General features: G+C 38.9%; 639 protein-coding genes, 1 other RNA gene, 4 pseudogenes and 4 riboswitches. Of the genes and pseudogenes, 481 read left to right on the top strand and 163 right to left on the bottom strand.

Going from position 1 to position 672,152, the window contains the following annotated elements; translation table 11 throughout:
* Positions 1 to 179: 179 nt before the first annotated feature.
* Together IHV09_RS08435 and IHV09_RS08440 are read left to right on the top strand one after the other, a co-directional pair.
* Positions 180 to 1,064 (top strand): ATP-binding protein, encoded by an 885-nt coding sequence (locus IHV09_RS08435; protein ID WP_197264166.1) that lies wholly within the window; start codon positions 180 to 182, stop codon positions 1,062 to 1,064.
* 65 nt (positions 1,065 to 1,129) lie between these two features.
* On the top strand, positions 1,130 to 3,061 hold the full coding sequence (locus IHV09_RS08440) for a vWA domain-containing protein (protein WP_197264167.1): 1,932 nt from the start codon (positions 1,130 to 1,132) through the stop codon (positions 3,059 to 3,061).
* A 51-nt stretch (positions 3,062 to 3,112) separates the two neighbouring features.
* Here IHV09_RS08440 and IHV09_RS08445 read toward each other — a convergent pair whose 3' ends face one another.
* The gene (locus IHV09_RS08445) at positions 3,113 to 3,304 is read right to left on the bottom strand and encodes a hypothetical protein (RefSeq protein WP_197128417.1); all 192 of its coding nucleotides are present in this window, start codon (positions 3,302 to 3,304) and stop codon (positions 3,113 to 3,115) included.
* 177 nt (positions 3,305 to 3,481) lie between these two features.
* On the opposite strand from IHV09_RS08445, the gene IHV09_RS08450 reads away from it, so the two are divergent.
* On the top strand, positions 3,482 to 3,772 hold the full coding sequence (locus IHV09_RS08450) for a hypothetical protein (RefSeq protein WP_197190091.1): 291 nt from the start codon (positions 3,482 to 3,484) through the stop codon (positions 3,770 to 3,772).
* 30 nt (positions 3,773 to 3,802) lie between these two features.
* On the opposite strand, the gene IHV09_RS08455 is transcribed toward IHV09_RS08450, so the two are convergent.
* The 3 genes from IHV09_RS08455 to IHV09_RS08465 form a co-directional block, all read right to left on the bottom strand.
* Positions 3,803 to 4,471, bottom strand: coding sequence for a sulfite oxidase-like oxidoreductase (locus tag IHV09_RS08455; RefSeq protein WP_197190367.1), 669 nt, complete (start codon positions 4,469 to 4,471; stop codon positions 3,803 to 3,805).
* A gap of 103 nt (positions 4,472 to 4,574) precedes the next feature.
* A riboswitch (SAM riboswitch) is annotated at positions 4,575 to 4,682 on the bottom strand.
* Positions 4,683 to 4,746: 64 nt separating this feature from the next.
* Positions 4,747 to 4,962 (bottom strand): hypothetical protein, encoded by a 216-nt coding sequence (locus IHV09_RS08460; protein WP_197190090.1) that lies wholly within the window; start codon positions 4,960 to 4,962, stop codon positions 4,747 to 4,749.
* A 418-nt stretch (positions 4,963 to 5,380) separates the two neighbouring features.
* Positions 5,381 to 6,559, bottom strand: a complete 1,179-nt coding sequence (locus IHV09_RS08465; protein ID WP_197128423.1) for a S8 family peptidase — start codon at positions 6,557 to 6,559, stop codon at positions 5,381 to 5,383.
* A 335-nt stretch (positions 6,560 to 6,894) separates the two neighbouring features.
* Here IHV09_RS08465 and IHV09_RS08470 point away from each other — a divergent pair, with 335 nt between their 5' ends.
* Both IHV09_RS08470 and IHV09_RS08475 read left to right on the top strand, forming a co-directional pair.
* Positions 6,895 to 7,074, top strand: a complete 180-nt coding sequence (locus IHV09_RS08470) for a hypothetical protein (protein WP_197264168.1) — start codon at positions 6,895 to 6,897, stop codon at positions 7,072 to 7,074.
* A gap of 48 nt (positions 7,075 to 7,122) precedes the next feature.
* Entirely contained in the window at positions 7,123 to 7,338 is a 216-nt protein-coding gene (locus tag IHV09_RS08475) for a carboxymuconolactone decarboxylase family protein (protein ID WP_197128427.1), read from the top strand.
* A 49-nt stretch (positions 7,339 to 7,387) separates the two neighbouring features.
* On the opposite strand, the gene IHV09_RS08480 is transcribed toward IHV09_RS08475, so the two are convergent.
* On the bottom strand, positions 7,388 to 7,759 hold the full coding sequence (locus IHV09_RS08480) for a VOC family protein (RefSeq protein ID WP_197264169.1): 372 nt from the start codon (positions 7,757 to 7,759) through the stop codon (positions 7,388 to 7,390).
* Between the two features lie 127 nt (positions 7,760 to 7,886).
* On the opposite strand from IHV09_RS08480, the gene IHV09_RS08485 reads away from it, so the two are divergent.
* On the top strand, positions 7,887 to 8,384 hold the full coding sequence (locus IHV09_RS08485; RefSeq protein ID WP_197190088.1) for a DUF1648 domain-containing protein: 498 nt from the start codon (positions 7,887 to 7,889) through the stop codon (positions 8,382 to 8,384).
* A 274-nt stretch (positions 8,385 to 8,658) separates the two neighbouring features.
* On the opposite strand, the gene IHV09_RS08490 is transcribed toward IHV09_RS08485, so the two are convergent.
* On the bottom strand, positions 8,659 to 8,799 hold the full coding sequence (locus IHV09_RS08490; RefSeq protein ID WP_082861516.1) for a YpzI family protein: 141 nt from the start codon (positions 8,797 to 8,799) through the stop codon (positions 8,659 to 8,661).
* A 163-nt stretch (positions 8,800 to 8,962) separates the two neighbouring features.
* Here IHV09_RS08490 and IHV09_RS08495 point away from each other — a divergent pair, with 163 nt between their 5' ends.
* Complete coding sequence (locus IHV09_RS08495; RefSeq protein WP_197190087.1) at positions 8,963 to 9,577, top strand: hypothetical protein; 615 nt, start codon at positions 8,963 to 8,965, stop codon at positions 9,575 to 9,577.
* 139 nt (positions 9,578 to 9,716) lie between these two features.
* On the opposite strand, the gene IHV09_RS08500 is transcribed toward IHV09_RS08495, so the two are convergent.
* Positions 9,717 to 9,896 carry a DUF2187 domain-containing protein gene (locus IHV09_RS08500; RefSeq protein ID WP_066398675.1) on the bottom strand — a complete coding sequence of 60 codons (180 nt, stop codon included), beginning with the start codon at positions 9,894 to 9,896 and terminating at the stop codon, positions 9,717 to 9,719.
* Positions 9,897 to 10,084: 188 nt separating this feature from the next.
* Between IHV09_RS08500 and IHV09_RS08505 the strand changes: the two genes are divergently transcribed.
* The 5 genes from IHV09_RS08505 to IHV09_RS08525 are packed head-to-tail and all read left to right on the top strand — an operon-like array spanning position 10,085 to position 14,059.
* On the top strand, positions 10,085 to 10,657 hold the full coding sequence (locus IHV09_RS08505; protein ID WP_197264170.1) for a biotin transporter BioY: 573 nt from the start codon (positions 10,085 to 10,087) through the stop codon (positions 10,655 to 10,657).
* 42 nt (positions 10,658 to 10,699) lie between these two features.
* Entirely contained in the window at positions 10,700 to 12,178 is a 1,479-nt protein-coding gene (locus IHV09_RS08510) for an AMP-binding protein (protein ID WP_197264171.1), read from the top strand.
* Entirely contained in the window at positions 12,175 to 13,281 is a 1,107-nt protein-coding gene (locus IHV09_RS08515; protein ID WP_197264172.1) for an acetyl-CoA C-acyltransferase, read from the top strand. Before IHV09_RS08510 ends, IHV09_RS08515 begins: the two co-directional genes overlap by 4 nt.
* Positions 13,278 to 13,655, top strand: a complete 378-nt coding sequence (locus tag IHV09_RS08520; RefSeq protein WP_197195208.1) for a MaoC family dehydratase — start codon at positions 13,278 to 13,280, stop codon at positions 13,653 to 13,655. The genes IHV09_RS08515 and IHV09_RS08520 overlap by 4 nt, the downstream gene beginning before the upstream one ends.
* 2 nt (positions 13,656 to 13,657) lie before the next feature.
* Positions 13,658 to 14,059, top strand: a complete 402-nt coding sequence (locus IHV09_RS08525) for a MaoC/PaaZ C-terminal domain-containing protein (RefSeq protein ID WP_231618263.1) — start codon at positions 13,658 to 13,660, stop codon at positions 14,057 to 14,059.
* Positions 14,060 to 14,169: 110 nt separating this feature from the next.
* On the opposite strand, the gene IHV09_RS08530 is transcribed toward IHV09_RS08525, so the two are convergent.
* Entirely contained in the window at positions 14,170 to 14,385 is a 216-nt protein-coding gene (locus IHV09_RS08530; protein WP_066398672.1) for a DUF2922 domain-containing protein, read from the bottom strand.
* A gap of 39 nt (positions 14,386 to 14,424) precedes the next feature.
* A complete protein-coding gene (locus IHV09_RS08535) occupies positions 14,425 to 14,643 on the bottom strand; it encodes a DUF1659 domain-containing protein (RefSeq protein WP_137791022.1) in 219 nt (72 codons plus the stop codon).
* Positions 14,644 to 15,215: 572 nt separating this feature from the next.
* On the opposite strand from IHV09_RS08535, the gene IHV09_RS08540 reads away from it, so the two are divergent.
* From IHV09_RS08540 to IHV09_RS08570, 7 genes are all read left to right on the top strand, one after another.
* Positions 15,216 to 15,716, top strand: coding sequence for a sigma-70 family RNA polymerase sigma factor (locus IHV09_RS08540; protein ID WP_197128445.1), 501 nt, complete (start codon positions 15,216 to 15,218; stop codon positions 15,714 to 15,716).
* Positions 15,717 to 15,911: 195 nt separating this feature from the next.
* On the top strand, positions 15,912 to 17,537 hold the full coding sequence (locus IHV09_RS08545; RefSeq protein ID WP_197264174.1) for a DUF6583 family protein: 1,626 nt from the start codon (positions 15,912 to 15,914) through the stop codon (positions 17,535 to 17,537).
* Positions 17,538 to 17,835: 298 nt separating this feature from the next.
* Positions 17,836 to 19,065 (top strand): ABC transporter permease, encoded by a 1,230-nt coding sequence (locus tag IHV09_RS08550; protein WP_197264175.1) that lies wholly within the window; start codon positions 17,836 to 17,838, stop codon positions 19,063 to 19,065.
* Positions 19,035 to 20,198 carry an ABC transporter permease gene (locus tag IHV09_RS08555; RefSeq protein WP_197264176.1) on the top strand — a complete coding sequence of 388 codons (1,164 nt, stop codon included), beginning with the start codon at positions 19,035 to 19,037 and terminating at the stop codon, positions 20,196 to 20,198. The genes IHV09_RS08550 and IHV09_RS08555 overlap by 31 nt, the downstream gene beginning before the upstream one ends.
* Positions 20,195 to 20,908 (top strand): ABC transporter ATP-binding protein, encoded by a 714-nt coding sequence (locus IHV09_RS08560; protein WP_197264177.1) that lies wholly within the window; start codon positions 20,195 to 20,197, stop codon positions 20,906 to 20,908. Before IHV09_RS08555 ends, IHV09_RS08560 begins: the two co-directional genes overlap by 4 nt.
* Before the next feature lie 104 nt (positions 20,909 to 21,012).
* Positions 21,013 to 21,879, top strand: a complete 867-nt coding sequence (locus tag IHV09_RS08565) for a DUF6843 domain-containing protein (RefSeq protein ID WP_197190075.1) — start codon at positions 21,013 to 21,015, stop codon at positions 21,877 to 21,879.
* A gap of 173 nt (positions 21,880 to 22,052) precedes the next feature.
* On the top strand, positions 22,053 to 22,706 hold the full coding sequence (locus IHV09_RS08570) for an NlpC/P60 family protein (RefSeq protein WP_197264178.1): 654 nt from the start codon (positions 22,053 to 22,055) through the stop codon (positions 22,704 to 22,706).
* Positions 22,707 to 22,775: 69 nt separating this feature from the next.
* Here the strand turns inward: IHV09_RS08570 and IHV09_RS08575 are convergent, their stop codons facing one another.
* The 4 genes from IHV09_RS08575 to IHV09_RS08590 form a co-directional block, all read right to left on the bottom strand.
* Positions 22,776 to 23,078, bottom strand: a complete 303-nt coding sequence (locus tag IHV09_RS08575; RefSeq protein WP_197264179.1) for a hypothetical protein — start codon at positions 23,076 to 23,078, stop codon at positions 22,776 to 22,778.
* A 761-nt stretch (positions 23,079 to 23,839) separates the two neighbouring features.
* Positions 23,840 to 24,883 carry an STAS domain-containing protein gene (locus IHV09_RS08580; protein ID WP_197264180.1) on the bottom strand — a complete coding sequence of 348 codons (1,044 nt, stop codon included), beginning with the start codon at positions 24,881 to 24,883 and terminating at the stop codon, positions 23,840 to 23,842.
* Between the two features lie 179 nt (positions 24,884 to 25,062).
* Entirely contained in the window at positions 25,063 to 25,383 is a 321-nt protein-coding gene (locus tag IHV09_RS08585) for a helix-turn-helix domain-containing protein (RefSeq protein WP_197264516.1), read from the bottom strand.
* Positions 25,384 to 25,462: 79 nt separating this feature from the next.
* Positions 25,463 to 25,621, bottom strand: coding sequence for an anti-repressor SinI family protein (locus tag IHV09_RS08590; protein ID WP_197264181.1), 159 nt, complete (start codon positions 25,619 to 25,621; stop codon positions 25,463 to 25,465).
* Positions 25,622 to 25,649: 28 nt separating this feature from the next.
* A riboswitch (cyclic di-GMP riboswitch) is annotated at positions 25,650 to 25,733 on the bottom strand.
* Between the two features lie 206 nt (positions 25,734 to 25,939).
* Between IHV09_RS08590 and IHV09_RS08595 the strand changes: the two genes are divergently transcribed.
* Positions 25,940 to 26,914, top strand: a complete 975-nt coding sequence (locus tag IHV09_RS08595; RefSeq protein WP_370568956.1) for an NAD(P)H-dependent flavin oxidoreductase — start codon at positions 25,940 to 25,942, stop codon at positions 26,912 to 26,914.
* 72 nt (positions 26,915 to 26,986) lie between these two features.
* Here the strand turns inward: IHV09_RS08595 and IHV09_RS08600 are convergent, their stop codons facing one another.
* Complete coding sequence (locus tag IHV09_RS08600; RefSeq protein ID WP_197264182.1) at positions 26,987 to 28,252, bottom strand: hypothetical protein; 1,266 nt, start codon at positions 28,250 to 28,252, stop codon at positions 26,987 to 26,989.
* Positions 28,252 to 28,809: a sigma-70 family RNA polymerase sigma factor gene (locus IHV09_RS08605; RefSeq protein WP_197264183.1), complete on the bottom strand. Its 558-nt coding sequence runs from the start codon at positions 28,807 to 28,809 to the stop codon at positions 28,252 to 28,254. Before IHV09_RS08605 ends, IHV09_RS08600 begins: the two co-directional genes overlap by 1 nt.
* Before the next feature lie 351 nt (positions 28,810 to 29,160).
* Here IHV09_RS08605 and IHV09_RS08610 point away from each other — a divergent pair, with 351 nt between their 5' ends.
* Together IHV09_RS08610 and IHV09_RS08615 are read left to right on the top strand one after the other, a co-directional pair.
* The gene (locus IHV09_RS08610) at positions 29,161 to 29,532 is read left to right on the top strand and encodes a hypothetical protein (RefSeq protein ID WP_197264184.1); all 372 of its coding nucleotides are present in this window, start codon (positions 29,161 to 29,163) and stop codon (positions 29,530 to 29,532) included.
* 104 nt (positions 29,533 to 29,636) lie between these two features.
* A complete protein-coding gene (locus IHV09_RS08615; RefSeq protein ID WP_197264185.1) occupies positions 29,637 to 29,954 on the top strand; it encodes a hypothetical protein in 318 nt (105 codons plus the stop codon).
* Between the two features lie 50 nt (positions 29,955 to 30,004).
* Here the strand turns inward: IHV09_RS08615 and IHV09_RS08620 are convergent, their stop codons facing one another.
* The gene (locus IHV09_RS08620; RefSeq protein WP_197264186.1) at positions 30,005 to 30,517 is read right to left on the bottom strand and encodes a DUF2628 domain-containing protein; all 513 of its coding nucleotides are present in this window, start codon (positions 30,515 to 30,517) and stop codon (positions 30,005 to 30,007) included.
* 324 nt (positions 30,518 to 30,841) lie between these two features.
* Between IHV09_RS08620 and IHV09_RS08625 the strand changes: the two genes are divergently transcribed.
* The 14 genes from IHV09_RS08625 (at position 30,842) to IHV09_RS08690 (ending at position 38,768) form a co-directional block, all read left to right on the top strand.
* Complete coding sequence (locus IHV09_RS08625; RefSeq protein ID WP_066398601.1) at positions 30,842 to 31,273, top strand: hypothetical protein; 432 nt, start codon at positions 30,842 to 30,844, stop codon at positions 31,271 to 31,273.
* 127 nt (positions 31,274 to 31,400) lie between these two features.
* A complete protein-coding gene (locus tag IHV09_RS08630; protein WP_197264187.1) occupies positions 31,401 to 31,862 on the top strand; it encodes a hypothetical protein in 462 nt (153 codons plus the stop codon).
* 20 nt (positions 31,863 to 31,882) lie between these two features.
* Positions 31,883 to 32,338, top strand: a complete 456-nt coding sequence (locus IHV09_RS08635; RefSeq protein WP_197264188.1) for a hypothetical protein — start codon at positions 31,883 to 31,885, stop codon at positions 32,336 to 32,338.
* Between the two features lie 20 nt (positions 32,339 to 32,358).
* Positions 32,359 to 32,877, top strand: coding sequence for a hypothetical protein (locus tag IHV09_RS08640; RefSeq protein ID WP_197264189.1), 519 nt, complete (start codon positions 32,359 to 32,361; stop codon positions 32,875 to 32,877).
* Positions 32,878 to 32,895: 18 nt separating this feature from the next.
* Positions 32,896 to 33,270 carry a DUF2750 domain-containing protein gene (locus tag IHV09_RS08645; RefSeq protein ID WP_197264190.1) on the top strand — a complete coding sequence of 125 codons (375 nt, stop codon included), beginning with the start codon at positions 32,896 to 32,898 and terminating at the stop codon, positions 33,268 to 33,270.
* 30 nt (positions 33,271 to 33,300) lie between these two features.
* Positions 33,301 to 33,852: a hypothetical protein gene (locus IHV09_RS08650; protein ID WP_197264191.1), complete on the top strand. Its 552-nt coding sequence runs from the start codon at positions 33,301 to 33,303 to the stop codon at positions 33,850 to 33,852.
* A gap of 46 nt (positions 33,853 to 33,898) precedes the next feature.
* Positions 33,899 to 34,141 carry a hypothetical protein gene (locus IHV09_RS08655; RefSeq protein WP_197264192.1) on the top strand — a complete coding sequence of 81 codons (243 nt, stop codon included), beginning with the start codon at positions 33,899 to 33,901 and terminating at the stop codon, positions 34,139 to 34,141.
* Positions 34,142 to 34,483: 342 nt separating this feature from the next.
* Positions 34,484 to 35,305, top strand: a complete 822-nt coding sequence (locus tag IHV09_RS08660; RefSeq protein ID WP_197264193.1) for a hypothetical protein — start codon at positions 34,484 to 34,486, stop codon at positions 35,303 to 35,305.
* Positions 35,305 to 35,865 carry a signal peptidase I SipW gene (sipW, locus tag IHV09_RS08665; RefSeq protein ID WP_197264194.1) on the top strand — a complete coding sequence of 187 codons (561 nt, stop codon included), beginning with the start codon at positions 35,305 to 35,307 and terminating at the stop codon, positions 35,863 to 35,865. Before IHV09_RS08660 ends, sipW begins: the two co-directional genes overlap by 1 nt.
* Before the next feature lie 93 nt (positions 35,866 to 35,958).
* Complete coding sequence (locus IHV09_RS08670; RefSeq protein ID WP_197264195.1) at positions 35,959 to 36,555, top strand: CalY family protein; 597 nt, start codon at positions 35,959 to 35,961, stop codon at positions 36,553 to 36,555.
* A 134-nt stretch (positions 36,556 to 36,689) separates the two neighbouring features.
* Entirely contained in the window at positions 36,690 to 37,556 is an 867-nt protein-coding gene (locus IHV09_RS08675; RefSeq protein WP_197264196.1) for an LPXTG cell wall anchor domain-containing protein, read from the top strand.
* Between the two features lie 3 nt (positions 37,557 to 37,559).
* Entirely contained in the window at positions 37,560 to 38,186 is a 627-nt protein-coding gene (locus IHV09_RS08680; RefSeq protein WP_197264197.1) for a class D sortase, read from the top strand.
* Between the two features lie 18 nt (positions 38,187 to 38,204).
* A complete protein-coding gene (locus tag IHV09_RS08685; RefSeq protein ID WP_197264518.1) occupies positions 38,205 to 38,531 on the top strand; it encodes a helix-turn-helix domain-containing protein in 327 nt (108 codons plus the stop codon).
* Positions 38,532 to 38,534: 3 nt separating this feature from the next.
* Positions 38,535 to 38,768: a hypothetical protein gene (locus tag IHV09_RS08690; RefSeq protein WP_197264198.1), complete on the top strand. Its 234-nt coding sequence runs from the start codon at positions 38,535 to 38,537 to the stop codon at positions 38,766 to 38,768.
* 125 nt (positions 38,769 to 38,893) lie between these two features.
* Here the strand turns inward: IHV09_RS08690 and IHV09_RS08695 are convergent, their stop codons facing one another.
* On the bottom strand, positions 38,894 to 39,760 hold the full coding sequence (locus IHV09_RS08695) for an SDR family oxidoreductase (protein WP_197264199.1): 867 nt from the start codon (positions 39,758 to 39,760) through the stop codon (positions 38,894 to 38,896).
* A gap of 163 nt (positions 39,761 to 39,923) precedes the next feature.
* On the opposite strand from IHV09_RS08695, the gene IHV09_RS08700 reads away from it, so the two are divergent.
* Complete coding sequence (locus tag IHV09_RS08700; protein WP_197264200.1) at positions 39,924 to 40,802, top strand: hypothetical protein; 879 nt, start codon at positions 39,924 to 39,926, stop codon at positions 40,800 to 40,802.
* Positions 40,803 to 40,831: 29 nt separating this feature from the next.
* Here IHV09_RS08700 and IHV09_RS08705 read toward each other — a convergent pair whose 3' ends face one another.
* The 3 genes from IHV09_RS08705 to IHV09_RS08715 form a co-directional block, all read right to left on the bottom strand.
* Entirely contained in the window at positions 40,832 to 41,545 is a 714-nt protein-coding gene (locus IHV09_RS08705; RefSeq protein ID WP_197264201.1) for a hypothetical protein, read from the bottom strand.
* 269 nt (positions 41,546 to 41,814) lie between these two features.
* The gene (locus tag IHV09_RS08710; RefSeq protein ID WP_197264202.1) at positions 41,815 to 42,009 is read right to left on the bottom strand and encodes a hypothetical protein; all 195 of its coding nucleotides are present in this window, start codon (positions 42,007 to 42,009) and stop codon (positions 41,815 to 41,817) included.
* Positions 42,010 to 42,120: 111 nt separating this feature from the next.
* Positions 42,121 to 43,023, bottom strand: coding sequence for an LCP family protein (locus tag IHV09_RS08715; RefSeq protein ID WP_231618230.1), 903 nt, complete (start codon positions 43,021 to 43,023; stop codon positions 42,121 to 42,123).
* A 721-nt stretch (positions 43,024 to 43,744) separates the two neighbouring features.
* On the opposite strand from IHV09_RS08715, the gene IHV09_RS08720 reads away from it, so the two are divergent.
* From IHV09_RS08720 to IHV09_RS08740, 5 genes are all read left to right on the top strand, one after another.
* The gene (locus tag IHV09_RS08720) at positions 43,745 to 44,038 is read left to right on the top strand and encodes a hypothetical protein (protein ID WP_197264203.1); all 294 of its coding nucleotides are present in this window, start codon (positions 43,745 to 43,747) and stop codon (positions 44,036 to 44,038) included.
* 56 nt (positions 44,039 to 44,094) lie between these two features.
* Positions 44,095 to 44,244: a hypothetical protein gene (locus IHV09_RS08725; RefSeq protein ID WP_197264204.1), complete on the top strand. Its 150-nt coding sequence runs from the start codon at positions 44,095 to 44,097 to the stop codon at positions 44,242 to 44,244.
* A gap of 565 nt (positions 44,245 to 44,809) precedes the next feature.
* Positions 44,810 to 45,985 carry a hypothetical protein gene (locus IHV09_RS08730; RefSeq protein WP_197264205.1) on the top strand — a complete coding sequence of 392 codons (1,176 nt, stop codon included), beginning with the start codon at positions 44,810 to 44,812 and terminating at the stop codon, positions 45,983 to 45,985.
* Positions 45,986 to 46,005: 20 nt separating this feature from the next.
* A complete protein-coding gene (locus IHV09_RS08735) occupies positions 46,006 to 49,503 on the top strand; it encodes a hypothetical protein (protein WP_197264206.1) in 3,498 nt (1,165 codons plus the stop codon).
* Complete coding sequence (locus IHV09_RS08740) at positions 49,500 to 52,088, top strand: RNaseH domain-containing protein (protein ID WP_197264207.1); 2,589 nt, start codon at positions 49,500 to 49,502, stop codon at positions 52,086 to 52,088. Before IHV09_RS08735 ends, IHV09_RS08740 begins: the two co-directional genes overlap by 4 nt.
* A gap of 312 nt (positions 52,089 to 52,400) precedes the next feature.
* Here IHV09_RS08740 and IHV09_RS08745 read toward each other — a convergent pair whose 3' ends face one another.
* Positions 52,401 to 52,574 (bottom strand): hypothetical protein, encoded by a 174-nt coding sequence (locus IHV09_RS08745; RefSeq protein WP_197264208.1) that lies wholly within the window; start codon positions 52,572 to 52,574, stop codon positions 52,401 to 52,403.
* Between the two features lie 252 nt (positions 52,575 to 52,826).
* Here IHV09_RS08745 and IHV09_RS08750 point away from each other — a divergent pair, with 252 nt between their 5' ends.
* Positions 52,827 to 53,492 carry a hypothetical protein gene (locus tag IHV09_RS08750; protein ID WP_197264209.1) on the top strand — a complete coding sequence of 222 codons (666 nt, stop codon included), beginning with the start codon at positions 52,827 to 52,829 and terminating at the stop codon, positions 53,490 to 53,492.
* Positions 53,493 to 53,705: 213 nt separating this feature from the next.
* The gene (locus IHV09_RS08755) at positions 53,706 to 54,170 is read left to right on the top strand and encodes a hypothetical protein (protein ID WP_197264210.1); all 465 of its coding nucleotides are present in this window, start codon (positions 53,706 to 53,708) and stop codon (positions 54,168 to 54,170) included.
* 1,485 nt (positions 54,171 to 55,655) lie between these two features.
* On the opposite strand, the gene IHV09_RS08760 is transcribed toward IHV09_RS08755, so the two are convergent.
* The 6 genes from IHV09_RS08760 to IHV09_RS08785 form a co-directional block, all read right to left on the bottom strand.
* The gene (locus IHV09_RS08760; RefSeq protein ID WP_197264211.1) at positions 55,656 to 56,690 is read right to left on the bottom strand and encodes an ABC transporter ATP-binding protein; all 1,035 of its coding nucleotides are present in this window, start codon (positions 56,688 to 56,690) and stop codon (positions 55,656 to 55,658) included.
* A complete protein-coding gene (locus IHV09_RS08765) occupies positions 56,674 to 57,708 on the bottom strand; it encodes an ABC transporter ATP-binding protein (protein ID WP_197264212.1) in 1,035 nt (344 codons plus the stop codon). The genes IHV09_RS08760 and IHV09_RS08765 overlap by 17 nt, the downstream gene beginning before the upstream one ends.
* A gap of 22 nt (positions 57,709 to 57,730) precedes the next feature.
* A complete protein-coding gene (locus IHV09_RS08770; RefSeq protein WP_197264213.1) occupies positions 57,731 to 59,260 on the bottom strand; it encodes an ABC transporter substrate-binding protein in 1,530 nt (509 codons plus the stop codon).
* 18 nt (positions 59,261 to 59,278) lie between these two features.
* Positions 59,279 to 60,166, bottom strand: a complete 888-nt coding sequence (locus IHV09_RS08775; RefSeq protein ID WP_197264214.1) for an ABC transporter permease — start codon at positions 60,164 to 60,166, stop codon at positions 59,279 to 59,281.
* A complete protein-coding gene (locus tag IHV09_RS08780) occupies positions 60,163 to 61,092 on the bottom strand; it encodes an ABC transporter permease (RefSeq protein ID WP_197264215.1) in 930 nt (309 codons plus the stop codon). Before IHV09_RS08780 ends, IHV09_RS08775 begins: the two co-directional genes overlap by 4 nt.
* Before the next feature lie 239 nt (positions 61,093 to 61,331).
* A complete protein-coding gene (locus tag IHV09_RS08785; RefSeq protein ID WP_197264216.1) occupies positions 61,332 to 62,144 on the bottom strand; it encodes an AraC family transcriptional regulator in 813 nt (270 codons plus the stop codon).
* 181 nt (positions 62,145 to 62,325) lie between these two features.
* Here IHV09_RS08785 and IHV09_RS08790 point away from each other — a divergent pair, with 181 nt between their 5' ends.
* Entirely contained in the window at positions 62,326 to 64,578 is a 2,253-nt protein-coding gene (locus IHV09_RS08790) for an FAD-dependent oxidoreductase (protein WP_197264217.1), read from the top strand.
* A gap of 842 nt (positions 64,579 to 65,420) precedes the next feature.
* A complete protein-coding gene (locus IHV09_RS08795; protein WP_197264218.1) occupies positions 65,421 to 66,695 on the top strand; it encodes an alpha/beta hydrolase in 1,275 nt (424 codons plus the stop codon).
* 44 nt (positions 66,696 to 66,739) lie between these two features.
* Here the strand turns inward: IHV09_RS08795 and IHV09_RS08800 are convergent, their stop codons facing one another.
* Positions 66,740 to 68,041 carry a S1C family serine protease gene (locus IHV09_RS08800; RefSeq protein WP_197264219.1) on the bottom strand — a complete coding sequence of 434 codons (1,302 nt, stop codon included), beginning with the start codon at positions 68,039 to 68,041 and terminating at the stop codon, positions 66,740 to 66,742.
* An 83-nt stretch (positions 68,042 to 68,124) separates the two neighbouring features.
* Positions 68,125 to 68,210, bottom strand: a riboswitch (cyclic di-GMP riboswitch).
* Positions 68,211 to 68,427: 217 nt separating this feature from the next.
* Here IHV09_RS08800 and IHV09_RS08805 point away from each other — a divergent pair.
* The 11 genes from IHV09_RS08805 (at position 68,428) to IHV09_RS08855 (ending at position 80,036) form a co-directional block, all read left to right on the top strand.
* Positions 68,428 to 70,065, top strand: coding sequence for a ribulokinase (locus IHV09_RS08805; RefSeq protein WP_197264220.1), 1,638 nt, complete (start codon positions 68,428 to 68,430; stop codon positions 70,063 to 70,065).
* 306 nt (positions 70,066 to 70,371) lie between these two features.
* The gene (locus tag IHV09_RS08810; RefSeq protein ID WP_370568957.1) at positions 70,372 to 71,475 is read left to right on the top strand and encodes an alcohol dehydrogenase catalytic domain-containing protein; all 1,104 of its coding nucleotides are present in this window, start codon (positions 70,372 to 70,374) and stop codon (positions 71,473 to 71,475) included.
* Between the two features lie 120 nt (positions 71,476 to 71,595).
* The gene (locus tag IHV09_RS08815; protein ID WP_197190029.1) at positions 71,596 to 72,357 is read left to right on the top strand and encodes a DeoR/GlpR family DNA-binding transcription regulator; all 762 of its coding nucleotides are present in this window, start codon (positions 71,596 to 71,598) and stop codon (positions 72,355 to 72,357) included.
* Positions 72,358 to 72,587: 230 nt separating this feature from the next.
* Positions 72,588 to 73,631 carry an ABC transporter ATP-binding protein gene (locus tag IHV09_RS08820; RefSeq protein ID WP_197264221.1) on the top strand — a complete coding sequence of 348 codons (1,044 nt, stop codon included), beginning with the start codon at positions 72,588 to 72,590 and terminating at the stop codon, positions 73,629 to 73,631.
* Between the two features lies 1 nt (position 73,632).
* Positions 73,633 to 74,511, top strand: a complete 879-nt coding sequence (locus IHV09_RS08825) for a carbohydrate ABC transporter permease (protein WP_197264222.1) — start codon at positions 73,633 to 73,635, stop codon at positions 74,509 to 74,511.
* 122 nt (positions 74,512 to 74,633) lie between these two features.
* Positions 74,634 to 75,374 carry a carbohydrate ABC transporter permease gene (locus tag IHV09_RS08830; RefSeq protein ID WP_231618265.1) on the top strand — a complete coding sequence of 247 codons (741 nt, stop codon included), beginning with the start codon at positions 74,634 to 74,636 and terminating at the stop codon, positions 75,372 to 75,374.
* A 29-nt stretch (positions 75,375 to 75,403) separates the two neighbouring features.
* On the top strand, positions 75,404 to 76,693 hold the full coding sequence (locus IHV09_RS08835; RefSeq protein ID WP_197264224.1) for an ABC transporter substrate-binding protein: 1,290 nt from the start codon (positions 75,404 to 75,406) through the stop codon (positions 76,691 to 76,693).
* A 312-nt stretch (positions 76,694 to 77,005) separates the two neighbouring features.
* Positions 77,006 to 77,773, top strand: a complete 768-nt coding sequence (locus IHV09_RS08840; RefSeq protein WP_197264225.1) for a glycerophosphodiester phosphodiesterase family protein — start codon at positions 77,006 to 77,008, stop codon at positions 77,771 to 77,773.
* 48 nt (positions 77,774 to 77,821) lie between these two features.
* Complete coding sequence (locus tag IHV09_RS08845; RefSeq protein WP_197264521.1) at positions 77,822 to 78,280, top strand: MgtC/SapB family protein; 459 nt, start codon at positions 77,822 to 77,824, stop codon at positions 78,278 to 78,280.
* Between the two features lie 20 nt (positions 78,281 to 78,300).
* Positions 78,301 to 79,341 carry a hypothetical protein gene (locus IHV09_RS08850; RefSeq protein ID WP_197264226.1) on the top strand — a complete coding sequence of 347 codons (1,041 nt, stop codon included), beginning with the start codon at positions 78,301 to 78,303 and terminating at the stop codon, positions 79,339 to 79,341.
* 356 nt (positions 79,342 to 79,697) lie between these two features.
* Positions 79,698 to 80,036, top strand: a complete 339-nt coding sequence (locus IHV09_RS08855) for a hypothetical protein (RefSeq protein ID WP_197264227.1) — start codon at positions 79,698 to 79,700, stop codon at positions 80,034 to 80,036.
* A 58-nt stretch (positions 80,037 to 80,094) separates the two neighbouring features.
* Here the strand turns inward: IHV09_RS08855 and IHV09_RS08860 are convergent, their stop codons facing one another.
* Complete coding sequence (locus IHV09_RS08860; protein ID WP_231618231.1) at positions 80,095 to 81,783, bottom strand: bifunctional metallophosphatase/5'-nucleotidase; 1,689 nt, start codon at positions 81,781 to 81,783, stop codon at positions 80,095 to 80,097.
* Positions 81,784 to 81,884: 101 nt separating this feature from the next.
* On the bottom strand, positions 81,885 to 82,316 hold the full coding sequence (locus IHV09_RS08865) for a hypothetical protein (RefSeq protein WP_197264228.1): 432 nt from the start codon (positions 82,314 to 82,316) through the stop codon (positions 81,885 to 81,887).
* Between the two features lie 116 nt (positions 82,317 to 82,432).
* On the opposite strand from IHV09_RS08865, the gene IHV09_RS08870 reads away from it, so the two are divergent.
* Both IHV09_RS08870 and IHV09_RS08875 read left to right on the top strand, forming a co-directional pair.
* Positions 82,433 to 82,996: a hypothetical protein gene (locus IHV09_RS08870; protein ID WP_197264229.1), complete on the top strand. Its 564-nt coding sequence runs from the start codon at positions 82,433 to 82,435 to the stop codon at positions 82,994 to 82,996.
* Positions 82,997 to 83,744: 748 nt separating this feature from the next.
* Positions 83,745 to 84,830 carry an O-antigen ligase family protein gene (locus tag IHV09_RS08875; protein ID WP_197264230.1) on the top strand — a complete coding sequence of 362 codons (1,086 nt, stop codon included), beginning with the start codon at positions 83,745 to 83,747 and terminating at the stop codon, positions 84,828 to 84,830.
* A gap of 17 nt (positions 84,831 to 84,847) precedes the next feature.
* Here IHV09_RS08875 and IHV09_RS08880 read toward each other — a convergent pair whose 3' ends face one another.
* Positions 84,848 to 85,330: a hypothetical protein gene (locus tag IHV09_RS08880; RefSeq protein WP_197264231.1), complete on the bottom strand. Its 483-nt coding sequence runs from the start codon at positions 85,328 to 85,330 to the stop codon at positions 84,848 to 84,850.
* Between the two features lie 310 nt (positions 85,331 to 85,640).
* On the opposite strand from IHV09_RS08880, the gene IHV09_RS08885 reads away from it, so the two are divergent.
* On the top strand, positions 85,641 to 86,921 hold the full coding sequence (locus tag IHV09_RS08885; RefSeq protein ID WP_197264232.1) for a DUF5068 domain-containing protein: 1,281 nt from the start codon (positions 85,641 to 85,643) through the stop codon (positions 86,919 to 86,921).
* A 217-nt stretch (positions 86,922 to 87,138) separates the two neighbouring features.
* Entirely contained in the window at positions 87,139 to 87,897 is a 759-nt protein-coding gene (locus IHV09_RS08890; protein ID WP_197264233.1) for a TrmB family transcriptional regulator, read from the top strand.
* Positions 87,898 to 88,222: 325 nt separating this feature from the next.
* Here IHV09_RS08890 and IHV09_RS08895 read toward each other — a convergent pair whose 3' ends face one another.
* The 5 genes from IHV09_RS08895 to IHV09_RS08915 all read right to left on the bottom strand — a co-directional run bounded on the left by IHV09_RS08895 (position 88,223) and on the right by IHV09_RS08915 (position 94,364).
* Positions 88,223 to 88,903 carry a DUF1266 domain-containing protein gene (locus IHV09_RS08895; protein ID WP_197264234.1) on the bottom strand — a complete coding sequence of 227 codons (681 nt, stop codon included), beginning with the start codon at positions 88,901 to 88,903 and terminating at the stop codon, positions 88,223 to 88,225.
* A 15-nt stretch (positions 88,904 to 88,918) separates the two neighbouring features.
* Positions 88,919 to 90,472 carry a J domain-containing protein gene (locus IHV09_RS08900; protein WP_197264235.1) on the bottom strand — a complete coding sequence of 518 codons (1,554 nt, stop codon included), beginning with the start codon at positions 90,470 to 90,472 and terminating at the stop codon, positions 88,919 to 88,921.
* Positions 90,469 to 92,172, bottom strand: a complete 1,704-nt coding sequence (locus IHV09_RS08905; protein WP_197264236.1) for a molecular chaperone HscC — start codon at positions 92,170 to 92,172, stop codon at positions 90,469 to 90,471. Before IHV09_RS08905 ends, IHV09_RS08900 begins: the two co-directional genes overlap by 4 nt.
* A gap of 204 nt (positions 92,173 to 92,376) precedes the next feature.
* Positions 92,377 to 93,087, bottom strand: coding sequence for a purine-nucleoside phosphorylase (gene deoD, locus IHV09_RS08910; RefSeq protein WP_197264237.1), 711 nt, complete (start codon positions 93,085 to 93,087; stop codon positions 92,377 to 92,379).
* Positions 93,088 to 93,191: 104 nt separating this feature from the next.
* A complete protein-coding gene (locus IHV09_RS08915; RefSeq protein WP_197264238.1) occupies positions 93,192 to 94,364 on the bottom strand; it encodes an MFS transporter in 1,173 nt (390 codons plus the stop codon).
* A 612-nt stretch (positions 94,365 to 94,976) separates the two neighbouring features.
* On the opposite strand from IHV09_RS08915, the gene IHV09_RS08920 reads away from it, so the two are divergent.
* The 11 genes from IHV09_RS08920 to IHV09_RS08970 all read left to right on the top strand — a co-directional run bounded on the left by IHV09_RS08920 (position 94,977) and on the right by IHV09_RS08970 (position 107,772).
* Positions 94,977 to 96,755: a sensor histidine kinase gene (locus IHV09_RS08920; protein WP_197264239.1), complete on the top strand. Its 1,779-nt coding sequence runs from the start codon at positions 94,977 to 94,979 to the stop codon at positions 96,753 to 96,755.
* Positions 96,756 to 96,777: 22 nt separating this feature from the next.
* Positions 96,778 to 97,920, top strand: coding sequence for a response regulator transcription factor (locus IHV09_RS08925; RefSeq protein WP_197264240.1), 1,143 nt, complete (start codon positions 96,778 to 96,780; stop codon positions 97,918 to 97,920).
* A gap of 38 nt (positions 97,921 to 97,958) precedes the next feature.
* The gene (locus tag IHV09_RS08930; protein ID WP_197264241.1) at positions 97,959 to 99,233 is read left to right on the top strand and encodes an ABC transporter substrate-binding protein; all 1,275 of its coding nucleotides are present in this window, start codon (positions 97,959 to 97,961) and stop codon (positions 99,231 to 99,233) included.
* A gap of 220 nt (positions 99,234 to 99,453) precedes the next feature.
* Entirely contained in the window at positions 99,454 to 100,911 is a 1,458-nt protein-coding gene (locus IHV09_RS08935; protein ID WP_197264242.1) for a glycoside hydrolase family 68 protein, read from the top strand.
* A 111-nt stretch (positions 100,912 to 101,022) separates the two neighbouring features.
* Positions 101,023 to 102,567: a glycoside hydrolase family 32 protein gene (locus IHV09_RS08940; protein ID WP_197264243.1), complete on the top strand. Its 1,545-nt coding sequence runs from the start codon at positions 101,023 to 101,025 to the stop codon at positions 102,565 to 102,567.
* A gap of 339 nt (positions 102,568 to 102,906) precedes the next feature.
* Entirely contained in the window at positions 102,907 to 103,254 is a 348-nt protein-coding gene (locus IHV09_RS08945; RefSeq protein WP_197264244.1) for a hypothetical protein, read from the top strand.
* A gap of 10 nt (positions 103,255 to 103,264) precedes the next feature.
* Positions 103,265 to 104,191 carry a tetratricopeptide repeat protein gene (locus IHV09_RS08950; protein ID WP_197264245.1) on the top strand — a complete coding sequence of 309 codons (927 nt, stop codon included), beginning with the start codon at positions 103,265 to 103,267 and terminating at the stop codon, positions 104,189 to 104,191.
* 144 nt (positions 104,192 to 104,335) lie between these two features.
* Positions 104,336 to 105,175 (top strand): electron transfer flavoprotein subunit beta/FixA family protein, encoded by an 840-nt coding sequence (locus IHV09_RS08955; protein WP_197264246.1) that lies wholly within the window; start codon positions 104,336 to 104,338, stop codon positions 105,173 to 105,175.
* Entirely contained in the window at positions 105,165 to 106,190 is a 1,026-nt protein-coding gene (locus tag IHV09_RS08960; RefSeq protein ID WP_197264247.1) for an electron transfer flavoprotein subunit alpha/FixB family protein, read from the top strand. The genes IHV09_RS08955 and IHV09_RS08960 overlap by 11 nt, the downstream gene beginning before the upstream one ends.
* On the top strand, positions 106,183 to 107,478 hold the full coding sequence (locus tag IHV09_RS08965) for an FAD-dependent oxidoreductase (RefSeq protein WP_197264248.1): 1,296 nt from the start codon (positions 106,183 to 106,185) through the stop codon (positions 107,476 to 107,478). Before IHV09_RS08960 ends, IHV09_RS08965 begins: the two co-directional genes overlap by 8 nt.
* Positions 107,479 to 107,772: a ferredoxin family protein gene (locus IHV09_RS08970; protein WP_137790879.1), complete on the top strand. Its 294-nt coding sequence runs from the start codon at positions 107,479 to 107,481 to the stop codon at positions 107,770 to 107,772.
* A 42-nt stretch (positions 107,773 to 107,814) separates the two neighbouring features.
* Here IHV09_RS08970 and IHV09_RS08975 read toward each other — a convergent pair whose 3' ends face one another.
* Both IHV09_RS08975 and IHV09_RS08980 read right to left on the bottom strand, forming a co-directional pair.
* A complete protein-coding gene (locus tag IHV09_RS08975; protein WP_370568964.1) occupies positions 107,815 to 108,117 on the bottom strand; it encodes a YesK family protein in 303 nt (100 codons plus the stop codon).
* Positions 108,118 to 108,123: 6 nt separating this feature from the next.
* A complete protein-coding gene (locus tag IHV09_RS08980; RefSeq protein WP_197264249.1) occupies positions 108,124 to 108,387 on the bottom strand; it encodes a hypothetical protein in 264 nt (87 codons plus the stop codon).
* Between the two features lie 372 nt (positions 108,388 to 108,759).
* Between IHV09_RS08980 and IHV09_RS08985 the strand changes: the two genes are divergently transcribed.
* Complete coding sequence (locus IHV09_RS08985; protein WP_197264250.1) at positions 108,760 to 111,201, top strand: bifunctional diguanylate cyclase/phosphodiesterase; 2,442 nt, start codon at positions 108,760 to 108,762, stop codon at positions 111,199 to 111,201.
* 401 nt (positions 111,202 to 111,602) lie between these two features.
* On the opposite strand, the gene IHV09_RS08990 is transcribed toward IHV09_RS08985, so the two are convergent.
* Positions 111,603 to 112,880: a helix-turn-helix domain-containing protein gene (locus tag IHV09_RS08990; protein WP_197264251.1), complete on the bottom strand. Its 1,278-nt coding sequence runs from the start codon at positions 112,878 to 112,880 to the stop codon at positions 111,603 to 111,605.
* Between the two features lie 224 nt (positions 112,881 to 113,104).
* Between IHV09_RS08990 and IHV09_RS08995 the strand changes: the two genes are divergently transcribed.
* Both IHV09_RS08995 and IHV09_RS09000 read left to right on the top strand, forming a co-directional pair.
* Positions 113,105 to 113,263 (top strand): hypothetical protein, encoded by a 159-nt coding sequence (locus IHV09_RS08995; RefSeq protein ID WP_197189997.1) that lies wholly within the window; start codon positions 113,105 to 113,107, stop codon positions 113,261 to 113,263.
* Positions 113,264 to 113,520: 257 nt separating this feature from the next.
* The gene (locus IHV09_RS09000; RefSeq protein ID WP_197264252.1) at positions 113,521 to 115,263 is read left to right on the top strand and encodes an ABC transporter ATP-binding protein; all 1,743 of its coding nucleotides are present in this window, start codon (positions 113,521 to 113,523) and stop codon (positions 115,261 to 115,263) included.
* 97 nt (positions 115,264 to 115,360) lie between these two features.
* Here the strand turns inward: IHV09_RS09000 and IHV09_RS22385 are convergent, their stop codons facing one another.
* The 3 genes from IHV09_RS22385 to pssA form a co-directional block, all read right to left on the bottom strand.
* Positions 115,361 to 115,846, bottom strand: a complete 486-nt coding sequence (locus tag IHV09_RS22385) for a hypothetical protein (RefSeq protein WP_231618232.1) — start codon at positions 115,844 to 115,846, stop codon at positions 115,361 to 115,363.
* 288 nt (positions 115,847 to 116,134) lie between these two features.
* Positions 116,135 to 116,491, bottom strand: a complete 357-nt coding sequence (locus IHV09_RS09010; protein ID WP_197189995.1) for a hypothetical protein — start codon at positions 116,489 to 116,491, stop codon at positions 116,135 to 116,137.
* A gap of 143 nt (positions 116,492 to 116,634) precedes the next feature.
* Positions 116,635 to 117,360, bottom strand: coding sequence for a CDP-diacylglycerol--serine O-phosphatidyltransferase (gene pssA, locus IHV09_RS09015; RefSeq protein WP_137790872.1), 726 nt, complete (start codon positions 117,358 to 117,360; stop codon positions 116,635 to 116,637).
* A 328-nt stretch (positions 117,361 to 117,688) separates the two neighbouring features.
* Between pssA and pgsB the strand changes: the two genes are divergently transcribed.
* The 6 genes from pgsB to IHV09_RS09045 all read left to right on the top strand — a co-directional run bounded on the left by pgsB (position 117,689) and on the right by IHV09_RS09045 (position 123,763).
* Entirely contained in the window at positions 117,689 to 118,870 is a 1,182-nt protein-coding gene (gene pgsB, locus IHV09_RS09020; protein WP_197264253.1) for a poly-gamma-glutamate synthase PgsB, read from the top strand.
* 9 nt (positions 118,871 to 118,879) lie between these two features.
* Positions 118,880 to 119,329 carry a poly-gamma-glutamate biosynthesis protein PgsC gene (pgsC, locus tag IHV09_RS09025; protein ID WP_137790870.1) on the top strand — a complete coding sequence of 150 codons (450 nt, stop codon included), beginning with the start codon at positions 118,880 to 118,882 and terminating at the stop codon, positions 119,327 to 119,329.
* Between the two features lie 11 nt (positions 119,330 to 119,340).
* On the top strand, positions 119,341 to 120,483 hold the full coding sequence (locus IHV09_RS09030) for a CapA family protein (RefSeq protein WP_197264254.1): 1,143 nt from the start codon (positions 119,341 to 119,343) through the stop codon (positions 120,481 to 120,483).
* Between the two features lie 11 nt (positions 120,484 to 120,494).
* Positions 120,495 to 122,117, top strand: coding sequence for a gamma-glutamyltransferase family protein (locus tag IHV09_RS09035; protein ID WP_197189992.1), 1,623 nt, complete (start codon positions 120,495 to 120,497; stop codon positions 122,115 to 122,117).
* Complete coding sequence (locus IHV09_RS09040) at positions 122,114 to 122,419, top strand: CapE family protein (protein WP_197189991.1); 306 nt, start codon at positions 122,114 to 122,116, stop codon at positions 122,417 to 122,419. The genes IHV09_RS09035 and IHV09_RS09040 overlap by 4 nt, the downstream gene beginning before the upstream one ends.
* 105 nt (positions 122,420 to 122,524) lie before the next feature.
* Entirely contained in the window at positions 122,525 to 123,763 is a 1,239-nt protein-coding gene (locus tag IHV09_RS09045; RefSeq protein WP_197189990.1) for a C40 family peptidase, read from the top strand.
* 83 nt (positions 123,764 to 123,846) lie between these two features.
* Here IHV09_RS09045 and IHV09_RS09050 read toward each other — a convergent pair whose 3' ends face one another.
* On the bottom strand, positions 123,847 to 124,593 hold the full coding sequence (locus IHV09_RS09050; protein WP_197190359.1) for a MurR/RpiR family transcriptional regulator: 747 nt from the start codon (positions 124,591 to 124,593) through the stop codon (positions 123,847 to 123,849).
* 165 nt (positions 124,594 to 124,758) lie between these two features.
* Between IHV09_RS09050 and IHV09_RS09055 the strand changes: the two genes are divergently transcribed.
* The 4 genes from IHV09_RS09055 to IHV09_RS09070 all read left to right on the top strand — a co-directional run bounded on the left by IHV09_RS09055 (position 124,759) and on the right by IHV09_RS09070 (position 132,550).
* A complete protein-coding gene (locus tag IHV09_RS09055; protein WP_197264255.1) occupies positions 124,759 to 126,720 on the top strand; it encodes a fructose-specific PTS transporter subunit EIIC in 1,962 nt (653 codons plus the stop codon).
* Positions 126,721 to 127,055: 335 nt separating this feature from the next.
* Positions 127,056 to 129,722, top strand: coding sequence for a glycoside hydrolase family 38 C-terminal domain-containing protein (locus tag IHV09_RS09060; protein WP_197264256.1), 2,667 nt, complete (start codon positions 127,056 to 127,058; stop codon positions 129,720 to 129,722).
* A complete protein-coding gene (locus tag IHV09_RS09065) occupies positions 129,722 to 131,395 on the top strand; it encodes an alpha-amylase family glycosyl hydrolase (RefSeq protein WP_197264257.1) in 1,674 nt (557 codons plus the stop codon). Before IHV09_RS09060 ends, IHV09_RS09065 begins: the two co-directional genes overlap by 1 nt.
* A gap of 15 nt (positions 131,396 to 131,410) precedes the next feature.
* Positions 131,411 to 132,550: a glycerate kinase gene (locus tag IHV09_RS09070; RefSeq protein ID WP_197264258.1), complete on the top strand. Its 1,140-nt coding sequence runs from the start codon at positions 131,411 to 131,413 to the stop codon at positions 132,548 to 132,550.
* Positions 132,551 to 132,591: 41 nt separating this feature from the next.
* Here the strand turns inward: IHV09_RS09070 and IHV09_RS09075 are convergent, their stop codons facing one another.
* A complete protein-coding gene (locus tag IHV09_RS09075; protein WP_231618233.1) occupies positions 132,592 to 133,497 on the bottom strand; it encodes a C39 family peptidase in 906 nt (301 codons plus the stop codon).
* A gap of 257 nt (positions 133,498 to 133,754) precedes the next feature.
* Here IHV09_RS09075 and IHV09_RS09080 point away from each other — a divergent pair, with 257 nt between their 5' ends.
* The 4 genes from IHV09_RS09080 (at position 133,755) to IHV09_RS09095 (ending at position 139,166) form a co-directional block, all read left to right on the top strand.
* Complete coding sequence (locus IHV09_RS09080; RefSeq protein WP_197264259.1) at positions 133,755 to 134,522, top strand: LamB/YcsF family protein; 768 nt, start codon at positions 133,755 to 133,757, stop codon at positions 134,520 to 134,522.
* Positions 134,523 to 134,791: 269 nt separating this feature from the next.
* Positions 134,792 to 135,394 (top strand): hypothetical protein, encoded by a 603-nt coding sequence (locus IHV09_RS09085; protein WP_197264260.1) that lies wholly within the window; start codon positions 134,792 to 134,794, stop codon positions 135,392 to 135,394.
* 147 nt (positions 135,395 to 135,541) lie between these two features.
* Positions 135,542 to 138,298 carry a CHASE3 domain-containing protein gene (locus tag IHV09_RS09090; RefSeq protein WP_197264261.1) on the top strand — a complete coding sequence of 919 codons (2,757 nt, stop codon included), beginning with the start codon at positions 135,542 to 135,544 and terminating at the stop codon, positions 138,296 to 138,298.
* A gap of 13 nt (positions 138,299 to 138,311) precedes the next feature.
* Positions 138,312 to 139,166, top strand: a complete 855-nt coding sequence (locus tag IHV09_RS09095; protein ID WP_197264262.1) for a CheR family methyltransferase — start codon at positions 138,312 to 138,314, stop codon at positions 139,164 to 139,166.
* A gap of 44 nt (positions 139,167 to 139,210) precedes the next feature.
* On the opposite strand, the gene IHV09_RS09100 is transcribed toward IHV09_RS09095, so the two are convergent.
* On the bottom strand, positions 139,211 to 140,341 hold the full coding sequence (locus tag IHV09_RS09100) for a fused response regulator/phosphatase (protein WP_197264263.1): 1,131 nt from the start codon (positions 140,339 to 140,341) through the stop codon (positions 139,211 to 139,213).
* A gap of 495 nt (positions 140,342 to 140,836) precedes the next feature.
* Between IHV09_RS09100 and IHV09_RS09105 the strand changes: the two genes are divergently transcribed.
* The 4 genes from IHV09_RS09105 to IHV09_RS09120 all read left to right on the top strand — a co-directional run bounded on the left by IHV09_RS09105 (position 140,837) and on the right by IHV09_RS09120 (position 145,437).
* On the top strand, positions 140,837 to 141,607 hold the full coding sequence (locus tag IHV09_RS09105) for a DeoR/GlpR family DNA-binding transcription regulator (RefSeq protein WP_231618234.1): 771 nt from the start codon (positions 140,837 to 140,839) through the stop codon (positions 141,605 to 141,607).
* Positions 141,604 to 142,911 (top strand): four-carbon acid sugar kinase family protein, encoded by a 1,308-nt coding sequence (locus IHV09_RS09110; protein ID WP_197264264.1) that lies wholly within the window; start codon positions 141,604 to 141,606, stop codon positions 142,909 to 142,911. Before IHV09_RS09105 ends, IHV09_RS09110 begins: the two co-directional genes overlap by 4 nt.
* Before the next feature lie 31 nt (positions 142,912 to 142,942).
* On the top strand, positions 142,943 to 143,977 hold the full coding sequence (pdxA, locus tag IHV09_RS09115) for a 4-hydroxythreonine-4-phosphate dehydrogenase PdxA (protein ID WP_197264265.1): 1,035 nt from the start codon (positions 142,943 to 142,945) through the stop codon (positions 143,975 to 143,977).
* 86 nt (positions 143,978 to 144,063) lie between these two features.
* Entirely contained in the window at positions 144,064 to 145,437 is a 1,374-nt protein-coding gene (locus IHV09_RS09120; RefSeq protein WP_197189978.1) for a GntP family permease, read from the top strand.
* Here IHV09_RS09120 and IHV09_RS09125 read toward each other — a convergent pair.
* From IHV09_RS09125 to IHV09_RS09140, 4 genes are all read right to left on the bottom strand, one after another.
* Positions 145,414 to 145,665 carry a hypothetical protein gene (locus IHV09_RS09125; protein ID WP_197264266.1) on the bottom strand — a complete coding sequence of 84 codons (252 nt, stop codon included), beginning with the start codon at positions 145,663 to 145,665 and terminating at the stop codon, positions 145,414 to 145,416. The two genes, IHV09_RS09120 and IHV09_RS09125, sit on opposite strands and share 24 nt — an antisense overlap.
* Before the next feature lie 58 nt (positions 145,666 to 145,723).
* Positions 145,724 to 147,265 carry a PAS domain-containing sensor histidine kinase gene (locus IHV09_RS09130; RefSeq protein WP_197264267.1) on the bottom strand — a complete coding sequence of 514 codons (1,542 nt, stop codon included), beginning with the start codon at positions 147,263 to 147,265 and terminating at the stop codon, positions 145,724 to 145,726.
* 464 nt (positions 147,266 to 147,729) lie between these two features.
* Entirely contained in the window at positions 147,730 to 148,182 is a 453-nt protein-coding gene (locus IHV09_RS09135) for a hypothetical protein (RefSeq protein ID WP_197264268.1), read from the bottom strand.
* A 144-nt stretch (positions 148,183 to 148,326) separates the two neighbouring features.
* Positions 148,327 to 149,730 (bottom strand): DHA2 family efflux MFS transporter permease subunit, encoded by a 1,404-nt coding sequence (locus IHV09_RS09140; RefSeq protein ID WP_197264269.1) that lies wholly within the window; start codon positions 149,728 to 149,730, stop codon positions 148,327 to 148,329.
* A gap of 134 nt (positions 149,731 to 149,864) precedes the next feature.
* On the opposite strand from IHV09_RS09140, the gene IHV09_RS09145 reads away from it, so the two are divergent.
* The 3 genes from IHV09_RS09145 to IHV09_RS09155 all read left to right on the top strand — a co-directional run bounded on the left by IHV09_RS09145 (position 149,865) and on the right by IHV09_RS09155 (position 152,633).
* On the top strand, positions 149,865 to 150,056 hold the full coding sequence (locus IHV09_RS09145; protein WP_197128734.1) for a hypothetical protein: 192 nt from the start codon (positions 149,865 to 149,867) through the stop codon (positions 150,054 to 150,056).
* A gap of 125 nt (positions 150,057 to 150,181) precedes the next feature.
* Entirely contained in the window at positions 150,182 to 151,474 is a 1,293-nt protein-coding gene (locus tag IHV09_RS09150; RefSeq protein ID WP_197264270.1) for a hypothetical protein, read from the top strand.
* A 349-nt stretch (positions 151,475 to 151,823) separates the two neighbouring features.
* The gene (locus IHV09_RS09155; RefSeq protein ID WP_197264271.1) at positions 151,824 to 152,633 is read left to right on the top strand and encodes a YihY/virulence factor BrkB family protein; all 810 of its coding nucleotides are present in this window, start codon (positions 151,824 to 151,826) and stop codon (positions 152,631 to 152,633) included.
* Positions 152,634 to 152,994: 361 nt separating this feature from the next.
* Here the strand turns inward: IHV09_RS09155 and IHV09_RS09160 are convergent, their stop codons facing one another.
* From IHV09_RS09160 to pxpB, 5 genes are read right to left on the bottom strand one after another with little or no spacing between them, the layout of a single operon-like run.
* A complete protein-coding gene (locus tag IHV09_RS09160) occupies positions 152,995 to 153,318 on the bottom strand; it encodes a hypothetical protein (RefSeq protein WP_197264272.1) in 324 nt (107 codons plus the stop codon).
* 40 nt (positions 153,319 to 153,358) lie between these two features.
* Positions 153,359 to 154,150, bottom strand: coding sequence for a putative hydro-lyase (locus tag IHV09_RS09165; protein WP_197264273.1), 792 nt, complete (start codon positions 154,148 to 154,150; stop codon positions 153,359 to 153,361).
* A gap of 27 nt (positions 154,151 to 154,177) precedes the next feature.
* On the bottom strand, positions 154,178 to 155,368 hold the full coding sequence (locus IHV09_RS09170; RefSeq protein WP_197264274.1) for an NRAMP family divalent metal transporter: 1,191 nt from the start codon (positions 155,366 to 155,368) through the stop codon (positions 154,178 to 154,180).
* A 15-nt stretch (positions 155,369 to 155,383) separates the two neighbouring features.
* Positions 155,384 to 156,397, bottom strand: coding sequence for a biotin-dependent carboxyltransferase family protein (locus IHV09_RS09175; protein ID WP_197264275.1), 1,014 nt, complete (start codon positions 156,395 to 156,397; stop codon positions 155,384 to 155,386).
* Positions 156,394 to 157,095, bottom strand: coding sequence for a 5-oxoprolinase subunit PxpB (gene pxpB / locus IHV09_RS09180; protein ID WP_305069429.1), 702 nt, complete (start codon positions 157,093 to 157,095; stop codon positions 156,394 to 156,396). The genes IHV09_RS09175 and pxpB overlap by 4 nt, the downstream gene beginning before the upstream one ends.
* 217 nt (positions 157,096 to 157,312) lie before the next feature.
* On the opposite strand from pxpB, the gene manA reads away from it, so the two are divergent.
* Positions 157,313 to 158,272, top strand: coding sequence for a mannose-6-phosphate isomerase, class I (gene manA / locus IHV09_RS09185; RefSeq protein ID WP_197264526.1), 960 nt, complete (start codon positions 157,313 to 157,315; stop codon positions 158,270 to 158,272).
* Between the two features lie 236 nt (positions 158,273 to 158,508).
* Here the strand turns inward: manA and IHV09_RS09190 are convergent, their stop codons facing one another.
* Positions 158,509 to 159,483 carry a nuclease-related domain-containing protein gene (locus IHV09_RS09190; protein WP_197264276.1) on the bottom strand — a complete coding sequence of 325 codons (975 nt, stop codon included), beginning with the start codon at positions 159,481 to 159,483 and terminating at the stop codon, positions 158,509 to 158,511.
* A 409-nt stretch (positions 159,484 to 159,892) separates the two neighbouring features.
* Between IHV09_RS09190 and IHV09_RS09195 the strand changes: the two genes are divergently transcribed.
* The 14 genes from IHV09_RS09195 to IHV09_RS09260 all read left to right on the top strand — a co-directional run bounded on the left by IHV09_RS09195 (position 159,893) and on the right by IHV09_RS09260 (position 179,023).
* Entirely contained in the window at positions 159,893 to 160,573 is a 681-nt protein-coding gene (locus tag IHV09_RS09195; protein WP_197264277.1) for an N-acetylmannosamine-6-phosphate 2-epimerase, read from the top strand.
* 15 nt (positions 160,574 to 160,588) lie between these two features.
* Positions 160,589 to 161,386 carry a MurR/RpiR family transcriptional regulator gene (locus tag IHV09_RS09200; protein ID WP_197264278.1) on the top strand — a complete coding sequence of 266 codons (798 nt, stop codon included), beginning with the start codon at positions 160,589 to 160,591 and terminating at the stop codon, positions 161,384 to 161,386.
* 32 nt (positions 161,387 to 161,418) lie between these two features.
* The gene (gene nagA / locus IHV09_RS09205) at positions 161,419 to 162,603 is read left to right on the top strand and encodes an N-acetylglucosamine-6-phosphate deacetylase (protein WP_197264279.1); all 1,185 of its coding nucleotides are present in this window, start codon (positions 161,419 to 161,421) and stop codon (positions 162,601 to 162,603) included.
* Positions 162,600 to 163,352, top strand: coding sequence for a glucosamine-6-phosphate deaminase (gene nagB / locus IHV09_RS09210; RefSeq protein ID WP_197264280.1), 753 nt, complete (start codon positions 162,600 to 162,602; stop codon positions 163,350 to 163,352). Before nagA ends, nagB begins: the two co-directional genes overlap by 4 nt.
* A gap of 175 nt (positions 163,353 to 163,527) precedes the next feature.
* Positions 163,528 to 165,891 (top strand): glycoside hydrolase family 10 protein, encoded by a 2,364-nt coding sequence (locus IHV09_RS09215; RefSeq protein ID WP_197264281.1) that lies wholly within the window; start codon positions 163,528 to 163,530, stop codon positions 165,889 to 165,891.
* Between the two features lie 429 nt (positions 165,892 to 166,320).
* Complete coding sequence (locus IHV09_RS09220) at positions 166,321 to 167,649, top strand: ABC transporter substrate-binding protein (protein WP_197264282.1); 1,329 nt, start codon at positions 166,321 to 166,323, stop codon at positions 167,647 to 167,649.
* Positions 167,650 to 167,720: 71 nt separating this feature from the next.
* Positions 167,721 to 168,665, top strand: coding sequence for a carbohydrate ABC transporter permease (locus IHV09_RS09225; protein WP_197264283.1), 945 nt, complete (start codon positions 167,721 to 167,723; stop codon positions 168,663 to 168,665).
* A gap of 18 nt (positions 168,666 to 168,683) precedes the next feature.
* Complete coding sequence (locus tag IHV09_RS09230; RefSeq protein ID WP_197189964.1) at positions 168,684 to 169,505, top strand: carbohydrate ABC transporter permease; 822 nt, start codon at positions 168,684 to 168,686, stop codon at positions 169,503 to 169,505.
* A 27-nt stretch (positions 169,506 to 169,532) separates the two neighbouring features.
* On the top strand, positions 169,533 to 170,888 hold the full coding sequence (locus IHV09_RS09235) for an FAD-dependent oxidoreductase (protein ID WP_197264284.1): 1,356 nt from the start codon (positions 169,533 to 169,535) through the stop codon (positions 170,886 to 170,888).
* Positions 170,889 to 173,438 (top strand): glycoside hydrolase family 38 C-terminal domain-containing protein, encoded by a 2,550-nt coding sequence (locus IHV09_RS09240; protein ID WP_197264285.1) that lies wholly within the window; start codon positions 170,889 to 170,891, stop codon positions 173,436 to 173,438.
* Between the two features lie 45 nt (positions 173,439 to 173,483).
* Complete coding sequence (locus tag IHV09_RS09245) at positions 173,484 to 175,163, top strand: ROK family protein (protein ID WP_197264286.1); 1,680 nt, start codon at positions 173,484 to 173,486, stop codon at positions 175,161 to 175,163.
* Between the two features lie 453 nt (positions 175,164 to 175,616).
* Positions 175,617 to 176,576 carry an acetylxylan esterase gene (locus IHV09_RS09250; RefSeq protein WP_197264287.1) on the top strand — a complete coding sequence of 320 codons (960 nt, stop codon included), beginning with the start codon at positions 175,617 to 175,619 and terminating at the stop codon, positions 176,574 to 176,576.
* Positions 176,577 to 176,598: 22 nt separating this feature from the next.
* The gene (locus IHV09_RS09255; RefSeq protein WP_197264288.1) at positions 176,599 to 178,131 is read left to right on the top strand and encodes a DUF4127 family protein; all 1,533 of its coding nucleotides are present in this window, start codon (positions 176,599 to 176,601) and stop codon (positions 178,129 to 178,131) included.
* Between the two features lie 4 nt (positions 178,132 to 178,135).
* On the top strand, positions 178,136 to 179,023 hold the full coding sequence (locus IHV09_RS09260; protein ID WP_231618236.1) for an ROK family protein: 888 nt from the start codon (positions 178,136 to 178,138) through the stop codon (positions 179,021 to 179,023).
* Positions 179,024 to 179,053: 30 nt separating this feature from the next.
* On the opposite strand, the gene IHV09_RS09265 is transcribed toward IHV09_RS09260, so the two are convergent.
* Complete coding sequence (locus IHV09_RS09265) at positions 179,054 to 180,118, bottom strand: hypothetical protein (protein WP_197264289.1); 1,065 nt, start codon at positions 180,116 to 180,118, stop codon at positions 179,054 to 179,056.
* 81 nt (positions 180,119 to 180,199) lie between these two features.
* Positions 180,200 to 180,577, bottom strand: coding sequence for a hypothetical protein (locus IHV09_RS09270; protein ID WP_197264290.1), 378 nt, complete (start codon positions 180,575 to 180,577; stop codon positions 180,200 to 180,202).
* A gap of 492 nt (positions 180,578 to 181,069) precedes the next feature.
* Here IHV09_RS09270 and IHV09_RS09275 point away from each other — a divergent pair, with 492 nt between their 5' ends.
* The 11 genes from IHV09_RS09275 (at position 181,070) to IHV09_RS09325 (ending at position 199,927) form a co-directional block, all read left to right on the top strand.
* Positions 181,070 to 183,460, top strand: a complete 2,391-nt coding sequence (locus IHV09_RS09275; protein ID WP_197264291.1) for a beta-galactosidase — start codon at positions 181,070 to 181,072, stop codon at positions 183,458 to 183,460.
* Positions 183,461 to 183,711: 251 nt separating this feature from the next.
* Positions 183,712 to 185,076 carry an ABC transporter substrate-binding protein gene (locus IHV09_RS09280; protein WP_197264292.1) on the top strand — a complete coding sequence of 455 codons (1,365 nt, stop codon included), beginning with the start codon at positions 183,712 to 183,714 and terminating at the stop codon, positions 185,074 to 185,076.
* Between the two features lie 31 nt (positions 185,077 to 185,107).
* Positions 185,108 to 188,068, top strand: a complete 2,961-nt coding sequence (locus IHV09_RS09285; RefSeq protein ID WP_197264293.1) for an extracellular solute-binding protein — start codon at positions 185,108 to 185,110, stop codon at positions 188,066 to 188,068.
* Positions 188,049 to 188,945, top strand: a complete 897-nt coding sequence (locus tag IHV09_RS09290; RefSeq protein ID WP_231618237.1) for a carbohydrate ABC transporter permease — start codon at positions 188,049 to 188,051, stop codon at positions 188,943 to 188,945. The genes IHV09_RS09285 and IHV09_RS09290 overlap by 20 nt, the downstream gene beginning before the upstream one ends.
* A 19-nt stretch (positions 188,946 to 188,964) precedes the next feature.
* Positions 188,965 to 189,843, top strand: a complete 879-nt coding sequence (locus IHV09_RS09295) for a carbohydrate ABC transporter permease (RefSeq protein WP_197264294.1) — start codon at positions 188,965 to 188,967, stop codon at positions 189,841 to 189,843.
* 20 nt (positions 189,844 to 189,863) lie between these two features.
* On the top strand, positions 189,864 to 191,879 hold the full coding sequence (locus IHV09_RS09300; protein ID WP_197264295.1) for a YIP1 family protein: 2,016 nt from the start codon (positions 189,864 to 189,866) through the stop codon (positions 191,877 to 191,879).
* Positions 191,872 to 194,157: a DUF5696 domain-containing protein gene (locus tag IHV09_RS09305; RefSeq protein WP_197264296.1), complete on the top strand. Its 2,286-nt coding sequence runs from the start codon at positions 191,872 to 191,874 to the stop codon at positions 194,155 to 194,157. Before IHV09_RS09300 ends, IHV09_RS09305 begins: the two co-directional genes overlap by 8 nt.
* Positions 194,138 to 194,998, top strand: a complete 861-nt coding sequence (locus tag IHV09_RS09310; RefSeq protein WP_197264297.1) for a carbohydrate ABC transporter permease — start codon at positions 194,138 to 194,140, stop codon at positions 194,996 to 194,998. Before IHV09_RS09305 ends, IHV09_RS09310 begins: the two co-directional genes overlap by 20 nt.
* Before the next feature lie 15 nt (positions 194,999 to 195,013).
* Positions 195,014 to 195,964 carry a carbohydrate ABC transporter permease gene (locus IHV09_RS09315; RefSeq protein WP_312035304.1) on the top strand — a complete coding sequence of 317 codons (951 nt, stop codon included), beginning with the start codon at positions 195,014 to 195,016 and terminating at the stop codon, positions 195,962 to 195,964.
* A 334-nt stretch (positions 195,965 to 196,298) separates the two neighbouring features.
* Positions 196,299 to 197,519: a glucoamylase family protein gene (locus IHV09_RS09320; RefSeq protein ID WP_197264298.1), complete on the top strand. Its 1,221-nt coding sequence runs from the start codon at positions 196,299 to 196,301 to the stop codon at positions 197,517 to 197,519.
* Complete coding sequence (locus tag IHV09_RS09325) at positions 197,516 to 199,927, top strand: beta-galactosidase (protein WP_197264299.1); 2,412 nt, start codon at positions 197,516 to 197,518, stop codon at positions 199,925 to 199,927. Before IHV09_RS09320 ends, IHV09_RS09325 begins: the two co-directional genes overlap by 4 nt.
* Before the next feature lie 259 nt (positions 199,928 to 200,186).
* Here the strand turns inward: IHV09_RS09325 and bglX are convergent, their stop codons facing one another.
* A complete protein-coding gene (gene bglX / locus IHV09_RS09330) occupies positions 200,187 to 202,358 on the bottom strand; it encodes a beta-glucosidase BglX (RefSeq protein ID WP_197264300.1) in 2,172 nt (723 codons plus the stop codon).
* A 326-nt stretch (positions 202,359 to 202,684) separates the two neighbouring features.
* Here bglX and IHV09_RS09335 point away from each other — a divergent pair, with 326 nt between their 5' ends.
* Positions 202,685 to 203,224, top strand: a complete 540-nt coding sequence (locus tag IHV09_RS09335; RefSeq protein ID WP_197264301.1) for a sigma-70 family RNA polymerase sigma factor — start codon at positions 202,685 to 202,687, stop codon at positions 203,222 to 203,224.
* 11 nt (positions 203,225 to 203,235) lie between these two features.
* Positions 203,236 to 204,222, top strand: a complete 987-nt coding sequence (locus IHV09_RS09340) for a DUF4179 domain-containing protein (RefSeq protein WP_197264302.1) — start codon at positions 203,236 to 203,238, stop codon at positions 204,220 to 204,222.
* A 58-nt stretch (positions 204,223 to 204,280) separates the two neighbouring features.
* Here the strand turns inward: IHV09_RS09340 and IHV09_RS09345 are convergent, their stop codons facing one another.
* Positions 204,281 to 204,508: a group-specific protein gene (locus tag IHV09_RS09345; protein ID WP_197195067.1), complete on the bottom strand. Its 228-nt coding sequence runs from the start codon at positions 204,506 to 204,508 to the stop codon at positions 204,281 to 204,283.
* A gap of 131 nt (positions 204,509 to 204,639) precedes the next feature.
* Here IHV09_RS09345 and IHV09_RS09350 point away from each other — a divergent pair, with 131 nt between their 5' ends.
* The gene (locus IHV09_RS09350) at positions 204,640 to 205,164 is read left to right on the top strand and encodes a type 1 glutamine amidotransferase domain-containing protein (protein WP_197264303.1); all 525 of its coding nucleotides are present in this window, start codon (positions 204,640 to 204,642) and stop codon (positions 205,162 to 205,164) included.
* A gap of 47 nt (positions 205,165 to 205,211) precedes the next feature.
* Here IHV09_RS09350 and IHV09_RS09355 read toward each other — a convergent pair whose 3' ends face one another.
* Positions 205,212 to 206,597, bottom strand: a complete 1,386-nt coding sequence (locus IHV09_RS09355; protein WP_197264304.1) for a DUF2225 domain-containing protein — start codon at positions 206,595 to 206,597, stop codon at positions 205,212 to 205,214.
* Between the two features lie 153 nt (positions 206,598 to 206,750).
* Here IHV09_RS09355 and IHV09_RS09360 point away from each other — a divergent pair, with 153 nt between their 5' ends.
* From IHV09_RS09360 to IHV09_RS09400, 9 genes are all read left to right on the top strand, one after another.
* Positions 206,751 to 207,263 (top strand): hypothetical protein, encoded by a 513-nt coding sequence (locus IHV09_RS09360; RefSeq protein WP_197264305.1) that lies wholly within the window; start codon positions 206,751 to 206,753, stop codon positions 207,261 to 207,263.
* 257 nt (positions 207,264 to 207,520) lie between these two features.
* On the top strand, positions 207,521 to 209,296 hold the full coding sequence (locus IHV09_RS09365) for an ABC transporter ATP-binding protein (RefSeq protein ID WP_197264306.1): 1,776 nt from the start codon (positions 207,521 to 207,523) through the stop codon (positions 209,294 to 209,296).
* Positions 209,297 to 209,309: 13 nt separating this feature from the next.
* Complete coding sequence (locus tag IHV09_RS09370) at positions 209,310 to 209,849, top strand: MauE/DoxX family redox-associated membrane protein (RefSeq protein ID WP_197264307.1); 540 nt, start codon at positions 209,310 to 209,312, stop codon at positions 209,847 to 209,849.
* Complete coding sequence (locus IHV09_RS09375; protein WP_197264308.1) at positions 209,846 to 210,382, top strand: peroxiredoxin family protein; 537 nt, start codon at positions 209,846 to 209,848, stop codon at positions 210,380 to 210,382. Before IHV09_RS09370 ends, IHV09_RS09375 begins: the two co-directional genes overlap by 4 nt.
* Positions 210,383 to 210,397: 15 nt before the next feature.
* Positions 210,398 to 211,336: an ABC transporter permease subunit gene (locus tag IHV09_RS09380; RefSeq protein WP_197128787.1), complete on the top strand. Its 939-nt coding sequence runs from the start codon at positions 210,398 to 210,400 to the stop codon at positions 211,334 to 211,336.
* 62 nt (positions 211,337 to 211,398) lie between these two features.
* On the top strand, positions 211,399 to 212,370 hold the full coding sequence (locus tag IHV09_RS09385) for an ABC transporter permease subunit (RefSeq protein WP_197264309.1): 972 nt from the start codon (positions 211,399 to 211,401) through the stop codon (positions 212,368 to 212,370).
* Between the two features lie 128 nt (positions 212,371 to 212,498).
* A complete protein-coding gene (gene argH, locus IHV09_RS09390) occupies positions 212,499 to 214,010 on the top strand; it encodes an argininosuccinate lyase (protein ID WP_197264310.1) in 1,512 nt (503 codons plus the stop codon).
* 104 nt (positions 214,011 to 214,114) lie between these two features.
* Entirely contained in the window at positions 214,115 to 215,410 is a 1,296-nt protein-coding gene (locus IHV09_RS09395) for a peptidoglycan-binding protein (RefSeq protein ID WP_197264311.1), read from the top strand.
* A 137-nt stretch (positions 215,411 to 215,547) separates the two neighbouring features.
* On the top strand, positions 215,548 to 217,563 hold the full coding sequence (locus IHV09_RS09400; RefSeq protein ID WP_231618238.1) for a penicillin-binding transpeptidase domain-containing protein: 2,016 nt from the start codon (positions 215,548 to 215,550) through the stop codon (positions 217,561 to 217,563).
* Between the two features lie 257 nt (positions 217,564 to 217,820).
* Here the strand turns inward: IHV09_RS09400 and IHV09_RS09405 are convergent, their stop codons facing one another.
* Positions 217,821 to 218,798: an NERD domain-containing protein gene (locus IHV09_RS09405; protein WP_197264313.1), complete on the bottom strand. Its 978-nt coding sequence runs from the start codon at positions 218,796 to 218,798 to the stop codon at positions 217,821 to 217,823.
* A 149-nt stretch (positions 218,799 to 218,947) separates the two neighbouring features.
* On the opposite strand from IHV09_RS09405, the gene IHV09_RS09410 reads away from it, so the two are divergent.
* The 3 genes from IHV09_RS09410 to IHV09_RS09420 all read left to right on the top strand — a co-directional run bounded on the left by IHV09_RS09410 (position 218,948) and on the right by IHV09_RS09420 (position 220,641).
* Positions 218,948 to 219,745 (top strand): SGNH/GDSL hydrolase family protein, encoded by a 798-nt coding sequence (locus IHV09_RS09410; protein WP_197264314.1) that lies wholly within the window; start codon positions 218,948 to 218,950, stop codon positions 219,743 to 219,745.
* 110 nt (positions 219,746 to 219,855) lie between these two features.
* Positions 219,856 to 220,347 (top strand): VanZ family protein, encoded by a 492-nt coding sequence (locus IHV09_RS09415; protein ID WP_197264315.1) that lies wholly within the window; start codon positions 219,856 to 219,858, stop codon positions 220,345 to 220,347.
* Positions 220,348 to 220,398: 51 nt separating this feature from the next.
* The gene (locus IHV09_RS09420; RefSeq protein WP_197221762.1) at positions 220,399 to 220,641 is read left to right on the top strand and encodes a DUF2584 family protein; all 243 of its coding nucleotides are present in this window, start codon (positions 220,399 to 220,401) and stop codon (positions 220,639 to 220,641) included.
* 6 nt (positions 220,642 to 220,647) lie between these two features.
* On the opposite strand, the gene IHV09_RS09425 is transcribed toward IHV09_RS09420, so the two are convergent.
* Complete coding sequence (locus tag IHV09_RS09425; protein WP_197264316.1) at positions 220,648 to 221,367, bottom strand: C39 family peptidase; 720 nt, start codon at positions 221,365 to 221,367, stop codon at positions 220,648 to 220,650.
* A 112-nt stretch (positions 221,368 to 221,479) separates the two neighbouring features.
* On the opposite strand from IHV09_RS09425, the gene IHV09_RS09430 reads away from it, so the two are divergent.
* The 3 genes and pseudogenes from IHV09_RS09430 to IHV09_RS09440 form a co-directional block, all read left to right on the top strand.
* On the top strand, positions 221,480 to 222,814 hold the full coding sequence (locus IHV09_RS09430) for a S8 family peptidase (protein WP_197264317.1): 1,335 nt from the start codon (positions 221,480 to 221,482) through the stop codon (positions 222,812 to 222,814).
* Positions 222,815 to 223,240: 426 nt separating this feature from the next.
* Positions 223,241 to 226,093, top strand: coding sequence for a hypothetical protein (locus IHV09_RS09435; RefSeq protein ID WP_197264318.1), 2,853 nt, complete (start codon positions 223,241 to 223,243; stop codon positions 226,091 to 226,093).
* A gap of 692 nt (positions 226,094 to 226,785) precedes the next feature.
* A pseudogene (locus tag IHV09_RS09440) lies at positions 226,786 to 227,022 on the top strand (Mu transposase domain-containing protein); the annotation flags it as partial.
* 916 nt (positions 227,023 to 227,938) lie between these two features.
* Here the strand turns inward: IHV09_RS09440 and IHV09_RS09445 are convergent.
* Positions 227,939 to 228,574, bottom strand: a complete 636-nt coding sequence (locus tag IHV09_RS09445; RefSeq protein ID WP_231618239.1) for a response regulator transcription factor — start codon at positions 228,572 to 228,574, stop codon at positions 227,939 to 227,941.
* Positions 228,575 to 229,618: 1,044 nt separating this feature from the next.
* On the opposite strand from IHV09_RS09445, the gene IHV09_RS09450 reads away from it, so the two are divergent.
* Both IHV09_RS09450 and IHV09_RS09455 read left to right on the top strand, forming a co-directional pair.
* Positions 229,619 to 231,016 (top strand): LTA synthase family protein, encoded by a 1,398-nt coding sequence (locus IHV09_RS09450; protein ID WP_197264319.1) that lies wholly within the window; start codon positions 229,619 to 229,621, stop codon positions 231,014 to 231,016.
* Positions 231,017 to 231,139: 123 nt separating this feature from the next.
* Positions 231,140 to 234,604, top strand: coding sequence for a S8 family serine peptidase (locus tag IHV09_RS09455; RefSeq protein WP_197264320.1), 3,465 nt, complete (start codon positions 231,140 to 231,142; stop codon positions 234,602 to 234,604).
* 116 nt (positions 234,605 to 234,720) lie between these two features.
* Here the strand turns inward: IHV09_RS09455 and IHV09_RS09460 are convergent, their stop codons facing one another.
* Complete coding sequence (locus IHV09_RS09460; protein WP_197264321.1) at positions 234,721 to 235,452, bottom strand: hypothetical protein; 732 nt, start codon at positions 235,450 to 235,452, stop codon at positions 234,721 to 234,723.
* Between the two features lie 303 nt (positions 235,453 to 235,755).
* On the opposite strand from IHV09_RS09460, the gene IHV09_RS09465 reads away from it, so the two are divergent.
* Positions 235,756 to 236,544: a hypothetical protein gene (locus tag IHV09_RS09465; RefSeq protein ID WP_370568965.1), complete on the top strand. Its 789-nt coding sequence runs from the start codon at positions 235,756 to 235,758 to the stop codon at positions 236,542 to 236,544.
* A 199-nt stretch (positions 236,545 to 236,743) separates the two neighbouring features.
* Here the strand turns inward: IHV09_RS09465 and IHV09_RS09470 are convergent, their stop codons facing one another.
* On the bottom strand, positions 236,744 to 237,481 hold the full coding sequence (locus IHV09_RS09470) for an SH3 domain-containing protein (protein ID WP_197264323.1): 738 nt from the start codon (positions 237,479 to 237,481) through the stop codon (positions 236,744 to 236,746).
* 260 nt (positions 237,482 to 237,741) lie between these two features.
* On the opposite strand from IHV09_RS09470, the gene IHV09_RS09475 reads away from it, so the two are divergent.
* From IHV09_RS09475 to IHV09_RS09490, 4 genes are all read left to right on the top strand, one after another.
* Positions 237,742 to 239,220: an N-acetylmuramoyl-L-alanine amidase gene (locus IHV09_RS09475; protein WP_197264324.1), complete on the top strand. Its 1,479-nt coding sequence runs from the start codon at positions 237,742 to 237,744 to the stop codon at positions 239,218 to 239,220.
* A 256-nt stretch (positions 239,221 to 239,476) separates the two neighbouring features.
* Positions 239,477 to 240,463, top strand: coding sequence for a hypothetical protein (locus tag IHV09_RS09480; protein ID WP_231618271.1), 987 nt, complete (start codon positions 239,477 to 239,479; stop codon positions 240,461 to 240,463).
* Positions 240,464 to 240,750: 287 nt separating this feature from the next.
* Positions 240,751 to 241,500 (top strand): C40 family peptidase, encoded by a 750-nt coding sequence (locus tag IHV09_RS09485; RefSeq protein ID WP_197264326.1) that lies wholly within the window; start codon positions 240,751 to 240,753, stop codon positions 241,498 to 241,500.
* 105 nt (positions 241,501 to 241,605) lie between these two features.
* Positions 241,606 to 243,123 (top strand): transglycosylase SLT domain-containing protein, encoded by a 1,518-nt coding sequence (locus IHV09_RS09490; protein WP_197264327.1) that lies wholly within the window; start codon positions 241,606 to 241,608, stop codon positions 243,121 to 243,123.
* Positions 243,124 to 243,371: 248 nt separating this feature from the next.
* Here the strand turns inward: IHV09_RS09490 and IHV09_RS09495 are convergent, their stop codons facing one another.
* Entirely contained in the window at positions 243,372 to 244,190 is an 819-nt protein-coding gene (locus IHV09_RS09495) for an accessory Sec system S-layer assembly protein (protein WP_197264328.1), read from the bottom strand.
* Between the two features lie 4 nt (positions 244,191 to 244,194).
* Positions 244,195 to 246,564, bottom strand: a complete 2,370-nt coding sequence (secA, locus tag IHV09_RS09500) for a preprotein translocase subunit SecA (protein ID WP_197264329.1) — start codon at positions 246,562 to 246,564, stop codon at positions 244,195 to 244,197.
* Between the two features lie 314 nt (positions 246,565 to 246,878).
* On the opposite strand from secA (IHV09_RS09500), the gene IHV09_RS09505 reads away from it, so the two are divergent.
* The 14 genes from IHV09_RS09505 (at position 246,879) to IHV09_RS09570 (ending at position 262,837) form a co-directional block, all read left to right on the top strand.
* On the top strand, positions 246,879 to 247,937 hold the full coding sequence (locus tag IHV09_RS09505; RefSeq protein WP_197264330.1) for a glycosyltransferase family 4 protein: 1,059 nt from the start codon (positions 246,879 to 246,881) through the stop codon (positions 247,935 to 247,937).
* A 146-nt stretch (positions 247,938 to 248,083) separates the two neighbouring features.
* Positions 248,084 to 249,199 carry a DegT/DnrJ/EryC1/StrS family aminotransferase gene (locus IHV09_RS09510; protein WP_197264331.1) on the top strand — a complete coding sequence of 372 codons (1,116 nt, stop codon included), beginning with the start codon at positions 248,084 to 248,086 and terminating at the stop codon, positions 249,197 to 249,199.
* A 67-nt stretch (positions 249,200 to 249,266) separates the two neighbouring features.
* The gene (locus IHV09_RS09515; RefSeq protein WP_197264332.1) at positions 249,267 to 249,995 is read left to right on the top strand and encodes a Wzz/FepE/Etk N-terminal domain-containing protein; all 729 of its coding nucleotides are present in this window, start codon (positions 249,267 to 249,269) and stop codon (positions 249,993 to 249,995) included.
* On the top strand, positions 249,988 to 250,998 hold the full coding sequence (locus tag IHV09_RS09520) for a Gfo/Idh/MocA family protein (RefSeq protein ID WP_197221799.1): 1,011 nt from the start codon (positions 249,988 to 249,990) through the stop codon (positions 250,996 to 250,998). The genes IHV09_RS09515 and IHV09_RS09520 overlap by 8 nt, the downstream gene beginning before the upstream one ends.
* A 15-nt stretch (positions 250,999 to 251,013) precedes the next feature.
* Positions 251,014 to 252,330, top strand: coding sequence for a nucleotide sugar dehydrogenase (locus tag IHV09_RS09525; RefSeq protein WP_197264333.1), 1,317 nt, complete (start codon positions 251,014 to 251,016; stop codon positions 252,328 to 252,330).
* Positions 252,331 to 252,354: 24 nt separating this feature from the next.
* The gene (locus IHV09_RS09530; RefSeq protein ID WP_197264334.1) at positions 252,355 to 253,104 is read left to right on the top strand and encodes an acyltransferase; all 750 of its coding nucleotides are present in this window, start codon (positions 252,355 to 252,357) and stop codon (positions 253,102 to 253,104) included.
* Positions 253,088 to 254,524: a lipopolysaccharide biosynthesis protein gene (locus IHV09_RS09535; protein ID WP_197264335.1), complete on the top strand. Its 1,437-nt coding sequence runs from the start codon at positions 253,088 to 253,090 to the stop codon at positions 254,522 to 254,524. Before IHV09_RS09530 ends, IHV09_RS09535 begins: the two co-directional genes overlap by 17 nt.
* The gene (locus IHV09_RS09540) at positions 254,517 to 256,103 is read left to right on the top strand and encodes an asparagine synthase family protein (RefSeq protein WP_197264336.1); all 1,587 of its coding nucleotides are present in this window, start codon (positions 254,517 to 254,519) and stop codon (positions 256,101 to 256,103) included. The genes IHV09_RS09535 and IHV09_RS09540 overlap by 8 nt, the downstream gene beginning before the upstream one ends.
* A 5-nt stretch (positions 256,104 to 256,108) precedes the next feature.
* Positions 256,109 to 257,164 (top strand): non-hydrolyzing UDP-N-acetylglucosamine 2-epimerase, encoded by a 1,056-nt coding sequence (gene wecB / locus IHV09_RS09545; protein WP_197264337.1) that lies wholly within the window; start codon positions 256,109 to 256,111, stop codon positions 257,162 to 257,164.
* 19 nt (positions 257,165 to 257,183) lie between these two features.
* On the top strand, positions 257,184 to 258,560 hold the full coding sequence (locus tag IHV09_RS09550) for an oligosaccharide repeat unit polymerase (protein WP_197264338.1): 1,377 nt from the start codon (positions 257,184 to 257,186) through the stop codon (positions 258,558 to 258,560).
* The gene (locus tag IHV09_RS09555) at positions 258,557 to 259,663 is read left to right on the top strand and encodes a glycosyltransferase (protein WP_197264339.1); all 1,107 of its coding nucleotides are present in this window, start codon (positions 258,557 to 258,559) and stop codon (positions 259,661 to 259,663) included. The genes IHV09_RS09550 and IHV09_RS09555 overlap by 4 nt, the downstream gene beginning before the upstream one ends.
* Positions 259,660 to 260,745 carry a glycosyltransferase gene (locus IHV09_RS09560; RefSeq protein WP_197264340.1) on the top strand — a complete coding sequence of 362 codons (1,086 nt, stop codon included), beginning with the start codon at positions 259,660 to 259,662 and terminating at the stop codon, positions 260,743 to 260,745. The genes IHV09_RS09555 and IHV09_RS09560 overlap by 4 nt, the downstream gene beginning before the upstream one ends.
* Positions 260,746 to 261,609, top strand: coding sequence for a UTP--glucose-1-phosphate uridylyltransferase GalU (gene galU, locus IHV09_RS09565; RefSeq protein WP_197264341.1), 864 nt, complete (start codon positions 260,746 to 260,748; stop codon positions 261,607 to 261,609).
* Between the two features lie 10 nt (positions 261,610 to 261,619).
* A complete protein-coding gene (locus tag IHV09_RS09570; RefSeq protein ID WP_197264342.1) occupies positions 261,620 to 262,837 on the top strand; it encodes a glycosyltransferase family 4 protein in 1,218 nt (405 codons plus the stop codon).
* A gap of 196 nt (positions 262,838 to 263,033) precedes the next feature.
* Here the strand turns inward: IHV09_RS09570 and IHV09_RS09575 are convergent, their stop codons facing one another.
* From IHV09_RS09575 to IHV09_RS09600, 6 genes are all read right to left on the bottom strand, one after another.
* Positions 263,034 to 263,177 (bottom strand): hypothetical protein, encoded by a 144-nt coding sequence (locus IHV09_RS09575; RefSeq protein WP_197264343.1) that lies wholly within the window; start codon positions 263,175 to 263,177, stop codon positions 263,034 to 263,036.
* A gap of 340 nt (positions 263,178 to 263,517) precedes the next feature.
* Complete coding sequence (locus tag IHV09_RS09580) at positions 263,518 to 265,023, bottom strand: SpoIID/LytB domain-containing protein (RefSeq protein WP_197264344.1); 1,506 nt, start codon at positions 265,021 to 265,023, stop codon at positions 263,518 to 263,520.
* Positions 265,024 to 265,028: 5 nt separating this feature from the next.
* Positions 265,029 to 265,691 carry an SH3 domain-containing protein gene (locus IHV09_RS09585; RefSeq protein WP_197264345.1) on the bottom strand — a complete coding sequence of 221 codons (663 nt, stop codon included), beginning with the start codon at positions 265,689 to 265,691 and terminating at the stop codon, positions 265,029 to 265,031.
* Between the two features lie 30 nt (positions 265,692 to 265,721).
* Positions 265,722 to 268,139: an SH3 domain-containing protein gene (locus IHV09_RS09590; protein WP_197264346.1), complete on the bottom strand. Its 2,418-nt coding sequence runs from the start codon at positions 268,137 to 268,139 to the stop codon at positions 265,722 to 265,724.
* Between the two features lie 179 nt (positions 268,140 to 268,318).
* On the bottom strand, positions 268,319 to 269,365 hold the full coding sequence (locus IHV09_RS09595; protein WP_231618240.1) for an LCP family protein: 1,047 nt from the start codon (positions 269,363 to 269,365) through the stop codon (positions 268,319 to 268,321).
* Between the two features lie 147 nt (positions 269,366 to 269,512).
* The gene (locus IHV09_RS09600; protein WP_197264347.1) at positions 269,513 to 270,151 is read right to left on the bottom strand and encodes a YigZ family protein; all 639 of its coding nucleotides are present in this window, start codon (positions 270,149 to 270,151) and stop codon (positions 269,513 to 269,515) included.
* Positions 270,152 to 270,464: 313 nt separating this feature from the next.
* Between IHV09_RS09600 and IHV09_RS09605 the strand changes: the two genes are divergently transcribed.
* Together IHV09_RS09605 and IHV09_RS09610 are read left to right on the top strand one after the other, a co-directional pair.
* Positions 270,465 to 271,613: a sensor histidine kinase gene (locus IHV09_RS09605; RefSeq protein WP_197264348.1), complete on the top strand. Its 1,149-nt coding sequence runs from the start codon at positions 270,465 to 270,467 to the stop codon at positions 271,611 to 271,613.
* 12 nt (positions 271,614 to 271,625) lie between these two features.
* A complete protein-coding gene (locus tag IHV09_RS09610) occupies positions 271,626 to 272,357 on the top strand; it encodes a response regulator (protein WP_197264349.1) in 732 nt (243 codons plus the stop codon).
* A 332-nt stretch (positions 272,358 to 272,689) separates the two neighbouring features.
* Here the strand turns inward: IHV09_RS09610 and IHV09_RS09615 are convergent, their stop codons facing one another.
* Positions 272,690 to 274,483, bottom strand: a complete 1,794-nt coding sequence (locus IHV09_RS09615) for an ATP-binding protein (RefSeq protein ID WP_197264350.1) — start codon at positions 274,481 to 274,483, stop codon at positions 272,690 to 272,692.
* Between the two features lie 157 nt (positions 274,484 to 274,640).
* On the opposite strand from IHV09_RS09615, the gene IHV09_RS09620 reads away from it, so the two are divergent.
* The 22 genes from IHV09_RS09620 to IHV09_RS22810 all read left to right on the top strand — a co-directional run bounded on the left by IHV09_RS09620 (position 274,641) and on the right by IHV09_RS22810 (position 293,976).
* Positions 274,641 to 275,561, top strand: coding sequence for an ROK family protein (locus IHV09_RS09620; protein ID WP_197264351.1), 921 nt, complete (start codon positions 274,641 to 274,643; stop codon positions 275,559 to 275,561).
* Positions 275,562 to 275,690: 129 nt separating this feature from the next.
* Entirely contained in the window at positions 275,691 to 276,539 is an 849-nt protein-coding gene (locus IHV09_RS09625; RefSeq protein ID WP_197264352.1) for a DegV family protein, read from the top strand.
* Between the two features lie 49 nt (positions 276,540 to 276,588).
* Positions 276,589 to 278,085, top strand: a complete 1,497-nt coding sequence (locus tag IHV09_RS09630; RefSeq protein ID WP_197264353.1) for a DEAD/DEAH box helicase — start codon at positions 276,589 to 276,591, stop codon at positions 278,083 to 278,085.
* On the top strand, positions 278,082 to 278,792 hold the full coding sequence (locus tag IHV09_RS09635) for a ComF family protein (protein ID WP_197264354.1): 711 nt from the start codon (positions 278,082 to 278,084) through the stop codon (positions 278,790 to 278,792). The genes IHV09_RS09630 and IHV09_RS09635 overlap by 4 nt, the downstream gene beginning before the upstream one ends.
* An 82-nt stretch (positions 278,793 to 278,874) precedes the next feature.
* Complete coding sequence (locus IHV09_RS09640) at positions 278,875 to 279,270, top strand: TIGR03826 family flagellar region protein (protein WP_197264355.1); 396 nt, start codon at positions 278,875 to 278,877, stop codon at positions 279,268 to 279,270.
* An 86-nt stretch (positions 279,271 to 279,356) separates the two neighbouring features.
* Positions 279,357 to 279,623: a flagellar biosynthesis anti-sigma factor FlgM gene (gene flgM / locus IHV09_RS09645; RefSeq protein WP_197264356.1), complete on the top strand. Its 267-nt coding sequence runs from the start codon at positions 279,357 to 279,359 to the stop codon at positions 279,621 to 279,623.
* Between the two features lie 10 nt (positions 279,624 to 279,633).
* On the top strand, positions 279,634 to 280,092 hold the full coding sequence (locus IHV09_RS09650) for a flagellar protein FlgN (protein ID WP_197264357.1): 459 nt from the start codon (positions 279,634 to 279,636) through the stop codon (positions 280,090 to 280,092).
* 18 nt (positions 280,093 to 280,110) lie between these two features.
* Entirely contained in the window at positions 280,111 to 281,691 is a 1,581-nt protein-coding gene (gene flgK / locus IHV09_RS09655; protein WP_197264358.1) for a flagellar hook-associated protein FlgK, read from the top strand.
* A 9-nt stretch (positions 281,692 to 281,700) separates the two neighbouring features.
* The gene (gene flgL / locus IHV09_RS09660; RefSeq protein ID WP_197264359.1) at positions 281,701 to 282,570 is read left to right on the top strand and encodes a flagellar hook-associated protein FlgL; all 870 of its coding nucleotides are present in this window, start codon (positions 281,701 to 281,703) and stop codon (positions 282,568 to 282,570) included.
* A 66-nt stretch (positions 282,571 to 282,636) separates the two neighbouring features.
* Positions 282,637 to 283,212: a DUF6470 family protein gene (locus IHV09_RS09665; protein WP_197264360.1), complete on the top strand. Its 576-nt coding sequence runs from the start codon at positions 282,637 to 282,639 to the stop codon at positions 283,210 to 283,212.
* A gap of 12 nt (positions 283,213 to 283,224) precedes the next feature.
* The gene (fliW, locus tag IHV09_RS09670; RefSeq protein ID WP_197264361.1) at positions 283,225 to 283,665 is read left to right on the top strand and encodes a flagellar assembly protein FliW; all 441 of its coding nucleotides are present in this window, start codon (positions 283,225 to 283,227) and stop codon (positions 283,663 to 283,665) included.
* A gap of 2 nt (positions 283,666 to 283,667) precedes the next feature.
* Positions 283,668 to 283,913 carry a carbon storage regulator CsrA gene (gene csrA / locus IHV09_RS09675; protein ID WP_197264362.1) on the top strand — a complete coding sequence of 82 codons (246 nt, stop codon included), beginning with the start codon at positions 283,668 to 283,670 and terminating at the stop codon, positions 283,911 to 283,913.
* Positions 283,914 to 284,038: 125 nt separating this feature from the next.
* Positions 284,039 to 285,028, top strand: a complete 990-nt coding sequence (locus IHV09_RS09680; protein ID WP_197264363.1) for a flagellin — start codon at positions 284,039 to 284,041, stop codon at positions 285,026 to 285,028.
* Positions 285,029 to 285,096: 68 nt separating this feature from the next.
* The gene (locus IHV09_RS09685) at positions 285,097 to 285,429 is read left to right on the top strand and encodes a hypothetical protein (RefSeq protein WP_197264364.1); all 333 of its coding nucleotides are present in this window, start codon (positions 285,097 to 285,099) and stop codon (positions 285,427 to 285,429) included.
* Positions 285,422 to 288,634, top strand: coding sequence for a TDP-N-acetylfucosamine:lipid II N-acetylfucosaminyltransferase (locus tag IHV09_RS09690; RefSeq protein WP_197264365.1), 3,213 nt, complete (start codon positions 285,422 to 285,424; stop codon positions 288,632 to 288,634). The genes IHV09_RS09685 and IHV09_RS09690 overlap by 8 nt, the downstream gene beginning before the upstream one ends.
* A gap of 35 nt (positions 288,635 to 288,669) precedes the next feature.
* Positions 288,670 to 289,803: a DegT/DnrJ/EryC1/StrS family aminotransferase gene (locus IHV09_RS09695; protein ID WP_197264366.1), complete on the top strand. Its 1,134-nt coding sequence runs from the start codon at positions 288,670 to 288,672 to the stop codon at positions 289,801 to 289,803.
* 35 nt (positions 289,804 to 289,838) lie between these two features.
* Positions 289,839 to 290,414: an acyltransferase gene (locus tag IHV09_RS09700; RefSeq protein WP_197264530.1), complete on the top strand. Its 576-nt coding sequence runs from the start codon at positions 289,839 to 289,841 to the stop codon at positions 290,412 to 290,414.
* Positions 290,415 to 290,431: 17 nt separating this feature from the next.
* A complete protein-coding gene (gene rfbA, locus IHV09_RS09705; RefSeq protein ID WP_197264367.1) occupies positions 290,432 to 291,322 on the top strand; it encodes a glucose-1-phosphate thymidylyltransferase RfbA in 891 nt (296 codons plus the stop codon).
* A gap of 29 nt (positions 291,323 to 291,351) precedes the next feature.
* Positions 291,352 to 292,299, top strand: a complete 948-nt coding sequence (rfbB, locus tag IHV09_RS09710; protein ID WP_197264368.1) for a dTDP-glucose 4,6-dehydratase — start codon at positions 291,352 to 291,354, stop codon at positions 292,297 to 292,299.
* Positions 292,300 to 292,439: 140 nt separating this feature from the next.
* Entirely contained in the window at positions 292,440 to 292,586 is a 147-nt protein-coding gene (locus IHV09_RS22805; protein ID WP_370568959.1) for a DUF5658 family protein, read from the top strand.
* Between the two features lie 773 nt (positions 292,587 to 293,359).
* Positions 293,360 to 293,536, top strand: coding sequence for a YjfB family protein (locus IHV09_RS09720; protein WP_197264370.1), 177 nt, complete (start codon positions 293,360 to 293,362; stop codon positions 293,534 to 293,536).
* Between the two features lie 122 nt (positions 293,537 to 293,658).
* Complete coding sequence (locus tag IHV09_RS22810) at positions 293,659 to 293,976, top strand: DUF5658 family protein (protein WP_370568960.1); 318 nt, start codon at positions 293,659 to 293,661, stop codon at positions 293,974 to 293,976.
* A gap of 44 nt (positions 293,977 to 294,020) precedes the next feature.
* Here the strand turns inward: IHV09_RS22810 and IHV09_RS09725 are convergent, their stop codons facing one another.
* From IHV09_RS09725 to IHV09_RS09735, 3 genes are read right to left on the bottom strand one after another with little or no spacing between them, the layout of a single operon-like run.
* Positions 294,021 to 295,802, bottom strand: a complete 1,782-nt coding sequence (locus tag IHV09_RS09725; RefSeq protein ID WP_197264371.1) for a hypothetical protein — start codon at positions 295,800 to 295,802, stop codon at positions 294,021 to 294,023.
* Between the two features lie 2 nt (positions 295,803 to 295,804).
* Positions 295,805 to 296,278 (bottom strand): PulJ/GspJ family protein, encoded by a 474-nt coding sequence (locus IHV09_RS09730; protein WP_197264372.1) that lies wholly within the window; start codon positions 296,276 to 296,278, stop codon positions 295,805 to 295,807.
* Entirely contained in the window at positions 296,268 to 296,696 is a 429-nt protein-coding gene (locus IHV09_RS09735; RefSeq protein ID WP_197221838.1) for a type IV pilus modification PilV family protein, read from the bottom strand. Before IHV09_RS09735 ends, IHV09_RS09730 begins: the two co-directional genes overlap by 11 nt.
* Before the next feature lie 166 nt (positions 296,697 to 296,862).
* On the opposite strand from IHV09_RS09735, the gene IHV09_RS09740 reads away from it, so the two are divergent.
* The 10 genes from IHV09_RS09740 (at position 296,863) to IHV09_RS09785 (ending at position 307,418) form a co-directional block, all read left to right on the top strand.
* Positions 296,863 to 298,275, top strand: a complete 1,413-nt coding sequence (locus IHV09_RS09740; protein WP_197264373.1) for a hypothetical protein — start codon at positions 296,863 to 296,865, stop codon at positions 298,273 to 298,275.
* Between the two features lie 37 nt (positions 298,276 to 298,312).
* Entirely contained in the window at positions 298,313 to 299,050 is a 738-nt protein-coding gene (locus IHV09_RS09745) for a PRC-barrel domain-containing protein (protein ID WP_137791986.1), read from the top strand.
* 10 nt (positions 299,051 to 299,060) lie between these two features.
* Positions 299,061 to 300,452: a VanW family protein gene (locus IHV09_RS09750; protein WP_197264374.1), complete on the top strand. Its 1,392-nt coding sequence runs from the start codon at positions 299,061 to 299,063 to the stop codon at positions 300,450 to 300,452.
* The gene (locus IHV09_RS09755; RefSeq protein WP_197264375.1) at positions 300,449 to 302,113 is read left to right on the top strand and encodes a GspE/PulE family protein; all 1,665 of its coding nucleotides are present in this window, start codon (positions 300,449 to 300,451) and stop codon (positions 302,111 to 302,113) included. The genes IHV09_RS09750 and IHV09_RS09755 overlap by 4 nt, the downstream gene beginning before the upstream one ends.
* Before the next feature lie 8 nt (positions 302,114 to 302,121).
* A complete protein-coding gene (locus tag IHV09_RS09760; RefSeq protein ID WP_153237385.1) occupies positions 302,122 to 303,162 on the top strand; it encodes a type IV pilus twitching motility protein PilT in 1,041 nt (346 codons plus the stop codon).
* Between the two features lies 1 nt (position 303,163).
* Positions 303,164 to 304,372: a type II secretion system F family protein gene (locus tag IHV09_RS09765; protein ID WP_197264376.1), complete on the top strand. Its 1,209-nt coding sequence runs from the start codon at positions 303,164 to 303,166 to the stop codon at positions 304,370 to 304,372.
* A 35-nt stretch (positions 304,373 to 304,407) separates the two neighbouring features.
* Positions 304,408 to 304,875, top strand: a complete 468-nt coding sequence (locus tag IHV09_RS09770; protein WP_197264377.1) for a type II secretion system protein — start codon at positions 304,408 to 304,410, stop codon at positions 304,873 to 304,875.
* Positions 304,876 to 305,027: 152 nt separating this feature from the next.
* Positions 305,028 to 306,011 (top strand): type IV pilus biogenesis protein PilM, encoded by a 984-nt coding sequence (gene pilM, locus IHV09_RS09775; RefSeq protein ID WP_197264378.1) that lies wholly within the window; start codon positions 305,028 to 305,030, stop codon positions 306,009 to 306,011.
* The gene (locus tag IHV09_RS09780; RefSeq protein ID WP_197264379.1) at positions 306,005 to 306,616 is read left to right on the top strand and encodes a PilN domain-containing protein; all 612 of its coding nucleotides are present in this window, start codon (positions 306,005 to 306,007) and stop codon (positions 306,614 to 306,616) included. Before pilM ends, IHV09_RS09780 begins: the two co-directional genes overlap by 7 nt.
* On the top strand, positions 306,603 to 307,418 hold the full coding sequence (locus tag IHV09_RS09785; protein ID WP_197264380.1) for a hypothetical protein: 816 nt from the start codon (positions 306,603 to 306,605) through the stop codon (positions 307,416 to 307,418). The genes IHV09_RS09780 and IHV09_RS09785 overlap by 14 nt, the downstream gene beginning before the upstream one ends.
* 46 nt (positions 307,419 to 307,464) lie before the next feature.
* Here the strand turns inward: IHV09_RS09785 and IHV09_RS09790 are convergent, their stop codons facing one another.
* Complete coding sequence (locus IHV09_RS09790) at positions 307,465 to 309,417, bottom strand: acyltransferase family protein (protein ID WP_231618244.1); 1,953 nt, start codon at positions 309,415 to 309,417, stop codon at positions 307,465 to 307,467.
* A 259-nt stretch (positions 309,418 to 309,676) separates the two neighbouring features.
* Between IHV09_RS09790 and flaG the strand changes: the two genes are divergently transcribed.
* The 4 genes from flaG to IHV09_RS09810 are packed head-to-tail and all read left to right on the top strand — an operon-like array spanning position 309,677 to position 312,273.
* Positions 309,677 to 310,015 carry a flagellar protein FlaG gene (flaG, locus tag IHV09_RS09795; protein ID WP_370568610.1) on the top strand — a complete coding sequence of 113 codons (339 nt, stop codon included), beginning with the start codon at positions 309,677 to 309,679 and terminating at the stop codon, positions 310,013 to 310,015.
* A 21-nt stretch (positions 310,016 to 310,036) separates the two neighbouring features.
* The gene (locus tag IHV09_RS09800) at positions 310,037 to 311,491 is read left to right on the top strand and encodes a flagellar hook-associated protein 2 (protein ID WP_197264532.1); all 1,455 of its coding nucleotides are present in this window, start codon (positions 310,037 to 310,039) and stop codon (positions 311,489 to 311,491) included.
* A 30-nt stretch (positions 311,492 to 311,521) separates the two neighbouring features.
* Entirely contained in the window at positions 311,522 to 311,923 is a 402-nt protein-coding gene (gene fliS / locus IHV09_RS09805) for a flagellar export chaperone FliS (RefSeq protein WP_066397945.1), read from the top strand.
* The gene (locus IHV09_RS09810; RefSeq protein WP_197264381.1) at positions 311,923 to 312,273 is read left to right on the top strand and encodes a hypothetical protein; all 351 of its coding nucleotides are present in this window, start codon (positions 311,923 to 311,925) and stop codon (positions 312,271 to 312,273) included. The genes fliS and IHV09_RS09810 overlap by 1 nt, the downstream gene beginning before the upstream one ends.
* Before the next feature lie 229 nt (positions 312,274 to 312,502).
* Here IHV09_RS09810 and IHV09_RS09815 read toward each other — a convergent pair whose 3' ends face one another.
* Both IHV09_RS09815 and IHV09_RS09820 read right to left on the bottom strand, forming a co-directional pair.
* On the bottom strand, positions 312,503 to 313,288 hold the full coding sequence (locus IHV09_RS09815; RefSeq protein ID WP_197264382.1) for an AAA family ATPase: 786 nt from the start codon (positions 313,286 to 313,288) through the stop codon (positions 312,503 to 312,505).
* Between the two features lie 77 nt (positions 313,289 to 313,365).
* Positions 313,366 to 314,472, bottom strand: a complete 1,107-nt coding sequence (locus IHV09_RS09820) for a citrate synthase/methylcitrate synthase (RefSeq protein WP_197264383.1) — start codon at positions 314,470 to 314,472, stop codon at positions 313,366 to 313,368.
* Between the two features lie 114 nt (positions 314,473 to 314,586).
* Between IHV09_RS09820 and IHV09_RS09825 the strand changes: the two genes are divergently transcribed.
* Positions 314,587 to 315,465 carry a LysR family transcriptional regulator gene (locus IHV09_RS09825; RefSeq protein WP_197128986.1) on the top strand — a complete coding sequence of 293 codons (879 nt, stop codon included), beginning with the start codon at positions 314,587 to 314,589 and terminating at the stop codon, positions 315,463 to 315,465.
* 16 nt (positions 315,466 to 315,481) lie between these two features.
* On the opposite strand, the gene IHV09_RS09830 is transcribed toward IHV09_RS09825, so the two are convergent.
* A complete protein-coding gene (locus IHV09_RS09830) occupies positions 315,482 to 315,745 on the bottom strand; it encodes a YqhV family protein (RefSeq protein WP_171005664.1) in 264 nt (87 codons plus the stop codon).
* A 202-nt stretch (positions 315,746 to 315,947) separates the two neighbouring features.
* On the opposite strand from IHV09_RS09830, the gene IHV09_RS09835 reads away from it, so the two are divergent.
* From IHV09_RS09835 to IHV09_RS09855, 5 genes are all read left to right on the top strand, one after another.
* Positions 315,948 to 317,147: a DUF819 domain-containing protein gene (locus IHV09_RS09835; RefSeq protein WP_197189854.1), complete on the top strand. Its 1,200-nt coding sequence runs from the start codon at positions 315,948 to 315,950 to the stop codon at positions 317,145 to 317,147.
* Between the two features lie 224 nt (positions 317,148 to 317,371).
* Positions 317,372 to 317,569 (top strand): cold shock domain-containing protein, encoded by a 198-nt coding sequence (locus IHV09_RS09840; RefSeq protein ID WP_066245425.1) that lies wholly within the window; start codon positions 317,372 to 317,374, stop codon positions 317,567 to 317,569.
* A gap of 240 nt (positions 317,570 to 317,809) precedes the next feature.
* Positions 317,810 to 318,010 (top strand): cold shock protein CspC, encoded by a 201-nt coding sequence (cspC, locus tag IHV09_RS09845; protein WP_077359956.1) that lies wholly within the window; start codon positions 317,810 to 317,812, stop codon positions 318,008 to 318,010.
* Between the two features lie 424 nt (positions 318,011 to 318,434).
* Entirely contained in the window at positions 318,435 to 318,989 is a 555-nt protein-coding gene (gene hpf, locus IHV09_RS09850) for a ribosome hibernation-promoting factor, HPF/YfiA family (protein ID WP_144697887.1), read from the top strand.
* A 202-nt stretch (positions 318,990 to 319,191) separates the two neighbouring features.
* Positions 319,192 to 319,674: a DinB family protein gene (locus IHV09_RS09855; RefSeq protein ID WP_197264384.1), complete on the top strand. Its 483-nt coding sequence runs from the start codon at positions 319,192 to 319,194 to the stop codon at positions 319,672 to 319,674.
* Positions 319,675 to 319,694: 20 nt separating this feature from the next.
* Here the strand turns inward: IHV09_RS09855 and IHV09_RS09860 are convergent, their stop codons facing one another.
* A complete protein-coding gene (locus IHV09_RS09860; protein ID WP_197264385.1) occupies positions 319,695 to 321,554 on the bottom strand; it encodes a dihydroorotate dehydrogenase in 1,860 nt (619 codons plus the stop codon).
* Between the two features lie 227 nt (positions 321,555 to 321,781).
* Here IHV09_RS09860 and IHV09_RS09865 point away from each other — a divergent pair, with 227 nt between their 5' ends.
* Positions 321,782 to 323,407 carry a long-chain fatty acid--CoA ligase gene (locus tag IHV09_RS09865; protein ID WP_197264533.1) on the top strand — a complete coding sequence of 542 codons (1,626 nt, stop codon included), beginning with the start codon at positions 321,782 to 321,784 and terminating at the stop codon, positions 323,405 to 323,407.
* A gap of 348 nt (positions 323,408 to 323,755) precedes the next feature.
* Here IHV09_RS09865 and IHV09_RS09870 read toward each other — a convergent pair whose 3' ends face one another.
* Positions 323,756 to 324,379, bottom strand: a complete 624-nt coding sequence (locus tag IHV09_RS09870) for a hypothetical protein (RefSeq protein WP_197264386.1) — start codon at positions 324,377 to 324,379, stop codon at positions 323,756 to 323,758.
* 212 nt (positions 324,380 to 324,591) lie between these two features.
* On the opposite strand from IHV09_RS09870, the gene secA (IHV09_RS09875) reads away from it, so the two are divergent.
* The gene (gene secA, locus IHV09_RS09875) at positions 324,592 to 327,111 is read left to right on the top strand and encodes a preprotein translocase subunit SecA (protein WP_137791969.1); all 2,520 of its coding nucleotides are present in this window, start codon (positions 324,592 to 324,594) and stop codon (positions 327,109 to 327,111) included.
* Between the two features lie 132 nt (positions 327,112 to 327,243).
* A protein-coding gene (prfB, locus tag IHV09_RS09880) for a peptide chain release factor 2 (RefSeq protein ID WP_231618246.1) occupies positions 327,244 to 328,342 on the top strand; the annotation gives its coding sequence in 2 pieces (ribosomal slippage) (positions 327,244 to 327,306 and positions 327,308 to 328,342; 1,098 coding nt in all).
* Positions 328,343 to 328,800: 458 nt separating this feature from the next.
* Here prfB and IHV09_RS09885 read toward each other — a convergent pair.
* Complete coding sequence (locus IHV09_RS09885) at positions 328,801 to 328,953, bottom strand: hypothetical protein (protein ID WP_197129008.1); 153 nt, start codon at positions 328,951 to 328,953, stop codon at positions 328,801 to 328,803.
* 359 nt (positions 328,954 to 329,312) lie between these two features.
* On the opposite strand from IHV09_RS09885, the gene IHV09_RS09890 reads away from it, so the two are divergent.
* From IHV09_RS09890 to tatC, 3 genes are all read left to right on the top strand, one after another.
* On the top strand, positions 329,313 to 330,944 hold the full coding sequence (locus tag IHV09_RS09890) for a PhoX family protein (protein WP_197264388.1): 1,632 nt from the start codon (positions 329,313 to 329,315) through the stop codon (positions 330,942 to 330,944).
* Positions 330,945 to 331,001: 57 nt separating this feature from the next.
* Positions 331,002 to 331,187 carry a twin-arginine translocase TatA/TatE family subunit gene (gene tatA / locus IHV09_RS09895; RefSeq protein WP_197129014.1) on the top strand — a complete coding sequence of 62 codons (186 nt, stop codon included), beginning with the start codon at positions 331,002 to 331,004 and terminating at the stop codon, positions 331,185 to 331,187.
* 248 nt (positions 331,188 to 331,435) lie between these two features.
* Complete coding sequence (gene tatC, locus IHV09_RS09900) at positions 331,436 to 332,200, top strand: twin-arginine translocase subunit TatC (protein WP_197264389.1); 765 nt, start codon at positions 331,436 to 331,438, stop codon at positions 332,198 to 332,200.
* 40 nt (positions 332,201 to 332,240) lie between these two features.
* Here tatC and IHV09_RS09905 read toward each other — a convergent pair whose 3' ends face one another.
* Positions 332,241 to 333,485, bottom strand: a complete 1,245-nt coding sequence (locus IHV09_RS09905; protein WP_197264390.1) for a helix-turn-helix domain-containing protein — start codon at positions 333,483 to 333,485, stop codon at positions 332,241 to 332,243.
* Positions 333,486 to 333,831: 346 nt separating this feature from the next.
* Between IHV09_RS09905 and IHV09_RS09910 the strand changes: the two genes are divergently transcribed.
* Positions 333,832 to 337,899 carry a S8 family serine peptidase gene (locus IHV09_RS09910; protein ID WP_197264391.1) on the top strand — a complete coding sequence of 1,356 codons (4,068 nt, stop codon included), beginning with the start codon at positions 333,832 to 333,834 and terminating at the stop codon, positions 337,897 to 337,899.
* A gap of 23 nt (positions 337,900 to 337,922) precedes the next feature.
* Here the strand turns inward: IHV09_RS09910 and IHV09_RS09915 are convergent, their stop codons facing one another.
* Entirely contained in the window at positions 337,923 to 338,924 is a 1,002-nt protein-coding gene (locus tag IHV09_RS09915) for a nuclease-related domain-containing protein (protein WP_197264392.1), read from the bottom strand.
* Between the two features lie 437 nt (positions 338,925 to 339,361).
* Here IHV09_RS09915 and IHV09_RS09920 point away from each other — a divergent pair, with 437 nt between their 5' ends.
* From IHV09_RS09920 to IHV09_RS10005, 18 genes and pseudogenes are all read left to right on the top strand, one after another.
* A complete protein-coding gene (locus IHV09_RS09920) occupies positions 339,362 to 340,222 on the top strand; it encodes a YitT family protein (protein ID WP_144697907.1) in 861 nt (286 codons plus the stop codon).
* Positions 340,223 to 340,675: 453 nt separating this feature from the next.
* Positions 340,676 to 341,362, top strand: a complete 687-nt coding sequence (gene ftsE / locus IHV09_RS09925) for a cell division ATP-binding protein FtsE (RefSeq protein WP_137791963.1) — start codon at positions 340,676 to 340,678, stop codon at positions 341,360 to 341,362.
* Entirely contained in the window at positions 341,352 to 342,245 is an 894-nt protein-coding gene (gene ftsX / locus IHV09_RS09930) for a permease-like cell division protein FtsX (protein ID WP_197189843.1), read from the top strand. Before ftsE ends, ftsX begins: the two co-directional genes overlap by 11 nt.
* A gap of 68 nt (positions 342,246 to 342,313) precedes the next feature.
* Positions 342,314 to 343,531 (top strand): murein hydrolase activator EnvC family protein, encoded by a 1,218-nt coding sequence (locus IHV09_RS09935; RefSeq protein WP_197264393.1) that lies wholly within the window; start codon positions 342,314 to 342,316, stop codon positions 343,529 to 343,531.
* Positions 343,532 to 343,665: 134 nt separating this feature from the next.
* Positions 343,666 to 345,126 carry a S41 family peptidase gene (locus tag IHV09_RS09940; protein ID WP_197264394.1) on the top strand — a complete coding sequence of 487 codons (1,461 nt, stop codon included), beginning with the start codon at positions 343,666 to 343,668 and terminating at the stop codon, positions 345,124 to 345,126.
* A gap of 490 nt (positions 345,127 to 345,616) precedes the next feature.
* Positions 345,617 to 345,796, top strand: coding sequence for a DUF4083 family protein (locus IHV09_RS09945; protein ID WP_153237408.1), 180 nt, complete (start codon positions 345,617 to 345,619; stop codon positions 345,794 to 345,796).
* The gene (locus tag IHV09_RS09950) at positions 345,793 to 346,992 is read left to right on the top strand and encodes a PDZ domain-containing protein (RefSeq protein WP_197264395.1); all 1,200 of its coding nucleotides are present in this window, start codon (positions 345,793 to 345,795) and stop codon (positions 346,990 to 346,992) included. Before IHV09_RS09945 ends, IHV09_RS09950 begins: the two co-directional genes overlap by 4 nt.
* 290 nt (positions 346,993 to 347,282) lie before the next feature.
* Positions 347,283 to 347,711, top strand: coding sequence for a MerR family transcriptional regulator (locus IHV09_RS09955; RefSeq protein WP_197264396.1), 429 nt, complete (start codon positions 347,283 to 347,285; stop codon positions 347,709 to 347,711).
* Complete coding sequence (locus IHV09_RS09960; protein ID WP_197264397.1) at positions 347,698 to 348,189, top strand: hypothetical protein; 492 nt, start codon at positions 347,698 to 347,700, stop codon at positions 348,187 to 348,189. Before IHV09_RS09955 ends, IHV09_RS09960 begins: the two co-directional genes overlap by 14 nt.
* Positions 348,190 to 348,210: 21 nt before the next feature.
* Positions 348,211 to 348,795, top strand: coding sequence for an ATP-dependent Clp endopeptidase proteolytic subunit ClpP (clpP, locus tag IHV09_RS09965; protein ID WP_197264398.1), 585 nt, complete (start codon positions 348,211 to 348,213; stop codon positions 348,793 to 348,795).
* A gap of 12 nt (positions 348,796 to 348,807) precedes the next feature.
* A complete protein-coding gene (locus IHV09_RS09970) occupies positions 348,808 to 348,969 on the top strand; it encodes a hypothetical protein (protein WP_197264399.1) in 162 nt (53 codons plus the stop codon).
* Between the two features lie 223 nt (positions 348,970 to 349,192).
* Positions 349,193 to 349,504, top strand: coding sequence for a hypothetical protein (locus IHV09_RS09975; protein WP_197264400.1), 312 nt, complete (start codon positions 349,193 to 349,195; stop codon positions 349,502 to 349,504).
* Between the two features lie 654 nt (positions 349,505 to 350,158).
* Positions 350,159 to 350,548 (top strand): hypothetical protein, encoded by a 390-nt coding sequence (locus IHV09_RS09980; RefSeq protein ID WP_197264401.1) that lies wholly within the window; start codon positions 350,159 to 350,161, stop codon positions 350,546 to 350,548.
* Between the two features lie 191 nt (positions 350,549 to 350,739).
* Positions 350,740 to 351,546, top strand: coding sequence for a hypothetical protein (locus IHV09_RS09985; protein WP_197264402.1), 807 nt, complete (start codon positions 350,740 to 350,742; stop codon positions 351,544 to 351,546).
* Between the two features lie 160 nt (positions 351,547 to 351,706).
* A complete protein-coding gene (locus IHV09_RS09990; RefSeq protein WP_197264403.1) occupies positions 351,707 to 352,171 on the top strand; it encodes a hypothetical protein in 465 nt (154 codons plus the stop codon).
* A gap of 81 nt (positions 352,172 to 352,252) precedes the next feature.
* Positions 352,253 to 352,489, top strand: a complete 237-nt coding sequence (locus IHV09_RS09995) for a hypothetical protein (RefSeq protein WP_231618247.1) — start codon at positions 352,253 to 352,255, stop codon at positions 352,487 to 352,489.
* A gap of 373 nt (positions 352,490 to 352,862) precedes the next feature.
* Positions 352,863 to 353,369 carry a DUF2716 domain-containing protein gene (locus tag IHV09_RS10000; RefSeq protein WP_197264535.1) on the top strand — a complete coding sequence of 169 codons (507 nt, stop codon included), beginning with the start codon at positions 352,863 to 352,865 and terminating at the stop codon, positions 353,367 to 353,369.
* Positions 353,370 to 353,509: 140 nt separating this feature from the next.
* A pseudogene (locus IHV09_RS10005) lies at positions 353,510 to 353,596 on the top strand (tyrosine-type recombinase/integrase); the annotation flags it as partial.
* Between the two features lie 45 nt (positions 353,597 to 353,641).
* Here IHV09_RS10005 and IHV09_RS10010 read toward each other — a convergent pair.
* Positions 353,642 to 354,073 carry an ASCH domain-containing protein gene (locus IHV09_RS10010; RefSeq protein WP_197264404.1) on the bottom strand — a complete coding sequence of 144 codons (432 nt, stop codon included), beginning with the start codon at positions 354,071 to 354,073 and terminating at the stop codon, positions 353,642 to 353,644.
* 384 nt (positions 354,074 to 354,457) lie between these two features.
* Between IHV09_RS10010 and IHV09_RS10015 the strand changes: the two genes are divergently transcribed.
* Entirely contained in the window at positions 354,458 to 354,763 is a 306-nt protein-coding gene (locus tag IHV09_RS10015) for a GNAT family N-acetyltransferase (RefSeq protein ID WP_231618248.1), read from the top strand.
* A 60-nt stretch (positions 354,764 to 354,823) separates the two neighbouring features.
* Here the strand turns inward: IHV09_RS10015 and IHV09_RS10020 are convergent, their stop codons facing one another.
* From IHV09_RS10020 to hxlA, 3 genes are all read right to left on the bottom strand, one after another.
* Positions 354,824 to 355,543, bottom strand: a complete 720-nt coding sequence (locus IHV09_RS10020; protein ID WP_197264405.1) for a 3-ketoacyl-ACP reductase — start codon at positions 355,541 to 355,543, stop codon at positions 354,824 to 354,826.
* Positions 355,544 to 355,656: 113 nt separating this feature from the next.
* The gene (gene hxlB / locus IHV09_RS10025; protein ID WP_197264406.1) at positions 355,657 to 356,214 is read right to left on the bottom strand and encodes a 6-phospho-3-hexuloisomerase; all 558 of its coding nucleotides are present in this window, start codon (positions 356,212 to 356,214) and stop codon (positions 355,657 to 355,659) included.
* A gap of 8 nt (positions 356,215 to 356,222) precedes the next feature.
* A complete protein-coding gene (hxlA, locus tag IHV09_RS10030; RefSeq protein WP_197264407.1) occupies positions 356,223 to 356,855 on the bottom strand; it encodes a 3-hexulose-6-phosphate synthase in 633 nt (210 codons plus the stop codon).
* Between the two features lie 191 nt (positions 356,856 to 357,046).
* Here hxlA and IHV09_RS10035 point away from each other — a divergent pair, with 191 nt between their 5' ends.
* The 11 genes from IHV09_RS10035 (at position 357,047) to IHV09_RS10080 (ending at position 367,052) form a co-directional block, all read left to right on the top strand.
* A complete protein-coding gene (locus IHV09_RS10035) occupies positions 357,047 to 357,412 on the top strand; it encodes a winged helix-turn-helix transcriptional regulator (RefSeq protein ID WP_197129065.1) in 366 nt (121 codons plus the stop codon).
* A 242-nt stretch (positions 357,413 to 357,654) separates the two neighbouring features.
* Entirely contained in the window at positions 357,655 to 359,145 is a 1,491-nt protein-coding gene (locus IHV09_RS10040) for a spore germination protein (RefSeq protein ID WP_197129068.1), read from the top strand.
* Between the two features lie 4 nt (positions 359,146 to 359,149).
* On the top strand, positions 359,150 to 360,265 hold the full coding sequence (locus IHV09_RS10045) for a GerAB/ArcD/ProY family transporter (protein ID WP_197264408.1): 1,116 nt from the start codon (positions 359,150 to 359,152) through the stop codon (positions 360,263 to 360,265).
* A gap of 1 nt (position 360,266) precedes the next feature.
* Positions 360,267 to 361,346 carry a Ger(x)C family spore germination protein gene (locus tag IHV09_RS10050; RefSeq protein ID WP_197264409.1) on the top strand — a complete coding sequence of 360 codons (1,080 nt, stop codon included), beginning with the start codon at positions 360,267 to 360,269 and terminating at the stop codon, positions 361,344 to 361,346.
* Positions 361,347 to 361,613: 267 nt separating this feature from the next.
* Positions 361,614 to 361,742: a hypothetical protein gene (locus tag IHV09_RS22655; RefSeq protein ID WP_255520091.1), complete on the top strand. Its 129-nt coding sequence runs from the start codon at positions 361,614 to 361,616 to the stop codon at positions 361,740 to 361,742.
* Between the two features lie 320 nt (positions 361,743 to 362,062).
* The gene (gene cidR, locus IHV09_RS10055; protein ID WP_197264410.1) at positions 362,063 to 362,941 is read left to right on the top strand and encodes a cidABC operon transcriptional activator CidR; all 879 of its coding nucleotides are present in this window, start codon (positions 362,063 to 362,065) and stop codon (positions 362,939 to 362,941) included.
* A gap of 182 nt (positions 362,942 to 363,123) precedes the next feature.
* Complete coding sequence (locus tag IHV09_RS10060) at positions 363,124 to 363,660, top strand: acyl-CoA thioesterase (RefSeq protein WP_197264411.1); 537 nt, start codon at positions 363,124 to 363,126, stop codon at positions 363,658 to 363,660.
* Positions 363,657 to 364,031: a hypothetical protein gene (locus IHV09_RS10065; RefSeq protein WP_197264412.1), complete on the top strand. Its 375-nt coding sequence runs from the start codon at positions 363,657 to 363,659 to the stop codon at positions 364,029 to 364,031. The genes IHV09_RS10060 and IHV09_RS10065 overlap by 4 nt, the downstream gene beginning before the upstream one ends.
* Positions 364,032 to 364,338: 307 nt before the next feature.
* Positions 364,339 to 364,830, top strand: a complete 492-nt coding sequence (locus IHV09_RS10070; protein WP_197264413.1) for an NUDIX hydrolase — start codon at positions 364,339 to 364,341, stop codon at positions 364,828 to 364,830.
* Positions 364,831 to 365,001: 171 nt separating this feature from the next.
* Positions 365,002 to 366,276, top strand: coding sequence for an aminopeptidase (locus IHV09_RS10075; RefSeq protein WP_231618249.1), 1,275 nt, complete (start codon positions 365,002 to 365,004; stop codon positions 366,274 to 366,276).
* Positions 366,277 to 366,482: 206 nt separating this feature from the next.
* Positions 366,483 to 367,052 carry a dienelactone hydrolase family protein gene (locus IHV09_RS10080; RefSeq protein ID WP_197264414.1) on the top strand — a complete coding sequence of 190 codons (570 nt, stop codon included), beginning with the start codon at positions 366,483 to 366,485 and terminating at the stop codon, positions 367,050 to 367,052.
* 342 nt (positions 367,053 to 367,394) lie between these two features.
* On the opposite strand, the gene IHV09_RS10085 is transcribed toward IHV09_RS10080, so the two are convergent.
* A complete protein-coding gene (locus IHV09_RS10085; RefSeq protein WP_197264415.1) occupies positions 367,395 to 368,024 on the bottom strand; it encodes a LysE family translocator in 630 nt (209 codons plus the stop codon).
* A 508-nt stretch (positions 368,025 to 368,532) separates the two neighbouring features.
* Between IHV09_RS10085 and IHV09_RS10090 the strand changes: the two genes are divergently transcribed.
* The 12 genes from IHV09_RS10090 to IHV09_RS10145 all read left to right on the top strand — a co-directional run bounded on the left by IHV09_RS10090 (position 368,533) and on the right by IHV09_RS10145 (position 377,148).
* Entirely contained in the window at positions 368,533 to 369,201 is a 669-nt protein-coding gene (locus IHV09_RS10090; protein WP_197264416.1) for a DNA alkylation repair protein, read from the top strand.
* A 514-nt stretch (positions 369,202 to 369,715) separates the two neighbouring features.
* Complete coding sequence (locus IHV09_RS10095) at positions 369,716 to 370,486, top strand: isocitrate lyase/PEP mutase family protein (protein ID WP_197264417.1); 771 nt, start codon at positions 369,716 to 369,718, stop codon at positions 370,484 to 370,486.
* A gap of 393 nt (positions 370,487 to 370,879) precedes the next feature.
* Complete coding sequence (locus tag IHV09_RS10100) at positions 370,880 to 372,373, top strand: serine hydrolase (protein WP_197264418.1); 1,494 nt, start codon at positions 370,880 to 370,882, stop codon at positions 372,371 to 372,373.
* A 21-nt stretch (positions 372,374 to 372,394) separates the two neighbouring features.
* Positions 372,395 to 372,643 (top strand): hypothetical protein, encoded by a 249-nt coding sequence (locus tag IHV09_RS10105; protein ID WP_197264419.1) that lies wholly within the window; start codon positions 372,395 to 372,397, stop codon positions 372,641 to 372,643.
* Between the two features lie 120 nt (positions 372,644 to 372,763).
* Entirely contained in the window at positions 372,764 to 372,976 is a 213-nt protein-coding gene (locus tag IHV09_RS10110) for a hypothetical protein (protein WP_197264420.1), read from the top strand.
* 192 nt (positions 372,977 to 373,168) lie between these two features.
* A complete protein-coding gene (locus IHV09_RS10115; RefSeq protein ID WP_197264421.1) occupies positions 373,169 to 373,744 on the top strand; it encodes a histidine phosphatase family protein in 576 nt (191 codons plus the stop codon).
* Between the two features lie 28 nt (positions 373,745 to 373,772).
* Positions 373,773 to 374,276 (top strand): NUDIX domain-containing protein, encoded by a 504-nt coding sequence (locus tag IHV09_RS10120; RefSeq protein WP_197264422.1) that lies wholly within the window; start codon positions 373,773 to 373,775, stop codon positions 374,274 to 374,276.
* 181 nt (positions 374,277 to 374,457) lie between these two features.
* Positions 374,458 to 374,823, top strand: coding sequence for a DUF2089 domain-containing protein (locus tag IHV09_RS10125; RefSeq protein WP_197189819.1), 366 nt, complete (start codon positions 374,458 to 374,460; stop codon positions 374,821 to 374,823).
* Between the two features lie 12 nt (positions 374,824 to 374,835).
* Positions 374,836 to 375,237 (top strand): SHOCT-like domain-containing protein, encoded by a 402-nt coding sequence (locus IHV09_RS10130; protein WP_197129146.1) that lies wholly within the window; start codon positions 374,836 to 374,838, stop codon positions 375,235 to 375,237.
* A gap of 11 nt (positions 375,238 to 375,248) precedes the next feature.
* A complete protein-coding gene (locus IHV09_RS10135) occupies positions 375,249 to 375,530 on the top strand; it encodes a hypothetical protein (RefSeq protein WP_197264423.1) in 282 nt (93 codons plus the stop codon).
* A 239-nt stretch (positions 375,531 to 375,769) separates the two neighbouring features.
* A complete protein-coding gene (locus tag IHV09_RS10140) occupies positions 375,770 to 376,477 on the top strand; it encodes a DNA alkylation repair protein (protein ID WP_197264424.1) in 708 nt (235 codons plus the stop codon).
* 128 nt (positions 376,478 to 376,605) lie between these two features.
* The gene (locus IHV09_RS10145; protein ID WP_197264538.1) at positions 376,606 to 377,148 is read left to right on the top strand and encodes a class I SAM-dependent methyltransferase; all 543 of its coding nucleotides are present in this window, start codon (positions 376,606 to 376,608) and stop codon (positions 377,146 to 377,148) included.
* A gap of 49 nt (positions 377,149 to 377,197) precedes the next feature.
* Here the strand turns inward: IHV09_RS10145 and IHV09_RS10150 are convergent, their stop codons facing one another.
* From IHV09_RS10150 to IHV09_RS10165, 4 genes are all read right to left on the bottom strand, one after another.
* Positions 377,198 to 377,872 (bottom strand): ABC transporter ATP-binding protein, encoded by a 675-nt coding sequence (locus IHV09_RS10150; RefSeq protein ID WP_197264425.1) that lies wholly within the window; start codon positions 377,870 to 377,872, stop codon positions 377,198 to 377,200.
* Between the two features lie 3 nt (positions 377,873 to 377,875).
* The gene (locus tag IHV09_RS10155) at positions 377,876 to 378,910 is read right to left on the bottom strand and encodes an ABC transporter permease (protein ID WP_197264426.1); all 1,035 of its coding nucleotides are present in this window, start codon (positions 378,908 to 378,910) and stop codon (positions 377,876 to 377,878) included.
* A gap of 161 nt (positions 378,911 to 379,071) precedes the next feature.
* Positions 379,072 to 380,451, bottom strand: coding sequence for a sensor histidine kinase (locus IHV09_RS10160; RefSeq protein ID WP_197264427.1), 1,380 nt, complete (start codon positions 380,449 to 380,451; stop codon positions 379,072 to 379,074).
* The gene (locus IHV09_RS10165; protein WP_197264428.1) at positions 380,448 to 381,125 is read right to left on the bottom strand and encodes a response regulator transcription factor; all 678 of its coding nucleotides are present in this window, start codon (positions 381,123 to 381,125) and stop codon (positions 380,448 to 380,450) included. The genes IHV09_RS10160 and IHV09_RS10165 overlap by 4 nt, the downstream gene beginning before the upstream one ends.
* A 477-nt stretch (positions 381,126 to 381,602) precedes the next feature.
* Between IHV09_RS10165 and IHV09_RS10170 the strand changes: the two genes are divergently transcribed.
* The 12 genes from IHV09_RS10170 to IHV09_RS10225 all read left to right on the top strand — a co-directional run bounded on the left by IHV09_RS10170 (position 381,603) and on the right by IHV09_RS10225 (position 394,648).
* Positions 381,603 to 381,794: an alpha/beta-type small acid-soluble spore protein gene (locus tag IHV09_RS10170; RefSeq protein ID WP_066397779.1), complete on the top strand. Its 192-nt coding sequence runs from the start codon at positions 381,603 to 381,605 to the stop codon at positions 381,792 to 381,794.
* 108 nt (positions 381,795 to 381,902) lie between these two features.
* Complete coding sequence (locus IHV09_RS10175) at positions 381,903 to 382,043, top strand: hypothetical protein (RefSeq protein WP_197129168.1); 141 nt, start codon at positions 381,903 to 381,905, stop codon at positions 382,041 to 382,043.
* Positions 382,044 to 382,265: 222 nt separating this feature from the next.
* Entirely contained in the window at positions 382,266 to 382,901 is a 636-nt protein-coding gene (locus tag IHV09_RS10180) for an FMN-dependent NADH-azoreductase (RefSeq protein WP_197264429.1), read from the top strand.
* A gap of 253 nt (positions 382,902 to 383,154) precedes the next feature.
* On the top strand, positions 383,155 to 383,829 hold the full coding sequence (locus tag IHV09_RS10185) for a DUF4867 family protein (RefSeq protein ID WP_231618250.1): 675 nt from the start codon (positions 383,155 to 383,157) through the stop codon (positions 383,827 to 383,829).
* A gap of 33 nt (positions 383,830 to 383,862) precedes the next feature.
* Entirely contained in the window at positions 383,863 to 385,641 is a 1,779-nt protein-coding gene (locus tag IHV09_RS10190) for a solute:sodium symporter family transporter (protein ID WP_197189808.1), read from the top strand.
* Positions 385,642 to 385,654: 13 nt separating this feature from the next.
* Positions 385,655 to 387,688 (top strand): alpha-glucosidase, encoded by a 2,034-nt coding sequence (locus IHV09_RS10195; protein ID WP_197264430.1) that lies wholly within the window; start codon positions 385,655 to 385,657, stop codon positions 387,686 to 387,688.
* 383 nt (positions 387,689 to 388,071) lie between these two features.
* Entirely contained in the window at positions 388,072 to 389,412 is a 1,341-nt protein-coding gene (gene sftI / locus IHV09_RS10200; protein WP_197264431.1) for a sulfoquinovose isomerase, read from the top strand.
* A 17-nt stretch (positions 389,413 to 389,429) separates the two neighbouring features.
* The gene (locus IHV09_RS10205) at positions 389,430 to 390,602 is read left to right on the top strand and encodes a diphosphate--fructose-6-phosphate 1-phosphotransferase (RefSeq protein ID WP_197264432.1); all 1,173 of its coding nucleotides are present in this window, start codon (positions 389,430 to 389,432) and stop codon (positions 390,600 to 390,602) included.
* Positions 390,589 to 391,305 carry a GntR family transcriptional regulator gene (locus tag IHV09_RS22710; protein ID WP_197129186.1) on the top strand — a complete coding sequence of 239 codons (717 nt, stop codon included), beginning with the start codon at positions 390,589 to 390,591 and terminating at the stop codon, positions 391,303 to 391,305. The genes IHV09_RS10205 and IHV09_RS22710 overlap by 14 nt, the downstream gene beginning before the upstream one ends.
* A 24-nt stretch (positions 391,306 to 391,329) precedes the next feature.
* Positions 391,330 to 392,220, top strand: a complete 891-nt coding sequence (locus tag IHV09_RS10215) for a class II fructose-bisphosphate aldolase (protein WP_197264433.1) — start codon at positions 391,330 to 391,332, stop codon at positions 392,218 to 392,220.
* Between the two features lie 18 nt (positions 392,221 to 392,238).
* Positions 392,239 to 393,672 (top strand): aldehyde dehydrogenase family protein, encoded by a 1,434-nt coding sequence (locus tag IHV09_RS10220; RefSeq protein WP_197264434.1) that lies wholly within the window; start codon positions 392,239 to 392,241, stop codon positions 393,670 to 393,672.
* A gap of 73 nt (positions 393,673 to 393,745) precedes the next feature.
* A complete protein-coding gene (locus tag IHV09_RS10225) occupies positions 393,746 to 394,648 on the top strand; it encodes an AEC family transporter (RefSeq protein WP_197194883.1) in 903 nt (300 codons plus the stop codon).
* A 251-nt stretch (positions 394,649 to 394,899) separates the two neighbouring features.
* On the opposite strand, the gene IHV09_RS10230 is transcribed toward IHV09_RS10225, so the two are convergent.
* The 5 genes from IHV09_RS10230 to IHV09_RS10250 form a co-directional block, all read right to left on the bottom strand.
* Positions 394,900 to 395,625, bottom strand: coding sequence for an alpha/beta hydrolase (locus IHV09_RS10230; protein WP_197264435.1), 726 nt, complete (start codon positions 395,623 to 395,625; stop codon positions 394,900 to 394,902).
* Between the two features lie 6 nt (positions 395,626 to 395,631).
* Positions 395,632 to 396,288, bottom strand: coding sequence for a hypothetical protein (locus IHV09_RS10235; RefSeq protein WP_197129198.1), 657 nt, complete (start codon positions 396,286 to 396,288; stop codon positions 395,632 to 395,634).
* Positions 396,289 to 396,575: 287 nt separating this feature from the next.
* On the bottom strand, positions 396,576 to 397,718 hold the full coding sequence (locus tag IHV09_RS10240; protein WP_197264436.1) for a Ger(x)C family spore germination protein: 1,143 nt from the start codon (positions 397,716 to 397,718) through the stop codon (positions 396,576 to 396,578).
* Entirely contained in the window at positions 397,715 to 398,815 is a 1,101-nt protein-coding gene (locus tag IHV09_RS10245) for a GerAB/ArcD/ProY family transporter (protein ID WP_197129203.1), read from the bottom strand. The genes IHV09_RS10240 and IHV09_RS10245 overlap by 4 nt, the downstream gene beginning before the upstream one ends.
* A 3-nt stretch (positions 398,816 to 398,818) precedes the next feature.
* The gene (locus tag IHV09_RS10250) at positions 398,819 to 400,315 is read right to left on the bottom strand and encodes a spore germination protein (protein ID WP_231618252.1); all 1,497 of its coding nucleotides are present in this window, start codon (positions 400,313 to 400,315) and stop codon (positions 398,819 to 398,821) included.
* 535 nt (positions 400,316 to 400,850) lie between these two features.
* Between IHV09_RS10250 and IHV09_RS10255 the strand changes: the two genes are divergently transcribed.
* Entirely contained in the window at positions 400,851 to 401,030 is a 180-nt protein-coding gene (locus IHV09_RS10255; RefSeq protein WP_197129209.1) for an aspartyl-phosphate phosphatase Spo0E family protein, read from the top strand.
* Between the two features lie 10 nt (positions 401,031 to 401,040).
* Here the strand turns inward: IHV09_RS10255 and IHV09_RS10260 are convergent, their stop codons facing one another.
* Complete coding sequence (locus IHV09_RS10260; RefSeq protein WP_197264437.1) at positions 401,041 to 401,940, bottom strand: LysR family transcriptional regulator; 900 nt, start codon at positions 401,938 to 401,940, stop codon at positions 401,041 to 401,043.
* Between the two features lie 303 nt (positions 401,941 to 402,243).
* On the opposite strand from IHV09_RS10260, the gene IHV09_RS10265 reads away from it, so the two are divergent.
* Both IHV09_RS10265 and IHV09_RS10270 read left to right on the top strand, forming a co-directional pair.
* The gene (locus IHV09_RS10265) at positions 402,244 to 402,741 is read left to right on the top strand and encodes a GNAT family N-acetyltransferase (RefSeq protein ID WP_197264438.1); all 498 of its coding nucleotides are present in this window, start codon (positions 402,244 to 402,246) and stop codon (positions 402,739 to 402,741) included.
* A gap of 121 nt (positions 402,742 to 402,862) precedes the next feature.
* Entirely contained in the window at positions 402,863 to 403,486 is a 624-nt protein-coding gene (locus tag IHV09_RS10270; RefSeq protein WP_197129217.1) for a methanogen output domain 1-containing protein, read from the top strand.
* Positions 403,487 to 403,505: 19 nt separating this feature from the next.
* Here IHV09_RS10270 and IHV09_RS10275 read toward each other — a convergent pair whose 3' ends face one another.
* Both IHV09_RS10275 and IHV09_RS10280 read right to left on the bottom strand, forming a co-directional pair.
* Positions 403,506 to 404,405 (bottom strand): STAS domain-containing protein, encoded by a 900-nt coding sequence (locus IHV09_RS10275; protein WP_197129220.1) that lies wholly within the window; start codon positions 404,403 to 404,405, stop codon positions 403,506 to 403,508.
* Positions 404,406 to 404,565: 160 nt separating this feature from the next.
* A complete protein-coding gene (locus IHV09_RS10280; RefSeq protein ID WP_066397748.1) occupies positions 404,566 to 404,766 on the bottom strand; it encodes a cold-shock protein in 201 nt (66 codons plus the stop codon).
* A 377-nt stretch (positions 404,767 to 405,143) separates the two neighbouring features.
* On the opposite strand from IHV09_RS10280, the gene moaA reads away from it, so the two are divergent.
* The 13 genes from moaA (at position 405,144) to IHV09_RS10345 (ending at position 417,722) form a co-directional block, all read left to right on the top strand.
* A complete protein-coding gene (moaA, locus tag IHV09_RS10285; RefSeq protein WP_197264439.1) occupies positions 405,144 to 406,163 on the top strand; it encodes a GTP 3',8-cyclase MoaA in 1,020 nt (339 codons plus the stop codon).
* A gap of 138 nt (positions 406,164 to 406,301) precedes the next feature.
* Complete coding sequence (locus IHV09_RS10290; RefSeq protein ID WP_197264440.1) at positions 406,302 to 407,162, top strand: VOC family protein; 861 nt, start codon at positions 406,302 to 406,304, stop codon at positions 407,160 to 407,162.
* A 65-nt stretch (positions 407,163 to 407,227) separates the two neighbouring features.
* Entirely contained in the window at positions 407,228 to 407,902 is a 675-nt protein-coding gene (locus tag IHV09_RS10295) for a TVP38/TMEM64 family protein (RefSeq protein WP_197129228.1), read from the top strand.
* A 190-nt stretch (positions 407,903 to 408,092) separates the two neighbouring features.
* Complete coding sequence (locus tag IHV09_RS10300) at positions 408,093 to 408,635, top strand: peroxiredoxin (RefSeq protein WP_197264441.1); 543 nt, start codon at positions 408,093 to 408,095, stop codon at positions 408,633 to 408,635.
* Between the two features lie 230 nt (positions 408,636 to 408,865).
* Complete coding sequence (locus IHV09_RS10305; RefSeq protein ID WP_066397740.1) at positions 408,866 to 409,315, top strand: TlpA family protein disulfide reductase; 450 nt, start codon at positions 408,866 to 408,868, stop codon at positions 409,313 to 409,315.
* 12 nt (positions 409,316 to 409,327) lie between these two features.
* Positions 409,328 to 409,762, top strand: coding sequence for a Dps family protein (locus tag IHV09_RS10310; RefSeq protein ID WP_197129231.1), 435 nt, complete (start codon positions 409,328 to 409,330; stop codon positions 409,760 to 409,762).
* A 137-nt stretch (positions 409,763 to 409,899) separates the two neighbouring features.
* Positions 409,900 to 410,889, top strand: coding sequence for a TAXI family TRAP transporter solute-binding subunit (locus tag IHV09_RS10315; protein ID WP_197264442.1), 990 nt, complete (start codon positions 409,900 to 409,902; stop codon positions 410,887 to 410,889).
* Between the two features lie 49 nt (positions 410,890 to 410,938).
* Positions 410,939 to 411,442, top strand: coding sequence for a DUF1850 domain-containing protein (locus tag IHV09_RS10320; protein WP_197264443.1), 504 nt, complete (start codon positions 410,939 to 410,941; stop codon positions 411,440 to 411,442).
* Between the two features lie 52 nt (positions 411,443 to 411,494).
* On the top strand, positions 411,495 to 413,420 hold the full coding sequence (locus IHV09_RS10325; protein ID WP_197264539.1) for a TRAP transporter permease: 1,926 nt from the start codon (positions 411,495 to 411,497) through the stop codon (positions 413,418 to 413,420).
* A gap of 214 nt (positions 413,421 to 413,634) precedes the next feature.
* Positions 413,635 to 415,254 carry an ABC-F family ATP-binding cassette domain-containing protein gene (locus tag IHV09_RS10330; RefSeq protein ID WP_066397735.1) on the top strand — a complete coding sequence of 540 codons (1,620 nt, stop codon included), beginning with the start codon at positions 413,635 to 413,637 and terminating at the stop codon, positions 415,252 to 415,254.
* Positions 415,255 to 415,340: 86 nt separating this feature from the next.
* The gene (locus tag IHV09_RS10335) at positions 415,341 to 415,664 is read left to right on the top strand and encodes an MGMT family protein (RefSeq protein ID WP_197129239.1); all 324 of its coding nucleotides are present in this window, start codon (positions 415,341 to 415,343) and stop codon (positions 415,662 to 415,664) included.
* A gap of 25 nt (positions 415,665 to 415,689) precedes the next feature.
* Positions 415,690 to 416,193: a GNAT family N-acetyltransferase gene (locus IHV09_RS10340; protein WP_197264444.1), complete on the top strand. Its 504-nt coding sequence runs from the start codon at positions 415,690 to 415,692 to the stop codon at positions 416,191 to 416,193.
* A gap of 152 nt (positions 416,194 to 416,345) precedes the next feature.
* The gene (locus IHV09_RS10345; RefSeq protein ID WP_231618253.1) at positions 416,346 to 417,722 is read left to right on the top strand and encodes a DUF2254 domain-containing protein; all 1,377 of its coding nucleotides are present in this window, start codon (positions 416,346 to 416,348) and stop codon (positions 417,720 to 417,722) included.
* Positions 417,723 to 417,769: 47 nt separating this feature from the next.
* Here IHV09_RS10345 and IHV09_RS10350 read toward each other — a convergent pair whose 3' ends face one another.
* Together IHV09_RS10350 and IHV09_RS10355 are read right to left on the bottom strand one after the other, a co-directional pair.
* Positions 417,770 to 418,570, bottom strand: a complete 801-nt coding sequence (locus IHV09_RS10350) for a serine/threonine protein kinase (RefSeq protein WP_231618254.1) — start codon at positions 418,568 to 418,570, stop codon at positions 417,770 to 417,772.
* Positions 418,571 to 418,591: 21 nt separating this feature from the next.
* Positions 418,592 to 418,777, bottom strand: a complete 186-nt coding sequence (locus tag IHV09_RS10355) for a hypothetical protein (RefSeq protein ID WP_197129244.1) — start codon at positions 418,775 to 418,777, stop codon at positions 418,592 to 418,594.
* Between the two features lie 239 nt (positions 418,778 to 419,016).
* Here IHV09_RS10355 and IHV09_RS10360 point away from each other — a divergent pair, with 239 nt between their 5' ends.
* Positions 419,017 to 419,247 carry a DUF2198 family protein gene (locus IHV09_RS10360; protein WP_197129247.1) on the top strand — a complete coding sequence of 77 codons (231 nt, stop codon included), beginning with the start codon at positions 419,017 to 419,019 and terminating at the stop codon, positions 419,245 to 419,247.
* Positions 419,248 to 419,262: 15 nt separating this feature from the next.
* Here the strand turns inward: IHV09_RS10360 and IHV09_RS10365 are convergent, their stop codons facing one another.
* Complete coding sequence (locus tag IHV09_RS10365) at positions 419,263 to 420,135, bottom strand: sulfite exporter TauE/SafE family protein (RefSeq protein ID WP_197193443.1); 873 nt, start codon at positions 420,133 to 420,135, stop codon at positions 419,263 to 419,265.
* Positions 420,136 to 420,376: 241 nt separating this feature from the next.
* Here IHV09_RS10365 and uvrB point away from each other — a divergent pair, with 241 nt between their 5' ends.
* Entirely contained in the window at positions 420,377 to 422,368 is a 1,992-nt protein-coding gene (gene uvrB, locus IHV09_RS10370) for an excinuclease ABC subunit UvrB (protein WP_197129254.1), read from the top strand.
* Between the two features lie 6 nt (positions 422,369 to 422,374).
* Positions 422,375 to 425,245: an excinuclease ABC subunit UvrA gene (uvrA, locus tag IHV09_RS10375; protein WP_197129257.1), complete on the top strand. Its 2,871-nt coding sequence runs from the start codon at positions 422,375 to 422,377 to the stop codon at positions 425,243 to 425,245.
* A 45-nt stretch (positions 425,246 to 425,290) separates the two neighbouring features.
* Here uvrA and IHV09_RS10380 read toward each other — a convergent pair whose 3' ends face one another.
* The 5 genes from IHV09_RS10380 to IHV09_RS10400 all read right to left on the bottom strand — a co-directional run bounded on the left by IHV09_RS10380 (position 425,291) and on the right by IHV09_RS10400 (position 429,010).
* Positions 425,291 to 425,968 (bottom strand): response regulator transcription factor, encoded by a 678-nt coding sequence (locus IHV09_RS10380; protein ID WP_197264445.1) that lies wholly within the window; start codon positions 425,966 to 425,968, stop codon positions 425,291 to 425,293.
* A gap of 111 nt (positions 425,969 to 426,079) precedes the next feature.
* Positions 426,080 to 427,780, bottom strand: coding sequence for a methyl-accepting chemotaxis protein (locus IHV09_RS10385; RefSeq protein WP_197264446.1), 1,701 nt, complete (start codon positions 427,778 to 427,780; stop codon positions 426,080 to 426,082).
* Positions 427,758 to 428,273, bottom strand: coding sequence for a chemotaxis protein CheW (locus IHV09_RS10390; RefSeq protein ID WP_197264447.1), 516 nt, complete (start codon positions 428,271 to 428,273; stop codon positions 427,758 to 427,760). Before IHV09_RS10390 ends, IHV09_RS10385 begins: the two co-directional genes overlap by 23 nt.
* Positions 428,274 to 428,501: 228 nt before the next feature.
* Positions 428,502 to 428,705: a hypothetical protein gene (locus tag IHV09_RS10395; RefSeq protein ID WP_197129261.1), complete on the bottom strand. Its 204-nt coding sequence runs from the start codon at positions 428,703 to 428,705 to the stop codon at positions 428,502 to 428,504.
* 104 nt (positions 428,706 to 428,809) lie between these two features.
* Positions 428,810 to 429,010: a hypothetical protein gene (locus IHV09_RS10400; protein WP_197264448.1), complete on the bottom strand. Its 201-nt coding sequence runs from the start codon at positions 429,008 to 429,010 to the stop codon at positions 428,810 to 428,812.
* A 177-nt stretch (positions 429,011 to 429,187) separates the two neighbouring features.
* Here IHV09_RS10400 and IHV09_RS10405 point away from each other — a divergent pair, with 177 nt between their 5' ends.
* From IHV09_RS10405 to IHV09_RS10420, 4 genes are all read left to right on the top strand, one after another.
* On the top strand, positions 429,188 to 429,490 hold the full coding sequence (locus IHV09_RS10405; RefSeq protein WP_197129265.1) for a DUF4870 domain-containing protein: 303 nt from the start codon (positions 429,188 to 429,190) through the stop codon (positions 429,488 to 429,490).
* 91 nt (positions 429,491 to 429,581) lie between these two features.
* A complete protein-coding gene (locus IHV09_RS10410) occupies positions 429,582 to 430,661 on the top strand; it encodes a DUF4097 family beta strand repeat-containing protein (RefSeq protein WP_197193447.1) in 1,080 nt (359 codons plus the stop codon).
* A 14-nt stretch (positions 430,662 to 430,675) separates the two neighbouring features.
* Positions 430,676 to 430,864, top strand: a complete 189-nt coding sequence (locus IHV09_RS10415) for a PspC domain-containing protein (RefSeq protein WP_137791660.1) — start codon at positions 430,676 to 430,678, stop codon at positions 430,862 to 430,864.
* Position 430,865: 1 nt separating this feature from the next.
* Positions 430,866 to 431,237, top strand: coding sequence for a phage holin family protein (locus IHV09_RS10420; protein ID WP_197264449.1), 372 nt, complete (start codon positions 430,866 to 430,868; stop codon positions 431,235 to 431,237).
* A gap of 373 nt (positions 431,238 to 431,610) precedes the next feature.
* On the opposite strand, the gene IHV09_RS10425 is transcribed toward IHV09_RS10420, so the two are convergent.
* Positions 431,611 to 432,462, bottom strand: coding sequence for a vanadium-dependent haloperoxidase (locus IHV09_RS10425; RefSeq protein WP_197264450.1), 852 nt, complete (start codon positions 432,460 to 432,462; stop codon positions 431,611 to 431,613).
* Between the two features lie 599 nt (positions 432,463 to 433,061).
* On the opposite strand from IHV09_RS10425, the gene IHV09_RS10430 reads away from it, so the two are divergent.
* From IHV09_RS10430 to IHV09_RS10465, 8 genes are all read left to right on the top strand, one after another.
* Positions 433,062 to 433,562: a S4 domain-containing protein gene (locus IHV09_RS10430; protein ID WP_197264451.1), complete on the top strand. Its 501-nt coding sequence runs from the start codon at positions 433,062 to 433,064 to the stop codon at positions 433,560 to 433,562.
* A gap of 71 nt (positions 433,563 to 433,633) precedes the next feature.
* The gene (locus tag IHV09_RS10435; protein ID WP_197264452.1) at positions 433,634 to 434,140 is read left to right on the top strand and encodes a GNAT family N-acetyltransferase; all 507 of its coding nucleotides are present in this window, start codon (positions 433,634 to 433,636) and stop codon (positions 434,138 to 434,140) included.
* A 75-nt stretch (positions 434,141 to 434,215) separates the two neighbouring features.
* Entirely contained in the window at positions 434,216 to 435,151 is a 936-nt protein-coding gene (gene hprK / locus IHV09_RS10440) for an HPr(Ser) kinase/phosphatase (RefSeq protein ID WP_137791665.1), read from the top strand.
* A gap of 22 nt (positions 435,152 to 435,173) precedes the next feature.
* Complete coding sequence (gene lgt, locus IHV09_RS10445) at positions 435,174 to 435,989, top strand: prolipoprotein diacylglyceryl transferase (RefSeq protein WP_197129275.1); 816 nt, start codon at positions 435,174 to 435,176, stop codon at positions 435,987 to 435,989.
* Between the two features lie 16 nt (positions 435,990 to 436,005).
* Positions 436,006 to 436,974 carry a nucleoside recognition domain-containing protein gene (locus tag IHV09_RS10450; protein WP_197264453.1) on the top strand — a complete coding sequence of 323 codons (969 nt, stop codon included), beginning with the start codon at positions 436,006 to 436,008 and terminating at the stop codon, positions 436,972 to 436,974.
* A complete protein-coding gene (ppaX, locus tag IHV09_RS10455) occupies positions 436,949 to 437,590 on the top strand; it encodes a pyrophosphatase PpaX (protein ID WP_197264454.1) in 642 nt (213 codons plus the stop codon). Before IHV09_RS10450 ends, ppaX begins: the two co-directional genes overlap by 26 nt.
* On the top strand, positions 437,591 to 438,103 hold the full coding sequence (locus IHV09_RS10460) for an acyltransferase (protein WP_197129288.1): 513 nt from the start codon (positions 437,591 to 437,593) through the stop codon (positions 438,101 to 438,103).
* 89 nt (positions 438,104 to 438,192) lie between these two features.
* A complete protein-coding gene (locus tag IHV09_RS10465) occupies positions 438,193 to 438,783 on the top strand; it encodes a hypothetical protein (protein WP_066397668.1) in 591 nt (196 codons plus the stop codon).
* 93 nt (positions 438,784 to 438,876) lie between these two features.
* Here the strand turns inward: IHV09_RS10465 and IHV09_RS10470 are convergent, their stop codons facing one another.
* The gene (locus IHV09_RS10470; RefSeq protein WP_197264455.1) at positions 438,877 to 439,107 is read right to left on the bottom strand and encodes a hypothetical protein; all 231 of its coding nucleotides are present in this window, start codon (positions 439,105 to 439,107) and stop codon (positions 438,877 to 438,879) included.
* A gap of 187 nt (positions 439,108 to 439,294) precedes the next feature.
* Between IHV09_RS10470 and putP the strand changes: the two genes are divergently transcribed.
* The 5 genes from putP (at position 439,295) to IHV09_RS10495 (ending at position 442,783) form a co-directional block, all read left to right on the top strand.
* Positions 439,295 to 440,764: a sodium/proline symporter PutP gene (gene putP / locus IHV09_RS10475; RefSeq protein WP_197264456.1), complete on the top strand. Its 1,470-nt coding sequence runs from the start codon at positions 439,295 to 439,297 to the stop codon at positions 440,762 to 440,764.
* 93 nt (positions 440,765 to 440,857) lie between these two features.
* Positions 440,858 to 441,301 (top strand): GNAT family N-acetyltransferase, encoded by a 444-nt coding sequence (locus tag IHV09_RS10480; protein WP_197264457.1) that lies wholly within the window; start codon positions 440,858 to 440,860, stop codon positions 441,299 to 441,301.
* A 69-nt stretch (positions 441,302 to 441,370) separates the two neighbouring features.
* Positions 441,371 to 441,679 carry a hypothetical protein gene (locus tag IHV09_RS10485; RefSeq protein WP_197264458.1) on the top strand — a complete coding sequence of 103 codons (309 nt, stop codon included), beginning with the start codon at positions 441,371 to 441,373 and terminating at the stop codon, positions 441,677 to 441,679.
* Positions 441,680 to 441,756: 77 nt separating this feature from the next.
* Positions 441,757 to 442,218, top strand: a complete 462-nt coding sequence (locus tag IHV09_RS10490; protein WP_197264459.1) for an SRPBCC family protein — start codon at positions 441,757 to 441,759, stop codon at positions 442,216 to 442,218.
* A 22-nt stretch (positions 442,219 to 442,240) separates the two neighbouring features.
* Entirely contained in the window at positions 442,241 to 442,783 is a 543-nt protein-coding gene (locus IHV09_RS10495) for a histidine phosphatase family protein (RefSeq protein WP_197189767.1), read from the top strand.
* Positions 442,784 to 442,991: 208 nt separating this feature from the next.
* Here the strand turns inward: IHV09_RS10495 and IHV09_RS10500 are convergent, their stop codons facing one another.
* Together IHV09_RS10500 and cax are read right to left on the bottom strand one after the other, a co-directional pair.
* Complete coding sequence (locus IHV09_RS10500; protein ID WP_197264460.1) at positions 442,992 to 444,014, bottom strand: redoxin domain-containing protein; 1,023 nt, start codon at positions 444,012 to 444,014, stop codon at positions 442,992 to 442,994.
* Between the two features lie 417 nt (positions 444,015 to 444,431).
* Positions 444,432 to 445,487, bottom strand: coding sequence for a calcium/proton exchanger (gene cax, locus IHV09_RS10505; RefSeq protein ID WP_197264461.1), 1,056 nt, complete (start codon positions 445,485 to 445,487; stop codon positions 444,432 to 444,434).
* A gap of 284 nt (positions 445,488 to 445,771) precedes the next feature.
* Here cax and IHV09_RS10510 point away from each other — a divergent pair, with 284 nt between their 5' ends.
* From IHV09_RS10510 to IHV09_RS10595, 18 genes are all read left to right on the top strand, one after another.
* Entirely contained in the window at positions 445,772 to 446,956 is a 1,185-nt protein-coding gene (locus tag IHV09_RS10510) for an ATP phosphoribosyltransferase regulatory subunit (RefSeq protein WP_197264462.1), read from the top strand.
* Positions 446,953 to 447,597: an ATP phosphoribosyltransferase gene (hisG, locus tag IHV09_RS10515; protein ID WP_197189764.1), complete on the top strand. Its 645-nt coding sequence runs from the start codon at positions 446,953 to 446,955 to the stop codon at positions 447,595 to 447,597. The genes IHV09_RS10510 and hisG overlap by 4 nt, the downstream gene beginning before the upstream one ends.
* Positions 447,594 to 448,865: a histidinol dehydrogenase gene (gene hisD, locus IHV09_RS10520; protein ID WP_197264463.1), complete on the top strand. Its 1,272-nt coding sequence runs from the start codon at positions 447,594 to 447,596 to the stop codon at positions 448,863 to 448,865. The genes hisG and hisD overlap by 4 nt, the downstream gene beginning before the upstream one ends.
* Positions 448,866 to 449,462 carry an imidazoleglycerol-phosphate dehydratase HisB gene (hisB, locus tag IHV09_RS10525; protein WP_197129317.1) on the top strand — a complete coding sequence of 199 codons (597 nt, stop codon included), beginning with the start codon at positions 448,866 to 448,868 and terminating at the stop codon, positions 449,460 to 449,462. It abuts the gene before it with no gap.
* Entirely contained in the window at positions 449,463 to 450,104 is a 642-nt protein-coding gene (gene hisH / locus IHV09_RS10530; RefSeq protein WP_197264464.1) for an imidazole glycerol phosphate synthase subunit HisH, read from the top strand.
* Positions 450,101 to 450,832, top strand: coding sequence for a 1-(5-phosphoribosyl)-5-[(5-phosphoribosylamino)methylideneamino]imidazole-4-carboxamide isomerase (gene hisA / locus IHV09_RS10535; RefSeq protein ID WP_197129321.1), 732 nt, complete (start codon positions 450,101 to 450,103; stop codon positions 450,830 to 450,832). The genes hisH and hisA overlap by 4 nt, the downstream gene beginning before the upstream one ends.
* Entirely contained in the window at positions 450,832 to 451,590 is a 759-nt protein-coding gene (gene hisF, locus IHV09_RS10540) for an imidazole glycerol phosphate synthase subunit HisF (RefSeq protein WP_197189760.1), read from the top strand. The genes hisA and hisF overlap by 1 nt, the downstream gene beginning before the upstream one ends.
* A complete protein-coding gene (gene hisIE, locus IHV09_RS10545; protein WP_197264465.1) occupies positions 451,587 to 452,231 on the top strand; it encodes a bifunctional phosphoribosyl-AMP cyclohydrolase/phosphoribosyl-ATP diphosphatase HisIE in 645 nt (214 codons plus the stop codon). The genes hisF and hisIE overlap by 4 nt, the downstream gene beginning before the upstream one ends.
* A gap of 273 nt (positions 452,232 to 452,504) precedes the next feature.
* Positions 452,505 to 454,130, top strand: a complete 1,626-nt coding sequence (locus IHV09_RS10550; protein WP_197264466.1) for a tetratricopeptide repeat protein — start codon at positions 452,505 to 452,507, stop codon at positions 454,128 to 454,130.
* An 84-nt stretch (positions 454,131 to 454,214) separates the two neighbouring features.
* A complete protein-coding gene (gene trxB / locus IHV09_RS10555; protein ID WP_197264467.1) occupies positions 454,215 to 455,171 on the top strand; it encodes a thioredoxin-disulfide reductase in 957 nt (318 codons plus the stop codon).
* Positions 455,172 to 455,648: 477 nt separating this feature from the next.
* Positions 455,649 to 456,107: an NUDIX hydrolase gene (locus tag IHV09_RS10560; protein ID WP_066397616.1), complete on the top strand. Its 459-nt coding sequence runs from the start codon at positions 455,649 to 455,651 to the stop codon at positions 456,105 to 456,107.
* 51 nt (positions 456,108 to 456,158) lie between these two features.
* Positions 456,159 to 457,034: an RNase adapter RapZ gene (gene rapZ / locus IHV09_RS10565; protein ID WP_197129333.1), complete on the top strand. Its 876-nt coding sequence runs from the start codon at positions 456,159 to 456,161 to the stop codon at positions 457,032 to 457,034.
* Positions 457,035 to 457,985, top strand: a complete 951-nt coding sequence (locus IHV09_RS10570; protein ID WP_197129336.1) for a gluconeogenesis factor YvcK family protein — start codon at positions 457,035 to 457,037, stop codon at positions 457,983 to 457,985.
* A 40-nt stretch (positions 457,986 to 458,025) separates the two neighbouring features.
* Positions 458,026 to 458,967, top strand: a complete 942-nt coding sequence (whiA, locus tag IHV09_RS10575; RefSeq protein WP_191752265.1) for a DNA-binding protein WhiA — start codon at positions 458,026 to 458,028, stop codon at positions 458,965 to 458,967.
* Positions 458,968 to 459,008: 41 nt separating this feature from the next.
* Positions 459,009 to 459,266: an HPr family phosphocarrier protein gene (locus tag IHV09_RS10580; protein ID WP_066397607.1), complete on the top strand. Its 258-nt coding sequence runs from the start codon at positions 459,009 to 459,011 to the stop codon at positions 459,264 to 459,266.
* A gap of 142 nt (positions 459,267 to 459,408) precedes the next feature.
* Positions 459,409 to 459,708, top strand: coding sequence for a hypothetical protein (locus IHV09_RS10585; protein WP_197189756.1), 300 nt, complete (start codon positions 459,409 to 459,411; stop codon positions 459,706 to 459,708).
* A gap of 299 nt (positions 459,709 to 460,007) precedes the next feature.
* The gene (trpE, locus tag IHV09_RS10590) at positions 460,008 to 461,540 is read left to right on the top strand and encodes an anthranilate synthase component I (RefSeq protein WP_197189755.1); all 1,533 of its coding nucleotides are present in this window, start codon (positions 460,008 to 460,010) and stop codon (positions 461,538 to 461,540) included.
* A 158-nt stretch (positions 461,541 to 461,698) separates the two neighbouring features.
* Entirely contained in the window at positions 461,699 to 462,676 is a 978-nt protein-coding gene (locus tag IHV09_RS10595) for a zinc-binding dehydrogenase (RefSeq protein ID WP_197264468.1), read from the top strand.
* Between the two features lie 53 nt (positions 462,677 to 462,729).
* Here the strand turns inward: IHV09_RS10595 and clpP (IHV09_RS10600) are convergent, their stop codons facing one another.
* Entirely contained in the window at positions 462,730 to 463,332 is a 603-nt protein-coding gene (gene clpP, locus IHV09_RS10600) for an ATP-dependent Clp endopeptidase proteolytic subunit ClpP (RefSeq protein WP_137791692.1), read from the bottom strand.
* A 218-nt stretch (positions 463,333 to 463,550) separates the two neighbouring features.
* On the bottom strand, positions 463,551 to 463,766 hold the full coding sequence (gene yvfG, locus IHV09_RS10605; protein ID WP_066245683.1) for a protein YvfG: 216 nt from the start codon (positions 463,764 to 463,766) through the stop codon (positions 463,551 to 463,553).
* 335 nt (positions 463,767 to 464,101) lie between these two features.
* On the opposite strand from yvfG, the gene cspD reads away from it, so the two are divergent.
* The 9 genes from cspD to eno all read left to right on the top strand — a co-directional run bounded on the left by cspD (position 464,102) and on the right by eno (position 473,897).
* Positions 464,102 to 464,302 carry a cold-shock protein CspD gene (gene cspD, locus IHV09_RS10610; RefSeq protein WP_066245685.1) on the top strand — a complete coding sequence of 67 codons (201 nt, stop codon included), beginning with the start codon at positions 464,102 to 464,104 and terminating at the stop codon, positions 464,300 to 464,302.
* A gap of 224 nt (positions 464,303 to 464,526) precedes the next feature.
* Positions 464,527 to 465,852 (top strand): RNA polymerase factor sigma-54, encoded by a 1,326-nt coding sequence (gene rpoN, locus IHV09_RS10615; protein ID WP_197264469.1) that lies wholly within the window; start codon positions 464,527 to 464,529, stop codon positions 465,850 to 465,852.
* A gap of 195 nt (positions 465,853 to 466,047) precedes the next feature.
* Positions 466,048 to 466,293, top strand: a complete 246-nt coding sequence (locus tag IHV09_RS10620) for a glutaredoxin family protein (protein ID WP_197129352.1) — start codon at positions 466,048 to 466,050, stop codon at positions 466,291 to 466,293.
* 285 nt (positions 466,294 to 466,578) lie between these two features.
* Complete coding sequence (locus tag IHV09_RS10625; protein WP_197264470.1) at positions 466,579 to 467,601, top strand: sugar-binding transcriptional regulator; 1,023 nt, start codon at positions 466,579 to 466,581, stop codon at positions 467,599 to 467,601.
* Between the two features lie 81 nt (positions 467,602 to 467,682).
* Positions 467,683 to 468,690: a type I glyceraldehyde-3-phosphate dehydrogenase gene (gene gap, locus IHV09_RS10630; protein ID WP_066397583.1), complete on the top strand. Its 1,008-nt coding sequence runs from the start codon at positions 467,683 to 467,685 to the stop codon at positions 468,688 to 468,690.
* A 128-nt stretch (positions 468,691 to 468,818) separates the two neighbouring features.
* The gene (locus IHV09_RS10635; RefSeq protein WP_197264471.1) at positions 468,819 to 470,003 is read left to right on the top strand and encodes a phosphoglycerate kinase; all 1,185 of its coding nucleotides are present in this window, start codon (positions 468,819 to 468,821) and stop codon (positions 470,001 to 470,003) included.
* A 218-nt stretch (positions 470,004 to 470,221) separates the two neighbouring features.
* Entirely contained in the window at positions 470,222 to 470,980 is a 759-nt protein-coding gene (gene tpiA, locus IHV09_RS10640; RefSeq protein WP_197264472.1) for a triose-phosphate isomerase, read from the top strand.
* On the top strand, positions 470,977 to 472,509 hold the full coding sequence (gpmI, locus tag IHV09_RS10645) for a 2,3-bisphosphoglycerate-independent phosphoglycerate mutase (RefSeq protein WP_197264473.1): 1,533 nt from the start codon (positions 470,977 to 470,979) through the stop codon (positions 472,507 to 472,509). The genes tpiA and gpmI overlap by 4 nt, the downstream gene beginning before the upstream one ends.
* A 95-nt stretch (positions 472,510 to 472,604) precedes the next feature.
* Entirely contained in the window at positions 472,605 to 473,897 is a 1,293-nt protein-coding gene (eno, locus tag IHV09_RS10650; RefSeq protein WP_197129365.1) for a phosphopyruvate hydratase, read from the top strand.
* A 134-nt stretch (positions 473,898 to 474,031) separates the two neighbouring features.
* Here the strand turns inward: eno and IHV09_RS22815 are convergent, their stop codons facing one another.
* Complete coding sequence (locus IHV09_RS22815; RefSeq protein ID WP_225218726.1) at positions 474,032 to 474,118, bottom strand: putative holin-like toxin; 87 nt, start codon at positions 474,116 to 474,118, stop codon at positions 474,032 to 474,034.
* Between the two features lie 468 nt (positions 474,119 to 474,586).
* Between IHV09_RS22815 and IHV09_RS10655 the strand changes: the two genes are divergently transcribed.
* The 9 genes from IHV09_RS10655 (at position 474,587) to ssrA (ending at position 481,699) form a co-directional block, all read left to right on the top strand.
* Positions 474,587 to 475,288, top strand: a complete 702-nt coding sequence (locus tag IHV09_RS10655) for an FHA domain-containing protein (protein ID WP_197264474.1) — start codon at positions 474,587 to 474,589, stop codon at positions 475,286 to 475,288.
* Positions 475,289 to 475,731: 443 nt separating this feature from the next.
* Positions 475,732 to 475,986 carry a hypothetical protein gene (locus IHV09_RS10660; RefSeq protein WP_197129372.1) on the top strand — a complete coding sequence of 85 codons (255 nt, stop codon included), beginning with the start codon at positions 475,732 to 475,734 and terminating at the stop codon, positions 475,984 to 475,986.
* Between the two features lie 51 nt (positions 475,987 to 476,037).
* Positions 476,038 to 476,370, top strand: a complete 333-nt coding sequence (locus tag IHV09_RS10665) for a hypothetical protein (RefSeq protein ID WP_144698119.1) — start codon at positions 476,038 to 476,040, stop codon at positions 476,368 to 476,370.
* An 89-nt stretch (positions 476,371 to 476,459) separates the two neighbouring features.
* Positions 476,460 to 476,699, top strand: a complete 240-nt coding sequence (gene secG / locus IHV09_RS10670; protein WP_066397553.1) for a preprotein translocase subunit SecG — start codon at positions 476,460 to 476,462, stop codon at positions 476,697 to 476,699.
* Positions 476,700 to 476,842: 143 nt separating this feature from the next.
* Positions 476,843 to 477,532, top strand: a complete 690-nt coding sequence (locus IHV09_RS10675; RefSeq protein WP_197129378.1) for an alpha/beta hydrolase — start codon at positions 476,843 to 476,845, stop codon at positions 477,530 to 477,532.
* Between the two features lie 12 nt (positions 477,533 to 477,544).
* Positions 477,545 to 478,291, top strand: coding sequence for an alpha/beta hydrolase (locus IHV09_RS10680; protein ID WP_197264475.1), 747 nt, complete (start codon positions 477,545 to 477,547; stop codon positions 478,289 to 478,291).
* 58 nt (positions 478,292 to 478,349) lie between these two features.
* Positions 478,350 to 480,641: a ribonuclease R gene (rnr, locus tag IHV09_RS10685; RefSeq protein WP_197264542.1), complete on the top strand. Its 2,292-nt coding sequence runs from the start codon at positions 478,350 to 478,352 to the stop codon at positions 480,639 to 480,641.
* Between the two features lie 104 nt (positions 480,642 to 480,745).
* Complete coding sequence (gene smpB / locus IHV09_RS10690) at positions 480,746 to 481,213, top strand: SsrA-binding protein SmpB (protein ID WP_197129384.1); 468 nt, start codon at positions 480,746 to 480,748, stop codon at positions 481,211 to 481,213.
* 148 nt (positions 481,214 to 481,361) lie between these two features.
* Positions 481,362 to 481,699, top strand: a transfer-messenger RNA (tmRNA) gene (ssrA, locus tag IHV09_RS10695).
* 330 nt (positions 481,700 to 482,029) lie between these two features.
* Here ssrA and IHV09_RS10700 read toward each other — a convergent pair.
* Positions 482,030 to 482,440, bottom strand: a complete 411-nt coding sequence (locus IHV09_RS10700) for an LAGLIDADG family homing endonuclease (protein ID WP_197189744.1) — start codon at positions 482,438 to 482,440, stop codon at positions 482,030 to 482,032.
* Between the two features lie 125 nt (positions 482,441 to 482,565).
* Here IHV09_RS10700 and IHV09_RS10705 point away from each other — a divergent pair, with 125 nt between their 5' ends.
* Both IHV09_RS10705 and IHV09_RS10710 read left to right on the top strand, forming a co-directional pair.
* Positions 482,566 to 483,627, top strand: coding sequence for a M42 family metallopeptidase (locus IHV09_RS10705; RefSeq protein WP_197264543.1), 1,062 nt, complete (start codon positions 482,566 to 482,568; stop codon positions 483,625 to 483,627).
* A gap of 168 nt (positions 483,628 to 483,795) precedes the next feature.
* Positions 483,796 to 484,632: an undecaprenyl-diphosphate phosphatase gene (locus IHV09_RS10710; protein WP_144698131.1), complete on the top strand. Its 837-nt coding sequence runs from the start codon at positions 483,796 to 483,798 to the stop codon at positions 484,630 to 484,632.
* Positions 484,633 to 484,680: 48 nt separating this feature from the next.
* On the opposite strand, the gene IHV09_RS10715 is transcribed toward IHV09_RS10710, so the two are convergent.
* Both IHV09_RS10715 and IHV09_RS10720 read right to left on the bottom strand, forming a co-directional pair.
* Complete coding sequence (locus tag IHV09_RS10715) at positions 484,681 to 484,887, bottom strand: CsbD family protein (protein ID WP_066397538.1); 207 nt, start codon at positions 484,885 to 484,887, stop codon at positions 484,681 to 484,683.
* A gap of 17 nt (positions 484,888 to 484,904) precedes the next feature.
* Positions 484,905 to 485,435, bottom strand: coding sequence for a general stress protein (locus IHV09_RS10720; protein ID WP_197264476.1), 531 nt, complete (start codon positions 485,433 to 485,435; stop codon positions 484,905 to 484,907).
* Positions 485,436 to 485,654: 219 nt separating this feature from the next.
* On the opposite strand from IHV09_RS10720, the gene IHV09_RS10725 reads away from it, so the two are divergent.
* The 7 genes from IHV09_RS10725 to IHV09_RS10755 all read left to right on the top strand — a co-directional run bounded on the left by IHV09_RS10725 (position 485,655) and on the right by IHV09_RS10755 (position 493,775).
* Positions 485,655 to 486,878 carry an EAL and HDOD domain-containing protein gene (locus tag IHV09_RS10725; RefSeq protein WP_197264477.1) on the top strand — a complete coding sequence of 408 codons (1,224 nt, stop codon included), beginning with the start codon at positions 485,655 to 485,657 and terminating at the stop codon, positions 486,876 to 486,878.
* 107 nt (positions 486,879 to 486,985) lie between these two features.
* The gene (locus IHV09_RS10730; protein ID WP_197264478.1) at positions 486,986 to 487,984 is read left to right on the top strand and encodes an LLM class flavin-dependent oxidoreductase; all 999 of its coding nucleotides are present in this window, start codon (positions 486,986 to 486,988) and stop codon (positions 487,982 to 487,984) included.
* A gap of 108 nt (positions 487,985 to 488,092) precedes the next feature.
* Complete coding sequence (locus IHV09_RS10735; protein ID WP_197264479.1) at positions 488,093 to 489,106, top strand: LLM class flavin-dependent oxidoreductase; 1,014 nt, start codon at positions 488,093 to 488,095, stop codon at positions 489,104 to 489,106.
* A gap of 117 nt (positions 489,107 to 489,223) precedes the next feature.
* Entirely contained in the window at positions 489,224 to 489,295 is a 72-nt protein-coding gene (locus IHV09_RS22820; protein WP_197264544.1) for a hypothetical protein, read from the top strand.
* Between the two features lie 188 nt (positions 489,296 to 489,483).
* Complete coding sequence (locus tag IHV09_RS10745) at positions 489,484 to 490,005, top strand: DinB family protein (protein WP_197264480.1); 522 nt, start codon at positions 489,484 to 489,486, stop codon at positions 490,003 to 490,005.
* Positions 490,006 to 490,181: 176 nt separating this feature from the next.
* Positions 490,182 to 490,634, top strand: coding sequence for a MarR family winged helix-turn-helix transcriptional regulator (locus tag IHV09_RS10750; RefSeq protein WP_153237487.1), 453 nt, complete (start codon positions 490,182 to 490,184; stop codon positions 490,632 to 490,634).
* A gap of 15 nt (positions 490,635 to 490,649) precedes the next feature.
* The gene (locus IHV09_RS10755) at positions 490,650 to 493,775 is read left to right on the top strand and encodes an MMPL family transporter (RefSeq protein WP_197264481.1); all 3,126 of its coding nucleotides are present in this window, start codon (positions 490,650 to 490,652) and stop codon (positions 493,773 to 493,775) included.
* A gap of 335 nt (positions 493,776 to 494,110) precedes the next feature.
* Here the strand turns inward: IHV09_RS10755 and IHV09_RS10760 are convergent, their stop codons facing one another.
* The 4 genes from IHV09_RS10760 to IHV09_RS10775 form a co-directional block, all read right to left on the bottom strand.
* Positions 494,111 to 494,500, bottom strand: a complete 390-nt coding sequence (locus tag IHV09_RS10760) for a hypothetical protein (protein ID WP_197189736.1) — start codon at positions 494,498 to 494,500, stop codon at positions 494,111 to 494,113.
* An 81-nt stretch (positions 494,501 to 494,581) separates the two neighbouring features.
* Positions 494,582 to 496,969 (bottom strand): immune inhibitor A domain-containing protein, encoded by a 2,388-nt coding sequence (locus IHV09_RS10765; protein ID WP_197264482.1) that lies wholly within the window; start codon positions 496,967 to 496,969, stop codon positions 494,582 to 494,584.
* 286 nt (positions 496,970 to 497,255) lie between these two features.
* Positions 497,256 to 497,660, bottom strand: coding sequence for a DUF3021 domain-containing protein (locus tag IHV09_RS10770; protein WP_197264483.1), 405 nt, complete (start codon positions 497,658 to 497,660; stop codon positions 497,256 to 497,258).
* Positions 497,657 to 498,118: a LytTR family DNA-binding domain-containing protein gene (locus IHV09_RS10775; RefSeq protein ID WP_197264484.1), complete on the bottom strand. Its 462-nt coding sequence runs from the start codon at positions 498,116 to 498,118 to the stop codon at positions 497,657 to 497,659. Before IHV09_RS10775 ends, IHV09_RS10770 begins: the two co-directional genes overlap by 4 nt.
* Before the next feature lie 179 nt (positions 498,119 to 498,297).
* On the opposite strand from IHV09_RS10775, the gene IHV09_RS10780 reads away from it, so the two are divergent.
* From IHV09_RS10780 to IHV09_RS10790, 3 genes are all read left to right on the top strand, one after another.
* Positions 498,298 to 499,209, top strand: coding sequence for a GAF domain-containing protein (locus tag IHV09_RS10780; protein ID WP_197264485.1), 912 nt, complete (start codon positions 498,298 to 498,300; stop codon positions 499,207 to 499,209).
* Between the two features lie 233 nt (positions 499,210 to 499,442).
* Complete coding sequence (locus tag IHV09_RS10785; RefSeq protein ID WP_197264486.1) at positions 499,443 to 500,678, top strand: aminopeptidase; 1,236 nt, start codon at positions 499,443 to 499,445, stop codon at positions 500,676 to 500,678.
* Positions 500,679 to 501,071: 393 nt separating this feature from the next.
* Positions 501,072 to 502,247, top strand: a complete 1,176-nt coding sequence (locus tag IHV09_RS10790) for a glycosyl hydrolase family 18 protein (protein ID WP_197189731.1) — start codon at positions 501,072 to 501,074, stop codon at positions 502,245 to 502,247.
* Between the two features lie 57 nt (positions 502,248 to 502,304).
* On the opposite strand, the gene thrB is transcribed toward IHV09_RS10790, so the two are convergent.
* From thrB to IHV09_RS10805, 3 genes are read right to left on the bottom strand one after another with little or no spacing between them, the layout of a single operon-like run.
* Entirely contained in the window at positions 502,305 to 503,219 is a 915-nt protein-coding gene (thrB, locus tag IHV09_RS10795; RefSeq protein ID WP_197129447.1) for a homoserine kinase, read from the bottom strand.
* Positions 503,220 to 504,278, bottom strand: coding sequence for a threonine synthase (gene thrC, locus IHV09_RS10800; protein ID WP_197264487.1), 1,059 nt, complete (start codon positions 504,276 to 504,278; stop codon positions 503,220 to 503,222).
* Between the two features lies 1 nt (position 504,279).
* Positions 504,280 to 505,572: a homoserine dehydrogenase gene (locus IHV09_RS10805; RefSeq protein ID WP_197264488.1), complete on the bottom strand. Its 1,293-nt coding sequence runs from the start codon at positions 505,570 to 505,572 to the stop codon at positions 504,280 to 504,282.
* A gap of 208 nt (positions 505,573 to 505,780) precedes the next feature.
* On the opposite strand from IHV09_RS10805, the gene IHV09_RS10810 reads away from it, so the two are divergent.
* The gene (locus tag IHV09_RS10810; protein WP_197264489.1) at positions 505,781 to 506,551 is read left to right on the top strand and encodes an STAS domain-containing protein; all 771 of its coding nucleotides are present in this window, start codon (positions 505,781 to 505,783) and stop codon (positions 506,549 to 506,551) included.
* On the opposite strand, the gene IHV09_RS10815 is transcribed toward IHV09_RS10810, so the two are convergent.
* A complete protein-coding gene (locus tag IHV09_RS10815) occupies positions 506,548 to 507,228 on the bottom strand; it encodes a DNA alkylation repair protein (RefSeq protein ID WP_197264490.1) in 681 nt (226 codons plus the stop codon). The genes IHV09_RS10810 and IHV09_RS10815 overlap by 4 nt on opposite strands.
* A 231-nt stretch (positions 507,229 to 507,459) precedes the next feature.
* Here IHV09_RS10815 and IHV09_RS10820 point away from each other — a divergent pair, with 231 nt between their 5' ends.
* A complete protein-coding gene (locus IHV09_RS10820; protein ID WP_197264491.1) occupies positions 507,460 to 507,993 on the top strand; it encodes an NfeD family protein in 534 nt (177 codons plus the stop codon).
* Between the two features lie 15 nt (positions 507,994 to 508,008).
* Positions 508,009 to 509,574, top strand: coding sequence for a flotillin family protein (locus IHV09_RS10825; protein ID WP_197129465.1), 1,566 nt, complete (start codon positions 508,009 to 508,011; stop codon positions 509,572 to 509,574).
* Positions 509,575 to 509,732: 158 nt separating this feature from the next.
* Here IHV09_RS10825 and IHV09_RS10830 read toward each other — a convergent pair whose 3' ends face one another.
* Positions 509,733 to 510,044, bottom strand: coding sequence for an MTH1187 family thiamine-binding protein (locus IHV09_RS10830; protein WP_197129468.1), 312 nt, complete (start codon positions 510,042 to 510,044; stop codon positions 509,733 to 509,735).
* A 72-nt stretch (positions 510,045 to 510,116) separates the two neighbouring features.
* Here IHV09_RS10830 and IHV09_RS10835 point away from each other — a divergent pair, with 72 nt between their 5' ends.
* From IHV09_RS10835 to brnQ, 6 genes are all read left to right on the top strand, one after another.
* Entirely contained in the window at positions 510,117 to 510,536 is a 420-nt protein-coding gene (locus IHV09_RS10835; RefSeq protein ID WP_197264492.1) for a GNAT family N-acetyltransferase, read from the top strand.
* A 52-nt stretch (positions 510,537 to 510,588) separates the two neighbouring features.
* A complete protein-coding gene (locus IHV09_RS10840; RefSeq protein ID WP_197264493.1) occupies positions 510,589 to 511,461 on the top strand; it encodes a Nif3-like dinuclear metal center hexameric protein in 873 nt (290 codons plus the stop codon).
* Between the two features lie 72 nt (positions 511,462 to 511,533).
* The gene (locus IHV09_RS10845) at positions 511,534 to 512,067 is read left to right on the top strand and encodes a GNAT family N-acetyltransferase (protein ID WP_197264494.1); all 534 of its coding nucleotides are present in this window, start codon (positions 511,534 to 511,536) and stop codon (positions 512,065 to 512,067) included.
* Between the two features lie 111 nt (positions 512,068 to 512,178).
* Complete coding sequence (locus tag IHV09_RS10850; RefSeq protein WP_197264495.1) at positions 512,179 to 512,793, top strand: DedA family protein; 615 nt, start codon at positions 512,179 to 512,181, stop codon at positions 512,791 to 512,793.
* Positions 512,794 to 512,921: 128 nt separating this feature from the next.
* Positions 512,922 to 513,464, top strand: a complete 543-nt coding sequence (locus IHV09_RS10855) for a YhcN/YlaJ family sporulation lipoprotein (RefSeq protein WP_197129483.1) — start codon at positions 512,922 to 512,924, stop codon at positions 513,462 to 513,464.
* Positions 513,465 to 513,657: 193 nt separating this feature from the next.
* Complete coding sequence (gene brnQ, locus IHV09_RS10860; RefSeq protein WP_197129486.1) at positions 513,658 to 514,971, top strand: branched-chain amino acid transport system II carrier protein; 1,314 nt, start codon at positions 513,658 to 513,660, stop codon at positions 514,969 to 514,971.
* A 50-nt stretch (positions 514,972 to 515,021) separates the two neighbouring features.
* On the opposite strand, the gene IHV09_RS10865 is transcribed toward brnQ, so the two are convergent.
* Together IHV09_RS10865 and IHV09_RS10870 are read right to left on the bottom strand one after the other, a co-directional pair.
* Positions 515,022 to 516,479, bottom strand: a complete 1,458-nt coding sequence (locus IHV09_RS10865) for an NAD(P)/FAD-dependent oxidoreductase (protein ID WP_197264496.1) — start codon at positions 516,477 to 516,479, stop codon at positions 515,022 to 515,024.
* Between the two features lie 498 nt (positions 516,480 to 516,977).
* The gene (locus IHV09_RS10870) at positions 516,978 to 517,805 is read right to left on the bottom strand and encodes a hypothetical protein (RefSeq protein WP_197264497.1); all 828 of its coding nucleotides are present in this window, start codon (positions 517,803 to 517,805) and stop codon (positions 516,978 to 516,980) included.
* Between the two features lie 133 nt (positions 517,806 to 517,938).
* Between IHV09_RS10870 and IHV09_RS10875 the strand changes: the two genes are divergently transcribed.
* From IHV09_RS10875 to IHV09_RS10890, 4 genes are all read left to right on the top strand, one after another.
* Complete coding sequence (locus IHV09_RS10875) at positions 517,939 to 518,796, top strand: ABC transporter permease subunit (RefSeq protein WP_197129496.1); 858 nt, start codon at positions 517,939 to 517,941, stop codon at positions 518,794 to 518,796.
* Positions 518,793 to 519,815 (top strand): ABC transporter permease, encoded by a 1,023-nt coding sequence (locus IHV09_RS10880; RefSeq protein ID WP_197264498.1) that lies wholly within the window; start codon positions 518,793 to 518,795, stop codon positions 519,813 to 519,815. Before IHV09_RS10875 ends, IHV09_RS10880 begins: the two co-directional genes overlap by 4 nt.
* Before the next feature lie 188 nt (positions 519,816 to 520,003).
* Complete coding sequence (locus IHV09_RS10885) at positions 520,004 to 520,864, top strand: ABC transporter permease subunit (RefSeq protein ID WP_197264499.1); 861 nt, start codon at positions 520,004 to 520,006, stop codon at positions 520,862 to 520,864.
* Positions 520,865 to 520,928: 64 nt separating this feature from the next.
* Positions 520,929 to 521,705: a protein-glutamine gamma-glutamyltransferase gene (locus IHV09_RS10890; RefSeq protein WP_197129502.1), complete on the top strand. Its 777-nt coding sequence runs from the start codon at positions 520,929 to 520,931 to the stop codon at positions 521,703 to 521,705.
* Positions 521,706 to 521,764: 59 nt separating this feature from the next.
* On the opposite strand, the gene IHV09_RS10895 is transcribed toward IHV09_RS10890, so the two are convergent.
* Positions 521,765 to 523,078 carry a murein hydrolase activator EnvC family protein gene (locus IHV09_RS10895; RefSeq protein ID WP_231618257.1) on the bottom strand — a complete coding sequence of 438 codons (1,314 nt, stop codon included), beginning with the start codon at positions 523,076 to 523,078 and terminating at the stop codon, positions 521,765 to 521,767.
* A 373-nt stretch (positions 523,079 to 523,451) separates the two neighbouring features.
* On the opposite strand from IHV09_RS10895, the gene IHV09_RS10900 reads away from it, so the two are divergent.
* The 3 genes from IHV09_RS10900 (at position 523,452) to IHV09_RS10910 (ending at position 525,506) form a co-directional block, all read left to right on the top strand.
* On the top strand, positions 523,452 to 524,006 hold the full coding sequence (locus IHV09_RS10900; protein ID WP_197129503.1) for a sigma-70 family RNA polymerase sigma factor: 555 nt from the start codon (positions 523,452 to 523,454) through the stop codon (positions 524,004 to 524,006).
* Between the two features lie 4 nt (positions 524,007 to 524,010).
* The gene (locus IHV09_RS10905) at positions 524,011 to 524,670 is read left to right on the top strand and encodes a hypothetical protein (RefSeq protein WP_197264500.1); all 660 of its coding nucleotides are present in this window, start codon (positions 524,011 to 524,013) and stop codon (positions 524,668 to 524,670) included.
* Positions 524,671 to 524,741: 71 nt separating this feature from the next.
* Complete coding sequence (locus tag IHV09_RS10910; RefSeq protein WP_197264501.1) at positions 524,742 to 525,506, top strand: DUF4931 domain-containing protein; 765 nt, start codon at positions 524,742 to 524,744, stop codon at positions 525,504 to 525,506.
* A 16-nt stretch (positions 525,507 to 525,522) separates the two neighbouring features.
* Here IHV09_RS10910 and IHV09_RS10915 read toward each other — a convergent pair whose 3' ends face one another.
* Positions 525,523 to 527,160 (bottom strand): M20/M25/M40 family metallo-hydrolase, encoded by a 1,638-nt coding sequence (locus IHV09_RS10915; protein ID WP_197129509.1) that lies wholly within the window; start codon positions 527,158 to 527,160, stop codon positions 525,523 to 525,525.
* Positions 527,161 to 527,318: 158 nt separating this feature from the next.
* Between IHV09_RS10915 and IHV09_RS10920 the strand changes: the two genes are divergently transcribed.
* The 4 genes from IHV09_RS10920 to IHV09_RS10935 all read left to right on the top strand — a co-directional run bounded on the left by IHV09_RS10920 (position 527,319) and on the right by IHV09_RS10935 (position 530,795).
* Positions 527,319 to 528,023 carry an ABC transporter ATP-binding protein gene (locus IHV09_RS10920; protein ID WP_197264502.1) on the top strand — a complete coding sequence of 235 codons (705 nt, stop codon included), beginning with the start codon at positions 527,319 to 527,321 and terminating at the stop codon, positions 528,021 to 528,023.
* Positions 528,007 to 529,320, top strand: coding sequence for an ABC transporter permease (locus IHV09_RS10925; protein WP_197264503.1), 1,314 nt, complete (start codon positions 528,007 to 528,009; stop codon positions 529,318 to 529,320). The genes IHV09_RS10920 and IHV09_RS10925 overlap by 17 nt, the downstream gene beginning before the upstream one ends.
* A gap of 122 nt (positions 529,321 to 529,442) precedes the next feature.
* Complete coding sequence (locus tag IHV09_RS10930) at positions 529,443 to 530,129, top strand: peptidase E (protein ID WP_197264546.1); 687 nt, start codon at positions 529,443 to 529,445, stop codon at positions 530,127 to 530,129.
* Between the two features lie 66 nt (positions 530,130 to 530,195).
* On the top strand, positions 530,196 to 530,795 hold the full coding sequence (locus IHV09_RS10935) for a superoxide dismutase family protein (RefSeq protein ID WP_231618258.1): 600 nt from the start codon (positions 530,196 to 530,198) through the stop codon (positions 530,793 to 530,795).
* 70 nt (positions 530,796 to 530,865) lie between these two features.
* On the opposite strand, the gene IHV09_RS10940 is transcribed toward IHV09_RS10935, so the two are convergent.
* From IHV09_RS10940 to IHV09_RS10950, 3 genes are read right to left on the bottom strand one after another with little or no spacing between them, the layout of a single operon-like run.
* Positions 530,866 to 531,669, bottom strand: a complete 804-nt coding sequence (locus tag IHV09_RS10940; RefSeq protein ID WP_197264504.1) for an ABC transporter permease — start codon at positions 531,667 to 531,669, stop codon at positions 530,866 to 530,868.
* 3 nt (positions 531,670 to 531,672) lie between these two features.
* A complete protein-coding gene (locus IHV09_RS10945) occupies positions 531,673 to 532,461 on the bottom strand; it encodes an ABC transporter permease (protein WP_197189710.1) in 789 nt (262 codons plus the stop codon).
* Complete coding sequence (locus tag IHV09_RS10950) at positions 532,445 to 533,473, bottom strand: ABC transporter ATP-binding protein (protein WP_197264505.1); 1,029 nt, start codon at positions 533,471 to 533,473, stop codon at positions 532,445 to 532,447. Before IHV09_RS10950 ends, IHV09_RS10945 begins: the two co-directional genes overlap by 17 nt.
* Before the next feature lie 541 nt (positions 533,474 to 534,014).
* On the opposite strand from IHV09_RS10950, the gene IHV09_RS10955 reads away from it, so the two are divergent.
* Together IHV09_RS10955 and IHV09_RS10960 are read left to right on the top strand one after the other, a co-directional pair.
* On the top strand, positions 534,015 to 535,754 hold the full coding sequence (locus IHV09_RS10955; RefSeq protein ID WP_197264506.1) for a mechanosensitive ion channel: 1,740 nt from the start codon (positions 534,015 to 534,017) through the stop codon (positions 535,752 to 535,754).
* Positions 535,755 to 535,859: 105 nt separating this feature from the next.
* Complete coding sequence (locus tag IHV09_RS10960; RefSeq protein WP_197129529.1) at positions 535,860 to 536,588, top strand: ZIP family metal transporter; 729 nt, start codon at positions 535,860 to 535,862, stop codon at positions 536,586 to 536,588.
* Between the two features lie 72 nt (positions 536,589 to 536,660).
* Here the strand turns inward: IHV09_RS10960 and IHV09_RS10965 are convergent, their stop codons facing one another.
* Complete coding sequence (locus IHV09_RS10965) at positions 536,661 to 537,422, bottom strand: hypothetical protein (protein WP_197129532.1); 762 nt, start codon at positions 537,420 to 537,422, stop codon at positions 536,661 to 536,663.
* A gap of 361 nt (positions 537,423 to 537,783) precedes the next feature.
* On the opposite strand from IHV09_RS10965, the gene pyrH reads away from it, so the two are divergent.
* From pyrH to IHV09_RS11030, 13 genes are all read left to right on the top strand, one after another.
* A complete protein-coding gene (pyrH, locus tag IHV09_RS10970; protein ID WP_137791752.1) occupies positions 537,784 to 538,518 on the top strand; it encodes a UMP kinase in 735 nt (244 codons plus the stop codon).
* A 325-nt stretch (positions 538,519 to 538,843) separates the two neighbouring features.
* Complete coding sequence (locus IHV09_RS10975) at positions 538,844 to 540,367, top strand: spore germination protein (RefSeq protein ID WP_197129535.1); 1,524 nt, start codon at positions 538,844 to 538,846, stop codon at positions 540,365 to 540,367.
* Entirely contained in the window at positions 540,364 to 541,452 is a 1,089-nt protein-coding gene (locus IHV09_RS10980; RefSeq protein ID WP_197264507.1) for a Ger(x)C family spore germination protein, read from the top strand. The genes IHV09_RS10975 and IHV09_RS10980 overlap by 4 nt, the downstream gene beginning before the upstream one ends.
* Positions 541,453 to 541,590: 138 nt before the next feature.
* Positions 541,591 to 542,475, top strand: a complete 885-nt coding sequence (locus IHV09_RS10985) for a hypothetical protein (protein ID WP_197264508.1) — start codon at positions 541,591 to 541,593, stop codon at positions 542,473 to 542,475.
* Between the two features lie 152 nt (positions 542,476 to 542,627).
* On the top strand, positions 542,628 to 543,713 hold the full coding sequence (locus IHV09_RS10990; protein ID WP_197264509.1) for a copper resistance D family protein: 1,086 nt from the start codon (positions 542,628 to 542,630) through the stop codon (positions 543,711 to 543,713).
* 35 nt (positions 543,714 to 543,748) lie between these two features.
* The gene (locus tag IHV09_RS10995) at positions 543,749 to 543,997 is read left to right on the top strand and encodes a DUF2573 family protein (protein WP_197264510.1); all 249 of its coding nucleotides are present in this window, start codon (positions 543,749 to 543,751) and stop codon (positions 543,995 to 543,997) included.
* A gap of 386 nt (positions 543,998 to 544,383) precedes the next feature.
* Positions 544,384 to 545,301, top strand: a complete 918-nt coding sequence (locus IHV09_RS11000; RefSeq protein WP_197189703.1) for a proline dehydrogenase family protein — start codon at positions 544,384 to 544,386, stop codon at positions 545,299 to 545,301.
* Positions 545,302 to 545,708: 407 nt separating this feature from the next.
* Positions 545,709 to 548,105 carry a 3-hydroxyacyl-CoA dehydrogenase/enoyl-CoA hydratase family protein gene (locus IHV09_RS11005; protein ID WP_197264511.1) on the top strand — a complete coding sequence of 799 codons (2,397 nt, stop codon included), beginning with the start codon at positions 545,709 to 545,711 and terminating at the stop codon, positions 548,103 to 548,105.
* A gap of 15 nt (positions 548,106 to 548,120) precedes the next feature.
* Positions 548,121 to 549,302, top strand: a complete 1,182-nt coding sequence (locus IHV09_RS11010) for an acetyl-CoA C-acetyltransferase (protein ID WP_197264512.1) — start codon at positions 548,121 to 548,123, stop codon at positions 549,300 to 549,302.
* Positions 549,303 to 549,317: 15 nt separating this feature from the next.
* Positions 549,318 to 551,102: an acyl-CoA dehydrogenase family protein gene (locus tag IHV09_RS11015; protein WP_197129555.1), complete on the top strand. Its 1,785-nt coding sequence runs from the start codon at positions 549,318 to 549,320 to the stop codon at positions 551,100 to 551,102.
* Between the two features lie 504 nt (positions 551,103 to 551,606).
* Complete coding sequence (locus IHV09_RS11020; protein WP_197189701.1) at positions 551,607 to 551,966, top strand: arsenate reductase family protein; 360 nt, start codon at positions 551,607 to 551,609, stop codon at positions 551,964 to 551,966.
* A 71-nt stretch (positions 551,967 to 552,037) separates the two neighbouring features.
* A complete protein-coding gene (gcvH, locus tag IHV09_RS11025) occupies positions 552,038 to 552,424 on the top strand; it encodes a glycine cleavage system protein GcvH (RefSeq protein ID WP_066397386.1) in 387 nt (128 codons plus the stop codon).
* Between the two features lie 62 nt (positions 552,425 to 552,486).
* Positions 552,487 to 552,726, top strand: a complete 240-nt coding sequence (locus tag IHV09_RS11030) for a YusG family protein (protein WP_066397384.1) — start codon at positions 552,487 to 552,489, stop codon at positions 552,724 to 552,726.
* A 63-nt stretch (positions 552,727 to 552,789) separates the two neighbouring features.
* On the opposite strand, the gene IHV09_RS11035 is transcribed toward IHV09_RS11030, so the two are convergent.
* Complete coding sequence (locus IHV09_RS11035; RefSeq protein ID WP_197129562.1) at positions 552,790 to 553,110, bottom strand: general stress protein; 321 nt, start codon at positions 553,108 to 553,110, stop codon at positions 552,790 to 552,792.
* Positions 553,111 to 553,350: 240 nt separating this feature from the next.
* Between IHV09_RS11035 and IHV09_RS11040 the strand changes: the two genes are divergently transcribed.
* From IHV09_RS11040 to sufB, 16 genes are all read left to right on the top strand, one after another.
* Complete coding sequence (locus IHV09_RS11040) at positions 553,351 to 553,698, top strand: toprim domain-containing protein (RefSeq protein WP_066397377.1); 348 nt, start codon at positions 553,351 to 553,353, stop codon at positions 553,696 to 553,698.
* 3 nt (positions 553,699 to 553,701) lie between these two features.
* Positions 553,702 to 554,754, top strand: a complete 1,053-nt coding sequence (locus IHV09_RS11045; protein ID WP_197264513.1) for a PQQ-dependent sugar dehydrogenase — start codon at positions 553,702 to 553,704, stop codon at positions 554,752 to 554,754.
* A gap of 4 nt (positions 554,755 to 554,758) precedes the next feature.
* Complete coding sequence (locus IHV09_RS11050; protein WP_197129567.1) at positions 554,759 to 555,106, top strand: thioredoxin family protein; 348 nt, start codon at positions 554,759 to 554,761, stop codon at positions 555,104 to 555,106.
* A gap of 460 nt (positions 555,107 to 555,566) precedes the next feature.
* Positions 555,567 to 556,337 (top strand): RNA polymerase sigma-I factor, encoded by a 771-nt coding sequence (gene sigI, locus IHV09_RS11055; protein ID WP_197129570.1) that lies wholly within the window; start codon positions 555,567 to 555,569, stop codon positions 556,335 to 556,337.
* A 90-nt stretch (positions 556,338 to 556,427) separates the two neighbouring features.
* Positions 556,428 to 557,657, top strand: coding sequence for an anti-sigma-I factor RsgI family protein (locus tag IHV09_RS11060; RefSeq protein WP_197264514.1), 1,230 nt, complete (start codon positions 556,428 to 556,430; stop codon positions 557,655 to 557,657).
* A gap of 120 nt (positions 557,658 to 557,777) precedes the next feature.
* Positions 557,778 to 558,122, top strand: a complete 345-nt coding sequence (locus tag IHV09_RS11065; RefSeq protein WP_197129577.1) for a hypothetical protein — start codon at positions 557,778 to 557,780, stop codon at positions 558,120 to 558,122.
* 79 nt (positions 558,123 to 558,201) lie between these two features.
* Positions 558,202 to 558,332, top strand: a riboswitch (SAM riboswitch).
* A 312-nt stretch (positions 558,333 to 558,644) separates the two neighbouring features.
* Positions 558,645 to 559,670: a methionine ABC transporter ATP-binding protein gene (locus IHV09_RS11070; RefSeq protein ID WP_197129580.1), complete on the top strand. Its 1,026-nt coding sequence runs from the start codon at positions 558,645 to 558,647 to the stop codon at positions 559,668 to 559,670.
* The gene (locus IHV09_RS11075) at positions 559,663 to 560,331 is read left to right on the top strand and encodes a methionine ABC transporter permease (RefSeq protein WP_197129583.1); all 669 of its coding nucleotides are present in this window, start codon (positions 559,663 to 559,665) and stop codon (positions 560,329 to 560,331) included. Before IHV09_RS11070 ends, IHV09_RS11075 begins: the two co-directional genes overlap by 8 nt.
* Positions 560,332 to 560,360: 29 nt before the next feature.
* Positions 560,361 to 561,179 (top strand): MetQ/NlpA family ABC transporter substrate-binding protein, encoded by an 819-nt coding sequence (locus tag IHV09_RS11080; protein WP_197129586.1) that lies wholly within the window; start codon positions 560,361 to 560,363, stop codon positions 561,177 to 561,179.
* Between the two features lie 252 nt (positions 561,180 to 561,431).
* On the top strand, positions 561,432 to 561,812 hold the full coding sequence (locus IHV09_RS11085; RefSeq protein ID WP_197129588.1) for a carboxymuconolactone decarboxylase family protein: 381 nt from the start codon (positions 561,432 to 561,434) through the stop codon (positions 561,810 to 561,812).
* A 276-nt stretch (positions 561,813 to 562,088) separates the two neighbouring features.
* Positions 562,089 to 562,229: a hypothetical protein gene (locus tag IHV09_RS11090; protein ID WP_197130059.1), complete on the top strand. Its 141-nt coding sequence runs from the start codon at positions 562,089 to 562,091 to the stop codon at positions 562,227 to 562,229.
* Positions 562,230 to 562,470: 241 nt separating this feature from the next.
* Positions 562,471 to 563,256 carry a Fe-S cluster assembly ATPase SufC gene (gene sufC / locus IHV09_RS11095; RefSeq protein ID WP_197129591.1) on the top strand — a complete coding sequence of 262 codons (786 nt, stop codon included), beginning with the start codon at positions 562,471 to 562,473 and terminating at the stop codon, positions 563,254 to 563,256.
* 19 nt (positions 563,257 to 563,275) lie between these two features.
* Positions 563,276 to 564,574: a Fe-S cluster assembly protein SufD gene (gene sufD / locus IHV09_RS11100; RefSeq protein WP_197264515.1), complete on the top strand. Its 1,299-nt coding sequence runs from the start codon at positions 563,276 to 563,278 to the stop codon at positions 564,572 to 564,574.
* Positions 564,574 to 565,794 (top strand): cysteine desulfurase, encoded by a 1,221-nt coding sequence (locus IHV09_RS11105; RefSeq protein ID WP_197189696.1) that lies wholly within the window; start codon positions 564,574 to 564,576, stop codon positions 565,792 to 565,794. The genes sufD and IHV09_RS11105 overlap by 1 nt, the downstream gene beginning before the upstream one ends.
* On the top strand, positions 565,784 to 566,230 hold the full coding sequence (gene sufU, locus IHV09_RS11110; RefSeq protein WP_197129601.1) for a Fe-S cluster assembly sulfur transfer protein SufU: 447 nt from the start codon (positions 565,784 to 565,786) through the stop codon (positions 566,228 to 566,230). Before IHV09_RS11105 ends, sufU begins: the two co-directional genes overlap by 11 nt.
* Positions 566,231 to 566,284: 54 nt before the next feature.
* Complete coding sequence (sufB, locus tag IHV09_RS11115; RefSeq protein WP_137791777.1) at positions 566,285 to 567,682, top strand: Fe-S cluster assembly protein SufB; 1,398 nt, start codon at positions 566,285 to 566,287, stop codon at positions 567,680 to 567,682.
* A 147-nt stretch (positions 567,683 to 567,829) separates the two neighbouring features.
* On the opposite strand, the gene IHV09_RS11120 is transcribed toward sufB, so the two are convergent.
* From IHV09_RS11120 to IHV09_RS11130, 3 genes are all read right to left on the bottom strand, one after another.
* Entirely contained in the window at positions 567,830 to 569,029 is a 1,200-nt protein-coding gene (locus IHV09_RS11120) for a tyrosine-type recombinase/integrase (protein ID WP_197129604.1), read from the bottom strand.
* A gap of 87 nt (positions 569,030 to 569,116) precedes the next feature.
* Positions 569,117 to 570,148 (bottom strand): ImmA/IrrE family metallo-endopeptidase, encoded by a 1,032-nt coding sequence (locus tag IHV09_RS11125; protein ID WP_197129619.1) that lies wholly within the window; start codon positions 570,146 to 570,148, stop codon positions 569,117 to 569,119.
* Positions 570,126 to 570,521, bottom strand: coding sequence for a helix-turn-helix domain-containing protein (locus IHV09_RS11130; protein ID WP_197129622.1), 396 nt, complete (start codon positions 570,519 to 570,521; stop codon positions 570,126 to 570,128). The genes IHV09_RS11125 and IHV09_RS11130 overlap by 23 nt, the downstream gene beginning before the upstream one ends.
* Before the next feature lie 135 nt (positions 570,522 to 570,656).
* On the opposite strand from IHV09_RS11130, the gene IHV09_RS11135 reads away from it, so the two are divergent.
* From IHV09_RS11135 to IHV09_RS11215, 17 genes are all read left to right on the top strand, one after another.
* Positions 570,657 to 570,914 (top strand): helix-turn-helix domain-containing protein, encoded by a 258-nt coding sequence (locus IHV09_RS11135; protein ID WP_312035278.1) that lies wholly within the window; start codon positions 570,657 to 570,659, stop codon positions 570,912 to 570,914.
* An 82-nt stretch (positions 570,915 to 570,996) separates the two neighbouring features.
* Entirely contained in the window at positions 570,997 to 571,260 is a 264-nt protein-coding gene (locus tag IHV09_RS11140; RefSeq protein WP_197130003.1) for a group-specific protein, read from the top strand.
* A gap of 26 nt (positions 571,261 to 571,286) precedes the next feature.
* A complete protein-coding gene (locus tag IHV09_RS11145; RefSeq protein WP_197129628.1) occupies positions 571,287 to 572,174 on the top strand; it encodes a phage replisome organizer N-terminal domain-containing protein in 888 nt (295 codons plus the stop codon).
* On the top strand, positions 572,080 to 572,994 hold the full coding sequence (locus tag IHV09_RS11150) for an ATP-binding protein (protein WP_197129631.1): 915 nt from the start codon (positions 572,080 to 572,082) through the stop codon (positions 572,992 to 572,994). Before IHV09_RS11145 ends, IHV09_RS11150 begins: the two co-directional genes overlap by 95 nt.
* 520 nt (positions 572,995 to 573,514) lie before the next feature.
* On the top strand, positions 573,515 to 574,225 hold the full coding sequence (locus IHV09_RS11155; RefSeq protein WP_231618260.1) for a hypothetical protein: 711 nt from the start codon (positions 573,515 to 573,517) through the stop codon (positions 574,223 to 574,225).
* Positions 574,209 to 576,095 carry a type IV secretory system conjugative DNA transfer family protein gene (locus IHV09_RS11160; RefSeq protein ID WP_197129634.1) on the top strand — a complete coding sequence of 629 codons (1,887 nt, stop codon included), beginning with the start codon at positions 574,209 to 574,211 and terminating at the stop codon, positions 576,093 to 576,095. Before IHV09_RS11155 ends, IHV09_RS11160 begins: the two co-directional genes overlap by 17 nt.
* Positions 576,096 to 576,112: 17 nt before the next feature.
* The gene (locus tag IHV09_RS11165; RefSeq protein WP_197129637.1) at positions 576,113 to 577,063 is read left to right on the top strand and encodes a conjugal transfer protein; all 951 of its coding nucleotides are present in this window, start codon (positions 576,113 to 576,115) and stop codon (positions 577,061 to 577,063) included.
* A gap of 13 nt (positions 577,064 to 577,076) precedes the next feature.
* Positions 577,077 to 577,301 (top strand): hypothetical protein, encoded by a 225-nt coding sequence (locus IHV09_RS11170; protein ID WP_231607359.1) that lies wholly within the window; start codon positions 577,077 to 577,079, stop codon positions 577,299 to 577,301.
* A gap of 36 nt (positions 577,302 to 577,337) precedes the next feature.
* Positions 577,338 to 577,754 (top strand): TcpE family conjugal transfer membrane protein, encoded by a 417-nt coding sequence (locus IHV09_RS11175; RefSeq protein ID WP_197129641.1) that lies wholly within the window; start codon positions 577,338 to 577,340, stop codon positions 577,752 to 577,754.
* Positions 577,751 to 580,192, top strand: coding sequence for an ATP-binding protein (locus tag IHV09_RS11180; RefSeq protein ID WP_231607360.1), 2,442 nt, complete (start codon positions 577,751 to 577,753; stop codon positions 580,190 to 580,192). The genes IHV09_RS11175 and IHV09_RS11180 overlap by 4 nt, the downstream gene beginning before the upstream one ends.
* 20 nt (positions 580,193 to 580,212) lie before the next feature.
* Complete coding sequence (locus IHV09_RS11185; protein WP_197129644.1) at positions 580,213 to 580,551, top strand: hypothetical protein; 339 nt, start codon at positions 580,213 to 580,215, stop codon at positions 580,549 to 580,551.
* A gap of 14 nt (positions 580,552 to 580,565) precedes the next feature.
* Positions 580,566 to 582,395, top strand: a complete 1,830-nt coding sequence (locus IHV09_RS11190) for a CD3337/EF1877 family mobilome membrane protein (RefSeq protein WP_197129647.1) — start codon at positions 580,566 to 580,568, stop codon at positions 582,393 to 582,395.
* A 12-nt stretch (positions 582,396 to 582,407) separates the two neighbouring features.
* On the top strand, positions 582,408 to 583,496 hold the full coding sequence (locus tag IHV09_RS11195; protein WP_197129650.1) for a lysozyme family protein: 1,089 nt from the start codon (positions 582,408 to 582,410) through the stop codon (positions 583,494 to 583,496).
* 13 nt (positions 583,497 to 583,509) lie between these two features.
* Positions 583,510 to 584,076: a hypothetical protein gene (locus tag IHV09_RS11200; RefSeq protein ID WP_197129653.1), complete on the top strand. Its 567-nt coding sequence runs from the start codon at positions 583,510 to 583,512 to the stop codon at positions 584,074 to 584,076.
* Positions 584,077 to 584,374: 298 nt separating this feature from the next.
* A complete protein-coding gene (locus tag IHV09_RS11205) occupies positions 584,375 to 584,824 on the top strand; it encodes a CBO0543 family protein (RefSeq protein WP_197129657.1) in 450 nt (149 codons plus the stop codon).
* A gap of 112 nt (positions 584,825 to 584,936) precedes the next feature.
* Entirely contained in the window at positions 584,937 to 585,137 is a 201-nt protein-coding gene (locus IHV09_RS11210; protein ID WP_197129660.1) for a hypothetical protein, read from the top strand.
* Positions 585,138 to 585,466: 329 nt separating this feature from the next.
* Positions 585,467 to 585,910 (top strand): JAB domain-containing protein, encoded by a 444-nt coding sequence (locus IHV09_RS11215; protein ID WP_197129663.1) that lies wholly within the window; start codon positions 585,467 to 585,469, stop codon positions 585,908 to 585,910.
* A gap of 315 nt (positions 585,911 to 586,225) precedes the next feature.
* Here IHV09_RS11215 and IHV09_RS11220 read toward each other — a convergent pair whose 3' ends face one another.
* Positions 586,226 to 587,110, bottom strand: a complete 885-nt coding sequence (locus IHV09_RS11220; RefSeq protein ID WP_197129666.1) for a peptidylprolyl isomerase — start codon at positions 587,108 to 587,110, stop codon at positions 586,226 to 586,228.
* Positions 587,111 to 587,522: 412 nt separating this feature from the next.
* Between IHV09_RS11220 and IHV09_RS11225 the strand changes: the two genes are divergently transcribed.
* Together IHV09_RS11225 and IHV09_RS11230 are read left to right on the top strand one after the other, a co-directional pair.
* On the top strand, positions 587,523 to 588,083 hold the full coding sequence (locus IHV09_RS11225; RefSeq protein ID WP_197130015.1) for a zinc dependent phospholipase C family protein: 561 nt from the start codon (positions 587,523 to 587,525) through the stop codon (positions 588,081 to 588,083).
* Positions 588,084 to 588,357: 274 nt separating this feature from the next.
* Positions 588,358 to 588,753 (top strand): sporulation protein, encoded by a 396-nt coding sequence (locus IHV09_RS11230; RefSeq protein WP_197129670.1) that lies wholly within the window; start codon positions 588,358 to 588,360, stop codon positions 588,751 to 588,753.
* 181 nt (positions 588,754 to 588,934) lie between these two features.
* On the opposite strand, the gene IHV09_RS11235 is transcribed toward IHV09_RS11230, so the two are convergent.
* Positions 588,935 to 589,678, bottom strand: coding sequence for a YwmB family TATA-box binding protein (locus IHV09_RS11235; RefSeq protein ID WP_197129673.1), 744 nt, complete (start codon positions 589,676 to 589,678; stop codon positions 588,935 to 588,937).
* 422 nt (positions 589,679 to 590,100) lie between these two features.
* On the opposite strand from IHV09_RS11235, the gene IHV09_RS11240 reads away from it, so the two are divergent.
* From IHV09_RS11240 to IHV09_RS11270, 7 genes are all read left to right on the top strand, one after another.
* A complete protein-coding gene (locus tag IHV09_RS11240) occupies positions 590,101 to 590,619 on the top strand; it encodes a PCYCGC motif-containing (lipo)protein (protein ID WP_312035280.1) in 519 nt (172 codons plus the stop codon).
* An 18-nt stretch (positions 590,620 to 590,637) separates the two neighbouring features.
* Positions 590,638 to 591,183: a copper resistance CopC family protein gene (locus IHV09_RS11245; protein ID WP_197129676.1), complete on the top strand. Its 546-nt coding sequence runs from the start codon at positions 590,638 to 590,640 to the stop codon at positions 591,181 to 591,183.
* Positions 591,180 to 592,241, top strand: coding sequence for a copper resistance D family protein (locus tag IHV09_RS11250; protein ID WP_197129680.1), 1,062 nt, complete (start codon positions 591,180 to 591,182; stop codon positions 592,239 to 592,241). Before IHV09_RS11245 ends, IHV09_RS11250 begins: the two co-directional genes overlap by 4 nt.
* A 211-nt stretch (positions 592,242 to 592,452) precedes the next feature.
* Entirely contained in the window at positions 592,453 to 592,989 is a 537-nt protein-coding gene (gene resA / locus IHV09_RS11255) for a thiol-disulfide oxidoreductase ResA (protein WP_197129684.1), read from the top strand.
* A gap of 374 nt (positions 592,990 to 593,363) precedes the next feature.
* Positions 593,364 to 594,635, top strand: a complete 1,272-nt coding sequence (locus IHV09_RS11260) for a cytochrome P450 (RefSeq protein ID WP_197129687.1) — start codon at positions 593,364 to 593,366, stop codon at positions 594,633 to 594,635.
* Between the two features lie 353 nt (positions 594,636 to 594,988).
* Positions 594,989 to 595,378 carry an ArsR/SmtB family transcription factor gene (locus IHV09_RS11265; protein WP_197129690.1) on the top strand — a complete coding sequence of 130 codons (390 nt, stop codon included), beginning with the start codon at positions 594,989 to 594,991 and terminating at the stop codon, positions 595,376 to 595,378.
* A complete protein-coding gene (locus tag IHV09_RS11270; protein ID WP_312035281.1) occupies positions 595,350 to 597,476 on the top strand; it encodes a heavy metal translocating P-type ATPase in 2,127 nt (708 codons plus the stop codon). The genes IHV09_RS11265 and IHV09_RS11270 overlap by 29 nt, the downstream gene beginning before the upstream one ends.
* 58 nt (positions 597,477 to 597,534) lie before the next feature.
* Here IHV09_RS11270 and IHV09_RS11275 read toward each other — a convergent pair whose 3' ends face one another.
* The 4 genes from IHV09_RS11275 to IHV09_RS11290 form a co-directional block, all read right to left on the bottom strand.
* A complete protein-coding gene (locus IHV09_RS11275; RefSeq protein ID WP_197129693.1) occupies positions 597,535 to 597,873 on the bottom strand; it encodes a helix-turn-helix domain-containing protein in 339 nt (112 codons plus the stop codon).
* A 146-nt stretch (positions 597,874 to 598,019) separates the two neighbouring features.
* The gene (locus IHV09_RS11280; RefSeq protein WP_197129696.1) at positions 598,020 to 598,193 is read right to left on the bottom strand and encodes a twin-arginine translocase TatA/TatE family subunit; all 174 of its coding nucleotides are present in this window, start codon (positions 598,191 to 598,193) and stop codon (positions 598,020 to 598,022) included.
* Positions 598,194 to 598,205: 12 nt separating this feature from the next.
* Positions 598,206 to 599,375: a ZIP family metal transporter gene (locus IHV09_RS11285; RefSeq protein WP_197129699.1), complete on the bottom strand. Its 1,170-nt coding sequence runs from the start codon at positions 599,373 to 599,375 to the stop codon at positions 598,206 to 598,208.
* 14 nt (positions 599,376 to 599,389) lie between these two features.
* Positions 599,390 to 600,421 (bottom strand): multicopper oxidase domain-containing protein, encoded by a 1,032-nt coding sequence (locus tag IHV09_RS11290; protein WP_370568612.1) that lies wholly within the window; start codon positions 600,419 to 600,421, stop codon positions 599,390 to 599,392.
* Between the two features lie 327 nt (positions 600,422 to 600,748).
* On the opposite strand from IHV09_RS11290, the gene IHV09_RS11295 reads away from it, so the two are divergent.
* The 5 genes from IHV09_RS11295 to IHV09_RS11315 all read left to right on the top strand — a co-directional run bounded on the left by IHV09_RS11295 (position 600,749) and on the right by IHV09_RS11315 (position 604,932).
* Entirely contained in the window at positions 600,749 to 601,339 is a 591-nt protein-coding gene (locus IHV09_RS11295) for a hypothetical protein (RefSeq protein WP_197221981.1), read from the top strand.
* A gap of 164 nt (positions 601,340 to 601,503) precedes the next feature.
* Positions 601,504 to 601,746, top strand: a complete 243-nt coding sequence (locus IHV09_RS11300) for a FeoA family protein (RefSeq protein ID WP_197129705.1) — start codon at positions 601,504 to 601,506, stop codon at positions 601,744 to 601,746.
* A gap of 1 nt (position 601,747) precedes the next feature.
* On the top strand, positions 601,748 to 602,437 hold the full coding sequence (locus tag IHV09_RS11305) for a FeoB small GTPase domain-containing protein (RefSeq protein WP_197129709.1): 690 nt from the start codon (positions 601,748 to 601,750) through the stop codon (positions 602,435 to 602,437).
* A gap of 2 nt (positions 602,438 to 602,439) precedes the next feature.
* Positions 602,440 to 603,837 carry a ferrous iron transporter B gene (locus tag IHV09_RS11310; RefSeq protein ID WP_197129711.1) on the top strand — a complete coding sequence of 466 codons (1,398 nt, stop codon included), beginning with the start codon at positions 602,440 to 602,442 and terminating at the stop codon, positions 603,835 to 603,837.
* A 186-nt stretch (positions 603,838 to 604,023) separates the two neighbouring features.
* A complete protein-coding gene (locus IHV09_RS11315) occupies positions 604,024 to 604,932 on the top strand; it encodes a cation diffusion facilitator family transporter (RefSeq protein WP_197129714.1) in 909 nt (302 codons plus the stop codon).
* 27 nt (positions 604,933 to 604,959) lie between these two features.
* Here IHV09_RS11315 and IHV09_RS11320 read toward each other — a convergent pair whose 3' ends face one another.
* Entirely contained in the window at positions 604,960 to 605,286 is a 327-nt protein-coding gene (locus IHV09_RS11320; protein ID WP_197129725.1) for an ArsR/SmtB family transcription factor, read from the bottom strand.
* A gap of 84 nt (positions 605,287 to 605,370) precedes the next feature.
* Here IHV09_RS11320 and IHV09_RS11325 point away from each other — a divergent pair, with 84 nt between their 5' ends.
* Positions 605,371 to 606,216, top strand: a complete 846-nt coding sequence (locus tag IHV09_RS11325) for a cytochrome c oxidase assembly protein (protein ID WP_197129728.1) — start codon at positions 605,371 to 605,373, stop codon at positions 606,214 to 606,216.
* Positions 606,217 to 606,246: 30 nt separating this feature from the next.
* On the top strand, positions 606,247 to 607,290 hold the full coding sequence (locus tag IHV09_RS11330) for a flavin-containing monooxygenase (protein WP_197129731.1): 1,044 nt from the start codon (positions 606,247 to 606,249) through the stop codon (positions 607,288 to 607,290).
* Positions 607,291 to 607,324: 34 nt separating this feature from the next.
* On the opposite strand, the gene IHV09_RS11335 is transcribed toward IHV09_RS11330, so the two are convergent.
* Positions 607,325 to 607,519: a hypothetical protein gene (locus IHV09_RS11335; protein WP_197129734.1), complete on the bottom strand. Its 195-nt coding sequence runs from the start codon at positions 607,517 to 607,519 to the stop codon at positions 607,325 to 607,327.
* A 432-nt stretch (positions 607,520 to 607,951) separates the two neighbouring features.
* Here IHV09_RS11335 and IHV09_RS11340 point away from each other — a divergent pair, with 432 nt between their 5' ends.
* The 11 genes from IHV09_RS11340 to qoxD all read left to right on the top strand — a co-directional run bounded on the left by IHV09_RS11340 (position 607,952) and on the right by qoxD (position 618,792).
* On the top strand, positions 607,952 to 608,656 hold the full coding sequence (locus IHV09_RS11340) for a response regulator transcription factor (RefSeq protein WP_197129736.1): 705 nt from the start codon (positions 607,952 to 607,954) through the stop codon (positions 608,654 to 608,656).
* Positions 608,656 to 610,056: a sensor histidine kinase gene (locus IHV09_RS11345; RefSeq protein WP_197129739.1), complete on the top strand. Its 1,401-nt coding sequence runs from the start codon at positions 608,656 to 608,658 to the stop codon at positions 610,054 to 610,056. The genes IHV09_RS11340 and IHV09_RS11345 overlap by 1 nt, the downstream gene beginning before the upstream one ends.
* Before the next feature lie 182 nt (positions 610,057 to 610,238).
* Positions 610,239 to 611,438 carry a murein hydrolase activator EnvC family protein gene (locus IHV09_RS11350; RefSeq protein WP_197129742.1) on the top strand — a complete coding sequence of 400 codons (1,200 nt, stop codon included), beginning with the start codon at positions 610,239 to 610,241 and terminating at the stop codon, positions 611,436 to 611,438.
* A gap of 141 nt (positions 611,439 to 611,579) precedes the next feature.
* The gene (locus tag IHV09_RS11355) at positions 611,580 to 612,287 is read left to right on the top strand and encodes a cytochrome c biogenesis CcdA family protein (RefSeq protein ID WP_197129745.1); all 708 of its coding nucleotides are present in this window, start codon (positions 611,580 to 611,582) and stop codon (positions 612,285 to 612,287) included.
* Between the two features lie 48 nt (positions 612,288 to 612,335).
* Positions 612,336 to 613,517 (top strand): c-type cytochrome biogenesis protein CcsB, encoded by a 1,182-nt coding sequence (gene ccsB, locus IHV09_RS11360; RefSeq protein ID WP_197129748.1) that lies wholly within the window; start codon positions 612,336 to 612,338, stop codon positions 613,515 to 613,517.
* A 47-nt stretch (positions 613,518 to 613,564) separates the two neighbouring features.
* Entirely contained in the window at positions 613,565 to 614,251 is a 687-nt protein-coding gene (locus IHV09_RS11365) for a DsbA family protein (protein ID WP_197129751.1), read from the top strand.
* Between the two features lies 1 nt (position 614,252).
* Positions 614,253 to 614,660: a disulfide oxidoreductase gene (locus tag IHV09_RS11370; protein WP_197129755.1), complete on the top strand. Its 408-nt coding sequence runs from the start codon at positions 614,253 to 614,255 to the stop codon at positions 614,658 to 614,660.
* Between the two features lie 251 nt (positions 614,661 to 614,911).
* Positions 614,912 to 615,778 (top strand): cytochrome aa3 quinol oxidase subunit II, encoded by an 867-nt coding sequence (gene qoxA / locus IHV09_RS11375; protein WP_197129759.1) that lies wholly within the window; start codon positions 614,912 to 614,914, stop codon positions 615,776 to 615,778.
* 59 nt (positions 615,779 to 615,837) lie between these two features.
* On the top strand, positions 615,838 to 617,778 hold the full coding sequence (qoxB, locus tag IHV09_RS11380) for a cytochrome aa3 quinol oxidase subunit I (RefSeq protein WP_197129761.1): 1,941 nt from the start codon (positions 615,838 to 615,840) through the stop codon (positions 617,776 to 617,778).
* A 14-nt stretch (positions 617,779 to 617,792) separates the two neighbouring features.
* Complete coding sequence (gene qoxC / locus IHV09_RS11385; RefSeq protein ID WP_197129764.1) at positions 617,793 to 618,413, top strand: cytochrome aa3 quinol oxidase subunit III; 621 nt, start codon at positions 617,793 to 617,795, stop codon at positions 618,411 to 618,413.
* Positions 618,406 to 618,792 carry a cytochrome aa3 quinol oxidase subunit IV gene (qoxD, locus tag IHV09_RS11390; protein WP_197129766.1) on the top strand — a complete coding sequence of 129 codons (387 nt, stop codon included), beginning with the start codon at positions 618,406 to 618,408 and terminating at the stop codon, positions 618,790 to 618,792. Before qoxC ends, qoxD begins: the two co-directional genes overlap by 8 nt.
* 141 nt (positions 618,793 to 618,933) lie before the next feature.
* Here qoxD and IHV09_RS11395 read toward each other — a convergent pair whose 3' ends face one another.
* Complete coding sequence (locus IHV09_RS11395) at positions 618,934 to 619,242, bottom strand: hypothetical protein (protein WP_197129768.1); 309 nt, start codon at positions 619,240 to 619,242, stop codon at positions 618,934 to 618,936.
* A 279-nt stretch (positions 619,243 to 619,521) separates the two neighbouring features.
* On the opposite strand from IHV09_RS11395, the pseudogene IHV09_RS22400 reads away from it, so the two are divergent.
* A pseudogene (locus tag IHV09_RS22400) lies at positions 619,522 to 619,940 on the top strand (recombinase family protein); the annotation flags it as partial.
* A gap of 203 nt (positions 619,941 to 620,143) precedes the next feature.
* Here IHV09_RS22400 and IHV09_RS11400 read toward each other — a convergent pair.
* Both IHV09_RS11400 and IHV09_RS11405 read right to left on the bottom strand, forming a co-directional pair.
* On the bottom strand, positions 620,144 to 621,604 hold the full coding sequence (locus tag IHV09_RS11400) for a multicopper oxidase domain-containing protein (RefSeq protein ID WP_197129770.1): 1,461 nt from the start codon (positions 621,602 to 621,604) through the stop codon (positions 620,144 to 620,146).
* 311 nt (positions 621,605 to 621,915) lie between these two features.
* Entirely contained in the window at positions 621,916 to 622,287 is a 372-nt protein-coding gene (locus tag IHV09_RS11405) for a hypothetical protein (protein WP_197129772.1), read from the bottom strand.
* A 511-nt stretch (positions 622,288 to 622,798) separates the two neighbouring features.
* Between IHV09_RS11405 and IHV09_RS11410 the strand changes: the two genes are divergently transcribed.
* Positions 622,799 to 623,023, top strand: coding sequence for a spore germination protein (locus tag IHV09_RS11410; RefSeq protein WP_197129774.1), 225 nt, complete (start codon positions 622,799 to 622,801; stop codon positions 623,021 to 623,023).
* Between the two features lie 542 nt (positions 623,024 to 623,565).
* Here IHV09_RS11410 and spoIIP read toward each other — a convergent pair.
* Positions 623,566 to 624,528 carry a stage II sporulation protein P gene (gene spoIIP / locus IHV09_RS11415; RefSeq protein WP_197130029.1) on the bottom strand — a complete coding sequence of 321 codons (963 nt, stop codon included), beginning with the start codon at positions 624,526 to 624,528 and terminating at the stop codon, positions 623,566 to 623,568.
* A gap of 650 nt (positions 624,529 to 625,178) precedes the next feature.
* Complete coding sequence (locus IHV09_RS11420) at positions 625,179 to 625,847, bottom strand: NlpC/P60 family protein (RefSeq protein ID WP_197129776.1); 669 nt, start codon at positions 625,845 to 625,847, stop codon at positions 625,179 to 625,181.
* Between the two features lie 668 nt (positions 625,848 to 626,515).
* On the opposite strand from IHV09_RS11420, the gene IHV09_RS11425 reads away from it, so the two are divergent.
* Entirely contained in the window at positions 626,516 to 627,103 is a 588-nt protein-coding gene (locus IHV09_RS11425; RefSeq protein WP_197129779.1) for a DUF1405 domain-containing protein, read from the top strand.
* A 95-nt stretch (positions 627,104 to 627,198) separates the two neighbouring features.
* Here IHV09_RS11425 and IHV09_RS11430 read toward each other — a convergent pair whose 3' ends face one another.
* Complete coding sequence (locus IHV09_RS11430; protein WP_312035282.1) at positions 627,199 to 627,525, bottom strand: TlpA disulfide reductase family protein; 327 nt, start codon at positions 627,523 to 627,525, stop codon at positions 627,199 to 627,201.
* A complete protein-coding gene (locus IHV09_RS11435; protein WP_197129785.1) occupies positions 627,518 to 627,790 on the bottom strand; it encodes a peroxiredoxin family protein in 273 nt (90 codons plus the stop codon). The genes IHV09_RS11430 and IHV09_RS11435 overlap by 8 nt, the downstream gene beginning before the upstream one ends.
* Positions 627,791 to 628,025: 235 nt before the next feature.
* Between IHV09_RS11435 and IHV09_RS11440 the strand changes: the two genes are divergently transcribed.
* From IHV09_RS11440 to IHV09_RS11460, 5 genes are all read left to right on the top strand, one after another.
* Positions 628,026 to 628,178, top strand: coding sequence for a Vmc-like lipoprotein signal peptide domain-containing protein (locus tag IHV09_RS11440; RefSeq protein ID WP_197129787.1), 153 nt, complete (start codon positions 628,026 to 628,028; stop codon positions 628,176 to 628,178).
* A 367-nt stretch (positions 628,179 to 628,545) separates the two neighbouring features.
* On the top strand, positions 628,546 to 629,808 hold the full coding sequence (locus IHV09_RS11445) for a murein hydrolase activator EnvC family protein (protein WP_197129790.1): 1,263 nt from the start codon (positions 628,546 to 628,548) through the stop codon (positions 629,806 to 629,808).
* Between the two features lie 27 nt (positions 629,809 to 629,835).
* Positions 629,836 to 630,390, top strand: coding sequence for a TVP38/TMEM64 family protein (locus IHV09_RS11450; protein WP_197129793.1), 555 nt, complete (start codon positions 629,836 to 629,838; stop codon positions 630,388 to 630,390).
* A gap of 84 nt (positions 630,391 to 630,474) precedes the next feature.
* On the top strand, positions 630,475 to 631,194 hold the full coding sequence (locus tag IHV09_RS11455; RefSeq protein WP_231607361.1) for a flagellar motor protein MotB: 720 nt from the start codon (positions 630,475 to 630,477) through the stop codon (positions 631,192 to 631,194).
* A gap of 149 nt (positions 631,195 to 631,343) precedes the next feature.
* A complete protein-coding gene (locus tag IHV09_RS11460) occupies positions 631,344 to 632,093 on the top strand; it encodes a YwmB family TATA-box binding protein (protein WP_197129799.1) in 750 nt (249 codons plus the stop codon).
* Positions 632,094 to 632,133: 40 nt separating this feature from the next.
* Here the strand turns inward: IHV09_RS11460 and lgt (IHV09_RS11465) are convergent, their stop codons facing one another.
* Positions 632,134 to 632,934, bottom strand: coding sequence for a prolipoprotein diacylglyceryl transferase (gene lgt, locus IHV09_RS11465; protein WP_312035283.1), 801 nt, complete (start codon positions 632,932 to 632,934; stop codon positions 632,134 to 632,136).
* A gap of 529 nt (positions 632,935 to 633,463) precedes the next feature.
* Between lgt (IHV09_RS11465) and IHV09_RS11470 the strand changes: the two genes are divergently transcribed.
* The 14 genes from IHV09_RS11470 (at position 633,464) to IHV09_RS11535 (ending at position 649,048) form a co-directional block, all read left to right on the top strand.
* Entirely contained in the window at positions 633,464 to 634,030 is a 567-nt protein-coding gene (locus IHV09_RS11470) for a YdhK family protein (RefSeq protein WP_197129805.1), read from the top strand.
* Between the two features lie 256 nt (positions 634,031 to 634,286).
* Positions 634,287 to 635,015: a sulfite exporter TauE/SafE family protein gene (locus IHV09_RS11475; RefSeq protein WP_197129808.1), complete on the top strand. Its 729-nt coding sequence runs from the start codon at positions 634,287 to 634,289 to the stop codon at positions 635,013 to 635,015.
* Positions 635,016 to 635,026: 11 nt separating this feature from the next.
* A complete protein-coding gene (locus tag IHV09_RS11480; RefSeq protein ID WP_197129811.1) occupies positions 635,027 to 636,391 on the top strand; it encodes a HAMP domain-containing sensor histidine kinase in 1,365 nt (454 codons plus the stop codon).
* Between the two features lie 2 nt (positions 636,392 to 636,393).
* Positions 636,394 to 637,071, top strand: a complete 678-nt coding sequence (locus tag IHV09_RS11485) for a response regulator transcription factor (RefSeq protein ID WP_197129812.1) — start codon at positions 636,394 to 636,396, stop codon at positions 637,069 to 637,071.
* 189 nt (positions 637,072 to 637,260) lie between these two features.
* A complete protein-coding gene (locus IHV09_RS11490) occupies positions 637,261 to 639,300 on the top strand; it encodes a copper-translocating P-type ATPase (RefSeq protein ID WP_231607362.1) in 2,040 nt (679 codons plus the stop codon).
* A 234-nt stretch (positions 639,301 to 639,534) separates the two neighbouring features.
* Positions 639,535 to 641,442, top strand: coding sequence for an asparagine synthase (glutamine-hydrolyzing) (asnB, locus tag IHV09_RS11495; RefSeq protein WP_197129813.1), 1,908 nt, complete (start codon positions 639,535 to 639,537; stop codon positions 641,440 to 641,442).
* Positions 641,443 to 641,628: 186 nt separating this feature from the next.
* Positions 641,629 to 643,005: an MATE family efflux transporter gene (locus tag IHV09_RS11500; protein WP_231618261.1), complete on the top strand. Its 1,377-nt coding sequence runs from the start codon at positions 641,629 to 641,631 to the stop codon at positions 643,003 to 643,005.
* A 191-nt stretch (positions 643,006 to 643,196) separates the two neighbouring features.
* Complete coding sequence (locus IHV09_RS11505) at positions 643,197 to 643,820, top strand: nitrite reductase (RefSeq protein ID WP_197129814.1); 624 nt, start codon at positions 643,197 to 643,199, stop codon at positions 643,818 to 643,820.
* Positions 643,821 to 643,862: 42 nt separating this feature from the next.
* Positions 643,863 to 644,072 carry a heavy-metal-associated domain-containing protein gene (locus tag IHV09_RS11510; RefSeq protein ID WP_197129815.1) on the top strand — a complete coding sequence of 70 codons (210 nt, stop codon included), beginning with the start codon at positions 643,863 to 643,865 and terminating at the stop codon, positions 644,070 to 644,072.
* Positions 644,073 to 644,102: 30 nt separating this feature from the next.
* Positions 644,103 to 645,737, top strand: coding sequence for a peptide ABC transporter substrate-binding protein (locus IHV09_RS11515; protein ID WP_231607364.1), 1,635 nt, complete (start codon positions 644,103 to 644,105; stop codon positions 645,735 to 645,737).
* A 63-nt stretch (positions 645,738 to 645,800) separates the two neighbouring features.
* Positions 645,801 to 646,727, top strand: coding sequence for an ABC transporter permease (locus IHV09_RS11520; protein WP_197129816.1), 927 nt, complete (start codon positions 645,801 to 645,803; stop codon positions 646,725 to 646,727).
* A 1-nt stretch (position 646,728) separates the two neighbouring features.
* Complete coding sequence (locus IHV09_RS11525) at positions 646,729 to 647,652, top strand: ABC transporter permease (RefSeq protein WP_197129817.1); 924 nt, start codon at positions 646,729 to 646,731, stop codon at positions 647,650 to 647,652.
* A gap of 8 nt (positions 647,653 to 647,660) precedes the next feature.
* Positions 647,661 to 648,683: an ABC transporter ATP-binding protein gene (locus IHV09_RS11530; RefSeq protein ID WP_197129818.1), complete on the top strand. Its 1,023-nt coding sequence runs from the start codon at positions 647,661 to 647,663 to the stop codon at positions 648,681 to 648,683.
* A 38-nt stretch (positions 648,684 to 648,721) separates the two neighbouring features.
* Complete coding sequence (locus IHV09_RS11535) at positions 648,722 to 649,048, top strand: metal-sensing transcriptional repressor (protein ID WP_197130047.1); 327 nt, start codon at positions 648,722 to 648,724, stop codon at positions 649,046 to 649,048.
* A gap of 33 nt (positions 649,049 to 649,081) precedes the next feature.
* On the opposite strand, the gene IHV09_RS11540 is transcribed toward IHV09_RS11535, so the two are convergent.
* A complete protein-coding gene (locus IHV09_RS11540; RefSeq protein WP_197129820.1) occupies positions 649,082 to 650,026 on the bottom strand; it encodes a cupredoxin domain-containing protein in 945 nt (314 codons plus the stop codon).
* A gap of 181 nt (positions 650,027 to 650,207) precedes the next feature.
* On the opposite strand from IHV09_RS11540, the gene IHV09_RS11545 reads away from it, so the two are divergent.
* The 9 genes from IHV09_RS11545 (at position 650,208) to IHV09_RS11585 (ending at position 659,011) form a co-directional block, all read left to right on the top strand.
* Positions 650,208 to 650,540, top strand: a complete 333-nt coding sequence (locus IHV09_RS11545; protein WP_197129822.1) for a metal-sensitive transcriptional regulator — start codon at positions 650,208 to 650,210, stop codon at positions 650,538 to 650,540.
* Between the two features lie 15 nt (positions 650,541 to 650,555).
* Positions 650,556 to 650,762 (top strand): copper chaperone CopZ, encoded by a 207-nt coding sequence (copZ, locus tag IHV09_RS11550; RefSeq protein WP_197129825.1) that lies wholly within the window; start codon positions 650,556 to 650,558, stop codon positions 650,760 to 650,762.
* Positions 650,763 to 650,841: 79 nt separating this feature from the next.
* Positions 650,842 to 653,250 carry a heavy metal translocating P-type ATPase gene (locus IHV09_RS11555; protein WP_197129827.1) on the top strand — a complete coding sequence of 803 codons (2,409 nt, stop codon included), beginning with the start codon at positions 650,842 to 650,844 and terminating at the stop codon, positions 653,248 to 653,250.
* Between the two features lie 12 nt (positions 653,251 to 653,262).
* Positions 653,263 to 654,126, top strand: a complete 864-nt coding sequence (locus IHV09_RS11560; RefSeq protein ID WP_197129831.1) for a hypothetical protein — start codon at positions 653,263 to 653,265, stop codon at positions 654,124 to 654,126.
* Positions 654,127 to 654,166: 40 nt separating this feature from the next.
* Positions 654,167 to 654,499 carry a (2Fe-2S) ferredoxin domain-containing protein gene (locus IHV09_RS11565; RefSeq protein WP_197129834.1) on the top strand — a complete coding sequence of 111 codons (333 nt, stop codon included), beginning with the start codon at positions 654,167 to 654,169 and terminating at the stop codon, positions 654,497 to 654,499.
* Positions 654,500 to 654,527: 28 nt separating this feature from the next.
* Complete coding sequence (locus IHV09_RS11570) at positions 654,528 to 654,731, top strand: hypothetical protein (protein WP_197129837.1); 204 nt, start codon at positions 654,528 to 654,530, stop codon at positions 654,729 to 654,731.
* 162 nt (positions 654,732 to 654,893) lie between these two features.
* Positions 654,894 to 656,486: a multicopper oxidase family protein gene (locus tag IHV09_RS11575; RefSeq protein ID WP_197129840.1), complete on the top strand. Its 1,593-nt coding sequence runs from the start codon at positions 654,894 to 654,896 to the stop codon at positions 656,484 to 656,486.
* Positions 656,487 to 656,537: 51 nt separating this feature from the next.
* On the top strand, positions 656,538 to 657,473 hold the full coding sequence (locus IHV09_RS11580) for a F510_1955 family glycosylhydrolase (protein WP_197129843.1): 936 nt from the start codon (positions 656,538 to 656,540) through the stop codon (positions 657,471 to 657,473).
* Positions 657,474 to 657,532: 59 nt separating this feature from the next.
* On the top strand, positions 657,533 to 659,011 hold the full coding sequence (locus IHV09_RS11585; RefSeq protein ID WP_197129846.1) for a UDP-N-acetylmuramoyl-L-alanyl-D-glutamate--2,6-diaminopimelate ligase: 1,479 nt from the start codon (positions 657,533 to 657,535) through the stop codon (positions 659,009 to 659,011).
* Positions 659,012 to 659,129: 118 nt separating this feature from the next.
* Here IHV09_RS11585 and IHV09_RS11590 read toward each other — a convergent pair whose 3' ends face one another.
* Positions 659,130 to 659,456, bottom strand: a complete 327-nt coding sequence (locus IHV09_RS11590) for a four-helix bundle copper-binding protein (RefSeq protein WP_197129849.1) — start codon at positions 659,454 to 659,456, stop codon at positions 659,130 to 659,132.
* A 201-nt stretch (positions 659,457 to 659,657) separates the two neighbouring features.
* On the opposite strand from IHV09_RS11590, the gene IHV09_RS11595 reads away from it, so the two are divergent.
* Both IHV09_RS11595 and IHV09_RS11600 read left to right on the top strand, forming a co-directional pair.
* Positions 659,658 to 660,860 (top strand): D-alanyl-D-alanine carboxypeptidase family protein, encoded by a 1,203-nt coding sequence (locus tag IHV09_RS11595; RefSeq protein ID WP_197129852.1) that lies wholly within the window; start codon positions 659,658 to 659,660, stop codon positions 660,858 to 660,860.
* 294 nt (positions 660,861 to 661,154) lie between these two features.
* The gene (locus tag IHV09_RS11600) at positions 661,155 to 661,520 is read left to right on the top strand and encodes a response regulator transcription factor (protein ID WP_197129854.1); all 366 of its coding nucleotides are present in this window, start codon (positions 661,155 to 661,157) and stop codon (positions 661,518 to 661,520) included.
* A gap of 62 nt (positions 661,521 to 661,582) precedes the next feature.
* Here the strand turns inward: IHV09_RS11600 and sbnA are convergent, their stop codons facing one another.
* The 3 genes from sbnA to IHV09_RS11615 are packed head-to-tail and all read right to left on the bottom strand — an operon-like array spanning position 661,583 to position 664,569.
* Positions 661,583 to 662,548 (bottom strand): 2,3-diaminopropionate biosynthesis protein SbnA, encoded by a 966-nt coding sequence (gene sbnA / locus IHV09_RS11605; RefSeq protein ID WP_197129856.1) that lies wholly within the window; start codon positions 662,546 to 662,548, stop codon positions 661,583 to 661,585.
* Between the two features lie 42 nt (positions 662,549 to 662,590).
* Positions 662,591 to 663,361 carry a ParB N-terminal domain-containing protein gene (locus tag IHV09_RS11610; protein ID WP_197129858.1) on the bottom strand — a complete coding sequence of 257 codons (771 nt, stop codon included), beginning with the start codon at positions 663,359 to 663,361 and terminating at the stop codon, positions 662,591 to 662,593.
* Positions 663,361 to 664,569 (bottom strand): MFS transporter, encoded by a 1,209-nt coding sequence (locus tag IHV09_RS11615; RefSeq protein ID WP_197129860.1) that lies wholly within the window; start codon positions 664,567 to 664,569, stop codon positions 663,361 to 663,363. Before IHV09_RS11615 ends, IHV09_RS11610 begins: the two co-directional genes overlap by 1 nt.
* Before the next feature lie 682 nt (positions 664,570 to 665,251).
* Here IHV09_RS11615 and IHV09_RS22405 point away from each other — a divergent pair.
* The 3 genes and pseudogenes from IHV09_RS22405 to IHV09_RS11630 all read left to right on the top strand — a co-directional run.
* A complete protein-coding gene (locus IHV09_RS22405) occupies positions 665,252 to 667,630 on the top strand; it encodes a P-loop ATPase, Sll1717 family (protein ID WP_231607365.1) in 2,379 nt (792 codons plus the stop codon).
* A 730-nt stretch (positions 667,631 to 668,360) separates the two neighbouring features.
* The gene (locus IHV09_RS11625) at positions 668,361 to 671,444 is read left to right on the top strand and encodes a metallophosphoesterase (protein ID WP_197129862.1); all 3,084 of its coding nucleotides are present in this window, start codon (positions 668,361 to 668,363) and stop codon (positions 671,442 to 671,444) included.
* Between the two features lie 36 nt (positions 671,445 to 671,480).
* Positions 671,481 to 672,125: pseudogene (locus IHV09_RS11630) on the top strand (SpoVR family protein); the annotation flags it as partial.
* Between the last annotated feature and the right edge of the window lie 27 nt (positions 672,126 to 672,152).

Raw genomic sequence — 672,152 nt, forward strand, 5'->3', positions numbered from 1 at the left:
CTAAATGGTCGGTTCTTTTTTCTGAGTAGAAAGTGTTTAACAAACAACGTACTTGCACTGAAAAAGCTTACAATGTTACATTGTGTAAGGCTTTACACAGCAAATAAGTGGAAATACTGTTGATAGATGAAGTGATCTAGAATAATGGTAAGATCACTGATACAGAAAGGAAATTTGATATGAATCTCCAACTTCCGATTGAAATAAAAGAAAAACTGCAGCAAGATGCAGCAAAACGACTAGAAAATCTACCAAATGAATATAAAGAATTAATTGGGGAGCAGGGATATACAGCGCCTGATGCAGCATTGATTGAGGATGCCGTGATCGCGCTTGCTCTCGGAAAGAATGTATTGTTGAAAGGACCGACGGGGTCAGGTAAAACAAAGCTTGCAGAGCTTCTTTCAAACGTGTTCGGTCAACCTCTGCACCAAGTCAACGCCTCTGTCGATCTTGATGCTGAAGCGCTTCTTGGTCATAAGACGTTAAGCTATAGCGAGGGTAAACAAGAGATCGAGTTCATTCCTGGGCCAGTAACAAGAGCGGCAGCGAACGGGCATTTTCTCTATATAGATGAAATCAATATCGCAAAACCAGAAACGCTACCGATCCTAAACGGAATGCTCGATTATCGCCGTACGATTGCCAATCCTTTCACAGGTGAAGTGGTAAAAGCGCAATCTGGTTTCAATGTCATTGCCGCGATCAACGAAGGGTACATCGGAACAGTACCGTTGAACGAAGCGTTGAAAAACCGTTTTGTCGTGATCGAAGTGCCTTACATTCAAGGTGATACGTTAAAAGAAATGCTTAAGAACCAATCTCAGCAAAAAGACGAAGAGGTACTATCCAAGTTTGTTCAGTTGTCGTCTGATTTGATCGGGCAAGCAAAAGCAGGTCATCTGTCTGAAGATGCAGCATCTATCCGTGCGTTGCTAGATGCAGCCGATCTCTCTGTTTATTTGCCGGCGAAGCGTGCCATTCAACGAGCGATCGCAGACAAGCTCGAAGACGCGCGCGAACGCGCCCTCGTTGCAAACGTAGCCGCAACCCTGTTCGCGTAAGCTGGGAAATGGGGTCAGACCCCATACAATTTATTTCCCACGACGATTTTGGAGGTTTTCCCTAGATGAAATTCCTAGTATTTGCGGATACGAAGATCGATTCTTTTGTTCACATGCAACTGATCGATCTTTCCCGCTCACTCTCAAAAGTGGATAAAATGGACGTTTCGTTCTCGTATCACTCGTACCTAGAACGAAACAGCGGCGTCACACACGTCAGCCAGTTCTGGAACCCGTACCCGCGCGAAATTCAGCTTGAAGGCTGGAAATCGGATGTTTATTTGCGCAGCTATGGTACTCAGTTTCACACGGACGACCATGTGATCTGGGATACCTTGAAGCAATTGAAATCTCATCCGCACCGTGAATTTCTCAAGCAAGTCCTTCTTTTTGCAGAAGATTATCGATTAGAACAGATCTGCGTGAAGAACCGACCGGGGATGACGCATGCATTCAAGCTCCGAAAAGAAACGTTCCAGGTTCATTACAACCGTGAGTACCGAAAGCATATTCAGCAAAAGCGTACGCTTGATGCGCTTTTTTGCCATATTATCCTTTTGGCGAACAAACGGTTTGTGGCCGTACCAGAAGAGACGCAGAAACTCTATCAAGAACTGCGCTCTCATTTAACCAAACTTACAACGGCTAAATCGACTGAAGATATCGCTGCGATCATCACAGAGATGGCAGCAATCATACAAAAACACACAAACTTAAACGATATGAAAACTGCATACCGTAGTTTCAGTGACCCGTCGCAAAAAAGCCAAACAAATAGTGAGACCGATCAAAACTTTGACGACCTTACACGAAACAACGAAACGAAAACGAAGAAAACGATCACTAAGGATGAAGATTCAGACAAGGATAAAGACGACAAAGAAAAAGAGTCTCATTCCTCTTGGCATGATGAAACATCTGACCCGCAGGATTCGTTTTTACAAATGGACCTTGATCAGGGAACAAACACAGATTTGTTAGGAGAAGGTGCGAGGGAAGCAGAAAGTGGTGACGCGGTGTTCGGATCGGTTCAAACGAGCGCTAAAAGTACAGACAACAACGACTTCGACACTCAAAACGAGCATGAAGCCGAAACCGACAACAACCAAAATGGTTCTGACTCTGCAAACCACTTCCCGTACGGAGAAGTGAACAAAAATGTCACCGAGCATTTTGTGCCAGCAAAACCGGCAACCCTCGACGAGATTGCTCAATACGACGAATATAACCAAGAGATCGCGCCGTTCGTTTCGCAGCTGAAACAAAACTTTTTAAAAACGATGGAGCACAAACGAACAGCACCAAGAGAAGATCTGCACTTTGGAAGACTTGGAAAGAAGCTTACGAGACTCGTAACCGATAAGAATCCAAGGCTTTTCCGGAAAAAGCAGGAATCTCCACAAGAACTCGATACGACATTCACGCTCCTCGTCGACTGTTCAGCGTCTATGTTCAACAAGATGGAAGAAACGCAAAAGGGGATCGTGCTTTTTCATGAAACGTTAAAAGCTCTTCGGATTCCACATTCTGTAGTTGGCTTTTGGGAAGATGCAGCAGATGCTTCAAATAACGATCAACCGAATTATTTTCATGAAGTGATCTCCTATCGTAACTCTCTGCATCAATCGGGAGCGCCGATCATACAGCTCGAACCACAAGAAGATAACCGTGACGGATATTCCATCCGACGTATGGGAGAAGAGCTGGCAAAACGACCAGAGCAGCAAAAGATTCTGCTCGTTTTCTCAGACGGTGAACCAGCGGCTTTCGATTATGAATCGCATGGCGTACTCGATACACACGAAGCGGTTACTCGTACAAGAAAGCTTGGGATCGAAACGATTGGTATGTTCATCGCAAACGGAGAGATCACAGAGGAAGAAGAGAAGTTGATGCAGAATATCTATGGTCCGCAAAATGTAGTTGTGCCAAGTGCTTCAGAGCTTGTCGACTATCTGATGCCCGTACTTCGTAAGCTACTTTTCAAATCTTTATAAAACGCCAAAACGCCTGGGTCAGCTCACCCCAAGGCGTTTTTTATGTATGTATCAATACTCCAATAGCTTCAGCCAAGCAAAGATTACTCCAACAAACCCCGTGTAGCTAAAGATCCTGACAGACCATTCTGGTAAGGCTGTTCGAAGTACGCTTGAAAATATGCCGACCACAATAATCGCGGCAAGTAAGATGTAAATGGAAATGATATCGAACGGAATACGAAAAGACAGCCATTGTTCCATCGCCAAACCTCCCTAGTAAGGATAATATCGGACAAAATGCCTATACATTAAGAACAATTCACGAAAAAAGCCGAATTTTTATGTGTTCGAAAATCGGGATATGAAGGATAACATCGGGCACCGCAAATAGGGCAAACGCATATAGTATTACTAATTCAGGTGTTAGGAGTGAATGATGTGAATCAACGTGTAGTAGACGTCATTTTAGCAGAAGCAGAAGAAGAATATTTAGCAAATAATAAAGATGGTACCACGTTTGCTGCAGAACTCGCCTTACTCGCTTCAACGCTTGTGACCGCGGGGGATTTTCTAGCTACGTTCAGTGCAGCGATCGCTCTCAGACAAGTGTACCTCGATCAAGCGCAGGATCTAAAAGACCAGCAAGAACAAGAAGCTCAGATGAAAGACATCCAAGATCAGATTACAGCGTTAAAAAATGAGATTAAAATGCTGAGGGGAAGAAAATAAACGGACTTCCCCCTAATTTTTCATTTGGGATCAATCATACTCTTTCTTTTTCCACTCATCTTCAGGCATCTCAAATTCATCGCTCGAAAATCGTTCTTCTTTAAACGGATCGCCATACATATGAAAGCCGTTTTGCTCCCAAAAGCCTGGCTGATCCTCTTCTAAGAACTCGAACTTACGAATCCACTTTGCACTTTTCCAAAAATAAAGATGCGGAACGATGAGACGCAGCGGAAATCCATGCTTTTCCGTTAACGGCTTGCCGTCAAAAGAGTGCGCAAGAATGACATCGTCTCGCAACAAATCTTGGAGAGGAACATTCGTCGTATAATCGTAATCAGCGTGGACCATCACATACTTTGCTTTTGGATCCACATCAAAGTGCTTTAAAAAGTCCGTAAATTTAACACCTTCAAACGCATTGTCGAACCGTGACCATCTCGTCACACAGTGAATATCTCGTACTACTGTCGTTTGAGGCATCTTCATGATGTCTTCAAAACTAAATTCGACACGTTTTCCTACGAGTCCTTCTACAGATAACGACCATTTTTTCATATCGTAAACAGGAACCTCCCCCTCATGAAGAATAGGGAACTTTTTTGTTTCAACCTGCCCAGGAGGCAAGCGGTTTCCTAGTTTTTCATCGACTTGTGGGACACGCATCTTTTTAATGCGATCCGCTTTGTTAAGGTCCATAAATGAACACCCTTTCTTTAATACGATTGATTCCATTTGAGGTAGCAAAAACAAAAAACGCCATCTTTTATAAAAAAAGAGGACGAGTGGTTGTGTTCACATCCTCTTATCTTTCAGTCTGTAAAACTGTTAGATGTAGCACCGTGCCTAACAAAATAGGTGGTTGCCGGGCTTCATAGGGCTAATTCCCTCCGCCTGCTCGAAATAAGAGACCGATTAATCGGCTTAAAAACGATATGTAAGTTACAACTATTATACATTCAGGACATGAAAAATCAACTTGAAATGAGATCAGCCACAAAAGACATCTCGCGAGAAATGCCTAGATACAGAACGACAACGCCAAAAACCGCTGTACTGATCAAGAAAAAGTAGACGATTTTTTCTTCGGCTTCCTTTTCACTCTGCCTTTTTTCTGATTCAGTCGACTCACTCTTGCCAGAACCTTGAGACGTTTTTTTCTTTTGCTTACCTTTACCAAGACCAAACATAGCTGAAATCCTCCGCATCTTACAGATGTTTCTGTTAACAGTTTTTCATGAAAGCTGTTTTCGTATTCATCGATGTTTAAGATAGAGGTTGATTTCCGCTCCAGGTTGCTCGCTTTCCGCGGGGCAGGCGGTGAGCCACATTTGTTCGTTTCACTCTTAAGTGTCTCACCTGCCCACCTGTCCCGCAGGAGTCTCGCACCTTACACTCCAATCAACTTCTCGAAGAAGCAAATGAACAAAAATGCATTAACTCTACAGAAATTGTCTTCATGAAGAAGGGAGTTTTAACAAATGCAATTTAGTTGTTAAGTGTGGATAACAGTCGTTAACAGCATCTATGAAAAAAGGAAAATAAAAAACCTCCAGAAGTTATAAACACTAACTTCCAGAGGTTTGGGAACATTTTTATTTATATCAATTACTGCTGAACAGCCGCCGCTGCATTTACGCGTCCGTTTTGGAACTGGCTGCCTGTTCCGGATACAGGATCAGCTGTGTTTTCAAGCGCTGCACGGATTTGAGAAGCACTCTTACCTTGAGCCGCAAGAAGTCCTGCTACACCCGCAACAACTGGTGATGCCATAGACGTTCCTGAGAAACTCGCATACTGGTTATTTGGTGTTGTTGAATAGATGTTAACACCTGGCGCTGCGATATCAACCCACGTACCGAAGTTTGAGAATGAAGCTTTACGGTCGTTTTGATCGGTAGCCGCAACTGCAATCGCGTTCGTATAATAAGCAGGGTAGCTAGGAGAAGATACACCCTCATTTCCTGCAGCAGCAATGACTACAGAACCTTTGCCCCATGCATAATCAACTGCGGATTGAAGAGTCTGTGTGCCGCCTGCTCCACCAAGACTTAAATTGATAACTTGCGCACCTTGATCAGCTGCGTAACGAATGCCTTGAGCGACGTCATCGAGTGATCCACTGCCGTTCGCATCAAGAACACGAACTGCTAGAATAGAAGCTTTTGGAGCAAGACCCGCGATTCCCACACCGTTATTTGTGTTCGCAGCCGCGATACCCGCAACGTGTGTACCGTGCTCGTTTTCATCCAATGGATCGTTATCGTCATCTACATAGTCGGCACCTTTAATGACTTTTCCAGCAAGGTCTGGGTGGTTATAGTCAACGCCTGTGTCAATTACTGCAATTTTTACAGAGGAAGAGCTCTGCGTAGTATCCCAAGCTTGCTCAGCTCCTACTTTTTGTGGCGCATATTGCTGACTTTGATAAGCAGGATCGTTTGGTACATAGCTTGCATGGAACGTTAAGTTAGGTTCCGCATACTCAACAGAGTCAAGATTTTCATAGTTCTTGATCGCATCTGCCACACTGCCGTCTACTTTCACGACTGTAAAGTCTTTTGTAACCTCAACTACTTTACCGCCAAGTTGTGAAACTTTGTTTTTAGTATTAGCTGCTGCTGAAACAGAATCTTTAAAATGAACAATAATTTCTTGTGAAGCAGCTTTCGTTGCAGCAGGTGTAAACGAAGCTTTCGACACCTCCGAATTTGCAGCAGATGCTGGCAATGCTAATGAAACAAGTAGTGGTAATGTTGCGGCAGTCGCCACGAAACGCTTTAACATAAAAATCACTCCTCTGTTGTATTTACCAAGCAAGCTTGGCTCCGATGGTAAGGAATTCAACAATTTTCAACAAAACCCTTTAATACTATTCGAAAATAATGATTATTTACCAAAAGACTACAATCACAGAGAAGATATTACTACAAGAGCGTTTAGGTTCGCATGACCTATTCATTATCTTAAAATATAAAGTGGGTAGGTGATAAGACTCAAATTCGACAGAAAGCGCATTCAGTCTCAACCCCTTAAACAGAAACATAGGACTACTTTGAAGAATGGTGTAAGGTAAGAGGGAAAGAAAAAAGAAATTTTTTATTTGAGGAGGAGGAATACAAATGGCACGTTTACCAGAAGTAGATGTGGAAGGAACACCCTTTAAGAAATCCCTTGCTAACGCACCAGATATTCTAGATGCTTTTCAGCAGATGGAAAAAGCGCTGAACGACATACTAGAGCCTGAACTTATGGAGATGCTCCGCTTACGAGCGGCCTCAAACAATGGGTGCGACTACTGACAAAGCATGGACTACGGGACTCTGGATGAGTCCTCACGAAAAACAGCGATGAAGCAAGGAAACGCAGAACTATCAGAACGTGAAAGTCTAGCTCTCGAACTCGCTGATCACATCATGGCTTATCACGGACAACTGCCAGATGAATTATACAACCGACTCACGAAACATTTTTCAAAAGAAGAGATCATTGCGCTATTCTTCCAAATCGGAAGCAAAAACGGAGCCAACTGGTTTATTATCGCGATGGGAATACTAAACGATTAACAAATAAAACGTCCAGATCACGCATGCGATCTGGACGTTGTTTTATGTATTATCTATGCTGGTCGATCAGGATCAGGTTTCCATCTGGATCTTCAATCGTCAAACTCGCAGGACCCTCACTCGTTTCATCCGCTTCAGTCGATAACGAAATTCCTCTTTCTTTCAGCTGTTTCTGAAGCTCTCGAATATCAGTGAAATTTTCAAGATTTTCCGCATTTTGGTTCCATCCAGGGTTGAAAGTCAAAATGTTTTGTTCAAACATACCTTGAAACAAGCCGATAACCGTATCCTCATTCTTCAAGATCAACCAGTTATGCTCGATGTTGCCACCTAACGATTCAAATCCTAAATTTTCATAAAAAGCTTTTGAACGATGGATATCTTTTACACTTAAACTTACAGAAAACGCACCAAGTTTCATAAGATCCTCCTTAAAATATCTGATAATTTAACTATAGATTTCTTTTACCCCGATTACAATTCAATTCATGACGAAACTTTCCATCGAAAAAAAACGTATAGCATAGAGGGAGGAGGTTGAAAAGTATATGTATGAAGGCCGACCAAAACTTAACATACAAAGAACATGGTTTGAAAACTTTTTAGATATCGCATCAATCACCTTATTGGTAATAGGAACAGTGAGCTTGATCTCACAGTGGGCTGCTATTCCGAACACCGTGCCAACCCACTTTAATGCAGCCGGAGAACCAGATGGCTGGGGAAGTAAGAACAACCTATGGATTTTAATCGTGATGGGAGCGGTGACGTGGTTACTGCTTACCGTGTTAGAAAAATTTCCGCACATCTACAATTATTTTAATCTTACGGAAGAAAACGTAGAAAGACAGTATAAAAATGCGCGCATGATGATCAATGTAATGAAAAATGAAATCTTGATCTTTTTCGTCTATATGACTTGGGCCTGTGCAGAAGTCGCCAATGGAACAAGTGAAGGATTAAGTGTGTGGGTACTCCCCATTTTTATCATAGGAATCACAGGATCCATCGCTTTTTTCATCGTAAGATCAATTAAATGGAAGTAAAAAAGGGGACGAACTTCATTTGGAGAAGTAGAGTCCTCTTTTTTATGAAGTGTGTCTTTTCCTAGAGTACATAATAGCTATGTGTGCGCCGTATAAGGATAGTTATTTACCATAGTTCGGTAATGTGAATTAATTTCATGGATAAGCTCCATAATTTCACGGTAAATCATTTTAATTTCACGGATAAATTTTTTTATCGAATTTTCGACTCATACCGACACTGAAACAATAATAAAGCAGCTCATACTTTTTGATGAGCTGCTCCCATTTTTGATTACTGATCTTGATGGTTGCGTGCACGCGCTTCATCTGGACCTTCCATCTTAGTAGCACCAGAATATTTTAAGTCTTGATCACGGTCAGATTCAACGCGGCCAGATTCACGCAACTTCTTTTCCTGTCTGTCTTTTCCCATAGTGAAATCCCTCCAATCACATCAGATTTTCATTAGTATGAGGACTAACTGAAACTTTTATGTAAAAGCTGAAAATATCCTGAAACAGCCTACCCAAACGTTTAGCTTTTAGAGAAAAGGGAATCCCCTAACTACGAAAAAAATTAATCGAGGAGGACTTAAAATGGTACAGAGTGTAAACACTACAAACGGATATGAAAACGGCATGTATCCTGAAGATGCTTACGGTACAGCGCAAAGAGAGAGAGTGGCAGACCCGCAAAAAAGCAAGCTACTAACAGGAATCGTAATTGGCGGTATCGTTGGTGGGGCACTTGCCTTGATTGATTATAATACACGGTCAAAAGTAAAGAACACTGCGGTAGGGTTGAAGGATAGCTCCAGCAAAATGATTACGGAAGTTAAACAAAATCCAGGTGAAGTGAAAGATCAGATGATCAGCCAGTTCAAAACAGCGAGCACCACTTTAAAAGATGCGATCAACGACGCGCAAGCGCTATACGAGCGTCTCAATAAAGACGTTTTTGGAAACATTAATACGCTAAAAGAAATCTCAAGTGATGTGTTATCGACAGCTAAAGAAACAAAAGGGGAGCTTGGCAGCATCGGTTCAAAATTAAAAGAAGCAGGATCCGAACTAGCTGATAACCCAATCGGAAATGACAAGCTTCACGATTATTCCACTGGATCAGCGCAAGAAACGACTTACACAAGAGAAAATGATACAAACGTCGTTTCAGTAGGCGTGACTTCACAGAACAATCGTAAAAACTTGTAAAAAAACAAAAAACAGCTCTCTGCGCAGTTTCGCTGCACAGAGAGCTGTTTTTGTATTGTTGAAAATCTCATTGAAAATGGATTGGAGCGAAAACAAACTGCTACACTCCATTTAAAAGTCGTTTATTTCTATATAAGATCTAGCTATTTATGATTTGTCTAATATCGTTCAAACGTACAACTTGCTTCGCATCTTCAAAATGCTCCGAATAGTTTTCTGTTACGGAAAAGTCCACAACAGCGGTGTTGGTCAACAATGAAGTAATTTCTCCTTTTAAGCCGTCGAATGTTTCAATAATATCACCGATTTTAAATTCCATGCCTTTTCCTCCAACGTAATTAATGTTTGTACTATTTTACCATAATTGTGACTAATTTTCCTTTTATTTTTAAAAACTTCTATTTGTTAAGTATTATAGCTGAATCAATTACGTATTGCTATTGAAGCGCTTTTAATGTTAACTTAAAATTAATATAAGTTGACATAAATACGATGAGGTGTTTTTTCATGAAAACAAAAGAGATGACGTATGTAGCTTTATTCGCAGCAATCATGATTGTATTAGGATTCCTGCCCCCAATCGTTTTGCCTTTTACACCAGTTCCCATTACAGCACAAACTCTTGGTGTAATGCTTGCAGGTGTGGTGCTTGGTGCCAAACTAGGCGGATTAAGTATGATTGTTTTCTTACTAGTAATTGCAGCTGGTGTTCCAGGATTAGCTGGTGGACGCGGTGGTGCAGGTGTTTTTGTAGGACCAAGTGCTGGTTATATACTTAGCTGGCCATTATCAGCTTTCTTAATCGGGTTATTGATCGAAAAAGCAAGACAGCCACTTCAAGTGTGGAAGGTCTTCATATACAATTTCGTCGCAGGAATCGTCTTTGTTTACCTTTGCGGTATTCCAGTTGTTGCATTTGTAATGGACATCAGTTTGGAGACAGCTGCAGTTTCAGGTTTAGCTTACTTACCAGGCGATTTGATAAAAGCTACTATCGCAGCCGCACTTGGTGTTAAAATAAGACAAAGATTATTTAAAAATCAGACTGCTCTTACTCAAAATCATACGATCAGCCATTAATAGATTGTCTTCGGACAGTCTTTTTCTATAGGGAGGACTTCTGTGCTAATTACCGATACGATTCAACAAAGTGCCCTTTTACATCCTGAGAATACAGCGATTCAAATGGGTGAAGATAAAATAACCTATCAAGAACTGGACAGCAATGTTAAGAAAATCGCTTCATATTTTCGTAAGCAGGCCTTCAAAGGAACCCAAGGAAAAGCAGCGCTATATGTGCCTAACGGAATAGATTTTCTACAATATTTCTTAGGAGGCATTTCTGCTGGCTGGATTTGTATTCCACTTGATTTGAAATGGAAAGAAAAGGAGCTGGAAGAAAGGCTAAAACAATGTGAGCCGGATTTGGTTATTACTACAGAAAAATGGCAGAGCAAAATGAAATACGGAAAGGTCACCCTAATTTCTGCTATTGATGATGTAAGTCTTAGCTCAAGTGAAGAAGTAAAAAGTACTGTTGCAGACAATTCATTGTTTTATATGGGGTTCACTTCAGGTTCGACGGGTGTTCCGAAATGTTTTGTACGCAACCATCGTTCATGGGTTAAAAGCTTTGCATGCAGTAAAACAGACTTTGGCCTTACTGAGAGTGACGCAGTACTCGTACCTGGACCACTTGTTCATTCGTTATTTTTGTATGCAGCGATCAGTACGATTTATTTAGGTGGAAAGGTGAAACTGTTGCCCAAGTTTTCAGCTACCCAAACTTTAAAAGAGATCAAGTCAGACGAAGTTTCAGCTCTTTATGCTGTTCCTACTATGCTTGCTGCACTAACTAAAGAAATGGATTCTCAGAACGGCGATTTAAGACTAAAAAGAATAATATCTTCAGGGGCCAAATGGGAACCTGGACTTAAAAGGAAAATAAATAATCTGTTTCCTAAAACAGAGCTTTTCGAGTTTTATGGTGCATCTGAATTAAGCTTTGTAAGCTTTATTAATCACCGAACTGCCTTACAAAAGCCGTTATCGGTAGGACGCGCTTTTCATAATGTAGAACTATCTGTTCGAAAAGATGGATACGAAGTGGAAAAAGGAGAAGTAGGTACTCTTTTTGTAAAAAGTGAGATGCTGTTTTCACACTATATTAATAGGCCTGATGCGAATAAAGAAGTTTGGGACGACAATGGATGGCTGACAGTAGGTGACTTGGCTAAGCTAGATGATGACGGAGATTTATTCATTATAGGACGCAGTAATAACATGATAATTTCTGGAGGACAAAACGTTTATCCTGAAGAAATCGAAAGAGTTTTGCATTCACTAGATGGAGTTGAGGAAGCTGTTGTTTTTGGGATGCCAGATTCGTATTGGGGAGAGAAGGTTTCAGCAGCAATCATCCAAAAAGAAGATGCTATCCTTACAGTTCGTGATATCCAACGTTTTTGTAGAGAGCATCTTTCAACATTCAAAGTACCTAAACACATTATTTTTACAAAAGAGTTTCCTTATACGTCGAGCGGAAAAATTGCAAGATCAAAGATAAAAGAGATTTATAGCAAAGGTGTACTCTGTTCATGAAAAAAGCTGTTATTATCGATGCCAAACGTACAGTGATTGGAAAGAAAGCGGGCTACTTTAAAGGTGTTGGAGCAGAAAAACTAGCGGCTGCTGTCATTCAAAAGATTTTAAAAGAAAACAACGTTTCTCCTGATATGGTGTCAGATGTGATTTTAGGGAATACAGTTGGTCCTGGTGGGAATATTACACGCTTATCTGCTTTAACAGCAGGTCTTCCAGTGACTGTTCCAGGTTTTACAGTTGATCGTCAATGCGGTTCTGGACTTGAAGCGATAAATCTCGCATGTCGGCTAGTTCAAACAGGTGCAGGAGACATATATTTAGCAGGTGGCACCGAATCCGTTAGTACATCAACGTTTCCACAACGAGCTCGCTTTTCTCCAGACTCTATAGGGGATCCTGACATGGGTGTTGGAGCTGAGAACGTGGCTGAAAAATACGGCATAACACGTGCAATTCAGGATGAATATTCGCTTCTAAGCTATAAGAGAACGATAGATTCTATTGAAAAAAATCGCTTTAATAATGAGCTTGTTGCGTATAATGATGAGCCCTTAATGGATGAAGGAATCAAGCGACTTTCTGTGATCGAAAGACTGATGAAACGTGCAAAACCTGCATTTAAAGAAAATGGGACAGTTACTGCCGCAAATTCATGTGGTTTAAACGATGGTGCATCTATCGTACTCGTCATGAGTGAAGAAAAAGCGAAAGAGCTTAAACTTGCTCCAAAACTACTATTTATCGATGCTGTCACGGCAGGTGTTGATCCAAATTTGCCAGGAATCGGACCGGTTCCAGCTGTAAATAAACTTTTACAGAGAATGGACCTTTCTATAAGTGATATTGATGTATTTGAACTCAATGAAGCATTTGCATCCCAAGTCGTTGCTTCCGCTCAAGAACTTAACATATCGTGGGACAAGCTGAACAAAGGCGGTGGTGCAATTGCATTTGGACATCCTTATGGTGCCTCAGGAGCGGTTCTCGTGACTTCACTGCTAAGGGAGATGACCTCAGGTGACCGGTTTGGTATAGCCACGTTAGGTATTGGCGGTGGACTTGGGATTGCAACACTATTTGAAAGGTGTGAGCACCCATGAATTTTAAACAGTATGAAGGGACAGTGACGCAGTCGGTTGCCATAACGATAACAGAAGCGCTTGTTAAAGCTTACGTTGAGGCATCAGGTAATCGAAAAAGTGCTATAGATTACGTTCCTCCAGCTCTACCGATGATTTTTTATCAATATATCAACGTGCCATGGTTTCACGAACAATCGTTTATTCACAAAGACCAAGTGTTTCATTACGAACATCCTATCTCGATTGGAGATACAATTCAATGTACTGTTTCCTTAATTTCCGTAGAGAAAAGACGTCAATTTCTTGTTTTGCATCAAGAGCTTATTGGTAAAAACGTGCACGGAAAAATGGTATTTTCGGCAAAATCTACTCTTTTAAAGGAGGCAGAGTGAAAATGGTTTCTCATGCCATAAAATTAGGCGATGCACTCGAGCCTTTACTAATAGAAGTAAATGAAGATTTGGTGAGGAAATATGGGGAAGTGTCTGGAGATTTTAATCCGATTCATTTTGATGATCGTGCTGCGAATGAAAAAGGATTTTCGGCTAAAATCATACACGGTATGCTTTCGATGGCAATCGCATCCAATATCGTGGAACCCTACCTTAATAAAGGCTATTGGGTAAAAACATATGAGATGAAATTTAAAGCACCTGTTTTAGTAGGGGAAACGATCAGTATAAAAGGAATAATCGAATCTGTTGAAAAAGAGTCATTTACCGTAGATGTTATTGTTTCAAGCTCGACTTATCCACAGGTAGCGAAAAGTAGAATTGTGCTACATGTGTATAAATAGTATTACTTATCCACATTATCAACAATATCCACAGTTCAAAAAAACCGTTTCCTAACCAATTGGTTAGAAGACGGTTTTTTTACGGTCGCTGTAGTCACTTATTTTATGATTTATAGTTCAATCTCGCTCACTTCACGATCAACAATACGCGCACCTTTTTTGCTCGTATAGTTTCCGCCCGAAGAAGTAAAGATGTTTTGTGCGATTACCGTGTCCATCGCTGCATTTACAGCTGCAGGATCAACCGGTTCGATCGGAGCATCCAGACGGATGGTTACCGTTTTGTTCTCTTGGTTAAGAAACTGCAATTCAAGCACTTTGGCCATTGAAATCCCTCCTTTCCTCTATATTTTCCTCGCCTCTCATTAAGAGTGTATCGCGAAGGAATCGTTTCGCTTAATCATTACAAGGGGATACACTTGAAGTCCTGATAATGCGTTTGCTACCGCATAAAGCTGGTCAGGTGTTGAAGAAGTCTTAACATGAGCGAAGTTCTTATACTTCACTACCGGTTTGTTGTCTGCATCCAATCCACCATCAAGCTCCAAACGCATTGCTGAATCAATTAAAGCTGCTGTTGCCATGTGCCTCACCTCCTTTCACATCATAAGTTCCAGAAAGAAGTGAAAAGGAGCCATGAGGCTAAAAATTTTTGAAGTAAGTGTCGCTCAGACCTACTTTATGTAACTAAAGAGGGTGCTTTCAAATATCTGCATCATTGATGAGTTGGTTGGAGTGGAAGGTGTGAGACTCCTGCGGGACAAGCGGTCAGGTGAGACCCTTAACGGCGCAAAGCGGCAAGGTGCTCACCGCCTGCCCCGCGGAAAGCGAGCAACCTGGAACGGAAATCAACTACTTACAAAAGCTGCGAAGAATCTCCACAGCACTTATCCACAATTTTTAGAATTTTACTCAAAATCAACCTACAAATCTTTCTAAATCCAGCATTTCACACAAAAAATCTATCAATTTTCGTAATTCTGCACACACATTGTGGATAACTTTTCAAAAGTTAACAGGCAACTTTTGTCGTTTTGCATCGTTAACTATACAACTTTTCAAGAGTTGCACTTTGTTTTACAAAACTCCTCCAATCTATAGTGAAGATACCGCGGAATTCCCCGAATGTGCGCACATTCCAAAAGGAACGATTCCCATGAAACACAATCCGTTTGAAGAAGTTGCAGCCATGTTCGAACCACTCATCAAATCCCAGATCAAACGCTATCACCTCACGAACCAATTCGATCAATACTATCAAGCTGGTTTACTCGGACTCTGGAAAGCTTACGAAACGTACAACCCGGAAAAAGGGCAGTTCTCGTCATTTGCTTTTATCCATGTTCGCGGCCGAATTTTACAAGAGTTGCGAAACGAGCTGAAGAGGCAGGAGGCGGAGGTCACGCATGATCCTCATGAATCGTTAACGTTTCAACACCTTTCCCATCAAGACCACATTCCTTTTTTGGAAGATGAAACTTTAAATCTCTATCTGATGCATCTAACAGAAAATCAGCAACGGTGGGTTGTGCATCGAGTCTTTCATATGAACACAGAGGCAGAGATTGCAAAAACGTTTGGGGTCACGCTTTATGCGGTGAAGTCATGGAGAAAGGCTGCAATTAAAAAACTACGTACAGTTTTAAATACCCAATAAAATCAAACTTTCTTACTATGTGATTTGATGGATATAATTCTAGAATTAGGGTATAGTAGAAAACTGTGGGCGAAAAAATTCCTTTTTTACCCATAATAGCCAATAGAGATATAAGCTGCTATTTTTTTAGAATAACAGTGTAATAAGTTGGTAGGACAAAGCTTATATATTTATTAAGAGGGGGACAATTAAACGATGGAAACACAAGTTAATCAGAGTACTGGAAACAAGAAAAGACCTTTAATCATTGGGCTAGCTATTATTGCAGTGCTTGCAATCGGGGCAACTGCTTATGCGATGTTCGTTGATCTATCTCCGCGTGAATTGTATTTAAAATCCGAGATGAACACATTTAAAGCACTGAACGAATCATTTGAAGACAGCTTTGGAGATGCGCTAGCACTTTCTGAAAAGCAGATGGAAGAAGCGTATAAGTCTGAAGCGAGCGTAGGGGTAGATGTTGACCCGGCGATGTTTGGAGCAGGTGGAATGGAAGCGGCTTTGATCGGCTCTGTTCTTCAAAACAGCGAATTCAAAGTAACAACACAGCATGATCCAAAGAAAGAAGAAGGATCTGTTGGAATGGCTTTAAGAATGAATGATGCAGACTTAATGAATGCTGAGTTTTATCAAAACAACAAACAAACAGCTGTAAATGTACCTGCAGCTTACGATAAGAACGTTTACTTTGAAAACAGTCAGTTCGGTGACGTGATGCGTAAGTTTGATCCAGCGTACCAAGGTATGGAAAAGCTTGAAAACTTCTTTAAAGCAGTGGATGGCGATCTAAGTGAAGACGCTCGCGATGAAGCGTTTGAAGAGTTCGCAAAAGTGTATGCTGACAGCGTGAAAGATGAAAACGTAAAAATGAAAGACGATGTTGATTTTAAGGGTGAGAAGCTTCGCGAGTTAACGGTTTCTCTTTCTGAAAAAGAAACAAAGACAATGCTTGTAAACTTTGTTGAAAAGATTGAAAAAGACGATGAGATCCTAGATGCGATCGCTGAACAATCAGCATTGCAAGGCGGACTTCAAACAGGCATGATGGCACCAACGGGCAACATGAGTAAAGCAGATGCGAAGAAAGAAATTAAGACACTTCTTGCTGATGCGAAAAAAGCGATCAAAGATGACTTGCAAGTTCCAGGTGGAATGAAGCAAGTGGTTATCATCGATGGTGATGATAAAGTAGTAAGCCGTAACGTGACGATGAAGATTGGTGCGAACGGTGAAGAAGCGGTTCCGATGAACTACAAGTCTGAAAGCTGGACGAAGGGCGACGTAACGAACTCTTCTTGGGTTCTTAACGCAGGTCCTGAAAACGAAACATTGTTAGTGGATGTGAAGATGGAAAGCGAACCAAAAGGGAAAGACGGTAAGAAGCGCGACATTAAAGCGAAATTCGAAATGACTGAAAACGGTACAACAGAAGGTATCGGTTTCCAAATTAAAGGTGAAGGCACAGATAAGAAGTCAAAATGGACGGCTAATCTTGTTCCTGCAGGCGATGCGCCAATGGAGCTTCCAGACATGACGCTTGAGATCGAGCACACGGGTGACCAAAACCTTGATAAGGACTTTGCAAACCACGATTACAAAGTAACACTAAAAGGTAACGACGCTACAATGGGCGATATTAACGTTGGATTGAACATCAAAACAAAAACAACGTTCGGCGATAAACTGAAATTCCCTGAGCTTTCAGAAGGAAAAGCAGTAAACGTTGCTGAGATGAGTGACGCTGAAATGATGACGATGATGTCAGAAATTCAACGCAACATCGAGCAATTTATCGGAGAAAACGCTCAAATGTTCCAATAGAATCATAATAAGAAGGACAGAGATAACTTAAAACAAAGTTGATCTTTGTCCTTTTTTCTAACCATTAGGGTATATATAGCATGTGAGGTACGTTCGTTTTGTCGAGGATTGTAGACTCGTGGATAAACGGCCGAAACTTTTGGATAAAGTGCTAAAACTTCTGGATAAACAGGCAAAACTCGTGGATAAATAGCCAAAACTTCTGGATTCACCCAGTCTAATGCCCCTACGGGTATAGGTTCTGTGTTGATTTCAGCTCCATACCTTCACCAAATTTTTAAACGAAAGGAACGACACTATGAGGCAAACGCTACTCATTGCCCATCTAACGGTAAAATGCTGGCTGAAGCAGCCTTTTCCTCTGATTGCTATGATGCTGTTTCCAATTTTGTTACTTGGAATCACGTATCTCGGGCTAAAACCACTACTTGAAGAAAAGCAGTGGGTAGAGCCTTTTGCCGTAGCGATCGTAGATGAAGATAACACCTTTGAAACCAAATTGCTCATGAAGCAGTATGAAAACTCAGAAGAACTAAAAAATGTATTAACCTTTGAAAAAACAGATGCTGAGAGCGCGAGTGAAAAGCTGGCTAGCAACGAGATCGCGGGCATGGTGATCGTGCCGGATGGGTTTACTAAAGGGATACGCAAGGGCAAAAATATCCCTGTAACCGTAATCGGTAACCCTGAACGGCCTTTTCAGGCAAAACTCCTTCAGCAAGTGATGGTATCAAACGCTAACTTGATCTCTTCTGCACAAAGTGGAGCGAACGCAGCTTTTCATTATTTGCGAAAGATGGAATTAAGTTCAGAAGAATTCAGGGCTTATCGCGACACGGTCATCACAGACTTTACACTTCAAGCATTAAATCGAAACAAAATCTATGAAACAGAAACGCTAAGTGCATTCGGCGGAATCACGACACTCGAGTATTACAGTTTATCAGGTGTGTTGATTTTGGTACTCGTAGGTGGATTGTTCGGCATGAGTTTGACCGCAAGAAGTGAACAACAAGCACTGCGCGAACGACTAACCTTACAAGGCGTAAGGTCTGGCGTATTCTTTTTTAGCAATGTTATTTCCGTTTTCCTCCTGCTCGTCATCCAAAGCGCCATTCTGGTTTCATTGTTTTATGTTCTAACCAAAACGTGGAGCATCACAGCGACAGTCATACTTTTCACATACTGCTTAGGCATCGCCTCTCTTTTCTCGCTTTGTCAGGAACTTTTTGTTCGTAACGGAGCAAAATGGGGAGCGGGAATCATCCTTGCGATTGGACTCGTTGCTACAAGCGGAAGTGTTCTGCCACTATCGTATCTACCGGAAATGTGGCGCAGCATAAGTCTGCTAAATATCGTGCATCATGCACACAGCGGAATGATAGATACGCTGTTTGCCGGGAATGAAACGTGGATGTCTGTTCTCCTGCTGCTTAGTATTTCAATCACCATTTGGGTAGTGAGCTTGCTACTTATCATGATAAAGAAGAGGTTGCCATGGTCTGGACAATTGCCATTACACGTATAAAATTACTCCTTCAAAGTCCGTGGAGCTGGCTGGGACTTATTGTTCCGGTTCTGGTGCTCGTTTTTTTAGACATGTCGGTAGGTAAAACAAGTGAAGCGACCAAGATTCCAGTTGTAATCGTAGACGAGGATGAAACGGAATATTCAAAAACGGTCATAGAACGAGTGAGTAAGAATCCAGCGGTTACGGTAAGTGTTCGTAATGAAGAGGATGCGCGTAATCAGATTGAAACGCAAAAAGCTGCGATCGGTTTCTTTATGCCTGAAGGGTTTATGGAAAACATACAGAAAAATGATGAAGAAGGGCTAGTGACGATGTGGCTCTCGTCAGGCTCAATTTCTCATGGATTAGTGCGTGAGATTTTTGCAAGTGAAGTGAAGCGGTTATCAAGTAATTCGTACGGCGCTAATACGGTGTTAAAAACATATGGAAAAAGTGAGAAGCTAGATGCCAAGGAGCAAGCTGAGGTCTGGAAGGATGCATGGGCCTTTAGCGATAAGCATTGGGAACCGAAGCCTCTCATGACCATTGATTATAAAGTTGGTGTTACGAGGGAATCTTCCGTAGAGGCGGATGGCAACAATGTCTCGTTCTATGTTCCAGGCATGCTCGTACTGATCATGTTGTTTAGTTTTTTATATAACAGCTGGCCGATTAAAGATCGTGACTCCGGTATGCGGTCGAGAGTACCTTATGCAGCTGGTCGATTTTCAGTGTACTGGTTCGGAAATGCACTAGGCGTTCTGCTTTTACAGTTACTCATGCTCATCTTATTGATCGGTTTTGGCTGGTGGAGAGAAGCGTTAACGTTGAACGTGACTACGATTTTGAGTTTGATTGGCTACGTCTTATTTCTAAACGCATTATCTCTTCTGTTTGCTTATTTTGTGCACAGCAACCGCACATGGCAAGCGATCACACTCTTTGTCGTACTGTGCACATCGCTTCTAAGCGGAACGTTCTTTCCGAGCGATGAGCTATCAAGCTTTTTACAACGTGCTGCAGAGTGGACGCCGCAATATTGGATCGTGTCTTCGTTAAACCAAGAAACGTTAATGATTCCCTTTATATTTGTAGGTTTAAGTTTTATATTATTCGTACTTTCAACCTTAAAGGCAGGTGACAACGCTTGATTGCAGCAGAAAATTTGAAGAAGAAGTTTGGTAGAAAAGAAGTACTAAAAGAGATGAACTTCTTTATTGAAAAAGGAGAAACCGTCGGCGTTGTTGGCCCGAACGGTGCGGGTAAATCAACGCTATTAAAGATCCTTGCAACCCTCATGAAAAGTACTGGTGGGTCGGTTCATATCAATGGACTTGATGTGAGGAAAGAACAAAAGAAGATTCGACAGAAAATCGGTTACGTACCGCAAGAAATCGCTGTGTATCATGAGCTAACAACACGGGAAAATTTACGTTTTTTTGCGAAGTTGGCGAAGGGATCGTCAGAAGAAAGATGGATGCAGCGCTGCGAGGAGTGGCGACTGGCTGAGCACCTTGATAAGAAAGTGAAGCATCTGTCTGGTGGTAACCAGAGAAAGCTGAACATCTTGATCGCGATGCTACATGACCCGGACCTATTGATTTTGGATGAACCGACTGTCGGAATTGATATATCGGCAAAACAAGAGATCGTAAACGATTTGCGCCAGCTGGGGAGAGAAGGAAAGACCATACTGTATTCCAGTCATGACGCGCAAGAGCTCGAAACATTATGTACTTCTTTTTTAATTTTAAAAGAGGGGGAACTGCTTTTTTATGGATCGAAGCAAAAAGTGCGCCAGTTCGGTTCCGTTGCGCAGTCGGAAAATTTTGCGGAAACGCTTGGAGAGATTGTTGGATGAAGTCTGCTAGTAATAGCAGGCTTCTTTTTTATCCTGAATATTCCATTACCAGTACTAACGTGATAAAATATATGTGAAAGTATTCACAAATTAGGAGCAGGAAAATGGAAGATAAACTATCGAGAAAAATAAAATCAGCTATGGTAGCATCTCTTTTACTACCCGTGTTATTAGGTATTTACTCTATCAATGAATTAAGTTCAGTAGATGATTTATCCTTTTTAATCATTGTCTTTATCTTTGCTATAGTTGGTAACTTTATGTACGGCATACCAGTATCTCTCTTAATAGATTACTTAACTAGTAAAATGATTAAATTCCAATTTTTGCTGTCAGGCTTTTTACATATTATTTTTGCTTCTATTTCTTTTGTCTTCATAGGAGAATTTAATACATTTGCAGTTATATGTGCCGTTCTCTTTTTCTTGTCTGAAGAGTGGCAGATGAGAAAATCAAACTTTACATGGAGAAGAATGATACTGAATTGCATATTTGTGGTTGGGTTTGCTGTACTTGTTGTTTACTCATCGTTTTATCTCCAAGAGCAGTTAGAAAAGGAAACACTTGAATATTTTCTTATTCCATCAAACTACGAGGGAAAAGTAACGGTAATATATAACATAAAGGAAGAGCCAAAAGCAAAAAAAATGGGAGACTATAACGTGATTCAAGTAAACGATCAAGGTTATGCCCTTACTTCGTTACCTCAAGCAGAGGGGACGATTAAAAATAAATATTATTTTGTAGATAAAAATGGTGAAAGAGTAAAAATTGATGAGAAGTGTGTTCACATAGGTAGTTCAGGTTCTATTTCAAATGATGAACAGGAGTTCCAATTTTCAAATCTTACTGTTAAAAAGAACGGATGTACAGATGATTTTTATATAAATGGAAATATGTATGGAGAGGATTATAGTCTTGAAATAGAAGAAATCCTTCAGCGAGAAGGCCTTGGAGATTTTGGCTATTAAGGGTCAAAAGTGTCCAGTAAAATAATTATTTTAGCTCAATACTAAATTCGACATGATTTTACAAGCAGACCAAATTCCTATTTTCCGTAACGGAAGCGTAAAACACAAGTCCTATTATTTATTGTAGGATAATAATAGATTACTTGGAAAATCAAAGGAGTTTGGGATAAATAATGAAAAAATGGATAGTTACATCAGTTTTAGGTGCTAGTTTATTATTGTCGCCACTACAGGCGTTTGCAAATATAGGAGATCAAACACTTCGTCCAACAATGACACACTCAGATGTGAAAACACTTCAAACAATATTGCGAGATAAAGGTTATTTTACATATAGCGGTTCAACAACGACATACTTTGGGTCATATACAAAGAGTGCAGTAATGAGCTTTCAGCGTGCCAAAGGATTGACGGCAGACGGGATTGCAGGTCGAAATACGTTTAACAAACTAGGAGTCTATAATGTTAACAATGCCTATCTAGTTGATTATGCAAAACGTTTCCAAGGAACTCCTTATGTATGGGGTGGAACGACAACTGCCGGGTTTGACTGTTCAGGTTACATCAACTATGTTTTTAAAAACTCTCACAATATCGTTCTGCCACGTACGGTGAAAGACATGTGGAACCAAACAGGGTATCGCGTTTCCACTCAAGGGATAGGGGATCTCGTATTCTTCTCAACGACAGATTCTGGAGCTTCACATATGGGGATCTATGTAGGTAATGGAAAGTTCATTCACGCTGGTTCTTCCACTGGCGTAACGATTTCAGACATGAACAACACTTATTGGAAGCCGCGTTACTTAGGGACAAAGCGTCTGTAATTCTTTTAGAAGAGGAAGAGGAATGACTCCGCTCATGTAGTGGTCATTCCTCTTTTTTGTACTGATAAATTAGTAAACTAGTTCTTTCTTTTCGCTTTTCGTGCTGATCACATTCGTTCTATTCTTTTCAGTAATGGTTTGATCAGAATGGTAACTTAACTCTGAAAAGAAACAAAATTGTGTTGCAGGATAGGGTTGGGATAATTTGGTTAGATCAAGTTCTGTTGCTCTATACACTTCATCTATACAATCTTGCGCTACATGTTCTAGACCTTTATCAGATAAATCTTCCATGTTTTCAAAGTCAGTCATAATAGAGATGGTCGTTCCCATGCGATAATATGTAAATTTAATTCCAACTTGTTTATTCATACAAAAAGCCTCCGTGTTAAAAGTAAATTAGAATAATAAATTTATTTTTGGGTATTAAGTCTGTTTAATTAAGGCATTTAATTACAATGATTAAGAATGTAGTGTTACAAGGTTTTTCACTACGAAGGAAAATTTACAGTCTCTTATTCTTTATCGGCTATAGGTTAATAAATATTTAGGGATATTTTATTAAAAAATGATTTTATTAGGTAAAGTCTAATTTTTTGATAGATAAATATAGAAGAATAGAAGTACAAACCAGAGTTTGTACTTCTAATTCTTATCCTAGAACAAGATTCTTGCCCAAGGATCGCAGCAGCAATGATGTTGCTTTTTCTTAGCTTTTTTGAACTTTTTGCACTTCAACACTTCGTAGCTAGAAGATGAAGAAGAGGACGAAGATGAAGAGGATGATGAAGAAGAAGATTCTTCACAAACCCATTCTACTTTCTTGTAACACTTCTCAACTTTTTCATGCTTCTCGTGCTTCTCATGTTTGCAGTGGTCGTAGTCTCCACACTTATAACACATTAATCGTTTCACCTCACAAATTGATACCGACTTCCAACTGGTTTCGGTTTCTGTATATCATATGTAGAGGAAGACAAGTTGCTTAGACGAATGATGGGGTTTAATAGAAATGGGGGTCTGACCCCCTACAATTACAAATACCTTCAATTTGTTCTTACCAGGAGCACACGAGAACAGCAGGTACTAGTGCCTAACAAAAAATCCACGCTGCAACCGCAGCGTGGATTTTATTACTTCGTAGGTTCTTGTATGAGCATCCCTTCCTTTGCAAAGGCAAAGTGGATGGCGTGCTTCAGATTTCTAAAATATGTACTTTCTCCAAGAGAATACTGGTGTTTCGTTATTTCTATACTTAATTCAGGTGAGATCCCGACCAATAACGTTTCCATTCCAAACAATCGAGCAGAAGAAACAAGCTTATTCAACATATCCACCATTTCAGAATCAATAGACTTAATACCGGTTAGGTCTAAGATAACAAATTTTGCTTTGTGTTGAGGCAGTGAAGTCAGAGTATGCTCTAACATATCTTTAGAACGGAGCTCATTGTATTTACCGATTAAGGGAATAACCACAATATGATCGGTTACCGGAATAATAGGAGAGGAAATCTCCCTAATCAAATCGGTTAATTCTCTTGTGCGGTCTTCAACCATAGCTTCTAGCTTCATAATTTCATGCTGTTCATCCCGTTGAACGAGATCGCGGATGTTATCATTTGGTGTTATATGTGATTCTGAGATTGCTAATTTTAGCGTGTTAGGGTCGGCTTCGTTTTCTAGGACCTCATACCACATGTTGGTTTGAAAGAGTCCTGTGAAAACTCCAGCCCAATGGCCAGGTAAGAATCGCCCCATGCGTTTACTGTTCTGCGCTTTTTTAACTTTCGTTTCCCAGCTGTTCGTAATCGTAATGATCGCTTCTTTCTTTTTAACATCAAGCTCTATGTATGTTTTACCCCAACCCGCTGATGCATAAATGGTAGGTAATGATTCAGCGGAAATCTCAATATTTCCGATCGTTCTTATGTAAAAATCACTAACGATTAACCCTGTCCGATATCCAGCTGTTTCAAAAACAAGATCGGCAGTTCCTTCTCCTGTGATCTCTTCGATGGAATCTAGGAACACCTTGAATGCTGAATCAATCCAGAACAACATCACATCTTCGCCTTCAAATTGAAAAATACCTTTTGCTAGGTCCCAATGAAAAGAAGAACCATTAACATCTACACTTTTTTGAGAATCCATTAGTTCATTTGGCGACTGCTTCATTTATAATCCTCCATAGACAAAAATAGTAGACACCCTTTTCCCGTACCCTAATTCTATAAACATTAAACATTTGTGTGGGGTCTGACCCCACACAAATACAAAACCTTCATTATGTATATTCCACGAAGACACCCGCAAAGGGAAAAACCACGTAAAAACCACCTGATGCAATCAGGTGGTTAGTTTTGTTTGTTTTTCCATTTGTTAAATTCGAGAAACTCTTTAAATTGCTCTTTGCTTACACCAGAACCCATGGCTTCTTTCACAAGGTTGGCCCATTCTTGGTCAAGTTCTTCGTCATTCACTTCCTCTTTAATTAGGTGATCAACAGAAATATCAAGGACCTCTGCAATCTTTTCAAGAAGTTGAATGGACGGGTTTTGCTGAATATTTCGCTCTAATGCACTGATGTAAGATTTAGCTACTCCAGCCTTTTCAGCTAAGGATGTCATGGAGAAGCCTTTTTCTGTGCGGTACTTTTTTAAATTTTCCCCTATCACCATTTGCATTCCCCATTTTAGAAGTCATAATAATCTAATTATATCTTCAATATTTAGGGAAGTAAATAAGTACTAGTTCTTACTTGAATGCTAGCTTTTCTGGTGAAAAAGAGCAATTATTTGTTACGAATTGGGGATTTTTTAAAAAGTCCAGAATCTCTTCCTTGGTAATGCCGTTATCCTTAGCTTCCTTCATTAAAAGAATCCACTCGTGATCTAACGTCGTCTTCTTCTCCATTAGATTTCCCTCCAGATAAGCGTGATGTTCAGGTAGCCCGGCGATCCTAGCAGTTGCCTTAGACCCGTGGCTTTGCGCCCATATCTTTCGAAAATGTTTGCCCTTGTCTGAAGGATGAGACAAATGACCTAACTCAAATTGATTATATCCAAGCTATCTGAAAAATGTTGTCAGAAAATGACAGTAACATAAATGTAATATTTATTTTTCTTGAATACTCTTCAAAACGAGAAAAAAGGATTGTTTCAAGGATTATCGAACATGTTAAGGTGGAGATTTTTAAGCATTATATCTAATTAGTTGAGAGGATGATCGTACTTGAACAGCAATTTGCCATTAAGTTTGTCGAATCAACTCAGTCTACCTGTCATAAATGCTCCAATGTTTTTAGTATCAAGCCCCGATATGGTGTTGGAAAGTTGTATGAACGGTATAATAGGTACGTTTCCTTTATTAAATGCACGAACCTCCGATCTACTGGAGAATTGGATGAAACATATTTCAGAAGAGCTAAGTAAAGCAAGGGAAGAAGATCCTTCTGCAAAAATAGCTCCATGGGGTGTTAATTTAATTGTTCACCGTACGAATAAACGTTTTGAGGAAGATTTAGAGCTAATAAAGAAATATGAGCCGCCGGTAGTAATTACATCTCTAGGTAATCCAAGCGATGTGGCAAAAATCGTTCACGGATACGGTGGTCTCGTATTCTCTGACGTTATCTCGCTTGATCACGCGCGTAAGGCTGCTAAGACTGGCATTGATGGATTAATACTCGTGTGTAGTGGGGCAGGTGGCCATGGTGGGACGTTAAATCCATTCGCCTTCTTAAGAGCAGTAAAAGAATTCTGGGATGGAATGACGATCCTAGCTGGAGCGATTTCTACAGGTGAAGAAATACTGGCTGCCAAGATTCTTGGGGCAGATCTCGTATACATGGGAACACGCTTTATAGCTACTCAAGAATCTTCAGCGAGTGAAGACTACAGGCAGATGTTGATAGATTCTACTTTAGAGGATCTTGTTTATACAGACGCGATTAGTGGAATAAAAGGGAACTACCTGCTTCCATCCCTTCAAAAAGCGGGATTTGATGTAGAAAACTTGATGAAAAAAGATTCGATTGATCTCTCGTTCTCTGAATCCAAAGCAAAAGCTTGGAAAGACATCTGGTCAGCAGGACAAGGTGTAGGAAGTGTGAAGAAGATTGCTACCATTCAAGAAGTAGTAGATGACCTTAAAGCTGAATATAAAAGAGCAATGAATACAAAGGAAGCGATGAGCATTATTCCTTAAATGCATTAGTCCTTTAGAACTAAATCCCCCAAAATCGCTGGTTATAAACGCGATTCTGGGGGATTTTTTATTTTAGTTATCTGTATACAAGTTAAGATTTGTTTCGAAATGAAGGGTGATTTCGTAATAACTTCCTTCATCTTTAATACTTAACATTTGCTTGGATTTTTCTGCATAAAAGAATTTTACGCCCGGATTTTCGTCAATAGGTTCACCTAGTTGAACGATTAAGTTTTCTACGTAAACTTTATCATCCGTATTGTAACTGAGATAACCGATTTTTTGATCCTTCTTTAATTCTGGCAATTCTACAAAAAATCCGGTATTTTCACTTTCTTTCAAAGAGTTTTTAAGATTCCAAGTTGCATAAATAGGCGAATGAATGGCTTTTTCACTATGTTTATCATACGGACCTAATATTTGAAGAGCTTGATCTAATGTAGTTCCAATTGTTATCCCTTTAATAAAGAAATACCCATCTTTTTTTGTGACTTCCACACCGTTAAAAGGAGTTTTCTTTTTACCATATTGTTCTTCCAGATTATCAAGCGAATCTGTAGGTTTAGGACTTTCTTCTATAACACTGTCCGTTGTATCTTGTTCGGGTTTCTCTTTTTCGGTAATTGAGGATGAGTCCTTCTCTTCACTTTCTTTTTCATTTTCTTCAACTACGGGCTGCTCCTCATCTACAACGGGTTCTTCAGCTTTTTTGCCGGTAAATTTAATGTCACTAATGATAAAAGAAGTCAGCGTTTTCGTTTCTGTATAAACCTCAATTTGTAGGGCATCTTTTAAAGCTGATTCTGAAATCGGTTTTTCTAGTGTGATTTCTTTAGTAAATGTAAATGGTTCATCTGGCTTTAAATAACCTTGTTGTGGCGTTTCATCGATCTTGAGCGTTTTTGACCCAATAGCAGCTTGAAGTTCTTTGTTCAAAATCGTAATTCTTGTCTCGAATTTTTCACTATTAAATTCAGTGGTGTTTTTAACCGAACCGTTTATTTTTAAAATATTTGTGTTTTCATCATAACTAATCATACTCGAAGCTTGTGATAATTCTTGAGCGTAGCGAATTTCAGGTTTTTTTATTTCAATTTCAGTCGCTGTTTCAGGTGTCAGGTAGCTATCGATAAGAGTATATGAAGTAAAAATAACTCCTGCAAAAAGCGCTGCTGTTAGCATCCTTGGCACAAATGCGTTCTTTGGTTTAGTCTTTTTTTTGCTTGACGAGTTACGTATAGCGAGCAATATGTTTTGTTCATCATTTTTTGTAAAAACTGGAGTACTCGAGATTTGTTTGTCTAAAGTATGGTTTAGGTTTTTTAGTTGATTTTCCACTATCGCTCACCTCCTAGTTCAATATAAGAATCTTGCAGCACTCTTCTTGCTCGACTTAGACGAGTCTTAACTGTAGATTCATTCATCGATAGCAGTTCGCCTATCTCACCCACAGAGAATTCTTTGTAATAGTGTAGCAGTATAACTTCTCTATACTTGAGTGGCAACGAGAGCACAGCTTGATACAAAAGTTGGTCTTCACTACTCGCGATCACCCCATCTTCAGCAGAGTGAGCACTTTCTTTTTGGTTTGTAGTGAATTTATCTGTAAAAGCGAGCTTTCTATAGCTCCAGCTTTTTAAAAAGTCCTTTGATTTATTGATGGCAATCGTGTAAATCCAGCTCCTAACAGCGGATTCTCCACGAAATGTATCAAGTTTTGTGTATAAAGAGATATAGACGTCTTGTGTAATGTCTTCTGCTTGCTGCCAATTCTTCACGAATGTATAAACGAGCCGTTTGATCTCTTCTCCGTAGCATCGCATCAAGTAAACGATGGCATCATCCTTAGACATGCCGTCAATACTTATTGAATCGCTTAATTCCTCACTTTTCACGTAGCGTTAATCCTCCTTAAGGTGCATTTCCGATAGTAAGACGAAGTAATGGTAACACGGTTTTCATAAATTTAGAATACAAGTATAATATTACCATTATGGGTCTGCCCCCTTACAATTACAAAAGTACTAAATTTGTTCACCAGGAAAGGACACAGCGAACTCGCTGTGTCCTTTATTGATATCGCGCTCTATGAAACTAAATCACCCATATTTTCCTCCAAAAGAGGAGAAGCGAGGAAGAGAGCGAAAATATAAGTAATATCTTTATGTAAAGAAACCGTGTAAACTGTAAGGAATTCATTACGAGCGACCAATATATCAACAGCTATTAAACATGGAGGTGTTACCATGAATTTGTTCTCATCGATTACCGAAGAAAGTTTTGACTATTTAATACGAGATTATGGATTTTCTGATCCGGTCGATACAGATGGGAGTTGGAAGACAACCTTCTTATACGCTAACGATCAACTAGAGATTGAAATAGAATTAAATTATCGAGATATGGATACGTTTATTTACTTGAGAAGTTTAGAGCATGATCCAGAAGAACAATCGCCGCGTATGCAACTAGAAGAAATTCTAAATATTGATCCCGTTAAAAGTAATGGAGATCAAACAACAATTGAACAATTTGAAAAAGGGATTGTAAATAAAGCAGCATTATTAGAGACGAACCTTAATCAGATCATAAACAAAAAAGAAAAGATCTTTTCGTGAAATTAAAATCTCTAATCTATGAAAAGGGTCGCAACGAGTATTCGTTGTGATTTTTTGTTTATAAATTTTATAAATATCTTTAATGAGAAGAGTGAGGTTTTAAGGTGTCAGGTATTACGTTTAACATCAAAGGAGAAAAGAAAACTATCTTATTTGACCAGACAATCCATAAGTATTTACGAAAAAAAGAGGGAGATGATGGTGAGTTTGAGATACTTAATGATTTAGATCCTTATGGATATTGCGAGTTTACAAGTTCTCAAATACAATCATTGGTTTTACTTTGTGACAAATTAATAGAGAAATATAATGATGAATTTAATTGGGAACATGGTAGGGTACGGAAATTTTGTAAAAAGTTCAAAGAATTATGTGTGGATGCACTTGATAAAAATATGAACATAGAAGGTTCAGGTGATTAGCTCCACTAAACAAAAAGGATAACTCCAAATTCGAGTTATCCTTTTTGTATTTATGTTAATGTAAGAGTCAATCCGAATGTAATAATGAGATATCCAACAAACATTAAGACAGCCAAAAAAGCTCCTTTTCCGCTTGTACCCCCGCGCTTGCGCAGTTCATGCATCTTCTCCTCGTCGCTGATGGAAAGCTGATTCACTTCTTGTACTTGTTTTTCAGCGTGCTTTCTATAGAACATATTTCCTGTAATCCCTAAAGCTCCAGCAAGCCCATAACCTAATCCTCTACTGATTGCTGCACCATCAATGCCCGTGAATAAAACAATAATGTCAATTGCTATAAAACCAAGAAGGATATAAACAACAGGCTTGAGCATTTTTCGGTATCCCAACCAAAACAGTGGTAAAAAGAAAGCAGCCCAGTTCCAGCTGTTGTCTTTTTGCCATTTTCTAAAATAAAATTCTCTCTTTTTTTCTCCCACGAATTCAGCGAGTTTAGCTTGATCAGCACCATCGATCATTCTGTCGGCAGAAAAACTTGTACTAGGTTGAGTAAATTGATCCATTTAACCTTCTCCTTCCGGTTAATAAAAGTACTTTGCGCTTGCCTATTTAAAACAGGCAACACAAAACCTAACCATTATATTCCATTTTTTGTGAAAGAATAAACCTGAAATATACACGTAATAGGCAATTTTGTTGAATGTCTTTCTGAAATAAACAAAACAGCAAAAAGTGTAATTGTGAGGGGTCAGACCCCGGGTCTGACCCCTCACAATTATGTAAATTTTTATGAAAGTGCACAAAAGGGTTTTAATTTTCTAAAAAATATTGTAAAATAATTTGAAAATTAGGTTTCGTTTTAGCGGAATTGGGGAAGGAGAGTATATTTGGAGATGAAACATAACACATCAGGGTTTGGATTTGCGTTTATCTTCTTAGCAGGACTTTTTGCATTGGGACTTTATCAAACAGTGATGGTATGGGGGAACATTAATTTGTTCTTTGAACGAATTATGGGACTAACTTCTACTTCATTTATTTCTTCCATACTTCTATTCTGGTCCATCACGAGTGCATTTTGGATTCTTAGCTTAAAAGTGCTGGATCTTGCACATAAGACAGAGTTATATAACGCGAAGAATGCCGTGTTCGGCATGACATTTTTGTTTTTCGCCATTCCATTTGGTATCTGCGCCCAAGTGTACCACGCGCTTAATATCAATTCTGGCGTGACAACAATCACTACTGCACTTTTCATCATGACAATAGTTTCGTTTATTATTGGATTTGTTTTCAAATTTAGAAAGACTGCCCGTTAATCAACGAGTTTTAAGTAGCCATCGAATTCTCTTACGAATGAGATGGCTATTTTAGTGCGCAGAACCGTACTATTTGCTTCTGAAACCCAACCATAAAAAAACCTCACATATTAATAAATTCGATCGGATGTTTTCGTATGAAAAAGAAAGTATACCAATCGTGCTCTTAGGTATTTTAAGTATCTTAGTCATTGATGTTCCATTTTTTCATTACCCCATTAGTACACCTAAGTACCTTGTAAATGTAGATACAAAAGTGAACTATATACCATTTAAAGACACCAAAAAGTACGCCACAATCAAAAGATGTGGAAACAATTGTAGTGAGGTCAAATATCACTACAAAAAGGATAATCTCCATCTGTCCATTCTCGTTACCGATAAGGTGAGTGCATCCAGTGACTCTATATGGGGTGAAAGCAGAAAGATAGCGAACACGAAATTCTTTTATGAAAAAAGAAAAGAGGAACAATTATTAGCCTGGATTGATAAGAAGAATGAAAAAGAAATTTTTATTACGTATAAGGACAATAAAAAAATCAACCGAAACGAGTTAGTGAAAGTTGCTAACTCGTTATCTATTAAATAGTTTTAGAATCGAGGTGTATTATGAAGAAATACGAAAAAATGTTAATAGGAATGAACAACGAAGACTTCAATTGTTATTCTAATAAAGGAGACTGGCTTTACATTGCAAATAGAAAAGATACAAAGAAAGGACTATTTCGATTACCGAACTACCTGCATTACTTTGTATCATTAAATGATCAACGTCTGCCATCAGAAATTGGCGTGGTAAAAACCATCAACGGTCAGATTACAGCAAAAGAATTAGCAGAACTCGATTTTAAAAGTAGAGATAAAGACTTGAAACTCATTACAGATGAAACGATAAGTGAATATGAATGGTTCCTAGAAAAAGTGAATGCCCAACCTGAACATACCCCCATGGCAGCAACGTGGTTAGAAAGAGTATTTCCTAAAAAAGAGAAAGAACTAAGGATACATAAGAAATTCTTCACAGGGCTAACGAAAGACGAAAAAAAAGAAATATTCGAAGTCTAATTTTATTGATAGGTGACGAAATGCACAAATACCGAATTACCAAATACAACCCATTATTCCGGGATGCTGAAGGACGTTTTACCCGCGATGAGTGGACGAGCATAAGTGATATTGGAAAAGTGTTTGAAAATCAAGAACTAACGATAGAAATGTACAAAAAAACAGAGGACTCTTACATAAAAGCTGTACATCTAACAATGGATTTTTTAAATCTTCCCCATCTACATGCGAGAAATATTATTAAAAGTTTCCATGATAATCAGTTTTTAGCACTAATAAATGACAATATCGAGTTGTACCCAAAAGATATGCTTCAATATTATTTCTCAACTAACAACAACGAGAAAATAACTCATGAGGATATAGACAAACATTGTAGATTACAACTAAGAGAGGCCTGGGGCTCGGCGCTTTTTTATCCACAAAAATGTAAGCTGTTTATCGGTTATGATTATTTGATGAGTATTCATTCACATATTCCATTAGATCCAATCTTTCAATCCATACAGAATTTAGGGCTATTTGTTGAAGAGTTCTAAATAAGGAGGAACGACTAAATGAAATTTATAAAAAAAATAATGTTAAATCGTCCTGCCGAAAAGCGTCTTGTCTATTTTTATAGCATGGTGGCGACCGATGAACAGGTTTGGCTATTGGAGAACAAGCATGGCGACCTATTCGTTACGGAAGGTGATGGAGATTATGAGTTTTTGTTACCTGTTTGGCCGAGTCGAAGTTTTGCTGAAATGGAAGCCGCAAATCTCAAGAAATCATATAAAGCGTTCAACATGCCACTATATCAGTTTATAGACCACTTACTCGTTGATCTTGAAGAAGACGGTGGTGCAGCTGCTATTTTCCCGAGTGAAAAAGACACGATGGTTCAAACGCGTAAAGATATAAAAGACATGATTGATCAAATGAACGATTGATACGACTAACAAGATTAAGGGAGACATTTTATGAAAATTGATTATCAATTAACAGGTGCAGGATGGGCTGAGTGTGTTTTCGTATTAAATGATAAAAAGTACACGTTCTGGCCAGGTTACTTAACAGATGCCCTAGGCGAAATTCTAGAGGCCCTATTGAACATCAATCCCATATATACAGAAGAATGCTATTTAGAGGACGGGGCTAGTGCGAAATGGGATGCTGAGCCTCAAGAAACAGAATGGAACTTTAAGTATCTAGGTGAAGATCAAATGGAAATCGCATTGTATCATTATGAAGATGAAAGATGGAATCCCGAGATAGATTTAAAATTTCAGTATTCGTATGATGAGTTTCTTAAAGCATGGGTTGATATAAGTGAACAGCTTCTTTTAGAATATGGAATTGTAGGATATAAAGAGATGTGGGTTCAATATGAATTTCCGTTAAGCAATTTCTTGAAATTGAAATATTATCTAGATCATCATACTGAGTTTCCGGTAGATACAAAAACGGTTGATGAAATCACAACGAAAAAAAGTAAAATTGAGATGGAACTCGATTATATAAGAGGAAAATAGGTTTAATGTGAATCAGTATGGTAATGATGGGTGGAGGTGTGTACCAATGGGACAAAAACTCTCTATATTCCAGAGAATATTAAAGACTTGGATTTCCATACCGCGAACCATCCGAACGGGACTTCTTACTCTGCTGGTCATAGGGATCATGATTTTCTTTTTAGGTACAGGGATTTCTAATTCATTTAATATAGTTAAAGGTTCCTCTGAGTTACCAACGACTATGCTCTTCATTATTGGAGTTGCTGCAGCCATCATTTTATTGGTGATTCGAAAAGAGAAAAAATAAAACGTCTACTAAAAAGCACCAATCTCTATTAAAGAGATTGGTGCTTTTTAATTCCCCATATACTGGCTACCCTATTAAATCGTTAAATCATAAAACAAACAAATTATTAAATTAAAGGTGTTCAATAAAACGAACAAATAAATGTAAAATAATGCAAAAAAGTAAGAAAGAGGTAGAAAATAAAAGGTATATAGTTCTTTTGTACTTTAAAACGAACAAATACGGACGAATTTGAGGGTTTTTAAAGTAGTAAATATGTTCTATTATAAACACATAAACGTTCTTTAAAAAGAACAAACCCTTACTTTCTTAAAGCACTAAACAGAAATGGATGGTGAAAGAATGTTACCAACAAGGGCAAGTAAAATAAAACTTCAAAGAACCAGAAGGAGAAAACAAATTCGGACTTTTGTTATAACACTTTGTCTAGGTGCACTTTCGATCTATCACATTTCTTATATAACGTCAGAAACATATGCGTTTTTTTCAGATCGAGAAGAGACTACGGCTACCCTTTCTGCAGCGAGAATGTTTCCGAAATATGCAGCTGAATTAGTAGAAAGAACAAAAAGTATAGCCGTTGATTCTAACAAAATGGTAGAGAACATTGATAGTTTGCTAACGGGAAAAGAAACCTCTGAAGAACTATCGATAGCCATTCAGGAAGCTCGAAATATTCGAAGTCAAATGCCTGACTTAATCACTGAAACGAAATCCTTTATAAAAATACTAGAAGATGCTCTTAGTCTCGAAGAAGAAGATGTTCGTAATGGAGTTGAGGGTGCTCAGGAAGTGAGAGATTACATAAAAGCAGCTCTCCAAGACGCAACAAATGAACTTGGTAAAGTGGAGAACGCAATAACAGCAGCAGATGGATCCATCAGTAATGCTGAAACTACGTTAATCGCTCTAATAGAGGCAGAAGAAAAAGCGAGATTAGAGGCTGAGGAAAAAGCAAGGTTAGAAGCTGAAGAGAAAGCGAGATTAGAAGCTGAAGAAAAAGCAAGATTAGAAGCAGAAGAAAAAGCCAAGAACGAAACAAAAGAAGAACCTAATACAGAAACAAAAGATACAAAAGAAACAAATGAAGGTGCGGGCGAACTAAACCAACAAACAGAAGCAAGTGAGGCAGTAAGTGAACCTGCTAAGGAGGAAGAAAAATAATGAAAGCTCTCAAATGGGTTAATCATCTCATCACATTTTTACTTTCGTTACTACTCATCGCTTTAGTTTTCAGCGTAATTATATCGAAGGCCTCTGGAGGCGAACCACAAATAATGGGGTATCAGCTCAAATCGGTTTTATCTGGATCAATGGAACCTGGTATAAAAACAGGGTCCATTATTGCAATTAAGCCAGGCGGTGACAACACCCGTTTTCAAAAAGGTGATGTTATTACCTTCAAAGAATCTGAGAAAAAATTGATCACTCACCGCGTTCAAGAAGTAACAGGTAGTGGAAAAAACACGCAATACATCACAAAGGGTGACAACAATAATGCTGCAGATACAAATCCCGTATTAGCTGCAAATGTAGTAGGTGAATATAAGGGGTTCACAGTTCCTTATGTGGGCTATCTATTGAACGGAGCACAATCTAAAGCAGGTTCAGCTCTACTTCTCATATTGCCAGGTATTCTCTTACTATTTTATTCCGCTGTTACGATATGGAAAGCCATTAAGGAAGTTGAAGTGAAGAAAGACGCTCCGTCAACTTCAAATTAAGTGGGTTGAAACATCATTTAGGTGAAGAGCCTAAACGAGTTCAATATATAAATTATACATACCCGAAAAAAGGGTGAAAGGGAGGAAATGAAAATGAGTTTGAAAGCGAAATTAGGTCTTGGGGTAGCATCAGCAGCACTTGGATTGGCATTAGTAGGTGGGGGAACTTATGCATACTTTAGTGACAGTGTTGAGACAAATGCCACATTTGCAGCAGGAACGTTAGATCTTAATGCAGCTCCTACTACAATTATCAATGTGGATAAGATTAAACCTGGTGACTGGATGACGCGCTCTTTCCAACTTAAAAACGATGGCAATTTAGACATTGCTAAAGTACTTTTGAAAACAGATTATACTGTAACTGACGCAAATGGAAATAATGCAGGTGAAGACTTTGGAAAACACATCAGAGTAAACTTCTTAGTAAACGCTGATAAAACAGATGGTGTTATTTTCTATACAACATTGGATCAACTTAAAAATATGACACCCGATGCAATTGAGAATAGAATCTTTATTCCTTGGTTAGACGAAAAAGGAGGAAAGCTTGCTGCTGGTACAACAGATACACTTTACGTAAATTATGAGTTTGTTGAAAGTGGAGCTGACCAAAACAAGTTCCAAGGCGACAAACTACAACTGAAGTGGACATTCGAAGGTAAGCAAGGTGCTGGGGTAGAAAGATAAATATCTAAAGTTGATACAAAAAAGGTGGGATTTTCCCACCTTTTCTCTTAATCTTTGCTAGTCCGAGGAAAGCCAATAAATACAAAATATTATCTCCTGCTAATTACTCAAAAAGTTGAGAGGTAAATGCTAAGATGCTAAAATCCATTAAATTTAAGTTAATTCTTATTTATAGTTTGATTGGACTTATTATTGTTGTTTTTCTTCCAATTGGCAGAACCGGAGCAGATTCCAGTACTCCAGAAATAAAAATTGATACTCTTCCAGAAGCAGTGCTTTTTGATATTGAGAATTTCAAACCAGGTGATTGGGCGCCGCGTGATCTCACTATTCAGAACAATGGTAATCAAGATTTTTCATATAATATGAGAGCTCAAATGAAGTCTGGATCTGAGAAGCTTTACAATCAACTTCTTTTAAAAGTGGAAGACCAAACGAATCTGCTATTTGAAGGAAAATTGAAAGATTTTAAAGGGTTAAATCCTCGTCCACTAGCACGTTTTACAGAGGAACATTTAAAAGTGACGGTAGAGTTTCCGTATGAATCTGGAAATGAATTTCAAGGGTTACAAACGGTCGCCGAATTTATTATTTATGCAGAAGGCCAAACTACTCCACCGGACCCACCAGATGACGGAGATCCACCAGATCCGCCGGATGATGGAGACCCACCGGATCCACCAGGTGACGGAGACCCACCAGATCCACCAGATGACGGAGACCCGCCAGATCCTCCGGATGACGGAGACCCGCCAAATCCGCCAACCGATACGAATAACCCGCCGGGGTCAAATGAACCACCAAGCACAAACAAACCACCAAATGGTTCGACACCTACGAAACCAGTGGAACAACCAAGTAAAGCTACTGGTTCACTGCCGCAAACTGGCGAAGAGAACCCGATGTTTATCATCCTATCAGGGTTTTTCATCTTCCTCGCTGGACTAGGGCTGTTGTTGATAAAGATGTCGGTTCTTCCAAATCCTTTTAGAAGAGGGTAAGTGATGAAGTGGTTCGCGTATCTCATGATTGCTGCTGGGTTATGTACCATGATGTATCCAAAAGCTAAAAGTTTGTATTACACGTATCAAGAACAACAATTGTTGGAGAGCTGGGAAGAGGATGATGGTTTTTCTGTCATTCAACAGAGCTATCAACAGCTGGATGATACGTTCTTGGATAAAAGTAAACAGAAGAACACTGTGGAATCTCCAGAAATGAAGAATGGGATCATAGGGAAACTAGAAATCAACAGTATTCAATTAATGCTTCCTATTATGGAAGGTGCCTCTCAAGAGAATTTAAAAGTAGCTGCCGGGCAATTAACAGGCACCTCTCCAATTGGGGAAGCGGGAAATACGGCGATAGCCGCACATCGAAGTTACACATATGGTAAGCAATTTAACCGACTTACAGAAGTTGAAGTCGGTGACCCAATCATAATAGAAACGAACAGCAAAAAGCTCACCTATAAAATGATAGACAAAACGATAGTGAAGCCAGATGATCTGTCCGTGTTAAAGCAGAATGAAACAGCAAGCATACTCACACTGATTACATGCCATCCTATGAAAAATCCGACACACCGCTATATCGTTAGAGCTGTATTGGAAAAAGAGGAGGTCTTCTAGCAAAGGAAGTTGGAAGTCATGAGTGGAAAGATCGGCAAACAAATTAAGAGGTTACGCTTAACCCAAGGTCTTAGCCTGACAAAGCTTGCGAACCGTGCTGGAATATCTAAAGGCTATTTAAGTAGCATTGAAAGTCATAAAGCTAACCCATCTGCGCATATGATACAGAAAATAGCTAAAGCGTTGGAGGTACCAGTGGAACAACTTCTAAATACACAGATGGAGTTTCTTGATCCAGAATGGGTAGAACTTTTTAAACAGGCGAAGAAATTAGGAATAGATACAGAAGACATTCGTGCCTTTCTAACTTATGAAACGTGGAAGTCCTTAAAAGAAGAGGTGTAAAACGTGATTCGCTTAGAGAATGGCTTGTACATCTGCCATCTAAATGGTTACACGCTAAAAGTTGTTTATTTAGGAAGTAATGTTTGTGCAATTTACTTGGATGACCAATTTCAAGGTAAAGCACAGTTTGATTATGTGAAAAAGAAGTTGAATCAAATGGAAAAGCGATGGGATACGTCTAAGGTTATTCATTACCAGTATCAAGAGTTAACTCCCATGCATAACTATAGAGTTTAAGGATTTCAATCGTCCAAATCATACAGAAGAGTCGAGCCCTTCCATAATGGCGTGACTCTTATTTTTATGTAGGAACATAAAATGCCCAGATGATTGAACAAATCATCTGGGCATGATTAATCTTATTACCCGTTTACCACTTTACCACCATTAATATGAATCATCTGACCTGAAACATAAGAAGAATCCTCACTTGCCAGATACACATAAGCAGGTGCGAGTTCTTCTGGCTGGCCTGGACGACCCATCGGTGTGTCTTTACCGAATTGTTCTACTTTATCTGCTGTGAAAGTAGAAGGGATGAGTGGCGTCCAGATCGGACCTGGTGCAATACCGTTCACACGGATGCCCTTCTTCACAAGGTTATTTGACAACGAACGAGTGAAAGACACGATTGCGCCTTTTGTTGACGCGTAATCGATCAACTCCGGATGACCTTGATACGCCGTAATCGAAGCTGTATTAATGATTGAACTTCCTTGCTTCAAATGTGGAAGCGCAGCTTTCGTCAGGTGGAACATGCTAAATATATTAGTACGGAATGTTTTCTCAAGCTGTTCTGCTGTAATATCCTCAAAGTTTTGTTGTGGATGCTGCTCAGCGGCGTTATTCACGAGAACGTCCAATCCGCCGAACGAACCAACAACATCGCGAACCGTTTGTTCACAGAACGATTCGTCTCCGATATCTCCGCGAATTAATAAGCATTTCACGCCTTCTTGCTCAATCTGTGTCTTTGTTTCCTCTGCATCTGCTGATTCCTCTAGATAGACCACTGCAACGTTCGCACCTTCTTTCGCAAAAGCAATAGCGGCCGCTTTACCAATTCCACTGTCTCCACCTGTAATCAGAGTGGATTTACCTTCTAGTTTTCCGCTACCTTTATACGTCGGGCTTTCCGATTGCGGCTTAGGTGTCATTTCAGATTCTACACCGGGCTGGTGATTTTGATGCTGTGCGGGTTGACCTGTTGGATGCTCTTGATTAGACATGTAATGAATCACTCCCTAATATTCTTCATAACTCCTTTCTTCCCATCTCACAATGGAATAAACATCGTGGCATGCTTTCTAATATTTTTTTCTTATGTATGCCTCTTTTTCGGTTTTCTAATCCATCTATAGGATGAGTCAATTAAAGAGAGGAAGAGAAAAAATGAGAGCAGGTAACATTTATCAATTTAAAAGCATGAGCAAATTTCAAAGTGTAGGGGAGTTCAACCAACATAAGGACCTTTTTCTTCAGCAAAACCCTGAACTATTCACGAAATCCGAATACATAGCTTTTGAAGTTTTGAGTCAGTACAGTGTTGTCGTGCCGGGAGTGGCAAATGCTAAGATTGCTACACTCGTCGCAGCATGCTCCAAAAAACAAGGTGGCATCTCACGAGCAACCTTCACAAGAATGCTCAGAAAGGCGAGATCTACAGGCTTCCTAAAAGTTCACAACACGTATAGAACAAGCGGTGGACTAGCTCACAATATTTTTGTTTTTCACCCAATTGATGCACCTACTGAAACGAAATTGATACACCGTGACACATCACAGAACCGTTCTCAGCGTAAGGTCGAAACCACCAAAACAAAACCGGAATCTATTAATCTCTTACCAAATCTAAAAAACAAAGATCAAAACATACGTCAGGAAAACAACGTTACTATTACAACTCCACCTCCATCAAATAAGCCTCAACTTCAAGACCTCGACCACACCTTCGTTCCTAGTAACGTTCCATTAGACTTTATTCAATCTGTGAAACCCTACTATGACCGAGCCAACGAGATCTACACCTTTTGGCATAAAGCCATCATCGCCTACAAGAAATTCAACTTCAGAACACCTATCGAACAACTGATATCAATCATCATTGAAGCTTTCAAAACAACCGTATTCCTTTATAAAAAACGAAAGATCAAAACGAGCTTTACACAATACTTTTATGGAACACTCAGCGGGATGTTCAGCGCGGAAAAGAGAAGGGAACATGCTGCCTATAACCCGAGACCACATTACAATTGGCTAAATCAAGGATAGACTCATTGCCTCAAGTAGTTTGAATTTCATTACAAACTCACCTTTCTTCCTTTCTTCATCTGCTTTTTTATCTTTTTAGGCAAAGGCACATACGTAATATTGGTTTTCATAAAGAGATACTTGTGAAAAAACTTTACTGACAAATAGGTATTGAATAGTGTGAGGTACGAATACATCGTTAAAGGGATAAAAATTGATAGAACGGGATTTCTTCTAGCAAAGTATCCGAAAATCATATAGCCAATACTAAAAAGGATGATGATAATAAAATCTCGTTTAGGATGCAGTTTTTCTTTACCAAAATCACTGTGAACAGATGAGAACTTTTTAACTTGATAGCGAATTTGTTGCGCAATAAATAAGATAAGCACGATTAAAGATACAACGAAGGAAAGAGGAGATGTAAACATACAAACAAGATAAAATAATTTTTGAACGATGACAAAATGACAAAAGGAACTTACGGCACCTAAACAGGCTATGAAGAGTATGGGTTCGAAAAGTAGGTTTTCCGTTTTTTTAAATAGAATCGTAATTGCCCAAACATTGATCACAGCCATAAGTGGAACGGTAATCCAAAGAGTAGGTGGGTGATAAGGCACAATTAGAAATAATACGGTTAGGAAATCTAACAGAATAAATGTGAAACCGACAACAATAAATTTACTATCATCCATGAAGTTTAGATGCTTTTTAAATCTACTAGGTAAGTTTCTATATTTAATAGAACTGTCTATTTTCAATGTTATTCCTTCTTTCTGCGCCAGTGTTATCTTTCTACAATGAACTACAATTATGTCATTTCCCCTATTACAATTCTATATTTTACCAGTTTAATTAAACTGTAACACAAGAATAAACATTTTTTTATAATTGAGCATTAGCTAGGGAACAAACTGTCTCTTCCTCACAAAGCATTTGTATCCCAACAAAGGTTGCTGCGAAGGAATAGTCTATTAGATAGTCTTTTATATAGAAAAAGAACCAGTTAAATATCCACTGGTTCTCCAAGTTACTTCCACTTTTTCATTTTATCTTTCAACACATCACGTACTTCTTCAGCTTCTGTGCGATCAATACTTTCAAATTCGCCTTCATTTTTAACAATGAAAAAGCTGTTAGCTGGCATTTTTCTGCCATAGGTTAGTTCATAACCATCATCAATGTTACACACGATTTTAAATGGTGAACGATAGAAAGGCTGCAAATCAAGTGGACCGTTAACAATGTATTCAAAGGTTCTTAAGTTATTTTCAAATTAGCATTTTTCATCAAATTTCATAACAAAAAACCAGACCCTGTAAAGGTCTGGTTCAAATTACCTGTTATTCAAATATTCTCTTAAAAGGGTTTGTACTCTTTCTTTTTCCATATCCTCCACAATTCCATAATACGTTCCGCCAATCATCTTTCCAGAACTTTTGATTTCAGTAGACTCTATGTTATGTCTTGCTTCTTTATAGTTCTTCTGAATATCTTTCATCTCTTGGAACGTCATGTTCGTCTTTACATTATCACCTAGGATATCAAGGATATTATCAAACTTAGTAATAGATGAAACACGTGCACCTTTATCGATTATAGAAGTAATGACTTGGCGTTGGCGATCATTACGGCCAAGGTCTCCTTTAGGATCGTCGTATCTCATACGTGTGTATGCAAGAGCTTCATTCCCGTTCAATTCTTGAGTTCCTAAAGGAAAAGAATATTGTTCTACCTTAAATGCACGGTTGTTTGTAACTTCAACGCCACCAACTGCATCTACAATCTGCTTAAACGATTCCATGTTTACTTTTACATAATAATCGATAGATGTATCTAAGAAGTTCTCTACTGTATCCATGGCCATCTGAGTTCCACCAAACGCATAGGCGTGGTTGATCTTGTCGTCTTTCCCTTTACCGATAATCTCTGTTCGTGTATCACGAGGGATGCTAAACATGAGCATCTTATTTTCTTTCGGATTGACCGTTATAGAGATAATTGTATCTGATCGACCGCTGTCTCCTCTTCGTTCATCTACGCCTAGAAGTAAAATAGAGATCGACTTTAATTCTTCTTTATTACCTGTTACAACAGGTTTAAGGTTATCCGTTTCTACTTTCTCATGCATTTGATTTACTGCATCTTTTGCTGAACCATAGAGGTAGTAGGCATATCCACCTATACTAACTCCAGCGACAAAAAATAATATGGCTAGTATTTTAAAAAACTTCTTCATGTATTTAATCTCTCTTCCCATTTGAAATTGATAAAAACAGTATACCATGTCAAGGATCTAAATTAATTAATTAGCCGTACGATTGGGAAGTTTGAAACTGTTATTCTACTCTTTAAAAAACCAAATTATAGCAGGTGGACCTATTACAAAGATTAAAGGAACTTAAAAATTGACGCTATTAATACTGCTATAAAAAACATCTAAACCATCCCAATTAATCATAATTATTTTACCTATTTTATAAACATAGCCATAAAGCGATCACTCCAATATAAAGGAATCATCAAGTATTACGGATGTCCGGGTGAAGAAGGTGGATCAGGAAAAACGGACATGGTTCGAGAAGGGTTGTCCATGACGTAGTCTGCGCACTAACTTGGCATCCAGGTTCCTTTTCCGGAATCTTCTCTCTATCGACTCTTGCAAACTATCAAGTATATTTTAAGTTCAAAGGCAAAGCCTCTCATGAGGCGAACTCTCCACACTTAGGAAGAAGCGCATTGGATGCTGTCGAGCTCATGAATGTAGGCGTGAAAACTACTTACGAGAACACATCATCCCCGAAGCTAGAGTGCATTACTCCATCACGAATACAGGTGGCTTTTCACCGAATGTCGTTCATGCATAGGCGGAAGTTCTCTATTTAATTCGTGCACCTAAAATGCCAGAGGTCAAAAGCATCTATGAGCGAGTTGTAAACATTGCCAAGGGTGCGGCACTCATGACAGATACACAAATGGAAATTAGCTTTGACAAAGCGTGCTCCAACTATATACCTAATCATGAACTCGGAACGGTCATGCATAAAAACTTAGAGAAGTTTGGTCTGCCGGTGTATGAGGAAGTGGAGCATGTGTTTGCGGCTGAGATCTATGAGCAGATCACAAAAGAAGATAAGGAAAACACAATAAATGAGATCGAAAAGAGTTCAGGTGTGACGGTTGCTGAAGAAGTTCCTTTTTTAACAAAAGTCATTCCCTATCAGGAAACAAAAGAGTACTATTTGGTTCGTTAGATGTTGGAGATGTAAGCTGGGTGGTTCCAACTGCTCAATTCTGGGGAGGAAGTTTTGTGTTCGGAACCCCTTTACACTCTTGGCAGCTGGTAGCGCAAGGAGCAACTGGCATCGCACATAAAGGAATGCTTCAAGCCGCGAAAATGCTGGCAGGAACAGCGCTTGAGATTTTATTGGATGCAGACTTTAGAACGTGCGAAGGATGAATTTGCTGAGAAGAGAAGAGGGATGGAATGTGAGTGTCCTATTCCTAAAGGGGTTAGTCCTTCTCCGTTAAAGTAAGGAATATTAGGTGTAGCTCTGCCTAAGGATTTTTGAGTGGGGCTTTTGTTTTTTGAAAGAGATATCTAGGAAAATACGGGGGCAGGCTTCTTTATTTAACGATCATGGAGCAGTTATAGGTTGAAACAGAAGAAGCGCCTCAATGCCCCCATGTGATTATCCGTATTTCGGAAGTGAACCAAGAGATGTTTTTGAAAGAGAAGATAGAAGAAATTCATGAGACAGTAGAAGTTCCAGGAACAAAAATGGAGCTGAAAGTTGACATCAGCTAGCCGCCTATGGAGAAGAACGAGCGAACACTTGTTTTGGTAAAGACGATACAGTTGTTGTCGGTTTGGTATTTATAAGGTTAAAACAGTCTGCAAGGCAGCAGGATGTTTTTTTTATTAATAGAATCATAGAAGGGTACTAAACAAGTTTCTAGCTCTTATTTAGGGTTATATTATTGTTACTTTAGATAACACAAGAAGAGTTTTAAGGAGGATTAATATGGTCACCTACGATACAGTTGAGGTTGAAGACACATTAGAGGATTTGCTTTATAAGCTGATAGGTTGTTATCTAACATTTTCTGATAAAAAGGTTTTTCCGGAAGAAGTGTATAAAATTCACCGAAAGTTAGCTTTAAAATTTCCTCAGTCAGTGCCTTATAACATAGTTGATTTTTTTCGCATACTTAATGAAAAGCCTCTTTTTGAAGTTTTTGGACCACCGGTTAGTACCAATTTCAACCATAATGATTTTTTTAATTCTCCTCTATTTTTATTTAATAGTATCAGTGAGGCTGCATATGAATTCTACATTGACTATAATCGGACAAAAGTAAATACACTGCAAAGACAACAATTACATATGAGATCTTTTCTTGAACATTGCCGCGCTCAAAATGATAAGAAGAGATATCAGCAAATCTATACAGCAGTCCGAGTAAATATTTATAATAAAGGTTTTTTTCAAAATGGGAATCTAGTATATGAACCAGAGACGAATATGTATTTAGAAAAGGAATTTGAACATTTTATTTTAAAGATGGAAGAACTCTATCATATCACCAGCACGGATGAAGAACTGATTCGGAACTTCTATAGACAAGTAAATGGACCAAAACGGTTTCTAATTTGCAACCATTGCCACTTACCTATGTTCAATGAAAACCAGTGCCATAACAATGAAGTCTGCTTTAGTAATAGTAAAGAAAATAGAGCCCCTAGAAAAGTAGTTGAATTGGAAAAGGGAGAGGTAAGGCTTGTTCCAGAGTCAGGAATAATTTTTTACAATGTTATCCCTGGTCTTGAAGAGTACAGGGTGTACTATAAGTTAAAAGGCTATTTTTCTAGTTACGGTGTAAACGTTAATTTGTTTCCGAACCTTGAGAAAGATGGCGATATTGAAATTACTTATCAAGGCAAAAGGATATTAATAGATGTGAAAGATTATCGAAGGCCTGAGGAATTGGCAAACAATATTAATAAGCGTTTAGGGAATTTTCTTGATTTAGATTATGTGTATATTCCTCAATACAGGACGAAATACAACGACTATATGAAAGTGTTAAAAGACCAAGTGAATATAGATGAAATTTATAGAATGACTGGCAGGAAGCTTCAATTTGTAAACGAAAAACAATTAATTGAGTTAGTAAAGAAGAAATTTGAGATTGCTTAAGTGTAGAAGGAGTGGTTTTGTTGAGAAGACGGTCATATATAAATTTACGTAGCCCTGAAACGAAGGTTGATGATAGTGTTATTTTATCGTACGAATCAATGCTAGATGAATCACCGCAAAAAAGTGAAATTTCGAAAGTGTACCAACATCTAGAAAAAAAAATCTCAATTAAGCCCCAGCTATTTATATACATTGAAATGTTTCTTTATTACGGTTCGTTAGTATATAAAAATTTTAGATATCCTAAGGGTACTTTGTATCCATTTTTAGATCTTCACTTAATCCCACAAAACCATCCAGAATACTTTAGTAAAACGAAAGTCGATTGGTTTTATCAAAAACGAGCAGCATTTCTTATGAAACCTGTCTATGGAAGAGGTAGTCTCAATAATCTTTGGAAAACGTATCTTGACGATGTAAATCTACAGTACCGGCTGTTCACTAAGGAAGTTGATGATGCTGGAGTAGAATGGGTGAAAGAAAACCCTAGCTGCATAAGAGATACAAAGTCAATCAAACAACTCTACCAAAATATTATTGATGATGAACGTAATTTTCAGTTAATGGTAAGATTCCGTCCGTTTGCTACTGAAACTCATAAGGGGAAGCAAGTGAATTTTAAGCCAAATCACTATCTTGATAATCAAGCAAACAACAAAAAAGAAATTATTAGAAAGCTGAGTGACATCTATCCAGATAATATGTTTAAAGAGCGCCATTCCTTCTTAATTACAGACCACATCGATGAAATTTTAGGTATGAAGCAAGGAAAGGATGATATTAATCAAATTCTTAACTTAAAAGCAACAGCTGAACAATTAAGCATAGAAACAGGAAACCACAAATGGATAGACATTTATAAAGATATAGAACTCCAGAAGATAGATTATCAATTTGGTGAAGTTATGCCGGCTGAATTTTTTCTTGACTCAGTAAATCATGTCATTGGCCGTTTAGGTGCGGGGAAATCTATTTTAACAAAGCTTTTGACTAGAAACCTGATTGTTCATGGGAAAAAGATATTAATTTTAGAAAACGATGTTCTGAAATGTTTTCAGTTGCTTCAGGAGTTAAAAGAAATTGGAGTGACGGCTGCAGTCTTTTTAGGTGATGGAAATATTAATAAACATCAAACAGATTACGCAAATACCCATATGGGAAAAGCAGAGAATCTATCGATGTTTATTGCAGATCATGAGGAACCGTTTAAAATTCTATCGGATTTTAACCTCACTCATGAGTTTATAAAAGAACATTTTGAACACGCTAGAAAACCGCGTAATCAAGTTATTTCTTTAGAACTTGACGATAAAACAATGGACTTTGTTGCTCCTGACTATTCCTTTAACGGTGATTATGAAAAATATCGACTACTTGCAGGAGCGGATGTGTGGATTGGTAATTACGAAGCATTTCTAAAAACAAAGGTACCTTATTATGTAGATATATTTGAAAGGAACTTCCTTACTTTAGGATGGTTGCGTTCTGATCTTATAATTGCTGATGAATACGACCTGGCGCAGCAACGATTTGATAACGCAATGATTCAAAACCTTAAGTTAGTTACTGACCGAACTGATAAGATAAATAACTTTTTGGATTATATGTATAACGTAGTCACAGAAATCAACAAATCAGCAACAAAAGGGTTTGTAGGTAACTATGCTGATGCTGTAGGTACATCTCAGAGAATTGGCCGTTATCTATATTCAAAAATTTTTCCGAAGCGAGTTATACGTGATGTGCTTAAAAATAAAACTTTTACGTTAGACAATCTTGTTAACGTGTTTGTAAATAACTTCATCCAAGAAAGTAAAAATAGATCAGAAGTAATTAAAACGATGACTCAGTACATTAATAATCCGGCTGCCCAGCTACAAGACACAGCAAAGACTTTTAGACTACTTTATATGGAATTAATGGACTATTATTTGCCAAGAGGAAACATTGAATTATCAGAAGGTGAAAAAGAAGAGGCTAGGCAAGAATTGATGATATCTATTCTTGGCAAACTTAAAAATAAATTTGGCATAGCTTTTAAGGAAAGAGCGTTTGAAAATAATAAATATTCTCTAGAAATTATTGATCGGCTTGATTTAATATTGTCTTTCTCCATTTTTGATCATAAAAATCGATTTCTTATAAATGAATATGCAACATTTATGATGTACCTAGAAGAAGAAAACAGAGATTTGGTTGGTTCTTTTAACAAGATGATTCAGCCTAATAAGGAACCTTACATTGCCGCTCCATTGCTTAATAACCTAATTGCATATAAATTTTCTACTCAAGATGATGATAATGACAAACTGGAAATGCTCTATTATTTTGGAGTAGGTCGTAGTTTATTGTCGAGTCTGTCAGATGTCTACGAGCATATAGAAAATATACCTAAGCCGACCGTCTTGCTCTTATCCGCTACAAGTTACATTCCTGGTTCTAGCACGTACCATACAAAAGTTACACCACACTGGCTGTTGTCAAATCGTAATCAAACAAGCCAGAAAATTGAACTTTTGTATATGCCGGTAACAGATATTGTGGAACATCAGCCTATCAAAGTATCAGGATTAAGTACTATTTTTAATAAGGAAGCTGCATTAAGGAACTTAGTTCGTTATTTTGTAAAAGCCGGCCAGTTTAACCGAGATATCTCAAGAATGGAAAAAGAGTTTGAATCTTTATTAGCACCTGAAAAGAATACAGGTAAACGGAGAATTATTGCATTCCCAGTCTTTTCTTTTGAACTAGCAGAAGTACTGGGGAGAATTTTAAAAGAAGAGACAAATTTAAATGTTAGAGTCCATTTTAAGGATGGGAAGTACTGTAAAGGAGTTAAAATAGAGTACAAACCAGATTTTCATTTAAGAAAAAATGATTTGGAAAAGCTTTATGAGGAAGAGGTAGATCTGTTTGTATTTGTCGCTAATTCTGTAGGTAGGGGATTAAATATTCTTCAAGGAAAGAGTAATAAGAATTCTTTAATCGGAACAATGTATTTTCTAATCCGACCTTATCCCAATCCTGATGATTTTAATGAGGTTATCCATCAGCTGCACTCTTCATTTGAAACTTTCTTGAAAACTTCTAGAAATGAATTTGCTTACGATGAGCCATTGTTTAAATTGTGGCACTCTATTGAAGGAAAAGTGCGACGATTATACAATGAACTTATGAATAAGCGAATATTCTGGAAGAGTTTATCCGATGAAAATAAAAGAATTATAACATTGAACATGTTAACCATGATTTATCAAACGATCGGTAGAGGTTTACGCGGAGATTCTAATCTCCATGTATATCTTGTGGATGCAGCATTTGCACCAGCTACAGCTGACAAGTCTGTTAATGGACTTCCTGTGCAACCAGGTGAGGAGAAATACAACAGCAGTATGTTGGCTATGATGGAGCATATTTTAACAAATGAAAGCGATTTCTTATTGGATGTATTATTTGCTCCACTAAAGGAAGCAATTCAAGGTAAGGCACTAGCTAAAAAAGAGGAGATAGTAAAATGAATTCAAGCAGTCACCTTGTAGAAAACATTGTAATAAGAGATTTTGAGAGTCAGTTGTCTGATGAAAAAGTAACCAATTATCTTCAGCCCCTACGGTATGAAATTGATTCGGAATATCTTAAAGAAGCAAAAGTTATAGCGTTGTATATGCCTATACAATGGATTGATATGACGAGAAAAATCGTTTTTCAAGACCATAAAAAATGGCAAATTAGAGTTCTTTTAGAGAATCTTGTGATGGAGTATCCAAATATCTATGGCTTCTATTTAGATGAACAATCCTATTTTGGAAATGAGCCCTTTCTATTTTTAGATAAGGAAGAGTTTAATTCAAATCCAGATTTTTTACACGAGATTTCGCTTTCCATTGTAAAACTTTTTAAAGAATATAATTTGATACACAATTGGGGTTGGGACAGTTCGGTCATTAGTTCATTTTATTTTAATCCTAGGATTGAAACAATAAGCTTATCGGAAGTTATTCCCAAGAAATATAAAATGGCCGTACTCAACGGTTATTTCACTTCAAAATTATGTATTAATCCGTTAACTGTCTCCTTAGAACTATTCAAACAGGAGGAAAATAGCGAAGGAAATGGTAAAGAAAGAGTGTGGAAAGTGATTAATGAGGAATTGTACTTTTCACATGCCTGCGGTGGTGGATCAGACCATGAAGCTATATCGCTGCCATTTGAGATAGAAGGTGGTTATTGCTCTTTTGTGTTGGCATTTAATTACTATGAACCAGTTGATGAACAAGGAAAGTATTATATTAATCTAAATACATCTGTACGCCAATGGGTTACAGCACCTGTATCTCTAGATTATAAAAAGTATAAGTCATCCCTGTCGCTATACATTGGAAAATTTATTAAGGACGGCGCATCTAATCTAATTTGTACAAGCATCAGCTATATACGAAAAAACCAAAAAAATGAATACGAATATAAAGTACCAGGAGTTCATCAAGAATTTTTGCATAGGCATGCAATAGGGATTCGAGAGGTCTTAGATGATGTCCAAAATGGAAAAAGTATCGATGAGTTATTTGTAGGTATTCCAGTCGCTAACTCTACTAAAACCTGGTGGGTTAATCATTACAAAATGAATCTTACAGGAAATGGCGTAACTATAGAAGAGGACCGACAGTTTTATGAAAAAATTGGTGGTTTGATAGAGGGATTGAGATATGTAAAGGGATTTAAACCAGTTACTAGTAAGCAATTTTCAATTCTTGCAAAAGATACATCTAAGAAAATTCTTTTTTCTAACATGATTGTTCCTGAGAAAGTAAAAGTGATTACTCTGAATGTATTTACTGCAGAAGAATGCCATATGAGTGACTTTAGGAAAATCCTGCTTAATGAAATACAGGATAAGGGTGGAGAAGTGTTATTTCCATTCAAAGATATGGAGGATTGTCATGTAAAGTTTCATAATGGGGTAGTAAAGATAAAGTTGAATAAAGTATTGCTGAAAACAGCTCATCAATTATATGAAACGAGTGACAATGAAAAATTAACTGACATTATAAACGAAGTGAGTTCTTTTATTAATCAGGCAACGTACGAGTTAAACCTCTTTTTTATACCTGCCTATCAAAAGCTTAGGGAGACTTTAATGGGAACTGATCCGAAGAATATTATCCGTAAAGCATTTTTGCGCTTAAATTCACATGTTCAGTTTATCAACTATCAACCAAGCAAAGAGAATGAATACTTAAAAAAGCTCGATGAAGACAAAAGCAAACTTCATCGGTTTCGTAATGCTCTTTTAGATTCAATGAGTAAACTAGGTATAGAACAAGGTCTGAAAAACTTTAATGTACAAAGTAAAGAAGATGCTTTGTTAATTAAAGACACTGTGGAGTTAGGAATTTTACCAAAGAAAGTTGGTAAAAAGGAATTTTTATTTTTTACAAAATGTGAGCATGGTAATATTTTTATTAAAGCTGCTGGAGTTACAGATTGGTTTGCTTACACGGAAATTTCCAAGTTATTTAATAAGTTGACGGATGTTTCCGTTAGGTCACCTTGGGCAGATGAGACATTTATCATGAACCATCTGGTTACAGAAATTTCGGAAATTCAAAAATCAGCAATTCTTTATTTTACTGCAAACTTAAGAGGTAGATTACCGTGGTTGAGAAACAGTAACTTCGGAAAGCTTGGTAATCCATTGCTCTTAAAGTTTGATAATATTTCAATCATCCGTGTTAATGATTGGGATGATGTTCCTGGTTATTTTACTAGAAAAATAAAAGAAAATAAGTGGATTAACTCTCAACAGTCTGGATTATTTCAAGGATCAGAAACAGTTTATTTCAGCCTAGCGAATAGAGGCGATCAAATTTTTGGGCAGCTAGGAAAATCTAGATTTGATATTGAAAATGCTCAAAACTTTAAAAAGAAGAGACTTGTTGAGCTGGCGATAATAAGTAATAACTCGAAATTTAGCCTAACTGAGCTCGCAAATTTGGTCCACAATCGTCGCAGAGTGAACATTTCTTATGATTCATTTACTAATTATCCGCAACCGCTGTTCTGGGTAGAGCAGATTGTAAAGGATTATGATAACATCAATTGAATTTAAAAGGCTACACTCTTCCTTATGATGACTTAGCATTCTAATTACACACTTCAGGTCCACCTTTTTAAACCCACTGATCTGTTCAGTGGGTCATTTTTTAATATTTCCTCTTACAAGTCCACGAATAGTATGAAACAACAGTTCATCCCTATTCTTTATAGAAAGAATACGGGGAAGTTTTCTCACGCTTGAATTAAAACGATCTGTTTAATGCATTCATGTAGCTATCTCTGAAAGAAGTTTTTGTATTATCTCGTTCGATACATCGACAGGGACTTCTGCCCGATAAGATCAGATTTCATAATTGATTTAACCATTCTTTTTCCCCTTAATTAATTTCATCAATTGTTGATTAAATTCTTCTTCCGTTATTTCCTTCAATAGTTTTGCTCTCACAAGGGCTTCTTGTTCTGGAGAAATTATAACTCCATCAACTTCAATACTCGTTCTTGCTTGTTCCATGGCTTTTTTTATCTTATCCATTTATTTTCCACCTCGTCTTTATAGAGTATTACGCATATGGGTATTAAAGGTTTCTTAATACCAGGTACACAATATGGACTTTTTTACTAAAAAACTAGAGTGAAGGTAGTGGAAATCTAGTATAATATTACTATGTATATAGAATTTTCTGGTTTATATATAGAGAAGATAGAATTTAAAGATAGGGATTTAATTGAGATTGATATATTAATAGATTAGATTGCACGCTCTATTTAAGAAAGGAAAGGTGTAATGAGGAAATCATTTAAATTTACAATAGGTGTAGTTATCGTACTCACACTATGGATTATTGGGTATGGAGCCTACAAAGTATCACGAATTGAATCAGTTTCAGGAGTTGTAGATCTGACTACTGCTGTTCTAGGATTATTTGTAGCTCTTTGTGCCTTTGTTATCGCCATGTTAACCTACTCTTCCATTGACAGTGTTAATGTAATAACAAAGATGGAAGGAAACGTACTTGAAAATGAAAATTATATTACGTCTTTTACGAGTCTCATAAAAGAGTATAACCAAAGCAGTTCAATTAAAATTAGTGAAGCCATTTTTTTGGACTTAGAAAATCGATTTAAAAAAAAATCTAAAACAGCAGTTCAATTCGCAGATAATCTACAGCATTTTATTGATCTCATTATCTTTTTTCCTTATCTATTCCAATCGGATAAAGAAGAAAATACATTGAAATTGGAAAAGTTATTAAATCTTATTGAAAAGAAAAGAGATATGCTCCTTTCCATCAGTACAGGAAACTTAATCTTAATTAAAGAAACGGTTAAACTCATAAAAGCCATTACACTCTATAAAAAAACAACAGAAACGGAAACTACAGAACAGATTACGTCCTTAATGGAAGTAAGAGGAACCATGTTGAAAAATCCTGTTACTCAAACGGTTTAATATAATTATTTAGGTCTTAATTACAATAAAAAGGCGATTACCTTTCTTCACAACAAATTTGGAGACGGCATAAATTTCTTTTCGCTGGAAGTATTATTAAATATAAAGAACAAGTTAGAAGCATTAACTAGCGAAGAAAAGGAATTATTTATTTTTTATTTACAAGAAGCTAAGAAGTCATTTGAGAGAGCTCTAGAAAACGGGAATAAAGATTTGATGTGGGAAGCCTTTTTAAAATATAACAATGCGCGTTCTACCTACCTATTGCAACTTGTTAATAAAGAGAAAATTGAAAATGAAGAGTGGCAGGTATTAATGAAAGAAGCGCTTGTTGCACGGAATAGACTTAATATGTTAATAAAAGATATTCTTGGTGAGCAGGGTGGCAGCTATCTACAGGACGCCTTTTCTTATGAATATAAATTAGCTAACTTAGTCTATAAGAATATTTTGATCGCAGAAAACAAGGATATTACGGATATGTTCGGTAATCTAAAGTACGATTCTAAAGATAGTTATGCTGGAATACAAGGGGATCCATTAATTAAAGACACGTATATTGGCAGTTATGGAAGGGTCACTAATTACCAACATGATATCGTAGACTATGTTGATGAGCTCAATAATAGGGATATAGGGATGACGCACTCACTGCAGGAGTTTGAAGTTGTGAAATAGATAATAATCAGGAGAATGGATAATGTTCGCCAGATTTTTTCTGTTTACTTGTGTTGATAGGTGTTGAAGACTCATAGAAGTAGTGTAATGACCCATAGGAAAGATGGTACGACCCATAGAAAAGGTGGGGACTCATAGGATCCACAGGAAGACTCATTGAATGCATTCAATGACCCATAGGGGCAGTAAGTAGATGCTTTGGGATGCATCTCAATGTCTCGGTAAACGAATAGTCGATAAATTAATTTGAATAGGTAGTAAGCATGAACGGTTCTCGCGTTTCCAGTGTCTTAGATGTGATTTTGGTTATAGGTATCGTTTGATTGGGTCTTTAGAAAAAACCTCAATTCATGAATTCTGAATTGAGGAGTTTAAAGGAATAAGAACAAACCACTAATGCTCCGATATATAGGTGATTACACCTACGATAATTAAGAAGTATAAAATAGTAGAAATAATAACTAAAAGCCAACCGAAAACTTTACGCTGAGTCATAATAAGGAAAATTCCCAAAGTCATTAAGCTAAAGAAGAATCCTAGTAACGCCCATAGCCATGGGTTCTTGTTGTATTTTCGTGCATTTCTCGCTAAATAAATCGAAATAAAAATCGAGATGAAAAATCCTAATATAAATCCCATGTTTAATGTTTCTCCTTTTAATTGTCTAAGTTATTTGAAAGAATCCCATCTTGCCCTTCATAACCAAAAAAACACTTAAAAAAGCCTAGGTTCAAAACCCGTGGCTTTATGTCCTCACTTTTCAACAATTTTCCCTTTATATGGATATTAAATATACTTTCATCCTACCATATTTAGTAAAATATACAATATATAACATAGAGGCGGGACTAGTAATGATCTGATAGCATTTTAACCGGAAAAGATTACTCTTGAGATCTAAGAATCTTATTTACTGAGGGCATCTCAACAAGGATTGGAAAAATAGAAAAATAGACTAAAAACAGAAGGGCAAAGAGGTTCTTCTGTTTTTTTTTTTTTGAAAAAAGTGGTGAAAAATCCATTAATCATTTAGGCATAATTTAGGTGATTTTACGAAACCTTAGCTATAATTGAACGTATTAAACTAATAAATAGTAAAGATTAATGTTCGAAAAAGATAGAGGGTTTTTTATGACATTTACACGAAAGAAAAAAATAGCAAAGCTTGTCTTATGGGGAATCTTATTATCACTGCCATTATGGCTGCTTACCATATTAATAGTGGTCACCATCTGGATTATTTTCTAATGCAGAAAAAACGAAGACCAATTATATTACGATAAGAGCAACAGAATATTCGGTTGCTCTTTTTTGTTGGTGTTCTTTGAAATGGGTACAGGCTATAGGGAAGAAAAGTGTGTAGCTTTACAAACAGTGGACAAAGTTTTGCATTCTCTAACCGTTATTAATAAGTAGCTATAAAGCTCAGTAAAAAGATGCTAGTCATACAAGACGAACATCTTTTTAATATATTTGATTTTAAGATCAATTGATTAGGACACTCTTTTTTACTGGAGAATCCTCATCAATTGGAAAAAAGCAGGCGCTGTAATGGTTGTTATGGCTACGAGAAGTGAGTGCTGGTTCTTCAACCTTGCATCTATCTTGGACTTTCCAGCAACGCGTTTGAAAGCGACAACCATTAGGAGGATTTGCTGGTGAAGGAATATCGCCTTCTAGAATGATCTCTTCCTTGTCATGCTTCAACCATGGCTCTGGGTCTGGTACTGCAGATAATAGTGCTTTCGTATAAGGATGAGTAGGTGATTCAAAAATATCTTCACGGTTGCCGGTTTCAATAATTTTACCTAGATACATCACTGAAATTTTATTACACAAATGGCGAACAACTGAAAGGTCATGAGATATAAATAAATAGGCGAGTCCGAGTTTATTCTGTAAATCTTGAAGTAAATTTAATATTTGTGCCTGTACAGATACATCGAGTGCAGAAACAGCTTCATCACACACTAGAAGTTTTGGGCGAAGAGCGAGTGCTCGAGCAATACAAATGCGTTGCCGTTGACCACCAGAAAACTGATGAGGATAATTGTGTGCACTGTTAGGGTTCAATCCAACGAGTCTCATCATTTTCGCCACTTCTTGGTCCCAGTCTTTTTTATCGACGATACCAGGATGAATCAACCATGGCTCTGTAATAAGATCTTTAACACGCATTCTTGGATTTAAAGAAGCATCAGGATCCTGAAAGATCAATTGAACATCTTTTCTTAATTCTTGCATTTCTTTATTAGATATTTTGGTGAGGTCTTTACCTTCAAAAAGGATGCTACCACTTTTGGATTTTTCAAGACCAAGAATCGTGCGGGCAACCGTGGATTTTCCACAACCAGATTCTCCGACAAGCCCCATCGTATCGCCAGGATAGATAGTAAAGCTCACACTAGAAACAGCTTGCACTTCGGAAGTGGTACGCCGAAAGATACCAGTCTTGACCGGGAAAGAGGTTACGAGATCATGAACTTCTAAAATCGGTAGTGTATTAGAATGATTTGTCATTTAACACATCCTCTGCAAAATGACATGCACTTTTACGACCTGGTAATATTTCCAATAAAACAGGTTCCTTTTGTCTGCATAGTTCTGTTGCCATAAAACATCGTGGATGAAAGGCACAACCAGTTGGTGGATCCGCTAAATTGGGTGGCAATCCTTCAATAGACTTTAAACGCTCACCATTTTGTGTAGAAGAAGGAATGGAAGCCATGAGCCCGACGGTATACGGATGTGCAGGATTTCTGAAGATCGTTTCAACATCTCCAGTCTCTACGATATGTCCAGCATACATGACAGCGACCCGATCAGCATTTTCAGCAACAACACCTAAATCATGTGAGATCAGAATTAATCCCATATGATTACGATTTTGTAGATCCTTCAAGAGTCGCATAATTTGGGCTTGAACAGTCACATCTAGTGCCGTAGTCGGTTCGTCAGCGATCAATAATTTTGGATCCATCGCTAGGGCAAGAGCGATCATAACACGTTGCTGCATTCCTCCTGAAAATTGATAAGGGTATTGCTTGTAACGATTTTCTGCATCAGGAATACGAACCAACTTCATTAGCTCGATCACACGTTTTTCTGTTTCTTTTTTTGAAAGATTTTTTCTTTTTCTAAGTGCTTCACCAATCTGGTATCCCACTGTTAAGACAGGATTCAATGCACTCAGAGGGTCTTGGAAGATAATTGAAAGGCTCTCCCCATACAATTTACGGCGTTCAGCTTCCGACAACTTCACGAGATCTTTACCCTCAAATAAAATCTCTCCACCTGATATGACACCCCCAGGTTTAGGAAGCAATCCCATAATCGCTAAAGCTGTCGCACTTTTTCCACTACCCGATTCACCTAATATAGCTACTGTTTCTGCGCGATAGACTTCTAGAGAAATATTATTCACAGCTTTTGCAACTTTTTTCCGCGAATGGAATTCTAAAGAGAGGTTCCGCAGCTCAATAAGTGGTTCATCGCTAGGTAGCTTATTTTTATCCTTAGATGCTTCAGTTGCTTTCATAAGAAACCTCCTTACTTACGTGTTATTCGATCGATACTTTATGAAAATTTGGAGCACCTGTCGGACTAGCTTCTAACCCCTTAACGTTCTTACGTACAGCATAGATTTGCTTTAGCTGTAACGGGAAAATACCAACTGCATCGTCCCAAATGATCTTGTTTGCTTTATCGTAATAATCTTTACGTTCAGACGCATCTGTAGACTGTTTAGCTTTGAGAAGCAATTCATCTAATTTTTTATTTTTGTAGCCGTTACGATTCGCTTCTGAAATATATAATCGACCTAATGTGTAGTCTGCGTCTCCACTAATTACTACGTTAGTTTGTAAATCCATATCCCAATCGAGTGCGGTAAGCTTCTCAATCCACTCCGCTCTTTCTAATTGATCCGGTTTGACCTTTACGCCAATCTTATCCCAATATGAAGTCATTGCTTTTTGAAGTTCTAGTATTTGTGGGCCAGATCCTTTACTCCACATCATGCTGGTTTCAAATCCATCTGGATAACCTGCTTCTTTTAATAACTCTTTTGCTTTTTCTGGATTGTACTCGTATGGCGTTTGTTCTGAATAACCAAAAACAGATGAAGGGATAGGGGCTTGCATGACTTCGGCTGTGTCACCGTATAAGTCTTTCACGATTGCTTTAGTATCAAGAGCATGCCACATAGCTTTACGTACACGAACATCATCAAATGGTTTTTCACCACTGTTGAACCAGTTGAAGTAGTAATAATAACTAGCAGTATCGACGATGTTGATCTTATCGTTCTGTTTTAATTGACCTATTAAATCTGATGGAATCGTCCAAGTGGCATCGATCTCACCCGTCTCAACAGCCGTCATTCTAGCTGCGTTTTCAGGAATATTCATGATCTTTAACTTCGTTAGTTTAGGCGCACCGTTCCAATAATCTTTGTAACCAGTCAAGTTCAAGTCTTGTTCAGGTTGGAAAGAATCCACCTTAAAGGGGCCACTGCCAATCGGTTTTCGAAAGAAATCTTCTCCAGTTGCTTGGTCTGCAGGAGTGATGAACAATAACGTTAGGTTATAAAGCATATTTCCAAGGGGAGTTTTGGTTTTTATCGTTATCGTTTCATCATCAGTAGCTTGGATAGAATCCAGTTGAGCCCATAACACAGTTAATGGTGATTCTTTACGTTCTACTAGCTGATCAAGGGAAGCTTTAACATCTTTTGAAGTAAGTTTTGTTCCGTCATGGAACGTTACATCCGTACGCAACTTAAATACCCAAGTATTTTCATCGGGTTGTTCCCACTCAGTAGCTAAGCTAGGGGTAAAATCATCCCCATCTTTCTTCACAAGCGTGTCGTAAATTTGTGTAGCCGCTAAGATGGTTGGCGGTTCTCCATGAGCTGAACCGTAGGGGTCTAGAGAGATAATTCCGAGATCATTTGCGACGGTTAACTCCTGTTTTTTCTCACTCTTTCCATCTGATGAACCTTCATCCGAATCACCACTGATTCCCGCGCATCCTGAAGCAACCAAGATCAACATACATAAAGAGATGAGCGATAGGTACCACTTTTTCATAAAAACCCCTCCAATATATTAATTATTTAAATATGGGTCAGATTCATCTCTCAATGTATCTCCCAAAAATCCAACACAAACAACTAATATGGCTAAGGCGATACCAGGCATGACTGAAATCCACCAAGCCGTACTAATATAATCACGACCAAGAGAAATCAGTAATCCCCATGAGGCATTGTCTGGAGGTGTACCTAAACCTAAAAAGCTTAGTGAAGCTTCAGAGATAATGACTAATCCTATCTGGACGGTTACGACGACTAACAAAGGGGATAAACAAACAGGCAGGATGTACTTAGTCAAAATTCGTAGATGTGACGCACCCACGACTCTGGCAGAGTCTACAAAATCTTTATTTTTAGCGGTAAGAGTTGCACTGCGGACTACTCTGGCAAAAGTTACCCAACGTGTGATGGAGAGTGTGATAATGACATTGGTAACACTTGGTCCTAAAACACCTGCGATTAATATAGCTAATAAAATGGTTGGAAACGATAACTGAATATCTGCTATACGCATAATGACTGCATCTACCCAGCCACCAAAATAGCCTGATAGTAATCCGAGGACTACACCAATACCTCCTCCTATTAAAACAGTTGCCACTGCTACAGAAAGAGAGATTCTTGCGCCATGTATAATCTGGGCTAAAACATCTTGACCAAGTTGATCTGTTCCTAGCCAAGAAATTTCATCACCAATCTTTGAACCAGGAGGTAGAACCCGATTGGCTGTATCGGTATTGACCGGGTTGAAATCTATGATCATAGGCCCAAAAATGGCAGTGAGTACAAAGAAAAAAACAGGAAGGCTAAGTATGACGATCTTCCAGTTGATTTGTTTTTTAAAAGAGGGTATAAATTCGCTCTCATTATTTATGACAGTTTTTACATTCACATCATTCATGACGATTCCTCCACAGTAACCCTTGGATCGATGTAGCCATACAGAATGTCTACTACAAGATTGAGGATGATATAGATAACGGCAATCAAAGCAACGGCAGCTTGAACGACTGCATAATCACGGTACAAAATGGAATTGATTAAAAGACGACCGATTCCTGGCCAAGAAAATACAACCTCGATAATGATAGCGCTTCCAATAAATTCTCCTAATAATAAGCCCAATACGGTAACCACGGGAATGAGCGCATTGCGAAGTACGTGAATGTACAGAATAAAATTTTGCTTGAGCCCCTTTGAGCGAGCCGTTTGTACATATCCTTGACGCAATTCTTCTAAAATTCCGCTTCGAACAAGTCTCACGATCATACCGATGAAAGGTAGACATAACGTAAATGCTGGCATTATGAGATGCCAGATTGAACCTGCTCCAGCACTAGGTAAGACTCCAAGTATTCTTGAAAAAATTAAAATTAACACGATACCCACCCAAAAGGTAGGAAGAGATTGCCCAAATAGTGAGATAAAAGAGATCATCTTATCAGCTATCCCATTCGGTTTGCGAGCGGCCTGAATCCCAAGGGGGAAACTAATAAGAATGGCGAATAAAATAGCTGTGAACGCTAGTGTTACGGTGAATGGCAACCTTTCCATAACGTGTGAAATGGCAGATCCACCAAGTCTAAAAGATTCACCAAAGTCAAAACGGACAGCATTCAGTATGAATTCCCCATACTGGACAATGAGCGGTTTGCTCAAACCAAGAGATTCTTTTAACGATTGTATTTGTTCAGGAGTAGCGTTACTCCCTAGCATTACGGCGGCAGGGTCACCTGGTATAATTCGGACCACTGCAAAGATAATTGTAATGGCTCCCCATATTACAAAGAGCGAATAAATGAATCTTCGGATCAAATATGTGGCCAAAGAGTACAGCTCCTTTCTATTACTCTACTTATTAATTCAAAGAAATGAATGAGTTTACCAATTTAGAGAAGACTAAAAATTATTAATGTTCTGAATTCTTATGTTAGATTTACACAACCTCCTAACGTGATATTGAATTTATGATATTCGTGTTCGTTTATGTTTATATGTGTTCATAATAAAGAGTTATTTTATTATTTGTCAACATAAACAAACAAAATAATGCGAAATTAATCATTCTAAACGATGTTTTGAACTCTATATTCAGAAGGACTCATTCCCATAACTCCTCTGAATACACGACTAAGATAGAATCCATTCTCATAGCCGCACCGTTCAGCGATTTGTTCTAATGTTAAATTAGTGTCGATGAGAAGGCGAGCTACTTTTAGAATGCGTAACCTTTTTACAAACTCGGACGGTTTCATGTGAAATTCACGTTGGAATCGGCGGGAAAATTGTACAGGACTCAAACCCACTAAATCAGAGAGCTCACGTAAATTAAATTTTGAATAGGCATTATTCAACAACCATTCATAGGCTTCATTCATTAAAGGATCTCCAGAATAAGTGTGATACAGATATTCATTAGGATGCATTTCTTTATCCCATTCATTACAGAGCATCTGCCAAATATCATTGAGCATATGTTGCTGCTGTATAAACTCTTTCGGATCATTCGTTAAATGATAGTTGTGTAGGTAATTAATATCTGAGTCTAATCGTAATCGGTCTGAAAGTGTAGTTTTAAAGCGAGGTAACACAAACTGATTCAACTTTAAATCTTCGTCTACTTCAAAGCTAATAAAATGTAGTGCGATGGGTGTTCCAATTTTTCGACGAAACGTAATTCCTGGTGGACAAACTAGTATATCACCGGGTTCAACTGTTCCAACCTCTTCCTCGATTTGATAATCGAAGCTCCCACTATCGATCATGAATAAAATCCAAGAATCATAGATATCTTCATTCATTACGAAATTTTCCTTGCGTTCAAAATAGGTATACGATAACAGTTTTAACGAACATACCCATAAATATCTTTTATCCAAATTCAACCCTCCTCTTTTTAGTAAGTGAAATAAAATATATGTGCAATGTTACATTAGTGCATGTTATAAGTCTAGTAGCAAATTTATAATGAAATAAATTAAACTAACTGTTGAATTAAGGAAATTAAGAACGATTTGTTTTGGAATAAGGTAACCAATAAGCGGACAAAGGAGCTCTTATATGAAACTAGAAACAGTTCAATCAGATATCACTATTGTAGGGGGAGGATTAGCTGGAGTTTCTGCAGCAATATCAGCAGCGAGACTCGGGAAAAAGGTAGCGCTCGTACAGAACAGACCAGTTCTAGGGGGGAACTCTAGTAGTGAAATACGTGTTTGGGTGTTAGGCGCTACTGGTCTAGGAGTTAATCGTTATGCTCGTGAAACAGGAATTATTGGTGAGATGTTAACGGAGAATCAATTCTTAAATCCGGATGGAAACCCATACTATTGGGATCTGGTAGTACTTGAAGCGGTAAGGAGAGAACCGAATATTCAGCTTTTCCTGAACACAAATGTGTATGAAGTTGAGGCAGACGGAGATGAAAACGATAGGCAAATCCGTTCTGTTACTGGTTTTATGATGGGATCAGAACGCAAGCTTCGTTTTGAAAGTCCTATGTTTTTAGATTGCTCAGGTGACGGGTTCGTTGGGTTTCTTGCGGGTGCAAAATATCGTATCGGACGCGAAGCGTATGAGGAGTTTCAAGAAGAATGGGCGCCAGAGAAATCGGATAATATCACGCTTGGCAGTACGATGTTTTTCTATACAAAGGATGCAGGCCATCCGGTGAAATTCGTTGCCCCAAGTTTTGCTCAAGATATAACGAAGACGGCAATTCCGATGAAGCGAGTATTCAAGGCGGGTGACAATGGTTGTTACTATTGGTGGATCGAGTGGGGCGGAGAAGCCCACCTAGACACACTTTATGATAATGAACATATTCGTGATGAATTGTGGTCTGTTATTTATGGGATCTGGGATTATATCAAAAACTCAGGGGAGTTCGATGCAGAAAACATGACCCTAGAATGGGTGGGGAGTGTTCCAGGGAAGCGGGAATATCGCCGTTTTATTGGAGACCATATCTTAACGCAGAATGACCTTTTAAATCAGAAAGAATTTGATGATAATATTGGATTTGGAGGCTGGTCTATCGATCTACATCCACCAGAAGGTATGTATGCAAGCGAATATATTTCAAAGTTGTTCTGTACAGACGGGAATTTTCAAATACCGTTTAGAAGTCTATATTCTAAAAATGTCAGTAACCTGATGTTTGCTGGTCGAAATATTAGTGCGACCCATGTTGCTTTTGGTGCTACTCGTGTTATGGCGACGTGTTCTGTAATGGGTGAGGCAGCAGGTGCAGGTGCAGCCTTAGCGGTTGATAAAGGGGTTACTCCTAGGGATATTTATGAAAACCACATGACTGAACTGCAACAAAAATTACTGTGGAACGATGCGGCCATGATCGGGGTAACCTACGAGGCTGACTTGACTGAAGGTGCTACGGTTGAAGCGTCTAGTCAACTAACGAGCCTGGCATTGCCAGTATCAAAACAAACTATGCAACTAACAAACGATATTGCGTTTGTTGTGCCAGCTAAACCTAAGATTACAAAGGTTGATCTTTTAGTTGATGCTAAAGAGGATACAGAGATTCAAGTCGAGCTGTGGGACACAGGACGCTTAGAGAATTATATACCAGGTGAGCAACATGCAAGTGATACAGTTCGAATTCCAAAAGGGGAAAAGAATTGGGTGACTGCTGAACTTTCTTGGACACCAGATTCGCCTCAAAATGCCTTTATCATCATACGTGAAAATGATGCTGTTTCTATCCATCAGTCATCAGAACCTCAAACAGGTACACTAGGTTTCGTGCGAGAAAAATCAGCAAATATCTCAAGGTTGCTGCAAGCCATTGATAATAATCAGTTGATTGTACAATGGAGCCAAAAACCTATTGGTCGTGACCATTTCTGTATCCGTTTACACGATGAAACGAATGCGTTTATGCCAGAGCAAGTAGTTAATGGATATCTACGTCCTTATGGTGGTCCAAATATGTGGTCCTCATCTGAAATGCAAGATGGGAAGGAAGAATGGTTAGAAGTAAAGTTACCTGAAACAAGAACAATTTCTGAAATACAGCTAATCTTCAATAATGATGTAAATGAGGATTTAAATAATCTGCATGATAAACGAACACCTTTTGAAGCGTTTCCTGAACTAGTGAAAGACTACAGAATTGAAGCGCTAGAGAAAGAGAATAACGAGTGGAAGGAACTCATTGTAGAGAAAGACAATCATACACGAAGAAAGCAATATCAGTTGAGTGAGCCAATTAATACCGATGCTGTACGATTAGTGATTGAATCAACGAATGGCTCCCGTTTTGCAGAAGTTGTGGCAATACGTTTAAAATAATTACTTCTTGAATGGCTTAGATAAAATTTTATCTAAGCTTTTTTCCGAGTTTCTACCATTATATAGTTACGCGTAGTTAGCTTGTTGTTCTGTGCGGTTATTTTTATTTCTTCTCCGCAATACTACTTCTAAAATTTATCTTTTCATTTGTTTTAACAAATAGGAGCATTTTTTTTTGAACATCATTAAACAAATGTTTAATATTACAAATAAAGGATATTTATAAGTACAACTAGAAAGGAGAATGTCAATGTTCTTCAAGCACAATGAAAAAATCAAGCGGAGGAATGTTAATATTGCTTGCTGGTGTACCTTTACCGTATGGTCAGTGTTACTGTTAATTAATTCGTTTTTTGAATTTTTACTAGATAGAGAGCTTATTACGCATTCATTTACTATTTTAGTTGTTGGTTTAGTCGTGTTTTTTGTAGTTGAAGCGTTCTTAAATATCTATGATAGAAAGTCGGAAAAATCCCGAAACTTATGAGAAAGGGGTTAGATTCATGCTAAACATATTCATTCTCTTAGCATTTATACTCGCTATGGGTTATAACACCTATGTCAAAACGACTTTTTCCCTTGTGGTTGTGTTGGTTATTGCAGCTATTGGGATTATATATAGAATTTATAGCGCGAAAAATAAAAATATAAATAGCTAAAGAAATCTCTGATAACAGGGATTTTTTTAATGAAGCAATAATTTCGGCTAAAAACTCGTAAGGATATTATACCCAGAATCACTTCTTTCACGTAAAGCCCTTAGCCTCATTGTAAATGCAACTCATGGCCTGTAATCTTATTCTTATATAAGGAAAATTAAGGTAAGAAAAGGAGGGCATGCCATGTTTCGGAATTTACTAAAGAGCTTACTTGTATTTCTGTTGATAATTCCCCTTTATCCAAGTGGACAAGCTCATGCACAAGTGGAGCTGATTTCAGACACTCCCCTAAGTGAGAGGCTTCACGATATTACACTTCATAGTCCGGCATTAGGAAAACAGACATCACTGCGAGTCATTTTGCCTAAAGGGTATGAAGAATCAGAGCAAACATACCCCGTGCTTTACTTGCTACATGGTTGCTGTGGTGACTACAAAGCATGGACGGCTCGAACGGATATTGAAAAGATAACAGAGGATCTACCGTTGATTGTTGTTATGCCTGATGCGGGGCGAGGTGCGAGTTATTCGGATTGGTATAACGGGGGTGCCTATGGAACGCCACAGTGGAAGAAGTATCATATGGAAGAACTCATTCCGTGGGTGGAACAACATTATCGTGCAAAAGGAACGAGAGAAGGACGAGCGATAGCTGGCTTATCCATGGGTGGCTTTGGTGCGATGTCTTATGCGGCAAGACACCCTGATCTTTTTGTAGCTGCAGCATCATTTTCAGGTGTACTTGATACGAACCTAGATCCTGAGTTTTTAGAGAAGACGATCTTTCAGAACCAGGAAAAAGTACCACCTGGAACCGTTTGGGGTGACAGAGAAACGAATGAGATCATTTGGAGAAGCCATAACCCTTGGGACCTAGCAGAAAACTTGGAAGGTGTAGATCTTGCCATACACACGGGAACAGGTGAAGCGGGCGGACCGTTGGATGGTGGTTTGGAATCTCCGGTTGAAGAGACTTGCTTTGTGATGTCAACGAGTCTTCATAATCGGTTAGATGAACTGAATATTTCACATGTGTGGGATAGTTATGGACCAGGTTCTCATACGTGGGGCTATTGGCAGCGCGATCTGCACCAAACGTTGCCTCGGTTCATGGATATCTTTAATAATCCCCCAGAAGCGCCGATTCCTTTTCAATATAAGTCGGCTGAATCATCCTTTTCTATCTACGGCTGGGATGTTACATTCGATCGAGATAAAATGGAGTTTGCTAGATTATCCGACGTGACGAAGAAAGGATTCAAACTTCAGGGGTCAGGGAAAGCAGATGTTCAGACAGCACCTTGGTTTAAGCCGAACGGAAAGTATCACGTGAAGATTAAAGGTGATCGAGGTGCTAAAGTTGTGAAGACACGGGCTGATGATGAGGGAAGATTGCGTGTTGAGTTGGATTTTAGTTCGAAACATGTAGGGGATACAGTGTCGGTTCGTATAAAATAAAAACAAACAGCGCTGCAGTTGCAGTGCTGTTTGTTTGTAATGTTTTAATTAACCATTTCTCCACCTAATAATTTAAGTCTATCATCTTCCATTCCGACCACATAGCTCATGGTATAAATGGAAGTTTGTTCAGTGTCATTTACATATTCTTGTGCCTCTAACGTAATATCAACTTGATATGTGCCATCACCGTTATCGCTCACGTAAGAATTCGTAATAGTAGTATATATTGTCTGTGCATATCCTTCAGTAAATACTTCTAATGAAGGAGAAGAAGCTTTCCAGTTACCGCCAATCAGATCGTAAGCTAGCTCATATTCTCCAGCATTCACATAATTATAGTATTCTTCAACAGTGTATACCGCATCATCAGGTGTTACTTCGTAGGAAGACTCATACTCTTCATCGTAATCTTCATAATATTCATCTTCCTCGTATTCTTCATAAGGCTCTTCGCTGTATTCTTCATCCATACCGGTGTTCGTGTCAGAATCTGATCCATCCTCATAATATGCACCTTCATCGTTTTCATCCTCAGAAAGGTCTCCATCATACTCTGGTATTTCGTAATCAAAATCATGATCTTCTTCATATGGCTGAAGATTCATCGGGTTCTTTGACCATTCTGCTAACGTCGGCAATACGGCATACAAAGGAATGCTAAATCCAATATTGTTTTCTTTAATGTATTTGACAGAGTTAATACCAAGCACCGATCCGTCTATGCCACTTACAATCGGTCCTCCACTATTACCCGGTGAAATAGGTGCAGTAATTTGATACATATTCTCATAGTAGTAGCGATCTAGCTGGAAGGAGCGATCTAATCCACTGATGATTCCTACAGTTACTGTGTTTTGCAAACCGAGTGGACTGCCTAATGCTACTACATCGTCACCAGTTTCTGCTTTCTCTTTTTTTATCTTTAATGGAGTAGTATTTGCTAACTCTTGAACACGAATCAGAGCGATATCTGTATGATCACTGCGTCCAATCACCTTACCCGTATACGTTTGCTGATCGCTCATGCGGATGGTTACGCTAACTTCATATCCTACTACATGGGCATTCGTAACAATATCTCCTTTGTTGTTATAGAGAAACCCTGAGCCTTGGCCGTTGGACGTCTCAATTTGCACAACCTTGTCTTGAGTTGCTTTTATTATAGACTTTAAACTTGGCTTTTCTTTTGCAGCGACTTCTTTTGTTATCGTTGTGGTTTTCACTTCAGTTACAGCAGGCTTTGCTTGATTTTGTGGAATCGTTGTAAATAGAAAGTAGGCTAGAGATAACCCGCAAATGAGGACAATAGTGACCAATGTAGAATGGAAGAGAATTTTTTTCATCGAGTCTATTTCACCTTTCAAAATGTATGCCTATAAAAAATAAAAAACCTACAATCTAGCCGTAGGTTAAATGCGAATATACCTTTAGCTGCCCGGCTGTCGTAGTGTGAAGCACCTTAGACCCGTGGCTTTGCGTCCTTACTTTTCAATAAGTTTGCCTTTATATGGTTATCATACTTTTATCCTATCATATATGGAAAAAAATACAATATAGCATTAACTTTTCGTGACTATAGAACCATTACATGAATATCTTAAATCTTGTTAGTAAATTTTAATTGTTTATATTTGCACACTACCGAACTCATTTATGTTCATTTATGTTGAGAATTCCATACATATTCTATATGATTATGGAAAAGCGCTTACATAAGAGGTGAGTAAAGATGTCCGGTTATTCTATTGGTATTGATTTTGGCACGGAGTCTGGACGAGTACTTGTGGTTGAGGTTAACACTGGATCCATAAAAGCCATAAGTACCGTTCCCTACAAACACGGGGTAATGGTCGATGTTCTTCCAACAGACCAAAGTGTTCAGATTCCTCACGATTTTGCTCTGCAACATCCTCAAGATTATCTCGATGTGTTATACCATGGTATTCCTACTGCTATGAAAGAAGCTAACATCCGTCCTCATGAATTGATTGGGGTTGGAATTGATTTTACTTCCTCAACATTTCTCTGTGTGAAAGAAAACCTAGATCCTTTATGTTCGCTAAAAGAATATGAAAATAATCCTCATGCTTGGGTAAAACTTTGGAAGCATCATGGGCCAAAAGAAGAAGCGAAAGCGTTGTTGGATAAAGCCTTATCTGAAAAAAGTGAATGGCTGAAAAGGTATGGTTTCACAGTATCAACAGAATGGTTTATTCCAAAATGTCTTGAGACGATTAATCATGCACCTGAAGTATATGAAGCTACCGACTACATGTTAGAAGCGGGAGATTGGGTCGTTGCAAAACTGACTGGAGAAGTGGTAAGAAGCAATTGTTCTCTTGGATTTAAAGCCTTTTGGAGTGAGGAAGAAGGCTTTCCCAAAAAGTTCTTTGAAGAATTGAATCCTACTCTAGGGCAGATGGTACATACAAAGTTACAAGGAAAAGTAGGCAAAGTTGGCCAACGAGCGGGTGTCCTTACAGAAGAGGTGGCGAACTCATTAGGATTACCTAAAGGGTTACCTGTTGGAGTCTCAATCATTGATGCTCATTCTGCTCTCCTTGGTGTTGGTGCATCACGTTCTAATCAACTTACGATGGTAATGGGAACATCTACGTGTCATATGACGCTAAATGAAGAATTTATTCAAGTGCCTGGCATCTCAGGGGTGGTGAAAGATGGCATCCTACCTGGTTTTTACGCCTATGAAGCGGGTCAATCGGCTGTTGGTGATCTCTTTGGATGGTATGTGAAACAAGCTCCATCTTCTTATGTGGAGGAAGCCAAGAAACAAAATCTATCTTTATTTACTTATCTGGAATCCTTAGCGATTCAAAAGGAACCAGGGGAAACTGGCTTGATAGCATTAGACTGGCATAATGGAAATCGATCCGTATTGTCCGATTCCAACTTAACTGGAACTTTAATAGGTCTCACGTTGCAAACAAAGCCAGAGGATATTTATCGGGCATACCTTGAAGCTACAGCGTTCGGGTCAAAGATAATTATTGATAACTTCGAGTCATGGGGAATTGCGATTGACCGTGTATATGCTTGCGGCGGGCTGCCACAAAAGAACGAACTGCTCATGCAGATTTATGCCGATGTCCTTAACCGAGAGATTCATGTGTCTTCCACAGATCATGCTTCCGGAATCGGCGCGGCCATGTTAGGTGCTGCTGCAGGAGGATTGGAGTTAGAGGAAGTCGTACAATCTATGAATCAACCTTTTCTAAAGACTTACTATCCAAAGCCGAACCATGTTGAAAAATATGAGACTTTATTTAAACTGTACAAAGAGATTCATGACGAATTTGGCTACAAACGTCCTCATGTAATGAAACGGTTAAAGCAAATGACTGTATAGGGGTAATTGAGGTTTTTTTACAATAAACGTAAAGGGTGCTCCATTCCATTTAAACTGAAAGAAAGCTTCATAGATTCGTACTTTGAAATGATAAAAAATAGTAACCGATAATTCTTTTAGAGACCTTGAAGGGTGAAACTCCTTTCAAGGTATTTTTTATATCTACTTTTAGCTCAATTTTGCTTAAAATTCTTGACAGACAAACAACGTATGACTATTATTTACATTAACGAGCATAAATGAACTTTAACTGAGCGAAAACGAACAATGAATAACTACCGGTCTTCATACGAGGAGGAATGATTTGTGCAGGAACAGTCAATCCATTCAAGGACGTATCGTTTATTAGGTCCTTATCAGATGGAAGAGGTTACCGTTAATCGAACGATTAATGAAGGTGAAGTGGTTGTTGAACCGCTGATTGCAAGCATCTGTCATGCAGACTTACGTTATTTTATGGGGCACCGAAAGCCTGAAGTGCTTACTAAGAAACTTCCAATGGCCCTATTGCATGAGGGAATCGGAAGAGTAGTTGAAAGTAAATCGAACTCTGTAAGTGTGGGAGATCGTGTTGTGATCGTTCCTAATATTCCAGGGCATCTGCTTAAAAAAGGAGATCCTGAAGAGTGTAGTTCGTACTCGCAACAAGAGTTTATCGCCAATTATGGAGAGAAGAATGTATTCTTAGGAAGCGGCTATGACGGAATTGCTCAAAATCGGTTAGTTCTACCTGCAGAATGCGCCATCCCTATTCCAGACTCACTTCCTAATGAAATAGCCGTTCTTTCAGAGTTATGTACCGTGTCTTATCATGCACTTAGTCGCGTTAAGCAGAAGTTAGAATCCTCTCCAAACACGACGGTAGCCGTTTTTGGAGATGGTCCAGTCGGCTATTTGACCGCGGCTCTGATTCACCATGTGTATGATCTTGGCCCTGAGCGTTTGACGGTGTTTGGTGCAATCGATGAGAAGCTGAAACAGTTCACGTTTGCTTCAAGAGAGCTAGTCCATAACTATGATTTTAAATCTTCTAAAAAGGTAGATATCATTGTAGAGTGCACTGGTGGAGCTTTTAGTGAGCATGCCATCAACCAAGGAATCGATCTTGCTGCACGCGGGGGAACAATCATTTTAATGGGTGTTTCAGAGGATCGAGTTCCGATCAATACAAGAGATGTTCTGGAGAAAGGGCTGTCGCTTTATGGCAGCAGCCGTAGCTCGAGTGCGGATTATCATGCAGTGATGAGAGCGATGGAGAACATAGAGTACCAAAAGACACTCCAAGCTATCCTGCCGAAAAGAAATACACCGATCCACAATCTGTCGGATTTTCAAACGGCGATGAAATCGGCATCCGAACATAGACATTGGGAAAAAGTCATTTTAGATTTTGACTGGTCGGCATCTTAAATAACATTCAAGCTTTTCTTCAATCGAAGGAAAGCTTTTTTATTAAATACACACAAAAAAACACAAATTTCATGTAAACTAACAGAAACAAACAATTAGTGTATGTAAGGGGAGAACATTATGTTAGCAGCAGAACGAAAAGCGAAGATTATTGAATTTGTAAAAAGGACAAACATCGCAACAGTCACGCAGCTTTCTGAGGAGTTTAATGTGCATGAAGCAACGATCAGAAGAGATCTTTCTGAAATTGAGAGAGAAGGTCATCTACGAAGAACGCACGGCGGTGTTATTTTAGGAGAAGGTATTCACTCAGAGCCTTCATTCACTGTACGAGCAACCGAGCGTGTGGAGGAAAAACAGCGTATTGGAGAAAAAGCAGCAGAAATGATTCAAGAAGGCGATAGTATTATCCTGGATTCGGGGACGACGACGTTTCAGATTGCAAAATATATCGCGAACAAAACGAATATTACCGTTGTTACGAATGATATCAACATAGCTGCAGAGCTTCGTGATTCAAAAGGAATAAAAGTCATCGTGACAGGTGGTGTGCTTTATCCAGAGAGCTTTATGCTAAACGGTATGTTTACAAACGATGTACTAAAGAAATTGCATGTCCATAAAGCATTCATTGGTACACCTGCCATTCATCCTAAAAAAGGACTAACTCATTTTGAAGAGCTTTTTGTGCCAGCGAAGATGGAAATGATTAACGCTGCTAGTGAAGTGATCGTCGTTACCGATCACACGAAACTAGGCGGTGTTTCTCTTCACATGGTTTCACCAATCAATAAGGTAGATAAACTCATTACAGGTGAAGAAGCTTCAGATACACAGATTCAACAGTTCAAAGAAAGTGGAATAGAGATTATTATTTCTTAAATGTGACTAAACGAACATTAACGAACACTTAAATGTAAATATAATGTAAAAACAAACAAATTCGAGCGAAAAGTGATTGACAATTTTGGTAATATTCTTTAAATTTAATATAAATCAACAAAAACAATCATTATAGTGCATTTGTAAAGACTTTTTATATTTGTAAGCGCTTTATTAAGATATTGTAAATGTTTAAGCAGAGAAAGTTGTTTGCAAAAGGGGGAGCGTCAATGGCATCTATTGAGTTTGTGAATGTAACGAAAGAGTTCGAGAAAAAAGATATTATTAAAGATCTTAACCTCACAATCAAAGATGGAACGTTTACCGTTTTGGTAGGTCCATCAGGATGCGGGAAGACGACATTGTTAAGGATGATCGCTGGAATTGGGCCGCAGAGCTCAGGAGCTGTCTTGATCAATGGAGATGATGTCACAGCGGTTGCACCTGGAAAACGAGGAGTGGCCATGGTTTTTCAAAACTATGCGATCTATCCGACGATGTCTGTAAGAGAGAATATTGAATTTGGACTTAAGAATAACAAAGTAAAAAAAGAAGAACGAACAAAGTTGGTAGAAAGCATCAGTGCTGCTGTTGGTCTGACGGACTATCTGGACCGAAAGCCTTCCACCCTTTCTGGCGGACAGCGTCAGCGTGTGGCGTTGGCTCGTGCGATGGTTAAGGAGCCTTCCGTGTTCTTAATGGATGAACCACTGTCTAACCTAGATGCCAAACTACGAGCTCAGATGCGACTCGACCTGATCGAGCTTCATAAAAAGTTAGGTACTACCTTTGTTTATGTAACACATGATCAGGTGGAAGCTATGTCGATGGCAGATACGATCGTGCTGATGAATAACGGATTGATTCAGCAAGAGGCAGCACCTGAAGAAATTTATCATGAACCGAACAACCTCTTCGTGGCTCAGTTTATCGGAACGCCACCGATGAATATCGGAGAACTTGGTTTAGATGGTGTCAAGTTTGGATTCCGTCCAGAAAGCGCGCAAACGTCAGACACGCCGGTCGATGAATATTTGAGTATGGAAGGCGAGATTGCGACGCGTGAGATGCTTGGCTCAGAAACACTTTACCAAATGAAGTACAAAGATAGCGCGTTCATGCTGAAAAGCAATTATGCCTTCTACAAAGTAAACCAAAATATACACATAGGGGTCCCTGAAGATAAGCTTTATCTATTCGATTCAGAAGGGACACGAATCAGAAAAGATCATGAACGTTATTCCTCGTATCTTGAAGCTTTAAGAGGTTATTGATATGAAGAAAAAGACGTTCTGGGAAACCTGTAGACCTTATGTCATGATCGGCCCGGCCATGATTGGTATCTTTTTGTTTGTGATCTATCCGATGCTCTATTTAGTCTACCTTAGCTTCTTCAAATACAATTTATTGAACAGTGCGATGAGTCGGTATGTTGGTTTTGATAACTATATTCAAATTTTCAACAGACCTGATTTTTATAAGTCGCTTACGAACACCGTGATCTACACGGGTGGCGTTGTTGTTCTGACGATGCTCATCTCCTTGTTTTTTGCGGTATGGCTCAAAAAACAAACACGCTTGAATTATATTATCCAAGCGGGAATATTCACCCCACATATCATTTCAATCGTTTCCGTTTCACTCGTATGGCTATGGCTGATGGAACCGAATCTAGGGTTTCTGAATTTTGCTCTAGAAAAACTAGGTCTTCCAACATCACAATGGCTACAAAGCTCGAAAACAGCACTTTTTTCTATTATTATCGTATCGGTTTGGCACGGCATTGGGTATTACGTTCTCATTTTGGTCGCAGCACTGCAAGGCATATCGCCAAATATCTATGAGGCGGCGGAACTCGATAACACGAGTAGATTCAGAGTGTTCCGCAGAATTACACTGCCGCTCATCTCACCACAAATGTTCTTTATCTTGATCATCATGACGATCGGCTCGTTCAAAGTCTTTGATACGGTTCGAATCATGACAGGTGGTGGACCGAACAATGCAACGAATACGCTCGTCTACTATATTTATGGATTCAGAACGACAAACATTGGTTATGCGGCCGCTACTGGCGTCGTGTTGATGGTCATTATCGGAATACTAACGTTTATCTACTTCCGTTTGATGTCGAAGAAAGTTCATTATCAATAAGTTTATAGAAAGCTAGATAGAAAGGGGGATCATAGGTTTTGAAAAAATATAACGTTTGGTTGTCGGTAGATTTCTTGCTAAAAGCAGCCATCTTATTCGCCTTTATTTTTCCGTTCCTATGGATGATCTCGACCTCGCTTCAGACGTTTCAAGAGACACTCAGCGTTCCGCCTACATTGATCCCGTCTTCACCGCAATGGATCAACTTTGTAGAAGCGATGACATCAGGTCCGTTTGCAACTTATGCCAAGAACTCTATCATCATCACTGTGTCGATTATCGTCATTCAATTTCTTGTAATGATTCCGGCAGCCTATGCGTTCGCTAAATATGAGTTCTTCGGAAAAAATGTGCTTTTTGCTCTCGTGTTAATCGCGTTTATGATGCCAGGGCAGGTAACTTTTATCCCGATCTACTTAATGATGGCAGATTGGGGTTTGATCAAGACATTGATTCCGCAGATTCTGCCGTTTATGTCTAACGCGTTTGGAATCTTCTTGCTCCGGCAATATTTCATGCAGATTCCTGAGGAGATTATTGAAGCTGCGAGACTCGACAATGCGAGTGAATTTAAGATCATGTGGAAAATCATGACGCCGATGGCAAAACCGGCACTCGCTACAATCGCACTCTTTAGTTTTGTCAGTCACTGGAATGATTATTTCTGGCCGCTCGTTATGACAGATTCAAATGAAGTTCGGCCGTTAACGCTTGGTATTGCAATGTTAAAGCAATCTGAAGGAATCAGTAACTGGCACATTATTATGGCTGGTAACGTGGTATTAGTTATTCCGATTCTAATCGTTTACTTATTATGTTCCAAACAGATCGTCAAAGCTTTTGTGTATTCAGGTATCAAATAAGTTATATAAAAGATGGGGAGGGTTATGTTATGAAATTGAAGTACGTATTAAGTGCAATGGCTGTATTGGTGTTTATGATGCTTGCAGGTTGCCAAGGGGAAACTGAGAAAACCAGCGGTACGAAGTCCAAAGAAGGCGGTACGGCAACGATTCAATTCTGGCATTCATTAGGCGGTAAGAACGGCGAGTTCATGGATCAGTTGATTCAAAGATTCAATGATAGCCAGGATGAAGTGAAGGTAGTCGGTACTTTCCAAGGAACGTATGATGAAACGTCGACTAAGCTTCAACAATCGATCTCAGCAAGTACAGGTCCTGATGTTACGATGCTTGAACGTTCATATGTCCAACAGTTTGCAGAGTCTGAAGTGCTTGAAGACATGACACCTTATCTAAAAGAAAGCGGCTTGAAGAAGGGTGATTTTACAAAAGGTCTAATGGGTCATTCAACATTCAATGATAAGCTAGTATCCTTGCCATTAAACCGTTCAACACCTATTCTTCACGTGAACAAAACGATTTTAGATGAAAAAGGCTTAAAAGTTCCTACAACTTGGGATGAATTAAACGAAGTAGCAAATGCACTTGTTGTTAAAGAAGGCGACAAAGTAACACGATATGGCCTTACGATGCCTTACGATACGTGGTACCCAATCGCCATGATCTCTCAATCAAAAGGTACTTATTTTAACAAAGATAAAACGTCTATCGGATTTGCTAAAAATGATGTTGGCGTTAAAGTGTTTCAATACTTAAAAGACATGCAGAAGACAGGAGCTCTTTATTACCCGCCAGCACAGGATTCAGGAAACATCGTCAACCAAATGTTTGCTGCTGGAAAAGTGCCTCTTATGTTCCAATCTACAGGGGTAATCGGTGACATCAACCAGAATACAGACTTTGAGTATGTAACGGCTTTTCTACCTAAAAATAAAATCCACGCTACGCCAACAGGTGGCGGGAACGTTGCGATGCTTGCAGGATCTGAAAACAAAGAAGCTGCTTGGAAGTTCATTGATTTCATGATGGAAGATCCGAAGGGATTACAACAGTTTATCGTTGAAACAGGATACCTTCCGTTTACAGAAAAAATGGTAGACTCCAAAGAAATTCAAGATCTATGGGCAAAAGAGCCGAACAAGAAAACAGCGTATGATCAGTTAAAATATGCAGTAGACAACAATAAGAGTGTCGTTTGGCCAGAGACGATGCATGAGTTCTTCTCAGCTATTGAAGCGATCATGTACGATGATGAAGAAATCGAACCAACCCTTGATCAATTCAAAGGTGAAGTAGAGAGAATCCTCTCTGAAAGTTAATGGAATGACCAAAAAGCCTAGAGGAATGCAGTCAGTTCAATACGTCTAACTGATGACTCTAGGTTTTTTGTTTTATTTTTTTATGTATCTTTTTTTGAAAGTGAACTTAAATGTTTTTCCTTCTTAGATAGTTGATTGAAGTGAAGGTGCGAGACTCCTGCGGGAGCAGTGGGACAGGTGAGACTCTTAATAGCGCATAGCGCTAAGAGGCTCACCGCACACCCCGCGGAAAGCGAGCAACCTGGAACGGAAATCAACTGCTGTCAAGAGCTGCAAAGACTTTGCTATTTTCTAACTGAAAGGATGAAACAAATGATCGAGCAACTAAAAAACACCGATACCTTTTTTATCGCGGGCCATCGCGGATTTATGGCAAAGTACCCTGAGAATACACTTATCGCGTTTCAAAAAGCGCTTGATGCTGGAGTGGATATGCTCGAATTCGACCTTCGCTTTTCAAAAGATTCCGTACTCATGGTCATTCACGATGATACGGTGGATCGAACGACGAACGGTACAGGAAAAGTTAGTGATTTTACCCTTACTGAGCTAAAAAGTTTATCTGCAGGAGTAGATGTTGATGGACAATTCCATACGATTCCGACTTTAGAGGAATTTTGTGAGTTGTTAAAAACGTATCCTGACGTTCTTTTTAATGTAGAAATTAAACCAAGTCCTGATGCAAAACGTGTGGCGGCTGCAGCCATTCAAACGTTAAAGGATTACGATTATCTACCGCGATGTGTGTTTACGAGTTTTGATGCAGAAATCGTTGCGTATATTCATGATGTTTATGATCTTCGGACACAAGGCTTTCCGGGGGAATTGATGTTCAACTTTGTACCAGGACCAAACGGAACCTATTCGAAAATGTGGGCAGCGGGCATTAGTATGAAGCTGCTTACTCCTGATTTAATAGAGAAATTTATGGAATTAGGTATTTTAAGCTGGTGTTATTGTCCGGATACAGAGGAGCAAGTGACTCAAGCTTTAGGATTAGGCATCAACGTTTTAACGTGTAACAATCCGATACCCGCACTGGAGGAACGAAAGAAACTAAAAGATGAAATCAAAAGTTAAAGGAGGACGACCTTGCATATATCCTTTCCTTTTATAGTGAATTATGAGATGTATCTTCGTGTTCTGATCAGTGCTATCTTAGGCTTTTTGATCGGCTGGGACAGAGAATCAAAGAGCAAGCCAGCTGGGATCAAAACATACATGTACGTGTGCGTAGCGAGTACATTGATTACGTTGATCTCAATTTACAGTGTTGATGAGTTCAGTACGATGAGCGATACGATCCGAATGGATCCGATGCGATTGACGGCGCAGATTGTAGCTGGTCTTGGTTTTCTAGGCGGTGGCGTCATCATAAAAGACGGTGTTCAAGTGAAAGGTCTCACATCAGCTGCTATGATTTTATTAGCGGGTGGCGTTGGTATTGGTATTGGGGCAGGCTTCTATGGAATTGTTAGTTTTGCTGTTATTATCTCCCTCGTGTTAGCAAAGCTCGGCAACCATATGGAGAGTAGAAAAATGGCACGTCTTGAAAGGGAAATGAACAAGAATGAAGTGCATTTATAACGAATAGGAGGCTACTACTAATGAATATATGGAAAACGAACGTTGTTAAAAAAAGCGTAGGTATGATAACAGTGTTGGCCCTTTCATTAAGTCTATCCATTCCCGCAAGTGCAAAACAAAGCGTCCCGCATTCAAAAGTGTTTGACCTTAAGGCTCCCGCACATGAACTATTTCGGAATAAAGCCCTACATAATGGAACGGTTCAACAATCTTTTGGGTTCGATGATATCAATGGGCATGTTTACGTTTTGCAGCTGATGGCAGGCGGCATCCAACTGCCAGGTGAAGATGCGCCTGTGAGTGGTGCCACTCGTAGTCTGAATGGAGATCTGACGTTAACGAAACTTGATCTAGAAGGAAACAAACTCGGTTATATGTATTTAAAAGGCTTTGGTCACGGTGTGCAGATGGGAATTGAAACAGAGAATGGAGTTCCTTATATTTGGTCCGAAACTGATTCTGTTGCTGAAGGCAAAGATGGATGGGGAACACAGCTGGCGCGTTTTCCGTTTCAAGATAGTACTATATTAACGCCTGATTCGGATTCTTTAGAAAAACACCGTTTAATAGAAGGAGCCGATCGAACGACGGTAAACATTGATTCTGCCAACAACCTGCTTACCATGCGTTATCGAGTGAATGGTGTCTTTCATTTTGGCGTATTTTCGTTAGATGATGTAAAAGAAGGAAGGTATGAACCTGTAGCAGATGTGGTGCAACCCTCTCTAGGCACGTTTCAAGGATTTGCAAGCTGCGGCAGTTTCCTCTATCTTCTAGAAGGCAACGCATATGGATCGAACGGATCTGTTGCGCCAACTGGAAACACGTATATTACGGTTGTGAATCTAGAAAATGGTGAAGTGGTGGATCGGGAGTTATTTACAGGAGGGCAAGGTCTTTCATTTAGGGAGCCAGAAGGTCTAGGGATTCGTGTTCCGGATATTCGCCACCCGCATAAAGCGCAGTTATATGTAGGATTCGCATCCAACTTTACTCCGAATCGCTTGTCTAATTTGCTGTATATAGATGAATTGAAGCCATTGAGTCGCGTGGTGAAGTAGACATTTTGTTTGATGAAGCTTGGGGGATTTCTCAAGCTTTTTTTGTTTTTCGTAAGATGATTTTGCGACGACCCATAGGAAGGTGATTTTGACCCATAGAGTGAGTGGAACGACTCATAGAATTTACGAAGACCCATAGAAGTGTGAGAATGACTCATAGGATTCACGGGACGACCCATAGACACCGGATTTTGACTCATAGAAACGTGATAACGACTCATAGAAGGTTCAAATCAGTGCAACTCCAGATGATAGAAGCAGTAGCGACCGAAGAAAATACTTCTCTACTACTTAACGCATGACTCCTTACAGCTTATAATAGTAGTAAACCCCACTAAGTTAGGAAAATTACAAAAATGAAAAGAATATTGATTTGGTTTATTGAACCCTACATCATCATAAGACAAGAATGGAAACTGCTCTCTACACGCAATACCGAACTTATTACAGCTTTTGAAAAGAGACGAATAAAGGAGCTGCAATTCTTTAACATTATGCTAGCGGCTGTGTATACGTTGTTTTTTTACATGTTTGTAGGTGATTTGTTCATGCTTATACGCGGAAATTGGGTTTCATTGCTGGGCGTGGTGTTTGGTTTCTTGATGATGGTGCTGATAAAGAAAATTCAAGTCTCGCGCTATCTTAAGCGGCGTGATGCATATCTCAAAAACGACGAAACACTTATTGAAAAATAGGGCTCGCCACCGCAAAAAAACAAGCTGACTCTTCTAAAGAGCCAGCTTGTTTTCTGTCTTATTTCTTCGCTACATCTACAATACGACCTTCCACTTTTGGAGCGACCGTCTTTAATTTCGCTACATAATCACGTAAGTTTTCCCAGTCGGATAGTCCAAGATCTGTTACGCGGCCTTGCTCATAAGCCGTTTTGAATACTGTGTATCCATCTCCACCTTTTGCAGTGAAGGCATTTGTTGCGATTACGTATTCTTTCGCTGTATCAATTGCTGTGTAAGAATCATCAGCATTCTTTACTTCCATCGTAAGTACACGGCTACCAGCAGCTTTTGTGCTGTCATACGTAAATTTCATACCAGAAACGTGTAAGAATCCGCCGCTTTCCTTTGGAGATTGGCTTACACTGTGCTCAAGTGCAGTTTTGATCTCAGCACCTGTTAACTTCATCGTTGCTAACGTGTTACCGAATGGTAGTGTTGTTAAAACATCTCCGTATGTGATCGGACCAGCATCGATTGGAGCACGAATTCCGCCACCGTTTTGAAGAGCAAACGATACATTCGGATTCACTTCTTTTGCTTTGTTTAACATACCATCTGTGATGAGGTTACCCAGTTCAGTTTCGTTGCTTCGTACACTTGTTCCGCCGTTGTCAGAACGAGGATTCTCAAGTGCTTTTGCTGTTTCCCCACCTGTTGGAGTGTTCTTTAACTCTGCAATTTTGCTAGAGTACTTTTGTAAAAGTTTAGCAGCTTCTGGATCTTCCGTTTTTGTTTTCACTTCAATTAATTTACCAGCTTGGTTGATGACTTGACCTTTTCTGTTGAACTCTACATCCAATGTACCAAGGAAATCACCATATTGATAGGCTTGTACGATAACCGTTGAATCTTTCACTTTGCCTTCTTCATCTTCTTTAATGACGACAGGTGCGTTTAATGTTGTATGACTGTGACCACCAACGATTACATCGATGCCATCAACGTGTTTTGCTAGCGTTAAATCGTTATCGTATTCAGGGTTATCATCGTATCCAAGGTGAGTGATCGCTACGATCTTGTTAACACCACGGCGTTCTAAATCTCTAACCGCTTTTTGTGCAGACTCGATATAGTTTTTGAATTCAACGTTCTCAGGACTTGCGATGTCTGCAGTTTCTTCAGTCGTTAATCCAATGAATCCAACTTTTTCATGGTTAACACGTTTGATTACAGCTGGATAAATGTTGCTATCTTTCGCTTTAAGAGGAATTCTTTTATTCGTAAGGGCTTTCATATTTAAGTCTTTAGAGAAATCAACGTTTGAACTAACAAATGGAAAATCTGCATTTTTCACAAAATCTGCAAGCGCTTCGTGACCTTCAGGGCTAGCACCAAGATCAAATTCATGATTACCAAAAGTCATAAGGTCATAGCCTGCTAGATTCATAAACTCAAGATCAGCTTGTCCCTTAAACTCGTTAAAATAGAGAGTTCCTGAGAACACATCACCAGCGTCTAAAAGTAAGGCATCTGGCTTTTCGGCACGAACCTCTTTAATAGCAGTTATGCGTTTTGCTACATTATCTAGGTGAGCATGTGTATCGTTGGTATGCATGAGTGATAGATTAAACGTACGATCCTTAAACTTATGTTTCTTACCTTGAGCTTGGTCATCAGCTAAAGCTGGTACTGCGATTTGGGAAGAAATTAGCCCAACCGCAAGAGAAGAAGCAAGTAATTTTTTAAACTTTTGATTTAAAACCATACCATCACAATCCCTTCAAATTTGTCACACTATTATTAATTTAGCATGTAATAATGCAAAGTAAAGTCGAAATTTGTCGATTAAAGTTTGAATTTAAAAGTTTAATACGAACTTAACATTTTTAATAGTTCAGCGTGTGACACTTCATTAATAGAGTATGTATTTTTTGTCTGTTGATTAATGATTTGATAGGCATGTAGTGAAGGTCTGATAAGAAACTTCCAATGCGTTCCCGTTTTTGGAGAGTTTACATATTTGTCTGAGGGTGTCATCTGCTTAGTGAAAGATTCAAGTTCAGTAAGAAGGAATTTATCAAAATAACGGATGAGCAAGTAACCTGTATAGGATTTCTGATGGAAACGGTCGAGGTTTACTTTGCGAATATCAAACCAGCTGTGCGCATTTTGGACAGAAGGCGATAACACAAAGAGATTCCCTTTCGTATAAATCGTAGTGTTTGAGTATTGCCTCAACTTCAGATCCAGTGTTAATACATTTTTATTTACTTTTGAAGAGGTGGTTACGTTCCCCATACGAGATCACTCCATTTTACAAGATAAGGTAATTATAACGTAAAGCAAACAAAGGATAATACAATTTTTTACAGAAATATACAAGATACGATGGAAATTGAGGGGAATGAATATTTATGACAGTCACCACACAAAGGGATGAACGTTCTGTGCATCTAGCTTTGGAAAAGTTAGAACCGGGCTTAAAGAAATACGTAAACATACGCAACATGATTTACAATGTTGATTTATCTACGAATCTAGCATTTAAACAAGCGTTTAACGGGTTCTATCGGATGAGGCAGCGTAATCAAATCTATTACGACACTTTCTATACGTTTATGGAAGCGAACAAGTATAAGACTCCAACATTTGCGGAGACTTTGATGCACATGTACGAGAAATTAAACAGGGTGGAGGCATCCTTTTCTAGCAAACTGGTAGCAACGATTAATCCTGATCTGCCTGTTTGGGATAGAGTAGTGTTGAATAATTTAGGGTTAAAAGAGCCAGCCCAATATGATAAACATAGGATTAGTAAAATTATCTCATTGTATAACGAAATTGTGGCATGGTATGGGATGTACTTAGAAACAGAAGAAGCTAAGGAGATCATCCGGATGTTCGACACGGAGTATCCAGAAACAGGATTAACAGATACAAAGAAAATAGATCTCGTTTTATGGCAGATTCGTGAGTAAAATAAGTGAGGAGAGGCTGACTAGTTTTGTGTCATGTCTCTTTTTTTTTGCTTTCTTAAAGAGACTGATAGAGGTTAATAGTTGCCTTATTCCTGATAGATATAATGTTTAGAAGATATCGAAATGTGAGATGCTGTAAATAGTTATATTCTAGATGGGTAGGGGACTAATATGAATGAAGAACGATCTTTCGGTAAAGGCTGCTTTTGGGGACTGCTTTTATCCATACCATTTTGGATTTTAGTAGTTTTTATCGTACGAGCTATGGTGAACTAGTTCTTGGAATCTATAACCTGGTTTTTCTTGATATTCTCTTTATTCTTGATATCAGTTCTAAGATTCTTGATATCAAACTTTGTTTTCTCGATAAGTCACTCATAATTCTTGATATCCGCTCTCAACCACCTGTCAAAATCCTACTTATACCCACAACCAAACCTCCATTTGTAAAACTATGTTAAGAATACACATTGTTACTGTAAATATCAGTATAATATCTTCTTTTTTTAGTAAGATGAGTAAATATTTGATTTTGTAATTGAACTTATAACTAGAAGAGGTAAGATCTATGAAGTTTATTTACAAGTATCTAAAGAAATACCATTTCGAGGTAAGTATCGGGTTGTGTTTTTTCTTGCCTCCTGTTGGCTTATTGTTACTAATGTTTATTGGTTGGCACTCTTTACATCGCGTATGGAAGGAGGGTCGTCTCTTTTCATTTACACTAGGTCAATTTTTATTTGGGAGTATGTTTATTTCTACAATTGGATCTTCTATTATAATGAAAAATTATTCGTTTTTTTTAGTATCAGCACTAATTCTAGCATATATGGGAATTTACGTTAAAATGTCAGCCGATGGCGTACAAAGAACATTTACTTCTTTTAAATGGTTAACCATTGCAGGTGGACTTTATTGTTATGGTCTATATCCTTTTCAACAAGAACTTATGACACATCCAATTTCCAGTTTTTTAACAGGAACAACGTTGGTTGGTGCAACTCATATAGAGGAATATGAGAGATTGATTGGAGCTGCGTATAACCCGAATTTTTCTGTTGCATTACTGCTTTTCGGACTATCGTTTCTTCTAGCAGAATGCTTAAAATCAATAAGAAAATCTTGCTGGATTCAATTGGGAATTATCATGGTGACTGTTCTGTTCTTTCTACATGCCATCATTCTAACTGGGTCAAGAGCAGGCTTTTGCATCTCAATCGTCATCTTGACTCTTTTTACGTTTAGATGGAACAAGCTATTTGCACTCGTGCTAATTACATTTCTTGTTCTAAATTATAGATTAATTCTGACCTGGATGCCTCGTTATAACGAACTGATTCGGTCTGCTGATGTTAGAAAAGAAATTTGGATCCGTTCATTTGAAATCTGGCAGAACCACTCTTTATTTGGCACTTCACCAATTGGTTTTTATCAAGAATATTTTTTCCATTATCATGAAAAAATTCCGCATGCACATAACATTATCCTTAGTATGTTCGCAGAGTACGGATCACTTGGAGGGATTGCCTTTCTTATTGTTATACTTATTAATGGATATAAGGTGACATGGCTATTTCTCTCGAAAGAAACGGATAAGAAGTTTCTAGATGTGTATCTTCTATCTTTGCCTGTAATACTCTTAACGGGAATTGTGGATCATGTTTTGTATTCACCGCAGGTAGCGATCATGGCAATAATCATACTTGCTTCATGGGACAAATACACGGCAAGACTTTATTTAATCAATCCGTCTATATGGATTTTCACAGGAAAATGGATTTGGTGGAATACTTTGAAAGCATCGAAGAACCCCAAAAATCAAACCCCTTCATAACACGAAGGGGTCTTTTCTCACTTTTTTTCAAGCTTCACATCATGTTTCTTTGCCAACTTTTCCACATCATTCTTGTAATCTCTCATCATTTTACGAGCTGTGTTTAATTTCTCGTTTGCTTCATTAATCATTGTGCTGTCTTGGTTTTCGATGGCGGATACGATTAGCAAGAACGCACTTGCTTGTATATTCGCGGCCTCGATAAAATTTTCATGTAGTTTTCGTAATTCCTCCGTTTCCACCTCGACTGCCTCAAGTTCTTTAATAAACGTGTTGTATGAAGGTATGATCTCCACCTTCAACGCATCATATAGGGTTTGGTCATCAGTATAATTTGAACCTGTCACATTTTCGTATTTTCCTATAATTGTTGACTCTTCTTTTCCGATAGTGGGCATTTCCTCATTTACATAGTTCAGTAAATCATCCTGAATAGGATTGCCACATCCTGATAAGATGCAAATCAAAAAGAGAACACTTGCTAACACGTATTTTCTCATTAGCCACCTCCCTCAATCACTGTATTCAACGCGAAAATTGTCCTATTACCTAATTATGGATTTTGATGGAATGCACGATATTCCATTTCTTCATGCATTGAAAAGTTCTTTAGAAATAGTAAAATGGATATATTTTCAACCATTTGGTTCTTTAGACTTAAGAGTAAATATGGAATTAAGTGTATGATCAGAGAGTTGTGTTTTGAGACGAATACATATTTTTACATATTTACAGGTTTCGTATCTGTAGAAAAATGGTAAATAAGACAATGTGAAGAAATTGGAAGATAGATAAAAAGGAGTGGTCAGTTTGTTAAAAGCAAAGTCTAAATCTAAGTTCGTGGTCGTGGCAGGTCTATCTGCTGTCCTAATGTTAAGTGGATGTGGAGATAGTGAGAAGGCATCAGGTGATAAGGAAGAGAAAGATGTAAAAGTAGAAGAGAAAGCAAAAGCTGCTGACGAACCTAAAAAAGAAGAGCCAAAAGAAGAAAAAAAGGAAGAGCGAGCAAGCAGTGATTCTGGCGAAGTATTGAACCCATACATAGAAGAAGATACAGGTGGAAAAACTGAAATCCTGTATACGAACAGCAACCCTGGCTACGTAAATGAAGGTAGCGGCTTTAAAGTTACGATCGATGAGTACCAGCTTGTAAAAGTGACTGGTATGAACGAGTCAACGGCTGCACGTTTTGATGATTCACCGAACGGATATATCCTAACAGCCCGCATGTCTGTGGATAACCAATCTGGAAAAGATGTTTACTTCAACGGAACAACAAATATTCGTCTAACTGATAACCTTACGTATATTCCGTCAAACACAAGGAACTTTATTGAAGAAGGAAAAGGTCTGCGTCCGAAAACTTATTCTGAAGGCATCGACGGAAATAACAACATGTATAAAGCGGGTGAGAAGACGTCTGGTCTGATCACGTTCATGATTACAGAAGCGGATTACCAAACGATGACGAGTGTAAAACCAAAGTTCGTTATTGAAGCAAGTGCTGCACCGAACAAAGATTTCAGTGGTATGCAAGATTTCATGCAAGAAAAGATCTTTGATTTTGCGTATAGTGGGGAACAAGCAAAGGCATCCGCAAGTGAGCAAAAGTTCTACCCAGACTTGATGTCAGCGAACAACCTAGCGGATAAGAAGATGATTTTCGAGAAAGCAGGCATCGGACAAAAGCAAACCGTCGGTGACATGGAAGTGACGTTAGAAGGCGTTCAGTACACAGAAGTCATTCCAACAGCAGGTAACGAGTCGCGCTTTGAAGATGCAGAGTTGGTTGCGTTAACGGTAAAAACGATGATCAAAAACAACGGTAAAAAAGAGATTGACATCTACAACGTACCTGGAAAAGTAACCATCGATAAAGATCGCGGATCAGCATTAAGCAATGCATTTGCAGAGCCACGCGATCCAAAGAGTGTGAAGCCGGGCGAAGAGAAAGAAAAATACACGGTATTCCTATTCCGTAAAGACGAATTCCAGTTGTTCAAGTCGTTCGATTTAGAGGTTGGCCCGTTCTTCGGAGACGGTAAGTACCTATTTGGCGAGAAAAAAGCTAAGTTTACGTTACCGAGGTAACGGATTTGAGAGCACTCCTGAAGTTTTGGGAGTGCTTTTTTGTGTTCATTTTAAGGCTCCAGCCTGTACTTAGCAATTAAAATGCTAAAGACGGTGTTTAACCATTCATGATCAAGTATTTAACTGGGAAACGATTTAAGGTTAAGAGGACTAGCGATAGGGCCATAATTGTTTTAAGATAGCTGTAGAAGATTAGAGGCTATTTTTAGGAGGAACCATGCTACAAAAATTCGGTTTTTCACAATACGAAAGTCAGGTGTTCGAGGTTCTTGCATCAAGCGAGGAACCGATGGACGCGACAAATATCGTTAAATACTCGGGTGTTCCGAAATCCAAGATATATGAAGTGCTATCGCGCATGATTGAAAAAGGCATGGTGCTGGATTCGGTGTCAGAAAAGAAGAAGCTGTATACCGCATTGCCACTGTCAATCGTGATCGAGAAGCTGACGACTGAATTTCAGGAAAACGTGGAACAACTTAAAAACAATACGTCGAAGCGAACGTTTTACGATGAACACGTTTGGAGTCTGAAGGTTGATTCGTCGATTCGTGCACAAACGAAGCAGCTTCTGCAAACGGCAGAGAAATCCATTCGCGTATCTGGCTGGCAAGACGATATTCAAGAGCTCCTACAGATTCTCCAAGAAAAGGAAAAGCAGGGCGTGGATGTAGAAGTTCTTGTTGTAGGCGAGTTGGAGTCGACGCTGTCTCATGTACACACGTTGATTCCTGCACAGGAACATCACTCGTTGGAGCGTTTTCGTCTTGTTGTTGTCGATGAAACAGAAGTTATTTTTGCGGGTATGGAAGGGCAGAGCTGGCAAGCATTGAAGACTAAATCTCGTCCATTTATTAAAGTTTTCATTGAGTTCTTTTATCATGATGTGGCGCTGGCTAAAATTACGGAGAAACATTCCGAATTAATGATGAATGATGAAGAGATTAAGAGTGTATTGATGAAGTTAAGGTATTGAGTTAGGGCTGACTCCAAAAGAGCACTTCAAGTGATCTTTGGAGGTCAGCCCTATTACATTTTATAGTCTGATTGAGTGGTGCCGGATCCCTATGAGTCAAAGTGTGTACTCTATGGGTCGTAACTAGTCACCTATGAGTCAAACGAAGACTGCTATGGGTCAAAAAGAGAAGTCTATGAGTCAAACCATAATCTATGGGTCAAAATCATAGGTCTATGAGTCAAAATGAACATCCTATGGGTCAAACGAGCAACCCCAACCCCCTCAATCAAGCTTGTTGCACCACACAATCAATCAATCAACCAATCAATCAATCAATCAACCACTACACATTCAAATTAGTATCCCAATCCGCATTTCGCAGTGGGCTGTGTTTAGATGTCAGAAGCTTGGTGAAGGTGGGCTGTATTTTTTTCGTGAATTCTTCTGCATCAACAGAAGACTTTTGTTGAAATTGTACCCCTGCAATAAAAGATGTCACATACTCATTCCAGTTTGAAAAGAGTGATTGTGCCTGCTCAGCAGCACGCTGGGATCGTTCGTTCCTGTCCTTTCTAATTAATGACAAGTGTTTGAAATTACTCCACAATAAAGTAGCTGATCTTGCGTACATTTGGTTGTTATAGATGCAATTGGATATGTCGTACGCCGCAATTCCATGTTCGTTTAAGCGGTTCATATAACGTTGAACGACGCGGTACTTATGAGCGGTCTCTGGATCTAATGATTCAATAAGTGAGTTCTGTTCAATTTCTGATAATTGTAATAGCTCTTTCTTAATCGAAGAAAACCTCTTTTGAAAGCCATCCGTGAGAAGCCAATCCAATTTGTCATACGTGATTTTTTTATCTATATGTCCGGTTGAAAACAGAGCACCAACCCTGCTAACACCGTATTTAGGATAATTCACAGCCCAATAGTACGATCCCATGCCTTTTAAGCAAAGTACAGCGAGCGAATCGATGAAAAGAGACTTTTTTTGTCGACGTTTTCGTTTGTTAAACACATGTATTCTCCTCTCTTATCGAAGTCCTCGAAAGATTTTTTTCCACTCTCGCCAAATGAAAAAAACGGAGACGAGGAACACGATCGACCAGATGGCTGGCCAAAAGATAAAGTCGTAAAAGTCCTGATCTGATGAGATGAACAAGTTAAGAATAAACATGAACATGAGCCAAAATGGGTTTGTTTTTTCATCGATCTCACTAACCGTGTTATAGCTGAAATAGGCTAGTACGAGTGGGATGAAGAGCCTCCATCTTAACTGGCTAATCAAGAAAATAAGCATTTTTTTCTTGAGGGAATAAATGTTCAGCTCTTTCTTTAATTGGCTCTTTGGTATCTGATGCTTTAGCTTTTTGCGTACGGCGCGAGTATGTAATAAGCGATTGATTTCGGCCAACATGGTGATTGCTTCTGCATCACAGGGTTCGAGCTCTCTAATCCTTGTGAACTGTTTCCGTGCTTCTATTAGCCTTTCTTGCTTGAAAAAGACGTGTCCAAGCAGACTGATTACGTCCGTGTCATCTGGCCATGATGAGACCAAAGCGGAGAGTAGGGTCTCTGCTTTTTCATATTGTTCACTCTTAACGTACACAGTCGCGAGAAGAAATCTGGCGTCTTTTGTGTCTTGATTTTGTAGCAGTAGATGGGCTGCCCTGTCAAAGTCTTTTCTCAAAAGAAAGATCTGCGCCAATGAAGTAATCGTTTGATGATGATTGGATCGCAGGGAATGTGCTTGTGAAAGTAAGAGTTCCGCCTCGTCGTAAGATTGCTGATGAGTAGCAATTAGTCCTTGGATGAGCAACAGATCAGGATCACCTGTGAAAATTTCTGCCGCTGCTGCCGCTTCACTTTCTGCTGCATTCATGTGTCCTTCAAAGAACGCATCAAACGCGGCTTCTCTTGCTCGGAAGAATGCGTCATGATGGATGTCTTGAGCGTTTGCCGCAAATTCATATGATAAATCGAAAGAGGGTCCTATCCGTTTTTTATAATAACGAAAAAACTGTTCTTTTGATTCTGAATCAAGAATATCGAGATCCTCTTTCATCAGTTCGTACCATTGAAACTGGTTCTCGAGAAGAAGCCAAATTTTCTTTGGCAAGAGATGATGTTCAGATATAAAGTAGAGAAGTTCGTCGCTCACTTCCTGCTTGTGCTCGATACTCCATAGCAGTTCATCGTCTAAAAGTGTTAGCCATGCTTCTTCCGAAATCCTTGATGTGATATCCCGATAATGCCGTTCAACATCTTCCAAAAATGTTTCTATGGATTTAAGCGATTCAACATCCGGCAAGATAACAGGAGTTAATCTTTTTTGTTCTTGATTGAAATGAGAAAGTGAAGAATCTGGCCAAGACGTATCTACAACAGCAGTAGGTTCAGCATGTACCAAAACACGCTCTCTTCTTTTTAAATCTTGTTTAGCACGGTCAAACGCTTCCCGAAGTCTTTGATAGCCCTCGGGATCATCTTCGGGGTGGTGAATCTTCAGTTGTTTGGAATAGGCTTTTTTGATGACTGAAAGGTCGTCTGTTGGTTCGATGCCTAGAATGGCCCAGTATCCGTTCATACGGTCAGCCAGCTTTCTGCTTGGTCGAGATCTTCTTTACATTTTGCAGCTGCTCGCTTAATGATATGTTCTTGCTGGGTCGAGAGCGCGAGTTCAAACTCCTCTAGAATCTTGGCTGCTACTAGTCGTTTTTCGCCGATTGATTCTTCGTATAACCGCTCACCGCGTGCGAGGATCAGTCGGTTTTCGGTACGTTCACGTGGATGGATCTTAATGTCTTTCAGCTTTTCCATCCTAGCTTGTATCTCTTCTTGTGTCATACTTCCATCCTTTTGCTCGATCACCATCTTTTTCACATGTCCCGTGCTCAGTGTAGTAACCTCCACTTCGAGCAGTCCGTTCACATCGTACGTAAACCGGACATCTATGGGCTCTTGGCCTGCAGGTGCAGAAGGAATCTTAACGGATAGTTCTCCAAGTTTCAGGTTGTTTTCAACAAGTCGGCTTTCTCCTTGGTAAATATCAATCTTGAGCTTTTTTTGATAATCGTCTATCGTTGCATAACGTTCAACCCTACTAACTGGAATGGGAGTGTTTCGCTCGATGATCGGACTGTAGTGACCGATAGAATATTGGTTCTCGCCTAATTTTTTTGTCGTGTTAATACCAAGCGAATAGGGACACACATCGGTTAAAATCATTTCTTTTACCGCTTCGTTTCGTTCTTTGAGAGCCACTTGAACGGCCGTGCCAAGACCCACGGCTTCATCAGGGTGGATGGAGGTGAAGGGAAGGCGACCGAAAAGTTTACCGATCGTTTGTTTGATCATCGGCATTCTTGTCGCTCCACCAATCAAGATCACCGTATCAACGTCATCAGGACGCATGTTAGCATCACGAAGTGCACGCTCCACCGGATTTCGCAAGCGGAGGATGAGTGGCTGTATGAGCCGTTCGAATTGCGTGCGGTTCACTTCAAGGCTATAGGTAGTATCATTTACATGAAGGGTCATCGTCGAGCTCTGTATGTTACCGCCGAGTTCGCGTTTACACTGCTCAGCTTGTTTGAAAAGAGCAGAATGAGCATGCGCATCGAGGTCATCGGATGAGAGATTCTTTTCGTTCATAAAGAAGTTCATTAAGGTGTCAGTAAAATCTTCGCCGCCTAGAAAGTTGTCGCCGGCAATGGATTTAACCTCCATCACTCCTTCAAAAAGCTCGAGGATGGAGACATCAAACGTTCCACCACCAAGGTCAAAGACAAGAAATTTCGTGTCATCCTCTTTTTGGTGTAAGCCGTACGCGATCGCAGCTGCTGTCGGTTCGCTGATTAGTCGGTCAACTGTCAGTCCCGCAAGTTCGGCCGCATATTTGGTTGCTTTTCGCTGTTGATCGTTAAAATACGCAGGTACACTGATCACCGCATTTGTGATAGATGTGTTTAAATGAGCTTCTGCATCGCGCTTTAATGATTGAAGCACAAAGGAAGACAATTCTTCTGGTGTGAACTCCAAACGTCCGAGTCGGTATATTTTTTTCGTTCCCATGTGGCGTTTGAAAGCTGAAGCTGTAGTATGTGGGTGGGTGATCAGCCGTTCCTTGGCGATATCACCGACTAAGAGCTCTCCGTTGTCATCAACGCTGACAATGGATGGAGTTAGGTTATGGCCGAGTACATTTGGGATGATAACGGGTCCGTCTTCTCCCCAATACGCAACAAGGCTGTTGGATGTTCCAAGATCAATTCCAATCGTGGTCATTCGATCTTCCCCTTCAATCATGGCTATTTTTTGCTAACAGTATTATATAGCTCATTTTCTGGAAATTCAAACCAAATGGTGGGTGGGGAGTGGAAGGAATAAGTGTTTATTGCATCTAAAAAGTAGAGGTGAAAGAGTTAGGAAGAGTATTAAATGGAGGATGAAAACGTAAAAAAAAGACCCAATCGGGCCTCTTTTTTTCTACTATTCTTGAGTATTCACAACTTCCAAAGCCATCTCAATCATGTCGTTGAACGTTGTTTGGCGCTCTTCAGATGTTGTTTCTTCACCTGTGAAGATGTGGTCACTTACAGTTAAGATAGACAACGCGTTCACACCGTATTTCGCTGCGATCGTGTAAAGGGCTGTTGTTTCCATTTCAACCGCTAACACACCGTTATCCGCAAGCTTTTTCACAATATCCATGCTGTCGCGGTAGAACAAGTCAGCTGTTAACACGTTACCTGCTTTGATCTTTAAGCCTTTTGCTGTTCCAGCTTCATATGCTTTTCTTAAAAGATCGAAGTTTGCGCAAGGTGCGAAGTCGATGTTAGGGAACGCCAAGTGGTTCATGCGAGAATCTGTAGATGCTGTCATCGCAAGGATTACGTCACGCACTTTTACGTCTTGTTGGATCGCGCCACATGTACCAACGCGGATCAAGTTTTTTACGCCATACTCACGGATCAATTCGTTCGTGTAGATCCCGATCGATGGAATCCCCATGCCTGTCCCTTGAACAGAAACGCGTTTTCCTTTATATGTTCCCGTGAACCCAAGCATGCCGCGAACTTCGTTATAGCATGTTACATCTTCTAAAAATGTTTCTGCAATATATTTTGCACGAAGCGGATCCCCTGGTAATAGGATGCTTTCTGCGATTTCACCTTGTTTAGCGCCGATATGAATACTCATTTGTTCACCATTACATCTTTTACGATTGTAATGGTTTCACCTCCTCAAAAGATTGTAACTTACCAAAAATTTCTCTACCTTCATCATGCCATAGTTTTCGCAACCTAGCTAATAGTATGTGCAGATTCTCGGGAACGGCGTGCTTTTTTTGTCATAGATAGCACAGCCGTTCCGAGTGCTAAGATGATCAGCAAACCGCCGACCGTTGCGTTGTTCTCGACAGATGCGTTCTCAATCACGATTCCGCCGATCATGGACCCGAACGCGATTCCGAAATGAAGCGCCGAGTTGTTCAGACTCTGCTGAATGTCGGACGTTTCAGGTGATGACTCGATAAGATAGCTTTGCATGGCCGGTGTGATCGCCCAGCTGAGCATGCTCCAAATCACCATGACGATTAAAAATAACGGAAAAGCAAAAGTTGTATAAGGAATCATAAAGATTGAGATCGCAAAAACAATAATAACGCCAATTATCGTAGGTTTTGTGCCGAATTTGTCAGCGAGCATACCCCCGATTCCACCACCAAAGACCGCAGCAACACCGAATATTAAGTATACGATGCTGACCCATGTTCCGTTAAGTCCGAGCGCAATTTTTAAAAATGGAGTCAGGTATCCGTATAACGTTAGATGACCAGCTAAGAACAGGAACGACGTAATCTGTGCAAACAAGATACGACGATTTTTTAATGTGCGCAGCTGTTCTTTGATCGGAATCGCTGGTTTTGGAGCCAACGTATTCATGAAGAAATGCACACCGAGAATGGATAAAACGGTAAGTGCAGTAATTAAGATGAACGGTGCGCGCCAACCGAACGCATTTCCGAGCATTAAGCCGACCGGAATGCCGAGTACGAGCGAAGCGCTGATTCCCATGAACACAACACCGATCGCGCGGGCTCGGTATTTCTCTTCCACGATGTTAGATGCCATCGTTACACAGAGTACGACGAGCAACGAACCACTAGCCGCTGATAAAATTCGTGCGATGAGCAGCATCGAATACGTCTGACTTATGATCACGAGTGCGTTACCTATTAGAAACACAAATAAAGAGATGATCGTTAGTCGTTTTCTCTCGATATGAGCTGTCATCGTAAGCAGGATAGGTGCCGTGATAGCGAACACGAGTGAGAAGATCGTGATCAGAAAGCCCGCCTTACCGAGGCTTACACCAAGATCGTCAGCGATCAGGTCAAGGATGCCGCCAATTATTAACTCGACAATCCCAACCACAAACGAGACGATTGTTAACAAATAAACACGTTTGTTCATATTTTATCTACCTTCTTTTATATAAAAGTTACCCCTGTAATGGTAACTTATTTTGAGTTTGGTGGCAATAACGAAATTGATGTTAAATATAGGGTTTGAGGGAGAGGAGAATTGAGAGTGGACAGTATTCTGATGAAAGTGGACAGTAAATGTGTAAAAGTGGACAGTATTTCATCGAGAGTGGACAGTAAAACTCAAAAAGTGGACAGTATTTCATCGAGAGTGGACAGTAAAACTCAAAAAGTGGACAGTATTTTCATGAAAGTCGACAGTAAGTGGTTGTAGAGGTGTGGGTGCATCCCGAAATTGCGTCTTCAGACGAGCTGATCGTATAGTTGGCGACTGCAATCTGTCGGATTAGATGTTTAATCTGTCCGTTTGACCATTTAATCTGTCCAATTAGCCCCACAATCTGTCCAATCTCCAACATAATCTGTCCATTTCGGCCGATAATTTGTCCGATTCATAATATCTTGCTTAAAACCTCTCACAGCTTATCCCACACCACTCTAAATCCTCACAAAACCACCCACCAAGACGAACAACTAAAACATCCAAACCTTGTTTTGATTGAACAATAATAGGAAAAGCTTCAAGTAAAGGAGGTCGCGCGTGAAAAGTATACATAGTCGTTTGTTGCTCATGCTGTTAGGTTTTATTATCGTGCCGTATTTTTTAACGATTTTTCTTATATATGCATACACGAAGAACAGTGTTGAGGAGTACGAACTCAACAACAGCAAGATGCAGCTGGAGAAGAATGCGGAAGACCTCCAACAATATTTTGATGACATGGTGAATCTGCCTTTTATTTTGTATCGTAATCCAGATCTGTTCCGCATTTTTACAGAAGGATTTGAAGACTCGATTTACTTCGATCAGGATTCGGTTGAAAAGAGTATTGAGACTTTTTACTTAGCAAGAAATGAGATTCGTCAGCTCCGATTTTATTTAAATGAAGGAAAAGAGTCGTTTACCGTTTACAACGCGACAGTTAGTACGCGAAAACCGCAGCCGAATCTACTGAACCAAGAACACATTAAACAATTGTTTAAATCTAATAAAAATTATCTTATTGAGCCGCCTCATGTGATCAAAAACTACAACAACGCGGCGATCATTCCAGAATCTGACCGGACGAAGGTGCTAAGCATTCATCATAAAATAAAGGAAGTGCCGTCTGACAAGTTTCTTGGAATCATGACGATGGACATCAGTTTAGGTGAGTATTCAAAGATCGTGAGTAACTTAGCCGGAGAAAACGGGTCATCTGCTTATCTGATTAACGATCAAAACGAGATTATGTATGCGACGGATTCTTCATTAATAGGTAAGCGGGTTCCATCCGATCTACAAAATCGAATTGAAAAAGGTACAACAGATAAAGAAATATCGCTAACGAAGACATTAGATGGTCCGGTTGAAGGCTGGAAGTTAGTGAAAAAGACGCCGAGTGACGTACTGTTTCGTGATGTTCGGAAGACGGCAACCATCAATATCCTCGTTGGCCTTGGGGTGGGTCTCTTAGGTCTACTCATGATCAGTTTCATCTCATACAAAATCTCTCGGCCGATTCGTGAACTGAGCGAGAAGGTGCGCGGGATTGAAGGGGGACATATTACGATACCATTTGACCAAGACAGGCAAGATGAGATCGGGCACTTGGAACGACATATTAAAGATATGACGGATCGGATCAATCTTCATATTAATCGTGAATATAAGTTAGAAATTGAGAACCGAAGAAATCAGTTTCGCGCGTTGAAGTCACAAGTGAACCCGCACTTTTTGTTCAATGCTCTGCAATCGATTGGAGCGGTGGCGCTGCGTTCCAAGTCACCGCAAGTGTACGGCCTTATAACTTCGTTGTCTAAGATGATGCGTTATTCCATGCAAGCAAACCAGTGGGTGAGCGTGCAGAATGAAGTGGATTATATGAAGGCTTACCTCACTCTGCAACAGGCTCGATTTGGAAAAAATCTGCACTATTCATTTGAGTTTAGTGACGAGGTACTAGAGAGTAGGATTCCGAGCATGATTTTACAACCGCTCGTTGAGAATTTTTTCAAGCATGTGTATGAAGAGGGCTTTTACGAAGCGCAACTGACGGTTTCGGGTGAGCTAAAAGGAGATTCTCTCTATCTTGTTGTTGAAAATAGTGATGGTCCTGAAATCACACAAAGCGATATAGAACGTTTACGAGAAAACATTTACGAATCAGCATCGGAAGGTACCCCTGTAAATGAGCATATCGGGCTGAAGAATATATATCAGCGACTGATTCTAAACTATGGCACAAAAGCGGAATTCATAGTGGATAGACCGAATGGACAAGGTTTTTCGGTGACGATCGTTATTCCAAAAGATTCTAATGACGAGCCAAGGGTTTAGTAACAGAAAGAAGGTAACGGATATGAAGGTGTTGATAGCTGACGATGAGTTCAATGTCCGCGATGTAATCCGGTATATCGGAAAGTGGGATGAACACGGGATAACAGAGCTCTTGGAAGCGGCGAACGGAAACGAAGCGAAGAAGGTTATTGAAAAAGAGCAGCCGGAAATTATTTTTACAGATATTAAGATGCCAGGAATGAGTGGCTTGGATTTGATCGAGTGGCTGGATTCTATCGCTTATGAAGGCAAGGTTATTTTGATCACGGGTTATGACGATTATCAGTTTATGAGAAAAGCCATTCAGCATAATAGTTTCGATTATCTTTTAAAACCGGTTGAGGATGAGGCATTTAATAATGTGCTGAAAAAAGCAGTGGCCGCTTATGAAGAGGAAAGTAAAGCCAGGCTTTATCAAGAAGATGCTGTAAAAGTACGATGGAGTCAGACGATGTTAGCCGCTTGTCTCGGTGAGCCGGCTGACCTTGATTTCATCGCCTCAAACCTGCCACCATCGGAAAAATATGATTTTACATTATTAACGTTCTATCAAATGCATCAGCCCGCACCTTTTATCGAAAAACTAGCTGATGAGCTGGTGGAACAAGAAATCGGAAACGCTGTGATGCTGCCGGGTGACTCTAACCAAAGTGTGCTCATCACCTTGCCGGAAGAGTGGTTTTTCATTGAAGAGCGTTTAAGCCGTGAACTTGATATTCCGGTGCGCCTCGTAAAGGGTGAGCTACAGTCTCTTCAAGCGATTCACGAAAAATATAACGATCTCCAAAGTGAGCTCGAAAACCAGAACTACCGGTCGATTCAACGATTGGACGAACTCGAAGCAAAGCAGCGCATGAACGATATTATTTCGCATGTTGAAACATACTACATGGAAGATATGAGTTTAGAGAGACTAGCGAACCGGTTCTTTTTTAGCCGCGAACATATCTCTCGTAAATTCAAGCAAGAAACGGGCATGACGTTATCAAAATATATAACAAAATTGAGGATTGATCAGGCAAAACGGTGGTTGAAGGAAAGTGATGAAAGCATCTTTTCGATTTCGACGATGCTCGGGTATCAGGATGAAAAATACTTTTCTAAGCTTTTTAAAAAAGAAGTGGGGATAACCCCGTTTGAATATCGAAATGGTGAAAAATCGTAAGCAGAGATTCTATAGAGAAAGGGGGGATTCCAGAAAACATGAAAAAGCTTTATGTAACCATTGGTATGATAGCGATTCTTCTCGCGGGCTGTCAGACAGAAAGTGATTCGAAGCCCAAGAAAGAAGCAAAGATAGAGAAAAAGGTCGTTCTTGATATTCGAAATCCGAAAGTAGAGATTGCCTCTGAATTTGAAGAGCTCGCGAAAGTCTATGAAAAAGAAAATCCTGAGATTGATATACGGATTCGTACGGTCGGAGGAGCGGCTGATGATTATTCCGACTTAAAAGCGGAGCTAGCTTCAGGTAAGGGACCGGACATTTTTACAAACACAGGTTATGAGAATGCTGAGACTTGGCGGCCGTACCTAGAAGATTTGTCAAAAGAGCAATGGGTCAAGGAAGTCTATCCAGGTACGCTAAACGCGATCAAGATGGACGGAAACGTGTACGGAATGCCCATGAATTTAGAAGGCTACGGCTTCATCTATAATGAGGAGCTGTTTCAACGTGCGGGTGTCGAGCAAGTACCAGAGACATTATCAGATTTGAAAAATGCAGCGGCAACATTACAGAAAAAAGGAATCACCCCGTTCGCAACCGGCTATTACGAGGACTGGAAGCTCGGTGTCCATCTATTAAACGTGGCTTTTGCGAGACAAAAAGATCCGGATGCTTTTATAAAAAGGTTGAATGCAGGTGAAGAACAGATTCCGGACAATCCATTGTTTCATGATGTTATCGATCTGTTGGATGTTACGCTGAAATACGGAAACGCCGATCCGTTAACGACGGATTACAACATGGAAGTGGACCTCTTCGCAAAAGAAAAAGCCGCGATGATTCTCCAAGGAAACTGGATTCAGCCGATGATCGATGAACGAGCACGAGACCTAGACGTTAGCTTTATGCCGATACCGATCAATGATGAACCAACCGATCAGTTGGTTGTGAGCGTGCCGAACTATTGGGTCGTGAACAAACAGGCAGATTCTTCAGATAAAAAAGAAGCGAAGTGTTTTTTAAACTGGATGGTGAATTCAAAAAAAGGGCAAACGTTCATTACGGAGCGTTTTAAGTTCATCCCGGTTTTTAAAAACATTAAAACAGACAAACTAGGTTCTCTTGCTAAAGAGACGATTGCCGCATACAAAGAAGGCAACACGTTGGATGCTAACTGGAGCGGTTTTCCCGCAGGTGTGAAAGAAGAGTTCGGATCTGCCATGCAAATGTATGTAGGTAAACAACTGACACGTGAGCAGTTGTTGCGCGAATTTCAGCTTTCCTGGGACAGAGCACGGAAAGCACAAGAATGATGAGACTCCTTGATAGGGGTCTTTTTTTGTTGTGAAAGTTGTTGATTTCATTTTCACCTCGACTCGGAGCCAATTTTTACGAGATATCAATTTAAGACGAAATCCTTATCAATCTATGCCATATCTACATGCAGCATCCTTCCCTATACTTAATCATGCAAAGACAAACGATTGGAACTGCTGAATCAGTCCCAACGAAAATCACATAGGAGGAATACGTATGAACTATCGTAATATGGCGAAAAAAGTAGCTGTCGTATCACTCAGTACTGCGATTTTATTAGGAGGGGGCGCAACAACATTCGCGTCAGGTCAAACCCCTTCAGATTTTAAAGAAACGTACGGAACTTCACAGATCACGCGCTACGATATGAAGCAGATGATCAATCAACATAACGACCCAAAATATACAGTGCCAAAATTTGATGCATCTACGATCAAGAACGTTGAATCAGCTAAAAAGGTTGACGAAAACGGCAAGAAGATCGACATGGACGTATGGGATACATGGCCACTTCAAAACGCGGACGGAACGGTTGCTGAATACAAGGGCTACCACATCGTTTTCGGTTTAGCAGGTGACCCGAAGAACCCGAACGACACGTTCATCTACATGTTCTATAAAAAAGCAGATGACCAATCCATCGATGCTTGGAAAAATGCAGGACGTGTTTTCGAGGACGATGACAAGTTCAAAGCGAACGATAAATACTTAAAGCATCAATCTGAAGAATGGTCAGGTTCTGCAACATTCACTTCTGACGGTGAAGTTCGTTTGTTCTATACGAACCGTGAAGCTTTCAAGCCAGATCAAGACCGTTTCGGTAAACAAACATTAACAACTGCACAAGTGAACCTTTCTCAACCTGATAGCAAAACGCTTGAGATCGACGGTGTAGAAGATTACAAGTCTATCTTTGAAGGCGGAGACAGCAAGATGTACCAAACGGTTGAAAAAGCGTTCGGTGGCGGAGATTACAACGATAACCATACGTTCAGAGATCCTCATTATATTGAAGAAGATGGACGCAAATATTTAGTGTTTGAAGCGAACACAGGTACTGAAACAGGTTATCAAGGAGAAGAATCTCTTTATAACCAAGCGTACTATGGAAAGAGCAACGCTTTCTTCCAAGATGAAAAGAAGAAGCTGTTAGCAAGCGATAAGAAAGAAACGGCTAAAAAAGCAAACGGTGCGATCGGAATCATCGAGATCAACGACGATTATTCTGTGAAAAAAGTGATGAAGCCACTAATCGTATCCAACACGGTTACAGATGAGATTGAGCGACCGAACATCTTCAAAAAAGATGGCAAATGGTACCTCTTCACAAGCAGCCGTGGCGCTAAGATGACGATCGATGGCATCGATGACAGAGACATCTACATGCTTGGGTATTCAGCTGATTCTCTAGACGGTCCATTCAAGCCGTTGAACAAAACAGGTATCGTGCTGCACCAAGACCAAGATCCGAACGACATCACTTGGACGTATGCACACTACGCGATTCCTCAAGAAAATAGCGACAATGTCGTTGTAACAAGCTACATGACAAACAGAGGCTTTTTCGAAGATCGCAAATCAACGTTTGCACCAAGCTTCGAGATGAACATCAAAGGTAAGAAAACATCTGTTGTTAAAAATAGCATTCTTGAACAAGGACAACTAACGAAGTAATACAGATTTTCTATCAATCATTTTTCGACCTACCCTACACATCAACCAAAAAGAAATGCCAGAGATGGCATTTCTTTTTATTTAGGGATCACTAGGATAGGAGGTTAAGTTATGTATAAGTACGATAAATGGCCCTTATTATTCATTTTTAGTCTACTGTTTGCAGGCATGATACTCGTGAATCATTTGATCGATGAATCAAGTAAGCCTGTTCCAAAAAAGGAAAACGACCCATCGTATCGGGCAGATTATCATTTTACAACGCCTGATAAGTGGAAGAACGATCCGCAGAAACCGGTCTATTATAAAGGAAAATATCACTATTACTATCTGTATAACAAAGATTATCCGGACGGTAACGGAACAGAATGGCGCCATGCAACGTCAGAAGATCTCCTGAACTGGAGAGATGAAGGTGTGGCGATTCCAAAGTTTACGAATGACAACGGAGATATTTGGTCAGGTTCTGTGGTAATTGATAAAGAAAATACCGCTGGCTTCGGGAAGAATGCGTTTATCGCAATCCTCACACAGCCTTCAAAAGACGGAGGGAAACAAAAGCAATTTCTCTGGTACAGCACGGATGAAGGAAAGACGTTTAAGCCTCATGGCGAGGATCCGGTTTTAGATAACCCGGGAACGAAAGATTTCAGAGATCCTAAAGTCGTCTGGGATGATGAGCGGAAAAAATGGATCATGCTGATGGCAGAAGGTACGAAGATTGGTTTTTATGAGTCTGATGATCTGAAAAACTGGAGATTCACGAGCGATTTTCAAACGAAAGACATTGGACTGATCGAGTGTCCCGATCTCTTTTTGATGCGTGCAGAAGATGGAACGTTGAAATGGGTGCTTGGTGGGAGCGCGAACGGTCTTGCGTCTGGAAAGCCAAACACGTACGCGTATTGGACAGGAGATTTTAACGGAGAATTCTTTGCTGTTGATCATGAAGATCCAGAATGGCTGGATTACGGCTTTGATTGGTATGGCGGGGTGACGTTTGATGAAGGAGAGAAAAGTAATCCTGTTGCAAAAAGATATGCGCTCGCTTGGATGAACAACTGGAGCTATCCGCATGAAACGCCTACTCTGAAAGAGGATTTTAATGGTATGGATTCCGTGGTACGTGAACTGCAGTTGAAACGAGATGCTGATGCTGATCGCTATTATTTAGCTTCACAGCCGGTTGCGGCACTAGATAACTTGACGAGTTATAAGGATTCGTTTCAGCAGATTAAAGTGGATGGGGAAAAAACGCTTGATGTATCTGGAGATTCATACGTGTTGGAAACAGATATTAGTTGGGAAGACAGCCAAAATATCGGTTTGAGACTTCGTGAGTCAGAAGGCAAGACTCGTCATATGGATGTGGGCATTCATACAGAAGGACAGTTTTCATATGTGAACCGATCCGCTTCTAACCAACCAGATAAAACCGGTCAATATGTAGAGAGCAAAGCGCCATTCTCTTCAGAAAACAGAAACGTTCACTTAAAAATACTTGTGGATAAGACAAGTGTGGAAGTGTTTGTAGATGATGGAAGAGTCGCGCACTCAAGTTTAGTGTATCCGGAGCATAACGATCAGGGAATCACACTGTTTTCTGAAGGTGGAGAGGCTATCTTTGAGAATTTACAGGTTAAGCATGTAGATTGAGAATGATTTAAGTGTTCTAGTGTGTTTGGCGAGCAGTGTTTGTTCATGTTGTCGGTGGTTGTTCGTGGTTTTCAGGTGGTCATGCTTTGTTTACCGGTGGTCCGAGCAACGCTTCAGGTAGCCAGCAGCTATTTACCGGTGATCCCACACCATTTACCGGCGAACGTGTAACAAATATAAAAACACGTACCGTAAAACCGACTATCATACTAAATTAAAGCAGCTTCCTAAGTGGAGCTGCTTTTTTCATATAACAAAAAGACTAACTGCAAACCTTCACGGAAGTTATTGTAAGATTTATAATAAAATCACAGACAGAAAAAAGGGGACATGAGGATTATGACAGACATTCTATGGACGATCTATCTAGGGATTATCGGAGCTTTTGCCATCGGCTATTTCATCAAAGGCGGATACAAGACTCACTCAGCAAAACTAGACTTCGTTATCTCAATCATCACCTGGATCGGATTATTCGGTTACGTAACGAGCAATGAAATCTTCACGCCACTTCTATGGAAAGTCGTTTTTATCGGCGGATTAGTTTGGGATCTAGCGTATGGACTTAAAAAGTTTAATGAAGACGCAAATGAGATTCCAAGAGCCGCTCGCCCAGCGGTATTTGGTATAACGGCACTCATTATGATTGGTCCGCTTTATTACGGGCTGTTTCAATACGCGTTTTAAGGAAAGGTAGATGTTTAGTATCAATACGAATAAAGAAGCGATTCAGCAGTTAGAGGAAAATAATTTAGATCAAGCGATGAAGCTATTTCATAAAGCTGTACTTGAAAAGAGAGATATTCAATCGCTAACGAACTTAGCTTGGGTGATTTGGCGTGAAGAAGATGACTTAGAGCGTGCATTTTCACTTGCATCAGAAGCCGCTGATCTCCGCCCTACTTCTCATTTTCCATACAGTTTGTGTGGGGAACTTTTATTAGAAAATAAACGTTATGAAGATGCGTTAAAAATGTTACAGCAAGCCATTTCAATTGAACCAACTAATATCACTTATCATAACTTAGGTGTAGCGTATTATTATCTTGGAGAAACCGCTAAAGCAGCCACTCACTTCGGACTAGCAGCTGGTAAATCTGACTATACGCTGTACAATCAGATAAAATGTTTGATAGAACTAGGAGAAAAGGGTGAAGCTCTGCGTTTAATCCAAACTTTTGATGAAAATGCCGAAGATTTTATAGGTACGATAGACCTTGCTGAATTGTATGTAGAGATTGGATTGCACGAAGAAGCTATTTATTGGTTTGAAAAAGGATGGAACGAATATTATTTACAGCCAAATTGGGTTGGGATGTATGTCTATTGTCTCTTACAGAGAAAACAAGAAACCGAAGCAAACAATACGATACAAGAATTTCTTCGCTACAAAAAACAAGAAATACTAGATACAGAAAAAGAAGAATTAGAAGAAGACTGGACTGAAGAGGATAAGCAGGAAATTATCATTAGGCTTACAAACGAAATTCAAGAGTTTGAAAGCATGCTCCAGGGAGTTAAGGACGGAATTCTGCCAACGGTTATTTTAGAGCCATCTCCAGAAAGAGACTGTTACCTTTTCGGCTGTGAACGCCATCAACATCCTGAATATAAAGACTCGTGAGACGAGAGGCTCTTTCCAAAAGAGTCTCTTTTTTATGTTCAAAAGAAATCCGTCATGTATTGAACAAGCCCTCCATATAGTAGTAATAATCATCATACAAGTGCTTCTTATGTGAGAAATGCCTGTGATTAGAGGAGGGGTCGAATGCTTCATATTGTGGCTTGCATCAAGCAGGTGCCTGATACGAAGATCATCAAGATGAATCCGAAGACGAATACGATGGACCGCGCGAGTGCGCCTGCGATACTCAATCCATACGACGCGCATGCGGTAGAAGAAGCGGTGCGCCTGAAAAAGAGATATGGTGGGACGGTCTCGGTATTGACGATGGGTCCTCCGCCAGCGGTAAAAGCGATCAAAAAATGCATCGAGATCGGGGCAGATGAAGGGTATATGATCTCAGACCGAGCGTTTGCGGGAGCGGATACACTTGCGACGAGCTATGCGCTTACGAAAGCGATCGAGAAAATCTCGCAAATCAAGCCCGTCGACCTGATCATCTGCGGAAAGATGACGATCGACGGTGATACCGGACAAGTAGGTCCTGGAATCGCACGCCGGTTAGACATGCCACCACTCACTTCGGTTAATAAGGTAAAAGAGATCAACATAGAAGAAGGGTATGCGATCGTTCACCGAAAGCTGGAGGACGGATATGAAGTCATTCAATCGACGATGCCGTGCTTGATGTCGGTGGAAAAAGAGATCAATGACGTTCCATATTCATCGATGACAAACATGCTGAAAGCGGCTCGCTATCAGCCGGTGATCTGGGCGGTCGCTGATCTAGAGGATGTGGAGAGAACACAGCTCGGACTGAAAGGCTCACCGACGATCGTTTCAAAAGTGTGGGCACCGACTAAACCGAGTGGCGGAGAGATGCTAGAAGGGGATGCAGCTGAGCAAACAGAAAAGCTACTGAATCTTCTTTTAGAGAAAAAAGAACTTTTTGCAGTGAAGGGAGGGTCCGGCGTTGAGCTTTGAGGAGTATTCAGGCATTTGGGTGTTTATTGAGGTAAAAGACGGTGAAGTCGTTCCGGTTTCACTCGAGTTGTTAGGAGCAGGGAAGGAACTCGCCGACAAACGTGGCACCGAGCTTGCTGGCGTATTAATTGGAGAGAACGTCACACATCTTGCCGACACGCTTTATGAATACGGAGCGGACACGGTCTTTGTGTATGATGACACTATTTTTAAAAACTACCGAACCGAGTCCTATATGAAAGCACTGTTAGAATGCTGTCAGAAGCATAAACCTGAAGTTATTTTATATGGTGCAACATCGACCGGAAAAGACTTGGCGAGCGCGGTTGCGACGGACTTACCAACAGGACTCACTGCGGACTCTACCATTTTAGATATAGAAGAAGACACAGGATTGCTGCTTGCGAGCCGACCAGCGTTTGGCGGTAACATTATGGCAACGATTTTATGTAAAAAGTATAGACCACAGATGGCGACGGTACGGCCAAAAGTGATGAAAGCACTCACGCCTGAACCGGGTCGAAGAGGACAATTAATAGAAGAAACAGCTTCTATAAAAGAAGAAGACATTCGAACAAAAGTGCTCGAGATCGTACAGTTCACGACGCAGAAGGTTCGAATCGATGAAGCGGATATTGTTGTTGCTGGCGGTAAAGGACTGGGCAGTGAGAAAGGATTCCAGGTAATTCATGATCTCGCTGAAACGTTAGGCGCGGCGGTTGGTGCGAGCCGTGATGTTGTGGAGGCCGGATGGGTCGAGCACCATCACCAAGTGGGGCAGACAGGATTAACCGTTACGCCAAAAATCTATTTTGCTATTGGTATTTCTGGAGCCATCCAACACATTGTTGGAATGCAGAACTCAGGGCTGATCATCGCGATCAATAACGATCCGGAAGCTCCGATCTTTCAATCAAGTCATTACGGCATTGTAGGGGATGCCTTTGAAATCGTACCGCTTCTGATTCAACAGTTTAAACAAGCGTTTAACCAGGAGGTGGTGGACCATGTCTGAAAAGTTTGATGTGATCGTCGTTGGTGCAGGTCCTGCCGGCATTTCCTGTTCATATGAACTTGCAAAAGCAGGCGTAAACGTATTGCTTATCGAACGCGGTGAGTATCCTGGCTCGAAGAACGTCATGGGCGGTGTTCTTTATCGCAAAATGATGGAGGACGTGATCCCAGAGTTTTGGAAAGAAGCGCCGCTCGAGCGACCGGTCGTAGAGCAACGGTTTATGATGATGGACAAAGAATCGGCTGTAACCGTCGGGTACAAAGGAATGGAATGGGGACAGGAACCGTACAACAACTTTACGGTACTGCGGGCAAAATTTGATCAATGGTTTGCGGGGAAGGCTGTTGAGCAGGGTGCCCTTTTGGTGAACGAAACCGTTGTTCTAGAGTGTATCGTGGAAAACGGAAAAGTAGTGGGAGTACGAACGGATCGACCAGACGGTGACCTGTACGCGGACGTTGTCGTATTGGCTGATGGCGTGAATTCGTTGTTAGCAAAGTCACTCGGCTTCCACAAAGAGTTCAGGCCTGATGAAGTGGCCCTCGCCACAATGGAAATTATTAAGCTCGACAAAAAGACGATCGAGGACCGATTTAATTTAGAAGAGAATCAAGGAACGACAATCGAGCTTTTTGGTGACGCGACAAAAGGGGTTCTCGGGACCGGATTTCTCTATACGAACAAAGACACGCTGAGCTTAGGTGTCGGCTCACTTCTATCTGGACTTATCAAGCATAAGATAAAACCATATGAGCTCTTGGAGTATGTGAAGAACCACCCGATGATCAGACCGTACATCGCGGGAGGAGAGCCGGTCGAATATTTGGCGCACATGATTCCAGAAGGTGGCTACAAATCCATGCCAAAAGTAGCGGGCAACGGGGTGCTCGTTGTTGGAGACGCCGCCCAGCTCGTGAACGCGATTCACCGTGAAGGCTCGAACCTTGCGATGAAGTCCGGTCAGTTCGCAGCTGAAGCGGTGCTTCTCGCTAAGGAACGTGATGACTATTCGGAAGCGACACTCAATCATTATAAAACACGCTTGATGAGCAGCTTTGTCGGTCAGGATATGAAAAAGTATAAAGATTCGACGCATCATTTTGATAAGTTTCCTCAGTATTTTGATAAGTACATTCCGATGGTGAACAAAGCGGCGAGCCAAATGTTTACGGTAGATGGTTCATCGAAATGGGAGAAACAGAAGAAAATTTGGCGTGATGTAGGAACGGCTGGAGAGAAATTCAAACTAGCTCGTGACGCTTACCGGGCGTGGAAGGTGATGAAGTAAATGAGCGAAAAAAAGTGTCAGAGCATCGAAGAAAAACAGTATCTCGTTCGTTTTAACGCAGACACGAAGTCACATCTTACCGTTATGGATGCCGATGTTTGTCTGAACCACTGTCCTGATAAAATCTGCACGATTTTCTGTCCGGCAGAAGTGTATAAATGGGAAGAGATCCGGATGCACGTCGGGTACGAAGGCTGTCACGAGTGCGGAAGCTGCCGAATCGGTTGTCCCCATCAAAACATTAAGTGGGAATATCCAAAAGGCGGACATGGGATTGTGTTTCGTTTGGGGTAAAACGGCTGGAAAAGATGAGGATGACCTGGGGTTTAAGCCAGGTTATCCTTTTTTTGTGTTTGAAATGACGGTGATTCTTTTTGTAGCAAGGAAATAAGCAGCAGCTCCAAGTAAGAAAAACGCGAGGATCCCGTAAGCTGCTCCTTCAAAACCTCGAATGAACTCTATACTCACATAAAAAATGACCAAGGAGCTAATCACGGTTAACAAACAGGGCAGAAGTTTTATGAACAAAGAGACGTTCTTTTTTCTTAGCCACCACGTAAGAAAGAGGACGATTACGCCTGGAACTAAGCTAATAAGAAAGGCATTCCAAAAAACATGATAATTTCCTCCTGCTATTATAGTGGATTAAGGCTTAGACCAGAAGAGATGCATGCCTAAAAACAAGAGCGCGGCCAAGCCTATGAATCCAAAAACTAAAGTTGTTGCAATACGTTTGGATGATCCTTTTTTTGCGTAAAAAGCAAAGAACAAAGATAAGGCGATAAATGTGAAAAAAATAGGAAACATATTGTCCGCAATGAATGGGCTATATGCAGCGAGAATGATTGGAGATCCTGCGATTAATAAAGAAAGAATTGAAAGTATGCCAGCATTTCTTTTTAACACCATGAGACCACTCCTAATAATCGATTCAGATTTATTTCCATTTAATTACATTATACATAATTTCCCTTTATTTTGTATGAGTCTTCTTTAATTAACGATAGTCACATGATTTTAGCTTGTTTTTACGGTACGTGTTCTTATTTTTATTACACGTTCGCTCAATTCTACAGCCGTTTCACTCAGAATGAATGCTGTTTCACCCAGAACCGTCAACGTTTCACTCCAACTAGCACCTGTTTCGCTCAAAAGGGTCTACTTTCGAATTAAACAACTGTTTAAAAATATTATTATTACCCTCTCTTAATACAGTAAATATTTTACCGATATAGAATATGTAAAGTAATTTCGATTCATTAACAAGGAGAGTTTCTATAAATGGACGCCGTTTCTAGTACATATCACATTCCGCTTGTTTCTCTATCAATCATTATTGCAGTCATAGCTTCTTATGCTGCGCTGGATTTAGGGATACAGGTACAAAAAACAAAATCATACGCACGGTACATTTGGATGATCTCGGGAGCTTTTGCGATGGGGATGGGCATCTGGGCCATGCATTTCGTGGCGATGCTTGCTTTTCACTTATCGATCTCGGTCACTTATGATGTAACACTCGTCATTGTTTCAATCATTCCAGCGATTCTTTCTTCCGGAATCGCACTTTATATCATCAGCCGTCCTGTTATGGGGAAAAAGCAGGTATTGTTAGGAGCTCTTTTCATGGCGACGGGTATCGTTTCTATGCATTACACGGGTATGGAAGCGATGAAAATGAACGCTGAAATAAACTACAATCCAGTATTATGGACACTTTCGGCGGTCATTGCTTTTGTCGCATCAGTCGTAGCTCTTTATCTACTTTCGTTTGTTAGCCAAAACTATAAAACAAGTAAAATATGGCTCGTGAAGCTAGGGAGTGCGGTACTCATGGGTATCGCCATTTCCGGCATGCATTATACGGGTATGTCCGCTGCATCCTACAAAGGGCATCAGCATCACACGGATCTAGCAGCAACACCGTTTAACAGCACCCTATTAGCTTATGCGATCGGAATCGTAATCCTCATTCTATTAGGGATGGTGTTCATCAGCACGTTCATCGATCGAAGGTTTGAGTATCAGTCGATTCTATCAGAAAGAAAGTTCCGCTCTGTTATTGAGTCTGCCAACGATTCTATTATTCTGTCAGATCGAACAGGAACCATCATCTCGTGGAATAAAGGAGCAGAGCTGATCTTTGGTTTTAACGAAAAAGAAGCACTAGGAAAAAAATTGCAGATCATAATACCGGACAAGTTTAAAGTTGCTCATCAGCAAGGCATGGAACGTTATCTGTTGTCTGGAGAACCAAAAGTGATCGGCAACACGGTTGAGTTAGAAGGACTTCGGAAGGATGGAAGTGAATTTCCGATTGAACTGTCACTCGCAGCATGGCAGGAAGATGATCAAGTTTATTTTAGCAGCATCATTCGTGACATTACGGAGCGAAAAAGAAACGAGAAGAAAATTAATCAGATGGTCTACCGCGATCCTTTAACAGGGCTTCCGAATCGACTTCTGTTGAACGACCGTCTTTCTCAAGCGCTTGAATTGGCAGATGAGAACAAGCAGACAATTGGCATCATGTTCATTGATCTCGATCGTTTCAAGTACATCAATGATACGTTAGGACATGCGGTCGGAGATCAATTGTTAATTGAAATTGCAAAGCGCATCCAAGCATGTGTAGGAAAGAATGATACGGTCTGCCGTCAGGGTGGAGATGAGTTTATCGTACTCATACCGAACACAACAGCAGATGAAGTCTCAAAAATCGCACAGCAAATCGTAGATCTGTTTAGCAGCTCTGTAATGGTCAATGAGCAAGAGCTCTTTGTGACTCCGTCGATCGGAATTGCGATGTATCCAGGAGATGGCCGTGATATTGAAACATTGATCAAGAACGCAGACACGGCGATGTATCGTGTGAAGGAACAAGGGAAGAACAACTTTCAATTTTATACACCAGAGATGAATGAGGCCGTTACTAAGAAAATGAAGCTGGAGATCGGTCTTCGAAAGGCATTGGAACGCGATGAGTTTAAGATTGTGTACCAGCCTCAAATCGATGTTGAAACCGGCGGCATCATTGGAGTTGAAGCTCTTTTACGCTGGCATCATCCGGAATGGGGGACGATCTCACCAGCTGAATTTATTCCGATTGCCGAAGAAACGGGTCTGATTCTTCAGATCGGAGAATGGGTGCTTCATGGAGCTTGTCGTCAAAATAAAGCGTGGCAAAACGCTGGATATGCGCCGTTACGAATGGCCGTCAACATTTCATCGCGTCAATTTCAGCAGAGTGATCTTGTTGAGCGGGTGAGTAGAATTTTGAGAGAAACTGAGCTTGAGCCACAATATTTAGAGCTTGAGCTAACTGAAAGTATCATTCAAGATTCGAAATATGCTGTTGCGAAAATGCAGCTGCTGAAAGAGATGGGAATTCATCTATCGATCGATGACTTTGGAACAGGCTATTCGTCCCTAAGCTACCTGAAGACGTTCCCGATTCATACGCTAAAGATTGATCAAAGCTTTACGCGTAACATCTATGCAGATCCGAAAGACGCTTCACTCGTTGAAACAATTATCGCGATGGCTCATAATTTAGATTTGAAGGTAATAGCAGAAGGGGTAGAGACGGAAGAACAGCTTCAGTTTCTGCAGCAAAAGCAATGTAACGAGGCGCAAGGGTATTACTTCAGCAGGCCGATTTCAGCTGAAGAATTGGGTGTGATTTTACAAGAGCGATCAGTGAGTGAAGTTAGTTTAATCTGAATTGATACAAAAAAATAACACTTAAAACCCCCACCTTACACATTGAGATGGGGGTTTTAAGTGAATAAAATCAGACTTGTGGTAAAATAAGAACCTAAAACTAGGGAAGGAAAAACAAAGATGAAGATTAAACAGTTTCTTTCTTACTTTTGTATTTTCTACTTAAGTGTTTTAGCCACTACTAATGAAGAACTGAAGAGTTCTTTTAGTGCATTTAGTGCTGGCCGTTTCTTATTTGATATGTTGGTTTTATTTTCAACCCTATACTTATTATACGTTGTGAGAAGTTACTTTGAATCACAAGGAATAACTAAAAAAGAGTCTCTTCTTTATGCTTTTTCATCTTTATTTCTATGTTTCTGCTTCGTTTATCTTGTTCATCGATAGTGTCGGTTGCATCCCTAAATATATGTTACACCTAAGTCATACATCTTTCTCATGGCTTCCATAGCGGAACTATAGTACATGCTTGCTTGCTTATATTTTTGATGATCTTCAAAGTATTTTCCGAGTATCGGGTAATACTCTGCTAAAAAGATCCACTCGTTTCTTTTTCTAAAGTAAGGAATCATTTCTTTTATCATGAATTGAACGGTTGATTCATTAAGCTCCCCATGAGTAAACAGTTCTTTGTGATAAAGAAAATGCAGTTCATATCCTCTGAAAATGGGGTTACCTTCCACGTGATCCATCCAAGTATTCAATAACTGTAAGCCTTTTTGAGGTTGGTTTGTTTTTTCATAACTTTTGATTAATGCATAAATCGTCATAACTTTAGCGATAAAAGGTTCACTCTCTTTTGCTTGTAAACTTCTAGAAAATAGTTCGATCGCCTTTTCCGTTTCACCTTTATGATTCGCAATACTACCTAAATTATGGTAGACAATCCCTTTAATTACTTCATCACCAAACGAATTCGCGATGGTTTCAGCTAGGAGTAATTGCTTAATAGATTCATCGAAATTTTTAATCCTCGTTTGGACGATAGCAAGTATAATCCTACAATCTGCACATCTTTTAAAGAAATAGGTTTTTTCAAATATGGTTAGAGCCGATTGTGTGTATTCTAGAGCGGTAATGCTTTTAAATAGCTGATTAGCTGTAAGACCAATCATGTAGAGCAAGTAGCCTCTTTCCCATTCCTGAAAACGATGTTCTTCTAACAATTTTTCAGCTTTTAAAGCATAGCTATGTGAGTCTTCAAATTCTTCCATAAAAAAACTGAGTTGTGATCTAGCCAGCAGATAGTAAAAAGCTTTTTCCCCTTTGATCACATCGTCAATATAACCAACTTCATCTAACATTTCAGGTACACCATCTATTTCTTGTGTAGTCATCATGATGTACATACTTTTAAAAATTTTGTTCAAGATATCCTCTTCTACGGATTGTGAAGGTAAATCTATCAAATTATCATATTTTTGCTTTGCAGTTGAATAATCTCTCATATATAGAGAATAGAAGAGATCTACGTAATTTTGCATGATACTTTTTTCGTTTTTAGTATGAAGTCTGATAGCTAATCGTTCTGCTAGATGCTGCTGTATTTCTTCTGAAGGTTCAGTGACTCCGTTCTCAATCTTACTTAAATAAGGAACCGAACATATCCCGACAGCGAGTTCTTGCTGGGATAAGTTTTTGACTTTTCGGAAATAACGAATCTTTTCCCCTAAGTTCATTTTTTGTTACCCCGCCTTTGTTCATAAATTGGATTTACAATTATTAGGTATAAGCTCACGGTAAATTTTTTCCCTTCTCTAAATATACATGAACTTTAACTGTAAGAGGAAACTAGTCTTTAATAATTGCAATATAACCCCTAAATCACTTCATGTTTCCCAATTTTCATGGGCTATTTATTAGGTATAATTATCTATAGAAACTAACAACTAGGGTGAAGGCTATGACTATTGAAAGAGGCGATCTTGTAACATACCATGATGAATTACACAAAGTGCTTCACGTGTATTCATCTGATTTTCTTGAGATCAGAAAAGTAAACGAACCATATATACCGCGTGTTATTTTGGTTCATAAATCGGAAGTTAATGCCCAGCCATGATAAATGACTATATAAACATGAACTGACTCAAGAGTGAATATGACCACTACTTGAGTTTTTTTGTTTGACTTAAAAAATTATGTATCAGAATATTCTGTAATCATTTACAATAATAGTACTAATGAACAAGGAGGAATTTAACATGAGAAACATGACTACTCAAACCGTACAAACATATAAGGGTGGAACACGTTCTTAACTTATAGACGGTGTGTCCCCTTATGTGTGCCTCGTAAAAAACACAAAAGGGGTAAATCATGAATTTTCCAATCAAACGTTTTTTCTCCTATTACAAACCGTATTTAGGGTTATTTCTATCTGTATTAATTATTGCGTTTATTGTTTCTGGAATCACACTCATCCTTCCGTTGCTCGTTCGGTATATAACCAAAGATGTTTTAGAAGGGGACTTGTCTGTTGCTCTTCATAAAGTTTACTGGATCGGCGGAATCATGTTCGTATTAGTTGTTATTCAGAATCTCGGAACGTACTTCGTCGACTATAAAGGACATGTGGTCGGTGCCCTAATGGAAAGTGATATTCGCAGCGAATTGTTTCAGCACTTACAGAAACTTTCTTTTAGCTTTTACGATAAAGAAAAGACGGGCCAACTTATGTCTCGTGTAACGAACGACTTATTTTTACTTGCTGAACTGTATCATCATGGTCCAGAAGATTACGTCAAATATTTCGTGAGGTTCGTAGGAGCATTTGTGATTCTGTTTTTTATCAATGTGCCTTTAACACTTGCGGTATTTTTGTTCCTACCGATCATCGGTTTTCTCTCGCTCTATTTTAACAAGAAAGAGAACGTTGCTTTGCGGCGAAATAAAGAGCGGATTGCAGATATCAATGCTCAGCTTGAAGATACACTTTCAGGCATTCGGGTCGTAAAATCTTTTGCGAACGAACAAGTGGAGATCCGTAAGTTTAATAAAGAAAATCTTCGTTTCTTAGAAAGTCGAAGAAACACGTATAAAGTAGAAGCAACTTTTTATAACAGCATACAGATCTTGATTCAGCTCATTACGATTACCGTTGTTGTGTTCGGCAGCGCAAGTATCGTCAATCAAAATTTGGATTTAGCTGATCTGATCACGTTTTTGTTATATGTGGGCTATATGGTGGAGCCTATTCAGCGTCTGACTCATATGAGCACACAGTTTCAAGAAGGCATTACAGGCTTTCAGCGTTTTATGGAGATCATGAACCTGAAGCCAGACATTGAAAGTCATACAGATGCGAGAAAGCTTTCCTTGGTAAAAGGGGAAATTGTATTTAAGGAAGTGAAATTTCAGTACGAACCGCATTTGGATTCTGTGTTTTCGAATCTTTACCTTCATATAAAGCCTGGAGAGTACGTTGCGTTAGTCGGTCCATCTGGTGCGGGGAAGACAACACTCTGCTCGCTCATTCCTCGCTTTTATGAAGTGACAGAAGGGGAAGTGCAGCTTGATGGTGTGAACATAAAAGAGCTTGATTTAAATGATTTGAGAAATCAGATTGGTGTTGTGCAACAGGACGTTTATTTGTTCGCGGGAACGGTGATGGAGAATATTCGTTATGGTAATAATGAAGCGACTGATGAAGAAGTGGTGGCGGCAGCAAAGCAAGCCAACGCTCACGAGTTTATTATGAGCTTGCCAAATGGGTATCACGCTGACATCGGTCAACGAGGAGTGAAGCTTTCTGGTGGTCAGAAGCAACGGCTCAGTATCGCTCGTGTATTTTTGAAAAATCCGTCTATCCTGATTCTCGATGAAGCGACGAGTGCGCTGGATAATGAATCAGAAGCTGTAATCAAGGAATCTCTCGAGTCACTAGCAAAAGGGCGTACGACGATTGTTATTGCTCATCGCCTTTCCACGATCCGCAATGCTGAACGAATTATTGTGCTAACAAACGAAGGCATTGTGGAGGAAGGGACGCACGAAGTATTGCTTAGCCGCAATGGAACATATGCACAGCTTTACAATAAGCAGTTTGAAGTACAATACTAGATGTTTATATAAATGGTCACTCCTTATTTTATAGGAGTGGCTGTTTTTCATTTCGATTATAGTTATACGAAACTTGTTGAACATTAAAAAAAGACTCTCAAATGAAAGTCTTTTTATTCTTTATCTTTTCCCATGCTTGCATAAGGTTATCATGATAGTCTTTCGGTCTTTCAATAATAATCCATTCCACAGAATGTGATGTGACAGGCATCATTTTCTTGTGCCTTTCTCTTATGGTTTCGTGATGGGTGTAATGAGTATAGATGACTGAAGAGCGCGTAGACGTAACCGAACTTTTGAAAAACGTAATATCCTCAATTTCACTCCAGAGAATTTTGTTTCCTCTTAAATCGATCACAACGCCTTCAGCATCCCAATAAAAACCTAGGTTACTCTTTCTTTTTTGAAGTAGATAAATAGAATAACCAATAAGTACAACCGAAAAAATGAAAAGAAAGAGTGCTGCAGGAAGATGTTTATAGAACTCCTTTATATTACTTAACGGGAGCAATAAGGTGATTACTCCTGCTGTCATAAAACTTATTATAGGAAAGCAAGAAACTTTATACGTTGAAGATTTCATCTTTTAGTACCATGAATTTTCTTCTGTTGGTCTTGAAATGAGGTAACGTCCTCTTGGTGTGCTTCGTTCATCGTTATTCTCCTCTTTAAAACGTTCATAATTGTCTTATTTCCTTATTTTCCTACTATACCTTTATTATGTAAGTACGTCTGCACCAATTTATGAAAAAAACATAATAAAAATGAACTGGTTTATCATCCACTTCATTGGTGTATTTCTTATATGGTTTTTCTTCTATGTACACTGTTTCACAATCTGTAGCAAAAAGAAAAGCGAGGATGAATCACGTTATGCTTCTCTTTGTAGGACAGGCTTTTCAATTGTGCTTAGCAGATCTTCGCGGGCTTTTTGACTTAATTCATTGGAGTACTCGATCGCTTCATAGATGGATGCGAAGTGCTGCGACGCGTAGTACGGCGATTTATAGCAATGTATCACTTTCGTTTGTGAAGGATAGATGAGCACCTTCCAGTGGTAAACATTTCGTTGCTTTTCACTGCCTTCCATCGCGATGAGCCAATGTGTGGAGCTCTCAAGTGCTGCGTCGTCTTCCTGAGCTGTGTTCTTTAGAGCAGCCCGATCATTTTCACCGATTAAAATAGGCACCTTTTCATAGAACTCCCTAAGGTTTGGGTAGTTGTTCATACCATCTCTCCTCTCAAACATGATTTGTCCATTTCACAAAGTACATGTTTCGCTTATTGTGACATTATATGAAGGGAGAGAGGAAAAGATGATTCAAAAATAAAACCAGATGCCGAAAATCTTTAGCATCTGGTAGGTGAACGTTAGAAGCGTCTTCTTTTGTTACGACGAGGTCGTCTCGGCCGTCTGATCTTGATCTCTTTTACCTTAATAAAACGAACTCCGATAAATAGGAAGTAAGTAGCTAGTGCGACATAAAAGAAGATCGGTACGCTTTCGAATCGGTTCTTCGCAAGCAAGTAAAACATGTAAAACAAGAATAGCGAGATGATCGTTCCGTATCGCGGCATCGGGATATCCTTGAAGCTTGGAATCTTGATCGTGCTTACCATTAAGAGACCGAGTCCGTAAAAGAGAAGAACAAAAATCCATAGTGGAATCCATTTTACAAAAAAGACTAAGAATACAACGATTCCACCTGCAAGCGGGATCGGGATTCCTTTAAAATATTTCATCGATTCTTCCGCTGCCGTAATGTTAAAACGCGCTAGACGGTATGCACCGAATAGTGGAAAAAGACCTGCAAACAGAAAGCCCCACATTCCCAGATGAGCGAAGTAGGTATTCGCTACAAAATAGGCGGGTGCTACGCCAAATGAGACAACATCCGCAAGTGAATCGAGTTCCTTTCCGAGGTTTCCTGAGACTCCTAAAATCCGAGCTGCTCTTCCGTCGACCGCATCCAGCATCATCGCGATGAAAATGAGGATAGCTGCGTTTCGAATATCACCGTTTGAAACGTAACCGATGGAAAGAAACCCACAGAATAGATTTCCTAAAGTTAATAAGTTTGGAATATGCTTTTTCATTGTTCACGTCCTTAAAAAATACTCTTCTCTATATAATAGATGATTTTATTGGAAAAAGTTATGTTTTTTTACAAGTCATGCAGTAATGTATAAAAATATTTCCACTCTATTTCAATTTATAGGAAAGTTTATTTGTAACATTTTAAAGAATGGAAAGCAAGATTGTCTCATTAAAATATTCGAGACGAAAAAGACAAAAGAGTTACTATGTTAAATTTTCATTAATTAAATCTTTCAATCCCGTAATCTTATTGCGGAATAATTTCCTGTGTGTTTTACTAAAACAAGTTTTTTAGATAACAAATGGAAAAGAGGGGAGAAAATTCATATGATCCTGATACCTATTATTCTTACTATAATTATTTTTTATGGGGTATATGAACAGCGATTTCATAAGAAAAGCATTGAATCAATTCCCATTCGAGTAAATATCAATGGAATTCGAGGTAAGTCAACCGTTACTCGTCTAATAACAGGAATCGTAAGGGAGGCAGGTTATAAGACGATAGGAAAGACAACTGGTACCTCTGCAAGGATGATTTTTTGGTTTAAAGATGAAGAAGAACCAATAATTAGAAGGCCAGAGGGTCCTAATATTGGTGAACAGAGAAGGGTCGTGCAAAAAGCAGCTAGCCATGGCTGTGAAGCATTAATTAGTGAGTGCATGGCTGTAAATCCGGATTATCAAATAACATTTCAAGAAAAATTAGTACAAGCGAACATTGGAGTGATTGTAAACGTCCTGGAAGATCACATGGACGTTATGGGACCAACATTAGATGAGGTCGCAGAAGCATTTACTGCTACTATTCCTTACAATGGTCACTTAATTGTTACAGATGATTCCTATTTAGACTATTACAAAGAAGTAGCCAAGGATCGAAATACCAAAGTGATAGTTGCTGATAACTCACAAATCACAGAGTCTTTTTTAAGGAAATTTGAATATATGGTCTTTCCTGATAACGCAGCATTGGCACTTGGTGTTGCTGAGGCCATTGGAATAGATAAAGATACTGCATTTACTGGAATGTTAAATGCGAATCCCGATCCTGGTGCTATGCGAATAACGATTATGGGAGATCAAGATTCTCCATCCTATTTTGTAAATGGATTTGCTGCAAATGATGCATCATCGACTTTGAAAATATGGGATCGAATTGTTGAACTAGGATATCCAACAGAAAAACCTGTAGTCATCATGAACTGTCGAGCTGATCGAGTGGATCGCACAGAACAGTTTTCCAAAGATGTTTTACCATACATAGATGCTGAAATACTTATTTTGATTGGAGAAACAACAAGTCCAATTCTTAATGAATTTGATAAAGGAAATATAAAAGCAAAAGAAGTGTGGAATTTAGAAGGTTATGGTACGGAAGAGATCTTTAATAAGATCATACCTGTGTTAAACAATACTGTTATTTATGGGGTAGGTAATATTCATGGGGCAGCTGAACCTTTAATTCAAAAATTCTCGACAAATAAATACGGAAAAAAAGTGGGGTAACGAACAGATATGTTTGGATCTGATTTATACATAGCATTAGTCCTAGGAGTTATTTTAAGCTTAATTTTCACTGAGAAAACAGGAATTATCCCTGCAGGATTGGTTGTACCTGGTTATTTAGCACTTATTTTTGATCAACCCATTTTTCTTTTAATTGTTCTATTTATTAGCTTACTTACATTTTTGATCGTAAATTATGGACTCTCCAGATTTATGATTTTGTATGGCCGCAGAAAGTTTGCAGCTATGCTGACAACAGGTATAGCTCTCAAATTAGTTTTCGACTATTTATATCCTGTTATGCCTTTTGAAATCTATGAGTTTAGAGGCATCGGAGTAATTGTTCCAGGTTTAATAGCAAATACAATTCAAAAACAAGGTATTCCAATGACATTAGGAAGTACGGTGCTACTTAGTGGATTAACATTCAGCATTATGTCATTGTATTATCTGTTTTAGGAGAATAGTAGATGAATAGAGTATTAACACCTCAAGAAAAAGTTTTGCGTTTCTTAAAACGTACAAAAAAGAAAAATAAAAAATATTCCATTCTTTCCACAATCGTAATTGTGGTTTTAATCATCTCTTACAATCTCTTTTTTGAGAATGATCCTGTTGCTGTAAAGAGTGAGGGGGAACCACCGCTTCTAACTGGTACATTTGTGGGAGACATTATGCTAGGCAGACATGTGGAGGAAGTTACGGATAAAAAAGGACAAGAATACTTATTCAGAAATGTTCGTCCCTATTTTGAGACTTCTGATTATGTTACGGGAAATTTTGAGCATCCAGTTACTAAAACGGATAATTATGAAGAAGCGGATAAATTCATACACTTACAAACTTCTGCAGATAGTGTAAAGACAATGAAGAATTTAGGTTTTTCCGTTTTGAATCTAGCAAATAATCACACTATGGATTATTTAGAACCAGGCTTAAAGGACTCCATTGAAACCTTTAATGAGACAGACATGGATTTTGTAGGGGCAGGAAAAAACATTGAAGATGCAGGTGAAGCATCTTACCAGTCGATCAACGGTATTACGATTGCGACTTTAGGGTTTACGGATGCTTATGTAAAAGGCGCAAGAGCTACAAAAAATGACGGTGGCGTAGCAAACGCCGATCCAACAATCTTCATGCCTCTTATTTCAGAGGCTAAGAGAAATGCAGATCTTGTAGTCGTCCATATGCATTGGGGACAAGAATATGATGCTGAGGCAAGTCCTCGACAAGTTGGATTAGGTCATGCACTTTCAGATGCAGGAGCCGACATTGTGATCGGTCATCACCCTCATGTGCTTTCCACTGTTGAGAAGTATAATGACACTGTTATTTTTTATTCGTTAGGCAATTTTGTTTTTGACCAAGGCTGGTCCCGAACGCGTGATAGTGCCGTCGTTCAATATAAGCTTTCTAAGGATGGAATGGCAACCTTTGAAATCACGCCATTACGCATAAGAGAAGCAACACCTTCTCCTGTTAACAGCTGGTTATCTAGAGAAAAGATATTTAGACAATTAACAAAAGATACTGGTGAAAGTATAGTCTGGAAACGACAGGATGGAAAGCTATCATTTCAGGTTAATCATAAAAATGTAATTAAGGAATAGGAAAACTAAAAATGAAAATTAGGACAAAAATTTTTATTGCCGCAATTGTTTTTGGCGTGTTGCTTTTATGGTTCAATTTAAGCGATTTGAATAATAAACGAGAGCATACAAAAAAATACGAATCAAATAAAGGTTTTGAGTCCTCATTAAACTATGAAAAAACAGGGTCAATAGGAGTATCTGCTTCTCACCCCATTGCTGTTAGAGCGGGAATCGACATTCTAGAGCAGGGTGGTAATGCAGTTGATGCTGCTATTGCTGTTTCATTTGTATTGAATGTAGTAGAACCGTATGGCTCAGGAATGGGTGGCGGTGGTGGCATGTTAATCCAAAATGACGAGAAAAGTGATTTTATTAACTATCGGGAACGTGCTCCATCCCAATTTCTTACTACAAATAACAAAACAGCTATTCCTGGTTTTGTGAAAGGTATGGAAGCAGCTCACAAAAAATATGGTTCTCTTTCTTGGGAAGAACTTCTAGAACCTGCTGTAGATTTAGCTGAACTGGGTTTTAAATCAGATCAAGTGCTTTCAGAGCGATTATCGAATGCGAAATATCGTTTAGATTCATCTGATCTGTCTTCGTTTTTTCCAGATGGCCAGACGATCGAAGCGAATGAATTGGTTCAACAAAAAGAACTTGCTGATACCCTGAAAGTTATACAGAGTGAGGGTGCAGAGGGCTTTTATTCAGGTGAAGTTGGAAAAGAGCTTAGTAATTATTTAGGGATTAGCAACAAAGAACTTAACAGTTATTCTGTAAAGTTCCAAAAGCCAGTTCGAAGCAAAGTGGATGGGTATGAGATTGTTTCAGCACCTCCACCGTTTTCAGGTATCACCTTCATCCAAATGTTAAAGCTAGCTAACAAGTTTGAAATCACAGATTCAGAAGGCATGAGTGAATATATCCATTTATCTGGAGAAATACAAAAAGCAACTTACCATTCACGTTCGAATCATTTGAGTGATCCGTATTTTAATGAGGTCAACGAAAAGTACCTTTTATCAGCGTCATACATGAACAAACTCTCAGAAAATATAAACCGTGATAAGATCTCGGAGAAAATGGAGTTTGATGATGAAGAACATACAAGCACAACCCATTTTGTAATAATGGACAAGAAGGGAACTATCGTTTCAGCTACAAATACCCTTAGTAACTTTTTTGGAACAGGAAAAGTAATAAAAGGATTCTTCTTAAATAATCAAATGGATAATTTTAGTGCTCAAGAGCTATCAGCAAATTACTATTCACAAGGAAAGCAATCTAGAAGCTATACAACCCCGTCCATTATAAAAAACAAGGAACTTACGATAGGGATAGGTTCTCCTGGCGGCAGTAGAATTCCTATGGCTCTGTTTCTAGCATTGAATGAGTTTAAATCTAAAGACGTTACACTTCAAGATGCTGTAGATCATTCAAGATTTTATTTTGACGAAGACAAGATATTTGCAGAGTCCTCTTTTCCGAACAGTACTGAAAAAAGATTAAAGAAGCTAGGCTATTCCATTGATTATGATCAAAATAATACCTTCTATGGAGGTATTCAAGCGCTAGTCATTGATAAACAGCACGATAAAATCTACGGTGTTGCAGATAAGCGTCGTAATGGGAGTTGGATGGTTAAATGAAAACAGTAAAAAAGTTAATGGGCTTTATACTGCCAGTGGTTATTATTCTTGGATTGCTACAGATCATGACAACGTTTAAAAGAAGTGAAGTTCTAAGTGCAGAAGAAAAAAAAGTGATTGATGGATTTGAAAATCTATCAGAGGACCTTGAATTAAATTATACAAAGGTAATAGGTAACAAAGTAAGAGTTTTTAATTCGAATGGGGAAATTCTTTTTCAAACATCACTAAACGATTGGAACAAAAAGCTTGTATCCTATCAAAAGAAATTCAATCTAGAAACAGTAGAAAAAGACGGCTAAAATAGTCGTCTTTTTTAATTTTAGCATATTTAGTTAGAACACTTAATGTAATAGACGTAACGGTCGATAAAAGCTATAACACTCATAAAGGAAAGAGGAAAAAAGATGAGGTTTAAGGCAAATCGTTTATTGGCGATAATCGGATGTTGCTTACTGGCTATCGTTCCGTTATATCCTATCGATCACAATTTAAGTGTTGATGCTATGGAGAAAGAAGATGTATTAAATCGTTCGCTCAAATTGCTTGGTACACCTTATAAAATGGGGGGAGAAGATCCAAGTGGTTTTGATAGTTCCGGGTTCATACAATATGTTTTTAAAGACACTCATGATCTTTTGCTGCCTAGGACAATTTCTGAACAAAATAGGGTGGGAACTCTCGTTTCAAAAAAGGATTTAAAACGAGGTGATGTAGTATTCTTTAGCAGAGAGAATACTAAAGATTTGGCTACTCATGCTGGCATCTATATGGGTTCTAATTTATTTATCAATGCCCAATCAAAAAAAGGAGTAATAATTAGTAATTTGAATGATCCTTATTGGCAGAAGAGTTTTAAAGAAGGAAGACGTATTGCGTTAGCTTCAAAAAACATCAATACCCTATCTGTAGCACAAGAGTCTCTGGACTATTTAGGATTTCCTTATAAAAGTGGAGGAGACACTGTAAAAGGGTTTGATAGCTCTGGTTTTGTACAGTATGTTTTCGAAAACTCGATGTATTTTAACATTCCAAGAACCATTGAGAAGCAGTGGAGGTTAGGTAAGACAGTCATCGAAGAACAGGTAAAGGTAGGAGACTTATTATACTTTTATAATGATAATAAAGATAAGATCTCACATGTAGGCTTATACCTCGGCAACGATCAATTTATCTCTTCTACGGTTTCAAATGGCGTTGTGATATCTTATTGGAAAAAAAGCGACTATTGGAGAAGTAAATATGCAGGCGCACGCCGATTCCAAATTACAAATTCCAATGTTCCTACAATTGAAGAAGCGAAAAAATATTTGGGCACTCCCTATATCTTTGGAGGAGAAACGGAAGCTGGATTTGATTGTTCAGGATTAGTAAAGTTTGTCCACGATCATTTGACTAGTATGAATTTACCGCGTACGGCAGAAAAACAGTGGTCTGTCGGATCAGAAATTACAATAGATCAAATAAAGCCTGGAGACATTGTTTTTTTCAGCAACACATATAAAAAAGGAATTTCTCATAACGGCATATATATTGGAGAAAATCAGTTTTTACATGCAAATCGATCAAAAAATGTAGTTGTCTCTTATTTAGAGGATACTTATTGGAAAGGTAAATTAACAGGTGTTAAGAGGTTTAGTAAGTAAAGGCATTTATAAAGACTAGTCGGAAATGCGACTAGTCTCTTTTTTTGATTGAATGTAGAAGTACTCTTCACTAGTAGACAGTCCTACTTCACACTTCTCTTCAAATAACTCTCAAACAAAAGGTCGATCAACAGCATCAATGTTGATCTTGCTGTAATATCATAGCCTGCGAACTTCACCCGGCCGACGGTCATGCTCAAATTCGTCTTCACCATCTTTCCTAAAGTAGAGTCGGATGCGTTCGTGATCGCTGCTGTATCAACGACTTTATACGAAAGCTTCTCGGCTGCTTGCACAAGTGTTTTCGTTTCGCCGCTTGACGAGATAAAGAACACGAGGTCGTTCGGTTCCACCATATTCGGTAAAAGGTCGATCATGTGTGACTCGTATGTATAATGAGTCTGTTTGTTCGTCTGCATGAGCAATTTGCTAAAATACTCCGCCATCATTTTGGATAGACCTACACCAACCACCATCACACGTTTTGCGTTCACGATTTTCTCACTCAATTTTTCGAGCTCCGTTTTTTGAATCGTTTCAAACGCGGAGACAAATTCCTCTTTATAGCGCTCAACCGGATTATCCCTCAACATGACATGCTGATTTTCAATCGTTTTTAAAATGTATTTCAGTTCCGAAAAGCCTTCAAGTCCGAGCTTATGCGACATGCGTACAATCGTTGTTGTACTCACGTTGTTCACTTTTGCGATCTCGGTTAACGAATGCGTTTTTGCTTCATCTATATGGTTGTCTATGTAATACAGTACTTGTTTTTCAGTCGGTGTAAGTTCAGCTAACTTGCTGCTGAACTGATCTAGAAACTTCCCCATCGTTAACTTCCTCATTTCCGTACGATTCTTTCTTTTAGTATAGCCCATTTTTCATTCTGTACAAATGTACGGACTCTGTACAAAGATAACGCTTACTTTCATGTTACAAATAGAGTATAGAAAGTTGGAAGTGCTTTCATACTAGGGGAGATTGGAGTGAACGTCATGGAACTAAGAAACATGACCCATCCGAATTTAGTGTTGTTTGATGTGGATGCTCAAAATAAAGAGCAAGTTATTCGGCAGCTAATTTCAAAGATTAAAAAACAAAATTATATAGAATCTGAAGAAGCTTTATTGGAAGCGGTGTTAAAACGTGAGGAGCAGTCTCCGACAGGCATGGAGAAAGGGCTAGCGATTCCGCACGGAAAATCGGCAACGGTAAAACAAGCCGTCTTTGCGGTAGCTCGTCTCAAAACACCACTCGCAGATTGGGAAAGTATCGATCCGAACAATAAAGTTCAGCTTGTATTCTTGATCGCCATTCCTGAAAGTGAAGCCGGAACGACGCATTTAAAAGTATTGTCTACACTAAGCACAAATTTGATGCGTGACGGCTACTTGGAAGGTTTGATGTCAGCGGGAACAACAGAGGAATTTTTAAACAGGCTGGATGTTGAAAAGAAGACGGAAGTTACGACTGAAAAAGAGTTCACGAAGACCGTTGTTGCTGTTACAGCTTGTGCAACAGGTATCGCGCATACGTACATGGCAGCTGAAGCTCTGGAAAAAGCAGGACGTGAGCTAGGTGTTTCTGTACTCGTTGAAAAGCAAGGTGCAAGCGGAATTGAAGATGAGTTATCAGCAGAGGTTATAAAAAACGCGGATGCTGTCATCTTTGCAACAGATATTGCACCAAAGCAAAAAGACCGTTTTGCAGGTAAATCGTATGTGCAGACGCGTGTAGCTGAACCATTACGAAAAGGGAAAGAAATGATTCAAAAAGCGCTGAGTAACCCTGATGGTGTTGTTGAAGCAGAGGAAGAAGAATCTTCTACTACACAATCAAGTGGCGGAGGCGGATTCTTTAAAGATATGGTCCAAGCGGTAATGACAGGGATCTCTTACATGATTCCGGTTATCGTAGCAGGTGGATTGATGATGGGGATCGCAAAGCTTGGTGCGATGCCGTTCGGACTTGTAAACGAACTTGCAGATCCGAAATATGCTACACATTCAAATGAGCTATTCGTTATTCTGCACCACCTCGATAAGTTTGGAGCACTCATATTCAAATTCATGTATCCGATATTTGCCGCGTTCGTCGCGTATTCACTGGCGGACCGCGTTGGTCTTGTAGCCGGATTTATCGGAGGAGCTTTTGCAGGGGGACTTCATTACACGTTCTGGAACAACCCGGAAGGCATTCCGTCTGGATTTTTAGGAGCATTGATCCTCGGTCTTGCAGCAGGTTATATCGCTCGCTTCTTGAACCGAAAAATACAGTTGAACAAAAACTTAGCTGCGATGAAGCCGATGTTTCTCATCCCAGCGATCTCTGTACTTTCGATCTTTTTCTTAAACTTTTATATTGTAGATCCTGTGTTTGGCGGTCTGAACGTTGTGTTACGCAACTGGATCGAGTCTGCACAAGGAACGGGTGACGTTGTGCTTGCATCGATCATCGCTTCTGCAACTGCTTTTGACTTAGGTGGACCGATCAATAAAGCAGCTGGTGCAATCGCGATCGGACTTGCCGCAGATGAAGTGTATCCGTTAACAGCTCGCGTTCTAGCGATCGTTATTCCACCGATCGGCCTTGGAATCGCTGTTGTCATTGATAAATATATCGTCGGTCGCCGTGTATTCCCAGCAGACCTTCGTGTAGCAGGAAATACTTCGTTGTTATTAGGATTCCTTGCAATTTCTGAAGGTGCGATACCGTTCATGCTTCGTAACCCGTTGATCACGATACCGATCAACATTATTGGTGCGATCCTTGGCGCAAGTACGGCTGTCTTGCTTGGAGCTGTTCAATGGCTTCCGCTTCCGGCAGTTTGGGGCTGGCCGCTCGTTGAGAACCTTTGGGCTTACTTGCTCGGGCTCGTTGTCGGCGCAGCATTCATCGCATTCTCCAACATCTTTATACGCTTTGCGATTTTAAAGAAAAAAGAGAGACAAGTATAACGATATTCTTCAGGTTTTGGATCTCTAGGAGCAATAATCTTGATAGATATTTAATCTCCTGAGCGAAACTAAGGGTGTTTTGAGCGAACAGGGATACATTTTGAGCGAAAGATAGGTTCCAATGAGCGAAACAGAGGATGTTATGAGTAAAACAAAGACCAGTTTGAGCGAACGTGTAACAAATAAAAATACACGTACCGTAAAATCCGAACTGTTTAGACTATACGTCGATTTGAGCTGAAAAAATAAGCATTCAAAATAAAAAAGGGGCGCATCTTGTTAAAAAGGTGACCCCTCTTTCTATTAAACGTGAGCAACTCGGGAGGGGAAACAGCATGAAACAGAAACAAAAAAAGGTATACGTCGTACCGCATTCGCATTGGGATCGCGAGTGGTACTTTACTATAGAAGATTCAAACCTACTACTCGTAGAAAACATGGACCGATTGATGGATGTTATGGAGAAAGACCCTGAGTATACAGGTTATGTATTTGACGCGCAGAGCTCGATCATTGATGAGTATCTAAAGATTCGTCCAGAAGAAAAAGAACGGTTAAGCCGTTTGATCGCCGATAAGCGTATTTTCGTAGGACCTTGGTACACACAAGCAGATTCACTACTTGTTAACCGAGAGTCATTGATCCGCAACTTAATGTACGGAACGCGAATCGCTGAAAAGATGGGTCACTCCCTGAACGTTGGTTATCTGCCTGATATTTTTGGTCAAAACACGTACCTTCCATCATTGTTCAAAGAATTTGATATCGATTACAGCGTGTTACAGCGTGGAATCTATACCGATCAGTTGAACGGTGATCTGAACTTCACGTGGCAATCCCCAGACGGCGAGAGCGTGAAGGCAAACAATATCTACTTCGGCTACGGTCCAGGAAAATTTTTATCAGATGATCCTCAGTACATGGAAGAACGATTGCTGCCTATTTTAGAAAAAATAGCTGATCTGAACGCGAGCACGGATAACTTGTTGTTGCCAGCCGGTGGTGACCAAGTGCTCGTGCGTGAGCATTTTCCTGAAACGGTAAAAAAGCTGAACGAAAAAGATGACAAACACGAATATGTGCTATCTGACTATGAAACGTTCATGAAGGATACGTGGCAAGAAGGAGATTTTAAGAACGTGATCGAAGGTGAGCTGATCGCGACTCAAAAATCTCGTATCCATAATACGATTCGGTCTCAGCGTTATGACATCAAAAAGCTGAATGATCTGGCTGAAGAAAAAGTCATTTATGAACTTGAACCATTAGCGAGTTTTGCAAGTACGCTAGGTTTTAAATATCCGCAACGATGGCTGGATGAGATGTGGAAGATGCTTTTCGATGTTCATGCGCATGACAGCATTGGTGGTTGTAATTCTGATGACACGAACCAAGAAATCGTGAATCGTCTTACGAAAGTTATACGAATTGCTGACGGCTGTTTGAATCTATTAAAAAAACAGATATCAGAAGCTGTGAGCCGTAAGCTAGGCAAAGATTCGATCTTTGTGATGTTCCATTTGCTTCCTAAAGCGTTTGAAGGCTCTAAAAAAGTCGTTCTTTTTACAAAAGAAAAAGGGTTTGGTGTTCGTGACCTAGACGGAAATCCTGTTTTGTTTGACGTATTGAATCAGGAATATATCTCAGGTGGAAAGACGATCGTCGTAACGGCGGATGGCGAGAAAGAAGTAGAAGCGCCAGGTTATTACAGAAACGAAGTGCTTTTACAGAATGTGAAACTTCCGTCCATGGGCTATGAAACATTTGAAGTAGTGGAAGATGAAGTGATTGAACATGTAGCTCCGAAAGTTGAAGATAACCGAGCGATACAGAATGAGAGCTTCCGCATTTACGAGGAAGATGGCAGACTGCATTTAACGGTGAAAGCATTGAACAAGACGATCTCAGATTTTGTGAAGTTCGAAAATGTTGCGGATGCGGGCGATTCTTATGACTTCTCTCCGCTTGCTGGAGATTCTCCGATTTATTCCCGAGAGATCGAATCTGTTTATGTTGAGGGAAGTGAAGCTGTAGAATTTATGGAGGTCGTACATCTGTTGCAGGTGTCAAAAGACTTGGAAGAACGTAAAGTTGGAGACGCAACTGGGAATCTAGCCATTGTAACCCGATTTGAACTACGCAGTGGTGAGGACTTTATTCGGGTTACACATGACATTGAAAACGAAGTAAAAGATCACCGCGTGCGCGTGTTGCTGCAAACTTCTGTTGAAGGACCAGATTACTCGTTCGGTGATCAAGGTTTCAGCTTGATTCAGCGCCCGACCGTTAATCCGTACATGGAGAACTGGAAAAAAGAAAAGTTCGCTGAAGCACCAGTGCCGATCTATCCGCTTGAAAATCTAGCAGGTGTAACGAACGGAGAGTTAACTTCTGCTGTTATCACAAAAGGCATCAAAGAGTATGAGTTGATCAAAGAAACAGGGCAACTCGCTTTAACGCTGTTCCGAAGTGTTGGGCTACTTGGTCGTGACAACTTAGCTTGGAGACCTGGCCGCGCGTCAGGTATCAACAACAAAGTCGTTTACACGCCAGATGCCCAAATGCAGACGAAAATGTCGTTCGAGTACGCAATTACGGTCACAGAAGGTCATGATGTTAAACGGTTGTTTAACACGGTAGATAATTATCGCGGACACAGTGTGAGTTATCAAAAGCAAGCGTTGAACACGTTTGAAGAGAGACTCGACCGTTTTGAAATTCCTTATCCAGTGGATATCTTGCCTGCGAGATTCAGCTTGTTTGAGACAGAAGGTGACCTGTTCCTAAGCACGATGAAAAAAGCGCATGACGATGATTCGGTCGTCTTACGTTTTTTTAATCCGAGTGAGGTAGAACAGACAGTCTTATTAAGAAGCGAACACATCCAGTCTGTTGCACAAACAAAACTGAACGAAAAAAGTGTGATCGACGTGAAAGACGAAGTGACGGTTCGAGCAAAAGGATATGTCACACTAAAGCTTCGTATGAAGGAGAATGTGTAATGAGTTTTCCAAAAAAAGTTGAGAATTTGTTAAAAACGATCTATGGCGAAGAATTTTCATCTACCTATAAAGATGAAATCATAAAGCTTGTTGATGGGTGGAAAGAGAAGAAGTGGAGCGAGACAGCTCCACTTTCTGAAAAAAATGTGTATCTGATCACGTACGGCGACATCATCAAAGAAGAAGGGGAGCCGACGTTAAAAACGTTGAACAAGTTCATTAACGAATACGCGGCAGATGAGATTACGGATGTACATTTGTTACCGATGTTTCCGTATACGTCTGACGATGGTTTTTCGGTCGTTGATTATCGTGAGATCCACCCTGAACTGGGGGATTGGTCGGAAATTGAACGATTTTCAGGCGATTATCGTTTAATGTTTGATTTTGTGGCGAACCATATGTCGAAGTCGAGCAAGTGGTTTCAAGGCTATCTGAAGGGTGAGGCAGAATATGCGAACTATTTTACCCCGAAAGAAGAAGGTTTCGATGCTTCAAACGTCGTGCGTCCTCGCACCTCTCCGCTATTTCACGAGTACGAAGGTGGAAAGACTGCGTGGACCACATTCTCTGAAGACCAGGTGGATGTGAACTTTAAGCATTTTCCTGCGTTGCTGGAGATGACGGATATTTTACTGAATTACGCGAACCGCGGTGGGACAAGCATTCGCCTAGACGCGATCGGTTTCATGTGGAAAGAATCGGGTACGACTTGTATTCATCTTCCTCAAACACATGCCATCATTCAGTTGTGGCGTGAGATTTTAGAAGAGCTGAAGTTAAACACGCTCTTGATCACAGAGACAAATGTTCCGCATAAAGAGAATATCAGCTATTTTGGTGACGGAAACAATGAAGCACATATGGTGTACCAATTTTCACTGCCGCCGCTCGTATTGCACACGTTAACGACTCATGATGCGAGTAAGCTGACCGGTTGGGCGAAGTCGATTGAAAAGGTGTCTGATTCGGCTACGTATTTTAACTTTTTAGCGAGTCATGACGGTATCGGCATGCGTCCAACAGAAGGAATTTTAACAGAAGAAGAGCGTTCCTCATTGGCTAAGAAAGTACTGAGTAACGGCGGTCGTGTTTCGTATAAAAGTAACCCAGACGGAACGGAATCTCCTTACGAGCTGAACATCAATTACATGGATGCGCTCATCAACAAAGACGAAGATACGAGTGAAGATATGCAAGTGCAAAAAATGCTTGCGGCACATTCCGTTTTGTTCTCCGTGATGGGTGTTCCAGCCGTCTATTATCATTCGCTGTTAGGGTCTGAAAACGATTATGAAGGATTGGAGTCGTCAGGAATCAACCGCCGAATCAATCGCCAAAAGTTTCAATACGATGAGGTGGTAGCTGATTTGGAAACATCTACTCGACGTCAAAAAGTGTTTACGGGGTTGAAGCGGTTGATTCGAACGCGTCAGCAGGAAACGGCGTTCTCGCCATTCGCTTCACAGTCGATTGTAGATCTTGGGAAGCAGGTATTCTCACTGATTCGCAGAAATGAAGAAACAGATGACACGGTGTTGTTCGTGATGAACGCATCGAACAAACTGATCGATGTGGAACTTCCTTTCGGTGGGCAAGACTTGTGGAGTGGCAATTCTGTTGAGAGAACCGTTGAACTTGTTCCGTATCAGTTTATGTGGATTAAAAAATAAAGTAGGTGGACACGGATGAAGATTGTCATTGCTCCTGATTCATTTAAAGAAAGTATGACAGCGGCTGAGGTCTGTAGAGCAGTGGAAACTGGTTTCAAAAGTACGTTTCCTCACGCACAATATGTGCACGTTCCTGTTGGCGACGGTGGAGAAGGAACCGTTACATCGGTTGTTGATGCGACAGGCGGCGAGATGGTCGAAGTCCAGGTAACCGGTCCGCTCGGTGAAAAAGTAAATGCATTTTACGGCGTAACAGGTGATGGGAAGACGGCAGTGATCGAGATGGCTGCCGCATCCGGTCTTCATCTTGTTCCGAGAGAGAAGCGAAATCCTTGTGTGACAACAACACGGGGAACAGGTGAACTGATTCTGGATGCTTTGGATCGAGGAGTGGAGCGGATCGTACTCGGTCTTGGTGGGTCTGCAACAAACGACGGTGGTGCTGGCATGGCGTCTGCACTTGGTGTGAAGTTTTTGAATGTGAACGGTGAGGAATTGTCTGCTGGTGGTGAAGCGCTTCGTGAACTTTTGACCATTGATGTTTCTGGACTGGATGCTAGGTTGCAATCGGTGAAAGTGGATGTGGCGTGTGATGTAACAAATCCGTTAACGGGACCGCACGGGGCATCGGCAGTTTTTGGACCGCAAAAAGGTGCGACGCCAGATATTGTTGGCGTTTTAGATGAAAGTTTAAAACGATACGCTGAAGTAGTGGAGCGAAATCTTGGTGTTGCAGTAGATGAGTTACCAGGCGCGGGCGCTGCTGGCGGCCTTGGTGCAGGAGTTGTGGCGTTTTTAGACGGAAAGCTGCAGAGCGGAATTGATCTTGTGCTTGATGTAATTCATTTTGAAGATAGGGTTCGTGATGCGGATCTCGTCATTGTTGGAGAAGGCCGGATCGATTCTCAAACCATTCATGGCAAAGCGCCAGTTGGTGTAGCGAAACGAGCGAAGACTGTTATGGACGGTGTACCCGTTGTTGCGATTGCTGGCAGCATAGGTCCTGATTATGAAGCGGTGTATGATCACGGAATTGATGCTGTTTTTAGCGTGGTGAACTGTGTGGTGACGTTAGAGGAAGCATTGCTGCACGGAGCGACTAATGTGGAAAAAACAGCGGAAAACATTGCGCGTGTTATAAAGTATGTCAAATAAAGAGGCATGGAATCTCCATGCCTCTCTCTTATTTATGATTTCTAGTTGTAACTAATCGCTTGTTTACCCATCTGTTCCCAAGCGGCAACGAAGTTTGTTCGATTGATCTTACGGTTTTTCTCGTTCGTCAAAGGATCGTTGAAGTAGATATATTGACTGTCATAACCTGTAACGAGTACAGAGTGTTCTCTATACGTGATTTTGACGGGTCCCTGTTCCGTATAAAAAGTTTGAAACTGAGAAGAAGGAAGTTTAGTGAACCACGTATTAGCGATTACCCAAACAGGTTTCTTTTTATCAAGCTGGTTTGTAACACTTGTAAAAGGTTTTCCAGTTAAGTTTACAACCCGATTACCAAGATACTGCCTTGTCAACGTGTCGATCGGTTTTTGATATACGCCATAACCAGGTTTGCTTTTGTCATACATATCGCCGACAAAGCCTACGTTTGGATTACCAAAATACACTTTTCCGTCTACCTTGCGATAAGGCGTTGGATCTTTTACAACTTGTTTTGCAAGTGTCATCTTGTCTACTTTTACACCAGCATAATTTAACAGCATGGCTAAACTCGTAACTTCACAACCTCTTGGAAGCTCTGGCAATTGAGAAACGAGAGGTGCATTCAATAACACTTTAGTAGGAACGGTTGTTTTAACAAGCCAACTCGCGATCCAACCTGTTCGATTATCAGGTAACGTAATGCGATACCAGAGCTCGTTTCTAGAATTCGTAAACTGTTCAAAAGCGACTACTTTTGTTCCATTCTTAAGCTGAGTGACTATCTTATAGTCTGTACTCGCACCTGAACGGATATTGGCAACGTCCACATTCACATAAAGAGTTTTACTAACTTTAGTAGCAGCAGAAACGTTTATTCCTGAAAAATATGTAGAAATACTAAGCAATAAACAAACAACAAGTAAACTTTTTAAAATCCCCTTCATTTTTCCCCTCCATCATTTAATTTTTGGCACTCTTAAACTCTATTAAATGACAGAATTTTCAGCAATGGGCAATCTTCTTTATTTTATTAACATAATAACCATTACTTAGAAAAACGACGGGAGATATGGCATAGACCATATTGTGCATATAAAACTTTTGGTAAACTACTGATTAATAAATCGTTTTACAAAGTGTTTAAACTTATCGTACAGTTGGTGTAAATTAAACAACTGTTTAAAAAGTAGGAGGTCATTTCATGAGTATTATTGATATTAACTGTGATATGGGCGAGAGTTTTGGCGCTTACAAACTCGGAACAGACGAAGAGATTTTAAAATACATAACATCAGCCAACATCGCATGTGGTTTTCATGCGGGAGATCCTGCGACGATGAGAAAAACCGTTAAATTAGCATTAGAGCATGGCGTTGGAATCGGTGTTCATCCGGGGTTGCCTGATCTGGCTGGATTCGGCCGCCGAAACATCGATATCTCTCCACAGGAAGCATATGAGATGGTGGTTTATCAGATTGGTTCGTTGTGGGGATTTGTACAGGCTGAAGGCGGAACGATTCAACACGTGAAACCGCATGGTGCGCTTTATAACATGGCAGCGGTGAATCGTGAACTGTCTGAAGCGATTGCCGAAGCCGTTTACAAAGTGAATCCTGAGCTTATTCTGTTCGGACTTGCAGGGAGTGAGCTCGTTCAGGCAGGTGAAAAGGTTGGGCTGCGCACAGCATCTGAAGTTTTCGCCGATCGTACGTATCAGCAAGATCGCACGCTTACTTCACGCAAATTGCCACATGCTGTGATTACGGATGATGATGCGGCTGTCGCACAAGTGATTGGTATGGCTAAAGAAGGAAAAGTGATGACGCAGCAAGATGTTGACGTTGATATTAAGGCAGATACGGTTTGCATCCACGGTGATGGTGCGCATGCACTGAGTTTTGCGAAGAAAATCAGACAAACGTTAGAGGATTCTGGGATCTCTGTACGTAAAATCGGAGAAAGTATTTAAATTAGACTGTAGAAAGCTCAAAGGGAAGCGTCTTTGAGCTTTTTTTATGTGAGGTAGGTTGGTTCGTGTGGTTAGGAGTGGTTTTCAGGTGGTAGAGGGACGGTGAGCGGTAAAAAATGAAGGCTCCCCGGTGGAAACTCTCACTTACAGGTGGAAAGACCGACTTTACCGGCGAACGTGTAGCAAATATAGAAACACGTACCGTAAAACCCCTCTCTATGTCATAATAAATCTGGAAACTTCGACTAAAGAAAGGAAGCATCACACCTATGATTTGGATTCTTTACCTTATCTTTTTTATTCTATCATTGACACTCTCAATACTTGGTGCATCAACATGGATGTTCATCACGCTGCTACTATTTTTTGTAGCAGGCTCTTTTCTAACTCTTCTCTATCCGTTAATGTGGCAAAAAGATGCTGAACAAGTAAAGAAGTACTTACTAAAATCAAAGCAGCCGTACCACCGCTTTTTATATGCATTTTTATATGAAGAAGAAAGTGAGGCTGAAACGAAGCTCACGAAAATCAAACAAGCTCAGGCGAGAAAATATGCTGAGATCATGCTTTTCACACAGCAAGAAAGATGGGTAGATGTAAAGGAGCTTCTACAGACCATGAAAAAAAGTGATCTCACTCTCTATTATTCTGCAATCGTCGCGATGGAAGAAGGCAGACAAGACGAATACGAGAATTACAAGAAACAATTGAAAGACCGCGATTATGTGACATGGTTAACAGTTGAAGAGCATCGACGTAACGGCAACAGAGACGAGGCGTTCGCTATTCTCGATAAACAATTAAGTACCTTAGGTGGACTAAAATTACTATCCGCCCTTCACTATAAAAAGAAGCTACTACATACAGCGTAAACGTCAAAAACTAGAACTCCATTACAAGGAAATCTAGTTTTTTCTTTTTCCAGCACATTCCACGCGTCTTCAAGCTACCTTTATCCGACAAATAACAGTATAATTAGGCATAAAAACATTTTTTGTAAAAAGGCAGGAATATAGGGGATGAATAATTTTAGATTCGGTATTCGCCAGAAAATTATTACTGGCTACATTGTCATCATTGTCTGTTTAATTGCTGCTATTCTTGCGGTGACCAACCAGCTGGATAACATGAAGAGTGAGAGGAACTTTATCATCCAGCATGATATTGCGGTCAGGGACCTTACGAGTCAGATTGAAAAAGATTTGCTAACAATGGAGACGAACAAAAGGGGTTATCTGATTACAGGAGATGAGAGCTATCTTCAGTCTTATGATGAAGCTCGTTCAAAATGGACGAAGGACTTCAACACGCTGAGCGAACTTCTCTCTGATAATCCGAATCAGCAAAAAAACGCTGTAACGATTAACGAAAACATTAAAGAATGGATCGCAGTTGCGGGAGATCCGCCTATTAAAATGAAGCAGCAGAACGATACGGCGGGTATCACAGAATTCTTCAGACTAGATCCAGGGAAAGAAAAGACAGCACAAGTGCTTCAGCAATTCGATTCTTTTCGAACAAAAGAAAAAGTACTTACTGAACAACGCGCAGATGATCTGAACGACCAGAATCGATACTTAGAGATCGGTCTTTTTAGTTTGCTAGGATTCGTTGTTATCGCATCCATTACGCTTGCTTATATTATTTCTGGTTCGATCATTAAGACGATCAAAGCAGTAGTCGAGACGATACGTGCCATGACGTCAGGCGGAAACTTGAGCAGCCGTATTCATGTGAAATCGAACGATGAGATCCGAGATTTAGGAGAAGCAACGAATGAACTGTTGAACTCTTTTGAAGAACGCGACTGGCTACAACGAAGTGTCACGGATGTTGTGAGTAGGAACCAAGGCGTTTCATCGCTTGAAACGCTAGCGGAGATCTTCCTTTCGGCAACAGCACAGATCACGGAATCGTCGTACGGTGCCTTTTATATTAAAGAAGGTAAAGAGGAAAACGTTCGCTTTGTTAAAAAAGGAGCATTCGCGGACACGGATGCAGATGTAGGACGAGCTAGCTTTAAGTTAGGACAAGGTCTTATCGGGCAATGTGCACTCGAAAAACGAGTTCAAGTGATCGAAAAAATCGATGGAAATTATACGCTCATTTCTTCTGGACTTGGTGAAACAAAACCGAAAAGCATCTTGATTGCGCCGATCGTGCACGAAGATGAAATTGTAGCCGTAATCGAGCTAGCGAGCCTAACGACTTACAGCAACCAGCACATTGCATTTATTGAAAAAGTGCTTGAAACATTCGGACTCACGATCAACCGAGTGATCGACCGAATGGAGATTGCAAGACTTCTATCTGAATCACAAGCGATGACAGAAGAACTGCAGGCGCAATCTGAAGAGCTTCAAACGCAATCTGAAGAATTGCAGATGCAATCAGAAGAACTGCAGATGATCAACGAGCAGCTGGAATCACGATCACAAGATGCTGAGGAAAAATCGAAGGCACTTGAGATCGCTAAAAAGGACCTTGAAGATAAGGCGAAGCAGTTAGAAACAGGGTCTAAATACAAATCAGAGTTTTTGGCGAACATGTCTCATGAACTGAGAACCCCGCTTAACAGTATCTTGATTCTTTCCGAGATGCTTGCTGAAAATGGCAACCAGTCACTTTCGGACGAAGAGTTAGAGTTCGCTCGAGTGATCCATTCATCCGGACAAGATCTTCTGAATCTGATCAATGATATTCTAGATCTTTCGAAGGTAGAAGCAGGTAAACTGGAAATCATGCTTAGTGAGGTGAACCTCAGTGAGTTCCCGGCTAACCTGGAAAGAAACTTTACGCATATCGCGGATCAAAAGAATCTTAACTTTACGATTAACATGGCTCCTGACGTCCCACCACTTCTGCAGACAGACGAAAAACGTTTTCAGCAGATCGTCAAGAACCTGCTGTCCAACGCGTTTAAGTTTACGGAAAAAGGATCAGTATCTGTTAGCGTGAAAAGGGTTCAGACAGATGTGATCTACAACGGTGTTGATTATTGGTTAGAAGTTGCGATTAAGGATACGGGAATCGGCATACCGAAAGAGAAACACGCACTCATTTTCCAAGCTTTCCAGCAAGGGGATGGAGCAACGATTCGCAAATTTGGCGGCACAGGTCTTGGTTTATCGATCAGCAGTGAGTTTGCGAAGCTTTTAGGCGGAAGACTGCAGCTGCAAAGTGAAGAAGGAAAAGGAAGTACCTTTAAACTTCTTATTCCAAGTATCTCTGATGAAAAAGTTTCTGTTCAAACGTTCCTTGGAGCATCAGCTGAAGTGGCGACTGCACTTGAACAATCCAGCAATCCGGTAGCTGTGGCAGAAGCACCAATAACAGCTAAAATTGTACCTGCAGAACCTGAGTCAGAACAACCATCGATCTCTGTTGATGAAGAGAACGTATTCTACGGTAAAACGGTGTTGATCACAGATGACGATAACCGAAATATCTTTGCGCTAAAAACAGCTCTAGAACAAAAAGGAATGAACATTCTGATCGCCAATAACGGCATGGAGTGTCTGGACGTTCTTGATGCGAACAAGAAAATTGATCTGATTTTGATGGATATCATGATGCCAGAGATGGATGGCTATGAAACGATGCAGCGCATTCGCGGAACAGGTGACCACAAGGACTTGCCAATCATTGCGTTAACGGCAAAAGCGATGAAGAACGACCGTGAAAAGTGTCTTGAAGCAGGGGCGTCTGATTATATCAGCAAACCGCTGAAGCTCGAACAGCTCTTTTCTGTAATGCACGTTTGGATGACAAAGTGAGGATCGACCACTGATGAATGATTTCTTATGGAACAACGATGACAACCAGGAAAATAGCATAACGGAAACACTCGAGATGGATCTGTTGTTAGAAGGATTGTACCGCGTATCTGGATTTGATTTTCGCCAGTATATGCGGTCCTCCATCCATAGACGTGTCCACAACCGCATGCAGCTCGAACAGATTCCAACGATTACGGGCGTGCTGGAAAAAGTTCTGCATGAACCAGCTTTCATGACGACGCTGCTCAATGACTTTTCGATCAACGTTACGGAGATGTTTCGTAACCCGGAGTTCTTTCGTGCATTTCGCCAAAAGGTGATTCCCGAGTTGAGAGATCTACCGGAGATCCGTATTTGGCATGCAGGATGTGCCACGGGTGAAGAAGTATATTCGATGGCGATTTTGATGGAAGAAGAAGGCTTAAGTCATAAGACGAAATTTTATGCGACAGACATGAACGAACCAGTGCTGAACAAAGCGCGTACAGGTATTCTGCCGCTGAGCAAGATGAGGACGTACACGAAGAACTATATGGCGGCTGGAGGGACTCAAGCATTTTCTGAGTACTATACGACAGACGGCCACTTTGCTTATTTAAAACCTTCGTTATTAAAGCAGATCAGTTTTCTGCAGCATAACCTTGTGACAGATCATTCGTTCAATGAATTTCACGTGATTCTTTGCCGAAATGTCTTGATCTACTTTACGGCTGCTCTGCAAAATCAAGTGCATGAGCTGTTTTACGATAGCCTCAGCCCGAATGGTTTCCTTGGACTTGGTGATAAAGAATCCATTCAATTTGCGGACTGTGCGGATAAGTACGCTGATTTTGCCGAACAAGTAAAAATTTATAAAAAAAAATAAAAGCAGGATGAAGGGGTGTGAAAGCCTCTTCTATCCTGCTTTTTTTATTTGGCTTGAATCATCATGATACACATATCATCGCTCTGACCTTTTTGCTGTTCTTCTGGCATGACCAGATGGATTGGCGAGCGAATGTTACTCCATTTTTCAGAAGCCACGTACTTCAGCTTCTCTAGCATCAATTCTTCGTCGTCACCAGCTTCTAGCACACCATCCGTAAATAGCAGCATCTGAATATTATCTTCATAATGAATTACAGACTTCTTCACCTCGATCTGCTCAAAGAAGCCTACAGCAAAACAGCTGCGTTCAATGGATTGAAGCGAATTATCAACGAGCACATAGCCTTCTGGATGCCCGGCATTCACGTATTCGACCGTCTTTTTCTCCGTATCTATCAAAAGATAGATGCCTGTGAAATAGTAGTTATAATCGTTCTTCGGATTATGAAGAAGCGCCATGTAACGGTTCAATTCTTTGATCACGAGCTCCGGATCTTTAAGCTCTTTAATGCTATCCCGCATAACAGAAGAGATGAACATGCAGACAAGAGAAGAGGAAATTCCGTGCCCCATCATATCAAGCAAGATGATGCCATATCGATGGTCATCGAACTTATGCCAATAATACATATCGCCCGCTAGCTTAAAGGAAGGCAGGTGAGACACGTTTATCGTGATGTTGTCTTCTTTGATCGGAGGATTCAACAACCCTTTTTGAACTTGCATCGCAAGATCGAGCTCGTTTTGAATCTTTTGTTCTTGTTCAGCATGCCAATCTTTTTCGTATTTTAATCGAAGTGCAACTCGAATTCTAGCAAGCAGTTCTACTTTATTAATAGGCTTCGTCACATAATCCATACCGCCGCAGTCCAGTGCTTCTGCTAACTTCGTAGAGTCTTCAAGCGCCGTGATGAAGATGATCGGAATGTCTTTGAAGCGCTCGTCTTTCTGTACGCGCTGACAAGCCTCGATCCCATCAATCTCCGGCATCATGATATCAAGGAGAATTAAGTCGATCGACTTTTTGTTCAGCTCTTTTTCATTTTCTTCGAGGTGATCGAAAAGCTGTTGAGCCGATGAGAGTGAGGTACAGTCTTCGTATCCTGCATTCTTCAATATTTTCTCTATTACAAATAAATTTACCGTATTGTCATCAACGATCAGCATGGACATTCAAACTTCTTCCCCTTATATGTACCATTTATTGTGTGTTCTTCAAATATCATTCATATCTATAACTCTAGTATACAAGTAAATGCAGAAAGGGACTATTTTTTAGATTATTTAGAGTGGGATAGTGGTGGTGGAACAGTTATTAGGAGTGATTATGCTAGTAATAGTAGAAGAGGGTGTGTGTTGCGTAATAGACTGTGTTCAGGATAAGGACATCGTTGCGGTTTGTGCACACCAGATAGACTGCTTGAAATATATCCACGGTAATCCAAATTATTTTCACGGATAAGCGTATTAATTTCACGGATAACCACAATAATTTCACGTATAAAATAATTTAAACGATTTTCGACACTTATCGCCACAGTAATTATTCATGAAAAGACACATTGCTCAACCTTGTGTTCATTTTAAACATTTTAGTTGACATTAGTGTTCGTTTGTAACATTATAATACATATAAAGTGTTCGAAAATAACAAAGGTGATGAAAATAATGCCTAAAGAGCGTAGAGAGCATATTCTTCAACAATTAAATACGAACGGAAAAATTGAGATTGAGGACTTAGTAAACGAATTAAATGTTTCGGCGATGACAATCCGGCGTGATCTTGCTTTTCTCGAAGAAACGGACCAGATTATTAGAACGCATGGCGGAGCGATACTTAACAAGCCGTTAGTCGTGGAATCATCTTTCCGAACAAAAGAAGGAAAGTTCAACGATCGGAAGAGAGCAATCGCCGAGAGAGCTGTACAATTCATACAGGATCACTCTACTATTCTTTTAGATTCAGGAACGACAACGTTAGAGATCGCAAAATTGTTAAAAGAGAAAACGACGATCACAGTTGTTACAAATGATATAAAAATTGCAGCTGAGCTTCTAGATACGGATGTGAAAGTAATCGTTACTGGCGGCGAACTTCAAAATACGATTGGAACATTGTTCGGCCCATTAACAGAGCAAATGTTAAAAGGGATTCACGTAGATCTCTTTTTCTTAGGAGCTCATGCGATCCACAGCCGAGCGGGTGTTACAGCACCGACTTATGAGAAGGCTGCGATCAAAAAGCTGATGATTGAAGCATCAGAAAAAACATGGCTCGTGGCTGACTCTAGCAAGTTTGATCAAAAATCACTAACAAAGGTTTGTGACTTAAATCAGATACACGGATTGATTACAGATCAGCACATTTTAGATGAAACGGAAAAAATGCTGAATGAATATTTAGAAGTCGTAACCGTTGAAGGTGGTGAAAAGGGATGAAAGTCGGCGTTATCGCAGATGATCTAACAGGTGCCAATGCGACAGGGGTAAAACTGATCAAGCAAGGTTTTGAAGCGGCAACAATGGTGTATTACGATCAAGAACCAGCTTCAGGAAGTTATAACGCCGTTTGTATCGATACGGATAGCAGGTATGCACGAAAAGATGTGTCCGAGATGCGGATTAAAAAGTCCATGAACAACCTTCAGCGTTGGGGTGCAGATGTTATCTGTAAACGAATCGACAGTACCGTAAGAGGAAACATCGGAACAGAGATCGACATGGTCTTAAATGAACTTGGCGAACGGTCGATTGCGGTTGTCGTTGCATCGTTTCCAGATTCATCCCGAATTACATCTGGGGGTTACTTACTCGTCGATGGTGTACCTGTTCAAGCGACGGATGTGGCCAAAGATCCGGTCATGCCTCTTACTGAATCGTACGTTCCTTCTATTATAAGTAAACAGAGTGAGTATCTTGTAACACACATCGGGCTCGAGACTGTTTTACAAGGAAAGAAAACGATTCTGCAGGCGTTAAAGCGTAAAATAGACGAGGGCAATCGCATTCTTGTGATGGATGCGGTAACAGATGAAGAGATTGAAGATATTGCACATGCGATGGCATTGATTGAGGATTATCAACTCATACCTGTAGATCCTGGACCATTAACGGCTTATTATGCAAAGGCTTACACATCTCTCCATACACAAAGTAAAAAGATTCTCGTCACAGTCGGAAGTGTAACCTCTTTGAGCGGAGATCAGCTAACATACTTGATCGACAAAACGGATGCGAAGCCGGTCTATGTTGATGCTGAACAATTAGCAAGTCTATCGGACAGCTGGGAAACAGAAGTTCAAAGAGCTGTGACGGCTGCCTTGGAAGCTATCCTTCACCAAGACATCCTGATCATCACGACTAATTCACCAGAGGCAAAACGGTTAGAACTAAAACGATTGGCCGAAGAGCAAGGTGTGAGTCAGGATCAACTCGCAAAAAGAATTGCAGATGGGTTAGGGAAGATCACGCGAATTGTCATTCAGTCAACGCATTATGAGATCGGCGGCTGTTTTTCCAGTGGAGGAGATGTTACGGCTTCCCTCTGTTCTGTTGGAAGAGCTGAAGGCATCAAGCTAAAAAACGAAGTGCTACCTCTCGTCGCATACGGTGAATTCATCGGAGGTTACTTTGATGGTATACCGCTCGCAACAAAAGGCGGCATGGTTGGTGACAAAAAAGCGATTCACACGATTGTAAAGCACCTTTTAGCAAACCAAACGTCTACAAAGCAATTTCAATAAATCTTTTAAACAACTGAAGGAGGAACAAAACATGACAACAACTACAAAAACGGCAACTACAGAAAAAGCGATCATCGCAATTCCAATGGGTGACCCGGCAGGTATAGGACCAGAAATAACAATGAAGTCTCTTGCAAAAAAAGAGATCTATGATGTTTGTAAACCGCTCGTGATCGGAGATGCTGCAGTACTTGAAAAAGCGATTGAGATCGTAGGTGCAGACCTTACAATTAATGAAGTAACATCACCAGCAGAAGGAAAGTACGAACTAGGAACAGTTGATGTAATCAACTTAAACAATATTGATATGAATAAGCTCCAGTATGGCGAAGTTTCTGCTCAAGGCGGACATGGAGCGTTTGAATATATCAAAAAAGCAGTAGAGCTTGCTACAGCAGGTGAGGTTAAAGCGCTGGCAACAACACCGATCAACAAAGAATCGTTAAAAGCGGCGAATGTTCCTTATATCGGTCATACGGAGATGCTTGAAGCACTTGCAGGTTCAGATGATCCTCTAACGATGTTTGAAGTAAAAGGGATGAGAATTTTCTTCTTAACACGCCATCTTTCATTAAAAGATGCAATTGCAGCTATGACGAAAGAACGTGTGCATGATTATTTAGTACGATGTGATCGAGCGCTCGCTCGTCTAGGTGTTGAAAACAGACGGTGGGCTGTTGCTGGACTGAACCCGCATAGCGGCGAAGGCGGATTGTTTGGCTGGGAAGAAGTCGAGCAGATCAAACCGGGTATTGAGCTAGCTGTCGCAGATGGAATTAACGCAGTAGGTCCGGTTCCAGCAGACTCTGTATTCTTCCAAGCACTTAACGGAAAATATGATGCAGTGTTGTCGCTTTATCATGATCAAGGACATATCGCAGCAAAAATGACAGATTTTCATAGAACCATTTCTATCACGAACGGACTTCCGTTCTTAAGAACTTCGGTAGACCACGGAACAGCGTTTGATATTGCAGGTAAGAACATTGCAGAGAGCACGAGTATGGAAGAGTGTATCAAACTTGCAGCTCAATATGCGCCAAAGTTTACTGCGAACAGTCTTTAAGATAGTTACATGAAAGTGAAGGGTACTATTGCCCTTCACTATTCTTTCAATAAAATAAAAGCGCTTACATAAAGGGGGTTAATGAAATGGAAGTATCAGGAGCACAAATGGTAGCTGGTTTAGTTCTTGGGGTTATTGCATTAATTTTTCTCGTTTTAAAAACAAAGATTCACGCTTTTCTAGCTCTGATCATTGCGGCATCAATTGCCGGTCTTGTCGGAGGTATGGAACCTGGTAAAGTCGCTGATACCATCTCGGCTGGGTTCGGTAGTACGCTTGCCTCTATCGGGATCGTTATCGGACTCGGTGTGATGATCGGACGGATTCTCGAAGTGTCCGGAGCGGCTGAAACACTGGCATATTCACTGATAAAAGCTGTCGGCAGGAAAAAAGAAGAATGGGCGATGGCGATTGCGGGTTATGTGGTTTCCATTCCGATTTTTGTTGACTCAGCGTTTGTTATTTTAAATCCACTCGTAAAAGCTCTATCTAAGAAAACGGGGAAGTCGGTCGTGTCATTAGGTGTTGCTTTAGCAGTGGGTCTTGTGATCACCCACTCTTTAGTACCGCCAACGCCTGGTCCTTTAGGTGTAGCTGGAATCTTTGGAGTAGATATCGGACTTATGATCGGGCTTGGCCTTCTTTTTGCCATTCCGACTATGATCGCGGGTGTTCTTTACGCCAAATGGATAGGTAAACGAATCTATCAAGTGCCAGATGATTCCGAACTTGGTTTCACACGACCTACTAAACAAGCAGCTTATCAAGAGTTTATCGAGCTAGCTAGTGCGCGAGAGGATGCTCTACCTTCTTTAGGACGCTCACTTTTACCGATCGTTCTGCCGATTCTACTAATCTTTTTAAACACGACATTAACTGCACTCGAACTTACATCTGGTTTTTACGGAATCCTGATTTTCTTAGGAAAGCCAATTATTGCCGTAAGTATCGGACTCATTGTAGCGATCTACGCTTTAGCCGGTAACTTGAGTCGCTCTGAATCACTTGACCGCATGGAAGAGGGAATTCAGACAGCCGGTATCATCCTGTTAGTAACAGGTGCAGGTGGAGCGCTTGGTAATGTCCTTCGTGAGAGTGGAGCGGGGAACTTTATTGCTGAAAAAATTGCAGACCTTCCACTTCCTGCAATCTTGATTCCGTTCTTCGTCGCGACGATCGTTCGCCTCGTACAAGGAAGTGGTACGGTAGCGATGATAACTGCAGCATCTATTTCAGCACCGATCCTTTCTCAGCTAGATGTGAACATGGCACTCGCGGCTCAAGCTGCAGCGATGGGTTCGATGATCTTCTCGTATTTTAACGACAGCTTGTTCTGGGTGGTTAACCGGATGTTAGGCATTAAAGAGGTAAAAGAACAGATCATGGTCTGGTCTGTACCGACGACGATCTGTTGGTTCGTAGGATTAGTGTCACTGTTAGTCGCAAATATGGTTTTTTAAACAGATGTTTAAAAAGAGTCTCATCATGTTGAAATCGTGGTGAGGCTCTTTTGTATGTGAAGGGGGTCTTTTACGGTACGTGTTTTGATCATTCATTACGCGTTCACCGGTAAAGTTCTCGTTTTCACCGGTAAACGTGGTCGCTCCACCGTTAAACTCTCGCTTAGCACTTGTAATCAAGCTGTGACGACCGCTAAGCAGCTCATGACCACAGCTAACTCCTCCCATGCCATCTTAATCCAACAAAAAAAGAACCTACATCATGTAGATTCTTCTCTATCGAGCATTATTTATGAACAGGATCAACGGCTGATGCCGCATGAACGGGCAATGTGATCCGAAATGAGGTGCCTTCGTTCCGTTTGCTGTCTACCAGAATCGTTCCTCCATGGTTGTGAATGATTTTAAAACAGACCATGAGCCCGAGGCCCGTACCGTTGCATTTTGTCGAGTAGAACGGCTCACCGATTCTTTTTTGTTGCTCATCTGTCATGCCGACTCCGTTATCTTTGACCGTAAGAACAACATGGCCGTCAACAGGAGCAGCAGAGAGCGAGATCTTACCTCCGTCAGGCAGGGCTTCCATCGCGTTTTTGATCATGTTGATGATCACTTGAGTCAGCTGGTTCTTTTCACCATAGACGAGCGGCATGTCTTTTTCTTTCTCAAATGAAATAATGACGTTGCGTAAATTTGCTTCAGGCTGCATGAGATCGATGACGTTCTGGATGCTCTCAACGATATTGAACCAGCTGAAATAAACAGCATGGGGTTTTGCTAGGACCATTAGTTCACTCACGATAAAATTGATGCGATTGATCTCAGTCAGAATGATGTCTTTAAAAAATGTGTTCTTCTCATGATCAGATTCGTTGATCAGTTGAACGAGCCCTGCGATGGATGTGAGCGGATTGCGAATTTCATGAGCGATTCCCGCGGCCAAATCACCGATTAATGAAACCTTTTCAGACTTCAATAGAATTTCCTCTGTTTTCTTTTTCTCGGTCACATCGTATTGGATTGAGATGTGCTGATAAGCCACACCTTCCGGATCTAGAAATGGAACGATCGTCGTATCCACCCAATAGAGCGAGCCATCTTTCGCTTTGTTGCAGATCTCACCGTTCCAAACACGGCCAGATTTGATCTCTTGTTTAATATGATGAATAAAGTTATCTGAATGAACGCCTGAATAGAAGATCTTGCCATGATCTTGTCCGATCAATTCTTCGCGGGTATATTGCGTTAACTCACAAAAGTGATCGTTCACTTGAATGATGCGATCGTCTTTGTCTGTAACGGAGAAGATCGTTCCTTCAAAGAGAGCCGTTCGAATGTTGTTTAACTCTAGGATTGAGATATCTAAATCTCGATTTGTATGTTGGAGAGCTTTTTTCGTGTTATGCATGAATTTTGTATAGTGTGTAACGATTGAACGAGCAGCAGTATCGATCAAAAGGTTCAGGCGATTGGATGCAGTAATAGCACCATTAACGTTAGTGCTTCGTGTTCCAAATTCCTCCTTTAACAGCTGTGAGATGATAACACGGGACTCGAAGATAAAATGAAGGGCGTGATCGAGCGGAATTTCCAACTCGGATGAGCGCTGGCCGAATGAGTCAGCCCATTTTTTGATCTTTTCTTCAGCGGTTTGAACATTTTCCGATAAGCCTTCACCTAAGTATTGAAAAAGAATTTCCATCCAGTGAGATACTTTGGTTTTGTAGATCGAAAAATCAGTTCCTAAGTTCTCGATCGGCGTTAGTGTGTCTACAAGTTGTTTGCTGTTTTCTTTTATTTTCGTTCCAAGCGTCTTACAACCTTCCATGGGGTTTGCCTCCTCGAACAGTTTCCGAATGTATCTGTTGAAACCTTCGACATTTCGACAAACATCCCTTCTATTGGAAGAAAAGGAATGATAAAACTTTTCTTAGTAATGCTTTTGTTGTCCTTGTGGGGAGTTGATTTCCGTTTCAGGTGCTCGCTTTCCGGGGGAGTGCGGTGAGCCACCTGGGCACTCTGTGCCTTGTGCCCTTAGGTGTCTCACCTGATTGGTTTAAGAAAGTTCCTTGCTCCTGCGTCTACAAGCAAATGCTACTGGGGTGTTTTTCCTCGTCGCATGCCTTACTTAGAAGGTTCTCAAGTGGTAGGCACGCACCTTACACTGCAATCAACTTTTCAAATGGTGTCAAAAAAAGCAACAATCTTTAATATAAGAAACTAAGAATTTATGATAAATAATGAGGGTAAACAAAAAAAGACACTCGATCTACTGTGATCAAGTGTCGCTGATTACATCGCTTCTAAGATACTCTCCATGTAGGTTTCGGTAAACACTTGAAAGCATAGATCGAGCATCTGATTTATCTCTTGAATGATAAATATCACTTCTTTTACGCTAGTTTCTCCTTGTTCTGCTAGGCGTTCAATCACATGAAGAATCTCACTGCGAATAAAAATGGTGGATTGCATGGCAACGTCTAACGATTGTCCGTATTCAAGCGCATAGCGAGCAGTTTGGATCGCCCAAACTTTTAATCCATCTTCTCTTGCAGACGGCGATAGCACGAGTGAGCTGCCGATGAGCTGGACTAATTTCATAATGTAATCGGTTGATGATTGACGATCAAAGAGCTGTTTATCTTTTATCGGATATTTCTTAAACCGTAGTGTGAGTATTTGCTCAGCCAGTGTCGGTGAATCATCGATGAGTGTTTTAGCTAGCGTATGTTGGAGCTGATTCAAGATGGTAACCCCCTAATTTAAAAGATATATGTATTGAAATGTTAAGAAAATAAAGCTTTACCTTTAGTATTACTTAATCAGATAGGCTTGTCACGAACAATCGAGCTATTATAGACCAAATTTACAAAGAGGGCAGCTGAATAATCAGCTGCCCTCAGTTTCTAGTTGTTTTTCTTTTATAAAGAAAGAGATCACTAAACCGATCAAAGATAAAACGGATACGACGATAAAGGCCATGTTCGCGCCATACATATCTGGATGTGTAATTTCAGGGCGCTCTGCCGCGGTTTCGGCAGTTGTGGTCATGACGGTCACTAAAATCGCAGTACCGACTGATGCAGCGATCATCTTCATCGTATTATCCATTGCCGCTCCGTGCGGGATCAATCGCTTCGGAAGCCGGTTGAGTCCAGCAGTTGCAACAGGCATCATAACCATCGCAAGGCCAAACATCCGTATGCCGTACATCACGGTTAAGAATGTAAAAGATGTAGCGGGACTTAAAGTGGCGAACGCGAATGATGATCCTGTTATGATCGTTAATCCGATGATCGCCAGCCACCGCGCACCAAACTTATCGAACAGCCTTCCTGTGATCGGTGACAAAAGCCCCGTGATGAGTGCACCTGGTAAGAGTGCAAGACCTGCTTCAAACGCTGTAAAGTCTCTCATGTTCTGCATGAATAGCGGTATGATCGTCTCCGCTCCAATCAATCCTAAGAATGTGATCATTCCGATGATGATCGTAAGCGGGAAGATGGAGTTTGCGAACACTCTGAACTCGAGCATCGGGTGTGCTAAACGCAGTTGTCGTGTGATGAATAAAACAAGAGCCACGACACCGATTGCGAGCCAAAGCAGGGTGCTTGGCGCGGTCCATCCTAAATTACCTGCGCATGTAAATCCGTACAGCAACCCTCCAAAACCGAACGATGACAGAATGATCGATGTTACATCTACCTTTGTTTTTGAAGTTTCCGTAACATTTTTTAAAGCAAAAAAGGCTACGATAATATCAATGATGGCGATCGGTAAGATGATGAAAAAGAGTACCCGCCAAGAGTAATGTGATGTTACCCAGCCTGAAAGAGCAGGACCGATAGCAGGTGCGAATGAAATCACGAGCCCGACCAATCCCATCGCTGATCCGCGTTTGTTCACGGGGAAGATCATCAAAAATACGGTCTGCATAAGAGGCAACATTACCCCAGCTCCACTTGATTGGATGACCCTTCCGAGTAAGAGTGTCTCAAAATTTGGCGCCAGTCCTGCAACGAGTGTTCCAACAGCGAAAACGCTCATCGCAGAAATAAATAGCTGCCGTGTCGTGAACCGTTCGAGCAAAAACGCACTGACGGGAATCATGATCCCGTTGACGAGCATGAATACGGTTGTCAGCCATTGAGCGCTGTTCGCCGTAATGTTCATTTCTTTCATGATCGGCGGAATCGCAGTGATCATGAGTGTTTGGTTTAATATCGCAATAAACGTACCAGCCAGCAGCAAGGCAACGATCGTCGATTGTTTATAATTTTGTGAGGTTTCCATAGTCGTTCATTCCCATCTAACATGTCATGATGTGTACAGCTTACAGGATTTTAAACGGAATTGATATAAAGTTGCTTTCATGAAAAGCATCTTCTTCCCCATGACATACACTAATCAAAAAGCGGGTGAGTGATATGGAAGAAGAGCAGTTAGCCGCGCTGGATGAAGTCCTGTTGATCGTCGATATGATTACCATTCTATTATTAGAAGATCGACCTCTTTTAGGTATCGTTTCTGTGGGTCTGCTTAAAATTGTAGCGAAAGATCGTTTGATCAGAATCGCTTTTATTTTGCTGATCATCGTGATAAATGTAAGCCGGAGATAAAAACACTCATTTATTCCTGGGTAGTAGGATGGCTGTTTTCGACGAAATGATACAGGATTAAACAATTCATACTATTCAAATGATTTTGTCGTTATTCTACAATAAGGAACAAAAGGAGGGTTTTCGTGAAGATATCATTTGGAAGAAGTATAGGAATGACATGCGCTTTGTTGCTCGGAGTCGTTATTTTTGAAAATGGTGAGACAGCAGAAGCAAAGAATCAGACAAGCTGCTTTGACACAAATGTAGCGTTAACAGCAGAAGAAGAGAGAATTGAGGATGGCCGACCGATTCCGCAACAGTTATTGAAGGAAAGTGAATTTACCTCATACGTGGATCGTTTTAAAAAAGATCTCTGTTCAGCAAGAAGTCCAGAAAAAGCTGAAAAAGTGATACAGAAGCATGGAACGGCATTATGGAAAACAGCCGTTGACCGCGCTCAAGGAAAAAGACCAGATTTAGGCGAGCTCGATTCGTATGATGATCGACCACTATACTGGGCAAGATTACATATGACAAGTGCTCTCAGACAATGGGATCCTGCGTTTAACGTGACGAAAGAACAACGCGATAAGCTGATGAAATCGTTAGAATACACATCAAGAGGCATTACGACGATCGATTATCCGAAAAGCAAAAAAGTGAAGCGGATCCTTGTGAGTGGATTCGATCCGTACCGCCTTGAACAAGAATTTAGACGGACCAACCCTTCAGGTGCAAGCGGTCTGCAGCTCGACGGACGATGGGTGTGGACAGGTGATGGGCTAGCTTTGATACAAGCTGCGAATTTCCCTGTTCGATGGGATGACTTTGAAGATGGAATTGTGGAGAACACGTTCGGTCCATTTTTGAAGCAAGGCTCGAAACAAGTGGACTTAATCATGACCATCAGTCAAGGCGGACCGCGTAAGATGGCGATCGAAGGATATGCCGGACGCTATCATACGGGTGCTGACAACAAGCTCGAAGAACGAGCGGAAATCACACCCCCTGCAGCTCATTGGCCGATGCCAAAGCCGCTTCCGGAGTTTATTGAAACCACTCTTCCATATGAAGAGATGATTGCGGCTGAAACGGGACCGTGGCCGGTTTTCCGAAATGATGAAGTATGTGAATGGCTGCCGCCAAACTTTGAAGACCCAGCAGTTTGTAATGAAGATGGACCAACACCGGGCTCTAAAGCGAAAGAGGGTGGAGGCGGAAGCTATCTGTCTAACGAAAGCATGTACCGCTCGAATCGCGTTCGCTTAGGTCTTGGTGCGACCGATATTCCAGGTGGACATCTGCATATAGCAGCACAAGAATTTTACTCAGAGGACAAATCCGTATATATGACGGAGGAGTTTAAGGAGTTTCGCCGAAATACAGTGGATCAAACAGTTGATCTCGTGGAAGCTGCTGCTCGAGCGGTGAAATAGAATAGGTCGAGGAAGAATGTCTCTCATACTGATGAGGGGCATTTTTTTTTGGGTTTGATGGGACTTGATGGTAAAAATGATGACTCATAGAAACATGTGGAAGACCCATAGAGTGTGAATGACGACCCATAGAAAGGCTATGATGACCCATAGAAGTCTCGTGACGACTCATAGATGATTTTTCGGTTCGTTTTAGAAATGTAATGAAACACGCTTAAACAAGCCAACACTCGAAAAATTCAACAATTGAAACTTTTTTTACAAAAAAGTGATCTGATTTGACTACTTTTAGCGTATATATTATATTACTGTACTTATGGACTGGCTTTAACTAAAGAGGTGTTGCAACATGAATATCGTTAAAGTGTTAAACCAACTAGGTGACCGATTTCTCAAATTGAGGGTGTACGATTTATCGGCACAGATGGCCTATTATTTTTTAATGTCGGTCTTTCCATTTTTGCTCGTTATCTATTCATTGCTGACATATTTACCACTGAGAGAAGAAAATATACTTGAGCTAGTCCAACCGTATGCACCAGAGAGCACATACAATTTAATTGATAAGACATTATCCTATACCGTTATGAGACAAGAAGGAAATCTTTTGTCGTTCAGTTTGATCGTCACTTTGTGGCTTTCATCGATGGGTTTTCAAAGCATGAAGCGTATCATGAACGATGCGTACCAAGTGCGAAATAACGAGAACATGCTAAAACAGATCTTAGAAAGTCTGTTGTTAACGGTCGGGTTCATGATCGCTGTCCTGTTCTCTGTATTTGTTCCGTTGTTTGAGAAAATCCTGCGGGTGTATTTGGAAGGCATCTTTTCGAATCTTGCTTTTCAAAAGCTATGGATCATTATCCAGTGGGGAATAGGAACCGTGTTTCTACTATTGTTTTTCATCATGCTTTATTCCTTTGCCCCGAGCATCAAGCTTGGATTTAAAAAAGTCCTTCCGGGTGCATTTCTTGCGACGATCGGCTGGCAGCTCGTTTCGATGGGCTTCGCTACGTACGTGAGTGGAAGTAACTATTCTGCGCTTTACGGGCAAGTAGCAGGTCTCGTCGTTCTGATGCTGTGGTTCTACCTTTCAGCGATGATCATCATCCTAGGTGGGTTGCTGAATACGGTGGTGTACCCTAAAAAGATTAATTGAAAATTTCACAATCGAAAATCAAATTAAACAGGAAGATGCAGAAGTAACATAACAATTCTGCATCTTTTTTTATTCTTTAATTTAGAAATAATGTCTATTCTACTATTTAACACGAAAAAAATGAAATTTGATAAGGTTTAACTATTTTCTATAAGTTTACGTGCGATAAAATCATTATGGTTCAAGAATAATTAGTTTGATATTGATTTTTGCACATAGTGAATGCCTTCATTGTGTGAATGTTTGTGAAAAATAATTTACCTATAAAAAGTTTGATTACAAACCTTCATTTGAAAAATTATTTTTGGCCATTTATAAAAATTTAAAAAAGCACGGCTTTTTATAAAAGTCGTGCTTTTACTTATTCCATGTATGTTTTTCCATTTAATACATACGATTCTAAAACAACTCTGTCCTTATCTCTTTCTTTATAATAATAGTAAGTTTTCTTATCATTTTCGAGTTTAACTGCGACCATATAATTTTTATCACCTTCAAGATTTGCTATAAAAGGCTGAAGGCTTTTAATTTCACTTTTTTTAGTTCCGTTATCAATTAAGTAATGTTCAACAGCTTTTTCAGTGTCCTGTTTTTTGTAAGCAAAATAGCTCCATACACCGCCAACTGCAAATCCTATAAAAATAATAACAGAAGCAATTAATTTTATGAAAAATCTCTTTTTCATATAAAAATCCTCCTATTGATTATTTGAGTAGAGAACATTGTTACAGCACACCATACTTTTCATCACGCACGTCAGTAATGAACATGTGACCGGGGGCGTGAGTGATCATGATTTCAGGTTTCACATGCATTGCGACGGCTTGAGGCGTAACCCCACAAGCCCAAAACACAGGAACTTCACCGTCATGAATCTGAACAGGGTCACCGAAGTCTGGCTGATATAGATCAGACACACCGATCGCTTCTGGATTTCCGATATGAACCGGAGCTCCGTGAACAGAAGGGAAGCGGCTTGTTACTTGAACCGCTCGAACCACATCCTTTTCTGGCACAGGACGCATGCTCACGACCATTGGGCCTTCAAAACGTCCAGCTTTCACGCATTCTATGTTTGTTTTAAACATGGGTACGTTACATCCTCGCTCGATATGACGAACAGGAATGCCATTATTCATCAGCGCATGCTCGAACGTAAAGCTGCAACCGAGCAGAAAGCCGACCATGTCTTCATTCCAGTGTTCTGTGATATTTGTACACTCTTCAACAAGTTCGCCATGACGATAGACGTTATACTTCGGTATGTCGACGCGTAGATCGGCATCAGGTGCAACAAGTGCAGGAACAGCAGAACCTGGCTCAGTTACATCAAGCACTGGACAAGGCTTTGGATTTCGCTGACAGAAAAGGAGGAACTCAAAAGCTAAATCTTTCGGCAAAACCACAAGATTTCCTTGTGTAAAGCCGTTTGCGAGTCCGCTTGTTGGCTTCCTCCACTCACCGCGGCGTATCAGTTCACGAGCTTCAACTGGAGTTAAACGGTCTGGTGCGTTCATAACAAGCTCCCCTTTTTATAGTAGTAATTATGCGAAAAGTTTCGGAACTTCTGTGTACATCGTGTAAACACTCATTGCGGCCATCATCAGAACGATCACGACGCCAAAGACCGTCATCCACATCGGATGTTTGTAGTCTCCGACAATCTTAGGTTTGTATGCTGCAATCAGCATCACACCAAGTGAAATCGGTAAAATGAGTCCGTTTAACGCACCAACTAAGATCAAAATCGCAACGGGTTTTCCAACGAGCGCGAAGACAATGGTTGAAACAGCGATAAAACCGATGATGATCCATTTATGATATTTTTCGAGTGTTGCATTCAACGTACGGATAAAGGAAACGGATGTATACGCTGCACCAACAACAGATGTGATCGCAGCGGCCCACATAACGACACCGAACATTTTGTAACCAATGTTTCCAGCAGCTAACTGGAATACAGAAGCAGGAGGGTTTTTAGGATCAAGTGCAAGTCCTTGAGACACGACTCCAAGTGCCGCTAAGAATAGGAAAATACGCATGATAGACGCGATTCCGATTGCCGAGATCGAACCTTTCGTTACTTCACCTAGGCTTTCTTTCCCTTTAATACCTGCATCAAGCAATCTGTGTGCTCCGGCAAACGTGATATATCCACCGACTGTTCCACCGACTAGCGTAACGATCGCTAAAATATCAATCGTGTCAGGTGCGAACGTTTTTACAACCGCTTCTCCAATAGGAGGCTGGGCTGTGAACATCACATATACAGTCAATGCGATCATGACGAAACCAGCAACTTGTGTGAAACGGTCCATCGCTTTTCCAGCTTCACGAACAACGAATACTAAGATAGCAACGATACCACTGAGTACAGCTCCCATTGTAGGGGAGACGCCAAACAATACGTTTAAACCAAGACCAGCACCGGCTATATTTCCGATGTTAAATGCAAGTCCTCCAATTACTATCAATACAGCTAGGAATACACCTAAGCCCGGAAGTACAGCGTTCGCGATATCTTGTGCTCTTTTTTCAGATACGGCGATAATCCGCCAAACGTTCATCTGTGCGCCGATATCAATAATGATGGATGTTAAAATAACAAAACCAAAACTTGCAGCAAGAATGGACGTGAAATGTGTGGTCTGTGTTAAAAACCCTGGCCCGATGGCAGATGTCGCCATCAAGAACGCGGCTCCTAGCAGAATACTAGCTTTTGACTCTTTCTTCATAACGTACCTCCTAAATTACTTCGTTTCTTGTCGTATTTTAAGTGCGATTCCTTGTTTTAACTGATGCAGTTTACTTTCGCGATCTAAGCAGAGTTGTTGGGCCACTTCGTGTGAAACTTCGACGAACTGAACTTTGTCGCCAGGCTTCAGCTGCGCCATGATTGAGAGATCAACCGTTGCGATCTGTCCGATCTTTGGATATCCACCGGTAGTTTGACGGTCAGCGAGCAGTACGATCGGATTGCCTTCAGAGGGAACTTGAATTGTCCCGAAGCTTACAGCTTCAGAAAGCATCTCTTGTTTCTCTTCGAGAGCGAGCTCAGGTCCTTTTAAACGATAACCCATCCGGTCAGACTGTGATGTGACTTCAAAGTGTTCGGTAAAAAGCTTCATCTGGCTTTCTGTTGTGAACCAATCGTATTGTCTTCCTTTCATTACCCGGACTTGCGGTTTAGAAGCAGAAGAGGCGATAAAATCAGAAGAGATCGTCCATTGCATCTCCACGAATTTATTCTCTCCAAGCTGTTGTATTAAAATTTTAGCTATCTTTCCGGAAAGCTCACTGAGCTCGCCGATAGAAAGCTCATCATCATTCTGCAGTGCTTTTCCGTTATGTCCGCCGATTCCAGCTCGTAAATATGTAGATTTACTGTTCATTACTTCTGGCACATCGAAACCGCCTGCAACAGCAAGATATGCACGACATCCTGTTTTACAGCCGCCGAACTTCAACTTGCTGCCCGCCGTCACAAGGACCGAGCGCCATAACTTCACAGGTTTTCCGTCAATGGAAGGGGACAAGTTGCCACCACAGATTGAGATCAGCGTATCTTCTTTAAACTCCATATCAGGTCCGAGCAGCGTGAGTTCTAATGTTGCTTTATTCTCAGCATTTCCAACTAAAGAATTTGCTATCCGATGAGCAGTCGTGTCCATGACACCACTCGTGATCACACCATATTTTTGAAATCCGTAACGGCCAAGATCTTGAACACTCGTTAGGAGGCCAGGCTTTGTAATCTTAATCATCTCGCGTCCTCCTCTATTCTTTGAAACTCTTCTTCTGAGATCGGTACAAACTTGATCTGATCACCCGCTTGAAGCAGGGAAGGCGTATCACCGTCAGGAGTGAAAAGCTTTTCCGGCGTTTTACCGATGAGCTGCCAACCGCCTGGCGTTTCGATCGGATACACGCCTGTCTGTTTGCCAGCGATTCCAACAGAACCGGCTGGAATCTTCAGTCTCGGATTACTTCGTCTCGGTGCTGCGATTTTTTCACTCATGCCACCGATATACGGAAAGCCAGGGGCAAAACCGATCATATAGACCGTGTATTCACCATTCGAATGGATATCAATCACTTCGTCAACACTGAGTCCGTTGTGATTCGCGACTTCCTCTAAGTCTGGACCAAACTCACCGCCGTAACAGACGGGAATCTCCACCACACGAGGGTCAGCGTCACCATCAATCTCTAACTTTTCTAAAAGCGGTTCCAAAAATGCGCATACTTCATCATAAGGAAGTGTCGTTGTCTTGATTTTCAAAGGATCATAAAAAACAGCGACGGTCGTAAAACCAGGAACGGTTTCAATCACCCAATCAAACATATGCTCTTCAAAGAAAGAGGAGACTTTTTTGACTTTTTGCTGGATCTCATGGCTCATATCTTGTCCGAGTTCAATGATCATGCTGTTATCGCCAAGTGGCTCAATGGTAAATTTCATCGTCAGATCTCCTGTCTTTTTATGTAAAATTAATCAGAATATTTGTATATTTATAAAGGTCTAGTATATCGGAATATGTGACAAAATCAAACCTACATTCTTAGATTCCCGATAGTAATAATTTCTAGTCCGATTTTTTTATGGTATCAGGTGGTTTATCTTTAAACAAACGTTTAGAATGGGAGGGACTATACCCATGTGGGGAGATGTGAAAAGCGTGTATAATGAACTTATTTTTCTAAAACCTGTATTCAAGGACCGAATCTGGGGCGGTAAGAAGCTTCGCGATGAGTTCGGTTATAAGATTCCGACTGAAACAACAGGCGAGTGCTGGGGAATTTCCGCCCATTCGCACGGGCCGAGTGAAGTCGTGAACGGACCATTAAAAGGAGAGACACTGAATTCAGTATGGGATGAGCATCGAGAACTTTTTGCTGACCAAGAAGGTGAAGACTTTCCGTTGCTTGTAAAAATCTTGGACGCAAAGACCGACCTGTCCGTTCAAGTACATCCGGACGATTCGTATGCGCGAGAAGTAGAAGGCGAGGCATTCGGTAAAACAGAATGTTGGTATGTGATCGACTGTGAGCCAGGAGCAGAGCTTGTTTATGGACATCACGCAGGTTCTAAACTTCAGTTTGAAGAGATGGTAAACGAGAACCGTTGGGACGAGCTGCTTCGTAAAGTGGCGATCAAGCCAGGTGATTTCGTCTATGTACCGAATGGAACGATCCACGCGATCGGTGCAGGCACGATGATTCTTGAAACGCAGCAAAGCTCAGATGTTACGTATCGTGTGTACGATTACGATCGTCGTGATGATGAAGGCAATCTACGCGAACTGCACATCGAAAAATCGATCGAAGTTGCGATGATTCCACATGAAGACGCTGACTTCGAACCAGTGTTGTCAGGTAACGAGGATTTAAGAATCAAAAAACTGGTGAAAGAGAGCTACTTTACCGTTTATCATTGGAATTTAGCTGGTGCTGTTTCGGAAGTCGAAAATCCATCTTATTTGCTCGTAAGCGTCCTAGATGGTGAAGGGGAACTGAAGGTAGATGGTGGAACGACGTCTACGTTCAGTAAAGGTGACCATTTTATCGTCCCTTCCACAATAAAAAGCTTCGGAATGAACGGTGATGCACGATTCATCGTGTCACATCCGACTCTATAGGGAAGATGAAGCAACCGGAATCTTGGGATTCCGGTTGTTTTTTGTTTGGTATCAGGATTGAGTGGGGGATTGTGAGCGAAACGGAGGCTATTTAGAGTGAAACACTATGCCGTTGGAGCGAAAACAGCAGTTGACTGAGCGAAAAGCATAATATTTGGAGTGAAACTTTACAATGTTTGAGCGAACGTGTAATAAATAAAATAACACGTACCGTAAAACACTAAGAATACAGAACATCACATTTGTAATAAATCCTCAAGAAGATAAATTTTGTGTTTTCCAGATTGAGAGGTTGGAAGTTCGATCGAATTTAGCAGGTGTTTGACGACATGACGTGAGGGGATCTGAAAAAATTCACAGCATTCATAATTCGTAATAGAAGGTTTCAACAAAAATGCATATTCTCTTAAAGCTTCAATGTGGGCAAGTTTGTCATAATGCCCGCATTTTAGACAAAACCACTTTCTCCTCGATCTAACCATTGATAGTTTAAGGCATTCTGTACAAGCTACCCCTTTTAACAAGTCGCTTTCAGTGATTGAGAATTGTTGAAAATAGTTATGATTCGGTTCGCTATGATGCTTAAGTAAAAGACGAGTTATTTTCTTAATATCTTTTTTAGAGATCGCTTCTTTCTTTCGAGTGTTCTGATAGCTATGAAACTTTGCAAGTATATTCGCACTATGAGTAACCACTTTTGAAATATCTTTATGTTGGGGAATGCTTTTAATTCGAGTGTTGGAGTTACTTACGACTACGAGTGATTCGATGGGAATATAGGGGAATTTTTGCTGATTGAGCCATTCTCTCAATAAATGAGTTTGTCGATAAACTTGTGAGATTGGATCTGGAAAAACTTCCTCCTTGTCTTTGTATATTCGTATGAGTTGATAAAATTCTTGGTCAAAAATTAATGTGCCGGACATGTTTTTCACTTCGAGTATGAGAAAAAAAGTTGGCGTTAAAATGAGGATGTCGATTTGAAAATAATTTGCCCCAAAAGGCAGGCGAAGATCATGGAAAATGTAAGTATCGTCTTTTGGAAGTAACTCCATATGATAGTCGAGGGATTTTTCACCATTATAACCGGTCACACTTTTAATTAGTTCAACTTCGATTTCATTACGAACAGGATGGTGAATTGGGAATCTCTTCATAATCAACTTTAGTTTTCTAATTTTAATAGACTCTGAAGCTTGTTTTATTATCATTGCATCTCTCCTTTATAGTTTTGAGCACTATTTCTACTTTTTTAGACAAAATCCTCCAACATCAAAAATTATTCTGTGGTTTTTACATTAGAAAAGTACGAGTCTGGGTGAAACAGTGAGCTTTCTGAGCGGAACTAGTTACCGTTGGAGCGAAAACGGTGCTTTATTGAGCGAAAAGAAAAGCAGTTGGAGTGAAACGAAATCGGATTTGAGCGAACGTGTAACAAATAAAATAACACGTACCGTAACCTATTCAACTTTTGAGCTATCAAATTGCATGCATAATAAAAATTTCTTTGTTTTCAACTCATGAAATATGCTATTTTATTAGTGTTAAGAAAATTATTACCAAAATAATATTTATTTTGACTATTATTTTCACAAAAAAACGAAATGGCAGGTAAATCATATGTTAAAACAAATCAAAAAAGGTTTAGTTGTATCATGCCAAGCACTAGAAAATGAACCGCTACATAGCTCTTTTATCATGTCCAAACTCGCTCTTGCTGCAAAAGAAGGTGGAGCATCTGGTATTCGTGCGAACTCCAAAGAAGACATACTCGCGATTAAACAAGAGGTGGATCTGCCGGTTATCGGAATCGTGAAAAGAGATTATGATGACAGCGAAATCTATATCACCGCAACAAAAAAAGAGGTAGATGAATTAATTGAGAGCGGATGTGAAATGATTGCATTAGATGCGACACTCAGAGAAAGACCGAAAGCGCTCACTCTAGAGGAACTCGTTTCATACGTCCGTGAAAAGAATCCAGGCGTGCAGCTCATGGCTGATATCTCATCCATCGAAGAAGCTAAGAATGCGGAGAGACTAGATTTTAATTGTGTGTCTACCACACTATATGGATATACCGAAGATTCTAAGAAACACAAACTGTATGAAAATGACTTTCAATTTTTAAAAGAGGTATTAAAAGAAGTATCTCTTCCAGTGATTGCAGAAGGCAACATCATGTCGCCTGAGATGGTAAGAGATGTACTTCATATTGGTGCTTATTCTGTTGTTGTAGGCGGTGCGATCACGCGTCCTCAACAGATCACAGCTCGTTTTGTTGCTCAAATTCCTAAATAAAAAGGATGTTTATCAATGGCTTCATTACTCAAAGAAATACAAAGCGTTTTCTCCACGCTATCTGATAAGGAAAAGAAAATAGCGAACTACATTTTGGCCAATCCTGAAAAAGCTTCCCGAAGCCATATTCAGGAGCTTGCCGATACAACGGGCGTTTCGATCAGCTCGATCACACGATTTGCGAAAAAGGTGTCATGCCGGAATTTTGTAGAAATGAAAGTACGGCTTGCTGGAGCTTCTGAATCCAAGGAAGAAGAGGGGATCGAACAGCAGCTTTCTTCTTCATATCGAGATATGCTGACAGATGTCCAGGACCTAGAAGACAGAGATCAACTTCAGAAAGTCTTAGCTCACATGACAAAAGCAAAGCGGTTATTTATATATGGACTTGGAAGTTCTGGGTTAGCGGCACAAGAATTAAACTACCGTTTAAGCAGAATGGGCTTTGTATGTGAAGCCATCACGGATACGCACTTAATGGTTATTCGTAGCACACTCATGCAAAAAGGCGATGTGATCCTTGCCTTCTCTCGTTCTGGACAAACAGTAGATCTACTTCAGTCCATTTCCAAAGGGAAAGAAAAAGGAGCTTTAGTGGTAGCATTTACAGCATTCGGTGAAACGCCGCTAACTAAACTTTCTGATTATATTTTGTGGACGGTTCACCCGCTTCGAAATCATCACCTTTTAACAGGATTGGATTTAAGTACATTGTATTTAATCGACAGAATCAGTCTGTATTTTTTATCGGATAGCAAACGAGAAGAAAAATATTTGGAAACGGTAGAAGCAATCAAATCACGGGAAAGATAGATTACTCCCCGCACTTTAATGGAGGCAGTGTAATGGTCAGAAAAAAAATCACCTTAAAGAATGCAACGATCTACGGCGAGAACCAAACCATGCATAAAGGGTCAATCAACATACAAAACGGAAAAATAATAAATTTAGGTAAGGACTTTTTTCCAGATGATGAAACAGAGGTTATTGAACTTCCTGAAACATATCACATCGTTCCTGGAATGATTGATGTTCATATTCATGGAGCTGCAGGTGCAGACACGATGGATGCTACCTTTAATGCGCTGCAAACTATTGCGAGCGTTCTGCCTGAAGAAGGTACGACTAGCTTTCTTGCAACAACGATGACACAAGAGCAGAACAAAATTGAAAAAGCGCTTGAAAACGCAGGATTATTTATTGAAGCTGGGCAAGTGGAAGGAACAGCTGAAACGCTTGGCATTCATCTTGAAGGACCATTTATCTCTGAAAAAAGAGCGGGTGCACAGCCAGTCGGCGCGATCATCAAACCAGATTTAGAACTTTTTAAACAGTGGCAAGAGTTAGCTTCAGGGCACATTAAGCTAGTTACCATTGCGCCTGAAATAGAAGGTAGTCTTGAAGTCATCTCCTATCTGAAAGAGCAAAATATCATTGCGTCGATCGGGCATTCTGACGCGACATATGAAGAAGTGGTTACCGGAATGAAGGCAGGTGCGTCTCATGTGACCCACCTTTATAACGGAATGCGCGGACTTCACCATCGGGAGCCTGGAGTTGTGGGAGCGGCACTTTTACACGACGAACTGACGACTGAATTGATCGCGGACGGAATACATGTTCGGCCGGAACTCATCGCTTTAACTTACAAACAAAAAGGAAATGAGAGAGTCGTGTTAGTGACGGATGCGATGCGGGCAAAATGTCTTGGTGATGGGCAATACGATCTTGGTGGTCAGGAGGTAACCGTTCAAAATGAGACGGCGAATTTAAAAGATGGAACACTTGCTGGCAGCATCATCAAGATGAGCGCAGCCGTAAAGAATATGATGCAATTTACCAGCTGTTCGATTTCTGACATCATTCAGATGACGTCTGTTAACCCTGCAAAGAAACTGAACGTTTTTGACCGTAAAGGAAGTCTCACGCCAGGAAAAGATGCCGACATTGTTGTTTTAGATGAAGACTTGGAAGTGGTGATGACTTTTTGTAAAGGAGATCTTGCTTACAGAAGGGGTGTTGAAGCATGAAAATCTTAGAAGCAAAGAACTACCATGAAATGAACTCTATTGCAGCGAAAATCATTATTGAAAAAGTTCAATCTAAGCCAGATGCTAAACTAGGACTTGCAACAGGTGGCACACCAATCGGACTTTATGAGGAATTGATCCAGGATTACAGGAGTAACCGTACCTCTTATGAGAGAGTATGCACCTACAATTTGGATGAGTATGTTGGAATCAATCCAGAAGACTCCAATAGTTATCGTTATTTCATGGAGGAACATTTATTTGCTCATATTGATGTACCTGAATCTCAAATACATATCCCTGATGGAACAGCAGAGGATTTGGAAGCTGAATGCGAACGGTATGATGTCGAGCTGAATAGAGGAGAAGGCGTGGACATTCAGATCTTAGGCATCGGAAGCAACGGTCATATCGGATTTAATGAGCCTGGCACTTCTTTTTCTTCACATACCCATATCGTGGATCTTACCGAAATAACACGCAAAGCGAATGCCCGATTTTTTCAACGTTTAGAAGAAGTACCAACGCAAGCTATTACAATGGGCATCGCATCCATCTTAAAGGCGAAAGAGATATTACTACTCGTCTCAGGCATTAATAAAGCAGAAGTGATGAAGAAATTATTAACTACAGATGAAGTGGATGAGCAGCTGCCAGCTTCTGCGTTAAAAAATCATCATAATGTCACGATAATTGCAGACGAGGAGGCACTTTCGCTACTTCGCGAAAAAAAATTTCAGTATAAGTAAAAAGACCCTTTTTAAATAGGGTCTTTTTTCGTGTTTTTAAACGGAAATCCCTCATTTACCCTCATAAATACTATTAATGAAAATAAATTTCATAAAAATAATATTAGTGAAAATAATTTAGAAAAACATTATAATAATTTGAAAGCGTTACCAAAAAAATAAAAGGAGACTGATTATGAAGAAAAAATTTAAAATCTTAACGGGTTCCCTCCTTGCAACGAGTCTTGTTTTTTCAGCTGTTGACCTGTCAGGTTCGGTTAAAGCACAAGAAAATGCACCTTACAATGTCCTGTCCGTAAAAGATGAGTCTGGTGACCAGATGGCGATCAACGGCAAAAATCAGTTAGCCAATGATAACAAGCTGATTTTATTCAACGATGAATTTAGTTACTACACTGAAACACAAAAAGGAAGTATGGAAGTAGTCTTAGAAAAAACGGGTGTAAATACATACCGTGTGGTAAAAGACACAGACGGTGACAGCGCTATTCCTGAGAACGGAATCGTATTATCAACTGGAGATATTTCAACAACAGAAATCAGAAACTTTTTAACACAGTTGGAAGCGGGTGAGTCCGTGACATTGTATGAGCCAACTGAAAAACGTGAGCAACAACAGTCTAATGCAGTAGATCCTACAAAAGAAACAAACCCAGATGGAGCTGTATTTGATGGGTTCCGCGGACCTGATCAGTTGATCGTCTATACTCCGGCGTTCGGTGAATCCACAAAAACGAATCAGTATGGCTATGAAATTACAGTAGAGAACGGATTTGTTACAAAACTTGGAGGCGGAAACTCTAAGATCCCTAAAAACGGTTTTGTTGTAAGCGGACATGGAGTGAATTCCAGCTGGATTTCTTCCAACTCTATCATTGGCGCGAAAGTCAAGGTGAGTGAAAATGGAGTTGTTGAAATCGTACAAGACGTTGAAAGTTTTCAATACCAAAGTAAACAAGCGATTGATCAAGCGAAGTCATCTATCGAAAATGCAAAAGCAGAGTATTTAGATGTCGCGTTTAAAGAAGCGAATGCTGCGATTCAAAAAGCTGAGTCACTTTTAGCTGAAGCGGAAGCAATCAAAACAAGCGATCCTGTAAAATCATTGGATAAAACAAGACAAGCAACCCAATCGGCTTACGACGCGTACTATTATTCACTTGCTTCTCATAAAGCAGAGCAGCGTGCAATCTGGTATCGTCCAGAGGAAACTACATTAGCAGGAGTTAATCAAGTCCTTGATCGTATGGAGAAAGCGGGTTTTAACTCTGTTTACCTTGAAACAACATTTTGGGGTTACACGATCTATCCGAGTGATGTCATGAAGAAATATGGTCTCCCATCACAGCATCCACGCTTTGCAAATGGTAATTATGGAAAGTATGGAAAAGATCTTCTTGCTGCTTATGTAAAAGAAGGGAAAAAGCGCGGCATGACGATCCAGGCGTGGACAGATGGATTTATGATTGGAGAAAGCAGCATTGGTGTTCCGTCTCAATTCGCAAAATATCCAGAGTGGGCAGCGATCCAGCGCAGCAATACAACAGGAACGTTCCAGCCAGATACAGCGAGCCGTTATTACTGGCTTGATATCGCACAGCCTGATGTTCAGGATTTCATGTTAGACATTTATAAAGAGATGCAGAAAGACTATGACATCAAAGGTCTGAACATTGATTATATGCGTTACCCTCATCATAAGTTTGAGCAAAGCTACGGTTTCAGCGAGCGGACGAAACAGCTTTATCAAGAGAAAACAGGAATTAATCCATACACACTGTCCCCAACGACTACACCTGCTAAGTGGGAAAAATGGCTTGATTGGCTACGTGAGCGTGAGAACGATTTTGTTGACAAGCTTCACGTTCAAACAAAAAAGCTGGATAAAAAGTTTATGCTGACAGCTACACCTGAACCAGGACCTGAAGCGGTACAGATCAGCGATTGGAAAGAGGATATTGATGGCGTCATACCACAAGCATATGGACACGACTTCAATAGCATTCAAAAAACAGTAACAGAGAGCAAAAAACTTATGCCAGAAGGAACGATGTATTACACAGGAATTTACTCTTTCTATCACCACTTAAGTGAAATGGCTAGCGTAAATGATGTCATATCAGCGAAATACGGAACATCGGGTGTAAACATGTTTGCATTTGGTCAAGCAAGTGCACCATCTGTGGATGCACTTGGAAAAGGACCTTGGCGTGAGAAAGCAGTAAATCCCGGTGAAGAACCAATATTGGCATCCCGTACAGTGCTAAAAGATATCGAACAACAAATAATGAAAATCTATATTCCTCAAGGTGCAGTAAAGAAGAAAGAAGGCATTTCTCTTAAACTAGCGATTAAGAAACTCAATAAAGCAGTAGAAAAAGATATCAAGAACAGTTCTGTCGTGTTTGATTCTACTGTTGCTAAAGTAGAAAAGGCAGTCGAGAACGAAAAACTGGATCCAGAGGTAGGAGAGAGAATGAAAGCCGATCTTCTTGATGCGAAAATGTGGGTGAATTACGCATTAAAGCATCAAAAGTAATTTCACTTTACGTAAGAATTGGATTTTTATGAGAAAAACTTGAAACGCTGGCTCAAAAGGTACATGTAGTGACCTATTGTTGTCAGCTTTTTCATTTTAGTTTGGTACGGAGTGAAATGATGATCCTACGGGGTGAAACTTAACCATGTTGGAGTGAAACATAAGTATTTCTGAGCGAAAACCAAACTAGTTGGAGTGAAACCACTTATGTATTGAGCGAACGTGTAACAAACTATAAAATCACGTACCGTAAAATCGCTGCGTACATCGTCTGTCACAGATCTATTCAGCAAGTGAAGAAATTAATTTTCAATAATTAAATAAAAATGAAAATTATTTTTAAAATGGATTGAAATCTCTTAATCTTACTTTTATAATTGAGGTATCAAGAAAACGCTTACCAAAATGTTTCTGAGGGGGAAATGAAAAGTGAAGAAACGTACAAAAACATGGGTTTCTGGTTCACTAGCAGCAGCATTGTCATTAAGTTTGATCGCGTGTAGCAACGGAGAGGATGATAAGGCAAAAGGGTCTGCTAAAGATGGAGAGCTTTCCGGAGAAGTTACACTTTGGACAGCGTCATTAGCAGGTGAGCCATTTGACACCTACTTCAAAAATATCGAAAAAGACTTCGAAAAGCTTCATCCGAAACTTGATGTTGTGATTGAAGACGTGCCTCAAAATGAGATGGAACAAAAAGTATTGACATCGCTTACAGGGGACGATGTTCCTGATGTTGTTAACTTAAATCCTCATTATATGTCTAACATTGCTGCTCAAGGTGGACTATTAGATCTTACAGATGCGGTGAGCGACGAGACGAAGGACTCTTTTGTAGAAGGACCATACGAGTCTGGTATGTATGACGATAAGCTATATGCACTGCCATGGTACTTAACAACAACTGTTTCTTGGTATAACAACGATGCTTTCTCTAAAGCAGGCGTTTCCGAACTTCCTACAGATACGAAGGGACTTTATGAAGCTGCGAAAAAAGTAAAAGACGCAACGGGTAAACCGTCATACTTCCCGGTTATCAATGACGGAAACACGATCATGGAAAAAATGGTTTCGATCGCGAACGGTACTCCTATCGTTGAAGATGGTAAAGCAAAGTTTGCAGATAACAAAGATCTATTAGAATTCTTTGAGGCAACACAGAAGATGTATAAAGAAGGAATTATTCCTCAAGAAGCAGCAGAAGGTTCAATTAAAACAGGTCAAGAACTTTACATGGCAGGAAACGTTTCAATGCTTGAAGGCGGCGTAACATTCCTAGGACCAATTGAGTCAGGAGCTCCTGAAGTGTATAAAGCGTCAAAAGCAGGACAGCCGTTGAACGCAGATGATGCACCAGTGAACGTAGCGGTTATGAACTTTGCGGTTCCAGCAAAAACAAAGAACGAAGATGCTGCCGTAGCTCTTGCTGAGTTTGTATCGAACGCTGAAAACCAATTAGAATTTGCTAAAACAGCAGGCACAGTTCTTCCAGCTACAAAGAAATCTTTAGAAGATGACTACTTCAAGAATCCAGGAGATTCTCCAAAAGCATTCGGTATGTTAGAAGCTTCTGAGTCTTTAAGCCGTGCTGAAGTACTTATTCCTCCAACGGAAAACAGTGCTGATTTGCGTACAGCAACAAAGAACATCTTCATCCAAAACTTACAAGGTAAATTATCTCCGAAGGAAGCGTTAAAAGAACTAGCTTCTGAATGGAACAAAGCATTTGAAAAATCAGGTGAAAAAGTAACATTCTAATGTAGTAGATGAAGAGACTAGCTTTTTAAAAAAAAAGCCTAGTCTCTACTTTTTAAAAGGGAGGTTCTAACATGAACAGAGAACCTGTTGTGCTGCCAAATGTAAAAACAAAGATCACAACAACAAAAAAGAAGAAAAAGTTTAGTATGAAGTTCCTCACACCATGGCTGTTTTTACTTCCAGCTATCGTGATTCTAGCGACGTTTTTAGTGTATCCCATCCTAGAAGCGTTCAAGTGGAGTTTTCTGGATTATAAAATCATTGCGGGTACTGGAGAATATGTTGGTCTAGCTAACTTTAAAGAGATGTTTGCAGATAAGTATTTCTGGGTTGCGTTAATGAACACGCTGACGTTCCTCGTGATCGTCCTGCCATTAAACGTCTTTTTACCAATGATTTTAGCAGTCCTTGTAAACCAAAGAATAAGAGGAGCCGGCACGTTCCGCGTTCTCTACTATCTCCCAGTTATCACACCAATGGTAGTAGCGGCGCTCATGTGGAAGATGCTTTATTCACAAAGCGGAATCATCTCTGAGTTTTTAGTAAAACTAGGCGTGTTTGATGGTCCTACCAATCTACTGGTTCAATCATCAACAGCATTAACAGCCGTAGCAGCCATCACTGTATGGAAAGGGCTCGGCTACTATATGATCATTTATTTGGCCGGTCTGCAATCGATTCCAAAGGATGTTTATGAGTCTGCAAGTATTGACGGAGCATCCGTTTGGAAGCAGTTTACGAAGATTACAATTCCGATGCTAACGCCATCTATTACACTCGTATCGGTTATGACAATTATTGCCGGCATGAAAGTCTTTGAAGAGATCGCATTAACAACGGGCGGTGGTCCATCAGGTGCGACCACTACGCTCGTAATGTACATCTACAGCAAATTTATGAGTCTTGACGTAAGTATCGCGTCTGCTGCAGGAATCGTGCTGCTCGTACTTGCCATCGCTGCATCACTTTTACAAATGAAGTTAACAAGTAAACGCGAAGACGATCTGCGTGTTTAATAGATTGGGGGGGAAACCATGAAATCAAAACAAAACAGTAAAATATGGCTTTACGCCGTTATGTTACTCATCACTGTGCTAACGGTCGGACCGTTTCTAATCACGTTATTTATGGCAATGAAATCCGGAAGTGAAGGCATCTACACAAGTCTTCTTCCGAAAGACCCTACACTTGCTAACTTCGTATCGGCATTTGAAAAAGCGAATTTTGGACTTTACTTTATGAATACAGCGATTATTACAGCGATCGCAATCCCTCTAAACTTATTGTTCTGCAGTTTAGCGGCATATCCACTCGCACGAATGGACTTTAGAGGTCGAAGTGTTGTTCTGGCACTCATCATCTCAACGATGATGGTACCGTTTCAGCTATACATGGCTCCACTTTTTCAGCTAGCAGGAGAACTAGGACTAAGAAACACACATATCGGTCTTGTTGTAATGCAGGTTTCAACAGCGTTCGGAATCTTTTTAATGCGTCAAGCTTACCTGCGTATACCAAAAGAACTTGAGGAGTCGGCTTACTTAGACGGCGCAAACCGATTTAAAGTTTGGTACCTTGTTGTATTGCCACTTGTAAAGCCAACACTTGTAACTCTGGCGATCTTCACATTCATGGGCACGTGGGGAGATTACTTATGGCCGCTTCTTAACTCAACAGAAAGCAGCATGTACACGTTATCCATTGGTCTTGCGCAGCTCTCACAGAACTTTGACGGATCGAACTTAAAATTAATTTCTGCGGCTTCTATCTTAACGACAATTCCAACACTTTTAATCTTTATTTGGCTGCAAAAGTACTTTATTTCAGGAGCAACAGACGGAGCAGTAAAAGGATAAACATATCTTTATAAGAGGTGAATTCATTTGAGTACCTTATCTTTTTGGGGCAGAGAAATACCTGTCATTTATGATGTGGATTGTGTTGTGGTCGGCGGCGGTACGGGAGGAGCTGCTACAGCGATCTCTGCATTAGAAGAAAATCTCTCCACGTTAGTCGTCGAAAAAACCATTTTACTCGGAGGAACTCAAACGAATTCCCTTGTTTCTCCTATGATGCCGACTCATGTGAAAACTCAGCGTATCAACAGTTTGATTACTGAGCGTTTAAATAAAGAAAATGTGGAAACCAACGATGGAACGACAGCTTGCAGCTGGTTTAACGTGGAGTCTTTAAGTTATGTACTCGAACAGCTCATTACAGAACGCGGAGGCAGTATTCTGTATGATGCGAATTTTATTGATTGCGTCAGGGAAAACGGGAAGATCACGCATATCATCGTAAACACATGTGATGGGCTTATAGCGATTTCAGGAAAAACGTTCGTTGATGCTACAGCAGATGCCGTTCTTTCTCGTTCAGCGGGTGTTGAAGTTGTGAGCGGAAATAAAGATGGTGAAAATCAGCAGATCTCTTTTCGATTTGAAATGGGAGGAATTGATATACCAGAGTTACGGACGTTTATTCTCTCTCAAAACGAGACGTTTTGTAAGATCGAGAATCCTGATTTCTTTGAGATCGCCATGGTACCTGGTAAAGGGCATGTATTAGAACCTTATTTCCGAGAAGCACTCGCTAACGGTGACTTGATTGAGGAAGATCTGCGGTATTTCCAAGCGTTTACTCAACCTGGAAAACCCACGGTCATGTCATTCAACTGTCCGCACATTCCAGGCATCACAAAAACAACAGATCCTAAGCTTCGTTCAAAGGCTGTTGTAAAAGGAAGACAAATGATTCGCCGACTCGCACGCTTTTTACCAAAATACATTTCGGGATTCCAGAACGCGTTTCTATTGAAAGAAGCGAATCAGCTTGGTATTCGTGAATCATACCGCATCGTTGGGCAATATGTGCTCACGGAACAGGACTATGTAGATCGTGCACGATTCCAAGACGGAATTGCTCGAGGCGACTGGTACATTGATGTTCACAGCGTTACAAAGAAACCGGTAAATGAAGCGAAATTCTCTCGTGGAGAATATTACGAAATTCCTTACCGTTCACTTATTACGTACGAAGTGGAGAACTTGGTTGTTGTAGGCCGACACATCTCTAGCACATTTTTGATGCAAGCTTCTCTTCGCATTCAGCCGACAGTTCGTGATATGGGGGAAGCGGCAGGGAAAGCCTGTGCGTATTCAATTAAAAACAACATGGCATTAAATACATTGAACGGTGCTCTCCTGAAACAGCAGCTTCAAATGGTGGAGGAGTTTTAAATGAAGAACATAAAGACAGTAAACATATTGAATCATACGCATTGGGACCGTGAATGGTACGAAACGTTCGAAGAGTTTCGTTTCAGGCTTCGAAACGGACTTCGCTATACACAGGACCTGTTGAGTGAGGGGAAGATCGATAACTTCTTTTTAGACGGACAGACGATCGTTCTGGATGATTACCAAGAAATCGTAAGTGATGAAGAATATGCGCGTCTTCTTACTTTTATAAAAGAAGGAAAAATTGAAGTTGGCCCCTGGTATCTCTTAGCAGATGAGTTTCTCGTTTCAGGTGAGTCCATGATTAAGAACTTGGAGATCGGAACAAGCACGGCAAAAAAACTAGGTTCACCGTACAACATCGGATATTTGCCAGATACGTTCGGACACATCAGCCAGATGCCGCAAATTTTACGAAATTACGGAATTGATTCTGCACTTATTTTCCGTGGTGCTATATCGGACCGTTTTGAAAACACATGGGAAGGTGCAGACGGAACGAAGGTATTTACGATCGTCCTGCCACTATTTGAAGGGTATTATCAAACGTTCCTTAAATCTAAGGATTTTGTGGAAAAGACGATAACCTATTTAGAAGGAAATGCTCCATATTTAACTTCAGGCAATGTTTTGATCATGAACGGAGCGGACCACACGTTTACGAGTTCAGATGTGAATGAAAGAGTGGAGAAGTTGAGTGAGGAAATGCCCCATATCGCGTTTAAGCAAACATTGATGTCTGAATATGTGGATTCCTTTGCTGGAGTCGAACCAGAGGGAACAATCTCGGGGGAACAACGGGACCCATCAAAGATCTTCATACTTCCAGGTGTGTATTCCACGAGATCTTATTTGAAAAATCAGAACCAAATGTGCGAAGACCAAGCAATTGGAATTATGGAGGCATTAAACGTTTGGACAAATGGTCGTTCAGATTCTGCAACGTTCATGGAATATGTGTGGAAGCTCATTTTACAGAACCAGCCACACGACAGTATATGCGGATGCAGTGTGGACGCGGTTCATGATGAGATGGAGACTCGAACGCAAAAAGTGTTAAGCGCGATCAGCCGATTTTCAAAAGATATTCTTCACGATGAATTTCCGTTTGAGTATCTAGACGATTCAGTAGATAACGGCTACTTATATGTGTTCAACAACACACCGATCGCGTCACGTTACCCTGTAACAGCAACGATCCGCATACCAGCTCCATTGGACAAAGGTTCGATCAAACTGTTTCATAACGAAGAGGAGATTTCGTTTGACGTGTTGAAAAGAGAACGTCGAGAAGAATTTATTCATCATATTTTAGCTGAGCCCCACTATGGAGATTATGTGATCTATGTTGTAAGCTTTTCGCTACTCTTTGACGGTGCCGAAATGAAAGCCCTTCGAATTGAACGTGTGGAAAATGAATCGGAAGTTGTTGAAAGTTGTGCGTTGCCATTCATTCAAAACGACTTTTATAAAATTGAATGGAACGAGGACAGTTTATCCATCACTGACCTAGAAACGGGCTTGAGACATAATGATCAACATCATTTCACGTCGTCCCTAGATGCTGGGGACACTTACAACTATTCACCTCCTCTGAATGATAAAATAAGTAAAGCCGTAATCACAGAGGTATCGGATATCTTTAAGGGCAAGACGTTCCAGTCAGCTACAGTGCACTATGAGATGAAGTTGCCTGCTTCACTGAACGAAGACCGATCAGGTTCGAGTGAGGCTGAGACCATAAATACGATGAAAACAACGATTACTCTTCATAAAGGGAAAAGGTTCATCTATTTTAAAACGAAGGTAAACAATACGGCGAAAGACCAAAAGCTGAAGGTTGGATTTTCAGCTTCAACAGCCGATATTAGCTATGCAGATACAGCGTTTGACCTCATCCAAAGGGAAACGCTTCGAGATAAGAAGTACGATATGCCCAAAAATAAAGAAGCGATTATGAATCAATATCCGACTCAATCCACAGTGATTGCAAATGAACATCAGCTTCTTCACCGCGGTTTACAAGAATATGAGGTTGACGCGTTTGAAGGAAACGACCACATTTTCTTAAGCGTGATCCGCAGTGTTGGCTGGTTGTCGAGACGCGATCTGCGTACGCGTGGTAACGGGGCTGGACCAGGTTTTGAAACACCTGGTGCACAATGTCTCGGTGAGTATGAATTTAAATACGGATTGGTTCTTGGCAAGAACAATAGGAGTTTAAACAACGGAAAATTTTTGCGTCAGCAAGTGTTGACTCAGCAATCATATGTGAAAAAAGAGGATCAAAAGCTGTTTAAACTTTCATCAGCTGAGGTTGCTTTTTCCTCATTCATGTTGAAGGAAGAAAATACGTTTGATATTCGTCTGTTCAATCCTTCTCATGAGGATGTGAACACAGATTTGATTTTTGGTTTTGATCCTGAAGAGCTGTATGAAGTTGATTTTACTGGAAAAATCATTTCCAGCGTTTCCGCAGCAAAACAAATAGCCATTACGTTTGGCCCTAAACAAATCAAAACCATTCGTGTAAAAAGGAAAGGCCGGTAATGAAGGGATCAAATACTCCGTCCTTAGAAAATGAAGGTGATCATGATGAGAAAGTTTGTAGCATTTGACATAGGCGGGACATTAATTAAATACGGTGTTATTTCAGAAGATGGTTCGTTTATTGAAAAATTCGAGGTGCCAACAGAGGCGCAGCTTGGCGGACCTGTTATCGTCGAAAAAGTGAAGCAATGTGGGAAGCAGCTGATCGACAAGCATGATATAAGCGGAATCTGTGTCAGCACGGCTGGCCAAGTAGATTCCAAAGAAGGCGTCATTTTGTTTGCTTCTTCTTTAATTCCAAACTACACCGGAACCAAGTTGAAGCAGGAGCTAGAGAACCATTTTAACTTGCCTGTAGAAGTAGAAAATGATGTGAACTGTGCCGGGCTTGCGGAGTCTTGGATTGGAACAGGAAAAGATTCGAAGAGCTTGTTCTGTCTGACGATTGGTACAGGGATCGGCGGAAGCTATATTTTAGATAACAAACTTCACACCGGCCACAGCTTTAGCGGTGGCGAGATTGGTTATATCCCGATTGAAGGCGGTCAGTTTGAAGAACTGGCTTCGACACGCGTATTAATTAAAAATGTATCGAAACGAAAAGAAGTAGCTGAAATTGAGCTTGATGGTAAGAAGATTTTTGAGTTGGCACAAGCAGGCGATGAAATATGCATCGAGGAAATCGAACGCCTTGTGTACTATCTATCAAAAGGAATCGCCACGGTCGCGTACATGATGAATCCAGAAACGATTATTATCGGCGGTGGTATTACCGCTCAAAAGGAATACCTTCTGCCTTTAATCATGAAACAGCTCAAGATCGATATGATTCCAGCTATTTTAGCAAAAACGAAGATCGAGATCGCCCGTAACTTAAATAATGCTGGTATGGTTGGAGCTCTACGTCATTTCTTGCTTCAAGAATCCCTGCAGCCGCTTAAGAGCATCACAACAATGATTGAATCGAACAGACACAAGCTGACGAAACGTGAGCAGATGATCGCAAAATACATTATCACAAATCTAGAGTCATTTCCGAACAGAACGATCTCCGATTTGTCGCGACAGATTGATGTATCAGAAGCTACGATTACACGTTTCTGTCAGAAACTAGAGTTTGGTTCATACAATAAGCTTCGATTGATGGCAAAAGAAGCATCTGTTAGCACAAGACTTTTCGAACCATCTGAAAGTAATCATTTAACAGGCCTTAAAGAAACATATGTAAAAATGCTGAAGAAGTTTGATACGCTCTACGAGTTAAAAGATGTTGAAAAAGTAAAGCAACAAGTAGCTAACGCAGAACAAATTTACTTATATGGTGGAAACAAACTGTCTTTTATCGCCGATCAGATGAAGTATAAATTGATGAGACTTGGTAAGAAAGCAGACACCTTTTTGTCTGCATATGAGATGGAATTGTCGGCATACACATTAGATAAAAATACACTTGTGATCGGACTTAGTGCTTCTGGTTATGATTCAGAAGTGGTTGGTATGCTGAGGCAAGCGAAAAAGTTAGGCTGCGAAACGATCGGAGTGACCAGCCAGCAGGACTCTCCGTTAGCAGATGTTTCGAATACGCGATTACTCATTCCAGCGACAGATGATATCGCGGGTGATGATAACTCCATTTGTGAGGTTTCCGCATTCTACCTAATGGATGTTATCTTAAAAGAACTGCAAAGTGACTATAATACGGAAGAACAAAAAGAGATTATCTAATAGATCAGAAAAAAAGCATATAATTACGCTGAATTCTAATATAAATGAGCCGATTCTTCGTATTTACTGATGATGGGACAGGGTTTTTTAGCGGTAAAAAGAGATGAAGTTTGTATTTAGGAGTGTTGGAGCGAAACAAGGGGTCCACTGAGCGAAACTCTGATCAGTTGGGGCGAAACATGGTGTCCACGGGGTGAAACGAGTGGTGTTTGGGGCGAAAAGAGCCTTAGTTTGAGCGAACGTGTAACAAATAAAAAAACACGTACCGTAAAAACAGACTGCTTGTAGAGTTTTTGCAAAAACAGACGGTGAACCTGTGAACTGCTGAACTGAGGACTCGCAAAACGCACCTTTGAGATCGCCAACTTTCTATAGAAATGAATTGAAAAGAAAGGGAGAAAATATGACACTACAAATATTTTCTCCTTTTTACGTATAAAAGGGTGAAAAGTCTTGAATGCATACGATGAAGCAATGGAACAACTTCAAAATTACAAACCTAAACGGACTAAAAAAGCTGATTTCGAGGAATTTTGGAATGGGTTAAAAGTTGAAAATCAAGAGTATCCACTGAATGTAGAAGTGAAGGAGCGGGCATATAGCGTTCCTGGTGTAAAAGTCTATGATGTGGCTTTTGACGGATTTCGTAATTCTCGCATCCACGGTGTTTACGTTACACCAGAATTAGTCGAAGACGATGCACCAGCTGCAGTCATCTTTCATGGCTACAACTGGAACACGCTGCAGCCGCATTATACGTTTAAGCATGTGATTCAGGGGATACCCGTTTTATTAGTAGATGTAAGAGGACAGAGTGTGAAATCGGCAGATAAGAATTCCTATGAAAATGGAGGAGCAGCCGGTTGGCTTACGCAGGGAATTTTTGACCGTAATCAATATTATTACACACATGTTTACATGGATTGTTACCGAAGCGTTGACGTTGTTCGGAAGCTTTCTGGAAAAAGGAACGTTTATCTAGAAGGTGGTAGTCAGGGTGGGGGATTGGCTATTGCCACTGCTGCTTTACAGGAGAACATCACCTTAACGTTATGCGACATCCCATTTCTTACGGACTTTGAACAATCAGTTGGACTTGCTGCAGAAGGACCTTATACAGAGATTTCGCATTATTTTAAAGTGCACGATCCTCAACATCAAACATCACCTAAAATCTTTGAAACGCTTAGTTATGTTGACGCGATGAATCTAGCAAGCTCTGTAACGTGTCCGGTTCTTTTATCGGTTGGAATGATGGATCCCGTATGTCCGCCGTTAAGCGCTTTTGCTTTGTATCATCATTTAGGCGGGCCAAAGGTAATTAGAATATACCGTGAATACGGCCACGAAGTTCCTATGCTTCATGAGGAAGAAAAGCTAAAATTTATTCACTCTTATATAAAAAGAATGTAGTGAAAGAAAGAAGGCAAAACGCATGAAAATTGCTTATTTACCAATAGATGAACGCCCTTGCAACATCACATATGTTCAGATGATCGCGGAGTCTTCACATGATGTAGAGTTGTTTGTTCCTGGACCCGAACTCTTAGGTTATAAAAAGAATGCGGCGAATACAGAAGGATTGTGGAACTGGTTAAAAAATATGGCAGGGAGAGTGGACGCTCTTATTTTAAGCATTGATATGCTGGTTTATGGCGGTTTGCTTCCATCTAGACTTCATTATTTGACCGAAAAAGAGAGTACGGTATGGGTGGAGCGCTTACGCTCGTTGCGTCGCGATTATCCGAATCTAGGAATCTATGCATCGAACTTGATTATGCGCACGCCAAAATACAGTTCGAGTGACGAGGAACCGGATTATTATGAACATTGGGGCCGGGAATTGTTTTTACGCTCTTATTTGTTGGATAAAGAGAAGCGCGAGAAGTTAACAGAAGATGAGGCGAAACAACTTAGTGAGATCAAGGCTAAGCTTCCAAAAGAACATATTGAAGACTATGAGACGAGACGTGTCTTCAATTCAAACATGAATGTGCACATGCTAGATTTGGTTAAGGAAGGCGTGCTGACGTTTTTGTCGATTCCGCAGGATGATAGTTCTGAATACGGATATACCGCGATTGATCAAAGCGCTGTGGTGACAAAACGTGAACAGCTTCGTTTATATAAAAAGGTTCACATCTACCCTGGTGCAGATGAAGTTGGAGCGACTTTATTAGCGCGGGTTTATAATGATTTGAAGGGGCAGAAACCTAAGATCTTTCCTATATGGAGCAGTACGCTCGGCCCGCAACTTGTGCCCATGTATGAAGATCGTCCTTTTGCAGAAAGTTTAAAAGCACATGTGTTAGCAGCGGGGTGTCAGTTAGTGGATAGTGCTACGGATGCCGATCTCGTGCTCGCATATAATACGCCTGGCCGTGTGATGCAAGAATCATGGGAACAGAATGTAAAGGACATTACGTACACTAGTTTCAGAAATATGCTCAAGTTTGTAGACCAGATTAAGGATTACATCAACTCAGGGAAAAACGTCATTGTGGCGGATTCCGCCTATGCCAATGGCGGAGACCGCGAGTTAATTACCCTTTTGGATGAAGAGGGTATTCTTGATAAACTCGTCTCATACAAAGGATGGAACACGAATTGTAATACGCTAGGTACAACCATCTGCCAAGGAGTGTTAGGTGCTGATGGGAAACAGCCGCAGATTCAAGAGAACCTTATCTACCACCTTTTTGATGATTATTTTTATCAAGCAGAAATTCGTATGGAAATGAACGCAGATTTTCTGCCGAAGTATGATTTGAATTATTTTGATTTGAAAGATGAAACGGTGCGTGTGAATGAAGAACGTAATAATCGTTTGATAACCAGATTTAATGAGCAGATTCTTCATAATTTTAAAAAGTTTAAAATCAATAATTTGAAAACATTTGCTCCGTGGAACCGAATGTTTGAATGCGGTCTCTCATTTGATTTTAAGGATGCTACATGTAAGGAGTGATTTTATGATATTAGGCGCAATTGAAGCGGGCGGCACTAAGTTTGTGTGTGGAATCGGAAATGAGGACGGAGAAGTTATTGAAAGAATCTCTATCCCTACAACAACCCCTGAAGAAACGATGAGACACGTTGTTGATTACTTTAAGGAAAAAAAGGTGAATGCTCTAGGAGTTGGTTCATTCGGGCCGGTTGATCTTGATGTTTCAAGTGTAACTTATGGATACATCACAAGTACGCCAAAAAAACATTGGAATCAGTATGATTTAGTCGGTGAACTGAAGAAGCACTTCCAGGTTCCGATCGGATTTGATACGGATGTGAATGCTGCCGCTCTAGGTGAATCTCTCTGGGGTGCCGCCAAAGGTCTAGATAGCTGTCTGTATATGACGGTTGGAACTGGAATTGGTGTAGGAGCTGTTTCGGAAGGGAAGCTGGTGCATGGGATGCTTCACCCGGAGATGGGTCACATTCTCGTTAGACGACATGTTGAAGACCATTTTGCAGGAAGCTGTCCGTTTCATGGTGATTGTCTAGAAGGGATGGCGTCAGGTCCCGCAATCGAAGCGCGCTGGGGCAAGAAGGGTGTAGAGCTTGCGTCAGATCTTCGTGTTTGGGAGCTAGAAGCTTATTATCTCGCACAAGCTCTTGTAAACTACATTTTGGTGCTCTCTCCAAAACGTATTGTGATCGGCGGTGGCGTAATGAAACAAGAACACCTATTTCCGCTCGTACGAAACGGGGTGGTCCAACTATTAAACGGCTACATTCAACACGAAAATATACTGAATCGAATTGATAAGTATATTGTACCGCCTGGTTTAGGTGACAACGCAGGTTTGTGTGGGGCTTTAGCTTTGGCTAGGCAAGCATATGCTATTAAAAAGACAAGCTGACTCTGGGAAAAGAGTCAGCTTTGTCTTTTTCTATCCTTGTTTACTCTTTTGAGGTAAGCAGCTGGCTAACGTCAATAAGATAATCATCGCTTCCGATATCGTAAAGAACAGGATGAGATATTTTTGAGCATCGTCAGCCCAGGATTCTTGGTTTAGTAAAAGAAACCCTACCATGCCCAGCAATACTAAGTTTGCTTTCCAAAGAAATGAAAAGCCGCGCTTAAAAGAAAAGGTTTCTACCTTTTTTGAAGGTTTACCATTTTGTTTTTTTCGTTTGTTATTGGAAACAGGTCGTGTCACAACTTCTGAAAGGAAAAATTCTTCGATTGTATCTTCAATCTTCTTAAAGTACTCCGGGATAGAAACAGGAACAAAGTATACTTTTTTATCATGTATCTGCTCGTAATCTACATGCCATATCATTTGATTTCCAGGGAGAAAAAAAGCGACTTGATCTTTTTGGTTCTCTCCCGTTTTGTGATTGCAGGTATTAAAGCTAATTTGGTTAAAAACCTTATTATTTTTGTTGAACGAACTGATAAATTCTCTTAACGAGTCATTTTCGGTTTCGTTATTTAGTATGTTTTCTACTTCTTCATTCTTCAGTTTATGTAACGCATCGTACACTTTGTCTGAAACTTGAATAGTTTGAAGCTGCTCATCGTTAAAATATGCGGATGAGTCCAGGTCATAGAAACTCATCATTTCTTTTGAAAGACTTTTTGTATGATCAAGGTATGTAAAAGTGTGCTTTTTATTTACAATATGTTGCTTCAGATAGTGATTACGGTTTATTTGATGGATATATAGCTCTTGTTCATTTTGGGTGAAATGAACATTTTTTGTAGATGTTCCTAGAGCTTGGATGAGATCCTCAAGATCTTGAGCAAGCTTTGTTTTTCTCCGAGCATTCCATAACCCTTTTTCTCGTAATGATTGCTCCGCTTCTTCTGTAAAAAGAGTAATATCCTCTTTGTTCTTACTTACTAAATCATCTTTAAGAATGATATGACGGGCAAAGTTTTCATATTGACATGATACTAAAGCAACTGCTAGTTCTTTAGAGGTTAGTATCACTTTTTCTGAATCGTTCATGGGCAATTCTCCTTGTAATAACCTGATAATTTAAACTCTGTTTGACCAAAGTAAACAAGATTGCCGTTTCGTTTTTCTTAGCTATCCATTAAAAATAATCAATATAATCAACCAGTTGAAAAGAAGAAGAAAAAAGAAAAGAAGAGCTAATAATTTGTTTATCCATAGAGGCAATCGAGTTAAGGTTGATTGAACACCATGGTTCAGACCGAAAAAAGCAAATGTTGTGTATTTGTTGAGTAATGAGAGAACCCCATGCTTATTCTTGGATGTATGATGTTCATAAAGTTCGATGATGGCACGTTGAACTAGGATAGAAAAAAAGGCAAAGATGGCGTTAGTCAATAATAATAACATGATGATTGTTGTTGGAAAGGGGACGTCAATACCTACAAAAATAAGTGAAAATAACGAAATAAATAGAATGCTTAGAATGATACTGATTAAATTGGCAGGCATAATGATTCCTTTCCTTAATTATGGAATAAGATATTACTAGAATAGCACAACAGATTCAAACTATATTATAATTACGAGACTCCTAGACATGATTGTTTAACGCAACTTCTCTGATCCTGTAATCAAGACTTTACCCATGTCCACAATTTCTAGATTGATAGATACCTTATAACCTCAGCAACTCCTCCTTCTACTAAACGCAATAATGCCAATTAACCAACGAACTTCACTTATACCACGTCACAATTTTTAGAAAATTATATTGTAACCGTTTACAACTTGTTTTATAATATTTAAAAGTGAAACGTTTCTATTGGTAAAATGAGGATTTCTGGTATTGAACAACAATTCAAACGTTTAGATTTACCGTAAACCTTATTTTTTTGCACGATATCGAAACGTTTCGAATAGCTATACCCACACGCATCAATGATATGATTTTATCCATTTTTACTCCAGTACCCCGGTTTTCTCCGGATGAAGAGGTGATTTATGAAGAACATAGCAATACAAGATGAAAAGGTGATCGTAGACGGTCAGGAGGTCTTCTTGTTCGGAGGAGAACTTCACTACTTCCGAATTCCGAAGCAAGACTGGCGCGAGCGCATACAGCAGGTAAAAGAAGCAGGCGCGAACATGATCAGCACGTACGTACCGTGGATTTTCCACGAGTATGAGGAAGGTGTTACGGATCTTACCGGAACCTCTCGCCCAGAACGTGATCTACATACATTTCTGCAGCTCGTGAAAGAAGAGGGGATGTACTGCTTAGTTCGTCCGGGTCCATACGTCATGGCAGAAATCGTGGATCATGGTGTGCCAACATGGTTCATCGATAACTACCCGGAAGCCGTAGCGAAAACGAACGTTGGCGAGATTCATCCGACTCGAGTCGTGAGTTACAGTCACCCAACGTTTTTAGAAAAAACAGAGCTTTGGTATGAAAAGGTATGTGCTGTTATTAAGCCGTTTTTAGTAACAAACGGTGGTCCAGTTATCCTTTTTCAGCTTGATAACGAAGTAGGGATGTTTCACTGGGTGACGAACCAACCCGATTTCAACACTTCAACACTGCAAGAGTTTCAACAACATCTGAGAACAAACTATACAGAACAATCGTTTCAAGAAACATTCCGCATTCCGTTTAGCGAGATTCAGTCGTTCGCGGAAAACATGACGAAAAAGCCTGAAGCGATCTACGCTCATGCATTACGAAATGAATTCGGCTTATTTTTACGACAGCACTATAAGCGTTTCATCGAGCATCTGAAACAGTCAGCAGAGGAAAAAGGTATCGATGTTCCGTTCGTCGTGAACATTCATGGTTTTCATGGAATCGATATCTTAAAGCGCGGAACGATGTACCCGATCGGCATTTCGCAGCTGCTTGAGACCGCGAAAATTGAGAACACACTCATGGCTGGTGATTATTACATCGGTAACATCGAGTATGACAGCTATGTGGACATCGTTTTAGCAAACGCCTTTACAAAAGCGATCCAATGGAAAGAGCAGCCGCTTTTCTCAGCAGAGTTTCAAGGTGGAAGCATCCACGATAAGCCAAAGCTTCAACCAACAACGTTTGATCTGACAACGCGCTTATGTATCGCGGACGGAATGAACGGTGTGAACTATTACATGTTTGGTGCGGGCGAGAACTATGAAAACATTGGCTTGTTCGGCAGACGTCACGATTGGCAGGCACCGCTCACTAAGTCGGGCAAGAAGAATCCGCACTATCCTGTGATTCAGCATATCGGAAAGATGCTTCAAACATTTGAAAGCTCACTTTTACAAACGAAACCAGTCGTTGATACGCATCTCGGTTTTTATCCGGATTATTACATGACGGAGTTTCATGATGAACATACGAAACACATGGTCGACCAGATTCAGCGTGATCGTGAAACTTTTATGGCGAACGGCATCGCAAAGGCACTTCGCGTGAACAACATCATCTATGATGCGATCAACGTGCAGGATGATGATGAGATTGATCCAAATAAAGTTCCTTCTCTATGGATGTTTACCACAGAGTGGATGGATGAAAACATTCAGCAAAAACTCGTTACGTATCTAGAGAATGGCGGAAAGCTGATTCTGTTCCCAACGATTCCGACAAAAACACTGAAAAATATACCGTGTACGAACTTAAAAGATTACATCAACGTATCGGTAAAAGAAACAAAGCACCGCGTGTTTGGTCAGATCGATCAGGCGGATAACGTGTTGATTGACCGAGCTGAGATCTATGAAACGACTGATGGCGCGTTCGCGCATATCGAGGACAAGCCGGACGAAGTGATCGCGTTTGAAAAGCAGCTTGGCAAAGGTCAGCTCTATATGTTTGGAATCGGTATGGATCACGGTTTTCATTATCAAAACGACATCATCGTCGAGCTTGCCAAACGAGCGGGAATACAGAGTCGTTTCACACTTGAAGAAGAGCTTGATATTACCGTTCGATCTTCACCAGAAAAAGGAGACTTCTTCTTTCTTCAAAACTTTGATGAATTTAAGAAATCAACGACGATCACGTACGCCGGAACAACTCTTTTCGGTGGAAAAGAAATTTCGATTCCGATGCGAAGCGGCCTCATGCTACCAGTCAATGTACCGTTACATGAAGACCTGTTCATCGAATACGGAACGGGTGAAATCTATGAAACGGTACAGCACCAAGACGAGATCTCACTCACAATAAAAATGATTCAAAAAGAAGAAGAATTCGTCTTCCGTTCCTCCTCCTGGAAACCTGTAGACACTAAAGAGGTTTCAATCGAGGAAGTCCAAGAGCACACATACAAAGTGCTAATTTCAACAACAGAAGACACAACATCCATCCGGTTTCAACCAGCGTTCGCAAACGCTATTCAACCATAAGTACCAACAAGGCTATTTCTAACTGTTGCACCTGAAGTATTTGGACTTTTATCATCTCCGAATAAGTTGATTGAAGTGCAGGGTGCGAGACTCCTGGGGGATCAGCGGGACAGGTGAGACACCTAAGGGCACAAGGTGCCGAGGTGGCTCACCGCACGCCCCCCGGAAAGCGAGCACCTGAAACGGAAATCAACAGCTTTCAAAAGCAACATAGCAATAGCCACAAAAATCAAATTAGGAGTTGATAGGTAATGAAGAAAGTATTATCACTATTCATGATCATCGCACTGCTATTTTCAGTAGCAGCTTGTAGCTCAGATGACAAAGCGAGCTCTGACGACAAGAAAGAAAACGTAACGATCTCGTATGCAAGCTGGTCACTTGGTACGGAAAAAGAACAAAACCTTGAGCGCCTTATGATCAAAGCGTTTGAGAAAAAGCATCCTAACATCAAGGTTAAGATCGACGAGTCGATCAACCCGACAGACTGGAACGGAACACTCGCTGCAGCAGCAAGTGCAGGCAAGATGCCAGACGTTTTTGCTCTACCACAGATTCCATCATCACTATCTAACGATTGGTTGATGGACATCACGAAAATGACGGAAAAAGATAAAGATTTTGCAAACATTCCTGAAGCGGTTCGTGAATCAGCAACATACAACGATAAAGTGTATGCGGTTCCATTCGCACAGCATTTCTTAGGTTACTTAGTAAACAAAGATCTTTTTAACGAAGCGAACCTCGATTACCCTGAGTTTGGTTTTTCACTAGAAGAGTACACGAAATCCATTAAAGAAGTAACGAACATCAACAAAGGTGTAGCTGGAACGAACCACGCGTTCTCCGTAACAGACTGGTATCCGGCAGCAGCTAACCCAGACATGGGTTGGTATACGGTTCAAGACGGTCAATACTCTCTTGACTCAAAAGAATTCATCGCAGGAGCGAATCTTGCAAAAGAAATCACAACGAACAACTACGCGTACGAGTCACTTCCAGATGACTTGAAAGCTAACTTTAAAGGGGAAAACCCAGAAGAAGTATGGATGAACGGACAAGTTGCTGTGAAATGGGACGGCACTTGGGGAGTTCCTGCACTAGTTGAAAAAGGAACGTTTGACTTTGATTTCATCGGTCTTCCTGGTGGAAGAACGGGTGTAACGAACGACTTTGTAGGAATCTCTAAAACGAGTAAGCACGCTGAAGAAGCATTCCTTTTCTCTAAGTGGATGTCATTCGGTAAAGAAGGTTTCATGAAGCGTATGGAAATCGCTGAAAAAGAAGGAAAAGCACTGAACACACTACCAGTTAACGCAGATCCTGAAATTTTAGACGAGTACTTTGCGATCAATGAAGTGCCTGGAATCAAAACAGCTTATGACAACTTAGACAACGCAGTTGTTGAGCCGGTTAAAACTGTACCTGGCTATGTAGATGCACGTTGGGAAGCACCAACAGGCGTGAAGGTTGGAGAAGAAGCGAACGCGAAAGTGGCTGTTATTTTAGATAACGTGATCAAAGGAAATCTGAAGATCGAAGACTACGCAAAACAGCTTGATCAATTAGCAGACCAAAAGAGCAAAGAAGCAAGTGAGGCTTTAAAAGATAAATAGAGAGCCTGAAGTTTAAGGGGAGGTTGATAGTATGAAGTTTAAAAGATTTCTTTGGTTAGGTTTAGCGCTGTGTCTCATTATTCCACAACCCTATGCATCTGCTGAAGGCAACAGTCAGGATAATAAGCCTGCCGAACAAGTCGTGGAGGAAAACTATCATACCGTCCTTAACAGTTGGGAGAAGAAAGGGACAGGGGACGCTTCAGAATTTGAAGCGTCTGTCTCTCCTTCTGATTTTAAGATCAAAGACAAGAAGAACCTTTTGTCAGAATCAGAGAGTAAGGGCTACAACGATCGTGTTTTCTATTGGCATAACCGAGACTCCGTTTCTTATGAAGTGAATGTGAAGGAAGCGGGACTATATGAGCTAGCGTTTGATTATTATCCACTGAGCAACGAGGTTGTTCCAATAGAGGGCGCCATTCAGGTAAACGGTAACTATCCTTTTTATGAAAGCCGCAGAATCGTGTTTCCGGCCGACTGGAAAAACGAGAAAAACACCTTTGAGAAAGATCGGTTCGACAACGACATGATTCCGAAGCAAAAGCGGATCGAGCGTTGGAACACGTTAACAGCAGAAGATGCAAGTCAGCTTCAGTCTGAGCCACTTCGATACGAACTGAAAAAAGGAAAAAATACGATCCAGCTTACAAACCTATCAGGCGAGATGCTGCTAGGTAAAGCGTACGTCAAATCACCTAGCAAACTACCAAGCTATAAAGAATACACAAAGAAACATGAAGATGCAAAAGTGGCGGACACGTTGATCACACGTGAAGCCGAGAAGGACTATGAAAAGAACAGCTCGTACATACGTCCTTTTGCAGCAGATGATTCATCAGCGGTACCGAGCTCTCCAAAGAACCTTCTATTAAACACACTAGGTTCTGAATCGTGGAAAGACTCCGGACAGACGGTGAATTGGAACGTCAACGTGAAGAAAGAGGGCTTTTACAAGCTAACATTTAAAGTGTTGCAGAACAAAGAGACGGGCGGTCCGGTTTTCCGAAAACTGTTGATCGACGGAAAAGTTCCGTTTCAAGAGACTTCACCCGTTACGTTTCCCTTCAATAAAAACTGGGATAATGTCACGTTAGAAAATAAAGAAGGAAAAGATTATCTGTTTTATTTATCAAAAGGTAAGCATCAGATCGGTCTAGAAGCGGACGCAGCACCTGTTGAGCCCGTTCTTCATACGACAAACAAAGTGATGCGCGAGATGGAAGAGCTGACGCTTGAAATTCGAAAGCTTACAGGAAATCAGACAGATACATCGCGTGGCTGGAAGATCAGCGAGTACATTCCAGGCATCGATAAAAAACTGGCTGGCTGGGCAGATGAGCTAGAGCAAGAACTGAAGTACCTCAGAACTCTTGATAATACAAAAGAAGATTCAAAAGATATGGTCTCGCTTGAGATGGCCGTTCAGAAGCTAAGGGCACTTAGCAAAAAGCCAAATGAGATTCCAAGCCGACTTACTGAGCTGTCAGAAGGATCGTCTTCAGCGGCACAGTTGCTCGGAAACATGCTCGTGACTTTGCCAGAACAGCCGTTAACGGTCGACCGTTTCTACGTGCATGGTGACGAAAAAGAAGTGCCGGATGCAGAAGCCGGTTTTTGGGAAAAGCTGATCGACTCGATTCAACGCTTCTTCTTATCGTTCTTCTCAGAGAACTACTCGGCGAGTGAAGCAGAAGAAGATACGTTAGAGGTTTGGGTGAACCGACCGCGTCAATACGTGGAACTCCTACAAAACCTATCTGATCAAAACTTTACGCCAGAAACAGGAATTAAAGTAAAATTCTCGATCATGCCAGAAGAGCAGAAGCTGATTCTCGCGAGTGCGTCGAACAAACAGCCAGACATTGCGCTTGGTATCTCTTCGTGGCTGCCATACGAGTTATCCATTCGTGGTGCAGCCGTTGATCTGCATCAGTTCGATGACTTCGAAAAGTTCAGCAAGCAGTTCTCGCCAGGAGCTTTTCTTCCGCTTATGATCGGTGATTCGGTCTATGCGATGCCAGAGACGCAAGATTTCTTTGTGCAGTTTTACCGAAAAGATATTCTGCAAGCACTCGGTCTTCCGGTTCCAGATACGTGGGATGACGTGAAGAGTATCTTACCAGAGCTTCAGCGTTTTGGAATGAACTATTATACGCACATCGCTGGTGCAACAGGGTTTAAGCCGTTCCAAGCAACCGCTCCGTTCGTGTATCAGTTTGACGGAGATCTGTACGGAAAAGATGGCATGAAGACCGCGATTGGAACAGAAGAATCGTTAAAAGGCATTCAGTTCATGGCAGAGCTGAACACGATCTACAGCATGCCGTTACAAGTGCCAAACTTTTATAACCATTTCCGATATTCAACACTACCGATCGGGACGGCTAACTTTACGACATATACGCAACTTACGGCAGCCGCTCCAGAGATCGCTGGATGGTGGGATATTGCACCGCATCCGGGTGTGAAAAAAGAAGACGGAACAGTGGAACGCTGGGCTACTGGTTCAGGCCAGTCTGCGATGATCTTCAAAGGAACGAAGAGCAAGGAAGATTCGTGGGAACTTTTAAAATGGTGGCTGTCAGAAGATACGCAGACCGAGTTCGCGACCAATCTTCAGATGTTGTACGGACCAGAATACATGTGGAACACGTCGAATCTAGAGGCGTTTAAGAACCTTCCGTGGCCAGAACAGCATAAGAAAACGATTTTAAAGCAATGGGAGTACCTATACGAAGTACCGAAGAATCCAGGTTCGTACATGATTGAGCGTGAGCTTTCGAACATCTGGAACCGCATCGTGTTTGACGGTGTGAACCCGAGATCGGCAGTTGACGATTCCGTTGTTGCGATCGACCGGGAGATCAAGCGAAAGATGGAAGAGTTCGGATATGTGAAAGACGGCAAGATGGTCAAGCCGTATCCGATTCCTACGATAGAACAAGTGAAAAGTTGGGCAGGCGATGAGAATGAAAAAGAAACCAAATAAACGAGATTATTCACCGTGGATGTTCCTTGCTCCGTATATCATCTTTTTTACAACGTTTATCATCATACCTGTTGCAGCGGCAATTCTTTTGTCATTCACGTATTTTAACGCGATCGAGACGCCATCGTTCATCGGGTTGAGCAACTATGTCGGTCTGATCACACAGGATGAAGTGTTCATGCAGAAGATCCTGCCGAACACGTTAACGTTCGCACTGATCGTGGGCCCTGGCGGGTATATCTTATCGTTCATACTCGCTTGGGCGCTCGCTCAAGTGCCAAAGCGCATGCGAACTGTACTTGCGCTGGTCATCTACTCTCCATCCATGACAGCAGGTGTTGCGATGGCCGTTGTTTGGACGATCATCTTCTCTGGAGATGAAACGGGTTATCTTAACAGCTTGCTTCTAACGATGGGTGTGCTGTTAGAGCCGATCCAATGGCTGCAGTCACCTGAGTATTTGATGAAAATCATGATTTTTGTAACGCTTTGGGGCTCTATGGGTGTAGGATTCCTTGCGATGTTATCAGGTGTTCTGAACATTAACACTGAGATCTATGAAGCCGGATACATCGATGGCATCAACAACCGTTTTCAAGAGATCATCTATATTACGATTCCGTCCATGAAGCCGCAGATGCTGTTCGGCGCGGTCATGGCAGTCGTTGGAACATTTCAAGCTGGTGCGATTGGGGTAGCGCTATCGGGTGCCAATCCGACACCGCAATATGCGGGTCAGCTAATGGTCAACCACTTAGAAGATTATGGATTTATCCGTTATGAGATGGGTTACGCAGCAGCGATCTCGGTCGTGCTGCTCATCGTTGTATATCTGTTCTCGAAAGTAGCCTGGAGGCTGTTTGGAGAGAAAGACTAGCGAAAAAGGAGTGATCAACATGTCAGCCTTTCAAGGGACAAGAATGAACCCGTCAAAGTTTCATAAAAGTCAGCTGAAATTTCTTGCATTTTTAATACCACTGGCTGTCTTTATGGCTTTGCCGATCGTCTATATATTCTTTCATGCGTTCAAACCGATCGACGAACTGTTCGCGTATCCACCGCGCTTTTTTGTAGATAACCCGACATTTCAGAACTTTGTAGACCTTTTTACAAAGACGAACGATACTGGCGTTCCGATGTCGCGCTTTCTGTTCAATTCTGTTGTCGTTACGCTGATCGTGGTTGTTCTGACGGTAATCATCAGCACGATGGCAGGCTACGCGCTATCAAAGAAAAATTTTAGAATGAAAAAAGCGATCTTTGAGATCAACACGCTTGCGCTCATGTTCGTACCAGCGGCGGTTATGATTCCCCGGTACCTATTGATCGATGAACTTGGTTTGATCAATACGTTCATGGTTCATATCCTTCCGTTACTTGCGATGCCGATCGGTCTGTTTCTCGTCAAACAGTTCATCGATCAGATACCGGATGAACTGCTTGAAGCAGCAAGACTTGACGGAGCATCTGATTTTCAAATCTTCGTTCGGATCATCATACCGCTCGTCAAACCTGCCATCGCGACCATCGCGATTCTATCGTTCCAGCTCGTTTGGAACAGCATTGAGAGTTCGTCTCTTTATGTGAACGATGAAGGACTGAAGACGTTCTCGTTCTATATGTCGACGTTAACTTCAACCGTTGAAGGAAACAACGTAGCAGGACAAGGACTTGCAGCAGCCGCATCCTTGATCATGTTCGTACCAAATCTAATCATTTTTATAATTCTGCAGAGCCAGGTGATGAACACGATGGCCCACTCAGGAATCAAGTAAGAAAGTAGGAGGGGGGAGAAATGAAGCGCATTGCCCAATTTGTAGCATTATTGGTATTCCTGCTCGTTCCGATCTCATCTATCGCTTCTGCTTCTGTCCCTTATCAGACAGAAACGTTATCAGCAGACGGTCAGACGATCGAAACACAGACTGCCTACACACCGGTCGGCACCTTACTGCCGGACGTTGAAATTACAAACCCGGAAGATATTTTCTCTGATTCAAAAGGAAACCTTTATATCGCGGATTCTGGTGCCAAAAGAATTCTCGTCGCTGACAGAAACGGGAAATTTGTACGCGAGATCGGAAAAGGTGTTCTAAAATCACCAACTGGCGTCTATGTGGACGAAACGGAAAGAATCTTTGTAGCCGATTATGAAGAAGAGAAGATATTCCGCTTTTCAAAAGACGGCAAGGTAGAAGAGGAATACGGAAAACCGGATTCGCCGCTTTTCGGTAAAAGCTCTTCTTTTAAGCCACAAAAAGTAGCGGTCGACCGTCGCGGCAGCATCTACGTGATCAGTGAAGGGTCAACGAACGGAATCATCCAGCTTAGTAAAGATGGCGGATTTCTTGGCTATTATGGTGTAAACAGCACAGAAGGATCGTTTGGAACGTTTTTGCAGAAGCTTCTCACATCAGAGAGTAAAAAAGCAAATATGTTCATGAAAACACCTCCAGCACCAGATAACATCGCGCTTGATGATCAAGGTCTCGTCTATTCTGTGACAGAAGGAACGTCGAACGAAGTCATCAAAAAGCTGAACGTTGCTGGAAAGAACATGTTGTTTCCGGATATCTCTGATGAGAAATCATTACAGGATATCGCGGTCGATCATGACGGTAACATGTTCGTCGTATCAAGCACCGGCGAGATCTATGAATATGACAGCTTTGGAAATTTACTGTTCATCTTTGGTGGAAAAGACGACGGAACGAACCGTCTTGGGTTGTTCAAACAGCCGACAGGCATCACGATCGATCCTGATGGCAGACTGTACGTGACCGATAAAGAACGTGGCATGATCCAAGTCTTTGAATCTACTGCTTTTTCCAAACAAGTGCATGAAGGAATCGCGCTTTTTAAAGAAGGTCGTTATGTAGAGAGTCAGAAGTATTGGGAAGAAGTGCTGAAGATGAACTCTTCGTTCGGTCTCGCACATTCTGCCATGGGTTCTGCTTATTACAAACAACAAGACTATGATAAGGCGTTAGAAGAATACGAGTTTGCAAACGACGTGTACGGTTATTCCGACTCGTTCTGGGAAGTTCGTCACGCGTGGATGCAAGAGAACCTGGAAACGGTGTTGTTCGCGTTAATCTTCTTCGCCACTTTGTACTATATCGTTAAAGTGATCGACAAAAAGAAAGGCATTCTGGATCAGCCTCGTAATGGGTTGCGGGCAATTAAGAAACAAAGATTGATAGGAGAATTGCTCTTCCTATTCAAGTTCTTCCGTCATCCGATCGATAGTTTTTATTATCTGAAAAAGAAACAGTACGCGTCGATTCTATCAGCGACGATTCTGTATGTAATCTTAATCGTCGAGTATATTTACAGCCGCTTCTATACCGGGTTTATCTATAAAACGGTGAGCAGCGATGCGAACTTAGTCGGCGAGCTTCTCTTACTACTCGTACCACTATCGTTGTTTATTGTCGTGAACTATCTCGTTAGTACGATCAACGACGGTGAAGGAAGATTTAAGGATATCTATATCGGAACGATCTACTCGCTCGCTCCGTTTCTCGTGTTCAGCCCAATTCTGACCCTTCTGTCGAACGTGCTGACTTATAATGAAGCGTTTGTTTATGTTTTCTCAATCCGCATCATCTACGCATGGTGTCTGATCATTCTTTTCATCATGCTAAAAGAGATCCACAACTACACGTTCTCAGACACGATCCGAAACATCTTCGTCACGCTGTTCGGTATGGTGATCATGCTTCTTGTTGTGTTCATCGTGTTCGTGTTGATCGATCAAGTGTACGATTTTGTTTATTCCATCATAAAGGAGGCTGTTCTTCGTGTATAAAAAGATAAGTATCGCGCTTCTTACCTTGCTCGTACCGATTTCTGTATTCGCCGCGCAAGATGATAAAAAAAGTACGGAGCAGCCTCCTGTACCGACTGAGAAAAGCCAAAATGTGATGAAGTATACATCTTCATCGTTTACGAAGCCTGAGAAAACAGATGGTGCTCCGATCAAACAGAAAAATTCGTTTCAAGGCTTTGAAAAAGCAGCCGAGAACGAAAATCTTGCTCTTTATGTGAACGAAGAAACGCTCGCGATCAAGATCGAGAACAAGAAAACAAAATACGTTTGGAACTCCGGGCTTGATAACCCGGATCAGTATCGACTGAACAAAACGTGGGAACAGATGGCTCAATCTGCGATCACCGTTGACTATATGGATCGTCGCGGAAAGGTGAAAACCGAGAGCATCACGACGAACGATTCTAAGCCTCGTGTGAAGACGAACGATAAAGGATTCACCGCCTCTCTTTACATGAATCAGTCAAAATTAGAGTTTGAAGTGAACGTGGAGCTTCAAGAAAACGATCTTGTTGTTTCTATTCCTGAGAATGAGATTAGGGAAAATAAGTATACGAAGCTCATCTCTATGCGCGTTTATCCGTTTTTAGGTGCGGTGAACAAGAGTGATATCAACGGATACATGTTCATCCCAGATGGATCTGGTGCATTGATTCGTTATGAAAAGAACGGAACAAAAGCCGATGCACCGTTTACGGGATCCATTTACGGTGATGATGAAGCCTTTTTGAAAACAAAAGTGAAGAAGGAAGAAGAAGAAAAAGTAACACCGGTCGAGCAGATCAAGATGCCGGTATTCGGAACGGTTCATGGTGTGAAGCAGAACGGATTTCTTGCCGTGATTGAAGAAGGCTATAGTCATGGTGACATTTTAGCGTATCCGTCAGGCGTTTCGACCGACTTTAACTGGATCTCTTCTGAATTTCATTTTAGAAAAGAATATTATCAGCCGACGAGTAAAAACATGAAAGGTCTGAACGTATATCAAAAAACGAGGAACCCGTTCGGCGTGAAGCTGAGATACATGTTCTTACAAGAAGATGACGCTGATTATGTAGGGATGGCCAAAGCGTATCAAAACCATCTTTCTGATACAAAACAGTTAGAAAAACAAGACGACAAAACCGGCGTCAGACTTGAATTTTTAGGTGGTGAAGTGAAGGAAGGTCTTTTGTGGGATTCGGTGCTTCCGATGACGAAGGTAACAGACATTCCGGGCATGACGTCTGAGCTCAAAAAAGACATCGATGATCTGTTCGTCGTCTATAAAGGCTGGTCAGATGGCGGCTTAACCGGAACACTGCCACAGAAATTTCCGTTTGAAAGTGAGCTCGGAAACAGTGATGACGTAAAGGACACGATCGACAGTCTTAAAAAGGATAACATTCCGCTCTATTTTTACAGCGATTATACAAAAGCGTATGACGGCGCATCTGGCTATTCCGGCAGCAAAGACGTAGCGAAGAAAATCAGTGCAGAGACGATTTCACACAGTGAAGATAAGAAGACATTGTATTATCTATCGCCAGAAAAATCTTATGAAATCGCAAAAGAGGATGCAAAGGAATTTAAGGAACAAGGCATTTCAAACGTAGCGATCGATACGAGCGGGTACACGTTGTTCTCTGACTTTAGCGGAAGAAAATCGAGCGAGCGAAACCAGACGATTAAAACGTATCAAAAGCTGTTTGGCACGTTGAACAAAGAAGTAGGGAACGTTGCTCTTTATGAGCCGAACACGTATCTATGGAATCAAACGGATCGCTATCTCGACATTCCGATGAACGCGTCGAACTACGTGTTTGAAACAGACACGGTGCCGTTTTTGCAGATCGTGCTAAAAGGCTATATGCCATATTACGCACCGTTCTCGAACTTTCAGTCAGATTCAGAAGATCAGATGCTACGCATGATCGAGTACGGAGCGTATCCATCGTATCTTTTAACGAAGGAAGCGTCACATCTTCTTGCTAAAACAGCATCGAGTGACGTTTATACATCAGAATACTCGATCTGGAAAGACAAGATTTTGTATCAGTACGAAAACATCAAGAAAAGTCTTGGTGAGGTAGAAGGCGAAGAGATCGTCAGCCGCAATGTGCCTCAGACTGGTGTTGTTGAGGTAGAATACTCCAACGGAAAAGTGATCGTCGTCAACTACACGAATGCGACTTATAAAAGTAAGAGCATTGAAGTGAAACCAAAGGATTTTGCGGTAACAGAAGGGGGAGAAAGCGATGAAACGACTAGGCAATAACAGAAATCTTACAGGATTGCTGTTTGTTTCTCCATGGATCATCGGCTTTCTCGTCTTTACGGCGTTTCCGCTTTTATACTCACTCTTTTTAAGCTTTCAGGAAGTAAAGATTACGACAGATGGCATCAAAACGAATTTTGTAAGCTTTGGAAACTATGAATACGCGTTTTCGGTCGATGGAACTTTCGTTGACCGTGTCCTAAAATATCTAGAAGAGATGGTTATCTCCGTTCCGATCATCATCGTCTTTTCATTGATCATCGCTCTATTGTTAAACCAGAAGATCAAGTTCCGTGGATTGTTTCGTACGATCTTCTTCCTGCCCGTAATCATTGCAAGCGGACCAGTAATCAAAGAGCTGATCGATCAAGGAATCACGACGATTCCTTCTATTGAACAGTACGCGATCTACCAAGCGTTAAATGATAACCCGGATGGTTTCTTTAACGGGATCTTACTTTATTTAATAAAAAACCTGATCGTAATCCTGTGGTATTCAGGCGTACAGATCTTAATTTTCCTAGCTGCACTTCAAAAGATGGACAAGCAGATCTTTGAAGCGGCCAAGATCGACGGTGCGAGCAACTGGGAGTTCTTTTGGAAAATCACTCTGCCAAGTCTAAAGCCGATGATCATCGTTAACTTGATCTACACGATCGTAACGTATTCAATATTCTCACTGAATCCAATCATCGAACATATTCAAAAAAACATGTTTAAAGTAGACACAGGTTATGGCTATGCTTCCGCACTATCGTGGATCTACTTCCTGATCATCGCCGCAGCGCTTGCAATCGCGGTCGGTGTGATGACAGTAAAAAGAAAGAAAAAATACACCTAAGAGGATGTGATCAATGTGCAAACCAAAACACAGCAAGTAAACAAGTATTACTTAAAAACGAAACGCATGTTTTTGGGCATGCAGGGGACAGATGGTCTTCTTTACAAGCTCTTGATCTACGGACTCTTGGTAGGAATCGGATTCGTGTACCTGTATCCGCTTCTCTACATGGGTGTGTACAGCTTTAAAAGTTTGGACGATCTGTTGAACCCGCTCGTGAACTGGATTCCAACACAGTTTTATACCGGAAACTATGAGCAGGCGAACAAAGTTCTGAACTTCTTCTCAACATTGATGGAAACGTTGTATGTGACCGTTCTTCCTGCACTGGCACAAACTGCTGTTGCAGCAGTTGTCGGATACGGACTCGCTCGTTTTGATTTTCGCGGTAAAAAGATCATGTTCGTTCTAGTGCTCGCAACGTTCATTATCCCGCCACAAGTGACGCTCATCCCAAGATACATCTTCTTTAATGAGCTGAACATCCTCGGCAGTTTGAGTGCGTTCTTGCTTCCGGCAACCTTTGGACAAGGGTTGAACAGCGCGATCTTTATCCTGATCTTTTATCAGTTTTTTAGAGCCGTGCCAAAAGCTTTGGAAGAAGCAGCTCAGCTGGATGGGGCAGGACATTTTCGAATCTTTTTCACGATCGCCTTACCGATGGCATTGCCTGCGATTATCATCTCATTTCTGTTCTCGTTCGTTTGGTATTGGAACGAAACGTATCTGGCTGCGATCTATTTTGGTGATGCGTTAACGACATTACCCCTGCAGCTGCAGAAGTTCGTTGCGACGTATCAGCAGATGTTCCCAGCTGAGATGGGAGTGAGCGGAGGCAACCAGTTGAACGAAGGAATCAAGATGGCAGGAACCGTCCTGTCGATTCTACCGCTATTAATCGTGTACTTTATCACGCAGCGCTGGTTTGTTGAAGGTGTGGATCGTTCGGGGATTACTGGGGAGTAAAAGTTATTGATGTGGGGAGTTGATTTCCGTTCCAGTGGATGAAAAATTGAGAGTTGAAAGTGCATTTTTCATGTTTTGAGCGAAACGAAGGTAGTATGGGGTGAAATTAAGGTCTGACTGAGTGAAACGAGTAGTTTTCAGAGCGAAAGAAGCAACATTTGGAGCGTAACTAAGCTGAGTTTGAGCGAACGTGTAACAGAAATAAAAACACGTACCGTAAATAAAAATGGCCATTACATCCCTTGAAACCCTAGCCAAGCTAGCACTTTACGCCTCAATTAGAGTTCTAATTATAAACATAATTAAGATAAAACAGATAGAGAGGGGAATAACGATGGATACACAGAAACTATTGGACCTTGAAGCAAAGGGATGCTTTGATTTCTTTTGGAACGAAGCAAACACAGATAAAAACAGCCTGGGATACGGCTTGATCCTGGATCAGTCAGCGAACAAAAAAGTAGCAAGTATCGCATCAAACGGGTTCGGATTAACCTCGATCATTATCGGAATCGAGCGCGGATGGATCACGAAAGAAGAAGGCTACGAGCGTACGAAAGGGACGCTCGAAACGTTCCTGAACAACGTGGAACACGCGAGCGGTTTCTTTTACCACTTCTTAAATATGCAGACGGCGAAGAAAAACGAAGAGTGGTACGACTGTGCGTCGATCATCGATACAGGAATCTTCCTATGTGGTGCCGTAACTTCTGCAGAATACTTTGGCGGAGAGATCGCAGAGCTATTCGAGAAAATCTACGCTCGCATCGACTGGAACGTGTATTATGATGAGCCGGTTAACCAGTTCTACATGGGCTACAACCCGGAAACGGGCGGCTTCCACCATTGGGATATGTACGCGGAGCAGATGATGACGTATGTGCTTGGTGTCGCATCTCCAACACATCCAGTTCCTGCAAAAATTTATGATGGATTCGAACGCAGAATAGGGACGTACAAAGATTACGAGTACATCCATGCGCCAGGAAACGCGATGTTCGTTCACCAATATTCGCATGCGTTCATTGATTTTAGAAATATTGTCGACGGAGACGGAATCAACTGGTACGAAAACTCGGTAAAAGCATCTCTTGCGAACCGTGCGTTTTGTAAAGAAAAATCGAGTGAGTTCAAGACGTATCACGAGAATGCTTGGGGCTTAACGGCTTGTGCGAGTCCGACCGGCTACCGTGTTCCAGGTGCTCCTCCTTATTATGAAGGGTGTGAGCCTGAACTTGAGGGTACAATCGCACCAACGGGAGCAGCGGGATCGATCGTGTTCACACCAGAAGAGTCGATCGCGGCAATGAAGTACTTTTACGAAGAGCACCCACAGCTTTGGGGTGAGTATGGTTTCCAAGATTCTTATAATTTGGATGTCACGCCAGCTTGGTACTCAGACCATGTAATCGGAATCGACAAAGGAATCACGCTTCTCATGATCGAAAACTATCAATCAGGTCTCGTGTGGGATCTGTTTATGAAAAATAAGTATGTGAAACAAGGTGCAGACCTGTTAGGTTGGAAAAAGACAGAAGGAAGTCCGGTAAAATGATTGAGATCAAGAACAAACAGATTATCATCGACGGCAAGCCCGTTTTGATCACGTGCGGTGAGATTCATTACTACCGTCTTGATAAAAGCGATTGGCAAGACCGGTTAGACAAACTAAAAGAAACAGGATGTAACGCCGTGGCCACTTATGTGCCATGGCTTTGGCATGAGCCGGTAGAAGGGCAGTTTGATTTTACGGGTAAAACGCGTCCAGAAACAGATCTTGCCGGTTTCATAGACCTTTGTACAGAAAATGGCTTTTATTTCTTTGTTCGTCCCGGACCGTTCATCATGGCCGAGATGAAAAACGAAGGACTGCCATATTGGGTCTACGAAAAGCATCCTGAGATCATTCCGGTTGGTTGGGACGAAAGCGAACCGACTACACCGACCGTGGATTATCTAGCACCAGGATTTTTACAAGAAGTTCGTAAGTATTATGAAAAAGTAATGGAAGTGGTTACACCGCGCATCTATCCGAACGGTGGAAAAATCATCGCGTTTCAGCTTGATAATGAGATTGGAATGCTTTCTTGGGTGAGCAACACGCCGGACTTAACAGACAACGTTCTGAATGATTTATCAAATTGGTTGAGTGAACGATACGGAGATAACGTTTCTGTCCGCTATCCGTTTTCGTTGGAAGAAAGTGCTGAGCGAAATGCTGCATTCCGTTCTCCGAAAGAAGCGTATGCGGCACAGCTGTTAAAAGATCTTGGCTATTACATGCGCTACCGCTTCGCTAAATATATCGCGATCTTAAGAGAGTACGCGGAAGAGTTCGGCGTGAGGGACATTCCGTTCGTCGTCAACATCCACGGAACAGGTGGAGGACGTGGGTTCACGTACCCGATCGGGATCAGTCAGCTGTATGAAACGTATAACCAAGGACCTGGATATATCTCAGGTTCTGATATTTATTTTGGCGATCTTGATATGAAAACGTTCCAAGACCTCTACATCATCAACGGTTTGATGGAAGCTGTTCATAACGAGGATCAGCCGTTAACATCTGTTGAATTCAACTGTGGAGACGGAAACTTTGGTGAGACACTAGGCGAGCGCTATGATCCTTCAGCTGCGGATTTTAAATTTAGAATGTGTCTTGCTCAAGGAAACCGACTCATCAACTATTATCTGTTTGCTGGCGGTAAAAATGCGAGACTAAATACGCTTGTTGATGATGGGAACGATCGCATCGCCTCAACAGGTGAGCGCCACGGTTTCGCGGCGCCAATCGGTCCAGAAGGCGACTACAATTACACGTTTCCGCGCATGTCACGCGTGAACCAAAGTGTGATGGCGGTGAGTGGTAAGCTCGCGCGTATGAACGAAGAACGAGATGAAGTATCGTTCGCGTTCATCCCAGATTATTACATGACCGAATATCGTTATCCGAAGAGCGAAGTGATGCGTGAGATCCTCTCAAACATTGAGGCGAACCGCGGTGCTGGCGCTTGGGAGATCATGGGTCGTGCGATGCTGCTGAACGGTTATCGTTTTACAGCAGTCGATGTTCAGAACAAACCACTCCATGTGACAAAAACGCCTGTCCTTGCGTTACCATCCGCTCGGTACATGGACAGTGCCATACAGGAGAAACTCGTAAACTATTTAAACACAGGTGGAAAGATTCTTCTATACGGTGAGGTTCCTCTTTTTGATATGGAAGGAAAGGATTGTACGCTGTTAGCGGAAGCGCTTGGCGTGACGTATAAAGGGATCAGCCGTGATGGTCACGGAAACTACCTTTCAATCTATGGAGACAACTGGGCTTCTGCTCAGCCAGAGATTCGTTCAGGCTTCGTTCAGCGTTTTGAAGTCGGAACAGATGTGACACCGATTTTCAGAGTGTACGGATCGGATGATGTGTGTGGGTTTGAGTCAGAGGTAGGAAACGGACGCGCGATCGTGATCGCAAGCTTCTATCGCTGTGATCTGCCTTTCTTTAAAACAGCGCTCGAACGATTAGGAAGTTATGCGAAACTCACGCATGATTGCCCACACCACGGCATCTTTATGACATCGACTGCTGATGCAGAAGGTGAGCGTTTCCTTCATCTGTTGAACCTAGACGGATTTGATAAAGAATTCAATGTTTATGAAGATGGGGTAGCATTGTTAGGCGGAAGAAAGCTGTTGTTGCAGAGCAAAGACGGTGTGATGCTGCCTGTGAATCTATCAGTTGGTCGTGTGAAAATTGCTTATGCGACAGCTGAAATTACCGGTGTGAGTGCAGATTATATCGATTTCCGTTTAACACAGGTGGAAGATGTGATCGCGTTTGACTCTGGAACGAAGATACTACAGAGTGCTGATTATGTGATTGAAGAAAATGATGAATTAACGCTCGTTCGCAGCAAGAAACATGCGAAAGTGGATGATCAGCTGCGGGTTTTGGTTGGTTAATAAGGGAGACTGCTCTTTGTGAGCGGTCTTTTCTTTATGTTAGAAGTCAGCCTTTGGTTGCTTGAGCGAAAAAGAAGGCAGTTGGAGCGAAACGCATTGTTGTTTGAGCGTAAACAGAGGTTTACTGAGCGAAACGAAGGGGCAATTGAGCGAAAAGAGCCTAAGTCTGCGCGAACGCGTAATAATTATAAAAACACGTACCGTAAAACACACAAAAAAAGGACTGCTCAATCCCAGAGCAGTCCTTCCTATACCTATATTACTTTACCAACCTAAACGGAACACTCACCACATCATGGCTATTTTTCCCGATAAACATCGTAAACTTACCTGCATCACTCTTGAACTCAAGGTTCTCGTGGTGATAGCGAAGCATTTCTTCTGTGATCTCAAACGTTACCTCTTCGGACGCCCCAGGCTCAAGAACAATCTTTTTATAACCTTTTAGCTCTTTCACCGGACGAACAACATCACCCGCAATATCACGGATATACAATTGAACTAGTTCCTCACCAGCCACATCGCCTGTATTCGTTACCGTTACAGAAGCCGAGATGACACCACCCTCCGTTAACACATCACTCGACAACTTCACATCGTCATACTTGAACTCTGTATAGCTCAACCCGAAACCGAACGGGAATAGAGGCTCGTTCGGAATGTCCAGATAATGAGACAGATAGCGCTCTTTATTTTCTGGAGTCGGCTGTGGACGACCTGTGTTGAAGTGGTTGTAATAAACCGGAACCTGACCTACTGAATACGGGAACGACATCGATAAACGACCGGACGGATTCACGTCTCCGAATAAAAGATCTGCAATCGCAGAACCAGCTTCAGTACCTGGATACCAAGCTTCTAATACTGCATCAGCTTGATCTGCTACACCATGTAAATCAAGCGGGCGACCGTTAAAGAGTACCGTTACGATCGGCTTACCTAACTTTTTCATTTCCTGAATCAGTTGAAGCTGAGGCTCTGGCAAACGAATGTCAGCACGACATCCCGCTTCACCACTCATGAATGAAGCTTCTCCGAGTGCGAGCACGATCACGTCCGCATCACTACCAACACGAGCCGCTTTTTCCAATTGATCTGCTGTTACAGACTCAACCTCACAACCGTCCGCAACTGTCAAAAGTGAAGGATCAGCCAACTTGTTTAATAGACCAGTATCCACTTTTACCACGTCATCATAAGCACCTTGCCAAGACCATGGCCCCATCAAATCGCCATTTGTAGCGAACGGGCCGATGAGTGCAATTTTTTGCGTAGGTTGAAGGGGAAGAACGCCGCCTTCATTTTTTAAAAGTACACATGATTTCGCAGCAAGGTCACGAGCTACATCACGGTGCTCCTCACATAAAATCACTTCCTCCGCACGCTTCTCATCAGCTCCACGATAAGGATCTTCAAAAAGTCCAAGCTTCTGCTTCAACGTTAGAATACGTTCTACCGACTCATCAACGAGAGATTCCGATAACTTGCCGCTTTCCACAAGCTCTTTTACATGGTCCACGTAGCACGTTGTCATCATCTCGATGTCAACACCAGCTGTCAGTGCTTTGTATGCTGCTTCAGCTTCATCTTCAGCGACACCGTGCGGAAGCTGCTCTTTTACAGCACCCCAGTCCGAGATGATTACGCCGTCAAAGCCCCACTCGTCACGAAGAAGGTCACGCATCAGCTTTTTGTTTGCCGTTGCCGGAATACCGTCGACTGTGTTGAACGCCGTCATCACCATCTCACAGCCTTCATCAAGCGCCGCTTTATAAGCCGGCAGGTAAGACTCGCGAAGCTGACGTTCAGACATGTTCACCGTATTGTAATCGCGTCCGCCTTCAGGAGCACCGTATGCCGCAAAGTGCTTCACGCAAGCTGCAACTCGGTCTTTGTCGTTCGTGAGATCTGTTCCTTGGAAACCACGAACGAACGCACGAGCGAACTCACTGTTCAGGAAACCATCTTCACCTGTTGATTCCATCACACGGCCCCAGCGCGGGTCACGAACAAGGTCGACCATTGGTGCGAACGTTACGTGAACACCAGAAACAGAAGCTTCTTTTGCTGCGATCTCTGCACTTTTTTCAGCTAGGTCCATATCCCATGAACAACCGATCGCAAGAGGTACTGGAAAGATGGTCTTAAAGCCATGTACGATATCAGCCATCATCAATAAAGGAATGCCATGACGGTTTTCTTTTAAATGTGCGTCTTGAATGTTGCGCGTTTCACGAGCTCCTGATCCACCAAGAACAGATCCTGTATTGCGAATCACGTCATCCGTGATCCCCATCTCCTGCATAGGACCTGTGATGAAGCCTTGATCAGATGAACCTTTAAAGAAAGGAGTAGCCAACTGAACCAACTGCGCGATCTTTTCTTCGAGTGTCATGTCTTGAATGATATGTTGCACGTTTTGCTTAAGCATAAAGAAAACCTCCTGGATATTGTTTATTGTGTATCGTCTGATGCAATCGAAACGTTTCGATAAACCTAATAATAAAAATTATAAGCGCTTTCATTTTGAGAGTCAATGAAAAATCGAAACGATTCACTAGATTAGAGTCGTTATTTAATCATTGAACTTTTATAGTCAACTTCCTAAGAAATAAAGGTATGATTTATAGCGTAGTGTTACTTCCAAAAGATTTCTTCCTTAACAAATAATAGATAATTTTTTCACAAGTGATAGATTTCCAGCATTCACTTCGTATTACATAGTAGGTACCAATAACCAGCAGGAGGGGTGTACGATTGAAAGTCACAGAAAACAATGTTGTACAACAACTAAAAAATAAGAATGAAAATGCAATTTCTTTTATGATCCAAAAGTACGGTGGATTACTTACAGCGATCATCAAGCGTCATGTGAACAATCAGCAACAAGATTATGAAGAATGCTTAGACGATGTGTTGCTATCGGTATGGGACAATATTCATTCCTTTGATCCTACGAAAAATACGTTCAAACAATGGATTGCCGCTGTTGCGAAATATAAAGCCATTGATTATCAGAGGAAGCAGATCTCTCTTCAAAAACAGCAATTCTCAGTAGCGGAATTTCATGATTCCATCCTACCGACGCAAAAGCCACAAGAAGAGAGCCTTGTTCAAGAGTTGCTTCAACAATTGCCTCCAAATGAACGGAAAATTTTTCAAAAGTACTATTTAGAAGGAAACACATCAAGTGAGATCGCACATGAATATAACGAGAGAGAGTCTTGGGTGTATAACAAGCTATCCAGAGGGCGTAAAAAACTAAAAGGCTTTTTGTTTCAAAATAACGAAGCATGAGGAGTGGGGATATGACGATCTATCAAAAATTAAATGAACTCGATATGGACTTGGAACAATACGAAGAGCAAGACCTTTCTCATTTTGAAAAAAAGCAATGGGAAAAGCGTGTACGAAAGAAAGTCAAAAAACAAAGAGCGTCAAAGGGTAGAAAATATGTGAGTGTAGCAGTGGCCATGCTCCTAGCAACAGGAATATCACTGAGTACAGGAATCGTGTCTATAGCAAATATGCCGTTTGTAGGCGAGACGATCGAAAAGTATTTGAATCAAAACGAGAGTCTTGACTTTTCTTCCTATAAAACAGCGATCGGACAAACCGCTGAAAACGAGAAGGGGAAGTTGACGTTGAACGAAGTGATGATTGATGGCGGACGATTACTTATAAGTTCGACTTATGAACCAGCAGATGGGATCGACTTTCATCATAAGATGCACCCTATGCCTAAAGTGAAGATGAACGGTAAAGATTTAACATCGAGTACAGGCGGACAGTCAATTGAACTAAACAATTCCATGTTTACGGTTTACAACGAAGTTCAATTAAAAGAGATACCGATGGGGGAGAAGATTCAGTTTCATATTGAATACGATCGCTTAGATCTAGAATTGAAGATGAATCAGCCGTGGGTATTTGATATTGAAGTCCCAACTGAAAAGTTAGCAGCGGATAGCAAAACGATCACGCTTGACCAAGATATACAACTCGAGAACGGACGCTTCATCAAACTCGAAAAAATGATCGTGACTCCAATCTCCACCGTGCTGTATTATGACTGGCCAGGCGAAGAGAACCACATCGCTTTTAAAATTATAAGTGAATCTGGAAAGGAAATCATGCCTGACATGGTTTCTGTGACACCAGAAGAATCGTATAACAGATTTAGCGCGATCGATCTGGAATCGGAGAAATATGTTGTAGTGCCTTTTGAACACTCAGAAAATCCTGGTGCAGATCAGCCTGGTCGTATACCAGAGCTATCTGTTCCTATAAACTAAGCTTAAAAGCAAAAAACACTTGGTGATGATCCCAAGTGTTTTTTACTATCATTCACTCTTATTTCACTAAATCACTCAATTTACCGTTTCGTTTCTCTCTTTCACTTTCATCCGCAAGGTCATACTTTTTCAAAAGATGAAACACTTCATTTAAGTAGGTTTGATCACTATCATCAGATAAAGAGTCGCCAACCTCCATCACGAGTTCACGCGGCATAAAAGCGGATTGTTCGGCTAGCTTCTGCTTTACATCTTCTAACGTGTGGTCGATCGTACATTTGCCCATCTATAATCAGTCTCCCTCTGTATCCTATTGAAAAAATCGTATCATAACTCTCCGCAGAAGTGGAAGAATAGTGTCTTTCCTGTGATTCATGTTACGCTATGAAGGATATAAAAATAGTGGAGGTGTTAAACATGAGTTTAAAAGGTAAAAAAGTGTTAAGTCTCGTACACCATGATTTTGAGGATTTAGAACTGTGGTATCCGATCTTGCGATTGCGTGAAGAAGGGGCGATCGTGGAACTGGTTGGAGAAAAAGCAGGAGAGACGTACATCGGAAAATACGGTGTTCCAGCTGACGCAGATTATGCGTTTGGTGATGTGAACGCAGAAGATTACGATGCGATCTTAGTTCCTGGTGGCTGGGCACCGGATAAGCTGCGCCGTTTTCCTGAAGTAATCGAAATGGTTCAGCATATGGAGAAGAATAACAAGCCGATCGGCCAAATCTGTCATGCCGGCTGGGTTCTTGTTTCAGCCAAAGTGTTAGAAGGAAAGAAAGTAACAAGTACACCAGGAATCAAGGATGACATGGAGAACGCAGGCGCAACGTGGATTGATGAACCTGTCGTTGTTGACGGTCACCTCGTATCTAGCCGCCGTCCACCAGATCTGCCAAATTATATGCGTGAGTTTGTTGCGGTTTTATCACAAAACTAAAGACACGGACCAAAAGAATGAATGATTCTCTTCTTTTGGTCCGTTTTTTATAGTTGGGACAGTATCTCTTTTGCTTCCTCAAACAATCCCTCTTTTAGAAAATATGTATGAACATGCTTTTGAAGATCAAGTTTGTGATTGAGATCATCTGTGACTTGAAGGGCTTGTTTAAAAAAGACAACACTTTGAAGTAACTCATTTTGATCTTTGTTCCTTTTATAACAATCCAAATGAAAGATCCCTTTTAACAATAATTGGTCATATCCATTGTTGAGTTCAGTTTCAATAGGCAGCCATAAATCGTATGCTTTCAAATGGCTACCTTCTAACAGATAATTCTTTATGATTTGAACATCACATTTGATGGCTTGTTCATTATTTGCTAAAGAACAAAAAATTTGCTTTGCCTCCGTAAAATAGGCAGTTGATTTTTTGATATTGTTCTTTTCTCTATAAAGAAGACCGAGATTAAAATAAACTCCAGCCAATTGTTCGTTATTATGATTTATTTTAAAAATTTCTTCTGCATGTAAATAAGATTGAATGGCAAGGTTAAAACTTCTTAGATTTTTGTATGTAATCCCTAAGGTCATTTGAATTTCGCCTAATTTATAAAGGGAGGAATGACTTTCAGCATCTTCTAATGCTTTTTTTAAATAAAAGGCAGCCGACTGATACTCTTTTAAGTGGGTATGATAAACACCCATATTTAAATAGGTTTCTACCTTCAAGTTGTAATCTGAAGGAAATTGATGAGTAAAGTATAGGGCGGTAGAAAAAGATGTAAAGGATTCTTCTATTTTTTTTAGCCGAAACGAGATCATTCCCAAAAAATTATATAGTTTACCCAAGTGGTTAGAGTACTGATCCTCTAAAAGGTCAATCGCTTTCTGCGTAGTTACTTCTGCCTCTTGATAGTCACCCTCAAACCATTTTAATCGGGCCTTTACCCAAAAATATTTTCCTTTCTCATAGGTGTTCATTCTCTCGATCCATTCTCCAGAAAGACTTTCAAATGCCTTTTTCCCTTTATCTATTAAAGTGTCATTCAAATAGGATTCAATATTATCTAATAAGCTACTGATATTGAGTTGCTCATGTGCGCTGTTCCGTTCACTCTGACCAATGAGATAAGAGATTGAACAGTTTAATCGAAGAGCTAATTTATCTAATGTTTCAATTGAAGGACTTACCATACCTTTTTCAAGCTGACTGATAAAACTTCGATTAACGATTCCTTTAGAAAGCTCTTCTTGTGTCATTTTTTGAAGAGTTCTCATCTCTTTAATCTTAAGTCCAATTTGTGTACTGATATTCATGTTTTGCCTCCGCGTTTCTCGATATACTTTCCCTAGTATAATAGAAAAATTTAAATTTTCCAAAAAGTATTGACTAATTGTCAAATAATGCAATAAAATGTAAAAGTAAACCATATTAACACTCGTTGTTAGTTTAAATAACAATATTACGGAGGCAATAGAATTGAAAAAAATAATTTATCTTTGTTTAATAACTTCTATGTTAATGTTAACTGCTGTAAATCTTACACAACAAAGCTCAGTAGCAGTGGATGACGAGATTAAACCATGGTCACATTTTTACAAATAATAGCTCAGGTTATCATTTGTTTAATGATACTTGGACTATTACTTTTTATTAACTTTCGTCAGTTACAACGTCTAAAGAAAGAGATTCATTTATTACCCGCACCTTTTACAATTAATGCAACAAGTGAAAGTTTCACAAAAAAAAATATTTTTGACTCATTACCACATTTACATCTATCAGGAAATGAAGAACATTATTTGGTTGCGATAAATTCTTGTACTTGTCCATTCTGTTATTCAGGAATGGAAGAACTGATTATAGCTAATGACAATAAGCTACGAATAATCAATTTAGTAGAGTGCGATATTGAAAGTAAAATGCAGAATTACTTATTTGATGAAGAGATTGTTTATACACAGTCCATCAATAAGGAAATAGCTAGAAAATTAAAAGTTACTCAATTTCCAACATACATGCTAATTAACAAAAAAGGCGATGTTTTAAATGAGGACAATTGGAGTAAATCTGTACTTCATACATTCAATATTTGAAAGGGGGTGTAAATATGTTAAAGAAGTTACTAGGAATTAAGCCTATGGGTTTACCATGTGATTCAGGCATTAGAAGAGCAACTTGTTCCGGACAAATGTGTTCAGATACTGACCGACTCCGTACTATTAACTATTATGATAGTGTGTCTGGACAAAAGTGTAAGACGATATACTCTTGTGGTTGTTAATATTATTTAGCAGTGGTATAGGGGACCAGGTCTTACTTGGTCCTAATTTTTTATATTGAGGCAGGGATTATGTCTAGAATAGCTATTTTAAAAGCATTTAAACTTATTTTCACTCATGGTAAATCATGGATAATATTATCTCTTATCAGCAGAATTATTATAGGATTAATGCCTTTTGTGGTTTTAAAACTTACTGAGACATTAATCAATCATGTTACAACATTCATTTCAAATCAAACAACGAGTTTAAGATTTATTTTTTTACTACTGTTTGCACAATTTATACTTACGATTATGAAATCTATTCTTCAACATTTAAATGAAGTTTGGGATATGGAGATCGAATATAAACTTGATTTTGTCATGGGAAAGATGCTATCTGAGAAAACAACTAGCATCTCGTATAAGTATTTTGAGAGTACGGAATTCTTCAATACTCTTGAGCGAATTGGGAATAATCAGGGGAGTCGAGTAATAAGTCCTCTTCGACATATATTAGATCTTTTTCAAGCATTAATTAGCTTTTGTTCTTATGTTGTATTTTTGTCTATGGTTCATTGGAGTTTAGTACTATTAAGTGTCTTTGTGGCAATTCCCACTCTTCTTATTCAGACCAAGTTTGGCAATGAAAAATTCTTTCTGATGAAATATTTAACTAAGGAAGCAAGAGAAGCAAACTTTATCTCTGGCTTGTTTCAGGATAAAGGAGGAAACAAAGAAATAAGATTGTTTAATCTTTCATCATACTTGCTTAAAAAATGGGAAAGGCTAACTCACTATACAAATAATAAAGCCATACATTTGATGAAAAGAGAGAAGAGAACCCATATTTTATTAGATGGATTGACAGCATTGCTCTATGGTGGAGGTAGCTGGATTATTATTCATCTTTTACGATCAAATAAATTAGGTATTGGAGAATTTGTATCTATTGGTCAGGCGATACAAGGTGCCCAAGGAGTTATTAACTCTGCCGCTGTTAGTATTGCACGAATATATGAAGAACAACTATACCTTAATGATTATTTTACTTTTATTGAAGCTGAAGAAGAAACTAGTACGGAAAGTCATCCTATTTGGATCGATGCTAGTTCTGCTATTACATTGAATCATGTTAGCTTCTCTTATTCTGATACAAGCCCTAATGTACTTAACGAAATAAACTTAACAATTAAAAAAGGTGAAAAAATTGCTATTGTCGGTGAAAACGGTTCTGGAAAGACAACCCTTATCAAATGTATTTTAGGATTATACCCCATTATCAATGGAGATGTTTATATCAACCAAAAACATATACAATCCATGAAGCGAAATGAGATAAGCAAAAGTATATCCGTCATTTTTCAAGATTTTATGAGCTATCCTTTTTCGGTACGAGAAAATATTGCTTTTGGTGACTTAAAGGAAATAAAAAATGATGACTTGTTACTGGAATTGTGTAAATACAGTGGTTTATTAAATAAAATCAACAGTCTTCCTGAAGGTTTAGACACAAACCTTGGTAAAATTTTGTCTAATGAAAGTGAAGAATTATCTGGGGGACAATGGCAGAGAATAGCGATTGCTAGGGCACTCTTGAAGAATGCGGAAATCCTAATCTTAGATGAGCCTACCTCTTCGCTAGACCCTCTTACAGAGATGGAAATCTTTGAACGAATGAACGAAATGGCCAATGATCGCACGGCTATATTTGTATCACATCGCATGGCTGCTGCTCGCTTTGCAGATAGAATTATTGTCATGAAGAATGGATCAATTGTTGAAGTAGGTTCACATTCAGAACTAATGAGTAGTGAAACGCTTTATAGCGAGTTATTTAAAGTTCAAGCCAAATGGTATGCATAGTGAGGGATTAATCATGATTCTACAAATGCAATATATGGTATTACTAGGTATTGTTTTTATTCTAAGTGGTACAGAAAAGCTAGCCAAGCAAGAGGAGCATAGAAGGTTACTGTTTAACTACCAAATTCTTTCAATGAAACAAATTAAACGGTTTTTGCCTGTACTTGCTAGTCTTGAAATTTTAATAGGTTTATTATTATTCTCTTTACAGCTATCTAAAGTAGCAATAGTAGGAGCAGTGGGTCTGATGCTGATTTTTACTGGTGCGATCGCTATCAATCTTTTTCGTGGAAGAAAAGACATATCTTGCGGATGCGGCGGCGTTATGGGGAATCACAAGATATCTTGGTGGTTAGTTGTTCGAAATGGTTGTATTTCCCTAGGATTTGTTCTTTGTTTACCTTTTGAGGAATCAATAAAATCTATTGGATTATATTATGGTGTTGCCTGCTTTAGTGCAATATTTATTATTCTATGTTCTCTAATAATAAAGAATCTATCAACAGTGCAAGGTGAAATAAATAGAATCATGGGAAAGGACTTGATTAGATGAGTTGGAATATATTATCACAAACCTTTTTATGGGTGATTGTCATCTGTCAATTTTTTGTTATTTTTTATTTAACTCGCATATTATCGCAGTTTTTAACAAGATTTAGGACTACTGGTCAAAAAGTAGAGGAAATGAGTCTTCAAGTGGGTACGAGTGCCCCTCTTTTCCGAGCTAAAGACAGTAGAGGAAATACGGTGAAAATTCATGACTATATAGGTAGAGATGTATTGTTGTTATTTAGCAACCCATCATGCTCCACTTGTGAAAGCCTCTTAGAAAAGGCATCTTCTCTTGAAGTACCAACATTCATTATTAGTCCCGAAAGATATAGCGATGAACGCATAAAACGATATCCTCAATTTATATTCTTATATGATCCAAATTTATTGGAAAATTACTACATACAAAAGGTTCCTACTTTAGTGGTCGTTGATCAGTATGGAAATGTTGCCACAATAGGTGGCGCTAATCAATTTGAGGAAATTCAAGATAGTATTAGAACTAGAGTAGATAAACAAGTCCAGATTGGTTAGTAATGGGGGAGAAACATGAAAGTCGTCAAACTTAGTGTGAATTTTTTGTTGCTGTGTATCAGTATTCTTATGGTAGGATCCATTCCATTTCTTATCTATGACATAGATAGGCAGCTCAAAGTACTTAAGATGATTGAGAATAACGAAATAGAAAACACCCTTTTTCTCTATGATTCTGTTCAATTTAATATTGGCAATTACTTTAATCATGTCAAAGAAATGCTAGGGAACATCTTTTCTATTCAAGACTTTCAATATTATAAATTCAAAGAATATTATCCTGTTTTTCCAGAACTGAACCAACTATATTTGATGTCGGTCAAATACTTAATAGCTGCCTTATGTATAGGGTTGATTTTGGCTATAACTTTAAGTTTCTTCATTATGCTTTTACCGACTACGCAAAGGGATAAAGTTAAGAAGGTATTATTTGTCGTTGAATCACTTCCAGATATTTTTATTATTTTCCTCTTACAGTTTTTAATCATTTGGTTTTATAAAAAAACAGATATTTTGTTGTTTCAGATCGTAAACGTATTAGGTAAGCCTGCATTTTTTCTTCCAGTACTTTGTTTGAGTATTCTTCCTTCTATTTATATTACAAAGTATTTATTGATTTCTTTAGAAGAAGAGGAAAAGCAATCCTATGTGGAAATGGCTAGAGGAAAAGGTTTATCCATGTATTACATCGTATTTGTGCATATATTTCGAAATGCAATATTCACTCTTCTATTTCATTTTAAGACAATCTTTTGGTTTTCACTCTCGAACCTTTTTGTTCTAGAAATAATATTTAATATTCACGGTATTATGACACACATCAAAACTTACGGAAGTATGAATCCCGACCTTGTAACGTTAAGTATATTATTAATATTTATTCCTTATTATTGTTTATTTCATTTGGCTTCTGCCGTTATTTCCAAAAAGATAAAAGGAGATATCAGTCTATGAGAAGACTATTAAAAGAGAAGTCTTTTATTTTTGGTTTTTTCTTTTTATCAACGATATTCGTCATGAGTTTTGTTTACACCTATGGAATAAAAGACCCAAATGATAAACCTCAGGCTGTTCTTTATAATGAGAATCAAGAGTTAGTGGCTCGAGCCCCGTTTCCTCCTTCTGAAGATTTCCTATTAGGCTCTGATAAAGAAGGGAAAGGTGTTCTTACAAACTTAATTGAAGGAGCAAAATATACGATTGGTCTAGCTATTCTATTGAGTTTATTTCGAATACTCCTTTCGTTTATTCTTGGCTACCTATTTTTTATCTTACCAAAAGTAGTAAAAGACAAAATTGAAATTCTGTGTGATGCTTACCATTATGCTCCTACTGCTATTTTTGCTTATTTAATACTCTCTCCAGCATTGATTGCGTTTTCTTGGTCTTATGATGATAAATCAAAATTTTATATCACTATCGGAGTTATTATCGCATTGGCAATACCCATTCTTTCTGTTTATCTCATGAGAGAAATTGAGAATATATTTAGAAAAGAATTTATTTCTAGTTCCAGACTGATTGGTGGTAGTTCGATTCATATTTTTTTGAAGCATGTTACACCTTTTCTCATCCCGAAAATCATTATTATGTTTGTTCAGCAAGTAGGACAAGTATTAACTCTGTTTGCCCATTTAGCACTCCTGGATATTTTTATTGGTGGTGGAAAACAAGTTATTATGGGAGTGGATTTAGAGGGTAACTTACTTATGGAGTCTTTCTCTCTATCATCTGAATGGGGTGGCTTGATTGGAAAGAGCTGGAACAGCTTTACGTCATATCCTTGGATGCTGTTTGGCCCTATACTAGCCTTTACTTTAACCATATTAGCTGTGAATTTTATGGCTTCAGGATTAATAAGGTGGAACCAAAGAGAGTATAATATGCCTTCTAACAAAAAAATCAATAGCTCACCTTCTGTATTGAATGTAACAAGTGAAAACGTATTTAGTTTTGATAAAGTGAAGTTAACAGAAAAAAGTGGATAACAGATTGAAGCGCCTAGAGGTAGTTCAAAATACTAAAGGCGCTTTTTTGTATATCTTTACATCTTCACCAATATTGTTCTCTAAAAATACACTATAAGAAATGCCATAAATCTGGAGGGGTGGGATAAATGCCATCCAAAGACGATTTTATCAAACAAGAAGGCACGGTGTTTCCCGGCAAAACATACGTGGAACACTTGCTGCGCCCCGTATTCAACGACCAAAGAGACTATTTATTTAAACATATGTTTAACATTCACCGCGCACATGTTGTGATGCTTGCGGAACAAAGGATATTAGAAAAAAGGGAAGCAACAGAAATTCTACGGGGAGTCGAAACCATAGGAAAAATCGACCCGCAAACATTAACCTACGACCCACAATTCGAAGATTTATTTTTCATGATCGAACACAAAATGAGTGAAGAAATCGGACCCGATCTTGCGGGCAGTATGCATATGGCACGAAGCCGAAACGACATGGGAATCGCCATGTACCGTCTTGTGCTCCGAGAACACATTCTCACACTCACAGAAAGCACGCTTTTACTCGCAACAGCCCTTTTAGAAAAAATCGAAGAACACGCCGAAACCATTATGACTGCCTATACGCACACCCAACCCGCACAACCAACAACTCTCGGACACTACTTAACCGCTGTGCTAGACATCCTTTTAAGAGATATCGAACGTCTGCAATCTGCTTACAAAACAGTAAACTGTTCCCCAATGGGAGCGGCAGCACTCTCCACAACGAGTTTTCCAATCGACCGTGATAGAGTTTGTGAACTGCTCGGTTTCTCGAAACTAATCGAGAATTCATACGATGCTGTAGCTGGTGCCGATTATCTGATAGAAACCGCGACTGCCGTGTTAACGTTGATGACGAATAGCGGACGTTGGATTCAGGACTTCCTTCAGCTCGTTACCCGTGAACATGGCATCATAAAAGTGGCAGATCCATACGTGCAGATTAGCTCAATCATGCCACAAAAACGAAATCCGGTTTCCATTGAGCATTCGCGGGCACTGGCGAGTTCGTCAGCAGGAGAAGCACTCGCGGCAATACACATGATCCACAACACACCATTTGGCGATATTGTGGATACAGAAGACGATCTTCAGCCACATTTATATAGAAGTTACGAAAATGCGAACCGAGTGATGCACCTCATGCATGCGGTCATTCGAACGATGGAAGTGAACAAAGAGCTAGCACTTGCTCGTGCGAAAACATCTTGTATCACGATTACAGAGCTTGCGGACTACTTAGCGAAAGAAAAAGGAGTGCCATTTCGCGCAGCTCACAAAATAGCGAGTACGATAGCGAAAAAGTGCTCATCGGAAAAGTTAGAGCTAAACGAGCTGCCACTTCAAACGGTTCAACAAATTTTGTCGACTCATCACCAACACCTGACTCTCACCCAAAATGAATGGGAAGACATCATTTGCCCTATTCAATTTGTGAAAAGGCGTAGTATTCAGGGTGGACCGAATCCGGATGAGGTGAGAAGGATGGCTAAAGAACGGCGTACTATGATAAATGATCTAGTAAAGGGTGTTGAGCAAAGGAAATCGACCCAAACTGTAGCAGAAAATAAATTACAATGTGCAATTCGTAGTCTAATAGAAAAAAATTAAAAAAAGCCAGCAGGCTTTTTTTTGTTTCCTGTCGAAAAGACAGTTAAATAAATATCCATAATTGCCGATATATGTCATAAACGGTATTTTTGAAGGAGGAGAACATGGAGAACACGGTTGTAAAACGGTTAGTGATGACTTCTGCGTTTGCTGGTGCATTTTTTGCTGTTCCTCTCGTTGGTGAAGCTACCTTAGGTGATAACACACTGAAACCGGGGACAACGCATGCTGATGTTCAGCAACTGCAATCCATTTTAAAGCAAAAAGGGTACTTTAAAGATTCACAAACAACAACGTACTTTGGACCGGTTACAAAAAAGGCAGTTATGGATTTTCAACGAGCAAACGGACTCGTGGTGGATGGGATCGTAGGGAAGAATACGTATAGTAAGCTGTTGCAGAAGTCTTTTCAAGATACGGCACCGAAACCTGCACCAAAGCCGATAATAGCAAAGCCATCGGCCACAACACCAGTGGCTAACACTTCTACAAAAGAAATGAAGCTGTATTCCACAGGACAAGCTGTTATGAAGCTTCAACAAGATCTTAAGTTCCTTGGTTTTTTTACATATTATAAAACGACCGATTATTATGGAACGATCACAACAGAAGCGGTGCGTAAATTTCAGATCAGTCAAAAATTAAAAGCTACAGGTGTGGCTGATGCGAAAACGCAAGAGCTGATCAGAAAGGCAGTTGCGGCTAAAAAAGCAACAGCAGCTCCACCTAAGCCAAAACCAACGCCGGCTCCATCCAAACCGGCGACACCACCAGCTTCTAAGCCCCAGCCAACTTCTAAGGACTTGAAGTTTGGCACAACAGGACCGGAAGTAAAACACCTGCAAACGCGCCTGAAAAATCTAGGTTTCTTTACATACCCGATAATCACGGACTATTTTGGGACAGTAACAGAAGATAGTGTTGAAGCGTTTCAAAAGGCACAAGGCCTACCTGTGACAGGAGTCGTAACTCAATCGGTTTTGGATAAGATGACTGAAGTAGAGAACAAGAAGCCAGAAACGGTCAAAACACCGAACGAAGTTACGATCAACGTAATCGCGAACGCGGCAGAACTTATGGGAACGCCATACGTTTGGGCAGGAACGACTCCGAGCGGGTTTGACTGCAGTGGATTTATTCAATATGTGTTTGCAAAAGAAGATGTTGCGCTTCCAAGGACAGTTGCTCAGATGTGGAACGCAACAACAGCTGTTTCTAAGCCAGCTGTTGGTGATCTCGTGTTTTTTGAAACATATGCCACTGGTCCATCTCACCTTGGCATCTATTTAGGAAATGATCAGTTCGTTCACAGCGGATCGAGCACGGGCGTGACGATCAGCAATCTTACTTATAAGTATTGGCAAGACCGATATCTCGGTTCTAAGCGTATTAATTACTAATAATCTATCACCTTGTGCGTATCGTTATCTATGCGCGCAAGGTGATTTTTTTATCATAGAGTTATCACACATTTATTACCATACATTCTGCTATAATGATTAAACAACTGTTTAATGGTAGGGAAAGGAGTTCTGTTTTGAAGAATTTTTATAGAATCCTCGTATTGGTAGCACTTTGTTTTGTCTTTTTGACGGCGTGTTCTGAACCGCCAAAGCCAGAATCAACGGTGGATAAGTATATGGCCGCTTGGCAAAAACAAGATTTTAAGAGTATGTATGACATGCTAGATTCAAAGTCTAAGAAAGCCATCTCAAAAAAAGAATTCGTAGATCGTTATACTACGATTTATGGTGGAATTGAAGCTGCAGATCTTAAGGTGAAAGCTTCAGGGAAAGTGAAACAAAACGAGAAACAAGAAGAAAAAGCTGAAACATCGTATTCCGTAAAAATGAACACACTTGCGGGTCCAGTGGACTACACGCATAACATAAAACTGAACCTAGAAGAAAAAGAAGATACAGAGAGTTGGAGAATTGAGTGGAATCCGTCACACATCTTTCCTCAGATGAAGGAAGGAGATAAGATCTCGGCTTCATCCATCGCACCAAAACGTGGAGCGATTTTAGACCGTGAAGGAAATCCGCTAGCGGTTAACGGCACAGCTTATGAGGTGTCGATTGTTCCTCAAGAACTGCCGGAAGACCAAAGCAAAACGATTGTCCCACTCGCAAAAATCTTAGGCATGACGCCAGAAGAGGTCCAAAAAAAACTGGATCAGCCTTGGGTTAAGCCTGAATATAGCGTTCCAATTAAGAAGATGCAGACCGATAACCCAGATATTCAAAAGGCCGTCGCGCTAGAAGGTGTGCAGTCGCCAAAAGCCGAAACAAGATTGTACCCGCTAGGAGAAGCGGCAGCTCATCTAACAGGTTACATCGCACAAGTAAACGCTGATGACCTGAAGAAGTTAGAAGGTAAAGGATATACCGCGCAAGATTTTGTCGGTAAAGCCGGACTCGAGAAGTTGTACGAAGAACAGCTTCGCGGTCAAGCGGGCGGAGTCATAAAAGTACTTACGAGTGAAAAAGAAGAAAAAGCGGTTGTCGCTGAGAATGAGGTCGTTAACGGAAAAGACGTGAAAACGACGATTGATAGCGGCGTGCAGAAGTCTATCTATGCTCAACTTCAAGGGGATGTAGGAACATCATCTGCCATCCACCCAACAACGGGAGAAGTGCTCGCACTCGTGAACAGTCCAGCTTATAACCCGAATGAGTATACGCTCGGAATGACCGAAGCAGTAAGTAAAAAATGGCGGGATAACCCGAAAAATCCTTCGCTAAACCGTTTCGTATATACGTATGCACCAGGTTCAGTATTGAAACCGATAACGGCTGCAATCGGGATGGAGAACGGAACACTTAATCCGAGCGATGTGATGAACGTGAGCGGTAAGTCGTGGCAAAAAGATAAATCGTGGGGTAAATATACGGTTACCCGTGTTAGTGCTGTTCCAAATGTGAACCTGGAAAAGGCACTGATCTACTCAGATAATATTTATTTTGCACAAGCTGCGCTTAAGATCGGGCAAGAGCCGTTCGTAAACGGTTTGAAAAAGTTTGGGTTTGGCGAAGATCTGCCACTCGCGAATCCTTCTACAATAGGCGAAGAGGGAATGACCGAAGTACAGCTGGCTGATAGCGGGTATGGACAAGGTAAGGTTGAAATGAGTCCGCTTCACCTCGGAATTTCGTATACACCATTTTTGAATAACGGTAATCTTTTAAAACCGCAGATTCTTCAAGATGAAGCAGGAGGTCAACCGACTGTATTGAAGGAGAATGTGATATCCGAAGAAACAGCAGCGATTCTTCGTGATGATATGTCGAAAGTGGTCTCGAACCCAGCTGGAACGGCGCATGACGCCTACATGGCGAAGCTGCCGCTTGCCGGCAAAACAGGAACGGCAGAACTGAAAGCCAGTAAAGAAGATAAAAACGGTATGGAGTTAGGCTGGTTTGTAGCATATAACACCCAGAATCCGTCCCTTCTCGTTACGATGATGATTGAAGATGTGAAGGGAAGAGGCGGGAGTCACTATTTGGTGCCAAAGGTGAAGAAAGTTTTCCAAGATTATCAACCGAAATCATAGATTGAAAGAAGCCCCTTGCTAAGCAAGGAGCTTTTTTTATACTGATCCAATTCTTATAGAAGTCTATGAGTCGTTAAGCGAGTTCTATGAGTCAAAATCACCATCCTATGAGTCGTAATCAGGGGTCTATGGGTCAAAATGGACGTCCTATGAGTCTAACCAAATTCTATGAGTCAAAACTGACCTTCTATGGGTCAAACTCCAACCTATATGGGTCAAACTAGATTCCATCATCGCATCTCATCACCCCACTCCCCTTAATCTCTCCAATCATCAAAATCCAAATGATACTTTCTATGACGCAATTCTCCAGACGTCGGTAAGTCCATGCTTAAAAGTAATTTCTTAGCTATCGTCCGTGATTCCAACTGAATAAAGTCACGAAACTGACTATTCGTAATCGTGGAACCAAACAGAAGAGAATAATCCTTCAATGCCTGAATGTGTGCTGATCTTGAGTAACACTTACACGAAGGACAGAACCACTTTCTTTTATTCCTGACCATTGGAATTAAACCGCAACTAGGACAGGCTACGCCCTTCACGATGTCATCTTGGGAAATTTGATATTTTTGCAGCAGGTTTGGGGTGGGGGAGGTGTGAGCTTTTAAAAGCGCCTTAGAAAGCTTACGTAAATCCTTCATCGAGAGCCGTTCCACTGTATGCTTCTGGTCAAAATAACGAATCTTTTCTGGAAGATTAATTTTGTGAGAAATCCATTTGTAAACTTCCGAGCGGCCAGGGGATACTTTGATTTGTGTTTGAGGGTTGCTAATGACAACAACAGCTTCAACAGGGATCTCCGAAAAATGATGACTCTTAAGCCAGTCCATTAAACAATAACGCTGCCTTTTCAACTGCGAAATAGGATCTGCGAATGTTTCTTCTAATCCGTTGTAAGTTCTAATCAGCTGAAATAAGTCTTGATCAAAATAGAGTTTCCCTGAGAAATTCTTAACTTCAATAATGAAAAAGTAATACGGAGTTAGGATTAGGATATCGAGTTGGAAATAAGAGTCGTTATGAGGAATACGGAGGTTATGGAAGAACAGATACTCTTTTTGAGGTAAGTCCTTCAGGTGAAAATCGATGGATTGTTCGCCTTTATGTCCTGATAAATACTTAGCGAGTTCATCTTCCAAGTAAGTACTTAGAGGATAGTGAAGCGGCAGTCGGGTTAAAAGCAATTGTAAACCGGAAACAACAACTGGTGTACGACGCTCTTTTATAATCATTTCATTGAATCACTCTCCTTTATATACATTCGAATTCTAGGAATAAACGAATATCCCTGCACCAAGAGTCTACATTTTTCAACAATTTTCTTGTAATAGAAAAATTTTCCCTTTATTATAATAATAGATTATATAAGGGGTTGGGGCGGTTGAAGAAACGTCGGTTTCTATCAGTGTTTGTTATGATTGCATGTCTTTCGAGTGTAATTGGCGGACACTTCTACTACAATAACAAATTAGAACAAACAGCATATGCAGCAAAAAAAGAGCTTGGCATAACACAAGCAAAGGATGTAACAAAGGAAGTTGCAACGAAAGAACCTAATAAAGCTACAACTGAACACTTTGCGAAAGCACCAAAAGATGTAGCGAATTTATACAAACAAAAAAAGGAAGCTGGCGAGCCTTTAGTTTTTCATCTCATCGGTTCAGCCAGCACATCTACTGAAGAAGGAACGTGGGCAAAACTTTTCACAGATGAAATGACTAAAGTGTATGGTAAAGATGTGATCGTTCAGACCACTTCCATAGGTGAGATGACGAGTCTTGATCTGCAGGAAAATGTACTATACGAAGAACTTACTAAAAAACAAGCTGACATCGTATTGATTGAGCCACCACTATTAAGCGATAACGATGGAGTAAGCATGGGTGATTCACTTTTTGTATTAAATAAATTAATCGCTGATATTAAAGAGACTAATCCAGAAGTCATTACATTGATACAGCCATCGAATCCGATCAGTAAACCTGTGAAGTACGCTGAACAAGTTGAAGCTCTTGAAGCGTTTGCGACAGATAAGGCAATCACGTATTTAAATAACTGGACAGCTTGGCCAAGTGTTGATTCGGAAGACATTAAGAAGTTTTATGATTCAGAAACACTTCTCCCGAACGAAGAAGGGCACAAACTATGGGCTGAATATATGATTGCTCTCTTTAAATAAAACATGCAAACCTGCTGACAATGATGTCGGCAGGTTTTTCTTTGAACGGATTGGTTTCAAAAGACCCACATGCTATAATTTTTGCATGTATGAGGGAGATAGGTGATTTTTTGAAAAAGTTTATTATATATTGGTTACCTGTACTGGTATGGGCGGGTATGATCTTTTTTGCGAGTTCGCAACCTTATGAAAAACAGGATCTGCGTCCGACGATTTCAGACTTTCTAAACTTGGATTTTGTAGAATCTTTATTTTCTACTACCGTTTTTAACTATGCTGGAGAAGAAATAAGTATAGAAAGCATGGGGCCGGCCCATTTTATAGAGTTCTTTATCCGAAAAGGAGCACATTTTAGTGTGTATCTTGGACTAGGTTTTCTATTATATCGTGCTGTCGCCATACATTTAAACAATCGTTTAACAATGTTTTTGCTCTCCTGGATCTTAACTATTGCTTATGCTATTTCTGACGAGATTCACCAGGGGTTTACACCTAACCGTACACCATTGATGGAAGATGTCATGATTGATACAGTCGGTGGACTTGTTGGAATTTCACTAGCTTTGTTTTTTTATAGAAATATTCGTCGAAAAAGAATCTAGTCATCAGTACGAGTGATACAATAGAAAAAAAGAGAGAAAGAAGGTGAGCGTATGCAGATGCCAATCACGATGCATACGAATTTGGTCACACTAGGCCAAGAAAAACGTCTAGACGGTAATGTGTTTCAACTGATCCTTCAAGGCTATCAACTTTTTATCTTAGATCATCCATTTACGCTAAGTAAAAATGAAAACAGCTCTCCTGTTGGGAAAGCTGTTGTGAAAGAGCTGACGTGGAAAGAAGGCTCTACTTATCTTGTTTATGAATTAATAGATTTACATGGTGTTAACTAGCTAAGATTACTTATACGTAATTGCCTGTGACCCCATTTGTTCCCATGCCGCTTTAAAGTCTTGAAGCGGCATTTTTCGACTCTTCTTTTCGTAAAGTGGATCGTTAAAATAAACAAAATCTTCATCAAATCCCGTGATTACAACTGAATGCTCTTTCCAAGTGATCTGTACTTCGCCTGTAGGGGTATTCCACGTTCGGAACTCACTTTTAGGTAGCTTTTTAAAATCCGAGTTAATGATGATCCAAACAGGTTTTCCTGTTTTCACTTTATTCAGTACATCTGAGAATGCATCACCACTCATATTTACAATGCGTCCTGGCAGATAAGATTCAGCTAATTCAGCTACAGGACCGTTGTAAACGCCATATCCCATATTACTAAATGAATAAATATCACCTACAAAACCATCATTCGGATTTCCATAATAGTAGGTGCCGTTTTTGTTCTTATAGGGAGTGGTTACTTTTTTAATCTCTTTGGCCAGTTGCATCTTATCCACTTCTACACCTGCGTGTTGAAGCATCATGGCGAGAGAGGTTACCTCACAGCCTCGATCAAGCTCAGGTTTTTGAAGAATGAGAGGAACATCCAAAGGCAATTTTACGATGTTATCCTTCCGTGTCTCTTTCTGAGTACGCTCAGGTGACGTTTCTTCAGTAAAAGCAGATAAAGCAACACCACAGAGAAACGCGAGAATGAGTAAGAAGATACTTTTCCTTTTCATGAAATCCTCCAATTGTGATTTCTTTCTACCCTTTACTATACCTTGTATTTAAGCATTAATCCTATCATGAATTTAACAATTAGCCGATAATCAATAAAAGGGGGCAAATCATATGCGCACATTCTTATCATTCATCTTAGTTTTCCTGTTCTCTCTAACTATTCAACAAAGCGAAATTCAAGCTGAAACGAACGACAACTATATTCTACACACAACATCTGTTGAACAGCAGCAACTATTACAGAAGGAACTAAATAATCTTTCTATAAACATAAAGGAATCTTTCTCAATTAAAGAGCATACGTTTACAATTGTGCGCACGAATCAATTAGAAGTGATACATCAGTTCATACAAGAGAAAGTTATTGAAGATGCAGAAATAAACCAGAAAGTGCAAAACCAAGTACTAACAAAAGCGCCTTCTTACCAACCATTACCTTGGGGCATTACTTACACGCAGGCGGATCAACTGTTTGGAGTAGGAACGCAACGAAAGATTGCTATCTTAGACACGGGAATTGCCTATAACGATGACATCAATTCCAGTGTTGCCAAAAAAGCGACTTTCATAAATGGTTCAAAGGTAGAAGGGCAGGCCATTGACGACGATGCCAAGTTTCATGGAACGCATGTTGCAGGGATAATCGCAGCGAAACATGACACAAAAGGTACCGTAGGGGTTGATCCATCGGCAAGGCTATATATCGCAAAGGTATTGAACAAGAATGGCATTGGTTATGTATCTGATATTTTTAAAGGATTAAAATGGGCCATGAACGAAAAAGTTGACGTCGTTAACATGAGTCTAGGTATGACAGAGAAATCGGATCTATTTGAAACGGTATTAAAAGAAGCTTATGACAGCGGTGTGATTGTTGTGGCATCTGCTGGTAATAACAGTGGAGCTGTTCAATATCCGGCAAGTTCGGCATATACGATTGCAGTTGGTGCACATGATGAGAGTGGGCGAATGCCATCGTGGAGTTCTTTCGGTCCAGAGGTGGACGTACTCGCTCCTGGGGTATCCATCTACTCTACACTAGGAAACAACCAATATGGCAATCTAAGTGGAACATCCATGGCGACACCTTATGTAACAGGTACTATATCTAAAATGTTGAACAAATACGAAGGAAATCGCACATCCGCTCGAGTAAATTGGGTAAAAAAGAGACTACAAAAATCATCTTCCTTCTATATAAAAGCAGATGGAACGACGACTTCGCATGCAGGTAGATTAAATACGAAGAGAAGTTATGATGGTTCGTCTTACATGGCACATACCATTTCCGTAAAAAACAGTAATGGATCCATACGCATTTTAAGCATCTATGATGTAAATGAGATTAAAAAGATTTCACCCAGAAATATTTTATTAACTTCACTCGACCGTGTCGAAAAATATCAGTTAAAGAAAATATGGAACGACAAATGGTTGAAGAAATAAATTTTTATAGGAATTTAGTAGGGAAAGTTTTATCTTTCTCTTTTTTTTTGAGAAAAATAAAAAAAGTTGTTAAAAACAGTAAAAGTTTTCCTGAGGAGTCCGATATTATGTATGTTGATAGAATACTAGAATAATGATTAGGAAAAAAGAACTATATTACAATATTAACCATTGTTACAAAAAGTTACTTATTTTTTACAAAAAAAGCTAGTATTTTATCAGAAATTGTTATATTATATGAAATGTAGCCCAAAAACTACAAAAACTTCCATGGTAAAAAGTATAATAGTTTACAAGAGATGGAATAAAAGGTATTATTTTGGGGTACGAGTGAATTTGGGAAAATTAGGGCTGGTTGAAAGTGTAGGTGTTTTGAACCAGGCTAATTTTAATAAAAACCTACATATCGAGAGGGGAAATTTATCAATGAGTAAGAAAGCATTTAAAGTCGCTTCTGCTGCTGCAGTAGCTGCAAGTGCATTCGTAGCAGTTAACCCTGCTCAAGCTGCTACAGCTGCTGAAGCGGAAGTACTAGTAAAGAAAGCAGAAAGCCTTGGAGGAACTCTTAAGTGGGCTATTTCTGTAGAAGGATCTTGGGATGGGCACAGCAATCCTGACATGAAGCTTTTCAACGATACAAAAGCTGCTCATGCTAAAGCAGTAGTTGCAGTATCAACACTAAAAGGTGCGCAAAAAACAGCTTTAGAAGCACGTTTAAATGACAAAGTTAAATTGTACGTAGATCGTGCAGTAACTTTAATTGATGCTGTATCTGCTGGAATGAAAATTGAAGAGAAAAAAGAAGTTCTTGAATCTAAACTAGAAACTGAAAAAGTTGATCAATCAACTGTAGATGCTTACCATAATCTTTCTAAAGAACTACGTAAGCAAGAAGTTCTTTTAAACCGTGTTTATGGTCAATCTTCACGAGAATATATTCGTGAGTATTATCAAGATTCAGCAGAAAAAGTTCTTAAAGATGCTCTATATCCGGTAAGTGTATATGTAGAACTAGAACGATTAGATGCTGCAATCACAGCTAAAAACGAAACAGAAGCTAACAAACGATACGATAATATTGCTACTTGGTTACCACTAGTTGCTAATGCAACAATGAAGTCTGACCTAACTGCAAAATTCGAATCAAAGAAATCGGCTTATGAAGCGTTAAAAACTCCAAAGGTTGATTCCGTTAAAGCTATTAACGCTACACAAGTAGAAGTTAAATTCAACAAAGTTCTTGACGGTTCTGACTTCGACACTCAAGTTGAAGCTGCTGGTATCTTCAAACTTACTAATGAAACTGTTGTATCTGCAGACTTAGCTGCTGATGGAAAAACTGTTACTGTAACTTTCAATGGATCAGTTGAAGATACTGACGATGAGTTCATCGTTGAGCCTGTAATGACTACAGCTAAAGATGCTAACAACCAACCAGTTCGTACTCTTAAGCACGTTCAAGTATTCACTTATACTGATACTACAAAAGCTGAACTAGTTTCTGTAACTTCAAAATCAAAATCTAATACTGCTACATCTGTTACAGTTGTTGCTTCAGAGCCTATTAATTTCGCAGTTGCAAAACTTAATGGTTCTTATGTAAACATCAACTTTGGTGGAACAGACACAGCTACAATTACTGGATTAAACTTAGATGCAACTAAAGAACACACTCTTGAGTTGATCAATCTAACTGATAAAGCTTCTAATCCAAACGTAACTGTGTCAACTTCTAAGAAGTTTAACGTAACTGTAGATGCTTCAGCTCCAGTTGTTTCTTCTGTAACCACTGCAAGTGAAAAAGAAATTCTTTTAACTTTCAGCAAGCGCATGGATGAAGCTACTCTTGAAGCTGCATTCGCTACTGGATTAGGATCAGGTCTTGTTAAAGATGAAACTCTTTCTAACCTGCAATTAGGTACTTATGCTGGTGGAACAGGTTATGTGAAGGAAGTTGCTGGTTCTAATGGAACTCAGTTTAAAGTGAGTGTATCGGCATCACTATTCTCAAACAAAACTTCTCGTAACTTAACAGTTTTATTACCTGATACAATCACTGATTCTTTAGGTAACAAACTTTCAGTTACAACTCAATCAATTACACTTACTAAAGATACTACTAAGCCTGTAGCAACTGGATACAGACTAGTTAAAGATGCACAAGGAAACGTAACTCATGTTGAAGTTGACTTTAGTGAAGGTTTAACAGCGGCTACTCCTGCGCTTCCAACAATTGTTAATGAAAATGGAGTTGCAGTACCTGCTGCATCATTCCTTGGCGGATTAACAGCTCAAGCAACTACAGCTGGTGATACAAAAGTAGTTTATGCTGCTACTTCACCTGCAAAAGTCGCTGGTAAATTTGCATTCTCATTCGGTTCTAGTTTAGTTTCTGACTTAGCTGAAACTGCAAATAGATCTGATGCATTTAACTACACAATTGACTTTGGAACAAGCACTGCTACATTCAACTTAACTTCTGCAGCTGCTACTTCTCCAACAAGTAACCAAATCGCTGTTAACTTTGGAACAGCTGTTCGTGGTGGAGCTGTATCTAACTCTGCTACAGATCTCAACAGTTATACATTAGCTGGAAGACCACTTCCTGCAGGTACTACAATTACACTGAATGCTGCACAAACAGTAGCAACAATTGTATTACCAGCTGGTTCAATTACTACAACTGATGCAACTGCTGTATTCACAGTAGCAAACGTTGACTCTTTAACGGGTGCTAAGCTAAACGCGTACAATGGCACTGTAGCTATCAGTGACAACGTTAAGCCAGTATTAAATTCTGGATCATTAACAGCTGACAACAAACTAGCTGTTGGATTTAGCGAAACTGTTTCATCTCTTACAATTGGTGACCTAGTTATTAAAATCAATGGATCAACTGTTGCACAAACTGGTACATCTGCACTTACTGTAACTGCTGGTGCAGGTTCCGATACTGGTAAATATCTTGTGAATCTTGATGACCTTGTAATCCAAGGTAATGCTGCAGTTATGGGTGCTGGTCCAGATACTATTCTAGGAACAGCTGATGATGTAGTTACTACAGCAGCAACAGAAACGTTTGTAGATATTAATAACAATGGTACTTTTGAATCTGGAACAGACGTTAAGATTGGTGATGGTCCAGTATCAAGCTTTAAGTTCTCTTCTTCAGCTTTAATTTCTGGAGTAACTGTTTCTACTTTAGCTACAGGTCCTTCTGCAGCTCAAGATGCTGCAACTAACAAGCTTGTAAACGGTACAGTAATAACTGTTAAGTAATAACGATTGTACTTGAATTATTAAAAAGAAAGGATATGCTGAATTAAGGATTCTAATCGATCTTAATTTAGCACTCCTTTTCATAGAAAAGGAACCACTTGATGACTACAATGTCATTCTGTGGCTCTTTTTTTATAAGACTAGTATTATAGGCAAATATTTTTTTTATTCCATGAATAATTTTAATTATCCTTGCTCAAAACTAACATACGAGCCAACCCTCATTGGGTAGGTTTCGTATGTTTTTTGTTTTTCTTTAAATAAATCTCTTAGAAAGGTGGGATGTGTACAAGCTATTACGATACTTACATTATGCTCAGGGAGTGGTCTTCCTAGATGCAGCAAAAAAGAAAAGCTAACAATGGTGTTGCAATTTAATTAATATCGCATAGGGATAGTTCAATTAAAAAAGTACATAGTATCACAGAAATATATAAATCTGTCTCTATATCCTTCTTAATGTAAACCTATCATGCGCAAAAACTAGGATGTTTATACAACACTGCACAACTAGTTTTTAATTTGCTTTAAATCACTGAAAACAACGGTGGTAAAATCCCTAATAACAGCGGTGTGAAATTCTACATAATATCGGATAATTATCTCAAAAACAACTTGGAGTGTAGAGAGATGTGATCAAGGATGGGGAATTTTTTATGATTAAAGAGTATTATATAAAAGGTTGGACTCATAAACATTTATTACATTGGAATACGAGACCCTTATTCCCAATAAGTAAATGGAAGGTTACTTACGTACCAGAAAGCAGCATGATTTCTTATAATGATCCAAACTATTCGGTTCCTTATCGTTATAAAGGCATGGAAGTAAGGTTAAAGGAAGCACTTAATCATCATTTAGAGATCTATTTTAATCTAGAGTGCATCGCTACTCATCCAATTATTTCTGGGATTAATAAATCATTTACGACATTTAAATCACCTTATTATTAATTTCATAACGAAAACGCTACATTTCATACATCCTCAAGAGGGCGGTTTCACAAAATGAAAAGGTATGCAGGATAGGCAAAACTTCGGGTTTGGTTGATTATTCAGCGAGTATCCCAAAATAGGATGTATTATGCTACAACAGATAGAAAACTTAAACCGTACAATGCATATTGTTGATAGGAAAAATTCTAAACTGGAGGATGGGAATTCTTATTGTCCTCCCCTTTTTGCTATAAGTTTAAAAATGAATATTTGGTGGATGAAAAAAGGCGAAATTGGTTTCATATATTTTTAAGGAGATTTTGAATGGTCAAAAATTTCTGGATGAACATTGACTTTTAATTGCACTTATCGGTTTATGGAATAATGGTTTTTTTATTCTTGCTTCGCTGTTCTTATTAATTGCTAGTATTATGGCTTTACGTTATAAGTAACAAACTTTAACATATTTAAGTGTATGAAATAGAGGGGGAGTTTGCCTCTATTTTAACTATCTATTTTTTATAAGGTACTCTTAAAAAACTTAGAATTTGCATACTGTACAAACCTGTTTATGATGCATTTTATAGGCTCATTATTGAATTGTTTTGCAATATCAGAGTAGGTGGAAGTTGTTACCCCTCCAATTACGGAGAACTAACAAAAAAATTGTTCTGTTTTAAAGGGATCTTTACATTTCAATATTTTATTGGCCATAACTAAAATTGTTATTTTTGAATTAATTAAATTGCATTTTAATTTAGTAATAGAATTAGTTCTCAAGAAAATGCATAACCAACCGATATAATGAGATGTAGAGAGAATACTAAACGATCTACAATTAATCTAAACACATCCACTTAAGAGCAAGTGCATTACTAATGTGCTTGCTCTTAAGCATTATTAGTTTAATTTATGTTTGTACCCAACGATTTTTTATCGCGATCAGGACCGCGGAAGTGCGATCTGGGACATCTAGTTTACGAAGAATAGCACTTACATGATTCTTAACCGTACTCTCTGTTAGAAACAGTTGATCTGATATTTTTTTGTTATTTAAGCCTTTTGCTAAATATTGTAGAACTTCCCATTCTCGGGCTGATAATGAGGAATCTTTAGCTTGTTTGAGTTCTCGGTTCTCTAAAAGGTACAAAGTAAATAAATAAGTTGAAAGTTGAGGATGCAAATAAGGCTTATTAGCAGCTATATGATTTAAGCCTACAACTATTTCTGAATGACCAATCTCCTTATTAAAATAACCTATAAATTTCTTTAATAGAAAAGATTGTATTTCTTTTTCGTTATTTGAACCTATCCATATTACTATTTTAACTCCTTTTTTTTGCAAAGATTTTAATATCTTTAATACACTTTCAATTGGACTTTCCATATACACGATAAGAATATCTTGCTTATTAAATGAATGTGTAGAACATTCATTTAAAGTTGTATAACTAGAAAATTTTAATGAAGGAAAATTTGTTTTTACAAGCATATGCATTTCGTTCCTTATTACAGGTAAAGCATTAACCAAAAATATACTTTTCAACAATTAAACCCCATTTATGTTATATATTTAAACTCATGTTTATTAGATTATAATAAAAAACTGATTACTACAACCTGAAATTTTATTATGATAATTCGGAAAATAACTTAGTAAATATAGAGTGGTATGCAGTAATAACTAAACTTTAACTATAAATGACAGATTTCACCTTGTTAGTACTCTGCTTTTAGGTATCCAAAATCCTTATTATAATAATAGAACGGTTTTGTCAGATAATATGTTTCTTAAAGGGCGTTACCTATCGCTTATTATTTGATTATTTGATTATTTGATTATTTGATTCCTTTGTAGCAGAAAACAATTGTCATTATCGCTGATCAAAGGTTCTAAGCTGCAAAACTAGGAAAAAAGTCTTCTTGTAGTACAAGAAGACTTTTTTATCTTATTAATGAATTTTGACACTCGTAATAGTATGGGTTTGCATTTGGTAAAATCATAAATTCCTGTATTTAAATCTTGAGCCAAAAACGATAGGAAATTAGTAGCTTCATGTCGAAATGAGTTAAATGGTTAGATAGAAAGTGAGTTGATATGCGTGAATATTTGTAAAAATAGAAATCTCATTTTTTTAGCAACAATCTCTACTATTATTATGATCGGTTCTTCTTGGAAAAGCATATATTTTTCTCAAGTGTTAGTGAACGTTCACCATACAAAAGGATTGTTGATCTCGAGTTTTGGGTTATTATTGATTGTAATAAGTCCATTGCTCTATAGAATAACGAAAATTACGTATCTCATTTCTTTCATAATTTATTTCTTCGTATCGTTCTTACTTTATGCCGACGTGGTTTATCAACGCTATTATCATTCTTTATTATCCATTGAATTGTTTAAACAAGCCACGCAACTTGGTGAAGTGAATGACTCAGTTACAAGTTTGATGAGAATAACGGACATTCTTTACTTTATTGACGTTCTTTTACTTGTTGTGATTTTTTCTACCCATTACATCAAACATCAAAAAAGTTCCGTGCACGCTTCGGTATTTCACTCGGTGTTGCTTTAGTAGGAATTCTGATCATGAAATCCATTTACACCTACTTAATTCATCCTGATTTCACACCAGCTTACAAAGCATCGCGAGTCGGAATTGTTGGTATGCATTTAGGCGAAACCTTTCATTATTACAGACAGCAAGCTCAAGCGGCTGAAGTATTTAATCAGGAAGAGAACATCGATCAACTTCAACAAATCAAAAAAGAGCTCCAGAAGCGACAGGATTTACAGAAGAAATCGCCATACTTTGGAGATGCAAAGGGCAGTAACCTTATTATGATTCAAGCGGAGTCTCTAAATGATTATGTAATTAATCTCGTTGTTAATAATCAAGAAGTAACACCGCACTTGAACGCCTTTGTTAAGGAAAGCAGTTATTATCCGAACATTTATCTACAAATCGGTAAAGGTAATACATCTGACGCGGAATTTGTTTCTAACAACTCATTGTATCCTAGCGAAAACGAAGCCGCGTATTTTGCTTATGAGAAGACAACCTTACAATCATTAGCCCAAATTTTAAAGAAGGAAGGCTATCAGACGAGTGCTGTTCATGGCAATGATCCAAAGTTTTGGAATCGACTGAATGCTTATCCCGCTCAAGGATATGATGAATTTTATAGCATCGAACATCCTGACATTGATTCAAGTAAGCAATTGGGTCTTGGGATTTCAGATAAAAGTATGTTTGATCAAATGATTCCAATTTGGAAAAAGCAATCCGAGAAAGGTCCTTTTTACGGATTCTTCATTACGCTAAGCAACCATAGACCGTTCAAACTACCTAAGGAAGAGCAACTTCTAGACCTCCCACAAGACCTGGTGAACACTCAAGTAGGCGATTATTTACAAAATGTTCGTTACGCTGACGAAGCGTTTGGTAAGTTCATAGCTGACCTAAAGGAAGAAGGTTTATATGATCAAACAGTTATAGCCTTTTACGGTGATCATTACGGACTTCTTCAAAGTGAGTCAGCTCTAATGAAGAAAACCATTAATATTCGAAATACGCAAAAAGAGATGTTTAATATTCCACTCGTTATTCATAGACCAACGCAATCCGAAGGCGAAGTGAACAAAATCATTGGAAGCCAGATGGATATTGCTCCAACCCTTACTTCACTGTTCGGCATTGAGCAACCTCTCTATCAGATTGGTTATGATCTGAACGTGAAGAAAGAAGGCTATGTTGGTTTTAGACATGAAACCACTCCCTATACGTTCTTTTCTGCAGATTATGATTTTAGAATGTCGCCAGATGGGGTTTTTGAGAACGGAATTTGTGCCTCTACCTCAACCGGCACAAAAGTAGATGTGAGTAACTGCAAAGCCTATTATGATCGAGTGAGACATGAGGCTGAAATATCAGACTTTCTGCTTCAAAATAACGCAATTGAACGACTTTTAAATGAAGCAAAATAACTCTTGTAAACCCTCCAAAAAATATTTTTTAGTGGAGGGTTTTTTATATATTTTTTTCCAAATTATCATGCTATGATAGATTTGTAGTTTCCATATTTTACTATACTGATGGGGTGTGAAGGCTTGAAGCAGTGGCAGAAGAGTGTGACATCGCTTGGCTTGTCTCTTAGCTTGTTAGGTACAGGTTTTACAACTGTATGGGCTGAGGGACCAGTAACGAAAAGTAAACTTTCGTTTAAGCAATACTTAGAAGAGGGAAAGAAAACGCAAAACAAGTATGACCTGATTAGAAAGCAGAACGGAGAGCTTAGTAGCACAGAATTTACTGTAAAATATACGAAGCCTCTCTCGAAGGAAGATCATAAGCGAGCAGGTACAACTTTTGTAAGAAAGATGAAAGGCTTAAACTATGACATCGTAAAGATTCAAAAAGGGAAAAAGCCTGAAGATGTTATCAAGAACTATCAAAAAATGAACCAGGTTATTACCGTAACGCCAAGTGCAACATATGTGCCATATAGCCTTCCCGATCCAAAGGTAAGTAAGCAGTATCATCTATCTTTATTAAAAATTGCCGAAGCTCAAAAGTTAGCTGGAAAGAATAAGGTGAAGATAGCTGTTATTGACGGAGGTGCAGATACAAAGCACCCTGAGCTTAAGAACAAGATGCTGCCTACATACAATACAACAGATCCGTTGCAGCAAGCGATGCCTGATTTTCACGGAACGCATGTAGCGGGAATCATTGCTTCTGAAAAGAACAATGGAGTAGGTGGATACGGAATTAATCCAAATACGAGTATTCTCTCCATTGATGTATTTGGTCGTGGATGGGGAGCATCTGATTATACGGTAGCAGAGGGAATCTTATATGCCGTACAGCAAAAAGCAGATGTAATCAACATGAGCTTGGGTTCATCATATCCATCTCCACTTATTAAAGAAGCAGTTCAAAAAGCATTAGATGCAGGTATTCCAATTATAGCTTCAGCTGGAAACAGTGGGGTAAATGAGTTGAACTACCCAGCGGCGTTTGAAGGGGTAATCAGTGTAGGATCTACGAATAAAGAGAATAAATTATCTTCTTATTCAACTTTCGGTCCTTCTGTGGATCTAGTAGCGCCAGGAGAAGCAGTGTATGCTCCTCTTTATGATATGGAAAAAGGATCTACTTTTTATTCGATGAGCGGAACGTCCATGTCAGCTCCAGTCGTAACAGGAGTAGCATCTCTTCTTCTTTCCAAATATCCGAACCTGACACCAAGACAGGTTGAATATATTTTAGAGCAAAGTGCAAAAGATCTTGGTGGACAAGGCTATGATATACATTATGGAGCAGGACTTGTAGATCCTGTTGCAGCGTTAAAGTTTGATGTGAAAAAAATTCCAGCGTCCGTAACGGTTGTGAAGAACAAAGAAGGTTTATTAAAAGCAGCTGAAAGTTTAACGCTTGGACCACGTTTCAAGAAAATAGACGATTCCATTCGTAAACCGTATGAAGAAAAGTTTTACAAAGTGGCACTGAAAAAAGGAGAGTCTATCCAAACAACCTTAAAAGGTGCAGCTAACTATGACTATCAGTTATCATTCTACATGATTGATTCTAAAGGTGTTGCTGAGCCTGTTGTCGTAAATCAAGTGGCAGAAGGTAAAAAGGAAGGACATCTTTATACAGCTGATAAAGATGGAACACTAGTCATGAGTGTTGGAGATGCCAACGGAAATTATCATGCTGGTGGAAAATCTAATTTCACGCTTGAGGCGATGAAATTAATCCAATTACCAGCAGATACAAATACAGAGGAAAATCCAACCGTTATTAAGGAAATTCCTTATAAAGACAAAAGTCTCTCAAATATATTCATCGGTGAAGACGGCGATTCTGATTACTACAGCATTAAGGTAGACGAGCCAAAAACATTGAAGATTGATCTATCTGGGGTAGCAGGAATTGATGGAACGATTGCATATTATGTAAAAGAAGAAATGCCTGAGTTTCCAGAGGATCTTACAGAAGAAGAAAGAAAGCAATGGGAAGAAGAATGGGCAAACATGGCTCTAGAGCCGGTTGAAATCATCAATAATAAAGGCATTGGAGAATCTGAATCCCTTTATGTAGAAGCTGATCCAGCAGCGGAAATTATTGTTGAGGTAAATAACCACACGAACAGTTTCTTTGGGTTCTTTGATCCATCTGCAGAACAAAATGAAGAAAGTACGTTCCCTTCATCTGCATTACCTTATGAATTAAATGTAAATGCGATTGAAATACCTGAAGATGAGGACGGCTTCCCAATTTGGGATGAGGAAGGCGAAGAGAAATCTGAAGATAATGTTACAGTAGAAGATAAAGTGAAAGCCCAGTTCCATGAAAGTGGTGAAGGGGAAGAGGAAGAAGAGTTAGACATGGTTGCTATGGTTCGTGAGATGGCGCCTGAGTATGACCAAGAAGAAGGAGCAACTGCTTACCTTCAAACGATGGATGACGAAGATTGGTTTAAATTATCACCTTCCAAAGATGGCGTATATGAATTCGATTTCTCTGATTCTGGTGCAATACCAATCGTTGAAATTGTAAAAGTCGTTGAGATGGAAGACGAAGCTTATTTTGAACCAGTCACATACAATGTTACTTTTGATTGGTGGTCTATAAAAGGAAAAGCGAAGATGCTCGCAGGTCTATCTTCCAAGGAAGAATACTACATCCGCGTAGCTTCTCCAGAATTCCAATTCACGACTGAACCTTATTCAATCAAGAGTAAGCTTGTCGTTGATGGTCTTGGAGATGCTAATGAGCCAAACGATAGTCTGACTGACGTGAAAGATATGAAGAGTTCAACCGTAAAGGGTAACTACTCTTTATCCAACGATCAGGATGTATTTTATGTGAAAGCTCAACAAACCGGTCTGTACGGTGTGGATTGGAAACCACTTCAGCTTACAGCAGATCAAAAGAAAAAATATCCTGCAGAACTTCAACAACCACTTGATGGTGTAGTAGTTGTTCTAAAAGATTTAAATGGTAACAGAACGTTAGATGAAGATGAGTTCGGAACACAAAGTATTATTGATATCAATTACGAAAATGAAGGCGAACAAGGGGCTTTCAAAACAGAAAAAGGTAAAGGGTACTTTGTTGTTACATTAAACTTTACCATGGAGCCTGTTCCAAGTATGGTTCCTTACCAACTTTCTGTTACACCTTACAATATGAAGGATGAAGATGCTGCTTCTAAGGTTAAGAACAACATCCCTTCTAAACCACTTTCCTTTAAAAAGTCAGGGAAAACGTGGGAAGCCAAAGGATACCTGAACGCTGGAGTGCCTTATGGTGATTCAGATTGGTATAAGTTATCACTTGATGCAACGACAAAAGGATCGATTTCGTTTGATTTCCAACTTGTTGATGGAGTGATTGAACTATATGGTTCAAACGGCAAGCTTGTTGCTAAGAGTAATAACTATGCAAATGGCGATGCAGAAATCCTTTACTATAATCTGAAGAAAGGCAATTATTACATCAAAGTTCGTGATGTACATGGAAATGCAGCCATTTCTCCGTACCAACTAAAAGTAACAAAAAATTAAATGTAAAAAGAGTAGCAGCTTTCTGGTTTAAAGAGAAAGCTGCTATTTCTTTTATCCAAATAAAAAAGCTTAATCAAAAGTAACGCGTACTTTTGATTAAGCTTCAAATCTTGAAGTTATCGGATAGTAAATTCGCTTGATTTAATCCAGCCTGACCAGCCATCTTCATTTAACCGCGTTCTAACCAAGTACCAAACTTCACCACGGCTGTTTAAGAATTTCGTAAATGTATCAGCCACTCTTCCTTGAGCTAATGTTGTTTTGATTGCATAGTCGGTTGATGCACCTTTTCGTAATGTGCCGGTTTTACCAGTAACGGTTCCTTCATGATAGAAGTCCATGTAATTCTGAAAGTAATCACTTTCTAACCAACCTTGTTTTTTTCCTGAATCTACTTTATACCACATTTGACCCGAGAACGTCATAAATGCATCTACTTGAGTAGCGATCATGCCTGCAGGTAATGTTGCCACTGCATCATAACCATAGTGAGCACCTTTTCTGATTTCCATTTGAGCTGTAATTAGGGCTTTTCTTCCTGCTTCAGGAGCTGGAATTTTAAACAGATCGAGCTTTGCCCATCCTGATTTATAACCGTGAGTAACGATGGATACCCACTTTTGTCCATCACTTGCGACAAAAGTATCTCTAACATAAACACGAGTTCCTTTTTTCATGGTCAAGACAGTTTGGTAACTGTTTGATGCTCCCCGTTTCACTTCTACATTATCTACCACTGTAACTAAGTTCTTTCTGATAAGATTCTCTTCTGCGTTAACTTGTTGTGACGAGTTGTGAAAGAATAACGTAAATAGTAGGCATGCACAGACGAATAATAATTTTTTCATGATATCCTCCTAAAATTTTATTACAGAATAAACTATTCAATATCACTAGTGCGATATGACAAGTAATTATAATTCGCACAGCAACACCTTGCCACCGGACAAGTTTGTAAGGGTAAGAGAAAAGTGAAATGAATAACTTATCTTGAACACTATAATATTACAATATTTTGTAAAAATAGCAATCTGTATATATAGTAAAATAGTATTGTTTTTTGGGAAAATATGAAAATCGAAACTCTTTTAGTGATGGCCTCGTCTTATTATTAGAAATATTGAGGAGGAAAATAAATGAAAAAATTGAGTTTGAGTCTGATTACAGCAGCATTATTAGTTACGACAGCACCTGGAGATGAAGCAAAAGCCTTTCATACTCCACCTGTCATGTGGGAAGGAATGGAACTTAAGAAGGGGCAGGTCGGTAAAGTAACCATAATGAAACCCATTAATCTGTGGAAACGAGAAAACGGTAAGTTAGTTGAGGTTCGGGTACTAAAACCAGGGGAAGGTTATCGTGTATATGGATATGATAAAAAGTATGGTGGACAATATGCTGTAGGTGCCAACCACTACATAACAAATATCCCGGGTTATGTGAGTTACAAGACTCCATCAAAAGCAAAATGGGAAGAAGTAAACGGTGAAGGGGCAATTATTCCGACTACCCAAATTAAGATTCAGAACGGAAAATTCTACGCAAATGGTGTGTCTTTAGGTATGCCACCGCAACTAACAATAGATATTCTGGGTAAACCTGATTATCATTCACATAGAGATCCAGAGTCAGAACTTCCACCTGTATCAAGATGGAAAGTGGCAACGCCAAAAAATGATAATGGTTTTCAAATGACTTTCGGTATTTCTTATTATGGCCCTGTCGGAAAAGAGACTTCTCGTAGAATCATGACATATGCACTTGTAAACGAGGAAAGTAAAAAATGGATTGCTGCACTTGGAAAGCCTCATTATAAGAAATCTGAAAGTGATGTTTACTACTATATACCGCAATCACGTGAAGTTCTGCGTTTAATTACAATGGACGGCGTTCATGAAATTTATATTCAACCAATTGAAAACGACACGTTTCCAAAATAACAAATACTCACTCTTCAATGAAGGGTGAGTTTCTTCTATATAAAAGTGAAACATCCGAATCTTGCTTACCGCCTGCCCTACGCGGAGCGAGCAACATGAAACGGGAATCAAATACTATCAAAATCAACGATAAATACGAAAACAACGAAAATAAAAAAGCTTAATCAAAAGTAAAGATACTTTTGATTAAGCCCATTATTTAAAACGTTTTAACGGACACTTCGTTAGCTTTAATCCAGCCTTGCCATCCACCTTCGTTTTTCGGAGTTTGTACGAGATACCAAGCCTCACCTCTGCTATTTATAAACTTAACAAAAGTATCTACACGTTTACCTTTAACTAATGTTGTTCTTACTGTGTAGTCCGTTGATGCGCCTCGGCGTATCGTTCCATTTTCAGCTGTAACTGTACCTACTCCATAATAATCCATATAATTTTGAAAAAATTCATTCTCTAACCAACCTTGTTTCTTACCATTATCTACTTTATACCACATGTCACCGAAGTAGGTCATGTGTGCATCAACCTGCGTAGCTACCGAGCCTTTAAGTAATGTAGCAACTGGTGCGTATCCAAAATCAGCACCTCTTCTAATTTCCACATCATTTGTAATGAGTGCCTTTCTTCCAGCTTCTGGTCCTGGAACTTTAAACTGATCTACCTTAGCCCATCCTGATTTGTTGCGATGGGTTGCAAGAGAGATCCATTTCTGTCCATCAGTTCCTACAAACGTATCTCGAACATGAACGCGTGTTCCTTTATTCATTGTAAATACCGTATGATAATTGGATGATGCTCCCCACTTCACTTCAACATTATCAACCGTTGTAACTAAGTTCTTGTACTTTAGGCTATCTTCCGCACTCACTTGCTGTGAAGAGTTGTAAAAGAATAGCGTGAATAACAGACATGCACAAGCAAAAACAAGTTTTTTCATAAGACCCTCCCGATTTTATTATTTCTAACATTTATTAGACGAAACTATATGGAAAAGGGTTTCATTTTTGTTACTTATTTCAAAATATATTACTATTTTACTATTAAACTCATATTGGACCTTTTAGGAGGGGAGTGGTGTTTATATCATCCATCATTTTTTCTTAATAATATCCTAACCTTCATTTTCTTCATTTATATAAAGATAACGAATCCCTGGTCGATATATAACGTGTAATTGAAACCGGGGAGGAGAATAAAATGTTTGCAGTAAGAAGTAACAACATGAGATGGATCTTTGCACTAATCGTAGCCGTATTATTCACACTATCATTCCAAGTAAAAACCTTTGCGATGTCGTCTCAAGAGGCAAAAAAGCACGTTCAGTTGGCTGAAAATCATGCTACCGCTTTAAAATGGCAGATCTCAGTCGAGTATACGAAAACGGTAAAATATCCGGATATGAAAGTCTATAACGCTACAAAAGCCGCGAAAGATAAGGCTCAACAAGCTGTAAACTCATTGCCAGCTTCTTCTGTAAAAAAAGAATTACAATCAAGAATACAGAATAATGTACAACTTCATCTCTCAAGAGCACAAGGGTATATAGATGCCATAACATCAGGAAAGAAAATCTCGCAAAAGAAATCATCTTTCGAAAGTTATTATTCTCAAAACCCAGCAAGTAATTCTACAGAACTAGCTTATCATTCAATGAGTTCTGAAATAAGAAAGCAAGCTTTTCTATTATATCGCGTATACGGACAAACGACTCGAATGGCCATCTTAAATACGTACAAAGCACCTGCTGAATCTGTAAAACGAAAAACAGCAAATGCTGTTACTGTTAAGATGAAGCTGGACGATTTAGCTGTAGCAAAGTCAAAAGGACAAACAAACATCGTGCAATCTCTTACAGCGGATATTAGTAAACTGTTAGTCTTGTTGCCGGCAAAGGAAAAGACAATCTTTTCTAATCTATTAAATCCTGCCCACTCGAGCGGACGACAAGCCACTGTAAATACGGATAATTTAAACGTTAGAACGGGTCCATCAACAGCCTATTCCGTTATTGGTAAGTTGCATACGGGGGATCGAGTAACCGTAACCTCGCAATCCGGTGATTGGGTGTATGTCACAGGAGCTTTTGCTGGATATGTACATAGCGCATATCTCACATATGACGGTGGAAGCGGGACGCTTAAAGGTCAAACAATAGTTATTGATGCAGGACACGGAGCAAAGGATCCGGGTGCTGTTGCAAATGGACTGAAAGAAAAAGATGTTGTACTTGATGTAGCTCTACGAGTTCAGAAAAAGCTAACTGATGCTGGGGCAAAAGTTATTATGACCCGCTCATCCGATGTATTTTTAGAACTTGAAGACCGAGCTGCAATTGCTAACAATTCTGGGGGAAGTTCCTTTGTGAGCATTCATGCGAATGCGGCAGCAAGCACGGCTTATGGAACAGAAACATTCTACGATAGCCAGTATCAAAAAGAAAAAAGTTTAGAGTTGGCAACGAACATTCAATCCAACATGATCAAAACGTTAGGAACGCGTGATCGTGGCGTTAAGGAAGCTGGCTTCTATGTAATCAAATACACTCGCATTCCATCTGTTCTTGTAGAGCTAGGATTTATAACGAATGCAGATGAAGCGAAAAGAATGGCTACAACTTCCTTTAGAGATCAAGCTGCATCAGCGATTGTCGAAGGATTAAAGCAATATTATCAATAAGAGATTAGGGCCAGCAAAAGCTGGTCCTAACTTATTTTTTGCTATTTCTCAATAAAAAATTATTAATTATTTTATAAAGGTTTTACAAAGATAAGAAAAATACTAAGAAAGCCTTACAAATAAGGTTTTATCGTGTAAAAATTTGTCGAATGAAATCGTATAGACAAAAAGGATAACTAGGATTATATTTAGTTAGGGAATATTAAAGTTATTTCCAAAAAATTAAATTATTTTACAGGGGGAGTAAAAATTGGCAATGAAAAAAGCTTTATTGTCATTACTTAGCTTTGCAATCGTTCTTGCATTATTTGCAGGAGGAAACAGTGCTAGTGCAGCTACATATACAGAAGCTGAGAAGTTAGTAAAAACTGCAGAGGGATATGCAGGAACGTTGAAATGGGAAATCTCCTACGAAAACACAAAAACGATCAAATACCCAAACATGAAAGTATATAACCAAACAAAAGATTCACTTCAAAAAGCTCAAAGTGCGGTAAACACACTTAGCAGCGGAACGAAAAAAACAGCACTTCAAACGCGTTTAAACAATAATGTTAAACTTCACCTTACTAGAGCAGCAGCATACATCGATGCTATTACTGCTGGTGAAAAAATCAAATCTGTACAAATCGAACTTAAGAACAACTTGAATGATGGATACTTTGGAGATGACACGACTGAAGAGTTGTACCACAGCTTATCTTTCGAGATCCGCAAGCAAGCGATTCTTCTATATCGTGTATATGGTAAATCTACACGTGATGCAATTCTAGCAAAATACAAAGCTCCGGCTGAAAAAGTAAAAAAAGAAGCTTCTATTCCAGTAACGGTTCTTATGCATTTAGACGATGCGACTGCAGCAGATACTAGCGCAGAAAGCACGGAAGCATTGTCAAATGCGATGGACTGGCTATATCAAGTCGAAAATGACTTTTATTATGAATCTCTTTACTATGAAGTATTAAGTACATCTTTTACAATTGAAGAAATGTTATATGATAATCCGAATTATAACGTGTACACAATTGAAATGATTGATAATAACACAATTTCTGTAATGTTCGATAATACGACAGCAGAAGGCGAAGTAGTAGAGTATGAGTTAGAAGATCCATTAGTAGACTTTGAACCACAACTTATCACGTTTGAGAACGCAGGTAGAACATTTACAGCTTTAGTTAGCCTTGAGTCTTATGAAGATGGCGATTCATCTATGGTATGGGCTGTAACAGATATTCAATAATTAAATAGTATGAATAAAAACCGTCTGTAAATCACAGGCGGTTTTTTGTCATTTATTGTCTATCATTCCATTACAAATACCTAGGAAAAATGAATGTTCGAATTTCATTTTATGTCATTTTTACAAATTGAAAGAAAAGTAATTAGGTATTTAGAACCAAAAAAGTCATATAAATAGTCATTATGTAATCTTAATGTAACATTAGTTGTCGAATTGTAACCGCACTATTGTGATAAAAGATGTAAAATTTTGTAGTAAGGGAAAGAAATTACCATAGGGGGTTTGAAATGAAGGTTTTAAAGCTTACACTATCGGGAATATTATTTATTTTACTCACATTAGCCATTGGAACTAAAAGTACATATGCTTTTTCAATAGATAAACTTGTTACAGATGCTAAAAAGCAAATAGGTGCACCATATAAATGGGGAGGTACAAGCCCTTCAGGATTTGATTGCTCTGGATTCATTACATATATTTATAAACAACAAAATGTGAGCTTGCCACGATCTTCAGCCGACATGTTTGCAGGTGGAGATTCAGTATCAAAAAGCAATCTGCAACCAGGAGATTTAGTGTTTTTTACTACATATAAATCTGGTGCTTCACACGCAGGCGTATATGTTGGAAATCAACAATTTATACATAGTGCTTCAAACGGCGTTACAAAGTCAGGCTTAAGCGACTATTATTGGAAGAATCGTTATGTAGGTGCAAAGCGTTATATAGCTACTGCATCAGCCTCTTCTATCGATCCCACAAAAGTTTATTGGGACGGACTATTAATGGTTAAAGGTCAGATTGGTAAGGTTAAAGTCTTAAAGTCTACTGATATCTATAAGCGAACAGCTGCAGGTACATTAGTAAAAGAACGAACACTTCAACCGGGGCAACAATATAGAGTGTATCAATATCGTTCTGAACAAGGCGGTATTTATGGATTAGGTGGATCACTTTTCGTAAAGAAGAATACGAACTTAGTTGACTACCGTACACCATCTAAATCAAAATTAGCTATTTTAAACGGATTACAATAATAAATAATGGAAAAACAGGGAATCTAACACTGGAAAAGAATGTAACCTTTTGAGATACTAGAATGGTATTTTAAAAGGTTATTTTTTATGAAAAGGGGACTGGGAATGAAAAATGTTTTAAAAACGACCCTGTTAGCTACAGTGTTTTCTGCAGTGTTATGGGGAGGACAGTCGGCAGAAGCGGCTACTTATTCGGAGGCTGAGAAGTTGGTTAGGCAGGCTGAGGGGTATGCGGGGACTGTGAAATGGCAAGTATCTTATGAATACACTAAGACAATTGCAAGACCGGACATGAAAAACTTTAATGCAGCTAAAGAGTATAGGTTAAAGGCTCAAACTGCTATAAACACCTTACCCGCTGCTTCACAGAGAAATGTGTTAAACGATCGTTTAAAGAAAAATGTAGATACATATGTCAATAGAGCGATAGCGTATATTGATGCTATTACTGCAGGTGAAAAAATTATAAGGCAACAAAGTAATTTAAACACACATATTAGTAGTGGTAATCTTGAAAAATTAGAAAATACTTATCATGTTTTGTCTGAGGAAATCAGAAAACAAGCTAAACTTCTATATCGCGTACATGGTCAATCTACAAGAGATGCTTTCTTAGTGAAGTATAAAGCGCCAGCGGAGAGTTTGATAAAGGGTGTTAAACACGAAGTGACATCAAGCATGTTACTAGACGATATTCAAGCACTGAAATTACCAGAAGGAATTTCAAGTTCTGTTGTACCAGTTAAGGTAAATGAGTATCAATCGTATGATACTTACATTAACTATCCTACTCTACAGACTGCATTAAACAATAAATACAATGCAACAATGAGTAAAATAGTTCTTCCGCAAAATAAAATGAAAGACTTGATTACGGAAGTTGCAATTGAAAATGGAATTCCACCAGAAATTTTAAAGGCGATCGCCTATCAAGAATCTGGAGATACATTAAAATTTCAACAGTTTAAGAATAACGGAGAACCTATAGTAAGTAGCGATAACGGAATTGGAATCATGCAAATTACAAACCACCCTACTGAAAATGTTGAAGATCTGAAATATAATACAAGGAACAACATTGAAGTAGGAGCAGAGCTTTTAAAAGAAAAATGGAGCTGGACAGGTGACGAGTTACCAAAAATTAATGATGGAGACCCAGATGTTTTAGAGAACTGGTATTTTGCTGTTTTAGCTTATAATGGAAGAAGTTCAATCAATCATCCTACTAATAGTGGAAACTATCAAAATAAAATCTTTGAATTTATTAGAAGTTCAAGCCAAGTAAAGGTTTTTAATTTTAACAATTTGGTCTATGATATCTCCGTAAATAATGGAATTTTGGATTTCACTCCAAAATTGCAATACGAAACGAATATTCAAAATAAGACAACCCAAATTTATAAAGCTGGGCAGACATTAAAGATTACTACGAGTACAAAATTTAGACCTGAGCCTAACACAATTGTAAAAGAAAAATATACTCTTGCAGCTGGTAACGAAGTTCAGATTTTAGAAAAAGGTATTAGCGATGCAACGGGTATAAATCATTTTGTATTCTATAAAGTTAAAGTTAATTCAACCGGTGACATCGGTTATGTATTTTCAGGCGCATTTGCAAAATAAAGAGTAAAACTTTAACTAAAGCTCACCTCCTTTTTTGGGAGGTGAGCGTTTTTTATTCGTAAAAAACCGTTTTCTTGATAAAACAGAACTTTTCTTGATAAACTCGGGGAATATAGCACCCAGTTATTCTCGATATCACAACCTGAATCCTTGATATATCACATTTCACCTTCAACCAACCCAAATCACATCAAAAAACCCAACCTTAGAGCATCACTCTCAGGTTGGGTTTTTTCACTTCATTCAACTTAAGCTTGAGGAATAACCACTTTCCACGTTGTTAGTGGCAATTTTTCTTGGTTTACCATCTCTTTTGGGAAGGTAAAGGACCATGGCTTGCTTGTATTCGACATCACTGTTAATCCTTCGAGGTTAAAACTTCCGGCTGCAATCTGCTCACCTTCAGAATTCAACACATGAAGGGGCAACTGGCTGATTTCTAGGTTGTTCTCAGAACCGTTACGAATAAGCAGGGAAATGGTTAACGATTGATCTGCGTTCTCTGTACCTTGAATCCCCATAATGTTCACTTCACCTGGATTGAGGACAGGTAATTGGCTAAGCAGTGCTTCAAGCTGAGTTTTTTGGTCCGTAGACAGCGACTCATTCCAGCTTTCTGAAAGTTCTAGACGATGGTCTGACGGTTTTATACGCTTTTGAATCTCAAAAGCGAGTGACCAGGCACCGTTTTTATCGAATGTTTCATTCAATTCGTGTTTCTCAAAAATGAATCTCCACGGTCGGCAAGAACAAGCAGGGAGCTCACCTAGACCGTCCAACTCAAACTTTTTGCGAGCGATTGAATTTTTTTCTTCATCTAATAGAATCAAATTTACATCTTCAAGACGAATAGGCTTATCAAGTGAACTACGAATAAAAGCAGTGATAATAACAAACTCTTCGCCATCGATGCAATCGATGCTCTGAATGGATAGTTGGTTAGGTTCTAGAGGTTTCAATTGCATGTGATGATATTGAAAGACGTAACGATCTTCAGCAGGAACATCCCAATCTGGGTGGAAAGAGAGAGCTGTCTCTATTTTTTGATTCGTATCTAATTGAGTCATGTCATTACCCTCCGATCTCTTGTTTTTCTTCTTGCAACTTAAGCTGCTGTATTTGTTTTTGCGTTAGAATGAGTACTTGTTGAGCAAAAGTCATTTGGAACTCCTGGAACAAATAGAAGCCTTCCTTTTCAAATGTACGATAAGGATCTTCTTGTCCATATGACTGTAGGTGAATTCCTTCTTTTAATCGTTCCATCTTTTCTAAATGCTCGATCCATAACGAATCTAAAAGTCTTAACATGATAGAACGGTAGGCCATGACGTTGTCCGTTTCTTCTAAAATGAAGGTTTTGATTGGTTGGAAAGCATCTTCAACCATTTCATGAAGCTCGATTTTATCAAGATGTTCGATTTCTTCACGATCGATATTCGCAATAGGTAAGATCTGCAAGACCGATTCGTTAAACGCTTGTTTAGCTTCCTCGATATGATTGTCTTTAACAGAAGTTAAAAACTCATCTGTTTCTGCTTTTAAGTAATTCTCCATAAGCTGTACTAAGAGAATTTCAGGCTCAGAACTTTCTAGTAAGATATTTCTTTGCTCATAAACACGTTTTCGCTGCGCGTTTAAAACATCATCTAATTTTAACAAGTGAGAACGAGAAGATGCATAGATGCCTTCTGTACTTTCTTGAACCTTATCCATGAACTTATTAATCGAAGGAGTAGTAATGCGTCCTTTATCATCGGCTTTCACTTTTTTCATATATTTTTGTAACTCATCTTTATCGTAACCTTTTAACAGATCATCTTCTAACGACACGATGAATTGAGTAGTACCAGGGTCACCTTGGCGTCCAGCACGTCCACGAAGCTGGTTATCAATTCTTCGGCTTTCGTGACGTTGTGTACCGATAATGTGTAGACCACCTAATTCAGCCACACCTTCACCTAAAAGAATATCCGTTCCGCGTCCAGCCATGTTGGTCGCGATCATGATATGTCCTTTTTGTCCAGCTAATGCGATCATTCCAGCTTCAAGCTCTTCGCTCTTTGCGTTTAAGAGTTGGTGTTTCAAACCGTTCTTCGTTAAAAGTTCGGAGATTTCCTCAGATTGTTCGATAGAAGTTGTTCCAATTAAAACAGGTTTACCGATACGATTGTACTTTGTAACTTCTTCTAATAAACATTGATTTTTAAACTTATTGTCGATATAGATCATGTCTTCCAGATCAATTCGAGCTCGTGTTTTGTTCGTTGGAATGATTACTACATTTATTCCATATGTGTTCCAGAACTCGCCTCGCTCAGTATAAGCAGTACCAGTCATTCCACAAAGATGCGTATATAAACGGAAGTAATTCTGAATGGTAACAGAGGCTTGCGTATTATTTTCTTCTTTTACTTCAATTCCTTCTTTTGCTTCAATTGCCTGGTGTAATCCTTCACTGTATGTGCGACCTTCCATAATACGTCCAGTAAACGAATCAACAAGCTGTACTTTTTCTTCTTTTACAATGTAATCCACATCATTTCTCATAATAAAATGAGCACGCAGGGATTGGGTAACCATATGGAAAAGCAATTGATGTTCAGCTTCATATAAGTTAGATAAGCCGAATGCTTTTTCAATTTTCTCAGCACCACTATCTAACAGTACGATTTGTTTTGTATCCTTATACAGTTCATAATCGACTTTTTCTTGAAAGGAACTAACAATCATTGCCACGATTTTAAATAACCCTGCAGAAAGATTGGATTTGTTCGCGATGATTAATGGTGTTCTCGCTTCATCGATCAAAATACTGTCAATTTCATCGATGATGGCATAAGAAAGGGCTCTTTGTACTTTCTCTGATGAATCTTGTACCATGTGATCACGCAAATAATCAAAGCCGAACTCATTACCTGTTCCATATGTGATATCAGCTTGGTAAGCCTGCTGCTTTTCAGTTGCTTCCAATTGTGAGATGTTTAAGCCGACAGACAGCCCAAGGTATTCATGTATTCTTCCGATGGTTTCGAAATCGCGTTTTGCTAAATACTCATTCACAGTGATGACGTGAACGCCTTTTCCGTAAAGCGCTAAATAGAAACTAGGAAGGGAAGCTACTAGCGTTTTACCTTCTCCAGTTTGCATTTCTGAAATATTTCCTTCTATTAATACTAGACCTCCTAGCAATTGCACATCATAATGACGTTGGCCGAGTACACGTTTTGAAGCTTCTCTTACAAGAGCAAAAGCTTCTGCACGAATGTCATCTTTTTGATTATGTATTCGATCCTTTAATTCTTTAGTTTTATTTTGAATTTCAATATCAGAAAGTTTTTCGTACGCTTGTTCAAGTGCGTTTATTTCAATAACTAACTTGTTTAAGCGTTTGATGTCATGACTGCTTCCTGATCCGATAAATTTTTTTACAACCGATAACATACTTGTTTCTCTCCCAAAAAAATATAATTTAACCAAATTATATCATATTTTGACGAATATTGGTGTTATTTACATATTAAATAATTTCAAATCGGTATACCAGAAAACTATTCCGGTATACGAAGGATATCGGGTAGAGAATTGGTGAACATTGCATCGTTAAATTGTTAGCATTTAGGGGAATGTATGAATAAGATTAGACTTTGTGAAGATTTATTAACAAATGTCAAAGATCTTAAAAAAAGATTGATTTTCCACTTTCATGTGATACGATTATTCTCGAAGCTTTTTAAATATATTTGAGGGGATATAAAATGAATTGGATATTAATTTTAGCCTCCATCGCTTCTTTCATAACTGTACTAATTGTGACACCATTCGTCATTAAATTAGCTATCAAAATTGGAGCTACCGACAAACCGAATAGCAGAAAAGTTCATGAAAAAGTTATGCCGAGACTTGGTGGTCTTGCAATCTTTATCGGAGTTATGGTTGGTTTTTACGTAAGTGGCTTATATAAAGAACAAGTGACCGCCATTTCAATTGGTGCCATTGTCATTATTGCCATTGGTATCATGGATGACATGATGGAGTTATCCGCGAAAACAAAGCTGCTTGGTCAAATTTTAGCTGCAGCGGCTGTTGTGGCAAGTGGATTGAAAATTGATTTCCTAACCATCCCGTTCATCGGTATGTTTGATTTAGGCTGGTGGACTTATCCGATTACGATTCTTTGGATCGTAGGGATCACAAACGCCATTAACTTAATTGATGGACTTGACGGATTGGCTGCAGGTACATCTTTTATTGTAATCACAACGATTGCATTTATGGCGGGAATAGCTGGAAAGGCATTAATCTTCGGACTTGCTCTAATCTTATTAGGAAGCATACTTGGTTTCCTGTTTTATAACTTTCATCCAGCAAAGATTTTCATGGGGGATACGGGTGCCTTATTCTTAGGTTACGGAATAGCCATCCTCTCATTACTAGGACTCTTTAAGAGTGTAACGCTCTTTAGTTTTATCGTTCCGATTATTATCCTGGGTGTTCCGGTATTTGATACAACATTTGCGATCATCAGAAGAATTGTAAACAAGCGTCCAATCTCAAGCCCGGATAAATCTCATTTGCATCATAGACTTTTAGCATTAGGATTGTCGCATCGAAATACGGTATTAGCGATCTATGGCTTAGGTGTTATCTTTAGTGTAAGTGCAGTTGTTTTCTCAAGAACAACACTTTGGGGATCCGTACTCATCATTTTTGCCCTTTTAGTTGTTACTGAGATCATTGCAGAAGTCATTGGTTTGGTACATGTGAAGTACAGACCATTTATGGCGATTTATCGAAAAGTTACAGGAAGACAGTAGATACCGCCGTTTGTGAGCTTTTGCTCACGAACGGTTTTTTAGAGAGAAAATTATAAAGTTAAGGACATACTAAAAAAGTGTGGTACAATGTCTTTGGTTGTACCAAATCTCGCTTTTTTTAGACAATATGGAGGTTTATTTTTACTATGCAAATACCAATGTTAGATCTTTCAGAGCAGTATCAGTCTTTAAAAGAGGAAATGCTTACAGTACTTGATGAAGTAATGTCATCTTCTCGTTTTATCCTTGGTGATAACGTAAAAAAATTAGAAGCTGATGTTGCAGCATATAGCAACGTTAAAAACGCTATCGGAGTTGCTAACGGAAGTGATGCAATACATATTGCACTTCAAGCATGTGGAGTTAAACAAGGTGATGAAGTAATCACTACACCTTTCACGTTCTTTGCAACAGCTGGAGCTATTGCAAGAGCTGGCGCTACTCCTGTATTTGTTGATATTGATCCAGTAACGTTTAACATTGATCCTGCTAAGATTGAAGCAGCTGTTACGGACAAAACAAAAGCAATTATTCCTGTTCACCTTTATGGACAAATGGCTGACATGGATCCAATTGTAGAGATCGCTAAAAAGCACAACATATATATCGTTGAAGATGCAGCACAAGCTATTGGTGCTTCATATAAAGGCAAAAAAGTTGGAGAGCAAGGAGATGCAGCTACATTCAGTTTCTTCCCAACTAAAAACCTTGGTGCATATGGTGACGGCGGTATGATTGTTGCAAACAACGATGAGATCGCTGATACAATGCGCGTAATCCGTGTACACGGAAGTAAGCCGAAATATTACCATCACATTCTAGGTTACAACAGCCGCCTTGATGAATTACAAGCAGCTGTATTGAATGTGAAGTTTCCTCATTTAGATAAGTGGAGCTCTTTACGCAGAGAAAAAGCTAAAAATTATACAGAATTGCTAACAGAAGCTTTGGGTGACAAAGTTGTTACGCCAGTTGAAGCTGAAGATCGTTATCACGTGTTCCACCAATATACAATTCGTGTTGAAAAACGTGATGAGCTTCAAAAGTTCTTGCAAGAGAACGGTGTGCAAACGATGGTTTACTACCCGCTTCCATTGCATGTTCAACCTGTATTCAAAGAGCTTGGATATAAAGAAGGAGATTTCCCGATCTCTGAAAAAGCTGCAAAAGAAGCTGTTTCACTTCCAATGTTCCCTGAATTGAAGATTGAGCAACAAAAGTATGTTGTAGAGCAAATTGCAGCATTCTATAAACAAGCCTAGTGACGATGCCCCCTGGTTCTGAGGGGGCTTTTATTTCATTTTTATGAATCGAGCGGAGGTATAGGTAGTGACAGAGAATAAAGAAAGATTTGTTCTGTACGAATACTTGTCATTTTTTTGGAAGAAAAAGTGGCTTTTTGTAATATTACCAATAGTTGCTCTTTTGATTGGTGCCCTATTAAGTATGTTGCAGAGTGCGAACTATACAGGGAAAGCGATCGTGTATGTAGGTGACGTTCGTGATATAAGCACTGATCCTGAAATTATTCAAAGCAGGTACAAGGATAAGGTCACGAAAAACAGCCTTGAAGTTAAAGTAGATCAAAAAGATTTAATTACGATTTTAGTTAAAGGCGATGATCGAGAAGAGATAAAAAAAGAATTAAATGATGTTGTCAAAGGTCTAAATTCAGATCTTAAAGCTGAAGCGAAATTAATGATTGATGTTACACAAGTAGGGATAGACCAAAAGACTAAAAAACAAGAATTACTTTCTGAATTAATCGAAGCTTTTATAAAACAGTCCGAAGCCGGAGATGTTGATCTAGAAGAACAAACCAGACTCTTAGAGTATCAGTATAACTTACAAGAATACTCAGACAGTATTCAAAGAATGGAAGAGGACATTAAGCTCTTCGAAAACCCTAAAACAATTGATAACGAAGTAACCACCGACCCTAAGCATCTTAAAACAAACATGCTCTTAGGTTTTGTAGCAGGTATCTTCTTAACCATCATTACACTTATCGTATGGAAATATATCGTCAATGCCAGGAGGTTCTACAAACATGATTAATTTCGCAATAGTGGGCATGGGGCACATTGCTAAAAAACATATTGATGCTATTGAAAAAGCTGAAGGCGCTAAGCTTGTTGCCGTTTGTGACAACAACGCTGATCGACTTGAGGAATATCAAGGGACGTACGAAACTTATACAGATCTTGATGAGATGTTAAAAGTAAACCCTGAGATTCATGTCGTAAATATTTGTGTACCTTCAGGGCTTCATGCACGATTAACGAAAATCGTAGCTAGTCACAACAAGCATATTATCGTTGAAAAGCCGATGTCTCTAAAACTTGAAGATGCAGAAGAAATGATTCAAACAGCAAAAGAAAAAGGTGTTAAATTGGCTGTTGTTCATCCAAACCGCTTCAGACCAGCTGTTATGAAGCTAAAAGAGAAGATGGAAGCAGGCAGTTTCGGGAAATTGAGTCACGCAAACGCAACAGTTCGCTGGAACCGTGGTCAAGAGTATTATGATCAAGCTCCTTGGCGTGGAACAAAAGAATTTGATGGCGGCGTTCTAATGAACCAAGCGATTCACAACCTTGACCTTCTATTATGGTTCATGGGTCCAGTAGAATCCGTACAAGCTATGGCGGCGACACGCTTCCGCAAGATCGAAGCAGAAGACGTATCAGCTGCTGTTGTAACATTTAAGAGCGGAGCAATTGGTGTCATTGAAGCAGCAACTACGATCTATCCAAAGAACTTAGAAGAGTCTCTTGCGATTTTTGGAGAAACGGCTTCTGTAAAAATCAGTGGTTCCAATGCTTTATTCCTAGATACATGGGATATTGAAGGTGAGCCTGAAGATGCGAAAGATCGTTTTAATGAGAGCATTAAAGATAATCCACTAGGTAAACCAGGCCATCAATGGATCGTTGAAGATATGGTAAAAGCGGTTCAAGAAGACCGTGAGCCAATCGTAAATGGTGAAGATGGACTTGCACCTGTTAAATTAATATTAGCGATGTTAGAATCAGCCGAAAAAGGCACAAAAGTTAACTTATAAAGGGGATTAATTAAAATGAGTATGGCAGAAAACTTATTAAATAAAATTGAAAATAAAGAAGCAGTAATCGGAGTAGTAGGACTAGGATATGTAGGGCTTCCTCTAGCAGTTGAAAAAGCAAAAGCTGGATATAAAGTTATTGGCTTTGACGTACAACAAGCTCGTGTTGATCAAGTAAACTCTGGAATTAACTACATTGGAGACGTCGTAGATGCAGATCTTAACGAGATGATTTCTGCAGGACGTCTTGAAGCTACAACAGACTACGCTCGTATTCAAGATGTTGATGCAGTTGCGATCTGTGTACCAACTCCACTTGATACGTACATGCAGCCCGATACTTCATATGTAGAAAGCTCTGCAAATGAAATTGCTAAATACGCACATGAAGGTATGCTAGTTGTTCTTGAATCTACAACTTACCCTGGAACTACAGAAGAAATCGTAAAGCCTGCACTTGAAAAAGCGGGTCTTGTAACAGGTGAGAACGTATTTATTGCGTATTCTCCAGAGCGTGTAGATCCAGGTAACAAAGACTTCAACACGAAGAACACACCTAAAGTTGTAGGTGGGATCACACCAAACTGTACGAAAGTAGCGGCTTCTTTATACCGTGCTGTTCTTGAAGGGGATGTACATGAAGTATCTACTCCTGCAGTAGCTGAAATGGAAAAGATCTTCGAAAACACGTTCCGTCACATCAATATCGCTCTTGCAAACGAAATGGCGATTCTTTGCCAACGTATGGGGATTGATGTTTGGGAAGTAATCGATGCTGCGAAAACAAAACCATACGGATTCATGGCGTTCTACCCAGGACCAGGTCTTGGCGGTCACTGTATTCCGATCGATCCGTTCTATTTAACATATAAAGCACGTGAATATAACTATCACACGCGTTTGATCGAACTTGCTGGTGAGATCAACAACGCGATGCCTGAATACGTAGTAGACCGTGCGATGCGTCTTCTTAACGAAGATGGAAAAGCACTTCGTGGAAGTAAAGTGGTTGTACTTGGTGTGGCATATAAAAAAGACATCGACGATATGCGTGAATCTCCAGTATTGCCAATCTTGACTCAAATGAAAGAAAACGGTGCAGATGTGACTGTAGTAGATCCATTTGTTCCATCATTCCGTTTGAACGGTGAAACGGTTGAAACGTATAACTTAACACCAGAACTTTTACAAGATGCGGATCTTGTACTATTAACAACTGATCACAGCAACTTTGATTATGAAATGATCGCACAAAACAGCTCTGTATTGTTTGATACGCGTAATGCGATGAAGAACGTTGAAAACAAACCAGCTCGTTACGTTAAGCTTTAATCCAAACTTTAGGGGGATAACTTCATGAACTTTGTTGATTCTTCAGTACACATTGATTCTTCTGTACAAATTGGACATTTTTCAGTAATCGAAAAAGGTGCGAAAATCGGGAAGAACGTAATTGTTGGAAACCGAGTTACGATTCATGCAGACACTGAAATTGGTGATAACTCAACCATTTCTGATGGAGCTGTATTAGGTAAGCCGCCTAAACCTGCTAAAACAAGTACGGTAAAGCTTAGTGATAACATTCCTGCTTTAACGATCGGAGAAGATGTAACAGTTGGAGCGAACGCGGTTATCTATCGGGGAGCTGAGATCGGCGCTAATACGTTGATTGCTGATCTTGCAAGTGTTCGTGAAAATGTTCAAATCGCTGATTATGTGATTGTTGGCCGTGGTGTTACAGTTGAAAACCATGTGAAGATTGGTACACGCACGAAGATACAATCTAATTCATACATCACAGCTTATACGACGCTAGAAGACCATGTATTTATCGCACCATGTGTAACAACAACGAATGATAACTTTATGGGTCGTACAGAAGAACGTTTCGATAAGATCAAAGGTGCAATCGTGAAGCGTGGAGCACGTGTTGGTGGAGCTTCAATCATCTTACCTGGTATTACAGTTGCAGAAGAAACGTTTGTAGCTGCAGGTGCTTTAGTTACGAAAGACACTGAGCCGAAAATGGTCATCAAAGGTGTACCAGCTAAAATAACAAAGGAAGTTCCAGATCGGGAGTTGTTGGAATTTGCTCGCACAAATTAAGCGTTTAGGAGGGGATTCCCTCCTTTACGCATTTATGAATCTAGGTACAAAATTTATTGCCTTTTTAATGTTTCCAATCTATACGTACTATCTGACTCCTTCTGAATATGGAGTAATAGACTTAATAGATTCAACCACAGCGATGTTAACGTTTATCGTGATTTTTGGAACAGATTCTGCTCTTGCTTTTTATTATTTTGATGTAAAAGACAAGGCGAAAAGGTGGGCCTATGTACAAAACGTTCTTACGTTTCGTCTCATGGTCGCTTTTTTCTTTGTTCTCATCGTTTTAATCGCGGGTTACAGCATCTCTGATGTTTTATTAAAAGACGCAGGTTACTTTAATGCACTCTTATTTGCAGTTGGCGTTCTCTTTATAGACACCATCTTTGCACTCGTATTAACCGTTTTTCGGTATGAGTACAAAACATTAAGAGTTGTTCTTTATACCGTTGGAAAGATGCTATTGATAGCAGTCATCTCTTATGTGTTCTTAAAGTATATCTGGACTTCTGTAGAAGGAATTATTGCTGGAAGATTAATCGCTGTATTATTCGTATTGCTTTTGATCGGTAAACCATTACTTCCGTTTTTACGATTGAAGTTTGATAAACCGTTGCTAAAAGAAGTGTTAAAATATGCGGCTCCACTTGTTCCAGCCTCTATCGCATTTTGGGTGATCGTAAACTCAAACCGTTTCTTTTTAAGTGAGTTCGGTTCAATGGAGGATGTCGGAATCTACGGTTCAGCTATGAAATTTGCTACTCTTATTACGCTCGTAACGAGTGGGGTACAGATGGCTTGGCGTCCTTATTCAATGGAACTGAAGAACAAAGAAGGTAATGAGCAATTATTCGCTAAATTATACTTAGGTATCCTACTGATAGGACTGTTTGGCGTTATGGCAATCACTACTGTGATGCCATGGGTCATCCAAGTATTGGACGATGCATATGTGGCATCCTATCAATATGTTGGGCTAATTTCAGCAGTTACATTCTTGAACTTTTATTATTTAATCATTTCAGTAGGTTTATTTGTAAAAAAAGAAACAAAGTATATTTCTTATTATTTTGGCGTGGCTGCTATTGTAAATGTCATCTTAAACTTAGTATTAATACCGAAGCTTTCCATTTGGGGAACGGTTGTTGCGTACTTAATCTCGTACGTGATTGCAGTGGTATTAATCTTTCATAAGAGCCAGAAAGTATACTATATTCCAATTTCTTTCTTTAAAATGTCTGCGCTTTTCATCAGTACGATTATTCTGGTTAGTTCAATGGTCTGGATTCAGGAGAATGACGCTGTTTCCGATTGGCATGTACTTACTGCATGGGTTGTTTTCTTCCTACTGATCGGTATCAGCCGTGTGGACAAAGACTTTAGAAAAAAAGGACATTTGGGAGGTTCAATTGAGTAATTTGATTCAAGTGAAACTTCAACAAAATAGATGGAGAAGTGTTTCTCATGATGAGCAGCGGCTTTTCCTAAATGGGTATGCCTACAAAGATGGTAGCTTATTGCAGGATGAAGATTTTCTTAGTTTATTGCAATCTGGTGTGATCACGAAAGATTTTGCAGAGCGTTTATCAGGAGAATTTGCGTTTATCTATTCTAATCCTGAATTCTCAATCGCTTCAGTCGATCGAAAACGTTCTATACCCTTGTTTTTCTATCAAGACCACTCGGGATGGAATGTAACGGATCATCTTTATGCTGACCCTGTTCAACAAGGTATAGATGATCTTGCTCTATACGAATATGCGATAACAGGCTACACCGCAAAAGATCGAACACTTTTTAAAGGTGTAAAACAAGTACAAGCTGGTGAATATGTCGTTTTCACTGGACAAGATCTACATCGTCATACGTATTACAAGTTCTTTCACCATCCTGAAGAGATGTCAGAAGAAGAGGCAGTTGCCCAACTATCAACAGTTCTTCACAACACGTTCAGCAAGCTTTACGAACGTGTGAAAAACCAAAATGTGATGATACCTTTGAGTGGGGGATATGACTCTAGGATTATTTCTCTTCTATTAAAAGAGCAGGGTGCGACAAACATCGAAGCCTTTACTTATGGTAGAGCAGGAAATCCAGAGTCTGCAAAAAGTAAAGAGATAGCCGACCGTCTTGGCTTTAAATGGACGTTCTATCCTTACCAGAGAAGTGACTGGAACAAGTGGTATCACTCTGAAGAATGGAAAAAATACGAGATGTTTGCTACAAATTTCTCATCACAAGCCCACCTTCAAGATTGGCCAGCTGTTACAGAGATCGCTAAGGGAGCGGAAGAACCGTTTACTTTTATACCAGGACATTCTGCAGACTTTACTTTCGGTGGGCACATTCCGCCTGATCTTGCAGTAGATCGCGAGTTTCCAATCGAAGTGGTATTGCGCGAGATTAAAAGGAAACACCATAAGTTATGGGTAACGTCAGATAGGGAAGTCAATGACAGAATTGATCATGAGATCTTAGAGACGATTAAAGAGTTTCCGTATCAAACGAATAACGGTGCGAGCTCCATGTATGAATATTGGAACTCTAAAGAGAGACAGTCCAAGTTCATTATTCATGCTGTCAGAGCGTACGATTATTACGATCAAAACTGGGAAATCCCACTATGGGACGATGAGATCATGCATTTCATCCTTCGCGTGCCGTTGCATTTAAGATATAAAAAGTATTTATATGATCTAACTCTTCATACGTTGTATCCAGACTTTTTCCCAAAACCGGTTAAGACGGATATGGCATCTGTTCAAGGAACGAACAAACAGAGCGCTGTTTATAACCTTCTTCGTAAAGGATACCGAAAGAAAAAGCTTTTGGAGCAATACCACAAAGATCCGATGGAGTGGTATGGAATTACGGGTTCATATAAAGATTACTTAAGCAAACTATCGTTTAAACTTAATGGGCATACTTTTAAAAACCCATACAATATTAATTCTTTTTTAGTACAAGAGTTTATTAAATCCAACGTAAAGGGTTGATTTTCATGAAGATTATTACGGTCTTAGGTGCGCGTCCTCAGTTTATAAAAGCAGCACCTGTATCACGTGAATTAAGAAAAAAACATACAGAACTTATTATTCATACAGGTCAGCACTATGATGCGAACATGTCTGACATTTTCTTTGAAGAGCTACACATTCCAAAACCTGATTTTCATTTAGGTATTGGTTCAGGATCTCATGGTAAACAAACGGGTGAGATGCTTGCTGAGATCGAGAAGATTATCTTAGACGAAAAGCCTGATTATCTACTCGTATATGGTGATACGAATTCTACATTAGCAGGTGCACTTGCAGCAGCGAAACTACATGTTCCCGTTATCCATATCGAAGCAGGACTGCGCAGCTTCAACAAGAGAATGCCAGAAGAGATCAACCGTATAATGACAGATCATGTTTCAGAATACTTATTCTGTCCAACTGATACTGCTATCGAAAATCTTACGAACGAAAACATCACTCATAATGTTATCAATGTAGGTGATGTTATGTTTGATGCGGTAGAATATAACCGTCAGCTTGCTGAAGAGAAGTCTACAGTATTAGCAGACCATGAACTTACTTCAAAGGATTTTTATTTAATCACGGTTCACCGTGCCGAGAATACAGACGATCCGGAAAAGATAAAGAACATTCTGGATGCTTTCTCGAAAACAGAAGGTACGAAAGTATGGCCGATCCATCCAAGAACAAAACACAAGCTAGAATCAATTGGATTCGACCTTGCTTCTGTTCCAGGTTTAAAAGTGATTGAGCCAGTTGGCTACTTGGACATGTTGACTCTTGAATACCATGCAAAGAAAATTCTTACTGATTCAGGTGGCGTTCAAAAAGAAGCTTACTTCATGGAGGTGCCATGTGTTACATTGCGTGAACAAACAGAGTGGGTGGAAACACTTGAAGGTGACGCTAACATCTTAGTCGGTACAGATGTGGGCAAAATATTAGATGCGGTACAAAAAGATGTAAACCCTTCTTATCAGCCTGTGTTTGGTGATGGAAAAGCTTCTGAGAAAATCGTAGATATTTTACAGTCCTAGATAAAACGGGAGGAAAATCATGCTGTTTGTACTAATTTGGATCGCTGTTTTGGCAGCTTCCATTATGTTTTTTAAATATGCTGCAGGAACATTATCTATATTAAAACCTAATATGCTATCCATTTCATTCTACTACTCACTTTTAGTATCAAGTTTTATTGGTTCGATCTTTATCGTTACAGATACCGATCACTATTACATGATACGTAAGATAAAAGATGAAGAAGTTCGCATCATAGGTTTTTTTATCATATGTGCAGTTATGTTTTTCCTCCCTTTAATCATGTCTATCGTATCAAGGCTTGCAGGCTTTAAGGCGGAGAAAGAGTTCGAGAACTATTTGAATGCTCCAGTCGTTCTTCCGTTTGAAGGGAGAAAGAATGAATTTACTTTATTATTTTCAGCCCTTTCGTTTATCTGTTTGTTAGCTGTAGCGTATACGATGTTAAAGTTAGACAAAATACCGTTGCTCGAACTTTTAAAAGGTTCTTCCAATCTAGGGGAACTTCGAATAGAAGCATCTAGAGGATTTAAAGGAAATGTGTTTATACGAAACATCTTTGCGATCGCCTTAACACCTGTTCTTTCATTAGTAGCGTATATTTATTACGTTAGAACAAGAGCACCACACTGGCATTTATTATTTCTTGCCTTGTTTGGCGCATCTATTCTAATTATGACCTATGATCTTGCGAAATCACCTGTATTCTTTTATTTCATCAGTTTCATTTTATTGAAGATCTATGTAGGGACGTTACGATTCAATTGGAAACGGGTATTTCTGTATGGGTTCTTAGGAAGCTCGTTATTAATACTAATGTATGTATTCATTCAAGGAGCAAACAGTTTAGATGCCTTCTTAGGATATAATAAAGGCCCAATCGGAAGACTTATCTTTGCTCAAATTTCACCAACGTATATGCACCTTGATTATTTTGGCGATGTTGTTCCATATCTTTACGGCCAGAGCTTTCCTGGTATTATTTCCGACCTATATAATATGGATCAAGTAAGATCCGGAAGAATTGCGATGATGCACTTCTTTCCAGCCAAGATAGAAGATGGAACGGGTGGTGTGCTTAACACATTATTCGTAGCAGAAGCGTTTGCGAACTATTCCTATTTAGGCGTATTTCTATCCATTCTATATGTAGGTGTACTTATTCAAGTATTGTATATTTGTTTCTTACGATTACCGAAGAATCCTGTATTCTTAAGTTTATTTATCTACTTCACCATTAATATTCCTCGAACATTAGTGGGAGGATTTGTAGATTTTATCGTTAATCCAATTTGGCTGATCGTTACGGCCGCACTATTAGGCAGTCTGTTTGTCGTTCGCTTAAGGCTAGAGGCAACAGCATTCATGAAACGAAAAGGAGAAATAGGAAGATGAAACGTGTTTTAGTCTATTATCCATTTGCTGTGTCAAAAAAGGCGGACAGTGGGTCAAAACTTCGTCCAGTTGAAATGTTAAAAGCTTTTCATCAGTGGGGAAAGCAAGAGCAAGTTGAAATCATTGAAATTCATGGTCATTCAACGGAAAGAGAAAAACAGTTCGAACTGCTAAAACAAAATGGCAAATTAGAAAATCTTATGTTTTGCTATATGGAGAATCAAACGATTCCCATCTGGTTAACTGATCCTGGCCATATTCCTAAAAAGCCTTTCATTGATCGAAAGGTATTGAACTTTTTAAACGAAAAAAATGTACCAGTAGGTATTTTCTATAGAGACGTGTATTGGAAATTTGATGACCTGTATCCGCTTAAAGGAATCAAGAAAAAAGTGATGCAGTTCATCTATCGAAGAGAAGAAGCCTTTTATCAAGAATATATGGACGCGATCTTTTTGCCGAGTGCTGAAATGGGCAAACATGTACATATTAACGTACCAATGGTGCCGTTACCTCCAGGCGGAAAAGAGGCAGAGCTACATCAAAGAAAAATTTCAGGTATTAATGGGCTTTATGTTGGTGGAATCAACAATCCAGATTATGGACTTCCACTACTACTTGATGCTCTAGAGAGAATCAATAAAGATGCTATAAACTGTAAGTTAACAGTTGTTTGCCGTCAGAATGAGTATGATGCCCTTTCTGCAACAGAAAAGAAAAGACTTACAGATTTAGATGTTGAACTTCAACATATTAGTGGTCAAGAACTTACAGATTTATATCAAAAGATGGATTTTGCATTCATCCCTCGTTACCGAAGTGAATATAACGATTTTTCTGTACCAGTTAAGCTTGTAGAATATTTATCGCATCACTTACCAGTAATTGCTACAGACTGTTCTGCACAGAAAAGCTTTATTGAGAGCGGAAACTATGGTGTGGTTTGTCAGGATAATCCGGACAGCATGGCAGATGCCATTCAGCAGATGCTTACTCAATCTTTAAGTCTTCGTAAGAACATTGAAGATACATTCATGGAAAAACACTCATGGCTAAGCCGTGTTAATACCGTTCATAGAACACTTATGAAGGAGGAACTATGAAGATATTATTATTTGCTCCAGGAAAATCGATTCACACTCATAAGTGGGCACTTTTTTTCAAAAATAGAGGACATGAAGTACGTGTCGTAACTTTCTTAGATCATTATTCAGAAGAGAACGCGAAAGAAATCAAAACGTATTCTCTTAAGAAACGTTTGCCTGGTAAGTTGTCGTATTTTAGTTCAGTAGGGCAATTGAAGAAAATCCTAAGTGATTTTCAACCTGACATCTTTCATGCTCATTATGTTTCTAGTTACGGGTTTGTAGGTGCACTTGTTAACTTCCATCCTTACTATATCTCTGTATGGGGACGAGATGTGTATCAGTTCCCACAACAAGGAAAAATTAACAAGCAGATGGTCGAATATGGCCTCCGTAAAGCAGACGTTATTTGTTCTACGAGTCATGTAATGGCAAAAGAAACAGGAAAATACACGAATAAACCGATTCCGGTAACTCCATTTGGAGTAGACCTATCGAAATTCAAACCAGCTTTTGAACAACGAGAAAATCAAGAAGAGATTACGATTGGAACAGTAAAAGCGTTATCCGATAAATACGGAATAGGCGATCTGATTAAAGCCTTCCATCGCATCCAATCTAAACATCCAAACACGAAACTCATGATCGTTGGTGATGGTCCACAGCGTGAAGAGTATGAAGAATTATGCCGCACGTTAGGCATAGATCAGAAAGTTACGTTTACTGGAAAGGTGCCAAATCCTGAGGTGCCTAACTATATAAACAAGATGAGTATCTTTGCGGTTCCTTCTACAGAAGATAGTGAGAGCTTTGGTGTTGCAGCTGTCGAAGCGCAAGCATGTGGGGTACCAGTTGTTGTATCTAACGTAGGTGGTCTACCCGAAGTTGTTAAAAACGGTGTAACCGGTTATGTCGTGCCAAAAGAAAATCCTGTAGAATTAGCCAACGCTTTTTGCAAGTTATTAGAAAATGAACAACTTCGAAAAGACATGGGACAAAAAGGAATTGCTCATGTAGAAGCTCAATATAATTGGCTAGATAATGCTCAAGGTATGCTTGAGCTATACGAACAAACCTTGTCTAAAGGGAGTGTAAGATAAATGATTAAAAAAGCAGTTATCCCAGCAGCTGGATTAGGAACACGTTTTCTTCCAGCTACAAAAGCACAACCGAAAGAGATGTTACCAATCGTAGACAAACCTACGATTCAATATATTATTGAAGAAGCAGTGAAGTCAGGTGTTGAAGATATCATCATCGTTACAGGAAGAAACAAAAGAGCGATTGAAGATCACTTTGATAAGTCTGTTGAACTTGAATTATTGCTAGAGCAAACAGGCAAGAAAGAACTGCTTAATATTGTAGAAGAGATTTCAAACATGGTTGATATCCATTACGTCCGTCAAAAAGAACCACTTGGCCTTGGACATGCTGTTCTATGTGCTAAAAAGTTTATAGGCAACGAGCCGTTCGCTGTTCTATTGGGTGACGACATTATTGATAGTGAAGTTCCTGGATTAAAGCAGATGGTTGACCAATATAACAACGTACAATCAAGTGTATTAGGTGTTAAAGAAGTCCCAACATCTGAGGTTAACAAGTATGGTATCGTTGATTTTAGCGAGACAGAAGGCAACCTATCTAAAGTAAAAAGCTTGGTAGAAAAGCCTGCTATCGAAGAAGCACCATCTAACCAAGCTATCATTGGGCGATACATCTTAACTCCTGAGATCTTCAATATCTTAGAAAATGTGAAACCAGACGCTAAAGGTGAGATTCAACTAACTGATGCGATCGACCAACTGTTAGAAAAAGAGTCTGTCTATTCCTATATTCTTGAAGGGCAACGATACGATGTTGGAGACAAGTTTGGATTCCTGCAAGCATCTATTGATTTTGCTCTAAAGAGAGATGATTTAAAAGAAAAGCTTTCTATGTATTTAAAACAAAAGATGTCTTTTTAAGAGGTAAGTTATGAGAATTATTTTTTTGAGTCAACAATTTCCACCCGAAGTTGGTGCGCCTCAGATTCGTTTATACGAAGTGAGCAGAGAGCTGATCGCGAGAGGTCATGATGTTGAAGTATTGACCGCTTTCCCTCACCATCCAATGGGTGTTATACCTGAAGAATATCAAGGAAAGTTTTATCAATATGAAATTTATGACGGGATTCCCGTGCATCGGTCATGGATTTATCCGAGTCCTAAAGGCAGCTTTTGGCGCCGTTTAACTTCATATTTTTCATTTACATTCAGTGCTTTTTATTCTGTGTTAAAAGCAAAACCTGCAGATGTTATCGTTTGTACGTCTCCGCCATTATTTGTCGGAATCACAGGTTATATTGCGAGTAAATTAAAGCGAGCAAAATTTGTTTTTAACGTTGCGGATATATGGCCAGAATCTGCTGTAAAGCTAGGCATTTTAACGAACAAATCGTTCATCAAGCTTGCAACTGTTCTGGAACAATTTTTGTATAAAAAAGCTTGGAAGATTGCTACTGCAACGGAAGGTATCGCAGATTACATGGTGGAGCATGGGAAGAAAAGAGACCGCGTTTTCTTGCTTCCTAATGGTGTTAATACCGATACATTTGCTCCGATGCCAAAAGATCAAGAACTGTTGAAAGAGTGGAACCTTGAAGGCAAAAAGGTTTTTGCTTATACAGGAACGATGGGGTATGCACAAGGATTGGATTCTATTCTTAAAGTAGCAAACAATCTTAAAGATTCCCATCCTCATATTCATTTCTTGTTTGTAGGAGATGGGCAAGAAAAAGAGATGCTTCTACAAATGAAGAGTGATTTAAAGCTTGATAATGTTAGCTTTCAAAAGTCAGTGCCTGTTAGCATGATGCCAAAAATCTTTTCAGTTTCTGACTTCAGCTTAGTTCCATTAAAGAATCTAGATCTATTTAAAGGTGCACGACCTTCTAAAATTTTCCCTGCACTTTCTACGGGTACACCTGTATTGTATTGTGGGGAAGGGGAAGCTGCTCAATTGATCGAATCTAATCGATGTGGGGCAGTTGCGCGACCTGAAGATGTGGAGCATATCACGCATCAGGTGATTGAGCTTGCTAACAAATCGGAAGCGGAGTACGATGATCTTTCTGCAAGTGGTCGTGATTTTGTGATTCGTGAGTTTTCTTGGAAGAAGATTGTGGATGATTTGTTGATTGAAATACAGGAATAGACAAGAAAAAGCGCCATTTGGGCGCTTTTTTGTTTGGGCTATTTTTGGTTAAGCTTTGTTGCTTTTGAAGGGGGTGATTTCCGCTCCAGGTTGCTCGCTTTCCGCGGGGCAGGCGGTGAGCCACATTCGTACGTTTCACTCTTAAGTGTCTCACCTGCCTACCTGTCCCGCAGGAGTCTCGCACCTTGCGCTTCAATCAACGGTCAATGATGGTGAAAAGATCAAAAGTCACAAGCTTTTTCAAGGGTGTTGAAAGTAGTTGATTTCCGCTCCAGGATGCTCGCTTTCCGCGGGGCAGGCGGTGAGCCACATTCGTACGTTTCACTCTTAAGTGTCTCACCTGCCCACCTGTCCCGCAGGAGTCTCGCACCTTGCGCTCCAATCAACTAGTCAATGATGATGAAAAGATCTAATTCATAATCCTTTTTCAAAGTGGTTAGAAGTAGTTGATCTCCGCTCCGGGTTGCTCGCTAAGAGAGTATTCTTGTTCCTGCGTTTAAAAAGTCATGCTACCGCAGTATACTTCCTCGTCACATGCCTTCAAGAAGCTTCTCATGTGGTAAGCACCACTTTTCGCTTCAATCAACGGTCAATGATGGTGAAAAGAGTTAAAGCACAATCTTTATTGAAGGCTGTTGGAAGCAGGTGATTTCCGTTCTAGAATGCATTTCAATCATCCTTTATTTTGTAGAAATCGTAGTTCCTTTAAAGTAATGGGTAACGATTTTTTCTGCTGTCCAGCCTTTTTCTGCATATGCTTTTGCTCCGTATTGACTCATGCCGATACGGTGACCCCAGCCTTTACCGTTTGCTACGATGCTAGCAGGATCAGTGGACTGTGATACAACTCCTGATGCTGTTTGAACGGATACTGATGAACCAGACACGTTTGATGTGCTATTAGCAAGCTGTACACCTTGACCTAAAACACTAAATTGAGACTGTTTCCCAGTGGCTGTTTGGACATTGTATGATTTGCTTGCAGTAAGGTCGAACCAGTTCGAGCGCAACAGGCTTGTACCAGACTTGAAGTACGTACGCATATTGAGTTCGTTTCCTGTAAATGATTTAGTACCAGCTGAAGTTACAAGTGTTGCTCCTCGCACTTCACCATTTTGTCCTGGCTTTGCAAGTTGGATATCATACAGAACAACATTTGAGCCGTATCCAAAGTTAGTGAGTAGCGTTCTTGATGAGAAAGATTGAGACCATGAATTGTGGGATGATTTCTCGTCAGGACTTTCCACACTTACGAGGTATGGGAAGCTGGCTTGAGATGAATTCCATACATCTGATACATTCGCTGTTCTTCCGCCACTCGTTGAGAAGAAGAACGTTTGTATAGGTTTGCCGTTATACATCACGTATTCGCCAGCCGTTTCATTTACAGCCGTTGTCGCACGGCTATCTTCTGAATTATAGCCTCGATACACTTGGCTAGATGTAGTGGCTTGCATGACGCCTGTGTTAGCTGCATAGCTACGAGCTGTGATCGCTTGTGCTTTTAAAGCTTCTTTATGCCAGCTTGCAGGCATCTCATTCGGAACGACACCTTTTAAATAATTTTCAATGTCTAAGTAATTAATGGCTTTCACATTGGAAGAGTTAGGTAAGATATCAAAACTTCCACGGTAATTCTTACTGTTTACCGTTATTAAAGAAAGTGATGGAGCAGCTTGCGGTAAAAAAGTTGTAGAACGAGAAGCCCAACCTGTAGTACCGGTTGCAGTTTTAACATTTAACCATACTTCACCAGCTGCGTTCGTAATCTGACCTATGTATTCTACTGCTTCACCTGATTTACCTGTAGCCTTCACACTGTAATTACTTGAAGCTCCTGAACGTATCGGTGTATCGTTAGAAAAAGTAGAGATCTTTACTCCGCCTTGCAGCTCCGTTAAGCTGAATCCTGCTGCAGAACTTTCTTTGATGCCGTTTGCTGAGATGGAAACTCCAGCAGCACTTTTAGATACAGCTACGTTCATATTTGGTTGAAGAAATTTTTCAGCACCTGTTGAAAGATTTTTAAGTTTGTAAAAACCTTTGATATATACGCTGTAGCTTGCAGTGTTTTGAATCTGTACCTTTACGGGTGTTTTGTAAGCAACAGGTGTAGCGGCCTGAGCACCAAGAGGTGTAACGAGCAGCATACCTGCTGTAAAAAGGGTGGCTATTCTTTTTTTCATGGTGATTATTTCACCTCACCATAAGTAGAAATCATCCAGCCTTTTACACCACTAGAAGTTTGAACGTTGTACCAAGTTTCACCAGAGCTGTTTGTAAAACTAGAAAGATACTTTAACGTTGTTCCTGATGCTACAGTTGCTACAACATCATAGCTGTTTGTTGCACCTTTACGGATGTTTACTTTAGCAGTTGTAACAACTTTAGTAGGAGCAGAAACTTGAGTAGTAGATACATCTCCAGAATAGATCCAGCCTTTAGTAGTGGCTGTTACTGTTACGCGGTACCACAATCCGCTAGTAGATTCAAATTTATCAATAACCGATAGTGTTGAACCATATGGCTTTTCTGCAAGCACTTTATATTCTGATGTTGCACCTGAACGTATTTTTGCAGCCGAACTTGATACATATACTTTGTCAGGTAATGTTGCAGGTGGCGGAGTACTGCCGTTCGCAATCGCTTCACGAAGTTGGTTGATCTCTGTTTGTTGCTGTGCGACTTTGGTTTCAAGCGAAGTGACCTTAGTTTTCATGGGATTCAACTGAGCATTTACCCATTCCACACTCGCCAATAATACATTTCCTTCAGCACTCGTTGTTCCGGCAACAGCTCCAAACGTCAAAGCCGTCCCAAGTACGCCAGCTACCCATCTTTTCTTGATATTCATAAAAAATAAATCCCCCTATACAATAATTGTTTATTGGAAAAAGTTTTCTAAACCTTTTCTAATACCTAAAGCAGCGCTTCTCCTAAATGTATCGGACGCTAACAGCTTTTCTTCATTCGGATTTGAAATATAAGCTAATTCTACTAGTGCACTTGGAAGCTCGTTCATGCGATTTACATAAAAACTCTGTTCTGTATACCCACGGTTATACGTCCCAACTTGTTGTGTCAGAGAAGCTTGTACGTCTTTTGCCATAAGCTTACTTTGTGGACCGTTAAAGGAAACAGAAGAGTTATAGAATGTTTGAGTGCCTCTAGATGTTTCATTAAATGAGTTTGAGTGAATACTAATAAAAGCATCATAATCAGAAGCGTTGGAAATATTAGTGCGTTCACTTAGCTCTAAAAAGATGTCAGTTGATCGCGTCAGTAATACAGTCGCGCCATTTGCTTCTAATTCTTGTTTTACATATTTGGCAACAGCCAAATTCACATCTTTTTCTCTCGTTTTATTGGGCCCTATTGCACCAGGATCATAATCACCATGACCAGCGTCAACAATGATTTTTTTACCAGCTAATCCTTTTTTCATAACTTTTAAATGTAAGCTATTTTCATAGTTTCGTAGAGTAAAGGTATAACTAGCGTCCAATGTAATAAGCAAAGCTTTAGTTCCATCACTGTTAGTTACCGAGGTGGTACTCGTGATACCCGGAACAGAAGAAGGGAGTTCGATGTTGGTCAAACCACCAACAATCTTAATCTGATTCGAACTAGGTAATGAATAGTCCAAGGTGATAGGTGCAGCCTTCTCCCAGCTCACGTTATGAGTAGTGCTATTTACCATGCTTACTGCAGGGTTAAGAAGTGCCTTTGGTGAAACATTTGAAACCTCGTTCTTTAGAATCCAGCCACGGGTTCCGTTTGGCATCTCAACGTTATACCAATCATTGAATGACCATAGTTTAAGCAACGGAGTTCCTGCATTAAGTTGAATGGAGATCGGATAACTTGAAGATGCTCCTTTTCTTAGACCGGTTTTAGATGTGTTATATACAGTAGGAGCTCCTGTAGCGGTCGAATACACTTCCCACGAAGGTGTCCAACCCGTTATTCCCGAACTTGTCTTTATGCTCACCCATTTTTGGTCATAAGCATTAATAAACTCTTGTTGTATGGTTACTTTTTCTCCATACGCTAATTTTGTACGTACATCGTATTGAAAGGATGCTCCTCTGTGTAAATTGGCTCCTCGAGTGCCTACATATTTCACTTCATTCATCGGTATGGGTTGAGTCGATGTCATATCAGAACGAACCCAGCCAAATTGATTTGCCGCAAATTCTACACGATACCATACTTCACCTGTACTATTTGTAAAGATATCTAAACTCTGCAATAGTGTGCCTTTTGATAGGGAAGCTAGACTTTTATAGGAGGTACTAGCACCACTACGTATTGTTGCTCCATCAATTGAGATATAAATGTTGTTAAGTTCTTTAGGTGTATCATCCAAATATTGAGATCTTACCCATCCATATGTAGAACTATTGATTTGCACGCGATTCCACTGTTCATTCAGGCTGTTCGTAAATTCATCCACAACTTTTATTTGCTCATTCAATGTGAGTGTTGCGATTGATTCATAGCTGGTTGAAGCACCTTTGTGAACATTCGTATTTGCTGTATTGATGTACATTGATCTCTCAATATTTTGCTGTGTTGTGACGGAAACATCCTCAGAAAAAATCCAGCCATGAGTGCCATTCACGTCCACTCTGTACCACTTTTCATTGGAGGCATTTACAAACTGATCAAGTATTACAGTAGGAGTATTTAGTGAGAGAAACTTTACAACATAATATTGAGAAGTTGCTCCTTTTCTAAGAGGTATGTCTGCTTTGTTTGCATATAATGTTTTTCCTATGTATGTATCTGTTTTGGATTCACTCACTAAACGTTCTTGAACCCAGCCTGTTGCGTTTGATGAGGTAGTGACTCTAAGCCATGCTTCACCGGTACTATTTACAAATCTGTCGAACGCGTGGAGTTTTTCGTTGATGGATACCGAGCTGATAGAGGGGTATGCAATCGTTGCTCCTTTTCTAATCGCAATTTTATTTGTATTCGCATATACGTCTTTAGCTGCATATTCTTGGGGATTAGCAATAGGTTGCGTTTCTAGAAATGAAGCGAGTACCCAGCCTTCAATAGCACCGAACTTAATTCGATACCAAAGCTCACCTTGACTGTTAATGAATTCATCTGTCTTCGTTACTACATCCCCTTTTAACAACTGTCCAACTGTTTCGTAGGAAGTAGTAGCTCCTTTTCTTATATTGACATAGTCACCTTTACTGACCATCTCGTTTGCTTCTGCTGATACAGATGTAACAGAAGAAACAAGCATTGTACTAAAAATTAGTCCGGAAGATATAATTTTTTTCAATTGTCAATCGCTCCTTCGGTAACTATTTTACAACAATTATTGCAAATATTGTTAAAAAAATTATAAAAAATGACATAATAGTATATTTTTTTACAATAATGGTAATAAAAAAAGCCTTTGGTCGTTAATGACCAAAGGCTTTAGAGCATATTTAAAGATTTATATTTTTTTATAGAAGTTTAGTATTCTTCGTTGTTTGAATCATTTGAACTAGAATCATTTTGATAATTGGAGTCTGAGCTCTCGATTTCTAGAATTTTTTTAAGTTCGGTACTAATTTCATCAATGGATTCGTCTCTAGGGATTTCATAAGAAACTCCACCGATCGTTTCTGGATAGGTCTCTAATTGTAAGGAATCGAACTCTTTATTCTTGATGGTTTTGTAGAAGTTGCGCATAGCAAACATTTCTTTCATCGTAACGTTTGTCTTTACATTGTTACCAAGTTGATCGATGACATTATCCGCTTTTGTGAACGAGCTGACAGAGAGTGCTTTGTCCATGATTGCTCGAATTGCTTCACTTTCACGCTCATTACGCCCGATGTCACCACGTGGATCTTGTTTACGCATACGAACAAAAGCAAGAGCTTCTTCACCATTTAAGTCCATTTCGCCTTCTTTAAAGTAAATCATTCGTTTAAAGGAAGGTTGTTTGAAATCAAATGGAACATTGACGGTAATGCCACCAAGTTCATCTACAATATCTTCAAAACCGTTAAAATTTGTTGATACAAAATAATCAATTGGAACATCTAATAATTCTTCTGTGGCTTCCATAACAGCTTTTTCTCTAGCTTCTTTATCGCCGTAAGCATAAGAATGATTGATTTTGTCTTTTCTGTCCACTGCAGGGATATAAGTACGTGTATCCCGTGGAATATTAACCATCGCAGCTTCTTTTGTAGTTGGATTAATCGTAATAAGTTTTACTACGTCCGCACGACCCACATCATTTTCTTGATAATTTTCAATACCCACGAGTAGAATCGTCACTGGATCTTTTCCGAGCTTTACATCATCTATGCGCAAATCAGATTTGCTATCACCAAGTTCAACAAAGCTTTTATCTGCATTTGCTTTAATTTTATATGCTAAATATCCACCATAACCAGCGGCACTTAAAACGAATAAAAGGGTAACTACTAATACGAAACGCATAAATCGACGAAACGGGCTTTTCTTACGTTTTCTTCTTCTTACCCTTGTGTTTTTTATTTGATTCATAAAAATGTAAACTCCCTCTAGTCCAATAGTATTGGAAGTATTAATCGTTTATAACTCTTTCATAATAGCGTATGAGACAAAAATAGACAATTGTCTAAAAAACGACAATATAGCTTTCGGGGAAAAATATTATTTGGTGGGTATACTTTAGGATTTCACATCTTTCTCCAAATACTCCTCTTTACCAAAAACAATCTCACTTTGTGCGTTTGAAAGGTCAATGATCCATTCTTTAAATGTTTTCTTTTCTTTTATCGGTACAAACATCTGAATCTCTACTTTTTCCATGTAGTTCATCTCTTTGATAGGGTAGACAGAGTTGCGCAGTTCGTTCTCCATTTTACCGAGAAGCGTGTAATCCACGGTGATGTGAACGATCTGTTGGAGTTGGCGTTCTACAACGCCAATATGGTTGAGGCCTTCAGAAACTGATTTACCGTATGCACGGATGAGACCTCCAGCACCTAATTTGATTCCACCGAAGTACCGTGTGACAACAGCAACTGTGTCTTTCAATTGTCGTTTCTTAAGTACTTCTAACATCGGAACACCTGCGGTACCACTTGGTTCTCCGTCATCGTTTGCTTTTTGGATGTTGTCGGTTTCTCCAATTAAGTATGCCGAACAGTTGTGTGTGGCGCTGTTATGTTCCTTTTTAATTTTTTGGATGAAAGCCTGGGCTTCATCTTCAGTAGTAGCTCGTGCAATATGAGCGATAAAACGAGATTTTTCAATAACAATCTCGTGCTGTCCTTCGTTTTTCACAGTGAGATAATTGGCAAGCATATAGGGTAAAACTCCTTTGAGTAGTGAATATTATGAATTCCATGTCAAATTTGTCGAATAATCTTCATGTTTCAAGTGTATCGTGTTATCCTTCATTATAAGGTGATTATTAAAAGCATTCAAATTCTTAAAAATTTTTTAGCATTAAAAGTCATAAAATTCCACATCTTGGCGAATGTAGTATATTAGAAGGATTAATGTCTTCGCGGTATGATTCGTCCAGGTGGGTAGTAAGACCTATGTATAAATTAGGCAAGATGGTTCTAGAACTTCCGGTTACACTTCTTTATCGTTTTAATTGGGGGAAATTTACATGACTGCAGCTAAGTTAACGATAGATCCACATTTGTTGGACGGAATACTAAATCAGACCATCGATACAGTTACGGCAAGTCAATCACAAATCTTTGAGATCAGTGAGCATTCTAGACAAGAGTTTCAGCAGCTACGCCGTGAACTTGAGTTAGTGAAACAACAGGTCATTGAGGTCATACATAAGTCTGACCGGACCGAGGAATATGCAAAGCTAGCACGAACACGACTGGCAGAGGTGAGCAAGCATTTTCAAAGGTACAGCGAATCTGATATTCGTGATGCGTATGAGAATGCCAATAAGTATCAGATTGAACTTTCGATCATCCGGCAAACAGAGAAACAGCTTCGGGAAAAAAGAGACGAGCTCGAACGGAGAATCGGCGCATTGAACGATACGGTTCAAAAAGCGGAGTCTCTGGCAGGTCAGATTTCTGTTGTTTTAAATTATCTTAACGGTGATTTAAGAAAAATTAACGAACTTGTGCAAAACGCTCAGCAGAAGCAAGAATTTGGACTTCAGATTATAGAAGCCCAAGAAGAAGAGCGTAAACGAGTATCGCGTGAAATTCATGACGGGCCAGCTCAATTGATGGCAAATGTGCTCATTCGCTCTGAACTGTTAGAGAAAATCTTTGTAGAAAAAGGAACTGATGCCGCCCGTGTTGAAATAAAAGATTTACGGGTTATGGTCCGGAATTCATTAAAAGAGGTACGTAGAATTATTTACGATCTACGCCCGATGGCCCTAGATGATCTTGGTATCGTTCCGACATTAGACAAATATTTACGTAATGTGAAAGAAAGTACAGGTATAGAGGTTGAGCTTCATGCGCTTGGTCAGACCCGACGGTTTCCGAATAAGATGGAGATCGCGATTTTCCGTTTGATCCAAGAGTCGGTAAGCAATGCCGTTAAGCACTCTGAAGCAAATCTGATTGAGGTTAAACTAGAGTTTACTCAAAAGTTTATTTCATTATATATCCGAGATGATGGCAAAGGGTTCGATATGGCACAGCCTACAAAATCAAATTCCTTTGGCATGATGGGGATGAGAGAGCGGGTCGAACTGCTCGAAGGAACTTTAAAAGTGAAATCCCGCATAAACTTCGGTACAAGTGTTTACATTCAAATTCCCATTCAAGACTAGGAGGGTTCACACATGAATAATGTTAATGTGTACGAAAATAACGCCTCAGCACCTGAGAAAACAAGAATAGCTATTATCGATGACCATCGTTTGTTCCGTGAAGGAGTAAAACGTATTCTAGATATGGAAGATCAATTCTCTGTTGTTGCTGAAGGTGATGATGGCTCAGAAGCTGAGAACATTGTCCGCGACCATAATCCAGATGTGGTGTTGATGGACATCAATATGCCAAACATTAACGGTGTAGAAGCAACGCGCCGTTTGGTTGAGAAGTCTCCTGGTACAAAGGTGATTATCCTTTCAATACATGATGATGAGACGTATGTATCACATGCGGTTCAAACGGGTGCATCTGGTTACCTACTTAAAGAGATGGATGCTGATTCATTGATCGAGGCTGTTCGTGTTGTTGCGGATGGTGGAGCTTATCTTCATCCGAAAATTACCTATAATCTTCTAAACGAATTCCGTCGATTATCTACTTCAAATAGTAAACAGCAAAGCAAAGCTGGTTTTGTTGAGGTGGAGTACCGTAAGCCACTTCATATCTTAACGCGTCGTGAGTGTGAGGTTCTTCAGTTGTTAGCGGATGGACGCAGCAACCGTACGATTGGGGAAGAGCTTTATATTAGTGAGAAGACGGTTAAGAACCATGTGAGTAATATTCTTCAGAAGATGAACGTGAATGATCGTACGCAGGCTGTTGTTGAGGCGATCAAGAATGGTTGGGTTAAGGTGCGTTGATTTGAATTTAGGAGAAAAGACCTTCGATTTTGAAGGTCTTTTTTTGTTTTGTTTACTTGAATCGGGTGGGGTGGTACGGGGATGTATGTTTGAAAATCTTTGTGGGTGTTTTTAAGGTTGTTCAGGGTGGAGTAAGTTGTTAATTTCCGTTGCAGATACTCGCTTTCCGCGGGGCAGGCGGTGAGCCACTTGCCGCTTTGCGCCATTAAGTGTCTCACCTGACCGCTTGTCCCGCAGGAGTCTCGTATCTTCCACTTCAATTAACTTTCAGAGAGGAATTAAAGAAACAAATCCTTCTCTTGTTGACCTATAACAAGTTAAAGAAAAACAAATCAACTTAAGCTCATTTCGAGGACCTTTTCTTCTGACGGAACGGTTATTGGGAATTCTAGTGAGACTTTTGTTCCGTAGCCTTCTTTTGATTCAATCCTCATCTTTCCTCCGTGGTTCTGGACGATTTGGTAGCAGATTAGAAGGCCGAGTCCAGGATTGCCTTCTTTAGTTGTATAGAACGGCTGTCCGAGCTTTGATAGCAAGTGCTCGGGGATGCCGGGTCCATCATCTTGAATGGAGATGGTGATGTTTTCTTTTGTTTGTTTAAGCTGAAGCGAGATGTTTCCCCATGAAGGTGTCGCTTCTAATGCGTTTTTTACGATATTTAAAATGAGTTGAGCGATTAGATTTTCTTCGCACTTTAATGTAACAGGTTGATCTGGCAAGTCTAGGTGTAGCGAGATGGTTTCAAAGTCTGTTTCTTCTTCTATAAATTTGAGTGAGCGTTTGATGACTTCGTTTAAATCGTGGTCACTTTTTAAAATCATATGTGGTCGAGCGAGTATCATAAGCTGGCTGATGATAAAGTTGATCCGGTCTGTTTCTCTTAGCATGATGCCTAAGAAATGATGGGTTTCTTCTGTTGTGTTTTGTGATTGAAACAATTGCGCGAATCCTTTTATTGATGTGAGAGGGTTACGTATCTCATGAGCAAGACCTGCTGCAAGTTCACCGACATAAGCGAGTGTATTTGCTCTTTGTTTAAAGTTTTGGGCTTCATTGATGGCTGTCATGTCTTTTGCGATTCCGATCACAGCCGTCATATCACTTCTTATCGAATAAGGGATGCTTGTAATATCAAGCTCTATTTCGTGCCCTTCTTTATGAATGATGGTAAGTGGATGTTTGATTGTTTCGCCTTCAATCACGCGAGTTAAGTAATTCAGTGAATTCGAGATTTCATTTTGTTTTAAAAGGTTGGTATATGGCATAGCGTGAAGCTCTTCTAATGAATAGCCAGTGATTTGTACAAGTGAAGAATTTACTTTTATAAAATTCAAATCTGGTCCGATCACAAAAACACCTTCAGGATTCAATTCAAAAAGTGAGTTGTATCGGTGTTCAGATTCAAGCAGTTGAAATTGATGCTCGACGAGTCTCTTTTGGTTTCGCTGTTCTAGAATGTATAGAATCAATACAACTGTTGTCGCACCGAATACAAGTAAAGTAGCGGTCATGTTTATATTGTTGATCGGAAAACTACTATGCCAATCGAAAGTAGGCGTTCCAGCCATTAAGCCCATCTCACCCAAATAGTGCATTAGGCTAACACCTAATGTGAACGAAAGGCTAGCAGAAACTTTTCTTACTGAAAAATTTCTTTTAGTAAGGAGAAAGAAGCCGAGCCATGAGAATAGATAGGCAAAAGAAATGGAAAGTATAATAAACATGAAATTGGGTTCCATCGGCATATGCAAGTGCATAGACAACAATCCGATCACATGAACAGACACTAAGCCGATGCTAAACAAACTAACGGGTACAAAAAGTTTATTCTGCGGTCTTTGAGAGGTAAAATGTAAGAACGATACATATGAGAAGAAAATACCTGCAGCAAGTGCTGCGGTAACGATTAGAAAATTATAGTTTACACGAACAGGACTTTGGATGGATAACATCCCCATATAGTGAGTTGCCCAAACTGCAATGCCCATTGTAACAGAACCTATTAGTAAGAATTGTTGCTGCGATTTTTGCTCTTCTGTACGTCGATTGACCCAATCGAGTGAGATCAAGGCAAACAGAAAGCAAATGAATAGAGAAAGTATTACGATATATAGATTATGATCCAATGGTCCTAGCCCTCCTTTAAACATGTCTCACATTCTAATTTCTTCCATATCCGACAAATTCCTTCTTCATTCGAAAAAAACTTTTTAAAAGATTAATAATTCGTGTGCTTAATAATGAACTTAGCTGTAGAAAACGGTTCGGAGGTGAATGAACTTGGTGAAAAAGTACATATTAGCAGTTGATGTAGGAGGTACATGTATAGAGTGTGGACTGTTTGACTCCAGCGGATATCTACTTTCGACAAGTATGTTACACACAATGGAAGTGATGCAAGGTGATGTAGCAGAATATGTGGCAGATGAATTAATGAGGAAAATGGATGAGAACGCAATTTTGTGTGAAGAGGTCTACGGATTAGGAATAGGTGTGCCAGGAATAGTGGATGCTGAAAATGGACTTGTGCTAAAAGCTCCAAGCTTAAAGTGGAATCACTATCCTCTAAAAGAAAAGCTTCAGAGGTTGTTAGAAGTTCCTGTTTATATAGGAAATGACGTGAACACCGGCTTGTTGGGTGAAGTTGAGGCAGGTGGGTTGCAACACGTTCAGCATGCAATTTATATGATGATTGGGACGAGTATTGGTGTAGGTCTCCTCTTGAATGGTGAAGTCTATGAAGGTCATCGCTTCTCAGCGGGAGAAGCGGGTTATATGATAACCGATCAATCAGTTTTACGTGACGGGTTTCAACCAGCTCGTCCTGGGTATGGCTTTCTTAGTTCCAAAGCTGGCGGATTTGGAATGGCTCATGAATATGAGAAGACAACAGGTAAGCCCGTTTCAGCTCAGGAATTATTTTCTTTAGTGAAAAAAGGGAATGAAGCAGCGATTAACGTTGTTGATCAAGCTGTTGAACACCTTACTTCTTCTTTAATTAACATGACTGCTATTCTAAATCCAGAAGTGATTCTTCTAGGAGGTGGAGTGGGAAGAGAGCTTTCTCCATACCTTGAAAAAATAGAAGGAAATCTCGAAAAATATGTCCATCACAAACCTAAATTAAGAATTTCATCTATGCAGAATCACTCCGTTTTGAACGGTGCTTTCTCGTTATGCAGAAAACAGGTAAAAAGCACATAAAGGATAGTAGTAGAAAAAAGAGAATACTTAGTATAAGTAAATTTGAATTTAGTGAATTACTTTTTCTGATGGTGTACACTGTTAGAGGAGAAAAAAACAAGATTTTTGGCATAAGAGAGGACTAAAATTATGAGCAAGGTAGCCGTCATTACAGACAGTACTTCCTACATACCCGAACATATCCGCAACGAAAAAAATATTGTAATGATTTCGCTCAACGTGGTTTTTGATAAAGAAACATACAAAGAAGAAGCTGAAATAAAAGCAGATGATTTTTATGACATGGTTGGTAAAGAAGGTGCCCTTCCAAAAACGTCACAGCCGGCGATCGGTGAGCTTGTGGAACTTCTAGAAGAGCTATCTAAAAACTATGATGAAGCTGTGATGATCACACTATCGAGTGGGATAAGCGGAACGTATCAAAGTGCAGTTGCTGCCGGTGAGATGGTGGATGGCATTAAGCTTCATGTGTTTGATTCAGAGATCAGTTGTTCACCTCAAGCGTTTTACGTGTTGAAAGCTGCTGAGCTCGCGAGTAAAGGTTCTAACGGTTATGACATTATGAATCATTTGCTGCAGATGAAGAACAATGGAGTACCAGCTTACTTCATGGTTGATGATTTAAATCATCTTCACCGTGGTGGTCGTTTGAACACAGCTCAACTTTTCGTAGGAAATCTACTTCAGATCAAACCGATTCTTCACTTTGAAGACAAAAAGATCGTTCCGTTTGAAAAAGTACGTACGAAGAAAAAAGCATTAAAACGTATTTTTGATATCATGGATGAAAACGTAAAGCCGAATGACAAAGTAAAAATTAGTGTAATCCATGCGAAGCGTGAAGATGAAGCGGTTGAGATTGCTGACGAGTTACGTGAAAAGTTTGTAAACGCAGACGTCTGGGTAAGCTATTTCGGACCTGTAATCGGCACTCATTTAGGTGAAGGCTCACTCGGCATTACGTGGATAAAAGAATAATCATTGGAGAGATGAAAATGAAATCTCTAACACAAGGGGAGACAACACAATGAGGTTTGTCTCCCTTCTTTTAAACAATCGTTTAACCATTACCCCTGAAACTCTAGTGAACGATTCCTCTTTGAAAGCTGTCCCTTTTAGTGATCTTCTTTTGATAGAACAACCTCCTTTAAATCCAATATTTCAGTATGATGAGAAACTTCAACAAATCCTCTATGCTAAGTCACTTTTATTTGATGAACTATCTTTTACAGTAGAAAAAATTCAAAAGCATTATGAGAATGGTTATGTGAAATATTCCACTGGTATTAGTAAAACTTCTAACTGTTATTTATGTAGTCGCTGCGGAAATGAGAAGAGTCGTTTGTTTGCGGTGTTTTCTTGTTTTCGCTGTAAGAGTGATAACTGTGTGTACTGTCGGAACTGCATCATGATGGGAAGAGTCAGCCAGTGTACGCCTTTGGTTTCGTGGAGTGGACCTGAAGTGAATTTGTCTCGTGGAAATAATCTGCACTGGAATGGTGAGTTGTCGAGTGGACAGCAAGTAGCATCTGAAAAATTTGTGGAGAGAATTGGAAGTGAAGGTGAACTTTTGGTTTGGGCGGTTTGCGGGGCCGGAAAGACTGAAGTTCTGTTCAAAGGCATTGAAAAAGCATTGAATCTCGGACTTCGCGTTTGTATAGCAACTCCCCGAACGGATGTAGTATTAGAACTAGCTCCTAGGTTAAAGGCAGTGTTTCCAAAGACAATGGTCGCGAGTTATTATGGTGGATCAGAAGAACGTGAAACACCAGCACAACTCGTCATCTCAACCACTCATCAGCTTTACCGATTTAAACAGGCGTTTAACATCATGATCGTCGATGAAGTCGATGCTTTTCCCTATTCCTACGATAAAACCCTTCAGCATGCGGTGTCTCAAGCCGTTACACCAATACATTTTCTCCTTTATTTATCTGCGACTCCTTCTAGAACGATGAAAAAAGCTGTGATGAATGGTAATTTACCATGTGTGAAAATCCCAAAGCGGTTTCATGGATTTCCATTGCCTGTTCCAAAAATGGTTTGGGGTGGTGAGTGGAAGAAGAGTTTGGAAAGAGGGAAACTACCTTCTCCTTTTCTTAAGTGGTTGATTGCCCAAGCTAAAAGTGGACGACGAGCGATGATATTTGTATCTTCAGTAGCGGTTTTAGAAAAGCTGACAGAACTAATAAAAAAGATTGTAGATGTACCAGTTGACAGTGTTCATGCAGAAGATCCACTTCGAAAGGAAAAAGTGATTCAGTTTAGAAACGAAGAAATTCAATTATTAGTGACTACAACCATACTAGAACGCGGAGTTACCGTTCCTTTTTTAGATGTTGCAGTGTTTGGTGCTGATCATGATGTATTCACAGAAAGTGCCCTCGTTCAAATAGCAGGAAGAGCAGGGAGAAGTAAGGATGATCATAACGGTAAGGTACTTCTGTTTCATTACGGTAAATCACTCAGTATGATACAAGCGATTAATCATATAAAGAACATGAACAAGGAGGTTGGACTTTGAGTTATTGCCTTTATTGTCATGAACCATATTCTGAGTCTTGGTCATGGGAAGCGCTGATTGGCTTAAAGCAATCACTACTATTGTGCCAAGACTGTGAAGGAAGATTAGTGCGGATAAAAGGTGAGATTTGTAGATTATGCAGTCGTGACTTTTCAGTATTTCCCGAGCAATATCGACAGGGTGATTGTTGCTTTGACTGCATTCGATGGGAAGGAAATCAGGATTGGACCGGCGTTCTACAGCAAAATCGGTCACTTTATATCTATAACGACTTTATGAAGGAAATGATAGCCAAGCTGAAATATCGAGGGGATGCTGAAGTTATTAAAGCCTTTTATCCTTTACTGAGTTCTGAGTTTAAAAAGATTTCCCGTGATGCACTTCTTGTTCCCATTCCTTTAAGTGAGGAGCGATATTATGAAAGAGGATTTAACCAAGCTGAGCTATTAGCAAAAGGATTTAAAAAGCCAGTAGAACATCTATTAAAGAGAAGAATACATGAAGAGAAGCAGAGTAAGAAAACACGAGAAGAACGTATATCTCAAAAAGTGAATCCGTTTGAAGTAGTAGACTCTTTAAAAGTCGTAGGTCAGAAAGTTGTTCTAGTGGATGATGTATACACAACAGGAAGTACATTACGTTATGCGTCAAAAGTCCTAAATGAAGCTGGTGCCCGAAAAATTTCTTCTATTACCCTCGCACGATAAATAAAACGAATGACCTGTTAAAACTCGCTCACTCAAATCCGATATATACAGAAGATAGAAGTGTTAAGGAGCGGGAAGCGATATGGACAATTTGATGAACTGTCCGCAGTGCGGCAAACTTTTTGTGAAGTACATACGAGAACAGTGTGATGTGTGCTTTCAAGAGGAAGAACAGGATTATGATAAAGTCTATCGATATCTTAGAAAAAGTGAAAATCGAAAGGCGACGATCGTAGAAGTAAGTGAATCAACGGCAGTGGCTGAAAGTAAGATCATCTATTTCATACACCAAGGAAGAATTCGTGTGAAAGGATACCCGAACTTCACGTATCCATGTGATGGTTGCCAAGCGCCGATTAACGATGGCCGATTATGCGAAGAATGTAAAGCGCGTATCAAATCAGAGCTCTCGATTGAAGACTTGATCAGAAGAAAACAAGAAGAAGCATTACCTTCTTACCATACGGATGACAATTAACCTAATTTCTTTTCCTAACTTAAAGATTTTTATGATTTAGCCGATACATTAAATAAGATTAAAGTCTCTAGATGAGGTGACTAAAAATGCGAATCAATCATTTTAACTCTATTCAAAATAACCCATACACAAAACAGGTGCCCCATATGAAAGATAATCATGTTAAGGCTGCATACAAAAAAGATGAGATTCAAATTTCAGACGAAGCAAAGAAACTCTTATCTTCTTCAAAATTTGAACAAGACCGGATAAATAAAGTGAATGAAATCAAACAACAAGTGGATAGCGGAACATATAAAGTCAACGTTTCAAAAACAGCAGCTTCCATTATGCACTATTACAAGCAGGGTTAAGGAGGATTTCATGGAAACGGCACAGATGACATCACTTCTTGAACGTTTGCTTCATTCCCACACAGATCTTCTAACTCTCGGAGAAAGAAAAACAGAAATACTTAAATCAGGAGATCTGAAGTCACTAGATGTTTTGTTAAAAGAAGAAGATCTTCAAGTGAAGAAATTACAACAGATCGAAAAAGAAAGACTTGTTAAGTTTGCGAATGTCACGTTAGGTGATGTTTTAGAACAAGTAGAAGAACCGGAAAAAGAACGATTGCTGAATCTGCAAAACCGATTAATCGATATCTATGATGCTTTAAAAGACAGAAATCAGCTTAATCAAGTGTTACTTGAGCAATCACTTCAGTATGTGAATATGTCACTTAGTATGATGCAGCCTCAAAGTGAACCTGTGACTTATAACCAAACGAAAAAAAATCCTTATCATAATAACGCAGCATCACTTTTTGATTCAAAAGCTTAAACCTACGGAGGAATTACAATGCGCTCAACCTTTCATGGATTAGAAACAGCCCGTCGAGGAATGTTTACACAGCAAACCGCTCTTCAAACGACAGGTCACAATATAGCAAATGCGAATACTCCTGGGTATAGCCGTCAAAGAGTGAACTTTGTTCAAACTGAAGCATATCCGGCTGCGAGCATGAACCGCCCACAAATTCCTGGACAGATGGGAACGGGTGTAGCGGCTGGGTCGGTACAGCGTGTTCGCGAAGGATTTCTTGATACTCAATTTCGAGGAGAGAACAACAAACTGGGCTATTGGGATGCGAGAAGTGAAGCGCTAGAGAAGATGGAAGATATCATGAATGAACCATCTGATAATGGTTTAGCAAAAACCCTTGACCGTTTTTGGCAATCACTACAAGATCTATCGGTTAACCCTGAGGATTCTGGAGCTCGTTCTGTAGTTCGTCAGCGCGGTTTAGCTGTAGCAGAGACTTTTAATTATCTATCAAACTCTTTATCTGCTATTCAAGGGGATTTGAAAACACAAGCCAATCTAACTACAAAAGAAATTAATGCAATACTAAAAGATATCGACAGCATTAATAAACAGATAAGCGAAGTAGAGCCGCATGGGTATCTTCCTAATAAATTGTACGATGAGAGAGACTCATTAGTTGATCGTCTTTCCACTCTCGCAAATGTTAAAGTAACCCCTATTAAAAGTGGTGGTCAATCTTCACCTATAGCGGAAGGGCAATACCAAATTGAGTTACTGTCTTCTAACGGAAATTCTTATTCTCCTGCTGTTATGCTAGTGGATCCTAATTCTACAAATTCATTAGGGAAAGTAGATATCACTTATGACTCAACGAATACAATTGTGCAAAACGTAGTGGTTACTTCAGCTTCAGATGCTGCTACTGCATATGATATTGATGCTAAAAACCTATCAAATGGTGAGTTAAAAGGGATAATAGAGTCAAATGGTTTTGTAGACAGCCTTGGTAATGTAAAAGGTACTTATCCTGAAATGCTCGCGAGTCTGGATGAAATGGCTTTTGAGTTTGCTAGTGAATTCAATAAAGTACAACAAGACGGATGGAATCTCGAGAATATAAATGCTGGTACAAAAACTCCTGCCACAACTTACTCTTTCTTTGATGGTATAGGAGCGACTCCCGCAGGAGCTGCAAAAGGAATAACACTCCATTCTAATATGGAAGGAACCTCAGGACTTGATAGAATCGCTGCCGCGTGGGCTCCGGCTGGAGAAGTTGCGTATAGTGGTGATGGCAGTAACGCATTAAAACTTGCAGATATAAAAAATGCAAAAATCTTTTCAGGAGCCACTACTCTACAAAGTTATTATGAAGGCAAGATTGGTCAAATGGCTGTCGATGCCCAACAAGCGGTTCGTTTGACTGAAAACTCAAGTGTCCTCGCAGATGCGGTTGACCAGCGACGTATTTCTGTAAGTGGAGTTTCTTTAGATGAAGAGATGACAAATATGATTCAATTTCAGCATGCATACAATGCATCAGCTCGAAATATTACAGTTATTGACGAAATGTTAGATAAAATCATTAACGGAATGGGCGTTGGCGGAAGGTAGGTTTTGTAGATGCGAGTAACTCAATCCATGTTGTCCAACAACACGTTGAGACACATTAGCCAAAGCTACGAAAGAATGGCAAAAACACAAGAACAGCTTTCAACGGGTAAGAAAATCAGCCGGCCATCGGACGATCCTGTTGTTGCTATGAAAGGCATGACTTATCGAACCAATTTAACAGAAGTGGAACAATATAAGCGGAATCTTTCAGAAGCATACAACTGGACGGAGAATACTGACACAGCTTTGGACAAAGCGAACAGTGTTCTTCAGCGAATACGTGAGTTAACTGTTCAAGCTTCGAATGATACACTTGAAGATTCACAAAAACAGATGATCGGTAAAGAAATCACTCAGCTGAAAGAACATTTAGCGTCTGTGGCTAACACGCAAGTTGCAGGTAAATATCTCTTTAACGGTAATGATACTACAACCAAGCCAGTAGATTTGGCCACTAATTCATTCTCTACTAACCAAAATGTGGTCGAACTAGAATTGTCAAAGGGTATAAAAATATCGGTAAATATTAATCCGACAAATGTTTTTTCACATGACCTTTTTGATGATCTCAGTGCTTTAGAAACTGCTTTGAACTCCGGTTCAAATGGCATAGACAGTAATCTGGATATTTTGGATAAGCATATTAACAATCTTGTGGCTGAACGGGCAGAGCTCGGAGCACGTTATAATCGTATTGAACTTATTGATGAGAGGGTCAGTGAACAGGAAGTAATCGCTAACCGCATTTTGTCTGATAATGAAGATGCGGATATTGAACGTGTAATCACAGATCTTAAAATGCAAGAATCAGTACATCGTGCGGCACTTGGTGTAGGCGCTCGAATCATGCAACCAACGTTAATGGACTTTTTGCGTTAAAAATGCAGAGCTATCTCAGTGATAGCTCTTTTTTTACAGTTAATTTTATTTGGAGGGGATTAAAACGTGAATATTGTTCGACTTAAAATTGAATCCACCCCTGCACTATTGGTGCTAAAATCACAAAAAGCTATACAAATAATTGAACAACAACCGGCTGAACTAAATATTTCACAACCCAAACCAGAACTTACTATTATACAAACTCCTGGTAAATTAACCATTGATCAATCACAAGCATGGGAAGACATGGATTTGAAAAACATATTCAAAAGAATTGAAGAAGCTGCTCAAAGAGGGTACCAAGATTGGCTTGCTGGAATTGCAAGAAGATCCCAGGAAGGTGATGACCTTATGGAAATTGAAAATGGGGGTAATCCAATAGCAGAACATGCGAAAGTAAATAGTGAAAGTCCAATATATGAATTTAATATAGGGTTTATTCCCTCTCCATCTAGTGTGAAAATAAATTACCAACCAGGTGACCTAAAGATAAATTGGAAGACTCACAAACCTGAAATTGATGTTAAAATTAATAGACCCCGTCATGATTATAAGCCTGGTGTAATTCGTGGTGAGATAAGACAATGGCCGTCACTAAAAATTGAAGTCATTGGATTACAATTTGATGAAAAAAAGTAAAGGGCTGAAAATATGAAAATCGAGACGAAATTTAAAGATATAGTAGAAGTGAAGAAGTCTGATATATTAGGTTTTGAACAAGGTCTACCTGGGTTTCAAGCGGAGAATAAATTTGTCCTAATACCTATTGAAGGAACAGATCTATCATTGCTTCAATCTGTTCAAACCAGTGAGCTGGCATTCATAATAACAGATCCATTTATCTTTTTCAAAGAGTACGATTTTGAATTAAGTTCGATAGAACAAGAGCTGCTGGATATTAATAATGAAAAAGAAGTATTTGTACAAGTCATTCTTACTGTTGCAGATCCATTTGAAAAAACGACAGCAAACTTAAAAGCTCCGATTATAATTAATACTAAAAATAACCAATGTAAACAAGTTGTTTTGACGGATGATAGATATCGGACAAAGCATCTATTAATAGAAGCTTTAATCGGACAGGAGGGTTAAAAATGCTGGTCTTGAGCCGCAGACTGCAAGAGGCAATTAAAATTGGCAACGATATTGAAATTACGGTCCTTACCATTGAGGGAGATCAAGTTAAGCTAGGTATTAGTGCTCCTAAAAATATAGAGATACTTAGAAAAGAAATATACCTTACGATTCAAGAAGAAAATAATCAAGCTGTACTTACTTCACTTAATACAATTAATCAGATAAAACTTCAAAAAAATATTTCGAAATCTATTAAAAAATAATATTTTTCCTCCGATATAAGTTATGTAGGAACAGAGGTACTTTTAACGGCCGGTAAAAGGCTTCAGTTCTAAAAACATCCAACCACAAGGAAGTGGACGGAACACATTTCAAGGAGGAATTTAAAATGAGAATTAACCACAATATCGCTTCTCTTAACACATATCGTCAATTGAACAGTGCAGCTACTGCTCAATCAAAATCAATGGAAAAACTATCTTCAGGTCTTCGAATCAACCGTGCTGGTGATGATGCAGCTGGTCTAGCTATTTCTGAAAAAATGCGTGGGCAAATCCGTGGGTTAGATCAAGCTTCTCGAAATGCTCAAGATGGAATTTCTTTAATCCAAACTACTGAAGGTGCTCTAAACGAAACTCATTCTATCCTTCAGCGTATGCGTGAACTTGCGGTACAATCTGCTAACGATACAAACACTGATACTGACCGTAAAGAACTTCAAAAGGAAGTAAACGAACTTGCTTCTGAAATTACACGTATCGGTGACAACACTGAATTCAACACGAAAAACCTTTTAGATGGCAGCTTTACAGGAACTTTCCATATTGGAGCTAACAGCGACCAAAACCTTACTATTTCTGTAAATGACATGCGTTCTGATGCACTTTCAGTTGGTCAAGCTTATGCTACAACAGGAACAGGAACAGGTTCTGAGTTAACAAGTGCTTCTAGCCCTTCAGTTTCTCTTGGTACTTGGCAAGCAGCTGCAACTGGTGCAGTTGCAGGTTACTACAATGGTGCTACTCTTGTAATGGAATCCAGTGCAGCGTTAGCAGCTGACACAAAAGGAGCACTAGGTATTGATATTTCATCTCAAACTACTGCTGATTCAGCGATCGAAACAATCAATACTGCTATTGAAACTGTTTCTGCAGAGCGTTCAAAACTTGGTGCTACTCAAAACCGTTTAGAACACACAATTAATAACTTAGGTACTTCATCTGAAAACCTAACAGCTGCTGAATCACGTATCCGTGATGTGGATATGGCATCTGAAATGATGAACCAAACGAAAAACTCAATCCTTGCTCAAGCAGCACAAGCAATGTTGGCTCAAGCTAACCAACAGCCACAAGGTGTTCTTCAATTATTACGTTAATTTTCTTTTGATAACTATTAATGGGCCGACTAATCCTTTAGTCGGCCTTCTTTTAAAAAGGAGCTATTATGACTGAAGCGATCTATGAACTCAAACACTCCCTTAAAGAATTGAACCGAAACTTAATAAAACGAATTGATCCAATCTGTGAAATCCTTGAAAATAAAGAGGACAAAGAGCGTTTATCTTATTGGTTAGACGATCTTACAATCTTAACAGAAACAACGATTGTGCTTAATAAAAAAAAAGTAACTGATTTTGACCTCGATTTATTTAATGAAAAGATTAATGACTTGCTTGACGGTATTGAAAATAAGGACTTTCTTTTAGTTTCAGATCAATTACAGTATGAATTGAAACCTTTATTAACGTATTGGGATGAGTGTATTACAAATGATTAAAAAGAAATTAAGTATATGTATGATCGTTAAAAATGAAGAACAGAATCTTCAGCGTTGCTTGAATAGCATTAAAAAAACTCTTGATGAAGGCCTAGCAGAATTAATAATCGTTGATACTGGCTCAACAGATAAAACGATGGAAATTGCGAAAGGGTATACAAAACACGTGTTTTTTCATCCGTGGAATGGGAACTTCTCGGATATGAGAAATAAATCTATTTCTTATGCAAAAGGGGAATGGATTTTTATTTTAGATGCGGATGAGGTTTTGGAGACACCAGAGGAATTTATTTCACTATTAAATGACCCTCAATTGAATTCTTATAATACCATTAGGATTATTACTAAAAGTTTATTATCTTTTAAAGCTAAAAAATACGTAACTCATGTTCAGGAACGTTTGTTTCGAAATGATGGAATTTTTAAATATAGTGGATCGATTCATAATCAACCGGGTTATAACCATCCAACTTTTACTGTAAACAACATTAAGCTGTTGCATTATGGATATGACAATGAAGACAAAGAATTGATGGAAAAAAAGTTTCAACGAACAGCCACTATGCTGAAAAATGAACTTGAAAAAGAACCTGAAAATGTTTATTATCGGTTTCAACTATCTCGCTCATATGCCATGCACGGTGAACACGTTATAGCTTTAGAAGAAATGCAAAAAGCTTATGAGATTGTCACAGCACAAACTGAGGAGTTTATAAAATTAAGTTATTATATTTTTGGCGAGTATGCTCGTATGTTAATGAATGCTAAGAAATATGAGAAAGTTATTGAGGTTGCTAGTCAATGTTTGAAACATACTAAAGACTATCCGGATTTGTATTTTTATATGGGACATTCTTATCTCTCGTTGAATAAATATAAAAATGGTATAGATTCGTTAGAACATTATCTCAATCTTTATTTTAAATACAATAAAAACGAACTAGATTTGTCAAAACTTAATGCAGTTGAAATGTATACGTTAGATGAAGAAAACTATAATTTCGCATTAACTCTATTGGTCAATACATTCTTTAAGGATCAATCTATAAATTTTAAAAAAGAAAATTATAAGTCTTGGGTTAATATGATTGAAAACCAGGCTTTAAAATATAAACTTCTTGCTCAGTTAAACTTGATAGAAAAGGATTATAAGCAATTATTGAACATCTTTCAAGGTATAGGCATTGTAAATAAATCACGTTATTCTTTTATTAATTCTATTGAAACCTTAAAAAAAGATTTAAATATAGAAGAGAATAAATCAATTGAAATGCTCTTCGCTAAAGTTGAAGATGATTATGGCTTATTGAACAGAATTCGATTAACGGAGGATAAAAACAGGTTATTATTAGAGCTTATTAATCAATATAACCTTATCCAATTTTCTGATGAAATCATTATGGAATTCGTTAACCTCTTTATGGCAAGTACATATTTGAACAGGTTTTTTAAAAAGATTGATAGCTTTACCATAAAGAAAATTGTGAAAAAATTAATAGATCAAGATGATAATATAAAAGAATACTTTCTAAAGAGTTTAAGTAAAGACTTTAAGTTTAATGATTTTCAGAATAACAGAATTTTTATAGCAATAGCCAATGTTATTCTTTTGTCTGCAATAGAGGAACAAAAAAAGAACGATGTTGTTTCTGATGAGTTATGTGAGATATTCCTTAGCTATATAAAAAAGGGTAAGAATTATATTAAATATTTATATAACGAAAAACACCTGCGTCTTATATATAACAGTTTGGAAAATAGGGAAGAAAAATTTCTTATTTCGATAACACTTGCATATGATTGTGCGGATAAAAAAGATTATCAAAATTTCATGAAATATTTTAAAGGGGCTACAAATGAATACCCTTATTTTGCTCGGCTTTTGCAGGTGATTTTGTATGAAGTTTTTCTTAAAAAAGCTAATATGCATGAGGAATCCAGAGAATATTTACAGGCGATTGAAGCCTATGAAAGTATTTTGAGGTTAAATATGCCCAGAAAAGACAACGTTCTAAGTTGCCTTGAACGCATGGAATTGGAATATAAAAAAGAAACGATAGAACAAATAGCCACTGGTTTGAAAAATAAAAAGCCAGCTAACAATAGTCACTTTGGGAACCTGCACTTACTGACAGACAGCCCATATAGTGAAGATTTTATGCAATTTATTAATCAAAATTATGAAGAACACCTTCATACATTTATACTAATCGCGGACAATATGCAATTGAAATATGTAAACCAAAATGGGAAAGATAATTTGTATGTTCTTTCTTTTAATGACAAAGATAAGATCAGTAATATGTTGGCCGATAGTAACAAGATCTTTATACACTATCTGCTTGATTTTTTTTGTGATTTAATTGCGGAGACTGCTATAGAAGGAACCATCCATTGGGCTGTATGGGGAGGAGATGTATACAATTATATCCCCTATGAATTATATGACTCTAAAACCGTTGAACTAGGTTTTTATAATAATAGGAACCCCGGATATCTTGTGAATAGAAAACAGACGATTAGAAAAGTAGATTATATTTTAACTTGGCTGGAACAAGATTATGAATTAATCAGAAAGCACTATTTAACAGCAGCTTTAATGAAAGAGTTTATGTATCCCTTACCAATCAATAAAACGGATATATCATCTCAAATTACAATGAAACAGTCGACTGCGAACAATGACCATTATACATTTATGATTGGAAATTCAGGAGATCCAACCAATAATCATGTAGAAATCATGGAACTCCTTTCTACGTATCATCAAGAAAATTTTAAAGTTCTAGTACCGTTATCATACGGAAATCCTTTTTACATAAAAAAAATAATTGAAAAAGGAAAAGAACTGCTTGGAGATAAATTTATACCGCTTACACAATTTATGGAAGAGGAGAAATATATCAACTTGCTTAAAGAAATAGATGTGGCTTTTATGAATCATAATAGGCAGCAAGCAGCGGGAAACATCTTTTTATTATTAGCTTTAAATAAAAAAGTATATTTAAAAGATAGCTCTCCAGTAAATCGTTATTTATACGAAAAGAATTATTGTGTTCACCGCATTTCAGAAATTATGAATCAGAATATGAATTTCAAACAGATTATTAGCCGAACAGTTGGTGATGATGAAAATCAGCAAAAACTGCTATCTAATTTGACAAATAGTGAGTTGAAAAAAAATTTGGACAAAGTATTTATTTAATAACCTCAATAATACATTTTTTGGAGTCGGTGGATATGAAAGAATCAACTAAACCGATATTGGTAACAAAGCCTTTTTTACCTCCCATGGAGGAGTATGTTTCCCAAATAAAAGAGATATGGAATAACGCTTGGCTTACCAATAATGGTCCCTTGCATAATTCCTTGGAGAATAAACTCAAAGATTTATTGGGAGGAGAAGAGGCTACACTTTACACTAATGGAACACTCGCACTTGAATCTGCTCTACAGTCTATAGGGGTAAAGGGAGAGATTATTACAACCCCTTTTACTTTTGCTGCAACTGTTCATGCTATTGTCAGGACGGGTAATAACCCGGTTTTCTGTGACATTGAACCTTCTACCTTTAATATTGATGTAAACAAAATTGAAGAGTTAGTAACTGATCAAACAATAGCCATTTTGCCTGTTCATGTATTTGGTTTTCCATGTAATGTATATGAAATTAATGAAATTGCCCAAAAGCACCAGTTGAAAGTTATATATGATGCAGCCCATGCTTTTGGTGTGCAGCTCAATAATATTCCGATTGGTGCCTTTGGTGATATTTCTATGTTCAGTTTTCATGCAACAAAAGTTTTTCATTCAATTGAAGGTGGACTTCTTAGCTATAACGGAAAAGAGCTGCAAAGGAAGCTCAACTTATTAAAAAACTTTGGTTATATGGATCCGGAGAATATAGAGATTGTTGGAACAAATGCGAAAATGAACGAATTTCAAGCGGCAATGGGTCTGGTAAATCTTAATCATATTAATGAAGAGATAAAAAAAAGGGAACGCTTAGTTAATTTCTATAAATCACAGCTAAATCAGATAAATGGAATTAAATATATTGAGGATAGAATTGAAGTAAAACAAAACCATTCATATTTTCCTATTTTAGTTGAAGAGAGTTTTGGAATAGACAGAAATAGGTTGCAAGAGGAATTAGCTTTACACAATATTCAGACACGTAAATATTTTTACCCTTTATGCAGTGATTTTTCTTGCTACCAGGACGTAGTTTCTGCAAAGGGATTATCGGTTGCAAGAGAGATTGCTAACAAAGTTTTAGTTCTGCCTCTTTATGGAACATTAACCGAAGAAGAAGTTACTTTTATATGCCATAAAATTAAAGAAATTAAAAAAGTAAACCAATATGTGCTATAAGACGATTATTTTCGCAATTAGATAGAGGAGTTTTGATATTGTCTTTTTATTCCACAGAGGAATTACTAAATATCGGGTTTAAAGCTATAGGTGAAAACGTAAATATAAGCAGAAAAAGCAGTATTTACAATCCTTCCACGATCTCCATTGGAGACCATGTTAGAATTGACGATTTTTGCATTTTATCTGGTGGAGAAAAGGGTATAGAAATTGGTTCTTATATACATATAGCAGCTTATTCTGCAATCTATGGAAGCGGGGGAGTTGTGTTAAAGGATTTTACTAATCTTTCTTCGCGGGTTGTCATCTATAGTGTAACTGATGATTTTTCAGGATTAAGTTTGACTAATCCTACAGTGCCGGCTGAATTTTCCAATGTACAAAAAGGTGAAGTCATCCTAAATAAACATGTAGTAGTTGGAACGAATTCTACTATTCTTCCAAATGTTGTTGTTGGTGAAGGAGTGGCAATAGGAGCCCACAGTTTAGTTAAACAGGATGTCCAACCATGGGGAATTTATGCTGGTATACCTGTAAAAAAAATTAAAAATAGAAAAAAAGATCTCCTTGTAAAAGAAGAAAAACTATTCAAATTAAATAATTCTAAATAACTTAGGGGCAAATTATTATGAAGGGTATTATATTAGCAGGTGGTACGGGTTCAAGGTTATATCCCTTAACAAAAACAATATCCAAACAATTACTGCCTATTTATGATAAACCAATGATTTACTACCCGCTTTCTGTATTAATGCTTGCGGGAATAAAAGAGATTTTATTAATCTCAACGCCGCAAGATACACCGCTTTTCAAAGAACTACTTGGAGATGGTTCAACGATCGGATTGTCTATTGCATATGCAGAACAACTTTCGCCAGACGGGATTGCTCAAGCGTTTATTATTGGTGAAAAATTTATTGGCAATGATAATGTTGCTCTTATATTAGGGGATAATTTATTTTATGGTCCTGGTTTGACGCAACGGTTAGAAAAAGCAATTAGCCGAAAAGAAGGAGCTACTCTCTTTGGTTACTATGTAAAAGATCCAGAGCGATTTGGGGTTATAGAGTTTAATGAAGAAGGACAAGCGGTTTCGATTGAAGAAAAACCTGGATCACCAAAATCTAATTATGCCGTTACAGGTTTATATTTTTATGATAATCATGTTATCCAAATAGCAAAAAGTCTAAAGCCTTCATCAAGAGGAGAATTAGAGATTACTGATATTAATCAGAAATACCTTGAAATGAATACTTTATATGTTGAAGTTTTGGGCCGAGGATTTTCTTGGTTGGATTCTGGTACACACGAATCATTGCTGGAGGCTTCTCATTTTATAGAAACGATTGAAAAAAGACAAAGCTTAAAAGTGGCTTGTTTAGAAGAAATTGCATATGTGAGAGGAAATATTACTAAAGAGCAATTGTTAAAACTAGCTGAACCTATTAAAAATAACCAATATGGGCAATATTTAATAGAACTGGCTAACCGTACGGATGTTTTTTATAAGTTAGGATAGAATGGAAACTAATCAGCAGGAGAATGAAAATGAATTTATTAGTAACCGGTGGAGCAGGCTTTATAGGGAGCAACTTCATAAAATATATTTTATCGAAATATGAAGAAAAATATAATGTTGTTAATTACGATTTATTGACCTATGCAGGGAATCTTAACAATTTATTAACGGTTAAAAATTTACTGAATTATAAGTTTGTTAGAGGAGATATAAATAATCAGCAATTAGTAGATTATGTTATCAAAGCATATGATATAGATGTAATCGTAAATTTTGCAGCAGAGTCTCACGTAGATAGGAGTATTGAAAATCCCGGAATATTTATAAAAAGCAATGTGCAGGGAGTTCAAACCCTTTTAGAAGCAGCAAAAGAAAACAAAATAAGAAAATTTATTCAAATTTCAACTGACGAAGTTTACGGTTCGCTTGATAACGAAGGTTATTTTACAGAAGAAACGCCACTAGCACCGAACAGTCCTTATTCATCAAGCAAAGCTAGTGCAGATTTAATTGTTAGAGCATATCATGAGACATTTGGTTTAGATATTAATATTACAAGATGTTCTAATAACTATGGTCCTTTTCAATATACAGAAAAATTAATACCTAAACTAATTAGCAAAGCCTTGAAAAATGAAAACATTCCTATATATGGGAATGGGGAAAACATAAGAGATTGGCTCCACGTTATTGACCATTGCTCAGCAATTGATATGGTCATTCATAATGGCACTTCAGGTTCAATATATAATATTGGTGGAAATAATGAAAAGTCAAATAATGAAATTGCTCAAATAATACTGAAAAAACTAAAAGTATCTCAAAATTTAATAAAACATGTTGATGACCGACTTGGACATGATTTTCGATATGCCGTCGACTCAAGTAAAATACAAAAGGAATTAGGATGGGCGGCAAGTATTGATCTTGAAAGGGGATTAGATGACGTTATCTCTTGGTATCGATGTCATTTGTAAAAAATCATAGCATTTAAGGTTTTAATTTTTACAATGATACCCCCCTTTGATGTTTGTTGACAAACAAAATTTTTGTTTAGAGAGAGGGGTGAACAGAAATGTATCGATTATTTCGAATACAAAAGCATCTATGAGTTTGTTTGTGTTTAGGGATTTTAAATGCAGCAGATGCTTTGTTCACTCAACAGCTGCTGCAAAAAGTCGGAAGTGAACTCAACCCTTTAATGAGCAGTCTGTATGAATACGACCCAGTCATCTTTCTCCTCGTTAAATTCTTTTTGGTATAGGGTCGTTATACTTTTAAAAAGAAGAGTACTGGTTCTGCTAAACACTGCTTTGCTTATTTATTTTATCGTAATCTCGTGGCATGTGATTATTAATGTGTGGCTTGTGAAATACCGTTAAGGTCATCGGAAAATTAAGCATCTACTAAAATGTCGATATCAAATGAGTTTGAATTGCAATTCTGTCCAATGTATTCTGCAAAAGCATCATTTACAGTGCCGTGTAATGCCAAAGAGAAAATGGAAATCTCAAGTACCAAGCTATCATTGTCGCACCTATTTTTTTACAGAGAGATTTTTCAGCCGTTTTGCCCAATGAAAAATGTATCTTTCAACCATTAATCTGTTCAATAATCAAATTGTGGTTTACAAGCTCTATACGCATCAACAAACTCTTCTGATGACAGATACTTTAAAAGCTGAATTAGAATCACGAGGAAACTCAGTGATCAAGGAAGTGTGTATACATCTTATGTGTATCAGCAGTTGATACAAGAAGGTAAATTAGTTAACAGTATGTCCACAAGGGGAAATTGTTGGGGTAACGCCGTTATTGAATCTCTCCATTCAAATCTAAAACCTGAAGTATTCCAATACGTGAAGTTTAATTCTAGTTAAATGAGGGTAGTATGGCAGTCTAACAGGTGTTTTATTAGTGTTCCAATTGATTATGTCAGTCTAGTCTAATCATCAGATAAAATAAACAATATCACTCATGCATAAACAAACATTAAACCGATATATAAATTAACTGAGAAAAGAAAGCAGGTTAACAAATGGACATTGCCGCTCTATCTATTATGATGAATCAATCACAAGTCAAACAACAAGCCAACATCTCTGTAATGAAAATGACAATGAATACAGCAGAACAAAACAATATTAATCTTATGAAGATGTTAGAGCAATCCGTTCAGCCTTACTTGGGAAGCAAAGTAGATGTTAAACTGTGAAAAGATCTCTAAAAAGAGGTCTTTTCCTTTTTATCAAACATGTCGCTTTTTGCAACACATTTCTAGTAAACTTTCTCTTCAAATATGGGTATACTTCAATAGTAGAGAAGGAGAGTGCGGAGATGGATCGTGTGTTTCGGATACAAAAGCATTTGTGGATATGTTTGTGTTTGGGTATTTTAAATGCTGCGGATGCTTTATTTACTCATCAGCTTCTTCAAAAGGGTGGTAAAGAGCTAAATCCATTAATGCGAGGGCTATATGAACAAGACCCCGTTATTTTTCTTCTAGTAAAATTCTTCTTTTCGTACCTAATTATAGCTATTGGTTTTATACCTCTAAAGAGGAGAGTACAGGTGTTGTTACTACTAGCGTTGGTTGTATATGTTGTAGTAATCTCGTGGCATTTGATCATTAATATCTATTTAATGAGGAGTTAAAACATCATTCTCTTAAAAAGAAAAAACCTCCCGTAGGAGGCTGGTCATTGAAGTAGTCTATCTATCTGAGTAACAGACAAATCCTTAACGACTGGTAAACCTTCTGGAGGATTTTTAATCAACTCCGGGTTATATATAATTTTTAAACGTGACTTAGATGGAGACATTTGACTTTGACCTGATTCAAAATCATAGGTGTTTAACCTGCCGTATATAGGTTTTACTTTTCCTCGTGTTGCGTTTAAAACCACCTTTCGACCAAAGACTCCACCTTGAATTTCTACATTCGATCCAACTCCATAAATCTCCATTAGATTTTCTGAATAGAAGAATCCACGAATGATATTCGCATTGTCACCGTAAACGTTGTTATTTGATATTTGAATGGAATCTTTGCCAAAGAGAACAAGTGACTTTTCAATGTTATTGTTCATAATTCCCTGCAAGCGGGAGTAACGGATGGTCGTTTTCCCAGTAACATAAATGGTTGAATTAAACTTTACGTTGGCTCCCCATATGGTTAGATCGCCATCTATAAAGATAGGTCCGTCAATTTCAAATTGATTATACTCTCCGTAGCTGTAATGGTTGATATCTGTGTCTCCAATTGTAACGTCCCCTCCAAAGTATGCCCCTTGTTTAAACGTTAATTGGCTTGGACCAAATCTTCCTGCTGTTGCACTAGTAATGTTTACTTTTCGATCTGGAGAATATAGGCGGGTACTAAAGCTTTTAAATGTATGACTACCATGAATTTTTATATCTTGATGTGTAGCAACAGCAATGTTAGAAGATTCGTAGTTTCTTCTAATATTCTCCTGGTTTGCATTGTTATTAAAATTTCCATCGTTAAGCTTTGTAACCCCAATTTTTACTTCGGGGAAGTAGTATTGGGCTTTTTGTCCATCAATATCAATTGGAGCAAAGCTTGGAGCCCGCGAATCAACGATAGGCACGTAATCCTTATTTATTTCGTTAAATGAGGTAAAGGCGCTCCCGACACTTTCTTTATTAATTTTTTGATAAGCCACATTGTTGTTAAAGTTTTTTTGCAGTATATGATCACTGTATCTTGAATCTGAAGTCATTTTATACAAACTTCCGGGAAGAATTAGATGAGCTTTTTTACCATTTTCACCTTCAACACTTGGTAAGTCAGATGTAATCCAATCATAGTCTGTACCTACGATTCCCTTGTTCTTCGTAATTAGATTCCTTTCTACATAAAGGTCTCCTTTAATGGCAACTCCTCCATGTAAAAACATATTTCCATCATCATCCCGAGCTGTACAGCCAATTCTGCCTTTACAAGGGTTATAGGCACCAAGTGCATAATTTAACGCTTCAGGTGTTTGTTTAGCACCAAGGTGAATGTTGGAGATTATTGTTTTAGTTTTACCGTTAACAGTCGCTTGGCTATGTAGGGTCATGGTCTGACTCAAGTCATCAGGATCAGCCGTAACCTTTTTCAAATTATAAATTTTAACCTTTAATATTCCGTTATCGGATGGAAGAGTCGCAGTGGTTGGAAACTCATCATTTGCATTTGTTACTTCATAGTTTTTAATTATGTTTTTTAATGATAGATTAAAATCTTTTGAAGGCAAGCCTGCCAGAAGTTGTGATTTGGACTCAAGAAGAGTGGTTAAGTAGTCAATACCTTTCTCAGCTAATTCTACAGACTGTATTTGTGTTTCACGAGCATCTGTTTTTTTAACACCGTTAAACGTAGTAGAAATTAGTGACAGTCCAGCTACCGTAAAAATGACAATCATTAATAATACAATGATGAGCGTATTCCCTTTTTCAGTTAAGAGATTCTTCATTCCTACTCCTCCAAGAGCCCAAATTGACTTTGTAATGTTAAAGGTTTTGCATTCTCATTTTTATTGCTTTTTACGTTTAATATAATTTTGACGCTTTTGCCAACTTTAGCAATTGATGATCCATTAAAGTCAAATTCTTTAGAACTGATGTTTTGCCCATTTATAACAGGTATATTGTCAATAAAACCGACCGTTTTTATTGTGTTCTTGTTTACTTCATAGACCATTACATTTTGTCTGCCTGTTGATGCATCCTTTACTTTTGAAGCTGGTGCTGTGTAGATTATATCAATGATCTGTGCCATAACGAGATCTGCTTCATCGCGAAGTAATGTTTCGTTATAAATTTTTTTCTCCGTATTTATGCCACTTAGTAAAACAAAGTAGATAACTGTACCGATAATAGAAAAAAGCACAACAGAAAGGAGCGACTCAATCAAAGTAAGTCCATTTTGGTTCGACACTTTATTTAACATCTTTTACATACCCTTCTACTGAAGTAGTTGCTAACTTTTTATTATTGGTATATTGAATGGTTACCTTAACCGGAAGTAGTTGAATCGAGTTTTCTTCTCCGACTTGTGGCTTTACGGTAATTTTAGTTTCGTATTTGGTGTTATTGATTAAAGTCTCATAAATATCTCTACATTCTGATGAAGTGCATTTCGATTTCTCATAGATTGATGGCGATACTTTGATCTCATAGGCTTCGTAGTCATTTTGTAGTCGCTCCAACGTCATTCTAGCTAGGTTGGTCGCTACTAATTTATTATTGTTACCTGTTGATATTTGGTTCGCTTGGTGAAAAAACTGTGATATGCCGATGACGGAAACAGAGAGGATCATAAGTGAAATGAGAACTTCTATAAGAGAAAAACCTTTTTCTGAAAGCATTGCACACATCCTCTGAATATTTTTTAGGTAAAAAGAACTATTTATGATTACGTATTAAAATGATTATACAATATTTTTTACAAAAGTTTGATATTATTGGATGTTTTTTAGTAATTTTGTAGTATTATAGGTTTAATTAGCTAATCTTGGAATTGGGGAGAGGACTTTGATACAATTTATTGTTCTATTAATATCGACAATATTGGTTGGTTCTTTATTGTATTTTTACCCGCCAAATGTTCCTATTAAATTGAAGATGAGCTTACTTGGAATAGCGTTCTTATTAGCGTTAGGTGGCTTATTTATTCTAGATACTCTATCACTTGGTTTAGCACTTGCGGCCATCACAGCCATTTCATTTATAGCTGCTTATCTTGCTGATAAGCGAGTGAACTTTATGGCTACAACAGGACAAACAGAGATTGTGCTTTCGTTTACAGAAGAAAAATCAACCTCTGAAAAAGCAGATGAAAATTTTAATGAGATTGAATTAACGGGTAGAGAGATTCTACCTAAGAGTGAATTAACTATCGACGATTTACAGAATAATGAAGAATTATATAATGAAGTCACAATAGTTAATCAATCTATAGAAAGTAAAGAAGTACAACAGGTTAATGATATTGATTCAATTGAACTGTTAGATCTGGAGAATATTGAGCATATTTCAGAGGACGAAAGTATTTTAGAAAACATTAATTCGGTCCAGAAGTTAACCGAAGATCATCAATTGGCAGAGTTAACAGAGGACGAATTAGTTTTTTTATCAGAAATAAGAGAAATTTCTGAAGAAGAGGTAACGAATCCACCAGATCCTACCGATATAGAGGATAAGGAGATTCTTTCACAACGATCCGCATTATTAGAAGAGCTGGATGTGGTAGATGTGGTAGAAGAATTTCCTCAAGCAACGCCTTTACATGAAGTAGCTGTAGGCACGGAAGAAGAATTATCTCATGATAAAGATTATGAGTCTGAGGAAAACGAGTCGGCTGAGGAATTAGTTGCTGAGGAGATATTAGAAGAGATACCTACTACAAGTGAAGAAGAAAATAACACCGAAGAAACCTACATTATGGGAAATTCTATCATCGAAATTGAAATCACATCGGAAGAGCCTATCCAAGTTAATACACAGATTGAAACACCTATGGAAGAAGTAACTGAAATGATCGAAAGTGTTGAAGTAGTTGATTTTATTGAAGAACAAGATGAGTATCAATTGTTAGATACGATTCAAGAGATAGAAGTAGAGGATACAGTGCAACCTTTACACAATATAGTTGAGAAAAGTACTCCTGAAATGAGTGATGACTTACAGGATATGCTTCTAAGCACTTTGTTTTCGTACGAAGAAACAGATGATCATAGCTCTTATCAAGAAATGCTCGTCACGTTAGTGAATCAAAAACTATCAGATAAAGACTTCTATCTGTTTTCGAAACTGTTGCTAGATTCTTATATGAAGTCTAGTGATTTAAGTAACGTCAATCCATTGATTGAGTCGATGGAAGAAAAGCTAAGCCATTACCCTGTGATTGTAGAAGAGCTTCAAAGATACAAAGAAATGAACAAATAACATAATTATTTAAAACATAAAGGACTGGGTGAGTAATATGAAAAAGAGTAATCAATTTGTTGGACTGCCTATTATCAGTATTGCAGACGGAGCAGAAGTAGGACATGTAAAGTCATTGGTCGTTAATCCAAAAGAAGGTATGGTTGATTTCCTAACCGTTGAACATGCAGACTGGCAGATCAGCGTACGTGCGGTTCCTTTTAAGAAAATCGTAGGTGTTGGAGAGTTTGCAGTCATGATTGAAGACAGTACATCAATCTTTGACTTGACAGAGATTCCAATCGCCAATGAACTTGTACAAAAGAAAATTAATGTCGTTGGAGCTAAGTTGATTGATCGTAAAGGTCAACTGATTGGAGAAGCGACAGAGTTCTTTATCAACGAAGACACGGGAGCCATTCTAGGTCTGGAATTGTCACTACGTTCAAAGAAAGTAATCCTTTCATCCGAACAGCTTATCACTTATGGACGTGATTTGATTGTTATTAAAGAAGAAGCACAGTTGAACTTTTTAGATAAAGCTGAGTCTTTATTAGGTGGCGTTGTTGAAGTAGAAGATGAGGTAGCTGTATCTGTTGAAACAAACGAGCTATCTGAGTTCCAAGAAAAACAACTGAAATTATTGACTGGACGAACGACAACAAAAGATATTTTTGAGAGAAACGGTGAGCTTTTATTTCCGAACGGAACCACTCTAAATAAAGAGGATGTACGGAAAGCTCAAGAGAAAGGACCAGCCGTTCTAGCGGAACTTTCCATGAACGTTGTGGGCTAAAGAGAAAGCGATGGCTAAAAGAGAATTCAATCCTAAAAATTTTCTTGTGATCTTTGCATCCCTTAGCCTTGCAGCTCTTTTTCTTTTCTTGTTTAGTCACTTAGGGACAAAGGTATACTCTAATATTTTCGAAGAAGAAAAGCATGGTACGGGGGTTGCGTTAGCTTCTGTGCCTTTAGAAAATGTTGCAAAATCTGAAGCATTACCACTTGTAAATGAAAAAGTATCACAGTGGCAGAACGACTATCCCGTAATTTTGGTTTACAACGAAAAAAGAGTTCAATTGCGTAGTGATGTATGGCAGTTTCAGGTTGAAGATAGTCTGAAGAACCTTTCTGGCACTTCATCACCACTATTAGTAAATGTAAACAAAGAAACGGTTGAACAATCGATACAACAACTTCAAGTTAGTGGACTTACAGAGTTATTGGATGAAGAGATGTTACATGCACACCTGAAAAAGATTGGCTCTACCTTACAAACAGCTGAACTTGAAGTTCCGATCAACGAATTTCTCACTACGTTCGGACAAGCAGAAGAAGTGGTGAGTGAAAGCACGATTAAACTTCCAGGAGAGCATGTTCTTTTGGAAGATTGGGTAGAGGGTTTAGAAAATTATGAGTTGAAACCAGGAGAAGTTTTCTCATTAATAGGCGCTCTAGAAGAAGTAGACATGACCGCACAAGATTCGATTGATCTTAACGTGTTGGCTAGTGGCATTTATGGAGCGATACAAAAGACAAACTTCAGCATTATCGAACGTCATACATCAAGAGAGCTGCCTGATTATTCGTCACTAGGATATGAAGCACTCGTTAAACCTCAAGACATGGATCTAGCTTTTAAGAATACAAACGCTTCGTCATATAAGTTCAACTTTATAATGGATGGAAACAATTTAAGCGTTTCAATTGTAGGGGTACCACTTCCTTATACCTATACCGTCAAAGTGGACAAGCAAGTATTTGAACCAAAGACCATTATTCATTTTAATGACCAGCTGGCATCGATTTTGAGTGCAGTTACCGTAAGTGGTGGAAGGGAAGGTTATCTGGCAACGGTCTATCGGAAATCGTTTGGTTCTGGTGGTGAGGAAGTAGTTTCGGAAAAGCTAGCAGAAGACTTTTATCCACCTCGACATCGTATAGAGGAGAGAGGTTATCCGGTCGAGGAAGAGGAAACACCTGAAACCACACCAGAAGAGGGTGCACCTGGAACGCCATATCCATATCCATATTATCCAGACCCGAATAATCCATTGAATCCTTATGTACCTGTAATGCCAGGTATTCCAGGAACAGACCCTTCGGATAAACCGACTATACCGACGCCTGTTCCAGAAAAGGAAAAAAAACCAACAATGAGTAATTCTGGTGAAGAGAGCGATGGTGATAAAAATTGATCGTTCAAAAAAAACGCCTTGGTGATCTATTAGTAGAGTCTGGCTTGATTTCAGAAGATGTTCTTCAGCATACATTAAAAGAAAAACGTAACAACCAAAAGCTGGGTGATGCTCTCATCGAAAAAGGTTTGCTGACTGAACAGCAGCTTATCGAGGTCCTTGAATTTCAACTTGGCATCCCGCACTTAAGCTTGTATCGCTATCCGATTGATGAACAAGCAGTAGCTATTGTTCCTAGAGAGTTTGCAAGAAGACATTTTCTTATGCCGGTGAAAAAGGAAGCAGACAAACTCTTTGTTGCGATGGCAGATCCGATGGATTTTACCGTTATTGATGATTTGCGATTAACAACAGGTTTTCAAATAGAACGTGCGATATCAGCAAAAGACGATATCATCCGTGCTCATAACAAGTATTACGATATCGATGATTCTATGGACGAGTTTCTGGATCTTTTGCCACAAGGTGCATCGTTAAGTGATGACAGCCGAATGACTGAGGAAGATTCACCGATTGTTAAACTCGTAAACCAGATTATCCAGCAAGGTGTGCAGCAAAAAGCGAGTGATATTCATTTTGATCCACATGAGACAAAGCTGGTCGTGCGTTATCGTATTGACGGCATGCTAAAAACGGAACGAAGTCTACCAAAACATATGCAGAATATGCTGACGGCTCGTATTAAGATTATGGCAAACCTGAACATAACCGAAAGCCGACTGCCCCAAGATGGCAGAATTAAGATGACGCTTGATATGCATCCTGTAGATCTTCGTGTGTCTACATTGCCGGCCATCTATGGTGAAAAGATTGTTCTGCGTATTCTAGATCTCGGAAGTTCATTAAATCATCTAGAAAACTTAGGTTTTAATAAGCTGAATATGCAACGGTTTACAAATTTAATCAAGCAGCCAAACGGCATTATCTTAATTACGGGTCCAACGGGATCAGGTAAATCATCAACCCTTTATGCAGCATTAAACAAATTGAACACAGAAGAAGTTAACCTAGTGACGGTTGAGGATCCGGTTGAATACCAATTGGCTGGAATCAACCAGATTCAAGTAAATACTTCGGTCGGTCTTACGTTTGCCAGTGGCTTGCGCTCAATTCTCCGGCAAGATCCTGACATCGTTATGATCGGAGAGATTCGAGATACAGAAACGGCGGAAATTGCAGTACGTGCATCTCTAACAGGTCATTTAGTATTAAGCACACTTCATACGAACGACTCAATTGGTACGATCGCTCGTCTTACCGATATGGGCGTTGAACCATTCTTAGTAGCCGCGTCTCTCTCTGGTGTTATCGCTCAGCGATTAGTTCGAAGAGTGTGCCGTGATTGTAAACAAACGTTTAAAGCGACAGAGCGAGAAAAAGAAATCTTTGCTAAACGTGGTATCAAGATTGAATCTGTTTCTCGTGGAAAAGGCTGTGGGATGTGCAACAGTACGGGTTATAAAGGCAGGATAGCTCTTCATGAAGTATTAGTTGTGGATGAGCACATTCGCCAGCTTATTATGAACAACAGACCGATTGTAGAATTACGTGACTATGCGATGAAAAACGGAACGATCTTTTTGATCGATGACGGATTCCTAAAAGTGAAACAAGGCTTAACGACGACTGAAGAAGTCTTACGTGTAGCCATCAACGAGTAGGTGCTGACATGAAAGAAAAGCTGGAACAATGGCTGAGAGCAGCCTTTCAATTAAAAGCATCAGATGTTCACCTGTCTGTTGGAATGCCACCTGTTTTCCGAATCAATGGGGGACTGAAACGATACGGTAGTGAAGCATTGAGACCTGAGGATACGGAACAGATTTCACAACTAGTCATCGATGAAAAGTATTATGGGGATTTTGAAGAAGCGGGAGAAATCGATATCTCTTATGGTATCCAAGGATTGTCGCGCTTCAGGGTTAACGCTTATCGTCAGCGGTCTTGTGTGAGTCTTGCTTTTCGAATCATTCCAACATCCATTCCAAGTATGGAAGATTTGATGCTTCCAGAAAGTGTGCGAAAGATGGCGGGAAAACATCAAGGACTTGTGTTAGTCACAGGTCCCACTGGTAGCGGGAAGTCTACGACTCTTGCCTCGATGATCGATTTTATGAACCGGACGATGAGCCGGCACATTATTACGTTAGAGGACCCGATTGAGTACTTGCACAAACATCGAACGTGCGTGATCGACCAGCGTGAAATTGGTTTTGATACAAACAATTTTGCAAACGGTCTTCGCGCGGCACTCCGTCAAGACCCTGATGTGATTCTGCTCGGGGAAATGCGAGATCTGGAAACCATTGCAACCGCTATTACGGCAGCGGAAACGGGTCACCTTGTTCTAGGCACGCTCCATACGACAAACGCATCATCAACGATTGATCGAATCGTTGATGTGTTTCCACCGGAACAACAAGGACAGATTCGAATTCAGTTAGCTTCCGTATTAGTTGGTGTCATGTCGCAGCGACTTCTTCCTACCAATGATGGTAAAGGAAGAAGAGCGATTACAGAGGTGTTAGTAAACACACCTGCTGTAGCGAACTTGATCCGTAATGAAAAGATTCACCAGATTCATAGTGTGATGCAAACGAGCAAGAACGCTGGTATGCATACGTTTGAGATGTCTGCGAAGGAAGCTCTTGAGCGCAACGAAGTTTCAAGAGAGTTCGTGGAGCCATATCTCCTGGAGAAGGGAGGCTAAGATGGCACAGTTTAGTTATGTAGGTCGTGACAAGAGCGGGAAAAAACGTACAGGCTCCGTTCTTGGACTATCCAAACGTGAAGCGGTTCTAAAGTTAAAAGAAAAAGGAATCGCAGTCACAGAAGTACAAGAGATGAAGCAAACGCTGTTTAACAAAGAACTTTCGTTAGGCAGTCCAGTAAAGTCACAGCAGTTTGTCATTTTCTTAAGGCAGTTTGCGACACTTTTGCGAGCGGGTGTATCCGTTGTAGATTCAACAAGTATTATGGCTGCTCAGACAGAAAGTAAAGCACTGCAAAAGGTGTTAGCCGATGTGGAAGAAGAGCTCCGGCAAGGAAACCCTTTGTCTAATGCAATGAGTCGGCACCGAAATGTGTTCCCGCCGATGGTTATCAACATGGTGTCCGCAGGAGAAGCAAGTGGTAGTTTGGACGATACACTGGACCAACTGGCAACTTATTTTGAGAAACAGCATTATACGAAGCAAAAGATTATTTCAGCAATGATGTACCCGATGATTGTCGGGGTGGTAGCGGTATTTGTTGTCATTTTCTTGCTAGCCAAGGTTGTGCCAACGTTTGCAACCATGCTGCAAGAAGCTGGTGGAGAGTTACCTGCCATCACAAAGTTCGTCCTAGGCGCTAGTAACTTTATGCAAGAGTATTGGTGGTTTTTAATTACAGTTTTAGTACTACTCTATGTATCACTCTTAGTTATACGAAAAAATAAATCCAGTCGCTACTATTTCGATTACGTGATCTTAAAAATACCTGTATTCGGCAAACTCCTTCAAAAATCTGCACTGGCGAGGATGACTAGAACACTTAGCTCGCTCTTCTCAAGCTCTGTACCTATTCTGCAATCTCTATCGATTGTGGAAAAAGTAGTAGAAAATGAAGTAGTGGCAAAAGTAATTAGGGAATCAAGAAGTTCACTGGAGACCGGTCAGCGGTTAACAGAACCGATGAAAAGACACTGGATATTTCCACCTTTAGTGACTCAGATGATTTCCATCGGCGAAGAAACGGGTTCTCTCGATGAAATGCTTGCAAAAGTAGCCGAATTTTATGAAAAAGAAGTAGAAACAGGGACGGATCGATTGAAAGCAATGATTGAACCATTAATGATTGTTTTCTTGGCATCAGTCGTAGGAACAATTGTTATTTCAGTAATGGTGCCTATGTTTGAGATTTATAAAAATGTTGGATAAAAGCACAAATTAAACATGTAAAGGGGATTAATAAGATGTTGAACAAACTATTAAAGAAGCATTTAAAGAATGAGAAAGGTTTAACTTTAATCGAGTTACTAGTAGTTGTGGTTATCTTAGGTATCATTGCAGCAATCGCTGTAGTGAGTATTGGTGGCATTTTAGATAACTCTAAAAGAGATGCGCACGCTGCAAATGCTCAACAGATGGTTAACGCAGCAAAAATGTGGGCAACTGGAAATGCGAATGGTACTGCGTTAGATGATGGAGCAGAGTCTTTAACTTTAAAAAAATTATATGATGAAAAATTAATAGATACTATGGTTGATCCTGATACCAAAACAAATTCTTATGACCTTGCTAAAAGTAAAGTAGATGTAACAAAAACTGCTTCAACCTTTACTTACAAAGTTGTCTTAGTTGGAAAAGAAAAAGAAATAAAAGAAACAACTCCTGACAAATTAGATAGATCAGCAGTTACAGAAGTAACTAAAACACCTTAATTTAAATTTTGAGTCCCCTCCTCAATAGGAGGGGGTTCATAATATTGACTGCTATTGTATTTTTTTCACGATTCTTTCAGAGATGGAGGCATGGTGAAAAGAATTACTGTATTTTAACAAATAAATGTAGTAATAATGCTGAGGTGATAATAATGAGGTTTGGTCTAGGTTATTTCAATAAAAAAAGAATTAATTTAATACTTCAAGACCACGTCATCCGTTATTTGGATTACCGTCATCCAGAAGACCTTGATGTAAGAAGCTCTGGTGAACGTTATCTTCCTGAAGGACTAATTCACGATGGAATCATTGCAGATCGAGAAACCCTCTTAACCATTCTTGAAGAGTGTGTAACAGAATGGGGTTTGAAAGGCCGTGAGGTACAATTCTTGATTCCTGACAGCAAACTCGTCATTCGGAAGCATCAAGTGCCTGTTAATCAAAAAGACGAAGAAATCAAAGGATATCTGTACATGGAACTAGGTAATACCATACATTTACCTTTTGAAGACCCTTTTTTTGATTATGTTTTACTTGAAGGTGATGAGGAGAAGCGAGAAATCTTATTATTTGCTGCTTCGGAAAAAATGGTGAATGATTATTCAACATTGCTTACTGATGCGAAGTTAAAGCCTGTGGTAGCGGATGCTTCATGTGTCTCTTTATATCGCCTTATTTTTATGAAAGATCTGGTTTCTGAAAAAGATCATACTCTTTGTCTGCAGTTCGATATCCCTGCTGTCCAACTAAGTATTTTTCATCATCATAAACCTTATTTTTTTAACCATTTAAAAATGGAGACGGATTATAAGAGTTGGGACTTTAAACAGCATTCTACAGGGGTACAGAAAATTGAATGGCAAGGTGATTCTGGCTATATCCATGGATTAATAGAGGATAAGCTTGTAGAAATTGAACGCATCGTAAACTATTACAAGTTTACGATTAATCACGGTAAACAAGGTGTAACAAAAGTAGTATTGTCAGGTGAGTTGCCAGAGTTAAAGTATATTCAAGAACGATTAACTTCAAAGTTAGATGTGCCGGTATTGACCATTCAGCCATCTGACCCGTTGCTTCCACCACAATTTGATGTTGTTTTAGGACTTGGGCTAAAAGAGGTGGAGCTATGTTAGTAGATATTAACCTTTTACCCGTTAAAGAAAGCAAATCATTAAAAACTACTATTCTATTCATTGTTGCATTGACCTTGTTATTAGGTTCCGCAACATGGATAGGGCTTGATTATTATGTGAACTCTGGGAAACTGCAAGAGAAAGAACGAATTTTAGCTCAAGAAAAGTTATTGGTACAAGAACAATTAAAGAAGCAGCAAGAAGCTGTTCCCCAAGTAGGTTCAGAGCCTCTAGCCGAAAAAATAGATTATATCCGAGACAAAAAGATTGCTGCTACAGACCTACTTCAGCATTTAGTAGCTTTACTTCCTGAACGTGGTTACTTCATCAATTATGAATATAAAGATAAGAAAACAATCCTTGTGGAAGCGCAGTTTGATACATTAGCTGAAACTTCTAACTACTTATATGAATTAACAAATTCTCCATATTTAGCTGCTGCATCTATTGAAAAAATGGAAACAACTAATTTTGAAGAGATTAATGAGGGAGAAGATATGACTGCTATGGCAGATTATCTCCCTAGATATAGAAGTGTATATAAAATTGAATTTGAGAAAGACCAAATACTTGAGTTAAAAGGTGAAGAGAATGACCGAGAATAAAAAGCTTCTTACATATGTGGGATTAGGTGTCATTCTTATTTTAATCATTGGTGGAGTATACGGATATTTTGGTTTATTAACACCGCTTCATCAGAAAATAGAATCTGTAGACGCAGAAATGAAACAGCAAGAGGTTATTTTAGATAAAGCAAGTGCTTCTGTGGCTGTAACTACTCAAACGAGTGAAAATACATTCGCTCTTCAAGAGGAAGTTCCAGTGAAACCTCTCGTTGATCAACTGATGTTGCAGTTCGAGAAAGCTGAAGTCTTATCAGATAGTCTTATACTAACAGTAGACTTTACGGATGATGATGTAACAGAGGAAGACGAAGATGTAGCAGAAGAGGCTACTGATGATGCTACAACTGAAGAAACACCCGATACGGAAAATGCAGAAACTAGTACAGAGGCAAATGCCGACGTGGAAGATGACATCTCAAACGAAGATGATACGGTAGAAACTAGTGAAACAACAATACCTGCTGAACCAGAAGTGTTACCACAAGGTGTGAAGAAAATCACAGCAGAAATGTCAGTAGTATCTAAAGACTTCAAAAGTATTGAAACGTTTATCAAAACGATTGAAGAACTCAAACGGGTAATCGTAGTGGAAGGGATAACATTCTCAGGGTTGGATGAACTCGAAGTGGCCGCTCCTGATGCTATAACGGATCAGTTGAAATACGAAATCACCATTTCAGCTTATTATCTACCTGAACTTACCGATTACTTAAAAGACCTTCCAAAAGGAGAATTTCCAGCTCCTAACGGAAAAGAAGATCCACTTATTAAAAAAGATTAGAAAATGAAAAAGCCAATCATCCGAAGCGGAAGATTGGCTTTGCTTATTAGTCAATATGTTTAATCAGATACTTTGCATATTCTTTTGCACCTGTATGTGTTAGGTGGACACCATCATGACCAATGTATTCTGGATGTGACTCACTCTTCGTAAACCAATCCACCACTTTAACATTATCATAGTTTGGAGCGACTTTTTCAATCGTCTCATTCACTTCCCGCTGCCAAGGCTTAGGAACACGTGCTGTAATCATATAAATATCTCGATCGCCAATTAGCTCGATTAAGTTATGCATTCTCTTTTCAGATAGTGGCCCGTTCGCTCCAAGCTCAATTACAACAATTTCTCCTAAACTGCCCGAGCTTTTTTTCTGCTGAACAAGATCTTCTGCTTCTCTAAACTGACGTCCGATCTTGGCGTCCACTTTCGCATTCGGGAATACTTCCTCAATATGAGGCGTCACATCAATCATAACGGAGTCGCCAATGACTGAGAGTGAGCGTGTATCTTTAGCAGGTTGTTTCTCTTCATCTGTTTTTTCATCATGAGATGGTGATTCTTCAGAAGGCTTTTCTTCAGGTTCTTCTGTCGGCTTTTCGACTTCAGCACCATCAGGCTTCGGCTCTGGTCTCACCGTATTCTCTGGCGGTGGATCTTCATTGCCAACTTTGTCTTGTATAGCAGAGATTACTTTACCTTTACTTAACGCTACTGAAGTTGTCGTGAAGCCGATCGCAGATACGCACATGAAAAGACCTAGAATGCAAGCTGTTAAAACAAACCGTCCGATAAATGATCGCTCGCGTTTCCATTCGCCACGTTTCACGACTCGACAGAATCTTGATAACGCACCTTTACGGATCGGGTTTTCAATATATTTCCAAGATAGATTAGCTAGAACGAAGATCAGTACAATTTGAAATGTCGTTCTAAATAAACTTGGCGCATCCGCTCCCCATTGAGGGCTCGTCAGAACAATAACCGGGAAGTGCCATAAATAGATTCCGTACGAACGAATGCCGACCCAGCGTAACGGTTTAAAGCTCAACCACGTGTTGAGTCTGCTTGATGGGTGAACCATAACGGCAACGACTAGCAGAGCTGCAACGGATATCGCGACCATTCCACCTTGGTAGAGGAAGTCTTGATATTGGTCCGTGCTTGCGAACATGTAAAAGATAAATGCGAGTGCAGATAGTCCGACAAAGTCTAGTTTCCAACGAATCTCTGGTGGTAGTGTGCTAGACAGTTTGCGGCTCGGCCAGATGACGGCAAGGCTTGCTCCTAGTAAAAGGGAGAACACGCGTGTATCTGTTCCGTAATAGACACGGCTCGGATCTGCACCTGGTTCGTATAGAATTGCCATGAGTGCTGCTGAAAGGAGTGCACCTGCTAGCATCATAGAAAATAGGGAGCCTTCACGCACTTTCATTTTTAATAGGACGATAATGATCAATGGCCATAAGATATAAAATTGTTCTTCCACCGCTAAACTCCAAAAGTGAGTGAGTAGGGAAGGGGGTCCAAAGCTTTCGAAATACGAAAGATCTTGGAATATATACCACCAGTTGCTCACATAAAAAATCGCTGCAACAGTATCTTCTTCAAGTTTTTCAAGCATGGCTGGCTCGAATAAAGTTACGTATGTGACAACGACGAGAAGCATCGTAAACATGGCTGGCAATAACCTTCGCGCTCGGCGGATCCAGAAGTTTTTAAAGTTAATCGAATTTGTTGTTACATATTCCGAGATTAATAGATCGGTTATTAAATATCCTGATAAAACGAAAAAGACAGTAACCCCTAGAAGACCGCCTGCCGCCCATTCGAAATTCAGATGATAGGCGATAACTGCAAGTACGGCGATGGCTCTGAGTCCATCGAGGCCAGTTATGTATCTGTTTCTGTGTAGAGGTTGTTCCATGGCTTTCGTTTGCTTAACGTTTAAGTTCGGCTGTTGGCTGCGTTTTCGCTGTTGCTTTGAGTGTCGGTGTTTCATTACTGCCAGAATCCTCTCGTTTTCAATTTTTCATTTTTTAGAGTATGTATTGCTATATGTAAATGCCGCAAACATTATTGGTCATTTTTCTATATTTTTTATGTTCCTAAGCAACTATTTTACAATAAATAATTAGAAGATTGAGTAGTTTCATAGAATTGTAATAAATTTTTTTTCTGAACTTCTTTCTTTACTCTTCCTCAACAATTTTTTGATTAATCCGATATAAATTTTAGAGAAAACAAAAGGGGCGATGAAGGTGGAACTGCAATCGATTAGTTCTCCTGTATTTCAAAAATCTGAGCCTGTGCTTAAAAGCCAAAACCAACCAGAACAAACAACTCAAGCCGAAGCTTCAGTACAGAGTAAACCGACGAAAGAATCACTAGAAAAAGTGATTCATGCGATGAACGATATGTTAAAACCAACACACACTTCTTCAAAATTTGTACTTCACGAAAAGTTGAACGACTATTACGTCCAGGTCGTGGACGAAGTAACACAAGAGGTGCTCAAGGAGATTCCAAACAAAAAGTTCCTTGATATGTATGCGGATATGATTGATTTTATGGGTATTTTTGTAGATAAAAAAATTTAGGGACGGTGATGAACCGTGAGTATGAGAATTGGCGGATTAGCGAGCGGAATGGACATCGACACGATCGTTGGCGACTTAATGAAAGCAGAGCGAATCCCACTCGATAAACTGGCTCAAAAGAAAACAACGCTAGAGTGGCAGCGTGATGATTATCGCTCGATGAATAAGCTGCTGGACGAGTTAGATAAAACAATCTTTAGCGGAATCACTCTTCAAGGGAATTTTACTAAGAAGTCCATTGTCAGTTCAAATACAAGTGCTGTTACAGCAACCGCTAACGGAAGTGCTGTTAATACAAATACTAAAATTGAAGTAAGTGAACTTGCTACTCCAGCTCTATTTATTGGTGGAGTGAAAGATCTTAATGGTTTTAAAGCAATTGCTGATGCTACTTTAAAGTTTTCAGTAACGAGTGGCGATGGGAAGACTAAGGAAGTCGAAATTGCTATAAAAAAAGATGATAATTTAGATTCTGTCATCTCTAAATTTAATTCATCTGGTTTAGATGTTACTGCTTTTTACGATACACAAAAGCAGCAGTTTGTATTAACCAAAAAAGATACAGGCTCTAAATCTGAAATTAAAGTTTTAGATACTAACGCATTAAATTTTATGAATGACCTTGGATATTCTATTGCGGCCGTTAACGATGCAGTTACAAAAACGGGCGGCTCAGATGCTAAGTTTAAGATTAATGGGTATTCAACGGAACGTTCAACTAACACTTTTGATATAAGTGGTGTAACGTATACTCTTCAAGATGTGGGCAAAGCGAATATTTCCGTTTCAAGCGATAATAACTCCACTGTAGATATGATTAAGAAGTTTGTTGATAAGTACAACGAAACCATTGAAGCAATTAATAAAAAGACAGCTGAAACAAAGTATCGTGATTTTCCTCCGTTAACCGATGCCCAACGTAAAGATCTTTCTGAGAAAGAAGCTGAACTTTGGGATGAAAAAGCGAAAAGTGGAATGTTAAGAGGAGACTCTATCCTTTCCAATGGATTAAACACATTGAGAACAGAGCTTTATAAAAAAGTTAACACAGGTGATACAAAATATGATCAGTTATCTGAAATTGGAATTACAACATCAAGTAATTACTTAGCAAAAGGCAAACTAGAGTTTGACGAGGAAAAACTTCGTAAAGCTTTAGCAGAAAACCCGACGGCTGTAATGAAATTGTTTACAGGAGAAGGTGAAGCTGAAGGCATTGCAAAAAAGCTTCGTAAAACAATTGAACAGACCGTCGACAAAATCGAACTAAAAGCAGGGAACTCACTTCGTACAAATGCTCAGTTTACGCTAGGTAAAGAGTTAACTGATGTAGACAAGCGTATCTCAGCTTTTGAAGACCGTTTGAAGCAGGTTGAAGACCGCTATTGGCGTCAGTTCTCAGCCATGGAGTCAGCGATTCAACGTTCCAACCAACAATCCATGTACTTAATGCAGCAGTTTGGCGGCGGACAGTAATTTTAAACCAAAAAGGAGTGTTACCTTTACATGTCCATACTTAACGCAAACAAGGCGTATCAAAATAACTCAGTCCAAACGGCGTCTCCCGGTGAGTTGACGCTCATGCTCTATAACGGATGTTTAAAGTTCATCGGTCTCGCACGAACGGGGATCGAGCTTAAGAATACAGAACAAAAGAATACGAATTTATTAAAAGCGCAAAAGATTATTCAAGAGTTGATGGTTACGCTGAACATGGACCTTGAAGTATCGAAGTCATTGATGACGATGTACGATTACATCAATCGTCGTCTGATTGAAGCGAACATCCAAAATGACGTGAAGATTTTAGATGAAGTGGAAGACTATGTGCTAGATTTCCGTAACACGTGGAAAGAAGTGATCCAGATTAACCGCCGTATGCAGCATGGCGAAACAGGGCGCGTTTAATGCCTGCGGTAAAAATTCTGCTCGAGATTACGAAGAACCTGTATGATCATGTGAGCGCAGGTTTGCCGAAAGAGGAGCGCGAATCGTATATCGAGCGCTTAAATGAATTACTCGATCAGCGACAAGCGACCATTGGAAACTTACCTGCCACTTATTCCGAAGAGGAACAGCGGATGGGGCGTTTGATCGTAAAGATGAATGAAACGATTGATCCCCTTTTAACGCGGCAGTTTGAAGAGATTAAGCACAATCTTTCAACAATGAAGAAAAAGAAGGAAAAAAACACCCGCTACGCAAATCCGTATCAGTCGGTGTCAGTGGATGGGATGTATTTTGATAAAAAGAATTAAGGTTGTTAGACCACGAGGAGTCTTCTTCTTGTGGTTATTTTTTGTTGCTTTGTAAGTAGTTGACCTCCGCTCCAGGTGTTTCGCTTTCCGCGGGGCGTGCGGTGAGCGCACTTGCTGCTTTGCACCCTAAGAGGTCTCACCTGACCGCTCGTCCCGCAGGAGTCTCACACCTTACGCTCCAATCAACTTATTAAGCAGTAAATGAACAAAATCTACTAAAACTAATCTTTTACAAATGCCTCAAAAACCTCTCCGGGCTCTCTAAAAAGTTTTTCGTAATCTGCACGTGTTCAAGATCTTCATAAGAAGTTGGAGCGGGTGGAAGGGAATCGAGACTGATAATCTCTGCACCGGGATAGGCCATTAAGATGGGAGAATGAGTCGCGATAATGAACTGTGCGTCCTGTTGCTCCATCTCTTTTAACATGGAAATAAAACTTAATTGTTTCATAGGAGATAGCGGAACTTCAGGCTCGTCGAGAATATATAAGCCGTTCGGGCGAAAGCGTGATTGAAAGAAATCTAGAAAACGTTCTCCGTGTGAACGAAACTCGAGGCCGTCATTATAAAGTTCCTTGAGTTCAGCGAGTGTTCGATTGTGTGGGAGGGATGCAAGGCTCTTGGCATAGGCAGACTTGTCTTTGTACTCCACTTCGATGTTAGCTAATTCTTGTATTGCGGTTTCCTTCATTTCCGCTGCACGCCTCACAAAGCTAACAAAGTCCTCTGCGTTTAGGAAGAATCCCTTTTTCGTTTTCACACTCCACGTCAATTTTAACTGTTTGGCCAATTTTTTGATGGAGGTGTTCTCTTTTTCTGACCGATTGATCTGAACAGAACCGGCTTGATCTGCGATTGCCTCGAGCAACGTTGATTTTCCAGTACCATTTTCCCCTACTAAGATGGTGACTGGTTTTTGAAAGTGAAGGGAGTCTAAGGATTGAAGAAGCGGAAGTTGAAAAGGATATCCTTCTTGTTTCTTATCTTTTCTATACAAAATTGATTTTAGGATCACGAAAAAGCACCTCTTTCTCAAACGGTTCTTACTTTCAATTCTACCACTGAGTTTAGAGATGCTTCTATATGGAATGGCTATTCGTTAACTGTAACTTTATCGTGAAACTTCCCAGTATACAAGGACTGCGGACGGTAAATCGTGTTCTCTTCTGATTGTTCTAAAATATGAGCGGTCCATCCAACCATTCTGCTTGCTGTAAAAGTAGGGGTGAATAAAGCAGGATCTAGTTCGATCGCCTTCATAATAGCTGCAGCGTAAAATTCAACGTTCGTATACAACGCTCTACCGGGTTTGTATTCCTCGAGTAACTTTATCGCCGTTGTTTCTACTTCCAGTGCAAGATCCAACCACTCATCTTCGCCGACTAACTCTAGAAGTTTTGCTTTTAGGGCTACCGCTCGTGGATCGTGTGTTTTATAAACCCGGTGACCGAATCCCATGAGCTTCTCACCACTCTCCAACTTCCCACGTATCACCTGTTCAGCACTTCCAACTTTACGAACTTCATCAAGCAAGTCTATGACCGCTGAAGGTGCTCCACCGTGAAGAGGTCCTTTCATCGTTCCAATTGCAGATGTTGCGGCTGAAACCATATCCGATTCGGTGGATGCTGTGACCCGAGCAGAAAAAGTGGAGGCGTTCATGCCATGCTCAAGCGTTAGAATCATGTAGGTTTCGAGCGCTAGTGTATGGGCTTTGGTGGGAATCTCGCCAGTTAACATATATAGATAGTTTTCAACATGACTTAATTCGGTAGATGCTTCAACAAAAGGTTTACCATTCAAACGATGTGTCCAGTAGCAAATGATGGTCGGAACAAGACTCGTTAACCGAATGGCTTGTGAAAATGTTGGCTTCCATCCATAGCTCGCAACACCTTCAGAAGAAATGGCCGTTCGGATGACACTCATCAAATCCATGTCTTTAGGCAGGTGATCTAGGATTGTTTTTATATGAAGAGGAAGCTCACGATTTCTTGTAAGTTCGCTTTTGAGATTTTGTAATTGTTCATCGTCAGGAAGTTTACCGAACCAAAGAAGGTATGCCACTTCTTCAAACGAAAAACGTGAAGTAAGATCACCAATCTCATAACCTCTATAGATTAACTTACCTTCAGTACCATCGATGTGGCTGATCGCGGTTTCCGCAGCAACGATTCCTTTAAGTCCTTTTTGCATCATGGTTTTCACTCCTTCCATTATTTAGTATCATTGTATAGAATGAAAATGATTTACGATATTAATTGTTTTTAATTGATTTAATAAAAAAAGTTAATCAGGAGGGATGGCAGGGATATGGAATTCTCTTGGCTACAAACGTTTATCACTGCGGCAGAATGCGAGAATTTTAGAAGAACGTCTGAAATTCTTCATGTTTCTCAGCCCTCTGTTTCAGTACATATTAAAATGTTGGAATCTGAATTAGGGATGTCACTATTTTTACGAGATGGTAGAAGAGTAAAGCTGACGGCTGAAGGGAGAAGGTACCTGCAGCATGCGAGAAAACTGATGGAAGTGTATGAAAGTGGACTTGAAGATCTAAATGCGTTTCAGCAAGGCTATGATACGAAGCTTTGTATCGGAATCTCACCGCTCATTGCAGATACGATTCTGCCTTCTGTTTTGAAACGATATGTAAAAGCCAATCCCGATGTGGAGATTTCGATAAAAATCATTGATTCAGAAGATATCGAGAGAGCGGTTTTAAACGAGGATGTGGACCTTGGGCTTTCTTGTCTAGGAAGTTCGCATGCTGAGATTACGAGTCAGATGCTTTATCAAGATAAGATCGTATTAGTGGCACCGCATGATGGGTTGGATTTTGAAGCAGCTCCTCCGCTAGATGAAAAAGAAGTGCTGCTTTCAAACTACCTATTGACCCATAACCATCCAGGATATTGGGATGATCTTTGCAGACGTGTGAAATCCCGTTATCCCGGCGTTCGGATGATGAAGGTGTCTCAGATTCACATAACAAAACGCTTTATTGCGGAAGGGTTAGGAATCTCGTTCTTACCGTTATCAACCGTAAGAAGAGAGCTGTTAGAAGGACGATTGCTAGAGGTGGACTGTGACTCAGTGGACATTCCGGATGCTCATACGTATGCGTTAACGAAGTACAATCATGGTAAACAAAAAGAGTTTCTGACGTATTTATCTGGATATCGGTTTTAATTATCTTATTTTTTATTTATCTTTTGATCCCATAAACAATACAAACGACGCCTAACATGATCCAGATCAAGCTGCCGAACGACAGTTTCGTTGATAATCCATAGATCCCAAGCGTCATCGTCGAGAAAAAGATGATCGGCCCGATGATGGAAAGCAGGGAATTGATGACGAGTGCTCGTTCTACCGTATTATAGTGCAGCATGAAAAGGGCTGCCGTAATTTCAAGGGTACCGGATAAAATACGAATGGCCGCCATAGCTAGTACGACTTTTTCAATCATTTGCAGCAACGTCCATTGCCTCCTTTTAAACAACTGTTTAATGTTCCTACGCTGTATAGTGAATTATATGTGGGCAAGCTTCGATTAGAAGTGTAAAAAAGTTGCTACTATTCCCACTCTTTGCAATTGAAGGACTATACAGGTAATGATTGTTTTTTAGTGTATACTTGTCACTTAAGTCTTTTTAAGGGGGAATAGGGATATGTTTGCAACATCAAACGGACCGCTCATTCAGGAGCCGATGGCGATTTTTGCTTATCTAGTAGCGCTAGTTGGCTTCGTATTCATCTTGGGCGAATCCAAAAACCACGTTCTACGGAAGTTTTTCCATTATGCGCCGCCACTGATCTGGACGTATTTTTTGCCGATGATCTCAACGACTCTTGGCATCATACCTTCAAGTTCTGATTTATACAGTTTTGTTTCCGCTTACATACTGCCGGTTGGATTGCTGTTATTGCTTTTATCTATCAATGTAAAAGCGACACTCAAACTTGGACCGAAAGCGATCCTCATGTTCTTAGCGGGAACGGTAGGTGTAATCGTTGGTGGACCAATAGCGCTCGCGATCTTCCAGCCGTACTTACCAGAGGACGCTTGGACAGGTGTAGCTGCATTAGCTGGAAGCTGGATCGGGGGCTCTGCGAATATGGCAGCGCTCGTTGAAGCGGTGGACACACCAGAACACATTCTATCACCGATCATCGTTGTTGATACGGTTGTAGGATACAGCTGGATGGGAATCATGATTGCACTTGCGGGTTATCAAGCTCGTTTTGACAAGTGGAATAAAGCTGACAACCGCATCATTGGAGAAGTGAACAAGCAGGTTGGTGAGCTTGAGAAAAAGAATGCTCGTCCGATTGCCGTACCTCAATTGCTTGCAATTCTTGGTCTTGGTTTTGGTCTAGCGTTTATCGTAGGGAAGTTTTCCGAGAAGCTGCCACAAGGAGATATTCTAAACACTGCAACTTGGACAATCATGATTATTTCTGCGATTGGAATCGTGCTATCCTTTACAAAAGTTCGTGAACTTGAAAATTACGGAGCGAGTAAAGTAGGGTACGCAGGAATCTATCTATTGCTTGCTACAATCGGGGCAAAAGCGAACCTGATCTATGTTGTAGAAGCACCTCAATATATCTTAATGGGAATCGTATGGCTTGCCATTCATATTCTTTTCTTGTTTGGAGCAGCTAAGTTATTGCGTTCTCCTATGTTTTTCGTTGCGGTTGGCTCACAAGGAAACATCGGTGGGACAAGCTCTGCACCTGTTGTAGCCTCTGTTTTCCAACCAGCGCTTGCACCAGTCGGCCTTTTAATGGGGTTACTCGGTAACATCGTTGGAACGTATGGCGCAATTGTTTGTGCAAAGCTCGCTCAGATGGTTTCGCAGATGTAGACTCTTTAAGAACCGGTCGATTTGATCGGTTCTTTTTTGTGAAATTATTGCATAAATTAAGTCTAATATGTATTTTTATGCGATTTTGACGATTGATATTTTTCGACAAAACTTCTTATTTTTCGCCAATCTTAAGCCTTTGACAACTTTTTTGGGTATATGTCATACTATAAAGTGTATAGAAGATCTATACAAAGATTCGCATGATGAAGGGATTGTGAAACATGTTAGGAAAAGTAAAATGGTTTAACGCAGAAAAAGGTTTTGGATTTATCGAGCGCGAAGACGGAGACGATGTGTTCGTACACTTCTCTGCAATCAACACGGACGGATTCAAGAGCCTAGATGAAGGTCAGCAAGTCGAGTTTGATATTGTAGATGGAGCTCGTGGGCCTCAAGCGGCTAACGTAACTAAACTATAATTCCAGGCAATATGACCATACTTTTAATCCCGTCTGTTCAGGCAGGCGGGTTTTTATTTCTAGAAAATATTTCATAATATGAATGATTAGTTTGCATCATAACGCAATCACTGTTATGATGGTGATAGATTATTTTTGTTCGGCGTAAAAGATTGTATGAGTTTCGACTTTTCTTCTTTAGCAATACTTTGGGCAAGAGTAGCAATATATCGTGTGGTAACGCACTAGGAGGCAACAAACATGGAACAAGGTACAGTAAAATGGTTTAACGCAGAAAAAGGTTTCGGATTCATCGAGCGCGAAAACGGAGACGATGTATTCGTACATTTCTCAGCTATCCAAACTGATGGTTTCAAATCTTTAGACGAAGGTCAAAAAGTAACTTTCGAAGTTGAGCAAGGTGCTCGTGGCGCTCAAGCTGCTAACGTTCAAAAAGCATAAGCTTCGTTATATGAAAACAGGTTCTCTTTAGAGCCTGTTTTTTTGTTGTTTAAAAAAGTTTACATAAAAAACCCCCACTCAAGGATCGAGTGGGGTGATGGAACAGGTTTTGTAAAATGTTTTAAGCTTTAAAGGTTAATTCCTAGTATACCACATAGTTTGAAACTTACAGAATGTAAGTCAAATTTATTTTTTTTGCATCAAAACTGAATTGGTAAATATAAGAAACGGAAATTTTGTTTCATAAAAATATTTTTTTGAATCGTGGCTGATTGGATCTTTTCCCGGTCTCATAAGGTTTGTAGCCATTGTAAAGAATTTGTCGATAGTGTAAAAATATTGTCAAAATATTTTAAATGTTACGGAGGAATTCTTTTGGGGTATATCGAAATATATATACATCACCGAAAGGAGGAGTTAAGTTATGCATTTTAACATTCGTGGAGAAAACATCGAGGTGACAGAAGCCATTAGGGCTTACGTTGAGAAAAAGGTGACGAAACTCACAAAATACTTTAACGAAACTCCAAATTCTGAAGTACACGTCAATCTAAAGGTGTACAATAATGAACAATCCATTGAGGTTACGATACCGATGAAGGGCCTACTGCTTCGTGCAGAGGAACGTCATTTGGATTTATACGCTGCGATTGATTTGGTGGTAGAAAAATTAGAGCGTCAAATTCGAAAACACAAAACAAAAGTAAACCGTAAATTTAGAAATGCTGAAGGCACTAAGCACATGTTTGCTAACGGTACAGAAGGCGTATCAACGGCACTGTTAGAGGAAGAGGACGATTTCGAGATCGTACGTGAAAAACGATTCGATCTGAAACCGATGGACACGGAGGAAGCCATTCTCCAAATGGGATTACTCGGCCATAACTTCTTCGTTTACAACAACGCTGAATCTGGTGAGATGAACGTCGTGTATAGACGTAAAGACGGCAAATATGGCCTGATTGCAGGAACGAACTAACATATACCAAACTAGACTACACACCCCATGATTCTTCTGGGGTGTGTTTTATGTTTTAGGAAGCAAGGTTGCCGATATAATCTAGAACTCGTCGATATAATTGAAAACTCGCCGATAAAAGTGGATTCTTGCCGATATATTCTAAATCTCGCCGATAAAAGGTAAACCTTGCTGATATTTTCTAAATGGAGGAGCCACTACTATGAAAAACGACATCCTGTTAAAACAGCTCACAGCTTTTCGCCACGATACCTTGAGTGCTGTGGAAGGACTGACTGAGGAGGAAGCGGATTTTATTCCTGAGGGTTTCAACAACAACATTCGCTGGAACTTGGGGCATATTTTTTTGGATCAGTACGATTGGCTGTATCATAAAACACGTGAAGATAATCCAGCGCCAAATCATTATCGAGAGTTATTCGGATTTGGAACGAAGCCAGAGAATTGGCAGCAGACGCCTCCAACGCTTCAAGAGCTACGTCACCGTTTGATGGAGCAGGTTCAAGTGGTTCAGGAGCAGTTTGGTCATCGACTCCACCAGGAGCTAGATGAACCAACTGAACTTGGAATGAATACTTTTGCGGAAGTGTTGCCCCGCACGTTTTATCATGAAGGTATTCATTTAGGAACGATCCTTGCTATAAAAAAAGCGATTCACCTTCAAAAACAAACACAAGCAAAATAAAAAAAGTGCAGACTCCACGTCTACACTTTTTCTGCTTCCAGCACAGATACAGCATTTATTTGATTCTTACTACGTTTTAAATAACCATAAGAGTAAACCAATCCTACAAAGTAAAAGACAAACAATAGATAAGCAGGTGAAAGGTGAAAGTGGTTGTCGTACCCGATCATAAAATGTGTACCGACACCTGTTAAGAATCCAGGCAAACCGCCAAGTAACAGTGTCCACCACACCCATTTTGCTCCTTCACGATATCCCCATAATGCGATGGTTAACAATAGAAATCCTTCTGAGATTAGTGCACCGCCGAAACCAGCACGATCATGGGCGATCAATGGAATTAATTTATCGTTGAATGCAGTGATTTGTTCTGGTGTAAGTGCAAAGAACATTAAGTCTTCTTTTACAAAAACACCGTTCATTCCGATGATGGAAATCACGATTCCTGCAGAGAGCAAGCACATACCTGAGATAACAAATAAACTCTGGCCAAGCTGACTTTTTTTCCAAGATAACGTGTTATACAGATTCGACCCTTTTGATCCTACAGTCATGTTCCGAGATCGATAAAGCCCGTAAAGAAAAAACGGAAGAATGATTAAATAATAAACAAAGTGAAGCTTGTCAAAATAGCCGAAGCCCATAAAGTAAAAGATGTTTAAGAAACCGAGAGATGCAGCAATCACATGCGCTTTTTTCGCCCAATGTTCACCTTTTCGAATCCCGTGATACGAAAGCTGCATGAACATGAAACCTGCTGAGATCATAACACCAGCTAAACATATCCGATCATGAGACATGAAATGAAACAGGTGATGACTAAACGTTTGAATCTCTTCTTTTTGTATGCCTAAATATTGTTCGTCATACGGTAAGAGAACTTCAGTCAGTCCGATAAATAGTGCGATAAAGCCTGCTACGAAAACGCCAAGTCCCATCAGGAAAAAGGAGATCCAGCCTGTTTGTTCAACAGATTTAGAGATAGGGTGTTTTTCATGCAAAATGCGTTCGTTGATGCGCTTCGGAAGACCGGGTCCGGAATAAACAAATCCGCTATGCAGTTGAATGAGAGATGCGCCTTCTTGAAAAAGTTCCATCGCATCACTCGGTTCATGAACGCCACCAGAAGTTATGATCGGTTTGTTATAAGGTAAGAGCTGGTGAATACTTTTTTTTAGTTGATGCATTTCCATCTGTCCGAGTTCGACCCCATCATCACTTTCCATTCCTTCGCGAATGATATAACCGTCTACAGAAATAGCTTCTGAAAGGCACTTAAGAGTCTGATGATTTAGTTCTAACATTAGAGGTTTTGATGTTCTCTCCCGAATTTGCTTCAGATAAGAAGCACCTTGCACATCGATAATGAAGAAAGCAGCATGTGTATCCAGTTTTTGAACAAGCTTCTCATAATCCTGCAGTGTTTCTCCCTTAATCAATATCCCCATTGGAATCGTCTTTATCTTCATAGATTGAAGTTTTACTAGAGCGGCATCGAGACCTAGATTTTCTTGAAGGTGTTCATATACAAGCGTTTCTTTTACCAAGTCCCGTCTAATTGTTTTTTCTGATTTTAGTGGCAGAACAGTTATCGGTCCTACTTCAATAAAACCAAAACCAAGGTTGGTGAACGCTTTTGTTCCATTCAGAAAGGGATCTAATGCACCACTAATGCCAACAGGTGAGGGGAAGGTGATTCCGGCAACCTTCCGCTCCAATTGTTTGCTAGGCTGCATATGACCGAAAAATTGTATGATTTTATCACCAAATGGCAGTTTGGCGAGGGTATTCATTGTATGTAATGTGAGATCACGGCTTGTTTCGGATGTCATGCGAAACAAGAGTGGTTTAAAAAAGGTATGATACGACCAATCAGGCATCCAAAACCCTCCTTTTTCTGCTTTTCCTTATAAGTTTAACGCAAAAACTGGATAGAATTTCAAACTTTTTTCAGCTGAAAAATATTTTTCGTGTTTTTCTGCGTTTTGTTCAACTCTAATCTGTTTTAACAGCAGGATTTTGAAGTAGGTAAGGGGAACTAGTGAATAACAAGAAAACGCTTACACTAATGACTATGTTTACTATTTAAGGAGGAGAAGTAGTTATGATGATGAATGTGCCTTTTCGAGTTACAAGTATGCTAGAGCATGCGGAACGGTATTTTGCTAAAAAAGAAGTAACGAGCCGCACGATGTCCGGGATCAGGAAGTTCAGTTACCGGGAGATTGGTGAGCGAACACGCAGGCTTTCGAGCGCGCTAAAACGCCTTGGTGTTCAAAAAGGTGAGCGGGTTGGAACACTTGCATGGAACCACCATCGTCATCTAGAAGCTTATTTCGCCATTCCAGGTGTTGAAGCTGTACTTCACACGATCAATATCCGACTTTCCCCTCAGCATATTGCATACATTATCAATCACGCCGATGACCAGATTTTATTCGTAGATCAGGACATTCTACCTCTTGTTGAAGCTCTTAAAGACCATATTCCGAATGTAAAAGCGTATATATTGATGACGGATGAAGACGAGCTACCGCAATCGCCACTTCAACCTCTCTATCATTATGAAAAACTATTAGAAACGGGTGACCCGGCATACGAATTTCCACAGGATATCGATGAAAACGACCCAGTCGGGATGTGCTATACGTCTGCCACGACAGGAAATCCAAAAGGCGTAACTTACACACACCGCTCGACCGTGCTTCACTCAATGTCACTAGGACTTGCTGATGGCGGTTCTGTATCTGAAAGTGATGTTCTTATGCCAGTTGTGCCGATGTTCCACGTAAATGCTTGGGGACTTCCGTATGCGGCAACCTGGTTCGGTTCGAAGCAAGTGATGCCTGGACCGCGATTCACGCCACAGCTTTTAGCGCAACTGATTGAGATGGAAAAAGTAACCTTTGCTGCAGGTGTACCAACGATTTGGATGGGGCTTCTTCAAGAACTTGAACAGAATAGTTATGATACTTCTAGTCTGCGAGCGGTTATTTGCGGAGGATCTGCTGCACCTAAAGGGATGATAAAAACGTTCGAAGAAAAACATAACATTCCGTTTATGCATGCTTATGGTATGACGGAAACGAGTCCACTTGTAATCGCAACGCGACTGAAAACGTATCAAGAGGGTCTGGACGAAGAAACGAAATTTGATTACAAAGCAAAACAAGGTTATGTCGTGCAAGGTGTTGAGATGAAAGTGATCGGTGCGAACGGAGAAGTGAAGTGGGACAGTCACGAGATGGGCGAACTGTTGCTGCGTTCGAACTGGATCGCGGACGAATATTATAACGATGACCGGACGGAAGGGACGTTCAACGATGGCTGGCTTCATACCGGGGATGTCGTTACGGTGGATGAAGAAGGGTTCGTAAAGATCGTCGACCGGACGAAGGACCTTATCAAGAGCGGGGGTGAGTGGATATCGTCTGTCGATCTAGAGAATGCGATCATGGCGTTTCCAGATGTTTTCGAAGCGTCTGTTATCGCCGTCCCTCATCCAGAATGGCAGGAGCGACCACTCGCATGTGTCGTGTTGAAGCCTGAGGCAAAAGGAAAAGTGCCAAAAGAAGATATTGTGGAGTTTTTGAGACCGCAGTTTGCGAAGTGGTGGATTCCAGACGATATCGTGTTCATGGATGAGATCCCCAAGACGTCTGTTGGTAAGTTTTTAAAGCGGACACTGCGTGATCAGTTGAAAGATCATTATATGTCAACGGCGAAATCGTAAAATTTGAGAGGCTTACTTGAACTTTGTTCAAGTAAGCCTCTCTTTTTCTTCTTTTTACTCAAGAATTTGAGAACGTGACAAAATGTAGCACCTGAAGTGTGCAGCTAGAATGAACATAATAAGGTTTTGTACGCATCAAGAAAACATCAAAATATATATCCGTAGATAAAGACACTTTATACGAGGTAAAAGGAAATATATCCGTAAAAAAGCAAAATAATTCCGTAGATAAAATAATTTATCCGATTTTCGACAAATACCGTGAATTTCAGATGCAGGTTGTCCATTCAATACAAGAAACAAAAAAACACCACCCTCAGTCAACCTCGAGAACAGTGCCCAATCTACCTATTCTTTTATTTCTTTCTTAAGCCATTTACCTGTTTCCGTCACGTCCCAATAATCACTAGCTTTGTAGCCGTTCAACGATATATCGAGATCGTGAAAAATTCGGTGAACGCCTTTTAATGGCTCTACACTCTCAGAACGTTTACTTTTCTCAATTTTATCAAGAGCGGTCTCGATGTCAGCCTTTAATGGACCCGCTACATAGGGCAGAATCTTTTTCCGTATATCAATCTCTATTTCTTTTAGTACCGGAGTATGTGTATCTATGTTATATTTCGACCATTTATCATAGCCGAGCTCACCGTTCCAAAATTCATGAATCACATTGATTCGTCTTTGGATCTCGGTCTTTGGAACTTCAATGGTTGGCTTGAAAAGAGCAGTGCCGCTTGATTTTTCTGCCTCCGTTAATTCCTCATCAGACGGTGTATCTACACTCGCTGCAGAATTGGGTCCGAACAGTGAATAATATCCCCATGTGCCAAGGCCTCCGATGATGAAGAAGCTGAGAACGAGGGTGAGAATGATCGTTTTGCTTTTTTCACTTCGCTGCTTATTTTGGTGCAGCTGCGCTTTTTGTCCTTGCCCAGCGTTATTTGTCCTGTCTAGATCTGTGTTTTCCATTCAGAACCTCCCCCATCCATCTTTATATTATTTTACCAAAATTTAGGCCTACAGTCTCTATGAAAGTATCAAATTTTTCACATATATAGGAAGTTTCTTTACGATGAATGCTACAATTCGGATGAAAAGATTTGGGATTTCTTGTGGCTCGTTTCACAAACTGGTAGAATAGAAGTGGTATATAATTTTCGAGAACAGGGAGCGTTATTCGGATGATTAGCATTTTGAAAAAGATTTTTCCAAGTTCCAATGACCGAACGTTGAATAGATACGAAAGAGTTGCGGAAAAAGTGGAAACGTTAGCTGAAGAGTTTAAGGCTTTAAATGATGAAGCTTTGGCGAACAAAACGGCTGAGTTCAAGAGCCGTATCGAAAAAGGGGAATCTCTGGATGACCTTCTCCCTGAAGCGTTTGCGACTGTGCGTGAAGCATCAGCTCGTGTATTGAACATGCGTCACTATCCTGTACAGATTATGGGTGCGGTTGCGCTTCATGAAGGTAACATTGCAGAAATGAAAACCGGTGAAGGTAAAACACTAGTTGCGACAATGCCTATTTATTTGAACGCACTAGATGGCAAAGGTACTCACGTTGTTACAGTCAATGAATATTTGGCTCGTCGTGACTCTGAGATCATGGCGCCGCTATACAATTTCTTAGGTTTAAGTGTTGGGTTGAACGTATCTGACCTTTCGAAAGAAGAGAAGCGTGATGCGTACGCAGCAGATATCACTTATGGTACGAACAATGAGTTCGGCTTCGATTATCTGCGTGACAACATGGTGGTTTATAAAGAACAGATGGTTCAGCGCCGTAACTATGCGATTGTCGATGAGGTTGACTCGATTTTAATTGACGAAGCGCGTACACCGTTGATCATTTCAGGTTCTGCTCAAAAATCAACTCAGCTTTATCAGATGGCGAACATGTTCGTGCGTCAGCTGAAAAAAGAAACAGATTATACAGTAGATGAAAAGACGAAGAACGTTCAGCTTTCTGAAGAAGGTATCAATCGAGCGGAGCAGATGTTCTCGATCGATAACTTATATGATTATCAGCACGTAACATTGAATCACCATATTAACCAAGCGTTAAAAGCGAACATCATCATGCAGCGTGATGTGGATTATGTCGTTCAAGACGGCGAGATCGTTATTGTTGACCCATTCACAGGACGTCTGATGGCTGGTCGTCGTTACAGCGATGGTCTTCACCAAGCGATCGAAGCGAAGGAAGGTTTGGAGATTCAGCGTGAGAGCATGACACTCGCGACAATTACGTTCCAAAACTACTTCCGTATGTACAATAAGCTTGCTGGTATGACTGGTACAGCGAAAACGGAAGAAGAGGAATTCCGCAACATCTACAACATGGATGTTATCTGTATTCCGACGAACCGTCCGATCGCTCGTGATGACAGAGCAGATCTTATTTATAAAACGATGCAAGGCAAGTTCAAAGCGATTGCGGCTGAAATCGAAGAGCGTCATAAAACAGGACAGCCGATCCTTGTTGGTACGGTTGCCGTTGAAACATCTGAATTACTTTCTCAGCTTTTAACGAAGCGTAAGATCAAGCATAACGTGTTGAACGCGAAAAACCATGAGCGTGAAGCGGAGATCATCGAAAATGCCGGTCAGCTTGGCATGGTAACCATCGCAACGAACATGGCCGGTCGTGGTACAGATATCAAGCTTGGTGAAGGAGTTCTTGATGTTGGCGGACTGCACATCCTTGGTACAGAGCGTCACGAATCACGCCGTATCGATAATCAGTTGCGTGGTCGTGCGGGTCGTCAAGGAGATCCAGGTTCGTCCCGTTTCTACATCTCGATGGAAGATGAATTGATGCGTCGATTCGGTTCTGACAACTTGATGACGATGATGGAGCGTCTTGGCATGGATGAAGAGACGCCGATCGAGTCTAAAATGGTTACAAAAGCTGTTGAATCTGCACAAAAACGTGTAGAGGGATCGAACTTTGATGCTCGTAAACAGCTTCTGCAATATGACGATGTTATGCGTCAACAGCGTGAGATCATCTATGCACAGCGTCAAGAAGTGTTAGATGCTGAGAACTTAAGTGATATCGTTCTTCGCATGATCGATTCTACACTTGAGCGAATCGTTACGGTTCATACACCAGAAGCGGAAGTTCAAGAAGAGTGGAACACGAAAGAAATCGCGGATTATGTGAATGCGGTTATGTTCACAGAGCCGACGTTCACGGAAAAAGATCTATTCGGTCTAGATCGTGAAGAGATCATTGAGAAGATTCAAGCGAAAGTACACGCGGCGTTTGCTGAAAAAGAAACACAGCTTCCTGCTGAACAGATCGCTGAGTTTGAAAAAGCCGTCATCCTTCGTTCGGTTGACAGCAAGTGGATGGATCACATCGACCAGATGGAACAGCTTCGTCAAGGAATCCACCTGCGTGCTTATGGTCAGAACGATCCGTTGCGTGAATACCAGTTTGAAGGCTTCGAAATGTTTGAAGCGATGGTTGCTGCGATCGAAGAAGAAGTTACAACTTATATCTTAAAATCGCAGATCGAGCAAAACATGCAGCGTGAACAAGTAGCTGAAGGTAAAGCTGTTGTTCCGAGCGATAAACAAGATGCAGCCAAAAAGAAGAAACCGGTTCGCAAAGCACAAGACATTAAACGTAATGATCCTTGTCCATGCGGAAGCGGAAAGAAATACAAGCAATGTCACGGAGCTGAACAAGAATAGAAAGTTGCGTGAGTGAAGAGAGTCTTTTTATAGGCTCTCTTTGCGCTTGTAATCAGATGTGAAAAAGGATTAATTTTAGCAGCGTTCGCATATTTTAAAGATGGACCAACTATAAGATGAGGTGCAAAACATATGGATTTAGTAGAAGTAAAACAGGAATTAAACGTGATTGAAAAACGTATCAACGACTTTAGGGGGTCTCTTTGACCTCGACACAAAGAAATCGCGTATCTCAGAACTAGATGAAGAGATGAGTGCGCCAACGTTTTGGGATGATCAAAACGCAGCACAAGTCGTGATTAATGAAGCGAACGGATTAAAAGAACAAGTGAATGAGTTTGAAGAACTTGCGTCAGCTTATGAAGATCTAGAGATCGCACACGAGCTTGTAAAAGAAGAAGCGGATGAAGATCTTCAGAAAGAACTTGTAAAAGATTTAAAAACCTTGATCACGAAGCTGAATGATTTTGAGCTTCAGCTTTTATTGAACGAACCGTATGATAAAAACAACGCGATTTTAGAACTTCACCCAGGTGCGGGTGGTACTGAGTCACAAGACTGGGCGTCCATGCTCCTTCGTATGTACACGCGTTATGCAGAGCGTCAAGGCTATAAAGTAGAAACGCTTGATTACTTACCAGGTGATGAAGCAGGGGTGAAATCCGTAACACTTAGCATTAAAGGACATAATGCTTATGGCTATTTGAAGGCTGAAAAAGGGGTTCACCGCCTCGTACGTATTTCACCGTTTGATTCTTCAGGCCGCCGTCACACGTCATTCGTTTCGTGTGAAGTGATGCCAGAGATCACAGATGATACTGAGATCGAGATTCGTACAGAAGACCTTAAGATCGATACGTACCGTGCGTCTGGAGCAGGTGGTCAGCACGTTAACACGACGGACTCTGCTGTTCGTATGACACATATTCCAACGAACACGGTCGTTTCGTGTCAAACGGAACGTTCGCAGATCAAGAACCGTGAGCGTGCGATGAAGATGATGATGGCGAAATTGGTGCAGCGTCGTTTGGAAGAGCAACAGGCGCAGTTGAATGAGATTCGTGGTGAGCAGAAGGAGATCGGATGGGGAAGTCAGATTCGCTCTTATGTTTTCCATCCGTATAGTCTTGTGAAGGATCACAGGACGAATACAGAGGTTGGTAATGTGCAATCTGTTATGGATGGCGAGATCACGCCGTTTATTGATTCTTATTTAAGGTCTAAGTTGTAAAAAACTATATTGTTTTTGCTTCGAGGTATTTGAGAGAGGTTGATCTGCGCTCTGGGTGCTTCGCTTTCCGCGGGGCAGGCGGTGAGCCACTTGCCGCTTTGCGCCTTTAAGTGTCTCACCTGTTTAGTTACAGTGGCTAGCCCCTCGAGGTCAAAAGTTAAACGGTCAAGAAGGCAAAGTGCGCCTTCCTAGCCCATTCAACTTTTGCTTGTCGGGGCTGAACGAGCCACTTTCACTTTTCGGACTGACCGCTTGTCCCGCAGGAGTCTGCGCACCTTCCGCTCCAATCAACTTGTCGAAGAAGTTAAGAAAAAACAAATTTAGTTACAAGTAAGATTCAAATAACAACCTTTTGTCTTGTATGATGGTAGCAAACACTCAAACAACAAAACTAAAACAATAACAAATATTATGAAACAAAAACAAAACTTCCGGGCTAATTGCTTCCGGAAGTTTTTTTATCGTATGTGTGTGAGATCTCCCTCTTGTACGAGTTCGATCTTTCTATGTTGTCCGTCTGTTACAATCTCAACGTTTCCATTGTCATAAATCCAAACGACTTGATACTCTTGGCCGTTATAAATGACAAAACTCCCCACTTCTATCTGCATGGCTTCACTCCTAATAAAGCTCTCTAGTTAATTATACCTATCTAAGATGGAATGTATATTGGGAAAAAACATGGACGTGTGTCTTCTTTAGTATAAAGGAATTTCCCCTATTTTCCCAACTTATATTTTCTACAGCAGAAATCTTCATGTCATAAAAGGTTTGATGAGCTAATAATCAAATCCTTTTTGTATCGTACTCCTACCGTTAAGGTTGTTCATTTTATGTCGGCAAGCATCGTAACTTTATAAAAAACAAAAAAATCTTAAACGTTTGTTTAAATCCTCTACATAGTGGCTTAATATTTCGACAGTATTCTTATAGGTGCAACATCAATTTTATGGGTCTAGGGGGAAATGACATGGAAAAGAAGCCATTGGATAGAAGAACCTTTTTAACATATTTGGGTACAGGCGCAACGGCACTTGCTGCAGCTACGACAGGATTAGGCGCTTTATCAGACACAGCTAACGCTCAATCAGACAGCTTGATGCGCATGAAACCGCGTAAAAAAGGATTTAAGTTTCACCCGATCACACCAACGGACAAAGATGATCTTGTTTTGCCAAAAGGATATAAATATGAAGTGATTGCATCTTATGGTGATGTAATTAATAAAAATGGGGACACGTTTGGATTCAATAATGATTTTACGATGTACTTTCCGATCGACAAATCAAGTGAACATGGCTTGCTTTGGGTAAACCATGAATACACGAACCCATTATATGTGGAAGGTGAAAAAGTAAACGATAAATATACTTCTGCTCAGATCGAAAAGATGCTCTACAATCAAGGCGGTTCTATTATTGAAGTGAAAGTGAAGAACGGCAAGTGGGTAATGGATAAAAATTCGATTTACGCTCGACGTGTAACAGGACTAACGCCGTTCGCACTAACTGGACCAGCGAAAGGTACTGCAGCTGTAAATGGTGCAACAAAGGCACAAGGAACGTTTGCGAACTGTTCTGGCGGACGTACACCATGGAACACGGTTTTATCTTGTGAAGAAAACTTTGAGGATACGTCAAAAGCGGCTAATCTAGATCAAACGCATTATGGATGGGTAATTGAAGTCGATCCTTTTAATCCAAATTTCAAAGTCAGAAAGCACACAGCTCTTGGACGCTTCAACCATGAAAATGCTAGCGTTGGAATCTCGAACGACGGACGAGTCGTTGTTTATATGGGAGATGACAAAAAGGATGCATGTGTGTACAAGTTTGTGAGTAAAGGCAAATATGCCGCTGCAAAAGGCAAAGACAACAGCAAGCTTCTAGAAGAAGGAACACTTTATGCAGCAGATCTTGCAAACGGACAATGGCTTCCATTAACGATCGAAGCTGTTCGTGAAAAAGCAGCAGGGAAAGCTGACCTTTTAGAAAAGTTCAAAACACAAGGTGATGTAGTGGTTAACGCACATGATGCGGCCATCCTTCTAGGCGCGACACCGACAGACCGCCCGGAAGATGTGGAGATTTCACCATTGGATGGGACAGTATTCATCGCACACACGAACAACGACAAGCACGGTAACATTCATGGCCATATCACACGCTTTTTTGAAAAAGACGAAGATCATGGTGCAGAGAGCTTTGAGTTTGAGATCTTTGCAGCAGGCGGTCGTCAAAGTGGATTCAGTGCACCTGACAACCTAACGTTCGATTCAAATGCAAACCTTTGGACAGTGACGGATATTTCATCAAGTAAGCTGAATTCTGGTGCGTGGACAAGCTTTGGTAACAACGGCATGTTCATGATTCCTACGATCGGTCGTGAAAAAGGAGAGGCGTTCCAGTTTGCATCTGCTCCAAAAGAAGCAGAGTTAACAGGACCATCTTTTACACCGAACGAAAAAACGTTGTTCTTAAGTATTCAGCACCCTGGTGAGGAAACGGAAGATAAAGCTAATCCTACCAGCACATGGCCGCAAGTTCGTGGAGGCAACACACCGCGTCCATCTGTTGTAGCCATTACTGGTTTCAGATTCTAATTTCTCGTTTGCACGGAACAAAACGATTGATCACCAAAAATTGAGGAGGCGATCTACATGGGTTTCACAAACATCGGAGTACCAGGATTGATCTTGATCTTAATCATTGCGCTTATCATTTTCGGACCTTCTAAGCTGCCAGAGATCGGACGAGCATTCGGAAGCACGCTTCGCGAATTCAAGCACTCAGCAAAAGACCTCATGTCTTCGGATGAAAAAGAAGAAAAGCCGCAGTCAAAATAAAGAAAAGTGGAAGATGCGGGCGCGGTTAAAGGCCGCATCTTTTTCTTTATACCTGTTGCGATTTTAAACTCGTGGATTGGAAGCTGAAATTTGTGGATTGAGGGTCCAAACTCGTGGATTGGGAGTCAAAACTCGTGGATTGAAGGCCCAAACTTCTGGATTGAACTTCAATACACATGAATCATGAGCCCAAACACGGCACAACAATTTAAAATGAACCGCTATTTAAAGAAAGGAGGCTGTGTGGGATGAAAGCTGAAGAGATGTTTTTCGTTGAACACCTTGGTGAGCTTAGAAAACGCATTATTATCACGCTCGCGGTATTCATAACCGTTCTTTCTGTTTCATTTTTCTACGTTCAGCCGATTTACGACTGGCTGATTCGAGATCTTGATCAGCAGCTTGCCGTTCTTGGACCAAGCGAGATCTTATGGGTGTATTTTATGATATCCGGTGTCATCGCGATCGCGTTCACCATTCCGGTTGCCGCGCATCAGACGTGGCTGTTCATCAAACCGGCATTGAGTAACAGAGAGCAGAAGGTAACGCTGTCCTATATTCCGGCACTATTCTTCTTATTCGTACTCGGTTTAGCGTTCGGTTATTTTATCGTGTACCCAATGGTTCTTAATTTCCTGCTAGGTCTATCGGAAGGGCATTTCCAAACATTCTTCACCTCAGAAAAATACTTTAAGTTCATGATGAATCTAACGCTTCCTTTTGGCTTTTTGTTTGAGATTCCATTAGTGGTGATGTTCCTAACGTCGCTTGGCATCTTAAATCCAAACGTCTTAACAAAAGCTAGAAAAATCTCGTATTTCGGACTTGTTGTCGTTGCCGTCTTGATCACACCGCCAGATTTAGTATCAGATTTTCTAGTCGTCATCCCACTGCTTGTCCTTTATGAGATCAGCATCATGCTGTCACGCGTGGTCTATAAGAAGAAGCTCGCGAAAGAACAGCTCGCCATGGAAGAAGAAAATAAGGTCGTGCAGATGAAACGTCCTTCATAAGTAATTTGAAAAGGAAGCCAATGTCGGCTTCCTTTCTTTATCAAACAAACTGATTCGAACGGCGGTTTTTGTCCGCTATGTATTTTGCGTACATATTTGCTTTTTCTAAATTTTCGTTTCGGTTATAAAAGTCAAACAGCTTGATCTCATAGTGCTCAGCGGGTAATACATAGCCTAGCTTTTTTAAATGTGGATACAATTCTGTTTCAAGATAATCAAAATAAAGATCGTCTTGTTTTTTTAATCGATAGATATGCATCTGAAAGAAGTGAACAAATGTCGTGCTGCCAGTTTCTTGCGCTGTATTCAATCCTTTTTGTGCGAGTTGAAGAATGGTTGTAACAGGTTCTTTTCCAAGAAGAGTAGCTGCGTTTACGTATCCTTCAAGAGACCCTAAGTAGTTTGAGGTGCTAGGATCTTTTAGCTGCATCGATGCTTTGTAGTACCGGCACGCTTCTTCAAAATTCCCATGAAGGATCGAATGATAGCCAAAGTTGTGCAGAAGAAGCGCTTTTTGTTTCTCCAAGCCAAAATTCTCACACATTTCGATGAGTTCTTGATATTTCTCGTTTTGTGGCCCACTTGTTGGCTCTTGTTCGATTTGAATAAGCATCAGCATCTCAGTTTCAATCACCCTTACATAGCAGTGCGATTTTTCAAAAAAGCTAAGTGCTTTACTAGCGTAATAGTATGACAGAACGCGGGAATTGGTAGAGTGATACGCGACAGCCATATGATAATAATATTCCGGGTTGTTGTAGTAGGTAGGGTCTACCTGTTTCAAGAGATCAATCGCTTCGTAATAATCATGTTTCATTTGAAGTCCGTAGATTCCTTTAATATGCAGAAGCATGCTCAGTTCACGATATGAGAGTTCCGTCCACTTTTCCATCTCTTGAAGAAGGGTTTCTGTCTTTTTTCTTTGTTCGGTAAGTATGTAATAACGTGTTAACAAAAGGGTGTGAGTGCGATAAAAATCTGGAATCTGCAACAAAGGAATCTGTTCGAGTTGCTTCTTGATGTTTTCCGTTTTGACATCCAGCTTCATGATGATTGCTTCTTCCCATTTTCTTAAGAGAAGTTCCACGTTTCTGTATAAATTCATCTCATTTTGAATATCAATCTGTAATCGATTCGCTAAAAAATGAATCGTTTCATCGGAAACCTCAGTCAGTCCTCGTTCGATCTTACTCACATGTGTACCTGAACAAATTCCGTCTCCTAGCTCTTTTTGTGTCATATTTCTAAGCTCTCTGTAGAATTTTATGATTTTTCCTTCAAGCATGAGATGCCCCCCTATCTCTATTAAGAAATTCTCTACTTTTTCTATTCTACTAAAGAAAACCCCAAATCAGTTGAACGATTTTTAAGTCTATTTCCCTATTTCTCACCTCGTTTTCAAACGAAAATCTATTAAGTTCTAAGTTGAAATAGGTATGGAGTCATGTGGAAAACCCCGATAGCGGCAAGGGGTTATTGCGATTACAATTACATTTGAATCTACAAAAAATTCAAAAAATAGAAAGGAGGATACAACTCTTATTGTTTTTCTAGGAAAATTTTAACATCTGAGAGTTTCATATATAAATAATGGCTTGCAAATCATTAATACCAAAGAAAGCAGGGAAACGATGAAAAAGATATCTTTTATTAAAAAGTCTACTGCCCTTACCTTAGCCGCTGGATTACTGCTATCTCCAAACACATCAGTGTTTACGCCAAAAACAAGTGCGGCTCCTTTTAAAGCCGAGGATATTCTAGCATCACTTACCGCTAAACAAAGAGAAGCTTTAAAGCAGCTCGAACTAACAGATGTTGAAGGTCTTCAAGGCTTTAAGAAAGAAGAACTGCAGAGCGAAAAAGAGATCTCCGTTATCGTTCAATTTCAATCAAAGCCTGGACAAGCTGCCGTTTTGGACGCTCAGTTAAAAGGGAAAAAGATCTCACGTCAACAAGCTGACAGCAAAGTAGATCAAGAGCATGCTCAATTTAAAAAGGATGTTGAGAAACTGATTCCTTCGATCGCTCCTATGACCAAAAAATCAACGCATAAGATTACATCCACATACAAAACGGTATATAACGGTGTGGCGATGAAACTGCCTGCCAATCAGGTAGAAGCACTCCTACAATCTGAAGCCGTAAAAGCGGTTTATAAAGATGTATCGTTTAAAGTAGATCCAATCGCGATGGGAGAAGAAAAAGCCCTGAACAGCAACAGTGCTGGAACATCTGTAGAAAGTATTCCTTACTTGAAAATCGATCAGCTACATAACGAGGGCATCACTGGTGAGGGTGTGAAGGTAGGGATCTTAGACACAGGGATCGACTACAACCACCCGGACTTAAAAGAAGTGTTTAAAGGCGGATATGATTTTGTTGATAACGACAGCGATCCGATGGAAACGACGTATAAAAACTGGCAAGATTCTAAAAAACCAGAGTTTAACGGCAACGCATATTACACTTCGCATGGGACACATGTTGCTGGTACGATCGCTGGTCAAGGCAAGAACCCGAATGTATCCGTTCAAGGTGTAGCGCCAGATGCTGATATCTATGCGTATCGTGTGTTAGGACCTTACGGGACAGGCTCTTCTGAAGGCATTATCGCGGGGATTGAGAAAGCTGTTAAAGACGGGATGGATGTGATCAACCTTTCGTTAGGTGCCGGTATCAACGATCCGTATTATCCGACGAGTACTGCGATCAACTATGCGGTTCTAAATGATGTAACGGCTGTCGTATCTGCAGGAAATGCGGGTCCGAACGCATACACACTAGGTTCTCCTGGTGCTGCTGCATTAGCACTTACGATCGGAGCGAGTGACGTACCAATGACGGTCGCTTCTTTTACAGGATCAGTGGGGAGTGAGAGTGGACTTCAACTCACTGGACTCGCTCGTCATTATGCTGATGTATTGAACGAACTGTCAGGTAAGTCGTACGATCTTGTTGATGTGGGTCTAGGTAAGGCTACTGATTACACAGGTAAAGATGTAAATGGGAAGATTGCTCTCATCGCTCGTGGTGAAACGACACTGAACGAAAAAGTGACACTCGCCAAACAAAACGGTGCCGTTGCAGTTCTTCTATATAACAACGTAGATGGAGTTATCGAGGCGAACCTTGGTGAGTCGACAACATTTATTCCATCATTCTCCTTAACAAAAGTAGCGGGTGAAAAGATTAAAACTCAAATCGCTGCAGGTAAATCCAGTTTTACGTTTGGAAAGTATGATGAAGTTCAAACAGAAGGCGATCGCTTAGCCGCTTTCAGTTCGAGAGGTCCAGCGAGACAGACGTACGACATGAAACCAGAAGTTACAGCACCTGGTGTTGCCGTTCTTTCAACGGTTCCGTCATACATGGTAAATCCAGCGAACCAAACAAACTATGATTACGCATATTCCCGGTATTCCGGAACATCCATGGCTGCTCCGCATACAGCAGGTATCGCGGCTCTCATGCTCGATGCTAATCCTAACTTAGAGCCTGAGGATGTAAAAACGATTTTAATGAACACAGCTGATCCACTTAACGGAGACTATTCCGTATTTGAAGTTGGGGCAGGACGTGTTGATCCATATCAAGCTGTGTACAGCGGAACAAGTTTTCAAGTAAACGATGAAACGTTGATTCCTAGTTCTACAAATCTAGTGAAAATTAAAGAACGTACTGGTGGAATCGCATATGGAAGTCATTATGCCGGCAAAAAGCTGGCACTAAAGAAGTCCATTACGGTTGAGAACAACGAAAAAGTGAAGAAGACGTTCAAAGTGGAAGTAGAAGAAACAAAGGGATCGCCAAGCTTGAAGAAGAACGGAATCGAGATCTCTATTCCAGACGAAATTAAGATTGCCGGTGACGATTTTAAAAAGGTGTCAGCAGGTATCAATATTCCTAAGAAAGCAAAAGAGGGCATTTACGAAGGGTACATCACGCTGACGAATCAATCGAAAGCAGTTGAACACTACAGAATTCCATTCAGTGTTCGCATAACGGAGGAGGGCTACAACAAACTAGAGCTTTCATCTCCAGCAATCGCGCCGAACTATTTGAATACAGGTGGATTCTTTGGTTACCGCGCGATTTATACGCCGATGGAATTTAACTTTAAGTCTCCGATGAAAAAGATGGAAGTCGTTCTTCAGGACGGAAAATCAGGGAAAGATCTGGGCTTGATCGGAACCATGAATTTAGAGGGTCGAAACGAAAACCAAAGCTATTTCGTGTTAAACGCTTTTAGTGGTATGTACAACAAATTTACCGGTGATAAAACAAATCCAGTTGATTCGGAGATCTCTTATGCACCAGCCGGTTACTATAAACTGAAGTTTATTTCAACAACAGCCACTGGTAAACAGCTAACCGATTACCGCCATATGTTCATCGATATTGATGAACCAACTTTTGAAAGCTCACTTGACGGCGATTCACCGTTCTTAGAATACAAACCGGGTCAAGCGACGTATCCATTTGACATCAAAATTAACGATCCTTTAGTAGATGAGATGAAGAAGGTTGGCTTGAACGTAGATCAATCATCAAACTCGATGATCTATTATTGGAACACACCGTTCCCATCATCAGCGATAAAAATGGACAAAGAAGGTAAGTTTGTTGAAGAGATCGCGATGAACGAAAATGTACCTGCATTAAACTTCCGAATGGATGGTTTTGATCTGGCAGGTAACCAGGCTCTGCAGAAGAATTACTATTTTGTAAAAGAGGGCACACCTGTTTCCTATACGAAGAGTAAAAATGCGCCATTGAAAACTGGAGAAATGGTAAAAGCCACACTAGTATTAGATAACTTAAATGATCTGACCAAAGCGGAATGGAATTTTAACAATAGTAGCTTTGGTGCGGTCTCTCTTGTGGATGCTAAATTAACAGACGCATACAAAGACAAAGCATCTATTGACGTGAAAGATGGTCTCGTAACTGTTGGCTTCAATGATGGTAGTGAAACGCTAGATCACGCCGCACTGGTAGAAGTGACGTTAAAAGTAAGTGATGCCTACTATGCGACACGAGCTGCAGTAGCGCCAATTGCAAAAGTAACGGATAACAACGCTAAAACATCAACAGTCCTGCAAGCTCAGTTAAGTTGGAAAGTGAAACCGCAGTTCTCTACTGCAAACGGCTATGTAACGCCTGAAGGCTTTGAAAACGAGGATGGAACAGTAACAGAAAGACGCGATTGGACGAAGGTAGGAGGCTCTGTACAAATTATCGATAGAGAAGGTAACGCACATGCACCATCAACACGCATCGCTGACAACGGTCAGTACAAATACGACAAGCTTCCCCTTCAAAAAGAAGCATTCACAGTGGAAATGAGAGTGCCAGGACATTTCTTTACAAAAGACAATCTGTATATTGGTTTTGAACACAAAGGTGAATTATATGGACAAAGCCGCTTTATTACCGCGCTCGATGTGACCGCTGGAGATGTAAATCAAGATAACGTGATCGACATTCATGATGCTATCGAGATTCAAAATGCGTGGGGAAGCGGAAAACGTGCAGCGGATATTAACTTTGATGGAAAGGTAGATGCAAAAGATATGAAATTCGTACAGAAAAACTATCTCCTGCAAAATCAGCATGTGGACGATACACCTTCACCTAGAAAGAAATATAAAGGAAAAACACTAGAAACTATCTTAGTTGAACTAGGCATTCAGCAATAACGGTGATTACATCTGAACAACCTTTAAGGAGAAGCATCTTCCTTAGAGGTTGTTTTTTTAACGAGATCCTCGAGATGGTAGACGCGGGATTTTCGATTGCCGGTGAAGGGGAGGTTTAGCGACTGGAGCAGGTGATATGATTGGCTTGTTGATGTAAGGTTCAAAAATTGTTTACAGGACTTATTGGAAATGGTGTTGGAGATTAGCAGAGCGAAATCTACTAATGCAGCTTCATGTGCCTTGTTATAGTTGTTTTTACAAGACGCACAATACCATGTTCTCCGATGACGCTGTAAAAATTCTGCCTCGCAACTAGGACAAAACACACCAGTTAGTAAATGATTTGGATTGATTTGATACTTGCGGCAAACGTCTGGATTATCTGGAGTGTGTATTTTTATAAGGCTTTTACTAATTTTTTTACTATCTTTAGGTAAGATTATTTCTTTGCGATGCTTATTGCTCAACTCTTCAAATTTGGCTACTAAACCAGAACTCTTGATTACTTTCATGCGAGCTTCTTTGTAAGCAGGAGAAAATTCTGTTATTGCCTTTGGATTAGTCATCACTACAAGAGATTCGATTGGTAGGTGGGGGGTTTTGAAGTTATTTATAATGGCCATCAAGTGATAGGATTGTCTTTTTATTTGTTCAACCGGATTGTCAAAAGCTTCTTGTTGATCATTTAATGTACGGATCATTGGATCGTACGCACTTTCAAAATAGAGATGTCCTGCAATGTTCTTACTTTCAATAATAAGTAAGAAGTGCGGTGTGATCATAAGTGTGTCAATTTGAAAGTAGTAGTCTTCATGTGAAATTCTAAGACCATGAAGAAAAATAAGGTTAGTTTGAGGGAGATAACGATAAAAATAGTCCAGTGACCGTTCACCACGGTAACCAGATACATGTTTTCTTAAAGCGCGGTGTATTTCATCATGCTTAGTATCATTTAGTAGGGCTCTTTTTAAAAGTGACTGTAACTTATCAATGATAATTGGCCGTGTTCGATGTTTTTTTATCAAAAGTGACCACCTCTTGCACATTTTCTATATAATGATGGCTTTTGTGGAGTAATGCAAAGTACAAAATGAAGAAAAATGAAAATATGCATCATTAATTTCACGGTAATCCTCCATATATTCACGGTAAATGCAATTATATTCACGTATAAAAACAATAATTTCACGGATAAAATTTTTTATCCGAAGTTCGACAAACCACAACACATTCCGACAAATGCACAAACCAAAATACTATCTCTTTCATATGCCCATACTATCCACATCTAGCTCCCACACACAGAATCTCACCAAGGCAACTGCTATCAACCACACTTCACCTCATCACCGCGGCACTAAGGTCTCATTTACAAGGGCATACTGTGATTGGTATACTTTTTCTCGGTTTAAAGAAATTCCTTATGAAAGTTTGAGGGTTAAAGACAGCAATGATGATGGCTATGCGAAAACGACGCGGGATCTTGCACCCGACAGTCGAACTCATTTTAGAATATGTATATGTTGTGATTGGATCAGGACTTGTGGCACTCGCATTCTCGGTATTCCTGCTGCCAAACCAGATCGCCTCTGGCGGAGTGAGCGGGATATCGACGATTTTATATGGACTCTTTCAATGGAAACCTTCTATTGTACAGTGGAGTTTAAATATTCCGCTCTTCTTTGCGGGATTGTTCTTCCTCGGCCGACGATTCGGCGCGAAAACACTTGTTGGAACCGTTGTGCTTCCGTTCTTCGTCTTTATTTTTGAAAGCTGGGGAGCAGCGACTGAAGATCCATTGCTTGGAGCGATTTTCGGTGGACTAGGAATCGGAGCTGGTCTTGGGATCGTGTTCCGTGGGAAAGCCTCTACGGGTGGAGTTGATCTGCTCGCACAGATCGTCCATAAGTATACGGGTGCTTCACTCGGATCAATCATCCTTCTCATAGACGGAACGATCGTTACGTCGTCCGCCTTATTTTTCGGGATCGAACAAGCTCTATATGCACTTATCGCGATGTTCATTACCGCAAAAACGATCGATGTCGTACAGATCGGGCTAGGGACGACGAAGATGGCGCTGATCATTTCAGATAAAGAAGATGAGCTTCGCCAAGGCATACTGACTCACATTTATCGTGGCGTTACGAAAATCAATGCCTTCGGTGGTTATACGCAAGATGAACGGCCAATGTTGATGGTCGTTGTTGCTCAATATGAAGTAACAAAATTAAAACAATACGTAAAAGGTGTCGATCCGGATGCTTTCGTAATCGTAGTTAATGCAAACGAAGTATTAGGAGAAGGTTTTAAACGAGGATAAACAATCAGAAATGCAGCCAGTTGGGACTTATCCCGACTGGTTTTCTTTTGTTCACTAGTACTTTTCGCATAGAAGAGCCCTTTTTACTAGAATTTGCTATTATACATTGAAAAAATTCTATCAATACCAGGCCAAAAGACCCGAAATCCCACAGCGATGGTCGGTTTTATCGCACCTGTGTCGAAAAGTCTCCCTGCAGGTTTTTATGATATATGAAGGATTTCAGCGAATTGTGTCGTATTTTAAGTACTACGTAATCTCGAAAACATGACCATGGTCCCTTGTCTGAGGGAAGATGAAACACAACTGTAATAAAATTGTCAGTCCAAGATGTTATAATAGTTATTGCGGAAAAAAACTGACATATATCGCGTATTTGTCGAAAGACCTTTATATAGAACTTGTTGATTGATCAGGGAAATATTTTTTGGGGTAGTAAGGAAGTGATTTTGCTTGATAGAAATGGTTGATGTATGGAAAACATACCCGAACGGTGTTATGGCACTTAACGGGATTGACGTCTACATAGAAAAAGGTGAATTTGTTTATGTAGTCGGACCAAGTGGAGCAGGTAAATCCACGTTTATAAAATGTATGTATCGTGAAGAGAAACCCACACAAGGTTCAATTATCATTAATGGAACAAACCTTGCAAAAGTAAAAGAAAGACAGATTCCTAAAGTACGAAGAAAGATCGGAGTTATCTTTCAAGACTTTAAACTGTTGCCACGTTTAACGGTATACGAAAACGTAGCGTTTGCACTTGAAGTTATTGAAGAATCTCCAAAAGTGATCAGAGAACGTGTTATGGAAGTTCTTGATCTTGTAAAACTAAAAAACAAAGCGCGCATGTTCCCGGACGAGCTATCAGGTGGAGAGCAACAGCGTGTATCAATCGCACGTTCGATCGTAAACCATCCTCCAGTTGTTATCGCGGATGAGCCGACAGGTAACCTTGATCCAGAAACAGCTTGGGAGATCATGGAGATCTTCAAAGAGATCAACGCTCGTGGAACGACAGTTGTTATGGCAACTCACAATAAAGAAATTGTAAATACGATCACAAAGCGCGTAATCGCCATCGAAGGCGGCCGAATTGTACGTGATGAGGCGAAGGGGGATTACGGCTATGAAGATTAGAACATTAAAGCGTCATTTCGTAGAAGCATTCAAGAGCATGGGAAGAAACGGCTGGATGTCCTTTGCTTCCATCTCTGCGGTAACGGTAACATTGCTATTAGTAAGTGTGTTCTTGGCAATTCTCTTGAACATTAACTATATTGCAAGTCAGATCGAAGACGATGTACAGATTAGAGCTTACATCGAACGAACGGAAAAGCCGGAACGATACGATGCTTACAAACAAGAGCTTGAAAAGCTTGGTAAGGTAAAAACGGTAGAGTATCAATCTAAAGAAGAAGGTCTTGATGAACTGATTGAAAGTCTTGGAGATGAAGGAGAAGCTTTCTCATCTCTTAAGAATGAAAATCCATTGCGAGATGCGTTCATCATCTACACAGAAAAGCCGCAAGATACGGCTGCTGTAGCAAAAGAAGTTGAGAAATTTAAATTTGTAAACAAAGTTGAGTACGGACAAGGGACCGTCGAGAAACTCTTTAAAGTGACAGATGTTGCCCGCAACGTTGGAATCGTCCTTGTATTGGGACTTGTATTCACAGCGATGTTCCTCATCTCAAATACTATAAAATTAACAATCGTGACACGAAGACGAGAGATTGAAATTATGAAACTCGTTGGTGCGACGAATGGATTTATCCGTTGGCCGTTCTTCATTGAAGGATTTGCATTAGGTGTAGCGGGTGCTGTTCTTCCGATCATCGTAATCACGGTAGGTTATCAAGCGATTTTCGATATTGTTAACCAAAAATTAGGGACAGTATTCATTGAGCTATTGCCTGTAACACCACTTATCCCGCAGCTAGCGTTGCTGATGCTGTTGATTGGTGGAGTAATCGGCGTGTGGGGAAGCTTAACATCTGTCCGTAAGTTCTTGAAGATTTAGTAAAGATAGCAGAAATAAAGAGATCCAAGAAAAACGAAACAATTAATTGGGGTTAGGGAGGAAAACGAATGAAAAGGAAAGTGGTTGGTACAGTGCTTTCACTAAGTTTAGCACTGGGCGCCTTTACTATGTATCACTCTGAATCCGTCGTTCACGCGGAATCTTTATCAAGCATCAAGAAAAAACAACAAGAAAATGCAAAGAAAGCGGAGGCTGCAAAATCAAAGCTGGATAAGAACAAAAGCAGCCAAGCAGCGATTGAAGCAGAAGTAGCAAGAATTGATAAGCTTTCTTCTGAAACAGATCTGAAAGTACAAGCCAAACAAACAGATATCAAAGAAACAAAAGAAGAGATCGACGTTTTAAAAGGCGAGATCGCTGTTGTTCAAAAGCGAATCGATAAGCGGGATGCTCTATTAAAAGAACGTGTTAACTCTATGTATGAATCTGGTGGAGCTGTTTCTTACTTAGAAGTTGTTCTTGGTTCCAAAGATTTTGGTGATTTTCTTGACCGCGTTCTAGCATTGAACATGATCGCAGAACAAGATCGTCAGCTTTTAGAAGAACAAAAGAAAGATAAAGAGCTTCTAGAGAAAAAGATGGCGGACGTTGAGAAAAAACTAGTTAACCTACAAAACGCAATGAAAGAACTACAAGTATTGCAACAGCAATTGAAAGCTCAAATGGATGAGAAGACTCGTTTGATGGCTTCTCTTAAGAAAGAAGAAGACTCGTTGCATGCAGAAGCACACAAGATTGAAAACGAAGGTGCACTTCTAAAATCTCAAGAAGAGGCGTTCCGTGCTGAACAAGCTCGTGCAGCTGCACGTGAAAAAGCAGCTCGAGAATCTTCATCTTCAGGTGGATCAGCTCCTTCCATGGGACCTGTTTCAGGTAACGGTATGATCATCAAACCTGCTGCTGGAAGAATTTCTTCTGGATTTGGTAACAGAAGCAGCGGTATGCATGAAGGAATCGACATCGCTCAAGGTGGAACTGTTCCGATCTATGCAGCTGCAGATGGAACAGTAATTAAATCAGAGTACTCATCTTCATACGGAAACGTTGTATACATCTCTCACTCGATCGGTGGGCAACAATGGACTACGGTTTACGCTCACATGAGCAGCCGTGCTGTATCAGGCGGATCCGTTTCAAAAGGGCAGTTCCTAGGCAACATGGGGAACACTGGACATTCATTTGGTCAGCATTTACACTTTGAACTTCACAAAGGACCTTGGAATGCAGGAAAAACAAATGCTGTAAATCCTGCGGCTTACTGGTAAAATAAACACATAAAGTAAACAAGCTATTCATATAGTGAAGTAGGAGACAGGCTGTTGCCTAAAGACTCTTACAATGGAAGGCATCGCACTTTGCAGGGTGTGATGCCTTTTCCTGCAAAAACGAGGTGAGCAGAATGAACGTAAATAAAAAAATGTTGGCCCTGCTGATTGTTCTTTCCTTGCTTGTTGGTGCCGGTGGCATGTATGGTTCGATGGCACTGTTTGGAAACGATTCGAAGTATGTTCAGAACGGTGAAGTAAACGATCTTCCGAAGACCGCAACGAAAGTCGACAACGACGAAGAGTTTGCGAAGCTTCAGAAGACGTATGAGATCATCTCTTCTCGTTATGTAGAAGATGTTGATCGTGACAAACTCCTTGAAGGTGCCATTCAAGGAATGGTCAAAACGTTAAAAGATCCATATTCGGTTTATATGGATGAAGAAACAGCAAGTCAATTCTCACAATCACTCGATTCTTCTTTTGAAGGAATTGGGGCAGAAGTGAGCATGGTAGACGGTAAAGTTACGATCGTCGCACCGTTCAAAGATTCACCTGCTGAAAAAGCAGGACTCAAGCCAAACGATCAAATCATCACGATTGACGGTAAAAGTGTTGAAGGACTCGATCTCTATAAAGCCGTATTAAAAATCCGCGGTGAAAAAGGCTCTGTCGTAACACTTGGTGTAAAACGTACAGGCGTTAACGATGTAATGCCAGTCAAAGTTACACGTGATGAGATTCCGATCGAGACGGTTTACTCTGATATTGAAGAAGTAAAAGGTAAGAAAATCGGTGTACTTGAAATCACATCTTTCTCAGAAAAAACGGGAGCTGATTTCAAGAAACAGCTAACAGAGTTAGAAAAAGAAAAGATTGATGGTCTAGTTATTGACGTTCGTGGTAATCCAGGAGGCTATCTAGAAGCAGTTGACAGCATTCTTCGTCAGATCATTCCTGAGAAAAAGCCATTCGTTCAGATCGAAGACCGTAAAGGAAATAAAGAACGTTATGTTTCTACGTTAAAAGAAAAGAAAGATTATCCGATCATCGGTTTGATCGACAAAGGTAGTGCATCAGCGTCTGAAATTTTAGCTGCTGCTCTAAAAGAAGCAGGAAACTATGATCTTGTTGGTGAGAAGTCGTTCGGTAAAGGGACTGTTCAGCAATCGATCGATCTTGGTGATGGGTCGAACATCAAGCTTACACTGTTTAAGTGGCTTACACCGGATGGAAACTGGATTCACAAAAAAGGGGTAAAGCCTACTTTTGAAGTGAAGCAGCCAGACTACTTCTACACAAACCCGATCACAGTTGAGAAGAAAGCGTTAGAGTTTGATATGAACAACGAGCAAGTGAAGAACGCTCAAGTGATGTTGAACGGTTTAGGGTTCCAGACGGGTAGAGAAGATGGATACTTTGATGAAAAGACGCAAGCTGCTGTAACTGCGTTCCAGCGTGCGAACGACTTACCAGCAACAGGGAAAGTAGATACGAAGACAGCTGGTAAGATGGAGTCAAAAGTGATCGATTCAATCCGTGATGATAAGAACGATGTTCAGCGTAAAACGGCGATTGAATTGCTTGCAAAATAAGGGATTATGGCAGGAAAAAACAACTGAAACACGAATACTATCCGTAGAGGAAATTATTCTCTACGGAATTTTTTTGTGTAGTGCTACGATGACTTCAAAGAGGTTGATTTGCGCTCCAGGTTGCTCGCTTTCCGCGGGGCAGGCGGTGAGCCACATTCGTACGTTTCACGTATAAGTGTCTCACCTGTCAAGTTGCAGTGGCTAGCTCCTCGAGGTCAAAAGTTAAATGGCTCAGAAGGCAAAGTGCGCCTTCAAATCCATTCAACTTTTGCTAGTCGGAGCTGAACGAGCCACTTCCACTCTTCGGACTGCCGGCCTGTCCCGCAGGAGTCTCGCACCTTGCGCTCCAATCAACTATTCAGAGAAGTCTTAACAAAAAACAAAAAACAAATAAAACCCTGAATAGTTTCTATGGTGAGTATCAAATTAAACAGAAAATCAAATGATTTAAAAGATAAAATCCTTTGTCATGCTTAAAGGGGTAGACAATATGCAGTCATTGAATGTTGGAGATGTGCTTTATCAGCTGGTAATGTTTTTAATTCTGATTGCCATCATCGTTGGAGTTGGTTTATTAGTGAAGCGAGCTGTGAGTACGGATAGAAGATTGAAACGTATTGAAGAAAAAGTGGATGAATTGAAAGATGAGAAAGGAAGAGACCGCACATGACAGACACCTTTGTGAAAGAATTACTTCAGGGCATGCTGCTGCTTTTTTTACACCCGCTTTTTTACGGTTTTATTCTTGTTGCTTTCTTAATTGGATTAAAACGTGTGAAACGAGAGAGAAAAGAATTTAAAGTGCGCGTGCATCCCGTCATTGATAATTTAATATTTTCATTGTTGCCAGGCATTCTGATCGGACTCATCGGTTCTGTAATCTTTGTGGCTGCTGGTGTCACATTGCCGCTTGGGATGATTGCTTTAATCGGTGTCGTGTATGTGGCTTTAGGCTTAACGTTTAAAACAAGGTTTATGAATCCTGCATACGCTGTGAGTTTAGCGGCAGTTGTTGGTTTGTTGCTTCCAAAATTTCAACTCGGAATTTCTTTTCTAGATCGTTGGATTGTAGATGTTCAAAAAACGCCACTTGATTCATTAGCAGTCGTTATTGGTGTTCTTTTGATTCAAGAAGGGATACTGGTCATATGGAAAGGTGCAGATCGCACTTCTCCTCGGCTGTTCAAAGGAAAACGAGGACATTATATTGGTGCACATGAAGCTACGAGATTTTGGATTGTTCCTCAGTTTTTAGTTTTACCTGTAGGCTCAATTCCTGTTTTAGATTGGTGGCCTTTGTTTCCGATGGGTGCGGTAGGATTCTCATTCTTCCTCGTACCGTTTGCCATCGGATATCGCCAGCTAGTTACACATACACTGCCGGAAGAAGCGATTAAACATCTAGGCAGACAAGTTTTGATTTTAGGATTTATTGTAACAGGCATTGCAGCAGTAGGTCATTTTTATAATTTGCCGCTCCTAATTGCTATAGCTATCGCAGCCGGTCTTGCAGGACGAGAACTCATTACACTCGTAACGAGCCAACGTGATGATACGCGACCATCACACTTTGTACCAAGAGATCAAGGAGTTATGATCCTTTCAGTAGTACCAGGGACACCCGCTGCAAAGATGGGATTAAAGATTGGCGAAGTCATTGTAAAAGTAAATGGAGTCACACTTTCTCACGAATCAAGTTTGTACCGAGCCCTTCAAATCAACGCTGCATACTGCAAGCTAGAAGTTCTTAATTTAGATGGCGAGATTCGATTCGTTCAAGGGTCACTCTATCAAAACGAACACCACCAACTAGGTGTACTCCTTGTTCATGATGTAGTAGATCGGAACGCTGCTGTTGGGGATTGATGTATTTTTCATAATTAAACGGAGTCTGTTCAAAATTCGCCGGAATGATTATTCATAATTTATCGGAATCAAATAAATTTTATTTAAAAGGCTCATTTAATATGAGTCTTTTTTTATTCCTGTTATTCAACAAACGGGCCAGATTGTTGAATAAGAATAGTTAGTTAGAAAGCAGAATTTGAATCTTTTTTTATATCCAGTTGTTGACATTTTTATATAGTTACAGTAAGATGTAATTAATACACTAACTGTTAATAATACACTGAAATGTATAAGGAAAGGATGATATTATGGCAAACTATACTGCAAAGGAACTTGCCGAATTACTTCAAGAAGAAGACAAAAGTATAAATCTCCGCACAATTCGCTATTACACACAAATAGGGATGTTGCCACCATTAGAACTCGTTGGAAACAAAAGGGTATATATAGATACACATCTACATTACTTACGAGCTATAAGAACACTTTCAAAGACAGGAATTAGTTTAAAAGAAATACAAGAAAGATTAACTAATTTGTCAATAGGAGAGATACAAGAGATCGGAAAGAAAATAGGTTTTTTAGAATCTTCCAATGTACTGAACCATGAGACCCATAAAATCACTGAAGATGCTTATATAACAATAAGCAAGAATATTTCAGTAGAAACCAAACAAAAAGTTATTCATTCCATTACAAATATCTTGAGTGGAGAAAAACAAAATGATAAACATTGAATTGGAAAAGCCAGTTATGGAACATGAAGAAGGCATAAATCACCTATTAATTCAGGTGCATATTCCTGAAAGAAAAGAAATTATGATAGATATTGAGCTGCCAGAAGGTATGTATCGGGAGACCAATTTAAATGGTTATTACGAAGATTATAACAATCTCATTTACTTATATGGTGAACGAGATGTGATCAGTTTAGCGATTGAGCTTTATACAGAGAACCCGATAGATGTTGGTGAGAAAATAATAAAAATCAGTTGTAAGCCTTCAGACAATCAATTTGTAGAATACAAAATTCCAATTAAAATTACAGATTCCTACCTTGATGATTATGAGATAAACGAACAAGTAACAAATAAAATTAAAGAACTTTGCTCGATAAAAACAAACAATAATGAATTTACAAGTTATAAGCCAATTACCTATAGTCATAGATCTACAGTTTCTTCACTAGAAAGAAAATATCGAATCGATTATTAATCTTCAAGGAGGAGGAAATTAATGAATTTAATCCCTTATGTTGTAGAACAAACAAATAAAGGTGAGCGAACATATGACATTTATTCAAGACTTCTTCAAGATCGTATTATTTTTTTAACAGGAGAAATTACTGACTCTTTAGCAAATACAATTATTGCGCAACTTCTTTTCTTAGAAGCTGATGATCCTAATAAAGACATCAGCATCTATATTAATTCCCCAGGAGGCTCCATTTCCGCTGGAATGGGTATATACGACGCAATGCAATATGTTAAACCAGATGTTAGTACATTATGTATTGGGTTGGCTGCTTCAATGGGAGCTTTTTTACTTTCTAGTGGAACTAAAGGAAAACGTATCGTACTACCTCATAGTGAAGTTATGATTCATCAACCTTTAGGTGCTGCACAAGGGCAAGCTAGCGATATTGAAATCAGTGCAAAGCGGATCATTCGACATAGAATAAAGCTTAATGAAATACTTTCTTCTCAAACAGGGCAACCTCTAGAACGGATAGAATTGGATACAGAGAGAGATTATTTCTTGAAGGCTAAAGAAGCTGTTGAATACGGATTGGTTGATAAAATAGTAGCAAAACAACCATAAGGGGGGATTGTTTTGGATAAAGAGCTTTCTTTTCAGGTCGAATATAAATGTCCTCAAGGTGTTACTTATTATCGTAACGTTAAAGCAAAGACAATAGCAGAAGCTAAAAATATAATCCAATCTACGAATTCGAATGTGAAAATATTCGCTGTAACTTGTATAGAAGAAGATTAAATCCATTAAGCTGCCTATGAGCAGCTTTTATTAATCTAATATAACTTCCACGATCGGGTGCGTTAATTCAAGAAGGATTAACGCACTTTTAAATGAACTTATTTAACAAACGTTGCAGGATTGTTGAATAAGAGTATTCTTAAGAATAATGAGGAACATAATACACTTTACTAAATTATGGTAAAATGTATTAAGATGAATTTTCCTGAGGAGGCTGAGTTTTTTGGTTAATTTGAAGATGTATATTTCCACTATAATTGAGATACTTGTCTTTTTATTAATTGGATTCTTTCTTACTGAGAATGTTTTAAGAAATGTTTATGAAAATGTAGGCATTGCTTATTTAGGAAATGTAGGCATTGTGTGGTTCGGATTATCTTTTTTCTTGTTCTGTATATTCACTTTGATTTGCTATTCTTTTTTAGGTAAAAAGAGTCCTATGTTAAAAGACCGCATTACTTCACTTACTTTTTGGATTGTATTTGTTGCATCTGCATATGCAGTTTTTATCCCTTTTGCAAAAGGAGAAATTTAATAAACAATAAGTAGATGATTATAAAAGTAACAAAATGACGTTTTACTAAACAATCGGGTGCATTTCTGTAAAAAGAAATGCCTTTTATTATGTTAAAAATGATAAATTCAAATGATACGGAAAAACACTTACTTGTGACCATGTATTTATTTATTTTGACGGGAAAGGGAATTGGAGGCGGAGATTAGGGAAACAGATGAGGTATTTATAATATTGCTTCCGATTATTATAATTCTAATATTTATTACAGGAATATGCCTATTAGGTAATGGGATTTTCCTTATTTTTAAAAAGGTTAATAAAGAAGAAGGACTAATTAAAAAGTTAGAAGCTTTAGTTGCAATTATTCTCGGATTACATTTAGATCCATTTAGTAGAATTTCAGTAGCAATTCTATTAGGTGGCTTACTAAGCCTATCTTCGTTCTTTTTTATTTTGAATATGTTTGGATATATTCACATGGAATAGGGCTATGAATTAATAGCTTTTAATTAGGAATTTTATGAATGAAGTGGTTTTACCATATTCAACAAACGGGTGATATAATCTAATTTCGGCTGCCAAAATGGGTGTCTTTTCATTTTTTGATTAAGTACATACAAAAACAGGTAATAAACGTTAAAATAGGAATAGAACAATTTAAGGAGATTTAAAATGAAGAATGTACCTGGAGGAAATAAGATAGTGGCAACATTTTGTGCCACTCTATTTGTCAGTATCATTTTATTGATAGTTATTTTTTTCGAAGGGGAGACACTAGGTCCAGAAATTATAGGTTCTTTTATTATATTTTTCTTATATGCCGGTTTTATTATCTTGGTCTTTGGCAGTTATGTATCCTATTGTTTAGAGTTTTTGTTGAAAAAGTGGGGGGATTACACGAATCTCAGTTTATTGATGTATATACTACTCCATGGTTTATTTGGTTCTTTAATAGGGATAATTTATAAAGCAGTTGATCTTGCCATAATAGGATTCTTCGCTGCTATTGTTTATGGAATTGTTGATGTTAGGATTGGCTTTAAGTATATTAAAGAACAATAACTTCACTGAATTATAATTGTCTTTTCTTCAACAAAATCGGTTGTGCTAATCCAAGAAGGATTAACTCTTTTTTTATGGAACATATTAAACAAATGTGAAGAATTGCGGTGTAAAGATTGAAATACTTGAGAATTTGAAGTGAATAATAAGAATTTTATCAGCATGAAAAAAATTAAGAATTAGGAGGAAAAATGCTTTCAATTAACACTTTACCTAAACATATAAAAACCTCATTAGATAAATTTAATGTTAAGAATGAAAAACCGGATGTATTTCCTTCTATCTTCTATATTAGGGGTAACAAATATTATTATTTTACTTTTGCCCCATCCGAAGATGAATTAATTATGTTAGATGACGGCACGATACCTTCTCTTAAAGATATACACTATGTCGCTTTATTAGTAAACAGTTACAATAGTGCAGTAAATAGCATTGCTTTTATAGGATATAAATGGGTTAAATCTAAAACTAAAAAAAATTATTTGAAATTATATAGGCTGTTGCAAGAAGTAAAAGATGAGTTTAGTAAAATTAACACTTCAGCAGAAATAAATCAGTCTCTTATTAAATTCATTGAAACAACAGAATCAATTGTTAAAGATCAAGAAAACATTGAAAAAGCAGTTGAAGCTGGAACAAAAAAAGTACAAGAAACAAGTAAAGCTGTAAAAGTTACTGAAATTGATTATGTAGAGTTACGTAATATAAATCTTCAAATGGTCAGAGCAGCCCATCAACAAAATACCATCCAGTTAGAATCTGAACAAGCTAGAAAAGAGGTTTTTAATTACTTAGATAATCAGTCTCTTCTCTCTAATTTAAAGTTGAGTTATTTAAAAATGAAATTGCAACCATATCGAAAACTAATGCTGAGTAGTGAATCTGAACAGGCTAAAGAAGTCCGTGAAATGCATTATGTAATGGAGGATGATGTTCCATTGGAAGAAAACCCTCTTGTACCTGAAGCTTTAGCACGATTTAAAAATCCGATATAATTGATATATTTAGATTAAGTATAGATATATTTCCACTTTTGCTTTTCTATTTATTAGCGATATGGCTTCCAACAAATCAGAATGGTTATATTCCGCAATGGGGGGCATTTCTCGAGAAGGAAATGCAATTTTTATAATTTAGATATTTAAAGGAGATAAAATGCCTCTGTATTTATTAGAACCAGAAGTAGCGGGCGGGCTGGGTGAAAGAACAACCTATTATAATGAAACATATAAAAATGGGATAAAGTTAATATCTTATTTAAATTATGAATTCGAAGGTTGGTTAGGAGATGAATTGCTAGAATCAACTCCTAGTTTTATAGTTACTCAAGAGCTTGCAAATTCAATTCAATATAGTCAGTTAAATGGTTATATATTTGAAGAAGTTGAAATAACTAAATCAGATTTATTTCAAGAACTTTATCCTAACAAGATTCTTCCAAATTTCAAGCGTTTTATTCCAAAAGGTAAAGTCTCTATAAATAATGATACATATAATAATTGGTCACAAGAAGACTTCTGTTTATCTCAGAATTTAGAATTAGTTGTTTCTCCTCAAGCTTTAAAAGTTTTAAACTTACATGTCTTAAAGCATTGTAATGTAATTAAACTAAAAAAATAATTCATTCAACAATCGGGTGCATTTCTTCAAGAAGTAGAAATAACTTTGTATGAATAGTGACTGGAAAGAGGGATGTTTATTATGAAATTCTGGATTTCAATAATAGCAGGGTTAGTGATTGGAGTCATCCTTTCTTACTTCTTCCTTGATTATAATGGGTTGACTATAAATGAATCTGGTAAAAACGGAGAAATTATTAAAACAACGAACGAATTAGATTTTAATTTAATTTCCAATAGCTTTTTGATTGTATTATCTGTGTCGATTTTGATCTATGTAATTTGGACATTGGTTGAAAGAAAGGAAAAAGAGCTTTAAAACACTTATTCAACAATCGGGTGCGATTGTTGGATAGATTTAAAAAGAAAGTGAGAGGTTTTTTGTATGAAAATGAAAAGAAAAACTTATTTAGCTCCAGTAATCATCCTATCGTTACTTATAATAGGTATCGTTTTAAATGTTAACTCATTTGATCACGCAAAGAGTGCTTGTATAAACAACGGTATGATACCTGATATTCAGAAAGACTTTCTAGCCTTCAATTGGTCCGTTTCTTGTCAGTAGCAAATCACTGTCTTGTTCCATTAAAAGTGCTTTTCTTCAAGAAGGAGAAGTGCTCTTTGTATTGAATTTAAGGGCATAAATGGTATTGCTAACCTTATTGATGAGCAGTGTTTTGGGGGGATCAAACATTAATAATTGGATTGAACTTAGTAAATCAGAAGAAAAAGCAGTATGGCGAAAGGTTTATAAAGATTTTAAATTCAAACCTAGTATTACTAAATTTCCATCTTTTAAACTACCAAGCCCATTCATTACATACGATATTTCAGTTTATAGTAATTGGTCAGGAGATTTTAAAGAATTTAATGAGATTTATAAAGACCTTGAAGAGAAATCATTGTTTGCATTTAAAGAATTAACGAATAATGATAAATATTTTTATGCATTAGATTGGCAACACCATTCATACTGGGTCAATCCCTTTTTAGAGTTTCCAAAAGACGAAGAATTTGATGAGTGGATAATACCTATTTTTCCTGATGGGGATTATTACTTCTTTATACAAAAGGAATTCAACTGGGGATTGTTAGGTCATCCCTGGGAACAGACCATAACTATATTTGGTGAGGAACTTATCCAATCGTTTAAAAAACATAATCCTAGAATGTTTAATACTATTTTACGGATAGGTTAATCTTACCATCTGAGCTAGCTAGTCAAGGGTAGCATTCCTAATGAGTTATTCCACAATCGGGTGCATTCCTGAAATAATTAATAAATCTATCTGATGAAAATGTAAAAAAACAGTATATATTAACTTTTCATCTATAAGACCACCAATTACGTTATAGCTACGCTACTAATATGATCAATAATGAAGCACCTCTTTTATTGATACAGAGTTTATTAGGGCATGAGAAATAAAAAGGGGCTGATTTCTGCGCATCGATACCAATGTATCAGCTCCTATAAAATTAAATCATGCTCCCATAATCCTAGCTTTCCCTTAGCTGGAATGAACTCATCCAACATCTGCATGTCTTTAACTACCCAAGCATAACCTCCCACTATAAAGTCACCCATAAAATAGTCATTCCCTGATACGATTCGACCATCCTCCAGAATGGCCCATGTCTCATTGTTTTCATTTACCTTCAAACAATCTACAAGTTTGCATACAGCAATGATCTGGCCAGTTGGAAGATTCTCTGGTGTGTATCCATGCTTACCAAGCAAAGACTTTATGGCTATATGATTTACGACGTCTTTATCAATTTTTTTACTTGTGTGAATGGCAAGTGGCCCCCGATAATTCGTTCTCCATGACCTTGTTTCATATGTTGCCTCTCTAAGGATAAAAAGGCTTGCCCATGGCTGGATCATTGATAAAACCTTCATTTCTGACACTCTCCAACCTGAAGAAGTTTATTTTGATAATAGAGTGTCCCTGCAAAGGAATATTATGAGCAAAAGGCAGAATATCAGTTCACGGAGATCCATTTTATGAGGTATGAGTCATGACCAGTAATCATTATTATCATGTATTAATAAGGGAACTATTTTTGTAGGGTTTTACAAACACACTGGATGTGATTAGGCATGAACTTACACATGGAGTGACTTAGTTCACAAGCAGGCTAGAATATGAAAAGCAGCCTGGGGCTATGTGATCAGCACTCTTATGTCTGTACGAAAAATGGAAGAGCAACCTAATAAGTAGCTGTTCCTTTTTGCAGTTAGCTCCTTCATTATTCAATAATCACCGAAACTCTGAGTACGTATTTGCATACTCAGGGAGTGTTTAATGAAGAAGGGGTCCTTGTTGCTATTGGTGGATTAAATAAAGATCCATTTTCAAACGAACAATCTATTGGTAGGGTGAGAAGGTTTTATGTTAGTAAAAAGTATAGGAGAAACGGTATAGGAAAGCTTTTGATAAAAAAAATAATTGACGAAGCAAAAAGAGATTATAAAATTTTGGTGCTTCATACAGATACGGAACAGGCTGGTAAATTTTATACTTCTTTAGGATTTTCAAATGAAAGCCTTTATCCAAATTCAAGTCACTTTATAGAACTTAAAAGTTAACGTGTATTAAGCGTATTTTGTACGAACTAAAGAAGCAGACCCAACTGGATCTGCTTTGTTTTATGATGGATTTGTTGACCATAATCCAGCTGTTTTGACAAATACTCTTGGATTAAATTTCAAACTAGCCACGACTAATTCTGCAAGGTCTTCTGGGTGCATCACGTTTTCTTCATTGCCTTTAACAAGATTTGTATCAATGGCTAAATCTGTAACGACCGTACTTGGTGTTAAAGCAGTAACACGGACATTATGTTTTCTTACTTCTAGCATAAGTGATTCTGTTAGCCCTAAAACAGCGAATTTAGAAGCACTGTAAGCACTTGTAACAGGAGCACCTTTTTGGCCAGCAGAAGAAGAGATATTAATGATATCTCCTGATTTTCTTTCGATCATATCTGGTAATACTGCTCTTGTTACATTATACACACCCATTAAATTGACTTGGATGATTTTTTCCCATTCTTCTGGTGTTAGATCAAGGAACCCACCAAATTTAGCAACACCAGCATTGTTGATTAGGATATCAATTTGGCCTAAGTCTGATTTGATATGTTCAATAGCATGGGTAACGGATTCAAGGTCCGTCACATCTGCTGTTGCAGCAGAAACCTTTATATCAAATTGTGCTAGTTCAGCAGTTACCTTTTCTAGATTAGACATATTTAAGCCGATTAGGCCTAAATGAACGCCTTCTTTTGCCAAGGCGATAGCAGTAGCACGCCCAATGCCTCTTCCTGCGCCAGTAACTATTGCATTTTTTCCATTTAAAGAAATCATTCTATCACTCCTAGAATTATTACTAATTGAAGTAGAACATACTAACAGAAAGACCACAATCTTGCATGGAAACAGCTTGTGGTCTTCCTATTTAGAACTCATGGAATAATTGTTTATTCTAAGTTGGCGTGTTTACCGTACATTTTATTGGTATCCAGACCTTTTTTCTCCATAAACCGAAGAATCACAGCGTCGTAAAATAGTAAAAGTGTTTGCTCAAATAATGAGCCCATTGGTTGAATCGTCTTAAAATCACTCTCCGACTGATTTTTAGGTGAGCCAGGCAACTTAATTGTGATATCCGCTAATTGTCCGATAGTGGACTCAGGGAAAATGGTTACAGCTGCAATCGTCCCACCGATGCTTTTTGCCTTCTCAGCCATGGAAACTAAACCTTTCGTTTCTCCTGAGCCTGATCCAATGATTAAGATATCGTCTTTTTCAAAGTTAGGGGTTACTGTTTCGCCAATCACATAGGCATCTATACCCATGTGCATCATTCTCATGGTGAATGATTTGGCCATAAATCCAGATCTACCTGCGCCTGCAACAAAGATTTTTTTTGATTCAAGAATCCCATTAACTAATTTTTCAGTTTCATCATTCGAAATTAAATCTACGGAGCGATTTAACTCTTTTATGATTTCAGCTAGGTATTGAGTTGTATTCATGAACTGAATTACCCTTGATTAATCATTTGTTGCATTTTAGCAGCAACAGCTTTTTTATCAGCTTGTCCAGTAATCCCGCCACCTACAATGACAAGGTCTGGTTGTACTTTGATGACTTCTGGAAGTGTGTCTAACTTAATACCACCTGCGATTGCAGTTTTAGCATTTTTTACAACACTTTTGATTGTTTGTAAATCTTCAAAAGAGTTCTTTCCAACTGCTTGAAGATCGTAGCCAGTATGAACACAAATATAATCAACGCCAAGTTCATCTAGTTCTTTTGCACGGGCTGCAATATCCTTAACAGCGATCATATCAGCAAGGATTTGTTTCCCTTGTTTTTTAGCTTCTTCTACTGCACCTTTAATTGACTCGTCTTCTGCAGTTCCAAGAATCGTAATGATGTCAGCACCTGCAGCAGATGCTTGACTGACTTCATATCCAGCTGCATCCATAATTTTCAAATCAGCTAATACGGTTAAGTTAGGAAATGCAGCTTTTACTTCTTTTACTGCTTTAAGACCTTCATTAATCACCACAGGTGTACCAATTTCTACAACATCAATATGATCTTCTACCTCTTTCACTAATTCAATTGCTCCCGGAATATCGACAAGATCTAATGCTAATTGTAATTTCATTTATATTTTCTCTCCTTATAGATAATTTTATTTTGTTGCGCTGAGTGGCTGGGTGTAAATGTTAATATTCATTTACTTACTAGCATGCTGTTTAGTATACTCAGTATGTAAATAAATTTAAAGTACGCACTTTTTCCGCATATAGTTACAAAAAGTATACTATTGGATGAAATAAAGGAGAATGAATGTAGATGCCTAATTTAGGAGATAAGGACTTTAACTGTGAAAAAGAATTAACTCTTGCAGTAATAGGTGGTAAATGGAAAATGTTGATTTTGTGGCACCTAGGCAAGGAAGGAACGAAAAGATTTGGAGAATTAAAGGCCATTATGCCAGGAATTACTCAGAGGATGCTTGTAAACCAATTGCGAGAACTGGAAGATCATTTAATCGTACATCGAGAAGTTTATCCTGTAGTTCCACCAAAAGTGGAATACTCCCTTACTGAGAATGGAAAAAGACTTTTACCAATCTTAGACGCTATGTATGAATGGGGTAAAGATTATATTGAGAATGTATTGGAAAAGGAAACTGATGATCCATCAGCAGTTAAATAGAAATAAACTTTTCAGAATAGTAACTTACCACGGGTTAGTCATTTTAACCGTGGTTTTTTTATTACTGTTTTATATACAGAGTAGAGATAACAACTTTCTAATAAAAATAGTATCAAAAAGCTTGAACAATGATTTTTATATGATTGAAGATCAAGGCTGTTTTACTAATGGAGTAAATTATTTGAAACTGAACATAATACCAAAGGTGTAGAACTATTATCCTTATTGGGAGATTGATGTTGATGTTTTGGAAAAGGAAGAATATTTGGATAGGAAGCCAAAATGAAAATAGAACAAAAAAGATGACAACTAATATTCCTATTGCAATAGATGTTCTCCGCGAACGTATCGACAACATGGAAGACGCTGAAGTAATCGAATATCAAACCCAAAACAATAAGATATTTGTATTGATATTTATAGGAACATTGATTGATAAAGCAAGGTTAAATGAAGCTGTTATTGAACCTTTACGTCTCTGCAAGTATGAAAATATTTCAACTTGCATTTCTGTCTCTAAAATTACTGAAATTACAACGTTGGAAGAGGCGGAAAAGAAATTGATGCTGGGAGCCATCCTTCTTTTTGACACCATTGAAAATCAATGGTGTTCCGTTGATCTTAAAGATCCAACGGGACGTGCGATAGAAACCTCTGAAACAGAAACAATCCTTTATGGCGCTAAAGACAGTTTCAGTGAAAACTTAGAACAAAATATTACATTGATTCGTAGAAGGCTACCTCTAACAGCATTAAAATCAGAGAAATTCACGGTAGGATCACTAACTGAAACAAAGGTTGTTTTAATGTATATTGAGGGTTTAACGAATCCTGATTTCATATCAATTGCTAGGGAAAAAATCAAGAGTATTGACTATGATCAGATTCTTGACTCCTCCCAATTAGCAGCCTTTATGGAAGATCACAAACATAGTGTATTTCCACAATTTCAACATACTGACCGTCCCGATGTGTGTGCATACTCACTAGGCGTGGGTAAAGTTACCATTCTAGTGGATAATACACCTTTTGCCCTGAATGCTCCAATCAACTTTTTCCATTTATTCCAATCACCCGAGGATTATATTAATCGCTGGATCGTTGCAAGCTTCTTGCGGATCATAAGATATTTAAGTTTCATGCTCTCCTTGCTGATGATTCCACTATATGTTGCTTTAACGACACATCATTATCAGATGATTCCCTTGCAAATTCTATTCGTCCTTGTAGAAACGAGAAGTCAATTGCCACTAACGCCATTTTGGGAATCGCTGATTATGTTGATAACACTTGAGGTCATTAAAGAAGCAAGTTTAAGAATGCCCACGAAATCTGGCCAAACGTTAGGCGTAATCGGTGGTATTGTCGTTGGACAAGCTGCTGTAGAAGCAGGATTCGCTAGTCAAGTGCTAATTGTTTTGGTTGGTATTTCTGCTATTGCTTCGTTTCTTGTGCCGAATTACTTGATGACTAAAGCGACTACATTAATACAGTTTACGCTATTGATCCTTGCTTCTTTTCTTGGAGTAATGGGCATCTTTATGGGCATCATTTTACTTTTAGTCAATTTGAATGCACTTACTTCTTTGAAACAACCATATTTTACCCCTGTTGCCCCTTTTTATGGGAAAGATTGGCTTGATCTATTTATCCGTGGTCCATTGCATTGGATGAAAACAAGGCCAGAGGCTCTTCATCCTCTACAGAAATGGCGATATAGCCGAAGGAGATGATCCCTTGACTAAATTTTCATTATTCGAGAAAACCTCATCGTATCAGGGGATTTATATGACTTTAATGGTCAATAGGATACAAATGTTATATTTTGCAATCATTATGCCCGTTTTTCTAATACATCCCTATATGATTTGGATGATTATCATTGTAGGGTTATTATCACAAATCAGTATATTCATGTTATCGAAATGGTTTAATTCCATGTATGCATCTAAAGGCTACGAAGGTTTTGTAGAACTTTTTGGTGAACGCATGGTACGGTTACTAGCTTTCATCGGAATCGGTTTCATATTATTAAAAGTGATTGTAATTATACTCGGTTATATAGAAGTAGCACAACATTTCATTTTTCCTTCAGTTAATACGAACTGGATGCTTCTGTTCATTTTACTAATTTGCTGGTATGTTGCTTCACTAGGGATGACCAATACCATTCGTTTTATCGTCATTGCCTTTTTATGTACAGCTTGGATGCTATTGTTATTATTAAAACTACCTTTTCATCCCTCTGCCACTATACATGATTTATTTCCGTTAATACCATATGAATGGACGAGAAAATCATGGAAAAGTGTACTATTCATCTGGTCAGCCTTTTCTGGCCCGGAATATTTGATTTTACTTGCGCCTTGGTTCAATAAGAGAGAAAAAATCCTGAAATACATGACCATCGGAAATGCATTTACCATTTTTGAATATCTGATTATATTTATTGCATCTTTGTTTTTTTTCGGATCACATTATCTTGGAGAAAACAAATTACCGATGATGGAAATGATACGTTACTTGCAGTCACCAGTGTTTGAGCGAATCGATATAATTTTAATCTCTGTATATTTATTTCACTTTGTATTCGCCATAACAATCTTCCTGTTATTTTTTTATGGTGCAACTCGTATTACTTTGAAGAAAACGAAAGATCAAACGACTCGATTAGGGTTTGCACTATGTTGTGCTATATTTTTCATTTTTATAATGATGAGTAATGAATTGTTGTGGAAAAAGGCAACTAATCAAAATATTTTGTTAGAGCTAGAGATATGGGCAGGAGCACTCACATACTTATTCGTACCATTACTTCTTTTCATCTCTTTAAAGCGAAAGGGCCGTTCCTAGTATGAAACATAAACATACCAAAACACTTTTCTTCATTTTTGTTATTATAATTGCTTTATCTGGTTGTTCGCCTATTGCAGAAAAAAATCTGATTGAAGAAATTGCTCCTGTGACTTTTTGGTCGATTCAAAAAGGGGAGGATGAGAACTACCGAATGAGCACTTTGATACCTCCCCTTGTAAAAGAACACAAACGCCTTTTGACTGTTCAAGTCGACCTGTTAAAAGAAGGTATGAAGGGTTTCAACTTAAAGTATTATAGAGAATTGAAAGTTGGTCAACTCCGGATGCTGTTGATTAGTGAAGAAATTGCAAAAGAAGGGATCAGTCCTTTGATTGATACGATTTTGACAGATCCTGATATTTCTAAACGTTTGTATCTAGCCGTTGTCAGAGGGAATTTCGATGAGTACATCAATAATCAACTGAAAATGCAAGAAGACCTAGATTATTATCTCTATCGGATGTTCAAGCATTACGATAATCAGGGGAAGTTGACAATTATAAATTTGCATCAATTCATGAAGACACTTCATTCACCAGCGCATTCTCCCGTAGTGCCTGTATTTGAAGCAAGTGATGAAAATTTCCAATACCTAGGTACTGGCATATTTAAAAATGACAAATTGATCGAAACCACGAACAACATGGAAGAGCAAATATACCAGCTTATCGGCAACGATCACTTTTTAAAGTATTTTGCGATTCGTGATTTATCCATTGTTCTTGGCCATGTGAAAGCCAATAGCCAATTGAATATAGATAAATCATATTCTGAACTGAATCTCAACGTCCAATTAAACGGACGACTTGACGAAATTGCACGGAAACATAATATACTTACCAGTGAAGAGCTTTCAAAATTCGAATCAGAAATTGAATTGTATTTAGAAAAACAAACTACCAAGTTTTTAAAAAAGCTTCAGGAGAATAAGGTTGACCCCTTACAATTAAGAAATTATACCTTGAGAACTTTCTCAAAACCTCTTAATGGGAGAGAATGGTTAAACAGATGGGAGCTAATGAAGTTGAAGGTCGATTATGATCTTAAAATCCAACCGCTTACAGATATCAAAAACTAATCAATCCATCAAGAAAGCTCTATTTTTACTTTGTCTGCGGGAAGTCCAGAATAAAAGAACAGGTAAAGACTCCCGAAAAATCTGGACCCCACTCATAATCGATTAAAAGTATGAACAAGTTTTTATGGCATTTCTTCAAGGAGGAGAAATGCATTTTTTTATGGAAGTTTGGTAAAAGAGGTACTAACTATAGAAATTATATTTATTAGGGAAAACTGACCTCTCAGTATAAAGTTAACTAAATCATTCTGAAGAAAGGAAGAATATATGAATCATAATAAGTTATTTAAAAATTTTGGTAGGCATGCAAAAATAAGAGAAAAAGAATTCCAAAAAAGATGGCGGGTAGAAAATTACTGGCTTGATATTTTCCATGTGGGTTGGGAGAAAAAGTAATTGGATTGGAATTTACATGGAACTTATTCAACACACTGCAGACGTTCAGCTTTTAAATACGATTTTAGGAGAATAAGGATTATGAAAAAACAAATCGGATTCTCCTCCTAAAGGGAACCCGTTAGAATAAAGGGCACCTGTTTTCCTTTTTCCCTCTATACTGATCTATTCTAAAGGAGTTTTTATGGAAGTAAGATCTGTGCTAACTGACCCCACCTGGCGAATACTGGGATCGGGACTTTTTTGTAGTGTTTGTAATTTATTTTGAAAAGCAACATACTAAACTCAAAACATTTTTCAATAAGAATGCAGGTGTCGGAATGGATATTAAACAATTACAATATTTCATTGAGGTTGCAAAATATAACAGTTTTACCCGTGCAGCTAAAGAATTGTTCATCACTCAGCCAACCATAAGTAAAATGATCAAAAATTTAGAAGATGAACTAGGATTGGTTCTATTTGACCGTTCCAGCAGAAAGAAGCTCATATTAACCGATGCTGGTAGAGTCATCTATGAACAGGCTAAACTCGTAGATAAAGCTTTTAACAATTTAGAATCAGAAATGGATAATTTGCTGGGACTTCAAAAAGGACATGTTCGAATTGGGTTACCTCCTATTTTTAATTCTCGTCTCTTTCCGAAACTGGTGGGAAGTTTTCATGAGAAGTATCCAGCCATTACATTCGAATTGATGGAGGATGGATCGAAGAAAATCGAAGAAGAAGTAGCTAATCATCTCTTGGATATCGGAGTTGTTGTACTCCCCACAAACAACAATATCTTTCAATACTTTTCGTTTATGAAGGAAGATCTGAAGCTCATTATTCACCCTGATCATCCACTTGCTCAATGTGAAGTAGTTGATCTATCGGATCTCAGCAGTGAATCTTTTATACTGTTCAATAAGGATTTTGTTCTGCATGACCGGATCATCTCTTCTTGTAATCATGCTGGATTTCATCCTCATGTGATCTCCGAAAGCTCACAATGGTCCTTTATAGAAGAGATGGTCGCTTGTAAACTGGGTGTTTCTTTATTACCTGAAAGTATTTGCAAGCACCTTACCACAAAAGTAAAAACAATGAATGTGGTGAATCCCTCAATAAATTGGGAACTCGCTCTTATTTGGAGAAAGGATCAATATTTATCTTTTGCCGCAAAAGAGTGGCTGCGTTATGCCAAAGAACAACTTTAAAAAATAATGCAAGAGACGGTTCCACACGAATTGTCTTTTTTTATGCCAATCGGGCATAGATGTAAGCATTTACATAGAGACTGTCTATGTTATAAATGAAAAATAACCATTTTACTTCATGTTATTTCAAGCGTACACTTGCCTTGTAAATGGAAATTCACATTCTGGAAGGAATGATTCATATGAACAAGAAGAGAGCGCGAGAAAGCAGAATTATTAATACTGATCAGGTTATGTCCCTGGATCTAAATAATTATAATACTTTATTCGGCGGTGTTTTGATGAGAAAGCTAGATAATAATGCAACTTTATCTGCACGCAGACATTCCAGAGTAAAAGAATGTGTAACAGCTTCAACCGATTCAATCGACTTTTTATATCCTATTCATCAAACAGACTCTGTCTGCATAGAATCCTTTGTCTCATATACCGGCAAAAGCTCAATGGAGATCTTTTGTAAAGTGATTGCAGAAGACATGCTAACAGGCGAGAGAAGAATTGCTGCGACTGCTTTCTTAACTTTCGTTGCTTTAGGTGAAGATAAAAAACCAGTCGATGTTCCACAAGTTATTCCTGAAACAGAGGAAGAGAAATTCTTATATGAAACAGCAAAAGAAAGGGCAGAAGTCCGAAAGCTGAGACGATTGAAGAGTAAAGAATTAGCAGCTGTTATCTCTCTTGATAAACCGTGGGATGTAAAAGAGGAGGTATATGCATGATCACATTATGCAGCCAGAACGAACTGAAATCAGCTCAATCTGCACTAAATAAATTAGAGCAATCCTACCCTGAGCTTTTTGAAAAGCTGATACATGTCATTCACTTGACCCGTACCATGCAGTTAAAATACCAGTACATGGGATGTTTAATCATGAATGAGGACCCGGAAAATACCAAGCCTCAATTTGTTATCGGATCTGTTATTCGTTTGTATAAAAAAGAAATCCAGCGATTAACTAGTGACAAGGATATTGATGAAGTAAGAAAAGTATTCACAGAGTATAAACATACTGGATACTCCAGACTCAGCCAGCTTACTCTAGGGAAAACACCTGAATCGTTAATAGGTAGCTCTTTCATTATTCAATAAACACTAAAACTCTGAGTACGTATTTGCGTACTCAGGGTTTTTTATAGTGTTTTAATTTCCGTACACTACTACACCCTTTACGAATAGCATTATCTTTACATCAATACTCTCCTTAAAATTTCCATTTCCTAAACGACTCAAAGTCGAAAACATGGTGACATAAATTTTGATTGAAACATATATCGGTATTAAACTATCGAGTGCATTTCTTCGAGAAGGAGATCTGCACTTTTTTATGGAACTTATTGAACAGACGTAGCAGGATTGTGGAATAAGAGTTGTGTATTTTAAAGGGGATAATACACTTATGACGACAGAATATGTTAAATGGGGAGAAGCGATAGTAAAGTTAACGTGGATACTTGATAATCAACTTCCTCCTGCAGAACAAATTACCAGCGTTCACGGATTTTGTTTTAAAGATGATAAGTTACTTTTAGTAAATTTAAACCGAAGAGGATGGGACTTTCCTGGAGGTCATATCGAATGTAATGAAACACCCGAAGAATGTCTAAAGCGTGAAGCATATGAAGAAGGTTATGTTACGGGAAGATGCTCTCTTTTAGGACATATCATTGTTGACCACAATGAAAATGCTAAATGGGATGAAAATAGTAAATATCCAAAAGTAGGTTTTCAAGTTTTTTATCGATTTGAAATTGACCAATTACACGACTTTGAAGCGGGGTATGAGTCACAAGAAAGAATTTTTGTAAGTCCAAGCGAAGTAACAGAATTTTATCCGAGTTGGAACGAACTCTATCAGGAAATACTTGACTATGCCATAATTCAAAATTGATATTCAACTATCGGGTGCATTTCTTCAAACAAGGAGAAGTGCATTTTTTATTGAAGTTAAGACTACATAAAATAATTATAGGAGAAGGATAAATTATTTTTATCAAACAAGCATGTGTAGTAAGAATGCAGCTATTTAAACATGAAACAAATTAAAAAGGGAGGCTACAAATTGTCAGACTCTATGGTAAATCAAAATATTGAAAAGTATGCAGAAACTGTTCTACGTATCGGTTTGAATTTACAGCATGGACAAAAACTTATTATTGAAGCACCAATACAGTCTGCAACTTTTGTACGGACAGTAACTAGCTACGCATATGAACTTGGTGCATCGTACGTCCATCATGAATGGTCAGATGATGAGTTGACGCTAATCAATCATAAACAAGCACCATATACATCTTTAGGGTATTATCCAGAATGGAAAGCAAATGGTCTTGAAAAATACGCAAATGAAAATGCAGCTGTGTTATTTATCCAAGCACCAAATCCAGAGCTATTAACTGATGTATCAGTTGAACGTAGTACTAGGTATGCGAATGAGCGCTCTGCAATCAGAAGACCATATTTAGAACATACTCATTTGAATAAAATTAGTTGGGTTATTGTAAATGTCCCATCTGACTCTTGGAGTACTAAATGTTTTCCAGAACTTCCTGTGGATGAAGGAAAAGCAAAACTATGGGACATTATTTTTCAAGCAGCCAGAATAGATAGTATAGACCCGATTACCAATTGGAAAAATCACCTGAATTCGTTAAAGAAAACAACTGAACAATTAAATGCACTTCATATTCAAAAACTAGTTTATCTAGGACCTGGTACTGATTTAACGATGGAACTGCCTGAGAAACATCAATGGCTTTATGGATCTAGAATGAATAGAAGGGGAATTCCATTTGTGTCCAATATGCCTACTGAGGAAGTTTTTACGATTCCTAAGAAGGAAGGCATAAATGGAATCGTTGCTAGTACAAGACCTCTTAACTTTAATGGGAGTATAATTGAGGATTTTTCACTTACGTTTAAAGAAGGGAAAGTCGTCCAATTTACCGCTGGAAAAGGAAAAGAAGTACTAAATTCAATTCTACATACAGATGAAGGAGCGCGCTTTCTAGGCGAGGTAGCTCTAGTGCCTCATCATTCTCTAATTTCTAATATGAATCTTACGTTTTATAATACTTTATTTGATGAAAATGCTTCTTGTCATTTAGCATTAGGACAGTCCTTTCCAAATAATCTAGTAGGAGGAGAAAACATGTCTGATCAAGAACTCCAACTTAATGGAGCAAATAAAAGTCTAATTCATATAGATTTTATGATCGGTTCATCTGCACTAAATATAGATGCCCAGCTTGTGGATGGGTCAACTATTCCCTTGTTCCGCCATGGAGATTGGTCTGAAAAATTCCTTGCCTATAATCAGTTGAAGAGTTCAAACTGAGGAAAAAATATAGTTATTCCGTAATCGGGTGCGTTAATTCAAGAAGGATTAACGCACTTTTTAATGAACTTATTAAACAAACGTAGCAGAATTGTTGAATAGGTTTTTAAGGTAGACTTTTCTAAATCGTAAAATTCTGGTAGGTCAAACAGGATTTTTTGTCGAAATTTACACATATGAAATTCATTAAATTGGAGGAAAAAACGATGGCAGAAGTTTTGTTGTTACACCATGTTTTAGGCAAAACGAAGGGGATTGAAGAAATCGCTGAGCAACTGAGAGATGCGGGGCATACTGTGTACGTGCCAGATTTATTCGACGGTCGCATGTTTTCTACGCTGGAGGAAGGCTTGGCATTTGTTAAGGGAATTGGATTTAATGAAGTGACGGCGCGTGGAGTTCGGGCAGCGAGCGAGCTTTCACGCGATGTTGTCTATGCGGGTTTTTCACTAGGTGTCCCGGCAGCACAGCAGCTCGCTCAAACTCGTGAAGGCGCGAGAGGCGCACTGTTTTTTCATGCCTGCCTCCCAAACTCGGCGTTTGAATCTCAGTGGCCGGCCGACTTGCCTGTGCAAATTCACGCCATGAGTTCAGATCCTTTTTTCGTTGAAGACGGCGATATCGACGCTGCCCGTGAACTTGTGGCTTCAGCCAATCTTGCTGAACTTTTTCTGTACGAAGGCAAGGAACATCTCTTTACCGACAGCAGTATACCGTCTTACGATGCTGAAGCGACGAAACTTGTAATCAAGCGAGTTCTCGACTTTCTCGCTTAGTTAAAGGTTCAATCGGTTAAAACGAAAACCCTTGGTGTAGGCATATACCAAGGCTTCTTTATATGGAGATTTATATTGTACAAACATTGATTATTACTGTGAATCTTACTCCATAAACGGGTGCAATTGTCGGATACCAAACAAAATAAAACGACCAGCAGCGACTGGTCGTTTTATTTGTCTTTTTAAATTTAATGAATTATCGAGAAAACAGATCTACAATAAAAACAGTCTCTTTATCTACTATTAGACGAAGAGACTGTTTATGGAAGTAGTATATCGATCGTTCCTTATAAAGATTTAAAACATCTGTGGGGGCATATCTTGTTGATTTATATAGATTTAATGAGGGGCTTTTGTTTGTAAAAGCTTAATCCCCATACCGATAAAAATAAGTCCAGTTAGTTTGTTCAAGACAGTTCCAAATTTTTGGTTTCCTCTTAGTTTTTTCGTAACGTAGGAAGAGAAATACGCAACAAATAAACACCATAGTAATCCAGTGGCTGTAAAGGTCAGTCCTAAAATCAAAAAAGGAATGGGTCCAACCGCTTTGGTGTCTATAAATTGTGGAAGAAATGCAATGAAAAACATTGAAACTTTTGGATTTGTAAGACTCGTTAGCATCCCTTGTATATAGATCTTTCGTATATTAAGGGAATCTGTCGCAGCTTGAAAAGATAGATTGGACTTGTCCAGTATCATCCGAATGCCTAAATACACCAAGTATATAACACCAATAATTTTAATCGTATTAAACAGAAAAACAGATTTTACAAGTATCAATGATAAACCAAACGCTACAAACAATGTGTGAACCAAAGAACCTGTAATAATACCTAAAACAGAATACACACCTGCTTTTCTACCTTGTGACATACTTCTTCCGATGATGTACATCGTGTCGGTTCCAGGAATTAAATTCAATAGAATTCCTGTGAGCAAAAATGCTTCATAATTTATAACGCCATACATAATTACGCACCTCTTTTTATTTTTAGGGTGCCCTTATCGATACTACAGGATTTTGCTACACATGGGAAGCTCTTTTGGCATATGGACAAAACTAGAACACGCGGTTTTAATTAATTTCTTTTTTTCACTATTAGGTGAATACTATTCAAATTTTTATAGCAGCAGTAACAGCAACTGTAATCACTATTAGCGTGAGGAATTAGATAGATGGGAAAGAGTAACTCTTTATCTAGAGGGATTTATGAAGGGTCTACATAGAGAAGCAAATTTAATTATTCAACTATCGGGTGCGTTTCTGTAATAAGAAATGTGTCCTTTCTTTATAAATCCGGCCAGATTGTTGAAGATGTAGTTTAGCACTAGTAGTTGGGAACCGTAACATAAGTAACGGTGAAATGAATCACTCCTTTTACATTGTTATGGTAAAATTGTATGCAACAAGACTTATAAGGATATATCTCGCCAATAACATAATATGAAACATTGCTTTAATAAGGAGTTGTGTCAAATGAATAAAAATAAAAGCACAGAAATAAAACTCTCTTCGAAAGCAGAAAACATTCTATCTCAGTTTAATACTAAAACGAAGCTAGGCGACTTACGAAAAATCGCGAAGGACATAAAAAAAGATCACGAACTAGCTATGGAACTTTGGTCAACGGGGGAGTTTTTGCCCAGACTCTTGGCAATCTTAATTATGGACAAAAAACTTCTTTCACAAGATGTACTAAATAAGCTTGATAAGGATATGCAGACTCACACTCTTGATGAGCGAAATAATTTGATGGATTGGTTAATGGCTAATCAGCTCACTAAAGACAAGAAGAGCATAGCATTGATGGAGTCATGGGAAAATAGCCCTTCTGCTCTTCAAAGGAGAGCTTTCTGGTATTTTCAAGGTCGATTGAGATGGACTGGACAAACACCGCCTGCTAACACCGAAGACTTACTATCTGCAATAGAAGCTACTATTATGCAGGAAGAACCGGAAGTTCAATGGGCTATGAATTTCACCGCAGGCTGGATAGGCGTTTATGATGAAAAGTATCGAGCACGTTGTATTAAACTTGGGGAGAAAACGGGTCTTTTCAAAGATGAAATGGTATCAAAAGGATGTACTCCCAATTATTTGCCGGAGTTCATTACTATTGAAGTAAATAAACGAATTGAGAATTAATTACCACTGAACCCTATGCCTAGAAATATCTCATTGAAATGGTCTGTGAGTGATTAACGTTCGTTATCAAAGGAATGAGGAAGGATAGTCAAGATTCTACCTTAGATTATCTTACCAATAAGATTCTTTTACACCCTAGTACGAAAAAAAGTACTAGAGGATAGTATTAGAAATATAAGAGGGGATGATGTCAAAGAAATTAGCTGAATTGTAATTACTTAATCCATTAATTAAATGAAATAATGAGTTCATATCATCTAAAATTAACATAAATGATTTTCCGTTTATCGGGTGCGTTGATCTAAAGGATTAACGCCTTTTTTATGGAATTTATTGAACAAACCTAGCAGGATTGTAGAATAAGGAATAATTGATATTAATTAGAATTAAGTTTAATAACTTTAACTTGAATGAAAAAACCCTCGCCTTATTAGACTATAAGAGCAAGATTGAGGACGAAATGAGAGTAGATCTCCTGTTAATATGATTTTAAATTAACATTTGGAGGAAAAAAATGAACAAAATTCAGGAATTCAATAATCTACATCATTCAAAGGATTTATTGTTTTTAGGTAATGCTTGGGATCTTTTATCAGCCTTAACTTTAGAGAAAGCAGGATTCAAAGCAGTTGGTACAACGAGTTGGGGGATTGCAAACTCGCTAGGATATGCAGATGGAGAATTAATTGATTTTAAGAGGCATTTAGGAATCATCAAAACAATTACAGACAATGTGAAAATACCTGTGTCCGCGGACATTGAAGCAGGTTACGGGGAAGATACAGAAACCATAGTTAATAATGTTTTAAGGACGGCAGATGTAGGTGTTGCTGGTATCAACATTGAGGATTCACTCAAAAAACAAAAAGGGTTAAAAGATATAACTGAGCACTGTAACCTTTTATCAAAAATCAGAACTGCTTTAGAGCAGCATGGCTACAAAGATTTTTATATTAATGCTAGAACGGATACATATTTTCAATTGGAAAATCCTCTTCCTGAAACAATAGAGCGGTCCAAGTCTTATGTAGAGAGTGGGGCAAGTGGTATTTTTGTCCCTGGTCTACTTCAAAAAAATGAAATCAAAGAAATCGTAGCAAATTTAAACGCTCCCCTTAATGTTTTATCATTGCCTGGATTAACAAACTGCAACGAACTAAATGAGTGTGGCGTAAAACGTTTCAGCTTTGGTAATGCCCTATCTGATAAGGTTATAGATTTATTACAGAAGAGTGCAGAACAACTATTAGAATCAAAGGACACCTCATTTTTATATGAAAACTAATGTACATTGAATAGAAAATTTCACTATAAATTAATAGTTCAATTTGTTTATTCTATAAATAGGATGCGTTGATCCAAGAAGGATTAACGCTTTTTCTTTTATGATTCATTAATGACACTTTCTTACTCCACAATCGGTTGCATTTCTTCAGGAGTGTATTTCCAAAAGAGATTCTCTTTTTACATATAAATAACGTTTAATAGTACTGTTAATCAAAATGATATTAACAGTGCTCTTTTTTTGAAATTTATATGGTATAACAAATAACACTATAAAACTAATTTTTGGAAAATTGAAATGAAATTAGTATTATATAATTGGGTTTAACTGTAAAATATAGATTGATCTATGCATCTATTATTCATGCGAAATTGCCATCAAGGAGAAAAAGTTATGAAACAATTAGTAAGAATAATTAGCTTTTTGGTTCCATTGATTCTAGGATTGGATGGTCTAGCTGCTCATTTAGTAATCGCTGAATCAAGTGGAAAAATGGAGAAAATCGAAGAGCTGGTTGAACAGCAAAGACATATTAGTAAAATTCCAGGTATATCACTAGTTATCGTTGAAAAGGGTGAAACAGTTTATCAAAGGGGTTTCGGCTACAAAAACGTGAAAGAGAAAACACCTGTTACGTCCAGCACATTATTTGAGATTGGATCAACTACTAAGGCATTTACAGGTTTGGCCATTCTTCGTTTGGAGAAGGAAGAGAAGTTAAAACGTTCTGATAGTGTTCAAAAATATATTCCATGGTTGAAGCTTACATATCAGGGAGAACCTCAAACCATTACGCTGAATCAGTTACTCTATCATTCAAGCGGAATCGCATCAAATTCTATAGCGCAAATTCCTGTAAGTAATGCTTCAAACGCACTTGAATTGAACGTAAAGACATTATTGAATCAGGAACTGAATCGAAAGCCAGGAAGCACGTTTGAATATGCAACAATAAATTACGATGTACTAGGACTCGTAATTGAAAATGTAACGAAACAACCTTATGATTTTTACATAAAAAATCAGGTATTAAAACCTATTGGGATGAAAGGTTCCTTCGTTGGTCTCCACCAACTTCAGCCATCTACGGTCGCACAAGGCTATAAGATAGGATTTTTGAGAGAGCAGAAATACACACCACCTATTTATCGCGGGAACATACCCGCTGGCTATATCATCAGCAACACTACTGACATTGCGAAATGGATGAATTTACAGTTAGGGTCTGATTCGAATAAAGCGTTTAATAAGCAACTGATTAAAGAATCGCACCATCCTGATCGATCGGTGGCTGCTTTTAATAAGAATTCTTACTATGCTAGCGGATGGGAAGTTGTAAAAAAGGAAGCAAAACAATATATTCAGCATGAGGGGCAAAACCCAACATATTCATCGTTTATCATTATGCAGCCAGATAAAGAATTAGGTGTAGCAATCCTTTCTAATATGAATTCAAGTTTTACGACATCGATCGGCCAAAGTGTTATGGATATATGGGAAGGTAAAAGTGTTTCAACCAACCAAACTGACAGTTATCAAAAGCTGGATAAAATAGCAACCTTTCTCCTTAGTGTACTTATTGTACTTGGTGCTATTTTTACCCTATTATCACTACGAACAATAAGAAAGATTGTTAGAAAACAAAGAGAAAGAAGAGCTTTAAAAGGCAAGGTGATCTTGATGTTATCCATACACACGTTAATAGTCTCTGCAATATTAATTTTAGTGATATTAACTCCAAAAATCTTATTAGGATTTACCTGGACATTCATACAGGTATGGGGACCAGTTTCTATTACAGTATTATTTTATAGTTTTATAACCACAAGCATTATTTTCTATGTGTATGGGATATTGCTTATTCTCACAAAAAATATACAGCAATAATAATTTATTTAGGGAGCTATTATGGTTAAACCAGAAGTGAAATTATTAAAAATAAATAATATTAAAGAAATAAAAGATGAGACATATAGAGAGTTCTTATATTCCATAGAAGAGAAGTATTATTTATTATCTGTACATATTGGAGAACACACTGTGGGAGTATGTAATATTAAAAAAGTAGATAAGAGAAGTTTTGAAATAGTTGATTATATTGGTTCTGAAAGTTGTATTAAACTAATTGAAGAAAAATTAGCGAATTTTAATAATTAGTTATTCAACAAATGGGTTGCGTTAATCTAAGAAGAATTAAGACCTATTTTATGAACTTATTGAACAAATGAGCATTAATAAAGACATAATATATGACATAAATAAGTTTGAGGTGAATTCATGAAAAAATTTGGATACGGTCTGATGGTAATGGTTTTTGGATTTATTATTATTATGTTCACCGCATCTATCTATGATAATGGTTCGGATGGTCCAATTACTGGTGGTACTTTATATAATGGATTAATGATGTTAATAGTCTCCATTTTGTTCTTTTGCGGAACAATGACCGTGTGTACACTTTTAATAATAGATGCATTAAAGAAGAAGTAAAGATTACTCCTATTTTAACACGGGTGCATTTTTAGAATACAAAACTTTAAAGGGGATCTACTAGAGATGGTATAGGATTTTTAATAGCTTTTAGTGTTATATACCAAAATGGACAATCTATTTGCTTTTATTTTTATATTGTTTTTTTTAGGATTTTATAAGTAAAACTCTAAGTAAAGTATGGGAGGTCTCATGAACACAATCGTATACATGGTAAGGCATGGTGACTCACCAAAGGAAGGCAATGAACGGACGAGAGGATTAACCGAAAAAGGGTATGAAGATGCTTGTCGTGTGACTGAACTTCTAAAAGACAAGAAGATTGATATTGTAGTTTCGAGCCCTTACCGCCGCTCTATTTTAACGATAGAAAAGATAGCTTTACATATAAGGAAAGAAGTTGAGGTTATTGAGGGTCTAAGAGAAAGAGTATTTTCTTCGAGTTCCAATAGATTAGAAGATAATGAGCTCGGTCCTCTATTAGAAAAATCATTTGTAGACTTTAATTTCTCTCTTGAGGATGGCGAATCAAATGCAGCTTGTCAAAAGAGGGCAGTTCAAGTTTTGAAAGAACTCTTACATACGTATAAAGATAAAAATATGGTAATCGGAACTCATGGTGCCGTTATGACCTTGATGATGAATTATTTTGATTCTTCTTTTGACTTAGATTTTCTCTACAGCACAACAAAACCGGATATCTATAGATTAGCGTTTAATGACGAGGAGTTAGTAAGCGTTGAAAGAGTATGGGAAAAGACTTCATAAAATTAATTGATAACGGGGGAATAATGACATGACCTATCATATTCGAGTAAGAGTAGGCGCACTTATTATTGAAAATGATGAGATATTATTAACAGAGTTTAATGATCCATATCGGGGAATTTTTTATGATTTTCCAGCTGGTGGAGCGGAACCTCATGAATCTCTGATCGAAGCTGTAAAGAGGGAAGCAAGGGAGGAAGCGAATATTGATGTGGAGGTAGGTCCATTAGCTTTTGTCTATGAGTATGCTCCTCATCTAAACGAAAATAAGTATGGTCAAACACACACGCTAGTCATGCTGTTTGATTGTACATTGAATAGTGGGTCCAAACCTAAATTGCCAGATAAGCCTGATCCAAATCAGACAGCTGTTAAGTGGGTTCCACTAACAGAGCTTGAACAACTAGAGCTTTATGCGAACATTGGAAAACAAATTAATGATTATGCGAGCAAGAAGCGAAATATTGATCTACTACAAGAACACAAACTTCTAGATCAAACATTTACATCTAAACTCACGGAGACTTTTTAATAAGGGAAGTCTCTTTTTTTATAGGAGCTTTAATAATGTTAAGTCTAAAATTAAGTATTAAACAAAAAATATCAATAAAATTAATTTATTTAATTTTAAATATTAATATTTTGATAAAAACTATTCACAAAATTAATTCGAAGGTATATAATCTAATTAATTGATGAGAAAGGAGAATGAGATGGCTCACCCATTACTTACAAATTGTCCGGTTTGTTCACAAACATTAAAGATTACTAAACTTCACTGTTCACATTGTCACACGACAATTGAGAACGAATTCGAATTATCAAAATTTGCGTCACTAACGAAAGAGCAGCTTCATTTTGTTGAAGTTTTTCTTGTATGCAGAGGCAATATTAAAGAGGTTGAAAAAGAGCTAGGGATATCGTATCCAACCGTTCGAGGCAAGCTGAACGACATAGCCTCTTCATTAGGATATGAAACCAAAAAGAAGAATGAGGTCGATGAGAAAAAGATTGTTGGGATGCTTGAGCGCGGAGAGATTTCTCCAGATGAAGCAATCAAAATGCTAAAGGATGAATAGGAGGATATAAAAATGAAAAGTGAGATTGAGAAAGTCTTAACGATGGTGCAAGAAGGTAAGATTGATACAGATAAAGGTTCAGAATTAATTCAAGTCTTACAAGAAAAAGAACACTCTACTACTGTTAAGCCATTAAGCTATACGTCTCATAATTCTTCTAATTACATCGACAAAACCTTGAAGATCCGTGTTGTATCTGAGAGTGACAATGTGAATGTGAACCTACCCATCAAACTAGTAAAGGTTGTACTAGCAGCAGGTCACAACATTGCTCTAAAGATTCCTCAATCTGAACAATATGTAAAAGATATTGATATCAATCTAATACTTGAAGCCATTGAAAACGAACTGGATGGACAGATTGTTGATGTGAAGTCAGCGAACGGGGATACCGTTTCAATTACGATTGAGTAGAGGATGCAAACATGTTACATGTAAATGTGAAAACAAAAGAGGCAAAATTCTCAATTCCTGTTCCTTATGTCCTATTAAATATAGGGATATCCATTATCACTTCTAAGTTATTAATTCGACATGTAAACAAATGGTCGAAACCTCATCTAGATAAGAAAAACATAGCCTTCACCATTCCTTCCATAGATCAATCAGAACTGAAACCTATTATTAAAGAGCTAAAAAAGCACAAAGGATTAGAGCTTGTTAATGTGAAAGCACAAGATGGAACTGAAGTGATTGTGAGATTATAAAACGGATAAAAACACAGTTGGGAGGTTTCTGGTTTTGTAAAAGCATTCATAATCAGATAAATAAGTAGAAAAATGAGTGCATTTCTTTCATGGAAAGAGCACTTATTTTTTTATGGTGCAAGTTGATTGCTGGTGAAAGAGGAATATCTAAATCAGTCGAGAAGAGAAAGGGGTAGTGAATGATGAAATCCATCTCACTAGTTGACCCTGAATTCCAACACAAAAAGGAAGTGTAATAAATGAATGCAGAAGATGTGATGCAGGAACTTGAAGCTCTTGGCAAGGAACGGACCAAGAAGATGTATATATCCAATGGTGCCAAAGAACCAGTGTTTGGTGTAGCAACTGGTGCCATGAAGCCTATCGCTAAAAAGATTAAAGGAAATCAAACTTTAGCTGAGGAGCTTTACGCGACAGGAAATTACGATGCGATGTACTTTGCAGGAATCATAGCTGATCCGACCAGCATGACTGAAAATGATTTTGAGCGTTGGATTGACGAAGCTTATTTTTATATGTTGTCCGATTATGTAGTAGCAGTCACACTAGCTGAAACTGAAATGGCACAAGAGGTTGCTGACAAATGGATTGCAAGTGGGGAAGAGCTCAGAATGTCAGCAGGATGGAGTTGTTATTGCTGGCTATTAGGAAATCGGCCAGACAGCGAATTCTCAAGAACGAAGTTAGAAAAAATGCTTGAGGTCGTAAAAAATACCATTCATGATGCACCTGAACGAACAAAATCTTCAATGAATAATTTTGTCTATACAGTAGGGGTATCCTACGTGCCATTACATGAAAAAGCGGTTGAGACAGCAAACGCTATAGGACCGGTAGAAATGAAACAGGACAAGAAAAAAGCGAAGTATCTACTTGCTTCTGAAAATATTCAAAAGGCGATAGATAAAGGTCAGGTTGGTTTTAAGCGGAAATACGTAAGGTGTTAATTATTTAGATTATAATGATACTCCTGTTTTGAGTTCGTTTATGAAAAACAATTTTGCACGGGAATTAATTTTATAATTCAAATTCCGAATGATAGGGCGTGTTTTCTAGATTGAATAAACAAGCTGATATGAAAGTTGTAATCGGTGCAGGTGAGTATAATAATAATCCCAATTGGCTGCAGACGCGGGAGTCAGAACTAAATTTATTAAAGCGGCTTGATTGGGAGAGGCAATTTTCAGGTGAATCGTTACAAGCAATCTTAGCTGAACACGTATGGGAGCATTTGACTTTTGCAGAGGGAGTCGAGGCGGCAAAGATTTGCTTTGATTTTTTAAAGCCAGGTGGCCACATTCGTTGTGCAGTACCAGATGGCTTTTTTCCTGATAAAGATTATCAAATGGGTGTACAAATAGGAGGTCCTGGGCCGAAAGATCATCCTGCTGCAAGTCATAAGATTGTACATAATTATAGAACAATTACATCTATGTTTAGAAAAGCGGGTTTTTCTGTTACTCTATTAGAATATTGTGATGAGAAAGGAAATTTTCATACACAGGATTGGGATGAAAGTGAAGGATATATTTATCGTTCTATGCGCTTTGATCATAGAAATAAAAACGGGAAACTTGGTTTTGTATCTTTAATAGTGGACGCAATAAAGCCTTTTTAACCCTAATATACCGTTCAAGCACAATAGGCATTGAACGGTATATTTTAATTTACACAACCAAACCATCGCTCATTTTAACAACATGATCAACATAAGAAAGCATATCCTCGTCATGGGTGACCATAAGAGTCGTAATGTTTAAGGTTTTCGTTAGATCTTGGATGAGTGACATAATCTCTTTAGATTTCTTTGTATCCAGACTTGCAGTCGGTTCATCTGCAAAGAGAACTTTCGGTTTATGAATAACTGCTCGAGCGATAGCGACGCGCTGTTTCTCTCCACCGGATAAAGAAGAGGGATAAGCATGTTTTCGATGGGATAAACCAACACGGTCTAAAATATAATCAATTTCTTGTTCACGTTTTTCATTTTTCATTTTTACTTCAGATACATCTAACATGAGGCTTAATTGCTCCCGAACGGTTAAAAACGGGACAAGATGTGCAAATTGGAAAACAAAACCGAATTTCTTGGCTCTTATGCTGCGCATTTCCTCTGAAGTCATGGAAGTTAAGTTATGTCCTTTAAATAAAATATTCCCGTCTGATGCCGGCTGCAGTCCTGCAGCAATGGTTAGCAGGGTACTCTTACCAGACCCCGATGGACCGACTAACGCTGTAATTTCACCTTCTTTAAGTTTAAGGTTTACTCCTTTCAAAACCTCTTCGTTTACATCACCATTTCTAAACGTTTTTCGTAATTCATCAATCGTAAAAATATCCATATATTAAACCTCTCCTTGTTGTATGGCTTGTAAAGGTTCAACTTTTTTAATTTGTAAACCAGATAGCGTAGCTCCAATAAATCCAATCACCAGGAAGACGATGGACAATTGCAGCGTGGTTTCGTTCGTTAAATGATAAGGCATATCCTTAGGTGCAATTTCCTTGAATAATTGGCTAAAACCAACAGAAAGAGTAAGGGATATGATTGTGATGCATAGCATTTGTGTCCACATCATTTTAAACAGATCACTTGTTTTTACGCCGATTGCTTTCAATATGCCATATAGCCCAATCTTTTGAACGTTCATCATATAGAAGAAGATAGCGAACAGCATACCGCTAATAACGATTAGAAACCAAACGATCATATTCAAAGACATTTGTTCTGCACTGTAACTCGGAATGGTAGAAAGGAATTCTTTATTCGAGAAAGTTTGCAGCTCTTTGAAATTTAGTGTTTCATCTGCACCTGGTATGAAAAGTAGCTGCATTTCTTCAGCTCGATACATCTGCTTGTAATCTTCCATATTCAGAAAAGCAACTGGAGCATGACTGAACTTTTTTTGGTCAACAAAATCCTTAACAACAAGCGGTTCGTTGAATGGTTTATGTGTTAAGGTATCACCAACTTTAATTCCGTCTTTCTCTAATGAACGGTCTAGAACGATTTCCCCGGGTGCCACTGATTGGAATAATTTAGAATCGGTAGAAGCAACAAAAGCAACGCTTCGTTGTTTGTCACTCTCATCGTTTAGAAAACCCATTTGTATAGAGAGTGCAGCAGCATTTTTATGTTTGTTTAACACTTGCTCTTGAAGCCTATTATCAATTCTAGAGAGGTTGTAATTTTCTTCTGCGTCATTATTCATATAAAACTGGCCGTTCGGCAAGTCTTTAATTAAGGCAGCGTTATCTTGTGATAACCCATTGGCCAAACCAGAAATAATAAACGTTAACAAACTTACAAGAAAGATGATGGAACCTAATATGAAAAACCTCATTTTATTTTTTTTGATTTCTTTCCATGCGATGCTCATAACTTCTCTCCTCCAATCTTTTTACATCTTTAGTTTAGAATCGTTATATGAACGGACAATGAACAACACGTTACAAATCGTTGGAGAGAAGGGAAGAGGTGCATAAAAAAGGCACCACCAATGTATTTTCATTGAGAGTGCCTGAGTATTTTAAGATGTATTTAATCAATAGGGAGTTCAACGGCAATTGTCGTTCCTTCGTTCTCCTTACTTTTCACAACCGTTTTTCCATCATGCAGTTGTACAATGGTAGCGACGATCGATAGTCCGAGTCCTGTACCATCTATTGTTTTCGAACGAGCAACATCTGCTCGATAAAAGCGGTCAAAAATTCTTTCAACTTCCTCTTCATTCATGCCTATACCGGTATCTTTAAAGATGATCATGATGGATTTTTCTCTTTTTTCAACAGATACCTCGATGCTTCCTTCACGGTTATTATACTTAATGGCATTGGTAAGAAGGTTGTCCCATACGGTGCTTAATAGAGAAGGATCTCCGAAAAATTCGGTATCTGGTAAGGAATAACTAAGCATAATTCCTTTCTCATTGATCAGCCATTGATAATTTCGAATCAGTTCTTTAATTTGTTGTGAAACATTGAGATGTTTTCTCTGTAAAATATCTTCGTTTCGATCCAGTGAAGCAAGAAGCAATAATTGCTTCGTTAGGTTCGAGAGTCTACTGATTTCATCATTTATTACAGAGATGTACTTTGCGCGGTCAATTGAACTCAGTTCTTCTTTTTCTAACAGGTTGGTATATCCTTTTATATTCGACAACGGTGACTGAATATCATGAGAGATATTTGAGATGAACTCTTTTCGCATCTCATCTGACTGTTCTAGTTTTCGAGCCATGTGCTGAAAACTTTGAGAGAGCACGCCAAGTTCATCGCTACGCCTCGTATCGAGCTCAACAGAGAAGAATCCCTTTGAGAGCGATTTTGTAGCGGTGTTCAATTTTGAGATAGGTCTTACTAAATATTTTGTACTAACCACTACCATTAAGATACTAAGAACAATCATCAATCCAAAAAGCCATCCGAAAAGTACATGCATTTCATTAAAAAGGAGTTTGATATCAGGTCGTATAAACAGAGCATACTTTTTTTCCTGATATGTTAGAGGAACCCCAATCGAATTACTTAGTTCGTTTGCAAAAAATCCCGTTACAAATGTTTGTTTTGGAAAATGAAGAATTCCATGATAGATCTCACCATTAAGTACAGATTCTTTCGTAGAAGATGAAAGGGAGGTGTTACGAAATTTCGCCCCAAAATACGTTTCGTTTCCGGAACTCTCAACAAGGTAGATCTGATACCCAATCTTAGATAGGTTTCTCAAGTAATCGTTCAGGTTGATAGTAGGGTGTTTTTCCACAAAAGAAGCCATCTCAAGCGCAATCCCTGTATTTTTTTGATCATTAGCCGGCTTTAATTTTTCCTGATAGTATGTATTGGAAGCAATAAAGGCTAATACGCCGCTTAAAAGCATGATGCCAATCGTTATGACGACAAATTTGGTATATAGCGACTTCATTTTTTAACCTCCAATAAATAACCTACTCCACGGACCGTTTTAATTTGAAAGTCATCAGTCAGGTTCGAAAACCTTTCTCTTAACCTTTTGACATGTACATCTACCGTGCGATCGTCGCCTTCATAATTTAAGCCCCAGATGTGTTGAATGAGCTGATCTCGTGTAAAAGCCTGCATAGGATTCGAGATGAAAAAATAGAGCAATTCAAATTCTTTCAAAGGTAATAGAATCGTTACATCGTTAATATAAACTTCATAGGTTTTTTTGTTTACCGTTGTGCGTCCTAAGCTGATGATGGAATTATCTTGGTGTTTATCGTATCTTCTTAAAAGTGCCTTGATTCGAAAAAGTAATTCTCTCGCTTCAAATGGTTTTACGAGATAATCATCTGTTCCGGATAAGTAGCCCTGTTCTTTATCTTCAATCTGATTTTTGGATGTTAATAGAATCACAGGAATATCGTAATTTTCTCGAATTTCTTTTGTTAAGGAATAACCGTCCATAAAGGGCATCATCACATCAACTACAGCGAGATCAAACCTCTTTAGCCGTAAGATATCTAAAGCTTCAATGCCGTCTTTTGCTTGAGAGACTTGATACCCTGCTTCACTTAGATGATAGTGCAGCAGCTCAAGTATATTTTTATCATCATCTACAATTAAAATATGGGTCACGATGTAATCCTCCTAATGAGAATCAAATAGGTTGCGGTATAAGCAACATTAGTCTATCCGAAATGGTTGATATTCACAAATTTCAGCTTAGCTTCTGCCACTTAGCCACAGCAAAAAAGCTAACCAAAAGGCTAGCTTTTTTTGTGGCTTTAATTGATTGGGTTAGCCAATTCTCTTCTTGTTTTTCTTGCTTTTAGCACGTTTTTTAGAAGATAGAACCCCGTTTAAGATACTAATGAAACTCACAATGAATTCCCCCCATATAGAACTTCCGAAAAGAGAATATTCGGTGTATCCTCTCTTCTCCATATCTTATGCAGACATGTTTAAAATGTTTGGACAAACTGTATCCATACTTAAGCAAATAATAAAATACACACACACCTAATGAAACATTGAAAAAAATTTTTAAAGGTTATGAATAAGATTGAAAGTTAGTGGGATTATAAGAGTAGAAATGAAAGGGAGGTGAATAGAATGGCTAAAAACAACAGCAACCAATTATCAGTACCTGGAGCTCAAGGAGCTCTTGATCAAATGAAGTATGAGATCGCTTCTGAGTTCGGTGTAAACCTTGGACCAGACACTACTTCACGTGCAAACGGATCTGTAGGTGGAGAAATCACTAAGCGTCTTGTAGCACAAGCTTTAGGCGGACAACGCTACTAATTTTCAAACCTTTTGCTATGGCTATCTGTTTTATGCAGATAGCTTTTTTTGTATGAATTAAAAGTTAAACAACCGTTTAAACTATCTCTGTTGGAGGTGAATGGATAGATGAATGAAGATAGACCGACACACTATGATGGGAGTCTTTTAAACACTGAAGTTTTCAATGATGATACTTTGCAAGAGCCGTTTCTTTTAACAGATGAAGTGAGGGCGAACATTGCTGGGAATCCTTATGATAAATCGTGATTGCAGTTCATTGAAAGTCGTTGATTTCCGCTCCAGGTTGCTCGCTTTCCATGGGGCGACCGGTGAGCCCCTTGCCGCTTTGCGCCCTTAAGGGTCTCACCTGACCGCTCGTCCCATAGGAGTCGGCAACCTTCCGCTCCAATCAACTTGCATAGAAGTGAAAAGAACATTCAAAGCAACGGTAATTTAGAAAAGAAAAAACTGAAAGGCAGTGTCAATTACATGACAAAGGTATTATATATTACAGCGCATCCTCATGATGATCAAGTCTCTTACAGCATGGCTGTTGGTAAAGCATTTATTGATGAATACAAAAAAGTTAACCCGGATCATGAATGGATCCATGTGGATTTGTATAAAGAGGACATTCCTCATATCGACCTAGATGTATTTAGTGGATGGGGTAAACTGCAATCTGGTAAAGGATTTGAAGAGCTTTCTGCAGATGAAAAAGCGAAAGTAGGAAGACTTTCAGAGCTTTGTGAGCAGTTTGTAGCAGCTGATAAATATATATTTGTAACGCCAATGTGGAATTTCTCATTTCCACCTGTTATGAAAGCATACATCGATTCAGTGGCGGTAGCAGGAAAAGCGTTCAAGTATACAGAGCAAGGACCTGTAGGACTATTAACGAACAAGAAAGCACTACATATACAAGCTAGCGGCGGGATCTATTCAGAAGGACCTGCAGCAGCAATGGAGATGGGGCACCGTTATTTAAGCGTGATCATGCAATTTTTTGGCGTTCCATCGTTCCAAGGATTGTTTGTTGAAGGACATGCGGCCATGCCAGATAAAGCGAATGAAATTAAAGAAAATGCCATTGCTCGTGCTAAAGATTCCGCACATACGTTTTAACAGTTAGAAACCTCCCAAAAAGAAAACTTGTAGACGTTGTCTGCAAGTTTTTTTATAATGAAAAATCCTTGTCTACCAACTAAAAAGAGCATTTGTAAACAATTGTATGTAAAAAACTCCTTGCAATTTTGAATGCGTTTTCATAGAATAAAAAGCAACATCTATATTGACTGAATTTTTTTAAAACAAAAGGTAGTGATGTTTTAATAAAGATACCTATGTTATTGTTTTTTGAAAAAGAGGAGGTAATAAGTTGTCACACGTAAACATGAAAGAAAACAGCATGATTATAGAGCATGTTAGTGATGATTCATTCAAGAGTTATGGAAAAGTGATTACAGGCTATGATTTTACACGTTTAATGAACACGATGAAGCAATCTACGAAAATTCCAGAGCATGAAAATGTTTATGTGGCTTCAGAACCGATTCTGGAAGACGATCTCGTAAAAAAACAAATTGAGACTTACTTTTATGGTGAGATGCCTGCCCAGATTGGGTATTGCAACGGTCGGAATTCAACGTTAAATGGCCTTGAATATCACAAAGGAAGTGAGATCAATATAGCAGTGACTGATCTAGTTCTCCTTCTTGGAAAAGTACAGGATATCGAAAATAATACATTTCATTCGAATAATGTAAGGGCTTTCTTTATTCCTGAAGGAACGGCAATTGAAATATACGAGACGACACTGCACTTTGCACCTTGTAAAGTTCAAGAATCAGGATTCAAATGCATTGTTGTTTTACCAAAAGGAACGAATGAACCGTTAGAAGTTGCGCCAGCAGAGCGTGAAAAAAGTACTGATGAAGATCACTTGCTTTTTATGAAGAATAAATGGCTGATCGCACATCCGGATCGAAAAAAGCTGATAGAAAAGGGAGCTTATCCTGGAATTATCGGTGACAACATAGAAGTCTTGTTTTAACTATCATTATTTAAAAGGACAGGGGTGTTCGATATGTTTTCAGGCATTGGATTTACACTTTTATCATGTACATTTTTTATGGGACTGGTCGCATGGATCTCTTACTTAAAAACAAAAGGGGAGACAGAAGATTCTACGGGCTATTTCTTAGCAGGACGCGGGTTGAATGGGACATTTATCGCCGGATCACTGCTTCTTACCAATCTTTCTGCTGAGCACTTGATCGGTTTGAATGGACAAGGGTATCGAACGAACATGTCCAACATGGCTTGGGAAGTAACGGCTGGCTTTGCGATTGTTATCATGGCTCTCTATCTATTACCGAAATATTTAGGAGGAGCTTTTACAACATTGCCAGAGTTTCTCAGCACGCGATTTGATGAGGGGGTTCGTCGCTATACGGTTTTGCTATTTATGCTGGGCTATATTTTAGTTACGATTCCATCAACCCTTTACTCAGGTGCACTGACTATTCTTAAACTCTTTGATGTGCCAGGTCTTTTAGGCATTTCCTACACGCAATCGGTTTGGCTCTTAATTTGGGTGATCGGAATCATCGGTGCAGTATACGCAATCTTTGGCGGTTTAAAAGCCGTTGCTGTATCGGATACGATTAATGGAATCGGACTTTTGATAGTAGGACTTTTAGTGCCTGCTCTAGGTTTCTTAGCACTCGGAGATGGGAACATGTTTGAGGGCATGAAGACCATTGCAACAAACAGTCCGGAAAAACTAAATGCGATCGGATCGAGTACGGACTCGGTTCCGTTTGGGACCATCTTTACGGGTATGATTTTTGCAAACTTGTTCTATTGGGGAACAAACCAGTACGTTATTCAACGTACGCTTGGAGCACAAAACTTAAAAGAAGGTCAAAAAGGTGTGCTTTATTCTGGTTTCTATAAGCTTGCGATTCCACTATTTATGATGATTCCTGGTATTATCGCTTTCCACCTATATGGAGGAGGATTAAGCCCGGTTGATCTTGCTTATCCAACATTAGTAGCAGATGTATTGCCAAAATACTTATCAGGTTTCTTCCTAGCTGTTCTATTAGGAGCGGTATTTAGTACATTTAACTCGTTGCTTAACTCAGCAGCAACCATGTTTGCTCTTGATATCTATAAACCGCAGTTCAATCCGAAAGCGACTGACGATCAGTTGATCCGGATGAGTAAATGGTTTGGTACAGTTATTGCACTTGTATCATTCTTTATCTCACCATTACTGATGAACGCACCTGATGGTCTTTGGGATCTGATCAGACGCTTTACAGGGTTCTTTAATATTCCGATCATCACAATTGTTCTTGTTGGTATCTTCTCTAAGCGAATTCCTGCACTTGCTGCAAAAGTAGTAATCATTTTCCATGTTATTACCTACTACTTGCTCGTTTGGGGCTTGGATCAATTGTTTGGTATTCAAACCACCATTAACTTTATCCATATTTACGCGATTCTGTTCTTCGTAGAGGTTGGAATTATGATCGCAATTGGGAAATGGAAGCCTTTGCAAAAACCATATGTGTATAAAGCGAATGCACAAGTCGACATGGTACCTTGGAAATACGCACTTCCCGTAACGTTTATCTTGCTAAGTTTGCTTGCGAGTATGTACATCGTGTTCTCTCCGATTGGTTTAGCTTATCAGGATTCAATCGTTTCGGGGTATTTCTGGCCAGCGATTGCAGGATTGGCAATTGTTACTGGAGTTCTTATCTACCTTTCGCTAAAGGTTTGGAATCGGAAGTATGCAGACTTCTTAAGTGAACAGCACAAAAAAGAAGTAAAAGAAGCAAGAAAGCTAGCATAATAAGGAGGTTCTTATGGCTCTTAAAACAAATGAAACAAAATTCGTTTTGAACGAAATAAATAATGGATTTCAAATTGTTGCTGATGGCAGACTTCTCTTTCATCACTCTCTTCAGCAGCCCATGCTCTATGTAGGATATGGGGAAGAAACAATCAACATGTATCGAGGAAATTTTGACATTCACGATTATGTAGTAGAAAGAATAGGACTTCGTTATGTTGATGTTGTTCAAGAGGAAAATGGTTTTCAACTTTCTTTTTCAAAATTTGACGGTGGACCAACAGATCTCGAAATTCTTCTCACTGAAGAAGACGGAAAAGTAAAACTTCAGTTTACAAAACGTTCATCAGAAATAAACCGGTTATGGTTACGTGTACAAGCAGATAGCAACGAGAAAGTCTACGGTTGCGGTGAGCAGCTGTCACATTTTAATCTGCGAGGCAAAAATTTTCCGCTTTGGACTTCGGAACCTGGTGTTGGAAGAAATAAGAACACGTACACAACATGGCAGGCGGATGTAAAAGATAAAGCTGGTGGCGACTACTACAACACAAACTATCCGCAACCAACCTTTATTTCTACTAAAAAATATTATTGTCATGTTGAAACAACGGCTTATGCTGATTTTGACTTTCGGAATGACGAATATCACGAACTTCAAATATGGGATATACCACAATATGTGCTATTTGAAACAGCGGAAAGCTATGTTGAGCTCGTTGAAAAGTTAACTGAAGTGTTTGGGCGTCAGCCTGAATTACCAGATTGGACATATAACGGAATCTGGCTCGGTTTACAAGGCGGAACCGACATTGTTCAAAAAAAGCTGGACGTAGCACTTGAAAAAGGAATTAAAGTCGGAGGCGTTTGGTGTCAGGACTGGCAAGGAAAACGCGTCACTTCATTCGGAAAGAGATTGATGTGGAACTGGCGTTGGAACAGTGAAGAGTATCCAAATCTTGATCAAAAGATTGAGGAATGGAAAGCAAAAGGTATCCGCTTCTTGGGCTATATTAATCCTTACGTTGCTGTTGAAGGTGATCTCTACAAAACCGCGGCAGAGAAAGGATACCTTGCTCTAAATGAAACAGGGGACATCTACCTTGTTGACTTTGGAGAGTTCTACTGTGGAGTCGTAGATTTTACAAATCCTGAAGCTTGTACGTGGTACAAATCAGTCATTAAAGAAAACATGATTGACTTTGGCCTTGACGGCTGGATGGCTGATTTTGGTGAATACTTGCCAACAGATGTTCAACTCTATAACGGTGAATCGGCTAAAATCATGCATAATGCATGGCCCGCACTCTGGGCAAAAATAAATTATGAAACAGTGAGTGAGGCTGGAAAATTAGGTGAAGTTACATACTTCATGAGAGCCGGTTATACGGGAATACAAAAATATTGTCCGCTATTATGGGGTGGAGATCAAAGTGTGAACTGGTCACTAGATGATGGATTAGCTTCTGTTATCCCGGCTGCACTTTCAGCTGGTATGACAGGCTGTGGTTTACACCATAGTGATATTGGCGGCTATACAAGTCTTCATGGAAACAAGCGAAGCAAAGAGCTCCTTCTTCGCTGGACAGATATGGCGACTTTTACACCCGTCATGCGAACACATGAAGGAAATCGTCCTGATGATTGTTATCAATTTGATGGTGATGAAGAGACGCTGCAGCATATTGCTCGTATGACAGATATCTATGTAAAGTTAGCGCCTTATACGAAAGACATCGTTAAGGAGAATGCTAAAAAAGGAATTCCAGTACAGCGTCCTTTGTTCATGCACTATGAGGAAGACGAAACAGCTTATGACATTCAATACCAATATTTATACGGCAGAGATCTTCTAGTGGCACCGGTGTATGAAGAAGCCGCAACCCATTGGAACGTCTACTTACCGGAAGATGAATGGGTGCACGTATGGACTGGAGAAGAATATCGTGGCGGTTATGCAGAAGTTGAAGCACCGATCGGTAAACCGCCTGTATTTTACAGAAAGAATTCCTCATACAAGGAATTGTTTGAATCATTAACGAACTAGAATAACAGAGGGGACAGGAGTACGTTTGTCCCCCTTATTCTTTTAAGCTTATGAAAACTTTTATAAATATAAAGGTAGTAATATATTTTAAAAGGTAGTAACCTTTTGTTATACTTATTCAAGATCACTCTTTCCTTTTAAATGATGATTGCCTTTGTTTACTCTTTTAAAGACATCATCGACAAGTTGATTGTAGTGTAAGTGCGAGACTCCTGGGGGATCAGCGGGACAGGTGAGACAACTAAGGGTGCAAAGCGCCGAGGTGGCTCACCGCACGCCCCCCGGAAAGCGAGCAACTGAAACGGAGATCAACCACTTCCAAGAGCACCAAAATATGCGAAAACAGCCTTAAAGATAAAACAATATGAAGGATGTGGACAACTATGCAAACGCCATCAATCGTATATATCCCAATTGGCAGAAAAACATTTGATCTAGAAGCTGGTGAGCAATACCGTAAGCAAAGCTCTGAATGGCTCAACAAGACGTACCACACAGTGTATGAACCAGAAGAAATCCTTACATCTGTAGAAGATCTACAGCAATTCCTTGAAACGCTAACCAATAAAAATATTGATTCTATCATCTATCAAAGCGTTACGTTTGCAGATGGTGAGTTTATCGCGAAAGTACTTCAATATCGAAACGAACCTGTTGTTGTATGGTCTGTAAGAGAACCAAGTGTAGGCGGCAGGCTTCGTCTTAATTCATTAACTGGAGGAAACAGCACGAGTAATGTCCTCATGCATCATCGTCACCCTTTTACATTCGTACTAGGTAACCCCGACGAAGAGCAGCTTCAAAAACAGCTTTCTCGTCAAATCAGAGTGAATGTTTTGGTTAACAAGCTGAAGCAGCTAAAGATTGGAGTGATCGGAGAACATCCACCTGGCTTCTTCTTCTCAGATACAGACGAAGAACTTCTTCATCAAAAACTGGGAGTAACACTTAAAAAGATGGATCTCCTAAAAGCATTTCAAGAATGTGTAGAGCTACCTGAGGAAGAATGGACAGGTGCCATCGATCGAGCTGAACAGCAAGTCATAGGGTTGAATCGATCTGATGAAACGGTAAAGAAGTTTGCACAGTTTTCCACGTATGTGAAAAAGTATATTGAACAAGAAGATATTGCAGCACTCGCTGTTAGATGCTGGCCAGAATTTTTTAATGAATTAGGAGCAGCAGCGTGTTCGACACTATCTCAGTTTACCGAAGATGGTGTGGTATCTTCCTGTGAGTCGGATATTCATGGTGCGGTTTCGATGTTTATCCTACAAGAACTAAGTGGAGGAAACGCTCCGTATCTCGGGGATCTCGTTCATGTGAACGAACCAAATAATTCGGTTGTTTTCTGGCATTGTGGAGCAGGTGCTTATTCGCTCGCAAGTCCGTCAACCGGTGCACAATCAGGCGTGCATCCTAACCGTAAAATGGGCTTTACGATGGACTTTGGATTAAAAGCTGGAGAAGTAACAATCTTCAGACTAGGGTATACACCAGACGGATATCGCCTTCTTGTGATGAAGGGGGAAGCGCTAGATGTTCCGCAACCGTTTTCAGGAACCTCGGTTGAAGTAAGATTAAACGGAGATGTCTCTGAAACGGTAAATGCTCTTATGGAAAGCGGTTATGAACCTCACTTTGCTGTTGTGTATGCGGATGTTGCTGATGATCTATTGCAGCTAGGCAAGCAGCTTAACATTCCTACTGAGGTGTACGTATAGGAAGGGAGCGAACTTAGATGGCAAAGAGAGTAGCAATTGGGCAGGCTGGGGGTCCAACAGCCGTCATCAATGCCAGTTTAGTAGGTTTTGTAGAAACGCTCCAACAAGAAGTAGAGTTATTGGGTGTTTATAATGGCTATCAAGGTTTATATGAAAACGACATCGAAAAGCTTGATGATGACCTTTTAGGATGGATCAAATCACATCGATATGTAAACGGTGCATGCCTTGGTTCAGGACGCTATGAATTTACAACTGAAAAGATTCAAAAATCACTTTTGCATCTAAAGAAGCATGAAATTGATACTCTTGTTTTTATTGGCGGCAACGGTACGATGGCTGCTCTTCATAAGCTAGCTGAGGAAGCTCGCCACATTCACTATGATCTTCAAGTCATCGGCATACCGAAGACGGTTGATAATGATCTATCTGAAACGGACCATGCGCCTGGCTTTGGAAGTGCTGCACGTTATGTGGCAACTGCTGTCAGAGATATTAGTAGAGATCTATGTGCCATGCAGAATTTTGAGCAAGTGAGAATACTAGAAACGATGGGGCGGAACTCAGGATGGCTTGCTGCTGCAAGCGGTCTTTTGAGAAATGGGGAAGATGATGGGCCACACATCGTTTATGTTCCGGAACGAATTATTGAACCAGAACATTTTTTAGCAAATGTTAGTGAAGCTGTTCGATCTTTTGGCTATGCAACAATTGTTGTTGCTGAAGGGTGTAAAATGAATGCCACTTCAGAACAGGTCGAGAAAGCGAATGTTCAAGGCAGGACGATTCTTGGCGGCATTTCTGGCGTGCTTGAGAAAATGGTCAAAACAGAACTTGGTGTGATGGCTAGAGCTGAGATCCTTGGTATGAATCAGCGCAGCTCATCAGCAGTTATTTCTAAGCAAGATCAAGTGGAAGCCTTTGAAGTGGGACGAGAAGCTGCAAGACTTGTATTACATGGTGAGACGGAGAGAATGGTTACCATACAACGATCGGCAAATATAGATTATACTTTTAGTATGAATAGCTGTCCTCTGCAAGTTGTTGCGCAGGGTGGGGAACGTTTCCTACCTGATGCATTTATTGATGACCCGGAAGCCTATTACAAATGGCTCCGACCTCTCGCAGGGGAAGATCTACAAGCTTATCCCACTGTGAGAAAGAGGAGAATATTATATGAAAAGCAATAATACAGCATTATATCTGCAAGTAAAAGATCATTTGATTGAGAAAATACAGCAGCAAATCTGGCGTCCGAACCAACTTATTCCAACTGAACAAGAGCTTATGAAGCAATTCGGAGTGAGCCGTACGACCATTCGTCAAGCGATTAATATGCTTGTGGCTGACGGTCTTTTGGAAAAACAACAAGGAAAAGGAACGGTTGTGAAGCCGCAACAGCTTGTTGGTTCATTAAAAAGATTAAAAGGATTTGCAGAAGAAGTAATGGAGAAAGGACAAGTTCCTCACTCTAAAGTTCTGCGTGCAGAATTTATTGATACGCTTTTCTTTGAAAAAACAAAGCTAGGATTAAAAGAAGATGAAAAAGTCCTTATCATTGAACGCATCCGATTTGCAGATGATGTCCCGATCGCATTAGAGCGATCATGCTGGCCAGAAGCGATCGGAAAGTTACTGATGAAGCATGATTTAGATACGGCTAAATTTTATTCCATCCTGGAAGAAGACAATATTTTATTAAAACGTGCTGATGAAAAAATTTCTGCTATAAATTCTACGATTTCTGAAGCAGACCTACTTGGTATTCGTGCAGGAGAAGCGCTTTTAGAGATGACTAGGTTGAGTTATGGACTGAACGACAAGCCGATTGAGTATACAAAAACAAGGTATAGAAGTGACCAATACCACTATGACATTGAACTAAGACGTTAATTAAAAACATTCGGAGGTATTACAATGGGATATATTTCAGGAAAAGAACTGTTAACACATGCTTACGAGAACCAATATGCTGTTGGGGCATTCAGTGCACATAACGCAGAAACTATTCTAGCTATCTTGGAAGCTGCTGAACAAGAACAAGCACCAATCATGATTCAAGTAGGTCAAAAAGTAATCAACACGATCGGACTTGAACCGATGAAGGCAATGATTGATGTATTCATGAAAAACATATCTGTTCCAGTCTGTATCCATCTGGATCACAGCAGGGAATATGAACAAACAATGAAAGCCATCCAGCTCGGTTTTCAATCCGTTATGTTTGATGGCTCTGCTCTTTCGTTCGAAGAGAATACTTCAATAACAAGAAAAGTTGTAGACGCTTCACGTGCGCTTGGAATTGGTTCTGAAGGTGAAATCGGTAAGATTGGCGGAACGGAAGATGACATAACAGTTGCTGAAGAAGATGCAATGATTACAGCAACTGAAGAGGCTGTGGCGTTTGTTGAAGCAACGGATGTAGATTATCTTGCCGTCTCAATAGGTACAGCACATGGTATCTATAAGAATCCTCCAAAACTGGCATTTGAACGATTAAAAGAAATCTCAGCAGCGGTTAACCGTCCGATCGTTCTTCATGGTGGTTCTGATGTGCCGGATGAGCAGATTACAAAAGCAGTTTCGTTAGGTATTGCAAAAATCAATGTGGATACAGAGCTTAGACAATCATTCACAAAAGGCATGCAGCAAGTTCTTGAAGAAAATCCTGAAGAATTTCATCTAGCTGTTTCCCTTGGCAAAGGCCGTGAAGTAATGCAGAAAAAAGTTCAGGAGAAAATACGTCTATTCGGAAGTGCAGGAAAAGCGAGTGAATTCACAACGCGCGAAAAGGTCGTAACGTTATAAAATAGGGAGTGATGATTCGTGGCGATAAATACAACGTATCAAACGTACGGACTATGGATTAACGGTGTGTGGAAAGAAAAAACAGAGGTGTTGGAAGTACTCAATAAATATACGCAGAATGTAGAAGCTGCGATTGCGCGCTCTGAAAAAAAGGATGTAGATGAAGCGGTAGAAGGAGCCAAAGGAGCATATAAAGAAACCTTCTCGGCATACGACCGTTATCTTGTGCTTACAAATGCTGCACGATTATTATTGGAGAAAAAAGAAGAGTTTGCTAGAGTGTTAGTCGCTGAAGTAGGTAAGCCGATTCGTGATTCAAGAGTCGAAGTAGAACGAGCTGCACAAACACTTGAAATCTCAGCTGAAGAAGCGAAGCGTATCCACGGTGAAGGGGTTCCTGTAGAATCAGCACCAGGTTCTGAAAATCGAATGGCTTTTACACTACGAGTTCCAGTTGGTGTTATTGCGGCAATTACACCATTTAATGTGCCGTTGAACCTTGTTTGTCATAAGATCGGTCCAGCTCTCGCTGCAGGAAATGCGGTCGTGCTGAAGCCCGCTGAAGTTACCCCATTGTGCGCCCTTATGTTAGCAGAGGTATTTAAGGAAGCTGGCTTGCCTGATGGCAGGCTCCAAGTCATTACAGGTGATGGTGCAGAAGTAGGCGGATGGCTGCTAGAAAATCAAGACGTTAAGATGTTTACTTTTACCGGAAGTCCAAGAGTCGGTGAAATCATCAGACAAAAGGCAGGACTTCGCAAAGTATCACTCGAGTTAGGAAATAACTCCGCAACGATCGTTCACAAAGATGTAGATCTTGATAAGGCTGCAGCACTCATTGCGAACAAAAGTTTTAATAATGCAGGTCAAGTATGTATTTCTGTTCAGCGTGTATATGTTCATCAAGATGTGAAAACTCCTTTTATTCAATTATTAAAAGATAAAACAGAGCAGCTGCAATCCGGTAATCCATTAGACGAAACTACCGATATCGGCCCGATGATTCGACAGGCAGAAGCAGAGCGTGTTGAAGAGTGGGTGAACGAAGCAGTGGCTGACGGAGCAACTCTTGTAACGGGTGGTAGACGGAATGGAGCATTTTACGAGCCTACGATACTATCAGATGTTAAAAGTGACATGAAAGTTTGTAAACAAGAAGTGTTTGGTCCTGTTGTTGGGATAGACACATATGCTACGATAGACGAAGTGATCGAACAAGTGAATGACTCGGATTATGGATTGCAAGCAGGTCTCTTCACAAACGATCTTGCTTTCGCTATGAAAGCGGCGAAAGAGATTGAAGTGGGCGGACTTATCGTAAACGATGCTTCAGCATATCGAGTGGATCACATGCCATACGGTGGCGTAAAGAAGAGCGGGACTGGAAAAGAAGGCCCGCGCTATGCGATTGAAGAGATGACTGAAGAACGAATCATTGTTTTAAATTTGTAGCAAGAAAAAAGTGCTGATCTCACTTGGTCAGCCTTTTTCCGTTGTAGTTAACAGAAAGAAGGGGTAAGACATGATAGAGCTGTTGAGCATTATTCTTCCGGTATTTGCGATCTTTGGTATCGGATTTATCGGCCAAAAAACGATAGGTTTTGAAACGCAAACCCTTTCCAAGATGGCACTTTATCTGATGTCTCCTTTTCTCGTATTTCGGACGTTTTATGAAACTACTTTTACGAAAACGTATGGATATATGCTCATCTATACGCTCATTCTATGTTTCACTTTAATCGGTCTCGTGTATGTGATCAGTTATATTAAAAGATACAATATGCGGGAAACATGCGGTGTCATTTTAGCTTCTGCTTTTATGAATAATGGGAATTATGGTACGCCAGTCGCGCTGTTCGCGTTTGGGGCCGCAGGGTTAGATTATGCGGTTGTTCTTATGGTTATTCAGCAGTTAGTCATGTGTACAGTTGGTGTGTATTATGCAGCAAAAGGCAGCCCAGAAAACGATGGTATCTCTTCAGCACTCAGAGCAGTAAGGCGTATGCCAATCGTATATGGAGCGATAGCGGGTGTTGTCTTTCAACAGTTACACATACCGATAAAAGGTTCTGTGTCAGAGGCTCTTGATCTTGTGGCGAATTCTGCGATACCGACCATCATGATCATACTCGGTATGCAGCTCGCGAAAATATCATTGCGACATGTACAGGTGGAGAAGTTAACGTATTCGTTGCTACTAAAATTAGCGGTGTCACCTCTGATCGCATTTTGTATCACGTTGATACTTCCTGTAGATGATATGCTCGCAGCGATTATGGTTCTGATGGCTGCGATGCCTTCAGCAGCAAATACGACGATGTATGCGTTACAGTTTGGAACAGAGCCTGATTTCGTATCGAGTGCAACCTTAGTAAGTACACTTTTTTCACTGATCACGCTGCCAATCTTGCTTGCGATTTTAATTTAAGGATGAGAAGAACTCAATGAAAAGTGGAAGTGGCTCTTTCAGCCCCGACCAGCAAAAGTTGAATGGGCTATGAAGGCGCACTTTGCTCATCACAGACCGTTAAACTTTTGACCTCGTGGGGCTAGCCACCGCCTGCCCGCGGAAAGCGAGCATCTGCAACGGAACAACTCATTCAAAAGCAACAATGAATATGAAAAAAGCCTTAATAAATAAAAAAACTCACAAAAATAGTGAGTTTTTTTGCTTATGTGTTAATGCTTTTCTAACCACTTAATTATCTCTTCCGCAACAATATCCTGCTGTGTTGTAGCTGAAATGTCAGCTTCATTATCCCCTTTTTGTTTTCCATACATGCCGAATCCAGCATGATTTCCGCCTTGAATCTCAAATAGAACAGTCTCACGTGACAGCAAGCTTTTCGTTTCTTCAATCTTATCCCTAGTCGTTAGCCCATCTTTTTCTGCGTAAATAGATAAGATCGGTGTGTCTTTGTTAGAAAAGTCATCTCCACTAGCAGGATAAGAGGCAAGCAGGATAACACCATCTACTACATTGGGATTTTTATGTGCAAATGTAGCAGCGCTTACCCCTCCTAAGGAGTGCCCACCAATAAACCATTTCTTAATCGATGGATTACGGTTAATCCATTCTTCTGCTTTATTTGCTTCAAGCATCGCAAGATTTAAATTAAATTTCGGAATTCCGACGGTGTACCCAGCGTCTGACAATACGTTACCGAGATAACCATATGCTTCTGGTTCAACTTTTGCACCCGGATAAAGGATAACCCCAACTTCTTTATTAGTACCATTAGGTTTGAACGTTACCCAATCGTCTTCATGCTCGATGTCTCCAACACTTTTCAACAGTTCTTTAGTAGGTTCATATGTCTGTTGAGTCCACACAAAAAATCCGATCAAGCAGCATACAAATAGTACTGCGATTACAAGAATTGCTCTTTTGATTATCCTTTTCATATTAAGTTAAGCACCTTTCAATTGGCGGTCTTGATGAATCTTTGTTGCAACAAGCGTGATCATCAAAAACAACTCAAAGCCGTTCGTGACAGCGGCACTTTCCACAGATATAGGAACCGCGCTTCCAACTGTCATCACAACTGAACCAATCAACATCCACTTCCAGCCTGTTTTTTTCCAGAGGATCGCTCCTGCCGTGATCAAAGCAATAGACACGAACAGAACCATGAGAGGAGGACCTGATGAAGGTTCTGCAGAAACATATCGAAGTAAACCGTGTTCTCTTTCAGGAACGATTTTTACCCCATATGTTTCAGTGATAATTTCCATTATGACAAGGGCGATCGTGTAAAAAAGAGCTACTATGTATACAATTTTACGTTTGGCGAACTCAATTCCAGCTCTGTTTAAAACACTCCATGAAAATAGAACGAGGGTAGGTGTGAAGAACGCATGAAACCAAAATCGTAAATAGCTCAAATTCTCTAAAAGTGGTCCTTCACCTAAGAATTTCCCTATAGCGATCAATCCGTTATCATAAACAAGTCCGAACACTACCAAAAAGAGTAGGGAAGAAGCATCCCATCTGTTACCGAAGTTTATGCACATGATAAGCAAAACAAGGTAAGCCGCTGTATAAATAAAATAGAAGACTGTATCCATGAAATTCCCCCCAAAGTTTATACTCATAAGAATTACCTTATCCATACAAGACGAAACGTTATGAGTACATCATAGTCTAAAAATGAGGAACATCAACAACGAATTTCACGTATTGTTCATTTTTTTGAAGTGGTGCGGGCTTCCTTTTTCCATAGTGGCATACCTCTTTTTTGCAGCAACTTATATAGTGTGATATAGGTGAATGGAAATAAGAAGGATAGTAGGGTGAAAAAGATAAACCGCCAAGTAAGAATGCGGGTTAAAAATTCATTCATTTCGATCATCGCTTATCGTAGACCTCCTGCTGAGCTAATCGTCGTATGGATCTGTGTGTTTATCTTCACTTGGCTAAAGTGGTTTTCACCTGTTTCCCAGTCATTTTTTAGTTTTAGCCACTCTTTATGATGATGCTTTTCCATGTAGACACCGAGACCTAGAATATCGGTTTTATATTGGTTCTGAAGTTTCTTAATAAATGACTCTGTTTTTTTAGCGACCTGTTTTTCTACTTCTTTTTTCACATGATCTGCTGAAACGGTACGTGAATCCATCTGTTTATTGACTTCTTGAATCTCTCCTTCTAGGCTGATTTTGATCGTGAATGTAAGCTGATCGTTTTTAGTTGGAACGAGTTTGATCTTACTTTTCGATTTATCTATTTTATAGATGTAGAGATCCTCATCTAATTCGAAAAAAAGCATACCTTTTTGAAATTCACCGTTCAAAATGTTCATAGCTTCTGTATCTTTTTCATTAAGTATTTGCGTTAATCTGCTTGATTCCCCTTTTATGATAGCGGCACCACCAAGCTTGATCTCTTCTGTATTCTTATAATGTAACACTGGCAGGACGAAAGAACGGTGAGCTAACAGGTCTTCCTGCAGATCTCCTAACCTCTTAATGCTCGCAGTACGGGAATGATTTTGTACATTAGCAGACAGTGTATCGATATAGAGTGATGGCAGTTTTTCGTTATTCTCAACGTCAAGATACTGCTTCGTGTCTCCTTTTGTAATAAAGACACGTACACTCCGCCTAATATCTTCATGTCTGACAAAAAAATCTAGCAGACGCTCCATTCTTTCCGGTTGTCTTGCAACCTTATCTGAAACCAATATGATCTGGTTGTGGGCAAAATATAACTCTTTATTCGAGAATTGAGCAATTTTTGATATTTGTTCAGATATATCATGTCCTTTTTCCTGAAAGTTTTGATACGCTTTTTCGTTCGTTACTTCAGGTTTTAGGGACCTTGGGACAGCCACTTGAAAGGTTCCGTTCATCATTGGTTGATTCGAATCATCACCCATAGTTTCCTGATCGATTCCGACACCAATCACAAAAGCCTTTTTCTCGATCTCTCGTGCTCCGCAACCTTGTAACAAGTTAATAAGGAGGAGGGTTGATAGCAAATAACAAAGCTTCTTCATGATTTCACTCCTCTAATCTTAGCGATAATATAAAGAGGGACAGGCACGATTGCAATTAATGCTAAGCTGAGTCGTCCGATAAACGTTCCCATCGCTTCCATACCTTCCATGCCAATCGGAACCATTGAGACGAAGAAAATGATAGGAGATAAGATGACGATCAGTGTCTCTTTCTTTGCTTTTTTAAATAGAGATTCTAAGACGACGAGTGAAGAATCAATAGACATCGATGTTGTATTAAAGATCGTCATGATCCAGATGGTGAAATAGACAGATTCGAATCTCTCAAAAAAACCTCCAGGAAGTTCAATCTCCTTACCTAGCTCGATCGTTGGATTCTCTAAAAAATCAGTTCCGAGATTAGAAAAGACAGCCACACACGAAACAAAGACCAGCGTGTAGATGATAATGGAAATAAATACACCTTTCACCGCAGCTGATGATGCTTTATCAGGTTCATTAACAAGGTAAGAATAGCTTAAGATTATAGAGATGCCGGTGAACGAAAAGAATATATTGATCATGCCTGATCCATAGCCTTGCAAATCTGTTGTGAGCAGCGGATAAAAATTATCTAGATGCATGATTCGAATGTTTAAAACAACTAATAACAATGACACGATTAATACGACAGGTAAAAACATCGAGTTTATACGAATGAGTGCTGTACGAGAACCAAAAAGCGCATATAGCGTAACAAGCAAAAAAAGCAGACTTAAACTATCAGAGCTCGTGTTTGGCAACAAATATTTCTTCGTTATCTCTGCGATTGCTCGTATTTCATAGGCTGCTAATAAAGCAAAAAATGCACCATAAATTATGATTAAAGGCAGGGCGAGTGGCTTTGGGATGATTCCTAGCAAAATTTCATAGATGCCTTTACCCGGAAACATTCGAACGAATTGACCCATGATCCATACGATACCTAGCACTATTCCCCCCATTACAAGAATGCTGATCACACCGTCGATGCCGTTTGTTACGGTCGTGATATAGCGAGGCAGATTAAAGATACCAACACCAATGACCATGGAAGCTACTGCGTACATTAATTCTTTAGCACTAATGGAACGATCGGTGTATTTGACTTTGCTCACAGTTTATTCCTCTTTCTCTGAACGGACTTCATCTACTGTATCTAAGAAAACAGGTCTCTTTTTAATAAAAGAGATGGGCAAGCGTAGGAATAGCTCTTTCCAGTCGTTGATAAAGATAGGGGCAAGAGGTGCGGCGTATGGAATACCTAGACTGGTCAGATTGACTACATGTATGACAAGTACAATAAAAGCAAGTGAAATTCCATAGAGTCCCATCATGCCTGCAGCAAAAATAAAACTGAACAAGAGGATTCTATAGGTTACACCCATGCTATAGACCGGTAATGTAAAAGAAGCGATTGCAGTGATTGCAATTACGATGACCATTACGGTACTAACGATTCCAGCTTGAACAGCAGCTTCTCCAATAACGATTCCTCCTACGATACCAATCGTTTGTCCGATGGGTTTCGGAAGACGCAGTCCTGCTTCCCGTAAAAGTTCCATCGTGATCGCCATCATCAGAGCCTCAACAAATGCTGGAAAAGGAACCCCTTCACGCGAAGCGGCAATTGAAAATGCGAGACGTGACGGAATTAAGCCTTGATGAAAGGAAACAAGGGCTATATAAAAGGATGGAAGAAATAGTGAGATGAAAACAGCAAAAGCACGCAGCATGCGCAGCAGTGACCCGATGTGCCATCTTTCATAATAATCTTCAGGAGAATGAACCGTATCCAGAATCGAAATGGGTGCGATCAGTGCGTTTGCTGTCTGATCAGGAATAATCGCTAATCTTCCTTGCAAGAGTGAGAGTGCAACTTTATCAGGACGTTCCGTGCTAATAAACTGCGGAAAGGGAGATAGAAAGTTGTCTTCTATCGATTGTTCGATAATCCCTGAGTCGATAGGTGCATCAATGCTTATATGCTGTAAACGATGTCTTGCTTCTTCTACGATTGCAGGATTGATCACATCACCTATATACAATAAAGCTACTTTTTTCTTCCCTCGTTCACCAATCACAAAAGTCTCTATCTTCAGGTTCTCATCTGTGATCTGTTTACGAATCATCGCGATATTGACACCGATCTCTTCTGTAAAACTTACTTTAGGCCCACGAATAAGAGATTCTGTTTGTGGTTCCTCGATCGCCCGAACTTTGCCGCCATACGTATCCACACTAAAGCCTTCGTTTATGGAATCCAATAAGATGATGGTTTTGCCGCTCAAAAGATGGTTGATCACATCTTTCGTTTTCGATATCTTAGCGGTTTGAGCGGTTAGGTAGATATCCGAATACATTTGCTCAAACAACGACGAATCCACAGGTGGTGCGTATTTTATATATTTAATTGATTTTAAGATGTTCTGCAGCTTATCTGAATCAACTAAGTCTGCCATATACAGAATAGTTAAAGGTGTATTTCTGATTTCGTACTGTAGCATTTTTAAATCAGGTGTTGGACCGAGCGTAGTTTGAATCCCTTCCAGATTGCTAGAAAGACTGTTACTTAATAATGGGGAGTGGTCTATTTGTGAATTTCCTTCTTTTTTCAATGCAACAGACCTCCCTCGTTTTTTACTAGGTATGTCCATTGAATGAGGTGTTTATTCCATTAATAGGGTAGAAGAGAAAATATAAAGAATGTGCAAAAGAAAAGAGAAGCCCATAAGCTTGAATGGAGCTTCTCTTTTCGTATATATTGTTGATCTCCGTTCCAGGTGCTCGCTTTTCGGGGGGCGTGCGGTGAGCAACCTTGACGTTTTGCGCCATAAGGTATCTCACCTGTCCCGTCTTTATGCTCCTTGCTCCTGCGTCTACAAGTTAATGCTAGAGGAGTAAGCTTTCTCGTCGCACGCCTTGCGAGATGTACTTCAGGTGGCAGGCACGCACGCACCTTACACTCCAATCAGCTGGACAGCGATGTTGGTCATTTAGAAATAAGCTACTTAAATAATAAAACACAAGATACATTAAGAATAGATTAGTGGTCTTTAACTATTTCTAAATTTACATAAAAACAAAGAACAACTATCATAAATGCATATCCATTTATTTGGAAGTATTGTGTAGATAGAAAGGAAATCATTCATGGATGTTGATCTGAATATACTATTGCAAGAAATTAAAATCTGCCGTCAAGAAATGTATGATCTTAAACCAAGCTCCAATGATTTTTCAGATGCTGATCTCGTCAAACAGAGTCAAAAGCTGGACAAACTAATCTACCTTTATCAAAAAGCAATCATGGAGAATCCATCTGTAAAATAAGATATTGAGATTACTGGTCTAAAAGAAATTTAACCTTCACTTTAAATTCTTTCGCTTCTGTCGAGAGTCCTTTTGTTAAAGGATATAATGTCCAGAAGTCTTGGTAGATCAGATCAGGCTGCATAAACGGAATAATCGCTAAATTGCCGTTTCTTACATCTGCGTTGTTTTTGAAAGTAAAATTAAAAACAAAAGAAAAAGCATGTCCATCCAAGATCGCAGAACGCATGACTTCAATATTATTGGATGAGAATAGAATCTGTTCGTTCTTTACGTATTTGTCATTGAATGTTATACCGCCTTTTGAATTGTAAATTACCAGTTTCTCATCACTCAACTCATCTGGAGTAAGAAAATCTTTGTAATACAACGAAGATTTCTTGCCTGCACAAACGCAAACATGTCCCGTATACAACAGTTCATAATCCACTCCTTTTTCATGCTGAAGGTTGGATACTTCATAATCGGTAAATGGACTTAATCCAATATCAATATGTCCGTTCTTCATTTCCTCTAATATATGATCTTGATCGATCTCTCTAATCATAACGTTCGTTTCAGGAAATTGTTCATGAAACAATAAGAAGGCATCGTACACGATGTACATTAAAGCTGGTGCACAACCAACCTTTAAAACATGTTTTTTTGCATGTTGTTTATCTGCTAATTCTTCATGAAGCTCTTGCATCTTCTTAAGAATCTCATAGGCTTTTGATACAATGAATTTTCCATCAGTAGTGGGAATTGTACCTTGTCTAGACCGAGTAAAAATGGTAACGCCAAACTCTTTTTCAAGTTGAGTGATAGATTGTGATATCGCTGAAGGAGATAGGTGTAGTTTGTCTGCCGCCTTCGTAATCGAACTTTCTTTGGCCACTTCTACAATATATTTCATTTGTTCTAAGTTCATCGTTATCTCCTTTATTTAAGCTATGTTTAACTAAGTTAATTTTATTTCATTTTATCTTAAATAACGAGAAAGTTGTTGCATTTAAAGTAATTTAAAGAAAAGAAATTTTAAGAAAAAGATCAATTGACTCTATTACTTAGTTTAAGTAGTTACACGTGTCAAAGTTCTTGAATGAATACGGAAGGGTTAAGTACAAGGGGATTATTGTTTATAAACGAATACTTTTAAGAGAAGGTACCATATACCCCACATTTATTAAGTATAGTTAAAACGATTAGCCCCTGGCAGAGGAGGAAAAGAAAAATGATTGAAACGCACCGTCTTCTATTACTACCTTTTACTTATGAACTTGCGGAGGCCACACTTAAGAGTAAAGAAGATCTAATCAATTTACTAAACTACAATGTATCCAAAGAGTGGCCGAGTCCGCAATATATGAAGTTGATCAAGATTCAAAAAGACAAGCTGCAACAAACGCCTGATAGTAGTGCATGGGGCAGAATAGCCATTGACAAGGAAACACGTACACTATTTGGAGAAATAGGATGCAAAGCTCCACCAGATGAGAAGGGGAGAGTTGAGATTGGATATGGCATGGTAGGTGAAGCACGAAACAAAGGGTATGCCACTGAAATGGTAATTGGATTCACGGAGTGGCTTTCTTCACATCCAGAAGTTGAAAAAATTTCTGCAGAGTGTCTAATAAGCAATACTGCATCTGTAAAAGTACTGAAAAAATCAGGATTTATGATCATAAGAGAGGTAAACGATATGGTTTATTGGGAAAAGTCACAAAAATAATTTACTTGGATAATTAAAATAATGTTTTAAACCATCTCATTCGGGTATCCAAAGAGTGTTGTCCATATCTTGCCAAAATAAGTGAAACAGCATGTAATTCAAAAGAAAGGGTAGATGCAGTATGAACCTTTCAAAAGGTGAATTGAATGGACACACTTTTTTAGCAAAACTCATTACTCAATATGCCCATATTCATAAAAAAGCAATTGGTCCCGCTGCGGAAAGATATATTGAGCAGCTAGGTCTACGGACCGGCGAATGGATAGAAAGATTTTATGATGATCCATTAGACTGGACAGTTGATCAATACGTTCATGTCATTGTGGATTTAAAAAATTCCATCGGCGGGCATTTTGAGATTGTCAGTGTAAAGCCTGACCATGTAATAGTTCGTGCAAAAGAGTGTCCTTTCGGGGAGTTTGTTAAGGATGCACCGCACTTATGCAAAATGACATCCAGTGTACTTGGTGGAATAGCAGCACGAAAATTTGGTTATGGAAAAGTCTCGCTGCGTCAAAGGATAGCCTTAGGAAATCCTATCTGTGAAGTAGCCATTTACTTTCAGCCTGATGAACGAGAACAAGGAGATATCTATCAAGGCATTCCAGTCACACCTGAAAACGGTGATCCTTTTTCTTGGGAAGAAGAGACCATCAGTATGCTTAATAATGAGCTAAAAAAATGTGATGAGATGGTTGAGTCACTTCTAAATGAGCTCGAAGAATTAAAAAGTGGAAAATCATAAAGATAATTAAAACAGACCCTTAATTAGAGTCTGTTCTTTTTGTTTTTTTATTTGTTTTATCCAATTTACCATACCCAAAGTCAGCCAATGCTTGAAGCAGGTTTCCTTTTAACGTGATCTCATCAAAATCTAAATTCAAGCTTACTGATGTTTGTGCGATCTCAGGGCTTAAACCGGTTAAAGTTGTTTTGACTCCTAAAAGTTTTAGCGTTGAGACAAGTTGGAAAAGTCGGTGAGCGACCATCGTATCAATATAACTCACACCTGATAGGTCGATAACTAAAGAAGTGATTTCATGATCTAAACACTGTTGCAGCGTAGCTTCGAGTAAGAGCTTTGCACGGTTCGTGTCAATATCGCCGACGACGGGCAGAACGGCAACTCCAGGAAAAAGAGGCACAACAGGAACAGATAGTTCTTGAAGAGATAGATGGAACTGTTTCGTCATTTCCCTGTAATTATTTACATAAGATTTGCTGAACGCTTGTACAGCGTAATCAATCATAGGATTAATCGTCGTAGAAATATGCAATACCGAGTGTGGAGACATTGCTTGCAACGAACCTTCTTCTTTTATAAAATCCCAGATCACATCGCGATAGTAAGACGTACTTTCAAGTGTGACATCTAGCGGCTGTCCAGAATGTACAGCAAGCATGCCAATATTTTCTCCCCACTCATAAATCGTTTTTTTGGAGTCTGAGACCTTTCCAGAAACTGCATCTCCCAATAGTCGAATGAATGCAATGGACTGTTGAAGTTCTTCGTTATTATTCAATGGAGCATTTTGTTGAAGGGAAACATATGCGTTGCTATCTTTTATGTTATTCATGATCTTCTCTGCAATTTGAGGTGCATTTTCAGAAATTCGTGTACCGATTTCAATTTGATCTTGTTTCTGCTTCATTTGAAGATCCATTTTGAACTCCTAATTATTTTAGACGTTAAATATATTTTAACAAAAACAATTAACACATGTTTGAATTTACTGAAAAAAATTTTGAGTAAGATGATTATGACTTTTGGGGATAAAAAAAAACAGGCCTCTTTTTCAAGAGTCCTGTTTATCTATTGGTTTATTAAGCTTTACGTACGTTAGTAGCTTGAGGTCCGCGTTGTCCTTGTTCAACTTCGAACGTTACGTCTTGACCTTCGTCTAAAGATTTGAAACCGTCAGCTTGGATAGCTGAGAAGTGTACGAATACATCGTCTCCACCTTCGCGCTCGATGAATCCGAAACCTTTTTCTGCGTTAAACCATTTAACTTTACCTTGTTCCATTTTTGTTGCCTCCTGTCGTGCCAAACCGCACAATAATACTATCTCTGCTCAAAAATATCAAGATAATAGGTCTACCTGTACAATCGAACAAAAATAATTCTTATTTATCGTAACATTTTACTAACCAATAAACAAGTAGAACAAGAAAAAGGAAATGATTAAATATTCGGTATGCTCTTAGAAAGCTGTTATAACAAGGAATAGTGAAGTGCAAGTAGAGAAAATTTGGTAATAATGGTCTATTTAAAATTTTAAATAGTGATTATGAACTATTCTCGTTCTCTTTAAAGAAGCTGAGTTTTGTAAGTAATTCTGGTTTTAACTTCCTTTTATTCGTGGTACATTGATAAAAATACTAAAACAAATGATGTGATGATATGAATGAAAGTAATGGAATCACTGATCGATTGCATCGTCCGCTTCAGGACTTGCGGATCTCGGTAACCGATCAATGTAATTTTCGGTGTACCTATTGTATGCCTAAAGAAATTTTCGGACCAGATTATCCATTCTTAACACGAACTGAGTTATTATCTTTCGATGAGATCATACGTATTGCTTCCCAGTTTGCAAAGGCAGGTGTGGAAAAAATTCGAATTACTGGCGGTGAACCTTTACTTCGAAAAAACCTGCCAGATCTGTTAAAGCGTCTTCGGGCTATAGAGGGAATTCGAGATATTGCGTTAACGACCAATGGCGTGCTTCTTCCTAAGATGGCTGTTTCTTTAAAGAAAGCAGGAATGGACAGAGTAACAGTGAGTTTGGATACGCTTGATGACAATCTGTTTGGCATTATTAATGGAAGAGGTGTAGGCGTATCACCTGTTTTAAAAGGAATAGAAGCTGCACATGAAGCGGGTCTTGCTGTCAAAATAAATATGATGGTCAAAAAGGGAATTAACGACAAAGAGATTCTCCCGATGGCTCGTTATTTTAAAGATACGCCATATGTTTTGCGTTTTATTGAATATATGGATGTGGGGACTTCAAACGGTTGGAATTGGGATGATGTCGTTGCAAAGAATGAGATCTTAACGATGATTGATTCAGAGATTCCTTTAAAGCCCATTGATCGTAAGTATTATGGAGAAGTAGCCAAACGGTATCAGTATGCCGATGGTCAGGGAGAAATCGGTATTATATCCTCAATCAGTGATACGTTTTGTTCGACTTGTACAAGAGCAAGATTGTCTGCAGACGGAAAAGTGTACACGTGCCTTTTCACAGGGCGAGGGACTGATTTAAAAGAATTTGTACGAGACGGTGCCACTGACGAAGATCTGTATAACCGTATTGTTCAAATATGGCGAAATCGATCTGACCGCTATTCAGATGAAAGAAAAGAACAGGGAATGAGCGAAAGAAAAAAAATAGAAATGTCCTATATAGGAGGCTGAGACGATCAGCCTCTTTTTCTCATTTTCTTTTTTCTGGTTGAAGTTTGTTAATAACTATTTTATAATTACTTACATAAAGTAATTAAATTACGTATAACATAAATAATTTCACTATTAAATAGGAAAGAAGGAAGAAAGATGACGCCTATTCATGAAAAAACTCATATCGGAAGTGTGACTTTAAAAGTTAGAAATTTGGAGAAGCTTGTTACCTTCTATACAGAAACGATTGGTCTACAAGTGTTAACAAAACGGAAATCTATCGTGGAATTAACAGCAGACGGCAAAACGCCACTTATCATTTTAGAAGGTAATCCTGAGCTTCGTGCGAGACCAATAAAAAGTGCAGGCTTATATCACTTGGCATTGCTTGTACCAAGGAGAACAGATCTTGCAAATGTTCTTTACCATTTTATTGAGACAAATACACACTTACTAGGAGCATCTAACCACAGGTTTAGTGAAGCTATCTATCTACAAGATCCTGAGAACAACGGAATTGAAATTTATAGAGATGTTAATCGCGAAGATTGGCGACGAGATGAAAGAGGAAAATTACCTGCTGTCAGCGAACCATTAGACGTACAAAGTCTTTTAGCAGAAAGAGATACAAAGACTTGGAATCGCCTGCCAGAAAACACGGTTATGGGCCATGTGCATTTGAATGTACTAAATATAGCCGAAGCCGAAACTTTCTACATGAACATATTAGGTTTTGAAGAACAGACAAGGATGGGGAACCATGCTTTATTCATCTCCGCTGGAGGTTATCATCACCATATTGCCGTAAATATTTGGAACGGAAGAGATGGCCAGTCAAATCGAGATGATGTTACAGGACTTCTTCATTATGAAATCATCGTTCCATCGCAGTTGGAAGTCGAAAAAGTTTTAAGTGCTCTAGAACGTGAGCAATTTCCATATCATATAGAGTCGGAAACCATTTTGTTAAAAGACCCTTCAGGCAACGGTATCGTGATTAAAGCCGAACAGCGCTAACGTTTACAAACTCTCAGAAACAGGAATATTAAAAGTAAGAAAAAAACGGCAAAGAGGGGGGTTATATGAAAAGAAGTACTTTGGTAAAGATCACCGCAATCTTATTGATTGTTCTGTTTTTATTTGCTCTTAACCATTTTGTCTTTAAAATAACCCCCATGTCTTTGCGTGATTGGGTATTGTCCTTTGGGATGGTAGCTCCCATCGTCTATATCATTGTAAATGTAATCCGGCCTTTTACTCTATTTCCAATCTCTGTTCTTTCACTTGCAGGTGGTTTAGCATTCGGGGTAGTATGGGGAACTGTTTATACAGTTTTCTCAGCTACAATTGGTGCCATTTTATCGTTCTACATCGCCAAACATCTTGGGGCGAGATGGATCAAACAAAAAACAGATTCACCTTCAAGAATTGAGAAATGGCAGAATCAACTTAAGGAAAAAGGTTTTGTTTACATCTTCTTATTGAGAATCATTCCGGTACTGAATTTCGATGTTGTTAGCTATGTGGCTGGAATCTCTAAACTTAAACTCCGCTCCTATATTTTAGCTACGATGCTTGGCGTTTTACCAGGAACACTCGCATACAACTTGCTTGGTGACAGTTTTATTAAAGGAAATGGAACAATCATCGCAATTGCAATCGGCTTAGCGCTATTTGCAGCTTGTATACCTATTCTAATGAAAAACAAACAGATGATTACCAGTCAAATTCATCAGCATAAAGAAGATAACGCATAGCCTTACTCTTACCCTTAGAGTAAGGCTTTTTTTGTTTGTTTTCTTGATGTATGAGCATAATACTTGTTCCTTATTAATAATTATTATAAATTAGTATTGACTTCAAAATAGAAGTGAGTATAATAAAGATTGTGAACAACACATGATAATGATATTCATTATCATTTGAATAAAAGGAGTGGAATTTAAAATGGCAGAACGTATGGTAGGAAAACAAGCACCTCGCTTTGAGATGGAAGCGATCATGCCTAATAAAGAAACGAAAAAAGTAAGCTTAGAAAAAAACATGGAAGATGGAAAATGGACCGTTCTTTTCTTCTATCCAATGGATTTCACTTTTGTATGTCCAACTGAAATCACAGCTTTATCAGATAGATATAGTGAATTCGAAGACTTAGATGCGGAAGTAATTGGGGTATCAACGGACACCGTTCATACGCATTTGGCTTGGATCAACACAAGTCGCGATGAAAACGGACTTGGTGAACTAAATTATCCTCTAGCAGCAGACACGAATCACCGTGTATCACGTGATTATGGAGTTTTGATCGAAGAAGAAGGTGTTGCACTTCGTGGCATGTTCATCATCAATCCAGAGGGCGAGATGATGTATCAAGTTGTTTTCCACAACAACATCGGCCGTGATGCTGATGAAACACTACGTGTTCTTCAAGCGTTACAAACCGGTGGACTCTGTCCAGCAAACTGGAAGCCAGGACAAAAGACACTTTAAAAATATTATTGCTTCGAGGTTATTAAATGAATTTCCTCGTTGAACGTTGATTGGAGTGGAAGGTGCGAGACTCCTGCGGGACAAGCGGTCAGGTGAGACACTTAAAGGCGCAAAGCGGCAAGTGGCTCACCGCCTGCCCCGCGGAAAGCGAGCAACCTGGAACGGAAATCAACTACATCTTGCAATTACTTAAGAATAAAACTAACGAACAATTTTTGGAGGAATTTTAGATGAAATTACGTGAACAAATGCCTGAACTTGATGGTGCTACAACTTGGTTAAATGAAGAAGTAACAAAGGAAGAATTGGTTGGAGAAAAAGCAACACTAATTCACTTCTGGTCCGTAAGCTGTGGATTGTGTAAAGAAGCGATGCCTGATGTTAACGAACTTCGCGATGAATATGAAGACGATCTAAACGTAGTGGCTGTTCACATGCCGCGATCAGAAAATGATCTAGACATGAGCGTTATCGAACAGATGGCAATCGGACATGACATCACACAGCCTATCTATGTAGATAGCGAGCATAAATTAACCGATGCTTTTGAAAACAAATATGTACCTGCGTACTATGTGTTTGATAAAGAAGGTAAGCTTCGTCACTTCCAAGCTGGTGGAAGCGGAATGGACATGCTTCGCAAGAGATTGAACCGTGTGTTAAACGAAGAAACAAAATAAGGAGATGATACGATGAATACCATTCAAGAAGTATTGAATCGTCAAGTAGCTAACTGGAATGTGTTGTTTGTAAAACTACACAACTATCACTGGTATGTAAAAGGACCTCACTTTTTCACACTTCATGAAAAGTTTGAAGAGCTCTATAATGAAGCGGCAACGAACATTGACGAATTAGCTGAGCGACTGCTCGTACTAAAAGGAACACCAGTTGCAACGATGAAAGAATACTTAGAGTTGGCAACGGTAGAAGAAGCGAATACAAACGAATCTGCAGAAGTTATGGTTCAAAACGTTATTAACGATTTTGAACTACTGATCGCTGAGATTAAAGAAGGAATGGAAGTAACCGAGCGTGAAGGTGATGAGGTAACGCACGACATGTTATTATCCGTTCGTGAAAGCTTAGCAAAACATAATTGGATGCTTCGTGCGTTCGTAAGCTAATCTAAAAAGGAGTGACTTCGGTCGCTCTTTTTTTGTGCACTGATTATATTTCTAAAAATTATAATTATTCTGCAATTTTAACGTAGCATATGCTAAACTTTAAGAATGGACCAAATTATTCCAAAAGGAGGAAGAATATGAAAAAGGGGATCGCATTATTTTTCGTAATGATTCTAGCATTTTCACTAGCGGCTTGTGGTCAAAAAATTGAGACTCCATCTGAAAAGAAAGACTCTGGTGAAAAAAGCGCTTCATTAAATCTTGATCAGATCAGTATTGTAACAGGTGGTACAGGTGGTACATATTATCCACTAGGTGGAGAGATGGCGAAGATTGTGAAGGATGAGTTAGATGTTGAAGCAAACTCTCAGGCATCAGGTGCATCTGTAGAGAACATGCAGCTGCTTCAAGATGGTGATGCTGATGTAGCGTTCACACAAACAGATATAGCTAGCTATGCAGTAGAAGGCAAGGAAATGTTTGAAGAAAAAGTTGACCAAGTATCGGGAATCGGGACACTATATCCTGAAACGATCCAGATCGTTACATTAAAAGATAGCGGGATTAAGAGTGTTGAAGACTTAAAAGGCAAAAAGGTTTCAGTTGGAGCGCCAGGTAGTGGAACTTTTGCTAATGCAGAACAAATTCTAAAGATTCATGGTATGACAATGGAAGACATTGATGCTCAGCATCTATCGTTCGATGAGTCTACGGAAGGTATTCAAGATAAGAACATCCAAGCGGCTTTTATCACAGCAGGCACGCCAACAGGAGCTGTGGATGCATTATCTGCAACAAAACCTGTAACGATCGTACCGATTTCAGATGACAAGATTAAAGAGCTGATCGAAGCGCATCCGTATTATATTGAAGATACCGTTAAAAGCGGAACATACAAGATCGAAGCAGACGTAAAAACGGTAGCCGTACTTTCCATGCTAACTGTTCGCAAAGATATGGAAGATGATGCGGTGTATGCGATCACAAAGGCAATCTTTGAGAACACAGATAAGATCAGTCATGCAAAAGGAGAGCTTATCTCTGCTGAGAATGCAGTAAACGGTATGGGAATCGACTTCCATCCTGGAGCTAAAAAGTATTTTGAAGAAAAAGGAATCTTAAAATAAGAGGTGTTGAGCATGGACTAAGAGAGTATTCTTTAGTCCATGTATTCTTATGAAGAAAATTTTTATTAGCATACTGATCTTATTGTCTTTAGCGATTGCTTCAATTGTGCCGTTTTTTAAATCAGTAGTAATTGAAGATGGCAAGACAGGTAAATCGTTAGCTTTCTTTGATGCAAAGCAAGGTAGTGAATTCAGTATTGAATACATACACTCGATTCATAAAACACCGGTTCGTGAAATCTATCAAGTTCATAACGAAGAAATTCTTCAAACTGAAATGAGGTTTCAGGAATTTGGTGTTGGCATGCCATCAGGTGCAGATGAAGGTGAAGTGTTTGCACAAAAGGGTGAGAACTATATTTTATCCAACATGAAAAGAACGTTTCCTTCATTAGATATTCGAATCGGACAAATTATAGCCAATCATACACTCCTTCTTAAAGGTCATGAATATCCCTTTTCTGGTTTAAGTGAAAAAGGATCTTGGGTTTCAATAAAAGTAGACAACTTGAATATATGGCAAAGGTTGATAGGAGGGAAAAAACTTGGATAAGAACAAGCATAACGAGCGTGAACAAATATCAGATCAAGCTGTACAAGAGCTGATGGAAAAGTATGATCCGGAAGCAGGGTTTCGGAAATTAAAAGGTGTTCTTTATTGGATTACACTCATCGGTCTTATTACCTTTTCACTATTTCAACTCTATACAGCTATTTTCGGAGTGTTGCCTGCACAGCTGCAAAGAACGATTCATCTCGGCTTTGCACTAACTTTAATCTTTTTGCTATTTCCAGCTTCTAAAAAGAAAAAAGAAGGTAAGCCACTTTTTCAAGTCGCTTGGTATGACATGATCTTGGCTGTCTTGTCTATAGCGGTAGGATCGTATTGGTACATATTTATGGACGATCTTGTGATGAGGGTCGGAAGGTTAACGACTCAAGATTTCCTAATAGGGGTACTCGCGATCTTACTTGTTTTAGAAGCAACGAGAAGGGTCGTTGGGTTGCCAATCACGATTATTGCAGGTCTATTCCTGCTTTACGCGTATATGGGACCTTATATGCCGGGCTTCTTAGAGCATAAAGGTTTGACGATTGAACGGATCGTAAGGACGATGTTCTTTACAACAGAAGGTATTTTAGGAACACCACTCGCGGTTTCATCAACGTATATCTTTCTGTTTCTCTTATTTGGAGCCTTTCTCGTAAAGACAGGAGTGGGCGAATATTTTAATGACCTATCCATCGTTATCGCAGGAAGACGAGTTGGGGGACCTGCTAAGGTAGCGATTTTCTCGAGTGCTCTACAAGGAACGATCAGTGGAAGCTCGGTTGCTAACGTTGTAACTTCAGGGGCTTTTACGATTCCGATGATGAAACGTTTAGGTTATGATAAAAACTTTGCAGGAGCAGTTGAGGCAGCTTCCTCTACTGGTGGTCAAATCATGCCTCCTGTCATGGGCGCTGCAGCGTTTCTGATGGTTGAATTTATCGGAGGCGGTATTACCTATTGGGATATCGCCAAAGCCGCTGCCATTCCTGCCGTATTATACTTTGCAGGAATATGGATCATGACACATTTCGAAGCAAAACGTATCGGTCTTAGAGGGTTATCTCGTGAAGAGATGCCTGAAACGAAAAGAGTTATGAAACAAGTGTATCTGTTGATTCCGATCGTTGTGGTTATTCTCTTGCTTATGAGTGGTATGAGTGTAACAAAAGCTGCGCTGTGGTCCATCGTGAGTGCAATCGCGGTAGGGATGTTCAATAAGAAAACACGCATGGGGCCGAAGCTCTTTCTTGAAGCGTTAGCAGATGGCGCGAGAACGGCTCTTGGTGTTGCAGCGGCTACAGCAGCGGCAGGTATGATCGTCGGAGTGGTCACCGTAACAGGTGTAGGTCTTAAGATGGCGAACGGTTTGCTAGAGTTATCAGGTGGGTATCTCATTCCGACATTGATCTTAACGATGATCGCATCGCTCGTACTTGGTATGGGATCACCAACAACGGCGAACTATGTCATTACATCAACGATTGCGGCTCCAGCTATTTTATTATTTGGGGTTCCTGATCTGTCAGCTCATATGTTTGTCTTTTATTTTGGAATCATCGCAGATATCACGCCTCCGGTAGCACTGGCAGCCTTTGCCGCAGCAGGGGTTTCGGGCGGTGAACCGATACGAACCGGTATTCTCTCATCAAAACTTGCCATTGCAGCGTTTATCATTCCCTATATTTTCGTTATCTCGCCACAGCTCATGTTGATTGATACAACATGGACAGAAGCGATTTGGGTGATCTCAACGGCATTTGTAGGAATGATCGCGATTGGGGCAGGAATGATCGGCTATTGGATGCGTGCTCTTTCATGGTTAGAAAGAATAGGAGCAGTTGTGATTGGATTCTTGCTGATCTATCCAGAAGGCATGTTCAGCGCGATCGGTCTTGCAGCGTTCGCATTAATGCTTGGCAGTCAGTATTGGCTTTTGAAAAAGGACAATACACAAGCACCATCTTCACCAGCGGTTTAAAAGATGATTTGCTCAGAGGCAATTGTGCTTCTGAGCTTTTTTATGTGTGCAAAGTTTAAAAAATTCAATGTGGGTAAAAGATTGTAAGGTTATACCTCTCGTATTTATGATACAATCAGTAAGTATGCATTTTTGTAGGATACGGATTTGAATATATGTATGTAGGCTGATAGAGATAGTTGGTCAGTTATATATAAAAAGGAGAGATATCCAAATGATTACGGTAACTAACGTTGGTCTTCGCTACGGCGACCGCAAGCTGTTTGAAGACGTTAATATAAAGTTTACACCAGGAAACTGCTACGGCTTGATTGGTGCGAACGGTGCGGGTAAATCTACATTCTTAAAAATTCTTTCTGGTGAGATCGAAGCACAAACAGGTGACGTTCACATGACGCCAGGCGAACGTCTAGCCGTATTGAAGCAGAACCACTTTGAGTATGAAGATCAAGAGGTAATGCAGACAGTTATTATGGGCCACGCTCGTCTTTATGAAGTGATGCAAGAGAAAGACGCGATTTATATGAAAGCTGACTTCTCAGACGAAGATGGAATTCGTGCAGCTGAACTTGAAGGTGAGTTTGCCGAACTGAACGGTTGGGAAGCTGAATCAGAAGCAGCGATCCTTCTAAAAGGTCTTGGTATTAAAGAAGATCTTCACACAAAGAAACTAGCTGAACTAACAGGTTCTGAAAAAGTAAAAGTATTGCTTGCACAAGCTCTTTTCGGTAAGCCGGATGTTCTACTTCTGGATGAGCCGACGAACAACTTAGACCTTCAAGCAATCCAATGGCTAGAAGATTTCTTGATCAATTTTGAAAACACAGTCATCGTAGTATCCCATGACCGTCACTTCTTAAACAAAGTATGTACGCACATGGCTGACCTTGATTTTGGAAAGATCCAGATCTATGTGGGTAACTATGATTTCTGGTATGAGTCTTCTCAATTAGCGCTTCGTATGGCACAAGATCAAAACAAGAAAAAAGAAGAAAAAATCAAAGAACTTCAAGCTTTCGTTGCGCGATTTAGTGCGAACGCATCTAAATCAAAACAAGCGACTTCACGTAAGAAGTTATTGGATAAAATCTCTTTAGATGATATCCGACCTTCTTCTCGTAAATATCCGTATGTGAACTTTGGCATCAACCGTGAGATCGGAAATGATCTTCTTCGTGTTGAAGGGCTAACAAAAACGATCGACGGCGTAAAAGTACTTGATAACGTGAGCTTTATCATGAACAAAGACGACAAAATTGCTTTTGTAGGTAAAGAAGAGATCGCCATCACAACTCTATTTAAAATTTTAATGGGTGAGATGGAAGCGGACAGCGGAACATACAAATGGGGTGTAACAACGTCTCAAGCGTACTTCCCGCGTGATAACTCGAAGTACTTTGCTGGCAGCGAGCAGACTCTTGTTGACTGGCTTCGTCAATATTCTCCTGAAGATCAAACGGAAAGCTTCCTTCGCGGATTCTTAGGACGTATGCTCTTCTCAGGTGAAGAAGTAATGAAAAAGCCGTCTGTATTATCTGGAGGAGAGAAAGTACGTTGTATGCTTTCTAAGATGATGCTTAGCGGATCAAATGTATTGATCATGGATGACCCTACGAACCACTTGGATCTAGAATCGATCACAGCATTGAACAACGGATTAATCGGCTACAAAGGTGCATTGATGTTCACATCACATGACCATCAGTTCGTTGAAACGATTGCGAACCGTATCATCGAGATCACGCCTAAAGGAATTCTTGATAAGCAAATGTCTTATGATGAGTACTTGGCGAATGACGAGTTGAAGAAGCAGCGCCAATTGATGTATCAATAAAACAACGAAGGAGTGTTAAGTCTGATCGTAGATTTAGCACTCTTTTTTTTGTTTGGCTATTTGTTTAATAAAAGTGAGGAGAAATGATGGAACCATTTACTGAGAAGGTCATTAAAGTCATTAAAAGTATACCGAAGGGACAAGTCATGACTTACGGACAGATTGCCGGTGTAGCTGGAAATCCGCGAAGTGCTAGACAGGTCGTGCGTATCCTTCACTCTTTGAGTAAGAAGCATGATCTGCCTTGGCACCGGGTAATTAATGCAAAAGGTGAGATCGGCATTCAAGATGAGGAATTGTTTTTTACGCAAAAGTCACTGTTAGAGAGTGAAGGCGTGCAATTTAAAGGGAAAAATAGAATGAACATCGAAGCATACAGGTATTCGCCAGATTGCGAGGATTATATTTAATTAGCATTGATAGGGAGAAATGAGTATGCATATCAAACAGAATCCGGTAATAAAAGTAGCAGAGTTAAGGGATAAAGAAACGATCCATAATCTTATGCAGTTTTATTTTTATGATTTCTCAGAGTTTATCGACATTTACGTCGATGACAATGGAGTTTTTGGTCAGTATGCTTATTTAGATAACTATTGGCAAGAAAGTCGTCGCTTCCCTTATCTGATCGAATGGGAAGGAAAGGTAGCAGGATTTGTATTAGTAAGTGAAGTACAAGAGGAGATCAATCAACACTGGTCGATCTCAGAATTTTTTATCATGAAAAAATTCAGGCTTGGTGGTTTGGGTAAACTTGCTGCTTATCAGGTATTTGAAAAACATAAAGGAGATTGGCAAGTTTCTCAAATAGAAGCGAACAAACCTGCACAAACATTTTGGAGAAAAGTGATCGGTGAATACACGAGTGAACAGTATAAAGAGCGTAATGAAGAGAGACGAGTCATCCAATCGTTCTGCAATAAAATAATCCAGAAGTGACGTGCGATTCTATTCAATAGAATTGCTTTTTTTATTGTGATAAACCGATAGAAAGTTTGACTTTTTTTTAATAGGGCAAAATAGGGTAGGAGCTACTTGTATCTGGAGTGTTCCCAAATAACTGTTGTTTTTACTTCTAAGGGGATGTACACATGTTTAGATTGAACCTGTTAGATAATTATTTAAAGAAATATACAAAAATGTCGGAGAGGGAACTATCACATACGGTGCAATCAAATATGTGGTTTACTCCCGTGCTCTACATGATATTTTCTGCACTATTAGTGACTGCCACATTAACGACTGATCTAAAGTACGATTTAGGAGATCAAATGCGTCCGTTTTTTGCAGTCGATTATGATCTTACACGAAATCTAGTAGGAACGCTTACCGCTGCAACTCTAACTTTGACCACTTTCACGTTTAACTTGATCTTAGTTGTGTTTACGACGTTTTCTGGACAGTTTTCTCCTCGTATGTTGAAAAACTTTATAGCTAGTAAATCAACTCAGCGTGTTTTAGGTATATTTACCTCAAGTTTTATTTATATGTTGTTGAGTTTTTTATTTTTGAACAAAAGAATGGCCGAATATTATTTTGCTGTTCCTTTGGCGGCGGCTATTATTGCTGCATTTTCAATGGGAACCTTTATCTTTTTTATCAATCATGCTGTTGCTTGGCTTCAAGTGAATCAGATGACATATGACATGAAGAATGAAGCGTTGTACATCGTAAAGAGTACATTAGAGGACGAAGTGGATCCTTATAAAGTGGATGATTTAACTACGGTAAACAGTGAGATATGTGAAGAAAGCGGCAATACAATCTCAGCGCGCAAATCGGGTTTTATCCAACTGGTGGATTTCATTTCTATCATGAGAGAAGCTGAGCGAGATGATATTGTCATACGATTGGAGTATGCGATCGGAAGCTATGTGTATGCTACAACGCCATTTATCACCTATTGGAAAAAAGGTGAGAATGAAGTGGATGAACAAAAATATTTAGCGCTCATCAGTATTGGAAGAAGGCAAACAGAAGTTCAAGATATCGAATTTAGTATTAATAAACTTGTGGAAGTTGCGATTAGATCGCTTGGAAATAATGATCCAAAAACAGCGATTAACTCCATCTATCAACTAGGTGAAGTTCTTACTACGATTTCACGTGGATCCATTTTTTCAAAGTATTTGGTAGATAAACAAAATAATCTGCGCGTCGTTTTACAAGAACGAGATTTTAGCCATTATTTATACAATGCTTTTGGATATATTCGCCACTATGCAAAAGATAATGTGATAGTATGTACGGAAATACTGAAGGTTCTTGATCTGATGGCAAAATCTCTAAATAAGCGTGATTATAATGCAGTCTGGGAATTCGGGATTTTAACCGCAAGCGGATTAGAAAATCAATTCTTATTTGCTTTAGATTATCAACAATTTCATCGAGCGCTGCAGAATCTTTCCGTGACGACAAATCATGAAAAAGAGTATGAGGATTTCTTATTTAAAAGTAAACAACCATAGATGCAGCTATAGAATATGAAAAAGCCCGGTATCAGTACCGAGCTTTTTTATATGGAGCGCAATGCTTTTTGAACGTCCGATGCCGAATGAAACGGCTCGTCAAGTTGAAGCATTTTTCGAAGAACATATTTAAGTGAGGATGAAATTTCTAACTCTTCTTCCCAACTCTCCTCTTTCTTCGTTTGGGGCACGTAAGATGAGTAAAGAAGAAACAAGGCAAAATGACCGAGAGCAAACAGGTCGCTTTCCACTTTAACAGCCCGCATCCGAAGTTTCTCCGGATGCTCATGTGGATCTTCAATCTCATGGTCTATGTCTGATAAATAACAAGCAAGCCCAAAATCAATCACGATCAGTCTTTTATTACGTTGGATGATGTTTGGAATTCGAAGGTCTCGATGTATGATCCCTTTCTGGTGAAAGCGTTCTGTAATAGTTAAAAGCTCTAGCAATATCGAGATTGTTTCTTTTTCGTTGAATGTTTGATTATCACGAAAAATTAGGTCTTCGAATGTGTCTCCCTTGATCCATTCCATAGCGATAAAGTGACCTTGTTCATCTTGAAAGGTATTCAATAGCTTCGGCACAGGGTGTTTCTGCAGTGCTTCTAAAATTTGAGACTCTCTTTGGAAAGAAAGAAGACCTGTTGTTGTCTTTGCTTTAGTGTTCCGAAGCTGTTTTAGTACGATGATCTCATCTGTATGCGTATCAAGTACTAGGTACGTAATACCGTAACTACCCATTCCTAGAACTTCTTGAATAAGATATTGATCATGAACAAGGTTTCTAGCTTTAATAGGTCTGTCCCAAAACGTTCTTTGCATACCTTTCCATAGTTCAGCTATCATGTTGTTTGAATGCTACTCAGATCAGGAGCTAAAGAAGCTGCTTCTCTTTTTCTTTTTATAATGCTTGTGTCCATATCCACCATAATGCTTCTTGCCAAAATCACTGCTGCTGTATTTCTTGTAGCTTTTCTTATATTTGTAGCCTGAGCTGCTGTACCTCTTATGGCTGCTTTGACCTAATAGTGATTTTAATAGTTTCTTTAACATGAAAAATCATCTCCTTTGAAGATCCTTGTTAATCATATTCGTCCTTTTCAAGCATTATCCTACTGTACGTACTTTTAAACAAAAAGTTTCAAAGAGAAGGGGTCTGACCCCAAACAATTTATTTCCCGCAACAATTTCCTTGTTTTTGTCCAGTGAGTTTTGTTAAATTTAGAGAGGTATAATAGAACGTTTACAAAAGTTATGTTTTTTGGTGTTCAAGGAGAGGGGTTCTTCGTTTCATGTTGGAGTATATTGTCGCAGCTTTATTGCCGTTTGGTCTACAGCTGCTATTTAATAGAGTGTTGTTTACTAAGTACTTACCTTTAGCGATTACTGTTGTTATCTTAATTTTTGGTTTTGATGGCTTGAATCAACCGTTGCCTCTCCAAATCGTTGCCGTAATTTCTACGATCATAGGCTTCTTACTGGGACTTAAAATTTATAACAAACAAAAAAGAAAAGTAAGATAAAAAAAGACGTCACCTTCACGAGGTAGACGTCTTTCTTTTTGTATGAGTGATCGTTTCTTTTAAGAAAAGTACGAGCATGGATAGCACATATAGTGTGATGATACCTAGACCAGCTTTATCAAGATGAACGAGCTTCAGTACTACTGAGCTTAAGATCGTGATGTAGAGAGCACCTAGATATTTTTGAATCTGTTCGCTGGAATAGATGGTTGTGAGCTTTGCACCTAGTTGAGTCCCGACCAACGCCCCTAAAATAAGCAGGAGGCCAAGTTTATAATCAATCTGTACACTTGATGCGTACGTTAAGAAACCAGCACTTACGATGAAAAACACACTGACTAAGCTCGTCCCAACCGCTTTTCTAGAAGGGAACTTCATTAAAGAAATGAGCATTGGAACCATTACAAATCCTCCGCCGACTCCTAATGTCGTAGAAATGAATCCTCCTGTAAATCCAATAAAGACTGCTTTTGGCCAAGAGAAATAGATCTCAGTAGTGCTTTGCGCTAGATTCTTGCGTTTTGTTTGCTTATAAAGCAGGGAAAGAGCAAAGTAGGCAAGAAGAACAATATAAAATATTGGGATGATTGTATCGTCGTAACCCATCTTCTCTAACCATACTACAAGTGGATGAGCGACCTGTGTGGCAACGATTCCTACAATTCCTAAAACAGCAGCAGTTTTCCATATAATATTCTTAAATCTAAGATGAGCAGCAACGCCTGAAACACTTGTCCCGATTGAGTACATAAGACTCGTCCCGATCGCTGAAAGAGGCGGGAGACCGAACAAGATTAGAACAGGTGTCAGAATAAAGCCACCACCTATTCCGAAAATGCCTGAAAAGATGCCGATGCATAAACCTAGCAGTATATAAAAAAACTCCATTTTAAAACTCCTTTAAAGGGGACACACCTTTTACAATTTTTCCGAAAGCCTTGGTAATGCTAGCGGGAAATGGGGTCAGACCCCACACAATTCATTTCCCAACAAGCGCCTACCTTTAAGTATAACACTTTACTTTCCTTCCAGAAACTTCTGCGAATATTTGTTCGTAATTATTAGGTTTTTGGATATGGGCTGTGCTATAATTTGAGTAACCAGAATTTAGGAACGGAGGTTCGGTTTTGTGAGTCAAAGTCAATTGTTCGAAATCAAATCAAACTATCAGCCACAAGGGGATCAGCCCGCAGCGATCCAACATCTTGTGAACAATATAAACGCAGGAAAGAAGAGTATGACCCTGCTTGGTGCGACCGGAACAGGGAAGACGTTTACGGTATCCAACGTTATTCAGGAAGTAAACAAACCGACTCTTGTTATTGCTCATAACAAAACATTAGCCGGACAGCTTTACAGTGAGTTGAAAGAATTTTTTCCGAACAACGCAGTTGAGTATTTTGTATCGTATTACGATTATTATCAGCCAGAAGCGTACATCGCACATTCTGATACGTATATCGAAAAAGATGCAAGCATTAATGATGAGATCGATAAACTTCGCCACTCGGCTACTTCATCACTTTTTGAACGCAAAGACGTTATTATTGTGGCCAGCGTATCGTGTATTTATGGTCTAGGTTCACCTGAAGAATATAAAGACATGGTGATCTCCTTAAGAGAAGGAATGGAGAAAGACCGTGATCAGCTTTTACGTGATCTCGTAGATGTTCAATACAACCGAAATGATATTAACTTTACTCGAGGTACGTTCCGAGTTAGAGGAGATGTCGTGGAAATCTTTCCAGCCTCACGTGACGAACATTGTCTTCGTGTGGAGTTTTTTGGTGATGAGATCGACCGAATTACAGAAGTGGACGCACTAACAGGCGAAATTCTAGGTGAACGTAAACACGTTGCCATTTTCCCGGCTTCCCACTTCGTAACACGTGAAGAGAAAATGAAGGTAGCGATCAAGCGCATCGAAGCTGAGCTTGAAGATCGCCTAAAAGAATTGAATGAAGCTGGAAAACTGTTAGAAGCACAGCGTCTCGAACAGCGTACAAGATATGACCTAGAGATGATGGCGGAAATGGGCTTTTGCTCAGGGATCGAGAACTACTCGGTTCATCTGACGCTTAGACCATTAGGGTCGACGCCATACACACTTCTAGACTATTTTCCTGATGATTCACTGATTGTTATCGATGAGTCCCATGTTACTCTTCCACAGATTCGTGGAATGTTTAATGGAGACCAAGCGAGAAAAGGGGTTCTTGTCGATCACGGGTTCCGACTGCCTTCTGCAAAAGATAACCGACCGTTAACGTTTGACGAATTTGAGCGGTATACAAAGTTTCAGCATATTTACGTATCAGCAACACCAGGGCCGTATGAGCTCGAACACGCACCTGATCCGGTTGAACAGATCATTCGTCCAACAGGACTCCTTGATCCTACACTAGAAGTTCGTCCGATCAAAGGTCAGATCGATGACTTGCTCGGTGAGATCAACGAAAGAATCGCAAACAAAGAACGAGTTCTTGTTACTACTCTAACGAAAAAGATGTCTGAGGATCTTACCGATTATTTTGTAGAGCTTGGTATAAAAGTTCGTTACTTGCATTCAGAAATTAAGACGTTAGAACGGATTCAGATCATCCGTGACCTTCGTCTCGGTGTGTTTGATGTACTCGTCGGAATAAACTTGTTGCGAGAAGGACTGGATATACCTGAAGTGTCTCTCGTTGCGATTTTAGATGCAGATAAAGAAGGCTTCTTACGTTCAGAGCGTTCGTTGATCCAAACGATCGGACGTGCCGCGCGTAACTCAAACGGTCACGTTATCATGTATGGAGACAAAATTACGAAATCCATGCAGATTGCGATCGATGAAACGCAGCGCAGACGTCAGAAGCAGATGGAGCACAATGAAAAGCATGGAATCACACCTACTACGATTAAAAAAGAAGTGCGTGATGTGATTCGTGCAACACAAGCTGCCGAAGATACAGAAACGTATACAAGTTCAAAAGCTCCTAAGCAAAAGATGAGCAAGAAAGATCGCGAAGCGTTTATCGAGCGTATGGAAAAAGAGATGAAGGATGCTGCAAAGAACCTTCAATTCGAGCGTGCAGCTGAGCTTCGTGACCTCATACTTGAGTTAAAAGCGGAAGGATGATTGCAGTTGGCTACCAACCAAAACATAGTTGTAAAGGGTGCTAGAGCCCATAATTTAAAGAATATAGATATTACGATCCCACGTGATAAGCTGGTTGTTTTGACCGGCTTATCTGGTTCGGGTAAGTCTTCACTGGCTTTTGATACTATCTACGCAGAAGGGCAGCGTCGTTACGTTGAATCTCTATCTGCTTATGCCCGTCAGTTCCTCGGACAGATGGATAAGCCAGATGTGGATTCGATTGAAGGACTGTCACCGGCGATTTCGATCGATCAGAAAACAACAAGCCGTAATCCTCGTTCAACAGTTGGAACGGTTACGGAAATCTATGATTATCTTCGACTTCTATTTGCTCGTATCGGACGACCAGTATGTCCTGTTCATAACGTGGAGATCACTTCCCAAACGATTGAACAAATGGTAGACCGGATTTTAGAATATCCTGAGCGTACGAAGCTTCAAATTTTAGCACCTGTTGTTTCCGGTCGAAAAGGGGAACATGTTAAAGCGCTTGAAGATATTAAGAAGCAAGGGTATGTTCGCGTCCGCATAGACGGTGAGATGCGTGAGATATCTGAAGAGATTAAGCTTGAAAAAAATAAAAAGCATACCATTGAAATCGTGATCGACCGTATCGTTGTAAAAGAAGGAGTCGCTACTCGTCTAGCTGATTCTCTTGAAGCAGCACTCAACCTTGGTGGAGGAAGTGTTGTTGTTGATGTCATGGAAGAAGAGGAACTTTTATTCTCTCAAAATCACGCCTGTCCTCATTGTGGATTTTCGATTGGTGAACTAGAACCACGCCTGTTTTCATTTAACAGTCCGTTCGGGGCGTGCTCTTCATGTGATGGTTTAGGAGTAAAGCTTGAAGTGGATCCAGAGCTCGTTATCCCTGACTGGAGTCGTTCTTTACGTGATAACGCCATCGCACCTTGGGAGCCCATCAGCTCTCAATATTATCCGCAGCTTTTAGAGAGCATCTGTAACCATTTTGGTATTGATATGGACGTACCGGTTGAAAATCTTCCAAAAGATCAGATGGATAAAATTCTGAACGGAAGTAAAGAGTACCTTACTTTCACGTACAAAAATGATTTCGGTCAGGTACGAAAGAACGAGATTCAATTTGAAGGTGTATTAGGCAACATTCAGCGTAGATACCGTGAAACGAGTTCAGATTATATCCGTGAGCAGATGGAAGGATATATGGCGCAAAAGCCATGTCCAACATGCAAAGGGCATCGTCTGAAAAAAGAAGCTCTTTCTGTTCTGATCAATGGAAGGCATATCGGTGAAACGACTTCTCTTTCCATTACAGAAGCAAAAGAATTCTTCGATAACCTTGATCTGACGAATAAAGAACGTGCGATCGCGAAGCTCATTCTACGCGAGATCGTGGATCGCTCAGGTTTCTTGATTAATGTAGGACTAGACTATCTGACGCTAAGCCGAGCAGCTGGTACTCTATCTGGTGGTGAAGCACAGCGTATTCGACTTGCGACTCAAGTTGGGTCACGATTAATGGGTGTGCTTTATATTCTAGATGAGCCATCTATCGGTCTTCATCAGAGAGATAATGACAGACTGATTCGTACACTCGAAGAAATGCGTTCTCTTGGGAATACGTTGATCGTCGTAGAGCATGATGAAGATACGATGCTTGCGGCAGACTATGTCATTGATATTGGTCCTGGTGCAGGTGCTCACGGTGGCGTGATCACATCACAAGGTACTCCACAAGAGATTATGGAAGATCCAGCTTCGCTTACAGGACAGTACTTGTCTGGTAAAAAGTTTATCCCCCTTCCAAAAGAAAGACGTAAACCAGATGGAAGATATATTGAGGTTAAAGGTGCAACAGAAAACAATCTGAAAAACGTATCCGCAAAAATTCCATTAGGTTTATTTACAGGAGTTACAGGTGTTTCTGGATCCGGGAAAAGTACGCTTGTGAATGAGATCCTGCATAAAGCTCTTGCACAAAAGCTGCACCGTGCAAAGGACAAGCCGGGTGCACATAAGTCCATCAAGGGTCTAGAGCATGTTGATAAAGTTATTGATATCGACCAGTCTCCAATCGGCCGAACGCCTCGATCAAATCCAGCGACATATACTGGAGTATTTGATGATATTCGTGATGTGTTTGCATCAACGAATGAAGCAAAGGTACGTGGTTATAAAAAGGGACGTTTTTCTTTCAACGTAAAAGGTGGACGTTGTGAAGCATGCCGCGGTGATGGAATCATTAAAATTGAAATGCATTTCTTGCCAGATGTATATGTACCATGTGAAGTTTGTCATGGTAAACGTTATAACAGAGAAACATTAGAAGTGAAGTATAAAGGGAAAAACATCGCAGATATCTTAGACATGACGGTAGAAGATTCTGTTGAGTTCTTTGCCAACATCCCTAAGATCAATCGTAAGCTAAAGACCATTCTTGATGTTGGTCTCGGTTATATTAAGCTCGGTCAATCCGCTACAACTCTTTCAGGAGGAGAAGCACAGCGTGTAAAACTCGCGTCTCAGCTTCATAAGCGTTCTACCGGAAAAACGATCTACATTCTAGACGAGCCGACAACGGGTCTTCACGTTGATGATATCTCACGCTTACTTGTCGTACTTCAAAGACTTGTTGATAACGGAGACTCTGTACTTGTTATCGAGCATAACCTTGATGTTATCAAGCAGTGTGATCATTTAATTGATCTTGGACCAGAAGGTGGGGACAAGGGCGGTATGATCGTTGGTGCAGGAACCCCAGAGGAGTTAGCTGAAATTGAAGCTTCTCACACCGGTCGTTATCTTGCTCCGATCTTAAAACGTGATAAGAAACGGATGACTGGAAAGATCAAAGAAAAAGAAACGATTAAATAGAAGTAAGTAAAAGGACGGTGAAATGATTTCACCGTCCTTTTTCTATTAAAAGATAGGGGTTGAAAGGAAGGGTGCTATTCCTTTGATCCAGCCATTTTGATACGCTTTTATTACAGCTGAAGTCCGGTCCTTTACAGTTAGTTTTTTTAATAGAGAGGCGACATGATTTTTAATCGTGTTCTCACTAAGGAAAATGGACTGGGAAATTTCTCTGTTACTCATCCCGATTGAAAGCAATTCAAGAACTTCCCATTCTCGTTCAGTTAATAGATCATATGGTCTTGAACGAGATAATGGCTTTTTTAGAAGAATGTATTCTTCCCATATCATGAAGGACACTGCTTGTGGCATATAATTCTGTCCACAAAATAACAGTGCAATAGCGTGCATCATGAGACTAGGATCCATATTTTTTAGAAGGACACCGTGAATTTTGAAGGTTAAGCATTCAAGAAGCAAAGGACCCTGTTGATCTAAGCTTGGAACAAAAAGAACAATTCTAATTTCTTGCTTTATAAAATGCTGAATCACCTCCATCACATTGAAATGCTTGATTCCTAAATCGATAAAAACAATATCTATGTTTTTGGCCAATTTGTATAGTGGATTATGTTTATGACTTTCAATGGATGTGATTGAAATTTCATCCATTTCATTTAAAAGCATATGCTGCAAAGAATCTTTAAAGATCATATCATCATCGATCACTAAAATGTGAATCATAGGATATGGGCACCTCACTAAGTAAATATATTTCTATTAATAGAGTGAAACGTTTATTAAAAAGATGTGATGAGCTCGATAGTCCCCATTCTATAACTATGCTGTTTGATGCTATACCTTAAACTGACTAGTGGCCTCTTGTAATTCTTCTGCCATGGTAGATAAGGAATTTGCAGACGAAGCGATTTCTTCCATGGAAGCTAGCTGTTCCTCCGTTGCAGCAGATACATTCTGTGCGCCTGATGCTGATGATACGGCTAGCTCAGAAACAAAATCAATCGATTTTACAACTTGCTCTGTTCCCACAGCTACTTGTTCGGATGCAGCTGAAATTTCACTAACTTGCTGAGAGACTTCTTCGATGGAAGACAGAATCCTTCGGAATGACTCCCCCGAAGACTGAGCTAACGAGATTCCAAGTACCAACTCTTTATTTCCAAGTTCCATGGACTGTACAGCATCATTCGTATCTACTTGAATGGAATGAATTAACTGACTGATTTGATTAGCTGAGGTTGCTGACTGTTCAGCTAGCTTTCGAACCTCATCTGCAACTACCGCAAATCCTCTACCATGTTCTCCTGCTCTTGCAGCTTCTATGGCCGCATTTAGGGCAAGGAGGTTGGTCTGAGAAGAGATGTTTGTGATCACTTCTACGATTTGATCAATTTCTAAAGACCTAGCTCCTAAACTTTGTATGGCTCTTCCGGTTTGTTGTAGGGATTGATCGATGGTTTCCATTTGTTTAACCATATTGTCCATCGACTGATTACCTTCATATGCCATTTGAAGAGAATCTTGTGAAGTCGTAGATACCGTCTGAGCATTTGATGCGATTTGCTGGATACCTGCACTCATCTCACTTATGACGAGTGAACTCTCCCCAACATTTTTCACTTGATGATCTGAACCACTAGCCATCTCTTGAATGCTTCCGGCGATTTGTTGTGTAGCTTCGCTATTTTGCTCAGCACTTGCCAATAGTTGCTCTGAACTAGCAGCGACCATCTGTGAACTGCCTTTAATCTGGGTGATGAGAAGGACTAAGTTATTCTTCATCTGTTCGAATGAACGACTTAGTTCACCGATTTCATCTCTATTTTTCACAGAGATGGTTTTACCGGTTAAATCGCCTTTTGAAATAAGACCGGCTTGTTGAGAAAGTAGAAGAAGTGGTCTAGATATTAAATGAGATATATACAGTGCAACTGCAAAACCAAGCAGTACCGCAATTACTGAAAACACAGTGACGAATTTAGCACCGGCTTTAAACAATTCAACGGAAGAATTGGCTGCAGATGTCGCTCCTTTTTCATTGATTTCTATTAAAGAGCGCAGGTTGTCGTCTGCTTGAGTCCATAATGGAAATATTTCCAATTGAAATTCATTTGCAAGTTTTAAATTGTTTTGTTGCTTTGCTTCCAAAACAGAAGGAATTCCAACTATGTATGCATTGATATCTGCTACGAAGGAGTCATAAACGTTTTGTTCCTTTTCACTATCAATAAGTGGTGCATACTTTCCACTTCTTTCATTCATTTCTGTAACTGTTTCATCTATTCTTCCTGTTAAACGTTCGATTTCTGCTTTCTCATCTGTAAGGATCAGTTTAAGTAGAATTCGTTGAATATCTGAAATATTTCCGTTCATCCCTCCAAGATAGACGAGACTTGGTGTCCAAACTTCGTTTATTTCTTCCGCTTTTTTCCCCATGCCGTCCATTTTAATGAATGCTACAACACTGATTGCAATCAATAGACTTAATATGATTAAGAAGCTGCTGATCAATTTAGCGCGAATGCTGAATTTCATTTTCTTCACTCCCTACATAATGGTTATCTGATTCATATTCTAAGATGGAAGCCATTGAAAGTAATAGCTGATTTGCATCAATTAAGGTTATTAATCTGTTCTCTAACTTGGAAATACCAGCAAGGTAGGAAGGAACTTTTTTATCTGTGAGAGTGTTTGTTTGAATAGAATCATGGGGGATATCTAATACATCAGTTGCTTCATCCACTACTAATGCAAAGGGCTTTTTATCATATTTGACTACAATGTACTTATCCAGCTGATAATCATGAGGATTTAAATCTAAATCTGAAAATAAGAGGGTGCTTAGATTAATGACCGGAGTTATTGTGCCTCGTAGCTTTATAACACCTAGAACGTGCTTTGGCATGGCTGGTACGACGGTAACGCGCTGTGTTTTTTCAATCGATAATACTTGTTCAACATGAAACGCCAATTCCTCACTGCCAATTTTAAACTCAACAGCTTTAAACGTATCGAAAGCAACTTTCAAATTCATCACCCTTTTATAAGAAATTTGTAGATGAAGTCATATAAACTCGTAAGACTTTTATACTACAGTTTAAATATCGTCTAGTTAAAACATTTATGAAACAAATATATTGAAAAAGTAGGATTTAACTAATTGAAATAGGACTTTTTTGCTATGCAATTAGTTAAATAAAACTACAAAAAAATACACCTTCTCAAAATATGAGAAAGTGTATGTGAACCTTAGAAATTATTTATATTTCTCCTCTGAGGACGAAGAATCTTTCGTACCTTTCTTGTCCTTTTCTTCGCGTTTTTCTTGTTTAAGATCTTCCATCGGAATAGAATCTACATTTTGTTCACTTTCAAATTTATCAAACAAGCTTTGTTGGTCAGTTTTGTATTGTTCAGGATTGTCCATTTTGCCTTTTTGTTTCTTTTTCTCTTCAGCCATAATAAATCACTCCTGTCGTATTTGTATATCCATTCCTTTTTCATAGTTTTCTTAAACAAAATCTCCTCAAAACGACAATTTTCGTATAAAATAGATAGGTGTTTTTATTTCCATATCTTAGAAAGAAGTTTGTAGATTACATAGTTTATCAACATTACGATGAAAGTGCCGAATATCCCCGCTAGAATTCGGTCACTAACTGTGAGTTCCATAGCATCTTCAGTCATAACGCCGAATATAATGCTAGTGATCATCAGTATAGCTAATACTAAAAACAGTATTTTTAATGTTCGAATCTGTTTCAATGGTGGTAGCTCCCTTGGGTGTTTTTGTCATTATGATACGGAATTTTAGAAGTTATGTCGAATGGCTATAGAGATAAAGGAAGATTGTTTAAAGGGGTCGAAGTAAAAAAGGCACATGCCTCTTTTGCTTGTAGTCCCGTTTCGCTATGGTTTTATTAAAGCAGGAGGTCTTGTTTCATGAAGGAAGGCTCAAAAAAAGCTATTTCTGCACTATGTTATTTTAGTCTGTTTTTCGCACCATTTTTATTTCCGATCGCTGTATATCTAATCGCAGATGAGCCTGAAGTGATGGAGCACGCTAAGAGATCATTTTTGTCCCATCTATTTCCCGTTATCGCTGTTCCATTAGGTATTATTATCATTTTTGAAACGCAATATCATCTTATCGCTATTATTATAAGTGCACTCATTTTTGGAACACTGACATTAATTGTGATGATCTGGAATATTGTTAAAGGGATAAAGGTAATCGTCTCATAATCTATTTTTGTACAAGTAATACCGGAAAGTCTCAGACATCTTAGAATCAGCCGACGCCGGTGACGGAACCCCAAAAAGGAGGCGTCAATGTATGGAAGAACGCAAAATGATTTTAAACATGCTGAATGAAGGTAAGATCTCTGTTGAAGAGGCGGAGAAACTTTTGTATGCCCTTAACGATAAGAAGAAGCTGCAGCTGAGCTCGATCAGTCCTCTCAATCTCAAAAATAAAGCCGTTAACGGTGCGACTGCTGTCAAACTTCCCACTTCCGGTTATAAAGTGGCAAAGTTTTTTGATCGTGTTGTAAAACGAATCAAGACGGTTGATTTTGATCTGAATTTCGGACCTTCTGAACCTGTTCATTATGTCTTTCAAGATAGCCATGTCATGTTTCAGGCAATGGATGTCGAAGTATACAACGGTTCAGTTACGGTCGTACCATGGGATCGAAAAGACGTCCAAGTCGAATGCGATGCTCATGTTTATAAAGTGCCTGAAGGATCTTCAGCGAAAACGAAATTCAGAAATGAAACGTTCTATGATTGTGATGCGACTAAGATGCGATTCTATTCAAGAAACAAGCATCAAAAGGTGAACGCCGTTATTTCAATTCCAAGAGAAGCTTATGACGAGATCAAGATTACAACGTTTAATGGTCCTGTGAAAATAAGTGATTCGCATGCAAAAACGCTTACGGTCAAAACAACTGTAGGAGCAATTGCGATGAACCATTGTACAGGGGACAACGTGAAAGCTTCGGCAGCTAACGGCTCATTAACACTTAACGATTGTCAGTTTAAGGACGTAGAAGCAGAAACGATGAACGGACCTGTACGTCTTACTGTAGATGCATCACAAGTACGCTCAGAAACCATAAATGGTTCGATATACTGCCGTTTTGCTTCAGCAGTAGAAGGGTATGCATCTTTTAAGACGGTGACGGGAAAAATAGAAACTGAATTTCCAGAAACACTTGAGCTTGATGCCGTTCTCAAAACAATCGTTGGTGGGTTTGTTTGTGATTTTGAGTCCGTTGAGGTGCGAGAAGAAAAGAAAGAAGTGACTCGAAAGTTTCTTTCGTTTATCGCGAATGGAGGTAAGAGCTGGCCGTCTTTTAAATTGGAGGCGGAAGCAAAAACAGGCTCTGTTGTGGTGCTAAAAGCGAAATAGAGGTGACATACATCATGAAAAAACTAAAAAGATCGAACGATGCTAAAATATCAGGAGTTTGCGGTGGAATTGCGGAGTATATGAATGTGGATCCCACGGTTGTACGATTAGGAACAGTAGCACTTGCACTGTTTACAGCGGTTATCCCAGTTGGTTTAGCCTATATCATCGCGCTAGCTGTTATGCCAGAGGATGGCGTATAAAATGATGAGCTGGTTTGCTTCTTTACTGATCAACACCGTTGCGCTAATGGTTGTGGCAGGGTATTTTGATGGTTTTCATATTGAAAACATCAGTGCTGCATTACTAGCCAGCGTTTTATTATCACTGTTTAACGTTTTTCTAAAGCCGATCCTGGTCCTGTTGACATTGCCTGTGACCATTTTCTCTTTAGGATTATTTTTAATCGTCATAAACGCAGCGCTTTTATCATTAACAGCAGAATTGATGGGTAGCTCGTTTAACATTGATGGATTTGGAATGGCATTACTCGCTGCAGTCATCATTTCACTTCTCAATATGTTCCTGACAAATTTTGTTTGGGAACCTTTAAAAAAGAAGCGGAAAAGAAACTAAAGTAGCCGTTCGATCATTCATACAATGCTTGAAAAAAGTGGTAGATTTTCATAGCGGATTCTCTTTTGGAGGAGAAAATCGTAATTCCCAAGTCAATTAGCAGGTGGAATAGCACTATAAATGGATATGTAAATGACATAAATAACGACCAGATCTTTTTGAACTGCACCCCAATTGTTAGACACCACTAACAGGTGCAGTTCATCTTTTTCTGGTCGTTTACTTTTTCGCCTTATTCAGTAATCGCCGTTCGTGGAATTACTCATTACAGGAAAAATCCTAAAACTGATTTAAATTACTTAAATTAAGTCTCTTTCACCTCAAATAGGAGGGCGCATTTCTTATATTAGAAATGCACCTATTCTTATAACGTTTAGCGTTTTTTTTCAGAGATTTCATCAATAACAAGGGATGAACATTTTGTATCAAAATCAAAAGGAATGGCTTGTACATATGGAGGGGGGAACAATTTTGCATTCCGATGTTCCGTATAAGGATTATCAATATATTTTCCTTTTGCATCCCGTTCTTTGCTTAATTGATTAATTACAATCTTACCAATCTGTCTTCCAAGGCGCAGTCCTTCTTCATTATCCACGTTAAAATGAACCCCTGCGTATAGACGTGATAATGCATCTTCTTCAGCTAGTTGATGCAGACTTTCTCTTTCGGTAGGGAAGAAATAGCTTAAGATAACTTCCGCTGTACCGGATAATACGGAGTGGCCAGAAGGATAAGCAGGGAAATTAGGGGTGCAGACAATTGTCGCGAGCTTAGGGTCAAACTGATTGGGACGAGGAACAAGCGCTAGATATTTTAAATACCAGGTGACAACAAGTGCATCATTCATTCCGGCACTTAAAGCTGCAAGGATACGAGCTGCATATGGCGGTGTCACATTATAAGTGTCAATTAAGATATCCGCAATGGGAGTCCATTGCTTACTTGGAGGACCTTCTGCCCAAAACTTTGCAATCCTAATCTGTTCTTGAGTTAAATGTCTTACAATTCTTTGAACCTGCTTTAATTCTTTTTTCCAATCAATCTTCCGGGGATCTTTTAACTTTAATTTTATCGGCTCGCCATCCAAAGTAGTAAATCCATGCTTTTCCTGTTTTAAGTAGTTCAAAGGCCATGAACCAGCATAGGGATTCACAGGATTTTTTGGCGGGTGATCTTGTCCTGCATAAGGCAATTTTGTCCACAGAGGGTAATTATATCGCATATATTTTTTTGCCTCTTTCTCTTATTTTTTATAATGTATGGTGGACAGAAATTCATGCTTGGACAAGTGTCCTTTTCATAAGCCCAATTCAAAAAGAAAGGGCACATTTCTTATTACAGAAATACCCCCGATTACTGATAATAAAGCTAAAAGTTTTGCTTATTATTATTTATCTCTACTAATTCTTTTTCGATCTTTTCATTTGATAAAATGAACACCGCCCGCCCTGCGGAAAGCATGAATCCTGAAGTGGAAATCCCCCAAAAAAGATATAATTCGTTTCCGTATTTTATACTTTATAGTAATATTAAGGTATTCTGTTTGAAGAAAGGACCTCAAGTGACCTGTATGCCAACATTTAACCTGTAATGGAAAACAATTTAGATTGCTTCTCAACCGTTAAGAAACGCTTTGTTTCTGACCACGGGAGAAGTCTGTCTACAACCCATTACAGAGGAAATACAGCGAACTGCAGTCCGTTATTACGGGTAACATTGCGTTCAAAGCTCTCCTTGTATGAGGGGAGCTTTTTTTTCGTTCTGCAAATAATCAAATAGAAGTTGTATTTCTTCCCTACTAATTACAGAGGTGAAGAAACAATGCAATTACAACAATATGCTTTAGCACTACACCAACAAATGAAAGCGGACACAGTAAAAAAACAGTGCAAAATGTGCGGTAAAGTAACCACATTCACGGATACTACCATTCGCAGACACAACGCAAACGGAAAGAACATCTATCAGTTTGCGATTTACAAATGTCCGAAAAATCATTCTTGGAACAAAAAACTCAACATCTATAAATCGTTCACAGAGCATGTCGATCCCCTGTCGATCATTCCGACATCTTTTATAGAGGTAGAACCAGGGAAAAAGATTACTTCCATGAAAAGAGGGGATTCTGCTTGCGAAATACAGATAACATCTGTCAACGGAATCTTTCGGCTCGACCGCACGCTTGCGGATCACTTAGAAGGGTGGAGCAGAACAGAAATTGCACAAAACATTAAAGCAGGTAAGATTCTGTTAAACAATTGTTTAACGAAACCAAGTCAAAAGCTCTCTGTTCATGATAAGATTTTTATAGATGTAAAATAATAATATTCATTCCAGCCGTTTGCTTCGAATTCGATCAAACGGCATTTCTCTTTCAAAAGGAGTTGGTGATCTTGCGAACAGAAAGGCTGAAATTCCGACCGTACACGACTGAGGATTTTTCGTTTTTTGCATCATTATGGGCAGATCCTGATGTTGTTCAATTCATCGGGAAAGGGGTAACTCGTTCAAAAGAAGAAGCTCGAAAAAGCTTTGATGAATGGCTGATTCCGGGATATCGTGATGGGAGAGGTTTGTATCTAATCGTGCTTAAGGAAAGTCTAGTTCCAATCGGTCACGCAGGTATTGTGCAGCAAATAATCGATGGAAAAAAAGAGTATGAGATTGGCTATTGGCTGGCTAAGGAATTTTGGGGAAACGGCTACGCAACGGAGGCAGCGATTCACTTCAAAAATTACGCCATTCACGAACTAGGAATCACACGACTGATCTGTCTGATTCAGCGAAATAATAAAAAGTCTGTCTCGGTCGCCTCGAGATTAGGGATGACTCTTCAAAATGAATCAACGTTTAATACGATACCTGTAGACGTTTACAGCTGGGCAGAAAGTCAGAAATAACCCTATAGTACTCTTTGGTTAATCTATGGTTGAAGTGATACAATAGAATCATTGAAAAATGTCGAGGAGGACCCAATGGCTAAGGTACATATTCATGAACTCATAAAAAAATTTCATCTAGAGCTTGTTAGTGGTGAAGAAGGCATCCACCGCACGATTCGAACGAGCGACATCTCCCGGCCAGGTCTTGAGATGGCTGGTTACTTTACCTTTTATCCAGGAGAGCGATTACAGCTTCTTGGGAAAACAGAGCTGTCGTTTATTTCAGAGCTGGATCCTGAAACGCGTATGGAGCGTTTAACCGCGCTTTGCACGGATGAGACTCCGGGAATCATCGTTTCTAGAGACATTGAAGTTCCTAAAGAACTGCTTAAAGCTTCTCATAAAAGTGGAGTACCGATCATGCGTTCACCGGTTACGACAACGCGTTTATCAAGTCGTATCACGAATTACTTAGAGAGTCGTTTAGCACCAACGACTGCAAAGCATGGTGTATTAGTAGATATTTATGGAATTGGTGTGTTGATCACGGGTAACTCGGGTGTTGGAAAAAGTGAAACGGCTCTCGAACTCGTAAAACGAGGGCACCGGTTAGTAGCAGATGATTCGGTTGAGATCAGACAGGAAGATGAAGATACACTGATCGGCAGCGCACCTGAACTCATCCAGCATCTGCTTGAAATTCGTGGTCTTGGCATCATCAACGTGATGACGTTGTTCGGTGCTGGAGCGATCCGCAATTATAAAAAAATCTCAATCGTTATGAATCTGGAAGCTTGGGATTCTAAAAAAGTATATGATCGCTTAGGATTGGAAGAAGAGACAACAAAAATCATCGATACGGAGATACCGATCTTAACGATTCCTGTTCGTCCTGGACGAAACTTAGCGGTCATTATTGAAGTAGCAGCGATGAACTTCCGTTTGAAGAGAATGGGCATGAATGCCGCACAGCAATTCTCAGACCGTTTGACAGATGTTATTGAAGCTGGAGATGAAGAAGACCTATAAGAATGTGAAGGAAGTGTAGACTGTGGAAGAAACGATTCAACCTCTAAATCGTGTAGCACTCGAATTAGGGCCGCTCACGATCTATTGGTACGGACTTATTATTGGGTTTGGTGCGATGCTTGGCCTTTGGCTTGCGGTAAGAGAATCAGAGAGACGCGGGCTTGCTAAGGATACGTTCGTTGATGTAGTGATGATTGCAGTACCTGTGGCTATTTTATGTGCAAGGCTTTATTATGTAGCGTTTGAATGGGACTTTTATAAAGACAATCCAAGTAAGATTCTCGCTGTTTGGGAAGGCGGTATCGCGATTCATGGTGCACTGATCGGTTCATTCTTAACAGCACTCGTTTTTTCAAGAGTAAAGAAAATCTCTTTTTGGAAGCTGGTTGATATCGCAGCTCCTAGCATCTTGCTCGGTCAGGCGATCGGACGCTGGGGCAACTTCATGAACCAGGAAGCTCATGGTGGGGAAGTAACGCGAAACTTTTTAGAATCACTCATGTTGCCAGACTTTATCATCAATCAGATGTATATTGATGGGACTTATTATCATCCAACCTTTCTCTATGAATCGCTTTGGAGTTTCATAGGTGTTATCGTCTTGCTTTATTTACGCAGAGTGAACCTTCATCGAGGTGAATTGTTCTTAACGTATATCATCTGGTATTCGATCGGACGTTTCTTTGTAGAAGGACTTCGTACGGATAGCTTGATCGTTTGGGGAACCTCCCTTCGCATCGCACAAGTGGTGAGTTTGGTCTGGATTGCAGCGGCGGTGATCATCTGGATCTATAGAAGAAAAACAGGATTGGCTAAACAACGATATCTAGAAAGCTAAGGGAGGCGAATGAAAAGTGGAAACGTTAAAAAAAGGCACACTTGCAGGCTTGAAAACCACTTGGACGCTAGGGAAAATTATTTTTCCTGTCACTTTACTGATCACGCTGTTGAGTCACACACCGGTGTTAGATTGGCTGATCGCTGTTTTAGCTCCAGCCATGAAATGGATCGGACTTCCGGGTGAAGCGGCGATCCCGCTCGTTCTCGGTAATTTTCTGAATCTATATGCAGGAATCGGGGGAATTCTGACTCTCGATTCTTTAACGGTGCAAGATGTATTTATTCTAGCTGTTATGCTTTCGTTTTCGCACAACCTTTTTATTGAGTCTGGTGTTGCAGCGAGTGTAGGTATCAAATTGTGGGTGATCCTACTCGTGCGAATCGGCTTGGCGCTTTTCTCTGCTTTTATGATCAACCTTTTATGGGATGGCGGAACAGAAAAAGCACAATATGGTTTTATTTCAAAGCCTGAAGCGGCTCCGAACGGCTGGGGAGAAATCACTCTGGCTGCTCTAGAAAAAGCTTCACTCGGTATTCTGCAACTAGCACTTATCGTCATCCCCCTCATGATCATCATGCAGTATATGAAGGACAAAGGCTGGCTGAACAAGTTTTCGAAATGGATGGCACCAGCTATGAAGCTGCTAGGTATGAAAGAGAACACGTCTATGACGATGGCAGCCGGACTTACGATCGGTCTTGCCTATGGTGCAGGTGTGATGATGCAGGCTGCGAAAGAGGACGGCGTATCAAAGAAAGATCTGTATCTAGCTTTTATCTTTCTCGTAAGCTGTCACGCCGTTGTTGAGGATACACTTGTTTTTGTACCATTAGGAATTCCCGTTCTGCCGTTGTTGATCATTCGAGTAGTGACGGCGATCGTTCTTACGGTAATAGTAGCTTACGTATGGAACAAGATGGAACGGAAAAATCGTTTAACAAGAAAGGAACGACAACATGAAACGCAACACCATACTATTTGATCTAGACGGAACATTAATCAATACGAACGAACTGATCATCGCTTCTTTCCTTTACACACTAGATAAGCATTTTCCAGAACAATACAGTCGTGAAAGTGTCTTGCCGTTTATGGGGATGCCGCTCGTTGAGACGATGGAGCAGTTCGATAAAGAAAAAGTATCAGACTTAGTTCAAACATACCGTGAACATAACATCTCGCATCACGATGAACTCGTTACAGAGTTTGAAGGAGTTTTTGAAACGGTAGAAGAATTGTATAAAAAGGGCTATAAACTGGGCATCGTAACTACAAAAATGAGAAATACAGTCGAGATGGGCTTACGCCTTGTTGGTCTTGATAAGTTCTTTCAAACGGTTGTTACACTAGATGACGTGAAAAACGCGAAGCCAGATCCAGAGCCTGTTCAAAAAGCGTTAACCTTGCTCGGTTCAACACCAGAAGAAGCAATCATGGTAGGCGACAGCAAGTACGATATTCTTGCGGGTCAGAATGCTGGCACACAAACGGCCGGTGTAGCATGGACCATTCGCGGCAACGATTATTTGCAGCAGTTTAATCCAGACTTCATGCTGAATGAAATGACGGATTTGCTGGATGTTTTAGGAGAGAGATAATTGCGGAATACTGAGCGTTATCCGGTAAAAGGAAGAAACTCGTTGTACCAAGTGTATGACACTGTCCCATTCTGGAAAGTGGTAAAGAATTTTATCGCGATACAAGTGGCTCGATACACGCCATTTCTACCTATGAAAAATTGGCTATACCGTACTTTTTTGAAGATGAAGGTCGGTGAGGGGACAGCGTTCGCCTTGATGGTCATGCCAGACATCATGTATCCTGAACGAATTTCAGTCGGGAAGAACTGTGTGATCGGCTATAATACAACGATATTAGCTCATGAATATTTAATAAAAGAATACCGTTTGGGTGACGTGATCGTGGGCGACGAAGTGATGATCGGTGCGAACTCTACGATCCTCCCAGGCGTTACGATCGGTGACGGTGCGATCGTATCAGCTGGAACACTCGTCCACAAAAATGTTCCAGAGGGATCTTTCGTCGGTGGTAATCCGATGCAGGTCATCTACACGAAAGAAGAACTTCTTAAGAGGGAAATGGAAAGATAGAAATTTGTCGTAAGTTCCCCTCTTGGGTTTTCTTGATTTTCGTCGTATACTTAAAACAGGCAAAAAAGCGAAAGCTGGAGGCGCATACTATGAGAAGGAAATCATTCTCGATCGTATTTATGAAGAACACGTTTAAAATTGGACACCTCGTTGAAGACAACTGTCAGTCTCAGCATGCACCGAAAGCATCTCATCCACAAAATAAGGCCGAACAACTTGCTGCCCGCGATACCTATCGTTTCCGGACTGCTGTGTCAAAAATGAAAGGTCATGGTCTTGTTAAGCATTACGAACTTCAAAGCAAACGTGCAAAGCTGGTTTTTTACGGCGACTATTCTACTTACAAACGTAACGTACCTCATATTGCGTTTACACGCGAACATTTTCAACACTACTTTGGAACAGAAGATTTAATCTGTGAATTTCTCCTAGATACTTCTATTTATTTATTTAAAGAACTCCATTTTTTAGAAGAGATCCAACTGGATATTCCGAGTCATGGCAAGATGTATACGGTCGAACTGACGCGACAGGAACTGGATGATTACATGAAGTGTGATCTGGCCGAAATGAAAGATGGTCATCACCATAGGTTCTTCTACATCTACCGAGACGAAGAGCTGGATCTATTTACGAATCAATTTGTAAAGGTCAAACGATTAAGACGAAAAAAATTATAAAGTGATTAAAAACTGGCGCCCAAACGTCTTATGAATGGGTACCAGTTTTTTTGATGTGTAAAGAGAGTGAGTGGGGAATAGCGAGTATGTGGGTTAGGTGCTAATGACAAACAGCGAAATTTGTCGAGGATTGCAGACTCGTGGATAAACAGCCAAAACTCGTGGATTCAGCACTAAAACTCGTGGATAAACAGCCAAAACTTCTGGATTGAATGCAGAAACTTCTGGATTCGGCACCAAAACACTTGGATTCAGAGCCAAAACTTCCGGATTGAATGCAGAAACTTCTGGATTCGACACCAAAACTTTTGGATTCAGCACCAAATTGATTAGTCCTCATGTGCCACGCCACCTTGTTTTGGCAGCTAACAAGCTCATTATTAGATGTCTTCCAAAAAAAAATCTATTCCTTTTGTCGAAAAATGTATTTATAATAAAAATGTTCCTTTTTATAATTTTTAAAATATTGAAAGCGTTTTTACAACAAGAAAAGGCAGGAGGAAAACTGAATATGGGTTATGGAGTTATTTTTTCAATTAGTGTGTACATGATCGGGATGGTGCTGATCGGGCTTTATGCGTACCGAAAGACCGATAACCTTACCGATTACATGCTTGGTGGAAGAAATCTTGGACCAGCTGTTACTGCACTTAGTGCAGGTGCATCAGATATGAGTGGATGGCTGTTAATGGGTCTTCCAGGTGCAATGTACGTATCTGGTTTGAGTGCTGGATGGATTGTGATCGGCTTGTGTGCAGGTGCCTATTTAAACTGGCTATTCGTTGCACCTCGACTCAGAACGTATACGGAAGTAGCGAACAACTCGATTACGATTCCAGATTATTTTGAGAACCGATTCAAAGATACTTCACGCATACTGCGTATTACGTCTGCGTTAGTTATCGTGATTTTCTTTACGTTCTACTCGTCATCCGGAATGGTTGCGGGCGGACAATTGTTTGAGACAGCTTTTGGTCTGAATTACATGTGGGGAATCTTACTTACGGCTGGAGTAGTTATTATTTATACTTTATTCGGTGGTTTTTTAGCGGTAAGTTATACAGATTTCGTACAAGGAGCGATCATGTTTGTAGCGTTAATCCTTGTACCATTCGTAGCCATTTTAAAAGTTGGCGGATGGGATGCTTCATTTAACGAGATCGAAAGCATCAGTCCAACTTTGCTTGATGCCTTTACGGGGACTAGCTTGATCGGTATCATCTCCTTATTAGCATGGGGATTGGGTTACTTTGGCCAGCCGCATATTATCGTTCGTTTTATGGCGATCACGTCTGTAAAAGAGATGAAGAGCGCTAGACGAATCGGAATGGGTTGGATGGTTTTCTCCATCGTTGGAGCGATGTTCACAGGTCTAGTAGGGATTGCTTACTTCAACCAAGCGGGAGCACCTCTTGGAGAAGCAAAAGCTGAAACGGTATTTATCTTATTATCTGAAGTATTGTTCCATCCGATTATTACGGGCTTCTTGCTTGCTGCGATCTTAGCGGCAGTTATGAGTACGATCTCATCTCAGTTGCTCGTAACATCGAGTGCTTTGACGGAAGATTTTTACAAAGCATTCGTAAAACGTTCTGCATCTGACAAGGAACTCGTGTTAGTAGGGCGTTTGGCGGTTTTTGCTGTTGCCGTTATTGCATTTGTTATGGCTCTTAATCCGAGTGAAACGATTCTGAATCTTGTAGGTTATGCATGGGCAGGGTTTGGTGCTGCATTCGGTCCGGTCGTCTTGCTGAGTCTATATTGGAAGAGAATGACGAAATGGTCTGCTTTTGCTGGTATCGTCGTAGGAGCTGTAACTGTTATCGTTTGGGAACTCATCCCGGCTATGGCTGATGTATATGAGATCATTCCTGGATTCATCGCATGTACACTAACGATCGTAGTCGTTAGCTTGATGACAAAAGAACCAAGTGCAAGTATTCAGGAAGAGTTTGAAGAAACGAAAAGATTAGTAAGTTAATAGTGAGGATATGGACTGACCAGTTAGCGGATTTAATTGCTGATTTGGTCAGTTTTTTCTTAGAATAATGTTATTGATAGAGGAGGACGCAGAATGGAATTCATGATTCTTGAAGGAATTCCAGAGGAGGATCTATTGAAGCGAATCCTTCAGCTACACGAAGTAATCTTTGGTGCATCAAATGACGGTCTCCTTTGTAAAATGAAAGGGAAGGACAAACTAACGATCGTTACAGCTATTCATCATTCAAAGGTAGTTGGCTATAAAATGGGCTATGAAATCGATCATAACACTTATTATAGCTGGCTAGGTGGAGTCGACCCCGTTTATAGGGGGCAAGGAGTAGCTTCGAAGTTAATGAAACAACAGCATGAGTATCTGAAAATGAAAGGGTATTCTGTTGTTCGAACCAAAACGATGAATAAGTGGCGCCACATGCTGCTGTTAAATATTAAAAATGGGTTTGATGTGAAGGAAACGTATACGAATAAAAATGGGTTACATAAAATTGTACTCGAAAAAAAGTTATGTGATTAAACAATTGTATAAAAGAATTCACTCTTGATAGCAGCCTCCGCATATGATGGTATAAGCGGGGTGACGGACATGAGGATAAAAGATAGAGTGAAGCTTTGGTTCTTAGGATCGCTTTATCCAGAAAAATCATTACGACCAATCGACAGCAAGGAGCAGTTTAAGAGCGACTTAAACAAGGGCCGTCCGGTAATCTTTACGTTAAGAGATGTTTACGGATTAATTTTATTTGATAAAAATGAGCAACTCGGAACACTGTATACAAAAGATGTGTTCGGTATAACGGAAGATTATAGAAGTTATTATTCTATGCCTGAGCTGATCTCGTTCTACAGTGAGCATGTTAAGGAAGGAATTTTATTCTATACAGAGAATAATTAAAGAATCATATTCTGTTGGACACCTCATTACTTGAGGTGTTGTTTTTATTACCTCTTTAGAAAGTGAGTCATCATTATATGCCTACAATTATACACCGAGAATTTGTACATGCTTCTGCAGAAACCTGTTTTGATCTCGCACGAAACGTAGATATACATACTGAAACGACTTCTCATACAGGAGAAAGAGCGGTCGCCGGAGTAACGTCAGGTTATATGGAAAAAGGAGATCATGTGACGTGGGAGGCTGTTCATCTTGGCGTGAGACAAAGATTGACTGCAAAAATTATTGAGATGGAAAGACCTCATATGTTCGTAGATGTGATGGTAAAGGGGGCTTTCCATTCATTCGTGCATACTCACACCTTTGAATCGAAGGGGAACGTGACCGTTATGGTGGATCATTTTCATTACAAGTCTCCGTTTGGCGTGATTGGAAGATTAGCTGATTGGTTGTTCCTAGAGAAGTACATGACGAATTTTCTAGTAGGACGGGCAAGAGCGCTAAAAGAGATCGCAGAAAACACGCAACACACATAAAGGTAGAAAGCGGTGATCAGTGATGAAGATAGGAATGGTACGTCATTTCAAAGTCAAAAGAGGCTATCCGACTGAAAAATGGATCACGCCCTCTGAATTTGATCAGTGGTTGAAAGAATACGAAGCGTCTGATGTAGAAGAAACAGACGTTGACTTAGGCGGAATCAACTGGAATACATGCTATTCGAGTACAGTTCGTCGTGCAGAATACACAGCAGGGAAGATTTATAGAGGTGAGCTGATTAGAACGGATGACCTTCGTGAAATCCCAGTCTATCCGTTTTTTAAAAGAGATATTAAGATTCCAATGATTCTATATCCTCTTTGCATTCGAACAGCATGGTTCTTTAACCACAAATCTCAGCTTGAGCGTAGAACGGATGTAGAAATGCGTGTTTCAAAGATCGTTGACCGCATACTAGAAGAAAACGAAGAAAATGCACTAATTGTAAGTCATGGTGGACTCATGATGTTTATGAGAAAAGAACTGATCCGTAGAGGATTTAAGGGACCAAGATTAGGCAGACCCGAAAACGCGAAGCTCTATTTGTTTGAGAAGATCTAGGTGGGGCTGTCGAGGTGTGTCGAAAATCGGATAAATAATTTTATCCGTGAAATTATGTATGCTATCCGTTAATATATTGGTCATTACCGTGAATAAAAAAGAGATTACCGTGAAAATGTGCACTTTTACATCTATGTATTGAAAGAAAACTGGCTGATACCCCACACGAAAAGGGAATGTAGCCAGTTTTTTTTCGTAAAACCTTCATTTATTGAGCGTTCTTATAAAATTCTTCCATCATATCGTAGCTCATCGGGCCGATATGTTTTTGCACAATGATTCCTTTTTTATTAATAATAAAAGTAGTCGGAATCGTTACCGTTTTGTACGTATTTCCGACTTTACCGTCTGGATCTAATAAAACGGGGAAGTTCAGCTTGTATGCTTGAGCAAACTTTTTCACTTCCTTCTCAGAGTCGCTGTCTGTTAAGTTCACAGCTAAGATTTCTACTTTCTTAGAGGAGTGGTCTCTATAGAAACGGACCATCTCAGGCATTTCTGCACGACAAGGCGGACACCATGTTGCCCAGAGGTTTACGAATACGACCTTTCCTTTGAGATCTGATAGCTTTACGGTTTCGCCTTCAATCGTTTTTAATTCAAAATCCGGTGCACGGTCACCTGTTTTGATTCCATAAGATGCCGCCTCTACTGCTTCACCATTCGTGTCCTGTCCCCCGAGAGGAGAATTCGTGAGAACGGAAAAGAAGAGTGCGGTGACTAGCATAGATAGAACGGTTTTTCTTATCTCAAATGAACCCTTCGTATATAAGTAGATTGACAGGATGGAAAAGAACAAGGAGATCAATCCGTCTGCGAAGAGGGTGGTTGCCGCAAAATGTGCACCATAATAAGCGGCGAAAAAAACAGTTAGACCTAATATTCCGATATAAAAAACCCGAGTTCTATCAAGCTCCCGTTTTCCTGAAGCCCTTAGCATGTAAAGGATTGAAAAGATGATCCCGAGTACGATTCCTGTTTCTCCTCCATTAAAGTACAAGATGCTTAACGGATGTTCAACGATCAGTAGGGGATGCAGAACAGAATAACTGAATTTCCAAACCAATAGAAAAATTCCTACCGCATTACTCAATACGTCTAACAGCTGTTTTTTATCAGGTTCTTCTCTTACTTTTACATACAATATGCCATACGCGATCAACGCTGATCCTACAATCGCAAGCCAAACCATCTTTATTGGAAAAGATCCGATCGTTAAATAATCCGCCATTTTAACACCCACCTTAAACTTGTCCTCTATTCTAAACTTTATCAAAGTTTTGCTATTTTTATTCCTAATTTGCTTGTTTCATAAAAAAAACCAGTGAAGGGTTTCTCCTTGCACTGGTCTTATGCTATATATTACATCTCTTTTTTAAATTCTGTTTCAGTGGCATTTAATTTTTTTCCTTCTTTGATTGTTGATTTGAATGGAAGGTGCGTGCCTACCACTTGAAATACATCTCGTAAGGCATGCGACGAGGAAGCTTACTCCGGTAGCCTTAACTTTTAGACGCAGGAGCAAAAATCCTCTAGTGTCGAGCAGTCCAAGAAGTGAATGTGGCTCACCGCCTGCCCCGCGGAAAGCCAACAACCTGGAATTGAAATCAACTACTTTCATAAGCAATACTGAATACGAAACAGGCACTTATAAAAGATAAAAACCAACTCCCATGATTAGGTAGGCAGCTAGAAGGGTAAGCCCTTCAAACCAATTCGTATCGCCATCACTTGTTAACGAGATCGTTAAGAATACGGCGAGAACCATCGCTACGAGTTCAGGAAGCGTAAAGACAAGAGCCATCGACTTTTCAAAAAATAAAGAAACCAATACGAGCAAGGGAGCAACAAACATGGCGATCTGAAGTGTTGAACCAATTGCGATTTCTACCGCAACATTCATCTTATTCTTGTAAGCCATGATGATCGCTGAAGCATGTTCAGCTGCGTTACCAACAATCGCAACGATAATGATTCCGATGAACACTTCACTCCAGCCGAGCGTTCTGCCTACTTCTTCAAACGTATGCACGAGTTTTTCAGAAACATAAGCAACGGCAAGAGTAGCAAGAGCGAGGACGATAAGAGCTTTCCACTTACTCCATTCTGCTTTTTCATCTCCATGCGCAACATCGTGTTCTGATTGATAGACACCGCGGTGAGTAACAAGCTTGAACAGAAGTGCGGCAATATAAAGAACGATCATGATGACAGAGACCCAAACACTCAAGGTGAGTGAATCGGCGTCGTTCAGTTTATAAGAAAAGACCTCAGGGAAAACAAAAGCGACTACCACAGCGAAAATCAATAGACCAGCGTTATGGCGTGCATCATAAACGTTGAACTTTTGTTGTTTATACTTTAATCCACCGATGAAAAATGACAAACCTCCGACTAGTAAAAGATTTCCGAGTACAGAACCAGTTAAAGACGCTAATACTACACTTATAAGTCCGGCTTTTAAAGCAAAGATTGAAATGATGAGCTCGACCGCGTTACCGAAAGTGGCGTTGAGTAACCCGCCGATTCTCGGCCCGGCTATGATGGCTAAGCTTTCAGTTGCGCGTCCCATATAACCAGCTAGTGCGATAATCGTTGCACAATAGATCACAAAGAGTAAGACAGCAGGCCAATGTAGAATGCTGCCGATAACGGATAGCGGTACGCCAATCATGATGGCAATAAAAAAGATGCGATTAAACAAGACGTATTCCATCCCTTCCTATGTATTTATTTTTACATACTATTCCCTGAAATCTGTTTTCTTAACTCTGAATAAGGAAACATGATTTTTGTTTGAATTGGTTGACAGTTTCGACAAGTACGTGTAGACTAACAACTAAATCTTTATCATGGTAGTATATTAGCGAACTAAAGTGTTTTGTGTAATTTGGTAGTTCACATTGATCAAATTCATGTAAAAGCCAGCTCATATTTTCGTAAAACATTACTTAATCTATTCATTTTATAAATAAAGGATGAAGGATCATGTCAAAACCGTTTGTGTTTGAAAAACCAGCAGGTATGCGGGATACACTTCCTGCTTTTTATCAAAAAAATGAAGACATCAAAAATAAAATCAAACGAGAGATGGAGTCTTGGGGTTATCAATTCATTCAGACTCCTACTTTGGAATATCACGATACAGTCGGAGAAGCCTCTGCAATTTTAGATCAACAATTGTTCAAGCTGCTTGATATGGAAGGAAAAACATTGGTGCTCCGACCAGATATGACAGCTCCGATCGCGAGGGTCGTGTCATCAAGCATGAAGCATGTAGCTTACCCACTTCGCCTCGCATACAGTTCTCCCGTCTTTAGAGCGCAACAGCGAGAAGGGGGAAGGCCAGCAGAATTCGAACAAGTTGGTATCGAATTGATTGGTGAAGGAACGGCTAGTGCAGAAGCAGAAGCACTCGCTTTAATGTCCGAAGTGTTCAAAAAGAGCGGAATTGCTGCATTTACTGTAGCCGTTGGACATATAGGATTTGTGCAAGAGCTTCTTTCCGACATTTTAGGAAATGATGATCGAGCAGCGGATTTGTTACGTTATTTAAATGAAAAAAATTATGTAGGCTACACTTCACATGTGAAGAAGCTTCCTCTATCTTCAATCGATACACAGCGCTTATTAAAACTGTTGGATTTAAGAGGTGGTATCGAAGTACTTGATGAAGCATCTTCATTAAATCCGAACAGAGTAGGACAGCAGACCTTACAAGAACTAAAGGACTTGTACAATCTTTTAGAAGATTATGATGCGGCACAAAACATTGTATTCGATTTTACGTTGTTCAGTCACATGAGTTATTACACGGGAATCGTGTTTGAAGGATACGCTGCTGGAATCGGGGCACCGATCGCGAGCGGAGGACGTTATGATGACCTGCTCAGTCGTTTTGACCGAAAAGCACCCGCTATTGGCTTTGCGATTCGAATGGACTATTTTGTAGAAGCGCTCGGAAACAAAAGTGATGATACAAAGAGACATTGCATTCTTTACACAGATGAACGCAGAAAAGAAGCACTGAAGTTAGCAAAAGAAAAGCGTAATAAAGGGACGCATGTTGTGATGCAGAATCTTTCTGGAGTCAAAAATGTAGATGAATTCAGCAAACGTTTTGATGATGTGCAATATTTAATCGGAACACAGCAAGGAGAGGACTTTTCATGAGTACGGTATTAACGATGGCAATGCCAAAAGGGCGAATATTTGAAGAAGCAGTCGATCTTCTCAGACAAGCTGGATATCCGCTTCCTCCCGAGTTTGATGAATCTAGAAAGTTAATTATCGATGCACCTGAAGCAGGTCTTCGTTTTATTCTGGCAAAACCGATGGATGTCCCTACCTATGTGGAACACGGTGTAGCTGATATCGGAATCGCCGGAAAAGATGTGATGCTTGAAGAAGAACGTGATGTTTATGAGGTGCTCGACCTGAAAATTTCAGAATGCTATCTGGCGGTTGCTGGGCTACCGAATGGACATGATCAAAGAGTTGCACCAAAGATCGCTTCGAAGTATCCGAATGTTGCGTCTCATTATTTTAGAGAGCAGGGCCAGCAAGTTGAAGTGATCAAATTAAACGGATCGATCGAGCTTGCACCATTAATAGGGTTAGCAGATCGAATCGTTGATATCGTTTCGACGGGGCGGACGTTAAAAGAAAACGGTCTGGTTGAACTTGAGAAAATAGCTGAAATTACATCAAGGTTGATCGTGAATCCTGCTAGCTACAGATTGCATGCTGCACGCATCAACGATCTGGTTGAGCGACTTCGAACACTTGTTGAGAGCAAGGAGGAAGTTCAATGAGAATACAACCTGTCACTGAACTAAAAAACTTAGAGAGAAGTGTTGAACAAAACACGGAGAAGCAAAGAAAAGCGGTTCTTGATATTTTACAAAATGTGAAATCGAAGGGGGATAAAGCCCTTTTTGAGTATACTGAAACATTTGATGGTGTATCTCTTTCATCTCTTGAAGTAACAAAGAACGAAATAGTTGAAGCCATCTCTTCACTTGATCCAAGTATGATAGAAATTATTTCAGAAGCAGCAAGCAATATTCGTGAATATCACGAAAAACAACGACGACAGTCATGGTTCTTCACACGTGAAGATGGAACGCTTTTGGGTCAAAAAGTAACGCCGCTTGATTCAGTCGGTGTGTACGTTCCAGGTGGAACAGCTGCTTACCCGTCATCTGTGTTGATGGGCGTCATACCAGCCGTTGTTGCTGGCGTAGAGGAGATCGTACTCGTCTCACCACCAGGGAAAGACGGAAAACTTCCGTCTGCTGTACTGGCTGCAGCTTCTATTGCAGGAGTTAAACGAATGTTTAAAATAGGTGGTGCACAAGCGATCGGAGCGCTGGCATATGGCACTGAATCGGTTCCCAAAACGGACAAAATCGTTGGTCCGGGTAACATATTCGTTGCGCTAGCAAAACGCGAAGTATTTGGTGTATGTGACATTGATATGATCGCAGGTCCAAGCGAAATCGCCGTTCTTGCGGATGAAACAGCAAACGCTCGTTACATTGCGGCAGACCTTTTATCACAAGCCGAACATGATCCCCGATCAGCAGCGGTATTGGTTACAACTTCAAAAGTGTTAGCAGAAGAAGTTGCAGCGGAAGTAGAGTCACAACTATCTGAGCTCCCAAGAAAAGATATCGCGACAGAAGCGATTCGAGATCATGGAAGCATCTATATCGTGAATTCGCTTGAAGAAGGTGCAGATGTGATCAACCAGATCGCACCTGAACACCTTGAGATCATGACGAAAGATCCGATGAGTCTTCTCGGAAAAATAAAACACGCAGGTGCGATTTTTCTTGGAGAATACAGCTCAGAGCCTGTTGGGGATTATTTTGCAGGAAGCAATCATGTTCTTCCGACAAGTGGGACAGCGCGTTTTTCAAGTCCACTTAACGTAGATGATTTTACGAAAAAATCAAGCGTGATTCGATATAGTGAACAGGCACTAAAAGAAAATGGAGAGAAAATATCAGCTTTTGCTCGCCTAGAGGGACTTAAAGCACATGCGAGAGCGATAGATGTTCGACTGGAGGACAAGTAGATGGAAAATCAAGCGCGACAACATACGATTGAAAGAAATACGAAAGAGACACAGATCAGCTTATCTCTAAACATTGACGGAGAAGGACAAGCCGATATTCAAACACCTGTCCCTTTTTTAAACCACATGTTAGACGCGATCGCACGTCACGGACATTTTGATCTGACGGTAAACGCTGCGGGAGATGTGGAGATCGATGACCATCATACAACAGAAGACGTTGGCATCTGTCTTGGTCAAGCAATTCAGGGAGCACTAGGTGATAAGCGAGGAATCAAGCGATACGGTAATGCGTTTGTCCCTATGGATGAAACACTTGCTCAAGTGGTGATCGATCTATCCAATCGTCCGCACCTTGAATTTCGTGCAGAGTTTCCAAGTCAAAAAGTAGGAACGTTCGATACCGAGCTCGTGCATGAATTCTTTTGGAAGCTCGCGTTAGAGGCGAGAATGAACCTGCATGTGATCGTTCACTATGGCTCGAACACACACCATATTATAGAAGCTATTTTTAAAGCTTTTACAAAAGCGTTAGATGAAGCCACACAGATCGACCCTAGGGTAAAAGGAGTGCCTTCTACGAAAGGAATGTTATAGATGATTGGAATCATTGACTATGGAATGGGCAACTTGCATTCTGTCTGTTCTGCTCTAAAGAGAATCAATCAACCTTACATCCTCTCCGGAAATCCAGAGGAACTTCAAAAAACAGATGGACTGTTGTTGCCGGGAGTTGGTTCTTTTAAAGATGCGATGACGGAGTTAGAGAAGACAGGTCTCGCTAATTTTATAAAAAAAGAGGCGGAAAGCGGTAAGCCTCTGATGGGCATCTGTCTAGGCATGCAGCTCCTTTTTGATGGCAGCAGCGAGAATGGTTTAACAAAAGGACTTGGATTACTTCCAGGAAGAGTTGAACGTTTTACAGGCAAAACGAATGAAGGACATTCATATAAAGTACCTCACATGGGATGGAACGATCTACACTTTTTGCAGAGTGATCAGCCGTTAGTAAAAGGTATAGACGAAGGATATGTTTATTTCGTCCATTCTTTTGTTGTACAGACGGAAAATAGAGAGGTACTTGCTGCAGTCGCTCAATACGAAGACGTGGAAGTTCCAGCTGTAGTCGGAAGCGGCAAGGTCATGGGAACGCAGTTTCACCCTGAAAAAAGTTCTGAGACAGGCATGAGCATGCTGAAAAACTTTTGCGATTTCGTTGAGGAGGGAAAACAAGAATGAGTGAATTTGTATTATACCCCGCGATCGACATGCGTAATGGGAAGTGCGTAAGGTTGATGCAAGGAGACTATGAACAAGAAACGATCTACGGAGATTCCCCTTTTGATATGGCAAAACAGTTTGCAGATCAAGGTGCAGAGTGGATTCATATGGTGGATCTTGACGGCGCGAAAGACGGAAAGAAAATCAACCATGAGCATGTATTGCGTGTTGCGAAGGAACTGTCTGCAAAAGTTCAGATCGGTGGAGGAATTCGTTCAATGGATGACGTTTCGTATTACTTAGACGGTGGAGTTGACCGGGTGATCTTAGGCAGTGCTGCGGTTTCGAATCCAGAGTTTGTAAGAGAAGCGTTACAGCAATACGGTGGTTCAAAGGTAGCGATCGGACTTGATGCTCGTGATGGATTTGTAGCTACAGAAGGATGGCTTGAAACGTCTCACATCAAAGCTGTTGATCTCGCGAAAAGATTAGTAGAAGAAGGTGCAGAGACGTTTATTTTCACCGATATCTCAAAAGACGGTATGCTACAGGGACCGAACGTTGAAGCGATCGGAGAATTAGCAAGCATCACTGGAAAAGAAGTGATCGCCTCAGGTGGTGTAAGCTCTATCGCTGATCTCGTTTCTTTAAAAGCAGATGAACGTAACATCGCTGGTGCGATTATTGGAAAAGCACTTTACACAAATCGATTTACCCTGCCAGAAGCGTTAGGAAGTGTGAAATAATGCTTACGAAAAGAATTATTCCATGTCTAGATGTTAAGGAAGGAAGAGTTGTTAAAGGGATTCAGTTCCTTAATTTAGTCGATGCTGGTGATCCTGTTGAACTAGCGAGATTTTATGATGAAGAAGGAGCAGACGAGCTCGTTTTTCTTGATATTTCTGCTAGTCATGAAGGACGGGACACGATGGTCGAAGTCGTTGAACGAGTTGCAGCAGAACTTGCGATTCCATTCACTGTCGGTGGCGGTATCAATAAACTCCAAGACATGAAACGTGTGTTACGTGCCGGAGCTGACAAAGTTTCTGTAAATACAGCAGCGGTCTTGCGACCAGAACTGATTACAGAAGGATCGGATTATTTTGGTGCCCAATGTATCGTAGTGGCGATCGATGCAAAGTATGACGAAGAGTTAAAATCATGGCGCGTGTATACGCATGGAGGTCGCAAACCCACTCAATGGGAAGTCACAGAGTGGGCGCGAGAAGCAGTAAATCGTGGTGCTGGAGAAATTCTGCTGACCAGCATGGATAAAGATGGAGAAAAGTCTGGATTCAATCTAGAGCTAACGAAAGCAGTGAGTGAAGCGGTAACCGTTCCAGTTATTGCGTCAGGCGGAGCTGGATCTTCCGAGCATTTTAGTGATGCGTTTACGATTGGAAAAGCTGATGCTGGCCTTGCTGCTAGTATTTTTCATTATAAAGAAACATCGATCACAGAGGTAAAAGCAGATTTGCGAAAGTTAGGGGTGTCTGTTCGATGAATTTAGAAAAACTGAAATTTGATGAAAAAGGATTGATTCCTGCCGTAGTCCAGGATATTCAATCAAAAGAGGTACTAACGGTCGCATATATGAACCGAGAATCGCTCCAGAAAACAATCGAAATTGGCGAAACGGTGTTCTTTTCAAGATCACGACAAGAATTATGGCACAAAGGTGAAACTTCTGGTAATACACAAAAAGTGAGGAGTATCCGCTACGATTGTGATCAAGATGCTGTGGTTGTGCTTGTAGAACTTAAAGGGCCTGCTTGTCACACGGGCTCATATAGTTGTTTTTCAGAAACTCTTTATGAGGTGGATGAGAGAGTAGACGCGCCAAACCCTGATCGATATAGAATTCTGACAGAACTGCAAGAGATTATCGCAAAACGAGAGCATGAGATGCCAGAAGGTGCTTACACAACCTATCTTTTTGAACATGGAGTCGATAAGATTCTGAAGAAAGTTGGAGAAGAAGCAGGGGAAGTGATTATCGCCGCAAAAAATCGTGATGCCGAAGAATTGAAATGGGAAGTTTCTGATCTTTTCTATCATGTTTTGGTATTATTGCAGGAGCAAAAGGTACCTTTAGACGAGATCTTGGCCACATTAAAGGAAAGACATACGAAAAAGGACGACTGAGGCTTCTTAGCTCGGTTGTTTTTTTTGTGTCTGAAAGGATTTATGATCGATTTCAGGGATTTATATTAAGCCCCAACTTACAAACCTCGGACTCCTTGTCTCATACAGATTGACACGCATCCGCCATTTTTTGTCGAAAGTTTCCTGCACATTATTTACAGTCTAAGGGGTGTTACTCTTTTTAGCCTGTGTTATAATTTTTTGGTTGAAAACTTTGTAAACAGAACGATATAGAAGTATATATGTTTACATAAGTAGATGGAGGAACCAAATATGCATAAACAAAAACGGGCCAGTGCAGCTAGCGGCCGTGTTCTTCCCTTTATCCAGGATGGGGATTACTTTTTTGAAAAAGGAATAAAAGCCTATAATAGGCGTGATCTATATACAGCAAAAAAAATGTTTGAGCGGGCCGTTACCTTCCAGCCGGAAGAGCCCTCTTTTTTATGTCAGCTTGCTTCAACGCTTGCTGAGATCGGAGAATATGAAGAATCCAATAAGTATTTGCTGAACGCATTAGAGCAGTCTGGTTCTGATCTTTCAGAATGCCATTTTTTCCTTGCGAATAACTTTGCGCATCTAGGCATGTACAGTGATGCTGAAGAACATGCTCGTTTATATATCGCGATTGATCCAGATGGTGAATTTGTTGATGATACACAAGAACTATTAGATCTTATCTCACTCGAAACAGGAAGCAAGTCTTCTAATCTGCCTCTTTCTACTGAAGAAGAGCTGATCAAGCTTCATGATGAAGCAAGGCAATCGATTGAACGAGGAGATCTTCCATTAGCGCAACAACAGTTAAAAGAGATCATCACGAATCATCCTAAGTTTTGGGCGGCGTATAATAACTTAGCACTCACTCACTTTTATAAGAGCGAGTTTGATGAAGCGATGGATGTTCTTCAAGATGTGTTGGATAAGAATCCAGGTAACTTAAACGCACTATGCAACCTTGCTATTTTTCTGTTCCATTTAGGGATGGACGAACCTGGTGGCAAGCTAGTTGAGCGGCTAAAAACGGTGCATCCGATGCACCCTGAGCATCGTTACAAATTGGGGAATACGTTCGGGTTATTAGAGGAGCATCTATACGCGAATAAGTGGCTGCAATCACTTAGAAAGTCGTCATTTGTATATGATCCTGTAACCACACATATGCTTGCTGTGTCGTACTATGCACTTGGACAAAAAGACCTTTCTGTAAAAACGTGGAAAAAGGTAATCGATCTAGATCCTGAAAGTCACGTTGCTCCTTTTTATTTGGAAAAAGCACAAAGTGATGAGTTGACGATAACAGGCGGGGACTATCAATATCGCATTCCAACTAACAATCAGAACAAACCGAAAAAAGATCGTCAAGTGAAAGCGATGGAGCATATTCAGCAGGTTCGTAAAGGACTGGAAAAAAACAAAATTACGCATTTAATTCTTTTAAGAGGGAATAAAAATGAAGAGGCTTATGAGACGCTTCGTGACTTTTGCCTTAGAAAAGAAGAGTCGTTATTCGTAAAAGAGATCGCTGCAACAATCATGCTGGAACATCAGCCTGAAAAAGCTGTAGAACTCCAACATGATGATGCACGTGTTGAAGTGAACGCACCTTCTGAGGTTATTAGTATGGCATTAGATGTACTTCTTTCTGTTAAAGAAATGGGTTCAGCGCTTGATGAGCATGTACTGTTTTATTGGGCAGAAGCGATTAAATTTGCGGAGACGACAGACGAACGAATCTTTGATAATCAAAAAGCAATTGCTGCGGCAATCGATCACTTAGCTCGTAAGCAAAAAGGGCGTTCTACCCAAAAGAGTGTTGCAGAGCAGTATGGAATAACTGTTTCTGTATTGTCATTACGCATAAAAAAACTGATAGGTTGGGTAAATCGCAACGTTTGAGCAGAATGATGGACTTTACTCCTATGTGCGAATAGGATATAGATATAGTAAATAAGAATTTCCTTATATAAGGAGTGGGCATTAATGACTGAAGAAAGAATTTATGATGTAGCTATTCTTGGTGCAGGACCAGCTGGTATGACTGCAGCGGTTTATACATCACGTGCGAACTTGGATACGATTATGATCGAACGAGGTATCCCTGGCGGACAGATGGCTAATACGGAAGATGTAGAAAACTATCCTGGTTTTGATCACATTCTTGGACCAGAACTTTCAAACAAAATGTTTGAGCACGCAAAAAAATTCGGTGCTGAATACGCTTATGGCGATGTAAAAGAAATCATCGATGGCGAAGAGTACAAAACGATTCATGCAGGAAGCAAAACGTACAAAGCGCGTTCGATCATCATCTCAACAGGTGCTGAATATAAGAAACTAGGCATTCCAGGAGAAAAAGAATTCTCTGGACGCGGCGTTTCTTACTGTGCAGTGTGTGATGGTGCATTCTTTAAGAACCGTGAATTAGTGGTTGTCGGCGGCGGTGATTCCGCTGTTGAAGAAGGTGTTTACCTGACTCGATTCGCTTCTAAAGTAACGATCGTTCATAGACGTGACAAACTTCGTGCACAAAAGATCCTTCAACAACGTGCGTTTGATAATGAAAAGATCGATTTTATCTGGAATCACTCTGTTAAAGAGATTCACGGTGAAAACAACAAAGTGAACAAAGTGACGTTAGTTCATTCAGAAACTGGAGAAGAACAAGACTTCTCAGCAGATGGAGTGTTCATCTATATCGGAATGCTTCCATTGAACGCTGCCTTTAAAGATCTTGGCATCACGAACGAAAATGGTTATGTAGAAACGAACGAACAGATGGAAACAAGAATTCCGGGAATCTTTGCAGCAGGAGATATCCGTGAAAAAACACTTCGTCAAATCGTTACGGCTACAGGTGATGGAAGTATTGCGGCACAAGCTGCTCAGCATTACGTGGAGAGTTTAACGGAGAAACTAAAAAACGTAACTTCCAATTAATGTGATTGTAACAGTGATGAAATAATTGTGGGGTATTATAAAAATAAGAAATTGACCCCCTTTTTATAAAGGCAAGACTTTGACACGGAGCTATGCTTCGTGTCCTTTTTTTGTTTTTTTCTATGAAAGCGAAAAGATTACTTTGAGTTTTCGCTTCATTGACAAAGTGATTGGAATGGAAGTTGCGAGACTCCTACGGGACAGGCGGGCAGGTGAGACACTTATACGTGAAACGTACGAATGTGGCTCATCGCCTGCCCCGCGGAAAGCGAGCACCTGGAACGGAAAACAGCTACTTTCAAAAACATCACTGAGATTTCAAACTTATTTAATAGGTTCTTTTTTCACATAATAAGAAAAGCGAAATACCATAAATTAGAATGCTAAAATACGTCAAACCCTTGAGGCCTCTGTATTGTGAGGGGTTACATAATTTAGTATACTAAAAAGTAGGACATAGCCCTGAGGTGAAAACAAGTGCAAAGAGTAACAAACTGTGTGTTAATAAGAGATAATCAAGTGCTTTTACTTCAAAAGCCTAGACGGGGCTGGTGGGTAGCACCAGGCGGAAAGATGGAGTCTACCGAATCTATCCGTGATTCTGTTATACGCGAGTACCGTGAAGAAACGGGAATCTATCTGAAGAATCCGCAGCTTAAAGGTGTGTTTAATTTTATTATTAAAGAAGGCGACAAGATCGTCTCTGAGTGGATGATGTTTACCTTTTTTGCAACAGACTCAGAAGGTGTTGCATTAGATGAATGTGAAGAAGGGATTTTGTCATGGAAGCCGGTTGAAGAAGTACGTGAACTTCCGATGGCGCCAGGAGATCATCACATTCTTGACTATATGACGAGTGGCAGCAACATGATATTTGGCACATTTACGTATACACCTGATTTTGAACTGCTTTCTTATCGTTTAGACCCAGCATAAGTTAAGACGGGTCGCATAAAAATGGAACATAGTAAACTGGGGGGAAATGGCATGGAAAGACATGATGTACAAATGGTGATTATTACAGGAATGTCAGGGGCCGGGAAGACGGTAGCCATGCAGAGCTTTGAAGATTTAGGCTTTTTCTGTGTTGATAATCTACCACCTGCACTACTCCCTAAATTTGTAGAATTAATGCAAGAATCTGCTGGCAAGCTGAACAAGGTGGCACTTGTTATGGACCTACGTGGTCGCGAGTTTTTTGATCAGTTGTTTTCAACGCTCGATCAACTTGCCCTCTCATCGGATGTTCAACCGCAGATTTTATATTTGGATTGTAAGGATGCAACACTTGTACGCAGATACAAAGAAACCCGACGTTCTCATCCTTTGGCGAAGAGTGGAAACCCGCTTCAAGGGATTACTCAAGAGCGTGAGATGCTTGAAGAACTAAAAGGAAGAGCACAGCAAGTCTTAGATACATCTGACTTAAAACCACTTCAATTACGTGAACGTATCATTCAGCGTTTTTCTGCAAATGCCGCTCATCCGTTCACGATCAACGTGATGTCATTCGGATTTAAGTACGGGATGCCGATCGACGCTGACTTAGTGTTCGACGTGCGTTTCCTACCAAATCCTCATTATATTGAGCATATGAGACCGCGAACAGGGCTTGAAGCAGATATTTCAGAGTATGTATTGAAGTGGCCGGAAACGAACATGTTTTTAGAAAAGCTGCTTGATCTGCTTCAGTTTATGATTCCGCAATATAAAAGAGAAGGTAAGAGCCAACTGATTATCGGGATCGGATGTACAGGCGGAAAACATCGTTCTGTAGCTCTAGCTGAATATATCGGAAATGCACTTTCCAAAGAATATGTGACATTCAGCTCTCACAGAGATATGGGAAAGGATAAAGTTTAAATGAATAAGCAGCCGAAAGTGGTAGTGCTTGGCGGAGGAACAGGTCTTTCTGTTCTTCTCCGTGGTTTAAAGCGCTATCCAGTTGATATCACTGCTATCGTTACGGTTGCAGATGACGGCGGCAGCTCAGGAAGGTTGAGGAGAGATTACGATATGCCTCCTCCCGGTGATGTGAGAAACGTGATCGCCGCACTTTCTGAAGTGGAACCGCTTGTAGAAAAAATGTTTCAGCATAGGTTTAAAGTGGGAGACGGAATTACGGGTCATTCGCTTGGAAACTTGCTTCTTGCTGCCATGCACGATATTACAGGAGATTTTTTAACAGGAATTCGGGAACTTAGCCGCGTTTTAAACGTAAGAGGACAAGTACTGCCTGCAGCGAAAAACAGTATTATTCTATGTGCGGAGTTAGAAGATGGGACGATTGTTCAGGGGGAATCTAAGATCCCGCTGTCGAATAAGAAAATCAAACGCGTCTTTTTATCTGATGAAAAGATCGAGCCTCTTCGTGAAAGTGTGAAAGCGATTCAAGAAGCTGATTTGATCGTGATCGGACCAGGAAGTTTGTACACGAGCATCTTGCCGAACCTTCTTGTGAACGGAATTTCCACGAGCATCCGTGAGGCAACGGCTCCTAGAGTTTATGTATGTAATGTCATGACACAGCCTGGAGAAACTACAGGTTACACGGCTGGTGATCACATTCAGGCATTGATCGATCATGTGGGCCACAACTTTATCGATGTTGTGATTGCGAATAATGAAAAGATTCCTTCAGAATACCTGGATCTATATTTGGAAGAAGGCGCATCGCAAGTTACTTATGATGAGGAACGCTTAAAGTCGTTCGGCATCGGTTTGTTATGTGACAACATCATTCAGTACGGAACGCTTGTCAGACACGATGCACAGCGTGTTTCTGACTTATTGTTAGGACTTATTGAAAAATAGAATACGGATTGAAACGGATGGAAGAGAGGTGGTGATGCAGGTGTCTTTTGCTGCAGATACAAAAAAGGAATTAACGCAGCTCGAACTGAAAGATTGCTGTAAAAAAGCAGAGTTAGCTGCCTTAATTCGAATGAATGGTTCCATCTCTTTCAGCAACAGAAAATTGATTCTGGATATCCCGACTGAAAATGCTGCTATTGCAAGAAGAATCTATACGTTGATCAAACGTGTATATCCTTATCACGTAGAGCTATTAGTACGAAAAAAGATGCGCTTGAAAAAGAATAATGTCTACATTGTACGTGTTTCAGAAGAATCAAGAGCATTGTTGGAAGATTTGAAGATTATTGACGGAGCATTTACGTTTACCCGCAACATTGCAGAGGAATTTAATAAGAAGAGCTGTTGTCGCCGTGCATACATGAGAGGTGCGTTCTTAGCAGGTGGGTCTGTAAACCACCCAGAGACAAGCTATCACCTAGAGATATTCTCTATGTATGAAGAGCATACGGTTGCATTAGCTGAACTGATGAACAAATTTGAACTTAAAGCAAAAGTTCTAGAACGCAAAAAAGGTTATATTATCTATTTAAAAGATGGCGAAAAGATTTCAGAGTTCCTGACACTGATCGGCGCTCATCACGCAGTATTATTTTTTGAAGATATTAGAATCTTAAAAGATATGCGTAACTCAGTGAACCGACTCGTAAACTGTGAGACAGCGAACCTCAACAAAACAGTAGGGGCTGCTATGAGGCAGGTCGAGAACATTAAGTTTATTGACGAACAGGTAGGACTTGAGACACTTCCAGATAAGCTGCGCGAGATTGCGCAACTGAGAGTCACGCATCAAGAAATTACCCTCAAAGAGCTTGGCGAGATGGTATCATCAGGCCCTGTTAGTAAATCAGGTGTTAACCACCGATTACGTAAGATTGATGAAATCGCTACGAAGATTAGAAACGGTCAACCCATCCATTGATGTTTTTCATAGAGAGATAAGGTTAGAGGAGGTAAGGTAGAATGGTTGAAAAGAAAGTAACCGTGCAGTTGAAGAGTGGACTGCAAGCACGCCCAGCGGCATTGTTCGTCCAAGAAGCAAACCGTTACACATCTGATGTATTTGTTGAGAAGGAAGGCAAGAAAGTGAACGCAAAGAGCATCATGGGAATCATGAGCTTAGCTGTAGGATCTGGCAGTGAACTTGTACTCGCTGTTGATGGCCCTGATGAGAACGAAGCTGTTGAAGCCCTAGCTGCATTTGTTTCCAAAGCAGAATAACGGGGGTCTGACCCCATACAATTACAAAACCGGTGATTTGTCCTTTCCATAAGGACAAATCACCGGTTTTTTCGATTTTGCAGGGTTGGCCCACACCGTTCACTCTATATACTGTTAAAGAGGAAAAAGGGAGGCGATTATTTTGCATCACACAAGTTTTATGCATGACTGGTCGTTTGCCGCAGGATTAACGATTCTAAATATCCTACTGACTCTTTATCTGATTAAACCTCGAAGAAGTTCTGTACGTTTGATTTTCTGGGTTTTAATGTTGATTTTTATCTTTCTTTATCCTTTAGCATTGGCAGGATTTTCGTTGCAATATCCAGCAAGTTCAGGACTGTTTCTCGGCCTCGCTTTTATGATTACGATTATATTTAGTCTCATCTTATTTTTTAGTGTCTGCTGGGTGTGGGTGATTCGGCATTCTTTTTATCGATAAATGAACCTTAGGAAAAAGCATTCAATATTATTCGATTTTCTATTTCAAATACATCTCATTTCAAAAAGAGATCTACTCATTTGAGAGTTGACAGAAAAGGGGTAACCCTATATATTAATCACTAATCAGGAGAATAGTTAGAGTTGAGATGAGTGGAGAAAAGAGAGCATAGTTTGAGCTGAGTTGAGAGTATTTTAATCCTCCGATTAAACCTCTTTCTTAGTTTATTTATGATGCAAACATCAGCCTCCGCTGTAACAAGCGAGAGGTTTTTATTTTTTGAAAGAGGTGAAAATAACATGTTTATACCAAATATAGAGGAAGTCGTTTCTCTATCAAAAGAAAACTTTAATGTGATTCCAATCGGTTTTACTTACCTATCTGACCATGAAACGTGCATTTCTCAGTTTGAGAGAGTCCGTCATGAAGAACATGCTTTTCTGCTTGAAAGTGTTGAAGGTGGGGAGCGTTGGGCGAGGTATTCGTATATTGGCCGAAAGCCGTTCTTGGTGGTGTCATCATTAGGAAAGACAGTAGATATCACGTTTATAAATGATAATAAAAGTATACAAAAGCACGGTTCTCCGTTAGATATCGTGAAAGACTACGTATCAAGATACAAATCTCCTAAACACTCTTCTCTGCCTCCGTTCACTGGAGGTGCTGTTGGCTTTTTCGGCTATGATCTGATTCATACGTTTGAAAATGTCCCAAGGCCAAAATCTCCATCTGAACAAGAACATGAAATGGAATTTTTGTTCACAGATGAAGTCATCGTATTCGACCATCTGAAACAAAAAACAACGATTGTATGCAATCTGCACGTTTCTCCTGATGATAGTGAAAACAACTTACACGAAAAATATGAACAAGTGTGCGATAGAATTCGTAGAACGTATGAAGAGCTGCAGCAGCCCACAAAAATGAAAGCTGTTCAGACTGAATTTCCTTTATCGGAAATGAAAAAAAACGAGGTTCGTTCTTCACATACAAAAGAAGAATTTTGTAACATGGTGAAGCAAGCGAAGGAATATATCAAAACTGGAGATGTTTTTCAGGTCGTATTATCACAGCGATTCGAACAGGAAACCGAAGCGGACCCGTTCGATGTGTATCGACTTCTGCGATCGATGAATCCTTCTCCATATATGTATTATTACAAATCGAAGGACGCGTATATTGTGGGGGCTTCCCCAGAGCTTCTTGTAAAAGTGGATGACGGATGTGTGGAAAACAGACCGATCGCAGGAACACGTCCAAGAGGCAAAACGCTTCAGGAGGATTTAGCTTTTGAGCAGGACTTGCTTGCTGATGAAAAAGAACGAGCAGAGCATGTTATGCTTGTTGATCTAGGAAGAAACGATGTAGGAAGAGTGAGCGAATACGGAACTGTAGAACTAGATTCATATATGGAGATCGAGCGATATTCACATGTGATGCATATGGTTTCACACGTGACAGGAAAGTTGCAGAAAGATAAGGACTTTTTCGATGCGCTGCGCTCTTGTATGCCGGCGGGAACTGTTTCAGGTGCACCAAAGGTCAGAGCCATGCAGATTATTTCTGAACTCGAACAACAATCACGAGGTGTTTACGGAGGAGCCATCGGATACTTAGGATTTAACGGCCAGATGGACTCTTGTATTGCCATACGGACAATCGTATTTCAGGATGGCAAAGCCTACGTCCAAGCAGGTGCAGGCGTGGTTGCCGATTCGGTTCCTGAGCGAGAGTACGAAGAAACGGTCAATAAAGCAAAAGCTATGCTGAAAGCAATCGAGGGGGGGACAGACCCCAGACAAATACAAACCCCCGTTTTGTCTATTCGGTGAAGACACTCACGACATTAATAATCAACTCATCGAACCATTGATTCATTAAGCAGTAAAACAATCATCATCTGAGCAGATTGCTATTATCAAAAGCTGAAAATGGATATACTGTCCCTTATATTCTTTTCATATTTCCAAACTCAAAGGGGCGAGTATAGATGAAAGCTTTAACGCTTGAAGACAAAAATATGTGGCGTGAGATGAAGGTTCAGGAAACGGAAAAGCCTACTCCTGGACCAGGTGAAGTCTTGATTCAAATTAAGGCAGCTGGTTTGAATCCTGTTGACTATAAAACAGCAACTCATGGAAACCCAGCATGGAACTACCCTCACATCCTTGGTGTTGACGCAGCGGGGATTGTTGAGAAATCAGGTGAAGACGTTTCTGAATTCAAACAGGGAGATCGTGTATTCTTTCATGGGAATTTCATGAAACATGGCGGTTTTGCTGAGTATGCGGTGACAACGGCTCATTCTTTGGCTAGAATTCCTGATGAGCTTTCATTTGAAGAGGCAGCGGCTCTTCCTTGTGCAGGGATGACAGCGTATCAAGCACTTTTTAGAAAGATGAACCTTCAACAAGGGGAGACCATCTTAATTCACGGTGGAGCTGGTGGTGTCGGTGGATTCGCAATCCAGTTGGCTAGACAAATTGGAGCTACCATCATCACAACGTGTTCGCCTGAAAATGAGGACTATGTAAAAAGTCTTGGAGCCGATCACGTGATTTTTTATAAAACAGAAGACGTTCATGCACGTGTTATGGAACTTACGAGCGAAGTTGGAGTCGATGCGGTCCTTGACACGGTTAGCCGTGAGAATGCCACGGAATCATTAAAAAGCATCGCCTTTAACGGACGCATTGCTTTTATTGCAGGAAACCCAGATTATTCGGCTGTAAAGCCTTTCAGTCAGGCTCTTTCTTTTCATGAAATCGCGTTAGGAGCTGCTCATTTCTCAAATTCAATAAAAGCTTTAAAAGATTTAGCGACCATGAACGAAGAATTAGCACATCTTGTCGTCGAAGGGAAAATTTCCGCGATGATCTCTGAAAAAATCTCGTTGGAAGAAGTACCGGCAGGACTGATCAAACTTTCAGAAAGACATGTAAAAGGAAAAATCGTAGCTGTTTTATAAACCACAAAAAAACTGGACTGCAGATCTGCAGTCCAGTTTTTTTATTACCTTACTTATTTTTTAATATCTGTGCTGTCTACAGATGTGATTAGTTTATCAACCAATCCGTATTTAACCGCATCTTCTGCAAGCAAGAAGTTATCACGGTCTGTGTCGCGCTCGATGACTTCAAGCGGCTGACCTGTTTTTTCAGAAAGGATCTTGTTCAGCTGTTCGCGCATCTGGATGATACGACGAGCGTGAATTTCGATATCACTTGCTTGACCACGTGTTCCTCCAAGAGGTTGGTGAATCATAACTTCAGAGTTAGGTAGCACATAACGCTTTCCTTTTTCCCCTGCAGCAAGCAAGAAGGCACCCATAGATGCAGCCATACCGATACAGATCGTGGAAACGTGCGGCTTGATGAAGTTCATCGTGTCATAGATCGCCATACCAGCTGTGATCGAACCACCTGGGCTGTTTATGTATAACGAGATGTCTTTATCAGGATCTTCAGCAGCTAAGAATAGAAGTTGTGCTACGATTGAGTTTGAAACATTATCGTCGATCGCACTGCCAAGCATAATAATACGGTCTTTTAATAGACGGGAGTAGATATCGTAAGCGCGCTCCCCACGGTTCGTTTGTTCAATTACTGTTGGAATTAAGTTCATGGAAATCCTCCTTCTCCTTTTTCAAGTTAAACTGTACTGTCATCATACAAAAAAGGTCAAACAAGGTCAAACGATATGCTGTATGTAACTCATTTCGCCAGCAATGCTCAATATCCTTCTTACACCTTATGTATGGGCTATCATCATAATGCCCGCTATATGCAGGATTTTAAACCTCTACATGTGAAAACAATACCCTTAAATGAGAAAAATAAGCTTTAGTTTTCGTTTTTAATCTCGATATAGGCGGTTTCTAAGTTGCGGATGCGACGTACGATCTCACTGTTTTTGTTAAGATTATCATTAATAAGAGTGCCGACGATCGAACGGTAGTAGGCATTCATCGCATGAGTCTTCGTAAAAACATCTTTATTGCGCTCTATGTATTGCTGAAAATTCTCTTTAAAATAAGGGACTGAAAATGCTTCGCTCACTCGTTGTTCCTCCTTCATTCGTAAAACCCATTCTAAAAGGTCCATGTTCTTTATCTATCATAGCCTATCTTAATGTCTGTGCAAAAGGATAATAAAATTTGTATCCCTTGTTTTGACAATTGAGTTTTAGCATGTTATAGTTAATTCAACCATTTACGTTGTGAATATCTTTTGGATTTAAAGCGGTCGTACTTTTTGAATAAGAAGTGGAACACTTAAAATCCACTTCAGAATTATTCAGATGAGTGCGAATTTTTTTATGCCTTTTTATTTACATAGTAAGTCGGTTAAAAGAGTTAAACCGCTTACATAGCGTTTGTAAGGAGGAAACACCCATGCAAAATGGTAAAGTAAAATGGTTCAACGCTGAGAAAGGTTTCGGCTTCATCGAAGTTGAAGGCGGAAACGACGTATTCGTTCACTTTTCTGCGATTCAATCAGAAGGCTTCAAGTCTCTTGAAGAAGGACAAGAAGTATCTTTCGAAATCGTTGATGGCGAGCGTGGACCGCAAGCTGCTAACGTAACAAAACTTTAATAGTAAAGTTTAAAATGCCAGACTGCCTTCGGGCGGTGCTGGCATTTTTTTGTTGGCTGAAGATCTTAAGAAGTCTTTGTAAGCTAGTATGTAAGCAGAGCTAGCTGTCTTCCTCACAAATACAAATTTATAGGATTTGTATTTGTGTGGGGTCAGACCCCAAATTTTGTAGGATGTATAGCGCTTACATCTGTAGTATGATGAAGGAATAGGGGGGATTTAGAATGGAAATGGGTTTGTTTCAACAACAGAGCATGAACCTTGTCATGACAACTGAATTGCGCCAGGCCATTGCCATCTTACAAGTTCCCAGTTATGAACTGACATCATATCTTCAAGAACAGGCATTAGAGAATCCGCTTATTGAAATTGCAGAACCAAAGGGCATGTTCACGACATTGAAGAAAAGCGTACGGAAAAACGGGGTTAATGGCCGCTCAGATGCACAGCAACCACTCGAGCATCTAATCATAGAGAAGGAAACCTTGTACGACTACCTTTATAAACAATCGATCCTTCTGCCGATCCAAGAACAGGATGGAAGAATATTTCAATACTTACTGCTAAGTGTAGACGAGAGCGGGTATCTAACCGTCTCTGCTGAGGATACAGCACATCGGTTTCAAACAACAGTTGAAAAATGTGAGGAGCTTATCTCGCTCCTTCAAACGTTAGAGCCTGTTGGAATCGGTGCACGAGATCTAAGAGAGTGTCTGTTGCTTCAACTTCAAGAACAACATCAAGAACATACAATAAGCTACATAATCGTAGATCAGTATTTAGACCAGCTAGCAGATCGTAAGATGAAATGGCTATCAACTCATCTAAACGTAACACCACAAGAAGTAGAAGCAGCGGCGGATTTTCTTCAAACACTTGATCCTCGACCAGGCGCTGCATACGCTCCTGCCAACGATCAAGCGTATTTATATCCAGATGTCTCTGTAACAGAAGAGAACGGAAAATTTCACATTGCTGTTAACGAGCAATACTCACCAATGCTCAAGTTGAATGAAAGCTATGGCACACTCTTAAACGGGAAAAACGCAACATCGAAATTTTTAGATGATTCTTTCCAAAAGTTTAATTGGTTGAAAAAGGCTCTAGAACAAAGAAAAGAAACGCTCCTTAACATAACAAATGAGATCGTCAGAGTACAAGAGAAGTATTTTTTAACATTCGATCGATCGGATATGGTACCACTCACTTTAAAAGAAGTGGCAGACGAAATCGGGGTACACGAATCCACGGTAAGTCGAGCTGTCAAAAATAAAGTAATTCAAACATCAAAAGGTGCAGTGGAGCTTAAATCCTTTTTTACAGCTAAAATCTTTACACAAGATGGCGGCAGCGTTTCTGCAACTTCCGCCAAATCGGAAATTAAGAAATTGGTAGAGAACGAAGATAAAACCAAACCTTTATCAGACCAGATACTTGCCTCTCTCTTAGAAAAGAACAGCGGTCTCTCGATATCCCGAAGAACGGTTGCGAAATATCGGGAAGAATTAAACATACCATCTTCTTCAAAACGGAAACGGTATACCTCTTAATCTAAGGTCTTTTCCTCACGGAGAAGTCCTTTTTTTGGCTAGCCAATGCCACTAGAAAGGTGAGACACTGATACATAACGTACGGGTGTGGCTCACTGCCTACCCGGAAAGCGGGCATCAGCAACGGAAATCAACTGCTTTTAAAATCAACGATGAATACAAAACAGCCTAATAAAAAATGAAGGAGCACTAAAAATGGGTGAGAAAAAAGTCATACTTTATACGAAAATACATTGTCCACTTTGTGATGAGGCACATAAACTATTACAGAAGCTGCAGCAGGAGATCTCGTTCACCATAGAATCGATCGACATCTATCAAGATGATCTCCTTCTTGAAAAATACGGACTGATGATTCCTGTTATTGAAGTCGAAGGGAAAGAAATCGACTACGGAATGATCTCGGAAAGTAAAGTAAAGAAAGCGCTTACTAATTTTTAATAAGTAAAAGTTGTTGAAATGTAGTGAGACTATTTGATAATATAAACTTGCCAGAGAGAAATTCGACACTTTTATGACAAAAAGTGAAGTCTGGCACGTTTTAAAAGATCACTTTCAGGGTATTCTACAATAGGTAATATTGGGACTTGGGTCAAACCAAGTTATTTTCTTAAGTTAATGGGACAAAAAATGACTAGCCGGGACATAAAAAGTCCAACGGGGTTTGTCATCAAAAAATTCCAGAGAGCTTAATCGTTCATCTCATTGAATCAGGAGAAATGTGCAATGAAAAAACTTATAGAGATACAAAAGAAGTTGCTGCCAGATCTTCTAGAAACGATGCGAAAGCGATACAACGTTTTAAACGTGGTGAGAATTCATGAACCTATTGGAAGAAGAAGTTTAGCATCAACCTTGAACCTGACAGAACGCGTACTGCGCTCAGAAGTTTCGTTTCTAAAAGATCAAGGACTTCTAAACATTCAGACCGCTGGCATGTCATTAACATCAGAGGGACATGATATTTTACTAGAGCTTTCTGAGATGATGAAAGAATTGTCTGGTTTGCATGTTTTAGAATCAAAACTTAAGGAAATGTTAAATCTGTCAGAAGTCATCGTAGTACCAGGTGATAGTGATCAAGATGTGTGGGTAAAAAATGATATGGGTAAGGCTGCAGCAGACCGATTAAAGCGTCAGCTATCAGCGAAGAACGTTATCGCTGTAACGGGTGGAACAACACTCGCTTCAGTAGCAGAGATGATGTCACCTATACAAAAGGGACAACAGTTATTGTTAGTTCCTGCCCGAGGCGGACTTGGTGAAAAGGTTGAGAACCAAGCGAACACCATTTGTTCCACGATGGCTCAAAAAGCCAATGGGGAATACAGGCTTCTTCATCTACCTGATCAGTTGAGTAAAGAAACGTATCTATCTTTGATGGCTGAGCCAGGTGTGAAAGAAGTCATGGAGCTCATACACTCCGCTGGTATAGTGCTTCACGGGATTGGCGATGCTAAAACAATGGCAGTACGTCGAAACTCAAATCCATCCGTTCTACAAAAGCTGGAGAAAGAAAAAGCTGTTGCAGAAGCATTCGGCTATTACTTTGATCAGCAGGGTGAAGTGGTTCACCGCGTGCGCACGATTGGCTTGCAGCTAGATGAGCTGCAGAATAGTGATTTCATCATGGCTGTAGCAGGCGGATCATCTAAATCCGATGCGATCGCAGCATTCATGAAACACGGTCCGAAAAAGGTTTTAATCACGGACGAAGGAGCTGCCCGACAATTATTGGGACGCTCGTAAGTTCATTTTCAATTCGTTATTAAGGGGATTTCCCTTTATATAAAAAATAAATTCTCTCTTAAATCAAGGAGGTCATTTTACATGGCAACAAAAATTGGTATTAATGGTTTCGGTCGTATTGGCCGTAATGTATTCCGCGCAGCATTCAACAACCCTGAGGTAGAAGTTGTAGCTGTAAACGACTTAACAGATGCTGACACTCTTGCTTTCCTATTAAAGCATGACACAGTACACGGCAAATTCGCTGGTTCTGTTGAAGTTAAGGAAAACGCACTTATTGTAGATGGCAAAGAAATTAAAGTTTTAGCTGAGCGCGATCCAGCACAACTTGGCTGGGGAGACCTTGGTGTAGAAGTAGTTGTTGAATCAACTGGACGTTTCACTAAGCGTGCAGACGCTGCTAAACACTTAGAAGCTGGCGCTAAAAAAGTAATCATTTCTGCTCCTGCTTCTGATGAGGATATCACTGTAGTTCTTGGTGTAAACGAAGACAAGTACGATGCAGCTAGCCACGATGTTATCTCTAACGCATCTTGTACAACGAACTGTCTTGCACCATTCGCAAAAGTTCTTCACGAGAAATTCGGCGTGAAGCGCGGTATGATGACAACTGTTCACTCATACACAAACGATCAGCAAATTCTAGATCTTCCACATAAAGATCTTCGTCGTGCTCGTGCGGCAGCTGAGAACATCATTCCAACTTCAACTGGTGCTGCTAAAGCAGTTTCTCTAGTGCTTCCTGAACTTAAAGGTAAGCTAAACGGTATGGCAATGCGTGTTCCAACTCCAAACGTATCTCTAGTTGACTTAGTTGTTGAACTTGACAAAGAAGTTACTGTTGACGAAGTAAACGCAGCACTTAAAGCTGAAGCTGAAGGCAACCTTAAAGGAATCCTTGGCTACTCTGAAGAGCCGCTTGTATCTACTGACTACAATGGCGACACTCACTCTTCTACAATCGATGCTCTTTCCACGATGGTTATGGAAGGAAACATGGTTAAAGTTGTATCTTGGTACGATAACGAAACTGGATACTCAAGCCGCGTTGTAGATTTAATTGACTATATCGCTAAAAAAGGACTTTAATAGATAGAGAAGAACAATAAGGAGGGGGAGAAGTCGTTTCAAACAGGCTTATACTCCTCTTTCCCATGTAAAACCTGGGGATTGTCGTTTCTTTAATCTTTTTACTAGTCAGGAGGCTGCATGTACTTATGAACAAAAAAAGTGTTCGTGACATCGATCTAAAAGGCAAAGTCGTATTTTGCCGTGTTGATTTTAACGTACCAATGAAAGATGGAAACATTACGGATGAAACGCGTATCAACGCTGCTCTTCCTACCATCAAATACTTAACAGAGCAAGGCGCTAAAGTTCTTTTAGCAAGTCATTTAGGGCGTCCAAAAGGACAAGTTGTTGAAGAGCTTCGTCTAACTCCTGTAGCAGAACGTTTAAGCGAGCTTCTTGGTAAAGAAGTTGTAAAAACGGATGAAGCTTACGGCGAGGAAGTTGAAAAGGCAGTTGCTAACCTAGAAGAAGGCGGCGTGATCTTACTTGAGAACGTTCGTTTTTACCCAGGAGAAGAGAAGAACGATCCTGAATTAGCACAAAAATTTGCTGCACACGCTGATGTGTACGTAAACGATGCTTTTGGAGCAGCTCACAGAGCGCACGCTTCAACAGAAGGGATCGCGAAACATCTTCCTGCTGTTTCCGGTTTGTTGATGGAAAAAGAACTTGAAGTGCTAGGAAAAGCTCTATCGAATCCTGACCGTCCTTTCACTGCCATCATCGGTGGTGCAAAAGTTAAGGATAAGATTGACGTAATCGATAATCTATTAGACAAAGTAGACAACCTGATCATCGGCGGTGGTTTAGGGTATACATTCATTAAGGCGCTTGGCCATGATGTAGGGAAGTCTCTTTTAGAAGAAGATAAGATTGAAACGGCTCGCGGTTTCATGGAAAAAGCTAAAGAAAAAGGCGTGAACTTCCTGATTGCTGAGGATGTTTTAGTAGCTGACGACTTTTCGAACGATGCTAACACGAAAGTAGTAGCGATCGATTCTATCCCATCTGATTGGGAAGGGCTTGATATCGGAACAAAAACGATCGAAAAGTACGTAAAGGTTATTAAAGAATCGAAGCTTGTAATATGGAACGGACCGATGGGTGTGTTTGAGATCGACGCATTCGCAAACGGTACTCGTTCAGTAGCAAACGCACTAGCAGAAGCAACTGACACGTACAGCGTTATCGGTGGTGGAGACTCAGCTGCAGCGGTAGAGAAATTTGGTCTTGCTGATAAAATGAGCCACATCTCAACAGGCGGCGGCGCTTCCCTTGAGTTCATGGAAGGTAAAGAGCTTCCAGGAGTTGTAGCACTAAACGATCGTTAAAAAGCGAGAAGAGGTAATGTGTTTTTACCTCTATGATTAGTTGATTGGAGTGGAAGGTGCGAGACTCTCGGCTAGGACAAGCGGTCAGGTGAGACACTTAGTGGCGCAAAGCGGCAAGTGGCTCACCGCCTGCCCCGCGGAAAGCGAAGCACCTGGAGCGGAAATCAACAGCTTGCAACAAAAGTAAAAGCAATAAAACTCTTTAAGAGGTGAAAAGAATGCGTAAACCTATTATTGCAGGTAACTGGAAAATGAATAAAACTTTAACAGAGGCACGCAGTTTTGTAGAAGAAGTGAAAGGTCTTGTGCCTTCAGCTGAAACTGTAGACTCTGTAATCTGTGCTCCTGCTTTGTTCCTTGACAGCTTAGCAGACGAGTCAGAAGGTACACCACTTGCGATCGGTGCACAAAACATGCACTTTGAAGAAAGTGGTGCGTTCACAGGTGAAATCAGCCCTGTTATGCTAAAAGATCTTAACGTTCAATATGTGATCTTAGGACATTCTGAGCGTCGTGAACTTTTTAGTGAAACAGATGAGCTTGTTAACCAAAAGACACATGCAGCATTCAAACATGGTCTGACTCCAATCGTATGTGTGGGTGAAACGCTTGAACAGCGTGAAGCAGACAAGACGAAGGACGTTGTTAAACAACAGACTGAAAAAGGTTTATCTGGATTAACAGATGAGCAGATGAAACAAACGGTAATCGCATATGAGCCAGTTTGGGCAATTGGAACAGGCAAAACAGCATCTTCTGAAGATGCGAACGAAGTATGTGCTTACATCCGCAGTGTTGTAGCAGAGCAATTCTCTCAAGATGTTGCAGATGCAGTTCGTATTCAATACGGTGGCAGTGTTAAGCCTGACAACATTAAAGAATTAATGGGTATGTCTGATATTGATGGCGCTTTGGTTGGCGGAGCTAGCCTGGAGCCAAAATCTTACCTTCAGCTTCTGGAGGGCGTTAGCCGATGAGTAAAAAACCAGTAGCTTTAATCATCTTAGACGGTTTTGCTTGCCGTAATGAAGACAAAGGTAATGCTGTTGCACAAGCGAAAAAGCCCAACTTTGACCGCTACTGGGAAACGTATCCGCACGCTCAACTAACAGCTAGTGGGGAAGCCGTTGGACTTCCTGAAGGTCAAATGGGTAACTCAGAAGTGGGTCACTTAAACATTGGTGCAGGACGTATCGTCTACCAAAGTTTGACTCGCGTGAACCTATCGATCAAAGAAGGAGATTTTTACGAAAATCAAACGTTTATTGATGCGATGGACCATGTGAAAAAGACTGGCAAAGCACTTCATATCTTTGGATTGCTTTCTGATGGTGGTATTCACAGCCATATCGAACACATTCTTTCACTATTAGAACTAGCTAAAAAGCAGAACGTGGAAAAGGTATATCTGCACGGATTCTTGGACGGGCGTGATGTACCACCGCAATCGGCTAAAGGTTATATTCAAAGAACAGTAGACAAGATGAATGAACTCGGTGTTGGTGAGATTGCAACACTTTCTGGCCGCTACTATTCCATGGACCGTGATAAGCGTTGGGACCGAGTTGAAAAATCATACCGCGCTATGGTTTATGGTGAAGGACCAGATTACAAAGATCCATTTGAAGTTGTTGAAGATTCATACAGCAATGGCGTTCATGATGAGTTCGTTCTTCCTTCTGTTTTAAAACAAGAGAACGGAGAGCCTGTTGCTACCGTTCAAGATGGAGATGCAGTCATCTTCTGTAACTTCCGTCCTGACCGTGCAATCCAAATCTCTCAAGTGTTTACGAACGAAGATTTCCGTGGATTTGACCGTGGAGAAGCGTTCCCGAAAAACCTTCACTTCGTCTGTTTAACACATTTTAGTGAAACAGTGGATGGGAATGTAGCGTTCAAACCTACAAACCTAGATAACACATTGGGTGAAGTTTTATCACAACAAAACTTTAAACAGCTTCGTATTGCCGAAACTGAAAAGTACCCACATGTAACATTCTTCTTTAGTGGAGGACGTGAAGCAGAGTTTCCTGGTGAGACGCGTATCTTGATCGACTCGCCTAAAGTGGCAACGTACGATTTAAAGCCTGAGATGAGTGCTTATGAAGTTACGGATGCGCTTGTAGGAGAGATTGAAGCAGATAAGCACGATGCGATCATCTTAAACTTTGCCAACCCTGATATGGTAGGTCACTCAGGTATGCTTGAGCCTACGATTAAAGCGGTTGAAACAGTGGATGAGTGTTTAGGGAAAGTGGTCGATGCGATCCTTGCAAAAGGAGGAGCAGCGATCATTACAGCTGACCATGGTAATGCTGATGAAGTGATTACGATGGAAGGCAATCCGATGACAGCTCATACAACAAATCCTGTTCCTGTAATTGTGACACAAGAAGGATTGAAACTGCGTCAAGACGGAATCTTGGCCGATCTTGCACCAACAGTTTTAAACCTTTTAGGTGGAGAACAACCAAAAGAAATGACAGGTAAATCATTAATTAACTAAGTTTATTTTACGGAATATGTACAGAGCCTCTTGTGCATAGTGCTCGAAATACCTTATTCTCAAATTACATTTTCTTTTAAAAAGGAGAGACAAATATGTCAGCTATTATTGAAATTTATGCTCGCGAAGTTCTAGACTCTCGCGGTAATCCAACAGTTGAAGTAGAAGTTTACACAGAATCAGGTGCTTTTGGACGCGCAATCGTTCCATCTGGTGCTTCTACAGGTGAATACGAAGCAGTTGAGCTTCGTGATGGCGACAAAGAGCGTTACCTTGGAAAAGGTGTTATGAACGCTGTAAACAACGTAAACGAAAACATCGCTCCAGAACTTATCGGTTTTGATGTACTTGACCAAGTTGGAATCGACCAAACGTTGATCGAGCTTGATGGTACTGAAAACAAAGGTAAGCTAGGCGCTAACGCAATCCTTGGTGTTTCCATGGCTGTTGCACATGCTGCTGCTGATTTCTTAAACGTACCTCTTTACATGTACCTTGGAGGATTCAACTCTAAAACTCTTCCAGTTCCAATGATGAACATCTTAAACGGTGGAGAGCATGCGGATAACAACGTAGACATTCAAGAATTCATGGTAATGCCTGTTGGTGCTGAAAGCTTCCCTGAAGCACTTCGCATGGGTACTGAAATCTTCCACAGCTTAAAGGCAGTTCTTAAAGAAAAAGGGTTGAACACAGCTGTAGGTGACGAAGGTGGATTCGCTCCAAACCTTGGTTCGAACGAAGAAGCTCTTCAAACAATCATGGAAGCGATCGAAAAAGCTGGTTACAAGCCAGGTGAAGAAGTTCGCCTTGCAATGGACGTTGCTGCTTCTGAATTGTTCAACAAAGAAGACGGAAAATACCACCTTTCTGGTGAAGGTGTTGTTAAGACTTCTGAAGAAATGGTTGCATTCTACGAAGATCTTGCTAACAAATATCCGATCGTTTCAATCGAAGACGGTCTTGACGAGAACGACTGGGATGGTTTCAAACTATTAACAGAGCGTATCGGTGACCGCGTACAGCTTGTTGGTGACGACTTGTTCGTAACAAACACAACTAAGCTTGCTGAAGGTATCGAAAAAGGAATCGGTAACTCTATCCTTATCAAAGTTAACCAAATCGGTACGTTGACTGAAACGTTCGACGCGATCGAAATGGCTAAACGTGCTGGTTACACTGCAGTTATCTCTCACCGTTCAGGTGAATCAGAAGATAGCACAATCGCGGACATCGCTGTTGCGACAAACGCTGGACAAATCAAAACAGGTGCTCCTTCTCGTACAGACCGTGTTGCGAAGTACAACCAACTTCTTCGCATCGAAGACGAGCTAGGCAACCTTGCTGTATACCCAGGAATGAACGCATTCTACAACCTTAAAAAATAATTGGGGTCTGACCCCAAACAAAGACAAACTCGCCATTTTGTCTTTGTGAAAAAGACAAGCCCCCGGATCAAGCACTAGAAGTGCTGATTCGGGGGCTGTCTTCATTTTTAAACGGGTAAAGCATACTCTGCTGCTTATCGAGAGCGATTGTTAGAATGAAGGATAGTAACAATGAGCATTGAGAAACTGATCATGAGCGACATCGTTTCAAAAACAGTCATCTTTGATCCCTCCAATCGTGTTACCCTTAAGATTCGTAAAAGCAGGGTTGTCCTATACCCCAAAAGAGAAAGATAGGTAATAAGGCTTGTCTTTCTGGCTTAAACGATTTCAGAATTAATTACATAAAGTGATTTATGGAGTTGTGATCGAATCGAGAGTTTTATGAGCGATTCTAAGATTTTGTGAGCGATTCGAGAGTTTTATGAGCGATTCTAGGAAGTTGTGAGCGATTCGAAAGATTTATGAGCGATTCCAAGACGTTGTGAGCGATTCTAGAACTTCACAAACCTTCTCGAATCTCTATATCACTGCAATCATTCACAAGCGTTCCAAGTTTCTTAAATCACCAAATACTTACCACTGCTCTTGCCGAATTTCTCACAAAACCTCATAATCCTTCTATTTTTAACGAAAATCATTTAAAATGCATATAACAAGTACTTGCTTGATGTACGGGGGAATTTTTGATGAATGATAGTTTATACATACGCATAGAAGCTGGGGATCCTTATGACACGGGGAGTCTCATGCCATTAAAACATGAAGGAGAAGCATTAGTCTTTGGACGCTCTTCTCAAACGAACGAAACAGATGTGTCATTTATCAGCCCTTATGTATCTCGAAAGCATGCTGAGATTTACATGCAAGATGGGGTATCTTTTATTCGAGATCTTGATTCAAAGCACGGAACGGCGCTCAATAATCAGCTGCTCGAGCCACATATGCCAAAACAGTTGCAATCTGGAGATGTGATCAGCTTGGCAAAGGGAGTTATTCTTTTAACCTATCTGAACACTCAAGAAGATCAATCAGATCTTACGATGGAGTTTACTTCACCTATTCAACCAGCAGAATCACAGATCACGAGTGGGTTGCATATCATTCCAGAACGCCGCCAGATTTCGATTGATGGTGAGCCTTTATTTCTGTCAGGAAAGCACACCGACCTTCTTGTATTTTTATATCGAAAAAAGAATCAGGCAGTCAGCAGTGACGAAATAAAGATTCAAATATGGCCGGAGCGAATGGTTGCCGGTTCGAACGATATCCCTGACGTTGGAAACGATGAGATCAATGCACTTGTTTACCGACTCAGAAAGAAGCTTGGTCCATACGGAGATGCTATCGTTACTGTCCCACGTTATGGATACATGTTGCAGATTAATTAAATAGAAACACCCCCAAGAGTCTGTTAGAACCCAATCGTTCTAATAGGCTTTTTTATTATAGTAAAAGGCTGTTTTCGTACTTTATTGCTTTTGGAAGTGTTGATTTCCGTTCCAGGATGCTCGCTTTCCACGGGGCAGGCGGTGAGCCACATTCGTACGTTTCACTTTTAAGTGTCTCACCTGCCCGCCTGTCCCGTAGGAGTCTCGCACCTTCCACTACAATCAACAGTCAAAGAAGTAACTAAAAAGATTTAAAAGCAATAATCTTTTAGAAAACAGCCTAAAAAAATACAATCTAATTATCAGAAACTTATCATTTTCGTATGAGGAAAGAGTCATGATAAATCCATTTTAGAGTAGACAAAAAGAGAGTAAATTAAATAAAAGGAAAAAACTCCTTTTTAAAAAAGATGTTTCTTTTAAATAGGTGTGGTGAGGAAGTAATGAGGGTAGAGGAAACTAGACGGGATCGAAGAGGAAGATCATTTCGGTTTCGATTAATCAGAGCATTTATCATTCTACTATTTACGATTTTGTATATACGAACCTATGAACTGCAGATAACGAATGGAGAAAGAGCTCGTTTGAAATCTGAGACCTATAAAGATGTTGTGATCAAAAAATCCATTTTCAATGATAACTACTACTCGTCAAAAAAAGACACACCACTAGAAACAGACATAAAACATAACAAGTAACAGTAAAATGAAAATGGGGGATGTCCCCATTAATGCGAAGAGGGGATGTTTATGATGCAACCACTTAAACAAGAATCTTCGGATGGTGCAGAAAACAAACTGGAAAAATTGAATCCGATCAGCTTTATTGGAAAAGTGAAAGAAACCAATGGCCAAGTATTTACCATCTCTCATAAAAAAACGTTGATGAAAGTAAAACTGGACGCTAAGACAGAGCTGCTCGATGGAGACAAGACGCTAGATATCGCGCCAGATGAAGCCGTGCAGCCAGGAGCTACCGTTCAAGTAGTTGGGATGTTAAACAAAAGACTGAATGTTATAAGAGCGGTTCGTCTCTATATTTTTCATAAAGAATTCGATATCAACTATTCAGGAACAAATTAATGAAGGTTCTGAAAAAAACTTTGCCTCGTCCCTTCAAGTTATGGTACATTTAGGGTAATGTAACGTGGAACGGTGGAGGTGTAACATACATGCTAACAGCAGCAAAAATCCTTCTTATTTTAGTATCAGTCGCATTAATCGTTGTCGTTGTTCTTCAATCAGGTCGTTCGGCAGGATTATCAGGTGCGATTACAGGTGGAGCTGAACAGCTTTTTGGTAAACAAAAAGCACGTGGAATCGACGCATTGCTAAGTAAGTTAACGATCATTCTTGCAGTGTTGTTCTTCATTCTAACAATATCAGTAGCATACTTTATTCCGATGAACTAAAGAACAGTCAAAAACAACAAGCGGTGAATGCCGCTTGTTGTTTTTTTAGTCTATAGAAACGCCGCATAACCTTTATGAGAGTGGTTGTGATATGATTTGTTACGAGGATAAAAGGGTAACCTATAGACAAAAAAGGTGGTAGCATGATCGGGTGTCTTTGTTTGCATGGGTTCACGGGTGGACCTTATGAGATCGAGCCAATTACTGAATATCTTGAAAAGCATACAGACTGGTTATTATCTGTGCCCACTTATCCTGGACACGGAACCGAACTCTCATTAAGAGGTAGAACACATACAGAATGGCTTCAAGAAGCGGAAAGTGCCTATTTGGAGCTTCGAGAAAAGGTTGAACAGATCTATATTGTCGGCTTTTCGATGGGCGGCATGATCGCGGGTTATCTAGCTTCCAAATATGGTTGCGACAAATTGATTCTGTTGAACGCAAGTGCATACTATCTCAATCCTGCACAGATGATTAAAGATATTGCTAATATGATGGTCTCTGGTCTGAACGGTCAACTAAGAGATCATGAATTATATAAGAGGTATAGAAAAAAGTTCCTTGATACACCTTTTAGAGCAACGAGAGAGTTTCAAAAGCTTGTAAGAATGATCAAACCTGAATTCTCACAAGTATCAGCACCGACTTTAATCGTTCAAGGGGAATGTGACGGCCTTGTTCCTAAAAGAAGTGCTGAATATCTGTATGGAGCGATAGCAGCCTCTAACAAGCGTCTTTGTTATTTTAAACAGTCCAAGCACATGATTTGTCATGATGTAGAGAAAGAAGAATTAATTCAAGAAGTATATCAATTTTTAATGAATGAATAGGAGAGGTACAACATGAAAATCGCAGCACCAAAACCGTTTTTCTTTGAAGGTGGAAAGCGGGCAGTCTTAATGTTACATGGGTTCACAGGCAGTTCAGCCGATGTACGAATGATGGGGAGATTTCTGCAGAAGAAGGGCTATACATGTCACGCTCCTCAGTATAAAGGACATGCCGTTCCTCCTGAAGAATTAGTACACACAGGGCCCAAAGACTGGTGGGAAGATGTGATTGGCGGCTACAATCATCTAAAAGAAAAAGGCTACGACGAGATTGCTGTTTGCGGTCTTTCGTTAGGTGGAGTATTCTCTTTAAAACTTGCTACGGACCACCCTGTAAAAGCCGTTATTCCGATGTGCGCACCGATGTCCATCAAGAGTGAAGAAGTGATGTATAAAGGGGTTTGTGCGTACGCTGAAGAATATAAAAAGCGTGAACAGAAATCAGCAGAACAGATTCAAGCAGAGATGGAAGAATTCAAAAAAACACCAATGAACACGTTAAAAGCTCTACAAGACCTTATTCAAAGTGTAAGAAATTCGGTAGATCTCGTATATGCACCTACCTTTGTTGTGCAGGCTAGAAATGATGAAATGATAAACACGGATTCTGCAAATATTATCTATGATGAAGTAGAAAGTGAAACGAAAGATTTAAAGTGGTATGAAAACTCATCACACGTTATTACATTAGACAAGGAAAAAGAACAGCTGCATGAAGATGTTTATGCTTTCTTAGAAGACCTTGATTGGTCAGAATAGAACCTTTTTTCCTTAAAAAGGAGGTCAGTTTTTGGATAAACTGCAAATACTCCAGATCATGAAAGAATCGGAAAAACCGATGACAGTAACAGAGATTGAAGAAGCTCTTCAACTTCCTGACGCTGAAGCTTTCAAGAAACTGGTTTTAACACTTAACGAACTAGAAGATGAAGGTTCTGTCGTTCGAACACGTACGAACCGATATGGATTGCCTGAAAAAATGAGTCTGATTAAAGGCCGCGTTCAAGGTCACGCGAAAGGCTTTGCGTTTCTAATCCCTGAGGACTCTGAACAAAAAGATGTGTACATCTCACAATCTGATATGAATGGTGCGATGAGTGGAGACACGGTGCTCGTACGCCTCAACCAAACCTCTTCAGGATCACGTCCTGAAGGTACGATCATTCGTATTTTAGAGCGAGGGGTTACAGAGGTTGTCGGAACGTTCCAAGAGAGCCGTAAATTCGGTTTTGTTGTGGCTGATGATAAACGGATCCCAAATGACATCTTTATCCCGGCAGACGGCGTTAACGGAGCTGTAGAAGGACATAAGGTGCTTGTGAAGATCACAAAATATCCTGAAGGCAAAAACAGTGCCGAAGGAGAGATCATCCACATCATCGGACATAAGAACGATCCAGGGGTAGATATCATCTCTGTTATCTTCAAACATGGACTGCCAAGAGAGTTTCCAGTTGAAGCACTCGAGCAAGCTCATAACACACCAGATGAGATCGATCCAAAAGATATTGAAGGACGTCGCGATCTTCGGAACGAAACGATTGTAACGATTGATGGAGCAGACGCGAAAGACTTGGATGATGCGGTTCATGTGATCAAGCTGCCTAACGGTCATTATAAGCTTGGCGTACATATCGCAGATGTTACGCACTATGTAACCGAAGATTCTCCGATCGATAAAGAAGCGCAAGAACGAGGTACGAGTGTGTACTTAGTCGATCGTGTTATCCCGATGATCCCACATCGTCTATCGAATGGTATCTGTTCATTGAACCCGAAAGTTGATCGCTTAACGATCTCGTGTGAGATGGAGATCAACCACGATGGAGAAGTCATTAAACATGAAATCTTCCCGAGTGTGATCAAAACAACAGAACGAATGACGTATACAGATGTTCGTAAAATTTTGCAGGATGAAGACGAAGCAGTTAACAAGAAATACGAATCTCTTATCCCTTTCTTTAAGCTGATGGGAGAGCTTGCTGAAGTTCTTCGTAAAAAACGTTTTGCACGCGGTGCGATTGACTTCGATTTCTCTGAAGCAAAAGTACTCGTAGACGAAAACAGCGATCCACAAGATGTTGTTCTTCGCGAGAGATCAGTCGCAGAAAAACTGATCGAAGAATTCATGCTTTGTGCGAATGAAACTGTAGCTCAGCATTTTCACGAGCTCGAGCTTCCGTTCATGTACCGAATCCATGAAGATCCTGATGAAGGCAAATTAGAGCGTTTCTTAGAGTTCATCGGTATGTTTGGTTATGCGTTAAAAGGCACCGCGAGCGATATTCACCCGCGAAGCCTTCAACAGTTACTAGAAACCGTAAAAGGCGAACCGGAAGAAATGGTGATCTCAAAGATCATGCTTCGTTCCATGAAGCAAGCGAAATATGATCATATGTCACTGGGTCACTACGGATTAGCGACAGAGTTCTATACACATTTCACGTCACCGATTCGTCGTTACCCAGACTTGATCGTACACCGCCTCATCCGTACGTACCTGTTTAAAAAAGACACAGGACCAAAAACAGTCAGTCATTGGAAAGCGGAACTTCCAGGGATCGCTAAACATTCATCCGCGATGGAACGCCGTGCCGTTGATGCGGAACGCGAAACAGATGAGCTGAAAAAATCACAGTTCATGCTTGATAAGATCGGGGAAGAGTTTGATGGCGTGATCAGCTCTGTGACGAACTTTGGATTGTTCGTTGAACTTCCGAACACGATTGAAGGACTCGTACATGTTAGCTACTTAACAGACGACTACTACCGATTTGATGAGAAGTTTATGGCGATGATCGGTGAGCGAACAGGTAACGTGTTCCGAATCGGTGATGAGATTTCTATCCGAGTTGCGAACGTAAATGTAGATGAACGCGCGATTGATTTTGAAATCGTCGGAATGAAAGGAACACCTCGTAAACGCTTTAAAGATCGCCAGAAAGTGATCGATATTGGGGATACACCAAAACGCGGAAGAGGAAGAAGAAGCAAGAACCGCACGAGTGAATCTGAGCGTTCAAGCGGCCCTCAAGATTCAAAGAAGGGGAAGAAAAAGCCTTTCTATAAACCAGTAGCTAAGAAAAAAGGCAAGAAAAAGAAGAAATAATAAGCATGTTCAGTCAAGGTTCATCTATAGTGGTGAACCTTGACGTTATTTGACCATATTGCTATAATTAAACTTCACTTGCTGTGGGGAGGATTGAGTTTTACATGCCAAAAGGAGAAGGGAAAGTAGTCGCACAGAATAAGAAAGCGCGGCACGATTACCACGTCGAAGAAACATTTGAAGCAGGAATTGTCCTTCAGGGCACGGAGATTAAATCCATTCGCGCAGGCAGGGCTAATCTAAAAGATTCTTTCGCACGTGTGCAAAACGGCGAGTTGTTTCTACACAACATGCACATTAGCACATACGAGCAAGGAAATCGGTACAACCATGATCCACTTCGTACGCGTAAGTTGCTTTTACACCGCAAAGAGATCAATAAGCTGTTAGGTGCTACTAAAGAACAAGGATATTCGATTGTTCCTTTGAAAATGTATCTGAAGAATGGTTTTGCGAAGCTTTTGATCGGACTTGCAAAAGGGAAGAAGCATTACGATAAGCGTGACGATCTGAAGAAGAAGGATGCGAAGCGAGAAATTGAACGTGCATTCCGAGATCGACAAAAAGATTAATTGGTTCCTTTTACAGGATGTTACAATTGAGACGATGAAGCAAAAATGTTATACTGAGTACACAAGTGAATAGAAGCGATTGAGCTTTTATCTCTTTCCGAGGTTCGGCAGAATTAAGTTTCTGCTTACCATTTTATAATGGGGACGTTACGGATTCGACAGGGGTAGTTTGAGCTTAAGTTGCGAGTCGAGGGGGTCGGCCTCGTTAAAACGCCACAGCCAATAACTGGCAAACAAAACAACAACTTAGCTTTAGCTGCGTAATAGCACTTTAGCTGTTCCTCCCTCCATCGCCCATGTGGTAGGGTAAGGGACTCACTCTTAGTGGGCTACGCCGGTTGTCCTCCGCCTGAGGACGATGGAAGAGAATAATCAGGCTAGCGGTCCAGGCGCCTGTCGGCTGGCAGACGGATCCGCGAAATGCGAATAAACCGACTACACTCGTAGAAGCTTAAGTGCCAATATCTTTGGACGTGGGTTCGATTAATAATTAGTCGCCTTATGTGGTAACACATAAGTGATAATTCGGCTTTATCGGTGAAACCTAACCAACGTTTATCGTTGCAAGGCAATGCCGAGCGGTATGTGGAGCAATTCAACAGCCGTGTATCGACTTATAGGCTGCCATTCTGGTAGTACTAGGATACGAAATTTGCTTGGAATCAAGTAAAATTATATTTCGTATAATACGCCGAAGGACCTGATTCTTCAGGTTCAAGATATAGTCAGTGCCATGACGAAAGCATGGAATAACATGTCCCACCGTCTCCACCATACATAGGTGGATAACAGATCAGCAGTTTATGCTGGTCTTTTTTATTTTAATTCAAAAAAATTCTTCTCAAATAATAATTTCTGATTCAATTGATCAGTTGTATATTTACCATTTCGAGAGGTAACGCGATTATATTCTCCAAGAATGAATAGAGCTCTATTTCTTTTTTTATCTATTCTTAAAAAAGGAACAATTTGATTTAAGATAGAAAAAATAGTATTTTTCTTTTTAATCGTTAATGTAAATGATTTTTTATGAATATTTGGTTGATAATTCTTTTTACCGATTACTATTCCTCCAGTGAGTGATTGAACATATTGCAACAGTTCTAAGTCAGTAGATGCAATTGATATACAAGGCCGTCGAAATTCCTTCTTGTGCATTCTTGTCAGCATGATACTACCTTCTCCGTCAATTACCCCAGCTAGGTAAGCAGCTTCCCATTCTTTCATAAATGTCACCTTTTTCCTTTTATCTTAACATAAAATCGAACAAATGTTCCTATTTAGAATAAAAAAAGTTTTGGTAATAAAAATTTATCTTTTCCCCATCCTATAAAATAGGAAGGTGAAAAATGATGGACTTATTAAAAGAGCTAACCGAAACGAATGGTGCTCCTGGTTTTGAAAAAGCGATCCGAGAGATCATGAAACGTGAGATCAGCAAAACAGGTGCCACATTAATGAACGACCATATCGGTAGTGTGTTTGGAGAAAAAAACGGATCTACGAATGACGGTCCTAAAATACTTCTTGCAGGCCACATGGACGAAGTCGGATTTATGGTCAGTGAGATTACAGAACAAGGGTATTTACGCTTCGTTCCATTAGGAGGCTGGTGGTCACAAGTCCTTCTCGCGCAACGTGTCCATGTTCAGACGAAAAGTAAGACGTTCACCGGTGTCGTTGGATCAAAGGCACCTCATATCTTAACGGCAGACGAACGAAACCGGGTTTATCCGATGAAAGAGATGTTTATTGATATTGGTGCGAAGGATAAAGACCAGGTGAAGGAGTGGGGAATTAGAGTAGGAGATCCGATCCTTCCGATATGCCCCTTTGAACTGATGCCTGACGGTGACACCATTCTTGCTAAAGCACTCGATAATCGAGCAGGCTGTTATACAGCGCTTCAGGTTTTAGAACAACTTAAAAACGTCAAGCATCCAAACACGGTCTATTGTGGTGCAACCGTTCAAGAGGAAGTAGGGCTTAGAGGAGCAATCACTGCACCAGCCATTATGGAGCCAGATGTCGCGATTGCTCTTGATGTGGGCGTTGCAGAAGATGGTCCTGGTGGGAACCCGAACAAGGCGAAGCTCGGAAAAGGACCCCTCATTACGTTTCTCGATTCGTCGATGATTCCGCACACCGGTTTTCGTGATTTAATTATCGAGGTTGCAGAGAAACATAACATACCTTACCAAGTAGATGTGATGCTCGGCGGGGGAACTGATGCAGGTAAGTTCCATCTCTTCAAAAAGGGTATCCCAAGTCTTGTAGTGGGAGTGGCGGCTCGCTACATCCACAGTCATACATCCATGATCAGTAAAAGCGACTTAGAAAATAGCACAAAGCTTTTAGTAGAGCTAGTAAAGGTTATGGATAAAGAAAAACTTCATTCGCTTTTGGATTACTAAACACTACTCAAAAAAACCTCGTTGGATTTTATTCCGACGGGGTTTCTCACTTTATCGCAATATGTTACAGTGTTATAAAAAGTTTTACATCATTCTTTGCTAATCATCAAAAAACGTCTATTATATAGAGATGAGAGTATAAGTTGTTAAAGGAGATCAGTTATTTTTATGGACATCCTATTGTTGTTAAAAGCCCTTATTCTAGGGTTAGTTGAAGGTTTGACGGAGTTCGCTCCTGTTTCATCTACGGGACATATGATTCTTGTGGATGACATGTGGTTAAAATCACAAGACTTTTTAGGTAAATACCCAGCGAATACATTTAAAGTTGTGATTCAGCTTGGTTCGATTTTAGCGGTAGTCGTTGTTTTCAGACAACGATTCATCGATATGCTTGGACTTAGCAGAAACAAAGCAACAAATGAAATTACGGGGAGCCGTTTAAAATTAACGCAAGTCATCGTGGGTCTCTTACCTGCAGGTGTTCTTGGCTTGTTGTTTGAAGATTATATTGATGAGTACCTTTTCACGACGAACACTGTACTCATTGGACTCGCGATTGGTGCGTTTCTCATGATTTTTGCTGATCGATTTGCTGCTAAAAATCAAAATCCTGTTATTGACACAGTAGATAAGATTACGTACAAACAAGCTTTCTCTATTGGATTGATTCAGTGTTTGTCCCTGTGGCCAGGATTTTCACGCTCTGGTGCTACGATTTCAGGTGGTGTCCTTCTAGGGCTTAGTCACCGTGCTGCAGCTGATTTTACATTTATCATGGCCGTTCCGATCATGGCAGGTGCGAGTGGTATTTCCCTATTAAAGAACTTAGAGTATTTTAGTATGGATGCTATGCCGTTCTTTATTGTTGGATTTATCAGTGCGTTTGTATTCGCTATGTTATCGATCCGCTTCTTCTTAAACATTATCGAAAAAGTTAAGCTAACTCCATTTGCGATCTATCGTCTTGTGCTTGTAGCTGTTATCTTTTTTGTTATCATGTAATGAAAAAGAAACCCCACTTGGTTCAAACAAGTGGGGTTTCACTATTTTTTAATATTGTTCCATTCTGCTATACCAATCGTCGTATTCACGTTCTGCTTCTTCTCTTTTTCTTCCGTGCCTTTCTTGAATCTTTCCGATCATTTTTTCACGGTCACCTTGTGCTTGATCGTAATCATCATCTGTCAGGTTGCCCCATTGTTTCTTAGCTTCACCTTTCAACTGTTTCCATTTGCCTTCCATTGTATCGTTTTTCATATTGAATCATCCTCCTTTTAATATTTGTTGGAATATGAATCTTCATAACGATGTGCATTTGTTGAACGGTACGTACGGAATGTATCATTAACCTGTCTATGTCGACTTACTTCATTCGTATCAACGAGAACGAGAATGTCCCCAGCTTCAACAGATTGTTCGTATTCTTTCGCTTCATTTTCAGGAATTCCTAATCCTACAAGAGCTCCAACAATTCCTCCGGCGCCAGCGCCTACCGCTGCTCCACCGAGTGCCGCAGCAATGGGTCCTGCCGCTACAATCGGGCCGATCCCTGGAATAGCCAGTGCACCTGCACCTAGTAATAGCCCGCCAAGTCCACCAAGAATGCCACCTGTAGCCATTCCTGTGGCAGCCCCTTCAGGAGCTTTTGAGCCGGTTTCTTCATGAATATGTTTTACTTCTTTTTTGTCTTTTGCGATCACTGAAATTTCGTTGTCACTATAACCTTCTTCTCTCAGCTCTTTAATTGCATCGATTGCATCATCTTCTGAACGGAAAACACCAACTACTTTACCATGAGTATCCATCGATTTCCTCCTTTTTGTAGAAGATTAATACGTAGTTTGTGTTCCCACTGGTCATCAAGATGAAACATGAACTTGCAGGTTCGACAAAAGTATACATAGAATATAAAACACAGCATTTGGAAGCATTTAACAGCAAGACACGTATTGTACTTGTTTACAATTTATGGTTTGATGTCTATATAAAGGAAAAAAGATTATTGATTGTGAATGGGGATTGAAATGGATATTTTTATCGGCAGACAACCGATCTTAGATAAAGATGAGAACGTTGTGGCTTATGAACTTTTATATAGAAACAGTGAGAACAATAGATATGATGGCTTGGATCATGACAGTGCTACGATAGATGTGATGGTGAACAGCTTTGCTGGAATCGGGATCAAAGAAGTTGGAGAACGCAAGAAATGTTTTATAAACTTTACGGAAAATCTGTTGTTAAATCGAATTCCTACTTATATTTCTCCTCAATATATCGTTGTTGAGATCTTAGAAGATGTTCGTCTAACGGACGAAGTACTTGAAGTCTGTAAAGAGTTGAAGAATAAAGGATATATTATTGCGCTGGATGATGTTTCAGTAAACCGCAACTTAGATAGAGTTCTGCCTTATATCGATATTATTAAAGTAGATTATTTAATCATGGACGTCGAAGAGATGAAGATTATGATTGAAACGTACCGCGAGCAGATTACATTTCTAGCTGAAAAGATCGAAACACGGGAACAGTTTGAAGAAGCCAAAGAGCTAGGATTTGAGTATTTTCAAGGCTACTTCTTTAGCAGACCCGTTATATTACAAGGAAAGGATATCGCTCCTATTCCAACGAACTATCTTTTGTTATTAGAAAAGTTGAATGGTTCCGATCCAGACATTGATGAGATCAGCAGCTTGATCCAACGTGACCTCTCGCTTTCTTATAAGCTTTTGAAAGTGATGAATTCTGGTACCTACTTTTTTAAAAGTAAGATTACAACGATTAAACAGGCAGTCGTTCTAGTCGGTCTATATGAGATCAAAAAGCTCGTTATGATTTTGATGATGTCGAGTTTGAACAGAGTCGATAATGGATTAGAAATTGTAAAGATGAGTCTTACTCGGGCCTTCTTTTTTGAACGCATCGCAAAATCTGTAGGTGTATCTAAGAACCATCTCTACATGTTTGGTATGTTTTCTCTTATCGACACTCTGCTAAGTAAGAACATGAAAGATGTGATCGCAGACCTTCCGATAACGAACGAGCTGGCTGAAGCTCTTTTAGGGAATAGGGATTCCTATAACCTTGCATTAAAAATCGTACAAGGTTTGGAGAGAGGTTCATGGCTGGAAATTCAGTCGATTTGCCGCACGTTAAATTTGACAGAAGCGGAACTCTTTACGCATTACCGAGCAAGTACATTATCTGCTGATCAGTTTGTAAAGGCGGATGCTGAAATAAAAGTCTAGCTTTATCGAACCTCAAGTGGGGTTCTTTTTTTATTTGATAATCCTCAAAAAAAGTAAAGAGAGTCAGATTGGAGTAAAATACAAGAATACAAGGGAGGATGCACCTGATGAAATTAAGCATACTCGATCAATCACCAATCTCCTCTGGTAAAAGTGCGCAAGATGCTCTTCAAGCTTCAATGGATCTGGCAAAAGAGGGAGAAAAGCTCGGATATATTCGTTATTGGATAGCGGAACATCATAACTTTAGCGGCTTATCTTGTTCAGCGCCAGAAGTGATGTTGAGCTACATAGGGGCAAACACAGAAAAGATACGACTCGGCGCAGGAGCTGTGCTTTTACCGCATTATAAACCTTACAGAGTTGCGGAAACCTATAACATGCTTGCTACCCTTTTTCCAGATAGAATCGATCTAGGTATCGGCCGTGCACCTGGGGGTTCAGCAGAAGCGTCGATCGCTCTTTCGGACAATTATCTGGAGAATGTTCGAAAAGTTCCGGACTACACTAAACAACTGCTGCATTTTCTGCATAACGATTTTCCAAACGACGATATGTTCTCTAAGATTCAGGCCGCGCCAGTCCCTGAGATATCGCCCGTTCCATGGATTCTTGGAACAAGCCAAAAAAGTGCCGATTTAGCTGCAGAACTTGGAACAGCTTATGCGTTCGGTCATTTTATGAGTGATAAGCCAGGGCACGAAATTGTAGCATCCTACCAAAAGTCGTTTCAGCCAAAATCACTATTGAAAACAGCAAAAACCATTGTTGCGGTATCTGTGATCTGCGCAGAAACAACGGAACGTGCTGAGGAACTCGCATTACCAGGAATTCTATGGAGAAAACAGAATGTTGCTGGCGAGGGAAGTGGCGTTCCAACACTAGAAGAAGCTCAGAGCTCTTTCTCTATAGAAGAACAGAAACAATTAATACTTGAGGCAAAAAGAAAAATAATGATAGGCACACCACAAGAGGTAAAGAAAGAACTACAGAGACTTCAAGAAATCTATCATACAGATGAAATAATGATTGTGACGATTACTCACTCTTATGAAGACCGCAAAAAGTCATATGAGTTGCTCGCTAAGCACGTGCTATCCACATAAAGGATAAGCAGTATTTTTTATTTAAGAAAGCAAACTTGTTATACTAGTAGCGAATTATTAAAATATAGTAGCTAATTTTTTGTTGCTTTAAATAAGGAGGACGTTACGATGTCCAATAAAAGAAGTTTAAGTGATGTGAAATGGTCAGTTCTTGACCTTGCACCGGTCGTTGAAGGTGGAACGGTAACGGAATCGTTTCAAAATACGTTAGATCTCGCTCAGCATGCTGAGAAATGGGGATACAACCGTTATTGGCTAGCTGAACATCATAACATGCCTGGAATCGCGAGCTCTGCTACTTCGGTCGTGATCGGACATGTGGCGGGTGGTACTTCAAAAATTCGTGTCGGTTCTGGCGGGATCATGCTTCCTAACCACGCCCCACTCGTGATTGCTGAACAATTCGGCACACTTGATGCACTTTATCCCGGAAGAATCGACCTCGGACTAGGCCGAGCTCCGGGAACTGATCAGGTAACCGCACAAGCCCTTCGCCGTGATCTAGACAACATGGGTGATGATTTTCCATATCAGTTAGATGAACTGCGAACGTATCTCGATCCAGAACGAGCAGAATCGCCGATGAAAGTTAGAGCGGTTCCTGGAGAAGGACAAGATATTCCGATCTGGCTTTTAGGTTCAAGTGGATTTAGTGCACGATTGGCGGGTAGAGAAGGACTGCCGTTTGCATTTGCGAGTCATTTCTCCCCAGACAACACGATTCCTGCTCTAGAGTTATACCGTAATACGTTCACACCATCAGAAGTACTTGAGAAACCGTATGCGATGGTTGGAGCAAACGTAGTAATCGCAGATACAGACGAGGAAGCAGCACGAATCGCTACTTCTCTTCAGCAGCAGTTCGTCAACTTAGTGCGTGGAAATCCAACGAAGCTGAAGCCCCCTGTTGAGAGCATGGATGGGATCTGGAGTCCGTATGAAAAAGCGGCACTCGACCAACAATTACGCACATCCTTTATCGGTAGTCCTGAAACGGTTAAAGCTAAGCTGCAAGCGTTCTTGGACGAAACACAGGCAGATGAAATTATTGTAAATGGTCAGATCTACGATCATGCTGCAAGATTGCGTTCTTTTGAGTTGTTATCAGAGATCGTAAAATAAGGTATGTGATGATCAGCGTACTCCTTAGGGGAGTGCGCTTTTTTTGGGTATTTGAGTTTCAGAGCTTGTCGAAGTTTGTAGACTCGCAGATAACTTTTGGATTGAGCAGCAAAACTCGTGGATAAAACCGCAAAACTTCAGGATAAAACCGCAAAACTTCAGGATAAAACCGTAAAACTTCTGGATTGAACCCATCAAATGCCTCGGAGGGTATACAATGTGGCATACATCCTGCCCCGCAGAAAGCAAACAGTCACTTCCAAAAGCCGCACGAATTCCTTTCTGAGGAAAAAGAACATTCGTTTGCATTTTTAAAGGAGTCTTCCATCTCAATATCGAAATTAGTACCTGGAATAACAAACTTGGAGGTATTAAAGATGGGTAAATCGCTACAGCTTCAACAATTCAACTCTTGGGCTAATGAGAAGGTATTTGAGAAACTTAAAGAACTTCCAACCGAAATGTATAGAAAAGAGGTAGAAAGTGTTTTTCCTACGATTGCCGATGTTCTCGTACATATGTATCAAGTTGACTATGTATGGCTACAGGTACTAAAAGGGAGAACATTCGAAGATATTTTTAACTCCGTAAAACAGCTACACGAAGAAATAAAAACGGCGGATTTAGAAAATATGCAGAAAAAATTTCAATCCATATCTGAAGACTACGAGAATTTCATCAAAGGAATAGGAGATTTATCCGCTGATATTACCGTTCATCATCCACATTTCGGAACACTACATTCAACCTATGCAGATCTTAATCAGCACATCGTTAATCACGGCACGTATCATCGCGGTCATCTATCGGCAATCGTCAATCAGCTCGGCTATAAAGGAGCATCGATCGATTATATTTTTTATCTTTATTCACTACAAGAAAACAAGCAAACTTCATAAGAAAGATAAAGAAGGCATATCTAAAGAGATATGTCTTTTTTGTTACTTTTAAATAGATCTCTGTAAAAGTTACAGCAGAGTGATTGACAAGCTGCTTGTCCACCATGTAATCTAAGTTTGGAAATAGATAGTTCAATGATTGAATAGTTAAAAAAATGAACCACCAGGAGGTTACCATGTCACAACTATCCATTAAAGAACTTGTTGATCGTTATATCGATCTCACATTTGCCGTTCATAAAAAAGGGGAGTCGCTCGTAAAAGAACAGCTGCAGAGTGAACTTTCTAATGATCAATTTTATACATTGAAGTACATTTACAAGACTGAGAACTGCACGTCAACCGAGCTAGCTAAAGTTTTTGATGTAAAAAAAAGTGCCATTACAGCTGTGATCACAAAATTGTGGGATCAAGATTTGATCGAGAGAACGAGAGATCAAAATGATCGCCGCGTCGTTTATCTCACATTAACGGAAACGGGACTCGAGCTTTACAAAAAAACAGAAGAGCGAATCTACAACTTGGTAGAATCCATCATTACTCAGTTTGAGGAGCAGGAGATCAAGCAGTTTATTGAAACGTACGAAAAGATCAATAACATCTTAACAACACTTCAGGAAAAACAATAGGCAGGGGGAGAAATCGTGCGGTTTATTTTAAAACAAAAATGGCTTGTGCTTGTAGCATGGATCGCTGTCGTTGCCGTTCTTATGTTATCGGCACCTAATATGGCAGAGCTGGTTCGAGAAAAAGGACAAGTCGATGTACCGGATGGCTATTCGTCATCATTGGCTTCAGACATTATGAGCGAAGTTCAGGAACAAGAAGGAGGTGGAGATGAGTCTACCGTAGCCCTTGTCTTTACAGATGAAAAGGGGCTTAGTGCCGCAGATAAAAAAGAAGTTGAGCGTGCGATTCGTCAACTTGAAAAGAGCAAAGAAGAACTAGGAATCACGGAGATTCTGACTCACTTTAATGAAAAAAGTCTGGAGAAGCAGTTAGTCTCAAAAGATGGAAACTCTATCTTAACGTCTATAAAAGTAGCTTGGAATGACCGGGAGCCAAGTGAAGTGAATGAGGCTCTATACAAAACGATCCAAGACAACAATGTTGATCACTATTACACAAGTAACTGGATGATCAACGAAGATCTTGTAAAGAGTTCTGAAGAGGGACTTAAAAAGACAGAAGGCATTACGGTAGTATTCATTCTAGGCGTGTTGCTCTTAGTATTCAGATCGGTTGTTGCCCCACTTATTCCGTTGTTAACCGTTGGTGTGACGTATCTTGCTTCACAATCAATCGTGGCGATGTTAGTCGATTCGTTCGACTTTCCAATTTCCAATTATACGCAGATCTTTTTAGTCGCTGTACTGTTTGGAATCGGGACAGATTATTGCATTCTTTTGCTAAGTCGATATAAAGAAGAACTAACACTCACAGAAAGTAAAACAGAAGCGATTATCGCAACGTATCGTCAGGCGGGACGTACTGTTTTCTTTAGTGGATTGGCGGTCATGATTGGATTTGCTGCGATCGGTTTTTCACAGTTCATTCTCTATCAATCAGCAGCAGCCGTTGCGGTTGGTGTAGGTATACTTTTAGTCGCTCTATTCACTATTGTTCCTTTCTTCATGATGGTCTTGGGGCAGAAAATCTTTTGGCCATCTAAGAAAAAAGCGGAGCATGGCGAAAGCAAGCTCTGGGCAGTTGCAGGGAACTTTTCGTTAAAACGTCCATTGTTATCGCTCGTACTCGTTGCGGTGATATGCGTACCTTTTCTTGTGACGTATGATGGAAAGCTATCGTTTAACTCATTAGAAGAAATTTCAGGGGATGTTTCATCGATCCAAGCGTTTAATGTAATTGAAGAAAGCTTTGGAGCGGGAGAATCGATGCCAACAAACATCGTTATTAAAAATGATGAAAGTATGGACTCGACTTCATACATGGAGCTTGCTGAAAAGATTAGTCAGGAACTTGAAAAGGTTAACCACGTTGATGCAGTAAGGTCTGTTTCCAGACCTACTGGCGAACCGGTTGAAGAATTCTTCGTCTACAAGCAGGCAGAAAACTTAGGCGATGGCCTTGGTGATGGAAAAGAAGGAATCAATAAAATCAGCAGCGGACTTATGGAAGCGAGCGGAGAGTTATCAAAATCTGAGCCGCAGCTGACTGGTGCGACTGACGGCATTCAGCAGCTTATCGACGGCACGAGTGCTACTCAATCGGGTTTATACGAGATTCAAAAGAATCTGGTGAAGATAGAAGATGGAATTCGAAAAGGAACGATAGGAGCAGCTGACGCAAAAAAGGGATTACAACAGATAAAATCTAAACAACAAGAGCTGTTGGCTGGTTATCAAAAGATTCAGAAGGGTTATGAACAAGCGGGATCAAATCTATCAACGATCCAATCAAACTACGTAAAACTAGGGCAAGGTTTAGGAAGCTTGAATACTGCTTTAGCCTCGATTACAGAACAAGATTTTCAAGCTTTGGAAGATCGTTATGGAATTATTCCAGAAAACGATGCAGAGTATCAGAAAATAAAGAACACAGTGAAAGCAACTCAAAACCAATTGCCTGTTATCAAAGGTCAACTAGACCAATTAAACGGTGGATTGAGTCAAGTTTCATCAGGTGTTCAACAAGCCAATGGAAAATTTAAAGAGGTTAATGGTTACCAGCAAAGCATCATTGGTGGACTTCAACAAGTGATCGATGGTACAGATCAACTTCAGTCCGGTCTCGGGCAGTTAGCTAACGGTCAAGGTCAGATCGTTGATAATGTACCTAAGCTAACAAACGGCTTAAGCGGTATCAATAGCGGCCAACAAGAACTTCTAAAAGGATTTGAAGACCTTGGTGGTCAGTTTAGTCAGTTAACGACTGGTTTAGATCAGAGTGCTGACGGATTGAATCAAGTTTCAGATGGTCTTGGTTCTGCGCAGGATTATTTGAACAATCTAGCCGAAACAAAGGATAAGAGTGCTTTTTATATGCCAGAAGAGGTCCTTGAAAGCGAGGATTTTGAACAGGCACTCCATGCTTATCTATCAGAAGATCGCAAAACGATGACGATGGATGTAGTGTTTGGAATCAACCCTTATTCTAACGAGTCAATTGATGAAGTAGGCGAGATAAAAGAAGCGATCAATCGAGTGACAAAAGGAACGGAGCTAGAAAACGCAAAAGTGGCAGTTGGGGGAATCACGAGTTCAAACGCTGACTTGCAGACTGTTTCTAGCAATGATTTCTCAAGAACTGTTCTGCTCATGCTAGTAGGAATCTCGATCATTCTCGTATTCTTGTTCCGTTCTTTAATAATGCCTGTCTACTTGATCGGTTCACTCATTTTAACGTATTACACGTCAATGGGGATCAATGAATTCATCTATGTGAATCTTTTAGGATATACAGGTATCAGCTGGGCTGTTCCGTTCTTTGGATTCGTAATCCTTGTGGCGCTCGGGGTTGATTATAGCATCTTCTTAATGGATCGATTTAATGAATATAAAGATCTTACGGTTGCAGATGCGATGCTTCTCGCTATGAAAAAGATGGGGACGGTTATCATTTCCGCCGTTATCATATTAGGTGGAACGTTTGCTGCGATGATGCCTTCTGGAATGCTTTCATTATTGCAGATCGCGTCCATCATCTTAGTAGGGTTGCTTCTATATGCATTTGTCGTGTTGCCGTTACTCATCCCAGTTTTAGTTAAGAACTTTGGTGAAGCAAACTGGTGGCCATATAAACGAAGTTAAGCAATAAAAAAGATGGTTTTAAAGTGCTCTAAGACTAGACACTTTAAACCATCTTTTTTTGTTTTTTTATTAGAATGTTGCTGATTTAAATCTTTTATATTGAATGCGTTCTAAAAGATTGTTGCTTTTAAGTCTTTTTCTATTCCTTCTTTGACTTTTTGATTGTAGTGGAAGTTGCGAGACTCCTGCGGGACAGGCGGGCAGGTGAGACACTTATACGGTAACGTACGAATGTGGCTCACCGTCTGCCCCGCGGAAAGCGAGCATCTGAAACGAAAATCAACTACTTTCAAAAGCAACACTGAATACGAAAACAGCCTTTTATATGCTGTTTGCTATTCAGCTGTCTTACTTTCTTTTTGAATACTTTGCTTCAATTCCTCGATGTATTTCTTTTTAGCTTTTTCATCCTCTAGATTGCCAGGCTTCTTTTGTTGCAGATATTTTTGGAGAGCGTTGTTGATTTCTTCTGTTGTGGCATTCTCAGGAATCTCTCCCTTATCTTTAAGCATCTGAATGATTCTTTCGTCATTCGCGATCATGGCAGTCACCTCGTTTTGTTCTGCAGATTTAGAATCAGAGGAATCTTTTGGATCAGTTTCTGCCTTTTTTTCTTCTGATTCCTTTGTGTTTTTCCCAGGAAGATTATCGTTTTCTTGTGAACTGCAACTCATAAGCAAGATCAGTGTAAAAACCGTTAAGAATACGCGTACAAACTTTTTCACCTTTATACCCTCCTTATTAACAGTTTACCCTAGGAAAATAAAACCCAACTGCATGTACACAGTTGGGTTTCTGAATAATGTTTATTTCTTGCGAGAGATCTTAATCTTCGCTACAGAATTATCTTTACTCTTTCCTTCAACTGAGAACTTTAGTCCGTATTGTGGAACGTTACGTCCTGCGTCTAGAAGTCCAGGGTTAGAGTAGTCATCTTTATCATTGAATACGGAGTTTGGATGGATCGCGTTATCTGTAAGCGATGTTCCATTGATTGCTTTGTAATCTAAGAACATCGGTTTACCTTTATCTGTGTTGAACGCAGCATCATGGATCAGGTAGCGAGTTGAAGCTACTTTACCATCGCTCCATTTAAGCGTTTCTTGGTTGGCATCAACTACGCCTAAGAAACCATCTCCAGGGTGGATGCCTGTCCAGTTGTCAGAATAGCTGTTATCCACGTACCAAACAACAAGTCCGCCATCATAAGACATCAAGCTTTTACCGCGAGCGATGTGCCCAAGCCCTTTATCAACACCTTGGTGATTTCTCCATTCTAATAAGTAGTAATGATCAGAAAAGAATTTTCCTTGGTTCTTCGTGAAGCCTTCTTGCTTAAATGTAGACGTTCCTTCAGCATTATCAAACAATACTTCAGTTCCATCAACGTTTACAGAAATGTCATCTACAAAGAATCCAGGCATTGTTGCAGCTACATCTGTCCAATAGTTGAACTTCAGGTCGATCTTCTTGCCAGCATAAGCTGATAGATTGAACGCTCCGTTTACCCATTCACCATTCGTGCTTCCTGTAATACCGTGGCCAGGGTTTTGTTCATTTGGATTCGTATCTGTTGTCAGGTTTCCTTTAACAGTTACCCAATCCGTTGCTCCTTCTTCTTTCACTTGAATAGAAGCATAATCCCAATCTGTTTCAATATCATACCAAGTTTTAAAGTTTAGTGAAGCTGTTGAAGCTTTTGTAAGATCAAGAGAGGTAACTAATGAGTTATCAAGGTCATCTCCGCTGCCACTGAAATATTGGTTTTCGCCGCTATACGGCTTGTTAACCACTGTTTCTTTTTGTGGAAGATCAACGCGAATGGCATCATTGTTCGTACCTTTCGTGTTTGCCTGATCGAGAAGAACTTCAATTCCTTTACGATCGATCTCTTCGTAAACGAACGTTTCTCCACTTAACCAGTTACCACCGATATACGCTTGTAAGAACTCTTTAGACCAAGCACTGAAACCAGTTGGCTCCGTACCAGGAACTTTACCAGCCCAGCTTCCGCTAGACATGATCGACCAGTAAGCAACAGGCTCACCTTGGCCAGTGTATTGTGTATCATACTCATCTGGAAGCTCAAGATCATGACCATATTCATGAGCGAATACGCCAGCGGCTCCATCAGCAGGTTGAACCGTATAATCGTAAGCTCCCATCATACCGTTCCAATAATCAACTTCAGACTCAGAGCCTGCGATTGGGAAAGGCTGTCCTAGATTCCAACGGTGGCTCCAAATTGCGTCACCAGCAAGTGCACCTCCGCCAGCTTCTTCACCAACGCTTGAGTGAACGATCATGAGGTGATCTACTAAACCATCAGCTTCACGTGTATTGCCATCACCATCCATGTCGTAGCGATCTTCTTGGTCATAGTCTCCTAGATTAATTTTAGGATCTTTTGCTGCCGCTTCTAATGCTTCTTTTACTAGAGAACGAGCGTCTTTGTCGCTACCGTCTGGAGTAGGTACGTTACCTCCATAATAAGCAGCTGGATGTTTAGCTTTATACCATCCTCCAACACTACCTTTTACGGAATAACTTCCACCGGATTGTTGTTCATAATATTGCTTCATGGAGATTAATTTTTCCCCGTTCGGTCCTTTATATCCTTTATTTCCAAAGACTAAGTCTTCATAGTGTTTCTTAGGATATTCTTCATAAAACATATCTGTTTCGTCTGCTTTAATGTTCGTAGCAGGATAGTCTGGAAACTCTATCATAAGAACAAGAACGTTATCTACACGCTTTTGTCCTTTCCACTTTTCTTCTTTTACATTCTTGATTTTATCTTCTTTTCTACCGTCTTTTTTAAGGCCATCTTTTTTATGCTTACTTCTAATTTCTTTACGTTTTTCACTATGTTCATCTTCTAAAGCACCTTCAGAGAATTTAGAAGCGTTCTCTTGTTTTTTGTGTAAAAATTGCTGTAATTTTTTCTGTGCATCTGCTTCAGATGCGTTTTTACTGATTTCACCTTGTTTCTTTAGCATTTCGATCAATTTTTCATCGTTGGCGACGCCTAAATCAAAAGGACCGCCTCCATGCTTATGTCCTTTGTGATCTTCGTGTTGATGTGTAGCTTGTAAATCGGATGATACATTCGCTGGTGCAGCACTAACACCTGAAAAAGCAGAGCAGCTTAACATAGTAGCGAGTGCAGCAGATACCCATTTCCCTTTTTTCACCAAGATTCCCCCTAAATCGTAGTAGTTACCGAAAACCGACATATATTGTCGGATAATTCCGTGTATTCAAAATGTTACCACGATAACGCAACTACTAGAATAGGAGATAACTCCCGTGTTTTTTATATAGAATAGGGAGTATTTACTATTTAAAGAACTATTTTCAAACACTTTTAATTTGAAAAAATGGTGAAGAATGTTTTATTTTAGGAGTTTTCATATAGTTCTTTAGACATAAAAAACAACTCTCGTTCAAAGAGCTGTTTTTTTTAGCTTTTATAAACGTTTAGAGTAAATCGTTTAACTGCCGTTCTATTCTTTTGAAATGAAAATAAAAGATTAAATAGATGAAGCTGTAGATGATAAGAAAGCATAGGAAGCATATTATGAGTGGAGAAGGCTCAACAGGCACCCACTTTGCAAGTATGGCGATGGGGAAGAAGAATGCGACTGAAGTTAAAAAGTGAATACTAGTTTGTTTAAGGGTACTCCATTTTTCATTATCAAAAATCACCGATGCAGTTGAAAAGTAGATTCCGACCAGTAGTGAACCTGTGAAATTCAGCCAAAGTTCTTTTATAGTTATCTCAATTTCGAATAGCATGTAACTAGTTAAAGCAACAAAAAATATCACCGCACCAAAACTCAATCCGATTAAAAGCTTGTTTAAAAAACAATTATTCACAATCATTCATTAGTACCTCCTTTTAATAGTTTTTCTTTTAGTGCTTTAACATATTTTTTACTTACATATTCTCGGTGTCCAGAATGGAAGTACACACACAAATTTCCGTTAAACGATAACTCAAAACGTTTAATCTGATTTACGTTTCCTACTACTGATTTAGAGAAGCGTGCAAAATAGTGATTCCTCAAATGACTTTGGATCATAGTGAGATTCATGCTTACTTCATAGTGTGATTGTTTCGTTCTTGCATAAGTTCTTCTGTCTTCAGAATAAAAATAATCAATTTCTGATGGTTGTAAAATAAACGTTTGATCTTCTTTCGCCCCAAAAATTTTTATGTGGCTTGTTTTGGTGTTCTTAAGGCAAAGGAGAATCTTCTCTAACTCAGAAGTCATTTCATTTGTTTGAATCGTAATGGCAGTTTGTTCATACTTTGGATCAATATCAATCTTAATTTCCAAATAACATCACCTCATAAAAAAGTATCGCATAATTCAAATCATAAGTACCATAATTTAGTATAAGAAGACTGGAATTACGGTTGAAAGAGATATTTTTTTACATAAATGTTTATTTCATTTAGCGAAGGGTAAATAAATGGGTGGACCATCAAAGTATAAACTCAAAAAGATTTTTGGAAATGAAAGGTTGGTCATTTACTTTGTCTATTCATCTAAATGCAGCGCTTAAAAATAAATCGGTTAAAAACTTTGAAGAAGCAACAGAGAATATTCTTCATTTTATGAGTAAACTTATCAACATTAATACCTTGTTTATTGCTAAGAACGACAAAGAAGTAAATGAAATAAAAAAAGCGATTAATAAAAACACAGTATTGATTCAAGAAGGTACATCAATGCCCTTTCAAGAAACGTTTTGTAAAGTGAGTGTGGATCAAGGCAATGATATTCTTTTAATCGAAGATATTACGGAAAATGAACGGACGAAGCATCTGAATGTGACGGCAGATCTAGGTGGTGGAAGCTTTATTGCAATACCGATCTATTATGAAGATGGTGAAAATTACGGAACCATCTGTGGTTTAGATACTGAAACCTTTGAGTTTACAGATCAGCACATCGAGCTTTTCCAGACGATGTCATCCTTATTGACGTACGTGTTAGAACTGGACAAGGCAAATAAAGAGATAAAAGAACTTTCAGTGCCGATCGTTCCTTTAACAAAAGGTGTTGCAATCCTTCCAATCATTGGTCATATCAATGAATATCGAGCAGAAATCATCATTCAAAGCACACTAGAAAGCAGTATGAGCTTAGAACTTGAGTATATGATCGTTGATCTTTCAGGAGTGAGCAGAATCAATAATTCGGTTAGTGAATATCTGTTAAATATTGTGAAGTTGTTAAGGTTAATAGGTGTTACTCCGATTCTAACGGGATTCAGACCTGATCTTGCAATGACAACTTTACATGTTGATGTAGATTTTAATGGAATTATGATCACGAACAATTTAGAGAGTGCACTCTCGCAGATCGGATTTAGCCTAAATAAAACTGAAAGTAATCATTTAAGATCACAGTCTGTTATGTGATCTTTTCTTTTAAGTAAATGTTTCTTTATCTTCATTGTCCGTTTCAGATCCTTACTTTTCCGGAGGTGAGGTGAGCTTACCCTAAGTAGGGGGTAGCTAAGAAGTTTCTCACACTACAGTCAACTTAGAAGTCATTAAAGAAAACAGTAGTCATAATATTCATTTTTTTATATAATTAAAATAATATAAACTTATCAGTCGTTTTTATGTATTCACCAATCGGAGGGGAAAGTATGAAGTCTTTTGAAGAAAAATTGGATCAATACGCTGAATTAGTGATAAAGGTTGGATTAGGTTTAAAAGAGGGACAAAGGTTGCTCATTAGTTCGCCAATTGAGACGGCAGAATTTACGCGTAAGGTAACGAAGCATGCATACGAGAATGGTTGTAAACGAGTGATGGTGGATTGGACAGATACACAAACAAGCCGCATTCATCTCACTCTTGCAGCAGAAGAGGTTCTTCAAAATGATCTACCTTCATGGGAAATTGATAAATATAACAGCCTTGTGGAAAATCATGATTGTTTTTTGATGATCACGGGGAATGATCCAAATGCTTATAAAGGCGTTCCTTCTGAGCGAATGATGTTCGTTCAAAAAAATCGCGGAGAGAAACTTCAAGCTTTCTCAGCAGGTCAATTAAGAGGAGATATGCACTGGGCGATTGCTGGTGCACCTACAGTTGGCTGGGCTAAGAGCGTATTCCCAGACAAAAATGATGAAGAAGCGGTAGATGCATTATGGGAAGCGATCTTCAAAACCGTTCGAGTCGATCAGGATAATCCTGTAGCAGCATGGGACGATCATGTGAAAACGTTGACAGAGAAAGTGAACTACTTAAACGAACAGCAGTTCAAAACGCTTCATTATAAATCAGAAGGTACGGATTTAAGCATCGATCTTCATCCAGATCACACGTGGATTGGTGGAGGTCACCATTCAACGTTCGGAACGTATTATATCCCGAACTTGCCTACGGAAGAAGTGTTCACGACACCGAGAAAATATGGTGTAAACGGTAAAGTATCAAGCTCAAAACCACTTTCCGCGATGGGGAACATCATTGATAACTTCAGCTTAACGTTTAAAGATGGAAAAGTGATTGATTTCACGGCTGAGGAAGGGTATGACACATTGAAACAGCTGCTTAGCATCGATGATGGAATGGGGTACTTAGGTGAGGTTGCATTAGTTCCTCACGATTCACCGATCTCAAACTCAGGTATCACATTTAATAACACATTGTATGATGAAAATGCTTCATGCCATCTAGCGATCGGAACATCAATCACGATGTCAGTTAAGGATGCAGGAAACCTTTCACCAGAACAGATGGAAGAAAAAGAGATCAACTTCAGCCGCGGCCACACTGATTTTATGATCGGTTCTGCAGATCTTGAAATTGAAGCTGAATATGAGGATGGCAAACGTATTCCGTTATTTAAGAATGGAAACTGGGCGATATAATGTTTTAAAGACTCCACGCTCGTGGGGTCTTTTTTTTTGAAATGTATTATGAAGGAAGTTGATTTCCACTCCAGGTTGCACGCTTTCCATGGGGCGACCGGTGAGCCTCCTGCCGCTTTGCGCCTTTAGGAGTCTCCACCTGACCGCTCGTCCCATAGGAGTCGGCAACCTTGCGCTCCAATCAACTTGCATAAGAAGTAAAAAGAAAACAATTATTAGCATCAGTCTTGAATAAATCCGCTCTCTTTTATACATTAGTTATTTTCCTTTTTTTTGTACCTTATGGAAGCTAAGAAACTAACAGGAGTTGAAGGTACGAGCTATCTATTTCTAAAAAAGAGAATAGGACAAACCTCTTCATGGAAAAATAACGAAAATGAAGGAGGTTTGTTTATGAAGAAGATAGTCGCGCTTTTTGCGGCGTTTACGATTGTACTTAGCGGCTGCGGCAACTCTAATAATATGAAGGAAAGCGAAGCCGCTCCAAAGAACATGAGTAACGAAACGCGAAATAGCCCAAGGTTAGAACAGATTAATTCGCCACAGAAAAAACAAGTCGATATCTCAAAAGCTGAAACGAATCATGGTAAAACGAAGATTGAGACATTAGGATTCTTAGAGCCGATCGAAGCGAAACAATCAATAAAAGATGTACAAGAATCGGTAAACGATCTAACTTACGTAGCGTTTTTTAGTTATCAAGTAAATAAAGATGGATCACTTAAGCCGATTAAGGATTATGCGGCGCTTCAAGAAGTGAAGAAATCTAAAGCCATGCCGATGATGGTGTTAACAAACTTTATAGACGGAAACTTTTCACCTGAGATCGCACATAACATCTTCACAGATAAAACCGCTTCAAAAACGCTGATTGGGAGTGTTATCAGCACAATGAAGCAAAAAGGGTATAAAGCACTGAATATTGATTTTGAACATATTAAAGAAAAAGATCGAGAGCTGTATAACGGTTTTCTAGAAACGATCATCCCACAAGTTCAAAAAGAAGGATTTAAAGTTTCAACTGCATTAGCTCCAAAGACAAGTGATGAACAAAAAGGACCGTGGCATGGAGCACATGACTATAAACGTCATGGAGAGCTAGCTGACTTTGTTGTTCTTATGACCTATGAGTGGGGCTGGTCTGGTGGACCTCCAATGGCTGTTGCGCCTGTAAAGCAAGTAGAGAAAGTAGTGAAGTATGCAACATCGGTCATTCCTTCAGAAAAAATTGTGATGGGCGCCCCGCTATACGGATACGATTGGACACTTCCATATAAAAAAGGAAATAAATTTGCTAAACGCGTCGCGCCTGCTGAAGCACATGATTTGGCATTAAAAGAAGATGCGACTGTAAAATACGATAACGAGTCTCAAGCACCGTTTTTTAATTACAAAGATGATAGCGGCAAAGAGCACGTTGTATGGTTTGAGAACGAACAAAGTGCTGAAGCAAAGAATCAACTCGTGAAGAAATATAAATTAAGAGGGCTTGGTTATTGGGTATTAGGAGAACCATTCCCTGAAAACTGGACGCTACTAAGAGATCAATTTGAGATTGCTCATAAATAAAACAAAAAGGATTAAGCATTTTCAAGTGCTTAATCCTTTTTCCTGTTTAAGTTTGAGTTATAGAGCAGCGGACAAACATTTTTCGACGACTACACCTCTGCGATCTGGAAAAACTGTTTCAAAGTGGTACTGAGGAAACAGTGCTGACAGTTGTTCTGTGATACCTGCTGCTTTTTGATGAGGCGTGAAACAGACGATGGATGGTCCCGATCCACTTATAGCTGCACCATAAGCACCGAGCTCGATTGCTTTTTCCTTAAGTTCAGCATACAGGGGAACCCATTTCGAACGAAACGGTTCATGAAACAAATCGCGGTTCATCATATCGGCTGCTTTCTTCCAGTCGTTCTTCATCAATGCTGCAACAAGAACATTGCTGATCGCGCTTCCTTCAACCGCCTTGTTGAAGGGAAGAAGGTTTGGCAGAGAGCCTCTAGACTGTTTCGTATGAAGAACTCCATCTGGAATGGCAACGATCATCTCAACTGCAACATCTGGTACATGGACCGTTTCTACCACTTGTCCATTGTAAAAACTGATCGTGAGACCACCAAAGATGGCAGGAATCACATTATCAGGATGTTCTTCTAGTGAACTTGCAAGTAGTGATTTTGATTCTTTAGAAAGTTCAAGGTTTAAAAGGATGTTTGCGAGTTCGATGCCTGCCACGATCGCTGATGCAGAACTTCCCATTCCTTTTGATGTTGGAAACGTACTAACCACATCTAGCTGACACGGAGGCAGTTTTTTTCTAAAAGAATCTGCTGTGAAATGTGCAGCATGCATGATTAAGTTATTCTCATCTTTATTGAATGCTTGAAGTTCTTCGCCGTGAAATGTTGTTTTTCTCGGAGCGAACGGCTGAACGTGAACTGTTAAGTATCTATTTAGCGCAAGCCCGACAGAATCAAAGCCGGGACCAAGATTGGCTGTACTTGCTGGAACATGAATAGAAAAAGGTTCTGCTTTCATTTAAACAACACATCCTTTTAGCTGTTGACGTAGTAGATCAAAATCATTCGGAATTAGGATTGGTTCTTGTTGCACTGTTTTTAGCGCGATGTCAGGGTCTTTAAGACCATTGCCGGTTAGGATGGCCACAACCGAAGCGCCTTTTGGAAGCAAACCTTGTTTGTGTTGTTTATACAATCCAGCAATCGTACTGCAAGAAGCAGGTTCAGCGAAAACACCTTCTTTGGATGCAAGCATCTGATAAGCTTCTAAGATTTCTTCATCTGTAACAGCATCAATGACCCCACCTGATTCTTCTAATGCAGATGAAGCTAACTTCCAGCTCGCAGGATTCCCGATTCGGATGGCAGTTGCAATCGTTTCAGGATTCTTTACCACAGAGCCGTTTACGATAGGAGCTGCACCGGCTGCTTGAAATCCATGAATACGGGGGAGTCCAGAGGATCTCACTGCATCATACTCTTTGAACCCTTTCCAATAAGCACTAATGTTACCAGCGTTTCCAACGGGTATTGCTAGGATGTCAGGAGCTCCGTCTAGCGCATCAACCAATTCGAAAGCTGCTGTTTTCTGTCCTTCCAGACGATATGGATTTACAGAGTTAACAAGAGTGAAATCTTCTTCATCACTCATTTTCTGTACCATCTGAAGAGCTTCATCAAAATTTCCTTCTATCGCAAAAATCTCTGCTCCATACATTTTTGCTTGAGCCAATTTTCCTTGAGCGATCTTACCATCTGGAATGACAACGATACATCTGAGGCCAGCTCTTGCGCCATAAGCCGCAGCTGCAGCGGATGTATTTCCTGTAGATGCACAGATGATCGCTCTGCTGCCTTCTTCTTTCGCTTTTGCCACAGCCATCACCATGCCTCTGTCTTTAAAAGAGCCTGTCGGATTCGCTCCTTCGTACTTCGCATAAAGGTTGATACCCCATTCCTTAGATAGATGTGTCAGGGGAATGAGTGGAGTATGCCCTTCGTTTAAAGATAGGAGGGGAGTAGACTCATTGACCGGCAAATATTCTTTATATTGATGTAAAAGTCCTTTCCAATGCATGTTAAGCTCCCTCCACACGATAGTGACTTTTGATTTCTTGTACCATTTCAGAGTCACGAAGCAGGTTGTATACGTGACTATCTTGCTGCTTGTTCGTTCCGTGTGTAACGATCACAACTTCTGCTACTCCTTTGTGATCAACAGGGCTCTGAATTAATTTTTCAAGTGAGATGTCATGCAGTGAAAACAGAGAAGTGATCGAAGAAAAGGCACCTGCCTCATCTTTCACGTACAATCGGTAAAAGAATTTTCCGTCGATCTCGTTCGGCTGTTTTAACTGTTTATCAAACTGCGGTGCAACTACGCTTTTACCATTAACACCAAGTCGCATGTTTTTCACCACGGCAACTAAATCAGAAACCACTGAAGTAGCAGTTGGAAGCTGCCCGGCACCTGGTCCGAAGAACATGGTTTCTCCTACAGATTCACCGTAAACATAGACCGCGTTATATTCATTTTGAACACTTGCTAGCGGATGTGAGTCGGGCAGAAGAGTGGGCTCAACACTGATCTCCACTTTTCCGTTATCCTTTTTTGCGTTTCCGATCAGTTTCAGCGTATAACCGAACTGGCGTGCATATTCAAGATCTTCTTGTGTAACTTTTGAAATACCTGAAACAGTTACATCATCCAAGTGGATGTGCATGGAGAATCCGAGTGTTGAGAGAATCGCCATTTTTCTCGCGGCATCGATACCTTCAACATCAGATGTAGGATCTGCTTCTGCGTATCCAAGATCTTGAGCTTCTTTTAATACTTCTTCATAGTTGCGCTGTTGTTTATCCATTTTTGTAAGAATGTAGTTCGTTGTTCCGTTGACGATTCCCATCATCTTTGTAATTTTGTCTGAAGCTAACCCATCGACGAGTGAACGAATAATAGGGATGCCTCCTGCAACACTTGCTTCATAGAATAGATCGCATTCATTCTCATGAGCTACTTGTAAAAGCTCTGCACCGTATAAGGCCATCAGATCTTTGTTTGCCGTAATCACATGCTTTTTGTTTTGAAGAGCAAGTGTGATGTATTCTCGCGCTAGTTCAATGCCACCCATCACTTCTATTACAACCTGAATATTTGGATTTTGGATGACGTCCTCAGGATGCTGTGTTAACCATTCATTGTTAATGGAGACTAGGCGTTCTTTATCTACATTCTGAACGAGTATCTTCTCAATAAAAACAGGGCATCCAACTCGGTGCTGCAATTCTTCTCGATTTCCTTCAATCATTCTAACAACACCGCTGCCGACAGTTCCTAAACCTAAAAGTCCTACTGAAACGTGAGTAACCATTTTATCCGCCCCTTTGTTTTTATGGAAAATACACATGTATGTTTGATATGGACATTTTACATGGTGTTGGAACATCATACAACAGGATTTTTTGTAAAGATTTAGATAGCGCTTACATTAACGAGGTCTATTTAGTCTTTTTTTATAGAGTAATAGGATAATCTCCGATATGATAGGAACAGGACTGTAAAAAAGGGGAGCGCTTCTTATGGCTTATGAGTTAGAAGAAACGGTTAAGGACACACTGAATTGTTTAGAAGAGAATATCTTTTATATAGATCAAGACTTGCACATTTCTTGGATGAATCATAGCAGCAAGAATTTAATAGAAATGATGAAGACTTACCTTAAAATAGAATCTTCCGAAGACATTCTTGGCTTACCTATTAGAAGTTTTCATAAAAGCTCTTTTCAAGAAGAGCTGTTAAAAAAAGGTGAGTTTCCGATCGATATGCAGATTGTTCTCTTTAATAAGTTTGTTGCAAGATTGATCGTGAAAGAACTAATCTTGCAGAATGAGAAAAGGGGCTATCTGTTAACGTGGAAAGATATAACAGAGCGTGAACAAGAAAAGGAAAAAACAAAAGAACTTCTTAATGAACTAGCGACGCCTATTCTTCAAACAATCGCAGACCATACGCTGTTAGTGCCGCTGATTGGAGAGCTAACACTCGAGAGACTTGAGACGTTGACTACGAAACTATTAAAAGAATGCTTAAACAATGAAGCGGATTATGTCATCTTAGACTTTTCAGGTGTAACAACCATCACAGATCCTGAGCTGGGGCATGAGATTCAAAAGCTTACAGATGCGATTAAGTTGATGGGAGCAGATGTATTGTACTGCGGTTTTCCAAAAGAAATGGTTAAAAATATGGTTTCTCTTGGTGTACATACGAATCAACGTTCATTTGTATCATTTCGAAATGCTATTCGTTATGTTGTTTCAGAACTTCAAAATAAAGAAGCAGCCGTTTAGTGCGGCTGCTTTGTCTTTTTAATATTTTTAATCGCCTCTTTATAGGAAAGTGGACTTAACTCCTCTGTATGAACGAACTCCCATACCCAATCGGCGTCAGTGTAGGCATATTCTCTCAACGCCCATCCAATGCCTTTCCGGATAAAGAAATCTTGATCGTACTTTGTATCCTTAATAATTTGTGCTAGGAGCTCTTTATCGGTCTTGTCTTTGTACCCGAGTTGAAATAGAATGGCCGATCGCATAAGCCAGATGTTTTTTGATGCGATCCAACGTTCCGTAACGTGTTCAATCTCTTCTGGAAACTTCATCAAATAATAGCCTGCGATATGTTTAGCAATATGATCAACCGTATCCCACCAGCTTTTATTCACGATGGTATATTCGATCCAATCTATATCCTCTTTTGTCATCTGCTTCTTTAATTTTTCTATTATTGTAAACGTGGCATACTGCATTTCGCGTTCTGGCCGAGACCAAGCTTCTTTAATTAATGATGGTAGTTCTTCTTTTGAAGGTAATCCATACTCTTTTAAAAATTCCTTCATACTTTGTTTCAAAATGGGAGAACGAATTCCGAAAAATTCGAACTGATCACGCATATATTTTTTCATGGGTTCTGCATCTTCTTTATTCGCTTGTTTGTTTAAATACTGCCACAATTTTTCTTCATACATGGGATTTCACTCCTTTTAACAAAATTATACAAAATATTGTTAACTAACTGAAACTTTTTTCTGTAACTCTCGTAAATATCTATATAAAACCAATATTGGAAATTAATTATTGTCGACAAAATTTTACAATCTTTTTTGTTTCACTTTGTTAAGGTTATATCAAATTCGACAAAAGGGCGTGGTCATTTATAGCTTTGCAATAAAAAGTATATGAAGACAGGAGAGATGACCGTGGAACTATTCGGATATCCGTTGTCTACGATCTATTTAGGAAGCTTTATCATTTTTGGGTGCATCACTTTTGTATACATTCTTTTTGGTGACATGCTCGATGCAGCAATGGACTTTTTGCACCCATCGCTCATCTTATCCTTTTTTACAATCGGGACGGCTTCGGGCTATTTATTAGAAATCATGACTGAAATTAACAGCTGGTTCATTATGGTTTTCAGTGGATTACTTTCACTGTTACTCGTGACTCTTTTAAACGTTTTCGTCTTGATGCCGATCCGTTCATCGGAAGAATCATTAGCTTATCGAGATGAAGATCTAAAGGGAAGAGTGGGCACCGTAATAACTTCGGTTCCGCCGGATGGATTTGGCGAGATCTTAATTGAAGGCATCAGCGGAAGGATCTCTAAATCCGCAATAAGCATGGATAACAAACCGATCTCTCAAGGTGAAAAAGTGTTGATCATTGATATCCAAAAAGGAGTCGTATCCGTCATGCGTTATGAGCAAGTGGAACAAACATATATTCATTAAACTGGAGGGGTTATTATGAGTTTTTCACCGTTGTTTATCGTTATCGGGGTTGCCGTATTCTTAGTCGTTGCTCTTATTAGTGTTTTTATTACAAAGTATAGAACGGCGAGCCCAGATGAAGCATTAATCGTAACAGGAAGCTTCTTAGGAAGCAAGAACGTGAATATCGACGAAGCAGGCAATCGTATTAAGATCGTTCGTGGAGGCGGTACGTTCGTACTTCCTGTTTTCCAACAAGCAAAGCCACTTAGTTTGTTAACGAGTAAGTTAGATGTACAAACACCAGAAGTATATACAGAGCAAGGTGTTCCCGTTATGGCTGACGGAACAGCGATCATTAAAGTAGGAAGCTCAATCGGTGAGATCGCGACTGCTGCTGAGCAGTTCTTAGGAAAGTTGAAGGAAGATCGTGAAAATGAAGCACGTGAAGTCCTTGAAGGTCATTTGCGTTCTATCTTAGGATCGATGACGGTTGAAGAGATCTATAAGAATCGTGAAAAATTCTCGCAGGAAGTTCAACGTGTAGCTTCTCAAGATCTAGCTAAAATGGGATTGATCATCGTATCGTTTACGATCAAAGATCTTCGTGATAAGAATGGATACCTAGATTCTCTTGGTAAGCCTCGTATCGCACAGATTAAGCGCGACGCTGACATGGCGATGGCAGAAGCTGAAAAAGAAACGCGTATCAAACGTGCTGAAGCAGATAAAGAAGCAAAGCAGTCTGAGTTAGGCCGCGCGACAGAAGTAGCGGAAGCTGAAAAGATGAATCAGTTGAAAGTGGCTGAGTTCCGTCGTGAACAAGATGTGGCTAAAGCCCGTGCTGACCAGGCTTACCACCTAGAAGAAGCGATCGCAAAACAGCAAGTAACAGAACAACAGATGCAGATTAAGATCATCGAGCGTCAAAAGCAGATCGAACTTGAAGAAAAAGAGATTCTTCGTCGTGAAAAGCAATACGACTCAGAAGTTAAGAAGAAAGCTGATGCAGACCGTTATGCAGTTGAACAAAACGCAGAAGCTGACAAACGCAAACAGGTCGCTGAGGCAGATGCTCATAAGTATCGTGTTGAAGCCATGGCAAAAGCCGAAGCAGAGAAAGTACGCCTAGACGGACTTTCAAGAGCAGAAGCGGAACGTGCAAAAGGGGAGTCCGAAGCAGATGTTATCCGTCTGAAAGGTCTTGCTGAAGCAGAAGCGAAACAGAAGATCGCTGAAGCGTTTGAGTTATATGGTCAGGCAGCGATGATGGATATGATGATCAAGATGCTTCCAGAATACGCGAAGCAAGTGGCAGCACCACTTTCTAACATCGATAAAATTACGGTCGTGGATACAGGCGGCGGTGAGAACGGTGGAGCAAACCGTATTACGGGTTACGCGACGAATTTAATGTCATCACTTCAAGAATCTTTAAAAGCATCTTCAGGCATTGATGTTAAAGAACTGCTAGAAAACTTCTCTGGCAAAGGGAATGTTCGTAATAGCATCGACGATCTTCGTATCGAATTTGCTAAAAAAGAGCCGAATGCAGTGGCAACAAAGGAAAAAGCAGAAGTAAAAGCATCAAAGGGCGAATAAATAAAGAAAAAGCTTACTCTGGATGGGTCGAAATAGCCCCTGTAAGAGTAAGCTTTTTGTAAATATGTTTGCTAAGGAGACGTTGAGCGAAATTTATGCTCGTTCGCGGAGATATATGCTCGTTCGCTGAGATTCCACGTGCCAGCCAGATTCAACGATTACTCCTTATTCATCTGAGCCTCGACAGCCTCAAGCTTTCCTGCCATCGTAGACTTTTTATCGCGGCGGTCATCGATGCGAATATTTGTGGCTACTCGCTGAATGCCATTTGAGAAAGGAACTTCATGAAGCTGCTGAATTACATGAAAGAGATCTGGAAGCTCGCCTTCAATCAATGTACTCATAGGTGTAAGCTGGTAATTTACCTTATCTTCGTTTTGCTGAAGAACTTTTTGTATTTCAGCTACATATTCACTAACACTAGGAGTTTCAGTACCGATTGGAATGATCGTAATATCTACAATTGCCATAAATAAAACACCTCAACTTTTTACTTTATTGTAGCAAAACCAAACATAATGACAAACAAAAGGACGATAACTATGGAAATTCAGTATGCGAAGAAACACCATCTTCAAAAAATAATAGAATTAGATAAAAAAATAATAGGAAGTGATCACAGGAAAGAAGAGCTCGAACATGCGATAAAAGAGGAAAGATGTCTTATCCTCTATCAGGAGGATGAAATCGCTGCTTTTTTAATCTATCATACTCACTTCTTTGACTGCTGTTTTATATCGCTTATCATGGTTGATCCGGCTCATCAAAGAAAAGGATTGGCGAGTAGTTTGTTAACACACATGAGTAGGATCTCACCTACAAATAAGCTATTCTCATCCACAAATGAATCAAATGAATCTATGAAAAAGGTATTTATCAAGAACAATTTTAAGAAAAGCGGATTTATCGATAACTTAGATGAAGGAGATCCAGAGATTATTTATTATAGAAATTGTTACTAAATGTTTGGGCCGCCTTCAACAAGCATCCCTATAAAAGAAAGGAAGAAACAAGATGGTGGAACTAAAAAGAATAGATGAGGCGATCGATGAACTTTTTACATATAGAAATATTGGAACTGATCCAGCGTTCAGTAGGTTTCTTCCGATGGTTTACGATCTCATCGATTTTGATTGGCGCAATGAGTTCCAACCTGAATTTACCAAACTGTTCAACGGACTCATGCTTAGAGGAGACGAAAAGGTAAATCGAGTATTTTTGGCTGTTTTCCCTACAGAAGAAATTTTAGAAAGATTCATTGCTGAAAGTCATCCAGGAGATCTGTTATTTATGCATCATCCCATTGTGATGGAATGCGGAGATCCAAAAGGGAAATGGGGAAGAGGTTTTATGCCGATACCTCCTCATTTTATCCAGCAGATGAAGAAAAGACGTTTATCGGTATTTACGATTCATGTACCACTCGATTATTCAAGGGTAATCAGTACGAGTGATGCGTGGGGAGAAGCATTAAACGCAAAAGTGATTGGAGAACTATTGAAGGATGATAATGGAGCTTGTGGTATTCTTTGTGAAATAGCTCCTACTTCTACAGAGGACTTGATTCATCATTCAACCGAATTGTTCGGAATTCCTTATGCTGATGTGCATGGTCCTATTCATAAAAACATAACGAAGATCGCGATTGTTGCAGGATGCGGTGATAAAGTAGAAGCAATGATCGAGGCGGAAAAGATGGGTGCAGAAGCCTATTTGACAGGTGAGGTGCATTGCCACATCGATAATGATTACGGTAAAAAGAAGTATGAACAGATGAAAAGCTATATTGCTCAAAGTACAATGAGCTTAATCGGCGTATCGCATGCTGCTTCCGAATATTTAGTTCATGCTACACAGTTGAAATCTTGGTTTGAAGAGCAGTTTTAATTGCGTGTAACGCTATTACCTCAAAGTAAATGGTGGGTATGATCACAACAAAAAAAGAGGTGGGAAGAAGACATGAACATTCGGCGAGCGAAAATAACAGATGCAGCAGAAATTGCGAAAGTACACGTGAAAAGCTGGCAGCAATCGTATAAAGGTCTAGTAGATGACGATTATCTATCACAGATGTCAGTTACGGAAAGAGAACAAAGATGGAGTGAATGGTTGGTCCAGAAATCGCACATTGTTCTTGTTTTAGAAGATGAGAATCATCATTTATGTGGCTTTATTTCTGGAGGTTCGATCAGGTCACAACATCAATATGAGAGTGAGATATATGCTTTTTACTTTGAAAAAACAGTGCAACAAAAAGGACATGGAACAAGAATGCTTAAGGCGTTCTGTAAAGAACTAACATCAATAGGGAAGAAAAGTATGATCCTGTGGGTATTGAAAGAAAATCCATCCAAACAAGCATATATTTCAACAGGTGGGAAAAAGATAGATGAAGAACAGATAACAATAGGAAAGCAGCATTTGTTTGAAGAATGCTTTGCATGGGATGACATAACGTATATACTAACTACTAGTACCGAACAAACGACTTAAATACATAGAAAAAATAACAATGCGTTTTACTGAAATGTATTTTCCTCTTTCCAAATTACCCAATTTATCGTTACAATGGTAGAAGGTGTAAAAAAAGAAGTTGGTGACGTCATGGAATTTGACTTAATAAATATCATACATCAATATAGCTATTTTGGTATTTTTCTACTATTGGCATTAGGTATTATCGGCTTACCTATCCCGGATGAGATCCTTTTGGCCACTGTAGGATACTTCATTTTTGCAGGAGATCTTCCTTTTTTACCTGCTGTAATGAGTGCTTTTTTTGGAGCGATAGCAGGTATTACGGGTAGCTATTATTTTGGAAACATCTGTGGTAAACCTCTGTTAAAAAAGTTAGGCCCAAAATTTGGGGTATCTGAAGAAAAAATAGAAAAAACACAAAATTTCTTTTTAAAGTATGGAAAATCAGCATTGTTTTTTGGCTACTTTATGCCGGGAATAAGACACCTGACCGCTTATTTTGCTGGAATGTATTCTTTAAATTGGAGACAATTCGCACTTTACGCTTATAGTGGTGCTTTGTTCTGGTGTTCCTTCTTTATCGTGATCGGCTATCAATTGGCAGGTCGATGGGCTCTAGTCATGGAAGTAATCCATAAAGTAGGTCTGTTCGCATTTACAATCGTAATCCTTAGTGTTGTTGCTTGGTTCATCTTTAAACCGAAAAACAAAGGTTCCTATTCAAATGGATGGTTTAAATAATTATGTCTTCCAATGCTGGAAGGCTTTTTTTTATGTCTTTTAACAAAAATCATTGCTATGTATATTTTCTCTTCAACAAACAAATTTTATTAGATGACAGTCAAAAATTTTTAAAGGAGTGTCATTTAATGAAAAAGACTATTCTCGTTACTTCAATGGCCGTGATGCTATCATCGTTTCTAGGTGCTTGTGGAATGAACAACAACGACAAGGACATGGGAAAAGAAGCGCGTAACAACATGACTGAAGTGAACTACGACAACCGTGCTGACCGAAATATGGATAACATGAACAACAACATGGATATGGGTATGGATAATCAGTACGACGAAAACACGCGTATGGATGTAGCAGATAAAGCGGCGAATAAAGTAACAGATCTTAAAGAAGTAGACGATGCGACCGTTATCGTTACAGAGAACAATGCTTATGTAGCTGCAAAGCTTAAAGGCGGCGAGAGCATGAAGCTTTCGAGAGAGACAGAAAAGAAAATCGGCGATACCGTTCGAAAAACAGATCCTGATATCAATGATGTCTTTGTTTCAACGAACCCTGACTTCATCGATCGTATGAACGGATATGCTGACGAGATTAACAAAGGAAATCCTGTTTCAGGTTTTGTAAGAGAGTTCAACGATACGATTAAGCGTGTGTTCCCAACTAATCGTTAAATGAGTAAAAGGGCTGAGTATGTCTCAGTCCTTTACTTACGAAAACATTTGTTAGAAAATTCATTATATCTGAATATTGACTCCAATCTCATATCGTGTTACAAATACATATGGATAAAAAAATATTTCGACAAAATTCGATAATTACAATAAAAACGAAATCATATAGATGACCACGGAGGAGGAATTTAATATGCAGAAGCGGACGCTCTCGGTGGGCTTAATGTTATTTGCTTTATTTTTTGGAGCAGGAAATTTAATTTTTCCGCCAGCATTGGGTCAGTCAGCAGGGGAAATGGTCTGGCAGTCCATGGTTGGCTTTTTCATAACAGGAGTTGGATTACCTTTATTGGGTGTAATCGCACTAGCACGTACGGGTGGTGGCCTACAAACCTTAACGGAACGAGTTAATCCGTTATTCGGTTCTGTTTTCGCAATCATACTTTATTTAGCCATAGGGCCTTTCTTTGGAATCCCTAGAACTGGAACTGTTTCTTATGAGATGGCAGTCGTTCCTTTCTTACCAGAAAGTATGAACAATGGTCTGACGCTTTTCTTGTTTACAGTTGTATTCTTTGCCGTAACGTATTGGCTTTCGTTAAATCCATCAAAACTTGTAGACCGAATCGGTAATATCTTAACGCCAGTATTATTGCTCATTATCGTATCTCTTTTAGTTAAAGCGATCATTACTCCGGTTGGAAAACTAGGTACTGCATCTCCTAATTATGCAAGTAATCCTTTAGTTAAAGGGTTTATGGATGGATATTTGACGATGGATACACTAGGAGCACTTGCGTTTGGTATCGTAGTCATCACAGCAGTGAAACGACCAGAGATGAAAAAAGAACAAGTAACCAAGATGGTTATTAAGGCAGGACTGATCGCAGCTACTTGTTTGGCCGCAGTTTATGGTATTTTAGCTTATTTAGGAGCTACAAGTCAGGCACTAGGCAAAACGGATAATGGCGGTCAGATCCTTACGAATGTTGTAGCAGAACTTTTTGGACCGTTTGGAAACGTACTCCTTGGTCTAGCTGTAGCACTAGCTTGTCTTACAACTTCAGTAGGTCTTGTAACAGCTTGTGGAGAATTTGCAAAAAAAATGTTCCCGAATGTTTCTTATAAAACAGTTGTACTTCTTATGAGTGTTTTCAGTGCTGGTATTGCAAACCTAGGATTAACACAGTTAATCTCAGTTTCTGTACCTGTTTTAACAGCGATCTATCCAATTGCGATTGTTTTGATTCTGCTTTCTTTCCTACATGATTTATTCTCTGGGAGAAAAGAAGTATATATCGGTGGAATCGTAGCAACTGCACTTGTCTCAATAGCAGATGGATTAAAAGCTTTTGGACTTAAACTGGGTGCGATCGAACAAATTTATTTGCATATCCCTCTTTATGCAGATGGAATCGGGTGGCTGCTCCCTGCTATCATAGGATCAGTTGTAGGTTTTATCATTGCCGTAATAAGAGGTAGAATCGTCATCTTCTCTACAAATTAAGAAAAAGAGAATGCCTTAGGATTAGATCCTAAGGCATTTTTTTATGTTATTTAAACCAACGCTGGTGTTTTTTCTTTTATCTTAGCTGCAACGTTTTGAGCAATCCATACGCCACATGCACTTGCTTGGGCGAGACCACGCGTGATTCCAGCACCATCTCCACCAACATAGAGGCCGTTGATCTCTGACTCGAATTTATCATCAAGCTTTGGACGTGCAGAATAGAACTTAGCTTCTACACCATAAAACAATGTGTGTTCTGATGCGATACCAGGTGTTACTTTATCTAATGCCTCAGTCATTTCAATCAAACTTTTCATCGTGTTATAAGGAAGCACAAGCCCTAGGTCGCCAGGTACAGCTTCTTTTAATGTTGGAGAAAGGAAGCCTTCTTTAATTCGTTTATCCGTAGATCGACGTCCTTTTAAGATATCACCATACTTCTGAACGACAAGGCCACCCATAGAAAGCTGATTGGCAAGTCTTGAAACCTCATGAGCGTATTCTGTAGGCTGATCAAACGGTTCAGCGAATTGATGTGATACAAGGAGTGCAAAGTTTGTGTTCTCACTGCCTAGCTTAGGATCTTTATAGGCGTGTCCGTTCGCAAGCATGATACCAGAATGGTTCTCTACGACAACATGTCCAGAAGGGTTGGAACAAAACGTTCTTACTTTTGTGCCGACAGATGTATTAAAAACAAATTTACCTTCATAAAGATGCTTGTTGATCTCTTCCATCACTAAGTTAGAAGTTTCAACACGAACGCCAATGTCGACTTGGTTAGCTGTCATTTTTATACGTCTTTTTTTAAGAATTTTCGTGAGCCATGTTGAACCATCGCGACCGGGAACAATAACAACTTTCTCTGATGTAAGAGATGTTCCGTCTTTTAGAAGGATTCCTTTTGCTACATATCCTTCAGCCGTTCGTTCGGTAATGAGATCTTCAACCTCAGCTTTATATTTCATCTCAATGCGTGTTTTTAAGTATTCATAGATGCTTTTCAGTATTTCAAGGTTTTGTTCTGTACCAAGATGACGAACTTGAGCTCTTAGAAGCTTCAAACCAGCTGCATAACCGCGCTTTTCAATATCCTTGACTTCTGGTGTAAGAGGGTCTGTGATTGAATCAGTGGCTCCGTGCTCTAAGTTGATCTCATCTACATATTTAATAAGTTCAACCACTTGTTCTTCCGATTGGTAATCTGTCATCCATCCTCCGAATTCGCTCGTAATATTGAACTTTCCATCCGAATAAGCTCCTGCTCCGCCAAAACCATTTGTGATCGAACAAGCTGGTAAACAACCGGCAAATTCTTTTCTGCCTGCTGCAGGCGGACATTTTTGAATTTTCTTTTCTAAAATCGGGCACGAACGTGCATAGATGTCATGTCCCTTATCTATTAACAAAATCTTTGCATCTGGAAGCTGTCTCGTTAGTTCGTAGCTCGTAAAAATTCCTGCAGGACCTGCGCCAACAACAATTACATCATAATGGGTATTCATAATAATCCCCCTTGAAATACTTGGTAGTTTTTCTAGAATTGTTTTTTCCCTTGGTAAATATAACAATTATTAAGGTGGATTTCAACTAAAATACGAACAATTTAATAAAAAAATATACTTTTATTCGTGTTTTAGTTCTGAAGGGTGATTGATATGAGGATTGACTGAAAATCAGGAAATAAGATTACAATGTAAAAACAGGTATGAGAACCGATTTTCTTTTTATCCCCACCACTCTCAAAACAAAAGGCTATTTTCTAAAAGATTGTTGATTTAATATCTTTTGTCTACCTCTTTGACTGTTGATTGGAGTGGAAGGTGCGAGACTCCTGTGGGACAGGCTGGCAGGTGAGACACTTAAAAGTGAAACGCCCAAATGTGGCTCACCGCCTGCCCCGCGGAAAGCGAGCAGCCTGGAACGGAAATCAACACTCCTAAAAGCAACAAAGTTTACGAGAACAGCCCAAAAAAAACCTAAAGAAGGGGCTTCTTCAGGTTTTAGAATCTGATCTTCATAATCTTCCAGCCGTCTGTCATTGATTTTCGTTCCATTAAAAAGGTAAATGTATCTGTTTGTAATCCGTTATCATCGTACTTTTTTACTCTAGCTCTTATTTCAGTTCGAACAACAGGAGGATACCTAGTACTTGGAGATCTGATCTCATATTGCATACTTGTGATTCCTTTGAACAGCTCCGTAACGGTCGAGTCTTCAAGCAGGTTCCTGTTTAGGACAGGCATAGCTAATTTGATGTCTTGCTGTTTCATGCCGACTAAAAACATAGAAACTGCTTGTTTCGCACTTGCTCCAGCTGCGTATTTAGAAAGTTGTCCGCCAGCTTTTAAGATCATAAATTGATGAGAAGGATCAATATTGCGTGTTCGGTGTGTTGAACTACCTAAAAAATGTATACAAAAATGGCCAGGAAATCCGTTTTCTAATGCGCCTGCTCCATGAGGCATTCCATGCATGCTGCCTGCGAGCATTCTGCCTTTTACGGGAATAAGTATAGCTCGTCGATTCCAGCTCCATTTATCGTTATATAGATGCTTTAAAACAGCTGTATCATCGCGGGTCAACGGCTGTACATCGGCATGCTTATTGCCAGCCCTTCTTTGTACTTGAAAATAAAAGCCGGTCTCTAGATCTACGACTTTAAATGTAGCACCTTTAGGAAGGAGTTTGTTTACTTTCTCCCATTCTACAACCTCCCCCTTTTTTACGATTGGGAAATAAGTTAGGGGTTCTTTTGCTTCAGAGGTGAGGGGAAAGAAGAAGCTTAAACAAGCAGTTAATAGAACTCCAGTCATGATCTTATTCCACATAGTCAGTCCTCAATTCCGTATAATTTTCTCTTCCTTAATATGGATTGTTTTGTCCTTTTTATCCTCCAAAAGTAAAAGAGTGAATGAAAATATTGGCTTCAAACGTCTAAAAGGTAGAAGAAGGGGGAGCGTTATGAAGATTATTAAGAAACTGTTGATGCAACTGATTTTAACGATCGTTTCCATTATTTTAATCAGTGGACTACCAGAATTAATCATGAACAAGAATGTAAGTATGTATTTCAATAAGATCAAGGATGTTTGTAGAGATATCTTTCAATTGAATCAGATGACTTACTTCAACCAAGGCAAGCCGAGGTTATTTTTAGATGATATATGGTCGCCATATATTTATTCACTTTCCATTCTTTTTGGGGCATTGTTGATTGCTTTTTGTATGGCGCAACTGCTCACGTGGGTTACGTTAATGCTGCCAATGTTCATAAGGGGAGCTATTAAAAATCTACTTACCTTTTTAGAGTCCTTGCCAGATCTGCTTGTTTTTGCCCTCGTACAGATGGGGATTGTTCTTATTTATAAGAAGACAGGAGTACTTGTATCGAATGTGGCTTCGATGGGAGCGGAAGAGAGGATCTATATCGTACCTATTGTTTGCTTGATGATTCTGCCCTTTGTTTACTTTTATAAGATGATGATACTTCTTGCTGAAGAAGAGCTTAGCAAACAGTATGTTGAGATGAGTTTAGCAAAAGGTATGAGACGGATATACGTACTTGTCGTACATGTCACGAGAAATACAAGTGAAGGTATCTTCCATTTTTCAAAATCAGTCTTATGGTTTATGATCTCTAACTTGCTTCTTGTTGAGATCATCTTTAATATCCATGGAATCACTCATTACATGTATAGCGATTTTAGACCAGAAATGCTTGCTGCTTGTCTCATACTTCTCGTCATTCCATTTTTTCTTTTGTATGCTCTTTTCGAATGGGTCATTGTTCATTTTACGAAGAGAGGAGAATGGGTATGATTCGGAGCGTGAAGTTTTGGATAGGGTTTTTCATTCTAATCGTGTTTATCATCTCTAGCTTAGGTTTCGAATTGTTTTATGATAGCAAAGTTCGTCAAGTTCAGCTGCTTTATGATAATCAGAAAAACCTGATAGGTGGTGCACCTTTTGACCCTTCGCTCATGTTTCCTCTTGGTACAGATCCACTTGGATATGACATCAGCCATAAAGTACTCCAAGGTGCAAAATTCACCTTAATTGCCGTTATAGCAATCGGTGTATTTCGTGTTCTTTTCAGTTTTATCGTGGCTATTCCTTTTGCATTCTATCTACCAGATAACATCAGAAAAGGTTTAGATCAGCTTCTTAGTTCGTTTTATTTTATTCCACTTACAATCATAGCTGTTTTTATACTAGGGCCAATTTTAAGGGAGCAGCTGAATGCTCAAGGAGAAGAATTTTTCCTTTATTCGTTTTTTGCAAGGGTAAGCCTTGAGGTTATTATTTTGACGTTGCTCGTAGTACCCCTTCTAGGCTCAATGATCGGAAATATGATGGCCTCAATATTGAAAGAAGACTTTATTGAAAGTGCGCAACTGTTAGGTGCATCCAGGTGGCGTGTTTTTATGAAACATGTTATTCCTCACATGTTACCAAAGCTTGTAATTGTTTGGTGTCAGCAGTGTGTGCAAGTGTTGATAATTTTTACGCATCTTGGATATTTAAAGTTGTTTTTTGGAGGGACGGATATTGATTTTAATCCGATGATGGCGGATCCGCCAAAATCAATGTCAAATGAGTGGTCAGGTCTTGTTGGCGATTATTACACCCAGATTCATGCCAATCCCTACATCGCACTCGGTCCGATCATCATGTTCGGAATCGCCATCTATGCTTTTCAGCTGATTGGTGAAGGCTTTCAGCAGCACATTCAAACAAGGCATGTTAAAAAGAAGAAAGACGTTCGTTTGAATAAGGAGCGAGAAATGAAAATTGAACAAAAATCATCTTTTGATTTTATAGAGAAAAGAGGAGCTTAATTTAATTAAAGGAGGATATACCAATCATAAAAAGTTATAAATTTTGGATAGGATTTATTATCATTTTTGGACTTATCCTATCAAGCATTGTCTTTGAACTGAGTTTTGATAGTAAGATTCGTCAAGTACAGGCTATATATGATGAGAATGGGTATCCGATCAATGCAGCTCCTTATGAACCATCCTTGATGTTTCCGTTTGGGACGGATGCATTAGGCTACGACACAGGTATGAAAATACTTGAAGGTGCGAAGTTCACATTGCTTAGTGTTCTTGTGATTGCCTTACTCAGGATCTTATTTAGTTTTGTTCTCGCTATTCCTTTAGCTTTTTTCGTACCAGATCGAATAAGGAGGATACTTGGCCAATTATTAAGTTCATTCTACTTTATTCCTTTAACCATAATTGCTGTTTTTCTCTTAACACCTGTATTATGGGAACAATTACGGATGCCGGGCTGGGAAGAATATTTTATTTATACTTTCAATCAGCGTATTTGGCTTGAGGTTTTCATCTTAACAATCCTAGTGATACCTTTGTTAGGTTCAACCATTGGAAATATTCTTGCACTTATTCTAAAGGAAGATTTTATTGAGGGGGCTCATATCTTAGGAGCTAGCAAGTGGAGGATTTTCATTAAGCATGTAATCCCGCATTTGCTGCCAAAGTTGGTGATCGTGTGGTGTCAACAATGTGTTCAATTATTAATTATATTCATGCATCTAGGCTATTTTAAACTCTTCTTTGGGGGAACTGATGTAGATTATAACCCGTTAATACCTGATCCGCCTGTGTCTATGTCAAATGAATGGTCAGGACTTATAGGAGATTATTATAATCTAATTACTGTAAATCCTTCTATCGCACTCGGTCCGATCATCATGTTCGGAATCGCCATCTACGCCTTTCAGCTGATTGGTGAAGGTTTTCAGCAGCACCTGCAAACGAGGCATTATAAAAGGACGAACCGTAATCGCGTGCTTGAAAAACAAATTCTCGTGAGTAAAACGAAATCATCTTTTGATTTCGTTCACAAGAGAGGCGCTTAAAAATACACCACTTTTCTCTTCTCACCATACTATGTAATATCCTGTGCAGACAGGGGGGAGAGAAATGATTTTTGTTAATGGGTATCCGGTAAAAACGGCTCAAATCTCGGGTTTTAATTCGCTTACACAAACACAGAAACTGGTAGGCGAAAAGCTTGAAAAATCCAGAGAATCATTTTATTACACAAGTCCACATCAGTTTTTATTTGAAGTGGTCATGCGTACAAATATTGTAGCAGCAGCAAACGCTATGCGTGATAGCGGAGCAGGATTTGCGACGTTCGTGAATTCACGCTGCAATCCGCAATATTGGAGAAGAACAGCTTATGGCGGTTTTTTGCTTCGATCCGATGCCCGTCCTTCTGACGCCATTTCAGATATTTTTATCAATGGAAAACGGTACGGGTTCGAATGTACAACAGCTATTATGATCATGATGTACAAAGCGATTCTTGAAACAATTGGAGCGGGTATGTTTGATCAATTGTTTAACGGGTTGCTTCTCTACAGTACGGAGCATGATGAGGATCTACAGATTATTGCAGTGCCATCTGGGGATTCGTTGCCAGGTGATGTGAGATATGTTAAAAATCCAGAACATCATCCTAATACGCCTCAGTGGCAAGGTGAAAACCTGATCGACCTTGGAAACGGACAATTTTTCGGTCATGGAATCGGAACAGGAACAATTGGAGAGGTTATTGATGTGCTTAATCAAAAAAGAATGCCTGGTGCAACGGTTTCGGCTTTTCTAACAGCGGAGATCATAAGGCCAAACTATCGACTCATGTCGGAATACACACGTCATCCAATCCGAAGATTGCTTGGTGGAGTCATATAAAATGCCTAGACAAAAAGACGCAGAGAACTATGATCTCTGCGTCTTTTATATATTTTTAATTATTGAAGGTATGGTCTTGGATCGACTGCATTTGATTTTGAGCCGTTCCATGGGCCTTTGTGCAATTCAAAATGCAAATGCTGTCCTCTAGAAGCGCCTGTGTTACCTTGGTAGCCTAAGAATGTCCCTTGAGAGACAGACTGACCTTGGCTAACAGCAGGTGTAGATCTCATGTGTGCATATAGCGTTGTGTACAGTTGTCCGTTAATATAGTGCGTAATATACACAACGTTACCATAAGAGCTTGAATAGTAAGCTCTCGTAACCGTTCCAGATGCTGCTGCTACGATTGGAACAGTACTTCCGCCTTGAGCGATATCCATTCCGTAGTGCATGCCCGCGCTTCTGTTACCAAAGCCTGAAGTGATGAATCCTTGTGAAGGCATGATAAAGTCACGACTCACTGGTGCTGGAGCAGGTGTTGGTGCTGGCGGTGGAGTTGGTGCAGGTGAAGAACCTGAGCCTGAGTTAGATTTGTTTTTCTCTCTAGCCGCTGCTTCTTCACGAGCTTTTTCTGCCGCAGCTGCAGCCGCAGCTCTTGCTTCAGCTTCTCTTTTCTTGCGTTCAGCTTCTTCACGTTTCGCACGTTCAATTTCAGCTTTAATCGCTGCTTCTTGTGCGGAAAGAAGTTCGTTCGTCTCATCCAGCTGCATAATATGATCATGTAGATGGTCTTCTTCCGTCTCTAATTGAGCGAGAAGCGCATTCTTTTGTTTTTTCTGGTCCGTTAGTTTTTGGTTCAATCCTTCAAGTTCGGTTAAATCTGAATTTAGAGACAAAAGTTCACTCTCAACCTGTCCTTTTTTCTTTTCAACAGACTCTTTATCTTGTTTGTGCTCTTCTAAGATGGCTTTATCTTGTTCAGCAATCACGTTTAATGCAAACACGCGATCAAGGAAGTCGCCGAAATCTTTAGAACCTAATACCACATCTAAATAATTTACCGCACCGCCGCTTTCGTACATGGAAGTTACACGTTCTTTTAGAAGTGCATCACGTTCTTTGATTCTCTTTTTAAGAACATCGATTTCTTTTTTTAGTTTTTCAATAGAAGCTTTCGTTTCTTGGATTGATTCTTTTTTGTTTCCAATATCTTTAAGAGTTTTGTCGATAGAACTCTCTAATTTTTGAATTTGATCTAACGTATGATCTTGTTGATTTTGATTTTTCTTTAATTCACCCTGCTTTTCCGTTTGCTCAGAGCGATTATTTTCTTTTTTCTCTTTTATAGAAGACAGAGTTTCTGCCGATACCGTATATGTACTGAATACTAGACTGAGAGACAGTGTAGCCATAACTAGCTTACGTTTCAAGATGGGTACTCCTCCTTGTAAGTGCAAATGTTGCCAATTTCTTTACTGAAGTGATTATACCATTGATTAATCATCAGTTATTGCGAAATAATATTACATTTATATTTCAAAATATTACACATTGAAACATATTTCGACGGTAACCTTGTAGAGATTTGTCTGTATTAGGAAATTAAAAGGTAAAAACAGCGTGGTAATCGAATAAAAGAGTAGGTAAATAGAATGGAGTTTCATTACAAAGTTGAAAACAAAGTAAGTTTAATAGAATCTCATTCATTATATAATCGGCTAAATTTTAAAAAAGTTAAAAAACGAATAAAAATATCATGGTCAGTCGTCATATAGATAGGGTGTTGTTAAAGGGGGGAAGTTCTTGACGATCAATCGGAGATTTAATAACGAAGGCATTGATTCTCACTCACTCAGCCAAGAAGAGTGGATTATACAGATAATGGATATATACCAAGACAAAGTGATAAGGCTAGCTTATACATATGTTAAGGATCGGAAATTGGCAGAGGACTTAGCACAAGAAGTATTTGTGAAATGTTATATACATAAAGACAACTTTAGAAATGATTCCTCTGTTAAAACTTGGGTATATGCCATCACTGTTAACTTGTGTAAAGATTATTTAAGAAGCGGTTGGAAGAAATACATTCATGTGATGGACCGGTTCGGAAAGTCGAGACCATCTTCAGTTTTAACACCAGAACTATCGATCGTCCAAAAAAGTGAACATGAGGCGTTAGCCGAACATGTCCTAAATCTTCCTCTTAAATATCGAGAAGTAATCCTTCTTTTCTATTATAAAGAGCTAACCGTTTGCGAGATTAGTCAAATCTTAAATAAAAAAGAAACGACAATCAGAACATTACTTCAGCGCGGAAGAGAACTGTTGCGTCGAAAACTGGAGAAGAGTAGGTGAGATCATGGAAGATCCTTTCAAGCAGCTGCCTGAAATATTGAACAACGGCCGTATGAGAACAATAACGTTTAAAGAGGAACATAGACAGAAAGTCCTTCAGAGAACAAGGGATCTCCACAAGCCTCCTGCTCCTAAAAGCATGTGGTATCACTGGTTTCATCAAAGTTTAAGTCTTGCTCTAGGTGTAGCGTTCATCTTTATTTTTGTTCAATTTGCTGAGAGTGTTCCTTTTCAGCTTCATGAGAAAAAAGAAGCTCAATCTATAGCGAAAATACCATATGCCAATCAAGCGATCTTAACGAAAGCTAGGCATGATATGCGAAACCATCACAAGATCTCAGATGTGATGGCTAATCAAAAGAAAGATAACCTTACCGTTTTTATTACGTTTCCGAAAAATCTATCACAAGAAAAACAAATTTTTCTTACCGAATCGTACCTAAAAGAGGTATCACATCTCACACTAAATGAACCTTACGAAGCACAAAAGAATTTGGGAGAGCTATGGAACTATGTTAATGTAAAGATCTATACCACAACAGAATCTGAAGACGACATGTTAAGACAACTGATGCACGTTGACCAAAACTTTGAGTGGAAGGGTTCCATCAATAAGCATGATGGTATATTGAAATGGGAACGCATACCTGTATCTAATAATTAATCCACACTTAAAAAGGTTTTCATTAAAACAACTAGAAAATAGATAGGAAACAAGCAAAAGCGGTGAAAAGAATGAAAAAAACACACATAAATTTTTTTACAGAAGTAGGAGCTCAAAAGCCTAATAGTATTAGAAATAAAGAAACACCTTGTCCGTTTTGTCGTATTGATGAGTTAGAGGAAGTTTTGGATAAGCAAGATTCGGTCATTCTTGTTAAAAATAAATATACCGTCCTCGATGGAGCTTTCCAGACTGTACTGATCGAAACAGATGAATGTGAAGGAGAGCTCTCCAACTATTCGAAGGATCATCTATACAAAGTCCTTCGTTTTGGGCTTGAACATTGGGATAACATGTTAAACAGCGGCAAGTACAAGTCGGTGATGTTCTTTAAGAACCATGGTCCATTATCAGGTGGAACAATTCGCCATCCTCATATGCAGATCATAGGATTGAACGAGGTAGATTGTCTTCATGATTTTTCCGAAAACCAGTTTAAAGGATTGCTTGTTTTAGAAAAAGATGGAGTAAGGTTTACCGTATCAACTGAACCGAGAGTTGGTTTTTATGAACTGAATGTCATTTGGGAAAAAGACGCTGAACTTTCTTTATTCGCGGACTGTATTCAAGCGGGTGCTCATTTTTTGCTGAATCATTTTCATAGAAGCTGTACAAGTTACAACCTTTTCTTTTATAAACATAACGAAAAGACATATTGCAAGATCATGCCTCGTTTTGTAACGTCACCACTTTATATGGGGTATGGTGTACAGCAAGTGGCAAATAATATAGAAGGAATTGCCCAAAGCATTAAAGATATCTACTTTAAAGCATAAGAAAACCAGATCTTTCTCAGATCTGGTTTTTTGCTTGATTAAATAATGTTTCCATCGCAAAAATGATTAAAGGATGAGTTTCATCCATTACTTTGTTAATCTCGAGCCGTTCTGTCCACTGATGTGCATCCTTCCCAAGAGGACCAATGTTAATAACGGGAATATCAAGCTCTCTCATATCATCAAACGGAATATGATAACGAGATCCTAGTAATGGAAAGTTACTTGTGAAGGATGAAAGATCACGAGAATCTCCGTGAAACCCAATATAGCTCAAGTCCGATAAGCCGCTAAAATAGTGGACATTAACAAGCTCGCTGTTGAATGTGTTATTCGCATGATTGACTACCTCATCTGATGTAGCTTTAATGAGCGGGTGGTCGCTTGAACATACAGCGGGATAAAAAGGCGGTGTGTAGAACAAAACGATCATCGGAGAGATGTCTCTGCAAAGACTCGCTAGCTCAAATACATATTGGATCGTCAGTTCTCTTTCATCCGCGTTCGGGTTGTTCGTCTGAAGCATGTTTTCTCTGCGATCAAGTTCTTCTTGTCCATATTTAGTTACGGCATGTTCATATAGTTCATTGAAGGTAAGTACTTTAATACTCTCTTTTTTGGGAGTGAACGGTACGATCTCAGCGACATTTTTGCTTCTTTCAAAAAGCCGTTCTTCTAATTTAATCGCAGCGTTTTGTGCGCTTTTTATTAACATATCCGTAATATCCGAGAGTGATCGATTAAAGAGCATGAGATTAAACATGGTTACAGCTGCATGAGGAATCTGGACAGAGTAGTGATCTTTTAAATCTTTTTGAATCAAGTTCGTTGGGACAGGCGTAGCCTCTTCTCGAAACTTCTCTACATAATCGACGTTCCATTCCAGTTCCCTCGTAATTTCAGCAGCCATCACATTTCCGTTCATACCTGCAAGTGGCTCACCTACGTGAGTCTCCTTACCATAACAAAGAAATCCAGGTAGAATCTTCCCCGTTGATCCTGTATACATATAGGAAGTTGTGTCTCCTGGATATTTTGTGAAACTCGGTTCTCCGTTCAAACATGTGATGTACTTTATATCATATTCTTCTTGAAGCTGCCGTAAGACACTGACACCCGTAAGCATGCCTTGTGAGTGCACTTCTTCATCAGGAACAGAAATCATGAGTACATTTCCTTTAAAATGGCCGGTTGTCGCTTTTTCGATCATGGACATATGAAGAGCGACGCCAGCTTTCATATCCATGATGCCGCGGCCGAAGAGCCATTCTCCACTATTCAGATCATCCTGAACAAAAGAATGGAGTAGGTCCTTATTTTCAATGATCTTTTCAGTCAGTTCTTCTGGCCGGAAAGCGAGATGCTTCCATTCACCAAAATCCTCAACCGAAACAACATCAAAATGACTGAGCAAAATAATGGTTTCTTTGATCGAAGGATCATTCTGTACAAATGCAGTGATCAGTTTTCGACCATCTGGAAGAGGATGATGGCGAACGTAATCAGGATGCTTCGTAAAATAATCTAATGATGAAAGCGTATGGTGAAGATGCTCGGCCATAAATAATTCTCCATCATGATGAGTAATGCTCGGAATAGAAACGAGGTCTTTCAGCAATTTCTTGTATCCCTCTTTTGTTTGCCACTTTAACATATGTGTACCTCCTAGATGTATGCCTTTGTTACCTATACTCTTCTTTCCCTTTAAATCCTTCTTTGAAAAGTTTCTTGGAATGTATTGACAGATAATAAAAGAAAATGGTATATGTGTATTATAACAAGTAGTACACTTAGGACAAAAGGGGTGTCAGCATGATTACTGTAAGTGATTTATCCTATGCTTTTAAAATTGGAAAAAAAGAAAAAGAGAATATTGTACCTGTTCTTCATCATGTCGATCTACATGTAGCAGAAGGTGAAATCGTAGCGATCGTGGGAAGAAGCGGATCAGGAAAGTCGACGCTATTAAACTTGATTTCTGGTTTTATTCGGCCGCAAACAGGAGAGATTATTATCGATGGAAAAAAGGTTAGCGGATTTTCGGAATCGAAGTGGGCTGAATTTCGGTTAGAGCACCTAGGATTTATATTCCAAAGCTTTCAGCTGATTCCTAGTATGACAGCTTATGAAAATGTAGAGCTACCATTAGTACTCAAGGGAGTTAGCGAGAAAGATAGAGGAGAACAAACAATAAAGATGTTAAAGAGAGTCGGTCTAGAACAGTATCAAAGCCATTATCCAGGAGAGCTTTCGGGAGGTCAGCAACAGCGCGTCAGTATAGCCCGTGCACTAATCCTGAATCCGCCTCTTATCTTGGCAGATGAACCAACAGGAAGTCTTGATTCTGAGAATGAGAAAGAGCTATTAAACTTTATTCAAGAATTGAATGAAAAAGATGGTATTACGTTTTTAATCATTACACATGATCATGAAGTAGCTTCTATTGCTCATAGAAAAGTAGAGATCAGAGACGGTTACTTAAGAGAAGGGAGCAAGCTTCATGAAGTTCAAAGATAAACATCGATTTGTAAGAAGCAATATGAAAAGAAACAAGACCCGTGTATGGATGACAATCCTAGCATCTACGATGGGGTGTGCCTTTTTGATCATGCTCGCCTCAGTAGGATTTGCGATTCATAAGACTGCAGTTGATGATGTGATGAGTTATCGATTGATGAATGAGATTGAAATACAGAGTGAAAACGGTCCTTTGATTGAGGAAGACGTGAAAAAACTCCAAGATATTAAGAATGTTAAAGCGGTTAGTCGAAAGAAATATGTACCTGCGAATGAACTGTCACTTGGAGAATACACAGGGTATGCTGACGTAAGCAGCGCAAACATCCCTTCTGAGAGAAAAGCGGGATTGCAACTTGAAAAAGGAAGAATGCCTAAGAGTAAAAATGAGATCATCATTGGGTATCATTTTGCTCAAGAATTAAGAAAAGAGATGCCTGAAAACTTTACAGAAGGAATGAGTGAAGAAGAGGCACAAAAGAAGATGAAGAAATTAGCTTATGATGGAGATTTGTTAAATAAAACATTAACCTATCATATGAAGATAGATAATCCGGAAATCAAAACAGAAACACAGATAAAAACTGTGAAAGTCAAAGTTGTAGGTATTAAGAAGAAGCCTAATAAAGAATGGATAATAGACAGTTCGGTAATGATTACGGATGATCTACATGGTGAAGTGATGCCTCTATTGAGTGAAATAGATCCTGAACTTAAGAACAGTGATGATTCTTATAGTTCTGTTAAAGTATATACATCTTCAGCCGAAGATGTTAAAGCAGTGTCCGAAAAGATTAAAGATAAAGGATATCTTACTTATTCAGTTGTCAGCGAACTAAAAGAACTGAACATCTATTTTACATTGTTTAAAGCGGGCTTAATTTTCATTGGTGGTATTGCCGTGCTCATTGCTTCTATTGGCATTTTTAATACGATGACGATGGCTGTTACGGAACGCTCCCAAGATATTGGAATCATGAAAGCGATCGGAGCTACACCAAAAACGATCAAGCGCATCTTCCTTTTAGAGAGTGGATACATCGGATTATGGGGAGTGGGCTTAGGAACCATTTTAGCATATGTTATCAGCTATGGAGTCAATTTCGCTCTTCCTATCATCGTTGAACAGTTTATGAACGAAAAGCCACCTGAAGATTTTATTTTATCTTATATCCCTTGGAGTCTGACTGTAATCGCTGTTACGATCTGTATGAGCGTAACATTACTTTCTGGTTGGCGGCCAGCAGCCAAAGCTACCACAGTTGATGTATTAAAAGCATTAAGAAGAGATGTATAAAGAAGCATCAGCCGATGTTAAAAAATCGGCTGGTGTTTTATTTTTACTTTGAAAGGATAACTCTGGATCAAAATCGAAAGAGGTATAACAGAGGAGTGAAGGAGAGTATGAAACAAAACATCATGAAACAAATTATTGCCATGGGTGGCGGAGGCTTTTCCATGGAACCTGAAAACAAAAGATTGGATAGGTATATTCTGAAGCAAAGTAGTGCTGATCGACCACGGGTTTGTTTTATTCCTACAGCAAGTGGCGATGCAGATGGATATATCGAACGATTTTATACAGCTTTTCAATCGGAAGACTGTGAACCTACACATCTTTCTCTATTTTCACCACCCCAACATTTGGAGAGTTTTGTAGAACAGCAAGATATTTTTTATGTAGGTGGAGGTAATACAAAAAATCTCCTTGCACTTTGGAAAGAGTGGGGACTTGATGTTCTTTTAAAGAAAGCTTATGAAGAAGGAAAAATATTAGCAGGACTAAGCGCTGGATCTCTATGCTGGTTTGAAGAAGGCGTAACAGATTCGTTCGGGCCATTAGCTAAGCTGAATTGTTTAGGCTTCATAGCAGGAAGTCATTGTCCGCACTATGATGGTGAAGCAAACCGAAGACCTGCTTATCATAAACTCGTAGCGAATGGACTGAAAGCGGGATATGCTGCAGATGATGGAGCGGGACTGCACTTTATTAATGGCGAACTGCAAACCGTTGTCAGTTCAAGAGAAAACGCGAGGGCCTATCTAGTAGAGTTTGATGGAGAGAACGTGCGCGAGCAGGAAGTTGAGACACTTTTTTTAAAATAGTGGTTTAAAGTTCTGATGATTGGGCGGAAAATGTACTATTCGTTAATCATCAGGAGGTAAATCGTTTTGAAAAGAATAGGATCAGTTTTGTTGTACATGATGCTCTTACTCTTACTCACATCATGTGGTAACAAAGATAAAGAAAACGAGCATAAAAATCATGATATGGAAGAGTCAAAAGCGCAATCTCAAGCTGCATCTAGTAAGGTGAAAGGCGGTTCATATATCGTAAACCTTGTTAATGCAAAAGGAGATAAAGCAGGAGAAGCGACGTTAACCCAAACAGGAGATGGTGTTAAGGTGGAAGTGAACGCGACTGGGGTAAAGCCGGGTGAACACGGCATTCATTTTCATGAAAAAGCAAAGTGTACACCACCCGACTTCAAATCTGCAGGAGCACACTTTAATCCTACCGAAAAGAAGCATGGATTTTTGAATCCGAAAGGACCACACGTAGGAGATATTCAAAATGTGAAGGCTGATAAAAGCGGAGTCGTGAAAGACGAAGTTCTATCCAACCTCGTGACGCTTTCTGAAGACAGTAAAAGCTCACTTTTTGCCAATGGTGGTACATCCCTTGTTATCCACGACAAGGCAGATGACTATAAAACAGATCCTTCAGGTAATTCAGGAGATCGTGTGTTGTGTGGGGTTATTAAAAAGTAAGAACATATCTATATTTAAAAACAAAGCTGGCACCTCATCTTCTACTAAAGATAAGGTGCCAGCTTTCAATTTAACTACCTGTACTCGTAAATGCCCTGAGCCCTCTATTCCAAAACCAGTACGCAATGAGGCAAGAGATGATGGCGACAACTGGCGTTAAGAGAGCCAACCTCTCGAATCCTGAACCTTCGATAAAATATGCTGCAGGATAGAAAGCAGTAAATCCATAAGGTACAATCCACGTTAGAAAGTGACGAATTCCTTTATGATAGATCGTTAAGGGATAACGAGCGAAGTCACTTAAATTAAAGATCGTCCAAACGATCGGCAGACTATCCACCATCCAAAACGACAGAGTTGCAAAAAAGAGGTTGATCGCAACGAAGATAAAACCTGATGCGATGATCATGACAACAAGTATGAAAAACTCTAGAACACCCCATGAGATACTTAAATGTGGCATCGCTGTACCAATGACGATAATGCCAATGAACAGCTGTCCAAAACCATCTTGCTGCAATCGATCTGCAATAAAATGAAACAGAGGATTGATCGGTCTGATCAAAAGTCGATCGAACTTTCCGGGTCTTATATACTGCCAGCCAAGTGTCCATAGATTATCAAAGAAAATGTGGTGAATGGAGCGGCCGGTAGCAGCAATTCCGTAAATAAATAAAATTTCATAAAAGGTCCAACCGTTTAAAGCATGGATATGATCAAAAACAATTTTGACGAAGAAGATACCTGCAAATTGCTGAAGCATAACAGAAAGGACGCCAAGTAAAAAATCCATCCTGTACTCCAACATGACTTTTAAGTTTTGTTTGCAGAACAAATAATATAATTTTATGTACCGTGATAGCATAAGCGTCACCTCCTAACCTCCAAAAATAGTTACCTTTTTTATTGCGATTGACCATAATACTCTTAATAGAACAAAAAGGGAAACCGCCCAAAATACTTGTGATCCGAGCGCCAGCCATGCTTCTGTTCCTGATAGGATACCAGTGTAGATCGCAACTGGTACATACACCATCGCTTGGAACGGAAGAAAAAGACTTATCGTTTGAAACCATTCTGGAAAGAGAATAAGCGGGACAAGCGCGCCAGAAAAAAAGGAGATAACCGCTTCTTTCATGACTTGCAGACCCCAAAGGTTTATTGTCCAAAATGCTAGAATCGCAATCAATAGATCAAAAAAAGTACCAATCCAAATACCCATTAATGCACTGAGTAAGAACAAGAGACCGCCTTGCCAAGTGGTTGGCAATGTAATATCCATAAAAATAAATGCAAGAATGCTAAGGGGCAGAGCACCACGTACAAAGTGAATAACTTTATCGCCTAGATCCATAGCGACCAAGCGGGTAATTAAGTTGTAAGGTCTCATCAGTTCAATTGCCACATTTCCGTCCTTGATCGTATGCGCCAGTTCCTGACCAACGCCTGAAACAAACATCTGTAAAAACATCGCAATGATGATATACGTAATCATGCCATCAAAAGGCAGTCCCTCGATTTCCGTACGGCTGCTATAAACGGCTTTCCAAAAGAAATAGATGACGAGCATCCGAAGCAGAATGGAGAAAGTATTGGCCCAGAACCATGCTGAATAGGCAGCATGTACTTGCATCTGAACTCTAGCAAACTCAAAGTATTTCCTCATGCTGAACCTCCTTTTTCATACCTCTTCCATAAATTTCTTCAACGATCGTTTCTATCTTTGCATCGGCAATGGTTAAATCAACAACAGAATAATGGTTCATCATCGTGTTAATGACTTCTGCACCAGAGATATGTTTGTTGCTGAAGGAGAGGGATACAAGATGCGGGTTTTCACCACTCATTGGGAGAACCTCTGTTACCGCACTAATGGCTTCCGGCAAAACAAATGAATCAGCAGCATCTACAAGTTCAAAATGAATAACACGCTTATCACCAAACTGCGATTTGATATCTTGGATAGAACCATCATAGATCACACTACCATCATCAATAATGATGATTCGCTGACAGATCTCTTCGATGTCTTGCATGTCATGGGTGGTAAGAAGCACGGTTGTACCGTATCTAGCGTTCATTTGTTTGATGAAAGCGCGAATTCGAACCTTTACAGCAACATCCAATCCGATAGTAGGTTCATCCAAATAAACAACTTTTGGGCGGTGCAAAAAAGCGGCAGCAAGTTCACAACGCATCTTTTGTCCTAATGAAAGCTGTCTTACAGGGATGCCGAGCAGCGGCTCTAAATGAAGTACATCAACGAACTCTTTTAAAGTTTCTTCGTACTGAGCTTGAGGAATCTCGTAAATGTGTTTGAGAAGTTCATAGCTTTCTCTGACCGGAATATCCCAGAATAATTGTGTACGCTGACCGAATACAGCACCAATATGACTTGCGTTTTGTTGTCTGTTTTCGTAAGGGATGATGCCGTTTACTTTTACCTCACCTGATGTTGGAGTGAGTATGCCTGTTAACATCTTAATCGTTGTAGATTTCCCAGCACCGTTCGCCCCAATATATCCAACCATTTCCCCAGCTTTAATATGCATGTTGATCTTCTTAACCGCTTTTTTCGTTTCGAATTTCCTATGAAACAACGATTTTATGGCTCCTCTTAAGCCAGGGTCTCGTTTGGCAATCTTATAATGTTTTTCAAGATTTTTTACAACTATCATGTTAGATCTCCTTAAAAATGAACACAAAAAAACCACAGACAAATACCTGCGGATATGTGTGCATATGTAATTTTTTGCTCACCAAATAACGCGTCAGGTTATGAAGGGATATGAAGTTAGTTTGATTGTATGATAGAAATCCACATGTTATCCTTCTCCTTTTTGAAAACGGTTGCACTAAGTATACCGAAAACTACAACAAATGTAAAATATATCCTTGTTTTCGAATATAAAGCGCTAGTTTAACGAAATCAAGCTTTGGGAAAGTAGAGCTAATGTAGACGTTTTTATGAAAGGCTATGTTTTCTAGAAAATTGTTGTATCTATTTTTTGTCTTTTCCTTCTTTGAATATTGATTGAAGTGTAAGATGCGAGACTCCTGCGGGACAGGTGGGCAGGTGAGACACTTAAAAGTGAAACGTACGAATGTGGCTCACCGCCTGCCCCGCGGAAAGCGAGCATCTGAAACGGAGATCAATTACTACAGAGAGCAACATGAATAGAAAAACAGCCTTATTAAATGAGAAAAAGGAGGACGAACATGTACGATTACAATGGAGTTACAGATTCTTGGATGGCCTATTTGGGAAGATTGCCAGATTTGCTTCTTGCTATTTTAGTTTTATTAATTGGTTGGCTGATCGCCTCATTGGTTGCAAAAACAGTTAAAAAAGCGTTACACAAAACGGATTTTGACAACAAAGTCTTGAAGTGGGTGAAACCTGATATCCATGAAGATCAAGTGGAACAAACGCGCACTAGAAAGTATTCTTCTGAAGAGGTGATTAGTAAGGTTGTATTTTGGATACTGATGGCAGTAGCCATTGTCATGTTCTTGAACATGCTAAGTCTTCCGTATGTCGCACAACCGATCTCAAATGCATTAGGTGTGATTGCGGCAGCGATTCCTAACCTACTAAAAGCAGCCCTTATCGCAGCAGTTGCATGGTTGATTGCATCAGGATTATCCATTCTGGTGAAAAAACTTGGTCAGAACACGAGATTTGAAAGGGTATTACATCGTTGGAAGCTGACTCGTGATCCACAACAATCCGACATGGCGGTTTTCTCTGCATCAAAAGCTGTATTTTACCTCACATTGTTATTGTTCCTGCCAGCTGTGTTATCCGCTTTAGGCATTGATGCCATTTCTGAACCATTGGAAGGTATGCTGACAGGCCTCTTCGCATTCTTACCGAAACTGCTCGGAGCAGCAATCATTCTTTTTGTAGGGTGGTTAGTTGCTAAGATCGTTAAAGAGATCTTAGTTAACTTTTTAGCGAGCATTGGTACAGATCGTTTAGCTTCAAAACTTGGTGCTGAACGTGCGCTTGAAAAAACTTCTCTTTCTCAAATCGTTGGCACAATCGTGTATGTCTTTATTTTAATTCCAGTTGTGATTTCAGCTCTAGAAACGCTTGATATTAATGGAATTTCAGGTCCTGCCATCGGTATGTTAGGTCAGATCATGGACATGATTCCAAATATCATTGTTGCTATCCTTTTAGCAGCAGTTGGATTATGGCTTGGTAGATGGGTAAAACAAGTAGTTACCACTTTATTAGAACGAATTGGATTCAATGGCATCTTTTATAAGATGGGTCTTGGATCACTTCATAAGACGAATCAGACGTTCACGATCTCTGAGATGGTTGGATATGCAGCTCAAGTGGTGGTTGTGCTGTTGTTTACGATTGAAGCACTTCAGCTTGTTAAGCTAGAGAGCTTAGTTAACATACTAACCGTTGTACTTGCGTATATTCCGATGGTGTTAACGGCTGTGTTGATACTAGGAATCGGCTTTTACGCTGGAGACCTTGTGAAACGCGTTGTTCAGAGTATGTTCAAACAGCAAACAGAAGGAAAGCTGCTAGGCAACATTGCAAAATATACGATTATTACACTTGCTTTCTTTATGGCTCTTGATCAGCTTGGAGTAGCGAAAACGATCGTAAACGCAGCATTCATCCTCATATTAGGTGGATTTACGATTGCGTTTGGTCTTGCATTCGGACTCGGTGGTCGAGAAGCTGCTGGACGAACTCTTAATAAATGGAGCCGCAAGATGGAAGAAACAACGATTCAAAGTCCCGACCCAGCAGAATGGAAAGACAAGACGAGTTTAAAAGATTTCCGTACAGACTCTTCTAAACCGGAAAGCAATCTTATTGATGTAGATATAAATAAACCACATACTACTGCAAAAGATCGTCAGTTTGATCATCTAAACACACCTAGTGATGAATTTGGCATCAACAATAATCCAAAACGAAATGACTAAAGAAAACAATAGAATGAAATCGGCTCATAGAGGTGAAACTATCCCTTTATGAGTCGTTTTTAATAGTGAATGTCGATAATAAATGAGGAAAAGGAGGTAAAGAGAATGCTACTTGCCGCCTTTTGGGGAGGAATAGCAGGTTCAGCTGTACTATTAGGATGTTTTACAGCCCTCGCTTTTCGAATTCCTAAAAAATGGACAGCATGGATCATGGCTTTTGGAACAGGGATATTAATAGGTGCCGTTTCTTTCGAACTCTTAATTGAGGCAGTGGAGCAGAGTGATTTGATGGTTACTTCTGCTGGCTTTATTTTTGGCGCAGCTCTCTTTACTGGTATAAATAGCTTTCTAGCTAAAAAGGGTGGCCATGAGAGAAAGAAATCAGGCGATAAGAAAACAAAAGGTGTAGGCATGGCGATCTTTCTTGGAACTTTGTTAGATGCCATACCAGAATCTGTTTTAATTGGTGCGAGCTTAATCGATCATAGTAAAGTAAGCTGGCTTCTTGTCGTTGCCATCTTCTTAAGTAACTTTCCTGAAGGTCTGTCAAGCTCGATTGGGTTGTTAAGAGAAGGTTTTTCACGCCGTAAAATTATTGGTATGTGGCTTTCTGTTTTCGCTATTTCTGCACTCGCTGCGTTTCTTGGATATGTCTTATTGGAAAATGCATCTGTAGCTTCACTTTCGTTGATCGGCGCATTTGCAGGTGGTGCTATCATGGCGATGGTAGCGTCTACCATGTTACCTGAAGCTCATGAAGAGGCGGGAGTAGCTGTTGGTTTTATTACTTCCTTGGGACTTCTATGTTCGTTGCTTCTGACTCATCTATCATAAAATGAGCCTAGGAATCGATAAAAAAAAGCTGCCAAAAGTAAGTATCCTTACTTTTGAACAGCTTTATGATGATTAAAGCTTGAACCAGCCTCTAGATTCTAAATCCTCTGAGTTTCTCTTCTTGCGCTTCTTTTTCTTCCAATGATCATGCGTTGAGGAAGACTCCTTGCACCAGCTAGAAGATGATGAAGATGAAGAAGATGAAGATTCTTTTTTGCACCACAGTACAGATGAACTTGAGGAAGACGAGGAAGAAGATGAAGATTCAGGCTTACACCATATGATAGGTGAACTTGAAGAAGATTCTTTCTTACACTCTACTTTACATTCTTCTTTCTTCTTGCAACAAGGCTTTTCCTTTTTACAGCATAAGATTCTGCAGTTGCTGCTTTCGTCGTCGCCGATTTCCCCTGCTTGTGTAATAAAGTTGATAGAGCCGATCGCGATGATTACGAGTTCGTCGTCTTCAACCACTTGGATGGATGTACGGTTGACACGAGTTAGAACGCCTTCAACTTGGCCATCATCGTCACTTCCATCATTTACTCTTACTTTGCAGTTGATTAATTTTCGTAAGATGCTTTGGAACGTATCATTACAAACTTTCTTACGGTCCGTGTTGCAACAGTTTCTGTCAGTTGCTACTGAAACGGATCTTACATTATTTAAAGGAAAATAAAGAACCTCTCTGTCATCTGTTTTGATCGCGATAAAATCTCTTCCAACACAGACTAGTTTGCCAGACTCTTCTACATCTTCCCCTGCTCTGACTGTAACATGCTTACATAATAAATTAGCAAGCTCTCGAGGTGAGAGTTTGTTTTTACAATTCAAAATATTGCCTCCTGGTAATGGTATTGACTATTTCTTGTCCATGCATTATATGTAACAAGATTTGAAAGTGCATGTGACACTTGTCTATAATTTTGATAATAAGAGCGTATTTTTTTGTTTTTATTTATTTGATGAATGTTTTAGCTAAAATAAATTAAGATTTCACCTCGACCCATTTTTTGTATATAATGGGTGAAAAGAAGAAAAGAGGAGGGGTTGTAATGAACGGGACTCGAAACAACAATACTCATTTCTTTACAATCCATCTTATTAATCGAAAGAACAGATGACATATTTATTGTCATTTGTTCTTTTTTTTACTCATTTTTCTTTATGTGTATGAAGAAGGAGGAAAAAGCAGATGCGCTATAAACGAGTACTGATTAAATTAAGTGGTGGAGCTTTGGCTGGCCAACAAGGATCAGGTTTTGATCATCTTTCTTTAAACCATATTGCAAAAGAAGTGTTGTCTGTTCTTGAAAAAGGTATTGAAGTAGCTATCGTTGTAGGTGGAGGGAATATTTTTAGAGGGAATTTAGCAGAGTATTGGGGAATTGAAAGAGTAGAAGCTGATCAGATCGGAACGCTAGGTACAGTCATCAATAGCTTGATGCTTCGAGGAGTCCTGAAAAGTAAGATAGACCAAGAAGTTAGAGTCATGAGTTCTGTTCCGATTAGTGCTGTAGCAGAACCATATATTCGCTTAAGAGCGGTACATCACTTGAACAAAGGATATGTCGTCATTTTTGCTGGAGGCAACGGTCAACCATACGTTACGACTGACTATCCTGCTGTTCAAAGAGCGCTAGAGATGAACTGTGATGCCATACTCTGTGCAAAGCAGGGAGTTGATGGTGTTTATGACAGCGATCCTAACCGGTTCAAACAAGCAAGGAAATATGCTACTTTGCATTATGACGAAGCCATAAGGAATAATTTAAAAGTGATGGATCAATCGGCGCTAATTCTTGCTCGTGATCATGGATTGCCGATCCACCTCTTTGATTTTAACCAAGAAGGATCGTTTCTTAAAATCTGTAACGGTGAAGATGTAGGGACATTCATCAGTCACAACATAGAAACAGCTCTCGTATAAATACGTTTTTAAATGCTGTTTTTAGTTTTCACTGTTGCTTTTGAAAGTAGTTGATTTCCGTTGCAGATGCTCGCTTTCCACGAACGTTCGGTGGTCACAGTGAGCTTTCTCGTCGTATCCATGCGAGGAGCTTATCATGTTATAGGTTACACATCTTCAAATTCAACCAACTTACGAATGAAGTGAATAATAAAAGCAAATGATGCTTTATTAGTTAAAAAATGCGACTTTCACAAAGCATTCCTGTCACTGGCTGGAATGCTTTTTTGTATATTTCCACTCACCTCATCTCATATTAAGAAGTAGAAAAGAGGTGTGAGACGTTATGATGAAATGGTTAAAAAAGAAGCCGAAAGAGCAGAGCCACACGATTGATCTTTCTGATAATACTTATAGTGACATTAGAGAACTAGTGGATAATGCCAAGGAGTCTGCTGATTTTATCCATTATCCTCAAAAGACGGTTCATCACAATATTTATATTTCCTATTATAAAGCGATGATTGATGGAGAATTGCTTCATCGAGATCTACTGCCTTACTTAATACACAGCAAAGATTTTAAGAACATCAAAGACTTAAAAGATATATTGCCGATCGAGAGCGTTACAATCACAAATGATGTAAAAGAGATTCAAAACAAGCTGTTACGTGGCTTTATAGTTGTTCAACTCGGTGAATATGACGAAGAATGTGCCGTCATCCGGGCAGAGAACTTTGCGACAAACCGGCCAGTATCTGTTTCTGAAATTGAATTCTCTGTTATTGGACCGAAAGAAGCTTTTATAGAGAACTTAGATAGCAATCTTTATTTGATCAGAAGAAGATTGCCTGTTCCTGAACTTCGATTTAAGGAAGTCGTACTTGGAAAGTTTTCTAAGACACGTGTTATCATCGCTTATTTAGAAGGCGTTGCTGAAAAAGAAAACCTGAACACTGTGATGCAGCGAATCAAGGATATTGAGCTAGAAGTTATTCCGGATAGCTCTTATTTAGAGCAGATCATATCGGATAATACGAAATCAGTGTTTCCGCAGCTTATAACTACTGAACGACCTGACAGGGTTGTGTCCATGTTAAATTATGGACAAATTGCGATTCTCTCTGAAGGATCACCTCAAGCGCTTCTCGGACCAACGGGAATTTCAGAATATTTTGCTTCACCAGAAGATTATTATTTATCATGGGTTCTAGGCTCACTCTTCCGCTTCATACGTTTTCTTTCTGTTATTTTTTCAACCTTTGCAACACCGCTTTATGTGGCCGTTCTAACTTACCACTATCAGATGATTCCTAAAGATCTACTAGCACCATTAATTTCGTCACGAGTGAACATTCCGTTTCCGCCTATATTAGAAGTATTGTTTTTAGAGTTGACGATTGAACTGTTGAGGGAAGCGGGAGCTCGTCTTCCTACGAAAGTTGGTCAAACACTCGGGATCGTTGGAGGTATCGTAATCGGACAGGCGTCTGTAGAAGCGGGATTAACGAGTAATATTCTCTTGATCATCGTATCATTATCTGCACTAGCTTCGTTTACAACACCGATCTATAAAATGGCAAATACGATTCGGATACTTCGTTTTCCATTTATCTTTTTTGCGGCACTTTGGGGCGGAGTGGGTATCATACTTGCAATGTCATTTATTTTAGTCCATCTTCTGCGACTAGAGTCATTAGGCAGACCTTATCTACAGCCGATTTATCCGCCGCGTTTATTGGATATGACAGATACGATTTTCAGACTTCCATACAACCGACTGTTGAAACGCCCCATCTCATTAGGTACTGAGCTACCATCTAAAGATAAGGTTAAAGAAATGAGAAAGAAAAAGGATATCGACGAATGAAAAAATATTATAGAATGTTCCTCCTTTCTCTTATCTTTATTTTGGCAGGATGTGTGCCTAAAGAGATCATTGATGAAGTACAGCTTATACATGCTATTGGTTTTGATAAGAAACCAGATGAAAGTATTCAAGGAACGATCACTTATCCTGTGTTTAATATGGATGGAAATGTTCGAGTTGAAACATTAACAGCAGTCTCTCATACGAGCCGGTTTATACGATCTAAACTCAATACACAATCACCTAAAACACTCACAACAGGACAATTGCGTGTTGTTCTTTTTAATGATCGCTTTGCCGAAAAAGGAATATTGGAGATCGTGAATTCATTATATCGAGATCCTAATGTAGGGAATCGTCTGTTTTTAACTGTTGTAAATGGTAACACGAATGAACTTTTAACAACGAAGTATACAGCTTCTGCTCTTCCGTCCATGTATTTAGCAGATTTGCTCGATCAGAATATTAAGAGTGAGAATTTACCCAAAACGAATTTGCATGTGTTTCTTTATAGCTATTATGGTGAAGGTATGGATCCTTTCTTACCAATCGTAAAAACGCACAAAAAATCAATTCAGCTTGAAGGTATAGCTCTGTTTAAAGGGGACGAATATGTTGGAAAGTTAAATCATCGTCAATCCTTTCCTTTTAAAGTTCTTCTCGACGGTTCGAAGTCAGGTAACTATGAGGTGGAGATTGAAAAAGAAAAAAGGAAGGGTCATGCTGTTATCCGTAACATTAAAGGAACGACAACCTATAAACTAAGAAAAGTGAATGGTATCCCTCAATTTAATATAAAGATGAAGATTCTTGGTGAGATTCATGAGTATCCACATTGGTTGAACCTTGAGGAGCCAGCGAACATCGCTCTCGTTGAAAAGACATTGACGAAACAATTACAACGAGAAGCGCAGGGAGTCGTTAAAAAGTTTCAAAAATTAAAAGTAGATCCCCTTGGTCTAGGGGATCAAGTGAGAAGACGTGAAAAAGGTTGGGATTATAAAGTGTTTCAGAAGCAATATCCTTCTATGAAAATCAATGTATCAACTGAAGTAGAGATTGTAGAGTCTGGGGTTATCGAATAATGTATCTTAGCAGCTTTTCATTCGTTATGGAAAGCTGTTTCTTTGTATTCTTCTTTCTGCGGACAAAAAAATAAATCAATCGCGAATATTTATATGGTTATTCCTTTATAGGATAACGAGTTAAAGGGGGCAATTGATTTGAGTACAACAGATGAGAAAATTAAAATTAGGAACCATTGGTTTAAAATTATTTTAGTCAGCCTACTATCATTAGTTTTTATGTACAAGTTAGTGATCACTGAATTTACGTTTCATTTTTCTGACTTGCTTGCATTCCTTGTAGCTGTTTTTGCGATAGGGATCTGCAGTATGTTTTATGTAAAAGTAAATGAAGCACTCATGGCTTTTGTATCTGCCGGGAAGTCAGTTATACCGATAGCTAACAAAAATAAGATTGAGCCAGAAACGCATGAAGAGGGCATAGAGGAAGAATACATAGAAGATGATCAGGTCATATTAACGGAATCTGAGGAAGAAGAACTTGTGCGCGAATTATTATCTCAAGAAGAGCAGATTAAGCGAATGAAGCAAGTTCAGAATGAAGTTAAGAACCGCTTAGTAACCGAAGACCTTCATGAAGAAGATAAAAAAGATTACATAGACTATTTGCTGCAAAAAGAAAAAGAAATTATGTTAGCAAAACAAGAGATTATCCGAATTACTTCATTATTAGAACCTCTAGAAGAACCTGCCGATGAAGAAGACTTCGAACAAGGAAATGTTGAAGAAGAATACTTAGATGAAGAAGCTGCTCAGACTGGAAACGCCAAAGATATTGTGCAGTTATTAGGAAAAGAGTTTGTATTAAATGCAAGTTTAGAGCAGTTCAATCACAAGATGAGAGAGATTCAACACTCCATCACGATTGAAACGGCCAATCAATTAAAAGAAGAAGGACTCATTGATCCATATTTCAACGTCACGCGTAAAGGGTTGAAAGAGTTTAGACGTGCTGCAAGAAAGTTCAGCTATGGTGATGGAGTAAAATTTTTATCCAAAGTTGTGCAGCGAGGAAATCGATAACTTCATTAAAAAGCTAATAGAGGCGCGGAAAGCGTTCACCTGTTAGCTTTTTTATTTTATAGGAGATTTCATTTTATTGTCATTCTTAATTTTTGTTCCTTTCCGATTCCCTGATACAATAAGCATAGATTGTTGTGAAGGAGTTCAATTTCATGTTTATTGTCGCTAAAGCCATGTTATATGTTTGTTTTGCCTTATTAATGGGTGCGTTTATTCTATATTCAGTTCCACGAGGAAATCGTCCGGAAATCTATATTTCAAAAAAGCTTATCTTACTTTTAATTGCTTTAATCCCTTTGTTTGGCATCGGAGAGCTTATGAGGCTTACGATGCATCTTGGAGAGGATTTCGGATATTGGTTGACGTTTCAGAACATCGTTTTTAGTTTTGAAGTAGGAAAGGGTTGGCTTTTCTTAACTGGAATCTCCGTGTTATTGTTTTTTATGGTTTTATTTAATGATATTAAAGAAGATCGATTCTTTGCCGGATTAGCCGTCTTTTTGATAGCGGGGATGGGAGTTTCCGTTGGATATGCGAGTCATGCAGCAAGTTTAGAATCGTTAGGTTTCTTGGCTCACTCTTTACATTTTATAGCTGTGATCACATGGTCGGGGGTTCTACTCGTAACCGGATATTTCAGCAAAGGAGAAGGACCCAGCCTGTCCTTTTATAAATGGTTCACGCCATTGGCTGTTGCCTGTTTAGCAACCGTGATCGGTGCTGGATTGTGGTTGATGAACTATATTGTTCCTGAATATGTGAACAGCTACTTGTTGGACTACGGCCAAGCACTGTTGATCAAACACATTCTATTGTTTATCATCGTTATTTATAGTCTCATAAACGGAATATGGTTAAAAAAGAGATTAGATCAAGGAAACAGTGGATTATCACTTAACAAATGGATTAAAGCAGAAGGAATTTTATTGTTTTCTGCATTTGTAGCAACAGCGTTAATGACTCAGCAAACACCACCTCATGATGTAGCAGATACGTTAAAGATGGAAGATCCATCTAAGCTGTTTACTTTTTCTACTGGTTTAATTCCAGGAGATAATCCGATGCTGTCATTCAGCTTCTCGATGATGAGTCTCGTTTGGCTAGCATTTGCTATAGTACTTGTATTAACTATACTTGCCACGATAAAGCGAAACAAAAGTATGATACTTGCAGTAGTCGCTTCAGTGTTGGCAGCAATGGCGATTTATTTAGCCATCATGTCTTCTGTATCACTATAAGAAATGTTTTGAATGATTCTAGGGGGTAGTTAGCCATGGATGATAAATTACAACTACAGTTGGATGGTCTAATGGAGAAATATGCTGAGCTTCTCGTAGGAAGTTCAGATCCAAAACATATAGAGATGGTGAAATCTTATGCTCTATATTCATTCATCGCAAAAAGTATGCCTCCATTAGTAAAACATTGGAATGAAGAATACCCAGATGCCAAGGAAGCGATGAAGAATGTGGTTCATGAGATTAAAGAATTGAACGAAAAGCACAGAAATGAACAGAAATAAATAAGATATAACATAGAGGCAGTCATATAGACTGTCTTTTCTTTTGTATGCCATTCTTTTTCTGATACTATCAGTGATATGAAGGTAGTTAGTAGTTCCAAGTAGTGAGGGACGTTTTTTGGGTGGAGCGTAAGGTGTTGGCGGTGAAACATTGTCTTGTATCGGTGAGACTCAGCCATTTACCGGCGAACATGTCAGAAACATAAAACATGTATCGTAAAAATAGCAGTACGACATGATTAATTCATTTTTTACATGAAAAATATTTTTAATATTGCAAAATCGACAATATTCGCAAAAAAAATGATATATTTAAAGCGGTTACAACATAGAAAGAATTTAACCAATCTTATTTAATATTTTAAGGGTACTAGGGGGTAATTGGATTGGAACAACTCATGCGCAATTTTTTCTTATTTCTTGCTAAAAATAAATCGTTAACCAACCTTGCTAAAAGATACGGTCTACGTTTCGGAGCAGGTCGTTTTGTGGCAGGTGCAACACTTGATAGTTCTATTTCTGCTATCAAACGTTTGAACGAAAAGGGAATGCCTGTTACGATTGATCATCTTGGTGAGTTTGTTGACAACGAACGAGAAGCTGCTGAAATGACTCAGCATTGTATAGATGCAATTAAAGCCATCAGTAAAGAAAAGCTTGATTCACAGCTTTCTCTAAAAATGACTTCCATGGGACTAGACATTAGTGATGAACTCGTGTTGAGCAACATGAGAAAGATTATGGATGCAGCTACAAAACATAATGTTTTTATAACGATCGACATGGAAGACTATTCTCGTTGTGAAAAAACGCTTGAAGTGTTTAAGATGCTAAAGAGTGAGTATGATAACATCTCAACTGTTATTCAAGCCTATTTGTATCGTTCACTAGAAGATGTTCAAACGTTAGATGAATATCATCCGAATCTGCGATTAGTAAAAGGTGCTTACAAAGAGCCTCAAACTGTCGCATACCCGGAAAAGAGCGATGTAGATAATAACTTTAGAAAGCTGATCGAAACTCATCTATTGAACGGAAACTATACCGCGATTGCAACACATGATGATGAGATCATCCAATATACAAAAGACTTGGTTGAAAAACACAACATCCCATATGATCAATTTGAGTTTCAAATGTTGTACGGAATTCGTGTAGAGCGACAAGACCAACTGATGCAAGAAGGCTACAAGATGCGAATCTATGTACCATACGGAAACGACTGGTACGGTTACTTTATGAGACGTCTTGCTGAACGTCCGGCAAACGTTGTGTTCGTATTAAAAGGTGTGTTTGGAAAATAAATAGTAGTAATCAAGAGGAGTCTGTCTTAAACACAGGCTCCTCTTATTTTATTCATGCTGTTTTCTAAGGATTGTTGCTTCAAATCTTTTTCTTCTTTGTCTGTTGATTGGAGTGGAAGATGCGAGACTCTCCGCTCGCCCCCGCAGAAAGCGAGCATCTAGAACGGAAAATCAACTTCTTTCAAAAGCAACAATGAATACGAAAACAGCCTTATTAAAAGACATCAAATCCACTAGAAAAACTATAGGCAACCTTCCTGCATAAGATATAAATGAAAGTTTAGAAAAGAAAAAAACCTCTACTATTGCTAAAATTCAGAATATATTTTATATTGGATATAGGGTAACAAATTTTTTTATGGAGAAAAAATGAATGAGTATTCATTCAATAAAGGAGGAAGACCATCTTGTCTCGTGAAATCCGTAAAGCTGCCGTACTGGGTTCTGGTGTAATGGGATCAGGCATAGCCGCTCATCTAGCAAACGTCGGAATACCAACATTATTATTGGATATTGTACCGCCTTCTTTAAGTGAAGAGGAAAAAGCAAAAGGGATAACGGAAGATCATCCTGCATTCCGCAACAAATTTACTCTATCTGCCACACAAAAACTATTAAAGCAAAAACCAGCTCCACTTGCTGTTAAAGAAAATCTCGAATTAATCTCGATCGGTAACCTTAGCGATGATCTTGAAAAATTAAAGGATGTAGACTGGATCATTGAGGTAGTAGTTGAACGCCTTGATGTGAAACAAAAACTTTTTGAACAAGTCGATCAATATAGAAAACCAGGAAGTATCATCACCTCAAACACATCTGGAATCTCGATTTCTGCGATGGCTGAAGGACGTTCTGAAGATTTTAAAGCAAACTTCTTAGGGACGCACTTTTTTAATCCACCAAGATACTTAAAGCTTCTTGAGATCATCCCAACCGAAGATACAAAACCAGAAGTTGTTCAATTCATGCGCAGCTTTGGTGAGAACGTACTAGGAAAAGGAGTCGTTGAAGCGAAGGATACGCCTAACTTTATCGCGAACCGCATCGGAACGTATGGATTGATGGTTACAATGCAAGAGATGATGAAGCAAGGTTATAGTGTCGGTGAAGTTGATTCGGTTACAGGTCCTTTGATCGGCCGTCCTAAATCTGCAACGTTTAGAACGCTTGATGTTGTCGGACTAGATACGTTCCTTCATGTTGCGAGAAATGTTTATGAGCAAGTTGACGGAAAAGAAAAAGAAGTGTTTGAGATCCCTGATTTCTTAAACGAAATGGTAGACAAAGGCTGGACTGGAAGCAAGACAGGTCAAGGCTTCTATCTTAAACAAAAAAGTAAAGCAGGCAGTGAAATCTTAGAGCTCGATCCTGCTACGTTGGAATATAAACCGCGCTCCAAAATGAAAACAGCTACACTCGAAGCAGCTAAACAAATGAAGACAACAAACCAAAAAGTGAAAGCGCTTTTATACAGTGATGATCGTGCAGGTAAACTGCTGTGGGACATCATTAAACCGGTTCTATTATATTCTGCGGAAAAGTGTTATGAAATCGCCGATGATCTTGTTGCGATTGACCAAGCGATGAAATGGGGATTCGGATGGGAGCATGGTCCATTTGAGATTTGGGATGCGATCGGTGTACCCCAATCTGTAGAACGAATGAAATCTGAAGGAGAGACAATTCCTGGTTGGGTAGAAGAGCTTCTTCAATCAGAAAAGAATTCTTTCTACACAAAATCAGACGGTGATCGCTCGTATTACCACCACGGCAGATATCTTCCTGTGGAAGAGAACAAAAAAGTCGTTCATTTAAGCCGTTTAAAAGAAAAAGGCAATGTGATCACAAAGAATGGCGGGGCTACGTTAATCGATCTCGGTGATGATGTTGCAGGCCTTGAGTTCAATTCTCCAAACAATGCGATCGGACCTGAAATCATCATGATGCTTCATCAGGCGATCGATGAAGTTGAAAAGAATTACAAAGGGTTAGTGATTGGTAACCAAGGTAAGAACTTCTGTGTTGGTGCTAACTTGATGCTTATCCTTATGGAAGCTCAAGATGACAATTTCTTTGAACTGGATATGATGGTTCGTCAATTCCAACAAGCGATGGCAAGAGTTCGCTACAGTGCAAAACCTGTCGTTGCGGCTAACTTCGGAATGACGCTAGGCGGCGGAGTTGAAGTATCTCTTCCTGCAGCAAGACTTCAAATGTCATCTGAAACGTACATGGGGCTTGTTGAAACAGGAGTCGGCTTGATTCCGGGCGGAGGCGGAAACAAAGAGCTTTATCTTCGTTTATTAGAGCAACTGCCAGAAGGTGCTAAGGGAGATCTGCAAAAAGTTGCGAACCAAGCCTTTGAAACGATTGCGATGGCTAAAGTTTCAACTTCAGCTCAAGAAGCACGCAAGCTAGGGTTCTTACGAAAAGAAGACAGCATCTCCGTAAACGGTGACCACCTCTTACATGATGCAAAAACACAAGTACTCGCATTAGAAGGGATTGGCTATACACCGCCTGTAAGAAAGAAGATTCCTGTAGTTGGTGAAGCCGGTTATGCAACGTTGGCACTAGGAGCACAGACGATGCACTTCAGCCAATATATTTCAGAGCACGATTTAAAAATTGCAAAGAAACTAGCCTTTGTTCTCGCTGGAGGAAGAGTGCCAGAAGGAACATTGGTAGACGAACAATACTTACTAGATTTGGAGAGAGAAGCATTCCTAAGTCTAGCTGGAGAACCAAAAAGCCAGGCAAGAATGCAGCACATGCTTGTTAAAGGCAAGCCGCTAAGAAACTAAGGGGGGAAGAACTCAATGTTAAAAGAGGCAGTAATAGTAGCAGGTGCTAGGACAGCGGTTGGTAAAGCGAAAAAAGGTTCTTTTGCACATATGAGACCAGATGAACTAGCAGCGGTAACCATCAAAGAAACGTTGAAGCGTGCAGGCGATTATAACGGAGAGATTGATGATTTAATCATCGGATGTGCTGTTCCTGAAGCAGAACAAGGGATGAACATGGCTCGTCTGATCGGTGCTCGAGCAGGATTACCTGAAACTGTACCAGCGATTACGATCAATCGTTTTTGTTCATCGGGTCTGCAAAGTATTGCGTACGGAGCAGAAAAAATCATGCTAGGTGCAGCCGAAGCGATTCTTGCAGGCGGAGCTGAATCCATGAGCCTTGTTCCTGTAGTAGGTCATGTCGTAAAGCCTAACCCTTACTTAGTTGAGACGGTGCCGCAATATTATATGGGCATGGGTCATACAGCGGAAGAAGTAGCTAGACGTTTTGGCATCTCAAGACATGATCAAGATGAATTCGCCGTAAGAAGTCATCAAAAAGCAGCGGCAGCGATTAAAGACGGGAAGTTTAACGACGAGATCGTTCCTGTACATGTTATGAAACGCTGGTTAGATGAGCAATCAAAGTTAGTTGAAAAAGAGGTTGCTGTGTCAGTAGATGAAGGTGTCCGTGCTGGAACAACCGTTGATGTACTTAGTAAGCTTCGTCCGGCATTCACACCAACTGGTTCTGTAACAGCAGGGAACTCTTCACAAACAAGTGATGGCGCTGCAACGGTTCTTGTGATGAACAGAGAAAAAGCAGAAGCAGAAGGTTTAACGCCATTATTGAAATTCCGTTCTTTTGCAGTAGCTGGGGTAGCTCCAGACATCATGGGAGTAGGTCCTGTTGCCGCCATTCCGAAAGCATTAAAAATGGCAGGATTAGAAATTTCAGACATCGGCTTGTTCGAGTTGAATGAGGCATTTGCTTCTCAGAGCGTTCAAGTCATTCGTGAACTGAACCTTCCAGAAGATAAAGTAAACGTGAATGGTGGTGCGATCGCACTTGGCCATCCGCTAGGTTGCTCAGGAACTAAACTCACATTAACTCTCTTACATGAGATGAAGCGTCGCAACGAACAATTCGGAGTTGTTACGATGTGTATCGGTGGTGGCATGGGAGCAGCAGGCGTATTTGAACTAGTAGGATAACAAGGAGGAGAAAACATGTCGAATACAGCAGAAAAACAAATCATTGGTGGAAGCTTTTTAATCGAAGATGTTTCCGCAGCAGATATTTATACACCTGAGGATTTTTCAGAAGAACACTTGATGATCGCGAAAACAACGGAAGATTTCGTTGTGAAAGAGGTTGTTCCTCAACTTGAAAAGATGGAAGATCACGATTTTACTGTTTCTCGAAAATTATTAACTAAAGCGGGAGAGCTAGGTCTACTAGGAGCAGATGTACCTGAAGAATATGGCGGCTTAGGTCTAGATAAGATTTCTTCTTCACTCATCACTGAAAAGTTCGCACGCGGACGCGGCTTTTCAATTAGTTATGGAGCACACGTAGGAATTGGATCACTACCAATCGTTCTTTTTGGTAACGAAGAACAAAAGAAAAAATACTTACCTGAACTAGCAACTGGTGAGAAGATCGCAGCTTATGCATTAACTGAGCCAGGTTCTGGATCTGATGCACTTGGCGCAAGAACGACAGCAAAGCTTAACGCTGAAGGCACTCACTATGTATTGAACGGTGAAAAGCAGTGGATCACAAACTCTGCGTTTGCTGACGTTTTCGTCGTATACGCAAAGATCGATGGTGAGCAGTTCACAGCATTCATCGTTGAAAGAGATTATAAAGGCGTTTCCACAGGACCAGAAGAAAAGAAGATGGGAATCAAGAGTTCTTCAACGCGTACGCTTATCCTAGAAGATGTAGAAGTACCAAAGGAAAATCTGTTATGGGAAGCAGGAAAGGGACATCTGATTGCGTTTAACATTCTAAACATCGGCCGTTACAAGCTTGCATTAGGATGTGTAGGAGCTGCAAAACGAGCATTCGAAGTATCTGTAAAATACGCGAACGAGCGTCAACAGTTCAAGCGTAAAATCAGTTCTTTTAGCTTAATTCAAGAAAAGCTTGCGAACATGGCTGTCCAAACGTATGCAGCTGAAAGTTCTGTGTACCGAACGGTAGGTCTATTTGAAAACCGTCTAGGCGCTTTATCTGAAGAAAAGCAAAAAGACGGACGTGAGTTAGCGAAAGCAATCGCAGAGTATGCGATCGAATGTTCACTGAACAAAGTATCAGCTTCAGAAGTGTTGGATTATGTAGTAGATGAAGGCGTTCAGATTCATGGTGGGTACGGCTTTATGTCTGAATATGAGATTGAAGGTGCATACCGCGATTCTCGTATCAACCGAATCTTCGAAGGAACGAACGAGATCAACCGTTTATTAGTACCAGGAACGCTTGTGAAAAAAGCGATGAAGAACGAACTTCCGCTTATTCAAAAAGCAACTCAGCTTCAACAAGAGCTTATGATGTTAATGCCTGTTGAAGTAGGTACGGAAAGCTTGGATCAGGAAAAATACCTTGTTTCTATGGCTAAGAAAATTTTCTTGATGACAGCTGGATTAACGGTTCAGAAGTTCGGACCTAAGTTAGAGCAAGAGCAAGAAGTATTGTCGAACTTAGCAGATATCATTAGTGAAGTGTACAACATGGAATCTGTTCTCTTGCGTACTGAAAAAGCAATCGAAAGATCTGGAGCTGAAAAGGCAAAACAAAAACTGTTATACACAGAAGTGTATTGCCAAGAAGCATTCAACCGCATTGAAGCACATGCTAAAGAATCCATCATTGCCGTTGAAGAAGGCGATATGCTCCGCATGATGCTGTCCGCGTTAAAGAAACTAACGCGCCATACACCAATTAATGTGATTAAGAAGAAGCGAGAACTCGCGGTTCAGCTTCTTGAAGAAGAACGCTATATCGTTTAATTGATCTGTATTTATTTACGCTAACCTTCAAAATATCTTATCTTTCCCTCCTGCATTTGTAGGAGGGCTTTTTTTGTTTTAAACAGGCTTATGTTGTAGTGGAAGCTGATGGTTTGGGTTCAGAGCGTTCGCGTTCAGCGTGTACGGTAGGAGTATCATGCCTTGCACTTCAATCCACTGTTACAGTTGATAATAAAAATGAATTTGGAAATCTTTAAGGAGATGAATCCACAAAAAAACGGCTTTAATCCACAAATATAGACAGTTTATCCACGAATTTCAGCTCCCAATCCAAAAGTTTCAGCTGTTTATCCGCGAGTCTACAATCCTCGACAATTACCACACATGAATATACCCCCATCCTCATTAAAATCATGGAAATCTCCCTCTCATATCCTTCATTGCACGTCACATTACATCCTGATATAAGAAATTAGCCAACGTGCAGAATTTCTTGTTTTATTGGTAACACTAGTTTGTGGTACTATGAGAAGGGGTGATATAATGCTACTGAAAGTGTATGAATATCCAAAATGCTCAACTTGCCAAAAAGCAAAAAAATGGCTAAAAGAAAATGATGTAGCCTTTGAGCCTATACATATTGTGGAGAGCCCGCCTTCTGCTGAGGAACTTAAGAAATTAATCGATCTTAGTGGTCTAGAGATCAAGAAGTTCTTTAATACGAGCGGAATGAAGTATCGTGAGTTGGGTATGAAAGAAAAGATGAAAACAGCTACAGAAGAAGAACTGCTCGAAATCTTAGCAAGTGATGGCATGCTTATTAAAAGACCGATCGCAACTGATGGCAAGCAAGTCACAGTAGGATTTAAAGAAGATCATTACGATAACACATGGAAAAAATAAAAATGTTACTGACTGCGATAAATCATTTATTGTAGTTATTATAAAACCAAGAAAAGCTGGAGGGATTACACATGGAATTTCCAAAAGAATTACGCTATTCAGAAGAGCACGAGTGGACTAAAACAGAAGAAGGCAATAAAGTTCGTATCGGTATTACAGCATTTGCGCAAGACGAACTAGGAGATATCGTATTCGTTGAACTTCCTGAAGTTGGAGATGAGCTTACTGCGGACGAGCCTTTCGGAAGCGTAGAATCTGTTAAGACTGTTTCTGAGTTATATGCGCCTGTATCTGGAAAAGTTGTAGAAGTAAATGCAGACCTTGATGATAGCCCTGAACTTGTTAACGAGTCTCCATATGAAAAAGCTTGGATGGTTGTAGTAGAACTTTCAGATGCATCTGAGGTTGAAAAGTTAATGACTGCTGAACAGTACGAAGAATTAATCAAAGAAGATTAATGAAATCAATCTCTTCAGGAAAGAATAGACATATTGCTATTCTTTTTTGGAGGGATTTTTTTATGAACCAAGATAGACGAGATGTTACATCAAGAGTTTTTGGTAAAATGAAGGGTGGATCAATGTCCCTTTATTTGGATAAGGATGAAATTGGCCAGATCCGCTTTACGAATCAAGGGAACATGTACGAGATGGCTGAGGGGTTTGAATTTGATGCAGACAAGATTTATAAACGTGAAAAACCTGTAGAATTACCAAATCCATCAAAGTATGTGGATGAATGTGATAAGGGTTGGTGCTGATTTCAGCATCAATAGAGGATGATGTCAATGTGATCTATCTTGGCAATCATCCTCTTTTTGATTTTAGATCTGTTTGTTTCGTTCGGCACTCCCACCTTTTGAGCCGATCTTTTGATAAAAACTTTTATCCTGGTTTTGGGATGTGGCCGTACCGCCTTTCTTTCCGATTTCTTGATAAAACGTTTTATTATGTGTACTAGAGGTAGAGCTCCCACCTTTTCTCCCGATTTCTTGAAAGAAAGTTGTGCTATGTTTTTTTGATGTGGAGGTACCGCCCTTTTTTCCGATCTGTTGATAGAATTCTTTTCCTCGTGATTTGGATGTTTTCTCGCCGCCTAATCTGCCTGCATCAGCTCGGCTCATTTTAGGTTCTGTTTTTGCCATGTGATGACTCCTCCAATATTCGTTTTATGACTCCTAAATTCCCTTTTATAACAGGATGTCAAACACGTTTGAGGCGAATTAGTACTAAACGCATACACCGAACAGAAATAGGTAGGAAAATAGGAAAAAGGGGTATAGTAATAAAGAACATCTCTTGCAGGATTTTAATAAAATAAAGCAAATATATAATCTAAGCGATGCATTCATTTTATAGTCTTCAAAGTATAGGAGAGATGAGTAATGAATGAAATCAAAAACAAAGTAATCATTGTCGAAGGTAAATCTGATAAGGATAAGTTAGCCGCAATCTTGGATGAACCGGTTGAAATTATTTGTACGAATGGAACTTTAGGTTTGGATAAATTAGAAGAGCTTGCATTAGCCATTGAGGATCGAGATGTATATATCTTGGTCGATGCTGATGATGCTGGCCATAAACTAAGAAAACAACTGCAACGTGAATTGCCTAATGCAGAGCATTTATATATTAATAAGATGTACAGAGAAGTTGCTAAAACACCTCTAATGTACCTCGCAAAGGTATTGGTAGGTGCACACTTTAATATTCAAAAGAATTGCTTAGGATAAGCCATGAAAAAGAAATGGTTGAGTCTTCTAACTACCTTTTGCTTAGTGAGTGGTTGCAGTCCTTCAAATAAAGATGAAGTAAAAACGACTTCTAAAGATGCCGTGAGCAAAAATTTAAATATTCCGTGGCAAATAAACAGCACCCCAAAACAAATGTGGATCAGTGAACGAACTGGGGGGCTTGTTTTACTAGGGCCAAAACAAAAAAAGACCTCTTATTCCCCAAAATTTTCAGAAGCTATAGCTGATGACGGGGAAGGAGGTTTTCTTGGCTTTCTATTAGACCCAAATTACGACAGTAATAAAAAAGCTTATGGATATTATACATATGAAAAATCGAATCGTTTAGTTAATCGGATTGTCGAGATGCGTTTTGAAAATAATGAATGGAAAGAAAGCAGAATCCTGCTAGATGATATTCCAGGAGGCTACACACACAATGGAGGAAGAATGGAGTGGGGACCAGATCGAAAACTATATATCACAACGGGTGATAGTGGCGAAGAAGAGCTGTCCCAAAATCTAAACAGTCTGGCTGGGAAAATTTTAAGAATGAATAATGATGGTTCTGTTCCAGAGGACAACCCGTTCCATCCTTCACCTGTCTATACATACGGTCATCGGAATCCACAAGGAATGACATGGGATGATGAAGGTAAGATGTTTGCTGCTGAACATGGCTCATCTAACTATGATGAGATTAATAAAATTGATCCGGGTAAAAATTACGGATGGCCGATCATTCGTGGTGACGAAAAAAAGGAAGGGCTAGAATCACCGTGGGTTCACTCTGGTCGTGAAACGTGGGCACCTTCAGGCATCGATTATAAAAACGGTTATCTGTTTGTTGCAGCATTGAGAGGCGAAAGTGTCATAACGGTTAACACGTCTTCTAAGAAGATAACCACTATTGTTTCCAATAAAGGGCGCATTCGTGATATCCTTATTGAAGATAATCACATGTATGTTGTTACGAATAACAAAGATGGTAGAGGACAGCCGTCGAGCGATGATGATGTGCTGCTAAAAGTTTCACTAAAAAATGTAATGGAGTAGTACCATGAAAGAAATCACTCGAAAAAATTGGAACACCGTTATTGAACAATCACTTCAGAATCCGTACTTTCTATACCTAGAGACTCCGCTTTGTGGAACTTGTAAAATGGGAAAAAGAATGTTTGAGGTAGCAGTTGAAACGATACGTGTTCAAAAAGACGAAAATATAGCTGTAGGTGTTAGTAATATTAATGAGATGCCCGAGCTTGCATCCAAGTATGGGGTAACAAGCGTGCCATGTTTACTCATTCTTTCTAGAGGAATTGCAATCGATCGTATTTATGCACTTCAATCTGCGGGAAATATATATAAATCCATGTTAAAACTAGTGGAAAAGGAATATAAAGGGTGAAAAAAATGTGGGATATACCCCACATTTTTCATTTCATCGTCTAATTCTACAAAAAAACTTATTTTTCGGGGGTTAAATCTCAAGAAAAATATGGGAATTTAATGTCGTTCACTCGCCCTTTTGTAACAATAAAGGGTGTTTTTTTTTATTTTGAAATAACGCTGATGACCTTAGTAGAGGGGTTTATCAAGGTATTTGAACAATTATCAGTTTGTTTTGCAAATTCAGTACTTTAACGATAACGTCACAAATGTTACGGACGCTGTAATATTGTTATAGAACTGTATCCTACAAATGTCAAAAGTCATGGTATAAATGAATAGGAGAGCTTGTTTGCATGTTTGCTCCCTAGCTTATTGTGGTAAATAAGAATGATTTTATTTTTGAGATAAAAATATACGATTCACTAATAAACGAAACAAAATGCAAAGCAATTCTTTAACAGAGGTGATTGATAAACATGGCATCTTTAAATTTAAATGCAGTATTTCCTATTGGAAAAAATAAATTATCGAACAATAAATTAACAAGTATAGAAGATAAAGTTCTAACGATCCAAGAAAGAGACGATGAGAAACTAAGAAACGAACTGATCGGTGATTACCAACCATTCATTAAAAAAGTAACATCGAAAGTTTGCAGTCAATATATAGATCGTACGATGGACGAGTTTAGTGTAGGTCTTTTTGCCTTCAACGAAGCGATTGATCAATACCAAGAAGGTCAAGGTAGCCGTTTCTTGTCCTTCGCCGATATGGTTATTAGACGAAGAGTTATTGATTACATTCGTAAAGAAGTCCGTCAGAACAGACTGATATTCTTACAGCCAGATGAAGAAGATGAAGAAGGTCGCTTAGAAGAAAGTTATGCAGAGCAAAAAGCTGCGATGGATCATTTTGAAGACCAGATTCAAGTTGAGAATCGCGTTTATGAGATCGAAGAGTATCAAAAGTTATTAAAAACGTTCGGATTGAACTTTAAAGTATTAAGTAAGCATTGTCCAAAGCATGTGGATGCACGTGAAAATGCAAAAGAAATTGCTCGTCTTTTAGCTGAGAACGAAGAACTTGCCGCGTTTCTAAAAGAAAAAAAGCAATTACCAATAAAAGATTTATTAAATATGGTATCCTGTAGTCGTAAAACCATAGAGAGAAATCGAAAGTATATAATAGCAGTATCACTTATATATTTAGGCGATTTTCAAGCGCTGAAATCATACATTCAGCCATAAGGTGAGGTAAATAAGGTTACTAGGCAAGGGAATGTAATGTTCTCTTGCCTGTAATTTATACTGATCCTGCTACATGCGGGAGGGATATCATTGAAGAACGGCAGCGGCATCGTTATTGAAGTTCAGAATAAAAAAGCAACTCTTCTCATGAAGGACGGAACCTTTGTCACAGTAAGAGTACCAGCAGGTAAAAGACCTCTTATAGGTAATGAGTATCAGGCTTCTTATTTTTCACACAAAAAAAGAAGTCTTTTTGTGCTGCCATCTATTTCGTTTTCAGTGGCAGCATTAATTGCATTTCTTTTTATTTCAGGTCTTTTACCCAACAGCAGCCATTCTGCCGCGGCTGCTTATGTTAGCTTTGATATCAATCCAAGCCTTGAGGTTGGCGTAGATGATAATATGCGAGTGGTTGAAATGGATGCCTTTAATGACGAAGCAAAAAAAATCATTAAGAAATACAATTTTTCTACAGATGATCGTATGCCGTTTGAAGTATTCGCGGATCAACTGATCAAAGCTTATCAGCGAGAAGGCTATATGGAAGAGAATCAGTCCATGCTTATCACTACAGTATCCGATAAATCCAGTGATAAGAAAACGAAGCAGGAATTGGATCATGCATTGGATTCAATTGTTAAAAAAGCTGTCGTTCAATACCCTGTAGCGATTACTGTTTCTGAAACAAACGAAGAAGTTCGCGATAAGGCGAAACAATTAGGCGTATCTTCAGGGAAATATACAGCATTCCAAGAAGCAACGAAGAATGATAAGCATCTTAAAGAAGAAAAGATTAAAGAAGTGAAGTTTCAAGAGCTTAAAGTGAATACTACTTCTTCTAAAAATATTAAATCTGTACCACATCCTCGTAAAATAAAGGCTGCACCTCATGAGGTCAAGGTAAAGCCAGTAATTAATAAAGAAAAAAAATCGGATCACCAAAGCTCAGTTAAACCGACCGAGAAAAACCTTGTGAAGCCTCAAAAGAATACGAATGAAAAACGTAACAGCAAAGAGCTTGGCAATAGGAATGATCAAAATAACAATAGAAATCATATTCAGCAAAAAGAGCAAAGAGTAGAACCTAAAAAGATGAAGGAACCTGTCAGAACACAAAACCATGATAGGAATTACAATCAGAATAAAGAGCATAGAAAAGAAAACAGATATCAGGATAAGAATCATAACAAGCGACAAAAAGAAAATGACCGTAATAAACATGAACAGAGACAGCAATGGAATGGAGACAGGCATTCTAATGATGATCATAAGCGTTCCAAAGGTGAACATCGAAAGCAAGAAAAGAAACATAAACACTAATTATGAGATAACATGTCGTAATAGCAATTACGATTCCTTGCTGCTGTCGAAGGGTTTATAAAGGTATATGAATATTCCTCTAGAATCGGTGAAGTAACAACCAATTCGGGGGGATTTTTTATGTTGGATATCCGTTACTTTGAAAGTCAAATAGCAAAAAGTCCGTATCTTTCTCTTTATAATATCCCGGTAAAGCCTAGCTTTAAATGTAAGGACGAAACGACGCTGAAAATTGAATATAGAGAAGGAGAGCGGAACAGAACAGTCACGTTTACTGGGAATCCGAAATATCTATGTATGTTGCTTGAGGGGAAAATGAAGCTGAGTACTTTATTGAGACAAGAGATGATTGAGTTTCAGGGAACACTCAGACAACGCTTAAAATGGGAAGCGATTTTTTACTTAAGCTCCCATTGGGAAGAGATATCCGCCGGTGTACTCGTTCGAACTGCTAAAAATATTTGACACGAATCGACATGGATGATAATATTCTTCACAGTGATTCAAATATGCATCGCTTTAATTTAATAAAGTAACACTTTTTTACTTATCACGAGAGGTGGAGGGACTGGCCCTATGAAACCCGGCAACCGCTAGATCATTGCATTCTTATGAATGATGAACTAGAAAGGTGCCAATTCCTGCAAGGCTTTAAGTAGTCTTGGGAGATGAGGAGAACGTGCATAGAATATAATATGCCTTTCTGCTCATATTGAAGCAGAGAGGCATTTTTTTGTTTAATGTTTTCGTTTTACATTGAAGCTCTTGGGAGTAGTTGATTTCCGTTACAGGATGCTCGCTTTCCACGGGGCGTGCGGTGAGCCTCTTAGCGCTATGCGCTGTTAAGAGTCTCACCTGTCCCGCTGATCCCGTAGGAGTCTCGCACCTTCCACTACAATCAACTTATCGATGAAGGGAACACTTAAGCAAACCAATGCACCGTTTTCTATATGAGCCAATATTTAGATAAGAAATGAGGTAAGAATCTTGATTAATTTACAGGCAGTCCGTAAAGTCTTTCAAACCAAAGATGGTGAAGTAAAGGCTGTTGATACGGTAGATTTAAACATAAAACAAGGAGAGATTTACGGAATCATCGGATACAGTGGTGCAGGTAAGAGTACACTGATCCGCATCCTTAACATGCTAGAGCGCCCGACTAGCGGTACGGTTACGATTGGCGGCAAGAACATGTCTGAGCTGTCATCAAAAAAGTTAAGAGAAGCACGACAAGAAATTTCAATGATCTTTCAGCACTTTAACTTATTGTGGTCTCGCACGGTAAGAGAAAACATTGCTTTTCCTCTTGAGATTGCTGGTTATCCAAAAGCTAAGATCAAACAGCGTGTTGATGAGCTGATCGACCTAGTTGGATTGGAAGGTCGTGGTGGTTCTTATCCGTCGCAACTAAGTGGAGGGCAGAAGCAACGTGTAGGTATCGCACGCGCGCTTGCGAATGAGCCGAAAGTTCTCTTATGTGACGAAGCAACTTCTGCACTTGACCCTAAAACAACTGACAGCATTCTTGATCTGCTTGTAGAGATCAATCAAAAATTAGATCTGACCATTGTTCTTATCACACATGAAATGCATGTAATCAGAAAGATCTGTCACCGTGTAGCCGTTATGGAACAGGGGAGAGTAGTGGAAGAAGGCGATGTCCTAAATGTCTTCAAAAACCCGACAGAACCAATCACGAAGGATTTTGTGAAACAAGTAACAGAACCTGAAGAAACAGTCGACACGATCAAACAGTTTATTTCTGAGTTTCCGGAAGGCCGAATTGTCCAACTTACTTTTATCGGTGGACGAGCAGGACAGCCATTAATTACGGAACTGATTCGTAAGTATGAGGTAGATGTAAATATTCTACAAGGAAAGATTACGCAAACTCAGAATGGACCTTATGGAACGTTGTTCATTCAGATTAAAGGTACAGAATCTGCACTAGCTCGTGCAATGGAGTTTTTAAACAGTGTGCAGGTTGAAGTAGAGGTGATTCATAATGCTTAGTACATGGTTCCCGAATGTCCAATGGGATGTTCTATTAGAAGCGACAAATGAAACTTTATATATGTCAGCCATCTCTGTAGTGATTACATTTTTCCTAGGACTGGCTCTAGGATTGGCGTTATTTCTAACTTCTCCTGGTAACTTGTGGGGAAATAAGTTTTTAAACAGCGTGATTGCTATAATTGTTAACGTGTTTCGATCGATTCCGTTTATTATCTTAATCATCTTATTGATTCCTTTTACACGTTTAATCGTAGGAACGATGCTTGGAGCTGAAGCTGCACTCCCTGCATTAATCGTAGGAGCTGCGCCATTTTATGCACGTATGGTAGAGATCGCTTTGAGAGAGATTAATAAAGGGGTAATCGAAGCAGCGAAATCAATGGGTGCTACAAACGCTCAGATTATCTTTAAAGTTCTTATTCCCGAAAGTACGCCGGCTCTTGTTTCTGGTATCACTGTAACCGCGATTGCACTCGTAAGTTATACAGCGATGGCTGGAGTTGTTGGTGCTGGTGGTTTAGGAAACTTGGCTTATATGGAAGGTTACCAAAGAGACAACGCGGATGTAACATTAATTTCAACTGCACTTATCTTAGTCATCGTTTTCGTCATCCAATGGATCGGTGACCGCATTACAACAGCATTAGATAAGAGATAACGTTTTAAGACAACAAGGAGGAAGTTCATATGAAAAAAGTATTATCTGTTCTTATATTAACCGTTCTTGTTGCAGCACTTGCTGCTTGCGGGAACAAAACAGAAGGCGGAATCAGCGACGAGAAGATCATTGTAGGTGCTTCAAACGTACCACATGCTGAAATCTTGGAAGAAGCAAAACCTCTTTTGAAAGAAAAAGGTGTAGAACTTGAGATCAAAACGTTCCAAGATTATGTACTGCCAAACAAGTCTTTAGATGAAAAAGAAATCGGTGCGAACTACTTTCAGCACGTTCCTTATCTAGAGTCTCAAATGAAAGATCACGGATACAAATTCGAAAATGCAGGTGGCATCCACCTTGAGCCGATCGGAATCTATTCTAAAAAGTATAAGTCATTAGATGAGCTGCCTGAGGGCGCAACAATTATCATGTCTAACTCAGTAGCAGATCATGGCCGTATGCTTGGGTTACTTGAAAAAGAAGGATTGATCAAAGTTAAAGAAGGTGCTGGAGCAGAAGCACAAATTAAGGATGTTGTAGAAAATCCTAAGAAGCTTAAATTTAAAGCAGATGTTGATGCGGGTATGCTTCCAAAAGCCTACAAGAACGGTGAAGGCGATGCCGTACTAATCAACACAAACTACGCGATCGATGCTGGATTAAACCCTCAAAAGGATGCGATCGCATTAGAAGGATCTGATTCTCCATTCGTAAACATCATCGCGGTTCGTGAAGGAGATAAAGATAAGAAATCTGTTAAAGCTTTAGTAGAAGTTTTACGTTCTAAAGAGATTCAAGATTTCATTAAGAAGAAATATGAAGGTGCAGTAGTGCCAGTAACAGAATAATTTTCTATAAAGAACTGACTTTGAGATTAAAGTCAGTTCTTTTTTTGAGTAAAGATCGATCAACAACACTTTATAGTCCTTCAAACTAACTTTTAGACCCTGCGATTCCATTTATAGGCCCTTGAACTTAATTTATAGTCCTTCAAAGTCATTTATAGGCTTTTCGACAAAAACTTACGAACATTTATTACATAACCAGCTTGCGAATGACCCATACTAAACCTGTTTACTATTTTGACAGGAGTGAATGAAATGAAACAAGAAGAACAGCCGCTACCCGGATCGAATTCAACGCAATATCACCTGATCCGCTATAAAGAAGGCTTAGGGAAATACAATGAGAATATGCCTGAACTTACACATGCTTATAATGAATTTACACGCCATTGCTTTAAAGAAGGTGAGATCTCTGAGAAGTATAAGCAGTTGATCGCTTTAGGAATCAGCATCTATTCTCAAGATGAATATTGCATCATCTATCATACAAAAGGTTGTTTAGATCAAGGGTGCTCGGAAAATGAAATTCTTGAAGCTGTGGGTGTTTCTGCTGCATTTGGCGGAGGAGCGGCTATGAGCCAAGGTGTGACCCTCGTTCAAGAATGCATTAAAGAATTAAATAACCCGCGTCATTAAAAGAAAGTCTAAAATTCCACACTTACATGTTTTGAAATCATCCTAAGAAGGTAATGGAAGTAATGTAGCGCATTTAGCAGGATAACATAGGAAGTCACATCTGTTTTCAATAGGAATCATCATGCACTGGTATGCAAGGTGATTTCACTTGGATAACGGATTGAGCAAAATGAGTGATGCTGATACGCTATTATTGTTAACTAACTTTAACTTTGAAAGGATTGATTCATTATCCACCCCATTAAAGTAAAACATACGTCCGAGATGGAAAAAGCAATGCACCAGTCACATGGCTGTGGTTTTGCAGAGTATGAGAGGGATTTGGAAAAACGCCTAGATGTTGAGAAGGTCCGAGATATGGAATACAAAAAAGGGTTAGAAATAGCGGCAAATGCGAACAGAAATCATACGCCGTAACATATGAACTTAAAATTACAAAAGGCTGATTCATAAGGTGGTCTACCGCCTAATGAGTCAGCCTTTTTTCAAATCTTGTGACTGATGTACAATTAATATGACAACAATGGAAAAGTAAACAGCTCGTTCCCTTGAACATACATTTCATTTGTTATAAGATTAGAATGAGAATAAATTGAGAATGGCTATTTTGTGCCTTTTATCAAAATCTTAAGAATGATTTCTTAATGGAGGTTGTATTATGTCAGCACCTAATTTAAAGATTGAAGATCTTCGTGTATCTATTGAAGATAAAGAGATTATTAAAGGTTTAGATCTCGAAATAAATGGTGGCGAGATCCATGCGATCATGGGACCAAACGGAACAGGAAAGTCTACTCTTTCTGCAGCGTTAATGGGACACCCTAAATATGAAGTAACTTCTGGTAAAGTTACGTTCAACGGTGAAGATCTTTTAGAGATGGAAGTTGATGAGCGTGCACAAGCTGGTCTGTTCTTAGCTATGCAATACCCTTCAGAAGTAAGCGGTATTACAAACGCTGATTTCCTTCGCTCTGCAATCAATGCAAAGCGTGAAGAAGGCGACGAAATTTCTCTAATGAAATTTATCCGTGAGTTAGATAAAAAGATGGATCATCTTGAGATGGACAATGCGTTCGCACACCGTTACTTAAACGAAGGATTCTCTGGTGGAGAAAAGAAGCGTAATGAGATTCTTCAAATGATGATGCTTGAGCCAAAATTAGCAATCCTTGACGAGATCGATTCAGGACTTGATATCGATGCTCTTAAAGTAGTAGCTAAAGGTGTTAACGAAATGCGTAACCCGGATTTCGGTTGCTTGATCATCACTCACTACCAACGTCTATTGAACTACATCACTCCTGATAAAGTACACGTGATGATGCAAGGGCGTATTGTAAAATCTGGTGGACCTGAATTAGCTCAACGTCTAGAAGCTGAAGGGTACGACTGGATTAAAGAAGAGCTAGGAATTAAAGACGAAACTGTTGGTCAAGAAGCGTAAGCATTAAGGGGGACTATACATGTCAGTTGATACGAGCCTAAGATTTGATAAGGACTACGTAACCGGTTTTTCAAGCAGCAGACAGGAACCCGCTTGGCTGCAGGAACTTCGTTTGCAAGCATTGGAATTAGCTCAAGAGCTTCCAATGCCTAAACCGGACAAAACTAAAATCGATAAATGGAACTTTACAGAATTCAAACATGAAGCAACTGGCACTCCTGTTGCGTTCAATGAACTTCCTGAAGATGTTAAGGCATTGATCGGTTCTGAAGAAGAAGCGAAGAATGTTCTTGTTATCTATAATGGAACACCAGTTTATTTTGCACTTGAAGAGTCGGTAAAAGAACAAGGTGTTATTTACACAGATCTTCTAACAGCTGCAAAAGAGCATGAAGATCTAGTGAAAAAGTACTTTATGAAAGCTGTTGCGGTTGATGAGAACCGTTTGCCAGCCCTTCATGCAGCACTATTCGTTAATGGAGCATTTCTTTATGTTCCAAAGAACGTGGAACTTTCTGCTCCTATTCAAGCCGTTTATTATCAAGACGATGAAGCAGCGATCTTCAACCACGTTATCGTTGCAGCAGAGGATAACAGCTCAGTAACGTATGTAGAAAACTACTTATCAACGAACGATGCTACAGATTCAGTAGCAAACATCGTGTCTGAAGTATATGCAGGCAGCGGTGCAAAAGTCGTTTATGGTGCTGTAGATAACCTTGCAAAAGGAATGACAACATACGTGAACCGTAGAGGCCGTGCTGAGAAAGATGCTCGCATCGAGTGGGCGCTTGGTCAGTTTAACGACGGAAATACGGTTTCTGACAACACAACTCATTTGATCGGTGATGGATCTTTTACAGATACGAAGACTGTAACAATCGGACGCGGTGATCAAAAGCAAAACTTCGTAGCGCAAATCTTTAACCACGGAAAACATTCTGAAGGTTATATCCTTACTCATGGGGTAATGAAAGATAGTGCGAGCTCAATTTTTAACGGTATTACAAAAATCGAGCACGGTGCTACAAAATCTCATGGTGAGCAAACTGAACGCGTACTTATGTTAAGTGAAAAAGCGCGTGGGGATGCGAACCCGATCCTTTTGATCGATGAAGATGATGTTACAGCAGGTCATGCTGCTTCAGTTGGAAGAATCGACCCTCTTCAAATGTTCTATCTGATGAGTCGTGGTATTTCAAAAGCTGAAGCTGAACGTTTGATCATTCATGGATTCTTAGCACCAGTCGTTAGTCAGATGCCTTTAGAATCTGTTAAAAATCGTTTAGTCGAGGTTATTGAAAGGAAAGTGCGCTAATGAGTGCAAACGAATGGAGAAAGCTGTTTCCTATCCTGGATCAGGAAGTTAACGGCAAACCTCTCGTTTACCTTGACAGTGCAGCTACTTCACAAAAACCGATACAAGTAATTGAAGCTTTAGATAAATATTACAAAGAGTACAACTCGAATGTTCACCGTGGTGTTCATACACTGGGAACTCGTGCTACAGATGGTTATGAAGGAGCGCGTGAAAAGGTACGCCGTTTTATCGGTGCTAAATCCACTCAGGAGATTATCTTTACACGTGGTACAACAACAGCGATCAATACGGTAGCAAGAAGCTATGGTATGGCAAATCTGTCAGAAGGTGATGAGATTGTGATCACTCCAATGGAGCATCACAGCAACATCATTCCATGGCAGCAAGTTGCGAAAACCACTGGTGCAACGCTTAAGTACATTCCTTTACAGCCGGATGGCACGATTGATCTTGTGGATGTTGAAAATACAGTTACAGAGCATACTAAGATCGTCTCAGTTATGCAGGTATCGAACGTATTAGGAACGATCAACCCGATCAAAGAGATCGCAGCGATCGCACATAAGAACGGAGCTGTAATGGTAGTGGACGGCGCTCAGAGCGCTCCTCACATGAAAGTAGACGTTCAAGATCTCGATTGTGATTTCTTTGCCTTTTCAGCACATAAAATGTGTGGACCTACAGGCATTGGCGTGCTCTATGGAAAAAAAGCACTCCTAAACAAGATGGATCCTGTTGAGTTCGGTGGAGAGATGATTGATTTTGTAGGACTTCAAGAATCTACGTGGAAAGAGCTGCCTTGGAAATTTGAGGGTGGGACACCGATTATCGCAGGTGCGATCGGTCTAGGTGCTGCGATTGATTTCTTAGAAGAAGTAGGTCTTGATAATGTGTTAAAACATGAACATGTACTTGCTGACTATGCGATGGAGCGACTTTCAGAGTTAGAGGGTGTTACGATATTTGGTCCAAAAGAACGAGCAGGACTTGTAACGTTCAACTTAGATGATGTTCATCCGCATGATGTAGCAACCGTTTTAGATTCTGAGGGAATTGCTGTTCGTGCAGGCCATCACTGTGCACAGCCTCTTATGAAATGGTTAGATGTTACAGCAACAGCACGTGCTAGCTTTTACCTGTATAACACTGAAGATGACATCGATGCTTTTCTTAAAGGCTTAACAACAGCAAAGGAGTATTTCGGTCATGTCTTCTAATTTAGATCAGCTATATCGTCAGGTCATCATGGATCATTACAAAAACCCACGCAATAAAGGGGTTATTGAAGATAATGCTCTGACGATCAATATGAATAACCCAACATGCGGCGATCGCATCCAGCTCACTTTAAAAGTAGAAGATGGAAAGATCGAATCGGCTAAGTTCGACGGTGAAGGGTGTTCGATCAGTTTAGCATCAGCTTCTATGATGACACAGGCTGTTAAAGGTCTTCCTGTCGAAGATGCTGTAAAGCTTGCAAACATTTTTTATGATATGATGCTAGGGAACGACTATGATGATGAATCCTATGATCTAGGTGACATCGAAGCTCTTTCTGGCGTTTCCAAGTTTCCAGCTCGCATCAAATGTGCCACACTTGCGTGGAAGGCGATGGAGCAAGGGGTAGGAAAAGATGAGGAAGAGGAAGAATAAGTTCCTTTTGATAATGAGTTAAAGAGTGCCAATCCAGTAAGGAGGGATTCTGTAATGGCTAAGAAAATGCCTGATATCGGCGAATATAAATATGGTTTTAGAGATAAAGACGTTTCCATTTTCAGATCGAAGCGTGGGTTAACAAAAGAGATCGTAGAAGAGATCTCCCGCATGAAGAACGAGCCTGAATGGATGCTTGAATTCCGTTTGAAGTCATTAGAGCAGTTCTATAAAATGCCAATGCCACAATGGGGCGGAGACATGAAGGACTTAAACTTTGATGATATTACGTACTATGTTAAGCCATCTGAGAAATCTGAGAAGTCTTGGGACGAAGTGCCTGCTGAAATTAAAGCGACTTTTGACAAGCTAGGAATTCCAGAAGCTGAGCAGAAGTACCTTGCAGGAGTATCTGCACAGTACGAATCAGAGGTTGTATACCACAACATGAAAGAAGACCTTTCTGACTTAGGAATTCTTTTCACAGATACGGATACAGCTTTAAAAGAGCACGAAGAGATCTTCCGTGAGCATTTTGGAACGATCATTCCGCCAACTGATAATAAGTTCTCAGCACTTAACTCTGCAGTATGGTCCGGTGGATCTTTCATTTACGTACCTAAAGGCGTTAAATGTGATACGCCACTTCAAGCATACTTCCGAATTAACTCTGAAAACATGGGTCAGTTCGAACGTACGCTAATCATTGCAGATGAAGATAGCTCTGTACACTATGTAGAAGGATGTACAGCACCCGTTTATTCTACAAACTCACTTCATAGTGCGGTTGTAGAGATCATCGTTAAGAAGAACGCTTACTGCCGTTATACAACGATTCAAAACTGGGCAAACAACATTTATAACTTGGTTACAAAGCGTGCAGTTGCTGAAGAGAACGCAACGATGGAATGGGTAGATGGAAACATCGGATCCCGTCTAACGATGAAATATCCGGCTGTTATCATGAAAGGCCGCGGAGCGAAAGGTACGATCCTTTCTATCGCGATCGCTGGTAAAGGACAGCACCAAGATGCTGGAGCTAAAGTATTGCACTTAGCACCAGACTGTTCTTCTACAATCGTTTCGAAGTCGATCTCAAAGCATGGCGGTAAAGTAACATACCGTGGTATTGCTCACTTCGGACGTAAATCTGACGGATCTAAATCCAATATCAAGTGTGATACGCTGATTATGGATAACCAATCCACTTCAGATACGATTCCGTACAATGAAATTCTGAACAATAACATCACATTAGAGCATGAAGCGACTGTATCTAAAGTTTCTGAAGATCAGTTGTTCTACCTCATGAGCCGTGGTGTTTCTGAACAGGAAGCAACGGAAATGATCGTAATGGGCTTCATCGAGCCATTTACGAAAGAACTTCCAATGGAATATGCAGTAGAGATGAACCGTCTGATCAAGTTTGAGATGGAAGGTTCAATCGGATAAATGATGAAAAGCCTTGGTATATAAGCAATATACCAAGGCTTTTTTATGTGTAAATTAATGTCGTGCCAACTTTGTGCCAACTCGAAATTTTTTTTGCTTTTTAAGTTTTAAAAAAGACCTGGATTATTTTATTTATACCAAGGTCTTTTACGTAGAGAATGGATCGTTTCTTTTTTGTGTGGTTTTATTTCTCTTTGTATAAACTGAGAATTTATTTAGTTCATCTGCTTCAATTTTGTCCGTAACATCTAAATAAATATCAGCTGTCGTCTTTATCGTTTGATGTCCGAGGCGCTGCGAAACATATTTAATACTTGCTCCAGCTTCAAGTAATAAAACAGCATGTGTATGCCTGAAAACATGTGTACCTTTGTAACTGACATTTGCTTTTGTGCAATACCCCTGAAATGTCTCACGTATTATAGAGGGTGTAAGATACCTTCCAAGAAAATTTTGGAATATAATTCCGTCGTTATTGCGTTTGAATTGAGTGTGTTGTAAAATCATCTGGTTTTGTAACAGCTTGAACTTTTTAAGTTCAGCTACTAAACTTTCATCAAGTTTAATTGTTCTATATGAGGATGAATTCTTAAGAGAAGTTATCATTGCGTTATTGTTATCATCACGGCTAGTTTGTCTTTCAATCGTTAATTTATCACCCTTAAGGTCAGTCCATTGTAAGGCGAGTGCTTCGCTTATTCTTAATCCGGTTTGGCTTAGTAAATAAATTAGCATAAAGTACAGACGATACTCCTGATACCTTTGATGCTGATAAGTTTCCATAAAGTCAAGTAATCGATGTAACTCACCTAAAGAATAATATTTAATATCTTTATGAATTTGTATTTTATCTTTAACTGGTATTTTCAATTTGTTCGTTGGATTTTTATCTAATATCTCCATATCGTGAACCGAATAATGGAATATGCTTTTGAGTACTGATAAATATTTTAATCGAGATCCATAGGAGTAAACCTCATGTCCGCTTTCATCTTTGAGCTCAGCATAATGATTCATCCATCTCTTAATCTCAGGTCTTTTAATTCGAATTAACTTTTTATTCCCGAAGTAAGGGAGTATGTGTATTCTTACGATGATTTCTAATTGTCGAAAAGTAGAATCTTTAACAGAGGATTTTTTATGATTATATAACCATTCATGTACAACGTCATCAAACATTAAATCCCTGTCATTTAGTGTGTGACCATAATAAATTTTTTCTTCTACAGCATTTGCCTCTATTTGGGCTTCTTTTTTGGTACGAAAAGTCCCAATACTCATTACTTTTCCATCTTTAAAAACACGTGCTTGCCACATGCCGCTGCTTAATTTTCGGAAATTAGCCATTCATGTATCTCCTTTATTCTATTTTTGCTCTGAACAAGACCTGATTAATAATAAAATTTGCTTTTAATAAGCAATTAATTTTTATGATTAATTCTCTATTTTTAATAACCCATCTGCAAAGTATGTAGAGGATGAACCGCATCTGTGACAATAACGAGATGTCTTATGAAGTAATTCACCACAACCTCCATGGAAATCATGCCATTTAATATTCATGTGTGAATCTTCATAAGCATACCCAGAACACTTGTTTACTAAATAAACACCGCATTTATTGCAGTAATTTGAACCTGAAGGTAAATCTCCATTTTCGCAATTAGGGCACACATTATGAGTCTTGTTCAAATTTTGACTTGTTATAATTGCCGTATTCTTCAAATCACTACGGTAAATATTTTCTTCCTTTCTTAGATTATTGCTGTTGCAGCTTGGACAAAAGACTGCTTGAGCATTTGAAAAGAGATAATTACAGCTCATGCATCGTTGAGTATTCTTAATCTTAAAAATGAATTCTTGAAATAATTGGATAACAGGATGGCTTGGAGAATACTTGATACCAAATTGAGCACCTTGCTTTATAAACTTATATACATTTATAGAAGCCTCACTTGATATGTCGCATAAATTAGAAATGTCATTTGGGTCATTGATCTTTAGTTCGTTTAAGACTGGAGGAGGGGCTAATAGTTCTCTTGCGAAGCAGTTTGCTTCACTTTCAAATTCGTTGTATTCATCTTCTGTAAGTGAACTTCTAGCCAAGGAAGAATTATTGCTGATTTTGTTATGATTCATGACATAATGTCCAAGTTCATGGGCAAGAGTCCATCTTTTTCTGCCCTTACTAGGTATCTTATCGTTGTATAAAATCAAATACTCATCTAAGGATTCATAATATAAACAGCATCCTTCATGACTGTTTACGAGATTACAAACTTCTTTATGTGAAAATCCTCTCTTTTTTGCAAACCAAGAATAAGTTCTTATTTTGAGATTTGGGAAACTGTTCACGATTTGTTTCACCCGAACAGGCAACTCTTTTATAGTACTATTCTTTAAGACATTATCTGCAGATTTCTGTGCTTTAACGAAGTCGGCTTTATAGGTCGTCTTCTTCGTCAAATTCATCACCTTCTTCATTTTCAGTGTCTAGAAATGAAAGCTTTAACATTTTTATCATATTTTCAAATCTTTCTCTGTCCTTACCGGTAAGTTTGTTTCGTTGTCTTTGAATCTGTTTTAAATCATTGTCTTCTAATGAGAATTTTGAATAAGGATCATTTGTACTTCCCAGCAAATAGTCCGTTGTTACATTAAAGATTTCGGACATCTCCAGCAACGCACTACCAGGAGGTACTACTCTTCCGGCTTCATAATTTGCTACGTTTGATCTCTTCATATCCAATTTCTGTGCAAGCTCTTCCTGTGACAACTTATTATCCTGCCTACACTTTTTAATTCGTAATCCAATCACTTTTTTTCTTTCTTCATTCATAAGTATACCCCCAACTAAAAAAAGTTTATTTAAATGACGTTTTATATATTGACACGCTTTTAAATGACGTGTTAAGCTTTAAGTGTCATTTAAAAACACAAAATGAAATGAGGTGATATTTTGGAGAACGCTAATGTGCGCCGATTACGTTTTCGATCACTACGCCAAAAGCTTAATATTTCCCAACGCCAATTATCTATAGATCTTAATGTTAGCGAAAGCCATATTAGAAATATTGAAAGTGGCAGAGGTAATCCTGACGCAAAACTATTATTTAAGTTATCGAATTACTTAAATACAACTCCTGAGTATTTATTTCCGGATTTAGCTGACGTTAATGTTAAAAGGTTTGTTAAAGAATCGTATTGTCATTATTATAAACGTTCCATTTGATTACCTCAACAGGAGCTGACTTTTGAAAAGAGGAGGATTCTAAATGTCAAATCGTATTATGCAGTTAGAAAGATCCCCTAAGTTGTTAGAAGTACAAGTTGATGAGGAAGCAATCAAAGAAATGTATTACGATGCAATCGAAAAAAGAATGGAGAAGCTTGATACTGAGTTGGTGTATTGGGATACAAAAGAACTAAAAAGGCGAACATGTATGAGCTGGAATACCATTCTTAATAATTTCTTTTATGAGAATGAATTTCCAAAAATCAAAGTTGGTGGGAAGTGGTATTTTCCAGCAGCGGAAACGAAAAAATTCCTGAACAAGTGGTTATTACAATTAAGATAAATCATTTGAATAAGGAGTGATTCAAAATGGCTGAAGTGAAGTGGATCAAACTTAGTACGAACATGTTTGAGGATGAAAAGATCCGGTTGATTGAGAACATGCCTGAATCTGATATGCTTCTGATCATCTGGATAAAGCTTTTGTCTCAAGCCGGAAAAACAAACGCCAATGGTTACATCTACTTGAACGAAAACATTCCCTATACAGATGAAATGCTGGCTACCATTTTTAATCGTCCGCTGAATATTGTCAGACTTGCACTAAAGACATTTGAAGACTTTGGGATGATTGAAATCAGTCATGAAAACTTTATCGCTATCAGTAACTGGGAGAAGCATCAAAATGTCGAAGGGCTTGATAAGATTAGGCAGCAGACACGAAATCGTGTGGCTAAACATAGAGAAAAAAAGCAGCTTGAAGCAGGTAACGATACATGTAACGTTACAGTAACGCATAGTAACGCAACAGATATAGATAAAGAATTAGATATAGAAATAGATAAAGATATAAATATAGAAAATGCATTTAAGAACACGAAAGAAGAAAAGAATGAGAACAAAACTACAAAAGTGCATGAATACTTCCAAAAGCATATAGGAAAGGCATCTCAAAAAATTATAAATGAGATAAATGTTTGGACAAAAGTATTGAATGAAGAGCTAGTGATAGAGGCAATAAAAAGGTCTGTTGCTTGTGATAAAGCTTCGTGGACATATACAAGAGGCATACTTTCAAAATGGGTTAAAAGCTATGTTCAAAGTTTAGATGATGTGAAATCCCTGGATATTCAATTTGCAAGTCATCGAAAGGAGATTAATAATGGAAAGTCGTCTGAACCATATAATCGAATCTCTATGTCAAAAGCATTTTCAATTACCGGCGGAAAGGTTGGTCGCATCCGAAAGGCTAGATGATTATCATTGTACAAAATGTAAAGACAAAGAGATCATCTTTTATCGTGTACACAAAGATACAGAATGGCATTGGAACTCAGGTACACAATCTTGTGTTCCTGCCAGTAAAGTACCTGAGTCTGATTATTATCTTGGTAAAGTCTGTGGTCCTGATAATGCATGGGAATGGCATGATAGCTATTCTGAAAGGTGCAGCTGCATCAAACAAAAAAATGTTGAAAAACTTCTTCGGTCATCAGAAATCACAGATGAATTCAGTAATAACAGCTTTAGCAACTTTATCACAGAAGGAAAGGATCAATTGATAAAAGATGCTTATCAATGTACCCAGGAATATATCTTAGACTTTAGTGATATCCGGAGAATGAGAACAAACAGTATTGCCTTGCTCGGACAACCAGGTGCGGGTAAAACGCATCTTCTGACTGCTATAGCTAATCATTTAATCAAGAAGATGCAAATATCTGTTCTATATTTTCCATATGTTGAAGGCTTTGATGATCTAAAAGACGATTTTGAAAAGCTAGAAGAAAAGATGGTTCGGATGAAAAAGGTAGACGTACTCTTCATTGATGATCTATTCAAACCAGTAGGGCAACTAAGACGACCAAGAGCAACGGAATGGCAGATTGAAAAAATGTATGCTCTTATCAACTACCGCTACTTAAACCATCTGCCAGTATTAATTTCATCCGAATTAACAGTGGATGAAATAGAAGCAGTGGACGAAGCGTTAGGATCGCGACTCTATGAGATGTGCAGGAACTATATGGTCATCATCAAAGGGGATAAGAAGATTTTGAACCGGAGACTAAGCTAGGAAACAAATGTGTGTATTTCATTTATTTTTATAATTAAATAATTTATAAAAATGTTTACTTGTTTTTTAATACATTACAGGTTTGTGCTAAAATTCCTCTCCAAAGGTCATTAAAAATGTGTTTAAAATGTGCGAAATCAGCCTGATTTTCATTTTAAAGGTGAAGGACGTCCGTATCCATTGACTAGTAAGGAAAATCCACCTTGTTTTTCCAGGCTATCGCCGTGGAAATCCCGTGACCTCACACCACCAACATCATGTGTTGTGAGGTCACGGGAGCACAAGGTGGAAAGACAGATGTATAAATAGAGCGGACGTCCTATTGTTGTATATATTTGACTGTGATATTATTCCAGTATAATTTAGGGATTTAATAGATTTTAAAGAGAAGTGATTTTTGAGTAGAGGAGGTGGGTAAGTTCAAGGTCAAGAGATTTAAAAGAAGCTAATGATTTTTAGTTGTTGATCAATTGTCGATTTGGTTAAAGATTGAAGGGAGGATTTCTTTGGAGAGGAAATGATGCCTATGAATCTGTTAGCCGAAAAACAAGAAGAAGTACTGCAAGTTATCAATCGCTTTGGAGTCATTACGACAACTCAGCTCTCAGCTTTTCTAAAGGGTAATATTTCACATGTCACGGTCTATCAAACGAAGCGCAAATTGCTATCATTAGGTTTTTTGACTGAAGAGAAGATCGGTTATCAATTGATCTTAGCCATGCGCCCAAGCGGTGTCGAATATCTCGGAAGTTCATTAACGCGGTTTACAAAATTTAACTACTCTACCCTTAATCATCAACTCGTCATGATCGATTGTATCCTAGCACTTAAAAATATTGCTGAGAAAACAGGCCAGCCATTTGAGTTCATCACAGAGCGTGAACTTAGGAGTGAGTATATCGAGCAGAACTTTACTAAAGCAGACCGAAGAAACACAACATTGTTAAAGAGAATCGCGGATCGCATTCCGGATTTTGTACTTCTGGAGAATGGTGAAAGGATCGCATGTGAAGTAGAACTCACCCGAAAATCTTCAAAGCGCTACATCGAAAAAATGAATCGTTACCGAAATGAGATTCTTAACGGTCAGTATAACCAAGTCAGGTATCTGTGTGAGAATGAGTGTATCCGTGATACCGTCATCTCTTATGCGCAACAGACAGGAATAGTCAGCGATATGTTGCAGCTGGAGTTGATAAGGAGGTTATTGCACTTTGCCGAAAAGCAATGAAGACTTAGGAAAAGAATTCGGATTAGGCATTGCGATGTTGATAGGTGTTTTTGCTTTTTTTCCTTTATTAGTTTTTTCTCTACCTTTCTTTATCTTATTTCGTATCGTAAAACAAAACAGGATTCACCTTTCATGCGCTGTGTTAGGATTGATCAGTTTTTGTTTTATCGTCTACACTAATCCTTATAGTTATTTAGGTTTGTATGGCGTTCTGCCTTTTGATGTTACATGGTTAGAGCGAATCGTAAAACAGAAGATGGAGTTTACAAATACTTCTTTGTTTTTGTATATGTCAGGGGGATTATTCGTTTCATATGGCTGGTCACTGATGACGGATTACCACCGTTCAAAACGAGTAAAATCAACAGAGGAAAAACGGGATACATTTAAATCGTCTTCACACTATCAAAAAGTGAAAAAGAACCGGTTCCAACTGACACTAAAAGCGCAAAAGAAATGGAGGAACCAGAAGGAACAAGATCAGCTGCTTCTTGGAATAACCGAAAATGGGAAGCCATACTACATGGATTTTAAAGAGATCAATCAACATATGTTTATTCCTGCCACAACAGGAGGTGGGAAGACAATTTTACTTTTAAATTTTGTAGAGTACGCACTGATAAAGAACCTGCCCTTTATCTTTATCGATGGGAAGGGATCATCTGAAAGTATTGAAGAAGTGGAAACTTTATGTAAACGATACGACAGAAATTTGAAAGTGTTTTCTGATAAAGGGAAATTAACATACAATCCTTTGAAGTATGGAGGACCAACCGTTATTAAAGATAAACTGGAGCAGTTAATTGAAACAGAGAGTGATTATTATTCTTCCATTTCAACGTCTCTCGTTCAGGCTCTTATTCAGTTTATCGATGATTATGAATTTACCCGGGACTTATGGACGTTTGCAAAATATTTAGATCCAAATGAAATTCTTGAAGTATTAAATCAAGATGTTATCGAAGTGGAAGAAGAAGAACAAGCAGAAATGGCAGTGGTAAGCACTTCCTATTCTTCATTTTTGCCAACTAAAGATACGAAGAAGCCAGAGGGGAAAGCTCCAAAACAAAAAGTAAAACCAGTAAGAAGCAAACGGGCTGAAAAAAATTATGAACGTTTGTTTAAACGGTACCGTCATGAAGAGGCAGGAGAGAATCATTTATTCAAAAATGCTTCATCCGTTCGTACGCAGATCTATCTCTTGTTAGACAGCGAGTTAGGGCATCTTTTTGAAGAGACCGATAATAGTCTGGATCTAATCCGAATCAGTGAAGAGAAGGAAGCATTATTTGTCAGTTTTGATGGATTGATCTATGACAAGTTTATCAAAGTCATCGCACGTTTTTTAATACTAGATATTAACTATCTGGTTTCATATCGGAACCGTAATCAATTAAAAGATCAACCCATCCTCGCAATCTATGATGAGTTTTCAGTCTATGCAAATGATAAAATTGTAGATACCGTAAACAAATCACGTTCTGCCGGTTTTCATTGCATCATCGCGACTCAAACGCTAGCCGATCTTGAAAAGAATGATCCGTACCTTGCCAAGCAAGTTGTAGGGAATACGAATACGTATGCCATCGGCCAGACCAACAATCCAGATGAAGTTGATTCCTGGGCAAACACACTTGGCACATTCAAAGATATCGATCTGACGATCACAACTGAAAAACAAGAAGGTCGTTTAAAACGAGTTGATTTAAAAGCCGACAAAGGTACACTGCGGCATGTTCAAAAATTTAAGATATCCCCCGACGAAATAAGAGATTTACGTCAAGGACAATTTATTTTTGCTAGAAAGGCATCAAGAGAATCAGTTCACCCAGAAATCATTTATGTCCGCCATCCGTTGGCAGAAGGTTGAAGGGAGTGAATCAGTCTATGCTTTTTTCTAAACAAAAACAATCCACTTCAAAAAACAAACGCCGTTTATCCTATTCAAGAAAAAACGCTGCAAAAACAGCGTCTATCCTCTTTTTTTCTGTTATGTTTCTATCACTGTTATTCAATGTGGTTTTCTTTACGAAATATCAAGCCATCCGAAATTCCGTCAAAGCCTCTGAAGAAAATGTTCATGACCAGCTAAAAGAAGTAGAGAAAACTAATCTTTTGTATTCTGATTCTATCGAAGTGTTTACCGAAGATTTTCTAAAAAGTTATCTAACTGTACCTAAAGACGAAAAAGAACGCCAAGACCGTAAAGGTGAGCTCTCAGAGTACTTTGTATCAGGATTTGATTTAAAACGTGTCGCAGATTTGAAAGATTTTAAAGGAGAGCGACGAGTCACTGATCTGCAATACATTGATACAAAACACCTCAGTAACCGTGAAGCGAAGGTCAAATTTCAGACTGTCTATGAAATTACTGAGGTTCAAGAAAAAGACGGTAGATCAATTCCGAATACTACTAAATACGAAACAGATATCATAGTTCCAGTAACAAGTAACGGAGAGGGTTTTGCGGTCTATCAGAACCCCAATATGATTCAAGAAGATTTAAAGACTACCATGTCTTATGAAGGGAAAATGCCGGAAGGAGAACCGGTCACTTCTACTGAAACAAAACTCCTGGAGTCTTTCTTAAACGATTTTTTCACTTCATATGGAGTGAGCGATGAGAAGTTGCCATTCATGGCTGACGTTACTGGGGGGTTAGAAGACCAGACACTTCAAGACGTGAATGTGCGTGAAGCCGTGAAAATGGATTCTGGATACACGGTAAATGCTGATGTTCATTACCAGAACAGTGAGACATCAATGAGTGATCTTTATTCTTATGAGTTAAAGCTTGAAAAAGAAAACAATAAGTTCTTTATTACTCGAATCGAATAGGGAGGGAAAAACGATGATAAATTTTAGTCTTCAGGAAGTGACTCAAAACCTGATCTCGCAGATTGGCTTCTTAGTCCTTTTAATCATGGTCATTCGGGCATTAGTCGCTTATACAAGAGAAGATTGGGGTCAGTTCTGGTCAGGTCTAACGCTTGGTTTATGCTGCTTGGTCGTTGTCTTTTTCGGTCCGCAACTACAAGAGCTAGCAAAAGGTCTCGGAAATGCGTTGTTTCAATAAACATTTTGGTTCGTAAAATGGATGGAGGAGAGTGGGATGAAGGGAGAAAATTATACGCAGGAATACAAGTACCCCATCAAAATCTACCGAATCTGGTCGATTGAATTCGCCAACGGACTTGAAGTCAGAAAGATGATCTTTGCTATCGTTCTTGCAGCCGTTCTTTTATTATCTTTTGTACTTGTTGGGATTAAAAATGACACCAATCTGTTTCGTTTTTTCGTAAAGAACTGGCTGATACTTTTGACCGTTATCCCAGGTGTGATTACATTCATTGTTTTCAATCTGAAGTATGACCATAAAGGGGTTATTCCTTTTGTTAGAGACCGTATTACTTTTTACAGAACAAAGAACATGTCTTATGAACATTTTATCGAAGTAGCAAGTGACCAATTGGAGAAAGAAATAACGTTTGAACCATTTCTTCTAAAAAAAGAAGGTGAGAGCCATTGAAAGACGTATTGGAATTTCCAATCGCACACCGTCATATGAATATGGCGTTTAACAAACGCAAGCAGGTTTGGGCTTTTTATCGGCTCGATGAAGAGTATGTCAGATTAAACAGCGATAACGACTTTAAACGCTATATGGAAAACACGGCTGCATTCTTAACACAAGAAGAATATGATTATCACATTATGATTCTTCCAAAGAGATTTGACTTTGACACATTTACGAAAGTGGTAAATGAGCATATTGTTCAAGGTGAGTTTTCAGATATCGGACATAAGTACTTCAACCGTGCTTCAAGGGTATTACAGGAAGAAGTGTTCTTACATGAATACGATGTATATGTAGGCGTTCATTTGAACAAAACAGATGATGCAGTATCCGCAAACGCAGGTGAACTAATCTCCCTCTTTTTTAAGAGAGTAAGAGAAGATGTTTCTAAAATGATGTTTTTTCAGACGCAGGCAGAAGATGATTTTAGCTATTACGAAGAGTTGGAACGTACCTTTAGTTCTAAAGCTTCCAATCTTAAACACCTCCAAAAGCTAAGTGAAGATGAGATGGATAAACTGATCTATTATATGTTTCATCGGACCAGTGATCTTTTTTCGATACCTGAAGGTTCTTATAATCTAACAGAGGGTGTCATTAAGAACGAGTACGGCTACTTAACCGTTACACACGAAAATCATAAAGAATTTTTAACGTTTCTGCCTTTCATTGAAATGCCGGCTTTTATTGAAGGTTATCGTTTCATTCAAGATATATTAGAGAGTGTTTCGTTTCCTGTTGAAATACAGATTCGATATCATTTTAAGGAAAACGGATCTAATGCTCGGCAAGTGAGAAAATTAAAACGTCGATTCACAAACTTTGATCGTGAAATTCAATCCACTCATACCGCAGACGATGACCGAATTGTCGAGATGGCATCTGACAGACTAACAACCTTACTTGATGATGTAAAGTCCAATAAACGGCAGCTATTGTTCATGACATTTACGCTTGTTGTCTCAGACGTTAGTAAAAATGGATTGGATGAAAAGATAGGAGCTCTTCAAACATTATTTAAAAATACGGGGTTTCAAGTCACAAAACCTCTGGTAGACCAACTTACTCTTTTTTCACAAAGCCTACCAGCTTCATATGTGGATTATCAGTACTTCGAACAAGTTGTCGATGAATCTTATCTGGCACAAACTGGGATGAACTTGAACAATCGTGTAGGAAATCGGTTTGGCATGGTTCTAGGGAAAGTGGTAACTGGAAAGAAATTATCTCATGTGGAACAAGCGAGAGAGATCAATAATAACGTAGTCATCTTTAATCCCCTTTTGACCAAAAAGGCAATCTCAGGAGCTGATCATACGAATGGGAACATCCTGATAACTGGTCCCCCAGGCAGCGGAAAGTCGATGCTTGTTAAGAATTTCTTTACTTGGAGTACCTTTTTTGGTTCAAAAGTGCTCTATATTGATCCGAAGAATGAATTTCAACGGTATTATCAAAGGGCACTCAAGAAATTTGGTGAAATTCCAGAATTTCGCTCGCTATACGAACGTATCAACTTTATTCATCTTTCTGAAGATAGTGTGTATCACGGTGCTCTAGATCCACTCGTCTTTTTAAAAGGCGACCAAGCGATTCAAACAGCAATGATGATTTTAAATACGTTAGCAGAAGTTAGAGGATCTCGTGATGAAAGTGTAACAATCTATGACGCCATCATTGACGAAGTTAACCAAGAAAGTAATCCTACTCTAACAGGAGTACTTCAAAGAATTCAGAAGAAAGATCATACGCTTGGGAAATTCATTGAAAAATATCGGCACGGACTAGGGAGAATGTTATTTGGAAAGGAAGATTCTAAAGGACTTGATTTTCAAAAGCAGATTAATGTACTAGGACTACAGGGGCTGCGTTTGCCTGCATCTGAAAACATGAACGAGGAAGAACGTATCGGTCTTTGCCTGATGATGTCAATCTCTAAATATGTTCATACTTTTTCTACCAATCAAGAGGAAGAAGCCATGATCATTTTTGATGAAGCATGGACACTCAAACGATCAGCAGATGGACAGAACCTTATCGATGAAATGTTACGAACAGGCAGATCACTGAGAACAGACATTGTTCTTGTTACACAAGCATTCGATGACTTCAATGTAGACACCACTAAAGAACAGATCGGAATCAAGTTTTCGTTCCGTCCTAAGTCAGATGATTCGATCAGACCTATCTTACGTTTTTATGATATGGAGGAAAACCAAGCAAATATCGAAGTAGTCAGTTCTCTGAAGTCGGGTATGTGTCTATTCCAAGACCATCTTGGCCGCAATCAAGCCATCGCAATTGATATCCTGTTTGACGAATGGTTTGAAGCATTCAAAACGACTGAAAAAGAATCACAAGCCGTACAAATGGAAGAAGCTTTTCGCTGAACATGAGAGGAGAGAGTCTTATGAAAAAAATGATTTTAATAGGATTAGGGGTTTTCCTTTTAGGAGGATGTGGGACAAACGAACTTGGACTTGATGGAAAAAAGACTCATGAAGCCGTTTCAAAGAAAGCACTGGAACAAAAAGTAATTAAGGATGGGAATTATTCTGCAGAAGATATTCAGCTAGTAAAAGCTTGTGAAGCTATCGAAAATGGAAAATCAGAATTTAAGGGCGATTATATTGTTTCCTGGAAAACGAAGGATGATAAATATAATAGAGATTTTATTATGAAAGATTATAAAATCTCCTATGGAACAAATAATTATAAATCTAACTCCGATCAATGTGTTAATTACTAGAGGAGGTGAAGGATGTGAAACATCCATTTTTCCTTTCCTTCTTTTTCTTACTTCTGCTCATATTTCAATCGAGTGTGGTTTTTGCAGAAGAAACGGAAAGAAAGGCGAAAGAACGAGATGAATCTGCGTATGAGTTAATGTCATACGCGGATGATGGCTGGTGGGATGTCGCAGCGAAAACAGGTTCGGCGACTGCAACTGCGGTGAAAAACTTTTTTTGGATGATCAATATTGTACTTTCACAAATCACGATGATGGTCGTTTATCAACTCTTTTCGCTCGATGTAGTGGACATGACAAAGGATGCCGTCCATGAAATAACAGCTGGAACTGCCGGCACCCTTACATTTAATTTTGGCTTGTTTGCACTGTCTGTAGCTTCCATTGGAATCGTTGTAAGATCCTATATTCAACAAAACTGGCAGGCGTTCTTTAAACTATTAACTCTAATTCTACTAAGCCTTACTCTCCTATTTTCCATTCAATCTAAGAAGTTCAATTATATCGACCTTGCACATGGTCTTTCTACATCACTAGAAAATGCTGTAATGAGTGTCAATCCAACTCTTAATGATGATGATGCTTTTCAGTTTAATAGCTTTGATAAGAACACAGCAAAAAATGTTTCTATTGGCATTGAGAATAAAGTATTTGATGCGTTAATCTATAAACCTTACCTACTACTACAGTATGGGACTACACAGGAAAAGAAGATACTGGCCGAAGATACTAATCGAATCAGTGACTACTTAAAAGCAGACCCAAGAATTGAGGAAGGGGTAAAACAACGAGAAGAAATTGCTCAGAAAGAATATGATCAATACGATAACAAAAATATCTTTGCGGGTAATGGATGGAAGCAAGCCGGTTACATTCTCGTTATGATACTTTCAACGGTTATACAAGGTGTCGTGTTTTTCTTTATCGCATTAATTCGTGTGATGCTGCAGTTCGCTTTTATCATGATGCTGCTTTTAGCACCCATCATGATTTTTATCAGTCTGTTTCCAAGTTTTGAAGCACTGGTTGGCAGATACCTGAAAGGGACAACCATTCTCATTCTTTTTAAGTCAGTGACGATGTTCTTTGTACTAGTGGCGACTAGTTTTATTTCATTGGGGTATGAGATGACAAACATGTCGGATGACATTTATTACAGAATCTTTATTCAAATCATGTTTTGTGTGGCAATCGTCTTCATGTACTCCAAGCGTCAGTTTGCTCTTAGTATGTTAGAGGGTGCTACACCAAATCTTCATCAAATGGGGGCATCTACTTTAAATCGTAAATCTATTAGTAAAGCAAAACGAGGTATGCAAGGTGCTGTTTCACAACTTCGTCAACCTATAAGAAGATTCTCAGCAATAAAAAATACAAATACCAATGATCAAGACAGCTCTTCAAGCAGACATTCAGGAAACGTTCATCCTATTCGTCCCAATGGAAAGACTAGTAGTTCCCATTCAAGAAGCTTTAAATATCCCAACCAACCCAAACAAGACACCGCTGTTGCCATGGAACAATCATCTTCCCATTCTTCATTCTTACCATCCCAATACCGGAAACCGAAGAAATTAAAACATCAATCATTCAATAAGGATGAACAGAATTTCTTAATGAAAAATAAGAAAACTTCACCATCCAATCAAATCACTAACCCTGACAAGAACGAGCAATTAAATGCACGTAAACAAAAAATAGAATCGATGACCTCTCCTAAACGGACTCAATCTTCAGCAAGAAACCCGTACCAAATAAAAGATAAGACTTTCGAAAATCAATTGGAGCAGACCCATGGAAAGTTAAATCGAACACCCCGACTTCGTTCGTCTAGCAAGGATTAGGAGGGATGCCAGTTGATAAGACAAGCTGTAGAAGTAAAAGTGAAGACAGCCATATGGGTATTGGTACTGAAATATCTGCTACCTATCATTCTATTTATTGGACTGCTTTTCGGAAGTGCCTTTATGGTATTAATGATGGCTGATCAATTATTTGGTGGTAAAAACAATACGTTAGAAGAAGGAACGGCTAATGTCAGTCAAAATGTCCTTAAACATAAAGCAACGGTAGAGAAATACGCAAAAGAATACGAAGTGAGCGAATATGTCAGTGTTCTACTTGCTATTATGATGCAAGAGTCGGGAGGAAAAGGTGACGATCCAATGCAAGCGAGTGAAAGCTTATGTGGAAGTGTTGGGTGTATTAAAGATACTGAAAAATCTATTGAGCAAGGTGTAAAGTACTTTTCTGCAATGCTTAAGGAAGCAGAGGGTGATTTGAAAACGACCATTCAAAGCTATAATTTTGGTAGTGGCTTCATCGACTATGTGAACCAAAATGGAGGGCAGTATACAAAAGAGCTAGCGATTGCATTTTCACAACAACAATATCAAAAGTTAGCACACACTGGACTTTATAGCTGCGTACGCCCTGAATCTTTAGCGGAGCAAGCTTGCTATGGAGATATTGGCTATGTGGATGCCGTTTTGCAGTACTATGATTACACTCTTCCTGCTTCAGGAAAGGGGGATTGGTCGTCTCCTATAAAAGGTTTGAAGAACGTAACCAGTGGATTCGGATGGAGAACTTGGTCTGATGGTAGCAAAGAGAATCATAAAGGTATCGACTTTGGTTGTATCAATCATGTAACACCTATTCATGCAGCAAGTGAAGGAAAAGTCGTTTATTCTGGTTTTCATAAAAATAAAAACGGAGCTGCAGGTTATGGGAATTTAGTTATATTGAAACATGGAGATAACTTATATTCCGGTTATGCTCACTTATCGGAGGCGAATGTTAGAAAAGGTGAATCGATCAAAAGCGGTCAGAATATTGGAGTTTGCGGTAGCACAGGAAATTCAACAGGTCCCCATCTCCATTTTGAAATTAAAGAATCCAAATGGAGTAATCACCTAAATCCACATACTCTACTGGGTTTATAGGGAGGAGGAAAATTTGAAACAGGAATTCATAGTAAAGACAGGTTTATTAGGTTTCACGATTATATTAATTCTACTTATCTGGTTCGGCTTTCGAACAATCGATCAGCAAGCTGTCCAAATTAATAGACTTACAAAAGAAGTTGAACGAAAAGAAGATCAAATACAATTTTTAAAAACCAATACTAGAATGAACGAAAAAGAAGTCAACGAAACTGAAAATGCAAAGATTGAAGAGAGCATTAATGTTTTTATACAGTCCATGTTTCATGTGAAAGATGATCAACTTGAACAAAGATGTGAAAAAGCAAAAACAGTATTAACACAAGAACTGTTCAACAAGTACTTTTCTACTGAAGAAGGGGAAAAGCTTCTCTATGAACATGAAGTCAATGATTCAAGGGTTTACATCAAAAATGAAGGTGAGAACAGTAGTGCTGTCGTTACATTTGAGGAGACTATAACATCTTTAGCTAATAATCAAAAAGAAAACTCTCGTATTACTTTGGAAGTCTTTTTACAAAAGGAAGGAGAGAAGTGGTTAGTCAATGGATTTGAACAATTAGATGCTGAACCATTATAAAAATGAAAGATGTCTTGCTAAAAAGGACATCTTTTTTCTTATATTTATTCAATGGGCCAGATATTAGAATAAGGGTTAGTTGAAAAGCAGGATGTTAAATGAATAATGTAGAATGTTCACCTAAAGCATAAGGGATGAATAAAGTTCCTTTTATGGCAGGGAGTAAATAATATTTTTACATTTTTTAGTCCTCCACTCAAGAATAACTCTTTTATGGGATAGTTTGTGTTAATTACCAATAGAAACAGTCAAATTTAGAAAGGATAAGAGGAAAAATGATAGGGGTGATTATTTAATTATGTTCTTTAACATTTTTGTTGCCTTCCTAGTTCCCTGGTCTATAATATTAATGTTTCACAAAAAAATGAATAAAGCACTTCTATTAACGATAGCTCCATTCGGAAGTGTATTAGCCTTTTTTGTTGATGAACTCGGTTTTTATTTTGGTTTTTGGAACGTAAAACCATTTGATGATGATACCATTGCTGAGCTGCCATTCAATTTAGGTTTATACAGTATCTTGGCATTCTTACTTATATTATTAATACGAAAATACAAAAAAGCTTTATTCACTATATTAGTTTTTTCTTTAGTAACAACAGGACTAGAGTTCATTTATCTAATAATTGGAAGGGTTGAATACAGTAACAATTGGAATATAGGTTGGACTTTTCTTTCATATCTTGCACCTTATTTTTTATTGTATTTTTACTATAAAGCTTTAGTAAAAAACAACGTTTTAAATTAGATTGCACTAACTTTGTGAATTCTTCAAAAAGGAGAAGTATACTATTTTATTGAACAAAAGGCGAGGTTTATTGAATCAGATCTAAAATAAAATTAAGCAAAAGGAGAATAGAGTGGTTATACAATCAAATATGTCCCCCCGAGCAATAGTTGAAGTTTGGGAAATGACGGCAGAAATTTTCAATAAATATCGTATCCCAATTATAAATCAATCCTTAGAAACATTAGTGGAAGAACAACATCTATCTATACTTCTTGAAAAATTAAATACTGCTGTTGGGAGCTCTACTGCAACTTGTATAGAGGGTGGCTGACAAATACCAATTAAAATGGGGTAGGTTACTCCTTATCAAAGATCTTCTTTTCAACTAACTGGTGCGATTGTTGAAGGTCAATAGCAAGAATTAAATTATTAGATGTACTTTTTAACCGAAAAATAAAAAGTATTTTCTCTTTCCTCTTTGTTCTCTTAAGTGTAATCGTTCGCTCATGAGATCAGTAAAGGGATGCTTCGCTATCTCTCCGCAAACTTTGTGAACTTTTTTGATAACACTCCAAAAAACTTGCACAAACTTCAAGTCCCTTGACAGCTCTTATCGCAAAGATTAGTTGGCCTTCAAACAAAGAAGGGAGCTGTTGAAGCATGGAAAAACTGTATGAAATTCTTCAAATCAAGCAAGTTATCGCAGAGGTGAGAGAAGGAGAGAGTCACATGATTCGTTCACCAATCGATGGAGCAAAGATTGCAGCTGCATTCATAGGAGATGAAGACAGGGAAGTATTTCTCGTGATGTGTCTCAATACGAAAAATAGAGTTGTAGCCGTCCACCGATGTCATGTAGGAGCTCTTAATTCAAGTATTGTTCACCCAAGAGAGGTATTCAAGGCGGCGATCTTAAACAACTCAGCTTCGATTATCGTCTCGCACCAGCATCCAAGTGGAGATATCACACCATCCGGAGAAGACATTGCAGTATCGAAGCGATTAGCAGAAGCCGGCAAGATGCTTGGCATTGATGTATTAGATCATCTGATAGTAAATGCCGATGCAGACTATACAAGCTTAAAAGAAAAAGGCTGCATGTAAAGCATAGAAGGAGGAGATGAAAATCTCTTCCTTTATTTCTTATTTTCTCAGAAATGGAATGTCCAAGTACCTTAAAGGAGAGAAAACGCTCCCCTTATCTTTACTGTGATTCACAATCGGAAATGCTTTGAAGCGCACAATAATGTGCTGACACAATAAAAGCAATACCAGCACAATTTAAGTTTTATTTTATACGTATGATGTTTACTAAATGGTGGTCTTTACCTTTACGATCCCATCAAAAAAGAGCATCGTATTAGATGCTCTTTTGAATTCTTTGCTATTTATTTACGAAAACGAGTTTTGAAAAAAAAATTATTGAGGCATTTGAGGAGTTTGTTCTTGCTTCTTCTCTAAGATCCCTTTTAGCTCTTTGTCATTAACCTTTACATTTGCATCTTTGCGAAGCTTCTCTACGATTTCAGTAATTGGTTTTGCTTTTTCTTGTTTTATTTGTTCTTCTATTTCTTTTTCTTTATCATTAAAAGTATTCTCTCGTTTATCAGTCACTTTAATGATGTGATAGCCATAATTAGATTTAATCGGATCGCTTACTTTATTTTTTTCTATTGTAAAAGCAACTTTATCAAATTCAGGTACCATGGCTCCTTTACCAAAAAAGCCAAGATCCCCACCTTTCATTTTTGATCCAGGATCTTTTGAATACTCTTCTGCTAGCTTTGCGAAATCTCCACCATTATTGAGTTTTTCTTTTACTTCTTGTGCTGTTTTTTCATCGTCAACAAGGATGTGACTAGCCTTAACCTCAGTTTTGAATTTTTCTTCAAATGCTTTCTTCATTTCTTCTGCTGAAACTTTCACGCCATCTGTTGTGGCTTTTTGGCTGACGAGCATAGTTTTTATACGATCTTCAAGTGCTTTTTCATCAGTAATTCCGTTCTGTTCAAGAAGCTTTTTGAACGCATCTTCCCCGCCAGATTCTTTCTTGATCTTTTCTATTTCTTTTTTTATTTCTTTGTCAGTTACCTTATACTTTTTTTCAAGTACCATCTGGTCAACCATTTGGCTAAGAACTTGTTCTCCGTATCGAGCTTTTAATTTAGCGTAAAGATCTTCATTCGTGATTTCTCCCACGTTCGACTCTACAATAGCTTCTGAATCTGAAGCTTCTCCAGAACTACAAGCTGACAATGCAAGGAGTCCTGTCATTAATCCTAACGAAAGCATCCATCTTTTCAATTATAAACCCTCCAAGGTCATTTTTTCTTAGTGTTTGTAGATATACCATAATCATTTTGGGATTCTAAACTGGGAATATGAGAGAAATTACAAAGTTTTTAAAGAGGGTTTTAAATTATCTTATTCAATCAAAAAGGCAATATACGCACACATAGAGAAGCCAGAGCTTACAATGAGTATTAACCAAAATACGGTGTATACAGTACTTTATCATTTATTCGAATTTAGGTTATCCATTTCATGTTTCCTTAACATAGCTTATTAGACCGGGACATTTATCGGTAATCGATTAATTAATAACATATAAAAACATTACACAAGTTGACTAAATTTCACGAATGTACTATGTTTATGAAAATAATGTTTCTATTAGAAAGGACTGTTTATTCTGTTTGCATATTCACATAAAGTGATGGCTTTTCATATAAAGACACATGTTAAAGAAAATGTTCAGTATGACTTAAACAAATCAACATTCTATTGGGCTAATATGAAACCAGATTTTGTTCCTGAACTTGCCAAACGAAAACATTATATAGAAGAGAGTTTTGATTTTGTCGTAGATAAAGTTGTTGCTCTTATTAATACACCAGCAATCCATTTATTAGATAAACAAAAACAAAAAAGAATTGAAATTGAAATGGGTGTCATTTGCCATTTTGTTACTGACTTTTTTTGCGTTCCACATAATCAAAGGTGGGAATTTAAAGATTACATGATACCTCACGTGAAGTATGAAGCAACATTAGATAATAAGGTAAAGACTTTGAATTTGGTAAATCGACTGACCTTGCCTGCGGTAAAGGATTACTCTAAAGAAAGCGTATCTTTTTTTCTGAAAGAATTGTTAGCAGAGTATGAATTGGAGAGCGATTACATGAGAGATGTAGTGTATTCAGTTAATGTTTGCAGTGCTTTATGCACTTTCATTCTGGAAAAAATTTATTCTAACACGGTCAGTAAAACAGCTTAATGACCGATATCTATCTAAAGAGATTTCAGAAAAAAATATATTTCTCCTAAAGGGGAGTAGCTTTTACAGTATAGTCGTCAATTCGGAGTTTACTCTCGGCTGTATTGGCAACACGCTGTTGTTAGCAAGACCTTTACCTGTTGGTAGAGGTCTTTTTTGAATTCTAAGACCTATGCCGCAAAATAGCATAGGTCTTTTTTCTTTCACTAGGCTGTTGCTAATGTTTTGTCACTATTGAAACTGGAAATTTATCTTTTAATATGGAGGGACCTATATGTTAATTAGAAAGTACACAGCATTAATTGGAATTGGTTCAGCGAAAATTGACTTATTGTTAGAGAAGGACACTTATTATCCTGGTGAGATTGTAGTCGGGCACTTCAATATAAACGGAGGGATTATCGAACAAGGAATTAGAAGAGTAGATTGCGATCTTATTTATCAAAATATAAATAAGCAGACGGAGCAAGTAATTAAGTCTTTCACTATTCATACTTCTACAATCATAAACGCAGACGAAGAAACTAGGATTCCATTTACCTTCGAACTGCCTTCATCACTTGTAGCGTCTCGACAAGAAGAGTCTTATTACTTTAAAACAAAATTAATTTTTAACGAAGGATTAAAGAGTGATGATGAAGATGTTATTAAAATAGTGTTCAAATCTTAAACTTTTTATATACGGCGTAAACAACAAGGTCATGCCTCTAAGTAGGCATGACCTTTCTATATCTACACAAAAATGGGGTTGGGATAAGTTCTATTTATCATATGTTCTTATAATAATGATATCAAACATGTAAAAGTTTTTTAACACGTTAAAAATTTATGAAGCAAACCGAAAAACAGCTTTAATACTCCGATGTAATAATAGGGGTGCCGATCGTTACGGTTGTATCATTATTATTACCGTTTGAAGTTCGATAAGAAATGTGTAGATTCATAAATTTTTGATTTCCTAATGGAATTTTTGATTTCCAAATCTTATTATAAGCAGATACTGATATGAAGTTTTTTTCATACAAACCCTCTACTGTATTTGCAGAGAACCGATTTAATAACTTTGTTGCTTCCGTTTTTAGTGGTTCCTTAAGCTTTTTAACACCTTCAACGGCGTAAAATACAGAAAAGCGATTCATTTCCGACTCGTATTCCTTTGAAATGCGATTCCATTCATTTCTGTTCCAGCCTTTACCAAGTACAGCGTATGTGACACTCAAATTATATCTATTATTTTCTACAGGATAAAAGATAATCAATATTCTCTCACTGACATTCCCTGTAAAATTTTTCCTCATCCCTATCATTTTATAGTGCTTTCCTTGTGAAGGTTCGATCGACCATGTAAATCCTTTTTGTTCAGTTTTAATTTGCTCTATTTTTTTATTAATTTCAATTTTGCTTTTCGTTTGAACAATAGGTTTCTTTATTAACATAGACCAATTTTTTATTTCTATTTCCTGTTTTTTTACCCCTTCTATTATATCCAACAATTGATTTTCCTTAAAGAAACTAAAAGCATTTTTCTCATTCAATAAAAAAATACCAAATAAAAATACAATTAAAAATAAATTCCTTCTCTTCTTGTTTAACATCGTATTCACCCCATAATTAAAGGATTACCAGCTAGAGATGAAATTATACAAGTTTACTAGATTCACTAACATTAAAATCATTCCATATTTTTGTGCGAAATATTTAGGATTTAACAAAGGGATCGACTTCTTCTTCCATTTGTTATTAGAAGGTCATAAACGAGAAGAAGAAAATCGAAGTAAAAAACAATGATTATATATGTTTATTTAAAAGTGTGCAGGAATGATCTTATAGATTGCTGAAATTATAAACAAAATAATAAGTGAATTTTATTTACTACTTTGTGAAAAGTGGCGAGACAACTCACTGCTTTTTTTATTTGTTTATATATGTATATATTGTGAACCGTCTATACGAGGGGCTTTTCTTTTATTACAATAACGTTGAAGCTAAACCGCTAACTGTTTAGGAGTGAGAAACTGTGAACATAAATAGAATAGTACCTTATCTGCTCGTTTTATGCCTTTTATTAGCTACGGCATGTTCAAAAGATGAGCCTAAGAAGAGCAATGCTGAACATAGCAATCATAAATCTGAATCAAGCAGTCAAAAGTCAGATCATGGGGTCTCAGATATTAGAGAAGAAACAAAGAACATGGAGACGCTTCCCTCTTTTTTATCTGAAAAACCAGAAAACATGCAGATTATCTATAAAGCTGCTGCTATGCATAAAGAGTTATTAGAGAAGATGCCCTGTTATTGTGGCTGTGGTGAAGAAGCGGGTCATAAGAATAACTACGATTGTTTTATAAATGAAAATAAATCAGATGGTTCTCTGGTATGGGATGATCATGGGACAAAGTGCGGAGTATGTTTAGAAATTGCCGCAAAATCCGTACTTGATTACAGCAAAGGCAAATCCATAAAAGAAATTCGAGAAAAAATTGACTCAACGTATGAAAAGGGATATGCAAAACCAACACCCACTCCAGAAATTTAAAGAAACAGGTGATTTTATATGAAAAAATTTGTGTTAATGCTTTGCTTACTTACGTTTATGGTACCAACTCTCACAAGTGCTCATACAGGACTAAAATCATCAAGTCCTGCAGATGGCGATATAGTGAAAGAGGAACTAAAAGAGATAACCCTTCAATTCGAAACAAAGGTTGAGAACTTAAGTACGATGAAGGTCGTTAAGGATGATGGGGAAGAGATTGAACTTGATTCCGTTAAGATCAAAGAAAAGTCAATGAGTGGCATGTTGCCTCGTTCATTAGAAAATGGCTCATACAAGATCCAGTGGAAGATAATCGGAACGGACGGTCATCCTATTGACGGAGAAATCCCGTTCAACGTTCAAGTCGAACAAAAAGAAAAAGTAGATTCACCAGTGGAAAACGAAACAGAAACGGATTCTGATAAACAAAAAGATGAAGAAAAAGGGTTAACCAAAGAGAATACAAAAAAGGATGAGGGTCTTAGTCCGATATTCTTTATCATCATCGGCTTTGTGATTGGCACTATCGTCTTTTTCTTCAGAATCAAGAAGATGAAGTCATGACCGGTTTCATTCCGTTCGCTGAATTCTTAAACTATGTTTTCTTTTCGTTACTCGTTGGACATGTGATTTTACAGTACGTTCCAGAATCCAAACAGCCGAAGATCATAACTTCTAGAACACTATTGCTAATCATGCCACTAGGGGTTTTACTCTTTTCCTTCGGCCCGGTACTTTATGTCATCAATTATTTTGCAGAGGATTTTGGTTTTAGACATACCACTTACTTGGTTCTCACACAATTCAACGTTGGAAAAGGCTGGATTATCACAGCGATTGTTTCTGTAATGCTATGGGTGACCTTATTCTTAAAAGGTTCCAAACACTTGCAAGCATTTTGGCTGCTCCTATTGATAGGTTCTGTAGGATATGCGAGCCATGTTGCCTCACTATCTTTTTGGTCAGGCTTTTTCCTTCATACGGTACATTTCTTAAGTGTATGCGTTTGGGTAGGGATTCTACTTCAAGTAGCTTGGTTTTCAAAGGAAGCAAAAAACTGGGCGAAGTTCTTAAGATGGTTTAATCCGGTAGCCATAGGATGTGTGGTTATCCTTTTTATGAGTGGCATCTTTATCATGTTTAAAGTCGTGGAACCAAGCGAATATCTTAACTCCTGGGCTATTCCATATGGTCAGATGTTACTGCTTAAACATATCAGCATAATCCCCGTTCTCGTGTTTGCTGTCATCAACGGGATACTGGCTAAAAAAACAAAGGCTGATTGGTCCTTTCAACCCCTTTCTTGGATGAGGATCGAAAGCCTTATATTATTGATCGTATTTTTCTTTACAAGTAGACTAGGAACCTTGTCACCGCCTCATGAATCGGTGGAGACCGCTCCATGGATGCTGCACTTCCTTGGAAGTAAAATACCGTCTTCTTTCCAAATTCAATTAGAACCAACCATGTTAGGTGTTATTTTAGGTTTACTTTCTGTATTGTTCTTGCTATTGATATTAATCAGCTTTAGAAAAAATGCGAAACCAGTTTTAGCCTTGTCCTTTGGTCTAGCTTTTATCGTGACTTTATATTTTGGTTTTATGTTTAATATAACTTTGTAGTGTTTTCCTTCGGCTGAAAAGCCGGAGGATGTTTTTATTTATGTGTATTAATTTTTATTTCTTCACACTTTATACAAATTTAACTGCTATATTTTCAATAAGGGTTTGAAATAAATGAGCAATATGTATAAGGTAATATTTTATTTAGGAGTGATCGAAGTTTGGCCACATTAGTTTTAAAGAAAAAAAATATGATAACGAAGGGTTAAAAATGAAAAAAAATCGATTTATTTACAGGAGTCTGATTCTAGGTGTTTTTGTACTAGTAATTGGATACACGCTCTATATAAACCTTTTTAAGGAAAAAAATTCTCTCGTTCAGGTTGGAGATCAAGCGCCTAATTTTGTATTGAAAGACTTGAACGGAAAATCTGTGAAATTATCTGATTATCGTGGCAAAGGAGTTTTCTTGAATTTTTGGGGTACTTGGTGTAAACCTTGTGAGCGGGAGATGCCTTATATGGAACGACAATATCAAAAATATAAAGATCAGGGGGTTGAGATTCTAGCCGTTAACATAGCTGAGTCTAACGTGTCAGTCAAGAACTTCGTAGATAGATACCACTTGTCTTTCCCAATTCCTATGGATAAAGATAGAGAAGTAACTAAAGCTTTTGGGATTGGACCGATACCCACAACGGTTTTGATTGATAAGAACGGAAAAATTGTAAAAAAGACTACCGCTAGCTTAAGTGAAAAAGACATCATTTCCTTTATGAATCAAATCGTACCTAAAGAGAAGAAATAAGTGCATTTTACTAGCTAAATGAATAAGAGAAGAAATTAAAAAAAGCCTCCCACTAAATTTTCGTGGGAGGCTTCTTTTGCATAAGTTGTTCTAGGGATGGCTATAAGATAACATTCATCTTCCATCTTTAATAGAAAGATGTAATTCTTTTTAAAAACGTTAATAAAGTGTGGCGGTTCAATGTTTATTTTGTGAAGACTTTCCGTTGCTGCAAGTTTGGATGCAAAAGTTTCATGTTTGAAGACCTTATCCTTATCATTAATAAGGTTAAATTATATCAATTTGAGCACCGTATAGAATGTGTAAGTTTATTAAAAGTTAATAAGGAATAGTTAATAAATAAACCATTACTAATTGAAGTGGAGGTAAATGATATGTCAGAAATACGTAAAATGCCTCGAGAGGAAGGAATAGATCATTCATTAAGTTTCATTAGAGAGGGTTATAGATACATTTTAAATAGACGTCAAGGCTTTAATTCTAATGTTTTTGAGACACGATTACTTGGAAAAAAAGCAATATGCATGGTCGGGATGGAAGCTACTGAAATTTTTTATGACCCTGAGAAATTCAAAAGGAAAAGTGCAGCACCAAATCGAGCAGTTCAAACATTGTTTGGGAAAAATGGTGTTCAGGCATTGGATGGACAAGATCACAAACATCGGAAAGAAATGTTTATGTCCATTATGACTACCCAAGGAATCCGAAAACTAACAAACATTACAAAAATTCAATGGATGACAGCTCTAAATAAATGGGAACGGAAAGACAAAATTACCCTCTATGAAGAAGTGAAGGAAATTATGTGCAGAACGGCGTGTCAATGGGCGGGAGTTCCTATAGAAGATGCTGATGTTAAAAAAATGACAAAAGACTTAGCAGCGATGTTCGAGACTCCAGCCGCAATTGGCCTTAATCATTGGCTTGGTAGACATGCACGTAATAACGTGGAGAAGTGGATTGTCGAGTTAATTAATAAGGTGCGTAATGGGAAAATAAATCCTCCAGAAGATACTGCTTTACATGTATTTACCTGGCATAAAGATCTAGAAGGAAAGCTTCTGGATATCAACACCGCTGCTGTTGAAGTAATCAATATCTTGAGACCAATTGTCGCGAACGCTATATTTATCAATTTCATAGCGCTCGCATTGCATCATTATCCGGAAGAAAGGAAAAAACTTCAATCCTGCTATAAAAAATATTTTCATATGTTTATACAGGAAGTGCGCCGATTCTTTCCATTTTTTCCTTGTGTTGCGGCACTGGTGAAAACAGATTTTGTCTGGAAGGGCTATGAGTTTAAAAAAGATACCTTAACATTACTTGATCTTTATGGTACCAATCATGATCCAGAAGTATGGGAAAGCCCTGATTTATTCAATCCGATGCGCTTTGCCAGATGGGAAGGAAGCCCTTTTAGCTTCATTCCACAAGGTGGTGGTGATCAATTTATGGGTCATCGCTGTGCTGGAGAATGGGTCACAATTGAAGTTATGAAAGTAAGTCTTGATTATCTGGTTAATCAAATGAAATATGAAGTTCCAGATCAGGATTTAAGTTACAGCTTGGTGAGCATGCCGAGTATTCCAAAAAGCAAAGTAGTAATAAAAAATGTTAAACCAAAGCTGACTACTGACTCTTGAATGGGGTTTTAATGTAACCTAATTAATTTATTGGATAATGCCTGTTTTTGCTAATAAGTTAAAAACGGGCTTTCTTATGTGGGAATCAATCCGTTCTAAACCATTTATGTGTGTCCAATTAATAAAAAAAACCTTAACCATACTTATTACAAACAACAAAATGAAAATGTTTATGGTGAATTATATCTGAACTACTCAAACAAAAGATGGTGCAACCACGACAAACTACATCAAATTGAGATTAAAGGGTTTCAAAATGCTGGAGTTACTCTTGAATGTTGACACGTCCTCTTCAATTTACATATAATACATTCAAATGGATGTTTGAATGTTTGGGATGAGGTGGATAAAAGTTGAAAAGTCAAGACGTATGCGAAGTAACTTGTTTTGACGAGAAAAAAGTTGTTCGAGTTAAAGATGAAATCAATAAAAGAAATTCGCTAAACGTAGCAAGTATTTTCAAAGCTCTCTCAGATGAAACAAGACTTAAAATAGCTTATGCACTTACACTTGAAAAGGAGCTATGTGTTTGTGATGTTGCTAACATCGTAGGAAGTACAACTGCAACAGCATCCCATCATCTAAGACATCTTAGGAGTATGGGCTTAATGAAATACCGAAAAGAAGGAAAACTGGTTTTTTATTCTTTAGATGATGAGCATGTAGTACAACTGATTAAAATTACTTTTACACACCAGGAGGAGGTGGAACATCGTGGAAGAAGCTTTAACGAAGCAAGGTAACAAAACTGTATACCGTGTGTCTGGATTCACTTGAGCGGGCTGTGCGAAAAAGTTCGAAACGAACGTAAAACACCTGGATGGTGTTTCAGATGCAAGTGTTAATTTTGGAGCATTAAAACTGACTGTATATGGAGAAACCACTATTAAATCAATCGAAAAAGCAGGAGCATTTGAGAATATCAAAGTTGTTCCAGAGAACGAGGAGTTTGAAAAAAATAATGAAGCAATTTATAAACGGCATGCTTCCCTAATCGCTTCTAGCATTTTTCTGATCATGGGTTGGCTTGCAGCTGAGATGTATGGGGAGAAATCGATCACTTCCATAATTCCCTATGTCCTATCAATTGTAATCGGTGGCTATCGACTGTTTATCACAGGATTTAAGAATCTTCTCCATCTTGACTTTGATATGAGGACTCTGATGACAATCGCGATTATCGGTGCTTCATTTATTGGTGAATGGGGAGAAGGGGCGATGGTTGTCATCCTATTCGCTATCTCAGAAGCCTTAGAATCCTATTCGATGGATAAAGCAAGACAATCGATCCGATCCTTGATGGATATAGCACCTAAAGAAGCGCTGATCAAGCGTGGTAACCAAGAACAAATGGTAAAGGTTGATGACATTGAGGTAGGGGATGTCATGATCGTAAAACCAGGACAAAAAATTGCCATGGATGGACGTGTAATAAAGGGAATCTCTTCTGTCAATCAAGCGGCAATTACAGGAGAATCCATTCCAGTTACAAAAGAAAAGGATGATGAAGTCTTTGCAGGCACACTAAACGAGGAAGGGTTGTTAGAGGTTGAGGTCACCAAACATGTCGATGACACGACAATCTCAAAAATTATTCATCTGGTTGAAGAAGCTCAAGCAGAAAGAGCACCTTCTCAGGCTTTCGTGGATCGGTTTGCAAAATACTATACACCAGCAATCATCCTTGTTGCCTTTCTTGTCGCTGTTCTCCCTCCCCTATTTGATGGTGACTGGCAGAAGTGGATCTACCAGGGATTAGCTGTTCTCGTAGTTGGTTGCCCTTGTGCGTTAGTCATATCGACACCAGTTTCTATCGTAACGGCAATCGGAAACGCTGCTCGGAACGGTGTATTAATAAAAGGCGGTATCCATTTAGAGGAACTTGGGGCGATTAAAGCAATAGCATTTGATAAAACGGGTACGTTAACGAAGGGGATACCTGTTGTAACAGATCTTAAAATTGAAAGTGACACTAAAGAGATATTCTCTCTAGTAGCCGCCCTAGAAAGAGCGTCTCAACATCCCCTAGCATCGGCAATTGTAAAGAAAGCGGATGATTTAGATTGCTCTTACCAACAGATTGATATTGAAAACTTTCAATCTATAACGGGTAAGGGTATCCAAGGAACCATTAACGGTATAACATACTTCGCTGGAAGTCCAACTTGGAGCAAAGAGCGCATCTTATCAGGAATAGAATCATTCACTGCTCAAATCAGTGAATTGCAAAACCAAGGGAAAACTGTAATATTATTTGGAAACGAAAATGAAATCTTAGCACTAATCGCCGTTGCAGATGAAATAAGAGAATCCAGTCTTGGAGTCATAAAACAGTTGCATTCTCAAGGAATCCAAAAAACAATCATGTTGACCGGGGATAATAAAGGTACTGCAGAAGCTATCGGGAAACTAGTAGGTGTTACAGATATTCAGTCTGAACTACTACCACATGAGAAACTTGGAACTATTAAAGAACTTCGTAAATCCTATGAAAAAGTAGCGATGGTAGGAGATGGTGTGAACGATGCTCCCGCCCTTGCAGCAGCAAATGTGGGGATAGCAATGGGTGGAGCAGGGACCGACACGGCATTAGAAACTGCGGATATTGCTCTTATGGCAGACGATTTAAGAAAACTTCCATTCGCCATGAAACTCTCCCAAAAAACATTAACGATTATTAAACAAAACATCACATTTTCACTTGGCATCAAGCTGTTAGCGTTGCTTTTAGTCGTTCCAGGCTGGCTTACTCTCTGGATTGCGATTTTTGCAGATATGGGTGCGACCCTAATCGTGACATTAAATAGTTTGAGACTTTTAAGTATAAAAGACAAGAATTAAATTACAAAACGCTTGGAGTAGGTTTTCCAAGCGTTTTTTTACTATTTATATTGAGCCATTATTCGTTGTCCAGCTGCAATTGAATGTTTTGCTCTAGATTGGTTAAAATGGATTCAACTAGATGGGGTTGCTGTTTGTAAATGGAATGTAATTGTTGGTTTGCCCGTAACAATCGTAAAGAAATGTTATCGTGCCTCCATTCGTTTGGAATATTTGGAAACAGATTAAGTTCATCATGTAATAATTGAAGATTAGTAAGTTTAATAGTAGTCGTCTTACCATTTTCAAGTTTACTTAAATACGATTTAGAAACCCCTAACTTATATGCAAGTTCCATTAAAGTCACATTACTTTGATTTCTATAAACCCTCATTCTCTGGCCAAAATCCCGAAACATTATTAGATCCTCCGTTTCTTTAGGGAATTTATTTAATCCTTTATAAGTTTAGCCTTTTAGGTGATTGTAAAATTATACTATATTTGTAATAAAAGACTGCTAAATTCTTAGCAGCCTCTAATGTTTTGATTATTTTTTTAGTGGTATTAATCTTTATTGTTTTGCGTTTTTCTTTCATCCTCATCCATAAGTTCATTGGTAGATTTTTTAAACTCTCTCAGTGTCGCTCCTACTGCTTTACCTAGTTCGGGTAGTTTTTTCGGCCCGAAGACGATGAGAGCAGCAGCTCCTACTAATACCAAACTTCCTGGTCCTAACATCGCTATCCCTCCTTAATATTTTACGAAAAACGCCGTAAAGTACATGATGAGCATCCCAACTGAGAATGCAGCTAGGTTTAACCAAGAGACAGATGGTTCTCTGAACTTTTTATGGTCTTCGATGAGCAACTTAGTGATAACAAAGATAACTTGCAGGATCGCACCTGCTCCAATTCCTAAGAATAATGCTCCCCAGATCGGAGAGAAGACAAAGCCTCCGAACCAAGTGCCCAAGATGGCGGGTGCCCCTGCGATCAATCCTAGGAGTACGAAGTCCCTAAACCGTGGTTTGGTCTTTAACAATGGTGCAGCGATCCCGATGCCTTCTGTGATGTTATGCAATGTGAACCCGATGATTAAAAAGGTTCCGAGTGCGGCTTCACCTAAGGCGAAAGAAGAGCCGATGGCAAGACCTTCACCGAAGTTATGAAGTCCTATCCCTGTTGCCATGAGTAAAGCTAAAGCATAAGGAGAATACCCTTTAGATTCCTGTTTCTTATGCTGATACTGGTCAAAGCCGATCAGAAGGAGGAAGGTAAGAGCAGCTCCGATGATGACCACCATGTTTCCTTGGAAGACAGATGGTGCTTCAGCTCCAATCTCGAATCCATCTGCTAATGTTCCGACGAAAAGGAACAGCAATAAACCAACCGTTAATGCTAATATTGCATTGATCCATTTACGTTTAAAACGCTTCATGAACGGATACCACAACAAGCCTAGTGTGATGGGGACGATCCCGACATAAAATCCGATAAAGCCATATTTCAAAAAGTTTTCCAAAGTCGGCTTGGGTGTTAACGTTGCAGCTGGAATCTCACCTTCCGTGATGATGCCGTTCTCCGTAATCAGTTTTATAGCATGAGGATCACCTTCGACCCAAGGATAATTGATCATGACGGTACCTTCGTCAAATCGCTTTAGTGTCTGACTAGGAGAGACCGTAAAATCCCATACCGAATCATCCACCATTACCTGTGAAATCTTTAGGGTTTCTGGTCCTGTGTTGCTCACATCCACTTCGAATCCAGAAACCGTTACTTGTATTCTTTCGATGTTTAAGACTTCAATCGGTGCGGCTGGATCTTGTTCAACACCAGCCCCGTTTTTTAACACCCAAGCTAATACGCCAACTAATAAAATCAACGGAATAAGTCCTGCAATCCACCATTTTGCTTTCATCTTCACCCCTCCTTTTACTCGACCTCAAAGAATCCCATCCAACCTAGTTCAGCGAATTCACTGACATGAGCATGGAACATATATTTTCCTTTGTATGGGAAACGGACTTCAACAATCCCGCGTTCACCTTGACATTGCATGATCGTATCAGTGAACTGGGAAGGGTTGTCGTCTCTTCCAGTCGGATAATACGTAAAGTAATTGGCATGAAGATGAAACGAGTTCAACAAATCAAATTCCGTTAGATTGCTCAAATAAATACGGACAAGCTCATCCTTTTTTATCTTTATCGGATGATTCATAAACGCGAACGCATAACCGTTCACGGTGTAAAATTCGTTCTCTCCGTCTAAATCCAAGTCAAAACCGTTCATCACCATGTTCAGTTCTATTGCAGGTTTTCTCGGTTTCTTAGGATCGATGATAAAGTTTCCATAAAGTCCTTTATGAATATGTCGTGCCAAAGGGAGTACATGGCAATGATAGATCTGTAATCCATAAGGCTTCGCTTCAAATTCATACGTGAAAGATTGACCTGGATAGATCGGATCTAACCCATCCATCTCGGGAGGATGGATGCCATGGAAATGAATCGAGTGCGGGTGACTGCCTTTGTTAACAAAGTTGAAACGCAGCATGTCACCTTCTGTACAACGGAATGTTGGTCCAGGGATGGTTCCGTTGTACGTCCAGCCTGGAAACTTGATTCCCTTAGCGATCTCGATCTCTTTATCAACCGCAACGACTTCGTACGTTCTTAGTGTTTGCCCATTCGGCAGGGTGCTGACTTTTCCATAATCAAATTCAGTAAGCAATCTCTCAGCCATCTTATAGCCGTTTGTTTTGGATTTATCCGACATGTTCGCGTGATTAGCATGACTATTCTTTTTCTTGTGATTGTTGTGAGATGAGGCGTTAACCGTTCCTGTAAATGGAGCAACCTTGTTCAAAAAATAACTTCCTGCAAGTCCAATGGCTCCGACAGATCCCATTTTCAAAATATCACGACGAGAGACTTGTTCCTTTTCTTCCAGTTCCTTATCCATACTTGACCTCCTCTTAAAAAGTTTCCCTTATGCAACTTTTATGATTAATAACTACACTTTATGCCTAATACAAGTATCCTGTCAATTGTTTTTTTTTTGTAAGGTTATTTATTGTACATCCTATTTATAAAATTCTTATTTGGAATGAACAAAAAGCCAATAGAATATGGTGAAAGTGGGTGGGACAAAAAAAGAGGAGACAACGAGATGAATTCAATCATTATTGGGTTAGGGGTTTTTGTTTTTGTGTTTTTAGGCACGTTCCTTGGTGGTGGTAGTCTCCAACTTCTAAAAGATGTGGTATTCAAAAGGAGGAAATTAGTCTTATTGTTTTCAGGAGGAATCATCCTAAGTTTATTACTAAATGAAATCATCCCAGAAGCCATTGAATTATTTGAGACAAAGGGAATTATTCTTGGATTTATAGCTGGTGCACTTTTAATGAAAATTACTGATCAATTTTTCCATAAGGGGAACAAAAAATCCTTTATGTTCTTAGTAGTTGCTTTAATCCTCCATAACCTTCCCACTGGCGTAGGTGTAGGGTTGTTAATAAACGAGAGTTCAAACTCCATATTTTCTTCACCATTTTTACTTGCCATGTTTTTTCATCACATACCGGAAGGACTAGCACTTATGTCATCTGCTTTATATGGAAATGTTTCTTTCTATCTCTTTACATTAACTTGTTTGATTCTTGCGTTTTTCTTCGGTATTAGCGCATTAATTGGCAATGCGTTTTTATATCTTCAAAATATAAAAGTAAATACGCTTTTAATGGGTACATCGATAGGAACACTTAGTTTTGTAACCCTCCATGAGTTTTTAAGGAAAAGTAAAGATGTTACGATTTTTGAATGGCTTTTATACACTAGCTTTGGTTTTTTAATTCCATACTCGTTGCTTTTTATTCACTAAAACCACAAATGCTGAACTCTCCGGCTGCCATAAAAGGCAGTCCTTTTTATGGATAATTTTGGATTTGGTGATTTAATAGCAATCAATTGACAAAGTATGAATACATTCTTATTATGATACTAAAAGTTGCCTATGGGAAACAATTGGGACAGGGGGAAACACGGATGGACGAAGCTAAAGTAATAAAATTATACGATGCCAAGATCGGAAGCTTCATCCGGATCACTTCAATTGATTTAGAAGGTGTGATGAGAAGACGTTTACTGGATCTAGGTTTTGTTCGAGGGGCAGTTGTTGAAGTGATAAGAAGAAGTCCTTTAGGGGATCCGATGGCATTCCGTGTAAGCCAAACTACCATTGCTTTACGAAAAGAAGAAAGCCAGAGGATAGAAGGGGAGTTGGTCTAACATGAAAAACTCTTATACTGTTGCGTTAGCAGGCAACCCAAACACAGGAAAAAGCACGCTGTTCAATGCGTTAACAGGTTTAAAACAACATACCGGTAATTGGGCTGGTAAGACTGTTTCACTCGCAGAAGGTAAAGTTGAACATAAAGGCAAAACGGTAAGAATAATTGATCTGCCAGGTACGTATTCCTTATTCTCAAATTCAACCGATGAAGAAGTCGCAAGGAATTATATCGTTTTTGAAAAGCCAGATGTAACACTGGTCGTTTTAGATGCTACATCATTAGAGCGCAACTTTAATTTAGCCTTACAAGTTTTAGAGATGACAACGAATGTGATCATTTGTATCAATTTAATTGATGAAGCAGATAAACAAGGCATATCTATAAATGAAAAAGCGTTAACAAGGAAACTCGGTGTACCTGTTATAAAAATATCTGCGAGAAATAAAACAGGTTTTACCCTTTTATTAGATACGATTGATAGAATCCATACGGGAAAGATCGTGTGTACTCCTGAAATTATTTTTTATGATGAAGAGATCGAAAGAAAGATTCGCCAGATCGAACCGCTCGTACGGGAGTATCTTGAAGATAGTATTTCGTCAAGATGGGTAGCTTTACGCTTGCTTGACGGAGATGATTCATTATTTCAGCAGATGGAAAAACGCTTATTGGTCAAGGGGGGATAATCATGCAAAATGGATTCCAACAGAAAACTTCAGTAAGTTTGGGAAACTTATATGCGTATGCTCAAGAAATCTCTGATGATCATATGCGGGATAAGATCGTTCAAAATCTGTATAAAAAGAGTCAACAATTATGCGAATCTAGTGTCATTCATAAAAATAAGAAGAATGATAAAAGAACAGAAAAACTAGATGCCATCTTTACTTCCCCGATATTTGGATTCCCGATTATGATTATAATGCTTGGAATCGTGTTTTATCTAACTATCGCAGGGGCTAACATACCGTCATCGATGCTTGCTACTTTCTTTGGCTGGCTAGAAAATCATCTAACTGCCTTTTTTATGTATATGAATTCTCCTGATTGGCTTCATGGTATATTGGTACTTGGGTTATACCGGGGGACTACATGGGTGATAAGTGTAATGCTTCCTCCTATGGCTATTTTCTTTCCTACTTTTGCCTTGCTTGAAAACTATGGTTATCTACCACGTGTTGCCTTCAATATGGATCGAATTTTCAAGAGTGTAGGGGCACATGGAAAACAGTCTTTAACAATGGCGATGGGGTTCGGTTGTAATGCTGCAGCGATGTTATCGTCTCGAATCATTGAATCTCCAAGAGAAAGGATGCTTGCCATCCTTACGAACAACTTCGTTCCTTGCAACGGTCGTTGGGGTACCCTGATTGTTCTTGCATCACTTTTTATGGCAGCAGGATATACAGGTGGTCTTAAATCACTCGTGACGACTTCTGTTATCGTTGGAATTGTAATGGTTGGTGTAATTGTAACCTTTATTGTTTCTTGGGTTCTTTCCAAAACAGCTCTAAAAGGAGTGCCTACGCATTATACTCTAGAATTGCCGCCATATAGAAGACCGAAATTCTTTGACACAGTCATAAGATCATCATTGACAAAATCTTTATCAGTTCTTAGCCGTGCAATTAAAGTTGCTGCGCCAGCTGCAATTTTAACATGGGTCATTGCTAACATTTATGTTGGGGATACAAGTATCTTGATGTATATCGTAAACTTCTTAGATCCTTTCGGTAAGATGCTAGGGTTAGACGGCTTCATACTCATGGCTTTTCTGATTGGATTGCCCGCCAACGAGATCGTTTTGCCAATCTTATTAATGGGCTATCTTTCCACCGGGTCATTAACAGAAGTCGATAACCTGGTAGATTTGAAGCAAATCTTTGTAGAGCACGGATGGACGTGGCTTACTGCATTGAATATGATGCTATTTTCATTGTTGCATTTTCCATGCGGGACAACACTCGTGAACATATACAAAGAAACCAAGAGTAAAAAATGGACGTTTTTAGCTTTTCTGATACCAACTGTTATTGCAATTACGGTTACATTCACCATTGCTCAAACAGTTTATTTTCTTCGTTAATTCAAAAGCCCTTTATTGGGCTTTTTTTAATGTGAAAAAATGATCGATAGACACAAAGGATTAAGTTTATTTACAATTGTTTATTCTAATTATGTATTAACTTTTTCTCTTTGTATGATTGCACGCTGAGCGGATATTGTGCATAATATACATGAGCACATATTCATATTTAAGAAGGTGGAAATTATGGGACACTCTCACGATCATGGACATCACCATCATGGAAGTAATAACAAAAACGCATTAAAATGGTCATTTTTTCTAATTGCGAGCTTTATGATTGTTGAGGTCATTGGTGGCCTTTGGACTAACAGTTTGGCTCTCCTTTCCGATGCAGGGCATATGTTGAGTGATGCTGCGGCACTTGGACTTAGCTTTTTAGCTCTTACGATGGGGCAACGAAAAGCCACCCATTCAAAGACGTTTGGATACAAACGTTTTGAGATTCTAGCGGCGTTTTTAAACGGTATTACCTTAATCTTAATCTCACTTTATATCTTCTGGGAAGCTTATCACCGTATAGTAGATCCTCCAGAAGTGGTGAGCTCAGGAATGTTAATCATCTCTTTCATTGGATTGCTTGTAAACATAGCAGCTGCCTATATTTTGATGAAAGGCGATAAAGACGAGAACTTAAATGTGCGTAGTGCATTTTTACATGTGCTTGGCGACATGTTAGGATCAGTCGGAGCAATCGTTGCAGCATTACTCATCATGTTCTTGGGATGGAGTATCGCTGACCCGATTGCGAGTATCATTGTTGCGGTATTAATCATCATAAGTGGCTGGAGAGTAACAAAAGATTCCTTCCATATCTTAATGGAAGGAACACCATTAAATTTAGACGTAGAAAAAGTAAAAGAAGTTATACTATCACTTCCCGAGGTGAAGGGAGTTAACGACCTCCACGTATGGTCGATCACATCTGATTTTCCTGCACTCAGCTGCCATGTAGTAAAAGAAACATCAGCTGATTACAAGGAAGTTTTGAATCAAGTGAAAAAAGTGTTGCACGATGAATTCCATATTCATCATACGACGATTGAAGTGGATGAAGAAAGAGAAGGGCATCAGCACCAAGGGCATTGCAATTAAAAAACGAACCCTTTTCAGGGCTCGTTTTTACGTATGTTTTGCATGGTCAATGCTTTGTTTTAACAAGTCAATGACATGTTCATCATCTGTAGTATAATAAATTGTTGTGCCTTCTCTTCTTGATTTCACTAATCTAACATTTTTCAAAAATCGTAATTGGTGGGAAACTGTAGATTGTAAAAGAGAGAGTTTGTCGGCAATCTCATTTACAGACTGCTCACCATGTAGTAACAAATTTAAGATGCGTAACCTTGTTGGATCGGATAATGCTTTAAAACATTGACCGACCATAAAAAGTGTTTCTTCATCTAAATCAATAAACAGCTTTTTATTATGTTGTTCCTGTTCTCCCATGTGCAACCCCTTCTTTATTAATACATGAATCTATTATAAGAGAATCTTTCCTAATGAACAACGATTTAGACCAAGGAGGTACTTGTGAATAACGTTTTAACAACTTATCCATTCTTTGAGCTTTGGAAGATTGACATTTTACTTTTAATTGTTTTTCTAGGCTTTATATTTTCTTTAGTAACTAAGAGAGTTTTAATTTTAAATCCACATTTGGATGGTGTAAGCATTAAGAAGAGGGCACTTTTTTGTAGTGGGTTGATTCTTTGGGCTATTGCAGAGGGCAGTCCGTTAAGTCTGATCGGACATCATTATCTCTTCAGTGTACATATGGTACAGATGACAATTACCTATCTGATGGTACCACCATTATTAATTGCAGGGCTCCCGGAATGGGTGTTTACCTATCTCTTTCAGGTATCATCCATCAAGAAAATGGTCCACTTTGCAACAAGACCCTTGTTAGCGATACTAGTATTCAATTCCTTGTTTTCGATTTATCATTTTCCAAATGTTTTTGACACGCTGATGGCTAACCCTTGGGCGATGGATTTTTATCATATTGTTTTATTTATTACATCAATTATGATGTGGTTTCCTATAATATCAAATGTTCAAACCGGAAAAGAATTATCAAGCCTTCAAAAGACAGGATACATCTTTGCCATGGGCGTACTGCTCACACCAGCATGTGCGTTAATCATTTTTGCAAAAGACATATTGTATCAGATGTATCAACACAGATCGTCGATCACTTACCTCTCCTATACACCTCTGTATGATCAGCAACTTGGAGGAGTAATCATGAAAATCGGACAAGAGATTATATATGGAACGGTATTGTTGAGGATCTTTATCGGTTGGTTCAAAAAAGATAAGTTATATAGCATTGATGAATTACCAGCTGAGGATTATCGGGTCCCAAAGGGATAGCCATTTCTGTTCTAATTGGGGGGAATAAGCATGAATTATGATGTGATTGTGATTGGCGCTGGTCAAGCAGGATTAGCGATGGGCTATTACTTAAAGAAGGCAAAACATTCATTTTTAATAATCGGTAAAGAAGAGAATGTTGGGGATGTTTGGAGAAAGCGTTATGATTCTCTCGTTCTGTTCACGCCGCGGTCATATAGTACACTTCCAGGATGCTATTTTGAAGGGGATCAAGACGTTTATCCGACAAAATATGAAGTAGCAGACTACCTTGCGTCATATGCTGAAAAATTTTCATTACCCCTTCAATTAAACACTAACGTTTATAGTTTGCATAAAGAGGATAACCGATTTGTAGTTAAAACGAACCAAGGCGATTTTCTTTCAGATAATGTAGTTGTGGCTACGGGGCCGTTTCAGGTCCCATTTATACCTGAGTTTTCACATCAGTTCTCCAATGAGGTTTTTCAAGTACATTCTTCAGGTTATCGATCTCCAGAACAGCTCAAAAGTGGATCAGTGTTGATCGTTGGTGGTGGGAATTCTGGTGCTCAGATCGCCGTTGAGTTGTCCAAGACCAAAGAAGTGTACTTGTCTGTAGGACATAAAATGAAGTTCTTTCCGCAAGTAATCGGAAATAAGAGCATCTTTTGGTGGTTTCAAAAGTTAGGACTTCTACAATCACACGTAAATACCACAATAGGGCGATTTTTGAGCCGTCAGCCTGATCCAATTTTTGGTCTTGAACTGAAAAAAGCGATAATAGAAAAGAAGGTAATTTTAAAATCACGATCTGTTAGTGTAGAAAATGACAAGATCATGTTTGAAGATGTGAGCAGGGTAATGGTTGATAATGTTGTTTGGGCGACAGGTTTTAAATCCGATTTTAGCTGGATACAAATTGAGGGTTTATTCGATTACGATAGAAAACCTATTCATCAAAGAGGCGTTACTAAAGTTAAAGGGCTATACTTTTTAGGTTTGCCCTGGCAGTATCGAAGAGGATCAGGGCTGCTCTATGGAGTCGGAAATGATGCAGAGTATCTAATGAATCATATGAACAGCTTACAATAAAAACAGTGCATACAGCGCACTGTTTTTTTATAATCTAACTTGATTTTTTCTTTTCCTCCATGAGCCACTTAGAGGCTAAGACTTCTTGCTCAAATCGATTTGCATGCTCCTCTTGCTTCTTGGACACTTTCTTTATGAAAACGACAAAGATAAATGAGAATACAATTCCTATAACTATCAAAAGTGTAGGTCCTACAAACTCCATCGTCTCTTTTGAAATATTAAACAATATGATCACTCCCTTCATGGTATTTATGTGCATATGTTCATATAATAGCATTAAAAATATTATTATACTATCGAGGTAAGTTATTTTTAAGTAGCCATAGTATATCTTATTATGTTGATCATTAATTTAGGGCTGGATAAAATGAAAACCCACATTCTATTAAAGACAATGTATTTAATCACAATATTCTAAATTGAACTGTCACGTTATTGTTCCAATGCAAATATTTAAATTTACTAGAATTCATATAGAATGAATATATGAATATATGCACATGTATATTGAAAAATTGAGTTTAATGTACTGGAGGTGGGCGATATGAAACTTACTAATTTACAACTTTTTCTTTTCCTGACGGCCTTTGGATTTGTTACTGCAAGTGCGTATTGGATCTTAGCGATTTTGAAATCATATTAATTGAGGTGAAAAAGAATGTACAAGAAAACCATATTGATCATTGATGACGATTGGGACATGAGAAACTTATTGCGTATCTATCTTCGTGATTATTATCACCTTCTTGAATTAGATAATGGGCAGCGCGCTCTAGATGTATTGACAAGAAATAAAGTAGATCTTGTTATATTGGATATTATGATGCCAGAAATAGACGGATGGGAAATCTGTATGAGAATACGTGAGAAAAGTACAACACCTGTCCTAATGCTTACTGCTTTATCCGATGTACAGGATAAGATTATGGGCTTGAATATTGGGGCGGATGATTATATAACAAAGCCATTTGAACCTGATGAGTTGTTGGCTAGAGTTCAGGCATTGCTGCGAAGAGTGTCTTACTTAAATACAATGGAAAAGAAAGAAAATGAAATAATAATTGAGGATTTAACGATTAATATTAGAGCTCGAGAAGTATTCGCAAACGAGAAGAGTGTCAACTTTACGCCAAAAGAGACAGAGTTGCTCATATTTTTAGCTAATAATCCTAGACAGGTTATGACGAGAGAAGTTCTCTTAAACAAAATTTGGGGTGAATATTACTCATATGATGGCAGGGTCGTAGACACACATGTTAAAAATATTAGAGTAAAGCTAAGAGAAAAGGGACTTTCTTTTGATCCAATAAAAACGGTTTGGGGCGTAGGTTACAAATTCTCTCAACCAGGAGAACAAGTGTAATGAAGAATAGTATCATCTTTAAGATAAGTGGAAGTTTTATTTTACTTTTCTTAGTTGTGCTATTCCCTACAGGTATTGTAATCTACCAAGGATTTTCGGGTTTTTATTATAATGAAGTAAGACAAAATATAAATAAACTATCTGAGCAGTATGCCCATTCAATCAACAACACAAATGATAAAGAGTTTATTAGTATGTTTGAATCTCTGTCCAGACTAACAAGGACTGATATATTCATCACAGATTCTAAGGGGAATATAATTGCTAGTACTGGCGTGGAGGGCTTGGAAGAAGGCAAAAAGATTTCAACAAAAAACAACAATTTGTTATCTAGAGGGCAGACAATAAATAAAGAATATGAAGAACCTATTTCGAAGGCTCATCATCTAATGGCAGGAAAACCAATAAAGAATAACCACACTTTTAAAGGCAGTGTTTTTGTACTTTCATCGATTGAAGAGATTCATGAATCGATAAAAAAGGTTCGCCTATTACTTACACTTGTAGGAATCGGTGCTTTCTTTCTTATGCTTGGCTTCACTTATTTTCTTTCACGAAAACTGGCTGCTCCATTATTACAAATGGAAAAAGCAACGAAAGAAATCGCGAAAGGTAATCTCGGTGTACCGGTTGAATATTCTTCCAATGATGAAGTGGGTCAACTCGGGAAGGCAATAAATTTATTGAAAGTGGAACTAAAACAGTACCGTGATTCGAGGCAAGATTTTTTAGCTTCCATTTCGCATGAATTACGTACACCTATCACCTATATTGAAGGGTATTCAAAGGCACTTAAAAATAAACTTTATAAAGATGATAATGAAAAAGTTTTATACTTAGATACCATTAATCGGGCTTCTTTGCAATTAAAAGGCTTGATTAACGACCTCTTTGATTTATCAAAAATGGATATCGACCAATTTCAGCTAACAAAACAACAAATTGATATTATTGAACTTGCCGAATCTATCCTTGTTAAAGTAAAACTGCGGGCAGGAGATAAAGATATAGGAATTGAGTTTATTAAAAATACAGAAGAAGCTTATCTTTACGCAGATGCCTTGCGAATCGAGCAAATATTATTAAATCTCTTAGAAAATGCCATTCGTTATACAGATCACGGAAGTGTTATATTGGAAATAAACAAATCAAAAAAATTTATTGGAATTCGTGTCAAAGATACTGGAAAAGGAATTCCAGAAAAAGAACTTCCTTTTATTTTTGACCGTTTTTATCGAGTGGAGCGATCAAGATCAAGGCAACACGGTGGCTCTGGATTAGGCTTATCTATCGTAAAAAAGTTAGTTGAACTTCACGATGGAACAATAGAAGTTAAAAGTGATCCAGGTAAGGGATCAGAATTTATAGTAAGTATCCCTATTAATCAAAAAGTACACTAAACACAAAAAAATTAGAATTGGAGAGAGGTATATGTATCCTCTCTTTTTTTTGTAATAAAAATGAAAAATAAAAGGGTGCATTTCTTCACAGTTTCCACACATTTTTCAATTATAGTGAGTGTGTCCTAGAAACTCGAATAAACAATTATAGTGTCAGATTTTGGTGTCAGGAGGCTCGGAATTTGAAGAAAGAACTAGTTTTAATGACTGCATTCTTTACCTTGCAGTTAGGTATTGCAAATGAATTAACAACTGTAAACGCAACAACCTTGGATGAGATAAAGGAAAAAAAAGAGGAGAATGATAAAAAACGGCAAGGGAAATTAGCAGAAAAGAATGAAATAGTCACTAAAAAAGAAACCATTTCTTCTGAGATTAAACGACTCGATTTATCGATCATGGATAAAACGCGAGAATTAGAATCGAAGAAGGAAGAAATCGAAGAGATAACCAAAAATATAGAAACTTTAAAGAAAGAGATTGCTATTATAGAAAAACGAATTGAAAAGAGAGACAAACTTCTAAAAGAAAGAGTGTCTGCCATGTATGAGGATGGAGGTGCAACCAGCTATTTAGAAGTTGTATTGGGTTCAAAAAGCTTTGGCGATTTCTTAGATCGAGTCATAGCTTTAAATACGATTGCTGACCAAGACCGATCTATCATCGAAGAACATAAAGCAGATCTAAATGTATTGGACATTAAAAAGGCTAAAATCGAAAATCAGCTATTAACACTGGAAGAAACCAAAGTTGAACTTGAAAAGCTAATGAAAGTTCTTGACGATCAGCGGAATAAAAAAAATATAATATTATCAGATTTGAAGAATAAAGAAGGTGAGATTAACTCCTATATCTTAGATCTTGAGGAGAAAAATAAACTTCTAGACGACCAAGAAAAAGCGAAGAAAGCAGAAATCGCTCGTGCAAAACGAGAATCTGCAATGAGCCAAAACAACAATTCTCAGCCAAAATCAAATAGTGGGAGCGGTTCATTTTTATTTCCAACTGAAGGTATAATTACTTCAAAGACTGGTCCTAGATGGGGAAAAGAGCATGCGGGTCTTGATATTGCTAAAGCAGGAACCGTACCAGTTGTTGCTGCAGCTAATGGGACAGTGCTGCGTTCTTATTATTCATCGAGCTATGGTAATGTAGTATATCTAACACATTATATCAATGGTCAGTTGTATACTACTGTCTATGCTCACATGAAAAGCCGCCTTGTAGATTCAGGAGAAACGGTAACAAAAGGGCAACAGCTTGGTTATCAAGGCAATACGGGCAGATCAACAGGTCAACATCTCCATTTTGAGCTTCATCAAGGGGAATGGAATTCAAGTAAATCAAATGCAATTGATGCTTTACCATTACTAAGCAGATAACAAAAAGAATAATCCATTTCCATTCCCAATACCTCCCTCTTTGGTATTGTTTATATAAAATTTGAACCTGCAGGTAATAAACACCCGAATCTCAACGGGTGTTTTTACCTGTTAATATAGGATAAGTATAGGGTGACTTTTATGAATGATATAAATCTGATTTTTTCGTTTACTGCTGGACTCTTATCGTTTCTTTCGCCTTGTTCCTTGCCGCTTTACCCAGCCTTTGTGTCTTATATAACTGGTGTATCTTTACAGGACTTGAAAGAATCAAACAGGATATCAAAGCATGCGGTTCTTCATACCTTGTTCTTTCTTGCTGGATTCTCAATTATCTTCCTTGTATTAGGATTATCCTCTTCGTTATTCAGCCAACTGTTTATGCAATATAAAGATCTTTTTCGTCAAGTTGGAGCCGTGGTCATCGTATTTTTCGGGCTACTTGTAACCGGGAACTTAAGTATTAAGTTTTTAATGAAGGATAAAAGAGTTCGTTTTACTAAACGTCCTTCAGGATATTTTGGGTCTGTCCTGATTGGATTAGGTTTTGCGGCTGGGTGGACGCCATGTACAGGGCCGATACTCGCTGCTGTCATGGCTCTAGGAATTACGAATCCTGGGTCGGGGTTAATTTACATGTCTTTTTATATCTTAGGATTTGCTATTCCTTTTTTTGCACTCACTTTCTTTGTTGAAAAAATTCAATGGTTCAAAGTGCACAGCGGTATTTTTATGAATATTGGCGGTTATCTAATGATTATAATGGGAATCTTTTTGTATTTTGATTGGATGACTAAAATCATTTCGTTTCTTACAAATAATATATTCGGGGGATTTACTGGCTTTTAAAATTGGAATTTTAATTCCTATGAATTTGCAAAGATGGGGGAGAAAATTTTGGCAGAAGTAAGCGGTATCTTATTATATTGTGCATTTTTTGTCTATTTAATTGCAATAATTCCTTTTTCGATGGCTATGCCAAGTGAAAAAAAGAAACAACAATCTAATAAATGGGGGCAAATCGGATATTTTGTTTCTATTTTAGGATTTTTATTCCAAGCTGGATATTTTGTAACTCGATGGTTTGCGAGTGGTCATGCACCTGTCAGCAACCTTTTTGAATTCATCACTTTCTTTGGTATGATGCTCGTTTTTGCATTTTTAATCATCTATCGAATATATAAAACAAATATTTTAGCCATATTCACAATGCCGATTGCACTATTGATCATCGCATATGCAAGTATGTTTCCTAAAGAAATTTCACCATTAATACCAGCGCTTCAAAGTGACTGGTTAAAAATCCATGTCACTACAGCAGCTCTTGGTGAGGGACTTTTGTCTATTAGTTTTGTTGCTGGACTTATATATTTAATACGTAATGTGGATCAATCAAAATTCAATAAAATGACATTTTGGTTAGAGTTTATCCTTTATTCATTGCTATCTGTTGTTGGATTTATTTTAATCAGTTTTTCGTTTAATCTTATGGATTATAGTACTACATTTATTTGGAATGATAAAAATGAACGTATGATTACTGTCACATACGAACTTCCAGCTATTGTAAGTCCAGATGATTCAGAAGTCAACAGTAATAATCCGAGCTCACTTTTTGAAACCCCTTCTTGGATGGATGGGAAAAACGCAGCAAAAAATTTAAATAGTTTATTGTGGTCGTTTGTTGCCGGCTCTTTATTGTACATTTTGATAACGATGCTCTGCCGTAAACGAATAGCTGCATATATTCAACCAAAGTTAAAGCATATAGACCCTGAGTTATTGGATGAAATATCGTACAGAGGCGTTGCAATTGGATTTCCTGTCTTTACATTAGGTGCACTTGTATTTGCTATGATATGGGCACAAGAAGCATGGAGCAGGTTTTGGGGATGGGACCCTAAGGAAGTATGGGCTTTAATCACATTTTTATTTTATGCAGCCTATTTACACTTGCGTCTATCAAGAGGCTGGCATGGGGAAAAATCTGCATGGCTAAGTGTTGTTGGCTTTTTAATCATCATGTTCAATTTAATAGCAGTAAATTTAGTAATCGCAGGATTACATTCATATGCATAAGGAATTTGATACAATAGACATAATTAAAAAATCATAGAGGTGTTTATATGAAACAAAAAAGTAACCCCTTTAAGAAGATTGTATTAGGTACGCTTGTTCTATTCGGCATAATATTAGGTCTCTTTCTAATTTCCAATGCTAATCAAGATAGTGATTTGAACACACAATCCAGCTACAAATCCTCTCCATCCATTAAAGGACAGCCGACTATAGGTGATGCTAAAGCGGACGTGCAAGTTGTTGAGTTTGGAGATTACAAATGTCCGGCTTGTAAAGCATGGAGTGCTCAGATCTTCCCTAAATTACAAAAAGATTTTATTGATACTGGTAAAGTTAAATTCTCGTTTATCAATGTATTATTTCATGGAGAAGAGTCCGAATTAGCTTCCATCGCTGGCGAATCGGTATTTGCACAAGATGAAGAAGCCTTCTGGATTTTTAACAAAAAGATGTTTGAAGAACAACCAGCAGAAAACCATGATGGGGCATGGATTACAACAGACAAGATCTTAGAGGTTTTAAGTAAAAACACGCCTGAAATAGATAGAGAGAAAGTTAAACAAGATATGGAGAGTAAAGCCACTTTAGAAGAAGTAAGTAAAGATATTGAACTGGTAAAAGAATACAAAGTAGAACAAACTCCAAGTATTATGGTTAATGGAACAATGCTTACTGATCCTTTTAACTATGAAGAGCTAACCAAATTAATCGAACAAGAATTAGAAGGAAAATAATATGAAGCTACGTGAATCAACGCTGTATCTATCATGGGTAATATCCATATTCGCCACGTTTGGAAGTCTCTATTTTAGTGAAGTTAGGGAATTCGTTCCATGCGATTTGTGTTGGTATCAAAGGATCATGATGTATCCTTTGACCATTATTTTAGGAATTGCAGCATATCAAAATAATAAATCTATAAAGCACTACGTTCTGCCGTTATCGATTTTAGGGGGATGCATTTCTCTTTTCCATTATTTAGAACAGAAAGTGCCGGGTTTTGCTGCGATCAAACCATGCAAAAACGGAGTTCCTTGTAGTACTGAATATATTAATTGGTTCGGCTTTGTAACTATTCCATTCTTGGCATTAACCGCGTTTAGTTTAATAACTTTGCTTTTACTGTTAACGAAAAATAAATAATGGTGTATTAAAATAAAACCTATCCAAAAAAACGGATAGGTTTTTTTCTTTTTGAAGGTCAAGTACTTGTTGGGAAATCGGAAGAAAAACCCAAGTTTGTGAACAATGTTTGCACAGAGTATGTGGTTTTAGTGAATGTGGTGAAATTCCTATGACACATACGTAAATTTTAATACAAAAGGTATTTGTTCTGCTAAATTGATAGTGTTATAAAACATATTTCGAATTACAGCAGAAAGAAGGTGGCCTTAGTGTATAAGCGGTATAAACCGTTTGTTTTCTTGGGTATGTTATTGACTGTTTTCTTATTGAGTGGATGCAGTGATTTGCTCGTACTTGATCCTAAAGGACCGGTAGCTCAACAGCAGAAAGACCTGATCATGTATTCAATCATATTTATGATAGGAATTATAATGGTCGTTTATGTGTTGTTTGGATTTATCGTATATAAGTATCGTGATCATAAGGGTCATAAGGGGTACGATCCTGAAAATAAAGGAAGTCACTTAATTGAAGCCATTTGTTTGATTATCCCGTTGATTATCGTTGTTGCGTTATCTATTCCAACGGTAAAAACTATTTATTCTTTAGAGGAAGCTCCAAAGGGAAGTGAGAATAAAAAGCCGTTGGTTATTCAAGCAACCTCGGTGGATTGGAAGTGGATTTTCACGTATCCAGAGCAAAATATAGAGACAGTAAACTATATCAATATTCCAGAAGACCGTCCTATACTATTCAAACTTACATCAGCTGATTCAATGAACTCGTTCTGGGTGCCTTCATTAGGTGGACAAAAGTATGCTATGGCTGGTATGCAGACTGAGCTCTATCTTCAAGCCGATGATCCAGGGGTTTTTGATGGCCGAAATTCAAACTTTAATGGTGAAGGTTTCACAGACCAAACATTTAAAGTAGCTGCTTTAACATCAGAGTCTTTTGATAAATGGGCGAAAGAAACCCAGCAAGAAGCACCAAAATTGACTAAGAAGCAGTACGATCAACTTATGCTTCAAGGTCATACGAAAGAAATGACTTTCTCATCTACCCATCTAAAGTGGGTTAAACATGAAAATGATGCAGATTACGCTATTAAAGTGCGTGAACGCTTAAGCAAGTAATATAGTAAGGCAAAGTCTAATGGGGTGAAACTGCCCCATTAGAAGAGGAGGCACTATCAATGAAATGGGATGAATTTTTTGTAACAGGTGATCCGCTCATTTATGGGGCGGATGTCTCGATTGCTATCACGATGTTAGGAATTGTTTTTTTTCTGACATACTTTAAAAAATGGAAGTGGTTATGGACCGAATGGCTAACTACCGTCGATCATAAAAAGATAGGTATCATGTATATCATCTCTGCTATCCTGATGCTATTCAGAGGGGGAGTTGATGCTCTTTTAATGAGAACGCAACTCGCAGTCCCTGAAATGGAGTTTCTCGATTCACAGAAATACAACGAGATATTTACAACACATGGCACGATTATGATTATATTTATGGCGATGCCGTTTTTAATTGGACTAATCAACGTGGTTGTTCCATTACAAATAGGTGCACGGGATGTAGCATATCCTTATCTGAATGCTGTTAGTTTCTGGACATTCTTTATTGGAGCGATGCTGTTTAATATCTCGTTTGTTATAGGCGGATCTCCATCTGCTGGGTGGACGAGCTATATGCCGCTTGCGAGTAATGAACTAAGTCCTGGGCCTGGTCAGAATTATTACCTCTTGGGGTTACAAATTTCTGGAATCGGTACTTTGTTAACAGGTATCAATTTTATGGTCACTATATTTAAGATGCGTGCACCAGGAATGACATTGTTCCGTATGCCAATGTTCACTTGGTCAGCACTCGTTACGATGGCTATCATCATTTTTGCTTTTCCGATCTTAACGGTTGCTTTAGCTTTAATGACTTTTGACCGCCTATTCGGAAGTCATTTCTTTACACTTCAAGGAGAAGGAATGGATATGCTTTGGGCTAATCTTTTCTGGCTCTGGGGTCATCCTGAGGTTTATATCGTTATACTACCAGCTTTCGGTATATTTTCAGAAATAATAGCTACGTTCTCTAAAAAAACACTCTTTGGCTATAAAGCAATGGTCTGGTCGATGGTTCTAATCGCGGCATATAGCTTCTTAGTTTGGGTCCATCACTTCTTTACGATGGGTTCTGGTGCGTTGGTTAATTCTTTCTTTTCAGTTACCACGATGCTTATTGGGGTACCGACTGGTGTGAAGATATTCAACTGGCTCTTTACGATGCGTAAAGGTCAGATAGAATTTTCAACGCCAATGCTCTGGTCACTCGGGTTCATCGTTAATTTTGTAATCGGTGGGGTAACTGGGGTCATGCTCGCCATGGCAGCAGCAAACTACCAATACCATAATACGTATTTCTTAGTCGCTCACTTCCATTATGTACTAATAGCAGGTACGGTCTTCGCTTGTTTTGCAGGACTTGTATATTGGTATCCAAAAATGTTCGGTCATAAACTAAACGAACGTATCGGTAAATGGGTATTTTGGTTATTTACCATAGGATTCAATATTTGTTTCTTCCCGCAATACTTCCTTGGATTAGACGGAATGCCTAGACGTATATATACGTACAGCGAAGAATCAGGTTGGGGGCCACTAAACATGATTTCAACAGTAGGCGGGTTCATGATGGGGATTGCGTTCTTAGTTCTTGTTTATAACATTTACTATAGTTTCCGCTATGAACCACGTGAAAAAACAGGAGATGCATGGAACGGGCGTACATTGGAGTGGTCGACACCTTCAGCGATGCCGCCATTCTATAATTTCGCTAAAATTCCAGTGGTCAAAGGATTAGATCATTTCTGGAATGAAAAACAGAACAAAGAGATCAAACCATTGACGACACAAGATCTTCAAAAGATCCATATGCCTAATAATTCCGGTGTACCATTCGTTATGGCCAGCTTCTTCTTTGTCTCAGGTTTTGGACTTGTCTTTGAATGGTATTGGATGGCGATCATAGGGTTGATCGGTGTATTGGCAACGCTAGTTATTCGTTCTTTCGATTACAATAATGGTTACTATGTTTCGGTTGAAGAAATAAAAGAAACCGAAAACATAACTAAATAAAGGGAGGCGTGGACATGGCACAATCAAAAGTAAGAGACCTCAACACGCCGATGGAATATCAATCAGAGACTGGAAGATTGAATATTTTAGGGTTTTGGTTGTTCCTTGGGGCCGAAATAGCCTTGTTCTCAACACTGTTTGCGACATATATGGTTTTGATGGACAGGACAGCAGATGGTCCTGCATTAGGAGAATTGTTTGAAGTAAAAGGATTGTTGATACAGACTTTCTTGTTATTAACCAGTAGTTTCACATGTGGACTAGCAATCCATGAAATGCGTCGCTACAATGTAAAAGGCTTATTCTTTTGGATGATTACAACCATCTTGCTTGGTCTTGGATTCCTTGGTTTCGAGATTTATGAATTCTTTGTCTACATTCATGAAGGAGCGAATATAGGCACAAGTGCAGCATGGTCAGCATTCTTCGTATTGGTCGGTACACACGGACTGCATGTAACCCTTGGTATTGGCTGGATTATATTGATTCTGATACAGGTTGCAAAAAGGGGCTTAACACCTCAAACAACCGCTAAAGTATTTATTTCAAGTCTATATTGGCACTTTCTTGATGTTGTTTGGATCTTTCTCTTCACAGCCGTTTATCTCATGGGGATGGTGATGCAACATGGCTAATCATGCAGCTGCTCAACATAAAGGTATTCCTTGGAAGCATGTGGTTGGTTTTGTATTGTCTATTGTGTTAACACTGTTTGCTATATGGTTCGCCCTAGAAACCGATTTATCAACGAATATAAAATTGCTTGTTATTTTTGGGCTTGCAATTATACAAGCAGCATTACAACTCTTAATGTTCATGCACTTAACGGAGAATTCTAGAACACAAGGTTTTTCGGGACGAATTCAAATCGGGAATATATTATTTGGATTTTTTGTTGCGATTGTTATTGTAGTAGGATCGGTATGGGTTCTATCCTCTGGTCATGCAGAAAAGAAACCGACTAATGGAGAACACGAGATGAAAATGGATTCTGGATCAATGAACCATGATTAATAAACCTATTTGATTTACGGGTTACAGTAACTTTCATTATTTTCACATGCAAAAAGAGGAGCCGTTTTAGTGTAACGGCTCCTCTTTTTATTTTCTTTTATTTTAAGAGTTACTAAAAAATTTTCTTATAACTAATTTAATTTAGTGGTTGTTACCAGTATGTTTCCACGAAGTAGGTTCTCCTGTGTTAGGACAACTAGGAAAAGTGTCTCCATGCGTTAAATCAACATGTTCTCCGTCCTTATCAATGTAATGTCCGGATTCTGTGACCTCATCACCAGTTTTATGGGTGTGATCGGCATGTCTCCAAGAAGTCGATTCATTTGTTTTAGGGCAAGGAGGAAAATGATCTCCTTTTTGCAATTCTTTTGTTTCGCCTTCTGCACAGATATATTTCCCTGTTTCTAAAACTTCTTCATTAGTTTTGTGCAAGTCTTGTGTCTGTTGCATTTTTTATTTACTTCCTTTCTTTTTTTACTTTATCAAAAATAATTTTCCCTAATCTATTTTGATTAAACATGTTCCATTATATTTTAAAGAAATTTGTAGAGTGGAAACGGAATAATACGATTCAAATATACACACATTTATGAACTGTAGAACTGTAGTGTTTTAGTAAATTAAAGTATTCATAAAACTACGTTAATAAAATATGGACTTTCATTTAATTAAGGAAAAATGTAACAGGACGGTGGTTCTGTTAAAATTTGAATGTTTGGATATATTTGAGTGAGTAGTAAAGACCAAAATGAAAATTTGAAATTGCTTTCTTTAAGCTATTGACATTAACGAACGTGATATATTTATCGATAAACAAAGTGGTTGGGATTTTCCTCGTGAACAATATCACCTTCAAAAACGAATACTGAGAGTTATGTACATTTATTATTTGAATCGTTTCGGAAGGAATAAAGTGAAATCTCAAATGAATGGAAGGAATGACATCACAATAAACATATAAGCCGAAATAGTGGTTCTCGATATACCCATGTTAGATACGACTAAATATAAAGATAGTCTTGGAGTTTTTTATTGCTGATTTAATTTTACAAATACTATCCCGGGTGGCACAAGAAGAACCGGAAAGAATTTGGAAACGGCAGCGTGGAGGTATTGATGCTGCGTTTCGATACGGGGTTTCATTTGGATTTTTAGTTCGTAATACCAACCATAAAGAAACTTCAGGTATACTTACGGGACTATTTCTTCAAGAATAATATCAGAACTAATCAGCATAATTCTCCATTTCCAATAACTAAATCCTGTAATACAAATATCGGGTAATAATGTAACGTGCAAAAACTATTCTAAGTCCATCGAATTATTTTTAACAAAAATAACCTTTATTGTCTTAATTTATGTCATCATCGACATAATAGTCAGGTGTATCAGTTTGTATATATGTTAACTGACCGCCAGGATAAATCCCTTTATTTGTGATTTTATAATCATCATGGTTATGCATAGGATAAAATTGCGGAAAAAATTTATCATTTAAATCAATAATTGGTTGCTGACAAATTTGAAGATAATTAATTAACTCTGGTGACTTGCATTTAACAGGTTCTGTAGGAATATTAAAAACTGACTTAGAATCGGCTTTATACAATTTTTTTAATTGAGAACAAAATGAGGGAAAGCCATCTTGCCCTCTAGTAATATAATTTAAATATTCAAATCGTTTATCATCTGCATTTAGTAGTAAATCATAAGTTTCTCCCGAACCTATGCTTACAGTGAAACCTTTATTTTTGATTTCATTATGGAATGATTCATCGAGTTGGAAGAGTGATGAAAGCTTTATAAATGGATCAAGATGGCTATCCTTTCCTATAATTGTGAAATGCCATCCGTGAATATGCCAGGGTACAACCTGGTATCCCATATTAATCATCCTGAGCAAAAATTTTTGATCAGTTTCCACGCGGACAAATGATTCATAATTGATTTGTACAAAATCAGATTCTGATTCATTATATAATAGAGATAAAGGATGAGGTAGTAAAGTATCGGGGAATGAACGTCCATTAATTAGCCAAAAGTCCGGTTTGTAATTGGCAGCATCAAAGAATATACCCTTATTTACATTATCGTGCCATACCGAATCTACATCAGATAATAACATAACATACTCTTTATCAAAGTATGTATGAATGTTGTTATAAGCAAAATTTCTATTTGAAGCTGACTTGGGAATTTGAGGTTGTGGTATCCCTTTAAAAAACCATACTCCATTACTATTTTGTTTAATACCTGCTTTAAATAAGCTTTCTTTTGATGGATAAACGATTAAGCCTCCATACATACCCATCTGAATGTGTTCAGATGCCTCTACATGGCAGTGATACATTAATGTTCCTGGAATTTCTGGTTGAAAAAAATAAGTCATATTTGGTGGAGGATTTTTATAATTAGTCCAGACAGGCACACCAAAAGATGTTTCAGGAAACCCATCCAACTGAGTAGGGACGTGAGCCCCGTGCATATGAATAGTATGATAGTCCATTAAATTAGGACGTTCTTTCATTCCTAAATTTATGAGTGTAATGTAGATGCGATCACCAACTTCTCCAAAAATTAGAGGAGAAGGAATTGTTGCATTACCCTTCATATCAAGGATATTTTTCCAATTTTTACGATTGGACCAATCAAGTTTAGGATTAATAATTTTGTCATTTACTTTAAAAAGACCTCCAATAAATCCAAGAATATAAACCTTTTTTCTTGATTTTGGAGAGGGACACAGAGTTTTATCAATAGGCAGATAAACAAATCCGTCCGTTGCAAATAAAACATAATGCCTTATAGACATTGAAATACCCCCAGTCATAAGAAAATCATGAATTTATCAATCTGAATAGGCTATTAATTATCTTATGCAAGAGTTTAATCTCAAATGAACATCAGCCTTTTTCATGGTACCTCTAAATCATTATCACATTTCTTACGCTAATCCATTTATATACGTATAAATGAATTTTCAATACCGTAGATGTTGCACAATAATAGCGGTGATTATGTGGGAATCTAGGTATGTAAGAGCATGTAGAAGGTTGCCAACAAGAAAGTGTTGTACGAGAGGGAAAGAAATTGCTGACACCTGAGCAGATAAATATGTTACTCTTATATCTCATTTTTGGGGGTGTCGCATAACTCAAGCACCTTGGTCATGATTGAGAGACACACGAGTTGGATTTCCTCGGTTATCCGTCCCGTCTCTATTGATACCTCCTCTCGCCTCTTTTGACTAAATCCCTTTTTCGTAACATCGGCTAGATGTTCAAATAACAGCAAGAGCTCTTCGTTTTCTCGTTTTACGATTTCAGGGGGAGTTATACTTTGAAGCAAGGAGATGATTTTGTTGAACTTTTTTAAAATTAAGAATAAAAATCGTTCGATTGTATGAATATCACTTGTTAATGTAATCTCTTCGCAATCATCAGTTATATATTTTCCGATTTCCTTTAACAGTTGGCCATATTCTTTGTATTCCATATATGTCCCCCTATACTTGATGTCATCATATATAGAAACCATACCGCATGGTTCTGTTCGAGCATTGTTCTTTTGAACATTTCTTTAGATTACAGATTCGTGACGCCATCAGAGATCATTAAATAAAATCAATTAATCGTTTAATTGGTCATCGATGACAGTTGTTTTTATTTCATTACTGAAGGTTGACGCAGTGGTTTCTGTCTGTTTTGGCGCGTGTAGTTCTTTACTTTTTGTTTTAGTTTTACTTTATGTTTAATTTTAATTATGGGTTACAATGTAAAAGGGTTGAGAAGATATCAAAACTCCCTTTATTTTTTTGAAATCAATCAAGAGAGATTATATAGAAAATCAATAAGCCGAAAGAATTTTTTAAGAGAAAAAATGAATAAAGCTTAAAAAATTTTGATAGGCTCATTAGTAAAAATAATAAATATTATTTTAGGTACTTAGATGGATGTTCATGTTTTTAAACAATACTGTTATTCATCAGTAAGAAAGGGGAAAAAATATGTCTTCACTCATTACAAAAGGAATTAGTATTAATCGTATAGCACCTAATTCAGTAGCTTCGTTTGGAGATGCATTCTCAATTTCACCAAACCATAGTTCTAAATTCCACGGAGGCTCTGGAAGTTTGAATGTTGGAAATAATAAAATGATCTTCAATGGACCAAGTTACACGGTTACAGTTGATAATGATAAAAATGATAGTAATAATTCAACCAATCTCTAAAAAACAAAATTCATTTTATTATCGGTTTTAAATAGGGCCGTTTTAGCAGTAAGCTGTATACCAAAAATCATTTTCTAAGGGATACTAGCTGCCTGTTTTTCTACCTTCTATTCACGGTCCCCTATTACATAACAATTCCACTTAGTATACCTCATATTTTTGGCTTGAAAAATATGTTGTTCGCATCTGTTTATGTAAATGAAAAGAATCAAGAATAGGTAAAGGTGGATGAATTATGGGAGGGAGATTAGTATCCCTCCTGCAGTAATGGTTCAGTTCCATTATTAAAGAGGAGATAAGTTCCCTCTCTCATTTAACAATTTTGCTGGCTTTTTGTCACTATTAAAATATAAATCTAGTGGAGATCAATAATTGAGCTAGCTTATCTGGACATAGATATGTTAGAGAAAGCTAGGGGGAATGTGACCTTTTAGAAACAGTAATTTTTTTGAGTGAATGTTTAAAGCCCCAATATACACCTCCTCTACAATCTTGTTGGCCTTTATCTAAAACAGGAGTAATTCGTAAAATGCCTCATAAATTTAATTAACAGTATTTACTTTTTCATTCTCCCAATACATTTCACTGAATACCTCAGCAAATGCCTCCGAAGTATTAATGAGTTCCTGAAGATTGTTATCAATTCCACCCATTTCAATCAACAATGATTTGTTTGAAAGGTCTTGATTGTATACACCGTTTCCTTCATTTTTATCTTTAATAATTACTCCACGACAAAGATCAGGGTATTTTTCGTTAATCTTATTGTGCATTGATTCAGCTAGAACAAGGTTTTTTTCGTAACCTGGATGTTCCTTTCCAACCACTAAGAACAACCGGCCATATTGCTTACCGTTAATTTCGATTGTTGTTACTTTTTTAGGTTGTGAATCTCTATGCATATCAATCAAGTATTGAATGCTTTTATTATTAGAAATTGCGTCAATAACATTTTCTCTCGCTGCAATATATGCTTTTCCAGTACCCCAGTTCTTAGATTTAAGTTTTTCACCAATGTTAGACGTATCATGGGATACACCAATTCCTCGTTCTTCAAGATCTCTTTTTAAAAGGTCACCAATTGCTATGATGTTAGTTTCAGGGTTGGAACTATTATATGTTCCATCTTTTGACAAAGACTTAAACGCTTCATAACTATGCGAGTGATAAATATGAACCACGGGTTTGCCATTAGTGTTTGGCGCTTTATGTTTTTCTTCATTCTCTTTTAAAATTTGTTTATTTTCATCTGTCGGCTCAGTCATTTTCATGATTTCTTCGATAGGAGGTGTTGATTCAATAGGTAATGTTGAAAAATTGGTTCCTTTACTCGCTAAATAGATTTCTGAATCATATATTGCTAAGCCAGGTAACTCATTTCCAAATAAACTACGTATATCCCCAGGCCGAATATTGGTAGCGAGTTGAACGAAGATAGAGGATAACTTAGGAGGTTCACTTTCTGCTGGTAAAGCTTTTGTAAAGTAACCGTTTTGTGAACCTATCGCATATACGAGTGCTTCACTACTAAAGTCTCTAAGCCATTAGTAAGAAGCGTAGAATCAAACCATTTACTTTTTACCGTTGAAAACATAATTACAAATAGAAAAGTTAGGCTTACCAACAAAACAGTGGCTTGTAGATATCTATTTTTTTTCATAAGAGTTTTCACTTTCCTCTAGTGAACATTGAACAATGTGAAAGCAGAACAATGTAATTCCAGCTATGAATACTCCTATTGTAAATACCCATGGGAATAAAAAAAAACTAATAATAGAAGAAAAAAAGATAAAAACTAACCATCGATGTAATTTTTTCATAACATTCACCTCAGCGTCTAGTTAGTAGATTATATACTAGAAACCGAAAAGTATTCTTATAATAATAGAGGATTTAGAGTCTAGAATATATTTATTGCATGTAAATATATTACAGTGGAGTAAGAAAGATAATTAATATGATTGATTGGTAGAAATATTAGTTCAAACGATAGGTGGGTGCTTCTGTCATTTAATACGATGACCGTAGCTATCTGTGGCAGTTTGAGGTCAAGAACATTTAGAGACAATTTGTTATGAATAATATAGAAAAAAGAGGCAGACTCAAAAGTTTTTACACTTTGAGTCTGCGCCATTTTTAATTAATTTTGAATTTGTTAATATTTTTTGGCTCCAAGATACCTTGTTGACCAATATGAGTTTTTCATGGAACTTATACTCACACCCTTTGATGAAGAACTATGGATGAATTCATTATTTCCAATATAAATTCCCGCATGAGATGCGCCTGGTTTATAAGTTTCAAAAAATACCATATCCCCTACCTGTGGCGTGTTCACTTTTGTCCCTTTTAAGAAAATTTCCGATACGGTGCGTGGAAGGTTAATTCCGGTAGCTTCCTGATATACATAATTCAGATATCCGCTACAGTCAAAACCCTTTGAGGAGGTACCTCCCCATACATAAGGAACTCCCATATATTTCTTAGCTGTATTAACCAACTTTGCTTTACTATAAGTTGGGGCATATACCGGCGATTTAATACCTAATGCTTTAAATGTATCGGACCCCACAATACCATCCGCTTTCAGTCCCTTAGCTTTTTGAAAACTGATGACTGCACTTTTAGTATATGAACCAAAATAATTGGTAGTTTGTCCTGAATATGTAAAATAACCTTTACTCTTTAGATGAGTTTGCAAATCCTTGACCTCAGAATGTGTCATTCCTGGTTTAAGTGTCTGATCACCTAAAGCTGCTTTACCGATTGATGGGTTTAATGTTAAGAATCCTGCAATTGTTGCTCCTATAACTAATCTTTTCACTTCTTAATTCCTCCTGTTGTCTCTTTTGCTCTCATTATTCTAGCAATCTTTTATATCAAAGGTATTATGGTTAGGTTAATTAATAATTACAAATTTGTGCAGAATTTGAGGATATTCGACATTATTTCCAATTTTAGTTTACGAGCTACTGGTGAATAATTACTTATTGAATAAAACATCTGTTTTTGTGGGCGGGGAGGATCATCCAGGGTAAGAGAAATATTTAAACCTCTAAATTTTAAATAGAGTGGATAGGTATTAAAAGAAAAAAGGAAGGTAATGGGATTAATAATTTAGATTTGACAAACAATGCGAAATCAATATTAATGGGGGTGTATTGATAAAACTCCTGAAGCTTTTGGGGAAGTTTTTAGTGAGTTTTATTGGAAAACTGAAATGTTAATCAACATATAAATTATATAAACAAAGTTAAAGAGGGCTGAAACCGAGGAGTTACAGCCCTCTTTAACTTTGTTTGATATGGAAAAAATCTAATCAAAGTAATAGCTTACGCTGATAGCGAGTATGAGCATCAAAATCACTCTTACAAAAAAGTGTTTTATTTCAGATGATTTTAGAGTGCATAGCTTCTTCACATTTGTAGCTTATTATAGACTAAGAGGTTTACCGGTACATCAACATGACTCTATATGAAGTGAGGGACTATTTTGAATCAAGTGTTTTATATTTTAAAAAGTAAAACGTTTCTTAGTTTATTGCTAACAATTAATATTTTAGGTACAATTTATGGTTATATTTGGTACGGGGTCCAGTTAACTGAAACACCATCCAAGTTTTTACTTTTTGTACCTGACAGTCCCACTGCTAGTTTATTCTTTGTTATCGTATTATTTGCATTTCTAGTAAATAAAAATCTGCCAATCTTTGAAGGACTAGCAATCGTTACTTTGTTTAAGTACGGAATTTGGGCTGTTTTTATGAACATACTTGTGTTTATTGTTAATGAATCTCTTAATATTGTTGGTATGATGTTAATCCTTTCTCATCTGGGTATGGCAATACAAGGATTGTTGTATGCCCCATTCTATAAGATTAAACCACTTCATTTAACAATTGTAGCAATTTGGACGTTGCACAACGATGTAATCGATTATGTGTTTTTTATGATGCCAAGATACAGTTTACTTAATCAATATACGCCTCAAATAGGTTATTTTACTTTTTGGCTAAGCATTGGATCTATTTTGCTCACCTATTATATATGCATATATAGAAAAGGCAAACGATCTATTTAAGAATTTAATTTAAAATCCACTATTCTTTGCACCTAGTATTTCTGTACATTTTAAGGATTCTATGAACGTTTTAAAATCTACGGTTTATGAAGGCTTTAATCCATGTCATTCATAAAATCTTGCATCATTTTGTATGACAGGGGTCCTATAAACGTATTCGTAATCACACCATTAGAGTCAATAAAGTAAGTGGTTGGTATACTGATAGGTCGATAGATACTTCCTACTTGTCCTTCTTGGTCTAACAGTATGTTAAATGTTATCCCTTCATTATTAATATAGTTTTGTACATTAGATACACTACTTTCACTTGTTATAAGATTAATTCCAATGATAACAATTTCCTTATTTTTACTGTCTTTGTGAAATCGTTCCATTTCAGGGATTTCCTCTCGACAGGGGACACCGAGTCGCCTAAAAATTTAGGAGAACCTTCTTCCCGCGGAAATCTGACAATTTTGTTTTCGAGCCATTTAAAGACATCAATTCAAATTCAGGAGCGATATTTCCTTTTGAAATTCGGGTTTTAAGCTCTTCTTCACCTTTGTTACGTTCCATTCTTTTTTTTACTTCACTTGTATTATTATTGTTTTGAACTTCCTCCTTGGCGTTAAGAATACCATTGTTAAACAATGTCCAAGCGATCATTCCAGCAAGGAGAATAGTGACAAAAATAGTTTTCTTCATTTTTACATTCCTCCGTTACTTATGATATTGCAACTTCTTTTAATTATAAAAACATATATGGAGATTTTTGGGAGAAAAGTTTGTTAAAGAAATTCTTGTTCAAGTAGTTGACTATGCATAAATTCTTCATATATTTGTTGTAAGTTTTTTTAGAAAGGGTTAATTATCGAAATAACCACTAACCTTTTTCAATCATATTTAAAAAGGTCTAACTCGTTATTAGGGAGGCGAATGTATGAAAAAATGGCTTAAGTCTTTATCAATTGTTGTTCTATTAATGAGCAGTGTCGGAATTATATCTGCATGTTCTAATGATAAAGAAAATGAAGAGAAGATGGATAAAGAAAATATGGATGGGATGGACCACGGAAATATGGACAAGGAATAACTGTTGTGAGTTCATTAAGCGCTTGAAATTATTCAGATACTGCAAAACAAGAACTAATCTATCTGATAAAATCATTTATGGAGATCTCTTACGATTTTTGGAAAATAATAATGGTTTATAATAAAAAGTTCAGGTGCTCCCTGGGCTTTTTCTTATGAAATGGATAAACAAAGCCTCTTGGATAATAATCCTATAAATATACTTGTTTCATTAATTTATAGAAGAAATCTTATTTGATTATAGATTTTGTAATAGAACTGAAATGTAAACAAAGCTTAAAATGCATATTTCCTGCAATTTTCTTTTTTATAGTATTTCTTGTCAAAGTAAATCGAAATATTGCATCTGAGGGTAAGGAGAATATAATTTGAAAAGGAAATTTGTTTCGTTAGCTGCAGTTCTAGCTGTAAATATAACTTTTGTCAGTATTTCAAGTAATGTAAGTACTGTACATGGAGAATCACTGGAAGAAATAAAAAAGAAGAGAGAACAGAATGGTGAAAAAGAAAAGAAAAAAAAATCAGAGCTGAATTCAGTCAAAAATGAACAAAATAAGGTCCAAGATGGAATTCAAGAGATAGACAACAAAATATATGAACTAGAACAAAATATTAAGGAAAAAAGCACTGAAAAAGAAGATATTATTCTTTCTATTGATAGTCTGAAAAAATCAATAGCTATCATTGAAAAACGTATCGAGACTAGAGACAAGCTTTTAAAAAATAGAGTAAGTGCAATGTATGAGGATGGTGGAGTCATCCAATATCTTGATGTACTGTTAGGTTCTAAGGATTTCGGTGATTTTCTAGATCGGATAATAGCTTTAAATTTAATTGCAGAACAAGATCGTGAAATTATTGAAGAACATAAACTTGATCAAAGGAACCTTAAGTTGGAAAAACAAAAAGTTGATTCAAAACTTTCACAACTCGAAGTAACGCTAACTGAAATGAAAACGTTAGAAGAGCAATTAAGTGCCCAGCGAGATGAAAAAAATAGAATCCTAGCGGAATTGAAAATTGAGGAGGGGAAAATTAATAATTATCTAATAGAGCTTGATGAAAAGAATAAACTTTTAGCAAACCAAGAATCAGCAATTAAAGCTGAAATGGAACGCGCTAGAAAAGCAGAATTAGAACGTAAGAAAAAAGAAATGGAGAAAAGCAAAAGAGTTCAAAGTGCATCATCATCACCAGTTCAAGCAGAAACATCAGATGAAAGAGAGGGCAAGACAGGCATGTTTCTTTTTCCTACAGAAGGGACTCTAACATCTACGATGGGTCCAAGATGGGGGAAAGAGCACGCAGGCATTGATATTGCAAAAGCCGGTACAGTACCTATTGTAGCTGCTGAATCTGGTACAGTTCTTCGGTCGTATTATTCAAGCAGTTACGGTAATGTTGTTTTTATATCGCATTATATAAATGGGCAGTTATATACAACCGTATATGCTCATATGAATAGTAGAAGTGTACAGGATGGTCAAACAGTAAGCAGAGGTCAATTGGTCGGGTATCAAGGAAATACTGGTAATTCATTTGGTCAGCATCTACATTTTGAGCTTCACAAAGGTCCTTGGAACTCAGGCAAGACAAACGCTATTAATCCTATGCCGCTTCTTAGCAGATAGTAAGAATTTTAATTCGGGTGAAAATATATGGATATCCAAGGTTTTATTCTCGACTTATATAGCAGTAATCCAATACTGACAGTAGCTATCAGTCTTTCATTAAATATTATTATTGCTGTTTTAGGGATCGTTCCTAGCGTGTTTTTAACCGGAGCGAACATCATCTTCTTTGGTTTTTGGGGAGGAACGTTTATCTCGTTTTTAGGCGAGATACTTGGTGCCCTGATTTCTTTTTGGTTATATAAAAAGGGATTAAATAAATTTAAGCTCACCAAAATTTCCATGTATTCATGGGTAAATACATTAAGAAAAGCGAAAGGGTTAGACGCCTTTTATTTAATCTTTTCTTTACGATTGATGCCCTTTATTCCGTCAGGTATTGTAACATTAGCTGCAGCATTTACTAACTCTTCTTTTCTAGTATTTTCTGCAGCTACCATTGTTGGGAAAGTCCCAGCCCTATTACTCGAAGCATTCTCCGTCTATCAAATCACGCAATTTACCTGGATAGGAAAGATCCTGTTGGTTTTAACTGCTATCTATTTGGGATACTTATTGTTCAAAAACACCAATTCAAAATAAGTCATAAGTCGTTTTCACGGCTTTTTTTTATGCAAAAAAAATCCATATCTAATATGTAAAATGTACTTAAAGAGGGGGAGGGTTATGAGACAAAGAAAACAAGAGAATGAAGAAAAAGTAGATGAGTCTTGGCTCATACCGTATGCGGACATGTTAACTTTGTTATTGGCATTATTTATTGTACTTTTTGCCTCTAGTAGTATTGATGCAAAAAAATTTAATGCCATGATGATATCCTTAAGTACAAGTTTTGGTAATAAAGGGGTACTAAATGAGACTAAAAGTTACCAGACTACAAGTATGCTAACCGAAGAGCAAAAATCGATAATAGAATACGAGAAAAATGAACTTGAAAAATTACATATAAAAATAGAGAATTATATAAACGAAAACGGATTTCAGAAGATTGTTCAAACGAAGTTAAGTGATGATGGCCTTTATATTGTTATTGTTAATGATATCCTTTTTGATTCTGGGAGAGGTCAACTCAAAATGGAGGCAAAAAAAATAATCTACCAATTAACCCCTTTATTAATAACCCACCCGGCAAGAGATATAATCATCGGCGGTCATACCGATAATGTACCGATACATAATAACGATTTTCGTTCCAATTGGGAATTAAGCATGCAGCGGTCTCTTCATGTTCTAGATGTTGTGCTCTCTAACAAAGATCTAGATCCTGCTCGTTTTAGTATAAAAGCTTATGGGGAACATAAACCTTTGGAATCTAACTCAACCTCTGAAGGGAGAGCTAAGAACAGAAGGGTCGAATTTTTAATCTTACCTTTGCAAAAAGAGTAGAGGTTTATTTGAAATAAAATATACACACAATCCGTTTTCCATTTGGGAAACGGATTTATTTATGGGGAAATTCTAATGCTCTAAATAAGTATGGACGGTATAAAACTAGCATAAATGGGGATGCTAGTTTAGTAGGGAGGGATACATTAATGAAAAAGGCATTTGTTATTATACTTACAATCTTTCTCATACTTATAGATAGTCCGATTGGTTTTAGTGATAAACAGCCAACGGACTCAATAGTCGTAAAAAATTTAATGGACAATGAATCTATACAACAAGAAAAATTATTTCTCACATATGGAACAACCATTTCTGAAAAGCAAACGTTGAATGATTTTCAAAGAATGGTAAATAAACTAAACCAGATATTCTCAGTCCAATTAAAAGTTTACACAGATCACGATGATCATGGAATCATAGAATTTATAGGAACTCATAAAAAAAGTAAAAAGACAACACTGTCAATAAAATGGCTGGGACAGAAAGTTCAAACAAGTCCGAATTTGTACAAAACCTATTTATTGGTTAATATTACGAGTCAGGACTTAGGAACAAAGAACATGAAAAAACTTTACGATAACTTACGCAACAAGTTAATCACGTTAAAGTTAAATCCTAACATCAATACTACAGTTCAAGGAGCCATCGAGCGAAAATTAGTCCAGGATGAACAAATCAGTCTCATTAATAAGATGACAAAGAGACTGAAAGGAAAAATAACCGATAAGTACATAGACAAGTACTTCATCAGTTCCAACGGGTTCTCTCCAAAACTTAACCGGACCATTAAAATAAATAAGAACAAGATTAATTTTCAAATCTCAAGTTATTATCATACAGAAAGGAAACGTACAATTATCACCATTGGGAATCCGATTATTACTGGGGATTCGTGAATATAAAAAAGCAGGCCATATATTTGAGGCCTGCTAATTTTTAAGATACTGGAGAATTTTTCTTCGTTCTTCTATAAACAATTAAGAAGAAGGAAAGAACGATCAAAACGATCGATATGATCTGTGCCATCTTTAATGAGGAAGTTAACATAAGGCTGTCAGTCCTCATCCCTTCAATGGCAAACCTTCCTATGGAATACCAGATTATATAGCTTAGAAACACTTCGCCATTCTTAAGATTGAACTTTTTAAGGGTTATTAAGACAAAAAAACCAATCATGTTCCATACCGACTCATAAAGAAAAGTGGGCTGGTAATAAACACCGTCAATATACATCTGATTAATGATAAAATCCGGAAGCCATAGATTTTCCAGGAACGACCTTGATACCGGTCCTCCATGGGCTTCTTGGTTAATAAAGTTCCCCCATCGTCCAATCGCTTGTCCTAAGATGATACTTGGAGCTGCGATGTCTGCAATAGTCCAAAAGGATAGTTCTCTTCTTTTTGTAAAAATGTATGCTGTTAAAAAGGCACCTATGAGTGCTCCATGGATTGCGATTCCCCCATTCCAGATAGCAAATACATCGGCAATACTATCTTTATACTTCTGCCATTCAAAAATAACGTAGTATAATCGGGCTGTAAGTATTGAGACTGGTACGGCTATCATGACCAAATCAACAAACGTGTCTTTTGGGAGGCCACGTTTCTTGCTTTCTCTATTTGCAAGGAGAAATCCTAAAAATGCTCCTGAAGCTATGATTAACCCATACCAATAAATCTGAATTACTCCAAAATCAAGAGCCACCCGATCTATGGGTTGCATTGAAGATTCAATCAAGTTAAACACTCCTCTAATTTTCTATTAAAACCACTTTGATTAGATTATAAGAGAAAAATAAGGAGTTTTTTTGAAGATGAACCGTAATTATGACTTAATTGACTTATACTCATTTAATCAATAATTATCTTTATATATAAAAGATAAGTCCATATATCGGAATCATCTTCAGCTGCATTATTTAGCGGAAAGTCCTGAAATGAACTTGGTTTAGATCATAGTTATTAAAAGATAACCAAAACCAGCATGCGAGACTAAATTATCTCTTCGCTTTGTTTCTTTGATTATTTCTTTAAATACTCCTCAAAGGATACTCTAATCTCACAATCTATTAAAAACTTAATATTTAATGTTTGTTGCAAAGAGAATACACAAAAAGTTCTTATTTTATTAGTACACTTCTTATCAAAATAGATACCTTATACTTAAAAGTGTGAATGAAGTTTGAATGAAAAAATCGTCATGCATACTGTTGCAATTTAAAGGGTAATATAGTGTTTAAATAAAAAAGGAAGGAGAGTTTTTAATGAAATTTAAAAATTACTTTCTTGGAAGTTTACTACTGGTTTTCACACTTACTCTCGCTGCGTGTGGTAATAATGACCAAGATACAAATCAAAATGATGAGAAAATGGAAGAAGGAAAGGACCATGGGAATATGGACCATTCCGGATCGGGAGAAGTACCAAAAGGTTTAAAAGAAGCAAAAAATCCTAAATATGAAGTAGGAAGTAAAGCGATTATAAATGCAAATCATATGGAAGGGATGAAAGGGGCAGAGGCAACAATTGTAGGTGCTTATGATACATATGTTTATAAAGTAACATACACGCCAACTACAGGTGGGGAAAAAGTAACAGATCATAAATGGGTTATTCAAGAAGAGCTTCAGGATGCAAATGAGAAACCTTTAAAACCAGGTGCAAAAGTCGTGCTTAATGCAGACCACATGGAGGGCATGAAAGATGCTGAAGCTACTATAGACTCTGTAGTGAAAACCACAATTTATATGGTCGATTTTACCCCTACGACCGGTGGGGACAAAGTAACAAACCATCAATGGTTAACTGAAAGCGAGTTATCACCTGAGTAAGATTTTAATAGTGGGAGGAGTATCTACGATAGTAGGTACTCTTTTTTTACCTCTATTTAGAGGTGAACAATGGAAGCTTCTTTTCACATTAAACGAAAGCTCTTAACTTAGAAAATTATGCCTAACTTTAGTATTGCTTATCTTCTATTAATAAATAGGGAGTATGATTAGGTAGATGGATGATATTGAGCTCTGAATTTAATGCATAAATTCTTGATAATTTTAAGGTAATGTTAATAGGGAGAGGGGGAGAATTATGTATGATATTTTTAATTTGTTAAGTAGTTTTTTAAATGAACCCTTAACTACTCTCTTTTATAATAACCAAGGCATACCACTTTTGAGTGCTTTCTTTTTAGGGATTTTGGGGGCAGTAGCTCCTTGTCAATTAACTGGAAATATAAGTACCATGATGTATTATGGCAATAAGTCTCTAAGGGATTCAAAAATTTGGCCAGAGATCTCCGCTTACATATTCGGAAAAATTTTTGTTTATATTATGTTAGGACTACTGATATGGATATTTGGTCGTACTTTAGAAAATAGCTTAACTACAATATTCCCTATTGTCAGAAAATTGATTGGCCCGTTACTCATAATCATCGGATTTTACCTGATTGGTATCATAAAATTGAACTTGAGTATTATATTCAATTTCCACTCCTTTTTTTCAAAAAGAGGCATTATTAATTCATTTTTATTAGGAGTTGTACTGACACTCGGTTTTTGTCCAACAATGTTTCTACTCTTTTTTGGACTTTTAATGCCATTAGTACTTTCTACTTCCTATGGAATCATACTGCCGGGGATTTTCGCTTTAGGAACAGTCTTTCCATTTCTGCTATTAATCTTTTTAATCTTATACTTTAATTTATATGGAGTACTTTTGAAGAAAAGCAAGAAAATAGGCAATGTAATCCAGGTGACTTTTGGATGTTTGTTTACTGTTCTAGGTATTCTAGATATCTTTGTCTACTGGCTCTAATAGGAGGGACTATGAAGATTTCAATAAAACTTGGGTTAATTCTATTGGTTATCATGTTAATCATAGAGTTTTTACTTTTTTTAATCTTATATCAAGGCATTTTGACAAGTCGTATTCAAGAGGAAACACGAGACCTTGTCGCGCGTGGAAATAATCATAGAGATGTTTTAGAAAGAAAGTTTGATGATGTTACACTCCATCATGTTGGTCTAATGGAGTCCAAAGCGAAAACAAAAGTTGTAGTAATGGATTCGGATGATAACATTTTAGTTAGGTCAAGTGATATCGACACTAAGATGAAAGAGATACTGAATAAAAATATCACACCAAGCCATCATGGGTTTTTAGTACAGAATGACTGGAAGAAGAAAGCTTATTTTGCATCGGTTTCACCTATTGTAATTGATGGCAAGCACGTGGCATTCGTATATATGTTTTTAGATACAAAATTTATTCAACAGATGAATAACCATCTTATAGATGAGTTTGTTAAAATCAGTATCATTTCACTAATAATACTGATTATTGCAGTAAGCTTTTTATCTAAAACGATTACTAAACCCTTACTTAAAATGAAAGAAGCAACAAAAAAATTAAGTGATGGTTATCACAAAGTCACCTTAGATATAAACAGAAAAGATGAACTCGGTGAACTTGCCCTGCAGATTACTACTTTATCGGAGGACTTGAATCGATTACAAAGAGATCGAATTGAATTCTTAGCTAATATATCACATGAACTACGTACACCCCTTACCTACATCACTGGTTATACTAAAATCCTGCAGCGTCCAAATATCCAAGTAGAAGAGAAGGCAAAATATTTAACCATCATAAATGAAGAATCAAATAATCTGACCAAACTTATTGAGGATTTGTTCGAACTTGCAAAGATGGACCAAACTAGGTTTGTGATTCATAAGGAAAAAGTGTCGGTCTCCCAACTGGTTCAAAAAGTTCTTAATAATATAAAACCAGTTTTTTCTTCAAAAAAGATCGAATTGGTTTATTTCTCGGACGGGGATTATATTTTAGAGATTGATGAGAAAAGGATATATCAGGTTCTAATCAACCTCTTGGATAATGCAATGAAATACTCATCAGAAAATACGACGGTCAATATCAGTGTCACAGGACACAAGGAGTTTATCGAAATTCAGATTAAAGATGAGGGTGAAGGGATTCCGGAAAATGAATTGCCATTGATTTGGGATCGTTTATACAGAGTCGAAAAGTCCCGGTCTAGAGAAAAAGGAGGTTCCGGTTTAGGATTAGCTATTGTGAAAGAGATTATAGAACAGCATGATGGAAAGATTACTGCCACGAGTCAAATCGGGAAAGGAACAACCATCTCAGTATTTTTAAAAAGGAGTTAAAAATGAAAAAAATATTAATAGTAGACGATGAACAAAGAATGGTAGATTTGATCTCATTATATTTAAAACCATATAATTTTGAAATAGTAAAATCTTATTCAGGAAATCAAGCGATTGAAATTATAAAAAAAGAGAAAATTCATTTAGTTCTATTAGATGTTATGATGCCAGATATAGATGGCTGGGAAACAATTAAGCTGATTCGAGAATGGCTGCAAGTACCTATTATCATGTTGACTGCAAGGAACGAAAAGATGGACATTGTAAAGGGGTTAAGACTTGGAGCGGATGATTATATTACGAAACCATTTGATGAAGAGGTATTATTAGCTAGGATTGAAGCAGTCTTAAGAAGGTCGCAGCAAGAAAATGAAGAGGATTATGGAATTGAAGGATTGATTATTGAAAAGAAAAGGCACTATATTTCTTATAATAATCAATCGATAATTCTTACTCCAAAGGAGTTCGAAATGATTTACTTATTAATCAAATTTCCTCGGCGTGTCTTTAATAGGGAGCAGTTGATAGAGATTATATGGGGTATGGAATCTGAAACTGAAGGTAGAACTATAGACTCTCATGTTAGAAATATTAGAGAAAAGTTCAGAAAAGCAGGATTTCCAATTGACAACTATTTTAAAACAGTATGGGGTTTAGGATACAAATGGGAAAATAATTAGAACAACAATCTGAAAATGTAGTGAATGTGATGGATGATATGATTCATGATGTGTAGAACAAAAATGACAATAAAGATAATAATTAATATAAAAATCGGAAAAATAGTAATTGTAAAAGCTAAATTATAGTTTTAAGCCCAATGTGTTTATTGCATTGGGTTTAAATTTATAAATGAAGGGATGTAAAAAATGAATCACCATCACATGAATGAACATCATACTGAAGAAAATAAGCAACAACATAATCATTCGTTAGGAAATCATACTAATCAAGAGGATCATAACGGACACCATGACCATATGATTGATGATTTTAAGAAAAGGTTCTATATTTCATTATTATTAACTATACCCATTTTAATTCTTTCACCGATGATTCAGATGTTTTTTGGTTTTAACATAACTTTTCCAAGTTCGATGTTAGTCCTGTTTACATTGTCAACAGTAGTATTTTTTTATGGTGGATGGCCATTTATATCAGGATTGATTGATGAAATAAAACAAAAGAATCCAGGTATGATGACATTGATTGGGCTTGCTATCATATCAGCCTATATCTACAGCACTCTTACCGTTTTTGGATATGAAGGGGAAAACTTTTTTTGGGAATTAGCGACATTAGTGGATATTATGCTTCTAGGTCACTGGATAGAAATGAAATCAATTATGAAGGCATCCAACTCACTGGAAGCACTAATTAAGTTAATGCCTCAAGAAGCCCATCTAATACAAGAAAACGGTGATGTAATGGATGTATCTGTTTCAGAATTAAAGAAACATGACAAAATCCTTATTAAACCTGGAGAAAAGGTGCCTGCCGATGGTGTAGTCATTAAAGGCGTTTCAAATGTTAATGAATCCATGTTAACCGGCGAATCAGTACCTGTGGAAAAAGAGAAGGATCACAACATAATTGCTGGTTCCATTAATGGTGAAGGGTCTTTAACGATATTAATAAAGAATATTGGTGAAGAAACCTATTTATCCCAAGTCATTAAACTGGTTCAAGATGCCCAAGCAACAAAATCGAAAACTCAAGCATTATCTGATCGGGCAGCAAAATGGTTGTTTTATATAGCTCTGTGTGCAAGCTTAACGACTTTAATAATATGGTTGCTCTTAGGTTATGATTTCTACATAGCACTTGAACGTATGGTTACTGTTTTAGTTATTTCATGTCCGCATGCTTTAGGGTTAGCGGTTCCATTAGTAATTGCAAGGTCTACAACCTTATCTGCTAAAAATGGTCTTCTAATTAGAAACCGTACAAGTTTTGAAGACGCTCGAAACTTAGATTCTATTGTGTTTGATAAAACAGGAACTTTAACAAAAGGGGAATTTGGAGTTACAGATATAATAACTGAGGCTAATAAAGATGAAAATGATTTATTGCAACTAGCAGCATCAATAGAATCTCAATCAGAACATCCTATTGCGAAGGGTATTGTAGAAGAGGCGAATAAAAGGAATATCAAACTGTTGGAAGTAGAAGAATTTAAATCAATAACAGGAAAAGGCTTACAAGGAATAATAAAAAGCAAGGCCGTGAAAGTTATGAGTCCGAGGTATGTAATCGAAGAGAGCATAGCTTTTGACTCAACAACTTATAAAAAACTATCGAACGAGGGCAAAACAGTTTCTTTTATTTTGATTAATGACGAATTATACGGAATGATTGCGCTAGCTGATCAAGTTAAAGATACTGCCTATAGGGCGATTGAGAAACTTAAAGAAAAAAATATTCGAACTATAATGTTAACTGGAGACAATCAACAAGTTGCGAATTGGGTCGGAAAAAAGTTGAAATTAGACGAGATATTTTCAGAAGTACTTCCTCATCAAAAGGCCGATCAAATTAAGAAGATTAAATCGAGCGGTCAAAAAGTTGCAATGACCGGTGATGGTGTAAATGATGCCCCAGCCCTTGCTAGTGCAGACTTAGGCATAGCGATAGGGGCTGGGACAGATGTTGCTATGGAGACAGCTGATATTATTTTAGCAAGAAGTAATCCAGAAGATGTCGTTTCAATAATTGATCTTTCAAGAGCTACATATAAAAAGATGTTACAAAATTTATGGTGGGCCGCTGGTTATAATATTTTTGCCTTACCTCTCGCAGCCGGAATTCTTTATCCCTATGGAATTTTATTAGATCCAGCAGTGGGAGCAGTATTAATGTCATTAAGTACAATTATCGTAGCCATCAATGCACAATTGTTAAAAATTTAATCTATATTTTATTGAAGGAACTATCATATCAAAAGGTAGTTCTTTTTTGATTTGAACTAGAATGTGGTACTACTTCATAATTTATGCATATTTTTTTGTTATAACAAATTTACTTAAGTTATTAATATTTATTGATTAAGTTTCCATTATTCGAGAATTGATATTTTGAAATAATAAATAACATCAAATTTAGTAAATGGGTAACTTTCATTATATTTAATGGGGGATTTAGTAATGTGTGGTTTTATCGGTTATTTGAGTAATAACGAGATACAAGGAACGAATACAGAAGTTAATGATTTTATGAACATGACTAATATTATCTCTCATCGGGGACCAGATGATGTTGGATATTATTTTGATGAACATATTCGTCTAGGATTCCGTAGATTGAGTATTATTGATTTAGATAGCGGGAAACAGCCATTAGGATATGAAGATGATCGGTATTGGATAACCTTTAATGGTGAGATTTATAACTATCTTGAATTAAGAGAGGGCTTAGAAAAGAGAGGGCTATCTTTTAAGACTGATTCTGATACGGAGGTTATCCTGGCTTTATATAGTATCAAGCGTGAAAAGGCTCTTAATGAGTTGCGAGGTATGTTTAGTTTTTTAATATGGGATAAAGAAAAAAAAGAATTGTTTGGTGCTAGAGATCATTTTGGTATTAAGCCATTTTTTTATTATGAATCTGAGGATGAATTATTATGTGCATCTGAGAAAAAAAGCATCCTGCTTGCAACGAATGGAGGGAGCTTTAATGAGGAAGCTCTACATTATTATCTCACATATCAATTCGTTCCAGAACCATACACTTTTTCCAGTTCAATAAAAAAGTTAGAGCCAGGTCATTACTTTGTAAAAAAAATCGGTCAAAAGATGAATATTAAGAATTACTTTAAACCTCGCTTTACTCCTATTTTCAAACCTTTTGATGAGGAAATCAATACGATTAGGGATGTAATGAGAGAATCTGTAAAGGTGCACATGAGAAGTGATGTTCCTGTTGGTTCATTCTTGTCTGGAGGTATAGATTCTTCAAGTATTGTAGCGTTAGCTAAAGAGTTTAATCCTAAAATTAAAACTTTTACTGTAGGATTTGAACGAGAAGGTTACAGTGAAATAGATTTAGCCAAAGAAACGGCTTCAGATCTTGGGGTAGAGAATATTCATTATATTGTAAAACCAGAAGAGTTTATTGAACAACTGCCTAAAATCATTTGGCATTTGGACGAGCCCGTCGCGGATCCTGCATTAGTCCCACTGTTTTTTGTCGCAAGAGAAGCCAAAAAGCACGTTACCGTAGTCCTTTCCGGTGAAGGGGCAGACGAACTGTTCGGTGGATACAATATCTATCGTGAACCATATTCATTAAGACATTTCAAAAAACTTCCAACAGGAGTAAAAGAGGGACTAAACTCATTTTCAAAAATGCTACCTGATGGTACACGTGGAAAAAGCTTTCTTGAGAGAGGTACAACCAGCATCGAGGACCGCTATATCGGAAATGCAAAGATATTTTTAGAAGCTGAAAAAAAGGAGCTCCTTAAGAACTATCAAACGAAATGGGATTATAAAAACGTTACAAAAGAGCTATATCGTAACATTCAACACCTAGACGATGTTCATAAGATGCAGTATATCGATATGCACACATGGCTGCGGGGAGATATTCTAGTGAAAGCCGATAAGATGACGATGGCGAACTCATTAGAGTTGCGTGTCCCATTTTTGGACAAGGAAGTCTTTAAAGTTGCTTCACAGCTTTCTTCGTCTAAGACCATAACAAATCAAACGACAAAATATATACTAAGAAAAGCAATGGAAGGAATCGTACCAGACTCTGTTCTAACTAGAAAGAAGTTAGGATTTCCGGTCCCCATACGCCATTGGCTTCAAAATGAACTGTCTGATTGGGCATATTCTTTGATTGTCGAAAGTGAAACGGATTGTTTGTTTAATAAAGTGTATTTGCTGAATCTTTTAGATGACCATCAAAAAGGAAAGAAAGATTATAGCAGAAAGTTGTGGACGATTTTAACGTTTATGATTTGGCATAAAATTTATATTGAGAAGAAATATAATTTCTCGAAAGATAAAATTTTGAACGATAATGATGCTAAGTTATTAAAAGTGTAAAGGATTTCCAAGTGCCAAGTTCTCATGCTCGAGTACTTGGTTTTTATATTTCTTGAATGAACATAAAATAAAATTTAGATAAAAGAAAGAAGGTGAAAACTAGTATATGTGGAAATTTTAGAACAATCATGTGAAAAAGGAGGTTTAATGCATTGCTGAAAACATAAAAACCAAGGAAGTGAATAAATGTCACTGAAATCGGATGGTTCATTAAAGGAACAGACAAAATGGGGAAAAATCTCTATTATTCTCTCTTTAGCAATTCCAGCCATGTTAGAGAACATCTTACAAACGATTGTAGGATTCGTAGATACTCTCTTCGTAGCAAAGATAGGACTAGAGGAGGTAACTGCAGTAGGTGTAGCTAATACGGTAATAGCCGTTTATATAGCCGTCTTTATGGCGGTTGGCGTCGGGACTTCATCACTGATCGCACGGAGTTTAGGAGCCGGAGATATTGATCAGGCGAAATCAATCGCTAAACAATCGACTCTCTTAACAGCGTTTATAGGTCTATTCTTTGGAGCCGTAAGTATATTTTTGGCGGAACCTTTCCTTTTATTAATGGGTGCTGATGAAAAAGTTTTAGTGGATGGAGTTGTCTATTTCCGAATCGTCGCTATACCCTCCATATTCATTTCTCTCATGTTCATCTTCGGAAGCATCCTGCGAGCTTCTGGTGATACGAAAACACCATTGAAGGTAAGCTGGTGGATAAATATAATCCATCTTGGTCTTGATTATGTTCTGATTTTTGGAGTAGGCGATTGGGAAGGATTAGGAGTTGCTGGGGCCGCTTGGGCTACAGTATTAGTAAGAATAATGGGAACATGGATGCTCTATCATTATATTAAGAAATCAATCGTTTCTTTTTCCCTGCGTAAAGGTACACTGAACATGATAAGGGGCGTCATGCTATCCGTCATAAAATTATCCATACCTGCTGCGATCGAAAGGTTAATAATGAGAGTTGGCCAAGTTCTATACTTCGGATTGATTGTGCATATAGGAACAGAAACATTCGCAGCTCATACCATTGCAGGAAACATCGAAACCTTTTCTTACATGCCTGGATATGGATTAGCTATCGCCGCTACTACTCTAGTAGGCCAAAGTATAGGAGCGGGAAAATTAAAAGATGCCTACCAATATGGCATTTTAACAACCGGGGTCGGAATCTTCTTCATGTCAATAATAGGGATCATCTTATTTGTTTTTTCTCCATATTTTGCATCCTGGTTCACGACAGATAAAAATGCCATTGAAATGGTGGTAACTGCTCTAAGAATCGATGCATTTGCCCAACCCGCACTTGCTGTAGGATTGATCTTGGCAGGGGCTCTTCAGGGAGCTGGCGATACAAAAAGTCCCATGTATAGCACAGCAGTCGGTATGTGGGTGATACGAGTCCTAGGTGTTTACCTTTTTGGAATCGTACTCGGCTATGGAATAGCAGGGATATGGATTTCAATTGCTCTAGATTTACTTATAAGAGCTATATACTTATATGTTAGATGGATAACTTATTTTAAAATATCTACTGAAAAAAATATACCAAAATAAGAGATAATTATTTTTAAAACTAAAATAAAAAAACCATTGACTTATAAAAATTGGAATACTAAAATGGAATCAATTACAATTATTTTGAATTTTTAGAAAATTTATATACTATTTCTTCCTAGCTGGTACTAGGTTTTTTTTATACTACATATTATACGTTGGGAGGGTATGGTATAAGAGGGGGTTTTTCATTGGAGGGAAAGTTAGTTAGGCTAGCTGTCAACGGAGGAATTGGTTTTGGTGCACAACTATCACCTAAACAATTACTTCTATTGAGCAAGTACTTACCTGAGGATTCAGAAATTGAATTAACAACATTCCAACAGCTTATTATTCAAGTACCAGAAGATAACCTGGAACAAATAAGGAATGAGTTGGAGCTTATAGGTCTTTCATGTTATTCAGTAGGAAACTATGTAAAGAGCTTAAGAACTTGCGGTTTTTGTAAAGGGGCAGAAGAAGAGGGTATGCCAGTTGCCATCGAGTTGAACAATCGTATCGCAGGTAAGGAAGTGCCTTTTACACTACGGCCCGCATATACTGGTTGTCCTACCGCATGTGGTGAACCATTAGTAAACGATATTGGAGTTATAAAACAAAGAGACACCTTTGATCTCTATTTAGGTGGCAAAGCAAATGGTCTTGATGCACGAACAGGTCAACTTTTCAAAAATAATCTACAACCAAACGAATTATTTAAACTAGTCGAACAAATTATTGATATTTATGCTAAAAACGGTAAAAGGAGAGAAAAATTTTCAAAGTTTCTTAATCGGTTTGGTATCGATCAAATAAAACAACAACTTAATATATAAAAAAAAACTTAAAAATTTTGAGGGGCATTGTAGGAGGCTAACATGGAAAAATTCGAATTTAAAGTAAACGGAATGAGCTGCGGCCATTGTGAGAAAGCCATTCAAGATGCACTTATGGAATCACCAGGAGTTGAATCTGTAAAAGCAAGTGCCTCAAATAACAGCGTTCAAGTAACCTATTTGTCTAATAAGACTAACACAGCACTAATCAAAGAAATAATAGAAGAGGAGGGGTACAACGTTATTGATTAGTTGTTAAATATGATTATGGGAGGCATGGGGATGAAAAAAAGGTTAAGTGTTTTCTTTTCATTTATTTTACTTGTAAGTCTTATTTTAAGTGGTTGCAGCAGTAAGGGGATTGAAGAAGAACCGGCTGCAAGCGATAGTGAAACAAAAAAGGAACAAAAACTAACCATCAATGCCATATCAGAACCTCCTAGTCTAGACCCGGCGTTAATTGATAATCAGATCGCGGGAGACATCAGTAACCAATTATTCGAAGGATTAGTCAGGTTGGATGAAAAAGGAAATGTCGTAGCCGGAGTTGCCGAATCATGGGATATCTCTGATGATAAAACAGTTTATACTTTTCATCTAAATAAGAACGCTAAATGGTCGAACGGAGATCCAGTAACAGCGGAAGACTTCATCTTTTCGTGGGAACGAGTATTGAATCCAGAAGTAGCTGCTCCTCTTGGAAGTAATCTGTTCTTCATCAAAAACGGCGCTGCATATAATGAAGGGACAGTAAAAGATTTTAATGAAGTTGGTATAAAAGCCCCCGATCAACAAACTTTAGAAATCACACTCGAAAGACCGACATCCTTCTTTTTAGAACTGACATCGTTTTTTACATTATTGCCTGTGAACAAAAAGGTAGCAGAAGCAAATGCTAAATGGGCGACAGATGCAAAAACATTTGTTTCAAACGGCCCATTTCAACTTAAAGAATGGAAACACGATCAAGAGCTAGTGATGGTCCCGAATGAGAATTACTGGGCAAAAGAGGTCGTAAAGCTAGACGAACTGAAATGGGTGATGGTAAACGATCAAAACACCGAATATGGTATGTACAAATCAGGGGAGATCGCTGTTGCTGAACAGATACCAAACTCTATCAAGAGCCAGCTCATTCAGAGCGGAGACGCGGAAAAACTACCAAGTGCAAGCGTAGCCTACTTGCGATTTAATCATGAGAACAAGGTGTTCAGTAATCCTAAGATAAGAAAAGCACTGAGTATGGCACTGGATAGACAATTGATTGTAGATAAAGTAACTCAAGGAGGAGAAACACCTGCGTTCTCATTCATACCAAACGGTTTAGGAAATGGTGTGGGAGAGTTCAGGGAGCAGGCAGGAGATTCACTCTATAAGGACAAATCGGTTGAAGAGGCAAAACAGCTATTAGAAGAAGGAAAGGCTGAGTTAGGGTTAAGTAGTCTGCCAAAGGTGAGCCTATTGTTCTATACAAGCGATTTATACAACCAATTAACTCAAGCGATGCAAGAAATGTGGAAGAAGAATCTAGGTTTAGAAGTCGAGCTTAAAACGATGGAGAGAAAAGTGTTTGTTCAAAATGTTCAAAAAGGAGATTACGAGATAGCCATCTATAGCACAGGGGCAGACTACAATGATGCTCAGAACCTGCTCGGTCAGTTTACAACGGGAGATGTCTATAACTATAGTAAAATCTCAATTCCGGCATATGATGACTTGGTTAAGAAAGTAGATACCGAACTCGATCTAAACAAGCGGGCTGAATACATGCAAGAAGCCGAGAAAGTATTACTAGAAGACATGGCGATCGCTCCACTTTACTTTAACAACAAAGTCTACCTGCAACAAGATAATGTAAAAAATGTTCACCGTTACATTATACAAGCGGTTGATTATAGGGAAGCTTTTGTGGAGTAAAGAAATATGATTTGATAGAGGGAAATCGTTTTGGTTTTCCTCTTTCTTTCAAGGAGGTAAGCTATGATTTTCTATATCATTAAACGAATGATGACTGCACTCCTTGCGTTGTTTGTCATCGCCACTCTAACTTTTGTGTTAATGAATCTGATACCAGGTGACCCATTCACGAATGAAAAGAGCATACCTGAACAAGTACTGAAAAATCTGAGGGCTCACTATGGCCTTGATCAGCCGCTTATCATCCAGTATTTCAAATACATGGCAGGAATTATTACTTTAGATTTTGGACCTTCGATTACATCGGATACACGTACAGTCAATGAATTAATATTAAGTGGGTTTCCTGTTTCGGCGGTACTCGGCATACAGGCACTGGTTATTGCAGTCGTCTTCGGGATGACTCTAGGTATCATAGCCGCGATCAAACATAACGGCTGGTTAGATTATCTATCAATGGTTATAGCCATCTTAGGCTTATCAGTACCGAGCTTTGTACTATCAACTGTTCTTATTAATTACTTCGCGATAAAGCTTGAATGGCTCCCAGTCGCTACTTGGGGTACGTGGAGACATACTGTTCTTCCAAGCTTAGCGTTGGCAGTTGGTCCGTTAGCTTACATAGCTAGATTAACAAGGTCGAGCATATTAGAAGTTCTTACCTCAGATTATGTTCAAACGGCTATTGCGAAGGGTGTAACGGGTTCACGGTTAATCTTTCGTCATATATTAAGAAATGCATTGATACCGGTTGTTACTGTACTAGGTCCTATATCAGCTGGAATATTAACAGGGAGTTTTGTGATCGAACAAATATTTGGTATTCCTGGGATCGGAAAATACTTTGTTCAATCAATTTCTGATCGGGACTATCCGGTCATCTTAGGCACAACCATATTTTACAGTGCAATATTGATACTCTTCATCTTAATAATCGATCTGACTTACGGATTCTTAGATCCTCGAATCAAACTAGCGAGGAGGAGATAATATGGAAGCGCTAAACGAGAAGAGAAAATTTCATTTCAAAGAAAAAAACATTCGAATAGTTGAAGAAATCAACGTCCAACCTTTTTCACAGTTTAAAGAAACGTTATATTATCTAACCAAGAACAAACTCGCTGTCGTTGGGCTAATCATCATCTTATTGTTAATCATTATGGCTGTTATCGGTCCTAAGTTAGTGACTTATTCATATTCTGATCAATCCTTACTAGAATCCAATCAACCACCATCAAAAGAGCATTGGTTTGGAACAGACCAATTAGGAAGAGATATTTTTGCCCGAACATGGACGGGAGCAAGGATTAGTTTATTCATAGGAATAATGGCTGTTTTAATCGATCTTATTGTAGGAATAATCATCGGTGGAATAGCAGGGTTAAAAGGTGGTAAAACGGATGAGATTCTTATGCGACTAGTAGATATCCTATACGGGTTGCCTCATCTACTGGTAACCATTCTATTGATGGTTGTTCTCAAGCCCGGACTTACGACCATCATACTAGCGATGGCAGCAACAGGGTGGATTGGAATCGCCAGGCTTGTAAGGGGACAGATTCTCCAGCTCAAAGAATGTGAATACGTTATGGCGTCTCGAGTACTGGGAGCTGGTTTTTATAAGATTTTGTTTAAACATCTTCTTCCCAATACTTTAGGTCCTATCATTGTTGCTATGACTCTATCTGTTCCCGGAGCTATCTTTGCTGAGGCGACTTTAAGCTTTTTAGGCTTAGGAGTACCAGTACCCTTGGCCAGTTGGGGAACGATGACATCCGAGGCACTTGTGACACTATTGACGGGTCACCTATGGATATTATTTTTTCCTGCATTCTTCATTTCGTTAACGATGTTTGCCTTCAATGTGGTCGGAGATGGATTAAGAGATGCGTTAGATCCTAAAATGAGAACGTAGGTGAGTAGATGACGAATCTTTTAGAGGTGAGCAACCTTTATGTCGAGTTTTACGCAAAAAAGAAAACGATAAATGCCTTGAGAGGAGTATCTTTTAGTCTAGGAACAGAAGAAGTGCTAGCGATCGTCGGCGAGTCTGGCAGCGGGAAGTCCGTGACTGCCAAAAGTATACTTAAACTATTACCGCCACAAAACGCTAAAATAGTTGATGGATCCATTCTTTATAAAGAAACAGAACTAACCCAGCTTTCAAAGAAAGAAATGGTCAAATACCGCGGCAGAAAAATTGCAATGGTATTCCAGGACCCAATGACTTCATTAAACCCGACCATGAGAATTGGTGAGCAGATCGCAGAAGGATTAATCGTTCACGATAAGTTACCGAAAAAAGAAGTGTGGGAAAAAGTTCACAGGATGCTCAAACTTGTTGGAATTCCAGAACCAGAATACAATAGTAGAAAGTATCCTCACGAACTAAGCGGAGGTATGCGCCAAAGGGTAGGCATTGCCATGGCCCTCATCTGTGAACCTTCCATCCTCATAGCAGATGAGCCTACAACAGCATTAGATGTATCCATCCAAGCTCAAATAATAGAACTGTTAAAAGAGTTAAAACCGAAGTTAAATATGTCCATCATACTGATCACTCATGATTTAGGCATCGTGGCAAACATGGCAGATAGAATCTTAGTCATGTATGCTGGTGAAATAGTAGAGAGCGGAACAGTAAATGAGATCTTCTATAAAGCAAGACACCCCTATACATGGGGACTTTTACAATCAATCCCGGATGTTGACAGTAAAAAGCCGTTAAAAGGAATTGATGGCTCCCCCCCAGATCTGTCACAAATTTCAAAGGGGTGTTCCTTTGCAGCTAGATGTCCATATGTACTAGATGTTTGTGAAGAAGAAAAACCGACTTCTTTTATGATCGATAAAGGTCATCATGCCTCATGCTGGCTGAATGACGAAAGAGCTCCCATGGTGGAAAGTCCTTTAACTATTAAAAATAAAGAGAAAAAGATTATGTAAAAACACTCAGAGGTGAGAAGATGGCACTAGAAAACATTATGGAAGAACAACACGGTTGCTGTGATTCAACTGCTGCAGAAGAAAAACACACAACTAGATCACAAAAAGAAAAAGAAGAAATGTTGAATAGATTGAAACGAATTGAAGGTCAGGTACGCGGCATTCAGAACATGATTCACGATGAACGCTATTGTATTGACATTATCGTACAATTGAGTGCAATCAACGCAGCGGTAAAAAAAGTGGGCTTTAACTTATTAGAAACCCACACACACCATTGTGTTAAGGATGCTATTTCTTCAAACCAAGGAACTGAAGCTGTAAGTGAGTTAATGAAAGTAATCCATCAATTTACAAAATCATAAACAGATTTAACCCCCCCATTCCGGAGGGTTTTTTCACGAAATTTTTATTTTTCCTATCATGCCAGATTCTTTGTGTCCCGGGATTGTACAATAGTACGTATAGACACCCGCTTCTTTAGGAATGAACGATACCTGATTGGATCGATTTGGTTCAACGTGTAGATGAAAGACAGAATCATCTTCATTTGACATAGCATGATCATGTTCCGATTGAGTGTTTGATGTTTCTACATTCTCATACGAAAAAGAAGAAATTTCAATATCATGTTCAACTGAATCATCATTTAATAATGTTAAGAGTACTTTTTGATCTTTTTTTAAACTAGCATTTGATGAAAGGTATCTATAATCTTTTATTCCTACCTCCCAATTGAAAACTTCTTCCTGTTCAAGTTTTTTATCCTCATTCTTATTAGCTGATGTAGAAGAATGTTGTTCGTGCTGCGTTTGAGCTTTTTCATGTGGTTTAATAATATCATCAGGAAATTTTAAAAAAACCATAAGCAGCAGTCCGCAGCCAAAAAGCATGATGACATTAAAGTATCTTTCAATTTGATGTTTAAGTGTTTCTGATAAGAATTGTAGAATACATAAAATTGTTATTCCTACAGTAAGTAAGATTCCTATCATTACCAATATCTGTGCTTGTTTAAAACTTAACATTACTGTTAACATGGCACCCATCATCCCGGCCATTATACCTGAAAAAAGTCCTTCAATCATTAGATGGAAATGAAGTTTAGACCCAATTAATAAACCTGCTAGACCACTTAATAATATTGAGAAAAGTGTGGCATACAGCAAATTATCTTTAAAGTACACGCCTAAATAAAATCCAGCGGTCAGACCCATACTCATAGTGTAAGCCATTACGTAAACCATATTGTTCATTAAGGAATCTTTAGACTTATAAAAAAAAGATGATAGAAAAACTAAAGCTGTACAAATCACTAAAACCCCTAAAATGTAAATTGACATTTAAGCCCTCCTTGTCCATTCCTTCATTCTAAGTTATGAGAGGAAGATATCGATTTATGCAAGTTCATTATAAACTCGAAAAAAAATGCACATTTTATATGAGTAAAAAAAAAATTAAAATCGGGCTTTACATAGGGTAGGGGGGTATAGTAAAATTAAAGTAAATAAAGGAGGTTATCTGATGGAAATAGTAAAACCAGATGATCTAAATAATGATCAATGTTGTGATACGAACGAACGGAAGAGTCATCATTCCGATAAAATAAAGAACAATCTGATCACACGATTAAATCGGATCGAAGGGCAAATTAGAGGTGTTAAAGGGTTGATTGACCGTGACACTTACTGTGACGACGTTATCACTCAAATTTCAGCGATTCAATCAGCATTAAATAGTGTTGGAAAAATTCTTCTTGAGGGCCACTTGAAAAGTTGTGTTGTAGAGAGAATTCAAGAAGGCGATCAAGAAGTATTGGATGAACTTCTAGTTACTGTTAAAAAACTGATGAAATAAAAGGGAGAGATATCAATGGAAAAAACCACATTAAAAGTAGAAGGTATGTCTTGTAACCACTGTATAATTGCTATTGAAGGAAGCGTTGGAAAGTTAGACGGTGTCTCACACACTAAAGTAAACCTTAAAGAAGGTATCGTTGAGGTAGAATATGATTCTTCAAAAGTAAACCTGGATGAGATCAAAGAGACGATCGATGATCAGGGTTACGATGTAAAATAAATCGCGTGCTTATCATAGCACGCTTTCTTTTCAGTTGAAATATACCCCATATAGGTATATCGAAGGGATGATGAAAACCATGAGTACAAAAGAAACGACATTACAAATATCAGGTATGACCTGTGCAGCCTGTGCGATCCGAATTGAAAAAGGTTTGAACAAGTTAGAGGGAGTCGAGAAAGCGAACGTAAACCTTGCTCTTGAAAAATCAACCGTTTCTTATGACCCTCAAATTTTAAAGGTGGCCGATCTCGAGAAAAAAATAGAAGATCTCGGATATGGAGTCGTCACTGAAAAAGCTGAATTCAATTTGACTGGCATGACGTGTGCAGCATGTGCAACAAGGATTGAAAAGGGGTTAAACAAACTTCCCGGAGTGATTAAAGCTAACGTTAATCTAGCATTAGAAACCGGGTCAGTACAATATAATCCATCTGAAGTTTCTATTGGAGATATGATTAAAAAAGTTGACCAATTGGGATATGGTGCAACCCTAAAGGAAGACTACAAAGAATCGGTTGATCATAGAGCAATGGAGATTGAGAAACAGAAAGGAAAATTCATCTTTTCTGTCATCCTCTCATTCCCTTTATTGTGGGCAATGGTTAGTCATTTTGAGTTTACATCTTTTATCTATTTGCCTGAGATGTTCATGAATCCTTGGGTTCAATTGGCGCTCGCGACACCTGTACAGTTTGTTGTAGGGAAACAGTTTTATGTAGGAGCTTATAAAGCGCTCCGGAATAAAAGTGCGAACATGGATGTACTCGTAGCATTAGGAACTTCTGCAGCTTATTTCTATAGCCTGTACCTATCTATCCTTTCCATCGGTACCAATCAAGGGATGGTGGAAATGTACTTTGAAACATCGGCAATATTAATTACACTTATTGTGTTGGGAAAACTTTTCGAAGCAAAAGCAAAGGGGCGTTCCTCTGAAGCGATTAAGAAACTGATGGGACTGCAAGCTAAGACAGCTATCGTGGTTCGTGATGGTAAAGAAATCGAAATAGCGATAGAAGAAGTGGAAGCCGGTGATATCGTATATGTAAAACCAGGTGATAAAGTACCGGTCGATGGTGAAATCATCGAAGGGCGTTCAGCATTAGATGAATCGATGCTGACAGGTGAGAGTGTACCTGTCGATAAGACAATAGGGGATACGGTAATCGGTGCAACCATTAATAAAAACGGGTTCCTAAAAATAAAGGCAACAAAAGTAGGGAAAGATACGGCCCTGGCTCAAATCATAAAAGTCGTTGAGGAAGCACAAGGTTCAAAAGCACCGATCCAGCGTCTAGCTGACCAAATCTCTGGTGTATTCGTGCCTATAGTTGTAGGCATCGCTGTTCTTACCTTCATTATCTGGTTTGTTTGGGTAAGTCCCGGAGAATTTGCTGTTGCGCTTGAAAAATTGATTGCTGTCCTTGTTATCGCGTGTCCTTGTGCATTAGGATTAGCGACTCCTACTTCAATCATGGCAGGCTCTGGCCGCTCAGCTGAATTTGGTATTTTATTTAAGGGTGGAGAACACTTAGAAACCACTCATCGAATCGATACTGTGATCTTAGATAAAACGGGTACGGTTACAAACGGTACTCCAGAACTTACAGATATTATTGTGGAACCATCATTCAGTGAAGAAGAAGTGTTAAGACTAGTAGGTTCAGCAGAGAAAAATTCTGAACACCCATTGGCGCAAGCTATTGTAGAAGGAATCACCAATAAGGGAATCCAGTTATCGAGTTCGGAGGATTTTGATGCTATTCCTGGGTTTGGTATCAAAGCTGTAGTTGCAGGTAAAACACTTTTCATCGGTACACGAAAATTAATGAAAGAAAACAACGTTACCATCTATGATTCTAATAATCAGATGGAGGAACTTGAAAAAGCCGGTAAAACCGCGATGCTCGTGGCGATAGACGGAGTATATGCAGGAATTATCGCTGTAGCCGATACGATCAAAGAAACATCAAAAGATGCGATTTCTCGATTAAAAGAAATGGGTCTTAAAGTTATCATGATCACAGGAGATAATCAGCAAACAGCTAAATACATTGCTAAACAAGTGGGGATTGATCATGTCATATCTGAAGTTCTTCCTGAAGGAAAAGCAGATGAGGTGAAAAAGCTACAGGAGCAAGGTAATAAAGTGGCCATGGTCGGAGACGGAATCAATGACGCTCCAGCACTAGCTGTAGCGGATATTGGGATGGCGATTGGCACAGGTACAGACGTTGCGATGGAGGCAGCTGATGTAACGCTGATTCGTGGCGATCTGAACAGCATTGCAGATGCCATCTACATGAGTAAAAAGACAATACGAAACATCAAACAAAATCTTTTCTGGGCTTTTGCTTATAACGTGTTAGGCATCCCTGTTGCTGCACTAGGTTTTCTTGCCCCATGGCTTGCAGGAGCTGCGATGGCATTCAGCTCGGTGTCAGTTGTTCTTAATGCACTTCGTTTACAAAAAGTAAAACTGTAAGGAGGGAATTCTATGAAGGACAATATCGTTTTAAGGTGGACATTGTCGGCTGTATTGATACTCGTTATAGTGATCGGGAGCTATTCCGTATTTGCAAAGTACGCAGAACCATCGACTAGTGAACATGCTGGTCATGTTGGAGAACAGAATACATCTGATTCATCTGATACAAAAGATAAGGAAAAGCAGGAGGCTGGACATGGTGATCATGGGGAGAGCCAAGGCAATGTATCAAAAAATAGTGATATTACACCAACTCTGCATTACGAAAACAATTTAATCCATATTGAGTTGAAAGATAAAGAGGGAAACCCAGTAGAGGAATTAGAGATCGATCATGAGAAACTGATGCATTTGATCATCGTAAATGATGAACTGCAGCAGTATTACCACATTCATCCCGAGAAAAAAGGGAATGGTGTGTTTACCATACAGCACAAACTGGAAGAAGGAAGCTATAAAGCGTTCATAGACATTAAACCAAAAGATAAAAACTATGAGGTGCAGCCACTTCCAATCGAGGTTGGCGCTGGTGATGCCCACGGTGAACATGATTCGTTAAAGCCAGAAACTGAGTTCACTAAAACAGTCAATGGCTACAAGTTAACCATGAGTCCTGAAACCTTTACATCAGGTGAAGAAATTGTGTTGGATTTTGATCTAAAAGAAAACAAACCCGAGCCCTATCTAGGAGCGCTTGGTCATGTAGTCATATTAGACGAAGGTGGAGATGAGTATGTTCACGTCCACCCAGCATCGGAAACAGATACAAAGTTTGCCACAAAATTTGACCAGCCAGGTATATATAAAATTTGGGGTGAATTTAAGATAAATGGAAAAGTGAATGTTTATCCATTTGTAGTAGAAGTTAAGTAAATTTTACGTTCTATCTCTCGGGAACGAGGTGAAGCACTTTATGGAACTTTCTGGCGTTTCAAAACACGTGTTATTGTGTAACGGAGCTAGCTGCATCAAAAAAGGGGCTGAGGAAGTTACGAATACCGTTCGACAAGAAATTAAAGATCAAGGGTTATTAAACAAAATTCATACTACTAAAACCTTTTGCAACGGAAGATGTAAAGAGGGACCGACAGTCGTAGTCTACCCGGATGGAGACTGGTATAAAGAGATGACTCCTGAAAAGGGAAAACAACTGATCGATAAGATTAAGTCTGACGAAAAGTTAGATGAAGCTCTAGCTTATACGTATGACGTTAAGTCATTTGCGAGATTTCAGGATAATAAATAAAATACTTTATTCATAGGAGGAGCAGTTGATGGTTATCCAGCCGAACATGTCTGTAGTGGATATCGTTAAGGTATGGCAAGATACTAGTGAAGTTTTTGAAAGGTTTAATATATCCATTAATAATGGCGAAAAACTATGTTCAGTAGTGAATGAAAGAACTCTAACTATTTTATTAGATGAGTTAAATAGAAGAGTAAATAGTTCTAAGATGACCTGCATCAAAGGTGGATGAAGGATTTCTATTAAAGAGTAGGTTACTCTTTATGAAAAGTACCGATTTATTGTTCGGTACTTTTTTTATTTATTTCGTGATTTGAAGAGTTATGAACTTATTAGGTTGCTCCATAAAAATTGCATATTTTTTTAGTACGGTTAATTTGAGGAGGGAAAACCAATGAAAAAGCAATGGTTGATTTCTTTAATGTTACTGGTACTCATTTTGGTTATAACAGGTTGTAGCCAAGAGGGTTCAAAAGATCAATCTAATGAAAATAAGGTACAAGCAAAAGAAGAAATTTTAGAAGGTAAAACAATTAAAGAGTTCTCCATTACTGCAAAAAAAGAGAATTGGGAATTGAAGTCCGGTAAGACCATTGAAGCTTGGACTTATAATGGAAGCGTCCCTGGGCAAGAGATTAGAGTAAAAGAAGGTGAAGGGGTAAAGGTTACAATCAAGAATGAACTTCCGAAGCCTGTAAGTATACATTGGCACGGTGTCCCTTTATCGAATACACAAGATGGTATTCCCGGAGTCACACAAGATGCTATTGAAACAGGCAAGGAGTATACGTATCAGTTTGTCGCAGATACCCCTGGAACGTATTGGTATCATAGCCATCAAGACAGCGTAAATCAGGTTGATAAGGGGCTTTATGGAGTCTTTATCGTTGAATCTAAAGATGATGAACAGTATGATCGAGATTATTCACTTGTTTTAGATGAATGGGAGTCCAATCCAAAGCAAGAATCCGAAGAAATGGATGGAATGGATCACTCAAACATGGATATGAATGAGTCAGATACAGAAGATATGGAAGGTATGGATCATTCCAATATGGACATGGGGGATAAGAAAAATAAAGACAGCAAATCTTCCGATAACGGTTCAATGAATGGTATGGACCATGATATGTCTTCTTATGATATATATACAATAAACGGTAAGTCATATGATAAAAGTAAACCCCTTATAGCGAAAAAAGGAGAAAAAGTAAAACTCCGATTTGTAAATGCCGGATATATGTCTCATAAAATTCATATTCCATTGAATTTTAAAGTAACCAACGTTGATGGTCAGCCCGTGAATCAACCAATCGAACAGGAAAATAAGGTACTTGAAGTTGCACCTGGTGAAAGGTATGATATAGAGTTCATTGCAACAGGTGAAACCGTAACAATCGATTGCCATGGTGAGATGGATGCATCTAAAGACATGAGGATAAATATCCAAGCCGAAGAAGAGGCGGTGCAGCCTGTTGCTCACAAAAAAGATGCGGGCATGGTGAAACCAGATGAGTTTGGTAAAGAGATTAAAGGGAATTTCTCATTAAACGATTCTTTCGATTTAGAATACAAAATGGACCTTGCTACTGATATGGATTCCGGTGAGATGAAGTACACCATAAACGGGAATACTTATCCTAAGACTGAAAATATAAAGGTGGATAAGGGTGATAAAGTCAAAGTCACTTTAACAAACAAAAGTATGGATAAATCTGATCACCCAATGCATCTACATGGCCATTTCTTTCAAGTATTAAGTAAGAATGGAAAACCTGTAGAAGGAGCACCATTAATGAAAGATACACTAAATGTAAAGCCTGGAGAAACATATGAGGTTGCATTCGTAGCTGATAACCCAGGTAACTGGATGTTCCACTGCCATGATTTACATCATGCCTCAGCTGGTATGATGACCATGGTGAAATATAATAACTTCAAACCTTTTTACAAGGATGAAGGTAAAGTAAATAATATTTCAGAATGAAAAACCTCGCTCAAGAGGTTTTTCTCTTTGTTTATGAAGGAGAGGTAAATTATGGCTAAAAAGAAAAAAACAACAAAAAAGCCATTTAAACTTAAGGGTATTTTAATTCTTGCAGCGATTAGCTTAGTTTTGGTTTTAATACTTTTATTTACATTCAATGATAAACAATCAAGTGTAACGTTCACGGATATCCATGGGGTAGGATATTCAAATGACGGAAAAAAGATCTTTATACCTGCACATGATGGAATCAAGCAGTACGATACGATGAACAAACAATGGCAAGCAACACCTGGTGAGAAAAATGATTATATGGGTTTTTCAATGGTGGATGATGGTTTTTATAGCAGCGGCCATCCAGGAAATGATTCAGACAAACCAGACCCGTTAGGAATCGTAAGAAGTAAAGAGATAGGTGGGGAAATCGAACTGCTTGGCTTAGAAGGCGAAACGGATTTCCATTTTCTCGCTGCAGGCTACGAAAACCATGTCTTGTATGCCTATACTTCTATGGCTAATTCAAGAATGCCATCAGATGGTCTTTATTATTCCAATGACGATGCTAAATCATGGAATGAAAGTGACTTAACAAATGTAGAGGGGGAGATCACAGGTATTGCGGTCCATCCTACTGATACGAATGTCGTTGCAATAAGTTCTCAAAATAAGGTTCATCTATCAAGAAATAAGGGTAAAACATTTGAAGAACTGACGAACATGAAACAAGTTACATCACTTACGTTTACTAATAAAAATTCACTCTTAGTAGGTGGGTTTGAGAATAAAGCGTTCCTTACAGAAATCAATATAAATGATAGTTCGGAAAAGGAGATAAGTATTCCGACACTCCAGGAAGATGCCATATCTTATTTAGCTAAGAATCCAGTGGATAAAAACATCGTTTTTACTACCTTTAAAAAAGATGTGTATTTTTACAATGGTGAAAGATGGATCAAACTTGTTAATCAAGGAAAAGCAGTTAATTAATAAATTATCTTTTATCAGGTATACTTCATTTTTGGTTAAACAAATAAGGAGCAGAATCCATGGAATTAATAACATTACTTCAAGAATTAAATATATCAATAGAGGATTATCCACAAGCGTGCAGGATAGGCATAAAAGGGATCAAGTCAAATTCAAAGTTTGTTGAACAAGGAGATTTGTTTGTCGCTATAAATGGATATGAAGTAGATGGTCATGATTTTATTAAACATGCAGTCGATTCCGGAGCAGTTGCTATCATAGGAGAATCAGATTATCAATCAACTGAAATTCCTTATATTAGAGTAACAGACAGCAGAAAGGCACTAGCAAAACTAGTAAGCTGCTTTTATGGCTACCCTTATAAAAAACATATAATGATAGGTATTACAGGAACGAATGGCAAGACTACCACTGCTTATATGCTTAAGCATATTTTAGAAATGCAAGGAAAAACCTGCTCACTAATTGGCACTGTAAATACGATTATTAACAACGAGGTAATTCAATCTAAAAATACGACCCCTGATTCGATTGAATTAAACCAACTGATTGCGAAAAGTAATGATGATGTTGTAATCATGGAGGTTTCTTCACACGGCATCGAACAGAATCGTATAGAAGGCATATACTTTGATTTTGCTATATTCACCAATTTAAGTCATGATCATATGGATTATCATAAAAATATGTGGGAGTATTTTCAGGTTAAAGCGAGGCTTTTTGCTCAGTTAAAACCAACAGGACAAGCCATTATAGCTACTTACACCGATTGGGGAAACAAGCTAGCAGATATGTTGACTACATCTAAAATTCCTCATTTCACAATGGGGGTAGGTGAGAATAGTTTAACAGTCAAAGAGATAATACCCTCGTACTTTTCTGAGTTCAAATATTATATGGATGGCAATCCTTATCTAATAAAGTGTACCATTCCAGGTATCCATAACGGATGGAACATGATGACTGCGATATTGACAAGTAATATAATGGGTCATAACATCGAATCCATTCATCATTCATTACAGTCATTCTCTGGTGTCCCGGGTAGATTTGAAACATATACGCATCATAATGGGGCTTCATTTGTCATTGATTATGCACATACTGCTGATGCAATTCACTACTGTTTAGAAATTGCAGAGCGCGAACAAGCAGAACAAATCATACATGTTCTTGGTTTTAGAGGTAAAAGAGACGTAACAAAGAGAGAGGTTATGATAGATTCTTCTAAAGAATTTAGTCATTTAATCATACTAACACTAGATGATTTAAACGGAGAAAAAGAAGAGTCCATGATTAGTTCCTTAAATGAATTAAAAGAACGGTTCCTTGATCTTCCTATTGTTGTAATTCCAGACCGAACCCAAGCGATTAGTTTTGCTTGGAGAAAAGTTAATGGATCAAAAGATTGGGTGTTTATTACAGGAAAAGGTTCTGAGAGGTATGAGCAAGTTTTCGAATTGCCATGTTCATCCGATAAGGAAACTATAACGTATCTAAAAAACAGGACAAATAATAACAAATGCATATTCCCTTAAAAAATTAGAAGCCGACAAATGTCAGCTTCTTTTTCTATCTTTAAATATTTTGCTTTTCTTCAGTTGAGATTGCACGTAAAAAGAATTTTCCACTCCGATTCGTTAGTGATTCTTTTTATTAACTTACCATCCTACGGCAAGCTTCCGCACATTTAAAACAAGCTTCTGCACATCGCTGACAGTGTTCATGATCATGTTTTTTACACTCATTTCCACATGCTTCGCAAATTTGAGCACAAAGGGAACAGATTTCATTTATGAACGGACTGTTACTGCTCATCGCTGTAGCAGCAAAGGAACAAATATCTGCACAGGCTCTATCCAACCTGATACATTCCGCCATCATTTTTACGTCTTCTTCATTTAAACATGCGTCAAAACAATGATTACATTCTTTCATACAGGCCAGACATTCATCAATACATTGTTGGTACGTGTCATGCATACATCATCATCCTTTCGTTATTAGGGATTTAATTACATAAAAAGTGTACCCATTGAGTGGTCATATAAACGTATTTTGCGAAAATCCATAAAAACTGCATAATTCTTTCATTATTTATCTAAATGGACAAACCGTCACTGCATAAAAAATTCATATTTAAATGTTATACTCCTGAGAAATTAATCAAAAGAGGAACGAAAAATGAAATTCAGCAAAAGAATCGTCTTAGTCATTAGTATTTTATTTTTCATAATCTTACTCATGTTCTTAAGCCCATTTTCTACTGCAGCTTCAAGTAACTCTCCAGGTAATATATCCAGTGAATCTGTGATTTTAATTGAAGGAACTACAGGAGAAATTCTTTATGAGAAGAATAGTTATCAAAGTATGTATCCTGCCAGTATCACAAAAATTTTAACAGCAATAATTGCTATTGAAGAAGGTAACCTGTCAGATAAAGTTCTAATTAGTCAAAACGCTCGAGATACAGAAGGAACGAGAGTATACCTTGAACCAGGGGAACAAGTATCTTTAAAAAAACTCGTGCAGGGGTTATTAATCAATTCAGGAAACGATGCGGGAGTGGCGATTGCCGAACATATGGCAGGTAGTGTGGAATCGTTCAGTAATGAAATGAATCGGTTCACAAAAGAAAAAATCGGAATTACTAACAGTACTTTTAAAAATCCTCATGGTTTGTTTGATATTAATCACCAAACAACTGCTTATGATATGGCAATGATTACTAAGTATGCAATGAAAAATAAGGAGTTTAGAGAAATCTTCCGAACAAAAGAACTACGTTGGGTTGGAGAAGGCTGGGATACAACGCTTTATAATCATCATAAAATGTTATGGAGATATGAGGGTGTTAATGGCGGCAAAAATGGTTATGTTGATCAATCTGGGACTACATTGGTCACAACGGCGAAACGTGGAGAAACTGAATTAATAGCGGTCACTTTAAAAGCGAACTCTTCTGAAGTTGCATATGCGGACACCACTAGTTTATTAGATTTTGGTTTTACTCATTTTCTAACGCAGAAATTTTCTGAAGTAGATCTTACAACAATTCAAGGTGCAGAAGGATATAATATTGATAAAGATCTGTTTTTTACAGCAGGAGTTAACATTCCGATCATTTCAGAAGTTAACATGGATGGCTTATTAGTTATTAAAGACCAAAATGAGAAGGTATTATTAGAGTATTCTTTAACTAAAGAGTTAAAAAAAACGAAAAAAAATGAAGATGGTAAAGAGGTTAAACGTAGTCCTTTAGTAATAATTACTTATCTTCTAGTAGCACTTTATATTGTTTTTCTACTCTTCTTGATTTATTTAATTCGACTGAGAAGCATTAAATTTAAAAGTCAAAAATATTCTTCATTCAAATATCACCATTAGATAGATCCAGTATAACTATTTATTCTCAATTTAAAGGAATGCTTTTCAAATAAGAGGTGAGTGTAAATTGGAATAGGAAAAGGAAATTCTCGAAGCGTTTTCTAAATTACTTCCAGAAATGAGAAGTATCTTAGATAACATAAAAAATCAGAAACAAAACAATTTAGATGATATTCTGTTATTAGATGAAAAATTAAAAATCTTAGAATCAAAATTTTCTCGTTTTTTGAAAACTTCAATATCACGTAAGTATAATCAATAATTAAACTATCTTACTAAAAATGGAGGGGAATTATGGTAAGAATTCTTATCATAGATGACGAGCCAAAATTAGTAGATGTTATCTCTTCATACTTTGAAAAGGAAGGATTTCAAACAGTAAGTGTATTTAATGGAAAAGATGCGTTATATCATCTGAAAGTTTCCTCATTTGATTTTGTCATACTTGATTTAATGCTTCCAGATATTAGTGGAGAAGAACTTTGCCAAATGATTAGAGACAATCACTCGATCCCAATCCTCATTTTATCAGCTAAATATGGAGAAGATGATAGAATACATGGTTTGTCGATTGGAGCAAGTGATTATATGAAAAAACCTTTCAGCCCAAGAGAATTAGTCTTAAGGGTTAAGAATATTCTTAGACAATCAAATTTATGAACAACAAAATGAGCTTATCCTAGGAAAAGCTCATTTTCTTCATATAAATAGAGTTTTTATGATTATAAACATAACCGTGAGACCCAGTGTTCATCATACACTGTATCAATATATCGATCTCCTCTATCAGGGAATACAGTTACAATGTTCTCACGGTTATCTAAAGAATTCACTAACTTTTTAAGAGCTGCAACTGAAGCACCGGAAGAACCCCCAGTAAAGATTCCTTCACTTTGTAACAATTCATGACATCCATTAACGGATTCTAAATCATTAACATGAATGACCCTATCAATTTCGTTATTATTTAAAATCTCCGGCACTCTACTAGCGCCGAACCCAGGCAGTTCTCTTTTTCCCGGAGGAGTATTAAAGATTATTGATCCGACAGCATCAACGGCTATTACCGTTAAATTCGGATGTTTTTCCCGAAGTTTACGGCTAGTACCCATAATACAACCTGTAGTACTTACGGGTACTACTAAATAATCAATGTTCGCATCAATCTGTTCGATAATCTCAGTACCTGTCCCTAAATAATGTGCCTTCCAATTGTTTTCATTGGCATATTGGTTTATCCAATATCCATTGGGTAACTCTTCAAGAATTTCTTTAACTTTGTTTATTCTAGTCTTTAAATAACCACCCTGATCGTCTTTATCCTCGACCATAACGATATTTGCTCCAAACGCTCTCAAGATTTTTAGATTTGTCTTTGAAATTTTCGGATCGACTACACAAGTAAAAGATAAACCGTGATAACGGGCAATCATTGCTAGTGCAATGCCAAGGTTTCCAGAACTGCTTTCTATTAAGTGAGTTGCAGAAGTTATTTGTCCATTTTGCAGTCCTTGTTCTATGAAATACTTCGCAGGGCGATCCTTCATGCTACCACCTGGATTCATAAATTCAAGTTTTGCATAAACATTTTGTTGGGGAAATAAACTCTCTAATCTAACCATAGGTGTGTTGCCGATACATTGGTTGAGTGAGTTATACACAGGTGCTTTTTGTATAGTGTGTAACATTAAATACCTCCAGTTAAATGAGATTCAATAATTTTTGCAGAATTATGCCTCATAAAGATAAACATTTTCAGAATATAAACGTAAATTATCTTCTCGGTGCTTACAGAGTGATTCCCATTCAAACTCATCGAAACTTTTAGATGTTAAAAATTCAAAGGGAATCCTTAAATTTAACAATCGCCCATTAACTTGAATTCGAGTAACTCCAGCTGGATAGAGTTTTCCAAGTTTCACAACTTTTTTTATGGTATCCAAACATGTTGCAGGATAGTTAAATCGAATAAAACCAAGGTTTGGACTTTCCTTAGAATGGGCAGGTATACGTCGTACCTCTTGGTATTCACTGTAAGCATTCACAATGGCGTGCCAAACATCCAACTTTTTAGATAGCTCTTTTGTTGAGTACTTCGCATAAATATAAAGTTCGGAATGGTCATGAAACGACAGAGTTGCAAGAGGGATTTCATCTGCTCGAACTTTTTTTGTTACTTCTATTGATGGATGTTTTGTTAATTCTTCAAACCATTTTCCAGCTGGAACTATGTGATGCCATGCGTTTATTCTTACATGATTGGGATCCACAATTTGTATGGGAACTCTCAAACACCCCATTTCTTTTAGTGCGTTTAATCGATGTGCACCATCTAAAACTAAATATTTTTCGTTTTCTAAATGTAGAGCTATGATCGGATTTCTTATTACACCATCTAGTTTTATGGCATTCTTAATTTTAGAAAGACGTGCTGGTTCATATGGTTCATGAAGCATAATTCTATTAATATCAATTAATTGTAAGGATGATTTTAAATTCATTACCATTCCTCCTTAGGTTTTAATGTCTTTTTTGTTTTGTTTTTTTTATAAAGAATGAATAAAGGCAAAAGGCTTAAGAAGCTGACTACGATCCAATATTTTTCTGGTTGACCGTTTTTTAAAAAATAATCATATATAACTCCACCTACCAAATTACCTAATGATCCCCCGATTGCCATTGCTAAGTTTGAAAAACCAAAATAGGCTGCCAGTGATTCTTTAGGGGAATTGTGGGCAATATAGCTTTGGAACAATGGCAGTAATGTAATCGATCCAATAGCAATTCCAGTTAGCACTAATAATAGAGTAGCTATATTGTTTCCAAACGTAATGGGGACAATAAAAATTAGAATAGTAACATAACTGAAAAAGAATAATGAATGAATCGTTCTATCCTTAATCATTAAGAATACAGGCCACTGGAAAATAATAATTATTAAAGTTACAAAAGTAAAAATCCAACCAGAAGACCCTGTCACATTCGTTGAAATGATTGGTAATGTTAGATACAGCTGTTGATATAAAAAATGAAAAGGAATCAAACTAACAGTCAAACCTACAAATGACTTATCTTTAATAATTTCAGCAAATTCTTGGATCCAAGTCTTAGTATTAAGTGGCTTAGATACTTTTGGGAGAAATATAGCAACTATACAAAGAATCAGAAATAATAATCCTGAAAGAACACTAAGATGTTTAAAGTCATCTATTGAAAAATAAAGTCCGGCTAATGGTCCCAATACAGTTCCAGCGTTCTCTATGATATTCATTAGAGAAAATATTTCCTTATGCTTTCCTTCTGGTGTTAGCGAAGTTAAATTTGCTTTAAGAGCAGGACTGAATAATGCTCCGCCTAGTCCACTCAAAATAGCTGCAATTATGACCAAAAAACCATTTGTGGTTAATCCCATCGATGCAAATCCAATTCCGCGAAAGAAAAATCCGATTACCACTATTTTTTTATATCCTAATCGATCAGCCAGGGCACCTCCTACAATCATTAGACCTTGTTGACTCAAAATTCTTATTGCGAGAATGAAACCAACAAAACCTAAAGAAAAGCCGACATTTTGATTAAAGTAAGTGGATATAAAAGGAACAAACATAAAAAAAGTAAAAAACGATATAAACTGCAACAAAAGAATGACGATGACAGGTAGTTTTAAATAAGATGGGAAAATGTTTTTAATAGTGTTTAAAAATTTCATATTCAGCACCAACTTTTAAAGGGATTTAATACACCTCCAGAATCGTTATAAAACAAGAGTAAATATTAAATGTCGAGAAATAATGCAAAAATGGTTACAGGACCGTAAATGATTTTAAAAATGATTACATATTTAAGGTGAAAGAGTAATAATTGTGGGGATTATCGGAATAAATTGAATAATTTTCTAAATTGCAAGGGGTTTTTCATTTTATCTCTAAGATTATAAAATTCGAAAATGTACACATTTACGAACTGTTAATCTTGCAGAGAGTTAAGCCCATTCAGCTGTTCAAATATGTGTAAATAGACTTAATGAACGTTTACCTCTTTTTATAACAATTTCGGAAGAATAATCAATTAATACAGTTTGATAAAAAATTCAGTTCTTGGGAAAAGTATATTTTTTTTTATAATGATGTGTTTGAGGATCTAGTTACTTCTCATTCTTAATTGGAATCTGCAGCCTTCGAAGCTTGAAGTACAATTGATTCAATCATAGCTAAGAATTACCAAATATTAAACAGTCTGATTACAAGAATGCCGAAAATTTCTAAGACTTTTTTACGTACTTTTAACGAAAGTATTCAAAACTTCCTTCTTTAACATATTTTGGATTTTGGTATAATTGATTTAACAGTATTAATTTTCTGTGAAATTTAAAATAAAGTGAGGTTCTTGTTATGGCTACTGTTAAAGCATTTTATGCTTATCCATCAGGAAACGAGAGTTTAAAAGAAGACATTGCTAAAGCAGTAAAAAATATTAATGCTACTAAAGCAGTTAAAATAACAAGATGGGAAGATCTAAATGTAACAGGTAAACATATGATAGATGTAATATTAAAAACTATTGATGATAGTGATTTATTTATTTGCGACTTAACTTTCTTAAATTTCAATGTACTGTTTGAACTTGGATATGCAGTTGGTAAGAAAAAGAAAATTTGGATAACTCTCAATGAAACCCATAATAAATCTACTAGCAATTACCGTCAGTTAAAATCATTAACAACCATTGGATATGCAGGATATAATAACGCAGATGAACTTAAAATTAAATTTTTCAAAGAAAATCCACATCAATTAGCAGAAACAATAAATATTCAAGATGAAAATTTGGGTAACACCAAAAGTTTGGTTTATTTGAAGTGTGGAACAGGAACAACAGCTTCAACAGAGTTAACTTCACTAGTACAAAGTTCAAAGCTACCATTATTAACAGCAGATCCATATGAAGGTCGTAACCCACTAAGTTGGTATGTTAAAGCATTGCAAAATTCTTTAGGAGTTTTAGTACATTTTCACACTTTAAATCAAGATGGAGAAGTTGGTGAAGATATTTTTTGGTCATCAGAAAAAGCAATGGTAGCGGGAATTGCACAAGGCCTGGATCTAAATTTGCTCATTTTAGCTCATGAACCTTATGAAACACCTTTAGATTATCATGACCATTTGCATACACATAAAACAAGTAAAAAGTGTGTTGAAATTTCGGAGACTTGGCTTGAACCCTTGATAAATAAACGGAATAATATGAAGGAAGAAAACAGACAGCACAAAGCAGGACAAAAAGCTCTTAATAGTATAAAGAGTTTAATCATTGGTGACCATGTAGCGGAAAACGAGCCAGTTGATTTAATAGAATACTTTGTTGAAACAGCAGAATACAAGGAAGCACTCAAATCACAGCAGGTACTTTTTGTAGGTAGAAAAGGTACTGGTAAAACAGCAAATTTAATAAAAATTAAAGATGAGCTATCTTCAGATAAAAGAAACTTTGTTTGTTCCATACAACCCCAAGGTCATGAATTCGAAGGTGTATTAAATATATTAGAAAAAACATTAACCAGTTCTGAACAAGGACATTTAATCGAAAGCATTTGGAAATTTTTGATTTATACAGAACTAGCAAAATCATATTATGAATATTTATGTAACCAACCCCCTCAGATACCTAAAACCAATGATGAATTAGAACTAGAGGACTTTATTAAAAAAAATGAAAAACTTATCAATGCTGATTTCACACTTAGACTTGAAAATGCAGTCACTAAATTAAAGTTATTAGACTACAATAATGAAATTGATCAGCAAAGAGTTAAAGTAAGTGAAATTTTACATAGCAAGATAATTTCTCATTTAAGACAAAAACTAGGTAAAGTTTTTCATTCAAAAGAGAGGGTATGTATTTTAATTGATAATCTAGACAAGAATTGGAGTGACAATGTTAATCTCGAAAGATTAAGTCAATTATTGTTTGGATTGTTAAATGTAGGCCAAAGAATTACTGATGAGTTTAGAATGAAAAATTATAAGCAGGTTGATGTAGAATTATCACTTATTGCTTTTTTAAGAAGTGATATCTTTACTAGAGTTATGAAATATGCAAACGAAAGAGATAAAATACCATATAAAAATCTATCATGGACTGAGCCTAATCTGTTATTTAAGGTTATAGAGCAGAGGATTGAATATAATATTGATGAAATTCCAAGTCCTGAAGTTCTTTGGAGAGATTATTTCTGTGAGACTGTTAATGGACAAGCTTTAAAAGACTATATAACTAGTTTTATTCTTCCTAGACCACGTGATATTATAATTTTGTTTAAAATGGCTTTTCAAGAAGCGATAAACAAAGAGCATGCTAAAGTAGAAGAGGAAGATTTTAAGGCAGCTGAATTTAAATATTCAGAATATGCTTTGCAGTCTTTACTTCCTGAAAACGGGAATAGAATTCCGGAATTAGAGTCAGTATTTTATGAATTTGCAGGACATAATTCTATTATCGATAAAAATGAATTAGAAAATTGTTTAGTAGAGTGGTGTACAGCTGATAAAGATACAAAGCATATTATTGAAGTCTTGTGCGAATTGACTTTTTTGGGATTGGAAGTTGCAGAAAATAAGTTTGAGTATTTTAGTGAAAAAAGACCCAAGAAAATTACTGAAAACTTGGCTCGTAAATTAGTTTTAAAAAATAAAAAAAATCAACGATATGAAATAAATCCTGCATTCCATGCATATTTAGAAATAAATAAGGTTGAATTGATGAAAGTATAAAGATACTTTTATCATATATTAAGAAAAGATAATTACGATTCTATCCGATAGTAGACAGCCCATTTTGTTAATGAGTTGTAATTAAAGAAAGTAAATTTCATCTGTTTGGTAACTTTTTATTATTCCATAGCTACAAGCCAAAACCACCTTTTTGGTGGTTTTGGCATTTTTAAATTGATGCAATTAAGAACTGCATCGAGTCTCGTGAAATAGAGAAAGTGTCTCAATTAAGTAGACTCTATGGGGACAATTTACGAGAAACAGTCTAAAAGGCTTTGGTACGTCTCACTTTCATGTTCCAAAAAGGTAAGTTCTAAGAACATTGGATATCGCAGTTCAGCGTGCAAGATCAGAAAAAATAAGCGGAGATCAAATAGGATTGTATTCATTAGAAGGATTGTCCGTTAAATTTGTTTTATCAAATTTTTATTTACTCGGAAACAAACTTGCGAAAATGTCCATTAAAAGGCTAGGGATTAATCCTAACTTTTTTTTACATATTTTCTACATAACGCAAAATAAGGTCTGGTAATTCAATAGGTTTCATATGGGCTATTAAAGAATGCTATAAATGTTCAAAAGTCCCTTTAGAAATCTCCCTACAGGGGCTTTTTTATATTGTTGGATTTAATTATTAAGTGTTCAATTTTGTTATTTTAAAGGAAAAATAATACAATTTGTCGAATATTTGGTATTAGTTGTCTATTTTCTTAGGAAGGGGTAAAGTGAAATGAAATTTTCTATGTTACATATCAGTGATATACATTTTAAAAATGAAAACAATAGTCTTTTAGAAAAAGTTGAAAAAATTAGTCTTGCAATAAAAAGTGAATTATATGATATAGAGACTCTTTTTATAGTAATGACTGGTGATATGGCATTTTCAGGGTCTCAAGTTGAATATGAAATTGGAGTAGAGTTTCTAGAAGGATTAAAAAACTCTTTAATAAAGGAAAGGGAAATAAATATTTATATTATTACTATTCCTGGTAACCATGATTGTGATTTTTCTACTGATCAATCATTAAGACAGGTGTTACTTGAAAATATAAGAACCCATTCAACTGACATTCCTTCTGACAAAATTATTAAGGAAATATGTTCGCCGCAGTTAAATTATATTGATTTCGCAAGTTTATATACAGAAAAAGAACATATTATTTATGATCATCTATTATTTAAAAAACATCTTTTTGAATTGGATAATGATATTAAGATAATCTTTAACTGTTTAAATACCTCTTGGATTTCTGAACGACATGAGCAACCTAGCAAAATGTACTATCCTTTGCATCTGTTTAAAGATGAAATTAGAACAAGTGGTGATATTAATATAACTCTTCTTCATCATCCTTTACATTGGTTAGATCCTATTAACAATAGAGCAAATAAAGAGATTATTGAAGATTTTTCAGACCTTGTTCTAACTGGCCACGAGCATTTTCCAACTTATAAGCAGTCCTTAGACTTTGATGGTAATTATACTGGTTACATCGAAGGTGGTGCACTACAAACAGGAAATCCAGTTGAAAGTGATTTCAATCTAATTCTTATTGATATGGATCTTCAACAACAAAAGATATTAAAATTTAGTTGGGAAGTTAATAAATATCATGTAAATAAGCAGATTAATTGGACGGATTTAAGGATAGGAAGTACAAACTCATCTGTTAATGAAAACAACGAAGATTTTAATAATTATTTAAATGATCCTGGGTTAACTTTGAAACATCCAAAAAAATCAGAAATTTCACTAGATGATATTTATATCTTTCCTGATGCAAAAGTCATAAAATATGAAGTGAAATTAAAAGAAGACATAAGTGAATATGTTAATTTAGAAGTTATAAAAGAAATTGGAAGTGAAAATAAATTTTTTATTACAGGGGAAGAGAAATCTGGTAAAAGTACACTATGTAAAACTATTTATAAGCATTATAAGTTAAATGGCTATGTTCCAGTTTTAGTAAATGGAAGAGATATAAAAAAATCTTCCATTGATGATTTTAATAAGGTGCTATATAAAGCTTACAACAACCAATATTCTGAAGAATCTCTAGATGAATTTAAACAATTACCAGATAATAAGAAGATTATTATTATAGATGATTACGATCAAAATAAATTGAATAACAAATTTTCTTTAAACCTACTAGCTAATTTAGATAGATACTTTGACAATATTATTATTACTGGAAACGAACTTTTTAAGTTTTTAGAACTACTATTTAATGATGATACACATGAAGAATTACTTGAGAGATTTCAAAAACTTGAGATTATGCACTTTGGTCATAGACTTAGAGCTCAATTAATTAATCAATGGAATAGTATAGGTGATTTAGAAACTTTGGATGAAAAGGAACTAATCTCAAAAAACGATTATTTTGAAAACACTATTAACACGATTATTGGAAATAATTACGTTCCATCATATCCTTTTTTTATTCTAGTAATGTTACAGACTTTAGAGTCAGGTGAATCACATAACCTTGCTGAAAGTACTTATGGTTATTATTATGAACATTTAATTAAACAATCTCTTATTAATCTTAATATGAAAAATGAAGATATTGATGCTTTTTATAATTATATTACTGAGTTGGCCTACGTCTATTTTGAAGATAAAACTATTGAAAAATCTAAAATCGAATTAGAAAATTTTAATAGTTGGTATTGTGATGAGTATGCTCTTGATTATAAATTTGATAAGTATTTCTCTAAACTAGTTGAAGCTTCTATTTTAGAATCTATACAAGAAACTTATAAATTTAAATATAATTATACGTACTACTATTTTGTAGCAAGATACTTAGCCATTAATATTTCAGAACCAGGTATAAGAGAAAAAGTATCTGAAATGTGTAAAAACCTATATTATGAAGAATACGCAAATATAATAATGTTTTTAACACATATATCAAAAGATCCTTTTATTTTAAATGAAATTTTAATTAATGCTCAGTCTATATTTAATGAATTCAAACCTACAGAATTAAATGATGAAATTAATAATTTGAATCAACTTATTAGTGATGTACCTAAGTTAGTAATTGATAACAAAGAAGTTAAAGAGCATAGAACGCAAAGGTTAGAAATGAAAGACCAAATAGAAAGAAGTCAAAATGAAATAGCTGCTACTGGTTATGATATAAGGGATGATGAGGCAAAAGAATTAGACATTTTAGGGAAATTGAATTGGTCATTTAAAACTTTGGAAATTGTTGGTTTGGTCTTAAAAAATTATTATGGGTCAATTAAACGAACCCAAAAAATCATTTTAGGCAGTGAGGCATATTTCCTTGGATTGAGATCCTTAAGTTCCTTTCTAAATATGATAAATACTCATATGGACTCCATCGTTAAGGAAATAGAAAAGGTAATAAGTGAGAAGGGGATTTCTGGTAAGGTAGAAATTGAAAATGAAGCAAGGAGTTTTGTATTCAATATCTGTACTGCTATGTCCTTTCATTTTATTAAAAAAATATCAACCTCCGTGGGTACAGATAAACTATCGGAAATATTTAAGCATATTTTAGATGAGAATTATACCAATGCTATTAGATTAATAGACTTATCTATAAAGTTAGACCATATTCAGACAATACCATTTAATGATATTGCAACTTTAAAAAAAGATTTAACAGATAAAAATAATTTAATTGGTTATAGTTTACTTAGGGGTTTAGTAATTAACCACCTATATATGTTTGAGACAAGTTATAAAGATAAACAAAGAATCTGTAACCATTTAGACATATCAATAGAAAGGCAGAGGAAAATTAACCTCATGTCTAATGTAAAAAAACAATAATTTCTCATAATTGGTGGCATTTGAATCGAATAGTGTAAAATCATGAACGAAGGCTGGGCTAGCTACTGGCACGCCAAAATTCTACAAGAAATGGACTTGACCTCTCATGAAACGATTGAATTCGCTAAATTAAACGCGGGTGTTGTCCAACCATCGAAAACATCGATCAATCCATATTACTTAGGGTTACAGATCTTCAAGAACATCGAAGAACGCTACAACAACCCAGATGAAGAGCTGATCAGACAAGGGGTTAAACCAGGATCAGGACGAGAGAAAATGTTCGAGGTCCGTGAACTGGAATCCGACATGTCGTTTATCCGAAACTATTTAACTAAAGATTTAGCACAAAGAGAAGACATGTATCTGTTCCAAAAGCAAGGGAAGGAATACAAGATTGTCGACAAGCAGTGGGAGGAAGTACGTGACCAGCTCGTGAGTATGCGTGTGAACGGAGGGTTTCCATACATTACAGTAAATGACGCAGATTACATGAAGAATGGGGAGCTATACCTCAATCATAGCTATGAGGATATGGAACTTGATGTGAAGTATCTTGAAAAAGTACTGCCGCATCTTCATCATCTCTGGGGAAGACCTGTTCACATGGAGACAAAGATTGAGCAAAAGCCTGTGTTGTTCACGTATGACGGGAAGACGGTACATCGCAAGTACCATTAAAATTAAAGATTTAAAAGCACTCTCATT

The organism is Fictibacillus sp. 23RED33 (assembly GCF_015903925.1).
Lineage (GTDB): Bacteria > Bacillota > Bacilli > Bacillales > Fictibacillaceae > Fictibacillus > Fictibacillus phosphorivorans.

Excerpts from the sequence above, each read along its gene's own strand:
- IHV09_RS08435 (WP_197264166.1), top strand. The coding sequence starts at position 180 with ATGAATCTCCAACTTCCGATTGAAATAAAAGAAAAACTGCAGCAAGAT.
- IHV09_RS08440 (WP_197264167.1), top strand. The coding sequence starts at position 1,130 with ATGAAATTCCTAGTATTTGCGGATACGAAGATCGATTCTTTTGTTCAC.
- IHV09_RS08445 (WP_197128417.1), bottom strand. The coding sequence starts at position 3,304 with ATGGAACAATGGCTGTCTTTTCGTATTCCGTTCGATATCATTTCCATT.
- IHV09_RS08455 (WP_197190367.1), bottom strand. The coding sequence starts at position 4,471 with ATGGACCTTAACAAAGCGGATCGCATTAAAAAGATGCGTGTCCCACAA.
- IHV09_RS08460 (WP_197190090.1), bottom strand. The coding sequence starts at position 4,962 with ATGTTTGGTCTTGGTAAAGGTAAGCAAAAGAAAAAAACGTCTCAAGGT.
- IHV09_RS08465 (WP_197128423.1), bottom strand. The coding sequence starts at position 6,559 with ATGTTAAAGCGTTTCGTGGCGACTGCCGCAACATTACCACTACTTGTT.
- IHV09_RS08470 (WP_197264168.1), top strand. The coding sequence starts at position 6,895 with ATGGCACGTTTACCAGAAGTAGATGTGGAAGGAACACCCTTTAAGAAA.
- IHV09_RS08475 (WP_197128427.1), top strand. The coding sequence starts at position 7,123 with ATGAAGCAAGGAAACGCAGAACTATCAGAACGTGAAAGTCTAGCTCTC.
- IHV09_RS08480 (WP_197264169.1), bottom strand. The coding sequence starts at position 7,759 with ATGAAACTTGGTGCGTTTTCTGTAAGTTTAAGTGTAAAAGATATCCAT.
- IHV09_RS08485 (WP_197190088.1), top strand. The coding sequence starts at position 7,887 with ATGTATGAAGGCCGACCAAAACTTAACATACAAAGAACATGGTTTGAA.
- IHV09_RS08490 (WP_082861516.1), bottom strand. The coding sequence starts at position 8,799 with ATGGGAAAAGACAGACAGGAAAAGAAGTTGCGTGAATCTGGCCGCGTT.
- IHV09_RS08495 (WP_197190087.1), top strand. The coding sequence starts at position 8,963 with ATGGTACAGAGTGTAAACACTACAAACGGATATGAAAACGGCATGTAT.
- IHV09_RS08500 (WP_066398675.1), bottom strand. The coding sequence starts at position 9,896 with ATGGAATTTAAAATCGGTGATATTATTGAAACATTCGACGGCTTAAAA.
- IHV09_RS08505 (WP_197264170.1), top strand. The coding sequence starts at position 10,085 with ATGAAAACAAAAGAGATGACGTATGTAGCTTTATTCGCAGCAATCATG.
- IHV09_RS08515 (WP_197264172.1), top strand. The coding sequence starts at position 12,175 with ATGAAAAAAGCTGTTATTATCGATGCCAAACGTACAGTGATTGGAAAG.
- IHV09_RS08520 (WP_197195208.1), top strand. The coding sequence starts at position 13,278 with ATGAATTTTAAACAGTATGAAGGGACAGTGACGCAGTCGGTTGCCATA.
- IHV09_RS08525 (WP_231618263.1), top strand. The coding sequence starts at position 13,658 with ATGGTTTCTCATGCCATAAAATTAGGCGATGCACTCGAGCCTTTACTA.
- IHV09_RS08530 (WP_066398672.1), bottom strand. The coding sequence starts at position 14,385 with ATGGCCAAAGTGCTTGAATTGCAGTTTCTTAACCAAGAGAACAAAACG.
- IHV09_RS08535 (WP_137791022.1), bottom strand. The coding sequence starts at position 14,643 with ATGGCAACAGCAGCTTTAATTGATTCAGCAATGCGTTTGGAGCTTGAT.
- IHV09_RS08540 (WP_197128445.1), top strand. The coding sequence starts at position 15,216 with ATGAAACACAATCCGTTTGAAGAAGTTGCAGCCATGTTCGAACCACTC.
- IHV09_RS08545 (WP_197264174.1), top strand. The coding sequence starts at position 15,912 with ATGGAAACACAAGTTAATCAGAGTACTGGAAACAAGAAAAGACCTTTA.
- IHV09_RS08550 (WP_197264175.1), top strand. The coding sequence starts at position 17,836 with ATGAGGCAAACGCTACTCATTGCCCATCTAACGGTAAAATGCTGGCTG.
- IHV09_RS08555 (WP_197264176.1), top strand. The coding sequence starts at position 19,035 with ATGGTCTGGACAATTGCCATTACACGTATAAAATTACTCCTTCAAAGT.
- IHV09_RS08565 (WP_197190075.1), top strand. The coding sequence starts at position 21,013 with ATGGAAGATAAACTATCGAGAAAAATAAAATCAGCTATGGTAGCATCT.
- IHV09_RS08570 (WP_197264178.1), top strand. The coding sequence starts at position 22,053 with ATGAAAAAATGGATAGTTACATCAGTTTTAGGTGCTAGTTTATTATTG.
- IHV09_RS08575 (WP_197264179.1), bottom strand. The coding sequence starts at position 23,078 with ATGAATAAACAAGTTGGAATTAAATTTACATATTATCGCATGGGAACG.
- IHV09_RS08580 (WP_197264180.1), bottom strand. The coding sequence starts at position 24,883 with ATGAAGCAGTCGCCAAATGAACTAATGGATTCTCAAAAAAGTGTAGAT.
- IHV09_RS08590 (WP_197264181.1), bottom strand. The coding sequence starts at position 25,621 with ATGGAGAAGAAGACGACGTTAGATCACGAGTGGATTCTTTTAATGAAG.
- IHV09_RS08610 (WP_197264184.1), top strand. The coding sequence starts at position 29,161 with ATGAATTTGTTCTCATCGATTACCGAAGAAAGTTTTGACTATTTAATA.
- IHV09_RS08620 (WP_197264186.1), bottom strand. The coding sequence starts at position 30,517 with ATGGATCAATTTACTCAACCTAGTACAAGTTTTTCTGCCGACAGAATG.
- IHV09_RS08630 (WP_197264187.1), top strand. The coding sequence starts at position 31,401 with ATGTTTTCGTATGAAAAAGAAAGTATACCAATCGTGCTCTTAGGTATT.
- IHV09_RS08635 (WP_197264188.1), top strand. The coding sequence starts at position 31,883 with ATGAAGAAATACGAAAAAATGTTAATAGGAATGAACAACGAAGACTTC.
- IHV09_RS08640 (WP_197264189.1), top strand. The coding sequence starts at position 32,359 with ATGCACAAATACCGAATTACCAAATACAACCCATTATTCCGGGATGCT.
- IHV09_RS08645 (WP_197264190.1), top strand. The coding sequence starts at position 32,896 with ATGAAATTTATAAAAAAAATAATGTTAAATCGTCCTGCCGAAAAGCGT.
- IHV09_RS08650 (WP_197264191.1), top strand. The coding sequence starts at position 33,301 with ATGAAAATTGATTATCAATTAACAGGTGCAGGATGGGCTGAGTGTGTT.
- IHV09_RS08655 (WP_197264192.1), top strand. The coding sequence starts at position 33,899 with ATGGGACAAAAACTCTCTATATTCCAGAGAATATTAAAGACTTGGATT.
- IHV09_RS08660 (WP_197264193.1), top strand. The coding sequence starts at position 34,484 with ATGTTACCAACAAGGGCAAGTAAAATAAAACTTCAAAGAACCAGAAGG.
- sipW (WP_197264194.1), top strand. The coding sequence starts at position 35,305 with ATGAAAGCTCTCAAATGGGTTAATCATCTCATCACATTTTTACTTTCG.
- IHV09_RS08670 (WP_197264195.1), top strand. The coding sequence starts at position 35,959 with ATGAGTTTGAAAGCGAAATTAGGTCTTGGGGTAGCATCAGCAGCACTT.
- IHV09_RS08675 (WP_197264196.1), top strand. The coding sequence starts at position 36,690 with ATGCTAAAATCCATTAAATTTAAGTTAATTCTTATTTATAGTTTGATT.
- IHV09_RS08680 (WP_197264197.1), top strand. The coding sequence starts at position 37,560 with ATGAAGTGGTTCGCGTATCTCATGATTGCTGCTGGGTTATGTACCATG.
- IHV09_RS08685 (WP_197264518.1), top strand. The coding sequence starts at position 38,205 with ATGAGTGGAAAGATCGGCAAACAAATTAAGAGGTTACGCTTAACCCAA.
- IHV09_RS08695 (WP_197264199.1), bottom strand. The coding sequence starts at position 39,760 with ATGTCTAATCAAGAGCATCCAACAGGTCAACCCGCACAGCATCAAAAT.
- IHV09_RS08700 (WP_197264200.1), top strand. The coding sequence starts at position 39,924 with ATGAGAGCAGGTAACATTTATCAATTTAAAAGCATGAGCAAATTTCAA.
- IHV09_RS08715 (WP_231618230.1), bottom strand. The coding sequence starts at position 43,023 with ATGAAGAAGTTTTTTAAAATACTAGCCATATTATTTTTTGTCGCTGGA.
- IHV09_RS08720 (WP_197264203.1), top strand. The coding sequence starts at position 43,745 with ATGACAGATACACAAATGGAAATTAGCTTTGACAAAGCGTGCTCCAAC.
- IHV09_RS08730 (WP_197264205.1), top strand. The coding sequence starts at position 44,810 with ATGGTCACCTACGATACAGTTGAGGTTGAAGACACATTAGAGGATTTG.
- IHV09_RS08740 (WP_197264207.1), top strand. The coding sequence starts at position 49,500 with ATGAATTCAAGCAGTCACCTTGTAGAAAACATTGTAATAAGAGATTTT.
- IHV09_RS08745 (WP_197264208.1), bottom strand. The coding sequence starts at position 52,574 with ATGGATAAGATAAAAAAAGCCATGGAACAAGCAAGAACGAGTATTGAA.
- IHV09_RS08750 (WP_197264209.1), top strand. The coding sequence starts at position 52,827 with ATGAGGAAATCATTTAAATTTACAATAGGTGTAGTTATCGTACTCACA.
- IHV09_RS08760 (WP_197264211.1), bottom strand. The coding sequence starts at position 56,690 with ATGACAAATCATTCTAATACACTACCGATTTTAGAAGTTCATGATCTC.
- IHV09_RS08765 (WP_197264212.1), bottom strand. The coding sequence starts at position 57,708 with ATGAAAGCAACTGAAGCATCTAAGGATAAAAATAAGCTACCTAGCGAT.
- IHV09_RS08770 (WP_197264213.1), bottom strand. The coding sequence starts at position 59,260 with ATGAAAAAGTGGTACCTATCGCTCATCTCTTTATGTATGTTGATCTTG.
- IHV09_RS08775 (WP_197264214.1), bottom strand. The coding sequence starts at position 60,166 with ATGAATGATGTGAATGTAAAAACTGTCATAAATAATGAGAGCGAATTT.
- IHV09_RS08790 (WP_197264217.1), top strand. The coding sequence starts at position 62,326 with ATGAAACTAGAAACAGTTCAATCAGATATCACTATTGTAGGGGGAGGA.
- IHV09_RS08795 (WP_197264218.1), top strand. The coding sequence starts at position 65,421 with ATGTTTCGGAATTTACTAAAGAGCTTACTTGTATTTCTGTTGATAATT.
- IHV09_RS08800 (WP_197264219.1), bottom strand. The coding sequence starts at position 68,041 with ATGAAAAAAATTCTCTTCCATTCTACATTGGTCACTATTGTCCTCATT.
- IHV09_RS08805 (WP_197264220.1), top strand. The coding sequence starts at position 68,428 with ATGTCCGGTTATTCTATTGGTATTGATTTTGGCACGGAGTCTGGACGA.
- IHV09_RS08815 (WP_197190029.1), top strand. The coding sequence starts at position 71,596 with ATGTTAGCAGCAGAACGAAAAGCGAAGATTATTGAATTTGTAAAAAGG.
- IHV09_RS08820 (WP_197264221.1), top strand. The coding sequence starts at position 72,588 with ATGGCATCTATTGAGTTTGTGAATGTAACGAAAGAGTTCGAGAAAAAA.
- IHV09_RS08825 (WP_197264222.1), top strand. The coding sequence starts at position 73,633 with ATGAAGAAAAAGACGTTCTGGGAAACCTGTAGACCTTATGTCATGATC.
- IHV09_RS08830 (WP_231618265.1), top strand. The coding sequence starts at position 74,634 with ATGATCTCGACCTCGCTTCAGACGTTTCAAGAGACACTCAGCGTTCCG.
- IHV09_RS08835 (WP_197264224.1), top strand. The coding sequence starts at position 75,404 with ATGAAATTGAAGTACGTATTAAGTGCAATGGCTGTATTGGTGTTTATG.
- IHV09_RS08840 (WP_197264225.1), top strand. The coding sequence starts at position 77,006 with ATGATCGAGCAACTAAAAAACACCGATACCTTTTTTATCGCGGGCCAT.
- IHV09_RS08845 (WP_197264521.1), top strand. The coding sequence starts at position 77,822 with ATGTATCTTCGTGTTCTGATCAGTGCTATCTTAGGCTTTTTGATCGGC.
- IHV09_RS08850 (WP_197264226.1), top strand. The coding sequence starts at position 78,301 with ATGAATATATGGAAAACGAACGTTGTTAAAAAAAGCGTAGGTATGATA.
- IHV09_RS08855 (WP_197264227.1), top strand. The coding sequence starts at position 79,698 with ATGAAAAGAATATTGATTTGGTTTATTGAACCCTACATCATCATAAGA.
- IHV09_RS08860 (WP_231618231.1), bottom strand. The coding sequence starts at position 81,783 with ATGGTTTTAAATCAAAAGTTTAAAAAATTACTTGCTTCTTCTCTTGCG.
- IHV09_RS08865 (WP_197264228.1), bottom strand. The coding sequence starts at position 82,316 with ATGGGGAACGTAACCACCTCTTCAAAAGTAAATAAAAATGTATTAACA.
- IHV09_RS08870 (WP_197264229.1), top strand. The coding sequence starts at position 82,433 with ATGACAGTCACCACACAAAGGGATGAACGTTCTGTGCATCTAGCTTTG.
- IHV09_RS08875 (WP_197264230.1), top strand. The coding sequence starts at position 83,745 with ATGTTTATTTCTACAATTGGATCTTCTATTATAATGAAAAATTATTCG.
- IHV09_RS08880 (WP_197264231.1), bottom strand. The coding sequence starts at position 85,330 with ATGAGAAAATACGTGTTAGCAAGTGTTCTCTTTTTGATTTGCATCTTA.
- IHV09_RS08890 (WP_197264233.1), top strand. The coding sequence starts at position 87,139 with ATGCTACAAAAATTCGGTTTTTCACAATACGAAAGTCAGGTGTTCGAG.
- IHV09_RS08900 (WP_197264235.1), bottom strand. The coding sequence starts at position 90,472 with ATGAACGGATACTGGGCCATTCTAGGCATCGAACCAACAGACGACCTT.
- IHV09_RS08905 (WP_197264236.1), bottom strand. The coding sequence starts at position 92,172 with ATGACCACGATTGGAATTGATCTTGGAACATCCAACAGCCTTGTTGCG.
- deoD (WP_197264237.1), bottom strand. The coding sequence starts at position 93,087 with ATGAGTATTCATATCGGCGCTAAACAAGGTGAAATCGCAGAAAGCATC.
- IHV09_RS08915 (WP_197264238.1), bottom strand. The coding sequence starts at position 94,364 with ATGAACAAACGTGTTTATTTGTTAACAATCGTCTCGTTTGTGGTTGGG.
- IHV09_RS08925 (WP_197264240.1), top strand. The coding sequence starts at position 96,778 with ATGAAGGTGTTGATAGCTGACGATGAGTTCAATGTCCGCGATGTAATC.
- IHV09_RS08930 (WP_197264241.1), top strand. The coding sequence starts at position 97,959 with ATGAAAAAGCTTTATGTAACCATTGGTATGATAGCGATTCTTCTCGCG.
- IHV09_RS08935 (WP_197264242.1), top strand. The coding sequence starts at position 99,454 with ATGAACTATCGTAATATGGCGAAAAAAGTAGCTGTCGTATCACTCAGT.
- IHV09_RS08940 (WP_197264243.1), top strand. The coding sequence starts at position 101,023 with ATGTATAAGTACGATAAATGGCCCTTATTATTCATTTTTAGTCTACTG.
- IHV09_RS08945 (WP_197264244.1), top strand. The coding sequence starts at position 102,907 with ATGACAGACATTCTATGGACGATCTATCTAGGGATTATCGGAGCTTTT.
- IHV09_RS08950 (WP_197264245.1), top strand. The coding sequence starts at position 103,265 with ATGTTTAGTATCAATACGAATAAAGAAGCGATTCAGCAGTTAGAGGAA.
- IHV09_RS08955 (WP_197264246.1), top strand. The coding sequence starts at position 104,336 with ATGCTTCATATTGTGGCTTGCATCAAGCAGGTGCCTGATACGAAGATC.
- IHV09_RS08965 (WP_197264248.1), top strand. The coding sequence starts at position 106,183 with ATGTCTGAAAAGTTTGATGTGATCGTCGTTGGTGCAGGTCCTGCCGGC.
- IHV09_RS08970 (WP_137790879.1), top strand. The coding sequence starts at position 107,479 with ATGAGCGAAAAAAAGTGTCAGAGCATCGAAGAAAAACAGTATCTCGTT.
- IHV09_RS08980 (WP_197264249.1), bottom strand. The coding sequence starts at position 108,387 with ATGGTGTTAAAAAGAAATGCTGGCATACTTTCAATTCTTTCTTTATTA.
- IHV09_RS08985 (WP_197264250.1), top strand. The coding sequence starts at position 108,760 with ATGGACGCCGTTTCTAGTACATATCACATTCCGCTTGTTTCTCTATCA.
- IHV09_RS08990 (WP_197264251.1), bottom strand. The coding sequence starts at position 112,880 with ATGAACTTAGGGGAAAAGATTCGTTATTTCCGAAAAGTCAAAAACTTA.
- IHV09_RS08995 (WP_197189997.1), top strand. The coding sequence starts at position 113,105 with ATGACTATTGAAAGAGGCGATCTTGTAACATACCATGATGAATTACAC.
- IHV09_RS09000 (WP_197264252.1), top strand. The coding sequence starts at position 113,521 with ATGAATTTTCCAATCAAACGTTTTTTCTCCTATTACAAACCGTATTTA.
- IHV09_RS22385 (WP_231618232.1), bottom strand. The coding sequence starts at position 115,846 with ATGAAATCTTCAACGTATAAAGTTTCTTGCTTTCCTATAATAAGTTTT.
- IHV09_RS09010 (WP_197189995.1), bottom strand. The coding sequence starts at position 116,491 with ATGAACAACTACCCAAACCTTAGGGAGTTCTATGAAAAGGTGCCTATT.
- pssA (WP_137790872.1), bottom strand. The coding sequence starts at position 117,360 with ATGAAAAAGCATATTCCAAACTTATTAACTTTAGGAAATCTATTCTGT.
- pgsB (WP_197264253.1), top strand. The coding sequence starts at position 117,689 with ATGATCCTGATACCTATTATTCTTACTATAATTATTTTTTATGGGGTA.
- pgsC (WP_137790870.1), top strand. The coding sequence starts at position 118,880 with ATGTTTGGATCTGATTTATACATAGCATTAGTCCTAGGAGTTATTTTA.
- IHV09_RS09030 (WP_197264254.1), top strand. The coding sequence starts at position 119,341 with ATGAATAGAGTATTAACACCTCAAGAAAAAGTTTTGCGTTTCTTAAAA.
- IHV09_RS09035 (WP_197189992.1), top strand. The coding sequence starts at position 120,495 with ATGAAAATTAGGACAAAAATTTTTATTGCCGCAATTGTTTTTGGCGTG.
- IHV09_RS09040 (WP_197189991.1), top strand. The coding sequence starts at position 122,114 with ATGAAAACAGTAAAAAAGTTAATGGGCTTTATACTGCCAGTGGTTATT.
- IHV09_RS09045 (WP_197189990.1), top strand. The coding sequence starts at position 122,525 with ATGAGGTTTAAGGCAAATCGTTTATTGGCGATAATCGGATGTTGCTTA.
- IHV09_RS09050 (WP_197190359.1), bottom strand. The coding sequence starts at position 124,593 with ATGGGGAAGTTTCTAGATCAGTTCAGCAGCAAGTTAGCTGAACTTACA.
- IHV09_RS09055 (WP_197264255.1), top strand. The coding sequence starts at position 124,759 with ATGGAACTAAGAAACATGACCCATCCGAATTTAGTGTTGTTTGATGTG.
- IHV09_RS09060 (WP_197264256.1), top strand. The coding sequence starts at position 127,056 with ATGAAACAGAAACAAAAAAAGGTATACGTCGTACCGCATTCGCATTGG.
- IHV09_RS09065 (WP_197264257.1), top strand. The coding sequence starts at position 129,722 with ATGAGTTTTCCAAAAAAAGTTGAGAATTTGTTAAAAACGATCTATGGC.
- IHV09_RS09070 (WP_197264258.1), top strand. The coding sequence starts at position 131,411 with ATGAAGATTGTCATTGCTCCTGATTCATTTAAAGAAAGTATGACAGCG.
- IHV09_RS09075 (WP_231618233.1), bottom strand. The coding sequence starts at position 133,497 with ATGAAGGGGATTTTAAAAAGTTTACTTGTTGTTTGTTTATTGCTTAGT.
- IHV09_RS09080 (WP_197264259.1), top strand. The coding sequence starts at position 133,755 with ATGAGTATTATTGATATTAACTGTGATATGGGCGAGAGTTTTGGCGCT.
- IHV09_RS09085 (WP_197264260.1), top strand. The coding sequence starts at position 134,792 with ATGATTTGGATTCTTTACCTTATCTTTTTTATTCTATCATTGACACTC.
- IHV09_RS09090 (WP_197264261.1), top strand. The coding sequence starts at position 135,542 with ATGAATAATTTTAGATTCGGTATTCGCCAGAAAATTATTACTGGCTAC.
- IHV09_RS09095 (WP_197264262.1), top strand. The coding sequence starts at position 138,312 with ATGAATGATTTCTTATGGAACAACGATGACAACCAGGAAAATAGCATA.
- IHV09_RS09100 (WP_197264263.1), bottom strand. The coding sequence starts at position 140,341 with ATGTCCATGCTGATCGTTGATGACAATACGGTAAATTTATTTGTAATA.
- IHV09_RS09105 (WP_231618234.1), top strand. The coding sequence starts at position 140,837 with ATGCCTAAAGAGCGTAGAGAGCATATTCTTCAACAATTAAATACGAAC.
- IHV09_RS09110 (WP_197264264.1), top strand. The coding sequence starts at position 141,604 with ATGAAAGTCGGCGTTATCGCAGATGATCTAACAGGTGCCAATGCGACA.
- pdxA (WP_197264265.1), top strand. The coding sequence starts at position 142,943 with ATGACAACAACTACAAAAACGGCAACTACAGAAAAAGCGATCATCGCA.
- IHV09_RS09120 (WP_197189978.1), top strand. The coding sequence starts at position 144,064 with ATGGAAGTATCAGGAGCACAAATGGTAGCTGGTTTAGTTCTTGGGGTT.
- IHV09_RS09125 (WP_197264266.1), bottom strand. The coding sequence starts at position 145,665 with ATGGGAGGAGTTAGCTGTGGTCATGAGCTGCTTAGCGGTCGTCACAGC.
- IHV09_RS09130 (WP_197264267.1), bottom strand. The coding sequence starts at position 147,265 with ATGGAAGGTTGTAAGACGCTTGGAACGAAAATAAAAGAAAACAGCAAA.
- IHV09_RS09140 (WP_197264269.1), bottom strand. The coding sequence starts at position 149,730 with ATGGAAACCTCACAAAATTATAAACAATCGACGATCGTTGCCTTGCTG.
- IHV09_RS09145 (WP_197128734.1), top strand. The coding sequence starts at position 149,865 with ATGGAAGAAGAGCAGTTAGCCGCGCTGGATGAAGTCCTGTTGATCGTC.
- IHV09_RS09155 (WP_197264271.1), top strand. The coding sequence starts at position 151,824 with ATGAATATCGTTAAAGTGTTAAACCAACTAGGTGACCGATTTCTCAAA.
- IHV09_RS09160 (WP_197264272.1), bottom strand. The coding sequence starts at position 153,318 with ATGAAAAAGAGATTTTTCATAAAATTAATTGCTTCTGTTATTATTTTT.
- IHV09_RS09165 (WP_197264273.1), bottom strand. The coding sequence starts at position 154,150 with ATGAACGCACCAGACCGTTTAACTCCAGTTGAAGCTCGTGAACTGATA.
- IHV09_RS09170 (WP_197264274.1), bottom strand. The coding sequence starts at position 155,368 with ATGAAGAAAGAGTCAAAAGCTAGTATTCTGCTAGGAGCCGCGTTCTTG.
- IHV09_RS09175 (WP_197264275.1), bottom strand. The coding sequence starts at position 156,397 with ATGATTAAGATTACAAAGCCTGGCCTCCTAACGAGTGTTCAAGATCTT.
- pxpB (WP_305069429.1), bottom strand. The coding sequence starts at position 157,095 with ATGAAATTTACCATTGAGCCACTTGGCGATAACAGCATGATCATTGAA.
- IHV09_RS09190 (WP_197264276.1), bottom strand. The coding sequence starts at position 159,483 with ATGATAATAAAACAAGCTTCAGAGTCTATTAAAATTAGAAAACTAAAG.
- IHV09_RS09195 (WP_197264277.1), top strand. The coding sequence starts at position 159,893 with ATGTTAAAACAAATCAAAAAAGGTTTAGTTGTATCATGCCAAGCACTA.
- IHV09_RS09200 (WP_197264278.1), top strand. The coding sequence starts at position 160,589 with ATGGCTTCATTACTCAAAGAAATACAAAGCGTTTTCTCCACGCTATCT.
- nagA (WP_197264279.1), top strand. The coding sequence starts at position 161,419 with ATGGTCAGAAAAAAAATCACCTTAAAGAATGCAACGATCTACGGCGAG.
- nagB (WP_197264280.1), top strand. The coding sequence starts at position 162,600 with ATGAAAATCTTAGAAGCAAAGAACTACCATGAAATGAACTCTATTGCA.
- IHV09_RS09215 (WP_197264281.1), top strand. The coding sequence starts at position 163,528 with ATGAAGAAAAAATTTAAAATCTTAACGGGTTCCCTCCTTGCAACGAGT.
- IHV09_RS09225 (WP_197264283.1), top strand. The coding sequence starts at position 167,721 with ATGAACAGAGAACCTGTTGTGCTGCCAAATGTAAAAACAAAGATCACA.
- IHV09_RS09230 (WP_197189964.1), top strand. The coding sequence starts at position 168,684 with ATGAAATCAAAACAAAACAGTAAAATATGGCTTTACGCCGTTATGTTA.
- IHV09_RS09240 (WP_197264285.1), top strand. The coding sequence starts at position 170,889 with ATGAAGAACATAAAGACAGTAAACATATTGAATCATACGCATTGGGAC.
- IHV09_RS09245 (WP_197264286.1), top strand. The coding sequence starts at position 173,484 with ATGAGAAAGTTTGTAGCATTTGACATAGGCGGGACATTAATTAAATAC.
- IHV09_RS09255 (WP_197264288.1), top strand. The coding sequence starts at position 176,599 with ATGAAAATTGCTTATTTACCAATAGATGAACGCCCTTGCAACATCACA.
- IHV09_RS09260 (WP_231618236.1), top strand. The coding sequence starts at position 178,136 with ATGATATTAGGCGCAATTGAAGCGGGCGGCACTAAGTTTGTGTGTGGA.
- IHV09_RS09265 (WP_197264289.1), bottom strand. The coding sequence starts at position 180,118 with ATGAACGATTCAGAAAAAGTGATACTAACCTCTAAAGAACTAGCAGTT.
- IHV09_RS09270 (WP_197264290.1), bottom strand. The coding sequence starts at position 180,577 with ATGCCTGCCAATTTAATCAGTATCATTCTAAGCATTCTATTTATTTCG.
- IHV09_RS09275 (WP_197264291.1), top strand. The coding sequence starts at position 181,070 with ATGAAGAACATAGCAATACAAGATGAAAAGGTGATCGTAGACGGTCAG.
- IHV09_RS09280 (WP_197264292.1), top strand. The coding sequence starts at position 183,712 with ATGAAGAAAGTATTATCACTATTCATGATCATCGCACTGCTATTTTCA.
- IHV09_RS09285 (WP_197264293.1), top strand. The coding sequence starts at position 185,108 with ATGAAGTTTAAAAGATTTCTTTGGTTAGGTTTAGCGCTGTGTCTCATT.
- IHV09_RS09290 (WP_231618237.1), top strand. The coding sequence starts at position 188,049 with ATGAAAAAGAAACCAAATAAACGAGATTATTCACCGTGGATGTTCCTT.
- IHV09_RS09295 (WP_197264294.1), top strand. The coding sequence starts at position 188,965 with ATGTCAGCCTTTCAAGGGACAAGAATGAACCCGTCAAAGTTTCATAAA.
- IHV09_RS09300 (WP_197264295.1), top strand. The coding sequence starts at position 189,864 with ATGAAGCGCATTGCCCAATTTGTAGCATTATTGGTATTCCTGCTCGTT.
- IHV09_RS09310 (WP_197264297.1), top strand. The coding sequence starts at position 194,138 with ATGAAACGACTAGGCAATAACAGAAATCTTACAGGATTGCTGTTTGTT.
- IHV09_RS09320 (WP_197264298.1), top strand. The coding sequence starts at position 196,299 with ATGGATACACAGAAACTATTGGACCTTGAAGCAAAGGGATGCTTTGAT.
- IHV09_RS09325 (WP_197264299.1), top strand. The coding sequence starts at position 197,516 with ATGATTGAGATCAAGAACAAACAGATTATCATCGACGGCAAGCCCGTT.
- bglX (WP_197264300.1), bottom strand. The coding sequence starts at position 202,358 with ATGCTTAAGCAAAACGTGCAACATATCATTCAAGACATGACACTCGAA.
- IHV09_RS09340 (WP_197264302.1), top strand. The coding sequence starts at position 203,236 with ATGACGATCTATCAAAAATTAAATGAACTCGATATGGACTTGGAACAA.
- IHV09_RS09345 (WP_197195067.1), bottom strand. The coding sequence starts at position 204,508 with ATGGGCAAATGTACGATCGACCACACGTTAGAAGATGTAAAGCAGAAG.
- IHV09_RS09350 (WP_197264303.1), top strand. The coding sequence starts at position 204,640 with ATGAGTTTAAAAGGTAAAAAAGTGTTAAGTCTCGTACACCATGATTTT.
- IHV09_RS09355 (WP_197264304.1), bottom strand. The coding sequence starts at position 206,597 with ATGGTTTACTTTTACATTTTATTGCATTATTTGACAATTAGTCAATAC.
- IHV09_RS09360 (WP_197264305.1), top strand. The coding sequence starts at position 206,751 with ATGGTCACATTTTTACAAATAATAGCTCAGGTTATCATTTGTTTAATG.
- IHV09_RS09365 (WP_197264306.1), top strand. The coding sequence starts at position 207,521 with ATGTCTAGAATAGCTATTTTAAAAGCATTTAAACTTATTTTCACTCAT.
- IHV09_RS09370 (WP_197264307.1), top strand. The coding sequence starts at position 209,310 with ATGATTCTACAAATGCAATATATGGTATTACTAGGTATTGTTTTTATT.
- IHV09_RS09375 (WP_197264308.1), top strand. The coding sequence starts at position 209,846 with ATGAGTTGGAATATATTATCACAAACCTTTTTATGGGTGATTGTCATC.
- IHV09_RS09380 (WP_197128787.1), top strand. The coding sequence starts at position 210,398 with ATGAAAGTCGTCAAACTTAGTGTGAATTTTTTGTTGCTGTGTATCAGT.
- IHV09_RS09385 (WP_197264309.1), top strand. The coding sequence starts at position 211,399 with ATGAGTTTTGTTTACACCTATGGAATAAAAGACCCAAATGATAAACCT.
- argH (WP_197264310.1), top strand. The coding sequence starts at position 212,499 with ATGCCATCCAAAGACGATTTTATCAAACAAGAAGGCACGGTGTTTCCC.
- IHV09_RS09395 (WP_197264311.1), top strand. The coding sequence starts at position 214,115 with ATGGAGAACACGGTTGTAAAACGGTTAGTGATGACTTCTGCGTTTGCT.
- IHV09_RS09405 (WP_197264313.1), bottom strand. The coding sequence starts at position 218,798 with ATGATTATAAAAGAGCGTCGTACACCAGTTGTTGTTTCCGGTTTACAA.
- IHV09_RS09420 (WP_197221762.1), top strand. The coding sequence starts at position 220,399 with ATGCAGATGCCAATCACGATGCATACGAATTTGGTCACACTAGGCCAA.
- IHV09_RS09425 (WP_197264316.1), bottom strand. The coding sequence starts at position 221,367 with ATGAAAAGGAAAAGTATCTTCTTACTCATTCTCGCGTTTCTCTGTGGT.
- IHV09_RS09430 (WP_197264317.1), top strand. The coding sequence starts at position 221,480 with ATGCGCACATTCTTATCATTCATCTTAGTTTTCCTGTTCTCTCTAACT.
- IHV09_RS09435 (WP_197264318.1), top strand. The coding sequence starts at position 223,241 with ATGAGTAAGAAAGCATTTAAAGTCGCTTCTGCTGCTGCAGTAGCTGCA.
- IHV09_RS09450 (WP_197264319.1), top strand. The coding sequence starts at position 229,619 with ATGAAATCCATTTACACCTACTTAATTCATCCTGATTTCACACCAGCT.
- IHV09_RS09460 (WP_197264321.1), bottom strand. The coding sequence starts at position 235,452 with ATGAAAAAATTATTATTCGTCTGTGCATGCCTACTATTTACGTTATTC.
- IHV09_RS09470 (WP_197264323.1), bottom strand. The coding sequence starts at position 237,481 with ATGAAAAAACTTGTTTTTGCTTGTGCATGTCTGTTATTCACGCTATTC.
- IHV09_RS09475 (WP_197264324.1), top strand. The coding sequence starts at position 237,742 with ATGTTTGCAGTAAGAAGTAACAACATGAGATGGATCTTTGCACTAATC.
- IHV09_RS09480 (WP_231618271.1), top strand. The coding sequence starts at position 239,477 with ATGAAAAAAGCTTTATTGTCATTACTTAGCTTTGCAATCGTTCTTGCA.
- IHV09_RS09485 (WP_197264326.1), top strand. The coding sequence starts at position 240,751 with ATGAAGGTTTTAAAGCTTACACTATCGGGAATATTATTTATTTTACTC.
- IHV09_RS09490 (WP_197264327.1), top strand. The coding sequence starts at position 241,606 with ATGAAAAATGTTTTAAAAACGACCCTGTTAGCTACAGTGTTTTCTGCA.
- IHV09_RS09495 (WP_197264328.1), bottom strand. The coding sequence starts at position 244,190 with ATGACTCAATTAGATACGAATCAAAAAATAGAGACAGCTCTCTCTTTC.
- secA (WP_197264329.1), bottom strand. The coding sequence starts at position 246,564 with ATGTTATCGGTTGTAAAAAAATTTATCGGATCAGGAAGCAGTCATGAC.
- IHV09_RS09505 (WP_197264330.1), top strand. The coding sequence starts at position 246,879 with ATGAATTGGATATTAATTTTAGCCTCCATCGCTTCTTTCATAACTGTA.
- IHV09_RS09510 (WP_197264331.1), top strand. The coding sequence starts at position 248,084 with ATGCAAATACCAATGTTAGATCTTTCAGAGCAGTATCAGTCTTTAAAA.
- IHV09_RS09520 (WP_197221799.1), top strand. The coding sequence starts at position 249,988 with ATGATTAATTTCGCAATAGTGGGCATGGGGCACATTGCTAAAAAACAT.
- IHV09_RS09525 (WP_197264333.1), top strand. The coding sequence starts at position 251,014 with ATGAGTATGGCAGAAAACTTATTAAATAAAATTGAAAATAAAGAAGCA.
- IHV09_RS09530 (WP_197264334.1), top strand. The coding sequence starts at position 252,355 with ATGAACTTTGTTGATTCTTCAGTACACATTGATTCTTCTGTACAAATT.
- wecB (WP_197264337.1), top strand. The coding sequence starts at position 256,109 with ATGAAGATTATTACGGTCTTAGGTGCGCGTCCTCAGTTTATAAAAGCA.
- IHV09_RS09550 (WP_197264338.1), top strand. The coding sequence starts at position 257,184 with ATGCTGTTTGTACTAATTTGGATCGCTGTTTTGGCAGCTTCCATTATG.
- IHV09_RS09555 (WP_197264339.1), top strand. The coding sequence starts at position 258,557 with ATGAAACGTGTTTTAGTCTATTATCCATTTGCTGTGTCAAAAAAGGCG.
- IHV09_RS09560 (WP_197264340.1), top strand. The coding sequence starts at position 259,660 with ATGAAGATATTATTATTTGCTCCAGGAAAATCGATTCACACTCATAAG.
- galU (WP_197264341.1), top strand. The coding sequence starts at position 260,746 with ATGATTAAAAAAGCAGTTATCCCAGCAGCTGGATTAGGAACACGTTTT.
- IHV09_RS09570 (WP_197264342.1), top strand. The coding sequence starts at position 261,620 with ATGAGAATTATTTTTTTGAGTCAACAATTTCCACCCGAAGTTGGTGCG.
- IHV09_RS09580 (WP_197264344.1), bottom strand. The coding sequence starts at position 265,023 with ATGAAAAAAAGAATAGCCACCCTTTTTACAGCAGGTATGCTGCTCGTT.
- IHV09_RS09585 (WP_197264345.1), bottom strand. The coding sequence starts at position 265,691 with ATGAATATCAAGAAAAGATGGGTAGCTGGCGTACTTGGGACGGCTTTG.
- IHV09_RS09595 (WP_231618240.1), bottom strand. The coding sequence starts at position 269,365 with ATGAATCAAATAAAAAACACAAGGGTAAGAAGAAGAAAACGTAAGAAA.
- IHV09_RS09600 (WP_197264347.1), bottom strand. The coding sequence starts at position 270,151 with ATGCTTGCCAATTATCTCACTGTGAAAAACGAAGGACAGCACGAGATT.
- IHV09_RS09605 (WP_197264348.1), top strand. The coding sequence starts at position 270,465 with ATGACTGCAGCTAAGTTAACGATAGATCCACATTTGTTGGACGGAATA.
- IHV09_RS09610 (WP_197264349.1), top strand. The coding sequence starts at position 271,626 with ATGAATAATGTTAATGTGTACGAAAATAACGCCTCAGCACCTGAGAAA.
- IHV09_RS09625 (WP_197264352.1), top strand. The coding sequence starts at position 275,691 with ATGAGCAAGGTAGCCGTCATTACAGACAGTACTTCCTACATACCCGAA.
- IHV09_RS09630 (WP_197264353.1), top strand. The coding sequence starts at position 276,589 with ATGAGGTTTGTCTCCCTTCTTTTAAACAATCGTTTAACCATTACCCCT.
- IHV09_RS09640 (WP_197264355.1), top strand. The coding sequence starts at position 278,875 with ATGGACAATTTGATGAACTGTCCGCAGTGCGGCAAACTTTTTGTGAAG.
- flgM (WP_197264356.1), top strand. The coding sequence starts at position 279,357 with ATGCGAATCAATCATTTTAACTCTATTCAAAATAACCCATACACAAAA.
- IHV09_RS09650 (WP_197264357.1), top strand. The coding sequence starts at position 279,634 with ATGGAAACGGCACAGATGACATCACTTCTTGAACGTTTGCTTCATTCC.
- flgK (WP_197264358.1), top strand. The coding sequence starts at position 280,111 with ATGCGCTCAACCTTTCATGGATTAGAAACAGCCCGTCGAGGAATGTTT.
- flgL (WP_197264359.1), top strand. The coding sequence starts at position 281,701 with ATGCGAGTAACTCAATCCATGTTGTCCAACAACACGTTGAGACACATT.
- fliW (WP_197264361.1), top strand. The coding sequence starts at position 283,225 with ATGAAAATCGAGACGAAATTTAAAGATATAGTAGAAGTGAAGAAGTCT.
- csrA (WP_197264362.1), top strand. The coding sequence starts at position 283,668 with ATGCTGGTCTTGAGCCGCAGACTGCAAGAGGCAATTAAAATTGGCAAC.
- IHV09_RS09680 (WP_197264363.1), top strand. The coding sequence starts at position 284,039 with ATGAGAATTAACCACAATATCGCTTCTCTTAACACATATCGTCAATTG.
- IHV09_RS09685 (WP_197264364.1), top strand. The coding sequence starts at position 285,097 with ATGACTGAAGCGATCTATGAACTCAAACACTCCCTTAAAGAATTGAAC.
- IHV09_RS09690 (WP_197264365.1), top strand. The coding sequence starts at position 285,422 with ATGATTAAAAAGAAATTAAGTATATGTATGATCGTTAAAAATGAAGAA.
- IHV09_RS09695 (WP_197264366.1), top strand. The coding sequence starts at position 288,670 with ATGAAAGAATCAACTAAACCGATATTGGTAACAAAGCCTTTTTTACCT.
- rfbA (WP_197264367.1), top strand. The coding sequence starts at position 290,432 with ATGAAGGGTATTATATTAGCAGGTGGTACGGGTTCAAGGTTATATCCC.
- rfbB (WP_197264368.1), top strand. The coding sequence starts at position 291,352 with ATGAATTTATTAGTAACCGGTGGAGCAGGCTTTATAGGGAGCAACTTC.
- IHV09_RS09720 (WP_197264370.1), top strand. The coding sequence starts at position 293,360 with ATGGACATTGCCGCTCTATCTATTATGATGAATCAATCACAAGTCAAA.
- IHV09_RS22810 (WP_370568960.1), top strand. The coding sequence starts at position 293,659 with ATGGATCGTGTGTTTCGGATACAAAAGCATTTGTGGATATGTTTGTGT.
- IHV09_RS09725 (WP_197264371.1), bottom strand. The coding sequence starts at position 295,802 with ATGAAGAATCTCTTAACTGAAAAAGGGAATACGCTCATCATTGTATTA.
- IHV09_RS09730 (WP_197264372.1), bottom strand. The coding sequence starts at position 296,278 with ATGTTAAATAAAGTGTCGAACCAAAATGGACTTACTTTGATTGAGTCG.
- IHV09_RS09735 (WP_197221838.1), bottom strand. The coding sequence starts at position 296,696 with ATGCTTTCAGAAAAAGGTTTTTCTCTTATAGAAGTTCTCATTTCACTT.
- IHV09_RS09745 (WP_137791986.1), top strand. The coding sequence starts at position 298,313 with ATGAAAAAGAGTAATCAATTTGTTGGACTGCCTATTATCAGTATTGCA.
- IHV09_RS09750 (WP_197264374.1), top strand. The coding sequence starts at position 299,061 with ATGGCTAAAAGAGAATTCAATCCTAAAAATTTTCTTGTGATCTTTGCA.
- IHV09_RS09760 (WP_153237385.1), top strand. The coding sequence starts at position 302,122 with ATGAAAGAAAAGCTGGAACAATGGCTGAGAGCAGCCTTTCAATTAAAA.
- IHV09_RS09765 (WP_197264376.1), top strand. The coding sequence starts at position 303,164 with ATGGCACAGTTTAGTTATGTAGGTCGTGACAAGAGCGGGAAAAAACGT.
- IHV09_RS09770 (WP_197264377.1), top strand. The coding sequence starts at position 304,408 with ATGTTGAACAAACTATTAAAGAAGCATTTAAAGAATGAGAAAGGTTTA.
- pilM (WP_197264378.1), top strand. The coding sequence starts at position 305,028 with ATGAGGTTTGGTCTAGGTTATTTCAATAAAAAAAGAATTAATTTAATA.
- IHV09_RS09780 (WP_197264379.1), top strand. The coding sequence starts at position 306,005 with ATGTTAGTAGATATTAACCTTTTACCCGTTAAAGAAAGCAAATCATTA.
- IHV09_RS09785 (WP_197264380.1), top strand. The coding sequence starts at position 306,603 with ATGACCGAGAATAAAAAGCTTCTTACATATGTGGGATTAGGTGTCATT.
- IHV09_RS09790 (WP_231618244.1), bottom strand. The coding sequence starts at position 309,417 with ATGAAACACCGACACTCAAAGCAACAGCGAAAACGCAGCCAACAGCCG.
- IHV09_RS09800 (WP_197264532.1), top strand. The coding sequence starts at position 310,037 with ATGAGAATTGGCGGATTAGCGAGCGGAATGGACATCGACACGATCGTT.
- fliS (WP_066397945.1), top strand. The coding sequence starts at position 311,522 with ATGTCCATACTTAACGCAAACAAGGCGTATCAAAATAACTCAGTCCAA.
- IHV09_RS09810 (WP_197264381.1), top strand. The coding sequence starts at position 311,923 with ATGCCTGCGGTAAAAATTCTGCTCGAGATTACGAAGAACCTGTATGAT.
- IHV09_RS09820 (WP_197264383.1), bottom strand. The coding sequence starts at position 314,472 with ATGATGCAAAAAGGACTTAAAGGAATCGTTGCTGCGGAAACCGCGATC.
- IHV09_RS09825 (WP_197128986.1), top strand. The coding sequence starts at position 314,587 with ATGGAATTCTCTTGGCTACAAACGTTTATCACTGCGGCAGAATGCGAG.
- IHV09_RS09830 (WP_171005664.1), bottom strand. The coding sequence starts at position 315,745 with ATGATTGAAAAAGTCGTACTAGCTATGGCGGCCATTCGTATTTTATCC.
- IHV09_RS09835 (WP_197189854.1), top strand. The coding sequence starts at position 315,948 with ATGTTTGCAACATCAAACGGACCGCTCATTCAGGAGCCGATGGCGATT.
- IHV09_RS09840 (WP_066245425.1), top strand. The coding sequence starts at position 317,372 with ATGTTAGGAAAAGTAAAATGGTTTAACGCAGAAAAAGGTTTTGGATTT.
- cspC (WP_077359956.1), top strand. The coding sequence starts at position 317,810 with ATGGAACAAGGTACAGTAAAATGGTTTAACGCAGAAAAAGGTTTCGGA.
- hpf (WP_144697887.1), top strand. The coding sequence starts at position 318,435 with ATGCATTTTAACATTCGTGGAGAAAACATCGAGGTGACAGAAGCCATT.
- IHV09_RS09855 (WP_197264384.1), top strand. The coding sequence starts at position 319,192 with ATGAAAAACGACATCCTGTTAAAACAGCTCACAGCTTTTCGCCACGAT.
- IHV09_RS09860 (WP_197264385.1), bottom strand. The coding sequence starts at position 321,554 with ATGCCTGATTGGTCGTATCATACCTTTTTTAAACCACTCTTGTTTCGC.
- IHV09_RS09865 (WP_197264533.1), top strand. The coding sequence starts at position 321,782 with ATGATGAATGTGCCTTTTCGAGTTACAAGTATGCTAGAGCATGCGGAA.
- IHV09_RS09870 (WP_197264386.1), bottom strand. The coding sequence starts at position 324,379 with ATGGAAAACACAGATCTAGACAGGACAAATAACGCTGGGCAAGGACAA.
- secA (WP_137791969.1), top strand. The coding sequence starts at position 324,592 with ATGATTAGCATTTTGAAAAAGATTTTTCCAAGTTCCAATGACCGAACG.
- IHV09_RS09885 (WP_197129008.1), bottom strand. The coding sequence starts at position 328,953 with ATGCAGATAGAAGTGGGGAGTTTTGTCATTTATAACGGCCAAGAGTAT.
- IHV09_RS09890 (WP_197264388.1), top strand. The coding sequence starts at position 329,313 with ATGGAAAAGAAGCCATTGGATAGAAGAACCTTTTTAACATATTTGGGT.
- tatA (WP_197129014.1), top strand. The coding sequence starts at position 331,002 with ATGGGTTTCACAAACATCGGAGTACCAGGATTGATCTTGATCTTAATC.
- tatC (WP_197264389.1), top strand. The coding sequence starts at position 331,436 with ATGAAAGCTGAAGAGATGTTTTTCGTTGAACACCTTGGTGAGCTTAGA.
- IHV09_RS09905 (WP_197264390.1), bottom strand. The coding sequence starts at position 333,485 with ATGCTTGAAGGAAAAATCATAAAATTCTACAGAGAGCTTAGAAATATG.
- IHV09_RS09910 (WP_197264391.1), top strand. The coding sequence starts at position 333,832 with ATGAAAAAGATATCTTTTATTAAAAAGTCTACTGCCCTTACCTTAGCC.
- IHV09_RS09920 (WP_144697907.1), top strand. The coding sequence starts at position 339,362 with ATGCGAAAACGACGCGGGATCTTGCACCCGACAGTCGAACTCATTTTA.
- ftsX (WP_197189843.1), top strand. The coding sequence starts at position 341,352 with ATGAAGATTAGAACATTAAAGCGTCATTTCGTAGAAGCATTCAAGAGC.
- IHV09_RS09935 (WP_197264393.1), top strand. The coding sequence starts at position 342,314 with ATGAAAAGGAAAGTGGTTGGTACAGTGCTTTCACTAAGTTTAGCACTG.
- IHV09_RS09940 (WP_197264394.1), top strand. The coding sequence starts at position 343,666 with ATGAACGTAAATAAAAAAATGTTGGCCCTGCTGATTGTTCTTTCCTTG.
- IHV09_RS09945 (WP_153237408.1), top strand. The coding sequence starts at position 345,617 with ATGCAGTCATTGAATGTTGGAGATGTGCTTTATCAGCTGGTAATGTTT.
- IHV09_RS09950 (WP_197264395.1), top strand. The coding sequence starts at position 345,793 with ATGACAGACACCTTTGTGAAAGAATTACTTCAGGGCATGCTGCTGCTT.
- IHV09_RS09955 (WP_197264396.1), top strand. The coding sequence starts at position 347,283 with ATGGCAAACTATACTGCAAAGGAACTTGCCGAATTACTTCAAGAAGAA.
- IHV09_RS09960 (WP_197264397.1), top strand. The coding sequence starts at position 347,698 with ATGATAAACATTGAATTGGAAAAGCCAGTTATGGAACATGAAGAAGGC.
- clpP (WP_197264398.1), top strand. The coding sequence starts at position 348,211 with ATGAATTTAATCCCTTATGTTGTAGAACAAACAAATAAAGGTGAGCGA.
- IHV09_RS09980 (WP_197264401.1), top strand. The coding sequence starts at position 350,159 with ATGAAGAATGTACCTGGAGGAAATAAGATAGTGGCAACATTTTGTGCC.
- IHV09_RS09985 (WP_197264402.1), top strand. The coding sequence starts at position 350,740 with ATGCTTTCAATTAACACTTTACCTAAACATATAAAAACCTCATTAGAT.
- IHV09_RS09990 (WP_197264403.1), top strand. The coding sequence starts at position 351,707 with ATGCCTCTGTATTTATTAGAACCAGAAGTAGCGGGCGGGCTGGGTGAA.
- IHV09_RS09995 (WP_231618247.1), top strand. The coding sequence starts at position 352,253 with ATGAAATTCTGGATTTCAATAATAGCAGGGTTAGTGATTGGAGTCATC.
- IHV09_RS10010 (WP_197264404.1), bottom strand. The coding sequence starts at position 354,073 with ATGAAGGTTTTATCAATGATCCAGCCATGGGCAAGCCTTTTTATCCTT.
- IHV09_RS10020 (WP_197264405.1), bottom strand. The coding sequence starts at position 355,543 with ATGATTTCTTTAAATGGAAAAAATGCAATAGTTACTGGCGCAGGAAGA.
- hxlB (WP_197264406.1), bottom strand. The coding sequence starts at position 356,214 with ATGAATACAACTCAATACCTAGCTGAAATCATAAAAGAGTTAAATCGC.
- hxlA (WP_197264407.1), bottom strand. The coding sequence starts at position 356,855 with ATGAAATTACAATTAGCATTAGATCTTGTCGATATTCCGGGAGCAATT.
- IHV09_RS10035 (WP_197129065.1), top strand. The coding sequence starts at position 357,047 with ATGCCTAATTTAGGAGATAAGGACTTTAACTGTGAAAAAGAATTAACT.
- IHV09_RS10040 (WP_197129068.1), top strand. The coding sequence starts at position 357,655 with ATGTTTTGGAAAAGGAAGAATATTTGGATAGGAAGCCAAAATGAAAAT.
- IHV09_RS10050 (WP_197264409.1), top strand. The coding sequence starts at position 360,267 with ATGAAACATAAACATACCAAAACACTTTTCTTCATTTTTGTTATTATA.
- IHV09_RS22655 (WP_255520091.1), top strand. The coding sequence starts at position 361,614 with ATGAATCATAATAAGTTATTTAAAAATTTTGGTAGGCATGCAAAAATA.
- cidR (WP_197264410.1), top strand. The coding sequence starts at position 362,063 with ATGGATATTAAACAATTACAATATTTCATTGAGGTTGCAAAATATAAC.
- IHV09_RS10060 (WP_197264411.1), top strand. The coding sequence starts at position 363,124 with ATGAACAAGAAGAGAGCGCGAGAAAGCAGAATTATTAATACTGATCAG.
- IHV09_RS10065 (WP_197264412.1), top strand. The coding sequence starts at position 363,657 with ATGATCACATTATGCAGCCAGAACGAACTGAAATCAGCTCAATCTGCA.
- IHV09_RS10070 (WP_197264413.1), top strand. The coding sequence starts at position 364,339 with ATGACGACAGAATATGTTAAATGGGGAGAAGCGATAGTAAAGTTAACG.
- IHV09_RS10080 (WP_197264414.1), top strand. The coding sequence starts at position 366,483 with ATGGCAGAAGTTTTGTTGTTACACCATGTTTTAGGCAAAACGAAGGGG.
- IHV09_RS10085 (WP_197264415.1), bottom strand. The coding sequence starts at position 368,024 with ATGTATGGCGTTATAAATTATGAAGCATTTTTGCTCACAGGAATTCTA.
- IHV09_RS10090 (WP_197264416.1), top strand. The coding sequence starts at position 368,533 with ATGAATAAAAATAAAAGCACAGAAATAAAACTCTCTTCGAAAGCAGAA.
- IHV09_RS10095 (WP_197264417.1), top strand. The coding sequence starts at position 369,716 with ATGAACAAAATTCAGGAATTCAATAATCTACATCATTCAAAGGATTTA.
- IHV09_RS10100 (WP_197264418.1), top strand. The coding sequence starts at position 370,880 with ATGAAACAATTAGTAAGAATAATTAGCTTTTTGGTTCCATTGATTCTA.
- IHV09_RS10105 (WP_197264419.1), top strand. The coding sequence starts at position 372,395 with ATGGTTAAACCAGAAGTGAAATTATTAAAAATAAATAATATTAAAGAA.
- IHV09_RS10110 (WP_197264420.1), top strand. The coding sequence starts at position 372,764 with ATGAAAAAATTTGGATACGGTCTGATGGTAATGGTTTTTGGATTTATT.
- IHV09_RS10115 (WP_197264421.1), top strand. The coding sequence starts at position 373,169 with ATGAACACAATCGTATACATGGTAAGGCATGGTGACTCACCAAAGGAA.
- IHV09_RS10120 (WP_197264422.1), top strand. The coding sequence starts at position 373,773 with ATGACCTATCATATTCGAGTAAGAGTAGGCGCACTTATTATTGAAAAT.
- IHV09_RS10125 (WP_197189819.1), top strand. The coding sequence starts at position 374,458 with ATGGCTCACCCATTACTTACAAATTGTCCGGTTTGTTCACAAACATTA.
- IHV09_RS10130 (WP_197129146.1), top strand. The coding sequence starts at position 374,836 with ATGAAAAGTGAGATTGAGAAAGTCTTAACGATGGTGCAAGAAGGTAAG.
- IHV09_RS10135 (WP_197264423.1), top strand. The coding sequence starts at position 375,249 with ATGTTACATGTAAATGTGAAAACAAAAGAGGCAAAATTCTCAATTCCT.
- IHV09_RS10140 (WP_197264424.1), top strand. The coding sequence starts at position 375,770 with ATGAATGCAGAAGATGTGATGCAGGAACTTGAAGCTCTTGGCAAGGAA.
- IHV09_RS10145 (WP_197264538.1), top strand. The coding sequence starts at position 376,606 with ATGAAAGTTGTAATCGGTGCAGGTGAGTATAATAATAATCCCAATTGG.
- IHV09_RS10150 (WP_197264425.1), bottom strand. The coding sequence starts at position 377,872 with ATGGATATTTTTACGATTGATGAATTACGAAAAACGTTTAGAAATGGT.
- IHV09_RS10155 (WP_197264426.1), bottom strand. The coding sequence starts at position 378,910 with ATGAGCATCGCATGGAAAGAAATCAAAAAAAATAAAATGAGGTTTTTC.
- IHV09_RS10160 (WP_197264427.1), bottom strand. The coding sequence starts at position 380,451 with ATGAAGTCGCTATATACCAAATTTGTCGTCATAACGATTGGCATCATG.
- IHV09_RS10170 (WP_066397779.1), top strand. The coding sequence starts at position 381,603 with ATGGCTAAAAACAACAGCAACCAATTATCAGTACCTGGAGCTCAAGGA.
- IHV09_RS10175 (WP_197129168.1), top strand. The coding sequence starts at position 381,903 with ATGAATGAAGATAGACCGACACACTATGATGGGAGTCTTTTAAACACT.
- IHV09_RS10180 (WP_197264429.1), top strand. The coding sequence starts at position 382,266 with ATGACAAAGGTATTATATATTACAGCGCATCCTCATGATGATCAAGTC.
- IHV09_RS10190 (WP_197189808.1), top strand. The coding sequence starts at position 383,863 with ATGTTTTCAGGCATTGGATTTACACTTTTATCATGTACATTTTTTATG.
- IHV09_RS10195 (WP_197264430.1), top strand. The coding sequence starts at position 385,655 with ATGGCTCTTAAAACAAATGAAACAAAATTCGTTTTGAACGAAATAAAT.
- sftI (WP_197264431.1), top strand. The coding sequence starts at position 388,072 with ATGCAAACGCCATCAATCGTATATATCCCAATTGGCAGAAAAACATTT.
- IHV09_RS10205 (WP_197264432.1), top strand. The coding sequence starts at position 389,430 with ATGGCAAAGAGAGTAGCAATTGGGCAGGCTGGGGGTCCAACAGCCGTC.
- IHV09_RS22710 (WP_197129186.1), top strand. The coding sequence starts at position 390,589 with ATGAAAAGCAATAATACAGCATTATATCTGCAAGTAAAAGATCATTTG.
- IHV09_RS10215 (WP_197264433.1), top strand. The coding sequence starts at position 391,330 with ATGGGATATATTTCAGGAAAAGAACTGTTAACACATGCTTACGAGAAC.
- IHV09_RS10230 (WP_197264435.1), bottom strand. The coding sequence starts at position 395,625 with ATGAAAAGGATAATCAAAAGAGCAATTCTTGTAATCGCAGTACTATTT.
- IHV09_RS10235 (WP_197129198.1), bottom strand. The coding sequence starts at position 396,288 with ATGGATACAGTCTTCTATTTTATTTATACAGCGGCTTACCTTGTTTTG.
- IHV09_RS10240 (WP_197264436.1), bottom strand. The coding sequence starts at position 397,718 with ATGAAGAAGCTTTGTTATTTGCTATCAACCCTCCTCCTTATTAACTTG.
- IHV09_RS10255 (WP_197129209.1), top strand. The coding sequence starts at position 400,851 with ATGGATGTTGATCTGAATATACTATTGCAAGAAATTAAAATCTGCCGT.
- IHV09_RS10260 (WP_197264437.1), bottom strand. The coding sequence starts at position 401,940 with ATGAACTTAGAACAAATGAAATATATTGTAGAAGTGGCCAAAGAAAGT.
- IHV09_RS10265 (WP_197264438.1), top strand. The coding sequence starts at position 402,244 with ATGATTGAAACGCACCGTCTTCTATTACTACCTTTTACTTATGAACTT.
- IHV09_RS10270 (WP_197129217.1), top strand. The coding sequence starts at position 402,863 with ATGAACCTTTCAAAAGGTGAATTGAATGGACACACTTTTTTAGCAAAA.
- IHV09_RS10275 (WP_197129220.1), bottom strand. The coding sequence starts at position 404,405 with ATGGATCTTCAAATGAAGCAGAAACAAGATCAAATTGAAATCGGTACA.
- IHV09_RS10280 (WP_066397748.1), bottom strand. The coding sequence starts at position 404,766 with ATGGAACAAGGTAAAGTTAAATGGTTTAACGCAGAAAAAGGTTTCGGA.
- moaA (WP_197264439.1), top strand. The coding sequence starts at position 405,144 with ATGAATGAAAGTAATGGAATCACTGATCGATTGCATCGTCCGCTTCAG.
- IHV09_RS10290 (WP_197264440.1), top strand. The coding sequence starts at position 406,302 with ATGACGCCTATTCATGAAAAAACTCATATCGGAAGTGTGACTTTAAAA.
- IHV09_RS10295 (WP_197129228.1), top strand. The coding sequence starts at position 407,228 with ATGAAAAGAAGTACTTTGGTAAAGATCACCGCAATCTTATTGATTGTT.
- IHV09_RS10300 (WP_197264441.1), top strand. The coding sequence starts at position 408,093 with ATGGCAGAACGTATGGTAGGAAAACAAGCACCTCGCTTTGAGATGGAA.
- IHV09_RS10305 (WP_066397740.1), top strand. The coding sequence starts at position 408,866 with ATGAAATTACGTGAACAAATGCCTGAACTTGATGGTGCTACAACTTGG.
- IHV09_RS10310 (WP_197129231.1), top strand. The coding sequence starts at position 409,328 with ATGAATACCATTCAAGAAGTATTGAATCGTCAAGTAGCTAACTGGAAT.
- IHV09_RS10315 (WP_197264442.1), top strand. The coding sequence starts at position 409,900 with ATGAAAAAGGGGATCGCATTATTTTTCGTAATGATTCTAGCATTTTCA.
- IHV09_RS10320 (WP_197264443.1), top strand. The coding sequence starts at position 410,939 with ATGAAGAAAATTTTTATTAGCATACTGATCTTATTGTCTTTAGCGATT.
- IHV09_RS10325 (WP_197264539.1), top strand. The coding sequence starts at position 411,495 with ATGGAAAAGTATGATCCGGAAGCAGGGTTTCGGAAATTAAAAGGTGTT.
- IHV09_RS10330 (WP_066397735.1), top strand. The coding sequence starts at position 413,635 with ATGATTACGGTAACTAACGTTGGTCTTCGCTACGGCGACCGCAAGCTG.
- IHV09_RS10335 (WP_197129239.1), top strand. The coding sequence starts at position 415,341 with ATGGAACCATTTACTGAGAAGGTCATTAAAGTCATTAAAAGTATACCG.
- IHV09_RS10340 (WP_197264444.1), top strand. The coding sequence starts at position 415,690 with ATGCATATCAAACAGAATCCGGTAATAAAAGTAGCAGAGTTAAGGGAT.
- IHV09_RS10345 (WP_231618253.1), top strand. The coding sequence starts at position 416,346 with ATGTTTAGATTGAACCTGTTAGATAATTATTTAAAGAAATATACAAAA.
- IHV09_RS10350 (WP_231618254.1), bottom strand. The coding sequence starts at position 418,570 with ATGATAGCTGAACTATGGAAAGGTATGCAAAGAACGTTTTGGGACAGA.
- IHV09_RS10355 (WP_197129244.1), bottom strand. The coding sequence starts at position 418,777 with ATGTTAAAGAAACTATTAAAATCACTATTAGGTCAAAGCAGCCATAAG.
- IHV09_RS10360 (WP_197129247.1), top strand. The coding sequence starts at position 419,017 with ATGTTGGAGTATATTGTCGCAGCTTTATTGCCGTTTGGTCTACAGCTG.
- IHV09_RS10365 (WP_197193443.1), bottom strand. The coding sequence starts at position 420,135 with ATGGAGTTTTTTTATATACTGCTAGGTTTATGCATCGGCATCTTTTCA.
- IHV09_RS10380 (WP_197264445.1), bottom strand. The coding sequence starts at position 425,968 with ATGATTCACATTTTAGTGATCGATGATGATATGATCTTTAAAGATTCT.
- IHV09_RS10385 (WP_197264446.1), bottom strand. The coding sequence starts at position 427,780 with ATGAAATTCAGCATTCGCGCTAAATTGATCAGCAGCTTCTTAATCATA.
- IHV09_RS10395 (WP_197129261.1), bottom strand. The coding sequence starts at position 428,705 with ATGGCTGAAGAGAAAAAGAAACAAAAAGGCAAAATGGACAATCCTGAA.
- IHV09_RS10405 (WP_197129265.1), top strand. The coding sequence starts at position 429,188 with ATGAAGGAAGGCTCAAAAAAAGCTATTTCTGCACTATGTTATTTTAGT.
- IHV09_RS10410 (WP_197193447.1), top strand. The coding sequence starts at position 429,582 with ATGGAAGAACGCAAAATGATTTTAAACATGCTGAATGAAGGTAAGATC.
- IHV09_RS10415 (WP_137791660.1), top strand. The coding sequence starts at position 430,676 with ATGAAAAAACTAAAAAGATCGAACGATGCTAAAATATCAGGAGTTTGC.
- IHV09_RS10420 (WP_197264449.1), top strand. The coding sequence starts at position 430,866 with ATGATGAGCTGGTTTGCTTCTTTACTGATCAACACCGTTGCGCTAATG.
- IHV09_RS10425 (WP_197264450.1), bottom strand. The coding sequence starts at position 432,462 with ATGCGATATAATTACCCTCTGTGGACAAAATTGCCTTATGCAGGACAA.
- IHV09_RS10430 (WP_197264451.1), top strand. The coding sequence starts at position 433,062 with ATGCAATTACAACAATATGCTTTAGCACTACACCAACAAATGAAAGCG.
- hprK (WP_137791665.1), top strand. The coding sequence starts at position 434,216 with ATGGCTAAGGTACATATTCATGAACTCATAAAAAAATTTCATCTAGAG.
- ppaX (WP_197264454.1), top strand. The coding sequence starts at position 436,949 with ATGAAACGCAACACCATACTATTTGATCTAGACGGAACATTAATCAAT.
- IHV09_RS10465 (WP_066397668.1), top strand. The coding sequence starts at position 438,193 with ATGAGAAGGAAATCATTCTCGATCGTATTTATGAAGAACACGTTTAAA.
- putP (WP_197264456.1), top strand. The coding sequence starts at position 439,295 with ATGGGTTATGGAGTTATTTTTTCAATTAGTGTGTACATGATCGGGATG.
- IHV09_RS10480 (WP_197264457.1), top strand. The coding sequence starts at position 440,858 with ATGGAATTCATGATTCTTGAAGGAATTCCAGAGGAGGATCTATTGAAG.
- IHV09_RS10485 (WP_197264458.1), top strand. The coding sequence starts at position 441,371 with ATGAGGATAAAAGATAGAGTGAAGCTTTGGTTCTTAGGATCGCTTTAT.
- IHV09_RS10490 (WP_197264459.1), top strand. The coding sequence starts at position 441,757 with ATGCCTACAATTATACACCGAGAATTTGTACATGCTTCTGCAGAAACC.
- IHV09_RS10495 (WP_197189767.1), top strand. The coding sequence starts at position 442,241 with ATGAAGATAGGAATGGTACGTCATTTCAAAGTCAAAAGAGGCTATCCG.
- IHV09_RS10500 (WP_197264460.1), bottom strand. The coding sequence starts at position 444,014 with ATGGCGGATTATTTAACGATCGGATCTTTTCCAATAAAGATGGTTTGG.
- IHV09_RS10510 (WP_197264462.1), top strand. The coding sequence starts at position 445,772 with ATGTCAAAACCGTTTGTGTTTGAAAAACCAGCAGGTATGCGGGATACA.
- hisG (WP_197189764.1), top strand. The coding sequence starts at position 446,953 with ATGAGTACGGTATTAACGATGGCAATGCCAAAAGGGCGAATATTTGAA.
- hisD (WP_197264463.1), top strand. The coding sequence starts at position 447,594 with ATGAGAATACAACCTGTCACTGAACTAAAAAACTTAGAGAGAAGTGTT.
- hisB (WP_197129317.1), top strand. The coding sequence starts at position 448,866 with ATGGAAAATCAAGCGCGACAACATACGATTGAAAGAAATACGAAAGAG.
- hisH (WP_197264464.1), top strand. The coding sequence starts at position 449,463 with ATGATTGGAATCATTGACTATGGAATGGGCAACTTGCATTCTGTCTGT.
- hisA (WP_197129321.1), top strand. The coding sequence starts at position 450,101 with ATGAGTGAATTTGTATTATACCCCGCGATCGACATGCGTAATGGGAAG.
- hisF (WP_197189760.1), top strand. The coding sequence starts at position 450,832 with ATGCTTACGAAAAGAATTATTCCATGTCTAGATGTTAAGGAAGGAAGA.
- hisIE (WP_197264465.1), top strand. The coding sequence starts at position 451,587 with ATGAATTTAGAAAAACTGAAATTTGATGAAAAAGGATTGATTCCTGCC.
- IHV09_RS10550 (WP_197264466.1), top strand. The coding sequence starts at position 452,505 with ATGCATAAACAAAAACGGGCCAGTGCAGCTAGCGGCCGTGTTCTTCCC.
- trxB (WP_197264467.1), top strand. The coding sequence starts at position 454,215 with ATGACTGAAGAAAGAATTTATGATGTAGCTATTCTTGGTGCAGGACCA.
- rapZ (WP_197129333.1), top strand. The coding sequence starts at position 456,159 with ATGGAAAGACATGATGTACAAATGGTGATTATTACAGGAATGTCAGGG.
- IHV09_RS10570 (WP_197129336.1), top strand. The coding sequence starts at position 457,035 with ATGAATAAGCAGCCGAAAGTGGTAGTGCTTGGCGGAGGAACAGGTCTT.
- IHV09_RS10580 (WP_066397607.1), top strand. The coding sequence starts at position 459,009 with ATGGTTGAAAAGAAAGTAACCGTGCAGTTGAAGAGTGGACTGCAAGCA.
- trpE (WP_197189755.1), top strand. The coding sequence starts at position 460,008 with ATGTTTATACCAAATATAGAGGAAGTCGTTTCTCTATCAAAAGAAAAC.
- IHV09_RS10595 (WP_197264468.1), top strand. The coding sequence starts at position 461,699 with ATGAAAGCTTTAACGCTTGAAGACAAAAATATGTGGCGTGAGATGAAG.
- clpP (WP_137791692.1), bottom strand. The coding sequence starts at position 463,332 with ATGAACTTAATTCCAACAGTAATTGAACAAACGAACCGTGGGGAGCGC.
- cspD (WP_066245685.1), top strand. The coding sequence starts at position 464,102 with ATGCAAAATGGTAAAGTAAAATGGTTCAACGCTGAGAAAGGTTTCGGC.
- rpoN (WP_197264469.1), top strand. The coding sequence starts at position 464,527 with ATGGAAATGGGTTTGTTTCAACAACAGAGCATGAACCTTGTCATGACA.
- IHV09_RS10620 (WP_197129352.1), top strand. The coding sequence starts at position 466,048 with ATGGGTGAGAAAAAAGTCATACTTTATACGAAAATACATTGTCCACTT.
- IHV09_RS10625 (WP_197264470.1), top strand. The coding sequence starts at position 466,579 with ATGAAAAAACTTATAGAGATACAAAAGAAGTTGCTGCCAGATCTTCTA.
- gap (WP_066397583.1), top strand. The coding sequence starts at position 467,683 with ATGGCAACAAAAATTGGTATTAATGGTTTCGGTCGTATTGGCCGTAAT.
- IHV09_RS10635 (WP_197264471.1), top strand. The coding sequence starts at position 468,819 with ATGAACAAAAAAAGTGTTCGTGACATCGATCTAAAAGGCAAAGTCGTA.
- tpiA (WP_197264472.1), top strand. The coding sequence starts at position 470,222 with ATGCGTAAACCTATTATTGCAGGTAACTGGAAAATGAATAAAACTTTA.
- gpmI (WP_197264473.1), top strand. The coding sequence starts at position 470,977 with ATGAGTAAAAAACCAGTAGCTTTAATCATCTTAGACGGTTTTGCTTGC.
- eno (WP_197129365.1), top strand. The coding sequence starts at position 472,605 with ATGTCAGCTATTATTGAAATTTATGCTCGCGAAGTTCTAGACTCTCGC.
- IHV09_RS22815 (WP_225218726.1), bottom strand. The coding sequence starts at position 474,118 with ATGACTGTTTTTGAAACGATGTCGCTCATGATCAGTTTCTCAATGCTC.
- IHV09_RS10655 (WP_197264474.1), top strand. The coding sequence starts at position 474,587 with ATGAATGATAGTTTATACATACGCATAGAAGCTGGGGATCCTTATGAC.
- IHV09_RS10660 (WP_197129372.1), top strand. The coding sequence starts at position 475,732 with ATGAGGGTAGAGGAAACTAGACGGGATCGAAGAGGAAGATCATTTCGG.
- IHV09_RS10665 (WP_144698119.1), top strand. The coding sequence starts at position 476,038 with ATGATGCAACCACTTAAACAAGAATCTTCGGATGGTGCAGAAAACAAA.
- secG (WP_066397553.1), top strand. The coding sequence starts at position 476,460 with ATGCTAACAGCAGCAAAAATCCTTCTTATTTTAGTATCAGTCGCATTA.
- IHV09_RS10675 (WP_197129378.1), top strand. The coding sequence starts at position 476,843 with ATGATCGGGTGTCTTTGTTTGCATGGGTTCACGGGTGGACCTTATGAG.
- IHV09_RS10680 (WP_197264475.1), top strand. The coding sequence starts at position 477,545 with ATGAAAATCGCAGCACCAAAACCGTTTTTCTTTGAAGGTGGAAAGCGG.
- rnr (WP_197264542.1), top strand. The coding sequence starts at position 478,350 with ATGAAAGAATCGGAAAAACCGATGACAGTAACAGAGATTGAAGAAGCT.
- smpB (WP_197129384.1), top strand. The coding sequence starts at position 480,746 with ATGCCAAAAGGAGAAGGGAAAGTAGTCGCACAGAATAAGAAAGCGCGG.
- IHV09_RS10700 (WP_197189744.1), bottom strand. The coding sequence starts at position 482,440 with ATGAAAGAATGGGAAGCTGCTTACCTAGCTGGGGTAATTGACGGAGAA.
- IHV09_RS10705 (WP_197264543.1), top strand. The coding sequence starts at position 482,566 with ATGGACTTATTAAAAGAGCTAACCGAAACGAATGGTGCTCCTGGTTTT.
- IHV09_RS10710 (WP_144698131.1), top strand. The coding sequence starts at position 483,796 with ATGGACATCCTATTGTTGTTAAAAGCCCTTATTCTAGGGTTAGTTGAA.
- IHV09_RS10715 (WP_066397538.1), bottom strand. The coding sequence starts at position 484,887 with ATGAAAAACGATACAATGGAAGGCAAATGGAAACAGTTGAAAGGTGAA.
- IHV09_RS10720 (WP_197264476.1), bottom strand. The coding sequence starts at position 485,435 with ATGGATACTCATGGTAAAGTAGTTGGTGTTTTCCGTTCAGAAGATGAT.
- IHV09_RS10725 (WP_197264477.1), top strand. The coding sequence starts at position 485,655 with ATGGATATTTTTATCGGCAGACAACCGATCTTAGATAAAGATGAGAAC.
- IHV09_RS10730 (WP_197264478.1), top strand. The coding sequence starts at position 486,986 with ATGAAATTAAGCATACTCGATCAATCACCAATCTCCTCTGGTAAAAGT.
- IHV09_RS10735 (WP_197264479.1), top strand. The coding sequence starts at position 488,093 with ATGTCCAATAAAAGAAGTTTAAGTGATGTGAAATGGTCAGTTCTTGAC.
- IHV09_RS10745 (WP_197264480.1), top strand. The coding sequence starts at position 489,484 with ATGGGTAAATCGCTACAGCTTCAACAATTCAACTCTTGGGCTAATGAG.
- IHV09_RS10750 (WP_153237487.1), top strand. The coding sequence starts at position 490,182 with ATGTCACAACTATCCATTAAAGAACTTGTTGATCGTTATATCGATCTC.
- IHV09_RS10770 (WP_197264483.1), bottom strand. The coding sequence starts at position 497,660 with ATGATTGTGAATAATTGTTTTTTAAACAAGCTTTTAATCGGATTGAGT.
- IHV09_RS10780 (WP_197264485.1), top strand. The coding sequence starts at position 498,298 with ATGAAAGGTTGGTCATTTACTTTGTCTATTCATCTAAATGCAGCGCTT.
- IHV09_RS10785 (WP_197264486.1), top strand. The coding sequence starts at position 499,443 with ATGAAGTCTTTTGAAGAAAAATTGGATCAATACGCTGAATTAGTGATA.
- IHV09_RS10790 (WP_197189731.1), top strand. The coding sequence starts at position 501,072 with ATGAAGAAGATAGTCGCGCTTTTTGCGGCGTTTACGATTGTACTTAGC.
- thrB (WP_197129447.1), bottom strand. The coding sequence starts at position 503,219 with ATGAAAGCAGAACCTTTTTCTATTCATGTTCCAGCAAGTACAGCCAAT.
- thrC (WP_197264487.1), bottom strand. The coding sequence starts at position 504,278 with ATGCATTGGAAAGGACTTTTACATCAATATAAAGAATATTTGCCGGTC.
- IHV09_RS10805 (WP_197264488.1), bottom strand. The coding sequence starts at position 505,572 with ATGGTTACTCACGTTTCAGTAGGACTTTTAGGTTTAGGAACTGTCGGC.
- IHV09_RS10810 (WP_197264489.1), top strand. The coding sequence starts at position 505,781 with ATGGCTTATGAGTTAGAAGAAACGGTTAAGGACACACTGAATTGTTTA.
- IHV09_RS10815 (WP_197264490.1), bottom strand. The coding sequence starts at position 507,228 with ATGTATGAAGAAAAATTGTGGCAGTATTTAAACAAACAAGCGAATAAA.
- IHV09_RS10825 (WP_197129465.1), top strand. The coding sequence starts at position 508,009 with ATGAGTTTTTCACCGTTGTTTATCGTTATCGGGGTTGCCGTATTCTTA.
- IHV09_RS10830 (WP_197129468.1), bottom strand. The coding sequence starts at position 510,044 with ATGGCAATTGTAGATATTACGATCATTCCAATCGGTACTGAAACTCCT.
- IHV09_RS10835 (WP_197264492.1), top strand. The coding sequence starts at position 510,117 with ATGGAAATTCAGTATGCGAAGAAACACCATCTTCAAAAAATAATAGAA.
- IHV09_RS10840 (WP_197264493.1), top strand. The coding sequence starts at position 510,589 with ATGGTGGAACTAAAAAGAATAGATGAGGCGATCGATGAACTTTTTACA.
- IHV09_RS10845 (WP_197264494.1), top strand. The coding sequence starts at position 511,534 with ATGAACATTCGGCGAGCGAAAATAACAGATGCAGCAGAAATTGCGAAA.
- IHV09_RS10850 (WP_197264495.1), top strand. The coding sequence starts at position 512,179 with ATGGAATTTGACTTAATAAATATCATACATCAATATAGCTATTTTGGT.
- IHV09_RS10855 (WP_197129483.1), top strand. The coding sequence starts at position 512,922 with ATGAAAAAGACTATTCTCGTTACTTCAATGGCCGTGATGCTATCATCG.
- brnQ (WP_197129486.1), top strand. The coding sequence starts at position 513,658 with ATGCAGAAGCGGACGCTCTCGGTGGGCTTAATGTTATTTGCTTTATTT.
- IHV09_RS10865 (WP_197264496.1), bottom strand. The coding sequence starts at position 516,479 with ATGAATACCCATTATGATGTAATTGTTGTTGGCGCAGGTCCTGCAGGA.
- IHV09_RS10870 (WP_197264497.1), bottom strand. The coding sequence starts at position 517,805 with ATGTGGAATAAGATCATGACTGGAGTTCTATTAACTGCTTGTTTAAGC.
- IHV09_RS10875 (WP_197129496.1), top strand. The coding sequence starts at position 517,939 with ATGAAGATTATTAAGAAACTGTTGATGCAACTGATTTTAACGATCGTT.
- IHV09_RS10880 (WP_197264498.1), top strand. The coding sequence starts at position 518,793 with ATGATTCGGAGCGTGAAGTTTTGGATAGGGTTTTTCATTCTAATCGTG.
- IHV09_RS10885 (WP_197264499.1), top strand. The coding sequence starts at position 520,004 with ATGTTTCCGTTTGGGACGGATGCATTAGGCTACGACACAGGTATGAAA.
- IHV09_RS10890 (WP_197129502.1), top strand. The coding sequence starts at position 520,929 with ATGATTTTTGTTAATGGGTATCCGGTAAAAACGGCTCAAATCTCGGGT.
- IHV09_RS10905 (WP_197264500.1), top strand. The coding sequence starts at position 524,011 with ATGGAAGATCCTTTCAAGCAGCTGCCTGAAATATTGAACAACGGCCGT.
- IHV09_RS10910 (WP_197264501.1), top strand. The coding sequence starts at position 524,742 with ATGAAAAAAACACACATAAATTTTTTTACAGAAGTAGGAGCTCAAAAG.
- IHV09_RS10915 (WP_197129509.1), bottom strand. The coding sequence starts at position 527,160 with ATGTTAAAGTGGCAAACAAAAGAGGGATACAAGAAATTGCTGAAAGAC.
- IHV09_RS10920 (WP_197264502.1), top strand. The coding sequence starts at position 527,319 with ATGATTACTGTAAGTGATTTATCCTATGCTTTTAAAATTGGAAAAAAA.
- IHV09_RS10925 (WP_197264503.1), top strand. The coding sequence starts at position 528,007 with ATGAAGTTCAAAGATAAACATCGATTTGTAAGAAGCAATATGAAAAGA.
- IHV09_RS10930 (WP_197264546.1), top strand. The coding sequence starts at position 529,443 with ATGAAACAAATTATTGCCATGGGTGGCGGAGGCTTTTCCATGGAACCT.
- IHV09_RS10945 (WP_197189710.1), bottom strand. The coding sequence starts at position 532,461 with ATGAGGAAATACTTTGAGTTTGCTAGAGTTCAGATGCAAGTACATGCT.
- IHV09_RS10950 (WP_197264505.1), bottom strand. The coding sequence starts at position 533,473 with ATGATAGTTGTAAAAAATCTTGAAAAACATTATAAGATTGCCAAACGA.
- IHV09_RS10955 (WP_197264506.1), top strand. The coding sequence starts at position 534,015 with ATGTACGATTACAATGGAGTTACAGATTCTTGGATGGCCTATTTGGGA.
- IHV09_RS10960 (WP_197129529.1), top strand. The coding sequence starts at position 535,860 with ATGCTACTTGCCGCCTTTTGGGGAGGAATAGCAGGTTCAGCTGTACTA.
- pyrH (WP_137791752.1), top strand. The coding sequence starts at position 537,784 with ATGCGCTATAAACGAGTACTGATTAAATTAAGTGGTGGAGCTTTGGCT.
- IHV09_RS10975 (WP_197129535.1), top strand. The coding sequence starts at position 538,844 with ATGATGAAATGGTTAAAAAAGAAGCCGAAAGAGCAGAGCCACACGATT.
- IHV09_RS10980 (WP_197264507.1), top strand. The coding sequence starts at position 540,364 with ATGAAAAAATATTATAGAATGTTCCTCCTTTCTCTTATCTTTATTTTG.
- IHV09_RS10990 (WP_197264509.1), top strand. The coding sequence starts at position 542,628 with ATGTTTATTGTCGCTAAAGCCATGTTATATGTTTGTTTTGCCTTATTA.
- IHV09_RS10995 (WP_197264510.1), top strand. The coding sequence starts at position 543,749 with ATGGATGATAAATTACAACTACAGTTGGATGGTCTAATGGAGAAATAT.
- IHV09_RS11010 (WP_197264512.1), top strand. The coding sequence starts at position 548,121 with ATGTTAAAAGAGGCAGTAATAGTAGCAGGTGCTAGGACAGCGGTTGGT.
- IHV09_RS11015 (WP_197129555.1), top strand. The coding sequence starts at position 549,318 with ATGTCGAATACAGCAGAAAAACAAATCATTGGTGGAAGCTTTTTAATC.
- IHV09_RS11020 (WP_197189701.1), top strand. The coding sequence starts at position 551,607 with ATGCTACTGAAAGTGTATGAATATCCAAAATGCTCAACTTGCCAAAAA.
- gcvH (WP_066397386.1), top strand. The coding sequence starts at position 552,038 with ATGGAATTTCCAAAAGAATTACGCTATTCAGAAGAGCACGAGTGGACT.
- IHV09_RS11030 (WP_066397384.1), top strand. The coding sequence starts at position 552,487 with ATGAACCAAGATAGACGAGATGTTACATCAAGAGTTTTTGGTAAAATG.
- IHV09_RS11035 (WP_197129562.1), bottom strand. The coding sequence starts at position 553,110 with ATGGCAAAAACAGAACCTAAAATGAGCCGAGCTGATGCAGGCAGATTA.
- IHV09_RS11040 (WP_066397377.1), top strand. The coding sequence starts at position 553,351 with ATGAATGAAATCAAAAACAAAGTAATCATTGTCGAAGGTAAATCTGAT.
- IHV09_RS11045 (WP_197264513.1), top strand. The coding sequence starts at position 553,702 with ATGAAAAAGAAATGGTTGAGTCTTCTAACTACCTTTTGCTTAGTGAGT.
- IHV09_RS11050 (WP_197129567.1), top strand. The coding sequence starts at position 554,759 with ATGAAAGAAATCACTCGAAAAAATTGGAACACCGTTATTGAACAATCA.
- sigI (WP_197129570.1), top strand. The coding sequence starts at position 555,567 with ATGGCATCTTTAAATTTAAATGCAGTATTTCCTATTGGAAAAAATAAA.
- IHV09_RS11065 (WP_197129577.1), top strand. The coding sequence starts at position 557,778 with ATGTTGGATATCCGTTACTTTGAAAGTCAAATAGCAAAAAGTCCGTAT.
- IHV09_RS11075 (WP_197129583.1), top strand. The coding sequence starts at position 559,663 with ATGCTTAGTACATGGTTCCCGAATGTCCAATGGGATGTTCTATTAGAA.
- IHV09_RS11080 (WP_197129586.1), top strand. The coding sequence starts at position 560,361 with ATGAAAAAAGTATTATCTGTTCTTATATTAACCGTTCTTGTTGCAGCA.
- IHV09_RS11085 (WP_197129588.1), top strand. The coding sequence starts at position 561,432 with ATGAAACAAGAAGAACAGCCGCTACCCGGATCGAATTCAACGCAATAT.
- IHV09_RS11090 (WP_197130059.1), top strand. The coding sequence starts at position 562,089 with ATGCACCAGTCACATGGCTGTGGTTTTGCAGAGTATGAGAGGGATTTG.
- sufC (WP_197129591.1), top strand. The coding sequence starts at position 562,471 with ATGTCAGCACCTAATTTAAAGATTGAAGATCTTCGTGTATCTATTGAA.
- sufD (WP_197264515.1), top strand. The coding sequence starts at position 563,276 with ATGTCAGTTGATACGAGCCTAAGATTTGATAAGGACTACGTAACCGGT.
- IHV09_RS11105 (WP_197189696.1), top strand. The coding sequence starts at position 564,574 with ATGAGTGCAAACGAATGGAGAAAGCTGTTTCCTATCCTGGATCAGGAA.
- sufU (WP_197129601.1), top strand. The coding sequence starts at position 565,784 with ATGTCTTCTAATTTAGATCAGCTATATCGTCAGGTCATCATGGATCAT.
- sufB (WP_137791777.1), top strand. The coding sequence starts at position 566,285 with ATGGCTAAGAAAATGCCTGATATCGGCGAATATAAATATGGTTTTAGA.
- IHV09_RS11120 (WP_197129604.1), bottom strand. The coding sequence starts at position 569,029 with ATGGCTAATTTCCGAAAATTAAGCAGCGGCATGTGGCAAGCACGTGTT.
- IHV09_RS11130 (WP_197129622.1), bottom strand. The coding sequence starts at position 570,521 with ATGAATGAAGAAAGAAAAAAAGTGATTGGATTACGAATTAAAAAGTGT.
- IHV09_RS11145 (WP_197129628.1), top strand. The coding sequence starts at position 571,287 with ATGGCTGAAGTGAAGTGGATCAAACTTAGTACGAACATGTTTGAGGAT.
- IHV09_RS11150 (WP_197129631.1), top strand. The coding sequence starts at position 572,080 with ATGGAAAGTCGTCTGAACCATATAATCGAATCTCTATGTCAAAAGCAT.
- IHV09_RS11155 (WP_231618260.1), top strand. The coding sequence starts at position 573,515 with ATGCCTATGAATCTGTTAGCCGAAAAACAAGAAGAAGTACTGCAAGTT.
- IHV09_RS11165 (WP_197129637.1), top strand. The coding sequence starts at position 576,113 with ATGCTTTTTTCTAAACAAAAACAATCCACTTCAAAAAACAAACGCCGT.
- IHV09_RS11170 (WP_231607359.1), top strand. The coding sequence starts at position 577,077 with ATGATAAATTTTAGTCTTCAGGAAGTGACTCAAAACCTGATCTCGCAG.
- IHV09_RS11175 (WP_197129641.1), top strand. The coding sequence starts at position 577,338 with ATGAAGGGAGAAAATTATACGCAGGAATACAAGTACCCCATCAAAATC.
- IHV09_RS11185 (WP_197129644.1), top strand. The coding sequence starts at position 580,213 with ATGAAAAAAATGATTTTAATAGGATTAGGGGTTTTCCTTTTAGGAGGA.
- IHV09_RS11205 (WP_197129657.1), top strand. The coding sequence starts at position 584,375 with ATGTTCTTTAACATTTTTGTTGCCTTCCTAGTTCCCTGGTCTATAATA.
- IHV09_RS11215 (WP_197129663.1), top strand. The coding sequence starts at position 585,467 with ATGGAAAAACTGTATGAAATTCTTCAAATCAAGCAAGTTATCGCAGAG.
- IHV09_RS11225 (WP_197130015.1), top strand. The coding sequence starts at position 587,523 with ATGGCTTTTCATATAAAGACACATGTTAAAGAAAATGTTCAGTATGAC.
- IHV09_RS11230 (WP_197129670.1), top strand. The coding sequence starts at position 588,358 with ATGTTAATTAGAAAGTACACAGCATTAATTGGAATTGGTTCAGCGAAA.
- IHV09_RS11235 (WP_197129673.1), bottom strand. The coding sequence starts at position 589,678 with ATGTTAAACAAGAAGAGAAGGAATTTATTTTTAATTGTATTTTTATTT.
- IHV09_RS11245 (WP_197129676.1), top strand. The coding sequence starts at position 590,638 with ATGAAAAAATTTGTGTTAATGCTTTGCTTACTTACGTTTATGGTACCA.
- IHV09_RS11250 (WP_197129680.1), top strand. The coding sequence starts at position 591,180 with ATGACCGGTTTCATTCCGTTCGCTGAATTCTTAAACTATGTTTTCTTT.
- resA (WP_197129684.1), top strand. The coding sequence starts at position 592,453 with ATGAAAAAAAATCGATTTATTTACAGGAGTCTGATTCTAGGTGTTTTT.
- IHV09_RS11260 (WP_197129687.1), top strand. The coding sequence starts at position 593,364 with ATGTCAGAAATACGTAAAATGCCTCGAGAGGAAGGAATAGATCATTCA.
- IHV09_RS11275 (WP_197129693.1), bottom strand. The coding sequence starts at position 597,873 with ATGTTTCGGGATTTTGGCCAGAGAATGAGGGTTTATAGAAATCAAAGT.
- IHV09_RS11280 (WP_197129696.1), bottom strand. The coding sequence starts at position 598,193 with ATGTTAGGACCAGGAAGTTTGGTATTAGTAGGAGCTGCTGCTCTCATC.
- IHV09_RS11285 (WP_197129699.1), bottom strand. The coding sequence starts at position 599,375 with ATGAAAGCAAAATGGTGGATTGCAGGACTTATTCCGTTGATTTTATTA.
- IHV09_RS11290 (WP_370568612.1), bottom strand. The coding sequence starts at position 600,421 with ATGGATAAGGAACTGGAAGAAAAGGAACAAGTCTCTCGTCGTGATATT.
- IHV09_RS11300 (WP_197129705.1), top strand. The coding sequence starts at position 601,504 with ATGGACGAAGCTAAAGTAATAAAATTATACGATGCCAAGATCGGAAGC.
- IHV09_RS11305 (WP_197129709.1), top strand. The coding sequence starts at position 601,748 with ATGAAAAACTCTTATACTGTTGCGTTAGCAGGCAACCCAAACACAGGA.
- IHV09_RS11310 (WP_197129711.1), top strand. The coding sequence starts at position 602,440 with ATGCAAAATGGATTCCAACAGAAAACTTCAGTAAGTTTGGGAAACTTA.
- IHV09_RS11315 (WP_197129714.1), top strand. The coding sequence starts at position 604,024 with ATGGGACACTCTCACGATCATGGACATCACCATCATGGAAGTAATAAC.
- IHV09_RS11320 (WP_197129725.1), bottom strand. The coding sequence starts at position 605,286 with ATGGGAGAACAGGAACAACATAATAAAAAGCTGTTTATTGATTTAGAT.
- IHV09_RS11330 (WP_197129731.1), top strand. The coding sequence starts at position 606,247 with ATGAATTATGATGTGATTGTGATTGGCGCTGGTCAAGCAGGATTAGCG.
- IHV09_RS11340 (WP_197129736.1), top strand. The coding sequence starts at position 607,952 with ATGTACAAGAAAACCATATTGATCATTGATGACGATTGGGACATGAGA.
- IHV09_RS11345 (WP_197129739.1), top strand. The coding sequence starts at position 608,656 with ATGAAGAATAGTATCATCTTTAAGATAAGTGGAAGTTTTATTTTACTT.
- IHV09_RS11355 (WP_197129745.1), top strand. The coding sequence starts at position 611,580 with ATGAATGATATAAATCTGATTTTTTCGTTTACTGCTGGACTCTTATCG.
- IHV09_RS11365 (WP_197129751.1), top strand. The coding sequence starts at position 613,565 with ATGAAACAAAAAAGTAACCCCTTTAAGAAGATTGTATTAGGTACGCTT.
- IHV09_RS11370 (WP_197129755.1), top strand. The coding sequence starts at position 614,253 with ATGAAGCTACGTGAATCAACGCTGTATCTATCATGGGTAATATCCATA.
- qoxB (WP_197129761.1), top strand. The coding sequence starts at position 615,838 with ATGAAATGGGATGAATTTTTTGTAACAGGTGATCCGCTCATTTATGGG.
- qoxC (WP_197129764.1), top strand. The coding sequence starts at position 617,793 with ATGGCACAATCAAAAGTAAGAGACCTCAACACGCCGATGGAATATCAA.
- qoxD (WP_197129766.1), top strand. The coding sequence starts at position 618,406 with ATGGCTAATCATGCAGCTGCTCAACATAAAGGTATTCCTTGGAAGCAT.
- IHV09_RS11395 (WP_197129768.1), bottom strand. The coding sequence starts at position 619,242 with ATGCAACAGACACAAGACTTGCACAAAACTAATGAAGAAGTTTTAGAA.
- IHV09_RS11400 (WP_197129770.1), bottom strand. The coding sequence starts at position 621,604 with ATGTCTATAAGGCATTATGTTTTATTTGCAACGGACGGATTTGTTTAT.
- IHV09_RS11405 (WP_197129772.1), bottom strand. The coding sequence starts at position 622,287 with ATGGAATACAAAGAATATGGCCAACTGTTAAAGGAAATCGGAAAATAT.
- IHV09_RS11410 (WP_197129774.1), top strand. The coding sequence starts at position 622,799 with ATGTCTTCACTCATTACAAAAGGAATTAGTATTAATCGTATAGCACCT.
- IHV09_RS11435 (WP_197129785.1), bottom strand. The coding sequence starts at position 627,790 with ATGAAGAAAACTATTTTTGTCACTATTCTCCTTGCTGGAATGATCGCT.
- IHV09_RS11440 (WP_197129787.1), top strand. The coding sequence starts at position 628,026 with ATGAAAAAATGGCTTAAGTCTTTATCAATTGTTGTTCTATTAATGAGC.
- IHV09_RS11450 (WP_197129793.1), top strand. The coding sequence starts at position 629,836 with ATGGATATCCAAGGTTTTATTCTCGACTTATATAGCAGTAATCCAATA.
- IHV09_RS11455 (WP_231607361.1), top strand. The coding sequence starts at position 630,475 with ATGAGACAAAGAAAACAAGAGAATGAAGAAAAAGTAGATGAGTCTTGG.
- IHV09_RS11460 (WP_197129799.1), top strand. The coding sequence starts at position 631,344 with ATGAAAAAGGCATTTGTTATTATACTTACAATCTTTCTCATACTTATA.
- IHV09_RS11470 (WP_197129805.1), top strand. The coding sequence starts at position 633,464 with ATGAAATTTAAAAATTACTTTCTTGGAAGTTTACTACTGGTTTTCACA.
- IHV09_RS11475 (WP_197129808.1), top strand. The coding sequence starts at position 634,287 with ATGTATGATATTTTTAATTTGTTAAGTAGTTTTTTAAATGAACCCTTA.
- IHV09_RS11480 (WP_197129811.1), top strand. The coding sequence starts at position 635,027 with ATGAAGATTTCAATAAAACTTGGGTTAATTCTATTGGTTATCATGTTA.
- IHV09_RS11485 (WP_197129812.1), top strand. The coding sequence starts at position 636,394 with ATGAAAAAAATATTAATAGTAGACGATGAACAAAGAATGGTAGATTTG.
- IHV09_RS11490 (WP_231607362.1), top strand. The coding sequence starts at position 637,261 with ATGAATCACCATCACATGAATGAACATCATACTGAAGAAAATAAGCAA.
- asnB (WP_197129813.1), top strand. The coding sequence starts at position 639,535 with ATGTGTGGTTTTATCGGTTATTTGAGTAATAACGAGATACAAGGAACG.
- IHV09_RS11500 (WP_231618261.1), top strand. The coding sequence starts at position 641,629 with ATGTCACTGAAATCGGATGGTTCATTAAAGGAACAGACAAAATGGGGA.
- IHV09_RS11510 (WP_197129815.1), top strand. The coding sequence starts at position 643,863 with ATGGAAAAATTCGAATTTAAAGTAAACGGAATGAGCTGCGGCCATTGT.
- IHV09_RS11515 (WP_231607364.1), top strand. The coding sequence starts at position 644,103 with ATGAAAAAAAGGTTAAGTGTTTTCTTTTCATTTATTTTACTTGTAAGT.
- IHV09_RS11520 (WP_197129816.1), top strand. The coding sequence starts at position 645,801 with ATGATTTTCTATATCATTAAACGAATGATGACTGCACTCCTTGCGTTG.
- IHV09_RS11525 (WP_197129817.1), top strand. The coding sequence starts at position 646,729 with ATGGAAGCGCTAAACGAGAAGAGAAAATTTCATTTCAAAGAAAAAAAC.
- IHV09_RS11530 (WP_197129818.1), top strand. The coding sequence starts at position 647,661 with ATGACGAATCTTTTAGAGGTGAGCAACCTTTATGTCGAGTTTTACGCA.
- IHV09_RS11535 (WP_197130047.1), top strand. The coding sequence starts at position 648,722 with ATGGAAGAACAACACGGTTGCTGTGATTCAACTGCTGCAGAAGAAAAA.
- IHV09_RS11540 (WP_197129820.1), bottom strand. The coding sequence starts at position 650,026 with ATGTCAATTTACATTTTAGGGGTTTTAGTGATTTGTACAGCTTTAGTT.
- IHV09_RS11545 (WP_197129822.1), top strand. The coding sequence starts at position 650,208 with ATGGAAATAGTAAAACCAGATGATCTAAATAATGATCAATGTTGTGAT.
- copZ (WP_197129825.1), top strand. The coding sequence starts at position 650,556 with ATGGAAAAAACCACATTAAAAGTAGAAGGTATGTCTTGTAACCACTGT.
- IHV09_RS11555 (WP_197129827.1), top strand. The coding sequence starts at position 650,842 with ATGAGTACAAAAGAAACGACATTACAAATATCAGGTATGACCTGTGCA.
- IHV09_RS11560 (WP_197129831.1), top strand. The coding sequence starts at position 653,263 with ATGAAGGACAATATCGTTTTAAGGTGGACATTGTCGGCTGTATTGATA.
- IHV09_RS11565 (WP_197129834.1), top strand. The coding sequence starts at position 654,167 with ATGGAACTTTCTGGCGTTTCAAAACACGTGTTATTGTGTAACGGAGCT.
- IHV09_RS11570 (WP_197129837.1), top strand. The coding sequence starts at position 654,528 with ATGGTTATCCAGCCGAACATGTCTGTAGTGGATATCGTTAAGGTATGG.
- IHV09_RS11575 (WP_197129840.1), top strand. The coding sequence starts at position 654,894 with ATGAAAAAGCAATGGTTGATTTCTTTAATGTTACTGGTACTCATTTTG.
- IHV09_RS11580 (WP_197129843.1), top strand. The coding sequence starts at position 656,538 with ATGGCTAAAAAGAAAAAAACAACAAAAAAGCCATTTAAACTTAAGGGT.
- IHV09_RS11585 (WP_197129846.1), top strand. The coding sequence starts at position 657,533 with ATGGAATTAATAACATTACTTCAAGAATTAAATATATCAATAGAGGAT.
- IHV09_RS11590 (WP_197129849.1), bottom strand. The coding sequence starts at position 659,456 with ATGCATGACACGTACCAACAATGTATTGATGAATGTCTGGCCTGTATG.
- IHV09_RS11595 (WP_197129852.1), top strand. The coding sequence starts at position 659,658 with ATGAAATTCAGCAAAAGAATCGTCTTAGTCATTAGTATTTTATTTTTC.
- IHV09_RS11600 (WP_197129854.1), top strand. The coding sequence starts at position 661,155 with ATGGTAAGAATTCTTATCATAGATGACGAGCCAAAATTAGTAGATGTT.
- sbnA (WP_197129856.1), bottom strand. The coding sequence starts at position 662,548 with ATGTTACACACTATACAAAAAGCACCTGTGTATAACTCACTCAACCAA.
- IHV09_RS11610 (WP_197129858.1), bottom strand. The coding sequence starts at position 663,361 with ATGAATTTAAAATCATCCTTACAATTAATTGATATTAATAGAATTATG.
- IHV09_RS11615 (WP_197129860.1), bottom strand. The coding sequence starts at position 664,569 with ATGAAATTTTTAAACACTATTAAAAACATTTTCCCATCTTATTTAAAA.
- IHV09_RS22405 (WP_231607365.1), top strand. The coding sequence starts at position 665,252 with ATGGCTACTGTTAAAGCATTTTATGCTTATCCATCAGGAAACGAGAGT.
- IHV09_RS11625 (WP_197129862.1), top strand. The coding sequence starts at position 668,361 with ATGAAATTTTCTATGTTACATATCAGTGATATACATTTTAAAAATGAA.